The organism is Treponema sp. OMZ 305 (assembly GCF_024181325.1).
Classification (GTDB): Bacteria; Spirochaetota; Spirochaetia; order Treponematales; family Treponemataceae; genus Treponema.
In genome coordinates this window covers 402,275-1,325,020 of record NZ_CP051300.1, presented here as the reverse complement: position 1 = coordinate 1,325,020, position 922,746 = coordinate 402,275, and the positions used below count along the sequence as shown (strand labels likewise).

786 protein-coding genes, 21 tRNA genes, 1 other RNA gene and 12 pseudogenes (2 of these 820 only partly in view) are annotated in these 922,746 nt (G+C 45.1%); 388 read left to right on the top strand and 432 right to left on the bottom strand.

Annotated elements, in window-relative coordinates:
• The 7 genes from ABK01_RS05920 to ABK01_RS05890 form a co-directional block, all read left to right on the top strand.
• Positions 1-1,478, top strand: the 3' portion of a protein-coding gene (locus ABK01_RS05920) for an ATP-dependent helicase (RefSeq protein WP_253676591.1). Its footprint begins 1,120 nt before the window's first position; only the last 1,478 of its 2,598 coding nucleotides appear in the window; the start codon falls outside the window, past its left edge; it ends in the stop codon at positions 1,476-1,478.
• A gap of 503 nt (positions 1,479-1,981) precedes the next feature.
• On the top strand, positions 1,982-2,836 hold the full coding sequence (locus tag ABK01_RS05915) for a transposase (RefSeq protein ID WP_253674919.1): 855 nt from the start codon (positions 1,982-1,984) through the stop codon (positions 2,834-2,836).
• A complete protein-coding gene (locus tag ABK01_RS05910) occupies positions 2,833-3,591 on the top strand; it encodes a transposase (protein ID WP_253674918.1) in 759 nt (252 codons plus the stop codon). Before ABK01_RS05915 ends, ABK01_RS05910 begins: the two co-directional genes overlap by 4 nt.
• Positions 3,592-4,193: 602 nt before the next feature.
• Positions 4,194-4,418: a hypothetical protein gene (locus tag ABK01_RS05905; protein ID WP_253674917.1), complete on the top strand. Its 225-nt coding sequence runs from the start codon at positions 4,194-4,196 to the stop codon at positions 4,416-4,418.
• A gap of 177 nt (positions 4,419-4,595) precedes the next feature.
• The gene (locus ABK01_RS05900; protein ID WP_212566481.1) at positions 4,596-5,219 is read left to right on the top strand and encodes a hypothetical protein; all 624 of its coding nucleotides are present in this window, start codon (positions 4,596-4,598) and stop codon (positions 5,217-5,219) included.
• 209 nt (positions 5,220-5,428) lie between these two features.
• Positions 5,429-6,166, top strand: a complete 738-nt coding sequence (locus ABK01_RS05895; protein ID WP_253674916.1) for a flagellar filament outer layer protein FlaA — start codon at positions 5,429-5,431, stop codon at positions 6,164-6,166.
• The gene (locus tag ABK01_RS05890; protein WP_253674915.1) at positions 6,166-6,906 is read left to right on the top strand and encodes a flagellar filament outer layer protein FlaA; all 741 of its coding nucleotides are present in this window, start codon (positions 6,166-6,168) and stop codon (positions 6,904-6,906) included. Before ABK01_RS05895 ends, ABK01_RS05890 begins: the two co-directional genes overlap by 1 nt.
• A gap of 41 nt (positions 6,907-6,947) precedes the next feature.
• Here ABK01_RS05890 and ABK01_RS05885 read toward each other — a convergent pair whose 3' ends face one another.
• Positions 6,948-7,619, bottom strand: coding sequence for a DUF8091 domain-containing protein (locus tag ABK01_RS05885; RefSeq protein ID WP_253674914.1), 672 nt, complete (start codon positions 7,617-7,619; stop codon positions 6,948-6,950).
• Positions 7,620-7,622: 3 nt separating this feature from the next.
• Positions 7,623-7,862 carry a hypothetical protein gene (locus tag ABK01_RS05880; protein ID WP_212566555.1) on the bottom strand — a complete coding sequence of 80 codons (240 nt, stop codon included), beginning with the start codon at positions 7,860-7,862 and terminating at the stop codon, positions 7,623-7,625.
• A 124-nt stretch (positions 7,863-7,986) separates the two neighbouring features.
• On the opposite strand from ABK01_RS05880, the gene ABK01_RS05875 reads away from it, so the two are divergent.
• Positions 7,987-9,651, top strand: coding sequence for a Na/Pi cotransporter family protein (locus ABK01_RS05875; RefSeq protein WP_212566477.1), 1,665 nt, complete (start codon positions 7,987-7,989; stop codon positions 9,649-9,651).
• Positions 9,652-9,759: 108 nt separating this feature from the next.
• On the opposite strand, the gene ileS is transcribed toward ABK01_RS05875, so the two are convergent.
• Both ileS and ABK01_RS05865 read right to left on the bottom strand, forming a co-directional pair.
• Positions 9,760-13,044, bottom strand: a complete 3,285-nt coding sequence (ileS, locus tag ABK01_RS05870; RefSeq protein WP_253676572.1) for an isoleucine--tRNA ligase — start codon at positions 13,042-13,044, stop codon at positions 9,760-9,762.
• A 124-nt stretch (positions 13,045-13,168) separates the two neighbouring features.
• On the bottom strand, positions 13,169-13,390 hold the full coding sequence (locus ABK01_RS05865; protein WP_253676571.1) for a hypothetical protein: 222 nt from the start codon (positions 13,388-13,390) through the stop codon (positions 13,169-13,171).
• Between the two features lie 146 nt (positions 13,391-13,536).
• Between ABK01_RS05865 and ABK01_RS05860 the strand changes: the two genes are divergently transcribed.
• The 4 genes from ABK01_RS05860 to ABK01_RS05845 all read left to right on the top strand — a co-directional run bounded on the left by ABK01_RS05860 (position 13,537) and on the right by ABK01_RS05845 (position 14,882).
• Positions 13,537-13,785 carry an AbrB/MazE/SpoVT family DNA-binding domain-containing protein gene (locus ABK01_RS05860; protein WP_253676570.1) on the top strand — a complete coding sequence of 83 codons (249 nt, stop codon included), beginning with the start codon at positions 13,537-13,539 and terminating at the stop codon, positions 13,783-13,785.
• On the top strand, positions 13,782-14,180 hold the full coding sequence (locus ABK01_RS05855; protein WP_253676569.1) for a putative toxin-antitoxin system toxin component, PIN family: 399 nt from the start codon (positions 13,782-13,784) through the stop codon (positions 14,178-14,180). Before ABK01_RS05860 ends, ABK01_RS05855 begins: the two co-directional genes overlap by 4 nt.
• Positions 14,181-14,320: 140 nt before the next feature.
• On the top strand, positions 14,321-14,638 hold the full coding sequence (locus ABK01_RS05850) for a BrnT family toxin (protein ID WP_253676568.1): 318 nt from the start codon (positions 14,321-14,323) through the stop codon (positions 14,636-14,638).
• Positions 14,610-14,882, top strand: coding sequence for a BrnA antitoxin family protein (locus tag ABK01_RS05845; protein WP_212566473.1), 273 nt, complete (start codon positions 14,610-14,612; stop codon positions 14,880-14,882). The genes ABK01_RS05850 and ABK01_RS05845 overlap by 29 nt, the downstream gene beginning before the upstream one ends.
• A 33-nt stretch (positions 14,883-14,915) precedes the next feature.
• Here ABK01_RS05845 and ABK01_RS05840 read toward each other — a convergent pair whose 3' ends face one another.
• Positions 14,916-15,674, bottom strand: coding sequence for a hypothetical protein (locus ABK01_RS05840; RefSeq protein WP_253676567.1), 759 nt, complete (start codon positions 15,672-15,674; stop codon positions 14,916-14,918).
• 355 nt (positions 15,675-16,029) lie between these two features.
• Here ABK01_RS05840 and ABK01_RS05835 point away from each other — a divergent pair, with 355 nt between their 5' ends.
• The 3 genes and pseudogenes from ABK01_RS05835 (at position 16,030) to ABK01_RS05825 (ending at position 21,039) form a co-directional block, all read left to right on the top strand.
• Entirely contained in the window at positions 16,030-20,502 is a 4,473-nt protein-coding gene (locus tag ABK01_RS05835) for an InlB B-repeat-containing protein (protein ID WP_253676566.1), read from the top strand.
• Positions 20,503-20,560: 58 nt separating this feature from the next.
• Positions 20,561-20,776 carry a hypothetical protein gene (locus ABK01_RS05830; RefSeq protein ID WP_253676590.1) on the top strand — a complete coding sequence of 72 codons (216 nt, stop codon included), beginning with the start codon at positions 20,561-20,563 and terminating at the stop codon, positions 20,774-20,776.
• Positions 20,777-20,862: 86 nt separating this feature from the next.
• Positions 20,863-21,039: pseudogene (locus ABK01_RS05825) on the top strand (type II toxin-antitoxin system RelE/ParE family toxin).
• Positions 21,040-21,089: 50 nt separating this feature from the next.
• Here the strand turns inward: ABK01_RS05825 and ABK01_RS05820 are convergent.
• The gene (locus ABK01_RS05820) at positions 21,090-21,890 is read right to left on the bottom strand and encodes an Rpn family recombination-promoting nuclease/putative transposase (protein ID WP_253676565.1); all 801 of its coding nucleotides are present in this window, start codon (positions 21,888-21,890) and stop codon (positions 21,090-21,092) included.
• 57 nt (positions 21,891-21,947) lie between these two features.
• Positions 21,948-22,079 (bottom strand): hypothetical protein, encoded by a 132-nt coding sequence (locus ABK01_RS11705; RefSeq protein WP_256481859.1) that lies wholly within the window; start codon positions 22,077-22,079, stop codon positions 21,948-21,950.
• Between the two features lie 151 nt (positions 22,080-22,230).
• On the opposite strand from ABK01_RS11705, the gene ABK01_RS05815 reads away from it, so the two are divergent.
• Positions 22,231-22,920 (top strand): hypothetical protein, encoded by a 690-nt coding sequence (locus tag ABK01_RS05815; protein ID WP_253676564.1) that lies wholly within the window; start codon positions 22,231-22,233, stop codon positions 22,918-22,920.
• Positions 22,921-23,356: 436 nt separating this feature from the next.
• Here ABK01_RS05815 and ABK01_RS05810 read toward each other — a convergent pair whose 3' ends face one another.
• The gene (locus ABK01_RS05810) at positions 23,357-24,238 is read right to left on the bottom strand and encodes an Rpn family recombination-promoting nuclease/putative transposase (RefSeq protein WP_253676563.1); all 882 of its coding nucleotides are present in this window, start codon (positions 24,236-24,238) and stop codon (positions 23,357-23,359) included.
• A 113-nt stretch (positions 24,239-24,351) separates the two neighbouring features.
• Here ABK01_RS05810 and ABK01_RS05805 point away from each other — a divergent pair.
• From ABK01_RS05805 to ABK01_RS05780, 6 genes and pseudogenes are all read left to right on the top strand, one after another.
• Positions 24,352-24,534 (top strand): annotated as a pseudogene (locus ABK01_RS05805) (four helix bundle protein); the annotation flags it as partial.
• A gap of 86 nt (positions 24,535-24,620) precedes the next feature.
• Complete coding sequence (locus ABK01_RS05800) at positions 24,621-24,740, top strand: four helix bundle protein (protein WP_253676589.1); 120 nt, start codon at positions 24,621-24,623, stop codon at positions 24,738-24,740.
• A 72-nt stretch (positions 24,741-24,812) separates the two neighbouring features.
• Positions 24,813-25,352: a hypothetical protein gene (locus ABK01_RS05795; protein ID WP_253676562.1), complete on the top strand. Its 540-nt coding sequence runs from the start codon at positions 24,813-24,815 to the stop codon at positions 25,350-25,352.
• Positions 25,349-27,400, top strand: coding sequence for an InlB B-repeat-containing protein (locus tag ABK01_RS05790; protein ID WP_253676561.1), 2,052 nt, complete (start codon positions 25,349-25,351; stop codon positions 27,398-27,400). The genes ABK01_RS05795 and ABK01_RS05790 overlap by 4 nt, the downstream gene beginning before the upstream one ends.
• A gap of 19 nt (positions 27,401-27,419) precedes the next feature.
• A complete protein-coding gene (locus ABK01_RS05785) occupies positions 27,420-27,800 on the top strand; it encodes a leucine-rich repeat domain-containing protein (RefSeq protein WP_253676560.1) in 381 nt (126 codons plus the stop codon).
• A 108-nt stretch (positions 27,801-27,908) separates the two neighbouring features.
• On the top strand, positions 27,909-28,112 hold the full coding sequence (locus ABK01_RS05780; protein WP_253676559.1) for a four helix bundle protein: 204 nt from the start codon (positions 27,909-27,911) through the stop codon (positions 28,110-28,112).
• A 246-nt stretch (positions 28,113-28,358) separates the two neighbouring features.
• On the opposite strand, the gene ABK01_RS05775 is transcribed toward ABK01_RS05780, so the two are convergent.
• Positions 28,359-29,294, bottom strand: a complete 936-nt coding sequence (locus ABK01_RS05775; RefSeq protein ID WP_212566466.1) for an Rpn family recombination-promoting nuclease/putative transposase — start codon at positions 29,292-29,294, stop codon at positions 28,359-28,361.
• A 213-nt stretch (positions 29,295-29,507) separates the two neighbouring features.
• Positions 29,508-29,735: pseudogene (locus ABK01_RS05770) on the bottom strand (hypothetical protein); the annotation flags it as partial.
• A gap of 225 nt (positions 29,736-29,960) precedes the next feature.
• Between ABK01_RS05770 and ABK01_RS05765 the strand changes: the two are divergent.
• A complete protein-coding gene (locus tag ABK01_RS05765) occupies positions 29,961-30,203 on the top strand; it encodes a four helix bundle protein (protein WP_253676558.1) in 243 nt (80 codons plus the stop codon).
• A gap of 133 nt (positions 30,204-30,336) precedes the next feature.
• On the opposite strand, the gene ABK01_RS05760 is transcribed toward ABK01_RS05765, so the two are convergent.
• Both ABK01_RS05760 and ABK01_RS05755 read right to left on the bottom strand, forming a co-directional pair.
• Positions 30,337-31,284: an Rpn family recombination-promoting nuclease/putative transposase gene (locus ABK01_RS05760; RefSeq protein ID WP_253676557.1), complete on the bottom strand. Its 948-nt coding sequence runs from the start codon at positions 31,282-31,284 to the stop codon at positions 30,337-30,339.
• Between the two features lie 215 nt (positions 31,285-31,499).
• Positions 31,500-31,733 (bottom strand): annotated as a pseudogene (locus tag ABK01_RS05755) (hypothetical protein); the annotation flags it as partial.
• 123 nt (positions 31,734-31,856) lie between these two features.
• Here ABK01_RS05755 and ABK01_RS11805 point away from each other — a divergent pair.
• Positions 31,857-32,017: pseudogene (locus tag ABK01_RS11805) on the top strand (AAA family ATPase); the annotation flags it as partial.
• A 4-nt stretch (positions 32,018-32,021) separates the two neighbouring features.
• Here the strand turns inward: ABK01_RS11805 and ABK01_RS05745 are convergent.
• From ABK01_RS05745 to ABK01_RS05710, 8 genes are all read right to left on the bottom strand, one after another.
• The gene (locus ABK01_RS05745) at positions 32,022-33,854 is read right to left on the bottom strand and encodes a S1C family serine protease (protein ID WP_253676556.1); all 1,833 of its coding nucleotides are present in this window, start codon (positions 33,852-33,854) and stop codon (positions 32,022-32,024) included.
• Complete coding sequence (locus ABK01_RS05740; protein ID WP_253676555.1) at positions 33,851-35,935, bottom strand: tetratricopeptide repeat protein; 2,085 nt, start codon at positions 35,933-35,935, stop codon at positions 33,851-33,853. The genes ABK01_RS05745 and ABK01_RS05740 overlap by 4 nt, the downstream gene beginning before the upstream one ends.
• A 1-nt stretch (position 35,936) precedes the next feature.
• Positions 35,937-37,355, bottom strand: a complete 1,419-nt coding sequence (tilS, locus tag ABK01_RS05735) for a tRNA lysidine(34) synthetase TilS (protein ID WP_253676554.1) — start codon at positions 37,353-37,355, stop codon at positions 35,937-35,939.
• A 90-nt stretch (positions 37,356-37,445) separates the two neighbouring features.
• Complete coding sequence (locus ABK01_RS05730) at positions 37,446-38,075, bottom strand: 50S ribosomal protein L25 (RefSeq protein ID WP_212566463.1); 630 nt, start codon at positions 38,073-38,075, stop codon at positions 37,446-37,448.
• A gap of 131 nt (positions 38,076-38,206) precedes the next feature.
• Positions 38,207-38,279, bottom strand: a tRNA-Gln gene (locus ABK01_RS05725).
• A gap of 70 nt (positions 38,280-38,349) precedes the next feature.
• Complete coding sequence (spoVG, locus tag ABK01_RS05720; RefSeq protein WP_016523359.1) at positions 38,350-38,610, bottom strand: septation regulator SpoVG; 261 nt, start codon at positions 38,608-38,610, stop codon at positions 38,350-38,352.
• Positions 38,611-38,657: 47 nt separating this feature from the next.
• Positions 38,658-39,542, bottom strand: a complete 885-nt coding sequence (ispE, locus tag ABK01_RS05715; protein WP_253676553.1) for a 4-(cytidine 5'-diphospho)-2-C-methyl-D-erythritol kinase — start codon at positions 39,540-39,542, stop codon at positions 38,658-38,660.
• A gap of 625 nt (positions 39,543-40,167) precedes the next feature.
• Positions 40,168-40,569: an HIT family protein gene (locus ABK01_RS05710; protein ID WP_212566461.1), complete on the bottom strand. Its 402-nt coding sequence runs from the start codon at positions 40,567-40,569 to the stop codon at positions 40,168-40,170.
• Positions 40,570-40,986: 417 nt separating this feature from the next.
• Between ABK01_RS05710 and ABK01_RS05705 the strand changes: the two genes are divergently transcribed.
• The 5 genes from ABK01_RS05705 (at position 40,987) to ABK01_RS05690 (ending at position 47,188) form a co-directional block, all read left to right on the top strand.
• Complete coding sequence (locus ABK01_RS05705; protein ID WP_253676552.1) at positions 40,987-42,909, top strand: AMP-dependent synthetase/ligase; 1,923 nt, start codon at positions 40,987-40,989, stop codon at positions 42,907-42,909.
• A gap of 208 nt (positions 42,910-43,117) precedes the next feature.
• On the top strand, positions 43,118-44,677 hold the full coding sequence (locus ABK01_RS05700) for a 5'-nucleotidase C-terminal domain-containing protein (RefSeq protein ID WP_371922035.1): 1,560 nt from the start codon (positions 43,118-43,120) through the stop codon (positions 44,675-44,677).
• A 242-nt stretch (positions 44,678-44,919) separates the two neighbouring features.
• Positions 44,920-45,048: a hypothetical protein gene (locus ABK01_RS11700; protein ID WP_256481858.1), complete on the top strand. Its 129-nt coding sequence runs from the start codon at positions 44,920-44,922 to the stop codon at positions 45,046-45,048.
• Positions 45,049-45,103: 55 nt separating this feature from the next.
• Positions 45,104-45,880, top strand: coding sequence for an Rpn family recombination-promoting nuclease/putative transposase (locus ABK01_RS05695; RefSeq protein ID WP_253676550.1), 777 nt, complete (start codon positions 45,104-45,106; stop codon positions 45,878-45,880).
• A 99-nt stretch (positions 45,881-45,979) separates the two neighbouring features.
• Positions 45,980-47,188 carry a YibE/F family protein gene (locus ABK01_RS05690; RefSeq protein ID WP_253676549.1) on the top strand — a complete coding sequence of 403 codons (1,209 nt, stop codon included), beginning with the start codon at positions 45,980-45,982 and terminating at the stop codon, positions 47,186-47,188.
• 161 nt (positions 47,189-47,349) lie between these two features.
• Here ABK01_RS05690 and ABK01_RS05685 read toward each other — a convergent pair whose 3' ends face one another.
• The 5 genes from ABK01_RS05685 to ABK01_RS05665 all read right to left on the bottom strand — a co-directional run bounded on the left by ABK01_RS05685 (position 47,350) and on the right by ABK01_RS05665 (position 50,728).
• Entirely contained in the window at positions 47,350-47,727 is a 378-nt protein-coding gene (locus ABK01_RS05685; protein ID WP_253676548.1) for a type II toxin-antitoxin system VapC family toxin, read from the bottom strand.
• Positions 47,727-47,933, bottom strand: coding sequence for a DUF2281 domain-containing protein (locus ABK01_RS05680; RefSeq protein ID WP_253676547.1), 207 nt, complete (start codon positions 47,931-47,933; stop codon positions 47,727-47,729). Before ABK01_RS05680 ends, ABK01_RS05685 begins: the two co-directional genes overlap by 1 nt.
• Positions 47,934-47,994: 61 nt before the next feature.
• A complete protein-coding gene (locus ABK01_RS05675; RefSeq protein ID WP_016523351.1) occupies positions 47,995-48,387 on the bottom strand; it encodes a type II toxin-antitoxin system HicB family antitoxin in 393 nt (130 codons plus the stop codon).
• Positions 48,388-48,403: 16 nt separating this feature from the next.
• Positions 48,404-48,583 carry a type II toxin-antitoxin system HicA family toxin gene (locus ABK01_RS05670; RefSeq protein WP_016523350.1) on the bottom strand — a complete coding sequence of 60 codons (180 nt, stop codon included), beginning with the start codon at positions 48,581-48,583 and terminating at the stop codon, positions 48,404-48,406.
• A gap of 177 nt (positions 48,584-48,760) precedes the next feature.
• Complete coding sequence (locus ABK01_RS05665) at positions 48,761-50,728, bottom strand: RecQ family ATP-dependent DNA helicase (RefSeq protein WP_253676546.1); 1,968 nt, start codon at positions 50,726-50,728, stop codon at positions 48,761-48,763.
• 151 nt (positions 50,729-50,879) lie between these two features.
• Here ABK01_RS05665 and ABK01_RS05660 point away from each other — a divergent pair, with 151 nt between their 5' ends.
• Positions 50,880-52,520, top strand: a complete 1,641-nt coding sequence (locus tag ABK01_RS05660) for a PAS domain-containing protein (protein ID WP_253676545.1) — start codon at positions 50,880-50,882, stop codon at positions 52,518-52,520.
• A gap of 76 nt (positions 52,521-52,596) precedes the next feature.
• Here the strand turns inward: ABK01_RS05660 and ABK01_RS05655 are convergent, their stop codons facing one another.
• The gene (locus ABK01_RS05655) at positions 52,597-54,696 is read right to left on the bottom strand and encodes a methyl-accepting chemotaxis protein (RefSeq protein ID WP_253676544.1); all 2,100 of its coding nucleotides are present in this window, start codon (positions 54,694-54,696) and stop codon (positions 52,597-52,599) included.
• A gap of 385 nt (positions 54,697-55,081) precedes the next feature.
• On the opposite strand from ABK01_RS05655, the gene ABK01_RS05650 reads away from it, so the two are divergent.
• The 6 genes from ABK01_RS05650 (at position 55,082) to ABK01_RS05625 (ending at position 60,799) form a co-directional block, all read left to right on the top strand.
• Positions 55,082-56,296: an alanyl-tRNA editing protein gene (locus tag ABK01_RS05650; RefSeq protein ID WP_253676543.1), complete on the top strand. Its 1,215-nt coding sequence runs from the start codon at positions 55,082-55,084 to the stop codon at positions 56,294-56,296.
• A gap of 63 nt (positions 56,297-56,359) precedes the next feature.
• Positions 56,360-57,565, top strand: a complete 1,206-nt coding sequence (locus ABK01_RS05645) for a tetratricopeptide repeat protein (RefSeq protein ID WP_253676542.1) — start codon at positions 56,360-56,362, stop codon at positions 57,563-57,565.
• Positions 57,566-57,791: 226 nt separating this feature from the next.
• Positions 57,792-58,550 carry a class I SAM-dependent methyltransferase gene (locus tag ABK01_RS05640; protein ID WP_253676541.1) on the top strand — a complete coding sequence of 253 codons (759 nt, stop codon included), beginning with the start codon at positions 57,792-57,794 and terminating at the stop codon, positions 58,548-58,550.
• Positions 58,551-58,984: 434 nt separating this feature from the next.
• Entirely contained in the window at positions 58,985-59,902 is a 918-nt protein-coding gene (locus tag ABK01_RS05635; protein ID WP_253676540.1) for an alpha/beta hydrolase, read from the top strand.
• Between the two features lie 7 nt (positions 59,903-59,909).
• Positions 59,910-60,407 (top strand): GNAT family N-acetyltransferase, encoded by a 498-nt coding sequence (locus tag ABK01_RS05630; RefSeq protein ID WP_253676539.1) that lies wholly within the window; start codon positions 59,910-59,912, stop codon positions 60,405-60,407.
• A gap of 14 nt (positions 60,408-60,421) precedes the next feature.
• Positions 60,422-60,799 carry a nuclear transport factor 2-like protein gene (locus tag ABK01_RS05625; RefSeq protein WP_253676538.1) on the top strand — a complete coding sequence of 126 codons (378 nt, stop codon included), beginning with the start codon at positions 60,422-60,424 and terminating at the stop codon, positions 60,797-60,799.
• 219 nt (positions 60,800-61,018) lie between these two features.
• Here the strand turns inward: ABK01_RS05625 and ABK01_RS05620 are convergent, their stop codons facing one another.
• Positions 61,019-62,365, bottom strand: coding sequence for an MATE family efflux transporter (locus ABK01_RS05620; protein ID WP_253676537.1), 1,347 nt, complete (start codon positions 62,363-62,365; stop codon positions 61,019-61,021).
• A 24-nt stretch (positions 62,366-62,389) separates the two neighbouring features.
• On the bottom strand, positions 62,390-62,983 hold the full coding sequence (locus ABK01_RS05615) for a TetR/AcrR family transcriptional regulator (RefSeq protein ID WP_253676536.1): 594 nt from the start codon (positions 62,981-62,983) through the stop codon (positions 62,390-62,392).
• A gap of 185 nt (positions 62,984-63,168) precedes the next feature.
• Here ABK01_RS05615 and ABK01_RS05610 point away from each other — a divergent pair, with 185 nt between their 5' ends.
• The 4 genes from ABK01_RS05610 to ABK01_RS05595 all read left to right on the top strand — a co-directional run bounded on the left by ABK01_RS05610 (position 63,169) and on the right by ABK01_RS05595 (position 66,255).
• Complete coding sequence (locus ABK01_RS05610; protein WP_315449676.1) at positions 63,169-63,597, top strand: VOC family protein; 429 nt, start codon at positions 63,169-63,171, stop codon at positions 63,595-63,597.
• A gap of 145 nt (positions 63,598-63,742) precedes the next feature.
• The gene (locus tag ABK01_RS05605) at positions 63,743-64,063 is read left to right on the top strand and encodes a TfoX/Sxy family protein (protein ID WP_253676534.1); all 321 of its coding nucleotides are present in this window, start codon (positions 63,743-63,745) and stop codon (positions 64,061-64,063) included.
• A gap of 170 nt (positions 64,064-64,233) precedes the next feature.
• Positions 64,234-64,494, top strand: a complete 261-nt coding sequence (locus ABK01_RS05600) for a type II toxin-antitoxin system RelB/DinJ family antitoxin (RefSeq protein WP_002681992.1) — start codon at positions 64,234-64,236, stop codon at positions 64,492-64,494.
• Between the two features lie 135 nt (positions 64,495-64,629).
• Positions 64,630-66,255: an ATP-binding cassette domain-containing protein gene (locus ABK01_RS05595; RefSeq protein ID WP_253676533.1), complete on the top strand. Its 1,626-nt coding sequence runs from the start codon at positions 64,630-64,632 to the stop codon at positions 66,253-66,255.
• Here ABK01_RS05595 and ABK01_RS05590 read toward each other — a convergent pair.
• From ABK01_RS05590 to ABK01_RS05555, 8 genes are all read right to left on the bottom strand, one after another.
• The gene (locus ABK01_RS05590) at positions 66,210-67,427 is read right to left on the bottom strand and encodes an ABC transporter permease (RefSeq protein ID WP_253676532.1); all 1,218 of its coding nucleotides are present in this window, start codon (positions 67,425-67,427) and stop codon (positions 66,210-66,212) included. The two genes, ABK01_RS05595 and ABK01_RS05590, sit on opposite strands and share 46 nt — an antisense overlap.
• Positions 67,428-67,432: 5 nt before the next feature.
• Positions 67,433-67,918 carry an FMN-binding protein gene (locus ABK01_RS05585; protein WP_253676531.1) on the bottom strand — a complete coding sequence of 162 codons (486 nt, stop codon included), beginning with the start codon at positions 67,916-67,918 and terminating at the stop codon, positions 67,433-67,435.
• Between the two features lie 121 nt (positions 67,919-68,039).
• The gene (locus tag ABK01_RS05580; RefSeq protein WP_212566437.1) at positions 68,040-68,726 is read right to left on the bottom strand and encodes an ABC transporter ATP-binding protein; all 687 of its coding nucleotides are present in this window, start codon (positions 68,724-68,726) and stop codon (positions 68,040-68,042) included.
• 14 nt (positions 68,727-68,740) lie between these two features.
• Positions 68,741-69,877, bottom strand: coding sequence for an ABC transporter permease (locus tag ABK01_RS05575; RefSeq protein WP_253676530.1), 1,137 nt, complete (start codon positions 69,875-69,877; stop codon positions 68,741-68,743).
• Between the two features lie 45 nt (positions 69,878-69,922).
• Positions 69,923-71,200 carry an ABC transporter permease gene (locus ABK01_RS05570; RefSeq protein ID WP_162662893.1) on the bottom strand — a complete coding sequence of 426 codons (1,278 nt, stop codon included), beginning with the start codon at positions 71,198-71,200 and terminating at the stop codon, positions 69,923-69,925.
• A gap of 30 nt (positions 71,201-71,230) precedes the next feature.
• On the bottom strand, positions 71,231-72,145 hold the full coding sequence (locus ABK01_RS05565; RefSeq protein ID WP_253676529.1) for a Fe-S-containing protein: 915 nt from the start codon (positions 72,143-72,145) through the stop codon (positions 71,231-71,233).
• A gap of 584 nt (positions 72,146-72,729) precedes the next feature.
• Entirely contained in the window at positions 72,730-73,356 is a 627-nt protein-coding gene (locus tag ABK01_RS05560; protein ID WP_212566435.1) for an iron transporter, read from the bottom strand.
• A gap of 157 nt (positions 73,357-73,513) precedes the next feature.
• The gene (locus ABK01_RS05555) at positions 73,514-74,812 is read right to left on the bottom strand and encodes an FTR1 family iron permease (protein ID WP_212566434.1); all 1,299 of its coding nucleotides are present in this window, start codon (positions 74,810-74,812) and stop codon (positions 73,514-73,516) included.
• 151 nt (positions 74,813-74,963) lie between these two features.
• Between ABK01_RS05555 and alr the strand changes: the two genes are divergently transcribed.
• From alr to fliJ, 11 genes are all read left to right on the top strand, one after another.
• Complete coding sequence (gene alr / locus ABK01_RS05550) at positions 74,964-76,091, top strand: alanine racemase (RefSeq protein ID WP_253676528.1); 1,128 nt, start codon at positions 74,964-74,966, stop codon at positions 76,089-76,091.
• Between the two features lie 509 nt (positions 76,092-76,600).
• The gene (gene hslV, locus ABK01_RS05545) at positions 76,601-77,140 is read left to right on the top strand and encodes an ATP-dependent protease subunit HslV (RefSeq protein ID WP_212566432.1); all 540 of its coding nucleotides are present in this window, start codon (positions 76,601-76,603) and stop codon (positions 77,138-77,140) included.
• Between the two features lie 21 nt (positions 77,141-77,161).
• Positions 77,162-78,622 carry an ATP-dependent protease ATPase subunit HslU gene (gene hslU / locus ABK01_RS05540; RefSeq protein WP_212566431.1) on the top strand — a complete coding sequence of 487 codons (1,461 nt, stop codon included), beginning with the start codon at positions 77,162-77,164 and terminating at the stop codon, positions 78,620-78,622.
• Positions 78,623-78,686: 64 nt separating this feature from the next.
• Entirely contained in the window at positions 78,687-79,106 is a 420-nt protein-coding gene (flgB, locus tag ABK01_RS05535) for a flagellar basal body rod protein FlgB (RefSeq protein WP_016517858.1), read from the top strand.
• A gap of 10 nt (positions 79,107-79,116) precedes the next feature.
• Positions 79,117-79,572, top strand: coding sequence for a flagellar basal body rod protein FlgC (gene flgC / locus ABK01_RS05530; protein ID WP_016524168.1), 456 nt, complete (start codon positions 79,117-79,119; stop codon positions 79,570-79,572).
• A gap of 17 nt (positions 79,573-79,589) precedes the next feature.
• Positions 79,590-79,952, top strand: a complete 363-nt coding sequence (gene fliE / locus ABK01_RS05525) for a flagellar hook-basal body complex protein FliE (protein ID WP_206182038.1) — start codon at positions 79,590-79,592, stop codon at positions 79,950-79,952.
• Between the two features lie 51 nt (positions 79,953-80,003).
• The gene (gene fliF, locus ABK01_RS05520; protein WP_253676527.1) at positions 80,004-81,707 is read left to right on the top strand and encodes a flagellar basal-body MS-ring/collar protein FliF; all 1,704 of its coding nucleotides are present in this window, start codon (positions 80,004-80,006) and stop codon (positions 81,705-81,707) included.
• A gap of 1 nt (position 81,708) precedes the next feature.
• A complete protein-coding gene (gene fliG / locus ABK01_RS05515; RefSeq protein ID WP_212566427.1) occupies positions 81,709-82,770 on the top strand; it encodes a flagellar motor switch protein FliG in 1,062 nt (353 codons plus the stop codon).
• A 41-nt stretch (positions 82,771-82,811) separates the two neighbouring features.
• A complete protein-coding gene (gene fliH, locus ABK01_RS05510) occupies positions 82,812-83,750 on the top strand; it encodes a flagellar assembly protein FliH (RefSeq protein ID WP_253676526.1) in 939 nt (312 codons plus the stop codon).
• 3 nt (positions 83,751-83,753) lie between these two features.
• Complete coding sequence (gene fliI, locus ABK01_RS05505; protein ID WP_253676525.1) at positions 83,754-85,193, top strand: flagellar protein export ATPase FliI; 1,440 nt, start codon at positions 83,754-83,756, stop codon at positions 85,191-85,193.
• 6 nt (positions 85,194-85,199) lie between these two features.
• Positions 85,200-85,643, top strand: coding sequence for a flagellar export protein FliJ (fliJ, locus tag ABK01_RS05500; RefSeq protein WP_212566424.1), 444 nt, complete (start codon positions 85,200-85,202; stop codon positions 85,641-85,643).
• Positions 85,644-85,761: 118 nt separating this feature from the next.
• Here fliJ and rpsD read toward each other — a convergent pair whose 3' ends face one another.
• The 3 genes from rpsD to ABK01_RS05485 form a co-directional block, all read right to left on the bottom strand.
• The gene (gene rpsD, locus ABK01_RS05495) at positions 85,762-86,376 is read right to left on the bottom strand and encodes a 30S ribosomal protein S4 (RefSeq protein ID WP_212566423.1); all 615 of its coding nucleotides are present in this window, start codon (positions 86,374-86,376) and stop codon (positions 85,762-85,764) included.
• 445 nt (positions 86,377-86,821) lie between these two features.
• On the bottom strand, positions 86,822-89,209 hold the full coding sequence (gene metG, locus ABK01_RS05490) for a methionine--tRNA ligase (protein WP_253676524.1): 2,388 nt from the start codon (positions 89,207-89,209) through the stop codon (positions 86,822-86,824).
• 540 nt (positions 89,210-89,749) lie between these two features.
• The gene (locus ABK01_RS05485; RefSeq protein WP_253676523.1) at positions 89,750-90,148 is read right to left on the bottom strand and encodes a DUF1284 domain-containing protein; all 399 of its coding nucleotides are present in this window, start codon (positions 90,146-90,148) and stop codon (positions 89,750-89,752) included.
• Positions 90,149-90,685: 537 nt separating this feature from the next.
• Between ABK01_RS05485 and ABK01_RS05480 the strand changes: the two genes are divergently transcribed.
• Positions 90,686-91,894, top strand: a complete 1,209-nt coding sequence (locus tag ABK01_RS05480) for an acetyl-CoA C-acetyltransferase (protein WP_253676522.1) — start codon at positions 90,686-90,688, stop codon at positions 91,892-91,894.
• Positions 91,895-92,008: 114 nt separating this feature from the next.
• Here the strand turns inward: ABK01_RS05480 and ABK01_RS05475 are convergent, their stop codons facing one another.
• Positions 92,009-93,445, bottom strand: a complete 1,437-nt coding sequence (locus ABK01_RS05475; protein ID WP_253676521.1) for a pallilysin-related adhesin — start codon at positions 93,443-93,445, stop codon at positions 92,009-92,011.
• Between the two features lie 32 nt (positions 93,446-93,477).
• The gene (locus tag ABK01_RS05470; protein WP_253676520.1) at positions 93,478-94,140 is read right to left on the bottom strand and encodes a vWA domain-containing protein; all 663 of its coding nucleotides are present in this window, start codon (positions 94,138-94,140) and stop codon (positions 93,478-93,480) included.
• A 171-nt stretch (positions 94,141-94,311) separates the two neighbouring features.
• Between ABK01_RS05470 and cfpA the strand changes: the two genes are divergently transcribed.
• The 4 genes from cfpA (at position 94,312) to ABK01_RS05450 (ending at position 101,117) form a co-directional block, all read left to right on the top strand.
• A complete protein-coding gene (gene cfpA / locus ABK01_RS05465) occupies positions 94,312-96,354 on the top strand; it encodes a cytoplasmic filament protein CfpA (RefSeq protein ID WP_253676519.1) in 2,043 nt (680 codons plus the stop codon).
• Positions 96,355-96,581: 227 nt separating this feature from the next.
• On the top strand, positions 96,582-97,604 hold the full coding sequence (locus tag ABK01_RS05460; RefSeq protein ID WP_212566416.1) for a hypothetical protein: 1,023 nt from the start codon (positions 96,582-96,584) through the stop codon (positions 97,602-97,604).
• A gap of 9 nt (positions 97,605-97,613) precedes the next feature.
• Positions 97,614-100,292 (top strand): putative PEP-binding protein, encoded by a 2,679-nt coding sequence (locus tag ABK01_RS05455; protein WP_253676518.1) that lies wholly within the window; start codon positions 97,614-97,616, stop codon positions 100,290-100,292.
• Between the two features lie 60 nt (positions 100,293-100,352).
• Positions 100,353-101,117: a TrmH family RNA methyltransferase gene (locus ABK01_RS05450; protein ID WP_212566415.1), complete on the top strand. Its 765-nt coding sequence runs from the start codon at positions 100,353-100,355 to the stop codon at positions 101,115-101,117.
• An 87-nt stretch (positions 101,118-101,204) separates the two neighbouring features.
• Here ABK01_RS05450 and rlmB read toward each other — a convergent pair whose 3' ends face one another.
• The 7 genes from rlmB to ABK01_RS05415 all read right to left on the bottom strand — a co-directional run bounded on the left by rlmB (position 101,205) and on the right by ABK01_RS05415 (position 112,727).
• A complete protein-coding gene (rlmB, locus tag ABK01_RS05445) occupies positions 101,205-102,104 on the bottom strand; it encodes a 23S rRNA (guanosine(2251)-2'-O)-methyltransferase RlmB (RefSeq protein ID WP_253676517.1) in 900 nt (299 codons plus the stop codon).
• 2 nt (positions 102,105-102,106) lie between these two features.
• The gene (locus tag ABK01_RS05440; RefSeq protein WP_253676516.1) at positions 102,107-103,513 is read right to left on the bottom strand and encodes an MBL fold metallo-hydrolase RNA specificity domain-containing protein; all 1,407 of its coding nucleotides are present in this window, start codon (positions 103,511-103,513) and stop codon (positions 102,107-102,109) included.
• Between the two features lie 143 nt (positions 103,514-103,656).
• A complete protein-coding gene (locus ABK01_RS05435) occupies positions 103,657-105,945 on the bottom strand; it encodes a leucine-rich repeat domain-containing protein (RefSeq protein WP_253676515.1) in 2,289 nt (762 codons plus the stop codon).
• Positions 105,942-106,481 (bottom strand): hypothetical protein, encoded by a 540-nt coding sequence (locus ABK01_RS05430; protein ID WP_253676514.1) that lies wholly within the window; start codon positions 106,479-106,481, stop codon positions 105,942-105,944. The genes ABK01_RS05435 and ABK01_RS05430 overlap by 4 nt, the downstream gene beginning before the upstream one ends.
• Positions 106,482-106,561: 80 nt before the next feature.
• Positions 106,562-107,479 carry an Rpn family recombination-promoting nuclease/putative transposase gene (locus ABK01_RS05425; RefSeq protein ID WP_162663815.1) on the bottom strand — a complete coding sequence of 306 codons (918 nt, stop codon included), beginning with the start codon at positions 107,477-107,479 and terminating at the stop codon, positions 106,562-106,564.
• A 518-nt stretch (positions 107,480-107,997) separates the two neighbouring features.
• Positions 107,998-111,858, bottom strand: a complete 3,861-nt coding sequence (locus ABK01_RS05420; protein WP_253676513.1) for an InlB B-repeat-containing protein — start codon at positions 111,856-111,858, stop codon at positions 107,998-108,000.
• A 656-nt stretch (positions 111,859-112,514) separates the two neighbouring features.
• Positions 112,515-112,727: a hypothetical protein gene (locus ABK01_RS05415; RefSeq protein ID WP_253676512.1), complete on the bottom strand. Its 213-nt coding sequence runs from the start codon at positions 112,725-112,727 to the stop codon at positions 112,515-112,517.
• A 519-nt stretch (positions 112,728-113,246) separates the two neighbouring features.
• Here ABK01_RS05415 and dpaL point away from each other — a divergent pair.
• The 6 genes from dpaL (at position 113,247) to ABK01_RS05385 (ending at position 119,503) form a co-directional block, all read left to right on the top strand.
• A complete protein-coding gene (gene dpaL / locus ABK01_RS05410) occupies positions 113,247-114,458 on the top strand; it encodes a diaminopropionate ammonia-lyase (protein ID WP_253676511.1) in 1,212 nt (403 codons plus the stop codon).
• 122 nt (positions 114,459-114,580) lie between these two features.
• Positions 114,581-116,005: an AMP-binding protein gene (locus ABK01_RS05405; protein WP_253676510.1), complete on the top strand. Its 1,425-nt coding sequence runs from the start codon at positions 114,581-114,583 to the stop codon at positions 116,003-116,005.
• A 193-nt stretch (positions 116,006-116,198) separates the two neighbouring features.
• The gene (gene metG, locus ABK01_RS05400; RefSeq protein WP_206181518.1) at positions 116,199-116,549 is read left to right on the top strand and encodes a methionine--tRNA ligase subunit beta; all 351 of its coding nucleotides are present in this window, start codon (positions 116,199-116,201) and stop codon (positions 116,547-116,549) included.
• A 55-nt stretch (positions 116,550-116,604) separates the two neighbouring features.
• On the top strand, positions 116,605-117,834 hold the full coding sequence (locus ABK01_RS05395) for an FprA family A-type flavoprotein (RefSeq protein ID WP_253676509.1): 1,230 nt from the start codon (positions 116,605-116,607) through the stop codon (positions 117,832-117,834).
• A gap of 50 nt (positions 117,835-117,884) precedes the next feature.
• Positions 117,885-118,469, top strand: coding sequence for a CYTH domain-containing protein (locus ABK01_RS05390; protein WP_253676508.1), 585 nt, complete (start codon positions 117,885-117,887; stop codon positions 118,467-118,469).
• A 5-nt stretch (positions 118,470-118,474) separates the two neighbouring features.
• Positions 118,475-119,503: an alpha/beta hydrolase family protein gene (locus ABK01_RS05385; protein WP_253676507.1), complete on the top strand. Its 1,029-nt coding sequence runs from the start codon at positions 118,475-118,477 to the stop codon at positions 119,501-119,503.
• 34 nt (positions 119,504-119,537) lie between these two features.
• On the opposite strand, the gene radC is transcribed toward ABK01_RS05385, so the two are convergent.
• From radC to ABK01_RS05335, 10 genes are all read right to left on the bottom strand, one after another.
• The gene (radC, locus tag ABK01_RS05380) at positions 119,538-120,206 is read right to left on the bottom strand and encodes a RadC family protein (RefSeq protein ID WP_253676506.1); all 669 of its coding nucleotides are present in this window, start codon (positions 120,204-120,206) and stop codon (positions 119,538-119,540) included.
• A 240-nt stretch (positions 120,207-120,446) separates the two neighbouring features.
• Positions 120,447-122,537: a methyl-accepting chemotaxis protein gene (locus ABK01_RS05375; protein ID WP_253676505.1), complete on the bottom strand. Its 2,091-nt coding sequence runs from the start codon at positions 122,535-122,537 to the stop codon at positions 120,447-120,449.
• 221 nt (positions 122,538-122,758) lie between these two features.
• Complete coding sequence (locus ABK01_RS05370) at positions 122,759-123,643, bottom strand: sugar ABC transporter permease (RefSeq protein WP_016524050.1); 885 nt, start codon at positions 123,641-123,643, stop codon at positions 122,759-122,761.
• On the bottom strand, positions 123,643-125,025 hold the full coding sequence (locus tag ABK01_RS05365; RefSeq protein ID WP_016524051.1) for a carbohydrate ABC transporter permease: 1,383 nt from the start codon (positions 125,023-125,025) through the stop codon (positions 123,643-123,645). The genes ABK01_RS05370 and ABK01_RS05365 overlap by 1 nt, the downstream gene beginning before the upstream one ends.
• Before the next feature lie 54 nt (positions 125,026-125,079).
• Positions 125,080-125,274: a hypothetical protein gene (locus tag ABK01_RS05360; RefSeq protein ID WP_253676504.1), complete on the bottom strand. Its 195-nt coding sequence runs from the start codon at positions 125,272-125,274 to the stop codon at positions 125,080-125,082.
• Positions 125,252-127,159 (bottom strand): glycoside hydrolase family 13 protein, encoded by a 1,908-nt coding sequence (locus ABK01_RS05355; protein ID WP_253676503.1) that lies wholly within the window; start codon positions 127,157-127,159, stop codon positions 125,252-125,254. The genes ABK01_RS05360 and ABK01_RS05355 overlap by 23 nt, the downstream gene beginning before the upstream one ends.
• 125 nt (positions 127,160-127,284) lie before the next feature.
• Positions 127,285-128,514 carry a sugar ABC transporter substrate-binding protein gene (locus ABK01_RS05350; RefSeq protein ID WP_253676502.1) on the bottom strand — a complete coding sequence of 410 codons (1,230 nt, stop codon included), beginning with the start codon at positions 128,512-128,514 and terminating at the stop codon, positions 127,285-127,287.
• A gap of 30 nt (positions 128,515-128,544) precedes the next feature.
• Positions 128,545-130,602: an alpha-amylase family glycosyl hydrolase gene (locus tag ABK01_RS05345; protein ID WP_253676501.1), complete on the bottom strand. Its 2,058-nt coding sequence runs from the start codon at positions 130,600-130,602 to the stop codon at positions 128,545-128,547.
• A 79-nt stretch (positions 130,603-130,681) separates the two neighbouring features.
• Positions 130,682-131,200, bottom strand: a complete 519-nt coding sequence (locus ABK01_RS05340) for a bacteriohemerythrin (RefSeq protein WP_253676500.1) — start codon at positions 131,198-131,200, stop codon at positions 130,682-130,684.
• 300 nt (positions 131,201-131,500) lie between these two features.
• Positions 131,501-134,191 (bottom strand): IdeS/Mac family cysteine endopeptidase, encoded by a 2,691-nt coding sequence (locus tag ABK01_RS05335; protein WP_253676499.1) that lies wholly within the window; start codon positions 134,189-134,191, stop codon positions 131,501-131,503.
• 776 nt (positions 134,192-134,967) lie between these two features.
• Between ABK01_RS05335 and ABK01_RS05330 the strand changes: the two genes are divergently transcribed.
• Entirely contained in the window at positions 134,968-136,680 is a 1,713-nt protein-coding gene (locus tag ABK01_RS05330) for a M3 family oligoendopeptidase (protein ID WP_253676498.1), read from the top strand.
• Positions 136,681-137,140: 460 nt separating this feature from the next.
• Here the strand turns inward: ABK01_RS05330 and ABK01_RS05325 are convergent, their stop codons facing one another.
• Positions 137,141-139,273: an ABC-F family ATP-binding cassette domain-containing protein gene (locus tag ABK01_RS05325; protein ID WP_253676497.1), complete on the bottom strand. Its 2,133-nt coding sequence runs from the start codon at positions 139,271-139,273 to the stop codon at positions 137,141-137,143.
• Positions 139,273-140,601, bottom strand: coding sequence for an SH3 domain-containing protein (locus ABK01_RS05320; protein ID WP_253676496.1), 1,329 nt, complete (start codon positions 140,599-140,601; stop codon positions 139,273-139,275). Before ABK01_RS05320 ends, ABK01_RS05325 begins: the two co-directional genes overlap by 1 nt.
• A 313-nt stretch (positions 140,602-140,914) precedes the next feature.
• On the opposite strand from ABK01_RS05320, the gene ABK01_RS05315 reads away from it, so the two are divergent.
• Positions 140,915-142,153 (top strand): ABC transporter substrate-binding protein, encoded by a 1,239-nt coding sequence (locus tag ABK01_RS05315; protein WP_253676495.1) that lies wholly within the window; start codon positions 140,915-140,917, stop codon positions 142,151-142,153.
• Between the two features lie 16 nt (positions 142,154-142,169).
• Here ABK01_RS05315 and ABK01_RS05310 read toward each other — a convergent pair whose 3' ends face one another.
• The 11 genes from ABK01_RS05310 to ABK01_RS05260 all read right to left on the bottom strand — a co-directional run bounded on the left by ABK01_RS05310 (position 142,170) and on the right by ABK01_RS05260 (position 154,932).
• Positions 142,170-143,852 carry a BamA/TamA family outer membrane protein gene (locus tag ABK01_RS05310; RefSeq protein WP_253676494.1) on the bottom strand — a complete coding sequence of 561 codons (1,683 nt, stop codon included), beginning with the start codon at positions 143,850-143,852 and terminating at the stop codon, positions 142,170-142,172.
• Between the two features lie 202 nt (positions 143,853-144,054).
• The gene (locus ABK01_RS05305; RefSeq protein WP_253676493.1) at positions 144,055-144,891 is read right to left on the bottom strand and encodes a carbohydrate ABC transporter permease; all 837 of its coding nucleotides are present in this window, start codon (positions 144,889-144,891) and stop codon (positions 144,055-144,057) included.
• A 17-nt stretch (positions 144,892-144,908) separates the two neighbouring features.
• Positions 144,909-145,826 carry a carbohydrate ABC transporter permease gene (locus ABK01_RS05300; RefSeq protein WP_212566393.1) on the bottom strand — a complete coding sequence of 306 codons (918 nt, stop codon included), beginning with the start codon at positions 145,824-145,826 and terminating at the stop codon, positions 144,909-144,911.
• A 111-nt stretch (positions 145,827-145,937) separates the two neighbouring features.
• Positions 145,938-147,200 carry an ABC transporter substrate-binding protein gene (locus ABK01_RS05295; RefSeq protein ID WP_212566392.1) on the bottom strand — a complete coding sequence of 421 codons (1,263 nt, stop codon included), beginning with the start codon at positions 147,198-147,200 and terminating at the stop codon, positions 145,938-145,940.
• Between the two features lie 215 nt (positions 147,201-147,415).
• Positions 147,416-148,501, bottom strand: a complete 1,086-nt coding sequence (locus ABK01_RS05290; protein WP_253676492.1) for an HD-GYP domain-containing protein — start codon at positions 148,499-148,501, stop codon at positions 147,416-147,418.
• Positions 148,502-148,504: 3 nt separating this feature from the next.
• Positions 148,505-149,170, bottom strand: a complete 666-nt coding sequence (gene tsaB / locus ABK01_RS05285) for a tRNA (adenosine(37)-N6)-threonylcarbamoyltransferase complex dimerization subunit type 1 TsaB (protein WP_212566390.1) — start codon at positions 149,168-149,170, stop codon at positions 148,505-148,507.
• Positions 149,167-149,622, bottom strand: a complete 456-nt coding sequence (tsaE, locus tag ABK01_RS05280; RefSeq protein WP_212566549.1) for a tRNA (adenosine(37)-N6)-threonylcarbamoyltransferase complex ATPase subunit type 1 TsaE — start codon at positions 149,620-149,622, stop codon at positions 149,167-149,169. The genes tsaB and tsaE overlap by 4 nt, the downstream gene beginning before the upstream one ends.
• A 708-nt stretch (positions 149,623-150,330) precedes the next feature.
• A complete protein-coding gene (locus ABK01_RS05275) occupies positions 150,331-151,443 on the bottom strand; it encodes a 4-hydroxybutyrate dehydrogenase (RefSeq protein ID WP_212566389.1) in 1,113 nt (370 codons plus the stop codon).
• A complete protein-coding gene (locus ABK01_RS05270; protein ID WP_212566388.1) occupies positions 151,440-151,769 on the bottom strand; it encodes a ferrous iron transport protein A in 330 nt (109 codons plus the stop codon). The genes ABK01_RS05275 and ABK01_RS05270 overlap by 4 nt, the downstream gene beginning before the upstream one ends.
• 35 nt (positions 151,770-151,804) lie before the next feature.
• Positions 151,805-153,280 carry a hypothetical protein gene (locus ABK01_RS05265; RefSeq protein WP_212566387.1) on the bottom strand — a complete coding sequence of 492 codons (1,476 nt, stop codon included), beginning with the start codon at positions 153,278-153,280 and terminating at the stop codon, positions 151,805-151,807.
• Between the two features lie 200 nt (positions 153,281-153,480).
• Entirely contained in the window at positions 153,481-154,932 is a 1,452-nt protein-coding gene (locus ABK01_RS05260) for a 4-hydroxyphenylacetate 3-hydroxylase family protein (protein ID WP_212566386.1), read from the bottom strand.
• A 761-nt stretch (positions 154,933-155,693) separates the two neighbouring features.
• On the opposite strand from ABK01_RS05260, the gene ABK01_RS05255 reads away from it, so the two are divergent.
• The 7 genes from ABK01_RS05255 to ABK01_RS05225 all read left to right on the top strand — a co-directional run bounded on the left by ABK01_RS05255 (position 155,694) and on the right by ABK01_RS05225 (position 162,078).
• Positions 155,694-157,064: a hypothetical protein gene (locus ABK01_RS05255; protein ID WP_016523802.1), complete on the top strand. Its 1,371-nt coding sequence runs from the start codon at positions 155,694-155,696 to the stop codon at positions 157,062-157,064.
• 220 nt (positions 157,065-157,284) lie between these two features.
• Positions 157,285-157,569 (top strand): NifU family protein, encoded by a 285-nt coding sequence (locus ABK01_RS05250; protein WP_212566385.1) that lies wholly within the window; start codon positions 157,285-157,287, stop codon positions 157,567-157,569.
• A complete protein-coding gene (locus tag ABK01_RS05245) occupies positions 157,559-158,293 on the top strand; it encodes a 3-hydroxyacyl-ACP dehydratase FabZ family protein (protein WP_253676491.1) in 735 nt (244 codons plus the stop codon). Before ABK01_RS05250 ends, ABK01_RS05245 begins: the two co-directional genes overlap by 11 nt.
• A gap of 130 nt (positions 158,294-158,423) precedes the next feature.
• Positions 158,424-159,722 carry an acetyl-CoA hydrolase/transferase family protein gene (locus ABK01_RS05240; RefSeq protein WP_253676490.1) on the top strand — a complete coding sequence of 433 codons (1,299 nt, stop codon included), beginning with the start codon at positions 158,424-158,426 and terminating at the stop codon, positions 159,720-159,722.
• A 387-nt stretch (positions 159,723-160,109) separates the two neighbouring features.
• On the top strand, positions 160,110-160,346 hold the full coding sequence (locus ABK01_RS05235; RefSeq protein ID WP_016523806.1) for an acyl carrier protein: 237 nt from the start codon (positions 160,110-160,112) through the stop codon (positions 160,344-160,346).
• Complete coding sequence (locus ABK01_RS05230; RefSeq protein WP_253676488.1) at positions 160,347-161,015, top strand: MBL fold metallo-hydrolase; 669 nt, start codon at positions 160,347-160,349, stop codon at positions 161,013-161,015.
• A complete protein-coding gene (locus tag ABK01_RS05225; protein ID WP_253676486.1) occupies positions 161,002-162,078 on the top strand; it encodes a LuxE/PaaK family acyltransferase in 1,077 nt (358 codons plus the stop codon). The genes ABK01_RS05230 and ABK01_RS05225 overlap by 14 nt, the downstream gene beginning before the upstream one ends.
• Positions 162,079-162,116: 38 nt before the next feature.
• On the opposite strand, the gene ABK01_RS05220 is transcribed toward ABK01_RS05225, so the two are convergent.
• The 4 genes from ABK01_RS05220 to ABK01_RS05205 all read right to left on the bottom strand — a co-directional run bounded on the left by ABK01_RS05220 (position 162,117) and on the right by ABK01_RS05205 (position 168,849).
• Positions 162,117-162,299: a hypothetical protein gene (locus ABK01_RS05220; protein ID WP_253676485.1), complete on the bottom strand. Its 183-nt coding sequence runs from the start codon at positions 162,297-162,299 to the stop codon at positions 162,117-162,119.
• Positions 162,300-162,301: 2 nt separating this feature from the next.
• On the bottom strand, positions 162,302-164,044 hold the full coding sequence (locus tag ABK01_RS05215) for an ABC transporter ATP-binding protein (protein WP_253676484.1): 1,743 nt from the start codon (positions 164,042-164,044) through the stop codon (positions 162,302-162,304).
• Positions 164,045-164,356: 312 nt separating this feature from the next.
• Entirely contained in the window at positions 164,357-165,412 is a 1,056-nt protein-coding gene (locus ABK01_RS05210) for a Fic family protein (RefSeq protein WP_253676483.1), read from the bottom strand.
• A 158-nt stretch (positions 165,413-165,570) separates the two neighbouring features.
• Positions 165,571-168,849 carry an energy-coupling factor transporter ATPase gene (locus ABK01_RS05205; RefSeq protein ID WP_253676482.1) on the bottom strand — a complete coding sequence of 1,093 codons (3,279 nt, stop codon included), beginning with the start codon at positions 168,847-168,849 and terminating at the stop codon, positions 165,571-165,573.
• Between the two features lie 240 nt (positions 168,850-169,089).
• On the opposite strand from ABK01_RS05205, the gene ABK01_RS05200 reads away from it, so the two are divergent.
• From ABK01_RS05200 to ABK01_RS05190, 3 genes are all read left to right on the top strand, one after another.
• Entirely contained in the window at positions 169,090-169,314 is a 225-nt protein-coding gene (locus ABK01_RS05200) for a hypothetical protein (protein ID WP_212566377.1), read from the top strand.
• Positions 169,315-169,713, top strand: coding sequence for a putative toxin-antitoxin system toxin component, PIN family (locus ABK01_RS05195; RefSeq protein WP_253676481.1), 399 nt, complete (start codon positions 169,315-169,317; stop codon positions 169,711-169,713).
• An 843-nt stretch (positions 169,714-170,556) separates the two neighbouring features.
• The gene (locus ABK01_RS05190) at positions 170,557-171,177 is read left to right on the top strand and encodes a TetR/AcrR family transcriptional regulator (RefSeq protein WP_253676480.1); all 621 of its coding nucleotides are present in this window, start codon (positions 170,557-170,559) and stop codon (positions 171,175-171,177) included.
• Between the two features lie 162 nt (positions 171,178-171,339).
• Here the strand turns inward: ABK01_RS05190 and ABK01_RS05185 are convergent, their stop codons facing one another.
• Complete coding sequence (locus ABK01_RS05185) at positions 171,340-171,564, bottom strand: hypothetical protein (RefSeq protein WP_253676479.1); 225 nt, start codon at positions 171,562-171,564, stop codon at positions 171,340-171,342.
• A gap of 50 nt (positions 171,565-171,614) precedes the next feature.
• Between ABK01_RS05185 and ABK01_RS05180 the strand changes: the two genes are divergently transcribed.
• The 3 genes from ABK01_RS05180 (at position 171,615) to ABK01_RS05170 (ending at position 174,623) form a co-directional block, all read left to right on the top strand.
• On the top strand, positions 171,615-172,199 hold the full coding sequence (locus tag ABK01_RS05180) for an MptD family putative ECF transporter S component (protein ID WP_253676477.1): 585 nt from the start codon (positions 171,615-171,617) through the stop codon (positions 172,197-172,199).
• Positions 172,200-172,210: 11 nt separating this feature from the next.
• Entirely contained in the window at positions 172,211-172,948 is a 738-nt protein-coding gene (locus ABK01_RS05175; RefSeq protein ID WP_253676476.1) for an energy-coupling factor transporter transmembrane component T, read from the top strand.
• Positions 172,949-173,009: 61 nt separating this feature from the next.
• Positions 173,010-174,623: an ABC transporter ATP-binding protein gene (locus tag ABK01_RS05170; RefSeq protein WP_253676475.1), complete on the top strand. Its 1,614-nt coding sequence runs from the start codon at positions 173,010-173,012 to the stop codon at positions 174,621-174,623.
• Here the strand turns inward: ABK01_RS05170 and ABK01_RS05165 are convergent.
• The 4 genes from ABK01_RS05165 to ABK01_RS05150 all read right to left on the bottom strand — a co-directional run bounded on the left by ABK01_RS05165 (position 174,586) and on the right by ABK01_RS05150 (position 176,623).
• Positions 174,586-174,843, bottom strand: a complete 258-nt coding sequence (locus ABK01_RS05165; RefSeq protein WP_253676474.1) for a hypothetical protein — start codon at positions 174,841-174,843, stop codon at positions 174,586-174,588. The two genes, ABK01_RS05170 and ABK01_RS05165, sit on opposite strands and share 38 nt — an antisense overlap.
• A gap of 22 nt (positions 174,844-174,865) precedes the next feature.
• On the bottom strand, positions 174,866-175,147 hold the full coding sequence (locus ABK01_RS05160; protein ID WP_253676473.1) for a hypothetical protein: 282 nt from the start codon (positions 175,145-175,147) through the stop codon (positions 174,866-174,868).
• A 141-nt stretch (positions 175,148-175,288) separates the two neighbouring features.
• A complete protein-coding gene (locus ABK01_RS05155) occupies positions 175,289-176,020 on the bottom strand; it encodes an energy-coupling factor transporter transmembrane component T (protein ID WP_253676472.1) in 732 nt (243 codons plus the stop codon).
• Positions 176,021-176,623: an MptD family putative ECF transporter S component gene (locus tag ABK01_RS05150; protein WP_253676471.1), complete on the bottom strand. Its 603-nt coding sequence runs from the start codon at positions 176,621-176,623 to the stop codon at positions 176,021-176,023.
• Positions 176,624-176,892: 269 nt separating this feature from the next.
• Here ABK01_RS05150 and ABK01_RS05145 point away from each other — a divergent pair, with 269 nt between their 5' ends.
• A complete protein-coding gene (locus ABK01_RS05145; RefSeq protein ID WP_212566369.1) occupies positions 176,893-178,110 on the top strand; it encodes an acyl-CoA reductase in 1,218 nt (405 codons plus the stop codon).
• Here the strand turns inward: ABK01_RS05145 and ABK01_RS05140 are convergent.
• Positions 178,090-178,656, bottom strand: a complete 567-nt coding sequence (locus tag ABK01_RS05140; RefSeq protein WP_212566368.1) for a cyclic nucleotide-binding domain-containing protein — start codon at positions 178,654-178,656, stop codon at positions 178,090-178,092. The genes ABK01_RS05145 and ABK01_RS05140 overlap by 21 nt on opposite strands.
• 224 nt (positions 178,657-178,880) lie before the next feature.
• On the opposite strand from ABK01_RS05140, the gene ABK01_RS05135 reads away from it, so the two are divergent.
• The 9 genes from ABK01_RS05135 to ABK01_RS05095 all read left to right on the top strand — a co-directional run bounded on the left by ABK01_RS05135 (position 178,881) and on the right by ABK01_RS05095 (position 185,610).
• Entirely contained in the window at positions 178,881-179,624 is a 744-nt protein-coding gene (locus tag ABK01_RS05135; protein WP_253676470.1) for an RluA family pseudouridine synthase, read from the top strand.
• A complete protein-coding gene (locus ABK01_RS05130) occupies positions 179,621-180,556 on the top strand; it encodes an RsmB/NOP family class I SAM-dependent RNA methyltransferase (protein WP_212566366.1) in 936 nt (311 codons plus the stop codon). Before ABK01_RS05135 ends, ABK01_RS05130 begins: the two co-directional genes overlap by 4 nt.
• A 160-nt stretch (positions 180,557-180,716) precedes the next feature.
• Entirely contained in the window at positions 180,717-181,358 is a 642-nt protein-coding gene (gene trmB, locus ABK01_RS05125; RefSeq protein ID WP_371922034.1) for a tRNA (guanosine(46)-N7)-methyltransferase TrmB, read from the top strand.
• Between the two features lie 181 nt (positions 181,359-181,539).
• Positions 181,540-181,893, top strand: coding sequence for a hypothetical protein (locus ABK01_RS05120; RefSeq protein WP_212566365.1), 354 nt, complete (start codon positions 181,540-181,542; stop codon positions 181,891-181,893).
• Positions 181,894-181,902: 9 nt separating this feature from the next.
• The gene (locus ABK01_RS05115; protein WP_212566364.1) at positions 181,903-182,277 is read left to right on the top strand and encodes a chorismate mutase; all 375 of its coding nucleotides are present in this window, start codon (positions 181,903-181,905) and stop codon (positions 182,275-182,277) included.
• A 67-nt stretch (positions 182,278-182,344) separates the two neighbouring features.
• The gene (locus ABK01_RS05110; RefSeq protein WP_253676467.1) at positions 182,345-183,979 is read left to right on the top strand and encodes a glycogen/starch synthase; all 1,635 of its coding nucleotides are present in this window, start codon (positions 182,345-182,347) and stop codon (positions 183,977-183,979) included.
• A 100-nt stretch (positions 183,980-184,079) separates the two neighbouring features.
• Positions 184,080-184,433 carry a hypothetical protein gene (locus tag ABK01_RS05105; protein WP_253676466.1) on the top strand — a complete coding sequence of 118 codons (354 nt, stop codon included), beginning with the start codon at positions 184,080-184,082 and terminating at the stop codon, positions 184,431-184,433.
• A 94-nt stretch (positions 184,434-184,527) separates the two neighbouring features.
• Entirely contained in the window at positions 184,528-185,457 is a 930-nt protein-coding gene (locus tag ABK01_RS05100; protein ID WP_212566362.1) for a hypothetical protein, read from the top strand.
• An 80-nt stretch (positions 185,458-185,537) separates the two neighbouring features.
• Positions 185,538-185,610 (top strand) — tRNA-Phe (locus ABK01_RS05095).
• 373 nt (positions 185,611-185,983) lie between these two features.
• Here ABK01_RS05095 and ABK01_RS05090 read toward each other — a convergent pair.
• Both ABK01_RS05090 and ABK01_RS05085 read right to left on the bottom strand, forming a co-directional pair.
• A tRNA-Tyr gene (locus ABK01_RS05090) sits at positions 185,984-186,065 on the bottom strand.
• A gap of 9 nt (positions 186,066-186,074) precedes the next feature.
• A tRNA-Thr gene (locus ABK01_RS05085) sits at positions 186,075-186,148 on the bottom strand.
• A gap of 147 nt (positions 186,149-186,295) precedes the next feature.
• Between ABK01_RS05085 and ABK01_RS05080 the strand changes: the two genes are divergently transcribed.
• Entirely contained in the window at positions 186,296-187,456 is a 1,161-nt protein-coding gene (locus ABK01_RS05080; protein ID WP_253675521.1) for an ISAs1 family transposase, read from the top strand.
• A gap of 210 nt (positions 187,457-187,666) precedes the next feature.
• On the opposite strand, the gene aspA is transcribed toward ABK01_RS05080, so the two are convergent.
• Positions 187,667-189,067, bottom strand: coding sequence for an aspartate ammonia-lyase (aspA, locus tag ABK01_RS05075; protein WP_253676465.1), 1,401 nt, complete (start codon positions 189,065-189,067; stop codon positions 187,667-187,669).
• 91 nt (positions 189,068-189,158) lie between these two features.
• The gene (locus tag ABK01_RS05070) at positions 189,159-189,572 is read right to left on the bottom strand and encodes a cytidine deaminase (RefSeq protein WP_253676463.1); all 414 of its coding nucleotides are present in this window, start codon (positions 189,570-189,572) and stop codon (positions 189,159-189,161) included.
• Positions 189,573-189,594: 22 nt separating this feature from the next.
• On the opposite strand from ABK01_RS05070, the gene ABK01_RS05065 reads away from it, so the two are divergent.
• From ABK01_RS05065 to ABK01_RS05035, 7 genes are all read left to right on the top strand, one after another.
• Positions 189,595-190,713 (top strand): hypothetical protein, encoded by a 1,119-nt coding sequence (locus tag ABK01_RS05065; RefSeq protein WP_016670493.1) that lies wholly within the window; start codon positions 189,595-189,597, stop codon positions 190,711-190,713.
• A 21-nt stretch (positions 190,714-190,734) separates the two neighbouring features.
• Positions 190,735-191,598: a peptidoglycan DD-metalloendopeptidase family protein gene (locus ABK01_RS05060; RefSeq protein WP_253676462.1), complete on the top strand. Its 864-nt coding sequence runs from the start codon at positions 190,735-190,737 to the stop codon at positions 191,596-191,598.
• Positions 191,599-191,769: 171 nt separating this feature from the next.
• The gene (locus ABK01_RS05055; protein WP_253676461.1) at positions 191,770-192,411 is read left to right on the top strand and encodes a bifunctional 2-keto-4-hydroxyglutarate aldolase/2-keto-3-deoxy-6-phosphogluconate aldolase; all 642 of its coding nucleotides are present in this window, start codon (positions 191,770-191,772) and stop codon (positions 192,409-192,411) included.
• A 12-nt stretch (positions 192,412-192,423) separates the two neighbouring features.
• Complete coding sequence (locus tag ABK01_RS05050; RefSeq protein ID WP_253676459.1) at positions 192,424-194,004, top strand: ClC family H(+)/Cl(-) exchange transporter; 1,581 nt, start codon at positions 192,424-192,426, stop codon at positions 194,002-194,004.
• Between the two features lie 201 nt (positions 194,005-194,205).
• Positions 194,206-195,555 carry a uracil-xanthine permease family protein gene (locus tag ABK01_RS05045; protein ID WP_212566355.1) on the top strand — a complete coding sequence of 450 codons (1,350 nt, stop codon included), beginning with the start codon at positions 194,206-194,208 and terminating at the stop codon, positions 195,553-195,555.
• A gap of 5 nt (positions 195,556-195,560) precedes the next feature.
• Entirely contained in the window at positions 195,561-196,286 is a 726-nt protein-coding gene (locus ABK01_RS05040) for a nucleoside-triphosphatase (protein ID WP_253676457.1), read from the top strand.
• An 11-nt stretch (positions 196,287-196,297) separates the two neighbouring features.
• The gene (locus tag ABK01_RS05035; RefSeq protein WP_212566353.1) at positions 196,298-197,137 is read left to right on the top strand and encodes a nucleotidyltransferase family protein; all 840 of its coding nucleotides are present in this window, start codon (positions 196,298-196,300) and stop codon (positions 197,135-197,137) included.
• Positions 197,138-197,158: 21 nt separating this feature from the next.
• Here ABK01_RS05035 and ABK01_RS05030 read toward each other — a convergent pair whose 3' ends face one another.
• The 3 genes from ABK01_RS05030 to ABK01_RS05020 all read right to left on the bottom strand — a co-directional run bounded on the left by ABK01_RS05030 (position 197,159) and on the right by ABK01_RS05020 (position 201,310).
• Complete coding sequence (locus ABK01_RS05030) at positions 197,159-198,400, bottom strand: hypothetical protein (protein ID WP_253676456.1); 1,242 nt, start codon at positions 198,398-198,400, stop codon at positions 197,159-197,161.
• Positions 198,401-198,484: 84 nt separating this feature from the next.
• A complete protein-coding gene (locus ABK01_RS05025; protein ID WP_253676455.1) occupies positions 198,485-199,975 on the bottom strand; it encodes a hypothetical protein in 1,491 nt (496 codons plus the stop codon).
• 108 nt (positions 199,976-200,083) lie between these two features.
• Complete coding sequence (locus ABK01_RS05020) at positions 200,084-201,310, bottom strand: exo-beta-N-acetylmuramidase NamZ family protein (RefSeq protein WP_253676454.1); 1,227 nt, start codon at positions 201,308-201,310, stop codon at positions 200,084-200,086.
• 150 nt (positions 201,311-201,460) lie between these two features.
• On the opposite strand from ABK01_RS05020, the gene ABK01_RS05015 reads away from it, so the two are divergent.
• The 3 genes from ABK01_RS05015 (at position 201,461) to ABK01_RS05005 (ending at position 204,405) form a co-directional block, all read left to right on the top strand.
• Positions 201,461-202,300, top strand: coding sequence for a leucine-rich repeat protein (locus ABK01_RS05015; protein ID WP_253676453.1), 840 nt, complete (start codon positions 201,461-201,463; stop codon positions 202,298-202,300).
• 107 nt (positions 202,301-202,407) lie between these two features.
• Positions 202,408-203,757: a magnesium transporter gene (mgtE, locus tag ABK01_RS05010; RefSeq protein ID WP_253676452.1), complete on the top strand. Its 1,350-nt coding sequence runs from the start codon at positions 202,408-202,410 to the stop codon at positions 203,755-203,757.
• Positions 203,758-203,778: 21 nt separating this feature from the next.
• Entirely contained in the window at positions 203,779-204,405 is a 627-nt protein-coding gene (locus ABK01_RS05005) for a diacylglycerol/polyprenol kinase family protein (RefSeq protein ID WP_253676451.1), read from the top strand.
• 55 nt (positions 204,406-204,460) lie between these two features.
• Here the strand turns inward: ABK01_RS05005 and ABK01_RS05000 are convergent, their stop codons facing one another.
• From ABK01_RS05000 to grpE, 5 genes are all read right to left on the bottom strand, one after another.
• Entirely contained in the window at positions 204,461-204,961 is a 501-nt protein-coding gene (locus ABK01_RS05000; protein WP_253676450.1) for a methylated-DNA--[protein]-cysteine S-methyltransferase, read from the bottom strand.
• Positions 204,962-204,998: 37 nt separating this feature from the next.
• On the bottom strand, positions 204,999-206,372 hold the full coding sequence (locus tag ABK01_RS04995; protein ID WP_253676449.1) for a hypothetical protein: 1,374 nt from the start codon (positions 206,370-206,372) through the stop codon (positions 204,999-205,001).
• A gap of 342 nt (positions 206,373-206,714) precedes the next feature.
• The gene (gene dnaJ, locus ABK01_RS04990) at positions 206,715-207,869 is read right to left on the bottom strand and encodes a molecular chaperone DnaJ (protein WP_253676448.1); all 1,155 of its coding nucleotides are present in this window, start codon (positions 207,867-207,869) and stop codon (positions 206,715-206,717) included.
• A 216-nt stretch (positions 207,870-208,085) separates the two neighbouring features.
• A complete protein-coding gene (gene dnaK, locus ABK01_RS04985; RefSeq protein ID WP_253676447.1) occupies positions 208,086-210,008 on the bottom strand; it encodes a molecular chaperone DnaK in 1,923 nt (640 codons plus the stop codon).
• Between the two features lie 44 nt (positions 210,009-210,052).
• Positions 210,053-210,787 (bottom strand): nucleotide exchange factor GrpE, encoded by a 735-nt coding sequence (gene grpE, locus ABK01_RS04980; protein WP_253676446.1) that lies wholly within the window; start codon positions 210,785-210,787, stop codon positions 210,053-210,055.
• 214 nt (positions 210,788-211,001) lie between these two features.
• On the opposite strand from grpE, the gene ABK01_RS04975 reads away from it, so the two are divergent.
• The 4 genes from ABK01_RS04975 to ABK01_RS04960 all read left to right on the top strand — a co-directional run bounded on the left by ABK01_RS04975 (position 211,002) and on the right by ABK01_RS04960 (position 215,979).
• Positions 211,002-211,829, top strand: coding sequence for a hypothetical protein (locus ABK01_RS04975; RefSeq protein ID WP_253676445.1), 828 nt, complete (start codon positions 211,002-211,004; stop codon positions 211,827-211,829).
• A gap of 96 nt (positions 211,830-211,925) precedes the next feature.
• Positions 211,926-213,467, top strand: a complete 1,542-nt coding sequence (locus ABK01_RS04970; protein ID WP_253676444.1) for a histidine kinase N-terminal 7TM domain-containing diguanylate cyclase — start codon at positions 211,926-211,928, stop codon at positions 213,465-213,467.
• A 169-nt stretch (positions 213,468-213,636) separates the two neighbouring features.
• Complete coding sequence (locus ABK01_RS04965) at positions 213,637-214,935, top strand: NCS2 family permease (RefSeq protein WP_212566339.1); 1,299 nt, start codon at positions 213,637-213,639, stop codon at positions 214,933-214,935.
• A gap of 108 nt (positions 214,936-215,043) precedes the next feature.
• Positions 215,044-215,979, top strand: coding sequence for an NYN domain-containing protein (locus tag ABK01_RS04960; RefSeq protein WP_212566338.1), 936 nt, complete (start codon positions 215,044-215,046; stop codon positions 215,977-215,979).
• Between the two features lie 46 nt (positions 215,980-216,025).
• Here ABK01_RS04960 and ABK01_RS04955 read toward each other — a convergent pair whose 3' ends face one another.
• From ABK01_RS04955 to ABK01_RS04940, 4 genes are all read right to left on the bottom strand, one after another.
• Positions 216,026-217,393, bottom strand: coding sequence for a CCA tRNA nucleotidyltransferase (locus ABK01_RS04955; protein ID WP_253676443.1), 1,368 nt, complete (start codon positions 217,391-217,393; stop codon positions 216,026-216,028).
• 27 nt (positions 217,394-217,420) lie between these two features.
• A complete protein-coding gene (locus ABK01_RS04950; protein WP_212566336.1) occupies positions 217,421-218,656 on the bottom strand; it encodes a dicarboxylate/amino acid:cation symporter in 1,236 nt (411 codons plus the stop codon).
• A 279-nt stretch (positions 218,657-218,935) separates the two neighbouring features.
• Complete coding sequence (locus tag ABK01_RS04945; protein ID WP_253676442.1) at positions 218,936-219,652, bottom strand: hypothetical protein; 717 nt, start codon at positions 219,650-219,652, stop codon at positions 218,936-218,938.
• Positions 219,653-219,732: 80 nt separating this feature from the next.
• Entirely contained in the window at positions 219,733-220,296 is a 564-nt protein-coding gene (locus tag ABK01_RS04940; RefSeq protein ID WP_212566335.1) for a C40 family peptidase, read from the bottom strand.
• A gap of 84 nt (positions 220,297-220,380) precedes the next feature.
• On the opposite strand from ABK01_RS04940, the gene ABK01_RS04935 reads away from it, so the two are divergent.
• Positions 220,381-222,123: an AMP-dependent synthetase/ligase gene (locus ABK01_RS04935; RefSeq protein ID WP_253676441.1), complete on the top strand. Its 1,743-nt coding sequence runs from the start codon at positions 220,381-220,383 to the stop codon at positions 222,121-222,123.
• 81 nt (positions 222,124-222,204) lie between these two features.
• Here ABK01_RS04935 and ABK01_RS04930 read toward each other — a convergent pair whose 3' ends face one another.
• From ABK01_RS04930 to ABK01_RS04885, 10 genes are all read right to left on the bottom strand, one after another.
• On the bottom strand, positions 222,205-224,319 hold the full coding sequence (locus ABK01_RS04930) for a methyl-accepting chemotaxis protein (protein WP_253676440.1): 2,115 nt from the start codon (positions 224,317-224,319) through the stop codon (positions 222,205-222,207).
• A 309-nt stretch (positions 224,320-224,628) separates the two neighbouring features.
• Complete coding sequence (locus tag ABK01_RS04925) at positions 224,629-225,678, bottom strand: ATP-binding cassette domain-containing protein (protein ID WP_253676439.1); 1,050 nt, start codon at positions 225,676-225,678, stop codon at positions 224,629-224,631.
• Between the two features lie 74 nt (positions 225,679-225,752).
• On the bottom strand, positions 225,753-226,460 hold the full coding sequence (locus ABK01_RS04920) for a GTP-binding protein (RefSeq protein ID WP_212566332.1): 708 nt from the start codon (positions 226,458-226,460) through the stop codon (positions 225,753-225,755).
• A gap of 387 nt (positions 226,461-226,847) precedes the next feature.
• Positions 226,848-227,453, bottom strand: coding sequence for an RdgB/HAM1 family non-canonical purine NTP pyrophosphatase (gene rdgB, locus ABK01_RS04915; protein ID WP_253676438.1), 606 nt, complete (start codon positions 227,451-227,453; stop codon positions 226,848-226,850).
• Positions 227,438-228,352, bottom strand: coding sequence for a hypothetical protein (locus ABK01_RS04910; protein ID WP_253676437.1), 915 nt, complete (start codon positions 228,350-228,352; stop codon positions 227,438-227,440). Before ABK01_RS04910 ends, rdgB begins: the two co-directional genes overlap by 16 nt.
• Before the next feature lie 336 nt (positions 228,353-228,688).
• Positions 228,689-229,069 carry a DUF488 domain-containing protein gene (locus tag ABK01_RS04905; protein WP_212566329.1) on the bottom strand — a complete coding sequence of 127 codons (381 nt, stop codon included), beginning with the start codon at positions 229,067-229,069 and terminating at the stop codon, positions 228,689-228,691.
• A 126-nt stretch (positions 229,070-229,195) separates the two neighbouring features.
• Positions 229,196-229,837 carry a DUF4143 domain-containing protein gene (locus ABK01_RS04900; protein ID WP_253676436.1) on the bottom strand — a complete coding sequence of 214 codons (642 nt, stop codon included), beginning with the start codon at positions 229,835-229,837 and terminating at the stop codon, positions 229,196-229,198.
• Positions 229,838-229,925: 88 nt separating this feature from the next.
• Entirely contained in the window at positions 229,926-231,728 is a 1,803-nt protein-coding gene (locus tag ABK01_RS04895) for an L-fucose isomerase (protein WP_253676435.1), read from the bottom strand.
• Between the two features lie 22 nt (positions 231,729-231,750).
• Positions 231,751-233,226 carry a rhamnulokinase gene (locus ABK01_RS04890; RefSeq protein WP_253676434.1) on the bottom strand — a complete coding sequence of 492 codons (1,476 nt, stop codon included), beginning with the start codon at positions 233,224-233,226 and terminating at the stop codon, positions 231,751-231,753.
• An 8-nt stretch (positions 233,227-233,234) separates the two neighbouring features.
• On the bottom strand, positions 233,235-233,918 hold the full coding sequence (locus tag ABK01_RS04885; RefSeq protein WP_212566326.1) for a class II aldolase/adducin family protein: 684 nt from the start codon (positions 233,916-233,918) through the stop codon (positions 233,235-233,237).
• Positions 233,919-234,039: 121 nt separating this feature from the next.
• On the opposite strand from ABK01_RS04885, the gene ABK01_RS04880 reads away from it, so the two are divergent.
• Complete coding sequence (locus ABK01_RS04880) at positions 234,040-234,282, top strand: DeoR/GlpR family DNA-binding transcription regulator (protein ID WP_253676433.1); 243 nt, start codon at positions 234,040-234,042, stop codon at positions 234,280-234,282.
• A 44-nt stretch (positions 234,283-234,326) separates the two neighbouring features.
• On the opposite strand, the gene ABK01_RS04875 is transcribed toward ABK01_RS04880, so the two are convergent.
• The 9 genes and pseudogenes from ABK01_RS04875 to ABK01_RS04835 form a co-directional block, all read right to left on the bottom strand.
• On the bottom strand, positions 234,327-235,118 hold the full coding sequence (locus tag ABK01_RS04875; protein ID WP_230974617.1) for a class I SAM-dependent DNA methyltransferase: 792 nt from the start codon (positions 235,116-235,118) through the stop codon (positions 234,327-234,329).
• Positions 235,119-235,127: 9 nt separating this feature from the next.
• On the bottom strand, positions 235,128-235,478 hold the full coding sequence (locus tag ABK01_RS04870) for a PadR family transcriptional regulator (protein WP_253676432.1): 351 nt from the start codon (positions 235,476-235,478) through the stop codon (positions 235,128-235,130).
• A gap of 224 nt (positions 235,479-235,702) precedes the next feature.
• Entirely contained in the window at positions 235,703-237,487 is a 1,785-nt protein-coding gene (locus ABK01_RS04865; RefSeq protein WP_212566323.1) for an ABC transporter ATP-binding protein, read from the bottom strand.
• Positions 237,484-238,308: an ABC transporter permease gene (locus ABK01_RS04860; RefSeq protein ID WP_253676431.1), complete on the bottom strand. Its 825-nt coding sequence runs from the start codon at positions 238,306-238,308 to the stop codon at positions 237,484-237,486. Before ABK01_RS04860 ends, ABK01_RS04865 begins: the two co-directional genes overlap by 4 nt.
• Positions 238,305-239,252 (bottom strand): ABC transporter permease, encoded by a 948-nt coding sequence (locus ABK01_RS04855; RefSeq protein ID WP_212566322.1) that lies wholly within the window; start codon positions 239,250-239,252, stop codon positions 238,305-238,307. The genes ABK01_RS04860 and ABK01_RS04855 overlap by 4 nt, the downstream gene beginning before the upstream one ends.
• A gap of 81 nt (positions 239,253-239,333) precedes the next feature.
• Positions 239,334-240,893: an ABC transporter substrate-binding protein gene (locus ABK01_RS04850; RefSeq protein ID WP_212566321.1), complete on the bottom strand. Its 1,560-nt coding sequence runs from the start codon at positions 240,891-240,893 to the stop codon at positions 239,334-239,336.
• 352 nt (positions 240,894-241,245) lie between these two features.
• Positions 241,246-241,737, bottom strand: a pseudogene (locus tag ABK01_RS04845) (hypothetical protein); the annotation flags it as partial.
• 133 nt (positions 241,738-241,870) lie between these two features.
• The gene (locus ABK01_RS04840) at positions 241,871-243,523 is read right to left on the bottom strand and encodes a leucine-rich repeat protein (protein ID WP_253676430.1); all 1,653 of its coding nucleotides are present in this window, start codon (positions 243,521-243,523) and stop codon (positions 241,871-241,873) included.
• Positions 243,524-244,326: 803 nt separating this feature from the next.
• Positions 244,327-245,034: an RluA family pseudouridine synthase gene (locus ABK01_RS04835; protein WP_253676429.1), complete on the bottom strand. Its 708-nt coding sequence runs from the start codon at positions 245,032-245,034 to the stop codon at positions 244,327-244,329.
• A gap of 12 nt (positions 245,035-245,046) precedes the next feature.
• Here ABK01_RS04835 and ABK01_RS04830 point away from each other — a divergent pair, with 12 nt between their 5' ends.
• A complete protein-coding gene (locus tag ABK01_RS04830; protein WP_253676428.1) occupies positions 245,047-246,255 on the top strand; it encodes a hypothetical protein in 1,209 nt (402 codons plus the stop codon).
• A gap of 48 nt (positions 246,256-246,303) precedes the next feature.
• Here the strand turns inward: ABK01_RS04830 and ABK01_RS04825 are convergent, their stop codons facing one another.
• Complete coding sequence (locus tag ABK01_RS04825; RefSeq protein WP_253676427.1) at positions 246,304-247,260, bottom strand: TraB/GumN family protein; 957 nt, start codon at positions 247,258-247,260, stop codon at positions 246,304-246,306.
• 204 nt (positions 247,261-247,464) lie between these two features.
• On the opposite strand from ABK01_RS04825, the gene mraZ reads away from it, so the two are divergent.
• The 11 genes from mraZ to ABK01_RS04770 all read left to right on the top strand — a co-directional run bounded on the left by mraZ (position 247,465) and on the right by ABK01_RS04770 (position 258,058).
• Positions 247,465-247,914, top strand: coding sequence for a division/cell wall cluster transcriptional repressor MraZ (mraZ, locus tag ABK01_RS04820; protein WP_212566318.1), 450 nt, complete (start codon positions 247,465-247,467; stop codon positions 247,912-247,914).
• Positions 247,915-247,919: 5 nt separating this feature from the next.
• Positions 247,920-248,867, top strand: a complete 948-nt coding sequence (rsmH, locus tag ABK01_RS04815; protein WP_253676426.1) for a 16S rRNA (cytosine(1402)-N(4))-methyltransferase RsmH — start codon at positions 247,920-247,922, stop codon at positions 248,865-248,867.
• 5 nt (positions 248,868-248,872) lie between these two features.
• Positions 248,873-249,154, top strand: a complete 282-nt coding sequence (locus ABK01_RS04810) for an FtsB/FtsL family cell division protein (RefSeq protein WP_212566316.1) — start codon at positions 248,873-248,875, stop codon at positions 249,152-249,154.
• 4 nt (positions 249,155-249,158) lie between these two features.
• Complete coding sequence (murF, locus tag ABK01_RS04805) at positions 249,159-250,550, top strand: UDP-N-acetylmuramoyl-tripeptide--D-alanyl-D-alanine ligase (RefSeq protein ID WP_212566315.1); 1,392 nt, start codon at positions 249,159-249,161, stop codon at positions 250,548-250,550.
• A complete protein-coding gene (gene ftsW / locus ABK01_RS04800) occupies positions 250,547-251,683 on the top strand; it encodes a putative lipid II flippase FtsW (RefSeq protein ID WP_212566314.1) in 1,137 nt (378 codons plus the stop codon). The genes murF and ftsW overlap by 4 nt, the downstream gene beginning before the upstream one ends.
• On the top strand, positions 251,683-252,522 hold the full coding sequence (locus ABK01_RS04795) for a cell division protein FtsQ/DivIB (protein WP_253676425.1): 840 nt from the start codon (positions 251,683-251,685) through the stop codon (positions 252,520-252,522). The genes ftsW and ABK01_RS04795 overlap by 1 nt, the downstream gene beginning before the upstream one ends.
• The gene (gene ftsA, locus ABK01_RS04790) at positions 252,515-253,756 is read left to right on the top strand and encodes a cell division protein FtsA (protein WP_212566312.1); all 1,242 of its coding nucleotides are present in this window, start codon (positions 252,515-252,517) and stop codon (positions 253,754-253,756) included. Before ABK01_RS04795 ends, ftsA begins: the two co-directional genes overlap by 8 nt.
• Positions 253,757-253,779: 23 nt before the next feature.
• Entirely contained in the window at positions 253,780-255,069 is a 1,290-nt protein-coding gene (gene ftsZ / locus ABK01_RS04785) for a cell division protein FtsZ (RefSeq protein ID WP_212566311.1), read from the top strand.
• A gap of 427 nt (positions 255,070-255,496) precedes the next feature.
• Positions 255,497-256,390 (top strand): tyrosine-type recombinase/integrase, encoded by an 894-nt coding sequence (locus ABK01_RS04780; protein WP_212566310.1) that lies wholly within the window; start codon positions 255,497-255,499, stop codon positions 256,388-256,390.
• 289 nt (positions 256,391-256,679) lie between these two features.
• Positions 256,680-257,054 carry a hypothetical protein gene (locus ABK01_RS04775; RefSeq protein ID WP_212566309.1) on the top strand — a complete coding sequence of 125 codons (375 nt, stop codon included), beginning with the start codon at positions 256,680-256,682 and terminating at the stop codon, positions 257,052-257,054.
• A gap of 11 nt (positions 257,055-257,065) precedes the next feature.
• Positions 257,066-258,058 carry a radical SAM protein gene (locus ABK01_RS04770; RefSeq protein ID WP_253676424.1) on the top strand — a complete coding sequence of 331 codons (993 nt, stop codon included), beginning with the start codon at positions 257,066-257,068 and terminating at the stop codon, positions 258,056-258,058.
• 247 nt (positions 258,059-258,305) lie between these two features.
• Here the strand turns inward: ABK01_RS04770 and ABK01_RS04765 are convergent, their stop codons facing one another.
• The 19 genes from ABK01_RS04765 to ABK01_RS04680 form a co-directional block, all read right to left on the bottom strand.
• Positions 258,306-258,983, bottom strand: a complete 678-nt coding sequence (locus tag ABK01_RS04765; protein WP_016524269.1) for a hypothetical protein — start codon at positions 258,981-258,983, stop codon at positions 258,306-258,308.
• Positions 258,984-259,385: 402 nt separating this feature from the next.
• Positions 259,386-261,350: a TRAP transporter permease gene (locus tag ABK01_RS04760; RefSeq protein WP_253676423.1), complete on the bottom strand. Its 1,965-nt coding sequence runs from the start codon at positions 261,348-261,350 to the stop codon at positions 259,386-259,388.
• A gap of 216 nt (positions 261,351-261,566) precedes the next feature.
• Entirely contained in the window at positions 261,567-262,064 is a 498-nt protein-coding gene (locus ABK01_RS04755; RefSeq protein WP_253676422.1) for a DUF1850 domain-containing protein, read from the bottom strand.
• A gap of 98 nt (positions 262,065-262,162) precedes the next feature.
• Entirely contained in the window at positions 262,163-263,167 is a 1,005-nt protein-coding gene (locus ABK01_RS04750; RefSeq protein ID WP_253676421.1) for a TAXI family TRAP transporter solute-binding subunit, read from the bottom strand.
• 80 nt (positions 263,168-263,247) lie between these two features.
• The gene (locus ABK01_RS04745) at positions 263,248-265,377 is read right to left on the bottom strand and encodes a methyl-accepting chemotaxis protein (protein WP_212566304.1); all 2,130 of its coding nucleotides are present in this window, start codon (positions 265,375-265,377) and stop codon (positions 263,248-263,250) included.
• 36 nt (positions 265,378-265,413) lie between these two features.
• Entirely contained in the window at positions 265,414-266,667 is a 1,254-nt protein-coding gene (locus tag ABK01_RS04740) for an ABC transporter substrate-binding protein (RefSeq protein WP_371922033.1), read from the bottom strand.
• Between the two features lie 218 nt (positions 266,668-266,885).
• On the bottom strand, positions 266,886-267,314 hold the full coding sequence (locus ABK01_RS04735) for an MOSC domain-containing protein (protein WP_253676419.1): 429 nt from the start codon (positions 267,312-267,314) through the stop codon (positions 266,886-266,888).
• A 4-nt stretch (positions 267,315-267,318) separates the two neighbouring features.
• Positions 267,319-268,278: a GTP 3',8-cyclase MoaA gene (gene moaA / locus ABK01_RS04730; protein WP_253676418.1), complete on the bottom strand. Its 960-nt coding sequence runs from the start codon at positions 268,276-268,278 to the stop codon at positions 267,319-267,321.
• Positions 268,268-268,747: a cyclic pyranopterin monophosphate synthase MoaC gene (moaC, locus tag ABK01_RS04725; protein WP_253676417.1), complete on the bottom strand. Its 480-nt coding sequence runs from the start codon at positions 268,745-268,747 to the stop codon at positions 268,268-268,270. Before moaC ends, moaA begins: the two co-directional genes overlap by 11 nt.
• Positions 268,728-269,162, bottom strand: coding sequence for a putative toxin-antitoxin system toxin component, PIN family (locus tag ABK01_RS04720; protein WP_253676416.1), 435 nt, complete (start codon positions 269,160-269,162; stop codon positions 268,728-268,730). Before ABK01_RS04720 ends, moaC begins: the two co-directional genes overlap by 20 nt.
• Positions 269,159-269,446, bottom strand: coding sequence for a type II toxin-antitoxin system RelB/DinJ family antitoxin (locus tag ABK01_RS04715; RefSeq protein ID WP_016519647.1), 288 nt, complete (start codon positions 269,444-269,446; stop codon positions 269,159-269,161). The genes ABK01_RS04720 and ABK01_RS04715 overlap by 4 nt, the downstream gene beginning before the upstream one ends.
• 119 nt (positions 269,447-269,565) lie before the next feature.
• Entirely contained in the window at positions 269,566-270,180 is a 615-nt protein-coding gene (locus ABK01_RS04710) for an ABC transporter ATP-binding protein (RefSeq protein ID WP_253676415.1), read from the bottom strand.
• A gap of 1 nt (position 270,181) precedes the next feature.
• On the bottom strand, positions 270,182-271,087 hold the full coding sequence (locus ABK01_RS04705) for an ATP-binding cassette domain-containing protein (protein ID WP_253676414.1): 906 nt from the start codon (positions 271,085-271,087) through the stop codon (positions 270,182-270,184).
• Between the two features lie 104 nt (positions 271,088-271,191).
• Positions 271,192-272,010 (bottom strand): ABC transporter permease, encoded by an 819-nt coding sequence (locus tag ABK01_RS04700; RefSeq protein ID WP_253676413.1) that lies wholly within the window; start codon positions 272,008-272,010, stop codon positions 271,192-271,194.
• Positions 271,997-273,004, bottom strand: coding sequence for an ABC transporter permease (locus tag ABK01_RS04695; protein WP_253676412.1), 1,008 nt, complete (start codon positions 273,002-273,004; stop codon positions 271,997-271,999). The genes ABK01_RS04700 and ABK01_RS04695 overlap by 14 nt, the downstream gene beginning before the upstream one ends.
• Positions 272,988-274,607 (bottom strand): ABC transporter substrate-binding protein, encoded by a 1,620-nt coding sequence (locus tag ABK01_RS04690; RefSeq protein ID WP_253676411.1) that lies wholly within the window; start codon positions 274,605-274,607, stop codon positions 272,988-272,990. The genes ABK01_RS04695 and ABK01_RS04690 overlap by 17 nt, the downstream gene beginning before the upstream one ends.
• Before the next feature lie 191 nt (positions 274,608-274,798).
• On the bottom strand, positions 274,799-274,927 hold the full coding sequence (locus ABK01_RS11695) for a hypothetical protein (RefSeq protein WP_256481856.1): 129 nt from the start codon (positions 274,925-274,927) through the stop codon (positions 274,799-274,801).
• Positions 274,914-276,047 (bottom strand): tRNA guanosine(34) transglycosylase Tgt, encoded by a 1,134-nt coding sequence (gene tgt, locus ABK01_RS04685; protein WP_253676410.1) that lies wholly within the window; start codon positions 276,045-276,047, stop codon positions 274,914-274,916. Before tgt ends, ABK01_RS11695 begins: the two co-directional genes overlap by 14 nt.
• Before the next feature lies 1 nt (position 276,048).
• Complete coding sequence (locus ABK01_RS04680; RefSeq protein WP_253676409.1) at positions 276,049-278,121, bottom strand: hypothetical protein; 2,073 nt, start codon at positions 278,119-278,121, stop codon at positions 276,049-276,051.
• Positions 278,122-278,252: 131 nt separating this feature from the next.
• Between ABK01_RS04680 and ABK01_RS04675 the strand changes: the two genes are divergently transcribed.
• The 11 genes from ABK01_RS04675 to ABK01_RS04625 all read left to right on the top strand — a co-directional run bounded on the left by ABK01_RS04675 (position 278,253) and on the right by ABK01_RS04625 (position 291,618).
• Complete coding sequence (locus ABK01_RS04675; protein WP_253676408.1) at positions 278,253-278,861, top strand: TetR/AcrR family transcriptional regulator; 609 nt, start codon at positions 278,253-278,255, stop codon at positions 278,859-278,861.
• 124 nt (positions 278,862-278,985) lie between these two features.
• Complete coding sequence (locus ABK01_RS04670) at positions 278,986-280,731, top strand: ABC transporter ATP-binding protein (RefSeq protein ID WP_253676407.1); 1,746 nt, start codon at positions 278,986-278,988, stop codon at positions 280,729-280,731.
• Positions 280,724-282,463 carry an ABC transporter ATP-binding protein gene (locus tag ABK01_RS04665; protein WP_253676406.1) on the top strand — a complete coding sequence of 580 codons (1,740 nt, stop codon included), beginning with the start codon at positions 280,724-280,726 and terminating at the stop codon, positions 282,461-282,463. The genes ABK01_RS04670 and ABK01_RS04665 overlap by 8 nt, the downstream gene beginning before the upstream one ends.
• 390 nt (positions 282,464-282,853) lie before the next feature.
• Positions 282,854-283,909, top strand: coding sequence for an aldose epimerase family protein (locus tag ABK01_RS04660; protein ID WP_253676405.1), 1,056 nt, complete (start codon positions 282,854-282,856; stop codon positions 283,907-283,909).
• Between the two features lie 232 nt (positions 283,910-284,141).
• Positions 284,142-284,756 carry a V-type ATP synthase subunit E gene (locus tag ABK01_RS04655; protein WP_253676404.1) on the top strand — a complete coding sequence of 205 codons (615 nt, stop codon included), beginning with the start codon at positions 284,142-284,144 and terminating at the stop codon, positions 284,754-284,756.
• A 3-nt stretch (positions 284,757-284,759) separates the two neighbouring features.
• Positions 284,760-285,305 (top strand): hypothetical protein, encoded by a 546-nt coding sequence (locus tag ABK01_RS04650; protein WP_006187904.1) that lies wholly within the window; start codon positions 284,760-284,762, stop codon positions 285,303-285,305.
• The gene (locus tag ABK01_RS04645) at positions 285,302-287,095 is read left to right on the top strand and encodes a V-type ATP synthase subunit A (protein WP_253676403.1); all 1,794 of its coding nucleotides are present in this window, start codon (positions 285,302-285,304) and stop codon (positions 287,093-287,095) included. Before ABK01_RS04650 ends, ABK01_RS04645 begins: the two co-directional genes overlap by 4 nt.
• On the top strand, positions 287,076-288,395 hold the full coding sequence (locus tag ABK01_RS04640) for a V-type ATP synthase subunit B (RefSeq protein ID WP_253676402.1): 1,320 nt from the start codon (positions 287,076-287,078) through the stop codon (positions 288,393-288,395). Before ABK01_RS04645 ends, ABK01_RS04640 begins: the two co-directional genes overlap by 20 nt.
• Before the next feature lie 31 nt (positions 288,396-288,426).
• Positions 288,427-289,044: a V-type ATP synthase subunit D gene (locus tag ABK01_RS04635; RefSeq protein WP_253676401.1), complete on the top strand. Its 618-nt coding sequence runs from the start codon at positions 288,427-288,429 to the stop codon at positions 289,042-289,044.
• Positions 289,041-291,032, top strand: a complete 1,992-nt coding sequence (locus ABK01_RS04630; protein WP_253676400.1) for a V-type ATP synthase subunit I — start codon at positions 289,041-289,043, stop codon at positions 291,030-291,032. The genes ABK01_RS04635 and ABK01_RS04630 overlap by 4 nt, the downstream gene beginning before the upstream one ends.
• A gap of 163 nt (positions 291,033-291,195) precedes the next feature.
• Positions 291,196-291,618, top strand: coding sequence for an ATP synthase subunit K (locus ABK01_RS04625; protein ID WP_006187911.1), 423 nt, complete (start codon positions 291,196-291,198; stop codon positions 291,616-291,618).
• Positions 291,619-291,775: 157 nt separating this feature from the next.
• On the opposite strand, the gene ABK01_RS04620 is transcribed toward ABK01_RS04625, so the two are convergent.
• Positions 291,776-293,863 (bottom strand): methyl-accepting chemotaxis protein, encoded by a 2,088-nt coding sequence (locus tag ABK01_RS04620; protein WP_253676399.1) that lies wholly within the window; start codon positions 293,861-293,863, stop codon positions 291,776-291,778.
• A 195-nt stretch (positions 293,864-294,058) separates the two neighbouring features.
• Between ABK01_RS04620 and ABK01_RS04615 the strand changes: the two genes are divergently transcribed.
• Positions 294,059-295,912, top strand: a complete 1,854-nt coding sequence (locus tag ABK01_RS04615) for a hypothetical protein (RefSeq protein WP_253676398.1) — start codon at positions 294,059-294,061, stop codon at positions 295,910-295,912.
• Here ABK01_RS04615 and ABK01_RS04610 read toward each other — a convergent pair.
• From ABK01_RS04610 to smpB, 9 genes are all read right to left on the bottom strand, one after another.
• On the bottom strand, positions 295,909-296,556 hold the full coding sequence (locus ABK01_RS04610) for a shikimate kinase (protein ID WP_253676397.1): 648 nt from the start codon (positions 296,554-296,556) through the stop codon (positions 295,909-295,911). The two genes, ABK01_RS04615 and ABK01_RS04610, sit on opposite strands and share 4 nt — an antisense overlap.
• 21 nt (positions 296,557-296,577) lie before the next feature.
• Positions 296,578-297,300, bottom strand: a complete 723-nt coding sequence (locus tag ABK01_RS04605; protein WP_253676396.1) for a YkgJ family cysteine cluster protein — start codon at positions 297,298-297,300, stop codon at positions 296,578-296,580.
• A complete protein-coding gene (locus ABK01_RS04600) occupies positions 297,297-299,438 on the bottom strand; it encodes a methyl-accepting chemotaxis protein (protein WP_253676395.1) in 2,142 nt (713 codons plus the stop codon). The genes ABK01_RS04605 and ABK01_RS04600 overlap by 4 nt, the downstream gene beginning before the upstream one ends.
• 46 nt (positions 299,439-299,484) lie before the next feature.
• Entirely contained in the window at positions 299,485-300,138 is a 654-nt protein-coding gene (locus ABK01_RS04595) for a hypothetical protein (RefSeq protein ID WP_253676394.1), read from the bottom strand.
• Between the two features lie 64 nt (positions 300,139-300,202).
• Entirely contained in the window at positions 300,203-300,877 is a 675-nt protein-coding gene (locus ABK01_RS04590) for a DUF2259 domain-containing protein (protein ID WP_253676393.1), read from the bottom strand.
• Positions 300,878-301,037: 160 nt separating this feature from the next.
• Entirely contained in the window at positions 301,038-301,790 is a 753-nt protein-coding gene (locus ABK01_RS04585) for a lysophospholipid acyltransferase family protein (RefSeq protein WP_253676392.1), read from the bottom strand.
• Between the two features lie 10 nt (positions 301,791-301,800).
• A complete protein-coding gene (locus ABK01_RS04580) occupies positions 301,801-303,930 on the bottom strand; it encodes an ATP-dependent DNA helicase (protein WP_253676391.1) in 2,130 nt (709 codons plus the stop codon).
• A gap of 6 nt (positions 303,931-303,936) precedes the next feature.
• On the bottom strand, positions 303,937-304,791 hold the full coding sequence (locus tag ABK01_RS04575) for a TP0183 family DNA metabolism protein (protein ID WP_212566265.1): 855 nt from the start codon (positions 304,789-304,791) through the stop codon (positions 303,937-303,939).
• Between the two features lie 9 nt (positions 304,792-304,800).
• Complete coding sequence (smpB, locus tag ABK01_RS04570; RefSeq protein ID WP_253676588.1) at positions 304,801-305,265, bottom strand: SsrA-binding protein SmpB; 465 nt, start codon at positions 305,263-305,265, stop codon at positions 304,801-304,803.
• Between the two features lie 122 nt (positions 305,266-305,387).
• Here smpB and lepB (ABK01_RS04565) point away from each other — a divergent pair, with 122 nt between their 5' ends.
• From lepB (ABK01_RS04565) to mtaB, 5 genes are read left to right on the top strand one after another with little or no spacing between them, the layout of a single operon-like run.
• Positions 305,388-306,101 carry a signal peptidase I gene (gene lepB, locus ABK01_RS04565; protein WP_212566264.1) on the top strand — a complete coding sequence of 238 codons (714 nt, stop codon included), beginning with the start codon at positions 305,388-305,390 and terminating at the stop codon, positions 306,099-306,101.
• Positions 306,102-306,116: 15 nt separating this feature from the next.
• Entirely contained in the window at positions 306,117-307,274 is a 1,158-nt protein-coding gene (locus ABK01_RS04560) for a coproporphyrinogen-III oxidase family protein (RefSeq protein ID WP_253676390.1), read from the top strand.
• Positions 307,275-307,330: 56 nt separating this feature from the next.
• Complete coding sequence (locus ABK01_RS04555; protein WP_253676389.1) at positions 307,331-307,693, top strand: bactofilin family protein; 363 nt, start codon at positions 307,331-307,333, stop codon at positions 307,691-307,693.
• Positions 307,694-307,706: 13 nt separating this feature from the next.
• A complete protein-coding gene (locus ABK01_RS04550; protein ID WP_253676388.1) occupies positions 307,707-308,345 on the top strand; it encodes a tetratricopeptide repeat protein in 639 nt (212 codons plus the stop codon).
• Positions 308,346-308,402: 57 nt separating this feature from the next.
• Positions 308,403-309,935, top strand: a complete 1,533-nt coding sequence (gene mtaB, locus ABK01_RS04545; RefSeq protein WP_253676387.1) for a tRNA (N(6)-L-threonylcarbamoyladenosine(37)-C(2))-methylthiotransferase MtaB — start codon at positions 308,403-308,405, stop codon at positions 309,933-309,935.
• A 108-nt stretch (positions 309,936-310,043) separates the two neighbouring features.
• Here the strand turns inward: mtaB and ABK01_RS04540 are convergent, their stop codons facing one another.
• From ABK01_RS04540 to ABK01_RS04520, 5 genes are all read right to left on the bottom strand, one after another.
• Complete coding sequence (locus ABK01_RS04540) at positions 310,044-311,684, bottom strand: ABC transporter substrate-binding protein (protein WP_253676386.1); 1,641 nt, start codon at positions 311,682-311,684, stop codon at positions 310,044-310,046.
• 163 nt (positions 311,685-311,847) lie between these two features.
• Positions 311,848-312,540: an ABC transporter ATP-binding protein gene (locus ABK01_RS04535; RefSeq protein WP_253676385.1), complete on the bottom strand. Its 693-nt coding sequence runs from the start codon at positions 312,538-312,540 to the stop codon at positions 311,848-311,850.
• Between the two features lie 193 nt (positions 312,541-312,733).
• A complete protein-coding gene (locus ABK01_RS04530) occupies positions 312,734-313,582 on the bottom strand; it encodes an ABC transporter ATP-binding protein (protein WP_253676384.1) in 849 nt (282 codons plus the stop codon).
• Positions 313,575-314,462 (bottom strand): ABC transporter permease, encoded by an 888-nt coding sequence (locus tag ABK01_RS04525; protein WP_253676383.1) that lies wholly within the window; start codon positions 314,460-314,462, stop codon positions 313,575-313,577. The genes ABK01_RS04530 and ABK01_RS04525 overlap by 8 nt, the downstream gene beginning before the upstream one ends.
• A gap of 34 nt (positions 314,463-314,496) precedes the next feature.
• Complete coding sequence (locus ABK01_RS04520; RefSeq protein ID WP_253676382.1) at positions 314,497-315,408, bottom strand: ABC transporter permease; 912 nt, start codon at positions 315,406-315,408, stop codon at positions 314,497-314,499.
• 370 nt (positions 315,409-315,778) lie between these two features.
• Between ABK01_RS04520 and ABK01_RS04515 the strand changes: the two genes are divergently transcribed.
• The 5 genes from ABK01_RS04515 to ABK01_RS04495 all read left to right on the top strand — a co-directional run bounded on the left by ABK01_RS04515 (position 315,779) and on the right by ABK01_RS04495 (position 317,459).
• On the top strand, positions 315,779-315,982 hold the full coding sequence (locus tag ABK01_RS04515) for a hypothetical protein (protein WP_253676381.1): 204 nt from the start codon (positions 315,779-315,781) through the stop codon (positions 315,980-315,982).
• Positions 315,979-316,284, top strand: a complete 306-nt coding sequence (locus ABK01_RS04510) for a type II toxin-antitoxin system death-on-curing family toxin (RefSeq protein ID WP_253676380.1) — start codon at positions 315,979-315,981, stop codon at positions 316,282-316,284. The genes ABK01_RS04515 and ABK01_RS04510 overlap by 4 nt, the downstream gene beginning before the upstream one ends.
• A gap of 9 nt (positions 316,285-316,293) precedes the next feature.
• On the top strand, positions 316,294-316,590 hold the full coding sequence (locus tag ABK01_RS04505) for a HigA family addiction module antitoxin (protein WP_162664322.1): 297 nt from the start codon (positions 316,294-316,296) through the stop codon (positions 316,588-316,590).
• Between the two features lie 342 nt (positions 316,591-316,932).
• Complete coding sequence (locus ABK01_RS04500; RefSeq protein WP_212566254.1) at positions 316,933-317,199, top strand: type II toxin-antitoxin system RelB/DinJ family antitoxin; 267 nt, start codon at positions 316,933-316,935, stop codon at positions 317,197-317,199.
• Positions 317,199-317,459, top strand: a complete 261-nt coding sequence (locus ABK01_RS04495) for a Txe/YoeB family addiction module toxin (RefSeq protein ID WP_253676379.1) — start codon at positions 317,199-317,201, stop codon at positions 317,457-317,459. The genes ABK01_RS04500 and ABK01_RS04495 overlap by 1 nt, the downstream gene beginning before the upstream one ends.
• 56 nt (positions 317,460-317,515) lie before the next feature.
• On the opposite strand, the gene ABK01_RS04490 is transcribed toward ABK01_RS04495, so the two are convergent.
• The 10 genes from ABK01_RS04490 to ABK01_RS04445 all read right to left on the bottom strand — a co-directional run bounded on the left by ABK01_RS04490 (position 317,516) and on the right by ABK01_RS04445 (position 327,626).
• Positions 317,516-318,358, bottom strand: coding sequence for an AraC family transcriptional regulator (locus tag ABK01_RS04490; RefSeq protein ID WP_253676378.1), 843 nt, complete (start codon positions 318,356-318,358; stop codon positions 317,516-317,518).
• A 149-nt stretch (positions 318,359-318,507) separates the two neighbouring features.
• Positions 318,508-319,491, bottom strand: coding sequence for a helix-turn-helix transcriptional regulator (locus tag ABK01_RS04485; protein ID WP_253676377.1), 984 nt, complete (start codon positions 319,489-319,491; stop codon positions 318,508-318,510).
• Between the two features lie 190 nt (positions 319,492-319,681).
• Positions 319,682-320,185: a xanthine dehydrogenase subunit XdhC gene (gene xdhC / locus ABK01_RS04480; protein WP_212566250.1), complete on the bottom strand. Its 504-nt coding sequence runs from the start codon at positions 320,183-320,185 to the stop codon at positions 319,682-319,684.
• Between the two features lie 2 nt (positions 320,186-320,187).
• Positions 320,188-321,069, bottom strand: a complete 882-nt coding sequence (gene xdhB, locus ABK01_RS04475) for a xanthine dehydrogenase subunit XdhB (protein ID WP_253676376.1) — start codon at positions 321,067-321,069, stop codon at positions 320,188-320,190.
• 1 nt (position 321,070) lies between these two features.
• Positions 321,071-323,368 carry a xanthine dehydrogenase subunit XdhA gene (gene xdhA, locus ABK01_RS04470; RefSeq protein WP_253676375.1) on the bottom strand — a complete coding sequence of 766 codons (2,298 nt, stop codon included), beginning with the start codon at positions 323,366-323,368 and terminating at the stop codon, positions 321,071-321,073.
• Positions 323,369-323,378: 10 nt separating this feature from the next.
• Positions 323,379-325,136, bottom strand: coding sequence for an adenine deaminase (gene ade, locus ABK01_RS04465; protein ID WP_253676374.1), 1,758 nt, complete (start codon positions 325,134-325,136; stop codon positions 323,379-323,381).
• Between the two features lies 1 nt (position 325,137).
• Positions 325,138-326,439 (bottom strand): amidohydrolase family protein, encoded by a 1,302-nt coding sequence (locus ABK01_RS04460; RefSeq protein WP_253676373.1) that lies wholly within the window; start codon positions 326,437-326,439, stop codon positions 325,138-325,140.
• Positions 326,440-326,633: 194 nt separating this feature from the next.
• A complete protein-coding gene (locus ABK01_RS04455; protein WP_016523208.1) occupies positions 326,634-326,888 on the bottom strand; it encodes a BrnA antitoxin family protein in 255 nt (84 codons plus the stop codon).
• Positions 326,860-327,165 (bottom strand): BrnT family toxin, encoded by a 306-nt coding sequence (locus ABK01_RS04450; RefSeq protein ID WP_016523207.1) that lies wholly within the window; start codon positions 327,163-327,165, stop codon positions 326,860-326,862. Before ABK01_RS04450 ends, ABK01_RS04455 begins: the two co-directional genes overlap by 29 nt.
• Positions 327,166-327,553: 388 nt before the next feature.
• Positions 327,554-327,626: transfer RNA gene (locus ABK01_RS04445), tRNA-Thr, on the bottom strand.
• 200 nt (positions 327,627-327,826) lie between these two features.
• Between ABK01_RS04445 and ABK01_RS04440 the strand changes: the two genes are divergently transcribed.
• The 9 genes from ABK01_RS04440 (at position 327,827) to ABK01_RS04400 (ending at position 337,285) form a co-directional block, all read left to right on the top strand.
• Entirely contained in the window at positions 327,827-328,894 is a 1,068-nt protein-coding gene (locus ABK01_RS04440) for a DNA cytosine methyltransferase (protein WP_212566246.1), read from the top strand.
• The gene (locus tag ABK01_RS04435) at positions 328,891-331,014 is read left to right on the top strand and encodes an ATP-binding protein (RefSeq protein WP_253676372.1); all 2,124 of its coding nucleotides are present in this window, start codon (positions 328,891-328,893) and stop codon (positions 331,012-331,014) included. The genes ABK01_RS04440 and ABK01_RS04435 overlap by 4 nt, the downstream gene beginning before the upstream one ends.
• Before the next feature lie 10 nt (positions 331,015-331,024).
• Positions 331,025-332,329, top strand: coding sequence for a hypothetical protein (locus ABK01_RS04430; protein WP_212566243.1), 1,305 nt, complete (start codon positions 331,025-331,027; stop codon positions 332,327-332,329).
• Positions 332,330-332,334: 5 nt separating this feature from the next.
• Positions 332,335-332,757: a very short patch repair endonuclease gene (locus ABK01_RS04425; RefSeq protein ID WP_212566242.1), complete on the top strand. Its 423-nt coding sequence runs from the start codon at positions 332,335-332,337 to the stop codon at positions 332,755-332,757.
• A gap of 156 nt (positions 332,758-332,913) precedes the next feature.
• Positions 332,914-333,912 carry a class I SAM-dependent methyltransferase gene (locus tag ABK01_RS04420; RefSeq protein ID WP_253676371.1) on the top strand — a complete coding sequence of 333 codons (999 nt, stop codon included), beginning with the start codon at positions 332,914-332,916 and terminating at the stop codon, positions 333,910-333,912.
• The gene (locus ABK01_RS04415; RefSeq protein ID WP_253676370.1) at positions 333,902-334,351 is read left to right on the top strand and encodes a MarR family winged helix-turn-helix transcriptional regulator; all 450 of its coding nucleotides are present in this window, start codon (positions 333,902-333,904) and stop codon (positions 334,349-334,351) included. The genes ABK01_RS04420 and ABK01_RS04415 overlap by 11 nt, the downstream gene beginning before the upstream one ends.
• Positions 334,352-334,449: 98 nt before the next feature.
• Positions 334,450-335,517 carry an ABC transporter substrate-binding protein gene (locus ABK01_RS04410; RefSeq protein WP_253676369.1) on the top strand — a complete coding sequence of 356 codons (1,068 nt, stop codon included), beginning with the start codon at positions 334,450-334,452 and terminating at the stop codon, positions 335,515-335,517.
• Entirely contained in the window at positions 335,518-336,534 is a 1,017-nt protein-coding gene (locus ABK01_RS04405) for a FecCD family ABC transporter permease (RefSeq protein WP_253676368.1), read from the top strand. It begins immediately after the preceding gene.
• Positions 336,527-337,285: an ABC transporter ATP-binding protein gene (locus tag ABK01_RS04400; RefSeq protein ID WP_253676367.1), complete on the top strand. Its 759-nt coding sequence runs from the start codon at positions 336,527-336,529 to the stop codon at positions 337,283-337,285. The genes ABK01_RS04405 and ABK01_RS04400 overlap by 8 nt, the downstream gene beginning before the upstream one ends.
• 91 nt (positions 337,286-337,376) lie before the next feature.
• Here ABK01_RS04400 and ABK01_RS04395 read toward each other — a convergent pair whose 3' ends face one another.
• Together ABK01_RS04395 and ABK01_RS04390 are read right to left on the bottom strand one after the other, a co-directional pair.
• Complete coding sequence (locus ABK01_RS04395) at positions 337,377-337,694, bottom strand: HigA family addiction module antitoxin (RefSeq protein ID WP_253676366.1); 318 nt, start codon at positions 337,692-337,694, stop codon at positions 337,377-337,379.
• Positions 337,669-337,950: a type II toxin-antitoxin system RelE/ParE family toxin gene (locus ABK01_RS04390; RefSeq protein ID WP_253676365.1), complete on the bottom strand. Its 282-nt coding sequence runs from the start codon at positions 337,948-337,950 to the stop codon at positions 337,669-337,671. The genes ABK01_RS04395 and ABK01_RS04390 overlap by 26 nt, the downstream gene beginning before the upstream one ends.
• A gap of 361 nt (positions 337,951-338,311) precedes the next feature.
• On the opposite strand from ABK01_RS04390, the gene ABK01_RS04385 reads away from it, so the two are divergent.
• The 5 genes from ABK01_RS04385 to ABK01_RS04365 are packed head-to-tail and all read left to right on the top strand — an operon-like array spanning position 338,312 to position 344,779.
• Positions 338,312-339,031, top strand: a complete 720-nt coding sequence (locus tag ABK01_RS04385; protein WP_212566234.1) for an energy-coupling factor transporter transmembrane component T — start codon at positions 338,312-338,314, stop codon at positions 339,029-339,031.
• A 15-nt stretch (positions 339,032-339,046) separates the two neighbouring features.
• Positions 339,047-340,672 carry an ABC transporter ATP-binding protein gene (locus ABK01_RS04380; protein ID WP_253676364.1) on the top strand — a complete coding sequence of 542 codons (1,626 nt, stop codon included), beginning with the start codon at positions 339,047-339,049 and terminating at the stop codon, positions 340,670-340,672.
• A gap of 4 nt (positions 340,673-340,676) precedes the next feature.
• Positions 340,677-341,273 (top strand): MptD family putative ECF transporter S component, encoded by a 597-nt coding sequence (locus ABK01_RS04375; RefSeq protein WP_253676363.1) that lies wholly within the window; start codon positions 340,677-340,679, stop codon positions 341,271-341,273.
• Positions 341,274-341,285: 12 nt separating this feature from the next.
• On the top strand, positions 341,286-343,031 hold the full coding sequence (locus ABK01_RS04370) for an ABC transporter ATP-binding protein (protein ID WP_253676362.1): 1,746 nt from the start codon (positions 341,286-341,288) through the stop codon (positions 343,029-343,031).
• On the top strand, positions 343,025-344,779 hold the full coding sequence (locus ABK01_RS04365; RefSeq protein ID WP_253676361.1) for an ABC transporter ATP-binding protein: 1,755 nt from the start codon (positions 343,025-343,027) through the stop codon (positions 344,777-344,779). The genes ABK01_RS04370 and ABK01_RS04365 overlap by 7 nt, the downstream gene beginning before the upstream one ends.
• A 136-nt stretch (positions 344,780-344,915) precedes the next feature.
• On the opposite strand, the gene ABK01_RS04360 is transcribed toward ABK01_RS04365, so the two are convergent.
• The gene (locus tag ABK01_RS04360) at positions 344,916-345,884 is read right to left on the bottom strand and encodes a helix-turn-helix domain-containing protein (protein ID WP_253676360.1); all 969 of its coding nucleotides are present in this window, start codon (positions 345,882-345,884) and stop codon (positions 344,916-344,918) included.
• A 246-nt stretch (positions 345,885-346,130) separates the two neighbouring features.
• On the opposite strand from ABK01_RS04360, the gene ABK01_RS04355 reads away from it, so the two are divergent.
• Together ABK01_RS04355 and ABK01_RS04350 are read left to right on the top strand one after the other, a co-directional pair.
• On the top strand, positions 346,131-346,274 hold the full coding sequence (locus tag ABK01_RS04355) for a hypothetical protein (protein ID WP_253676359.1): 144 nt from the start codon (positions 346,131-346,133) through the stop codon (positions 346,272-346,274).
• Positions 346,275-346,492: 218 nt separating this feature from the next.
• Positions 346,493-349,546, top strand: coding sequence for a TOTE conflict system archaeo-eukaryotic primase domain-containing protein (locus tag ABK01_RS04350; RefSeq protein ID WP_253676358.1), 3,054 nt, complete (start codon positions 346,493-346,495; stop codon positions 349,544-349,546).
• A gap of 7 nt (positions 349,547-349,553) precedes the next feature.
• Here ABK01_RS04350 and ABK01_RS04345 read toward each other — a convergent pair whose 3' ends face one another.
• The 6 genes from ABK01_RS04345 to fic all read right to left on the bottom strand — a co-directional run bounded on the left by ABK01_RS04345 (position 349,554) and on the right by fic (position 352,280).
• The gene (locus ABK01_RS04345) at positions 349,554-349,787 is read right to left on the bottom strand and encodes a hypothetical protein (RefSeq protein ID WP_230974598.1); all 234 of its coding nucleotides are present in this window, start codon (positions 349,785-349,787) and stop codon (positions 349,554-349,556) included.
• A gap of 51 nt (positions 349,788-349,838) precedes the next feature.
• Positions 349,839-350,210: a type II toxin-antitoxin system VapC family toxin gene (locus ABK01_RS04340; RefSeq protein ID WP_212566219.1), complete on the bottom strand. Its 372-nt coding sequence runs from the start codon at positions 350,208-350,210 to the stop codon at positions 349,839-349,841.
• A complete protein-coding gene (locus tag ABK01_RS04335; protein ID WP_230974597.1) occupies positions 350,210-350,506 on the bottom strand; it encodes a hypothetical protein in 297 nt (98 codons plus the stop codon). Before ABK01_RS04335 ends, ABK01_RS04340 begins: the two co-directional genes overlap by 1 nt.
• Positions 350,507-350,649: 143 nt before the next feature.
• Positions 350,650-351,192 carry a hypothetical protein gene (locus ABK01_RS04330; RefSeq protein ID WP_253676357.1) on the bottom strand — a complete coding sequence of 181 codons (543 nt, stop codon included), beginning with the start codon at positions 351,190-351,192 and terminating at the stop codon, positions 350,650-350,652.
• Between the two features lie 184 nt (positions 351,193-351,376).
• Positions 351,377-351,616: a PD-(D/E)XK nuclease family protein gene (locus ABK01_RS11800; protein WP_371922032.1), complete on the bottom strand. Its 240-nt coding sequence runs from the start codon at positions 351,614-351,616 to the stop codon at positions 351,377-351,379.
• Between the two features lie 94 nt (positions 351,617-351,710).
• Entirely contained in the window at positions 351,711-352,280 is a 570-nt protein-coding gene (fic, locus tag ABK01_RS04325) for a protein adenylyltransferase Fic (protein WP_253676587.1), read from the bottom strand.
• Positions 352,281-352,862: 582 nt separating this feature from the next.
• On the opposite strand from fic, the gene ABK01_RS04320 reads away from it, so the two are divergent.
• From ABK01_RS04320 to ABK01_RS04310, 3 genes are read left to right on the top strand one after another with little or no spacing between them, the layout of a single operon-like run.
• Positions 352,863-353,696 carry a protein-ADP-ribose hydrolase gene (locus ABK01_RS04320; protein WP_212566539.1) on the top strand — a complete coding sequence of 278 codons (834 nt, stop codon included), beginning with the start codon at positions 352,863-352,865 and terminating at the stop codon, positions 353,694-353,696.
• Positions 353,680-354,540, top strand: a complete 861-nt coding sequence (locus ABK01_RS04315) for an SIR2 family NAD-dependent protein deacylase (protein ID WP_253676356.1) — start codon at positions 353,680-353,682, stop codon at positions 354,538-354,540. The genes ABK01_RS04320 and ABK01_RS04315 overlap by 17 nt, the downstream gene beginning before the upstream one ends.
• 6 nt (positions 354,541-354,546) lie before the next feature.
• A complete protein-coding gene (locus tag ABK01_RS04310) occupies positions 354,547-354,981 on the top strand; it encodes an Rrf2 family transcriptional regulator (RefSeq protein ID WP_212566215.1) in 435 nt (144 codons plus the stop codon).
• Positions 354,982-355,347: 366 nt separating this feature from the next.
• On the opposite strand, the gene rny is transcribed toward ABK01_RS04310, so the two are convergent.
• Together rny and ABK01_RS04300 are read right to left on the bottom strand one after the other, a co-directional pair.
• A complete protein-coding gene (gene rny / locus ABK01_RS04305; RefSeq protein WP_044013731.1) occupies positions 355,348-356,889 on the bottom strand; it encodes a ribonuclease Y in 1,542 nt (513 codons plus the stop codon).
• Between the two features lie 115 nt (positions 356,890-357,004).
• A complete protein-coding gene (locus ABK01_RS04300; protein ID WP_253676355.1) occupies positions 357,005-359,392 on the bottom strand; it encodes a tetratricopeptide repeat protein in 2,388 nt (795 codons plus the stop codon).
• A gap of 352 nt (positions 359,393-359,744) precedes the next feature.
• On the opposite strand from ABK01_RS04300, the gene lspA reads away from it, so the two are divergent.
• Both lspA and ABK01_RS04290 read left to right on the top strand, forming a co-directional pair.
• Positions 359,745-360,290, top strand: coding sequence for a signal peptidase II (gene lspA / locus ABK01_RS04295; protein WP_212566213.1), 546 nt, complete (start codon positions 359,745-359,747; stop codon positions 360,288-360,290).
• Positions 360,291-360,524, top strand: a complete 234-nt coding sequence (locus tag ABK01_RS04290) for a hypothetical protein (protein ID WP_212566212.1) — start codon at positions 360,291-360,293, stop codon at positions 360,522-360,524.
• 65 nt (positions 360,525-360,589) lie between these two features.
• Here the strand turns inward: ABK01_RS04290 and ABK01_RS04285 are convergent, their stop codons facing one another.
• Both ABK01_RS04285 and ABK01_RS04280 read right to left on the bottom strand, forming a co-directional pair.
• Positions 360,590-362,248 carry a hypothetical protein gene (locus ABK01_RS04285; protein ID WP_253676354.1) on the bottom strand — a complete coding sequence of 553 codons (1,659 nt, stop codon included), beginning with the start codon at positions 362,246-362,248 and terminating at the stop codon, positions 360,590-360,592.
• Between the two features lie 44 nt (positions 362,249-362,292).
• A tRNA-Ala gene (locus tag ABK01_RS04280) sits at positions 362,293-362,366 on the bottom strand.
• 352 nt (positions 362,367-362,718) lie between these two features.
• Here ABK01_RS04280 and ABK01_RS04275 point away from each other — a divergent pair.
• From ABK01_RS04275 to ABK01_RS04245, 7 genes are all read left to right on the top strand, one after another.
• A complete protein-coding gene (locus ABK01_RS04275) occupies positions 362,719-363,117 on the top strand; it encodes a hypothetical protein (protein ID WP_212566211.1) in 399 nt (132 codons plus the stop codon).
• 3 nt (positions 363,118-363,120) lie between these two features.
• On the top strand, positions 363,121-363,513 hold the full coding sequence (locus tag ABK01_RS04270; RefSeq protein WP_253676353.1) for a (deoxy)nucleoside triphosphate pyrophosphohydrolase: 393 nt from the start codon (positions 363,121-363,123) through the stop codon (positions 363,511-363,513).
• A gap of 11 nt (positions 363,514-363,524) precedes the next feature.
• Entirely contained in the window at positions 363,525-363,899 is a 375-nt protein-coding gene (locus ABK01_RS04265; RefSeq protein WP_253676586.1) for a hypothetical protein, read from the top strand.
• A 60-nt stretch (positions 363,900-363,959) separates the two neighbouring features.
• Positions 363,960-365,162: a coenzyme F420-0:L-glutamate ligase gene (locus ABK01_RS04260; protein ID WP_253676352.1), complete on the top strand. Its 1,203-nt coding sequence runs from the start codon at positions 363,960-363,962 to the stop codon at positions 365,160-365,162.
• Between the two features lie 166 nt (positions 365,163-365,328).
• Positions 365,329-365,829, top strand: coding sequence for a signal peptidase I (gene lepB, locus ABK01_RS04255; RefSeq protein ID WP_253676351.1), 501 nt, complete (start codon positions 365,329-365,331; stop codon positions 365,827-365,829).
• The gene (locus ABK01_RS04250; protein ID WP_212566207.1) at positions 365,820-367,697 is read left to right on the top strand and encodes a penicillin-binding protein; all 1,878 of its coding nucleotides are present in this window, start codon (positions 365,820-365,822) and stop codon (positions 367,695-367,697) included. Before lepB (ABK01_RS04255) ends, ABK01_RS04250 begins: the two co-directional genes overlap by 10 nt.
• Positions 367,678-369,699, top strand: coding sequence for a motility associated factor glycosyltransferase family protein (locus ABK01_RS04245; protein WP_212566206.1), 2,022 nt, complete (start codon positions 367,678-367,680; stop codon positions 369,697-369,699). The genes ABK01_RS04250 and ABK01_RS04245 overlap by 20 nt, the downstream gene beginning before the upstream one ends.
• Positions 369,700-370,814: 1,115 nt before the next feature.
• Here ABK01_RS04245 and ABK01_RS04240 read toward each other — a convergent pair.
• Both ABK01_RS04240 and ABK01_RS04235 read right to left on the bottom strand, forming a co-directional pair.
• Positions 370,815-371,165, bottom strand: coding sequence for a helix-turn-helix domain-containing protein (locus tag ABK01_RS04240; protein WP_212566205.1), 351 nt, complete (start codon positions 371,163-371,165; stop codon positions 370,815-370,817).
• A gap of 59 nt (positions 371,166-371,224) precedes the next feature.
• On the bottom strand, positions 371,225-372,451 hold the full coding sequence (locus ABK01_RS04235; RefSeq protein ID WP_212566204.1) for a MuF-C-terminal domain-containing protein: 1,227 nt from the start codon (positions 372,449-372,451) through the stop codon (positions 371,225-371,227).
• A gap of 56 nt (positions 372,452-372,507) precedes the next feature.
• Between ABK01_RS04235 and ABK01_RS04230 the strand changes: the two genes are divergently transcribed.
• From ABK01_RS04230 to ABK01_RS04200, 7 genes are all read left to right on the top strand, one after another.
• On the top strand, positions 372,508-372,993 hold the full coding sequence (locus ABK01_RS04230; protein ID WP_212566203.1) for a hypothetical protein: 486 nt from the start codon (positions 372,508-372,510) through the stop codon (positions 372,991-372,993).
• A complete protein-coding gene (locus ABK01_RS04225; protein WP_253676350.1) occupies positions 372,990-373,697 on the top strand; it encodes a hypothetical protein in 708 nt (235 codons plus the stop codon). Before ABK01_RS04230 ends, ABK01_RS04225 begins: the two co-directional genes overlap by 4 nt.
• A gap of 252 nt (positions 373,698-373,949) precedes the next feature.
• Positions 373,950-374,201, top strand: coding sequence for a hypothetical protein (locus tag ABK01_RS04220; protein ID WP_212566201.1), 252 nt, complete (start codon positions 373,950-373,952; stop codon positions 374,199-374,201).
• Positions 374,198-374,458, top strand: a complete 261-nt coding sequence (locus ABK01_RS04215; RefSeq protein ID WP_253676349.1) for a type II toxin-antitoxin system RelE family toxin — start codon at positions 374,198-374,200, stop codon at positions 374,456-374,458. The genes ABK01_RS04220 and ABK01_RS04215 overlap by 4 nt, the downstream gene beginning before the upstream one ends.
• Positions 374,459-374,479: 21 nt before the next feature.
• Positions 374,480-375,070, top strand: coding sequence for a ribbon-helix-helix protein, CopG family (locus ABK01_RS04210; RefSeq protein WP_212566199.1), 591 nt, complete (start codon positions 374,480-374,482; stop codon positions 375,068-375,070).
• A gap of 49 nt (positions 375,071-375,119) precedes the next feature.
• Positions 375,120-375,428: a BrnT family toxin gene (locus tag ABK01_RS04205; protein ID WP_253676348.1), complete on the top strand. Its 309-nt coding sequence runs from the start codon at positions 375,120-375,122 to the stop codon at positions 375,426-375,428.
• Complete coding sequence (locus ABK01_RS04200) at positions 375,394-375,660, top strand: BrnA antitoxin family protein (RefSeq protein ID WP_212566197.1); 267 nt, start codon at positions 375,394-375,396, stop codon at positions 375,658-375,660. Before ABK01_RS04205 ends, ABK01_RS04200 begins: the two co-directional genes overlap by 35 nt.
• A 451-nt stretch (positions 375,661-376,111) precedes the next feature.
• Here the strand turns inward: ABK01_RS04200 and ABK01_RS04195 are convergent, their stop codons facing one another.
• On the bottom strand, positions 376,112-376,981 hold the full coding sequence (locus ABK01_RS04195) for a hypothetical protein (RefSeq protein ID WP_253676347.1): 870 nt from the start codon (positions 376,979-376,981) through the stop codon (positions 376,112-376,114).
• Between the two features lie 80 nt (positions 376,982-377,061).
• On the opposite strand from ABK01_RS04195, the gene ABK01_RS04190 reads away from it, so the two are divergent.
• Entirely contained in the window at positions 377,062-378,234 is a 1,173-nt protein-coding gene (locus ABK01_RS04190; protein ID WP_253676346.1) for an HD-GYP domain-containing protein, read from the top strand.
• A gap of 42 nt (positions 378,235-378,276) precedes the next feature.
• On the opposite strand, the gene ABK01_RS04185 is transcribed toward ABK01_RS04190, so the two are convergent.
• Positions 378,277-380,718: an endonuclease MutS2 gene (locus tag ABK01_RS04185; protein WP_253676345.1), complete on the bottom strand. Its 2,442-nt coding sequence runs from the start codon at positions 380,716-380,718 to the stop codon at positions 378,277-378,279.
• 285 nt (positions 380,719-381,003) lie between these two features.
• Between ABK01_RS04185 and ABK01_RS04180 the strand changes: the two genes are divergently transcribed.
• The 8 genes from ABK01_RS04180 to csrA all read left to right on the top strand — a co-directional run bounded on the left by ABK01_RS04180 (position 381,004) and on the right by csrA (position 388,756).
• The gene (locus ABK01_RS04180) at positions 381,004-381,864 is read left to right on the top strand and encodes a flagellin N-terminal helical domain-containing protein (protein ID WP_253676344.1); all 861 of its coding nucleotides are present in this window, start codon (positions 381,004-381,006) and stop codon (positions 381,862-381,864) included.
• An 80-nt stretch (positions 381,865-381,944) separates the two neighbouring features.
• On the top strand, positions 381,945-383,582 hold the full coding sequence (locus ABK01_RS04175) for a hypothetical protein (RefSeq protein ID WP_253676343.1): 1,638 nt from the start codon (positions 381,945-381,947) through the stop codon (positions 383,580-383,582).
• A gap of 371 nt (positions 383,583-383,953) precedes the next feature.
• Positions 383,954-384,026: transfer RNA gene (locus tag ABK01_RS04170), tRNA-Asn, on the top strand.
• Positions 384,027-384,218: 192 nt separating this feature from the next.
• A complete protein-coding gene (locus ABK01_RS04165) occupies positions 384,219-384,713 on the top strand; it encodes a hypothetical protein (protein WP_253676342.1) in 495 nt (164 codons plus the stop codon).
• Positions 384,714-384,744: 31 nt separating this feature from the next.
• Complete coding sequence (flgK, locus tag ABK01_RS04160) at positions 384,745-386,622, top strand: flagellar hook-associated protein FlgK (RefSeq protein ID WP_253676341.1); 1,878 nt, start codon at positions 384,745-384,747, stop codon at positions 386,620-386,622.
• 161 nt (positions 386,623-386,783) lie between these two features.
• Positions 386,784-388,028 carry a flagellar hook-associated protein 3 gene (locus ABK01_RS04155; RefSeq protein ID WP_253676340.1) on the top strand — a complete coding sequence of 415 codons (1,245 nt, stop codon included), beginning with the start codon at positions 386,784-386,786 and terminating at the stop codon, positions 388,026-388,028.
• A gap of 66 nt (positions 388,029-388,094) precedes the next feature.
• Positions 388,095-388,541: a flagellar assembly protein FliW gene (gene fliW / locus ABK01_RS04150; protein ID WP_253676339.1), complete on the top strand. Its 447-nt coding sequence runs from the start codon at positions 388,095-388,097 to the stop codon at positions 388,539-388,541.
• Positions 388,535-388,756 (top strand): carbon storage regulator CsrA, encoded by a 222-nt coding sequence (gene csrA, locus ABK01_RS04145; RefSeq protein WP_006188992.1) that lies wholly within the window; start codon positions 388,535-388,537, stop codon positions 388,754-388,756. The genes fliW and csrA overlap by 7 nt, the downstream gene beginning before the upstream one ends.
• A 143-nt stretch (positions 388,757-388,899) precedes the next feature.
• On the opposite strand, the gene ABK01_RS04140 is transcribed toward csrA, so the two are convergent.
• A complete protein-coding gene (locus ABK01_RS04140; RefSeq protein WP_253676338.1) occupies positions 388,900-393,906 on the bottom strand; it encodes a BNR repeat-containing protein in 5,007 nt (1,668 codons plus the stop codon).
• A 391-nt stretch (positions 393,907-394,297) separates the two neighbouring features.
• Positions 394,298-395,014: a 5'-methylthioadenosine/adenosylhomocysteine nucleosidase gene (locus tag ABK01_RS04135; protein ID WP_253676337.1), complete on the bottom strand. Its 717-nt coding sequence runs from the start codon at positions 395,012-395,014 to the stop codon at positions 394,298-394,300.
• A gap of 301 nt (positions 395,015-395,315) precedes the next feature.
• Between ABK01_RS04135 and ABK01_RS04130 the strand changes: the two genes are divergently transcribed.
• A complete protein-coding gene (locus tag ABK01_RS04130) occupies positions 395,316-396,500 on the top strand; it encodes a coiled-coil domain-containing protein (protein ID WP_212566186.1) in 1,185 nt (394 codons plus the stop codon).
• On the opposite strand, the gene ABK01_RS04125 is transcribed toward ABK01_RS04130, so the two are convergent.
• From ABK01_RS04125 to asnA, 4 genes are all read right to left on the bottom strand, one after another.
• Positions 396,482-397,081, bottom strand: a complete 600-nt coding sequence (locus ABK01_RS04125) for a hypothetical protein (protein WP_230974593.1) — start codon at positions 397,079-397,081, stop codon at positions 396,482-396,484. The two genes, ABK01_RS04130 and ABK01_RS04125, sit on opposite strands and share 19 nt — an antisense overlap.
• An 82-nt stretch (positions 397,082-397,163) precedes the next feature.
• A complete protein-coding gene (gene thiI / locus ABK01_RS04120; RefSeq protein WP_253676336.1) occupies positions 397,164-398,339 on the bottom strand; it encodes a tRNA uracil 4-sulfurtransferase ThiI in 1,176 nt (391 codons plus the stop codon).
• A gap of 45 nt (positions 398,340-398,384) precedes the next feature.
• The gene (locus tag ABK01_RS04115; protein WP_253676585.1) at positions 398,385-399,725 is read right to left on the bottom strand and encodes a hexokinase family protein; all 1,341 of its coding nucleotides are present in this window, start codon (positions 399,723-399,725) and stop codon (positions 398,385-398,387) included.
• 105 nt (positions 399,726-399,830) lie between these two features.
• On the bottom strand, positions 399,831-400,868 hold the full coding sequence (asnA, locus tag ABK01_RS04110; RefSeq protein ID WP_253676335.1) for an aspartate--ammonia ligase: 1,038 nt from the start codon (positions 400,866-400,868) through the stop codon (positions 399,831-399,833).
• Between the two features lie 198 nt (positions 400,869-401,066).
• On the opposite strand from asnA, the gene ABK01_RS11795 reads away from it, so the two are divergent.
• Positions 401,067-401,192: a transposase gene (locus tag ABK01_RS11795; RefSeq protein ID WP_371922021.1), complete on the top strand. Its 126-nt coding sequence runs from the start codon at positions 401,067-401,069 to the stop codon at positions 401,190-401,192.
• Between the two features lie 126 nt (positions 401,193-401,318).
• Here the strand turns inward: ABK01_RS11795 and ABK01_RS04105 are convergent, their stop codons facing one another.
• Positions 401,319-402,398, bottom strand: coding sequence for an NAD(P)-dependent oxidoreductase (locus ABK01_RS04105; RefSeq protein ID WP_253676334.1), 1,080 nt, complete (start codon positions 402,396-402,398; stop codon positions 401,319-401,321).
• Positions 402,399-402,400: 2 nt separating this feature from the next.
• The gene (locus tag ABK01_RS04100) at positions 402,401-403,756 is read right to left on the bottom strand and encodes a sodium/glutamate symporter (protein WP_253676333.1); all 1,356 of its coding nucleotides are present in this window, start codon (positions 403,754-403,756) and stop codon (positions 402,401-402,403) included.
• Positions 403,757-403,866: 110 nt separating this feature from the next.
• Between ABK01_RS04100 and ABK01_RS04095 the strand changes: the two genes are divergently transcribed.
• Complete coding sequence (locus ABK01_RS04095; RefSeq protein WP_253676332.1) at positions 403,867-404,178, top strand: helix-turn-helix domain-containing protein; 312 nt, start codon at positions 403,867-403,869, stop codon at positions 404,176-404,178.
• 347 nt (positions 404,179-404,525) lie between these two features.
• Positions 404,526-405,215: a DUF2715 domain-containing protein gene (locus ABK01_RS04090; protein ID WP_253676331.1), complete on the top strand. Its 690-nt coding sequence runs from the start codon at positions 404,526-404,528 to the stop codon at positions 405,213-405,215.
• A gap of 638 nt (positions 405,216-405,853) precedes the next feature.
• Here the strand turns inward: ABK01_RS04090 and ABK01_RS04085 are convergent.
• Both ABK01_RS04085 and ABK01_RS04080 read right to left on the bottom strand, forming a co-directional pair.
• A complete protein-coding gene (locus ABK01_RS04085; RefSeq protein WP_230974591.1) occupies positions 405,854-406,753 on the bottom strand; it encodes a hypothetical protein in 900 nt (299 codons plus the stop codon).
• Positions 406,754-406,833: 80 nt separating this feature from the next.
• A complete protein-coding gene (locus ABK01_RS04080; protein WP_212566534.1) occupies positions 406,834-407,766 on the bottom strand; it encodes a LysM peptidoglycan-binding domain-containing M23 family metallopeptidase in 933 nt (310 codons plus the stop codon).
• 95 nt (positions 407,767-407,861) lie between these two features.
• Between ABK01_RS04080 and ABK01_RS04075 the strand changes: the two genes are divergently transcribed.
• On the top strand, positions 407,862-408,107 hold the full coding sequence (locus ABK01_RS04075) for a hypothetical protein (RefSeq protein WP_253676330.1): 246 nt from the start codon (positions 407,862-407,864) through the stop codon (positions 408,105-408,107).
• A gap of 171 nt (positions 408,108-408,278) precedes the next feature.
• On the opposite strand, the gene ABK01_RS04070 is transcribed toward ABK01_RS04075, so the two are convergent.
• Positions 408,279-408,449 carry a DUF362 domain-containing protein gene (locus ABK01_RS04070; protein WP_016523292.1) on the bottom strand — a complete coding sequence of 57 codons (171 nt, stop codon included), beginning with the start codon at positions 408,447-408,449 and terminating at the stop codon, positions 408,279-408,281.
• A gap of 198 nt (positions 408,450-408,647) precedes the next feature.
• On the opposite strand from ABK01_RS04070, the gene ABK01_RS04065 reads away from it, so the two are divergent.
• The gene (locus ABK01_RS04065; RefSeq protein WP_212566176.1) at positions 408,648-408,902 is read left to right on the top strand and encodes a type II toxin-antitoxin system TacA family antitoxin; all 255 of its coding nucleotides are present in this window, start codon (positions 408,648-408,650) and stop codon (positions 408,900-408,902) included.
• Positions 408,899-409,423 (top strand): GNAT family N-acetyltransferase, encoded by a 525-nt coding sequence (locus ABK01_RS04060; RefSeq protein WP_253676329.1) that lies wholly within the window; start codon positions 408,899-408,901, stop codon positions 409,421-409,423. The genes ABK01_RS04065 and ABK01_RS04060 overlap by 4 nt, the downstream gene beginning before the upstream one ends.
• A gap of 113 nt (positions 409,424-409,536) precedes the next feature.
• On the opposite strand, the gene mutS is transcribed toward ABK01_RS04060, so the two are convergent.
• The 4 genes from mutS to ABK01_RS04040 form a co-directional block, all read right to left on the bottom strand.
• Positions 409,537-412,179, bottom strand: a complete 2,643-nt coding sequence (gene mutS / locus ABK01_RS04055; RefSeq protein WP_253676328.1) for a DNA mismatch repair protein MutS — start codon at positions 412,177-412,179, stop codon at positions 409,537-409,539.
• A 1-nt stretch (position 412,180) separates the two neighbouring features.
• Positions 412,181-412,699: an OmpH/Skp family outer membrane protein gene (locus ABK01_RS04050; RefSeq protein ID WP_253676327.1), complete on the bottom strand. Its 519-nt coding sequence runs from the start codon at positions 412,697-412,699 to the stop codon at positions 412,181-412,183.
• Between the two features lie 13 nt (positions 412,700-412,712).
• Positions 412,713-415,154: an outer membrane protein assembly factor BamA gene (gene bamA / locus ABK01_RS04045; protein WP_253676326.1), complete on the bottom strand. Its 2,442-nt coding sequence runs from the start codon at positions 415,152-415,154 to the stop codon at positions 412,713-412,715.
• Positions 415,155-415,344: 190 nt separating this feature from the next.
• Complete coding sequence (locus ABK01_RS04040) at positions 415,345-419,667, bottom strand: translocation/assembly module TamB domain-containing protein (protein WP_230974590.1); 4,323 nt, start codon at positions 419,665-419,667, stop codon at positions 415,345-415,347.
• Positions 419,668-420,007: 340 nt separating this feature from the next.
• Between ABK01_RS04040 and tmk the strand changes: the two genes are divergently transcribed.
• The 6 genes from tmk to ABK01_RS04010 all read left to right on the top strand — a co-directional run bounded on the left by tmk (position 420,008) and on the right by ABK01_RS04010 (position 424,479).
• Complete coding sequence (gene tmk / locus ABK01_RS04035) at positions 420,008-420,637, top strand: dTMP kinase (protein WP_212566171.1); 630 nt, start codon at positions 420,008-420,010, stop codon at positions 420,635-420,637.
• Between the two features lie 3 nt (positions 420,638-420,640).
• Complete coding sequence (locus ABK01_RS04030; RefSeq protein ID WP_212566170.1) at positions 420,641-421,255, top strand: hypothetical protein; 615 nt, start codon at positions 420,641-420,643, stop codon at positions 421,253-421,255.
• A 288-nt stretch (positions 421,256-421,543) separates the two neighbouring features.
• Positions 421,544-422,569 (top strand): M23 family metallopeptidase, encoded by a 1,026-nt coding sequence (locus tag ABK01_RS04025; protein ID WP_212566169.1) that lies wholly within the window; start codon positions 421,544-421,546, stop codon positions 422,567-422,569.
• A gap of 2 nt (positions 422,570-422,571) precedes the next feature.
• Positions 422,572-422,997 (top strand): bactofilin family protein, encoded by a 426-nt coding sequence (locus ABK01_RS04020; RefSeq protein ID WP_253676325.1) that lies wholly within the window; start codon positions 422,572-422,574, stop codon positions 422,995-422,997.
• Between the two features lie 9 nt (positions 422,998-423,006).
• Positions 423,007-423,534 carry a YaaR family protein gene (locus tag ABK01_RS04015; RefSeq protein ID WP_253676324.1) on the top strand — a complete coding sequence of 176 codons (528 nt, stop codon included), beginning with the start codon at positions 423,007-423,009 and terminating at the stop codon, positions 423,532-423,534.
• Between the two features lie 12 nt (positions 423,535-423,546).
• A complete protein-coding gene (locus tag ABK01_RS04010; RefSeq protein ID WP_253676323.1) occupies positions 423,547-424,479 on the top strand; it encodes a PSP1 domain-containing protein in 933 nt (310 codons plus the stop codon).
• An 8-nt stretch (positions 424,480-424,487) separates the two neighbouring features.
• Here the strand turns inward: ABK01_RS04010 and ABK01_RS04005 are convergent, their stop codons facing one another.
• Positions 424,488-424,937, bottom strand: a complete 450-nt coding sequence (locus ABK01_RS04005) for a metal-dependent transcriptional regulator (protein WP_253676322.1) — start codon at positions 424,935-424,937, stop codon at positions 424,488-424,490.
• A gap of 145 nt (positions 424,938-425,082) precedes the next feature.
• Between ABK01_RS04005 and ABK01_RS04000 the strand changes: the two genes are divergently transcribed.
• Positions 425,083-425,973, top strand: coding sequence for an Rpn family recombination-promoting nuclease/putative transposase (locus ABK01_RS04000; protein WP_212566166.1), 891 nt, complete (start codon positions 425,083-425,085; stop codon positions 425,971-425,973).
• Between the two features lie 158 nt (positions 425,974-426,131).
• Here the strand turns inward: ABK01_RS04000 and ABK01_RS03995 are convergent, their stop codons facing one another.
• Positions 426,132-431,231, bottom strand: coding sequence for a hypothetical protein (locus ABK01_RS03995; protein WP_253676321.1), 5,100 nt, complete (start codon positions 431,229-431,231; stop codon positions 426,132-426,134).
• A gap of 359 nt (positions 431,232-431,590) precedes the next feature.
• Between ABK01_RS03995 and ABK01_RS03990 the strand changes: the two genes are divergently transcribed.
• From ABK01_RS03990 to trpS, 6 genes are all read left to right on the top strand, one after another.
• On the top strand, positions 431,591-432,862 hold the full coding sequence (locus ABK01_RS03990; RefSeq protein ID WP_253676320.1) for a glucose-1-phosphate adenylyltransferase: 1,272 nt from the start codon (positions 431,591-431,593) through the stop codon (positions 432,860-432,862).
• A 69-nt stretch (positions 432,863-432,931) separates the two neighbouring features.
• Positions 432,932-434,968 (top strand): excinuclease ABC subunit UvrC, encoded by a 2,037-nt coding sequence (gene uvrC, locus ABK01_RS03985; RefSeq protein ID WP_253676319.1) that lies wholly within the window; start codon positions 432,932-432,934, stop codon positions 434,966-434,968.
• 86 nt (positions 434,969-435,054) lie between these two features.
• Positions 435,055-435,837, top strand: coding sequence for a sulfite exporter TauE/SafE family protein (locus ABK01_RS03980; RefSeq protein WP_253676318.1), 783 nt, complete (start codon positions 435,055-435,057; stop codon positions 435,835-435,837).
• 6 nt (positions 435,838-435,843) lie between these two features.
• A complete protein-coding gene (locus ABK01_RS03975) occupies positions 435,844-436,743 on the top strand; it encodes a radical SAM protein (RefSeq protein ID WP_212566161.1) in 900 nt (299 codons plus the stop codon).
• A 111-nt stretch (positions 436,744-436,854) separates the two neighbouring features.
• Positions 436,855-437,556: a Bax inhibitor-1/YccA family protein gene (locus tag ABK01_RS03970; RefSeq protein ID WP_212566160.1), complete on the top strand. Its 702-nt coding sequence runs from the start codon at positions 436,855-436,857 to the stop codon at positions 437,554-437,556.
• A gap of 82 nt (positions 437,557-437,638) precedes the next feature.
• Complete coding sequence (gene trpS / locus ABK01_RS03965; protein WP_212566159.1) at positions 437,639-438,679, top strand: tryptophan--tRNA ligase; 1,041 nt, start codon at positions 437,639-437,641, stop codon at positions 438,677-438,679.
• 242 nt (positions 438,680-438,921) lie between these two features.
• Here trpS and ABK01_RS03960 read toward each other — a convergent pair whose 3' ends face one another.
• Positions 438,922-441,003 carry a sodium-translocating pyrophosphatase gene (locus tag ABK01_RS03960; RefSeq protein WP_212566158.1) on the bottom strand — a complete coding sequence of 694 codons (2,082 nt, stop codon included), beginning with the start codon at positions 441,001-441,003 and terminating at the stop codon, positions 438,922-438,924.
• 484 nt (positions 441,004-441,487) lie between these two features.
• On the opposite strand from ABK01_RS03960, the gene ABK01_RS03955 reads away from it, so the two are divergent.
• Together ABK01_RS03955 and ABK01_RS03950 are read left to right on the top strand one after the other, a co-directional pair.
• Positions 441,488-442,078: a YggT family protein gene (locus ABK01_RS03955; protein ID WP_212566157.1), complete on the top strand. Its 591-nt coding sequence runs from the start codon at positions 441,488-441,490 to the stop codon at positions 442,076-442,078.
• A gap of 80 nt (positions 442,079-442,158) precedes the next feature.
• Positions 442,159-443,916: an ATP-binding protein gene (locus ABK01_RS03950; protein WP_253676584.1), complete on the top strand. Its 1,758-nt coding sequence runs from the start codon at positions 442,159-442,161 to the stop codon at positions 443,914-443,916.
• A gap of 92 nt (positions 443,917-444,008) precedes the next feature.
• On the opposite strand, the gene ABK01_RS03945 is transcribed toward ABK01_RS03950, so the two are convergent.
• Positions 444,009-444,587, bottom strand: a complete 579-nt coding sequence (locus ABK01_RS03945; protein ID WP_253676317.1) for a hypothetical protein — start codon at positions 444,585-444,587, stop codon at positions 444,009-444,011.
• A gap of 332 nt (positions 444,588-444,919) precedes the next feature.
• On the opposite strand from ABK01_RS03945, the gene ABK01_RS03940 reads away from it, so the two are divergent.
• Together ABK01_RS03940 and ABK01_RS03935 are read left to right on the top strand one after the other, a co-directional pair.
• Positions 444,920-445,825 (top strand): Rpn family recombination-promoting nuclease/putative transposase, encoded by a 906-nt coding sequence (locus tag ABK01_RS03940; protein WP_253676316.1) that lies wholly within the window; start codon positions 444,920-444,922, stop codon positions 445,823-445,825.
• 530 nt (positions 445,826-446,355) lie between these two features.
• Positions 446,356-446,616 (top strand): RpnC/YadD family protein, encoded by a 261-nt coding sequence (locus ABK01_RS03935; protein WP_212566155.1) that lies wholly within the window; start codon positions 446,356-446,358, stop codon positions 446,614-446,616.
• Between the two features lie 175 nt (positions 446,617-446,791).
• Here ABK01_RS03935 and ABK01_RS03930 read toward each other — a convergent pair whose 3' ends face one another.
• The 10 genes and pseudogenes from ABK01_RS03930 to ABK01_RS03885 form a co-directional block, all read right to left on the bottom strand.
• Positions 446,792-447,208, bottom strand: a complete 417-nt coding sequence (locus ABK01_RS03930; RefSeq protein WP_253676315.1) for a hypothetical protein — start codon at positions 447,206-447,208, stop codon at positions 446,792-446,794.
• Positions 447,189-447,827: a hypothetical protein gene (locus ABK01_RS03925; protein ID WP_253676314.1), complete on the bottom strand. Its 639-nt coding sequence runs from the start codon at positions 447,825-447,827 to the stop codon at positions 447,189-447,191. Before ABK01_RS03925 ends, ABK01_RS03930 begins: the two co-directional genes overlap by 20 nt.
• The gene (locus ABK01_RS03920; protein WP_253676313.1) at positions 447,824-448,576 is read right to left on the bottom strand and encodes a TIGR04255 family protein; all 753 of its coding nucleotides are present in this window, start codon (positions 448,574-448,576) and stop codon (positions 447,824-447,826) included. Before ABK01_RS03920 ends, ABK01_RS03925 begins: the two co-directional genes overlap by 4 nt.
• A gap of 465 nt (positions 448,577-449,041) precedes the next feature.
• Entirely contained in the window at positions 449,042-454,027 is a 4,986-nt protein-coding gene (locus ABK01_RS03915) for a hypothetical protein (RefSeq protein ID WP_253676312.1), read from the bottom strand.
• 332 nt (positions 454,028-454,359) lie between these two features.
• Positions 454,360-454,950 (bottom strand): recombination mediator RecR, encoded by a 591-nt coding sequence (recR, locus tag ABK01_RS03910; RefSeq protein ID WP_253676311.1) that lies wholly within the window; start codon positions 454,948-454,950, stop codon positions 454,360-454,362.
• Positions 454,950-455,261 (bottom strand): YbaB/EbfC family nucleoid-associated protein, encoded by a 312-nt coding sequence (locus ABK01_RS03905; protein ID WP_212566150.1) that lies wholly within the window; start codon positions 455,259-455,261, stop codon positions 454,950-454,952. Before ABK01_RS03905 ends, recR begins: the two co-directional genes overlap by 1 nt.
• Complete coding sequence (locus ABK01_RS03900) at positions 455,258-455,773, bottom strand: DNA polymerase III subunit gamma/tau (RefSeq protein ID WP_253676310.1); 516 nt, start codon at positions 455,771-455,773, stop codon at positions 455,258-455,260. The genes ABK01_RS03905 and ABK01_RS03900 overlap by 4 nt, the downstream gene beginning before the upstream one ends.
• Before the next feature lie 86 nt (positions 455,774-455,859).
• Positions 455,860-457,107, bottom strand: a complete 1,248-nt coding sequence (gene dnaX, locus ABK01_RS03895) for a DNA polymerase III subunit gamma/tau (RefSeq protein ID WP_253676309.1) — start codon at positions 457,105-457,107, stop codon at positions 455,860-455,862.
• Positions 457,108-457,156: 49 nt separating this feature from the next.
• A pseudogene (locus tag ABK01_RS03890) lies at positions 457,157-457,504 on the bottom strand (AAA family ATPase); the annotation flags it as partial.
• A 109-nt stretch (positions 457,505-457,613) separates the two neighbouring features.
• Positions 457,614-458,192 carry a hypothetical protein gene (locus ABK01_RS03885; protein WP_253676308.1) on the bottom strand — a complete coding sequence of 193 codons (579 nt, stop codon included), beginning with the start codon at positions 458,190-458,192 and terminating at the stop codon, positions 457,614-457,616.
• Positions 458,193-458,216: 24 nt separating this feature from the next.
• Between ABK01_RS03885 and ABK01_RS03880 the strand changes: the two genes are divergently transcribed.
• On the top strand, positions 458,217-458,987 hold the full coding sequence (locus ABK01_RS03880) for a metallophosphoesterase family protein (protein WP_253676307.1): 771 nt from the start codon (positions 458,217-458,219) through the stop codon (positions 458,985-458,987).
• Positions 458,988-459,037: 50 nt separating this feature from the next.
• On the opposite strand, the gene nth is transcribed toward ABK01_RS03880, so the two are convergent.
• Positions 459,038-459,679, bottom strand: a complete 642-nt coding sequence (nth, locus tag ABK01_RS03875) for an endonuclease III (RefSeq protein ID WP_371922031.1) — start codon at positions 459,677-459,679, stop codon at positions 459,038-459,040.
• A 258-nt stretch (positions 459,680-459,937) separates the two neighbouring features.
• Between nth and ABK01_RS03870 the strand changes: the two genes are divergently transcribed.
• Entirely contained in the window at positions 459,938-460,705 is a 768-nt protein-coding gene (locus tag ABK01_RS03870) for a DUF1295 domain-containing protein (RefSeq protein ID WP_253676583.1), read from the top strand.
• Positions 460,706-460,749: 44 nt separating this feature from the next.
• On the opposite strand, the gene ABK01_RS03865 is transcribed toward ABK01_RS03870, so the two are convergent.
• From ABK01_RS03865 to ABK01_RS03835, 7 genes are all read right to left on the bottom strand, one after another.
• Positions 460,750-462,309: an NAD-dependent epimerase/dehydratase family protein gene (locus tag ABK01_RS03865; RefSeq protein ID WP_253676305.1), complete on the bottom strand. Its 1,560-nt coding sequence runs from the start codon at positions 462,307-462,309 to the stop codon at positions 460,750-460,752.
• The gene (locus tag ABK01_RS03860) at positions 462,306-463,649 is read right to left on the bottom strand and encodes an MATE family efflux transporter (RefSeq protein WP_253676304.1); all 1,344 of its coding nucleotides are present in this window, start codon (positions 463,647-463,649) and stop codon (positions 462,306-462,308) included. The genes ABK01_RS03865 and ABK01_RS03860 overlap by 4 nt, the downstream gene beginning before the upstream one ends.
• 108 nt (positions 463,650-463,757) lie before the next feature.
• Positions 463,758-463,831 (bottom strand) — tRNA-Arg (locus tag ABK01_RS03855).
• Between the two features lie 155 nt (positions 463,832-463,986).
• On the bottom strand, positions 463,987-465,300 hold the full coding sequence (gene mtnK / locus ABK01_RS03850) for an S-methyl-5-thioribose kinase (RefSeq protein ID WP_253676303.1): 1,314 nt from the start codon (positions 465,298-465,300) through the stop codon (positions 463,987-463,989).
• 74 nt (positions 465,301-465,374) lie between these two features.
• The gene (locus ABK01_RS03845; RefSeq protein WP_253676302.1) at positions 465,375-466,112 is read right to left on the bottom strand and encodes a WecB/TagA/CpsF family glycosyltransferase; all 738 of its coding nucleotides are present in this window, start codon (positions 466,110-466,112) and stop codon (positions 465,375-465,377) included.
• On the bottom strand, positions 466,094-466,933 hold the full coding sequence (locus ABK01_RS03840) for an RsmE family RNA methyltransferase (protein WP_253676301.1): 840 nt from the start codon (positions 466,931-466,933) through the stop codon (positions 466,094-466,096). The genes ABK01_RS03845 and ABK01_RS03840 overlap by 19 nt, the downstream gene beginning before the upstream one ends.
• Positions 466,934-466,950: 17 nt before the next feature.
• Positions 466,951-468,444: a S41 family peptidase gene (locus ABK01_RS03835; RefSeq protein ID WP_253676300.1), complete on the bottom strand. Its 1,494-nt coding sequence runs from the start codon at positions 468,442-468,444 to the stop codon at positions 466,951-466,953.
• A gap of 427 nt (positions 468,445-468,871) precedes the next feature.
• Here ABK01_RS03835 and ABK01_RS03830 point away from each other — a divergent pair, with 427 nt between their 5' ends.
• Complete coding sequence (locus ABK01_RS03830) at positions 468,872-470,965, top strand: methyl-accepting chemotaxis protein (RefSeq protein WP_253676299.1); 2,094 nt, start codon at positions 468,872-468,874, stop codon at positions 470,963-470,965.
• A 138-nt stretch (positions 470,966-471,103) separates the two neighbouring features.
• Here ABK01_RS03830 and ABK01_RS03825 read toward each other — a convergent pair whose 3' ends face one another.
• Genes ABK01_RS03825 through murC form a run of 4 tightly spaced genes read right to left on the bottom strand, consistent with a single transcriptional unit; the run spans position 471,104 to position 474,845 of the window.
• On the bottom strand, positions 471,104-471,934 hold the full coding sequence (locus ABK01_RS03825) for an HhH-GPD family protein (protein WP_253676298.1): 831 nt from the start codon (positions 471,932-471,934) through the stop codon (positions 471,104-471,106).
• The gene (cmk, locus tag ABK01_RS03820) at positions 471,931-472,506 is read right to left on the bottom strand and encodes a (d)CMP kinase (RefSeq protein WP_253676297.1); all 576 of its coding nucleotides are present in this window, start codon (positions 472,504-472,506) and stop codon (positions 471,931-471,933) included. The genes ABK01_RS03825 and cmk overlap by 4 nt, the downstream gene beginning before the upstream one ends.
• Positions 472,507-472,530: 24 nt before the next feature.
• Entirely contained in the window at positions 472,531-473,397 is an 867-nt protein-coding gene (locus tag ABK01_RS03815; RefSeq protein ID WP_253676296.1) for a YicC/YloC family endoribonuclease, read from the bottom strand.
• Positions 473,394-474,845: a UDP-N-acetylmuramate--L-alanine ligase gene (gene murC, locus ABK01_RS03810; RefSeq protein WP_253676295.1), complete on the bottom strand. Its 1,452-nt coding sequence runs from the start codon at positions 474,843-474,845 to the stop codon at positions 473,394-473,396. The genes ABK01_RS03815 and murC overlap by 4 nt, the downstream gene beginning before the upstream one ends.
• A gap of 217 nt (positions 474,846-475,062) precedes the next feature.
• Between murC and grdC the strand changes: the two genes are divergently transcribed.
• The 3 genes from grdC (at position 475,063) to ABK01_RS03795 (ending at position 478,585) form a co-directional block, all read left to right on the top strand.
• On the top strand, positions 475,063-476,613 hold the full coding sequence (gene grdC / locus ABK01_RS03805; RefSeq protein ID WP_162662519.1) for a glycine/sarcosine/betaine reductase complex component C subunit beta: 1,551 nt from the start codon (positions 475,063-475,065) through the stop codon (positions 476,611-476,613).
• Positions 476,610-477,758, top strand: a complete 1,149-nt coding sequence (gene grdD / locus ABK01_RS03800) for a glycine/sarcosine/betaine reductase complex component C subunit alpha (RefSeq protein ID WP_253676294.1) — start codon at positions 476,610-476,612, stop codon at positions 477,756-477,758. Before grdC ends, grdD begins: the two co-directional genes overlap by 4 nt.
• A 233-nt stretch (positions 477,759-477,991) precedes the next feature.
• Positions 477,992-478,585: a LysE family transporter gene (locus ABK01_RS03795; protein WP_253676293.1), complete on the top strand. Its 594-nt coding sequence runs from the start codon at positions 477,992-477,994 to the stop codon at positions 478,583-478,585.
• A 3-nt stretch (positions 478,586-478,588) separates the two neighbouring features.
• On the opposite strand, the gene ABK01_RS03790 is transcribed toward ABK01_RS03795, so the two are convergent.
• Positions 478,589-479,635: an STAS-like domain-containing protein gene (locus ABK01_RS03790; protein ID WP_253676292.1), complete on the bottom strand. Its 1,047-nt coding sequence runs from the start codon at positions 479,633-479,635 to the stop codon at positions 478,589-478,591.
• A gap of 419 nt (positions 479,636-480,054) precedes the next feature.
• On the opposite strand from ABK01_RS03790, the gene ABK01_RS03785 reads away from it, so the two are divergent.
• The 3 genes from ABK01_RS03785 to ABK01_RS03775 are packed head-to-tail and all read left to right on the top strand — an operon-like array spanning position 480,055 to position 483,193.
• Entirely contained in the window at positions 480,055-480,873 is an 819-nt protein-coding gene (locus ABK01_RS03785) for a PilZ domain-containing protein (RefSeq protein WP_212566130.1), read from the top strand.
• 51 nt (positions 480,874-480,924) lie between these two features.
• A complete protein-coding gene (locus tag ABK01_RS03780; protein WP_253676291.1) occupies positions 480,925-482,067 on the top strand; it encodes a tetratricopeptide repeat protein in 1,143 nt (380 codons plus the stop codon).
• A gap of 22 nt (positions 482,068-482,089) precedes the next feature.
• Positions 482,090-483,193, top strand: a complete 1,104-nt coding sequence (locus ABK01_RS03775) for a D-alanine--D-alanine ligase family protein (RefSeq protein ID WP_253676290.1) — start codon at positions 482,090-482,092, stop codon at positions 483,191-483,193.
• A gap of 173 nt (positions 483,194-483,366) precedes the next feature.
• On the opposite strand, the gene ABK01_RS03770 is transcribed toward ABK01_RS03775, so the two are convergent.
• The 4 genes from ABK01_RS03770 to trxB all read right to left on the bottom strand — a co-directional run bounded on the left by ABK01_RS03770 (position 483,367) and on the right by trxB (position 488,739).
• Positions 483,367-484,875 (bottom strand): carbon starvation CstA family protein, encoded by a 1,509-nt coding sequence (locus tag ABK01_RS03770; protein WP_212566128.1) that lies wholly within the window; start codon positions 484,873-484,875, stop codon positions 483,367-483,369.
• 374 nt (positions 484,876-485,249) lie between these two features.
• Positions 485,250-486,086 carry an FAD-dependent thymidylate synthase gene (thyX, locus tag ABK01_RS03765; RefSeq protein WP_253676289.1) on the bottom strand — a complete coding sequence of 279 codons (837 nt, stop codon included), beginning with the start codon at positions 486,084-486,086 and terminating at the stop codon, positions 485,250-485,252.
• A 32-nt stretch (positions 486,087-486,118) separates the two neighbouring features.
• Positions 486,119-487,807 carry a glycoside hydrolase family 3 protein gene (locus tag ABK01_RS03760; protein WP_212566126.1) on the bottom strand — a complete coding sequence of 563 codons (1,689 nt, stop codon included), beginning with the start codon at positions 487,805-487,807 and terminating at the stop codon, positions 486,119-486,121.
• A gap of 5 nt (positions 487,808-487,812) precedes the next feature.
• Entirely contained in the window at positions 487,813-488,739 is a 927-nt protein-coding gene (gene trxB / locus ABK01_RS03755) for a thioredoxin-disulfide reductase (RefSeq protein ID WP_253676288.1), read from the bottom strand.
• Positions 488,740-488,885: 146 nt separating this feature from the next.
• Between trxB and pta the strand changes: the two genes are divergently transcribed.
• Positions 488,886-489,893 (top strand): phosphate acetyltransferase, encoded by a 1,008-nt coding sequence (gene pta / locus ABK01_RS03750; protein WP_253676287.1) that lies wholly within the window; start codon positions 488,886-488,888, stop codon positions 489,891-489,893.
• A 116-nt stretch (positions 489,894-490,009) separates the two neighbouring features.
• Here the strand turns inward: pta and ABK01_RS03745 are convergent, their stop codons facing one another.
• The 6 genes from ABK01_RS03745 to ABK01_RS03720 form a co-directional block, all read right to left on the bottom strand.
• Positions 490,010-490,534, bottom strand: a complete 525-nt coding sequence (locus ABK01_RS03745; protein WP_212566123.1) for a hypothetical protein — start codon at positions 490,532-490,534, stop codon at positions 490,010-490,012.
• A 175-nt stretch (positions 490,535-490,709) separates the two neighbouring features.
• Complete coding sequence (locus ABK01_RS03740; RefSeq protein WP_253676286.1) at positions 490,710-491,849, bottom strand: tetratricopeptide repeat protein; 1,140 nt, start codon at positions 491,847-491,849, stop codon at positions 490,710-490,712.
• Positions 491,850-491,972: 123 nt separating this feature from the next.
• Positions 491,973-492,239 carry an RNA-binding regulator gene (locus ABK01_RS03735; protein WP_212566121.1) on the bottom strand — a complete coding sequence of 89 codons (267 nt, stop codon included), beginning with the start codon at positions 492,237-492,239 and terminating at the stop codon, positions 491,973-491,975.
• Between the two features lie 424 nt (positions 492,240-492,663).
• Entirely contained in the window at positions 492,664-494,298 is a 1,635-nt protein-coding gene (gene groL, locus ABK01_RS03730) for a chaperonin GroEL (protein ID WP_212566119.1), read from the bottom strand.
• Between the two features lie 253 nt (positions 494,299-494,551).
• Positions 494,552-497,461 carry a VCBS repeat-containing protein gene (locus ABK01_RS03725; protein ID WP_253676285.1) on the bottom strand — a complete coding sequence of 970 codons (2,910 nt, stop codon included), beginning with the start codon at positions 497,459-497,461 and terminating at the stop codon, positions 494,552-494,554.
• Positions 497,462-497,722: 261 nt separating this feature from the next.
• Entirely contained in the window at positions 497,723-498,829 is a 1,107-nt protein-coding gene (locus ABK01_RS03720; protein ID WP_253676284.1) for a tyrosine-protein phosphatase, read from the bottom strand.
• A 425-nt stretch (positions 498,830-499,254) separates the two neighbouring features.
• Between ABK01_RS03720 and ABK01_RS03715 the strand changes: the two genes are divergently transcribed.
• The 8 genes from ABK01_RS03715 (at position 499,255) to ABK01_RS03680 (ending at position 509,317) form a co-directional block, all read left to right on the top strand.
• Positions 499,255-500,115 carry a flagellin N-terminal helical domain-containing protein gene (locus tag ABK01_RS03715; RefSeq protein WP_016522378.1) on the top strand — a complete coding sequence of 287 codons (861 nt, stop codon included), beginning with the start codon at positions 499,255-499,257 and terminating at the stop codon, positions 500,113-500,115.
• A gap of 281 nt (positions 500,116-500,396) precedes the next feature.
• Complete coding sequence (locus ABK01_RS03710; protein WP_212566115.1) at positions 500,397-501,254, top strand: flagellin N-terminal helical domain-containing protein; 858 nt, start codon at positions 500,397-500,399, stop codon at positions 501,252-501,254.
• A 257-nt stretch (positions 501,255-501,511) separates the two neighbouring features.
• The gene (gene fliD, locus ABK01_RS03705; RefSeq protein WP_253676283.1) at positions 501,512-503,491 is read left to right on the top strand and encodes a flagellar filament capping protein FliD; all 1,980 of its coding nucleotides are present in this window, start codon (positions 501,512-501,514) and stop codon (positions 503,489-503,491) included.
• Positions 503,492-503,548: 57 nt separating this feature from the next.
• Positions 503,549-504,142: a hypothetical protein gene (locus ABK01_RS03700; protein ID WP_212566113.1), complete on the top strand. Its 594-nt coding sequence runs from the start codon at positions 503,549-503,551 to the stop codon at positions 504,140-504,142.
• Positions 504,143-504,157: 15 nt separating this feature from the next.
• Positions 504,158-504,421: a hypothetical protein gene (locus tag ABK01_RS03695; protein WP_212566112.1), complete on the top strand. Its 264-nt coding sequence runs from the start codon at positions 504,158-504,160 to the stop codon at positions 504,419-504,421.
• A gap of 57 nt (positions 504,422-504,478) precedes the next feature.
• Positions 504,479-505,765 carry a UDP-N-acetylglucosamine 1-carboxyvinyltransferase gene (gene murA / locus ABK01_RS03690; RefSeq protein WP_253676282.1) on the top strand — a complete coding sequence of 429 codons (1,287 nt, stop codon included), beginning with the start codon at positions 504,479-504,481 and terminating at the stop codon, positions 505,763-505,765.
• Positions 505,766-505,806: 41 nt separating this feature from the next.
• The gene (locus ABK01_RS03685) at positions 505,807-508,563 is read left to right on the top strand and encodes a helicase-related protein (RefSeq protein WP_253676281.1); all 2,757 of its coding nucleotides are present in this window, start codon (positions 505,807-505,809) and stop codon (positions 508,561-508,563) included.
• Positions 508,564-508,903: 340 nt separating this feature from the next.
• Positions 508,904-509,317, top strand: coding sequence for a bacteriohemerythrin (locus ABK01_RS03680; protein WP_016522386.1), 414 nt, complete (start codon positions 508,904-508,906; stop codon positions 509,315-509,317).
• 62 nt (positions 509,318-509,379) lie between these two features.
• On the opposite strand, the gene tyrS is transcribed toward ABK01_RS03680, so the two are convergent.
• On the bottom strand, positions 509,380-510,606 hold the full coding sequence (gene tyrS / locus ABK01_RS03675; RefSeq protein ID WP_253676280.1) for a tyrosine--tRNA ligase: 1,227 nt from the start codon (positions 510,604-510,606) through the stop codon (positions 509,380-509,382).
• A gap of 246 nt (positions 510,607-510,852) precedes the next feature.
• Between tyrS and ABK01_RS03670 the strand changes: the two genes are divergently transcribed.
• Positions 510,853-512,400, top strand: a complete 1,548-nt coding sequence (locus tag ABK01_RS03670; protein ID WP_253676279.1) for a phenylalanine--tRNA ligase subunit alpha — start codon at positions 510,853-510,855, stop codon at positions 512,398-512,400.
• Positions 512,401-512,529: 129 nt separating this feature from the next.
• On the top strand, positions 512,530-514,116 hold the full coding sequence (gene murJ / locus ABK01_RS03665) for a murein biosynthesis integral membrane protein MurJ (protein ID WP_253676278.1): 1,587 nt from the start codon (positions 512,530-512,532) through the stop codon (positions 514,114-514,116).
• Between the two features lie 75 nt (positions 514,117-514,191).
• On the opposite strand, the gene ABK01_RS03660 is transcribed toward murJ, so the two are convergent.
• The 3 genes from ABK01_RS03660 to ABK01_RS03650 form a co-directional block, all read right to left on the bottom strand.
• A complete protein-coding gene (locus ABK01_RS03660; RefSeq protein WP_253676277.1) occupies positions 514,192-515,526 on the bottom strand; it encodes a tetratricopeptide repeat protein in 1,335 nt (444 codons plus the stop codon).
• A 103-nt stretch (positions 515,527-515,629) separates the two neighbouring features.
• Complete coding sequence (locus ABK01_RS03655; protein ID WP_253676276.1) at positions 515,630-516,994, bottom strand: Na+/H+ antiporter NhaC family protein; 1,365 nt, start codon at positions 516,992-516,994, stop codon at positions 515,630-515,632.
• 393 nt (positions 516,995-517,387) lie between these two features.
• Positions 517,388-518,362 carry a metal ABC transporter solute-binding protein, Zn/Mn family gene (locus ABK01_RS03650; protein ID WP_253676275.1) on the bottom strand — a complete coding sequence of 325 codons (975 nt, stop codon included), beginning with the start codon at positions 518,360-518,362 and terminating at the stop codon, positions 517,388-517,390.
• A 280-nt stretch (positions 518,363-518,642) separates the two neighbouring features.
• Here ABK01_RS03650 and ABK01_RS03645 point away from each other — a divergent pair, with 280 nt between their 5' ends.
• The 3 genes from ABK01_RS03645 (at position 518,643) to ABK01_RS03635 (ending at position 526,015) form a co-directional block, all read left to right on the top strand.
• Entirely contained in the window at positions 518,643-519,902 is a 1,260-nt protein-coding gene (locus ABK01_RS03645; protein WP_253676274.1) for an exonuclease SbcCD subunit D, read from the top strand.
• Positions 519,892-523,101, top strand: a complete 3,210-nt coding sequence (locus ABK01_RS03640; RefSeq protein ID WP_253676273.1) for an SbcC/MukB-like Walker B domain-containing protein — start codon at positions 519,892-519,894, stop codon at positions 523,099-523,101. Before ABK01_RS03645 ends, ABK01_RS03640 begins: the two co-directional genes overlap by 11 nt.
• A 145-nt stretch (positions 523,102-523,246) precedes the next feature.
• The gene (locus tag ABK01_RS03635; protein ID WP_253676272.1) at positions 523,247-526,015 is read left to right on the top strand and encodes an efflux RND transporter permease subunit; all 2,769 of its coding nucleotides are present in this window, start codon (positions 523,247-523,249) and stop codon (positions 526,013-526,015) included.
• 283 nt (positions 526,016-526,298) lie between these two features.
• On the opposite strand, the gene ABK01_RS03630 is transcribed toward ABK01_RS03635, so the two are convergent.
• Together ABK01_RS03630 and ABK01_RS03625 are read right to left on the bottom strand one after the other, a co-directional pair.
• Positions 526,299-526,478, bottom strand: a complete 180-nt coding sequence (locus ABK01_RS03630) for a hypothetical protein (protein WP_253676271.1) — start codon at positions 526,476-526,478, stop codon at positions 526,299-526,301.
• Between the two features lie 26 nt (positions 526,479-526,504).
• Positions 526,505-526,993: a hypothetical protein gene (locus ABK01_RS03625; RefSeq protein WP_253676270.1), complete on the bottom strand. Its 489-nt coding sequence runs from the start codon at positions 526,991-526,993 to the stop codon at positions 526,505-526,507.
• 634 nt (positions 526,994-527,627) lie between these two features.
• Here ABK01_RS03625 and ABK01_RS03620 point away from each other — a divergent pair.
• Together ABK01_RS03620 and ABK01_RS03615 are read left to right on the top strand one after the other, a co-directional pair.
• Positions 527,628-528,023: a type II toxin-antitoxin system HicB family antitoxin gene (locus ABK01_RS03620; protein WP_253676269.1), complete on the top strand. Its 396-nt coding sequence runs from the start codon at positions 527,628-527,630 to the stop codon at positions 528,021-528,023.
• Between the two features lie 78 nt (positions 528,024-528,101).
• On the top strand, positions 528,102-528,872 hold the full coding sequence (locus ABK01_RS03615; RefSeq protein ID WP_253676268.1) for an outer membrane lipoprotein-sorting protein: 771 nt from the start codon (positions 528,102-528,104) through the stop codon (positions 528,870-528,872).
• Between the two features lie 80 nt (positions 528,873-528,952).
• Here ABK01_RS03615 and ABK01_RS03610 read toward each other — a convergent pair whose 3' ends face one another.
• Positions 528,953-529,219: a co-chaperone GroES gene (locus tag ABK01_RS03610; RefSeq protein WP_212566099.1), complete on the bottom strand. Its 267-nt coding sequence runs from the start codon at positions 529,217-529,219 to the stop codon at positions 528,953-528,955.
• 425 nt (positions 529,220-529,644) lie between these two features.
• Here ABK01_RS03610 and ABK01_RS03605 point away from each other — a divergent pair, with 425 nt between their 5' ends.
• Complete coding sequence (locus ABK01_RS03605; RefSeq protein ID WP_212566098.1) at positions 529,645-530,505, top strand: sigma-70 family RNA polymerase sigma factor; 861 nt, start codon at positions 529,645-529,647, stop codon at positions 530,503-530,505.
• 228 nt (positions 530,506-530,733) lie between these two features.
• On the opposite strand, the gene ABK01_RS03600 is transcribed toward ABK01_RS03605, so the two are convergent.
• Positions 530,734-531,168, bottom strand: coding sequence for a Holliday junction resolvase-like protein (locus ABK01_RS03600; RefSeq protein WP_212566097.1), 435 nt, complete (start codon positions 531,166-531,168; stop codon positions 530,734-530,736).
• A gap of 303 nt (positions 531,169-531,471) precedes the next feature.
• Between ABK01_RS03600 and ABK01_RS03595 the strand changes: the two genes are divergently transcribed.
• Complete coding sequence (locus tag ABK01_RS03595; RefSeq protein WP_253676267.1) at positions 531,472-532,467, top strand: hypothetical protein; 996 nt, start codon at positions 531,472-531,474, stop codon at positions 532,465-532,467.
• A 56-nt stretch (positions 532,468-532,523) separates the two neighbouring features.
• Positions 532,524-533,069 carry a histidine phosphatase family protein gene (locus ABK01_RS03590; protein ID WP_212566527.1) on the top strand — a complete coding sequence of 182 codons (546 nt, stop codon included), beginning with the start codon at positions 532,524-532,526 and terminating at the stop codon, positions 533,067-533,069.
• Here ABK01_RS03590 and ABK01_RS03585 read toward each other — a convergent pair.
• The 4 genes from ABK01_RS03585 to ABK01_RS03570 form a co-directional block, all read right to left on the bottom strand.
• Complete coding sequence (locus ABK01_RS03585) at positions 532,996-533,916, bottom strand: RluA family pseudouridine synthase (protein WP_253676266.1); 921 nt, start codon at positions 533,914-533,916, stop codon at positions 532,996-532,998. The genes ABK01_RS03590 and ABK01_RS03585 overlap by 74 nt on opposite strands.
• Before the next feature lie 229 nt (positions 533,917-534,145).
• The gene (locus ABK01_RS03580; protein WP_253676265.1) at positions 534,146-534,973 is read right to left on the bottom strand and encodes a purine-nucleoside phosphorylase; all 828 of its coding nucleotides are present in this window, start codon (positions 534,971-534,973) and stop codon (positions 534,146-534,148) included.
• A gap of 10 nt (positions 534,974-534,983) precedes the next feature.
• Positions 534,984-535,481, bottom strand: coding sequence for a hypothetical protein (locus tag ABK01_RS03575; protein WP_253676264.1), 498 nt, complete (start codon positions 535,479-535,481; stop codon positions 534,984-534,986).
• Positions 535,482-535,528: 47 nt separating this feature from the next.
• Complete coding sequence (locus ABK01_RS03570) at positions 535,529-537,514, bottom strand: ATP-dependent helicase (protein WP_253676263.1); 1,986 nt, start codon at positions 537,512-537,514, stop codon at positions 535,529-535,531.
• Positions 537,515-537,777: 263 nt separating this feature from the next.
• Here ABK01_RS03570 and ABK01_RS03565 point away from each other — a divergent pair, with 263 nt between their 5' ends.
• Both ABK01_RS03565 and ABK01_RS03560 read left to right on the top strand, forming a co-directional pair.
• Complete coding sequence (locus ABK01_RS03565) at positions 537,778-539,334, top strand: hypothetical protein (RefSeq protein WP_253676262.1); 1,557 nt, start codon at positions 537,778-537,780, stop codon at positions 539,332-539,334.
• A gap of 16 nt (positions 539,335-539,350) precedes the next feature.
• Entirely contained in the window at positions 539,351-540,310 is a 960-nt protein-coding gene (locus ABK01_RS03560) for a RibD family protein (protein WP_253676261.1), read from the top strand.
• A gap of 521 nt (positions 540,311-540,831) precedes the next feature.
• On the opposite strand, the pseudogene ABK01_RS03555 reads toward ABK01_RS03560, so the two are convergent.
• From ABK01_RS03555 to ABK01_RS03545, 3 genes and pseudogenes are all read right to left on the bottom strand, one after another.
• Positions 540,832-541,224, bottom strand: a pseudogene (locus tag ABK01_RS03555) (UvrD-helicase domain-containing protein); the annotation flags it as partial.
• A gap of 112 nt (positions 541,225-541,336) precedes the next feature.
• Positions 541,337-541,772, bottom strand: a pseudogene (locus ABK01_RS11790) (UvrD-helicase domain-containing protein); the annotation flags it as partial.
• 578 nt (positions 541,773-542,350) lie between these two features.
• Positions 542,351-542,629 (bottom strand): helix-turn-helix domain-containing protein, encoded by a 279-nt coding sequence (locus tag ABK01_RS03545; RefSeq protein WP_253676260.1) that lies wholly within the window; start codon positions 542,627-542,629, stop codon positions 542,351-542,353.
• Between the two features lie 110 nt (positions 542,630-542,739).
• On the opposite strand from ABK01_RS03545, the gene ABK01_RS03540 reads away from it, so the two are divergent.
• The 3 genes from ABK01_RS03540 (at position 542,740) to ABK01_RS03530 (ending at position 546,074) form a co-directional block, all read left to right on the top strand.
• Entirely contained in the window at positions 542,740-544,320 is a 1,581-nt protein-coding gene (locus ABK01_RS03540) for a hypothetical protein (RefSeq protein WP_253676259.1), read from the top strand.
• Positions 544,321-544,601: 281 nt separating this feature from the next.
• Positions 544,602-545,648 carry a hypothetical protein gene (locus ABK01_RS03535; protein ID WP_253676258.1) on the top strand — a complete coding sequence of 349 codons (1,047 nt, stop codon included), beginning with the start codon at positions 544,602-544,604 and terminating at the stop codon, positions 545,646-545,648.
• Between the two features lie 15 nt (positions 545,649-545,663).
• Positions 545,664-546,074, top strand: coding sequence for a tellurite resistance TerB family protein (locus ABK01_RS03530; protein ID WP_253676257.1), 411 nt, complete (start codon positions 545,664-545,666; stop codon positions 546,072-546,074).
• Between the two features lie 89 nt (positions 546,075-546,163).
• On the opposite strand, the gene ABK01_RS03525 is transcribed toward ABK01_RS03530, so the two are convergent.
• The 4 genes from ABK01_RS03525 to ABK01_RS03510 all read right to left on the bottom strand — a co-directional run bounded on the left by ABK01_RS03525 (position 546,164) and on the right by ABK01_RS03510 (position 547,960).
• Positions 546,164-546,358, bottom strand: a complete 195-nt coding sequence (locus ABK01_RS03525; protein WP_253676256.1) for a hypothetical protein — start codon at positions 546,356-546,358, stop codon at positions 546,164-546,166.
• 59 nt (positions 546,359-546,417) lie between these two features.
• Positions 546,418-546,870, bottom strand: a complete 453-nt coding sequence (locus ABK01_RS03520; RefSeq protein WP_253676255.1) for a hypothetical protein — start codon at positions 546,868-546,870, stop codon at positions 546,418-546,420.
• The gene (locus ABK01_RS03515; protein ID WP_253676254.1) at positions 546,857-547,321 is read right to left on the bottom strand and encodes a DUF3990 domain-containing protein; all 465 of its coding nucleotides are present in this window, start codon (positions 547,319-547,321) and stop codon (positions 546,857-546,859) included. Before ABK01_RS03515 ends, ABK01_RS03520 begins: the two co-directional genes overlap by 14 nt.
• Positions 547,322-547,663: 342 nt before the next feature.
• A complete protein-coding gene (locus tag ABK01_RS03510; RefSeq protein WP_253676253.1) occupies positions 547,664-547,960 on the bottom strand; it encodes a type II toxin-antitoxin system RelB/DinJ family antitoxin in 297 nt (98 codons plus the stop codon).
• A 174-nt stretch (positions 547,961-548,134) separates the two neighbouring features.
• On the opposite strand from ABK01_RS03510, the gene ABK01_RS03505 reads away from it, so the two are divergent.
• The 5 genes and pseudogenes from ABK01_RS03505 to ABK01_RS03485 all read left to right on the top strand — a co-directional run bounded on the left by ABK01_RS03505 (position 548,135) and on the right by ABK01_RS03485 (position 555,595).
• Complete coding sequence (locus ABK01_RS03505; RefSeq protein ID WP_253676252.1) at positions 548,135-551,290, top strand: Eco57I restriction-modification methylase domain-containing protein; 3,156 nt, start codon at positions 548,135-548,137, stop codon at positions 551,288-551,290.
• A gap of 6 nt (positions 551,291-551,296) precedes the next feature.
• Positions 551,297-553,546: an AAA family ATPase gene (locus ABK01_RS03500; RefSeq protein ID WP_253676251.1), complete on the top strand. Its 2,250-nt coding sequence runs from the start codon at positions 551,297-551,299 to the stop codon at positions 553,544-553,546.
• 24 nt (positions 553,547-553,570) lie between these two features.
• On the top strand, positions 553,571-553,798 hold the full coding sequence (locus tag ABK01_RS03495; protein ID WP_253676250.1) for a hypothetical protein: 228 nt from the start codon (positions 553,571-553,573) through the stop codon (positions 553,796-553,798).
• 1,232 nt (positions 553,799-555,030) lie between these two features.
• Positions 555,031-555,333: pseudogene (locus ABK01_RS03490) on the top strand (hypothetical protein); the annotation flags it as partial.
• Positions 555,323-555,595 carry an RNA-dependent RNA polymerase family protein gene (locus ABK01_RS03485; protein WP_212566082.1) on the top strand — a complete coding sequence of 91 codons (273 nt, stop codon included), beginning with the start codon at positions 555,323-555,325 and terminating at the stop codon, positions 555,593-555,595. The pseudogene ABK01_RS03490 and the gene ABK01_RS03485, both read left to right, overlap by 11 nt.
• Positions 555,596-555,607: 12 nt before the next feature.
• On the opposite strand, the gene ABK01_RS03480 is transcribed toward ABK01_RS03485, so the two are convergent.
• The gene (locus tag ABK01_RS03480) at positions 555,608-556,468 is read right to left on the bottom strand and encodes a PHP domain-containing protein (RefSeq protein ID WP_253676249.1); all 861 of its coding nucleotides are present in this window, start codon (positions 556,466-556,468) and stop codon (positions 555,608-555,610) included.
• 188 nt (positions 556,469-556,656) lie between these two features.
• Between ABK01_RS03480 and ABK01_RS03475 the strand changes: the two genes are divergently transcribed.
• Genes ABK01_RS03475 through mfd form a run of 3 tightly spaced genes read left to right on the top strand, consistent with a single transcriptional unit; the run spans position 556,657 to position 561,892 of the window.
• A complete protein-coding gene (locus ABK01_RS03475) occupies positions 556,657-557,691 on the top strand; it encodes a cyclic nucleotide-binding domain-containing protein (protein WP_212566080.1) in 1,035 nt (344 codons plus the stop codon).
• Positions 557,684-558,337 carry a Crp/Fnr family transcriptional regulator gene (locus tag ABK01_RS03470; RefSeq protein WP_212566079.1) on the top strand — a complete coding sequence of 218 codons (654 nt, stop codon included), beginning with the start codon at positions 557,684-557,686 and terminating at the stop codon, positions 558,335-558,337. The genes ABK01_RS03475 and ABK01_RS03470 overlap by 8 nt, the downstream gene beginning before the upstream one ends.
• Before the next feature lie 9 nt (positions 558,338-558,346).
• Complete coding sequence (gene mfd, locus ABK01_RS03465) at positions 558,347-561,892, top strand: transcription-repair coupling factor (protein WP_253676248.1); 3,546 nt, start codon at positions 558,347-558,349, stop codon at positions 561,890-561,892.
• A 27-nt stretch (positions 561,893-561,919) separates the two neighbouring features.
• Here mfd and pyrE read toward each other — a convergent pair whose 3' ends face one another.
• The 7 genes from pyrE to pyrB form a co-directional block, all read right to left on the bottom strand.
• Complete coding sequence (pyrE, locus tag ABK01_RS03460; RefSeq protein ID WP_253676247.1) at positions 561,920-562,597, bottom strand: orotate phosphoribosyltransferase; 678 nt, start codon at positions 562,595-562,597, stop codon at positions 561,920-561,922.
• A gap of 323 nt (positions 562,598-562,920) precedes the next feature.
• Complete coding sequence (locus tag ABK01_RS03455) at positions 562,921-564,228, bottom strand: dihydroorotase (protein ID WP_253676246.1); 1,308 nt, start codon at positions 564,226-564,228, stop codon at positions 562,921-562,923.
• Between the two features lie 3 nt (positions 564,229-564,231).
• Positions 564,232-564,999, bottom strand: a complete 768-nt coding sequence (gene pyrF / locus ABK01_RS03450) for an orotidine-5'-phosphate decarboxylase (protein ID WP_253676245.1) — start codon at positions 564,997-564,999, stop codon at positions 564,232-564,234.
• Between the two features lie 69 nt (positions 565,000-565,068).
• On the bottom strand, positions 565,069-566,043 hold the full coding sequence (locus ABK01_RS03445) for a dihydroorotate dehydrogenase (protein WP_253676244.1): 975 nt from the start codon (positions 566,041-566,043) through the stop codon (positions 565,069-565,071).
• 15 nt (positions 566,044-566,058) lie between these two features.
• Complete coding sequence (locus tag ABK01_RS03440; protein WP_253676243.1) at positions 566,059-566,898, bottom strand: dihydroorotate dehydrogenase electron transfer subunit; 840 nt, start codon at positions 566,896-566,898, stop codon at positions 566,059-566,061.
• Between the two features lie 12 nt (positions 566,899-566,910).
• The gene (locus tag ABK01_RS03435; protein WP_230974580.1) at positions 566,911-567,369 is read right to left on the bottom strand and encodes an aspartate carbamoyltransferase regulatory subunit; all 459 of its coding nucleotides are present in this window, start codon (positions 567,367-567,369) and stop codon (positions 566,911-566,913) included.
• A gap of 218 nt (positions 567,370-567,587) precedes the next feature.
• On the bottom strand, positions 567,588-568,508 hold the full coding sequence (pyrB, locus tag ABK01_RS03430) for an aspartate carbamoyltransferase (RefSeq protein WP_212566072.1): 921 nt from the start codon (positions 568,506-568,508) through the stop codon (positions 567,588-567,590).
• Positions 568,509-568,904: 396 nt separating this feature from the next.
• Between pyrB and ABK01_RS03425 the strand changes: the two genes are divergently transcribed.
• Entirely contained in the window at positions 568,905-569,603 is a 699-nt protein-coding gene (locus ABK01_RS03425; RefSeq protein ID WP_253676242.1) for a hypothetical protein, read from the top strand.
• Between the two features lie 190 nt (positions 569,604-569,793).
• On the opposite strand, the gene ABK01_RS03420 is transcribed toward ABK01_RS03425, so the two are convergent.
• The 5 genes from ABK01_RS03420 to fabV form a co-directional block, all read right to left on the bottom strand.
• The gene (locus tag ABK01_RS03420) at positions 569,794-570,726 is read right to left on the bottom strand and encodes an acetyl-CoA carboxylase carboxyltransferase subunit alpha (protein ID WP_212566070.1); all 933 of its coding nucleotides are present in this window, start codon (positions 570,724-570,726) and stop codon (positions 569,794-569,796) included.
• A 1-nt stretch (position 570,727) separates the two neighbouring features.
• Entirely contained in the window at positions 570,728-571,510 is a 783-nt protein-coding gene (locus ABK01_RS03415) for an acetyl-CoA carboxylase carboxyltransferase subunit beta (protein WP_212566522.1), read from the bottom strand.
• A gap of 11 nt (positions 571,511-571,521) precedes the next feature.
• Entirely contained in the window at positions 571,522-572,847 is a 1,326-nt protein-coding gene (locus ABK01_RS03410; protein WP_212566069.1) for an acetyl-CoA carboxylase biotin carboxylase subunit, read from the bottom strand.
• Positions 572,848-572,849: 2 nt separating this feature from the next.
• Positions 572,850-573,452 carry an acetyl-CoA carboxylase biotin carboxyl carrier protein gene (gene accB, locus ABK01_RS03405; RefSeq protein WP_253676241.1) on the bottom strand — a complete coding sequence of 201 codons (603 nt, stop codon included), beginning with the start codon at positions 573,450-573,452 and terminating at the stop codon, positions 572,850-572,852.
• A gap of 107 nt (positions 573,453-573,559) precedes the next feature.
• Positions 573,560-574,756, bottom strand: coding sequence for an enoyl-ACP reductase FabV (gene fabV / locus ABK01_RS03400; RefSeq protein ID WP_212566067.1), 1,197 nt, complete (start codon positions 574,754-574,756; stop codon positions 573,560-573,562).
• 108 nt (positions 574,757-574,864) lie between these two features.
• Here fabV and rsxC point away from each other — a divergent pair, with 108 nt between their 5' ends.
• The 7 genes and pseudogenes from rsxC to era all read left to right on the top strand — a co-directional run bounded on the left by rsxC (position 574,865) and on the right by era (position 581,067).
• Positions 574,865-576,241 carry an electron transport complex subunit RsxC gene (gene rsxC / locus ABK01_RS03395; RefSeq protein WP_253676240.1) on the top strand — a complete coding sequence of 459 codons (1,377 nt, stop codon included), beginning with the start codon at positions 574,865-574,867 and terminating at the stop codon, positions 576,239-576,241.
• Between the two features lie 3 nt (positions 576,242-576,244).
• Positions 576,245-577,258, top strand: a complete 1,014-nt coding sequence (locus ABK01_RS03390; protein WP_212566066.1) for an RnfABCDGE type electron transport complex subunit D — start codon at positions 576,245-576,247, stop codon at positions 577,256-577,258.
• On the top strand, positions 577,255-577,833 hold the full coding sequence (locus ABK01_RS03385; RefSeq protein ID WP_212566065.1) for an RnfABCDGE type electron transport complex subunit G: 579 nt from the start codon (positions 577,255-577,257) through the stop codon (positions 577,831-577,833). Before ABK01_RS03390 ends, ABK01_RS03385 begins: the two co-directional genes overlap by 4 nt.
• A 13-nt stretch (positions 577,834-577,846) precedes the next feature.
• Positions 577,847-578,464, top strand: a pseudogene (gene rsxE / locus ABK01_RS03380) (electron transport complex subunit RsxE); the annotation flags it as partial.
• Positions 578,465-578,717: 253 nt separating this feature from the next.
• Positions 578,718-579,290, top strand: a complete 573-nt coding sequence (locus ABK01_RS03375) for an electron transport complex protein RnfA (protein ID WP_212566063.1) — start codon at positions 578,718-578,720, stop codon at positions 579,288-579,290.
• A 17-nt stretch (positions 579,291-579,307) separates the two neighbouring features.
• Positions 579,308-580,150 carry an RnfABCDGE type electron transport complex subunit B gene (locus tag ABK01_RS03370; RefSeq protein ID WP_212566062.1) on the top strand — a complete coding sequence of 281 codons (843 nt, stop codon included), beginning with the start codon at positions 579,308-579,310 and terminating at the stop codon, positions 580,148-580,150.
• A gap of 29 nt (positions 580,151-580,179) precedes the next feature.
• Positions 580,180-581,067, top strand: a complete 888-nt coding sequence (gene era / locus ABK01_RS03365; RefSeq protein ID WP_253676582.1) for a GTPase Era — start codon at positions 580,180-580,182, stop codon at positions 581,065-581,067.
• Positions 581,068-581,073: 6 nt separating this feature from the next.
• Here era and ABK01_RS03360 read toward each other — a convergent pair whose 3' ends face one another.
• The 4 genes from ABK01_RS03360 to ABK01_RS03345 all read right to left on the bottom strand — a co-directional run bounded on the left by ABK01_RS03360 (position 581,074) and on the right by ABK01_RS03345 (position 584,921).
• Positions 581,074-581,601 (bottom strand): type III toxin-antitoxin system ToxN/AbiQ family toxin, encoded by a 528-nt coding sequence (locus ABK01_RS03360; RefSeq protein ID WP_253676238.1) that lies wholly within the window; start codon positions 581,599-581,601, stop codon positions 581,074-581,076.
• Between the two features lie 406 nt (positions 581,602-582,007).
• Positions 582,008-582,805 (bottom strand): metal ABC transporter permease, encoded by a 798-nt coding sequence (locus ABK01_RS03355; protein WP_253676237.1) that lies wholly within the window; start codon positions 582,803-582,805, stop codon positions 582,008-582,010.
• 160 nt (positions 582,806-582,965) lie between these two features.
• Complete coding sequence (locus tag ABK01_RS03350; RefSeq protein WP_253676236.1) at positions 582,966-584,414, bottom strand: hypothetical protein; 1,449 nt, start codon at positions 584,412-584,414, stop codon at positions 582,966-582,968.
• Between the two features lie 69 nt (positions 584,415-584,483).
• The gene (locus ABK01_RS03345; RefSeq protein WP_253676235.1) at positions 584,484-584,921 is read right to left on the bottom strand and encodes a GAF domain-containing protein; all 438 of its coding nucleotides are present in this window, start codon (positions 584,919-584,921) and stop codon (positions 584,484-584,486) included.
• A gap of 502 nt (positions 584,922-585,423) precedes the next feature.
• Between ABK01_RS03345 and ABK01_RS03340 the strand changes: the two genes are divergently transcribed.
• Both ABK01_RS03340 and ABK01_RS03335 read left to right on the top strand, forming a co-directional pair.
• On the top strand, positions 585,424-586,008 hold the full coding sequence (locus ABK01_RS03340; RefSeq protein WP_253676234.1) for a DUF3793 family protein: 585 nt from the start codon (positions 585,424-585,426) through the stop codon (positions 586,006-586,008).
• A 51-nt stretch (positions 586,009-586,059) separates the two neighbouring features.
• Positions 586,060-586,485, top strand: a complete 426-nt coding sequence (locus ABK01_RS03335; RefSeq protein ID WP_212566057.1) for a flavodoxin — start codon at positions 586,060-586,062, stop codon at positions 586,483-586,485.
• Between the two features lie 68 nt (positions 586,486-586,553).
• Here ABK01_RS03335 and ABK01_RS03330 read toward each other — a convergent pair whose 3' ends face one another.
• The gene (locus ABK01_RS03330) at positions 586,554-587,765 is read right to left on the bottom strand and encodes a type III PLP-dependent enzyme (RefSeq protein WP_253676233.1); all 1,212 of its coding nucleotides are present in this window, start codon (positions 587,763-587,765) and stop codon (positions 586,554-586,556) included.
• A gap of 531 nt (positions 587,766-588,296) precedes the next feature.
• Between ABK01_RS03330 and ABK01_RS03325 the strand changes: the two genes are divergently transcribed.
• The 3 genes from ABK01_RS03325 (at position 588,297) to ABK01_RS03315 (ending at position 590,630) form a co-directional block, all read left to right on the top strand.
• Positions 588,297-588,740 carry an Hsp20/alpha crystallin family protein gene (locus ABK01_RS03325; RefSeq protein ID WP_212566055.1) on the top strand — a complete coding sequence of 148 codons (444 nt, stop codon included), beginning with the start codon at positions 588,297-588,299 and terminating at the stop codon, positions 588,738-588,740.
• 418 nt (positions 588,741-589,158) lie between these two features.
• Positions 589,159-589,968: a class I SAM-dependent methyltransferase gene (locus ABK01_RS03320; protein ID WP_212566054.1), complete on the top strand. Its 810-nt coding sequence runs from the start codon at positions 589,159-589,161 to the stop codon at positions 589,966-589,968.
• A 146-nt stretch (positions 589,969-590,114) separates the two neighbouring features.
• A complete protein-coding gene (locus tag ABK01_RS03315) occupies positions 590,115-590,630 on the top strand; it encodes an HdeD family acid-resistance protein (RefSeq protein WP_212566053.1) in 516 nt (171 codons plus the stop codon).
• Between the two features lie 156 nt (positions 590,631-590,786).
• Here the strand turns inward: ABK01_RS03315 and ABK01_RS03310 are convergent, their stop codons facing one another.
• Positions 590,787-591,434: a peroxiredoxin gene (locus ABK01_RS03310; protein WP_212566052.1), complete on the bottom strand. Its 648-nt coding sequence runs from the start codon at positions 591,432-591,434 to the stop codon at positions 590,787-590,789.
• A 201-nt stretch (positions 591,435-591,635) separates the two neighbouring features.
• Between ABK01_RS03310 and ABK01_RS03305 the strand changes: the two genes are divergently transcribed.
• The 9 genes from ABK01_RS03305 to ABK01_RS03265 all read left to right on the top strand — a co-directional run bounded on the left by ABK01_RS03305 (position 591,636) and on the right by ABK01_RS03265 (position 602,168).
• Entirely contained in the window at positions 591,636-592,046 is a 411-nt protein-coding gene (locus ABK01_RS03305) for an EamA family transporter (RefSeq protein ID WP_253676232.1), read from the top strand.
• Positions 592,047-592,163: 117 nt separating this feature from the next.
• Positions 592,164-593,081, top strand: a complete 918-nt coding sequence (locus tag ABK01_RS03300) for a hypothetical protein (RefSeq protein WP_253676231.1) — start codon at positions 592,164-592,166, stop codon at positions 593,079-593,081.
• Positions 593,081-593,821, top strand: a complete 741-nt coding sequence (locus ABK01_RS03295) for an RluA family pseudouridine synthase (protein WP_212566049.1) — start codon at positions 593,081-593,083, stop codon at positions 593,819-593,821. Before ABK01_RS03300 ends, ABK01_RS03295 begins: the two co-directional genes overlap by 1 nt.
• 153 nt (positions 593,822-593,974) lie before the next feature.
• The gene (locus tag ABK01_RS03290; RefSeq protein WP_253676230.1) at positions 593,975-594,652 is read left to right on the top strand and encodes a DUF3298 and DUF4163 domain-containing protein; all 678 of its coding nucleotides are present in this window, start codon (positions 593,975-593,977) and stop codon (positions 594,650-594,652) included.
• Between the two features lie 562 nt (positions 594,653-595,214).
• Positions 595,215-598,616, top strand: a complete 3,402-nt coding sequence (locus ABK01_RS03285; protein ID WP_253676229.1) for a leucine-rich repeat domain-containing protein — start codon at positions 595,215-595,217, stop codon at positions 598,614-598,616.
• 88 nt (positions 598,617-598,704) lie between these two features.
• Positions 598,705-599,892, top strand: coding sequence for an exodeoxyribonuclease VII large subunit (xseA, locus tag ABK01_RS03280; protein WP_253676228.1), 1,188 nt, complete (start codon positions 598,705-598,707; stop codon positions 599,890-599,892).
• Positions 599,893-600,175: 283 nt separating this feature from the next.
• The gene (gene gap / locus ABK01_RS03275) at positions 600,176-601,225 is read left to right on the top strand and encodes a type I glyceraldehyde-3-phosphate dehydrogenase (RefSeq protein WP_016523140.1); all 1,050 of its coding nucleotides are present in this window, start codon (positions 600,176-600,178) and stop codon (positions 601,223-601,225) included.
• Positions 601,226-601,552: 327 nt separating this feature from the next.
• Complete coding sequence (locus ABK01_RS03270) at positions 601,553-601,837, top strand: type II toxin-antitoxin system Phd/YefM family antitoxin (RefSeq protein ID WP_212566044.1); 285 nt, start codon at positions 601,553-601,555, stop codon at positions 601,835-601,837.
• On the top strand, positions 601,827-602,168 hold the full coding sequence (locus ABK01_RS03265; RefSeq protein WP_253676227.1) for a type II toxin-antitoxin system RelE/ParE family toxin: 342 nt from the start codon (positions 601,827-601,829) through the stop codon (positions 602,166-602,168). Before ABK01_RS03270 ends, ABK01_RS03265 begins: the two co-directional genes overlap by 11 nt.
• 156 nt (positions 602,169-602,324) lie before the next feature.
• Here ABK01_RS03265 and ABK01_RS03260 read toward each other — a convergent pair whose 3' ends face one another.
• Positions 602,325-603,746 carry an alpha-L-fucosidase gene (locus ABK01_RS03260; protein ID WP_253676226.1) on the bottom strand — a complete coding sequence of 474 codons (1,422 nt, stop codon included), beginning with the start codon at positions 603,744-603,746 and terminating at the stop codon, positions 602,325-602,327.
• A 219-nt stretch (positions 603,747-603,965) separates the two neighbouring features.
• Between ABK01_RS03260 and ABK01_RS03255 the strand changes: the two genes are divergently transcribed.
• The 4 genes from ABK01_RS03255 (at position 603,966) to ABK01_RS03240 (ending at position 609,433) form a co-directional block, all read left to right on the top strand.
• Positions 603,966-604,880, top strand: a complete 915-nt coding sequence (locus tag ABK01_RS03255; RefSeq protein ID WP_212566042.1) for an ABC transporter permease — start codon at positions 603,966-603,968, stop codon at positions 604,878-604,880.
• Positions 604,874-605,803, top strand: coding sequence for a carbohydrate ABC transporter permease (locus ABK01_RS03250; RefSeq protein WP_212566041.1), 930 nt, complete (start codon positions 604,874-604,876; stop codon positions 605,801-605,803). Before ABK01_RS03255 ends, ABK01_RS03250 begins: the two co-directional genes overlap by 7 nt.
• Before the next feature lie 63 nt (positions 605,804-605,866).
• Positions 605,867-607,549: an ABC transporter substrate-binding protein gene (locus ABK01_RS03245; RefSeq protein WP_253676225.1), complete on the top strand. Its 1,683-nt coding sequence runs from the start codon at positions 605,867-605,869 to the stop codon at positions 607,547-607,549.
• A 492-nt stretch (positions 607,550-608,041) separates the two neighbouring features.
• Positions 608,042-609,433 (top strand): ADP-ribosylglycohydrolase family protein, encoded by a 1,392-nt coding sequence (locus ABK01_RS03240; protein WP_212566039.1) that lies wholly within the window; start codon positions 608,042-608,044, stop codon positions 609,431-609,433.
• Between the two features lie 93 nt (positions 609,434-609,526).
• Here the strand turns inward: ABK01_RS03240 and ABK01_RS03235 are convergent, their stop codons facing one another.
• Genes ABK01_RS03235 through ABK01_RS03225 form a run of 3 tightly spaced genes read right to left on the bottom strand, consistent with a single transcriptional unit; the run spans position 609,527 to position 612,882 of the window.
• Positions 609,527-610,396: a hypothetical protein gene (locus tag ABK01_RS03235; RefSeq protein WP_253676224.1), complete on the bottom strand. Its 870-nt coding sequence runs from the start codon at positions 610,394-610,396 to the stop codon at positions 609,527-609,529.
• A gap of 3 nt (positions 610,397-610,399) precedes the next feature.
• Positions 610,400-611,896, bottom strand: a complete 1,497-nt coding sequence (gene rpoN, locus ABK01_RS03230) for an RNA polymerase factor sigma-54 (RefSeq protein WP_230974574.1) — start codon at positions 611,894-611,896, stop codon at positions 610,400-610,402.
• An 11-nt stretch (positions 611,897-611,907) separates the two neighbouring features.
• Positions 611,908-612,882: an omptin family outer membrane protease gene (locus ABK01_RS03225; protein WP_230974573.1), complete on the bottom strand. Its 975-nt coding sequence runs from the start codon at positions 612,880-612,882 to the stop codon at positions 611,908-611,910.
• Positions 612,883-613,195: 313 nt separating this feature from the next.
• Here ABK01_RS03225 and ABK01_RS03220 point away from each other — a divergent pair, with 313 nt between their 5' ends.
• A complete protein-coding gene (locus ABK01_RS03220) occupies positions 613,196-613,639 on the top strand; it encodes a lipocalin-like domain-containing protein (RefSeq protein ID WP_212566036.1) in 444 nt (147 codons plus the stop codon).
• Positions 613,640-613,741: 102 nt separating this feature from the next.
• Here the strand turns inward: ABK01_RS03220 and ABK01_RS03215 are convergent, their stop codons facing one another.
• The 3 genes from ABK01_RS03215 to ABK01_RS03205 all read right to left on the bottom strand — a co-directional run bounded on the left by ABK01_RS03215 (position 613,742) and on the right by ABK01_RS03205 (position 616,587).
• Complete coding sequence (locus tag ABK01_RS03215; RefSeq protein WP_212566035.1) at positions 613,742-616,147, bottom strand: helix-hairpin-helix domain-containing protein; 2,406 nt, start codon at positions 616,145-616,147, stop codon at positions 613,742-613,744.
• A gap of 219 nt (positions 616,148-616,366) precedes the next feature.
• A tRNA-Pro gene (locus tag ABK01_RS03210) sits at positions 616,367-616,438 on the bottom strand.
• A 75-nt stretch (positions 616,439-616,513) separates the two neighbouring features.
• Positions 616,514-616,587 (bottom strand) — tRNA-Asp (locus ABK01_RS03205).
• An 85-nt stretch (positions 616,588-616,672) separates the two neighbouring features.
• Between ABK01_RS03205 and ABK01_RS03200 the strand changes: the two genes are divergently transcribed.
• Positions 616,673-617,002, top strand: a complete 330-nt coding sequence (locus ABK01_RS03200) for a hypothetical protein (protein WP_253676223.1) — start codon at positions 616,673-616,675, stop codon at positions 617,000-617,002.
• Here ABK01_RS03200 and ABK01_RS03195 read toward each other — a convergent pair.
• The 4 genes from ABK01_RS03195 to ABK01_RS03180 are packed head-to-tail and all read right to left on the bottom strand — an operon-like array spanning position 616,957 to position 621,439.
• On the bottom strand, positions 616,957-618,336 hold the full coding sequence (locus tag ABK01_RS03195; RefSeq protein WP_212566034.1) for an MATE family efflux transporter: 1,380 nt from the start codon (positions 618,334-618,336) through the stop codon (positions 616,957-616,959). The genes ABK01_RS03200 and ABK01_RS03195 overlap by 46 nt on opposite strands.
• Positions 618,337-618,344: 8 nt before the next feature.
• Positions 618,345-619,400, bottom strand: a complete 1,056-nt coding sequence (locus ABK01_RS03190; RefSeq protein WP_212566033.1) for a ribonucleotide-diphosphate reductase subunit beta — start codon at positions 619,398-619,400, stop codon at positions 618,345-618,347.
• Positions 619,390-620,067 carry a metallophosphoesterase gene (locus ABK01_RS03185; RefSeq protein ID WP_212566032.1) on the bottom strand — a complete coding sequence of 226 codons (678 nt, stop codon included), beginning with the start codon at positions 620,065-620,067 and terminating at the stop codon, positions 619,390-619,392. The genes ABK01_RS03190 and ABK01_RS03185 overlap by 11 nt, the downstream gene beginning before the upstream one ends.
• 1 nt (position 620,068) lies before the next feature.
• Entirely contained in the window at positions 620,069-621,439 is a 1,371-nt protein-coding gene (locus ABK01_RS03180) for a tetratricopeptide repeat protein (RefSeq protein WP_212566031.1), read from the bottom strand.
• 34 nt (positions 621,440-621,473) lie between these two features.
• On the opposite strand from ABK01_RS03180, the gene ABK01_RS03175 reads away from it, so the two are divergent.
• From ABK01_RS03175 to ABK01_RS03155, 5 genes are all read left to right on the top strand, one after another.
• Complete coding sequence (locus ABK01_RS03175) at positions 621,474-622,217, top strand: tetratricopeptide repeat protein (RefSeq protein WP_212566030.1); 744 nt, start codon at positions 621,474-621,476, stop codon at positions 622,215-622,217.
• Positions 622,210-625,713: a tetratricopeptide repeat protein gene (locus ABK01_RS03170; protein ID WP_212566029.1), complete on the top strand. Its 3,504-nt coding sequence runs from the start codon at positions 622,210-622,212 to the stop codon at positions 625,711-625,713. The genes ABK01_RS03175 and ABK01_RS03170 overlap by 8 nt, the downstream gene beginning before the upstream one ends.
• 26 nt (positions 625,714-625,739) lie before the next feature.
• Positions 625,740-626,909 (top strand): DUF8084 family protein, encoded by a 1,170-nt coding sequence (locus ABK01_RS03165; RefSeq protein ID WP_212566028.1) that lies wholly within the window; start codon positions 625,740-625,742, stop codon positions 626,907-626,909.
• Between the two features lie 4 nt (positions 626,910-626,913).
• A complete protein-coding gene (locus tag ABK01_RS03160; protein ID WP_253676222.1) occupies positions 626,914-627,606 on the top strand; it encodes a hypothetical protein in 693 nt (230 codons plus the stop codon).
• 211 nt (positions 627,607-627,817) lie between these two features.
• A complete protein-coding gene (locus tag ABK01_RS03155; protein ID WP_253676221.1) occupies positions 627,818-629,950 on the top strand; it encodes a methyl-accepting chemotaxis protein in 2,133 nt (710 codons plus the stop codon).
• A gap of 238 nt (positions 629,951-630,188) precedes the next feature.
• Here ABK01_RS03155 and ABK01_RS03150 read toward each other — a convergent pair whose 3' ends face one another.
• The 9 genes from ABK01_RS03150 to ABK01_RS03110 form a co-directional block, all read right to left on the bottom strand.
• The gene (locus ABK01_RS03150) at positions 630,189-631,412 is read right to left on the bottom strand and encodes an ABC transporter permease (RefSeq protein WP_253676220.1); all 1,224 of its coding nucleotides are present in this window, start codon (positions 631,410-631,412) and stop codon (positions 630,189-630,191) included.
• A 258-nt stretch (positions 631,413-631,670) separates the two neighbouring features.
• Positions 631,671-631,985: a BrnA antitoxin family protein gene (locus ABK01_RS03145; protein WP_253676219.1), complete on the bottom strand. Its 315-nt coding sequence runs from the start codon at positions 631,983-631,985 to the stop codon at positions 631,671-631,673.
• Positions 631,954-632,262 (bottom strand): BrnT family toxin, encoded by a 309-nt coding sequence (locus ABK01_RS03140; RefSeq protein WP_253676218.1) that lies wholly within the window; start codon positions 632,260-632,262, stop codon positions 631,954-631,956. The genes ABK01_RS03145 and ABK01_RS03140 overlap by 32 nt, the downstream gene beginning before the upstream one ends.
• Positions 632,263-632,348: 86 nt before the next feature.
• Positions 632,349-633,572 carry an ABC transporter permease gene (locus tag ABK01_RS03135; protein WP_253676217.1) on the bottom strand — a complete coding sequence of 408 codons (1,224 nt, stop codon included), beginning with the start codon at positions 633,570-633,572 and terminating at the stop codon, positions 632,349-632,351.
• A gap of 144 nt (positions 633,573-633,716) precedes the next feature.
• The gene (locus ABK01_RS03130) at positions 633,717-633,998 is read right to left on the bottom strand and encodes a helix-turn-helix domain-containing protein (protein ID WP_212566025.1); all 282 of its coding nucleotides are present in this window, start codon (positions 633,996-633,998) and stop codon (positions 633,717-633,719) included.
• Positions 633,985-634,377, bottom strand: coding sequence for a type II toxin-antitoxin system RelE/ParE family toxin (locus tag ABK01_RS03125; protein WP_230974568.1), 393 nt, complete (start codon positions 634,375-634,377; stop codon positions 633,985-633,987). Before ABK01_RS03125 ends, ABK01_RS03130 begins: the two co-directional genes overlap by 14 nt.
• A 365-nt stretch (positions 634,378-634,742) precedes the next feature.
• Complete coding sequence (locus tag ABK01_RS03120) at positions 634,743-635,426, bottom strand: ABC transporter ATP-binding protein (protein WP_253676581.1); 684 nt, start codon at positions 635,424-635,426, stop codon at positions 634,743-634,745.
• A 22-nt stretch (positions 635,427-635,448) separates the two neighbouring features.
• The gene (locus ABK01_RS03115) at positions 635,449-636,447 is read right to left on the bottom strand and encodes an efflux RND transporter periplasmic adaptor subunit (protein ID WP_253676216.1); all 999 of its coding nucleotides are present in this window, start codon (positions 636,445-636,447) and stop codon (positions 635,449-635,451) included.
• A 206-nt stretch (positions 636,448-636,653) separates the two neighbouring features.
• The gene (locus ABK01_RS03110) at positions 636,654-636,989 is read right to left on the bottom strand and encodes a helix-turn-helix domain-containing protein (RefSeq protein ID WP_212566023.1); all 336 of its coding nucleotides are present in this window, start codon (positions 636,987-636,989) and stop codon (positions 636,654-636,656) included.
• A 152-nt stretch (positions 636,990-637,141) separates the two neighbouring features.
• Between ABK01_RS03110 and ABK01_RS03105 the strand changes: the two genes are divergently transcribed.
• The gene (locus ABK01_RS03105; protein WP_253676625.1) at positions 637,142-637,639 is read left to right on the top strand and encodes a hypothetical protein; all 498 of its coding nucleotides are present in this window, start codon (positions 637,142-637,144) and stop codon (positions 637,637-637,639) included.
• Between the two features lie 86 nt (positions 637,640-637,725).
• On the opposite strand, the gene ABK01_RS03100 is transcribed toward ABK01_RS03105, so the two are convergent.
• Positions 637,726-641,202 carry an immunoglobulin domain-containing protein gene (locus tag ABK01_RS03100; protein WP_253676215.1) on the bottom strand — a complete coding sequence of 1,159 codons (3,477 nt, stop codon included), beginning with the start codon at positions 641,200-641,202 and terminating at the stop codon, positions 637,726-637,728.
• A gap of 12 nt (positions 641,203-641,214) precedes the next feature.
• Positions 641,215-642,105, bottom strand: a complete 891-nt coding sequence (locus ABK01_RS03095) for a hypothetical protein (protein ID WP_253676214.1) — start codon at positions 642,103-642,105, stop codon at positions 641,215-641,217.
• Between the two features lie 204 nt (positions 642,106-642,309).
• Between ABK01_RS03095 and ABK01_RS03090 the strand changes: the two genes are divergently transcribed.
• A complete protein-coding gene (locus ABK01_RS03090; protein WP_253676213.1) occupies positions 642,310-643,458 on the top strand; it encodes a glycosyltransferase in 1,149 nt (382 codons plus the stop codon).
• Positions 643,459-643,506: 48 nt separating this feature from the next.
• Here the strand turns inward: ABK01_RS03090 and ABK01_RS03085 are convergent, their stop codons facing one another.
• From ABK01_RS03085 to ABK01_RS03075, 3 genes are all read right to left on the bottom strand, one after another.
• Positions 643,507-644,580 carry a DUF2804 family protein gene (locus ABK01_RS03085; RefSeq protein ID WP_253676212.1) on the bottom strand — a complete coding sequence of 358 codons (1,074 nt, stop codon included), beginning with the start codon at positions 644,578-644,580 and terminating at the stop codon, positions 643,507-643,509.
• A gap of 28 nt (positions 644,581-644,608) precedes the next feature.
• Entirely contained in the window at positions 644,609-645,661 is a 1,053-nt protein-coding gene (locus tag ABK01_RS03080) for a s-methyl-5-thioribose-1-phosphate isomerase (protein ID WP_253676211.1), read from the bottom strand.
• Positions 645,662-645,727: 66 nt separating this feature from the next.
• A tRNA-Leu gene (locus ABK01_RS03075) sits at positions 645,728-645,811 on the bottom strand.
• Positions 645,812-645,897: 86 nt separating this feature from the next.
• Between ABK01_RS03075 and ABK01_RS03070 the strand changes: the two genes are divergently transcribed.
• A complete protein-coding gene (locus tag ABK01_RS03070; protein ID WP_253676210.1) occupies positions 645,898-647,862 on the top strand; it encodes a DEAD/DEAH box helicase in 1,965 nt (654 codons plus the stop codon).
• A 140-nt stretch (positions 647,863-648,002) separates the two neighbouring features.
• Here the strand turns inward: ABK01_RS03070 and ABK01_RS03065 are convergent, their stop codons facing one another.
• The 12 genes from ABK01_RS03065 to ABK01_RS03010 all read right to left on the bottom strand — a co-directional run bounded on the left by ABK01_RS03065 (position 648,003) and on the right by ABK01_RS03010 (position 658,307).
• Complete coding sequence (locus ABK01_RS03065) at positions 648,003-649,166, bottom strand: M20 family metallopeptidase (protein WP_253676209.1); 1,164 nt, start codon at positions 649,164-649,166, stop codon at positions 648,003-648,005.
• 277 nt (positions 649,167-649,443) lie between these two features.
• Entirely contained in the window at positions 649,444-649,839 is a 396-nt protein-coding gene (locus tag ABK01_RS03060; protein WP_212566017.1) for a type II toxin-antitoxin system VapC family toxin, read from the bottom strand.
• Positions 649,836-650,075, bottom strand: a complete 240-nt coding sequence (locus tag ABK01_RS03055; RefSeq protein WP_212566016.1) for a type II toxin-antitoxin system Phd/YefM family antitoxin — start codon at positions 650,073-650,075, stop codon at positions 649,836-649,838. The genes ABK01_RS03060 and ABK01_RS03055 overlap by 4 nt, the downstream gene beginning before the upstream one ends.
• Before the next feature lie 333 nt (positions 650,076-650,408).
• Positions 650,409-650,798, bottom strand: a complete 390-nt coding sequence (locus ABK01_RS03050) for a toxin-antitoxin system HicB family antitoxin (protein WP_212566015.1) — start codon at positions 650,796-650,798, stop codon at positions 650,409-650,411.
• A 79-nt stretch (positions 650,799-650,877) separates the two neighbouring features.
• Positions 650,878-651,180: a hypothetical protein gene (locus ABK01_RS03045; RefSeq protein ID WP_212566014.1), complete on the bottom strand. Its 303-nt coding sequence runs from the start codon at positions 651,178-651,180 to the stop codon at positions 650,878-650,880.
• Positions 651,181-651,298: 118 nt separating this feature from the next.
• On the bottom strand, positions 651,299-651,604 hold the full coding sequence (locus ABK01_RS03040) for a helix-turn-helix domain-containing protein (protein WP_206182354.1): 306 nt from the start codon (positions 651,602-651,604) through the stop codon (positions 651,299-651,301).
• Complete coding sequence (locus ABK01_RS03035; RefSeq protein ID WP_206182355.1) at positions 651,573-651,953, bottom strand: type II toxin-antitoxin system RelE/ParE family toxin; 381 nt, start codon at positions 651,951-651,953, stop codon at positions 651,573-651,575. Before ABK01_RS03035 ends, ABK01_RS03040 begins: the two co-directional genes overlap by 32 nt.
• Positions 651,954-652,028: 75 nt before the next feature.
• Positions 652,029-652,466 (bottom strand): hypothetical protein, encoded by a 438-nt coding sequence (locus tag ABK01_RS03030; protein WP_253676208.1) that lies wholly within the window; start codon positions 652,464-652,466, stop codon positions 652,029-652,031.
• A gap of 213 nt (positions 652,467-652,679) precedes the next feature.
• Positions 652,680-653,171, bottom strand: coding sequence for a hypothetical protein (locus tag ABK01_RS03025; RefSeq protein ID WP_253676207.1), 492 nt, complete (start codon positions 653,169-653,171; stop codon positions 652,680-652,682).
• Positions 653,172-653,328: 157 nt separating this feature from the next.
• Entirely contained in the window at positions 653,329-654,354 is a 1,026-nt protein-coding gene (locus ABK01_RS03020; RefSeq protein WP_253676206.1) for a hypothetical protein, read from the bottom strand.
• A 440-nt stretch (positions 654,355-654,794) separates the two neighbouring features.
• On the bottom strand, positions 654,795-656,840 hold the full coding sequence (gene ppk1, locus ABK01_RS03015; RefSeq protein WP_253676205.1) for a polyphosphate kinase 1: 2,046 nt from the start codon (positions 656,838-656,840) through the stop codon (positions 654,795-654,797).
• A gap of 36 nt (positions 656,841-656,876) precedes the next feature.
• Positions 656,877-658,307, bottom strand: coding sequence for an MGH1-like glycoside hydrolase domain-containing protein (locus ABK01_RS03010; RefSeq protein ID WP_212566012.1), 1,431 nt, complete (start codon positions 658,305-658,307; stop codon positions 656,877-656,879).
• A gap of 259 nt (positions 658,308-658,566) precedes the next feature.
• Here ABK01_RS03010 and ABK01_RS03005 point away from each other — a divergent pair, with 259 nt between their 5' ends.
• From ABK01_RS03005 to ABK01_RS02995, 3 genes are all read left to right on the top strand, one after another.
• Positions 658,567-660,951, top strand: coding sequence for an asparaginase domain-containing protein (locus tag ABK01_RS03005; protein ID WP_253676204.1), 2,385 nt, complete (start codon positions 658,567-658,569; stop codon positions 660,949-660,951).
• A gap of 12 nt (positions 660,952-660,963) precedes the next feature.
• Positions 660,964-661,401 (top strand): GrdX family protein, encoded by a 438-nt coding sequence (locus ABK01_RS03000; RefSeq protein ID WP_212566010.1) that lies wholly within the window; start codon positions 660,964-660,966, stop codon positions 661,399-661,401.
• A 116-nt stretch (positions 661,402-661,517) separates the two neighbouring features.
• Complete coding sequence (locus ABK01_RS02995; protein ID WP_253676203.1) at positions 661,518-662,153, top strand: HEAT repeat domain-containing protein; 636 nt, start codon at positions 661,518-661,520, stop codon at positions 662,151-662,153.
• 52 nt (positions 662,154-662,205) lie between these two features.
• On the opposite strand, the gene ABK01_RS02990 is transcribed toward ABK01_RS02995, so the two are convergent.
• Positions 662,206-663,147 carry a hypothetical protein gene (locus tag ABK01_RS02990; protein ID WP_253676202.1) on the bottom strand — a complete coding sequence of 314 codons (942 nt, stop codon included), beginning with the start codon at positions 663,145-663,147 and terminating at the stop codon, positions 662,206-662,208.
• A 426-nt stretch (positions 663,148-663,573) separates the two neighbouring features.
• Between ABK01_RS02990 and ABK01_RS02985 the strand changes: the two genes are divergently transcribed.
• The 7 genes from ABK01_RS02985 to ABK01_RS02955 all read left to right on the top strand — a co-directional run bounded on the left by ABK01_RS02985 (position 663,574) and on the right by ABK01_RS02955 (position 675,455).
• The gene (locus tag ABK01_RS02985) at positions 663,574-664,065 is read left to right on the top strand and encodes a prolyl-tRNA synthetase associated domain-containing protein (RefSeq protein ID WP_212566007.1); all 492 of its coding nucleotides are present in this window, start codon (positions 663,574-663,576) and stop codon (positions 664,063-664,065) included.
• Positions 664,066-664,304: 239 nt separating this feature from the next.
• Positions 664,305-665,237 (top strand): 2-dehydropantoate 2-reductase, encoded by a 933-nt coding sequence (locus tag ABK01_RS02980; protein WP_253676201.1) that lies wholly within the window; start codon positions 664,305-664,307, stop codon positions 665,235-665,237.
• Positions 665,238-665,572: 335 nt separating this feature from the next.
• Positions 665,573-668,188: a selenium-dependent xanthine dehydrogenase gene (xdh, locus tag ABK01_RS02975; protein ID WP_253676200.1), complete on the top strand. Its 2,616-nt coding sequence runs from the start codon at positions 665,573-665,575 to the stop codon at positions 668,186-668,188.
• A gap of 57 nt (positions 668,189-668,245) precedes the next feature.
• Positions 668,246-669,610, top strand: a complete 1,365-nt coding sequence (locus ABK01_RS02970; protein ID WP_253676199.1) for a PGN_0703 family putative restriction endonuclease — start codon at positions 668,246-668,248, stop codon at positions 669,608-669,610.
• Positions 669,611-669,746: 136 nt separating this feature from the next.
• The gene (locus tag ABK01_RS02965) at positions 669,747-671,036 is read left to right on the top strand and encodes a glycine/sarcosine/betaine reductase component B subunit (protein WP_253676198.1); all 1,290 of its coding nucleotides are present in this window, start codon (positions 669,747-669,749) and stop codon (positions 671,034-671,036) included.
• A 10-nt stretch (positions 671,037-671,046) separates the two neighbouring features.
• Complete coding sequence (grdB, locus tag ABK01_RS02960; RefSeq protein ID WP_253676197.1) at positions 671,047-672,336, top strand: glycine reductase complex selenoprotein B; 1,290 nt, start codon at positions 671,047-671,049, stop codon at positions 672,334-672,336.
• A gap of 359 nt (positions 672,337-672,695) precedes the next feature.
• Positions 672,696-675,455, top strand: coding sequence for a PD-(D/E)XK nuclease family protein (locus ABK01_RS02955; protein ID WP_253676196.1), 2,760 nt, complete (start codon positions 672,696-672,698; stop codon positions 675,453-675,455).
• 37 nt (positions 675,456-675,492) lie between these two features.
• On the opposite strand, the gene ABK01_RS02950 is transcribed toward ABK01_RS02955, so the two are convergent.
• The 3 genes from ABK01_RS02950 to ABK01_RS02940 form a co-directional block, all read right to left on the bottom strand.
• On the bottom strand, positions 675,493-676,884 hold the full coding sequence (locus tag ABK01_RS02950) for a YfcC family protein (protein ID WP_253676195.1): 1,392 nt from the start codon (positions 676,882-676,884) through the stop codon (positions 675,493-675,495).
• A 66-nt stretch (positions 676,885-676,950) separates the two neighbouring features.
• Positions 676,951-677,988 carry an amidohydrolase family protein gene (locus tag ABK01_RS02945; RefSeq protein ID WP_253676194.1) on the bottom strand — a complete coding sequence of 346 codons (1,038 nt, stop codon included), beginning with the start codon at positions 677,986-677,988 and terminating at the stop codon, positions 676,951-676,953.
• 145 nt (positions 677,989-678,133) lie between these two features.
• Positions 678,134-679,546: a YfcC family protein gene (locus ABK01_RS02940; protein WP_162664161.1), complete on the bottom strand. Its 1,413-nt coding sequence runs from the start codon at positions 679,544-679,546 to the stop codon at positions 678,134-678,136.
• A gap of 122 nt (positions 679,547-679,668) precedes the next feature.
• Here ABK01_RS02940 and ABK01_RS02935 point away from each other — a divergent pair, with 122 nt between their 5' ends.
• Positions 679,669-680,445 carry a MerR family transcriptional regulator gene (locus tag ABK01_RS02935; RefSeq protein ID WP_253676193.1) on the top strand — a complete coding sequence of 259 codons (777 nt, stop codon included), beginning with the start codon at positions 679,669-679,671 and terminating at the stop codon, positions 680,443-680,445.
• Positions 680,446-680,551: 106 nt separating this feature from the next.
• On the opposite strand, the gene ABK01_RS02930 is transcribed toward ABK01_RS02935, so the two are convergent.
• Positions 680,552-681,046 (bottom strand): flavodoxin domain-containing protein, encoded by a 495-nt coding sequence (locus ABK01_RS02930; protein WP_253676192.1) that lies wholly within the window; start codon positions 681,044-681,046, stop codon positions 680,552-680,554.
• A gap of 112 nt (positions 681,047-681,158) precedes the next feature.
• A complete protein-coding gene (locus ABK01_RS02925; RefSeq protein ID WP_212565997.1) occupies positions 681,159-681,977 on the bottom strand; it encodes an SDR family NAD(P)-dependent oxidoreductase in 819 nt (272 codons plus the stop codon).
• Between the two features lie 409 nt (positions 681,978-682,386).
• Between ABK01_RS02925 and ABK01_RS02920 the strand changes: the two genes are divergently transcribed.
• Complete coding sequence (locus ABK01_RS02920; RefSeq protein WP_253676191.1) at positions 682,387-682,908, top strand: OmpA family protein; 522 nt, start codon at positions 682,387-682,389, stop codon at positions 682,906-682,908.
• Positions 682,909-682,952: 44 nt separating this feature from the next.
• A complete protein-coding gene (locus ABK01_RS02915) occupies positions 682,953-684,050 on the top strand; it encodes an OmpL47-type beta-barrel domain-containing protein (protein ID WP_230974562.1) in 1,098 nt (365 codons plus the stop codon).
• Between the two features lie 106 nt (positions 684,051-684,156).
• On the opposite strand, the gene rlmN is transcribed toward ABK01_RS02915, so the two are convergent.
• The 3 genes from rlmN to ABK01_RS02900 are packed head-to-tail and all read right to left on the bottom strand — an operon-like array spanning position 684,157 to position 686,711.
• Positions 684,157-685,161 carry a dual-specificity RNA methyltransferase RlmN gene (rlmN, locus tag ABK01_RS02910; protein ID WP_253676580.1) on the bottom strand — a complete coding sequence of 335 codons (1,005 nt, stop codon included), beginning with the start codon at positions 685,159-685,161 and terminating at the stop codon, positions 684,157-684,159.
• 58 nt (positions 685,162-685,219) lie between these two features.
• Positions 685,220-686,386, bottom strand: a complete 1,167-nt coding sequence (locus ABK01_RS02905) for a tetratricopeptide repeat protein (protein ID WP_212565995.1) — start codon at positions 686,384-686,386, stop codon at positions 685,220-685,222.
• Positions 686,379-686,711, bottom strand: coding sequence for a hypothetical protein (locus tag ABK01_RS02900; RefSeq protein ID WP_016522184.1), 333 nt, complete (start codon positions 686,709-686,711; stop codon positions 686,379-686,381). The genes ABK01_RS02905 and ABK01_RS02900 overlap by 8 nt, the downstream gene beginning before the upstream one ends.
• 392 nt (positions 686,712-687,103) lie before the next feature.
• Here ABK01_RS02900 and ABK01_RS02895 point away from each other — a divergent pair, with 392 nt between their 5' ends.
• Complete coding sequence (locus ABK01_RS02895; protein WP_230974561.1) at positions 687,104-687,472, top strand: DUF4143 domain-containing protein; 369 nt, start codon at positions 687,104-687,106, stop codon at positions 687,470-687,472.
• Positions 687,473-687,585: 113 nt separating this feature from the next.
• Complete coding sequence (gene ychF, locus ABK01_RS02890) at positions 687,586-688,692, top strand: redox-regulated ATPase YchF (protein ID WP_212565993.1); 1,107 nt, start codon at positions 687,586-687,588, stop codon at positions 688,690-688,692.
• 443 nt (positions 688,693-689,135) lie between these two features.
• Here the strand turns inward: ychF and recG are convergent, their stop codons facing one another.
• On the bottom strand, positions 689,136-691,313 hold the full coding sequence (gene recG, locus ABK01_RS02885) for an ATP-dependent DNA helicase RecG (RefSeq protein ID WP_253676190.1): 2,178 nt from the start codon (positions 691,311-691,313) through the stop codon (positions 689,136-689,138).
• Positions 691,249-691,863: a hypothetical protein gene (locus ABK01_RS02880; RefSeq protein WP_253676189.1), complete on the bottom strand. Its 615-nt coding sequence runs from the start codon at positions 691,861-691,863 to the stop codon at positions 691,249-691,251. Before ABK01_RS02880 ends, recG begins: the two co-directional genes overlap by 65 nt.
• Positions 691,864-692,324: 461 nt before the next feature.
• Between ABK01_RS02880 and ABK01_RS02875 the strand changes: the two genes are divergently transcribed.
• From ABK01_RS02875 to ABK01_RS02855, 5 genes are all read left to right on the top strand, one after another.
• Positions 692,325-693,536 carry a substrate-binding domain-containing protein gene (locus ABK01_RS02875; protein ID WP_212565989.1) on the top strand — a complete coding sequence of 404 codons (1,212 nt, stop codon included), beginning with the start codon at positions 692,325-692,327 and terminating at the stop codon, positions 693,534-693,536.
• 376 nt (positions 693,537-693,912) lie between these two features.
• Positions 693,913-694,140 (top strand): hypothetical protein, encoded by a 228-nt coding sequence (locus tag ABK01_RS02870; protein WP_253676188.1) that lies wholly within the window; start codon positions 693,913-693,915, stop codon positions 694,138-694,140.
• A gap of 59 nt (positions 694,141-694,199) precedes the next feature.
• Complete coding sequence (locus tag ABK01_RS02865; RefSeq protein WP_253676187.1) at positions 694,200-695,693, top strand: sugar ABC transporter ATP-binding protein; 1,494 nt, start codon at positions 694,200-694,202, stop codon at positions 695,691-695,693.
• A 57-nt stretch (positions 695,694-695,750) separates the two neighbouring features.
• Positions 695,751-697,493, top strand: a complete 1,743-nt coding sequence (locus tag ABK01_RS02860; protein WP_253676186.1) for an ABC transporter permease subunit — start codon at positions 695,751-695,753, stop codon at positions 697,491-697,493.
• 306 nt (positions 697,494-697,799) lie between these two features.
• Complete coding sequence (locus ABK01_RS02855; protein ID WP_253676185.1) at positions 697,800-698,879, top strand: 6-phosphofructokinase; 1,080 nt, start codon at positions 697,800-697,802, stop codon at positions 698,877-698,879.
• 16 nt (positions 698,880-698,895) lie between these two features.
• On the opposite strand, the gene fusA (ABK01_RS02850) is transcribed toward ABK01_RS02855, so the two are convergent.
• The 8 genes from fusA (ABK01_RS02850) to ABK01_RS02815 all read right to left on the bottom strand — a co-directional run bounded on the left by fusA (ABK01_RS02850) (position 698,896) and on the right by ABK01_RS02815 (position 707,820).
• The gene (fusA, locus tag ABK01_RS02850) at positions 698,896-700,959 is read right to left on the bottom strand and encodes an elongation factor G (RefSeq protein WP_253676184.1); all 2,064 of its coding nucleotides are present in this window, start codon (positions 700,957-700,959) and stop codon (positions 698,896-698,898) included.
• Between the two features lie 17 nt (positions 700,960-700,976).
• Entirely contained in the window at positions 700,977-703,955 is a 2,979-nt protein-coding gene (locus ABK01_RS02845) for a ligand-binding sensor domain-containing protein (protein ID WP_212565984.1), read from the bottom strand.
• A gap of 172 nt (positions 703,956-704,127) precedes the next feature.
• The gene (gene secG / locus ABK01_RS02840) at positions 704,128-704,526 is read right to left on the bottom strand and encodes a preprotein translocase subunit SecG (RefSeq protein ID WP_253676183.1); all 399 of its coding nucleotides are present in this window, start codon (positions 704,524-704,526) and stop codon (positions 704,128-704,130) included.
• Between the two features lie 62 nt (positions 704,527-704,588).
• Positions 704,589-705,863 (bottom strand): serine--tRNA ligase, encoded by a 1,275-nt coding sequence (gene serS / locus ABK01_RS02835; RefSeq protein WP_253676579.1) that lies wholly within the window; start codon positions 705,861-705,863, stop codon positions 704,589-704,591.
• A gap of 57 nt (positions 705,864-705,920) precedes the next feature.
• Positions 705,921-706,472 carry a GNAT family N-acetyltransferase gene (locus tag ABK01_RS02830; protein ID WP_206182202.1) on the bottom strand — a complete coding sequence of 184 codons (552 nt, stop codon included), beginning with the start codon at positions 706,470-706,472 and terminating at the stop codon, positions 705,921-705,923.
• A 224-nt stretch (positions 706,473-706,696) separates the two neighbouring features.
• On the bottom strand, positions 706,697-706,957 hold the full coding sequence (locus ABK01_RS02825; RefSeq protein WP_253676182.1) for a Txe/YoeB family addiction module toxin: 261 nt from the start codon (positions 706,955-706,957) through the stop codon (positions 706,697-706,699).
• Entirely contained in the window at positions 706,957-707,202 is a 246-nt protein-coding gene (locus tag ABK01_RS02820; RefSeq protein WP_253676181.1) for a type II toxin-antitoxin system Phd/YefM family antitoxin, read from the bottom strand. Before ABK01_RS02820 ends, ABK01_RS02825 begins: the two co-directional genes overlap by 1 nt.
• 390 nt (positions 707,203-707,592) lie before the next feature.
• Positions 707,593-707,820: a hypothetical protein gene (locus tag ABK01_RS02815; RefSeq protein ID WP_253676180.1), complete on the bottom strand. Its 228-nt coding sequence runs from the start codon at positions 707,818-707,820 to the stop codon at positions 707,593-707,595.
• A gap of 78 nt (positions 707,821-707,898) precedes the next feature.
• Between ABK01_RS02815 and ABK01_RS11690 the strand changes: the two genes are divergently transcribed.
• Complete coding sequence (locus ABK01_RS11690; protein WP_256481854.1) at positions 707,899-708,021, top strand: hypothetical protein; 123 nt, start codon at positions 707,899-707,901, stop codon at positions 708,019-708,021.
• A 317-nt stretch (positions 708,022-708,338) separates the two neighbouring features.
• On the opposite strand, the gene ABK01_RS02810 is transcribed toward ABK01_RS11690, so the two are convergent.
• The 9 genes from ABK01_RS02810 to ABK01_RS02770 form a co-directional block, all read right to left on the bottom strand.
• On the bottom strand, positions 708,339-709,220 hold the full coding sequence (locus tag ABK01_RS02810; RefSeq protein WP_253676179.1) for an Rpn family recombination-promoting nuclease/putative transposase: 882 nt from the start codon (positions 709,218-709,220) through the stop codon (positions 708,339-708,341).
• Positions 709,221-709,396: 176 nt separating this feature from the next.
• Entirely contained in the window at positions 709,397-711,511 is a 2,115-nt protein-coding gene (locus ABK01_RS02805; RefSeq protein ID WP_253676178.1) for an InlB B-repeat-containing protein, read from the bottom strand.
• Positions 711,512-712,031: 520 nt separating this feature from the next.
• Positions 712,032-713,381, bottom strand: coding sequence for an acetate kinase (locus tag ABK01_RS02800; protein ID WP_253676177.1), 1,350 nt, complete (start codon positions 713,379-713,381; stop codon positions 712,032-712,034).
• 500 nt (positions 713,382-713,881) lie between these two features.
• Positions 713,882-714,328 (bottom strand): hypothetical protein, encoded by a 447-nt coding sequence (locus ABK01_RS02795; RefSeq protein WP_212565975.1) that lies wholly within the window; start codon positions 714,326-714,328, stop codon positions 713,882-713,884.
• Between the two features lie 132 nt (positions 714,329-714,460).
• Positions 714,461-714,613 carry a hypothetical protein gene (locus tag ABK01_RS02790; protein WP_253676176.1) on the bottom strand — a complete coding sequence of 51 codons (153 nt, stop codon included), beginning with the start codon at positions 714,611-714,613 and terminating at the stop codon, positions 714,461-714,463.
• The gene (locus ABK01_RS02785) at positions 714,610-714,942 is read right to left on the bottom strand and encodes a hypothetical protein (RefSeq protein ID WP_253676175.1); all 333 of its coding nucleotides are present in this window, start codon (positions 714,940-714,942) and stop codon (positions 714,610-714,612) included. The genes ABK01_RS02790 and ABK01_RS02785 overlap by 4 nt, the downstream gene beginning before the upstream one ends.
• A 4-nt stretch (positions 714,943-714,946) precedes the next feature.
• Positions 714,947-715,381 (bottom strand): YkvA family protein, encoded by a 435-nt coding sequence (locus tag ABK01_RS02780; RefSeq protein WP_016522667.1) that lies wholly within the window; start codon positions 715,379-715,381, stop codon positions 714,947-714,949.
• 298 nt (positions 715,382-715,679) lie between these two features.
• The gene (locus ABK01_RS02775; RefSeq protein WP_212565972.1) at positions 715,680-716,114 is read right to left on the bottom strand and encodes a type II toxin-antitoxin system VapC family toxin; all 435 of its coding nucleotides are present in this window, start codon (positions 716,112-716,114) and stop codon (positions 715,680-715,682) included.
• The gene (locus tag ABK01_RS02770; protein ID WP_212565971.1) at positions 716,111-716,308 is read right to left on the bottom strand and encodes a type II toxin-antitoxin system VapB family antitoxin; all 198 of its coding nucleotides are present in this window, start codon (positions 716,306-716,308) and stop codon (positions 716,111-716,113) included. The genes ABK01_RS02775 and ABK01_RS02770 overlap by 4 nt, the downstream gene beginning before the upstream one ends.
• A 507-nt stretch (positions 716,309-716,815) precedes the next feature.
• Here ABK01_RS02770 and ABK01_RS11785 point away from each other — a divergent pair.
• On the top strand, positions 716,816-717,097 hold the full coding sequence (locus ABK01_RS11785; RefSeq protein WP_371922020.1) for a hypothetical protein: 282 nt from the start codon (positions 716,816-716,818) through the stop codon (positions 717,095-717,097).
• A gap of 275 nt (positions 717,098-717,372) precedes the next feature.
• Here the strand turns inward: ABK01_RS11785 and ABK01_RS02760 are convergent, their stop codons facing one another.
• From ABK01_RS02760 to ABK01_RS02700, 13 genes are all read right to left on the bottom strand, one after another.
• Positions 717,373-717,813 (bottom strand): DUF5680 domain-containing protein, encoded by a 441-nt coding sequence (locus ABK01_RS02760; protein ID WP_253676174.1) that lies wholly within the window; start codon positions 717,811-717,813, stop codon positions 717,373-717,375.
• A 32-nt stretch (positions 717,814-717,845) separates the two neighbouring features.
• Positions 717,846-718,154: a type II toxin-antitoxin system RelE/ParE family toxin gene (locus ABK01_RS02755; RefSeq protein ID WP_371922019.1), complete on the bottom strand. Its 309-nt coding sequence runs from the start codon at positions 718,152-718,154 to the stop codon at positions 717,846-717,848.
• A 3-nt stretch (positions 718,155-718,157) separates the two neighbouring features.
• The gene (locus ABK01_RS02750) at positions 718,158-718,421 is read right to left on the bottom strand and encodes a type II toxin-antitoxin system Phd/YefM family antitoxin (RefSeq protein WP_253676172.1); all 264 of its coding nucleotides are present in this window, start codon (positions 718,419-718,421) and stop codon (positions 718,158-718,160) included.
• Positions 718,422-718,658: 237 nt separating this feature from the next.
• Positions 718,659-718,952, bottom strand: coding sequence for a type II toxin-antitoxin system RelE/ParE family toxin (locus ABK01_RS02745; RefSeq protein ID WP_253676171.1), 294 nt, complete (start codon positions 718,950-718,952; stop codon positions 718,659-718,661).
• A 10-nt stretch (positions 718,953-718,962) separates the two neighbouring features.
• The gene (locus ABK01_RS02740) at positions 718,963-719,223 is read right to left on the bottom strand and encodes a type II toxin-antitoxin system Phd/YefM family antitoxin (RefSeq protein ID WP_253676170.1); all 261 of its coding nucleotides are present in this window, start codon (positions 719,221-719,223) and stop codon (positions 718,963-718,965) included.
• Positions 719,224-719,415: 192 nt separating this feature from the next.
• On the bottom strand, positions 719,416-719,694 hold the full coding sequence (locus ABK01_RS02735) for a hypothetical protein (RefSeq protein ID WP_253676169.1): 279 nt from the start codon (positions 719,692-719,694) through the stop codon (positions 719,416-719,418).
• A 157-nt stretch (positions 719,695-719,851) separates the two neighbouring features.
• The gene (locus ABK01_RS02730) at positions 719,852-720,253 is read right to left on the bottom strand and encodes a type II toxin-antitoxin system tRNA(fMet)-specific endonuclease VapC (protein WP_162662476.1); all 402 of its coding nucleotides are present in this window, start codon (positions 720,251-720,253) and stop codon (positions 719,852-719,854) included.
• Entirely contained in the window at positions 720,253-720,474 is a 222-nt protein-coding gene (locus ABK01_RS02725) for a hypothetical protein (RefSeq protein ID WP_212565967.1), read from the bottom strand. Before ABK01_RS02725 ends, ABK01_RS02730 begins: the two co-directional genes overlap by 1 nt.
• Before the next feature lie 129 nt (positions 720,475-720,603).
• Complete coding sequence (locus ABK01_RS02720) at positions 720,604-721,098, bottom strand: hypothetical protein (protein WP_212565966.1); 495 nt, start codon at positions 721,096-721,098, stop codon at positions 720,604-720,606.
• Between the two features lie 446 nt (positions 721,099-721,544).
• A complete protein-coding gene (locus tag ABK01_RS02715) occupies positions 721,545-722,477 on the bottom strand; it encodes an ABC transporter permease (RefSeq protein ID WP_044013714.1) in 933 nt (310 codons plus the stop codon).
• 3 nt (positions 722,478-722,480) lie between these two features.
• Positions 722,481-723,581 carry an ABC transporter permease gene (locus ABK01_RS02710; protein WP_253676168.1) on the bottom strand — a complete coding sequence of 367 codons (1,101 nt, stop codon included), beginning with the start codon at positions 723,579-723,581 and terminating at the stop codon, positions 722,481-722,483.
• Positions 723,581-725,086 (bottom strand): ABC transporter ATP-binding protein, encoded by a 1,506-nt coding sequence (locus tag ABK01_RS02705; protein WP_253676167.1) that lies wholly within the window; start codon positions 725,084-725,086, stop codon positions 723,581-723,583. The genes ABK01_RS02710 and ABK01_RS02705 overlap by 1 nt, the downstream gene beginning before the upstream one ends.
• Positions 725,087-725,220: 134 nt before the next feature.
• Positions 725,221-726,306, bottom strand: a complete 1,086-nt coding sequence (locus ABK01_RS02700) for a BMP family lipoprotein (protein ID WP_253676166.1) — start codon at positions 726,304-726,306, stop codon at positions 725,221-725,223.
• Between the two features lie 468 nt (positions 726,307-726,774).
• Between ABK01_RS02700 and ABK01_RS02695 the strand changes: the two genes are divergently transcribed.
• Positions 726,775-727,383 (top strand): ATP-dependent Clp protease proteolytic subunit, encoded by a 609-nt coding sequence (locus ABK01_RS02695; protein ID WP_253676165.1) that lies wholly within the window; start codon positions 726,775-726,777, stop codon positions 727,381-727,383.
• 114 nt (positions 727,384-727,497) lie between these two features.
• Here the strand turns inward: ABK01_RS02695 and ABK01_RS02690 are convergent, their stop codons facing one another.
• Positions 727,498-728,670, bottom strand: coding sequence for a thymidine kinase (locus ABK01_RS02690; protein WP_253676164.1), 1,173 nt, complete (start codon positions 728,668-728,670; stop codon positions 727,498-727,500).
• Positions 728,671-730,401, bottom strand: a complete 1,731-nt coding sequence (gene lepB / locus ABK01_RS02685; protein WP_212565960.1) for a signal peptidase I — start codon at positions 730,399-730,401, stop codon at positions 728,671-728,673.
• A 459-nt stretch (positions 730,402-730,860) separates the two neighbouring features.
• Between lepB (ABK01_RS02685) and ABK01_RS02680 the strand changes: the two genes are divergently transcribed.
• A complete protein-coding gene (locus tag ABK01_RS02680) occupies positions 730,861-732,963 on the top strand; it encodes a methyl-accepting chemotaxis protein (protein WP_212565959.1) in 2,103 nt (700 codons plus the stop codon).
• Between the two features lie 237 nt (positions 732,964-733,200).
• On the opposite strand, the gene htpG is transcribed toward ABK01_RS02680, so the two are convergent.
• The 4 genes from htpG to ABK01_RS02660 form a co-directional block, all read right to left on the bottom strand.
• Complete coding sequence (gene htpG, locus ABK01_RS02675; RefSeq protein ID WP_253676163.1) at positions 733,201-735,114, bottom strand: molecular chaperone HtpG; 1,914 nt, start codon at positions 735,112-735,114, stop codon at positions 733,201-733,203.
• Between the two features lie 832 nt (positions 735,115-735,946).
• A complete protein-coding gene (locus ABK01_RS02670; RefSeq protein WP_212565957.1) occupies positions 735,947-736,387 on the bottom strand; it encodes a Dps family protein in 441 nt (146 codons plus the stop codon).
• 273 nt (positions 736,388-736,660) lie between these two features.
• Positions 736,661-737,860 carry a knotted carbamoyltransferase YgeW gene (ygeW, locus tag ABK01_RS02665; protein ID WP_253676162.1) on the bottom strand — a complete coding sequence of 400 codons (1,200 nt, stop codon included), beginning with the start codon at positions 737,858-737,860 and terminating at the stop codon, positions 736,661-736,663.
• Positions 737,861-738,036: 176 nt separating this feature from the next.
• Positions 738,037-739,383, bottom strand: a complete 1,347-nt coding sequence (locus tag ABK01_RS02660) for a YgeY family selenium metabolism-linked hydrolase (protein WP_253676161.1) — start codon at positions 739,381-739,383, stop codon at positions 738,037-738,039.
• A gap of 468 nt (positions 739,384-739,851) precedes the next feature.
• On the opposite strand from ABK01_RS02660, the gene ABK01_RS02655 reads away from it, so the two are divergent.
• The 6 genes from ABK01_RS02655 (at position 739,852) to ABK01_RS02630 (ending at position 747,180) form a co-directional block, all read left to right on the top strand.
• Positions 739,852-741,405, top strand: coding sequence for a type I restriction-modification system subunit M (locus tag ABK01_RS02655; RefSeq protein ID WP_253676160.1), 1,554 nt, complete (start codon positions 739,852-739,854; stop codon positions 741,403-741,405).
• A gap of 6 nt (positions 741,406-741,411) precedes the next feature.
• Positions 741,412-741,888 carry a RhuM family protein gene (rhuM, locus tag ABK01_RS02650; RefSeq protein ID WP_253676159.1) on the top strand — a complete coding sequence of 159 codons (477 nt, stop codon included), beginning with the start codon at positions 741,412-741,414 and terminating at the stop codon, positions 741,886-741,888.
• Entirely contained in the window at positions 741,885-743,132 is a 1,248-nt protein-coding gene (locus ABK01_RS02645) for a restriction endonuclease subunit S (protein WP_253676158.1), read from the top strand. Before rhuM ends, ABK01_RS02645 begins: the two co-directional genes overlap by 4 nt.
• Before the next feature lie 115 nt (positions 743,133-743,247).
• Positions 743,248-743,472 carry a hypothetical protein gene (locus tag ABK01_RS02640; RefSeq protein WP_253676157.1) on the top strand — a complete coding sequence of 75 codons (225 nt, stop codon included), beginning with the start codon at positions 743,248-743,250 and terminating at the stop codon, positions 743,470-743,472.
• Positions 743,465-743,890, top strand: coding sequence for a PIN domain-containing protein (locus ABK01_RS02635; protein ID WP_253676156.1), 426 nt, complete (start codon positions 743,465-743,467; stop codon positions 743,888-743,890). The genes ABK01_RS02640 and ABK01_RS02635 overlap by 8 nt, the downstream gene beginning before the upstream one ends.
• A 179-nt stretch (positions 743,891-744,069) precedes the next feature.
• Positions 744,070-747,180, top strand: a complete 3,111-nt coding sequence (locus ABK01_RS02630; RefSeq protein ID WP_253676155.1) for a type I restriction endonuclease subunit R — start codon at positions 744,070-744,072, stop codon at positions 747,178-747,180.
• Positions 747,181-747,349: 169 nt separating this feature from the next.
• Here ABK01_RS02630 and ABK01_RS02625 read toward each other — a convergent pair.
• A tRNA-Val gene (locus ABK01_RS02625) sits at positions 747,350-747,423 on the bottom strand.
• 286 nt (positions 747,424-747,709) lie between these two features.
• Here ABK01_RS02625 and ABK01_RS02620 point away from each other — a divergent pair.
• The 4 genes from ABK01_RS02620 to ABK01_RS02605 all read left to right on the top strand — a co-directional run bounded on the left by ABK01_RS02620 (position 747,710) and on the right by ABK01_RS02605 (position 753,671).
• Positions 747,710-749,014, top strand: a complete 1,305-nt coding sequence (locus ABK01_RS02620) for a TolC family protein (protein WP_253676154.1) — start codon at positions 747,710-747,712, stop codon at positions 749,012-749,014.
• Between the two features lie 57 nt (positions 749,015-749,071).
• Positions 749,072-750,034 carry an efflux RND transporter periplasmic adaptor subunit gene (locus tag ABK01_RS02615; protein ID WP_253676153.1) on the top strand — a complete coding sequence of 321 codons (963 nt, stop codon included), beginning with the start codon at positions 749,072-749,074 and terminating at the stop codon, positions 750,032-750,034.
• Between the two features lie 8 nt (positions 750,035-750,042).
• Positions 750,043-753,207, top strand: a complete 3,165-nt coding sequence (locus ABK01_RS02610; RefSeq protein ID WP_253676152.1) for an efflux RND transporter permease subunit — start codon at positions 750,043-750,045, stop codon at positions 753,205-753,207.
• Between the two features lie 158 nt (positions 753,208-753,365).
• Positions 753,366-753,671: a PG0541 family transporter-associated protein gene (locus ABK01_RS02605; protein ID WP_253676151.1), complete on the top strand. Its 306-nt coding sequence runs from the start codon at positions 753,366-753,368 to the stop codon at positions 753,669-753,671.
• 241 nt (positions 753,672-753,912) lie between these two features.
• Here the strand turns inward: ABK01_RS02605 and ABK01_RS02600 are convergent, their stop codons facing one another.
• From ABK01_RS02600 to ABK01_RS02575, 6 genes are all read right to left on the bottom strand, one after another.
• Positions 753,913-754,671, bottom strand: coding sequence for a TPM domain-containing protein (locus ABK01_RS02600; protein ID WP_253676150.1), 759 nt, complete (start codon positions 754,669-754,671; stop codon positions 753,913-753,915).
• Between the two features lie 16 nt (positions 754,672-754,687).
• Positions 754,688-755,350, bottom strand: coding sequence for a regulatory protein RecX (locus ABK01_RS02595; protein WP_253676149.1), 663 nt, complete (start codon positions 755,348-755,350; stop codon positions 754,688-754,690).
• The gene (rpsI, locus tag ABK01_RS02590) at positions 755,304-755,693 is read right to left on the bottom strand and encodes a 30S ribosomal protein S9 (RefSeq protein ID WP_044017141.1); all 390 of its coding nucleotides are present in this window, start codon (positions 755,691-755,693) and stop codon (positions 755,304-755,306) included. Before rpsI ends, ABK01_RS02595 begins: the two co-directional genes overlap by 47 nt.
• 15 nt (positions 755,694-755,708) lie before the next feature.
• Positions 755,709-756,137 (bottom strand): 50S ribosomal protein L13, encoded by a 429-nt coding sequence (gene rplM, locus ABK01_RS02585; RefSeq protein ID WP_212565947.1) that lies wholly within the window; start codon positions 756,135-756,137, stop codon positions 755,709-755,711.
• An 88-nt stretch (positions 756,138-756,225) separates the two neighbouring features.
• The gene (locus tag ABK01_RS02580; RefSeq protein WP_212565946.1) at positions 756,226-756,474 is read right to left on the bottom strand and encodes a hypothetical protein; all 249 of its coding nucleotides are present in this window, start codon (positions 756,472-756,474) and stop codon (positions 756,226-756,228) included.
• Positions 756,475-756,494: 20 nt separating this feature from the next.
• Positions 756,495-756,568, bottom strand: a tRNA-Arg gene (locus ABK01_RS02575).
• Between the two features lie 181 nt (positions 756,569-756,749).
• Here ABK01_RS02575 and secA point away from each other — a divergent pair.
• Together secA and ABK01_RS02565 are read left to right on the top strand one after the other, a co-directional pair.
• Positions 756,750-759,494 carry a preprotein translocase subunit SecA gene (gene secA, locus ABK01_RS02570; RefSeq protein ID WP_371922030.1) on the top strand — a complete coding sequence of 915 codons (2,745 nt, stop codon included), beginning with the start codon at positions 756,750-756,752 and terminating at the stop codon, positions 759,492-759,494.
• A gap of 352 nt (positions 759,495-759,846) precedes the next feature.
• A complete protein-coding gene (locus ABK01_RS02565; protein ID WP_253676147.1) occupies positions 759,847-760,485 on the top strand; it encodes a hypothetical protein in 639 nt (212 codons plus the stop codon).
• A gap of 133 nt (positions 760,486-760,618) precedes the next feature.
• Here the strand turns inward: ABK01_RS02565 and ABK01_RS02560 are convergent, their stop codons facing one another.
• The 4 genes from ABK01_RS02560 to arcA all read right to left on the bottom strand — a co-directional run bounded on the left by ABK01_RS02560 (position 760,619) and on the right by arcA (position 765,656).
• Entirely contained in the window at positions 760,619-762,040 is a 1,422-nt protein-coding gene (locus ABK01_RS02560) for a YfcC family protein (RefSeq protein ID WP_253676146.1), read from the bottom strand.
• A gap of 184 nt (positions 762,041-762,224) precedes the next feature.
• Positions 762,225-763,169, bottom strand: coding sequence for a carbamate kinase (gene arcC / locus ABK01_RS02555; protein ID WP_253676145.1), 945 nt, complete (start codon positions 763,167-763,169; stop codon positions 762,225-762,227).
• Positions 763,170-763,188: 19 nt separating this feature from the next.
• Positions 763,189-764,181, bottom strand: a complete 993-nt coding sequence (gene argF, locus ABK01_RS02550; RefSeq protein WP_016523105.1) for an ornithine carbamoyltransferase — start codon at positions 764,179-764,181, stop codon at positions 763,189-763,191.
• 248 nt (positions 764,182-764,429) lie between these two features.
• A complete protein-coding gene (gene arcA, locus ABK01_RS02545) occupies positions 764,430-765,656 on the bottom strand; it encodes an arginine deiminase (protein ID WP_253676144.1) in 1,227 nt (408 codons plus the stop codon).
• 320 nt (positions 765,657-765,976) lie between these two features.
• On the opposite strand from arcA, the gene argS reads away from it, so the two are divergent.
• From argS to lepA, 4 genes are all read left to right on the top strand, one after another.
• Positions 765,977-767,740, top strand: a complete 1,764-nt coding sequence (gene argS / locus ABK01_RS02540) for an arginine--tRNA ligase (protein ID WP_253676143.1) — start codon at positions 765,977-765,979, stop codon at positions 767,738-767,740.
• Between the two features lie 85 nt (positions 767,741-767,825).
• Positions 767,826-768,752: a DUF58 domain-containing protein gene (locus ABK01_RS02535; RefSeq protein WP_253676142.1), complete on the top strand. Its 927-nt coding sequence runs from the start codon at positions 767,826-767,828 to the stop codon at positions 768,750-768,752.
• On the top strand, positions 768,749-769,741 hold the full coding sequence (locus ABK01_RS02530; protein ID WP_253676141.1) for a hypothetical protein: 993 nt from the start codon (positions 768,749-768,751) through the stop codon (positions 769,739-769,741). Before ABK01_RS02535 ends, ABK01_RS02530 begins: the two co-directional genes overlap by 4 nt.
• A gap of 64 nt (positions 769,742-769,805) precedes the next feature.
• The gene (gene lepA / locus ABK01_RS02525) at positions 769,806-771,611 is read left to right on the top strand and encodes a translation elongation factor 4 (protein WP_253676140.1); all 1,806 of its coding nucleotides are present in this window, start codon (positions 769,806-769,808) and stop codon (positions 771,609-771,611) included.
• Positions 771,612-771,621: 10 nt separating this feature from the next.
• On the opposite strand, the gene ABK01_RS02520 is transcribed toward lepA, so the two are convergent.
• On the bottom strand, positions 771,622-772,296 hold the full coding sequence (locus ABK01_RS02520; RefSeq protein ID WP_253676139.1) for a B3/B4 domain-containing protein: 675 nt from the start codon (positions 772,294-772,296) through the stop codon (positions 771,622-771,624).
• A 253-nt stretch (positions 772,297-772,549) separates the two neighbouring features.
• Between ABK01_RS02520 and ABK01_RS02515 the strand changes: the two genes are divergently transcribed.
• The 9 genes from ABK01_RS02515 (at position 772,550) to ruvC (ending at position 782,544) form a co-directional block, all read left to right on the top strand.
• A complete protein-coding gene (locus tag ABK01_RS02515; RefSeq protein WP_253676138.1) occupies positions 772,550-774,487 on the top strand; it encodes a beta-N-acetylhexosaminidase in 1,938 nt (645 codons plus the stop codon).
• A gap of 175 nt (positions 774,488-774,662) precedes the next feature.
• Positions 774,663-775,577, top strand: a complete 915-nt coding sequence (locus tag ABK01_RS02510; protein WP_253676137.1) for an alpha/beta hydrolase — start codon at positions 774,663-774,665, stop codon at positions 775,575-775,577.
• 42 nt (positions 775,578-775,619) lie between these two features.
• Complete coding sequence (locus ABK01_RS02505) at positions 775,620-776,198, top strand: CPBP family intramembrane glutamic endopeptidase (RefSeq protein ID WP_253676136.1); 579 nt, start codon at positions 775,620-775,622, stop codon at positions 776,196-776,198.
• Between the two features lie 160 nt (positions 776,199-776,358).
• Positions 776,359-777,105 (top strand): class I SAM-dependent methyltransferase, encoded by a 747-nt coding sequence (locus ABK01_RS02500; protein ID WP_253676135.1) that lies wholly within the window; start codon positions 776,359-776,361, stop codon positions 777,103-777,105.
• A gap of 56 nt (positions 777,106-777,161) precedes the next feature.
• Positions 777,162-777,983 carry a glycoside hydrolase family 191 protein gene (locus ABK01_RS02495; protein ID WP_253676134.1) on the top strand — a complete coding sequence of 274 codons (822 nt, stop codon included), beginning with the start codon at positions 777,162-777,164 and terminating at the stop codon, positions 777,981-777,983.
• A gap of 117 nt (positions 777,984-778,100) precedes the next feature.
• Positions 778,101-779,648 carry a glutamine-hydrolyzing GMP synthase gene (guaA, locus tag ABK01_RS02490; protein WP_253676133.1) on the top strand — a complete coding sequence of 516 codons (1,548 nt, stop codon included), beginning with the start codon at positions 778,101-778,103 and terminating at the stop codon, positions 779,646-779,648.
• Between the two features lie 69 nt (positions 779,649-779,717).
• On the top strand, positions 779,718-780,275 hold the full coding sequence (locus ABK01_RS02485; RefSeq protein ID WP_371922029.1) for a glucosaminidase domain-containing protein: 558 nt from the start codon (positions 779,718-779,720) through the stop codon (positions 780,273-780,275).
• Between the two features lie 12 nt (positions 780,276-780,287).
• Positions 780,288-782,045 (top strand): aminopeptidase P family protein, encoded by a 1,758-nt coding sequence (locus ABK01_RS02480; protein ID WP_253676131.1) that lies wholly within the window; start codon positions 780,288-780,290, stop codon positions 782,043-782,045.
• A gap of 1 nt (position 782,046) precedes the next feature.
• Positions 782,047-782,544 carry a crossover junction endodeoxyribonuclease RuvC gene (gene ruvC / locus ABK01_RS02475; RefSeq protein ID WP_253676130.1) on the top strand — a complete coding sequence of 166 codons (498 nt, stop codon included), beginning with the start codon at positions 782,047-782,049 and terminating at the stop codon, positions 782,542-782,544.
• A 58-nt stretch (positions 782,545-782,602) separates the two neighbouring features.
• On the opposite strand, the gene ABK01_RS02470 is transcribed toward ruvC, so the two are convergent.
• From ABK01_RS02470 to ABK01_RS02435, 8 genes are all read right to left on the bottom strand, one after another.
• A complete protein-coding gene (locus tag ABK01_RS02470; protein ID WP_253676129.1) occupies positions 782,603-783,952 on the bottom strand; it encodes a sodium-dependent transporter in 1,350 nt (449 codons plus the stop codon).
• Positions 783,936-784,865: a tetratricopeptide repeat protein gene (locus tag ABK01_RS02465; RefSeq protein WP_253676128.1), complete on the bottom strand. Its 930-nt coding sequence runs from the start codon at positions 784,863-784,865 to the stop codon at positions 783,936-783,938. The genes ABK01_RS02470 and ABK01_RS02465 overlap by 17 nt, the downstream gene beginning before the upstream one ends.
• A gap of 19 nt (positions 784,866-784,884) precedes the next feature.
• Positions 784,885-785,967, bottom strand: coding sequence for a uracil phosphoribosyltransferase (locus tag ABK01_RS02460; RefSeq protein ID WP_371922028.1), 1,083 nt, complete (start codon positions 785,965-785,967; stop codon positions 784,885-784,887).
• A 224-nt stretch (positions 785,968-786,191) separates the two neighbouring features.
• Complete coding sequence (lysS, locus tag ABK01_RS02455) at positions 786,192-787,793, bottom strand: lysine--tRNA ligase (RefSeq protein WP_253676126.1); 1,602 nt, start codon at positions 787,791-787,793, stop codon at positions 786,192-786,194.
• Positions 787,794-787,917: 124 nt separating this feature from the next.
• Entirely contained in the window at positions 787,918-788,922 is a 1,005-nt protein-coding gene (gene holA / locus ABK01_RS02450; RefSeq protein ID WP_253676125.1) for a DNA polymerase III subunit delta, read from the bottom strand.
• 9 nt (positions 788,923-788,931) lie between these two features.
• On the bottom strand, positions 788,932-789,198 hold the full coding sequence (locus ABK01_RS02445; protein WP_212565922.1) for an HPr family phosphocarrier protein: 267 nt from the start codon (positions 789,196-789,198) through the stop codon (positions 788,932-788,934).
• Between the two features lie 11 nt (positions 789,199-789,209).
• Entirely contained in the window at positions 789,210-790,199 is a 990-nt protein-coding gene (gene hprK, locus ABK01_RS02440; protein ID WP_212565921.1) for an HPr(Ser) kinase/phosphatase, read from the bottom strand.
• A 52-nt stretch (positions 790,200-790,251) separates the two neighbouring features.
• Complete coding sequence (locus ABK01_RS02435) at positions 790,252-791,550, bottom strand: cyclic nucleotide-binding domain-containing protein (RefSeq protein WP_212565920.1); 1,299 nt, start codon at positions 791,548-791,550, stop codon at positions 790,252-790,254.
• Between the two features lie 353 nt (positions 791,551-791,903).
• Here ABK01_RS02435 and glgX point away from each other — a divergent pair, with 353 nt between their 5' ends.
• From glgX to ABK01_RS02405, 6 genes are all read left to right on the top strand, one after another.
• A complete protein-coding gene (gene glgX / locus ABK01_RS02430; protein ID WP_253676124.1) occupies positions 791,904-794,048 on the top strand; it encodes a glycogen debranching protein GlgX in 2,145 nt (714 codons plus the stop codon).
• Positions 794,049-794,059: 11 nt separating this feature from the next.
• Positions 794,060-796,513 carry a glycogen/starch/alpha-glucan phosphorylase gene (locus tag ABK01_RS02425; protein WP_253676123.1) on the top strand — a complete coding sequence of 818 codons (2,454 nt, stop codon included), beginning with the start codon at positions 794,060-794,062 and terminating at the stop codon, positions 796,511-796,513.
• Positions 796,514-796,569: 56 nt separating this feature from the next.
• The gene (gene ndk / locus ABK01_RS02420) at positions 796,570-797,013 is read left to right on the top strand and encodes a nucleoside-diphosphate kinase (RefSeq protein WP_253676122.1); all 444 of its coding nucleotides are present in this window, start codon (positions 796,570-796,572) and stop codon (positions 797,011-797,013) included.
• A 114-nt stretch (positions 797,014-797,127) separates the two neighbouring features.
• A complete protein-coding gene (gene ffh / locus ABK01_RS02415; protein WP_253676121.1) occupies positions 797,128-798,453 on the top strand; it encodes a signal recognition particle protein in 1,326 nt (441 codons plus the stop codon).
• A 135-nt stretch (positions 798,454-798,588) separates the two neighbouring features.
• Positions 798,589-799,350, top strand: a complete 762-nt coding sequence (locus tag ABK01_RS02410) for a hypothetical protein (protein ID WP_253676120.1) — start codon at positions 798,589-798,591, stop codon at positions 799,348-799,350.
• Positions 799,351-799,428: 78 nt separating this feature from the next.
• Entirely contained in the window at positions 799,429-800,208 is a 780-nt protein-coding gene (locus ABK01_RS02405) for a ComFC family protein (protein WP_253676119.1), read from the top strand.
• Positions 800,209-800,274: 66 nt separating this feature from the next.
• On the opposite strand, the gene secF is transcribed toward ABK01_RS02405, so the two are convergent.
• From secF to ABK01_RS02340, 13 genes are all read right to left on the bottom strand, one after another.
• Positions 800,275-801,513: a protein translocase subunit SecF gene (secF, locus tag ABK01_RS02400; protein WP_212565914.1), complete on the bottom strand. Its 1,239-nt coding sequence runs from the start codon at positions 801,511-801,513 to the stop codon at positions 800,275-800,277.
• Positions 801,510-803,255, bottom strand: coding sequence for a protein translocase subunit SecD (secD, locus tag ABK01_RS02395; protein WP_212565913.1), 1,746 nt, complete (start codon positions 803,253-803,255; stop codon positions 801,510-801,512). The genes secF and secD overlap by 4 nt, the downstream gene beginning before the upstream one ends.
• A 94-nt stretch (positions 803,256-803,349) precedes the next feature.
• A complete protein-coding gene (gene yajC, locus ABK01_RS02390) occupies positions 803,350-803,787 on the bottom strand; it encodes a preprotein translocase subunit YajC (protein ID WP_212565912.1) in 438 nt (145 codons plus the stop codon).
• An 84-nt stretch (positions 803,788-803,871) separates the two neighbouring features.
• Positions 803,872-804,942 (bottom strand): peptidylprolyl isomerase, encoded by a 1,071-nt coding sequence (locus tag ABK01_RS02385; RefSeq protein WP_253676118.1) that lies wholly within the window; start codon positions 804,940-804,942, stop codon positions 803,872-803,874.
• A gap of 10 nt (positions 804,943-804,952) precedes the next feature.
• The gene (locus ABK01_RS02380; RefSeq protein WP_212565910.1) at positions 804,953-805,756 is read right to left on the bottom strand and encodes a DUF6675 family protein; all 804 of its coding nucleotides are present in this window, start codon (positions 805,754-805,756) and stop codon (positions 804,953-804,955) included.
• A 3-nt stretch (positions 805,757-805,759) separates the two neighbouring features.
• Entirely contained in the window at positions 805,760-806,440 is a 681-nt protein-coding gene (gene jag, locus ABK01_RS02375) for an RNA-binding cell elongation regulator Jag/EloR (RefSeq protein ID WP_253676117.1), read from the bottom strand.
• On the bottom strand, positions 806,437-808,194 hold the full coding sequence (gene yidC, locus ABK01_RS02370) for a membrane protein insertase YidC (RefSeq protein ID WP_253676116.1): 1,758 nt from the start codon (positions 808,192-808,194) through the stop codon (positions 806,437-806,439). The genes jag and yidC overlap by 4 nt, the downstream gene beginning before the upstream one ends.
• Before the next feature lie 11 nt (positions 808,195-808,205).
• The gene (gene yidD / locus ABK01_RS02365; protein WP_371922018.1) at positions 808,206-808,451 is read right to left on the bottom strand and encodes a membrane protein insertion efficiency factor YidD; all 246 of its coding nucleotides are present in this window, start codon (positions 808,449-808,451) and stop codon (positions 808,206-808,208) included.
• Between the two features lies 1 nt (position 808,452).
• Positions 808,453-808,809 carry a ribonuclease P protein component gene (locus ABK01_RS02360; protein WP_253676115.1) on the bottom strand — a complete coding sequence of 119 codons (357 nt, stop codon included), beginning with the start codon at positions 808,807-808,809 and terminating at the stop codon, positions 808,453-808,455.
• Between the two features lie 12 nt (positions 808,810-808,821).
• Entirely contained in the window at positions 808,822-808,977 is a 156-nt protein-coding gene (gene rpmH, locus ABK01_RS02355; protein ID WP_006188846.1) for a 50S ribosomal protein L34, read from the bottom strand.
• A 388-nt stretch (positions 808,978-809,365) separates the two neighbouring features.
• Positions 809,366-809,438 (bottom strand) — tRNA-Met (locus tag ABK01_RS02350).
• A gap of 61 nt (positions 809,439-809,499) precedes the next feature.
• On the bottom strand, positions 809,500-811,725 hold the full coding sequence (locus ABK01_RS02345) for a SpoIIE family protein phosphatase (protein WP_253676114.1): 2,226 nt from the start codon (positions 811,723-811,725) through the stop codon (positions 809,500-809,502).
• Between the two features lie 245 nt (positions 811,726-811,970).
• Positions 811,971-812,636, bottom strand: a complete 666-nt coding sequence (locus ABK01_RS02340; protein WP_253676113.1) for a CAP domain-containing protein — start codon at positions 812,634-812,636, stop codon at positions 811,971-811,973.
• Between the two features lie 81 nt (positions 812,637-812,717).
• Between ABK01_RS02340 and ABK01_RS02335 the strand changes: the two genes are divergently transcribed.
• Positions 812,718-814,739, top strand: coding sequence for a putative glycoside hydrolase (locus ABK01_RS02335; RefSeq protein WP_253676112.1), 2,022 nt, complete (start codon positions 812,718-812,720; stop codon positions 814,737-814,739).
• Positions 814,740-814,795: 56 nt separating this feature from the next.
• Here ABK01_RS02335 and ABK01_RS02330 read toward each other — a convergent pair whose 3' ends face one another.
• Entirely contained in the window at positions 814,796-815,923 is a 1,128-nt protein-coding gene (locus ABK01_RS02330) for a glycosyltransferase family 4 protein (RefSeq protein WP_212565903.1), read from the bottom strand.
• A gap of 172 nt (positions 815,924-816,095) precedes the next feature.
• Here ABK01_RS02330 and ABK01_RS02325 point away from each other — a divergent pair, with 172 nt between their 5' ends.
• Together ABK01_RS02325 and ABK01_RS02320 are read left to right on the top strand one after the other, a co-directional pair.
• Complete coding sequence (locus ABK01_RS02325) at positions 816,096-817,289, top strand: DEAD/DEAH box helicase (protein WP_253676111.1); 1,194 nt, start codon at positions 816,096-816,098, stop codon at positions 817,287-817,289.
• 452 nt (positions 817,290-817,741) lie between these two features.
• Complete coding sequence (locus ABK01_RS02320; RefSeq protein WP_253676110.1) at positions 817,742-819,241, top strand: NAD(P)-dependent malic enzyme; 1,500 nt, start codon at positions 817,742-817,744, stop codon at positions 819,239-819,241.
• Positions 819,242-819,313: 72 nt separating this feature from the next.
• Here the strand turns inward: ABK01_RS02320 and ABK01_RS02315 are convergent, their stop codons facing one another.
• Positions 819,314-819,724, bottom strand: coding sequence for a single-stranded DNA-binding protein (locus ABK01_RS02315; RefSeq protein WP_212565901.1), 411 nt, complete (start codon positions 819,722-819,724; stop codon positions 819,314-819,316).
• Positions 819,725-819,969: 245 nt separating this feature from the next.
• Between ABK01_RS02315 and ABK01_RS02310 the strand changes: the two genes are divergently transcribed.
• From ABK01_RS02310 to ABK01_RS02250, 13 genes are all read left to right on the top strand, one after another.
• Positions 819,970-820,054, top strand: a tRNA-Ser gene (locus tag ABK01_RS02310).
• A 71-nt stretch (positions 820,055-820,125) separates the two neighbouring features.
• Positions 820,126-820,212: transfer RNA gene (locus tag ABK01_RS02305), tRNA-Ser, on the top strand.
• Positions 820,213-820,286: 74 nt separating this feature from the next.
• Positions 820,287-820,361, top strand: a tRNA-Arg gene (locus ABK01_RS02300).
• Positions 820,362-820,377: 16 nt separating this feature from the next.
• Positions 820,378-820,452: transfer RNA gene (locus tag ABK01_RS02295), tRNA-Arg, on the top strand.
• A gap of 16 nt (positions 820,453-820,468) precedes the next feature.
• Positions 820,469-820,543: transfer RNA gene (locus ABK01_RS02290), tRNA-Arg, on the top strand.
• A gap of 7 nt (positions 820,544-820,550) precedes the next feature.
• Positions 820,551-820,635: transfer RNA gene (locus ABK01_RS02285), tRNA-Ser, on the top strand.
• A 92-nt stretch (positions 820,636-820,727) separates the two neighbouring features.
• Positions 820,728-820,814 (top strand) — tRNA-Ser (locus tag ABK01_RS02280).
• Positions 820,815-820,913: signal recognition particle sRNA small type (gene ffs, locus ABK01_RS02275), an RNA gene on the top strand.
• Between the two features lie 319 nt (positions 820,914-821,232).
• Positions 821,233-822,399: a methionine adenosyltransferase gene (metK, locus tag ABK01_RS02270; protein WP_253676109.1), complete on the top strand. Its 1,167-nt coding sequence runs from the start codon at positions 821,233-821,235 to the stop codon at positions 822,397-822,399.
• A 7-nt stretch (positions 822,400-822,406) separates the two neighbouring features.
• The gene (locus tag ABK01_RS02265) at positions 822,407-824,374 is read left to right on the top strand and encodes a hypothetical protein (RefSeq protein WP_253676108.1); all 1,968 of its coding nucleotides are present in this window, start codon (positions 822,407-822,409) and stop codon (positions 824,372-824,374) included.
• Between the two features lie 76 nt (positions 824,375-824,450).
• Positions 824,451-824,957, top strand: coding sequence for a Smr/MutS family protein (locus tag ABK01_RS02260; protein ID WP_212565898.1), 507 nt, complete (start codon positions 824,451-824,453; stop codon positions 824,955-824,957).
• A gap of 297 nt (positions 824,958-825,254) precedes the next feature.
• On the top strand, positions 825,255-826,061 hold the full coding sequence (locus ABK01_RS02255; protein ID WP_212565897.1) for a threonine/serine exporter family protein: 807 nt from the start codon (positions 825,255-825,257) through the stop codon (positions 826,059-826,061).
• A complete protein-coding gene (locus ABK01_RS02250) occupies positions 826,061-826,513 on the top strand; it encodes a threonine/serine exporter family protein (RefSeq protein WP_253676107.1) in 453 nt (150 codons plus the stop codon). The genes ABK01_RS02255 and ABK01_RS02250 overlap by 1 nt, the downstream gene beginning before the upstream one ends.
• A 125-nt stretch (positions 826,514-826,638) precedes the next feature.
• Here ABK01_RS02250 and ABK01_RS02245 read toward each other — a convergent pair whose 3' ends face one another.
• The 7 genes from ABK01_RS02245 to ABK01_RS02215 all read right to left on the bottom strand — a co-directional run bounded on the left by ABK01_RS02245 (position 826,639) and on the right by ABK01_RS02215 (position 834,751).
• A complete protein-coding gene (locus ABK01_RS02245) occupies positions 826,639-828,417 on the bottom strand; it encodes a P83/100 family protein (RefSeq protein ID WP_253676106.1) in 1,779 nt (592 codons plus the stop codon).
• 97 nt (positions 828,418-828,514) lie between these two features.
• Positions 828,515-830,227 carry an outer membrane protein assembly factor BamB family protein gene (locus ABK01_RS02240; RefSeq protein WP_253676105.1) on the bottom strand — a complete coding sequence of 571 codons (1,713 nt, stop codon included), beginning with the start codon at positions 830,225-830,227 and terminating at the stop codon, positions 828,515-828,517.
• Complete coding sequence (locus tag ABK01_RS02235) at positions 830,224-831,480, bottom strand: class I SAM-dependent RNA methyltransferase (protein WP_253676104.1); 1,257 nt, start codon at positions 831,478-831,480, stop codon at positions 830,224-830,226. Before ABK01_RS02235 ends, ABK01_RS02240 begins: the two co-directional genes overlap by 4 nt.
• Positions 831,423-832,217 carry an ABC transporter ATP-binding protein gene (locus ABK01_RS02230; protein ID WP_253676103.1) on the bottom strand — a complete coding sequence of 265 codons (795 nt, stop codon included), beginning with the start codon at positions 832,215-832,217 and terminating at the stop codon, positions 831,423-831,425. The genes ABK01_RS02235 and ABK01_RS02230 overlap by 58 nt, the downstream gene beginning before the upstream one ends.
• Positions 832,214-833,188, bottom strand: a complete 975-nt coding sequence (locus ABK01_RS02225; RefSeq protein WP_253676102.1) for a FecCD family ABC transporter permease — start codon at positions 833,186-833,188, stop codon at positions 832,214-832,216. The genes ABK01_RS02230 and ABK01_RS02225 overlap by 4 nt, the downstream gene beginning before the upstream one ends.
• Before the next feature lie 62 nt (positions 833,189-833,250).
• Positions 833,251-834,273 (bottom strand): ABC transporter substrate-binding protein, encoded by a 1,023-nt coding sequence (locus tag ABK01_RS02220; RefSeq protein ID WP_253676101.1) that lies wholly within the window; start codon positions 834,271-834,273, stop codon positions 833,251-833,253.
• 19 nt (positions 834,274-834,292) lie between these two features.
• Entirely contained in the window at positions 834,293-834,751 is a 459-nt protein-coding gene (locus ABK01_RS02215) for a flavodoxin domain-containing protein (RefSeq protein ID WP_253676100.1), read from the bottom strand.
• Positions 834,752-834,780: 29 nt separating this feature from the next.
• Here ABK01_RS02215 and ABK01_RS11685 point away from each other — a divergent pair, with 29 nt between their 5' ends.
• Both ABK01_RS11685 and ABK01_RS02210 read left to right on the top strand, forming a co-directional pair.
• Positions 834,781-834,912: a hypothetical protein gene (locus ABK01_RS11685; RefSeq protein ID WP_256481853.1), complete on the top strand. Its 132-nt coding sequence runs from the start codon at positions 834,781-834,783 to the stop codon at positions 834,910-834,912.
• 34 nt (positions 834,913-834,946) lie between these two features.
• Positions 834,947-835,780, top strand: coding sequence for a hypothetical protein (locus ABK01_RS02210; protein ID WP_253676099.1), 834 nt, complete (start codon positions 834,947-834,949; stop codon positions 835,778-835,780).
• Between the two features lie 121 nt (positions 835,781-835,901).
• Here ABK01_RS02210 and ABK01_RS02205 read toward each other — a convergent pair whose 3' ends face one another.
• The 4 genes from ABK01_RS02205 to ABK01_RS02190 form a co-directional block, all read right to left on the bottom strand.
• Positions 835,902-837,212 (bottom strand): right-handed parallel beta-helix repeat-containing protein, encoded by a 1,311-nt coding sequence (locus ABK01_RS02205; protein ID WP_253676098.1) that lies wholly within the window; start codon positions 837,210-837,212, stop codon positions 835,902-835,904.
• Between the two features lie 162 nt (positions 837,213-837,374).
• Positions 837,375-838,313 (bottom strand): hypothetical protein, encoded by a 939-nt coding sequence (locus ABK01_RS02200; protein ID WP_253676097.1) that lies wholly within the window; start codon positions 838,311-838,313, stop codon positions 837,375-837,377.
• A 196-nt stretch (positions 838,314-838,509) separates the two neighbouring features.
• A complete protein-coding gene (locus ABK01_RS02195; protein ID WP_253676096.1) occupies positions 838,510-839,700 on the bottom strand; it encodes a glycine C-acetyltransferase in 1,191 nt (396 codons plus the stop codon).
• A 221-nt stretch (positions 839,701-839,921) separates the two neighbouring features.
• Positions 839,922-840,896: an L-threonine 3-dehydrogenase gene (locus ABK01_RS02190; protein ID WP_253676095.1), complete on the bottom strand. Its 975-nt coding sequence runs from the start codon at positions 840,894-840,896 to the stop codon at positions 839,922-839,924.
• A 522-nt stretch (positions 840,897-841,418) separates the two neighbouring features.
• Between ABK01_RS02190 and ABK01_RS02185 the strand changes: the two genes are divergently transcribed.
• Positions 841,419-842,120 (top strand): queuosine precursor transporter, encoded by a 702-nt coding sequence (locus ABK01_RS02185; protein WP_212565887.1) that lies wholly within the window; start codon positions 841,419-841,421, stop codon positions 842,118-842,120.
• A gap of 539 nt (positions 842,121-842,659) precedes the next feature.
• Here ABK01_RS02185 and ABK01_RS02180 read toward each other — a convergent pair.
• Both ABK01_RS02180 and dinB read right to left on the bottom strand, forming a co-directional pair.
• Positions 842,660-843,079: a flavodoxin gene (locus tag ABK01_RS02180; RefSeq protein ID WP_253676094.1), complete on the bottom strand. Its 420-nt coding sequence runs from the start codon at positions 843,077-843,079 to the stop codon at positions 842,660-842,662.
• A 134-nt stretch (positions 843,080-843,213) separates the two neighbouring features.
• The gene (dinB, locus tag ABK01_RS02175) at positions 843,214-844,374 is read right to left on the bottom strand and encodes a DNA polymerase IV (protein ID WP_253676093.1); all 1,161 of its coding nucleotides are present in this window, start codon (positions 844,372-844,374) and stop codon (positions 843,214-843,216) included.
• Positions 844,375-844,500: 126 nt separating this feature from the next.
• Between dinB and ABK01_RS02170 the strand changes: the two genes are divergently transcribed.
• A complete protein-coding gene (locus ABK01_RS02170; RefSeq protein ID WP_253676092.1) occupies positions 844,501-845,070 on the top strand; it encodes a 2'-5' RNA ligase family protein in 570 nt (189 codons plus the stop codon).
• 97 nt (positions 845,071-845,167) lie between these two features.
• Complete coding sequence (locus ABK01_RS02165) at positions 845,168-845,773, top strand: alpha/beta hydrolase (protein WP_253676091.1); 606 nt, start codon at positions 845,168-845,170, stop codon at positions 845,771-845,773.
• A 267-nt stretch (positions 845,774-846,040) separates the two neighbouring features.
• Here the strand turns inward: ABK01_RS02165 and ABK01_RS02160 are convergent, their stop codons facing one another.
• From ABK01_RS02160 to ABK01_RS02140, 5 genes are all read right to left on the bottom strand, one after another.
• A complete protein-coding gene (locus ABK01_RS02160; protein ID WP_253676090.1) occupies positions 846,041-847,474 on the bottom strand; it encodes a toll/interleukin-1 receptor domain-containing protein in 1,434 nt (477 codons plus the stop codon).
• A gap of 12 nt (positions 847,475-847,486) precedes the next feature.
• Complete coding sequence (locus ABK01_RS02155; protein ID WP_253676089.1) at positions 847,487-848,374, bottom strand: hypothetical protein; 888 nt, start codon at positions 848,372-848,374, stop codon at positions 847,487-847,489.
• 196 nt (positions 848,375-848,570) lie between these two features.
• Positions 848,571-849,467, bottom strand: coding sequence for an AbiJ-NTD4 domain-containing protein (locus ABK01_RS02150; protein WP_253676088.1), 897 nt, complete (start codon positions 849,465-849,467; stop codon positions 848,571-848,573).
• Between the two features lie 26 nt (positions 849,468-849,493).
• Complete coding sequence (locus tag ABK01_RS02145; protein ID WP_253676087.1) at positions 849,494-852,325, bottom strand: Eco57I restriction-modification methylase domain-containing protein; 2,832 nt, start codon at positions 852,323-852,325, stop codon at positions 849,494-849,496.
• 220 nt (positions 852,326-852,545) lie between these two features.
• Complete coding sequence (locus ABK01_RS02140; protein ID WP_253676086.1) at positions 852,546-852,719, bottom strand: hypothetical protein; 174 nt, start codon at positions 852,717-852,719, stop codon at positions 852,546-852,548.
• Positions 852,720-853,041: 322 nt separating this feature from the next.
• On the opposite strand from ABK01_RS02140, the gene ABK01_RS02135 reads away from it, so the two are divergent.
• The 6 genes and pseudogenes from ABK01_RS02135 to ABK01_RS11780 all read left to right on the top strand — a co-directional run.
• Positions 853,042-853,635, top strand: a complete 594-nt coding sequence (locus ABK01_RS02135; protein WP_253676085.1) for an MptD family putative ECF transporter S component — start codon at positions 853,042-853,044, stop codon at positions 853,633-853,635.
• A gap of 4 nt (positions 853,636-853,639) precedes the next feature.
• Positions 853,640-854,338, top strand: coding sequence for an energy-coupling factor transporter transmembrane component T (locus tag ABK01_RS02130; protein ID WP_162661981.1), 699 nt, complete (start codon positions 853,640-853,642; stop codon positions 854,336-854,338).
• Positions 854,335-855,822 carry an ABC transporter ATP-binding protein gene (locus ABK01_RS02125; RefSeq protein ID WP_253676084.1) on the top strand — a complete coding sequence of 496 codons (1,488 nt, stop codon included), beginning with the start codon at positions 854,335-854,337 and terminating at the stop codon, positions 855,820-855,822. Before ABK01_RS02130 ends, ABK01_RS02125 begins: the two co-directional genes overlap by 4 nt.
• Positions 855,770-856,450 (top strand): L-2-amino-thiazoline-4-carboxylic acid hydrolase, encoded by a 681-nt coding sequence (locus ABK01_RS02120; protein ID WP_253676083.1) that lies wholly within the window; start codon positions 855,770-855,772, stop codon positions 856,448-856,450. Before ABK01_RS02125 ends, ABK01_RS02120 begins: the two co-directional genes overlap by 53 nt.
• Positions 856,443-858,362, top strand: a complete 1,920-nt coding sequence (locus ABK01_RS02115) for a serine hydrolase domain-containing protein (protein ID WP_253676082.1) — start codon at positions 856,443-856,445, stop codon at positions 858,360-858,362. Before ABK01_RS02120 ends, ABK01_RS02115 begins: the two co-directional genes overlap by 8 nt.
• 22 nt (positions 858,363-858,384) lie before the next feature.
• Positions 858,385-858,537 (top strand): annotated as a pseudogene (locus ABK01_RS11780) (adenine-specific methyltransferase EcoRI family protein); the annotation flags it as partial.
• Between the two features lie 35 nt (positions 858,538-858,572).
• Here ABK01_RS11780 and ABK01_RS02110 read toward each other — a convergent pair.
• Together ABK01_RS02110 and ABK01_RS02105 are read right to left on the bottom strand one after the other, a co-directional pair.
• The gene (locus ABK01_RS02110; protein WP_253676081.1) at positions 858,573-859,916 is read right to left on the bottom strand and encodes an ATP-binding protein; all 1,344 of its coding nucleotides are present in this window, start codon (positions 859,914-859,916) and stop codon (positions 858,573-858,575) included.
• Between the two features lie 126 nt (positions 859,917-860,042).
• Positions 860,043-861,014 carry a M23 family metallopeptidase gene (locus tag ABK01_RS02105; protein ID WP_253676080.1) on the bottom strand — a complete coding sequence of 324 codons (972 nt, stop codon included), beginning with the start codon at positions 861,012-861,014 and terminating at the stop codon, positions 860,043-860,045.
• Positions 861,015-861,169: 155 nt separating this feature from the next.
• Between ABK01_RS02105 and ABK01_RS02100 the strand changes: the two genes are divergently transcribed.
• Entirely contained in the window at positions 861,170-862,777 is a 1,608-nt protein-coding gene (locus ABK01_RS02100) for a phosphohexomutase domain-containing protein (protein WP_253676078.1), read from the top strand.
• Positions 862,778-862,890: 113 nt separating this feature from the next.
• On the opposite strand, the gene ABK01_RS02095 is transcribed toward ABK01_RS02100, so the two are convergent.
• The 6 genes from ABK01_RS02095 to ABK01_RS02070 form a co-directional block, all read right to left on the bottom strand.
• Positions 862,891-864,312 (bottom strand): small ribosomal subunit Rsm22 family protein, encoded by a 1,422-nt coding sequence (locus tag ABK01_RS02095; protein ID WP_253676076.1) that lies wholly within the window; start codon positions 864,310-864,312, stop codon positions 862,891-862,893.
• Positions 864,313-864,481: 169 nt separating this feature from the next.
• The gene (locus ABK01_RS02090; protein WP_253676074.1) at positions 864,482-869,137 is read right to left on the bottom strand and encodes an Ig-like domain-containing protein; all 4,656 of its coding nucleotides are present in this window, start codon (positions 869,135-869,137) and stop codon (positions 864,482-864,484) included.
• Positions 869,138-869,391: 254 nt separating this feature from the next.
• Positions 869,392-869,619 carry a NifU family protein gene (locus ABK01_RS02085; RefSeq protein ID WP_253676072.1) on the bottom strand — a complete coding sequence of 76 codons (228 nt, stop codon included), beginning with the start codon at positions 869,617-869,619 and terminating at the stop codon, positions 869,392-869,394.
• Between the two features lie 292 nt (positions 869,620-869,911).
• Positions 869,912-871,516 carry an ABC transporter ATP-binding protein gene (locus ABK01_RS02080; RefSeq protein WP_212565869.1) on the bottom strand — a complete coding sequence of 535 codons (1,605 nt, stop codon included), beginning with the start codon at positions 871,514-871,516 and terminating at the stop codon, positions 869,912-869,914.
• Between the two features lie 18 nt (positions 871,517-871,534).
• The gene (locus ABK01_RS02075) at positions 871,535-872,200 is read right to left on the bottom strand and encodes an energy-coupling factor transporter transmembrane component T family protein (RefSeq protein WP_212565868.1); all 666 of its coding nucleotides are present in this window, start codon (positions 872,198-872,200) and stop codon (positions 871,535-871,537) included.
• Positions 872,201-872,205: 5 nt separating this feature from the next.
• Positions 872,206-872,823, bottom strand: a complete 618-nt coding sequence (locus ABK01_RS02070) for an MptD family putative ECF transporter S component (RefSeq protein WP_212565867.1) — start codon at positions 872,821-872,823, stop codon at positions 872,206-872,208.
• A 181-nt stretch (positions 872,824-873,004) separates the two neighbouring features.
• Between ABK01_RS02070 and ABK01_RS02065 the strand changes: the two genes are divergently transcribed.
• The gene (locus tag ABK01_RS02065) at positions 873,005-873,298 is read left to right on the top strand and encodes a BrnT family toxin (protein WP_016522726.1); all 294 of its coding nucleotides are present in this window, start codon (positions 873,005-873,007) and stop codon (positions 873,296-873,298) included.
• Positions 873,264-873,539 carry a BrnA antitoxin family protein gene (locus ABK01_RS02060; RefSeq protein WP_016522727.1) on the top strand — a complete coding sequence of 92 codons (276 nt, stop codon included), beginning with the start codon at positions 873,264-873,266 and terminating at the stop codon, positions 873,537-873,539. Before ABK01_RS02065 ends, ABK01_RS02060 begins: the two co-directional genes overlap by 35 nt.
• A gap of 7 nt (positions 873,540-873,546) precedes the next feature.
• Here ABK01_RS02060 and ABK01_RS02055 read toward each other — a convergent pair whose 3' ends face one another.
• Positions 873,547-874,524, bottom strand: a complete 978-nt coding sequence (locus ABK01_RS02055; protein ID WP_253676070.1) for a helix-turn-helix domain-containing protein — start codon at positions 874,522-874,524, stop codon at positions 873,547-873,549.
• Between the two features lie 204 nt (positions 874,525-874,728).
• On the opposite strand from ABK01_RS02055, the gene fusA (ABK01_RS02050) reads away from it, so the two are divergent.
• The 4 genes from fusA (ABK01_RS02050) (at position 874,729) to ABK01_RS02035 (ending at position 879,298) form a co-directional block, all read left to right on the top strand.
• Complete coding sequence (gene fusA / locus ABK01_RS02050; protein WP_253676068.1) at positions 874,729-876,819, top strand: elongation factor G; 2,091 nt, start codon at positions 874,729-874,731, stop codon at positions 876,817-876,819.
• Positions 876,820-876,829: 10 nt separating this feature from the next.
• Complete coding sequence (locus tag ABK01_RS02045; protein WP_253676066.1) at positions 876,830-877,513, top strand: hypothetical protein; 684 nt, start codon at positions 876,830-876,832, stop codon at positions 877,511-877,513.
• Positions 877,514-877,981: 468 nt separating this feature from the next.
• Positions 877,982-878,149 carry a hypothetical protein gene (locus tag ABK01_RS02040; protein WP_016522731.1) on the top strand — a complete coding sequence of 56 codons (168 nt, stop codon included), beginning with the start codon at positions 877,982-877,984 and terminating at the stop codon, positions 878,147-878,149.
• A gap of 12 nt (positions 878,150-878,161) precedes the next feature.
• Positions 878,162-879,298, top strand: a complete 1,137-nt coding sequence (locus ABK01_RS02035) for a hypothetical protein (RefSeq protein WP_253676065.1) — start codon at positions 878,162-878,164, stop codon at positions 879,296-879,298.
• Positions 879,299-879,464: 166 nt separating this feature from the next.
• On the opposite strand, the gene ABK01_RS02030 is transcribed toward ABK01_RS02035, so the two are convergent.
• Positions 879,465-881,486, bottom strand: coding sequence for a hypothetical protein (locus tag ABK01_RS02030; protein WP_253676064.1), 2,022 nt, complete (start codon positions 881,484-881,486; stop codon positions 879,465-879,467).
• Between the two features lie 227 nt (positions 881,487-881,713).
• On the opposite strand from ABK01_RS02030, the gene ABK01_RS02025 reads away from it, so the two are divergent.
• The 3 genes from ABK01_RS02025 to ABK01_RS02015 are packed head-to-tail and all read left to right on the top strand — an operon-like array spanning position 881,714 to position 885,095.
• Entirely contained in the window at positions 881,714-883,180 is a 1,467-nt protein-coding gene (locus ABK01_RS02025) for a tetratricopeptide repeat protein (protein WP_253676063.1), read from the top strand.
• A 9-nt stretch (positions 883,181-883,189) separates the two neighbouring features.
• Positions 883,190-884,365, top strand: a complete 1,176-nt coding sequence (locus ABK01_RS02020) for a TraB/GumN family protein (protein ID WP_253676062.1) — start codon at positions 883,190-883,192, stop codon at positions 884,363-884,365.
• 34 nt (positions 884,366-884,399) lie between these two features.
• Positions 884,400-885,095, top strand: a complete 696-nt coding sequence (locus ABK01_RS02015) for a DNA alkylation repair protein (protein ID WP_253676578.1) — start codon at positions 884,400-884,402, stop codon at positions 885,093-885,095.
• Positions 885,096-885,154: 59 nt separating this feature from the next.
• Here the strand turns inward: ABK01_RS02015 and ABK01_RS02010 are convergent, their stop codons facing one another.
• The 4 genes from ABK01_RS02010 to ABK01_RS01995 all read right to left on the bottom strand — a co-directional run bounded on the left by ABK01_RS02010 (position 885,155) and on the right by ABK01_RS01995 (position 888,904).
• Positions 885,155-885,862 carry a tRNA 2-thiocytidine biosynthesis TtcA family protein gene (locus ABK01_RS02010; RefSeq protein WP_253676061.1) on the bottom strand — a complete coding sequence of 236 codons (708 nt, stop codon included), beginning with the start codon at positions 885,860-885,862 and terminating at the stop codon, positions 885,155-885,157.
• 61 nt (positions 885,863-885,923) lie between these two features.
• Positions 885,924-886,571 carry a helix-turn-helix transcriptional regulator gene (locus ABK01_RS02005; RefSeq protein WP_212565857.1) on the bottom strand — a complete coding sequence of 216 codons (648 nt, stop codon included), beginning with the start codon at positions 886,569-886,571 and terminating at the stop codon, positions 885,924-885,926.
• 15 nt (positions 886,572-886,586) lie between these two features.
• Complete coding sequence (locus ABK01_RS02000; RefSeq protein WP_253676059.1) at positions 886,587-887,513, bottom strand: tetratricopeptide repeat protein; 927 nt, start codon at positions 887,511-887,513, stop codon at positions 886,587-886,589.
• Between the two features lie 71 nt (positions 887,514-887,584).
• Positions 887,585-888,904, bottom strand: a complete 1,320-nt coding sequence (locus ABK01_RS01995; RefSeq protein ID WP_253676057.1) for an OmpA family protein — start codon at positions 888,902-888,904, stop codon at positions 887,585-887,587.
• A gap of 1,507 nt (positions 888,905-890,411) precedes the next feature.
• On the opposite strand from ABK01_RS01995, the gene ABK01_RS01990 reads away from it, so the two are divergent.
• The 4 genes from ABK01_RS01990 to ABK01_RS01975 all read left to right on the top strand — a co-directional run bounded on the left by ABK01_RS01990 (position 890,412) and on the right by ABK01_RS01975 (position 893,192).
• Complete coding sequence (locus ABK01_RS01990) at positions 890,412-890,621, top strand: hypothetical protein (RefSeq protein ID WP_212565852.1); 210 nt, start codon at positions 890,412-890,414, stop codon at positions 890,619-890,621.
• Positions 890,608-890,982: a type II toxin-antitoxin system VapC family toxin gene (locus ABK01_RS01985; protein WP_212565851.1), complete on the top strand. Its 375-nt coding sequence runs from the start codon at positions 890,608-890,610 to the stop codon at positions 890,980-890,982. Before ABK01_RS01990 ends, ABK01_RS01985 begins: the two co-directional genes overlap by 14 nt.
• A 428-nt stretch (positions 890,983-891,410) precedes the next feature.
• The gene (locus ABK01_RS01980; RefSeq protein WP_212565850.1) at positions 891,411-892,850 is read left to right on the top strand and encodes a potassium/proton antiporter; all 1,440 of its coding nucleotides are present in this window, start codon (positions 891,411-891,413) and stop codon (positions 892,848-892,850) included.
• A gap of 84 nt (positions 892,851-892,934) precedes the next feature.
• Positions 892,935-893,192, top strand: a complete 258-nt coding sequence (locus ABK01_RS01975) for a SemiSWEET family transporter (RefSeq protein WP_212565849.1) — start codon at positions 892,935-892,937, stop codon at positions 893,190-893,192.
• Positions 893,193-893,261: 69 nt separating this feature from the next.
• Here ABK01_RS01975 and ABK01_RS01970 read toward each other — a convergent pair whose 3' ends face one another.
• Together ABK01_RS01970 and ABK01_RS01965 are read right to left on the bottom strand one after the other, a co-directional pair.
• Entirely contained in the window at positions 893,262-895,172 is a 1,911-nt protein-coding gene (locus ABK01_RS01970; RefSeq protein ID WP_212565848.1) for a bifunctional metallophosphatase/5'-nucleotidase, read from the bottom strand.
• A 93-nt stretch (positions 895,173-895,265) separates the two neighbouring features.
• Positions 895,266-896,402, bottom strand: a complete 1,137-nt coding sequence (locus tag ABK01_RS01965) for a YibE/F family protein (RefSeq protein ID WP_212565847.1) — start codon at positions 896,400-896,402, stop codon at positions 895,266-895,268.
• 159 nt (positions 896,403-896,561) lie between these two features.
• Here ABK01_RS01965 and ABK01_RS01960 point away from each other — a divergent pair, with 159 nt between their 5' ends.
• Entirely contained in the window at positions 896,562-898,658 is a 2,097-nt protein-coding gene (locus tag ABK01_RS01960) for a methyl-accepting chemotaxis protein (protein WP_253676056.1), read from the top strand.
• A gap of 89 nt (positions 898,659-898,747) precedes the next feature.
• Here the strand turns inward: ABK01_RS01960 and ABK01_RS01955 are convergent, their stop codons facing one another.
• Positions 898,748-902,338, bottom strand: coding sequence for a UvrD-helicase domain-containing protein (locus ABK01_RS01955; protein WP_253676055.1), 3,591 nt, complete (start codon positions 902,336-902,338; stop codon positions 898,748-898,750).
• A 316-nt stretch (positions 902,339-902,654) separates the two neighbouring features.
• Between ABK01_RS01955 and ABK01_RS11775 the strand changes: the two genes are divergently transcribed.
• On the top strand, positions 902,655-902,792 hold the full coding sequence (locus ABK01_RS11775) for a transposase (protein ID WP_371922017.1): 138 nt from the start codon (positions 902,655-902,657) through the stop codon (positions 902,790-902,792).
• 38 nt (positions 902,793-902,830) lie between these two features.
• Positions 902,831-903,058 carry a hypothetical protein gene (locus tag ABK01_RS01950; protein WP_253676054.1) on the top strand — a complete coding sequence of 76 codons (228 nt, stop codon included), beginning with the start codon at positions 902,831-902,833 and terminating at the stop codon, positions 903,056-903,058.
• Positions 903,059-903,492: 434 nt separating this feature from the next.
• Here ABK01_RS01950 and ABK01_RS01945 read toward each other — a convergent pair whose 3' ends face one another.
• The 7 genes from ABK01_RS01945 to ABK01_RS01915 all read right to left on the bottom strand — a co-directional run bounded on the left by ABK01_RS01945 (position 903,493) and on the right by ABK01_RS01915 (position 911,825).
• Complete coding sequence (locus ABK01_RS01945) at positions 903,493-904,341, bottom strand: carbohydrate ABC transporter permease (protein WP_253676053.1); 849 nt, start codon at positions 904,339-904,341, stop codon at positions 903,493-903,495.
• Between the two features lie 31 nt (positions 904,342-904,372).
• A complete protein-coding gene (locus tag ABK01_RS01940) occupies positions 904,373-905,308 on the bottom strand; it encodes a carbohydrate ABC transporter permease (protein ID WP_253676052.1) in 936 nt (311 codons plus the stop codon).
• Between the two features lie 193 nt (positions 905,309-905,501).
• Positions 905,502-906,806 carry an ABC transporter substrate-binding protein gene (locus ABK01_RS01935; RefSeq protein ID WP_253676577.1) on the bottom strand — a complete coding sequence of 435 codons (1,305 nt, stop codon included), beginning with the start codon at positions 906,804-906,806 and terminating at the stop codon, positions 905,502-905,504.
• Positions 906,807-907,004: 198 nt separating this feature from the next.
• Positions 907,005-908,780: a hypothetical protein gene (locus ABK01_RS01930; protein ID WP_253676051.1), complete on the bottom strand. Its 1,776-nt coding sequence runs from the start codon at positions 908,778-908,780 to the stop codon at positions 907,005-907,007.
• 115 nt (positions 908,781-908,895) lie between these two features.
• A complete protein-coding gene (locus tag ABK01_RS01925; protein ID WP_253676050.1) occupies positions 908,896-909,285 on the bottom strand; it encodes a cupin domain-containing protein in 390 nt (129 codons plus the stop codon).
• Positions 909,286-909,303: 18 nt separating this feature from the next.
• The gene (gene lsrK, locus ABK01_RS01920; protein WP_253676048.1) at positions 909,304-910,878 is read right to left on the bottom strand and encodes an autoinducer-2 kinase; all 1,575 of its coding nucleotides are present in this window, start codon (positions 910,876-910,878) and stop codon (positions 909,304-909,306) included.
• A 20-nt stretch (positions 910,879-910,898) separates the two neighbouring features.
• Positions 910,899-911,825 (bottom strand): sugar-binding transcriptional regulator, encoded by a 927-nt coding sequence (locus ABK01_RS01915; protein WP_253676047.1) that lies wholly within the window; start codon positions 911,823-911,825, stop codon positions 910,899-910,901.
• A gap of 298 nt (positions 911,826-912,123) precedes the next feature.
• Between ABK01_RS01915 and ABK01_RS01910 the strand changes: the two genes are divergently transcribed.
• The 5 genes from ABK01_RS01910 (at position 912,124) to lsrF (ending at position 917,755) form a co-directional block, all read left to right on the top strand.
• A complete protein-coding gene (locus tag ABK01_RS01910; RefSeq protein ID WP_253676045.1) occupies positions 912,124-913,626 on the top strand; it encodes a sugar ABC transporter ATP-binding protein in 1,503 nt (500 codons plus the stop codon).
• Positions 913,627-914,631 (top strand): ABC transporter permease, encoded by a 1,005-nt coding sequence (locus ABK01_RS01905; protein ID WP_016522508.1) that lies wholly within the window; start codon positions 913,627-913,629, stop codon positions 914,629-914,631.
• Positions 914,632-914,635: 4 nt separating this feature from the next.
• A complete protein-coding gene (locus ABK01_RS01900; protein WP_206182471.1) occupies positions 914,636-915,628 on the top strand; it encodes an ABC transporter permease in 993 nt (330 codons plus the stop codon).
• A gap of 80 nt (positions 915,629-915,708) precedes the next feature.
• Positions 915,709-916,788: a substrate-binding domain-containing protein gene (locus ABK01_RS01895; RefSeq protein ID WP_016522510.1), complete on the top strand. Its 1,080-nt coding sequence runs from the start codon at positions 915,709-915,711 to the stop codon at positions 916,786-916,788.
• 82 nt (positions 916,789-916,870) lie between these two features.
• Positions 916,871-917,755: a 3-hydroxy-5-phosphonooxypentane-2,4-dione thiolase gene (lsrF, locus tag ABK01_RS01890; RefSeq protein ID WP_253676043.1), complete on the top strand. Its 885-nt coding sequence runs from the start codon at positions 916,871-916,873 to the stop codon at positions 917,753-917,755.
• 186 nt (positions 917,756-917,941) lie between these two features.
• Here lsrF and ABK01_RS01885 read toward each other — a convergent pair whose 3' ends face one another.
• The gene (locus ABK01_RS01885; protein ID WP_253673196.1) at positions 917,942-918,604 is read right to left on the bottom strand and encodes a methionine ABC transporter permease; all 663 of its coding nucleotides are present in this window, start codon (positions 918,602-918,604) and stop codon (positions 917,942-917,944) included.
• Positions 918,601-919,602: a methionine ABC transporter ATP-binding protein gene (locus tag ABK01_RS01880; protein WP_212565832.1), complete on the bottom strand. Its 1,002-nt coding sequence runs from the start codon at positions 919,600-919,602 to the stop codon at positions 918,601-918,603. Before ABK01_RS01880 ends, ABK01_RS01885 begins: the two co-directional genes overlap by 4 nt.
• Before the next feature lie 651 nt (positions 919,603-920,253).
• Here ABK01_RS01880 and ABK01_RS01875 point away from each other — a divergent pair.
• A complete protein-coding gene (locus ABK01_RS01875; protein WP_253676042.1) occupies positions 920,254-921,756 on the top strand; it encodes a Do family serine endopeptidase in 1,503 nt (500 codons plus the stop codon).
• Between the two features lie 197 nt (positions 921,757-921,953).
• On the opposite strand, the gene ABK01_RS01870 is transcribed toward ABK01_RS01875, so the two are convergent.
• Positions 921,954-922,746: the end of an adenylate/guanylate cyclase domain-containing protein gene (locus ABK01_RS01870; protein ID WP_253676040.1), read on the bottom strand. The gene runs 1,586 nt beyond the window's last position; only the last 793 of its 2,379 coding nucleotides appear in the window; the start codon falls outside the window, past its right edge; it ends in the stop codon at positions 921,954-921,956.

Here is a 922,746-nt window from a genome sequence, read left to right as displayed (position 1 = left end):
TCGGTACGCTCAAGTTCTACGAACGCGAAGAGATAAAGGATGCGCTGGCTCTTTTGGCACTGATTGCAAACGGACGGGATGAAATTGCCTTCCGCCGTATGGTGAATAAACCCGCGCGGGGAATCGGCGAAACAACGCAGAACAAACTGGTCGCGTATGCCCGCGCTGCATTTGCAAGCTTATCCGCACATACAGATACACATGAAAATGTAGGAAAAGCGGCAAAGGCAGGTTCATCGGCATTCGACAGTTCACCGGAACAAGATAACGAAGATGCACAACAGGAGTTCACTCAACTGCAAAACAGCTCCGCGCAATTGCTGCAACCGGAGTTTGCCCAATTACAAGATACCGCTGCCCAGCCTCTGCAGAAACAAGTACAGCCGGAGCTGTCCCAACTGCAAGTGCCCACTCCCCTGCCCTCGCAACAACAAGCAGAAGGTACACCGCAACAGCAGCCGCAACAAGGAGCCGACTATATTACCGTACTGCGCGGCGCAGGGGCAAAGCTCCCGATATCTAAAAAAGCAGGCGCGGCATTGCAGGAGTTTTTAAACACACTGCATTCACTCCGCAGCCTTCTTGCCGAATACGATTCTGCGAATCCCGATACCGTCTTTGATACTGCGAATGCCACCGGCACTGCGGCGTTTGACACGGCAGTGGGTACCGACGCACACGCTAACAGCCTGCGGTCTGATGTTCCAACCGGCAGCACCAGAAACACCAACACCTCTGAACAGGCAGTTATGCAAAAACACGGACAGCAGGGCGAGCGGCTCGCTGCCTTTGTACTGGCTGTTATTGAGCAAACAGGTTTAGGCGTCTTTCACCGGAATCAAGACGAGGTGATGGGCACGCAGAAAACAGCGAACCTGCAGGAACTTGCCAATACCGCCTCGCTATACCCCTGCTCAACTGCCGGACTGACTTCCTTTTTAGAGCATATCGAACTGGATCGCAGCCTTGCGGAAACCGAAGCAGGAGCCGATGCCGTGCAGCTTATCACCATGCACAACACAAAAGGACTTGAGTTCCGCAATGTAATTATCACCGGTCTTGAAAACGGTATTTTTCCACGCAATGACGAAAGCGCCGAAGATATGGAAGAGGAACGGCGGCTGATGTATGTTGCCTGTACCCGTGCACAGGATGCGCTGTATATGACCAGCTGCGCGGCACGGCGGATGTACGGGAAGCTTTCATTTATGGAACCGAGCCGCTTTTTAGCGGAAATCGACAGCAACCTTATCGACGTGATAGGGCAGTCCATATCCGGCTCAAGTACCCCTGCCGATGAGGAAGCCGCATTGTGGAAGTGCGGACAGCGGCTCTATCATGATGACTACGGCTACGGCTATGTCGTACAGTCAAGGCAAAGCGGCGGCGAGTTGGTGATTACCGTACAGTTCGAAACCGGCAGCCAAAAACGCTTTTTCCCTGCGTATCAGAAATCTCAACTTTTTCGTGTCGACTAGACCTTTTGCAAATATACGGCATATCTGCGTTGTCGCTTAACAAAAAACAGTCCTCGACGTATCAAAGATACGCCTGTGGGTGTTTTTTGTACGCTCCTAGCATCTATACCGTCTCTTTGCAAAAGCTTACGGAAGTTTTTTTTCGAAAGCGCCCTTTTGCAAATATACGGCATATCTACTGCGTCGCATCATTAAAAGTGTACATCCGTGTACACTTTTCATGGCGAGTTTCGGCTTTGCCGAAATATCGCTTCTGTTTAAACCAGCGGCATCCGTGCCGCTTATGAAAATGCTCAACATATCAGAACGCCCAAGGACGGGCGTGGTTCCACGCAGTAGCGAGATTTGAGCTCCGGTCAAATCTCGTCGTTGAGCAGTGCACACGGAAGTACACTGCTCAACAGCGCCATGGAGGGCGGTGGTTTCACGCAACAGCGATGTTTTTGCGATGCAAAAACTCGCGGGGCTGTCCCAAAAGTATAAAGACGTGATAAAATCAGGATATGAGTAGAGGAGTCAGTAGTAAAATAACGTTTAAGACGTATGATCAAAGTGAACGGTGGCTATTGCCCCCGAGCTTAGAAGAATTGGTGCCGGAGAATCATCTGGTAAGAGTAGTCAGCGCAACGGTGGATGAAATAGAACTGAAAGCCCTGTTTGAAGCCTACACAACGGGAGGGGGAGCAAGCCGCTACCATCCGCAGATGCTGTTAAAAGTCTTGATCTACTGCTATCTGACCGGTACCTATTCGTCGCGGCAGATTGCGAAACAATGCCGAGAAAATGTAAACGTAATGTGGCTGGCAGCAAACCAAAAACCTGACTTTAGAACAATCAATGCATTTCGAGGAGAAAGGCTGAAAAGAGTGATTGAAGAAATATTTACCGCAACGGTAAAGCTTTTGTATGAAAAAGGCTATGTCAAACTAGAGAAGTATTTTGTGGACGGAACAAAGATAGAAAGTGCGGCGAACAAATATACATTTGTATGGAAAGGGTCGGTAGAAAAGTACGAAAAGAAACTGGACGAAAAAATAAGGGAGCTGATAAAAGAAATAAATACGATAGCCGAACAAGAAAATGAGATATATGGCGATAAAGATTTAGAAGAGCTCGGAGAAGGAGCAGAGGTTACGAGTAAAGAGATCAAAGAAGTTGCGCAAAAGATAAACAACAAGCTTGAAGCGTTGGCAGAGAATAGTGAAACAAAAGCAAAAACGGTTAAAAAAAACTGGAGAAAGCAAAGAAAGCACTTGAGACAGAGCTGCTGCCGCGAAAAGAAAAATATGAAGCATACAACGCAACCTTTAATGGGAGAAACAGCTTTTCTAAAACCGACCATGATGCCACTTTTATGAGAATGAAAGAAGATGCGATGAAGAACGGGCAGTTAAAGCCCGGCTACAATGTACAAGTAGGCAATGAGAATACCTTTGCAATAGGCTATGATATATTTGCGGATGCTGCGGATATGAGAACCTTACCGGTTCATATTGATAATGTACAAAAACGGTTAGAGCATACCTTTGAAATGGTGATAGCAGATGCAGGGTATGGTAGTGAAGAAAACTATGAGTATCTTGAGAGAAATGGAAGTGTTGCATTAGTAAAATATGGAAGCTATCATCAACAGCGGAAGAAGAGTTTTAAGAAGAAGCTCTTTAATAGTGAAAATTGGGACTATGATAGTGAGCAAAAAGCATACACCTGTCCAGCCGGCAACAGAGTACCGTATGTGAAAACCGTGACGAAAGAAACGAAAAACGGGTATACCCATACCATTGATATCTATCAGTGCCATAGTTGTGAAGGTTGTCCGTTACGGGAAAAGTGTACGAAAGCGAAAGAAGGGCGAACGGTACAGCGGAACGAGAAGTGGCTTGCCCAAAAGAAGCAAGTCAATGAGCTACTTGATGATGATGAGAACAAGAAAATCATGAAACGCCGCTCGGTAGAATGCGAAACGGTCTTTGGACAAATAAAAGGGAACCAGCACTTCCGTCGCTTTTATTTACGCAGCACTGAAAAAGTAACAGTAGAGATCGCTCTGTTATTGCTTGGTTATAATATTAAGAACCTTATGCGCAAAGAACAGGAAAAGAAGGCGGCATAAGGGGGATAAATCGAGGGTTACCCCTAAAATAATCAAAAAAAACGAAAAATATGGTTAGTTCTGTGAAGCAGGGGCTATACAATCGGTAATAAAACAAAACTTTTAGGACAGCCCCAGGCTATTTCAAAAGGCTTACGGAAAGTTTCTTTTATACGAAGGGTAAACGCATCAGATAGATAAATCAAAATCGCAGAATAAAGGGACTATGAGGCCATTTGAACCGCGAAGAGGTTCAACTCTGGCCGAATAGTTTCTTTATTCGTGCGGAGGATTTAATACCCCGACGCTCTGCGTCGTAACAAAGGGTATCAAAGCCGACTGCAACCACCCCGCCAAGGATGTCCATCCGTGGACATCCTTGGCTACGAGTTTTGAGCGGGACGCTCAAAACATCGTTTTTGCTGAAAACTACCGGCATCCGTGCCGGATAGCCCATACAGTGCGAAACGTTGAGCACTGTGCCCCGACGCTTGCGTCGGGGTATGTTGATTCTGCGGGAATAGTTAGAAAATCATCTGATGCATTTGCTCGATTATCTCGACAAAAAAACAAATATACGGTATGCTTTTACATACAAGCTTTATTATTAGGAGAGCATCGTTATGAAAACTTTACATTGTGACATCTGCAAAAAAGAGTTGGTTAACCCTATAACCGGCAGAACCTATTGGCATATCCGCGAATATGATGTTTGCGAAGCCTGCAAGGACACCATCGAAGCAAAAATTCGGCCGATTGTCCGCCAACATGTACCTTATTCCCAAGATTGGTATGAAGATCAGTTTATATCATTGATCGAAAAAGGAGTCGCTGCACGCCATCCGTAAAAGAAGCGGTGGTGTAACATTATATTACCGAAAAAATGAATAGGGGATTGTTCGAGTTATAGGATATTTTGGATGGTTCCCTGTTCTAGAGGAAAGCCTCTAGTATTCCGTCGCCCCTAGGTTTGTGTTAAAAATGAGCGTTGTCTATCGTATCATTTTATGATATTCTAATGGGATATGGCTGTTTTACTATTATTTTGTATTCCGCTCATTTTTTTCTCTTATGCCTTTCAATTAGAAGAAAAAAATAAGCATATCTTTATGTTTTTTGTCGGTATTGCAGCGACAACGCTGTTCTTACTGATTGTGTCTTTTTTTTCTGCAAAAACGGATCGCTATATCGGTTCGTTAGGAAGTTATTTTTTTTACTCCTTTTTTGTGGATACCTTTATTCCCTTTTGCATTGTACTATTGATTGCGCTGATCTTTTCCGGTTTTAACGTTTTGCCGATTCCGGCAGCGCTGTTTGGTCTATTTACCGTAAAAATATATCAGCAATTATTTCTTGCAAGTACGCATCTCCGCATTATGCCCATCGTACTTTGCATCATTCTGTATACAAGCGCTCTTTTTATTCTGGATGCACTCTTACATTTTTGCGCCGAAATTACTTTCTACTATGCCGTTGCTTGTACACTCTGCTTCCTTCTATTTATGGGGATCCTTATGTTGGGCACTTTTGCGCTGGGGCTTTATTATTTTAAAGGGGACCCAATAATCTACGGTTCGATTTTAGCAGGGCTTGCTTTAATCGGTACGGTACTCCACTTTATACTATACCGAAAGGGAAACGCCGGTTAACAAGCGGACAAAAAATGCAAAAAAAGCGTCTACCCCTTGTATATTTTACCTACTCTGCCGATACTGTAGGCAGAGTTCTTCATCCGCTGCGGAATTGATGCTCCATTATTTCAGGTTTGAGGATTACCGAGTTGTTTGACAAAGTTTTCTTTTCAGACTATAATGGGTATGATTTCTTAGAATATCGGCGGAAATAAAAGGAGTTGTGAATGAAACAAGGCGTTGTTATTACGGTCTTTGTTCTGATGTTTGCAGTCGTTTGTACTCCATTGGCAGCGCAGGATAGCGGTGTTAATTATCAAACGTACATGGTGGAGACTTTTGACTCCCCCGAATCATCAGAGATAACATGGAATGCTATTGGAAGCAAGTTTATCACCGAAGGTTATCCTATTTTAAAGTATTTTGACGGAATGCCGAACGCTCTGCGGGTTATGCAATCCGATTCCGATAAAGAATACAAATTTTTAGGAATGCAGTTTAAATTTAACCGCCAAGGCGATAACTGGGTCGATCTCTATCCGACAAAAAGCTCAGGCGATAATGCCGCTCCTTATGAAATCCCCTTAAAAGGGGTTGTCCAAAGATTCGATCTTTGGGTCTGGGGCGCAGGCTATGCGTATGATCTTGAAATTCTGGTACGCGATTGCAATGGACGGATACATACATTACCGGTAGGAACATTAAATTACCATGGATGGAGAAATTTAGCGGTTACCGTTCCCACAAATATTCAGCAGCGGTCGCGCTATTTATCACAGCTTAAATATATGAGCTTTGTCGCATTTAGAATCCGCACTCAGCCTACGGAGAACGTTGATGACTTTTATGTTTTCTTTGATGAATTCAAGGCATTAACAAATACTCGTACTGCTTCTTATGACGGATATGAGTTAGAAAAGGCTCAGTTTGGAGATGCCGATTCAAATAAGGAGGGCGGAAAATAATGACAAAAAAATATGTTACCATCTTAGCATTATTATCAGCGCTATCGTTGTTTGCATTTGCCCAAGAGAACACACGCGATGCATCATCCTTGGATCAAGCAGATCCTTCTCGTATCGGTGTTGAATCTGCAGAACAGCGTTTAAAAGAAGTATCGGTCGATAAGTTTGAAAATGAAGGTTCTTGGACGTGTTCCATGTCCTCGGATGAGGGTGTTATTCAAGGACGTTTATTTGATGGCGCTCCCAAGCAAAAGAAGCCGATTCCGGAAGAAGAGAACCTTAATTTACCCGATAGCAAAGTTTATGGTACAAAGGTGTCTTTCTATCGCCGCGGTTATAATAGCTTTGAAGTCCGTGCTGTCAAACCGATTCCGGTCGAAGGCATTACGAAAACCGTCAGCGTTTGGGTTGTCGGAAGAAGCTATCCGCACGTTTTAAAGCTCATCCTTGAAGACTATATGGGACAGCGCTTTGAACTCTATGTAGGGAAGCTGAACCATGCAGGATGGAAGCTGATGACCGTTGCAGTTCCTCCCCAGAATGCAGCAGGAACGGGAATTGTACAAAAAGATTATCACTATGGAACAAGCATGGGCTTAAAGGTTGTAGGTTTCCGCATTGAATGCAATCCGTGGGAAGCTTATGGAAATTACTACATCTATTTCGATGATCTTCGTGCCGTTACCGACCTTTATGAAGTTGATCTGCGCGATGATGACGATATGAAAGACAGCTGGTAAACCGTTGTTCTAACTCGTATCAATCGATTGAAAACCGGTATCTATTCGATACCGGTTTTTTTATACACATGATAGCGCCCCGCTTTCGTATAAAAAGCTATTTTTTGACATTTTTTTAAAAACGATAGGATATATGATGCGTATACACCGGCGCCTAATTTCCTTACATCGGCGCTAATAAATACATCAGGCAGCTTTGCCATAAATGTCGCGATCAAGCTATTGATACCGTGAAATTCCTCCTCCCGATGTATCTTTAACAGCTTTTTATCAATAATACGCGGTCTTTTATATCTGCTTCGCCCCTTCTTATCATCAATTTTGATAACTTCACAATCGATATACAGAATTTGTATCGTAAGATTTGGATTATCAAGACAGTGAACAATCCCTAACAGCTCTCTGAAAATCTGATAGAAATTACCGTGCTTAGGACTTTTACGGCAGCTGCGCTTAGAGCCGTCTGCATTGAGCATCAGTATATATGCATTTTGGATGATGGGATAGACAATCTGAATAGGATACAGCGGCAAAAGCTTTTCCAATTTAGCTCGCAGTGCGGAAAGTTTAGAGGTTTGTATTTCTATTATCCGCCCTGCATCGTAAATATCACAGATAAATCCCTGCAACGAGGTTTCCTGCACGGCACTGGTACTGCTATACAAGTCTTTTAGGGTACGGTGCAGGTGTGTTTCATTATAAGTGTTAATCATTCGTTAGAGGTATGCACGTAATTCAACCGCATCCAACTGTTCCAATATGTAATAAATTGTAACAATACCCCTTTCTTCACGGGTGCGTTTTCCGCATACCTGATACACAATCATTTTATTTGTCGGGAGCGGCGGTATTAATCGCCTACCGTTGATGTCGTACAGAGATCCGACCATAAGCTCATCGGAAACTTCCTGTGTATCGCCATCGGGAAATATCATATAATATTCATAGAGCGTCATATCGACACTATAGCAGTTTTTTTTTAACTCGCACAAGAGAGAGATGAGGGTGTCCAAAAATCTTCTCCTAAAATCAACTGCTTGTGTCATTGCAAAAGACATTACCTTTTGTTATGCTGTCGGCATGAAAATAGTTGTAATATTGCTACAAGCATTGGGGAGCCTCGGCTTCATTCTATACGGCATGAAACTGATGAGCGAAGGTATTCAGAAAAGTGCCGGAGGAAGCCTTCACCGAATCCTCAATATGATGACCGGTAATCGGGTTCTTGCCGTCATTACCGGTTTTGCAGTTACTGCTATTGTTCAATCATCAGGCGCAACCACCGTTATGACCGTCTCTTTCGTCAATGCGGGGCTTCTCTCATTGACACAGGCAATCGGCGTTATATTCGGCGCCAATATCGGTACTACGGTTACCGCATGGATTGTCGCGTTGGTCGGCTTCCAGCTCAAGCTTGCCGAAATTGCCATTCCGGCATTCGGTATCGGCTTTTTTCTTACCTTCTTCAAAAAGTTCCGTCAGGAAAGCTTGGGCGAAGGCATCATGGGCTTTGGGCTCCTCTTCACGGGACTCGGCATTCTTTCTTCCCTGATGCCGGATATTTCCGCCGATAACCTTTCGTTTTTATCGTTAGCTGCCGATGGCAGTATATACAGCATTATAATCGGTTTTGTTGCAGGTTTTGTTTTAACGGTTGTGTTACACTCCTCGTCGGCAACCACCGCTATTATTTTGACCATGGCTTATGGCAACGTTATCGGTATGGAATTCGCTGCGGCAAGCGTACTCGGCAGTAACGTCGGTTCGACAATCGACGCAGTTGTCGCAGCAATCGGCAGCAAGCTCAACGCGCGCAGAACAGCTATGGTGCACGTACTGTTTAACGTATGCGGCGCACTTTTATTTTTAATCTTTTTTAAACCATCACTCGCACTGTTGTATCGTTTAACGCCTGAAGGCAGCAGACTTGCAGATATCACCATCCGGCTTGCACTCTTCCACTCGCTGTTCAACATCCTGAATACTTTGATTGCGCTCCCCTTTGTTTCATATATTGCGCGCTTCGTAGAATGGCTTGTCAAAGACAAAGGAGACGAATCACCGGAACGGTATCAACTGGTTATGCCGAACGAAACGGCAATTAAAGAGAACATTGAAGCTTACATTCTGCAAGCCGAACGCGAAATCAGTGTAATGTCTACGGTTGTACGAAAGATGTTTGACACAATCCGCCCCCTGCTGGAAGACGATCACAAAGGCTCCGTTGAAGCCGTCATTGAACAGCTCGTACAGCAAGAAGACTATGCAGATCAAATGCAGGAAGAGTTATCCCGCTTCTTGATTGCAACCTCCCGTCTGTCGCTCAGTGTTAAAGCGGAGCACAATGTACGGCTGATGTTGACTATCGTCGATAATCTCGAAAACATGACCGATCATATCTATGAATTAGGACTACACATCGAAAAGAGCAAAAAGAAAAAGCTCAATATTCCGAAAGAAGATATGGATAAGCTTTTGCCCTATCTCGGCGTCGTTAATCAATTTATTCATTTTGTACACGATCACTTGAATAAACCGTTGGCACAGGATCAATTGGCGCTTGCCGATGAAATGGAACAAACTATCGATGCAATGCGCAGCAACCTCAAAAAACTTGCGCGGAACCGTCTGGAAGAAGGCGGCAATGTTAAGGCGGAACTTTTGTATATCGATATGGTGCGGACAATTGAAAAGGTCGGAGACTGCGCGTTCAGTATTTCCGAAACGCTCAGCAAAACGATGTAACAATTGGGAACATCAAAAAAGGGCAGCCGCTTGCACTATTTCAAACGGCTGCCCTTTTCTGCACGGCGGGTATTCAGTACTCGGTGCTCTCGGTATTACACCACGCCCCTACACTCCAGCCGCCTTCTCCAACGCGATGTGCCAGCATAGCCCATCGCCCATATCAAGCTCGGCAGCAGCCTTTCCTGCAGGCAGCTCGGCCCCAAAGACCGCCTCGACAGCCAAGGTCTCATTCATCAGGTAGTCCTTGTTTGCCTCGAACGCTTTTTGCAAGAGCTTCTTCCCGTTCGTATCAGTGCCGGAAACGGAAAGCGTAATCCGGTCGGTTACTTCAAGCCCGGACTCCTTCCGGAGGTTCTGCACCGCGCGGACGAGGTCGCGGATATAGCCTTCCAGCAGCAGCTCCTCGGTTACCTGCGTGTTAAGCGCAACCGTCAGTGTTCCTTCGTTCAACACCTTGAGGTTCGCCTTTTCAATGCGGTTCAAGATCACCTTGTCGGAGGTCAGCTCAACCGCTTGCCCCTCAACATCAATGCTCAAAGTTGCGCCGTCAAAGAGGCTTTCAATCTCCGCGGAAGAGAGTTTTTCAATTTGAGCCGCTGCGGTTTTCATCTTTGCGCCGAGCTCTTTTCCCAGCACCTTAAAATTCGCCTTGGCGGAATACTCAACCAGCTCATCCTCTTTGTCGTGGAAAATCACCTCTTTCACGTTCAGCTCTTCCATAATGCTGCTTTCCATTTCGCGTAAGACCGACTTCTCCTGCTGGTTCTTCGTAACAATTTCCACCGCTTTGAGCGGCTGGCGGATTTTCAAATTGAACTGATACCGGAGCGCTCGTCCCATCGACACGGCTTTTTGAACCGTCTCCATCTTAAACTCAAGCTCGGTATCCCGCGCCGCTTCCGCGTAGACGGGGTAATCCGCCAAGTGTACGGAAAGGGGATCATCCGCTGTTCTCAAATTTTGCCAAATCGATTCGGTGATAAACGGCACGACCGGAGCCGCGACCAGTGCAAACTTCTTGAGCGCGCGGTACAATGTCTCGTAGGCTTGCGCCTTGTCGCCGTCGTTTTCGCTCTTCCAGAATCGGCGGCGGGAGCGGCGGATATACCAGTTGTTCAGCTGATCAATATACGCAACAATCGGGTCAATCGCCTTCGTAAGGTCGTAATCGTCCAGCGCCGCCGTTACGTCAAGCACGAGCTTTTCGGTTACGGATAAAATCCAGCGGTCAAGCGGATTGTTCAGCTCTTTCACAAAGGCAGCGATATGGGCATCCGTGCCGTCGAGTTTCGCATGGGCAGGCGGCGTAACACCGTCGATGTTCGCATACGTCACGTAGAAGCTGTAGCTGTTCCACAGCGGAATTAAAATACCTTTCAGAATATCGCGCACACCGTCATCGGAGTATTTCAAATCCTCCGCCTTAACCACGTTTGAGTGCATCAGGAACAAGCGCAGCGCATCTGCCCCGAACAGCCGGACAACTTCATTGGGATCGGTATAGTTCCGCAGCGACTTAGACATCTTTTTCCCGTCGGTTGCCAACACCAGTCCATTGACAATACAGTTTTCAAAGGCGGGGCGGTCAAACAGCGCAGCCGCCAAGACAGTCAGCGTATAGAACCAGCCGCGGGTTTGATCCAGCCCTTCGGAAATAAAATGAGCGGGGAAGTGCTCTTCAAAGTATTTTTTATTCTCAAAGGGATAGTGCACTTGTGCATACGGCATCGAACCGGACTCAAACCAGCAGTCCAGCACTTCAGGGACTCGGTACATCGTTCCGCCGCACTTTTTACACGGTATGGTAATCTTATCAACAAAGTGCTTGTGCAAGTCTTCGGGATAAACACCGCTCAATTCTTTCAGTTCATCGCGGCTTCCCACACAGAGAGAGTGCCCGCAGTCGGGATTGGAACACTTCCAAATCGGCAGCGGATTTCCCCAGTACCGGTTACGGCTGATTGCCCAGTCGCGGGCGCCTTCAAGCCACTTTCCAAAGCGTCCTTCTTTGATATGAGCAGGCTGCCAGTTGATTTTGCTGTTTGCCCGCAGCATCGCATCCTTTACCTTTTCCACCGAAACAAACCAGCTGCTCACGGCACGGTAAATGAGCGGGCTTGAACAGCGCCAGCAGTGCGGATAGGCATGCAGGATTTGATCTCTTTTCACCAGTTTCCGCTCAGCCTTCAGCCGCTCCATAATATCTTTATCAGTATCTTTTACAAAGCGTCCCTGATAGTCCGGAACCTCCGCTGTAAACTTACATTCGGCATCAACAGGGCAGATCATCGGTATTCCGCTGCCCTTAAACAGCGTGCTATCCTCTTCACCAAAGCCCGGCGCCGTATGGACAATACCCGTACCGTCTTCCGTCGAAACAAAGTCGCCGATTAAGGTTTGGAACGCACCCCGTCCTGCATCATCGGAACTGCCGTCCTCTTTTACGGTCAAATGCGCAAAATACGGGAAGAGCGGCTCATAGCAGATACCTTGCAGCTCTGCGCCTTTTTTCTTCCATACAATGGTGCATTTTTCCGGTTCACGGTAGTACGCCGCTAAGCGGGATTCGGCAAGAATATAGTGCTCACCCTCATCGGCAACCAGCACGTAGTCGATATCCGCGCCGAGCGCAAGCCCCAGGTTGCTCGGCAGTGTCCACGGGGTGGTCGTCCACGCCAAAAGATAGGTATTCGGCGGAAGCGGCTCCGCAGCAAAAGTTTTCGCCGCAGGAGTTCCGGCAACGGTATACCGCGCCTTAAAGCGGATGGTAATCGCAGGGTCGTGTACATCCTTATAACCGCCGAGATTCAGCTCATGATTGGAAAGTACCGTGGAACAGCGCGGGCAATACGGCAAAATATAATGCCCCTCATACAACAGCCCCTTCTCCCACAGCTGCTTCATCACCCACCAAATCGACTCCATATATGCCGGTTCCATCGTCTTATAGTCGTTATCAAAATCAACCCAGCGCCCCAGCCGATTAATCGTATGCCGCCACTCCTTCACGTACCGCAGCACACTCGCCCGGCACGCCTCATTAAACTTGGCAATACCGTATTTTTCAATGTCGGTCTTCGAGTTCAGCCCCAGCTCTTTTTCGATCAAGTTTTCTACCGGCAGCCCATGACAGTCCCATCCAAACCGCCGCTCAACCTTCTTCCCCTTCATCGTCTGATAACGCGGAATAATATCCTTAATCGTGCTCGGCACAAAATGCCCAAAATGCGGCAGCCCCGTTGCAAAGGGCGGGCCGTCAAAAAACACGTACTCATCAGCCCCCTCACGCTGCGCAACTGACTTTTTAAAAACATCGTGATCTTCCCAAAAGCGCAAAACCGCTTCTTCCTGTTTCGGAAAATCCACCTTAGGATCAACCGGTGTATACATACCTCATACTCCTTGTCTATAAAAGGCGTTATCCGGAATCTCTAAAAACTCAGTCTTTAGAAATGCCCCTCTTTCACTAAAACGCGCATCTATTTATTCTTACTAGTTTCAATTTTTTGCGTTGTTATGTCAATATTTGGGCGGCTTTTTGCACAGTTTTAACTATTGTAGCAGAAGAAGTTAAAACAGTGCAAAAACCGGTCTCCGGCTCCAATCTTTTTCCCGTTCCTGCATCATCGGAGGCAGGTTTTTCCGCTCCCGCTCCAAAACTGCCGCATACCTGAAAACAAACGGAAAAAAGGATATCCGCCTCCGCCCTTCCGCTGCTCAGCAACGAGTTTGACATTTCGTCAAACTCGTTATCAGGTGCTGTACACGGATGTATAGCACCTGATAGGGGATATCCGCCTCCGCCCATGCCGCTGAACAGTCCCTTGACGGCATTTCCCCCGTTAGTATATAGTACAAGTAAGGAAAGTAAGGAGATGTTTTATGGAACTGGCAAAAGTAACATCGAAAGGGCAGATTACTATTCCGCTTGTAATACGAGATATGCTTGGATTAAAAAGCGGTGATAAAGTCTTTTTTGAAGAAATCAAAGGAAAAGTGTATATTGCAAATGCTTCTCAAATAACTTTGTCAAATATTCAAACTCAAATGCGAGGAGAGGCAGAAAAAGCAGGCTTTCAAACAGAAGATGATGTTGTTGCATATATCAAAGAATTAAGGAAAACGCGTTGAGAGTTTTCGTAGATACCAATATCATTATTTCTGCGATACTTTTTCCCAATACTAAAGTTGCTAAGGTTTTTTCTCATTTAATTGAAAAGCACACGGTAATAATTGCTTCATACATAAAGGACGAATGTAAAGAAGTTTTTGAAAAGAAATTTCCCTTAAAAAAAGAACAGTTGAATATTTTTTTTGATGGAATCAGGTTTGAAGAATTTAAGACTCCCGAAAAAATCGATGAAAAGAAATATCCGGAAATTCGAGATATAAAAGATTTACCGGTTCTTGTATCGGCAATTTTATCCGATTCGGATATTTTAATCACAGGTGATAAGGATTTTGAAGATATAAAAATTGATAAACCACTCATCTTTACACCGGCAGCGTATTTTGAATTGATTTAAGATAGCGCTATGTCAATATTTGGGCGGCTTTTTGCACTGTTTTAACTATTGTAGCCGCCGAAGTTATACCTTGGAGTCATTATCGTTGTCCAACGATAAATATACTTGACAATATATCCTCATCAATATATATTTTTCTTATGGGGAAAACAATTATAAGCAACGATAATCGTTTTGAGTGGGACGAAGACAAAAATCGTGCTAATATTGAAAAACATGGAATCGCTTTCGAAGAAATATTGGAAGTATTTGATGATCCAGCCTTTTTAACCGGATATGATTTTGAGCATTCTGAAACAGAAGATAGATACTACGGAATTGGTAATTTGAATGGAATATTGATAGTGTTGGTCTTTTTTACTGAAAAGAAAGACAGAATACGGTTAGTATCCGCACGGCAAGCAGAGAAAGACTTGAGGAAGGAATATTATGATTATTTCAACAAAATTAACGGCTGAAAGATTGGAAGAAATAAAAAATCACCCTATATCGTATGATGAGGATAGCCCCAAACTGACAAAGGCACAAATAGCCAGACTCAGACCGGCACATGAAGCATATTGGAATGTAACGCCCGTTAAAAAAACAATTTCTATAAAGATCGATGCGGATATTCTTGCAGCACTTCAATCCGGAGGTAAAGGCTATCAAACAAAAATAAATAGTATTTTAAGGAAAGCTATTACTACAGGTGATTATTAATCGATCCTGATAGTTTTATATAATAATCGCCGGTTACTCCAGCTTATATTGCAACAATAAAATTCGCAGCGCTTCGCGGTTGGCGACGCCGAAATATTTACAGGCTGCAGCCATATCTTTTTTGACCACAGAGGTGCTGACATGATAGCGATTTCCCAGCGCTTCGTAGGTTTCCCCTTGTTTAATCGAACCGAGGATGAATGCAATTTGCCGTTCCGAAAGTTCATAATCCGATAGTTTTAAGGTTGAACCTTTCGGTGGCAGGGTAATGGCAGTCGTTATCGTTTCGTCCGGCAGCAAAAGATACGAAAGCTTTCCTTCGAGTTTTTGATACAGTGCAACGCAGACGGTAAGCCCAAAGAGAGTTCCTAAGATTTCAAATATAACGAATGCAAATCCGAGGACAGGATAGATTGTTATCGTAACCAGCAACCAGTAGGCACCAAGCAATATCACCTTTTTTTTCCGATTGACGGCAAATTCTCCATTGACAAAACAGATGATAATACCGATACAGAACAGCGACGTTCCGATTCCCATAAAGCCGACAAGGACGGCATTTCCTGCTTCGACAAAAAAGACGATATAGGTTAAGAGCTTTTTTTCGGGATGAACGATAAGGATAATGGAAAGACACACGCAGAAAGCATTCAGCGCAGCTTTGATTAAATTCATATACGGTATAACGGATTCATAAGGAATAGCTACTTTGATATTCATTACCATCGCAAAGGCCATCATACCGGCATTTAAGATATATAACAGACGATCAGGGCTTAGTTTTTTACTCATAATCGGCAGTACCATATCAAAAATAATGCAACAATTCTAGACTTGCAATTGCCTTCCCTCTTTTTTCTAGCAGAGGGGCAATTGTATCAGGCAGAGTAGATAAAAATCGCAGAATAATTAAGACCGCGAGACCATTTGAACCGCGAAGAGGTTCAACTCTGGTTGAACGGTCTTATTATTCTGCGGGCTTACCAAACAACACTTTTGATGCGATTACCTGAGCTGCTTTTCCGGTAACCATGGTTCTTTTTAAGCAACCGCGGTTATTTTTGCGCTAAAAACGTATCTTATATGGAAGATTTCTGTTAATATATTTAGATTTCTTTTCAATATATAAGATATAGGGAGTTGTTCTATGCGGAAATTTTATGCCATTTTAACCGGAATATTGTTTACTCTTTTGTTTGCATCCTGTAATCAGTTTACCGCAAATATAGACGACTATCTCAGCTATTGGGCATCGGAAGCGTATATTACCGATTCAACCATAAAGGCGGTAGTGCAAAACGATCTTAACAGCATCCCGAGCGTTCCTTCCGCTGAGGATGTTTCCGTCACATTTAAGCTAAAAAATCCTAAATCTTTTCCGCTCGATTTACCCCCTGATGTAGACGCTGCAAAAAAGGTGATCGTGTTTAATAACTTAGCGCAAGCTCCGGTAGCGGGTACCGACTACACGCTCACTCAATCCGAAGACCGGCAAAGTTTGACCCTTACCTACAAGGTTTCCTTTTTACAAGCGCACGAATGGGGAGAACAAGACCTTTCTTCCGTACTGACGCTGTACGCCAAGGACGGGAGACAATTTAAGCAAACATATACATTTAAGGTAAAAGCGAATACGCCACCGCCTACACCGAGCTGTACCGTTGCAAAGACAACCGGTTCGCCTGCTTATTATGTACTGTGTATCACTATTCCTGATATGGATAAGAGGGTGCAGGGCGGACTTTTGCATAAAGACCTTGCCCGTATTGAGGTCAACGGAACACCCTATACGTTTTCGGTTAATGAAGCGCAACCCGCGTTTACCAAGCCGGAAGCTCCGGTCTTTATTACGCATTCCGCTGTAGAAAAGCTGAATGAGCCGGACGCCGATGATGTTCCCTCTGATAGCAGCTGGGTACTGTACTATAAAACCGATGTTGAAGTGAAAGACGGCGCTGCAAAAAAAGACTATACGATTAAACTGATAGACGAAAAAGGCTTAGCTTCCGGCATTGTGAACGCAAGTACAAAACCGAATAAAGCAGAAACGGAAATTGTCAGAATCACGAAGGGCACAGAGATTTCAGGAAGCGGCAGCGAATCCGATCCGACTATCATCGGTACCGACAGTGAAGGAGCGACATTAAGCGTTTCTTCTGCAACCGGCAATACAACGGTGCACTGTACGCTGACCGACGGTTCAACGCCGAAAAAGTATGACGGCAATCCCGCTACCGTGCCGCTTCCGTTAAACGGCGTCGGTGTAAAACAGTACAAGCTGGAGTATTACACGGACGGCGAAGGCTTTGCGGCAACACCGGTACAGACGGTTTATTATAAGGTTGTAAAAGGACACACGGTAACCTTTGATGCAAACGGAGGAGCCTATCCGGACTCTTCTACTGTAGTTTCTAAGGCTGCACTGCACGGTACGACAATTTCACAACCCGACCCGCGGCCGAAAAAACAAGGGTTCGGAGTAACCGGCTGGTATAAAGATAAAGCCTGTTCTGCAGGGCAAGCGTGGAACTTTGCAACGGACATGGTAACCGGTGATATGACGCTCTATGCGCAGTGGACGGCAGGTGCAGATACGCCCTATAAGGTAAAACACTACCAGCAAAATGTTAATGATGATAATTATCCTGCCGCACCTACCGATACGGATGATAATGCAACGGGTACAACCGGCGCGACTGCTGCCGTAACGCTTAAAAACTATCCCGGCTTTGAGTTCGATAAACTTGAACCGGCCTCCCCGACCATCGCCGCTGACGGTTCAACAGTGGTAAAAGTATACTACAAGCGCAAAACCATTCATTTGACGTTTAATCCAAACGGTGGAAAAATCGACGGCAGCACAGATAATAAGACGGTATCAGGTAAATACGGCGCAACGCTTAGTGCACCTGCTGAGGCTACTCTGAAGAAAACCGGCTATACTTTTAACAGCTGGAAGCCGGAAGGTAGCGCACCGGCGCTGACTTTGACGTTCCCTGCAGCGGATGCAACGTACACGGCGCAGTGGACGGCAAATACCTACAAAGTGCACTTTGACAAGAATGACAACGCTGCCACCGGAACTATGGCCGACCAGCTGTTTACGTATGATGATACGACTAAGGCGCTTACTAAAAACAAATTTATTAAAAGCGGTCATACCTTTGACGGCTGGGCAACAAGTGCAGACGGTCCTACATTCTATGCTGATGAAGCACAGGTAACCAATCTTGCGACGGCTCAAGACGCGATAGTAACGCTCTATGCAAAGTGGAAGAAGGCTCGCTACAACGTAACATTCAGCGTAGAAATCGTAGACGGAAAAGCGGGAGGAACGATTACAGCAACACCTGAGGACGGTTCTGCAACCTCATCAAGCCCTGTTTCGGTCGAGTATGGAAAGAAGGTAACCTTTACCGCGAATCCCACCAATACAGACTGGGAAGTTGCGGAATGGAGCAGCAATGTAGGAAACATTTCATTCGACAAAAAACAAGCCACGCTTTCCAACGTAACCGCAGATACAGCCGTAACGGTGAAGTTTTACCAATCGACCTTAAAGAATCCGACGGCAACGTGGAAAGACCTTGCGCGTGCGGTTAAAAGCGCACCCGATAACGCTACCCTTACCATAGACGGCACAATACAGGCAACGAGCGATGCCGGCAACAACGGTGAAATCGTTATCAACAAAAACCTGACGATTAAAAGGGCGACCGGTGCATCATCCGCTGTGATCGACGCAAACAAAAGCACCGGCAGCAAACCGAAGCACCGCATTTTCAAAGTGGAAAGCGGCAAAACGCTCACGCTGGAAAACCTGACGCTTAAAAATGGTATGGCTGAGGGATCCGATGGACCCGGCGACGGAGGTGCAATTTACGTACATGGTGCAAGTGTCAAAATAACAGGCTGCACCCTTACGGACAACACGGCGAACAAGAATGGCGGCGCAGTGTATGCAACAAAACGCGACGATAATGCTGCGCACGTAACAATCAGCGGCGGTTCCATCAACGGCAACACGGTAACCGACGACTATGGCTTCGGCGGCGGCATCTATATCAACGATGGCTGTGAATTGACGCTTAAAGGCAACGTAACGGTTAAGGGCAACAAGGCCGCGAGGGGTGGCGGTGTGCGTGCAAACAAGTCAACCGTTACCATGAACAGCTGCACCTTTGAGGGCAATGAATCGACACACGGCGACGCGTCAAACGGCTGCGGCGGGGTGTATGTCAACGGGGGAACCGTCAGCATGCAAAGCTGTACCCTTAAGAGCAACAAGGGAAACGTGAGGGCTGGCGGCCTGCTGGTCGAGGGGGGCGCAAAGGTTACCATGGATGGCTGCACAATTACGGGCAACACGGCGACCACAGGAGGCGGCATCTATATCACCGGAGGCAGCAGCATCGTAACGCTTAACAACGGCGTACAGATTAAGGACAACACGGCGACCACAGGAGGCGGCGTTTATGTACAGGACGGAACCTTTAAGATGAGCGGATCCGCAATCGTTACCCCATCTACCGGATCTGATCAATATACGCCAGGTAAAAACGATGTGTACTTGAAGACCGGACAGGCGATAACCGTTGACGGAACCTTGTCAAACAACCCAGCTGCACGCATTACGCCGAAAGAGTACAAGGAGAATGTGCCAGTACTTAGGGGCGGTTCAGACGTAACTCTTAAAAATGAAACGGGTAAGTTCATTGTACCGCCGCAGAAAGTTACGGAGGACTCGGAGAACTGGAATGTATTTTGGTATATTGCTGACAACGGTAACTTGAAAGCAGAAGTCGAGGATCCTGACATGTTGAAAACGGTAATTGATGGTAGCCCCAACAATACTATTATAAAGCTGGGGAATATCAGCGACCTTAAAACGGTTGAAATATGGGGTTATAGAAAGATTATGCTCAAGGCTGACAGAGCTGTAACCTTAACATGTTCTAGCAAGGGGAACGAGTATAAACACTTGCAGGTAAAAGAACATGCGTCGTTAATATTAAAAGGACTGATAACACTGCAAGGAGCTGATTACGGCAGTAATACTCAATACGCGCTTTATGTAGAAAACTGGGGCAAGGCGGAAATCAAAAACGGCGTAACAATTACCGGCTTTAAAAACGGCAACATAGGTCCTGTGGTTTCAGACGGAGAACTTACCATGTCAGGCGGAGAAATTAGCGGCAACAAAGCTAAAAACGGCGGCGGCGTATATATACATGCCGCCCACAGAAGCTTTACGATGACCGGCGGAACAATTAAAGGAAACTTAGCAACCGAACACGGCGGCGGCGTATATGTGAACGCGGACGGTTTTTACAACATGTACGGGAAGTTTACGATGACAGGCGGAAAAATAGAAGGAAACACAGCCGACAAAGGCGGCGGCGTATTTACACATGGAATTTTTACGATGGGTAAGGAAGACGGCGGAACTGGCGGAACAATTACCAAGAATACAGCAACCAACGACGGCAAGGCGGTAATGCTTGATCATCACTTTTACTGGGAAGCCGGCAAGATAAAGGACAACTTAGGCTCCGGCTCGGTAATTGGAGGTAATACTCATTACTATTTGCACAACACTTCCGGTAATACGGAAAGCTAAGGGGGGGATTTAATTCTTAATTATGAATTCATAATTAAGAATTAGTGAAACTGTGGCTATGACGCATAAAGCATATCGGGCATTGGAGCAGGCTGCGCAAATGAGCGGAGCAACCAAAGATACGGTTTTGGAAAATGCCCTAAGCCGCTACCTTGCCGAATTGCAAGAAGATGCTGAAGATGCTGCACTCGCCGAAAAGGCGTGGTTTGACTTTGAAAAAAGCGGGGAACCTGCAATCCCTGCTGAAGTTCTGTACAAAGAGCTTGGACTATAATTAAAATGAAAATTGAATACGCTCCGAAAGCAGGTAAACAGTTTTCAAGTCTTGATAAGCCGATACAAAACCGCATTAAAAGGTATATGAGCGAAATTGCCGCGCTCGGTAATCCACGCTCCCGCGGAAAAGCGCTTAGTTCAAACCTTGCTGGTCTATGACGCTACCGCGTGGGCGATTACCGCATTTTGTGCCGTATCCATGATGATAAATTGGTTATCACCGTCATCGAAATCGATCACCGCTCAACAGTGTATCGATGAGATAATGTGTGTGTGGGGCTAAATCTTAATTATAAATTCATGATTAAGATTTATTTTATCGCTTCGACCTCTGCTTGGGTAAGGCCGGTCGCTTGCGCTATCTTTTCCCGAGAAAGCCCAAATTGCAGGAGATTTTTTGCCGTTTCGAGCGCTTTTTGGTGGGAACCTTCTGCAAGGCCGAGCGATTTACCGCGGGCTTCACCTTCGGCGAGACCTCGTTCAAGTCCTTTCCGCTCCGATTCGCTTATCATCGATAGCCGATCGCTCTCATACTCCCACGCTGCTTCATACCGTTTCCGTTCTTGCTCATCAAGATAAAAAATATCCATCACTTGGTTTGCTTTCGTCATTACCGCATTTCCCTGTGCAAGCATCGCTCTCTCCTCCTTGTCGTCCGTTTTGATAAACATAAGCCATTTCTCTAAGCTTGTCAAATTATCTTTTGGCAGCTTTGTTAAATCCAAAAAGTGAATCTCTAATAGCTCATCTAAGAGTGTTTGATCTTCACATTCCCGTATTTGATAGATCGAATGGACTTTCTGACTCAATTTAAAAGAGCTATTCAGTACATTGATTGCAATACATTTTTTTAAGTTTGCATACTGTAAACCGCTGCTGAAATGCTCATGGATCAGTTTAGAGCAGTAGAAGATACTCCGCTTCGGGTAATAGTCAAAGTACGTGTTTTGCATTTCTACATCGATTTTACGGCCGTCGTTTAAGCGAATTTTTATGTCGAGCCGACCGATTTTCTCTTTATAGAAACGTGGAAGCTGTTCGGTATTCTCGATACGGACATCATCAAAATCATCTTTACCCAAGCTCGTAACCAATGAGATAAACTCAACCATAATATCTTTGTTTTCTTCGCTACCGAAAACACAGAAGCGACACGGATGCCGCTGGTATTAAGCAGTAACGATGTTTTGCCGAATGGCAAAACTCGCTCTTTCCATCGTACACGGATGTACGATGGAAAGAAGTGCGTAATCGTTTCGAGCGGTAAAACGCAACTGCTGAGTTATAATAGATTTTCTCATTCTCACCTCCTATAATTCTTATATGACTTTTGGAGATTTTTGGCTTGAAAAATGAGGAAAATTCATCATTTTTAATTAAAAATTAGTAACCGGAAATACGGCGGACATTAGGGGTGGCGGCGCGGACGGACTAAACATCAGCTCGTTCACTATGAAAGGCTCAACAACCGTTACCCCGTCAATCGGATTGGAGGCAAACGAGGTTGGCAAAAACGACGTGTATTTGCCGGTCAACGCCAAGATAATCATTGAGGGCAACTTGATTCCCGTAGACGGCGGCGAGGCGGCGCGCATTACGCCGGAACGATATGAGACGATAAGACAAGTGCTTGGCGGCGATATAACAACCGGCTCAAACTACACCAAGTTTAAGGTAACGCCGAACGGCACCGAGCAGTGGACAGTGGAAAGCGGCGGTTACTTGACAAACAATAAAACTGACATTTTTAACAATATCACGAAGGACCAGATAGAAGCCGAAATTGAAGCCGCAAACTCTGCAATGGTTTATACGGAGGGTGAATCAATTAACCCCACGACGATATTGAATGGCAAACTGGTACTCTATATGACAGGTAAAAGGGATTACGGCATTATGCACGTTACCGAAGTAAACAACACAAGTAACGGAGGTAGCGGACATATTAAGTTTAATTACAAAACCTTTAGAACATATAATAGCGATGTTCTGCAAAATAGTGGTGAAGTGGTAAATGGAGGCACAAGCTTTAATTTAGACTCCGGAGGATATGGTTCTAGTGGTAATGATTTTCAGCTTGGAACTGCTGCCAGTCAGTTCAAAATTTTAGATAACGCCAAATTTTATATACTGTCTAATTAATAGGTAATTGGGAAGGGAAGGAAAGACACTTTTTTCGGATAAAAGAGTCTTTCCTTCCCTTCGACCCTTCCTATCTTCAAAATAACCGCTTAGGTAGATTGCGAACCGGTGCAGCAATCTTCCCTAAGAACCCGCCGCGCGTATTACTCCGGAAAGCTACAGGGCGACTCCGGTGCTTACGGGCGATATAACAACCGGCACACCGGAAAACTACAAAAAGTTTATAGTAACGCCGCCGAACGACAGCGAGCTGTGGGAAATAGACAGCAACGGCTGTTTGGAGAAGCAGTAAAGGATGGGGGAATTTTATGCGTGCTGCGAATCCTGTAAAACGCAGGCGGCGCAGAGAAACACACAAAGTTTCAGGTGAGGCGACAGTCGGCATAAAAGCCAGAGGCGCAATGCGGCGAGTGTAGGTGATGATTCATTGAATGAATTACAGTTTTTCAACCTCTTCGCGGCTTAGACCGGTTCCTTCGGCTATTTTGTCAATATCAAAGCCGAAACGTTTAAAAGCCGCCGCCGTTTCGAGCTTTGCTTGGCGAGAACCTTCGGCGAGACCGAGAGATTTGCCACGTTCGATCCCTGCATTGTATTGCACTTCAGAAATAGTTGCTATGTCGCTTTTCAGTTTCATTCTCGATTCATACAGCTTCCGCTCTTCAGGATTCAAACTGAGAACATCTATTTTCTCATTCAGCATTTGTAATATCGGTGAAGTTGTGGCTAGCATAGCTCTCTCCTCCTTATCGTCTGTTTCTATAAACCGTAACCAGTTTAGCAGCTTTTCTTGCTTTTTGGTAGTGATAGTTTGCCGTATTTCAGTTCCTTTTACTGCCGATAAGTTGAGGAAATGAATTTCAAGCAAATCGGTTAATGGCTTGTGAGTACTTTGTTCCTGTATGCTATAGGCAGAATGCACTTCACTATTGAGCTTAAATCCTTGTGAGATCAGATTGATAGCAATACATCTTGTCAAACTGGTATACGGTTCACCCTCTTTAAAACCCTCGATATACATTTTAGACCAGTAGAACAGTGTTCGAGGAATAAATTCAGCAGACCAAGAGTTTTGTATTTCAATGTCGATTGTCGTCCCGTCTTTTAATCGAAGTTTGACATCGAGAATACCGGTCTTATCGGTTATCTCATCTTTGGTAAGTTCTTTATCCAGCAGTTCAAGGTCGGCAATCATCCCAGCCGGCATGTCCAGTACACATTCAAGGAAATCCTGCAAGCAGGCTTTATTTTCTTCCGAGCCGAGCAAGAGCTTGAATAAATAATCGTTTTTAAGTGTTAATCTATAGGTGTCTTCCATTTTTGCCTCCATACCCTTTATATAAAGCACGGATACAAAAATGGCTAACAAAATGGGGATAATTCATCGTTTTTTGATAAAAACTGAAACGGAGGGAAAAACAATTCAGAATTATGAATTACACATTACAAATTACACATTACACATTACCAATTGATAATGTGATTGTTGATAAATCAAAGGCGTTTGCGTTGAAGGTCATCGCCTTGTACAAAAAGCTCTGCGATACGAACCGTGAGTTTGTTATGTCAAAACAGCTTTTAAAAAGTGGAACGAGCATCGGGGCAAATATTAAAGAAGCCCAGCAGGGACAAAGCAAAGCGGACTTTTATGCAAAGCTCTATATCTCTCGCTCAAAGAGGCAAGCGAAACGGAATATTGGCTGGAGCTTTTACATGAAAGCGGATATATCGGTGAAGAAGAGTTTTCTGCAATCTACCAAGACTGCCAAGAAATCATCAAAATCCTCGTCGCTATAACGAAACACAGAAACAATGGGTAATGGGTAATGGGTAATTACAAATTACACATTACACATTACACATTAACAATTAGTTATCGGGAGCATTGAAGTATGAAGAAAAATTGTGTAAAGGCAGCGCTCTGTGCGCTGGTATTTTTGGGCGCTTCCCTTCTTTTTGCTCAAGAGGTTGAGGATGAACCTAAGAGAGAAAAAGACAGCCTTCATTGGTCTTTGGGTCTTTCGGCGGAAGGGAATATGAATGTACCGAAGGGCTCTGCCTTGGGTGCAGGGTTTTACGGGATGTTTGTATTGCCTAATTGGGTTAAAACAGGCAGGTTTTCAGCCGGTGTAAAGCTCTTGTATTCGACGGGATTTAAAAGATACGGACTTCTTGATACGGCTGTTTTGTTCCGCTGGAATTTTTATGATTTTGCAAAGTTTAAAACCTGCGATTCAGGATTTTTTGTTCAGGCGGAAGGAGGCGTTTCCTTAGGCTGGAACGGAAAGGCCGCAAAACCCTTTGTATTCGGTTTGGGAGAAGGAACATTCGGTTACCGCTTCGCAGTAAAAAACTTTTTTATCGAACCGTATATAAGAGGCGGCTATCCGGTAATCTGGGCAGCCGGAATGAGCGGAGGATTTAGAATATGAAAAAGATTGTTTTAGTTTTGGCGGTACTTTTAGTATCGGTTTCCGCTTGTAAAAACCCGTTTTTAAAGAAGATGCTGGTTGAAGAGGGGAAGGGTGAAAGTTCTGCGGTTCCCAAACACGGGGTAACTTTCAGCGTAGAAGGCGGGCACGGAACGCTTAAAGCAAAGGCGGACGGTATAGAGGAAACGGCGAAGAGTCCCATAAGCATTGAACAGGGTAAAAAGGTAACTTTTACGGCAGAGCCTGCCGCAGGCTACATGATAAAAGAGTGGAAAGTAGACGGTGCCGTTATTACAGGCAACACGGAAAATTCATATATCCATACCGTTACAAAAGCGGTTGACGTTAAAGTGAGCTTTGAAGCGCTCCCGCCCGGCAAAGCCTCGTATACGGTAAAACACTATCGGGAAAAACCGGAAGGCGGTTATCCTGCAGAGCCTGCGGAAAGGGAAATCTTAAACGGTACCGTGGGAGCAGATGCCGCATACACGGCGAAAATCTACGAAGGCTTTACCTACAATTCAAGCCTTACCAAAATAAACGGAACCGTACAAACGAGCGGCACGATAAGCGCCGGCAGCGCTACCGCCGTAGAACTCTACTATGAGCGAAAGACGGTAAACGTAACCTTTAAACTTGCAGGCGGCAGCGTAGACGGCAATACGAATGATGTTGTAAAACCGGGCAAATACGGAACAGCCTTGACTGCACCCGCTCCCGTAAAAACGGGCGCCGTTTTTAAAGGATGGGAACCTGCGCTGCCTTCATCTCCTCTTTTCCCCGCGTCCGATACGGAATACACTGCGAAATGGCAGAACGTCTATACGATTAACTTCAGCGTAGAAGGCGGTACAGGCGGCACGCTGAAAGCCCAAGTGGACGGCAATGAAATCACTACGGGCGATTCAGTCGAACAGGGTAAGTCTGTTGTCTTTACGGCGGAACCTGCTCCCGATTATGTGGTTGAACAGTGGACAAACGGCGGCACAGTTATCGGCGAAGCAGGCATGGACAAGACCTACACCCACACCGTAACGGCAGATGCGGACATCAAAGTGAAGTTTCAATCACTCTTTGTCGAAGGCGGCGCATCGCTCATCTTAAGCCCCGACAAGCTCGACATCAAAGTTAAGGTAACAACAGCCGATAACTCCTCCGTAAGGATAGAAGGCTGTACCGAAACAACACTTACAAGCGGCGTCGAAACCGTGCTGCATGCAAAAGGCAGAAGGGTTATCCTCAAAGGCAAGATTATCGAGCTGTACTGCGGCCACAAGCAGCTCACCGCTCTTAACGTGCAGGGCTGTACCGCTTTGCAAAAGCTGAACTGCAGGGACAATCAGCTGACCGAGCTTAATGTGCAGGGCTTAACCGCTTTGCAAACGCTGTGGTGCGGAAGCAATCAGCTCACCGAGCTTAATGTGCAGGGCTTAACCGCTTTGCAAAGGCTGTACTGCGAAGAAAATCAGCTAACCGCGCTTAACGTGCAGGGCTTAACCGCTTTGAAAGAGCTGCGGTGCTGGCGCAATCAGCTGACCGAGCTTAATGTGCAGGGCTTAACCGCTTTGCAAAGGCTGTACTGCGAAGAAAATCAGCTAACCGCGCTTAATGTGCAGGGCTTAACCGCTTTGCAAAGGCTGGAGTGCTACGGCAATCAACTCACTACACTTAACGTGCAGGGCTTAACCGCTTTGAAAGGGCTGAGCTGCGGCGGCAATCAGCTCACCGAACTTAATGTGCAGGGCTTAACCGCTTTGAAAGGGCTGTACTGCAACGACAATCGGCTCACCGCTCTTAACGTGCAGGGCTTAACCGCTTTGCAAACGCTGTACTGCTACAAAAATCAGCTCACCGAACTTAATGTGCAGGGCTGTACCGCTTTGCAAAGGCTGAACTGCTACAAAAATCAGCTCACCGCTCTTAACGCACAAGGCTGTACCGCTTTGCAAACGCTGTACTGCTACAAAAATCAGCTCACCGAACTTAATGTGCAGGGCTGTACCGCTTTGCAAAGGCTGAACTGCTACAAAAATCAGCTCACCGCTTAATGTGCAGGGCTGTACCGCTTTGCAAAGGCTGAACTGCTACAAAAATCAGCTCACCGCTCTTAACGCACAAGGCTGTACTGCTTTGCAAACGCTGGACTGCTGGGGCAATCAGCTGACCGAACTTAACGTGCAGGGCTTAACCGCTTTGCAAACGCTGGAGTGCAGCAGCAATCAGCTTAACGCAGACGCATTTAAAAAGCTCTTTGACGATTTACCGGTTCGGGCGGATAGTGATGATGCGAACTGTATTCTTTACACCGAAGTAACCGGCGTTAGCGAAGGCAATCACACGGACTTTACCGCTCCGCCGGATTTAGCCGCAGCCTTTAATAATGCTAAAAATAACAAGAAGTGGAAGATGTATAAGAGGGATGGAAGCGGGTTATGGGTTGAGATTTAATGGAATTGGTAATGGGTAATTACAATGGATAATTGGTAATGGGTAATTGTCGAATTGTCAATTACACATTACCAATTACAAATTGATTACACATTACAAATTGATAAAATGAAAACTGATAATGTGATTGTTGATAAATCTAAGGCGTTTGCGTTGAAGGTCATCGCCTTGTACAAAAAGCTTTGCGATACGAACCGTGAGTTTGTTATGTCAAAACAGCTTTTAAAAAGTGGAACGAGCATCGGAGCAAACATTAAAGAAGCTCAGCAAGGACAAAGCAAAGCAGACTTTTATGCAAAGCTCTTGAGATAAAGGCGGGTTCTTAGGGTGATAACCCTAAGCGGTTATTTTGAAGATAGGAAGGGTTGAAGGGGAGGAAAGACTCGCATTAGCAGTAAATCAGTTTGCCATACATACTATTTAACAAACGGGTTCGAATCTGCTAATACGTAAATATCCATTTACACAATTTTTCGGATAGACTCTGCCGAATCAGAAATTGGGCCGAAAAAAGTGTCTTTCCTCCCCTTACCAATTAAGAATTGATCGCTCCTTCCCCTATAGCCTTGCTATTTCTTCAGCACTTAAACCGGTTACTTGCATAATCATTGCAGTATCAGAATGGAGCTGCTTTAAAATTCTTGCACTTTCAACAGCTTTGTTATGAGCACCCTGTTCTATGCCTTGTTCTATACCCTGTTCTATGCCTTGTTCTATACCCTGTTCTATACCTTGTTCTATGCCTTCAGCAAAGGCTATTTCACGTTCTTCTGCACGTTGTACGGCAATATCTTCTTCATAATTATATTCGGCCAGCAACATGTTTATTACCTCCTTCGTCTTCCGTTCGAGATATTCTCGCAAAATATTATTTGCTATACACTCCTCAATGGCTTTTTGAAAACCATATACCGGATCAAGCTCTTTCCATTTTCTCACTGTTTGGACAAAAATGCTATATTCATTGATGGGCTTACACAGTTCCAAGAGCGGATGTTCATTGTGCCGGTTTATGTTTACCACTTTGACAATTAATTCCAAGTTTGGTTGTTCCGTCTGTTCCTTAAATGCGTGGGATAGTTTAAGCGTCGCTTCACGAGTATAAACTTCTTTACCGTTATAAAAAACATAAAATTCCGGTGTCGGGATAGTGAGCAGTTTACGGCTATACTTTTCCTTTGATTCAAAGAGTTTTTCATACAGACGGCTGACATACTCAAGGCAGCGCAATGGCATATTAGGGTTGATAGTCGATTGATGTTCGGCAAGGACAATAATTTTGTTTTCGACAAGATACGAGACATCATTGGCAAAGCTCATATACATCACTTGTTCAAGCTTGATATTTTCTAGTAAGGCAACATCATGCACCTGAGTACCGTGCAAAGCATTGTATAGAGACAAAAACCGCTCTTTTGCTTTTTCATCGGTGCTGAATAGATCGACAAAAACAGAGTCCTTATAGTTACGGTTATCCGGTACGGTTTCTAACATGATAGTAGTATAGCATACAAAGCTCGATAGTGTAAGGTCATCGGAGTCAGAGATACCGCATTATAAAATCTGAATCAAAATAAGGTGTTTAAGCTCCTCTTTGCAAAAGGTATTTCAGAAGCGGCACGGATGCCGCTGGTTCTACGCAGTAACAAGTTTGCCTTGCAAACTTGCAGCTCAAGAATGTACACAGATGTACATTCTTGAGCGAGGGTGTTCTGCCAGCACGATAATCTTATTGTCAACGAGATACGATACATCGTTAGCGAAACTCATATAGAGTACCTGCTTCAGCCGTATGTTCTTTAGAATAGCAGTAGATTGGTAATCAGTACCGTGCAGCGCGTTATAGAGCGCTAAAAAGTTAGCTTTTGCAGTCCTGTCTTCGCTGAAAAAGTCGACAAAGACAGAATCTTTGTATCGGCGATTGTGCTTCTTCATAATAGGTTCCTCCATAAGGCATATATAACTACTTATAGAGCACGGATGAAGAAATGGCTAACAAAATGGGGATAATTCATCATTTTTAATTAAAAATTACTAAATGGAAATACGGACTCCGATGATGCAGTTGCAGTGGAACCAGCCTCTGCTTTCAACAACAATACCAATCCGCGTCAGGAGCAAAGCTAAGGGGAGGTAATGAATAATTGGTAATTGGTAATTATGAATTACAAATTGATTACACATTACAAATTAAAAGAAATGAAACCTGATAATGTGATTGTTGATAAATCTAAGGCGTTTGCGTTGAAGGTCATCGCCTTGTACAAAAAGCTTTGTGATACGAACCGTGAGTTTGTTATGTCAAAACAGCTTTTAAAAAGCGGAACGAGCATCGGAGCAAACATTAAAGAAGCCCAGCAAGGACAAAGCAAGGCAGACTTCTATGCAAAGCTCTTGAGATAAAGGTGGGTTCTTAGGGTGATAACCCTAAGCGGTTATTTTGAAGATAGGAAGGGTTGAAGGGGAGGAAAGAAACTTTTATCCGAAAAAAGTGTCTTTCCTCCCCTTACCAATTAAGAATTGATCGCTCCTTCCCCTATAGCCTTGCTATTTCTTCAGCACTTAAACCGGTTACTTGCATAATCATTGCAGTATCAGAATGGAGCTGCTTTAAAATTCTTGCACTTTCAACAGCTTTGTTATGAGCACCTTGTTCTATACCTTGTTCTATACCCTGTTCTATACCTTGTTCTATACCTTGTTCTATACCCTGCTCTATACCTTGTTCTATGCCTTCAGCAAAGGCTATTTCACGTTCTTCTGCACGTTGTACGGCAATATCTTCTTCATAATTATATTCGGCCAGCAACATGTTTATTACCTCCTTCGTCTTCCGTTCGAGATATTCTCGCAAAATATTATTTGCTATACACTCCTCAATGGCTTTTTGAAAACCATATACCGGATCAAGCTCTTTCCATTTTCTCACTGTTTGGACAAAAATGCTATATTCATTGATGGGCTTACACAGTTCCAAGAGCGGATGTTCATTGTGCCGGTTTATGTTTACCACTTTGACAATTAATTCCAAGTTTGGTTGTTCCGTCTGTTCCTTAAATGCGTGGGATAGTTTAAGCGTCGCTTCACGAGTATAAACTTCTTTACCGTTATAAAAAACATAAAATTCCGGTGTCGGGATAGTGAGCAGTTTACGGCTATACTTTTCCTTTGATTCAAAGAGTTTTTCATACAGACGGCTGACATACTCAAGGCAGCGCAATGGCATATTAGGGTTGATAGTCGATTGATGTTCGGCAAGGACAATAATTTTGTTTTCGACAAGATACGAGACATCATTGGCAAAGCTCATATACATCACTTGTTCAAGCTTGATATTTTCTAGTAAGGCAACATCATGCACCTGAGTACCGTGCAAAGCATTGTATAGAGACAAAAACCGCTCTTTTGCTTTTTCATCGGTGCTGAATAGATCGACAAAAACAGAGTCCTTATAGTTACGGTTATCCGGTACGGTTTCTAACATGATAGTAGTATAGCATACAAAGCTCGATAGTGTAAGGTCATCGGAGTCAGAGATACCGCATTATAAAATCTGAATCAAAATAAGGTGTTTAAGCTCCTCTTTGCAAAAGGTGTTTCAGAAGCGGCACGGATGCCGCTGGTTCTAGCAGCAGCGATGTTTTGCCGAATGGCAAAACTCGTGTTTTCCGATAGACACGGATGTCTAGCGGAGAACGACATCTCAATATCGTAGGATGTGCCGCCTTTGTCTTTTACTAATACATCCAGTCGGACGGTTTTGGCTCCGGAATTAGCGGTAACGGTATTTTGGGACGATAGATACGTGATTTTTTCGATTTTAGCATTAAAAAGCATCTCAAGAAATTCTTTACAGATAGGTTCATACTCCATAACCTTACAGAACATGAAATCATCTGCAATGGTGAGGTCTTCAAAAGGTTTTTGTGTCATTCACACCTCCTATAGTCCTTATACGACTTTTAGAGCAAAATGGCTAAGCAAATCCCCTTTGTTTTTAATGAAAAATAGAAATACGGAGTAACAAGGTGGCGGTGGTGGCAAGCTAAGCTGAGGATGAACTTTCCACGAAAGCGGCTAGTCGGCATACAAAGCTTTGAAAAACTCCTCAGGGATGGCTGTTTATTGATAAAACGCCGTTCATTTGGCATCTGATCCAATCATCAAATCCGTATTTTCTCAGCCGTCCGCAAAGGTTCGGTAAGAGTCTTTCCCTTATCCCTAAAAGTATGACGGATTATCTAAGTATGCCCAGATGTCCATAAAAGTATCGAGATAGGCGGATTTCCGACGTTTGGTATAAATCCGGGTGAAAAGCGCTTCCTCGGCTTTTTGCACTTCCATCTTGTGAATTTCAAGATAATCGCCGGCGGAAAAGCCTGTTTCATCGGCGTAGCTGCCGGGAATAACTTCCGTTATCCGAAAAGACTTTTTTCCGCCGGCGCTTTCAAGGTAGATGCCGTACGCCGGCAGCATAGCCCGAGCTTTGCTGTCCTTTTGATACACCAGTTCGGCAGGCTGTTTGGGACGGGCTTCCAGCTGTACATACCAATCCTGCCGTATTTTTTCCCAACGGTGTTCGCGCTGTTCCGCCCCGCCCATATTGCCGGCGGCCTCACTTGTAGTGCCCACCGTATCACCGGTACTGTCTGCTCTATTACCGGTACTGCCTGCCGCATCGGTGCCAGTGCCGGGGGAAAGAACACCGCTCGCGGCAGAAGTATGCAGGGGAGCATAGCCTGAAATCTTAACAATCGTACCGGTAGCCAACCGCATCAGCTCAGCCTGCAGCGCTTCCAAGCTGGGAACCGCCCGCCCATTCAGATGAGTAATAACGGCACCGGCGGGAATAACAGATGCGGATGAACCCGGCACTGCATAGACCAGCTCCGTTCCTGCCGCCTGCTGCGGTGATTCTTTTACGGAAACTCCATAGCAGGACATCCATGCATGAACGGTTTCACCGCCTGCATAGAGCTGAGGCAGGATAAGCCGCAGCAGTTCCACCGGTATTGCAAAGTTTAAACCTTCGTTGCGCTCAAGACCGGCAAATACAATCGCCTGTACCCTACCCGCCTCGTCGATAATCGGCCCGCCTGAGCTACCGTGATTAACGGGTGCATCGATCTGCAATACGCTGCCTAAAGACAGAAGCCGCCGGTTTTGCGCCGACACGATACCGGAAGTAAGCGTCTGTTCCAATCCGGCGGGCGAGCCGATCGCATAGATTCTACTGCCGATGTTTAAGTCTTCCGAAGAGCCGAGCTGAAAATACACTTCGGGATTAATCTCCGTTTTAAGAAGCGCGAGGTCGAATATCGTATCCCAGCCGACTACCTTTGCCGGTATCCGCACCGTAGGATTTTCCGCACGCTTGATGTACACACGGGAAAAACCTTCGTATTCGGGATCAACTTCGCTTTGAATAACATGATAGTTTGTAATGAGATAGCCGTTAGCGTCGATAAAAAAGCCCGAACCGATCATCCGGTCGGCTCTCCCTAACCCTTTTTCAATCGTCATACCGCGGTCAACCCATACCGTTACGGTTCCTTTCATCATCTTTCGAACCGTTTCCAATGACGGCGCATCATGTACTCCGCCGGATAATCGGGCGATATCCTGAATCAGCGCATCAAATTTCTTTTCCTTCCATTTATCCCGCTGCGCCGCTATGAGTTTTTGCTCACTCCACTGCGTAGGCGTATGCCCTAATGCAGCGAGCGAGCGGAATATTTTGAGCGCTTCATCCCATGTGCCGTTCTCGACAGCCTTAAAAAACAATTCTTCAACAGCACTCTGAGCGTCTTGATACAACGTGTTTATTTCATCGGTACGTTCGGTATACAGCGTTAAACGCTTTGCCCGCAATAGGGCATCGAGCGGTTTTTCCGCGATAAGGCCGCGGACAGCTTCAACCTCCCGTGTTATGCTGCGGCCGTCCGTGTAATTGACGCTTTGAGAAAAAGAGGGAGTAACGGAAGTACAGGCGCTGAAAGTAACCAAAAGTACAATCAGCGTTGATATGTTATACGAAAACCGGCTCAATCTCACTTTCGCCCCTCAGCTTTCACAGGAGCGGCTCGAACGGGAACGCGCAACATTTGAACGAACACAGCACCTTCGGAACGGACGGCATAGAGTTCATAACTACCGATTAATATCGTCCGCGCTTCCACATCGGAATCGGTATCCTTGAATAACGCTGTCAGTTTTTCAGCGACCTTATCGGAAAAAGAAGGACGCATTTCGAGCCAGTATACATTATATTGAGGATCTTTTATCAGCGGCACACTCGTCTTGCCGATAGTCAAGCGTTCCGGCGTTCCTTTTTTATAGTAGACCGACACCGGCAGTCCCGAATACCGATGCTTCCACACCGTCTGAGCATTTCCCGACGGAAACTGTGTATACTGAATTTCTGGCGTCCCGTCTTCATTTTCATCCCAATTTTTTATGACCGTTCCGTCCGTCTTGTAAAGTTCATAATATTCAAACAACTTATTTTTATTGATATCAACAGAAATTTTATCGAGTTTTCCCTGTTTGCTATATTGTTCCAGCACCTCAAAAAATCCGTCGCCGTCATAGTCATACTCTTTTTGTGCAAGTACGCCGTTCCGGTACCGAGCAAGCGCAAGCGTTTGCGTTCCCGTCTTTATTTCAGCCGAAATAATCCGGCCGTCTTCAAAGTGCATCCGCATAACCGCATTTGTATCCGACGGCGCAGGTTCTTCACTGTATAACACCGAAAAGATAAAATCATGCTCTTGCAGCAGGCGGGCATTGTTGCGTAACCGCAGCGTGAAGAAAGCCGGAGCTTCCGCATCCGTATCGCGTAGTCTTAAATCAAGTTCGGTCTGAGCAACCGGCTCCCATCGAAATGTAAGCGGACGCATGATATACTCCCGCTTTTCCGCCTTTTGCACAATCGAATGTACTGCCGGATAGCTGTCATATTGGACGGCATAACCGTTCTTCGCCGTAACAATAAGATCGGGGGCGCCGAAATTGCACTGTACCTGATATTCATATACCTCATCCTGATTGAGATCGAAAAAGGCTGATACGGGGCGTCCCTGTTCAAAGAAAACAGCCGCGTTGGAAATCCCGTCACGGTTATCGTCCTCTAAAAGCACGCCGCTAAAGGTTTTAAGGCGATTGCCAATCTCTTTTCGCATAGCATCCGTACCGGTCAGTCGGCACAACTCAATCAACTGATCGGAATACAAGGCGAACACGGACGCTTTAACATTTGCCTTTTGCGGCAGATGATCGGCAACGGTGACATCAAAAAATTCTTTAATGGCGGTCTTTTCATCGATGACACCATAGCGAAGCTCCGCGAGTACCGCAGCAAGCTGTGTCCGTGCATCAAGATTCCGGTTATCCGCCTCATACATACTACGGTAAACTTTTAAACGGCGGCTGTTTTCCTTAGGGTTAGGATCAAAGGGAGCGGCATACACTGCCAGTGACGGCTCTTGTTCAATCCAGACATAGAGTTGCTGCAAAAGAGCGTCGGCAAGTTTTTTCCCTGCGCGGGTCATCGCTTTATCCCGCTCCTGTAAAAAGAACAGCCGTGGGAAGCGAACATCAAAACTCCAGCGGCTCAACGCGATTTCGATTACATCCCGCGCCTGCCCGTCACGCCCTAAACCGTAGAGTGCAGCAGCACGGTAAAAGTCACGGTCGGCGGAATCAAACGCAAGCGAGTCCAACACTTGAATCGCTTCACTGTAGTGTTCCGTTTCAGTATAAAGACGGGCGAGCAATAAAACGAGATTGTCGCGGTTATAGATACGCAACTTTAGCCCCGAAGTCAGAGCCGTTTCCGCAGCATCAAGGCATTGTGCGCGGGTACCGTCTAATTGAATAAGGCATTGAGCTTTTAAATAGAAGAAATCTGCAAAGGAATCGTCAAACGTCATACCTTTTTCGACATATTCAAGCGCTTCCGCATAGTTTGCATCGGTATAGAACTCCGCTGCTTTTTGCAAATATTGCAGCGCATACGAGGTATTCATTTGCTGCAGTTCACGGTTTATCGTTTGCGAATATGCTGCGGTAACAGGCAGTAAACATACCAGCAGCGCTTCGATTAAAAGGATTCTCCGTTTTATAGTTTTGAGCATTCTATTGTTCCTCCACAAACCAGTTTCTATATCCAAGGAAGCTACCATACAGGGCGCGTATGCGAGTACGCCTCCGAATACAAGTATCCTCTATGATAATCGGCAAAAGTTCGCGAGCAAGTGAATCAACCTGCCATTCATTTAAAATTTTTTTTACTTCTTTTTTTACATTTCCGGATTTCATTTGAATCCGATCGCCGCCGCGCCGTGGCCTAATGGAAATGGGAAGCGTAAACGGGCCTATCCCGCCGCTTGTATCCTCGCTATCCCGCACAAAGATACCCTTCGCAGTGTGATACACTTCCAACTGCCCCAAAGGATACGCATACTCGCCGCATTGCGGAATAGTCAGAACGTATGTCTTTTGATTATAAAGCCTACGATAGGCAGCGCTGTCAAACAGCAGGATACGCTCCCCGCGGCGTTCCAACCGAAGCACACCGGCAGCAGAAACTTGTGAGCGAATTTCCGGCGCTGCCGTGTGTGCGGACGAAAGCCTGAGGAGTATTCCCAGCGGAACCCGTGTCCCGATCCCGAGTCGGCGGCACCCCTGCTCAAGCACCCTGAGCCGCAGCGCGGGATGGAGCGAATCGAAGAAATCCGCCGCGATTGTAAGCGCACCGTGTTTGCAGTGCTCCCAATCCGCCGCGCCGTCCGTACCGGTAAAGTTCGCACGCGCCGCAGCCAGCGCTTCTTCGCAAAATGAGCGATCCAAACTAACCCGCTGCAGCGTTTTATCCAGCCCGGTGCGCCATCCGCCGAAGGCCGCAGCCAATGCCGGCACCAAATGATGCCGGATTCGGTTACGCAGATACGTATCTTCCGTATTGGTGGAATCCTCACGCCATTCAATACCCCGCTTCCGTAAAAATGCTTCTATATCGCTCCGTTCTACTGTGATAAGCGGGCGTAAATACCGTCCGCGCTGCACCGGCATTACGGATAAACTCACCGTACTGCCTCCTTGAAAGAGCCTCATCAACACCGTTTCGTATACATCACTACGGTTATGCGCTGTTACGATATAGTCGGCGCCAACGGAAGCGGCGGTTTCTTCAAAAAGCCGGTATCGCAGCGCACGTGCGGCATCTTCGATTCCCCTGTTACGCTCTTTTGCATAACGCGCAACTTCTCCTGCAGGGATTTCCGCAGCAACACAGGGTACCGGCGGCTCCAGATGGCTGCACAACTCGGCGACAAAGGTTAAATCGGCGGCGCTTTCTTCCGCACTGCGGATATTATGGTTAACCGTAATTACGGTTAACCGGCAGTGAAGCCGCACCTGTAATTGATGAAAGGCTAACAGCAATGCCGTAGAATCCGCACCGCCTGAGCAGGCAAGGAGAAACCGACAAGGAATATGTGTTAAAAACGGTTTAAGATTATCAAATACGGCATCGACGAAAGAATCGGAACACATACAATGAGGAGAATAAAACGTTTTTGAGGAAAATACAAGAACAGAACAGAAAAAAAGTGCAGGTATAAGACCTGCACTTTGATAAGGAGATTACTCTTTTGCTTCCGGAGTAGCGGCATCCGCGGGGGCGGCATCTGCTGTTTCATCCGTAGCAGCAGGGGCTTCCTCTTTGGCGAATTTAACCATTGCAACCGCTAAATCTGCATCCGTCAAAACCTTAACGCCTTCGGGAACTTTAATATCTCGAACGTGAATCGCTTCGTTAGCGCCGAGTTTTTCAACATCGACAACGATGCGCTCAGGCAAATCACGCGGCAAACATTCAACTTCAAGTTCTGCAATACCGGTTTCCAGAACAGCACCTTGACGACATGCTTCGGGAGATCCTGAAAGCCGAATCTGAATTTTAGTCCGCAACAGTTGACCGCGTTCAACGGCATAGAAGTCTGCGTGGAAAACTTTATCGTTTACGATATCATATTGATAATCTTTGATGAAAACTTCAAATTCATCTTTTTCATCAACTTTAATGGTAATAAGCGTACTTTCGGTAACTGTTTTGAATAATTTTTCAAAATCGCGATAGGGGACATCAATAGCTGTTGAACGACCTGCATTATCATAAATAACTGCAGGCAAACGATTAGCCCTGCGGCACTGCGCAGCAGCGGCTTTTCCAAAACCTGTTCGGCGGCAGGCAGTCAAAACTCTCTCTTCCATAATCAGGAACTCCTTTGCATATAAAGCAAACAAGAGGCTCCTTCTATATGAAAAGCCCCTTTTTTATATTTACATTCATATAAAGTCAATACGGATTATTTTGCAACAAAACAATCCATATCTCCTTCAGACTGGGACGGTAGGATTCGAACCTACGGAATGACGGCACCAAAAGCCGTTGGCTTACCACTTGCCGACGTCCCATTATAAAAAACCGTACATTCACGCACAGTAATTTCCATGTTTTTACAAACCGATCTGCATACCGTCGGTTCTAGCTTTCTGCACAAGCCTCGTATGCGGAAAGTATTTTTTCTTGCAGTACCGATCGGAATTCAGGCGTTATCGGATGCGCAATATCTTTATATGCGCCGGTCTTAGTTCTGCGGCTCGGCATCGCAACAAAAACACCCTTCTCTCCCTCAATCAGCTTCACATTATGCAATACGAAGCAATCATCAAAGGTAACGGTTGCATAGGCCTTTAACTTGCCTTCAGCTACAGTCTTCCGAATTTGGACATCAGTGATCGTCATACTATGCCCCTCCTTACGGTAGACTCATTATACACCGCAAAGTATTCTTAGGCAAGTAAAAGAAACGGTTGACACCAGCTCCATCTTTTTGCCAAGCATTGAAAGGCAGAAGCCATAAGATTTTTAGAACTAAACAATCCAAATACGGCTGAACCCGAACCGCTCATCTGCGCAAATTCCGCACCCTGTTCATGGAGTTCCTTACGCACCTGAGCAATAACAGGATAACGTTGCTCAAGCACCGGTTGAAAATCATTTACAAAACGCCATGTTTTAAACGGCGCACGGTACTGCGCAACCAGCTTTTCGTATCCCCATGCTTCATATTCACCTGAAAGCACTTCCCTTTGTTTATCCAAAAGCGAATAGGCTTCTTTCGTTGAACTCTGCACATCCGGCCAAATCAGTATACCGAAACAGTCAGTACGAGCTTGTATCGGCTCAAAAACCTCTCCACGCCCCGTAACAACCCCTGCCGGATCCTTTAGGAAAAACGGCACATCGCTCCCAACCTGCAAGGCAAGTGTTGTAAGCTCGGAATCGCTCAACGGCATTGCAAAAAGCTCATTTACAACCTTCAGCAAAGCAGCTGCATCGGAAGAACCTGCCCCCAACCCGCTTCCTACAGGAAGATTTTTTATTAACCGAACCTTTATGCCGCCATTGATTCCTGTTGCACCTTTAAATACTTCCCATGCTTTAGTCAATGTGTTTTCAGCAGGCAAAGGCAATAACGGGGATTCGACCGTACAACCGTGTAAATCGCTCGACTTTTCTAGAGAAAGATAATCCGCTATTGAAATACGCTGAAAAATACTTTCGAGGTTATGAAACCCGTCTTTTCTTTTTGCCAGAACCTTTAGATGAATATTAATCTTTGAATATGCACAAAGACTAATTGCATCGGCACTCATGCTTGAAGCATTATTCATATAATACGAGTTTTGTCAATACTGCAAATTTTTTTGAAAATATACGGTGCATCTACTTCGTTGCTGCACACAAATTAATCCTCAACGTATCAAAGATACGTCTGCGGTTAATTTGTACTCGCGCCTCGTATCTGTACCGTCTATTTTCAAAAAGCATTTGTTCTACCTAACCTCTTTATTTTACGATTTTGATCTATATTGTCTGATGCAGTTTGCCCTTCCTATAAATTCGACAACCGCAGTCTTTATCAAAAGGCGAGGATTGGCGAATTGCTGCACTTTTGCAACGAAATGAAAAAGTGCAGTCAATAGGCGACGTTTGCGCTTACGCAAACTCGCAGCGTTTTTAGACAATGCCAACTGCATTGTCTAAAATAAGCCTTCTTTAAAATGCAACAGTTGAACAAAGTTTCAACTTTGGAAACTGTTGCATTTGTGCGCGGAACGCGCATACGTCAATACGCGATGTTTGCGTAAGCAAACTCGACGTATTTTTCAGCGGTACCATTTGTACCGCTGAAAATAAACCTTCTTCTAAAACAAACCGTTCGAAATTTTAAGTAAAATTTCGAACAGAAGGAAGGCAACCGCTAAAAATATTTTTAATGCGGTTGCACTGATACTCTTAGATTTTGAGTTTTTTATACGTTTCTTCGAGCGGGTGCACTGCGCCGCCGAATTTCGGAAAGCTCGGCACGGCATCGCCTGACTTCCGCGGGACAAGGTGTACATGCAGATGGAAAACGGTCTGCCCTGCGCATTGGTTATTTGCATTCAGCATATTGATGCCCTCATACCCGCAGTCAGTTACGCAGTGATTGGCAACTTTTTTTACCGTATCCATTACGTGATGGAGCGTTTCTTCGTCCGCATCCAAGATATTTGTAACATGCTTCTTTGGTACAACGAGCATGTGTCCGTCGACATCTTTTGCAATATCCATAAAGACAATCGTATGTTCATCTTCATAGATTTTCATACACGGAATTTCACCTTTAATAATCTTACAAAAAATACAGTCATCCATCGCTATCTCCTTTTCTTTCCATTTTAAGAGGAAACCTCTTTGCCGTCAATCATACGTCTTTTGAAAATAGACGACACATCTACTGCATCGTCTATTTTCAAAAGGCTTACGGCAAGCTTATTTTTAACAATCAAAGCCTCTTTATTTTGCGGGAATATCCGGAAACCGTCTGATGAAGTTGCTCTCCTTCTGTGTGAAATTTTGTCAAAAATTTCACACATTTTATTTTACCAGAAAGGTAACCTCATCAGACAAATAGAACAAAATCGCAAAATAAAGAGGCTGTGAGACCATTTGAACCGCGAAGAGGTTTAACTCTGGTTGAGCAGCCTCTTTATTTTGCGGGAATATCCGAAGACCGTCTGATGAGGTTACCTTTTACTTGACTGATTTTTTCTTTTGTGTTAGCGTTTTTGCATGAACGACATCACAATGCCGCAATTGTTGCAACAAATTACAAAAAAATATCCGAATATTGCAGCTCAATATTCAAAGAATGAGTACGGCGATTTTATCCCCCTCTCCTACTCCGATGTTTTTGATCGGGTATTGAGTTTTGCAGGCGGTCTTTTATCCCTCGGAATCGCACGAGGGGACAGAGTCGGCCTTATCGCCGATAACCGGAAGGAATGGTATCATGCCAGTATGGGGATTATGGCGATCGGAGCTGCCGATGTTCCGCGCGGTTGTGATGCAACCGAGCAAGATTTAGTACGTATTTTATCCTTTGCTGAATGTACGGCGGCGGTCATAGAAAATCGGGATCAATGTATAAAAATTCTTAAAAATCAGCAGCAGTTCCCGCTGCTTAAAACGCTCATCATTCTTAATCCTTTTGATATTCACGATGAAGAGCTTAAAACAAAGGGCGATATTTCGCACTTCGACATTTACTGTTATGACGAGATTATCGAACGGGGTATGGCATATCGGAAAGCACACCCCAATACGGTTGAACAGGAGCTGGAAAACGGCAGCGATACCGAAATCGCTACGATCATTTTTACCTCCGGTACGACAGGCGAACCTAAGGGCGTTATGCTGACGCATAAGAACTTTATTGTGCAGTTGGATGACCTTAAAACACGGGTTATCCTCTATCCCGGTGAAAAAGCCATCGTGGTATTGCCGGTATGGCACAGTTTTGAGCGGCTCTGCGAATACGTTATTTTGGCTTCCGCAGCGGGGATGGTGTACTCAAAACCGGTGGGAAGCATCTTGCTTGCGGACATTGCAAAAACCAACCCCGCGCTGTTCCCATCGGTGCCGCGGATATGGGAGTCCGTCTATACCGGTGTTTTTAAGGCGATGAAGCAAGCAGGCGGCATTAAGCAAAAACTGTTTAACTTCTTTGTCGCGGTAGGCTTGTTCCATGCGCACCACGCGCGGAATGTTAAAGGGCTTAATCCTCATTTTGTCTTTTATACAAAAATTACCCGTCCGATTGTTTCCTTTATACCGTATCTTTTCTCTCTGCCGCTCTATGCGCTGGGCAATGCGCTTGTGTTTAAAAAGATTCGCACTAAACTCGGCACCGGCTTCCGGCAAGGGGTTTCAGGCGGAGGGGCGCTGCCACCGAATATCGACGCTTTTTTCTGGGCTATCGGCGTAAGCGTTACCGAAGGCTATGGTTTAACCGAAACGGCGCCGGTTGTGTCGGTGCGCCCGCTCGGACGCCCCGTGTTCGGCACTATCGGGAAGCCGCTGTCGTGTACAACGGTAAAGATTGTCGATGATGACGGGAACGAGCTCCCGGTCGGGCAGCTCGGCACGGTAATGATCCGCGGCACCAGCATTATGAAGGGCTATTACAAGCGGCAGGATTTAACCGATGCGGTCATCGACAAGGATGGCTGGTTCGACAGCGGCGATCTCGGCCTTAAAACACTTGACGGCGAGCTTATCCTGCGCGGCAGAAAAAAGGATACGATTGTACTGCGCGGCGGCGAAAACATTGAACCGGTACCGATAGAAATGAAGCTGCAAGAATCTCCATTTATCGCGCAAGCCGTAGTCCTCGGGCAGGATCAGCGCTTTTTAGGAGCGCTCATTGTTGCAGACGAAACCGAGGTTAAAAGCTATGCGGCAGAGCAAGGGATACTGGCGGCCTCATTTGAAGAACTGCTGGCAAAACCTGAAATCAAAAAGCTTTTTGAGCAGCAAATTGCCTCGCTGATAAACCATGAAAACGGTTTTAAGCTGTTTGAACGGATTAACCGTTTTACACTCCTTGCAAAACCTTTTGAGGCGGGCGTGGAACTTTCGGCAAAGCAGGACGTAATGCGCTATAAGATCACTACTTTATATAGTAAACAAATCGATACTTTATTCGCCGATTAACATTATAACTCTAGGACAACCGGTCGAATAGTATCAATTTTTCTGCGGGGTTGTTAAAAAAAATGCCCTAATGCGTTTACCCTGATTATATCTCTTTTTTTCCTTGCATTTTTTGCCTATCCGTTTTACACTACAAGGTACAAGGAGTATGCAAATGACGCAGAAGAAAGTTTTTAAAACATTATTTGTTGCATTGGCGGCAGTATTTATGCTGTTCGTATCGTGTAAAACAACCGAGCCGGAACACGTTCCAGCGCCCGTACCGATGCAATACAGCGCTATTGAAGCAACAGCGCCTGCTAATCAGGTGGATGTGCTGTTATTCAACGACTTCCACGGTAACGTCGCGGAAGATGCCCGCCCCGGTAAAGGAAAAAATGCCGGTATGGCAAAGCTGCTCGGCTATGTGCACACCGCACAAAGGGAAAACCCGAATACGATTGTCGTAGCGGGCGGCGATAACTACCAAGGTACCGCGATTTCCAATTTGACCTACGGTGCACCGGTTTCCGCAATGATGAAGGCGATGGGCGTAGCTGTTTGTGCAGTCGGCAATCACGAGTTTGACTGGGGCGTAACGCACATGAAGGAATGGCAGAAAGACGGCAATTTTACCTTCTTGGCAGCGAATATCGTCGACAAAAACACCAAAAAGCCTGTCTCGTGGGCAAAGCCGTACGCGATTATTACCAAAGGCGGTTATAAAATTGCGTTTGTCGGTCTAGCTCATCCCGATACGGTAACCCTCACAAAGGCTGAACACGTAAGCGGTTTGGAATTTACCGATCCTGTGAGCGCCGGACAGCAATGGGTTGACTACCTGTTGGCAGGAAAGGCAAAAGAAGGAAAACCGGATGCCATCATCGCATTAACCCACATCGATTCCGATCAGAAGGGGGAAGAAATTACCGGAAAGGCAGTCGCGCTTGCTCAAATTAAGGGATTAAACGCGATATTGTCAGCGCACAGTCATCGTCCGGTACAGGGCGTTGTAGAAGGTATGCCGATTATGCAGGCTTACTGCTACGGACGTGCAGTCGGGAAACTCAGCATCACCTTTGATGAAAATAAAAACATCGCTTCGATTACCCCTGCACTGGATGAAATTTGGAAGCATAAGGATACTATCGTTGAAGATGAGGAAGGTAAAACCGTGTTTGCGAGATACGATGCCGACTTAAAACCGATTTTAGGCGAAGTTATCGGTACTGCTGCTGCCGAGTTTACGCACGAAAGAAAGGATAAGGGCAGCAACACCTTGCTTGGCGTATGGGCTTCCGAAGCTCAGCGGAAAGTCGCAAAAGCAGACGTCTGTATTCAAAACGGTGGAGGATTACGCAGAACGCTTGCGGCGGGAAAGATCACCGTTGGCGATCTGTACGAAATCATGCCGTTTGACAACTACTTGGTAGTATTCGATCTCCCCGGTTCTGAAATCAAAAAGGCAATTGATCACGGTATTATGAACCCGAATATCACCGACGGACAGTTTGCAGGATTAAAGGTTGAATACGACGGCACCAAGCCTTTTGAAAGCAGGGTAACGTCTATCGCATTGGCAGACGGTACTCCGCTCGATATGAACAAAACATATAAGGTCGTTGTCAATGACTTTATGTTTACCGGCGGCGATAAATACGATTTCTCGAAGGCAACGAACGTCGTCGAAACATACGTTCCGATCCGCGACTGCTTAATCGATGAAATTAAAGCGGCAAAAACCATTACGCCGAAAGCTCCGGATTACATCAAAGATATCAGCAAATAGCTGATTTGTACGAGGGAACCTCTAAAAAACTGACCGACTTGCAGTTTTTAGAGGTCCTCAGCTGATTTTTAATGCATAATTCGCTCATTGGTAACGTGGGGAATATGAGAGATTAGTAATTATGCTGATGCGTTACCTATTATCGAATTCTTTCCGATCTCTATAGTTAAAAAATATAAAACTTTTCTGATTTTTTCCAGCCAAAAACCTTCAAAAGTCATATAGGACCGTAGGAGGTGTGAATGAAAAAATTACCTAACGTCCTAATGCAGTTCACCGCCCGGAATGACTATGCATTTCTTTCCATTGTACATCCGTGTACAATGGAAAGAACGAGTTTCGGCATCGCCGAAACATCGTTTCTGATATAACCAGCGGCATCCATGCCGCTTCTGTCTCTTTGGTACCGAGGAAAATAAAGATATTATGATCGAATTTCTCTCGTTGGTCACAGATTTGCGTAAAACCGATTTTGATGATGTCCGTATCGAAAACAGTGAACAGCTTCCCCGCTTCTATAATGATAAAATCGGACGGCTGGATATAAAAATCCGTTTACACGACGGCCGCAAAATCGATGTAGAAATGCAGAATACCTACTTTGATTACTATCCCAAACGTAGTATCTTTTATTGCTCCAAACTGATCCATGAGCATTTTATCAGTGGATTCCAGTATTCAAACTTGAAAAAATGTATCGCAATCAATGTACTGAACAGTCCCTTTAAATTGAGCCGCAAGGTGCATTCGATGTATCAGATACGGGAAAGTGAGGAACAGACACTCTTGGATGAACTTTTGGAAATTCACTTTTTAGATCTAACAAAACTCAACAAAAATAATTTGACAAGCTTAGAGAAATGGCTTATGTTTATCAAAACAGACGATAAGGAGGTAAGGCAAATGCTAGCACAGGGAAATCCGGTAATGACGAAGGCAAATCGAGTGATGGATATCTTTTATCTGGATGAGCAAGAACGTAAGCGGTATGAGGCAGCGTGGGAATATGAGAGCGACCGGCTATCAATGATAAGCGAATCTGAACGGAAAGGTCTTGAACGAGGTAGAGCTGAAGGCGAAGCACACGGCGCTCATCAAAAAGCACTCGAAACGGCAAAAACGATGCTTACTATGGGCTATCCGCTCAGTGATATTTGCAAAATTGCCGGACTCTCCCTCGCCGAAGTAGAATCACTTAACTAATAGGTAATCAGCCGGTTATAGTATACAATTGCTATAACCGGCATTATATTTTATATAGTGATTATCCCAACATTAAAGTACTGGAACTTGAAGAAGCGAATGAGGAAAACGAATATTTACTTAAAGTCTAAAAAAATCTTACTTCTGGCACTTACCTGCATATCCGTATGTGTTCAGCTTTATGCTCAAGATACTGCAAAAAATACAAGCGCCGAAACGGATTCAAAAGATGCCGGATTGGCGGAATATTACGATACGCAACTTAACCTGCCGAAGAACCAGGTGGTAAAAGCGCGCGTCATTGAAATCGTATATGATGACCTTGCGGAAAGCAGGCCGGATGTTCCGATTGAATCCGACTTCCGGTATCAGCATTTAAAAATAGAAATTTTAACCGGCAAGCATAAGGGCGAAGTGTATACCGTCCGCAACACTATTGAACTGGCAATTCCGTATCGGCTTATCTTTCGGCTCCATGAAAAAATGATACTGCAGGTGGACGAAGATGAAGAAACCGGAAAGATAATAAACTTAAAAATCTACGAGCGCGCGCGGGACACAAAAGTCTATGCACTTATCGTCATCTTTGCTGCGGCGCTTATTGTCGTCGGCAAAAAAAATGGACTGAAGGCGTTGATTACGCTCGGCATTACCGTAGGGCTTATTTTCGGTATCTTCCTTCCATGCATTATACGGGGTTTTAACCCGATCTTATTGTCGCTTGCCGTATGCAGCGCCGCAACGGTTATCACGCTGCTAATCATCAGCGGCAACAATAAAAAAACATATACGGCCATCATAGGCACCATCGGCGGCGTTATCATCGCAGGGGTATTCGCATTTATTGCCGGTAAGGTACTTATGCTGACAGGACTCGGAAACGAGGATGCGCAAATGCTTGCCTTTATACCGCAGCACCGTAGGATTGACTATCAAGGTTTGCTATTTGCAGGTATTATGATTGGTGCGCTCGGCGCGGTGATGGATGTGGCGATGTCTATCTCATCGGCAATGTGGGAGATTATTTCCGTAAGCCCCGACATATCAAAAAAACAACTGATAAAATCCGGTATGAATATCGGCAGAGACATTATCGGCTCGATGTCGAACACATTGATTTTGGCGTATGTCAGCACCTCCATTCCGGTACTACTGCTGTTTATTCTATTCTCCAACGGCTTTACCGAAATTATCAACCTCGAACTGTTAGCCTCCGAGGTGCTGCGCGCTGTTGCCGGAAGCATCGGGCTTATTTGCACCATCCCGATTACGGTGCGCCTTGTCGGGAGATGGCATCACACATCGTAAGCACAGTCGGTTATCATACCTATAAAAGAACCAACTGATGTTTTTGGATTTTTATCATCTCGTCGACGCAATGGACGATAATGTACGTGTTGTGGCTAATTAGCATACCATGATACTTTTGCGCAAAACGATCTGCTTCACTTTTCTAGGCGAAGTCATCACTACCAAATAGTTTCAACTTGATATTGAGGAATGATACTGTCTTTTGTTATAAGACAAAAATTTTCAGTGATTGCCTGAGAAATCAGCAAACGGTCGAACGGATCATTATGAATATTTGGAAGTTCAATGAGTTTATCAAGGTGTTTTGATGTAATATGCAGTGATGATATATTTTTTTCGTAACAAAGTGTTTCTATTTGTTGAAACGAATATTCAAAGTTAAGTTTTCCGATACTTCTTTTAATTGCAATTTCCCATAGAGATGCACTACTCACATAAATATACTGTTCTGTTGTAATGATATTCAGCGCTTTTTTGGATAATTGCGGAGAATCATGCAAAAACCAGAGAAGCGTATGGGTATCCAGTAAATACATCACACATAGTCCTTAAAGCATTCCGGCGTTTCATCGAAGTCGTCGGCCATATAGAATATACCTGTTAATCCTCCGGGAGTGCGATATATTGTCTTTTCTTTTTCGGTTTTGTTTTGGTATATTAGAAAATTAATATAATCAAAAACCGATTGCCGTTGTTCTACACTTAAGTTGTTCAGTTGTTTCTCTAAAGTGGGATAGAGCATATATTACCTCTTTTACAATCAACAACCCCGACGCAAACGTCGGGGTATTAAACGAATAAAATTACAATGCAATTTGCAACCGCTGTTTCAATGCGTTTTGTAGCTCTTGTGAAAAATTAACCCCGGCTTCTTCCGCTTTATAATTGAGCCATGCCGGTATAGTAACAGTTTTCTTTATTGCCTTTTCAGAAAACTGTTTGCGCCAAGCATCAGTGTCGGCTATTACATAATTCACAAATCCGTTTTTTATTTTGATTTTGGATATATCACTCGGTTTCGGTATCTGTTGCCGATGATCTTCATAATGAGCAAGCATCATAGCTATGGCATCCTCTGCCATTTCTATTGCTTCCGTGATTGTTTCTCCAAATGTAAAACAGCCGGAAATATCAGGAACTCTTACACCTATTTTTCCATCATCGTATTCAAAAATAACGGGATATGTATATTTCATATTATGCCTCCTTGTACTATTTTAAACCTGCTTCTTTGAGAATATTATGCGCTGTTCCAGTCGGAATATCACCTTTATGCCGAGGTATCGCAATCATTTTACCTGTCTCTTTATGGATTGCTTTATCGTGTTTTGCCCCGGCAGTAATTTCATAACCAGCTTTTTTTAATAGTTTTATAATCTCATCCGCTGTCATAGCATCACCTTATGATATGATTATAACACGTATAAGCACGTATTTCAAGGTGTTGCGATTTACGAAATAATTGGAGAAGTTTCAAAATCTAAAGATTTCCTTAACTGCTGTATTTTAAAAAACGATTTTTCAGCAGCCTGCTCCTCTTCTTCGCAAATTCTTTTTGCCCACCCACTGCTACCTCCCCGTGTTTTCCACAAGACGCAAAAGCGCTGCACCGAATTTTTCTGCTTTTATTTCGCCGATACCGAATACGTTCAGCAGTTCACGTACCGTGCGCGGCTTTTTGAGGATGAGGTCTTCGATTGTTCTATCTCCGAATATAACGTAGGGCGGAACGTTTTCTTCCTCGGCAGCGTGTTTGCGCCAGTCTTTTATCGCCTCATACAGCGCTGCGTCATCTTCATTCAACGTGCGCAAAAATTCGCCTCGTTTATATTCTCCTTTTTTATGTGCGATACCGTTCTTTTTAGAGTCAATGCCGGAGTTTTTAGATTCTGCCTGATTCATCCCACTCTGCCCGATAAGCTCGATCGGGAGTTCGATTTTTGCGCGGGATGCAAGTGCCCGTTTACCGTTCTCGGTTATGATGAGCACATTGTAATCACCGGTTTTTTCGACAAGTCCCGCATAGATGAGCGCATCGGACAGCGCAAACCAATCCTCTTTTGAAAGCTCCCGCCCGATTCCCCATGTTGAAACTTTATCATGTCCGTTTTCAATAATCCGCTTTTGCTTTGAACCGAGCAGCACATCGACGATATACAAAAGCCCGAATCGTGATTGCGTGCGGTATATGCAGCTCATAAACTTTTGCGCAGATATGGTAACGTCCTGCAGCGGAGGCGGTGGACTGGAACACACATCGCAGCATGGGAAAGAACCAGTCTGTCCGGCAACGTTTTCGGATTCACCTCCGATGTGTTCCGGTTCTACGTCAGGGTTTTCGGGTTTCCCGTTAGCTGCCGCCGGAACAAACCGCTCTCCGAAATACGACAACAGGAAATGACGGCGGCATGTCCGCGCCGAGGCAAAGTTGAGCATTGCCTGCAAGAGCCGTTCGGAGTGAGCGCTATCCGTAGCCTCTTCAAAGAATAAACGTATCTTCCGAGCATCGCCTGCGCTATATAAAAGCAGGGCGTGGGAGGCAAGTCCGTCGCGCCCAGCACGTCCAATCTCTTGATAATATTCTTCGAGCGATTTCGGTAAATCATAATGGATAACAAAGCGGACGTTCGGTTTATCAATTCCCATACCGAATGCAACCGTTGCAACCATAATCCGTACCTTGTCGCGGATAAATTGCTGTTGATGATTTCTTCGCTCTTCGTCGGAAAGCCCTGCGTGATAATTGAGCGCCGAGTAGCCGGAAGCCGTCAGCTGTTCGGTGAGCGTATCAACTTGCTTGCGCGAAAAACAATAAATGATTCCGCTTTCACCGCTGTGTTGTTCAAGGCAGTCTATAACCTCGCGTAGCGCATTTCGCTTGGGACGCACTTCAAGAAAAATATTTGCGCGGTTAAAACCGGCGACAAAAACTTCCGGCGTTTTCATACGGAGATTTGACGCAATATCTTCCTGCACCTGTGCTGTTGCAGTTGCCGTAAGCGCAAGACAAACCGCATCTCTAAACTGCACACGAACATTTGCAATCTCCAAATAGCCGGGGCGGAAGTCGTGTCCCCACTCGCTGATACAATGCGCTTCATCAACGGTAATGCAGCTAACCGGTACGCTTGCATCATGCAGTATAGATTGCGTACGCTCTGCCGTAAGCGCTTCAGGAGAAAGGTAGACCAGTTTGGCACTTCCCGACTTAACGCGCTGCACCGCATCGAGGTATTCATCCCATTCAAGCGAGCTATTTAAAAAAAGTGCACTCACACCGTTTTCTACGAGGGACGCAACTTGATCCTGCATGAGCGAAATGAGCGGAGACACAACAAGCGTAATGCCGCTGAATAAAAGCGCTGGGATTTGATAGCACAATGACTTTCCGCCGCCGGTCGGCATAACGGCAAGCGTGTCGCGTCCCGACAGTACGGAGACAATTACCTCTTGCTGCATCGGACGGAACTCATTGTAACCGAATGTCGTTTTAAGCACAGCGTGCGCTCGCTTTAGCAGTTCATCGTTTTTTTCCATAAGGTGATTATATCTATTCCGTGCGGCTTGCAAAAGAGATTGACTTGACGCATGGTAGATATTTCCTTATCTTCATTGTAAATAAAGACTAACAGATATCTCTTATCGCTTCCGGGAATAAGAAACTACAGTCTTTATACGGAGGACACCTATGGAAATGAAACGCCATTTAGATTCAGTAAATGATGCAAAGATAAAAACGGTTCTTCAGCTGAAGAATGACTATAATGCAGGCAAAATCAGCTTGACGGATGCTAAACGGATATTAAAGGAAAAAGTCGGTTCCTTAAAACCGTACGAGATCGCCCTCGCAGAGCAGGAACTTAAAGAGTTTGACGAAAATGAATGCCAAAAAGAAGACATTCAAAAAATGCTTGAGCTTTTTGAGGACATTATGGATACGAGCCGCCCCGACTTACCCGACGATCATCCTATCATGTGCTATTACCGTGAAAACGATGCACTGAAAAAAATCCTATTGGAAATTGAAGACCTCGTTCAATATCCGCTTATCAAAAATCAGTGGCTCGGCATATATGACCGGCTGGATCAGTTCAGAATACACCTGTCACGCAAACAAAATCAGCTCTATTCCATTTTGGAAAAAAAAGGTTTTGACCGACCTACGACAACAATGTGGACGCTGGATAATTTTATCCGTGATGAAATACGGGATGCGCGAAAGCTGCTGGAAGAGGATGCCGACGACCAATTTATTGCGGTGCAATCTTCGATTGTTGCCGATGTGCGTGACTTACTGCAAAAAGAAGAAGCAATTTTGTATCCTACTTCGCTTGCGATGATCACTGAAAAAGAATTTGAAGAGATGAAGTCGGGAGACAAAGAAATCGGCTTTGCGTGGATAAACGACAGCGGAGCACATAGTTCAACGGTTAAAAACAATTCCGCACAAACGGCACACGATACACAAACGCAGGGCGCTACCGGCACTGCTTCTTCTTTAACGGATGATTTAACCACAGTATTACGCAAGCACGGTTTAAATGTCGGTGGTGAAACCAGTTCCGTTTTTGACGTGGCAACCGGCAAGCTGACACTCGAACAAATCAATTTGATTTACCGGCATCTGCCTGTCGATCTTTCGTATGTAGACGAAAATGAAATGGTCTGCTTTTATTCCGATACGGAGCACCGCGTATTTCCGCGCAGCAAAAATGTCATCGGGCGAAATGTTAAAAACTGCCACCCGCGGGCAAGCGTGCATATCGTCGAAGAGATTATCGAAAAGTTCCGCTCGGGCGAACAGGACTCTGCGGAATTCTGGATCAATAAGCCCGGTATTTTTATCTACATTCTGTACACGGCCGTTCGCGACGAAACCGGAAAATTCCGCGGCATCCTTGAGATGATGCAGGACTGCACGCATATCCGCAGTCTCACCGATTCACAGACACTGCTTACATGGAAAAAAGGCGGCGCGATAAACGGTCAAACCGTTATCCAAGAAGACTCGAGTAAATCTCATAACGGCAACACCGCCGATGCGAAAAGTGCAGCCGATACATCAAATACGCAGAGTTCCGAATCTCCGCAGCGGGATAAAAAACTTTCCGCAGCGGATATTACTGCCGATACGTTTTTAAAAGATATCTTTGAAGATTATCCTGCGTTAAAGGATCAGATGGAAAAAATCAGTCCCAAGTTTAAAATGCTAAAAACGCCGCTTGCACGGATCATGCTGCCGAAAGCGACAATTAAGATTGCAAGCGAACGCGCCGGCGTCGAGCTGAATACTTTAATTGCAGAAATAAAAAAACGGATACAAAAATAAGCGTGTAAAAAACGCCTCTTGAGTAATTATGAGGTCTAATTACTCAAGAGGAAAATCGGAGGACAAAGCTCGCCTCTTATATTTTAAACTTAGATACTTCCTGCGCTAAATTCTCAATACTTCGTTTGTTTTTATTGGTGATTTCTTTTACACCTTGAATTGCATTATTGATTTGCACTGCCGCGGCCGCCATTTCTTTCATACTCGCAGCGATTGTGTTTGTAAGCCCGTCGAGTTTTTGCATTTCGTGCGCAACCCCTTCTCCACCTTTCAGCATATCGCCTGATCCGGCTTCCACTTCAACGGTTACCTCGCTGATATTTTTAATTGCCTCCAATACTTCGCGGCTTCCGTTTTCCTGTTCCCTCATCGACTCAGTTAAACGGGTACTCATATTTTTTACCTGATCGGAAAGCGTAAAAATAGTAGCAAATTTTTCGCCGGCAACTTTTGAAGAAGTAGAAAGTCCTTCGATTTCTACAGTCAACGTTTTAAGCGTTGCGGTAATTGTTTTACCCTGCGCGGCGGAATCTTCTGCAAGTTTGCGTATTTCGTCGGCAACAACCGCAAACCCCTTTCCAGCCTCACCGGCATGAGCTGCTTCGATAGCAGCATTCATTGCAAGCAAGTTCGTTTGAGATGCGATATGTTGAATCACACTTGATGCTTCCATCAAGCTGCCCGACTCTTCGGCAATTTTTTGAGTAACGGTACCGGTATTCACGATGATTTCCCGTCCGTCGGCGGTTGCTTCCGCAAGCGTTTTAATAACCCCGTCCGTTTGTTCAAGCGTATCGGTAATCGATGCGATATTGGCGACCATCTCTTCTATAGCGGAAGAAGAAATAGATACGCTTGCCGACTGGCTTTCTATGCGGGTATTTAATTGCCGTATCGTCTTGATAATTTCTTCAACCGTTGCAGCCGTTTCTCCGACGCTTGCAGTCTGCGTCAACGCTTGCTGTTTTACGCCGTCAATATTCTCATTTATCTTATGGACAGCTTGTGCAGTCTCGCTCATATTCTGAGCAAGTTCATCGCCGATTGACCGCATTATTCCGGCATTGTTGTCGATAGATTGTATGGCGGTTCTAATCTTTTTAATCGTCTCATTAAAATATTCGGATAGCCGCGTTACCTCATCATTCCCGATGAGAGGAAGCTGCACTGTAAGATCGCCTTCTCCTTGCGAAATATCTTTCAACGCATTAACAGCTGTCTGAACGGGGGCAACCATCTTCGCTGCAATAAAAAATATAATTGTCAGTGTTACAGCCAATATGATAATACTGATGATAATGACCATTTTACGAAAATCCGTAATTACACCGAGGAACTCTTCTGCCGGAGCGGCAATAATAATTGTCCACTGCGTACGCGGCATTTTCGTATAGGCTGCAATATGTTTTTTACCGTCATAAGTATAATAACCGATACCGTCGGAAGAATCCGAAACAGCTTGCCGCTGAAATTCTGCGATGGATGCAAAGGAACTATCTGTCTTTGCCAATTCCTGTGTATTTTGTTGCTTCTCCACAATTGACGTATCCTTATGCGCAATAGTTGTTCCATCTTTCCCTAAAATATGGCAATTTCCCGTTTTGCCGATTTTGATTTCGGATATGGTATCGCAAATAACGGTTCCGCCCAACCCAGCACCCAAAACAGCAACAACGTTATCATCGTTATCTAACAGTGGAACGGCTAAAATGACTTCCAGTTTTTTAGTGTGCGGCGAAATGTGAGGCTCGGTGATAAAAGGCTTCCCGTCCACCGCACTCTTATACCAGTCCGTATTCCCAACAAAAGTAACCGTACCGTCGGCATAATAGCTATTTCCCTTGGTATCACATATATTAAAAAAATTGAGGCTGTCGGCATAGTCGATATCGTTACGTACGATTCGCGTCTTTTCCGTAAAAGATACCGAAGGATCCTTCATTGCCGTATTGTGCATAAATCCACTTAAGAAACTGAAATCCACTTGAATATCACTATTAATGAACGAAGCAATATCGTTTACTTTATCGATAAGATGCGCATTAACCCGTGCCGTAAGCGCTCGCTGCGCAGTATACCGCGCTAACGAACCTTGTATAACACCGGCTACCGTAATCAATGTTCCAAAAATAATAAGCAGTTTTTTACGAATAGAAAAAATTTTCTTTTCCCGCATAAAAAGAAGTACCTCCACACGAATAATATAACTACTATATCTAAGTTTAATGGAGATGACAATACATATTCGATATCAGGATAAACGCACCATGCCGTTTTTTAGTAACCCCGCAGAAGCAATGGGGTTGTTCAACCAGAGTTGAACCTCTTCGCGGTTCAAATGGTCTCACAACCCCATTGCTTCTGCGCTTTTTATCTACTCTACCTGATGCGTTTATCCTTCTTAAAAAAAATAGCACAAAATTTTATGCAAAATTTTGTGCAAACGGAAGGTAACCGCATCAGATAGTTTTAAGCGTTTACCTTATATTCGACAGATAAAAGATGATTGGATTTATTGCCGTATCGGAGTATAATTAACTTATTCGACACAAGGAACATTTATGGAAAACTTTAATGCACTGTATTATCAAAAACCGTATATCAGAGAATTCGATGCGACGGTAACCGCTTGTTCAAAAACCGAGAGAGGGTATGAGATAGAACTGTCAGATACGGCATTTTATCCCGAAGGGGGAGGACAGCCCGGCGATAGGGGCAGCCTTGTTGCGGAAGGACAGCCTGAACGGACTATCCGAATATCGGATACGCAATTTGCAGGCGAACGCATCGTGCATATTGCCGATGAGGAACTTGCCGCCGGAACAAAGGTTCACGGCGTATTGGACTGGGTAAACCGGTGCGACAATATGCAAGGACATTCGGGCGAGCATATCCTTACCGGCATCCTCGCGCAAACCTACGGGTACGAAAACGTCGGTTTCCACATGGGCGAAAGTTTTATCACCATCGACTTTAGCGGTCCGTTGACTGACAAGCAAGTACTCGATGCAGAACAGCGTGCCAATGAAATTGTCCGTGCAAACCTTCCGATTCAGGAAAGCTTTCCGAATGCGGAAGAACTCAAGACAATGCAATACCGCAGCAAGAAAGAACTTTCGGGTACCGTACGCATTATCACCATTCCGGGACTTGATGCCTGCGCCTGCTGCGGCACACATGTTACAGCAACCGGCGAGATCGGTTTGATTAAAATTCTCAACTTTACGAACCGCAAAAAGGGAGTCCGTTTGGAAGTGCTCTGCGGAAGAAAGGCGATTCTTGCATACGAACAAGAGATGGCACAAGTACGGGCTATCTCCCGCTGCTTATCGGCAAAGCCCTCCGAAGTGCAGGATGCGGTGGAAAAATTAAATGCCGAAAAAGAAAAGCTCCAGCAGCAGCTGCACGAGATAACTGAAAAATATCTAAAACAGAAAGCGGAGTCGGCGGCAGATACTGAGGGCGCGCCTCTTTATTTTGAAGATAATCTCAGTATCGAATATCTACGCTCGTTCTGCAATCTGCTTTTAGCAACGAAGAAAATGCACACCTGCGCAGCATTATCAGCCGTTGCAGTTGAACCGGAAGGACTACAACCGGCAGCATACAATTACGTCATCGTCAGCAATGCCATCGATTTAAAACCGCACATAAAAACATTAAACCAACAGCTCAACGGCCGCGGCGGCGGAAACAGCTCCGCTATTCAGGGAACGTATTTTGCGGAGAAAGGTCTAATTATAGAAACACTTACCGGCTTGTTGAGTAGGGCATGAGCATCCATTTAGAATTGAGCTGCTTCTTTAGCATATAATGAATGATTACAAAGGAGAGTTATTATGAAAAGATTTATTGTGGCGATTTTTGTGTTGTTGTGCGCTGTAGGCGTTTTTGCGCACAAAAGTCCGTATAACGGCGCCTCGTCGGATACTCAAATCTTACTCAAAAAAGCGGATGAGCTTATTCAAAGGGAGCAATATGAATCGGCGTTCGGCACCCTCAGTGACGACAGCAACGAATTCATACTTGCAAAAAAAATAGAAATTGCAATCAATTATTTTGCTCAAAGTATAATGCACCAAATGTTCGCATTTAAAAATCTTAAAAAAGGAGAAACACTCTACGATGTACGAACGGGAACGGGAGCGTATTCGATGGTGATGTTCGACCCGGTTAAAGCTGTCGAAGAGTATGAAAAGAAAAACGGTGAAAAGCCCATTTTGAATTACGCACTCGGCTTGTATTACGACGATGTTCTTTTACGCTATGGATATCAATGGCTTTTGAGCGAAAAAGAACTTACACAAAAGACAATCGAGCGTCTGCAAAAGGCCGTCAATCAGGATTGCTGTGATGCGTACTCGTTAAGCGTACTTGCACTTGCATATTATAAGAACGGTGATTTGACGAATGCCGAAAAAATATATAACAAGAAAATCGAATCGGGCTTTGAACCTTCTGTAAATGATTTTTTTAACCTTGGTACGATATATTTGCAAAAAAAGAATTTTGCTTTGGCACTGCACTATGCGGAAAAAAGTATTGAAGGATATAAAAACGAACCTGAATATCAGTCGGACGCATACATTGTTTGCATTGACAGCTGTCTTGGACTACACGATTATAAAAAGGCAGGGAGCTTTCTTAAAACAGCTCAAAAACATTTCCCGAAAGATTACAGAATCATACAAAAAACAATCGCTTTGTATGCAATGCAAAAAAACAAACCAGAAGCTTTAAAAGCTGCCAAAAACCTGTTTGCTTTTGCACCTGAAAATCCCGCCGTCTCACAAATGATTATAAAAGAATATTTTAATGCAGGTACGGAAAAATGGCTGCCGGATTTTTTTGACGATTGTTTAAAAACATATTCTAAACAGAGCAAAGCGCGGCAAAATCTATTGTATCATTACGCATATACGTTGTACGAGCTCAACGATAAAGAAAAAGCATCTAAAATGGCAAAAGATGCAAAAGCGGAATTTATAAAAAATGGAGAACTTACTGCGGAAATTGAAAAAGCCTTAGATTCGTTCGGAAAATAACAGACATACTGTATAATTGAAAACGAAATAAAACATTATAAATGGGCACCTCTAAAAACTCGGTTAGATTTGCTTCGCATCCTTCGGAATAGAGATGCCCGTCGAGTTTTAATTTAAGTCCTTATAATATAATGACTTAAATTAAAACATCGCAAGTTACATCTAAAGAAAACTTTTAAAAACTGAAGTTTTTAGAAGTTCCCAAATAAATAAACAAGGAAAATTTATGAATACACATCAACATTATCAGGACGCAAATGCAGCGGTGATCGACCGTTGGATTACGGAAGGCTGGGAATGGGGAAAGCCCGTTGATCACGAAACCTATATCAATGCACAAAACGGACAATGGTCTGTAATATTGACGCCGACAAAAGCGGTACCGCATAAATGGTTCGGTGATTTAAAAGGAAAAAAGCTGTTAGGACTTGCATCGGGAGGCGGGCAGCAAATGCCGATTTTTACCGCAGCCGGAGCGGAATGCACGGTACTTGACTACTCTGAAAAACAGCTTGAATCTGAGCGAATTGTTGCCGAGCGTGAAGGTTATCGAATTAACATCATACGTGCAGATATGTCAAAACCGCTGCCCTTTGCCGATGCATCCTTCGATATTATTTTCCATCCGGTAAGCAACTGCTATATCGAAAAAGTTGAACCGGTATTTTTGGAATGTTTTCGTATACTCAAAAAAGGCGGCGTGTTACTGTGCGGACTTGATACCGGTATCAATTATATTGTCGATCAAAAAGAAGAGAAAATTATCAACGCACTTCCGTTTAATCCGCTCGTTTACGAAGCGCACCGCAAACAGCTTGAAGAAGCGGACAGCGGTTGGCAATTTTCTCATACAGTAAGCGAACAAATCGGCGGACAGCTACGCGCAGGTTTCACGCTCACCGATATATACGAAGACACGAACGGAGAAGGACGCTTGCACGAATTGCATATCCCGTCATTCATTGCAACGCGGACAGTGAAGTAATTTGTAATTAAATGAAAGGCTTTTGAAAAACTACTGAAAAAAAACAGTAATTTTTTTCGGCGTTAAGTTAATTGGAAACATTAGAGAAGAATCTTACGGCAAGTTGCTCGCCTTCGAAAACCTCGACGGACATTGACTGGAGTTTTTTGAAAATCAACAACCCCGACGCAAGCGTCGGGGCACAGTGCTCAACGTTTCGCACTGTGTGTGCGATCTGGCACGGATGCCGGTGGTTCCAAAAAGAAACGAGTTTTTTGCTTTGTAAAAAACTCGCAGTCAAAAATGTACAAGGATGTATATTTTTGACGAGGTGGTTGCAGTCGGCTTTAATACCCTTTGTTACGACGCAAGCGTTGCCGGGGACGGCGGGTATTAAACCCTCCGCACGAATAAAAAGGCTTGAAATACGGAGCTGTTGAATCAAGGAGAATGGTGTGTATACAAACGATGGAACATGGCAAAAACTTCAAATGTTTTTGCCTGAACGCAACAGGATAAGCATTTCATGCGCTCCTTCCGAAATGTTCAGCACATTCGACAGGACGAACATCCATCTCGACATATACAACGGACATAGCAACAACGGTGTTACACTCGTGCTGTTCCACGGTGTCGGCGGGAACGGTCGGCTCCTGTCATTTATTGCAGCTCCTTTGGCAAAGCGCGGCTATAAGGTTGTCTGTCCGGATTTGCCGGGGTACGGCTATACCGAATACGAGGGCATACCGTCTTATAAAACATGGATCGAGACAGGCGTTCACATCGTACGACAGGAATTACAGCGCTCCAAAAAGATTTTTGTACTGGGTTTGAGTGCAGGAGGCATGCTCGCATACAACGTTGCCTGCTTGGCTCATGGTGTTTCCGGCGTCATCGTTACCACCCTGTTAGATAATCGCTTAAAGCCGGTGCGTAACTATTCGGCAAAAAACAAATTGCAGGCGCGTATCGCTTTGCCGCTTTTACGTTTTATACCGAAGCAGATAAGGCACTTAAAAATTCCGGTAAAGGCGATAACGAATATGAAAGCAATCGTCAACAACGACCGGGTACTTTCTTTGTTGCTGCAGGATAAAAGGGGAGCAGGATCTTCCGTGCATCTTGGTTTGTTATGTTCGATGATGGAAAGCATTCCTGCCGTAGAGCCTGAAGCATTTGAAATTCCGCTTTTACTTTGTCATCCTGAAAAAGATTGCTGGACACCCGAATGGATAAGCCGCCTCTTTTTTGATCGCATACGGAGTCCAAAAGAACTGTGCACACTTAAAAACGCGGGGCATTTTCCGATTGAACAGCCGGGTATTACACAGCTTGAAGAATCCGTTGTGTCGTTTATAAAAAAATATTATTGAGGTGATCATGGTATTAAGAAAATATGAAGCGCAAGATTCCAAAATCATTTGCAGCTGGATTCAGGATGCAAAGCAGCTTTATCAATGGTCTGCCGACAGAATAGGGCGGTTTCCACTGAATGGCAATGAGTTAAATGAATACTATGGTTCGATGAACGGTACACAGCCTATCATTCCTCTTTGTGCCATTGACGGATGCAGCGTAATCGGTCATTTGTTTATCCGATATCCAAATAAAGACGATAAAACACTTGTACGCTTCGGGTTTATTATACTTTCGCCTGAAAACAGGGGAAAGGGAAGCGGAAAGAAAATGGTAGAGCTTGCAATAGAATATGCAAAGACCGTTTTGTATGCTTCAAAAATAACATTGGCGGTGTTTACGAATAATGAGCGTGCACGGTATTGTTATGAAGCCACCGGTTTTCAAGCAACAGGAAAAGTTATAACCTATATGATGCCGGATGGCGCATGGGAATGTATTGAAATGGAATTGAATATCTAATTTTGAGGTCGGTTATGAACATACAGGATTTTTTGAACGCAGTATTAAAACAGGATGCCGAGCGTTTACGCACTTACTTTTCCGATTCCGCATATATCAATTGGCATTGTACCAATGAGCATTTCACGGTTGAAGAATACATACAAGCAAATTGCGAGTATCCAGGAACATGGGACGGAACAATCGAAAGGATAGAACAAATCGGTGATTTAATCATCACCGCTGTCAACGTGTACAGTGTTGATAGAACAAGTTCTTTTCATGTGGTATCGTTTATAAAATTAAAAGATGATAAAATCATTGCGATGGATGAATATTGGGGAGACGATGGAGTCCCACCGCAGTGGAGATTGGAGAAACGGCTTGGGAGAAAAATACATGGGAACCTCTAAAAACTTCAGTTTTTAGAGGTTTTCCTTAGATTTCTTTTGCGATGTTTTTTGATAAGTCATAAAAATGTAAAGACTTATCAAAAAGACTCGTCGGGCATCTCTAAAAATCTAACCGAGTTTTTAGAGATGCCCACATATCTAATGACTCATTCTTTTACAACCCTGTCATTGAGCATCATCTCCCATAAAAAGTTCATTGTTCTACGGTTAAGGAATCCCTTAAACGGCTTCCTTTTCCATTTTTCTCATTACGTTAAGCATTAAAAATAATCCGGCTATAATCATTGTAAAATCTACGATAGGTTCCGCCCACCAAACAGCTGACGCTCCGAATAATTGCGGCAACAAAAGTATCGCCGGAACAAATAATACCAATTGTCTCAACAGTACAATAATCCCTGCTTTTTTACCGTCTCCAATAGATTGAAAAAAGGTCAATGTCATAATCATAATTCCGTACAAAATAAATGTGGAATAAAACATCTTAAAGTTTTTAACACCGGCTTCAATAATCTGATGTCTTACACTGAATAACGACAGTAATGTATCGGAACAAAACATTGACGGTATCCACGAAGCAGCCGCAAGAATAGTTGCTCCACACATAAAAATCTTCATCGTATCTTGTACTCGCCCGTATTGTTTTGCTCCGAAATTTGCTCCTATAACAGGCTGCAATCCTTGACTCATTCCCCACAACGGAATAAATGAAAACATATATAATCTCATTGTTGCAGACATCAAAATTCCCCAGTTATCTCCGCCATATACAAAGGCTTGCTTAAATAAAAATGTTTGCTGTACCGCAAATAAAATTTGCATCATCATTGCCGAACTGCCGATACTAAACATTTCACGGTAAATTACTTTGTACTTTTTGACTTTATGGATTTTCACAAATGAACTCTTCTTTGAAAAATAATGAAATGTTAATAAAGCTTGTACGATTTGAGATAATACGGTTGCGATAGCAGCTCCTTCAATAGCATACTCTCCCATGAGCTTCATAAGAATAGGGTCTAACATAATGTTGAGTATGGCTCCCGTTCCCATAATCATCATTGATTGTTTTAATGCCCCTTCGCCGCGCATTGTCATATTACCCGCTTGAGCGAAATTAACAAATAGAGATCCAAAGAACACGACCCGCAAATATCTCACCCCCAGCTCTTTGATATTTCCTTTAGCACCAACCATGTCTAAAAAATGAGGTGCGAATATCAAACCTACTATTGTGATAATTGCAGAAAATAAAATAACCCAATAACAAAAATTGCCGAATATTTTATCTATTGTTTCTTTATCACCCTTACCGATAGCTCGTGATAATATCGATGCACTGCCTACGCCTATCAAAGCCGATATTCCGCCATTTATAATTGTCAAGGACATAGATACACTAATTGCCGACATCGCATAGTCCCCAATAAGCCGCCCGGCAAATATCCCATCCATAAACGGGTACAGGCCGATAACCAGCATTCCGATTATTCCCGGGATGGCTAACTTGAATAACAATTCTTTAGGACTTTTAGTTAATAGCTGTGTTTTCATATCTTGTTTCATCGTAATTCACCTCTTCCTATTGATTTAGTTATTTTTTTCAAGATCAATAATGTATTGAATCATTGTTTCTTTTATATACTTCTTATGAACGTCAAAAGAATTTCGTGCATTAAGCACTTCCGAACTCACGATTAAACTGTTAATGTAGTGAACTAAAAAGCCATCCTTAAAAATATGCGCCGTAATTCCCAGTTTCTTTGCAATGAGATCAAGCTCTTTAGTTGTATGCAATTTTAGTTCTTGATATAAATCTTCCAAATCCCGATTATAGTTTTTTGCTTGCAAAAAGAGTGCGTACAGCTTCATTAAATCGTTTTTCGCTAATGCCTTACTCGTTAAAATATCACCCATTTGCTGATATTTATCTTTGCTCCGATTATGCGCTAAATATTCGGTTATCAAGCTATTTCTGTATTCATTTCCATCAAGCATTAAGTCTTTTAGCATTTCAGTTGTACTTGCATAATGATGATACACGCCGCCTCTACTCATACCTATTTCCGTAATGACATCTTCCATTGTTGTATTCTGAAAGCCTTTATCTAAAAAGCATTTTTTTGCGGCTTCTCGAATTTCTCTTTTTCTCATCTGTCCGACTTTTTGTTTTTCTTCTTTCAAAATAAAGTCTCTCCTTGCCTGTCAAAAAACCGACAATGATGTCGGTTTTTAATATAGCGTTATTATTAAGTAATGTCAAGTAAAAAAACGTTTTTGCAAACAGCGCAAAATGAACAGTATAGACAAACAATAGTTAAAAACAGTAGACTGAGGAAATCAGCAATTTGAAATGTATGGAGTGAAAAATGAATAAAATAACATGTATTTGTTTAGGCGTGCGAAATATGGAAAAAGCATTAAAATTTTACAGAGACGGGTTGGGATATAAGACAGACTGTAAAGAAGATAATCCATCGGTATGCTTTTTTAATACACCGGGAACAAAATTTGAACTTTTCCCTTTGGATTCATTGGCAAAAGATATTAATGAAAATAATCCGCCGACAGGAACCGGCTTTTCAGGAATTACATTGACATACAATGTGAAAAACAAAGAAGATGTAGATAGCGTTATTGAGTTGGTAAGAAAAGCCGGAGGAACTATTGTTAAAGAGCCGCAAAAAGTATTTTGGGGCGGATATCATGCATATTTTTCCGATTTAGATGGATACTACTGGGAAGTATCTTGGGGACCCGATTTTCAATTTGACGAAGATGGCCTATTGAAATTTTAAAGCGAATAGAATAGACCTATTCGATAACTGCGTTTTCGAATAGGTCGACGAGTTCTAAATCGCACAAATAGCACGATTTAGAACATCGCAGTTCAAGGTAACCTGTTCAGAAACGGAAGTTTCCGAACAGGTTTAATGGATAATTATGGCATCGAGTAAAACATATTTAGATTTTATTTTGGAACAGTTATCGGAATTGCAAGACATACGCTATCGCGCAATGATGGGAGAATTTATCATTTACTATCGAGATAAAATTGTGGGCGGTATCTACGATGACCGCTTACTGGTAAAAGCGGTTCCGTCGGCAATTGAGTATATGCCGAATGCTTCCTACGAATTGCCGTATCAAGGCGCAAAAGAAATGCTTTTAGTAGACGAAGTTGATGACAAAGCATTTATAACGGGTTTGTTTAATGCAATGTATGCTGAATTACCGGCGCCGAAAATGAAGAAGAAAAGATAAAAAGTGTGCGGTATTTATACTATGGAGCTGCTCCACATTAAGTTTTAGACTGAAAGTGATGTTAAAAATAATCACCCCCCTCCCTCCACACGAATAAATCAAATTTTTAACAGACAGGATACTTGATTTTTGAAAGCCCATGTATTACATTGTAGTAAGAGGTATTATAAATGACTACAATATCAGCAAAAATTACACAGAACGATAAAATAAGTTTTGAACGAATATGCGATTCTATGGGAATCAATATTTCTTCGGCTATCAATTCTTTTGTAAAGGCCACGATTCGGGAAAATGGCCTGCCCTTTGCACTGAAAGCATCCGAGGATCCGTATATTTATTCGGAAGAAAATATGAAATATTTGCGTAAAAGTATACATCAGATTGAAACCGGAAAATGTCAAATTCATGAACTGAAGGAAACTGATTGATGGTAAAGGTTTGTCTGATAAATTATATATTGTTCAGTGCGGTACACATTATCATCAATAAAAAAATTGTAAGGCATCGGTAATTATGGCATCGAGTAAAACATATTTAGATTTTATTTTGGAGCAGTTCTCGGAATGATAACATTACAAAATGTTTCTTTTTCATATCCGGATTCTGCGGAGATATTATTCGACGGATTCTCCGCAGCGCTTGGAGGAGCATCCCATTGGACATGTATTACCGGTGCAAACGGCTGCGGAAAAACGACATTACTCAAATTAATCGCAGGGATGCTTCCGCCGCTTTCAGGGATAATTAAATGCGAATCGGCAGTATACTGTGCGCAAAACAGTACGGAACTGCCCGATACTGCGTATACATTGTTCTGGGATGCGGATAACGAAGTGCGTCGCTTTTTCTCGCTGCTTAATATTACGGCAAAACAGCTTGAACGCTGGGAAACGCTTTCGGGCGGAGAAAAGAAGCGGCTGCAAATTGCCTGTGCTTTAGCGGAGCGTCCTTCGGTTCTGCTGCTTGACGAACCGACCAATCACTTGGATGCCGCTTCAAAAGAGCTCATTATAAATGCCTTAAAACTGTTTACCGGCACAGGACTCATTGTCAGTCATGACCGCGCCTTTGCCGATTCATTGTGTACCGCTACCTTCTACTTATATCGGGAATCGGCAGCGTTCGCAGACGGAGCCGATTCAATCAGAGGTAAGCTCTATGCTGCGAATGTAAGTACAGCGCTTGAACTTTGGGACACAGAGCGAGCTTCCTGCCTTTCGGAATGGCATAAAGCGGATGCAGGGGTTTCAAAAGCAAAAGCACTTTCAGATATGTGGCAGCGTGAGGCAGAACATTCTAAGAACCGCCTGAGGAATGTGTACGGCGGCAAAGACCACGATGCAGCACAAAAAATCCGCCTTGCCATTGTTACCGGTAAAGACAGGACGCCGGGCATCGTAAAAAAATGTTTTGACAGCCGCCGTGAACAAGCCGAAAAACGCCGCGATACTCAAGCAAAACCGCTGAATCGTAAGGAAGGGTTTTCACCGGCGCAAGCAGACACGTCAGTGTTCATTCCAAAGGTACTCATACACCTGCCGCCGCAAATCATCAGTGCTGGAGAAGATGGCAGTTATACCTTGCAGATTCCCGAATTGACGGTGCAAAAGCAGTCCCGCATTGCGCTGACGGGAGTCAACGGAACAGGAAAGACATTGCTTGCACATACCATATTAAACCGGATACGGGAAGCTGATCTGCAAAAGAAAAGCGATGGAGAAAGTCTTTCATTTTATCTGCCGCAGGAAATTCCGAAAGCAGAAGAACAAGCAGTGTTAGCACATTTCTTCTCGCTCGATAAAGAACTGCGAAGTGAAATTCTTTCTACAGTGTACCGCATGGGATCGAATCCCAAAACGCTGCTTACCTTTATTGACAGCAAGCGAATCAGTCCCGGCGAACTTCGCAAGCTCATGATTGCACTTGCAATGTCAAAACCACTCAAAGTTCTTATTTTGGACGAACCGACCAATCACTTGGATATTCTTTCCGCCAGACTTCTCGAAACTGCCCTTGCAAAAATATCATGCGCACTCATTATCATCAGCCATGACAGTGTTTTCCTGCAAAATTGCAACTGCACGGAATTATGGCGGATTATCAAAACCGGTAGTTGCGGAATGTTGGAACGGATAGATAATCCCTACCCTTGCAGCTGTAACGCAGGCTCTTGTTTGGCAAATCCGTGAATTGTTTTGAGTGCGGCAAGCGGGCCGATAACCGAAATAGCCGATAAGGTTAAAAGGGCACACAACAGTATCCACAAAACCGGCGGCGTAAGAAAGGGCATTTTAAGACCGGTGATAATTGCCTGATTAAACAAGAGGACAATTAAGCAGGACAGTACCGTTCCGATTCCCGCACCTGATGCACTGATGATAAACGCTTCGGCAGAAGCAAGCTGCGCAAGTTTTTTCTTTGTACCGCCGATAATCCGCAGCATTCCGAATTCTTCTTTCCGCTCATGGAATATCGAAGAAAACGACACTGCAAGTACAATGAATGACAACAGCCAGAGCAGCGCGAGCAGCACATAAATATACACATTGAGGTTTGCAATACTTGCAGAAATATTGGTCATCATCCGTTTGGAAATAAGAGGATATATCTGTTCGCCTTCAAACTCAGCGAGGATGCGCTTGGCAACCGTTTTGACATCGGCATTCGGTTTTATCCGCACCATAACGCTGGAGATAAGATCCTCGTCTTGCGCAACCGGATGTTCCATAATCCGCTCATATTCTTTTGCAAGCCTCTTTGCATTTTCAATCGTCATAAACACGGAATTGTCGAAGCCCATACCGGTTTTCGCGAGCCGCCCCGTAATCACAAAAGGCTGATTAAAGAACTTAACCTCGGAATGCGTATCCCCGACGATGTTACTGCCCACGACAATCTGGTTATCGGTAAGCGGTAACCGAATCTGTCTTTCGAGCCACGGCTTGATATTAAAATCGGAATCAAAATCGATGCCGATTACCTGCAACGGAAACGAACAGCATCCGGCGGAAAGGGTTGCGATAAAAAGCTGTGGAGAAGCGAGATCAACACCTTCAATCTTTTTAAGGCGGTCTACGACCTCGGACTTAAAGTAAAAACTGTTCGGCTCACCTCGCAGCAGTGCGCTTTCGATTTTTGAATCGTACCCCTGCGGCACCACAATGATGTCTGCACCCAGCCGGTTTGACAGCGACTGCATTCCGCCGTTCAGACTCCTGACCAAAAAGCTGCCTGCAAAAAGACTGAACGCCAACACCGCGGTAAGCACAATCAAACTTACCGTCCTAAACAGCTTGCGTTTAAGGTTCTGTTTCGCAAGTTCGATAACCGTTAATTTTTTGACCGGTTCGGAATCTGCCATCGTTACTACTCCGCCTTCGCCTGTTTAAGCGCGATACCGACTACGTTCTCAAACAGTTCATAAGATACGGTCGCGCCGGCAATCGCATCCACTTTATCAAGCTGCTGCGTTTCAACCAGTTTCGGTCCGTACTTTTCGGCATTCTTAATTGCGTTCTGCGCAATTTTGTATAAACCGGCATTCTTAATCACTCCGTCGGTTTTGCCGTAGTCCTCGCCTTTCAGCGTTCCATCCTTCTCGTAGGATAAAAATTCACAGCCGATAATTTTACCGTCTTTAATCGTTATCGTTACCTCGGCATTTCCGCCCCAATCGTCTTTAATACCGGAAACCGCTTTGTAAATGCCGTCTTTATACCGTACCGCAGTCTGCGTTTCCTGTGCCGATTGTCCGGTCTGCTGCGCCGTCCCTTCATTTTTACTACACCCTGCAAAACAAAACGCCGCAAGTGCCAATGTAATTGTGAATATACGCAAAGATATTTTTTCCATTTTTTACTCCTTCTTGTATGAAATTTTCTTTAAAATTTCGTGCAATTTATGCTAGAAAAAAGGAAAAACACATCAGGCTCTTGTTGTTAAAAAACCTCTGATGTGTTTTTCCCTGCACATCTTATTTTTGCAGCACAGGCCGCGTTCTGCTCATCTTTTCGATGCGCGCGATTTTTCCGTGCTCAAGTACAACCATCCGTTCCGCCTGATCGGCAACCTCGGGGTCATGGGTAACGACGATAATGGTACTGCCGGTATTGTGCAGCTTTTCAAAAATCTCCATAACCAACCGCTCGTTTTTTTCATCGAGGTTGCCGGTCGGTTCGTCCGCAAGCAGGAGCTTAGGGTGATTGATGAGCGCGCGGGCAATACACACGCGCTGCTGCTCTCCGCCCGACAGCTGATTGGGAAGGTGCTTTGCCCGCTCCTTTAAGCCGACGCTCGCAAGCGCTTCCATCGCTTCTTCCTCGTCGGGCATACTGTGGTAATACTGCGCCATCATCACATTCTCAAGCGCCGTAAGGTAGTTGACGAGGTGGAATTGTTGGAATACCAAGCCGATGGTATCCCGCCTTACGACCGTTAACTCCTTCGAGGATAATTTTGAAATATCCTGCCCCGCCAAATCAATCTTGCCGAGCGACGGTTTATCCATACAGCCGATGATGTTCATCAGCGTCGTCTTACCGGAACCGGACGGCCCCATAATCGACAGCCACTCGCCTTCTTCTACGTTTAAGTTTATGTTGTCTAAGGCTTTTAAGTCGCCGTAAATCTTTGAAATTCCGCTCAATGTTAAAATATCCATATAATCCTCCTTTGCTACTCCCCGCGTAACACCAAAGCGGGGTCGATGTCTACCGTGGCGCGTACCGGGAATAAACAGGAAACAATCGTGATGATAATCGAGGCGATAACCGTAAACGGCGCAAGCTGCACCGGAAACGAAACCTCGCGGGCGAATACGCTGATACTCACGTTGTCCGCAAACACATAGCCTAATACCACGCCCAAGATACCGCCGATTAATCCGAGCATCACCGCTTCGCCCATAAAGTCTTTCACGACGCTGCTATTCGAAGCGCCGAGCGCTTTTTTCAAACCGATTTCTTTTCTGCGTTCTGCGACAACCGCCATCATCGTCGTCGTTACGCAAATCATCGTTAAGAACAACACGATGATGGTAACAATCCACACGAGTGCCTGCAGTTTGCTCAAAACCACATCCTGAGATTCCGTTACACGCTTTACGAGCCGCGGCGTAATACCGTTCACCTGCTTCGACACGGTGTCGGCTATCGATTTAAGGTATTCCTGATTGCCGTCGATGCTGCATTCAATAACATCAAACTGATCATCGTACCCGATAATACCTTTGATATCCTCAAGGCTCATAAAGATAAATTCTTCTTCTACGCCGCCGGTGGTAACAATGCCCGACACCGTACATTCGTTGACGGTAACATCGCCGTTCGGCTTCGGTGTATTGACGATAAAGGTATCGCCGACCGACAACTCGATATTGCGGCTTATTTCGTGCCCGATCAGCACTTCTTTTTTATTGTGCGGCCAGTCCCCGCGGATAAGCCAATACGGGCTGTTATTCCGTGCGTTTTCCAAATCGGTCGCAGCGATCATGTACGGCTGTTCGTTTACCTTTGCCGACTGATAAATATACGGCGCAAACCCGACCAGCTTCTCAGAATCGATTACCTGCTTGATAGCGCCGATTTGCTCCTGCGTAATCTTGGATTCGCTTTCCGCCGGAAGGAATATCACATTTGCGCCGTATGAGCGGAACACCGTCCCCATCTGACGCGGAATATCATAGTAAATAGTCAGTAAGCCCGACAGCACCGTAGAACCGATTGCGATTGCCAACAACGCGACAAGCATCCGCGACCGGCGCCGTATCAGCGAGCTTGTAATCATCTTTAAATACATTCTATTTCTTGTCATAGCGCTTCACTCCCGTATCCGCTCTTTCCGCTTTCGGCGTACATCTTATTTTCCATGCAGCACCTCCGTAGGATTGAGTTTAAGCAAATACCGTACCGAAGGCAGACTGCCGAGCAGGGTAATAAGGAAGATGATAAGCACGACAATCGGAATCACCATCGGCGCAGGAGGAATAGCCGAACCGAATACGCTCCGTCCGATAATCTGCGTTAAACCCAATCCGGCAAAGTAGCCGATTGTTCCGCCGATTAAGCCGATAATCATAATCTCCGTCAGTACCGATACGGTAACCGCCGTGTTACTCGCACCGATTGCCTTTTTCAAACCGATTTCCGCGCGTCTATCCATCACGCTTGCCGTTACAAGGTTGGAAATCCCCAATGCGGAAGCGAGCAAGCTCAAAATTGTGATTAAGAGCATCAGCAGCGTTGTCTTATTTAAAATCGCCCCTTCGGATTCGGCGACCTGCCGCACCGGTTTTGCAACGGCATCGGTAATCACTTCCTGAATCTGATAGCAGATACTGCTGACATACGCGGTGCAGTACCATACCTCCATCTCTTTGATGGTTAAACTCAAAGGGTTCCGCGCGGCCTTTCGTGCGAGATCGTTATCGGGCGTCGTAAGCGCACTTACTTCGATGCTTTCGCACACATCGGTTTTTCCCAACAGGCGCTGCGCCGTATGAAGGGGTGTAAAGATGTACTCATCCTCGTTGCTGCCCGAATTGAATATGCCGGAAACAGTCAACGATGCACTTCCGGCAGGGCCTGTTACTTCGATCACATCGCCGACATGAATAGCGTTTCTACCCGCAAAGAGGCTGCCGATCATACAGGCGGAATCATCGGTATCGGAAGCCCATGCACCGGTTACTTCCCACCACGTGCGCATCCGCCGGATACCGGTAATAACTTCCTGTCCGGTGTGCAAGTCTATTTTATAATCGAACCATGTACCGGTCAGGCGGACGGGCTTATTTTGTCCCTTATATTCAACGGACACGTTTAAAAACGGAGCATAGTCAACAACATTGTACGCCCAAAATATAGTCTTAATTTTATACAGCTCATCCTCGCGTAAATACTTTTTGGTACTCCCCGACTCTACTCCGTAAATATCATCAAGAAGCGAGGCCTCTTTATGCACGACATTGATATTCGCTCCGTAGGTTTTCAGCTCCTGATTTACCTTATCCCCTACTCCAAGCATCGTATTGAGCATTGCGCTTGAAAGACTCGCACCCAGCGCAATGGTAAACGCAATCATCGCCATCTTCCCTTTTTGACGGAAGAGAGAACCGGCTATCATTCTCCAAAACATAATTGCTATCGAACCTCCATCTGGATATTCCTATTTAAAGCGGTGCGCTTCCGCTTCGAGATCGGCTATCTTTATCTTGATCTTTTCATCGTGGATGATATACGCAACCGGCACAGGGTTACATCCGCCCGGGAAGCCGATAGTTCCCTTGTTCATCACGACATCGCAGAGCTTACAGATAACCTCCCCGTTCCGTTCAAAATATCCGGTAGGACCGCAGATATCGCACGCATCAAGCCCTACACCATAAGAGCCTTCGCTCTTTTTAATGGCAATAAACCGGACTTCAATTCCCTGCTCCGAAGTATACGCATACCGATGCAGCTTATCATCTTCCAATTCCGAAATAGGAATCATCGCCATACCGTCGGCAATCGTATAATTTTCCGGCGGCGAAAGCGGAACTTCTCGGTCGACATAGTGCCGCAACACAGACAGAGATAAAACCGAACCGATCAGCAAGACCAGCGAAAATTTCGCCCACCGGCGTGCGTTGCGCTTTTGCGCTTTCAGTTTCCGCAGTTCTGCATTGTTGTGATATGTTTCCGTAATTGTCCGGTTCTTCCGCCAGAGGATAATCGGCGGAATCATAATGAATAGGATAATTGCAAAGGTAAAGAAATTTCCATGGTTTACGACCGCGGCAATGAATGCAAAGATAAAGTCGTTGCGAGGAATAATCCCCAACGAATAGAGGCGCTGTAAAATAACAACTACTTGCGTAACACCGAAAATGCAAAGAGCTCCGGCAACCGATACCTTGAGTTCTATGGCCGATAATTTAATCAACGTTTTATAGATCGCTAAACCGGCGCACAGCATACACACAATACCGAGTACATAGCCTATCAGTCTGAATAAGACAATCGTACTTACTGCGCTCTCGCCGTAATTAACCAATGTGGTTGCCAGCATGATGATAACGGGAAGATAGTAAAACAGCATCGAGGCTGCATACAAGAAAATTGCCGCACTAAAAAGATTTTCATATAGGCGCGATCTTTTTTGTTTATGATTGGTTGAAGTAAAAAGTAAAATAAGGAGAAAGACAAGCGCGATACTAACAGGAACCATCGACCAAAAAGCGAAACGTGTTCTATTTATATAGTTGGGAATTGATCTAAGAATTGCTGAGACAATACTGCCGACAAAGCCCAGCAGCATACTTGCTAAAACGACAAGCCGTTTTTTTTTTCGGATTCTTCCGTTTTCTCGGACTCTTGAGTTTTAAATGAAGCAAATACAACGGCTAACACCAATGCAAAGGCGATACCTGCTTCAAAAACTCTTATATAAAATTTTAAGATGATACACCTCCAAGAAAAAACCGGCGGTAACCGCCACTCTTTCCCAAAATATACCTTTTAATAGAAGTATCTTGCAAAGAAAGAATAACGGTTACCGCTTAGTGTGGCAAAGCAGTTTCCAAAGCAACCTGTCCCAAAACGGAAGTTTCCGAACAGGTTGATTGTAAGGCATACCGATTAACTGTTTAAATGAACCGGCACCGCCTTAAAACTGCATACTGTTTACCACTGAGGTCCTTTCCATTCGAAATCTTTCCATTCGACAACGAGCGGTTCCGTCCAGAAACGGCCGGTAACACCGGTTTCTTTGTCAACGTGCAACAGGTAATCATTCCCCGGAGCTTTGATTTCGAATTTGACATTGTATTTGCCGAGACCTTCTTCGAACTTCATGTTTGCACCGTAGTGGGGGCCGTCATCGGCATTCATCGGCATAAATGCAACTTCCTGCACTTTGCTCGAGCCTTGCTTTTGAACATAAGCCTTAACATGAAGATACGGAACAAAGTCGCCTACGCCGTAACCAAGCACCTTACCCTCATCATTTGCGTGGATATCCGCTTCGATGTGGCAGTCAGCTTCGTTCTTGGAAAGGCTGTTTCCGGCAGGTTCCATGTCAACCGGCTGGAAGTAAACGCCACCGATGTGGAGCGGGCCTACATCCTGTTCGTCTCCGATTGGGAACTCATCAAAACCTGCAGCTTCTTCTTCAGTCGGTGCAGGAGCCGCAGCCATTTTTTGGTCTGCAGCAGGTTGTGCCATTTCCTGCTTTTGCGCAGGTTTTTCACATGATGCAAGCACAAAAGCGATTGCAATCAGTGCAAAAAGAAAAGATACGGTTTTCTTCATTTTGAAACTATCCTCCTATAAATATCTTTATTTTCTTTTTGTTTCACATTCATTACAGCCTTGCAGGACACCGGTTATTTTCCGCAATCCGGCAGCCCAAAAGCAGTTGTCATCGCCGATCTCAAAAACTTTGCTTTTGAGATCGGCCTATATCTTTTTACTTTTGCTCAATCTTCGCCTTTTCAGCTTCAATTTGAGCACGCTGTTGTTTATTCTTTTTTGCATATACAACAGACATTATGATAATCACCGCAAGTACGATAATCTGCGGAATGAGACTTTCATACGTTGCATAAATACCGAGGAAGTCCATTTCAAAGCCCATCCACGGAATAACGGTCTTATTGACAACACCGGCAGCTTGCAGTTCCGACACACCTTTTCCGGTAAACGAAAAGCACATCGCATACATCAATACGCTGGTAACCAAGAAGAAAGGTTTAAGCGGAAGACGCACGGTTAAGAACCTAAAGACTAGGAACACCGCAATCAAAACAACCGCTGATAGCACAATCGCCAAGATCATTGCATTCCGGCCGCTCGTTCCATGAATGGGAACACCCTGGAAAAAGAGAATAAGCTCGGCGCCTTCACGCGCAACTGCAATAAAGGCCGCGAAAATTAAGACCCATTTATTTCCGGTAGAAACCGATGCTTCAACCTTCTTATGAATGTACCGTTCCCATGCTTCGGTTTCGGACTTTGAAAGCATCCAGTTACTGACATAGAACAACACGATAACTGCGACAAACATACCTATGCCTTCAAAAACTTCCTGAGCGATGCCGCTCTGAGCACCGGCAACAGCGCCGAACAAAAAGGCCAGCAGAATACTAACCAAGATACCGCCCAACGCACCGACATATACCGACATGATATATTTCTTTTTTCCCGTTTTTACAAGATAGGCGATAATAGCGGCGATAACAAGGATTGCTTCCAAGCCTTCGCGGAGTACCAATACAAAACAGGAAATAAACGTTGCAACAACTGCCGATTGAGCGGTATTTGCAGTCTCGCTGCCGCTTTCGTCCAACGTGCCGTCAAGCTCGGCTGCATCATGGTAAAGCATTGCAATAAGCTTATCTTTATGCGCTTTTACCATCTCGTTGTCTTTATCGCTGTATACATTTCGACGATATTCATAAAACGCATTTTCCACCGTTGTTTTACGGGCACCGGAAAGATATCCCATCGTTATCTTTTCCATCCCTTTAGATTCATAAAACCTAAAGTAGGCAACGTTCACTTCGTCATACGCTTCTTTGGATTTCCCTTGAGTATAAAGATCGTAGGCATTATTGAGGTGCACTTCCATCTTTTTTACAATTCCTGTCCACGAATCCAGCACCTCTTCGCCGTTTGCGGCATACAGTCCGCTAACCGGAATAAATATGAACGATAAAGCGAACAAAATTGCGGCAAAGGCATGTTTTTTATTCTGTGTAATATACATAAGCCCCTCGACTAACTTAGCTAAAACTTACAAATATGCCGTTAGTATATCACTCATAAAAATAATGTCAAGGGCGCACCTCAGGGTAAACGCATTAGGACATTTTTTTTATAAATTGCAATTATTTACCGTTTACAGTACAATACCGCCCATGCGTGCAACAAAAGCGATTATCCATCTGGATAATCTGAAACATAACATTACTCAAATCAAACAAACCCTTGCTCCGGAAACAAAAATATGTTTACCGGTTAAAGCCGATGCTTACGGACACGGCGCCGTGCGGACGGCAATTGCCGCAATTCGTGCAGGGGTTTCATACCTCGCTGTTGCTTCCGTACAGGAAGGTATAGAACTGCGAGAGGCGGGCATTGTCGCTCCGATTATTTCGCTCAGTCTGCCGATTTTAGAAGAAATAGATTCTATTATAGACTATAAACTGGAACCGCTTGTTATCGATGAGGAATTTATCAATGAACTCAACCGCGCGGCCGATGCGCAAAAGAAAACCGTTGCGGTGCATCTCAAAATAGATACCGGTATGAGCAGAATAGGCTGCAAGCCGTCGGAAGCTGTAAAACTGACGACCCAAATTGTGCGAGCAAAGCATTTGCGACTGCAAGGCGTTGCCACCCATTTTGCCGTTGCGGACTCCGATTCCGAATCCGACCGCGCTTTTACAAAAGATCAGCTGGAACGTTTTAGCGATGCCGTCGAATCAATCAGACAGACGGGTATACACATTCCGCTCGTTCATGCCGCAAACTCAGGTGCGGTGCAGATGATGCCCGAAGCGCAGTTCGACATGGTGCGCCCCGGGCTCCTCGCCTACGGCTACCTGCCCATACAGGGTACGGCAACGACTATCGACGTAAAGCCCGTTATGGAGCTTGTTACACAGGTAGTGCTGATAAAACAGATACGCGCGGGAACCTGCGTTTCCTACGGGCGCAACTGGACAGCCCCACAGGATACCTATATCGCAACTCTCCCGATCGGATATGCGGACGGTTTACGCCGCGCGCTTTCACCCGGACTAAAAGTACGCATCGGTAACGAGTTCTTCCCGATCATCGGCAGAATATGTATGGATCAATGTATGGTTGACCTCGGCGCGCACCCGTGGGTACAACGGTGGGACGAAGTGTGTATCTTCGGCCCAAATCCGCAGGACAACAGCGCACAAACGCTGGCAGACATCGCAGGCACTATTCCCTACGAAATCACCTGCGGCATCCACAAACGTGTTCCGCGTGTCTTTGTGAACGAAAACCGATAAATAATTGAGCAGATGCACCGTATCCGGCACTTTTGAAAATAAACGGCGCAGATACGAGGCGCGAGCACAAATTAACCGCAGGCCTGTTGAAAAGTGTACATCCGTGTACACTTTTCAACGACGAGTTTTCGCTGCGCAAAAACATCGCCTTTGCGTGGAACCACGGACATCCTCGCCCAAAATGAACGTCCGTGTACATTCTTGGGCTGCGAGATTTGCATTTCGCAAATCTCGTTTCTGCGTGGAACCACGGACATCCCTGTCCGTTCTGATACGTTGAGGATTTTCAGAACCGCCACGCGGTACATAACCTTTCCGTAAGCTTTTGAAAATAGACGGTACAGATGCTAGGAGCGTACAAAAAACACCCGCAGGCGTACTTGTTGTACGTCGAGGACTGTTTTTTGTTAAGCGACAACGCAGATACACCGTATATTTTCAAAAGAAGTATATTATGCTATAATGAGAAATAGTATCAATATATCTTAATATCGCTAATGGGGTTATACATGGGAGACACGAAGGTGCGGAGTACGACCGTTATTGCTGTCAGACGGAACGGAAAAGTTGCGATGGCAGGCGACGGGCAGGTTACGATGGGGCAAACGGTGATGAAAGGAAATGCCCGCAAAGTCCGCAAGATTTACGAAGGCAAAGTAATGACCGGTTTTGCCGGCGCAACGGCCGATGCTTTTACACTGCTCGAAAAGTTTGAAGGAAGACTCAAGGAATACGGCGGAGACATTACCCGCGCTGCGGTCGAGCTTGCCAAAGAGTGGCGCACCAACAAAATGCTGAAAAATCTTGAAGCGTTGCTGTTGGTTGCGGACGCAAAGACTATTTTACTGATTTCCGGGAACGGAGATGTCATTGAACCGCAAGAAGATGTGCTTGCAATCGGCTCGGGCGGCAATTATGCGTATGCCGCAGCGCTCGCCCTACTCCGCAACACAGACTTATCAGCCCGCGAAATTGCGGAAAAGAGCTTAAACATCGCAGGGCAAATTTGCGTATACACCAACGAAAACATACATATAGAAGAAATTTGATAACGAGAGGAAAATACGAGTATGACAATCAATTTGGATGAACTCACCCCTCCGCATATTGTAGCGGAGCTTGACAAATATATTATCGGGCAGACAAAGGCAAAGAAGGCCGTCGCCGTCGCCCTGCGGAATAGGACACGTCGGCTCAAATTAAGCGAAGAAATCCGCGAAGAAATAGCGCCTAAGAATATTCTGATGATCGGGCCGACCGGTGTGGGTAAAACCGAAATTGCCCGACGCCTTGCAAAACTTTCAGGAGCGCCGTTCCTCAAGGTAGAGGCGACAAAGTACACGGAAGTCGGCTATGTCGGCCGCGACGTCGAATCGATGATCCGCGACCTGATGGCTGTCGGCTTTTCTATGGTAAAAAGCGAGATGCAGGAAACGTTGAAAGCGCAGGCGGAAAAAAACACGGAGGAAATTCTCCTTGACCTGTTACTGCCGGGTTCCAACAAGAAAAAGCGGAATCGGAAAGAAAGCGCTAAGCCGCTTTTAATCTCCGGCTCGGAGCATAATGCGGAATCAGAAAATAACCAAGAAATCCGAGCGGAAGTTAATTCGGCAGAAGACGGCAATCAAGCTGAAGACGATATGCACGAAACGAGGGAAAAGTTCCGCAAGATGCTGCGGGACGGCAAATTTGAAGATAAAATGGTAGAAGTTTCCGTACAGCAGTCAGGAATGCCGAGTTTTGAAATCTTTGCCGGCGGTTCCAGCATGGAAGACCTCGAAAGCGCGATGTCGAATATCAGCAGTATGCTAATGGGCGCCGGTAAAAACAAACGTAAAACGACCAGCGTAAAAGAAGCACGCACGATTATTATGGATGACCAGCTCGATAGGCTCGTCGATCACGATAAGATTGTAGAGGAAGCAAAAGAGCGGGTTGAGCAGATGGGGATTATCTTCATCGACGAAATCGATAAAGTCGCGTCCAAAAGCGAGCGGAGCAGCGGTGTCGATGTGTCCCGCGAAGGGGTGCAGCGTGATATTCTTCCTATAGTAGAAGGCTCCAAAGTCAATACAAAGTTCGGCGTCGTCGATACCCGCCACATCCTGTTCATCGCGGCGGGCGCTTTTAGCATTTCAAAACCGAGCGACCTTATCCCCGAGTTTCAAGGACGCTTCCCGCTGCGGGTAGAGCTGGAATCGCTCCATGCGGAAGACTTTAAGCGGATTCTCCTTGAGCCTAAAAACGCATTAACCAAACAGTATAAAGCGCTGCTCGAAACCGAAGGACTTACCGTCATCTTTAAGGATGAAGCAATCGAGCGTATGAGTAACCTCGCAGCGGAGGTCAACTCAACGATGGAAAACATCGGCGCCCGCCGCCTCCACACGATTATGGAAATGCTATTGGAAGATATTTCGTTTAATGCAAGCGATATGACCGAAAAGACCGTCGAAATAGACCGCGCGTATGTCGACGAACGGTTGAAGAACATCGTACAGGATCAAGATTTATCCCGTTATATCCTGTAACGCTCCTCAAGGGAATTTTTATAATGCCGATATATGAGTATACGAATAATTTAAAGGAGTTGAGATGCACATAAACAGTTTTCAAAAGACAGTCGATCTTTTACACCGTGCGCTTGATGTAAACGCCCTTCGCTATACCGTGTCGGCAAACAACCTTGCAAGCTCGGAGATACCGGATTTCAAGCGGACATCGGTCAATTTTGAAACGGAATTAAAACATGCGCTCGATTCCGAAAAACGGGCTGCCGGTCAGTTTCAGTTAGCGGTAACCGATCCCCGGCATATTAAGTCAGACGGTGTTATCGACTATCGTTCGGTTTCTCCGCGGCGTGTGTTGGATTACACGACAACAGCAAAGGCGAACGGCAACAACGTAGATGCTGAAGAAGAAGCGATGACTATCCTCAAGATTCAGATGCAGTATCAGCTGTTGAGTCAGATGACCGGTTTTCAGTACAGCCAAGTACAGTCGGTATTAAAATAAGGAGCGGTAAATGGGTATCTTCAGCAGTATCAACATAGCGGCGACCGGTATGAGCGCCGAACGGTTACGGACGGATGTTATTTCCGATAACATCGCCAATGCTTCCACGACCAGTTCACAGGAAGGGGGCTATTTCCGCCGCAGCCGCGTCGTTCTTGCACAGAAAAACGACGGCATCGATTGGCGGCTTCCCTTTGTTTCTTCCGATATGGACAGAGGAGTCGGCACGGGTGTCCGCGTAACCGGTATTGAAAAAGATAACTCCGAGCCGCGGCTGTCGTATGAGCCCGATCATCCCCATGCAATTCTGTCGGGGCCGAAAGCGGGTTACGTTGAATATCCGAATGTGAATATCGTAACGGAAATGGTTGACCTGATCTCCGCGTCCCGCTCTTATGAAGCGAATGCGGCGGTTGTTCAGGGGTCAAAAGAAATGTTTCAGCGTGCGCTCGAAATCGGACGCTAACGAGATAAGGGGCACCTATGACGATTACCAATACGGCAACCTTGTATAAGGTTCCGGCTATTATGAAAAATCCGGCAATAGAGCCGATCGCCGTCGATAACTTCCGCAGCCGCATGGTTTCGGATACCGATTTAGTCGATACGGCGGTAAATAAAAAAGCGATGAGCTTTGAACAGACGCTGCTCAAAGCCTTTGACGAAGTTAATGCGAAACAACAGCGTACTGCGGAACTCGGGCAACAGATGATTGTCGATCCTGAATCCGTAGATGTACACGATATTACCATTGCAATGGCGGAAGCCGGTATGTCGCTGAAAATTGCACAGACGCTCATCGACCGCGTCGTAAAAAGTTGGAATGATATTACCATAACCAGATAATGGAGCTGTTATAATTATTGTAGCAGGTTCGTTCAGTAAGGGGGAGGACACATGAACGAATGGTTTAAAAAAACATTAACGCAAATCAAAACACTGTGGAGTAAGTGGACGCCTATTCAAAAAGGGATATTGGCAGCCGTCATTGTTGCGGCGGTTGTCATTATCGTCCTGCTTACTTCATGGTCGGCTAAACCCTCACTTGTACCGCTCATCGATACTCCGGTAACGGATGCAACGGTCAGAGAACGTATCATTTTAAGACTCAACGAAGAGAATGTGAACGCGACCGTTTCACAATCGGGTGTTATCTCAGTGAACGACGAGCAAACCGCCCGCCGGATGCGCGCCATTCTCTTGCGCGAAGACCTTATTCCACAAAATACCGACCCGTGGGCGCTGTTCGATGTGGAGCGCTGGACACGGACGGACTTTGAACGCAATATCGACGTACGGCGGGCAGTTATCGAAGAAGTCCGTAAGCATATTAAGGCTCTGGACGATGTGGATGATGCAAGCGTAGTAGTCAACATTCCGGAAGATAAACTGTTCAAAGCGGATCAGAATCCGGTAACGGCAAGCGTTATCCTCTACCCTAAACCGGGCAGTGACATTAGCACGAACCGTAAAAAAATTGAAGGTATTCAAAAGATCTTAAAATATGCCGTTGAAGGTTTAACCGACGATAATATCACTATTGCCGATAACAGCGGGAACATTCTCAATGATTTCGGCGGTATGAAGGACTTTGACCGCCTCTCCATTATCGAAAAACAGCAAAAGATTATTGCAAAGCTGGAAACGCAGTATGAGATCAAAATTCTTAATCTCTTAAAGCAGACGTACGGAACCGACCGTGTCCGGGATCTCAGTATTAAAATCGATATGGATATGTCGGAAAAGACAGCCGAAACGGTAGAATACCTGCCCTTCCAACTGAGAGCGGACAATCCCGAAACTCCGTATGATGAATCCGAGGTACGAGCTTCGGTTACCCGTTCTTCGGAAACCGCCACGACAACCTATCAGGGAACGGGCTTTAATCCCGAGGGTCCCGCAGGTGTGGAAGGGCAAACGGCTCCATCGTACAAAGACACCAGTAACTTGACCGGCTTGTCTACTCAGTCGATTGTAAAAACAAACGAAGAAATCGGCAGCAGAAAGACTTCCGAAATCGTCAGCCCCGAAATGGGACGGCGTACCGTGTCGGTAAATATCGACGGGCAATGGCGCAAAAAGAAAGATGCAAACGGCAATTTCATCGTTAAAGACGGGCAGATTGAGCGTGAATATATTCCCATCCCTGATGAGGAATTACTGAAAGCAACACAAGCGGTACAAAACGCAATCGGATATAACGCGCTGCGGAACGATTCGGTCAGCGTTCTTAACATCCAATTCGACCGCATGGCGGAGTTTGAAAAAGAAGATGAAGCTTATTTTAGAGCGGTTCAACGGCGATGGATATTGCTGATCAGCTTAGCAGGCTTGGCATTCCTGTTGCTCGTCTTTATCGTTTACCGTATTGTCAGCCGCGAAATTGAGCGCAGAAAGCGGCTCCGCGAAGAAGAGCTTTTACGGCAGCATCAACTTGAACGCGAAAAAGCGTTGTGGGAGGCTGAACAGGCCGGTATGGAAGTTTCAATGTCCGTAGAAGAGATGAAACGGCGCGAACTGTTGGAAAATGTGATAAACAATGCGCGTGAGCATCCTGAAGATGTTGCATTACTGCTGCGCACATGGTTGATGGAGGAATAGTATGGCAGTATCACCGGCAAAAGAAAAAGCGAATGCAGCAAACAATAAAAAGCAAAAAGATATAAAATCGCTGAACGGGCGGCAAAAGGCGGCAATTTTCTTGGTTGCAGTCGGAGAAGAAATCTCCGCCAAGATCATGGAACAGATGCGCGAGGACGAAATCGAAAAACTCGTGTTCGAAATTGCCCGTACCGAAACGGTTGAATCCGAGCTGAAAGAAGCGGTCTTACAAGAATTCCAAGAGCTGATGGCAGCTCAAAACTTCATTACGACCGGCGGTATCGATTATGCGCGCGGATTGTTGGAGAAATCTTTAGGCAGCCAAAAGGCCATTGAGGTTATCAACCGGCTCACGAGTTCGTTGCAGGTACGCCCCTTCGACTTTATCCGGCGTACCGATCCGGCGCATCTTTTAAACTTTATTCAGCAGGAACACCCGCAGACCATTGCGCTCATCCTTGCATATCTGGAACCGCAGAAAGCATCGGTTATTTTGCAGAACCTGCCCGATGAAATTCAAAGCGATGTAGCCCGCCGTATTGCAACGATGGATAGAACTTCGCCTGATGTTTTGCGCGAAGTTGAACGGGTACTCGAAAAGAAGCTTTCTACCCTCTCCAGCGAAGATTATACGGCGGCAGGCGGTGTCGAAAGCATTGTGGAAATCCTCAACCTTGTCGACCGTTCTTCCGAAAAGTCGATTATCGAATCGCTTGAAGATCAAGATCCCGACCTTGCGGAAGAGATCAAGAAACGTATGTTCGTATTTGAAGATATCGTTATGCTTGACGACCGTTCCATTCAGAAGGTGCTGCGTGAAGTTAACAGTGAAGAGCTTGCAAAAGCGCTCAAGATTGTCGATACCGAAGTACAGGACAAGATATTCAGGAATATGTCCAAACGTGCGGCAAGCATGTTAAAAGAAGAAATGGAATACATGGGTCCGACCCGTTTGAAGGACGTCGAAGAAGCACAGCAGAAGATTGTTTCGATTATCCGGCACTTGGAGGACAACGGCGATATTGTTATTGCACGTTCCGACGAAGACGAGATGATTGTCTAACCAAAACAGCGTAGTGAAATCGGCAAAAGGAGATTCTGAAAGTGGCTAAAAATATTTTTCGTGATTTTGAAGTTAAAAAACTCGACGGCGATATGGTGCTGGCATTAGAGAAAACCTTTGAACCGGAAACTACTACCGAAGTGGTAGAAGCCGTTTCGGTTCCCGAAGGCCCGACACTTGAGGATCTCAAAAACGAAGCGGAAGAATTTAAGCGTCAATGGGAAGTTGAAAAAGAACAACTCATTGCCGATGCTCACCGCGAAGCCGATGAAATTATCGAAAACGCAAAGAAAACCGCTTTTGAAGAAGCAAAGCGGCAGATGGATGTGTCTCAAATCGATGCGCAAAAAGCCCGCGAACAAGCTCAAGAAATAGTCAGCGATGCGGAGAAAAAAGCCGCTGATATTGTCGATAAGGCCGAACAAACCGAGGCTGCTACACAAAAGAAAGCTTTTACCGAAGGTTTCGATGCGGGACGGGAAGCGGGCTTCAAAGAAGGAAAAGTTGAAGTAACCCGTTTGATAGAGCGGCTCCATACGATGATTGAGCGCACGATGGATAAACGCGAAGAGATTTTAGCGCAGACAGAACAGCAGATTGTCGACCTCGTACTGCTGATGACCCGCAAGATTGTAAAAGTAATCTCCGAAAATCAGCGGAATGTCGTAACGTCGAATATTATCCACGCGCTGCGCAAGGTAAAGGGACGCGCCGATGTCATTATACGGGTGAACCTTGCCGATGTCGGCTTAACAAGCGAGCATACAAAGGACTTCTTGGCAGCGGCAGAGAATATCAAAAATATCACCGTCGTGGAAGACCTATCGGTAGATGCAGGCGGTTGTATTATCGAAACCGACTTCGGTTCGGTAGATGCACGTATTGCCTCTCAGCTGCATGAGCTTGAACAACGTATCCTCGAAATATCTCCGATACGAACGCGGGCGGCTTCCTCCGACGGGGCTTCAAATCGAAAGTAGCTTATGACATCGCTTTTTGATAAATACCTTGACGCAGTTTCCGAAACGGAACCCATTAAGCGCACCGGTGTTGTCAGCCGGGTGCAAGGGCTTCTTATCGAAAGTCGCGGCCCGCAAGCCTCCGTCGGGGAATTATGCAGAATCAATCTAAAAGATAACACAGAAAGCATTATCGCCGAGGTTATCGGTTTAAACGGCTCAACCGTACAGCTGATGACCTACGAAGATATACAGGGAGTAGAAATCGGCTGTGATGTCATCGCAAGCGGGACAATGCTTTCCGTACCCGTCGGTTCGGTACTGCTCGGCCGCGTCGTCGATTCGCTTGGCAGAGCGGCTGACAACAAACAGGAACCCTACTCTCCCCTGCATTACCCAATTCTTGCTTCACCGCCTGATCCGCTGGAGCGGCGCCCCATTAAAGAACGAATCGTAACCGGTATCCGCGCTATCGACGCACTTCTTGCTGTCGGCAGAGGGCAGCGTATCGGTATCTTTGCCGGTTCGGGTATCGGTAAATCAACCTTGATGGGCATGATTGCGCGGAATACGAGCGCCGACGTCAACGTCATTGCACTCATCGGCGAACGCGGCCGCGAGGTAAACGATTTCTTGGAACACGACCTCGGCCCTGAAGGGCTCAAGCATTCGGTTGTGGTAACCGCTACATCGGATACCAGCCCGCTTGCCCGTATCCGCGGCGCATACACGGCAACGGCAATCGCCGAGTATTTCCGCGACCAAGGAAAGGATGTGATGCTCCTTTTCGATTCGGTTACTCGCTTTGCCAAGGCTCAGCGCGAAATCAGCCTCGCGATCGGAGAACCGCCGGCAACCCGCGGCTACACTCCGAGCGTTTTTGAGGTACTGCCTAAACTGCTTGAGCGGAGCGGAACTTCTGCAAAAGGTTCGATTACCGGGTTTTATACCGTACTCGTTGACGGCGACGACATGGACGAGCCTATTTCCGATGCGGTACGCGGTATTTTGGACGGGCACATTGTGCTTAACCGGAAACTTGCACAGCGCGGGCACTACCCTGCCATTGACGTACTCGGCAGTATTTCTCGTTTGGCAAACCGCGTCGCAGGGGAATGCAGTAAAAAAGCAGCACAGTATATGCGTAAATTGATGGCAGTCTATGCCGATGCCGAAGATATGATTCAAGTCGGAGCGTATCAAAAAGGTAGCAATCCCGCCATCGACGAGGCGATCGCACACCATGATAAAATCGAAACTTTTTTACAGCAAGAGGTAAACGATCCTGCACCCATCGAAAAAACGCTGGAGCAACTCAGCGCCATTACCCACATCGACATACCAAATGAGGAAAGTTTCCAAGCAGGAGCAGGCGCGGCAAAAAAATACCTGATGCCGTCGGAAGCTGCCGACTTGTACAAAGCTGAAATTGAAAAGCCGTCTGCGGAGCATACGGAGGAATAATCCCGTATGAAGAAATTTCAGTTTTCGCTTCAAAAGCTCTTGGATATCCGAACCTTCCGCGAAAAAGAAGCGGAAACCAACCTCGGACGCGCCGTTGCCGCCCGCGAAGCGATTGTGCTGCGCCTTACCGAAATCGCACAGGAAGAAATAAAAACCCGCCGGTCGCTTAGGGTAAGTCTAAAAACCCCTGCTGAACTCGCCTTGCATGAAAACTACTTGGAACGGCTCCGCATCGACCGGGAAAAACAGGAAAAGGCGCTGGTAGAGGCGGAACTCGTCATCGAAAAAATGCGGAAAATTTATATCAAAGCACATCAAGAGCGGCTCATCGTAACAAAGCTGCGGGAGCGGAAAGAAGTCGAATGGAAAGCGGAAGGGCTGAAACAACAAGATGCGGTTCTCGACGACATCGTCAATGCCCGCGAATATAGAAAAAGTCAGAACCTATAACGCCGCTTAAAGAATCTGCGAAAACAAAATAGTTCAGCCTATAAATAAAAAGGCTCCCTGCATATACCCAACGGCATACATAGGAAGCCTTTTGTCAATGTTGAATTTATATCCCGTATTACCGAGAATAGAATTCAACAACGTACTGGATATTACCGACCGGTTGAATGTCGGCAGGAGTGGGAAGCGCCGCTACCGTTGCAGATAAATTTTCATCATTAACGGAAAGCCAAACGCCTTTTGCACCCTGTACAGTGCTTAAATTGTGCCGGATAAGATTTTGGAAGCCTTTCTTATCTTTTGTCGTGATAACATCACCGACTTTAACACGCATAGACGGGATATTTGCCGGTTTACCATTCAGTAAGAAATAAGCATGAGAAACCATCTGACGTGCCTGTGCACGGCTTACCGCAAATCCCATTCGATAAATGGTATTATCCAACCGCTGCTCCATTAATGAGAGCATATTGTCGCCGGTAACACCGGACATCTTAAATGCTTTTTGGAATAGATTGCTGAACTGACGCTCGGACATTCCATACGCAAAGCGGAATTTCTGCTTTTCTTTTAACTGTTCACCGTAAACAGAAATCTTTCCACGTTGTTTAGCGCCGCGTTCCTTCCCGGGAGCATTCGGTTTTCTATCCAATAACTTACTGTACTTAGGATTTCCAAAAATATTTGATCCGAATCGGCGGACCAATTTACCTTTCGGCTGTCTTGTTGCCATTTTTCACCTCGTAAATCTAATAAGCACACCGCAGCGGTGTTACAGTAATAGAACCTCTAAAAACTTTAGTTTTTAGAGGTTTTCCTTAGATGTAATTTGCGATGTTTTAATTTAAGTCATTATATTGTAAAGACTTAAATTAAAACTCGTCGGGCATCTTTAAAAATCTAACTGAATTTTTAGAGATGCCCAAGGTCTCTTTTATTAGGGAACGATAAAAAAGAGCATGGCAAACACCCAAAAATACACTGATTTTATCGGTGTTTACCGTATTATGCTTGCCGTACTTCATCAAGATGAAAGCCGCGTACGACAAAACACAATGATATAGCCTATCTCAAAATACCGACTTTTGTCAAGCTATATGCTTAGATTGTTCAGAATAGAGATGCCCGACGAGTTGTTACCCCATAGCTCCTGTTATATATGGAGATGTCCATACTGCTTACTGTACCGTGCCGGTTTTAACGTGTTTCATTACAAGCGGTTTGCCGTTTACCAAGAGCTGTTTTCCGGCGGCGCATACGCGAAAATCTTCTACCGTAAAGGGTACTGCAAAGAACAACTCCGCATCGATGGCTTGCGGTTTCTGTACCGGCGGCGTAGTTGCTTCAGCTCCCTCCAGTGTTACCGGTGTACCGGCAGCCGCACCGTGCATACCGACCAGCTCAACCCGCTCGGTTCCGTCCGCATCGGTATAATGAGACGCTAAGAGCATTCCCTTCGATTCAATTCCGCGCATTTTCCGCGGCTTTAAGTTTTCTGCGAGGATAATATCGGCGCCAACCAGCTCTTCCGGCGCAAAATACGGCGCTAAGCCGGAAAGGATAACCCGCCCGCCTTCCGAGCCGTCGTCAATGGTTTCCACAAAGAGCTTATCCGCATCGGGGTGTTTTTCCACGGAAAGGATTTTCGCGGTTTTTAACGAAATATAATCGGTAAACAGCCGTTCGGGAGAAATATCCGCCCATTCCGGCTTGGCTTTCTGCTTCTCGTTTTTGCTTCCCGCATTCTGCTGTTTTTTTCCGCTCTGTTCTCCGCCTGCTTGCTTTCCCGCAGCCTGTTTTCCGGCTTGCGCGGCGCGTTCCTTCTGACTTCCTGCATAGCGCTCACGATACGCTGCAATCGCATCGTTTTCCAGCGTTTTAAAGATGATTGCAGGCTTTTGTACGCGATCCAAACCGCTCCGCTCCAAGAGGTTTTCCCACGCAAGGGCATTTTCGGGACGGGGCTGCACGGGATGTTCCCAGTCAAAAACATTGCCCGACCATATTTTAATACCTAAGAACGAAGCAACCGCATCGGCGTATTCCGGCATATACGGGTGCATCAATATCAGCAAATCCTTGATTAAATAGCACAGTTCAAAGAGGAGTGCCTCCGCTTTTTCAGGATCAGCCTCGCGGTTTTTCCACGGCTCTCCATCTTGGAACGCTTTGTTGGCAACGGAGGAAAGTGCAAACAGCTCGTGGAAGGCATCGCGCAGTTCCGCTTCTTCAAGCAGCGCAGTGATTTTTTCAATGCTATACTTTGCTGCAGCACGCAAGCCTTCCGTTACCGCACGGACATCCTCACGGGCGGAAGCCATTCCATCCCGCTGCGGGATAACGCCGTCATAATAGCGCGACACAAAGGTGAGCGTCCGGTTTATCAGATTACACAGGTTCCCGACCAGCTCGCTGTTTACCCGCTCTTGAAAATCCTTCCATGTAAACAGGGCATCGTTCTTTTCGGGTCGGTTATAGAAGATATAGAACCGCCACATATCCGCCGGAATCCCCGAATCCTTCGCATCGGAGCCGAACACGCCGATCCCCTTCGATTTTGAGAACTTTCCGGACTCGTAATTAAGGTACTCGCTACTTGAAATATGATGGAGCTTTACCCAGTCCTTCCCCGATGCAATGAGTGAGCACGGAAAAATGACTGTATGGAAGGGGATATTATCCTTTCCGATAAACTGAAAGAGTTCTATGTCATTTTGATCAAGCCACCAGTCTTTCCAATCGGATCCGGTTAAATCGGTAAAGCATTTTGTAATAGAGATATATCCGATCGGCGCATCGAACCAGACGTAGAACACCTTATCTTCAAAGCCCGCTTTCGGGACGGGGATACCCCATTTCAGGTCGCGGGTGATGGCGCGTTCCTGCAAACCGTCGCGCAGCCAGCCTTTGGTCATCTGCACAGCGTTATTGCTCCACTGCCCTTCTACGCTCGCCTTTTGCATCCACGGCTCATACTGCGGCACGATGCCCGGTAAGTCGATGTAGAGGTGTTTGGTGCTGCGCGGCTCCGGAGCGGCTCCGCAGGTGGAACAGCGGGGAGCTTTTAGCTCGGTCGGCTCCAGCAGTTTGCCGCAATGTTCGCACTGATCACCGCGCGCGTCTTCGTAACCGCAGTGGGGGCAAACGCCGCGTACATAGCGGTCTGCCAAAAAGCGGTTACAGTGTGCACAGTGAAGCTGTTCGATAGTATGCTCTTTTATAAAGCCGTTTTTTTCAATGTCTTTAAACATCCCCTGCACGATTTCGGTCTGCTGAGGCGTAGAGGTGCGTCCGAAGTAGTCAAACGCAATATTGAACCAATGATAAATATCGCGGTGGATCGCATGGTAGTAGTCGCACAATTCGCGCGGCGTTTTCCCTTCTTCGAGGGCCTTTGTTTCGGTTGCCGTGCCGTATTCGTCGGTACCGCATATATATAAGCTCGTATATCCGCGGAGTCGGCAAAAACGTGCAAAGACATCGGCGGACAAGACTTGGATTAAATTCCCAAGGTGCGGGATATTATTCACATAAGGAAGAGCTGAGGTAATCAATTTTCGTTTCATATCCGGTTATTATAATGCACAGCAAAAGATCAGTCAATCTTTTGAAATATGCGAGTATCTCCTTCGTTGCCTTGCCAAAAGTGTACATCCGTGTACACTTTTGGCAGCGAGTTTCGCGTAACCGCGAAATATCGCTTCTCTGACAGGATGTCAGTGGTTTCATACAGTATCGAGTTTTTCGTTTATGAAAAACTCGAAGTTCAGAAATATACAAGGACGTACATCTTTGAACGATGGCATCCCTGCCGCTACTGCAAATCCTCAACGTATCAGAACGGACACGGATGTCCGTGAAATTAAGCAGCAGCGAGTTTGCCCCGCAAACTCGACGTTGAACAGTGTACACGGAAGGACACTGTTCAACAGCGCCACGGATGGCGGTGATTCCATGCAGAAGCGTGTTTGCCCTGCAAACTCGTCGTTGAGCAGTGTACAAGGACGTACACTGCTCAACAGTCTATTTCCAAAAGCGCTGGAAAGGCTTTTCAGAACGGACTCGTGGCGGTATAGGCGGGGTTCAATGTTTTGCACTGTAGATTCTCATGTAAACAGTGATTGCTTTACATCGGCATAACAGCAGATGCCGGTTTGCTTCCATTCACAACCTCGGCAAATGCAATCGTATACGGATTCGGTTAGGTGAGATTCAAGTATGCGGTCTATTTCGGTATAAGTATATGTTTTTCTTTCCAATCCAAACTGTAATAGGACGGCATCATCAAATCTTGTTACTTTTGCTTCCGACCGGCAGTGATTGTCGATTCTTTCGGGACATGGGGCGCAAATGGCATCAACACCTGTTATTAAAGTAATCTCGCAGCCGGTTTTTAACCGATTGATAACACGCTGCATATTTCCGACAAATGCGGGAGAATAGCCTTTGCCTTTAAATGCGCGAGTGCATAAAAGATGATGCGGGCGCAAACTGAGTGTTTCCATTGACGGTATTCCTTGCACTATGGATTTTAAAGATTGCTCAGAATTATACCAAAGTAAAAACCGCAGTGCAAGAAAATCCCATTTCCAATTATCCTACGGGCTGATAAAAAACCGGCCTGATGCATTTACCCCGATCGCCTAATCAACGTAACCACACCGGAAATACTGTAAGCGGTTGCTTCCTTTCTGTGCAAAATTTTGAATAAAATTTTGCACATTTTTTCTAGCAGAGGGGTAAATGCATCAGGCAGAGTAAATAAAAAGCGTAGAATAATTAGGGCTGTGAGACCATTTGAACCGCGGAGTGGTTCAACTCTGGTTGAATAGCCCTAATTATTCTACGGGCTGATAAAAAACCGGCCTGATGCATTTACCCCGATCGCCTAATATAGCCAGATTTTTTGAAGCGTGATATGATAGGACACACGGGATGTTCATCTTGATATAAATGAGATTTTTCAATCGTCTCGAAAGACCGAAAGGTTGGAAATTTCTTTTATCATCAACATATCCCCTGATTTACTAGGAGGTCAAAAAATGGCATTATCAAAATCGTACATTATCAGTGCAAAGCGTACTGCTATCGGGAAATTCCTCGGCGGATTATCTGCCGTACCGCCTAAGGACATGGGTTCAGCGGTGGTCAAAGCGGTACTGGAAGAGGCAAAGGTAAAGCCCGATCAGGTTTCGGAGCTTATTTGCGGTAACGTGCTCGGCGCCGGACTCGGACAAAATATCGGACGAACCATCGCATTGGAAGCGGGAATCCCCGAAACCATCTGCGCTCATTCGACCAACATGGTCTGCGGATCCGGTCTACGGACGGTTATGGAAGCGGTTATGTCCATTCAAGTAGGCTTTAACGATATTGTTGTCGCAGGCGGTGTAGAATCAATGTCGCTTGCGCCGTACCTTGTCCCTGCCAATACCCGCAGCGGAAATAAGATGGGAAACTGGCAGGCAGTCGATCATATGATTTATGACGCCTTGACCGATGCCCGTGCAAATATTCACATGGGAATTACAGCCGAAAACGTTGCGGCAAAATTCACTATCACCAGAGAACAGCAGGATGAGTTTGCATTTGCATCCCAGCAAAAAGCGATAGCGGCTATCGATGCAGGTAAATTTAAAAACGAAATAGTTCCGATTATCATCCATAATAAAAAAGGCGATATCGTTTTTGACACCGACGAATTCCCCAATCGTACCACCAGCCTCGAAAAACTTGCAAAGTTGAAGCCCGCTTTTAAAAGCGACGGCACCGTTACGGCAGGCAATGCATCGGGAATAAACGACGGAGCATCTTTTGTGTTAATTGCAAGCGAAGCGGCGGTAAAAAAATATAACCTTAAACCTATTGCAGAAATTATCGGCATTGGGCAAGGCGGCGTCGACCCGCTCGTAATGGGATTAGGTCCCGTTCCGGCAATCCGCAATGCGTTAAACTATGCATCGCTCAAACTCTCCGATATGGAGTTGATCGAGTTGAACGAAGCGTTCGCCGCCCAGTCTCTAGGGGTTATCCATGAATTGGTTCAGGAACACGGCGTTGATCGCGATACGCTGTTAAAACGAACAAACGTCAACGGCGGTGCCATTGCGCTCGGTCATCCGGTAGGCGCTTCGGGTAACCGCATTTTGGTAACCCTTCTGCACGAAATGATCAGAGCGGATAAAAAAATCGGCCTTGCTTCTTTATGTATCGGCGGAGGTCAAGGAACTGCTGTTATTGTAAAACGGTAATCTAAAAAAACATCCGTTACCGAAATAGTCACTGTTAAGACGCGGTACTCTGCGAGGTAGTGTTTTATAAAAAGCATTGCCTCGCAGCTATACGACGGTATATATCTCAAAAGTTTATTCAAATATAAGCGGTGAATTTCCGATCGGCGTAATACCGCTTAATGTAACTGAAACCTCGATGAGGCTTACCCGTTTACCGGCATTATCAAGTATAAGATTAAAAAAACGTTCATTATTTTCAGTATCTTTAAGCTGCAAAACAGTATTGTCTTTTATCTGCAAAATCGTATACCATCCTGACTGTTGCACCGTATCTTGCAGTAATCGATACGAATTATCCGAAAAAGATAAAGAATATCCTTCTGCGCTTGCCCATGTTTTTTCATCCGCGGTCAATATTTTTTTTATATTGTCAAGCGTGGTATTATTTTGCACTTCACGAACAGTATTGCTTATTTTTCGATATGATCCATCCCAGTTTGATGCAACACCGATTTTTAAACGTGCAATATCGTCGATAACCCGTATATGCACTTCATCAATTCCAAGCAACTCAATATTGATGCGCCGGTGAATACTCGAAATAGAGGCATTTTTTGTAGAAAAATAAATACCGAATCTGCGCGGTGTTATCGAATCGATAGTAAAAACTTCTTGAATATTATCGACGGAAAAAATAATTTCATTTTCGGAACGGTTAAAAAAGATACTTCGATTTTGATCTCTTTTTGCACTTGGCTGATACCATAATCCATCAAGAAAGTCTTGAAAAGAATGAGCATCTCCTGTTTGAAATTTTTGAAGAAATTGACTTTCAATTCTTTTCCCGGGTATCTTTATTTCTTTTGTTTGCACAAAAAATTCTTTTTTTGCATTCCATGTATATTGTTTTTCTATTTGGTTGAGTGTATTTGGAGCATCCCTATCAGAATAATATGCAGATATAATATAATCTGTGATTGCGTTATCCTGTTCATTTTTCAGTATAATTTGCCCCTCCGCTTGTATACCGGCTAAAGAATGGACACTGATTATTTTATCTTCATCGATTCCTAATGCATACATTCCGAAAACCTGCATATTGTCGGCATTCATTCCATTATATGCTATAATAGGATACGGATATTCTTGTACCATTAACGTATAAACAGAAAGCGTTTTTGCATGTGTCGCCTCCGTTTTTATTTCTGCGGCTCTCGTAAAAGTGTGAGCTTCATTATCCTGTAAAAATATAAAAAGATAGATGAATTGATCGGATAATTTTTTTGCTGCAATAATTTTATCTTCCTTATTATCGCCATTCAGATCCGCTTGTATATCCTCAACAAGCACCTCATCGCTGAGCAGCGTAATACCCGATTGCATAATATTTTCAGGTATTACTTCCGAAGCAGATGTCTCTTGCTGTTGCAATTGCGGCGCAACGGGAATAATCGTTTGAGCATTCTGTGGTATTACCTGAGTTCGTTGACGAACAATACGCTGGTAAACCAATATGCCGATAATAACGACGGACGTCACAATGCAAAGTATATAAAACAATTTCTTCATATTTAAAATGCCTTACTTTAAAAGTCCACAGTTTATTTTTTCTCTTCGGTAATAAGCACTTTATTTTGATCATCATTACTACGAGGCACGCCTCTATTATCAATAATATTTGTATAAAGTTCTTTAGTCGTTTTAACAACCTTATCCTGAATATCCATATCCAATGTTATTTCGTACCAATTATCATGTTTAATAATACGTGCTTCCGCCAGATACGGACTTTTAAATGATTCCTGTTTCCCGCGGTATTTTGATGTCCATGGAGCATCTTGTTCAAGATCCGTTACCAATAATAAAATTTTATATCGGTTGTTTTTTCCTCGCTTATTTAATGAAGCTTGGATTGCATCCAGTGCACTGCCGATATCGGTAAATGCGCCGTCGGGAGTAATATTGTCGATTGTTTTTATCAATGTATTACGATCATTTTCATTTTTAATAACTAATGTTTGCAATTCATGCGGTTTTTCATAAAATTCCCAGACGGTAATCCAATCCTCCGGTATTAACATTTCGGTAACAAGCGTATCGCGCACCCATTTATGCAAACTATCAAACTTACCGGGTTCATTCATTGATTGTGATTTATCAATCATCAAAAAAACATCGACGGGAATAGTTCTTTCACCGGCAAATACCGCATAAGAAAGAATACAAAAAACAAGGATACAAAAAATAGATTTGACTTTCAGCATAGTATCTCCTCTTAAAATATAGATAACCACGGTTCTATTTATATAATATTACAAAAAAAAGAAAGTAAAAAGGGGTGGGTGGCTTTACATTTTGCAAAATAGCCTTATAATAAGGGCTGTATTAGTATATCCGTTGCGGATATAAATCTGCTGCAATAAGGAGACAGTAAGATGGGAAGTTTAGATTTACCTCAAAGTCCAAATGTATTTCATCCCGAAAAGCCTAGTGCTGTCGGATCAAGGAATTCGTTGGCGCAAGATTACCGCGATCAGCAAAAAGAAGTGAATCAGCTGATTGAAGAAGAGACCAATAAAGTATTGCATCACTTGTCAACAAAATTACCCAAAGACGTTCTGGAAAGATTGGATGTAATGGGTGGTTTAAAGGAAAAGTTATACAATTACTTTAACCAGAACTATCAGAACATGTTCAACCGCTATATGGTAACCGCAGAAGACGAAATGCTCAAAAAAGTTCGCGGATTTATCGATAGGGAGGAAATGAAGGTTCTGAACCGTTACACGCCGAAAGAGATCGCAACTCTGTTGGATGAAGTCGGCGGCGCCGATAAGTTCAATACCGGTGAAATCGAAAAATCGATCGTTAATATGTACGGACACCTGCAGGGACACGTACAGCGCGGAATCAACGATTTGGAAACCCTAACCAATTCGCTTCTGCGTCAAAAAACCGACGTCGGCGCTTTTGTCCGCGGTGAAAACGCTTACTCAATTGTAAAATGTGCGTTTAAAGACAACATCACCAAGCCCAAAACCGTAACGGATGTAAAACTTTCGGTTAATATTCTCGACACTGAACTTATCAGCCCGATTTTCCAGTATCAGGCAACGGTTGAATACTTAATCAAAGATTTGCTTGCCGGACACTTGATGAACCTTATTGATAAAGAAATCGAAGTCTTAAAAGATGAACTTATCGATGAAGGCAAAGAAGAGATGACCGACAGCGAAATCATCTTCAAGAAGATGGGAAAGGTTCTCGATGTTACCGACGATGATGTTGAAAATCCTGAAAGCAAGCGCTATTCGGTAGTTTCAAAGGAGTTGATGGAACGCATCGCAAACTTAAGAGCGGAAATCGATCCGGAAACTTTCGATCAGCTCAATGTACGTGAGAATATCAAACACATCATCGACATCGAAAACATCCGTAACCGCGGTTTCAACACGGCAATTAACTCGTTAACATCAATTCTTGACACCTCTAAGATGGGGTACCAGTACATTGAAAACTTGAAAAATGCCCGTGAGCTGCTGCTGCGCGAATATGATGATACGAACGTCGCAAACCTTCCTGACGAACGCTACCAGATTCGTCTACGCTACTACGATAATGCTCAGCTCCTTGAAGAGCGCAAAGCGTATGAAGTGATGATCCGCTCGTTTGAAACAGAAGTTGAACATCTCTGGGACGTATTGCAAACCCAGTATGACAAATCGAAGTTCATGGTACGCATCACCGATTTCGGAGATTTGGCAAAGCTCTACGAAAAGCACATCCAGAAGAAATACAAGATGCCGAAGGGCGAACCCGCCTACAAGGATATCGCAAAAGTCTGGGACGAAATTTCGTTTGTCAATGCAGCTGAAACTGATGTTGAAAAAATGAACCGTACGTTTGTCTACGAAAAAGACAAGATGCGCAAGAAGCTTGTAATCATGCGTGAACGGCTCAAGAAAATGTACGACTATCAGTATCCTGTCGAACGGCGTGTTATGGAAGAACGTCTCGCTTTCCTCGAGGCTGAATTCAACAAGTTCGACTACCTCATCAACCCCTTCCATATGCAGCCCGGTCTCTTGCTCGATGTGGATATTACCTCTATCAAACGCAAGAAGGCAACTCTTGACGGTATGGCAAACGTCTTAAACGAATTCCTCCATGGAGTTTCCAAAGGCTTTATGGATCAGGCATTTGCTTCCTTCAGCCGCCGCCGCTCAACGGTTCGTGCAGATATTGCACAGACCTTCGGTTCGGGCGAGGAAGACGAACCTGCTGCGATAACACCGAATGGGCGCGCCCAGTTTATAGATGCGCTAAACGATACTCCGAGTTTGGAGGCGCCTGCCGCAGAGACTGTCAACGCAAAACCCAGTACCACTCGTGGACGTAAAACGACGAAAGCGGGCGCTGTTGATAATACGGCAAGCAGAGGTCGCCGCGGACGCAAATCCGGTATGAGAACTCTGTAAAGTTTACCGTATGCGATAAGTTAAAGTTATGTATAAAGGCCCCCTGAAACATTCGTTTCGGAGGGCTTTTATCTATTGGGAACATCTGTTCTTCTCTTCGGTGATATTATTTTATGAATATTATGAAGAATTCCACAACGAACGGTTTCCCCATAAGTTTGAAAGTAAATGCAAGGAGTTTTTAACAACACTTCTAAAACCATCCTTGCTATGTAAAGGAGAAGCGAATGCTCGATTCATTAGGATTTTATGTACCGCTTGCTACAAAGCAGGGGTTTAATGCCTCTGTAACACACATTCAGAATGCTCTATCGCTTTTGGATGTTTGCAATGTTAAAAAAAATATTGCCGATGAAATCGGTATATTACTTGAAAATAAAGAATTGACAAATGAGGAAATTCCGGCATTTCTATCAGTCATACTGCTCGATATGTGGGGATACAAAGTAGCGTCTAAGAACCTCCGTGAAATAAATGGACTGTCTACGGACATCATCGCAGAAGCGACAAAATGGAAGGGGGTTGATATCGTAGTCGGTTATCATCACCCTGATTTGGGGTTCTTGGCGATAAACCCTAAAAACCCTGCAAATGCTTCTCTTTTGGGAACATTGAAAAAAAATGAACTTTTAAATATTTATGTCGGAAAACAAGATAAAGGTGCGATAGAAGCTCCGATTGCAGAGGCGGTATTTAAAGCATTTTTTAACCTTTTAGAAGGAACAAGACCGTCAATTCCTGCAAAACTCTTGAACGGCCCGTTTGTATTTACCGCTCCTAAGGCGAAAAAACCATCTACAGAAGGACGGAAACGAAAAGCAGCAAAAGCGCCTGCAACCGCAAAAGCCAAGACTTCAGCAAGCGCTGTACAGGCAAAACAAGCAGCGGCTCCCGCTCAAATGCAGGTGCCGACAGGGAAAAACCGTATCTCGCAACAAATTTCGGTTATTGTGACCAACGAACTGTTCCATAACGGAAACGTTGAAGCATGGAAGCGCATTATCCGAAGCTACAATGCACGCTATCCACATAATAAGGTTATCGTATTTTATGACGGTGAACAAATTGTCGATATCAATACGTTGTTTAAATGGGGAAAGGTAAAGCACGGCAGCAGTATCCAATTTGCCGTTGCAGGCGAGGAAATTAAAGACTTGTCGAAACTATCCAAATACTTTGCCGAAGGCGCAAGCCCGCGTTTTGAAGCCTTTTTACGCGGTTCTCCCAGCACCGTTCTTAACCTTTTCTAGGAGTTTATTATGAATATGTCCAAATCAATCCATTTTTTCAGCAATAAAGAATCGCTTAAAAGTAATATCGATAAAACGCTCCTCGGTATCCGCGGCCGTCAGCTGAATGAATTTTCTGAACTCGGACTGCCGATTGTACCGGGGCTTGTGATGGATGCAACTATTACGCAGGATCTACAGCAGGCAAATGCGTTGCCGTTGCTACGACCGTTCTTAAAAAAGATGGGTGAAGCGGTTAAAAAGGAATTCGGCGATGCTGAAAATCCTCTTTTATTAAAGCTGGTTATTTCACCCAACCTTGTGATTGCCAATTATCCGACGCTTCATAACTTCGGATTAGCAAAAACCACAATCGGCGGTTTTGAAAAAAAAGTGGGAAAAGATTTCGCAAGCCACGAAGTTTTGTTTCTATTACGCGGTATCTTTTCAATTTTATATAAGATTGCCGAATTGCAAGAAGACGGCGCAAAACAACAGCTCTATAAAGAACAGTTGGAAAAAATCGGGAATGACCTAAAGAAAGAAAAGCGCACTGAATCGGGCGCTACCGTTATGGATATGTACCAGCCGTATCTGCCGCAGGAATTTTTCAGTACTGCAGAAGTACAGCTGAACAAAACCATTCAACTCATCAGTACGCTGCTCAGCCTTGAACCCGACAATGAAAACGATGTAGCCTTATTGATTCAGCCGTTGGTGTACGGTAACTATGACAAGGAATCCTTTTCCGGCAGATTCTTTAGCCGTAATATCGTTACCGGCGAAAAAAAATTACAGGGGATGTTCTTCCAAGAAAAATTCGATGAAGTCGATGCCGTCGGAAAAGATATTAACGATATAAAGCCGATATACCTTGAGCAATTGGAAGCCATTGCATGGCGGTTGGAAGATCATAGTAAAGATGTTCGCGAAATCCGTTTTACGATTGAAGCGGGAAAACTGTGGCTCATCGAACAAAAATCCGTTGAAGCAAAAAGCACGATTGCATTGGTACACTTTTTGCTCGATTTATATAATCGTAAGATTATTGATGCGGAATACGTTGTAAAAAATGTCAAACCCGGCCAGCTAAACGAAATACTGCACCCTGTTATCGATATGACGAGCGTTAAAAATCTCCAATCATCAAAGGGCGGTATTGCAGGCGCTCCGGGGGCAGCAGTCGGCCGCGTATACTTCAGCGCTGATACACTGATTGAAGCGCAGCATATTGCGCGTTTACAAAGCGCCGATACCCGCTGTATTCTCTGCGTACCGGCGAGTTATGCAGGCGACGTAAAGGCTATTGAAGTTTCCACCGGTGTTTTATCGAATGAGGGCGGTTATTCGGCGCATGCCTCCGTTGTTTCACGTCAATATGGAAAAATCTCGTTGGTACGTCCCGACATGAAAATTATGGCGAATAAAGCTATCATCAACGGCGTTACCATTAAAGAAGGGGACTATATTACGCTTCAAGTACCCTATTACGGCGAATCGACGGTATACTTCGGAGCAGCGGAGCTGATTGAACCCGACCCCAAGACCTCCGGTTTGCTCGATTTTATCGATCTTACCCGTTCGTTTATCCAAGACTTCCATGTACGTGCCAATGCCGACAGCCCCCGCGATGCTGCATTAGCGGTCAGCTTCGGCGCCGAAGGTATCGGACTGTGCCGCACCGAACACATGTTCTTTGAAACAAAACGTATCAACACCTTTAGAGAGATGATTCTTGCCGAAACGACCGAAGAGCGCATCAAAGTGTTGAACAAGCTCCAAAAAGTTCAGATGGAAGATTTTTACGGTATCTTTAAGACTATGGCAGGACGCGAAGTTACTATCCGCCTTTTAGATGCTCCATTACACGAATTTTTACCGCATAATGATGCAGAACTGGATGAATTTATCGAGTATCTTAAAACAGAGAAGAAGAAAACCGTCAGTAAAAAAGCTTTATCCGAAGCAATAGCGCTCCGTGCGGAAGTAAACCCCATGCTGGGACACCGAGGCTGCCGTATTGCAATCTCGTATCCTGAAATTTATGCAATGCAAGTCCGCGCTATCTTTGAAGCGGCTTATAAACTGCAAAAAGAAGGCGTTGAAACGCATGTCGAAATTATGGTTCCGATTGTAATGAATTTCCGTGAACTCAAACAAATTGCGTATGGAAAGAAGATCGAAGGTCATGCTTATCTCGGTATCCGTTCGATTGAACAGGAAATACGGGCGCAGTTTAAGGCGCAAGCGATAGACTTCAAAATCGGTACGATGATTGAATTGCCGGTTGCAGCATTATCGGCGGGAGAAATTGCCCGTTATGCGGAATTCTTCTCATTCGGTACCAATGACCTTACCCAAACGACGCTCGGACTCTCCCGCGACGACTTTAACAGCTTTATGCCGGATTACACGTTGTATGACTTAATCGACGGCAATCCTTTTGCGATTCTGGATCCGGGTGTGCGGGAACTTATCAGCATTGCGATTGAACGAGGCAAGCTTACCCGTCCCGATATTAAACTCGGTCTTTGCGGAGAGCAAGGTGCACGCCCCGAAAACATTCCCTTCTGTATGAAGGCCGGTTTGAATTATGTCTCCTGTTCATCTTATTCGGTGCCTATCGCGCTCCTTTCGATTGCGCAGGCGGAATTGGAAAAGGCGGAAAGCGAAGGGCACAAGCTCGCACGTAAGAAGGCCTCAAAGTAAAAAAAGGTCTAACAAGGCAACCGCACCTATTTCCGCGGTTGCCTTGCCGTAACTTGCACTATGAGTGAATTACATCAAAAAGAATTGGCGGCGTGCGGTTTTGAAGCGGTAAAAGCGCTCGCCGCCGAACATCCCGAAAAAATTTCACGATTTTTTTTTGCCGGAAGCAGGGCAAAGACATTCGGCGCCCTTTGTAAATACCTTGCACAGCGAAAACGGCTCTATCGGCTCGTGCAATCGGATGCGGAATTGGAAAAGCTGTGCGGATCTGTTCACCATCAGGGCGTTGTCGCTATGATTGAAGACCCCCGCATTGCTGCCGTAACACCGGAACAGATTAAACGGTGGGAAACCGAAAAAGCTGCGGTGTTACTATGCGACCGTATCGGTAATGCAAATAATCTTGGAGCAGTTATCCGCAGCGCCGCCTTTTTCGGCATAGAACACATCGTGATAAGTGGAGAAGACGCACAGGCACAGCTGACACCGAGCGCCTACCGGATTGCGCAAGGGGGTATGGAGTTTATCACCTTGTATACCACTCCTTCCGCCGAGCATTTTTTAAAGATGTGCAGCGGATATTTGGTGCGGATAGGGGCGGATCATCGGGCATACCGCAGCCTAAAAGACATTCCGTCAGTGGTACAGCCGGACGACGCGGTCGTTATAGTCTTAGGAAATGAAGAACACGGCATTTCTGCCGAAGCGAAAAAACTCTGTGATGTGCTGGTTAAAATCAACGGCAGCGGAGCAATCGAAAGCCTGAACGTAGCGCAAGCCGGCACTCTCTTCTGCTCCGCACTTGCCGAACTCCGGCGGGAATAACCGCGAAGAGGTTCAACTCTGGTCGAATAGTATCAATTTTCCCGCGGGGGTGGTAAAAAACGACCTGATGCGTTCACCCTGCCTCCCCTACCCGTTTTGCTGTCGGCGTACCTCATACATCAGAATACCGGCGGCGACCGAAACATTTAAACTGTCGAGCTTGCCGGAGGTGGGGATTGCCGTAAAGGAATCGCAGGAGGCTTTTAACAAGCGGCTGATGCCCGACCCTTCGCTGCCCATAATCAGTATCGTTTTGTCGGGGAACTTGGTGTGCGGGAGCGGCTCTCCTTGGGCGTCAGCGCCGAATACCCAAAAGCCGTTGCGTTTGAGCTCTTCCACCGTCCGCACCAAATTCGCCGTGTATAAAAGCGGCACCCACGCCGCCGCCCCTGCGCTGATCTTGCTGACGGTCTGAAAGTCTCCGGCGGATCTCCGTTCAGGCAGCACAACGGCGTCAACGGCGAATTGATCTGCGCTGCGGATAATGGCGCCGGTATTGTGAGGGTCGGTAATTGAATCAAGGACAACGACAAAGGCTTTTTCGCGGGAAGCAAGCGCGGCGAGCAGCGCATCGGCAGAAAGCTTCGGCGCCTGTTCCTGCGGACGTTCATCGATCAAGATAATCCCTCGATGATTTTGCAGATATTCCGGCAGACCGACCGTCAACTTATCAAGTTCGGCATCAGTCCGCCGCTCTATCGTTACAGAAAGTTTTTCCGCCTGCGCGAGTATCTTTTTTACGCGCGGTCCCTGCTTGGCGTAAAGAATCTTGAGCCGCAATCCGGATGCCTTTCCGCCGCCAACAGCCTTACCACTGACAGCAGCTTTTCCGATGACAACAGCCTTTCCGCCACCAATTTTTTTCCCCATATCGGAATTCTTTGTTGCAGTTGCGGAGCTTTTTGTTTCCAAATTTTTTTTCTCCAACTGCGCTTCAACCGAGCGCAGTAATTCTTCTATCGCATGAAAACCGGTAATAATCTGCATCGCTATAACTCGATTACATCGCCGTACCGCATAATATGCGATTCATAGCGGTGTTCCTGTAAATACGCCTGCAAAAAGCTCTGCGCATCCGGTTCGCCGTGCACCATCAACAGCTTTTTCAAGCTTCCGGTGTCGAGACTGTCAAGCCACTCAAGAATTTCGACATAATCGGCATGGGCGCTAAACGCATTAATCTGAAGAATTTCGGCGCGGACTTGATGCCATTCTCCGAATATTTTTACCTCCGGTTCACGGTTCATCAGCCGTCTGCCGAGCGTATTCTCCGCCATATAGCCGACCAGCATAATTTTTGTCGAAGGCTTTGAAATATTATTTGCAAGATGATGCGTAATGCGGCCGAATTCACACATGCCGTCCGCACTGATAATAACCATCGGCTCTTCCATTGCGTTCAGCGCCTTGGATTCATCAACGCTCGTAATAAACTTGAGCGCGTTAAAGCCGAACGGATTTTTGTGATGTTTAACAAAAGCTTCCTGCGTTTCGTGGTCAAAGCATTCGGGATGCACCTGAAAAATCGTTGTCGCGTTCACCGCCATCGGCGAATCGACATAGATGGGAATCTGTGGAATTCGTTTTTGATCCGTCAGCAGGTGGAAATAATAGATAAGTTCCTGCGTCCGTTCAACGGCAAAAGCGGGAATGATAATTTTACCGCGCATCTTTACCGCATCGTTCACTGCATGTTCCAGCATCTCCATCGCATTGTGAATATCTTCATGCCGGCGGTTTCCATACGTGCTTTCTATCATAATATAATCGGCAGCAGGGATAATATCGGGGTCACGGATAATCGATTTATTTTTTCTGCCGAGGTCTCCGGTAAAGGCAATTTTTACGGTTTTGCCCGCAGAATCTTTTGCCGTGATAAACGCTATTGCGGAACCGAGAATGTGCCCCGCATCATAAAATTCAAGCTGAACATTCGGACCGATCCATACCGGACGATGATACGAAACCGTTACAAATTGATTGATGGTTTGCACGGCATCTTCTTCGGTAAAAAGCGGCTTCCAGTCGAATTTTTCGTGTTTTTTGATTGCCTGTTTTTGTAAATATTCGGCATCCCGCGCCTGTATGCGAGCGGAATCCATCAGCACGAGGTTGGCAATATCCCGTGAGGCGGGCGTCGCATAGATATTGCCGGTAAACCCGTGTATGCCCAACAGCGGCAAAAGCCCGCAGTGATCATAGTGCCCGTGGGTAAGAACGACAGCGGTTAATTTATCGGCAGGGACATTAAAGTCGCGGTTTTTTTTATCGGCTTCCGCCCGTTTCCCTTGGAAAGCCCCGCAGTCAAAAAGATACAAATACCCGTCTACATCGAGAATATGCTTTGAACCGGTTACTTCCTCTGCGGCTCCCAGAGAATACACGTTGATACTCATAAAAAAATGATACAAGGATTTTTTGAAAATGTCAATTTTTAAAAGATATCAGAGGTCGAATCAATTTGTAATTGATAATGTGTAATCAATTAGTAATTCATAATTACAAATTATCCATTACCCATTACCCATTACCAATTACATTAAATCTCAACCCCGGGCCAGATTCCATTCCACTTATACATCTTCCACTTCTTGTTATTTTTAGCATTATTAAAGGCTGCGGCTAAATCCGGCGGAGCGGTAAAGTCCGTGTGATTGCCTTCGCTAACGCCGGTTACTTCGGTGTAAAGAATACAGTTCGCATCATCACTATCCGCCCGAACCGGTAAATCGTCAAAGAGCTTTTTAAATGCGTCTGCGTTAAGCTGATTGCTGCTGCACTCCAGCGTTTGCAAAGCGGTTAAGCCCTGCACGTTAAGTTCGGTCAGCTGATTGCTGCTGCACTCCAGCGTTTGCAAAGCGGTACAGCCTTGTGCGTTAAGAGCGGTGAGCTGATTTTTGTAGCAGTTCAGCGTTTGCAAAGCGGTACAGCCTTGTGCGTTAAGAGCGGTGAGCTTATTGCCGCCGCAGTACAGCTCTTGCAAAGCGGTTAAGCCCTGCACGTTAAGGGCGGTTAGCTTATTGCCGTAGCACTCCAGCTTTTGCAAAGCGGTTAAGCCCTGCACATTAAGAGCGGTAAGCTGATTGCCCCAGCAGCGCAGATCTTTCAAAGCGGTGCAGCCTTGTACGTTAAGGGATGTAAACTGATTGTTCCAGCAGTACAGCGTTTGCAAAGCGGTTAAGCCCTGCACGTTAAGTTCGGTAAGCTGATTGCCGTTGCACCACAGCTCTTTCAAAGCAGTTAAGCCCTGCACGTCAAGAGAGGTAAGCTGATTACCGCCGCACTGCAGATATTGCAAAGCGGTTAAGCCCTGCACATTAAGAGAGGTAAGCTGATTCTCGTAGCACTCCAGCGTTTGTAAAGCAGTTAAGCCCTGCACGTTAAGAGCGGTTAGCTGATTCCACTCACAGTGCAGGCATTCCAAAGCGGTGCAGCCCTGTACATCAAGTGCGGTCAGCTTATTGCCGTAGCTGCCGTAGCACTGCAGCTCTTTCAAAGCGGTTAAGCCCTGCACGTTAAGAGCGGTGAGCTTATTTTCGTTGCAGTTCAGCTCGGTGATGTTTCCTTTGAGGATTACCCTTGTGCTTTTTGCGTGCAGAGTGGTTTCGGTGCCGCTTGTAAGTTCCGTTTCGGTGCAGCCTTCTACCATAACGGGGGCACCGTCGGCGGTTGTTACCCTAACTTTGATGTCGAGCTTATCGGGGCTTAAGATGAGCGAGGCGCCGCCTTCGACAAAGAGTGATTGAAACTTCACTTTGATGTCCGCATCTGCCGTTACCGCGTAAGTATAGCTTGTATCCATGCCTGCTTCGCCGATAACTGTGCCTCCGTTTGTCCACTGTTCCACCACATAATCGGGATCATGGTCTGCCGTAAAGACAATCGTTTTACCCTGTTCGACTGAATCACCCGTAGTGATTTCATTGCCGTCCACTTGGGCTTTCAACGTGCCGCCTGTGCTGCCTTCTACGCCGAAGGTGATGGTGTAAAGTGCCGCCCATTTCGCAGTGTATTCCGCATCGACTGCGGGGAAAAGAGGAGATGAAGGCAGGGCAGGTTCCCATCCTTTAAAAACGGCGCCCGTTTTTACGGGAGCGGGAGCAGTCAAGGCTGTTCCGTATTTGCCCGGTTTTACAACATCATCCGTATTGCCGTCTACGGCGCCGCCTGCAAGTTTAAAGGTTACGTTTACCGTCTTTCGCTCATAATAGAGTTCTACGGCGGTAGCGCTGCCGGCGCTTATCGTGCCGCTCGTTTGTACGGTTCCGTTTATTTTGGTAAGGCTTGAATTGTAGGTAAAGCCTTCGTAGATTTTCGCCGTGTATGCGGCATCTGCTCCCACGGTACCGTTTAAGATTTCCCTTTCCGCAGGCTCTGCAGGATAACCGCCTTCCGGTTTTTCCCGATAGTGTTTTACCGTATACGAGGCTTTGCCGGACGGGAGCGCTTCAAAGCTCACTTTAACGTCAACCGCTTTTGTAACGGTATGGATATATGAATTTTCCGTATTGCCTGTAATGACGGCGCCGTCTACTTTCCACTCTTTTATCATGTAGCCTGCGGCAGGTTCGGCCGTAAAAGTTACCTTTTTACCCTGTTCAATGCTTATGGGGCTCTTCGCCGTTTCCTCTACACCGTCCGCCTTTACTTTAAGCGTGCCGTTTCCTCCTTCCACGCTGAAAGTTACCGTGTGTTTGGGAACCGCAGAACTTTCACCCTTCCCCTCCTCAACCAGCATCTTCTTTAAAAACGGGTTTTTACAAGCGGAAACCGATACCAAAAGTACCGCCAAAACTAAAACTAAAATCCGACTTTTCTGTTTTTTCATATTCTAAATCCTCCGCTCATTCCGGCTACCCAGATTACCGGATAGCCGCCTCTTATATACGGTTCGATAAAAAAGTTTTTTACTGCAAAGCGGTAACCGAATGTTCCTTCTCCCAAACCGAATACAAAGGGTTTTGCGGTCTTTCCGTTCCAGCCTAAGGAAACACCTCCTTCCGCCTGAACAAAAAATCCTGAATCGCAGGTTTTAAACTTTGCAAAATCATAAAAATTCCAGCGGAACAAAACAGCCGTATCAAGAAGACCGTATCTTTTAAATTCCGTCGAATACAAGAGCTTTACACCGGCTGAAAACCTGCCCGTTTTAACCCAATTAGGCAATACAAACATCCCGTACAGCCCTGCACCCAAGGCAGAGCCTTTCGGTACATTCATATTCCCTTCCGCCGAAATACCCAAAGACCAATGAAGGCCGTCTTTTTCTCTTTTAGGTTCATCCTCAACCTCTTGAGCAAAAAGAACGGAAGCTCCCAAAAATACCAGCGCACAGAGCGCTGCCTTTACACAATTTTTCTTCACATCAATTCTCCCGATAAGTAATTTTTAATTGGTAATTTGTAATGTGTAATTTTCTTAAATTACCAATTATCCATTACCAATTAATTAATCGCTTCCACTTCTTCTTTACTGAGGCCGGTCATCTGCATAATAAAATCAAGTTCACAATTCGCATGTTTCATCAATTTTGCCGTTTCAAGAGCTTTTTTGTATGAACCGTCGGAAAAGCCCTGTTGTATTCCTTGCTCAATTCCTTGCTCAATCCCCTGTTCAATTCCTTCGGCAAAGGCGATTTCATGTTCTTCGGCTCGCTGTACTGCAATATCTGTTTCATAATCATATTCTGCCAGTAACATATTCAATACCTCCTTCGTCTTGCGTTTTAGATATTCACGCAAAATATTATTTTCTATACATTCTTCAACGGCTTTTTCAAAACCGTTTTGACTATCTATCTCTTTCCACTTGCGCACCGTTTCCACAAATATACTGTATTCCTGCATTGTCCGGCAATTTTCCAATACGGGATGACGGTTTTGCCGGTTTATGTTTATTACTTTAACGGTCAACTCAAGATTAGTTTCCGTTCCTCTTTCTATAAAGGCCTCCGATAGTTTCAGAGTTTTATCGGAAGGATATGGTTCCTCACCGTTATAAAAAACATAAAACTCAGGAACCGGAATTTTTAAAAGCTTACGGCTGTATTTTTCTTTTGATTCAAAGAGGGTTTCATACAAGCGGCTTACATACTCAAGACAGCGGAGAGGCATATTGGGATTTATCGTCGATTGGTGTTCTGCAAGGACTATTATTTTGTTATCGACAAGATAAGACACATCATTATAGAATGCCATATAGAGGATCTGATCGAGCCTGACCGTTTTTAGCTGCTCTGTATCTTTCAAGTCCGTTCCATGCAGAGCATTATATAGCGATAAAAAATTCTCTTTTGCTTTTTCGTCTTCACTGAAAAGGTCGACGAACACCGAGTCTTTATATTTTCTGTTTGAAGTACTCATAACTTATGCCCTCTCTTGCCTTAATTATACCATATCTTCAGTAGTTTTAAAGGAACATTTTTTTTAATTTAACCGCAAAGGACACTAAGAGCGCAAAGAATTTTGATGGCGATTTGATAACACATTCTTTAATTTTCCCTTGGCGTTCCTTGCGGCCTTTGCGGTTTTTTTTAATTTAACCGCAAAGGACACTAAGAGCGCAAAGGAATTTAAGGGGAGCTTTGTTTGAAGTATTCTTTACTTTCCTCTTTGCGAACTTTGCGGCCTTGGCGATTTTTTTAATTTAACCGCTTTTACCTCTTGAGCAAAAAGAAGGGAAGCGCCCAAAAATACCAGCGCACAGAGCGCTGCCTTTACACAATTTTCTTCATACTTCAATGCTCCCGATAACTAATTGGTAATGTGTAATTGGTAATTTGTAATCAATTTGTAATTGGTAATGTGTAATTTGTAATTCATAATTATCCATTACCCATTGAATTACCCATTCCCCATTATCCATTATCCATTACCCCCCCTTAGCTTGCCGTATTACCGGACTGGTTATTACAAGGACCAACTACTGCATTACCAAAGCCATAGTTTGTAGTTATTTCGCCGCCATACCAGTCAAACTGATGATAAACCCTCACCCCCTTACCATTATTGGAGTTATTCTCGGTAATTTTGCCGCCTTTCATCTCGAATATTCCTTTTACGAGTACGCCACCGCCCTCGTATCCTGTGTTCTTCTCAATTGTTCCGCCTTCCATCGTAAACTGTCCACGTATGGGGTCCCCACCATTGTAGCTCCCGTCCACATATACGCCGCCGCCACCGACGGAGGGGTTATAACCGCTGACTTCGTTTTGGGTAATTGTCCCGCCTTTCATTATAAACTTTCCGGTTTCACCTACATATACGCCGCCGCCGCCACCAGACCACAAAGAGCCATTCAGATTATCGACTGTGTTTTTCTCAATCGTTCCGCCTGACATGGTAAGTGTTCCGTTTACAAAAACAGGACCGTTTCCGGCATGCTCACCCCCGCTGTTAACCCAGGAATTTTTAAACCCGGTAATTGTTACGCCGTTTTTGATTTCTGCGTTGCCATTATGGTTTACAGAGAGCGCGTGGTGTATCTTCCGATAGCCGGAGTCAACTCCTTGCAATGTTATCAGTCCTTCTAATGTTAACGACGCACCGCTTTGTACCTCAAAGTATGTATACAGGGCCTGCCCATGCCCATTGTCAGGACATTTTAAGATTGCAGGTTTACTTGCGTTATCAGCCTTGAGCATAATCTTTTTCCCGTTCGGTATTTGAACCGTTTGAAGGTCGTCGATAGTACCTGCCAGCTTTATAACAAAGGGCGTATTATCGGCAGGTGCAGCCTGAACTGCTTCTTTCAACGTTTGAAGATCCTCAACTTCCGCTTTCAACTTACCGGCATCAGTAATATACCAAAACATCTTCCCGTCCACCACATCCTGCGGCGTTACCGTAAACTTGGTGTAGTTTTGTGGTGAGCCTGTTGTTATCGCGTCGGCAAGCACTTGTGTGGACGTGTTGTAGGCCGTATTCGGTACTGTAATGCGCGCAACGGGAGTCGTACCGGTAAGCGTTCCGTTAATGGTTATCATCTTTCCGCTCTCCAAATACACGTCGTTTTTGCCCGCCGTATATTGCTCAGATCCGGTAGAGGGGGTAACGATTGCGGAATCTTGCATTTTAAAGGTTCCGCCGCTTACATAAACGCCGCCGCCTTTACTTGCCGTGCAGCCGGTGATAGCGCTTGTGCCGTGCATTTCAAAGGTTCCGCCGCCTACATACACGCCGCCGCCGGAATTCGCCGCCGAGCAGTCGGTAATAACGCTTGAGCCTTCCATAATGAGTGTACCGGACGGATTTACGTATACGCCGGCGCCGCCTGACTGGTAGTAGAACGCTGCACCCTTTGTAAGCGTTATGTTTTCAAGGGTGAGTGTGTTAAACACATCAAAAATACCCGACTTGCTGTCTGCATTCAAAGCAGCGGAAGGGTTGTTACCTTTTATGGTAAGTCTTTTTCTGATATTAATTATGCCCTTATTGCCCTCGTCATTTGTCGCCTTTATTTCGCCATTTATGGTGATGGTGCTGTTATCGGGTGCGCTTTTAACCGCACGCAAAAGGTCTTTCCACGTTTCCGGACTGCTTATGTGCGACTGGTAAAACTTCACCGTTACTTCTTTATTTTCGGTTATGTTGGAAAGTGTATAGGTTGAGTTTGTTCCGTTTACTACGGTATTGTCCTTTTTCCATTCCGCAACTTTCCAGTCTGTATTGGTGGGAACCGCGGTAAAGCCTACACTTCCGCCGTATTCAACTGATGTGCTGCCGTTTTCTACAAAGTTACCTGAATCGGCTTTAATCTTTCCTCCCGCTTCTCCGTCTACGATTTCTACGAGGTAGGTTACAGTGTAAATCTTCTTTTTAAACTTGACCGTTACGGTTATACCGTTACCGGTTACGTTGGAAAGCGTGGCTTGTGTTTTGTCGGATGAAATGTTTCCTACATTGGTGCTCCACCTATCGACTTCATAACTGTTGTCAGCAGGCACTGCGGTAAAGGTTACGCTTCCGCCGTGTTTTACCGTAACGGGGTTTCCGGATAGTAAAGAGCCGCCGGTAACAGCCGTTACAGCGATACTACCGCCTGGACCGTCTACGTTGAAGTTTACCGCGTATGTTTTGCGCTTGTAGTATACTTTTACCACCGTTGAACCGTCTGCCACGATTGTCGGGGTTGTAGAGTCAATGTGATCGTACTCAAAGCCTTCATAGTTTTTCTTGATGCTGTCAGCAGAGATAGATGCGTCCGTCGTGCCGGGTTTGGTTTCCGTCTCAGCAAGCGTATAATTATCATCATTAATATTTTGCTTGTAGTGTTTTACCGTATATGTACTGTTTCCTGCCGTCCACTGTGCATAGAGCGTTATATTGCCGGTTACGGTGTCTGATGCAAACTCCCATTTTTTTCCTGCAGAACAGGCTTTATCTTTATACCAGTCGGTTACTCCGAATCCTTGTTTTTTCGGCAGCGGATCCGGTGCTGAAACTGTAGCGCCGTGCAGCACGTGCTTGGAAACCGCGGTAGTGCCGTCCGGATATGCGCCGGTATTTGCATCAAAGCTTACCGTGTGTCCTTGCACAACCTTATAATAAACCGTCTGTACCGGCGTTGCCGCAAGGCCTTCGCCGTCCGTGTAATACTCCAGCTTGTATTTTTTTTCACCGGCGCCGTTTAAGGGAAGCGGCACGGTAACGGGATTGCCGTCATACTTTACCGGAGTTGAACCGCCTATTTCAGTCAGCGTGCAGTGCACTGTCGTATTGCCGGTTGCAGAAGAAACGCTTAATGTCGCTCCGCTGCTGTCGGTACCGATGATAGTCGGATCGGATTCGCTGTCGCCGTTGCCGGAAATCTTTGTGCCCTTCGTGATGCGGACAATTTCTGTTTCTGCTTTATTCGGTTTTGTACTTGCGTTCACTATGCCGGAAGCTAAGCCTTTTTTGTCTATCAGTTTAATCGTATAGTCTTTTTTTGCAGCGCCGTCTTTCACTTCAACATCGGTTTTATAGTACAGTACCCAGCTGCTATCGGCGGGAACATCATCGGCGTCCGGCTCATTCAGCTTTTCTACATCGGAATGTGTAATAAAGACATCAGCTTCCGGCTTGGTAAACGCGGTTTTCGCTTCATTAACCGAAAACGTATAGGGTGTTCCGTTAACCTCAATACGGGCAAGGTCTTTATGCAAAAGTCCGCCCGGTACCCTCTTATCCATATCAGGAATAGTGATACACAGTACATAATAAGCAGGCGAACCGGTTGTCTTTGCAACGGTGAAACTCGGATTCTGAGGGGGTGTATTTGCTTTTAGCTTGAGAGTGTAGGTTTGTTTAAAGGGGCGGCCGTCTACAGCATACAAGGAGAGGGTGGAAGAAAGGTCTTGCGCACCCCATTCATACGCTTGTAAAAAAGAAGCCTTATACGTCAGGGTCAGACTTTGCCGGTCTTCGGATTGTGTGAGCGTATAATCCGTACCCACTACCGGAGCCTGTGTTAAATGCTCAAACACAATCACCTTTTTTGCCGGGTCTGCCGCCGGAGGTAAATCGAGCGAAAAAGATTTAGGATTTTTCAGCTTAAACGTGACGGAAACATCTTCAGCCGAGGGGACACTCGGTATGCTGTTGAGGTCGTTTTGTAATACCGCCTTTATGCTTGAATCGGTAATATAGGCTTCCGATGCCCAATAGCTGAGATAGTCGTCTATATTTGCGGTAAACTGATTACAGGATGCAAACAAAAGAGTAAACAGCATTCCAGTTAAAATAATAAAAGCTTTACGCATACGTTCCTCCGTTACGATAAGCCGCATCGGTAAAATGCTCACCGGCTTTTTATCGACGCCTGTTATAAAAAAGATCCATGGGCACCTCTAAAAACTAAAGTTTTTAGAGGTGCCCGCATAGAGAAGTCGTTTTGTTCTTTATGCATACGCTGATGAGAAAAAATGATAATGTAGATGTGTAAAAAAAAGACTATGCCTCTGTGAAGCTGTGAAGCTGTGAAGCTGTGAAGCTGTGAAGCTGTGAAGCTGTGAAGCTGTGAAGCTGTGAATTATGCAGGGTGTATTTCGGCATGTCAAGTCCTTTGCACATTTTTGTGCCTTTTTTTATAGAGACGGAAATGTGATGATACCGAGAAGACAGTTCTGTCATGCTTCAAATATATCCTATTTATTAGGAAAATAGCAATGGAAAGATCATAAAAATCAGCATTTTTAATCAAAAAGAACCTTGGTTACCAAAAAAGACCGTTAGGACAAACGCATCAGGCAAGTAAATCAAAGACGTAGAATAATTGTGGCTAATGTTTGGGCGCCTCTAAAAACTCGGTTAGATTTGCTTCGCATCCTTCGGAATAGAGGCGCCCGTCGAGTTTTTAATAAGTCTATAAATACAAATGACTTATTAAAAACATCGCGAGTTATAGTTTTTTAATCAATTAAGCGACTCCGTGAGTCTCGGCAGGAACTTCGCTGATATATCCGGTACGCAGGCACAGCGCAAACATATCATTATCAAGAAATTCTTCGCTGATCTTCTCATACCCTTCTTTATCATGGCAGATGCGGATAAAATATCCCTTGTCCGTTTCGTTCAGGATTGAAAAATAAGAAACATCCCCCGGATTACTCTTGATTGAATACAATTTCATACATTACCCTCCACATAATGAAAAATACCATACATCGATAAACATAATCATTTGCTTGATGCATACGGCATCTTTCTACTATTTATAGTTTCGGCATCGAGCAGCGGAGCTTTAGACCACAGCTCTCAGGGCAAACGTATCAGGCCGTTTTTTAACAACCCCGCAGAAGATTGAGGCCGTTCAACCAGAGTTGAACCTCTTCGCGGTTCAAATGGTCTCACAGCCTCAATCTTCTGCGTTTTTTATCTATTCTGCCTGATGCGTTTGCCTGTCTACAAAAAAAGCTGTACGAAATTTTGGATAAAATTTCGTACAGTAAGGAAGGCAAGCGCTTAAAATACTTCTGATGCGCTCGCCCTTCTTGAACTTGACATATCTTGTATCTGTGCTATGATAAACTCATAAATATTTTGATTCTAACAAATTTTTTTTGCATAAGGCTTGTTCTTAACATTAAGAAACCCGTCCAAAACTGAACATTTTTGGAACACCCTCATGCTCGATTGAAAGGAGTTATATATGGAAAAGATTCTTTGGTCGGAAAATAAGCTTCCGAAAACGGACAACAAACAGCTTGCGGTGATGGCTTTAGATGAAATCAATAAGGCACATACGTTTCATAAAAGTTTCCCACAATATGCACCGACACCGCTGGTACCCTTAAAAAATATGGCGGATATGCTCGGCGTCGGTTCGGTATTTATCAAAGACGAATCGTGGCGGTTCGGCTTAAATGCTTTTAAAGTGCTCGGCGGTTCCTTTGCGATGGCAAAATACATTGCAAAACAGCTCAAAAAAGATGTTTCGGAACTCCCCTACGACGTGTTGACCGGCGAAAAGCTGCGGAAAGAATTCGGACAGGCTACGTTTTTTACCGCAACCGATGGAAACCACGGACGCGGCGTTGCGTGGGCTGCAAATAAACTCGGTCAAAAATCGGTCGTGCTGATGCCCAAAGGCTCTACCAAAACTCGCTTCGATAATATCGCAAAAGAAGGCGCAAAGGTTACCATCGAAAACGTCAACTACGACGAATGCGTCCGCATGGCTGCCGCTCTTGCTGCAAAAACGGAGCACGGCGTTATGGTACAGGACACCGCGTGGGAAGGATACGAAGAAATCCCCGCGTGGATTATGCAGGGCTATGGTACGATGGCGCTTGAAGCTGCCGAACAACTCAAGGCGGCGGGAGTAGACCGCCCCACCCATATCTTTGTGCAAGCGGGCGTCGGTTCGCTCGCGGGCGCCATACAAGGATATTTTAAAAACCTCTTCCCCGACAATTGCCCCACTACCGTTGTCGTGGAAGCCCGCGCTGCGGACTGCTTGTACCGGTCTGCAACGGCAGCAGACGGTAAACCTCATTTTGTAACGGGAGATTTGCGAACCATTATGGCAGGACTCGCGTGCGGCGAACCGAACACCATTTCTTGGGATATCCTCAAAAATAATACCAGCTGCTTTGTATCGGCGCCCGATTGGGTTTCTGCCCGTGGTATGCGTATGCTTGCGGCTCCCATCAAAGGAGATACGCCGGTTACCTCAGGAGAATCGGGAGCCGTCCCCTTCGGTCTCTTATCCGCAATTATGCAGCACGATGATATGAAGGATTTACGCACGGCATTAAAGCTCGATAAAAACTCAAAGATACTGTGCTTTTCAACGGAAGGAGATACCGATCCCGATATGTACAAAAAAATCGTCTGGGAAGGTTCTTACCCGTCGATATAAGCTGTTATAAACTTATTACCGGTAAGGTACTCCAATAGAGTTATTCGATGAGGAACCTCTAAAAACTCAAGGTTTTTAGAGGTTTCCCTTAGATTTTTTCGCGATGAGTAATGAGGTGCAATATGGAATTATTGAGATATGCCGAAAAAGATCCGCAGCGGGTATTGGCGATAACCGATAGCGGCGAACTGTTGCATTACGGCGAAATCAAGAAAGCTGCGGCAGCGCTTCCGAAAGAGGCTGCGCATCGGCTCGTGTTTCTCCTTTGCAGCAATTCACCCGGAACACTGCTCGGGTACCTCGGGTGTTTACAGGCGGGGGCCGTACCGCTCCTGTTGGACGCACACATTGCCCCGGAACTTTTACACCATTTAATTCAAACCTATCACCCTGCTTTTTATTACGTTCCGCACGATTTGCCGGAAGAAACGCAAAACATCCTTCCGATGAATAAGCCCGTTATCACGATAGCGGACAGTGTGTTGCTCCGTTCAGATGAAAAAGGGCCGGAGCTTTTTCAGGATTTGGCGCTGCTCCTCACCACATCGGGGAGTACCGGCAGCCCCAAACTCGTACGCTTAACGTACCGCAATATCTACGAAAACGCACGGTCAATCGCAGAATACCTGCACATTACCGACAAGGAGCGGCCGATAACTATGCTGCCGATGAGCTATTCATACGGAATGTCCATTATCAATAGCCATGTCCTTATGGGCGCAACCGTCATATTGACCGGGCACGATATCTTAACCGCCCCGTTTTGGGCACGGATTAAACAAGAAAACGTCAGCTCGCTTGTGGGCATCCCCTATACCTATCAAATGTTCTCCCGTCTAAGACTGACCGAAATGGAGCTGCCGGCGCTCAAAACACTGACGCAGGCGGGAGGCAAACTGCCATACGAGCTGCATCAAAAATTCGGCGAATGGAGCCTGAACACCAGACGGCGCTTTTTTGTGATGTATGGGCAAACCGAAGCCGCGCCGCGCATGGCATATCTGCCGCCGGATAAGACAATGGAAAAATGCGGCAGTATGGGTATTGCAATCCCCGGCGGAGAATTAAAACTGATTGACGAAGCCGGTGCGGAAATTACCGCGCCCGATACTGTCGGCGAATTAGTATACCACGGACAGAATGTCGCGATGGGATATGCGGAATGCGCTGCCGATTTAGCAAAAGGCGACGAGTGGCAGGGAACGCTGCATACCGGCGATATGGCAAAACGGGATTCGGACGGGTATTTTTTTATCGTTGGGAGAAAAAAGCGGTTTATCAAGGTATTCGGTAATCGGGTTAATTTAGACGATACCGAACGGCTATTGTCCGCCGCCTTTCCCGATGCCGAATTCGCTTGTATCGGGCAAGACGACTTCCTCTGCGTTTATACAACGCTTAAAACGGAAGAACAGCATCGCGCAATATCGGAATACCTTGCACAAACGACACGGCTTCCGGCAAAGGTGTTCCATGTCTTTTTTATCGAAGCTATCCCTAAGAATTCCGCGGGGAAAACGCTGTATTCGCAGCTGGAGATACGTTAGAGCATCTCTAAAAACTCGGTTAGATTTTTAGAAGATGCCCGCTAGAGCATTTTTTAAACTCGGATAGCTTCTAAAGATGCCCTGTACAGTTGTCCGTATATACAAAAAACAGCTGCCTACCTGAACGGTAAGCTGATACCGCTGCTCTCTCCTCGGCTTGCAGTTTTCGGCTCTTTCTCATATACTGAGCAGCATGAGTGAAAACACAACTGAAATAATTACCTATGATGATTTTGCAAAACTACAGCTGAAAACCGGCAAGGTTTTGGAATGTGTAAAAGCTGAAAATGCGGAAAAACTCTACATTTTACAGGTAGACCTCGGCGAAGAAAAGCCGCGCCAAATCGTTTCGAGCCTCGTTGACTACTATAGTGCCGAAGAATTAGTCGGCAAAGAGATTATCGTGCTTGCAAACCTCAAGCCCGCTAAAATGCGCGGACATATTTCCGAGGGAATGCTGCTCTGCGCAGAATCCGAAGATTCATCAATCTGCGTTCTGCTAAAACCCGAAACACCGGTACCTGCCGGTACTAATATCACCTAACGCTCACCGAGCCTCAATGCAAATGAGAGGTTTTCCTTAGATTATGGAGGACACTATGAAAGCGCAAGAAATAAGTGGGGGCATATACTGTATCCATGCGGATATTTGTGCACGCACGAGCCGTTTTGAAGGTTTATGGATGCTTCCTCAAGGAGTAAGCATCAATTCATATATTGTAAAAGGTGAAAAGACCGCTTTGATCGATATTGTCCGTGATTGGGACGGCTCGTTAAAAAGCTATACGGAACAACTGGAATCCATCGGACTTTCGTTCAAGGACATCGATTATCTTATTCTGAATCACTTGGAACCCGACCATTGCGATCTGATTGAATATGTCCATTCCTGTAATCCGCAGGCGGAAGTTATCAGTACGTCAAAAGGGCTGGCGATAGTCGAAAAGTTTTTTAAGGTGCAGGGAAACCTCCATGCGGTTAAAACGGGAGATAGTCTTGACCTTGGCGGCGGAAAAGTTCTCCAATTCTACGAAACACCGAATGTGCACTGGCCGGAAACAATGATGACCTATGACCCTGCCGCTAAAGTCCTCTTTTCCTGTGATGCATTCGGATCGTACGGCGCTATCGGCGAAAAGATCTTTGACGATCAGCATTCGGAGGAAGAACTGAAGTTTTACGAAGCGGAAGCGCTGCGCTATTATTCAAACATTGTCGCAAGTTTCAGTACCTTTGTCTTAAAGGCTTTGGACAAACTTGCAGCGCTGGATATCAAATGTATTGCGCCGAGTCACGGTCTTATTTGGCGCTCCCATCCCGACCGTATTTCTTCCCTGTACAAACGGTTTGCAGGTTACAACACCGGCGGCGAATGCGAAAAAGAAATCTGCATTATTTGGGGTTCCATGTATGGATATACCAAACAAGGGCTGGACGCCGTTATCAAAGGAATTGAAGCCGAACAAGTCCCCTACACCATCCACGACATACCCGACACGGACGTATCCTACATACTCGGTAATGCGTACAAGGCGGCAGGCTTGGTACTTGCGATGCCGACGTATGAATACAAGATGTTCCCGCCGATGGCGTACGTATTGGATTTATTTGAACGCAAGCATATTACCGATAAAACGGTACTGCGTATCGGAAACTGGGGCTGGTCGGGCGGCGCAAAGAAAGAATACGAGCAAAAAGCAGCCGCTCTGAAATGGAACCATCCGGAACAATATGAATGGCAGGGTAAGCTGCTCGACGCAGATATTCGGCTGCTTGAAGAACGAGGCGCAGAACTCGCTCGTGCGGTTAAAACAGGCGTTCAAGCGTAAAGTTCAACCGCTTTCCATATTGGCACAGCTTGATTAGCACAGATTAACGTATGCACGAAATCGAATTAAAGGCGCATCTTGAACATCCCGAAAAAACCGAAGCGCTATTATCCCGTATCGCAGATTTTTCACTCCGCTGCATCAAGACCGACCGGTACTGGACGCTCGGAGAAAAAACGGTACGGGTACGGCGGGAACTGATTGGTACCAAGGAAACAGTTTTGGTAACGCATAAGCAGAAACACTATACCGATATGATAGAAACCAACCGCGAACTTGAATTTGAACTTGCAGCTGTGTCCGTACCGGTCTTTACCGAAATGCTCGAAAGTCTCGGTATGACCTGCACTGCAGAGAAACAAAAGGAGACAAAAGTTTTTGTTCCACGCGCAAGCTTGTTTTCCGCGGACATACTCAAAGATACTCGGTCGGTGTCGGCGGAGCTTTCCTTCATACATCCGATCGGGTATTTTTTGGAAATCGAAGTCCTCTACCCCGATGAAGGTTCCGATACCGCCGCTTACGAACGGCATATCCGTAATGCGCAGAGCATTTTCAATACGCTACTCGCCGCTTTAGAAGTTCCGCAATCAGCTATCGAAATACGCCCGTATAATGAACTATTGGCTCGTTAGATTTTATGAAAACATATAAAACGATATTTTTTTTACCGCGCACATGTTTCTTTTTTGTCTTACTACTTCTGTTAAACGGAACCACCGTACTGTATGCGCAAACCGGTGACGCACAGCTCGAATATGAAGTTGCCGTATTGAACCCTGAGTCTTTTAAAAAACATAACCGCATCTACAACTATGAACTCAATCACGCTTTTTCAGCACCTGAATTAACCGATGAAGGTGTTTTAGACACTCCACTCACCGTTTTTTATCCGGTACTTGAGGGAACATACCCGCTCGTTATTATCAGCCATGGCTGGCATGTTTCAAAAAAGCCGAATGCAAGCCTTGCCCGTTATCTTGCATCTCAGGGATATGTCGCTGCGATTCTCTCGGCAAAAGAAAAAAGTTACCCCGAAGAGTTTATCGCTGCATTTGAGTCGGCATATACCCTTTTAAAAACGGCAAGCGAAAATCCCGAAAGCCGTTTATTTAAGCGAATAGATATGCAAAAAATGGCAATAATCGGACACTCTATGGGAGGGACAGCGGCGCTGCATTTTTCAAAATCACACCCCGATATCGGTGCTGTGGTTGCGTTAAATCCGTATAACGGGGCGTCTTCTTTAGTAGAACGAGTTGGAGGCAAAAATGAGGTTCTCGGTACCGATCTAACAGCCATGCACATTCCTGTTCTTATTGTTACCGGCAACAGGGATAATGTTGCGTATCCTGAAAAAACCTTTGAATTTTATGAGCACTGCAATACATCCGCACCCACGGCTTTTTTTGCCATTAAAAACGGTGTTCATAGCAGCGGGCTCGATACCAAAGGCAATATGCTTTCAGGCTGGTTCGATATCGAACTTTATATGCGCTACAGGCTGTTAATACTCGGATGGCTCGACCTGTTTTTAAAGCAGAAAATATCAGAGGCTTCCCTGCCCTACTTATCCCCTGCCGCTTTTGAAGCAATAAAAGGATGGTTTTATTCCGGTAACGCAAAACGTTACCCCGCTTACGCTTTCCGTAACTTTTTGCGCCGATAAGCATACCGCCCTCGATCCGCTTTTTATCCCACCCCTATGCGAGCGGGATTCCTGCCTCGATAAAACTCATATACTCACCGTTCGGCGACAAAATGATGTGATCCAATACCTCAATTCCTAAGAGGCGTCCCGCCTCACAGAGCCGGTGAGTCAAGTTTAAATCTTCAGCAGAAGGAGCCAAAGCACCTGAGGGGTGGTTGTGTGCAAGGATAACCGTGGCGGCTCTGTCGGCAAGCGCGTCAGCAAATACCTCACGAGGATGAACCAGCGTATCCGTCAGTGTCCCGACCGAAACTACACGGATTGCCAAAATTTCGTGCGCCCCGTTCAGCGATACACAGATAAACTGCTCTTGCTTACGCACCGAATAATGCCGCAAGAACGGAACAATATCATTCGGATGCCGGATTTTTTCGCCTCCGACACCGTAATATCTCCTGCCAAGTTCGAACGCTGCGAGTATCGTTGATAGCTTTGCATCTCCGATCCCGTTAATAGTCTTTAACGCCGCTTCGATACTTTCCGTTTTCCGTGTATCAATATGTCGGATAATCTCCTCGGCAAGCTTTGTTACCGGCTTATTCGCAATACCGGTATGCAGAAGAACCGCAAGCAAATCAACATCGCTCAGCTGTTCCGCTCCATACGCCAAAAGACGCTCTCGTATATTCGGTTTTTCTCGTACATTTGAATGTATAGTCATACCCGATATATAGCGCATAAGCCGCCATTTTGGCAGGAAAAATAAGAAAACCACATTAAGAATTTTCAGCAGCGGTATGGATGCCGTTCAAGAATGTGCGTCCTAGCACATTCTTGAGCTGCCAGTTTGCAAGCAAACTGGTTACTGCGTGGAACCACCGCCGTGCGTGGCGGTACTGAATAGATGGGGGTTGTAGGGGGTATTTTCTTTTTATCGGAAAAAAAGAAAATACCCCCTAACTTATGTTTTGAATTTGGAAACTTCTTGTGCCAGTGCCTCAATACTCCGCTTATTCTTCTGCGTAATCTCGCTCACTTCCTGTATGGCGTTGTTGATTTGTACCGCGCCGGATGACATCTCGTTCATGCTGTCGGTTATAACGCGGGTAAGGCCGTCGAGCTTGCGCATCTCCTCCGCAACACTCTCCCCGCCTTTCAGCATTTCTTCGGAACCGGCTTGTACTTCCGTGGTTACTGTATTGATGCTTTTAATTGCAATCAGCACTTCCCTGCTGCCGTTCTCCTGTTCCCGCATTGCTTCGGTCAGACGGTCGCTCATTTCTTTTACCTGCGCCGCAAGGGTGAAAATTACATTGAACTTTTCTTCCACCGTTTTGGACGAAGCGGAAAGGGTTTCAATTTCTCCCGATAAGGTCTTAAGCGTTGAAGTGATGGTCTTTCCCTGTGCAGCAGAATCTTCTGCTAACTTACGGATTTCATCGGCAACGACGGCAAAACCTTTGCCTGCTTCTCCCGCATGAGCGGCTTCGATCGCGGCATTCATCGCCAAAAGGTTTGTCTGTGAAGCGATATGCTGAATAACACTAGACGCTTCCATCAGCGAACCTGATTCCTCAGCTATCTTTTGCGTTACGGTATTTGAAGTTACAAGGGTAGCTTTGCCGTCGCCGGTCGCTGTTGTAAGTGTTTTTATTACCTCGTCCGTTTTGCCGAGTGTTTGCCCGATAGAGGCGATATTAGCAACCATTTCTTCTACGGAAGAAGAAGACTGGGCAACGCTTGCAGCCTGTGTTTCGATGCTGTTATTCAACTGCTTAATGGTGCGGACAATTTCTTCAACAGTAGCCGCCGTTTCAGTCACACTTGCCGCTTGGGTCATCGCCTGCTGTTTAACCCCGTCGATATTAGCACTGATTTCATTGATAGCGCTTGCCGTTTCGGTCATGTTGGACGCCAGTTCATCCCCGATTTCTTCCATGTCACTGCTGTTCACTCCAACATGCCGGATAGATGAACCGATTTTTGCAATCGTCTCGTTAAAATATTCGGACAAATCCGTAACTTCATCATTGCCGTGAATGGGAAGGCACACCGTTAAATCTCCTCCACCTCGTGCGATATCTTTCAGTGCGTCAACCGCCGTTTTAACAGGTTTTACCATTGCACAGGCGACAAAGTAGATGACAACGAGTGCGATAAGTAAAATTACTGCACCGATACCGAGCATCGAAATACGCAGCGTATTGACTGTTCCCATAAACTCATTCACAGGAGCATTTATGATAACCGTCCACCCTGTCGTTTTCATCCTTGCATAAGAGGCAATCCTTTTTATCCCCTTGTATTCAAAATATCCGATTGACGATTTTTCCTCTTGGACAGCCATTTTTTCAAATGTACCGACGGATTCAAGCGATACATCGGTCTTAGATTCCTCATAAGCATTTGAGCTATTTTCAACCAAACTAAAGTCTTTGTCAGCGATCGTATTCCCTAATTTATCTAAAATATAACAGTCTCCCGTTTCTCCTACAACAATATCGGCAATTTGATTGGAAAGCCATGAACCGTCAACATCAGCGCCCAATACTCCGATAATAGTCCCACTGTCATCATATACCGGTAAAGAAAATGTAATAAATATGTTATTTTCCACATCGATATAGGGTTCTTCCGTATATTTTTCCCCGTTCATACCGGCCTGAAACCATTGTGTATCATCAAATGCAATCTCAGATCCGTCTAAGTTATGCAAGATTCCTCCTTTATCGGTAATATATAATTCACTGATAATGGAATTGAATTTTGCTTCTTCAGCAAGCAGTAACATTTTATCTCTAAATGTAATGGCATCATCACGTAATACAGGTATTCGGGCTATGCCTTCCAAAAATTGAAACACCGTATTCACACGTCCGTCGAGAATTTCCGCCGTATCTGTTGCTTTGTCAATCAGATGCATTTCGACCTTTTCAGTTACAGCCTTGTTTGCCGAGCGAACTGCCAGAAGCCCTTCGATAACCCCTGCAGCCAATATCAATGTCCCAAAGATGATGATTAATTTGTAACGGATTGAAAAGCGTTTTTTCATTGTACTCTCCTTTAATTTATAGCTTAGCTAAAAACAACTCTTTTCTTAGGGAAGTGCTGATTAAAGCGAGGAGCGCATTTAATCTGCACTTCCCCTTGTTTCTCATAAGTCTTTAATTGCCTATAATATATAGACTTATTACGAAACAAGAAATTTTAATGTTAACACTGATTAATTCGCCTTCGAATTAATCAGTGTTTCCCTAGTTTTCTTAATATACACTACTCTTTTACCGCGCCGGCAGCAAGGGACTTTAATAGGAATTTCTGTCCTGCCATAAACAGCAGCGTAAAGGGCACTGCTACGAGCAGCGCGCCTGCAGCAAACATCGTAAAGTTATCGTTTGCGCGGCCGTTAATCAGCTCGAAAAGGCCGAGCGCCAAGGTCTTTTTATCATCGCTGCGCAAAATAAGGCGCGGGAAGATAAAGTCCATCCACGGTGCGGTAAAGCTGGTAAGCGCAAGGAACATAATCATCGGCTTTACCATCGGCAGTACGATTTTCACGTATGTGGTAAACGAACCGGCACCGTCGACATGGGCGGCTTCTTCAACGCTTTTCGGCACCGTATCAAAATAGCCTTTCATCAGCCATACGTTAAAGGGCACACTGCCCGCCGCATATACCAAAAGGAGCCCCCAATGGGTATTTAAGCCGTTTATCTTCCATAGTAACACATACGTTGCAACCATTCCGATAAAGCTGGGGAACATCTGCAGCACAATCATAGAAGCGAGCAGCGGCTTTCGCAGCGGGAACCTAAAACGGGAAAAGATATAGGCGGCGGTTACGCAGACAGCCAAGGTCAAAAGAACATTGAACACCGCAATTTTGAGGGTATTGCCGTACCATTTAACGTAGTTGGTGCCGCGCACATCGGTTGTACCTTCAACGATTTTGTCCGCAGGTGTTAAAAGCCGTTTAAACTGATACACCGACGGTTCCTTGGGAATAGGAGAAATGCTTGTTGCCGCCAACGAATTAGTCTTGGTAAACGCCGCGCCGACGGTAAAAGCAACGGGATAGAGGACAAAGAGTACCGTCGAAATAAGGACGGTATACAGGATAATCAGTACCAGTATGGTACTCAGAGAATGCTTTTTCATTACAGTTCTCCTTCTTTAAACGCCTTAGTATGCGTAAAATTATAGACTGCGAACGGTACCAGCACGACAAACACGAGGATGGAAAGTACCGAGGCAAGGTTGTATAAAGTCGGCGTATCATACGTGAGTTTATAAATCCACGAAATCAACAGATCGGTTGCGCCTGCCTTTGTCTGAATACTGTCGTCAAGATTCGGACCACCTGCAGTAAGGAAGTATACCGCGCCGAAGTTGTTGATATTGGCGGCAAACTGCATAATGAGAATAGGCATCGTTTGGAACAGCACCAGCGGGAGTGTGATGCGGAAGAACTGCTGCATCTTATTCGCGCCGTCGATGGTTGCCGCCTCATAAATATCCGCAGGGATGGCCGTCATATTGCTGGTAATTAATATCATACTATACGGAAAGCCGATCCAAATATTAACCAACAGCATCGTAATCTTTGCCATAAACGGATCGGAAAGCCACTTAATCGGTTCACTCAAAAGACCGAACTGCATCAGCGAGCGGTTGATAGGGCCGAATGTTCCGTTTAAAAGGTTCGCCCAAATGAACAAGCTCAGCATAACCGGAATGGCATACGGCAGGATAAACACGGTTCGGAAGAATTTCGGCAGCTTGATGCGCTTGTCGACAAGGATAACTGCGAATATCATACCGGTAAAATAACAGGTTGTGGTTGCAAAGAACGCCCAGATAACCGTCCACAGAGCGACGCGCCCGAAAGCGGAGAACCAGCTGTTTGCCATCTTTGAATTAAACATTGTAATAAAGTTTTCAAAACCTACCCAGTCGACAAGGTTGTTCGGCGGAATGTGCTTGGGCGATGAATAATTCGTAAAGGCAACCAGCGCCGAAAAGATGAGCGGCAAAACAGTGAAAAACAAGATCAACAGGATTGCAGGGCTCAGTCCGAGATACGGAAAGGCCGATTCGACAAACTTCTTACGGGCTTCCGCCGCGGACGGATAACGCTGCTTTTCCACGATATAGGCCGCCGTTTTTTTGGCAGTGATCACGTTCGCAACATATATGCCAATAAATACGACGAGCAGCAATACGGTGATAAGGCCGCCGATCATCATGAAGATGGAATGATCCTTCATCTTGATAGGGACATTCGGTTTTTCTTCTCCGAGTGTGATAAGGCCGATCAGACTCCGCACGATGGGGCCTTTTCCATTGAACTGCATAACCGTCTGATCAAAAAAGATCAAAAATAAGACCGCCAATTCCATCAAAGCGAAAAAGGCGCCGCGCACATATTGCTTTAAATAGAGGATCTGACCGAGCCCCATAAAGCACGTCGATGCGGTTGACGTCTTTTTGATAATTGATTTGTCGATAACGGCGGCGCCTTGTAAGGTCGTTGTAGCCATTAAAACTCCTCCTATAAAAACTTTTGCAGGATGTTTAAACATCCGAAAAAGTTTTTAGTCGTGCGCATGTCCTGCAACGAGGAGCTTTGCTCCGAAGTTCAGGACGGCGCACCCGTAAATAATCGAGTTTGCACCGCAAACTTTACCGCCACGGATGGCGGTGGTTATAACAGAAGCGATATTTTGGCATTGCCAAAATTCGCCATCAACCGATGTACACGGAAGTTCATCGGTTGATGAGGTGTTCAAAAAAGATAAAGCCGCCGGGCTGTACCGTTTTATCCCTGCAGCGCAGGGAGAGGTATACCCGTGCCTTTTCATCTATTATCTGTGCGATTGATACCGGAGCCGTACCGCAATTGAGAATAAGGTCTATGCTCCGCGTAATCGGAACTCCCGCGGTTTCAACGGTCTCCGGAGTTTCCGCAGGTTCTACCGTTTCGGCATACTTTTGCAAATGAATAATTCTATTCGGTTCGCTTTCGGCAAGCGGTACGTCATGCAGATATGAGTAACCGGAAGCGGTCATTGCCGGATGCGTACGGCGCAAAGCAATCAACTGCCGCATCATGCTCATCGGTTCGGCGTATTCACCTGCTTCGATAGCCTGCCACGGCATACAGCGGCGGCAATCGGGATCATGTCCGCCTGCAAGCAGAACCTCGCTGCCGTAATAGATACACGGTGAACCGGGCAGGCTCAACAGCAGGGCGTATTGCTGCCATACGGCGAACACATCACCGCCGTTGCGGGTAAAAAGGCGCGGCGTATCATGGGAATCCAGCAGATTAAACAGGCCTACGGTAACCGGTTCGGGATAGGCGGTAAAAACAGCGTTTATTTCCCGCTCCAAAGTCAGGGCGGGCAGCGTTTTATCGTAAAAGAATTTCCAGAAGCACAGCGCGAGCGGATAATTCATTACCGAATCCAACTCGCCGCCGCGCAGCCACGGCAAGGCACTGCGCCATATTTCACCGAGCAGGTAAAAGTCTTTTTTAAGACTGCGCATCCGCCGATAAAGCTGCCTGCAAAATGTGTGCGAAAGCTCATTCGCAACATCGAGCCGGAGCCCGTCAATATCATAACTGCGCACCCATGTTTCGCATACGTTCAGCAGATAATCGACGACGGCAGGATTATTGGTATTCAGCTTCGGCATCGTATCGACATACGCAAAAACGCTGTATCGTCCGCTCTTTCCGTTTGTACCGGACGGTCGGCTTCGGCTCGCGGCGTTTTTACATTCCGGTTCTGCAACGGTTTCAAACGGCCATTCCTGTACGATAAACCAATCGAAATACGGCGAGGCTTTTCCGTTGCGGACGACATCCTGCCACAGTGCAAAGTCCCAGCCGCAGTGGTTAAAGACGCCGTCCAGCATCACTTTTATACCGCGTGCATGGGCTTCTTTCACCAGCGTATGCAGATCATCTGCGCTGCCGAATGCAGGATCGATATTCAAATAATCGGATGTATCATACTTATGCACACTCGGCGAAACATTAACCGGATTAAGATATAAGCCGGTAATATTCAAATCGGCAAGATAGCCGAGCTTTTCGGTAATACCCCGAAGCGTACCGCCATAGTGTTCATTGTTGGTAACGGCATCCTCGGCAGCAGGCCACGGCAGAGCATTCGGTTTCTGCGAGGCGGTATCCCTGCAAAACCGATCGGGAAAAATTTGATACCACACGGTGCGGGGTACCCAATCCGGTACGCGGACGCATTCAGCGCCGTCCAGCCACGGGAACTCAAAACCGGGAAAATTACCGGTTATCCGGCGCAGCGTAACAAGCTCATCTGCCGTGTAAAACCCGTTTTCCAGACAGTAGCGGACATCGCCTTCGTCTTGACCGTGCAGTTCAAAGCAGTATTTACATCGTCCATAAGGAAGCGTAACCGTTACCTGCCACCATGTATGATACGGAAGATCTTTTTTGCGGGTGATTTCCTGCCGTTTGCCTTCCCATGCCCAGCCCTCCGGTGTTACCGAACCGTCGAACGGATCTCCGTATACAATAAATACACGCCGTATGTCGCTGCCGGTTTTAAGGCTGATCATAAGTTCATTTTCATTGAGCGGATAGCAAAAATTATCCGTACTGCGATGTTCTATTGCCGAAAACTGCATACCAAGCACCTATATCCAAGGGAACTGTCCAAAAACTGTTTCGCAATTCGCTTTAGCGGATATAACGAATAATTTCCTTACAGAAAAAGTCGATAGGCTTTCAGTTTTTGGACAGCCCCAATACCCTATTGTATCGACTCCATTGTAGCCGCAGCAGCATTCAGTTTTTCCGTAACATTGCCGCCGTCCCAGATATTCGCAAAAGTTGCATTCATTGCAGACCAGTATTTGCCCATTTCGGGAATGGTGGGCATCGGTGTTGCGTATTGCGCCTGTGCTAAAATACCTTGACTTAACGGATCGGTGATGGTGATATCGGAGCGGGGCGGAATTTGTTTGGTCATTTCGTACCGTTTTTCCAACATCGGCTTTGAGGTAAGGAATTTTGCAAAATCCTGCGCTTCCGCCGGATGATCACTGTAGGCGCTGACAAAGGCCAAGCGGAGACCGGAGAATGATGCCGGAGGATTGGTCATGCCGGGGAATACCGGAATGGGTGCAATACCGTAGTTAAGGCCTGTTTTTGAAAAATCGGAGATCTTCCACGGGCCGGTAATAATCATTGCGGCTTTACCTTCCGTAAACGAGGAATTGCAGAAATCGTCGGTAATGTCGCCTGACGGAACATCGAGCATCTTTTTGCGCAGGCTCTGGAAATAGGTTAAACCGGTAATAGCATTGGAGCTATTGACGTTGTGCTGTTTGGGGTCATCGCCGTTCGGGCCGAAAAGCGGTGCGCCGAAGCCGCTCATAAAGATGTAGTTAAAGTATGCGTTTCCGACACCCCAGACCAATGCATATTTATTTTGAGCTTTATCGTTCCACGTCTTTGCAAATGTTTCCACCGCGTCCCATGTTTTGGGAGCTTCCGGCAAAAGGTCTTTATTATAGAACAATGCGTAGGTTTCGATTGCGAGCGGATACCCGTAGTTTTTTCCCTCATACGCGGCGGATGTCAATGCAGCGGGGATAAAGTTATCGAGAACAGACGCATCGTCAAAGGGGAGAATATGACCGCCTGCGACAAGGGCGCCGATGTGGTCGTGCGGTGCAACAAAGATATCTGCGCCGACACCTGCGGGGCCGTCCATTTCAATCTTTGTGCGCGCATCGGTCGACTGAACCGGTTCATACACAAAGGATACGTTCGGATGCGTTTTTTTGTATTCTTCCGCAGCGAACAGCATAAAATCTTTTTCGGCGCCTTCGGATTCCCATATTTTAACGGTAACCGTTTCACCCTTCATATCGTCGGCTTTATCGTCCTTCTTCTCGGAACCTCCGCCGCAGCTCGTAAGAGCAAAAAGAAGCACCAATGATACACAGGCAGAAAGCCCTATAATTGCTTTTTTCATATAACACCTCCAATCTGTTATGAAAAAAATCTATTCACTGCGAACAATAGCCGCAGTGTACGGATCTAGTATGATCCGGTTTTGCTCAAATCGTATACCGGACGGACGTGTAATACCGTCCGGCGATGCCGCCGCTCCATCGACAAAAACCACAGGCTTTTGTAATGCGCCGCCGAGCGCAAAGCGTTGTTCCGTTCCCGCCGCATTAAACAACAAAAACCACGTGCCGTCCGGCCAGTCAAGTGTGTACCCGAATGCCTGCCCGTACTTCTTCTCCGTTTCGGACAATGCTCCGTCATCGCTCTTTGCGGCACATCGGTTACCGCTGCAATCACCCGATGCAGCAACCGCTGCATCTTCTACGGGCAAAAACGCGGCGGCTTGTGCAATGCGTCCGGCATTTCCTATTCTAAACACGTCAAACCGTTTCCGCAACGCGATAAGCCCGCGCGTGTATGCGAGCAGCTCGGCGTAATCCTCATCGAGCGTCCATACAATGCGGTTAACGCTGTCCGAAGCGTCATAGCTGTTGCGGACAAAAGCGCCGGTACATTCTTCCACCGCTCCGTGCACATTCGGCTTGGTACGCCCCCGCTCCTGTCCGGCGTGTAAGAATGCAATCCCTTGACAGGTAAGCGCCAGCGCGTTGCCGAGTTTGATACGGGCAATCAGCTCCCGCTTTTGCGAGGGGATACGTTCATCAAGCCCGGCATTATGGGCGATGCAGTCGTGCAGCGTAAGCCCGTCGTGGCAAACAAGGTACTGCACGTTATCGCCCGGGCTGTCGGCGGTGTAATTGCACTGAGGTAACCCGATACAATTGCAAAAGAGCTGTTTAAGATCGACGTTACCGCCGGTTAAAAAGCCCTTGCTCTCTTCATTCATACCGCCTGCTTTTACCAAATCGCGGAATTCGTCGTTAAAGACGGCAACGCTGTCGGTTTCGGTCATGTACCGCTGATCCATACCGACGGTACCTTCGGCTCCGTTATACAGCTTCCAGCCTTCCCCGATGAACAGTACCGACGGATTAAGTTCGCTGCAGCGGTTGTACGCCGCCAGCACCGTCTCGGTATCGAGTAATCCCATCAGATCAAACCGAAAGCCGTCAACCTTATAGTTTTTCACCCAGTGTACAGCCGAATCAACGATGAGCTTTCGTGCCATCGGCCGCTCCGAGGCAATATCGTTCCCGCAACACGAGCCGTTGGTATAGCTGCCGTCGGGATTTGTCCGAAAGTAATAGCCCGGAACAATCGCGTCGAAAAGATCGGTACGCGCAACATGATTATACACCACGTCGAGCACTACACCGAGCCCTGCCCGATGGCACTCGTTGATCAGCTCTCGCAATTCGCGTACACGGCTTTCGGGATTTTCAGGCTCGCTTGCATACCAGCCTTCGGGCGTAAAATAGTTGTGCGGATCGTAGCCCCAGTTGTAGTTGTTGTTGTGCACGGTACCGGCATCTTCATACTGCTGATTTGTCTCGTCCGTGTAGTAAAAGTTCAGCACCGGCATCAGCTGAATATGCGTAATGCCCAGTTTGCGTAAGTAGGGAATTTTTTCGATAAAGGCTTTATACGTGCCGGGGATATTTCTAACGCCGGAGTCGGGGCTTGCGGTAAAATCGCGGACGGACACTTCGTAAATAATCGCATCCTCCCGTTTTTGCAAGGTGATATACGGATATTCCCACTCCGGTTTGAGCGTTTCTTTTTGCAGGTTGATAATAGCGCCCCGTCCGATACCGCCGCTACCGGTACAAGCCGCCATCGAGAGGCTGTACGGATCAAGCACGGCATGCGTTCCCGTTTCGTTTGTCAGCGTGTAATCGTAAAAGAACCGTTCCGGATCCCGTTCCGCAAAGATGCCGCACCACAAGCCGGTTGCATCGTCATACCGAAGCGGAAGCGTAAAAGCAGGCGATGAATCACCGGCGTTTTGATAGAGGTTTACCGACACATCGCGGGAAGTCGGCGCCCATAAAGAAAAACGGCAGCTATGCGCGGCGGCATCATACACGGCGCCGAGCTGCATATCGTGAGGCGGAATTGTCTGTTCACAAGCTTGGACGGGTGATCTCATAAGGCTCCATATATAATAGCATATAATCCTCGAATCACCAATATATGAATATTTTTTATTCGTGCAGGGAGGTTTTAATCTAATGCTGTGGTGCGGCAGTTGAATCGGCTGTATGGTTCCGCTGACTGTATTCCTGTAATGTATGATAAAAAGAGCGCATAACCGGACAGTACTGCTTATCCTCGCAGGCGATATGCGAAAGTATCCAATCCCGAAGGTAGTCGGCAAAATCAAAACCGAGCGTTACAGTCATTTCGTCAAAGCCTTTCAATACCTGTGTAATTGTTTGGACAAACTCCTTGTGCCGCTGCTTATGCGCTTCATAGCCGGAAAATCCGCACGCTTTCATCAATTTTTCTTCATCGGTAAAGTGTGTTTGGGTATAGCTGACCGCTTGCCGCAGTACGTCGCCCACGGTTACCAGCCATTCGTCTTTACTCCGTTTTTGGCGGTTCAGCAGCGCTTCGCGCAGCTCATTGCACATTGTCACCAGCTTACGGTGCTGACTGTCGATTCGGGGTATGCCGAGTTCCAGCCTCTTATCCCATTCTACCCAAGGGGTATTCAATTCTTCCGTATCTTTTGTTTCTGTTACCATACTTTTTTCATCCCTTTATATACTGAATCGTTCCCAAGAAGCGGTTACTCTTAGACGGCTTATGTATTAGTAATCATTATTAGAATAAAACGATATGGCTATAATGTCAAATAGAAAGTTATCTTATCCCGTTTTTTTATGATACAGTCCATCCCATAAAAAAAGCGGACACATCCATAACGAATGTATCCGCTTGCTCAAAATCCTGTACGGTTTTTTAATGTGTATTTGCGTTACCATGCAGCTGTAAAAAGCTCTTTCTGAACTTTTTACCGCTAGGGGCTTGTTTGTAAAGGCTGTTTAGGGGTTGTTACGCTTCCATTCTTCCCACTGTGCTTCGCCTTTGTCAAGGGTGACTAATGTACCAACATATCTATTTATTCTCTTATTTATCTTATAATCAATAAGATACGGATAGACGTTAGTTTCACCTTCAGGATCGTCTGCATAAATATCGCCTTTATAATATATCCCGTAAGTAAATATTCTATTAGGCTGAAAATTATTATCACACACGTAAATGGCAATAACATTTTCTTCTTCGTCAAAAGCCGCTCCCCACAGTGTTATACCATGTCCATACTTACCTTCATCATGTACGTGTACTCCGACTGCCTTTTTGGAATTAGGATTAAGAAGTGCACCTTTTAATATTTTTTCAAATATTTTTTTTGTATAAGTACCTTCTGCCGCAACAGGGTCATTTCCTTCCTCTTTTCCAAAAACATCTTTGAATAGGGCCGGCGAATATGTTTTGTCTTTTGCTAAACCTTTAAGTCCATAAAGATACCATCTAAGTCCGGAATATATCCAATTTCCATTAGTGGAATTCGGGCATTTTTTCCGAAATTCATTTGCTATGAAGCTTTTTATGTTTTCATCCGTATCAGGAAGCCCGCGTGTATAAACAGGTTTATACATATTGTACTTTTCAGCATCTGCTACTGTTATACCTTTCTTTTCCATGTACTTTTCTACATTTTCTTTGTTTTGTTCAAACCACCAATGCAGCATATTGGAAGAACTTTTTGCCCAACACTGACTACCATCAGGAAATCCCTGATTGTCAGAACCTGTTGGTCCCATCTTTCGTGTGTTAAAGAATTTTGTATGTTCCGTTTCATACCAATAAAAAACATAAGGCATTGTATGATATTCCGGTGGATTCGAACCTTGAATTTCGACAGACTTTTTTTCTTCTGCAGTAGGGCCTTCTATTCCATACACCCACTTTATCGTTACGTTCGGATTCTCATTCTTTTTTTGCGTAAGTTCTACTTGCAATTCCTTACCTGCGGAAATGACATAGTTATTTGTGTTATTATCTTTAAATTTGATATACGCCTTTCTTTCCCATACGGTTTTGTTTTGCTTAAGGTGTAACGTTACCGTATCTTCAGCCGGATTTGTGTCATCTTTACTAACAAAGTTCGCCCATTCTTTTCCGCCTCCTACGACCTCAGGCGTATAGTTAAGTTTTCCGTTGATCGTTTTTACTGTAACGGTGATATTAGCTTCATCACTTCCATACGAGACGGACAGGTTGTCTATGCTAATTGAGGGATCTGTGTTTTTTTGCTTCGTCTTAAAATGAACAACAGTGCTTACACCGGAACCATCTTTAGCGGTTATGGTTACTGTTGCTTCTCCGACATCATGATAGGCTCTTATCAATCGATTTCCCTCTTCATGAGGCCATGCTATATTGTCATTAGACGACTTAATGTCCAGCTCTTTATTAGTGGCGTCCTCCGGCATTACTTTCAGCTTGAGTTCATACTCCTCGCCGATAACTAACTCGACAGGGTTTGCAGGCTGCCCATCCTCAAATTCAATAGAAGTAACACGGACCGTAGCTTTCGTAACAGTTAAGTTTACCTTTTTTGATACATTATCCGCTGCTGTTATGGTAATAGTTGTGCTTCCAACCTCTCTTGCCGTAATCAGCCCATCGGCAGTTACTGAAGCAATCGAGTCATCATCTATACTGTAGGTAAGCGTTTTGTTCGTTGCGTTTTCGGGTACAGCATACGCGCCGATTTGACGGGTAGCTCCATTCTCTACAAAAATAGTAGTTTCACCGGAGGGGATGACAATACCCGTAACAGGAATATGCGCTGCAGTAACAGTTACGGAAACTTCTTTAGAAACACCGTTTGAAGCTTTAATTGTAATAACCGCTTCGCCAAGCTGATGAGCAGTAACCTCACCATTCTCGTTTACAGATACAACTGCTTCATTGCCGGAAACATAGGTCAGTTTTTTGTCCGTCGCATTTTCGGGCTGTACCTTTGCATGGATCGAATAAGTTCTTCCAACATTTATCGGAAGCGGATTTCCCGGCAGTGCAGAATCGAACACAATTCCCGTAACCGCAACAGGCGCTGCTGTAACCATTACCTTGAGTGTTTTTGACACATTGTTTGCAGCATTAATCGTAATGTTTGCATTACCGACTGCTTTTGCCGTAATCAGCCCTGCACCGTTTATAGATGCAATACCTTCATCGCTTGAAGAAAAGGAGAGCTTTCTATCCGTCGCGTTTTCGGGCTTTACCTGCACGTTTAATTGGCGGGAGGTTCCCTTTACCAAAGAAACAGTATCTTCATCGGGAAAAAGAACGATGCTTTTTACTGCTAGACTATCTACGGTAACAGTTACGTTTATCTCTTTCGTAATAATGTCGTTTATAGCTTTTATCGTAATCTTTGCGCTACCTGCACTATGGGCTGTAATCACTCCTTTGTCATTTACAGACGCAACATCTTCATTATCCGAAGCATAGGTGAGTTTTTTATTTGTTGCATTGTCGGGCTTTACCTTTGCATTAAGCTCATGTGTTTTTCCAATAACGAGCGAAATTGACTTTTCAGAAAGCTCCGGCTCAAATGCAATATCGGTAACAAGTACAGGCAGAGGATTATTGTTATTACATGCCGAAAAGAATAGAACTGCTAGGGCAGAAAGAAAGATAGCCAATGGCTTTTTCATGAATAGACTCCATAATAAAAAACGCGGGATTCACTGACGCCAACGCATCAGGGAACTTTATATTTTGATTGTGGTATAGGGAACCTCTAAAAACTTCAGTTTTGAGAGGTTTTCCTTAGATTTAATTTGCGATGTTTTTATTTAAGTCATTATGATATAAAGACTTAAATAAAAACTCGTCGGGCATCTCTAAAAATCTAACCGAGTTTTTAGAGATGCCCTATATATACAAATTAATCGCATATTCGTCAAGTACCGGGCAAATGCATCAGGCACTTTTGTGGATATACCCGCAGAATGATTGGGGCTGTTCAACCTTTCCTTTTGAAAACAGGCAGGCATCTACTTCGTTATTTCACAAAAATTAGTCCTCGACGTGCAAAAAGCACGCCTGTGGGTAATTTTTGTTCATGCCTCGTATCTGCCTCACCTCTTTTCAAAAGGCTAACGCAAAAATTATTTTTAACCATTAACCTCAATTTTTCTGCGGGGTTTTAAAATACAATCCGATGCGTTTGCCCGCTTGCAAAAAAAAATATGCGAAATTTTATTCCTTAAAACACAACAGTTAAACAAAATGTAAATTTCCGAAACGGTTGCGTTAGTGTGCTATTTTAGATGCTCACCTTATACCTATGAAATTTCGTACAGAGGGAAGACAACCGTTTAAAATATTTTTGATGTCGTTGCCCTGAGAATTTCCGATGCTGTCCTAAACATCGGCCTTATGCTATAATCGCTTCGCACAATTTTATCAGAACCAGAGGAGCATATATATGAATACACCGGAAATGAAACAGTTTACCGCCCTTCCCTACACGCGCCCCGATATGGAGGCATTAAAAACGGCATTTAAAAAAGCGGAACAGCAGTTTGAAGCCGCACATTCGGCGGCAGAACAGATCGCTCTTATCGACGAAGTGCAAAAGCTTAAATCACATTATCAAACCATGCAGACCCTTGCGGAAATACGGCACAGTATCGACACCCGTGATGCTTTTTATGATACCGAAAATACGTTTTTTGATGAATCAAACCCGTTTTATATCGAAATGACCAATAGCTTTAACAAAAAGCTGCTTGCATCATCGTTCCGTCAAGAGCTGGAAAAAGAACTCGGGACGCATATTTTTGCAATGACCGAACTTGATATGAAGGTGTTTTCACCCTCTATTATGGAAGATTTAGCGGAAGAAAACAAACTTACCAGCAGCTACGATAAGCTGATCGCTTCGGCAGAAATCGAATTTGCAGGAGAAAAACGTACGCTCGCGCAGCTGACTCCTTTTATGCAGGATCAAGACCGTGCAACACGGAAAAAAGCGGCAAAAGCCTACTACGGTTTTTTTGCGGAACACGAAGCAGAATTCGATTCCATCTACGATAACTTAGTCAAAGTACGTACCCGAATCGCAAAAAAACTCGGATATCAAAACTTCGTACAGCTCGGATATGACCGAATGGGCAGAACCGACTACAATGCCGAGATGGTTGCTGCCTATCGGAACCAAATCTACCGCGAAATTGTACCGATAACCGTAGACTTACGTAAACGGCAGGCAAAGCGGTTGGGGCTGGAACGGCTGTACTACTATGATGAACCGCTTGAATATACCACCGGCAATGCGATTCCCCACGGCAATCCCGATTGGATTTTGGCGAATGCTAAAAAGATGTATGCGGAACTTTCCCCCGAAACCGATGAATTTTTTACCTTTATGACTTCACATAACCTGCTCGATGTACTTGCGAAAAAAGGGAAGGCAGCAGGCGGTTATTGCACCACCATTCCCGATTACAAGGCGCCCTTCATTTTTGCCAACTTTAACAATACGCAGCACGATGTGGAAGTAATGACCCATGAAGCAGGACACGCATTCCAAGCCTATCAGAGCCGTAACGCCCGCCTGCTGGAGTACGTATGGCCGACGTATGAAGCATGCGAAATTCACTCGATGAGTATGGAATTCTTTACATGGCCGTGGATGAACCTCTTTTTTGAAGAGCAAACCGATAAATTCCACTTTACCCATCTGTCCGGAGCGCTCCTGTTTTTACCCTACGGCGTTACGGTCGATGAATTTCAGCACTGGGTATATGAGCACCCCGAAGCAAGCCCCGCAGAGCGGAAAGCCGCATGGCGCACAATCGAAAAAAAATATCTGCCGGAACGGAATTACGACGATAACGATTTCTTGAACCGTGGCGGGTATTGGATGCGTCAGGGACATATCTTCAGTACGCCGTTTTATTATATCGATTACACGCTTGCACAAGTATGCGCCTTGCAATTCTGGGCAAAAAGCCTTTCCGACCGCAAAACGGCATGGGAAGATTACCTTCGCCTCTGTAAAGCAGGCGGTCGCGATTCCTTCCTCAGCCTGGTGGAGCTGGCGAACTTGAAAAATCCCTTTGAGGACGGCTGTATCGCTTCGGTAGTTCCGGCGTGTACGGAGTGGCTTAATAGCATCAACGACTCTGCCTTTTGAAAATATCCTTTTGCAAATATGCGGGTAATTACTTTGTCGCTTCATAAAAATTAATCCTCAACGTATCAAAGATACGCCTCCGGTTAATTTTTATTTGCTTCGCGTACTTACCTCGCCTATTTGCAAAAGGCTTCGGCAAGGTTCTATACCATGTGCCGCTACTGGGAAGCCTCAACGTATCAGAACGCCCAAGGATGGGCGTGGTTCTAATCAGCAGCGTGTTTGCCTTGCAAACACGTAGGTAAAAAATGTACAAGGACGTACATTTTTTACCGTGCCTGCGGTTAATTTGTGCTCGCGCCTCGGATCAGTACCGCCATGGATGGCGGTGATTCCATGCAGAAGCGAGTTTGCCCTGCAAACTCGTCGTTGAGCAGTGTACAAGGACGTACACTGCTCAACAGTCTATTTCCAAAAGCACTGGAAGGGCATTTCAGAACCGCCACGGATGTACTGGTGTTCATTTTTGGGCGAATGCTTCCCACTGTTCCGTAAGTTCAGCGGCGGTTGCTTGTAAGGCTTGAATCTGCTGCTGAACGTTGCGGGCATTTTCGCCGTTGGTATAAACTTCGGGGGTTGCGAGCTGGGTTTCCAGTTCCTTTATCTTGTCTTCGGTTTCGGCAAGTTGCGCAAAAATACGTTCTTCTTCTTTTTCTCGTTTACGTTTTTCCGCCCGCAGCCTTTTTTGTTCTTCATAAGAAAGAGTTCCGCCGCCGGTGACGGCACCGGAGGCAATGGAGTTGCCTGAGGGACTGCCGGTACCGCTTAACGGCATCACTGCCTGTGAATCGGAAGGCACGCCTGATGCTTTACCGGATGAAGCGCTGCTCGCTTTTCCGCCGCCCGAAGAATCCGCTATTTTCTCGTTTAGGCTGCCGACGACGGAACTGCCGGTATTTTGGTTTCTATTAGCCTGTGCATATCCTGCCGTTTGCCCCGACTTTTCGGCTGTACTGCCGACTGCTTCGGCGGCAATCCGGTACAGGTAATAGTCGTAGGTGCCCGGGAAGTTTCTAATGCGGGTACCGGCGCCGGGCGTTGCCGAAGCTGTCAGTTCAAGGATGCGGGTTGCAAGCCCTTGGATAAAAAACTTATCGTGCGAAACAAAGATAACCGTCCCTTCAAACCGCTGCAGCGCATCGAGGAGCACATCTTTGGAGTGAAGGTCGAGGTGATTAGTCGGCTCGTCTAAGATGAGGAGGTTGAGCGGCTTCAATAGCAGCCGGAGCAGCGCCAGCCTGCTTTTTTCCCCGCCCGACAGCACGGATAGCTGTTTATGGATGTCGTCGCCGCGGAACAAAAAGGCTGCGAGCATATCGTAGAGTTTTGGGATAAGGTGTGTCGGCGCCTCCCGCTCCATCAGTTGCATGATGGTTTCGCTGCCGGTAATCCGCTCGGCCTCATCCTGCGAAAAATAACCGGTGATAATGCCGACCCCGTACTTTACGGAGCCGGTGTACTCGGAATCTTCACCGGCCAGTATCCGCAAAAAGGTGGTCTTACCGGCGCCGTTCCGCCCCGCCAATGCAATCCGCTCTTGTTTGGTAACGGTGAGTTCCGCATCTTTCAGCACGAGCCGTTCCCCATAAGCTTTGGTAATCCCTTCGGCTTGCAGCGCAATATTCCCCGAATGAGGGGCAGGCGGAAAACTAAAGTGAATTTTCTTTAAGTGTTCCGGTAATTCGATGCGCTCAAGTTTTTCGAGCCGCTTTACCCGATCCTGCACCGCCGCGGCTTTTGTTGCCTTGTAGCGGAACTTCCTGATAAAGTCTTCGGTTTTTGCAATTTCCAGCTGCTGCTGCGTGTACGCTTTTATCAGCGAGGCAAGCTCTACCTCCCGCGTCTTTTCGTAGTTGGTATAGGTTCCTGCATAGCGCTTAAGCGTTCCGTTGAACAATTCATACGTTTCGTTAACCGTCGCATCCAAAAACGAGCGATCGTGGCTGACCAGCAAAAAGCCGCCGGTGCATTTTTTCAGCCAGAGTTCAAGCCAGCTGCGCGCTTCGATATCGAGGTAGTTGGTCGGCTCATCCAAAATGATGATGTCGGCTCCGCTCAAAAGAATCTTCGCAAGCGCGATGCGCATCTGCCATCCGCCCGAAAACTCATCGGTCAGGCGAGTAAAATCTTCCGACGTAAAGCCGAGTCCGCGCAGCGTTTCATCCGCAAGCCGCTGCCTAAAATACCAGCCCGATTGTTCAAGCTCGGTTTGCAGGGCGTGATAATCATGCGCAAGCCGTTCCGCCTTTACCGCATCGGCTTCTTCGCTCATAAGCTTGCCGACTGCTTCAAGCTGTTCCACCAGCTGCGCCCCGCGGGAAAAGGCGGTATCGGCTTCTTCCGCGAGCGTTTTACCCCTGTGCACGATACCGGATTGCGGCAGATAGGCAACACGGGTGTTCTTTTCCATCGAAATGGCTCCTGAATCGGCCTGCATCACCCCCGCGATAATCTTCATCAGCGTAGACTTGCCGCTGCCATTGGCTCCGGTGAGCGCCGCCTTTGTCCCCTGCGTCAACACAAGCGTAATATTTTGAAGGATATCGCGATCGCCGAACGCAAGAGAGATATTTGCAAGCTGTACAAACGGCATTATTCGTCCGTTCCTTCCGTCCCGAAAAAGAGAATAACGGGGTTAAGATTGCGTACGGCGGCAACACCGTCGGTGATATTCGCAGGTTGTACATACTCGAGTTTAACACCCTGCTTGGATACCGTATAAAAGAAATCGATCCACTCTTCGCTGCCGTCGAATTTGAAGGACAGAACACCCATATATTCGGTTTTGAGTTTAGCGCTGATAAAATACCGGATTGCAACGGAACCGGAATTTCCTGCTCCTTTAGGAATAATGGTCGGCGATAACACCTGATACCCATTCCAGATAAAGCGGCCGCCGTCTAAAAATTGCAGTACCCCGTAATTCACGGAATTAAACACCGGACCGGTTGTAACAAGGTTTTGCAGCGCATCATCCCGCCGCTCGGTCTCTGCCTGTGCAAGTTCCTGAGGCTCTTCCTTCAACGTGATAAAATACCGTATTTGTACTCGTCCCTTCTCATCGGTATAGTTGACAGCAATCGTATCCGAATCTCTGATTTGCATCAGAAGCGGCGAACCTTCAAATTGATAAGCGCCCATCCGGTTTTTTGTAATACCGGTATACGAAAAGGCGAGCTGCTCGTCTTTCAACATAATGCGTGCGACGCCACTGCCTTCTCCGGGGAAAAAGCCGAAGTTCTCCGTCATCCGTTCCGGATCAATCTGTTTTTTTCGAATCATATCGCGGTAATATTCGGGATACCATCGGCTTTTCAGAATTTCGGCGAGGATTTCATCCGTTACGGATTCCGTTGTCTGCCGAGCGACGGACGATTCTCCTTCATCATAGGTAAAAAGATTATAAGAAAAACACCAACCGCGGGTACCGTCGTTGGTCATCACATAAAGCCAATCACCTTCCAAAGGCTTATCCCGAGCAACGACCGGAGCGCCCTCCCCTTTCCAAAGCACTTTTACGATCTGACTTTCGCGCAGGCGGTATACCTGTTTGCCGGTATTATCGGGCGTAGCGCGCAGCGGCAGACCATCCAGCTTTACTGCGGCATACACAGAGCGGTATTCGGCTGTCTTTTTAATATAGGCTTCGGCTTCACGCTTTGAAGAACAAAAGGTGAGCTGCCAGAGCGGAATCTCTATTTTTTGATTATTCAACTCGGCGATATACACCTTCGAAATATTCGAACGAACAAGAATCGGTACCACATCGGACGCCGTCAAGTTATATTCGGGGATTGACCAATTGACGACACCGTAACCGATTTTTTTTGAGCAGCCGGTTATCGTAAAAAAAATAAAACAAAAAACCGTTAAAATAAACTTACCATTGTAAAAACTGTAAAAACGATGCAATTTTTTCATATATATTCCTAAATTATCCTAAACGATTGGATTATACTTTAAAGCCCGCATCCGCGCAAGGATATTGCCGCAGAGTAAACGCATCAGTCCGTTTTTTAGTAGCCCCGCAGAATCTTTGGAGCTGCTCAACCAGAGTTGAACCACTACGCGGTTCAAATGGTCTCACAGCCCCAATGATTCTGCGATTTTTGCCTAGTCTGCCTGATACGTTTACTCGTCTACTCGAAAAATGTGCGAAATTTTGAATCAAATTTCGCACAGAAGGAATGCAACCGCATTGACAAGGTGATTATTGTAGTCATAATGGATGAGTATGAAAAATTTCCTTTTTATCGCAGTGGTTGTATGCTGTATGCTATCTGCTTGTAAAAGTGCCGAGGATTCAATTGCCGTTATTTGGACTGACCGTACCGAATTCATTTCTTATTGCGAGGCTTTTAACAGCGCTCAAAACCGTTATAAAATAACTGTCAGCTATAAGGAAAACCCTTCAGATGCTTTAATAGCTGCTTCCGAACAACCGGATATAGTCATTGGACCATGGCTCAGAGGTGAGGCAACACGGGTAAAATTCAGTAAGTTGGGAGGACTGCTTTCTAAAAAGAAAATTGATCCCGATATTTTTTATCCGTTATTATTTGAATTAGGGAATATTAATGGATCACAGTACCTTTTGCCGGTCAGCTTTAATTTACCGACCGTTATCTTTTCCGCATCGCAAAAAAATTTAGTAAAAACAAATTTTACCATTTCTCTTGAAGAAATGAGGGAACTTGCCGCAGCATATAATAGAAAAAGCGGAACGGAATATACTAAAATGGGTTTTTCTCCCCGCTGGGATACCGATTTTCTCTATGTTACCGCGCAAGGCTTTGATGTGTCTTTTGAAGAAACAAAAAATCTCTTTTCGTGGAATGATAAAATGCTGCAGGAATTGGTTACGTATACGCGCCGGTGGTCGGAAGAGGTCAATACAAACGCTGCAGCTGAGGATGAATTCAAATACCTCTACGATCCGCCATATACGTTGATTACAAATGGACGCTGCCTATTCTGGTACTTACCGAGCGATAAACTGTTTTCATTAAATAACGAAAGATTAAAGGCGCTCGATTATCGGTGGATGAGTTACAATGGTAAAACGCCGGTACAGGATGAGATTATATATGCAGGAATTTGTAAAAAGGCAAAAAATACGGCAGCAGCACGGGCATTTCTGATTTGGTTCTTCAATGAAGAAAGTCAGAAAGGTTTGCTCGCCCGTTCTCAAACCGATAATATGATTGCTCCTTCTTTCGGATTAGCAGGAGGTTTTTCTTCTGTAAAAAACGTAACCGAGAATATTTTCCCCGTTTATTATCCCCTTTTACTCAAGCATTTGCCGCAAACCGATGATTTTTCCACTCTGCATATATTGCCCCATAACTGGCTACTGCTTAAAAAAGAAATTATCTTTCCATATTTACGGGATCAAACAAGGATGTTTTCCGGCGATGAAAAACCGCTATCACTCAACAGGCGGGTATCTGATTGGTATAAAAAGAGCCACTGATTTTTATCGAAAACCGTTAATAGTGTAGGCCGATTCCAACGAAGATTTCACTAATTGCTTCTCCATCACGGTTTGCGCGCCCACTTAAACCGGAAAGATTTTTAAGTTCCGTTAAATCAAAGCCGACACTCACCCTAACGTAAATACTCCGCATTTTTTCAGGATAGACGATTACTTCAAGTCCCCCCGCATACCATCCATCTGCCGGATGATAGTATCGTCCCGTTTGTTTATCGTGTGATAACGCGATATCTAAGAAAGGAACAAGCTGAATATCGCAATTAAAAAACCGCGTCCATGCAACGCCGGTAATAGTTTGAAAATCCAATGAAACAATCCGAATAGGGATATCAAGATTAAAGGTAAAAGCAGTGTCCGTATCGATCCGTTTATTTAAGATTCCGCGAAGCGTAGAACCTGCCTGCGTACTTGTACTTCCGAATAAATGATAAAAAAACTGCATCCGTCCATATATACCGATCCTATTTATAAATGGATAATATCCGGCTAAAGAGGCGGAAAAGCCGATATTCATCTTTCGTTTGTCGTAAAATTGATAAGCATACGTATTACCGAGTGAAAATGAAAGACCTTTTCTAAAATTCAACTCCCAATTCACCTTTGAAAGAGAAAGCGTATGCCCCCAATAAAATGTCCATGTTCTCAGACTGTCCGCCTGTATGCCGTCAAACGCCCAGTTTCCTGCGAGGCTCATAGATGGTGTCCATACGAGTGATCCGAAGTTTTTCACCTCAGTAATCATCACAGGGGCACGTACAAATAATGTTGTTTTAAAATAATACCGGTCATGAGGATATAAATAACCTAACCCGCTCGGCCGTTTTTGCTCTGTCTGCTCTACAGGAGGCTCTACGATGAGATATTCCCTTTCAGGGGACACTTCATGGGTTCGCGACGTACTCGTAATGGACATTTGGCTTGACGCACGATCATTAATTGCCAATTCAGGTAAAAGACCGAATGTCAAAGACAGCCGCTTATTAAATTTAACTGATGCCGTCAGTCCGGTACCGATATTTATTTTCGGAGCTTCTTTATATGCATAAACAATTTGAAAACTATTATCCCATAACAGATTAAATGCCCCTACTTTAAATGGTAATGCAAAATTGATTGAAGATGAAAAAATCTGCTGACCTGTTTCGGTTGAACGGTACACTGCATCTACTTTTAAGGGCTGCAATGTTCCGATAAAATTAAAATCTTGCATTTTCAGCTTCAACTGAAAGCCGCTATTCGAATCGAAAGAAGGATACGGAACTACAATGAAATTCCATGTATCGGTGATTGCGATGGTAAGCGTAACAGGTATTACTGCTTCGTTATTCGGGGCGCCGTACTCCGTATCGATTTGAACTGACTGAATAACCCGAATGTTTTTAAATTGCTGTTCAAGATCTTTGAGATAGCGCAGCATTACTTCTTCCGAATCAAAAATACGACTGGTGTCGATCGGAACTGCTTGGGAAAGCGGATGTTTCCGTGTCATCCCCTTAATGTTGTAGTTGACAACCGTTATTTGATAACTTTGCACAAGAGGTACTTCGGCAGCTGTATCGGTTAGAGGTGTCTCTGTCGGCACATCATCAATAAGAGCGGATTGTGTGGTTTCAGCTTTCTGTGCATAGGCAACCGCACTAAAGAAAATGCATACGCTGACAATGACAGATCGTATCAAACGTGTATCCTTATATGGTTTATATTCAATCATACTAATCCTTTTAAGGAGCAATGCTAAGCCGGACATTTAAAATGGATTTTCTATTTTTTGAATCCAATATGTTTGATTTTCAAGAGTTGCAAAATTTCCGGCAATAAGGTCGATGTACGCGCAATGCCGTCAGCGCCAAGCGATGATATTACATGGAATCGCAATGTGCCTATCCTTTTACAGCCCCTGCGGTCAATCCTCTAATAAAGTTTTTAGACATAGTAAGATAGAGAAGCAAAACGGGCACAGCAGACAAGGTGAGTACGGCTAAAATCCGTGACCAATCAGTCATGTATTGTCCGAACAAGCGTGTTACGCCGAGCAATAATGTTTTGTGCGCATCATTGTTGATAAAGATAAGCGGGAACCACAAGTCATTCCAAAATGGGATAAGATTATAGATAGCGACGGTCGCAAGCGCAGGACGCAAGAGAGGTAGAATAATAATAGTAAAAACTTTGTTCCGCGTAGCTCCATCAATAACCGCAGCCTCGGTCAGTTCGGTTGGAATTTGACGGATAAATTCAGTTAAGACAAATACAGCTATCGGTAATCCCATCGCCGTATATACGGGAAACAGCCCCCATAAAGTATTCAAAAGTCCCAACCCTTTAATAAGCTGCAAAAGGCGGATACTTCCGATTTTAATCGGAAGCATCATACCCGCAATAAAAAAGAGATATAAAAAACGGGAAGCTTTATGTTTCCAGTTTACCAATGCATAAGACGCCATAGCGCCGAATAATAACACAAGGAAAATCGAACCGAGTGTTACAAATAAGCTATTGCGAAAATATAAAAAAAAGTCACCGTCTGTTATAACCGACACATAGCTTTCAAAATTCCACTTTTTAGGTAACCCGAACGGGTCGGTGTAAATGTCGAATTTAAACTTAAATGAATTAATAACCATTGTCCACAAAGGGAAAAGCACTAAAAACGTCCAAAAAATAAGTACAACATGAGAACTGAGATGCATTCTGTCACGTGAAAGAGAAGCTTTCATTCTATTTCCCCTTTACTTTAATTCTTGTCACCCTGTGTTAAGCGCAGCATTATACCGACGCCAATCATCAGCATAATAAAGGTTACCGTTGCAATTGCAGCTCCCATACCGGGATTCGGAATACCCACCGGATGCTGTCCTGCAATTCCTACACGATAAAAAAGAGTACCGATCAAATCGGTTGCATACTGCGGCGCACCGTTTACATTTTCCATCGCAAAAACAACGTCGAACGCATTGAAGTTATTTACAAATGTTAAAATTGCGACCATACCAAGCACCGGTTTTATTAACGGGAGTTTTATATATCGAATTTTTTGCCAGCCGTTGCAGCCTGCGATATCAGCTGCCTCCAACAAATCGTCCGGAATAGTTTGTAAACCGGCTAAAATCATCATGGCGGGAATACCAACCCACTGCCATGACGATACTAACGAGAGAGCTGTCAGTGCATATTGCTGCTCACCGAGCCACGGTTTTATCAGTGTTTCCAAACCGAGATTTTTTAATAGAAGCGGCAACGCTCCCCATTGAGGGTTCAATATCAACTTCCATAAATAACCGGTAACCAAAATGGCAAGCGTAACCGGGATAAAAATAATCGTCTGATAAAAACGTGTCCACTTCATCCCCTTCGCTGTGAGCATGAGCGAAAACGTAAGACCTAACACATTTTGAACCAGCATGTGAATAAAGAAAAAATACCACGTATTTCCGAAAGCGCCCCAATACCGGCGGGCATTGTCGGCATCACCAAAAAGCTCTTTATAATTATTTAAGCCGACAAAGATATTTTTACCGGACGTCGAAGAACCGGAAAAAAAACTGAGTCTGATTGAATCCGCCAGCGGAAATGCCATAAAGACAGTGTACACGATAAAAGCAGGTAAAAGATATATAATCCATCCGTACCTGTCACTTTTTTTAATATTCATATTCACAACTCCGTTGCGCAAAACAGAATAAACAGGGAGAGGAATGGCTCGAAAGTCGCTTCTTTTCATCCCCTTCCCTGTTTATATTATTTTATATAGATACAAATCAACTTAAGGCTTATACCACTTTGCAACGCCTGCGGCTAATGCATCGGCAGCTTGCTTGGCGGTTTTTTCACCCTTCATAACAGCGATAACGCCCTGATTCATCAGCACGTAGCCGCTGGGATCGCCGTCCATAAAGCGTTCCCATACAAAACGAGCATCCTGCAGCTTTCCTGCCGTAAGCGCAAGAATTTCGTTCGCATGTGCATCTTTAAGTTTAATGGGGGCATTAATCATCGGGAAAAAGCCGGTAGGCATAAATTCGGCACAAACAGTCGCACCCTGTACCGTACAAAGCCATGCTAAAAAGTCTTTACATTCCTGAACATGCTTACTTGCCTTATTATACGCCATACCCGTGTCGGGATGGAAACAAACGGCGGCTTTTTTACCGGCGGGAGCGGGCGGTACAAAGGTTCCCCAATCGAATGCAACATCTTTAAAAGCGCCGGCATTCCATGAACCGTCTACCCACATGGCAGCCTGACCGGTAGCAAACAATGCAATCGAATCGTTGTATGTAAGAGCGGCAAAACCGTTGGGACAATATTTCGCTACATCGGCCATTGCCTGAAACGCACTCACCATTTTGGCATCGTTTAACGGTACCTTTCCCGATTCATACGCTCTACGGCCTTCGGCTCCGCCGACAAAGCCCGGTAAAATGCCCATCATAAAACATTCGTTAATGTCCCATTCATCGGCAAGTCCGTTTGCAATCGGCGTAATGCCGGCTTTTTTCAATTTATCGCACGCAGCTAAAAAGTCTTCCCACGTTTGCGGAACCGCAATACCGGCTTTTTTAAAGATATCTTTATTATAGTAGACAACTTGCACAATCGCATTAAACGGAACGGCAAAGTTTCGTCCATCGGCGGCTGTCCACGGTGCACGATTCCCTGCGGTAAAATTCGATTTTAACCCGGGAATATCCGACACATCGGCAAAATAGCCGTCCATAAGCAGTTTTGCACCGGTCGCGTACGAACGTGCATACATTAGGTCAGGACCGGTACCGCTTTCAAGCTGAAGCCGTAACGTCGCATTGTAATCGACATTGATAGTCGGTTTAAACTCGATCGTTACGTTCGGCTTTACTTTTTTGTACTCTTTAAGCAAAGCGGTGATTTGCGCAACATCATCGGTACGCCAAGAACCCATCGTTAATGTTACCTTCTCCCCGCCTCCTTCATTTGCGCCGTTCGCAAAAACGGGAGAAACTGCCGCAAGTAAGACACCGGCGAGCATCACAGTCATGAGTTTTTTCATAAAACACTCCTAAACCAGATATTTATTGTCCGCTGAAAAGCGGCATAGGGCTTTGCAACGCAAAAGCCATGGTTCACATTATCAGTGCTTATTATAGTATCACCTGTGAATTTCGATTTGTCAAGAAAAATCATTTCCGCTCTGCAGAGCCGGTATTCAGCACCTCCTCGAGAAGCGCTGGGATATTAAGCGCTCAACACAAATAAGCGTTTCTCCTATACCACCGCTTGAGAAGTCTCGGTGTTTGAATGTTCTCCATGTTCATCTTTAAGGGTCTGCCATATCTTATCAAACGCGTGATGTATCTTTTTAAAATGCGTTATCAACAGCGGGTCAAAATGCTTTCCTGCATTATCAAAAATATATTGTACCGCTTCATCATGCGAAAGTTCGTTTTTATATGAGCGTTTCATACGGAGCGCATCATATACGTCAGCTATCGCGACGATCCTTGCCGATAGCGGTATCATCTCACCTTCCAGCTTAAAGGGATATCCAGAGCCGTCCCACCGTTCATGATGGCTCAATGTTATTTCCTTTGCCATTGCAATAGGATAAGAAGACACAATGAGCGCACCGTTAATAGTATGTTCTTTCATGACTTCCCATTCAATGCCGGTTAATTTGCTCTGTTTTTGCAAAATATAATCCGGTGTACCGATCTTGCCCACATCGTGAATAGCGGCTAAAAAGGAAATATTCTCGATAAAATCCGGTGTAATTTGCGGATACCGGTTAAGTCCAAACAGGTAGTCGGAAAACTCTCGGCAATAAAAATTGAGCCGTTGCGCATGGTTTCCGGTATCGTTGTCTTTCAGCATTGACGCTTGCAGCAACCCGTTTAACATCATTTTGTACATTCCGATCTGCTGTGCGGTTATATCTTCAATAATTACCCAATACCCAAGCAGGTAGCGTTTTGCCTTGTCAAAAATAGGATGAACCCGCACTCTCGTATACAGCGTTTTTAACGTGTGCGATTTATGCACCATATTACCGATCCACGACCAACCTTTTTCCGGAGACCGTATACTTTGAAAAAAATCCTGTATCTCCGCTTGAGTAAAAACTCTGCCGAAAACATTAAAAAGAGGCTTCTTCTCCAATGCGTAATAACCCGCAAGTAATGTATACACGCTCTTGGTCATGTAGCGTATAACTAAATTACTGTCAATAATCATAGTAGGAATGCTTCCCGCATTTGTCAATTCAGCAAGTTCGTCAAAATACGCCTGTTGTTCTTCCGCAGTCAGCTCTCCTGTAATTCGGGGCTTCTGCCCGGATGATATACTTTTTTCCATAGTTTAGTCCTTCTCCGCATCGCTCTTCCGAATATACTGAGGCCCTGCATAATCAGCCGCGTTCTTCAGTACATTACCGTGCTTTTGCATATACTTAATCATCGAATATGCAAAAGAGAGAGTATCCGCTTCAATAAAATGAAAGCGGATACTACTTTGTGAAATTGCAGCAGCGTCTCTAAACGCCGCTGTTCCATAGCCGGTAACCAGCCATTCTTCGTTTTCCGAAAAGTGCGGGAGTAAATCAGCCGCTGTTTTGTCAAAAGCTTCCGTTACCGCTGTTCCGTTTTTAAAAAGCTGCGCGTAAAAGCGTTCTCTTTTTGCATCTATTACTACGGCAATATTTCCGTTCCACGCCTCATACTGCGATGCTATGCATGGGAGTGTAGGGATGGGAATAAAGCAGCTGTTACTACTCAGCTGTAATGCTTTTGCCGCTGCAAATCCGAGTCTTAAACCGGTAAAAGAACCGGGACCTTCAGGCGCCAATACTATTTCCGTATTGGCGGCAGTAAACCCCGCAGCTGATACGGCTGCATCGATAAGGGGGAGCAGCCGTTCTGCGTGGGACGGACCGTTACCGGCGAAGGATTGGGTAACTAATCCGTTAGAGCCATAAGCTGCAACTGAAAGGGTTGAAGTGAGGGTATCTATTGCAAGTATATTCATGGTGCTGCCTCATATTCGGTTAAGCTGTCCGTTTGATACGGCCAGTTCGTGATGGTAATAGTTCTACTTGTATCTTCTTCTGTCTTGATATGAATAAGAATGGTACGCGCCGGTAATTCCGACATGATTTTTTCACTCCATTCGATAATACACACGCCCTGCCCGTACAGCATATCCTCAACACCGAGATCTAAAAAATCTTCCGGTGAACTGAGCCGATACACATCCATGTGATAAAGCGGTAGACGTCCGTAATATTCCGATATGATGGTGAAAGTGGGACTGGTAACTGCTTCGGATATATCAAGCCCTTGCGCAATGCCTTTTGTCAGCTGCGTTTTTCCCGCGGCGAGCGTCCCTTGCAAAGCAAGCACATCGCCTGCATTAAGTAAGCGTCCTAAAGCTTGACCAAAATTAATAGTATCTTTTACTGTTTTTGTTCTGTATACCATATCAGCCATAACTTTTTTCTCAAGTTAAAGAAAACATCCTTCGTAATAGTTACAAGTATGAGCATACTATTCCGAAATCTGCCGTTTGTATAGGGTCATCAACAGAAGTAAAAGAACGAATAGGCTTTCCCAACAGATAATTTACTATCAATAAATTTACACCCAATGTGTGTGTGGGGGGGGGGGGGGGGGGGGGGCAGTCCTATAAAAAACACACTTTTTCATATAAATTTCTCCTTTTAATTAGCATAGCACTGGTATGAGTCTTTGTCAAGTATATGTCCTTTTGAAAATATACGGCGCATCTGCGTTGTCGCTATGCCGAAATAAATGCTCGACGTACAACAAGTACGCCTCCGCTTTATTTCGGCTAGGCTCCTAGCATCTGCACCGTCTATTTTCAAAAGGCTTACGGAATGGGTGTATCAGTACCGCCACGGATGGCGGTGGTTCTATGCAGTAGCCAGTTTGCTTGCAACTGGCAGAGAAGTACACGGATGTACACTGCTCAACAGTCTATTTTCAAAAGCGCTGGATAGGGCGGCATCCGTGTGCCAAAAATGAACAAGGAGGTTTATTTTTGAGCGAGGATGTCAGTGTTTCCCTAACCGAGTTTTTAGAAATGCCCAGATGTTTAATCGATAAAATGGTAAGAAGTAAACGAAGAAGAACCACTAAAAACTCACATTTTTAGTGGTTCCCGATATTTTAAAATAATTCGGTATAGATTTTAATCAGCCGATCTCTGTCAAGGAATACAAAGTTGTTTGCCATAAGGCGCTGCTGATTGGCAATAACGCTGTCGGCAAATTCTGTAATCTGCTCTTTTTTCATGCCATATTCGTGCAGCGGCTTTTTTGGGATTAGACAGTTGAGCAGTTTTTCCAAAGCATCATAAACGTGCGCCGTGTCGCAGCCGAGGATATCTGCCATAAACCGGTTAAGCTTTGCAATTTCACCGTCTTTTTTAATTTCAAGATAATTTTTTAAAACGCCGGCAAACATCGCATAGTTTGATTCGCCGTGAGCGACATGGAAGGTTGCGCCGACCGGATAGCTCATTGCGTGAACTGCTGCGCATCCTGCAATGCTGAAAGCGATACCTGCATAGTTTGAGGCAAGCAAGAAATCGCATAAAAGCGGAAGCCGCGCATCGTGACCGTTCTTCTCAATTTCTTTGTAGCCTTTTAAAATCATCTCGATAGCTTTATATCCGAACAGCTTTGTGCTTTCCGTCGCTTTGGGTGAAAGCGATGATTCAACGGCATGTACCAATGCGTCGATGGAACTCGTTGCAAAAAATTTAAATGGCAAGTCTTTCAGCAGTTCAGGAATTAGTACCGCATAGTCGCCGTACATTTCATCGTGTGCAAGGCCTTTTTTCGTACCGCGTGCATTCAGCGACAGTACGGCAATATTGGTTACTTCCGAGCCGGTACCGCAGGTAGTCGGTACGATGATCAACTCTTTGCCTTTTACGATTTCCTGCTTTCCATCGTATAAGTCCAGCACCGGCGAGGTATGTGTCAAGGAGAAAAACTTTGAAATATCGATGACGGTACCGCCGCCGATTGCGATAATACGCTTATAGCTGCCGTGTACATCTTTATACATCGCTTCGACCATATCATCGGAAGGCTCTCCCGCACCGTATTTTTCTTGAAAAAGCGTCGCGCAGGGCAAGTTCAATGCTCCGAAAAACGGTTTATAGATATACTCATTCGTTATGACTAGATCATCTTTTCCGAGTTTGAACGCTTCTGCAAATTCTTTCGCCGTTTCAAACTTGTGAATCTCGGGTTTTACCGCAAGTTGCTTCATTGCTTTTCATCTCCTATATGTTCGTTAATTTCGTTTGCCCTATCCCAGAGGTCGCCTGCACGGCCGTAAGAGCAACAGCTGAACAAAACGGGGTCTCCGTTTCGTTTAAACTGTTCTCCGACATTGATGCAGGCAGCCTCTTCAACTGATAGTTCTATTTCACGTTTAACGGTTTTAATCCGGCATGCAGTTTCGGTATGTTCGATCACTTCCACATCCGCGCCGGCTGCGATTCCCATATTTTCCATCCGTCTTTTAAGATCGCGCGAGCCGTTTATTTTTTTGACGGTATAAACAGCACAGGGCGCTTCTTGTAATGTCATCATAGCATACCGATCCTTTCATACCGATTTTACCGACGTTAGGCGGCTGTTTGAGCGCCGGACTTTTTTGCAAAAAGCTCGGTTCCTTCGATAACAACCCACAGGATAATGCCGATAAGCAGCGCCCATCCGGGGGTGTAGAAGCAGAGTGCCGAAGCGATAACGCAGGCAATACCTCTTTCGTTTCGGTTGGTACACATCGTCATACCGACGTTACCGCAGGCAAAGGCCTGAACGCCCATCGTAATACCGAAGAATATGGCGAAAGCAGGGCGTATAAGCGTAACGAGCGGCAAAATCAAAACGGCAATAACAGTTGCGGCGCGGAACGTACAGACGCCATCCCAGTAGCTGTGCAAGGTCTTATATCCTCTCTTATAGCGTTCCGTAATAGTCAGCAGACCCGATGCCCACAGCGGACCGCACATGGGAACCCACGGAGCAAAGAGTGACATAATACCGTTACGCAGGAAGGATACGAGATTTGATCGTCCGGCGTCAAAGATAACGGTTTCATCATCGCGGGTTGCGGTTGCTTCGGTAACAATTTCTTTTGCAAGAACAAAGTCGGAGAACGCAATAATGTAGACGGTAAGCGCCATCGGCAGTGCTGCCAAGAAGAATTTCGTAGCCGGCAATCCTAAGCCGAAAATGGTGAAGTGTTCAAGCACAAAGCCGAAAGAAAGCGGCGTAAAGCCCCACTGAATATTCGGCACGGCTATTTCTTTGATAAGGAACGGGGCCAATACAATGGCGAATACTTGTGCCGGAACAACGCCTTGGTTGCGGAGCGTCTCTAATGTTTTGTTCTTTGCAGCGGCCTTTGCAAAGGTCGAGTTAAACAAGAAGAAGTAAGACATCAATACCGCTATGACAACGGTAATCGGCGCTTTGGGCATACGAGATTGGAATACGTTGATACCTGCGGTAACGCCGGCGCCCAATACGATACCTGCCTTAATGGAGCGCGGTACCGTATCTACCAGTTTACGTCCGATACCGGTTACGCCCATGATTAAAAAGAACAGCGCTACAATCATTTGCAGGGCGATCATTGCATAGACGCGGTCGACATTTCCGGTTGCGTAGTTAGGCAGTTCCCATTGTGCCAAATACTTTAAAGTAAGCGGGAGCGCGGGGGTAATCCATCCGGGAACGACGGGGTCGCCCAATAATGACGGCAGATAATAACAGATAGCGTTTAGTACGCCAAATGTCAGCGACATTAAAAAGACGCTGTTCTCCGTCATCCCCAACGCGGCGATGTTTTCGGGGTTATCAAACCCGAAAGTCGTCATTGTGGTAGCGGTTCCTGCTCCGAGACAGGCGACGCCGAGAAAGAATGCAGCAAGCATTTCCGTCCACGACCATTCGTGATGGATCAGCGGAATGCGTAAATTGAATGGGCCGAGCGGAATGTACGGCTGCACGCCGCCGAATTCTCTCTTCTTTAAAGGAAATTTCCCTTCGTTGAAGTGCTCCGGCATCTTTGCAGTTGCGAGTTGGTCACTCATATATTTCCTCCTTCAGTTATTTCGGTAGCTTCTAAAAGAATACCGAGTTTTTAGAGCTAAACTGTTGTATATGGGTAACAGTTTGGTAAAGCATTTTTAAAAAAAGGCAGGGTTATCGGCCCTGCCTTTATTCGTAAGTTTCGCCTCTTTAGCTGCGGTATGTTATCATTAGCAACCGCAGTTAAAGTTCTTAGGCGGCACTATTCTTTAATCTTCGCGATATCCTTTGCAAGCTTTTTCTTCATTGCAAGGTTACCTTGGCGGGAGATCATGATACGCTGTGCCTGCGGAGAACCGGCGCCGTGCATAGATTCCGTGCGGTAACCGACGGCAGCACTGCCGAGGGTCAGGTTTTCGATCAAGCGGAGAATGCGTAAACGGTTCTCGGTAGAAACGGAGGCAACACCCTGCAAGTATTTGACAACATACGGTCCGAGTTTGGGATCGCGCAGATCGGATTCTGCCGGAGCGGTTACCATCAAGCCGCCTGCGATGTCTTCTGCAAGGCGTGCAATTTCATACGGGAAGCGCGTAACGTTCTGCTTACAGACGTTTGCAAGCAGCAAGTCGATAAGGTAGTTACCGGATTTGGTCTTGGTACCTTCTGCCGAACATGCGATACCGCAGCAGTACAGTGTTTCGTTCAGGTGGGTCATTTCAATCAGCTTGTCTTTAACGTGAGAAGCTTTTTGAGCGCCGTTGAAGTCTGCCGCAACTGCCGCCGCACCGATAAGAACGTCGCCGACGCCGACCTTGCATCCGCCGTAGGACTGGCGGTGATATCCAGCAAAGCGTTCAACCAGCATACCGGCAAATTCAAATTCGCCGTTCAGGAAGATGTGATCGTTCGGAATAAATACGTTATCGAAGATAACCAAGGCTTCGGTTCCGCCGTAGGTGGAGTTACCGACATCGATTTCGGAACCTTCCAGCTTTCTGGTGTCGCAGCTCTGGCGTCCGACAATCATGAAGATACCTTTCGCATCGGTCGGGCAAGCAAAGGCTACCGCATAGTCTTTGTCATCTTCGCCCATTGCGATAGTCGGCATAACGATAACTTCGTGTGAATTGATAAAACCGGTTTGGTGCGCTTTTGCACCACGAACGACGATACCGTCAGCTCTCCGTTCCACGACATGGAGGTATAAGTCGGGATCGGTTTGAGCATGGGGAGCCAGAGAGCGGTCACCTTTGGGGTCGGTCATAGCGCCGTCGACGGTCAGGTCTTCATCCTGAACGTGCCGGATAAACTTTTTGAAGTTTTCATGATAATGAGTCCCGTATTTTTCATCGAGCTCATACGTTGTGCTGTAAACGGCATTAAACGCATCCATACCGACGCAGCGCTGGAAACAAGCCGCGGTTTTTTGTCCGCAAAGCCGCTGCATCTTTACCTTTTTAATCAGATCCTCAGGACTCTGGTGAATATGTGTGAAGCGGTTGATCTTCTTTCCGGTTAATGAAGATTTAACGGTCATTAAATCTTCATATTCCGGCATCTGAGCCAAATCATAGGTAGCCTTCACCGAGTTCAGGGACGGCCGAAGAATCGGATTGTCGACAACATTGTCAACTTTCTTTCCGAACATGTAAACCTGCAAATTCAGTTTACGCATACTCTCAACATACTGTTCGCCTGTCATAAGTGCCATGTGCATACTCCTTACTTTGTTTATTTGTCTATCAGGATAGACACTCTATTATAGTAACAGCAATTTTTATGCCAACATTGCTAATAGAATCTTTATCCTTTGAAAAAAAATAATGTACAATGCAGAAAAATACTCAAAACCCTAAATTTATCGGTATGTTTCGCAAGAAAAGAGTGGTGAATCTCCGTATAAACGGAACGTAAACTAACTTTTGACTGATTTTCCATAAGCATCCTTGAAACGTACTTACGAAACGGTTTTCCGGTGTTCATAACTGAAGCAGTATAGCCGGTGTCTCAACACTCCGTAAAAAGATGGTTCATTTATGAACCAATCAAGAGCTTTGGTTTATAAATGAACCAAAGCAGTATATAAAGAGCAATCTGTAAAGTTAGATATAGCTTACATTTATAGCATTCGTACCGCTATTGCAAGGCTTTACGAAAACACTAAAAAGCAGCTTTTTTTAAAATACGATAATTATCGATGTCAGCAAATGTACATCCGTGTACGTTGTTCAACGACGAGTTTTTCTAGCGAAAAACTCGCTACTGCATAACCCCACCGCCGTCCGTGGCGGTTCTGATACGTTGAGGATTAATTTGTGCGCAGCAACGAAGTAGATGCATCATATATTTGCAAAAAGAGAGGTTGGCATAAAAATTGCTTATAGAATAATAACTATAGCCCGTAGTGTCGAATGACCTTCGCGGTAAATGATAAAGTCTTGATTTAAGAAAGGCTTTAAGGGGGAATTTTTTATGACAGATGCGCAAATGCAATTTAAAAGCCGCTATCGTGAGTACGGCGGTGAGCAAGCGTATTGGCCGGCGGGACCGTTTAAGATTCGGTTGCCTTTTATTCACTATGCATGGTCTTTTCCGGAGATGTTTCAAGCGCTCTTTATGTGCGCGACCTGTTTGGGAGCTATTCCGGTATTAACGGAGGTCTTAGGCGTAAGCTACGAAGTAGCGTTGTCGATGGTTATCATCAACGGCTTCTTTTACACGTTTCACGTGTTACTTGGCGACCCTGTTGTTCCGGGATGGGTTACGCCGGCAATTCCGCTGATTACGGCCTTTTTAACTAACGGCTATGTAATGGGACCGGAGCGGACTCAGGCATTGATTGCCGTTCAGATGTGTCTCGGGCTTATCTTTTTGGTATTCGGCATCACCGGTTTGGGCGGTAAGATGGTTAAAGTCGTGCCGAATTCCGTAAAAGCCGGTGTTTTGATGGGTGGTGGTATTGCGGCTGTTTTAGGTGAATTTAAAACTACCGGCCGTTTTGATAAATATCCGATTTCCATCACTATCGGAATTATCGTGGCATATTTCTGTTTATTCAGTCCGATCTGGGCAGATATGCGTAGGAAGAATAAACTTATCGATTCAATCGGTAAATTCGGAATGCTGCCTGCAATTTTAATCGGTGTCGTAGTGGGGCCGCTCGCCGGCGAATTTGCCATTCCCCATGTACAATGGTGGCCGCTTATTAAAGTGCCGGATTTTGCGGATATTTGGAATCAGCTGTCTCCATTCGCAATCGGATGGCCGAGTATGAAAGTTTGGGCTGCAGCAGTGCCTGTAGCAATTGTTACCTATATTATTGCATTCGGCGACTTTGTTACTTCGGAAGCGCTCATCAGAGAAGCCGATGAAGTTCGGCAGGATGAAAAGATCGACTTTAACGCAAACCGTTCGAACCTCGTCAGCGGTATTCGTAACGTGGCAATGTCAATGACCTGTCCGTATACGCAAATGTGCGGTCCGCTGTGGGCAGCTGTTACTGCAGCAGTTTCTCAGCGTTATAAGGAAAGTCCGAAAGCGATGGAATCAATTTACAGTGGTTTCGGTACGTTCCGTCTTTCAACATTCGTAGCCGTTGCATTGCTGCCTATTTCTTCGCTTTTGCAGCCGTCTTTGCCGCTTGCCCTGTCTTTAACACTGATCGTACAAGGATATATTTGTACGCAGCTTGCGATGAATATGTGCAAAACCAATATTGAACGCGGTATTTGCGGTGTTATGGGCGCTGTTTTAGCAATGCGCGGCGCTGCATGGGGACTTGTTGTCGGTCTTGTTCTTTTTGCACTGCTTTATGATTCGAATAAAAAAGAGGCTGCAAACTAGGCCGAAAAGGCGGAAAACTAATTATCGCCCCCCAACGTAGAGCGTTGTCGGGAAACGGCGGGCATTAAGCTCTCCGTATGAATAAATAGTACGAGGCTGTCTTGAAAATAACTGACTTTTGGGACAGCCTCTATGCAGCCGATTCATTCCCTATTCGAGGTAAATCGAATGAAGTAATCGGCGCTTTGTAAAAAAATCGATTGGTAAAAGGAGGAACGGTATGTACGAAGAGTTGGAAAAAACATTGGACACCTATGTACGTCCGTTGCTGCGGACACACGGCGGCGATATGCAGGTAGTGGATTTTACGGACGGTGTTGTTAAATTTAAATTACACGGGCATTGTGCCGGCTGTCCCGCTGCCGACTTCACGACGGAGAATCTTATCCAATCGGAGTTGATGGAACACATGCCCGAAGTAAAGCGAGCCGTTTTGATAAATGAAGTGAGTCAGAGTTTATTGGATGAGGCTCGGTCTATTTTGAAACAGCGCCATGGCGGATAAGATTCCAATCGGTGTGCGCTATTGCGGCGGATGTAACAACCGGTACGACCGTGTTGCCGTTATTCGCCGCCTTGAAACGCTTGTGCCGGAGGTTGAGTTCGTAACGGTACAGCCGGGAACTCCCTATCCGGCCGCGCTTATCGTTGCAGGCTGTCCGACCGATTGTGCAAAGCGGGATGATATTTCCGTACCGGCAGGCCGCTTGTTTAAAATCGGCGGCTGGGAAGACCTTTTACCGGCGCGGGATTTTATTAAAAAAGCATGCGAGGAAGCGCGTGCAAAACAAGAGGCGCGTTCGTTCACCCATGAACAGGTGTTGGAAATACTGCCGCAACGGCCGCCGATGCTGTTTATCGACACGGTATCGTCGCTTGTTCCCGGTAAGGAAGTTAAGGCGTCCTTCTCCGTTACGCCTGAGCTGAGTTTGTTAAAAGGGCACTTCCCCGATAATCCGATATTTCCGGGTGTGTGCGCTGTTGAAGCGATTGCTCAGGCGGCGGACATTTTGTTGTTAACACTCGATCGATATGCCGGAAAAACACCGCTTTTTATGGGAATTAAAAAAGCAAACTTCCGCAAGAAAATTCTTTTAGGCAATACGCTCGAAATCTATAGTACGCTTTTGGAAGAACGGGCGGAATTAGGCTGGATTACGTGCCGCGGCCAAATTTTTTCGGACGGTGATTTAGCCGCCGATGCCGAAGTAACTCTTGCCATGCGGTAAGGGAACGGATGTTTTTAAAGAAATACTCGGGAATCGCAGTTTCCGAGCAGTCTTAACGGGTTTTGAAATACGTTTGTGTAGCGCACGAACGTATTTCAAAACATAAAAAATGTATGGAAAGGAGTATCGTATGTCTGATTGGAAGAAGTATTATCAGGAGCATTTGACGACTGCTGCAGAGGCTGTCAAGCACATTAAGTCGGGTAACCGCGTTGTAATCGGTCATGCCTGCGGCGAGCCTGCTCATTTGGTGAATGCGATGGTGGATAACGCTGCGGCATATAAAAATGTCGAAATCGTTCACATGGTGGCTATGGGCGGAGGAAAGTATTGCCAGCCTGAATATGCCGAAAACTTTAGGCACAATGCGCTGTTTGTCGGCGGCAGTACGCGTGAGGCGGTTGCGGCAGGACGTGCGGATTATACGCCGTGCTTCTTTTTTGAAATTCCCCGTCTTTTCAGAACGACCTTACCGGTCGATGTGGCAATGGTAACTGTCAGCCCGCCTGATGAGAACGGTATGTGTTCGCTCGGCGTATCCGTCGATTACACACAGGAAGCGGTAAAACAGGCAAAAACTGTTATCGCGCAGGTCAATAAAGAGATGCCGTGGACAGGCCCGAACAGTCTCGTTTCAGTACAAGACCTCGACTTTATTGTCGAGCATGATGAACCGTTGATTGAATTGCCGCCGCCCAAGATCGGCGATATAGAAAGATCGATCGGAGAGCATTGCGCCTCGCTCATTCCCGACGGAGCGACGCTCCAGCTCGGTATCGGCGCTATTCCCGACGCCGTTCTGTTGTTCCTAAAGGGCAAAAAAGATTTGGGTATCCACTCCGAAATGTTCTCGGACGGCGTAGTTGAACTTGCAGAAGCGGGTGTTATTACCAATAAGAAAAAGACGCTGCATCCCGGAAAGTTTATCGTAAACTTCTTGATGGGTACCAAAAGGCTGTATGATTTTGTCAATCATAATCCCGATGTCGATATGCGTCCGGTTGACTATGTGAATAACCCGTTCATCGTTGCGCAGAACGATTATTTGATTTCGATTAACTCCTGCGTACAGGTAGATTTGATGGGACAGGTCGCTTCCGAAACCATTGGACTCAAGCAGTTCTCCGGCGTCGGCGGACAGGTTGATTTTGTGCGCGGCGCATCCGCAAGCAAGGGCGGCGTTTCGATTATGGCGATGCCTGCAACGGTAAAAGGAAAGATTTCCAAGATTGTTCCGCTGTTGGACGAAGGCGCTGCCGTTACTACGAGCCGCAATGACGTGGACTATGTTGTTACCGAATACGGCATCGCCGCGCTGAAAGGCTTGACATTAAAGCAGCGTGCGCATAATCTGATTGCAATTGCGCATCCCGATTTCCGCGAAGAATTAAAAGCTGAATTCGAAAAACGCTTTAACTGCAAATACTAAAAGGCTTTTGCGTTATACAACCGGTAGCCGTGTCCGTACTGATAAAAACGGCATATAATGCCGGAGTGCATAGCCCGCGTTAGGGATTGAAGGGGCGCCGTTGTAATTTTTCAAAATTACAACGGCGGTACATAAAACGGCGCCAATGTGCCGTTTTATACTAGACCTATTCGATAACTGCGTTGTCGAATAGGTCGCCGAGTTCTAAATCGTACAAATAGCACGATTTAGAACATCGCATTTCAAGGTAACCTGTTCAGAAACGGAGGTTTCCGAACAGGTTTAATGCAACCCCGAAAAGCCCGACGGCCGGTCAAAATGTTTCGGATGCGGATATTTTGACCGACCGGAACGCCCAATATAATTAAAAATGGATTGGAGATGGAAATGACAAATCTTGAAAAATATGACCGCATTTTTTTACAAAATTTTCCGGTGAAACAAGAGGATTTACCCGGATTAAAGTACCGCGGTTTGAAAGAATGGGATTCGGTTGGGCACATGGATTTGGTGGGTCTTATCGAAGAAACGTTCGGAATTAATTTAAGTACGCTGGATGTTTTGGAATTTTCAACTTACGAGAAAGGCAAAACGATTCTGGCGAAATACGGTGTAGAGATTTAAGTGTCTACCGTAGCGATTTCGGTGTGGACGGAACCTTTAGCCGAAAGCAACTGCTATATTATATACGAACATAAAGAAAGACACGGGAACGAGGTTGCTCCCTGCGTGGTGATTGATCCGAACGACCCTGCGGGGCCGCTTTCGGTGCTGGAGCAAAAAGGCTTGCGGCCTGAATGGATACTTTTAACGCATGAGCACTGCGACCATACGGCGGGATTGGAGCCGATGAGGGAGCGCTTTCCCGATGCGCAGGTAATGGCGAGCGAGCAGTGTAATGTCGGGATGCAGAATGCGCGGCTCAATATGTCGCGGATGATGGAGGTGTATCTCACCTTTTTCGGCAAGTCGGGCGTGTCCTATGCTCCGTTTGTGTGCCGCCCTGCGGATAAAACATATAGCGAGACCTGTACGCTGGACTGGCGCGGGCATACGTTCCGCTTTGTGCCGTTGCCCGGGCATACCGCAGGCAGCGTCGGTATTTTTCTTGATGACGATATCTTTTTTTCGGGCGATTATTTGTTGCCGGGCAGGGAAGTGATTTTGCGGCTTCCCGGCGGCAGCGAAAAAGACTATCGTGAAATTACGGAACCCTTCTTAGCAACATTACCGGTCGGTATTCATATTTACCCCGGCCACGGCAAGGATTATAACTATCATGACCATAGATAAATTTATACAGCTGAAACCGTATTCATTGACGCATCAAGAAAAAGCGGCGGCATACACCGAGCTGCTGACGGAACGGACGACGTTTCACCGTAGCCATTGCGAGCCGTATGGACGGTTATTAAAAGCCTTAGGAATTCCGGAGAACGCTGTTTTTTCTACGGAGACGGCGCCGATACTGCCGGTATCGGTTTTTAAGGAGCTTTCACTCAAGAGTGTTCCTGAAGAAGCGATTTTTAAAACGCTCACTTCATCGGGAACGACCGGTCAGCGTGTTTCGCAGATTTATTTGGATGCGGAAACGGCGGCAAATCAGCAGCAGGTGCTGTACCGGATTATTGCCGATTTTGTCGGTGAAAATAGAATTCCCTATCTGGTATTCGATACGAAAAAAACACTGCGGGATAGGAAGATGTTTTCAGCACGGGGAGCCGGTATTTTGGGCTTTTCCTTGTTGGCGTCCCGTACCTGTTACGCACTTGACGAAAATATGGAGCTGGATATTCCGGCTGTTCAGAATTTTCTTGCCGAACATGAGGGGGAGCCGGTACTCGCCTTCGGTTTTACCTTTATCATTTATAAACACGTAATCCGTGTTCTTGAAGAAAAAAAGATACGCTTCGATATTCCGAACGGGATACTGATACACGGCGGCGGTTGGAAGAACCTCATTAACGAGGCTGTTTCGCCGGAAGAGTTTAAAGCACGGATAACCGCTGCAACCGGCATTGCGCGCATCAGCAACTATTACGGTATGGCGGAACAAACGGGCTGTATTTATATGGAATGTCCTGCAGGGCATCTGCACGCAAGCATTTGGTCTGACGTGCTTTTTAGGCGGGCAAAGGATTTCAGTATTTGCGGCGTCGGGGAGCAGGGGATTGTACAGGTACTGTCGCCGCTGCCCGGCTCTTACCCGGGGCATTCGCTGTTGACTGAGGACACCGGCGTGCTATTGGGAGAGGATGACTGTCCCTGCGGGCGGCTCGGTAAGTATTTTTCCATTACCGGACGTATCCCGCGCGCGGAGATAAGGGGTTGCAGCGATACGTATGAGCAGCCCTAGACATAAAAACCAAAAGAAAACCCAAAATCGCTGCCGTTTTATTTTTTAAGCACCTTATACATAACGATACCGACAGCAAGTAAAAACACACCTACAATATCTAATCCCCGCAGTATCCAAACGGGAATAACGGCTGCCGGAAGATACAAACCTCCAAGCAGTAAAAAAATACTGATGATAATAAAGATAAGTCCGCATATTTTTGATCCGGTTCCGCTCATTCTTACGCTCCTTCTTGCCACGATGTAGCGTCATTATGGGCTTGCGTCATGCGGTAATAGAGCCCATGCTCTTTGATCAGTTCATCATGGGTGCCCTGCTCTTTGAGTTCTCCGCCATCAATGACAAAAATACGGTCTGCTTCGCGGACGGTTTCCAGCCGGTGAGCAATAACCAGTGTGGTCTTTCCGCGGCATAATTCACTCAAGGCTTTCTGTATTGCCTGCTCGTTATCGGCATCGATACTCGCGGTCGCTTCATCCAAGATGATGAGCGGCGCGTCTTTGAGAATACTCCGTGCAATCGAAATACGCTGGGCTTCTCCGCCCGAAAGAGAGGCGCCGCCTTCACCGATAACGGTATCGAATCCGTACGGAAGCCGCATGATAAAATCATAACACTGCGCTTTTTTTGCCGCTTCGATCACCGCTTCTCTATCCGCATGAGGACGCCCCATCGCGATGTTGTTTGCAATCGTGTCCTCAAACAGATAGACCCGCTGAAACACCATGCTGATATGATCCATTAATACCGTCAGCGGAAGCTCTTTGATGTTTTTTCCCCGTAGGAGGATTTCGCCCTTCGATATATCCCAGAACCGCGCCAGTATATTCATAATCGTGCTTTTCCCGCCACCGGACTGTCCGACAAAGGCCGCCATCTGCCCTTGGTCGATACTGAACGACAGATTATGCAGCACTTCTTTATCTCCGTAGTCAAACGACACATTTTTGAATGTTATTTCCGCATCGGCTGTTTGCGGCAAAACCTCGGTCCCCGTATCCTCAAGCTCCCGTTCGTTAAATACTTCGTTCACACGATTCAGCGCAGCCTGCATGATTGCCAATATGCCGGTCTTTTGATAGAGCTGTTTGAGCGGCGTAAACAGATTGAAGGCAAACAGCATACAGCCGACAAATACGGTGCTTGACAGGGCGCCGTGTTGAAACAACCGAATATTGAGGGCAAGTATTGCGGTCATACCGAGACTGTAAATAATCAGCAGTGTCCGCTCCTTGGGGGAATATTCTTCTTCAAAAGACAAGCTCGCTTCTTTCATGCGCTTAAAGCTGGTTCTGATATCTTCCGCACCCGCTCCGGTGAGGTTATAGCTTTTAATCACGCCGAGCCCTTCCGTGTATTCCAACACGGCGCCGGTCAATGCTTCGATGCTTTTTTGGCGCAGCTTTGAATTACGGGCGGAAAGCCGGATCATCGGCTGCGCGAAAAGAATTGCCGTAAGCTCCGTCGCAATGGCAACAGCTCCGAACAGCGGATGCAGCGCAAACAGAAACCCCGTTAAAATAATCTGCGCCGCGATGCTGCTTGTAACCTCCGAAACAGCCGCCATCGCCTGCTCCTCGATAAAGACCATATCGGCCGACAACACCGAACTGATTTTGCCGATATTCCCTGCGGTAAAGTATCCCATCGGCAGCCGGCGCAGATGCCGCCCAAGCTCAAGCCGCTTTTCCGCAAAGACCTTATATCCCGCTCCCGCTTGCAGCCGGTCTGCGATATTTTGACAGATTGCCTGAATAGCCAGCAAAAGCAGCATGACCGCTGCCGCATAGATTGCCGTTTTAATGTCGGCTTCACCTTTGATAAGCATGTCGATAAGTTTTACGGCAACCACCAACGGAGCATTTGCCGCGACCGCTTTTAAAAAAGTAAACAGATATGCCAATCGGATTTTCCGGGCATACGTGCCGGTAAATACGAGTAACTGATGAACCATCGCAATCATAGTGAGCTTCCTAAAATTCGACAGCCGAACAAAATATCAATTTTTGAGGCGGGCGAATTAGTGCGCGAAAAGCGCACATGTTGATAATCGAGTTTGCGCTGCAAACTCGCAGTTCAATACCGCCATGGACGGCAGTGGTTATAGCAAATGCAATATTTTGGCTCTGCCAAAATTTGCCATCAAACAATGTATAAGGATGTACATTGTTTGATGAACGCGCTATTTCAGCGGCTTAAAATAAACATTCCTTCTTCGGCTCCGCATCGGCGCCCCAACATTTTATAATTTTATAACACAAAGCTCGAACAATTACTATTCTTTCAGTAAATCCATCAAGCCGACATTTATAAACAGATTGTCTTTTCCAACCTTTATACAGGTAAGAACACCGATAGCTTCCAGTTGATGCAGGTAACGGGAGGCAGCTTTCCGTTCTACCCCCAGCGTTTTTACAATGAACTCAGTTTTGCAATAGGGATTTTCAAAAAGGGTTTCTACCAGTTCTTTGGAATAAATTTTCGGAGCTTCCGATTTTACTTTTTCGATTGTGCTATCTAAAAGTTCTTTTATCGCTTTTACCTTCTCAATTGTTTCTACGGCGGTTTCTTCTATTCCTTTAAGGATAAAAACAATCCATTTTTCCCACGCTTCTTCCGTACGGACTTTTTGCAAAAGTTCGTAGTATTGTTCTTTATTTCTGATGATATATGAACTTAAATAGAGAATTGGAAGATCAAGATGATGCTTTAAAATCAAATAAAGGATATTTACAATTCTTCCGGTTCTTCCATTTCCATCATAAAAAGGATGGATGCTTTCAAACTGATGGTGAAGTATTGCAAGTTTTGTCAGAGAATCATCATCGTTGTTTAAATACTCAGTAAAGTTTTTTAAGAGTCCGTCAATTTCTTCTTTTGTCTGCGGCGGAATATAGACAACTTCATTCGTACGGTCATTCATCAGCTTTGTGCCGGGTACAGTTCTGATTCCCGCATCATTTTGAACAAGCTGTTTTTGAATGTTTATGATATCATTTATAGAAATAAAATGATGTTTTTTTAGTTCTGCAAAACCTGCGTATAAGGCCTCTCTGTAGAACATAACCTCTTTTGTAGCAGAATCAACTTTTTTTACCGTTTCGGAAAGAGCTTTATAGAGCTCATCTTTTGTGGTAATGATATTTTCAATCTCTGAACTGTCTTGAGATTCTTGTAGCACAACGGCATTAATAAGAATAGACTGATTTGGAATTACATGTGCAATACCTTTCAGCTCGGCAAGTACTTTAGAAGCTTTGCTTTCTGCTTTGAGGATAGTAATTGTTTCGGTCTTTTTAGGATCAACCGGCAATTTTTGCAATTCCGACATGTCCCAATTATAGTCTTTTTTGGGACATGTAATCAAGATATGTACCAAATATTAAAAAAATGGTACATATCAATCCGTTCTTACACCGTTTTCACGGTAGCCAGGGGATGTCTCAAAAGTTGGTTAGTTTTTGGACAGCCCCTAGGGTTACTCCCCTCTTACTTCTTCCGTACCGTCCAGTCTGCGGTCTCTTCAGAGATACGCCAGAGGTTTTGGTATTCAGGACAGGTTTTAATAAGCTCCGCATGACAGCCGGAAGCGGCGATATGTCCGTCTTTGAGCACGATAATGCGGTTGGCGTTCATAATGGACTTCATTTTATGAGCGATGACGATAACGGTTTTATCCCGCACGATTTCGCCTATGGCCTGATTCATCTTTTGCTCGTTTTCAGGATCGATAAAGGCGGTTGCCTCATCCAAAATAACAATCGGAGCATCTTTAAGTATTGCCCGTGCAAAGGCAATCCGCTGCCGCTGCCCGCCTGAAAGTTTACTGCCTGCTTCCCCTGCAAACGTTGCGTACCCGTCCGGCAGTTCGCGGATAAACTCATCCGCCTGAGCTTTTTTTGCTGCGGCAATAATCTCCTCATCGGTTGCGCCTTTTTTGCCGATTCGGATATTGTCGGCGATACTCTTGTTAAAAAGAAATACATCCTGAGAAACGTAGGCAATCTGTTTGTTGAGCGTTTCTAAGCTCATTTCACGGATATTCTGTCCGCCGATTAACACCCCGCCGCCCGAAACATCGTAATAATGCACCAAGAGCTTTGCCGCCGTGCTTTTCCCGCTGCCGCTCGCCCCGACTAAGGCGGTCATCTGCCGCTCTTTCGCCGTAAAGGAAACGTCTTTCAGAACTTCCAAATCCTTGTATGCAAACCGGACATTGCGGAACTCGATACTGTGCCCCGTGCCGGAAAACGGCGCCGTTCCCGTTTTAAGTTCGGGGTAATCAAATGCTTTTTCCAACGCCTGAATTTTATAACTTGCTTGCGGTACGGCGCCGATAAAACTCATGCAGCGGAGCAGGAGCGGTGCGATACCGAAAGAAAGACAAATTGTCAAAATGTAGCGGGCAAGGGTCAGCTGACCGAGCAAGATAAGCAGTGTGCCGAAAGGCAAGCTGTATAGTAAGATATTCGAAAACAAGCTGCCGTATAGAGCCATCCACGGGAATGAAACCTTGTACCATGACAGCGCAAAGTCGCGGTACGCAGTAACGGAAGAGGCAAACCGTTCGCCGAATTCATCCTGCCGGTTAAATACGCGAACCACCTCCATACCGTTTACATATTCGATAATGGTATTGTTCAGCCGCTTTGCTGCGGCAAAGTAACTGCCCATCTGCTCGACACCGACACGGTACATCTGTCCCGAAACACTGATGCCCAACGCAATGACAACGCAGGTAAGCAGTGCCAGCTGCCAGTCTATAACGAGGATGGTCACAAGCGCAAACACGGCAACGGTGAGATTGGCAATCCCTTCGGGGATCATGTGCGCCAAAAGGAGTTCTATCGATTCAATGTCATCGGTAAACAGCTTTTTGATAGCTCCGCTGCCCATCTCCCTCACTTTTCCGAGCGGCTTGCGCTCCAAGTTTTCCTGCAAAAAGCGGCGTATGTTTTCCAGCGTGTTGTAAGCCGCACGGTGCGAAAGCTGAAAGCCGTACATATAAAAAACAGCGTATACGATTTCCGCAAGCAGGATACCTGCAAGCATTTTCCCGCTTCCGGCTAAGGTCGGAACCGAACCGTTTAAGACCTGCTCAAGGATGGTGTATACCAAAAGATACGGTATAATACTCGCCGCTGCTCCGAGTGTCATACAGAGCGCTGCCTGATATATCGTGCGGCGGTGCGCCCCTGCGTACTGCAAAATCTTGGAGATCGAACTTTGCTTGTCCCGTTTCCGGCTCGTGTTTTCATCGCTTTCCTGCAAGAAATAGGAAGAAATCCGTTCGATGCCTACTTTATTCAAAGGATAGAAAGCTAAGACCCTGCCGTTTTCGATATGGAGAATGTGCGTGCAGCAGCTCATAATCAATTCGGGGTCGTGCGTAATAACGAGCGAAAGGGCGGCGCTTGTCTGCAGATTGCGTAACAGAGAGCCGAAGCGTTCCATACCGCGGCGGTCAAGTCCGCTGGTCGGCTCATCAAAAATCAGCACATCTTTTTTTGCACAGAGTGCGGAAGCAATTGCCGTCCGCTGTTTTTGACCACCCGATAACGAGGCAGGGTGCCGGTCTTTCAGTTCAAGGATACCGAGCCGCGCCAATACGGCTTCGGCATCCGCTGCAGAAGCGCCGGTGTTCATCATCACTTCTTCCAGCACACTGTCGGCAAAGAGCTGCCGGTTGACGTCCTGCATCACCATAAAACTGCGTTTGCTGCGCTTCTCCACCGTCAAATACGCGCCGCCGACTGCGATGCTCCCGTTTGAAGGAATCAACCCCGCGAGCGCTTGCGCAAAAGTGCTTTTGCCCGATCCGTTATCACCGATGAGCGCCACAATCGAATGTTGGGGCAGCGCGAGCCGCTCTATATCGAGTACACGGGTAGAGCCGTAGCCGCAGGTTACATCGAGCGCTTCAAGCGCGGGTTTTGAAACAACCTGTGATTCAGGCTGCGTACTGCTCTTGACCGGCGTTTCTCGTGCCGCATCCTCTTTCCGTACAAGCGCAGCGAGGGACTGCATATTCGTGAGGCGCAAGCCCAATACCGTTAAATCGGATTCGCTGAGCGCTTTCATTTCGTCCCGTGTAAAAATACGCTCGATCTTTCCGCTGCGCATATAGATAAAGCGGTCTGCTACATCCATCAGGTAATAGAGTCGATGCTCTGCAATAACAACGGTCTTTCCCTCCGCTTTGATTTTTACCAGCATCCGGTGCAGCCGCTGAATTGCCCGTTTATCCAAATTAGAGGACGGCTCATCCAGCACAAAGACCCCTGGATCGGCGGTGTAACAGGAGGCGCAGGCAATTTGCTGCTTTTCTCCTCCCGACAGTTCAAAAATATCCCTGTCCATCAAATTATCGAGCTGCAAGTCGCGTTTTGTTTTTTCAAGGCGCTGTTGAATCTGCTCCCTTGGGATGCCGAGATTTTCGCAGCCGAATACAAGCTCGCCGGTGGTATCGAGGTTAAAGAATTGGCTCTTTGGATTTTGAAAAACGCTTCCGGTGAGCGCTGCAATATCGGATAAGTTTTCCGTGTTTACGCACACATCGCCGATCATCACGGAACCGCTCATTTCACCTTCATAAAAATGAGGAGCAAGTCCGTTTATCAGCCGTGTAACGGTGGTCTTGCCGCAGCCCGACTCGCCGCATAATACGACAAATTCGCCGTCTTTTATGGTAAGGTCTATTTCGGATACGCCGTCTCCGGTTCCGTGTTCTCCGCTGTAGGAAAAAGAGACGTTTTTAAAATTGATCACACTATTACTCTCCGATAGTATTAGAGATTTTGTATACTATAATACGGATAGACAAAGATGTATATGTAATGAGGGAGATTTAATTTCAGTAAACATAGTCTTAATTGTAGGCGATCGACGGCAAACAGATGGCTTTGCAGAACGGCTACGAACGCACGAATCTGCGGGATTTTACAGTCTATTTTTTTTTGAAAAAATATGATAAACTATTTGCAGTCTGAATAATGCAGGAGATAGGGAATGTCCGTTACAGCATCTAAACTTGCACAAATGATGAAAACACTCACAGAAGAAGATTATAGCGCCGTGATAAAATATGTTGAATTTCTTATCAGCTCTCGTAAACAAACTACAAAAGCGACTATTCAGCAAATACAGGAAATGTTTACTGATAATAAAGGATGGAATTCTGAAGAAGAAATGCTATCGGATATGGCGGCTTTCCGCCGTTCGCGGTTAGTATAAATGCGAATCTTTTTAGACACAAATGTCCTTATTTCCGCATTTGTATTTGCAGGCAAAACAGGCAGCCTTTTGGAGATGCTTTTCGACGGCGGTTATGACTTACTCGTTTCCGAATACGTAGATGCCGAATTTAAAGCAAAATTAGAAGAAAAATGGAGTTCAAAAGCAAATAAAATTTATTCACTCTACCACAGCTTACCATTTGTCTTTTGTTCAAGTACCGATGAGCGATATGAAATGATCCGTGATAAAAAAGATGTTCCTGTGTTAAGCGATGCTCTTTTTCATAATGCGGATATTATTCTAACCGGCGATAAGGATTTTCTTGAATCTGATGTAGAAAAACCTTTAATATTTTCTCCTACAATGCTATATGATTATTTAACAAATGAGGGATAATGACCTCTTTACGGTCTCCAGCTCAAATCTTTTTCATTTTATACTGCATCATCAGAGGCAGTTTTTCCCTTCTCAACTGAATTCTCGGATTACCATACAGGGCAACCGCATTAAAAATATTTTTAGCGGTTGTTTCCTTCTGTGCGAAATTTTATTCGTGCGGAGGGTTTAATACCCCGACGCTTGCGTCGTAACAAAGGGTATTAAAGCCGACTGCAACCACCTTATGAGAACATACAATGCGAAACATTGAGCATTGTACCCCGACGCTTGCGTCGGGGTTGTTGATTTAAAATTTCGCACATTTTTCCGAGAAAAGGGTAAACGCATCAGGTAGAATAGAGAAAAATCGCGAAAAAATTGAGACTGTGAGACCATTTGAACCATCTTCAACTGTTGTACATCCGTGTACCTTTCAACCGATGTACGTCCATGTACATCGGTTGAGGACAAGTTTTGTTCCAAAACTTGTTTCTGACCTATCCCACGCCCATCCTTGGGCGCATTGAAGGCGAGTTTTGTGCGTACACAAAACATCGCTGTACTGACAGGAAGTCAGTGGTTCCAAACAGTATCGAGTTTTTCATCAGAAAAACTCGAAGCTAAAAAATGTACAGGGATGTACATTTTTTAGCGATGCCATCCTTGGCAGTTCTGGTCGAATAGTATCAATTTTTTTCGCGGGGATGTTAAAAAAATAGCCTGATGCGTTTACCCTGGATTACCATATCGTTTTCCATTGACACATCCTCTTCTTTGTCATACAATGCTAACAAAGTTATCAAAAACAAGAGAGATGCTCTAAAAGCTTAAAGTTAGTTTTTGAAGGCGACTACTACGGATATGGCAAGCGGAACATACGAGGTTACTCACACAAGAATTTTAGAAAGCGGCAAAGAGATGTTTTTGCGGAACGGTTATGAACGCACGAATATGCGGGATTTGTGTGAGGCTGCTGGCGTAACGACCGGTGCATTTTACCGTCATTTTAAGGACAAGGAGGCGCTCTTTTCGGCGCTCGTAGAACCTGCCGTCAATAGTATCCAAGATACATACGAGACCGCTGCAGATGAATGCTTTGACTGCCTCAGTTCGGAAAATATAGAAGACATTTGGGCAATTTCGGCAGAGACGATAGAAGCATTTGTCCGCATTGTTTACGCGCATTTTAATGAGTTCAAACTCCTTTTGTGCTGTGCGGATGGAACACCGTATATCGATTTTACCGACCGGCTGGTTGAAAGGGAGCTACAAAATACGCTCCGCATGTACGAATTTTTGGATAAAAAACATATCTCATACAACCGGATTGATGGAAAAAAATTGCACATGCTTATCCATTCCTATTTTTCTTGTATTTTTGAAACGGTTTTGCATGATTACACGCAGGATGAAGCGCTTGAAGTTGTGCATACCCTTGCCGAATTTTTTTCGGCAGGCTGGCGGAAGGTTTTGCGAGTGTAAGTAAACTCGACGATGAGCATGTATATGGACGTACATTCAGAACGGACAGGGACGTCCATGGTGTTAATCAATAGCGGCACGGATGCCGCTGGTTCCATGCAGTAGCGATGTTTCGGCCTTGCCGAAACTCGTCGTTGAAAAGCGTACACGGAGGTACGCTTTTCAACAGCGGAAGGGATTGGAGGGGCGCGCAAAGCGCGTTCCGAAGTGAGCGGTGAGCGAACGGAGGAATGGAGCCGAGAGGCGGAACCCCGCAAAGCCCGGTTTTTGCGCTGTTTTAACGGCGCAAAAAGCCGCCCAAAAGAGAAAAAAGAATACAAAGATCGGCTTGAGCCGATTTATTTTTTTAAAACAAATGATAACAAAGTGTGCTATCAATGTTATCACAAAGAACTCTGAAAAATCAGGGTGCTTAATAATTTAATGGAGGTTTGCGTATGCAAAGCAGTAAGTTGTCGGCGAAGGATCTGATAAATGTCGGAATCTATACGGCGATGTATTTGGTTATTTTTTTTGTGATCGGGATGATCAACGCGATTCCGGTGCTGTATCCGTTTTTATATGTGATTGTGCCGATTGCGACGGGGATCCCGTTTATGCTGTTTTTGACAAAGGCGGATAAGTTCGGCATGGTCTTTATTATGAGTGTTATTTTAGGCCTGTTTTGGTATCTGATGGGATACACGTATCTTCCGATTATCGGCTATTGCGTGATGGGCGCACTTGCCGATCTGGTACTGAAAGCGGGTAAATACAAGAGTTTTAAGGCGAGTGTGCTTGGCTACTGGCTTTTTTCTTGCGCGATGATAAGCTGTCAGGCGCCGATGTGGCTTTTTGCTGCAACGTATATGGAAAAGGTGCGCAGTTCAATGGGGAATCAATATGTTGAAGGGGTGCAAAAGTTTATGCCGCCGTGGATGGGATTTGCGGCAATCGGTATCCTGTTTGTCTCTTCGCTGCTCGGAGCGCTGCTTGGAAGGCGAATGCTGAAAAAGCACTTTGAAAGAGCCGGTATTGTATAGGCTTTATATATATGGACGATTACGAGCCGTATAGACCGCCGCGGGTGAAGGGGGTACACATCGATCCCCGCACCAAGGTGCTGTTTATGTTTTTTCTTGCAACGCTGATATTCTTTGTGGAAGAGCAGAGTATGCTGAATATGGTGATTGTGCTTATTCCCATTAGCCTGCTTTTTCTGAACCGCCAATACCGGCCGGCGCTGATTTACGGAGGGCTTTTTGCGCTGGCGGCTGCGGTCAAGCTGTCGAACATGGCGGGGTCGCTTCCGTACCTTGCGGCGATGCTGTGGGGGCTTTTAAGCGAGCTGATTTTCCGGTTTTTTCCGGTGTTTATGTTCGGCTACTATATTATCGAATCGACAAAACCGAATGAGTTTATCGCAGCGATGAGCCGGTGGCATGTGCCTGATGCGCTGATTATTCCCATATCCGTTGTCTTCCGGTTTATTCCTACGTTGGGAGAAGAAAACCGTTCAATCGGCAGTGCGATGCGGATGCGGGAGATCGGGTTCGGTACGCCGCGGTTTTGGCGGAACCCTGCGATGATGCTGGAGTACCGGCTGATTCCGCTGATGATGTCGATTGCGAAAATCGGTGAAGAGTTATCGGCGGCTGCTTTGACGCGGGGCTTAGGGGGATTGAAAAAGCGGACATGCCTTGTTGAGCTGCACTTTGGTATATACGATGCGAGCATTGCCGTTATCGCTGTTGCGCTGCTTGTCTGTACGGTGTTACGCATTGGGGGATGATTGAGGAACTACACGGATTAGACAATGATATGGAAAATGATGCCCATTAGAGGATGATAAGATGATTGAGTTAAAAAATGTAACTTTTACCTATCATAACGCAGAGCGGAGCGCGGGAGTGTACGGCATCGACTTACAAATCCCGGCGGGACAGGTGGTGCTGCTATGCGGACTATCGGGCTGCGGTAAGACGACGATTACCCGCCTGATTAACGGGCTTGTCCCGGCGTATTATGCGGGAACGCTGGAAGGACAGGTACTTATCGACGGGAAGGATTCGGCGTCCGTAACGCTGTATGAACTTTCGCAAAAAGTCGGGTCGGTGTTTCAAAATCCGCGCTCTCAGTTTTTCAGTTTGGATTCCACGAGTGAAATCGCTTTCGGCTGCGAAAATACCGGCGTTCCGCGGGAAGAAATGTACCGCCGCATCGGGCAGGTAAGCAGAGACCTTGATATGGCTGACCTTTTGGATAGAAACCTGTTTGCGCTTTCAGGCGGAGAAAAGCAAAAAATAGCGTGTGCTTCTGCGGCGGCCATGCAGCCTGCCATATTCGTCTTGGATGAGCCTTCTTCCAATCTTGATCTCCGCTCCATTGCCAATTTGAAGGCGGTAATACGGAAATGGAAGGAGCAGGGAAAGACGGTCGTTATTGCCGAGCACCGCCTGTACTATCTGATGGAGATAGCCGACCGCGTGATCTATATGGAAAACGGACGGATTATCAAGGATTTTCCGATAGCGGAATTTCTGAAGGTGGACACGGAAGCGCTGCACCGGAAAGGATTGCGTTCGCAAAAGGCGATGGAATACACTCCGGGATGTATCCGTGTATGTCAAACCGGAGGAATCTTTGAAGGAAGCTTTGAATGTGCCCCCGCCGAAAAGTCTCCGGCATTTGACTGTGCCTCTGTCGAAAGCTCTCCAGCACCCGAATGTGCTTCCGCCGAAAAGCCGCCGGTATTCGAGCGGTATGTTACGTTTTCCGGTCTTGCGTTTTCTTACGGGAAAAAGCACGTTCTCGATATACCGGAGCTGAAGGTTCCTTCCGGTACGGTTACGGGTGTGCTTGGGTTTAACGGCGCAGGAAAATCGACTTTGGCGCGGGTTATCTGCGGGCTTGAAAAACGGGCGAAGGGGGTATTGAACGATAACGGAAAATTCTACACGGCAAAGGCGCGGCTGAAAAAGTCCTATATGGTGATGCAGGATGTTAACCATCAACTTTTTACGGAAAGCGTTATCGAAGAAGTCTTGTTGAGTATGGATTCAGGTGAAGGAAGTGGCGAAGCGGCGCGTCAAAAAGCTCGGCAAAAAGCGCTTGACATTTTGAGAGCGCTGAATCTTTCGGAATTTCAGGACGTTCATCCGATGGCATTATCGGGCGGACAAAAGCAGCGTCTTGCCGTCGCAAGCGCGATAGCTGCCGATAAGGAGTTCCTCATTTTTGACGAGCCGACCAGCGGCCTCGACTACGCACACATGCTGGAAGTTGCGGAAAATATCACACGCCTTGCCCGTGCAGGCAAAACCGTGTTCATCATCAGCCACGATCCGGAGCTAATTGCTGCATGCTGTAATTATCTCATTTTTATGGATGGCGGAAAGTTAGTATGGAGTGGCGGCTGGTCAGCGGCTGTTATTGAGAAGATGAAGGCGTTTTTTGAGGGAAGGTAGCTGGGAGAGTAAGCAGCAAGCTTAACTTAAAACGCTGCTCATTAAACGGTATTTGCTGTTTATAGCCTTTAAGTCGATTCCGGTACATTCTATCGAAAGCAGGAACACGGAAATCAACGTAATCATAAATCAGTACTTCTTCTTTTCCTGCAAAATTTCTGTGCAATCGGCCGCAGTATTGCGCAAGCGTCCCCTTCCAGCTGAACGGCATTGCAAGCATAAGCGTATCGAGCCGAGGATTGTCAATTGATCTTTTCCTGTGCGGTACTGTTCCGAGTAACAAGTACATGCGATGGATGATAGACATCTGCTGTTGCCGATTCCGGCATCGTCTGGGCTATTATTTGTAGGTTGTATTCAACCGCGACAGCGTCTTTATTTTTTGTGCTTTCTTCGGCGACTTTTTCTTCAAGGGCAAGCCGAATATCTTCATACGTTATCGCAAAAGAATGGAGTAATTCTATAAGTTCATTATGAGAAAGTGTTTCTAAATATGATAAAACAGCGGATGATCTATCGGACATTAATAAATGCCCTATTAAAGAAGCCGGTTGAGTTCCAATAATCGAAGCCGGAAAATTTCATCTGAACAATTAAGGCGATCCAAGCTCCATACGGCAGTATAAAACGTGCGCTGTTCAATCAAAGTCATACCACATTTTCCATCAGCTCCTCCCTCCGATAGCCGCATAGATCACAATGCCTACAAACAGCAGCATAATGACGTAGTCGGGTACGCGCATCTTTACCGCTTCATAAGATGTCCGTTTCCGTTCCGCGTCAAGACCGCGTGCAAGGGAAGCGGAGGCAAGCTCATCCATAACGGAGATACAGCTGAAAAGGAGTGGAATCAATATGTATTCGATCGTTTTAAAAGGCGCCCGTATCACCGCGCCCGGTTCAAGGGATATGCCTCTAAATGCCATAGCCTTCCGCACGCCGTCCCATTCTTCCTGCACTGTCGGGATAAACCTTAGCATGACGGAGAGGGGGATGATAACAAAGAGCGGAACGTGCAGAGCCGACAGCGCCGCGATGAGTTGACTGATCCGTGTTGTTTTAATTAAAAATGAGAGAGAAAGGAGTAAGGGAAAGCCGTACCGGCACATCATAATAAGTGCGACAAGAATTCCGGTTAGCGCGGGAGCGCCTGTGCCGGAGGTGATGATGCGGTAGCGCAGATATTCCATACAAGCAATAAGGGCGCCGCATTTGAGTGCAAACCATTTTTCCCCGCACAAGGCTAACAGTGCGCACATCGCTGCGCAGTACATCCACAACGCACATTCATTATAGGAAAAAGTACTGACAGCGATACCGGCACAAAATAAAAGCAGCTTTGTCCGCGGGTCAAGCTTTAAAAGCCCGCTCCCGATTCCGTACAGCCCGAACGCCATTTATACGGCTCCGGCTTTTTCAAAATGCTTTTTAACCAAATTTTTTGCGATAAGTGCGCCGCCGATTCCCCCTACAATAGCACAGCCCAGTATGGCGAACCATATTTTTCCGTGAAATGCCATGTTTGCAAACGACTGTGCATAAGCGGCGCCGCTGTATTTTTCCGAAAGCATCATAAATTTATCGTAATCGGTGAGCAGCATTAGCGTCGGAGCCGCCATATTGAGGTTGAAAAAAACAAATGACAGCAGATACATCTTGCGGGATTGATACTTACCTAAGAACAAAATCAGCTCGGCTATAAGCGCCGCCGCCAGTGAAAAAATCACTGCATACAAACTTTGCATGCAAGTGATCAGCGTAAAAAACAAGCCCGATATCAATGCAGCGCCGAACTTATGTACTTTAAGCACGCACAGCATATACACCGTACCGCATACCAGCCCCACCGTCAGCGGCGCCATAAAATACAGCACGGGAGAAATGGCGGAAGAACCCATTACGATAATCAGCATCAGCACGATATACAGCGCACCGAATGCTCCTGCATAGATAAAATCCTTTGTCCGCATTTTTTTATCGGATTGTGTCGTTGAACTCATTGTAGTTAAACTCCTTACGTTTGGAACTTAGACCTATTCTGAAACTTTCGTTTTCGAATAGGTCGACGAGTTCACGCATCGCGCAAATAGCACGATGCGAGAACATCACATTTCAAGGTAACCTGTTCAGAAAGGTGAGTTTCCGAACAGGTTTATTAATATGACGGTAATATATAACAGTGTTATGTGTCAATAAGCTGCATGTACACCGTCTATTGAAACATCTTTCTACTTTATGGCATACTAACCATGTGAAGGATGATACAACCATGCAGATAAGAAGCGATGAAATTACCATACCGCGGCAAAGTACCGTAAGGTTGTTGGCAGGCGTTTTGCAGCCGGAAAGAGAACCGTATCTCGTGTTTTCACCGGAGACAATGTCATTCCTTGCAGCGGTATCGGCTGAAATCGGCGCATCGGAACTGCATTCCATACCGGAGATTGCCGCATTCGGCTTCTGGTGCCGCAGGCCGCATCTTGAAGCCTTAGCCAAGCGCCATGCCTCACCATTTCCGCGTCTCGGCCGAGGCTTGGCGTTCCATATTGCGCCTTCAAATGTGCCGACGATGTTTGCCTATTCATATACAATCGGGCTGCTCGCAGGGAACGCAAATATCATTCGGCTGTCGGAGCGGGGCGGCGAGATCAGTATGATGCTCTGCGCCTGTATCGGCCGAGTGCTGGATCGCCCTGAGTTTGAAGCTATAAAACAGCGGACATCGTTTATCAGCTATGGTCGGGATGATACCGTAACGGCTGCGTATACGTCCGCGTGCGATGCGCGGATAGTATGGGGCGGGGACGAAACAATACGCCGCATACGTGCGCTTCCACTGCCGCCCCATGCGGTCGAACTGGTATTCCCCGATCGCTGGTCGTTTGCGCTGTTCAGTCAAGCCGCGTTTTCCCAAGCGGATGAAGAAACGCTTACTGTATGGGCGCACCGGTTTTACAACGATACCTATCTAATGGATCAAAATGCCTGTTCAGCCCCGCATCTTGTCGTGTGGGAAAACGACGGAGGAGACTCCGCAGTCCGTATTCGCTGGTGGGAAAAGGTTGCGGCGGAAGCTCAAGCAGCGTACCAATTCGGCGCCTATCAAGCGGCGCGGAAATACGAGCAGCTGTGCCTTTCCGCGATGACGCTACCGGAGAAAGTTTCCGTCAAACAGTATGCAGGTAACCTTTTATATGTCGCCAGTCTTACAACGCTGCCTGCCCAAGCAGCGGAGACGCTACGCGGAACATTCGGCTTTTTCTTTGAAACTGAAATCCGCAATAAAGAAGAATTGCTACCGCTGCTTTCGTTCAAGGTGCAGACGCTCTGCGCGGAAGGTTACCGGCGGGAAGAACTGGCGCAATTTTTTGCGCAGCGCCGCGCGGCAGGTATCGACCGAATCGTTGCGTTGGGGCAGGCGATGGAAATGGATACGATTTGGGACGGTAAAGATTTAATCGCGGAATTATCGCGGATCATCGTTTAAGCCGAAGCTTTCTTCTTTTACATCCTCTTGGAACATATCGACCATCGCGGTTAAGTATTCCTGTGCAAATACCATACTGCGCTCGTCGGCGAGTTCTTCGTTCGCGCTGCGCAGCTTTTGCAACAGGCTGAAAACGATATACGTCATCATTACCAATCCCGCCTTGGGATAGGCGTTAATATATTTTTTGAACTGACTGCGGGAAAGGATCAGCACGACGGTATCTTCGGCAGCGCTGACGGTAGCGGTGCTGAGTTCATCCTCCAATAGAGCTGATTCGCCGACCGAGGCATGATCTTTCAGTGTCGCGACATGCACCTCTTTGTTCCATTTTCCTTGTTTTACCACGTCAAGAGAACCGCTCATCAAGATATAAAAATTGGCATTTATCGTACCTTCGGCAATTAGCACCTCACCTTCGTCAAATGCGCAAAGCTGAGAAAACTGAGCAAGCGCCTCAAGTTCTTCTTCGGCAATGCAGGATAAAAAGGACACGGCCGATAATTCATTCCGCAACAGCGGCAGGGGAATTTCTACAATATTCATCTTCTCACTCCATAGGGTAATCGCATCAGACACTTTTGGGGATATCTCCGCATTAACACAGTATACGTGATCAACACAGTATACGTGCGCATATTAATAAAATCAAGATAAAAATAGATTTTTTAAATTAAAAGGTAAGTTGTAAATTAAAACACCCTGATACAATTGCTGTGATTGTCTCGGCAGGGAAAAACAACTATAATGCGTTTCTATTGTTGTGAATTATGTGTAAAGAAACTACCCGTGTTTATTTTGAAGATGATTATTGTGCGGTTGTGTATAAAGCAAGCGGCGAGAACTCCCAAACCTTTTTTACTCGGCTTTTTCCGCATAAACCGTTTATCGCTCCGGTCAACCGGCTTGATACCCCCGTATCAGGGCTTCTGCTGTTGGCTTTTTCTGCACCGGTACAAACGCTGTTTTCCCGCGCTTTTGAAGCCGGTTCAGTGCAAAAAGAATATTGGGCAATATGCGAACGGGCTCCGGTTCATTCTGCAGCAGCATCGGAGCCGCAGCGGCTGGAGCATTGGCTCGGCTTTCATACCAAAACACAAAAAGCCTTTGTCGGCGCGGCTCCTATCGAGATAATTCATGCAAATACAATTTCTGCCGGCATCACAAAACCTAAAAAGCATAAAAAGCCGACACTTAAAAAAGCCGTTTTATATTGGACTTTGTGCGGAAAAGGTGAGCGGTACGACTTTATCCGTATCAGTCCGGAAACAGGACGCACGCATCAGATTAGGGTACAGATGGCAGCCGCCGGGCATCCCATCAAGGGAGACTTAAAATACGGAGCGCGGCGCAGTGAACCGAGCGGCGGCATACGTCTACATTCTTATAAGCTGTCGTTTATCCATCCGGTTACGCACCAAACCGTTACCGTTGAAGCGCCGCCTATGCAGCAGGACACCCTCTGGAAGGCTTGCATAGCGGCCTGTATTACAGATACGGAGCGGCGCCCGTGAAGCGAGCAAAGAGGGTAACCAAGCAGGTAAGCGGGGCAGCCGGGTTTGAAGCGTACTATAGCGTTCTTTTCGGCGACCGTTGGCCGGCGCTTCGGGAAGCGCTCCTGCAAGAGACGCAGCCGGTTGCGTTTTCGGTGTGTGGCGGAAAGCCATACTACCTCGATCAGGCGAGCATCTATGCGGCACAAGCGCTTCCGCCGGTCGATGCGGGCTGCTATTTGGATATGTGCGCCGCTCCGGGCGGTAAAACGCTGGTACTTGTCTCCGGTATGGGGCAGAAAGCTCAGTTGCAGGCAAACGAGCTTTCACGGGCGCGCCGAGCGCGGCTGCTCACCGTAGTTGACGAACACCTGCCGCCGGACATCCGCACCCGCGTCGAAGTTACCGGCTATGACGCCGCTACTCTCCCCCGCTACAGGCAAGCGTATTACGACCGCATTTTGCTGGATGCACCCTGTTCTTCGGAGCGCCATGTAATTACCGATGCGAAATACCTTGCCTGCTGGACACCTGCACGGATTAAAATGCTTGCGCAACGGCAATGGGCGCTCCTTTCGGCAGCCTTTCTTTTGCTGAAACCCGGCGGCTTTTTAGTGTACGCCACATGCGCGCTTGCCGATGCGGAAAACGACGCCGTTGTACAAAAGCTGCTAAAAAAATACGGAACCCAAGCCGCTGTCCATAGCGGCACCGCATCCGAATTGGCCATAGGCGATACCAAAGCTGCTGATGGAAGCGTGTCAGCTATTCATACCGTTACAGCGTCGTTAGAACCGGCGGCGGCTCATACCGAAACCGCCGGTAAAAACAGCGCCTCACCCATACGCAGCGAGAAAACGCTATTCGGCTGCCGGTTTTTACCCGACACCTGCGGAGGAGCAGGCCCCTTGTATTTTTCGCTTATCGAAAAAGTGAATCACGAGGAGCTTTAAAAACAGAAGCTTTAAAGCTCCTCGCACAGCAAAGAAGGATACCATGATAACAGAGCAAATAAACCACAATGATCAAACAGGTCATAATGAACAAACCGACGCAGCCGATACGCTGCTACAGGGACGCCCCATCAGAACCTTTGTGCTGCGGAAGGGACGCATTACCGAAGCTCAAAAAAAAGCATATACGGAATATGCGCCGCGCTGGTGCATCCCCTACGAACCGCGCCAGCTTTCTTTTACGGAACTGTTTGCGAATGAGCATCCTGTTATCATCGAAATAGGATTCGGCATGGGGGTTGCAACAGCTGAAATCGCAGCGCAGCATCCCGAAATGAACTATATCGGAATCGAGGTTTTTCAAGCAGGGGTCGGGAAGCTGCTAAACGAAATTGAGCAGCGCGGTCTTAAAAATATCCGCATTATCGAACATGATGCTATCGAAGTACTGGAAAATATGATTCCCGATGCCTCAATCGCAGGGTTCCATATCTTTTTTCCCGACCCGTGGCAAAAGAAAAAGCACCATAAGCGGCGGCTGCTTCATCGCCCCAGAACCGACTTGCTCGCTCGAAAACTGCAAGCAACCGGCTACCTTTATATGGTAACCGATTGGTACGACTATGCGGAGGATGCCTTTGCTGAGCTTTCGGCCACCGAAGGGATCCGCTCAAAATACGAAGGATTCGCCCCTCCGCAACCATGGCGCCCCAAAACCAAATTCGAGCAAAAAGGCCTCAATAAAGCGCACCCCATCACCGAGCTGATGTTCATCCGGCTCGCCTACAATCAACAACCCTGACGCAGAGCGTTCGTCAACACTATACATCCGTGTATAGTGTTGACTACAATGGTGTAGCTTTGCCACACCATTGCTACTGCGTGGAACCACCGCCATCCATGGCGGTAAGAAACGGCGGGTATTAAACCGCACGAATAACGCCCTTGCATGTTCCAATCGGACAAGTTATACTCGGTTATTGATGGCATCTCCGACAATTCGAAAACAAGTGACTATTCGCTTTTTGCATAGAACCGTACTTTTCCTCTTTACCGTTCTACTTGCCTTGTTTGCTTTGTTCATTTTAGGAAATATTCAAAACTTTTTGGATTCCAGTCAGATTATCATTCTGCAATTTCTTATCGCGGGCGGTATTTTACTATTCTTAGTTGCCGTTTTTGCTTTATTATTTGAAATCAACTACAGTATTTATTTACGGAAGCTCTACTACCCCGGACGTTGCATTATCAGCGGGATAGCCTGTATATTCGGACTGGCGATTGCAATTGCAGCTTCCGCTATCATTTTACTCTCTAACGGTCTTAATGAGGCATAAGGACATACAATGATTTTTGGGAAAAAACTATACGCGGGACGAGCTGCCGTGTGTACTCAAAATACGCAGGAGCAAATCAAAACTGCTGTCGTTACTGCATATACACGCTTTTTGGAAGTCAACGGATTGCGTGAAAAAGACATCGTTTCTCTCCAATTTTCGATTACATCCGATATAACTGCGGCAAATCCTGCAACTTTATTGCGCTCCGCCGGTTATGCTTCTGCGACTGTGCTTTTCTGCAGTACGGAACCGAATATCGACGGCAGTCCTCACGGTATCATCCGTTTTCTCTTTTATTACTATGGAAAAAAGAAAGCCGTACCGATCTATTTGGGCGGGGCGGAAAAACTCCGGCCGGATCTGTTTAATCACACAGCGTAGCGGATATTTCTGAAAATTATCGTTTTTAGAAGTTCCAACTACTTTCTTTTAAGGACATTCCAGTTTTATGAGCATCAAGAAAAACAGTACATCGATATGGGTTGTGAGCCGTGAATATGCCGGATTTGCAGAAGCCGGAGGAGTAAAAAACGTTGTAAAATCATTGGCTGAAGCAGCTGCCGATTACGGTTTCGCGGTTACGGTATTTTTACCCCGTTATGGAAACAACATCGAAGCTTTCGACACCTGTACAGGAGAAGTGAACATCCGTGTCGGCGATACCCTGCATTCAGTGCAATATTTTGAACTTTTTAGGAAAAATATCCGTTTCATCTTTATCGACTCCGGTATTTTCACGGAAAAAAAAGATATTTATACCTACTGTGCCGAAGAACTCGATTATTTTCGGGAAAAACTGCACCGACCTGATCTTAAAAAAGGAGACGGTTACATAGACAGCCATGAAATGAATGTATTATTCCAAAAAGCAGTCTATTGTTACGGATTACGCAGCCATACCGCTCCGCAAATACTGCATTGCCACGATGCCCACACCGCTTTGCTACCTGCGTTTGTCTCTGCCCGCTGTATGGGTAGACGCCTGTTTCGGCATACCCGCACACTTATCACCATTCATAACGCAGGGGACGGCTACCGTCAAACCTTTTATTCGTTTGAATATGCGGCACATTTAACCGATCTCCCTCACAGAGTATTGGAATACGGCAGAGTCGATTATACCGTCGAACCGTTTCTTGTCGGTTCCGCCTTTGCCGATTTAACGACGGTTTCTCCGTGGTATGCAAAGCAGCTGATTTCACCTGAGCATTCTCCATATTCGTATCTTTTTTCAAAAAGCCTTGCCGAAAAGCATATTCACATTACCGGCATTACCAACGGAATCGATTTTGCAGCCTATAACCCTTGTGAACCGGAGCGTTCGGGGCTTCCCTTTGCATTCGACGTGCAAAAAGAGCAGTTTGAAGGAAAATATGCATGCCGTTCATTTTTACTGGATAAACTGCAGACGCAGACCTGTACAGCGCCACTGTATGATGGCATACAGCAATACGGCAGCATGAGCACACAGGAACAGAACCGGACACTCTACATAATGTACCACGGCCGGTTAGTTCGGCAAAAAGGGGTAGATGTGTTACTCAAAGCAATTCCCCGCATACTGGAACACTCCCCTAACCTACGATTTATTGTGATGGGACAGGGAAACCCCGAGCTTGAAACCGAAGCAATGACCCTCGCTGCCGCGCTGCCCGGGAAATTCGTGTACTGCAAGGGATATAATCGAAAGGCGGCAAGGCTCATCACTGCAGCAGCGGACTTTATCGTCTTACCGAGCTTATTTGAACCATGCGGCTTGGAAGATCTTATCGCTCAAGTTTACGGTACTATCCCGATTGCGAACGCACAAGGAGGCTTGCAAAAAATCATAAACGGAAAAACAGGTTTTTTATACACACTTCCTGACGGCGAAGAACAAAACACCGAAATACATGTCGGCACATTGACGGAGACCGTGCTAAAGCAAACAGAATATTTTTTCGCAAGCAGCAAAGCAAAACTCACCGATATTCCGTATTTTAAAGATATTATTTTATACGCATACACAGCGCTTCACACGGAATTTTCATGGAAGTATATTTTTGACAAGCAATACCTAAAACTCTATTTTCCGCACAAATAATTTTTTTCTTTGTTATTCGTAAGGAGCGGCGCGGCATGGTGATTGAAAGTATCCCATTTTATGCCGATATACAAAGAGAGAATCAATAACAAGGAAAAAAATGAACAAAAAGATTATTATCGATTTTTTAGACGAGCATTGGAATGACTTTGCCTCTTTGTTATCCGAAGCAGATACGGCAGCCGGTCGCACACTTATGGAGCAATTTCCCAATGACCTCTGCGAATTTGCGAGTTTGCTTTCAAAAATAATGACTGGACAACAAATGCGGACAGTTGATAAACAAAAAGGGCTTTTAGAAAAAGCACGGCAATTCCGAAAAAATGCTTCCCTCAATGATGGCAAAAAACAAGCTTCAATTATCGTTAAAAACGGTCTTTTTACGGTGCGCCCTCAACAATACAACGAAGCATTAAATAGCTCCTTTAAAACACTGGTCGATTCGGTTCTCTAGCACAAAACGGCAATTTATGGATAATAAAAGAAGATGTTCCAAAAGTTGATTACTTTCAGGACATCCCCACACAATCTAATGGATAATAGGAAATATGGAAGACAAAAATACTGAATCGGGACTTAAAAAGACAACTGTAGATATTCCAACTAAACGGCGGTTCGGCGATAGAAAAGAAGGGAGACGTATCCGCTCGATAGACCCTATGACGGTAGTGGCGCCCTTTATTATGCCGTCAAGAATAGGAGCGCAAAATTTATTCCAAGACAGCATTAATGTAGCGGCAATCGAGCATTTCGTACATAAAAAGAGAGCGGAAGGCCTTGCCGGTTTCGGTATCATGCATGTAGTAATCGCAGCATATATACGAACAATATCTCAGCGTCCGGGAATTAATCGTTTTTTGAGCGGTTTACGGCTGTATGCCCGCCATAATATAGAAGTTGTTATGGCTATCAAAAAAGAGATGTCGATAGAAGCCGAAGAAACAATGATGAAGTTTTTCTTTGACCGAAGCGCAACCGTTACCGATGTATATAACGAGATGACGCATAAAATAGACGAATATCGAAATAAACATAAAGAAAAAGAGAGCGCCTTTGATAAAGTTGCGCGGAAACTTGGATTTATGCCGAGTTTTCAATTACGAGCTGCAATCGCATTTCTGAACTGGCTCGACTTTCATAATTTATTACCCGAAAGACTAAGGCTCCTTAGCCCTTTTCACTGTTCCGTTGTCTTTTCTTCGATGGGATCGTTAGGTATCCGTCCTATATTTCATCATTTGTACAATTTCGGCAATGCCCCTGTATTTATCACTTTTAGTGCAATGCGAAGATCACAAAAAAGCGAACGGGACGGCACCGTTACCAATATACGGAATCTCGATCTCACCGTTACGACTGACGAGCGCATCTGCGACGGATTTTACTATGCATCTGCTTTCCACGAATTACATAAATATTTAGAGGATCCTGAATTGCTCGAACAACCACCCGAAAAAATTATCTACGATATCGATTGATAGGTTCATTGTTCCAAAATATTGCACGGAAACAGCTTGACACGTATCAAAAAATCGGATATAAATTATTCATTATTTTTGCCGTTGTAGCTCAGTCGGTAGAGCAAAGGACTGAAAATCCTTGTGTCGACAGTTCGATTCTGTCCGACGGCATTATTCAATCTTTTCGCTGTTTTTAACTTTCTTTCAACACATTCTTGTCATTGATTCTATATTTTATAGCTGCTTTTACTATTGATTTTGTATTCTATCCTTTAATAAACCTGTTCGGAAACTCACCTTTCTGAACAGGTTACCTTGAAATGCGATGCGTGAAATCGTCGACCTATTCGAAAACGAAAGTTTCAGAATAGGTCTAATATAAATGATACAGATGTCATAATGAATATCTTCCTCAAAAATTTAAAAAATCGTGAGAGTTTGAGTATTTTTAAGTAGTGTATATAGTGTATATATAGAAAAAACAAGAAATGAAAACCGGCGAAACCTCAGCTACCTATTCGCCTCTAACTATTTTAAAATAAAATGGGGAGACAAGGATTCGAACCTTGGAAGGCGGAGCCAACAGATTTACAGTCTGCCCCCTTTGACCGCTCGGGAATCTCCCCATATCGATGAGCCAACTTAGGGATTCGAACCCTAGACCCCGAGATTACAAATCACGTGCTCTGGCCAGCTGAGCTAAGTTGGCATAAATATGAGATGTATCATATCGGTTTCTTTATAGTCTGTCAAGTATAAAAAACTTCTAAAACAGGGATTCCGCATTATAAATAGTGTCAAAAAAACAGTAGCTCACACGGTATAAAAGATGGTAAAATGTTCTTGGGGTGGAACAATGACATTACAAGAATCATTTGAAAACATTAAAGACGAAAGGATCGAAAGATGCAAGAAACACAATCTCGTCGATATACTGATGCTCGTGTTTGTGGGAGTATTGTGCGGGTATAAAAGCATAGAACAAATACAATTTTATGCAACATTAAGCGAACAAACCCTCAAAAAATATCTGAAACTGGAAAATGGCATCCCCAGCAGCGATACGATTCTGCGAGTGCTTGCAAGGATTGATGCAAAGCAGCTTGAAAAAGTATTCATAGAATATGCGCGGGAAGTATTCGGCAAGCATATTGCAGAAAATGAAGTATTAGCGATTGACGGAAAAACTATCCGGCGCTCTGAATATGCACCGACAGGCGAAGATAAAAAGGCTCATAAAGCTGCTCATGTTGTTTCGGCTTGGGCGCACTCCCTAGGTGTGTGCTTCGGGCAGGTGAAAACAGAAGAAAAATCAAATGAAATCACCGCCATTCCTGAACTTCTGGATCTGTTAGACTTAAAAGGGATGATTATTACTATAGATGCGATGGGTTGCCAGAAAAAAATCGTTGAGAAAATAGCAGAAAAGGAAGCGGAGTATGTCATTTCTCTGAAAGGAAATCAGCAATCGATCCATCGGGATGTAAAAGAGTTTTTTGAGCACCCCTGTGATGACGCTTATTGTCAGTATTACAATATTCAGCGAGGAGAATATAGCCTTGAAATTGGACACGGACGAATTGAAAAACGCACCTGTTATCTTTGCGGGAATATTGATTGGCTTTCAGAAAAAGATGAATGGAAGAATCTCAATGGCGTTGGAATGCTCGTGTGCGAAAGAACGGTAAAGAAGACTGGGAAGAAATCCGTTGAACAAAGATATTTTTTGACCTCACTGACAGATGTGCACAAGGCAGCATTTGCGATGAGGGCTCATTGGGGGATAGAAAATAACCTGCATTGGGTTCTCGATGCAATTCTCAATGAGGATTATTGTCTTGTGCGGAAAGACAATGCGGCAGCAAACTTAAGCGTCTTACGAAAAATTGTCTTGAATATACTCAAACAGGTTGACTTTTCGGATATCATAAAAGCAAAAAAAATGCCGCTTCTCCATAAGCAACACCTATGCAACAAACGAGAAGATTGCCTCGATAGAGTATTGCTCTCGTTATAATGCGGAATCCCTGACTTCTAAAAACTCCAGTTTTTAGAGATCCTCTGCGCATTTACACCAGCAAAACAAAAAGAGCGTGGAAATGCAGCAAAAGGTGCTTACTTTTTCGCCATTTCCACGCTCCAACCACAATCAACATACCTCGACGCAGAGCATCGGGGTATTAAACCTTCCGCACGAATCAACTTGAGGATAATCCTCTTTACCCCCTTACAGTTTGTGCATTTTCTTAGGCTGCGTCATATTCTCCGGTTTTAGAATTTCGTCAAGCGCTTCCTTCGATAATAGGCCGCGCTCCAACACAAGGTCGTAGACGCTACGGTTGTCTTTGAGGGCGGTTTTGGCAATATCGCTTGAAGTTTCATAGCCGAGTACGGGATTAAGCGCTGTTACCAACCCGATGCTCCGGTAGGTCAGTTCCTTACACCGCTCCACATTCGCTTCGATGCCGTCGATACAGCGCTGCCGAAGCGTGGACATACCGTTGTTTAAAATCGAAATCGATTCCAAGATACTGTAAATAATAACCGGTTCAAAGACGTTCAGCTCCAACTGCCCCGCTTCGGCGGCCATCATCACCGTCGTATCGTTTCCGATAACACGGAAGCATACCTGATTCATTACTTCGGGGATAACGGGATTGACTTTGCCCGGCATAATCGATGAACCCGGCTGCATTGCCGGAAGATGTATTTCATTTAAACCGGCACGCGGACCCGATCCGAGCAGTCGCAGGTCGTTGCATATCTTTGAAATTTTTACCGCAAGGCGTTTTAGTTGCCCCGAATAGGAAACAAAACAGGTGGTATCATTCGTTGCGGCAATCAAATTCTTCGCTTTCGTAACAGGGTAGCCCGAAATTTCTGCCAGCCGTTTTGTTACCAAATCCGCATAAGCAGGGTCGCTGTTGATACCGGTTCCGATAGCGGTTGCCCCCATATTGATTTCGAGTAAGCCGGAAACAGCCTGCCGGATATGGGACACTTCCTCCTCCAAACTCGCTGCATACGATTCAAATTCCTGACCGAGTGTCATCGGTACCGCATCCTGCAGCTGCGTTCGCCCCATTTTGATATGCCCGCCGAATTCTTTTCCTTTTTTACGGAAAGAAGCAACCAAGTTTTCAAGCTCGGTAATCAGTCCTTCCGTATGTAAACAGATACCGAGTTTTGCTGCCGTCGGATATGCGTCGTTGGTAGACTGTGCAAGGTTGATGTGATTGTTCGGATGGCAGAATTGGTATTCGCCTTTTTTATGTCCCAGCAGCTCAAGCGCGCGGTTTGCAATCACCTCATTTGCATTCATATTGGTAGACGTTCCCGCTCCGCCTTGAATCATATCCGCAGGGAATTGCTCATGCAGTTTACCGGCGATGATTTCTTTACAAGCAGTGATAATGGCTTCCGCTGTCGGTTTTTCCAACAACCCTAATTCATAGTTTGCCTGTGCTGCCGCCTGCTTAACCATCGCAAGGGCTTTGATAAACCCCGGATAGGCGGAAAGATGCACGCCGGTAATATTGAAATTTTCCATACAACGGAGCGTTTGTACACCGTAATACGCCTCGTCGGGAACGTCCCGATAACCTAAAAGATCATGTTCTTGCCGCATTGTTTCCTCCTTCTCTTGGCAATTGAAAAACACTAAAGACTGAGTTTTTAGAGCATTTCAGCTCAATTTTCTTATCAGCAGATAAATTTTCTTATTTCTGTTGCAACTCGTGGAGTGAATCAAAAGGATAAACACCACTTACGGTTGTCTCGATTCGATTACCGGCGGATGAGCCGAATATAACCGGAGCATCCGGCTGCATAAACTCGGAGATAACCTGCCGGCACGCGCCGCACGGCCCCACCGGATAATCCGCATCGGGAGTTGCGATTGCAATAGCCATAAAATTTCTTTTACCCATTGCGACCGCGCTGAAAATAGCGGTACGTTCGGCGCAGTTGGTCAATCCGTAAGAACGGTTTTCAACATTTACGCCGGTAACGACACTCCCGTCATCAAGTAGTAATGCAGCGCCTACTCTAAAATGAGAATAAGGAGCGTACGCATTTTTCGCAGCTTCCATAGCTTGTTCAAAGAGATGTTCGTACTTACTTGAATTTTTCATATTACTATTATACCATACAATCATGAAAATTGCAGCATTCGATAATCGTTTTATTATTTTTCCTATTCTTTTTTTATTCATATATATTTTTGCAGCAGCAGTCCCCCTCGGATCCGATATCTATTTAAAACCTGTGTGGGTACGCACCATCACACCGGATAGCGCTCAGGCAGAATTGGAAGGCATGGGGAACGAAGCCGAAAACGCAGTCCCACAGGCGGCAGCGGAACAATTTTCCGGTAAAACACCGAAAGTATTTTTGACGGAAAGCCGGTTTGGTTACTTTACCGCCGACGGTGAATTGCTCCGCTCATCTCCCGTAACCCAGCGCATTTCAGCTTCTTCCGCAGCGTGGACGGAATACGGAAGCGATGCCGCTAAAACACCGATCTACCGCCCCGATGGTTCGCTGATAACTGTCATCGAAGAACCGGGATTTGTGTACATCGACGAAGACCGTTTCTACCTGTTTGAGCCGGGCGGAAGCGCCGTTAAACAATATGGCGCCGATGGAAAACCGCGCTGGCGTTATCTGCACACCGCACCGATTACTGCCTTTCATAGCACAAAAGGCGGAACTATTATTGGATTCTCTGACGGAAAACTCGTCGCTGTTGATGCTGCAGGCAATGTGCTATCCGACTTTTATCCGGGAGGCAGTGACTATCAGGTTATACTGGGAGCAGCAATCTCCACCGACGGGAAGCTTGCCGCCTGTGTGTGCGGAATTGACAGCCAACGAGCATTGCTTATACGGATAGACGGTAATAAATATAAAATCATACATCACCGAAAATTGGAAGGAAATCTTCGCAGGCAGGTCTTTGTGGATTTTGACGTAAAAGGTGAGAACGCCGTATTTGAGTGTGCCGAAGGGATTGGCTTTATCGACTGCGATCGGTTAATATCAGGTATTATGCCTCAACGCGGTACGGTCATTTCCGGCGGTCAAAATCCGTATAAGAATATTATGGCGATTATCAGCCGGCAGGAACAAAGCTCAACATTATCGTTTATCGAAGCGCCTTTTTATGTCGTTGGGCATACCTCCTTTCCTTCAAAAAATACGTTCCTTGTACAAGAACGGGAAACGATATTCCTTGCAACCGACACAAAATTAGCACGTATCGATATAAAATAAAGTGAAAAATAGGATACTGATATGAAACGATTTTTCTTTTGCATCTTAGCTGCAACGATGTTTTTTGCAGAATTATCCGCATTGGAATGGCCTGCCGACACACAAAATTTCGTACGGCTTTTCGGACAACGCATCGGTGAAAATACTTTTGAACAAGGTTTGACCTTTGAAGATGCAACGACGGTACGCGCTGCCGATGACGGCATCCTTTTGATTACGCTGGATAAAAAATACGGAGTCGGCGCTTTTCCTTCTACGCTTGGGAATGCATTGGTATTTTTACACGATGACGGACTCCAAACGGTTTATGGAAACATGGACGACACCACGGTGTTCCGAAATAGAATAACCACAGAATCTGCTGCGGTTATCGGAAAAACAGGGAACAGCGGATGGGGAAATCCTAACGAGCTTATCTTTCAAGTCAGCGATAATCAAAAAAAAGTATATATCAATCCGTTGTTACTGCTTCCGTCAGTCAACGATAAAATAGCGCCGCAGATACAAGATATCATTTTGATAAATGAGCAAAACACCGCGTTTCAAGTAAGCGGGCAAAAAAATGTGCGACAGGGCAGCTATGAATTATATGCGGATATCTCCGACACGGTTACACAGGGCGGACATAGCTTTAGTCCTTTCCGTATTACGATTTTTGTAAACGGAACAAATATTCGAACCATTCCCTTTGAAACCATTACACAAAAAGACGGTGAATCGTATCTGGGTAATACCGCCTTTACCGATACGCTGCTGTACCGGCGGAACAATGAGCTCTATTTGGGTAAGATTATCTTAAGCCGCGGAAAATCCGATATATTAATTACAGCCCGGGATATTACCGGCAATGAAAAATCGGAACAGTTTACCATCCAAGTAGACTAGCTGAGTGAAGCAGGGTAATCGTATCAGGTACTTTTAGGGTATCCCCACAGAAGAATGGAGATTGAACGACCATTTGAACCGCGAAGAGGTTCAACTCTGGGCAGACAGCCTCCATTCTTCTGCGGGAATATTCTCGCAACTGTCTGATGAGATTGTCCTAATGGAGGAACGATGAAAAAATATGAACTAATACAGGCGCTGATTGAGGCGGGAGCGGTTGCCGTTATTCGGGCGGAGCATAAGGCACAGGGGCTTAAAATTGTGGAGGCGGTACGTGCCGGAGGAATTACGGCAATCGAAATTACGATGACCGTACCGCATGCCGACGAAATTATCCGCGAGTTAAGCGGAGCATTCGGTGCGGATGTATTGCTGGGAGCCGGTACGGTGCTCGATGCGGAAACGGCGCGTGCCTGCATCCTTGTCGGCGCCCAATACATTGTCGGGCCGTCTTTTAACGAAGACTGCGCCCGCCTCTGCAACCGGTATGCGGTGCCGTATATTCCCGGCGTGATGACGCCGCAGGAAGCGGTGCGGGCGCTTGAGTTCGGAGCCGATATCCTCAAGCTGTTTCCGGCAGAGCTTTTCGGACCGAAAATCATCAGCGCCTTTAAAGGACCACTTCCGCAGGGAATGTATATGCCGACCGGCGGCATTACTGCCGAAAACGCAGCCGAGTGGATTAAGGCAGGAGCCGCGGTACTCGGTATCGGAGGAGCGTTGACGAAGGGCGCCAAAACCGGAGATTTTGAATCGGTTACCCGCACTGCCCGCCAATTAAAGGAAGCAATCGCCGCTGCGCGCGGTAAATAAGTATTATTTGTTATGGATACCAATTCGGAAACAGGAACATTGCTGAAAAGAAGGCAAGAAAATAAATGGCTTTTAGTGTTTGAAAGTCTCGTAACCGGCTTGTTGACGGGGCTGGTTATTACGGGTTTTCGGCTTTCGATCTCTTATCTTAAAAATATCCGTATTGCATTATACGATGTTATACGAGAGACAGGCACAGTCAGTGTTATTCTCGCGCTGGCAGGTTTAGCGCTGATAGGATTATTTATCGGTTTTATTATTACGAAATGGCCGATGATTAAAGGCGGCGGTGTTGCACAGATCGAAGGCGTTTTTATGAAAAAATTGCAGTTTTCCCCGCTTTCGGAACTTCCGCTTAAATTTATCGGCGGCGTTCTCGGAATCGGACTGGGACTTTCGATGGGGCGGGAAGGACCTTCCGTGCAGCTTGGCGCGTATGTCGGAGATGCCGTTGAGCGGCTGGGAAAACGATCGTTTACCGAACGGATATGCCTTATTACTGCAGGAGCCGCCGCAGGTCTTTCGGCAACCTTTAATGCCCCTTTTGCTGCGATTGTTTTTGCACTCGAAGATATCCATCATCATTTAACCCCTCTACTTTTAGCCTGCGTCATGGCAGGATCTTTTGCCGGCGATTTTGCCGGAAGTTTCTTTTTGGGTTCCGGCCCGATTTTTCGATTTTTTACACCTGTAGAATTTCCGCTTTCCCACTTCGCATGGCTGATAGGACTCGGAATGTTTGTAACACTTGTCGGACACGGCTTTAAACAATCGATCTATTTTTTTCAACGATGCTATAAAACACTGCATATTCCGCCGGTTCTGCGGCCGGTTATTCCGTTCCTGTTGTCGCTGCCGGTCGGCTTATGTCTAAGTTATTCTTCCGGCGGTGGAGAGGGGCTGATAAAGGCATTGACCGAACAGTCGTTCCCGCTTATGACATTGCTGATGTTCTTAACCGTTAAACTGCTTTTTACCGGTATTTCCGCAGGATCAGGGGCTATCGGTGGTATTTTCGTGCCGCTCCTTGCCTGCGGCGCAGCTGGCGGAGCATTATATGCGACGGCGCTTGTGCACCTCGGCTTATTGGCACAGGAGTACGTGAATGCCATGATTCTCTTTGGGATGGCTGCCTGTTTTACCACTGTTATTAAAGCGCCGCTTACTGCCTGCGTTATCGTGTTTGAAACGAGCGGGGCGCTCCATCAGCTGAGCGGTTTAGTGCTTACTTGTTTTACCGCCTATCTGACGGCAAATCTTATCGGTTCGCAGGCGCATGACCATATTCTGTTGACACAAATCCTCGAATCGGAATATCAGTCTCCGGATCAAAAAACAAGCGCGGGCGTCGGTGTACCTCAACTGTATGAACTGCCAATCGGGTTACACTCAGTTACTGCATTAAAGAAAGTTCGTGAAATAGATTGGCCTCAAAAATGCCGTATTGTCGGCGTTATACACGGCGAGCACGAGATTATCCCCGATGGAACTACCATATTATATCCCGGGGATAAACTGATTGTCCTTGCAGAAGACAATACCGGTATCCTTTTAAAACAGCTTACCGATTTAACCAATGAACAAGCTAAATAATTTTTAGGTAATCTTACAAATTTTTCTTGCTATTTATCGTATTCGCAGCTATACTGATAAAGTGAGTAATCAACAACTCCGACGCAAAGCATCGGGGTACAGTGCTCTCATACCGTATGAATCATTCGCATCTCTATCAGTATATATTTTTTATAGAGCAAAATTGCGCGGATGATATGTATTTATAAGAAGGAGGAGATTATGAGTATTTCAAAAGAGAATATTTATAAGCTCGAAGGTCGTGTTCCGTTAAAGAACGCGATTCCGTTGGGTATGCAGCATGTTTTGGCTATGTATGCCGGAAACCTTGCACCGATTCTCGTTATATCGGGCGTACTTAATATCCCAGCGGATATTAAAGTTTCTCTGCTGCAAAGCGCTATGTTTGTTGCCGGCGCCGTTACGTTTGTACAGTTGCGGCCTATCTGGAAAATCGGTTCGGGACTTCCCACTGTTATGGGAACCAGTTCCGGCTTTATCCCCGTTGCTATCGGCGTAGGACTGCAATATGCCGCAATGGGAGACTGGTCGAACGGATATGCCGCCATTCTCGGCGCGTCCCTCATCGGCGGTTTAATGGAGTTTATGCTTGGGTTCATCGTTAAACCGATCCGTAAGTTCTTGCCGCACGTTGTTACCGGAACCGTTGTTACCACCTTGGGAATTTCGCTGATTCCCGTCGGTATTAAATTTGTCGGCGGAGGCGTCGGTCTTGAAAAAACTCCCGGTTTCGGCTCGATAAAAAATCTGCTCATCGCACTGTTTGTCTTTTTAATGATTATCTTTATCCGTCAAACATTTACCGGTTTTTTAAGCATCTCTTCTATCCTGATTGGGCTTATTGCAGGCTATATTGTGGCTATCTTTGTCGGTATGGTTGATTTTACGCCGGTAAGAAATGCGGCGTGGATTTCCGCTCCGCTCCCGTTCTTTGCCGTCGGACACCTGAACCTCGCCTTCCATTGGGATGCGATTGTTCCGTTCATGCTTGTCTACCTTGCGACAACCGTAGAAACAATCGGGGATAACACCGGTATTGCAGTCGGCGGTCTCGGACGCGATATAACCGACAAAGAATTACAGGGAGCTGTTCATGCGGACGGTTTCGGCAGTATGTTTGCGGCAATCTTCGGTGTTATGCCGAACACCTCGTTCAGCCAGAACGTCGGGCTTATCGGTATGACAAAAGTTGTCAACCGCTTTACAATCGGAATCGGTGCAGGCTTCTTGGTATTGTGCGGATTCTTTCCCAAACTCGGAGCAATCGTTTCGACTATCCCGAACCCGGTATTGGGCGGCGGCGTATTGCTGATGTTCAGTATGATCACGATGAGCGGTTTAAACCTGATTTATCAAAGCGGGAAAATTGCAGAACGCGATGTAGTCATTATCGCGGCATCGCTCGGCGTCGCGTTCGGTTTAAGCAATGTACCGGAAGTTATGCAACATCTACCGGTATGGTTCCAGAATATCTTTAAGCAGGCAATTGTCGGCGCCTTTGTTACTGCGCTTATTCTGAATCTTCTGTTGCCGAAGTCAAAAGAGGATTAACCGATTTGAGCATATCGCCGCACAAAAGTAATGCTTTCAATACTCCTAACGGCACCGGCGCTGAGCAGTCGGCTGTTTCAGAATGCGGAAAGCGGATATTCTTTGTTACCGGCGAACAGGGCTGCGGAAAGTCTACGTTTCTTGCAGCCCTTATACAAAAATTTAATTTACAGCCGTCAGGCTTTATTACAAAAAAAGAAACGTCTCCATCGGAAGTTGCAGTATATATGCATCCGGTCATCGGCGGTACTGCCATATATCGATACACAACCGGCAACCGTGTCGGGATATGCAGCCCGCCGAAGCCTGTCGGTTTCGCGCCGGTATTTGATGCGTGCGGAGTGATGCACTTACAGCAAGCGGAAGCGACGGTACGCGCTTCGCTTGACTGCGGTCATTCCAGTGCCGATTCTTCCGGCTGCACCGAAACAGTTTCGCAGCCGCATTTGCCGGTCATCTTAATGGATGAACTCGGCGTTATGGAAGCGGATGCGGAGATTTTTTTCCGCACCGTATGTGCGTTGTTTTCCAATCCCCGGGATTATATCATCGGCGCTGTAAAGCCGCGCGGAACACGCTTTTTACCGATCTTGGAACAAATGCCGGAAGCAGCGGTGTTTCACCTAACGCCGCAAAACAGACCTGTGTTATACGCTCAGCTTGAACAAGCTGGAAGCTTTGCCGCGTTTTTACATACTATCGGCGGCGGATTTCCAAACGGTAAAAAATGATGCCGAGGAATATGTATACTCTCTCGACGGCTCCCGCAAAAAAACATACCGGCAGCGCCGCCGAACTCCCCACTGCAATCATCCTTGCAAGCGGACTTTCTACGCGAATGGGCTGCTGCAAACAACTGCGCCTGCTTTGCGGGAAGCCGTTAATCCAATACACTGTTGAAACATTACTGAAAGCCGGTATTATGCATTTGGTGATTACGGTTAATGCCGAAACACGGCAGCCGATAACGGAAATGATGGAAGCGATAACAGAAAAACAAACGCAAAAACATCCCATGCAGAACGCTGCCCTACAGGAAGCCGCCGTCGAAGAGAACCTGTCTTATCCATTCCACTGTGATATTGTTTTTAATCTTGAACCGGAGCGGGGACAGGGACATTCGGCGGCTCTGGCAGTACAAGCCGCTTGTGCCCGTTATATGGAAGCGCTTGCAGTACAGACCGCTTGCCGCGACTATGCGGAAGGTTCTGCCTCAACTACCGTCCATTCCTATAGTCCGAGCGGCCTTTTATTCTGCACTGCCGACCAACCTTTTTTACAAGCCGACAGTATCCGTAACCTCTGCACCGTATTTCAGAACCATCCCGACCATATCGTTTCCGCAGCCTTTAACGGCAAGCACTGTTCTCCGGTTATATTTCCGGCAGCATTAGCCGGTGAGCTTAGCCGCTTGGACGGAAGAATCGGCGGCAGAACCGTGATGAACGCTCACCCTGACCTGATTCTGTACTCCCCGCTCCGCTCCGAGATGGAAGCCTTCGACATCGATACGCCTGAAAACTTTAAACAGGCAGAGAAATATCTGCAGCAACCAAATGCAGAGCAACCGCACCTGAAATAGCAGGTATGACTTCGGCGTTTTTTATCGTCCGAGCCGGAACATAAGGGTTTTACCGCGAATCATAACCAGTGAAATTTTTTCCATGCCGGTAACGCTTTCTGCTGTCGAGTAGACAATATTTTCCATATCTTCAACTCTGCCAAAATATTGTACCGCATATTTTGTTTGGGCGGCGGATTGATGCACTACCCGTATTGCTTCAACTTTGCGCTGTAATTCATTTCGGAAGTTACTCATCAATTTGCTGTCTGGGGTGTTGTTAATGGTAATCTCATACCGGATACCTTGCGCATAGTCCCGCACCAATGCTTTTTTTGCTTGATCGACGGCAACGCTCATTGCCTTAAACACCGTTGATTTTATCGCATTCTGCGCTGCCGCTTCGGTACTACCGCGATCGAACGTCTTGGGACTGCTATAAGGCACAGCGCCGAGTAATTCTCCCGTAGACGGATTGTACATTTTCAAGTTGACTTCCGCTTGACCGTAGTAACCACCTGTTTCCCGACCACCCTGCACGAAACCGTCAACTTCAATATAAACATCCGCACCGAGTTTTTGTGCAATCCACTGCACAACCGACAGATCTGCTGTTTCCGGTTCTTGGGCAAACAGCGAGGAGCTGTCTGATTTCAACGCTTCTACTGCGGCATAATCGACTGCACGATATCCGTTGTCGAGTAGGTATTTATTCGCCATATTGACAGCGGATTTTGAAAATGTATTCCCGTCTTTTGCCTTTTGATTCGGCACGACCATATACAGCATGCTATCGACATACTGTGTGATAAATCCGACATTGTTCCCCTGCAATTCGCTCTTTGTTTTTGCATCACGTACCTCGGAACTCGATAGAATATTGCCGCCCTTTGCAGAATAGGTACCGATCATATCAAGAGTCTTGCGTATCGCATCTATTTTTACGGGTACAGTGATTTCACAATAGTATCCGCGGTATGTTTCGCCGCGCCGCAAAATACGCATATAGTCGGTTTCAAGGTAAGCATTCGGCTTTGTATCAGTGTAAAAAACCGAATAGAGCTTACTACGGTTTTGCATTTCTTCCGTCTCTCCGATAAGGTCGATGACGGCGAGCCGCAATACATTTGCTTTTGCCTGATTAAGCGCCTCCAAAAATGAATATCCCTCGCCGGATCCGGCATAGTAAGGATTGATTCCCGTGTACTGCGGCATAACCGGTACAACAACACATGATGTCAAAAGCGCTAACAGTAGAGCATATAATACAGTATTTTTTTTCATACGCTTCTCCCTTTTTTTATGAGCAATATCGTGGGCTGTCAAAAACTTCAGTTTTGGACAGTTTATTTAGATTTAGCTGCGTGTCTAGAACCTGCCCGTTATTCCTATAAAAGCATGAAAGTTAATATGCGAAGATAAAATATCCCACTCATAATCATTGACCTTATTGAGTCCCTGACTGGGAGATAGGCTTGCGTTCTTCAATTTTTCAGCTGCTTGTACAGGACTCAATAAATTGTGCATATAACCGAATCCGACACTGCCGCCTATCGTCCAATTCCGCGAAATAAAGTAATCTGCCGATACCAGAACCCGCCCACCGAGCTGCGTTGCCATAACAGCAAAAGCACCTGGTTTTGATGAGCCGGTTTGCACAGCAACGGAGGAGCTTGAAAAACAGAACTGTACTTCCGGCGTAATCTTAAATCGGGATACATAGGCATTATAGACCCCAATACCGAAATATCCCATTCCGAAAGGTATAAGCCGCATTGGTTTTGCACTAAGCGCAGCGGATCCTCCAACCGGCTGCTGTATGGCATATTCATATCCGATTGATATACTGAGATGAAAATTTGCCTTGTATGCGGCCCGTATGCCGAAGGTAGGCTGAACACGCAGATATTCCTTTAAGTCTCTTGTCTTTACCCCGGTAATAGGAACGGTTATACCCGCATACCCTTGCAGCAGAACACCGGATTTTAAAAGCTCTTTAACACCATCCCCTTCGACAATCGGCTGGTCCGCATAAATCACTTTTGCAATCGAAAAAGTATCGTGTACTTCCGAAATAATTACCAGACCGATTTCTCTTACCGCCTGCTTTCCGGCAACTGAGATGGATTTTTGAAGAGTGTATTCATCTCCTGCATTTATACCGATGTCCTTTCCCAGCTCGATCGTAACGGTATTGTTTTTATGATCAACGGCAAGTACTCCGCTTGTCAATGCAAATTCCGGTTCAAATTTGATAGCTGTATATACCGAACTGAGTAAAGAAGAAATTGCATCGTCAACGGCATTGGAACGCCGTTTTGCGATTTTTCTGACATACAGCGGTATAACCCGCTCCCCTACTGAACCGGAAACGTCAAGGATTGATATTGCTCCTTCTATTCTAACCATCCAGTATTTTTTTATAACTTTTTTGCCCTCAACCTCGGTTTCTTCAAAGATAAGTCTTTCATCATAGTCGGTAATTCGGGGCGCAAAGACCAAAAATGCACCGGTAAGCCGTTCCCAATCGGCACGGGTAAAGGCCTCTTCTCCTGATAGCACAGTTTCGGAAATTTCCGACTGCTGTTCTTTCGTCCTTTTAATTTGATCGATAAAGGACGCAATAGTGTTTGAGTTGAGTCGGTACTCCATACCGATTACGTTAAATCGTTTAAAAGAAGTAACAATGCCGATAATTCGTTGATCTATCCTTGCGGCAACTTCGGAAGGGACATATCCTGAATGAGAAAGCCTAAAAACGGCGATATCTTTTTTACTGCTCACCGTTTGAGCGGAAAGCAACGTTACTAAGAGTAGATATACTAGAGCGAATACGTATCTTTTAAGATATTTAAACATAGCTATATACTAGCATAACCGATAATTTCGACGCAAGAGGATGGCAGGGTAACCGCATAAAATACTTCTTTAGCAGTCTCCCGCAAAAAATTGAGACTTTCCTAATTCCTAATAAAGAAGATATTTTTTACGTATGTCGTTGAATCGTTTTCCCTCTTTTTCCATGCGGGAAAAATAATCCTGTGCGGTTTGCGAAGGATCGGTGAGCTGTGTACAACCTGTTAATAAATGTAAGCCGCAGTATTTTTTACCCGCATTGTTTATCGTAAACTCGTCAGGATAGAGGCGCTTAAGCTCGTAAAACATGGCGATTGCCGTTTTAACGGGAGCGAAACTGCGGCGGTCGGTAACGGCAATCTGTACCCCTCCGCACAGCTTTCCCGTATAGAGTGAAAGCGACGGGGTAAAGAATGCGGGCAAAAAGCGCACCCCTTCCAAGCCCAGCCGGTTCAGTCGAGTGGCTAGACGGTAAGCATCGATGTAGGGCGCCCCAAGATACTGAAACGGCATTGTCGTCCCCCGCCCCACCGAAAGGTTGGTTCCTTCAAATAAACAGATGCCGGCATATACGAGCGCGGTGAGGGGCGACGGAATATTGGGAGACGGCGGCACCCATATCAGGGGCAGCTCGTCAAAGTATGTTTCTCTGTTCCAGCCTGTCATCGGGATTACCGTTAAATCGCACTGGATGCCGTATTCGGTGTTGAAGAGCAGGGCAAGCTCTCCGACCGTCATACCGTGCCGCTGTACAATAGGAAAATATCCCGTAAAGGAACGGTATTCAAGCTCCAGCATATTTCCCTCGACGGCGCCGCCAATCGGATTCGGGCGGTCGAACACGACAAATTGTTTTTTATGCCGCGCACATTCTTCCATCGCGTATGCCATGGTGGAAATATAGGTATAGAACCGAGCGCCGACATCTTGAATATCAAAGCAGAGGATGTCGATATCTTTCAACATCTCCGGCGTCGGGCGCTTAGTGTTTCCGTAAAGGCTGTATACCGGCAGCCCCGTTCGCGGGTCGGCACTGTGTCCGATGGACGCCCCCTCCCGCTCATTGCCCTGTATACCATGTTCAGGCGAAAAAAGTGCTGTAAGCTGCACCGACCGGCTCAACAGCACCGCGGAGGGAGTCCCTTCGGAATCGATGCCGGTTTGGTTGGTAATTAACCCTACCCGCTTCCCTGCAAAAACGGCGCGGTACTCCGGCAGCCGCTCAATCCCCAATTTCAGCCGATTCTCTGCGACAGCTTCCCCGCAGACAATACAAACAAGGAAGAATAACACCGCTGATATCTTGAGCTGACGGAAATGGCATACAGACGTTTTCATAAGGGGATACAACCCAAATATATTTCTCATTAAGTGTATTATAGAGTACCTGCAAGCTTTGTTAAACCGGTATGGAAATTTTCAATGAGATGCAGTATATTTAGCAACAAAACACCCCAATACGGGAGAAACATATATCAGGAGAAAAAGATGAATACTGATACCATAAGAATGCGAAAGTTCTTTAACCGGATTACGGTAGCGGTGTTGGCCGTTATTGTATCGTTACTATGTACTGCGTGTCCTCAAAATGGGGGGGCTCCCGGCAACAACACGGGAAGCTACACACAGGTACCCTTTGCACAGTTAGACGACTATCTTAAAACAAAAGTCTCTGCCAGCACAGTAAACTACATCGAAGTAACAGGGCTTAAAAAAGAAGACTTAGGAGGACTTATGGAAGCAAGTCCTCTCGGCAAAACTCTTAAAGCGTCACCTTCTAAAAAAGTTGCGCTTAAATTCGGTGGTACAATAGCAGGACTTACAGATATGTATTCTTGTTTTCGGGAATGCGAAACCCTTGTACAAGTTTCCGGAATACCCGAAGGGGTTACTGACATGAGTTTCTGCTTTAATGACTGTACAAACCTCACACAGGCACCGGTAATTCCCGCAAGCGTTACTGACATGAGTTTCTGCTTTAATGACTGTACAAACCTCACACAGGCACCGGTAATTCCCACAAGCGTTACTGACATGCGTTTCTGCTTTAGTGACTGTACAAAGCTCACTCAAGCATCGGTCATTCCTGTAAATGTTACGAATATGCGGAATTGCTTTTCCGGCTGCACCAGTCTTAAAACTATTGTACTGAAGTGTAACTATAATCCCGAACTAGATGAGGATAATGACTCGTATTTCAAAGATGCCTTTGCTGGCTGTACGGCTTTAACGGCAGGCGGTATTAAGGTTCCTGCAGGACAGCTGGCAACGTACCAAGCTAATGCAGCCGTTATGGGCGTTACAGCGGATAAGTTTGCTGCCGAATAAAGCACTTCAATATTTAGAAAAATTCAAAATTAAGCTTTTGCCTGCGCTGATTTGCAGGCAAAAGCTATAGCAGAAAACCTCTATTTTAAGTATACTAGCGCTTAATTATGGAAGATAAAACGCAGGAAATGGAGCGGATTCAAGAACTGCTCGACAATAGGCACTACGTGGCCTTAATTGCGGAACTCGCCGAGATGAACGCGGTCGATGTGGCGGAAATATTGGATAAAGAAAACGCAGCAAATGCGGTGTTTCTTTTCAGAATGCTTCCGAAAGACCTTGCTGCCGAAGTATTCGCGCTCCTTTCGAGCGAGCAGCAAAGCGCATTTATTTCATCGATTACGGATAAAGAACTCGGTCCTATTCTGGACGAACTTGCGTTTGACGATGTTGTAGACCTTGTGGAAGAGATGCCTGCGAATGCCGTCAGAAAGATTTTAGCAAACTCCGGCGAAGAAGAACGTAAGCTCATCAATCAATTCCTCAAATATCCTCCCGATTCCGCAGGAAGCCTGATGACGATTGAATACGTCAGCCTTAAAAAGACGATGACGGTAAAACAGGCGTTGGACTACATCAGAGAAACGGGGCTAAAAAAAGAAACGATTTATACCTGTTATGTTACCGATGCCAACAGGGTGCTTGAGGGTATTGTTTCATTAAAAGAGCTTGTGTTGGCGCCCGAACAGGAGCTTATCGAAAATATTTTTGAAAGTGAATGTATCTATGTAAACACACACGATGACCAAGAAAGTGTTATCACAGTTTTTAAGAAATATGCCTTCCTTGCATTGCCTGTTGTCGATGCGGAAAAGCGGCTGATCGGTATTATCACCGTCGACGATGTAATGGACGTCATGGAACAGGAGGCAACCGAAGACTTCCAGATTATGGCCGCTATGCAGCCGTCCGAAGATGCGTACCTAAACACCGGCGTTTTTAAACTCGCTAAGCATCGTATCGGCTGGCTGATGCTCCTGATGGTTTCAGAAACCTTTACCGGTAAGATTATCGAACACTACACCGAACTGTTGGCAACGCTTACCATACTCACTTCTTTTATCCCTATGCTGATGGATACCGGCGGAAATTCGGGAAGTCAGTCATCAACGTTGATTATCCGCGGTCTTGCTACCGGCGAAATTCAGCTGCGAGACTGGGCAAAAGTATTATGGAAAGAACTTCGTATCGCAATTCTTGTAGGCTCGCTGCTCGGGTTCACTATTTTTGTAAAATCTTTTTTCTTGGACGGTAAACCGGTTCTTGTTTCTGCCAGTGTCGGCTTAACGCTTGTTGTAACCGTTACCATTGCAAAACTTACCGGCGGTCTTTTACCGATTCTTGCAAAAAAACTCCGGATGGATCCGGCAATTATGGCAGGCCCGCTTATCACAACAATTGTAGATGCGGTCAGCCTTATTGTCTATTTTAAGATTGCAGGATTCCTGTTGTTTTAAAGGTTACTCTATCGAGATTGTATGAAATGGTTTGAACGCTTCCGGTACCGTACTTTTTCTCAAGATCCCTCTGTAGAGGAACTGTTGGTTGAAGTGTTTAGAAAAGCCATCCATTTGTCTTCGGCATTAACCGTAGTTTTTGCAGAGCGATGGTATACACTTACGATTGTCGGCATTGCTGCTATCAGCGTGCTTTATTGTATTTCAGAATTCTTTCGTATGCACGGCTATGAGCTTGGTATTATTGCGCATATCACGCGGTATGCCTCCCGTAAGCGGGATAAAGGCAGATTCGTCTTAGGTCCACTGACGCTTGCCGGCGGGGTACTTGCCGCTCTCCAGCTCTTTCCCATGCATACGGCAAAGATTGCGATATTTGCACTTGCATTCGGTGACGGTCTTGCAAGCCTTGTTGGGAAGCGTTTCGGCAAAATTCATTTAGCCTTTTTTAAAGATAAAACCGTTGCGGGGAGTTTAACCTGTTTTGCTGCTGTATTCCTTTCGTCCTTAGCCGTCAGCGGGAATTTTGGGAAAAGCCTTGTCCTCGGTATTGTAGGGGCATGTATCGAAATGCTCCCGCTTAAAGATTACGACAATCTTTTAATACCGGTAGCTATCGGTTTTCTTGCCTTGCTTATCCGTGCATAAGTTCTTTTCGGCTATTTCATTGCTCCGCGTTCGTTCGAAAGTAACAGAGAATTACCTAAGTAAAAAGAACTTTTTCCAGTTTCAGCAATGCTCTTTTTTTATCAAGGCCGCCTGCGTAGCCGGTTAAGTTGCCGTTCGCTCCGATAACGCGATGGCAGGGTACAATAATGGAAATTCCATTATGACCGACTGCGCCGCCGACCGCCTGTGCAGACATACGGGATAGACCTCGCTGACGGGCAATCTGCTTGGCTATTTCACCGTAGGTAGTTGTATGCCCGTATGGAATAGTACAGAGGATATTCCACACTGCATTTTGGAAGTCTGTTCCGTTAAAATGAAACGGCACGGCAAAATCAGGTTCTTTTCCGGAAAAATAGACATCAAGCCATCGTTTTGTTTGCTGTAAGAACGGCGTTTCTTTTTCTTCATACTGTTCTTCAAGATACTGAGCAAAAAACTTTTCGCCGTTGAACCACACGCCGGTCAGCCCTGCGCTGTCTGCTGCCAGCAAAATGTTCCCCAGCGGAGAATCATACCATTGGGTATATGTCATACGTATCCTCGGTTATCACATTTCAAGGCAACCTGTTTTAAAACTCATACGCGAGGGTAAGTCTGATAAAGCTATTGCGGGAAAATTGTCCGAAGTTTCCGGTCTTTTTACCGCCGAAGATACCGACATTGCAGTCGAGCAGCAAGGTTGCAAACTGCCAGTGGATACCGGGCATAATGCAAAAGTCTGCGTCCTCAAGCCCGACAATGGCGCCAAGCTTCCATTCCAAAGAATTACGCAAGAGGGTCTGTGCTACGGAAAATGCGAGCTTTGTATCCGTTACTTTTTTCCCCCGTTCAACATCATAGCTGTCAGAAATACTGCCGTGATGGATCCGGATATTTTCCGTTGCGGTCAGGCTGAAGGTAAAGCCGAGGGGGGCGGAATAGACCGCGCCGATATTCCACGCAAGCGACGGGTTATATATGGAAGGATTATTGCCTGATAAATCGGAGGTGATATTTGCGGCGAATTCCGCACTGAGCGATACGGAGCCAAGTCCGACACCGTAGTCAATACCGATATGGTGATAGGGATTATAAAGACCGGTAAAGGTTACAGGGGAAAGGCCGCCTCCCGCCGGTTCCGCTGTAAATGCAAGCTCCGGCAGCCGACCGTAAAAATACTGAATGCCGAAGTCATGCTTGCCCGCTACGGCAGCCGTAAGCCGCCCGCCGCCCTGCGAATATACGAGGGTATTCGTTTTAACTGTGCTAACCGCACGAGTAAAAAATGACGGGTCGGTTTGCACAATTCGGTCAAACTGCTGCGAATACCAGCGGTCGGTTTTTCCGGTAACAATGCGATTGCCTTCAAATACCGGCAAATATACGCCTTCCAGCTTGAGATCATACGGAAGGTACACAGTAGCGGATATGAGCGGGCGGGCAATTTTCATCTCCTGCGGGGCATACATCAGCGTAAGGTCGGTTTTGTCGCGAGGATTGACGATATCAAGAACGCTTAAACTTTCCGCCCGCCCCCAGTTCAGCTTTTGGATGCCGCCGGTAATGACCACCGAACTAAAGAGTATTTTAAGATACGCTTCGTCAATCCACGGAGCAATCTGGGACTGTTCCGGAAAAACGGTCTGCGTTTTGCCGAGCAGGGGAGCGAGGGTTTTACCATTCAGCTTAACACCGAAATAGGCTTCCGTCATCGGCGCGGTTGCATGGACGTGCAGCTTCCCCTCAACCAGCGATCCGGGCTGTACATCCTTAAAAGTCTTAAAATCGTTAAAATAAAACGAGCCGCCGAAGGAAAGCTTTCCGCCAATATCAATCGAAAAAGCACTGCTCGATTCCTCCTCGCTGTCAAAGCCGAAGTCATCGGAAGCCTCTTGCGCACTCAACGCCGCTGCGCAGCACAGACAAAACAAAATGCTTATTACTATGGAATTTTTTTTCATCATCTTCCCCCATCTTTTGAAAAATGATACGTCAAACATTCGCTTTTGTGTAACGATACCATGGCTGCCCCTGCTTCCAGCGCTTTTGAAAAGCGACTGTTCAGAAGAGTACATCCGTGTACACTTCTGAACGTGAGTTTTTGCATCGCAAAAACATCACTGCTGCATGAAACCACCGCCATCCTTGGCGGTTCTTAAATGCCTTTTGCCGTAAGCCTTTTGCAAATAGACAATGCAGATGCTAGGAGCCTAGCCGAAATAAAGCGGAGGCGTACTTGTTGTACGTTGAGCATTTATTTCGGCGTAGCGACAACGCAGATGCACTGTATATTTGCAAAAGTCATGCTATAGCTTAGACAACGGCACAATCTCCGGCGCCGTATTTTCCCCTTCCATTGCGGAAAATTCGCTGAGTAGTTTCTTACCGCCGGAAGATATCCGCGTCGGTATTTTTATGATTACCTTGAGGTAGAGGTCGCCGGTTCTGCCGCTTGCAGCTGGTACTCCTTCTCCGCGTACCTTGAGTGCATCGCCGTGCTGTGTACCGGCGGGAATTCTTACCATCAGGCGTTTATCGTTCAGCGATTTTACCGTTATCTCTCCGCCCAGCGCGGCTTGCGTCATCGAGATGGGAATGACGCAGTACAGGTCGTTCCCGTGCCGTTCAAATAAGTGATGCGGCTTAATAAAGATGAACACATAGAGGTCGCCGTAATCGCCGCCGCCCGAGCCTGCATTCCCCTGTTTGGGAATGGTGATACGCTTTCCTTCTTCGACACCGGCAGGAATGGTAATAATGATTTTTTGCTTTTTCCGCTCTAAGCCGGAACCGCCGCATTTTTTACACGGGTTTTCGATAATAGTTCCCGCACCGCCGCACCGCCGACAGGTGCTCGCAATAGAGAAAAAACCGGTGTTCTGCCGTACCTGTCCGGTACCCTTGCAGTCGGGGCACATTTTTCTGCCGCCGCCTCCGGCGCTTCCCGAACCCTTGCACTCCGTACAATGCTCATCGCGTGAGTACTGTATTTCAATCTTCTTACCGTATACGGCATCGGTAAAATCAATTTGCAAGTCATACCGGAGATTTGCACCCCGTGCGGGGCCGCTGCTGCCGCGCGAAGAACCGCGGCTCGACGAGCCGAACCCGCCGAATCCTCTAAAGCCGCCACCGCCGCCGAATAAGCTTTCGAACAAGTCGGAAAGCCCACCCCCTCCGCCGAAGATGTCTTCAAAACCTTGGAATGCGGACGGGTCAAAACCGCCACCCATATTTTTAACACCGTCAAAACCGTATTGGTCATAGACGCTGCGTTTTTTGTCGTCAATAAGCACTTCGTAGGCTTCAGTCGCCTCTTTAAATTTTTCTTCCGCTTCTTTATTTCCGGGGTTTTTATCGGGGTGATATTGAATTGCCAATTTGCGGTAGGCTTTTTTTATTTCATCGGCGGTAGCGGTCTTTGCTACGCCCAATACCTCATAATAATCTCGTTGTGCCAAAATAAGCTCCGTCTAGGGTAAACGCAGCAAACGATGTTTTAATATGCCCAAAATTCTATAGGCCGTTCAACCAGAGTTTCGCCGCGTTGCGGCTCAAATGGTCTCACAGCCTATAGAATTTTGGTTCTATCGTCTATTTGTTTGTTGTGCTTACCCTTATTTAAAAAAATATGCGAAATTTTCAAGAAAATTTCGCATAGAAGAAAAACTTCTCAGTTATTTATCTTCGTCTTTTACGACTTCATAGTCCACGTCGTCGGCGGTTCCTTTGGTGGGTCCGCTGTCGTCAGCGCCACCTGTTGCACCGGATCCGGCAGATCCCGCCGCCCCAGCCCCGGCACCTTGCTGCTTGTACATCTCTTCTGCGATCTTGTACGCAGCCTGCTGGAGCGCTTCGGTCTTGGACTTGATGTCGGCAGTATCTCCGCCTTCAATCGCCTTCTTTAAGGTAGCGACAGCTTCTTCGATGCGCTGCTTGTCGGCAGCATCCACCTTATCACCCATTTCCTTCAAGGTCTTTTCGGTCTGATAGATCATCGAGTCTGCTTCGTTGCGTACCTCAACCTTTTCGCGCTCTTTCTTGTCGTTTTCGGCATTGGCTTCCGCTTCCTTCACCATGCGGTCGATTTCGCTCTCGCTCAAGCCGCTGGAACTTTCGATGCGGATGTGCTGCTCTTTACCGGTACCGAGGTCTTTTGCAGAAACGTGTACGATACCATTCGCGTCGATGTCGAAGGTAACTTCAATCTGCGGAACACCGCGGGGAGCCGGCGGAATACCGACCAAGTCGAAGTTGCCAAGCGTCCGGTTCTGGCTTGCCATACCGCGCTCACCCTGCAAGACGTGGATGGAAACCGCCGTCTGCCCGTCAGCCGCAGTGGAGAACACCTGACTCTTGCGCGTCGGGATGGTGGTATTGCGGTTAATCAACGGAGTAAACACGCCGCCCATTGTTTCGATACCGAGCGAAAGCGGGGTAACGTCCAAGAGCAGCACGTCTTTAACATCACCGCCCAAGATACCGCCTTGGATAGCAGCGCCGACTGCAACCGCTTCGTCGGGGTTTACGCCTTTGGAACCTTCTTTGCCGAAAATCTCTTTGATAATCTGCGCAACCTTCGGCATACGGGTAGAACCGCCGACCAACAGAATTTCGTCAATCTGGCTTGCTTCAAGTCCTGCATCCTTTAAGGCTTTGCGGCACGGCTCTTTGGTTCGTTCAAAGAGGTCGTCGGTCATCTGCTCGAACTTTGCACGGGTCAGTGTTTTCTGCAAGTGCTTGGGACCATTTGCATCGGCGGTGATGAACGGAAGGTTGATTTCCGTTTCTGCACGGCTGGAAAGCTCAATCTTTGCCTTTTCCGCTGCTTCGCGGAGCCGTTGTAACGCCATACGATCTTGTGAAAGATCGATCCCCTGATCAGCCTTAAACTCTTTTTCGAGCCATTCTACGATGCGGTTATCAAAGTCATCGCCACCCAAGTGCGTGTCGCCGTTGGTCGATTTAACCTCAAATACGCCGTCTCCCAATTCCAAAATCGAAATATCGAAGGTACCGCCGCCGAGGTCGTATACCGCAATAGTCTTTTCTTTCTTTGAATCCTTATTAAAGCCGAATGCAAGTGAAGCTGCTGTCGGCTCGTTGATAATACGCTTTACATCCAATCCGGCGATTTTACCGGCATCTTTTGTAGCTTGGCGCTGTGCATCGTTGAAATATGCAGGGACGGTGATAACCGCTTCGGTTACCGGTTCGCCCAAATAATCTTCCGCTGTTTTCTTCATCTTCTGCAGGATAAAAGCCGAAATTTCCTGCGGAGAATATTTTTTGCCGTCTACTTCGATGCGGATATCGTCGCCTTGCGGCACGATTTTATACGGAACCCGCTTTAATTCGTCGGTTAATTCGCTGTACCGATGACCGATAAACCGCTTTACCGAGTAGATAGTACCTTCAGGATTGGTAATCATCTGGTTTTTAGCAGGCTGACCGACAATCCGTTCATCCTTTTTGAATGCAACGATAGAAGGTGTGGTGCGTCCTCCTTCGGCATTTGAAATAACGACGGGTTCACCGCCTTCCATAACAGCAACACAAGAGTTGGTTGTTCCTAAGTCAATTCCAATAATCTTTCCCATAATAAAAACTCCTTATTTGTTTGATCCTTAAATAAAGGATTATCTTATTTTGTTTCCGCCGGTGTAGGCATCAATACCATAACCTTTGCCGGACGGAGAATACGTTCCTTCAATTTATAGCCTTTTTGTAGTTCTGCTCCGACAGTTGGCTCCGTAACCTCAGCTGAAGGATTGGTTGCAACGGCTTCGTGAATGTCGGGGTTAAAGGGGTGCCCCTGCACTTCGTAATACTGCAAGCCGTACTTTGACTCCAACAGCGAAAGCAAACCGCTGCGGATCATCAGTACGCCCTGCATAAAAGCGGCAGCGCTTTCTTCCCCTGCCTTTTTGCCCGCTTCGATTGCACGGTCAAAGTCATCCAATATCTGCAAGAGGTCGGAAATCAAATTCGTGTTTGCGTAATCGATTGCCTCCTGTTTCTCTTTTATCATGCGCTTGCGGTAGTTATCGAAATCCGCCGCTTTGCGCAGATATTGATCCTGCAATTCCTTGCATTTTGCTTCCAAAGATGCGAGCTTTTCGGCATCGGACAGTTCCGGTTTAGCTTCCTTTGATGCTTCCGTGTCCGAAGCAGTTTGTCCAGAAGCCGTGTTGCCATGCTCTTGATTGCCGGTCTGCTGCTCAGACGCTACATTACGCCCGGCATTTTCCGTACCGCTACCGTGCGTATCCGCTGCCGCAGCTTTTTTACCGGCTTCGGAGTCCGTGTTCATACCGTTCTGCTCTGCCGACTGCGCTTCGCACTCCTGCTCATGCTTTTTTCCGTGTTTTTTTGTCATTCCCTTCCTCAAAATATCCGACGCTTTATCTGCCTATTAGCTGAACCGCCGTCTGTGTTTCTCATTTGACAAATAGAAAATACTAACGGAATTACAAATGGTCAAGAAAAAATAAACTAAAGTGTTATCCATGTATCTGCAAAAAACTCGGTTAGCTTTTAGAGATACCACGGATATTTGACAGAGAAGCAGGTTTCAAACTATACTGTCACGTATGACAATAGCCGGACGTAATAGAATCTTAATTTTCAGTATCTGTATTGCTGCGCTCATGGTAGTTGGAAGTATAAGCTGCTGTATTGCTATTGTTGCACGCAATTTGCTCGCAGAACTGCCGACAGCGCCTGAAAGTACCTTTCGGTTATTAAGTTTTCCATTTTTTGCCTATAATAATTATGCAGTCTTGGCCGGCATTACCGCGCTCCCTCTGATAGCGTTGGTACTGCTTATTTGCATTTTTTTCCTTTTTGAAAAAACCCATGCACTGGAAATTTCGTTTTTTAGTTTGTTTATTTTTGCACTGTCTTTTGAAGCATTACAACTGCTTTTTCCGTTGCAAGTGCAATATCCGTTATTGGTTGTTTTTATGGCTCCCGTTGCACGGATTATTTTCTTTTTCCGGTTCGGAGCCTGTTTAGCGCTTTTAACATCAAGCCTCTTTGCCCATAAAACTTTTACGCGAGAAACGGGGTCCATTATTTTCTTGTTGTGTTTTACTGCCTTCGCATTGTCTCATGTTATCCCAATCGATACCATTCATACGGTTTCGTTCTTCTCGTTTTCCCGCTCTTATCGCTATCTCCTTTATTCCTTTAACGGGATTGTTTGCGGATTGGCTGTAGCATCGTTTTTAATGGTCGGCATCTACCGCAGTATTACCGAGTATCGGAAGGCCGCGATTTGGCTGTTAGTAATGTTAATCGCATATACGCTCTTGTTGTATACCGGCTCATGGTTTTTCACCCTATTTGGTATCGGAGCGCTGTTAACAGCGGGGGTATTCTTTCTCAAAGCTATTCACCAATTTTATCTGTGGCAATAGGGAACCTCTAAAAAACTCGGTTAGGTTTTTAGAGACTCCCATATAAAAAATAAAAGATTGACAATGTAAAAAATCACCCTTATAATCCTACCTATTATGAATATAAATATAACGGATGTCTTTGATTCCTTTTGCATGCTTAACGCGGCATCCGCCTTTATTATAGCGGTAGCTTCATTAAAAAAAAGCAACTGGAATCCTGTTTTTAAGTCCATCGCTTACTTAGCCGCTATGATCGGTTTTTGGAATTTAATACGCTTTTTTTTGATACAAACGCACGAGCTTCAGTTAAGTTTTATTATGACTCGTTCCATCTATACGTGTATCGCATTTTCAGCGTTGTTTTTATTTTACTATGCCCAATCTTACTGTATACCGAATTTTCCGCTTTTATATCGTAGATTAATCGCGGTTATTCCCTGTATAACCTGTATATTAAGTATTACGGCAAATCGGCACTCCTTTTTTATTAGTATAAATCCGGAAGCAGAAATATTCGATATTGGTATTCAGCCGTTTATTTACGGCCACTGGTTCTACATACATGTTTTGTACAGCTATGCGTTAATCACCCTGTCGTGTATGTTATTTTTTATCAGACTGTTTTCGCCTCAAGTAAAAAACCGCAAGGCAGTTATCGCTATAACGGTTACAGTCTGTATTTTTACCGTAATAAATATCATCGGTACGTTTATTGGTCAAACGAAACCGATAATGCTTCTTTCGCTATTCGCTCATTTGTTCAGTATTAATGTTTTGTATTTCTTAACCTCTCGGGATATGGATCAAAAAGGACTCTATCTTGGCAGAAAGGACTTCTTTCAAGGTTTTAGTCAACCGGTGCTCATCTTTAATACAAAAAACGAATTACTTAAAGCAAATACCGCTGCTATGCAATTTTTTACTAAAGCAAACATCCCCATTCAACGGTATTCGCTGTATGACGATATGTTTTGCAGCCGTTTTTTTGTACCTATTCAGTCTCGAGAGCAAACCGAGTATGCTCTATACATACAGCACAGGGCAACGGGAAAAGTGTTCCTTTGTCATAAAAAGATAGTTGTAAACCCTCAAAACGATAAAAGTGTCGGAACAACCATTATTATGTATGATGCCGGTATGTTAGGTGAACTTATACAAAAAATTGAACAAAATGCATTTACCGATGCACTTTGTGGATGTTTAAACCGAAGCTGCTTTGAGTTGCGGAAAGAAACAATCGTACAAAATTCTGTAAAGCCTTGTCTTTTGCTTGTCGCCGATATAGACGACCTTAAAAAGGTCAACGACACATTCGGACACAACGCTGGCGACGATTATATTCAAACATGCGCTGCAATACTCAAACAAGCGATAAATACGCCGAATACGCTGTTTCGCATAGGCGGGGACGAATTTGTTGCCTTTATACCGCATTGTACCGGAACTGATGCGACAACCATCATAAAAAAAATAGAAACATTATGCACAAAGCAAAAAAAATCTTGGGCGGTTTCCATTTCAGTGGGTTCTTCGATGATAAAAAACAATCATACTGACTTAATGCAGCACTTTACACAAGCGGATAGCGCTATGTATGCGCATAAGCAAAAACGCAAACAACAGCTTGCAGAGATTCAGCAGGCGATGTCTTCTTAGCTTATGGCATCGTTGGCCGGTACCGATCCTAAGGCATACCCTAAAATTAAATAAGAACACCTAAAAAAAAGTAAGGAAACAAAAAAATTTTCTTGCGGAAACAAACATTTCGTGCTACACTGATAATAACGCTGATTGGTACTCATTTATTCTAAAAGGAGGCTACTTTATGGAAAAACTCTTTCAGCTTCAAGCGCACAAAACGAATGTGCGTACCGAAATCATTGCAGGCTTGACCACATTCCTTGCAATGGCGTATATCCTTGCCGTTAACCCGCTCATTTTAAGTGATGCAGGCTTAAATGCCGGCAGTGTGTTTACGGCTACCGCATTATCTGCGGCAATTGCAACTTTGATGATGGCATTTCTTGCCAATCTCCCTGTTGCGCTTGCGCCCGGTATGGGGTTAAATGCTTTCTTCACGTATACCGTCGTTATCGGAATGAAGTATTCGCCCGCTACGGCATTAACGGCAGTATTCTTCGAAGGCTTGCTGTTTATTCTGCTGTCTTTTTTCAATGTACGGGAAGCGATTGTCGAATCAATCCCCTTCAATCTGAAAAAAGCGGTCGCAGCAGGTATCGGTCTTTTCATCACCTTAATCGGTATGAAAAATGCGGAAATTATCGTTGATAATCCTGCGACATTAGTCGGTCTCGGCAACGTTACTTCGGGACCCGCCCTATTAGGAATTATCGGCTTGGTTATTACCGCAGTTTTGTATGTTTTGCGTGTTCCGGGTTCAATTCTTCTTGGAATTTTGATTACGACCGTAATCGGCATTCCGATAGGTGTTACCGTACCGTTTGGCGGCTGGGAAAATTGGTCAATCGTAAGCTTACCGGCAGCTCCGATTTTCTGGAATTTTGACTTTAGCAATATATTCAGCTTCCAGTTCTTTACAGTATTTTTCTCCTTCCTTTTTGTTGATATTTTTGATACGGTCGGTACCTTAGTCGGTGTTACCAACAGCGCAGGGCTTGTCGACAAAAACGGGAACATCCCGCGAGTAAAGCAAGCGTTATTATCCGATGCTATCGGTACGGTTTTCGGTGCCATGCTGGGAACCTCTACGGTTACCAGCTTTGTTGAAAGCACTTCGGGCGTAGCAGCCGGCGGACGAACCGGTTTAACAGCGTTGACAACCGGTGTGTTCTTCTTAATTGCTTTGATTTTCTCACCGCTTTTCTTATTAATCCCGTCAGCAGCTACCGCACCGGCGCTCATCATCGTCGGCTTCTTGATGCTAAGTGCCGCAGCCGAAATCGATTTCAAAGATCCTACGGAAGGTATTCCTGCATTCTTAACAATCGTTATGATGCCGTTTGCCTACAGCGTTGCCGAAGGTATCGTTTACGGTATCATGTCATACGTTATTTTGAAGGCAGCAACCGGTAAATTTAAGCAAATCCCGATTATTACATGGGTTTTGTTCATTATCTTCCTCTTGAGGATTATTTTCAATTAAATTATTTCTTAGCTAAAAGAATTTCGGGCATTTATACAAGGTATGAATGCCCTTTTTTATGCCTTTTTCCTGCTTGCAAAAGATATAAATAAGGATACAATAGTCGCCATGGATAGAAAATATGTATTACTGATCGACGGTGATAATATCCCGCCGAGTTTTTTGGAAGCTATCATTACCGAAGTTTCTAAAGAAGGTGAATTACTGATAAAGCGTTTATACGGCGACTGGACAACGCCGAATATGAACGGGTGGAAAAATTGGCTGGAGAAGATACCCATTCGCCCCGTACAGCAGTTCCGCAACGGTCCGAATGCAACCGATAATACCATTATTATGGATGCTATCGAGTTGGCTAATACCAATAAGAGCATTAACGCTGTTTGCATCGTTTCGACGGATTCGGATTACTACAGTCTTGCCCTTAAATTGCGAGAATACGGACTTTATGTACTTGGTATCGGAAAACAAAATGCTAAGGCTCTTTGGGTAAATGCCTGCAATGAATTTAAATATCTGGAAAATCTCGATAGCGCTGCAACCCCTGAAGAGGAAAGTCAAGACTCCCCCTTCGATTCTCTGGAGAAATTGCTAAACCATGCCTATAAAAACTCACGAATGACGGAAGACGGATGGGTTAGCCTTTCCGACTTGGGAAAATCCATCAGGCGGAGTATGCCGGAATTTGATCCCCGATCGTATAACCATAATACCTTACGCGAAATTCTTGAAGCCTTTCCCGATCAATATGAAATGACAACCGATAAACTGGTTCCACCCAACCATTGGATTAAAGCAACGGAACGGCAAAAAAGCGATACGCTGAGCGGTACCATTAAGCGCTTTAAGGGAAACTGGGGAATCATCGAAACTACCGACCGCGGCGATTTCTACTTCGGTCTTACGAACCTTACGAAATCTTCTCGACGTAAGAAAATTATGGAAGGAATGCAGGTGCGGTTCAAGGTGTTTAAGGAACCGAATGCAGCCGGAGAAAATTTTGCCGAAAGAAACGGCAAAGCAACGGATGTGGAGCTCCGATAGACGTGTTTAATTAACATTCAATGGAAAGATAAGGGGACGTCATCACCTATTGGAACCGTTGTATCCGCTCATAAAGCGCAGAGGCAATAAGTAAGAGCGTCTCTTTGGTATTTTGTGCAGGGTCGTCTAGCACGGTTTCTAAAAGGTCATGCAACACAAGACCGAGGTATTTCCCCGCAGGAATACCGATTGCCATTAAATCTTTTCCGTTAACCGCTAAATCTTTCAGGCTGTAAGCTCCGTCCTCTTTGAGGATAGCATCAATGCGTGCCGTAAATTCTGCAAGAAAGTGCGGCTCAGCATACGTGCCGGTGAGTCCGAAAACATCCGCTTTTCGTAACGCAAATAAATCATCGATATTTCCTTTCCCAACGCGGACGATAAAGCGGCGGACGGCGGCATCAGTCCATGAAGAATCATAATGAAACATGTGTTCCGCAACTAAATGAGCGGTTTTTTCTATTTCTGCATTGGAGTATTTTAGCCGTCGCATAATACTGCGAGTCATTTTTTCGGAAATAGCTTCGTGGCGGTAAAAGGTGCAGCTGCCGTCCGCCGCTTCCTTGCGGGTAGCGGGCTTTCCGATATCGTGGAAAAGCCCCGCGAGCCGAATATGGATGTGTTCCATTCCTGCTGGGCAGGCATTGCACACCAGAAAGCTATGGTCGAGTACATCAAAGTGATGATAGCTTCCCTGCCCGATGCCGCGGCATTCCATCAGTTCCGGAATAAAGAGATTCAGCAGCCCTGTGCTTTCCATTAGCCGCAAGCCGGTAAGCGGGGTTTGACAGCTGAGCATTTTTGTAAATTCTTCGCGGAATCGTTCAATCGAAATCTTTTGGGTGATATGCAGCGCCTGCGGAATTGCCTGTAGTGTTCCCGTATCGACGGTAAAGCCGAGCTGCGCTGCAAACCGGACGGCGCGGACGGGGCGCAATCCATCCTCCAAAAATCGGTCGAGCGGATTCCCGACTGTTCGGATTCGTCCTGTATGGATATCGGCTCTGCCGTTAAAGGGATCAACGATTTCTCCGTCAGGAAGAGAAACCGCAATGGCATTCATCGTAAAGTCGCGGCGCGCAAGGTCGGCTTCTATAGTCGCAGTATATGAAACGGCAGCGGGGTGCCGCCCGTCGGTGTAATCCGCTTCGGTACGGAAGGTTGTACATTCGATATGCTTGTTTTTATAGATGATGGTAACGGTACCGTGTTCTATGCCGGTGGGAATAGTTCGCCGAAATAAACGCGTTACTTCTTGCGGCGGCGCATCGGTTGCAATATCCCAATCGCTTGCCCTTTTCTTTAAGAAAAAATCGCGGACAGCTCCGCCGACGAGATATGCGGAAAAACCCGCTTCATGGAAATATCCGCTTATTTCTTTAAGTAGAGGCGGAACGGGAAATTTTTGCTCCATAATTTTACACTTTAATATCAGCTTCAGTTAAATAAAGAATCGTAAATCTTTTCTGCCGGTCATGTTGAATCGGTACGCTGTGATATAGGTTCCCGTTATCGCGGTTAATGCATTAATTGCTGCCGCAACGGAGCTGATAAAAAAGGCTGCCGGACGCAGAATCAGATACCCCGACTCAAAGCCGCGTCCATAAAACATGCACAATGAGGTAAGCGCAATATACGTTCCTCCGATGGGGAACCGTCCAAGCAAGCACGAGAAGAGAGAGGCATATCCCACAAGCCAAAATATATCGCTAAAAGCAATCCGAAATACGTTAATTGAATAAGATTTTAAAATCACGACAAAACTGACGGTAATGACTAAAGCCGAACCCGCTCTTCCGAAAATAGAGAAAACAGGAAGGGCAACGGAGGAAATACGTCGACGCACGCCGAGACTTTCGTTGGAGTGACGCAGCAATACGCTGAGCGCAACATGGGTATCCTGTGAAAAAAAGGCTGCCATCATGGGGGCGAGGCTGGCATAGAGAACCCGATACGGATTTATATCACGGCAAAAAATCTTTAATAATGCGGGATAAATAATGAGGGCGATGATCAACAGATCGACAATAAGCAGAATTGCAAAATCGGCAAAAACCGCAGTCAACAGCATTTCGTGAAATTTAATCACCCAATAAGAGGAAACAGCCACCATACCGAATACCAGCATATCTACAAAAAAGACCAGTACCGCATAAGATATCCGCGCCAAAGAATCAATGAGCGTTATGGTTGGCTTCGCAATATTTCTGTCAACTGCACAACCGGCTCCGGCAAATCCGCCGAAAATACAAAGCGGTAGAATATAGGTTCCGTTTACCAGCGCTTCGAACGAGCTGGAAGGAAGTAATTGTAAAAGCGATTCTTTAACGCCGAGAACTTGTACATCGGATATGCCTTCTACAAAAATAGGTATACGAGCCGGTGTATGAATAAGTACGGATATTAATCCGATGCAAGACAATAATAATGCGGCGCCGCAGATAATGAGAATTGTAACAATCGCAACTTTAAGCAAACTTCTATTTTCGCGTAATTCAAAGATACTGAGTGTAAATCCGAAAAATACTGCCGGATAGAGAGCGTACCTTCCGAACTGTATTGCCGCATTTGATAAAAATTCTACAGCTTGTACAAACAGCGTATTTTCAGCACCGGCAACAAGAGCAAAGATTATCCCCAGCACAATGCCGATAAAATATTTCAACCAAATTTTCATAGCGATTGAGTGTAACCCAAAGATTGTACTGCGTCAACTCAGAGTCGAAGTTATAATCCTTACCGGTAAGTATGTACCACACGATTGCACAGATTCATGAGTACAAAGGGCAGCAAACGTTCTATAACGAAGAAGAAATAGCGGGCACTGACGCTCCTTTTATTGTATAAGCATGAATATTTTGTCGGCAGGTATACCAGTATCGAAATGCTAATAGAAATATGCTCAGCATTTTATTAAAGGCGTATATCCAATGCGATGAACGGTTCCGCAAAGCGTTTACTGCAGCTGCGCCTCTATCGTACCAACCGTACACAGCAGCTCAAGGAGCGAAATACGGAGCAAAGCGCGGGATGTCTTTTCCGTCTTTTTCTGTACGGTAACCGTCCCGACGGGACTGATATGCGCCGTCTGTACCTTATACGGCACATCGACGGTTAGCACAAATTCGGAGCTGCGGAGTTCGGCTGCAATCTTTTTTCCGTAAGCGGCGCCGATCAGCTCTTCGTATTCCGCAGGCGGTATTGCATCTCCGGTAAAGAGCGGCGCCATCAGCATATCAATAAAATCACGGCTTTCCTGCGGCAGTATCGCCAAAAACGATGCGATATTTTCGGGAGAAATACGCAATACCGTTTTTCGCTCTTTTGTATCGTAGCTGATAACATCCTTGAGCAGTTCATGATTATACGGCACAGTGCATGCAAGGCGTAATCCCATGGTTCCTTGCAGTGTAATATCTTGAACGCTAATTCCTTCTTTTGTAAACGCTTCTTTCAACTCTTGAACATTAAATACGGATTGCCCGTCAGTCTGCTCAGCCTTTTGTTTTAGTAAACGTGTGATATTTTTTTCCAACAAATCGCTCGGTATAAATTCTGCGGTAAGGCCGTAATCCGTATTATCCCGTATAACGATATGGGCAGAAGAAGAACAAGAAACCGTAATGCAAACGGTTGCGAAACAGCATACTAATATGCGATATACTATTTTCATGATAACAACTCCTCTTGTGTTTAGGGTAACCGCGCTAGAAATATTTTAAGCGGTTGCTTTCTTACTGTGCGAAATTTTATCTAAAATTTCGCACGGATATCGGGATGTATTTGGCAATTCTCAGGTGTTCTCGAAAAAAACGGAACAGTTGATTCGGCAAGAAAAATCTCTTCCGGCTTCATAATACTGCCTGCAAAGCGATACGTTTTTTTCCAGTACGGCTCTTGGATAGTCGAAATAATAACCCCTGTACGCGGCCCGTCCGATGCCGAATGAATAAATTTTCCCGCGCCGATATAAATACCGACATGGGAAATACCGCCTGCAGTGTTAAAGAAAAGCAAATCACCCGGCTGAATTTCTTCATCCGTTATCCTTTTTGCATATTCGGCAATCGCATCCGAGCGCCGCGGCATCTGCAACTTTAAAACATCAGCCCCATTGCGAAAAACAAAACCGGAACAGTCCATCCCCTTAGGAGAATGACCTGCGTAACGGTAGGGCGTACCGAGATAGTTCAACGCATTATTGACAAATGCGATCCGTTGAGAATCTTTTGGAGAAGGCGCCCCAAAAAGGAATTGCCCCGTCGCCAATATGATAAATAAATAGAAAAAAAAGGCTCGTATATCTTTCAAAATCATGTAAAATAGTTATACTAAAAATAAGAGAAAATTGCAATTTTGAAAGTAAATCAAAAAATTGTATTTATAAAGGAGTGTATTGATATGCATGAAATGGTAAAACGACCATGGGACTTTCTTGATGCATGGCGTGGGAAAAAATTTACCGGAGAATGGCCGACATTACCGGAGATGTTTGAAATTACTGTAGAACGTTTTCCGAATAGAAACTGTTTAACAGTCTTTGAGCCGGATAGAATTACGCTTACCTATCGTGAAACACTTGCGGCAATTAAGAAGTTAGCAGGTTGGCGTGTCGCTCATGGCGTAAAAAGGGGAACTCATATTGCCGTTTCGGGTAAAAATTCTTCCGAGTGGGCAATTGTCTATTTGGCGGCGCTGTATGCCGGTGGCATTATTATCCCCATCGACTACGGCCTACACAATTATGAGATCGAATCGCTTTTAAAAACGGCAAAAACGCTCTTTTTCTTTGTTGATGAAGAAAAATATGATTATTTTATTGAGGCATCAAAATCGCAATCTTTTATCGGCGAAGTCTATTCTTTAAACAGTAAGCACAGCGACCGCTATGTATATAATTTGGAAGCGGAACCGCTTGCTACCTATTATCCCTTGCAGGAAAACGACACAGCAGCTATCCTATTCACCTCGGGTACGATGGGTAGTCCTAAAGGTGTTATGCTGTCCCACCGGAATATCGTCTCCGACTGTTACATCGCTCAATCGAACTTAACCATATTTGAAACCGATATTTTCTATGCACTGCTGCCGATTCATCACTCCTATACTATGGTCGCCGTTTTTATTGAAGCAATTTCCGTCGGTGCAGAAATCGTATTTGGAAAATCCTTAGTGGTATCTCGTATGCTGCGCGAGTTAAAAGAAGGAAAAATCACGATGCTTCTCGGTGTACCGCTCCTCTTTAACAAGCTGCTTGCCGGTATTATGAAAGGAGTGCGCAGCAAAGGCGTTGTGGTATATGGTATCATCAGATTTCTCATGGGGATTTCGTATATCGTGAAAAAGACAACAGGAAAAAATATCGGAAAAAAACTTTTTAAGAGCGTATTGGAAAAGGCGAATCTCACGACGCTCCGTATTGCAATTTCGGGCGGCGGACCGCTTTCAAAAGAAGTTTTTAGAGCATACAATGAATTCGGTATCGATTTTGTACAAGGATACGGTTTGACCGAAACATCTCCTATTATTGCGTTAAACCCGAAAGATCACTTTAAGATTGAAAGCGTCGGACGTTACTTCCATCCCTATATGGAAATGAAAATTCTTGACCCTGATGAAAACGGTCGTGGAGAAATCTGCGTGAAAGGACCGATGATTATGCAGGGTTATTACAATATGCCGGAAGAAACTGCAGAGGTATTATCGGAAGACGGATGGTTCCGTACCGGTGATATCGGATGGATTGACGATGAAAAATATCTGTATCTCTGCGGACGCGCAAAGAATCTTATCGTTACCTCCGGCGGTAAAAACGTATACCCTGAAGAAATAGAAAATGCTTTCCAGATGTATTACAACGATATCGAACAGATAACTGTAAAAGGCTACCATCCTGCACACGATTTAACCAGTGAAGAAATTGAAGTATTGGTATACCCCACTGATGAGCTTTATAAAATGCTCAACCTTAACCGCGGCACTCCTGCCGGAGACAGCGCCGTTTATAAAAGAATAGAAACGATTGTCGAAATCGTGAACAAAGAACTACTGCCCTATCAGCGGATAACAAAAACCACACTTTTGGACAAACCGCTCGAAATGACCACAACCAAGAAAGTTAAACGGTACAATAAAGCTGAATAATGATCTGAGGTTGGAAAAAATACGGCATCCATTCTTACCGAACGGGTGCCGTACTCTAGAACTTCGATATATCGATAAGGTTTAGTTTACTTTAAATTTTCCAACTTCCATAACCAGCGCCTTAATGCTCTGTGTATTCTTTTGCGTAATCGCGTTGACTTCCTGTACGGCATTGTTAATCTGTGTTGCGCCTGAAGCCATTTCGTTCATACCATTGGTTATAATGCGCGTTAGATTATCCAATGTGCGCATTTCCGCTGCGACACCTTCCCCGCCTTTCAACATCTCTTCCGAACCGGACTGAACTTCCGTTGTTACCATATTGATGTTTTTAATAGCGGTTAATACTTCGTTGCTGCCGTTTGCCTGTTCGCGCATTGCTTCCGTAAGCCGGTCGCTCATTTCTTTTACTTGGGCTGCAAGGGTAAAAATAGTGTTAAACTTTCCTTCTACGGTTTTAGAAGATGACGAAAGCGTTTCTATTTCACTGCTGAGTATTTTAAGCGTTGTCGTAATGTTTTTTCCCTGCACGGCGGAATCCTCTGCCAACTTACGGATTTCGTCGGCGACAACGGCAAAGCCTTTGCCTGCCTCTCCTGCATGAGCAGCTTCAATGGCAGCATTCATTGCAAGTAAGTTCGTTTGCGATGCGATATGCTGAATAACGCTCGACGCTTCCATAAGTGAGCCGGATTCTTCCGCTATTTTCTGCGTTACCGTATTGGACGTAACCAGCGTTGCTTTTCCGTCTCCTGTCGCAGACACAAGGTCTTTCACGATTGTATCAGTCTTATTGAGCGTCTGACTGATAGAGGTAATATTTGCAACCATTTGCTCGACTGATGACGAAGACTGTGCAACACTTGCAGACTGCGTTTCGATACTGCTACTCAACTGCTTAATAGTGCGGATAATTTCCTCTACTGTCGCGGAAGTTTCGGTAACGCTCGCAGCTTGGGTCAAAACTTGTTGCTGAATACCGTCTATGTTTGCACTGATCTCGTTGATTGAGCTTGCCGTTTCGGACATATTCGAAGCAAGCTCACCACCTATCTCTTCCATAATATCGCTATTGACGCCGATAGATTTTATTGTAACACTAATTTTTTCTATTGTTTCGTTAAAATACTCCGATAAATCCGTTACCTCATCATTACCGCTTACAACCATACGAACTGTTAAATCACCTTCTCCTTGCGCAATATCCTTAAGCGCTGCAACAAGTTTTTGGATCGGTTTTACGATACTACGTGCAACAAAGTAGACGATAACCAATGCTGAAACAAAAATAACTACCAAGATAATGTCTATAGCAAGACTCATCTCATTCACTGATCCCATAAGCTCGCTATATGGAGCGGTCATAATAACCGTCCATCCTGATAGCTTGCTCTTAGCATAAGAAGATATTACGGAGGTGCCATCGCTGTCATAATACCCGATACCCGGTTCTTGCGCTTGTAACGCTTGTTGTTCAAACGATGCAAGCGGCACCATACTCGGATCACTTTGTGCATCTTCATAAGAATTGTATTGATCTTCGACAAAACCTATATCTTTATCCGCTATCGTATTTCCCGTTAAACCGAGTATATAGCAATAACCGCTCTGTCCCAAAACAATATCTTGAATTACTTCGGATAAAAGGTTGGCTCCGACAGTTACGCTCAATACGCCGACAATCTCTTTGTTATCGCCAATAATGGGAACGGCATAGACAATCTGCATTGCATTTGAGACACGAGATATAAGGGGTTCCGATACAAAACTTTTTCCCGATGAAGCAGCTTGGAACCAATCCCTGTCGCCGACATAAATAGGTTTCTCGACATTTGCTCCATAACGGTTTCCCTGTAAATCAGTCACGCCGAAATAATCGACCCTTGCATTATGCTCCGCTTCATGCGCGAGACTCTGTGCTTTTTGATAGTATGAAAGGGAAGTATCACGCAGCGAAGGCATACGGGCAACTCCTTCAACAAATTGAAGAGTCGCTTGTATTCTTCCATCGATAATCTCTGCGACATCAGCAGCTTTATCTATTAAATGAGCTTCAATTTTTTCCGTTACAGCTTTGCGCGCAATCATAATTGCAAGCACCCCCTCGATGACAGAGGCCCCCAGAATCAATAGCCCAAAAACCAACATCAATTTGTTTCTTAACGAAAAACGCTTTTTCTTTAGTTTACTTCCCATCTATTCGTCTCCTAATCGTTTTGATACCGACTACTCAATTAAGCGATAATTATAACAGTTGCCATATAGAACAGCATTGCCGACCTTTTACTGTTTTAAACGGTATAAACCTCACAGCATAATTCGACAATTTTAAAATTGCAAAACAGGAATATTATTTTCCTGAGCAAAGAGACCTATTTCTATGACTAATATTATAGAGAATATTGTGAATTATATTTGTTTAAGTTCAGTTAGTCTATCCCTCCATAGGCTGAGTTTGAGAAACCGCCATACAGCACAGTACAATGCGATTACTGAAAAGAGTTCCTAGAGTTGTTCACCGGCGCGTAGTTTTACCCGCATTGCTTGGATTTTTGCATCCATCGCTTCAAGCTCATGTAACAGTTCTTTCTCGTGATTGGAAGTTTCGATAACCGCATAGATACCGCCGTTCTTAATGACGATACGTTTATCGGCATAGAGCGCAAGCGCCGGATCATGCGTAGCCATCAGCACGATTTTATCGTTCGATACCAAAAGCTGCAAAGCCTTTTTCCGGTCGATTCCGGCATTTTCAATCTCGTCTATCAGAACGATCGGAGATGAGCTTAAAATGGCGGTATCGGCAATCATTAACGCCCGGGACTGCCCGCCGCTTAGCACGGTAATCGGTGTGTCCAGCCGGAATTGTTCGCCTGCCAGTTTATTTGCCGCCTCGATAATACCGCTGACAGCTGCTTCTTTGTCTTTGACCATCCGGCTTTCCGCATGCAGCTCGATAAACTCCCGCACGGAAAGATCCATCACAAAGTTCATATTCTGCGAAAGCTGCGCAACCAGTTTATTGTTAATCGAAAACCGGAGCGCTTTATCGGGCGCCTCGCCGTTAATCAGTATTGCCCGACCGGTCGGCGTGTCTTTTTGTGCCGTCCATTCGATGTCGGCAAGCAGTCGCGACTTACCGGAACCGGTCGGCCCAACAATCGAAACAATCTGAGACGGATATAATACAAGGTCTTCAAAGTTTTCAGGCTCACCTGATTTATTCGTACCGGGCAGTATCGTAAGGCTCTGCACGCCTTGAACATCATCCCCATTTAAAAACCGCTGCATTTGAATAATATATTCAAAAAATGAGTATGATAACGTTTCTCTATCGAGCGCATAATCTTCACACTGTTCTTCGGAAAGACTTTTCAGAAAATAGTCAAAGGTTTGCTGCGTATCATCCAAAACGTGCAACTCGGTCAATCTGTTTTCTGCAAAAAAATCTTCAATAAACGGATACTCTGCGAGGAGCGTTTCTATCGTTTTTTTTGAAAGTTCTCTTTTCTTTTCGGCGGCGCCGTGCGTTTCAAAACCGGTATCTGCAGCCATATTGTCCCCCATAAAATTTTTGCACGATGTTTTGGACATCTCTAAAAACTTGGTTAGCCTTTTAGAGGTTCCCTTTAACTATTTGTTTGCGATTCGGCAATCTTCATCTTGCGGATGTTGCCCATCTGGAAATTTTCGCCGACCCGCGTTTCACCCAAACAATAGGAACACAGCGCCGCAGGCATCGGGAAGCGGAGTTCCATTCCTTGTACGGTCGAAATATCCTTATCGGGACTGAACAGCAGCGTGCTGAGTTCAAAAGCGCCTTGCCCCGTCAGTCCGTTCACCTGCATAATAACCGCCCGCGGATTAACGGTATTGACACGGGCGCAAAACACTTCGCGTTCGGCTTGCGACACAATATCGCCTTTTGTGATGACAACAATATCCGCCGCTTTTAAAAGCGGGCCGATTTTTTTCGGCGTATTGATGCCTGACAAATTATCGATAACGCAGATACCGAGAATATTCTTAATATACGGAGAACAGCGGTTGCACAAACCTGCGGATTCCGTTATCAGAAGGTCAAATTTCTCTTTTACACCCCATTGTACTACCTCTTCGATATTGGAAACAAAGAAGTGATCGGGGCAGAGTGAGCCGGAAATACCTTTTTGGACAGGGATACCGGCCTTTTCGTATAGCACATCGTCATCGGTGTAAAGGCAGTCAAATTTCACCACTCCGGCGCGGAGTCCTTGCGTGCGCAGCGCCTCGATTGTCTTTAGAATAACGCTTGTTTTGCCCGAAGACGGTGGGCCGGAAACGATCAAAAGATTCATAGTGTTGCGATTATATCATATACAATGAGGGTGTTCCGTAACATACGTTACAGAACACCCTTTTAAAAATATGCAAGCATCTGCGTTGTCGCATCGCCAAAACTATACATCCTTGTATAGTTTTGACTGTGAGTTTCGCATACAGACGAAACTCACTACTGGTTAATACAAGCGGCGTCCATGCCGCTACTGCAAACAGTCCTCGACGTATCAGAACCGCCACGGACGGCGGTGGTTCTATGCAGTAGCACGTTTGCATTGCAAACGTGTAGGTAAACAATGTACAAGGACGTATATTGTTTACCGTGCCTGTGGGTGTTTTTTGTACGCTCCTAGCATCTGCTCTACCCATTTTCAAAAGGCTAACGGAATGGCTATTGCCAAAAATCAACATCCCGACGCAGTGGACGGAAACATAGCCAATAGTTGGGCGACAATTCGTCCGGCTTTTCCGCGATGGGACAGTTCGTTTTTTTCTTGTGCCGTCAGTTCTGCAACCGTTTTGCCGATCTTGGGAAGATACACAATCGGATCATAACCGAAGCCGTGTTCTCCGCGCTCCGATTCGGCAATTACGCCCTCGCATGTTTCTTGTACCGTAAAAAAACGGTGAGCATCCAGCATTACCGCAATGCAGCAAACAAACCGGCAACTGCGGTTTTCTTTTCCTTTCATCTGCTGCAGCACAAGTTGATTCCGCTCCTCCGCTTTCAGCTGTACACCGTCTTTCATGCCGTAGCGGGCTGAATAGATACCGGGCTTACCGCCCAGCGCATCGATACACAGCCCCGAATCGTCGGCAATCACCGGGCATTTAACACATTCGTATAGGACGCGGGCTTTTAATAATGCATTTTCTAAAAAAGTTGTTCCCGTTTCTTCAGGATCAAAGAGGATACCGGCATCAGCAGGGAGACTGATGCGATGACCTTCCAAAATAGCGGCAAATTCTTCTTGCTTATGTCGGTTGCCGCTTGCTAAGTATATGTGCATGGCTTACCATAACACGCTTTTTTTAGCTCGGCAAGATCGCTGTTAACCGTCGCTCGAGAAACGCCCAGTTGCCGTGCCAATGCTCGATTGCTCGGCCCCCGCGTGTATTCCCGTATCCGCTTCAGGTATCCCTGCCAACGTGCATAGCTGTATGCCTGACGATGTTTCAAACGTTTGATAACGGAACCATGCGCCTCATCAACCTTACGAAGCTGAAGCGTCGCGCTCTTATACCGCACATAATAAAAATCCCGCTTAGCCACCCATTCGTTGTAAACGGCATCCCGTTTATCGGTCAGCTCCTTTGCTTCCTCAATCAGCAGTCTCACCTTTCGTACCGATATTCCTAAATGTACGGCAACCGTTTGCAGCAAATGTTCGTTGATACAAAAACAAGACTTACACAGCAGTTCGAGAAAATAACGTGTATAGATGTCTTTTCTTTTTCTTTCCCATCTGATTGTTTCCTGAATAGACTGAACTTTTTCGGGTAACACCGTATATGAAGGCGACGGACTTGCTGCATACAATTCATAGTTTTGTGATCCGTTCTGTTCGTCCTGTCTCGTTTTAACGATCCGCTGCTGATCATCTTGAGCAACGGAAGCATACGTTGCCTGTTCACGATTCCGCCTTAGAAAAAGCTTCCAACTATAGGTAAGAGACATTCGCAAGTAAGTAGGAAATATTGACCTATCGGGATTATAACCGTCTATGATAGTATCCAGTTTCGGATAGAGCCAAAGCAAAAAGTCACTGCGCATATCCTCGCTTCCACAGTAGACCCCGAATTCACCGAGATTAAAATACAAATACTGAAACAGCGTATCTACGGCTTTTTTTTGTTTATTCTGCCGTGAAAAGTCCGCCAATATCGTTTCAATGATATCCTCTTGCATACGTTTCTCCTTCGGTTTCATCTTGTCTATAGGGTTGTCATAGCAAGATATATGCCAAAAAAGGATTGCAGGATTTTTCAAAAACCGAACAATCCATAAAAGATAATGATTGGCAAAGACGGATAATAAATTTATTAAAATAAGTCCTTCTATGATAATAACTTACAAGTTTTTTTTCATTAAATTATACGTATGAAAGAATATGTTTGTTCCGTTTTTCTCCTACCGTGAGTATGCAGTAACATCGAAATATGGATAAAACGTAACTAATTCACCTGTCAGAATATGACATACGGAATATCAGAATTTGAGACTTCGAAAATAATCAGGGAAGTACTAATGAAAGCGAGGGCTGTATATATTTTTTTCGATAAATGCCCGTAGGGTAGGAATATGGCTAGTCTCAAGTTCTTTGACCGCATACAGTATTGTAACGTTCCCGTTTTGTAGCTCGGTCTTAATTTTTTCGATAAAAGCCGGTGCTTCAGGATTTTCCGCCAATTCATTTGCATAGAGGGCGGAAAAATGGCCGTAATCCATTTCTTTTCTATGATAGGCTTGTCGTATTGCCGATGATGGTGCAATATCTTTAGCCCAATCTCCGAGCGCTGCCTTTTCTTTTGTAAGTCCGCGCGGCCATAGCCGATCAGCTAATATCCTAAACCCGTCTTGCGGTTCAGCAGCATCGTATATCCGCTTCCAATATAGTGTTCCCATAATAATGCCTCCTAACGCATCTACGCCTTAATCTTGTGCCAGTACTCTTCCGACGTATCATGTATGGTTTGCATGCACCTTAGCGATGTATCGTAGCGTGTTATCCACGACACTATCCGCAAAAGCTCACTGTAAATACTTTTCCCAATCGCGCCAGCTCACATAAGCAGTGCCGTTGATGTTCATACTCATATCGGACAAATAAAACACTGCGTTTTTTGCCGTTTCATCATTCAGCAGCTGCAGGTATTTTTTTGTGTTGCGCGACAGCTTTGCGTCCGGGGCATTGGAACTTTTTATCTCAATCGCAAAAGTACGATTCCAATCCGCAATCGTATCTACCTCCAAGCCCTTGCTGTCTCTAAAAAAGGTGAGGTTCGCTTTTTTACCCTGATTCAGGCGATGTTTCAGTAATTCCGAAACGGCAAAGGTCGCAACCGCGGCTCCCTTGTATCGGCTCAAGAGCAAATCATCTTTTGTCTCCAGCCGCAAAAGATGACACATCAACCCTGAATCAACAAAATAGAGCTTCGGCGTTTTTACGATGCTTCGTCCAAGGTTATTAGTATTCGGTTCAAGAAAGTGGATAATAAACGAAGCCTCTAAAATAGAAAGCCAGCTCTTCACCGTCGGCGCAGAAATGCCGGTATCCCGCGCAATGCTATCCATAGAAAGCAGCTGACCGCTGTGCACCGCGCACACGTGCACAAACTTCTTGAACAGAGAAATATTGCCGGAATTAATCTGATCCCGTATATCCAAATCCAAGTAGGTATCGATATAGTTTTCATACCAATCCTCTCGAATTAGGACTGTCCCAAAAGTCGGTTACTTTCGGGACAGCCCCCGTTCCCTGTTATTTATACAGCGGCCCAAGCGTTGCGCATGCACGATAATCCGCCCCCTCCGGCTCATCGCCGAACGCATTCCAATACTGCGGGCGGTAAATCTTTGCATCGTCAACGTTGTGCATACACACCGGTATACGCAAAATGGATGCCAGTGCGATAAGCTCCGCACCGATATGCCCGTATGTGATTGCTCCGTGGTTTGCACCCCACTTTGCCATAACGGAATAAACATCCGTGAATGCGCCCTTACCGGTTAAACGCGGAACAAACCAAGTGGTCGGCCACGTCGGATTGGTGCGCAGATCAAGCTTTTCGTTTACCGCTTCGGGAAGCGATACGGTCGTGCCTTCGGCAATTTGCAGTACCGGCCCCAATCCGTGTACGAGATTAAGACGCGCCATAGTAACCGGCATTCCGCCTTCCGTTAAGAAGTTGGAAGAATAACCGCCGCCTCTAAAGTATTCCAAGCTCGCATATCGCCACTGCGTGGCATCAAGACAGGCATTTGCTTCTTCTGAGGTAATTTCCCAGAACGGCTTCATAACGGACTTACCGTCTTTTTTCTGTTTCCCCGTACCGTCAAGACAGGTTGCTCCGGAATTAATCAAATGGATAAAGCCGTTTGCCGCATCGCCTTGAGGCTTCCATCCGGTAATCCGTTCAACCGCTTCGGGGCTCCAATAGGTTCTGACGTCGGAGAAAATCGCCGCACTATAGCCGAGCAGATGTTCAAACATCATACAAACGCCGTTCAGCGAATCGTTTTCGGTAGCGACTAAGAAGGGTTCGCGGATGCCGTTCCAGTCAAAACTGGAATTCAGCATAGCTTCAAAGAAATCCCCGTTCGGCATAAAATCAGTCCAGTGGCGCTGTCCTTGGAAGCCTGCCAACAAGGCGTTGCGTCCTTTGGCTTCCTCAGGAAATTTTGCTTCAAGTTTCTTGTTTCCGATCATCAAATCGCGGACGATGATCATGCACTTAATACAGATTTCCCATGTTTTATCTTTCCGTTCCCGTGAATGCTGCATTTTTTCGGGGTTGTCGTCCTTCCCCTCTTTGCAGTGTTCTTTTGTCCATGCAAGCGCTTTTTTGAATTCTTCTTCATCGTAGATATTCTCGTTGATGCGCCGAATAAGTTCGGACATATCGACGGTTTCATTTCTCATACCGAGATACCGCTGGAAAAAGTCCTGAGAAACGATCGAACCTGCAATCCCCATCGAGACGCTTCCGATAGATAGGTACGATTTTCCCCGCATCCATGCAGCGGCAAGAGCTGCACGGGCAAAAAGCAGGATTTTTTCTTTTACATCGCAGGGAATAGTAGTGTCATCGGCATCTTGAACGTCGCGCCCGTAAATACCGAATGCAGGCAGTCCTTTTTGGGTGTGTCCTGCAAGTACGGCTGCAAGATACACCGCACCGGGCCGTTCCGTGCCGTTAAAGCCCCACACTGCTTTGATCGTCATGGGATTCATATCCATGGTTTCGGAACCGTAGCACCAGCAGGGGGTTACGGTCAGCGTAATATCCACACCTTCCCGCTGAAATTTTTCCTCACAGGCAGCAGCCTCACTGACACCGCCGATGGTAGAATCTGCGATAACGCACTCAATCGGCATACCGTTCGGATGGCGAAGATTTTCGCTAATAAGAGCCGCAGCGCTCTTCGCCATATTCATGGTTTGGTCTTCAAGACTCTCCCGCACTCCCTGCTGTCGGCCGTCAATAGCCGGTCTGATACCGATTTTCGGTAAGTGTCCTTTATACCGGTTTACCGGCTCTGTTCGTTTAAATTGTGTTGACATACATCCTCCTTACTGTTTTCTGTTAACGACAAAACGCCCGAAATGCACTGTAATGTTCATCCCACAGGCGTGTATCTTCCGGCTCATATTCCGCAACCGGATATGAAGCGGCAATAACTTTCCGTGCTTCCTTGATATTCCGTACATCGCCGGAAGCGATTAATTGCACTACGATATTACCCAATGCCGAGGCTTCCGTAGGGCCTGCTTTTATCGGCCGTCCGCAAGCATTTGCCGCAAGACGACAGAGATGCGTATCCTTAATGCCGCCGCCGACTATATGAATAACCGGATATCGTTTACCGGTACACAGCTCTATTTCTTCAAGGGTTTTTCGATACAGGAAAGCGAGACTCTGATAAATGCACTGCATAATGCTTCCGGCCGTTTCCGGCACGGGCTGACCGGTGTTCTTGCAGTATGCCCGTATCCGCCCGGGGATATCGCCGGGAACACCTAATTCGGGAGCATCCGGATCGATAAATGATACGAACGGCTTGGCTTTACGCGCCTCTGCCTCAAGCTCTGCAAACGAGTAGTTTTTACCTTCCCGCTGCCACTGCCTTTTGCTCTCTTGTATCAGCCAAAGGCCGGTACAGTTTTTTAGAAAATTTGTTTTACCGCCGAAACCTATTTCATTGGTAATATTAAACCGTGCGGAATCATCCGAAATAAGCGGAGCATCCAGCTCAGTTCCAAATAAAGACCATGTTCCGCAGCTGACAAAGATAAAATCGTCACAGTCGGCAGGAACAGCGGCAACGGCGCTCTGCGTATCATGCCCGCAAACGGCCGTAACCTTGACGGCAGTCTTTCCGAAACCTTCGCATACCGACGGCTTCAGTAAGCCGATTTCGGTACCGGAGGGGATAATAGGGGTAAGAATATGAGCAGGCAGCCCCAGTGCACCGATAATCTCCTCCGACCATGTTTGAGAGTCGGCATCAAGCATCTGTGTAGTAGAAGCGATGGAACACTCCGTTCGCTTTTCACCGGTTAAAAAATAATTGAAAAGATCCGGCATACACAGCATCGTTTCGGCGCCGTCAAGCAGGTAGGGACGCTGTTCCTTTAGTGCATAGAGCTGGAACACCGTATTAAGCGGCATTAGCTGTACGCCGGTAATGCGGTAAAACCGCTCGGCGTTGATTTTTTGTAAAGCATGAGGGAAACTTGTTTCGGTTCGTCCGTCACGATAATGAACGGGCGTTTCAATAAGCGAACCGTCTTTTCGCAGCAAGCCGAAGTCTACCCCCCATGTATCAATCCCGATACTTGAGACAGGCGCGTCCTGCTGCGCTTTCAGAATGCCCTGTGTAATTTCGAAAAATAAACGGTGAAAATCCCAATACAGTACCCCGTTTAGCATAACGGGATCATTTGAAAAACGGTGACTTTCCTGCATCGTAATACGGCTGCCGTCAAAGCAGCCTAAGAAAGCGCGCCCGCTTGAAGCGCCGAAATCAAGTGCTAATACAACTTTATTACCGGATATCATAGGTTCTCTCATTCTTTTCGATAATGTTTATACCCCGGATGCCGGCCGGTTACCTTATAGTCGGCACGCATTCTGCACAAACGTTCAATGTTTTCAGGGGAAATTTCTTTTTCACCACCGAGAATGGTTGCATTTATACTGATCTTTGCCCAGAGTTCCAGCGTTTCCATACGGTAGTATGCAGTGATAAGATCGCAGCCGACCGCTAATGCTCCATGGTTTTCCAACAGCATTACATCGTGTTCTTGCAGATAGGGGGTAATCGCATCCGGAACTTCATGCGTGGAAGGCGTTCCGTATGGAGTTACCGGTACGGAACCGATCGTAATAACGGATTCGATCATCGTATAGCGATCCAAGGGTACATGAGCCACGGCGAAGCCTGTTGCGGCAGGCGGATGGGCGTGTACGACAGCCCCGACGTCATCACGTTCTTCGTAACAGCGAAAGTGCATTTTAATTTCGGAAGAAGGCTTATACCCTTCTGCTCCTTCAATAATAGCGCCGTCTTTTGCAACAATAAGCAGCTTTTCGGGTGTAATAAAACTCTTACTAATCCCTGTCGGGGTTACCAAAAAGGTGCCGTCGTCAAGTTTAACGGATACATTACCGTCATTGGCTGCAACCCAGCCTAACTGCCACATTTTATGGCAAATATCGCACACTTGGTCTTTCAATTCACTTATGTTCATTTTATAGCCTCTTATGTTTTAAGTATAACACAGCCATTTCTCCTGTCAATTTCAATCACAAGATTGACAAAAATTCTTAGGAATTCTATTTTTTAATCAGTTTAGAGCGGATATCCTTTTTATGTCCTGCGGTGGGCTATCCCGGGCAGCAGGCATAACAGAAGCAACTCTTGCACAAGCCTCAGTCAAAAAAACAATGATTAAAAACGCTCGGCAGCGTATTTTACTGTGCGACAGCGATAAGATGAATGAAGAATTTTTTTGTAAAATTTGTGAATTTGATGAAATCGATTTGCTTTTGACCGATTCCCGTCCGCCTGAAGATATTATGCATATACTCGGAAATAAGATCGTGTATGAATAAAGGCATCTATAAAAACTTCAGGCATGAATTTTTAGAGCTTCCATTTATGTTTCCCACAGGATAATCGCTTTTACCACAGATTCTTCTGTCGTGATTACACCGTCTTTTTGTTTTTCGTTCAAAAGCTGCATAACTGTTGCTTTTTCTTCATCAGTATATTCAACCTCTTGTGTATAAAATTCGACAGCATGAGTTACAGTCTGAATACGTTTATCAAAAAAAACGTTCGGATAATATCCCATCTGCCACAAAATATTCCAAATCCCATAGATATAATTTTTATTGTTATGCGGACGGTTAAATAATTTCTGTTGGAAGTGTTGTTCTATTTCTTCTTGAACAATGTCTTTTTGATATATAACTCGTTCCAGCATACAATACTTTTTTGAAATCATATTCATTCGTTTTATATTCTCGATGGAGCTGATTGCTGGCGTCATACACGCAAAGACAAAATCAAATTCGTCTTTAGTTGTAAATGTTTCCATCCAATTACCGTGAATTAATGTTGCCTGCGGAATATGCTGAAGTTTTTCTTGTGCATACGCAAGCATTTTTGAAGAAATATCGATACCGGTAAGATACGGTGTGTATGCCGAAAATTCCAGCAAATGCCGCCCCGTTCCGCAGCCGATATCCAAAACTTTAGAATCCGCACCAAGTAGTGTCCGTTCTTTTATCAGTCGAAATACAAATTCATTTGCAAACTGCTTTCGTTTTTTTTCCGTATGTGCATGAAAGCTTTCGCTTCTGTTATCCCACATTTGTTCGGAATTTGCGTCAGTCCGAGTTTTTTGAATATACCGTTCGAAATCATACATCGTTAGTTCCATCATTACCTTCTCCTATTTTTGCCCTGTCTCCAGTGCAGTATATTTTTGTAAAAAGACCTCAAAATTATGTTTGCGGATTTCAATGTCTTCTTTCCATTCACATAAATCATGTTTACCGCTCGGCGTAATTGCATATTTCTTCCGCGCAGCTCCTTCCGGCGGCAATTCCCACTCCATCGTTACCAAGCCTTCTTTTTCCAAACTGCTGAGGCAGCGGTACACGGTTGACATATCGATGGTAAAGCCGGGAAAATCCTGCAGAAGGATCGACTGTATATCCCGCGGATTGCGCGGCTGCTCTGCAAGGATAACTAAGATAAACGCCGTCAAATGCTTAAATTTCGATTTTTCATTGATATTCATTGCATACTCCCTCTCAATCCTTTTTACAAAATACTTCAGGACAACTGCATCACAAATAGTTTAAGCAGTTGCCTTCCTTCTGTGCGAAATTTTATTAAAATTTCGCACATTTTTTCCAGCAGACGGGCAAGCGCATCAGGTTGAGTAGGCAAAATCGCAGAATAATGGAGACTGGGAGACCATTTGAGCCGTACAGCGGCGAAACTCTGGTTGAGCAGACTCCATTATTCTGCGGGGCTGTTAAAACAGCCACCTGATGCGCTTGCCCTACCAAACACCTTCCGTATGCTGCCTTCTTCTACGATGCGGCCGGCTTCCATGCGGTACACATAGTCGGCAACTTTCTTTACAAGGTCGATGTCGTGTGTAACCAGCAGCATCGAAAAGCCGAGTTCGTATTGCAGCTGCTTTAAAAGGCGCATGATGTTCACCTTAGATGAATCGTCGAGCATGGCGTTTATTTCATCTGCTAACAGCAGTATCGGCTGCATCGAGAGCGCCCGTGCAATCGCGGTTTTTTGCCGCTGCCCGCCGGATAATTCCCGTGCTTTTTTATGCAGCAGCGCAGCATCGGCAGGCAGCCCGCAGAGCTTTGCATATTTCGCTGCCGTTTCCGCAAAGGCAGCGGCGCTTTTACGGTAGCGGATGACGGATGGTTCGGCGATAATTTCCTGTACGCTCAGCGCGGTGTTCATTGAAGAAAACGCATCCTGCTCTACAATTTGCAGGGCATGTTCCCGCGCAAGCAAATTATTTTTTTCCATTGAGGTGCCGTTAAACACAATGGAACCGGCGTCTTTGTTCAAAAGCCCTGCAATGATATGCAGCACGGTCGTTTTCCCCGAACCGGATTTTCCCAGCAAGGCGACAATTTCTCCGTGCCGCACCCGCAGCGAGCAGTCTTGAACGGCTGCTGTTTTTTGTGTGCCCATACCGAACGTCTTTGAAAGATGGTGGACGCTTAAAATAGTCTGTATGCCGTTTTTTGCACAGGCACAGCCTTCACTGCACTCCGGCGGCAAATACGGCGTGTACGATAGGCACTCGCTGCTTTTTTGCGTACACCGCTCATAAAACGGGCAGCTCTGCCGTTCATCCGCTTCTTTAATGCCCCACAAATCCTTCCACGGATTAAGATAGGTACTCGATTGCAGCAGCGCATTGGTGTACGGGTGCTTTGCCTCTTCCAAGATATTCTGCGTTTTGCCTTTTTCGATAATATATCCGTGCAGCAGTACCATCAGATTATCAGTGAGGGCTTCAATCACTGCAAGATCATGGGAAACAATCAACATTGTCGTGCCGTATTCGCTCCGGATGTTTTTTAGAAGTTGCAGTATCTGCTGCTTTGATGCGGGGTCTAATGCGGTTGTCGGCTCATCAATCAACAAAAGCGGCGGGCGCAGGCAAATTGCCATTGCGATAAATACCCGCTGCCGCATACCGCCGGAAAGTTCATGCGGATACCGGTTTTTTACGCTTGCTTCCAGCCCGACGGACTGGAGCACTGCGGCAAGTTCTTGTTCCAACAGCGCGGCATCACTTGTTTTTTTGCGCAGGATTTCGGCAATTTGCTCCCCAACCGTTAGCGCAGGATTGAGCCGCTCATCCTGATTCTGAAACACCAGTCCGATTTCCGTAAAGCGGAGATGTTTCCACTCATTTTTTCCGGTATTTTGTATTTCTCTTCCATTATAAATGATTTTGCCCGTTATCTCAGCAGAGTCGGCATCGCCGCCGCGCTTTTCTTGCAGTAAGCCCATAATTACCGAAAGCAGCGTGCTCTTGCCTCCGCCTGATTCTCCGATGATGCCGCAGCGTTCACCCCGCTTGAGCGAAAAGCTGACATTCCATATTCCGGATTTGGCTCTATCAGTATTACCGGCTGCAGGAGTGCGTGTTCCTGCCTTGTCTGTATTACCGGCAGCGGTATGGTAAATTTCCGTATCGGCGGCGCTTCGGTACCGCACCGTGAGGTTTTCTACCCTGAGTATTTCGTCCGGCATCATGAGCGGGTACGCCCTCCAATGCTCAGCTCCATCCGCCTACCGATTGCCGCAACAGAGAGCACGGTACACACCATCACGGCTGTGGGAAATACGAGCCACCACTTCCAAAAATCCGTGAGGTAAATATTCGGAAAATCCATTGCACGGGTAATGGTCATCCCCCAGCTTTTTGACAGCGGATCGCCGAGTCCCAAATACGCGAGCGATGCTTCCGCCAGAATCGCTTTATTCATAATCTTAATCACACTCACCAGCATAATAGAAAAAAGCGGTTTCCAAAAATGCCACGCAAAGATATGCCAAAAATGCGCGCCGTACGCTTTTGAAAGCCGGATATACGGTTCCGTTTTCAGTTTGAGCACTTCGCTCCTGACAATTTTAGCAGGCATTATCCACGACACAAGGGAAATAGCAAAGATGATATTCGCCAACCCCGGACCCAAAAAAACTCCCAGCACTACCATCAGCAGCAGATCGGGAATACCGATACAAAAATCGATCATACTCACTATCACCGCGTCGATACTGCCGCCTGCATAGCCTGCAAGCATCCCGATGATACTGCCACCGATTGCTGCAGCTACTGCGCTCCCCACCGATAAGAGCAAACTGCTTTTTGCCCCATAACAGATCGACGCAAAAAGATCGATGCCGAGGTCATCAGTGCCGAACCAATGTTCCCGCGACGGCGGACTCAGTGCAACTCCGCTGGGTATGGTACCCGATTTCAAAAACGGAAAGTACGGTAAAACGGCAGCCAGCACAACCGCACACAAAAAAAAGCATGGCAGATACGGCGTAGTAAATTTCGGTTGTTTCACACTGCACTCCTTTCCGTCCGCCGGTACACCGCTTCACCCACTGCACTGATGCACAAGATAAACACGGTGATAACAAAAAAGATGCCTTGCAGCAAAAGGTAGTCTCGATAAAAGACGGCATCCCTAATGAGCCTGCCGATACCGGGATACTTAAAGACGTTTTCTACAATGAGCGCACCGTTAAAGAGCGTTTGTAGGCTGAGCAAAAAGCGGGTGATAATCGGGTTTGATGCATTCGGCAGACAGTGTTTTACCACGATGGTGAACGCTCCCAAAGATTTTGCCTGCGCGGTTTCGACATACTTTTTTTGCAGCTGCCGCAGCATCGCGCTCCGGGTTACAAAATAAAAATCCGGTGTTTTAAGCAAGGATAAGGTCAGCGCAGGCAACACCGCGTGTTTTATGATGTCGGTGATAACAGGCAGGGTAAACTCCAGCGGTAAAAACGGCGTGATGCCGCCCGATGTCGGTAATACTCTCCAGCGGATAACAAACAGCATCAGAATAGCGTTTGCCGTTAAGAAGGACGGAATCTCCGACACTACCGTCATGGTATGATACAAAAAACCGTCAAGCCGCTTTCCGGCAAACCACGCACTCAGACTTCCCAAACAGAGTCCCAGCAATAGACTGAACAATAGGGACGCGCACACAATCCCCGCCGTCCATACCAGCCGCTTAAAAATAAGGTTGACCACCGAATCTTTAAAGTAAATGCTGTAGCCTAAATTAGCAGTAGCAATACCCGCAACGTACTGCACATATTGCTGCCACAGCGGCTTGTCGAGTCCGTAATACGCTTTGTACTTATTGATTTCTTCCTCGCTGTAGCTTGCAACTTCCGTTCCGTCTGATGAGATGAACACAAACGGATCTGCGCGCATCAAGCGGGGAAGAAAAAAATGAGCGGTAATCAAAGCAAAAAATAAAACGAAATATTTCATTGGGGAGGAAGCCTCACGTGCGTGCTGCGCTGCCGCGTTGTACTGCAGCAGCTTTAAATATCGCTTTTTACTCGCTCTATTTTACCGGATAATGTACGATAACTTAGGATGCTCCAATTTTGCGTGATCGTACCGCACCGTCCACCGGTCGTATTTTGCGGGGCGATACACCGCATTATCGATTTTGCCGTAGAGCAGCAGCATCGGAATTTCATCCGCAAGAATTTCCTGCACATCATAGATCAGCTGCTTCCGCGTTTCCGCATTCCGCTCTATCGACTGCCGGTACAATAGGTCATCTAGCCGCGCATTGGCATATCCGGCAAGGTGAGGCTTTTTCATTTTAGACGAATAAATTTCGCGCAGCATATCAGCATCGCCGCCCATACCGCCCGATTCCACAATCGCAGTCTGATAGGTTTTATCCCGGATCATACCGTCCCGCGCTTTGGAGTCGACACTGACAACATCCAACGTAATTCCGATATCCGCCAATCTGATTTTAATCAGCTCCGCCATCTTTACCTCTTTCGGCGAGCTGCCCACGGTCAACTGCGCGTTGATTGTTCTGCCCTTCATCAGCTCCTTTGCTTTTTCAACATTGAACTCGTACTTGGGAAGATTGGGATTGTACATCGGGTGCGCAGGGTGCAGATACCCTTGACTGCCTTCCAGCCCCGAACCACGTTCAAGCTTTTCGATTAATTCTTTGCGGTCTATTGCATACGCGATTGCCTGCCGGACTTCCTTTTCGCGGAAAGCAGGAACGGTATCAAAATTGAAATAGAAACGGAAATCGTGCAAACCGAAATTTTTAACGACCTTAAACTCGCTGTTGTTTTCGTAATTTTTGACGAGATCGGCGGGCAAGTTGGTAATATCAATTTCGCCGTTATTAAATGCCAAAATAGCATCGCTGACGGGAATCCATTCTATTGCGGAAACGGCGGGCTTTAATCCCCAAAATTCGTCAAAGCGTACCATTTTATATGCGCCCTGTTCGCTCTGGTAAGAAGCCAGTTTATACGGCCCGGAACCGACGATATCACCTTCGCCGGAAAATTTTGCAGGGTCGTCAATATGTTCCCAGACGTGTTTGGGGATGATGCGCATACTGCCGATTTTTTCCAGCGCGGTCGGCGTATATTCCGGAATGTGAATGCTCACCGTATTGCCGTTGACGGTAACGGAATCCATCAGATATTTTCCATGCAGCATCAGACCTCCGCGCATCGGCGGATGTGCTTCAAAATACTTGACGGTAAACGCAACATCGTCCGCCGTCAGCGGCTTGCCGTCATGCCACGTTGCATTGTCTACAATGGTGAACGTATAGGTTTGCCCGTCATCGTTCACCGACCATTCCTTTGCAAGCCATGGGATCAGCCCTTTTTCGTCCTTTTCCAAAAGCGAATCGTAAATCAATTCCATTTTGAAAAAGCCCGGCCCGCGGTTTTGGTGCCGAAACGGGTTCGGATAGCCGAAGTCCCCGCCTGCTTCCCGCAGCACAATATCCGCAGCCTTTTTTGCCTCCGGATTCTGCATACCCTGCATATCCGCATTTTTTTCCTTGCTGCACGAAACCGCCAGCACTACACACAGCGCACCTATTCCTAATGCGCGTATTGTTTTGTTTAACATAACGCCTCCACTCTATATTAAGTTAATAATAACTAACTTCGGGGCGCATAATAGTGCATTATGCACTATGGTGTCAAGTGGAAGGGGAAAAAACAGGCATTGATATTACTCTACATAAATAAGGCGATCTTCGATATCAACAATGGCAGAATTCTGCGGAGGTAGGAGCGCAGCTCATTGATGCAATTTACTTTTCAAACACCTCGGTTTTCCAATCCTTAATTGTCCGCGTTGCTTCTTCAAATCCTGTTAAACAATGTACGTCCTTGTACATTGTTTAACGTCGAGTTTTTGTAAAGCAAAAACGTCGCTTCTGCATGGAACCACCGCCGTCCATGGCGGCACTGCTATAGCAGTGGACTTCCGTCTGCACAAACTGCCCCATCAGTTTAAAGATGAGGTACACTGCTGTCTGGTAGTTTTGCTCCCGCAATTTCAGCTCTTTGCTGTTAAAGTTGTCATAAGAAATACCGGCGATAAGCGACTGCATCCATTCCATAAAGCCGTTTACATTCCCCTTGCGGATATCCTGTACAAAACGTCCTACCCATACACCTGTTTGACCAAAGGGGACATCAGAGTATGCTGGCAGCAGATTTTCCAAAAAGCCGTATCGTACTTCATCATTCGGAAAGCCAAGCCGGTAGAGCCTAACATCGCTTATGTACTCTTTTATGGTCAAATAACCGGCCTGAAAGAGAATAGGCAGTGCATCTTGTGCTACCGCCCGATAGGTCTGTAATCCCGATTCATCGAGCTCAACATTTCCATCCAAGTCAGGGATAAAATAGTGTGCTTCTTTGAGAAAATTCACTAAAAATGTCGGCGTTCCCGTGCTAAACCAAATGTTTTATACGCGAAGCCCTTTCCTTGTAGTAAGGCTTCGCTCTCATTCCACAAGGGCTTGCCCCCTTTCGGGACAAGCCCCCATCAGCCCGTGCAGCAACTCAGCTGCACGGATTTCTCTCATATTTCTTCTACGGTTGTTCAATAATCTTGTCTGCATTAACCCCGTAGTCAAGCAGCTTCTGCTTTACATTGCCGCCGGATTTAACCTTAAACCGTGCTTCGTCATGAATATTGTCAAATGCATAACTTCCTATCCCCGTTATATTCATCGCTTCGATAGTGATGTCTTTGAGCCCCGTGCAGCCGGAAAAAGAATAGCTTCCGATTTGTGTAACACCCGCAGGAAGGGTTATGCTTGTCAGCCCCGTGCAGCCGGAAAAAGAATAGCTTCCGATTTGGGTAACACCTGCAGGAATGGTTATGCTCGTTAGCCCCGTGCAGCCTTCAAAAGAAGAGCTTCCGATTTGGGTAACACCTGCAGGAATGGTTATGCTCGTCAGCCCCGTGCAGCCTCCAAAAGCAGAGCTTTCGATTTCGGTAAGACCTGAAGGAAGGGTTACCTCGGTAACTTTTACACAGTCTTTAAAGGCGTTATCTGCAATGTATTTTACATAGTCGGGAACTTCGATTACCCCTTCAGCCGTTTTTTTACACGATTTGACATAATGGTCCCCGCTCCAATTTTTTCTAATGGTAAGAATATCGTCGGTTTCAAAGGTTACCGAAACAGTCTTGTCTGCTTGCACCGTGTGGACTTTAACATAGCCGTGTTCAGGGTCGGTATTGACGTTTTCCCACTTTAAGAGCCGGTAGCCTATTTCGGGAATAGCGGTAAATACGATGTGCTGACCTTCCGCAGCTTTGTCACCGCTGTTAAATTGAACACCGTCAAGGGTGGCTTTAAGAGTTCCATTGGCAGGCTGGCTAAATGTTATACTATGCTCAGGCACATTGATAAATGCAACCGACACGTGTACCGCTTTTGTAACGGTGAGTGTGAGGATGGTTTTAGTATCTGCATTTTCCAATCCCGTCCATTTTCTTACACGGTAGGTAGGGGCAGGTTCTGCCGTAAAGACGATAATTTTGCCTTCTCGTACTTCACCGCCGGTAAACGGAGCGCCGTCAAGGCTTGCTGTTAATGTGCCGTTCTGCGGGGTATCAAAGGTAACGTTAAATTTTGGAACCGGAATAACCTCAACTCCATACTCAAACTCCACCGAAACCGTTGCATTTTCTTTTACCGTGAGTACTGCCGTTTTATCCGTGCTTGCAGGATTATCCGTTCCCGCCCAGCTCTTTACTCGGTACCCGTCGGCAGGGGTGGCGGTAAAGACGACTGTTTTCCCTTTTTGCACGGTGCCGCCGGTAAAGTCTTTTCCGTCAATGCTTGCCGTAAGCTTTCCGTGTTCGGGTTGCGCAAAGGTAACCGTATGCATAATTGCCGTGCATTCTGCGGTTACCGAAACGCCTGCCTTTACGGTCAGTGTTATGGTAACTTTGCCTTCGGATTTATCTATCCCCGTCCAGCGTGAAACCTGCATTCCGCTTTGCGGATGAGCAGTAAAGGTTACCTCCTTTCCGACTCCAATCAAGTCCCCGTTTTTAATTTCTTTTCCGTCTACGCTGGCGGTAACGGTTCCTCCGATGGCACTAAAGCTAACCGGATATGAATTAACCGTAACGGACGGCTGCTTACAGCCCATAACCATGCTTGCAGCCAACATCATCGCCGTTACTGCAAACCCAAAGAATGTACTTCTTTTATTCGTAGTCTTCATATAGTTCTCCTATTTAAGTTTTTAGTTGTTCGTTCATGTTGAATGGCGGAATGCTCGATAATTATCCCTATCAAGCCGGATACCCTGCCGTCCCCATCGGTACAAAGCAGCATTGTAAAAGCGCATGCAATAGCTGATATTCAGTGTTTCAATTAACCGCGAAGTACGCAGAGAGCGCAAAGAATAAGGTATAGAAAGCAAAGTATAAAAATCCTTGGGATATCTTTGCGTTCTTAGCGGTCTCTGCGGTTTATTTATACCCTGTGATGCGAAAAGAGAGTGCTGTGTAAACTGAAAAACACAAATCGGATTGAGCCTATCTGCGTCTAATGATGAGAAAAAATAGTTATGTGTGTAAAAAGTAGATAGAAAATTATCTAAAGAGAGCCGTGAAGCCGTGAAGCCGTGAAGCCGTGAAGCCGTGAAGCCGTGAAGATTTTGCCGACCATTACAGGTCTGTCAAGCCCTGTGTACGAATTTCTTGCTGGGGTTTGTGCTTTGGTGAGAGACTTTTTATACTGCGACAATCCTGTTCTGCGGCTGAACATAGATATTATTATAGAAGCAAAAACGGGGAAGCGCAAGCGGAAAAATGAGGAGAAAACGCACAACCGGAGGCAAGCTGCCGTAGAGCATATAACAGACCTCTTCTGAAACTTTCATTTCCGAACAGGTTTAACGTAAAAGCGCAGGGATGGCAAAAGCAACCGACTTTTGGGATAACCCCGATGTCCGATCATTACAATTCCGACAGAAGTTCTGTAGAAAAATGATTTATCGTATCCGCTAACGTGGATTGTGAATCAGTTTTTAGCTATACCCATCAGTGTATCAATAGCAGCTTGTATATGCTCCGGTACCGGCACGGTAAAAAGGCGAACTTTGCCACCGATGGGAAAGCGGAGGCGATATGCGCAGAGCTGGAGCTTTTTAATACGAGCGGTTTTCCAAAGCTGTTTATTTAATGCAAAGTTTCCGTGCTTGTCGTCGCCGATAATCGGGCAGCCGATACCTGCAAGGTGAATACGAATTTGGTGCATTCTGCCGGTATGCAACCGGACGGAAAACAAACTGCATGCGTCCGTACCTGCAAGCAGTTTATACGCGCTTGAGGCAGGCTTTGCCGTGCCGTTTTCCATAATCGGCGTATCGATAATGCCTTCTTTCGGAATGGGTTTCAATGTTTTCTTATTTACAGAATGTTCAAAACTGCCGAAGCATAATGCAAGATATTCCTTTTCGACCGCCCTCGACTCAAACAAGGTGCGGCATGAACGGGCGGCGGCGGCGCTTTTTGCCGTTACCAATAAGCCGGAAGTCTCTTTATCCAGCCGGTGTACCGGAAATATTTCTGTCCTGAGCTGCTTGCTTAAAATCTCGGTAAGGCACACGGCAATGTGCGCCCCGCCCTGTACCGGAATACCGTAAGGCTTATTAACGATACAAATCGCTTCGTCCTCGTATACAATCGGAATGGATTTCTTTACAATATTTTGTTGACTATTGTGCATAGTGGGGAGTATATGATGAATCGAAAAAAAATTCAGCACTTGTTATGTGTAATCCTTTTATCGTTTTGTATCGGCTATCCGCTTCGGGCGGAACTGATCAGCAATCCTTCATTAGGCTATACATTGGATTTACCGGAGGGATTCAGGCAGGTGAATTCCCGGGATAATTCCCGCTACCTTTATCAAAACACAATTATCCCCGTCGGATTACAGGTTGCCCTCTACCCATATCAACAGTTCGGTACGGTAACCGCTGCGGCGGAACATATTTTTTCTCAACTGAAAGCGCAGAAAAAGGCGATACAATTTTTGATGCAGGGCAACCCCGCACTCGTTGCAAACCTTCAATTTACACAGCAAAACCAAAAACAGGCAGGGTGGCTTTTGGTGCAGCCGCTCGCCGAACAAAAGGGATGGCTGGTTGTCTTAACAACAACGCAGGCGGCAAAAGCGCAGGAATATGAGCCAATGATGATTTCCTGCTTGGATGCGGTATTCATCAGCCGTCAGTCCTTTTTTGAACCCGGTCCGATGATTCAAGCGGTATATCCCAAAGAAGGGACGGTAAAAAAAGAAGTACTCTTTAACGGAAAAAAACTTTCCGTGCATTTTGACCGCTCCGATTCCGAAGCAAACCAAGCAGTAATAGACCGCGAGTTTGCCCTGCTGACCCGCTACCTTAATTCCCCACTGCAGCAAAAAGCATGGCAGCGCTATTACCGGATGATTTACCGCGACAGTGTTGCCCGCTGCCGCCATCTTGCGCTGATGCTGGAAAAAGAATTAATCGAAGTGGACAAAGAAGGAAAAATGCCTGCTGCGGAAACCATCGCTGCTTCCCTGCTTGAATGGATGCAGAACTTTACCTACACAAGGGATGAAAGCGGAGCAGACTTTCTCAATATCCCGACCGTGTGCAGCGACCGGAGCGGCGATTGCGACAGCCGCGCACTGCTGATGTCCGTACTATTGCAGCACTTCAATATCGATTCCATCTTGATGATTGCACCCGGACAAAAACACGCGGTTGCAGCCGTAGACTGTACCGGAGAAGGCGCCCGTTTTACGCACAACGGTAAGCGCTATCTTATCGCGGAAACGACGGCAAAGGTTGCGCTCGGGCAAATCGCACAAGACCTTGCCGACCCCAGCCTCTGGTTCGCCGTCGATTGGTACGTTCCCCCTGAACGGGACGAGTACGGCTTCGGTAAGAAAGAATAACTCTCCCCGCAGAGGAGCTATGCGGGAAAGAAAAACATTCCTGAAAATTTACTCAAGCATGTTCTTCTGCCGCATAATTTCAAAAACGCTCGACTTTCCAAGGAAGTGTGCAGTACCGGCAAAAACAAATATATTGCCGCCTTCGCGCAGGTATTCATCGAATTTCTGCGCCCATATCCGGTTCCGGTCGGTCAACAGTGTATCGATATAAGCTTGCGCCTTTTTTTCAGAGAAAGAAGACGGTACATTCAAAAGTAATTCGACCAGCAACGCTGAAAGCTCTTTCCGATTATTACTCAGATAAAAATCCCGAATCCTATGCATTTCTTCAATACTCTTATCAATATCTCGCAATGCTTGTATGGAATCCTTTAATAGAGCAAGTTGCTCTTCAAAAGTACCGTACGATAACACTGCAAGCTGCTGCTCTGCCGTATCGAGCGCTGCAATTTTTTTATTTTCAGCCCGCTGCATCAAATACATATCGATACCGTCTCCGGCATTCAACCCTGCTTTATTCATTAAAAGCTGCGCTAAGACCGTGTTCAAAATCCACGGATTAAATAAGGCAAGTTGATGCACCGTATCATCACCAATCGTTTCATAGAGGAAAGCAATATCTTCCTCTGATAAGACTTTGAGCAAACTCTTTTTGGGGTCGGCATTTATATTCTTCATGATAACGGTTTGCAACATTCCGGTGAATGCCTCCAGTTCTGCCTTGCCGCCGATTTCACTTACTAAGCGGTCAGCTTTATCGAATGCACGGAGCACGTTCTTTTCAAGCGGATAAAAACCTTTATCGGCAACATGAACGGTTCCTAGCACATAGACGGAGCCATTATTACCCTTTATCTCCCAAAAAAAACGTTCTGGGTGCTCTATCAGCACCGGTTTCGATAATTCAGAACGACGTTCAGCCTGTCCCGTAGTCGTACAAGCAGTAAGCGCGATAGTCAACATAAGGAGCAGCGCAATCTTTTTCAAATATTTAAGGGTTATCATACAGTCCTCCTATTTATCCCTAAAATAACGTTTTTTTGTATTTCCTACTAGAGGACTCATATCCGATTCTGCAGAGAAAAAAAGTTGTTGATTCGAGTGCCTTATTTCGAGTGTCCCATAATATCGGCAAAAAGAGCATTGACATTTATCATTTTACCGGTAAAATAAAAGTAAATGGGGAAAAGTGGAGGAAAGTAGGTAAAAGTGGAAAAAAGTGTGTTTTCAGGAGAGTATAATAATACACTCGATGAGAAGGGGCGTATTATGTTTCCTGCAAAATTACGCTGTTTACTGCCGGACTCACAAGTAGTGATTACCCGGGGGATCGACCGCTGTCTATGGATATTTCCCCCTGAAGAATGGGCATTGCTATCCGAAAAAGTTATGCAATCCGCTTCGTTATTTCAGGCAAACTCCCGTCTTGTACTGCGCAGACTTATCGCTCCTGCGCAGGAAATAGACATCGATAAGGCGGGACGTGTTTCAATACCCCAAAGTTTACGTGAATACGCGCAGCTCGAAAAAGACTGCGTGCTATTGGGCATCAACCGTTATCTCGAATTATGGGATGCGGATGAATATCGGGCTTATCTGGAGGGAAGCGAGGCGGATTTCCATCAAGCGAGCGAAGACTTGGGGCTTATTCGTTTTTAACATGTATGAACTTTGTACACACACCGGTTTTATTACAAGAATGCCTGCAGTTGCTTGCCCCGGAAACATCCGCCCCGCTCCTCATCGACGGAACATTAGGCGAAGGCGGCCACAGTGAGGCCTTTCTAACCCGCTTTCCGCAGTTAAAGGTTATCGGTATCGATGCCGACCCTGCCATTCAAGCAAAGGCAAAAGTACGGCTTGCCCCATTCGGCAACCGTATACAATTTTTTTTAGGCTGGTCGGATGCTTTTTTCGATCAATACCCTCACGATATGCCTGCGCCTTCGCTCATCTTATTTGATCTTGGCATCTCTCTCTTCCATTATATGGAGTCAAAACGCGGCTTTTCATTCAGCGGCGACGAACCGCTCGATATGCGCATCAATCCGAACGAATCGCTAACGGCCGCCGATATCGTAAACACCTACAGCGAAAAAAAACTGGCGGATGTATTGTACCACTATGCGGAAGAACGTTTTTCGCGGCCGATCGCCCGCGCTATTGTTGCGGAGCGGGAAAAACGCCCCTTTATGGAAGCGCGGCAGTTAAGCGAAACCGTATTCCATGCGGTTCCCGCCCGTTTTCGGCACGGCCCCATACACCCTGCAACCAAGACATTCCAAGCCCTACGGATTGCGGTCAACAGCGAGCTTGATCGGCTGCCGCGCCTATTGGAAAAAGCCTTTGCCTGCCTTGCGGAAGAGGGAAAAATGGGTGTTATTTCCTTTCACTCGCTGGAAGACCGCATCGTAAAACTTTTTTTTAGAGACCTTGCAAAAAACTGTATTTGCCCGCCTGAAATGCCGATATGTACTTGTGGAGGCATCCCCCGTGCAGCTTTGCTTACTAAAAAACCGGTCGGTCCCTCCGCCGAAGAGACAGCCGGCAATGCGCCGTCCCGCAGCGCCCGGCTCCGTGTTGTTAAAAAGCTCTCTTTGAGGAGGTCATAACCGATATGAAACACCTTTTAGCTTTGATTCTTACCATCAGCATCCCGGGTCTGTTTTTCTTTACCGTTAAACAGTCTCAAGTTTATAATACACTTGAACGTGAAGTAAACGCATATAACGACGAGCAAAATCGCTTGATTGCAGAAAATAAACGGAAGATTTCGGCTATTTCCATCCTCTCCAAACCGCAGCGGATAGAAAAAATCGCCGTCGAAGAATTGGATATGCACAAAGCGGATTCCTCTCAAATTATCCGCATCACCTTAGATAAGGAAAAGAAGGGATAACGCCATGCTGTTGGGTTGGGAGGCTCTCTGCAAGGCAATTGCAGGAACATTTATTTGCAATTATTCTCCTTATCAAGGGTTTGATTCCGTTACCACGGACAGCAGAACCGTAAAGCCTCGTGCACTCTTTATTCCGCTGCGGGGCACACAGCAAGACGGACACCGCTATATCGAACAAGCCTTGCAGCAAGGCGCTGCGTGCGTATTTGCCGATGCGGTATTCCTCGACATTCAAGAAAACATCCAACATATTATTGCTCTTTGCAAAAAACATCAGGCAGCCTGTATCCGCGTTGAACACACGTTAAAAGCATTGCAAGATGCCGCTGCTGCCTATCTGGAACAATTCCCGCAGCTCCTAAAAATCGGGGTAACCGGTTCAAACGGTAAAACGACGACGAAAGAACTGCTTGCATCCGTCTTTGCGCAAAAATACCGCACCGTGAAAAACGAGGGCAACCTCAATTCGGAAACGGGGCTGCCGCTCTCGGTTTTTACCGTAACAAAAAAACATGAAGTGGGCATTTTTGAGCTCGGTATGAACCGGAAAGGAGAGATTGCGGAGCTTGCCGCAGTTCTTAAACCGAATATTGCCGTTATCACCAATATCGGCACCGCACATATCGGAATGCTCGGATCCAAAGACGCTATCGCACACGAGAAAAAACAAATTTTTTCCTGTTTTGATGAAAACTCTGTCGGATTCGTCCCCGATAAGGACGAGTACACGGCTGTCTTAAAAGAAGTACCGCACGGAAAAATCTTTACTTATAGCGCAGCTCTCGGCTCCTATACCCTCGAGGGGCTTTCCGGCGCAGAGATACGGTATAAGGGAGAAACCATCCGCCTGCCGCTTCCGGGAATCCATAACGTACAAAACGCTTTTGCTGCGATTGCCGTCGCGGAATACTGCAATATTCCGCTGCAGTTGATAAAAGCAGGCATCGAACAGATACAGGCGCTATTTGGCAGGTCGCAAATTATCCGTGGTCCGGTAACTTACCTGCTCGACTGCTATAACGCCAATCCCGATTCCATGAATGCGGGACTTGCGCTGTGTGCGAATATCGCAGTACGCGGCAAAAAGATTTATCTGCTTGCCTCGATGAAGGAGCTTGGCCCTGAATCAACGAAAGCACACCGTGCCGTATGTGCAGCAGCATTTGCCTCCGATGCCGATATACTATTCTTTTTCGGCGAAGAAATATGCGCTGCTGCCGTCGAACAAAATAAAACTTCGAATAAACCTTTTTTCTGCTTTACGGAAGCCGAAGCGGGCAAACTCCGCGACACATTGGACAGCTTATTAAACCGAAACGACTTCGTATTTCTGAAAGGATCCCGCAGCCTTGAGCTTGAGCAGTTTGAGCCTATCCTGCAAAAGGAGCGGGTATGATGCAGCACACTATCACTGTTGAAAAGAACATCAACCGCGACCGGTACAGCTTCACGTTTATCCTGCTCGTGCTCATCATGGTTGGAATCGGCCTCGCTGTGCTCTATTCGGGTTCCTTGCATTACGCCGAACGTTTTTTCGATGATTCTTCTTATTTCCTTGTCCGGCAATTTCGCAATCTCCTTATAGGCTGCATCGGCCTTATTTTCTTTTCGTTCTTCAGTTTTGACCGTTTACGAAAACTGCTCCCCTATCTCTTGATAGCAGGCGTTATCCTCCTCTTACTTCCCTTTATTCCGGGCATCGCTTCGCCGCGGAACGGCGCTAACCGCTGGATTTCCATCGGCGGTTTTAGCTTGCAGCCGTCAGAATTTATCAAGCTTTTGCTCATTATCTTTCTTGCAAACTTCTTTGATAAAAAAGCGGATCAACTGGATGCGCCCTTAATTTCCATATTGCCGCCTTTTTTTATTACGTCGGTATTCGTATTGCTGATATACCTTGAAAACGATTTTTCGAGTGCAATTTTTTTAATGCTCATCTTTATGGTCATGTTTTTTGCGGCAGGAGGGCCGCTGCTCTGGTTCCTCAAAGGATTGATTGTTACCATCCCCTGCGCAGTTCTCATGGTTGTTACTTCAACCTATCGGATGAAACGTGTACTCTCCTTTATCTCCCCCGATAGCGATCCGCTCGACACGGGCTATCAAATTAATGCAGCCCTCGAAGCGCTTGCAAGCAGCGGTTTGTACGGTACGGGAATAGGGAATGGCATCCATAAAATTTCGAGCGTTCCCGAAATATATTCCGATTTTATTTTTGTCGCATGGGCCGAAGAGATGGGCTTTTTGGGAGTATGCGGTTATCTTGCACTCTTGCTTGCATTTACTGCGGTAGCCTATCTGATTGCCTTTTCCTGTAAAAATCGATTCGGCTGCTATGTCGCATTCGGCGCCGCCACCTCAATCGTTCTTCAATCTTTTTTAAACTTAGGAGTCGTTGTCCGCCTGCTACCCGCAACCGGTATTCCTCTCCCTTTTTTCTCATTCGGAGGATCTTCGCTTATTACCAGTCTTTGCCTATGCGGACTGATTATCAATGTTTCAAGTTATTCAAAAAGGAGCGCTTCATAATGTCTGATATTATCGGTTTACAAAACCACGCATACACCGAATCGCGTCAATTACCTCAAACCGTAAAAAAAACAAAAGGAAAGCAGCTCCTTAAAATCATTATTTTAGCGATGCTGTTGTTTTTGGTAGGCGACTTAGTATATTATCTTTTTATCGTACCGTTTAATTCGACGGCAAAGATACGGATTTCGGGAATCGACACCATTCTCGAAGCGGATTTGAAAAAGGCATCCGGCCTGACCGGAACGGAAAAATGGGGAAAGATCGATAAAGATGTGCTATTGCATCGGATTGCAAGCTATCCGCTCGTTGCGGAAGCACGCGTAGTCAAAAAATATCCGGACAAGGTGTTGATTGAAATAATCGAACGAAAGCCGGTCGGCGTATTGCTCGCGACAGTCGGCGGACGTACAATTCCGATGGAAATAGACAAAACGGGAACGGTGTTCAAAGTCGCTTCAAAGAAAGATACTCAAACACTGCCTGTTATCAGCGGCCTTTCTTTTCAGACTATACGAGCGGGAATGAAGGTACACAAACAGCTTGTGCCATTATTTAAACAACTGGATCTTTTGCAGAAAAAAAATCCGGCCTTACTCAGCGAAATCTCCGAAATGAAGATTGAACAAAAAAAATACGGCGGATTCGACCTCATTCTCTATCCGGTACAAACACCGGTTAAGGTACGTACCGACAGTACATTGAATGAGGAGCGATTGCAGTATATGATATTGACATTGGATGTTATACGAGATCTTGATCTGAGTGCAAAGATTGAGGAGTTGGATGTACGGGCGGGAACCGCTTCCTACCGGTTAAGAGGTGAAGCCGATGAGTGATATCATAGTCGGATTGGATATAGGTACCAGCGCAATCAGAGCCGTTGTTGCCGAAAAACTGGAAACAGGCGTTTTACAAATTATCGGCGTGGGCACCGGCATTTCCGAAGGCTTACGGAAAGGAACCGTCGTCAATATCGAAAAGACCGTACAGGGAATCCATGAAGCGGTGGAAGCCGCGGAGATGATGTCCGGCGTGGAAATTACCCACTGCATTACGGGAATCGGCGGCACCCACATTGAAGGAATTAATTCCCGCGGTATTGTTGCCGTTACCGATAAAGGAAAAGGGAACCGCGAAATAGACCAACAGGACATCGACCGCGTTATAGAAGCTGCAAGAGCAGTCGTTATCCCGATGGATAGGCGCGTCATGCACGTTATCCCCCAATCGTATATCGTTGACGACCAGCGCGGCATCGCGGATCCGCATAACGTCATCGGTGTCCGCATTGAAGCCGAAGTGCATATTATCACCGGATCGGTTACCTGCATCAAAAATATCGTCGATTGCGTGAAGCGCGCTAATTTACAAGTTGATGCACCGATGTATCACGGTTTGGCCGCCGTAGAATCCGTTATGACGCAGGAAGAACAGGAACTCGGCTCGGTGCTTATCGATATTGGAGGAGGCACCACCGATATTGTGGTGATGTCGGGCGGAGCGCCGGTGCTTACGACCGTGTTGCCGGTAGGCGGCGGCCATGCGACAAATGATTTGGCGATTGTGAAAGGGCTTTCGACCGAAACCGCCGAAAAGGTTAAAATAACCGACGGATGCTGCTGGCAGCCGCTTTTGGAAGATAATAAATCCGTACTGATTTCCGCTCCGGGCGGACGAGCGCCGATACAGATTGAAAGAGCGGATATATGCGATATTCTGCAAGCCCGAATGGCGGAAATTTTTACGATGGCAAAAGATAAAATCGCACCGGCGACAGCGTCCAACCGATTCGCAGGCAATGTGATCCTCTGCGGCGGCGGCTCTCTGATGCCGGGCGCTACGGAACTTGCTTCCGAAATCTTCGGCACGCCTGCAGTACGGCTCGGGATTCCGGGAACTTTCGGCGGGCTTACCGGAGAATACCGAAGCCCCGAATTTGCGGCCGTACTCGGACTGATTTTATCGCAGTACAAACAGCGGGCGGCATCCGGTGAGGAAACAAAAAAAACAGAAGCCGAGCAGGGTAAAATTGTCGGTAAACTCAAAAACTTTTGGAAAAATTTATTTTAACCAGCAAGGGGGAGGGAATATATATGGATTATCAAGTGATGCAGCAAAATGAACTGTTACCGGTCAATCCTACCGTTATTAAGGTAATCGGCGCCGGCGGAGGCGGTTCGAATGCGGTTAATAGAATGTTGGAGTGCAATATCCGGTACGTCGATTTTATCGTAGCGAACACCGATGTACAGGCGCTCAATTATTCAAAGGCGCCGATGAAATTGGTGATAGGTTCAAAGTTGACCGGAGGACTCGGCGCGGGAGGCAAACCGGAAGTCGGCGAAAAAGCCGCTATGGAAGACACCGAAATTATTGCGAATGCCGTCCGCGGAGCGCACATGGTCTTTATCACTGCCGGTATGGGAGGCGGCACTGGCACGGGTTCCGCACCGGTCATCGCAAAGATAGCCCGTGACCAGGGAGCCTTAACAGTCGGCGTCGTTACCAAACCATTCAGTTTTGAAGGACGTGCAAAAATGCGCACCGCCGAAGCGGGGATTGAAAAACTCAGGCAAAACGTCGATACGCTGGTCGTTATTCCCAATCAGCATTTATTAAATATGGTAGACAGCAAACAGACGATAAAGGATGCTTTCGTTATGGCGGACGATGTGTTGCGCCGTGCCGTGCAGGGCATTGCGGATATCATTACAAAGAACGGATTGGTCAATATCGATTTTGCGGATGTGCGTTCCACGATGGCAGGGCAAGGCGATGCGTTAATGGGCGTCGGTACCGGATCGGGAGAAAACCGCGCGGTTGACGCAGCAACGAATGCCATCAACAATCCACTTTTGGAAGATTCCCACATAGAAGGAGCAACACACATACTGGTTAATATCTACGCAGCGGAGATGCCTTCTACGGTGGAAGTCAACGATATTATGGAAATCGTTACCGCGAACGCCCATCCCGATGTTGAAACCATTCACGGCATTACCATCGATGAAACCGACGAAGCCATGAAAGACAAAATCACCGTAACGGTCATCGCAACGGGCTTTCCTACCGATGCGGATCCGATTCAGAGTATAATACAGCAACCGGGACAACCGGCTGGAACAAGCGTTCAGAGTGAACCGCTTCATACGTCATTTTTACAAAACGATTTTATTTCGGCAAGCGAATGGGCAAAGCTGCAAACACCGCAACAGCCTACCCTACCCGGCCTCGGCCCGCGGAATGCAAGCATACCTGCTATGCCTCCGCCGCCTCAACAACAACCGGAAATGACCGAAGCCCCGCGGCAGCCTATCCGCGTACAGCTTCCCGGCGCCAATACCGATTTGGATGTGCCGGCGTATATACGAAATAAAAGGTAGCTCCTTTTAAAAATATGCGGGCATCTGCGTTGTCGCTACGCCGAAATAAATCCTCACCGTATACCCGATACGCCTCCGTTTTATTTCGGCTAGCTCCTAGCATCTGCTCCACCTATTTTTAAAAGGCTAACGGAAAGACTAGGTGCAAAAGTTATGACCACCTTTAGTCGTATGAGGGCTTAATATCTCGACGCTCTGCATCGAGGTTGTTGATTACAGTCCTTTTGTGCGAAATTTTGGATAAAATTTCGCACAATTTATTTTAAAAGAAGAATAAGCACACCAGATGAATTAATCACAATCGCAAAATAATTGAGGCCGTGAGACCATTTGAACCGCGAAGAGGTTCAACTCTGGTTGAACGACCTCAATTATTTTGCGGGGAGATTCAAACAACGTTTGTGGTGCTTATTCTGAGTAAACTACGATGACAGAAATACAATTACGGGCATTTTACGGGTATTTAATCTCGGCGGAGGCGCGGGCGCAGCTTACTGCAAAAACATATCTCAATACACTGCGCCTCTTTCAGCAGCAGCTTGGGGATGAGCGCCTTATCGAAGATGCGTCTCAAGACGATTGCATCGGCTTTCTCCTTGTGCGGGCGAAAGAAGGGGTAACGGGGAGAACGCTTGCAAAAGATCAGGCGGCGCTCCGCTCCTTTTATCGCTTTTTGCAGCTGGAAAACGTCCGCGCCGATAATCCTGCAGAGCAGCTGGAAAGCCCCCGCCGCGAAAAAAACTTGCCGCGGGCGCTCGCCCCTGATGAAGTAGACAAACTTTTGGCAGCCATCCCGCTGGATACGCCGAACGGTATCCGCGACCGCGCCCTGTTTGAGCTTATCTACTCGGCGGGGCTGCGCGTAAGCGAAGCGGTAACGCTTTCACTGGAGGATGTTTTTTTTAACGAGCAGCTGCTGAAAGTTCACGGCAAGGGCGGAAAGGAGCGCATCATCCCCTTTGGGGCGCAGGCGGAAGCGCGGCTAAGCGTCTATTTAAAAACAGCCCGTCCGCTTCTTTTAAAACCGGCGCATCGCGAAAACACCGAAACGACAGGAGCCGTATTCCTAAATCACCACGGCGAACGGCTTACCCGTAAGGGTATTTGGAAACGCTTGCAGGAAATCGAACAACTCAGCGGCGTTACCACAAAAATCCACACACTCCGCCATTCGTATGCAACCCATCTGCTCGCAGGCGGCGCCGACCTCCGCTCTGTACAATGTCTCCTCGGTCATGCGAGCATCGCTACTACGCAAATTTACACCCATATCGAAGACAAGGATTTGGAATCCTACCACCGCAAATTTTTTGAGAAATAGTTGGAGAAATCAACAACCCCGACGCGAGCGTCGGACACAGTGCTCAACGTTTCGCACTGTGTGTTCTCATAAGGTGGTTGCAGTCGGCTTTAATACCCTTTGCTACGACGCAGAGCGTTCGTCAACACTATACATCCGTGTATAGTGTTGACTGCAAGTTGTGGCTCTGCCACAACATTGCTACTGTTCGGAATAACCGCCGTCCGTGGCGGTAGATGAACGGCGGGTATTAAACCCTCCGCAAACGGCGCTTGCTTTTTAGGTCTCTTTTTCTTATAGTAACATCCTTATGAATATCCTCGAAAAATTTTATAGCGATGCACGGCGGCGAACGGAAAAATTACCTGATCCTACATTCCGGCAAGAGCTGAGTTCGTTTTTTGTTCAAACAATCCGCAGTTACGATAAAAACCTTCTCCCATTAGCGGAAGATTCGGCTGAATACTGGTTACGCACACATCTGAAAGATACAAGAGAAGATGCCGTCAACTGGTTCTACACCGTCTTTTCGCTTTTTGACGGCAGCTTCGGCAGCGATATGGATTTTTCCGATGAAGATTGGGAAGAACTGCACACAATTGTTTCGGCGGCGGCGGAAACACTCGATATGCACACCGTAAGCGCAATTATGAGCGTTATGGTTGAACGGAATAAGCTTAAATAGGAACGGTATTTGTGATACGGGATTTTTGCTGCGCCGACTATGAACACTGTAACGCCTGTCCAAAACGCTGCGGGGTAAATAGGAACGCCGGAGAGAGAGGCTTTTGCGGAGAAACGGCGGAGCTGCGCATTGCATGGGCAGGGTTACACTTTGGAGAAGAGCCTCCGGTAAGCGGAGCGGGCGGTTCGGGAACGATATTCCTTACCGGCTGTAATCTCCGCTGTGTTTTTTGCCAAAACTTTCAAATTTCGCAAGAAGGTATGGGACGTGCTGTAACGGAACAGGGATTTATCGAAATATGCCTGACACTCCAAAACGCAGGCGCAGAAAACATCAACATCGTTACGGGCAGCCATGCGGTACCGGCTTTGGGGGCAGGGCTCCGAGCCGCAAAACAGCACGGCTTAACTATTCCCGTCGTCTGGAACTCATCCGCTTATGAAACGGTAGAAGCACTCGAATCAATTGCGGATACCGTCGACGGCTGGCTCCCCGACCTCAAAACGCTTAATACCGAAACATCCCGCAGGGTTTTTGCCGCTCCGGATTATCCCGACCGCGCCTGCGCCGCAATCGAAGCGATGGCACGGCATTCTCCGCTCAACCTTACGCCGCCCGATGAGCAGTATCCGTTCGGCAAAATGCTGTCGGGCGTTATTGTCCGGCATCTCGCACTTCCGGGAAAATTAGAGGACTCGCAAGCGGTACTCCGTTGGTTCGCTCAAAACCTTAAAGGCAAGGCGCTCCTTTCGCTGATGACGCAGTACACCCCCATTACCGCAAATCCGAAAGCGCGGCGAATCGATGCGTTTTCTAATCGCCTGCTCGATGAATCGGAAGACATCACACTGCGTACCTTTCTTGAAGAATTAGCCATCGACGACGGTTTTTATCAAGAATTGGTAAGCGACTTAGACTGGCTCCCGGACTTTAACCGCGTACAAACCTTTTCTTCCGCGCTGTCAAAACCGCTCTGGCATTGGAAAACCGGCTGGGTAAAATAAAAATTTATCTTCAGCCGCGCCATTTCAGTGCGCCTGCGGTAACAAAGTCAGACTGCTGTTAAAATCATAACTCAGTTAAAGCACCTCTCCAAAAAGCACTTTGTCACGTGCATCATATCTTTTACTTTTTGCATTGTATTTGCAAAGAATATCAATGGGCTTCATCATAAAGCTGATATCGTCTATCGAGTAGGTACTATCGAACCCGCGAATGTTACTTTTACCTCTGCCGCAGCGTAACACACATTTATTTCCGCATCCGTTTTGAGACTGTTGTGTAAATCAAATACATATATGGCGCACCCAAATTGGTTTCCATCAGCGAATTAACAACCAAAGTACGAAGCCCTGCATTACGGATACCCGTTATAAATAAAATAAATTCCCATGCAAACTGCACCAAAAGCCCGATTGATATAATGCTCCAAAGAGGTACTCGCTCATCGTCGCGCGTAGCAGATAAATTTTTCATGAGCAACCACGCATAACCGACAAATAAAAACACCGCCATAATCCAATGATATCCGCCAGTTCCGCGCTGAATTGTAATTATCGGGAATGACGCCCCAGCCCCGTTACTGATAACCGCCGCAGAAAACCACCACACGATAATCAAAAGTGAAAACTCCAAACGATTTTTCGGTTCGGCAAACCACAGCCACATCCACGCCATATTTGTAAACCCATAACTCATACTGAGCCACAGCAAAAACCAAAAAGGATTTGCACCAACCACTTTTCGTGTTTCAAGCAACCAATAAAATCCGCCGTAATCTACTACAAAATAGAGTAAGCCCCCGAGTATTCCAACCAGAAGAGGAATATATCGCTTACTCTTTAGAAAATAAAATGCGAGTAATACTAAAAAAGCACAATCCAAAAATACGTACAAACTGCTCAATGATCGGTTTGGAATTAATTCCATTTTTTCCCCCATACAGTTTTATATCACACAAAACAACAGGAACTTCCAGACGACAATTAACGTAAAATACTCTCATCTGAAATTTCCCTTTGCCTTATAACCAAACTTCGTTATAATTTGAATCTTTTTGAGTTGCCATCTCAGCGGCAACTCAAAAATTCATCCGGGGCTGTCCAAAAACTGAAAGCCTATCGGCTTTTCCTGTAAGGAAATGATTTGTCATATCCGCTAAAGCGGATTGCGTAACAGTTTTTGGACAGTTTCCTTAGATTTAGATACGACGTTTAAAATTAAGTCATTATTGTATAAAGACTTAATTTTAAACTCGCTATCAGCTGTGCTGATGGCGATGTCCAAAAAGTAACCAACTTTTGAGACATCCCCATACCGTATACCAAATCCCTAGACGGCTGCGTGCCGTGCTTCTCTCCGCGCAAGTATGCGCTGAATAAAGATAGACGCAACAAAGATGCCGACACCGGCAAGGTCGGTTAATAAGGCGCTGTCGATGAGCAAGAAAGCTCCTGCAAGCATTAAAAGCCGCATCACAATATTCACTTTGGTGTGGAAATACCCTTCTACGGCGGCGCTGATTAAAAAGACGCCGACACATGCGGTAATCGCAACCTGAATACCCTGCAAAATATTCGTATTCATCAATAATAGCTGATTATTGTAGACGAACATATACGGGATGATAAAACCGGCGAGCGCCAGCTTAATGGATACAATTCCCGTCTTCATCGGATTACCGCCCGATATACCTGCCGCTGCAAATGAGGCAAGCGCAACCGGCGGCGTAATATTGGCAAACATCGCAAAGTAGAAACAGAACAAGTGAGCAGCCAACGGCGCAATGCCGAGCTCTATCAACGCAGGAGCCGCAATCGTTACGGTAATGATGTACGCAGGAATACTCGGTAAGCCCATACCAAGCAGCATACAGGTTACCATCGTAAAGACGAGCGTCAGCAACAAGCTCTTTCCGCCGAGCGAGATAATCGCGCTTGCCATATTGATGGTAAAGCCGGTTAAGCTCGACACACCGATAACAATACCGACACAGGCACACGCAATCGCAACCGATACCGTCGATTTTGCGGAAGCGACAAAGGCAGATTCTATATCTTTTAGGCTCATGCGTGTTTCTTTTTTAAGCTGCGCAATAATGATTGTCAAAATGATTGTTAAAAAAGCGCCTTTGATAACGGTATAACCGCTAAAGAACAGCATATACACCAAAAATAAAATCGGGATGGTCAGGTGCCAGTACATCTTCAGCGTTTCTTTCACCTTGGGCAGCTGATCTTTCGGCATACCGTCGAGTTTATCCTTCGATGCGCGCAGCTGAATCTGGAAGATAATACCCAAATAGTAAATCAGCGCAGGGATGGCCGCCGCAACGACAATCTCTTTGTATTTAATACCGAGTGTTTCCGCCATAATAAATGCGGCAGCGCCCATAATCGGCGGTAAAAGCTGACCACCTACGGAAGCGGTTGATGAAACAGCGCCGGAGAATTCTTTGCTGTACCCGATTTTTTTCATAAGCGGGATTGTAAACGAACCGGTTGTAACAACATTCGCAATTGCCGACCCGTTGATACTTCCGAGCAAGCCCGCCGCAATAACCGCGACCTTTGCAGGACCGCCTTTCGTATGCCCTGCCAAACCGATGGCAATATCGTTAAAGAATTTTCCCATTCCGCATTTATTCATAATTTCGCCGAATACGATGAATAAGAAAATATATGTCGAAGAAACGTTGACCGACGTGCCGTAAATGCCTTCAGTATTTGAAAAGAGGTGCCCGATCAATTTCGGCCATTTAAACCCTCTATGCAAAAACAGTCCCGGCACGTTTATCGGGATAAGTCCCTGACGGGCGCCCATCAGCGCATATATCATAAAGATGATGCCGATAACCGGTAAGGCCCAACCCGTAATCCGCCGCGCCGCTTCTATTACCAATGCAACCAATATGGTACCCATGATAACGTCCGTCAGGTTTGCATCCCCTACCCTGTCGATAATCGCTTGATAATTCACCCACATGTAGACGGGAATGATAACGGACAAAATCATCAATATGTAATCATACCATGCGATAACTTTTCTGCTCGATGTTTTAAATGCAGGATAGATTGCAAACGTCATCAACAAAATCATGCCGACGTGAATGGAACGATGGCGCAATGTCTCCGGCCGGATATAGCCGGACGCATAAGCTAAATGATAAAAGGTAACCAGCAGTGCAGTCCACTTGAGAATCTTTGTAAAGATCGGGTTAACAAAGTTTCGAGTTCTGCTTTCCCGTTCAAATTCTTCCAAGAGCGCCTTTTGGTCTATAGTTTTTTCTGTAGCCAAGATGTACTCCTTAATGGGGCATCGCTATTCCGAAGGATACGAAGCAAATCTAGCCAAGTTTTTAGCGATTGCCCGATAATAATGAAGAAGCGGTACAGCCTTTCGGCAGTATCAGCGCTTCCTTTGTAACCTAATCAAAAACCTCTAAAAACAGCAAGCCTATCGGATTGTCCTATAAAGAAATGATTTATCGTATCCGCTAACGCAGATTGCAAATCAGTTTTTAGAAAGCCTTAACCGTATTTTTGCCCGTTGGGGAAGCTCGTTACCCCATATAAGCACGGTATCATTTATCGTAATGTTTTTGAGATGTTTTTGCGAATGGATCCAATTAAACTCTTTGAACACACTACCTTCTATATTTTCCATATAGATCAGACCATCCTCGTATCGATAGGTGCAGTCCATTTCTGCCGGAATACCGGCGCCAAAACCTTGAACGGCAATGGTAAAAAGTTTAAACGTATGTTCATCGGTTACCCGATAAAATTCTTTCCATAAGACATGTTCAAACGAATGTTCCCACGCAAACGAAAGAACATCGCCTGTTTGTACAGTTTGAATACAATACCGTTCTTTCGTTACCTGATTGGAAATTTCGACAGTCTCACCGGAGGAACAGCCTGCCAGTAGTACGGCAAAAACGAGCAACCACACTTTATACAAGTATGTTCGTATATGCATTAGTCGCAATGCAGTAAAAAGCCATTCCATCCGATATATTCTTATATGCAACCGGTCTGTGTAAATACATATACATTCAACCGGCAACAACTTTTCAAAAACTCAAACGACGCATTTAGACGTAGCCGTTAATTCTGCGGAGTCTTAAAACCTTTTTCCTGCCAGAATTTTACAGCGCCCGGATGCAGCGGAATTCTTACATCCTCTACACCGAAGGATAAATCGATATGCTTATTTGCCGCATTGTGTGATGCTTTAATCGTCGAGATATTATCGAAAATAACGGTCAGCATATCATACACAACATCTTCGGAAAGCTCGCTATTTACCAACATGATGTTATATACAAAAACGGTATTAACATCCTCAGTATTGTTATAGGTATTCGCCGGGATAATCGTCCGCGAGAAGAACGGATACTTTTCAATCAACGCGTCTCTACCTGCTCCATCAATGGGAACAATTTCCATATCATAGCTGGTAGCAAGTTCCATAATCGTTCCGTTCGGAAGACCGGAGGTAACAAAGGCGGCATCGCACTGACCGTTCTTCATTTGATCGATTGCTTCGCCGTAAGACAGATAGTCAACCTTGCTGTCGGCATAAGTCATACCGTAGGCTTCATAAATCATACGGGCATTTAATTCAACACCGGAGTTTGCAGCGCCGACGCCAACCCGCTTCCCTTTCAAATCTGCAACGGTTTTGATACCGGATTTGCGCAGTGTTACGAGCTGTACGTAATTCGGCCACAAACGCATACAAGCAGTCAGCTTAGGATTTGCTTTGCCTTCATAGGCGCCGAAGCCCTTATATGCCTGCATAACGGAATCCTGCATTGCGATTGCAAGCTCCGCTTCACCCTTCGAGATCATCGAAATGTTTTCAGCTGATGCGCCGGTCGCTTGTGAACTGGTATTATACCCAGCCGATTTTAAGGCTTCGGCGAATGCCCCGCCAATCGGGAAATAAATACCGCTTGTAGGTCCCGTAGCAACCGTGACGAACTCTTTTGTCCTATCAAGCTGATGCTCGGATTTTTCTCCTCCTTCTTTCTTTTCGCAGCCGATTGTCGTCATTGCAACTAATGCCAGCATACACAACAAACCGAAAGTTACTCTTACTGTTTTCATACTTTCTCCTATAAAAACTTTTAGCCGTACGCATTACGCGCACCCATAAATAATCAAGTTTGCAACGCAAACCTTCTTGCCTATTTCTCTGTTTTAAACTTACCGACTTCCAAGGCAAGACCGTCTATACTTTGCTTATTTTTAACGGCAATTTCAAGAGACTCTTGCGCAGCCTCATTGATCAGCTCTGTTTGTGAGGCAATGTTTTCTATATTTTCCCGCAAAATACGTGTTAAATCGTCCAGCCGTTTTGTTGCCGAAACAACTTTCTCTCCGTCGGCAAGCATATCACCGGAACCGCTCTTTACCTCGTTTGTTACGCCGGTAACATCGTTGATAATGCCCCAGATGATTTTTCCGTTCTCTTCCTGCTCATCCATCGCCTGCACTACTCCTTCGATGGAGCTGCTTAAGCCTTTTGAATAACCGGAAATGATGTTAAACTTTTCAACGGCGCCGGCAGCAGCACTCGCAAGCGTATCGATCTCGGCAGAAAGGTTTTTCAAGGTTATGGAAATCTTTTTACCCTGTGCGCTGGACTCTTCTGCAAGTTTTCTAATTTCCGAAGCGACGACGGCAAATCCCTTCCCTGCCTCTCCTGCATGGGCAGCCTCAATAGCGGCATTCATTGCAAGCAGGTTTGTTTGGCTTGCAATATTTTCTATTATAGCGCCTGTTTCGATCAGATCGCCCGATGCCTCCGATATCCGCTGCGATACCTCATTTGCCTTTACCAGCGTTTCACGACCGTCGTTCGTAGCTGTAGAAAGATTACGGATAACTTCACGGGTTTCTTCAACGTTTTCCCCTACGGTATCGATACTGTGAGTCATCTTATCAAAGGATGTGGAGGATTCGGTAACCATAGCAGCTTGCCGTCCGATACTTTCATCCAAAAGCCTGAGCGTCCGGATGATATGCTCGATAGCGGCAGCCGTACCGGACACACTTTCCTCCTGCTCGACAAACCGCTCCTTCAACCCTTCAATACCGGAAGTGATATTTGCAACCACCTCGCTGACCGAAACCATATTACTTTCAAGATCGGAACCGACCGATTCCATCTCACGGGAATCGATACCGATTTTTTGAATTGAATTTTTCAATTTAGCAATCGTCTGATTAAAGTATGCTGACAATATGCTTGTTTCATCTTTACCGCTTGCCGGTAGCTCTATGGTAAGGTCTCCTTCTCCCTGCGCAATATTTTTCAGCGCGTCTATAACGTGATTAATCGGACGAGTAATATTTCGCGCAATAAGAACCCCTAACGCAAAGGCGATAATTAATTGGCATAACGCAATGATGACAAATGTTTTAATCAGATTTGTCACATTCTCCGCCATAAACTCGGAAACGGGAGCCGTTAAAAGGAGTGTCCAATCCGCATATCTCATTGAAGCAACGGCGGATATATACTTGACGCCTTTTATTTCGGATACGTTAACCGAAGATTTATGCGAAGCGAGCGCCTGCTTAAGAAATTGTGCGAATGCACTGGTATCGCTGCCGATTATCTCGTTGTAGATACTCTTATAAAGAATTTCGGGGCGGCGGTTACCTAAAATAGTACCGGAGGAACTTACCAAATACGCAGTGCCCGTTTCGCCGACAATAATATCGCTTATCAAATTCGAAAGCGCATCCCCTAAAATCGTTGCATTGATAACACCGACGATTTTTCCTTGTAAATCGCGTACAGGAATTGCAACGATAAAGAGATATTTCCGTTCGGCGGATGACATCGTAGGTTCCGTAATAACATACTTTCCTTTACGTGCCGATTGGAACCATTCCTCACCCATTACTTTTTCTATTGTATTGTCGGTTCGATAGAGCATTCCGTCAAGACCGCTTATACCGAAGCTCATCCAGCCGCGCTGTTTTTGCATTTGAATTTCATTTTTAAACAGTTCTATTTTATCGCGATACGACACAGTCTCATCTTGAATGAGCGGCAGGTTTGAAAACGCTTCCAGCTTTCCAAACAATGCCTGAGAACGTTCATCTAAAACTTTCGATGAGCTTTTTCCGAGCTCTTTTAAGAAATATTCGGTATTATTCAAAAGTGAAACGGAAGCAAAGTATATTGCGACAATATAGACAATCGCTAAAATAGTAACGGCGAATACGGCAAAAGATGTAATCATCTTGTTTCTAATAGAAAAAAAACTCGTTACTGTTTGTTTATGTGAAGCTGTGTGTGCCATTGTGTTCTCCATTTTTATCAGTTAGAAAATTTTCCGTTATTCTTTCAGTGTGCCGTTTGCATTTCGCACAAAGGTATCAAGCGCCCTCTGAACATCCTGTCCCGCAGCGGCATCCTTTAAAAGCGTATTCCAATACTCACGCATCTTCGCAAAACCGGTAATATTATTATAATACTGACCGAAAAAACGCTGCAGCACCGAATTATAGAGTATTTCGGCATCCTCAGTCTCTATTTGAACTTTAGAGCTTGCCGGAAATCCGCCGGTTGCGTTTATAAGCTTAGGCGCCCACACCTCGTCGGTAGCGGCAAAATGAAGGAATTTCTTTGCAGCTTTTATTTTATTCGCATTGCCGTTGTTAAAAACACAAGCGCCGCCTGCCAAAAATTCCAGGAGCGGAGCGCCGGCATTATTGGGGAACGGCATATAAATCGGTGTAAAATCTTTTCCTTTATAGCGGCGTTTACCGTCATTCATTTTATTGAGCTGAGGTGAATACAAGATAGTATGAGCGGCCTTAGCGGAAACGAACATTGCAATCGCATCATTTGAAGTAAGATCCTTTCCGTCGAGCAAAATGCCCCGTTTCATTGCACGTACCGTCCAATCCACATTCCGTACCGCCTGATCGGAATTATAGATATAACTGGAATAATCTCCATTCAAAAGATTTGCGTTTCCATAAAGGTTGACCAAAAAGGCTCTAGTCCCCTGATCGCCGCCCATATTTTTATAATAGAAAACGCCCGGGACGGTTCCTGTAGGGAGCTTTTCTTTAAGTGCAGTTAAAAGCGTTTCATACTCTTCAACCGTCCACTGACGGTCTCTCCGCTTATACGGCAGCAAATCAATCAGATGCAGGTCTTCGAGCATTTCTTTATTGAACGCCATTGAGAAAGCGCCTTCATGCATCGGGTACATATAGGTGCGCCTATCCTTGCCGGCGGAAACGGTTAAAAGCTCCGTCGTGATATACGGTTTTTCGGTTGCAAGCACATCATCCAGCGGTTCAAGCAAGCCATTCTCCGCCCATCCGATAATTCGGCCGGGGGCATCATAAATAATATCGGGAGCTTTGCCGTCTTTTATGGCTTTTTCAATCTTTTCCGCTCCGTCGGTAAAACTGAGTAACGTAAAATGTACTTTAATAGAAGGATTTTCTTTTTCGAACGCAGCAATTAAACTTTTTTCAAAATCACCTTCGACACCGGTTTCGGAGGTAAAATTAGGAAACGACCAAAATTCAATATCCGCAGCAGTATCGGCTTTTTTAGCATTCATACAGCCCATCAACAAAATCACCGGAAGGGCAAACAGCATAAGCAAACTTCTTTGCAATAAACCGTGAAAAATCTTAGTCATAACAGCACCTTGATCTTTTGTTTTAAAAATTATCGGCACATTGTAGCATAAGCGGTAAAATATAACAATCAGCCCTGATACCTCTATTATTCTGCGATTCTTATCTACTCTGCCTGATGTGTTTGCCCGCTTGCTGAAATAAATGCTCAACGTACAACCAGTTCATCTCCTTTTTTTAAGAGCCCGCCGGTAAGTACCTTCGCGAATATTCCGTTTGTCGGCATAATACATTCGCCCATTGTGTGATAGATTGCGCAATGGCTGTGGCATTCTTTCCCGATCTGCGTTACTTCAAGCGTAATGTCTCCCGATTTAAGAATGGTACCAACCGGAAGGTGTACGAGGTCGATACCGCTCACTAAGAGATTTTCACCGAAGGCTCCGTCCGTCACGTCTGCGCCTTTCGCCTTAAATCGTTCTCTTGTTTCAAAGGAGAGCAAGCTGACCTGGCGATGCCACTTACCCGCATGGGCGTCGTTTTCCAGTCCGAAATCTTCAATTAAAACGGCTTGCTCAACCGCATGTTTTGCAGTTCCTTTTTTTTCGCTGATACATATTCCCATCACGGTTCCCATAGGCTCATCCTCCTATTGTGCTCATCACGCGCGTTTCCGTTTTCCGCCTGTTATTAAAATGATGACTTACCGGCTTATGGAACACCGCTTGTTTTAACGCCCTCTCCAGCTCGGCATCTCCGGCTCCGCTTCTGAGTAAACGCTTTATATTATATGAAAGCGTACTTGCAAGACAGGGCTTGATGACCCCTTCAGCAGTCAGCCGTACCCGGTTACACGAAGAACAAAACATATCGTGTACCGCCGAGATAAAACCGACCCGTTTACCGTCTCCGAATTGATAATACCGCGCGGGGCCGTTGCTTCTAAAATCGTCCTTTGTAATATCAGGATGATGCCGCTTAATCAGATTGAATAAGTCCGCATTTGTTACCCGCGTCCGTTCTGCGATGCCAATGGGCATCAGCTCTATAAACCGCACCGTGATACCTTTGCGTGAAAAAAAATCGAGCACATCGAGCAATTCTACCAGCGCGCTATTCCCGCTGACGACGGTATTCACCTTGAGAGCGATACCCAGTTTCTGCGCCGTGTCTATTCCGCGCAGCACCTCCATAAGCCCGTCTTTGCGGCATATCTTCGTAAAGTTTTCTCTATTGACCGTATCGACACTGACATTGACCACGTCTATACCCGCCGCTTTTAGCTTCTCGGCCGCCTGTTCAAGCAAGTATCCGTTTGTCGTCAGTGTAACCTGCTCAATCCCTTCAAGCGCTTTTAAATCATTGATAAGAGAGCAAATACCCTTTCTAACCAGCGGTTCGCCGCCGGTAATTTTGATATGTTTGATACCGATCCGAGGAAGTAACCGGCCTATCCTAATAATCTCCTCAAACCTGAGAATTTGATCATGAGGAATAAATCCGACCCCTTGAACGGGCATACAGTAACGGCACCTGAAATTACATCGGTCGGTCACGGATATTCTAATATAATCGATTTCCCGCAGGAACCTATCTTTCATAGAGGCCGCTCTTTCCACCGTCTTTCTTCAAAAGTTCTATTCCCGAGATACACATCGAACGATCCAGCGCCTTGCACATATCGTATATCGTCAGCAACGCGGCGGAAACACCCGTCAACGCTTCCATCTCAACGCCCGTCCGTCCGGTAGCCCCGACCGTACATACAGCCTCGATTTTACATTCCGCTTCGTGCAGGGTAAAGTCAATACCGGCGCTCGTAACCTGCAGCGTATGGCAGAGGGGGATAAGCTCCGACGTCTTTTTTACCGCCATAATTCCGGCAACCCGCGCAATTCCCAACACATCGCCTTTTTTGACGCTGCCTTCGCGCACCGCAAGAAAAGACTCTGTATTCATGCTGATAAAGCCGTGCGTAACCGCTATTCTTTTTGTCTCATCCTTACCGGCGACATCAACCATTACGGCTTTACCGGAGGAGTCAAAGTGATTAAGTTGTTTTCTTTCCATAATTTTTTTCAAGTATATCCACTAATTCAGCCGGTGTTACTATAAAAGATTTTGCCGGAAAATGCTTTCCATTCCCTGTAACCAGGAATGTCCCTTTATCCCTTGTTGTCAATGTAACTGCATAAAATACGACATCTTTCGGATCCGGCATTTCTTCCTTAACTTCAACGATATCTGTTACTTCTAATCCATTATTGACTATATCGTTTATTACAGCCGATACAATTTCTTCAGATAACTTAAACTTTTCTCTTCTCAACACTTCATAGTATTCTTTTACTATATCCGAAGAATATACCGGCACTATTTTATTTTGAGAGAGATATCGTAATATTTCTACAGTCGGAGCATTTTCATTCCGTGTTATCAAGGCTGAAACTAAAACATTTGTATCAACAACAACATATTTTTTCATTCGTGAAATGCCTGCTTTCTGGTTTCGGCAATTTCTGCATTTATTTCTTCCAGCGACATTTCCGGAACATTGTTTTCTTGAATACTTTTTCGAACTTGATCATATAGTTGCCATCTGTTATTTTCTTCTCGTAATTCAAACGGCAAGCCTCCCACAGCAATACTTTTCTTGAAAAAAATCCTTATTGCAGTCGGTAAATCCAAGCCCAAATTTTCATATATTCTTGAAACATCCTCTTTAATTTCTCTATCGACTTTTAACTGTACTAATGTTGCATTGGCCATATAAATCTCCATACTTATGCATACCTTAGTATGTATTATTCCATTATTTGTAAATATAATCAACAGAAATACAACAGGGATTCTGCAAAAAATTCGGTCAGCTTTTAAATATAATCGATTTATGTCATGTAAAGCGCATCTGAACAGAGTTTTTCGATAAGTGCCTGTTCATGGCTTATGATAATAAGTCCGATATTCCGCTGCTTTATAACGGCTAAAAGCTCTTTCCAAATAAGGGCTTGCGTTACAGCATCGAGCATGGTAGTCATTTCGTCGGCAATAAGGTAGCGAACTTCGGGGTGCAACGCTCGGACAATTAAGCACCGCTGCAGCTCTCCGCCTGACAATTCGATGGGAAAGCGCTTAAACCATTCCGTCTTTACACCGAAGCGTTCCAAAAGTTCAGGTGAAGGTTTATAGCATTCCGTCAGTATCTTTTCTATGTTCCATTGAGGATTAACGGCTTTTTCGGGGTGCTGGTAGATAAGTTGCACCGGCCAAAAGAGCCGCTTGCCGCCTGCTCGTATCTGCTTTGCATTTATCCCGTCGATACGGACTTCTCCTTCGCTCGGCTGTGCGTGATTTGCCAAGACCTTTGATAGGCTCGTTTTTCCGCAGCCGCTCCGACCGGCAATACCAAAAGCAGCCCCTTTTTCTACGGTTATATCGACATTCCTGAATATCCATGTATGTTTCTCATAAAAGAAGCCGAGATTTTTACATTCCAAAGCCATACTACACCGCCTGAATAAAGTCATTTTGAGGTAAGGCGCGCCACAAGCGCTTTGCATAATCGGTTTTAAGCGCTGCTCCGTTGCCTGAAAAGGCAGAGGCCGACGCAGTTTCTATATTTTCGCCTTCATTAAAGATAGTAACGTAGTCTGCAATTTTAACGGCGGACATAATATCGTGCGTAATTAACATAACCGCTATTCCTTCATCGGCAAACCGGCGCAGTTGCTGCAAAACAGATTCAAGCGCTTCGGGGTGGATACCCGGTGTCGGCTCATCGGCAATAATAAGCTTAATACCCGCCCGTACGCTTGTAGCAAACAGAATACGTCTAAGCATACCGCCTGAAAGCTGAAACGGATAAAGATTACCCGCCTCTTCCGCTAAACCGTATTGCTTAAAAAGTTCTCTTTGAAGATGCGCTGCTTCTTTTTTGGGTAACCCTATCCTGATTTGCTGCTGCGTTTTCATCAGCGGATCAAGATACGTAACCGACTGCGGAATAAAAGCAATTTCCTTTCCGCGGAATTGCCGCACCGTTTCCGGCGTTAAAAGGACATCTTTGTAATATATTTCACCCGAAACGGACGCATTTTGCGGCAATATCCCTAAGATCGCATGAGCCAGTAAGCTTTTTCCTGAACCGCTTGCGCCGATGACCGCAAGAATTTCTCCTTCCGCAATACTGACATTCAGAGAATGTACCGGTGTAATATATCTGGTGTGAAACCCGTTTGTATACTGCGTAAAAGAAATTGAAAGATTACGCGCCGTTAAAACAGCATTTTTCATCATTATCTCCGATTGTTGGTCTTTTTTGGGCGGCTTTTTGTGCGCTCTGTCTTTTCCATTTGCGCACAAAAACCGGTCTCCGGCTCCAATCTTCTCTCCTCTGCCGATTATTTTCAAGAGGCTTTTCCGTCATGCCTTCAAAGCCTCTTATCTGCGTTATATAAACGGAGAGAAGGATTATCCGCCTTCGCCCGTGCCGCTGCATGGGGGAAGGGGCAACCTCACTGCGGTGCAATGAAGAACCTAAGCGACTCCCCGATGGAATCGAAACTTTTTACCAAGATAGCAAGCAGTGCTCCGGGAAACACTGCGAGCCACCAATGTCCCAGCGATATATGCTTTACCGCTTCGGATAAAATGATGCCGACGGACGGTTTCTCTGCTGAAAGCCCGAAACCCAAAAAAGTCATAGATGCTTCATGTAAGATGGCATGAGGAAAGAGCAAAAGAAAGCCTACCATTATTTGCGGAAGAATAGCCGGAAACAAGTGATTCTTTACGATAAAACAGCGACTTTTTCCAAAACTTTCCGATATCTTAATATACTCAAAATTTTGTATCGCCTTAACTTCATTTCTGACCAAACGGGCAAGAGTCGGCCAATGCGTCAACGCAACACCGATAATAATACCTTTTGCGCCTCTTCCGGCAGCAAAAGAAATGAGAATTAGAAAAACGAGATGCGGCATTCCGATAAACATATCGATGAGCCACAAGATAACCGCGTCCGCTTTTTTTCCGCCTACTGCAGCAATAATCCCCAGCGCCACGGCAACAAGCACACCGATAGCTGAACCGAGCAGCCCGATTATCATCGAAAAACGCAAACCCTTTACGGTACGCGTCAGCATATCCCTGCCAAGCCAGTCCGTACCGAAAAGATGAGCAGCGGACGGCGGAAGGTTTTTGGCCGAGTAATCGGACACCAAATTTGTATTTGCAAGCATAAAACTTGCAATCAAAATTGTAACGATCAACAGCGACGAAACGGTAATAGACCGCATTAAACGCTGCCTTGAATGCAGCTCAACCATTGCCATGCTCCTCTTTAAGGCGTGGATTAAGCGCTGCATTGAGAATGTCGGCAGTAAGATTCCCAGCAAACACAAAAACAGCTCCGATCATCACAATACCGAGCAAAAGCGGGATATCGCTTTTCATTCCAGCCTCCGTAAGCGTTAAGCCCAACCCCGGATACGAGAACACCTGTTCTGCCAGCACCGATCCGCCGAACAGTTCTCCGAAATACGAAAAATGAATGGTAACAGCCGGCATCGCAGCATTCCGCACCGCATGATATTTAAAAATCTGAAAATCGGTTTCGCCGCGGGCGCGGGCAAACACAACATATTCGCTTGAAAGCACATCGATCATTTTTTCGCGTGTATGCAGCGTTATATTTGCAATGCCGAGTACACTTAACGTCAATACCGGCAAAATAAGATGATAGAGCCGTTCGGCAAGCGTTACGCTTTCTCGAGCAACGCCTATCGGCACAGAAATACCGATCGGAAACCAATTAAGCTTAACTGCAAATATCAGTAAAAAAATAAGCCCGATCCAAAAGGCGGGTATCGAGGCTTGCAGATACGCAAGCCATTTAATACTTCTGTCAAGCAGTGTTCCGCGTTTAAATGCCGCGGCCGTACCAAGCAAAAAACCGATAATGCCCGAAAGCAGCCACGATATCCCCATAAGCGCAAACGAAGCTCCCGCCCGCGCCTGTATAATCTGCGCTACCGGTTTACGGTAAATCCGTGAAGTACCCATATTGCCGGTCAGCATATTTTTAAGCCATACAAAATATTGCGTTACCGGCGGTTCGTTTAACCCCCAATACTCCGCAATCGCTTGGTATTGCTGTTCGGTAAGCGACATATCGTAATTAACGCTTGCCAGCACGGGATCAACCGGTGAGGTTCGTACTAATATGAATGCAAATACCGATAACCCAATCAGCAGAGAAAGCCCGCGCACGAGCTTTCCTGCAATAAACTGCACTTTTGTATTGAGCCGCTTATTCGGCGTTTTCATCCCATGTCCATTCGTAAATATTGTGTAACAGCGACCAGTCATGGCCGTGGCTATGAACAGGCTGCTTTCCGACATTGATGTGTTTATCACCTAAATAGGTGTGGTTAAACCGAATAAGCCAGCAGAACGGTAAATCTCCTAAAGTACTTGCTCCGGTAGTGCCGTCCCATTGTGCAAGTTTCCAATATTTATTTGCTTCTTCAACACTTGATGCGGTCATTGCTTTTTCCAGATAAGAAGTAACGGTAGGATTATTGTAAAATGTGATATTCGTCCAGCCGTGTCCCGCCGTGCTCGGATGGTGCGATTCGTAAAACTGTTGTGCGTGATGTCGTCCGCCTGCATACAAAAGGGAGTCGCTATGCGATTTTGTAATCATCTCATCCCAGTTGCTTCCTATCAGTTTGATATCGATACCTAAGGCTTTTGCCTGTTCTGCTGCAGTAACGGCAACATTAGTGCGTAGTTTATCATTAGTCGGATAGTATAGATTGAAGGACGCGGCAATGCCGTCTTTTTCCCGTATACCGTTTTTACCGATCTTCCAACCGGCCTTTTCCAGCAATTCGTTTGCTTCCTCGATGCGGGAATCCTGAATAGCTGTTTGGGGATTCCACCACGGCATACCGTCTACTACGGAAAAGGCCGGTTTCCCATGTCCGTTTAATACCGTCTTTACTATTTCACTCCGGTTTAAACCGATATTCAACGCTTTTCGTATTGCAGGATCGCTGGTAACGGCATTGCCTACAGGATACCCATCGGGCGAAACAACGGTGTTCGGCTTGACGTACGGCAAAGAAAGACCGCGAACATCATTTGACTCAAATTCAAATAATTTCCAGCCCGGAATCTGTACATCGGCAAATTCGGGAATTGCGTAAATCATATCAACTTTACCGGCTTTTGCGGCTGCAAGCGCGGTGTTCTCATCAAGTAAGACCCACGTCCATTTTTTAAAATACGGCTCTTTATCGTGCCAATACGGATTTACCGTAAAAATAGCTTGTTCGCCTTCATCATATTGCTGTAACATATATGGACCTGATCCAATCGGGTTTTCAGAATAATGCTCGTCATAGTGCGCTTTCGGGACAATCGGTACTTCGGTAAGCTGCGCGACAAAGGTTGAGCGAGGCTGTTCAAGTTCAAACATAATGGTGTCTTTTTCGGGTATGGTTATGTTTTTTATAAAACCCAATTCCCAATGCTTCCCGTCTTCTTTCAGCATTTCGTAAGAAAATTTGACATCTTCCGCCGTAACCGGTTCGCCATTTGAAAATTTGAAATTGTCATACAAATGGAATGTCCATGTTTTTCCGTCGGGAGAAATTGTATAGTCCTTTGCAAAATCTCCTACAATATCAAGATCAGCGGTTTTTTGTAAAAGAGTGCTGTGTAAGATATGTGCCTCGTTGTACATACCCCATCGCTTTTTCGGTTCAAATTCGTGTGGAATACGTGAACCCATCGACACAACGATTTCTCTTTTCGCTTCCGGGTTGGACGAAGTTTTGTCGGCATCCTGACCTGCCGACTTGGTCTTGGTACAGGCTGCGGCGCATAGAGCGAAGACAGCCAATAGAAAAAGACTCTTTTTCATCTCTGTTTTCCTTTTTGAGAAAAATATAGGTATGTATGTGTATAAACCGTAATAAAAAATTCGATTAGTTTTTTGTTATGTTCCCAACAGCAAATCGGGGGGGGGGGGGGGGGGGGGCATTCTTTTTTTTCAGTGTAATATTACTTTTAATCTTCATTTTTGTCATAACCTTTTACCGGAGCAAGTAAACCTTATTTTACATTTTTTGTCAATACTTTAATACCCTGCCCTGGCACATCGCCGCCACTGCCATTCATAGCGGTATATGCGGCGCTCAAGTCTTTCGCAATGCCTTGTTCACAAGCTCTAAGCCCGTCCATAATAATCTTTCAGGAAGCGGCGGTAGTATTCCGAAAAACGATCTTCGGTGATTGACTCCCTGATTTCGGCAACCATTCGATGGAGGAATGCTAAGTTGTGGTAGGTTGCAAGCATTGAATACAGAATCTCCTTACAGCGGAACAGGTGCCGCAGATATGCGCGGCTGTAATTCCGGCATACCTTGCAGGAGCAGCTCGGATCGATCGGGCCGAAATCGTATTCATATTCTTTCTTTTTAATTGAGATGGGACCGGTACGGGTAAACAAGTTTCCGTTCCGCGCATTCCGTGAGGGAAGCACGCAGTCAAAAATATCGACGCCGTTCTTTACCGCCTCTAAAATATAATCGGGGGTGCCGATACCCATCACATAGAGCGGTTTATGTTTGGGAACATGTGCGGCGGTAAAGGCTAAAAATTCCTTGTATACCTCCTCAGGTTCGCCGACGGAAAGGCCGCCGATTGCGATACCGTGCGGATCACATTCCATAATCGATTCGATACTTCTGATACGGAGATCTTCAAAAAAGCCGCCTTGTATAATCGGGAAAAGGCTTCCCTCGTACCCTTCCGTTTGATCCCATTCCCGCACCGCCCGATGCATCCACGCGGTTGTGAGCGTCAGCGCTTTTTCGGTTTCCTTTTTGGGAATACCGTAGGGGGAACAGATATCGAGCTGCATTTGAATGTCGCTGTTAAAGGCGGCCTGCACCTGCACCGCGATTTCGGGGCTTAAAAACTGCCTGCTCCCGTCAATATGGCTCTGAAATGTTACCCCTTCTTCCTTAATTTTCCGCAACTGAGACAGCGAGAATACCTGAAAGCCACCCGAATCCGTCAAAAAGTTTTTATTCCAACCGGAAAACCCGTGCAGCCCGCCCGCCTGCTTGATGACGTCCATTCCCGGTCGTAAAAAGAGGTGATAGGTATTCGCTAAAATGATTTCAAAACCTATCTCGTGTAAATCATCTTTGGTTATACCTTTTACCGTCGCGGCCGTTCCCACCGGCATAAAGGCGGGGGTTTGTACCGTACCGTGAGGCAGGCGTATCACTCCCGTGCGGGCAGCTGACCCCGCATCCTGATGTAAAAGCGTATAGATATTTTTTCGTTCTCTCATATTACAATCCTTTTAAATAGGCCGGCCTGCCCGCGGGCGGTAATGCACAATCTTCGAGCAGCGCATTGCTCGAATCAGCGGCAACCGTACTTTCCGCCGATTCGATTGCCCCGATAAAAAAGCTGCCCTTAACCGATATGACCTGTACCCTGTCATGCTTATAGAGTACCTGTACGGGAAAAGCGCTCCGCTCCGAAAGCTCCGCATTGGATGCGCTTACAGAAGCTTCGAGTGCTTTTTCCATAGCCTTTGCCGCCGCCTCAGCTTCTTCCGATGAAAAAATCGGCAGCCAGTGATAAAACCTCACGTCAAACCAGCCTGTCTGGGCAGCGGGAGCAATCTCTAAGCCGGAAATACCGTAGACGGAACCTCCGCCCAGCAATTTGATCACCGCTTTTTTATAGCGAATGAGCTCATCATCGGCAACGGGTACGGCATCGGCACTCCGCGCAGATTCACAGAGGTTGAAGAACTCCTGAGGCATGTAATAAATCTTTTTGCGCTCGTAGGCCTCGCGTGTTTTACCGGTTACATACAAATGCACCATCAGACCGTCGTATAAGGCAGCGGCTTTGTTTTTGGTATAAGCGCCGGTTATCGTTTGATCGAGTGTTCCGACGGCGGTATAAAAACCGCGTATCACCGCTTCCGCTGACATACCTGCCGTTTCAGGCGGTTTACGGAGATGCATTACAACCGCTGCCGTTACGGCAATAAGCACAGCACATAGTACCGCCACTGCCGCAATTTTGCCGGAATTCCGTCTAACAAAGCGTTTTCGGCTGATGCGCTTCCGCGCCTTTTGAATAAAAGCATTGAGCGCCGCCTGTTGCGCTGAATCCTCAGCTGCCTGTACCTCAGCCTCTTTGGGTGGCGCCGCTTGCTCCTGCACACCTGCCTTCTGCGTGTCCGGCTGCTGCGCCGGTACTCCGTCCGCCTGTATACCGGCGAACAGCGGCAGCGATTCATCGCAATCAACAACCCCGACGCGAGCGTCGGGGTATGTTGTTCTCATAAGGTGGTTGCAGTCGGCTTTAATACCCTTTGTTACGACGCAGAGCGTCGGGGTATTAAACCCTCCGCACGAATAGCTGCAGAACTGTTCTACAAGCGGCAGCAGCGGCGCGGTACGGCAGTTAGGCATTATACCGCCGCCCGCAATTTTTTCAAGACCGAGGCTCTTATATGCAGCGGCTTCGACACTACCGTGCCGGCCTGTAGTTTTAGCGCTCCCCTGCCCCGCGGCTACGGCCAACCCGTCATCGATAAGCCGCGCAAACTGTGAACGCAGCGCCGGACAGCGGAGTTCAACCGGCACATACACGCCGTCCCGTATATTCTGCACCAGCCGTTCCGCCGCACTGCTCCCGCAAGCCTCAGCAGTGTCTACCGCTGCAAACGGGATAGCGGCACTGTTAAAAGGCGGCGTTCCGGTGATGCAGGCATAACTGAGTGTTGCAAGAAAAAAACACGCAGCATCGTCAAGCGGCACACGCTCCGCATCGGGATGTACCCACGGATACTGGAAGCGGAGCGCCGCCGCCGTTTCGGCAGTAACGCAGCGGAGTACTAATCGAGGCGGAAGTACGATAAGATCTTGAGCGCCGCCGTCCGTTCCTCCCTCTACCAGTAAACACAAAGGAGCGGACATAGCTGCTCGGAAAAAAGCTTCGCTTACCGTACCGTGCTGATACGCAGCGATGAGACAAGAAAAAAGCCGGTACAGCTTTCGTAATACATCCTCTGCACGAAAAAACGCCTGCGGATCGCAGAACGCACCGGCAGCAGCAGCATCCGTATCGGGACAAGCCAAAGCGATAAGCGGTTGCGCTTCCCGCAGCGGGAGTACAATCCCAACCTCTTCCCGTCCTGTTTCCGCATTAAAAAACGTAACGGTCTCATTAAGATGAAACACCTGCACCGTCCCGTCAGGCGCAATACGCAAACAGGCGTCGTGAAGATAATCGGTAACAGCCGAATGCGCAAAAGCACGCGGCTCCATCCCCGAAGCAAGACAGCAATGCGCCGCTCCGTTTATCTGATGTAGTATTATCGGACTTACACTTTCAAGCATATTCTCTATTGTATCTTATTACATCAAAAACTGCAATTTTTTGTTCCCCTTCCTTCATCCCCTTGACACCTACCCCAATCGGTTGTATGTTTATATGTGTTAGCTAACGATGTATGCAAAAGAAGGAATCCATGCCGAGAGACAAAACCGCCAATCATATAAAAATTATAGCTGCAGCAAAAGCCGAATTTATGGAGATGGGCTTTGATAAGTCTTCTATGCGGAGCATTGCTGAACGCTGCGGTATGACGGCTGCGGGAATATATCGGCATTGTGTAGATAAAGCAGATCTCTTTGATCAAATTGTCGCTCCTGCGGTGGATCGCATAAACGCTTGGTTGGATGCGCACGTTGCGCGCTATGTGGATGCAGTCCATCACGAAGAACGTATACAGTGGCGGGATTCTGAAATCGACATGATGCGTGAGATTATCTATCCGAACATGGAAGAATATCATCTATTGCTGGCAAAATCGCGGGGGAGTAAGTACGAGCATTTCCTCCACGATCTTACAGAGGGGCAGCAAGCGCAGCTTTTACAATATATGCCGATGCTGAAAGCGCAGGGCTATGCGGTGAGGGACATTACTCCAAAGGAGCTGCATCTTTTGCTTTCGGCATATACGACCGCGCTCTTTGAACCGGTTATCCATAATTACAGCGTGGCAGAAGCGCTCCGCTGCTTAACAACGGTAGAGGCATTCTTTGTTCCGGGCTGGAAGCAGTTGTTAGGGTTCTGATAGCTTGCATAATTGAATAGTGTTAAAAGACACACCGCCTCGTGTGTGAAGAGTGGCGATGAGTTTAAGTAAATGTTAGCTAACGCTAACTATTGTTTGTTAGCTAACAAAAGGAAGTTTGCTTATGAAGGAAAAAGAAAAAAGTCCTTCGCCTATCGCGTGGGCGTTGGGACAAACAGGGGAACACAAAGGACAATATGTGCTGAGTGTTATCCTTGCAGTTATCGGCGTGGCCTTTTCCATCGCACCGTATTTTGTTGTTGCCGGAATCGTACACGGTTTGATGAGCGGAAACAAAGACCTATCATATTATATGATACGTTGTCTGATTATCGCAGCGTTCTGGTTTTGCCGTGTACTGTTTCATGCGCTTAGCACATCGACAAGTCATAGAGCAACGTTTGCAGTGCTTGCTGAACTCCGAAAACGCTGCACGGAAAAACTGACAAGAATGCCGCTGGGGGCGGTGCTGGAGCAAAGTTCCGGGGCGCTCAAGAATACACTCATCGAACGTATCGACAGCATTGAAACAACACTTGCGCATATCGTTCCGGAGTTCACCGCAAATTTACTGATCCCCGTCATCATTTTGATCTATATTTTTACCATTGACTGGCGTATGGGATTGGCTTCGCTTGCAACGATACCGGTGGGCTTTTTCTGTTACGGTCTTATGATGAAGGGCAGTCCTCAATTTTATCAACGCACGGTTACAGCCACAAAGGCACTCAATGATACGGCGGTTGAATATATCGGTGGTATTCAAGTCATCAAGGTCTTCGGAAATACAAAAAGTTCCTACGACCGCTTCGTGCATGATGCATATGAAGCCGCTCACAGCTATATCGATTGGATGCGCTCCTGTATTCTCACCTTTACATTCGCCACGGTAATCATGCCCGCTACAATGGTTTCCGTGCTCCCCATCGGCGGTCTTTTGGTAAAGGGAGGATATCTTTCTCCGCAGAATCTGGTAACAATCATTATTTTGTCTGTCGGCATCATCACACCGCTTATAACCTTGATGAGTTATTCGGACGATTTTCGAACCATGGGAACCATCTTCGGTGAAGTTCAAAGTATTCTGTATGCTCCCGAAATGGAGCGTCCTGTAGACGGAGCTATTCCAAAAGAAAACACATTGAAGCTGCAGGATGTTCGTTTTTCGTATAAGGAAAAGGAAGTGCTTCACGGCATTTCGATGGAAATCCCGGAGGGCAGCTTTATTGCGCTGGTCGGTCCTTCCGGCAGCGGAAAGAGTACCATTGCGCGCCTCATCGCGTCTCTCTGGGATGTGAGCAGTGGCTCAATTTTGCTGGGGGATACGGACATTCGTGAAATTCCGCAAGAGGCGTATTCGGATAAGATTGCCTTTGTCTCGCAGGATAATTATCTATTCAACATGACGGTCAGGGAAAATATCCGCATTGGACGAGCGGATGCAACTGATGCAGAAGTGGAGGAAGCGGCAAGACAAAGCGGTTGCCATGAATTCATTTTGGAACTGGAGCACGGTTACGATACCGTGGTAGGCACTTCCGGCGGGCATCTTTCCGGCGGCGAGCGGCAGCGTATTTCCATTGCCAGAGCAATGCTGAAAGCGGCACCCATTATCATTTTGGATGAGGCAACCGCCTACACCGACCCTGAAAACGAGGCAGTTATTCAGCGCTCTATTTCTAAGCTGACGGAGGGGAAGACGCTCATCGTGATTGCGCACCGGCTCTCGACGATTACCGCTGCCGATTGTATTTATGTCATTAAAGACGGCGCCGTTGCAGACAGCGGAACCCATGATGAGCTTCTTTCTCATCACGGGTTATATGAAACGATGTGGAATGCACATATGGAGGTGAAAGATCATGCTTAAAGTTATTAGAAAGTTTTTTGCGTTCTGCGGTGAAGAAAACCGCCGGAAATTCATCACTTCCATTAAACTCAATGTTATTCAGGCTCTGTTTGAAGCGCTAAAAATTCCGGCGATTGCGGTGATGATTCGGGCGCTGATGAACGGAACGGTAGACACAAAAGATATCCTGCTCTCGTTAGGGATTATGCTGATCAGCATTGCCGGATCGGGATTGCTAAAATCAAAGGCCGTTATGTTGCAGACCGAAGGGGGCTATGACACTTGTGCGAAAAAACGGGTGGAGATTGCGGAGCATCTGCGGTATCTTCCGATGGGATACTTTAACGCCAACAGCCTCGGGCAGATTACATCTATCACAACTAATATAATGGAAAGTCTTGAAAATATTGCAACCCGTGTGGTAATGCTTGTCTGCGACGGCTTGCTTACAACCTCGCTTATTGTCGTCATGCTGTTTTTCTTCGACTGGAGAATCGCCTGTGTGCTGCTCTGCGGTTTTTCGTTGTTTCTTTTTGCAAACAGCCGTCTCCGGATTGCTTCCGAAAAGGTGTCGGGAAAAAAGATACTCGCAGATGAAAGGCTCGTAGAAAAAGTTCTGGAATACCTGCAAGGGATGACCGAGGTTAAGGCTTACCGATTGACGGGAGTTAAGAGCAGGGAATTAAATGAGGCAATCTCGGAAAACAGCAAGATCAATATCGACATGGAAATGACACTGGTGCCCCGCATAGCATTGCAGAGTTTTATTGCCAAGCTTACCGGTGTGGCAATGGTAGCTTTTTCATGCGCATTTTATTGTGCCGGAAGCATGGACGCGCTGAATGCTGTTGTCATGGTAATCTCCGCATTTATCATCTATACCAGTTTGGAAACGGCAGGACAATACTCATCACTGCTGCGCGTGGTTGATATGAGTGTTGACCGGGCGCAGGAAATTCTGAACACGCCGCAGATGGATATATCCGGAGAAAATATTACACCGGCAGTGCGTGATATTACTGCGCAGGATATCGCATTTTCTTATGAGAAGCGAAAGATCATCGACGGTATTTCATTGCATATTCCGGAAAAGACCACGACGGCGATTGTCGGTCCTTCCGGCGGAGGAAAAACCACCTTGGTAAATCTGCTTGCACGGTTCTGGGATGTAGACGGGGGAACCGTTATGCTGGGCGGCCGGAATGTGAAAGATTACGATATGGATTCCTTGATGGCGAATTTCAGTTTTGTGTTCCAATCGGTCTATTTATTCCACGACACCATCGCCAACAATATCCGCTTTGGTCAGTCCGGCGCTCCGATGGAAGATGTGATCGCTGCGGCGAAAAAGGCCTGCTGCCATGACTTTATCTCAAGCCTTCCCCACGGATACGATACGGTTGTCGGTGAAGGCGGCGCAAGTCTTTCCGGCGGCGAAAAGCAGCGCATCTCCATTGCCCGCGCCATGATGAAAAACGCACCGGTCATCTTTTTGGATGAGGCAACCGCCAACGTCGATCCCGAAAATGAAAACGAACTGATGCACGCCATCCAAGCGCTGACCGCCGAAAAGACCGTTATCATGATTGCCCATCGGCTGAAAACCGTAGAGAGAGCCGATCAGATCATCGTCGTAGACCACGGCAAGATTGTGCAGCACGGCACCCATACCCAACTGATGGAGCAGGACGGCATTTACCGAAACTTTATCGGCGAACGGCGCGAAGCTGCAAGCTGGAAGGTACATAAATAATTATATAGTTATATGGAGGTTACCCTCACTGCGTTCGGGTGGGGGAAAAATCTGATCAGTGGAAAAGACATTAAAAAATGGTATAATATCGGCAAATATGTAGAGAGAAAACTGTGAAGAAAAAGGAGGTAAGTTTGTTTGAAAGAGTATATTGCGAGTTTAGAAAAAGAATTTTAGTTGGTAGAAAACGGTTTCAAAGAGGAAGAAAAAAAGTATGCTGTGCAGCATCATTACAAGTGTACTTGATTATTCTTTTGGGGCAATACCTCTTGCAATTTATAAGGGTCCATATATTTTCAAAAGTATTCTTGTAAATTTGTGGAAAGGATTGTACAATAAGTACAAGCGTTTGCTTTTTTGCAGGTAACTTTGGGCAGGTGTTTAGGTAGTATGGAAGTCAGAAAAGAGCGGTTCGGGATGCTGTCGTCGGGAGATGCGGTATCGATTTTTACGGTTTCTAATGGTACAATGTCATTTTCGGTAACCGATTACGGCTGCTGTATTACCGCAATTTTATTACCTGCAGCAAAGGGCGGATATGACGATGTTGTGCTTGGCTATTCCACGCTCGAAGGATATATCCGCAATAAGCCTCACTTCGGCTCGATTATCGGCAGGTGTGCAGGGCGGATTGCGAATGCCGAATTTGTTTTAGATGGTACCAAGTATCAGCTGACCCGTAATTCAGGCGGGAAACACTGTCTGCACGGCGGCTATCCTGCGTATGACCGGCAGTTGTGGCAAGCTGACATTATTTCCGGCAGCGATGAGGCGGGAGTGCGTTTTTCCCGAATAAGCCCCGATGGCGAACAAGGGTTCCCCGGAGAAGTCCGGCTTACCGTTTCATATACCCTCAGCAAAGATAATACCATCATCTTGCGTTATGAAGCTCATACCACGAAAACAACTCCGATCAATTTGACAAACCATACGTATTTTAATCTCAATCCTGCCGGAATGGAGGCGGATGGCGGTTATGTTTCGGCTCTTAATCATCAGGTACAACTTTTCGCAAGCCGGTATGTAGCTGTTGACAATTCATTGCTGCCGACCGGGGCGCTGATACCGGTAGAAGGAACTCCGTTTGATTTCCGTACATCAAAGCCGCTATTACAGGATTTTGCCAAGCTTGAAAACGGTTACGACGGGACATGGCTGCGCGATGCGGACAGCACGGGTGATATTCCGCTTGCTGCGGTTGTAATGGAGCCGGTAACAGGCAGAACGCTTCATATTTATTCAACCCAGTCGGCGATCACAATGTATACCGCGAATTTTTTGAACGGAGAGCAGGGGAAAAACGGCGATGTGTACAACAAGCATTCTGCCGTGTGCTTTGAAACCCAGCACGTACCGGATTCGCCCAATCACGCTGAGTTTCCTTCCGTATGGGTACATCCCGGCGAAGTATACCGGCATGAAACACAGTGGCGTTTTACTGTGTAGCAGTGGGACTGACTGCTGCATAGAGTCGGCAGCAGGGCTTTCGGAGCAGTAATAAACGTGTTCGATGCCGGTATTCTTGCATTGTCGAAGAGGTTTAATGATGCCGGATAACTGCTCTGTATTATGCTTCATTATTCTGCGCCATCTATGGTAGAAACTGATAGAATAAAACTTGAGTAGAATGGTTATAAATCAATATTTATTATAGATATATAAGAGAGGTGAGTTGATTATGGAAGTTCAGTTACAGGATCTTGTTGAAAAGATCAAGCAGGACGGTATTGCTTCTGCTGAACAGCAAGCTGCAGGTATCATTGCCGAAGCGGAGAAAAAGGCAAAGGCTATCGTTGCGGATGCGGAAAAAGAGGCTGAAACCTTGCTAAAGAAGGCTGAAAGCGAATCTCAACGGTTTACGAACGCTTCGGAGGCTGCCGTTAAACAGGCTTGCCGCAATGCGCTCATCGCCTTTAGAGAAGGAGTTACCGCTTCTCTCGATGCCCTCATCAAAACGGAAACTGCAGCGGCATATAACAGCGATGTACTCAAAACGCTCATTCCCGAAGCGGTAAAGGGCTGGATTAAAACCAACGAAGCCGATATTTCCGTTGTTCTTTCTCCCGAAGATGCACAAAAGCTGGAAAGCGCTTTGCTTGCTGCGTTTAAGAAAGAGATTGAAAAAGGTATCGAGGTTAAATCCGATGCACAGCTTGCAGGCGGCTTTAGAATTGGGGTAAAGGACGGTTCGGCATACTATGATTTCTCTGCGGAATCAGTCGCCGATTTGTTTTCTGCCTATATCAGCTCACGCGCTGCACGCCTGTTGAAGGATGCGGTAAAGGAGTTATAAGGAGTGGCTTCATACTATTATTTGATGGCTCAGCTGCCGTCAATTATGCCGCACACCGATCCGCCGCTTTCTTATGCGCAATTTAAAGAGCTTGCCCTGCGGTTTTTAACTGAAAAAGATGCCGCAGTGCTGGAATCTTTAACGCTTGTTCCGCCCCGCGAGGCTGTCCATACGGCTTCTGCTGTGGTGAACGAATGGTATGCGTTTGAACAAGAACTGCGGTTTGCACTTGAACAAATGCGCGCTGCAAAGCTGAAACGGGATGAGCGGATTGCTCCTGCGGAAACACCTGCTTCCGCCTTTGATATCGGCGCTATTGTGCGCGGGGTTTCCAACATCGATGACCCCTTAGCGGCGGAACGGTATTTGCTGAATGCGCGGCTTGCGGCAGCGGATCAGCTGCGGAAACTGCATTTCTTTGATAGCGAAGCGGTTTTCGGCTATGGAATTGTATTACTGTTGAGCGAACGGGCTTCAAAATTTAAGATGGAAACCGGCCGCACAGAATATCACTCAATTTATACACAAATTCTCGGAGAAAAGATATGAGAGGAACGAAAGGAAAGGTAGTCGGTATTAACGGGAATATGGTCAGCGTTGAGTTTGACGGTCTGGTTACGTTAAACGAAGTTGGCTACGTCCATATCGGCGACACCAAATTGAAGAGCGAGATCATCCGTATACGCGGCTCCGTTGCTCAGATGCAGGTATTCGAAATTACCAAGGGTATCCGCGTCGGTGATGAAGTTGAGTTTACCGGAGATCTCTTGTCGGTTGAACTCGGGCCGGGATTGCTCGGCAGAGTGTATGACGGTTTGCAGAACCCGCTCCCCGACCTTGCAGAAAAGGCGGGCTACTTTTTGGAGCGCGGTATCTATTTGAATGCGCTTCCTACCGAAGCACAGTGGGATTTTACGCCGGTTGCACAGGTCGGCGATACGCTCGTGCGCGGCGATGTGCTGGGAACCGTGCCGGAGGGGAACTTTACCCACCGGATTATGCTTCCCTTCGGTATGTACGGCACATACACGCTTTCTTCCATTAAACCGGCGGGACAGTACACCGTACACGAAACCATTGCGGAAGTAACCGACGAGCGCGGAAAAAAGTACCCGCTTACGATGAGCTTCCGCTGGCCGGTAAAGCGTGCGATTGACTGCTATGCCGAACGGCTCAAGCCCTCAGAAACGCTTGTTACCAAAATCCGCACCGTAGATACCTTCTTCCCGGTAGCAAAGGGCGGAACCTATTGTATTCCGGGGCCGTTCGGTGCCGGTAAAACCGTTTTACAGCACGCAACCAGCCGTAACGCAGAGGTTGATATCGTTATCATTGCCGCCTGCGGTGAGCGTGCCGGTGAAGTTGTAGAAACCTTAAAAGAATTCCCTGAATTAACCGACCCCCGCACGGGACGTACCCTGATGGAGCGGACGGTTATCATCTGTAATACATCGTCGATGCCGGTTGCGGCGCGCGAGGCTTCGGTTTATACCGGCGTTACCCTTGCCGAATACTACCGCCAGATGGGGCTTGACGTTCTGCTCCTTGCAGACTCCACCAGCCGTTGGGCACAGGCTTTACGCGAAATGTCCGGACGCTTGGAGGAAATCCCCGGTGAGGAAGCCTTCCCCGCCTACTTGGAATCCTACATTGCAGCGTTCTATGAGCGCGCCGGTATTGTCCGCTTAAAGGACGGCAGCAAAGGCTCCGTAACGATCGGCGGTACGGTTTCCCCTGCAGGCGGTAACTTTGAAGAGCCGGTTACGCAGGCAACGCTCAAAGTTGTCGGTGCCTTCCACGGACTTTCCCGCGAACGCTCCGATGCCCGTAAATATCCTGCCATCCACCCGCTCGATTCATGGTCAAAATACCCAAGCGTACTCGGCACGGCACAGGTGGAATACGGCAGAGGAATGCTCCGCCGCGGTACCGAGGTCGAACAGATGATGAAGGTTGTCGGTGAAGAAGGTACCAGTATGGAAGACTTTATCGTCTACTTGAAGGGCGACTTCCTCGACGCGGTTTATTTGCAGCAAAACTCCTTCGATAAGGTTGACGATGCCGTTTCCGTAGAGCGTCAGCGCTATATTTACAAACTGATCCTGCGCATATTGGGCTCTCAATTCTCCTTTAATACCAAGGATGAAGCCCGTGCGTACTTTAACAAGCTGCGCCAGTCCTTTATCGACTATAACTATTCGCCGTGGGAATCGCCGGAATTTAAGCAGCACGAAGCAGCTATTACCGGAGCGCTTTCCGATAAGGCAACAGGGCTTGATGAAAAAGCGGCAAAACTCATAAAAGAAGCGGAGGCACATCATGAAGAAAGTGTACAGTAAGATTGAATCCATTAACGGTTCGGTTATAACCGTCAAGGCTGAAGATGTGTCCTACGGGGAGCTTGCGCAGGTTCAGACAAGCTTTGGCGCCTCACTTGCACAGGTCAATAAGCTGGACGGCGATCTTGTTTCGCTGCAGGTATTTGCTGGTGGACGCGGTGTTTCCACCGGTGATGAAGTACGCTTCCTCGGTCGGGAAATGCAGGTAAGCTTTTCCGATGACTTACTCGGACGTATCTTTAACGGTTCGGGAGAGCCGCGCGACCAAGGCCCGATGCTCAAGGAGAATATGGTAGAAATCGGCGGCCCGTCCGTAAACCCGTCCAAGCGTATCATGGCGAAACGTATGATCAGAACCGGTATTCCGATGATCGACGTATTCAACACCCTCGTGGTTTCTCAGAAGCTGCCGATTTTCTCAAGCTCCGGTGAACCCTACAACGAGCTGCTCGCACGTATCGCAATGCAGGCTGAGGTTGATGTCATCGTACTCGGCGGTATGGGGCTTAAATACGACGACTACCTCTATTTTAAGGATACGCTGGAAGAAGCAGGCGCGCTGAGCCGCACGGTGATGTTTGTACACACCGCCGCCGACCCGACGGTAGAATGTTTGATGATCCCCGATATGTGTCTTGCAGTCGGTGAACAATTTGCACTCAAGGGCAAGGACGTCCTCGTTCTTTTAACCGATATGACCAACTTCGCCGATGCAATGAAGGAAATCGCCATTATACAAGAGCAGGTTCCGTCAAACCGCGGTTATCCCGGCGACCTTTACAGCCAGCTTGCCGCCCGCTACGAAAAGGCGGTTGACTTTGACGATGCAGGTTCGGTTACCGTTCTTGCCGTTACCACCATGCCCGGCGACGACGTAACGCACCCCGTTCCCGATAACACCGGATATATCACCGAAGGTCAGTTCTATCTTAAACACGGACGCATCGAACCGTTCGGAAGTCTTTCCCGTCTCAAGCAGAACGTCAACGGAAAGACCCGCGAAGATCACCGCGCATTGATGGACAACATGATCAAGCTCTATGCCTCCTACAAGGACACGCTTGAGAAAAAGTCGATGGGCTTTATGATGAGCGAATGGGACGGCAAGCTGCTGAAATACGGTGAGCTTTTTGAATCCCGTATGATGGATTTGTCGGTAAACATTCCGCTTGAGGAAGCGCTCGATAACGGATGGAAGATTCTTTCGTCCTGCTTTACTCCTGAGGAAACCGGTATTAAGTCCGATTTGATCAAAACCTTCTGGCCCAAGGATGCGCAGAACAATCCCTCCGCGGATTAATGCGTTTCCTTCTCTATTATAAGGAATAGCGATGGCTATTAAACTGACGAAAAACGAGCTGAAAAATCAAAAAGAATCGCTTAAGATGTTCCAGCGGTACTTGCCGACGCTTCAGCTTAAAAAACAGCAGCTGCAAACCGAAATCCGCACGATTGAGACGCATGCAAAAGAGGTTCGGCTGAACCGAGACGCGCTGCACAAGGAGTTTGAGCAGTGGATTGCCGTCTTCGGTGAAGCGGGAGTCTTTACGCCTGAAATCCTCAAGGTGAAAGAAGTGCGTACTTCGACGGGAAATATTGCCGGTGTTTCGATACCGGTATTTTCCGGAGCGGACTTTGAACGCAGCAGGTACGATCTTTTTACAACGCCGCTCTGGCTCGACATTGCTTGCGACCGGATGGAGCGGGTTTTATCGCTCGATCTTGAAGCCCAAATCCTCGATGAACAGGTGGCACGGCTCAACAACGAACTGCGTACCACAACGCAGCGGGTCAACTTGTTTGAAAAGGTAAAGATACCGGAAACAAAGCGGAACATCAAAAAGATTTCCGTGTATCTGGGAGATCAGCAGGTAGCGGCGGTTGTGCGCGGAAAAATTTCCAAGAAAAACTTGGAAAAGAACGCTCCGGATGAGGAGGAAACAGCATGATTTTACCGATGAAAAAACTGACGCTCCTTGTGCTGGATTCTCAGAAAAAGGCAGCGTTAAAAACACTGCGGAACTTTGGTGCCGTGCATATCGAAAAGGAAGCCGCTTCAAGCGATACCTTAACGGAGCTGCAGAACACATACACGAGATTGCAGCAAGCGGAAGCATTGATTACCGAATCGCAGCCGAAAAAAGCGGAAAAAGCAAAGACTGAACCGCTCACATTGAACCGGAATGACTTATTGCAGGCAGTTGATGAGATTCTTGACCTCAAAGACCAAGAATCAAATACACGAGCTGCAATCAATAAGCTGACCGGCGACATCGAAGCATACAATGCTTGGGGGGATTTTGAGCCCGCAGATATCCGCAGTTTTGAAGAAAATGGCATCTATTTGACGATGGGTGAGCTTCCGGAAAAGTCGTATACCGCATTGCCTGAAACGATTAAAACGGTACGGCTTGCAGGCGGCAAAAAAACAGTCCGCTTTGCGATAGTGTCCGAAACCGCAGATGTTCCTGCCGATTTGCCGTCCGATTTTAGTCCGCTTATTTTACCGGATATGCGGCTTTCGGCAATGCATACCGAAAGGGAACGGCTGCAAAAACAGCTGCCCTCATTCAAAGCAAAGATTGGGGCACGGACTGAATTGCTTGCGCCGTTAAAGGCGGAGGCAAAAAAGCTTGCAAAAGAGATTGAGTTTGAAACCGTCCGTGCCGGTATGGAAGTCATTCCACTTGAAGAAGATACGGCGGCTGCCGGTTCTTCCGTAACGGTTAATGCGTCTGATGTGGGTAATACCGCTTCTGCCGTTTCCGGCAGCGCAGCTACTGCGGCGGTCGGTGCCGGTAATGCTGCAAACGGCACTACCGGGGCAGCCGGAAAAGAACCGAGACGGCTTGCGCGGCTTTCCGGCTATATCCTTGCTGAAAAGCAAGCGGATTTTGCAGGGCTTGCAAAGGCAAACGGCTGGGCATTTATTGCTGATGATCCGGCTGAAGAAGATGCTGTTCCGACTGCAATGCGGCATAACCGGTTCGTACAGCTGCTTACCCCGCTGACGGACTTCCTCGGTACCGTGCCGGGCTACCGCGAACCCGATATTTCGCTGTGGTTCCTGCTCTTTTTCGGTATCTTCTTTGCGATGATTTTCGGGGACGCAGGCTACGGCGGTATCCTCGTGATCTTGTCGCTTATCGGAATCGTCAAAGCAAAAGCGAAGGAGCAGCCCGCTCCGCTCGCTATGCAGATGTTCCTCTACCTCGGTGTTCTAACTGTTATCTGGGGAACTGCAACCTGCAACTGGTTCGGCATCTCGGTGGAGTACATCCCCGCATGGATGAAAAATCTCTCCATACCGGCTATCTCGAATGTGACCGAGGAGAGTATCAGGAATGCTAACTTGATGCAGTTCTGCTTTACGCTCGGGCTTATTCAGCTGACAATCGGGCATATCATCTCGATTGTGCGGAATATCCGTTCTCCACAGATACTGGGACACATTGGTTCCATTGCGATGCTCTGCGGAATGTATGTTGTAGTGTTAAGCCTTGTCGTCAGCGCCGAGCGGTACCAGATTAACCAACCGGTACTGATTGCGGTAGGCGGCGGCTTTGCGCTTAACTTTATTTTTTCAAATTATCAAACCGGTATCGGGCAGAGTATTGTTGACAGCCTTAAAAATATCATCACGATGTTCTTAGGGGTGGTAAACGTCTTTGCCGATATTATGAGCTATATCCGCCTTTGGGCAGTCGGGCTTGCAGGTTCTGCAATCAGCGCGACGGTCAACCAGATGGCGGGTCCGGCACTCGGCAGCTTCCTCATCTTTTTTGGTGTGCTGCTGTTATTCTTCGGACACGGGTTGAACTATATTATGAACGTACTTTCGGTTATCGTACACGGAGTACGGCTTAATACATTAGAGTTTTCAAACCATGTCGGGTTAACGTGGGCAGGGTTCAAATACGAACCGTTTGCAGAATAAGGGTTCTAAAACGAGAAGCTTTTAAAAAGCCGACGTTCTTAGAAGATATGATAAAACGCCGGTGCGTCAGTATCGGCGGATAGAAAGCGGTAACGCTAACATTTCTTATTTCATACGCGGGAGCGGTGAGATAGATCATGTAGATATTACTTGGAGGACTTCAATGAGTTTTGGTATGTTTGGTGCAGCAGCTGCACTCGGTATTTCGGCATTCGGATCGGCATTAGGACTTGCTATTGCAGGACAGGGCACAATCGGAGCGTGGAAGCGGTGTTATTTGAATAATAAACCGGCTCCCTTCATCCTCCTCGCATTTGCAGGCGCTCCGCTTACGCAGACCATCTACGGCTTCTTGCTGATGAATAAAATGCTTACATCAAAGGCTGATCCGTGGTTCCTGTTGGGCGTCGGTGTCGCGTGCGGTCTCGGTATCGCAGCTTCCGCTATTGCGCAGGGCAAGGCTTCCGCAGCAGGTTCCGATGCGTTGGCGGAAACCGGTAAGGGCTTCGGTCAGTACATCACCGTTGTCGGTCTTTGCGAAACCGTTGCGCTGTTCGTTATGGTTTTCGGACTGATTAACTGCTAACAGTGCTGCTTAAACGGATTTCGGCTTGTGCCGGAATCCGTTTTTTATTTTATGACTCGTGAGTCATAATCAGATTTCTTTTTAACAACTCCGCATAATAAAATAGGCTATTCAACCATTCGAAGAAACATATCCGGTGTAAGTACCTTTTAGGGCTTTACACTTTAAACTTGCTTACTTCTGCAGCAAGTCCGGCGATACTCTCTTTATTACGCTGGGTGATTTGATTGACCTCCTGCACGGATGTATTGATATATGATGCACCAGAGGTCATTTCGTCCATACTGCCGGTGATAACACGGGTAAGGTCGTCAAGTATCGCCATTTCCTTTGCAGCTTTTTCACCGCCTTTCAGCATTTCCGAAGAACCGCTGTTAACTTCAACTGTAACCGTATTGATATTCTTAATTGCAGTAAGAACTTCTCTACTGGCATTTTCCTGTTCGCGCATTGCCTCGGTCAGTTGATTACTCATCATCTTAACCTGTTCCGACAGATTAAAAATAACATTGAATTTTTCTTCAACGGTATGAGCCGAAGCAGAAAGACTTTCGATTTCCGTACCGAACTGTTTAAGCGTCGTTGTAATAGTTTTTCCCTGCGTTGCCGAATCTTCGGCCAGCTTGCGGATCTCATCGGCGACGACCGCGAAACCTTTTCCCGCCTCACCGGCATGGGCAGCTTCGATTGCCGCATTCATTGCAAGCAGGTTTGTCTGACTAGCAATGTGTTGAATAACACCACTCGCCTCTATTAAGCTCCCCGACTCTTCTGCAATTTTTTGCGTAATGGCATTGGAGCTGTGCAGCGTTTCTTTTCCGTCGGAAGTAGCAGAGGCGAGTGACTTTATCGATTCATCGGTTCGCTCCAAAGTCTTGGTAATCGAGGCGATATTGGCAACCATTTCTTCAATCGCCGAAGAAGATTCCGCAACGCTTGCAGCCTGAGTTGCAATACTGCCGTTTAGCTGTTTAATCGTTTGGATAATTTCTTCGATGGTCGCGGAAGTTTCGGTAACACTTGAAGCTTGCGTAAAAATCTTTCGTTTTACATCCTCAATATGCGTACTGATTTCGTTCGCTGCTCCGGCAGTTTCGGACATATTTTGTGCAAGCTCGTCGCCTATCTTTGTCATTGCGCCGGCATTTTTATCAACCGATTGAATTGCCGTTCTAATCTTCCCGATTGTTTCATTAAAATACTCGGAAAGATTGCGAATTTCGTCCAGACCGGTTACCGGTAAGCTGACGGTTAGATCGCCTTCTCCCTGTGCAATATCTTTTAATGCAGTGGCTACACGTACAATCGGCCCGATAATCCGGTGCGACAACCAATACACTACGACAGCAGCGATAATTAGCATTGCTATCCCGATCAAATACATCCAACGATTCAATGTACGAACATCGCTTAAAAACTCTTTTGCAGGAGCACGCAGCATCACTACCCAACCGGTCTCCATCTTCTTTCCTACAACAAATTGAGTTTCGCCGTTATACGAACCTGAACCGCTTACAACATCGTTTGAGTTAAAAACCGATTCGACAAGAGCAGATAACGAAGCCATATCTTTATCGTCAGTCGCAGCCTCAGTGATAGACGTTTTTGCAGTAACACGGCTAAAATCGGTATCACCGATAATGTTCCTACTAATTCCAACTATAAAGACGGAACCGCTCGTACCGACAGTAACTGTTTTACAAATATCGGAAAGATATTGACCGTCGATATCGATTGAAAAGAAACCGGTAATCCGCTTATCCTTGTCATACATGGGAATTGCATACGAGATGAGAAAAAGATCCTTGCCTGCTTGAAAAGGCTCGGACAAAAACGGTGTCCCGCTCATAACCGTACTGTACCACGATTGATTTCCGCAAAAGAAACTGCTACCATCAGCACGGATAAGGTTCCCGTCCATCCCTGCCATACCATAGTTCTTTACGGACGGTTGCCGTTTAATCAGGAAGTCAATCTCCCGCAACCGGTCTTGAATACTTAAACTTTCATCAAACAGAACGGGGCTATCGGCAACACCCTCTAACCAGAAAGAAAGATTATCAATTTCATGATCGATTTTTTCAGCAGTTGTAACTGCTTTGCTTTGCAATAGCTCCATTACTTTTGCGGTAATTGACCGTCTGACAATACTGCCAGCTAAAACGGTCTGCAAAATCGATACCGTAACAATAAATATTGCAAAAATAATAATCAATCTTTTTTGCAAACCGAGTTGTTTCTTCATAGCTTCTCCTCACACTAAAACGAATATGGCCGTAAGGCGGTAGAACGATTATTAATTGCGTAACGTTTATTATCATTATCTACATATATTATGTCAATTATCAAAAAACTCCCAGCATCCGCATATTTTTTAACTTTTTTTCACAAAGCATAAAAATTATTAGCCGAAACGCCGTTGATGTCACATAAAAAGGGTATGAACCTTACAAGATTTTATTACGGCATCAAGCGTATGCCGACCCTATTGTGTATGTTTGTTACCCTCTTCGGATGCGTTTCTATGCAAGTCCACGGACAGCAATCGCTTTTTGACCGTCTAACCAATGACCGTTTTATATTCGGTCAACAAAACGGCGAGGAATACGATACCGATGAAGATTCCGACACCGAGACGGAGGATGAATACGACTTCGATAAAGCTTCCGAAACCGGATCGGAAACAGGCGGCGGACAACAGACGGGCGAATCAACTGAGCAGCAAACGGATAAAGCGCTTACCCAACAGACGGACAAAGCTACCGAACGTCAGACAGGCAAAGAGACATCCGAATCGGACATTCGGCAAAACAATACGGCTGATACCAATTCGAAAGAGACAGCCTCGAAACACGACTATTTTTTCCGATATGTACACAGCGTTCGCAAAGGAGCACGGATTTCCACCGGAATCAGCGGCCGCGGCTACATCGGCTATTTACAACTTGAATCGCCGATGCCCGTACCCTACTTTGAACTTTCGGTGAGAAATTTCGGTGTTGGACTGTATCCGCTTGCAGCGCTGCAGTCTTCTTTTCCTGAAAAGCCTATTCCGACGCTGTTCCTCGGCGCAGGTAACCTAACCTTTGACAGTTTCTTAAAAGCCGCGAACTTTACCGATTATTCCAAAACGAAGGCAAGCTACGGCGGGTTTAAATTCCCTCGAGAACAGTTTATCGGTATCGGGAGTGCACAGAAAGCCATTCAATATGGGATTGAAGTATACGGCGGCGGATGGAACGGAGCTTTTTTTGCAAGCCCCGAGCCAAAGAAGCAGCGGATGCGCTACGGCATTATGGGCGGCTGGCGTATGAATCGAAAAAAAGCTGATATCAACTTTGCCGTTCAATACCTTACTACTTTTATGCCGGAATTGATTAGAGAGGTAAAAACATCTACCGCACAGTCTGCAGGAGGAGGCGCTTCTGCGGGTCAACCGGCCGGTACTCCAAATACATCCTTAGATATAAACGGCGAATATACACGGCAACGCTATCACACGCTTTTCGGTCTGAATGCCGTTTTTACCCATCCGATTGTCTCGTTTTCAACGATCGGTTTTTGCAGCTATGCGGCAGACAAAACCGTTTCCGGTGCGGTACAAGCCGAAATCGATGCTTGGTACCGGTATGCGGGTATACGAACCGGCGGCAGCTATACCGGAGCGCATGCCGTTAACTGGGATGGAAAACAGCAAAACGAACAAGTTACCGCTTTTATTCAGCCGCACTTTAAAGTCGGGATTTTTTCGTTGTTCGTGCTCTATGCCTTTAATATGGAAGACAAGACAATAGTGCATAACGGCGGACTCACCGTGCAAGTAAAACATAAGGTTGTCCGCTGGAAGGCGAGCTGGGATTACCGCAATGAGCTACATACGCTTAAAACGGAACTAACATGCGTAAGCAAACCGAAATGGTTTAGCGGCATTCAATGGTTCCAAAAGGCTGCCGCCGGAGCTTCGGTCGAATTGCAGGACAAAAGCGCTAATCCGTTTATTTTAAAGAAGTATGCAGTCCATATAAACGGTCATTTCTGCATTACCGACGGTGTTTTTTGCGGTATCAACGGTTCATTTTCCCAAGCGATACGGAAAGAAGAAAACAAAAATGAGCGCATCATATACCTGCAAAGTCCCGTGTACGGCGGCGGCGTATATGTCAGTTTTAAGCGGAACGGTATTGGAAAGGTACACTCCGGCAAACTGGAAGTTTCGGTAAAAAATGAAAAGCCGTATTACGATGTTAAGCTTGTGTATCAGATTCGAGCGGCAAACGTATCAGCTGCTTTTTAACCACACCCGCAGAATAATGAGGCGGCTATCCTCTGAGCGACGGCAGCACAGTCCAAGCCACTCGTATCGATGATGAGGGTGCTGCTTTTGCGGTACAACTCAGTGCGGCGCACATACAATTCGGTAAAAAGCTGCTGAGCCTCCGCTTTTTGAGCAGCAGGTAGAAAGCGCAAAAAAGCAGGATAATAGCCTGTTTGCACCGCATCACGTGTCAACCGTTCAAAAAGCACCGCTTCCGTTGCATAAAGGAACACCCGCAGCGGTATCGCCGCAATGATAGCGGACGCTTCCGTGTTATCGCAGATACCGCCGCCCGCCGCAATGACAGCGCCGTTTTCGGCTGCTGTATCCTGCCCGTTCTCAACAGAGCCGACGATTCGCAGCGGTAGAGGTGTGGAATACTGCCATAACTCGGCTGCTGGGGCATCGCCGCAGCAGGCATGTAAAGAGCAGCATTCACGCAAGGAGGCGGCTTCCGCAGCGTGTAGGGCGGATAAACCAGCTTGACGGCAAAGTTCCCGCGGCGTTAAGCCGGTGCGGATACAGATACGCTCATCGGTATCATAAAAGGGAAGCCTGAGCTGTTCGGCAAGGAGCCGCCCTACGGAGGTCTTCCCTGCATGGCTCAAGCCCAAAAGTATCATCGGTTTAGAATAGCGGTGCCGCTAGGCGCTTAACGGATGCGGCGACGGACAATCGGGTTCGGGCGGTGTGATAAAGTGCAACAGCATTTTCAGCTTTTTAATCGCAGCGGGGAGCGCAATCCGCAGCGGGCGGGGATGCGTATCATCGGGATTCAGCGCCAAAAGACTTGACGAAGCGGCGCCCATGTACGGCGGAACAGCCCCGAATAACCGCATCATCTCTTCCTGCCCATACTGGCGCCCCGTTTGAACATCTTGCACCATATCCGTCCCATCGACAGGGGTACCGGAAATTCCGTGTGCTGCATTACCGGCGATTCCGGACGGCTGCATATACTTGCACGGCTTCCAGCGGATAGTACCGTCTTTACCGTGGTCTCCCGAAAAGCCGAATAAGCGGCATATCAAGCATCTACCTTTGTATACCGTGCAGTGGTGCGGGCTTTCTGGGTCAAACAGAACGCAGCCGTCGCCTCCGATAAAAGTATCAGTGTCCGCTTCCGCAATACGGTCAGCCCGCTCAGTTTGATTTTCCATCATCCAGGCTGCAAGATATAAGGCTTCCGCCTCGTATACTTCAGGTTCAAAATGAACGCAACAGCTGCCGCAGCCGTCAGGGCAGTGCATAGGACTCTTTGCCTTCCATATTTTTTGATCTGCGTCTATATCATTATACAACGAATCAACTGCCGTCAAAAGATTATAGATCACAGTACCCGCAAATTTTTCCGCTTCTTTTATCATACCGTAAATTCTTTTACCTTATTCGCTAATATTTCGATACTCTCTTTATTTTTTTGTACCAGATCATTTACTTCTACCACAGCATTATTTATTTGAATAGTACCGGCAGACATTTCGTCCATGCTGTTGGTAATAACCTGAGTCAATCCGTCCAGTTTATTCATCTCCTGCGCAACTTCTCCACTACCCGAAAGCATTTCTGACGAACCGGCTTTTACCGTAGTAGTGGTAATATTGATATCTTTAATCGCACTCAATACTTCTTTATTCGCATTCATCTGATCTTGCATAGAACGTGTAATAAAGTCTTCCTGATCGGAAATTTGGGTTGCTAGTTCATATACTTTATCAAAGGTCTGTTCGGCGTCGTTACCGGCAGTTATCAGAGTACGAATGATTTCGATAGACTCTTTCAGAACACCGCCGATTTGCTTTCCTTGTTCATTTGATTCTTCCGCAAGTTTACGGATTTCATCGGCAACAACCGCAAAGCCTTTTCCGGTTTCTCCCGCATGTGCGGCTTCGATAGCAGCATTCATTGCGAGCAAGTTTGTCTGACTTGCAATATTCTGAATAATCACACTCGCTTCCAAAAGCGCATCCGAGCGTTCCGCTATTTGCTGAGCTACCGAGTTTGCCGTTTTAGCGCCATTTTTCCCATCACGGGTCATCGAATACATCTCTTTTATCAAATCATTATTCTTTTCAAGCGTTTGCGTAATAGTAACGATATTTGCAGCCATTTCTTCAACTGCAGAGGAAGACTGGGTAACGGCATTTGCTTGTACTGTAATGTCTGTATCAAGTTCTTGAATTTGTTCAATAATGTTTTCAACAACATTGCCCGTTTTTTGAACACTTGAAGCTTGAGTTTTCGCTTGCCGTTTAATACTTTCTACATTTGCACTAATTTCGTTTATCGCACTTGCCGTTTCAGCCATATTATTGTAAAGATCATCTCCCACATGCTGCATCGTCTTCGATTCATGGATAAGCGAATTAATCATACCGGCAACTTTATCCATCGTCGTATTAAAATCGATCATCAAACGACCTATTTCATCATTTTTCTTAATATAAAATCGCCCTGTCAGATCGCCGGATGCCATTTTTGTAAAGATGAGCTGCAGCTTTCGAAAATACCCTTTTAAGCGTTTGGAGACCCAGAAAATAAGCCAGAAAAATATAATCAGCATCCCCGTTCCAACGGCAGCCATGCTAATAACAATTCGGTAAAAACTTTCCAATATTTCACTATTTTGCACCAATATCGCTATTTTCCATCCCAATTCATCGATTGAAAAGGCTCGTACCCGCCATTGAATATTATCAATAGTAACAACTTCCGCTTTGGTACCGGCATTTTGAAAGTTTTTAAGATATTGATTACCGGTGTCATCCAGCTTTGTAAACACTAAATCCCGATGCATCGGATCAGCTAAAATAGTACCATCATTTTGAAACAACATTACATATCCTGTCTTGCCGACCTTTATCGAATCAATAAAAGAAGTAAGTTGCTCAAGTTTTACCTCAACACTCACACATCCAATAAATTCTTTTGCCGGTGATAATACTCGCCGAGAAAAACAGATAACAGACGCACCTATTGTTGACATATAAGCGGGTGTTACAATGGTATCGCCGTCGGCAGCTTCTGCTTGTCGGTACCATGAACGCTTCCGAGGATCATAACCGGCGCTCATACTCCCATCCCAAGAGGTTGCATAGCCGCCCCATTTTGATCCGAAATATACTTCCGCAGTATCGGGATAACTTCCATGAATGCGCTTAAACAGCGTTACCATTGCTTGTTCCGTACTGCCTTTTTGCGTATTTTTTACGATAACGTCTTGTTTTGCAGACATATAGCTATTAATTGTTTCATCGGCGGCCTGTACCGTAGGATGGTCTGCAAGCATTTTTACCGTGTTTTTATTATTTTGCATAAACAAGTTGATCGTTTGTTCTATAAGCGAAAACTGTTGAGATGAGGTTCGATCATATTGTTTTATATTAACCTGATATAGTTGAAAACCGATGATAACACAAGCGCATATTATTAAAATACACAACGTAACGACACCGGCAACCAAAATTTTAGTACGCAGGGAGATATTCTTTTTTCTCGTATCCATTTTTTCTCTCCTCAATAACAATTAAAAAATACTTAAATGACAGAACCTATTTTCCAAATAATCCGCGCTGCCCTGCTTTAATCCATTTGCCGGGCATACGCGATAATGCAGGCTGGTTTATTTGTGCAGCCAACCATTCGGTATAAAGCGCATTATCTTCTCCCTCAAGGCGAACAAGCATTGTTTGCAGAAGAGCATTTTCTTCCTGTGCAAGCGTTGCCACACTTGCCTCCGCCATCCGCACAAATGCCCCGGAAGCAGCGGCAACCGGTATATTTCCGCATGAAGGAGAGACATCTCGATGTACGAATATTAATTTTCCGGATTTTTTATGAATAAAATACCGCATAAATGTATAGACCAACTGTATATTTGCAGTAATCAATTCGGTAACGATCTTGTCGGCATGCAACACACCGGTATTGGAATATAATTCGGTATATGCCGGTGCATCGAAGATCAGCAGTGCAGTTTCAATATTCAACTGTAACGTTTTAAATTGAAGTGGTAAAGATTGAAGAGAAAATACGGATTGGCGGTTCCATAATAATACAGGACCTATCGTATTCTCCGGTTTTTTTTCTTTTGTCCGTTCGGCATCGGAAATAACGATTACACGCTGACCCTGTACCCGTAAAAAATCAGCTAAGCTTAACGAAAAATTTAAACGATCGTCTGTTATCAGTATATCAGTACTCATAGCTACCAGTATATACCGAATAAATAAAAAATCAAATAGCGGAACCGCCTTTTATCCGTATACCCTAGTCGATTAAGGTTGCCTCAACCATATAGCGGAAGGAATCACCCGCAGCAGAATATTCTTTTTTTTCGATGATAAAAATAATAGCGCGGGAGGTGTCATCCATCAATATCTTTTTAACGGCATAATTTTTAACACCGCTTCTGACATAATCGGGACGACCAACTTCTTTTTTTACTTTAGTTCCGTTCGGTTTTGTTTTTTCTACCGTTAAATAGAATGAACTTTCTGTTTTTGATTTTTGCGTTGTATTCAGCACAACCGTATATTCGTCACTTGTTTGGAAGTCGCGGAAGAACAATGTTTGATTCCCCTCCGTTGCTTCTGTCTGCGCATAAAGAACCCGTCCCTGCCGCGTTTCGGAAATTCCCCATTTACTCAGTGAAACTTGCGCTCTATTCTGCAGTGCAAGGAAAGTTGCTTTACTCTCTTTTCCTTCCGTTTGCTTTGAGGGCGATGTCCTGAAAATACCGTTAGGGAGAAAAGTATTGCCGCCTACATCGACAGCATAAATTTCAGCATACGCACGATAAGTTTTATCTTGTAAGCCGTGTTGACCGAATGCAAACTTTGTTCCATCGGCTGAAAAACCTAAATTAACAAAGTTGGCAATATCTCCTGCATAAACGGCAGAAGAAAAGACTGCCATGATAATTATCATATAAAGTTTCCGCATAACAACTCCTGTGCATGAAGAATCCGTAAAATGTTTCTATACCTTTATCGGAATATAAAATGCAAACTTTAAAAAGGAGGAACCAAACAAGAACTTTGTCTTGTTCAAAGTAATCGAAATCAATTACCAATTAAAGGAACTATAAATTATCCATTACCCATTACTTACCCAGCTGCCGCCAGACTGTAAGCTGCTCTTGTATCAGTTCTTTGCTTTCTTCCAAAACTTTTAACTGGGCTTCTTTTGTCGTAGGTGCGGGATATATTTTAAGCACTTTCACGCGGTATGCACCTCCGCGCAGGTTAGTTGCAAGTCGTGTTACCGAAGAAATATTCCATCCGCCGTCAACTGCAGCAACAACCACCGGCATAGGCGCTTTGGATAAAAACCGCCGGAATCCTGCCGAATGAAAAGTCCCGACTTCGCCGTTTTTTGAGCGGGTACCTTCGGGAAAGAGGATAGGTATCCAATTATTACGCACCACCCGTTGTGCAAATAAATCCATTGCCTGCATCGCTTGGCTGGGGCTGCCGGTACGCCGTACAAGGCAATGCTCGTCGCTTTTTAGCATAACGGAAACTAACGGCACATGGTCTGCAAGTTCTTTTTTCGCAACAAAACGAACCCGTTTTCCGCCGAGATAGTTCATATACACAACAATATCCAAAATACTCTGATGGTTGGAAATCAGCAAATATTGCTCCGGCAACTGCGGCACAAGAGTATAGTCGCCTTTAAAACGGAAATTAAGGTAAGCGGAAAAGATTGAAAAGATACGGTGAGCGATAACGGTTGAAATATGTGCATTGATTTTTTTACACCACGGCCGGTATACGGTGTATGCAATACGGTTTAATAACGCCCATCCGGCTAAAGCGCCGACACAGCATATAATACAAAAAATACCCAGCATAAAGATCCTATCAATACAAAAAGTTTTCGACAGTATAGACTATTTCTTCTAAAGATGCAAAGCATTGCTTGGTTTTGGGAATACTGTCGATAAAAATTCTCCCGTATTGCTTAACAAGCGCCCGTTTGTCGAGCAGCGTTACAATGCCGCGGTCTGTCTGCGAGCGCATCAGGCGGCCGAAGCCCTGCCGGAATTGTACGACCGCCTCGGGAACGCTTAATTGCATAAACGAGCTACCCCCTCTTTTTTCGATGGCATCCGCACGGGCGCGGAAAAGCGGCGCACTCGGTACCGCAAAGGGCAGTTTTACCAAAATGACATGGCTAAGCGCCTCTCCCGGTACGTCGATGCCTGCCCAAAACGATGCAGTCGCGAATAAGCTACTGTCGATATGCTCTTTAAAGGTTTGCAATAGGCGGCTGCGGTCGTCCTCCCCCTGCTGCAAAAGCTCCATATCGGGGAGTTCCTTGCGGGCGTACGCACAAGTTTGTTTTAACGACTCGTAAGAAGTAAACAGGACAAGCGTTTTTCCTCCGGTCATCTCGATCAGTTTAGTAACGGCGGTATTCACAAATTGCTGAAACTGCTCATCATCAGGGGCAGGCGCATCGGTCGGAATGTTCAAAAGCACATTTTTATCGTACGGAAAAGGAGAATCAAAGGTACCGGTGCGTACCGGCTTATCGGAAAAAGGATGCAAGCCGACCCTTCCCAGCCAATACGAAAAGCTCGTACCGATTTTCAGCGTTGCGGAAAGCGCAATAACGGTATCGAAAGGGGTGAATACCGCCTGCCGCAGCAGCCCCGACATATCCACCGGCGTTTGATTAAAGTACGGCACTTCCCCCGCAGGGCTTTGGTATTTTTCTATCCAGAAGACGAAATCCGGTAGTTCCTTCCAGCGGAAAAAGTTTTCGAGTGTTTCGGAAATATCCTGCAGCCGGTGCAGTGCGAGCGAACCTTCCCGCACCGCTTCTTCATACGGAGAACCTTCATCCGGTTCGGCATTGGTAATCAGCACTGCGAGCTTGACATTGAGGATATTCAGCTCTGCGTAAAAATCCTTGCACGCGGCAAGCAGCGCCGCCGTCTTCGATGCCGGTACCTGTGTAAAACCGAGACTGCTCACATTCCCGCAAAACGAAAGCGCCCGCCCCTCCAATACGGAATAAGCCGTTTGCGTTTTAGTAAGTGCGCCGATGATCGCCGGCATCAACTCGGCTTTAGTAGAAACCGCAGTGATTTTTTCGAGGCAGCCGGCGGCCTTCCCTTTTTTGGTGCGGGAAAGCGTTGTAATGCAGCGGGTTAAATCATAGCGGGAAAAGGTACGCGAAAAAAATCCGCTTGCCGCCTCTTCAATCGTATGAGCCTCGTCAAAGATGATTGCGTTAAAGGGCGGGAGCACCGCGGTTGAATCATAACCGGCGCCCTCTTTTCTGCTGGCAAGATCGGCAAAGAGCAGGTGGTGATTGACAATTAAGAGCGCCGCCTTTTCAGCCTTTTTACGCATCTTCATCACAAAACAGTCGGAATAAAAAGGGCAGCGCTGCCCGAGACAGTTATCCGATTCGGAGCAAATCTTTGACCACAGCCCTGCTGCGGGCATAAATGGGAGTTCGGAGCGGGCGCCGTCTTTGCTTGTCTGCACCCATTTTTGAATGGCGGCCAGCTCTTCCGCCTCCTGACTAAAGAGATCCGGCTCCTGTATCGTTTGCATAAGCCGCCGCAAACAAAGGTAATTCTGCCGCCCCTTAATGAGCACCGCTTGCGGCTGTTCCGATTGCTCGCCGCATATACCGAGTATTTTTAAGGCGTCGGGGACATCCTTATCGATTAATTGATGCTGTAAATTGATGGTACCGGTAGAGATAACAATGCGGACTTTGTTGGCAAGCGCCCATTCAAAGGCTGGAAGTAAGTACGCCAAACTCTTGCCGACGCCGGTTCCCGCTTCAAAAACGCCGATTGCGCTGTCGTTAAAGCAATGGGTTATTGCGCGGGTCAGATCAAGCTGCGGGGGACGCTCTTCATAATGATCAAAAAAAGAGGCAAAATTGCCGGTTTCTTCAAGGTAGCCGACTATTGTATCGGCATTCAGGCGGCGGTATACTCGTTCCTCCGCTTCATCTTCGTAGTGCATGAGAGATTAGTCGCGCAACCATTCTACCGTTGCGGTATCGTATTTAACGCTGATAATGGCTGTTTCATTATATTGTATCTGCGCATCGACCTTTGTGCCTGAAAGGATTTTTTTATCGGGGGATACCAAAAAGCGCCACTGCGGAGGATTGGTCTTTTGCACTGCTTGACGGGCAATCTCATCGGGTAAATTGAGGAATTGGCGGGGTTGCAAACTCCCCTTTTGCGTTACCAGCAGATATCCGTTATCAATTTTTAAATCGAGCGAGACGGATACGCCGCTTGAAAACACCGCCATCCCGCGGCCGCCGCGCAAGATCATCACACGATCAAGCCCCGGTTCCCCCTTCCACGAACCGGCGAGCGAATCAACGGTTTCGATGTATCCGAATTCCATACTCTGTTCGTTTTGCGGCAGGGACCGTGCAAGCTGTTCCAACGGAACCGAAAAGTCAAAGAGGTTGAACACCAAAAGCCGGGAATCAAGGAGAATTTTGTTGACATTATCGTATACTTTTGAAATGATTCGCGTTAACTGCTCTGTTCGTCCTTTCAAAATGAGTTCAAGTTTAATTCCGTCCGGCACCTCTTCCAATGCACCGAAAAAAATATAATCAATAGCCGGATTTTTAGGAAAATCAACAGGTACGGACTGGTTCCGCAAGTCAAAGATAGTGTAGGTTTTCAGTTCTTTAATAAAAGAAAAGACAAGATTATCGACCGTTTGAGCAGTTTGCCCAGATATTGCAGGAGCTTGTAATTGATAGACGGCAACGCCCGGCAGCGCCGAAAGCGCCGACGGCAGGCTGATAAGCAGAAGGAGAAGCGCTATAGATACTTTCTTTGTTCTTCTGTATTTCATTGCTCGTTATCACCTGTTTTTCAGCTGCAATTCTCGTTGCATATCCCGTTTAATATCCCGCTCTTTTATGTCAGCCCGTTTATCAAACTGCTTCTTTCCTTTACAGATGCCGAGCATAACCTTAATCCGTCCCCGTTTTAAGTAAAATCCCAGCGGAATAAGCGTATAGCCTTTTTCTTCCGTTTTTCGGGTCAATCGTTTAATTTCATCTCTATGCAACAGCAGTTTCTTAGGACGGTCGGGATCATGGTTAAAGATTGAAGAATACACATATTCCGAAATATGAAAATTCTTCAGCCATACCTCATTCCGTATAATTTCGGCAAACGAGTCGGGAAATGAAATTCGGCCGTCCCGCACCGATTTTATTTCGGTACCTTGCAGCGCAATCCCGCATTCTATGGTTTCTTCGATAGAATAGTCGAAATGCGCTTTTTTATTCTTTGCGATAATTTTTATCGGCTCTCCGTCCATCAAACTCATTATATTCATCTGAAAATACTTGTCAACGTAGAAACAAAATGGTACTGTAGTTACAAAAGGTATTCCGATATCATTCTTCAAATATGCGGCATCACCGGTAAAATAGGTTTTTTATGTTTTTTCAACGGTACAAATTTACTTCATATACTGAACGGCGGGAAAAGCGGTTTAAAATTATCCGTATCGCTTTTATTATTTTCTTACTTTTTATACTGTATCAGCTTATCAACTCGTATATTATCGCCGCGTACCGCATTCAAGCGGATACGATGCAGCCGACTTTTTCTTCCGGCGATATGATTATCACCGCTCCTTTTTATTCCACTCAAAAAGATATTGAACGGGGAACGCTCGTAACGGTTGAACCGATTGCAAGACCGCATCAAAATTTCTTTGAAAAAACGGTACAAAAAATCGTTGCCTTTTTTACCTTCCAACTGGTTAATCCCTTTGCTGCCAATCAACCGGCGCAAGCAAAGCCCTTTATCCGGCGCGTTGTCGGCATTCCCGGTGATACGATATATATGGAAGATTTTGTACTGCATATCAAAACAAAAGACGGCGGACATTTTTTAACCGAGTTCGAAGTAGCCGACAACGACTATAACGTCAAAATCGAAAACCTGCCGGAGAACTGGGATACATCATTGCCGTTCTCAGGCGCGTACCCCGAAATGACGCTCAAAGAAGGGGAATACTTTGTGCTGTGCGACAACCGGATTGCCTCAAGCGATTCCCGCCTCTGGGGGCCGTTGCAGGCGGCAACGCAAATCAAAGGACGCATATTGATGCGATATTGGCCGTTTTCTCATATTTCGGTTTTTTAAGCCGGAACCGTATCCGTGAAGCCTGCCGGTCTTTATATTCATATTCCGTTCTGCACGCAAAAATGCCGCTATTGTGATTTCTACTCGATAACGCAAAAGGCGGACTTTGCCCCTTATCATCCCAATCCTCAATTTATCGAGCAGCTCCTGCACGATGTCCGTTTTTTTAAAGAACGCTCTGCTATTGAATCATGGAAAACCGTCTATATCGGCGGCGGTACACCTTCGCTGCTGCACCCTGATGATATTAGCACCCTCGCGGCCGGTATCCGTAAAGAGCAACATCTGCCGGTTCAAGAATTTACGATAGAAGCAAATCCCGAAGATATTCATCCCGAATGGCTTGCAGTTTGCAGCGAAAGCGGCATCAACCGGCTTTCCATCGGCGTACAAACTTTTGATAACGATGTACTGGCCGTAAACGGACGCCGCGGTTCAAAAGAAAAAACGATAACAGCTTTGGAGACAATAAAACGCCGATGGCAGGGTGAACTTTCCTGCGATTTAATTGCGGGATTGACCGGACAGACTGCGGCGAGCCTTTCCGGCGATGTGCGGCGACTGATAGACTACCGCATCGATCACCTCTCCCTCTACGGACTGTGCAGCGAAGCGCCGCTTCCGGAAGCCCGTGAAGATTTTATTTCCGAGCTTTTACGAGAGAATACCGCGCTTTTAGCCGAAAACGGGTATATCCGGTATGAGGTGTCGAATTTTTCGTATCAGGATAAGCACCGTTCCCTTCATAATCAAATCTATTGGAATATGGAACCATACGCCGGCATCGGCCCGGCTGCATGCGGAACTCTGATACATGAAGATACTGGCGGCAAATTTATCGCAGCGGAGCGTTTTGAAGGAAGTAAAGATATCGATAAATGGATGACCGCAGCCGACCGCCTTTCGGTATATTCATACGAACATATCGACCGAAATACCTTTTTGGAAGAGGTGTTGTTGATGGGTTTCCGGCTTTCGGAAGGGATTAACCGGTCGGCATTTGCACGGCGGTTCGGCGCTGATATTACCGCCTTTATCGGCAATACCCTCAGCCGCTGGGAAAAACGTAGGCAGTGCCGCATCGAACCTAACCGCGTATATCTTACGGAAGATGGTATGTTATTTCTGAACCGTTTTTTAGTCGATGCGCTTTCGGAATTGGATGCAAAATAACAACCTGCCGGAAAGCCTCTTGACCTCGACGGCTAATCATTGTTATTCTGTGAGATATGACAGAAGCGGATAAAATAGCGCTGATAGACTTGGATGAAGAAGATTACGATACGGTTTTAGCCTCGGATATCGTCTTTGACGGAATCATTAAGTTTGAAAAACCTTTTATGATAAAGGGCGCCGTACAAGGAACTATTCAATCTTCAAGCGATTTAATGATTAGTGAATATGCAAAAGTAAAGGCAAAGATAGACGCAGACCGCGTTATTATCAAAGGCGAGGTCATCGGTAATGTTACCGCTACTACCTCCGTGCACGTATTTGCCTCGGGGAAATTAACCGGCGATGTAACAGCTCCCGAAGTAATACTGGACAGCGGTTGCTTTTTTAGCGGTATCTGTACGATGGATCGGCATTAGAGGTTTTAAGAACGTGGTTGCACTCCGCAAGGGCTTTCCGGCCGGAATCGGATTAATCTTTTTATATATTTTATTACCCTATTATATTCATGCACAAAAGGATGCTGATGCACTGGTGTTATACCGTGAAGGCCGCTATAAAGAATCCGCATCGGTGTGTTTAAACGAAATAGAACGGATGCCCCGCAATATCGACAGCTATGTGGTACTGACATGGGCGTTGCTTGCCGATGAGCGCTATCAGGAAGCGGCCGACTGGACGGTTAAGGGGCGGGAAGTTTCACAATACGACCCGCGGCTTATCGAAAGCCATGCACAAGCGCTTTATCATCTTGGAAGGAACGAGGAGAGCCTGCACCTTTTTGAAGATTATATCGCCTATGCGCCTAACGGTACGAAGGTGAGCGGGGTGTATTATCATATCGGAGAATTGTATTTACGCATGGCAAAATACCGTCACGCCGATATCGCGTTTTCTACGGCTATCCGATTGGAGCCGCTCAATAGCGTGTGGTGGACGCGGCTTGCGTACTCACGGGAGCAGGCAAAAGAATACAGGGCGGCATTGGAGGCCTATTCGTCAGCCTTGCAGCTAAATAAAAATTCAACCGATGCTCAAAAAGGTTATGAGCGCGTACTGCACCGTTTTTAATCCGCTGCAATGTTCTCTCTTTTTCATGTCTCCTGATTGAGGGTTCCCTTCATTTCTATGAATGTTCAATTATGTTCAATACGAATTGAAACGCTTGGATGCAGGCTTAATCAAACGGAAGCGGAATCCTTTGCTGCGCTGTGTACCGATGCGGGATTTTCCATCTATACCGGTCATGCCGATTATGCCGGATATGCCGGTACAACGCCTGCCGACACTTCAACGATAACAGCCCCGGAAGCCGCGGCTCCCATCCGGCTATCTTCTGCGCTGCCGCCCGAACAGACGGTTCTCTGCTTTGTAAATACCTGTACGGTAACCGGCAAAGCGGAACAAAAGGCGCGTCGACTGATCAGATTACTGGTGAAGACACACCCCCATGCCGTTATTCTGGTAACAGGCTGCTATGCTCAACTGGAAGCCGCGGAAATAGAAGCGCTGCACCCCCATATACTCGCGTTTCCCGGACAACAGAAAGATTTATTAACCGAAATACCGGCATACCTTGCAAAATTGGTAGCCGACAGCGCTTACTTTGATACAGCCTTTTTTCTAAGCGCAGTGCGCGCCTACCTTACCGACTTGACAACCAAAGCTCCGCAGCATACACAGGACAAACCGGTACAAAACTCATCAGTACAAAACATATCCATACGCGGCATACGGGAGAAGCGGCTATTCGCACTCAGCTCCCCGCATTTTTTATTCCACTCACGCGCACTGCTGAAAATTCAGGACGGCTGTAACGATGCCTGTGCTTATTGCAGGATACGGCTTGCACGGGGTAAATCCGTGTCGCTGCCCGCCGCCGAAGTCCTCGAACGGCTTCGCCGTATAGAAGAAACCGGTGCTCGTGAAGTAACGCTGACGGGCGTGAACCTGTCGCAGTACCGGAGCGAAGCCGGAGATTTTGCTGATATACTCAAACTCATACTGGAAAACACTGAGATGCGTATCCGCATTTCGAGTCTTTATCCCGACAGGATAGATGAGGTGCTTGTCCCGCTGCTGGCACATCCGCAGATTTGCCCCCACTTTCACCTTTCCGTACAATCGGGCAGCGATACCGTCCTTAAAGCGATGCACCGCGGATATAGGAAAGCAACCATATATCAAGCCGTTTCCGAACTCCGTCGCGTAAAGGACAATCCGTTTATCGGTGCGGATATCATCGCCGGTTTTCCCGGTGAAACGGAAGCTGATTTTGAAGAAACGTACCGGATGTGCCATGAACTTGAGTTTGCGGGAATACATGCGTTTCCCTTCTCTGCCCGCCCGGGAACAGAGGCGTGGAAAATGCAGCCAAAAATACCTGAACGGATTGCAGGTCAACGGATAAAAAAGCTGAACGAGCTGGCGGAAACGCAATTCGCATCATATTTACAGGCATGGGATGGAAAACCGATATGCGGGGTTGTCGAAGCGCCGCGCAACGGACAGCAAACCGTTATCACGGAAAATTATCTTTCGCTGCCTTTAATACGGGATTCTTTACAGGAGCGTAATTTGCAAGGCGGCGAATATGTCCGTGTACGAGTGCAAGGAAAGAATGCCGTAGTGACGGAAATTATCTCCAGCCCGCACAGATAACCGGATAACCGAACCGAAATATCCTCACATCATTTTGATGGGTAATGATACCGATGAGCATCTCTAAAAAACGGGAACTTTTTAGAGATGCCCTATTATTTCTATTATTTATAAGGGAAACACTGTTACCCGCGTCATATCGAGGCTGTACGGATTATCGGCAAACGCAATATCCTTCACCTTTTCCGAATTGTATACCGCCATCTCCCTCGCGTAAGAAATCGGTATGTTCACCGCCTCATCATGCAGCGTTGTTAAAATGAACCGGTAATCGTCCCGTATCGCATCTTCGTCTACGGTACTCATCATACCGGCAATACAGGCATCGATGCGCGCTTTTTGCACCAAGCCTGCCTGAGAGGTTTTATCCAACCCGTCGTCCGCCATCGCAGTCAAAAAGACATGCGGATCTTGGGGAAAGCCGTAAGTGTCGTTGACGGACAGTTCAAATGCACCCGACGTACCGGTATCGAACCACGTCATCGTTTCGTACCCCTGCAAGACAAGCTCAATGCCGATATTCGCAAGCTGCCCTTTCACCGCCGTCAGTATTTGCTCGTCAATGGGCTTTGCGCTCTGATAAATCGCCCGCAGCTGTAATGGCGTTCCGTTGCGCATCCGTATTCCCTTGCCATTCAGTTCCGTCCAACCGGCCTGCTCAAGCAAAGACACCGCACGCGCTTTATCGTATTGATACGGCGACAGCGCGACATCGCAATACGGCATATCGCGGGTAAACAGCGTATCCGCCTTAACCTCGCTTCCGTGCAGTACCGTATTGATAATTTCATCTTTATTGATTGCGTACTCAAGCGCCAAACGCACCTGCTTATCCCGCGTAAGCGGCGAAGACGCATTGAGCAGCAGATTCCGGGTGATATAGGTTTTATCCGAAAACCGCACGGTCAACCCGGCCCCCGCATCGTTCTGATTCGCCATTCCGGTCTGCGCCGGCATCTTGACCTGCTCCAGCATATCGTAGGTAATTTGATACGAACCGAACAGTATATCGATTTCCCCCGCTTTAAGCGCAAGAGCGCGGCTGTCCGCATCGGGGATAATCATTACGGTAAACGACTCCAGTCCGCCGTTTTGTCCATACCATTGCTGATTTTTTGTAAACCGATACCGCTGCCCCGCAACACAGTTTGCCGCCTTTATCTCGTAAGGCCCCGTTCCCGCCGTATCCGCTGTATAGGAGCCATAGGGATTATTCCCGTTTTCAAACAGACGAGGAGAAAGCATTCCAAACGCCGACGCACTTAACTCCTGCAAAACGGCAGGGTAAGGCTCTGCATAGCGGAACCGCACCGTGTATTCATCCGCCGCCTCCACCGCACTGATCCGCGAAACCGCCCCATAATAGCCGAGATAGTCCCCGACAAACTCCTGCATCTTTTCAATGTTGACCTTTACCGCCTCCGCAGTAAACCGCTCCCCATCGGTAAACGTAACCCCGCGCCGTAAATGAAACGTCCACGAATGTTCGTCATGCTCCCACCTTTCGGCAAGAGCCGGTTTCACTTCCCCATTCTCAAACCGGACAAGCGTTTCATACACCATCTCCGAATAATGAGAAAACCCAAGCCCGTCCATAATCCCAATCGGCTCATAACTTGCAAAATCGACCGCTTCTCCGACAATCAACTCATCACGGCCTTTTATCTCCGACACATTTTTGCATCCCGACACGGCAATCAGCGCCGCAACCGACACCACTGCAATCCACCGTATTTTTCTTGTATTCATACAAACCTCCATTGTTTTATTTTTTGGGGCGACTTTTTGCGCAAGCGCAAAAACCGGGCTATCCGCTTGTATCTTTTTATTGCGTTTGCAAAAACCGGCTGCGCTTCTCCTCACGTCGAAGGCAGCTACAGTAATGAGCCCTGCAATAAAAAGGATACCGCTTCTATCCCGTATCGCCGTCCTTGCCGATATTAAATCGAATAATTTTTCCTTTATCACCGGTCATAAAAGCGGCTGCCCGCAGGTCATGTGTGATAAACAAATATGCGCACTGCGTCTCTTTTTGCAGCCGTTTTAAGAGCTGAAGGATATGCAGCATCACCGTAGGATCAAGCCCCGCGACGGCTTCATCCAGCACGGCGAGCTTCGGTCTAATAGATAGCGCACGGATAATGCATATCCTTTTTTGCTGACCGCCCGACAATTCATGCGGATACTTTTCCAAAAGATAGGCAGGAATATCGGCGGTATCCAGCAGCGGAGCAAGCCGAGCCATACACTCCTTTTCAGAAAATCGGCAAAAATGCTGCAGCGGCTCGCAAAGGCTTTTCTTAATTTTTTGCCTTGGGTCAAAGCAGTTCAGGCTATCCTGAAACACGGGCTGAATATGCCGGTAGAGCGTCCTCCTGCGGGCAAGCGGAAAAACGTCCTTGCCGTCCCACCGGATGCTGCCTACAGTCGGGTTTTCAAAACCGCAAATCAGACGCGCCAAGGTACTTTTTCCGCTGCCGCTTTCGCCGGTAAGCGCAACCGTCTCCCCGTCCCCGATCGTCAACGAAAAATCCTCCAGCACCGGCACACTGCCTTTCCTGCCGTTGTCCGTATAGCGTTTTGTTATATGTTTTATTTCGAGCATTGCTTCTCCTCTATAAAATACCCACGTGCACACATGAAAAGAAAAATCTTCCGCCATGGAGGGCGGTGTTAAACAAATATACATCCGTGTATATTTGTTTAACTTCGAGTTTGTTCCCACAAACTCGATTCTGTGGATACTCCCTGGCATCCTTGCCAGTATAACGACATTTTGGTCTTGCCAAAATTCGCAGTCAAAAGTGTACATGGACGTACACTTTTGACGATGATAGTAATTCGGCTGTATACGGATGCCGGGGATTTTTCAGGACTGTTTCGGCGGTTCCTGTCTCTACTATTTCACCCTCTTTCATCACGGCAATACGTTCTGCAATATTCGCAACGACATTCATATCGTGCGAAACAAACAGCAATGCAGCTTGGGTCTCTCTTACCGCTTTTGCAAGCAGTTGTAAAACAATACCGCAATTACCGGCATCCAGTGCGCCGGTCGGCTCGTCGGCAATGAGCAACACGGGACGCAGCGAAACGGCAATCGCAACCATAACCCGCTGCAGCATCCCGCCGCTTAATTGCCCCGGATAGCTTTCCATAACACGTTCCGCATCGGGAAGCCCTACGGCACGGAGCAGTTCATACCCCAGCCGGAAAGCCTCACGTGTACTGCAATGACGGTGTGCCTTAATCGTTTCCATAAAATGGCGCTTTATTTTCATACACGGATCGAATGCCGCATGAGGATTTTGCATGACATACCCGATATCCTTTCCATTGATTTTCTGTTGTCCCTTTGGGGATAATCGCAGCAGTTCTTTACCGCACAGCCGGATACTGCCGCTTTGCAGCGCACGGTCTTTGAGTAAGCCGAGTATCGCTTTGCACACGGAAGTTTTGCCGCTGCCGCTTTCACCGATCAAACCGAACGTTTCTCCCCGCGCAATGGAAAAACCGATATTGCGTATTTTCGTTCTTTCATTCGGATATTCGATGCACAAGCCGCTTACGGAAAGGACCGGTTCCACCTTTACCGGTTCTCCCGTATACTGTGCATATTGCGGCGTGAGCATACTCGCTTCATTCATCGATGCTTTCCTGTACGATTTCTTTAGGTAGTACGCCTTTCGACACACTTTTCGTCGTTTGATATACATGTTCCTGTACGGTGCCTTGATACGGAGAAAAGAAACGGCGCAAACCTTCCCCCGTTATATTGCAGGCGCATACGGCAAAGAAGATACAGAGTCCGGGATAAACGGCGAACCGAGGAGCGCGAATAAAGCTGCTTTTTGCATCCGACAGCAGCGCGCCCCATTCCGGCGTCCCCGCAGGCAATCCGATCCCTAAAAATGAAAAGCCGGAGAGCATCAGTACCGCATCGCCGATTCCTATCGTCAACAGTACGATAAGGCTCGGCATAATATTCGGAAAAATATGCGTTACCGTTATGCTCCAATCGGAAAGGCCTGCGGTTTTTGCATAAACAATATAGCTTTTTCTGCTTTCGTGATGCGTATAGCTGCGCACCATTCTGCCGTACCATCCCCAATACGCAAACCCCGCGCTTACCAGCAGATTGACTACGCCGTTTCCCATAATGCCGATAACCGCAAGCACCAGTACTGTTGGCGGCATCGCCATACTCACATCGCAGCTTAACACAAAAAGCTTATCCGCAACGCCGCCCTTAAACGCCGCAATCATCCCGATAGGTGTTGCAAGGGCGGCAACTATCCCGATAACTGCGGCGGCAAGTCCCATGGAATAGCGCGTGCCGTACAGCAGTCTTGAAAATATGCACCGTCCGTACGCATCCGCTCCCAACGGCATCGCAAAAGACCGCTCGGCAAACCGTACACTCATATCGATTTTGTCAGGATTATTCGGCGCCAACACATCGCAAAAAACAGCGATGATAACCAATACCGAAACCATACCGAGCCCTGCAGCGAGCGCGGCATTCATTTTTCCCCTCATGCACGATTCCTCAACGAACGTTTTAAGAAGGATTAAGCGCTTCGCCGATAAACTCTGCCGCGCCGTTGCACACGGTAAATGTAAACGCTGTTACAATAAGATACGCATTGATGACGGGAAAATCGCGGTTAACTGCGGCGTTCAGTGCATACATACCGATCCCCGGAATTGAAAAGATAGTTTCTGCAATCGCAGTTCCCGCAATAAGATAGCCGATATTTTGTCCCCACAAAGTTACAAGCATCGGAGCTGCGTTGCGTAAAAGATGACGCGTCATAATGTTCCGGTCGGTAATCCCGCGGGCTTTCGCGTATTGAACATACTCTTTCTCCTCATTTTCCAATAAGAAAGAGCGTAAAAGGCGGATAAGCGTACCGGTCATCGGCAAAGCAAGGGTAAAAGAGGCAAACAGCACACTGCCCCCCTGCCCGTGCCCGATAACGGGAAATAGATGTAAGCGCATACCGAAAACGAGCAAAACCAAAAGACCGATGCAATAACCGGGTACGGAAAAACTCAAGAAAGAAATGAAGCCGATAAGTTTATCCGCCAACCGGTTTTTGTACAAAGCCGCCGCTATGCCGAGCGGAACGGCAGCAATGATGCTGAATGCCGATGCACAGGCGGCAATCAGCAGCGTTACAGGCAGCGCCTTGCCGAGTTCTTGCCGTACGGATTTTTTGGTAAGGTACGATGCGCCGAAATCCAGTCGCACCGCTTTATGCAGCCATGACAAATACTGCTGCAGAATCGTCTTATCAAATCCGGTAAGCTCACGGTATTGCGCAATCAACTCCTTATTTGCAGAACGGACAACCCTCCGCGCATACGCTTCCGCAGGATCAATCGCCGAAATATTTGCCAGCAAAAACGAAAGAAAGGACACGCACACCAAAACAAGGATAAGATACCCCGCTTTTTTAATAATTCTCACGTTTGTTTCAAATGCCCCATAGTATCATCACAGCAAACGCATCAGTACTTTTTTGATATTCACACAGAATAAACAGGCAGCTCACCAGAGTTTCGCTGCTTTGCAGCTCAAATGGTGCCCCGCCTATTTATTCTGCGATTAGACTTTAGACTGATGCGGTTGCCCTTTATTTGCAGGTATTAGTTTATAGAAAGGCACGAACATCTCTACCCCAATCGGAATTTATTATGCCCCAAACAGGTATTGTTATATTTATCAATTAATTTGACAATAATTCCATCCTTCGAATCAGAGTACCAGGGGGTATGTTTATGAAAAGCTCTGTAAAAAAATAATCAATATATGTATAATATTACCCGGAGGCAGCAAAATGTTTGCAATAACTGGGATTATTCAGGGAAATACCATTCTTACGGATTACTCTTCGCTTGAATACTATAACGGTAGAAAAGTAATAATAACCGTTTTGGAGGATGACAAGCCATATCATACCGTTTCTGATGAAAAACTTTTTGCAATTTCCGATTCTCTCATCGATCAGAATAAGCAAGCGTATCAGGAATTAGCTAAATGATTTTCTTTGAGTATGAACAAGTAGTAAAAATCCACAGGTCTCTTATCGAAAAGATAGGCGGTATGGATGGTATACATGACGCGCAGCTCTTGGATTCAGCATTGAAAACACCATTTCAAACTTTTGGCGGGAACAATCTTTATCCTAATATTTTAGACAAGGCTTCACAGCTGTGCTACTCTTTGATTGAGAATCACCCTTTTGTAGATGGAAACAAAAGAATCGGCGTACATTTAATTTATGATAAAGACTTTTGCGAATACGGACACTTTTATAATGTAGAAATTGTGGGTTACCACTAGGAGAAAACTATGGCAGAGTATATCGAAACACCGACAATGGGTGAAATCTTAAATGAAGAATTCTTGATTCCTCTTGGACTTTCCGCATATAAAGTAGCACAGGAAATTAAGGTTCCTACATCTCGCATTCAGGATATTCTTCATAATCGCAGAAGAATTACTGTAGATACATCTTTACGACTTGCAAAATTCTTTGGAGTTTCAGATGGTTATTTTATGGCTTTGCAGGATGATATTGATATAAGAAATGCAAAGTTAGAGCTTGCTCCGCAATTAGAAGAGATAAAAGCCTACGCTTATGCATAATAATATGCCATAACAAGAAGTTCAAAGCCGACACAGGCTCAAGGTCTGTGCGGTTTAACTCATTATTAGCTCTAAAAAATTACACTGTTTCCTATAATTCAGAGAATTCAGAATTTATACTTAGCATAGTATGCCTCCGAATAGTGGGATTTCCCACCTACACTATAAAACATAAGCTTAAAAAAACAAGCCGCTGTTGTTCACTTTTCAAGGTAACCTGTTCCAAAACGGAAGTTTCCGAACAGGTTTACTATATCTTCATTACAAATTAAATAAAACGTAATGAAGATGCTTGCTATTTTTTATTAGCCGATTTATCATAGAAGTAACACAGGGGGAAATATGGCACAAGCAGTAAATGTGAATTTTCGTTTAGACGAAGATGTAAAAAAGAGTATGGAACAGACCTGTTCCGAATTAGGGCTTTCTATGAGTGCGGCGTTTACGATTTTTGCAAAAAAAGTCGGTAGAGAAAAGCGCATACCTTTTGAAGTCGCCGTTGACCCGTTCTATTCTGAAAGTAATATCCGCTATCTTGAAAATATTGTGCGTGATATAAAAGAAGGAAAGGCTCATTTTGCCGAGCATGAGTTGATTGAGGCAGAGTAATGCGGCTATTATGGGAAGATAGAGCATGGGATGATTATTTATATTGGCAGGCACAGGACAAGAAGACACTGAAAAAAATAAACGGGCTTATCAAAGATATTCAGCGAAGTACTTTTGAGGGGATAGGTAAGCCGGAACCCCTAAAGGGAAATTTAAGCGGTATGTGGAGCAGACGTATTGATAATACGAATCGAATTGTCTACTACGAGAAAGACGGCATAATCTATATTGTTTCATGTAAAGGGCACTATGAAGATTGAAAGAATACAGCTTCCCCCGCAGCGACAGGACTGCGGAGGAAGAGTAATTCACAGCCTTATGCCTTTACAATAGGCACCCATAGCTCCATCATGTAATTCTTGCTGTACATATCCCCTTCCGAATATGCTTCAAAGTCGGGAGTACCGGCATGACAGTACCCTTGTTCGGGAAAGAAGGTTTCCATAACATACTTCCAGCCTTTGTGGATGCAGTCGGGAACGGGGCCTTTCAGCTGGACTACTGCGTATTCGGCTTCAGGGATGTGCATCACCGACAAGCCGAGTTTGGCCGCCTTTTGTGCATCACGGCAATCATATGCCGCTGCATAGGTAAACGTTTTGCCGTCTTTTACCTCGGAACAGACGCCGAAGCTCCTGCCGTTTCCGAGTTTTGCAAGTTCTTCGTGCGAAGCTTTTTCAAAAAGGCTGTTCCAGACTTTCGGAAAATCACTGGTTCGATCCGCATCGACTTGAATGCCTGCAAGCGTAAATCCGCTCTTTTTTTCAATTTTGACTTCCATAGTTTGCCCTCCGTTGACGGTTAAAGATAATTTAATTGGAGCAAATGATTTAAATTCTTTTCCGTTCCGAACCGCGCTCGGACTGACGCCGTGGAATTTCTTAAACGCAGCTGCAAAAGAATCAGGCGATTCATAGCCGTACGCCAATGCTATGTCGATAATCTTAGCATCGGTATTGCGCAAATCGGCGGCGGCTCTGCTGAGTTTTCTAAAACGGAGATATTCATTTAAAGGATACCCGACCAATATCGAAAAAATTCTGCTGAATAGCGGATAGGAATAGCCGGAAATGCGCGCAATCTCCGCTTCATCGCACCCTGTCTCAATAGTTCTTTCAATATAAGCCATCGTTCCGTTAAATGATTGAATGATATTCATCTTTTGCTCCAAAACCTACGGAGAGTATAATGCATATAAAAACAGCCGTCCCGATAGTTATCGTACAAAAAAAAGCGGCTGCGATGTGTCTTCTATCAGAATTATCGATAATATTCCGGAAAAGCCGTATGAAAAAAGGCATGTCTATTTCAGCGATTGATGTTGCCCCTCAAACTTCTTTCATAAAATTTTCGGAAGGCTTGCGAGAAATGACTGACATTCACATACCCGACTGCATAAGCGGCTTGGCTGACCGTTGTGTTTTTATCATCCAATAATGATCGTGCCGTTTCCATCCTTATGCTATGGGTAAACTGATGAATTGTTTTTCCGAATGTTTCTTTAAAACCCTGCTTTAATCGAGTTTCGTTTAAAAAGACCTGCCGCGCTAATTGCGGAATTGTCGGAGGATCGGCGTATTGTTCCGATAAGATATCGTGAGCGCGTAACACGGCAGCGTATTCGGCGGGAGAAAGCGAGGAACGGGTAATTCCGCGCATGGGGTTTGCAATGTAACGTTGCCAAAGTTGTGTAAGCAGCGTTTTGGTAATACCTTCATAAAAGATCGGCTGCATCGCACCTTCTACCGGACTATCGATAATATCCTTAAAAAGCCGTATAAACGGAAGTTCCGGTTTTTTCGGCTCCATCAGCCAATCCGTCAAGCCATCCGGCTTTGTGTTTTGGGATTGCATACCTGCAAACGCAAAGGGCAGCGCTTGCTTAAATTCATCCGTACCGAATAGAGAAACAGCCGTAATATCCTCCCCTACCGGATACATCATCATACCGCAGCTGTTTTGCTTGGTATAAATGCCCAGCTCATTCGGTGAAAGGCAAGTGTCGATTACGCCCGTTTCGGAATAGGCGATATGCCCGCCAAAACAACACGTCGTTTCAAATGCGGAATTATAGCCGTCATACTGCATCACCAGCGGATAGCGCAGTTTGAGCCGAATAATAGAAAGCCCGACATTCCCGCAAGGGAAAATATTGCGGATAGTTCCGACTCCGACCTCTTTCGGAACCGTATATGTTTTACAACGCCCCTCATCTGCACAGCGAAAGCCGAATTGCTCTCTTAATATGTAATCATAATCATCTATCTGTTTAATAACTAAGGCCGATTGCATCGTTTCTCTTTTTCAGCTTTGCTGTCATCATCAACCGCAAAAACAAGTGCAGCACAGTAAAAAAGCTGCATAAAAAATAGGCGTTTCATACAATGTTTTTCATAAGTTATTGGTATTCCAAAACTTATGAAAAACATCATCTCGGATAGGCTTACAATTTTTAGCGGCGCCCAATACTCAAGTCCGAGTCTTACGCTCCCGCCTTTTTCATTTGTTCAAGGTTTTCAAGATTTTGCTTCATCGCTTTTTCGACTGCGCGGAGAATGTTTTCGTAGCCGGTACAGCGGCACAAGTGTCCGGAGATAAGCTTACGCAGCTCCTCCCGTGTATACAGCTTTCCGCTGCCGACAATTTCTACCGCCGTCAGAATAAGGCCGGGGGTACAGAAGCCGCATTGAACCGCCGCTTCATCGATAAAGGCCTGCTGTATCGGATTGAGTTCTCCGTTTTCGCCCTGCAAGCCTTCGACCGTCAAAATGCTCTTGCCGTCCGCCCAGACTGCAAGGTAAATACAGCTATCGACGGACACTCCATCCACCAACACGGTACAGGCGCCGCATTCTCCTACTTCACAGCCTTTTTTAACGCTCGTCAACGCAAGCCTATTGCGAAGCGCGTCGGCAAGCGATTCCCGAACATCAACGGCAAGCTCGCGTTGCTTTCCGTTCACTTTCATACTAATAATTTTTAACATGCTTACACCTCCTGCCGCTCGACAGCTTTCCGTAAAGATCGCACCGCTATTTGCTTAGCGGTATTAACTCTGAACGCTTTTGACGCGCGCCACGAGTCACGGGGATTGATATCCGTGAGGAGCACTTCCTGCAAGCCTTCATATAATGCATCGTTGATTTCTTTACCGGTTAAAAAAGCCTCGGTATTTTTACAGCGGAGCGGTACCGGAGCGGCAACGCCGAAGCACATACGCACCTCGTCGATTTTTAATGCGCCGTTTTCCCGTTTGGTTTTTACAAGGGAAGCGCAGCTCAAGTTCGCAATATCCATCGCATTACGCATTGCGTACTTAATGTAGTCGCCGGTAAAGCCTTCGTAGTCCTTCTTTTTAATGAGGAATGAGGTTACCAACTCGCCTTTTTGCAATACCACCTTTCCGGCGGAGACGTAAAACTCCTGCACGGGAACCAACCGCACTCCGTCCGGGCCGGTAATTTCGACAACCGAGTTAAAGCATTGCTGGCTGGGTGCGGTGTCGGCGCTCGTTACACCGTTAGAGATATTCCCGCCTGCGGTTCCCATATTCCGTATCTGAGGCCCGCCGACCTGATCGGCCGCATAGCCGAGCATCGGTAAGTGCTTTTGCACGATGGGACTTCCGGTTAATTCGCTAAAGACCGTTAGCGGACGGATGCGGATAGTACCTTCTTCGTCTATGCTCACGCCGCGCAATTCGGGGATGCCGAAAATAGACACGACATTCCGTCCGGCAAGTTTACCTTCCCGCATTTGAATCAGCACGTCGGTGCCGCCGGCAAGGATAACCGGATTTTCGGTACGGACTAAGGCGCTTACGGCATCGGCGATGGATGTCGCTTGATAAAAACTTTCCATATCGTACATATTAGATTACCTCCTTCAGCAGCCCGCTCTCGCTGAACGCTTCAAAAAGCCGCTGAGGATTAAGCGGCAACTTGTTAATGGCAACGCCGGTGGCATGGAGCAGGGCATTGCGAATTGCCGGCGGCTGCGAAATAATCGGCGGCTCGCCCAGTGATTTATTCCCGAAGGGGCCGGTGGGGTCGGCATTTTCGATAAACAGCTCGTGTAAGTCGGGAAGATCCATCGCCGTCGGCAGCTTATAATCCAAAAGGTTCCCGTTCAGCAGCTTACCTTTATTGTCGTAAAGCATCTGTTCGGCAGTTGCCGCGCCGAGACCCATTCCCATGCCGCCGTGTACTTGAGCTGCCGCCAACTGCGGATTGATAAGCGTACCGCTGTCGTGCAGGTTCAAAATATTCAATACCTTGATTTTGCCGACTGGGATATCAACCTCAATCTCAACAAAGGTAGCACCGAACGAGAAGCAGTTATCGGTACAATGCGACGTTTCTTCCGCGCTGAGGTGATTGGATTCCTTCATACTGTAACAGCTTTCCATTGCGACCTCTTCCAAGGTGAGCCGCTCTTCACCGGTACTGCGGACAATAATTTTTTCATGCTGAAGATCAAGCTCATCGGCCTTCATATCGAGCATTCCCGCCGCATAGTCCAATATCTTCCGTTTAAGCGATTCGGCGGTCTTTTTAATCGCCTTGCCGCTGACATACGTTTGACGGGAAGCATAAGCCGCGCTGTCGTACGGGGTAACATCGGTATCCTGTTCGGAAAAAATATAGACCTTATCCATCGGCAGCGAAAGCACTTCGGCAGCCATCTGGCAGAACACCGTATCGGCGCCCTGCCCTATTTCCGTCGCCCCCATCTGAATTTGAATACTGCCGTCCTGATTGAGCATGATACGGGCGGAGGCGGTTTCGAGCGAGATGGGGTAAACGCCGGTTTTGTAGTTAAAACAGGCAACTCCAACACCGCGGCGCACCGGCCCTGTTTGATTTGCATACTTTTTCCGCAGCTCATCCCAGTGGAACACCTCGCGGCCTTTCTGCAAGCATTGATAGAGCCCATCCGAGTTTGCTCTAATCTTTGTAACAGGGTCTTCGTACCCTTCCCGCATACAGTTCTTGAGCCGCAAATCAACAGGATCCATATTCAGTTTGAGCGCCATATCATCCATAAAAGATTCAAGGGCAAAATCCGCTTGCGGAATCCCATACGCGCGCATAGCCCCTGCGGTAATATGATTGGTAAACACGGAATACGCTTCGGAAATGATTCCCTTTTCCGCCGAATAGAGCTGCTTAAACTCGTTGGAGGCATTCGCGGTAATGGCGTGTCCGTGTGAAGCGTAACCGCCCTTTGTGGAGTAGCAGAGCATTTTGCGCGAAATGAACCTGCCGTCCGACTTCCGCACTGTTGTCTTCATGTGGAATTCCATCGCATGGCGCGTGCGGGTACACATAAAGGTCTCTTCCCGCGAAACGGACAGCTGTACGCACCGTCCGCCGACCACCGTACAAAGGTAGGCATTCAGCGGCTCATACAGAATATCCTGCTTGTTGCCGAAGCCGCCGCCGATATACGGCTTGATAACCCGTATTTTTCCCCAGTCGATACCGAGCGCCTGTCCGCACACACGGCGGCAAATATGAGGCAGCTGCGTGGAAGACACCACGATAATCTTTCCGCCCTTCATATAGGCATACGAGCCGGGATTTTCAATATGGCAGTGAGAAATCGGAGATACCGCATAATCGCCTTCAACCATGATAGTATCGGGATCATCCGGCGTTTCTTCATACTCGCCCACGCTAAACACCGTATGCTTCAGCACATTGCCCGGGAACGCTTCGTGTAATACGGTTGCTTCGGAGGACATCGCTTGATGCACATCCAGAATAGGAGGATATTCTTCATATTCAACGGTGATAGCTTTTAACGCACGTTCGGCGGCTACATTATCTTCCGCAATAACGGCTGCAACATCATCGCCGTAATACCGTATCCGCTGATTAAGCAGCTTGCGGTCGGCAATATCCTGATGTGCCTCCTCGGTAGACCACGGGTGTCCCGCAGTCGGGAAACAAATATCCGGCACATCGAAACAGGTAACAATCTTAACCACGCCGGGAATTTTCTCCGCAGCGCTCGTATCGATCTTTTTTACCAGTCCGTTCGCAATGGTGCTGTGCAATACCTTTGCGACTAAAAAATCACTGTGAAAATAATCGTCAACATACTTTGCCCTGCCGGTTACCTTATCGTAAGCATCGACACGGGGCACCGCTTTTCCAACTATCATTTTTACCTCCCTATATAAACTGAAATTTTACTACATCGAACAAACCGGAATCCGTCAATTTTAATTCGGGGATAACCGGCAGCGCAAGGAACGACAAACCGATCAGCGGTTCAACTTCGGGGTATACGCCGATAGTATGCGCTTTCTCGGCCGCATCGTGAATACAGTCGGCGAGCTGCACCGGTTCCATAGCGCTCATTAAACCGGCAATCGGCAGTGCAAACTTGCTGAGCACCGTGCCGTTTTGTACAACAGCCACGCCGCCTTTCATATCGATTACTTCTTCAACGGCACGGTGCATATCGGCCGCATTTGAACCGGCGACGATGATATTGTGCGAATCATGCCCGATACTCGACGCGATGGCTCCGTTCGACACTCCGTAACCGTGCAGCAAAGCACGGCCGATATTGCCGGTGTTCTTGTGCCGCTCCAGCACCGCCAAATAACAGAGCTTGCCGTCTTTGAGCATCTCGGCGCATTCCTGCCGCGGAAACACCAGATGCTTCGTAAAAAGGGTTCCCCGCTGCATTCCGATAACATGGAAATTATCGGAACCCGACGGCATAAACCGGTCGGCGCTAAAGGCACTCCGAGACACGGGAACAACATGAACACTGTCGGTAATCCGTTTAATAGAGAACGAAGAGGGTTCCTCTGCCGCCGTCGATTCCGTTTCTTGCGCCATAGGAACGGAAGAAACTTCAATACCGGCCTTATACACCGAATCAATTGAAAAGTCCGTTATATTATCAAATACGACAATATCCGCATAGTGACGCGGAGCGATAGCCCCTCTGCCGCTCAAACCGTAACACTGCGCCGCATGAAAGCTCGCCATACACAGCGCATCTTCCGGCGATAAACCGAGCGACACCGCTTTGCGTACATTATTATTGATGTGTCCGTTCGCTAAAATGTCGCTCATTTTTTTATCGTCGGTACAGAACGCAAAGCGGCTTGTATCGGTTTTATGCTCCAGCATACCGCGTACGATAGGTTCCAAGTCCTGCGCGGAAGAGCCTTCGCGTATCAGGATGTACATTCCCTGCTGCAATTTTTCAAATGCTTCATCGTAGGATGCGCATTCGTGATCGGTACGGATACCGGCGGCGCAGTATGCCTGTAAATCTCGGCCGCGCACGCACGGCGCATGACCGTCGCATATCTTTTTCTTTTCCCGAGCCGCAGATATCTTTTTCAATACGGCTTCATCCCCACGGATGACTGCAGGATAATTCATCATCTCGCCGAGGCCGAGTACGTTCGGCTCATCCAACAGTTTTTCTATATCATAGACGGTAATCGCGCCGCCGGTGTGTTCAAAGTCGGTAGCGGGCACGCAGGAAGGAATCATAAAATAGATGGAAACAAGCGGCTGGTTCGTATCGGCAAACACCGCCTTCCGCGCATCCTCCAGCATATAGAGAATACCGTCAACGCCCGCGACGTTGGCAATTTCGTGCGGGTCGGCAATAACGGCGGTAGTACCGCAGCGGAGCGCCTGCCGGGCAAAATTCCGCGGGGACGCCATCGTGGACTCAATATGCAAGTGCGCATCGATAAGTCCCGGACACACGAACTTGCCGGTTAAATCTTTTTCTACAACGCCTTCGTACTGTCCGACACCGGCGATATACCCGTCCGCTATCGCAACATCCTGTTTAATAAACTCTTTGGTAAACACATTAAGCACAAAAGCGTTTTTTAACACCAGATCGGCTTTCACCCGCCCTGCCGCAATATCGATAAACCTTTTTTCATCCATATTATAGCTCCTCCCGTTTATCCCATACGCAACGGCCTTGTACGAATTTTGCAGCCATGTTGTGCCGTTCCGTCAAATAGAGCGCCCGTTCCAGCCGCTGCTCAACGGAAAAATCGGCACGCACACTAAAGTGAGAATCGTCGATCACTACCGCATCGAACCAAAAATTTTTTTCAAAGCTGCCGGTATCCCCGAAGAAGGAACCGCCGCCTTTCGTTCCAAGGTATAAGGCCTCCGATACGGAAAGAGCGCGCTCTCCTTCATAAAAATACCGCCGCATTTTTGAAACTTGAAGCGCCGACATCATCGCTTTAAAAAGAGAGAATTGAGAACCGGCAGCCACATCTGAGCCGAGCCCGATATGAACGCCCGCATCCAAAAGACGCGCGATCGGGGCGATGCCGCTGGTTAAATTGATATTTGATTCGGGACAATGCGCAATGTATGTGCCGCGCCGAATCAGTAATTCTATTTCTTCGTCGGTAGGATGCACACAATGAGCGAGGATGGTTTTATCGGTTAAAAGACCGTAGCGGTCGTATACTTCGGCATAGTTTTTGCATTCGGGATGAAGTTCCTTCACCCACGCGATTTCTTTTTTATTTTCCGAAAGATGGCTCTGTATAGGCAACTGCCGGGCCGCTGCCAGCTTGCCGAGATTATCCATTAAAGCGGGCGTACACGAAGGCACAAAGCGGGGCGTTATAATAGGAGCAACGGTATCATCGGGAACACCGGCATCATCATTTTTAAATGCGTCGACAAAGGCTTGAGTCTCGGCAAAAGAAGATTCCGCCGTTTCGCACAAATAGTCGGGAGCATTCCGATCCATATTCACCTTGCCGACGAGGCACGGCATCTTTTTAGCTTTCAGTAAATCCGCCAACACACGGTTGCCGCTGTTATGAATGGTGCCGAAAATGACCGCGCGGCAGGACGGACTCGCTTCAAGGTCATCGGTAAAAAGCCGATAGCTCTGCAAAGCGTAATCCGCATCGGCATATTTCGCTTCTTCGGGAAAGGTATAGGTATTCAACCAATCGATGAGCTCAAGCTCCATCCCCATGCCGCGGAACGCATACTGCGGCGCATGAACGTGTAAGTCAACACAGGCGGGGACAATCAGCATACCGGAAAAATCAAAACAGGGGACATGCTCCCACTGTCCTTCCGGCAATATATCGACAAAATCAAGTATCCGTCCGTTTTCGCACAGTGCATACGCATTCGGATGTGCTACAAGACGGTCTTTTGTTACCGCCGATATAAAATCGCCTTTTACGACAAACCGTGTCTGACTCATACTGCAATACCCTTACAACAGTATAGCACGCTTTGCCGTAAAAACAAGCAAAAAACACAAAAAAACTAAAAAATTTTTAGGAAACCTAATAATATTTCAGAATTGATAAAAAACATCAATAAAAGCCAACTCTCGGACTTGAACCGAGTACCTGCACGTTACGGCTCGGTTATTTTTGCGTTTAACAAAGTCGATTAAATTTGTCCGTTGTTGACGGCATCCATTAAGAAATCATTTACCTTTGTTTGCCAACCTTTTCCCATTGCTCTAAAGTGGTCAATAAGATATTTGCTCAATCTGATTGATACTTGCTCTCTTTTTGGCTTGAAGTATTCAGGGTATCGAGGCTTAAAACCGGAAAAGTCCGTAATTTCAGGAATATCCGATAAATCAATGTTCTTACGGAGTTCCGCCACTCTTTCAGCAGTTAAAGTTTTTTCTTTGCTCATAATAAAAAGCCTCCTCCTTTTTTGTTGCCAGACGTGAAGAAATAAGCCTTGTTCTATCACGTTCCGTATACACAATCGTGATTATTACAAAACCGTTCAAACTCCCAATCCCTATTAGTCTTTCTTCCTCAAGTGTTGAATGTTCAATATCAATCTTTTCGATAAAGTATGGATCATTAAACACTTCAAGAATTGCATCAAATGAAAGACCGTGTTTTTTGATGTTTATCTCATTCTTGTTACTGTCCCATTCAAATTTTCCGTGAACAACCATCATAAAAACACCTCTTTTGATATGTCTATATTGTATTTCTTTTATGTATTTCTATCAAGGTATGCATAGTAACAAAAAAAAGCAGTATACTAATCTACCACGGTACAGTCTCTTGTCCGGTTATTTTAAAATCCAAATCAACACCCCCGATGCAGAGCATTGCCGAGGAACGGCGGGTATTAAACCTTCCGCACGAATAAAAGTCTTTTTTCTTTGTTTGGGATTGAAAAAGGATATGAAACAGCCATAGTAAAGACTTTTATCGCAGATACTGGAAGCGGACATGTATTGGTTTTATGTACCGGGGCATAGCATAATCTTTAATATTGTCGTCCCAATTGTTCGAATAACGTATTTTGTAAATAATGATAACACAATCACTTACTAAAAAAGCCAACTCTCGGACTTGAACCGAGTACCTGCACGTTACGAGGGTGCTGCTCTGCCAGGTGAGCTAAGTTGGCAAATAAAACAACCTGAGCCGAGTTGACCGAAAAAGGCTTCCTCAGACAAAGTCTAAATAGTATACGGAAAAAGAACCGTTACGTCAAGGAGCAAACTTGACAACAGGTGCTGCGAAGTTCTTGAGTTTTACGCTCAATTTGTGTTATTATTATAAAAAGTATAGCGAGATGAGTAAAACCGGGGGACGGTGTAGGGATTTATGGAAAGGAAAATTCAATATAAAGCTATCGATTTTTTCTGCGGCGGCGGAGGAATGACCTATGGTCTTCGGCAAGCAGGAATCGATGTTATTGCCGGTATTGATTTTGATAAAGATGCTAAAGCGACATATGAATACAATAACCCTCGCAGCACGTTCATTGAAGTCGACATAAAAGAATTGAAAAGCGAATATTTTGAACATACTTTTAAAATTAAAAGAAATGATGATGAATTGATTTTTGTCGGTTGCAGTCCTTGCCAATTTTACAGCATAATAAATTCCGATAAGACGAAATCCTTGAGATCGAAAGATTTATTATTGGATTTTGCTCGTTTTGTGGAGTATTATAAACCGGGATATGTACTGGTAGAAAATGTTCCTGGAATTATAACAAATAAAGAAAGCATATTACCGGACTTCCTTAATAAATTGAAAAATATAGGGTATGAGAAAGTTGTACATAAAGTTGTGGATATGAACTATTACGGAGTACCGCAACATAGAAGACGATTTTCACTTATTGCTACACGATTGAAAAATGCGAATATTCGATTGCCTAGTGCCGATACAACCGGAATAACACTTGATAAAGTTATCGGTGAAGCAAACGGATTTTCTAAAGTTAAAGCAGGGCATCGTGATAATACCGATTTTAATCATACGGTAGCAGGGTTAAGTGATAAAAGCTTAAGAAGATTGCAAAAAACCAAGCATAACGGAGGGAATAGGTTGGATTGGGCTCATGATGCCGATCTCCAGCTAAAATGTTTTGTAGGTAAGGATAACAACTTTAAAGATACATACGGACGTATGTGGTGGGACAAACCGGCTCCTACAATTACTACAAAGTTTTTTAGCATTTCGAACGGACGTTTCGGACATCCTGATGAAGATAGAGCCTTATCCGTAAGAGAGGGGGCTACGCTACAAACGTTTCCGAAAGACTATGTTTTTAAAACTTCCGGTATTACGGCAACAGCAAAATTAATAGGCAATGCGGTTCCGCCCGAATATGCAAGAAGATTGGGCGAAGTTGTTATAAATTCAATTCAAGGAAAAAAATGAAAGAAGTATTTTCGATAACCCCCAGGATTATTGCTCATTTTGGTGAAGATTTAATCAAGAATGAAAGTATTGCGCTTCTTGAACTGGTTAAAAATTCGTACGATGCATGTGCAAATACCTGTACTATAGATTTTAATACGGAAAATGAGGAATTGAAATCATTGATGATTACCGATGACGGCTTTGGCATGAATCTAAACACAATCAAAACCGTATGGCTTGTTATCGGAACGGATTTTAAGCATAAAAGATTGGAACCTAATTGTTGTGGAAGATTCCCTTTGGGAGAAAAGGGTATTGGTCGTCTCGGAATTCATAAATTAGGAAATAAAATCACACTGATTAGTAAAACGGAAAGCGCTAAAGAAGTGCATCTCAGCATTAATTGGATAACCCTAAATCAGGTAAAAAAAATAAACGATTTTACTATCGAAGTTGATGAAAATGAGATGCCTATTTATTTTAAAGACGGAAAAACCGGTACGCGAATTATAATCAATGACCTTAAAACAACTTGGGATAGACGGCAAATAAGAGAGGTTTATAGAAATCTAACATCTTTAAACAGTCCGTTTTCCGGAGCAAACGATTCGTTTAAAGTAAATATACGTAGTAACTCAAATCTTTTTTCCGGTCTTCCCTCTTTTGAGGACATCAAAGACAGCGGTCTGTATTTTGGGCATTGTGTAATGAAAGGGCGATTAATTGAGAACTTTCAATACGAATTTAAACCGTGGACTTCTTTATCCAAGGTTGATAAAGGACGTAATTTGACGAAGATGGATTTAATTGAAGAGGACCTTCATATTAAAGGCATCAAAGAAGTAATAAACGAAACAGGTAAAAAGAAAAATGTAGAATACTATATTGATTTAAACGATTTCGAAATCGGAGACATAGAGTTTGATGTCATCATTTATGAAATGGACGCTCAAATTTTCAACTTCGTCAATGCGGAAAAATCAAGTATAAAATCATATTTAAAAGAAAATGGAGGGGTTCGTGTTTATCGGGACGATGTTCGGGTTTACGACTATGGAGAAAGAGATAATGATTGGCTTGGAATAGATTTGAAACGTGTTCATAGGGTCGGTGGTAACGTGAGTAACAATATCATTTTAGGCTCCGTTAAGTTAAAGCGTTCGCAAAGTTTCGGACTCAAAGAAAAAACCAATAGAGAAGGGTTTATTGAAAACGATTCTTATATAGCATTAGTCGATGCGGTTGATTATGCTTTATCATTGATTGTTAGGGAACGTAATGTTGATAAAGCGATATTAACAACACTTTACAAAAAAGATAAAGTGATAGAACCTGTTCTTTCCGATTTAAATGATGTTATTGAATTGGTAGAAAACAAAGTTACGGAAAAAGAGACTAAAGATGAAATCTTAAAGTATTTATATCGAATAAATGAACAATATAGAGAGGTCAAGGAAGTTCTTATAAAGAGTGCCAACGCCGGATTAAATTTAAGTGTTGTTATTCACGAAATTGAAAAACAGGTAGCGGCATTAATCGGATATGCGAATAGTGGAGAGACAGAGCATATTATTGCTATTTCACTTAATCTCGAAAAGATTGTTCGCGGATATTCGGCTATGATAAGAAAGTCTTCGATTGGAGAAACTAAATTATCATCGATTGTTTTGACAGCGTTAGACAATTATTCGTTCCGATTTTCCGACCATAAAATAGAAGTTTTTGATAACTGCAAAGAGAATTCATTAAAGGCGTATTTAGCAGAGGCTGAATCTATTTCGGCATTGACTAATTTATTGGATAATTCAATATTTTGGCTTAGTTATGCACGCAAAGGTAACAGAATGATTTCCCTATATATAACAGACCAAATAAAAGGATATAATTCGATTATCATTTCCGACAATGGACCGGGATTCAATATTCCGACGGATGTTGCCGTTCAACCGTTTATTACAGGTAAACCGCATAATATAGGCATGGGGCTAGGCTTACATATTGCTAACGAAATGATGAGAGCAATGAAAGGTCAACTATTATTTTTGGATGAAAATGATATTGAATTGCCGAAAGATGTTAAAAAAAATCAAATTAATAAAGCGATTATTGCACTTTGTTTTCCAAAAGAAAAAAAATAAAGGAACAACTATGATAACTGATTTTATTGATAGTGTTATAATTATTGATGACCAAGAAAAAGAAATAGAAGAACTTGCAAAACAATTGCAAGGCGAAGATATTTCAGTAAAAATACAGTTAATCGATCCTCAAGATAAGCAATTTAAGAATATAATACCTTTAAAAAAATACAGACAACTTATTTTTATGGACTTATCATTAGACGATAGTATCAATATAAAAAACAATATTTCCACGGAAATCAGACCGATACTGTTAAAAATTCTGCCTGCAACAAAAGGGTGTTACGGCTTAGTGGTTTGGTCTAAACATACGGAGGATATTTCAATATTAAAAGAAAAATTACTGGAGGATAAAGACAAATATTGCTTACCCATGTTTATCGTATCGTTTGATAAATCTAAATATTTGCAAAATGGGTACAATGGAATTTTGGAAGATTTGAAAAATATATTACAAAATGATAAGGCCGCATATTTTTTTGTAAATTGGATGAGTTCTGTTAAATCTGCTAGTGGTAAGGCAATATCAGATATATATTCTTTAGTTGCGGATTATGATAAACAAAAAACCGAATTGATGTATATCCTGTATAAAATGGCACTGAACCATACCGGAATACCGGATGATCAAGTAGTAGGATACGATTTAACAACCGATGCATATAAAGCATTTGATGAATTACTTTATTCTGATTTAACAAATCAGCAGTGTGAAAGTGATGTAAATATTTTCGATTCTATTCCTCAAAATCCATGGAGAAATAATTTACAAGAAGAACTATTTAATTATGCTAAATTAAATACCAAACAGTTTATAGATGGTATTAACATAAAACAAGATATTATCGTTCCAGGAAATATTTATAAAATTATAGAAAATAAGTCTGATTTTAAAATACAAAATCAACCAAAGAACTCAATATCTATTGGAATAGAATTGACACCGCCATGTGATTTTTCTCATAAAAAAATTAATTCAAAATTAGTTAGAGGTTTTATATATGATCTTTCAAGCAGCGATAATGATAAAATTTGGAAATTTATGAATATTACATTCAAAGGAGATAATAAATATCTTTTTTGGCCTATAGAAATAGATACCAAGCCTTGCGTGCTTTGTTTTGATTTCCGATATACTTTTATGTTTTCAGATGAAAATCTTAAAGATGATTCAAAATATAGAATTATATTTAGAGCAAAATCGAAATTATTTGCCGATATTTTACAAAAATATTCCTCCTATTCTGCTAGATTGGGAATTTCCAATATCATCCCGGAATTAAGTGACCCTTTAAAAAATAATAAAGAATAGAATATATGCCTGATATTTTTTCAAAATCAAAGAGATCGGATATTATGTCAAAAATATCGGGAAAGGAAACAAAACCTGAGATATTGGTACGTAAATATCTTTTTGCACATGGATTTCGTTATAGAAAGAATGTAAAAAAATTACCGGGAAAGCCGGATATAGTTTTGCCTAAATACAAAACTATAATATTTGTCAACGGCTGTTTTTGGCACGGACACGAAAATTGTAAAAAATCCGCATTACCGACAACTAATACGGAATTCTGGAAAGAAAAAATATCCGCTAATGTTATTCGCGATAAAAAAGTCTTTACTGAATTGCATAGCATGGGGTATAAAGTACTGATTATATGGCAGTGTGAATTAACCGTAAAAAAAAGAAAAATGACTTTGGACATACTTGTAAAAGAATTAAAATCATGCCACTAACCTTCGCTTCCAGTCTCGACTAGTAACAGATATCCGTTAAATCCATTGCCGGTTTATTTCCGTGCATCCTATCCCTTTTCCCTTTGACAAAAAACCGGAGTTTATGTATTATATATGTATGCCTAGCATACAATAGAGGTGATACAAGGACGATGCATGAAATCCGCTTTGAAATATTATGCAAAACTCGATGCGCTATTGGACGCACATATTTTTTTCACAGCACTTGAACTCGATATTTTTACGGCATTAGATAACGGTAAAACAGCGGAAGAGACTGCGGCAGCTCTATCGGTTGACACCGACCAATACGGCGGTCTTAATTTCGGCAGTCCACAATCCATAAAAATATTGTTAGATGTGCTTACCGTACAAGGGCTTATAACCGTTGATGGAAACTGCTATCGTAATACCGATGAAACACGGCAGTTTTTATCCCGGTCGGGCGGCTCGTATATAGGCGAGGTGTTGCTGTACCGAAAACGGTTATCGGATATATGCGATGAAACGGAAGCCGTATCCGAAACCGCAAGCGCTCAGCCTGTTTTTGATTTTGCCGAAATGGCACGGATTACCGCAAGGGAAATAGCCGTGTTAAGAAAAGAACCGCTGCTGATGCTGATTAAAAAACTTGACCTTACGCCGCAAAAGGTTCTTGACTTAGGCGGTGGTTCAGGCTCACTGCTTATTGCGGTAGCGGAGACATATAAAAAATGTAAAGGCGTTCTTTTTGAGCAAAAAGATGTTGCCTCTATTGCACAGGGCTACATCGACACTTCTCCGGCAAAAAATCGTATTTCAATTATGGAAGGAAATTTTCTTTCTGATGATATCGGCGAAGGGTACGACTTCATAATTGCTTCAGGTATTTTTCCGTTTGCGCAAGCGATGCTCGAACCTCTTGTCGAAAAAATAAGTAACGCGCTGCAAAAAGGTGGAGTATTATTGGTGTACGATACCGCTTTCGCAGCGGAAAAAGACAAACCGCGGTATGCAGCGCGATGGTTGAAGGGGAATCTCAAACGAGAAAATCAATTTCCGTCAAAAGAGATGATTATTGAAGCCTTGAGTTCCGTCAATTTGAAAGAAATAACGGCAGACTCCGACGGTTTATATCCGGTTATCATATTTCGGAAGGTGTGCGATGACAAATAAAAACACCGTAATTGAACGGTATATCGCGTTTGTAGAAAAAATTGCAAACGGAAAAAACAACACGCTCTCATTTGCCGGAAAGGATATGACATTCTACCGCGGTGAAATTCATATCATAAAAAAGATAGGAGATCATCCGGGGATATTTAGTTCGGAAATTGCCCACGAGATGGGGATTACCCGTGCGGTTATTCACAAAACTTTACTGAAACTTGAGGAACGCGGGTTTGTAGAAAAAGAATCGGATACGGAAGATAAAAAAAGAAAAAAATTATTTTTAACAAAACGGGGACAGGCAGCATATACCGCACATGAGCAGTATCATCAAAGATGCGATAAATCTTTTTTTGACTTTATCGATTCGCTTAATGAACAAGAATGTGCTCTTATTGAATGCTTTTTAGAAAAAGCAAATGAGATGATAGAAAAACATTTTTAAAAAGTTTACAAAAGTTTTATTATTTTTGCAAATTAAACCTAAGGAATATCTCTAAAAACTGCGGCTTTTAGAGGTTCCCTATTATTATGGAGGAAAATATGAATAAAAAATTTATTTATGCGGTTTTGATTTCCGCATTGAGCTTCACCCTTTTTGCTGCAGGGCAAAAAGAATCGTACGATGCAGAAAAACCGGAGCGGAGCCAACAGCGAACTCGTATTGTCAATTTATCGCCGCCTATTTATTCGATGTTGCTGACTTTTCCGCATCTTGCAGATTCCGTTGTCGGTGTAAATCAGCGGACTTTTTCAACATCAAATCCGCAAGTATTGCAAATCGTAAGTCCCGGAGCAAAAAACATCGACACTTCGTTTGTCAATAACGATTTTACAATTAATGTTGAAAGTCTTGCAGCATTGCATCCTTCGCTGATTATCTATTACGGAGAGTTTGAGAAAAAGAATTTAGCAAATATCGACACGCCAATGCTGAATATGTACTTAAAAGATATGAATCCGCAAACACTAACGGAAAAATGGGAATCGCTGCTTGCAAATACTTTTCAGATAAAAAATCCCGAACGGTTCAAAATGCAATGGCAAGAAACAAATGCGCTTGCCGAAAAAATTTTGAATACGGGCGAACGTAAAAAATTAAGAGCGCTCTTTATTTTCAGCTATCTTGGCGGAAAGATTACGGTAAGCGGAAAGAACAGTTATGGAGACGCATTCTTAAAAATGGCAGGTTTTGAAAACAGTGCTGCAGTGGAAGGCTTTGCGAACGGGGCAGGACAAGCGGCGGTTTCTCTGGAGCAGATTCATGCGTGGAATCCCGATGTGATTTTTATCAATAATATGCGGATTGGAAAAAGCGTAACTGCCGCTGCGCATATTTTGCAGAACAAAGTAGAGGGCGTCGATTGGTCGTTTATTACTGCAGTAAAAGAAAAATGCGTATTCGATATTCCGCAAGGAACATACAGCTGGGGAATGCCGTGCGCCGATTCTCCTTTAGTACCACTTTGGATGCTGATGAAAGTGTATCCCGACCGTTATACAGAAACTGAATTTAAAGAAAAGGTCAAACGGTATTACAAGGAAATGTATGCCGCCGATTTACCGGATGCGGTTATCAGCAATATGCTTCAACCGATAGAAATACAATAAATGCACGGGTACGATTATGCGGCATATCGGAAAATACTTATTTCCGGTATAACGCTATTAGCGATCACTGCGATTGCTTCCTGCTTTATCGGGCGGTTTTCAATTACACCGTCCGATATTGTAAAGCTTGTTATACGGCAAACGGTTGAAAACGGCGACGTAAAGCGGCATATTTTATTTGATATCCGTCTTCCGCGTGTGATACTCTCGATTATGGTAGGATCCGCTCTTGCATTAGCCGGCACGGCGATGCAAGGTATTTTGCAAAATCCGCTTGCAAGTCCCGATGTTTTGGGAACCGCTTCAGCTTCGGGTTTCGGCGCGGCGGTGGGGATTCTTTTTTTCGGTAATAATATCTTCGCAACGCTCATACTCTCTTTTACCGCAGGATTGCTCAGTATCTTTTTAGTGGTTGCGTTGTGCAGATTGAAAAAAGATTTTTCAGTTTTATCTATTGTTTTAAGCGGCATCATTATCTCATCGCTATTTGTTTCTATGCTTTCCATCCTAAAATTTGCAGCGGATCCAAACGATACTCTGCCCGCAATTACGTTTTGGCTTATGGGCAGTTTTGCTTCCTCCGGTACTGCGCACATTACTTTCATTCTGATTCCGTTCTTGGTGGGAACAGGTATGTTATATGTATTACGCTGGAAATTAAATATTTTATCGCTCGGAGATGACGAAGCAACAATTGCCGGTGTACATCCAAAACTGGTGAAAGGCATAACGCTCGGCGCTGCGACTATACTGATTGCTTCTGCCGTTACGGTAAGCGGTATGATCGGATGGATAGGGCTTGTGGTTCCCCATGCAACTAGAAAAATTATCGGTGCAAATCACGGATATGTGTTGCCGCTTTCAAGCGTATTCGGCGCTTTGTTCATGCTGTGTTCCGATACCGTTGCACGAACACTCGGGTTTTCGGAAATTCCTATTGGTATCATCACATCGCTTGCCGGAGCACCGCTTTTCGCCTTTCTTTTCTTGTTTAAGGATGAACCCATACATGAATAACATAGTCGAAGTGAAGTGCGCCTCTTTTGGATATAACCGTATGAAACCGATTTTGCACGATATTTCATTTACGGTGAATGAAGGAGAAATACTTGCCGTTATGGGATGCAACGGAATAGGGAAAACAACGTTGTTGAAATGCATTGCAGGCATATTCGAATGGACTGCAGGAGCTTCTTTTATTATGAACCGCCCCTCAAAAGAAGCGCATCGATTTTTGGCGTATGTGCCGCAGGCAAAAGCGCTGTCTTTCGCTTACACTGTGTTGGACTTTGTTTCATTCGGCAGGTGCGGTGTAAACCGATACTTTGCAGCGCCTTCAAAAAAAGATTATGAAATGAGCGAAAAAATTCTTGGCGATTTGCATATCAGTCATTTGAAAAACAAAAACTGTAACCGGTTAAGCGGAGGAGAAATGCAAATGGCATACATCGCAAAGGCATTGGTTTCTCAGCCGCGTCTTCTTATCCTCGATGAACCGGAATCAAACTTGGACTTTTATAATCAAGCGCAGCTTTTAAATATACTACAAACACTTTCAAAATCGAACCGTACCACCATCATCATTAATTCGCATTATATTCAAAATATTATCCGCATTGCAGATAAGGGATTATTACTTGCCGACCAAACCTATCTTTTCGGCGACATCCGCGAGGTCATCACACAAGAAAACATACAATCTTTTTTCAACGCAAATGTGGAAATTGTACAGGTTAATACGTCAACCGCCTTGTTGTTGAAAACATAATGGAATGAAGCATTTTAGTAGGTCAATCTAACATTCGCTTAACCTGCATTGCCGCAAAGGCAATGTTAGGTTGAAGCGGGTATTAGACGATCTATGCATATGTATATGTTTTTATTGTCCCAAATTCTAGGGAATGATTATTGTTTTCTTCTTCTAAATCATAAAGATTCTGAAGATTGAGCCAGAATTCTGCTGTAGTCCCAAAGAATTTTGAAAATCTGATTGCCGTATCCGCAGTAATTGAACGCTTTCCGTGAATTATTTCTGAGATTCTTGTTTCAGGAACATTAATTTCTTTTGCTAGACGATACGCAGAAATATTCATCGCATCTAAAAAATCTTCTTTAAGAATTTCTCCGGGATGAACATTCGATAATTTTTCATCAGTGATAATCTGCGATTCTAACATTATATGCACCTCCATTTTCAAACTTAAATACGATTCGCCATTGAGCATTTATTCTGATTGAATAAAATCCATCTAAATTCCCAACAAGTTTTTCTAAACGATTGCCGGGAGGGATCCTTAAATCTTCTATAACTTTTGCAGCCTCAATCATTCGAAGTTTTTTTCTTGCAACATTCTGAATTGTTTGAGGTAACTTTTTACTTTTCTTACCGTTGCGTATGGATTCTGTTTCTATATCATCAAAACTTCTTATCATACCCCTATACTAATGCTAAACAGAAGTAATTGTCAAGAAGAACACAATGTTAAAGTACAAATTATCATGCTGTAAGGCATCCGTCTAGCATCCCTTCAACTTTTTCGCCGCCTCAATCATCTACTCTTCGGGTGGGTCTTTCCGGCGAACAAAATATTTTCCCAAATTATTTCGGGAAGCCGATGCACAGTATATCCGCAAGACCGCAGTGTAGCGTATCCAGATTGAAATATACCTCCCGCTCTTATGCTCCCAGCCAAAAGATATAGCAAAAAGACAATCCTTTGACATTTTGATAGCCGCCGCTAACTTATATAACTATGATAGCATAAAAGATTTTGGTATGTGGTAAAAGATTACTATGAAAGAAAACAAAACGGCCGTATTCGATGTGAGAACGCTTCTTTTGTTAGATATATTGATTATGATATTTATGCTTATTTCCGGAAAGCCGGAGGTAACGCTTAGCGCTTTTATGCTTGCTGCGGCAGTGCCGGTCATAACGGGATTATACGGCGTTCTGTTGTGTTATGCGCTTTTGTTTGCGGGACTGTTTGTCTATTATCAGTTCATCTTTCACAGCGCTATACAGGGGTTTCACTCCGCCGTTTTTTCCGTTATCGGTGTTTTCTCTTTTATTGTGCAGCGGATTATCCCTTTTATGCTGCTCGGAACGGTAATACAAAAGCAAAAAAATATTTCGGAGATCACCACAGCGCTTGAACGTATGCATCTTCCGAAGGGTATTATCCTCAGCATAGCGGTTATGTTCCGATATGTCCCGTCAATCAAAGACGATCTTTTCATTATCATCGATGCGATGAAGCTGAAAGGTTTGTATACGTCAAAACGAGCTGCCCTCATCCATCCGATAAGAACGATGGAATTTGTGCTTGTGCCGATGCTATTTAAAAGTCTCAAGACCGCGGAAGAACTTTCCTGCACAGCATTGGTTAAGGGAATTGAAAACACCGGTAAGAAAACATCGTATTTTGATGTCAGGCTTCGAGTCGCTGACGTTGTGTTTTTACTCACTGCAATCACGTTGTTGACGGCAAGTGCAAACATAAAGTTATTTTGAGAAAGAGTGCTCCGTATGATTAAACTGAACGATGTAAGCTATCAATATAACGGCGCGGTTGTGCAGGCGATTCAACACATATCCTTGTCCGTCAAAAAAGGAGAGCTGGCGGTTATCACCGGAAAAAGCGGTTGCGGGAAGTCAACATTATTCCGCTGTATAAACGGACTGTGTCCGCGTTTTTATGAAGGAGAAATAAAGGGCTGTCTTACATTAAACGGCAACGCTGTTGCGGCTATGAGTATGTGCGCGCTCTCAAAAAGTGCGGCATCCGTTTTTCAAAATCCTGAAAGTCAGTTTTTTACAACCGATGTACTTTCCGACCTTGTGTATCCGTGTGAAAATTACGGCATACAAAAAGAAGAAATAGAGCGGCGACTGAAATACGTTACGGAATTGTTATCGCTGGAGCCGCTTCTAAACAAAAAACTTTCCGAACTATCCGGAGGCGAAAAACAAAAAGTTGCCATCGCTTCGGTTTTAATGTTGGATACTAAAATAGTGCTGATGGATGAGCCGTCTTCCAATCTCGATTATCGATCCGTTGAATTGCTTACACAAATACTTGCACAGCTAAAATCAAAAGGTTACACGATACTCATCATCGAGCACCGGCTGCATTATTTGGCGGAACTCTGTGACCGGCTCATCGTAATGGAAAACGGCAGCATCGTACGGGAATACAAAAAAGATGCATTACACAACGTAAGTAATGACGTATTCCACAAGCAGCAGCTTCGCGCTTTGCATCTGTTCGACAATACGCTCACGACCGTGCCTACTCCTCAGCCTCAAACGAAAGGCGAACCGTTGGCGACGCTTTGCGATATTTATTTTGCATATCATAAAAGTGCGGAGGTTTTGAAAGGAATTGATCTTTTAATCTACCCCGGAGATAAAATCGCTTTAATCGGTAAAAACGGCTGCGGAAAAACAACACTGGGAAAAATCCTCTGCGGGTTACAAAAGGAGCAGCGCGGCACATTACTCTTTAACGGAGACGTATTCCCGGTAAAGGCGCGTAGCAGGACGGCTGCGTACGTGATGCAAAATGTTGACTTTCAGCTTTTCGGGTGCAGCGTGTATGACGATTTACTGCTCGGCAACGAATCGATGCCTGATCGGGAAAACCGGATACAAAGTGTGCTCACAGCGCTCGACCTTTCGGCGCTGCAAGCACAGCACCCGACCACACTATCGATGGGACAAAAACAGCGTTTAGTGGTCGCATCATCATTTTTGCAAAATAAACGGCTCACTATTTTTGACGAACCGACAAGCGGTTTGGATTACGGCAGTATGAAAAATGTCTGCACACTCATCGATTCGATAACGGGGACTTCAAACGCCTCCATAATTATCACACATGATTATGAGTTCATTTTGAACACTTGCAACAGAGTGGTTCTTTTGGAAGACGGACGGATAAAAGAAGATTTAACTTTGGTTGCTAAAATAGCGCAACCAAAGTTAAATGACGAGTTTGCTCATCGCAAACATCGCTTATTAAACGTATGCGCTGACGCGCATGAATGCAACGGTTTCAAAAATTCATATTTTGTTCAGCCGTTGCATTGTAAGGAAGATTTTCCATTGAACGGCACGATGAAGCTCGAACATATTTTTAAAGAGAGGTTATAAAGGTATGAACGCAGAAAACAATCGCTGGAAAATCAGCCACTTTGTTTTGATCGGTTTAATGGCGGCGATTTATGCAGCTGTTATTTATGGAGTCGGGATGTTGACAGCTGTTACTATTCCCATTATGCACGTGTTTGCTCCCAGTATGACGGGAATTTTGATGGGACCTATCGTGCTTTTTGTTGTAAAGACTGTTCGGCGATTCGGCGTGTTGACGCTGCTGGCAGGACTGGGTGTCGCGCTCTTTACGCTGACGGGAATGGGGAGTATTAACTGTCTGATTTTTGTTGTGATTGCAGGTTTGATAAGCGATGTGATTATCACAAAAACAGGGTTCAAAACACTTTCAATCGCTGCATGTCACGGACTTACACAGGCAGCATATTTTGGCGGAGGAGTGTTTCCTTTCATTTTCTTTTTAGAGCGGGAATTGGCGAAGTGGCAGGAAATGGGCATGAGCTTGGACGAGATACGTGAATATGTACAATACTTTACCGGCGCCTTTGCTGTAATAGGACTTGTATCCGCTGTTGTCTTCGGCATTGCAGGCGTGTATATCGGCAAGCTCATCTTAAAACGGCATTTTAAGGATATGGACTAGGAGATTGCCTCAATGCAATTTAAAGATTTTATGAAGGAACATATTCCGATTTATGGCGTTTCCGTGGCGTTGGCAATCGGGTCGGTTTTTTTCGGCCTTGCACCGTATTATCTGGTGTACCGGCTGCTGCTTGATATTGTGCAAGGCTGCAGTGAGCGGACAGTGCTGCAATATGCGCTGCTGATTTTTCTTGCGCTCTCGCTTCAAATTCTGATGCACTGTCTTTCGACTGCGATCTCGCATAAGACGGCGTTTTCCATTTTGAAAAAAATACGGCTTGCCGTCACGGAAAAGATGATGCGTATGCCGCTCGGCTACACGCAGACAAAGGGGAGCGGCTACTTTCACAGTTTGCTGATCGACAGCATCGAGCGGCTTGAATATCCGCTTGCACATGCAATCCCCGAAACGACTTCAAACGTGCTGCTACCGGTCAGTATTATTGCGCTGCTTTTCAGCTTTGATTGGCGGATGGGACTTTCACTATTGGTACCTGCGGGATTGACCTTGCTTTTCTATCTTCCGATGTATATCGGCATTATGAACGAGTTTGCCGCAACCTATTATACAATGCTTGAAACGATGAACGGGCGCGTTATCGAATATATTCGTGGGAATAAAGAAATAAAAATTTTCGGACGGGAAGATGCGGCGCTTTCAAAATATGACACCTCCATCGACGAGTATAAAACCGCAACGCTGCATCTTTATAACAGAATGTATATTGCCGCCTCCCCTTCAATCATTATGCTCTCCTCGCTTTTAGCGAGCGTGCTGAGCGTCGGCGGCTTTTTATACTGTGCCGGAAGTTTGAGCGCGCACTTATATTTATTTTCCGTGTTGGTGTCCGTCGGAATCGGTACATCTCTTTTAAAGTTCACGGAATTTATGGATAACTTTTATTACATTAAAAACGGCGAACGCCTCATCAACGAAGTTCTCTCTGCTCCTGAATTACAAGAACCCGATACAGCCGTCGGTGAAATACCGAATAACGAAATTGCACTGCATCATGTTTCTTTTGCGTATGAAGATGTGCAGGTGCTGCATGATATTTCACTTGTGTTCCCTGAAAAAACAAAGACTGCGATTGTCGGGCATTCAGGTTCCGGTAAAACGACCGTCGCTAATCTTATTGCACGCTTTTGGGATGTACAGGAAGGAAGTATAACAATAGGCGGTGTTGCGTATCGAGATTTATTTTTGGATCAGCTGATGCAGCGGGTCAACTATGTAACGCAGGACACCTTTTTATTCAACATGACAATTATGGAAAACATACGGCTTGGGAAGCCCGATGCATCCAATGAGGAAGTGATTGAAGCGGCAAAAAATGCATATTGTCACGAGTTTATCATTGCGTTTGAAAATGGCTACAACACGAGTGCAGGAGATGATGGTGCAAAATTGTCGGGAGGTCAACGGCAGCGGATTATTATTGCACGTGCTCTATTGCGAAACGCACCGGTGTTAATTCTTGACGAAGCGACCGCCTATGCGGATATGGAAAATCAGCAAAAGATACAAAAGTCGCTTGAACAATTGTGTAAAGATAAGACACTTATTTTAATTGCTCACCGGCTGTCGACGGTTACCGGCTGTGATCAAATTATCTTGATGAATAACGGAACGGTCGCGGCAACGGGAACACACAGCGAACTTTTGAAAACCTCGCCGCTGTATGCAAAGCTGTGGGACACACACGAGCAAAGCCGGAACTGGAAGCTGGAAAGAGGAAAGGGAAATACGCTATGTTAAAAACGGTAAGGGATTTTATTAAATTGATGGGCAGGCAAAAAAAGCAATTGTATGCGTCGCTCGTGTTAAGTTTTTTTGACGGCTGGCTGATTGTAGTTCCGTTGATGACCGCCTTTCATATTACTGCGCGGATGCCGGAATTTAATCCTGACGTTACGGAGACGTTAACGGCACAGGAACTGATTCGCTATTCGCTCGTTATGCTGGCAAGTATTCTTGCACGCATTGTGCTGCGCTATCTTGTTTCGTATTTCCGTTCGGGCGCGGGGTATAAGTGTATGGCGGAAGAGCGCAAAACGTTGGGGAAGGAATTGCGGAAGGTGCCGCTCGGTTTTTTTAATGAAAAGAATTTGGGCGATGTGGTTTCGACGATTACCTCGGACGCAGCGTTTTTGGAAATAGAAGGCATAGGTGTCATTGAAAAAGTTGCAGTCGGCATTCCGGTATTTGTCATCGCGCTTATGATCTGTCTTTCATTTGATTACCGTATTTTTTTGCTCGTGCTTGTCTTGCTCATCCCGACATGGTTTGCCTACCGATATCTTGCAACACGGCAGGATGCGCTCAAGCTAAACCGGCAAAAATTGATCGGGCAGGTAACGGAAGATACGATTGAATTTATCAAGGGACTTCCCATATTGAAATCCTACAATATGACGGAAAAACAATTTTCTAAAACACAAGGCGCTTATGAAAGATTGCGCGCATTTTCCGTACGAGGAGAATTTGTTCATATCCCACCGATGGGCATGTATCAATTATGTTTTCGGCTGATTACGACGGGAATTGTGTTTCTTTCCGGACTGTTTCTATTGCACAAGGACTTCGCATTTCCACAAGCCTTTTTATTGATGCTTGCCTCCTTCAGTCTTTTTACCGGCGCCGAAGCAATGGGGATATTCAGTATCTTTGCAAAGATGACGCAGCAGTCCATCGACCGGATGAATCAAATTAAGACAATTCCTAAATTAGAAGATATTTCCGGCACGGAAAAACTTGAGCGGTATGATATTTGTTTTGAGCATGTGGATTTTGCATACAATAAAACGCCGGTATTGCGAGATGTTAGTTTTTGCGTACCGGAGGGAACGACGACGGCTCTTGTCGGACTTTCGGGAAGCGGCAAAACAACGGTTACGAATTTGATTGCACGCTTTTGGAATATCCAGCCCGGGCATGGGGAGATCAGCATCGGCGGCAAAGCGGTAAAAATGCTGTCGTATGAAAACTTGTTGAAGAATATCAGTTTTGTATTTCAGGATGTATTTTTGTTTAATGATACCGTGCTGAACAATATCCGTATCGGACGACCTGATGCAACGATTGAAGAAGTCTGTGAAGCAGCGCAGCGTGCAGGCTGTGCGGAATTTATTGAAGCGATGGAAGATGGCTACGACACGGTTATCGGTGAGGCGGGCGCACGGCTTTCCGGCGGAGAAAAGCAGCGTATTTCCATTGCGCGGGCGCTTCTCAAGGATGCACCGATTATCCTCTTGGATGAGGTAACGGCAAATGTCGATGCGGAAAATGAGCAGCTAATTCAAACGGCTTTACAGGAACTGTTGAAAAACAAAACAGTGATTATGATTGCGCATAAACTTTCTACTATACAGAACGCGGATCAGATTCTCGTGCTGGAAAACGGAACAATCAGCGAGCGAGGTACGCATGATGAACTGATTGCGCAAAACGGACTGTACCGCAGGCTGTGGAATATTCAATATGAAGCGGAACGGTGGAGGATGTAAGGAGGCTGGCGCGACGGGTAATTTTATGATAATGGTTCATTACGTATACCGTAGATTGCCCTCTATACACAACTGTTCTGAAATATCCACTAAAGCATCTCAAAAGACTCGAGTGATATTTCTGCAGAACCGACTATTATCTTATAATGCCGCAAGCTCTGTTTAAACGATAATTCGACGGCAGCACACCTGTATAGTTTTTGAATTGAACGGAAAAACTTCCTGCATTTTTATAGCCGAGCCGATAGGCGATTTCCGCTACATAGAGATTACTCTGTACCAACAGTTCGCATGCCAATTCCATTCTTTTTTGCGTGATGTAATCGGAAAAACTTTGCCCCGTAATTGCTTTAAATACATATTTGAATTTTGAAACACTCATATACGCTTCGGATGCCAGTTCCGACAATAAAAAGTTCTTCGACAAATGAGCGTTCACATATTCCATAATCCTTGCAACAGCGTATCTATCGGAAACGGCAATCTTTCTGCCATCCGTATGGCGGAGCTCTTCCGCTTTTTGAATAATGATTGCAGTCAGTTCATCTATCTTACTTTTGAAAAATAATCGAGTAGAGATTTGACTGCCTTTGAAAATGCGGACACGGTTAAATATTGACGCAATTTCGGGAATAAAAACGCCGTGCGGAAACACCTGCAATTCCTTTTTCAAATCGACACCTTTTACGCCGAACTCTTTTTTCAGATACGTTTCATAATAATCCGGCAGCAGTTGAACACTGATCACTTTTGCAGGAACATCTTTTTTGATCACATACCGGTACCTGCGATTGTCCGGCGTATAGTCGATATACTGCATCCCCGCCGAAACATTTCCCTGCGGATAGCGCCGATCCGAATCGATGGAATCGTACTGCTGTATGGTGATGGAATCTTCCGTCGAAACGGAGTACTCAAAATCGCTGGTATATAAATGCTTAGCAATACAGATATTCGCATAAGAATCAAGCTCGTATACGGCGGTGAATCCCTTTCCGTATTCGGAAGAGAATTGATACGTGTTAAAATACTCGTTCGGCAACGCACTCTTTTTTGTGAGCATACTACCGGTATGTTCTATAAAGGTTTGATAGTTTTTGGTCAATTGTGATGGTATCTCCATTTTGTAAGAAAATTCATCTGTCAATAATTGTATGTATTATGCCGAAACTTTCAAGTTTATAAAATTCTTCATAAGGGAATCTCAAACGCAAAAAATCAACATACCCCGACGCGAGCATCGGGGTATGTTGTTCTCATAAGGTGGTTGCAGTCGGCTTTAATACCCTTCGTTACGACGCAAGCGTCGGGGTATTAAACCCTCCGCACGAATCAATCTCTGCTAAAAGATATGATTATCGCTGCCTTGAGTTCTGTTAATTTGAAAGAAATAACGGCAGACTCCGACGGTTTATATTCGGTTATCGTATTTCGGATGGTATGCGACTATTGCGAGAGCCTTATTAAAGGATGCACCGGTACTGCTGCCGGATGAGGAGACCTCCGCTTTGGATGTGGGCAGCGAGAGCACCGTGCTGGAAAACGGCGCAATAGCAGAAACCGCCCCCTCTGCTGAGGTCAAACACGCAGGAGGACTGTTCCAAAAGATGCTTTCCGTTAAAGCGCCTCTAAAAACCTTATCGGATTTATCTTAAAACCGAATAGTTCATTTATTTCCATATAGAACAGGCCGATATATAATTTGTACGCACAATGGCCGATATATCAACCGTTATTTTATCATATTTGGAAACACTTTCTCACGAAGAACTTATCGGATTGATACGTTCTTTTGCAATGGCGCATGAAGATATTCGGCTTCGCCTTGAAGAAAAAAGTACCGTGGTAATCGCAAAAAGGGAAGTTTCGGCAACGGCCGCACAGAAACAACAAATGCTGCAGACGATTCCTACGATGGATGTGCAAAATACATTAGAGCTTTCGACTCAGAAATCAGCGACAGCGGATACATTCACACCGTCACATCCGCTTGTTAATCGGAACAGCATGGCGCAGGAAAAAATCAATTTATATACATCGTTGTTTATCGGTCGGCAGGATGTCTTTGCGCTGCGCTGGTATAATGCAAAATCAAATAAAAGCGGCTATTCACCGGTTTGTGAGAACAAGTGGCAACGCGGGAAATGCGATATGAAAAAATATTCGTGCGCTGCCTGTCCGTTTAAACTTCCCGTTCCGCTCTCCGATCGGTATATTTTTAATCATTTGGTAGGAAAAGATACAGCCTGCCGCGATGTTATCGGATTATATCCGCTCATCGAAGGAGATGTATGCCGGTTGCTGGTATTCGATTTTGATTCGCATACAGGGAGTTCCGATGCGTGGAAAAAGGATGTGGCGGCTGTCCGTAAAACCTGTGCGCTATTTTCTATTCCCGTTTCGGTTGAAATATCGCGTTCGGGAAAAGGAGCTCACCTTTGGATATTTTTTAGTGAAAATATAGCCGCAAAACGTGCGCGTAATTTCGGAGCATTGATTTTACAGGCGGCGATGAATGAGCGACATTCGTTACCGTTTGAATCCTTCGACCGTATGTTTCCTAATCAGGATGCAATACCGAAAGGAGGCTACGGTAATTTAATTGCTTTGCCGCTACAGGGACAAGCGGTAAAAAATAAACATTCCATTTTTGTAGACGAAAATTTTATTCCATTCGATGACCAGTGGGCGTATTTAAACTCCATTAAAAAATTATCCGAAAAAGCCATGCGAGTATGCTGCAATGAAATTGCAAAAACCATACCGGAGTTTTTGCCGAGCGATGCTGATGACGGTGAAATCAATACAATCGGTGATAGTGTGAACCCCAACGCGGCATACAAAGTTCTTAAAACATCGCAGGGGAATCGGTTCAACAAGGAATTGCCGCAAAGCGTACTACTGACGGAAAAAGATTTTTCTTCGACAGTACACATTACAATTTCAAATCAAATCGAAATTGCAAAAACAGGAATCTCAGAACGGGCGCTGGGAATATTCCGGCGGACAGCAGTTTTCTTAAATCCGGAGTATTTCAAAAATCTTCAGATGCGTCTCCCGCTGTATAACATTCCGCGTTATATCGATTGTTCCGCAGAAGCCGGAAACGCCTTGTTGCTGCCGCGCGGTAATCTCAGTCAAATTGAGAAACTATTAGACGATTGTAATACGCCTTATGAAATTAAAGACGAGCGATATACGGGTACGTACATCGAAGTTAATTTTACTGCGGAATTATATGCAGAGCAAAATGCGGCTTTATGCGCAATGCTTAAATCGAATATCGGTATCTTATCTGCCGGAACAGGTTTCGGAAAAACGGTAACGGCTGCCGCGTTGATTGCAGAACGGAAAACCAGTACGATAATTCTCGTGCAAACGCACACGCTTTTAGAGCAGTGGAGAAAGGCAATCAAGCGATTTTTAAATTATGAAGCCGGAACAATCGCTGCAGGAAAAGATATGTCGACCGGAATTATCGACATTGCAATTATTAAATCGCTTACAGAGAAAAATTCGGATGCGGTAAAACCACGGCGACATATTTATGGTATGCTTATCGTGGATGAATGTCATCACGTTTCAGCTTTCGGAGCGGAAAATCTCGTAAAGAGCTTCCGCGCAAAATACGTATACGGGCTGACTGCAACGCCTATACGCCGTGACGGTCGGCAAAAAATCATCTTTATGCAATGCGGGCGTATTCTCTATGCGACAACGGCAAAGCAGATGAGTAAAACGCAAAACTTTGAGCATTATTTTATTCCCCGTTTTACGAACTTTCATATCGCTGCGGATAATACGGAAAGCTCAAAACATTCGATACAAAATTATTATTCCGAAATGATAAAAGCGGAAGCGCGGAATGCATTAATCGTTTCGGATGTGCAAACCGCTGTCAAAAATGGACGAACGCCGCTTATCCTGTCCGATAGAATCGAACATTTAAACTTGTTAAAAGAATATCTAAAAAACGCTGCGCTCCATGTTATCGTGATTACCGGTAAAGGGACGCAAAAACAAAAGAAAGAACAGCTTGAAACACTCAGACAAGTCCCTGCATCCGAATCGCTTGTCGTACTTGCAACAGGAAAATATGCCGGAGAAGGTTTTGACCATCCGCGGCTTGATACGCTTATGCTTGCAATGCCGTTCAGTTGGAAAGGTACGCTTGCACAATACTGCGGACGTCTGCATAGAAATTTTGCAGGCAAAGACGAAGTGCAGATTTTCGACTATGTTGATTTTCGTATTCCGGTTTTCGATCGTATGTATCAAAAACGGCTTAAAGGCTATAAGCAGCTCGGCTATACGATAAAGCCCACTTCCGATTTAGAGCTATCACAGAGTGAAACGTCAAAATTGTATTCCGCCGATGATTACAAAACCGATTTTATTCACGACTGCATTAACGCAAAAAACTCCGCCGTCATCTGTTCGCCGTATCTTTCAAGAACGGAAATACAAAAATTTCTACCGCTCGTACCGAAAATACTTTCAAGCGGATGCAAAATTTTCATAATAACAAGGCTGCATAAAGATGAAGAACGGCAAAAAAAGCAGCAGCCGTATATCGATATGCTTGCAGCGGCAGGGGCTTCCGTTTTTAAAAGAGAAAACGTTTCTCAACGGCTTGCCGCATTCGATGAAAAAATTTTATGGTACGGCAGTATCGATTTTCTCGGATATTCGGAAGCGGAAGACTGCAGCATCCGTATTTGCAATCCTGAGATCGCATCGGCCATTGAAGTCGAAATTATTAAATAATCTAAATTTAACCATGAAAAATGATGGAATCTTCCGTCGAAACGGAGTACTCAAAATCGCTGGTATATGAGTGCTTAGCAATACAGATATTCGCATAAGAATCAAGCTCGTATACGGCGGTGAAGCCCTTACCGTATTCGGAAGAGAATTGATACGTGTTAAAATACTCATTCGGCAACGCATTCTTTTTTGTGAGCGTACTACCGGTATGTTCTATAAAGGTTTGATAGTTTTTGGTCAATTGTGGTTTTCCCTTTGCTATAATTTTTCTCTATAAAAACCGTATAATGATCTATACCAAAATTAAATTCGGAATAAACTGAAAATCCTTAATATTCGCAGTATACAATGGTATATCCAATTCTAATGCTGTCGCAGCGATCAAGGCATCCGGAATCAAAAGACCGTGGCTTTTAGTATATCTTTCAATGAGCTTCTTTGCCTTTACAGAAATTGATTCAGAAATTTCCTCAATCTCAAAATCCGAAAAGGCTTTTTTTATGATGCCGACTTCCCGTTTATTAAAAGCTCCTACCATTAATTCCATATATGTAACGGAAGACATTCCCAAACCTTGTTTTCTATCTTGTTTAAGTTTTTGTTGAACACCTGTTTTTCCGCGAAGATAGTCTATAAGAATGCACGTATCACAAAGATAAAGCATTAAGAGCGCCCCCAAGCCTTGGTTCTTATTTCCTGAACAGAAATCTCTCTATCTTTCCATAAACCAAAGGCAGCGTCAAAGTCGGGGGCTTCTCTTTTATGAACTTTTATAGGGGTGTGTAAAGTTTGTACTATTTTATTAAGCAATCTGATTCTCTCGGTGTAAGAAAGCATATCAACTTGTGCTGAAAGTTGCTCAAAGGGTAGTGTTGACATATAAGAACCTCCATTTTTTGTAGTGTACCATATTTTATAAAAAAATTCATCTATGATAATTGGCAATAAGTTCAATTTCATTTTCAGTAGTGAACTTCTAAAAACCTTAGGCTTTAGAGGTTCACTTAAGCTTATTTACTTCAAGCGATTGATAATCAAAATGACATTGTTTTACATCGAAAACAGAGTTTTCCCGTTTGTCGGCTTTGAAAACGATATTATGCCTATTTTACTTTTAAAAATCTTTTCTTCACTCCAACTAGTAAATCTGTATAAAATTTTAGAAATTCATCAAGATTTTCTTTACCATTTAATGGTTCTATTTGTAGCCACACCCACTTATCATCTGCACCATCTATTTTAATTTTATAAACTTCTTCTAAAATTTTTTGATAGATTTTTTGATGTTCCTCAGAAATTTTCTCTTCATCATTTGTGAAACCAATTTGTAAGTTTCTGAATTGACCAAACACATATAAGTAATCTGAAGTTATATCATTTGTAATTACATATCCCCAACCATTAAAAGAAAAGCCCAATGGTTCAACAAAATTCTTTAATTGATCAGTTATAAATGAACTAACTATTGAGTTTTCTCCATTTTTGTCACCTGCAAAAACTTCAACTAAATCTTTTGCGGCCTTACAATTTTTTTCAGATGAATAAATGCTTTTAAGCAATTCTTTTTGATACTCCAACATCGCGACACTACCTCCCAAATGTCCAAGCAAAATTTTATATTGTTCTAGGTAAACTTTTGTAAGCATAACTTCTGGACTTGTTATATCTTTTGATTTAATAAATAATAAACAATCATCTAAGAATTTTACTAAACTCCCTTTCTTTTTATTACTATCTATAGCGCTGCGATATTTTAAGACCTTTCCATCAATTCCATTTTTTGCGTCTATTATAAGCTTGGTATAATCTTTAAATGATGAATGATAACTATCAATGTCCGAGAATTAATGTAAGATAAACGACCGTCATATCAACTTTGCTATTTTTTCTGAATTTTTGTTCCTGTATATATTTCATATACCTAACAATTTGATTCGGCTGGTCAGGAGCATAATTTAATTTATTTTCTATAATGATTGCTTGGTTATATAGATTTGTTATCAACAAATCTATATAACCCTTTTTCTCTTCATGGCCATCCCATACAGAATTATATTCTTCCTTTGAAATTTCGATCTTTTATTCCATCCAGCATGCCCCAAGTATACTCCTTTTTGGGATATATAGCAAAGATATGTAGCAAATATTCAGAAAATGGTGCATATTACTCCGCTTCTTCGTAATAATAGGAATAATCAATCCCTTTCATAAACATTTCGCGGTCATTGATTTTGTCCGTCAGAGCATTTTGCAGCAAAACCTTTATTTTGCTTGAGTCGATTACGCTTTCCGCCATAGCTTCCAGATACTCTCTTTTATTGATTTTGCTCCAATCGATGCACTTTTTTAATGTACGCTTGAGAATTAAATCCAGCCATATCCTTGTTGTTCTCCCGTTACCTTCACGGAAAGGATGGGCGATATTCATCTCGACATATTTTTCTACGATCTGTTCAAATGTTGTATCAGGCATTTTCTCTATTCCGGCAAGATTTTGTTCAAGGAACTCTGCTGCCGCAAACTGAAAATCGCCTTTTGAAATATTCACGGTTCTTATTTTACCGGCAAAATCATAGAGCCCTCCAAAAAGGTAGGCATGAATCTGTTTCAAACCTTTGACAGTTCCACCCTCAATACTATCCAGCAGCGAACTTTCAAAAAGCGCGTATGCCTTTGTTTTACTTTTTGCATCTATTGTTTCCTCAGAATAGGTAAACCACTGGATAAACGGCACGGATTTATTATTGGGAAAATTTTTTGCAAGCTCTATCACCTGATTGTAATCCATTACATCCGATTTATATTTTTTCCCATCGGCAGCAGTTAATTTCAGTTGGGTAGTAGCACTAACCAACTCAAGATTTTCTTTTTTCAGTTTTGCTTTTAAGTATTTCCAGTAGTTACGGTTCTTTTCGTATTCATGCTGTTCATTTAGAACACCGATGATATCAAGCACACTAAACCACCATTTGGACTGTTCTTCATCCCAAACGGCGCGAACTTCCGTATCATTAAAAAATCTAATCGATATTTTATCCATCTTGTTCTTTATGAGTCAAACAGCGTTAATATTTTCATAAAAAAACAAGAAGTTCTATTGACATTACAACAATTTTGTTGTATATTGATGTTGTAATCAGATTGAAACAACAATCGGTTACAAACTAATATACATGGGACCCGTTAAACTCAGGATTAATTCCGGGGCTTCCCAATCGGCGGAATACGCGCCGGATGGAGGTTTGGTTTTTATGAAGGTAGCAGTAATTTGTTCAAACGAAAAGGTTGGAAAACTGGTTGTAAAAGAAGGTGAATGATGACACAGACGGAACGGCGGCTTTTCATGATTGAATATCTCCTTGCTGAACATCCACAATATGGTAATATGCAGATTCCCGAAAGTGAAACGGAACAAAAACAGCTTCTCCGCTCTCTGGTGAATGTACGCAAGGCTCTTCCGGCCAGTGAAGCATTTTTGCGTGTGCAAGATGAGTATTTGCAAGAAGAAAATACCGCGCGCGGAATTACCGAGCTTGCCGACTTAAAACCGGTTACCGCACGGGGCAATGGAGATTTGTATGTATGGCGCGGAGATATTACGACACTCAAAGTTGACGCAATCGTGAATGCAGTAAACAGCGGAATGACCGGCTGCTGGCAACCCTGCCATGCATGCATCGATAACTGCATTCACACTTTTGCAGGAATCCAGCTCCGTGCTGTGTGCGATGCCATGATGAAAAAGCAAGGGCATGCAGAGCCAACCGGTCAGGCAAAAATCACTCCTGCGTTTAATCTGCCGTGCAAGTATGTACTGCATACGGTTGGCCCGATAGTAGATGGGGAACTTACTCAAACTGACTGCGATTTGCTTGCATCGTGCTATACTTCTTGCCTTGATCTCGCACAAGCTGCCGGTATTTCCTCAATCGCATTCTGCTGTATTTCCACCGGTGTATTCCGCTTTCCGCAGGAAAAGGCTGCGGAGATTGCCATCGCTACGGTTAAAAACTGGAAAGAAAAAAACGAGCTCGCAATGTTAAGATCGGACGCAGCAGCGGCAGCTGATAGCATAAAAGTGGTGTTTACTGTGTTTACTGAAAAAGATGAACATATTTACAAAAGGATTTTATATGACAGAGGCGATTGAGCAATTAAAACAACTGCTTGAGGAAACGGAACCCATTGTTATCGGCGCAGGAAGCGGACTTTCCACTTCGGCAGGGTTCACCTATTCCGGTGAGCGGTTTGAAAAATACTTTTCCGATTTTGCGGCAAAATACGGTTTTCAAGATATGTATTCGGGTGGTTTTACTCCTTTTACGTCACTTGAAGAACGTTGGGCATACTGGAGCCGCTATATTATGATAAATCGTTATATGAATCCGCCAAAACCGGTTTATACTCATCTACTTTCGCTTGTGCAAGGCAAAGATTATTTTGTGCTTACCACAAACGTTGACCATTGTTTTCAAAAAGCGGGTTTTAATAAAGAGCGGCTCTTTTACACACAAGGCGACTACGGGCTGTTCCAATGCAGTGAACCGTGTCATCAAAAAACATACGACAATGAAAAACAAATCCGCGCAATGTGGGAATTCCGCCGCGAGATGAAAATCCCGTCAGCGCTTGTGCCCTATTGTCCCGTTTGCGGAAAACCGATGAGTATGAATCTTCGCGCAGATGATACTTTTGTTACCGACGAGAGCTGGCACAGAGCATCAGATCGCTATACCACATTTTTGCAAAGCCGGAATATAGTACAAACGACTCAACAGGGGGGAGATGGAAAAGTCTTATTCCTTGAGCTTGGTGTTGGAAGAAACACCCCCGGAATTATAAAGTATCCGTTTTGGCAAATGACGGCACGAAATCCGAACGCGCGGTATGCTTGCATCAATTTTGGGGAAGCGTTTGTGCCATACGAAATACAAGAGCGCGCGATCTGCATCAATGATGACATTGGCAAAATTTTGCAGGAAATAGTACAATAGCAGAATATGAAAATCAGTGTTCGTTTTACAGCAGCGGTACATACGCTTTTGTGTATTCAGTATTTTGAAAAAGATATGCGCGTTACGTCGGATGTTATTTCCGCAAGCACGGGCGTAAACGCTGTTATTATAAGGAAGATTTTGCTGCAGCTGCAAAAAGCGGGGCTGGTGAAAACTGCGGCAGGGGTCGGCGGCTCGCACTTGGCAAAGTCGGCAGATACAATCACACTGCTCGATGTGTACAACGCAATCAATGAAGGCGAAGAAGAGCGGGATATTTTTAATTTTCACCCTAAGCCGAATCCCAAATGTCCTGTGGGAAGCAACATTCATCGTGTGCTTGATTCTGCATTAGAAGATGCCCAAAATGCAATGAAGGATTCGCTTAACAAAACAACAATTGCCGATTTAAGCATAGATTCTAGGGGAAGTGTTCCTTAAAATGCAATAGTTGAGAGAATGTCAATTCTCGAAGACTGTTGCATTTGTGCGCGGAATGCGCATACGTAAATAAGCGACATCGTCAATTTACACCATCCGTAGTGTAAATTGACTTGCGAGTTTTACAAAAATCTGATTTTTGTAAAACGTCGTTGTTGTTTTATGTGCCCGCCATCCTGAGACGGTTCTGCGCAAACTCGAAGTGTTTTTCAGCGGCACCATCTGTACCGCTGAAAATAGACCTACGATGCGAGAACATCGCATTTCAAGGTAACCTGTTCAGAAAGGCGAGTTTCCTAACAGGTTTAATAATAAAAAAGCCGTTCCTACACGAAGAACGGCTTTTGACGACCTCTTTTACGGTTGCTATCGTGCGTATTCGATAATACGTGTTTCGCGGATGAGCGTTACCCGAATACGGCCGGGATACTTCAGATCGTTTTCAATCTTTTTCGCAATATCTCTGCCCAAGGCCTTCACTTCTTGGTCGGGTATCTTTTCATTGTTTACCAATACCCGCAGCTCACGACCTGCTTGGATTGCATACGCTTTTTCGACGCCTTGGAACCCTTCTGCAATTGCCTCAAGGTTTTCCAGCCGCCTGACATAGTTATCCATCGTTTCGCGGCGGGCGCCCGGCCGTGCAGCGGAAATGGCATCGGCAATCTGCACCAGTATGGATTCCACACAGGACGGCTCAATATCGTTATGGTGTGAACCGACCGCATTGACGATACGCGGATCGAGGCTCATCTTCCGCGTCATCTCCATACCGACTTCGGCGTGGTTTTTGTCGGAATCCGCTTCGGCGCCCTTACCGATGTCGTGCAGTAAGCCGCCGCGTTTTGCGATTTCTACATTCGCGCCGATTTCTGCGGCAAGCGTACCCGCCAAAATAGCGACCTCTTTGGAATGCTGCAATACGTTTTGTCCGTAGCTCGTTCTAAAATGCAGGCGGCCGAGCGCACGCACCATTTCCTGTCCCATATCGTGAATCCCGAGGTCAAAGAGCACTTTTTCCCCTTCTTCATACACGGTCTGCGAAATTTCCCGCGTAACTTTTTGCACGATTTCTTCAATCCGTGCAGGGTGAATCCGGCCATCTAGAATAAGCCGCTCCAATGCAATACGAGCAATTTCTTTCCGCACCGGATCGAAACAAGAAATAACCACCGCTTCAGGCGTATCATCGATAATAATATCGACGCCGGTCAAGGTTTCCAGCGCACGTATATTGCGCCCTTCACGCCCGATAATCCGCCCCTTCATTTCATCACTCGGCAAGCTCACCGTAGAAACGGTTATATCGCTTGTTGTCTCCGTCGTCAGCCGCTGAATGGTCGTAACCAAAATATCACGCGCTTTTTTTTCAGCGGTAAGATTCGCTTCTTCTTCTATTCTATTGATAAGAACCTGCGCATCCTTTTTCGCTTCATTGGCAAGGCTTTGTATAATCAAATCCTTGGCCTGCGCCTGTGTCAAACCGGAAATCCGCTCCAGCTCTTCCTTATACCGTTCTTCCTCCCCATCCAAGACTTTTTCACGTTCGTCAAGCGCATCCTTCCGCTCAACGAGTTGCTTTTCATTTTTTTCTGCCAATTCCAGCCGTTTATCCAGCTGTTCTTCTTTCTGGGTTAAGCGGCGTTCCATCCGTTGAAGGTCGCTTCTCCGTTCGCGGTTCTCTCGTTCTTGTTGATTTCTTTCCCGAATAAGTTGTTCTTTTGCCTCAAGAAGAATATCCTTCTTTTGAGCTTCAGCCTCTTTTATAGCCTCCTGTAAAACCCGCTCTGCACGCTGTTCAGAAGCAGATAGTTGAAATCTGGCATACAGCCAGCGAATCGTCCATCCAAGAATTAAACCGATAATTACGAGAGCAATACACACGATCACCATCATGATTCCAGTCATGTTTGCTCCTTATAACAGTAAATAACTGTCATCTTAAACTTTATACTGAATACCTTAAAATGTCAATAATTTTCTATTTGACATATTTAACATCGTTTTTATCAGGTTGTTCCTCTTAAATCAATTTATTTTTTTGCGCAGCGGCGTAGAGTTTTGCATTCCATACATTACGGAAAATAAACTTATCACGCACCGTATTCTCCGTCATCGTGTCCATACAGTTTTGCAGCGCTTTAAACGAACGGCTTAAATATCCGTTTGCGCTATCGGATGTATTTCCTTCTCTACGGAGGAGCGCATCGTAACAAAGATACGAATATATCGAAGCGTACATATCATGATTTTTAAGCGCATCCCGTGCGGTATCTTCAAGCTGTTGAATATACATTTGGGCTGAATCTTCCAGCGCATTGAACGCAAGCCGGAAACGATAATAGCTATCCATAGCGGTATAAAACACCTGTATTGCCGACTTACCGTACAAATTTCCCCAGACAAACTCTTCAGCAAGTGCAAAACCACTTTGATACGGCTCAAGCACAGCGGTAAATGTTTCGGAACTCACTTGTATCTGCTCACGCTCGTCACGAAGAATGGGAGCAAGCAAAAATGATTCGATGAGAAACAAGATTGCATCAGGCGATTTATCAAGGTTTGCAATGAGTATCGGCTGTGCCTTACTTGTTTGCCCTTTTTGGGATAATGCCCTTGCATACCAAATTCTACAAAGGGGCGCCCATTCTTGGAAGTGCTTCGAAGCTGCTTTTTCAGCCTCTTGAAATAAAAGCTCCGCTTTGCCGTAGTCCCCTAACTGCAATGCGACTCTTCCCTGCATAAATAAGCACGGTATCTTTTTAGGTTGTTCAAAATAACGCTCTGCATCCTGTAAGAGGCGATCGAGAAAATTTTCAGCAGTATGTAAATTATTCTGCAAAAAGCAACTGATGCTGAGGTTAAACAATGCTTCGCATATAAAACTACTGTCGTTCAGCAATTCGGCAATATCAAGAGCATATTGAAAATAGGTTACGGCATCTTCTATTTTATTTTGAGACAAATGCAGAAATGCTACACAGGAAAGGGCACGGTATTCTCCTGCAGGAAAGGCATGCGCTTGAACGGAGCTGACCGCTTTTTTGACCGCATAAACCGCTTCGTTAATATTTTTTTGCTTACTGATTTTTAATGCTTTTTGATAGCTTTCAAGAGCAGAAAAAAAGACTGTAGACTTAAAGGGACTGATATCAATCCGAGGAATTTCTTTATCTGAATACTTGTGGAAGAAATAATGCAGCATAAATTGATCTTCCGGAACAAATTGAAGCGTACCAAAAATATCTTTCAGGTTTTCATCGGGACATAACATCCCCGTTTTATATTTATCCCATAGGAAATCAGCTATATACTGTTTAGCCTTATTCTTTTCTACTCCGAGCCGCTGCTCTAATCGCTCGACAGCGTAGGGGCTTACCGAATGCATATCGTTTTTTACTTCGGTAATACCGACTGCATACATCCATTCATACAAACTCGTAATAAACGAGGGGCTTTTATGCAGCAAAAGAAAAAACTCCGGTATTTCATCGTCAAAGATAAATGATGGCGCATATATCGTAAGATAGGCAAGTTGTAAGAAATCACCTGATAAGCCGTCAACCGAAATTACCTTTTCCGACATAAGTTTGGAGTGAGCGGTAATGGGAAGTACATTGATCAGATAATGTGCCGCCTCTGCATTTTTTTCGGTATATATCACGGTTAATTCGGTGGCATGATAAGTTTTTACAAAGACCTGAAAGTAGAGGCGTGTATATAATAAAAATGCGTCAATAAAATAATCAGGATAATCGGAGCAAAATCGGTTTCGACGGAAATAATACTGCACATGTTGAGCTTGCTCGTATTGAGCCTGTTCGTCTTTCGAAAGCGCTGCCGTTATCGCGTGCTCGGTAAGCGGATGGACAAGCATAAAATGATACACCGCATGTATCCACGTACCGGTATTCGAGAGGTAGATACGATATTGGGCTTCCGCTGTTTCGGTGTGATCCGTTTTCGGTACGATAAAATTAGCGCTGTAGTAGAGTTTAACTTTAGGCACATATTCGAACCGGATATAGGCTTTCAAAAGCCGTTCCGCTTGTGCGGAGGCAAAAAAGCTGCGACTCGGCATAAGGATGCCCCTATAAGCGGCAAAATGATCTGCAATGGCATCGTCAGAATCCGTTTCTTCACAGCAATCGATAATAATCCGGTAATCTACAACTCGTCTTTTATAAACACGCAGCAAATCTGCTAAATTTTGCAAAAATAAATTGGCGGAAAACGCCGGAGCAACTTCGCGGCTGCTGAAGCGGTAAATCGAGGCGCAGGAAACTTTAAATGAGGAAGCACCGTTTGCTTCAGCCGATTCCACGACGGCATTCAATAATTTTTGTATTTCAAACGGAGCAATTCTCATTAGCTGCCGTTCATAGGGAATTTCAAAATAGATACAAATCATAACGCCCTTCCTTATTATGTATCGGCTTTTTTCCAAATCCGATAAATTAGGTAGCATTATGCGCTTCAATGTTTTTGGGAACGGGGATGTCTCAAAAGTTGGTTACTTTTTCGACATCCCCGCGAAATTTTAGAAAAAATTTCGCACAGCTTATTTCAGGAGAAAGGCAACAGCATCAGACAGATATGTTCAATGCCGCAGAATAATAGGCTGGGAGACCATTTGAACCGCGAAGAGGTTCAACTCTGGTTGAACAGCCTATTATTCTGCGGAGGCGTAAAAAAAACACTCTAATGCTGGTTGCCTTTCAGACTTTGTAGACCTTTCGGAAAAAATCTACTATACTATGCGGATGAATATCAAAAACAGACGAGATTACTTTTTACCGCTTATACTAACCTTTGCGGTTATTGCACTTGATCAACTAACTAAATGGCTGATTGTTAAATCGATTGATCCGTGGTCTGTGGGGGCTTCTTTTTTCGGGGACCTGATACGAATTGTCTGTGTTTACAATACCGGTGCAGCGTTCAGTTTCGGAAGCGGACTTTCCTCCGTTATGCGTTTTGTCGTAATAGCCTGCATCCCCGCCTGCTTTATTGCCGGTATTTGCGTACTCTATTTTAAATCGGAATTTCCACGGGAACAGCGTTGGTTTTTAAGCGGCATTATCGGCGGCGGAATCAGTAATTTACTCGATCGATTTTTTAGAGCGGAAGGCGTTGTGGATTTTATCGACGTTAAATTTTTCGGTCTTTTCGGTTTGGAACGTTGGCCGACATTTAATATCGCAGATTCCGCTATTGTGGTATGCGGAGTGGGTTTATTCGTTGCACTGCTCATACAGGAAGGAAAGGGCAAAAGCAAAACTCCGGCAGAGCCGAACAATGGGGAATAAATGCGGAATATTATTCTTTTTTTAATTATCGGGACATTGGTAACGCTCGTACTTATTGCCGGATGCAGCGCAGTATGTGCTGCAATCATTATTTTGCTGGCAAAATTCGTGAATGAACGTATTTTTGCAGCGCTGCCTTTTGCAGTTATTGCCGGTATTGTATTATCGTTTTTCTTTTATGGTAAAATTATGAAGAAGATAATGAACAAATACGGATTAAATAACAAAAAATAAGCCGCAAAAACAAGAGAAAGTGCTGATTAAATGTGCTCCTCGCTTTGATCAGCACTTCCAAAGGATTAATAGCCGTCGGACATCTGACGGTTTAAATCTTTTTGGCACAGCTCTTGATAAACAGGAGCTCGGGTTTTCAGCTCTTCTTTAACCGCCTTGCTGAACGGCATATAGCGCCAGAATACATTCCGTACTTCCCTATCAAGCTTCTGTATTCCTTCGCTTTCCTTAGTCATCCAGATTAAGTAATCTTCGATAAAGTATTCTTTTACGTCGCCTTTCAGTTTTTGAGCTTGGAACCATTGATAGTAATTACCGGTTAAACCTTCTTCCATCCAATAGTATGATGCCTTTTCCTTTGCGACCTGCCATCGAAGGTCAGCGGTAGCCGTTAAAAGTGCATTTTTCAAATTTTTTGTATACATCGGAATGGCAATGCGTCCGCGGCTGGTTACGCGATTATACCGATCGAAGGGTTCCCAACAAAAACCTATATCGCCATAAGAGGGAATAAGCACCACGAACGGAGGTATTCTATTCAGCTGAGAGCGGTACTGGCGGCAATACGCTTCGCAGTCAATACTTTCAATCCAGCGCATAATCTCCAATACGTTTTCTCTAATGCCGATTTCATTTGGTGTACAGCGGAAGAATTCGCGCGATAAAATAGGAAAGTGATTTCCTTGCCGTCCGCAGGTCATCTTAACCATTTGCCGAACGGTTTCCAGCTCCGTATTTACATCGGAGACATTCAGCTCACCGTCACCGCTGATTTCAATTTTTTCACGCAAGGAGCGGACATCTTCATCTACACGATGATACTCATTCAAAAAGTTCGTTAGCTCTTTATCCAGTGCAAGGATTCGCCTCAGATTATCGCCTAAATCGCTTACATTGCGCTTTTGCGTTTCAGTAAAAGGCGCTTTTATTCCTGCAAAACCGGCAATGTTGTCATGTACAAACAGCTCATGGATTTGATTTTTTACCAATTCTTCCGCACTGGAGCGTTCATCCGATTTGGCACGAAGCAAATTTTCCGCACTTTGCAATTTTCCCTGCGCCTTATTAAGCAGTTGCTGGAAATGAGTCGACATATTCTTTTGTTTTGTCCGTACCTCATCAGTGGAAGAAGGATTAATCAATCCGACGGCAATATCATGGAACCACTCATCAAGGTAATAAATAGGCTCATTATAAGGATTTTCATCGATAATCTTTGCAAACGTATCTTTTTGTTCAGCGGTTAAAAGTGTCGGCAAAATGAGTCCGTACCGTAACGCATACTTTTTTTCGATTGCGGATTCGTCTGTCGGTAATTTTAACACAAGTACGGAAATAAACTGCCAATAATTTGTGACAAGTTGCTGCCGGTATACAGTACGGTCTTTTTGATCGCGTGTGGTAAGATATTTTGTGAGCGTATTATGCAAACGTTGAGAAGGTTCACCGCAATTTCTTAACACTTTTTTATAAAAATCCGCCGAATCAAAATAGGTGTGCGGAGTATCATTATAAAAACGTTTAACTTTGGGGAACTCTTTAATGGTTAGGTCAACTCTGGCAGGACTCGGCTCCGAACTGCCGGAAGCTTGAGGTGAAGCTGATAGAAGAATATCGTCGCCGATATCATCGAAGAGATCAAGAGACGGAGCAGAAGCAGAAGGCGCTACAGGAATATCTTCCAACAAGGCTGCAAGCTCAGGATCAAGATTTGATATATCCATACGCGGTTCTATGCCTACCTTCTTTTTATTTTATCGGGATTATTTGGAGGTGAGGGGAATTGAACCCCTGACCTCTTGCATGCCATGCAAGCGCTCTAGCCAACTGAGCTACACCCCCAAAAAGCAACAGGGTAATTATGAAGGAAATTCCATTTTAGGTCAACCCCTCGATTCTGATGTGCTGCATTCCTTTTGTGCAAAATTTTAGATAAAATTTTGCACAATCTTTTTCAGAAACACGGTAAACGCATCAGACAAGTAAATCAAATTCCGCAGAATAATGAGGCATGACAAGCATTTGAGCCGCCAATCGGCGAAACTCTGCTTGGATAGCCTCATTATTCTGCGGGACTGGTAAAATGACCGACTGATGCGTTTACCCTGACAAATGCTTCGTTATGAATTGCTTTTTTTTTATAAATACGATATTCTGTATAAAAGCGCTTATTATGCGTTATGGGAGCACATATATGTTACCTTTCTATTTTCTTTCTGTTACCACAAACCTTATGATGGGGGGAATTTTACTCCTTTCCGCAAAAGACAAAGAGGAATTCAATATCAAATACCCTCTTTTAAACGATCCGACATTTTTACTGGTGCTTCTGATTTTTTCGGGAATCTCGGCCGTATTTAAACTTCTCAGTCCCGTCGCAGGGAATACACCGTTGGTCGGCGATATTATCCCCGCGCTTTCGGGCATTCTCGGCTGTATCGTATTCTTTGAGCGTTGGATTAAAGCCTCTGAAAATCAGCTGACACTGCCGCCGTTCTTAACCCGTATTCTTAACTTTGAACAACCGATAGGTTTCTTCTGCCTATTTGCCGGTGTTACCCACCTGCTTTTTTCGCAGGTACTGTTCTTATAGCCTATGCGCCAATCGGTAGTAGGTATCGTCCGTAAGGATAATAAGTTTCTGCTGGGCTTGCGGACACCCGGCGGCGATGTCGGAGAACATTGGGAATTTCCGGGGGGAAAGTGCGAAGCAGGCGAAACACACGAGCAGACATTAATCCGCGAGTATGAAGAAGAGCTTGCCGTTAGCATATCCGTCGGTCGGTTTATTGCGCATAAACATTTTCAAAATGAACACCGTAATTTCGACCTTTTTGCTTACGAAGTGCTCTTGCCGGAAAATCAAACGTGTGTTTCTTCCGTACACTCCGAATTAAAATGGTTTTTACTTGATGAACTGCAGAACATCCCGATGGTGCCGTCTGACGCGCTGTTCATTCCCGAGCTTCGGATATTTTATCAGTTATAATTGTGAAAAATATGATACGAAGCGGCTTGGGCGCCGTATACTGCGTTGTTATGCTGTGTCTTTTTTCCTGTTTCTTCTCTTGCACTAATCGCACAACGCTGGATTCTGTTATACTGCCGCCTGATTCAGCTGTAAATGACGCCGACCGCTTTGCCGTTATTGTCGAAACCTATATCTCATTAAAAGATAGCCCTGGAGCAAATGGTATCATCGTCAACCACGCACGGCGGAAAGAAATATACGAAGTAACGGGGACGCAATTCGTATCGAAAGATTCGGAGAGCGAACTGTGGGTGCATCTTACGGACGGCTGGCTGCAACGCTCCTTTGTAGAGTTATATCCGAGCAGGGCAAAAGCCGAAACAGCCGCAGCCCGATTAAAATAAAACGAAAAGATACTCTCAGTAGCCTGTTGTGTTCTGATGAGTACCCTAAGGAGAAAAATTATGCCTCAGAAGATCGGAACGGTTTCGCGGGGATTGATAGCGCCCATTGTACATGCAGGAGATGATATTGCTGCAATAGCGGTAGATACGCTCTTGTCGGCGGCGGAAACGGAAGGTTTTTCCATCCATGACCGAGATATCCTTGCTGTAACGGAATCCGTTGTTGCCCGTGCTCAAGGGAACTACGCTTCTACCGACCAGATCGCCGCCGATATACGGGAAAAATTCGGAAATGAACACATCGGTTTGGTGTTTCCTATCCTGAGCAGAAACCGTTTTGCAATCTGCTTGGAAGGTATCGCAAAAGCGGGAAACAGGCTGACGCTTGTGCTGAGCTATCCTTCCGACGAGGTGGGGAACCGGCTGATGGATCTTGATACGGGAAAAGCGGAAGCGGTAAATCCATGGCAGGATACGTTTACGGCGGAGGAATTTACGCAGCGCTTCGGGGCATATAAACACCCGTTTACCGGCATCGATTACATTTCTTTTTATACCTCAATCATCAAAAAATACAATGCACAATCTTCTATTTTATTGGCAAATGATCCATGCGCTGTTCTTTCCTCAACAAAATACGTGCTTGCCTGCGATATCCACACACGGGAAAGTACAAAACGTCGGTTAAAGGAGCACGGGGCAATTTGCGTGTACGGTCTTGATGACGTGCTTTCAAAGCCGATCAACGGCAGCGGATATAACAGCGAGTATGGACTGCTCGGTTCAAATAAGGCAACCGAAGATTCCATCAAGCTCTTCCCGAATGATTGCCAAGCACTGGTAGAAAAAATTCAGCACATGCTTAAAGAAAAAACCGGTAAAACGGTTGAGGTGATGGTATACGGAGACGGAGCCTTTAAGGATCCCGTCGGAAAGATTTGGGAGCTCGCCGATCCTGTCGTTTCCCCCGGCTTTACCGCAGGCTTATCCGGTACGCCACATGAGGTAAAATTGAAATACCTTGCGGACAACAACTTTAAAAATTTGTCCGATAAAGAGCAGTACCAAGCGATGATTACCTACATCAGCGAGCATAAAAAAAATGCCTTTTCATCACAGATTGATCAAAAAGAAGCCCAAGGAACCACTCCCCGTCAATTAACCGACCTCATCGGTTCGCTGTGCGACCTTACTTCCGGCAGCGGCGATAAAGGAACACCAATTATTTTTATTCAAGGCTATTTCAATAAATTCGGCGAATAAGGAAAAGTGCTGATTAAATGAGCTCCTCGCTTTAATCAGCACTTCCTAAGATACTGAAAAGCAATGTCCTGTAGCGCCCTGTTATTCCCCGCTGGAAAAAATCTTGCTTTTTTGCTATCTTTAGCCGGTGAAAAAACCGGTTCAAAGAAGATTCCTATGCTTCCTTGTGTTAATAGGCGGCATTCTCTTTTTAAAAAGCTATGTTTTAGATATAAGGCGGATTTCGGGGCATTCGATGGAGCCTGCTCTTTTCGATGGGCAGGTTGTCGTTATATGGAAATTGGCGTATGGCATTCCGCTCCCCGCTGCCAACCGGTATCTTTGCCGCTGGGGGATGCCACAAACAGGGGACGCGGTGCTCTATCATATCGACGGTCGGTATGTTGTAAAGCGCTGCGTAAAAATAGAAAATATGGAACTGCATTTTATTACAGCCTCGCAAGAAGCGCCGGAAAGTTATGGCTCACTTAAATTAGACGATAATAGAACTGTTGCGCTTAACCACGTCCAATTCAGGAATCTGGGAGGATTTTTACCGCACGCCGAACAATATGTTCCTACCGGTTTTATTTTGGCGCTCGGCGATAATGCACCCCAATCCCGCGACTCCCGCGATTACGGGTTTGTCTCGGTTGATAGTATCTGCGGTCGGTTACTATGGAACTAAATCATTTTATTTCTAAAAAACGCATCATCTTTTTTATCGGCCTTTTGCTCATCTTTACCGGCTTAATTGTCGCAAAATATGCGCGGGCGATGCTTGGTTCGGAACCGGAAGTACACACCGTTAAGAAGGTTCGCGAGCGGGGATCAATTTTAGATCGGAACGGAAAAATCTTAGCGGCGGCGACAACGCTGTATAACCTATCGGTAAATAAAACACTGATTAGCGACGTCAATCGGCTTGTCAATATCCTTTCACCGATTCTTGAAATTTCGGAATCAGAGCTGCTTGATAAAATGCAAGATTCAAAATCGAATTTTTTGTATTTAAAGAAGAAGTTGAGTGAAAATGAAAAAGAGATTTTAAAAGATGCCATACGGGAATATGGGCTCAAGGGCTTACGGCTTGAAGCGGTAGCAAACCGCATCTATCCTGAAAATGAACTCGCGTCAACGCTGATCGGCTATCTGGGCGATGACGGCAAAGGGTTGACCGGCATTGAATATTCCATGCAAAACATTCTCTCCCCGCCTGAAGGCACTGCCGGCGCCGACAAAGACGGTTATACGGTTGCCTTAACAATCGATGCTTCCATTCAATATATGCTGCAACAGATAGCCGAACGGACAATGAAGAGTTCCAAGGCAGAGGCGGTCATTTTTTTGGCTGCCGATGCAAAGACCGGCGAAATCCTTGCATACATAAACGAACCTTCCGCTGATTTAGCGCGTTTTTCTTCCAGCACTCAAGAGGAACGGTTTGATCGCCCCGCCTATTTTATCTATGAGCCGGGTTCCGTTTTTAAGATTTTTTCAATAGCTTCCTTTTTAGAACTTGGCACAACGAAGGATTCCGATGTCTACACCTGTGATGCACAATTTGTGTTTAAACCGCGTCAGTTGAATGACAAAAAAGACCAAAACGTGATCCGGTGCTTGCGGGTACACGGTCAAGTAACGCCACGCGACATTATCAGGTTTTCCTGCAACGACGGAATGGCGCAGATCGCCGACAAAACCGATGCCGCAGCCTTCGCTGAAAAGCTGCGGGCATTCGGCTTTGGAAAAAAAACCGGTCTTGAACTGCCCGGAGAAGCGGCAGGGATTTTTGCGCCGGTATCATCGTGGTCTACCCGTACCAAGCACACGATTGCGATTGGACAGGAAATCGGCGTTACCTCCCTGCAAATTGTACAAGCTGCAACGGCGTTTACCAATAAAGGCAAAACATTAAAGCTCAGTCTTTTGTCCGAAATTCTGGACTCGACAGGGAAACCGGTCTACCGGCATAAACCGAAACCGCTTGAGCAGGTTATTTCAGCGCAAACGGCAAAAACGGTACTCGGTTATATGCAGACCGCCGCCGATGACGGTACCGGCTTTCGGGCTTCGATTAAAGGCGTACCTATTTCCGTTAAGACCGGTACCGCGCAGATGGCGCAAGCGGATGGGCGCGGCTACAGTTCCACCGATTATCTCAGCAGCTGTATCGGTATTTTTCCCGTCGATGACCCACAGGTCATTTTGTATATGGCGGTTATCCGTCCCGTCGGGGAAACCTACGGTTCGTTGGTTGCCGCGCCGGCTATCTCGGAAGCAGCCAATGCAATTATCGACTATCGCGGTATGGGGCGGGCAAATGCTCCGAACATAACCCATACCGGCATTATCAAATCGCACCGCCAAACCCCCGTAACCGTCGGCGACACGATGCCCGATTTGCTCGGTACTCCGAAACGGCTGCTGCTCGATTTATTAGGCAGAACCGATATTACGGTTAAGCTGACCGGAGACGGCTATGTAACGGCTCAAAGTCCGGCAGCGGGAACGCCGGTTGTAAAAGGAATGATCATTGAACTCACCCTTGAATAACGGCGCGGGTTTTGTCGGCGCCGCTTCTGCCGGTAACAACGGCGCTTCTATCGGCGCCGGAATAGCTTCTGTCGGCATACCCTTTACCATCGATGCCGAAGTATTCCTCCAAAATTGTAAGGACTTTACCGCCCGCTTTCCCGAACAGGCGGCAAGACTCGGACTCAATTTGCCGGAAACAGCCTTGCAGTGTTTACAAGCTATACCGCCCGAATACCGATTAGTACAAGCAAAAGCAAGAGGCATGGAACATACACCGACGCTGGCGGTAAAGGTCAGCTTTGTGCACTCCAAATACAATCCCCAAGAAGAAGCCCGCCGTATCCTCGATTCCGACTTTTTCCAAACGGCAGAGACGCAGAGCCGCTGTATCTTTACGGGGCTTGGGTTAGGCTATCTTGCTTCGCTGTATATCGAACGCTTTCCCGCTGCCGAAGCGGTAATCATCGAAGCGGACTCCAACATTTTTCTGTGTTGCTTGGCCGCCCGCCGCCTCGCCGCCCTTTTCCGGCACCGGCGTTTAAGCCTGCTGATTGGAACACAGCCGGAAGAGGCAGCCTCATTTCTCGCTTCAACGGGATGGAACGGCAAAATACTGTTTAAAGCGCCCGTTCTCGCCGAAGCGTATAAGCCGTGGTACGGAACTTTTTTTACGCTGCTTGAGCGGAATAAAATGAAAAACAGCATCAATGCAAAAACGCTGGAACGCTTCGGTAGGCTGTGGCTAAAAAACACGGTAAAAAACCTCGATAGGCTTTGCACGACGGCAAAGATCGACTGTTTTAAAAATGCTTTTTCCGATACGGCTGCCGTCGTCCTTGCCGGCGGACCGAGTTTAACTGCTCATCTTGAGCAGATTAAAAAAAGCGGCAAAGATTTTCTGATTATCGCGGTGGATACGGCAATGCGGGCATGTTTACGGGCAGATATTACGCCGGATTTTATTCTCAGCTTTGACCCGCAGTATTGGAACTACCTGCATACCGCCGGATTGGATACACACAAGTCCATTTTAATCAGCGAGGCGGCGGTTTTTCCGGCGGTACTCCGACAGCGTTACCGCGCAGTGTTCCTCTCCGAATCTTCGGCGCCCTTTGCCCGTTATCTTGAAGGCAAAGGTGAAGAACAGAACGGCAATAAAGACTGTACGCTCGCCGCCGGAGGTTCGGTTGCAACAACTGCGTGGGATTTTGCGCGGTATATCGGCGCCAAGCCCGTTATCATGGCGGGACTGGATTTGGCCTATCCCGGTAAGCAAACGCACTTTGCAGGCAGTACCTTTGAAGAAGCCGTACATACCCGCTCTACCCGCGTTGCTTCCGCAGAGCAGGCGAATTTTAATAGCTTATATTCGGCATTTCCTTCGCTGCACGAGGATTACGCCGGAGGAACGGTACTGACCGACCGCCGTATGCTGCTCTATGCGTGGTGGTTTGAAAGCACACTTGCCAAATATCCGGTGGTTAAAACCTTTAACCTTATGCCGCACGGGGTGTTCATACCCGGAATGCCCGCCTGCACTGCGGAAGATTTTGCGGGCATGACCGGCGGCCTCCCGCGCGCCGCAATTAATAAACGGCTGGAGACGCTCGTAAAAAGCGTGTACTCCCAAGCATTTTTAGATAGCTGCGGCGCGCGGAAGCGGCTGTTAGCCGCTTCGGTCAAGACAATGACCGAGAGCGCCGCCGGTCTTGCAGCCCAAGCGGAAAAGGCAGAAGCGTTGTGCCACCGCTTAGCGAAATACAGTGAAGAAGGCACACGTAAGAGTGGAAGTTCCGGCAACGGGAGCAGTGCCCGGAAACAGGCTGCCTTGATTGCACAGCTCAACACAATAGACGAGAAAATCAAAAACGGTTTTGCGAAAGATTTGGTCGCCGTGCTCTTTTTTAACGACGAAGCCGGCAAAGATAACGATCTACAGCCTATTGCAGCTGCTGAAAATGTCTACAAACGGATTCGTCTGATGGCGTTACAGGTATATGAAATATTTAAAAGCCGGTAAAAAAGCCTCTTTTTAAGAACTTTACACCTTTTTTAGCAGAACCTTATAAAATAATGAAAATTCTTCTAAACATTTTGCAACATCCGCCGATAATAAAAGCAGAAGGGGACATTAAACGGCGGTATCAACATCCAGACGCCGTTTCTTATACACCCGAAATGAGGACGGTTTAATGCTGTTGATTAAGCCGTCCTTTTCTTTTGCAAATAGGCGGCATATCTACTTCGTTGCCTTGCCAAAAGTGTACATCCTTGTACCTCTCTACCGATGCACGTCCATGTACATCGGTAGAGGACAAGTTTTGTCCCAAAACTTGTTGATGACTTATCCCCCGCCCATCCTTGGGCGCATTGGCGGCGAGTTTCGGCGGCGCCGAAACATGATAAAAACAGGCAAGTCATTATCAAAACAGTATTTATACCAATCACGAAAAAGAGCATACCTTCATTGTAGCAAAAATTGACAAAGCTATTTTTACACACAAAGCGCGGATAGCGCTCTTTAGAACCTGTTTCGGCGGTCTAAAGGCTCGATTTTTATAGGTGTTAAACCGAGTAAAGTTAAAGTGGTTCTGGTACTGATGCGCTTTTTTCAAAAAGTCTTGAGCGCTGGAAAAATACTGGCAGGCGTAAAACTCATCTTCGATAAGCCGATGAGAACTTTACACATCGCTTTGATAGGTCTTAGCCCCGACGGGAATGGTTTTATGCGTAGCGGCATAAGAAAGCTCAATAACTTTGGTAAAAAGAGTTTTTTCTAGGCTGTTCCAAGGGGCGGTAAACTCAGTGCCATTGTCGGTTTGGATCGTTATTTCAGAGGGCTTGATGCCATATCGCTTTAAATGAGTGAAAAGCCGATAGATGAAAATGGAGGTACTGGTCGTGCTGTGTTGCTGTGTGTAGCCGATAAATATGCCCCTGTTCTGATACAACGAGCGGTTATTTGGTATTTTGGTAAGTGGAACTGCATGAAATCGTGATAAAATTCAGGAATATCATCCAAATATTTGATATCTACCTGTATTTTTTCAAATGCACGGTATTTATTTTTAACCTCTCGCATATCCCGCTTTTTTTCTCGATGCGTTTTTTTGCTCGGCAGTTTGTAGTTTTGTTTTAAATATTTGACGACCGTCTTAATAGAGTAAGGAATGCTATACTCACGTTTAATTCAACAGCTCCGTTAATGCGCTTATTATCTGCGGTTGCTTTTTCTGCGAGAGCTTTTATTTTGAATTGCCAATACATCTTCATCATGCGAGGGCTTTTTTGAGGTTTTTTAGACAGGTCTTTGAGCCCTGCCCCTTTTTTTTCTTGCCAGCGTTTTCTCCATTTTCTTACCGTTTTTACGGTTGTTTGAAAGTGCCGTGCAGCTTTTTTGTTGCCATACTTTAGCGCGTAGCCGACCAACTCTTTTCTCAACAACGAGGGGTCTTTACTGTTTTTGTAAGATGCATAATAATCCATTGCGATGGTATCTCCTTGGTAGTATTTTTGCTTAATCTATTTTGCCTAACCGGTTCCGCTTAGGCAAGGGGGATACCATCTCTCTTCTCTGTCCAAATATCAGGATTTTTTTGCTTGACAGCATTGTGATATGCTGCTATATTCTCATATAGAAGCTGAGAATCTCGGTCGCGGAGCAATTGGAGTTCCGGGATTGCTAATTCTCGGCTTTTTTCATTTATATAGAGCACTCTCTTTTCTTGTACGGCTTTTTGTAAAAAGTTTGTAAAGCGGTCTTTTCCGTATATCGTTTTTGCAAGATTTATATCAACTTCAATACCATTAAAATATCCTTTTTTATTCGGTGAGAGCGGAATAATAATCGGCCTACCTTCACTATCCTTTAATGAAACAACCGTAATAATATCTTCTCTCCTATCGCTCCGCTGCGATTGCATAATAAGCAGGGGCTTTTTTAACGCATCCGGAATTTGTTTTATCATCTCAGGCGTAAGCCCGTGGTAATTGGTCGCGCTTCCTTCCTTCTCCGGCTGCATAATATTTTGAATATGACGAGCGGTTATCATCACCGGTAAGCGTTCAAACCCAAGTTCTTGATAAATAGGAGACGTCATACCGAGATACAGATGACTTTGCGCAAACTGTGATACATCTTTTTGCGCATTAATAGTATCAACCGCTTCGTCAAAGCGTTGTTGGTTAAAGATGAAGCGCTCGGCAGTAAAAAGCTCATCGTACACACGGATAATTTCAAGATTAAGCGGGATAATCCGATCGAGACCGTTATAAATCTGTTGGGTAAATACAGCGCCTTTTTCAAAGACAATGCGGTGATCTTCTGAGGCGGCAAGGCGTAACCGGATATACTGTTCAAGCCCGATAGCAAACGCTTCTTCTTGTGCTTCACTCCAAACGCCCGCTTCGACCTTAAACGCTTTTTCCGCCCGCTCTTTCAGCGCTCCGGTAAGCTGCCGCCGAAAGACATGGGCAGCTTCATGGACAAAAGTGAAAAAGTCCGCATTTTTCCCAGCGCCAATGAGGGCGCGTGCATCACCGGATAAAAAGGCGGTATACCCTTTTATCTCATCCGGAAGGCTATTATCGGAAATAGCGAACCCTTTTGGGTGATATGTTGAAAGGTACTGATCGAATGGCATATCGAGGGTTTGGGCACGGGCTTTCAAAAGTAACAAAGCGCTGTCCGCTTCATCATTTGAAAGATGAAATGATTCGGTTATTTGACGTAAAACGAGCACTTCAGGCGACGGAGGCAAGAACTCTTGCATACAATTCCTCCTACAATATGAATATGTTAATAATGTTATAACATCAGTATAATATATTGAAGTTATCATTGCAATATGCTATTTTGCAGTATATGGTTACCGTATCTATTCCGAGTGAAAAAAAGGGACTGTCTCTGTTTGCACACGGAGGCGCCGCTCATGTTGAAACACTTCCGGATGCGACCGTTTTTACCTTTGATGATAAAAGTCCCGTCATTCTTTTTTACACCTTCCCCTCTATGCGCCGTGCATACATTATTTACGGCAAAGAAACCGGATGCAAACGAATGCTTCCATTGGTGACGCCTGCGGTAACCGTTTTATATACCGCGACCGGAAGACGCATTGATGTACTGAAGCGGATGTTATTTCTTTTGGATAACCTTACTTATGGAGCGTACTTTGGATTTGACGCACTTTTTTATCGAGAGTTGGGATTGCTTCTTGATCAAAACAAGATGAGTAAAAGAACGCTTATTACGTTGTTAGAAAAATACGGCTATTGGTATGCTGAAACAAAGAAAAAGGAGTATTCCTTGTGATTCATGTCGATAAACAGGTATTAAGCTATTTAGGGATTGAAAAGATTGTCATTGAGGAAGCAGGGACAGTTCATTCGTGTATTCCGGTCTTTTTCTTTCAAGAAGCGTGGCAGCTTTACTGTGTTACGGAATTATCCCCGAGACAGGGATATGATAAACTTCTGATTACCTATCGAGGGGAATGTTTACCAGTACCAGTACACTTAACCGGTGTTCGCGGTAAAAGGCGGCATTACACGGCAGTATTCGGCCGTACCTTACCGTTAGAATTAGCATATAGGCTTACATCCCTTCAAAGCCGCTTTGAAACGGCGGAGAAACGAGGGGAAAGGCGGCTTCCGGCAGGTCTTGCACACTGGGAAGCACTTGGTCTTAGACAGCTGTATCAAACAGTTTTGATAGACGGGTATGAATATGATTGCATTATTGAAAATATTTCAGAGCATGGACTTCTTCTTTCTTGTAGGCAGGAAGGTAAAATGACTATCCGCGATCCGATGGGGTTGCGTCTCGCCTTTGCGGCTCCTTCCTTAATATCTTTTTTACAACTGTCTCCGGTGCGTTTTTTTAAAAAAAATAGGCGGCTGTATATTGCCGTTCGTATAAAAGCCCCCATCGATATTCATTATCTGATGCGTTTTGCACGTTATGCCGATCGCTTCATTGATAGCCCTCATAAACCGGCGATACACAACGCCCGTTAAGGAAAACGATCATTGTTCCGTATCGTCTATACCGGCGACGGAGACGTCGCTTCCGCTTACTCAAGCCGATAACAGTACCTTGTGTCAATTATTGACGCAAGAATAGCATGCCATTTGTCCGACAAATAAGCGTTGTTTTAACCTATACTACTTGACAAATATGAATACTTTCAATATTTTTAATAAAATTATTGAAAAATACCATTTGTAGTATCAGATGATAGCTCTGTATGAGAGGCTAAAGGAAGTTTTATGGGTGTTAGAAATACTGTAAGTATGAGTTTTAGTGCTAATCCGCAGTTATTTAATCAAGTTGATTCTTTGTGTAAAAGCAGAGGTTGTACAAGAAGTTGGTTTTTGAATAAGGCAGTTGAGCGATTTATTCGCGAGTGTCTTGAAGATCAAGAAGATTATGAAACTGCTGCTGCTGCTTGGGCAGAGTTTGAAAGGACAGGTGGTAAAACTTATTCCAGTGAAGAACTTCGTAAGGAGTTTGGATTGTGAAAGTTGATTATTCAGAAGGTGCCAGAAAGCAATTAAAAAAATTAGATACTTCAGTAAGAAAACGAATTCTTGATTATATGGACGAGGTAGCTTTACTTGATAATCCTAGAGTTCGTGGAAAAATGCTTGTTGGTAATCTTTTGGGTTTTTGGCGTTATCGAATTGGAGCTTACAGAGTTCTTTGTAAAATCATTGATACAACGATGGTTATTTTTGTTGTAGATATCGGACATAGAAAAGAGGTTTGCGATGGATAGTATATTTGGAAGAATACTACGATGCAACAAATAAACGCAAATATCAAGAAAGCGCTCTATGATAAACTGCTGGAGCGGGAAAAAGAAAGCGGTGTTTCACAATCAAAGATTATCGAAGCGGCCTTGATGCAGTATCTTACCCAAGCGCCTATTACCCAAGCCGCTGACGATAAAGGTGAACTTTATGCATCGCAATTTGTAAAAAATACCGGACAGAGCATTCGCTCCTTTGCACTTAAGAATGGACTTGAATATATCACTTTTTTTAAAAGTATTACTGGTGTAACAAAGCCGACTTACGAAATGATGTTTCGTTTACGGAATGTTATTCCTCCTTCATGGTGGGTAACAACAACGGCGGAAGCAAAACCGGAACCGAAGCGCTTTACAGGACCGGATGATTATCGCATAGTGCGGGAACATTCAGCAGGGTATAAACACTTAGAGCCGCTTACTTACTCATGGTGTGCTGAAAACGGCGTAGATTATAATCGGCTGTATAACTTAAAGAGTAGAAAGGCTTTTGGATTTCCTTCATATTCTATGATACGCGCCTTACGGCACTGGATTGACCCAGACCTCTGGTTCATCTATGAAAAACGGAAAAAATGATAAGTACGGAATGCTTTACAGAAATACATTTATGTGATACTTTTTTAACATGAATGATGATATAGAATGGCATTTACCAAAAGAAGAAGCGAATATCAAAAAACATAAAGGATTGTCATTTGATGAAGCAAAACAGGTCTTTGATGATCCTTTTTACTTAGAAAAATATGATGTAGTTCATTCAATGCTTGAAGAAGAGCGGTATCAAGTTCTTGGCAGAATAAAGAATCAATTGGTTGTTTTTGTTGTTTATACGCCGAAAGGCAGCAAAAAACGGATAATATCGGCGCGACCTGCGTTGAAGTGCGAAAGGGAGATGTACTATGAAAAAATTGCAAGTATCACAGATAATAAATGAGTGTGAAAAAAATGCCATCCCTGATGAGCAGATAGATACATCGGAAATACCGGAACTGAGTAATCTGGATGGGTTTTATTTTGGAAATGAAAAGTATTTTAAGCCGGTAAAAGAACAGGTTTCAATTCGGTTCAATAAGATTTTACTTGATCATTTTCGTTCAAAAGGAAGCCGGTGGCAATCGGATTTGAATGAATTTTTGATGGGTGCTTACATCAATGGACAGATTTAGTCGAGGATATGATGTTAAGACCGGTGCGGCACACTTTGCAGAGCATAAGTTTGATAGAGCTTTATCCCAAATGGCGGCACTTTTTATAAATATGGTGTACGATAGCAGTATAGAAAAAACAAGTGTAGAAAAAGCTGTAATGATTTTTTAATCAATGATGCTTTTTTGTGTACTGGTAACTACTGTTTAAGGGGTAAATCTCCCCGAAAACCTTCCCTTTTTTACTATCATGTTTCGCGTAACCGCGAAACATCGCTTCTGACATAACCAGCGGCATCCATGCCGCTACTGCAATAAATCCTCGACGTATCAGAACGGACAGGGATGTCCGTGGTTATAAGCAGTAGCGAGATTTGTGTTGTGCACAAATCTCGTCGTTAAGCAGTTATACACGGATGTAGAACTGCTTAACAGTCTATTTGCAAAAGCGTTGGATATGGGAGCATCTGCGTCAACGTATCAGCGCGGGGGTATCCGCAAAAGTTTCTGATGCGTTTTCCTTGATTTCATCTTCCTTAAAAAGCCAAACTAGCGCATCGTCGATTGCTTTTGTAAGGACAAGCACATGAATATTTTGTTTTTCTTTCTGTGCATGTTTTTTCCAGTGCTGCAATGAACGTTTTTTTAATTTCCGTTTTTCCTCTTCGATCTGTGTATCTACCTCATCTTTGCTCACATCAATATAATGATATAATCCGCATGCCATAAAATAAACACTGAGCAATCGAACAAGCGGGTCTTGCTCCGTTTCCAGCACGTATGAAAATTTCTCTGCTGCCTCGCGGTAGCGTTTTAACATCTGTGCCGAAAATGCATCATAAAATGGTACCCACGGAGAACTTTGGTGAGGTTGTCCGACAATGCGAGCCATAAAGTTTGCAAGCCCTTGATAATCGTTCGAAAGCAGCTTAGCCGCAGCAAAACGGGAACCAAAGGTTCTAAGATATTTCGGTTTATCCTCTTCGAGTACACGTTCAAGCCGTTTTAATATTTCAAAATCCCCCAATAAAATACTGATTTCACACAGCAGCCGTACTTTTTTAGCGGTAAGATGATGCTTTTCAAAAATTTCCGTTTCCAAATAGAGCGAAAGCGCCGGCCAATCTTCAGATTCAATGGTCGTTATGAGTTTCCAGTTGTTGATAAAGAATATATTCATTCCCAGCAAGAGAATCATAAAAAAAAGGACGAATACCCAATAGTTTTTGAAAAAGCTGCCGATAAATTCAGTACCGGCAGTAAAGAATGAAAAAGAAAGCACTGTAAAGAAGATAGTCAACAGAACAGCATTAAAGATAATAATAAGCACTTTTAATTTCATTCAAAATCTCCTATAATCTCTATAATAGATGGTGTGAGTCTTTTGATCACACTTTCAGTGTACTACAGGAGCGTATTTAAGTGAATACATTGAAACTTTTAGAGCTGAAAACCCCCGTATATTTTACGGAGGACGTGTACATTGATAAAAAGTTTTTATTGTTTACAAGGGAAAGTTGTTTTACGGATGAATTAAAAAGACTTCTTTCCGAATGGCAATTTACGCTTCTCTATACAAAAGGAAACGCCACCGAAGAAAACCCTCAAAAAAAAGAAAATAAGGGGGAAGAAAAAAGCGATGCATCCGACAAAGGTCAAGTCCTAACCGATCAAAAACTTTCCGGCGAGTTAGTAGAAAGAACCTATCAAAAATTTTATGCTTTTACCGACGAAGTGTATGGAGCCTATCGGAACAGGCAGGCGCTCGATACCGAAAATGTAACCGCCAAGATGAAGGAATTCTGTACTTTTGTACAAGAAAACCGGCAAGCCGTACTTATTTTGCAATCGATTATGCCGTATAACGTGGACAATTTTCTTGTTACCCATTCGATTCGCTCGGCGGTTTTTGCTATCATAGTCGGTATGGAACTTAAAATGCAAAATCATCAGCTGGTTGAATTGGCAATTGCCGCTTTACTGCATGAGATAGGTCTTATTCATATTGCCGAAGACATTTATTCCAGAGAGGGAGAGCTGTCGGATGAGGAAAAAAAATATCTGCATGTGCATCCGGTTCTTTCCTGTAAAATATTAAAGAAAGCTAAATTTCCGCTACCGGTTTGTCTCGGTACACTGGATCATCATGAACGGGAAAACGGTACGGGGTATCCGCAAAAGCTGACCGGTGAAAAAATTTCTCTTTACGGAAAGATTCTGGCAGTTGTCTGTTCTTATGAAGCGATGACCGGCGAACGTAAGTATAAGAAAGCCGACGATCCTGCGACGGGATTATTAAATGTTTTACGGCGTGAACCTTCGCAATATGATGAAGAGGTTCTAAAAGCATTCTTAAATGCACTGTCGTTTTTCCCTATCGGTAGTTTTGTATACCTTTCAAATAACACTGTTGCACAGGTAATCGACAGTAATTCGGAAGATCCTCGTTTTCCCGTTGTACGTGTTATCGACAAGTCTGCAAAAGCGGCTTTTTCGGAAGCTATTCGCACGGCAATGGATGGCATTCGTATCATGCGTCCTGCGCGTAAAGAAGAATGGATCGCCGCTCTTAGTAAGGGGAAGAAGAAAGCGTAACTTCGGCGGACATCATCAATGACTATACATCCTGTCCTACCGTTACCGTAGGCGCACGATAGTTTTGCCGGTACCGCCGTGTTCGGGACGAGCAAAGAAAAATTCTGCGATGTACGGAGCGGCAGCAAGTTTTTCGTGTACCATCGTCTGCAGTACGCCCTTTCCTTTTCCGTGTACAATCGAAAATTCCCGCATATTATGCATCAAAGCAAGATCGAGCTGATTTTGTAAGTGTTTTTCAGCTTCGTCAAGTCTCATTCCCAGTAGGCGCAGTTCAAGCTCAGGACGACTTTCCTTATGCAGCTCCGCCTCTACCACAACCTGCGGTGTGCGTAATGGTGCGATGCCGGACAAGTTGAGCGGTTCAAGTTTATCGGCGGGGAATGTCATCTTAACGGTATCGACTGCCACCAGCCAGTTCTTTTTTTCCTTTCGGATAATGACGCCGCGTCGGTGCAGGTGAGGAATAAACACTTCCATGCCTTCGGTCAGTATTTCGCTTACCGGAGCGCCGGTTGCAGACATACCGTTTGCGGGTTTGCCGTCTCCTTGTTCCTGCTCCCGATTCCGAAGCGCCTGCTGTAGAGCGGAAAGTTCCTCCTGTTCATTGCGGATATCCGTTTGCTCTTCTGCAAGCATTTGTCCGAAATCGGCAAAGAACTGCTTGAGCTTACTTGTTTTTTCGTGCGTCAGCTCCCCTTCTTGAATTTCCCGCACGAGGTTTTCTATTTCGTTGCGCTTTTGCTCGAATAAATCGTTCAAGCGTTTATATCCCTGCGAGCGGAGAACTTGCTCCTTTTGGCGGAGCTTGAGCGCGTTTAAATCGAAGCGCCGCTGCTTTTCTCTCAAGGCTTTTTCCGTCTCGTCTTTTTCCCGTTCAAAGACCGCAAGCTGCTCATGCTTTTCCATCAGCCCTTTGATGAGGGCGGCGGCATCGGCGGAACTGTCCGCCATATAAGCTCGTGCGGCGCGGATAACGTCAGGACTTAATCCGTTTTTTTCCGCAATATCGACGGCGCGGCTTTCACCGGGTATACCCATCAGTATCCGGTATGAAGGGCGCAGCGTCGCTTCGTCAAAGGATACGGAGGCATTCACGCAGCCGCTTTTCCGGTACGCATAGTTTTTTAGCACACCGTGATGGCTTGTTACAAAGACGCACGAGCGGCGGACAAATAGCTCATCCAAAATCGCCATAGCAAGTGCGCCGCCCTCTTGAGGATCGGTACCGCTGCCAAGTTCATCGAGGAGGATAAGGCTTTCCTCATCCGCCGCTTCCAAGAGCTCCCCAACAGTGCGCATATAGGCGGAAAAGGTGGAAAGCGAGCGGTCGAGCGATTGCTCATCTCCGATAGCGCAGCCGACGTAGCGGAACACCGGCAGCCGCGTTTCTTCTCCGGCAAGTACCGGCCAGCCTGTTTGGTTTAATAGAACAAAGAGAGCGGCGGTCTTTAAACTGACGGTTTTGCCGCCGGTGTTCGGGCCGGTGATAATCAGTATCCGTTCTTCCGGTGCCAGTTTAAGGTCGATGGGAACCGCCGCCGTACCGAGAAGCGGGTGCCGCGCCGCCTGTAAATAAAAGTATTGAGCGCTCCCCGTGTCGGGTACAAAGATACCGTTTTCCGTATATGCCCAGCGAGCGGCGGCCGTAGCGCAATCGATATCTAACACAAGCGAGTATGCCCGCTCAAGCGCCTCCGCTTCCGCCGCGACCTTTGTACTGAGGCTCACCAACAGGCGGTGCAGCTCCTGCTCATACTCAGCCTGCGCCCGCATCAATTCGTTATTGCGCAGTACGATGCTTTCAGGTTCAAGGTAAAAACTTTGCCCCGACTGGGAGTATTCGTGGATAATGCCCTTAATCCGCCCCTTAAAGTTGGAACGCACGGCGATAACCTGTCTGCCGTTCCGAAGTACGGGCGCAGGCGTTTGCAGCATTCCCTTGGTAGACTCGTCGGTGCAGTAACTCCGCATTGTTTTTTCAATATCAGCTTCGATACGCTGCATCTTTTTTCGGATGGCCGTCAGCGAGGGGATGTCCCGCAGCGCTCCGTTTTTATCTATAAACGAAAACACCGCCTGCTCGGTTTGCGGAAGCGGCGGTATCGATTCGATGAGTGTACATGCGGCGCTGTCCGTCCGTTTTTGCTTTATAGCCCAAGTCTTCAATTCATCGACTTGCAGCGCCAAAAGCCCCGCCGCGTAGAGTTCCTCTATAGTAAGGCAGACGCCTGCGGTATGGAGCTGTTTTAATACGGAATTGAGCGGCGGGAGATTTTTAATCGGGAGCGGTTCATCAGCTTGTAAAAACGAGAGAATATCCCGCCCCAGCTCCTTTGCTGCGGCAATCTCCCCCGCATCCTGCAAGGGGCGTTTTTGTAGGCAGCGTTCTCGCGCCTCTTCCGACTTGCAATATCCTGCGATAATCTCCGTGATGCGGAAAAACTCTAAAACTTCTAATGTATGCGGTGTCATTACGCTCATAAATCTATCAGTTTTTACTATTTATCGATAGAGGCTTCCGATATGCCGATTTACAAATAATATCCCGACAACCCTCATATTTTTTCTTTTTTCTTCTTAAGTGTTTTGCGATAACTCCGATATATGTAATAAGCACAGTGAAAAGGTTGTGCGCCCTTCATTGTGTTACGTTCTTCTGTGTCGGATAGCAGAGGATCTGGAAAATAATTATTGACATATCGGCAGGGATGCCGTGACGGACGCCGCAAGGTAAAACTCGTCAAAAATCGCCGAAGGAGTAGCAATATGATCATTAATCACAACATGAGCGCTATGTTTGCACAGAGAACTCTTGGCCAGACCAACGTGTACACTCAAAAAAACATAGAAAAACTTTCATCCGGTTTACGCATCAATCGTGCAGGGGATGATGCTTCCGGCTTAGCAGTTTCCGAAAAAATGCGAAGCCAAATCCGTGGCTTAAATAGAGCAAGTGCCAACGCTCAAGACGGCATTTCCTTTATTCAAGTTGCCGAAGCCTTCTTGCAGGAAACAACTGATGTTATGCAGCGCATCCGTGAATTAAGTGTTCAGTCTTCGAACGGTATTTACAGCGCCGAAGACCGCTTGTACATCCAGGTTGAAGTATCTCAGCTTGTTGCTGAAGTTGACCGGATCGCAAGTCACGCACAGTTCAACGGTATGAATATGCTTACCGGTCGTTTCGCTCGTGAAACAGGGGAAAACACCGTTACCGCCTCTATGTGGTTCCATATCGGTGCTAACATGGATCAGCGCGTACGTGCGTATGTCGGTACAATGACCGCAAAAGCGCTCGGTGTTCGCGACATTGGTGACGAATCGATTCTTACAATCGATACGCCTGAAACAGCAAACCGTGCAATCGGTACCCTTGATGAAGCCATCAAGAAGATCAACAAACAGCGGGCTGATCTTGGTGCATACCAGAACAGACTTGAGATGAGTGTTGTCGGTATCAACGTTGCAGCGGAAAATCTCCAAGCCTCGGAATCACGCATACGTGATGTCGACATGGCTAAGGAGATGGTAGAATTCACCAGAAACCAGATCCTGACGCAGTCCGGTACGGCAATGCTTGCACAAGCTAACCAGCAGACACAAAGCGTAATGTCGCTGTTGCGCTAAGCATTAGAGAGTGACGGAAAAGGTTGCCTCCTACTAGGAAGCAACCTTTTTTTTTATTATAATCGCTTCCGTTATACATTATGCGACAACTTACCGAACTGGATATTTATATATTAAAGCAAGAATTCCCTCAGCTCAGTCTTACCGAAGACCCTGACATTGAACGCTATTTTGAATTTCGTTCTTTGAATAGACAAGCGGAAGCATTGCGGCTCTATAATACAAAATTGATACATCGATATCCCGATAATAAAATGCGGGTACAGTTGATGACCTATTACCGAAAGCACGATTATCGATTCCATATTTTGCTTACCGATTCACTTGTTCAGCTTGCGGATCGGACTGTTGTTCAAGTCAAAAAAGTTATTATTTTCTTTGCAAACACTATTGCTCCGTTAAAACGTGCAGAGGTCTATACGATTATTAAAGTATGCGAAAAAGTCATTAATGCTATTTCGCCGAATCGATTTGCTGCTATTAGTTTTACCGAAAGATATACACGGTATGCCGAAAAGCTTAAATACCATGCTGCCGATATGCGGCAAGCTGCCGATATCATCCGCATGTATATTACCGATACGATTTCTTCTGTGCGGGAATATCGTGAAGAGCAGGATCGGAAAAACGCTCAAGAGAAAACACGAAGAGCGCTTCAAAAGGCGAAAGCTTCCGTCGTCGATTTTTCAAAAATTGTTTTTACAAAAGAACAAATTGCCGCAATCACCATACCTTCATCCATAATCCGTATCGAAGATAAAGTACTCGCCTATACTATGAAGTATTGGAATCGTTATGCCGACGGCGCCTTTGAAAATATACTGCTTTTGTACAGCAGGAAATACGGCACTAATCATTATGCGATTTTTCATGCGGTAAAAGTAGGCAGAGTGCGTAATTGGAAAGATGAGGAACTGCTCCATGCGGTGCTCGCGAATGTAGCACAGGGATACTATTACAGCATCTCCGGTGATTTATACTTACAACGAGCTTGGAAGCAGTTAAAGCTTAATCTGGAACCTTCGTCTCCGCCTTCGCAAGCTAAAGGATTGTCCGTACCGGCTGTAAAAAAAGCAAAAGCGGCAAAACGGTCAAAAAAACAGACTGAAAAAACAGCGGTTCAAAAAACGAACAAAGCGGAAAAGGAAACTGCTTCCACAGGTAAGAAAAAAGAGACGAAAAAAAATGTTCAGGTTAATTCCGTTTCTGTGTCCGGAGCTGCGATGCCGTCTGCAAAAAAAGCAGTGCAAAAAAACACAGTAGCAGCATCCGAATCAAGAAAGAGTAGGAAACCGGTTGCAGCAGCTTCAATACTAGAATCCGGAAAAATCGCTCAGGAACAAGCAGTCGGTGAAAAAGCATCGAGTTCCGTTCAAATATATCCCATTAATGAGCCTAAAGGTCTACCGGTGTCTATCGCCGAAACGGTGAAAAAAGTAACAGGCAAAAGCTACGGCATCTACCGTGATCTCTTCTTTAAAGAAGTCCGTTCGGCAATTCGCACAATTCTTCAGCATTCGGCAGTACAAAAATTATCGTTCTTCGGCAGCGAACAAAACAATGCTGAAAATATCATTTATCGATTTCTAGAAACCAATTACGACAATCCCTATCAGCAATGGCAGGGCAGCAAAGAACAAGCCGATGTGTTCACACAGGGCTTCCGCATCGAAAGCCTCGAACCGATTATCCGCCTTTGGGCTAAAGAAAACCTCTGATACGCAGGACAATCGCATTAGACGCTTTTGCAATATATCCGCAAACTTGTTACGGCTTAGAGCCATCACCATTCGTGGCGGTTTTGCAGAATCAATATTTTTTTAGAAATAGTCTTTCCGTTAGCCTTTTAAAAATAGGTGAGGCAGATACGAGGCCTGAACAAAAATTACCCGCAGGCGTGCTTCTGCACGTTGAGGATTAATTTTTGTGAAATAACGAAGTAGCTGCCCACATATTTTTAAAAGGAAAGGTTGAACAGCCCATATATTAAACCTGTTCGGAAACTTCCGTTTCTGAACAGGTTTTATCCGAAATGCTTGACATTTTTTTCTATTTTCGGTATAAAGTTGTCCATAGTTATTTATCACTTTCCCCTGTAGCTCAGTAGGCAGAGCAAGTGGCTGTTAACCACTGGGTCCGTGGTTCGAACCCGCGCGGGGGAGTTTTTCAAAGCTCAAACAGTGTGGTTGTTTGAGCTTTTTTTATTTTAGAAACAGAACAAACGCATCAGATGAATAGAAGCAATATCGCAGTCTCTGTATTCTGCGGGAAATGCACCAAGAAGTCTGATGCGTTTCCCGATTTTCCTCAAGGTTTTCCTGTAAATTCCGACACTGTAGCAGAAGGGGTATCAGATGGACAAAATATCGGCTGCAGAGAAAATCGAACAAATCTTGCATCAGCAAATTACCGTGATGAAAGAAGTATATGCATATCAAAAAGAGCTTTCCGACTCCGTGCGGAACCGTTCATGGGAAGGCATTGAACGCTGCGTACTGAAAAGTACGGAGGCTTCCAATGAGTTTTTACGGCTCGATAAGCAGTGTTTTTTGCTTCTCAATCAGCTTGATCCGTATAACGAAGAGGTACGTGATTTTTACGGCTACATTGCATTGCTGCCTACGGAAAATCAAAAAAAGCTCCGCTATTTATACCGCAGTCTGCAGCAGCAAGTGCAGCTTTCAAAAACGGCAAACGATACGCTTGACGCTTATGTGACGCACGTACAGACGCTGGTACAGGATATGATGGATGCTGCAGAAATCGGTACAAGAACGTCATTTTATACCCGCACCGGTGCGCCGAGCCAATCGAATTACAGCAGTTTGGTTATCGATACGGTATTTTAACGGATAGTATTCAAGGAGGAAGGTGATAAAAATGTCTACATTTGCTTCGATTGAATTAGGAAAACGCAGTTTATTTGCACACCAGCAGTCTATTCAAACTGCCGGTCATAACATATCGAACTCATCCACGGAAGGATACACCCGCCAGCGTGTTCAGCTCGATTCTTACGAGCCGCTGTACCGTCCCGATCTTTCACGGGCGGAAACTCCCGGACAAATCGGACAGGGTGTTGCTGTCAGCTCCATTACCCGCCTGCGCGACGAGCTGTTGGATCAGCGGATTGTCGCACAAACCGATCAGCAGGGGTACTGGGAAACACGCGATTCCTACATCTATATGCTTGAACAGCTGTATAACGAACCGGAGGATACTTCGGTGCGAACGCGGCTCGATCAATTTTGGGATTCGTGGCAGGAGTTGTCGGTCTATCCCGAATCAGCGGCGGCGCGCAGTGCGGTTGCTACCCGCGCAAAAACGCTGACCGATGCCGTGCACCACCAATATCGGGGCTTGCAGGGCATCCGCGATATGATCAACGGAGACATTGAAGCGCGGGTTAAACAGGTAAACTCCTTTACTCGGCAAATTGCGGCGCTCAATGAAGAAATCGTAAAAGTCAAAGCGATGGGCGACAATCCTAATGACCTGATGGATAAGCGCGACGTATTAACCGAAAAACTTGCCGACCTTATCTCCATCTCCGTAGAAAAGCGCGATGCCGACGAATCCTACATCATTTATTCGGACGGTATGGAATTGGTACAGGGGCGGACGTTCCGTACCTTCGGTCTTAAAAGCGGTGCCGGAAACGAAGGATATGCCAACGTCGTATGGGAAGATTCCGGTAATCTTGCACACTTCGGCGGCGGTAGACTGGCTGCCCTTATCGAACTGCGCGACGGAGATGTCCGCGACGAAATCAATAAACTCGATACGATGGCGATGAACTTTGTCGACCTTGTTAACGACATTCACCGCAATGCAATGGGCTTAAACGGAAAAACCGGTATCGATTTTTTCAAAGAACAATATTTTATTAACAATACGGTCGGTAATTTTGACCGGAACGGCGACGGTGAATACGATTCTTCATATATCTTCCGTTTGACCGGCGCATATAGTCTTGATCCGCGCGAACAAATCGGATTGGAAGGGACGATCACCCTTTCCGCAGGAACGGGAACGGTTCAAGTACCCTACGCTTCCACCGATATGGTCGCCGACCTTGTAGACCGCATCAACCGTTCCGGCGCAGAAGTCGTCGCGTATCTTGATCAAAATAACAAACTCGTGCTCAAGGGAACGGCGGCGCAGGATACCGAAAATCCCGACTTTGTTATCAGACACGTCGAAGATTCGGGGCGCTTTTTAGCGGGATACGCCGGTGTACTGACCGGAAGCGGTGCGGAAAACGCTTATGACTGGCAGCAGCCCGATGCGGTGAATGTACTGTCGCAGGAAGGCGCCCAGTATGCGGTTTCCCCCATTGCGCACCCCTCCGGCTGGATGGAAATCAATCCGGTTGTCGTAAGCGATTTACAAAATATCGCCGCCGGTTACCCCAGTCCTGAAGGTGTCCCCTACCCCGGAGACAACCGCGCCGCCGTCGCTATCGCAAAGATACGGAATACGCCGGTTATGGTCGGCAACACCCGCACCTTCGACGAATTCTTCGCCGAGGCTGTTACCGATATGGGCTTAAAGGGTGAACAGGCCGAGCTTGCGTTGAATACGCAAACCGCTATCGGTAAGGAACTCCGCGATATGCGTGACTCGATTTCCGGCGTTAACATCGACGAAGAATTGGCGGATATTATTAAATTTCAGCACGGCTACAATGCGACAGCTCGTTTTGTCGCTACCGTCAACGAGATGCTCGACACCGTGATTAACCGCCTTGGAGTCTAGGCAACGGTAAATGTATCAGGGGTAAACTAATCGAAGCCGCAGAATAAAAGCGGCAGGAAAACCATTTGAATCGTGAAGCGATTCAACTCTGGTTGGACGGCCGCTTTTATTCTGCGGGCTATATCACAAAGCCCTTGATACATTTACCGAAAGGAGTAGGTATGCAACGGATTAGTTCAAATATGCAGCATTCGGACAGCAGCTATTCGGTGCGGAGACAGGAAAGCAGGCTGCACAAGGTAAACAGTCAGCTCAGCACTCAACGGCGCATTCAGCAGCTCCGCGACGACCCTATCGCGGCCGGACATTCGGTACGCTATAAATCGTTTCTCGCGCGGCTGGATCGCTTTGAAAAAAATGCTAAGACGCTCAACGACCAATATAAAGTTGCCGAGGCGCCGATGCAGAGTGCGCTCAATATTATGCAGCGGCTCCGGGAACTTTCCGTCGCGGGAGCGACCGGCACTTATACAGCTTCCGATCTTAAAAAGATGGCGCCCGAAGTAGATGAGCTGTTATACGAGCTTGTCCAAACGGCGAACAGCTTTAGCGCAGACGGCACTCGTCTCTTTGCCGGCACGAAAAGTTTTACCGAACCTTTTGAGATTGTGATGGGCGACATCGACGGCGCCGGTTCCGCCGTTATTACCAATGTACGGTACAACGGTTCCATCGACACCAAACAGGTGGAAAGCGATGAGCTTTCGTTTATGGATGCGAATCAAGCGGGGAACCGTATCTTTTGGGCGGAACGACAAACACTCTTTTCCGCAACCGACGCACGGAACTTTGTTGTACAGCAAGACAGCGCCATCGAGGTTGACGGAGTAACTATCCCGCTCATCGCGGGCGATAACGTTTATGCGATTATGTCCAAGATCAACAGTTCAGGCGCAGCGGTTAAGGCTTCGCTCGACCCTGTTACCAACGGTATGAATATCGAAACAACCGATGCACGGCAGCTTTGGTTGCGTGATACCGGAGAGGGAACCGTGCTGTCATCGCTGGGGCTTGTTAAGCCGCAGCAGCGGCCGCCGTACAACCTTGCCGATTCGGTGCGCGTATCGGGAGGTTCGCTTTTTGATGCGGTCATCGCGATGCGCAATGCGATGTATGCAGGAGACCATGAATCGCTCGGCGGTAAAGTGCTCGGCAGTGTGGACGGCGCTATCGACAACCTCGCCGCGCGGCTTGCGGAAAACGGTTCCCGCTATGAACGCGCGGAAGCGGCGCTCGCACGCTTGAATACACAGATACCCAACGTAACGGGAGCGGAATCCCGCGAAGCCGATTTGGATTTGACACAAGCTATTTCCGATCTTAAAATGTATCAGTATACTCATCAAGCATCGTTAAGCACGGTTGGCAATTTGTATAAAAATACACTACTTAATTATTTAAGATAACAGACCTGTTCGATAACTGCGTGTTCGAACAGGTTTAACGATGACGTAAGGAAAGGGAGTTTTAGTATGGAAATAAAAACGAAGGCGCTGGGTACGGTTACGATTGAAGAAGATCAAATCATCACCCTGTCCGAAGGTTTTTACGGATTTAAAAAATATCACCGCTTTGCATTGCTCGATGCAAAGCAAAAACCGTTTATATGGATTCAGTCGCTTGACGATGCAGAGCTTGCCTTTATCGCCATCGATCCCTTTATCTTCCGACCCGACTATGAACTGGATATCGATGACAGTTTGCTTGAGCCGCTCGGCATTGAATCGCCTTCCGATGTACTGGTATTTGCATTGGTTACCGTTCCGTCGGATGGGTCGGCAATTACGGCAAATCTGCAAGGCCCGCTCATCATCAATAAAAAGAATAAAAAGGCAATGCAGCTGGTCATCGGCGGAGAAAAATGGAAAACCAAGCATGATATTGTCGCTGAAATGAAACGCGGAGGTGAACCATGCTAATCCTTTCCCGAAAGACAAACCAAAAAATCCGCGTCGGCGATTCAATTGAAATTACCGTAATTGAAGTACGGGGCGATCAGGTAAAAATCGGCGTTGAAGCCCCCCGCTCCGTCAAAGTATTCCGCGAAGAAATTTACGACGAAATTCAGCGTGAAAATAAAGCGGCGCTCGCCACCGGCAATATCGATTCGCTTGCTCAGCTGGGGTTAAAGTAACCAAGAGAAATTCTGATTTGCTTTGATGATTTAACCATTGTCGACGATTATATATTCCGCACTGCTGCATACCTACACGATTAAAAAAGCTCCCCCGCCGGATACCCCGACGGGGGATTAAAGATTTTACCTTACAAAAGCGCCTACTTTCCTACATAGAATGCCGCGCGGTAATCCGAATCGGTTTTAAACCCTACCGCAACAGGCATCTTTTCCGTAGTATTGTAATGCTTTGCCTGCGTTTCAATACAGATACGGTTGTTTGCCGCCCGTTGATCAAGAGGCGCGGTCATTGTTTCCCAGCCAGCTACATCCGTTCCCGTATTGCTAAAGTCCATAGCGGTTTTATAGGCAATGCGGATAGCATCGTAGGAGTTGGGGCGGGACATGTACGTGATATAGGGCGTTGTACCGTCCATGGTCATATCTATAAACATACCGGAATCATCCAATACTTCCGAAGCGTCAAACGCATACTTTGTTTGACCGTCATTGGACGTATTCGTGGATTTTACATACACCAGTTGCCCTCTGGTATTTTGGAACGCGATATGTAAATGCCCGTCACTGTCGACACATGCATTGATGTAGTCGCTTGCATTCTTACCATTCTTGTCCGAAGAATCGAGAACCTTTTGAATCGTCCAATCTCCTGATGACGTAGGCTGTTTTGATTTACTCCTTGCAAGGCGTAAGCTTCTCGTAGCGGCATCTATGTACGCTACAACAGGATATCCGTCCTTAGTTACCGCAACGGCGATAGATTCCCACACCGCATTTGAAACGGAGAGTCCATCTTCAAAGTTGTTTGGATCGTTTAGTATATACGGAGTCTTATAATTTGAGCCGTTGGGACTCACAAATGTAAATATATTATTGGGCGGATCAGGTGGTACAGCTGTATTGACCAAGTGATCCGGAACTTTACATTCTCTATCTGTTATGTCGGTATTGCCGTCTATGACACACCATGGGAGTGCATGAGCTATTGTATTCGGTTTTTTACTGTCATCTACCCAAGCGAATTTTACAGCTGAGGTTAATCTGTCATAATAGACAACATAGATATTATCGCCGGAACGCACTGTCCGTATGTTTTTAAACTGCTGCAATTCATTATCGTAGGTATATAGTTCAAATCGATACACATTAGTATGCCTAGTTCCAACGAATGCATCCTTATCATAGAGGTATATACCGCCTGCATACTCAGGAGTGGTATCATTCCACGGGTATTTTTTTTCACCCGAGAGGTCTCCATTGCCCCAGTTCTTAGCACCTCCACCTTGATAATTTGCAGCATAGAGTACATTTACTTCCGTTTCGTTTACAGTTATATCGGTTTCTTCCGGCGGATCGTATCCTGTAAACAAACTTTTTGTACCGTCTCCATCTGCGGCTACGGCAACAGCGTCATTTCCCGTAAATGTATTTGAATAATACACTGCCTCAGTTGAATAATTGCTAAACGACGCATAGAGTGTACCGTCACTATTTTTAGTCATTGCAGGATAGATGGCATTTTTGCTGCCCTTAAACGTATCCTGCGCATTTACACGCCAGATATGCACCAATCTATCGTCGGAATATTCCTTAGCTCCATATATATCGGCTTCTTCCGTATTGCTTTCGGTATACGCATTTGTATTATTCACCGCAGCAACCCCGTTTACCACAAGATGCAGGTATCCGTCTTTCGCCGTATCCGGCACTTTAAAGGTAAAAGACGAACCGTTCAAAGCAAGATTCTCCATTGCAACTGGAGAAGAACCGGTTCCGTCTTTATTTGCGGTTATCTTTAAAGAGGTACTGCTTCCAGCAGCAAAGTTAAAGCCGGTAAGCGTATTACCTTCTTCCCCGCGGAGTAAGGGTACGGCACCGCTTCGCGCTCTGTTTGTATTGTACGTACTGTTTCTGCTGACACTCGTAATATAGGGCACAACATCCACCTTCTTGCTCTCAGACTTGGTATTTGCTTGAGCCGTATCTTTTACCGTTACGGTAATGATTTTATCGGTTCCGACGACGCCTGTTATCTTTGAACTGTCCCAATCAAGCTTCCATTTGACGGTATGCCCCTTTTCAACACTGAACTCATTCAATATAACAGTGAACTTCCAGCCGTGTGTATCAAAATCACCGGACTCTACCGTAAAATTACCGGTTGAAGCGCTATACGTTGCAAGCTTTGTATCGGTTCCGCTTCCGGCATCGGCTATACCGGTAAACGTAAAGTCTTCGATTTTTGCCCAAATTTGAGTGATAACCTGATCGTCATACGCAGTACCCGTGATGCTTATTTTGCCGGAAACTTTATCATCCTTGTCCATAATGCCCGTTCCCCCGGCGGTAAACGCACTTGGTAACTTGCTCCCTATTTCAATGTGGCCGTTAGCTCTGCTGTTGTTATACAAGCTGTTGTTAGTTTCGGAATCCCACTTAAACGGGTCTATCTCGTTTGTGGGCGCAATTCTGTCTGTAGTATCGACAATAACATCCAGTGCCAGTTCTGCCATCCACGTATCGGTACCGCAGGTTAACCCCTGTGCAGAATCCCATACGGTAAGCAGAAGCTTACGCTTTTTGGGGTCGCTTGTGGCAAGGTCATCACTTTGACCTATTTTAGTAAAATCAGCCGCATCCAGCGTAATAACGCCATCTGAAGGTAATGCAGTTAGATTCCGAATGTCAGTACCGTTTGTTACGCATTTCAGCGTATACTTTTTATCTCCGCTTCCGCCGACAGTTCCAATGTTAATGTGCGACGTATTGTTTTTAAACCTAAATGTACCGCCGTCAGCTTTACCGTGCCAATCGTATTTTTCACTGTCGATACCGTCAGGATTTGCTGCGTTATATGTCAGCCCCAACGTTTTGGTTTCAACCACCGTAGAGCCGACATCCGCGATAGCGCCGTTCCGGTTCATATCCGTTCCCAATGCTACAGCACTTATCTTCAAAGGCTCCTTTTTAAGTTTTATGGGTACTTCAATCGGAGCAGCGGCATTATTTGCACGGTCAATCGGCGTAATGACGATTTTCCCCGTACCATCTACAAAACTGCTGACATCGAGTTCACCTTTCCATGTGACAAAGTTGACATCGCCGTTACCGACATCCGTTCGCACGCCGCTCGGAAACTCTAACGTAACTTCGCTTGCCGGAACTCCATTATAGCTTACTTTGACCTTTTCAACCCCAGCGCCTACATCATACGCAGCGCCGGATACCCACACTTTACCGCTACTGTCAGGCCTCAAATATTCAATGGGGCTGTAAATAAGATATCCCTTTGTAGGATTCGCCGGAGCAGACGCAAGCGTAACCTTCCCCGTACTCTGATCAAATGCGGTAATTGCAATATCTTCCCCTGAGGTAAAAACCTTCATCGAAGCATTGATATTGCTTCTCCCTATTAACCCAGTGTCGGTAAACGAAGCTCCGCTCACCTGTACAATACCCGATGAATACATTTTTGTACCAAACACCGCGGTTGGAACGCTGTTATCATACTTAAAGGAGAATGAAGTTGAAGCCGTTAACCCCTCTATATCTCCTTCTTTTTGTTTTTTAGCCTTTATCGTAACATTAATCGTAAATCCGTTATTATTTGCAGGGTTCCCCGTCGTCTTTAACGGTATCCGCATCTTGTAGTTATGACCGTCTGCTTCAAAACACTGCTGATTATGCAGCTGATAGCCGGTTATCTCACTGTCTCCCGTTAAAGAAACAGACGTACCGAGATAGCTCCCGCTTATATCTATCCTTTCTATACCGGCATCATGCGATAACTCTGCACATAAATACAGTCCATCTCCCTTGATCCACATATTTGAAACATAGTCTTGGTTTTCGGGGTCAATCTGCCCGGAAGGAATAGCCGTACCGATCTTACTTTCGCTTGCAACCTTCATATCGGTAATAGCCGGAGCCTCCTTATCAACGGTAACTTTAATCGGCTCTGTCCATTGTCCGACTCTCCCCTTCTCATTTTTGCCGCACAATCTAAACCAAATAATCCGCTGCCGTTCGCTTGCTGCTTCAAATTCCTTACTTCCGTTTATTTCTACCGACCAATACGAACTTCCCGCCGTATAGCTTAATGGTTTCCCATCGGCAGGGCACCACTCGCTTTCGCCAAACAGAGCGCTCCGGCTAAAATCCGGTTCATTGGGGTTTTCAGGTTTGGTGTTATCGGTAATTTGAATCAGTACAGCATTGACCACTCCCGCTGCCGGATTAGGTACCTTCACGGTTCCCCATATACGGATCCTTCCGCCTAATACTTTATCCGCTTCAGGCGACAATACCTTTACTTCCGGAATATCTCCGTTCGGGTCTACTCTGATTATTTGACTGATAATACCGGCATTGCCTGCTTTATCTTCAACTAAAAAGAACAGCGGTATATCATATAGTTCTACTCCCGCTGCGAGCCCGTCAACTTGTTTACCGATCCTTTCAGCTTTTGTTTTCTGCGTGATATTATCCCCATCGGTAAAAGGGATAGCCCATGTATCTCCCGATATCTCAAGCTCTTTCCACTCGAGCGAGGTTTCTGCGGGCTTTACCGTTATATCACTGCTATCTTGTTTACCCACGATATATTTTATGCTTTTGACGCCGCTCGGTATATCGATAATCGAACCGCGCATCGTAAAATCACCACTTTGACTTTTCGATAAATCAGGACTCAGTATTTCTACTTCGGGTGCTCTATTGTCTATTTTATAATTCTTGGTAAATGTGCTTGTCTTTCCGCCTGTGTCGGTAACCGTAACCGTTACTTCATATTCACCGTCGGGAAGAGCGCATCTATTTCCTTTCACTTCATTGTCTATATGGGTACTCCACAACACCGATACGCTGCCCTTACTAAAGTCATTGGCCTCATACGTTTGGCTCGTTTCTTTCGTTTTGATATTTTCAAACACAACCGAAACCGATTCGACTCCATCGTCATCGCTCGCCTTTCCCCTTAAAACAAATGAACCACGTATCGCACCTACCCCATCAGGAGCGGTAATCTCTCCATTTGGCGGAAGAATATCTATCTGACCGCCTAAACCGATACTGTTCTTACAGGTAAAACCTGCAATGGCAGCAAGCACAATCAGTGCAAAAGATACTATACGATTCTTCTTTTTCATAAGCTTTTTCTCCGCTTTATTTAGTAAGCACCCTTAACACATGAACCCGTGCTGTTAAAAGCGCACTTCTATTACTGCTGCATATACGCCGCAGCAGTAATTTTTCATCGTCTTGCTTTCCCGTTTCAGCGGTAGCGGCATGATCGGCACAACTTTCTGCTATCCCGCTTCTCATATCGGCAGAAATAGCTCAGCATTTTAATGTTGCTAATGATAGACTTTTTATACGATTACTTTTGCAGATGACTTTTAGAGAACGGCTCTATGCCGCATAGATTACTAAATACTCTGTAATGATATACTGATAATCCTATGCTTTGTCAAGCAAAAGCTTAAAGCCTGTCAAAGCAACGCCATATAACGCCGTAGATGCCCCGCATATTTGCAAAAGTTATAGTAGGGAGAGCGTATGTAATACCAGCATGGCAGAAATACGGGATGCCTCTTTTGAAAACTGCTGATATGAGATTGCGGCAGGTTCTCCCGCATTGTCGGAAATACAACGCAATATCACAAAGGGAATGGCATTCATTACGCAGGTTTGAGCAACCGCAGCGCCCTCCATTTCAACACAATCAGCCTTAAACGTCGAGATAATCTCCTGCTTTACCGCAGGATTAACAATAAAGCGGTCACCCGAAGCGATGCGTCCTGCAATCATCTTGTCGGTATGTGCAAATTCTGCTGCATGGTTATTTTTCAGCTGCGTAAAGGTTTTCATTAAAACCGTGCGTAGGGCGTCGTCTGCTTTCCAAAACGGAGACGATGTACCGGCGACTTGCCCTTTCGCATAGCCGAATACCGAAACATCCACATCATGCTGTACCGCATCGGTCGAAACGACCAAGTCGAATACATGCAGCGCATCGTTTAAACCTCCGGCAGTACCGGTGTTGATAATTATTTCCGCATGAAATTCCGAAATCAGCAACTGTGTACAAATCGCTGCATTCACTTTACCGATGCCGCCGCATACGCTGATAACCGTATGGATACCGTGCGCCGCTTCATAAAACACGAGTCCGGCTCTTTCGATTTTTCGTCCTTGTAGACTTTGCCGAATGTTTTCCAGCTCCTGCTGTTCCGCTGCAAATATACCTATCCTCATCTTTCTATCCTTTATATCTATATATCAGGGTAATCGCATCAGACTGTGTTTTAGCCCCTCATAAGAATGTATCGGAATTAAAAAAAATGTACTAGAGAAACATGGGCGGTCTCAAAAGTTGGTTACTTTTTCGACATCCCCAGTATTTTCCTCGTGCATACTTCAACAGTTTATTCGTGCGGCGGGCTTGTAAACATCTTATTTTGTTTGTAACGCAGGATATAGTATTTTTTACGATAAACGTATATATTAATAGTGTTCTCTTATCTTATATTCACGGGATGAACAAAGGCGGTTTTGTATGGATAATCTGAAGAAAAATTTAGCGGACAGAAAAAAAGAGCGAGAAAATTTACAAACAATGCTTAATTCATTGTACAGAGAATGCGGCGAAGCCCAATTCGAATATGTTTTACAGCGTAAAGAAACGACGCCACACATCGACGAACAAGATTTTGAAGCGTGGAAAATGCTAAGAGAATCCCGCCGAAAGGATTCGGATACTATTTTGAGCATTAAGACGGCACAATCGCGGCAAAATGAATTAAAAGTTTTTTCTAAAGAAGTTGATAAACTATTACATGAACAGCAGCGTGCATATCAGAAAGCACGGAATGATTTTATTTTACTGTTCTTTCAAGCCTATCAAAATAATTCGGTCCCGCAAATTGTACACATTACCCAATCGATTGAGCCACTTAAAGAGTCTATCGAGAAGGTACAGCAAGAAAAACAAGCGCTCGAACAGCAAAAAACCGAGGCACATTTTTTTAAAAAGCTGACATTGAGTCCACAGTTGCTGTCTTTAAAAAATAAATTGACCAGCCTGCAAAAGAAAATGAATGAACAAATTATTGCGGCAGGAGAGGAGTCTCTCACGGATGATGTTATAAAAGAAGTACGCGGCGCATCCTTTCCGGAACAGCTTGAAACAGCATATCTTGCCTTACAAGCAATCGTTTCAAAACAAGATGAGATGGAAGACAGAAAGGAAACACTAAATGCCGAGCAGAAAAAACTTGAAGAAACATTCACGGAATGCGGTGTCACCGATACCCCTCAGAAACGGATCAATATTCTGACGGACATCATAAAAAATACGGATGAAAAAATTGAGGAAGCCGAAAGACGGCAAGGCTCACAATATAGCGATATCTTTTATACCGAGATAGGCACGAGCACCGCCGAATCCCTTACCGGCGTACCGGAACTGTTTAAACCGTATTTAGATGCTATTGCGGAGTATCGTGTAAAGCTTGGAAAAAATGCAATCGACATCGAATATATCGAAAACGAACTCGCCCTTGCCGGTGAGGTACATAAAATAGAAACATTACAAAAAGCGATCGCCGGATACAAAGACGGCATTGCACAGTACGAAAAGCTCATCGAAACCGCTGAACGGGATATTGCACGCGAAGAAGAAATAAAACTGGGGCTTGAGGAACGAAATAATGAGCTGAAACCTCAAGGTTCGGCGGACTGAGGCAAAATTCGACTGATAGGTGCGAATGCCCATTTTTTCGGTTTAAAGAAGCCTTGAGCGTATACGGCGCCGAAGCCGGATTCATACAGATGGATTTTTCGTATCTGCTTTGTAATGTTCCATTTTTTTATATACATACCGTAAGATTCCAGAAAATTGAGCGGCTGCATCTTAGTAAAACCGCATCGAGTATCATACGCAGCCGTTGCAATCTCAATGTAGACGCTGTAAGGAGCCTCAAGCTCCATTTCAAGCGGATTTTGATTTTTAGTAAAACAAGCCCCGACCTGAACACTCACGATAGTATCTATCGGTAAAAGCTGCTCGACAGGATATCCACCATAACTAAACGATGCTCGTGCGTTACGGAGAGTTTCTCCCGATATTTCAAGCCGCTTATTATTCGCCGCAAGATAACGGTACATACAATCGATCAGTTCAAATAAGTTTATGCCTGTCTCTGCCGCTACGTCGAGTATGAGTTGTATATCATCAGTGTTTGTATAGTAGACACGGTTCTCCCTCATCGGTATAGCTGAAACTACTTTTTCAATAATAGGATAGGCTTCATCAGCGCTCATCCCCACTACGTGCAACGAAGAGAAAATCAAAAAATATAACACAGGTAATAATTTTTTATGCATTATCAATAAAACCCTTTCTTTACGGCAGAACCCATGCTATTTTTTTTGTTTCACGCTGTTCGAAGGCTTCCATCAGCAGCGGCTCTATGCCTATACGCGCATAGATCTCTTCGGCATCTTTCTGCCGTGTATGCAGCACCGGATGCTTGGGCGAAAACAGCACGCAGCAATCCTCATAGGGCAGTATGGAAGTTTGATAGGTGCCGATATCAACCGCATACCGTATGATTTCTTCCTTGTCCATACCGATAAGCGGACGCAGAATCGGAAGTTTTGCACAGCTGTCGGTAATCGTAAGGTTCTCGATTGTTTGGCTTGCCACCTGCGCAAGGCTTTCTCCCGTAACCAAACACTGGGCATTAACCTTTTCAGCCAGCATTTCGGCGGTGTGCATCATACACATACGGAGCAGGAGCGTCAAATAGGGTTCCGGCACCGTCCGCTTTAAGTGTTGCTGTACCTTGGTAAACGACACAACGGTAAGGTACCCGCCGAGTCCGTAACGAGCTAAAATACCGGCTAAGGTTTCTACCTTTTGCTGAGCTTCCGGTGATGTATACGGATGGGAGTGAAAATACACGTAATCGACTTTCATACCGCGGAAAAGCATTTTGTATCCGGCAACGGGGGAGTCGATTCCGCCCGAGAGCAGCAGCAGCGCCCGTCCCGAACAGCCGCAGGGAAGCCCCCTCCTGCCGGTATGTTCGACACCGTAAATGAACGCTTGCTTTTCGCGCACCTCGATGCTGATAACCGCGTCGGGGTTATGCACATCGACGGTTAAAATTCCCGCCGTATGAATAGTGCCGCCTACTTCCCGCGCAATGTCATACGAAGTGAGGGGAAATTGCTTATCGGCGCGGCGGGCTTCAATTTTAAAGGTGCGTGCGCCTTGCGTCTGCAATGCTTTAGCTTCGGCAACAGCCGTTTCGGAGATAGCTCCGAGCGTTTTATCCGCCGGTTTTGCTTGCGCCCAGCTCGTAATACCGAAAAGGTGATTTAGAGCCGCTTCTACCCGCAGCTGCAAGGCCTCATCAGCCCGTACATACATCCGCCCGGCGCGTACCTGTACGTTCGGCACCGCTCCGTCAAAATAGCTTCTGAAGTTTTGCGCAAGCCGCCGCTCAAAATCCTTTAGGTTCCCTTTTTTAAGATTGATTTCTCCGATTTTTGCCAGATAAAAAAGCTCCGCCATGTGAGTTTCGTTAAACCTCCGTTACATTGTTACATTATTACATTGCTAAATTGTGCCCGCGATGGCGGTGCCGAACGTAATTGCATGATCGAGGGACACCACCTCAAAATAAATGCCGCGGTTTTGCGTCAACGCCGTATAGAGGTGCGCAAGGACGGCATCGTGTAACCGGTGCGTTTTTAAAAACGTTGTACCCTCTGCAAGGATACAAACCGGCAGCGCAGGATTTTTCCCCTTGCCTGTTTTAATGACAGCCGCCGCGATATTCCCCGCAGCGAGCCGCGCCGTGCGCATAATCAGTGCATCCAATATCCGGTAGAGAACCTCGCGGTCTTCTTCCGTGCCGCCGACTAACGGAAGTCCGAGTGGAGTTTGGTCGGAATACGGTGCCTGCAAAAAGCGGTTCACCTCGATGAGCGGAAGGTCGGCAATGGAAGCAAAAGCCTTTTTAACGCCGACGGAAAAAAGATTGTCCGCAGCGGCTGCCCGTATCATCACCGAAGCGACCGATCCGAGGTAGGCGCCGGAGCACATCTTTTCAAACCAAAACATCTGCGGCTGGTCGGTCTTTTTTGCAAACGCTTCGTCAAAATCGCTGCGCGGCTGTTTGTTCGACTTTCCCGACTCACAGACGACAATCTGTGCGGGCAAGGCGACCGTACCGGCGCTGTTCGCCGCAATTTTTGGGATATTCTGATATTCGATATACGCGGCGTTCATGCCGGTTCCGAGGATAAAGCCTATATACGAATCGTATTTTTTCCCGCCGACAGCGGTTGATGCCCCTGCGAGGAGCGCCGCAACCGTATCGTTTAACAGCACAATGCGTTTCAGTTTATTCCAGCCCCGCTGCATCAGCGCCGTCTCCAGATTTTGACCGACTAATGAGCCGATCACTTCGGGCGCTTTGATTTCCTTAGAAAATTGCAGCACTTCGCCGTCGCCTGCCGGAGTAATTTTCATCGCATACGAAAAGCAAAACGCGATAGAATCCGCGGCGTTCTTTAAATGATCTAAATAAGAGGCGATGGTGTCAAAAAATTCCGCTTTGGAGTATTCCCGATCGGTTGCCGGCATCGGCTTCCGCTCAGGCAGACTGATAGACGGGATACTGTTTTCGTCAAAGGTAACCAAGCATGAGCGGAAATTGGTTCCGCCCGCATCGATAACGATAACCGAAGTATTCTTTGGCGGCTGTTGAGGCGGCATAAACCACGTAGGAATCATATCCAGAGCCGGCCCTGTACCGGCGGGAATGCTCGGATCCCGTTTCAGCCCTTCTTCCATGTCATACAGCAGCGTATCGATAACCGTATTGACCGCAGGACCTTCCGCATCAAAATTATGCCGTCCGAAAAACGCAGCGACCGAATGCCGAATATCCATTGTAATGCCTCCCGATAAATTCATGGGGATGTCTCAAAAGTTGGTTACTTTTTCGACATCCCCAAGCATCTCTAAAAACTAACCGAGTTTTTAGAGATGCCCATTCTATAATAACAGAATACTTCGTCCCGCACACTGAGCCCGCATATCGTCGGGCCATACCGAAACCTGTGTTTCACCGATATGGGCTTTCCGCAAAAAGAACATACAGAGCCGCGACTGCCCGATTCCCCCGCCGATGGTTTGAGGCAGCTCTCCGTTCAGCAGCTTTGTATGAAAAAACAGCGATGCCCGTTCCATGCAGTTGCGGGCGGCAAGCTGTTCCCTCATCGTTTGAGGACTTACCCTGATTCCCATCGACGAGAGTTCAAGCACATCTTTCAACACGGGATTCCATACCAACAAGTCTCCATTTAATCCATGCCGTCCGCTGCCGGTTGCGGTAATCCAGTCGTCATAGTCGGGCGCCCTGCCGTCGTGCGGTACTCCGTTCGCAAGCGGTGCGCCGATACCGATTAAAAAAACAGCGCCGTATTGTTGAGCGCACTTCCGCTCCCATTCCTTTCCGGAAAGATTGGGATACTGCGCATAGAGATCTTCTGCATGGATAAAGGTGATATGTTTCGGCAGAATCGGCTCGATTGCCGAATAGTTATCATAGATAAAAAACTCGGTACACTTTAAGCAATCATATATTTTTTCTACGGTTGCCTTCAGGAAATCGAGCGTTCGGTCGGTCTCCTCCATCGCAAGCTCCCAATCCCACTGATCGACATACAGCGAATGAATATTATCGAGTTCCTCATCGGCTCGGATCGCATTCATATCGGTATAAATACCGAAGCCGGACTGTAATCCCATTTCCGCTATTTTAACTCGCTTCCACTTTGCAAGCGAGTGTACAATCTCAAGCTCCTGCTCGTTCATATCCTTTACCGGAAAATGCACTGCCCGTTCCGTACCGTTCAAATCATCGTTCAAGCCCTTTCCTCTGGGTACAAAGAGCGGCGCTGTAACGCGGGTTAAGTTCAAACGGGTCGATAAAGTGAGCTGAAAAAAGTTTTTGATCCGGACGATAGCCTGTTCCGTTTCTTTACCGGTTAAAACCGGACGGTAGTGTTCGGGGATATAAAGATGCGGCATAAGCTCTGACTTTCCTTAATGATTTTCACATGAGATACGCCAATCTATCTTTTTTTCAGGGAAAAAACAAGGGTGTGGTTGTATCCCTTTTGTGCGGAATTGTGCTCAAAATTTCAGACGGTTTATTTTAGAAGAAGGGTAATCGTATCAAACAGATAGACAGATCAAATTCCGCAGAATGTCTGTGGGGCGGAGGTTTTGCCCGAATTGATTTTTCGGGTAGCAGAATCCGTCATTGAGGATGTTCGGCAGTGGTGCAACCGTCCGCTGGAGAAATTATACCCGATACTTTTTCTCGATGCGCTGCGAATGAATCCAAGATAGAACGGCAAAAACCTCAACAAATGACATCCTCATCGCCTGTATGGACGAACTTACGGGCACCCCCGACGCAGAGTGTCGGAGGTATTGGGCACCTCTAAAAACTCGGTTAGATTTTTAGAGGTGCCCCTATGTATAATACGGTAATTGCTCTTTAAAGTGATCTTTACCGTTATTCAACCAGAATACGACATGGTTCATTGCTTCCGCAGCTTTTGTCTTTGCAGCTATATCCGAATTGAATCCTTGATGGGGCTGTACATAGAAATTCGATTTCCTTGCCAGTGCTTCATCGATAATTTCTTTTGCTGCCAGAATATTTTCATTACGGCAACCATTAAAATCGTTTGTCCGCAAATAATCCGTTAATTCCGACTCTTGGCTGAACACATCCGCTGCGATACCGATAATCTTCCCTTCTCTATAGAGCTTCAGCAACGTTGCTTCAGGAGCAATTTCTCCTCTTGTAACATTGATAAAAATTAACGGTTTTTTTGCTTTCAAAAGATACGTTTCATCAAAGTATCCTGCATTATAAAACCTGCTATTTTTATCTTTTGTTAAATTCATTACATTGATGAGTATATCGGAATTTACAATAGCAGTATCGCGATCCGTAAAACGGCAGTCTCTATATTCTGCCATCTCCTTCAATTCATTCTCGCGAATATCAACTGCTTGAACAGTTACGCCGTTTGCCTCAAGGTCTTCATAAATTCGTTTACCGATCTTTCCGACACCGTACACGGTGGCAACCCTGTTTTTTCCCAGTTCCATAAAGGATTTGGTATTTTTTCTTTCAAAAATCTTTGTGTTATCCGAATACTCATTTAAATTGCCTGTTGTGCAATACAGGAATTTTATTGCGGTTTGTGCAACGGCATCAATGCAATATTCTCTTAAACTTGCTAAGTTAATCTGATATTGCAGGTGTTCAAAATGATCATATCCCGCACTCCGCGTAATAACACTTTTTTTAATTCCTTCATTAACATACGAATCCGGCAACTTCGAATGCGTTTTCGTCGTAATGATATCAGGTAAATCAACCGTATTTTCTTTCAGATATTCTTGGATAGTCAATGGCGTAATCAAAGAGGTAAAAGAAGCAGGCACTGTTCCTTTCTGCTGCAATTCTTCCGTTATGTTCTTTAAAAACTCCGCTTCTTTACCGAGCGCTTCAAAATGTATTATATCGTACTTCAGCATACTCATTCATCTCCTTTTGAATACTGCATCTTTCCGGGAGTCCACCATTTAAATGCCAGGGCGATAAGCGTTAACACGATAAACCCTGCCCACATAACGAATGTCGTGTACATCGGATACGCCCCGCCCATCGCAATAAAGAGCGGCGGCAGTGCCTGTAACGCAATTGCAATAGGTCTATTAAGCAAGTCCGTTATACCGGTATCTTCCAAACCTCTGGACTTTTGATCAGGGTCAACAACTCTGCTGAGCAATACACCCGTTGCAATCACGCCATTCGCTCGTCCGTAATTCATAATAGCCCGCTCAAACCAATCTTTAGACGAGCTATATTTACCGACATACAAAAACCATACAATATTAAGGATAAGGCCGAATACAAAACTGATTAAAAGCGGCCCGAAGTTTGCGGCAATAACATTGAGTTTGAGCCCGACAATGGCAGATATAACCAATAAATCCGTTGAGGTACTGCTCATTCTTTGTACGGTATATCTGTCAACATACTTGGCGGCGCCGGTTTTCTTTAAAAAGAACTGCATGATATATCCGAAGAGTAATGCGGAAACGAATACCGGAATGGAAAGCCAGCTCACTTGACGCTGCACCATACTCGAGAACCATTTACCCAACATAGTAGCGATCATAATGATTCCTATATGGAATGCGAGCGGATCCAAAGACATATTTGAAATCGTGATTTTTCCGCCGCTTTTTTGCTGACTTTCAGGAATAAGTCCCGTACGGATATATTCGGGAAGCTGCTTCGGCGATTCAACATAGTTTGTATAACCTTTCCGCGTGCCCCAGTTGATAATAATCATACCGATCACAATACCGCCGACTAATCCGACTGTAGCCGATGCGTTTGCCAAATCGAAAAATTCAGGATATCCATGCTCTTTATAAATCGCACCAACAGCAGCGGCCGTCCCGTGTCCGCCGTAAAATCCGGTTGCCATCAGCAAACCAAAACCATCGTTCAGCCCGGGCCACAATTTATTGAGTATTCCAAGCGCTAAAGCCATTCCTGCTGCATACTGCAGCATCAGGATGCCCGTATTTTGATAGAAGAAACCGCCTACGCCTTTTATCTCTTTTTTTGAGATAGGCTTATCGCCGATGGGCGTACACGCGAACACAACTGCGATAAGCACCCCTGCATACTTTGTTAATTGAGCTGAAAACGGCAATATCTGAAAACCGCTCGGCCCAAGAGCCAAGCCGATAAAACCTCCTATCAGCGAAGCCGGCATCAGTATGGACTGAAAAAACTTGACCTTAGCTCTTAAAAATTGGCCGATAAGCAGCAGTGCGCCTAAAAGTCCCGCATCGGTTACAATATCCCATAAAGACATAGATTCCTCCTCTCTTTGTTTGCATCAATATTTTGATGTTATAAATAAATATTAAACAAGATATTGATTTTGTCAAGTCTTTAACATCAAGATTATGATATTCTGCGGCTATGAGCTTTAAGGATAGGCTTAGACAAGAGATTGAATATAAAGGATTGCTCGTAAAAGAACTCTCCGCGGAAGTAGGAATCAGTAACAGTACCTTTTTGTCGTATATAGATGCGCGCGGAGTTTTACCGAACGTGGAAACAGCCGTTAAAATAGCGTCGGTACTTGGCGTTTCTGTTGAGTATTTGGTTACGGGAAAGGATCCGATTTATAATTCAAAGCATAGCGATATACAAGATATCACGCATGATCTTATAAAACTCACCCCTTATCAGATGGAAATCGTAAAAAAAATGGTACATGCACTGGTATAGCGGATTGGGAGGTGTTGTAGACGGTCTGTTATTGGTGCAGAGGCTTTAATGTTTGGATGCTCTGTGTCGAGGCCTGTTAATTTACAGGGTACTCCAAAGAGTGCCTGATGTATTTACCCTGATATACCTTTCTTCTCTCCTGATTTTGATATTTCGCAACCGCCACAAAACTTCCATTTAACTCCTTGACTTTTCATAGCAGACTATTTTCAAAAGGCAGTTCTAATGTCTTTACCCTTTTTGTTTCATTGACTGAAACCGGTAAAAGTGCCATACTCGATATGAACATTGCTAAAAGCTAACCAAGTTTTTAAAGATGCTCACACTTTTTTAGGAGGATGAACTATATGAAAAAAAGAATTTGTATTCTCTGTTTACTCACCGTATTTTCGATAGGCTTTCTTTCCGCCAAAGTAAAGATGAGCCTTGATGTAGGACCGGTCTATACCTATTTCGGTAGCCGTACAACTCACAGCAGCGAAAATAAATCTTCATGGGCAACCCATACCGGCGGTCTGAATGTCTTATTCGGTGTTGAGTTCGTTCAAAATTTCGGGGCATACGGAACCGTGAATTTTGCGTTCGGACAAAAAATTATCACGAAAAACCGTGTAGGGAACAATAACCACAAGGTAATTACTATAGACAGAGGGAACGAAGATCTGACGTATGTAATCGACAGTCAGTTTGGATTTTTCTATGTATTCCATCCCGTAAAAAAGATGGATCTTACACTCGGACTCGGTCTTGGCATCGGGGGAAGTGGGCGAAACAACACGTATACTAAGCTTTTTGTAACAACAAAAGAAGAAAAATCGCAAGTCAATATCGGCGGCGGCGTCAATCTGAATGTTTCCTATATGTTTACCAAAATGGTAGGAATCTACGGCGGCATATCCGATACGCTCTACGCTCCCGTATATACAAAAACTGTAACAAAAACCGGTAACACAAGCACTACAGCAGAAGATAAAAGTGCATCAGGGAAAATTGCACATTCGTTAAATATCAAAGCCGGTGTGCAATTCGTATTTTAAAGAACACCCCCGATGCAAAACGTTCCTATAAATTCGACGACCGCAGCCTTTATCAAAAGGCGAGGATTGGCGAATTGCCGCAGTTTTGCAATGAAATGAAAAAGTGCAATTAATAGGCGATGTTTGCGATAAGCAAACTCGTAACGTTTTTAGACAATGCCAACTGCATTGTCTAAAATAAGCCTTCGTCAAAACTATACATCCGTGTATAGTTTTGACTGCAATGGTGTGGCTCTGCCACAAAATTACTACTCTGACAGGATGTCAGTGGTTCTAAACAGTATTGAGTTTTTCTAATGAAAAACTCAATGTTCAGGAATGAACACGGACGTTCGTTCCTGAACGATGCCATCCGTGGCGCTGTTGACCAGTGTACGTCCGTGTACACTGGCCAACGACAAGTTTTTCTGACAAAAAACTTGCTACTGTTCGGAACCACCGCCGTCCGTGGCGGTAAAAAATGGCGGGTTTAACTCTTCGCACGAATAAATCTGCGGTAAGTTTTGTTACACAAAAAAAAGCCGGTTAAAGAACCGGCCCGCCGTCTGGCTATCGGTCGATTAATGGGTGGGAGGGGAACTAACCGACCGATACTCTATATATCGGCTTTGATGTGCTAAACCTTAATGCATTTTATTTTAATCTGCAATTTCCTGCAAGAGAACATCCATCGTCATTGTCATTTCGTAGGTCTTTCCTTCCTCAACGGTAATTTGACGGGTTAGTTCATACGTTCCCATCTTAAAGACTATGGTATGCCCCCCCACTGCAACCGGCAGCGGTTCCTTTGAAAGCGTTATCTCTTGATTATCAAGGAATACTGCCACATTTTCCGGCGCTTGTATGTGCAGTAACGGCGTAATAGATTTCAACTGAACTTCCAGCTGCGTAATTTTACCTCGCTCGATAATACAAGAGCGCATTTCGGTTCGGTATGCATCTGAACTGATACTTATCGAATATGTCCCCGGCAATAACAGCTGCAAATCTTCGAACTGCGTAAGATATTCATTATTCAGCTGCACAGTAACAGGTTTCTGTTCCTTTTCGGGGAATTGAAGCTTCAACTGTAAGCCGCCCTCAGCAATCAGCAAGGGACGAATAATAACCGTAAAAGAGGCTCGTTCAAAATCGTCAGGCAAGCCTTTCATAACCGGATTCAGCCGCAGCATAACAGGACTTACAGCGACCCTACTGCTATACGGTAAAAGTTCACTATTTTTTATGTGCTTAAAAGTATAGTCTTTCTTTACCGGAATCCTCAGAATATGCGAAAACCTATTCGGCAGCAGCGCCGTACTGATTTTTTTTGCAGAATAGTCGATATATCTCTTTGAAGGTTCAGGTTTAATATCGGTATACACCGTATAAGCGATGGAATTGGGATAATTCATACTTATCTTATCCTGCTTTATTTCAAGTTCTATCCCTTCCAAAAACAAAAAATCGCTTTTAACCGCAAATGAAACCGCATCATTATAACCGATGGTGAGCGACACGGGTGCAAACGCCTCCCTGTCAAAGATATATGAATGCATATTACCGACCCTAAAACTGTCAGGGTAAAAAAAAGAAATGGAAAAAAAGAAAAAATATGATGTTATACACAAGAGCTGTTTCATGACTTTGCTTTCTTTGTATCAATGAAAAGGGACGGATTTTTTGCTTTTCCTTGCTCGCGTACCTCAAAGTGTAAATGCGGTCCCGTGGAAAGTCCTGTAGAACCGACATACCCTATTACTATACCTGATTTTACCTTTTCATACAAGCGGGCTTGAACCTTGCTTAAATGACCGTACAAACTTTCCCTGCCGTCATCATGGCGTATCAGGATATAATTGCCGTAGATATTACTGTATGCAACTTCAATAACCGTACCTGCGGCACAGGCATAGACAGGGCTTCCGGTTGGGGCGGCAAGATCAATGCCTGCATGATAGGTTGATTTTCCGGTAAACGGGCTTTTCCGCATCCCGAAGTCAGAAGTAACAACTGCATTCTGCAACGGAAACCGATAGAACGGAACAAAAAAGAAGCTGCGCACGGTGCTGTCAAGCATTGCATTCGGAAAGCATTCCACCCGTATTTTTTTTCCGGGGTTTGCAGCAGAAGGAAGCGTAATTGAAAAGGATTCGGTTTTAAGCTTTTTACTCAGCGCTTCGGTCAATTTTTCGATATCCGAAACCGCTTTTTCGGGGAGATAGAGCGCCGGTAAAGTCGGTAGCAAGAGCATTTTACCTGAAATATTGGTTTTAACGGATTCGATACCGTTTAAAGTGATCAGCGCATCATACGGGATACTGCATCGGGCAGCAATTCGGATAATGGTATCTTCTTTTTGTGCTTTATAGCGATAAAATTGCAGGGGCAGTTCACGAGCGGTTTTTCCCGCTGCAAGCGCTTTCCGTGCATAGAGGACATCATCGCTATATTGCTGAAAAATATGATTTTGAGGAGACAGCTCCGGTATAAGCGGCAGTTCCGCGGACTCGGCTGCCGCAATAATATGGACAACCAGAAGAAGTGCGCAGCAGAGCGGAAATTTTTTCATCACAGAGAACGCTATATCCGGTCTTCCGAAAACCCAAAGGCTACGAAACCATATAATATGAGCGAGAGAATAAGCACGGATAAAGCCAAGATACGATGATAAGCAAAAATAAATATAAAGAAGAGGAGCAATCCTCCAAAGAGAATGAGCTTTTTTATGAGCGAATGCAGAAACCTTCGCGGATGAGCCTTATAGCTTTTTATACTGCGCTTAACAATGAAAAACAGCAGGAGCGCCACAAAAAGCAGGAGACTGATAGCGGTATAAGCCTGTGTGTACCGAGTTGCCAACAGCCAGAGCGGATAGACAATACAAAAACTGAAAAGAAGGCACACTCCTAAAAGCAAAACAAATGTACACGCCTTTAAAAATAGAAACTTATAACCGGCAGCCAGTTTGTGAAAATACTCTTTCACGCTTAAAACCTTTTAATAAAATAATAGCGGCAGTCTGTGCATACCGAACCGTCTTGCATTTACCGGTTCCAGAACTGCCGCCAAGAAACCTAAACGTTATTCTTCGGAAATTGCTTCCGTAGGACAAACGCCGGCACATGCACCGCAGCTGATGCAAGCATCAGCATCGATAACCCGTACTCCATTCGCTTCACTGATAGCGCCGACGGGGCATTCGCCCTCGCATGCACCGCAATTAACGCAAGCATCGGAGATCTTATAAGCCATAATCATACTCCTTGATATGTGTGATGCCCCTATCATAATCAGAACGACCGAAAAATGCAAGGCTCCGCATTGCATCTCATTGTAATCTTCCTTAAAATGCAATTACTTGATACCATATATAACATCCTTTAAAAATTATATATCTTGTGTGTACAAATTACACATATTATGATATATTGTACTATGGAGATAGTAAAAATGGCAGTCGCACTAAAAAATGTAAGAATTGACTTGAGAGCCAACACTCAGCAAAAATCCACACTTGAGAGAGCTGCTGAACTTAAACATCTTTCACTCTCTTCATATATTCTTTCAACCTCATTAAAACAAGCACAAATAGATTTAACAGAAAATGATACTCTTGTACTTTCTAATCGTGATAGAGATTTAATAATGATGGCTTTAGATAAACCGCCGGAACCCAATGATGCTTTGAAAAGATTATTTCAATGATGAGTGACCATAAGTTAGTTTCAATAAAAGAAATACAACAAAAATCGCTCCTTAAAAAATTTGATTGCGGTATTGAGAAATTAAATGAATTTTTATCACGATATGCAATAAAGAATGATGAGTTGGGTATAGGGAAAACTTTTGTTGCTTTGAATAACAATAACCGGATTTCAGGCTATTTTACATTAGCGACAGCTCAAGTTGCTTATCAAGAAATTCCGGATAGATATAGAGATAAATTGCCGAAATATCCGATTCCTGCACTAAGAATTGCGAGGCTCGCTGTTAATAAAGAAATACAAGGGAACGGAATAGGAAAATGGCTTCTTTCACAAATTTTTATAAAGGCTATTCAAGTAGCAGATATAACAGGTCTTTATTTGATAATAGTAGATGCAAAAGAAACTTCAAAAAACTTTTATGAACATTACGGTTTTCAAAAATTCATAGATGAGGATTTATCTTATTTTATGCTCGTTGATACAATAAGAAAAGCAACCCAAAAAACTGAGTTTTTTTAAAGGTTCCCTCAAAACAATCACAAACTTTATAGACTCGTATGTTCCTTCCTTAAAATGCAACAGTTTCCAAAGTTTCAACTTTCGATTGACTTTTTATGGGAGAATACCCTGTTTTAATTACCGGCGAAGAGTGTTTTTTTCCAGCGGGTGATCATCTGCAGGGCTTGGAGCGGAGTGGTTTCGTCGGCGTTTGTAGAAAGGATCTCGTTTATCACCATTTCTTCATCGCTAAAGAGACTATTTTCCGGAGAGGCTTTTTTCTTTGCCGGCACGGTAAAGTCCGTAGGTATGGTAGTACCGGGAACCTGTGCGTTCAGCAGTTCCGTCGCCCGCTGTATAACCGTTTCCGGCAACCCTGCAAGTTCCGCGACGTGCACCCCGTATGAATGGGCTGCAATACCTTCGATAACCTTCTTTAAGAATACAATTTTTCCTTCGGTTTCCAATACATCCAAACAAAGTTTTTGCAGCCGCGGATGGACGAGTTGAGCTAACTCGTGGTAATGGGTTGCAAAGAGGGTTTTTGCACCAATCGTATGCAAAAGGTATTCGCTCACCGCCCGCGCAATTGAAAATCCGTCCCCCGTCGAAGTCCCTCTGCCGATTTCATCCATAATAACGAGGCTGTTAACCGAGGCGTTACGCAAGATATATGCAGTCTCGGTCATTTCGACGAGGAAGGTAGACTCCCCGCGGGCGAGATTATCGCTTGCACCAACCCGACAAAAAATACAATCGACAGGGGTAAGCAGCGCTTTTTCCGCCGGCACAAAAGAACCGACCTGTGCAAGCAGCGTAATAAGTGCAGTCTGCCGCAAGAAAGTGCTTTTCCCTGCCATATTAGGGCCGGTAATGAGCGCAAACGAGGGTATATCCGAAGCGGCGGAAGAAGAAAGCCGTATGCTGTTGGGCACGAATTCGCCTGTCGGCAGATGATTTTCTACAACGGGGTGCCGACCTTCACGGATATCTAACAGGCCGTCGGCGGAAAACTCAGGCTTTACCCATGCATGAAGGGCTGCCGTATATGCAAAGGATTGTAGCACATCCAATTCTGCGATTTCTTTTGCAAGGAGGTGCAGTAGTTCAATCCGATTGTATACTTCCGTATGCACTGCAAGGAACAGCTCTTTTTCACACGCAATAATGTTTTCACCTACATCGTTCAGCTTTGTTTCAAGTTTGCTTAAAGCCTCCGTCGTAAAACGGTCGGCGGTTGTCAGCGAGCGGCGTCTAATAAAATGCTGAGGAATCTCCGCCGTTTTAAGACTGCCGTGGGTTACTTCAAGAAAGTAGCCGCTTAACCGGTTGTACTTGATTTTTAAGTTTTTAATCCCCGATTTTTCCCGCTCATTTTCCAAATAGCTTTCTAAAAGTTTATTGGCGTTATCCCGCGTATTGCGCAGTTCATCCAGTTTTTTTGACCAGCCCTGCTTAATTAAGCCGCCTTCGGTAAGGACAATCGGGCAATCTTCGGCGATGCTGTTGTCCAAAAGCGTATAGAGCCGTTCCATATCATCGCTCAGCTTTTGCGGCAGCTGTAAAAAAAAGAGGCCGTTACTTCTACTGAGCTGTGCAAGCTCGATACAGGCATTAAGGCTCTGCTTAATTCCTAACAGATCCTTTCCGTGCGCCCGCTGCATGGCAACCCTACCGGTAAGTCGGTGGATATCAAGCACTGCAGCAAGTGTGTTCCGCACGGCAGCGAGCGCTTTTTCATTATGGAAAAGCAGCGCCGTTTTATCAAGCCGCGCGTTTATTTCCTCAGCGGTTCGCAGCGGATGATAGAGCCAGTGCCGCAAAAGGCGCGTTCCCATCGCCGTCTTTGTATAATTGACGGTTTCAAACAGGGTAAAAGAATCCGTATTGTCATGCAGGTTTTGGAGCAGTTCAAGGTTTTTACGTGTCGCATCATCCATCATCACAAAATCGGAATCGCGGTATACCTTTATGCCTGTAATATGGGGCAAAGCCGCTCCTGTCGTTTGATCCAAATATTGAAGCAGCAGCCCTGCCGGTGGCAATTCGGGTGAAGATGCCGTTAAAGAAAACGATTTAAGTGTTTCGGTACCGAAGCACGCACACAGCCTCTTTTCTGCGGACGCAGCGGAAAAATGCCAATCGGGATAGAGGTTTTGTAGCATCTGCGGATATTCTCCGCACAAGGTTTTTAAGGCCGGCACCGAATTGGCAAGCGATATTTGAATAAGGATTTCCCGCGGCTGTATACGACCGAGTTCTTTTTTAAATTGCTCTGCAAAATCGGAACGCGGAAAAGACGTAGCAAAAAATTCTCCGGTGCTAACGTCAAGGTACGCAAAACCGATAAACACATCCGTAATAGTGCCGCGGGTAATTTCTTTCGGTGTGCAGTACACAGCAGCAAGGTAATTGTTTTGTCCTTGCTCAAGGAAATCTTCCCCTGTAGCGGTGCCGGGAGTAATTACTTCTACAATTTTCCGCTCGGTCAGTTCGCCCGGAACAACATCCGAAACCTGCTCGCAAATCGCAATTTTTTTTCCGGCACGCAACAGACGCGCAATATAAATACGCGAAGCATGATAAGGAATGCCGCACATCGGACTTCCCGTCCGCTGAGTCAGCGTTAAATTCAGCAGTTTACTCACCTCGATTGCATCGTCGTTGAACATCTCATAAAAATCGCCTAAGCGGAAAAAGAGCACAGCATCCCTATACTGCGCCTTTATTGAGAGATACTGCTGCATCATCGGGGTGAGCGACGCCGGTTTTGTCATATTAGTTTGAGCTGAGCTCTCGGATAACGGTTTCCGTAATATCGACAGTCGGGCTGTACCAGATAATTGCTTCGCCTTGTTGTAAGTTCAGTACCATCGTATAGCCTTGACTTTCCGCAATCTTTTTAATTGCGGCATAAAGACGGGAATAAAAGACATCATCGCTTACCAAACTCTTCCGCAGCACTGCCAACTCGTCGTTACACGCCTTGGAATATTCAAGCAAAAAACTTGTCTTTGCGTCGATTTCGGCCTGATATTTTTGGACGGCATCGGTTTTTCCGATAGCTTCCGCATCCACCTTCTTTTGGCGAAGCGCGATAATTTCATCGGACATCCGCTGTATTTCTGCTTGATACTTTACCTGTTTTGCCTGATAATCGCGGACGGAACGGGAATCCCGCAAAAAAGTAGCGTAAATACGGGAAGTATCGACAACCGCAAACCGCGTTATCTGCTGCGCGGATAGCGCAACCGCACCCGCCAAAAGACAAAATAATATAAAAGTATATTTTTTCATCGATTCTCTCCTCTTATAAGTTGGGCACATTAAACGATAATACAAACCGCCAGTCGGCGCCTTTACCGTTTCCCCAAACCAGCTTTCCGTTCTGAGCTTTAAAGGTATTTGCAAACATCAGCCGTAGCGGGAATTGCGGAATAACAAAGCGCAATCCCGGTCCAAAGCTGAAATAGTAATCATCGATTTTAAAGGTCTTTAAATCAGTTAAATCTTTTTTGACGGCTGCCGCATCCGCAAAAAAGTCAAAGGACAGAATACCGTGCGCTAACGGCCATCTAAACTCTATCCAATGGTTGAGCAGCACATTGCCTTTGCCACTCGAGCCAAGCGTCATCCAGCCCCGGCCGGTAAACATACCGTCAATAGCGAGTTTACTGCTATCCCCGATAAGGCTATTCGGCATCGGTATCTGGAACGAGAAACCGGTATAAAAGGCCAGTACAAACTTGAGGTTCCAAATTTCAGAAACAGGATAATCGACGAGGGTAATATACGCCTCCGCTTTTGTTTCGGAACGGAAGAAATATTCATCTTCAACTTTTGGTATAAGACCAAAGAAAGATATCTGTTCACTCAAGAACCAGCCCTTGCTTGGGTCATACGTAATATCGCGTCCGTCAAACGAGAGACGTGTCCAAAATGAGTTGCTGAGCCGCCATTTAGCCTCCTGTTGCCGTATCGTCGGATCAGCTGCACGATATAACTTAGTATCGTAGAAGTTCTTGACCAATGAAAAGTTCACACCACCGCGCAGTGTAATCGTCGCATATCGGGGGTACCATCGGTAACCGGTATGAACGCCGAATGTTGTTTCAAGTCGGTCATAACGCATTCGGTAGGCATTAGCCAAGTCTTTATTTTTTTCGAATTCTTCTTTATTTTTGAACGGCCCATAGGGGAATACCATATCCTGATAGTCGAACAGTGATTTATGTGTAAACGATAGGTCAAAGCCGAGTGTCAGCGGATAGCCGAGAAACCAGTTTTCAGCATAGCCAAGTTGGAGCGTTTGATTATCCGTTGCCGCAGTTGCATTAACCGATAGTTCGTTTCCACGTCCTGCAAGGTTCCGTTCCTGCCACTGCACGAATAATGAGAGAGGGAAACTGTCGGCATCGGAAACGCCCGAGAACGTAATACCGAATTGGATACTTGCCGTCGACTGCTCTTCAACATTGAGAATGACATCGATTAGATCCTGCTCGGAACCGGGCTGTACATCCGGCACAACCGTAGAAAAATAACGCAGGTTAAATAAATTGCGCAAACTGTTGGTAAATTTTGATTTTGAAAAAACATCTCCCGGCTCAAACAAAAGCTCACGGCGTATAACGTAATCCTTTGTCCGTGCATTACCGCGGATAATAATATTTTCGATATGGCTTCTGCTTCGTTCTACAATGGTAATTACAAACGATACTTTCTTAGTTGTCGAATCGCGCTGCATTGCTTTTGCAATATAATTTGAAGTATACCCGTTTTCAAAATACATATCGGCAATGGCTTGAAAGCCTTGCTCAAATCTGGTCATATTCAAAATGCTGCCCGGTGTCAGTCTTATTTTTGCGCTCAAATCTTCGGTAGAAAAAATCTTATTTCCTTCAAAAGAGGTTCCATTGTAAGTATACTGCTCTCCTTCCATAATGATATATGTCAGCTTTACCATGTTTTTTTGCGGATCGGATTCGGAATCTATGTCCTTAACGATGTTTTCAACATGAGCATCGATATAACCGCGTTCACCGTAGAATTGCTGTATCGCCGTCTTATCTTCTGCGAGTAGACTCTCTTGAAAAATCCCCTTCACAAGGAATTTTGCCGGTTTGGTAAGGAGAACTCCTTTGAGCGCCTTTTCTCCGACAGCGGTGTTACCTTGGAATGCAACTTCGGAAACAATTGTTTGCTTTCCTTCCGTAATGGTAAATTCAAGGATAACGCCGCCTTGTGGACTCTCTGAAACGCTCGAGCTTACGGCAGCCGATGCATAACCTTTTTCTATATAATAATTTTTGATGGTTTGCTCGTCGGCATTCTTTTTTATCTCATTGTAGATATCGCCTTTTTTTAATACTATCTTCGATAAAATATCGCCGCGTGAAATGCGGTTATTTCCGGTTATTTTTATCAACGTAACGACAGGTTTTTCCGTGACTTCAAATTCAAGCCGAACATACTGATAATCGATGTCGGCAGGAACAGCCTTGGGTACAATATCGGAAAAATAATCAAGCGCATATAATTTTTGCAGAATTTCCGAATACGTTGCATCGGAAAAAGGTTTTCCGTTAAACGAATCAAAAATACCGTCCATTTCGGTTTTTGATACGCTATTTAACCCCTGAAAAACAATTGCTGTTATCGGTTTATTTTCATACCAATTATCGGGAGCTTGAGCCCATAAAAAGCAGAAGGATAACATGAGCGCCGTTACGGCTACCACTTTCTTTAACATTAAAGACTCCTCTATCTCATTTACATTATCTTATCAACGATAGCATTATCGCACGGCAACCTTTTTGCGCTGCACGGAGGGGATGTCTCAAAAGTTGGTTACTTTTTCGCTATCCCCGCGAGTTTAAAATTAAATCTTTATACAATACAGAAAAAGCCGATAGGCTTTCAGTTTTTGACAGCCCCGAGTTTTAATATGAATATTTCCATGAAAAAGTCAATGCAGTATCTCCTACAAATAAGGTATCCGGTTTTGTAGGGGCGACTGACCAACGCAGCAAAAAGAAGGGAGTTGCCATTTCCAAACCGATTTCCGGCTGAAATAAAATATCCTTATAAACAGGACGCTTTGAGCCGCCGTTCTTAAGCGATTTTGAATCATAGTGGCTTAAGTGCAGCAGCGCATCCGCATAGATAGCCGAACCGAAATATTTCCCTATATAAACACTCGTATTATCAAGATAGTTACTCATTGTTAAAGTAGTATTCTGATTTGCAGTGAACAGGTTACCAAAAATGGCATTTTGCAGCAACAATGTACGGAAGGAAAAAGCATCCAACCCTATAAAATCCCTGACTTTGCTTTCCACTTTTTTAAGAAAGCCTACTTGTGCAAGGATATCGGAACTGGAAACCAGCAGATTTTGCCATAGATTATCTTTGCCCGTATCGCCGATAGCCACTTGTCCCAATAGCTGCATAATTTCATTCGTAGAACGGGGCGGATCCGAACTAATTTCAGGATTAAAACTGAATAATGACTGATCTTTTGTCGTCAAGACAAGCCGCAACGGTTCACCGCTACTGTCACGATCGCGGATTTCCGCCCTTAAAGTTACCAACGGTTCAATTTCGTTAGCCACATCTGCAAAAGTAATAGCCCCTTCACGGATATAGAAACTACGCTTAATATAAAACACTTCCCCTCCCCGCATCTTTACATCACCTTTCATTGTAAAGTTACCGGTTCCGGCATCGGAAATCAACGAAAGCGGAGAATCCGTAGGCACAAGTGTTCTTAAAATTGGAAAATCTGCTGTCGGCCAACGGAATTCAGCTTTGTGGCCAAACTGTAAATCCAGCTTCATATCAAAAGCGGTATCCCCCTCCCCTCCGTATTCGGCATTGAACTTATCAAAATCGTTAAATTTAACCACAAAGTAGCCTGAATCAAATGTTGCGGAGCCGTATACGCCGACAAGTGTAGGGGTTACCTTTATTTCAACAGTACAACCGGCAAGACCGTCCGCTTGGAACAGGATATTGTCGGTCTTAAATACTCCCATCTTGGTTCCGAGCGTCCCGCATTGGACTGAAATATTGTCAGGGATCCAACCTGAAAACTCCGCAGTGCACCGCGCCCAAATATCCGTCGACGGACCTTTCAATACGGTATACGGTACCTCAAGCCCCGTACCGTCCGCAATAATGTCGAGTAAAACAGGCCCATATATCTCCGGTGCATAATTGGGAGAATTGACGGTTATATTCTGTCCGACTAATTTTCCGTTAAACTCAGGTTCCATCGGTTTTCCCCCGATAGTCAAATCTCCGGTAAGCGTCCCGCCGTGAAAAAGCACATAGTCAAGGCCGGTTATGTCCCATATTCGTTTAACATCTGCTCGGATATCGGTTACTTGCAGATTTAACGCCTCTTTTTTTACGGTACCGTCCAAATTGAGTTTAAGCGGCAGTGTTTCCGCTAATTTGAGCGACACTACACCGTCATCTAAGATAAAGCCGGTTATCTCATCATTTTTTCCGGCATAAAACGCAGTAACGCCCGGATCACGGATCATTGAAAGCGGAACAGTGTTCTTCCCGGTAAAATCACCGAACTGCCAATCGCTCAAGTAAGTGTTAATCGTAAAGCGCGCTCCTACGTTTTTGAGCAGGGAAAAGAATGCAGCTTTTGTTTTTTCATCAGGTTGTACACCGGTATACATAGTACCGATATGCGCTTTTAGCTGTTTATCGGCAACCGTACCGGTATAATCGGCATCAAGCCTTCCGGTCATCTCTGCTAACGAGAAATTGCCCGTTATATTGGAAGCTTCATGCATCCCCCATCCAAGCTGCGTAATATTCAGTTCCGCTTTTTCATCTTCCACCACAAGGGAACCGACTATATTCAGATCTTCGCCCTGTACAAACATTGAAAGTTGAGACAAATCCAATCGAGCTAAAAAGGAATCCGGATCGATTGAAAAAGCGGCATCAGCCGACACAGTATGCTTTTTCCCTTGGCTATATAAAAACCGATCCACCGAGATATTATCAAGTTTAAGCGAGCCGGCGGCACGGATATCTCCGCTTGAAAAATCAAACGTTGCGGCACACTCAACCTTTTCGGCGGCATCGGGAGAAACGAGATTCATTGCAGCAGTATAGTTTTTTCCGCCCTCATTATCAGGTATGGAAACTGCCGTTATAGCCAACGTACCAGTCAGCGCTTCGTCATCACCAAGTTTGACTTCAGACAAAAGCAGTCCCGAAGGATCTGCTTTTCCCATAAAATGCAAGCCAATCTTTGCCGGAGTTAACGAAGCAGGAGTTCCATAACTGACATATCCGTTGTCAATAGTATAAAACCAATCCGTGCGGTTATGATATTGAAACTCCGAATCCAAAGTTAAAAAGATGGGCAGAAAAGGCAGCGGTATTTCATTAGTTTTAACGCTTCCTTTGAAGCCGGTACCTTTTTCATAAAGGGCGCTAATTGCGAGACCATAGTCGCCGTAAATATTGAGAACATTCTGAGAAAAGAAGCCCTGTAGCTGATAACCGATCGAGTTAATAGCTAAAGAACCGGTAAAAATGATGTCGTTTAAACGATCAAAATCGGCATTGATATTCCCGCGGACGGACATATTTTTGTAAGATAGTTCGATATCGGTTAGCGCAAAAGAAGATTGATTCCCTTTTACCGATAACAGCGCATAAAAGTCATCAAGTGTATTTGAAACTAAAACGAACCTGATGCAGTTATATGAGAAACTGCGTAAATCACTCGAAATATAAAACTCGGTTGTACATTGGAGCGATTCAACCGCTGCCTGCGGTATATCCGCTTCAGGAACCGCTGCCTGAATAAAGTTGCAGATTGTACCGATACCGACGGCATCGAATGCCCCATGCAACTCTGCAAAATGAGGAGAAGCGGAAGCGCTACCTTCGTTATAGATATAAGATCCGTCAAAACGATACTTTCCATATCCGTCTTCGGCAGATAAGGTATAATCAGCTTTCCGTGCCGAAGGGTTAACAGCTAAAATGATGTTATGAAGTGCCCCTTTGCCGGCGGTAAGCGATGGTATTTTGCAGAAGAACGACTTTCCTTGCTTAAAAAACTGAAAATCCGCAGCCACTGAAGCGCCGGACGGAAGCTTAAACCGTTTTACAACAGCCTTCCCTGTAGGGATCTTAGTGTTGAGGTCAAAACTAAATTGAGAAAACACATCCGCATCTTTTCCCAATAGCGAAAGCTGTGAAATGTTGATTCTCTTATCATCTCCCTCCGCTTCAAGATTCAGTTGGGAAGCCGCGAAGCGGTATGAAGGGAACACTAGCGACGGTAACGCAAAACTTAAATCGCTATTCCATTGGATATGCCGCCCCGAAAGAGCAAATTGAAAGCTGCCGGACATTGTCATGGAAGCAAATTGGGTGAGGCTTTTGGGGGCATTATAGACCCTAACGGACTGCAAGGGGGCAAAATCTTTGCAGCTGAACCTTCCGTTTATATCGTTTGTTGCAATATTCCAGCTTGCGGTAAAGTCAATCGGCTGAAAATCCTGCATGGTATTAAAGGTAAAAACCTTATCCCGGTAATCCGCAAACAGTTTGAGCCGGTATATACCGAACCGATCGGTAGAAATATGAGAAAAATCGGCAACTACCGAACCGGCAGTCAAATCTTTGTTGAATTTTCCTTCGATAGTAAAGTCCGTTTCAGCTTGACCGATGGCCGTATAATCGCTATTCCGATAAGAGGCAGCGCTGCTAAGACTGACCGTTACAGCATCCGCATCGATAGCGACATATCCATCCGTTATCTTTGCGTTGATATCATGTACGGTATTTCTAAATCTTAAACGAACATTTTTAATGTGGATGTTCAGCAGCTGCGAGGAGAAAAAAGAAAGAATCTGTTCGGCATTTACAGAAGATTGGGTGGAACTTGGAGATTTCCGCACTGTGTTGAGCTTTTCGGCAAGCGATTTATTCTCTATCAAGTCTGCATCAATAAAGCCGTTGGCAATATTCACGGAATCTAATATCTCGGCAGTATTTCCGAAGATGAGCGCCCAAAAACGGTACTGAACGGAAAAATCTTCAAAAGAAGCAATTTCTCCATTATGTTCCGCATCAAAGATTTTTACATTCCGTAATGAAACCGAGCGCAATATTGAAGGAGAAAGCGATTCGTAAGATAAGCGTACATTATACGTTTCCTCCAGCTCCGTCAAAACCAGCGAACGCACGGCTGCCAATTTTTTTTCCAGCGTTTGCATCAGAGGGCGGAGCGCCGCAAAAGAGAGAATAAGTATACATAAAAATAGTAAAAATTCTATTTTAGACCGTGCGACAGGTTTCATCGAGGGGCTATTATATCAAAAAAGAAATTGCTATGATAGATAAGCATGCTAAACAAACACATCAGAAGCCTTTTAAATTTCCCCGCAGAAAAAAATAAGGCTGTTCGACCAGAGTTGAACTGCTTCGCAGTTCAAATGGTCTCACCGCCTCATTTTTTTCTGCGTTTTTATCTATTCTGCCTGATGTGTTTGTCTACCGGCTGGAAAAAAGGAAGAACTAAGGAAGAACTAAGGAAGAACTAAGGAAAAACTATAGATGATTTTGAAAAATTTTGTGGTGTTTGAGGGGCTTGACGGGACGGGGACGACGAGCCAGATACGGTTGTTACAGGAAGCGTTTGCTTCCCACGGGCGGCAAGATGCCGTGCTGTTTACTTGTGAACCCACCGGCGGTTCCATCGGGAAGTTAATCCGCGAAGCGCTTTCAGGCGCAGCAGGATTCGATGGTCAAACGATTGCCTACCTTTTTGGAGCGGATCGATGCGAGCATATATATGGTAAAGAAGGTATTTTCGCACAGCTCCAAGCGGGGAAGGCGGTTTTTTCCGACCGGTATCTGTTTTCCAGCCTTGCCTATCAAGGGCTTGCAGCAGGAAAGGAACTGGCACGGGCAATCAATGCGCCGTTTCCGCTTCCCGAATATCTCTTTTTCTTTGACTTGCCTGCAAAAACCGCGATGGAACGAATCGAAAAGCGAAACATCCCGCGGGAAATATACGAAAAAGAGGCGTTTCAACAAAGGGTTGCGGACGAATATCAAGCCATTTTCCGGTATTACGCGGAAACGGCGCCGGATATGCGGATTATCCGTATCGATGCTGCTCAACCAATAGCGAAAATTCACGAAAACATCTGGAGTATTGTCTGTAATCTGCCGATAATATAAAAGATGAAAAGGCGTTTTTGTTTATCTGCAGTGTTACTGTTTTTCTCTTTCGCTCAAACGGCGTTGCTACCTGCGTACTTTGTAACATATAAAGAGCAGTATTATAAGCTCTACCATATCCATTACCAGCAGTATCCCGACGATACGATCGAGAACATTTATTGGCTTGAAAAGGCGATCAATGCGGATTTCTGTAATCCCCTGTACGCATTAGGAAAGATCACCGATAAAACGGATTGGGAAAAATACCGGTATCTCTTTATGATGCACTTAAACCTTAAAATGGTAGAACAGCACCTCAGGCTCGGTATGAAATACGATAAGCAGGTCGCATATTTTTATAATGCGCCATGGAAAGAACAAAACATCGAAAGTTTAAAAATGGCCGAAGATTGTTACAACACCGCCTTGTTTTATTGGAAAGAAGCAACGCTGTGGGCTGAAAAAGCAAATGTACGGAAGTTTCAGTTTCTCTTTCTAACCGATCTACAGTATTGGGAAGATGAACGGGAACGGATCGCGCAAAAAAAGCTCAATTACGAACGCACGATAACACGGGAATTGGAACGGCTCGCCAAAGTCCGCGCCGAATTTATCAAAATGGAAGACACATATTGATAATTCAAAATTGAATTATCAATATGTGCGAAATTTTTTATTAAAATTTCGCACAGTTTATTGTGAAAGAAGGGAAAACGTAGCAGGCCAATGGGATAAATATCGCAGAATAATGGAGATTGGGCAACCATTTGAACCGCGAAGAGGTTCAACTCTGGTTGAACGGTCTCCATTATTCTGCGGGCTGTAAAAATTAGTCTGCTACGTTTTCCCTGAATGCAAATGCTGGACAGGTAGCTCGTTAATTGGTATACTTTTCCAATAGCGCTATATAAAGAGGTGTAAAAAGTGTCTCGAACACGAGGATATAAGAAAACTGAAAATAATATTGTACGATATATCTCAAAGCAGATAAAGAAAGCAGCCGAAGCGGTTTTGCATTTTTTTCAACGAGTCATTGCAGGCGGTCGAAAAAAGCTAACCATCATGATCGTCCCGCATTCACAAAAGAAAGTGCTGAATTTTCAGACCAGTATTTTCAGCTTACTTTTCACACTGATTATCGCCATCGGCTTTTTCTCTTCATTCTTTTGGTTTGCACACAAAACAGCCGTATCGGTACAAGACCTTTCAGCTACCAAAGAGGAAGCCCGCAAAGCACAGGCGAGTTTGGACGTATTACGGGATGAAACCAATGAACTCCTAAAAACCGCACGGAATTTTCAGACAGCGCTTACTTCAACTTTCTCCTCACTCGGTTTAAAGACAACTACTCCTGCGGGGCAAGCTGCAAACGGAGATTTATCTTTTCTATTTAATATGCACGAGGTTGCGGAAGGTTCGCTGAAAGAAGCTGCGGAGCTGCAGCAGCTTACCTCATACCTTAACGATGCCGTATTACCGGTACAGGAAATGGGGAAACTCCTTAATATGCAGACAACGCTCTTTTCCGATATTCCGAGCCTTTGGCCGATTAAGGGCGGCATCGGGCATATTTCGATGGCATTCGGACAAAACCGGCACCCCTTTACCGGTCAGTGGTATATTCATAAAGGTATAGACCTTTCCACCTATCGTTCGGGAGACCCAATCGTGGCCACTGCGGACGGGCAAGTTGTTACCGTAGAATTTGATCCCGGATGGGGAAATTATATCATCATTAAGCATAAACACGGTTTTTATACCCGATATGCACACCTTCAATCTTACCGCGTAACCAGAGGTGAATATGTACAGCAGGGACAAACCATCGGATATATCGGAACAACCGGTATTTCGACAGGTCCCCACCTACACTATGAAGTACATATCGGTTCCGATGTTGTAGACCCGATTAAATATCTTAATATAAAAGCTTCCAATACAAAGCAATAACTATGGCAAAAAAAAACTTTATCGATGATATTTCGATCAACACCATTGTTGGGTCGGGATCGATGATAAGCGGGAATATAACGGTTTCAGGCTTTTTACGGATAGACGGTGATATAAACGGCAATATACAGACCATGGGACGTGTCATTATCGGAGAGGAAGCCCGAATACGAGGCAATATCCGTGCAGCTTCGGTTAGTGTAGGCGGAATTGTACAGGGCGATATTATTGCGCCGGATTATGTCGTCGTCCTTTCATCGGGGATGGTTATCGGGTCGGTTCTAACAAAAAAGCTACGGGTTGATGATAATGTTATCCTGCACGGATTCTGCTCCGCAACCGGCGATCAGCACAGCTTTGAAGAAGCGGAAAAGAAATATTCAAACCGACAAGCGCTCCATTCCTCCACTTTTTCTTACTCAAAATAAAGGAGAAAGATGGGAAATCAGATAGAAAGTTCAACTTACGCAGCAGGGGTAACCGTTCAACCGTCCTTACAAACCAAAACAGCGCAATCCGAAAAAGACAAAAAAAAACTGAATAAATTTAAAGAGATGCTGCGAAGTGTCTTACCCCAAACCCGGCAGGGAAACGAAGTCGATATACTCGAACAGCTGAGTACATTACCGCAAGAAGAAGCAATCGCTCTGTTGCAAGACGATGTACGATCTGCAGGGGATACCTTGCGAACGCGCCAAAATCCTGAAACAATCTTACGGTATAAGCAGGCTGTTAAAAACTTTATCAACTATGTCGCGCATGAAGCATATACGGTTACGACACGGACTCACTTACGCCGTGATAAGACCAATCATTTAAGACCGCGTTCTTTCACCCAAATTGTTATTATTAATGAAAAGCTTGACAAGTTTGCAGGTGAATTGCTCTGTGACCAAAAAAGCCAGCTTTTTATTCTTGAACGGCTTGAAGAAATATACGGCTTAATTATAGATTTAATTACATAATAGGAGTCAGAAATGGATATTGAATTTGAAGAAACATATACCGAATACGAAGAAATAGATGATTTAAGCGCTTTGGAAGATAGCGATGCGCCTCAAACGGAAGAAACTATACCGGAGGGAGCCTTCCCCAAACCACTCTATCAGTTAAAGCTTGAATATTCACAAGAGACTTTTTACGCGACAACGGCGGATTTAAACCTGCAAGACGGTGATTATGTCATTACCCCTACCCGCTACGGTGATGATATGGCTCGTGTAATGGGTTTGGTACAACATCCTATTAGAGCAGCAATTAAAGATATCGTTACGGTTACGCGGAAAGCAACTGATAAGGATTTTCAGCGTATAAATGAAAATCTTGAAAAAGAAAAGGAAGCCAGCGCAGTTTTTAAAGAAAAAGTTCTTATTCATAAACTTGATATGAAGTTGATTGACTGCCACTACTTGCTTGAGGATCCTAAAGTGATCTTCTTTTTTACGGCAGATACCCGTATTGACTTTCGTAAGCTGGTTAAAGACTTGGTTGCTATTTTGCATCTTCGTATCGAGCTGCGGCAAATCGGTGTTCGCGATGAATCGAGAATGGCTGGCGGCATCGGCTGTTGCGGTCGCCCGTTTTGCTGCCATGCCGTAACGGACAAACTGCGGCCGGTATCTATCAAGATGGCAAAAGAACAAAACCTATCGTTAAATTCGCTCAAAATTTCGGGGCAATGCGGACGTCTACTCTGTTGCCTTTCTTATGAATATGATTGGTATGTGGAAACGCGGAAAAAGCTGCCCTCAATCGGCACCAGTCTCTACTACGATAACACCCTGTTCCGCATCAGCGAAATAAATCTGATTACCGGCATTATTGCACTTGCCGGAGAAGACGGGCGGGTTATTTCTATGCCTGCACAGCGTTTTTCTCAGCAGCACGGAAAATGGAAAATTAATAATTAGCAAAGAGGTTATTTAATAAGGCGGTCATAAGAGGTTTGCACCCTTTGGGTTTTAGATATCTTATCTTCCGGCCCGGGAGCCTTATTGAGTTTACTAAGATACGCATACAGCTTATCTGAAGTATCCTGGCTGATCGCATGTTCCATTTCGCATGCCTCGCGATCGGCAGTTTCTTCGTCTACACCCAATATATCGGTCAAAAACTTATACAACGTGTTATGCCGTTCGCGAACATTTTTTGCAACAGCACAGCCTTTTTCGGTAAGACGCACCAATCCGTAGGGTTCATGTTCGACAAAACCGGAATCTTTTAACAGACTGAGACGCTTATTTACGCTTGCCCTCGAAACCCCCAACAAATTAGCGATATCGATTGAACGGACAGCCTCAGTACCGTGTGATAAATCATAAATAACTTCCAAATAATCTTCTTGCGAAGCAGAAACTCGTGCTATCATAAGTTTATTATATACCCCTTTGAGTTCGTTTGCAAGTTTTAATTTTCTGTTGCAATTTATAATTCAGATAGTATGAATATGCGGTATCTTTAAAAATCCGTTAGCCTATGCTATAATACTTACCAGCAAGCGAGGGAGAACAGCTATGAGCACTGCAAACAGAAAGTACAAAGATTCCGTATTTGTCGATCTTTTCAGCGAAGATGAAAAGGCAAAAGAGAATTTCCTCTCATTATACAATGCTCTGCATGGAACAACACTTAAAGATACAGCACAACTAAAAACAGTCAGACTCGATCAGGTTCTCTATATGTCATTTTATAATGATGTATCTTATCTCGTTGAGAATAAAATCATAGTACTTGCAGAGCATCAATCAACCATAAACCCCAATATGCCTTTACGCTGTCTTGAGTATGTCAGCCGCCTGTATGAAACGCTCTTTGAATCAAAAGAAAAATATAGCCGTAAACTTCTTAACATTCCCACTCCTGAGTTCTATGTCTTTTACAACGGCATAGAAGACTATCCTAAAACTACAATGCTAAAACTTTCAGATGCTTTTGTAGAAAAGGTAGGCGAACCAAGCCTTGAGTTGACCGTTAAGGTAATAAACATTAATCAGCACGATAAACATCCGATATTAGCAAACTGTAAAACTATGAAAGAATACAGCATATTTGTGGAAACAGTGAGAAGATGGAAAGAGCTAGATCAGATAAACGGTTTTCAACAAGCGATTGAAGAATGCATAGCAAATAATATCTTGAAAGAGTATCTCAAACGTAAGACCAAGGAGGTATTGAACATGTTACTCGCTGAATATGATTATGAAACCGATATAGCCGTGCAACGAGCGGAAGAACATGAAATAGCCTTTGCCCAAGGCATTGAACAAGGTATTGAGCGTGGTATTGAACAAGGTGCTTACCAAAAAGCTCGTGAAACTGCAACCGCATTTAAAAGACTTGGAATTGATATTGCCAAAATAGCAGAAGGAACCGGCTTAAGCCTTGAAGAAATCTCACACCTATAAAGATATGGGCATCTCTAAAAAACTGATTCACAATCCGCTTAAGAATGGAAATGAAGGTACTGGAGATAAACACAAAAAAAGGGCTGTCCTTTTAGAACAGCCCTTTAATTTTACTGAGGTTAATCCCTTAAATTATTAATCCGCTAAATCAGGCATTCTCACTCATCCAGCCATTTACCGAATTCAATATTGCTTCCAAGATAGCCTACTACAGGCCGTCCATCAGTATCAAAGCCTAAATTTACCTTCTTAAACTTAGGTGTACCGCCCTGAGCAGGCGTAAGAGTAGGAATAGTCATACAGTCCCACCTGCCTGTTACAAAACCATCCTCGTAATATAATCCTTCAGCTATTTTGTTTGCTTCATCACCCATTGACGTACCGACACCATTTTTAACAGTACCGACATTATCCTTTGCAACGGCAAGCTTGATGGCACTTCGCTGACCCGCTTCAGAATTATTGTAATAGGCAATATAGGGTTTGTTATTATGAACCTTAATTTGTGTCCACTGCCCCACGCTAAAAGCAGCATCCACCAAAGCTGTTTTCAATGTAGTAGCATTATAGCTGTCAAGATAGAAATACTTTAAATCTCCATTATTTGAATCAAAGGCCGCTATATGAATACCATTGCTTGAATCGATATCCATCGAAACATATTGACCGACATAGTTGGGGAACTCAATAGAACTATCCGTCCAAGCAACCACAGCTGTAGGATCATCACCCGTTACAGGAGCATTTGAATAACGCAGCTTAAGCTTACCTACCGATTCATCAAAGTATACAACTACGACACGTCCATCACTCAGTACGCCTATATCAAAATATGGAGAAGCAGATGTAACGAGTTCTAAACGACCTGTATTGTAATCAGGAGAAGGGAAAGCTTCTTTGGTATCCTTTGGAGCAGTTGTATAATTCTCCTTTAAATTTGTCCATTGCACATATTCTAGATGACTACTATCACTATATAGTTCAAATTTAGTAGGTGAAGATCCCGTGTCAATACCGGTAACACTATCTTTTTTGCCAATCTGAAAATTTCTAAAAATGAGTTTTTTATCATTTGTATTAGTATCATAATATGCCATATACACCACAGCTTTATCAGTTATAGAATTTCCTTTTGTTATGATCTTCGGATACTGATATCTGCCCAATAACAGAGAATCATGATGGGTGGTTTCAAGCGTGAGAGCATTATTCTTAAGCCTCGTTGAAAGATTTCCACCCTGAGCTTCATACTTAGCATACTGAACACCTGCCCCCCAACCTTTTCCGTCATCGTATAATTCAGCATACCTATCATAAATAAAGGACATAGCGCACTTATCTCTATCGTAAACCGTTACATGATGGTATCTTCCGCCATCATCCCTTGCCATACCCATTTGATCCCATATTGAAGCTTTTATCAGGTATTCTGTATCCGTTGTACTGCCTGTAGCGCCGTTAAATTTTGCACGCTGAGGCATTGCATGTGAAGGCTGATACGCCCCAGCGCCTCCCGATGCGACAGCACTATCAGGTCCTCCGCTTAAATCAATATACCCGAACACCGGATCATTTCCATCCATAATCATTTCAGGATAGTAACCGTTTCTCACAGCTGTTTGCTTTATATCGAATAGGCGCAGATATCGGTCATCGTTGAAGTTTTTATTTTTCAACAAATACAAATCTTCTTCTTTGTTATACGCTTTTTCATTGCTATTAATATTATTTATTGCACGAACCTTCGAAGCTCCTGCAAATACTTCAAGATAACCCGATTTTGAAAGAGCATTTGTTAGTGTAAATTCGGAACCACTTCCGGTAGCAGTAAGACCTTCTCCAGTCGTTTCTGTAGCAGTTGGCAAGTCTGCTGCTTTAACAAGTCGTACAGTAGGATTAGGCAAGTTAAAGCCCTTTACCTTTATGAATCCTACCGTACTGCCTTTTATAACCGAATATTTCCCGTTCGATGAGCGGATAGTATTTTTAGTCAAGCCGCTTTCGTGCGTTTTTTCAGTTACTATCTCCGTAATATACGGCACAACATCCACCTTCCTGCTATTAGACGCGGTATTTGTTTGAGCGGTATCTTTTACTGTTACCGTAATGGTTTTATCCAAGCCTACGCCGTTCGCTATCTTTGAGCTATCCCAATCGAGCTGCCATTTAACGGTATGCCCCTTTTCAACACTGAACTCATTCGATACAACAGTAAACTTCCATCCGTTTGTATCAACATTACCGGATTCTACCGTAAAATTACCGGTTGAAGTACTATACGTTGCAAGCCTGTGACCTACTTGAGCATCCGTAGTACTTGCGCCAGTAAATGTAAAGCCGTCGATCTTTGCCCAAATTTCCGTGATAACCTGATCGTCATACGCAGTTCCCGTAATGCTTATCTTACCGGAAACTTTATCATCCTTGTCCATAAGGCCGGTTGTTTGGTTAAAAGTACTTGGTAAATCGGTTCCTATTTCGATGTGACCGTTATCGCGGCTGTTGCCGTACAAGCTGTTTTCAGTTTCGGAAACCCACTTAAATGGATTTATCTCGTTTGTGGGCGCAATTCTGTCTGTAGTATCGACAATAACATCAAGTTCCAGTTCTGCCATCCACGTATCGGTACCGCAAGTTAACCCCTGTGCAGAATCCCATACGGTAAGAAGAAGCTTACGCTTTTTGGGGTCGCTTGTGGCAAGGTCATCACTTTGACCTATTTTAGTAAAATCAGCCGCACTCAGCGTAATGACACCGTCTGCCGGTAAATCTGTTAAACCTTTTACTTCCTGACCGTTTGTTACGCATTTCAGCGTATACTTTTTATCTCCGCTTCCGCCGACAGTTCCAATTTTAATGTGCGACGTATTGTTTTTAAACCTAAACGTACCGCCGTCAGCTTTACCGTGCCAATCGTATTTTTCACTGTCGATACCGTCAGGATTTGCTGCGTTATATGTCAGCGTCAATGTTTTGGTTTCAACCACCGTAGAGCCGACATCTGCGATAGTGCCGTTCCGGTTCATATCCGTTCCCAATGCTACAGCACTTATCTTCAAAGGCTCCTTTTTAAGTTTTACCGGTACTTCAATCGGAGCAGAGGCATTATTTGCACGGTCAATCGGCGTAATGACGATTTTCCCCGTACCATCTACAAAACTGCTGACATCGAGTTCACCTTTCCATGTGACAAAGTTGACATCACCGTTACCGACATCCGTTCGCACGCCGCTCGGAAACTCTAACGTAACTTCGCTTGCCGGAACTCCATTATAGCTTACTTTGACCTTTTCAACCCCAGCGCCTACATCATACGCAGCGCCGGATACCCACACTTTACCGCTACTGTCAGGCCTCAAATATTCAATGGGGCTGTAAATAAGATATCCCTTTGTAGGATTCGCCGGAGCAGACGCAAGCGTAACCTTCCCCGTACTCTGATCAAATGCGGTAATTGCAATATCTTCCCCTGAGGTAAAAACCTTCATCGAAGCATTGATATTGCTTCTCCCTATTAACCCAGTGTCGGTAAACGAAGCTCCGCTCACCTGTACAATACCCGATGAATACATTTTTGTACCAAACACCGCGGTTGGAACGCTGTTATCATACTTAAAGGAGAATGAAGTTGAAGCCGTTAACCCCTCTATATCTCCTTCTTTTTGTTTTTTAGCCTTTATCGTAACATTAATCGTAAATCCGTTATTATTTGCAGGGTTCCCCGTCGTCTTTAACGGTATCCGCATCTTGTAGTTATGACCGTCTGCTTCAAAACACTGCTGATTATGCAGCTGATAGCCGGTTATCTCACTGTCTCCCGTTAAAGAAACAGACGTACCGAGATAGCTCCCGCTTATATCTATCCTTTCTATACCGGCATCATGCGATAACTCTGCACATAAATACAGTCCATCTCCCTTGATCCACATATTTGAAACATAGTCTTGGTTTTCGGGGTCAATCTGCCCGGAAGGAATAGCCGTACCGATCTTACTTTCGCTTGCAACCTTCATATCGGTAATAGCCGGAGCCTCCTTATCAACGGTAACTTTAATCGGCTCTGTCCATTGTCCGACTCTCCCCTTCTCATTTTTGCCGCACAATCTAAACCAAATAATCCGCTGCCGTTCGCTTGCTGCTTCAAATTCCTTACTTCCGTTTATTTCTACCGACCAATACGAACTTCCCGCCGTATAGCTTAATGGTTTCCCATCGGCAGGGCACCACTCGCTTTCGCCAAACAGAGCGCTCCGGCTAAAATCCGGTTCATTGGGGTTTTCAGGTTTGGTGTTATCGGTAATTTGAATCAGTACAGCATTGACCACTCCCGCTGCCGGATTAGGTACCTTCACGGTTCCCCATATACGGATCCTTCCGCCTAATACTTTATCCGCTTCAGGCGACAATACCTTTACTTCCGGAATATCTCCGTTCGGGTCTACTCTGATTATTTGACTGATAATACCGGCATTGCCTGCTTTATCTTCAACTAAAAAGAACAGCGGTATATCATATAGTTCTACTCCCGCTGCGAGCCCGTCAACTTGTTTACCGATCCTTTCAGCTTTTGTTTTCTGCGTGATATTATCCCCATCGGTAAAAGGGATAGCCCATGTATCTCCCGATATCTCAAGCTCTTTCCACTCGAGCGAGGTTTCTGCGGGCTTTACCGTTATATCACTGCTATCTTGTTTACCCACGATATATTTTATGCTTTTGACGCCGCTCGGTATATCGATAATCGAACCGCGCATCGTAAAATCACCACTTTGACTTTTCGATAAATCAGGACTCAGTATTTCTACTTCGGGTGCTCTATTGTCTATTTTATAATTCTTGGTAAATGTGCTTGTCTTTCCGCCTGTATCGGTAACCGTAACCGTTACTTCATACTCTCCGTCGGGAATATTGTATCCATTTTCCTTCGCTTCGTTGTCTATATGAACCGTCCACTCTACCGGGGTGCTGCCTTTGCTAAATCCTCCGACGTCATATACTTGGCTCTTTTGTTTCGTTTTGATGTTTTCAAAAACAACCGAAACCGATTCGACACCATCGTCATCGCTCGCCTTTCCCCTTAAAACAAATGAACCGCGTATCGCACCTACCCCATCCGGAGCAGTAATCTCTCCATTTGGCGGAAGAATATCTATCTGACCGCCTAAACCGATACTGTTCTTACACGTCGTAAGTAAGGCGGTAATGCACATTATCAAGACCGCCGCTAATGCGGTGTTTCCCATACGTGTCTTTTTCATACACTGCTCCTTTGGTTTCACACAATACAAGCGTATCCCGCTTCTCATATCGGCAGAAATAGCTCAGCATTTTAATGTTGCTAATGATAGACTTTTTATACGATTACTTTTGCAGATGACTTTTAGAGAACGGCTCTATGCCGCATAGATTACTAAATACTCTGTAATGATATACTGATAATCCTATGCTTTGTCAAGCGGGTAGAAAGAGCAAGAACAATTCTTATTTTTTTATGGCAAAAAATAAAAACATCGTTTATACTTATAATAATAGAACAGCGCTGAAATCCTAACGCGCTTGTAGATACTTCTCTCGGTTTTTGCGGAATGCGCCCCTGCAAATATCATAAGGAGGATATATGCCGAAAGTATTATCGATTATCTTGGGAGGCGGAAAAGGAACTCGTTTATACCCGCTTACTCAATCCCGTTCAAAGCCGGCCGTACCGTTCGGGGGAAAGCACCGTATTGTCGACATCCCTATCTCCAATTGTATTAACTCAGGTCTTCGGCAAATCTATGTATTGACTCAATTTAATTCCGCATCGCTGCATCTGCACATTGCGCGGGCATACCGCTTCGACAGTTTTTCAAACGGTTTTGTTGAAATCCTTGCTGCGGAACAAACATTTGAGCATTCGGGCTGGTACGAAGGAACCGCGGATGCCGTAAGAAAAAACTTTACTCACTTTAAAACGCAAGATCCGAAATACTATATCATCCTTTCAGGCGATCAATTATATCGTATGAACTTAAAAGAGTTTTTAGCGCAGCACGAAGCTTCCGGAGCAGACATCACCATTGCCTGTACGGCAGTAAACCGCCGCGATGCTTCCGGATTCGGTATTATGCAGATTGATAAAAAATCGAATATCACGGCTTTTATGGAAAAACCCGGCCCCGATAGAAACATCGATGAATGGAAGATCCCTGCACAGTCGGGTATTTCCGTTGCAAGCCCCGATAAAGAATATCTCGCTTCGATGGGTATTTACATCTTTAATGCAAAGGCGATGGAAGACTGCTTAAACAATAGCATGACGGACTTCGGAAAGGAGATCATCCCCGCGTCGATTAAAGATCATAAGGTTTCGGCGTTTGTGCATAACGGCTATTGGGAAGATATCGGTACCATCCGCAGTTTTTACGAGGCGAATCTCGATTTAACGGAGATTACACCGCAGTTTAACTTTTATGATGCGGAAGCGCCGATTTATACTCACTACCGAAATCTGCCGGCTTCAAAAATCAACGGGGCGCAGCTGGATCGCGTTACCTGTAGCGAAGGCTGTGTTATCACGTACGCAACGATTAGCCGCTCCGTTATCGGTATCAGAACCATTATCGAATCGGGCAGCGTGTTGGAAGGGGTTGTCTGTATGGGAGCGGACTACTACGAATCAGAAAGCAGCAAGGCGGGGGACGAAAAAGCCGACATTCCGTGCGTCGGTATCGGGAAAAACTGTCATATCAAAAAAGCGATTATCGATAAAAATGCACGCATCGGGCATAACGTATCCATCGGTATGGGTGAAATCCCACCCGACGGCGATTACGGCTATTATCACGTTGTCGACCGCATTTACGTTATCACCAAGAACGCAATTATCCCCGACAACACCGTCATTTAACAAGCAAGAGGGAAAGCGCTTTCAATCGATATTGCCATTATGCACCGGTACTAGTATTATCCTTACGGTATGAGTGAACAAGCGGACGTGCGTGAGGCGCTTCATCAATATGCGCTGTCGGCGCCTAAAACCAGCGGCGTGTATCTGTGGCGGGATGAAAAAGATATCGTTATTTATGTCGGAAAGGCGAAATCGCTCAAGAATAGGCTGAGTTCGTATTTTGCGTCAAAGCGGGATATAAAAACCCGTATCCTCGTTTCGCGCGCGCGCCGTATCGAGTATATTCAAACCGATAATGAGTATGAGGCGCTGCTGCTTGAAAATAATTTGATTAAAAAATACAAGCCGCGCTACAATATCAATCTCAAGGACGGAAAAACCTATCCCGTACTCAAAATTACCAATGAACGCTATCCCCGGCTGTACCGAACGCGGCGGATACAAAACGACGGCGCCCGGTATTTCGGTCCCTTCCCCAATGTGTCGGCCGTTGATGATTTTTTATCGCTTGTTAAACGGACGTATAGGCTTCGGCAATGCAAACGATTAAAAAAACGGAATCCGTGCCTGTATTGCCATATCGGCCGGTGCAGTGCGCCCTGTGCGGAAAAAATTTCGGAAACCGACTATCGGAAGGATATTGATGAAATTGCGCTGCTGCTTGAGGGCGACGTGAAAAAACCGCTTGCCGAATTAACGGAAAAGATGAAAGCTGCTGCTGCCGCCCGCGAGTTTGAAAAGGCCGCCCGTATTCGGGATGGGATGCAGGCGGTACGGGCGCTCCGAGGCCAAAACTCCGTTGAAGATATGGATCCTGAATCCCGCGATTATATCGGATGGGCGGCGGAGGGAGCGCTGATTACGTTTACGGTATTTAAAATGCGGGGCGGCAAGGTTGTCGGGCGGGACTTATACCGGACGGAAAGCCTTAAAGACGAATCCGAGGTCTTACCTGAATTTCTCATTGCCTACTACACCGATCCGAAACAGATTCCGCCGCATATCTTTGTGAGTGCGGGACAAGAATACGAACTCGCAGAACAATGGTTTGCCGACCGGCTCGGCGTCAAAGTTACTATCACGGCGATTCCGTTGGAAGATCGGAAACAAGCCTCTGCAACGGATATGGAAAGCCTCACCGCTGTGAACGAACATTCATATCATATTGATAACACCGAATCGGCAGTCGCCGAAAAAACGCCGGTATATGGAGCCATTACACCTGATGAGGCTGCTACGACGCCGGTATCCGGCAGCGCAAGCGAACCGGAGATATCAAAACAAACAGCGGCAGACCGTCTGTCTCCTCCCGTACTTCGGCGACATAAGACAGCGCTTGCAATGGCTCAGTTTAACGCCAAAGAGGACGTTGCCCGCCGCGTAAAGGAACTGGGAGACTTCCCCGCGCTGGAAGAACTCCAAAAAATATTGTCGCTTGACCGTCCGCCCCACCGCATCGAGGGCTTCGATATCGCTCATTTGCACGGCAAGTACACGGTTGCGAGCCTCATCTCGTTTAAGGACGGCAATCCCGACAAAAAGAACTACCGGATATTCAGACTGCGTACTACGGACGGTATCATCGATGACTATGCCTCTATGCGGGAAGCGGTGGCGCGGCGGTATACCCGTTTGCTGAACGAAGCGGCGGAGCTGCCCGACCTGATTATGATAGACGGCGGCATCGGACAGGTGAATGCGGCAAAAGCGGTACTCGATGCATTGGAGCTGGATATTCCGTTGGTGGGTTTAGCGGAAAAAAATGAAGAACTCTACCGGCCGCATATCAACAAGCCGATTGTACTGCCGCGGCGGAGCGCAGCCTTGCGGGTACTCCAGCGGGTACGCGACGAAACACACCGGTTTGCCAACACTCGCAACAACCGGCTGCGGTCAAAAGAAGAGCTGCACTTACGGTTTGAACAGCTGCCCCACATCGGAGAAAAGCGGGCTGCGCGTTTGCTGCGCAGCTTTTCAAGCATTGAAAAGCTTGCAGCCGCTTCGACCGAAGCGGCTGCCGCCGCCGCGGGGATTACGCAGGCTCAAGCGGAAGAAGTGATTGCCGCCGCTCGGGAAGTATCCGGTCACGGCTCGGCAAGAGTATGATTAGGATGATGTACACTGTAGTTTTGTGTTTTAGATATTGAAAAGGTATATTTTCAAAAGGCTAAAATGATGATAGAATATGACCTATGCATTTAACTATTTGGGCGCTTGCCTTTCTATGGTTCTTTGTTTTTTTGGCGGGGTTTGTCGATTCCGCTGCAGGAGGCGGAGGCTTAATCTCGCTGCCTGCGTATCTATTCGTCGGGCTTCCGCCGCATACGGCAATCGGATGCAATAAGTTTTCCGCTGCGTGCGGTACCACGCTTTCCGCAGCGCGATTTTTTAAAAACGGCGCAGTTGACTGGCAGGTTGCTGCCATTTCCGCCGTCTGTTCGTTTATATTTTCGTATATCGGTATCAGAATCGCATTGATGATCAATCAAGAAACGCTCAAAACAGCATTGGTCGTCGTTCTCCCGATTGTCGCGGTTCTGCTGTTATTAAAACGGGATTTCGGTACGGAGAATCAGTCAGCCGATATACCCAAAAAGAAAGCGTTCATCTTAGCAACCTGTGCCGGCTCCGTTATCGGATTCTATGACGGGCTGATCGGCCCGGGAACGGGAACTATCGCGATTATCGTTTTTTCCGCATGGATGAAGTACGACCTTAAAACCGCTTCCGGCAATGCCAAAGTATTGAACCTTGCATCGAACTATGCGTCGCTCATCGCCGTCATCATCGGCAACAAAGTCATCTATTCCATCGCGATTCCCGCCGCCGTATTCGGCATCATCGGGAACTATATCGGAGCAGGCTTTGCAATAAAAAAAGGTACTGCGTTTATCAAACCTCTGATGATCTGCGTCATCATACTGCTGTTCGGAAAACTCTTTTACGATGTTTTCGGAACGCTGTTCTTTTCATAATTGCCGATGTACGATACGCTTTACGACCCTTACGACTATCCGCTGTACCGTCCGCCGAGCGAGGCATATTCTTTAATCTTGCAGGTAACGCTCGGCTGCTCGTATAACCGCTGCGTCTTTTGCGGAATGTACCAGACAAAAAAATTCCATATTAAACCGATCGAAACGGTGAAGCAGGAACTCGTGATGTTTGCCGAGCACTACCGCCGTGTCGATAAGGTATTCTTGGCGGACGGCGATGCGTTGACTGCTCCGACGGAATACTTAGTCGCAGTGCTGGACGCGATCGCGGCCGTTATTCCGCAGTGCAAACGAGTGTCCTGCTATGCAACCCATCTCAATATCAGGCAGAAGTCTCCGGAAGAATTGCAGCTGCTGGCCTCGAAGGGGCTGACACTCTTGTATCTCGGTGTGGAAAGCGGCGATGATGAAACGCTCAAGTTTATTCGGAAGGGAACAACGGCGGCGGAGCTGATCAAACTTTCGTATAAAGTAAAAGACGCGGGAATGGAGCTGTCGGCAACTTTTATTTTAGGAATTAACGGCGCGGAGCGGGATAACACGCAGCATGCGATTAAAACCGGTGAGATTATCTCCAAAATGTATTTGACGTATGCGGGGCTGCTCACCTTGCGGCTTGAGGACGGCAGCTATCTTACCAAAGCCGCCGCCGAAGGGAATTACACGGTTGTCGGGATCGAAGAAGTTGTTAAAGAATTAAAGCTGATTTTAGAAAATATCCATGTTGAAGAGATGACCGCTCCGGTGATTTTCCGCTCCAATCACGCCTCCAACTTTTTAACGCTGAAAGGGACGCTGCCGCAGGATAGGGATGCAATGCTCGCGCAAGTCAACCGCGTTCTGGAGCGGGGCGTCTATCCTGAACATCGGAAATACTACCTATAGGGCTGAGCCGTGTGAGCGTATCAGAGCCGCCGTCTCCATAGCGGTTTTAATGCCTTGTGCCCTGTTAAGTAATTCATTGACAGAATAGATATTCGTTTGTATATTAAGTGTATGAACACATCAACTGACAATATTTCATTGCAGCAAGCAAATGAAAAAATCACTCAGCGGTTTATCACCGCCGTATATGGATGGATGGTTGCAGCTTTAGCAATGAGCGGAATTGCAGCCTTTGCAGTATTCAATAGCGAAACGCTTCTCTATTTTATCTTTGGGAATCGTTTTACCTTCTTAGGCTTGATTATTGCGGAATTTGCGCTTGTCATTATTTTGTCGGCAGGCATCAGAAAGATGAGCTTCCCTGCTGCAGCCGCTTCTTTTGTTATCTACTCAATTGTTAACGGCTTGACACTCTCGTCGGTACTCTTTGTATATACCGGTACTTCTGTTGTCCGTATCTTCGTAATAACGGCGCTGATGTTCGGTGCAATGAGCGTTTACGGTGCAACAACGAAGAATAATCTGCAATCGGCGGGTAAGTACCTGATGATGGCTGTTATCGGGCTGATAATTGCCTCGCTTGTTAATATGTTTATGCGTTCTTCTTCACTTGATTGGCTGATTTCTTTTGTAACGGTCGGTGTTTTCACCGGACTAACCGCTTATGACACTCAAAAGATTACACAAGCTGCCCGCTATGCACAGGATAATGAAAACTTTAAAAAGGTTGCGATTATCGGCGCATTAGAGCTGTATCTCGACTTTATCAATATCTTCTTAGCGCTTCTCCGCTTATTCGGCAAAAGAAGATAAGGGCATCTCCCATGGTAACCGTTAACAACTCAGATACGGTTACCCTTGCGCTGTTAAATATAAACATGATACTATCACCTTTATGGAAAGAAAACGAATTTTAACGGGTGATCGCCCTACGGGTAATCTTCATCTGGGGCATTATGTCGGCTCGATTAGGAATCGAGTACGGCTTCAAGAAGAATTTGAATGTTTTTTTATTATTGCGGACTTGCATACACTGACGACAAAGCCCGAAAAACACTATATCGATGAACTTGCCGATAATGTGCGGCAAATGGCGCTGGACTATTTAGCCTGTGGAATTGATCCTGAAAAATCGGTTATTTATTTGCAATCGGCAGTGCCGGAAGTTTGCGAGCTGAACCTGTTTTTTGCCGACCTTGTTACCGTGCCGCGACTGCAGCGTATTCCTTCTATAAAAGATATGGCAAAAGCGGCGCACCTTTCCGAATTACCGCTTGGTCTCCTCGGCTATCCGGTGCTGCAAGCTGCCGATATATTGCTGCCTCGTGCAAATCTGGTGCCGGTCGGCAAGGACAACGAAAGCCATGTTGAATTGACGCGGGAAATTGCAAAGCGTTTTAACTATATGTACGGCGATGTGTTTCCGTTGCCGGAGGTTATGGTGAGCGACTACGGCTCGCTTGTCGGCACGGATGGACAAGCTAAGATGTCGAAGAGCCTCGGCAATGCGATATTCCTCTGCGATGATGAAAAAACGGTGGTAAAAAAGGTACGCAGTATGTACACCGATCCCAACCGAACCAGCGCCGATATTCCGGGTACCGTGGAAGGGAATCCGGTGTTCATCTACCATGATGCCTTTAATCCAAACAAAGCAGAAATTGAAGATTTAAAAGAACGCTACCGGAAGGGAAAAGTCGGCGATGTTGAAGTAAAGGATAAACTCGCCGCCGCCATCAATACTTTCCTTGAACCTATTAGAGAACGGCGTGCGATGTATGCATCCAAGCGAGGCTTCATCGACGAGATTATTTACAACGGCACGATGAAGATGCGGGCGGAAGCCGCACAAACCCTTAAAATCGTAAAAAAAGCGATGGGGGTTTTCGGTGTTTGGAATAAAATTTCCCGAAAAGCGGAAGAAGCGAAAAAATAATTGATAATGGGTAATGTGTAATTAAAGAAATTTTCTTGTACGCTCTCTTTTATCGCACTGTGTGAGCGTTTCTATAATTACCAATTATTTATTTGAATTATCCCTGATTTTCTTAGATGTTTTTATCTCCGTGCTTTACATAAAAAAGCCGGTCTATGGACAACCATAAACCGGCTTTTTTTTGCCCTGCGGTTTACACCCATCGGAGCGTAGTACCGCAAGCGCTATACAGAGGACTTCTTTTATAAGCCCCAGAACGTTTTCAACATCGGTGCGATAACCAATGAGACCATCGACATCAGCTTTATCAAAATATTGATTGAAGGACCGGCGGTATCTTTAAAGGGATCTCCAACCGTATCACCGACAACAGCAGCCTTGTGCGCTTCCGAACCTTTCCCTGCGCCGCTGCCCGATTCAATCATCTTCTTTGCGTTATCCCATGCACCGCCCGAATTTGCCATAAAGATAGCGAGTACAACGCCGGAGCCGGTAACGCCGGTTAATAACCCGATAAGCATCGCCGGACCGCCGACGAAGCCGACTAAAATCGGTGTGATAATGGCGACAAGACCGGGAATAACCATTTCGCGGATGGCTGCCTGCGTGCTGATATCTACACAGCGCTTATAGTCCGGCTTTTCAGTGTTGTTCAAAATACCGGGCTTGTTTTTAAACTGACTGCGTACTTCTTCTATCATCTTGTACGCGGCTTTACCGACTGCGGACATCGCCATAGCGGAGAATAGGAACGGCACCGCAACGCCCAGCAAAATACCGGTCAGAACGGGAATATTCGTAATATCGACGATATTGACGCCGGTATGTTCTTTGAATGAAGTGAAAAGGATGATAGCGGTTAACGCTGCGGAACCGATTGCAAAACCTTTTCCGATTGCTGCGGTGGTGTTCCCAACGGCGTCGAGGTTGTCGGTAATTTCGCGTACTTCGCCCGGGAATTCCGCCATCTGAGCAAGACCACCTGCGTTATCCGCGATGGGGCCGTAAGCATCGACTGCCAACTGAATACCGAGCGTAACCAGCATACCGACCGCCGCAATACCGACGCCGTAGAGGCCAGCCAAGCTGAAGCTGCCCCAGATTGCCGCTCCGATCAATACGATGGTCGGGAAAGCGCTCCGCATACCGACACCGAGTCCTGTGATAATCGTTGTTGCGGCGCCTGTTTCGCATGAATTCATAATCGAAACAACCGGTTTTTTGCCCGTGCCGGTGTAGTATTCGGTTAAAAGCCCGATAAGTACGCCGGATGCAAGACCGGTAATTGTTGCGCCGAAGATGTGATACATACCGGCGCTTCCGTTAAAGGTTTCCTCGCCGATGAAGAACTTCAATACGATAAATAAGAAAACGGTCGCCAGAATCGCCGCGCCAAAGGTACCGGCGTTCAATGCTTTTTGAGGATCGCTTCCCGGCTTTGCACGCACAAATATCGTTCCGATTAAGGATGCGACAATGCCCAAAACCGCAATCAACAGCGGCAATACCATAAGCTTTAATTTAAGATCATCGGAGGCGGCGACGGTTAAACCGAGGATCATTGCCCCGATTAACGAACCGACAAAGGATTCAAAGAGGTCAGCACCCATTCCTGCAACATCGCCGACGTTATCGCCGACGTTGTCCGCAATGGTAGCCGGATTGCGCGGATCGTCTTCGGGGATGTTTTTTTCTACCTTACCGACCAAGTCTGCGCCGACGTCTGCCGCTTTGGTAAAGATACCGCCGCCGACACGGGAGAAAAGCGCAACCGATGAAGCTCCGAGCGAAAAAGCGGTTCCGAGCGGCAGCGTTATATCATAAAAAGTCTTGATATCCGTTCCATACGACAGGGACGAAACCAGCATCACAATAAAGAAACCAAGCAGTGCAAGACCGACAACGCTCATACCCATGACGCTGCCGCCGGAGAAGGCGACCTTTAACGCAGGGGTAAGGCCGCCGTTTTTGGCCGCCTGTGCGGTGCGCGCATTTGCAGCGGTTGCGACCTTCATACCGATAAATCCTGCCAACAGGGATACCGCTGCGCCCAATACAAAAGTAAGCGCTTCTATCTTTAACGCACCTTTATTTCCGGCAGCCAAAAACAAGGCAACCGCTGCAATAAAGGGTACCAATGCCTTGTATTCACGGTTCAAAAAAGCCATTGCTCCTTCCGAGATATAACCGCTGATATGCCGTAAGTCGTCGTTCTCTACCGGCTGCCGGTTAATCCAGCGCGTTTTTACAAAGGCATACAGCAGCGCTGCAATGCTCCCCGCAAGAACAAGCGCCAATACGGAATACACAAGATTCGTCATCATACTATTACTCCTCTCAATACTTTTTCCTCTTATATAAAGTTTTTATAGAAGATTCTATTACAATTTATAACCACCGTTTCAGTGATATGTCCAAAGGACCTTTTATTGGAACTAATTTTATATTCTAATACATGGAATATGTTTTTTCAAGCCCGATTTTACCGCCTATTTTTATCGCCTGATAATAGCAATCGCTCTTTTGAAAATAGATGGCGCATCTGCTCTGCGTTATCACAACATGCGTTATCGCAAAGGGCTTTACGGTTTGCATTTTAATCAGTATGTTATGGGCATCTCTAAAAACTCGGTTAGCTTTTAGAGATGCCCGACGAGTTTCAATTTAAGTTTTTATATTGTAATTACTTAAATTGAAACATCGCAAATTAAATCTAAGGAAAATCTCTAAAAATTGAAATTTTTAGAGATTTTCTTATACGGAAATGCCGATCGGCGAAATATTGCCGATTGATGTGAGGAGCCTGTTATGGTGCGTTCATTATTATTAACTGTTAGGCAGCTGATCAATGCCTATCTCTTTTTGTGTTTTATTAAGATTTTGCTGTCGTGGGTTCCTTCTGCGGCGTATTCATCATTCGGCAGGGTGTTATCATCCATTTGCGATCCTTATCTAAATTGGTTCAGACGATTCAGATTTACCCGCATCGGTATGGTCGATTTTTCACCTATTTTATCGCTCGGTATCTTGTCCATTGCAGCGCAGCTTATTACTTCCATCCTTGCGACAGGAACGATTTCCCTTTGGGTAGTATTTGTGAGCATCATGCAACTGATATGGTCGTTTATCGGTTTTATGCTCAACCTGCTGATTATTTTTTTGATTATTCGGCTTGTGTACGATCTTTTCGGTTCGTCAAACAGCTCTCCGTTTTGGTATAACTTGGATAAATTTTTAAGTCCCGTTATTGCAAAGGTTACCGGTTTTTTTCCGCGAAAGCCGCTGCAGTACCGTACCCGACTGATATTGACGATTCTCATTATCCTTTTAGTCCGTATTGCGCTTGGCCTTTTTTTCGGTTCTCTATTATTTCAATTTAAGGTAATAAGGATTATGTAGAAACCACCCTGGGCGCCTCATTTCTATTGTGTTTTTATCGGTTTTTGTATATGGTATTTATCGAAGAGGGGGATGGGAAATTGTCTTCGGGAAAAAAACTGATTAAATACAATAGCGAGCTTATCCACGATTTACCGCCGTGGGCGCAGGAACTCGCAACTAAATACTGTACCGAAACGGTCAATCTTTATTTTGTACATGGTAATATCCGTGATTTCCTGCCGCACAATCATCGGGCAAGCGCTCATTTTGTTTTTGTAAAGATATGGGATTATATTTCGGAGGTCATTTTCGGTAACAAAGATATTATCGTATTTTACGATAAATCGAGCGGCGTATCTTTTTGTATGCAAGAAATGGATCAGACCTATATTGCAACGATGCACAGCCGGTATCCCGAAGTTCCCATCGAAGATTTTTATTCCCGCGATCCCGTTAAAGCCTTTGCATATCTTGAGCGCTATTTTACGCTGAATATGGGAAGCGGCCGCAGAATGGTATTGATTATCGATTATGCGGAAACGGTTATCCCTGCGGAGGAAATCGGGAACCTCGATGCAGTTGATCGCTACTGCTTGGTTACCTTGAACCGCTGGTCACACGATCCTCAATTTACCAATGAAGATATTTCGGTTGTTATGTTGACCGAAAATCTTGCCGATGTGAATTCCCGACTCGTTGCCTCTCCTTCAACGGTTAAAGTCGCTATCCCGCTTCCGTCGGAAGCAATCCGTATTCATTTTTTAACGTATTTGCAAAATAAAGGAGAACTATTATTGGAACGTCTCCTCAATGCCGAGCGGATGGGAAAGCTGACATCGGGATTAAATCTATTAAATCTTAATCAGCTGGCAAAAGAATCGTACAACGAAGACATACCGATTACGTTTGAATACCTTCGCAAAAAAAAGCAGGAAATTATCGAAAACGAAGCGGGCGGGTTGCTGGAGTTTTTGGAAACGGAGCATGATCTCTCATTTATTGCAGGGCATGAATTTGTAAAAAAGCGCTTTAAGTCGATGGCAAAGGCGCTTAAACAGGGAAGAACCGATGTGCTCCCGATGGGCTATTTAATTTCAGGGCCGATCGGCACGGGTAAGTCCTTCCTCGTTTCGGCATTTGCCGGAGAGATCGGCATCCCGATGGTGCGGCTTAAAAATTTTCATACGCAATGGCAGGGGACAACCGAATCGAATTTAGAAAAAGTGCTGAATATTCTGCGAGCAATGGCGCCTGTTGCCGTGATGATCGATGAAGCGGATGCCGTTTTAGGAAACCGTAAAATGCAGGATGGTGTCGGTTCCTCCCGCGTATTTGCGCAAATTGCAAACTTTATGGGCAACACCGATTACCGCGGAAAAATCATCTGGTTTTTAATTACCAGCCGTCCCGATTTGTTGCCGATAGACTTAAAACGGCAAGGAAGGGCGGAGGAGCACTTGGCTCTTTTTTATCCTGAAACGCTGGCGGAAAAGGTGGAAATTTTTGAAACGCTGCAACGAAAGTTGAAAATTAAAACAAAAGATATTTCTTTTCAGAATATCATCAATAGAAAACTGAAATTTCCCGTATCCGGCGCTGATATTGAAGCTATTTTGGTTAGATCAAAAATGAATGCAAGCGCCGAGAACCATATAATGCTGACGGCAGAAGATATCGAACAAACAATCGACGATTTTATTCCGCCCTCCTATCCCTATGATATTGAATTGCAGAATTTAGTCGCCGTCCTCGAATGCACCAGTAAAGAGATGTTGCCCAAGCAGTATCAGAATATTCAGCGCTCAAAACTGGTTGCAGAAATACAGGAATTAAAACAACTCCTTGGAGAAAAATAAACCGCTCTGACACCTATTCAAATGGAAAATAGACGGCTCGGAGCGGTTTAAACCGTATTTCGATTATACAGCGTTTTCGGCTTTACACCTAATTATTTACCGGCTTTTTGTTCTTCCAGATTCGGCCACGTCAGCACCTTTGAACTTAACTGAGCAAATTCTTTTGCGGCATTTTTTGCATCACGGAGCGGAACTCCGGCTTCCTTATTTAAGGTTTGTTCAAAGAACAGTTCGATGGATTGAAATACATCGGGAAGCGGGTAAAAGAGGAAAGCAAAGTTTATACCTGTAGGCTTAACAATAGTAAATGCCGACAATGCCTCTTGCGGCTCCTTACTGAAAATAATTTTTGATTGATTTTTTGCAGTGATGATATTTGAATCTTTAAATCGCAGCGGTACTTGAAAGTCGCGCTCACGGCAGTAGGGTTCCATAGACTTATGGGAATAGTTTTCCGGTTCGACAAACAAGAAAAGTTTTTTTCCGTTTGTTTGAAAAGTTAAGCCATTACTTGTTAGGTAAATATCCTTTAGGGTCGCATAGGAAACGATCTCGTAAATACTGTACGCAGAATCTTCTTTAAAGAACGATGAAACAATATATCCTTGATCCATCGGCAGTTTCTGTTTTGCATACGCTTCAAAAAGATCCATCGCTTTAACTGTTGCCATACCTGTTCCTCCAAATTATATGCTGTCTGCTATGGGCATACTTGCCTGCTTTTCAAATGTAGCATACGATGAAAGTATATGCCATTTCTTGGCAAACTGCAACCTTTCTTACGCAGGGCAGAACGTATCGGTTATTTTCTGTAATATTCCCACAGCCTCTTTATCTGCGGAATTTGGTCTATTACGGGTTTTACCGACGGCTCTTACCAAACCAAACTTGAAACGGCAAAACTGATAAGGAATTAAAGATTGTACCTTACAAAAGCGCCTACCGATAGCTTTCAAAATCCTCATATCCATGCTATACTATAGCCATTGAGGGAGAAGCAGTTATGAGTACGGCAAACAGAAAATATAAAGATTCCGTATTTGTCGATCTTTTCAGCGAAGATGAAAAGGCAAAAGAGAATTTCCTCTCATTATACAATGCTCTGCATGGAACAACACTTAAAGATACAACACAACTAAAAACAGTCAGACTCGATCAGGTTCTCTATATGTCATTTTATAATGATGTATCTTATCTCGTTGAGAATAAAATCATAGTACTTGCAGAGCATCAATCAACCATAAACCCCAATATGCCTTTACGCTGTCTTGAGTATGTCAGCCGCCTGTATGAAACGCTCTTTGAATCAAAAGAAAAATATAGCCGTAAACTTCTTAACATTCCCACTCCTGAGTTCTATGTCTTTTACAACGGCATAGAAGACTATCCTAAAACTACAATGCTAAAACTTTCAGATGCTTTTGTAGAAAAGGTAGGCGAACCAAGCCTTGAGTTGACCGTTAAGGTAATAAACATTAATCAGCACGATAAACATCCGATATTAGCAAACTGTAAAACTATGAAAGAATACAGCATATTTGTGGAAACAGTGAGAAGATGGAAAGAGCTAGATCAGATAAACGGTTTTCAACAAGCGATTGAAGAATGCATAGCAAATAATATCTTGAAAGAGTATCTCAAACGTAAGACCAAGGAGGTATTGAACATGTTACTCGCTGAATATGATTATGAAACCGATATAGCCGTGCAACGAGCGGAAGAACATGAAATAGCCTTTGCCCAAGGCATTGAACAAGGCATTGAACAAGGTATTGAGCGCGGCATTGAACAGGGGGCTTACCAAAAAGCTCGTGAAACTGCAACCGCATTTAAAAGACTTGGAATTGATATTGCCAAAATAGCAGAAGGAACCGGCTTAACCGTACAGGAAGTTGAAGCGTTGAACTAATTCAGAATTATGTCTTGCGCTCTCCCCCACAAAAATAAAAACACCCACACCCATGTAGACACAAAAAGAGCCGATAAGCATTAAACCAGTTCGGGAACTCACCTTTCTAAACAGGTTACCTTGAAATGCAAGGTTCACTCATCCGGCGCTTTGCTTTTTGCGTCTCCCCTACTCCATCATCCCCACTATGGATGCCGCTTCTGCGCAGCCAGCACCTTTTGAAAATAGACGGAGTAGATGCTTTGCCAGCAAATGTACATCCGTGTACATTTGCTGGCGGCGAGTTTGCTTTCGCAAACATCGCTGCTGCATGGAAACACGGACATCCGTGCCCGTCCTGATACGTTGAGACGATGCAGGCGCCCATGTATTTTAAAACCAACACTTTTGAAAATAGATGGTGTAGATACGAGGCGCGAGCACAAATTAACCGCAGGCGTATCTTTGATACGTTGAGGATTAATTTGTGTGCAGCAACGAAGTAGATACGCCGTATATTTTCAAAAGGAAATCGAAGGGGGTCATAAAATATGTTAGTAGCCGAATACGATTATGATACGGACATTGCGGTACAGAGAGAAGAGGCAGGCAGAATAGCCTTTGCCAAGGGGATATCTCAAGGAATACAGCAAGGCTTTGAACAAGGTGCTTATCAAAAAGCCCGTGAAACTGCTAAAAACTTAACTGAAATGGGTTTTGCTGTAGAAGCTATCTCAAAAGCTACCGGCTTAAGCCTTGAAGAAATAGAAAGGTTACAATACCTCAGACCCCACTACCAACTCCAGCCATAAAAAATCCCCCGACGGGAGAGAGTAAACCTATATTAGCTTAAACCTCATTTCATCTTAGTATACTCAATAAAGGAATCCCAAGCCATGCAAGCACTGGCTTATTTGTCCCACCCTCAGTATAGTTGTCTATCATCACACAGTTAAACTCAGGGATGCTTGCATTGGGCTTAAATATTCACACAACATCAAACCAAGAGGAATTTGCTACAAAAGCTTCGCATACTGGAGCTTTTTTTAAACCAATAATCAATGAATGAGCAATATTTTCACCGTGAATATCATGATCTGATGATGTTATTGGACTATATTTAATCGATTGATGCCACTCACGGATTATCTGTGTACTTCTTTTTGGATTAACCGGATTACGAATTGCTTCACAAACATTAATTTGAATTATTCGCGTCTTTCCTTCAGCAATATGAAATGATGTTGATGGATCTTGCCTAAATAATTTCCAATCGCAAGAAAGGCTTCTATCCATAAAAATAGAAATCGGAATTTCCAACTGTCCGTCTGGGAATGCTGCCGGATTACAATAGCGAAAAAGAACTTCTCCGTTCGGTATTTCATCATTCGGTTGGTAATTCATTAATTAGCCTATATTGATAAATTATTTTATTAGCATCCATACTTTCCGTAATTGAATAATAGTAATCATAATACTTTAAATCAATATCAATTGTACCTTCATTAAATATTGAAACATACATGGCATTATTTTCATTGATATGTAACTCAAAACAAATGCCTCCGCTCGGTATGGGGCCTATAATTATTTTAGGGATTGGAAGATTTCTTTTGTTGAGTATTAATCGCGTAAGATCTGATAAGAACCTTTTTCCAACAGAAAGTGAAATTTGACTTGGAATTTCTGATTTACCATTAATCCAGTTGTTATTTAAACTAGAAAGACTATCGAGATATTTTTTTCTATTCATTAATAATAGAGCAAAATTTTGTTTTTCAACAATAGCCCAATTATCCTCTGTTTTAATTTTCTCAAAAAAAGAAATCTTTGAATTTTGGTAAATAGGTTCTAAATTATCCTCAAAAAAAGAAATCTTTGGATTTTGGTAAATAGGTTTTAAATTATCCTCAAAAAAAGAAATCTTTGAATTTTGGTAAATAGGTCTTAAATTATCCTCAAAAAAAGAAAAATTAGATAAAGTACTATTTTGAGAGATTATTCCATTATAGGAGTTTATCATAACCATTCCTTCTTTAGGTTGTCAGTAAAAAGATTCTCAAAGATAAATGATTGTTTCTTATGAGCTTCTTCAAACCATGTTGTAAAAGTAAAACCTTTCAAATTTCCTCGTAATACAGTTTCTATTTTAATTACTTGACTTCCCTGTATTGAAGTGGCGGTATTAATATTGACTAGCCCAAATCCATTCAATTCACTATCTTCATAAGTATACTTAGCGAATAAATTATTGTAACCTTCTTTTGAAAAAATAGGCGGAGTAGAAATATTTATAAGGTCATTAACTTTGCTTAATTCAGGAATATAACGCTGCCAATCAATTCTATCTCCATACGAAAGGTCGAGCATATTGATATCTTCATACATATTAATATTTAATATTTCTTTAATGGAATCCAGAATACAAACAAATTGCTTATATACAGCAGAATATCCTATATAATTACCTACAGATTCTGAATCATTTCTAATCCAGTTTAAATAGATAGTGTTCGATTGGATTTGTAATAACCATTTATTATCAGAAGACCTGCGACGTAATAGCAAAGGCCCACTTAATAACGGATCTAAATTTGGAAGTAACTGAAACCCATTGAGATTCTCAACTACTAGTGGTGAAAGTATTTCCAGCAATGGAAATTGATTTTTAAAATGACCATTCAAAAAGAAAATATCATCAGAAGAAAGCTTCTGTTTTGTATATACAACGCCAAATATAACTTCTGAAATAGGAGCTTTTGTATATTTCATATAGTTCCTCCTAATTTTTATATCATAATCAGTCTTATGATATAAAAATTTTCGCGATTAATTTCTTTTTGGACATTCACAACTTTCAACATTTTTTTATCTGTGACTGCCTCTCATACATATTAGATTTTTTTGATATTAACTCATTTATTCGTTTTTTTCAACTGTTCGCTTTCATATTTTTGTTAGTCTCCCCCTCATTAAAAGCAAGCAGTGTTCCATCCTGCACACCAACACAGAACGCTGCCCCATAACACCACAACAGCCCGGTGAGCAATGCTCACCGGACTTTTTGCTTTCAGCAATCCCCTTAATTCCTCATCTTGAATTAAGGGAAACTCTGCATTCTTAATTACGAATCTCCTCCCTGCCGCGGGCAGAGAAAAAGATTACAAAAAAGGCATTGTTAAAAAACTTCCATTTTTTAACAATGCCTAAAACTTTTATTTTACTTTACAAAAGCAACTACTTGCCTACATAGAAAGCAGCACGGTAATCCGAACCGGTGGTAAACCCTACCGCAACAGGCATCATACCCGTAGCATTGTAATGCTTTGCCTGTGTTTCAATGCAAATACGGCTGTTTGCAGCACGCTCGTTAAGAGGAGCCGTCATTGTTTCCCAGCCTTCCACATTCGTCCCCGTATTGTTAAAGTCCATAGATGTTTTATAGGCAATGCGGATAGCATCGTATGAATTGGGACGGGACACATACGTGATATACGGAGTTGCGCCGTCCATGGTCATATCTATAGACGTACCGGAATCATCCAGTACTTCCGAATCGCCAAAACCATACTTTGTTGAACCGTCATTGGACATATTTGTAGATTTTACGTACACGAGCTGCCCTCTGGTGTTCTGGAATGCGATATGCAGAACTCCGTCGCTGCCGACACATGCATTGATGTAGTCGCTTGCAAGATTACCGTTCGGATCCGAAGAAGTGAGAACCTTTTGAATTTTCCAATCGGTAGGCAACGTAGGCTGTTTTTTCGTACTTCTTGCAAGGCGCAAGCTTCCTGTAGCAGCATCCATGTACACTACAACGGGATATCCGTCCTTAGTTACCGTAACGGCGATGGACTCCCACACCGCATTTGAAACGGAAAGGCCCTCTTCAAAGCTGTTCGTGTTCAGTATATATGGCTTCGCCACAGCAGTTGAACCGTCAGGATTTACAAATGTAAATGTTTTTTGAACATCCGGAGCAGACGTCGGAGCGTCAGGTACTTTGCATTCGCTATCGGTTACATCGGTATTGCCGTCTATAACGCACCACGGAAGTGCCTTGCTGCTTGTATCCGGCTTTTTGCTGTCATCCACCCATGCAAATTTTACGGCACCGGTCAGCCGGTCGTAGTAAACCGTATAAATATTATCTCCGGAACGCACTGTCCGTATGTTTTTAAACTGCTGCAATTCATTATCATAGGTAAACAGTTCAAACCGGTATATTTTAAAATAATTCGGGACTGTACTGACCTCTACCAGCGGTGCATCTTTATCATAGAGATATAAGCCGCCGGCACTTGCAGACTGAGTATCATTCCAAGGGAAAGCAGGATCACCGTTTCCCCAGTCAAAATCACGGCCACCGTGATAATTTGCAGCATACAAAACATTTACTTCAGTTCCATCTACGGTTATATCGGTTTCTTCCGGCGGGTCATATCCGGTAAATACTCTTGTTGCACCATCTCCGGCTGTAACAGCACCACCTCCCGTGAATGCATTTGAATAGTACACTTGCGACTTTGAGTAATTGCTGAACGAAGCATACAGTGTTCCGTCAGCGCCTTTACTCATTGCAGGATATATGGCATTTTTGCTGCCCTTAAACGTATCTTCTTTATTTACACGCCAGATATGCGCAAACCTGTCGTCGGAATGTTTTGCGGTTCCGTATGTATCGGATTTTTCCATATTGCTTTCGGTATACGCATTTGTATTATTCACCGCAGCGACACCGTTTACCACAAGATGCAGATATCCGTCTTTTGCCGTATCGGGAACTGTAAAGCTAAAACTCTTCTTATCACCACTTAAAGTAAGACTCTCCATTGCAACTGAAGAACCGGTTCCGTCTTTATTTTCAGTAATCTTTAAAGAGGGAGCGTTTCCTTCAAAGTTAAAGCCTGTAATCGCATTGCCAGCTTCCCCACGGAGTAAGGGTATCGCGCCGCTTCGCGCTCTGTTTGTATTGTATGTACTATTTCTGCTGACACCGGTAATATACGGCACGACATCGACCTTCCTGCTATCAAACGCGGTATTTGTTTGAGCGGTATCTTTTACCGTTACGGTAATGATTTTATCGGTTCCGACGACGCCTGTTATCTTTGAGCTATCCCAATCGAGCTGCCATTTAACGGTATGCCCCTTTTCAACACTGAACTCATTCGATACAACAGTAAACTTCCATCCGTTTGTATCAACATTACCGGATTCTACCGTAAAATTACCGGTTGAAGTACTATACGTTGCAAGCCTGTGACCTACTTGAGCATCCGTAGTACTTGCGCCAGTAAATGTAAAGCCGTCGATCTTTGCCCAAATTTCCGTGATAACCTGATCGTCATACGCAGTTCCCGTAATGCTTATCTTACCGGAAACTTTATCATCCTTGTCCATAAGGCCGGTTGTTTGGTTAAAAGTACTTGGTAAATCGGTTCCTATTTCGATGTGACCGTTATCGCGGCTGTTGCCGTACAAGCTGTTTTCAGTTTCGGAAACCCACTTAAATGGATTTATCTCGTTTGTGGGCGCAATTCTGTCTGTAGTATCGACAATAACATCAAGTTCCAGTTCTGCCATCCACGTATCGGTACCGCAAGTTAACCCCTGTGCAGAATCCCATACGGTAAGAAGAAGCTTACGCTTTTTGGGGTCGCTTGTGGCAAGGTCATCACTTTGACCTATTTTAGTAAAATCAGCCGCACTCAGCGTAATGACACCGTCTGCCGGTAAATCTGTTAAACCTTTTACTTCCTGACCGTTTGTTACGCATTTCAGCGTATACTTTTTATCTCCGCTTCCGCCGACAGTTCCAATTTTAATGTGCGACGTATTGTTTTTAAACCTAAACGTACCGCCGTCAGCTTTACCGTGCCAATCGTATTTTTCACTGTCGATACCGTCAGGATTTGCTGCGTTATATGTCAGCGTCAATGTTTTGGTTTCAACCACCGTAGAGCCGACATCTGCGATAGTGCCGTTCCGGTTCATATCCGTTCCCAATGCTACAGCACTTATCTTCAAAGGCTCCTTTTTAAGTTTTACCGGTACTTCAATCGGAGCAGAGGCATTATTTGCACGGTCAATCGGCGTAATGACGATTTTCCCCGTACCATCTACAAAACTGCTGACATCGAGTTCACCTTTCCATGTGACAAAGTTGACATCACCGTTACCGACATCCGTTCGCACGCCGCTCGGAAACTCTAACGTAACTTCGCTTGCCGGAACTCCATTATAGCTTACTTTGACCTTTTCAACCCCAGCGCCTACATCATACGCAGCGCCGGATACCCACACTTTACCGCTACTGTCAGGCCTCAAATATTCAATGGGGCTGTAAATAAGATATCCCTTTGTAGGATTCGCCGGAGCAGACGCAAGCGTAACCTTCCCCGTACTCTGATCAAATGCGGTAATTGCAATATCTTCCCCTGAGGTAAAAACCTTCATCGAAGCATTGATATTGCTTCTCCCTATTAACCCAGTGTCGGTAAACGAAGCTCCGCTCACCTGTACAATACCCGATGAATACATTTTTGTACCAAACACCGCGGTTGGAACGCTGTTATCATACTTAAAGGAGAATGAAGTTGAAGCCGTTAACCCCTCTATATCTCCTTCTTTTTGTTTTTTAGCCTTTATCGTAACATTAATCGTAAATCCGTTATTATTTGCAGGGTTCCCCGTCGTCTTTAACGGTATCCGCATCTTGTAGTTATGACCGTCTGCTTCAAAACACTGCTGATTATGCAGCTGATAGCCGGTTATCTCACTGTCTCCCGTTAAAGAAACAGACGTACCGAGATAGCTCCCGCTTATATCTATCCTTTCTATACCGGCATCATGCGATAACTCTGCACATAAATACAGTCCATCTCCCTTGATCCACATATTTGAAACATAGTCTTGGTTTTCGGGGTCAATCTGCCCGGAAGGAATAGCCGTACCGATCTTACTTTCGCTTGCAACCTTCATATCGGTAATAGCCGGAGCCTCCTTATCAACGGTAACTTTAATCGGCTCTGTCCATTGTCCGACTCTCCCCTTCTCATTTTTGCCGCACAATCTAAACCAAATAATCCGCTGCCGTTCGCTTGCTGCTTCAAATTCCTTACTTCCGTTTATTTCTACCGACCAATACGAACTTCCCGCCGTATAGCTTAATGGTTTCCCATCGGCAGGGCACCACTCGCTTTCGCCAAACAGAGCGCTCCGGCTAAAATCCGGTTCATTGGGGTTTTCAGGTTTGGTGTTATCGGTAATTTGAATCAGTACAGCATTGACCACTCCCGCTGCCGGATTAGGTACCTTCACGGTTCCCCATATACGGATCCTTCCGCCTAATACTTTATCCGCTTCAGGCGACAATACCTTTACTTCCGGAATATCTCCGTTCGGGTCTACTCTGATTATTTGACTGATAATACCGGCATTGCCTGCTTTATCTTCAACTAAAAAGAACAGCGGTATATCATATAGTTCTACTCCCGCTGCGAGCCCGTCAACTTGTTTACCGATCCTTTCAGCTTTTGTTTTCTGCGTGATATTATCCCCATCGGTAAAAGGGATAGCCCATGTATCTCCCGATATCTCAAGCTCTTTCCACTCGCGCGAGGTTTCTGCGGGCTTTACCGTTATATCACTGCTATCTTGTTTACCCACGATATATTTTATGCTTTTGACGCCGCTCGGTATATCGATAATCGAACCGCGCATCGTAAAATCACCACTTTGACTTTTCGATAAATCAGGACTCAGTATTTCTACTTCGGGTGCTCTATTGTCTATTTTATAATTCTTGGTAAATGTGCTTGTCTTTCCGCCTGTATCGGTAACCGTAACCGTTACTTCATACTCTCCGTCGGGAAGAGCGCATCTATTTCCTTTCACTTCATTGTCTATATGGGTACTCCACAACACCGATACGCTGCCCTTACTAAAGTCATTGGCCTCATACGTTTGGCTCGTTTCTTTCGTTTTGATATTTTCAAACACAACCGAAACCGATTCGACTCCATCGTCATCGCTCGCCTTTCCCCTTAAAACAAATGAACCACGTATCGCACCTACCCCATCAGGAGCGGTAATCTCTCCATTTGGCGGAAGAATATCTATCTGACCGCCTAAACCGATACTGTTCTTACAGGTAAAACCTGCAATGGCAGCAAGCACAATCAGTGCAAAAGATACTATACGATTCTTCTTTTTCATAAGCTTTTTCTCCGCTTTATTTAGTAAGCACCCTTAACACATGAACCCGTGCTGTTAAAAGCGCACTTCTATTACTGCTGCATATACGCCGCAGCAGTAATTTTTCATCGTCTTGCTTTCCCGTTTGAGCGGTAACGGCATGCTCGGCACAACTTTCTGCTATCCCGCTTCTCATATCGGCAGAAATAGCTCAGCATTTTAATGTTGCTAATGATAGACTTTTTATACGATTACTTTTGCAGATAACTTTTAGAGAACGGCTCTATGCCGCATAGATTACTAAATACTCTGTAATGATATACTGATAATCCTATGCTTTGTCAAGCAAAAGCTTAAATCTTTATCCGGCCTTTAAAGCTGCGCATCAGCGTCAGTTTATCGGTGTACTCCAAGTCGCCGCCGACCGGCAGTCCCGATGCAAGGCGGGTAACCTCGACGGGGAGATCGCGCAGTACCTTTTGGATATAAAGGGCGGTGGTATCCCCTTCGATTGTCGGATTGGTTGCAAGGATCACTTCTTTTACCGCCGTCCCGCTGCCGATGCGCTTAACGAGGCTTGCGATGCGGAGCTGTTCGGGGCCGATACCTTCAAGCGGGGCGATGACGCCGCCGAGTACGTGAAAAAGCCCGCGGTACTCGCCCATGCTCATCAGCGTATAGACATCCTGCGGTTGTTCCACGACACAGATACAGGAGCCGTCCCGCCCCGGATCGCTGCAGATAGAACACACATCCTGATCGGTAAAAGCGCCGCATACGGGGCACGGCTTAATGCTGTCGTGAAGTTTATAGAGGCTATCCGCCAGCCGGTGGGCATAGGGCGGCTCTTGTTTGAGGATATGATACGCGAGCCGTGCAGCGCTTTTTTTCCCGATACCCGGCAGGCGGCATAAATTATCGATAAGGTCTTCGAGCGCATTCATTATGACGGCATTCCTCCCGCAAGCGCGGCGAGCGGCCCCATCTTTTCCTTTAATGTATCCTTAATTTTTTCTATCGCATCGGTATGAGCGGATCGGATCAGGTCTTGTAACATCGGAATATCGCGGTTATCGACAGCGATGGGATCCAATTCGATTTTTACCATATCGAAGGTACCGCTGAGTGTTACTTTCACCAAGCCGCCGCCCGAAATGCCTTGCACGCGGAGCGCCGCCAACTCTTCTTGCATTTTCCCGAAATGAGCCTGCAAGTCTTTTGCATTTTTCATCAATTCAAAAGGATTTATATTCATTCTTCTTCCTCCGGTTCTTCTACAACCGCTTTTTTCTGTATGTCAACGATGCTGCCTTTGATATTACGCATGACCATCTCTACTCGCGCGGGGACGGCTACTTTTTGCGCTGTCTCTTCTTGGGCAAGCGTTATCTGTATTTTCAGCTCTTTGCCGTAGAGCTCCGCCGTCTTCCGGGTTAGGATATTTTTTTCCCGCTGCAGCTGCTGTACTTCAAAAGGCGTATGAACGGACATATACAGGATGCCGTCCCGTTCGTTCCAGTTGAGCGTTTTACCAACCGCCGCCGACAACATTCTATGTTCTATCAGCAGATGCTGAACGAGCGCCTCTTTAAGTTCGGCAATGCTTTGGATGCGAAGCGGCGGCGGGGGTTCCGCCGGAGATTGGCGTACCACCGAAGGCTGCGGCACTACCGAAGATTGATGTCCTGCTGCCGATGGACGAATCTGCTGTACCACTATTCCGGTTGCCGGATGTTGATTATAACCCGTCGGCGCATTGACGGGCATTCCGGCAGACTGCGTGCCTGCTGTTCCTACCGGAGCATTGACCGGTATCCCGGTCGATGCGGTGTTTCCGTAAGCGCCGGCAGCCCTCAGCGAGGAGAAGCCGCCGGTCTTAAAAAAGGGGAGTCAGCCCCGCCTTTTTGCGGCGCCCCGCTGCCGGGCAACGCTCCGGTTGCCGTGCGAGCCGCCGGTACACCTGCGAGCAGCGCTTGAGCCGCATCAAAGGCCTCTTTCAGTTCCTTGGGGGAGACATAGTCGGAAAGCCACGCAAGGCGGGAAACCGTCAATTCCAGTTCATAGCGAGGATTAAGCGAGAAGCGGAGATCTCTGAAAAGCTGCAAAAAAAGATACAGCGCGCGCTCAAGCTGCTGCGCATCCCATCCCGTCAGTATCTCCTGCGGGAACCGCTCCGCACGCTGCCCGATCAACGCCTCTTTTGTGATGCCTTGTTGTATCAATAGAAGGCTGCGGATATAGTTGGTGCAGTCTACCGTAAATTGCTCGGTGGAAACACCGTTCTGTAGAATGGTGTCAAGGGTGAGCAGCGCGGCGGCTGCATCCTTTTGAACGCAGGCTGTCAGCAAGGCGCCAATCGAATCGGTACCGGTTAAACCGAGTGTGCTCTGTATTTTTTCAAAGGTGATATGCCCGTCAGAAAAAGCAGCAACCTGATCGAACAGCGTATAGCAATCGCGCACGCTTCCGGTAGCCTCACGCGCAATCCAGTACAGCGCCTCGTCGTCAGCCTCGATATGCAGCTCCGCCGCTGCTTCCGCTAAAGCTTGTTTAAGCACTTCAACATCGACTAATTTAAAATTGAAGTGCTGACAGCGGCTTTTGATGGTCGCCGGAACCTTGTGCAGTTCGGTCGTTGCAAAAATAAAGATAACATACGGCGGCGGCTCTTCAATCGTTTTCAGCAACGCATTGAAGGCGCTCGTAGAAAGCATGTGCACTTCGTCGATAATGTAGATTTTATACCGGCTGGTATTCGGCGGAAAGAGGATTTCGTCCTTGATTTGCCGCACATCATTGACGCTCGTATTCGAGGCGCCGTCTATCTCGATAACATCGATGCTTGAACCCGCTGTAATTTCGCGGCACGAGGTGCAAACTCCGCAGGGAGTAGCGACTGTTCCCGTTTCACAGTTAAGCGCCTTGGCTAAAATACGCGCCGAACTGGTTTTACCGCATCCACGCGGCCCCGAAAAAAGATACGCATGGGCTATTTTCCCTGCTTCAATGGATTTTTGCAGCGTCGCCGCAACAAAATCCTGCCCTAATAAATCTTCAAATCGCTGAGGCCTGCGCCGTGTCGCAGTTACTTGGTACTCCATCCGGGTATAGTATCATAAATTGCGGTTTGGATAAAGAGTATCCCTTTTGATTCAGAATATCTACAAGAGCCTGCTGGTCTATATAATTTTTTGTATTAAAATCCAAATAGAGGACGGGGTATTCTTGCCATGCATTCCTACCTTCTTGCAGAGCTTGTTTTTCTTCCGCCTTTTCAAGGTACAAGCCCTTGAATAGCTCTTTTTGCCCGCGAAAGTATGCCGCTAAAGTTGAAAGAAAAATGCTTTTACCGAACCGGCACGGGCGGCTGAGGAAAAAAGGACTGGATGATTGAATAAGATGCCAAATGAACGGTGTTTTATCAATGTAAAGGTAACCATCCTGCCGCAGCTTTTCAAAACTCTGTATACCGATCGGTAATTTGCGGGTCATGTTCATACCGGTATTATAGCAGGTTTTTTGATAAAGCAAACCGCCGTTCGAGGCTGGTTTTTATGCACTGCACAGGATGTGTAGCGATTTAGTCTTACGATAAGCAACCCTGATATTATAACGCTTTCAGGTACCGCAATATTTTTTGAGGATTGGCGTAGGCACGTTTTTGCAGGCGCTCAAAAGCTTCCTTTGTTTCGGTTGCGGAACCGCTTAACAGTAAGGCGTTCCGCTCCCACAGGAACCAAAGATAATGCATCTCGGGATGAACATACAGTTGCTTACGTTCCAACTCAGCCTGTAGATCACTGCCAAGTTCAAGATGATTAGCTTCGCCCGACAGCCAAAACAACCCCGCATCGCAAAAACAAATCACAACCCGCCGGAAACCGCGCGCAGCCGCATCATCGTTGACAAAGTCTTTTACAATAAGCTGAATTGCTCCGAGCGATAAATCATATCCTTCCAAACGCAGCGCCTTCCTCAATGCAATAAGCTCTTCCCGCACCGATGCGCGTACTGCATCATTTTTCCCTGTTTGCAGCTGTTTACGCCATACGGCAAACTGCTGTTCATAATTTCGCTGCAAAGGGGTAGACGCAAGAAAATGTTCCGTTTCGGAAAGCAGTTTCCAATCGGATTGAAAGCTATCCCGGAGATTGTTAAAAAGTCTTGTTGTAAGTTTTTCCGGCATACGGTATGATGAAATCCTCTCACTATGAAAATATTGGTAACGGCAGACATCCATGCAAACCTAGAAGCACTAACCGCTGTGCTGGAAGCCGTAAAGGGGCAGTACGACGGTTTTATCTCGCTTGGCGATATGGTTGGCTACGGCCCCGATCCCGAAGCGTGCATTCAGCGCGTAAAAGAATTGAAAAAGCATACTCGCCCCTGCATCCTTCTTGCCGGCAATCACGAAGCAGGCTTACTCAAACGGCTTCCAAGCAGTTGGTTCGGCGAAAATGCCCGCCGTTCCCTAAAAAACACCGCGCCGCTTATTTCGTGGAAAACTCGATTCTTTTTGGCAGGCTTGCATCCTCTCTACTTTTTATCCGAAAAAACGCTGCTTGTACATGGGTCGCCGCTGGAACCCGCTACCGAATATCTGCGTGGCGGGTCGGAGACAACAATATCGCTCCAATATTTATATGCCGAAGGTTTCAAACTCTGCTTTTGCGGACATACACACCAAGCTGCCATTTACTACGCCGATCGGGGGGAATACGGAGCTTTATATCCTAAGCAGGAGCAAACAATACCGCTTGATAAAGATTGCTGCATTATCAATCCGGGCAGCGTGGGTTTTCCGCGCGTATTCGGCGGAACAGCAGACAGGGAGACAGAGCTTGCCGATAAAACACATTTCCCTGCATATTTCTTGCTATGGGATACTAAGGCTCACACAGTTACTTTTAAAGCGGCGCATTATGATGCCCGCCCTACCAATGAAAAAATACGCCAACGGCTGGGAACGGCGCTATTGTAAGTGAGAGCGTAAAAGTAATCGGATTGTTCTCTTCCCCCCTTCTTACAATGCTATGTCCCCACTCCGTTTTTTAAGCATACATCGTTGAGCTTACATTCGGCACAATCGGGATTCCGAGCTTTACAGACATATCTGCCGTGCAACAAAATCCAATGATGAGCGTCCGGCAAAAATTCTTCGGGTGTTACGCGCAATAAATCCTGCTCAACCTCAAGCGGGGTTGTTCCCTGCGAGAGGCCGATACGAGGCGCTGTACGCAAGATGTGCGTATCAACCGCTATTGTTGGCTCCCCGAAGCCTACATTCAGCACAACATTGGCCGTTTTCCGCCCGACACCCGGAAGGCTTTCCAATGCGGCGCGGTCATGTGGCACCTCCGAATGATAGCGGTCTATCAAAATCTTACTGAGCGAGATAATCCGCTTTGCTTTTGTCGGGTATAGATTGATGGAATTGATATAACCTTTCAGACCTTCTTCGCCAAGCGCAACCATTTGCTCAGGCGTATCAACCTTTTCAAAAAGAGGCGCGCTTGCCTTGTTTACCCCGACATCGGTTGCCTGTGCAGAAAGCACTACGGCAACCAGCAGCGTATAGACATTTTTCCAATGCAGCTCACTCCGCGGATCGGGATTTTCCTGCCGCAGCCGTTCATACACCGTGTGCACCGCATCGGCGGAAAGCAATCGTATCGTAGGATCCATAATCTCATTCAGCCTTTTTTAAGTAAGTGAAACCTCTAAAAACCATACCTGAATTTTTAGAGATGCCCTAAGCTACGAGTATTTATGCAGCCTGTCAACCCTAAGGAAATACTGATTAAATGCGCTCCTCGCTTTAATCAACACTTTCCTGATACCGGTGCTTGATCCGTGCGGCGAGGGTAATCCCTCAACACTTGCATCAGGGGTATGTTGATTAAAAAAGAAAAAGCGGTGATACTGTTGCGCATGTTGTATTCTGTATATTGCATTGTTGAACTTGTGATGCTGGCACTAGGGTTGATGTGTTTCGTAGCCTTGTATTTTATTCCCGCGGGATACGGAAAGTTAATCGATAAAAAATGGGGCTTCAGTTTTAACAATAAAGCTGCATGGATGCTGATGGAGTGTCCGACTCTTATCGTTATGATCACTTTGCTGTGCATACTTGACTATACACACAAACCGGTGCGGATAGCGCTTGTGTCTTTTTTCCTTGCGCATTATATTCAGCGCACACTGATTTTCCCGATGCTGCTCAAAGGAAACAGTAAAATGCCGCTCAGCATAGTGTCTATGGGGATGCTCTTTAATACGATCAATGCGTTTTTAATCGGTTTATGGATTTTTTATTTTTCTCCCGCAGAGCTGTATAGCGTGCGCTGGTTTGCCGATCCCCGTTTTATCGTTGGTGCTGCATTATTTTGTGCCGGTATGTTTATCAATATACAATCCGATTCCTATATCCGTTCCCTGAGAGCAAACGGCGACAGCAAGCACTACTATCCGTGTAAGGGGATGTACCGCTATGTTACCAGTGCAAACTACTTCGGTGAATTGGTGGAATGGCTCGGCTTTGCCGTTTTAACATGGTCATCCGCCGGTTTCCTGTTTTTATTTTGGACGGCTTGCAATTTAGTACCGCGGTCTCACGCTGTGTATAAAAAATATGCGCAAGACTTCCCCGAAGAATTTGCACGCTATAAACCCAAGCGCATTATCCCCTTTGTGTATTAGAGGAACCTGCTAAACAACTCAGCTTCGGAAGGCATCACTGCGCTTCATTTTTCGTAGGCGGATATATCGCGGGCATCCTCTGCCGAATAAGATTCCGTTTCATCACTCGTGTGATCGTCGTACCATACCTGCGCATAAAACGGAATATGTTTTGCAAGCTCTCCGAAATTCCACGGCGGCACACTGCAGCATTCCGGACACCAATGCCCTGTTTTAAGCACTAAATACGGAGTCGCCGAAAAATGATGACCATTATGGCACTGCCATTGCAGCGGACGGTACATATCGCCGCGAGTCATCGTTGTACTATTGCACTTGCCGCCCCTGAAAGCCGCTGCCTGCTGCATATCTTCAATATCAAGTTCATCCGGCTTCTTTGTTTCATCATAGCCGTGATTTAAAAGCATATTGTTTGCTGCGAGCGATGCTTCGTCTTTCAATGCCTCGTAATCTAGCTCAGCACCGGTTTCAGGGTTTTGATTTTTGCACAATAACGGGAATTTTTCCCAGCTGCGCGGGATTGCATTATACGCATCCAGCGATCCGAAAAAGGCATCAACTCTTTTTTTCAGATTGTGCGTAACCCAAAAGACCGGAGCATTATTTGTGTTCAGCAGCGGCATAATTGCGAAACACTGAACAAGGCGCGGAAACGGTTTGCCTAATTTAAAATACCACAATTTTTTTTCAAGCTGTGAAAAAAATGCTTCAAACCCTTCATGCTGGAAATCCAGATAGCTGTTTAATATATGAGAATCGGCAAACCACATACAGTGGAAATTGCGGCTTGCATTCCATTCGGGGCGGAAAATTTCCTCGGCGCTCCGCCCCATCATTCTGAAACCGCGGTCAAGCGTTTCAAAACCGGTAACACGGGCATCCTTTCCGTTTCCGATATTGTATACCTTTTTCCAAAAATCCGGCTTGAGTGTTCCGTTGGTATCTTTTTCAACGAGATTTTTCAAAAGCAGACCGGAGGTACGCGCCGTCGCCCATTCTATCGGCGTATTCCAACACGTATGAAACATCAGCCCGTCATTCATGTTATTGAATAGCACTTCGTCATATAAGATGCCGCTTTGCCGAAGCGAAACCCAGCATAAAGGAGATTCAATAACCGCACGCTCGGCCTTTACTTTACTTGCCGCATACATATCAAACGCACTCGGCAAAAGCGGATCGCCGACTCTTCCCCACGGGTGTTTGAATGTTCTATTGCCGTATTCCGCAACGGTGCCTATGTAAACGAATTTCGTCTTTTCGATTTGTCCGCTTTCTACCACTGCATTCAACAGATTTTGAGTTCCGAGCCAATTGGTACGGAATGCAACATCATGATTGTGGTCGGCAGCAGGAGGAATAATCGCTGCGCAGTGAAGCACATAGTCTGCATCTTTTACACCGGCAAGGCAATCTTCGTAGTTTTGTATATCACCGAACAACACTTCAATGTTTTCGTTTTTCTGAAGCTTTTTTGCCAGCTTTATATTCGCCTTTTTAGGCCGTAATAGAACACGGCACCGGAATGCTCCCGTTTGAGCAATCTGTTTTAATGCTTCGGATCCCATCGTTCCGGAGGCACCGGTAATAAAAACAATTTTCATATATTTCTCCGCAATCGCAGATATGCAACAATAAATGCGACAGTAGTTAAACTCCAAGATGCAGGAAACGCCCACACGATTACTTCAATCGAAGGATACAGCGGTACGACACACCATATCCACAGTATTCGAAAAACACAGATCCCAAGTAGCGTAATAATCATCGGCTTCAACGTTTCACCGATTCCGTACATTGCTGCAGAAAAAAGCTCCGCGAATACGAATACCGTATAAAAGGGCGCAATCAAGTGCATCAGCCGCTCCATAGTGGTAAGAACACCGTAATCTTCGGCGCCGATAAAAAACTTTCCCAACGGCACGCTCCAAAAATACAGGATTGCACTTAATATCCCGATGACCGTTACCCCTATCAATAACCCGGTACGGATCCCGGTATTTACCCTATCGTATTTTTTCGCCCCGTAGTTTTGTGCGACAAACGTAGAAACAGCGGTTGTCATTGCTTCAATCGAAATCCAAATCAGAAAATCCAATTTCCCGCATAACGCCCATGCAGCAATATGTTCCGTACCGGTACCGTTTATCCGCGCTTGAATGATCATATTAGCTATCGGGAAAAGTATTGATTGCAATCCTATCGGGATACCCAGTTTTGCAATAGCCGCAGCCGCAGAGCCATACAATTTCAGCTGTGAAATATGCAGCGGGCATAAGTTGCTTTTTTTTGAAAGAGTAACGAAAAGAATTACTGCGCTGCATAATTGTGCAAGCACGGTTGCGAAAGCCGCCCCGCCGATCCCCCATTTGAACACACCGACAAACAGAATATCAAGTACAATATTTATTCCGCTTGAAACCGTCAATGCATAAAAGGGCGTTTGCGCATTTCCCATTGCCCGTAAAATTCCCGCAGCAATATTATAAAAAAGCGAGATCAGCATACCGCCGAAGTATATCCGGACATAGAGCAATGTTGCATCAAAAATATCGGCGGGAACGTCCATCATTACCAGCAGCGCGGGAGATAATAAAACACCGATAGCAGATAAAAACGTTCCGACAATAAACGTGAGCACTAATGCCGTATGCATTGTCTTTGACAGATCATGGTACTTTTTTGCTCCATAGAGCTGTGAAATTAAAATTGAAGAACCGGCCGACAGTCCGCTGAACAAATTAACGGGTAATCTTAATAGGCTAAAAATAGAATCGATTGCGGCAAGACCTTCTTTGCCGGTAAAACGCCCGACAATCACCGCATCAGCCGTCGTATATAAATGCTGAAAAAAATTCCCCACCAAAATCGGTACGGTAAATATAATCAGTGTTTTCCAGATAATTCCTTCCGTCAGATCACTATTTCTTTGTCCAACTATCATTTTATTTCCTTCAAAAAAATATAATGGCCAACAGACCGATTAAAATAGACCTAATGAGGCTGGTATGAAATACGGGGAAACGACAAGAAATTAATATTATAAGAAGAATGAGACTAGGCGGATTCGAACCGCCGGCCTTCAGATCCGGAATCTGACGCTCTATCCAGCTGAGCTATAGTCCCAAAGGCTGTTTTATAGTACACAAGACGGTATTGGGTGTCAAGCCCTTAATTTCTTCTTGTTTAAAATAAAAATATGGCGTTTTGAAAATAGTAGTACCGGATACAAGCCGTATACCAAACCGCAATGTCTCAGTTTTTATTCTTGTGCAAACGGATCATATTTCATTGTTTAACAGCGTTTTTCTAAAGTATGCAACCGTGCCTGCTCCGACACCTGCTTGCCGCCGCCGCTTAATTAACCTACAGGCTATCTTTATTACGATGCGTTCCATAGTAATACGCCGCGGATCAGACCCCATTGCGTCAAATTCGGCGATTTTGGTGTCGCCGACTGCGCGGCGGATTATTTCGGTACCGGCAAAGCCGTAGGCATCGGCACGTATTTCAGTAAGCCTCCGCCGGATATACCGTTCGTTGTAGAGCGGGTCGCTCAATGGGACGGTTTTACACCGTTCCAGCGCTTTTGCGGTAAAAAGCTGCGGCAGGGTTTCGATTGCGGCGGCTATCCGTTCGGTAAAATCATCGGCAGCACGGGGCTGAGATACGGGTGATTGCAGCTCTCCCTGCGCATAGAATTTTTCGTCGCAGCAGGCGCCACGGGTAAAAGCGACATACATCCATGCACAATAAAGGTGTGCGATAATATTACCGAGGTCGTATCCGATTGGGCCGTAAAAAGCGAATTCGGGATCGATAATTTTCATACACGGCTCGGTTGTTCCATTCTTATCGATGGCAGTGCCGGTATTATTTCCGATAAAAATGGAGCCGGTGTGTAAATCCCCGTGGATAAGAGCCTCCGCCTTATTCATAAATGTTTCCCGCAGCGAAGCGGCCTCGGCTTTAAGCGCTTCGTCATTGTACAGCGTTTTTTGAATAAAGGCCTCGTTCCCGGGCGTAATACGGTTGCGGTTTTTTCCGTTGCAGTACGGCTCGGAAAAAACCAGCGTTTCGGAAATTGCGCACAGTTCGGGATTAATAAACGCTTTTACCCGCTCCTTCTTTTCCTCCGGAGATACAAATAGATCACTTGTCCCAAAAACCGCATCGGCTAAAAAGGAAGCAGCATTTTCTGCAAAGTTCGCCGGAAGCGGACGCCCCGCCATCAACTCCTTCCGTAGATTACCGCAATAGGAAATATCTTCCATGCAGATAGCGCTCATGGTATCGTCGTAGGCGTAAATACGGGGAATAAACTGCGGGGTAAGAGCGGCATAAATGCGGAGCGCTTCCGCCTCTCTTTTGCTGCGGGTAATGTCGAGCGGACGCCCCGATGAGCGGAGCAGCCGATCAGCCTGTTTTACGATAATGCTCTTCCCGCTTGTACGGGAACACACACGGAATACATAGTTGATATTCCCGTCTCCGATTTCCTCTGCTACAAGCGGCTCATTGAGAGAAAACAGCTTGAGTTTTTCAACAAGGTATGTCTTTACGGTTTCCGTATCAAGTAAGTAATGTTCTGCCATAGTTGTATGTATGTCCTTAAAATGTACCGATCGAACAAAATATGCTTTGTATCGGCAGCCGCAGTTAAACCGCCTTATGTCCTAAAGAGCCGGTAGAACAGCACGATCAGCAAAAAGAGGAGATAGCGGAATACGTAAAATACTTTAAAGGGATTGCGCAACAGCTGCGACCAAAACTCATGCCCTTTCCGAAATGCAGCATCGGAAATGCGTTTTTTACGTTTTGCAAAGATGTCGATGATATCGTTATTGTGGATAAAGATGCTTGCAGGTAATTCGGCTTTATTCCGGTAAATCCATCGAACGCCGCCGGGAACACCGTTTCCGGCAATCAACAGGGCAGGATGGGCTTTGACAATCGACAGGATAATATCCGGCTCCATATTCTTGCGGTAAAAACCGTTAAAGCGGCCGACAATACCGATACCCGGAAAGGTTACGTGCACGTTGCGCTCGGCGTCCAACAAATTTTGCGCCCGTCCGCCGAGGATGTAGAGCGTTTTATAGTGAGAATCAATGATGTTCAAGATTCTGATAATCATATCAAAGGAATCACGCCTGATCGGTACGGGAAGTTTGAGAAACTGCGCCGCTTTTAATAAACTTTTTGAAAGAGGAAGACAGAGCGCCGCCTGCTCCAGCATTGCGCGGAATTCCGCATCGCGCCGAGCCTTGAGCAAATCCCAGATCGTAATGAAGACAATCTGCTGAGGTTCTCCTTTACCCGCCATATCCATTATGGTTTGTTCAATATCTTCGTCAGGGAGAATATCGATGGGAATTGTCAAGAGTCTTATACGGGTAATTGCCATTGGTCAGCCTCGTTTATAGTAGTTTGTGCCGCTGCGATTGCATACAGCGCGGCGGTTTCTGCACGTAATACATTTGTTTTAAAATGAACGGTTTGGAAAGCCGCTTCACGGAGCACCGCCGCTTCCGCGGGGCTTATGCCTCCTTCCGCCCCGATTGCCAGCACGATGTGGGAAGGTTTTTCTGCAAGCAATTGGTGAAATCCGACGGACGCTCCTGCGGCTTCGCTGCACTGAGCAAACACGGTACTAGCCTCCGGTACCAGCGTTTTTAGAGTGTTGAGCGCTTCGGTAAGCGGAGCCGGTTCCATAACGACGGTATTGACCGGAGAACCGGATTGCTGTCGCGCTTCTTTGATGATTCGCCTGAACCGTTCCAGCTGCGCAGGGTTTTGTTTTTTTGCAACGGAAAATTCTCCAATCACCGGCAGCACGGCACGAACGCCTGCTTCCGTTGCCTGCCGGATAATCGCATCGGTCTTTGAACCTTTGAGTACCCATTGCAGCAAGACAAGTTCGGCGGCAGCAGGCACGGCAGACGCACGGGAACGGTTTGCGGCTTGGTTGGTTGTACCATCGGCGGCCAAAGATGCAGTCGCCCCTGACGCACTGAGAGACGCTGTCTGCCGCTTTACTCGCAGTGTTTTCTTTACGGTATTTATCGAATCGATTACCATATCGGCGGCGCCGCTTTGCGGCAGCAGCGCATGCAGAATATCCCCTTCCCGCATACGCCGCACCTTTACCAAATAGTCAAAAGCCTTGCCGCTCAACGTGAGTATACCGTTACTGTCCGGCTCTTGCTCGATAATAAATTGCTTCATCGCTTCGTAATACCGATTTATGAAGCCTTCTTCAACTCGGCAATAGCCTTTTCTTGCGCCGCTTCTTCCTGCATTTGACGTACGGTTTTACTGTTTTTGAGCAGCTGCGGCAAAGTTCCGCTTTTAAGAATTTTGACAGCCTCTTGCAGCGGCGCATCATATTCAATATCAGCTGCCGGCGCGGTATGCGTTCTATTGTATTCCTGCCGAATCAAGATACGGAGCAATTCTTTGTTTAAGGAATATTCTTTTGCGAGCGATTCCGCATATCGGGTAATCTGCGTAGCGGTTAAATCCTTGTTTTTCTTTACATAGTTTGAAATTTTTTCATCTTTGAAGAGCTTTTCAAGGTTCTTTTCATCATCTGCCGATAACGACGGGAACAACACCGCTTCTTTGTCCGGTTTAATACCGGTTTTGTCGATATTGGCATCGCTCGGCGTATAATAGCGCGAAATGGTCATTTTAAAGGAATCTTTTTGCGTTAAATCGAAGATTTGCTGCACGGAACCCTTTCCATAACTGGTTTCTCCGACGAGGTACGCGCGCTTATAGTCCTTTAAGGCGCCTGCCAATATTTCCGAAGCGCTTGCCGAACCTTTATTGATGAGCACGACAAGCGGCACATTTGCAAACACCGCATCTATCGCAGCGTTGGTGTTAAACTCAAGATTTTGCTGCGGAATACGCGACTTTGTCGAAACGATCAAGCCTTCTTTGATAAACAAACTTGCCGTATCGACTGCTGCGGTGATAAGCCCACCCGGATTATTCCGCAGATCGAGCACTAACTTGGTTACCCCTTCCGCTTGCAGACTTTCCATTGCTTCCCGTATACGGCGGCTGCTGTTGGGATTAAACTCTATCAGGCGGATATAGCCGATATCCTTATCAAGTTTCATGTATTTAATGGTCGGCACTTCAATCCGTGCCCGCACCAGCTTAGCCGGAAATTCCATATTCTTTCCCCGCCGGACGGTTACCGTAACGGATGAGCCGATTTTTCCGCGGAGCTTTGCAACAACATCCGCCGTCGTCATCTCGATAACGGATTCGCCTTCGATTTCGGTGATGAGGTCTTCCGCCTGAATACCGGCTTTCCACGCAGGGGTTCCTTCGAGGGCGGAAGCAACTTCAATATAGGCTGGACGTTCGGATGTTGAAACGGCCGGCTTGGTAAAAGTGATGCCTATGCCGCCGAAGTAGCCGGTTGTCGTATCCTGCAGCCCGACACCGGTTAAACTGCCGTTGTCGATATACATAGTATACGGATCCTTGAGCGCATTGAGCATTCCTTCCGCTGCGCCCTGAAAGAGCACCTCAGGTTTTACCTCATCAACATAATAACGCTGGAGCGCCTCATTTAAGTATTGCAGGTATTGCATATACGGTATCGTACTTTGCCCCTGATCTTGCTGAGATTGCGCAAAGACGGACGGCGCATACGATACGGTAGAAATGAGAATAACGGAGAATAAACAGGTAATTATCCAAATTTTTCGAGGTTTCATAGAAAATATTTTCTATTATATTGGAAAATTGTCAAGCCTTTTACCGAGGTTTACCGGGGTTCCTATAATTTTCTTGCGGATTCTTTTTCTCTGTGTTATAATTAATCACAACAGCTCGACAACGGAGTTACCGAACTGCTGTTCGTATCTTTAAACCAAAGCTTGTTTTAGAGATGCGTCTGAATTTGCCGTAAAACATATTTTTTTATTGATGTTTGCGGTAAATTTGTCTAAAAACATCGATCTTATGTCGAAAAGAATTGGCGGAAATGAAAGAAGTTAATATATTACCCCCCCCCCCCCCCAATTAATTGATAATTGGCAATGCATAATTAAGAATAGAAGCCCTCCATCTAATAAGTAATTAAGAATTCATAATTAAGAACTATGAATTAGGAATTATGAATTATATAGCAGGAGGCATACAATGAAAAAGCGTTTTTCGATTCGCTACAAACTCATCATCATTTTCGGTTTTCTTATTGTGGCAGCTTTAACGATAGAAAGCGTACTTGCCGTTCATACAGCACGAAAAGCTGTAATAGAAAAAATTGAAGCACATCTGCTGGATAAGGTGCATGATACGGCTGAAATACTGGACGGTAAGGTTGAGCAGTGGTTTCAATTGCTTGAAGGTATTGCCCAGATGCCGACATTGCAAAGTGATGAAGTATCATATTTTGAAAAAGCAGTATTGTTAAAAGACCTCGCCGATAAAGATGACGCTTTTCAGATACTTAATATTGTCACTCAAAACGGAATCGGTTATTTAGCTAACGGGCGAACAAGCGATATTTCTTCAACGGCTTGGTTTAAAGCCTATCGTGGGAAACCTTTAATGTGCGAACCTTTTGTATCTCTTATCAACGGTAAAATAGTTATCATTATCGCTATTCCGATTTATGATGATAATAATCAAGCACGCAATATACTCGCAGCAACAATCGACGGATTTGCGATGTATGATGCCGTAAAAGATATCGTTATCGGACAAACCGGTAATTGTACTATGATAGGAGATACGGGAATAATCATCGCTGATCAAGATACGGAATTGATTGCAAATCAGTTTAATCCAATAGAAGAAGCTACAAAAAATCCGGTCTTTACTTCTCTTGCAGCATTTTTGCAAACAGCGCTTGAAGCAAAAGATTCTGCAATCGGATACTATGAATACAAAAATGTACACAAAATAGCAGCGCACGCTATAATGAAAACGACCGGATGGACAGTGATTGTCAATGCACCTGCAGAAGAATTTATGGGGGATGTCAATACATTGCGCGGTACTATGCTCATTATAGGGCTTATCATTTTACTGGCGGCAATTGTTATTGTATATATTATCGCTCGCGCAATGGTAAAGCCGGTACAGACTGCTGTTAATGCCTTAAAAAATATTGCACAGGGGGAAGGAGATTTAACGGTACGGTTGCCTGTAATCGGTAATGATGAGGTAACTGATCTATCCGAATATTTTAACGAAACAATTGCTAAAATCGGCGCTTCAATACAAGCGGTTGAAACAAATAGTAACGAAATGGAAGAAATCGGCGCAGAGCTTGCTTCCAATATGACGGAAACAGCCAGCGCAGTAAATGAAATCAGCGCTAACATCGACGGGGTTAAGCAGCAGACGATGACCCAAGCAACAAGTGTTACCGAAACGGCGGCTACTATCGAAGAGATTGTCCGCACGATAAAGCAGTTGAATAACAGTATCGAAACACAAGCGACAAGTGTTGCACAATCTTCTTCTTCCGTAGAAGAAATGGTAGCGAATATCGCCTCTATCGGACAGACACTCGGCAAGACCGATGACGTAATTAAAAACTTGACAAGCGCAACCGGAGACGGCAAAGCGACGCTGGTAACATCCAACACCGTCACACAGAAGATTGCAGAAGAGTCAGGCTCGCTGATGGAAGCAAGCAGCGTTATTCAACATATTGCGTCGCAGACAAACTTACTCGCGATGAATGCTGCGATTGAAGCGGCTCACGCCGGTGAGGCAGGCAAGGGCTTTGCCGTCGTTGCGGATGAAATCCGCAAACTTGCCGAAGATTCTGCAATGCAAGGAAAAACCATCACCGCAACGCTGAAAACATTATCCGGTGAAATTGAAACGCTTTCTGCATCTTCAAAAACGGTAGAAGAAAAGTTCAATGCAATTTTCACCCTTGCCGAACAGGTTAAGGAGATGAGCGCCTTACTAACTAAATCGATGAAAGAACAAGAAAACGGCAGTAAAGAAGTATTAACAGCTATCAAAAATATCAACATGGTAACGGTGGAGGTTCAAAGCGGTTCGGAAGAGATGCTGAAAGGTGGCGAGAGCGTTGCACAAGAAATGTGCAAATTAGACAATCTTAGCCGCATTATCACCGACAGTATGAACGAAATGGCCTCCGGTGCAGTGCAAATTAACAATGCGATACAAGAAGTCAATGAGATTACGCAGAAAAATAAACGGAGTATTGAAAGCTTGGCAGAGGAAGTAGGAAAATTTAAAGTCAACTAGACAATATGTTGTACCAACCGGTTTGTAAAAACGAGGATTGAGCGACAAGATGGATAATGATAGCATTACTCGTATGAGGTATTACCAAGCAACACCGAAAACCGTACTTGCCGTTGGTTACAGAAAGCAGACTGCCCCTTACTGCTTAATGGAATAACAGCCGCCTTCTTCTGCCACAAAACCTTCGCGGATGAGTCCTTCAAGCGCTTTATCGAAGAGGAGTTTTTCCGTCTGAGTATTGCCGTACAGCTCTGCATATCCTTGGTTATTGTGCGCCGTAAGAGTTCTGATTACTGCGCCGCGCGCTTGCCGTACCGACCCTTCAAACTTGGACTGTTTGGTATAATGCCTGCTTTTTCTATTCGGATTGACGGTTTTCTTTTTTAATTCCGCGCCGTAGTCCATCAGCGCGTAGTACCAAAGCCGCGGATTTTCTGTATACAGCGACGCTTCGATATGCGGGAATATTTCTTTATCGCTGATATCTGCCCTATCCTTAAAAAAGAAAAAGATAAACACCGCGCGGATATTTGTTTCGATAAATGCGTTAGGTTTATTGTAGGCAAATGTCGAAATCGCGGCAGCTGTGTAGGGACCGATACCCGAAAGCGTTTGAAGCGTTTTAGAAGTGTCGGGAACAACTCCGCCGTATTCGCTTGCAATGGTTTGGGCGCACTGGTGTAAAAAACGCGCACGGCGGTTGTACCCAAGACCTACCCATTGCTCAAGCACCTGCACGAGGGAGGCTGCCGCAAGGTCTTGCACCGTAGGGAACACTTCCAACCAGCGGTTATATTTTTCCACCACTCGTTCGGTCTGCGTTTGCTGCAGCATAAATTCGGACACAAGGATGGAATACGGATCGTTTGTCGTGCGCCACGGAAAAGACCTGCCGTGTGCAGCATAGTAATCTAAAATCGCTTTTTGAAAATCGGTGTAATCGGGATAAGGCGCTTCAAGGATACTCATCTGTCTGCTTTCCGAACAATGAGCGAACGCCGTAAAAGCTCGTCTATGATAAGCCCTACAATGACATCCGGCGTATAATGCTCCGTATCGATCAGCATATCGGCAAAGGCATAATCGGTATTGTCGATATTGTACAATTCTTTGTATCGGCGGGTGTCGTCGCTGTCCCGCATCGCGGTAAACTCTTTGATATGCTCAAGGCTTCCACCCTCCCGTTGAAAAATGCGTCCCGCGCGTACTTCTTCGGAGGCATAAAGATACACTTTTAAATCCGCCTCTTTCAGCATCCAAATCGCAAGGCGGGAACCCAATACGCACGATGATTTCAACGCCTGCTCAACTTGGCGGCTATCGACAATACGGTCAAAGCTGAAATCCGTTTTCGCTTGCTCAATGACTTTTTTTAACGGCATACCCAATTCTTTTGCGAGATTCCTAAAGGTATAATTGATGCATGGAATACCCAACGTGCCGGCCAACAAAGTAGAGACCGTTGTGTTGCCGCAGCCGGAAGCACCTGAAATTGCAATGCGCAGCTCTTTTTTTGCAGGAATGGCGTAGTTGTTTTTCATCAATAGTCTCTCTCTTAGTATCCCTTATTCGATATTGTGAGCCTGCTCGCGGATATTTTCCAGAGCATCCTTAGCGGAGATTACCGCCTGTCCGATTTCCGTCAGCTGATTTTTGGAGCCGATGGTGTTGATCTCCCGATTGATTTCCTGACACAGGAAATCAATCCTCCGTCCGGGAGTTTCGTTTTCTGCAATTTCTTTTTCTAAAGCCGCGATATGCGCTTTTGCCCGTATGATTTCTTCGTTGATTGTATACTTAACGAGCAGCGCCGCGACTTCCTGCATAACGCGCTGTTGATCCGGTTCACGCTCCATAAGGTCGGAAAATTTCTTTTTCAGCATTGCAGAAAAAAGCTCTTCCATTTTAGCGGCGTGCCGTTCAATCTCCGCAACCGAGCCGGAAAGTACGGCAAGCATTTTCCGTATATCGGCAGACAACGCCTTTCCTTCTTCAATCCTGCACGCATTGAATTTTTCAGTCAGCTCATCGAGGAGGGGGATAAGGGCTTTTTGCCAAAGTTCCTCATCAAAACTTTTATCAATCTGCAGCACGCCCTCTTGCCGTAAAATCAACTCGAGTGTGATTTGATTTTCCATTCCAAGCGCATGGGCAATATCGGCGATGGATTTATAGTAAGTCTGTGCAAGCGGTATATTGGGCAGAATAGGCTGCTCGTTGTGCACTTTCTTTAAGCGCAGATAAAAATCGACCTTGCCCCGTATAATCCGCTTGGAAAAATATGTGCGTAAAAACGGTTCAAGCCGGGTCATTGTAGAAGGAACATTGATGTTGAGATCCAAAAATCGGGAGTTATAACTTTTCAGTTCGCAGGAAATATCGGTACCGTTCACAACGCCGTCAAGATAGGCATAACTCGTCATGCTTTTCATACGTGTGCCTTTGCGAGTAAGTCGTTATAAACGGCGCGGCCGAGCTTCCAATTGTCGCCTGCACCGACGGTGATGAATAAATCGTTCGGGCGCAGCTCGTGTTCTACAAAATCCTTTGCATCCATAATCTCTTCAAAATAATGAATTCGTTTGTGCCGCTTTTTCATTTGTTCGTACAAAGTCCTGCCGTTTGTCGAACCGTTGTATTTTTCCCGTGCGGAAGCGTATATCTTATGCAGGATAACCGTATCGGCGTAGGAAAAAGCATTTGCAAATTCCGGAAGCAGCGCTGCGGTGCGCGAATAGGTATGCGACATAAAGTCCGCGATGATGCGCCGTTTGGGATAAAACTCGTGGATGCCCTTGAGCGTTTTATAAATTGCGGTGGGGTGGTGTCCGTAATCGTCCATAAACAGGATGCCGTTTACTTCGCCTAAAATTTCGCTGCGCCGTTTTGCCCCCTTAAATGAAGCAAGACTGTTTCTGATTGCGGTGAGATCGGCGGCGGTAACCTCATTTCGCTCCTGTTTGATAAGCCCGATTACCAGCGCGATTGCGGCAGTTGCATTGAGGACGCTGTGCTCTCCCGGAATACCGATGCGGAATTCTCCGCCGAAGCCGCGCAGAGAAAAGACCGACTGCCCGTTTTTGATACCGAGAGTTTTAATCCCGTAGTCGCCGTGCGCTGTTTTGCCGTAAGGGGTTAAGACAAGATCGGGACGGGAAGAAAACGTGAGCTTTGCTGCCTCCCGCGCTCCTGCATCGTCTGAGCAATAAATCAATTCGTTGAACTGAGGCAGGCGGTCGATGTACTGTAAGAAGGCAGTCAATATGTCTTCGTATTGAGGATAGTAATCTTGATGATCGCTTTCGATGCTGGTAAGTACGATTTTTTGAGGATGAAAAAACAAAAAGTTGCGTTTATATTCGCAGGTTTCGGCGACAAAATACTTTGAACCGTTGATAACCGTGCATCCGCCGCCGAAGTTGGACACGGCGCTCCCCGCCAATACTGAGGCGCTCAAGTTTAAATCCTTTAACAACGTTCCTGCAATACCGGTAGTTGTCGTTTTGCCGTGCACGCCTGCGATACCTGCCGAATAACTGTGTTGAGAAAAAGCGCCCAACGCTTCGGGATAGCTCATACGCGGGATATTTTTTTCCACAGCGGCATATAGCTCAGGGTTTTTGTCAGGCGTGTACGCCGTTGAATATATGATAAGCTTGGTGGAAGCGGGAATGTTTGAAGGCGCAAAAGGAGTGCTGACCGGTATGTTCAGCTTACGCAGCAACGCATCGGTATAAAATTCATCGCTGACATCGCTGCCGGTTAGCTTTGCGCCCCGCGAAACAAGCAGCTCCGCTAAGGCCGCCATGCCGGTTCCTTTAATACCGATCATGTGTATATGATAACCGGAGAGATTTTCCGGCAAACGGGTTGTAATCATAGGCGCTATAGTAAATCAAAATTGCATTTTAAACAAGAATATAAATTGCAAGAGGTATTGACCAAAAGCGCCGTGTAACAGTTTTCTTAAATGCTTGACAAGAGCATTTTCAACGTGTAGGCTATAAAACAAAGTTGGTGTTACTATTCTAAAGGAAGATACCGTTTATCGATACAAGACGGAGCTTCCCTCAAAATTTTATCAATAAGGATGTATTATGAAAAACGCAGTGATTAAAGGGGCAAGTTACACATTGGCATACAGCCCCGATCTGTTAAAACGGAACGGTTCAACTCAGACCGCAGCGATTGCGAAAGATCCTGCCGATCCCTATATTGCCGCAATCCCGTCTCATTTAAGAACCTTTGAGCAAGCTGTTCAATATCCGCCCAATCAGGTATATATCGGAAACAAAAAACCTGAAGATTTGCCCGGTATCCCCGAGCCGTGGTTTAAGTGCACCGAAAAAGCCGACCGCTTTGGGCCGTTCGGTGAAATTGCAACGCAAAAAGAACTCTATATTTTGATGAAGTACGCCGACGTTTTTGAACTGGTATACTTAACCGAAGAATTTACTGCCGAAGCGGCAACGATTATTCAAAATCATCCGTTAATGAAGGATAAGGCGATTACGTTGGGAGAAGCCCATTCCAAGGCCGATATCGAAAAGTTGGTGCAATCGCACACGGCGGAAGGTTTATACGACAATGACGTGCTGGTCGGCTGTGTCAAACAAGCGCATGACACCGACCCGAACTTGAGCGCTCATACGATGCTCGAAAACCTTGTTACCAAGGGAACCGGCATCTTAACCGCATGGCACCTCGCGGAGCTTGAAGGCATCAATGCGGCGGACATCGATTATATTATCGAGTGTTCCGAGGAAGCTGCGGGCGATGTAAACCAGCGCGGAGGCGGCAACATCGCAAAATCCGTCGGCGAAAAAGCGGGATGCGTTCATGCAACCGGCTGTGATATCCGCGGTTTCTGTGCAGCGCCGGTACACGCATTGGCAAATGCCGCTGCGCTCGTGCGGTCGGGTATCTTTAAGACCGTGATGGTTGTCGCCGGCGGTTCCGTACCTAAGCTCGGTATGAACGGTAAAGATCATGTTAAAAAAGAGATGCCGCTCCTTGAGGATATGGTAGGCGGTTTCGCCGTTTTAATTACTGAAGACGACGGTGTAAACCCCATTATCAATACCGATGTTATCGGCAAACATACGATTTCTTCCGGTTCTTCTCCGCAGGCGGTTATGACAGCGCTTATCTACGATCCGCTGAACGCCGCAGGGATGAAGATTACCGATGTCGAAAAATTTGCTGCGGAGTTGCAGAATCATGAAATTACCGCTCCTGCAGGCGCCGGTAATGTGCCGGAAGCGAACACAAAGATGATAGCGGCGCTTGCGGTTATGAAAGGCCAGCTTGAACGAGCCAAAATCGCGGAATTTGTAAAGCAATACGGTGTGGAAGGGTTTGCACCTACGCAGGGACATATTCCCTCCGGCGTTCCTTTTATCGGCCATGCACGGCGGGATATGCTTGCAGGTAAATTGCGCCGCGCAATGATTATCGGAAAAGGCAGCTTGTTCCTCGGCCGTTTGACCAACCTCTTTGACGGTTTAAGCCTTTTAATTGAGGCGAACAACGGTAAGGGAAGTTCCGGTGCTGCGGGCGGCGCCGGTGAAGCGGAAATTAAGAAGATTGTAGCCGATGCTATGCGCGATGTCGCTGCCCGTATCTTAGCGGAGGACGGCGCAAAATGAGCAGTACAAAACAACAACTGGCCGATGCCTTCAGTCTGATGGCGAAGGGACTGGAAACCGGCGCCTTTGCGGAAGCCTTTCCGGTCGGCTTAACCGTCCCCGGCAGCGAGCACGGAGAAGCGGAGCTTATCCGCGCGGCAAAACTGGCAGCCCATGCCAATCCCGGATTGGATATTGTGCTGATCGGCGGCCCGAAAACCGAAGGGTTCCGCTGGTATGAAGCGCCGACGCTGGAAGACGCGCATCATAAAATGGAAGAATTGTTTAAAACGGGCGAAATAAAAGCCGCTGTAACAATGCACTATACTTTCCCGCTCGGCGTTACGACAATCGGAAAGGTAGTAACGCCCGGCTTCGGTAAAGAGATGTTTATTGCGTCCACTACCGGCGCTTCCGATGCAGACCGGTATAAGGCAATGCTGTTAAACACCTTTGCCGGAATTGCCGTTGCAAAAGCAAACGGTGTTGAAAACCCGACGGTCGGGCTTTTAAACATCGACGGCGTTGCGACGATTGAAAAAGCGCTGTTAAAGCTGAAAAAAGCGGGCTATTCGATACGCTTCACCGAATCGCACCGCGCCGACGGCGGGGTACGCATGCGCGGAAACGATTTGCTGCAAGGGACGCCCGATGTGATGGTCTGTGATACCTTAACCGGCAATGTGCTGATGAAGCTTTTCAGCTCCTTCTTAACAGGCGGTAGCTACGAAGCCTCCGGTTCCGGTTACGGTCCCTGCGCCGGTAAGGATATGACCGATGTTGTCGCGATTGTTTCCCGCGCATCGGGCGCTCCGGTTATCGCCGCAGCCTTGGCGTATTCCGCGCGCAGCGCGCAGGCAAACTTGCAAGCGCTGTGCCGTGCCGAGGTGCAAGCCGCCGAAAAATCGGGGCTGCAAGCCATACTCGACTCGTTCGGCGCCGCAAAAGAGGCAAGCGCGGAGACAGTCGCGGTGCCGCCTAAGAAGGTCGTTACGGAAGAAATCCACGGCATCGACGTTATCGACATAGAAAATGCCTGCAAGACGCTCTGGAAAGAGAACATCTATGCGGAAGCGGGCATGGGCTGTACCGGCCCCGTTATCCTGCTTGCCGGAGAAGACGCTGAAAAAGCGCGTAAGATTTTAACCGCAGCGAACTATATCTAAAAAGAATTACTGTAGGAGACCTCTAAAAACTGCAAGCTTCCCTGTTTGTTCTGTCAGGGAATTCATTTCCTTGTCTGCTGCGGCCTGCAAAGCAAGTTTTTAGAGGTTCCCATCTATATTATTATAGAGAGAAGCTATCTGATATGCTTCGTAGAATGAACAGTTTTAACGTATAGTGCACAAAAATACTTTATAAACGGACAACATAACACTGCATACGACAGGGGATGCCCATGAACTACATTGCTTTTTTCAGTTTTGTATTTTTTACATCGATTACTCCGGGGCCGAATAATATTTCAGCAATGATGTATTCGAGTAAATACGGATTTCGTAAAGGAGTTCTCTTTGTTTTCGGCTGTTTGATCGGCTTTCTATGTCTCATGTTATGTTGCGCTGTTTTTTCTTCTATTCTCTATGAAACAATTCCTGCAATTAAACCCTTCTTCTTAACGGGGGGAGCGCTGTATATGATCTATCTTGCATGGATTGTATGGAAAAATAAACCGCATAGCGGAAAAACGCCGATGAAGAGTACGCATATCGTATTACATGGGGCATTGCAGCAGTTTATCAATATTAAAGTTATTATCTATGCTATCACTGTATGGACTACCTTTATTTTACCGCATTATAACACATTGAGTGCGCTTATCGGATGGTATATCTTTCTATCATGCTTCGGTCCAATATGCGCCTTCTGTTGGGTGATAGTAGGTACATCATTCGACAAACTTTTGGGTAAGTACGGCATCGTAGTCAACGCCGTTATGGCGCTCGGCTTATTATATTGTGCCGCAGCCATGGCGTTCGATATATTTCGGTAAGGATTAGCTATTGTATATATTTTGAAAATAATCAGCGGATATATATGCAATCATACGCTGTACGGTGGGAGAACAATTTACCGGTTGTAAATGAACATTGGGATGCATGTTTCTAGACACTCTAAAAACTTCATCGGCAAATGCTTGACCTATTTCTGTTACCCCTTGAAAATCCAAAACGACTTCTAAAAATTTATCAAATCGTGTAATAAGCCTTTTTGCCTGTGAACGGGACAGTAATAGTTCGCCTTCATATTCCATAAGTTTTACCGGTATACGGGTTTTATAAAAACCGGGCTGTTTATCAGGGTCTGCATACTCATTAAAAACATCCGAAATATTTAAATGTGAGTTTTTTGCTATTACCATCGAAACCGCAGTACCCGATACGGAATCATGATTTTCAAGCAGCCAGTCATTTTCATGATGACCACTAAAAAATAATTCGCCGGATAAGATCATAAACTTATCACATAGACGGGAACTAAAAAAAATACCTTCACCGCTGTGTCTTTCAGGATCCGATGTAAATTTTCCCTTTGCAAGTTCCAAAATAGAATATTTCGGATCTTCAAGACCGAGGGCTTTTTGAATTTTATTAAAGATACCGACTCCGTTATCACGAATCAAGATTTCAATATTTAAAGCGTTTAAGTCTACTTGAACATTCATTATCTCTGCATTTGAATGATCAATAACATTGTTCACCATTTCGGTAAAGCAATATTGAACAATCCGTTGAACGTTTTCTTGTACATCGGATAAAAGAGGCAAAATATCCTTTCGTAAAATTATATCTTCTTCGAGCTTATCTTTAAGTTTATATGTAAAAGAATATTTCTTTGTAACCAAAGAATAATCAGGGTATCGGCCTTTTCTGTTCATTTCAATAATATTTTCTAAAATAAGCTGATTTAAAAACTTTGCTACTGTTGGTTTTGATATACCGAAATGATTCATAGTAAAAGTAACAATATCGTTTTTATGAGAAGGTAGTTGCTCTATTATAAAAGTTTGTATAGCTTTTTCTATCTCTTTAGTAAACTTCATATTCAATATTCACCTCTAATAGCAAATATAAATCGTTTTTTAATAAATGTAAACTATTGACATACCCAAAAAAGTACGCCTACTCATTTCACCCTGATCCTATAATCACAGGCTAATTCGGTAAGCAACGCAGCTCAGCCGTTGTGCCTCATTCCTACGATATAGGTTCACTTTACTCGCTTTTGACGGTAGCGGTTATCTTCCTTCTGTGCGAAATTTTTTCAGAAACAGGATAAACGCATCAGACAGCTAAAAACATATCGCAAAATAAGCGGCTGGAGCAGCATTTGAACCGCACAGCGGTGAAATTCTGCTGATACAGCCGCTTATTTTGCGGGGTAATACACCAAACTGTCTGATGAGTTTACCCTGTTGAAGCTCGCTTGACCTTTTAATAAAATAAACTTATTATTACTGCTATGGGTTTCCTGACGAGTCAACAGGTTAATAGGTATTACGATTTTTTCCAAAAAGCGGAAATAACTTTTACAAAAGAAGTTATTCAAGCAATGAATCTTAATGCGCAGCAATCATCAATACGCTGTGTTGGCGCCGAAGGAGGACCGTGGCCGTGCGTCATCAACTCTTCTTCGATGATAGGAGCAAAGGTAATCGTACCGCAGCATTGCGGAATATATGAAAAAATATGCGAAGGTTCTACGGCGGTTTCTCTGTGGTTTTCCTTTTCTCAAACAAATGGGAAAAGTGATCTTTCGTTCTTTGTTTCAGGGAAAGTGGTAAGCTGCACACCATATACGGTAACCCCCGATTTACTCCTGCTTAATATCGAATATACACAACGCGCTCCCGACGACTTAATTGAAAAGCTGGGGCTCCTTGTCGATGCAAAAGCAAATACAACTAAGCGCGGAGATGAACGTATCGAGTTAAACGCGGAGGCGATGCGGAAACTGTCGCTGACAAAAAAAGAAACAATTGTTTACATCGAAAACATTCCTAGGCGTTGCATCGTGCGGGATATTTCGTTTTCCGGCGCAAAGTTTATTATGGCAGGGATTGCTCCGTTTCTGCTCAATAAAGACTGTGTGCTGAAGTTCGACTTTGATGATCCTACCGTCATTGTCGGATTGCGCGGTAAAATTATCAGAGCAGAGTTGGTAGAAAAGCGGAAAGACCTGATTGCAGTTGCGATGACGTATACCCCCTCGACGGTGCCGCTTGCTTATAAAATACGATTAACTCAATACTTTAACCAACAACGTAAAACCTATCTCTAATGAGGTTTATCAGTACAAACAAATCGTCGTAACCCAATAGGATCAATACAAATGGAAAACTCCGATAAGCAACTCATTTATATCAAAGTGCCTGATGAATATGCTTTAGCGGCAAAAATTCCCGGCTTTGATTCATCGATACCGCTTCCGCTCCTTCTAACGGATGAAGAGGAAAAGTTTACGGCGGGAAGTATTTCCGAAGAGATGATTTTAGCCGGTATGCTGAATGTATTTGCATACGAAAGGGATAATCAGCACATTGCATACTATCGGGATATTTTTAAGGAATTACGTCCGAATATCCTCGAAGAAATGACCAATGCTGCAATTCTAAAGATAAAAAATGCCGATTTTGACTTAGCTGAACAGCTGTTGTTTGCACTTGAAGGTCTATTCCCCGAACACATGCAGACAAAATTGAACGTTGCCCTACTGATGGATGAACGCTCCCGTTTCTACGAACAAGCGGGTGCAGAGGATTATGCCGAATACTATACCGATAAGGCTTTTCAAGCATATAAAGAAGTGTTGGCTGCCGAACCGCCGTTACCTGACGCCTTTTTTAATGCAGGCTTTTTCTTTATCCGTCAGAAAAACTTTCCCAAGGCAAAAAGCGTATTGGAAACGTACCTGCATATTGAAACGGCGCAGGATGAATTAACGGCACATCGCAAAAAAAAGGCTTCCGAACTCATTGAATGGATAGAAACACAAGCGCTTGACGATGAGCTTTTTAAGGGAGCTTTTGATTTTATACAGATGGGAGAAGAAGAAAAGGCGCTGGAAAAAATACGGGAGTTTTTAGAGCATCACCCTAAGGTATGGAATGCGTGGTTTTTGCTCGGCTGGGCGCTGCGCCGTCAAGAGCGATGGAAGGACGCTTCGGAAGCATTCCTTCATTGTCTGGAGCTTGGGAAAAAGACTCCAAAGGAACTGGCTGTTGCCTATTGCGATATTTGCAACGAGCTTGCCATCTGTTTAATGGAGCTTGATCAATTTGACGAAAGCCGCCGTTGGCTGATGAGCGCACTTGAGCAAGAGCCGGAGAATATCAAGATTATTTCAAATTTAGGGACTATATCGCTAAAAGAAGGAAAGACGGAAGAGGCCAAAGCCTTTTTTAGAACAGTTCTTGATATTTATCCCGAAGATACGCTCGCCGTTGAAATCTTAAAAAAATTGGAAAATACATAAAGGATACAATACGGAGTATACTATGAATATAGCTATTATTTATGGCGGAAGATCGGGTGAGCATGAGGTGTCGCTTGTTTCCGCTTCTTTTGTTGTCCGTGCTATCGACAACGAACATACCGTACATTTAATCGGTATTACCAAAAACGGTGAATGGTATTTGCAGCCTGACTCACTTTTAGAACGTATTCGTAAGGATACGTCCGCAGTCTTAACGATAGAGCGCAATAAGGCAGCACGTGTTGCCGTTATCCCGGGCGGAGGCACTACATCCGGCTTATCAGTAAACGGCAAACCGATTGCTACGGATGTTGTTTTTCCGGTATTACACGGCAGTTTTGGAGAGGACGGCACCATTCAAGGTTTATTTGAAATGGCTGACCTTCCATATATCGGCGGCGGCGTGCTTGCAAGTAGCGCTGCGATGGACAAAGAAAAGACAAAGATAATCTGGCAGCATGAGCAGTTGCCGATTGTTCCATTCTTATGTGTAAGAAAATTCCAATGGGATAACCCGAAAGAACGCGAAAGTTTTATCACTCAGGCAGAAAAAGAATTGGAATACCCGCTGTTTGTCAAACCATGTAGGGTAGGTAGTTCCGTCGGCGCCGGTAAAGCAGCCAACCGCACCGAGCTGCTGCAAAAGATGCAGGAAGCATTTCTCTGGGACAGCAAGGTACTGATCGAAGCCTGTATTGCCGCGCGCGAAATCGAATGTTCCGTAACCGGCAATGATGAATGTGTGGTCTATACGCCGGGAGAAATTATCCCCTCGCATGAATTTTACGATTATGATGCAAAGTATATTGATCCCAACGGAGCGCAGCTGAAAATCCCTGCCGACATCGACGACGAACAGCGCCGTGAAATCCGCAGTATTGCAGGCAAAGCCTACCGAGCGCTTGATTTAAGCGGCTTAGCGCGGGTCGATTTTTTTATCGACAAAAAAACAAAGAAAATTTATTTGAACGAGGTAAACACCATCCCGGGCTTTACCGCCATTTCGATGTTCCCCAAGATGTGTGAAGCATCAGGCATGCCATATCGGGAACTCATCATGCATTTATTTGATCTTGCCATTGAACGATTTACTTCTTCGCGACAAATTAGGACGGATTGGAAGTAATCGCGAACGTATCCACGTTTCAAAAGGCATATAATAAACCGCGATAGAGAAGCCGCGTAAAACAGCCGACGGCTTCTCTTTAGTAAAATTGCCGGACATCTCTAAAAACTTAGGGAAGTGCTGATTAAAGCGAGAAGCGCATTTAATCAGCACTTCCCCTTGTCTTTAATTGCCTATTTGCTATGAGCACGTCCGATAATGATCTTTTGTTGACTTTCGAGACTCTGTTGAGGCCGCAGGTAAATTCTTGTCATAAAGATGACAAAGAACACTGCCGCAACAACAATTCCGACCGCATACGAAATCGTAATTCCCTGCATACCGAGCCGAACCAGATTGAAACACTCCGGTGCATACATCAGGTAGGTAACGGAAACAGCCGACATAAAAGTTGCGGGGATAACCGCAATCCAGCAGCGGTTCCGATTGGAATAGTTTGTTGCAAGATAAGCGCCGCCTGTCCATAAGACAATCATCGCAAGCGTTTGATTTGACCACGAGAAATAGCGCCATACAACACTGTAATTGATAAGCGAAATACAGTACCCAACCAGCAGTAACGGTACGGCAACAGAAAGTCGAGTCTTTAGATTCTTTTCATCAAGTTTAAACCAGTCAAAGACAATCATACGAGCGCTGCGGAACGCGGTATCACCCGAAGTAATGGGACATGCGATAACACCGATCATTGCGATAGCGCCGCCGACCGTTCCAAGTAAGCCGGTACAAATGGCGTAAACCGATTTTGAATTTCCGCCGCCGATATCGAGGAGCGCTTTAAGACCGGTACCTGAGCCGTCTTTATTCCAAAAGAAAGCGATTGCCGCCGATGCCCATACCATTGCGATAATACCTTCGGCAACCATTGCACCGTAGAAAACCCAACGGCCTTCTTTTTCATTTTTTAACGTACGCGAAACAATCGGAGACTGCGTTGCGTGGAAACCGGAGATGGCGCCGCATGCTACCGTGATAAACATTAACGGCCAAATAGGACGCTGATGTGCGCTCGGATACAAGTTTTCGAGCGTCAATTCCATCATTGGACGAGTTCCGCTGTTCAGTATTGTCGCAACCGAAACACCGACAGCCATTAAAATAAGGAAAATACCGAAAATCGGATAGAACCGCGCAATAACCTTATCAACCGGCAGGAGAGTCGCAAGGAAATAGTATACAAGAATGATAATTGTCCATACTTTTACATTGAGCCATTCGGGCGTCAGCAGCGCAAGCAGACCTGCCGGACCTACCATAAATACGACACCGACCATAACAAGCAACACTAAACCGAATACGCGCATAATATTCTGCATCGTATGACCTAAGTATTTACCGGTAATTTCGGTAATACTGGCGCCGTCATTCCGCACCGACAACATACCGGCAAGATAATCGTGGACACCTCCGGCAAGCAGCGTTCCGCCGACAATCCAGAGATAGACACTTGGCCCCCATAAAGCGCCGGAAATTGCACCGAAGATCGGCCCTAAACCGGCGATATTCAAAAGCTGGATTAAAAAAGCTTTCGGCTTTGAGATCGGAACATAGTCTATTCCGTCAGGATTAGCCATAGCAGGCGTCCGATTTGCTTCATTCGGAGCAAAAACTTTTTCTACAAACGTACCGTACACCAAGTAACCGACAATGAGCGCTGCGACACACAGCAAAAACGTTACCATAAAAAGTACCTCCTGTGAATTGGATTTATGAATGACCCCTTAGCTTGCATTACTATTGAATCATTACACATAAAGTATAAATCCGTTTTTTACGTTTGTAAATAAAAAATAGAATTTTATATCTCTACCAAAAGTATGATGCTGAGAATATCAAAAAAAATACTCTGATGCGTTTACCTTCCTTTTGTGCGAAGTTTTTTTTAAATTTCGCACATTTTTCCGGCAAACGAGTAAACGCATTAGATGAATAAATATAAATCGCAAAATCAGGAGATTGGACAAGCATTTGAACTGCAAAGCGGTTCAATTCTGCTTGGACGGTCTCCTGATTTTGCGGGGATATAAAAAATCTCTGATGCGTTTACCCAGTTTTGCTATAGTTGTTCACCGGAGCGGATTTTTTCTTCAAAGCGTTCCAGCTCTTTGCCTTTGAGTCCGCTTTCTTTGCCTTGCAGCAGATTGCGCACGGCTTCCAGTTCGGCGCCGGAAAGATGCACACCGGTTAAGCTATGCTTTTCGAACGATCTTGTTGCAAGCGGCGCCACGTTCCGGCAAATCTCCAGCAGTACAAAGGCGTAATCGCGGATTTCCTTTTGAGCATGGCTGTCGCAACGGAGTTTTAAGAAGTGAAAGAGATTGTGTAAATCGATTTGCCAATACATTTCCGTATAGGCAGATAGGGGCAAATTGATGCGAGCAAGTTCCCGCGCCAGTTTTGTATCAATGAGTGCACGGTATTCACGGTAGGCGCTCTCTTGCTGCGTGTGCAGAGTGTCCCGTATCTGCGTCCGTATCTCAAGCGGCGCCGGTTCGCTCATACGTCCCTGCCGGTTATCCGTACTTTGGAATGCGATATCCTCGGATGCGGGTAAATAGCATTCGTCCCGCATAATCGAATACCGCCCTGAAATTTCGTTAAGACGCGCCGTCCGGTGCCGCACCCATTGCCGCGCGACAAAAATCGGCATCTTTATATGGAAGGTCAGCACGACCTGTTCAAACGGGGACGTATGCTGATGCCGTAGTAGGTAATCGATCAGCCCCGCATCTTCGCGAACGCTTTTTGTGCCCTCTCCATACGACACCCGCGCGGCCTGTACGATGCGCGCGTCTCCTCCGAGATAATCAACCAACCGGACAAAGCCTTTGTCCAACACCTTATATTCTTTATCAAGAATTTCTTCCGCCGTGGGAACAATACAATGAGCCATAGTCTATGTATCGGTACTTTTCCGTTGCATAGTTAATTGATCCCATCAAGCGGCAAGTGTCCCTGCGGTTTAAAATCGCCGAGCAATGCTCCGAAGCCTGCGGTAAACGAAACCGGCGCATAGCTGTAAAGAGCAAGCGCGGTTGGAATTTCCGGAATACCCGACAAGAATACCGGCGAGAGGCAGGAAAAAATGATATACCGTTTGTTAGGATAGGTCTTATAGAGCCGCTGCAAGACTTGGAGTGATGAATCGTTTGCAAGACAGAAAATGACGGTATCGCTTGCGGCGGTTTTTGAAAAAATGTTGTCCGCCAGATTGCTGGTTCGGGCAGCAGGGAATCGTTTTAAACCGGCCTGTAAAAAAGCGGAATATGAACCGGCAAGCAATATCTTTTCTCCCGGTTTTATTGTATACGGAATGTATTTACCGCGGACAACGGTAACTGCCCGTGCTGCAAGTGAAAGAAAAAATGCCTGTCCTTCGGCATCGGGCAGCTTTTCGGGAATAGCATATATGTCGGGATACAGCGGTACTGCATTGCCGCTTTTAAAATACCGAAGTTTTGTTTCGATTATCCTACGCGCTGCATCCTTAACCCGCAACCTGAATGCTTCATTGGTTTGCATCCGCTGTAAATTTTCCGTCCAAAATGCATCATAAAGGCGAGGCGTAGTAGACGATTCGATGATATCGTTTCCCGCCTCAAGCGCGAGCTGAACCGCCTTGGCAACCGTACCGGCATAGCGGATTGCGCCGTGCATCATCATATCATCGGTGATAACCAAACCTTTAAATCCGAGCTGCCCGCGCAGTACGGTTTGCAGTAAATACTGAGAGAACGAAGCGGGCTCTCCGTGTTCGGATACGGCGGGAAAGTGTAAGTGTCCGGTCATAATCGCCGGTACATCCGCTTCGATGAGATATTGAAACGGCACCAGCTCGCGGTTATAGAAGGTTTCTTTGGAAATGGCGATGCTCGGCAGCTTTCCGTGGCTGTCAAGCGCCGTGTCCCCGTGTCCGGGGAAATGCTTAGCAGTGGTCAGTACGCCTGCTTTTTTACTCCCCTGCATAAAGGCACGGGCTAAAATCCCCGCAGCCTCCGGCGATTGCCCGAAGGAACGCGGCCCTATAATGGAAGATTCATGGTTGGTATAGAGGTCTACCGTCGGCGCAAAATTGAGATTGATCCCAAGCGCCGAAAGCTCACGGGCTATATAAAAGCCCTCGTAGTAAGCATCTATCGGATAGCCGGAGGCGCCGATAGCGAGGTTGCCGGGTGTTTCCGATGTACGTCCCTTAACATGCCGTATCCAGCCCCCTTCCTGATCGGTTGCAACAAAGAGCGGGATACGGAAGCGGGTGCTGTTGGCTTTTTTTTGTAAAAGGCTAACCGCTTTTGCCAGTTCAATACTGTCCTCGGTATTCCAGCCGAATATCTTGATGCTGCCGAGGCTCCGCTCGGTAATCCAGCTCATTAAAAGGTCGGTCGGCGCCTGCCCCGCCCATCCGAACATGAATGTTTGGGATAATAGCTCTTCGTCGGTCATTGCCTCCGTAATCCGGCCGGCAAGCTCCGCGGCAGGTACGGCATCATAAAAATCGGGCAGGGTTTTAAGTGCAGCAGTTTGAGCTTGAGCATTCAGTTGTGTCTTGAGCTGCGGTAAGATCAGCAGTGCGACGCCGAATAAGACGGCGGCAAAAAAATATTTACGACGCAAAGCGGTTAACTATGGAGATTTTCGATATAGGCTGCAGCGGTATGGGCGGCAATAGCGCCGTCGGAAACTGCGGTAACCACCTGCCGGAAAGACTTCGCGCGCACATCGCCCGCCGCGTAGAGTCCTTCGATAGAAGTACGCATATCCTCATCGGTAACGATATAGCCCGTTGCATCTTTCGTTGCGTCGGGAAATAGCTCCGTTTTAGGATTCATACCGACAAAAAAGAAAACTGCATCACAGACAAGTTCCCGCTCTTCCTGCGTTTTTACGTTCCGCAGTACAACGGCGGTTACCTTATCGGTTCCCTTTATTTCCGTAACGGTCGTATCGAATACCGCCGTTATATGAGGATTGTTCAATGTTCGGGTAACGAGCGCCTTTTGCGCGCGGAAGGTATCGCGGCGGTGTACCATCGTAACTGTATCAGTCAAATTGGCAAGAAAGAGCGCTTCATCACAAGCGGCATCCCCTCCACCGACCACAACGATATGCTTATTTCTAAAGAAGGGACCGTCGCAGGTAGCGCAGTACGAAACGCCTTTACCTTGCAGCTCTTTTTCGCCCTTTACGCCAAGGCTGCGGTGCTCTGCTCCCGTCGCAAGAATAACTGCAAGCGTCGTGTAGGTTTTATCCGCGGTTTGTACGGTAAAGGTTTTATCTCCGTTTTTTGTAACAGCTTCTACCTTATCGGAAGCAAATTCGGCGCCGAAGCCTGCCGCCTGTTTACGCATATTTTCAGCAAATTCAAAGCCGTTTATCGGTTCGGCATATCCGGGATAATTTTCAAGCGAATCGATTAAAACAACCTGTCCGCCCGGCGCTTTTTCTTCCAGTACCAATACTTTTAAGTTTGCTCGGCACGCATATTGCGCCGCAGCCATACCCGCCGCGCCTGCGCCGATAACGATAATATCATAATTTGTATTCATTATCATAATGTACGAAAAAAGCTCTCCTTGGTCAATTGAAGGGGGCATGGCAACCAAAATTTCGTACGAAAGACAATGCGCAATCTTGCAGAAAAAGCGGTAAAATAGTACACTCGTGCCTACATCTGTGATTCGGAGGTTTTATTATGCGGTTTGTTCAAATAATGAAAGACAAAGCGAAAGAATATCACAATCGCTTGGTTTCGCCTGAGGCGACGGAAGAGCGTACTTTACGTGCAGCTCGTATACTTGTCGATCAACAAATTCCAGCCGAGTTGTTTTTAATCGGAAAAACATCAGAGATTAAAGAAGCCTGCAAAAAGTTAGGCGTATTGACCGATGGGTTTACTATTGTCGATCCGGAGCATTCCGAATGGACGGAAGATTTTGCCGTAGCGTTATACGAAAAACGGAAAGCTAAAGGAATGACACCGGAGGAAGCAAAAAAAGAGATGCACGAGCCTTTACGGTTTGCCGCGATGATGCTGGCACAAGATAAAGCTGATGCGATGGTTGCCGGTGCGGAAAACACAACAGCAAACGTATTGCGCGCGGGGCTTACTATCGTCGGTGTAAAGAAAGGCGTTAGAACCGCTTCTTCCTGCTTTATTGTAGATACCAAAAGTACCGAATGGGGGACGAACGGTGTATTGATTTTCTCGGATTCTGCGGTTATTCCCAATCCTACTGCCGAACAGTTAGCGGATATTGCAACTGCGGCAGCCGAAAGTTATCGTGCTTTTGTCGGGCATGAACCTGTCGTTGCACTCCTTTCGTATTCGACAAAAGGATCCGGCGGGGATAAAGATGAGAGCCTTATCAAAGTACGCGAAGCCGTTAAATTGCTGGATGAACGAAAAGTGAATTTCTGTTATGACGGTGAACTCCAGCTTGATGCCGCGCTCATACCGGAAGTAACCGATAGAAAAGCGCCAGGAAGCCCTATCCGCGATAAGGTAAATACGTTGATATTCCCCGAGCTTAATTCGGGAAATATCGGGTATAAGTTAGTACAGCGCTTCGCAAAAGCCGATGCTTACGGACCTTTTATGCAGGGGTTTGCAAAACCGTTATCGGATTTGTCTCGAGGCTGTTCAACCGAAGATATTGTCGTAACGGCAGTTGTAACACTCGTACAGGCCGGTAAAAAATAAAACTGCGTTGTTCCCGTTCATTTATACGGAGCGTTTACCACCCCGACACTCTGCGTCGGGGTATGTTTCATTTTAAGAGAATGCCCCCATATCAGACAGCTCCATCAATATCGCAATTAAAATTCGTTATCAAAAATAGGTGATTCGAATAGAGTGTTTAACTCCCGTTCGGAATATCGTTTGGAATTTAAAAAATTTTCTTTTACCAGTTCTCGTGTTTCCTTATCTAAAACCAACCTCTTTTCATCCCGTAGATAAACTACCAAATCTTCAAATACCGATAATGGAAGCCACGGGAAGGCAATATCAAAAATATTATACCATGCATAGTATTGCTTCACATTTTCATCGGTTAACAACGCCCCCTGATCTTTTAACCGATCGCGGGTTACGGGGTGAATAGTAAACACCTTTTCATTTAATAGATTACAATAATCCTCGGCAGAGAAGAAAGCTCCGGTTTTTCTAATCAATTCGGTTTTTTCAACAGAGGGTACATCAGCTAATATAGAAGCTGTTACAAAATTAAGCCCATCATGGCTGATTTTGCTTAGTTCCTTACCTTCGCTTTCTGCCAAAGTAAGGCTTTCCTTTAACAGTCCTTTTTCCAAAAGCGGCTTTAAAATATCTATGGCTTCCATGTATTTAGTATAACCGAAAGAGCAAGAAAAGACCAGCCTATCTTCTTTTTGCGCACAATTTTTTTAAATTTTATGCTTTTTAAGAAAGACGGATAACCATACTATAATCTCCCTAAAGGACAGTTGTTTAACGCGGAGAAATATAAAAGTGCGTCCGATTCAGTCGCCCTGATATTCACCGAAGGGCATCAGCTTTTAACAACCAGCGATAAAACTCCATGCCGCTGACGGGTTTGTCGGGTTCAAAGTTTTTACCGTCTACGAGCGGTACAACATCTTCTTCTACCGTACCGATGATAGCATCAAAATAAACACCGTCCATCAAAACATCGGGAATAGGCAGCCGTCGTCTGCTGGTGTAATAGCGTGTATATTTCTTTAAGCGAAGTTCATCATTGCCTACAATTAAATGCCATAAAAACAGTGCGGCATCTTTTTTCGACGCAAAATCTTTGAGAACATCACATTCCGGATTGTACCATCCATCTTTTTGCAGATATTCGGCAAGGAGCGGCGGTTTCCATTCTGCGGTACCGGTTATAAAATCCAGTGCGTTCGTAGAATCTTGCGTAAGGGTTGCCATTTCTATTAATGAAAGTTGAGGCGCTTGCAATATCTTTTCAGAAGATTTCCGAATGGATGTCCCGTCTATCGTATAAAGCTGTAAACTCTGCTCGCGCTGTTTACTGTAGAGCCGCTGATATTCTTCAGGTAAAAATGAAAGCGAAGCGTCAAAGGCTGCGAGGGCATTCCGATAGTCTTTTACCGCGAAATAAAGCCCTCCGAGTTCTGCTTTCAGCCGGTAATACGTCGGATTTTGTATAAGCCGCTCTTCCAAATATGCTCTCCGCTTTTCCTGATCGGAAATGATCCGTGCCGAAACTAATTGGACGTATTCATCATATTCGTTTTGCTGTTTTGCCTCAGCTAATCGCTTCCGTGCTTCGTTCGGTTGGCGTTGTAATAGGTATACGTCTGCAGAAAGAGCATATAGCCGTGCCAAATATGAAGAATCGGTGGAAGGTTCCCGCAACAAGGCTTCGATGTCTGTCTGTATCCGCTTAACTTGTTCGGAGCTATATTGTATCCGTTGCGAGACGATAGCCGATTCAAGCATTGCAAGTGTTTTTTCACGAGCAGATCCCACGCCGCCCGAATAGCGGATATCCGTTTGTACCGAAGCACATGAGGTGCTGCATAAAGCGCAGAAAAGGATCATCGCAGCCATAATCGGCGCCAAGCATATCCGAGGCTTTGTTATAGCAGTATGCTTAACAATCAGGCACCAAAAAAATTGAGCGTTATGGTTAATCATAGCTTGGCTCCTCTCCATATAGATAATAGCAAACTTTACCGCAACTTTTTATTGGCTTCTATCTTATAGAGGAAAGAAATTTTTTTCAGTTTTTAGAGTTTCCCGATCCTTTGTATAAATTGATTAGGGATAGGTGCGGCGGGGTTTTTCCTGTGCGACATTAACGCGGAGACGGCGTCCTTCGAATTCTTTTTCGTTTAATTCTGCAATAGCATTTTGCGCAGCGCCCTCATCAGCCATTTCAACAAATCCGAATCCCTTTGAACGGTTGCTGAACTTGTCTTTAATGACAACTGCCGAAACGACTTCGCCGTAAGTTCCAAACAAGGTTGACAAACCTTCTTCCGTGGTTGCGTAGTTTAAATTCCCTACATAGATTTTCTGAGCCATACTCAAATCCTTTTACCTTTTGCGGTGCTAAATAATGAATCCATACGGAAACAATTTCTATGAGACCTTTATTTGATTATGTAAGCTGAACTTTCGGCTCTATCATTAATGGAAACAACGATCACGTAGATAAGCTACTGTAACATAGTTACGATAAACGGTCAACCGACCGATACGCAGGCAAACGCATCAGTCCGTTTTTTTAACATCCCCGCAGAATAATTAGGGCTGCTCAACCAGAACTGCCAAGGATGGCAGTGATTCCATACAGCAGCGATGTTTTGTGCACACACAAAACTCGCCTTCAACTGTTGTACACGGACGTACAACAGTTGAAGATGGTTCAAATGGTCTCATAACCTCTTTATTCTGCGATTCCGGTCTACTCTACCTGATGCGTTTACCCGCTTGTTGGGAATATCGATTAATACATTCCGCCCATACCGCCCATGTCGGGAGCAGGAGCTGCCGGAGCGTGCTTTTCAGGAAGATTAGTGATAGCGCACTCGGTGGTCAGCAGGAGACTCGCAATGGATGCGGCGTTCTGCAATGCGGAGCGGGTAACCTTTGCGGGGTCGATAATACCGACCTTCATCATATCCGCCCATTCCATTTTTGCAGCGTCAAAACCGATACCACGCTTCTCTTTTGCTTTTTCCGCAATAACAGCGCCGTCAACACCGGCATTTTCCGCAATCTGGCGAATCGGCTCTTCAAGCGCGCGCTTCACAATCTTAAAGCCAATCTTCTCGTCTTCAGTCAGCTTGGAAATATCAGCCTTGTTGAGCGCTTCCGCAGCCTGAATGAGTGCAAGACCACCGCCTGCAACAATACCTTCTTCGATAGCGGCGCGGGTTGCGTTCAAGGCATCCTCTACACGGTGTTTCTTTTCCTTCATTTCTACTTCGGTAACGGCGCCGATCTTAATAACCGCAACACCGCCGGCAAGTTTTGCAAGGCGTTCCTTGAGCTTTTCGGTGTCGTATTCGGAAGAAGAATTTTCAATCTGCTTCTTAATCTGAGCCACACGGTCGCTGATGTGCTTTTTATCGCCTGCGCCGTCGATAATCGTAGTATTCTCTTTATCGATTTTAACGCTCTTCGCCTGACCGAGTTGGCTGATATCGGCTGTTTCCAGCTTTAATCCCAATTCTTCGGAGATAACCTGTCCGCCAGTCAAAATAGCGATATCTTCGAGCATTTCCTTGCGGCGGTCGCCGAAACCGGGAGCCTTTACCGCACAAGTTTTTAACGCACCGCGGAGGCTGTTTACAACTAAGGTTGCCAATGCTTCGCCTTCAACATCTTCTGCGATAATCAAAAGCGGGCGGCCGGACTGTGCGACTTTTTCCAAAAGAGGCAACAAGTCTTTCATTGTAGAAATGGTCTTGTCGTGGATTAAGATATACGGATTGTCGTATACGGTTTCCATACGGTCACGATCGGTTACAAAATAGGAAGAAATATAGCCGCGGTCAAACTGCATACCTTCAACATATTCGGTAACGGTTTCCATCGTCTGCGCTTCGCCGACATCGATAACGCCGTCTTTTCCTACACGAGCAATGGCATCGGCAAGGATTTTACCGATTTCCTGATCGTTGTTTGCAGAAACGGAAGCGACATGCGCAACTTCTTCGGAGCCTTTAATCTCTTTGGCGTTTTTCTGAATATCGTCTACGGCGATTGCCACAGCCTTATCCATACCGCGCTTTAATTCAAGCGGGGTCATACCGGCGGCAACGGCTTTTAAGCCTTCGCGTACCATAGAATAAGCCAAAACGGTTGCGGTTGTGGTTCCATCACCGGCAACATCGTTGGTCTTTGTGGCAACTTCTTTTAAGAGTTGCGCTCCCATATTCTCAAACGGATCTTCCAATTCAACTTCACGGGCAACCGATACACCGTCTTTGGTAACGGTCGGGGCGCCGAAGCTCTTATCGAGTAAGACATTGCGTCCTTTGGGACCTAATGTAACTTTTACCGCACTTGAAATTTGTTCAACACCGGAAAGCAGCTTTTTCCGTGCTTCTTCATTAAACAGCAGTTGTTTTGCCATCTTATGAACTCCTTCATCATTATAACTGAAATTATGCTACGTACTGTAGTTTTTAACATATAGAACATTTACCAGTCTGCAAAAGCCTCGTAAACATTCAAAACGATATGATAGTAAAATACAAAAAAAAAGATAAACCGGCAAGTGATTCAAGAAACCAGTTATAAAATCGACGGATGTTCCTAAAAATCAAACCGAGTTTTTAGAGCTGCCTGCTGAATTTTAGGAACACCTTGTCAGACGCAGATCGGCTTCACCTCAGTACCGCTCCCCGATATGCGTGAACTTTTGAGTCGATACCGTGTGTGATCAGTTCGGGGAACGAGTCTCCGTCGATATCGAGTAAGTACGGCGTTCCCGTACCGGCAAGGGGAAAACCGTCCAGCGGAGCAAAGCCGGAGGTGAAGCCGTAAAGTGCATTGCCGCCTCCCGAAACAAAGATTTCATCTTTACCGTCGCCGGTTACATCGAGCAAGGTGATGCGGTAATCATCCGCAGCGCCTGTTTTTAACGGTAATGAGTCTATTATCGCACCGGCAGTGTTGAATTTGAACAGGTGGCCGTCTTGAGAAACCACAAAAAACGCCCGCAACGATGCCGAATACGCCAAATCCGCTTTACATACGGTGTTAAGATCACACGAGGCGGTCTCCGCATAATCCTGCGATAAGCTGCGGATAGAAAATCTACCGTCTTCGCTTACAAAAGCGACAGCGTAGTTTCCCTTTGTTTCTTCAAAGAATACCGGCGCTGCGGCAAAGATGCCCTCAAGTTCAATGGGATACCCTTCAACGGTTTTCCCCTCGTTATTAAACAAGTACAGATTGCTTTCAAAAGAACGAGGAAGCGCCGCGACCCCAGCCTTCCATATAATAGGGGCAGTTCGCAATTTCGCGTTCATCGGCTCAGAAATAAACCAATTATCCGTTGCGTCGGCAAAGAGGAGCGTCGAATCGGCAGAAAGAGGTACCGCTATGCCGCCATTAAACGCAACCGGTTTGGGAAGGAGCTTTTCCGCCGTCAATACTGGGTAACCTGCAAAGGGTTCCAAGTTTTCATTTACCCGATAGATGGAACCGCGGGCGGAAACAGCCCACAACGCTTGCAGCTTTGAGTGTTTTATTTCGGCGGCAATCCCCGCTTTTCCGTCGAGCGAAAGCGTTGACTCATTTCCGGTTAAAAGATTCATGCCATGCACATTCGAACCGTTCGTCCAAAAAATATAGGGAATATTGTCCGCGGACTTTGTGCAGATAATATCGGTTTCGGGCCGCTGAGAAAGAGACCGCGGAAATGAGGGGATTTCTTCCAATTTGCGCGCATCGGTTTTCTGCGTATAGAAATCCAAATGAACTTTGCGATCAGCTGCAAAACGCAATGATAATACGCCTTTACCGTAATTCTTAAAAGCGGTTTTTAGCAGTGCATTTTGTTCCAAGAAAAACGGAATACTTCGATCCAGCGAATAGTACACCAAGAAAGACGTTTCGGCGGAAACGGATTTTGCAATTTTCTTCCATTCATCGGTTTTTACCAAGAGCTTACCAGCATCGGTTTCCTTTTTGCACATTCCGAGCGCTTCAGCACTATTGGAAAGATACAAATAGCTGTCCTGTATCATATAGAATGGTTCCGGCAGATCGATTTGAAAGGCTCGTAGCAGTCTTGACAACCACGAGGGGAAGATAATCCGCGGGATACGGTTATCGTCGACTACCGCAGCAGTGCTGCGATCGATGAATATCGTGCTAAACAAATCTTCCAACAGATAGCGGCATTTTGCCTCATCCTTTAACGAAATGAAGAAAACAGGCGTTTGAGAATCCCGATGCCCGAATACGCCGATTTCACTGCCCATCCAGTCAAAAATAAGTTGATTCAAATCTTTGTTAAAAAAGAATTTACTATTTTTATCCGCCGAATTGAAGTTCTTCGTTAGTTCCGGAGGGAAAAAAGCTTTGGTGTTTTCGTAGAGAAATTGGGGATCGCCAAGGTTGAGTAGCGTCACATAGACGGCGCCTTCCGGCAGACGAGATAAAATAGCCGGCAGGGTTGAGCGCCGCTGTAGGATGGCATTCACTTCGGAGCGTTCCGAAATCCAATTAATGATACTATGAAAAGAAACCGTTTTTTCGTCAAAGTTGACGTTGAGCGCTGCCGGATCGGGGAAGGCGAGTTCCCGTATCATGTTGCCGACGATGTCTCGTTTTGCTGCCATACCGGAAATAAAATACGACGGTTCCGCGTAGACACTGATAGCTCCGCGATTTGAATCCCGCAGCAGCGCAGTCAGCCGTTTACCGCTCGCTTCTGAGTTTTCGGCCAAACAGGAATACAGCAAATCTTCCGAGGTTGTGGCAACCATGAGATTTTTATAAAAACAGATGTAGAGCCGCTGATCTTGAGTCAGTTCAAAGAGAAAGCCTTTTTTTGCGCTGCCGTTGATGTCAAATTCGGTTTGCGAAAGGTTCGGCACCGAATCAAACAGTTCCGGCTTAACGGCACTAATAAGGGGAAGCAGCTGAACGGCAGCAGAGCGGATACCGATATTCGCAACAATCGCGGCATTACTGCCTTCATAAACAGCAATGTTCACGGGGACGTTCAGCAGCCGCTTAAACCAACTCGATTGGAGCGTTGTATTCGATCGCAGCGCACGGAGATTGCCCTGTAAAGCTGCCGTTTCGGGCGAAGAAAGGAGCGAATCGACAGCGCTAAGGTACAGTCCTTTTTGCAGCGTATCGCTTGCAGAGCGAATGGTAACCGCAGCATAGTATCCATCCGCAATATGCCGCGCAGGATTCGTCCGGTTTATCAATGAATATCCGATTAACCCGACAAGCGGAATCAGGATAATCAAAATAAGGACGAGGAGAAAGATACCGACTTTTTTGAAAAATCCGCTCTTTTTCCGCTTTTTTTTCGTGGGCGGAGACGGAGAGGCTTGTACCGTATCGGCGTTCTGCGCTACCGTCTGCCGCTCTGCCGGATGACTGCCTGCCGTGTCAGCGTTTTCGTTTTCAATAGGCTGCATATTAGGCAGCATTTCGGCGGTACCGCTTGCCGTGGTACCCGGGCGTATCTCCGTATCGAGGTTCGAAGCGGGTGGCATATCGTGCCCTTCTGCTGAGTGAATGTGTTCGTTGAAATCGTCGGTATCCATAGGTATTCCTTAATTGCAGGGTAAACGCCTCAGGTTCTTTGTAAGACACGCCCGCAGAATATAGGGGGCTGCACAACCAGAGTTTCGCCGCGTTGCGTCTCAAATGGTTGCTCCGCCCCCTATATTCTGCGGAGTTTGATTCATTTGCCTAATGCATTTACCCTTATTCTCGGATAAAGAGTGCGAAATTTTGTCAAAATTTCGCACAAAAGGAAGGCAATCGCTTCAAATATTTCCGATGCGGTTGCTCAGATCGCTTCGTTACTGTAGTTTTTGTTTGAGCGCGTTGATTTGCGGTGCGGTCAGCCCGACGGTCTTGGTCAGATAGGTTTCCGCAACGGCTTTTAAATTGGCATCGGTAATAGCTTTGCCGCCGTTCATCTTTACGAACATATCGGTGATAATCTTCGCAATAACCGGATACCGTGCATCGGTTTTCTTGACGTTAAAGTAATTCATGTATGACAGCATGTAGTCGTCGGCAACTTGCTGCACTGAGGCACCCATCAAGGCTTCCAGCACGGCGGCAACCATACCGGCACGGTCTTTTCCTTCATTGCAATGAACGTAGAACGGCCCTTCGTGCTGCCCCATAAAGATCAGTCCATCCTTCAGCTTCGCGATAAAGGCAGAGTCGTTAAAGTCAATTCCCATATTAAGGGTAATAACCTGTCCGTCTTTTACCAGCTGTTCATAGTAAGGCGCTGCGGCAAGATGCGGCGCCATACTTTCAGCACTGTCTGCAAGATTGATAACAGTTACGATTTTTGCTTCTTCAACGAGCTTTGCCGCATAGGGGGCGCGGGCATCGCCGAGTACCGGATTGCATCCTCTATACAGCCGATTGGCTGCAATGGAACCCGCTTGAACGGCACGGAAGTTTGCGAATATTGCATCGGAAGCATAATCCTCACGTTTTTCGGATTTAACCAAGTGGCGCATTTCATATTCCTGTAAATAGGCGCCTTTCTTGGAAAGAGACAGTGTTACCGGAGTTCCCTCGACTGCACCGGTTTTGCCGCTACAGTTATCATAGCTCATCGCGATAGCGGTAAACCCATGTGAAAGTCTAATGAGGTAATCTCCTCTATTAACATCGCTGTAGGTTGCAACAAAGGGAGCCGTTACGGTTTTGTCTCCCAGCTTTGCAAGCAGAACATCGCCAAGCTCATACCCTTTTTCTTTTAACGCCGCTTCGGTAATGTCCGTTGTAAGGTTACCGTACTTGTCAACCGACGAAACGGTTCCCTGCAGCGGCTCATATACCGGCTCCTGCATACGTGCGCTGTCCGTAGTAGCGCATGACATCAGCACGGAAAGAGCAAACAATAATGCAATCGATAGACGCATAAAACGTTTGTGAATCATAAAACCTCCCAAAATAGAAGCCTCACATAGAAAAAGTGCAAACTTCTTTCTTAATAATATACTATAAGTATATATGCTAATAGGGTGATAAACAAGACTTTTGAAAATAGCCGACGCTTCTGTACCGCCTTTTTTCAAAAGATATAGTCTTCGTTCTACCGAATGTAATCTCCCCATCTAAGCTGCCTGCTTTTTTACTGAAAAACACATGGGAACCTCTAAAAAACTGAGGTTTTTAGAAATTCCCATATAAAATTTTAGAAAAATTTTACATAAAGGCTAAAGTTTTCAGCTTATACCACCGATAAAAGATATGGAGATATTCTATCCGGAATTTCTAAAAATCAAACCAAGTTTTTAGGAATTCCCTATTTTCCTGAAAAGCACGGATGCTTTTCAGTACCACATTTCATGGAGGAAATGCTATGGTTATCAACCACAACATGAGTGCAATGTTTGCACAGCGTACATTGGGTGTTACTGATGTACGTATCGGTAAGGACATCGAAAAGCTGTCCAGCGGTCTGCGCATCAATCGCGCAGGTGATGATGCTTCCGGTCTCGCAGTTTCCGAAAAAATGCGCGCTCAAATCCGCGGCTTAAATCAAGCTTCGACAAACGCATCGAACGGAATCAGCTTTATTCAGGTTGCCGAAGCATATTTGCAGGAGACGACTGACATTATGCAGCGTATCCGCGAGCTGGCAGTGCAGGCATCAAACGGCATTTACAGCGCGGAAGACCGGATGCAAATTCAGGTCGAAGTTTCCCAGCTTGTTGCCGAAGTTGACCGCATCGCGAGTTCCGCTCAATTTAACGGTATGAATATGCTAACCGGACGCTTTGCACGTGAAGGCGGAGAAAACGCCGTAACAGGATCAATGTGGTTCCACATTGGCGCTAATATGGATCAACGCATCCGCGTGTACATCGGTACTATGACTGCTCATGCCCTTGGCGTGCGCGATCTGAGCGATAACCGCACGATGACGATTGAAACTGCAGAAGAAGCGAACCACAGCATCGGTACAATCGATGAAGCGTTAAAGAAAATCAACAAGCAGCGGGCAGACCTCGGCGCATACCAGAATAGACTGGAAATGACCGTTGTCGGAATCGATATTGCCGCAGAGAATCTGCAAGCCTCCGAATCACGTATCCGTGATGCCGATATGGCTAAGCAGATGGTCGAGTATACGAGAAATCAAATACTCAATCAGTCCGGTACGGCAATGTTGGCTCAGGCAAATTCAAATACCCAGCTTGTACTCTCATTATTGCGGTAATTTCTTGTATAACTCTCTTGTCTTTTTTTGGGCAAGAGGGTATACTTACCACTGTAATAACGAGAACCGGCGGGATGTCTCCGGTATCCCGTTAACATGATCTTTGAAAAACACCCTTAAGAAGCCCTGTATAACAGTATTATTGGTCTTCGGTTAGTACATCGAAAGCCAATAATACTGTGTAAAAAGCAGAAAGGAAAGGCGCAACCAATTTCCGTAATGTTTTTATACAGTGACCATTTCCGGCATGGATGCCGGGAGCAGACTTCAAGGAGGGTTATATGATTATTAACCACAACATGAGCGCTATGTATTCACAGCGCAACACAGGTATCGTCGAGACCAGCATCGTAAAAGACATAGAAAAGCTTTCCAGCGGTATGCGCATTAACCGCGCAGGCGATGATGCTTCCGGACTTGCAGTTTCCGAAAAAATGAGAAGCCAGATCCGCGGTTTAAATCAAGCAGGTCAGAACATACAGAACGGTGTTTCCTTTATCCAAGCAACAGAAGGATATTTAGCTGAAACCACCGATATCATGCAGCGCTTACGCGAGTTGGCAGTTCAGGCCGCTAACGGTATTTACTCTGCAGAAGATCGTATGCAAATTCAGGTTGAAGTTTCTCAACTTGTGGATGAAGTAGACCGCATTGCAAGCCATGCCCAATTCAACGGTATGAACTTGCTTACCGGACGCTTTGCAAGAGATGCAGCTGACAATCAATTGCAGTTGCATGTCGGTGCGAACATGGATCAGTCTGAAAAGCTCTTCGTCGGCACAATGACTGCTACCGCTCTCGGTCTTATCGGTGGTATGCAGGGTGGTGAAGGCGATATGATCACCATCTCTTCTGTAGAAGGTGCTAATATGGCCATCGGTACTATCGACAATGCATTGAAGCAGATCAACAAGCAGAGAGCAGACCTCGGTGCATACCAGAACCGTTTCGAACTTGCATACAATGGCGTTGCAATTGCTGCTGAAAACCTGCAGGCTGCTGAATCACGCATCCGCGATGCTGATATGGCAAAACAGATCGTTGAGTACACCAAGAATCAAATCTTGATGCAGTCAGGTACCGCAATGCTTGCACAGGCGAACACACAACCCCAGTCGGTTATCCGCCTCCTTCAATAGCGCTCAAAAAAAATCGGGGAAATAACGCAAACCTAAATCAACAGTGAGGGTTTGACTAAAAGAGGTTTCTGGATGTTATCTCTTTTTCCACGACTTAAAAGGAAGAAGAAGCCGCGCCCTTCTTCTTCCTTTTTTTATCTAAAAATATGTAAATCACGTAACTCATTTGATTCCATAAAGATTATTGGTATTACAGCCGACAATGATAGTAGATAAGTTTTATCCGGCTTAACGGTAAAGGGGTTAGAGTGTCCGATATGAATATTCCCGGCATAGGAGCCGGTAAATATGATAATCTCATTGAAACGCTGATGAAAAAAGAGCGTGCCCCGCGCGATTCAGCTGCTGAAGATTTAAAAAAATATGAACGGCAAAATACTATTTGGCGAAAAATAAACCAGTTCTCTACCGAAATCCGCGAAAAAACACGGGAACTCTATTCCTTTAACAATCCCTTTGTAGAAAAGACTGTAACATCTTCCAACGAACGGGCGGTAACGGCAACCGCTTCACGGGATGCCCGCGAACAGACTTTTAAAATCTCCATCAATCAAATTGCCCAAGCGGATTCTTTTTTATCACAAGAAGTATCAAAAGACTTTCAAGTTCCGAAAGGCCTCTACACCTTTACCGTCGGCGAAAAGAAATTTTCGGTGAATTGGCAAGGCGGAAAATACCGGAGTTTTATCGATGCCGTTAATAAAAAAGGAAAAGATATTCTCAGAATTTCGGAAATAAAGACTTCGCCCAGTGCCGTTTCGTTGCTTTTTGAATCCCAGCTAACGGGGGAAGCCAATAAGCTGGAGTTTTCCGATGATGCCTTATCCTTTGCGCTCGAAAACGGTCTGATAAAAAAGAACGACCGTCCTGCAGTGGATGCCGAAAAAACAGAGGCTGCAATTCCTGCACAGACAACAGAACGCATTATGTTTTCCAAACCGGTGCGCGGCTCACAGCAGTATGTATTGGAATATACCGTATCCTTGCAAAACAATACCGATGCAGATGCTTCGCCTTCCGCGCAAGGAGAAGTATCCGCCCCCAGCGGAGAATCGATTTATGAACAAGTCGGTTCCGCATCGTATAAAGGCGTAACCGTAACCAATGCGCCGAGCGATTCAAGTATCCTGCCTGAAACTCTTGGGTTAAATCAACAAACCGCTGCCCCTGTGGAAGATTATAATGTACTATCATTAGTTTCTCCGCGTGGAACGCTTATCCCGTTGCCTGCACTAGCCGATACGGCAGAAACGCAGACCTTCAGTATCCCCTTGAGCGAATATGGTGATATTACCGGACTCACCGTACATAATAATAACACAGATAAAAGCGTATCAATAACGCAGATCAAAGTATACGATCCTAAAGCGACAGGCGAATACATACCGGTTAATCCCGTCTCGCAGGCACAGGAGGCAGCTCTTACCTTTGAAGGCATCCCTGTAAAGCGAAGCACAAATAAAATCGATGATCTTATTCCGGGAGTAACGCTCCAACTGGAGGATAAGACCGATAAACCGGAAAGTATCAGTATTAAACCGGATCCTCAACCGGCAAAGGATGCAATTATCGAATTTGTCGCAAAATACAACCGGCTTTTGGCGGAAATCAATATTGTAACGAGCAACCAGCAAGCGGTTATCGATGAAATCGAATATTTTACCGACGATGAGCGTAAAACGGCGGAAGAAAATCTCGGCGCTCTTTTCGGGGATACGACGCTGTCCGCTTTAAAAAATAATCTGCGCCAAATCGTTGCAAATGTATACCGCAAAAATACCGATACCCCAATACGGACGTTATCGCAAATCGGCATATCGACAAAATCGGATACAAGCTCAGGCCTTAATGAAGCGCGGCTCCGCGGATATTTGGAAATCGATGAAAAAAAACTTGATGAGGCTTTACAAAATTCGATGGAAGATGTCCGTTACCTTTTCGGATATGATACCGATAATGATGTGCTTGTCGATGACGGCGTCGCGTTTCAGGTATTTAAACAAATAGATCCATATGTGCAGCGGGGCGGAATTTTTTCTACGCGAACAAACGGATTGGCAGCTCAAATTAAGACGAGCAAGGATAAAATCGCGCGGTACGATAAGGCTCTTGAAAAAAAGGAGCTGGAGCTGCGGCAAAAGTATGGGAATATGGACGGAACTTTGCGAAATTTGCAAAAGCAGTCGGATATGATCAATAATTTCAGCCGACAAAATAAAGGCGGTTCTGACAACTAGCGCTGAATAATCCGCGACATTGCCGAAACGATAATCACGTGAGGAGTATGACGATAAATGGTAATAAAAATTAACGGCGAAAAACTCTCGTATACACTTGAAAATGAAAAGACCGTTGGCGAAGTGTTAGGCAGCATTGAAGAAGCGTGTTGCCGTGAACATGAAACAATCGTACAAGTTGCAGTCGATGGAAAAGAATTGACTTCGCAAGAGCTTGATCTGCTTTTTAAACAGCCGGCTGATAGCGATATTACGATCGAGCTTTCAACATTTTCCGGAACGGAAATTCGTAATTACATGAAGAGTTTGACACAAGAACTGTCCGGCTATGCGGAAGAGTTTGAGCAGATTCCGGTGTATATGCAGACCGGAAAAGATATGCAGGTTTTAAATTTGCTTGGAACTTTTTCGGAGAAACTCAAGGAATTGTATCGATCATTACTCTTATCCGATGTAACGGAACTCCCCATCGATATACAAATTGAAGAAAAATCGGTTCATGAGTATCAGAAAGAAATAACAGCGCTATTGCATGATATCGTATCAAGTATAGAAGAAAAAGATATTATTCAAGTCGGCGATTTAGCCGAATATGAATTAGCTCCCCTTGTCAAAACTTTGATAAATGGGGTATCATCAATCCTAAATTAGACGGAGACGGAAGCAGTGCTTGTAGAGGATATTATCGATATTGAAAAAAAGAATTCTCTTATTTATTATCGGGAGGAGTTTGAGGCTACCGCCGTTTATAATATTTTAGAAAGAGAGCAAAAAGGAAAAATAAGCTTTTTAATCGAAGTCAATCCTATCGGCCAACAACAACTCTTCGTACAGCTTATCGATAAACCGGACTACCCTATATTACCGATTCGTCTTGCATTAAAAGAAAAAATACAGCATTTAATTACTTCCTCCGCTCTGCCGCTTTAGGAAAAGAAGCCTCGAGTGGGGCGATTTCAGGGTAGAATATTATGTTTGGAGCAGCTCATGTATGAATATCACATTGAAGGCGGTTTCCCCGTAAAGGGTACCGTTAAGGCAAGCGGGAATAAAAATGCTGCGTTGCCTTGTATTGCCGCCGCCGTCCTTACCGATCAGCCTGTTACCATAAAAAATCTCCCTGAAATTGAAGACGTCTTTGTAATGTTTGAGATATTCAAATCGTTTGGGGGAACAATCTCTAAACTTGCTCAAAACGAATATACCTTGCAATTAAAAACCGTAACCGGCTATGAAGTACCGGCGCCGCTGGCACAAAAGATTCGGGCTTCTATTTTGTTTGCGGGGCCGCTGCTCGCGCGTTATGGAAAAGTTATGATGACACCGCCCGGCGGCGACGTTATCGGGCGACGTCGGTTGGATACGCACTTTTTGGCGCTAACAGAACTCGGTGCGCAGGTAAAGATAAACGGGCATTTTTTATTTACGGCAAATAAGCTCATCGGGCAGGATATTTTTTTGGATGAGGCTTCCGTAACCGCTACCGAGAATGCAGTGATGGCTGCGGTAACCGCCGAGGGTGAAACCGTTATCACCAATGCGGCAAGCGAGCCGCACATTCAAGACCTCTGCAAACTGTTGAACGCAATGGGAGCAAAGATAAGCGGTATCGGGTCTAATATTCTTAGTATTCAAGGAGTGCAGCAACTGCACGGCGCAGAATATCGCATCGGTGCGGATTATATGGAAGTCGGATCGTTTATCGGGCTTGCCGCGGTAACACACGGCTCGCTTACCATTACCGATATCAATCCGCCCGATATGCGGCCGATAAAGCTTGCGTTTAACAAGCTGGGCATCCGTTGGGAAATCGACGGCACAAGCCTTATTGTTTCCGCACAGCAGAGTTTAAAGGTAAACTGCGACCTCGGCGGTATGATTCCGAAAATCGATGACGCGCCGTGGCCGGGATTCCCCGCCGATCTTACCAGCATTATGGCGGTTATTGCCACACAGGTGGAAGGCACGGTGCTTATCCACGAAAAAATGTTTGAATCACGAATGTTCTTTGTCGATAAACTGATTGGTATGGGTGCACGTATTACGCTTTGCGACCCGCACCGCGCCGTCGTTACCGGTCCCAGTACCCTGCACGGTTCTGAACTGGTCTCTCCCGATGTACGCGCGGGAATGGCGCTTGTCATTGCCGCTTGCTGCGCCCGCGGTGAAAGCCTTATCCGCAATGTGTACCAAATCGAGCGCGGCTACGAACACCTCGTCGACCGGTTTAAAGCGCTCGGCGTACAGATCGAACGCAAGCCTATCTGCGTATAACATTGCACACAAATAACAACTGCGCTATACTTTTCCCGATTATGAAATATACACAGCTGCCTGTTTATGAACAAAAGGCACGGATTTTAGAGAGTTTGGATCGGCATCAGGTTATTGTCGTTGAAAGCCCTACCGGATCGGGTAAGACTACCCAGTTGCCGGTTATTTTACATGAGGCGGGCTATACACAAACCGGCATGATCGGGGTTACCCAGCCGCGGCGGATTGCAGCGCTTTCGGTAAGCGAATTTATTGCACATCAACTGAAGGTTCCGCTCGGCGATGCAGTGGGCTACAAGATGCGGTTCGAAGACCATACCTCGCCGAACACAAAGATAAAGATAATGACTGACGGTATCCTCTTGCAGGAGCTTAAACTTGACCCATGGCTCAGCAAGTATTCCGTTATTATGGTAGATGAAGCGCACGAGCGCAGTTTGAATATCGATTTTATACTCGGGCTGCTCAAGCGGATTTTACAGGAGCGGCAGGATTTTAAGGTGATTATCTCATCGGCGACTATCAATACCGATATGTTTTCGATGTATTTTAACGAATGTCCGGTGATTAAAATCGATGCGATGACCTATCCGGTTACCCTCATCTTTGACCCGCCTGCCATCACCGCCTCCACAGAGACGCTCGCTGCGGAAACAGCATTACTCGATAAAATTGCGGTGATTGTCGGGCGGATTTTAAGCGAGGGGCGCCCCGGAGCCATCCTCGTGTTTCTTCCCGGCGAGCGGGCGATTAAAGACTGCATCGAGCGGCTCTCGCATGAGTCATGGTTCCGCAAGCTCTACCCGCTGCCGCTGTACGGGCGCTTGAGCAAGGAAGAGCAGGAACGGGTGTTCAAGTCCCCGCCGTTCGGGAAAAAGAAGATTGTTATCGCAACGAACATTGCCGAAACCTCTATCACCATCAACGATATTGCCGCCGTTATCGACTCAGGCTTATCGAAGCTCAATTTTTATAATCCCTTTACCTACACGTCGAGCTTGGACGAAGCGCCGGTGTCGAAGGCATCGTGTAATCAGCGGCGGGGACGCGCGGGACGGACGCAGGAGGGGGTATGTTACCGCCTCTACACCCGCAAGGATTTTGAAACCCGCGTTATGTACACCACGGAGGAAATCTACCGCACTGATCTTTCGGAGGTGGTGATGCGGATGGCGGAGCTGGGGATCTACGACTTTGCGAACTTCGATTTTATTTCCCCTCCCGGCAAGAAGGGCATTATCGGTGCGGTAGATACGCTCAATATGCTTGGCGCGTTGGAACCTGATAACAGCCTGAGTAAAATCGGGCAGATGATGTGCCTCTTCCCGCTCAGCCCGCGTCAATCCCGTATGATTGTAGAGGCGGTACTCTATTATCCCGAATCGATTGAGGATGTATTGATTGCCGCGGGCTTTTTATCGGCACGCAGTCCCTTCCTCTTCCCCGACGGGCATGAGCTTGAAGCGAGAAAAGCCCATGCAGTATTCCGCGATCCGCTCGGCGACTTTGTGTCCTTCCTCAAGGTCTATCGGCAGTACATGCAAGCGGAAAACCAAAAGCGCTTTTGTGAACGCTTTTACCTCGACGAGCGGATTATGGCGGAAATTGCCAATATCAAGGAGCAGTTGGAGCTGATTGTCTCCGATATGGGCGTGCCGATTCTCTCCGGCGGAAAACCGGCGGATTATCTGACGGCGGTTGCCCGCGGTATGATTCAATTTGTGTGCGCTGCACAGGGGCGGGACGTATATCGCAGCCTTACCACCGAAAAGATTTCCATCCATCCGGGTTCCTGTATGTATAAGGAGCATCAGCCCTTTATCGTTGCGGGGGAGATTGTGCGTACGTCACGGATGTATGCTATGTCGGTTTCACCCCTTTCCAAAGACATTGTAGCTCTTGTTGCCCCTGCGCTCCTCGACAAAAAAGCAGCACAGCAAACGCGGGCAAAAGCCGGTAGCGGTAAGACTGATAGAGCCGCAAGCGGAACTGGAAAAGGCAGCGGCAAAGGCGGCAGTAAAAACGCACTGGGAGCCGGTGCGGTCGGAAAGCTCTCCGGCAGTGCAGGAAGAGGTGTGCCACACGACTCCGCAGCAGCATCGGAAAGCGCAGGCAGAAAAGGAACCGGCAGTGTCGGTACCGCAGCTGAAAAACAGCCGCAAACAGTATCCATCTGTGGCACCCCGTATATCGTACAAAAGATGAAAGGGAAAAAGCAGCTTTTACTGCCGTGGGAGCAGTTCAGGCATACGGTGGAGCAGCTGCGGGTGGAGCGGCAGCTGCAAGGATCCGGCAAGCCGAATACCGATTGGAATATGCAAGGCGATGCTTCGATGGAAGTCTCTGGCAGCATTATATATGACGGTCGGCTGGAACAACTCAAAAACCTGCGAGCAAAAATCACCTTCGGCAGCTATGAGCTACTCGCCGGAGAAAAGTTCGGCTTGGTATTAAGCATTGCCAAAGCCTTTCCGCTGCAACCTCTTGATTCGGAAACGCCTTTTCCACGCACCAAGAACTTTACGCTGCCGGATGACACCACAGCCCTGTTGGAGCAGCTGCCGCTTATCTTCCGCACGGTAGCGGCAAAGCAGAAGAGCAAGCAGCTCGGCTTTATCACCCTGTTCAACGACGGCAACGGTACTTTTTGGCTGAAAACTTCACGCGGCTTTCACACTGCATTGCACGAAAACCTTGCTTCCCTGCAGCAGCTCATCGACAGCGCCGGTGCAGGATTGGATGAAGCGCAAACAGCAGCTGTCAACAGGCTCTACAGCAAAATTGCAAAACTGATATAGGCAAAGGACAACTGCATCAGATTCCATTTGCAAAAGCTAACAGAAAGGCTGTTTTCAGACAAGGCATTTATGCAGCAGCCTCTTATTCTCCGGCGTTTTGCCTATCAGTCTAATGCGATTGCTCTGTCAGACGGTCTTTACATCACCGGTAAAATGTGTAATAGTTGCGAATACGAGAAGCGTAAAATAAAAACCGTACACATAGCACGGCTTTTATTTACCCAAGTTTGCTCAAACGCAAACTTGTATATTATATGCACGTTCTCACTTCGTTGCGAACGTGCGTAAAAAGTCAATCGAAAGTTGATACTTTCTTCTTGACTTTTTATGGGAGTCAATGATGGAGAAATTTGTTTCGTGGGATGTTAGTTATGATGTGGGAGTTCCGAGCGTCGATAAACAACACCGCCACTTAGTAGATTTAATCAATAGCTTATATAATGCCTGCCTTGGAGAAAAAGCAGAACTTGAAGAGACATTTAGAGATGTAATGAAAGAATTGGTAGACTATGTAATGATTCACTTTAAAGATGAAGAAGCTATCATGGAGCAAATGAATTATCCGGGGTTAAAAGAACATAAACAAAAACATGAGTTGTTCGTTAAAGAAATTTTAAAATCAGTTAATGCCTATACAAACGGCAAACAATTCGTTCCCAACTCATTTGTCCGCTTTTTGCGTGACTGGCTGTTTAATCATATCTTAATCGATGATAAAGCATGGGCACGCTATTACTTCTCACTTAAAAAATAAAACAGAAAAGGGCTGTCTTAAAAGCTGCACACTTTTAGGACAGCCTTTCGCACATTAACAAACTAAACTGAGCAGGTAACGATACGGCTAAACCGCTTCTTTCCGGCGCGGAGAATGAGTTCTCCTGTTTCGTCCAAGGCGGCGGCGGTAATGACGGCTTTAAAGTCAGTAACTGATTCTCCTGCGACAAGCGCCCCTCCCTGCTCTATTAAACGGCGGGCATCGCTCTTTGTAGCACATAAACCGCTTTGTACATATAAATCGACAATCGAAATCCCCTGCTCAAAAACGGTACGGTTCATTTCTACGGTCGGCATTGCGCTTTTATCGCCGCCGCCGCCGAATGCGGCTTTAGCACCGGCAAGCGCCGTATCTGCTTCATCTTTCCCGTGTATCTCTTTGGTGACTTCCCATGCAAGCCGCTCTTTCGCCTCGTTGATATTGCCTGCACAAATACGGTCAATCTCTTCGATCGGCAAAAAGGTAAACAGCAGCATAAAGCGGCGTACATCGGCATCGTCAACATTCCGCCAATACTGGAAAAAGTCGAATACGGGGGTCATCTCCTTGTCTAAAAAGAGTGCGCCTTTTTCGCTCTTTCCCATTTTTTTACCGTCGCTGCGAGTAATGAGGGGGAAAGTAAGCCCGAACACCTCATCACCGGTCTTGCGGCGAACTAAATCGACCCCTGCGACGATATTGCCCCACTGGTCGTCTCCGCCTATTTGCAGACAGCAGTGATGTTTTTGGTGCAGCATTAAAAAATCGTAGCTTTGCAGCAGTTGATAATTGAACTCAAGAAAAGACAGTCCCGTTTCCATCCGTATCTTGTACGCCTCAAACGAAAGCATCTTGTTAACCGAAAAACAGGAGCCGATGTCTCGAAGAAAATCGATATAGTTTAAATCGGCCAGCCAGTTTTTATTGTTTTCGGCAAAGGCTGTTTTTCCGTCAAATCCGATAAACCGATCGAGCTGCGCTTTTATTTTTTCAACATTTTCATCAAGTTGCTGATAATCCAGCATTTTGCGCATCTCAGTCTTCCCCGAAGGGTCGCCGATGCGTCCCGTGCCGCCACCAAGCAGTGCAATACCGATATGACCTGCATCGCGTAAATGCCGGAGCGCAAATTGCGGCACAAGGTGCCCGATATGCAAACTGCCGCCGGTAGGGTCGGTACCGATGTAAAACGTAACCGGACCTTTATCCATTAACGCGGACAGCGCTTCCACATTGGTGCATTGCTGAAAAAATCCGCGATCCATTAACGTTTGTAAAGCTTTATTCATAAACGGATGATACTCTTTTTTATAAATAAATGCAACTTTTGACCGCATGACTGCGCGATACAAAAACCGGTTTTCGATTCTGAAAATACTCAACGTATGATTTCGATAATTCACATCATAAATTCATAATGATAAATTACATCAGTAGTTCGACATCTCCTTTACAAAAGCCGATTATCCTATTCACTAAAATCTTTAAATGAGGTATCATTTTAGCCGTTTTATGAAAAAAAGGGGGAATCCGTTATGGATATTCAATCGGTATTAAAAAATTTACATCCGCTTGAAATCAAGGTATTAAAGAACTTTAAGATAGGCGAAGGATTATATGCGAAAAAACTGCAGGAGGTTTTGCAGTATAAAGAAGGCCATGCAAATCAGGCCTTTTCATGGCTCAAGCTCAAAGAATTAGTAAAAGAAAAAACGAGAAAGACAACCGTTGTCTACGAATTGACGGAGCTTGGCAAAGACTATGCAAAAAACGGATTGCCTGCCGAGCGGATTATCTTGTTGTTAAAGGAAGCAGGGCCGCTCAAGCTGCCCGAAATCGCGCAGAAACTCGGTTTGCAGAATAAGGATGTCGGATCTTCCTTCGGGGAGCTTTCCAAAGCGGGCTGTGCCGCGATGAATGATGAAAAAAAAGCGGCATATATAAAAACTCCTGACGATAAAAACTTCTTGCTGAAAAAAGCGCTGTTGAAGCGTGCCGCAGAATCTGCCGAGTGCCGTCTGCCTGAGGACTCTTTAACGGAGGATGAAAAAACCTGCATTGCCGATATTGCGAAAAAGCGCGGCGCTGCGGATGCCGCATTCAAGATTATTGAACGGGACGAGATTGTTTACGCCTTTACGGATATGGTTGCCGCAGTACAGAAGGCGTTGAATGCGGCGGGCATTACCGGCGATGAAACCGGACAACTGACGTCCGAAAGCCTTAAAACAGGCGCGTGGAAAACGCAAACCTTCCGCAGCTACAATATCCAGCTGCCGCCAGCCCGCGTTATCCCCGGCAGGACAAACCCCTACGTTGATTTTTTAGAGAGCGTCAAAGATAAACTCACGTCGCTCGGCTTCGAGGAATTTGATGGGCCGCTGGTCGAAACGGATTTCTGGAACTCCGATGCGCTCTTTATGCCGCAATTCCACGCAGCCCGCGACATTCACGATGTGTATTACCTAAAAAATCCTACGCACGCCAAAGCGATCGAGGAACCCTTCCTTTCCCGTGTTGCGGAAATTCACGAAACGGGCGGGGACAGCGGCAGCCGCGGCTGGAACTATCACTTTGACCGCGATTTTACCCGGCAACTCTTGCTCCGCAGCCAAGGCACAGTATTGTCCGCTCATCAGTTGGCAAAGGCAAAAATCCCGGGCAAATACTTCGGTATTGCGCGCTGCTTCCGCTACGATAAAGTAGACGCAACGCACCTTTCCGACTTTTACCAGACGGAAGGAATCGTCCTCGGCGAACAGGTCAACCTGCGGACGCTGCTCGGTATCCTCAAGATGTTTGCCGTCGAAATTGCCGGCGCCACCGAAGTGAAATATGTCGGTGGGTACTTCCCCTTCACGGAACCTTCTATAGAAGTGCATATCAAGCATCCGGTACTCGGCTGGTTCGAGTTGGGCGGCTCCGGCATTTTCCGCCCCGAAGTTACCAAGGCGATGGGCATCGACGTTCCCGTTCTGGCATGGGGTATCGGCATTGACCGTATGGCGCTGATGGCATTGGGGCTCAACGATTTACGCGAGCTGTTCAGCACCGATATCGAAGGCGTCCGGCTCCGCAGATAGCACCGTCTGCTACCGAAAATTGCAAAAACCGCTCCGCTCCAAAAGCTCCATGGTTGTGGAGCATCCTAAAGGGGCAGCGGTATGAAGCAATGCGGTAAAAAACTGCGCGTAAAACAAAAACGATAATCTATGAACCGGAAATCTTCTTTACTCAAAAGCGGTATCAGCCTATCCGTACTGACCCTTGTGTCGCGGGTTTTAGGGCTGATACGGGAAATGACCAAATCAGCCTTCCTCGGCACCGGCCCCCTTGCGGACGCCTTTACCGTTGCGTTTATGATTCCTAATCTACTCAGGCGCATCTTTGCCGAAAACAGCATGACCGTTGCGTTTATCCCTACTTTCCAGACCTATCTGGAGGGTGAGAAGTGCAATGCGCCCGATGCCAAGGCGGCGATGAAGGAGTTTCTTTCCGCAACATTCACCATGCTGTCTTTTGCCGTAACGGGCACCGTCATCATCGGGATTCTGTGCAGCGGTCTGATTATTGCGGTGTTTTTTCCGAAAATCGGCGACTTTTCCGCAACGGTACTCTTAACGCGCATCATGTTTCCGTACCTGTTGCTCATCTCCATTGCGGCATTCTTTCAGGGGATATTGAACGGCGTCCGCAGCTTTTTACCGACAGGGATTACGCCGATTTTGTTTAACCTGTCCGTCATCGGCTGCACCTTTGTACTCGCAAAACCCTGCGGCAATCCGGCGCTTGCAATGGCAATCGGCGTGGTAATCGGCGGCTCCTGCCAAATGTTGTTTCAACTCCCCTTTGTGCTGCGCGCAGGCTTTTCGTTTAAGCTGATACCGTTCCGGCGCTGTGTACATAATGCCGGAGCGCGAAAAATACTGCGGTTGATTGTGCCGACACTCATCGGAACGGCAGTGTATCAAATCAACGACCTCGTTTCCACGGCGCTCGCGACATACTCCGGAGTTGGGGTCGCCGCAAGTTTACAGTATTCAATTCGTTTACAAGAACTTATTCTCGGCATCTTCGCCGTTTCTGTCGGCACAGTTATCCTACCCGATCTTTCCGCCCATGCGGTTAATAAGCAATGGGAAGTATTTCAAAAACTTTTGCTGAATGCCGCAAAGATTATTGCACTCGTAACCGTTCCTGCAACGATTTTCCTGCTCTGTTCGGGAGAGCATGTCATCATTTTGGTGTATAAGAGCCGCCGCTTTACCGACGAGTCCGTCCGGCTCACCTTGCAGGCCTTTCAGTGGCATATCGCAGGGTTATTTTTTATCGCATTAAACAGGATTTTGACCTCGGCTTTTTATGCACAAAGCGATACCAAACGTCCCACGATTGCAGGTATTGCGTGTTTCGGAATCAATATTGTGCTGGCTGCGGCTCTGGCAGGCTTTATGCAAGGCGGCGGCATCGCGTTGGCACTGACGATTGCGAGTGCTGTCAACACCGGCCTTCTGCTGTATTTTCTTACCAAAAGCGATTCAATCGATGTGCGTACCTTGCTTACATCAGCCGCAGGTTTTACCGTTAAAATGCTGCTTTTTTCACTGATTGCCGCCGCACCGCTGTATTTTTTCGGAGCACGGCTCTACGATCCGTTAGCGGCGTACCCCCGCATTATCGCACAGGGACTTCCGCTCTTTATCAGCGCCGCGCTTTTCGCACTGATTATTTTGACGTTACTTTTGATAACGGGAGATTCTTTATTAAAGACTGCCGTACAAAAAATACGGCGGCGGTAAACGCATTAGGCCTTATTCTTGGCAAAATACTTCTGATGTGGTTGCTGGGGGCGCTGCAGTTTTTTGTATTGAAAACTATCCGATTGCGTTTAAGACTTTGTTCAAGCGGTTCTTATCAAAAAGATCCAGCGGGCGACCTTCCGTAAAGCGGCGTGCTTCTTCGGTAAAGGTACCGGCAGTCATACAAATCCCCTTACCGGCCTTCATCTCTTTAATCCTACCGTGAAAATCGCGCAGTACCAGCTCACCAACCGAGCCTTGTGACCGGAAGAAACGGTATATCACGAGATCCGCCCATTTAGAAGTATCAATTTCAGCAACAATATCGGTATAGGTTGCAAGAACGCTGATATCAAGTATCTTCACTTTAGCGTTAGGAAAGAAACGCGAAACGATTCTGCGGCATAATCCGACAAATTCACTCTGCCCCGACATTAAATAGGTATGAAGGTTTTTATTCTGATTTAATTCCTGATACCGCATGATAAGAGAAGCGACATCTTTATACCCCGGACTGACGGTCTGAATTTCTTTTAATTGAATCAGCGCTTTTTGTAAATCCTGCGTTTTAATCCGCGCAGCGGCTAAATTATAGCGCAGCTCATTCATAATATCCAACGGGATGCCGTCATGCTTTAGGCCGATTTCAAAATCTTCAATTGCCTTCTCTAATTGACCTGCACGCATCCGTATTAAACCCGCATAGAGCGCAGCACGCGGCCCCACTTCGGGGGATACCCGCAAATGAGTGAATATCTTTAACGCCTGATCATTTGAGCCGACTTCATAAAAACACTCCCCCATCGCAAAAAGCGCATCTTTATTATCAGGCTGAACATCCAATACTTTTTTTAAGCTGGGGAGCGCCTCTTGATATTTGCGTAAACTTTGGAGTGTATAACCAAGATACTTTAACGCCATCACGTTATCGGGCTGAGTGAGTAGCGCTTTCCGCAAAAACGGAACCGCTTTTTCATATTCTTTTTGAATATAGTAAATATATCCGAGATTATAGTTTATCTCGAAATGGTTGGGATTGATATTTTTTGCCAGTAAAAGCCCTTTCTTCGCCTCTACAAACCGGTCTGTTTTCAGTGCGCTGATACCGTACCGTAAGCTGATTTCAAATTGCTCCGATGGAACACGCCCGCCCATCTGATCCAACAGCGGCGCATAAGAAGCATAGGCTTTTTCCCAGTCTTGATCCTGAAAGTATATATCTCCGACCATTAAAAGTGCGGCGCTGTCATTCGGATTTTGCGCAAGCCGTTTCGTTGCCTCGCGTATCACTGCAGCCTTGTTTTTTTTGCCGATCGATAACGTTCCGCGGCCTTTGAACCCCGTCATAACAACCGTTACGACCGCAACAACTGCGATAATGATGAAAAGAGAGATAATTACAACAGACATACTGTTTGTATTATCTTATCTATTTGGATAACTGTCAAGACAAGCTCAGTTTCTGAAATATTGCTTATTTACGTGTGCGGTGTCGTACGATATTCACCAAGGTTTAACTTCGGCAATCTTCAAGATTTGATAATATTTTCGATTGTCGAATTTCAAGAAAAAGATTCCACAGCGGGATTAAATAAAGAAAAAAGGCTGCTAAAAGCACTGTTGCAGGTGCGCCGATTGAAGTCAACGGAACGCTTACCGCTATCGACCACGGCATCAGCGGCGCTACGACAACGGCGGTATTCTCCAAGTAAGATGCAAGGATGTTTTTATCTTCTATAAAATCATCACAAACTTGATGAGTCAGCATAATGGCTAATGTTTGATTGCAGGCAATCGCCGAAGCAAATACGGAGGCGGTAAGAACACTGCCGAATACGGTAATCCGATTGCTGAGCCGCTGCATAATTTGCTGCATTCCATCAAAAAAATGAGTTCCCTTAAACATTCCCGAATAACAGGACGAAATGCAGATAATTGCAGATACCCGTATCATCGACACGATCCCTCCGCCAGCCATAAGTTTTGCCAGTTCCGTATCTTGAGGATGAAAACCGAAAAAGACTATTTTTATCAGCTCTGCCGCATGAATATGCTGCAAAAATCCGGCGCAGAACAACCCTGCAAGGCAGCTTATTGCCATCGTTATTTTTACATCGATTTTAAGTAACGAAAAAAGGATGATGATAACAGCAGGAATAATGGTAAAAAGCGAAAGGTTGTAGTAATCGGCGAAGATACGGAAAGTCATACTGCTTTCTGTGCCGGAATTAATGATAGTCTCAATAATACGATTTCCCGCGCTGGGATTGATGATAATCCCGATGATGCCATACAGAACAGCTGTTACGATAAAGGGGATAAACGCTGTCCTCACCATCGTTTTAATATTATTAAAGATATCGGTGTCTGTTAATTCACTGATTAAATGCGCTCCCGACGACATCGGCGAGCAGCGGTCTCCAAAAAATATCCCCGAAATAATGGCGCCCCCTGCGTATATAACGGGAATATTCATACTGTTTGCTAATGTCATACAAATAACACCGATGGTGGCGGCGCTTCCGAAGGCGGTACCCATCAAAAACGATACAAAGCAGCATAGTAAAAAGCAGAGCAACACCATAGCCTGCGGCACCGCAACCAGAGAGGCATAGTACACGATAAAGGCGATGGTGCCGCATGCACGCCATATTGCAGTGATACAGCCTATCAACACAAAAATCATCAGAATATTTTTTACGGTTAGAATACCGCGAAAGGAATAGCGGAGCATCTCCTTCCACGTTTTGCCTTTGATAAGGCCGAATACAAAGAAGAGCGCATAGCCGAATATCAGCGCGTATAAAATTGAATAGTGAAGAATAACGCAGATAATTAAACTGACGGAAAACAGCAATAGAATACATAATTCAAGCATAAGTCTTCTACGTTCCTTTCCGTTATTATTATGCAGAGATGCGTATCTGTCAATGAGGAAGGCGCAAGGCAATTGCATCAGGTGGTTCTTGGCAACCCCGCAGAATAATGGAGATCGTCCAAGCAGAGTTGAACCTCTTCGCGGTTCAAATGCTTACCCAATCTCCATTATTCTGCGATTTTGATGTATTTGTCTGATGCAATTGTCCTTTTTCTCAAAAATAAAGTGTACAAAATTTTATCCAAAATTTTGTACAAAAGGACGGCAAAACCGCATCGAGGCAAAAAAAAGGTGATAATCACGGTACGGCTAAAGGAGAGATGTAAAGGCCGTACAATGACTATCACCGGGATTAACTGTTGTTTGTATTAAGCCCGCACGTAAGGTTTGAGCTTACTCTGCAAGGCTTTTGTAAATTTTTTCTATATTAGAGGTCATCCGTTCCATATAGGATAAACCATCCTCAGCCGACTCAATCGTATAGATTGTTTGCACCGAAGCTCCGACTTCTTTTGCTAAGGTAGCCGAAACTTGTGGGCTGGCCGCATTTTCGGAGAAAACAACTTTAATTCCATATTGGTTACAATAATCTGCTAATTTTGCTAATTGTTGTGCACTCGGCTCGCCTGCGGAGAATACATCTTCGACGCTGTTCTGTTCGAGGTTGAAATCTCTGCAGAGATATCCGAACGCTGCATGTCCGACGACAAAACGGCGATGACTTACCTTCGCAAAATTACTGCGATATTTTGCTAAAAGCGCATCAGCATTCGCAATAAAAGTTGCGGCATTCGCCTTATAGAAAGCGGCATTTGCAGGATCTACCTCACTTAAACCGTCGGCGATGTTCTTAACCATCACTTTAGCGGATTCAAGGCTCAACCACGCATGAGGATCAACCGCTTCGTGGTCGTCATCATGATCATGGTCATGCTCGTCGTGATCATGATCGTGCTCATCTTCGTGGTGGTGGTGATGATGATGGTGTCCTTCTGCGAGTTCGATCGGTTTAATACCGTTACTTGCACAGATAGTCTTTATCGTATCCTGCTTCACCGCATGGAGCGCATCCATAAGCCATGGTTCCATACCGAACCCGTTGTAAACGACAGCCTTTGCCTGCATTAAGAACTTTAAATCCCCTGCCTTGGGTTCAAAATCATGAGCTTCAACTCCCGGCGGGATAATCGTATGGACGTACACCTTATCTTTACCCACGATTTCCGTGAGTTCCTTCATCGCATCAAAGGTTGCTGCAACGGCAACTTTGCCTTCCATGTTTTTCTCGGTTTTTCCGCCGGCAAACAGATTTACCGCGGCGATGCCGAAAAACATCATACAAACTGCTGTAAAAAACAATTTCTTCATTAAAAAAACTCCTCTTGCAATGCTACTTGCAAATCGGTTGCAAGTATACACAAATGCAAAAAGTTTGCAAGTAGCAAATAAGCATAAAAACTAATTAAATCTAAAGAAACCCTTTAAAAACGGATTCGCAATCCGCTTTTGCGGATATGATAAATCACTTCCTTACAGAACAAGCCGATAGGTTTGATGTTTTTAGAGGTTCCCATATATCATATTTTTTATGCTTGAGGAATTTTTTCGCCTCTTTACAGAATCGGATATTAGTCATACAGTAACAAAGATGAAACTGCTCCATACCGCCGATTTGCATTTGGGAAAGACGCTGCATGAAACGCCGCTGCTCGGCATACAAGAAAAAATGCTGAACGACATTCACGATATCCTTACTCAGGCCGACTATGCAGCGCTGGTTATCGCAGGCGATGTGTATGACCGTGCTATTCCTTCGGCGGAGGCGGTTTCGCTTTTCAGCCGATTCCTTGCACGGATACGGGAGGATTGTCCCGATACGGCGGTGTTGATCATTCCCGGCAATCACGACTCCGCGCAGCGGCTCGCCTTTGCCCGCGAGATACTGCAAAATCAGCGCATCTACATTGTGCAGGATACGAGCAGGCTTGCCGATCCGGTGATTCTTACCAAGGGCGCGGAAAAACTTGCGATATATCTGCTCCCGTTTTTAAACTTCGGAGCTTTTTCGGAAGAAACAAAAGAAGCGTATCATACGGCAGGGGATTCACAGGCGGAAATGGCGGCAGTTGCGTCGCACATACTGAAACAAGCGGTACAGCCGGATATGCCTGCGCTGTTAGCGGCGCACCTTTTTACCGTCGGCGGGCAGAGTTCCTCCAGCGAGCGCACCTTTATCGGCACCGCCGAATATGTCAATCCCGACCTTTTTTCTTTTTTCGATTATGTTGCGCTCGGACACCTGCACCGCTGCCAACGGATAACCGACAGGATGTATTATTCGGGATCTCCCCTCCCCTACTCCTTTGATGAATCGGAGGATGCCAAGTGCGTTCTTTCGATAGATATCGACTGCACACCGAAACAAAATACCGCCATCGATAAGGTGATAACGCACTCCGGTGGAGAACTGTTTGATGCGGCAAATCAGCAGTCCGATATGAACAGTGCAAAGGCTCCGCTCAACATTGAGCGGATACCTATCATTTCCGAACGCCCGCTCAAACGGCTGGAAGGTAATTTTGAAGAGTTTTTTACCGGAAACCGCTACGATGAATGGAGCGGCTGCTATCTGGAAATCACGCTGAACGATGCCGAGGTTATTGCGCACCCGATGCAGCTGCTGCGGCAAAAATTTCCGTTTTTGCTGAGTATCCGGCAAAAGAGTTTTATGAATCGGGAACAGCAGGACGGGGAAGAACAGCTGACCCTCCGCGAACGGACGGCTGAAGACCCGCTCACGTTAGCCGAAAATTTTAGCCGGTTTGAAATCGTTATTAACGGCGAGCCGAACCAAATGAAGCAAGAGCTTTTTGAACAGCTCTGCAAAGAGGCTATTGATGAGACCTAAAGAACTGATACTGCACAACATCGGCCCCTTTACCGGCGCGCATACCGTCAACTTTGACAGCCTCGGCTCCCTCTTTTTGATTTACGGACAAACCGGCGCCGGAAAGACCACGCTCTTCGACGCTATTTCCTACGCCTTTTACGGGAAACCGCTCGGCGGAAGATCGGGCGTTATGCGGAATTTGCGGAGCCACTTTGCGGACGATTACGCAGTCTCCGATGTCATACTCACCTTTTTTATCGGAGCGCAGCTGTACCGAATCAAACGGCAGCTGCCGTATACCAAAGAAGGCCGAAAGCTGGAAACACCGGAAGAAGTCTCCCTCGAATGCTACGAAAACGGCAGCTGGGAAAATCGCTCATCGACCAATAAACGGGAAACCGATGCTTCAATCCAAAACCTGATTAAACTTTCCGACAAAGAGTTCAGCCGTATCGTCCTTTTGCCGCAGGGAGAATTTGCGCAGTTTTTGCGGGCGCAGTCGAGCGATAAAAAAGAGACACTGATGCACTTGTTTCCTATCAAACGCTACTCGGATTTGATGCAGGAAGCGAAGCTCCGCGCAGACACGCTGCAGCAGGAAGCGCATACAATAGAAGCAAACCTCGAAACCTTGCATACCCGCTTTGTGTACCACCGTTACGAAAGCGACCGCGCAGAGCTGCTGAACGAAATTGACCGTATCAGAGATGAACATGGCGGCGTCTTGAGCGCTCTACAAACAAAGAACACCGAGCTTGAGCAGGAAAAAATACTTGCAGAAAAACGGAAAGAACTGGAGCGGGTTACCGAAGAGCTGGAAGCGTGTCGCATCCGCGAAGAGGATATCCACAATTTAAAAGCGAAAATCGAAAAAGCGCAGCGGGCAGCTCCGCTCGCAGTCCACGTGAATCAGCTCCTTGAGTTGGAAGCGGCATGTGCGGCGGACGAGCGGCAGATACGGGAAAAACGGGAACGCACGGAAGAACTGACCGCCCGTATGAACGCTTTGCAGGAACGGCACAACGAGATCACCGCAAAAGAGCAGCAACGGGACAGCCTCTATGCCGTCATCGATTCGCTGCGGAAAGCCGCCGTGTTGGAACAGGAAATCGGAGCTGAGCAAGCCGAAGAAGACAAGCTGAAACGTGCCGCCGCTGCCGCCCAAGCGCAATTGCAACGCATCGAAGCGCAGCTCGCGGCCGTTACGGAAAAAACCGCTGTCCTTGCTCCTGCCGTTGATGCGCTTGACGAGCGGGAACACGCCTACCGTAGTCTGCAAACTCGGCTTGACATGGAGAAACAGCTGCACGATATCTTATGCAAACAGGAGCAGCTCACCACCTTTTTGCACAGCTATGCACAGGCTGCGGATAATGCGCGGACACAGCTTGCAGAGATCGCCCGCGACTGTGATATTCATGCGGAACAAATCAATAGAATAGAAGAAGAAAAAAAGGCAGCGGAACGGCAGCGTGCAGCGGCAGCGCTTGCGGAACACCTCGAAGAAGGAAGCCCCTGCCCCGTCTGCGGTTCGGTACATCACCCCGCACCGGCTCAAGGTATGTCAGAAAGTGCGTTCAGCTTTGACGAGCGGATAGAAACGGCAAAACGGAGCGCAGCAAAACTACAGCACGAAAAAGAAAAAGCGCAGACGGCGCTCGCCGGTGCGGAGGCTTCGTATACAAATTATCAAAAACAAATAGACGAACGAGTAGCAGCGGCGGCTGATTTACAGCTGCGGTATAAAGAATGCAGCGCGGTGCCCTTTCCGGAAGGAAAGGATGCGGCGGAGAGCCGCATTAAGGAAACCGCTCAGCAGATAAACGAAGCGCTGCAAGCGTACGATGCATCCCGCAAAGCCTTTGCCGAACACAAAACGCTGGAAGAAGAAGCTCGCCGTTTGCAGCGGGAGCGGCAGGAATGTATGCAGCAGCACCATAGCGCGGAACAACGCTTAAGCGGAGTTTCCGCCGCGCTCCAAGAAAAACGCCGCCAGTTTGACCAAGCTTTTTCTCAGCTGCCCGAAAGCCGACGCAGCATTCAGTTGAGCACGGATACGGAAATTCTGGACAAACAGGAAACCGGCGGCAAAGCCAAGACCCCCGATGCCCCTGCCGGCAAAACTGCACCGGAGCAATACGAAATCCCTGATGCGGAAACCGCGTTGGAGCAATGCGAAGCGCTGCTGCAGGAACTCAAGCTGACTATCAATGCTTATCATACTGATGTTTCCGAAGCAACGCAAAACCTTGAACGAATCCGCGGCGAACTTTCCGCAGCAGAAGCGCATGGGCAAGAACGCGCACTGCAGCGCAGCGAAAAAACGGCGCAGCTCGAAGCCGCGTATATAAAGGAAGGTTTTGCCGATTTGGAGGATTTGCAGCAAGCCGTGTGCAGCGAACCGGAAGTTGCGCAGTGGAAAACCGAAATCGACACCTTTTATGAACAGTACGCGGCGTACAAGCAGGCGGCTGCCGGATTGGAAAAAGACGTTACCGCGACGGAGCCGCGCGATCTCGATGAGCTGGAAACTGCCGTCGAAGCCCTGCGTCAACGGTATGATGAAATACAGGCGCGGCTCGAAGTCCTCAATACGGAGAAAGCAAAGCTGGAGGAGCTGCACGCCCAGCATACGGAACTGACAAAAGCCCTCGCAGTCAAAACAGCGGAGGCGCAAAACTGGGTAGCCCTTGCAAAAGACCTCTGCGGCAGCAATCCGCGGAAACTCCAGTTCGACACGTGGATTCTTTCCGCCTTTTTGCATGAAGTAACCGTGTTTGCAAATAAGCGGCTTGAGCGGATGAGCGAGGGACGGTACCGGCTTGCCGTCAGTGAAGAGCACGGCGCAGGGAACGCATACCGAGGCCTCGACTTGGAAATCGCCGACGCCTACACCGGTAAATGCCGCCCCTCTGCGACCCTCTCCGGCGGGGAAACCTTTATGGCCTCCATCAGTCTTGCGCTCGGCCTTGCCGATTCCATTCAGGCACGAGCAGGCGGCATCAGAATAGATTCGATGTTCATCGACGAAGGCTTCGGGTCGCTTGACGAAAAAGCCTTGGAAAACGCTGTCAGCATCTTAGACGAAATACGTGGGAACCGGATGGTCGGCATCATCTCGCATGTCAGCGAACTGCAAAGCCGCATCCCACAAAAGATTGAAGTGATAAAAACCGGAACGGGTTCATCCATCCGGCAAGGCAAACTTCATCCTTGACTTTACTCGGATGGAGGTATAGTATAGGGACTCCTAATTGGCAACCTCTAAAAACCGCAGTTTTTAGATATTTCCTTTAAGCTTATTTGCGGAATTCTTTAAATACCTTAGCTTTAGAGTATCCCGCCTGTCAAAGTAGGTGCTTATGAATTTGAAAAACGCACTGGTTAAAAGACTATACAAACATCCGCGTATTACTTTGGGTATTATCCTCGGCATCACGCTCTTCTTTGCATTGCAGCTTCCGCGTATCCGATTTGATAATAATAATTTCCGCTTTATACCGGAAAGCGATCCCTCTCGAATAGCGGATGCCGAAATGGCAAAGATATTCGGCGATTCGGTGCCGCTCCTGATCGGAATCCAACGACACTATTCGACGGTCGTTGATCGAGAATTTTTAGAAAAAATGCAAGAGCTGGATAAACAATTGCTTGCATTACCGCTTGTAAAAAATGTCGTTTCGCTTACGACAACAACCCATATCGAAGCGGCGGATGATTCAATTGTGAACGAAAAACTTGTGCCGGAACATTTAACCGGTTCGCCGGAAGAATTGAAGACAATTACCGAACGGCTCCGTTCGATGGACACCTATAATCGAAGCTTGGTTTCCGATGATTTAAAAGCCACACAGACTATTATCTTCCTTAACATAAAACAGGAAGAAAGCGGATCCCCGGAAACGGTTTCCGTATGCCGTGAAATAATGCGCATCGCGGAGGAATGGGACTTCCCGGACTCCGTTACCTACGTAACCGGCACACCGGTTTTTAGCGAAATTGTCAATGAAGCAACCAGTCATGATTTAATATTTCTTGTTCCTATCGTCGTCATCATCGTAGCGGGCGTCTTATTTTTTTCGTTTAGAAGATTTACCGGCGTATTTTTACCGCTGCTCACCGTTATTATTTCATGCATTTGGGCAATCGGTGCAATGGCACTGTTGCAAATTCCGTTAACCATTCTTTCGACGGTACTGCCCGTTATTTTGATTGCCGTTGGCAGTGCATACGGTATTCATGTTATCAATCACTATTTTGATGAAGTAACACAGAGCAAGGAAATCTCTCGGGAAACGCATTCAGCACAGATTGTCGAAGCTATGTCGCGGGTTATTCCGCCGGTTTTTTTAGCGGCACTTACAACCTTTGCAGGCTTTGTATCATTCTGCTTTACGAGCGTTGTACCGATTTTCGAGTTTGGGATATTTTCGAGCTTTGGTGTACTTTCAGCTTTTATTGTTGCGGTAACGCTTATCCCTGCAGTCCTTATTTTACGGGGACCGCGTAATCCGACCATCGGCGGTCGCTTTGGGGCAAAATCGAGCCACAGCGGTATTATCGATCGGATTATTGCCGATACACTGATGATTGTTCATGCACATAAACGCAGTGTACTTTTGGTCAGTCTCGGTTGTATTATTTTCGCCGGTTTGGGGATTTCAAAACTCGTTATCGACAACGTATTAATGGAATACTTTGAACCGGATGTACAGGTTGTCAAAGCCGATACGTTTATCCGAGAAAATTTTGGCGGTTCAAAATTACTGAACTTAGTTATCAAGGGGACGAAACAGGGAGATGTTATTCGCCCCGATGTGTTGCAGGCAATCGATTCTCTTGCCGAGTATGCGGAAGAAAATATCCCCGAAGTAGGAAAAATTACCTCGCTGGCGGACGTTATTAAACGGTTCAATCAAGTGTATAATGCGGATGCTCCGGCAGCAGGACTGGCAGCTACAGGGCGTACTCCCCTGTCGTCCTCCGATGGACAAACAGCTGCTACCTCGACTGTAGTTTCCGGTGCGAACTCCACCGAAAAAGAAGAAGATTCGTTTGGCGATTTTGGCGACTTCGGAGATGCAGACAGCTCATGGGGTTTTGATGATGTTGACACATGGAGTGATTCGGAACCATCCACCTCGGCTTCCGGTAAAGCAGGACACACCATAAAGGAAACGCAAAAAGAACCGGCGTATACTTTTTCTGAAATCATCGAAAAACTTGCAGCTGCTCAAACAGCCCGCCGCGGCAGATATGTTTCTGCGACCGAGGTGATTGATGCGTTAAAAAAGGATATCAATTATAAAGGCGCTGCCTACTACGAAATTCCTACGGATCCTCACAAATACGGCAAAGAAACTCAGGAAGAGCTTACCGCGCTTATTCAAAACTACCTTCTCCTGCTGGCGGGGAATGTACAGGATTTTATTGACGATACATATACCCCAACCGCGCTCAAAGTAAATATTCAGCTGCGGACGCTCGGTCAACAAGACAGTGAACAGGCCTTGCAAGCGATTATGGCGTATGTTAAGGATAATTTCCCCAAAGATATATCCGTAGAGCCGAACGGTTCAATGTTTATCGAACAGTCGTTGAATACCCTTGTGGTACAATCCCAGCTGATTTCCGTTGCGGTGTCGTTCGGCATTGTGTTTTTAATTTTAGCGGTCTATTACCGCTCCATTATTGCGGGTATTATCGGCATTATCCCGCTGATGATTTCCGTTGCGTTGAATTTCGGCTTTATGGGAATCGTCGGTATAAAACTCAATATCGGGACGGCAATGGTGGCAAGTTTTGCAATCGGTATCGGTATCGATTATACCATCCACTATTTGGCCGCCTATCACCATGAATATACCAAACGACGTGACGACCGGAATTTCCTTATCCACACGTTCTACGGTTCCGGTAAGGCAATTCTGTTTAATGCGGTGTCGGTCGGTGCGGGATTCGCCGTCTTAATGCTTTCAAAGTTTAATATGCTATCAGAACTCGGTCTATTGATTGCGTTGGTGATGGGTACCAGCTCTTTTGCAAGCTTAACGGTACTACCGACCATCCTTTCGATTGTAAAGCCGCGGTTTATTACGAAGCCGTTACCGGGGGATTTTGAAAATATATAGCGCATCTACTTCGTTACTGCACACAAATTAATCCTCAACGTATCAAAGATACGCCTGCGGTTAATTTGTGCTTGCGCCTCGTATCTACACTATCTATTTTCAAAAGCGCTGGTTTTATATAGCATATCTACGGATCCGATAACGAGTTGGGAAAAGAGCAGGAGATAGAAGTAGAGAATAATATTTGTATAAATGTTAGAGGAAAGAATGATTTTTGCTATCATGCTATAATACGCTTCTTAACAAAAATCACTCCGCCTGTAATACAGAATTGATATCTATATCATTTTTTGTTGTTTATCGCATTAATAATAATGACAAGCCCTGCGATTATTGCGCCAATTCCCAATCCGATAACTGTTCCAATTCCAGGAAAAAGAAGCGACCCAATGACGGAACCCGCAGCTGCAATTAGTGTAATTACGCTCATTAAGCCGCCTCCGTTCTCAGATGAATTGTTCATAATAAACATCCTCTCACCTCGCTTTTTCAATACATAGTATCAAAATTACAAGCGCTTGCAATCATTGCATATAAACTTTGAGCAGTTTCACGTGTCATAAAATCAAGGTCTTTTGATCCGAACGTTCCCGTAAGATTTACGCCATAGGATATCGACGGTTTATTGTCTTTATCCACATGAACATCAAAATTCAATGATGCGCTTATAATTTCATCCAGATTAATAACACTTTGGTTTAATTTACCGAACGGTTTAAAAAGCGCTGTAAAATAGTTTGGTGTCAGCATTATTACTCGTTTATTCAAATCCAATACAACACCTTGTTTTTGTACTCGAAATAAAATAAAAAAAAGATAAAAAAGTGTGAGCATAATCGTCAGTCCAAGCAAAGAAGAGCTTATAATCGGTGCAAATAGATAGGATAGAAATAAAAGAAGAGGAAACCCCATAATCGCTACATTTAATTTTATAGAAGTAAATCTAAATACATTTTGCTGAAGTTTTTTTACGCCCATAATACACCTCTTTTTAACGATAAACGGTTATGAGTAATCATACTTTTAGGTAAATATCCGGAACGGAATTTTAGGAACTGCCGGAGTACATGCTGACTTGTGATTCCTTGGGGCTTATGCATCATCTTTACACCTCATAAAATATATTGACTGAAATATACGATATAAATCAACAGCACAAATAACTGTTTTATAAAACTATTTGTTCGCCGTTCAGTCGTTTTTCCAGCCTGTCATAAAAATCGGAATATTTTATTTATTCAGATTTTCTTCCATAATATCCCCCCCCCCCCCCCCTCAAAAGTCAAGAGTTTTTTGTAAAAAAGTATAAAATAAATTCAATACTGTTATTTTTATACGTACACGTTAGCGACTGTAGTTAAAAACAGCCAACAACTTGATGCAGTGTGTAAAAATATGTATAGTATAAATATATTTAAATCGATGAGTGATGAATGCGTACAAACAAGCGATACGGGAACTAAAGAACGTACATTACTTTTTAAAAAGACATAGCAGTAACCATGACATATATTTCAATGCTGAAAAAAGCCGTTCAATTCCGCTTCAAAGACATTATTTTGCTGAAGATGATTTGCGGTATAAGAAAAGAAATTATGAACGAAGATAGAAAATGAAATACACCTATACAGCTGTTTTCACCAATAAAAACGGTAAGATTTATGCAAGAGTTCCCGATCTTAACGGATGTATAACAACGGGATCGGATTTGGTAGATGCAATTGAGCAAATGGAAGATGCTATGTCTGCTTGGCTTTGCGTAGCGGAAGATGAGCATTTACCTATTCCGCCATCGACTCCACAACATGCTATTCAATACGGTGCGAATGAAAATATTTCTTTAATAAAGGCTGATACCTATAAATATCGTGCTCTAACGGATACAAAAGTTGTTCGCAAAAATGTATCGATACCGGCATGGCTTGCTTCGGCTGCCGAAAATGCGCACCTAAATTTTTCACAAGAATTACAAAAAGCTTTAAAGCAACGTCTAGAAATAGCATTTTGAATTTGTGAAAAGCCCTTTGCGACAGGTATTATTTTGTGTTATAGTACCGAACTGTAAGCTCATCAAGGGAGTATAACAATGAAAAAATTACTAATGCTTTGTTTTTTATTGCTCTGCAGCATCGCAGTGCTTTTTGCCGAAGAAACCGCCGAATCCATTATGAAGGGCGCTCCGTCAAAAATAACAATTGAAACAATCGGGACGCGGGCAAAGATGGAAATCCAACGAAATGGAACGACGATGGCGGAACTGTTGGTCGATCAATATTCCGTGCAAAAAGAAAACGATCACCGCACCTTTTTGGAAATTAAAGCGCCGGCAAATGTAAAAGGAACGCGTTTTTTGATGATTGCAAAAGACGGTGTTACCGATCAGCGGATTTATCTACCGTCGCTCGGGAAAGTCCGCCGTATTACCGGTGAATCTGAAGGGACTGAAAGTTTTCTCGGTACCGATTTTTCGTATAATGATATGTCGTATCTACAGCGGGACAGCAGTTTGGACACATACAAGATATTGCGCGAAGAAGAGTACGGCGGAGTTTTGTGCTATGTCATCGAGGGCGTTCCTAAAGATACGAAATCCGAGTATTCCAAGACTAATGTGTGGGTAGAAAAAGATTCCAAGCATTTGGTAAAGATTGCCTTTTATGACCGGAAAAACGTATTGGTAAAAATCATGGAAATGAGCAATTACGAGACAACCCAAGGCGTGGACACTCCTCGGATTACTAAAATGACAACCCTCGCAACGAATACGGCAACGACCATCAACATTATCAAAATGCAATATAATATGAATATCCCTGATAAGATTTTTACCCCGCGGTATTTGGAGCAAGGCCGTTAAGTAACAGAGCATAATCGCATAAAAAAAACCGGTATGCCTATCGGCTATACCGGTTCATCAGATGCGTATCGGTGTAACTGTTATTCAATTACCGCGACGATATCGCCTGCCTTTAAAATTAGGTAATCTTCACCGTCGATCTTAATCTGTGTCCCTGCGTATTTATCGTGCATCACTTTTTGACCGACCGACACCTTAATCTTCTCTTTATCATCGCCGATGGCAACGACAACTGCCGTCTGTGTTTTCTCCTGTGCGGTATCGGGAATAATAATTCCGCTTGCGGTTTTAGTTTCTACCTTATCGACCTTTACTAAAACACGGTCTGCTAATGGCCGTACTTTCATGTAAGAACCTCCTATCATACTGTACTTTTCGGTAGTAAAAAAATATGCCCCGATGACATCAGGGGCATTTTAACCGGATATAGCTGTGTCAATTTAACCCAGTTTTAATCATATTTATACTGAGTGTGTCATTTCAACCATACGAGGTTATATTTAATATACAAACAAAGATATAAAAAGGCAAGTTTTTTTCTTTTTTTTATAATTCCATGCCTAAAATGCCCGCAATGTAAGTATTTTTGTGGCTCTTTTCTCTTTCATCGTACCATCTTTTATCTTGAAAAAAATTGGCATAGTATTTGCTTTAATAATAAGCATACACGGTTTAAATAAGGTGCACATCAGAATGCCCCTTTAACCGGCGAATTTCGGTTTGCTGCATTGCCTCGAAATATCGTACACATCACTTGCAAGGAGTTTGACTTATGGAAAAAATACGGAATACACGTGCGGATAATAATGTCTTTGCAACCTATTTAAGAGAGATAAACAAGATACCGCTGTTGTCGGTAGAAGACGAAGTTAAATATGCAAAAGCCGCTGCTGCCGGTGATGAGAAGGCGAAAAAAATACTGATTGAATCGAATTTGCGCTTTGTGGTCAATGTCGCAAAAAAATATCAGAATAAAAATATTCCGATTATGGATTTAATCAGCGAAGGCAATATCGGATTGATGAATGCTGCCGACCGCTTTGATCCCGATAAGGGATATAAGTTTATTTCGTATGCAGTATGGTGGATTCGCCAAGCGATTTTAAAAGCCATCTGCGAAAAATCCCGCATGATTCGGCTTCCGCTGAACAGGGCAAACGAATTAGTACAGATTGAAAAAGCTCGTAAACTTACGGGAAAAACCGGAAGCGAACCGGAAGATAAAGAGCTAACCGCCATCGCACAGGAACTCCGTATAGAACCTGAAATGGTACGGACGATTATGAATGCTGCCCGCGACCCCGTTTCTTTGGATGCGCCGGTATTCAATGATAACAGCGCTGCCAGTACCGGTGATTTTATCGAAGATACCCGTTATATGCAGCCTGAAAGCTATGCACTTGATATTGATTTGCGCGAAAATGTCGATACATTGCTTGCTTCTTTGACTGAGCGGGAAGCTGAAATTCTCCGTTACCGCTTTGGACTAAACGGATACGAGCAGCTTTCGTTGAAGGAAGTCGGTATGCGGTTCAATTTAACCAAAGAACGCATCCGCCAAATTGAAAAGAAAGCGCTTGAACGGTTACAGTCGATAGGTCATCAGCACGAACTCGAAAGCTTCGTCGCATAACCTTCGACTGGGACAACCGCATCAGCTTGGCTTTTTAATGCCCCCGCGGAATAAATAGGCTGTTCAACCGGAATTTCGCCGCGTTGCGTCTCAAATGGTCTCACAGCCTATTTATTCCGCGATTCGTTTATATACCCGTCTGATGCGGTCGCCCTTATTCTAAAATAAACTGTTCGAAATTTTGGATAAAATTTCGAACAAAAGGAAGGTAACCGCATCAGAGCCTTTTTAAGCGTGAGTGGGTATTCGGTACTCGGTGTAGCGGACGTTCTTCTTTTCTACGGCATCGCGCAGCGAACGTTCGACTTTTGAAAGTGTTGCATTACCGGTTTTTACTTCGACGAACAGTACTTCATCAACGGCTCCCGCAGAAAGCCCCGGAAAGGCGACGAAGTCTACCGGTTTTCCGAGAAATCGGATTTCCGTCGGATCGGCAGGAAAACCGGGAAAGAACGCTGCAAATTGTTCGGAAAGCTGTCCGTTCAAAACCGCTCGAGACCGTTTAACAGCATCTTCACGGGCAATTTTTATCTCTTTAGCGAGGTGCTTGCTTGCGGTAAGTCGTCCTATTTTTGTTCCGAGGAAGAAAGCGATGATAATGAATGAGATACTTGCAATCGCTAGAATAAGCAGCAAGAGTTTTACTTCTACCGTATCAAACATAATTTTCCTCCTCGAAAAAACTTTTGGTCGGCGTAAAATGCCGTATGCTGTGTTACTGTGAGTATCGGTTATCTGTTGTATTCCTAAAGGATCCTATTAAAGTATCCGATATAAGAGTTGATTTTTTCTACGAAGTTGAGGCGTTAGTGTATGTATCGTATAGGTTCTGTACTCTGTTGTTGCTTTTTTTTATCATTAGTTGTTTCTTGTGCATCAATAGCAACCAAAGGGGATACCGCATCGCCGGTAACGGAATCGAGAGAAGCTCTTGAACAAGGATACGTGAATCAATCCCCTCGGACAATGAAATCAGGTAACGAGATTACTGAAACAGTATCGGAAAAGCAAACACTTGCACGGCTGCTTCCCGAGCTTACGCAGGCTGTTGAAAACTACGATATACATAAGATGCTTGCATTATTCAATGCTATTTATGAATCGTGCAATGGACAAGAAGATAATGCGATTCTCATCGAAGCTCGCAATCGAATAGAACCGCTATTGGAGACTATTTCCATCGAGGCGGTCAGCAGCCCCGCACCTGTGAATGTCGGCTCTCCGTTCACTCAGCCGTTTACGGCACGTGTTGTCATTACCGCCCCCGAAAAACAGTTTCCTCTCGATAATTATCCTATCACCGTTCTCTATCCGTCCGCCGGTACCGGCAGCGCTTTAAAAAAAGAACTTGTACGGACGGATTCCGATGGTTTTTTATACTTTACCCCTCCCACATCCAACCGAGCATGCGACGGAAAACTATTTTTTTGCCTTTGTCCGGTCAAAAAGTCTACCGCTTTAGCTGATGAGGCAACCGACAACCTCTCCGTTTCTTTCCCTTATAAAGTTGCAACAACAGAGAAACGGATACCGTCTATTATTGCTATTCTTGATTATGATGAAAATAATACACCGATTTTTTCCGGTAATATAACAGCAACACGCTTGCTTACGGGATTAATGAAGCGGGGATTCAGCAGGATCGGGCTGGATGAATATCGTGAACTAGCCAATACAGATGAGGCTTCCGTTATCCGTGCTGCTCAAACGAAAATCGGTGCTGCTGTAGACCGTTTTATTTTCGGTAGGACGTACATTACGGTAGAAACAACGGAAGATAGTACCTTTACCTGTACCGTACGTGCTGACATATCGATTTGGGATTTTAAACAAGCACGAAAGATAAACCGATTTACCTTTACCCATACTGCGAAAGCTAAAACAAAAGCTCAAGCAATTTCGCTCGCCCGTACCGATTTGGGTGAAACGGTAATCGCCGAAACATTCAATTACAGTCTTTAAGCAATCAACAATGCGGCCTCTTGCAGTTCAAACTTTATTTGCTTATACTTTTTGCCATGAAGCTTTTTGTTGTGCGCCACGGTGAAACGGATTTGAATGTAAGAGAACTGGCTTGCGGTGTTTCGGAATCTATGTTGACGGAAAAGGGGCGGATGCAAGCCCAAAACTTGGCAAGCCGATTAAAAGAAGATAAAGAAAAAAACAATATCACGACAATTTACGTATCTCCACTTAAACGGGCAAGAGATACGGCTGCATATATTGAACAGGCATTACAGCTTACGGCTATGCCGGATATCCGCCTGCAAGAGATCGATTTCGGTGACTTTGAAGGAAAACCGTGGAATACCCCCGAAATTTTATACATTCATAAAAATCCTTTTTTAACATTTCCCAAAGGTGAATCCTTTGCGAAAGTAGCACACCGTGCATACAGTATTATAGAAGACGTAAAGCATAAGCATACAGGAGACGGCAATATCCTCTTTGTCTGCCACGGCGTGCTAACAGCGGCTATCTATACGTACTTTAAACCTTTTTCGGCAGAAGAATTACTCCAGTTAGAAATTGAGAATTGCCAGCTGCTTGAGTTTGATCTATAAGAGCAGCGGACGCTATTTTTTCCCAGCTCGAAAAATATCGATTGATACAAGTTTCCATCTCGAAATAAAATGGAGCTTCAATGAAAGCGGGGATATCCGCCGGTCTTGAAGCGGGAAAATACAACCGCCACGCATGGAGTACGTAGCGCTTGCACGCAGGAAGCGGATTTCCTCCGCGGTATTTACGATCTCCAGCCAACGGATGATCTACACTCGCAGTATGCTTCCGTATTTGGTGTTTTTTACCGGTAATAAGCTTAAACAGCATAAGCGACGCATCGATCCCTTTATTATAACTAAGCGAATAACACTGCGTTATGGTTTTACCGCTTTCGTCTTCGGCGGTAATAAGCTGCGACGGCATGGCGCCGCGTACAACGCCTAAGTAGTATTTATCTACCGTTTTTTCCCGCAAGCATTGAGAAAACCATTGAGCCCCGACAAGTGTCCGAGAAAAACAGAGAACTCCGGTGGTATCTTTATCGAGCCGATGCAGCGGCCCTTGTTTAAAAGAAAGACTTTGCCGAGAATTACGAGCGAAGCGGACAGGAGGCGGTCTATTGGGGGATAACTGTACCGTAGTGTCGCACTTTAGGGTATTGCCGCAAAGATGTGCAGCCCCGGAAAGCAGCGTATCGATACTGTGCACCCCGTGTACGGGAATTCCCGCAGGCTTATTGACAATAAGCAAGTCGGTTGTTTTTAACAAGATCGGTATATCGGCAGAAGTACGAGCCTGTCTGTCCGGAGCGTGGCCTTGCCTACCGTATGCAGGTATTTCCGTATCATGCAGGGCATTTTTGCTGAAGGTTTTCTTCCGGCACGGATTATTCTGGTGCGTTTGCATCCCCGCCGGAGACATTAACGGCTTTTCGGCGGGGAGCAATGATGTGGCAATCGATAACGTATCGCCTACTGCCGTCCGGTAATTAAGCGTAGCCCGCTTGCCATTGATACGGATTAAGCCCTTACGGATTGCTGCATACAGCGCCGAAAGCGGAATATCCGCCAGAAATTTTCTGACTACGCGGTCAAGCCGCCTGTCGGCATCGTTTTCCGAAAGAATAAATTCCGTTTTATGCGTTTCCCATGCGGCCGATGCTGTTTAACACCAGTTGCTTAAACAGAGGAGCCGCTTTTTTCCCTGCATCCAGCACTTCTTGTTCGCTCAATAATGAGCTGCTGATACCCGCTGCAAGGTTGGAAATAAACGAGATGCCGCAGACACGCATACCGGCATGGCGGGCGGCGACCGCTTCCACGGCGGTACTCATACCGACAGCATCGGCGCCGAGTATCCCTGCCAGACGTACCTCTTGCGGCGTTTCATAAGCAGGGCCGGTGAATTGGCAGTACACACCCTCTTGAAGCGGAATATGCAAAAATTCAGCCGCTGCTTTGATATGCATCCGAAGAGCTTTATCATACACTTGAGTCATATCGGGGAAGCGCACGCCAAGGGTTTCAAAGTTTTTCCCGATGAGCGGAGAAGGCACAAGACAGGTGATGTGATCGGTAATCATCATAAAATTACCTGCACTGAAGTTTTTGTTCGCCCCGCCTGCCGCATTGGTCAAAAAAAGGATTTCCGCCCCCATCAGCTTCATAATTCTGATGGGGAGTACCACATCGGTCATCGGATATCCTTCGTAATAGTGGATTCTCCCCTGCATAATAACGGCAGGAATCCCTTCTATTTTTGCAAATACAAATGCACCGCGGTGTCCCGGTGCGGTAGAAAGCGGAAAATTACGAATGGAAGCATACGGAATAGTCGCATCAACCTCCAATTCGTTCGCCAGATCACCCAGTCCGGAGCCAAGCACTAATGCGATTTTAGGGGTGTACGGAATGTGATCTTTGGTATTTTTAAAACATTGTATCAATTTTTCTTCAGCAGTCATATAATTTCCTTTAAGCATCTGCATCAATATTTGTCAACAGGCGTTCCATGTCGGCTAAGTCTGCAATACGGCTTGCAACGGTTTTGCCTTTCCCTGCCATTTTTGTATCGTATTGGAGCGTTGCACGATAAAGTTCAAGCACCATCGAAGCCAATAGGTTAAGGTTCGGCGCCAGATTACTGAATGCCATATTACGGTACACTTTATCTGCAGTCGCCATTTTGGTGTTTGCTTCGGCAATCGAATTAATATTGGGAAGAACATCGCGCCGGACTAAATAAATAAAACGAGCAAGCGCGATAATGTCATAATAAAGGTCATCAAGATGGAACCCCTGTAAGACAAAATCCTCAGAATGCTCGGTCAAATCAACGATGTGCCGCGATAAATCAATATTAGAAAGAATTTGTGCAAACAAAGGACGTAAGAAACGAGTTGCGATATTTTCATTGTAATGCCGCCCAATTCTTACGATTATTTCAGCGATAATTCTATCATCAACTAACATGGGCTTTACTATATATCAGTTCACAGGTTTTTACAAGTATAAACAGCTTACATCGAAAACTTCTTTTTCATCTGGGCAAACATCTTGGCGATATCTTCTTCCTCCGCTTCCGTTTCCGGCTCATGGTACTGCACCAGCTCCGCAGGAATTTCTTCCAAGAACGGTGAGGGACTGCACTCCAGCAAACCTGCTTGTCTACGCCGCGTTCGGCAGCTTGTAATAATGAGCTTGTCGCGGGCGCGGGTAATGGCGACATAGAACAGGCGGCGCTCTTCTTCCACGTCCCCTGCATTTTCTTCCATACTACGGGCATGGGGGATAATGCCTTCCTCGGCGCCTGCAATAAACACCACCGGGAACTCCAATCCCTTCGCGGCGTGGATGGTCATAATATTCACCTCGCCGGTATCTTCCTCATTTTGATCATCGCGGCTCAACAGTGTGATGCGATTGAGATAAGTATACAGCGAAGGGTCAAAGTTGTCGGGGTTCGTTTCCCACGTGTCGATGGACTGCAAGAGGCTTTCGATATTCAAAAACTTAAAGCGCGCCGCTTTTTCGTTTTTCTGAAATTCCTGCGTCAGATAATCAAAATACTGAATGCGCTCCACGAGTTTCCGCACCTTGTTTGCCAAGCCCTTTCCCGAAAGCAGCTGTTTCCGTTCGGAACTTATCAGCTCAACAAATTCCTCCAAATCGGCAAGGCTCTTTTCGCGGAAGTCATCCGGCGGACGCTCAAGCAGCGCATGAATCGCCATGCGGATAGAACACTCCTTTTCCGTTGCGATTGCGGAGAGCGTTTCCAGCGTTTTTTTTCCGATGCCGCGCCGCGGTGTGTTGATAATCCGCAAGAGGTTAATATCATCGTCGGGATTCGCAATCACCCGCAGATAGCTGATAATGTCTTTAATTTCTTTGCGCTGAAAAAAACTCGTGCCGCCGGACATCCGGTACGGAATGTTGGCATCAAGAAAGGCTTCTTCAATCGCGCGTCCCAAGCCGTTGGTGCGGATCAAAACACCGAAGTCCGCATAGCTCCGGTTCTCGCGCAGCTTCTCCGTAAGGATAGTGTCCGCAATAAAATCAGCCTCTGCCGCCTCATTCTCCGGGATAAAAATTTCGATGGGCTTGCCGGAGCCGTTCCCCGACCACAGCGCTTTTTCCTTCCGGTTGGTATTGTGCGAAATCACCCCGTTCGCAGCCGCTAAAATCGTACCGGTGGAACGGTAATTCTGCTCAAGCTTAATCTCCACCAGATGCGGAAAGTCCTTTTCAAACAGGCGGATATTTTCGTAATTCGCCCCCCGCCACGAATAAATAGACTGATCATCATCGCCTACCACGCAGACATTATCATCCGCAATCAAATGCATCATCTGATACTGCTGAATACTCGTGTCTTGAAACTCATCCACCATCACATACCGGTAGCGGTTCTTGTACACCGCAAGCACATCGGGATGTTCGGTAAAAAGTTTAATCGGCAGCATAATCAAATCGTCAAAATCCACCGCATTAAACAGCTTGAGTCCCGCCTGATATTCGTTATACAACGGACGATACACCGCCGTCTGCGCCGTAAAGTTTTTCTGCCCCGTCTTTATCTGAGAAAACAGCGTCCCCACTCCGTACACATCGAGCGTTTCCGTCGCAATTTTCAGTTCCTTTGCCGACTCACGTATCAGCTGATTGCGGTCTACCTCGTCGTAAATGCTAAAATTCTGCCGCCATCCCAGCCGGTCGATATATTCCCGCAGGATTTTCACCCCCAGCGCATGAAAAGTACTAATCGTTAAATTCTGTAACTTCTTACCCGTCAGCTCCTTAATCCGCTGCTCCATCTCCCGCGCCGCCTTGTTCGTAAAGGTCAACGCCAAAATCTGCGACTGAGGAATCCCGCTTTCCAGCATGTGCGCAATCCTAAACGTAATCACGCGCGTCTTCCCCGACCCCGCCCCCGCAATAATCAGCACCGGCCCGTTAATCGTATTAACCGCCTTCGCCTGCTCGGGATTTAAGTTTTCCGTATTCATAAGAGAGAGGAGTATAGCATAAAAGGTGAGGAAAAGATATGGAAGAATCGGCGCCTTTTTTATTTGGGTATTTAGTTGAGGGGGAAGTCTCCCCGATTAAAAGCTTACAGATAGAACACCTGATGAGGTAAGCCGTTTGCGCTTTATTGATTCTGTATGCGATCGGGTATCTGATTTATTCTCTTACTAACATAGAACAATATATGCTAGTATCTGCAACAAACACAATAATTTTATCAATCAAAAAAAAGGAGAACAAAATAATGCATTCTTCACCCTCAAAACAGAATAGAGTTGTGTTACGCTCTTCTTTAAAAAACTGTTTTGCAGCAGGAGACATAGGCGCTTTTTTCGGTATTTTTGGAGATGTCTTTTCTAAAATTGCAGTGATTATCGGCGTATTATTACTAAGCGAACAGATGCCGAAAGACTTAGCGCTTGGTAGAATATTGCCCGGTATTGCCGTCGGGTCTATGCTCGGTTCTTTTCTTTATTTTAGAGAAGCCTATCTACTCGGTGTAAAAGAACACCGGAACGATGTTACTGCATTACCGTTCGGCGTGGGATCAACGCAAGTATTTACCTGGCTGTTTATTATTATCGTACCGGTTCATCGACAAACCGGCGATCCGTACCTTGCTTGGTCAGTTGGTTTAGCCGCTTGTTTTATTGGAAGTTTTGTTGAAATAGCAGGAGCTTTTGTTTCAAGATTTATTAAACGGTATATTCCTCAGTCTGCGCTTATTGCGAATATGGCTGCCGCCGCAGTCGTGTGGCTTTCATTTAATGGGGCGGTAAATGTATTTAACAAACCGCATATTGCAGTGCTTTCATTATTTATTGCGTTCTTAACTATTTTTTATCGTAAAAATATTATTCCGTTTATTCCGAATGCACTATTGATTTTAGCAATAGGAGCGGTCTCGTCATGGCTGACAAAAGAGACGGGTGTACAGCATATACAATATGCTGTACAAAATGCAGGGGTATATCCGCCTTCACTGTATCTATCGGATATTATAGCAGGTTTCCGGCATATTAGACCTTATCTTTCTATCATTATTCCATTACAAATCGGTAATTTTCTTACTACTATTCAAGCCGTTGAAAGCGCCGAATTAGCACAGGATGCGTATCCGTTACGGCGCGTATTAATCATTGACGGTATTACAACGTTGGTTTCAGCCTTATTCGGTAGTCCCTTTCCGACAACAGTATACTATGGTCATTCAGGATGGAAGCGCAGCGGCGCACGGGGCGGGTACTTGCTCTTTATGCTGATTCCCTATGCGCTGTTATTTTTAGGGTTACCATTGCTGATTACCGCTGTCATCCCGTTTGAAGTAATCATAGTCTTTTTAGTCGCTGTAGGCCTTGCGGTTTCTATGGATGTACAAAATAATCTCAAAGTTGATTACAGCATCGCAGTAGCTGTTTCTCTCCTTCCGCTTATTGCGCAGTATATTACCTCACTTATTGATAATATCCTCCATATATTTAACAGTTCACTGCAAACAATTGATATCGGTGCATTTCAAGCAAGCGGCGTTGCAATCACAGGTTTATTGTATTTATCATACGGAGCGTTTGCATCCAGCCTGCTCTATAGTATCTGGATTATTTACGTTTTACAAAAGAACTATCTGGGTTCCGGTATTATCGCGCTTGTGCTTGCGGGACTTTCAGCGATTGGCTTTATTCATCAACATACGATCTCACTCTTTTCGCACGACAATATAAAATTTGTTTTGCTATACGTGTTGCTTGCTTTTCTTTGTTTTATGTTGTACTGGAAGGCAAAAAAGCCGTCTTTATCTTAGCAGAGGAGATGCTGTTATGAACAATGATATGATAGATTTTAATACTAATGCGATGCGGTTAATACCGCTTTTTTCCCGTAGTGATGAATTACAATATACTGATTATGGGTTGAAATGCGATAAAGTAGATACTATCTACGGAAAATTTTTGTTTCCGGATATAACCGCTTTATCTCGCTCTTTCACATATGGTTCTTTCGTTATATCTATCGATGGAAAAATCGCTTTTAAAGATGATGAGGTAGTACCGTTAATTGCTAAAAATAATTATATGGATATAAACGGAGGAGTTACTGATTTTTGGATTTTAAATTTATTACGAGCATCTTGCGATGCTATTATCATCGGTTCCGGTACATTGAGAAAAGAACCGTCCTATTCAGGTCGTATACATGACGCTGATCTCTTAGCTGCGCGGATAGAAAACAACAAATCAGTTACCCCTGTTACGGTTATAGTAAGTCGAACAGGAAGAAATATTCCTTATCAGCATCAAATCTTTCATAGTGATGAGATACCATTAATCATTAATGTATCTCCAGTGGGGTTAAAAACATTAGTCAAAGAAATTCCTTTCAGTTATACGGTTATTACTGAAGATATGGGAAAAGAACTATTAGAGAAAAATAGCTTATCTAATGCTGATAAAAAAATTATTATTTTAGTTACAGGTCAAAATATGGAAACTGATGATAATGCTCTATTATTAATCTTAAAACAATTCGGTATTGATAGAGCATTAATTGAATCTCCTACTTATTGCCAACAGTTAATGAAAGATAAATTGCTGGATGAGATATTCATCAATACTTCTTGTATTTTTGCAGGTGGAACTGCAGGTTCTTTTGGAAAAGAAAAAAGATTATTTACCTCTACAGAACATCCGCACGCAGAAATAGTAAGTATGCATTTACATAGTCCATATTTCTACTATACGCGGTATAAACTTGCTTATTGTAATGATAAATCATCATAAGTTGTTTTATTAAAGAGAAGCTGTGTATTTTATTCGTGCGGTTTAATACCCGTTGTCCCCCGGCAATGCTCTACGCCGTAATAGAGGGGATGAAATTCGACTACAACCATCTTATAGAACACACAGTGCGAAACGTTGAGCACTGTGCTCCGACGTTTGCGTCGGGGTTGCTGATTCCACCAGATAGAATTAATCGTTTTTTGAAAAATTGTAGAGCGTTTGTGAAACGGATGCTTATTCATTCGCAACACGGATGTTGCTGGTTCCAAGCAGAAGCGACGTTTTTTGCTTCGCAAAAAACTCGTCGTGCAGATTTTGACACGGAGGTCAAAATCTGCACAGCGTTAGGGATTGCAGCGATAGCCTTTTTGCCGTTTGTTTTAAGCAGCAGCAACTTTTGCAGTGCAGACGGAAAAACGTTGCGCCTGTAGAAAGTAACGGCAAAAAGCTACAAGCGAAAAGCCCGACCCTGTTGTTTTACTACCATTTACAAAAACAGTAAAACAACAGGGTAACGCGAACGCCCCCCGCCACGAATAAATAGACTGATCATCATCGCCTACCACGCAGACATTATCATCCGCAATTAAATGCATCATCTGATACTGCTGAATACTCGTGTCCTGAAACTCATCCACCATCACATACCGGTAGCGGTTCTTGTACACCGCAAGCACATCAGGATGTTCGGTAAAAAGCTTAATCGGCAGCATAATCAAATCGTCAAAATCCACCGCATTAAACAGCTTGAGCCCGGCCTGATATTCGTTGTACAGCGGACGATACACCGCCGTCTGCGCCGTAAAGTTTTTCTGCCCCGTCTTTATCTGAGAAAACAACGTCCCCACTCCGTACACATCGAGCGTTTCCGTTGCAATTTTCAGTTCCTTTGCCGACTCCTTAATCAGCTGATTCGTGCGGAGGGGGACATACCCCGGCACTCTGCGCCGTAATAAAGGGTATGGAACCCGACAGCAACCACCTTATAAGAACAACACCCCGAGGCTTTGCGTCGAGGTGTTGATTGCGGTCTACCTCGTCGTAAATGCTAAAATTCTGCCGCCATCCCAGCCGGTCAATATATTCCCGCAGGATTTTCACCCCCAGCGCGTGAAAAGTGCTAATAGTTAAATTCTGTAACTTCTTACCCGTCAGCTCTTTAATCCGCTGCTCCATCTCCCGCGCCGCCTTGTTCGTAAAGGTCAACGCCAAAATCTGCGACTGAGGAATCCCGCTTTCCAGCATGTGCGCAATCCTAAACGTAATCACGCGCGTCTTTCAGTACCGCCACGGACGGCGGTGGTATTAACCAGCAGCGAGTTTTTCATCAGAAAAAACTCGTCGGTGAGCAGTTGTATACGGATGTACAACTGCTCAACAGTGCCCCCGCAATAATCAGCACCGGCCCGTTAATCGTATTGACCGCCTTCGCCTGCTCAGGATTCAAATGTTCCGTATTCATAAGAGAGAGGAGTATAGCATAAAACGTAGGGAAAAGATATGGAATAGTTAGGTCTTTTTATTCGTTTAGGCGGTTATTTGGTGGGGGAAGTCTCCTTAAAATTGAACGAATGAGCTATGTTTCAACATACGAATGAGTTCAATTCCGTTTATTTTCAAACAGCGTTTGAAAATAAACATATAATCAAGCGATGTTTCGGCTTGCAAATATACAAAGCCGAAACTCGACATTCTATTGAGCGGCGATATGTTAGACGCTCAATAGAACAGCCCCCTCCGCTCCAAAAAAACGGCGGACTTCTGAACTATTACCGGTTGCGTTTTCGGTTCCCTCAACCGCAACTGTTTTCTCGTACGTGTCCGCCATTTGTTTTTCCGCTACTCCCTCAGTACCGCCATAGATGGCGGTGGTATTAAGCAGTAGTGAGTTTTTCTAATGAAAAACTCACAGCCAAAGACTATACACGGAAGTATAGTCTTTGGCGAGGACACCCCGCAACACCCTATCTTTATCCGTGCGGGTTAATGCTCACAAGCCGCATCGGGGGGGGGGGGGGATTTATGCCGATGGCTATAAAATCACATCCACCGCTGTACTAATGTCATGATTGTGTCTTTTGCCTTTTCTTTTTCTTCATTCGTATCTAAAAATAATGAAGCCGGACTGATGTTCAATGCCTCGCATATTTTTAAAAGCGTATCCAAACTCGGTGTCCGTTTTCCTGTTTCAACATAGTTAATCATATTTTGTGAAATATTTGCTCTTAAAGCCAATTCAAGTTGCGACAAACCTTGCTTTTCCCGCTCTTTCCGTAAATTGAGAATAACCTTTTGCTGTTGTTCAAGAAGCACACTCATTTATTCAATTTTAATAAAATATAGTGTTGCAGCAATGTTATATCGTGTGCTATAATTATAAATATAGTGTTATTAAGGCAATAAGCCGGTAGATGAAAAGGAGGGAATATATGGGAAATGTTGTAGGCAGCTATGCCGTAAGAGCTGTTAAAGATTTTGAACCTGATCTGGAAGAGTCCGTTGAGAACTCTCTTCTCATGCAGTATGAACGAGTTATTATCGAAAGTATCATTAACTCCTTCGGATTGGATTTTATTATAAAAGACCGGCATGGCGGTGATGTAGATACTATTCATAATGTCAGGCAAATCGGTACTGACGATAACATGACCTATAAAAATAAAGCAAATGCCGAAGCCTATGAAAAACGCGGAGCCTACAATTCAGCAGACTATCATAGCGATAAACGGTACATCGAAAAAAACCGTGCTATTGCTGAACAAAGAAAAGCAGGAACGCTGAAAGATGCTTATACGGGCGAAGATATTCCTGCAAACGGCACAAGCGATCTTGATCATGTTGTGTCCGCAAAAGAAATACATGATGACAGAGGCAGAAGCCTTGCCGGTTTAAAAGGCACTGACTTGGCAAATAGTGATGAAAATCTTCAAGCGACAAACCGGCGCACTAATCGGACAAAGAAGGCCGATGATATGGATACTTTTTTAGATAAGTACAGCAGTGAATATACGGAAAAACAAAAAGCAGCCATGCGCCGGAAAGATGCAAATGCCAGAAAGGTATATGAACAAAAACTTGCGCGGGCATATTATACCGGTTCTCAATTCCGCAAAGATGTTGCATTTGCAGCAACCGGTGTCGGCTTAGGTATGGGTGTACGGCAAGCGCTCGGATTTGCATTTACCGAAATCTGGTTCAGTATAAAAGACGAACTTAGTCGATTCTACCGACAAGCAGATTTTAAGTTTGAAGAATTTTTCTCTGCAATAGGAAGCGGTATCAGAAACGGATGGGAAGCGGCACAACGAAAATACAAAGAACTTTTTTCAAAATTTCTACAGGGAGCAGCAGGCGGTGCAATGGCAAGTTTGACCACAACGCTTTGTAATATTTTTTTTACTACTGCGAAAAATACGGTTAAAATAATACGCCAATCATGGGCTTCGTTGGTAGAGGCATTTAAAATTTTGTTTATTAATCCTGACGGCTACCTTCCCGGTGATAGAATCAAAGCTGTGGCAAAGATACTGGCAACAGGAGCAAGTGTGATTACCGGTACCTTAGTAGCAGAAGCGGTAAGCTCAAGCGGCATCGGCGCTATCCCTGTCATTGGATCAATTGTACCGAGTTTTTGCGGAGCATTTGTTACCGGTATTTTAAGCTGCACCTTCCTGTATTTTCTTGATAGGTCTCCTCTCATACATAAGCTCACCGATTTTTTTAATGCACTACCGTCAATGCAGCACATTGTCAATTACTATAAACAGCAAGCTGCATATTTTGCAGAGTATGCGGCAAAGCTTATGGAGATTGATATCGAGCAATTCAAAAAAGAAACAGCACTGTATATCAGTCTTGCCTCCAATTTAGAAAATGCAAAAACAGAGCAAGAATTAAATACAATGCTTTACAAAGCTGCTGAAACAATCGGCATGAAAATACCGTGGCACACGCACAGCAGTTTTGATTCTTTTATGAAAGATAAAAATGCCCGTATGGTATTTGAATAATGTTTCACTGCACCCGTTGCGGCGAATGCTGTAGAAATGTGGATAAGTCCCATTTATATACGAACTTGGATAGAGGAGACGGCGTATGTAAATATTTAGACGGAAATATATGTACCATCTACAATGAACGGCCATTATTATGCAGAGTGGATGAATCTTTTAACCGGTATTTCAAACATACTATGAGTAAAGAAGATTACTATACGTTAAATTATCAAGCCTGTCAGATGCTAAAAGAGCAGGCAAAAAAGTACAGGAACCATAATAGATAGGAGGAGATTATGCCCATACCATTAATTCTCGGTGCTGCTGCAGCTGCGGCAGGATTGATAGGAGCCGGCGCCGGTATTCACGGTGGAATAAAAATGAAAGAAGCGCATGACACAATAGAATCTGCACAAAGGAGGCACGATAGAAATAAGCGCAGATTCAAAGAAAAACAAGAAGCTGCAACAAATGCTATGGATACTTTAGGAGAACTTGAACTCAACACCTTGAAAAGTTTTAAACACTTTCAAGCATTGATCGAAATAATACAAAACCGTCCGAAGTTTAAACCGTATGAAAAAAACGGCGTGAAGATCCCTCCGTATGATAAGGAAAAGATAAAAGAAGTTTCCGTCGGTGCTGAAATATTACTCGGTGGTTTAGGCGGTGCCGGCTTAGGAACTGCCGGAGGGCTTGCCGCTTCGGGACTTACTACCGGAGCGATTATGGCATTTGGAACTGCCTCCACCGGTACTGCGATTTCAACTTTAAGCGGTGCTGCGGCCACAAATGCAACCCTTGCAGCCTTAGGTGGAGGAAGTCTCGCGGCTGGCGGCGGTGGAATGGCGCTGGGAAGTCTAATACTCGGCGGTGCAACCTTGGGAGTCGGGTTACTGGTAGGCGGTATTATTTTCAATATTACCGGTAGTTCCCTTTCCGATAAGGCAGATGAAGCATGGGCTCAAATGAAAAAGGCTGAAAATGAAATCGACTCCATTTGTCCCTACTTAGATGATCTTAAAAATATCGCAGAACGATATAACGCTGCTCTTATCAAAGTGAAAAATATCTACGATTCTCATATCAAGCTGTTGTATTCCATATTTAACAGCCAAACCGCTATGTATAACACAATAGATTGGAATAATTTTACACTTGAGCAGCAGGTAACTGTACATAACACGAGTTTATTGGTAGGCGTCCTTTTTAATATGTGCAAGGTAAATATTGTAAACAAGAGCGAAACAGAAGGCGAGAAGCCCAGTATTAATAAGTCAGATATAGAACAAACACTGCAGGATACTGAAACGTTCTTACAAGCAAAAAAGCTAATAGCTTAACATAAGGAGATACTCATGTATTTAAATCGACTTTCAGGAGAACAAAAAGAACTGTTTCTGGACTTATGTATTCATGCCTCGAAAGCGGATGGAATATTTGCCGAGGAAGAAAAACAGTACATACAACAATACTGTATTGAAATGCAACTGGAAACCGTCCGCTATTCTGCTCAAAATGATTTAGAAAGCGTTATCAAAAAAATTACGGAAGTCAGTACAGATATTGACTTAAAGATTATTTTGTTTGAAATATCTGCACTGGTCTTATCGGATAATACTTTCGATAAACAAGAACAGAATTTAGTAGACAAACTTACTGCGGCATTCCAACTTGGTGCAGATTTTAAAGAAAAGGCTCTTACACAGCTAAAAAATTTGATGAATGTATATGGAGAAGTCAACCGTCTATTGTTTGAAAGTGTCTGAGCAACTTTCATAACCATTAACCAAGCTAAAATCTTTCTTACTAATCACATCGTGAGGGGTAAAGTCAAAAGCCTTACAGATTGGAATAGTCAGTCCCCCTTGTGCAGGGGGATAGTGTCTAAAATAGAAACCAGTTGGAACAACACCTCGTAGCCGTCTCGCATGGATAGCAAAAAGACCGGCTTAGCATCTTCCGTGTTTATTATCCGTATTTGTATCAACGTTTTCTGCGTTGCTTCCGGCAGCATATCCACACACAGTACCGGATTTTGTGCCGCACACAATGTGTCCTGCGGTTCAACTGAATATGCATCAGAGAGGTGCCTGCTAAGAAGTTTGGTTCTTATTCCACCGGCGCACCCTCTTTCCACGATTCAAAAATATACTCACGGGATTGATAGAAAAAATCCGTGTTATAATTTGAAATTGCCCCGTCAATCCATGACGAATACACAGAGACCAATGTGTCAACAATAAAATCAATAGATTCGTTTTCTGCACAAATATCTTCAATAAGGCGTTCGTATACTGCGCCGATTGTCCAATAATCCGGAACTGCATAACGGCACCGTAAAACATTATCAAAGTCTCCGGATGTTATATTATAAATGGATATAACTTCATCGGCAATTTTTTCAATCGGTTCGCAATGAAGCGTGTCTGCATCTTTATAAAGTCTTTTTATATTGTTTTTCCCAAGTTGATTTACCAGTTTTGATCGCTCAATTTTGCAGAGGCGGCCGATATATTCAAAAAGACTGCACACATAAAATAACGAACTATTATTTTTCATCATACACCTCATAAGCCGCCTTGAAAGTCAATGTTTCCAATGCTCGCGCTGTATGAAAACTTATCTGATGGGTCGGTTTCTTGAACTTTGCAAGTTCCCAAAATGCAGATCGGGAGATTTTACCATCAATGAAATCCTGAATATAATTGAAGATAGTATCGTTCGCCATAGGGCATTCCACTATGTCATAATCATGAGATTTTCCTCCCCTGCAATCAATGATAAAATCAAGCCATTCTTCTGTCATTTCCGGAAAGTTCAACATTTTAAGAGAGAAATTCTGAACATATTCATATTCGTTCACTATTCCTTTTCCGGAGAATCTCACTGCCCATCTTTTAGCCTGCTCGCGCATGAGCGTACAATAAAAACCAAAGTAAAAGTCTTTACTATACCGGAGAATGCGGATTTCCGGGCTTTTTACAACTTCCCGGCTTCCGTGATAAAGTATCATCTAATAGGTTCCTTTGGTAACTATTAAACCTGTCCGGAAACTTCAGTTTCAGAACAGGTTACCTTGAAATGCGATGTTCTAAATCGTGCTATTTGCGCGATTTAGAACTCGTCGACCTATTCGACAACGCAGTTATCGAATAGGTCGATTATAATTGAGATTTGTCTTTCTGAAAACATACTGTATTATCTGTAATTTGAACAACGGTTTGTTTGAACCGGTTGCGGCCTCTCGCCTGAGCCGAAGCTGTTGATTGTATAAAAAAACGCTCCAGGAGTCTACAAGATTGAGTCGTTTATACTCTGTAGTCTTTTCGGAAAGCGCCCGTTGTTACCGGTTCCATCATAATTTAGCGGTTATTTCCGTATCCAGCTCATTAAACAGCTCGCGAGCGGAACCATAGCGTTTTGCAGGTATTTTCCCTGCAATAATGCCTCTCGCTTCTTCTATTGCCGCTTCGGTTTCAGCATTAAAGCGGGGTTGTTTCACCTCAAAGGGCAGTCCCCCTTCCATAATGGACTTATGAAGAAAAATAGAGATCGCATCCGTTACGGTGATGCCGAAGCTTGAGAAAAGCTGTTCCGCATTTGCTTTTGTTTCAGGATCAATTCTGATAGTAATATTTGCCGTCTTTGCCATGAATAGTGCCTCTTGATACAGGAGTTTATACCATTTTGTACGAACAAATGCAATACAATGTATAACACAACTCACCTCGATTTGCTAAAACATTTATTTGCTCCTCTCTGTCTTTTTTATAGAAATTTGATATAATAAAAAACAATTATCAATGAATCCTCTATGGAGTTACGTATGAATATTTCAGATGAATATAGACTCAAACTCACACAGTTGACTGACCTTTTTGAAAGAAATAGAAAACAGTACAATACATCGGCTTATGACGAAGCAAATACCCGTACCGATTTTATTGACAAGTTTTTTGAACTTTTAGGCTGGGATATAAGGAATGAACAAGGTTATTCCGAACAATATCGGGAAGTGGTGCGTGAAGACAAGGTAACGATAGCCGGAAGGGTTAAGGCTCCCGATTATGCCTTTAGAATAGGAGGGGTGAGGAAGTTTTTTGTAGAAGCGAAAAAACCGAGCGTTAACATTAAAGATGAACTTGAACCGGCGTTTCAGGTAAGGCGGTATGGGTACACGGCAAAACTCCCCCTGTGTATACTTACCGATTTTGAAGAATTTGCCGTGTACGACACTCGTATAAAACCTTCGCCTTCCGATAAACCAAGTACAGCCCGTATCTTTTACTGTACCTTCGATGAGTACCATAAACATTTCGATTTTATTTTTAACACTTTTTCAAAAGAAGCAATTTTAAAGGGCAGTTTCGATACCTATATTCAAGAGAATAAAAACAAAAAAGGTACTTCCGAGGTTGATAAGGAATTACTGAAACTTATTGAAAACTGGCGGACGGATATTGCAAAAAATATCGCACTGCGTAATCCTTCGCTCAATATTTATCATCTAAATACTGCCGTACAAAAAATTATCGACCGAATCATTTTCTTGCGAATTGCGGAAGATAAGGAAATGGAAGAGTACGGCACCCTTTTGGGAATCTGCGGGTATCTACGTCGTTACGGCACCCAAAATAATACTCAATGTACTGTCAGTACACCTCCGTTTATTTTGGGTGCCGTGCCTAGTAGCTGTTCCACATATTCCCAAAAGACCTTTGATTCACATGAAACCGAAAGCGGCACAGTGTATCAAAAGCTGCAAGCTGTTTTTGACAGGGCTAATGCAAAGTACAATTCGGGACTTTTTAAACCGCATGATTGGCTTCGCAATTTGACTATTGATGATGCGGTTCTTTCTTCTATTATAAATGGACTGTATTACCCCGAATGTCCGTACGAGTTTTCTATTTTACCGGTTGAAATACTCGGCAATATTTACGAACAATTTTTAGGAAAGATCATTAAATTCCGCAATGTGAAAGGCGGTCACACTGCGCTGATCGAAGAAAAGCCGGAGGTAAAAAAAGCCGGCGGTGTGTACTATACCCCACAATATATCGTCCGCTACATTGTAGAAAATACCCTCGGCGTAAAAATGAAGGGGCAAAGCCCTAACGCTATTGCGCAGCTTAAAGTGATTGATCCCGCCTGCGGTTCAGGCTCCTTTCTTGTTGAAGCGTATCAGCATCTCTTGAATTATCATTTGGACTATTATTCAAGCGAAAAGGAGCGGAAGCAGGCTCTGAAAAACAGCCTTATTTATGAAACAGGGAAAAATGTCTATAAACTCACCATTGAAGAAAAGCAGCGTATTTTGCTGAATAATATTTACGGAGTGGATATAGACGGTCAAGCTGTAGAAGTTACCAAACTGTCGCTCTACTTAAAGCTGTTGGAAAATGAAGGGAGCGAAACGCAAGGACAGTTATTTAAGTTTTCGGATATGAAGCTTTTGCCCTCGCTCGATTCAAATATTAAATGCGGCAATAGTCTTGTCGGTTCCGACTATTATAACGAAAAAGATGTAAGCCTTTTTGACGATGAAGTAATGCGGAAAATCAATACCTTTGACTGGGATAAAGAGTTTCCGGAAGTCTTTGCTCAAGGCGGTTTTGACTGTGTGATTGGGAATCCGCCGTATGTGAAAGAATACACGAATCGAGACTGTTTTGAGGGCTTGCGCTCTCATCCGTGCTATCAAGGAAAAATGGATTTATGGTATTTTTTCGGATATCAGGGGATCGTCTTTTTGAAAGATGATGGGCTTATCGGTTTTATTGCTCCGAATAACTGGATAACGAATGCAGGGGCTTCTATTTTTAGAAATTTTATACTCAATAATGCTCGCATATTGCAATATGTAGATTTCGGTAATTATAAAGTTTTTGAAAACGCTTCAATTCAAACAATGATTTACATTATGCAGAAGACGAAAGATGCCGAAAATTACGCCGTTCCCTATTCCCGCCTTGATAATGAACACTCCGCAGTTTCGGAAGTGATTGATTTTCTAACGAACGATACAAAAGGTGCAAACACTCATTTTATCGCCCGCATAGAAAAAGCACAGTGTGTTGATAATTATATTTTGTTCTTGAATCCCAAAATTGCAGAAGTATTGCATAAGATACAGGCAGCCGGTACTACTTTTTTTGAAAAAGATGAAATTAGCACAGGAATTGATGTCCATCAAGATTTTTGTAATGAAAAGTCTGCTGCTACATTAGGTAATACGGCATTACAAGGTGCCGGTATTTTTAATATCACAACAGAAGAATATGAATCTCTGAAGTTACTGCCCGAAGAAAAAACATTAGTAAAACCGTTTTACACTTCAAGTGAATTACGTCGGTATTTCGGTAATGCTAAAAATACACTTTGGGTAATCTACACTGATTCTCAATTTAAGAATAAAGCAGCGATGAAACCCTATCCGCATTTAAAAGCTCACCTCGATCGTTTTGCAAAAGTCATTACGTCAGACAATAAACCGTATGGATTGCACCGTGCAAGAGATGAGCAGTTTTTCAAAGGTGAAAAAATCGTTTCATTACGAAAAACCGCGGAACCGTGTTTTACCTACACTGATTTTGATTGCTATGTTTCACAAAGCTATAATGTTATTAAAACCGCACGCTTTAATCTAAAATTTTTAACGACTCTTTTAAATTCCAATGTGATTAAGTTCTGGCTAAGACATAAGGGAAAAATGCAGGGTGATAACTTTCAAGTAGACAAAGAACCGCTACTTGCAATTCCGCTTATATCGGTCTCCAGTGAAGAACAAACCCCGTTTATCAATCTTGCCAACCAAATGCTTGAAACTCAAGGCAGATTGCAGCAAGCTCCGTCTGATGAGGATAAAAAGCTCTTGGAACAACGGGCGGCAATTATTGATAAGCAGATAGATAAGGCGGTATACCGGTTGTATGGGCTGACGGAAGATGAGATAAAAGTGGTGGAGGGTGATAGTAAATGATTAACGATGAAAAACGTCGCGACTTATAATCAGGTCGGTGTTAAAATTGAGGGATTAAAACGGCTTAATTATTTTTTTGGAAATAATGGATCGGGAAAATCTACGATAGCAAAATATTTGCAATCGCTTGTAATAGGTGATTTAGAAAATAAATACGTATCATGTTCCAAAGATAGCGATGATCCTATGCAGGAAGAAATCCTTATATTTAACAAAGATTTTGTTGAGAGAAATTTTAGGCAAAACCAAACCTTAAAAGGTATCTTCTCATTGGATCAAAAGAATGCTGAAATTGATAAACAAATAAAAGTAAATGAAGAAGATATTACTCAAAAACTTCAAAAAAAGCATGATATAGAAGAAAAAAACAATGAAATTGATCAGCGAAATAATCAACTTAAAACAGAATTAACAGAAAAATGCTTTAATAAAAGAAATATATTTAAGTCCTTTTCAAAAATAAAACTTGACTATTCAGGAAGTAAGAAAAATAATTTAGAACACGTTGAAAAAATTATTCAGCATAACAAGATTGAAAAATCAAAATTTGAACATCTAAATGATTTATATAAAAAACTTTATGAAGACAATTTAAACAACATTGATCTTTCACTTGATATACAGCTGTTTGATAAGTTATTACAAAAGCATAATAAACTATCAGTATTATTGCAAGAAATTATTATAGGTAAAGAGGATGTACAGTTAGCAAAATTGATAAATGATTTTGGTTTAAAGACTTGGGTTTTGCAAGGTAAAACATTTCTTGAGAAAACAAAAACAGTGTGTCCATTTTGTCAAAAAGAAACGATAGACGACGATTTTATTTCGCAGTTAAATAATATTTTTGATGAATCGTCGCAACAAAAGATATACGAAATAAAAAATGAAAAAAACGTTTACGAGAATATATTCAAAGGGGTGTTGCAAAATATTCAATCCGTATATGAAAAATATAATGCTAAAAATATCGTTTCAGATCTTCAAATGAAATTAAAAACTATCTATGATGCTAATCTAAAAATAATAAGTGATAAAATCAGTGCGCCGAATGAAAAGAAAACACTTGATAATATAATAGAATCATTTAAGGATAAACTATTACAGATTAATGAGGAGATAGAAAAGAATAATGCTCTTGTCAACTCTCTTGATACTCAAAGAAAATCTTTAATAAAACAAATATGGGATTATATTGCTCTTGAATGCAAAGGAGATATTATAAAATATCAAGAAGATGTTAAATCAGCTATAGAAATCATCACTAGAAATAAGACGGAAATTGAAAAATTACAAATGGAAGTGCAAGAATTACGACAAAAAAATGCTGATCTAAGAGGGAAAACTATTAATACTAAAGAAGCTGTTGACAATATAAATCAAATTTTGAAAAATTCAGGGTTTATTGGGTTTGAAATTTGTGAACAAACTGAAGAAAATAATATCTCCCAATATTATTTATCAAGAAATTCGGGGGTAGGCGAAGATAAAGTATTTGATAGTTTGAGTGAAGGTGAAAGTAATTTTATCTCATTTTTATATTTTTATCAACTTTGCCTCGGTACTACAGATATTAAGAGAAATTCTGCAAAAAAGAAAATAATTGTTATTGACGACCCTGTCTCAAGTATGGATAGTCAAGTATTATTTATCGTTTCAACATTAGTAAACAGGTTAACAGCCTACAGGGGTAAATCAGAAAAACAAGAATTTCTGAATAGAAATATTTGCCAAGTTTTTATATTGACACATAATTATTATTTTTATAAAGAAGTTGCAATGCAAAAGCGGCCTATATGTAAATCACAACAGCATTATTTAATTGAGAAGAACGATATTAACGAAACCCATATAAAACAACGTGGATATAAAGAATATGATGACTATGCATTAATGTGGCAAACAATAAAAGAAGCAAAAGAAAAATTATCTGATGACAACAAAGAACAAAATATTCTCCTAGCGAATTTATTTAGACGTATTTTAGAAAGCTATGCTAACTTTATAGGGCTTGGTACGGATTCTTGGGCAACTATTCTGGCGGATAATGACAAAGATAGTATGGAACATCATTTGAAAGCAGCTTTTATTTCAATGATCAATGATGAAAGTCACAAAGTTTCGCCATTTGATAATTTTTATTTTCAAAAGATTCATAATGCCAATCCATCAAAGTTGTTTGAAGTATTTGAATCAATCTTCAATACTATTGGTAAAGAGCATTATGATAGGATGATGAAATCCAATAAAGTATAATTACAAGAGAAGGTGCATCTCCCAATGTCTTACGAAACAGTTATTGAACAAGTAAAAATGCTGCCGGAGCCGCTTTTAGCATCCGTGTCGGCATTTATCAAATTGCTTGAAGCAGAGCAAACTTGTAGGGTTACGGAAAATTATACTAAGCAAACAAAACCGAAAGATAAGCAAGCATTCTTTGCGTTAGCAGGAAAAATCCATCTGGATCAAGATGCAGTAACCGAATTACGCGAGGCAAGTTTGATATGATTCTGGTAGACTAAGACTTTTTCGATTTCTTTTAAAAAGAGATGGAAAAGCGAATTTTAGCCACTATAAAGGCGTCAGCGAGGGAGTTTGGTCTTTTATTCCACCGGCGCTCCCTCTTTCCACGATTCAAAAATATACTCACGGGATTGATAGAAAAAATCCGTATTATAATTTGAAATTGCCCTGTCAATCCATGAAGAATAAACAGAGACCAATGTGTCAACAATAAGATCAAGAGAGTTGTTTTCTGCACAAATATCTTCAATAAGACGCTCGTATACTGCGCCGATTGTCCAATAATCCGGAACTGCATAACGGCACCGTAAAACATTATCAAAGTCTCCGGATGTTATATTATAAATGGATATAACTTCATCGGCAATTTTTTCAATCGGTTCGCAATGAAGCGTGTCTGCATCTTTATAAAGTCTTTTTATATTGTTTTTCCCAAGTTGATTCGTGCGGAGGGTTTAATACCCTGACGCTTTGCGTCGTAACAAAGGGTATTAAAACCGACTGCAACCACCTTATAGAACACACAGTGCGAAACATTGAGCACTGTGCCCCGATGCTCTGCATCGAGGTTGTTGATTTACCAGTTTTGACCGCTCAATTTTGCAGAGGCGTCCGATATATTCCAACAGAAAGGCGAGTTTCCGAACAGGTTTAATGTATTTCCCTTCCGCACGAATGATGAGTGTTCAAAACGAGCAGGGGCACTACGGTGAACTGCGTAGGGTTAGCGATGGGAGCTGCGCCGCAGGCGTTCCGGAACGAAGTGAAGGAATGGAGCGGTAGCGGAACAGCGGACGTAGCGACCCGAACGGAGTGAGGGGAACCCCAAATAAAAAATCAAGGTTTATTTTTCACCCGCTAAAACATCGCTACTGCATGGAACCACTGCCATCCTTGGCAGTAATGGACGGCGAGTTTGCGCAGAACCGCCTAGGATGGCGGGCGTATGAAGCAGAAACGATCTTTTACCAAAATTTTATTTTTGTAAAACTCGCGAGTTAATTTACACCACGGATGGTGTAAATTGACGATGCCACTTATCATCGTATGCGCGTTCCGCGCATCAATGCAGCAACTTCCAAAGCTTATACTTTGTTCAGTTACTGCATTTTAAGGAACGGAAGTGTTAAAAATTAATCCGAGTTTTTAACCGGAGTTAATGAGGATAAAACGAGGCAATTTAAATTGTTTGTTATACCAATCTCCAATTATGAACAAGCGGGTTCGAGAATGCGATTAAAGAATGCATCAAAAATGATATATTGCGGGAATACCTACAAAGAAAATCACGGGAGATCATCAATATGTTAATAGCTGAATATGATTACGATACTGATATTGTCGTACAAAGAGGAGAAGCAGGAAGAATAACTTTCGCCGAAGGCAGAGAGCAAGGGATATCACAAGGTTCCCGCCAAGCAAAGCTCGAAACAGCAAAGCTATTAAAACAGCTTGTTGATTCTGTACAAAAGATAATGCAGGTTACCGGATTAAGCAGAGCTGGTGTGGATGGCGCCTAAAAGCGAAGCTCTCTATTTTATAGAACACCGTATTCCGAATATCATATTCCGCTTGGAAATTGCCGATTTTTTAAGATACCTCGGGTTTTTTGATCACTATACAAAAGAAAAGATGAAGGTAAAAGGTTATGTCCGGTATATGGATGACGTACTACTGTTCACCAATACGATGCAGGAAATAAAGGCGATGTTCAAAATCGTGCTGTCTGTACAACTTTGGACTCATCGACCTGTTCGACAACGAAGGTATCGAACAGGTTGACTATGAAAGGCATTACCGGTACTCGGCATTTACCGCTGCAAGCGCGGGGAGTAGGTTGTCGGTAAAAAACCGGTCTTCAATCGGGAGATTTGCCGCAGTTCTGCCTAAATACACATCCTTACGATTTGCCCCGTGAAAGTCGCTGCCGGCGGTAACAATCAGCCCGAGATTTTCGGCAAGCGCTTGCAGGCGGACACATTCGCCGTAGCGCGCTCCAGAATGCCATGCTTCAAGACCTACTAAGCCTTGACCTTTAAATTGAGCAATCGTTTCGGGTAGTTTTCCCCACGAAAGATAGAGCGACATCGGGTGAGCCAAAACGGGAACCCCGTGTGCAGCTTTAATCGCTTCTATCGCTTCCGTAAGCGGTAAACACTCTTTTTCAATATAAAACGGCCGTCCTTTGGCTAAATATCTCAGAAAGGCGTCTTGAATGGATTTTGCTTTCTTTTCTTGTACAAGGTACTTTGCAAAATGAGGTCGCCCGATTACCGTTCCTCCGGCTATGTTATGCAATTTTTCTTCATCAATTACGATTCCTGCCTCAGAGAACTTTTTGATGATTTTGCGGTTCCGTTGGAGACGTTTTTCCTGCGCATACTGCATAAGGCCGCAAAGTGTTTTATTTTTAATATCGATTCCCAGCCCAAGCAAATGTAATTCCCCGGGTTGCCATTCAACACTGATCTCTATTCCCGGTAAAACACGGATACCGAGCGCTTCCCCTGCCTGCTGGGCTTCCGCAACCCCCGCTACGGTGTCGTGGTCGGTAAGGGCAAACAGCGAAAGCCCCGCCTTATGTGCTTCCGCTGCCAATTCCGTTGGTGAAAAAGTGCCGTCGGAAGCAGTGGAGTGCGTATGTAAATCTATCATAACAATCATTATAACAAAAAGATGTATAATGCACTAGGTTTTTTTAGCGAGGTGTGGTATAATCATCAAAGGTAGTTCTTACCGTTAATTATTTGAATAAATATATGCGATCCCCTTTAAAAACTGAAGTTTTTAGAGCTTCCCATATATGATTACAGTTGAGAACTGCGTGTGCTACGGAGGACAAAATGCCAAAGGCTGTTCAATACAGCGCAAATTCAGTAATTTATTTTTCAGGCGATTTTGATGCTCGAGTATTTTTGCTGCATAGCGGACATATTGCACTCAATTCGCTCGATATTGAAACCGGCGCGCAGGTAACGGAATATATTAAAACCGGTGAATTTTTTGGGGTGAAATCCGCACTCGGGAATTATCCGCGGGAAGAAAGTGCAATGGTTTTAACCGATTCGCTCGTATATACCTTCTCGGTTGCCGAATTTGAGAGCTTTGCTCAAACAAATACTCGTATTATCCTTCAAATGTTGAAGGTTTTTTCCAGACAACTGAGAAATATTCATCATCAACTTGAATCGTTAATGGATAGTAAACAGCAAACGAATAACGAAGACGGTTTATTTACAGTTGCAACAGCCTTTTATAAATCGCAGCATTATCAAGCGGCAGCCCAAGTAGCAGCACGCTATCGGGCGCTCTATCCGGCAGGCAAGCACTTGGCAGCGATTAGTCCGATTATTGCAAACTCGACACAGATGGCAGGTCGCAGCTTTGGAGAAGCCCGGCAGCAGACCAACATGAGCAGTATTTCTTCCGGGCAACCTACATCATCAGCTTCCATTCCTGCGAGCGGCCCCGTTCAACAGGCTCAGCCCGATGATGCTTCAGTAGATTTGAGTTTTCAACTTGCCGAAGATCTTGCAAAACAAGAAAAGTGGGCTGATGCATACAAGCAATATCATACCATTATTGAAATGAAACATGGTACGAAACTGGAGGCAGCTTATTTAGGAGCTGCCCGTTGCTTATATAAACAGGCAGAATATGTGCGGTGTATTCAGCTTGGTACGAGCTTTATTACTCAATTCCCCAAATCTTTAAAACTTGCAGAAATTCTGATGTTCCTCGGTCTCTGCTATCAAGGTATGGAGCGCCCCGATAAGGCATTGCCGTTCTATGATAAAGCTTTGACGATGGCAGGGCCTCTGTTGGTACCCAAGATTAAAGAGCTGCAAACCGCATGCGAAGGAGCTATTCATGCCTGATTTATTTGCCTCGTTTGCTCGTTTTGCTAAAAAGTTTCCCAAAGGTTCCGTTATCTTTTCCGAATTTGAACCCGGCGCTTCCTTCTATTTAATTCAATCGGGGCGTGTTCAACTGATTAAGATTATCAATGGGGCAGAAAAAAATCTTGATATTTTACAGCAGGGTGAAATCTTCGGTGAAATGGCTGTTTTGGATAATTCTCCCCGTTCCGCTTCCGCGATTGCGTATGACGATGTCGTTGCCCTCGAGTTTAATAAGGAAAACTTTGAAATTCTGTTAACCGGAAATCCGGCCATCGCAATGCGCCTGTTAAAGACTTTTGTCAAGCGTATTTACGTTCAGAAACGCCGATTCATGATTTTGACGATACAGGACAATATCGCTCGTGTCGGTGACGTATTCTTGATGCTTGACGAAACGCAGCCCGATCTTGACCGCTCAACCCAGATGCGTACCTTTATCATTACGCCGGAAGAAGTTGCCCGATGGGCGGGACTTTCTGCAGAAGCAACAGGCGATGCACTGCGTAAGTTTGCCGATCAGGGACGATTGGAAGTATACGGCGACCGTATTATCGTAAAAAATATCGTTGACCTTGCCCGTTTTGTAACGACCCGACGCTCAAAAGATAACTTTTTCGGCTAATTATCGGTGATGAAAGAACAGACATTACAAGGCAGTATCCGCTCATGGAAGACCATGCAGGACGCTTTTTCCTCTTTGAGGGAAGAGCGTTTTCCGTATCATATACACGGGCTTTCAGGCGGTATATTCGCTTTTTTCTTAGCCGAATATGTCCGCCGTTTCGGCACTAATCTTTGTATCGTTGTACCGACGGAAAAAGAGATAGAAGCTTTGCGCGCCGATCTCGATATAGCGGGATTACAAGCGCAGGTTTTGCCGTGGTGGGGCAATATGGCATACCGGCCGGTACAAAACTCGGCGCCGGTATTTGCGGAGCGTGCTCAAGTTTTGGCCGAACTCTGCGCCGGTTCGTCGGTATCCGGCGCGGTATCGTCCGGTATGACGACAAAAGCGGTATCCGGTGCGGCGGTCTCCGGCTCAGCGGCGTCAAATTCGGCGGCAAGCACGGTAACGGTGATGACCCAGCGGGCATTTTTAACGCCGGTTCCGCCGCCCGACTACCTTAAAACACTCACCTGTACTCTCTATAAAGGTAAGGAAATCGATACGGAGAAAATAGCTTCGCTGCTGGTGCAATGGGGCTATACACGGGTGCCGCGGGTAAGCGTCCGGGGCGAGTTTGCGCTCCGTGGCGAGGTACTCGATATCTGCGCCGCCGCTAACAAAGGGTCGCAGCACACCGCCTACCGTATCCAATTTGATTTTACTACTATTGAAAAGATAAAGTCCTTCGATATGCACACGCAAGCCTCGGTTGAAGAATTTGACAGTCTTACGCTCTATCCGATGAAAGAGGTTATCTGGGATGATGAGCGGATCGCCGCGCTCGAACGGAATTTACCGCAGATGCCCGAATTTACCGCCGAAGGTACGGACAAGCTTATTGCGCACTTAAAAGAACACCGCGCCTTTGGCGGTGAAGAGCTTTTTTATCCGCTCTGTTTTGAAAAACCTGCAAGCGTCCTTGATTATCTTGAGTATTTGCATGGCGGCGCTGCGAAACCTGCGGTTCTTCTGTACATGGACTACGACCGGCAGCGGAACGCGGTGGAGGCGCTGGAGCGGGAGTATCACGGCTTATATAACAAAATCACCCGCGCAATCGACGACGACATCAAGCATAATCTTTTGATTACCGAATATCCCATGCCGCAGCGCCTTTTGCTGCCCTTTGCGGAACTGACCGAGAGCTATCCGCAGAGTCTTTTCCTCCGGACGCTGAAAGAAACAGACGAAACCGGAGCGTCGATTGTGTTTAACTGCGACCCGCCGCGCAGCTTTTTCGGCAATATCGTGTACTTAAAAGAAGAACTCACCCATTTGCAGCAGGAAGGCTGGCGTATTTTTGTGTTTGCGGAAAGCGATGCGCAGGCGCTCCGTATCGGTGAATTGCTCAAGGATATTAAAGCCACCGTGCTGCCGCTCACGCTTTCTTCCGGCTTCGGCATCCCCGAGCTGAAAATACTCGTTATTCAGGAAAACGAAATTTTCGGCAGGCGGCGGCGCATCCCGAAATCGGTTAAGCAGGTTAAAAGCTCGGTTATCGATACCTTTGTGGAACTCAACCCCGGCGACTATGTTGTCCACGTCAACTACGGTATCGGGCAGTTTAAGGGAATTGAGCGCGTTAAAACGCTGGGGCACGAACGCGACTATATCAACCTGCTGTATGCGCAGGACGAAACGGTGTTTATCCCGATCGAGCAGGCGAACCTCGTGCAGCGGTATATCGGCAATGAAGGCGAAGCGCCGCGGCTGGATATCATCGGGTCTAAGGCGTGGGAAAACCGGAAAAACAAGGTTAAAAAGTCGGTTGAAGATATCGCCGATAAGCTCATCGACCTGTATTCCCGCCGTAAAGCTGCCGCCGGTTTTGCCTTTGCGAAAGACAACGAATGGCAAACCGCTTTTGAAGCCGCCTTCCCGTATGAGGAAACGGAAGATCAGCTGACTTGTATTGCCGATGTAAAGACCGACATGGAAAAACCGATACCGATGGATCGGCTCATCTGCGGCGACGTCGGATACGGTAAGACGGAAATTGCGATGCGGGCAGCTTTTAAGGCGGTGATGAGCGGGAAGCAGGCAGCCTTTTTAGCCCCGACCACCATCCTCGCGGAGCAGCATTTTGATACCTTTCAAGAACGCTTTCAAAAATTTCCGGTCAAACTCGCACGGCTGTCCCGCTTTGTTTCCAAGGCTGAACAGAAAAAAGTGCTGACCCAGCTGAAAAACGGCGAACTTGATATTGTTATCGGTACACACCGCGTGATTCAGAAAGACGTGCAGTTTAAAGATTTGGGGCTGATGATTGTTGACGAGGAACAGCGCTTCGGGGTTAAAGACAAGGAGCGGCTCAAGCAGATGAAGACGAATATCGACTGCCTCTCTTTGAGTGCGACCCCCATCCCGCGTACCCTGCATATCAGCCTCTTAAAAATCCGCGACATGAGCCTTTTAACCACGCCGCCGCAAAACCGCCGTCCGGTGGAAACCGTTATTTCTCCGTTTGACCCTGAAAAAATTGCGCAGGCGATCCGTTTTGAAGTTGACCGCGGCGGGCAGGTGTTCTATCTGCATAACCGCGTAGAAAGCCTCGAAGAAACGCGGTATAAGATTCAACAGCTCATCCCCGAAGTGCTTATCGATATTGCGCACGGGCAGATGAGCGCAACCGAACTTGAAGATATTTTCCGCCGCTTCAACATGGGCGGCTTTCATGTCCTCATCGCTACTACCATTATCGAAAACGGTATCGACATCCCCAATGCGAATACCATCATCATCGACCGTGCCGATATGTACGGCGTTTCGCAGCTGTACCAACTGCGCGGCCGCGTCGGACGTTCCGACAGAAAGGCCTATGCGTATCTCCTCTACCCCGAAAACAAGGCGCTTTCGGAGGTGGCGATGAAGCGGCTGCAGGTTATCTCCGATTTTACGGAGCTCGGTTCCGGCTTTAAAATTGCGATGAAGGATATGGAAATCCGCGGCGCAGGGAATCTGTTGGGAAAAGAGCAGTCAGGCGATATTTATTCCGTCGGCTTTGACCTTTACCTTCGTCTGCTGGAAGAGGCGGTGGAACGGCTGCAAAACGCCGGTTACGAGCCTGAAACGGAGCCGGTCATAGAGCTGGAATACACGGGCTTTATCCCCGACAGCTATATCCGCGTGCCGGAAACAAAGATGGAAATATACAAAAAAATCGCCGCCGTCCGTACCGCGGAGGAGCTCGACAGGCTCTACGCGGAGCTGTCCGACCGGTTCGGCCCCGTTCCGGAAGAAGCGGAAAGTCTGCTTTCCCTTGCCGAAATTAAAATTATCTGTGCAAAACTCGCAATCGCCTCGCTTAAAGAGCGGAACGGAACCGTGCGCATCACCTTTGCTAAAGTCTCAAAGATTTCTATCGATAAATTGCTCCGCATGATAAAAGAGTCGGCGGGGCGGGTTAAACTCGATGCAAAGCAGCCGAATGTCATCATGCTCGAAACCGGCTCTATCGGCTTAAAAGAAAAGAGCGAATTTATCAGCGAAAAACTCAATCAGCTGACATAAACCACCGAAAGAAAGGGTTGATTCCCCTTACCCGCGCCGCACACGGTCAAACCAAGTTTCGGGTTCTTTGTTCCATTCAAGCGCGATAGCGGCTTCTTCGGGGCTTAAATAGTTTTCTTCTTGTAACAGCTCAATCAAAACCGAAAAGCGGGAGAGTGATTCAAAGGGGCAGTCTTCGTTTTTAAAATTGGTGTCAGCCTGCGCAAATTGATAAGAAAAAATTGCTTTTAAACTCACCTCCGCGGCTCCGGCTGCACGCAAGGACTTAACGGCGCCGATGCTGCTCTTCCCCGTCGAGATTAAATCTTCGATAAGCGCTATCTTCTTACCCGCAACGGCCGCCCCTTCTATTGTACTGCCCGTTCCGTGATCTTTCGGCGCGGAACGCACGTAGGCAAGCGGTTTATTCAAGGCGTTTGCAATGAAAGCAGCCCACGGAACCCCCGCCGTAGCAACACCCGCAATCACATCGGTATCGGCAGGAATCAATTGTGTAAAAGCCTCCGTAATGAGGGTGCGCTGCTGAGGCCAACCTAAAAGAGAGCGGTTATCGCAATAGATAGGGCTGCGTATCCCCGAAGCAAAGGTGAAAGGCTCCGCAACGTTAATCTTGACAGCTTTTACCTCAAAGAGCGTGCGGGCAACCGCAATTTCTATTTCTTTTTTATCACGACAAATCGAATTACACACAGTATTCATCATCATACTCCTAATCGGGTAAATGCATCAGACTGTTTTCAACGTCCCCGCAGAATAAGTGAGGTCGTTCAACCAGAACTGCCAAGGATGGCAGTGGTTCCATACAGCAGCGATGTTTTGTGCACACACAAAACTCGCCTTCAACTGTTGTACACGGATGTACAACAGTTGAAGATGGTTCAAATGGTTTCCCTACCTCACTTATTCTGCGATTCTGATCTATTCTGTCTGATGCGTTTACCCTTCTCTTGAAAAAACTGTACGAAATTTTATTAAAATTTCGTACAGAAGGAAGCCAACCACTTAAAACAAATTGTGATGCGGTTGCCCTATATCTGAAATACGAAACGTCCGGCGGGGCGTTCCTGTAAGTTGGCGGCGAAACGGCCGTCGCGGTAGACTATGTTGCCGTTTACAATAGTCATATAATTTTTACCGATAAAGTTCCAGCCCTCAAAAGGAGACCACCCGCATTTCGATACTATGTCCTTTCGGCCAAGCTGCCAGTGTACCGCGGTGTCGGCAACGGTAATATCGGCATCGGCGCCTTTTGCAAGTACGCCCTTGCGCGTTAACCCGAGGATTGCAGCAGGATTTTCACTCATCAGCTTTTGAAGCAGCGGCAGCGTGATATTTCCTTCCGCCGCCGCAGTGAGCATCAGCGCCAGCGAGGTTTCGGCGCCGGGGATGCCGAAAGTCAGCTGTGCCAGTTTTTCATCCAGCGTATGAGGCGCGTGATCGGTGCCGATGGTATCGACGTAGCCGTCCCGAATGGCCTGCATCAAAAATGCAGTATCGGATTTTGCTTTCAGTTCGGGCTTCATCCGCAACAGCATATCAGCTTCGGCGCTCGCTTCGCGCATACCGGTGTGTAAAAAAAGATGATGAGGCGTTACTTCCGCATAAATGGGATGCTGCCGGTTATGTAATTCAGGATTTTGCTTCGCCTTGATGACCGTCCGCATCTCTTCTTCGGAAGAAATATGACAAATATACAGACCGTTCCCATAGCGGGCATTCAGCTCAATCGCCTTGCCGATCATCTCCGCTTCGGCATGCACAAAGACCAAGCCGCCGGCCTTAAAAATTTCAGTCAGCAGAGCGGTATCTTCAATCAGCATAAGACCGGTGCTCACATTCATAAACACCTTCGTGCTGCGCGCCTGACCGCTGCCGATAACGCGCCGGATTTCATCAATATTATTGTTTTTTGAAGCGCCGAAGTGGAAGCCGAAATTAACGGCTGAAACCCGCGCCGCCTGTGCAATTTTTTCCGCAAGCGCCTGAGCCGTTACCGTCGGCGGCTGCGTATTCGGCATATCAAAAAAAGTCGTTATGCCTCCTTTTGCACAAGCACGCGAACCGGTATAAAAATCTTCTTTATGGGTAAGCCCCGGATCTCTCATGTGGGTGTGCAGGTCGATAATGCCCGGCATAACGAGGCGGCCTTCCAAGTCAACAACCCCGACGCGACCTTCCAAGTCAATTTCCTGTGAATCCTGTACGGCATCCGCCTCTTTTATGCAGTGCTGAGCGGACACCCCCTGTTTGATGATGATATCTTCTATTATATCGCCGTTGATTACAAGGTCGATGATTTCGTTGCGGACGGTTTTCCCGTTTTTGAGTATGAGCACCGTTTAGTCCTCCGTTGCCTTTCTAATTTCCTCCAAAACCGCGTGCACCGCCTGAACGGGATCGGGATGTTGGGTAATCGGGCGGCCAACCACCAAATAATCGGCTCCGTTTTTTACCGCTTCGTAGGCAGTCATCACCCGCGCCTGATCTTCTTTGCGGTTTTGGGCATACGAGCCGCTTTGGGTAAAGGCAGGGCGGACTCCCGGACATACGGTAATAAAATCCTTGCCGAAACGCTGTTTAATAGCGCCAGCCTCCTGAGCGGAACAGACAATCCCCTGCAAACCGGCATTGCTGACAGCAGCTGCCATCGCTTCGACGGTTCTTTCGACATCGACGGCTGCTCCGTAGAATTGCTGTAAATCGTGTGCGTTTAAATTGGTTAAGACCGTTACGCCGATGCAAATGCTCTGGGAGCCTTTTTCTTTGAGCATCTCGGCGACTGCCCGCATTGTTTTTTCGCTGTTGGAGCAATGCACATTGAACATGAACACGTTTTGCTCCGCCGCAAAAAGGCAGGCCTGTACTACCGTGTTGGTAATATCGTGGAACTTTAAATCCAAAAATACTTTTTTGTTTTTTCCGTGCAAGTAATCGACAATGGCTCCCTTCGTCCGTAAGAAAATTTCGAGCCCTGCCTTATACACCGTAACGTTATCGCCGAGCTGCTCCACGAGGGCGGCTGCTTGGTCGAGCGTGTCATAGTCCAACGCAACAATCAATTTTTCGCGGACAGCGCTGCTGACGGTTCCGCATTGTGTTTTTTCCATATTGTAAAACTCCTCCGGGATCAGGGCATCTCAAAAGCTGTTTGCTTTCGAGACTCCCCTACTCTCCTCTTATTGAACGGTATTGCGAACAGTACTGCGATGTTTGAGTTTGCTGCGGTATGCAGCTCCTCCATCGGGATGGCTGCGGCCGACCAAATCCGTAACAGCAGTTTGATGCTTTTCACAGTACCGTTCAAGACCATCAAGTATTTCTACCGCAGCGCAAGGATTGTTAAAAAGACCGCAGCCGACCGCAACTGCCGAAGCGCCTGCAAGTATAAATTCGATTGCGTCCTCCGCAGTCCGTATACCGCCCATCCCGACGATCGGCAGCGACGTAACCTGTGACACCTGATAGACCATTCTGACCGCGATGGGTTTTACCGCCGGACCGGACAGTCCGCCGAAAATATTACCAAGAAGAGGCTTTTGCGTATTGATGTCGATTGCCATACCGGAAACCGTGTTAATCAGCGACAAGGCATCCGCTCCTTGAGCCTCCGCGATGCGGGCAAACACCGTAATATCGGTAACATTCGGCGATAGTTTCACGATGAGCGGTTTCCGGCTTGCCGCCCGTACCAGCGAAATCACCCGCTCCGTTTGCGCCGGATCGGTACCGAAAGCCATTCCCCCCTGCTTTACATTCGGGCAGGAAATATTGAGCTCTATAGCCGAAACTTCCGCGATATCGTTCAGCCGGGCGGCAAGTTCCGCATATTCTTCTGCAGTTTTACCGTTAATATTAATAATCAGCGGAATGTGCAGCTGCGGAAGGATTTCCGGCAATACCCGCTGCACAAACTCATCATAGCCGACATTTTCCAAACCGACGCAGTTGAGCATACCGGACGGCGTTTCTGCAATCCGCACTCCTGCATTACCGTCCCGCGGCTCAAGCGTTAAACCTTTCAGCACCGCTGCACCGAGTATATTCGGATCAAAGAAATCCGCATAGTCGGTACCGTAGCCGAAGCAGCCGCTCGCCGTCATCAACGGGTTCGCTAAATGTAAACCTAAAAAATCCAGTGTAAGTTTGCTCATATCATTCTCTCATTTTTACGGCAATTCGTGCGGGAATAAAAGCGAATCGAAAACAGGGCCGTCGGCGCATACTTTTTTAACTCCCGCAGCCGTTTGAATGGAACATCCCATACAGGCGCGTACACCGCACGCCATCCGGCGCTCAAGGGAGAGCTGACAGGGTAACTGTGCCGACTGCGAAAACGCACGTATTTTATTCAGCATTGCAGTGGGGCCGCAGGCATAGATCATCGCAATATCCGCACAAAGATTTCCGCTGTTGCGGCATTTTTCAATATACGCTGAAAGCACATCCGGTACAAAGCCATTAATACCGAGACTGCCGTCATCGGTACAAAGGACGAGTTCAATATCCGCAGGCAGGGCAAAAAAATCGATAAGTTCTTGAATGTGCCGATCGCGGCCTCCTGCAAAAAAAATAATGCGCGCTTCCGGCTGCTTACAGCGAATCGCCCGTATCAGCTGCGGCAGCGGTGCAAGTCCTATGCCGCCTCCCGCGATAATATGACAGGAACCGGCGGAAGGGATCATAAAGCCGTTCCCCAAGGGGCCTTGAATAGCAAGACTTTCACCGGCACGGTATTGCGTTAATTCTTGTGTACCGGCTCCTATGGGGCGATATACAAAGCTCAAGGTTCCCTGCTTCTCATCAAATGAATGAAGACTGATGGGGCGGGGCAAAATATGGGATTTATCGTGCAAACTGATCATGTAAAACTGTCCCGCACGGGGCAGCTCGGGGACTTCCATCATCCGCGGTAATCGAACGGTAAGACAGTAACAATCGGCTCCCGCATATTCATGGGAAACAATTTCGGTTTTTTCAAACAGCTTTTTTCCACACCGGTGTTCCATACCGCTTCTCCGCTAATTTAAATTAAGCTTGATGTCAGCTGCCGGAATAACACGCTCGCAGTAAAAACACTTGTAGCAGTCCTGTCCATGCGAATGTACCTTTATAAACCGCGACGGTACCGCTTCATTATTTGAAATACATTTAAAATTTTCGCAGTGTATAAACGCTTCGATTTCGTCAGGCAATGCAAGCGGTATCTTTTGCACGACCTTACTGTCTTTAATGATATTGACCGTTGCGTGAGGCGCCAACAGCGAAATTTTTGCCAGCTCCGATTTAGTCAAGGTTTTATCGGCAATCTTAATCAGACCTTTTTTATTGTGCGCCTTGCTATACAAATTAAAACCGACGGTTACCGTATCGGTATACTCTTTTAATTTCAACATTTTGACGATTGCAAAAGTGCGTTCCGGCGGTATATGGTCAATCACTACTCCGTTTTCCAATGCCGTTATCTGTAATTCCATCATTCAACTCCTATAAAAAGTCAAGAAGAAAGTATCAACTTTCGATTGACTTTTTACGCACGTTCGCAACGAAGTGAGAACGTGCATATAATATACAAGTTTGCTAAAAAAGCAAACTTGGGTAGATAAAAGCCGTGCCATTTGTACGGCTTTTATCTTATCTCCTTCTTGTAGTTCCGTTATTCGTGCGGATGGTTCAATATCCCACACTTCTTGAGTCTCTATCGTTCTAGCGAGAGCATCATCATTGCCTGCCTAATCGGGATACCGTTCCGCGCCTGCTCAAAATAACGCGCATATTTCGTAGTATCCAAATCAACATCGATTTCATTCACACGCGGCAGCGGATGCAGAATAATCATATCATCTTTGCACTTCCCTTCGATGTTGCCTCTATTGATAATATAAACGCCTTTCACCTTTTCGTATTCTTCCGGATCGGGGAAACGCTCGCGCTGAATGCGGGTCATATAAAATACATCGAGTTTATCTAAGCAGTCGGTAAAGTTTTCTTCTATATAATAGGTAACGCCGGCATCATCCAAATCGTCAAGCAGATATTGCGGCATAGCGAGATTCGGCGGAGAAACAAAGTAGATAACCGGATGAAAATGCTTGAGCGCTTTAACCAACGAATGAACGGTACGGCCGTATTTTAAATCGCCGGTAAAAGCAATATGGATATTTTCCAAGGTACCTTTTTCTTTCATAATGGTATACAAATCGAGAAGCGTTTGGCTTGGATGTTGGTTTGAACCGTCGCCGCCGTTTAACACCGGCTTATGCGAAACGGAAGCCGCAAGACGCGCCGCTCCGTCCATCGGATGACGAATAACAATGATGTCCGAATAGGATTCCACCATGCGTATGGTGTCCGAAAAGGATTCACCTTTTTTAACCGATGAATGTTCCGTATCGAAATAGAGAATATTTGCGCCGAGCCGCATTGCAGCCGACTCAAATGACAGTTTCGTCCGCGTGCTCGGTTCATAAAACATGGTTGCGACAATCTTGCCGTGCATCTGCAAAAGTTTTTCCTCATCGGACATTTTTTCTATTGCTTCCGCTTTTTTCAAAATGAACAGAATTTCTTCTGCGGTGAAATCATTCATTGAAATGATATCCTTCTTCCCGTTTATCATAGGACCTCCTCAAGCAAAAAAAAAAGGATACTGTCTTCATTTAGAAAACAGTATCCTTATTAGTTACGGTAACAACACTTACCGGCAATTGAAAGGGTAAACTCCTGCGAATTATACCCCCAAGTTGTGTACAAGGATTATATTGATGTTGCCGTAAGCGCTTTGCCATTATTGCCTCTTTCAATTAAAATCGCGAGTTTATAGCATAAAAAAGAAGAATATGTCAAGTATCATATTTTTGATAGTATTGCGGATTTTGGATTGTAGATTTTGGCTCGTATACTTTACTTTTAATCAAAAATTCATTATGCTGTGCTTCGATATTTCAATGTTATCCAGCATAAACAATTGCAGTAATACGGGAATATCCGAAATTTTCTTTTAGGAGGAAGAGGTATGAAAAAATCCGCTTTCGTATTATCGGTTCTTTTTTTGATCAGTGCTCTTTCGTTTGCATCCGGTTCTGCTGATGCGACAGCTTCCAAGGCTGAAACCGATGTCAACATCGACTTTAGAATGAACATTGCTAAAAAAGATTATGAATCCAATTATTTTAATTGGACGCTCGGAAAACAAGAGATGGTGCAAGACAAATTCGATGCGGTTTCGGGCGCCAGTTTGAAAGGCTCTACAAAAGCATTTAATGCTGTTCGCTATGCAGGTAATGCTGCAGATAAAAAAGCGGCGATTCCGGCAGCGCTTCGCAGTCTGTTTTTGTTCCCGCTTGCCGATTGGAAATTTGTCGAGGGATACGGACTCCAAGTAACAAACACCGACGGTATGTTGACGATACGGTTTGCCCGTAAAACAACGGCTTATGAGTTAACGACCGACAAAAATGGTGATTTTAACATCCTCACCGGAGCTAAAATCGCAAAAGATATTACTGAAAAGACAGATACCGGTTATGTCATCAAGCCAGAATACCTCAAAGCCGACGGTGATCCTACAAAAATGTCCGATTTGGATTGGGATAAAGTGCCGCTGAAAACTGACACCTTTGCTTCCGATGCAGCCTATCATTATGAAGGGACATTGAAGTTTGCCTTAAAAGATAACGTTTTAACAGTGAATGGCACATTGAACCGTAAATAAGCTGGGTAAGATTACTGTCATCACTAACAGCCGGGGAAATGCATCCGGCAGAGCAGATAAAAATCGCAGAATAATAGAGGCTGGGCGACCATTTGAGCCGTGCAACGGCGAAACTCTGGTTGAACAGCCTTTATTATTCTGCGGGAATATCACCAAAAATGCCTAATGCGTTTGCCCTATATTGATACTTTTACTCCGAGTAAAGACCGATGGCGTGTATCTTTTTGCGGCGGTACCGCACCAAGACTTTGGGATCACGCTTGCAAAGATCGGCTAAGTCATGGAGAATTTGTGCTCGTATCTGATCCGCCGCTTTTTGCGGGTCGGTATGGGCGCCATCCTCCGGCTCTTCGATAACCCCGTTGATCAGTTTAAGTCCAAGTACCTCGCGGCTGGTAATTTTCAGCATCGCGGCGGCATCCTTCGCCCTGCTTGAATCCCGCAATAAAATTGATGCGCAGCCTTCCGGCGAGATAACCGAGAAAATCGCGTTTTCCAGCATATATACCTTATCGCCGACGCCGATACCGAGCGCACCGCCTGAGCCTCCTTCTCCGATAACAAAGCAGATAACCGGCGTTTTTACGCGGCTTAGCTCTCGTAAATTGACCGCGATAGCTTCGGCAATACCGCGTTCCTCGGAGCCGAGTCCCGGATAGGCGCCCTGTGTGTCAACAAAGGTGATAATCGGGCGGTGGAATTTTTCCGCCTGTTTAATCAGCCTGAGCGCCTTGCGGTAGCCTTCGGGGTTTGCCATACCGCCGTTCCGGTCGATGGTTTCCCGCAAGTTCCGTCCTTTCTGGTTGCCGATAACCGTTACCGGTATCCCGTTGATGAATGCGATACCGCCTATCAGTGCAGGGTCGTCGCCGAAGCAGCGGTCGCCGTGCAGCTCGATAAAGTTGTCAAAGACCATATCGATATAGTCGAGCGCGCGCGGGCGGTCGTTATTTCGGGCAAGCTCAATCTTCCGCCATACTTGTGAAATTGCGGAACTTGCTTGCAGCTTTTCATTTATCGTTTTGAGTTCTTTGGTAATATCGAGTCCGTATTTGTCTGCAATATCACGCAGGCTCGACAGAATTTCACTTTGGTCGGTCAGCTGTTCATTTCCTTTATCCATATTACTTCCTTCCCTTGCCGAACGGCGGATTGATATGTGCGTCAATCATCACGGCAAAAAAGTGTTTTTGTTCGATGCGCGGTACAATGCAGTCGACAAAGCCTTTTTTAAGCTGAAATTCGGCGCGCTGAAAGCCATCCGGCAGCTGCTGGTGAATGGTGCCTTCGATAACGCGCGGTCCCGCAAACCCGATAAGCGCATGAGGTTCCGCAGCGATAATATCGCCAAGCATCGCAAAGCTCGCTGTTACACCGCCGGTTGTGGGGTCGCAGAGCATCAAAAAGAGGGGAACGCCCTTGTCGTCCAGTTCCGCCGCTGCGCTGGAGGTTTTTGCCATTTGCATCAGCGAAAAAAGCCCCTCCTGCATACGCGCGCCGCCGGACGTTGCGTAGATAATCACCGGTATCCGTTCCGCCGCACCTTTTAACATAAGCCGCGAAATTTTCTCCCCAACAACCGACCCCATCGAGCCGCCGAGGAAGTCGAATGACATAATACCCAAAAGGGCATCCCTGCCTTCGATCTTGCACTTACCGGTAACCACCGCCTCACTCATCGAAGTTTTTGCCTCTGCGGCGGAGATTTTTTCTTCGTAGCCCTCCATCTGAATGGGATTCATCGTCCGCAAGGTGGGATCAAGTTCTTCAAAAGTGCCTTTATCAGCAAGGTAGGCAATCCGCTCGGGCACATCCATCCGCAGATGACAGCCGCAGTCGGGACATACCATGAGGTGTTTTAAAAGTATTTCCCGTTCATATTGTTTTTTACAATGAGGACATTCCATCATTTCTTTCCTTATTTATCTTCACTAGTGAATAGCTGCGCATACAAACTTGTGCCGAAAGAACCCGATTGGAATTGAGCCGATCGTAAAATCGTCTTTTGCTCTTCGATATTCGTTTGAATACCTTCGATATGCAGTTCATCCAGCGCACATAGCAGCTTTTGAATAGCCTGTGCCCGATCCGCCCCGTGCACAATCAGCTTGGCCGTCATCGAATCGTAGAACGGCACCACCTTGTAGCCCTGATATAAAAATCCGTCGAAACGGACACCGTTTCCGCCGGGCACCCGCAAGTTTGTAATCAGCCCGGGGGTGCGCGCATTGATACGGGCTTCTATTGCCCAGCCATTTACCGGCACTACGCCGTCGGGGAGCGTCATCTTGCCGCCCGTACACACGGTAATCTGCTCACGGATGATGTCGGTACCGGTTACCATCTCGGAAACAGGATGTTCAACCTGTACCCGTGCGTTTACTTCCATAAAATAGAACTGATCACCGGAAACGAGAAATTCGATGGTACCCGCTCCGCAATACTTGAGCGTAGAAAAAAGCTTTTTGGCGCCTTTGCACATCGTCTCATACATTGTGTCGCTCACTGCCTGCGAGGGGCTTTCTTCTATCAGCTTTTGATGATTCCGCTGCACCGAGCAGTCCCGCTCGCCGAGAATTGCAACCCCGCCTGCACCGTCGCCGATAACCTGAAGCTCAACATGCCGCGGATCGCTCAAGTATTTTTCGATATAGACTGTACCGTCGGCAAAATTCGCTTCCGCCTCCGAAGATGCAATGGAAAGGTTTTCGGCTAAGTCGACTTCTTTCCAGACGATACGCATACCCTTTCCGCCGCCGCCTGAGGCAGCTTTGATGATGACGGGGTACCCGCACTCCTTCGCGGTTTTCGCCGCTTGTTCTTTGGTGGTAATCGCACCCTTAGAGCCGGGGGTAATCGGAAGACCGCTTTTTTGCGCGGTCTCGCGTGCCCTTACCTTATCACCAAGCATTTCGATGGTGTCGGGTTTGGGGCCGATCCAAAACATACCGGCTTTTTCCACCTCCCGCGCAAAATCTGCGTTTTCGGAAAGGAAGCCGACACCGGGGTGTACGGCATCGCAGCCGGTACAGAGCGCGGCAGTAATCAGCGTATCCTTGTTCAAATAGCTTTTGGAGGAAGGCGGCGGCCCGATGCACACTGCGTGATCCGCAAGTTGCACATGCAGGCATTCTTTGTCGGCAGTTGAATACACGGCGACCGTTTCGATGCCCATTTCACGGCATGCGCGGATAACGCGGACGGCAATTTCGCCGCGGTTCGCAATCAGCATTTTCCGTATCATACTTAAATCCTGATGGTAAAGAGCGGCTGGTTAAACTCGACTAAATCGCCGTTTGCCGCAAGAATATCTTCAATAATACCGTCGTACTCGCATTCAAGGGTATTCATCATCTTCATTGCTTCGAGGATACAGAGAGGCTGCCCTTTGGAAACCTTAGACCCCTTGTCTACATACGCAGGAGCATCGGGAGACGGCGAGCGGTAGAAGGAGCCGACAATGGGGCTTTTCACCGTAACGAGGTTTACATCAGTGCCGGGGGTAACCGCCGCTGCACTCGGTGCGCTTGCCGGATTGATTCCTGTGCCCGTAAAACCGGCGGCTGCGCCCATTGCATTTGCCTGCCCCATCCCCCCAGCGGCAAAAGTTGTTCCGCCATTCGCAGGAGAGTTTTGTACGCCGACTCCTGCCGCATATCCGCTTGTCTCCGTTCCGGCAATCGGCTGCATCGGTACATTGTGCAATGCGAACGGTACGGCTGCCTGAGCATTTTGATACGCAGCTTCTTTTTTTAGGGTCAGCTCCGCTTCGCCTTCCTTTATGTGCAGCAGCACAGCCGAGCTTTTTTCAAACTTGTCAAAGACATTCAAAATAAATTTTTCGTTCATATTCTTACTCTGTTTCTTAGTCTGTGTTAATGCCGATGCTTCTTTGCCTCAATGCGCCGGAAGCTGATACACACAACCGATGCGGATTCGCAAAGAAGCAGCATACCTTATATCCGGTCGAACCGGTCAATCTCGGCATCGTAATCGATACCGGCAATATCAAACCCGTTAATAGCCAAAAAGTCGTGTCGGTATTCGTCTACATCGGTACGCTCGCGGCTGGTCTCGTCGGTAACGGTCGCCATAATCTCTGCAACGGCGGACTGCACCGCTTCGTCCAATTCCCAGTCGTCGATGCGGATGCGGTGTTCGCTATCCGTCGGGATAACCCCGTCCGCCGTGTACAGACGGCTGTCGAAGAGGCGGTTGATCTGCTCGATACAGCCTTCGTGCGTGCCTTTTTCCTTCATCACCTTGAAAAGACTTGCCAAATAGAGCGGGATAACCGGAATAACAGCGCTTGCACGGGTTACCAGCCCCTTATTGACCGACACAAACGCTTGACCTTTTAAGGCAGCGAGTTTTGTGTTCAGTACATGGGCGGTGGCTTCCAAGTGTTCCTTCGCCTTACCGATGGTTCCCTTGCGGTACAATGCTTGCGTAGCTTCCGGCCCGATGTAGGAATAGGCGACCGTGATGCATCCTTGTGCAAGCAGATCCGCCGCATCGAGCTTTTCTATCCACCGCTGCCAATCTTCACCGCCCATCACCTTTACGGTAGCGGCGGCTTCCTCGTCGGTTGCCGGTTCCGCGGTAATTTCCGTCAAAGCGCCGGTGAACGGATCGAGGGTTTTGCCGGTAAAGGGCTTCCCAAAAGGCTTGAGCGCCGAGCGGTAGGTAACACCGGTATCGGGATCGGTACGCACGGAGCTTGCCACGCTGTAGACAATTAAATCAAATTTCATATCGCGCTTTTTTGCTTCATCAATCACTTGCGCTTTAATAGCATCGGAGAACGCATCGCCGTTTATCGTAACGGAGATAAGCCCCGCCTCTTTTGCAGCGGTGTCAACCGCTAAATTGTTATACCACCCCGGAGTTCCCCATTTTTTTTCGGAACCGGCTTTTTCATACGATACACCGATGGTTGCAGCTCCGTAGCCGAACGCTGCCGTAATGCGGCTTGCCAGTCCATATCCGCCCGAACAGCCGATTACCAAAACGTTTTTCGGTACTGCCGTTCCCGCAGGGTGAGATGCCACCCGTTTTTTTGTATATGCGATTTGATCTTCAACCGCCTTTTTACATCCTTGAGGATGCGCATTCAAACAGATATTGCTTCTCAGCATCGGTTTCATACTCATAATATTCTACTCCTTACTATTCTGAACCTTTATAATGCCTAATTATGCAATAATTGGCAATAGTGTTTTTTTCTTGACTGAATATATGATGTTTTATATAATAGAAGAATGAGTACTAAATCATTTAAAGGAGGCTGTCATCCTCCCGAGCGGAAATTTATTTCCGCCGAATCCGAAGTCTTGGCTGTCATGCCATCAACAAAGATGGTGTGGATTCCTGTTACCCAAGGCGGTGCTCCGAATACTCCGTTGGTAAAGGTTGGAGATACGGTTGTACGAGGTCAAAAAATAGCGGAAACGGACAAATTTATGTCTGCGCCTGTACATGCTTCGATCTCCGGTACCGTAAAAAAAATAGAACCCCATCTCGTTACCGGTAATACGGACGCACTTTGTATTGCAATTCAAGCGGGCGAGGATACTTCCGAGTCCTTTATGGAACCGCTTGATCCCTTCACCTGCACAAAAGAGGACGCTATTAAGCGTATCCGGGAGGCTGGTATAACCGGTATGGGCGGAGCTTCTTTCCCCGTACATGTTAAATTGAGTCCCCCTAAAGATGCGAAGATAGACTACATTTTAGGTAATGCTGCAGAATGCGAGCCGTATCTGTGTACCGATGCTGCGACGATGTATCATTCCGCCGAAACGATTGTAGACGGGATGGCGATTATTATGCACATTACCGGAGCCGACAAGGGGATTATTGCGCTTGAAGACAATAAAACACATTTGGTGCCGGTGTTTGAAAAAGCTATTGCAAAGATAAAACAAAATCCTGTCGGACCGGGCGCTTATGATATTTCCGTTGAGTTGTGCAAAACGAAATATCCGCAAGGCGGTGAAAAAAATCTGACTTCCGCTGTGGTCGGCAGAGAGATTCCTTCCGGCGGGCTTCCGTTCCAGATTGGGTGTATCGTTCAGAATGTCGGAACAATGAAGGCGATTTCCGATGCGTTCCGTAAAGGAGCGCCGCTCATTGATCGTCCGCTCTCGCTTTCGGGTGGAGCCTGCGAAAATCCTGTGAACGTGATCGCCCCTATCGGTACCTGTATCGGCGATTTAATCCCTGATGTCATCCGCTTAAAACCCGGTGTTACCAAAATCATTTCAGGCGGTCCAATGATGGGCTTTGCAATGAAGAGCGCCGATTTCCCCGTGCAAAAGAATACATCCGGTGTTCTTTTCTTAACAAGGGAGGAAGTCAACCTTGATGAAGAAAGCCCGTGTATCGGATGCGGAAAGTGCGTAACCCATTGCAGTTGTCAGTTGTCGCCGGTTCTGATGATACGTGCATTAAAGGCGAATAAGCTTGATGAAGCTGTCCGCTGCGGGCTTATGGACTGCGTTGAATGCGGTATTTGTTCTTACGTATGTCCGGCGCGTATAAAGCTTGTCCAGCGGTTCAAGGTTGGAAAGCAGCTGTTACGCGAAGCAAAGCAAAAAGAAGCGGCAAAGGCAACAGCCGCGCAAGGAGGAAAATAAGCTATGGCCGAATCAGATAAGAACGAAATTTATCTTTCTCCTGCGCCGCATATTGCGAGTCCCGTAACCACTAAAAAACTGATGATACACGTGCTGATTGCGCTTGCTCCGCTTGCGCTGTACGGTATTTATCTGTATGGAGTGCCGGCGCTCATCCGTATTATTGTTTCCGTAGGCGTCGCGGTCGGTTCCGAAGCGGCATTCCGTAAAGCGATGGGCAAGGATATCCGCATAAAGGATTGCTCCGCTGCAGTAACCGGTTTGCTGTTAGCGCTTGTGTTACCGCCGCTTATTCCTATTTGGATTGTCGTTGTTTCCGCAATCTTTGCCATTGTCGTAGCAAAAGAGTTTTTCGGCGGACTCGGCGCAAATCCGTTTAACCCTGCATTGGTAGGCCGTGCGTTTGCCTTTGTCAGTTTTTCACGCCTGATGACCTCGTGGGTTGCTCCTCATCACGGTTTTGACGCAGTGAGCACGGCAACGCCGCTTTCGTACCTAAAAATGTCGGAAGGCGGGATTTCCACTGCGGCGACAATCGCAGAGAAGATGGGTTTGTCCTCTTCGAGCGACGTATATCTTAAACTTTTTTTAGGAGATCACGGCGGCTGTATCGGTGAATCGAGCGCGGCGCTCATTCTCATCGGTTTTGTCTACTTGCTGGTTACCCACGTTATTGAATGGCAGATTCCTGTTTCTATGGTAGTAACGGCAGTGTTGGTAACATGGCTTGCGGGTATCGATCCGCTTTTGACGCTGTTAAGCGGCGGTTTGCTGTTCGGCGCCGTCTTTATGGCTACCGACTATGCAACGTCGCCCGTAACCTTTAAAGGACAAATTATCTTCGGCGCGGGCTGCGGCTTAATTACCGCTTTAATGCGTCTGTTTGCCGGAATGCCGGAAGGCGTTATGTACAGTATTTTGATTATGAATTCGGTCGTTACATTCTTAAATAAACTGATTCAGAAAAAATACGGATATGTAAAGCCCGTTAAGGCAGCCAAGGAAGGTGCAAAATGAAACAGATGATGAAATTATCCGTTACGTTGGCGCTCTATACTGTTGTTGCTTGTCTTGCGCTTGCTGCGGTCAATATGCTTACCGCTCCCCGCATTCTCGCTTCAAAGGAAGCAAAGACGAAACTTGCGCTTCAAGCGATTTTCCCCGAGGCGGATTCATTTCGCCCTGTTACCGAAGGAATGCCGAAATCAGTTGATAAGGTAGCGTTCGGCGATACTTTTATCGCATTACAGGGGGATAAGCCTGCGGGAATTATCGTAACGGTGAGCGGGCATACCTATGATCAGGCGACTATTCTTATCGGTATTGATATGGAAGAAAAGCTGAGGATGATTCAGTTTTTGACATTAACCGATTCACCCGGTATCGGAACAAAGGCGAAGGATGAACCGTTCATCGGACAGTTCCGTAATAAGCCGACTACCGATGCCTTTGCGCTGGGAAGCGATGTTCAAGCGATTGCCGGCGCTACGATTACCTCTACGGCTGTTACCCGTATGGTAAAAATCGCCGTCGATGCCGCTTCTTCATACATGAGCAGCCAAGGTCTTGGTGGCTCAGGCAGCGGAAACTAAGAGGAGAACGGTTATGAAAGAGTATGTACGCATTTTTACGAACGGGTTGGTAAAAGAAAACCCCCTCATTATGCTGATGATCGGGCTTTGTTCCGCGCTTGCCATTACAACCTCGGTTGCAAACGGTATCGGAATGGGGCTTGCGATGACCTTCGTTATCGTGTTGAGTGAACTGATTATCAGTATGTTTCGGAAATTTATCCCGAACGATATCCGTATCCCTATTTTTATCATTGTTATCGCGTCGTTTACTACCATTGTAGACCTTTTGATGCAGGCTTTTTTGCCGGAACTTTCCGAATCGATGGGTATTTTTATCAAACTCATCGTTGTAAACTGTATCATTATGGGGCGTGTTGAATCCTTTGCCTCGAAAGAGTCTCCTTTAAAAGCGATTGCCGATGCCTTTGGTATGGGTTTGGGCTTTACGTGGGTGTTGGTTGTGATGTCTGCCATCCGCGAGCTTTTAGGAAGCGGTACTGTGCTGGGTGTGCGTCTTTTATCAGACGATTACCTTATTAAATTCTTTGCGAACTCTCCCGGAGGCTTCTTTGTATTCGGGGTTCTGATTGCCTTGACCTATTTGATACAGGATCAGCGGAAGCAGCGAAAAATACGGAAGGCTGCTGCGATAAAAGAAGCGGCATTGCAAGAAGCTGCTGCATTACGCGATGCTGAGCTGAAAAAAGAAGCTGCGCTCAAGGCGGAGACTGCACAAAAAGAGGCTGCGTTAAAAGCGGAAGCGGAAAAAGAAGCTGCTGCAGCCAAACCGAAACCGGTTGCTGAACAAAAAGAAGCTACCGCAGCACAAGCAGAAGCGGAGAAACAAGCCGTTGCACCAAATACCGAAGCTGCTGCTGAACCTGCAAAGGAGGAAACTGAAAATGGAACTGTTTAAGATTTTTCTTGCTGCGGTATTTGTAAAAAATATCGTTTTTATCCGCTTCCTTGCGTTGTGTTCGTTTATCGGTATGACATCCGATGTTAAGAAATCTACCGGTATGGGGTGGGCGGTTCTCTTTGTTACGGTTATTGCAACAGCAGCGACCTATCCGCTCTATAAACTGGTTCTTGCACCGTATAACCTCGGTTTTTTGCAGACATTGCTCTTTATCTTGGTTATTGCGAGCTTGGTTCAGCTGGTAGAGTTCTACTTGAAAAAATCCGCTCCGGCGCTCTATTCGGCGATGGGTGTGTATTTGCCGCTTATCACGACAAACTGCGCTATCTTAGCGGTTACGCTCGATGTTATCGCCGCTGACTATACCTTTATTCAGTCGATGGTGTATTCGATCGGTGTCGCAATCAGCTATATGTTGGCAATGGTTTTGTTTGCCGGTTTACGTGAACGCATTGATATTGCCCCGATACCTAAGTACCTCAAGGGTACTCCTATTTTGTTTGTCGCTGCGGCTCTGTTGTCTTTGGCATTCGGCGGTTTTGCAGGCATGATTTAAAGGAGTAGGAAAAGAGTATGCATACGATTATTTTAACGCTTATTGTCTCGTTGATTTTATCACTGGCGATAGGCTTTTTGTTAGGCTTTTTTAAAAAGCTGTTTTATGTAGCGCCTGATGAAACGGTTGCAAAAATTCGTGAGGTGCTTCCCGGCGCAAACTGCGGCGCCTGCGGGTTCCCGGGCTGCGACGGTTTTGCGGCTGCGGTTGCAAGCGGCAATGCGCCGGTAAACGGCTGCTCCGTCGGGGCAGGTCCCGTTGCTGCAAAGGTCGGCGCGATTATGGGCGTTTCGGCAAATGCCGATGCAAAGGTTGCGGTGTTACTGTGCCAAGGTTCACACGATGTCTGTAAGGAAAAGGCTGATTACGTCGGCGTTAAAACGTGCCGCGCCGCAAAGATTTCCGTAAACGGACTGCGGGAATGCGATTGGGGCTGTATCGGCCTCGGCGACTGCGAAATGGCCTGTCCGTTTGACGCTATCCATGTCGGAGAGGATGGGATTCCGCACGTCGATTACGAAAAGTGTACCGGCTGTGCAGTCTGTGTTGCAGCTTGTCCCCAGCATATTTTAACCACGGTACCCACTTCGCGGAAAGGTTCCATTGCGCTTTGTTCATGCAGAAATCCGAGAAAAGCCGTTATTATGAAAAACTGTAAGCGCGGCTGTATCAAGTGTATGAAGTGTGAGAAGAATTGCCCTAAGGGTGCGATAAAAGTTATCAACGGAATCCCCGAAGTTAATTACGAGTTATGCGATTCCTGCGGTATCTGTATTAAAGGCTGCCCGACAAAGGTACTTGCCTTAGTTGAAGATAAGATCGCAGTACAGTCTCCGTGCAGCGCGTGCCAAGCGAGCTAAGCGGCGTACTCAACGTGCCGGATAAAAACATGCGGAGCGGCGTTGTCTGTATTATCGGACGCCCCTCCGCCGGAAAGTCAACATTTCTAAACAGCGTCTGCGGCGGAACGGTATCGATTGTTTCTGCGCTGCCGCAGACCACGCGCAGCTCCGTCCGCGGTATCCTTACGGCGGAGCAGGGGCAGATTATCTTTATTGATACGCCCGGTTATCATATCAGTGAAAAAAAAATAAACCGCCGTATGCAGCTCATTGCGGAAAACCGTCTGCAAGAGGCGGAGGCGATTTTGTATCTTATCGATGCGGCGCGTCCGTTCGGCGAAGAAGAGCTGGCTATCTGTGCATTGCTGAAAAATAAACAAGATCGCTTGATTGCCGGTATTAATAAAACCGACAGTCCCGCTGCGCGTCCCGGGCAAACCCATATCAGCTTGATGCAGGCCTTACCCGATCTACCGCAAGAGCGGATTTTCGAGCTGTCCGCACAGGAAAAGACGGGGCTTGAACCCGTGCTTGCCGCGTTGTTTTCTCTTCTGCCCGAAGGTGAGCTTTTGTATCCCGAAGACTTTTATACCGACCAGCCGGTTGATTTCCGTATTGCCGAAATTATTCGCGGCCAAGCTATCGGCCGTCTCTACGAAGAAATTCCCCATGCGCTGTATGTTGATATTCAGGATATGGAAATGAAAAAGAACGGCAAGGAGCTTTTTGTCCGCGCTTTTCTGTGTGTAGAGCGGGAAAGTCAAAAGCCTATGGTTATCGGAAAGGGCGCGGCACTGATTAAAGCAATCAGAGTAGAATCCCAAAAAGAACTGCGGAAAATCTTCCCCTATCGTGTGCAGCTTGATTTACAGGTACGCGTCGATAAAAATTGGCGCCAAAAAGATCGTGTTTTGCAAGCTGTATTGCAGGAATAGGATGCTTTATGGTCTTTGCAATAATTTTTCCAATACTTTCTCAAGTTTTTTAAAATCATTGCATCGTTTTTTGAGATTACTACTACAATTAGGCTTTTGAACCAAACAATACAATTTATTTGCTTTTTTTACGATTGCTTCTTGATGTTTACGGCACCATTCAATTTCTTTTATGCACAATTTTTTATAATTTGCTTGAGATCGAGAATCTTTTACATTCGGCTTCAAATCAATTTTTGTAATAAATTTATCATCAATAGGAATCATATTGTTAAAGTTCAAAACACTTATGAGTTGTTCATCGTCAAAGATACGGGTAAAGTCTACATCATTCTTGTGCATCTTATGTTTTTCTTTTGCTGAATCCAATGGTACACAATATTTATATTCATTACAAATAATAATAATTCCTACAAAAGGACGATTACTTTTATGAATTTGAAGGGAAATTGACTGAACACGATCATCGACCTTATGTAAATTTCGCACATATTTCATATCTATAAAATATAAATTCAGTCTTTCTTGTTTCATATTTACCTATAAAAAAAGCCGTATCAGCTAACTGAACGGCTTTATCGATTCCACTTAACGGTAGGACTCACCGCATTTCTAAAGTTCCCACTCTCAGTAGGGTACACTGCGTTTAAGGATTCCACTTAACGGTAGGACTCACCATTAATTACAATATAATACAAAAAATAGTTAAAGTCAAGAAAGTGTATTATACACGGGTATCAATTTTTAGGCAGTTTAGCCTACAAGGCTGCTACAATCTGTTTTGCAGGAATAGTACCACTTTTGAAAATAGACTTTTCGTTAGCCTTTTGAAAATAGACGCTGCAGATACGAGGCACGAGCACAAATTAATCGCAGGCGTATCTTTGATACGTTGAGAATTAATTTGTGTGCAGTAACGAAGTAGATGCACCGTATATTTTCAAAAAGGACTTCGCAGCTTTTTTATAATCAGCACCAGCAACAGCATAAAAACCGAAATAAGTGCGGTAAAGCCGCCGGGGGCGACGTTTAAATAGTACGAACAGATAAGCCCGAGCATAATATCCGCGATACCGAAACAGATTGAAAAAAACACCGTCCGCTTAAAGCCTGTGTGCAGCTGTAGCGCGGCTGCAACCGGCAAGGCAATCATCGAACTTAATACGAGAATCCCCACTATCTTAATGGAAACGGCGATTGTCGCTGCCACTAAAATTGAGAAAATATAATTGATTGTCTTTACGCGGATTCCGATGATATATGCGATGTCCTCATCAAGCGTTATATATAGCAGCTTATGGTACAGCACCGCCAATGCGGCAACGGCAAAACAGCTCAATACAATAACGGTGATAACGTCGGAGACTGAAACCGTTAAGATGCTTCCGAACAAATAGGCTTCGGCATTAGTGCGTATCAACCCTGAACTCATTAGGGTGATGGCAATACCGACGCTGAGCGAAAGAACGATGGAAAGGATGAGGTCGCTGTATTCTTTAAAGTAATTGCGTAGCGCTTCGATGAGCGCTCCCGCCGCCGAGGTAAAGGTAAACGCGCCGATGATGGGGTTAACGCCGGTAACCAGCCCGAGCGTAATCCCTGTCAGCGAGGCGTGCGCAAGGGTGTCGCCAATAAGCGAATACCGCCGCAAAACAAGGAAAATACCGATTAATGGGCAGAGAATGCCGATAAAGAATGACACAATAAAGGCGTTCTGCATAAAAGCGTATTTCAACATAGCGGCTATACTATCAGATTTTAGGCAGAAAGGCTATCAGGGTTCTTCCCAAGAATATAACGACTATTTCAGAAAATTGGAATATTCGGTGCAAAGGATAATCTCTGAGCAAAACAGTGAAAAACACGGCGGTTTACATAAGTGAATCTTAGTCGTTTCGCTACTGCTTTTCAAACAGCAACGCCGTATCGATATTGAAAATCATAACGGCAGTTTTAGCCTTTGCATAGCGGACTTCCGCTTTTTTGTACTCAAGTTCAGCTTGTAGACTTTCCACCTTGCTGATAACACCGTTGCGGTACCATTGAGCGTGGTCATCGGCATTTTGCTTATAGATGCTCAATTCATCCGCCGTTGCCGTTTGCTGCCATGTCATCTGTTCATTCGATGTGTTATTAGTATGGAGTTGTTTTTGATAGTGTTCCTTCGCATCTTCAATTTTAAGCCGTTCAATCGCATCTTCAAGCTCGGCATTTTTTTTATCGAGTTTCCGATACTGAATTGAAAAAGGATTCCAACTAAACGAAAGTTTAAGCGCCGTATTTTTAGGATCCGCAAGCGGAACCTCGACACCGGTATACGCCTTTCCGCCGGGGAATTGCATACTCAATCCGCCTAAGACGGAATGTTCATTTTTTGCAGAACCGCTGCCGATTTTCGTATTGCGCAATTTATAACCGGCATCGGCGCCGATGGAAAACGGAGACAGTTCAATATTCCGTTTCGCTGCATTTTGAGTATGCCGTTGCTCCGCTTCAACAAGTTTTTTATAAGCAGCTTGAGGATACTGCTCGATATCCGCTGCCTTTTGTACGGGGATGGAATTCCATAGCGACGTTAAAAACATTTGAGGTGCCTCATCGGTTGTAAGACCGCAGCTTTCCGCAAAAGCATGGTATGACGCCGAAAAGTTAAAATCCGCATTTTGATGTTCCCGTTTTGCACCCAATAGCTCTAAATGAGCTGTACGCATTTTCGTTGAGTTTTCGGCATAACCTTGAGCCTTTGTTTGATTGTATTGAATCTCCGCTTTTACTTCGCTCAGTTCTTTATCAAGCAGTGTTGTATAATCGTCCAAAAGCCGTTGGATATCTTGAAGGAATTGCTTTTCAGCAAGCGCCAAACCTTCTTCTTTTGCCCGCCTCGCTTGATCTGCTACGGTTTGTGCAAGATTGAACGAATATTTTTTCGCTTCTGCATTTTTGGAATAAATATCGGTAGACACGGAAACCTCGGCGCCGGTTTCTTGCCGCTGCCCTACTTTACTGTACGGTACGCTCAGTTTTATGCTTGTATTATTGTACGAAGGTAATGCGATATTCGCATACGGCGCAGTGGTAACACCTCGTTTGTCCGCATCGGTGTTAAGAACGAACTGTGTATTTCCGCTGCCGACTTCCATCGTTACTAACGATTCGGTTTTTGCTTTTTCCGCTTTATTGGCCGCAATATCCGCCTGCATTTGCAGCTGCCGGTAATTGCTGTCATGTTCAACACGATACCGTAAGAGCTTTTGATACACCGAATCTTGCGGCATCCCCGTTTCCGTTTGAGCAAAAAGAACAAAGGCTGCGGATAACCATACCGTTATACAAGCAATCTTTTTCATAGAGTCGGATAACTCCTTGCAAACTGTTTTAAGCATCTTCTAAAAACCGGAATTCTTAGAGGTTCTCTGTTATAATTTTTGAGAAAATATTTCGGCGATAGCCTCGACAAAGCACCTGTCGGCATCAGTAAAATGATCGCATTCGGAAGCATCAAGATCAATCACACCGAATAAAATACCGTTGTGAATAATCGGTACAACTAATTCACTTTTACTTGCCGCATCGCAGGCGATATGTCCGGGAAAAGCGTGTACATCCGGCACCATGATACTTTTCCGATTGACCGCACAATGCCCGCAGACACCTTTTCCATAACCAATGCGATAGCAAGCCGGTCGGCCTTGAAATGGCCCCAGAACCAATTCATCACCTTTCATTTGATAAAACCCCGCCCAATTTAAGCCGGAAATATTTTCCATGATAAACGCGCTGGTATTTGCCATTACCGCAATAACATCGGTTTCGCTTTCGATTAATGCACGATATTGAGCTAATTTTTCTTTCATTTTTCGCTCCTACTTTTATCTTTAACTAAGATCAACAACCCGTTTTTAATGCTGCCTGTGGTGTTTCTTTAAACGTTAAAATACTATTTATAATATAATATATTGTCAAGTATAATATTTATAGTATACAGGGCAATCGAATCCGATGCAGCGGTTTGTTCCTCCTTAATGATAAAATGAAAAACCGATTATGCGACGTAAGGTTTCAAGTATGTAGGGCAACCGCATCAGGACAAATATGATACGACTCCCTGCCATTTGCGAAAAATTTTTTAAAATTTTTCGCACTTTGTTTTAAAAGTCGGACAAACACATCAGGCGGGTAAATATAAATCGCAAAATCAGGAGGTTGGGCAAGCATTTGAACCGCGGAGAGGTTCAACTCTGCTTGAACAGCCTCCTGATTTTGCGGGGATATTCAAAAAATGTCTGATGCGTTTGCCCGAAAAATTCCAGTTATTCACGGTTGACATTTTTCGGGTTCTATGTGCATAATACTATTATGTTACCGCACGCTTACGTTGAAGCAAATCTTGCCCGTCATGCAGCCCCTTGTTTAGCAGGAATTAAACCGGCGAATCTTGTGTCGTTTCCAAGCGCCGATATTCAATGGTGTGATACCTATAACGCGATACTGAATGAGCAAGGAATATATTTTACCCCACTTTGCGTATGCGAAAACCGCGCTCAAATATTAGTATATCGGAAGGATTTGCTCGCTCGCCTTTGTTTTCAACCTTCAGTGACCATGGTGCTGCAATCTTTCGGATATCGGCCGGAAAGCGGGCTTGAAGCAATTATTATGCGGTTAAAGGATCGAATGTCTGTTTTAAGAGGAGCACGAAACAGGCATTGCAGAGACAGCTTTCCGCACGAAATCGGGTTTTTTTTAGGTTATCCTGCAGATGATGTAATGCAGTATGTAAAAACAGGAGGCCGAAATTGTTTGCTGTGCGGATACTGGAAGGTATACAGCAATCCCGAAAAAGCATTACAAGTGTTCCACCAGTATACGGAATGTAAAGAGCGTTTTGCTTTACAGATAAAAAGCGGCATGACTATCTTTGAGATTGTTTGTGCAGCTTAATGACAGAATAATACTTCTATTATTCTCATCACACTTTATAAGGAGTTTGCTATGGCAAAAGTTGCAGTAGTATTTTGGAGCGGAACCGGTCATACCGAAAAGATGGCCCATTGTATTATGGACGGACTGAAAGCAGGCGGAGCAGATGCTGAATTATTCCCCGTTGCTCAGTTCAGTGCGGATAAATTGGACAGCTATGATAAAATCGCATTCGGATGCCCTGCGATGGGTGCTGAAGAGCTGGAACCGGATGAATTTGAACCGTTCTTTGCATCAATCGAAAATAAACTTTCAGGGCGCAAAATTGCACTGTTCGGATCCTATGAATGGGCGGACGGCGAATGGATGCAGACATGGGTAGAACGTGCAAAAAGAGATGGAGCCGATGTGTTTGAAGAAGGTCTCATCGCTTATGACGATCCCGATGAAGAAGCACAGAAAAAATGTAAAGAATTCGGTGAGCGATTCGCAAAATAACCGTCAAACACGGTAATGGACGGCACAAAGAACGTATCTTTGTGCCGTTTTTTATTCGTGCGGAGAGTTTAATACCTGCCGTCCTCGGCAACGCTCTGCGTCGGGGTTGTTGATTTCATAATATAGGTTTTAAGCGGAGGAAAGCCGTTAAATTCTACGGATGCATAGCTGGCCGTATAGGCGCCTGCAGTGAGAAAATACACCCTATCTCCCGGCTTGAGATTGATTGGAAGTTGATATTTATATTTTTCATACATAATATCCATACTGTCGCAAGTCGGCCCCGCAAGAATCACTTCGCCGCGCTTGCTGCAATTTGAATCCTTTGACGTTACAATAGGATACTTAATACTTTCGTTGAGTGTTTCCGCCAATCCGTTAAAGACCCCTGCATCAACATAGACCCAGCGATGCAGGGCTGTATTATTTTTCCTCGAAACAGTGATAACTTCGGCAACAAGAACGCCGGCATCACCTACCATTGATCTTCCCGGTTCAAGGATGATCCGCGGACGTTCATCTCCGAAATCGTCGTCAAGATAACGGTTAATTTCGCTCGCATATTCGGAAAGCTCATTGGTCGGTACTATATATGAAGCAGGAAAACCGCCGCCCATATTGATCATCTTGAGTTCGATATCTTCTTCTTCTTCAAGCGAGCTCATCAAATACTTTGTTTTTGCAATCGCATCGTCCCATTGCCCGATATCCCGTTGCTGACTACCGACATGGAATGAAATACCATACGGGACAAGCCCAAGCTCTTTCGCCAAAATACAAAGGTCATAAGCCATATCAGGATGGCAGCCGAACTTACGGGAAAGCGGCCAGTCGGCGCTATTGGTGTTTTCAACCAAGATGCGGACATAGACATGCGATTGAGGGGCGTACTTTGCAATATTTTTTAAATCTTCTTTACTGTCGGTAACAAATAACCGGACGCCTTTTTCATAAAAGTAGGCAATATCTTTTGCTTTTTTAATCGTATTTCCGTAGGTAAGCCGGTCAGGACTGATTCCCAAAGCGAGAATCTTATCAAGCTCATACCGCGAAGCAATATCGAAATTAGCTCCCAACTCGATAAGAAGCTTTAAAATTTCTTCGTGAGGATTAGCTTTCACTGCATAGTAAATGTCTGCGGTAGAAAAGAACTTTTTTAGTTCGAGGTAATTTTTTTTAATTCGATCCAAATTGATAACAACACAGGGCGTTTCGAGTTTTTCGGAAAACTGCACCAGCTTTTTCCACTCTGTTTCGCTGAGATAATCGGTTACATTCATGCCCGCCTCCGGATGCGTCTATGGGAGTATGGTGGTATTGATAGCTTTAGCTATAAAGAAATATTACCATAATCATATTGTTTTTATCTGTCAACAAATGAATAAGAAACAGTATAACCGATTTTTCCTATTTTTAAAGAGAAAAAGTCGAAAATTATCGGCAATTTCGAAAAAAAAGAGCGATTCTTACAACAAAGCTAAAATATGTTTCATAATGACACACGTTTTGTTTCTTATTGGAAATATTGATACAATATGGCATATAAAATGACACAATGCATCACGAAAAGAGATTAAGCGGCGGCTCAACCGGAACCTTAGTCCAAAAAAACGGTGGAAATAATCCGATTTAAACCTTTTTTAACCGAAAATTGCGCGGTATACACTGAATTATTGAGCAAAAAGAGCCATATACACCGAATTTCTTCAGGATCTAACTTGGCACGCTTGTTGCTTAATAATAAGTGAAGTTGAAAAACTTCAAGGGCTTTCTAAAAGCCCTACTATTATAAAGCCTTTTGGAGGAAAACTATGAACTCATTAAGTATTTTTAATCCCTTATTTGCGGACTCTGTGCTTGACTCTTTAAATCACGACAACCCTCATTTCGGAGTTTTCAGTCCGTTGGCAAATGCGAATTATCCGACTGTTGATGTGCGCGAAACAAGCGGCGCCTATATTATGGATATTGATCTTCCCGGTTATACGGAAAAGGATGTTACCATTCACTTAAAAGAACGTGTTTTGACGGTTGCTTCCAATCATGAGGAAACAAAAGAGACGGAAGAAAAGCCTAACGGAGAACAATTCCTTATCCGCGAACGCACACAGCGCCGCTTTGTCAGACGTTTTACCCTGCCTGAAGATATCGACCAAGACAAGGTTGAAGCGGCCTTTAAAAACGGCGTATTAACCGTCACCATACCTCGTAAGGAGCTTGCTCCCCGTCGGCAGATTGCCATAAAGTCAAACTAAGAGATTTCCGATCAATCTGAATCAAGATTGACCGAAGTCGCAGAAACTAAGCGAAAAGCCCTCTGCATGATAATTATGCGGAGGGCTTTTTTGTTATCAATATGTGGCATCATATTATCTCGTAAGTCAATTTACACCACGGATGATGTAAATTGACGATGTCGCTTATTAACGTATGCACGTTCTGTACATCAATACAGCAGTTTCCAAAGTTCACACTTTGTTCAACTGTTGCATTTTAAGGTGCTATCTGTGCGATTTAGAACTCGTCGACCTGTTCGGCAACGAAGTCATCGAACAGGTTTATTGTCCGTTTGCCGGAAAAAGAAATAAATGATATAATGGTATAGGTAAATTTGTAAAAAACCGGGTTGTTAATTTTTCAGTATTTCCTGTACAAGTTTGATTGGAGGTTGTTATGAACGAATTTAACGGCGTAGCCGATACAATGCTTATACCGATGGCTGCGCGGATTTATGCATCTAAACAGTTCCCTGAATATTTTTATGATGAAACAGCTTTATCGTTGGAATCAAAAATTCCGGCAGGTACATTTGAACGGATTTGGAAATCGTCGTCCCAATATACGATGCTTGCTTCAGTCGCCCGCTATTATAATTTTGACGAAATGATAAAAAATTTTTATGCCAAGCATGAAAAATGTAACATCGTCAATCTCGGAGCTGGATTGGAAACGGCTGCGTTTAGATTATCTGAAATTAAAGCTCCTTTTTACGAAATCGACTTACCCGAAGTGATAACCTTGCGTAAAAATATTTTGGCTACACGAGAAAACGAAACACTGATCGGCGCAGATATTTTTAAACTGGAGTGGATGGAAGGTATCGATAGCTCTATCCCGACCTTGCTGATTGTATCCGGCGTCTTTCAGTATTTCCGCGAAGAAAAAGTTCTTGCCTTTTTATCGGCGCTTAAGGAGCGATTCCCAAAGGGTGAATTAATTTTTGATGCGACAAATGCAATCGGTATAAAGTATGCCAATAAGTATGTACAAAAAACAGGTAACACTTCGGCACAGATGTATTTTTATGTGGATGACGGTTCTGCCTTTGCGCGAAAATGCGGGATGGAACTTATAGAGCAGCGTACCTTTTACACCACCGCGCGGAAGATGCTGAAACGTAAATTAAAACTGTATACCCGTATCGCGATGAAAGTGTGCGATGATGGAGGCCGAACTATTATTTTGCATTTAAAACTGAATTAAGCGGATACGGTAATTACTTCCTGACAGCTAGATTTACCGTTTTAGGGATGTCCTATAAACTTTAGCTTTAACATACTTCCGGCTTGACAAAATATGATACGGCATATACCCTTTTTACTAGGAATATAATTCTTAAAGGAGAAGATATGAGAAAAGAGTTCCGTATTACGGCGTTGGTAGTAGGTATCCTTTCTATTATTGCAGGTATCTATATGTTCGTCAGCCCGATTACCAGCTTGGTATCGCTTTCGTTTTTTTTCGCAGTGGTTATGTTTATAAACGGCGTTTATGAAATTATCCATTATTTTGCAGACAAAGAAGATCATATCTTGATTGTTTTGCTGAACGGTATTCTCACCATTCTGCTTTCAATTCTCGTACTGTCCAGTCCTTTGTTTGCAGCTGCAACATTTATTCCGTATCTTTTTGCCTGTTGGATATTATTCAGCGGTATTACACGTTTTGTTATCAGTTTTAAAATCCGCTACATAACCAGAAGAGGCGGTTTTTATTTACTATTAGTCGGCATACTGGGTATCATCTGCGGAATCGTTATGCTTATGCATCCGCTCTTTACCAGCCTGTTCGTCGCCTACCTGATCGGCTTCGACTTTATCTATCACGGTATTATCAGCATCGTTTTATTCTTTAGAGGACGATAACCGGATTGAGAGCTGTTGCTCAAAGTTTCTAGAGGTTTCGTTTAATATTTTTAACTTACGCGGTTACCCTTAGGGAAGTGCTGATTCATTCGCATTCGAATTAATCAGTGTTTCCTTAACAGATAACCGCACTTAGTTCGTTACTTTACGTATCAGCTACTTTAACGCTTTGTGGCAGAACCACCAGTCAAAGCCCTCGTATTCCTTGAGCCGCTTTTCGGCATCTTTTACGTTAGAAGCAGGCGGTATAATCACGTGATCTTTAATTAAGCCGTTTTCGGGCCAGTTGGCAGGCAGCGCTACATCTTCTTTGTCGGAAATCTGCAAAGCCTTTACCGCGCGCAGGATTTCTTTCATGTTTCTGCCGATTTCCTGCGGATAATACAGTACCAACCGGAGTTTTCCCTCGGGATCAACGATGAATACGGCACGAACGGTGTTTGTTCCTTTACCGGGATGCAGCAGACCAAGCGCATTTGCGATAGAATCATTTGCGGCAATAACGGGGAAGGTAATCTGTACATTGAGCTTGTTTTTCATCCATTCAATCCATTTAATATGGCTGAATACCTGATCGACGGAAAGACCGACTAATTTTACGCCGAGTTTTTCAAATTCGGGCATCAATTCCTGAAAACCGACAAACTCTGTTGTGCATACAGGGGTAAAATCGGCAGGATGGCTGAACACGATAAACCACGAACCTTTCATATCTGCCGGTAATGTCATCGGTCCTTGTGTGGTTTGCACTTGTAAAGTGGGAAATGCATCGCCTAAGAGCGGCATGTTAATTCTTTCGTCCATAAGTATCTCCTTGAATCTTAGTAATGATTCTTAATATATCATAGTTTTTAAAAAAAATCAAGCGCTTCCTATCTTTTTGTTTCTTTTAGCTCTCATTTACCGACGTTTTGTAGATCGTTTTGTAAATGAATTCCTGCTCCGCCTCTGCTTTGCTCCATAGCGCCCTATATTATTGAATGTATTTCAGTATATACTGAACTTATGTGGAAATTATTTGCATTCCTTTCGGCGGTGTTTGCCGCTTTTACGTCGATTTTTGCAAAATATGGTATGAAAAGCATCGACTCAACGCTTGCAACGGCGATAAGAACCGTTGTGGTGCTTGTGCTGGCGTGGGGAATTATTTTTGCAAACGGGAACATCAAAGGTATAAAGGATTTAACAGTCGCTAATTGGGTGTTTCTTGTTCTTTCGGGGCTTGCAACCGGTGCGTCATGGCTATGCTATTTTAAGGCGATACAAATCGGCGAAGTGTCGCGCGTTGCGCCAATCGATAAGCTGAGCGTTGTCTTTACGCTGATTCTGTCGTGCCTTATCTTGCATGAAAAGATAACGATGAAAACCGCCCTCGGCAGCGTACTCATCACCGTAGGCTCCCTGCTGTTTTTGTAGCAGGGTACCCGCATCAGGTCTCCTTATTTGGCGGGGAGATTAAAAAGAGAGCTGATGCGTTCCCTGAACACCTGTTCTCTTGTAGTTTTTTTGCCGTTATGCGATGATAGCGCCCTAATGATCGATATTTATACTGAAATCCGCAAGCGGTACGGAAACGTTCGGCGCGCCCGCGGTTACTATTTATACACGGAAAAGAATGTCCGGCTGCTCGACCTGTGGCTTGACGGAGGAAAGGCTATTTTAGGCCGAAGAACAGGACAAGCGAATCTGGTTTGTAAGCAATTTCTGGATAAGGGACTCACCGGCTTTTTGCCGACCAAGGCCGATGCTCAACTACGGCGTGCGTTGGAAGCCCTGCTGCCGGATTATCCCGTTATCCGCTGGTATGAAACGCAGGATAAGGCGGAACGGATAGCCGGTTCTGTGCTATATGCCGGTCGAACCGATGCGGTACAGCCGCTGCCGGTATGGCGGCCGTTTTTAGACTTTGATCCCGCTTCCGATTCTAAGGAGCCGATAGCCGATAGTCTCATGCTGGTAACGCCCGCCTATCCGGTACCGTGCGGCATTATCGCTGCGGGAAGTCGATTTGAAGAACGCTTGCCTCCTTCTGATATACTGTTTCCGCCGCTTGCGTACAGCCTTGCGCGGGCATTTTTCGATTTGAAGCGTAAGATGGAAGAACTTCAACTCAAAGAAATTAAACTCGATGAGCTCAAACTAGCAGACGAGCACCATTCGGGGGCGGCAGGACGCAGCGCAAGGGTAAGCCGTATAATAGTAAAGAAACGGCAGGCGGCGCTCAATCGAAAAGCCGAAGCGGTGCGCCTCGTCCCCAGTATATGGACACAAAAAGGCTGGTATCTCTTCCCTCATATTCCCGAAGCCGAATACCCTGCGCTCTTTTCGCAGGCGCTTGATGCCCACGTATTAATCTCTCCCGAATACGGCACCCCTTCCATTTTACCCGATTGCGAAAGCTACGCAGAATTAATCCGATTTTTAAAATTGAGGAATGAGAGGAATGCTTGATGAAAAAAACGCCCTTTACGCTGATTTATGCCGATGAAGATATGATTGCGGTGAATAAAGCCGCCGGTCTTTTAGTTGCTGCCGACCGTTGGGATAGTGAAGCCCCGCGGCTCGACCTGCTCATTCAAAAACAGCTACCGCAGATTGCACCGCTGTGTCAAAAACTCTATGCTGTGCACCGGATTGATAAAGACACCTCCGGCATCTTGCTCTATGCCCTCAATGCGGAAGCGCACCGTGCGTTGAACGCCGCATTTCAAGATAGAGAAATAAAGAAAATCTACCGGCTGTTGATTCACGGGCGGGTACCGGAAGAACAGTTTACCGTTGACCTGCCGCTGCGTGCCGACGGGGATGCACTACACCGTACCGTTGTGGATAAACGGCGCGGCAAAGATGCGATAACGCACTTTACGGTGCTGGAAACCTTTCGGCAATTCTCCCTGCTTGAAGCTCGTCCCATTACCGGCAGAACGCACCAGATTAGGGCTCACCTAGCAGCAGCCGGTTATCCGATTGTCTGCGATTCCCTTTACGGCAGCGGCAAACCGGTGCTTCTTTCCAAGCTCAAGCAGCGATGGCGCGGTGATGTGTATACGGAACAGCCGCTTATCCGGCGGCTTGCACTGCATGCCTATCAATTGGAAGGCAAGCATCCTCGGACGAGCGAACCTTTCTCCTTTACTGCGGAATACGCGAAGGATTTTAAGAGTACGGTGCATCAGCTTCAAAAGCTGTAAGGGGGTGCAGCTATTATCATACTATCATACAATCGAGCAGTTATAATGCCGTTCTCTCAATGCATATGCCATGTCTGCGGTAACCTTTCAGACTTTGCAGCTGTTTTATCAGTTATCGGTACACACGACTAGATATTTTTACAGGAGAATAATATGAAAAATTTTCATCGCACTTTACGTATAAGTGCAACATTCGGTTTTATTTTGATGCTGTGCTGCCTGCCGCTCGCGGTCTATGCAAAGGATAAAGATAAAAACAAGAAAAAGGGAATCAGCTATGAGGCCGACATCGACTATCCCGTTTTTGAAAAAGAGCCGCTTCTAAACGCGCAAGTTTCAGACATCGTGCAAAAAAATCTTGAAGCTTTTAATAACGAATTCTTTTCTGCAGAAGCGCCCGCCTATCCGCAAGTTTTTGAATTCGATATCGACAGCAGCTCCGTGTATGAAGATACTAATCATATCAGTTTTCTGCTGAATGTCTATCAATATGCCGGCGGGGCGCATGGAAGCACCTTCCTCATCCCGATAACCTACAGCAAGCAAACCAAAAAACTGCTCTCATTAGAAGAAGCTTTACAACCGGCGCGGAAAGATTGGCTTGCAGCTCTTTCAACCGAAGCGCGTAAACAGCTGAATGCTCAAGTTCAAAAACAGAAATTTTCCTCCGACGAGGATTGGATTAACAAAGGCACTGAACCGGCGAAAGAAAATTTTGCAATCTTTAAGCTTGAAAAAAATTCCGTCCGTATTATCTTCAGCCAATATCAAGTCGGGCCGTATGCTTCCGGTATGCCGGAAATTGTTGTTCCCCGCTCGTTGTTTAAGTAGATGTTTTCCATGGAACTCAGTTTTTGAAAAATGATATTGCAATCTAACTATTTCTATGATGTTTTTAGAAAAAATGAGGTGCTTTTTTAGTATTTTTCCGGTAATTTCGGCCTCAAAACCTATGAAAATGGCAAAAACTGATTTCCGTGGATTTTTTTCCGGTTGTACTTGACACCACTCCGTACCCGTGGTATACTTCTGCATATTATGTTGCAAAGTTTATACGCTGCAAACTCACTTTTCTCTTTTTGTAAGCTCTGCGTAATGCAGGCAGCCGCATTGCGTATTGAGCTTGCCCCCCCCCCCCATATATATATATATATTAAGTCATTATATAGTATAGACTTAATAAATTCAAATCTTATTATTTTCTTTGTTTACTGTTTTCAGGTCTACATAGGATACGCTCTTCCTTCGTATCCTATGAAATACGTATCTATAGCCGGAGCAAGCTCAGCTATTAGCCTTTTGCAAATAGACAACACAGATGCCCGTATATTTGCAAAAGTACGAAATTCTTATCAATTAGTCACAAAGAAGCATCATCATAAAGGAGCTTACCATGAAGTGTACCCATGTTTTCGCATTCGCCGTATTCGTCGCTTTGTTAAGTGTACCGGTTTTCGGGTGTAAACCCAATGTAGAAAGCCGCAACAGTATCGTCACTGTTACCGTAACAGGTGATGAGCACACCGTTGTACAGGAACCGAATACCTTTCAGGTTAATAATGGGACGCAGTGGCAGGACGTGAAAGCACGTATCCTGGTTACCTACGCCGACGGATTTGAGGGAGACAGTTGGAAGCTCGGCGGCAAAGATGGAATGGGATTGAGCGACGATTACCGGTTTACCGAAAACACAACGGTTTTTGCACTTTCAAAACAAAAGCATATCAGCACTCCCATTACGATAACAGTGAATGCCGATGAAGGCTACGGCCTGTGCCCCGAACATACGCTTACGGTAGAGAAAGGTTCCCTTTGGAAGGATATAAAAACGCAGGCAGAAGGCAGGGTAATGTTAAAAGATGGCCGTATAACGGACGGCTGGAAGCGCGGCACTTCCGAAGGTGCCTATTTGGATGATGCGGATACTTTTACCAAAGACGAAACCGTATGCGCTGTTTCCCGCAAGAGCACCGATCCGGTTCCTGCCAGAATTACTATCACCGTTACGGGGGACGAAGGGGTAACGGTGAACTCGCCCGTAACCTTTAGTGCTGTAAGCGGCGCAATGTGGAAAAACCTTAAAGCCGCAGCAGAGGCTCGAATCACTGTTAAAGAGAAACACGCGGTTAAAGAATGGCGACTTACCGGTAAAGACGGAGAGATGCTTACCGGTGCAAAAACCTTTACAAAAGACGAAACCGTTTTTGCCGGTACCGAGGAATTAAAAGACGTACCGGCAGATTCTTCTCTTTTTGAAACGGACGGAAAAGGCACCATAACCGGTTATACCTGTGCAAAGAACGATTTACCCAAAGTGCTGGTTATCCCCGGCAAAATAGGCGAAGAGGTTATTACAAAAATCGGACAAGATGCTTTTGCAAAAACCCCGATAGAACAGCTTAATTTCTCTCAAGCTGATTCTCTTATCGAAATCGGTACAGCCGCTTTTCACAGTTGCGAAAAAATGGCAGGGACGCTTGTTTTCCCTGCAAGTCTTAAAACAATCGGTAGATATGCTTTTTTGGACTGTAAAAACCTTCAAAGTTTAGATTTTTCTGCCTGCGTTGAGCTTACTGAAACCGGAATTATGGCTTTTTCTGACTGTACGGAAGTAGCAGCAATTGTTTTTTCTCCAAGCTTAAAAAAAATTGCCAGCGGTACTTTTAACCGCTGTAGTAAGCTTCAAAATATAACTTTATCAGCATGTACGGAGCTTACCGAAATCGACATGTGGGCTTTTTCTGACTGTACGGAATTAGCAACAATAGTTTTCCCTAAAAGTCTTAAAAAAATCGCTCTACAGGCTTTTAGAGACTGTTCAAAACTTCAAATCCTTGATTTTTCCACTTGTATGGAGCTAACCGAAATCGAGGAGGAGGCTTTTTCCCGTTGTGAGGGATTGACCGCTATTAATTTCTCCCCAAAACTTGAAAAAATTGATAGATCTGCTTTTCTCGATTGTAAAAAACTCCGGAATATAGATTTTTCCACCTGTACGGCGCCTCTTGACATCGGAAAGGAAGCTTTTTCCGGTTGTATAAATATGACAGAGATTGTTTTCCCTGCAAGTCTTAAAACAGTCGGTAAGCAAGCTTTTGCAAACCTTGAGAATCTTCAAAGGGTAGATTTTCCCTCTTGTGCCGAGCTTACCGAAATCGGTGAGCAATCTTTCTATCATACAGGAATAAGGGGAACACTCATTTTCCCTGCAAAACTTAAAACAATCGGCAAGGAAGCGTTTAAGAACTGTACTAGCTTAACCGGAATAAATACTTCCTCGTGTAGGGAACTTACCGAAATTGGTACGAGTGCTTTTTGGGGCTGTACAGAAATGGAGGGGATGGTTTTTCTTCCGACAAGTCTTCAAAAAATAGGCGATACTCCTTTTGATTGGACTAAAATAAAGATAGATATAAACCTTTCCGCGTGTACAGAGCTTACCGAAATCGGTGCATACGCTTTTCTTATGCACAAAGAAATAACGGGAACCTTCGTTTTTCCTGCAAAACTTAAAACAATCGGCGAAAGGGCTTTTATGGGTTGTACCGGCTTAACCGGTATAGATACTTCCGCATGTACGGCGCTTACCGAAATTGGTAAGAGCGCTTTTGCCGAATGTAAGGAAATGACCGGAACACTCGTTTTCCCTGCAACACTTACAACAATCGGAGCAAGTGCTTTTTCCGGCTGTAAAAAGCTTCAAAGCTTAAACATCTCATCGTGTACGGCGCTTACCGAAATCGGTGAGGACGCTTTTAACAGCTGTGAAGAAATGGCGGGAACACTTGTTTTTCCTGCAACACTTACAACAATCGGAGAAGCTGCTTTTTACGGCTGTAAAAAGCTTCAAAGCTTAAACATCTCATCGTGTACGGCGCTTACCGAAATCGGTGAGAGCGCTTTTGGCGAGTGTGAAGAAATGGCGGGAACACTCGTTTTCCCTGCAACACTTACAACGATCGGTGCGGAGGCTTTTAAAGACTGTAAAAAGCTTCAAAGTATAAATATTTCAGCTTGCACGGAGCTTACTGAAATTGCACCGGAGACGTTTAGATCATGTGAAAATTTGATGGGCATCATCGTATTTCCTGCAAATGTTAGAAGCATAAAAGGAAGAGATGGGGGGCCTGTGTACCTCGGTGCTTTTGAAGACTGCAAAAAACTTCAGGGTATAGACTTTTCCGCATGTACGGCGCTTACCGAAATCGGTGGGGCTGCTTTTTCCGGTTGTGAAGCAATGACGGGAATAATTTATTTTCCTGCAAGTCTTAAAGAGCTCGGTTCGACTGCTTTTTATGGATGCGCAGGTTTAACCGGCATAAATATTTCCGCATGTACCGAGCTTACCAAAATCGGTAATAGCGCTTTTTCTGACTGTGCGGAATTGACAGGTATAATATCTTTCCCTGCAAATTTACAAAAAATCAATAGTTCATCTTTTTCCGGCTGCAAAAAAGTGCAAAGTTTTGATTTTTCAGTATGTACAAACCTTACGGAAATCGGCAGCCATGCGTTTGATTTCTGTGAGGAGCTGCAACCCGTAGATCTTTCTTTATGTACACGGCTTACAACAATCGGTGAGGAAGCTTTTTATGCTTGTAGAAAAGCCGTTGTTAAATTACCTGAAAGTATCATAGAATTAGGTTATATTGCTTTTGGATATCCTGTTTCAGCATGGAGCTTTGGAGCATGCAAAAGAGTGTTTATAAAGAGCGGCGCACATTTTGACCGGATTAAAGCGCTGGTAACCGGCGAGCCGTGTAAATATCCTGCGAGTAGAATCGGAAGCTATTAAGCTTCGGCAGAAAATTTCAGGAGAACACCGGCAATCGTGATACGATCGGCGGCATGGATTTTTTATAATATTATGATATGATGCCGGTATGGATCACGTATATTCGATACAAGAGATTACCGGCATTATCAAATCGCTTTTTGAGCAAAATTTTACCTCTCTCCGCATCGCGGGGGAGATTTCCAACTGCCGCCCTTCAAGCACCGGGCACCTCTATTTTACCCTAAAAGATGAAAAAGCCGCACTGCAAGCGGTTATGTTTAAAGGCCGAACATGGACGCTCGGTTTTGAGCCGAAAGACGGCCTCAAGGTTGTGGTATCAGGTTCGCTATCGGTATATGAGCAGCGGGGTTCATATCAGATAATTGTTGAAACGATGGAACTTGCCGGAGAAGGCGCTATCCTGAAAATGCTGGAAGAGCGGAAGCAGAAACTCGCGCGCGAAGGCCTTTTTGACCAAAGCAGAAAGCGCCCGCTGCCGTTTTTCCCGCTCCGTATCGCTGTGATTACCAGCCCAACGGGCGCCGCCCTGCGCGATATCCTCACTGTACTTTCGCGCAGGAACCGCACGGTAAGTGTTACCGTGCTTCCCGCTCCCGTGCAGGGAGCGGAGGCGGCGCCTGTGTTGGCACGGCAGTTGGAAACCACCAATCGGTATAAGCTCGGAGAGCTTATCATTATCGGAAGAGGCGGCGGCTCTTTGGAAGACCTGTTGCCCTTCTCCGATGAGGCGGTTGTCCGCGCTGTGGCCGCTTCTGAAATTCCTGTCATCAGCGCAGTCGGGCACGAAATCGACTGGGCGCTCACCGACTTTGCAGCGGATGTGCGTGCGCCTACGCCGTCTGCCGCCGCCGAACTTGCCGTACCGGTCTTAGACGAAATCACCGATACCATTACTCAAATACAGTCTGATATGTTGCACAGTATCGGCCGCGCAGTGGAAAGAATACGGCTTACGATTAAAGGGTTTACACCGGAATCGCTTGAGATGAAATTCCGCCGCATTGAGCAGCCGCTTTTGATGCGCCTTGACGATGCGAAAGAAAATCTGTTGTACACAATGCAGGCGCGCCTGACCGATACAAAGCACCGGCTTGCCTTGCTGACTCGTACCATTGAAGGTGCAAACCCGCAGGAAATTCTTAATAGAGGGTATTCTATCGTTTACAACCGGCAAACGGGACTTGTACTCCGCCGTGCGCAGGATGCGGTAGCTGCCGAAGAACTCCGCATTAGGCTTGCCGATGGTGAAATCAAAGCCTCTACGGAAAGGTAATACTCGATATTGACAACCCACCCCTTTTTATTTACAGTTAAAAAAAGATTTATAGAACGCAAAGAAAGTCGCTGTATCGTTTAACGACTTTCCCTCAGTGTGTTCAAAATTCTTACTAAGGAGCGTAAAATAAAAGCCGTACAAATAGCACGGCTTTTATTTACCCAAGTTTGCTCGATCGCAAACTTGTATATCATCTGCACGTTCTCACTTCGTTACGGACGTGCGTAAAAAGTCAATCGAAAGTTGATACTTTCTTCTTGACTTTTTATGGGAGGTAAATATGAAAGTAGCTATTAACGGATTTGGCAGAATTGGTCGGCTCGTGTTCCAAGCATTGGTTGAACAAAATTTGCTTGGGAAAGATAAATTCGATGTCGTTGCGGTTGTCGATCTTTCAACCGATGCAAAATATTTTGCATATCAGCTTAAATACGATTCCGTACAAGGCAAGATGAATGCCGAAATCGGTACAAAAGGTGATGATGTACTCGTTATCAACGGTCACGAAATCAAATGTGTCTCCGGCAAGGGCTTAACTCCCGCTCAGCTTCCGTGGAAGGAATTGGGTATCGATGTTGTTATCGAAAGTACCGGCCTTTATACAAACGAAAAAGCTTATGGACATTTGGAAGCGGGTGCAAAGAAGGTTATTATTTCCGCACCCGGCAAGAGTACCGATGCCGCAAAGCCCATTAAGACAATCGTTATGGGTGTCAATGAGAACGAATATGACCCCGCAAAGCATCATGTCGTTTCCAATGCAAGCTGTACCACTAACTGTTTGGCTCCTATCGTTCATGTCATTTTAAAAGAAGGTTTCGGAATTGAAACGGGATTGATGACGACGATTCACTCCTATACCGCAACACAAAAAACTGTTGATGGTGTTTCAATGAAAGATTGGCGCGGCGGACGGGCTGCTGCTATCAATATTATCCCGTCTACTACCGGCGCTGCTAAAGCTGTCGGTGAGGTATTGCCTTCAACAAAGGGCAAGCTGACCGGTATGTCATTCCGTGTACCGACCCCAACCGGTTCGGTTGTCGATTTAACTTTCCGCGCAACAAAAGATACCTCTATTGAAGAGTTGGATGCAGCTTTCAAGAAAGCTTCTGAAACTTATATGAAGGGAATTTTAGGCTATTGCAACGAAGAAATCGTTTCCACCGATATTATTCACGACAAGCGTTCTTCGATCTACGACAGCAAGGCAACGCTCCAGAATAACCTTCCGGGCGAAAAGCGCTTCTTCAAAGTAGTTTCGTGGTATGATAACGAATGGGGCTATTCCAACCGCGTTATCGACCTGCTCAAATTTATGAATAAATAACTTCCCTGCAGCGCTGTAGAAATGAATCAACCTGTTTGGAAACTTCCGTTTCTGAACAGGTTACCTTGAAATGCGATGTTTTTGCAGCGCTGACCTTTCCTTATAGATGCTATTTATCAAGTTACGGGGAGATTTGGAATCTCCGTTCTTCCCGTTATGAACTCATCGATACGATATATCTCCCCTACAAAAATTATTATTCCGAAATGGTAAGAGCGGAAACGCGGAATATATTAATTGTGCCTGATGGGAAGGCTTGCAGTTAAGAGTATAGAATGGTTGAACAATCAGTCTAAATATAGTAATATAAAAAGACTGGAGACTTGTATGATCACAAATGTTCAGGAATGTATAAAACCGATTTCATACATAAAGACAAATGCCGCTGATATGATGAATTTTGTGAATGACAGAAAAGAACCGCTTATCATTACACAAAATGGGGAATCACGGGCAGTTTTAATTGATGTTGAGTCATATCAGGAAATGAAGAATGCGTTTACTTTGTTGAAAATAATTCACCTTTCTGAAAAGGATGTAAAAGCCGGGAAAACGAAACCTGCTTCGGAAGTTTTTACAAATTTGCGAAGGCTGTATAATCTTGGAAATTAAAGAAGTTATTGTTTCGCAATTTGCAGAAGATGATTTGAATGAAATTGTAGAGTATTATTTTTCTTTAAATCTTAATTATGTAGAGAACATAGTTTCTGAATTTGAAACAAATATAATGTCCTTACAGCAGTATCCGAAACGTGGAAGAATGGTTCCTGAATTGGAGCGGCAGGGAATTTCACAATATAGAGAGTTAATTCAAGGGTACTATAGAATTGTGTATGAAATTTCGGAAGATAAAGTAATAGTTCATACAATTATTGATGGTCGGAGAAATTTTGAAGATATAATAATTTCAAAATTGTCTCGTTATTATGGAAATAAAATCTAATTCCCGCGTCAACCAGACATTATAAAGAAAAAATATTATATTTTTACCATATTTAACAGAATAAATTTTCAAGGCAAAAAAGTTGCTTATTTATGATTCAACGACAATATCAAGGAGTGCCTGAACTCCTGCCCCGTGTAGTTTCAGAAACGCGCTTTACTCGGCTTTTTCCAAGGTCAGCACCATGCTGTCAGGGATGAGTTCCCCGCGGCAGTGGGGTGCCCCAACGGTGGAAAGCTCCAGTACGCATATACGGCGGTTTTGCGGTAAGCGGTAGCAGGAGCTGATAAGACCGTATGTTTTCCCCTTACGAAGCGAAAAATACAGCCGCGTATCGTTATCTTCAAAACAAAGCTTTATATCTTCTTTTAGAGGGGAAACACACTTCCAGCCTAACATAAAGACCGTTTGAACGGACTCGGACGAAACGGCTAACTGCCAGCGCTTTCCCGTTATAATCGGCCGCAAAGTATAGTATTCACTACCCGTATAACGGAAGAGGTTTATGCAAGCGGTCAACCGGAAAGATCCGTCTTTTTCTGCCTGAATAAGGGGGGCATGACACGCTGCCGTTTGAGTTTCATCCCTGCCGAAATTACGGGCAGGCGGAAGAGGGGTTTTGCGTAAACTGCGGCCGATCCCCTCTAAGACTTCTTTTTCAAAAGGAATAACCTCACCGGTATTATCCGGCCCGATATTGAGAAGATAGTTACCGCCGCCGGATACGACACGGCGTAAACTTCCGGTTAATTCGGTGATTTTTTCATCAATGCTGCCGCGTTCCTGCCAACTTTTATATCCCCAAGTTTCTTTATAAATAGAAGCCGGCGTTTGCCATGGAATGTTTAATTCGTATTCATTTACCGGCAGTTCGGGCATTGCATTATCAGGGAGCGTAGCAAAGTCGCCCATATCGTTCCATATACGTCCGTTAATCATGATGTGTTTTTGGAGCGAATGTACAAGCGCATACATATCTTGTGATTGTTCGGCAGTCGGGTACCCCATATCGAGCCATAATTCACAAATCTCACCGTAATTTGTCAGCAGTTCGGTTAACTGGGCACAGTTATATTCATGGTGTTTCGGCGGAATGCGGTCGGAATTATGAGCGCTTATCGGAAGAGCATCAGGGCAGTGCCAGTCGATGAGTGAAAAATATACGCCGAATGCAAGCCCTTCTTTTTTACAAGCTGCACTGAGTTCGGCAACGATATCCCGCTTACAAGCCGCATTCATGCTGTTATAAGATGTGGTCTTTGTATTAAAAAGACAAAAGCCGTCATGATGCTTTGAGGTAACCACTATGTAGCGCATTCCAGCAGCCTTGGCAAGGCGGACAATTTCTTCCGCATTGAAATCCGGTATGAGAAATTCATGCAGTAAAGCTTCATAGTCGGCTTGCGGAAGCTCCCCGTGAGAAAGTATTTGTTCACAATAGCCTCTTTTGACGGGAACGCCCTTCCAACAACCTCCCGCAAGCGAGTAGAGGCCTAAGTGGATAAACATACCGAATTGCAGGTTTTGCCATCTCCGTATTGCCTGTAATTGATGTTCCGTATATAAACTTGTTTTCATATATCCTCCGAACAGCGTCAGGGTATTAAATCCTCCGCACGAATAATAGTGTGTATGTGCAACTATTGTACTTGATATACCGGCAAAATAAAGGGCGATTTTGATGGTGTTCAAAAAATGACCCTTTTTACATAAAATGCCCCCTATTTTTATATCAGCATACCTAATTTTAAAATTTCAACGCTTTCAAACCGAAAGAACCGGTGTAATACTGTATATATGTTAAGTAAGAGTATAAAGCGGCAACTGCTTGCACATTGGCAGTTTTATGTGATTATCGCCTTACCGATGCTGTATTTTATCATATTTAAGTACGTGCCGATGTACGGCATCCTGCTTGCGTTCAAAAAATACCGTATTTCGAAAGGTATTTGGGGAAGTCCGTGGGTAGGTTTGGCGCAGTTTGTTAAATTTTTCAGTAATCCTTCTGCGCTGCAGATTATGTGGAATACGTTCATCCTGAGTATGTATGCGCTTTTTGCCTCAATTCCGATTGCGGTTATTATGGCGCTTGCGTTGAACGAAACGCAAAGCAAGCTCTGGCGTAAATCCGTTCAAATGGTAACGTATGCGCCGTATTTTATTTCGACAGTGGTTATGGTCTCAATTTTGATGCAGTTTATGGATCCTGCGTTGGGACTGTTCAATGTGATACGGGCGGAATTCGGGCTTGAGCCCTTAAATTTTATGGGGGAACCGAAACTTTTTCGGCATATTTATGTGTGGTCGGCCTTATGGCAGAATACCGGTTACAATGCCATTATTTATCTTGCGGCGCTTACCTCCGTCGACCCCGGATTGTATGAAGCCGCGCGTGTAGACGGCGTAAATAAATTTCAGAAAATTTGGTATATCGATTTACCCTGTATCAGAAACACGATCGTTATCATGTTTATTTTGAACATGGGGTTCGTTATGAGCTTAGGTTTTGAAAAGGCCTTTTTGATGCAAAATCCGCTCAATCTTGAAACCGCCGAAATCATGTCGACGTATGTGTATAAGATGGGATTGGTCAATAACGATTTCAGCTACTCAACCGCCATCGGCGTTATCAATTCTCTTATCAATGTAGCGCTTATTCTTCTTTTTAACTATCTGGCGAAGTTGCGGCAAAAGGATGGCGGATTATGGTAAAAACTCAGAACTTTATATGGAAGAAACAACAATCGTCGAAAATTCGGGAAACGCCTTTTGACAATCTCTTTAACGGGATAAACAATGTCTTTTTGGGCCTGTGTTTTATCATCGTTTTGTATCCGCTCTTGTATATTATTGCCTGTTCTTTGAGCGATCCTAAGGCAGTGATTGAGCATCGGGTTACGTTTTTTCCGGTCAATTTCGATTTGACGGCATACAAGGCGGTGTTTGCAAACAAGGATATCGGGCTGGGATACCTCAACTCCGTCATCTATGTGGCGCTGGGGACTTTTATCAGCGTGTCTCTTTCGATGCTGCTGGCATATCCGCTTTCGCGCAAAGAATTTTATGGAAGAAAATTCGTAACCAAGTTTATTATGGCGACGATGCTCTTTTCCGGCGGACTGATACCGCTGTATTTTGTCGTAAAAGGGATCGGACTTTACAATACCCGCTGGGCGCTTGTGCTCCCCAATGCGGTCAATGTGTGGAACGTTATCATCGCGCGCACATTTTTGCAGGAAACCATCACCAATGAGCTGTATGACGCTGCGCAAATAGACGGATGTTCCGATCTGCGGTTCTTCTTTACAGTGGTGATTCCGTTGTCGGGAGCTATTATCGCGGTGCTGTCGCTCTTTTATGCGGTAGTCCTTTGGAACAGCTATTTTGACGCCTTAGTGTTCTTGCAGGATAAAAAGCTCTACCCGCTGCAGATTGTATTGCGCAATATTTTAATCGTGAATAAGACGAACCCGACAATGCTGTCGGATGTAAGCGCGGCTGTCCGCGTACAAGGACTTGCGGAAACCGTCAAGTATGCGCTTATCGTGGTGGCCAGTTTACCGCTCTTGGTTATTTATCCTTTTGTACAAAAATATTTTGTAAAAGGCGTGATGATCGGTTCCGTAAAGGGCTAAAAATAGTAAAAATCAGGCTATAAGCCGATTTTAGATATCGATATTAGATATCAAGGAGGGAATATGAAAAGGATCACCGGTATTGTATGCGCTACGGCGCTTATTGCATGCGTTATCATCAGCGGATGCAAGGCATCGGAAACTGCGGAAAAAGGGAAGTATACGCCTAAAGGAACATACCCCATTGTTACTGAACCTATTACCGTGAATATTATGGTTGCGCAGCCGCCTTGTGTTGAAGATTTTAACACGAACGAATTTTCCAAATTTATGGAAGAGAAAACCGGCGTTAAAGTAAACTGGATTATGGTACCTGAACAAGCGGCGTCGGAAAAACTCCCGCTTACCCTTGCAGGCGGCGATTTACCGGATGCATTTTTAGGCATGGGAATCACATTTAAAGATCAGACTGCATACGGTACGGAAGAAAAATTATTTATGCCGCTTAATAAATTCTATTCCGACGGTACGCTGCCCAATTTAACGAAAGCCCTAGAGGATTTCCCCGGCGCAATGGGCTTTATGACCATGACGGACGGTAATATTTACTCGCTGCCTCGTTTGGAAGTTTGCTATCATTGTACGAATGCAGCGAAGATGTTTGTGTACAAGCCCTTCCTCGATAAACTCGGACTTAAAGTGCCGGAAACCATCGATGAGTTTTATGACACACTTGTTGCCATCCGCGATAACGATCCCAATGGTAACGGTAAAAAAGATGAAATACCGCTTGCCGGTTCCATTATCGGTTGGAATGATCAGGTTGAACGCTTTATCATCAACTCGTTTATCTACTGCGACCTTGATACCAATATTTCTGCCGATGCGGAATTAAACACCGGTTATTTGCTTGATAATAAAAAAGTCGATACCGCAGTAAATAAACCCGCATACCGCGAAGCGTTAAAATTTATCAATAAACTCTATAAAGAAGGCTTGATTTACAGCGGCTCCTTTACGCAAGATTCAAGTCAACTGACACAGCTTGTTGAAAGCTCTGCAGAACCGGTAGTCGGCTTTGTCGCCGGCGGCTGGAGAGGTCAATTCTCTTCATTAAGCGGAGAACGTTTCTTACACTTCCAAGCTATTGCACCGTTACAGGGACCGCAAGGAGTACGCGAAGCCGTAAACTTCTTGTCCGTACCGGGAACCGGCGCGCTCGTTCTTTCAGCCAAAACACCTCATGCCGAGGCAATTCTCCGTTACTTTGACTATATGTACAGTACCGAAGGTACGCTTAAGCAGAAGTACGGCAATGAAGGAGATGCATGGGCATGGGCAGCCGAAGGTGATGTCGGTTTAGACGGTCAAAAAGCAATCTGGAAGCAGTTGAAACCGTGGAACGACAAAGACCCGCAGAATGTAACCTTTATTCAAGGACAAACCATTGCTGAAATCTCATCCTTCCGGCTCGGGCAGGCTGTTGACCTCAGCGGCGACTACTATGCGCCGAAAAACCTTGAGAAAGTTCTCTACGATGAAACTCATAATCTGTATAAACCCTATGCAGATGTCAATAAAGAAGTGCCGCCGTTAAAGTACACTGCAGAAGAAATTGAAAAATTCTCTACAGTGAAGCAAGAGCTTGCCAACTATATCCGCCAGAGCGCCGTTAAATTCATGGTCGGTACCATGGATATCAACAGCGATACGGAATGGGATAACTATCTAAAGAATTTGGATAAGCTCCAGCTGTCTGCAGTTCTTGAGAATATGCAGACTGCGTATAACCGACAGTACAAGTAGCCTTTTAAAAATATGCATGCCGTCTACGGCGTTGCTGCGCAAAAAACAGTCCTCAACGTATCAGAACGGACAAGGACGTCCGGGGTGTAACGCAGAAACGAGTTCGCATTGCGAACTCGTAGCCCAAGAATGTGCAAGGACGCACATTCTTGGGCGAGGACGGGCGGTGGTTCCACGCAGTATCGCGTTCGCACCGCGAACTCGTCGTCAGAACGCCCACGGATGGGCGGGAAATAAATCAGTAGCAAGTTTTGGCACAAAACTTGTTCTCTGCCGATGTAACAAGGATGTACATCGGCAGAGAAGTACAGGACGTACATTCTTCGGCTGCGGGGCTAACGGAAAAAAGGGATGGCTTGGCTGTTTGGACGATAACTGGAAGGGCGATAAAAACATTTGACAGATGGAAATTTCGGGGATATCCTTTATATAGAGTTATGAAAATGTTTTCTAAAAATGTTTTCATAAAGTTAGAGCCGATGTGAGGATGATATGAAAGCGTGGGAGTATATTTACGATTTAACAAAAAATGCTGTTCCCGTGGTATTGTCAGAAGACGAGCAAACATGGGCAGCTTCGAATGCTGCTGAAAAGCAGGCGGACGATCAACTTCGTATGTATTGGGCAAGCCATACGCCCTGCTCTCATGCTCCTGAAAGCCTGGTGATTGCGGCAGTCCAGTCCATAGAAGCGCTGGGGTGCGATGTAAGTGCCGCGGAGGAATTGTTTCCGGAGGGGCTTTCCGCACTAAAGCGGAATGATATGAAGGCGCTGCAAAGGATTACTGCCCGCATATTTAATATCCTTTTTATGTGTCCGAGCGATACTTCAAGCGACTATTGGAAAAGTAAGCTGTATCAAAACTTTAGTGAATATGAAAAAGTAATCGAGTTTCCCGAAGCAGCCACAGAAACAGTACCAAATGCTGTGTTGTACGATAAAACAAAGGCGGCATGGCTCGGTCGTTTATGCGGCGGAGGCTTGGGAACGGCGCTTGAGGGATATACAACGGCACAGCTGCAAAAAAAATTCGGCGAAATCCGTACTTATGTGCGTACCCCGAATACTTACAACAATGATATAACATACGAGATAGCATTTCTGGAGGCGTGCTGCAAAGTGCAGGGGATACCGACAAGCGCCGATATTGCCGACCAATGGCTGGAGTTAATACCCTGCGGCTGGTCTGCCGAACAGGTTGCATTGGATAATTTACGCAGAGGGATGTATCCCCCTGAAAGCGGTATGTTTAGGAATCCGTACCGTGAATGGATAGGCGCACAGATGCGCGGCGCCGTATGCGGTCAGGTAGCCCCGTTAAATCCTCATAAGGCTGCACTACTTGCATGGCGCGATGCGGAAATTTCGCACCACGGGAATGGAATCCTCGGAGAGGTGTTTAATGCCGTTTTGGTCAGCCTTTCATACGGGGAAGAGCCTATGCGGAGATGTTTGGAAAAAGCAGTCTCCTGTATCCCTAAGGATTCGGAATATGCTTCCGTGCTTCACTTTGCATTAGCACAGTGTATGAAAAAAAATGATTTTTATGAGGCATGGGCCGCATGCGAAGAAAAATATAAGCGGTATAACTGGATCCATGCGTATCCGAATGCGGCGGCAGAGGTGGTTGCGTTGTATTTCGGCAAAGATAATTTTAACGATGTTATGCACTATATTGCAATGTGCGGTCAAGATGTCGATTGTAACGCCGCACAGCTGGGAGCTGCGCTTGGTGCAAAGTTAGGCACACGAGGAATCGAAGAGCACTGGACGGATCCTTTTGATGATGAAATTATAACCTATTTACGGGGAAATAAAACGGTAAGTTTGCAAGAACTTATTAACAAGACCGTATCGGTTGTAAAACAATTAGAGGATGTCTGAAAAAGGCTATGTGTGTCAGTCTGTTTGTACTGCTAAACGTGTCTATGTTTGCTTTCGGTGCAAAAGAGAACAACGGTTCAGAGGAGTCTCCCCTCAAGACGGCCGCCGGTAAGGTGAGCGCACCGGCTTGGAGACATCGCGGACTGTCCAGTCTTCAAGCGCATCGTCCGAAAGACGCGGCATAAAACGCTTTTGTTTTACCGTTTTCATAGAAGAGCCTGCGCCGACCGATTCATTCCACCAATCATATAAATGCACGTTTGTTTTTACCCCTAAAAAATTATAGTCTTTTTCAAGAGAAATAAAGCCGATAGGATCGTACTCATAAAATTTTAGCTTTGCATCAACGGTATTCGGATGTGTTTCATAAGGCAGCCAGTTTTGTGGGATATAATTGTTTCCGATTATTTTTTTATAATCACTCGGCATTCCATACGAGTAAAGCAGCTTCGTGTTGGTGTCTACCGCCCACATTAAATTATTAAGATAGTTTTCAAAGCTTCTTCCCTTCGCTGCGTAGGCGGTAAATTTAAAGAAAATAAACCGTTGAAGCGTTTCCGCTTCAGCAGGAGCATCATACAGAGGTAAATCGAACGGATGAACACCCTCTATGCGGTAATAGGTTACGTCGTTTAGCTTATTAGTGATGCTAAAAAAGACAGCGGTACCGGGTACTTCTTCTTCATGGTAGCGATATGTTTTACCTTCCCGTCCCCAACCGTCATCGGGGCTGCAGGGTTCCCACCTAAAATCGGAATTAAAAAGCACTTCAACCGCCGGAGCGGAACCCTTTGAAGGGTTGGTAATTTTTGCCATGTGGATAAAGCATTCGCCCAGCTGTGCTTTTTCATAAATGCAATCAGGATTATTGGGATCGGGAAGAACTGTGTTTTCCGTCTGAGCAAAAAGAAAAGACGTAAACACTATAGCGCAAAAAAAGAAAATGATGGTTTTTAGTTTCATTTGCTATGTCCTATTATATGATGAGCCGATATCGAGCTCTTTTCGGTATTTTGCAACCGTGCGGCGGGCGACGGCAATACCGTATTTATCCTGTAATAAGTCGGAAATTTTTTGATCCGATAGCTTTGATCCTTTTGCAGCGTGTTCGGTCAGCAGCTCTTTGATACAATCTTTAACCCCTTCCCTCGTCGCGAAAATCCCGGGCGATGCGGAAATATCTGATTGCAAAGAAGCATTGGACTGCGATTGCAGCTTTACTGCTACGGAATTAGTAAAAAAGTATTGTATCTCAAAGGTACCCCATTGGCATTGCACATATTTTCCGGCAACCGTCCTCGATACCGTAGATTCATGGATATCCAGTTCTCTCGCTATCTGCTGTTGAGTAAGTGGAACCAATCGGCGTCTATCTCCGGTTAAAAAGAACGCTTCTTGTGCTGACACTATTTTACGCAATACCTCTATAATTGTCTTTTCTCGCTGATTTAAACTCCCAATAAAAGCCTTTGCCTTTTGTATCTGCTCTTTAATGTAGGTCTTTGCAGCTGTATCTTTGGTATGGCTTATTAAGTCCTGAAATTCGGGTGAGACGGTAAGGAGCGGCACTTCAAGATTATTTATTCTTACAGTAAATTCCTGATCATTCTGTTCGATGAAGGCTGTGGGAATAATATATTCATCCGGTGTTATATCCATTGTCAATGCCCTTCCTGGAAAAGGATTTAACGAAGCAATCAATGCAAGAATATCCTCTGCATTTTCTTGGGTCAATTTATAAGCGATTGTTGAATCCTCATTGACGGCACGAACAAGGGAGTACGGGCGGGCTTTTTCCAAATAGGCAAAATGATGCGCTAATATATCGATAGTATAGGCGTAAACGGGATCGATTTTTATCTTGTCATGAAATAAAATCTTTGCTTGCACCAAAAGCGATTGCTTAAAATTCTGCGTTGCGCACCCGATAGGATCAAGCCGTCGAACAACCGATAATGCATGAGATATTTTATGCCGTGTAAAAGAATATTCTTTCTCATTTTCTTTTTTAGAGAGCTCCGCTTTAAAAAGTTCGTTGAGCGGGACAACATGAAAACCGTCATTTGTCAAATTCTCAATAATCCGTTCGGCAAAAGAAGCGGTAAGCGGCTCGATCTTGAGAACAAACAGTTGTTCCAAAAGATGGCTTTGCAAACTCTGATGCTGAGGCGCCGGAATGTTTTCCAAAAAAGTTTGGAACGCATCGCTTGCTTCTGTCGAAAACGCTGACAATGTTCGCTCATTGCGGTAATATGAATCTGTCGGTTCGATTGATTTTGTCTGACCGGTTGACGGCACAGAGGGCTGCTGTGTTCCGCGGACAAGCTCCAAGGCAGGATTTTCAGCAAGCTCTTCTGTAATCCTTTCACGGAGTTCGGCAGTCGGCATTGCCAATACATCGAGTGATTGGATTTGACTTTGACTCATCCGCTGCTCAAGCCGTTGCCCAAGCGTTTGCCCCATCTGTTGCATCGTTATCGGCCTATTCGAAAGGTACACCCGATTGAGCAGGTGCAGCCGTGTAAAGAAGTGCCTGCAGTATTGGGCTGTGTATAGGAATATGGTTTAGGCGCTTTGATACTGTCATAAAGAAGGCTGTACCCTTCCATTGTAATACAGTATTGATAAAAAAGATTAACGAATACTGAAAAGAACGGTAGACAATTCCAATTTAACCGGATAGTGCCGTGCATTGCCCAGCCCCCGCCCAAAATATCGACAAATCGTACATTACGACCATGGTGGATATCTTCTGCCAAAGCCATAATATCAGGAGTAAGGTGAAAGTCCGATAAAAGCGTCAGGTTATGCGGAAAAGTTGTTTCAAAACCGATGCCTATTGCAGGCATCATTACGTGTTGTTGATACGATACTGCCGGTCCGGTATGCGGTACTTTAGGTAATGCTTCAGTCCACGGTTCATACATTCCGTTCGGTTTCAATTTCGCGTATTGCAAATAGCCGCCGTAGGAATGCCAGCTGATTGTTGAGGAGTAAAAACTGAGCATTGGTTCTATCGTCACTGCAATGCCGACTTTCCGCATTGCAGCAGATTGCGGCATCTGCATCTGTAACCCGAGTTTTGCTGTCCAGTTTAACCCACCAACAATCGTACAGTTGTGTTTTGAAAATTTTGTGATACCTGTCTGTGGAGGTATTGCGTCTATTCCTTCAAAGTCCGAATCGGTCATGGAGGAGGTAGACATCGGCTGCATAAACGAAATATTTCCTTCGATGTGAATGCCTTTAGGCAGATATAACCCGCCATAGAGCGTATACGAGGCCGAAGGCGTAAGCGGCCATTTTAGGTCACTTACTATTGCATCATAATCGCAAACATATTCGTGACCTTCGGCAATCATGGTGTTGACCGAAAAAGCAATAAATCCGCTTACCGGAAACTTTTTTACCTTTTCGGAATCTTCAAGCTGTTTTGCATCTTGTGCCAAAACTATGTGCGAGAATAAGAAAAAGATTATAACTGGTAGTAATAAAAAGCGATACGACCGCATAACGAAACTATAACCTTAATTTTTAATCTACTCAATATCCTGACATACTGCGCATGATAAAATCAAAAAGCTATTGAGCGAAAAATTATAAAAGTTACTTGACTTTTTAAAAGGGGGAGAGGTATTATGGAAGAAAGTTACCGTGCAAATTGTCCGGCGTTTTACGGCTGTATAGCCTTTACTGTAACGGCTATACAACGTATCAGTTTGTACAATCGGCGATAACTATATTACTTTTAAGGAGGAAACAATGAAAAAGATTGTTTCAGCAATGGCTCTGTGTGTTGTACTGTTCGGTACAATAATGATGGTAACCGGATGCGGCAGTAAGCCGAAAGCCGATACCGTGTGGAAGGTAGAAAAAATAACGGCAACGGGGGCAAGTATACCTGTTCCCGGTGAGATGTATTTTTGCTTCCATTCCGACGGTAATGCATACACTGCAATGAAAATGTTCACATTGACGGCATCAAAACTAGGGACTTACACTATCGGTAAAAAAGACATAACTATCAAAGGTGACACCGATGCAGTATCTTTCCCATATACATTAAAAGGCGAAAAGATGACATTGGATATCTCTGCAGATTTAGCGAAAAAACTTAGTATTCCCAGTCTTGCAGGAGCTGCAAAGTTCGAACTGCAGAAAGTCTCAAGCCCCTCTGCGGCGGACATAAAAAAAGCTGCAAAGTAAGCGCACCTGTTTGCGCGTACTCATTAGATATCTAAAGGGTACGTGTCTTCTAATGAACTAATCCCGATAAAAGAAACTCTCTTTTATCGGGATTTTTTTGTTTTACTTCTTATTAAAGAATGCTGCAAAGGGATTATACTTTGTACCGTCGTCGTCCTTCCGTGGGCGGGCTTCTGCAACGCGCCGCTCCGAACGGAGTGCGGGTTGCCGCTCACCACGGTGGCTTAGGTGTTTTTCTCCCTGTACGGCAGGGGCGCCACTGGCGGTTTTAACCGCAACGGTTTTTCCGTCCTTGGTTTTTACGGTGATCTTTTTTACTTCCGCCTTTTGCTTTGCAGTTAGCTTCCCCTGTACCCCGCTTTCGCTTTTCCGGCTAAGTGAGATACGGCGGCGCGCTTCATCAAGTGCAATAATCCGGCATTCCACAATATCGCCGACTTTTACTGCCTCAAGCGGATCGGAAACAAAGCTGTCGCTCATCTCGGAGATGTGCAACAGGGCGGTTTCCTTAATACCGAGGTCAACAAAGGCGCCGAAGTCCACAACGTTTTTGATCTTGCCCTTAACGGTCATGCCGAGTTTAAGGTCTTCAAACAAGAGAACGCCCTGCTGCATAATCGGCTTGGGGCAGTCCTCACGAGGGTCGCGGTTCGGTTTTTTCAGTTCTTCGATAATGTCGCTAACTGTTTGCTCGCCGAGCCGGTACTTTTCCTGCAGCTCCATTCGTACCTCTTTGGTTACCGGTTCATTTTTGCGAACAATCTGATAGATAACCTCCGCTGCAGGATAGTTTTCGGGGTGTACCCACGAGTTATCCAGCGGATTTGCGCTCTCCGGTATCTTCAAAAAACCGGCGCATTGTTCAAAGGTCTTTGGTCCCAAACCGCTGATATTATGAAGCTGCTCCCGGTCGGTAAAGATGCCGGTTTTTTCGCGGTGGCTGACAATTTTTTTCGCCAATCCACTCGTAATACCGGACACGTATTTGAGCAGCGAGGCACTTGCGGTGTTCAAATTCACACCGACATTGTTTACTACCGAACCGACAACCGCATCCAGCTCTTCTGAAAGTTTTTTCTGGTTTAAGTCATGCTGATAGAGCCCAACACCGATAGACTTAGGGTCGATTTTAACGAGTTCAGCAAGGGGATCCTGCAAGCGCCGCCCGATGGAGATAGCGCCGCGGATGGTCAGATCCAAGTCGGGAAATTCCTCGCGCGCCACATCTCCTGCGGAATACACAGAGGCTCCGTCCTCATCAACTACCGTAAACAGGACATCAGGGCAATGCGTTTTAATCACATCGGACACAATTTCTTGTACCTCGTGAGAGCCTGTCCCGTTGCCCACTGCGATGAGCTGTACCTTATAGTCTTTTACCGCCTTGAGCAGCGCCGCTTTTGCTTCCTCTGCCTTATGCTGGTAAATAACAAAAGAGCCGAGGTACTTGCCGGTTTCGTCTAGGGCGGCGCATTTGGTGCCGGTTCTGATACCGGGGTCTACGCCGAGTACGCGGGTTCCCTTAATCGGCTGCGTCATCAAAAGATGTTTTAAGTTTTCGCTAAAAATAGTAATGCCGTGGGTGTCGGCGTCTTCGCCTAAATTGCTGCGGATTTCGCGCAATACCGCCGGGCTGAGCAGCCGGACAATACCGTCCGCAATCGCTTCAGTGTGGTATTTGTTGTGCTGCACCGAACGGCTCTGTACCCGTGCGACCGCTTCGTCTACATCAACATTGATTTTTACTTCCAAAAAACCTTCACGCTCTCCGCGGTTGATGGCAAGCACCCGGTGCGGTTTAATCTGGTTCAGCGCTTCGGAATAATCCCAGTACATCTGATACACAGAGGTTTTCTGCGCTTCTTCATCCCCGATACCCTTCACTTCAAACATACCGGTTGCCATAAAGAAATCATGTACCGCTTTCCGGTTTTCAGTATCCTGTGCTGTTTCTTCGGCGATAATATCGGAAGCTCCCGCAAGAGCCTCCTCTACCGTCGGCACATTGAGCGTTTCGTCTTCGCAATCGGTTTTAACAAAGTCCTGCGCCCGTTTTACAAGCTCCGCTTCCTCCAATTCCTTCATTAAATCCGCTAAGCCCTGCAAACCGCGTTCAACAGCCAGCATACCGCGTGTCTTTTTCTTCTTTTTAAAGGGCGCCCAAATATCTTCAAGCTCTGCCAGCGTTGATGCCTTCATAATGTTGTCATAGAGCAGCTCAGTCAGCTTTCCTGCCGCAAACACACCCCGCACAATCTCAAGCCGCCGTGTTTCCAAGTTGACGTAGGATTTAAACAATTTATCGGAATCCCGAACTTGAACTTCATCGAGCGAACCGTGCATTTCTTTACGATACCGTGAAATAAAAGGAATCGTACACCCTTCGTTGACCAATGTGATAACTGCGGAAACCTGCTGCATCCTGATATTCAGCTCTTCCGCAACCTTTTTCATAATGTCGATCTCGTTCACAACAAGACCGTCAATAAACTCTTGTGTTAATTCCATGCGGATGAGTATACCTAATTTTAGCTTTTTTTTAAAGAGGAGAGGAGAAATAATGTCCCGTTAATCAATTATAGAGAAGTCGATCATTAAACCTCGAAACCGACAAAGAAACAATTAAAGGTATTGAAATAGAGGTATATTATGCCGGTTCACCATTTACGGCGTAATAAATGTGCCCGCCTTTGCCCAAAACTCGAGTTTATATACAGGAAGGAATTATCGGGCAGGGGGGATTTGAACCCCCGACTTCTTGGTCCCGAACCAAGCGCGCTACCCCTGCGCTACTGCCCGTTTGTGTGATTATATCTTAACGATTATAAAATAAAATATAAAATAAAAGCTCACCACTTGTGCGGTGAGCTTCTTCGGGAGCGACGGGGCTCGAACCCGCGATCTCCGGCGTGACAGGCCAGCGCGATAACCAGCTTCGCTACGCCCCCGTAATGGCGGTAATAATATACTGCTTGGAATAAAAAGTCAAGAGAAAATTACAAAAAAATTTCTCTATATAAATTGCAAGAGGTATTGACAAAAAGAATATTGGGCATCTACCTGCGCACAAAGATATTAAAGGCACAGCGGAGAGTACGGGCGGCAAATGCACAGTTCACGGCTGCATACAACGAAGATATTCAAGGTGCGAAGACGACAAAGACGCTGCTGCAAAAAAAGGCACTACTATCAACTCTATTCGATGCAGTTCCTGCAAGAAGAAGAAGGCATACTGCAGAACGAAAGAACGTAATTGCTCCGTGTGAAAGTGGATACCTCTGTATTCCGCGCTGCGCCGTATTGCTTTTTATGAACCTTTACGCGACGGTTAAGTTCTTTACCCACCGTTCTTTTTTTAACTGATGTCCGGCGATGAGCAGCTTTAAAAAATCACTGAGCTTTGCAAGGCCGAACATTGCAACGGGTGAAAGCGCAGTACAGTAGGTAAAGATAATCATCACCGGTAGGAATACGATTGAGTTGACGCTGATATCCACCCATGCACCGAGCTGCGCATCGCCACCGGCGCGGGAAATTGCGAGCTGCGTGTTAAGGTATGACCACAGCGGCATATAAAGCGCGATAACCCATACGAGGTTCCGCGTAATGATATGCGAGGCGGGCGAAAGCCGGATAAACACAATGGGAATGATAAAAACGGTCAGCGCTTCGCAGATGCCGACAAAAATACCGAAGATAAAAAAGCCGGAAAGGAACCACCGCGCCTGCTTGCGGGCTTCATCTAATTTGTTCTGCCCCAGCGAGCTGCCGACAATGATACGCACACAGGTAAAAATAACCGGAAAGATTAAAAAGAAGATATTTGCAATCGTCCAACCGGCAGCCATACCTGCGACCACCTCCGCTCCGCCGCGACTGTTATACAGCGCCGCGACAATCGTTTCGGTACCTACCCACGAAATATCGGAGGCAAACACCAATCCGAGTTTTTTAAACATCTGCATAAACAGTTCCCAGCGTATTTTCCACAGCGCGGTAATCCGCACGTAGAACGCAGGCTTTTTAATATGCACGTAGATAAGCAGGAGTATAACTTCAAAACAGCGGGCTATCAGCGTCGCATAAGCCGCACCTTTTACCTCTAGCCGCGGCGCACCGAAATTTCCGTAAATCAAAATATAGTTCCCGCACGTGTTGATCAAAGTAGAGATAATCGCGCTGTACATAATGATCTTTACCATGCCAATATCGCGCAGGGAAGAGGTAATCGCGGTTGAAAAAGCTATCGGAATAAAGGTTAGAAGGATAACATGGAGATACCGCTGCCCTTCGGCTACAATTTCGGGCGCCTGCTGGTTTCCGTGTACCAAAAAACCGAGGATATATCCCGAAAAAAAGAATGAGAGAACCGTAAAGAGCGCGGCGCAGATCAGCATCATAATCTGCTTGAATCGATACGCCTGTTGCATTCCGCCGGTATCCTTCGCTCCGTTAAACTGGGACATAAACATACCGCCTGTTTCGGAAAAGGTGCTGATCGTCGTCAAAAAGAGGAAGGTAAATTGATTGGTGATATTGACCGCGCTCATTTTTATATCGCCCAGCCCGCCAACCATAAAATTATCAATCAGCGAAACGAGACTCTGCACAAAGGTCTGAATCATTACCGGTATGGCAAATCCAAGCGCTCGCCGATAAAAATGAGTCGGCCCAAGCGAAAATCTTTTAAATTGCATTTTCTGCTCTATAAATCATCCTTTAACGCGGAAGATTTTGCATAAGCCGTAGACTTTGCTTCGAAGAAGTCCGTTTTGATGAGGTTCGCGTTGCTGTATTGGCTTACCCAGCTCATGGAGACGGGTTCTTCGCGGTGCCCTTCGTATAAGGGTTCAAAGCCGAGGTTTTCGCAGCGGAGATTGCCGAGGTATTGAATGTAGTCGGTAACCATGCCGCGGGTCAGGCCGGGAATGTCATCCCCGATAACGTAATGCCCCCACGCAATTTCCTGCTCGCAGCCTTCGCGGATCATGCTGCGGAACAGCTCGTTGTTTTCCGGAGTGAACAGCTGCGGCTCTTCCTTTTGCAGCTCGTGGATAATCGAGCGGAACAACCACAGGTGTGTGTTTTCGTCGCGGTTGATGTAGCGGATTTCCTGCACGGAGCCAGGCATCTTGTTGTTGCGCCCAAGGTTATAGAAAAACATAAAGCCGGAATAAAAGTACACCCCTTCCAGAATATAATTGGCGACGGCAACCTTCAAAAGAGCCAGCGCGCTTTTATCATCCTGAAATTCATTGTATAAGTCTCCGATAAACTTGTTCCGCTTGAGCAGATGTTCATCATCCTTCCATTGATAGAGGATGGCTGTCCGCTCGTCGGGGGAGCAGATAGTGTCCAGCATATAGCTGTAGCTCTGCGAATGCACTGCTTCCTGAAACGCTTGAATGGTAAGGCAGAGATTCACCTCGTTTGCGGTGATGTATTGCCCGACATTCGGCAAGTTTGCCGTTTGGATGCTGTCCAAAAAAATGAGGAAGGACAGGATTTTATCGTAGGCAGTTTTTTCCGCGGGACTCAGCTTGCGGTAATCCTGCACATCGGTATTCATATTGATTTCTTCCGGTATCCAGAAGTTATTCATCGCTTGCCGGTACCACTCGCTCGCCCATGTATATTTCATATTATTAAAATCGTTGAGGTTGGTAGTGTTACCGCCTATCATCTTCCGTAAATGGACTTCGATGTCACCTGTTTCGTTAAAAAGTTTTTTACGGGCAAGTACGGTTTTGTTATCTATCATGATAATCTCCTATTTCCAACAGGTAATTGCTGAACACATTGATAACCGTTGTGTTTTCATAGACGGTTACCCGCGGCGCCTGTAAGTCGTAAAGATGAATATGCCCGTGTAAAAAGTAGCGCGGCTTAAACTTTTTTATGAACCATAAAAAGCATTTAAACCCTACATGGCACGGATCGGGACGGTCGTGAATACCGAAGGGCGCCGCATGAGCGACAAACACATCTAAATACCGTCCGTAACGCAGCTTGTTGTAAATGAGGCGCGGCACCAATGCAAGCAACTGCATCTTCATTTGATGTTCGGTGTACTGCCCGATATCGCTATTGTACCGGATACTTCCCGAAACTCCTGCAAAAAGCACATTGCCCTCTCGGCGTGTGGTAAAACCAAGATAGGTTGAACCGTATCCTTCAGTCCGCTCTTCCGCAATGGATTGCAGCGTTGCATTCGTCCTAAACTTTTTGTGATAATAGGGCAATGCGTTAAGATTATGGTTTCCGAACACAAAGAAGAGCGGTTTATTCAACGATGAAACGATAAATTCCAAATACTCCATCGGTAAATCCCCTGCCGAAATCACCAGATCGACATCTTGATACCGCTCTTTGATATTGACACTGTAAATGAGCGGATCAATTTGATCGGAAACACAGAGGATCTTCATGCTATATGCCTTTTATTGTTTTGAGGATTGACTCCAGTTTGTCTTTATCGATTAATTCAAACGGCCGATTTTCTGCAAAACTCAATGCAGCTCGCGAAAAACCGCTTGAGGTAATAACGACACCTCGCACCAACCCTTGAGTTTTCATCTGTTCATGCAGCGAGCGTAAAAAAGAATCACCGATGATGTCGCTATCCCGCGAATAAATAAAGAGTTTGGGCTGCTTGCGTACATTCATCCATTTTTCGGAGTTATCTTCCAATGCGATAATCGCACAGCCTTGTTTAATCTCTTTTTGAGACTGAACCGAAAGCGCAAAGGCTTGTTCCGTAACCGCTTTACAGAGTTTGAGGAACGCTTCCGCGCTGACGGTAAGATATTCCTTCATATAATCATTTGAACGGAGATCCCGATACTGGTTCAGTTTGTCCGCAACATCTTTATACTTCGGCGTTACCGTGTGGATTATCTCCCATTGTTCAATAGCCCTGTCAAGGTCTCTCATTTTTTCGTAGCATGCCGCAGCCGCATAACGGAGCCGCAACGTATCGGGATTCGTATTTTTTGCAGTTGTAAGTTTAAGCGCGCGATCAAATTCAAAAGCGGCTTTCTCGAGGCTGTTTGCATCAAGATAGCATAAACCGCGTTCGGTAAAACACTTTTGTCGAAGATCCGCATTGCGGGCTGCTTTTTCAAATGAAGCCAGCGCTTGCGCATATTCTTTTGATTCACGGAGCAGCCGCCCTTGATAGTACAGCGCAGTTGTATTATCCGGTTCAAGCTTCAATGCGGTAGCGATTTCCTGTTTTGCCTCGCTCATCAACTTATTGCGGAACAGAAGTAATCCGAGCGCTGCATGAGCCGCAGCATGTTTAGGATTAAGGCTAATCACTTGTCGGTAATGAAAAATAGCTTGTTCTGTTTTATTGAGTTGTTCAAAAAGCTGTCCGATTGCATAATAATATTCCGCATTTTGGGGATCGAGTTTTATCAGCAGCGCATATTCGGCAAGGGCTTCGGTATGTTGTTGAAAGCGTTCATACAGCTGTGCCGTTAAATTTCGGAATTCTTTTTCTTGCGCTTTCGATTCAAAGGTCGCCTTACTGATGGTTTTAAATTCCATCAATGCAAGTTCGGCACGACCGTCGGCCAAATAAGCCTTTCCAAGAAGATAATGGGCTTTCGTATCACGCGGGTTTTTTGCTATAATAGCTTTTGCCCGTTTAATTGCTGTCGCATACTTGCCGGCATTGATATATTTTTCTATTATAGCTGTTTTTTTCGGTGAAATAATCGAACGTATCAGTAAAAAAGCGAGTAATAGAATGAAAAAAGCAAGAACACTAATGAAACTAATAAGGTACAAAGACATAATTTTATGGTATAATTTTTGAGAGGTAATGTCAATGAAGCGTATTTGCCGTATACTATCGGCTCGGCAGTTAATTCCGATCATTATGTATCTGTTAACAGCTCTCACATCAGGCTTTACGGAGGATGCTTTAACGCAGGGAAAGAAATTGCTGCTGAATAATCAACCGGATAAGGCTGTTCCGCTTTTCTATAAGGCGGCGGCGGAAGGAAAGAACGATCCTAAAATCAATCTGTATTTGGGTGTATGCTATATCAGCCTCGGTAAATATGCTGAGGCCGAACAGCAGCTGTTGGCCGGCAAAAGTAAAGATACGGCGGGAGCCTATCTCTACTCCTATAATCTGGGAAATGTCTACTTTTTACAGAGCCGGTTTACCGAAGCGGAAGAGGCTTATACCGCAGCGCTGGCAGCACGCCGCGCCTATCCGCCGGCAGTATTGAATAGAGCGAATACCTATATTAAATTGGAACAATATCCGCAAGCATTGGAAGATTATAAATTTTATTTAAATCTCGACCCCGCTACTTCCCAAAGACAGGCAATTCAGCGTATGGTATCTCTTTTGGAATCGGAACAGCGTGAAGCGGAAATGATTCGAATGCAAGAAGAAGCGCGGAAGCTGGCGGAAGAAGCGGAGCGAAAGGCTGCAGAGGATCGGTATAAAAAGCTACAAGATGAAATAAATGCAAATTTACAATCGGTAGATAATGCTTCTTCTCTTTCCGTCGGTTCGGATGAAACGCTTGACTATTCGGAGGACTATAATCTTGAATGATTTACACAAATATTTAATCGGAACGGCAGCAGGTATTGTTCTATGTCTTTTAATTTGGGGCGGGTACTCTCTTATTTTCGGCGGAAAAGGGACAAATAATGTACCGATTTCAAAAAATGAACTGAACGGCGGCAGTATGGGAGCAGCTTCCGGGCAATCCTCCGATATTTTAGGAAATAACGATTTTTTTGTATCCGAAAATGACGGCAATGAGCTCACTCCGGAACAACAGGAACGGCTTTTGGCGGCACAAGCTGCCAATGAAAGTCTTGCAAAACAATACGGCGCTCAAGACGGAAGTAACGACGGAAGAGGCAAGCCCTATCCGGGAGTGTTCGGTGATGATGCGCTTGCGCTTAACCGCGGAATACAGGAGCAGGAAACGGGACAGGCAACCGGAAATCAAAAGCTTGAAGAAGAGCGCAATAGAGTACGCGACTACATTGTGCAAGGGAAAAGCGCCGCTCAAAAAAATCAGCTGGACAATGCGCTTACCGCTTTTGAACATGCTGATGAAGCGATGCCTGATGACAAAGATTTTGAAGCGGTCTCGTATTACGATATGGCATCATCACTCTTTTTATTATCGAAAACAGCGCCTGATGCTCAAACCGTTCAAAAAGCCCGCGATGAGGCGGAGCGGTATATAAAGAAGTCTCTTGCAGCTCGTAACAATACGGATGCCCGTGCGCTTTATAGTAATATTATAGACGAGTACCAAAAAGCGGCCGAAGCAAAACGGCAGCAGGCGCTGTTAGCCCAACAACAAGCGGCAGAACGCGCACGCAAAGAGGATCGAGCGGAACAGCAGCGAAGGCAGGTTGTGGAACTGATCGGACAAGGGAAGAATGCCGTAAACAAGCGGCAGCTGAATGGCGCTATATCCGCTTTCGATAAAGCGGCAGCCGCGATGCCGGACAATAAACAGTTCGCAAGCGATTCATACATGGATATGGCTGATGCAATGCTCAATCTTGCACAGCGCCTGTCAAATCCGAATGATTTACAGACGTCGCTAAATAAAGCCGAAAGCTATATTAAAGAAGCGCTCGCCGCACAGAACAACTCCGGCGCCCGCAATCTGTACGCTAAAATACTCGATGCACGCAAAGAGCAGGAGCGGCTTGCGCAGGCAAGAGCTGAGGCGCAGCGTAAACAGCAAGAACAGGCTGCCCAAGCTGCCGCGCAGAAAAAAGCTGAAGAACAGCGCAAAGAGCAGGAGCGGCTTGCACAGGCAAGAGCCGAGGCGCAGCGTAAACAGCAGGAACAGGCTGCCCAAGCTGCCGCGCAGAAAAAAGCCGAAGAACAACGCAAAGAGCAGGAGCGGCTTGCACAGGCAAGAGCCGAGGCGCAGCGTAAACAGCAGGAACAAGCTGCTAAAGCCGCTGCTCAGAAAAAAGCCGAAGAACAGCGCAAAGAGCAGGAGCGGCTTGCACAGGCAAGAGCCGAGGCGCAGCGTAAACAGCAGGAACAGGCTGCTAAAGCCGCTGCTCAGAAAAAAGCCGAAGAGCAGCGCAAAGAGCAAGAGCAGCCTAAAACCGCTGCACACAAACAGGTAGAAAACCTTATAGCGCAAGGGACAGCCGCAGCACAGCGTAAACAGCTGAATAATGCAATCCTTGCTTTGGACAGAGCAAGCCGCCTTATGCCTAAAGATAATGATTTTGCAGAAAAATCTTACCGCAAAATGGCTGACGCAATGTTTGGCTTGGCGGAAAATTCAACGGATAAGCAGACAAAAGCAGGTGCATTGAAAAAAGCCGATGAGTATATCAAAAAGGGACTCGCAGCAAAGAATACTTCCGAATCACAAGCCTTAGCTGCAAAAATTGCCGATGCGCAGTCGGCGCTGCAAGCGCAAACAAGCCCCTCTGCAAAACCGCAGACCGCACAGCAAACAAATGCGGCTGCTTCACGGCAAACACAACCAGCTGCACCGCAAAAAAACAATGCAGCAGCGAATAAGGCGAACCAAGCTAATACGGCAAATAATGCAAACACACAAGCGGCGGCTCAAGCCCGTGCAGCAGCCGAAGCTGCGGCCGCCAAAAAAGCACAAGCGGAGCTGTTAACTAAAAAACGCGAAGTAGACGCACTGGTGCAGCAAGGAAAAAAAGCCGCTGCAGCCGGTAATTTTGTCGCAGCGCAAAGCGCTTTCAGTAAAGCGGCGGGACAAATACCTTCCGGTGATGCGGTCTTTGCAGCTGAGCAGTACCGCGAAATGGCGGAGGCTATGCAGTCGCTTTCAAAGGCATCGCCGGCTAATAAAACTCAAGCGCTGAACGAGGCATCCGGTTATATTAAGAAATCGATAGCAGCTAAAAACGATGACGCAAAGGCTCATTATATATATGCTCAAATTGCAGATGTCCAAAACAATGCGGCGCTTGCAGTGCAGGAATTAGAGGCAGCCCGTCGGTTTGATCCGCAAAATGCTCAATACAATTATGAGTTGGGCAGAAAGTATTTTGCACAGAAAAAATATCCGCAGGCACGTACCGCTTTTGAGCAAGCGGTAAAATCAAATCCGCAATTTGAAGCGGCTTTTTTCAATCTCGGTATGACGCATAAGATTATGAATGCAAATGATGCCGCCCTTACGGCTTTTTCAAAAGCTGCTGCGTTAAAGCCGGATTACGTTCGGGCATGGATTGAAATAGCCCGTATGCAGGATAAAAAGCGCAATTACGGTGAAGCGATTAATAACTACCGAAAAGCGCTGGCGTTGGAACCGTCAAATACTTCCGCCTTAAAAGAGATGGCGCAAGTGTATTCAAAACAAAAGGATGCAAAACAAGCGGAGCGCTATTTTAAAGAAGCGTTAACGCTCGGTGATGCCGATCCGGTAACGTATTATAACCTTGCTGCGGTACAACTTGAACTCGGCAAGGCGGCAGAAGCGTTGCAAAATGCCCAAAAAGCATTAGCTGTTAACGATAAAGATGCCCGCTTCTTATACACGTATGGATTAGCGCTCGAAAAAAACAATCGGCTGCGCGAAGCCGAGGATTACTACAGCAGATCAGTTACAGCTGACGGAAACTATAGCAAGCCTCGTATCAACCTTGGGCGGATTCAGCTTGAAGCAGGGCGTCTTGATAGCGCGGAACAGCATCTATTAGCCGCATATCGGGCGGAGCCTTCAAATTTTGAAGTGAATATGAATTTAGGAAAGCTCTACGGGCTAAAAAATCAGTACGGAAAAGCTATCGATTATTATACAAATGCGATAAAAGCTACGCCGAAAGATATCGATGCACGGCAAAATCTTGCAGCTGTCTACTTATCAGCCGGGTTAAAAGAAAATGCGCGCGACACCTATCAGGCTATCATCAAAATAAATCCGCAAGCATGGGATAGTTACTATGAGCTTGGAAAAGTGTATATTAGTCTAGATAATAAAACGGAGGCAAAGGCGATTTTTGAGCAGTTACTTAAGCAAAAACCGAATTATCGCAATGCAGCCGAAGTTAAAAAGTTATTGGCTAATCTCTAAAAAATAGTAAGGCGAGGATAACGATTATGGCATCAGGAGAAAAGAAACGGTTATTAAATCTTCCTATTAAGTTGGTTTTAACGCAGGAAGGTTCAACTTTCTTTATTAAGCAAAATAAAAAACTGCTGCGATTTACCTTGGCAGGGAATGTTGAAGAGTATGGAATCTCTTTGGATTCTTTTGTCCCCGATAACATTCAACGCCTCATCCTCGCAAACTATATTTCAAAGATTGAAATTTCACAGTCTGAACTGGTTTCTTTACGCCAAGAAATTATGGACTTGTCAAAATTGATTGTATTTTCTCTATTATACCGTCAGTACGATATGTTCATATTTAAACAGATTTTAGCTTCACCGGTACTAAAAAAATGGAATAGATTGAACCCTGCAAATATTATCGATGAAAAAACGCACATCAATCAACACTATTTGGCGGCGATTTTAAAGAAAAATGAAGAACTCATCTATACAACAAAGAAAGAAATTCTTGCTCCGCTGTCTGCCTTTATCAGTAAAGAAGATCTTTCCCCCGCAGATAAAAATATGAAGCTCTTCTTGAGCGAAAAATTCCTCAATAATCTCCGGCCGTTTATTTGGTTTATCATTACCAAGTTTAAATCAGCTCCGAATTTTGACCTCATCATACGGACAATCCGTACCAGCTTGAATGAATATATCGACAAAACCAAAATAGCAGAATATATCTCGCTTGTGCTGATGGAGTTGATTTTAAGCGCAGAAAACATGAATATGCGAAATGAGGCAAAGCAGCTTTTCCCGAATATCGAAGATCCTCAAGACGCGCTTTTCGATCCGAAAGTTCGCCAATTACTTATTGCCGAACTGAGAAGAAAGGAAGAGAAAGTCTTTGTTTCATGGAAAATCGGAGGAGGAAGTACCACTTCTATCGGGACACAGGGAAAGATGCAGATTTCAGTGTACAACAAAGCAAAAGCGAGTTCGTCGGAAGCAATAAAAGCAAGTATAAACGACATGAAGAAAGCGGATATTAATAAAAATTCGCTCATTGATTTTTATCGTGCGCTACCGGAAGGCTCGGATATTTGCAGTCTTGGAATGTACTATATTTCGTATTTAATCGAGCAATGCGAAAGTAGAAATGTACACTTTGAATCCAGTGCAAACAAAGCCGCTTCCGATCTGACGGTTGTTAATCTTTCCTTTATGTTCTAGGCCGATGAAGCGCTTTTCTTTTCCGTGTCTGTTCTTTGTCGTGTTATTGTCGGCGGCCTGTTCATTTAATACACCATCCGTTACGCTTGTAAAAAAACAGCGGATATACAGCTATAACCGACAAGGCACCGTGACGGAGCGGTTGGCTGCTTTTGTATTACTTGAAGACGGCGATGGAAGAAACGATTATAAAGACTTGACGTTACGCGAAGATGCTACCGGTCTTGAATGGTCTTGCCATCGGGAAAATACCGTTTTTTTACAGGAAGCAGCATATTCAAAGAATGCTCAATGGATAGGTTCAAATAAGTTCAAATATCCTCGCCGTTTTTTTCCTGCGGGGCAATATACGCTTACCGCTTCCGATTTGGGTGGGAATAAAACGGAGACAACCTTTTCGTTGCAAGCGGCGCCGCAGATACTCACTTTCTTACCCTTTGAATTTACGCTGGAAAATGAGCAATGGACGTTACACATTACCGATAGTGCAGCGTGCGCATCCTATTCTTTGATTATGCTGAGCGCCGATTTACAACCGCTTTCCGTGTATCAACTACAACCGAACGGTGGCGACCGGCAAAACGGATCGCTTGAAGCGCTCGAAAATAGACCTACGGATGCGCGATATATCCAGTGTTTCGGAGAAAATACAGACCAATCGATCGGCTTTCTCAGTACACCGCTCCCGCTGCCGTAATTACTTTTCTGAATATTTAAGTTGACGATATTGTTAACTATGGTATATAATAAAAAGAATTAACAAGGAAAGCTTGATATGAGTGAAAGGTATCTATACCATCTCGTATTTTCAAACATATTATCAAAATGTCCATTCTTAAACATGAAAGAAAAGCAGTAATGAGATTTTCTTTTTATCGAAAAAAATTCCCTATAAAAGGAGATTTACCATGAAAAAGGCTGTTTCCATTCGCTTTAGGCTTTTGCGGGCAATCACTATAACGATCATTTCGATTATCAGCTTTATTAGCGCTGTTGTCGGCTATGAGCTTTATAAGAGAAATACCGAACAATTTAATGAGTTTACTGCTCAACAATTTTTCAATATCGAAAAATCGATCAAACTCCTCATTCAAAAAGGCGAAAACGTTGTAACCATGCTTGCTTCCCATCCTGCCGTGTTGGGCGCTGATGAAACTATTTACAATTATACGATAGAAGCGCAAAAATCGGGAATAATATATACGCATACCGGAAGATCGGAGCGGGAGCTTGTAACACTGTTTAGAATTATAGAAAAAAGTTTTACCGAGTTTCAAGATGTCTATATGGGAACCCGATGGGGTGGAATCGCCTCTTCATGGACAGGAGAAGATGAGCTAGGGTACGATCCTCGTCAAAGGCCATGGTATAAACAGGCGGCAGAAGCGAACGGCGATATAGTTATCACACCGGTATATATTGCCACAGATGGTACTCCCGTCGTAGCGGTGACAAAGGCTGTAAAAGACAGTAATGGTGCATTGCTAGGGTGTGTCGGTGTGGATATCAATTTAACGGATTTAACATCGTTTATCAGCAGTATCAGAATTGGAGATACGGGATATTGTATGCTTGTACAGGATGACGGAATGATTTTAGCGGATGCAACCCATAGCGCATTCAATTCTAAAAACCTAAGAGATGTCAATGCTGCTTTCTCGGAAATCATTCAAAAAAAGGAAGGGACTGTTTCTATTACAGTGGATGGAAAAAACAGAAAAGCCTATATCTTTCCGCTTCCCGAATTAGGATGGAAACTTATTATCATTGTAGAACAAAGGGAAATTCTCTCGTTGTTTTATGCGCTCGTCAGAATTATGCTCCTCATCGGACTACTGATGTTTGTTATTTATTTCACTTTGGCAATTATTGCCTCCCGGGCACTTAGACGTTATTTTGCACGGCTTGAGGCTATGTTTGCAAAGATTGCGGCAGGTGATCTTACCGACCGCATAACGATAAAACGCAACGATGAAATCGGACGGCTGATGATCAATTTGAATACGGCAACGGAGCATACCCACCGTATGCTCACCGTCTTAACAGAAGAGGCGGATAAAATGACTGCCATCGGCTCCGACTTATCAAGCAATATGGAAGAAACGGCGGCCGCAGTAAAAGAAATCGGCAGTAATGTTGCAACGGTAAAAGAAAAAGCTTTAATGCAAGCAACAGGTGTAACGGAAACGGCTGCGACCGGTGAGCAAATTCAAGGAAAATTAAGCCTGCTCGTTGAAGGAATTACAACGCAGTCGGAAAGCATTGCGCAGTCTTCGGCGTTAATAACACAGACCGCTGAGAATATCACTCATATCAACAAGGCGCTCGCTCAAAATGATGAATTGATTAAAATCGCATACGGTCAAATGAAAATCGGTAAAGATGGAGCGCGGACTGCAAATGAGATTGTTAAACAAATTGCAGAACGCTCCGAAGCCTTGCTCGAAGCGAGTCAGGTAATTCAGAATATTGCAAGTCAAACAAACCTTTTAGCAATGAATGCTGCTATCGAAGCAGCTCACGCAGGAGAATCAGGCAAAGGCTTTGCCGTTGTTGCCGATGAGATTAGAAAACTTGCCGAAGAATCCAACGTACAGGGAAAACAAATAGGCGCAGTTATTAAAGAATCGACGGAAATTATCGAGCAAGTTTCCAAGGCCGGTATGCAAGCGGAAAAGACCTTTACCGACGTGTACGAACTTATCAGCCAAATTTCGAGAAAAGAAGATTCTATTGTAGATCTGATGCATGAACAAGAGGAGAACGGATCGCAAGTTTTATCGGCCATCGAGACCATCAATAAGGTAACGAAAGCGGTAAGTTCCGCTTCCGTAGAAATGCTTGAAGGCGGTAGACAAATTGCTGCAGAGATGCAAAAACTAGCGGAAATTACACGGGAAACGACCGACAGCATGACCGAAATTGCTTCCGGCGCCGAACAAATAACCAATGCGGTAGAAGAAGTCGTGTCTATCACAGCGCAAAATAGAACCAGTATTGAGCATTTGGCGCAAGAGGTGGGAAAGTTCAAAATCAATTAGGGGAAGACTTTTCTTTTTTTTCGATAAAAAGAAAAGTCTTCCCCTATGACCCCATCTAAAGAAAAACGGCGACTTAGGGCTCTGCCCTAAGAACCCGCTTTATTTCCAAGGATGGTTCTAAGATAAAAGCAGGGCAGTTATGATTTTCACGATAACACGTATCAGTACCGCCACGGATGGCGGTGGTTTCATACAGGCACGAGATTTGCGCTTGTCACAAATCCGCACGAATCATCAATCAATCCGCCAATGCAACAACCGGATCCAGCCGAGCGGCTTTAACCGCCGGCCGGAGACCGAAGAAAATCCCAATGGTGATGGACACGGCAAATGCAATAACCGACCCTGATATATTCGGGCTAAAGACCATCTTAAAATTGTCGGACTGAAAGACGGTCTGTACCAAAAGTATGCTCAGTCCTCCGCCAAACAATATCCCGAATATACCGCCTGTCAAGCTCAACGTGGCGGATTCAACCAAAAACTGATTGCGGATAACCGCTTCGCTTGCTCCAAGTGCCTTGCGGATACCGATTTCCTTTTTCCGCTCTGTTACGGTAACCAGCATAATATTCATAATATTGATGCCGCCGACCAAAAGCGACATAACCGCGATCACCGTAAGCACGACGCTGACAAGCCCGATTTGCGAATTGATCCGGTTCATCAAGTCTTTTTCCGAAAACGTCCATAAGGCGTTTTCTGTTTTGGCAAACGAATCGGAAAATGCCTTTATCTGCGCCGTTGCTTCGTCAATATATGCCGGATCGTAAATCTGCACCGAAGCAATACTCGAATTGTTTTTGCCGATACCCATATCCTCCGCAACAAATGAACGCGGCACCATAAAGGAACCGATAGTGGAAAACCGATTGCGCGGCTTTACAACACCGCATACTTCAAATGAAAATGGAATAAACTGGCGCCCCTGATTATACGGAACGGTAAGTGTAACCCTTTTTCCAACCGCATTGCCTTCGGGGAACAGAACCTTTGCTTCATCTTCAACCAGAATAATCTTGTGCCGCCGGTTCGCAAAATCATCAAGGCTAAAACTCTTCCCATAAGACCATTCATACCCGCTCGCTTCAAGCACCCCGTATTCAATGCCGATTATCCGCTGATTTTTCAGATAAAACGAATTATGCGAAACCGTCGCATTGAAAAGACCTGAATAAAATACGTTTTCTACGTACGGTACATTTTTTTCCAACGCTTCGCGATACTTTTCGGTCAACTTGATATTCTGCTTTTGTTTATCAAAATCCCACCGAGGCTCGATATGAATCATATTCATCGTATCAAGATTAAATAACTTCGCCATGCTTACCTTCATGGAGCTTCCGATGTTACTGATAACCGTCACAACGGTAACGCCGATTGCAATGCCCAACAGGGACAGTACCGTCCGCAATTTTTTACTGCGGAAATTACCGAACGCATTGATAAAATCTTCCAACATAGCTGATCCTCAGGGTAAACGCATCAGTCTGATTTTTTTATATCCCCGCGGAAAAATTGATACTATTCGACCAGAGTTGAACCTCTTCGCGGTTCAAATGGTCTCACAGTCTCAATTTTTCCGCGATTTATATCTACTCGGCCTGATGCGTTTACCCCTCTTTTCTAAAAATAGTGCAAAATTTTATTCAAAATTTTGCACAAACGGAGATTATATGTACACTTATTCCTCCAGCGCCTTGACGGGATCGAGTTTGTATTATAAACATTTATGCAAAAATTCGGGGTTTCGGAATGCTTCGTCTATAATACGGCTTAAAACAGAACTGTACCCTTTGCCAAGTGCTTTGACTTTCCCGGCTGTTTCAGGAGAAAGTCGGATTGCTACGACCTGTTTTTTTCGGAGTTTGCGCTGTTCTTTTGCTATACGTGCAAATTCCTTTAGTTGCTCTTTTGTTAGAGGAGGACAATCTTCATCATATACAATTGGCATTTTTGCAGCTTGTCTAATCTCTTCGATTTGTTCTTTAGTTGGTTTTTCACTACCATAAAGAACCGATGTAACTATTGCCATAAAGTCTCCTTTCTGCCTTATTGGCAGGTCTTGCGGAGATAATCCGCGTCTTATCTCCTCGCTCAGTGTAAACAACAAATAACACCTTATCTACTTTTCCTATTGTGATAAGACGATCTTCCATATCGCTGTGGTTTACATCAAAAAATTCGATACGATTGTCATCATTGAAAACGAGCTTTGCAGTCTCAAATGAAATTTTGTGTATTTTTATATTACGTTGTTCTTTTTCATAATCCCATTCAAAAAGACGCTGTATTGTTCTTTCGTTCTCCATATTTTCACCATACAATATGTAATACTTTTTGTCAATTTTTTATAAGAAGGTTAAAGTGTGAAGCTCTATTCCGCAGGATGCAGTGTTTATGTTTCCTCCAGCGCCTTGACGGGATCGAGTTTGCCGGCCTGCCATGCGGGGTACAGCCCGAAGAAAATACCTGCGCCTGCGGAAATCAAAAACGCCATCAACGCACCCCGCATATTGAACGATAACACAACGTCGCTACCGCCTGAGAACTGAGATAAAATCGGCGTAACGGCAACAAGGCTGATTAAAAAACCTGCTGCAAGACCGATACCGCCGCCGACAATACTGATGGCTGCCGATTCCGTTAAGAACTGCGAAAGGATTGCCCCCGTCGTAGCGCCGATTGCTTTACGGATGCCGATTTCCTGTCGCCGCTCCGCAACGGTTACGAGCATAATGTTCATAATGCCGACACCGCCTATCAACAGCGAAAGCCCTGCAATACCGGATAGCACGGCGGCAATCATCGCAAGACTGCTCTGAATCTGCTTTTGCATCGATTGTGCCGACCATATCCGCACCGTATTTTTACTGTTTGCATATTCGTCGGATGCTGCTTTAATTGCCTCTTCAACCGCTTCGATATCCATGACTGTATCGTACAACTCAACATCAACCGAGTCAGCTTTCTTGCGGCCAAGCTGCATTGCCATAAACGAACGCGGTATCAGTACATACCGCTGCATCTGTCCCATTGCCGTTTCTTTTGTTTTAAGCACACCGATAACCGTACACGTAAAAAGCAGCGGCGCAGCATTTCCGTTATTTACCGATAACGTCAGCTTCTTGCCGACGGCGCCTCCTTCAGGGAATAAACCTTTGGCAATATCTTCCCCGATAATAACCTTCTGCGCACCGGTCATAAAATCCGAAGCGGTAAAACCCATACCGTAGTCAAGATGCCATTTCTGCGCTTCCATGTACCCGTATTCTATACCATAGCATTCTTTAGATCCGGCATTCAGTCGGCCGCGCATGACCGCAGCATTAAACGAATCAAACCAAAAAACGCGTTTTATCTGCGGTATCTTTTTTTTCAGCATATCAGCATAACGGTCATTAAATGTAATAGCAGCATTCCGCCACGACGAAGGCCACACGGCGACCATCGAACTGCTTAAATCCTTAAACACCAAAGCAACGCTTGCTTCCAGCGAGCGGCTCAAATTCATCGTAATAACAACCGAGCATACCCCAATCATAATTCCTAAAAGCGACAGGAGCGTGCGCATCTTATTGTGCCGGAAGTTCTGCAAGGCTGAAAGAATATCTTCAAACATGATCGCCGTCCCGTATGTGTTGTATATGTAATCTCATAGGTTCTCCTAGAAAACGTCCCGCCTAACATTTGCTTAATCTACATTGCCAAAGGCAAGGCCATGTTGAAGCGGGCGTTAGCTGTTTTCGCTTATTTCCTATGTCTTTTATTTCTGTTGTAATGTTACCACCTTCACAGGTTGTAATACATATCCTAATTTTTGCATAATATTTGAAAGTGTCTTGAATTTTACTGTTTCTGCATTTCCACTGCGTAAGTTTTGGATTGTGGTGGGAGACACTTTTGCTTGTTTTGCCAATTCTCTGACGGAAATATTTTCTTCTTCCATTTTTTCAATCATGAATTCTGAAATTAAAAACTCATTGTAGCCTTTTTCAAACTCAGCTTTAAATTTTGAGTTTTGCATTAATCTGTCAAATGTTGTCATAGTAAGTTCCTCCTTTTACGCGCAGTTCATAATCCTTTCTGCACTTTTCAGCCTTAGCTTTTTCTGTACGTGGTAATTTGTCACATTTCTTTTCAAAAGCATTTGTTATAATGATTTTCTTTCCGCTTGTGAAAAATGAAAGAAATCTGTCCGGATTGAGTTTAAATGCCCAAATTCCATCATGCTCAAAATTGAATTTCGTTTTATCTGCAATTTTTCCAAAATCGCCCATACGTTTTACCAAATATAACAATTTCATTTGCTGCTGGGAGTCAAGTTCATTGAAATAATCAAAGGGCTGACTTTTACCTTCTATTGTAAAATACCATTCTACAGTGAATTTTTCTCCCGTATATAAAACGTATTCTTTTTTATTCATGGTTAAATTGTAACAGTATATTGTTACAAAATCAAGCGTTTTTGTAAAACTTTCTTTACTTGATGATAATACCCATAACAATATGAGCATCGGAGCGTGCGCATCTTATTGTGCCGGAAATTTTGCAAGGCTGAGAGGATATCTTCAAACATGGGCTCCGTCCCGTATGTGTTGTATATGTAATCTCATAGGTTCTCCTAAAAAATTCGTAATATCTATCGGTCAAATTCTTTGCTAAAGAAAAAATAGCGTTACAAGAAGCGGTTAAAGTGCATAGCAAGGCAAAGTTGAATCAAGGGTATAAACGAGTATATTTGTATCAATAAATATTTTAGACACGATATAATTCTTCCCTTGTCCATTTCTCAAAAATTATCCGCCGTGTCGGAGATGATTTTTCCGTCTTTAAGGTGAATGGAGCGCGGCGCCATCGCACCGATGTCCGGATCATGGGTAACAATGATAACCGCCGTGCCTTGCCGGTTTATGTCAAAAAAAAGATCGAGTACGGACTGACCTGTTTCGGAATCGAGCGCTCCGGTCGGCTCGTCGGCAAGAATCAGCTTGGGACGAGTTACAAGGGCGCGGGCAATGGCAACACGCTGTTTTTGTCCGCCCGACAGCTCACTCGGACGGTGCTTGAGGCGGTTGCTCAATCCTACTTTATCCAGCTCTTCGGCGGCAAGCTTCTTCCGTTCGGAGGCAGGCAGCCCCTGATACCGGAGCGGTAGCATCACGTTTTCAAGAATGGTAAGCGTGGGCAGAAGAAAATACTGCTGAAAGACAAACCCGATCGTTCTATTCCGCAAAAATGCCAAATCTTTTTCGGTCATTTCGGCAGTGTTTTCTCCGTCAACATAGATTGCCCCTGCCGTCGGACGGTCAAGGCAGCCGATCATATTCATACACGTCGTTTTACCTGAACCGGACGGCCCCATAAGCGAAACAAAGCTCCCTTCCGGTATATCGAACGAGACGCTGCGCAAGGCATGTACTTCGTTTTCTCCCATAAAAAAGGTTTTTACCACCGAATCAAGGGAGACAATCATCCCTGTTTTCACTATGCGTCTCCTAGAAATCTCTATCGTTGTTCAGTTTTGCTTGATTTTTCAGCACATCGTTTTCTTGCACACCGGAGAGAATCTTCACAAAGCCTTTAATATACGGTTCGACGGTTACCGGAATTTCCTGTGTGGTATTGCCATCGATTTTATCGACAAACGGCTTCCCTTCCACATAACGGATGGCATCTTGCTCTACTATAAGCACTTCGGAGTCGGCGCCGGTTACGATGGTTCCATTAAAAGAATAACCGGGAAGAATTTTTTCCGGCGGATTATCCAGCCGGATCAGCGTATCGACAACCGTCCGCCCAAGGCTGGTTAAGCGTGCGATTGCCGGATAGGAGATAACCTCCGCCTGCACTTTAATATCCGGTTCGGCGGGGAATGTCATATCAACCTTTTGTCCGACTGCAAGCCGGGACGCATCGCTTTCGGCAATTTCGACCGTGGCTTTAAGAAAACTGCGGTCAATCAGTGTGCCGAAGGTATCTTTTGCCTTGGCGTATTGCCCTTGCGAAATCGTGAAAGCCGCAACGATGCCGTCAAATTTGGCATACACTTTGCGGTCGGCGAGCTGTTTTTCCAAAAGCCGCTGTTCCTGTTCCATCAAGCTCAGCTTTTGCGAGGCGCCGTTAATTTGCTCCCGTTTTATCGCAAAAGCATGTTCTGCAACAGCATAACTCTGTTTGTCGGTATCAAGCGCAAAAAGCAATGCGCCTTTTTTCACCCTGTCGCCTTCTTTTACCAGCACTTGCTCGATAAATCCCTCGCCGGGCGCTTCTAAAACCTGCGTTTGTGCCGCTTCGATATAACCGGACACCTCAATTTGATTATGTTCGATTTCCTTTTTTACCGTCAAAGGCGGCAAATCACCTGTTTTTGTATTTTTAGGCTTCATAAAAACATACCAGCCGCCTACCAACGCCGCTATGCATACAATAACAATAATTCTCGTTTTCCGCGATTTTCGCTGTCGTGCCGTCAGCGGCTGTTTATTGAGACTCATCGTGTCCTCCAAATTAGTTCGTATAAAAATTCGATTCGGGCGTATAGAAAATATTGATCACACCGAGTGCGAATGAATCGGAATCAATTTTTGCTATCTTATTTTTTAACAAATCTCCAATTATATTATTAGCAAGACAACTGCATCAAAAAAGATCCAGAACGGGTGTAAGACGTTTGGCGCAGTAAGTATAATGTCGCAAAGGTTCATTTTTGATACGGTAAAAACACCTCTTGAATTTGCGCATTAATCGCTGCGGTCAGCTCTGCTTTTATTTTTGCTATTTCTATATCGTTTTCACTAAATGTTGTACGTGCGGATTCTTGTTTCGGGAAAAGTAACACAGCAGGCGTGGTATGTAATATCTCTGCTATTTTTATAAGAGACTTATCGCTTACCCACGTTCTGCATCCTTCTATATCATTAATAGTTTGCGTAGAAAGCCCCGTTTTTTCAGCTAATTTTTCTTGCGTTAATGCAAGTCGTTTTCTGTATGTTTTTATATTTTGTGAAAGATATCCCCGTAATTCTATTTGAGTCATAGTAAAATATTACGATAAAAGTAGGTATTATCAACTTGGCAATAGTAAGTGCTGTGTATTATTATTAATTAGTCTTCAGTATTGAAGATAACAAGGAATCTCTAAAAGCTTCGTTTTTTAGCGATTACCAATAGTATTTTAAGGAGAATCTTATGAAAAAGATGTTTATGGGGCTTGTGGTGCTTACCGCTTTTATCTGCTTTGGATTTGCAGATGCAACTGATGCTTCTTGTGAAGATCAATCAAAAATCTGGAAAGAGCATGAGAATATGAATAAAAAAATTAAGAAAAATGCTCTGAGTAAGGATAAAAATCTTCAGCCGGTTATTGAAGCAGGTAATCAAATTATCGGCAACATGAAGAATGCTCAGGCGGTTGGTGAAGGTATCGGCGTTATGGGGGGGTGTGCTACGCATAGCGACAATTTCAGAGATTTCGGAAATTGTGTAACTTCTCATGACTACCAATCAGGAATCTTGCAGAATGCTCAGGCAGCCACTGAATTTGTCACTGTTACAGCGGCTTGCGCTACGCATAGTGACGATTTCATAGTCGAAACGGCAAAAAATCTCTTGCAATTCGGCCTTTCGCGGGAAAAGATAGCGCAAGCAACCGGTCTTACCAAAGCAGAGGTAGAAGCGATAAACTAATTCTTAATTAAAAAAGCCGTTTTATGTAGGATTTCCCCAACGCAAAACGGCTTTTCCTCAATTCTTAATTATGAATTCTTAATTCACTAATTAGTACCTAACTTCCACCCTATCGTATAAATTACTTTTACCGTGCCCTTTGATCTTGTACTGGCTTCATTCTCTCCACCATCGTCCATATTTTTATATTTTTTGTCTTCGTCATGTTTATAGCCGTTGTTATTAACCGTATACGTAATAACAAAGTCTTTTTCTTCGCCATCGGCAAGGGTAAAATTTTCGTCATAGGAGATCGTTACACGCTCCGGCTGATTAAGTTGTAGTGCAGCTGCATCTAAACGCCATGTTCCGGTAGTTTCGTTGTAGACAAGTTTAATGATGCTGTTATTGTCTAAGGGCTGCTTGGGGTATACCGGTCCGCCGCCTGCGAATGTCTTTTCAGTACGCCAAAAATCATGTTTGTTTGATTTTATCAGGTATGTTTGAAGTAAAATATTCATCTCTGAAAAATCAGAGAAATTCTTAGCTAGCGCAACATTATTGTCTTCCTTATCCTTCCCTAGTTTTATGTAATCGTTCTCTTTCACATATTCACCGTGTCCCCCGTTTGTGATTCCTGTGAGCAAGCCATCTGATCCTTCAATAGGAAAGTCGTATTTCCATTGTATGTTATCCGTACCGCCATTTGCATTTACCGTAACGGCAAGATCATGAGCAAAATGAGCACCGTCAATATATTTATGGCTGAAGTGATCGCCGTCTGCCGTACACCAAGACTGTAAACTTTCATTGTAAATCTTAGGCGTTACGGTAAGGCGCATCTTCGGCTCAAAAGAAATCGAAACGGTAACATTTTCGTTCCCGACCGTTAATAACGCCAAGGTGTTATCCGGCAGTGAAGCCTCAGGCGTAATACCTGCCCATTCTTTGACAATGTACCGGGGCTTGGGGGTTGCGATAAATTTAACCACACCGCCTTTTTTTACGTAAGAACCCGAATCTATTACCTTTCCGTCATAAAGGGCGGTAAGAGAGCCGCCGTTTCCGTCCACGGTAAAGATAACCTTATACGCTTCTTCAACTTCAATTGTCACGACGTCGCTTTTCCGTGTTGCGGTTTTGTTTCCGTCAGCGTTATTGTTTGTGTTCGTAACAAGGCAATAATAATATGCAGTACCGGTGGAAGACGTATCGGGTTCACACAGGTACGCAGCTTGATCGCTCGGTTCGCTTACGGCGGCTCCTTCCTCTGCGGGGTTTGTGGTCTTATACCATTGATATGAAAGTTCACCACCGTCTACCGAAACCGCTTCTATACCGAGCTTTATTTCGGCAGTGACATTTATCGGAACGGTTTGGCTTTCAGGTTGTTTTGTTATTTTAGGCGGTTCGGCGTCGACACTTATCGGCCCCGTCCCGTTTAAAATACACAACCGTGCGGATTCCGATTGTACCTCGGCAACCTGTCCGTTAGCGGAATTCGTGTTCTTTACGGCACAATAACAATGTCCGTTTATTTCAGAGGAGGTATCCGGCGTATAAACGGCTGCATTTGCCCCGGAAATTTCTTCTACACTGCCGCTTTCCTTATCCTTTTTATACCATTGATATGAAAGCACCTCTCCTTCCGGAACAGGTAAAACCTTTACTTCAAGCGATACGGCATCTCCCACCCGCGCATAAACGGAAACAGGCTGCCCTACGATAACCGGTTCCGATACCGTATAATGGGGGTTTACCTCCGTGGTAACTTCCGTCTTCTTTATTATGATATTTTTTCGATACGGCGAATAGCCCGCTTTTCCCGGACTTCTACCGGCAGGTTTGTCGTAAGCGGGGTTTTTCTGCGCATGGTAATTCGCTGCATTTATATTATCCTTTATCCATTGATACAATATCACAGAACCGTCTTCTTTTACATATCCGACAGGATCGCTCATATAAAACGGTTCTTCAAATTGGATATGATCACCTACAGAAGCAGCAGCATAGTCAGTCCATTCCGTAGGGAGCTTGTTGCCGAGAATATTTTTTATCTTAGCCGGATCACTATAATAAAAAAGGAACTTAGAATAGCGATCTACACAGAACATGGAATTATCGGATTTTATGCCGCCAGAAGCATCAGCAGTAAAGCGGTAAAAATAAAATCTATTGTCATGAGGATTTGGAACCGGCGTATAAGAACCTTTCGCCCATCTTTCTGCTCTGGTCTTATACCGATAAATTTTTATATTATCTATAGCTTTAAGACCGGAACCTATTTCAGATGGAATATTATCACAAATATCAGGTGTTCCACTCCACACTTTAGGGTCAGGGTCAGGGCTTGCATTCCATGATCCGGGATTAAATTTATACGAGGCGATAATACCCGACATAGAAGGCATGTGCAGAACCCATTCGTCGAATTTGGACGCGGGGAACTCATAATTTTCATCGTAATGGTCAAACGGATTGACTTCTTCGGTTACGGTCGTAACCTTTACAATGTATTTTTTGTTGCCGTGCTTATCCCGCGGATTATATACCGCCGCAGCATCTTTTTTAAACGTAAACTCGCGTTCCCATTCTTCGTATTTTCCTTCTTTTGCAGAAATCTTAAATTTTGCGGATGCGGTCTTTCCCTGAAATACCAGTTCCGGCGGCGTCATTTCCGCAGCTATATAGCCGAATGTCTTAAACGATAAGATTATATCGTCCGCGGTAAGCTTCTCCGTATTTTCCGGTATGCTTATACTACCGGCGATATTGCCGGGCACACCCCGTACATATAAGGCTTCAAGCTCTAAGGCTTCCGCTCCGTTCTCCGGTTTTTCAGCTCTGGTTACGCTGATAACATGTGCAAAATCTTTATATTGCCCCTTCAGTCCCCTAACAAACAGTTTGATTTCGGTTTCTTCGTTCTCCTTTAAAGACACGGGGGCGTTTTCCACTTCTACTGGTATTACGGTTTGGGTTTCACCGTATAAGAATTCAGCCTGAATTTTAGAAGCAACAATAACATTTTCTTTATAAGGAACCGTAACGTTCCCCGCCATTGCGTCGATACCGCAAACGGTAAGGCGTTTTAATTCCAATTCATACGGTTCGCTCTGCGTAATACTCAGCACTTTTTCCTGCACGGCATATTTCCCGTCAGGATCCGCTATTTTTATAGTAACGGGAACAACCTGTCCGGCGCTTAATGGAACGCTGCCTCCATTCAGCTTTACCTCTACTGAAAGCGCATCCTTCCGGGAAAGAGATGTTATCGCCGTAACCGTTATGTTCTCAGCCGTTATTTCCGTAACATCGGCAGGAACAGTAACGACATAGGTATTTGCCTCCGAAAATTTCTTTATTTTATCCGCATCATCGGTCGGAGTTTCCGCCAGAACAGGGACGACATCCAATCCTTTTACCTGTATGCCGGTAATAACAAAACTGCCGGAAGAGGATGATGCCGACCGCGGATACCACGGGGTACCAATTGCCGGTTTACATGCTGAAAACACACAAAGCGCAACAGCAGTAAAGCACGTTAAAGAAACCGTATTTATAATCTTTTTAGACAAGCGCATAAGAACTCCTCCTTATACTTTAAACGTCAACCCGATTGTTATACCAAAATCGAATGAGTTCATATAAAATGACTTAATGGGGGTATTTACCACATCAACGTCAACAGGCGGGTTTTTGGCTTTACCGCCAGCTTTTGCCGCATCGATAAGCTTTTGCGGCATTGTTACATATTTCGGCTTATATATGGTATATGACAAGAAACCGCCTAATACAATTTCCATATTGGAAAGAAATGGCTGATTATACTCAATAAACCCCTTAAAGATAAACCCAACAGGATTAATTTTTTTCATCTGCTCTTGCGTAATTAAGAGCGTTCCCGTTTCGCTGGAAAAATCCAACCCTACTCTTTTTAATTCTTCCACTTCATCCGGAGTAAGGTTTGTGTACAATTCATAGATAGGCTGCGGATCAAGCGGCATCCTGATGCCGGTATTAACCCCTAATGACAGACGGTTGCGCAAAAAATATGAACGAACCCCTGAGGTAAGGGTCAGCACCGGCGTCATGTGCACACGGCAAAAAACATCGATTTGTTTTCCTTTACCCCCATTCAGCTTATCATTAAATTGACCGGATATCTGTCCCGAAAAGCCTTGCCCAAGTCCAAGCGCAAAGCTCCATCCCAAGCCGCCGAATACCGAGTTATCTTGCAAGCGAAAGTAGCGTATCGAATCAAAAAGATAGGTTAAATCAGCTTCGCCGGTAGTAATATAGCCAAGCATTCCCTTCATTCCGTTGCCGCCTAAGTAGTCCATATCCTTCTTATTTATCCGAGGATCGGTAAGAGAGCCGGTTAAATTTGCCTTTAGTCCCAGCGTAAAACCGGAATCAAATGCATATAAATGGATAGCGGCGACAGCAAATATTACCACCGCAATTGTTTTTTTATGTAAATGCATAGTTTTCACCTCATTTTAGATACCACCGGGCATCTTTCAGTGTTATTTACAAACACTCATTTATGCTATCGGCAAAATGTGTAGTTTGTCAAGCCGTCAACAGTTGCTAAATCGACCTATTATGGCGGCGGCAGAAAAATGCAGTTACACCACATCAACTCATCATCTTTACGCTTGTAACCTCTTTTTGGTATAGTGCTAACAATGAAACAACGTATCGGCTTTTTATATCTAAAAACAGGCGGCGGGCATATTTCCGGCGCTAACGCCTTGATTGCATGCTTAAAGGAAAAATATCCGAATAATGCCGAATATATTCCGCAAAACGGTTTCAAGGGCTCCAATCGGATTTCGCGTATTTTTTTTGAAAAAGGCTATCTTGCAACTTCAAACTACTTTGAACCCGGTTACGTTGCGTTCTATCAGTTAACAAAATCGAAAAAGATTTTAACATTTTGTAGATGGCTACTGCGTCCGTTTATTGTAAAAAATCTGGTAACATTTCTTAAAGCCGAAAAAATCACCAAACTGATTTGCCTGCACGAAATACTTATCCCGCTTGCACGGATTGCAATCGATAGGGTGAATCCCAGTATCCCATTAATTTCCATCGTGATGGATCCGTTCACCGCACATCCGTCATGGTTTTATGCAAAAAATACTGAGCTTATTGTTTTTTCCCAGAAATTGCAAAAAGAAGCGATCTCACACTATGGCTTTAAACCGGAACAGGTTCATCAATTTCCTATTATGCTTTCGCGGAATTTTGACCGGCGGTATACGGCCGCGGAAAAAATTGCAGCGAAACACCGGCATGGCATACCGCTTGATAAAAAAATCGTACTGGTTGTCGGCGGGGGGGAAGGCTTAAAATCGACACTTGCGATTGTCAACGCTTTTATCTTTCAGCGATGCCCCGCACTTTTAATTGTTATCTGCGGCAAGAATAAAGTGTTAAAAACGCAACTGGAAATTCTGCTTAAAACTACGAACATTACCAATATTCAGGTATTCGGTTTTGTTTCGTTTATGCCCGACTTAATCAATGTATCCGATTGTGTCATCACCAAAGGCGGACCCGCTACCGTTATGGAAACACTGTCAGTTGGAAAGCCATTAATCCTTGCAAGCTATGTGCGTGGACAAGAACTGGGAAATATGCTCTACGTCGTAAACAATAACCTCGGCTGGTATATTCCTCACCCGCGAAAAATAATAAAAAAAGTAAAAGAGATAATCGCCGACGATTCCTTATTGCATTCTATAGAAGAGAAAATTGACACGATGCATATTCAAAACGGATTGGAACCTATTGCCGATTTTATCTATCGTTTTCCGGAAGTACAGAGCTAAGCACAAAACTAAAGGAGAAAAACTGCGGTAGACACCTGCCGATGTCCTTTACATTCTCATCCTAACTTTTTTTGCGATGCCGGGGAACCCTTTTAATTTGAGCTCTACACCGCCTTCAATTAAAAAAGAGCCTTCAAAAGTGCCGCAGATGGTCTTATAGTCCCGCCGCCAAACGAGGATATTCAGATTCCGCTGAGAGATTGCGCTTGGGGTAAAGGTTAAATCGACCATGCTTTCGGTATCTTGGATAATCCAATTCTTGGAAGAGCCGAACGGATAGGTGATACGTACCGGCGGCAACGGGATGCGTTTTCCACCGTAAAATAAAATATTGTCGTTATAGCTGTAGCTGTCGGGAGCGATGGAATTACTTAAATGGAAGGAAACTTGGGTGCCGTCAATAATGCCCAGCCCGATAACGACGCTCCGCTTTGTACGGGGGGATGTATAGGTTTTTCGAAAATCCAAAAAGCCGACCGCGGTTGTTTTATTTAATTGTATATCTTGATTATGTCCAAACGTAACCCAGCCGTTTACGGCAAATGATCGGAAATACACGGCTTGGCACCGGCGGCTCACAAAAGCAGGAATGACAGCAGAATAGTCGGTGCATTGCGGCGAACGCGAATCAAAATCAAGCCTGCCCTCGCATGACGGCCGGTCGTTAGCAGCAAGAAAATCAAAATCGGCATAGAGCAGCCCTTTGGAAAGACGGGAAAAGATACGGACGTACCGCCGTTTAACGCGGCATGTTGCAACGCTGTACGCAATGTATTTGGGCAGATGCACAAACCCCAGCGGCAAAAGTTGCCGGTAGGCAAGCAAGCGGTTCGTCTGGCGGTTCCACAGCGTTGTTTCCATAAAAGCAAAATATCCGCCATAAAAAAATTCAATTTCGCCGATAAGGTTATCATCGCAAAAGAGGAGCCGCAATGTATCGGTTACACGGATATCCGTAAGAAAAGTAGGAAGCGGTAAATCCCCAAACGGCTTCTTGACGCCCCGTATGTCAAAGGTATGGAACATCCCCGAGTACGACCCGAAGAGCGGTACCCCATTTTCGATAGGGCGGCGAGGAGCCGGAGTAATAATGCGGGTATAAGGAACTTTTTGTATATCCATAGTAATAACCTAGCAATCTCGTAATTATCTAATAGAATCGATCCTGCGGCGTATCAAAATACGCACCAAGTTCTTGGGAACGGTATATCCCCTTATCGGTTACAACCCCACGGATAAGCTGAGGCGGAGTAATGTCAAACGAGGGATATATCCCTTTTACCGCAGGATGAGTATGCCGTACTCCATGGCACGAAAGCGTTTCTTCAGGGTTACGCTGTTCGATGCGGATATCGGCGGCGCTTTTCTTATCTGCATCCGGTATGCCGGTTACATAGTACGGTATATCGAACCGTTCTGCAAGCAGGGCTATCTGAAACGTGCCGATTTTATTCGCGATATGCCCGTCCCGCGTAATGGTATCCGCTGCCGAGGTAAAAAGATCAACTTGCCCTTGCTGCATCGTATATGCAACCATATTGTCGGTAATAACGGTGGTATCAAACCCCATATCGGCGGCGCAGCTTGCAGTTAAGCGGGCGCCTTGCAGAAACGGCCGCGTTTCGGCACAGATTATTCTAACGGGATTATTGTGCGCGCGGGCTGCCTTCAGCATCATCCCGACAATCGTTTCTCCAAAACACTGGGTAAGAACGCCACCCCCTTGCGGGAAAAGCTCTGCAAGGTAGTTTCCAACCTTTTCCATTATACCGTAGCGCCGATTCAGCGAATCTATTGCAGTGTTAAAAAGGGCGGTTACTACATCTTGCCCCGCATTCAAGGCATTTTCAGCCACAGCAAGGCAGCCCGCAGTAATCTGTCCCATTCTGTTTGCCGTCGTCGGTCGGGCATGAGCCAACCCCTGAGCCGCTTCTTCAAGAAAGTGCCGCTGCTTTTCCGCCCCTTCATTCCGTACTTGATATGCAGCAAGCGCCATCCCCATAGCGGCAGCCGTGTACGGTCCGGCGCTCTGAGTTACCATATCGGCAATCGCCTGCCGAACTTCATCCCACGAAGAACATTCAACATACGTTATTTTTTCGGGATAGATGCGCCGGTCGAGGATTCTGACACGTCCTTTTTCATACCATGCGACATTTTCGTATTGCAATAAAAATGCAAGTTCTGCGTCTTTTCGTTCCATATTTCATTTTTAGTAGTTTTGATAGATTGAAGACCGGTGGATTAACAAGTGGTGAATTGAAGAACATGCCGGCGAAGGGACTTGAACCCTTACGGAGTTGCCCCCAATAGATTTTGAGTCTATCGTGTATACCAATTTCACCACGCCGGCTTTCGAGGGGATACTTTAGCATATTAAGTTTCTTTTGTAAAGTAGGCTATGAACTTATCGTCGTATCTGATATACTCGCACCGATTATGGATATATCTTTTAGAGATTTGGGACTCGATGAGTCCGTGTTGAATGCGGTAGCGGCAAAAGGATTTGAAGAGCCGACACCCATTCAAGTGTTGGCAATTCCGCGCCTCTTAAACGGCGATGCGAACGTTATTGCAAAGGCGAGAACAGGTACCGGTAAAACCGCCGCCTACGGATTGCCGCTTGTACAGGAATTGAGGGAACCGCGGGAAAAACCGCGTGCGTTAGTACTGGTACCTACTCGCGAACTTGCGCTGCAAGTCGCTTCGGAAATAGAATCGTTTAAGGAAGGAACTCATCCCCGTATCACCACCGTATACGGCGGCGCGTCGATTGTCGAACAATTACGAAATTTAAAGCGCGGATGCGAAATTGTTGCCGGAACTCCCGGCCGTGTTATCGATCATTTAGAGCGCGGCTCGCTGAATTTGGACAGTATCGAATATTTTATTTTAGATGAAGCTGATGAAATGCTGAACATGGGCTTTATCGAAGATATCGAAACGATATTCAAAAAGGCAAATCCCGATTCGCGGGTGCTGATGTTCTCGGCAACGATGCCCAAGCAGATTTTGAAAATCGCTGCCGACTTTATGGGCGAATATGAAATTGTAGAAGAAGAGGCGTCGGAAGAACCGCTGCCGCTTACCGAACAGTTTTTTTGGATGGTGAGGGAAGAAGATAAAACCGAGGCATTGGTTCGCCTGATCGACACCGCCGAAAACTTTTACGGGCTGGTCTTTTGCCAAACTAAGGTTGACGCCGATGCGGTTGCGAAAGAGCTTGATGAGCGGCATTACGAAGCCGCCGCTTTGCATGGAGACATCCCGCAGGGGCAGCGCGAAAAAATCTTGAGCCGGTTTCGGGCGGGGAAAACCCGTATTCTCGTTGCAACCGATGTCGCCGCCCGCGGTATCGATATCGAGGGAATTACGCACGTTGTCAACTATTCCATTCCGTATGACGGCCCCACGTACACGCACCGTATCGGTAGAACCGGACGGGCGGGGGCGAAAGGGACGGCGGTAAGCTTTATCCGCCCGAATGAGCGGCGCAGGATTGACTATTTGCGCCGTCATGCACGAGGCGAGTTGCAGGAAGGAAAAATTCCTTCTATAGAAAAAGTCCTCGCACAAAAACAGGAACGGCTCTTTTCTGATCTGCGGCGGCAGCTGGACACCGTTCGTGCCGAACATACGGTCAACAAACCCTTTATCGAACTCGCTCGGGAACTCCTAGCCGGAAATAAAGCAAGATTCGCCGCCACTGAAAAAAACGCCATCGTGTCCTACACCGAGAATACCGAAAGCGGCGTCAAAAATATTGACAGCCCTGCGGATAGTATAAACGCCGTCGATAGTACCGATATCGCTGCAAATACTGCAAACGTTGACGAAGCCGTTGCTTTCGACGCTGAGGCAGCGGTATCCGGCGTCAAGCATATTGACAGCGCCGAAGTACTTGCCGCCGTGTTGCAGTTGCACTACGGTTCGGTGCTGTCTGCTTCCCATTACAGAAATATCAAAATCCCCCGCACCGAAGACAAGCGCGGAAAATCATCCGGCGGGAATACCATCCGGCTCTATATCGGATTGGGCAGGAAGGACGGGACAAGCAAGCGGAGCCTTGCACAGTTTTTCAGTACCTTGCTCTCCATCCCCGAACACGCAGTTGACCGTATCGAATTATTCGACCGCTTTTCGCTTGCGGATTTACCGACCGATGCCGCTCACGAGGCACTGAGGCTTTCAAAGAAAAAAGCAAATATGCCGCACATCCACATCGACACAAAATCGGATTCCGTAAACGAAAAGAGTTCGCACACAGCCGGTTATGCAAAAAAAAGCCCTTCACGAAAACTGCGTGAAGGGAACCGGCGCGAAGCCTTTTTCCGCGAAAAGGATACGAGAAAGAAACATCCTGTCAGCGCAGGCTCCGCCTCCGCCTATAAAAAGCGGAAATGATACGTTGAGGATTTTCAGTAGCGGCACGGATGCCGCGCGTATTAAGCAGAAACAAGTTTGACACTGGTCAAACTTGTGTTCAGCGAAGTACAGGGATGTACTTCGCTGAACGAGCGACGAAGTAGATACGCCGTATATTTTCAAAAGGTAAGCATTATGGAAAGATACAACCTCGCCGCCCGATAAAGTTGAGAAAGCTTAATATGCTCGTTTTCGCGGTGGACGACGGCAAGATCGCCTGGGCCGATGATAACGGGAACGAGTCCCTGCTTTACTAGTATGCTACCGTCGGTAGAACCCGCAAAGATGTCAGGGATATACGGTAAGCCGACGGCTTCCAGCGCTGTTTTGCAGCGCTGTACCAACGGTTCGCTTTCCGCCGTTGCCCACGAAGGGCGCCTATCGATAACGGTATACGACACTTGAGCGGTAGGAACTTCTTGATGCAATGATGCAATCAGTTTATCCAGCTGCGCCCATACTGCATCGATGGGATGACCGACGGCAAGCCGCGCATCAACGGTAAATATGCAAGTATCAGGGACTACCTGCGGTTCTACTCCCGCCTGTATCGCCAGTGTCCGCCAAAAGGACTCCCCGTTTTCCGCCGAAGAATAGTCCGACAACTCGGTATGCTTAATCTTTTCTATTAAATTGATTGCTGTGTAAATCGCATTATCTCCGGCGCCTGCTTGTGAACCGTGAGCTGTTTTACCCCGTACACAGACATCCGCCCATGTTCTCCCTTTCCCTTTTATGCACAGCTTTAAATCGGTTGGTTCGCACACCACTAACGAGCGGGCGCCGTCAAACAGCGGAGAGTATAAAAGCTTCTTCGAGCCTTTCATGTAGTTTTCTTCATCGATTGTCGCGGCAAAGATAATATCAGTCGGCGGAACAATACCGTGCCGCTGTAAAACAGACATTGCATAAAGCGCAGCTGTCAGTCCGCTTTTCATATCGCTGCTGCCGCGGCCGTAAAGAATACCGTCTCGTGTTTCGGCGCCGAACGGGTTAAAGTTCCATCGTTTCCGCTCTTCGTCGGAAACCGGTACGACATCCATGTGTCCGGTAAAGATGATGCTATTTTCACGGGTTTTCCCGCACACCCGAGCGACAATATCACAGCGGCTTCCTTCAACCGGAATCCGCTCATATTCAATCTTATTCGCTTGTAAAAAATCTTCTATATATTTCACCATCGGTGCTTCGTTCCCCGGCGGATTAATACTGGGAATTTTTACAGCGCCTGCAAAAAATGCGCAGAGTTCATCATCATCGATATAATCAAAATAGTTTTGCATTGGTACTATCCTTTATCCTTTAAAAGCTTACCACTCAATTTTGAGTAATTTTCCGTAGTGAATTTCAGTAAATCATCTTTATTTCTTGCCCGCGTCATAGCTCTCTCCTATCCCAAAGCGTCTCGCAGAGCCGTCCACATAACATCGTTTTAAACTGCATTGCCGTGCCCGTATAGGGCTTGGCGTGGAAATTGCATAAAAGAGCGCAGCCACTTTAGTGACACAGCGACATAAGCAATTTCCATGGCAAAGGCTTTTGTCAGCGTTGAAGCGGGTGTTAGGATAAGATTTTTAAGCCATATTTTTTATACTTTATAACCTGTGTATCAACAGATAAAAAATAATAATCAGAGTTTATTGATTGCCAAATCATAATTCTATCAAATGGGTCTTTGTGTTCTATCGGCAATTTATAAAAACTAATTAATTCATCATTTTTAAAAGGTCTACATTTAAAAAAACTATTTTCTACTTCTTCATAGAATTCTTCAGGAGTTATTCCTTTTAGGGATAATTTGCCCATATTACATTTTATTGATATTTCCCATAAACTAGCTTGACTATAAAAAATTTCATTTTCGTCTGCTAATAATTTATTATAAACTGATTTAGATATTTTACTTGTATCAATAAATGCCCATAATAAATAGTGCGTATCTAATAGGATTTTCATACATTAATAAACTCTTCATCTGTTATTGTCCAGTTCTCACTGAATTCAACCTTTACTTTTCCTTCTAATGTGCCAAGCTTTCTCGCTTTGATTCTTTTGTACTCGTCAATTGGAACAATCACGGCTATCGTTTCTTGTTTTCGACCAAAGGCAATACCAATTTCATTACCTGATTCTACTTCTTTCAAAAGCGCGGAAAAATTCATTCTTACTTTAGCTATCGATAAAGTTTTCATATACGTATATCATAATATATATGTACAACATAGTCAAGTTGTTCTTAGTTAGGGTTTCTGGATTATAAATAAAATATATAACATTTAAAAGCTTTGCTTTCGTGATTTATAACAGTATTTTTGTTGAATTTTATGCAAAAATCTATATTGGAGAGATTTAAATAATCAAATTTTCCTGTCAGTATTAAAAAATTTTAATAATAAGGATAACTGCCCTTTTATTTCAAAAATCAATCATCAAATTTTGTTTATTATTCGTGCCGCAGGCATCCGTCTAACTTGCGTTTTAAACCGCAACGCAGCTTGTCTGCGTTGTCGGCTTTGAAAACGGTGTTATACGAATACAGCTTGTTCTTGCGATAATATATGTTCTTTTTCTGAATTCTTTGCAAGAAGATATACGCAATATTGGTTCATACTTACTCCTTCCTTTTTAGAATCTTCGGCAAGAGTCTTGTGCAAAGATTTTGGAATACGTAGTTTGAATTGACCGGAATAAGAATCGGCACTTTTTGGTTCTGCAATTTCAATATTTTCTTCAATGGCAGCCAAGAACCACTCCTTTTTTGCATCTTCTGCATTATTAACTGCATCAGAAATTGTTGAACCGCAAGTTATACAACCCGGAAGGTCTGGATATGAGGCTACAAAACCTGATTCTTCTGAATCCGGAATAATTTCCAGTTTATATGGCATTTTCATATATTCATCAATTGTTTTCATATCAGTCCTCCTTTCCCTTGTGCGCCTCTTCTGATTCTACAACCTCTTTTACCATTCTTACATAAATAATTTTATTGTATCACTCCAGATCACAATGATAAACAAAAAGTTCTATTCCTTTTTCATCAAAAATTATTTCCGCTCTCCTTTTAGTCGCTTCATAAGTTGGATAGCCTTGCTTTGTTTTACCGTTAGAATCAAGGCAATAACTTATATGATTTGGTGTCTGACGCTCTTTTGGTGAAAGGTGCCAGTAACCACATCGTGAGCATTTATAACTTACTTGTTCATTCCCATATTGTCTTTTCACATATTCAATAGCTTCTTGAGCTTCATATTCAGATTCATAGTCTTTAAGGGTGAACCATCTTTTTTCTTGCAAATATCACTATCAAACATTTTTCCTCCTAAACTGCTGCCCGAAGGGCAGTCCACATAACATTCGCTTAACCTGCATTGCCTCAAAGGCAATGTCAGGTTGAAGCGGGTGTTAGGTCTTCTTATACTTTCAAAAGAACTTTTTCCTGGTTTTTAGAAAAAGCAAGTTTTGGATAAGTAATAATTTCAAGTCCCATTCCGAGACTGTCGAGATAGTCTATTAAAGTTGAAATTTTTATATCTTTCCTTTTTTCAATTTTAGAAACAGATGACTGGGTAAAATTAGTCATTTCTGACTGTTTTACATTCTGTTCTTCGCGAAGCTGTGCAAGACGAATTGTCATAATATCCTGCTCGGCTTTTATGTGAGTGCGACGAACAGCCTCTGGAGACATATTACTTTCCATCATTTTGATTGCGTCTTTCATTTTCCAACTCCTTCTCATGTCTTTCAACTATTACTTCGGATTCGGCTATTAAATCTTTGTAAAACTTATCCCGGTCTTTACCTTTCTTGTCTCCGCCAGTAAGCAAAAATGCATTTCTAGCAGAATCAAAGTAATAGGCAACTCTCAAAAGATGTTTCTGAGTCTGGTTTCTCAGTTCTTTAAGGTTACTAAGTTTCTTAGAACCATGAAGGACATCTGCATACGGACGTGAAAGATTTGGCCCGTATTGTTGTAGTAAAAGAACTCTTTGCAATACGGCTTCCTTACATTTTTCGTCCAATGTTAGAAACCAAGCATCATATTCATCTGATGAATCTACATTCCACATAATTTATTATATGAACTAAAGTGAATATTTGTCAAGAAGAAAAAGGCGGGCTTGACCCGCCAGATTATTTAATTATTATGGATAGGTAAACTCAGCAACATTGCTCCAAGAACTGTGAGAAACATTATATGCAGAACTTGTTACTTTTAACCAGAAATAATATTTTTTCCCCGATGTAGGCTTAAAATAATATGAGCCAGTATAATTAACCGTTCTTGTATTTTCCCCTGCTTCTACAGTAGCAGTTGAATTATATGTGTCATAAGTGGCTTTAGAGGAATCATTTGTAGTCGAGTAGCCTAAAATTGCGTTCGTTGCACCCTCAAATTTTCCGGTGTAATTAACAGCACAACCAATTGTGTTATCTGTAATTGAATTGATAACCAAATTTGTCGGGGCTTCAAGTTTAGTTATAGTTTTACCCTCATTTGTTGCTCCCTGTTTACAGCTGACAAAAGCAAGGGGTAATAATACAGTAGTTAGTAATACTGTAAATTTAGAAAAGCGTTTCATAAAATCCTCCTATGATTTTATAAATTTATTTTTAGATCGAAATAAATATCATAGGTCGGTTCCGCGCCTGCCTGTCTTTAGGCAGGTCAACCTAACTACCGCTTGACCTGCATTTGCGGCTTGTCCGCAATGTCAGGTTGAAGCGGGTGTTAGACGTCTTTCATTTATCTTGTACTAATAATCTTAATTCTTTTTCCATAACAAATGAGCTTCCTAAAACAAAGTACATACCCATGCTAGTAGGGCGCAAATCGGAATATATATAATGCAATGCATAACATGTGTTTTCCAATTAAATCCAAATAAATGCGGACCTACGATATCCTTAACTTCCGGATAAAAATGAGGAAAGAAATTTGAATGACAGAGAAGAACCCAATCGAAAAACACAATATCGAAAGTTTCCATTCCGTAAAGCATAATTAAAAATCTTATGAAAAATTCAATAAAATTAAAATTATTATGAATTCCGTCCCATGCTCCAAGTATAAATGCACCAAAAAGGATAAGAAAAGCAATTGCAATTATAATCCAACCGATTATATGTGCACCGTGAAATCTTTCTTTTCGGTCAGGAACAGCATCATAAACCTCTTTGGGGGCTGAAGAAAAAAACTTCTTGTTTTGAACAAAAGCCACACCTCCATACAACAAAAGAAAATAAAACACCATCAGCATAAGAGTTGTTATCATTGTTATTGCCATTTGTTATACACCTTATTTATTTGTATTATATTTTAAATTAAAAAACTAGCGGATCTATGAGAGCGTCCAACTAATATTCTTTCTTAAACAGATGAATTTTCTGCTTCACGAATACAAATCCCTTTTTTTATATTCAAATACATTCCTGTTTGTATTGTTATTTAATAATAAACTGCATATCTACAAAATCAAATTGAATTATATGGTTATAGAAAAAAACATTACCAAGTCCATTTAGTTTCATCATATGAGATTGTGCTCCTTTATTAAAACCAGAGCCTTTTATTGTTGAATAAGCACCATTCATATTGTTGTAAATAACCTCACCTATTTTTATATCATTATAAGAATACATTACTCTTGGTGTAATAGGAACTTTATCTTTATAGCCATATCCATAATTTGAATAATCATTTATATCATATTGTTGATTTCTATCTCCAAAATTATGTCTTGGAGTAAACCCATAATTACCTGTATCAATCATTCCGAATTCAGGTTGTCCTCTATATTCAAAATAAATATCAAATTCATCATTAGGACTTTGATACATTTTTAAAGCAGCACCATCAAGTTTTTCGTCATTTAAAATAATATATTGATTGATAAAGTCTATTGTAACTCTGTCATAATTCAATAGAAACTCAGCTCCGATAACTCCATCAAAAGTTTCACTAACATTAGGATCATATCGCAGAGAAATGTCTCCAAAAGATACGGAAGCTAGATAATTAAGATTATAATTAGACCATTCGTTTTTTAAGTATTGAGCAACTTCTTTTTCTGAAGGATGATCCTTTATCAGTTCTAGTTCATTCTGTTTGATATATTCAACTACTTTTTGTATGAAATCATCTTCAGTCACATTAATCTTTTCTAATAAAGAATAATAAAACCAGTTTCGTGTAGAACCTGAATCTAACATTACATATACGTCATTATTCCCTTCCGCTTTTAAAACAGGTTTTCCCAAACAACCATAAAAATTCATTGTAAAAGGAATTCGTGAATCTGTTCGCTCACGATTTAATTCTTCTTTAGCTTTAGAGTAATCAAATTCTCTTTGTGTTAACTGTTCGGTCAATATTTTTCCATCATAACTGAGTTTTTTACCGTCGGAATTATTTTTACAAGAAACTAGTAGTGAGCAATATACTACTGTTAGAAAAAATATTTTTTCCATTAGTCTTCCTTTTTATAAAATTTTTATAGTTTATATTATATTTTTGAAACCATTTTTCAATCGCCTCTTTGTTTTACTTGATTTTTTTTCTTCCGTGCGAGCTTTAATACAACCGCTTCCTAATTTGCCCTAATAAACAAAAAATATCCAAGCCATTGGCTTGTGCGTATAACAACTTTTCGACCTTTCCTCATAATACCATCAAAACTACTCGTCTGCAATCTAAACTGGCACCTCACCAAGCAGCTTCATCTTTCTACCATAATATACGCCGGAACACATCATCAACAGCCAGATTAGGCCTATCTTCACTAAACAAGCTAAAACGAATCACATTCGGTCGATGGGGCTTTGAACGCCGCGACAGCCGCGGTTGAGGACGTAGGTGTAAACCATAGTGGTTGAAACATCGCTGTAACCGAGAAGCTCTCTAAAGCTGTTCAATCACCAGCTTGCTGCTCAAAAAAGCGATGCAAGGCTTCTTGTGCCCGAACCGGCGGCTGCCCCTGCTGCAAAGTTTTACGGTGCCAACTGCCATCCGGCTGCATTTCAAAGGCCTTTACGTTATCCGCAAAGTACACGCTAAAAAAATAATCCAGAAGCTTCTGATTCTGCTTATCCAAAACAGGAAACAACAGCTCTACCCGCCGCTCAAGATTGCGGGGCATCCAGTCCGCGCTGGAAAGGTACCATTCAGGATTACCGCCGTTTTCAAAATAGAATATCCGGCTATGCTCCAAATAGCGGTCGATAATACTGACGACGCGGACATTGTCGCTGATGCCGCGCTGCCCGGGAATGAGCATACAGATACCCCGCACGTTTAAATCGATGCGGACGCCCGCCTGCGAAGCCTTGTATATGGCAGCAATCAGGTCGGGATGCGAAAGGCTATTCATCTTCGCGACGATACGGGCGGGCTTATGCTGCCGTGCAAAGCCGATTTCCCGTTCGATATGTTCCAGCAGAGTACGTTTGAGCGCTTCGGGTGCGGTAATGATATAGTGCGGATTTTCCGGCGTATATTTACCGCATAGACGCGAAAATATTATCTGTGCATCGGCAATCATACGCGGATGAACGGTAAACAACGATATATCCGCATAAAGCCGTGCGGTGGTGTCATTATAATTGCCGGTAGACAGGTGCAGATACCCCTGCTCACCGTGCGCCTCACGCCGCATAATCAACAGGAGTTTTGCGTGAACCTTCAAATGCGGCAGATCGTACACCACCCGCACACCGTGTTTTTGCAGCCGCTTTACCCAGCCGAGATTCCGCTCTTCATCAAAGCGTGCTTTTAATTCCACAAATACCGTAACCTGTTTTCCTCGTTTTGCAGCATCCACCAACGCGCGTACAACGGGCGAGCTTTTACTGGTACGGTACAAGGTCATACGGATGGACGTTACGGCAGGGTCTTCCGCGGCGTCAGACAAAAGTCTGATAACCGGTTTATATGATTGATACGGCACATGCAGCAGAATATCGCCGGCTTTGATACTATCCCACGGCGTACCGTCAGAAGGAAAGGCAGGATGTGCAAAATGCTTCCATTTTTCATTCCTCAACCGCTTAAACCCGTCTATTTCCGTGATTTTTGCAAAGGAGGAAAGCCCGATGGGAGCCTCGCTCAAATAAATATCTTTTTCGCCCAGCTGAAACAGCTCGCTCATCCGCCGCACCAATGCGGGGGATTCATGCGTACTCGTCATCCGCACGACAAACGAGTATCGGCGTCTGATAAGAACCTCTTCCAATGCCTCGATAAAACCGTCATCGGAGGAATCGTCAACCGTCATACTGGCGGAGCGGTTAATCTTAAAGATTCCCGTTCCGGTAATCCGGCAGCCGGGGAAAAACGCTCCGCCGAAATACCGAATCAGCTCGTCGATCAGTACGAACCGAACCTTTTTTGCAGGGTCCGATTGCAAAAAGACAAAGCGCGGAGCCGATGGCACCGGCACAATCGCGAGCCGGTCTTGTCCGCCTGCATCACCCGAAAGCAAAAACCCGACGTGCAGCCGCACATTGGCAACACTGTCTGCAAGCGCCTGCTCATTTTCGGAAACTTGCGGGGTAATAATCGGGTAGAGGTGCCGGAAAAAATAATCTTCCAAAAAACGCCGCTCCGCTTCGGAACATTCTTCCGGCTTGCAATAGGCAAACCCATGCGCTTTTAGCTGGGGTAAAATTTCGGTATTTAACACCGCTTCTTGAATGTCAAACAAGACGCGCGTTTTTTGCACGATGGCTTCTAACAGCGTTTCTACCGGCCAATCGTCAGCATCGGCAGGTGGATGCCCGCTTTTATAAAATTCTTGCAAGCCGGCCACCCGCACCATAAAAAACTCATCAAAATTTGAAGATACGATACCGATAAACTTGAGCCGCTCCAAAAGCGGTACCGTAGAAGAGCACGCCTCCGCCAATACCCGCTCGTTAAAATCGATCCATGAAAGTTCCCTGTTAAGATAGTCCATCATAGTGAAGGTCTCGCAAAACCTTGCAGGCAGCTCCGCTTACAGTTTATCAATGAGCATCGAACACTTACCGGAAGGTATCGGCAGCGTTTTCTTTTTTTGTCCGAGGATATTGATGGTAAAGTAATAGAGCTTTTCGCTTTCCATGTGGATTTCCCAGCCCCGCTGCGTTTTTGACGACAGGATGGTAACAAGGTTCCGTTTCAGGCTCAAGTTTTCGATGCCCATCACCTCAAGATTCGGAATAATCCAATCGACGGTTTTCCGCGGGAAGCTGATGGAAAGCCCAATCACATTTTCGATCATCAATGTGATGGTCGAGAGCGCTGCTGAAAAGAGATATTGTTTGCGCGGGAAATTTTCATGGTCAGGCCATTGCGCATGGCCTTCTTTTTGCGGCAAATACGCTTCCCACAACGCGCCTTTTTTGCTGTTGCCGTCGGGAGCAAGGCCGTCAAGCACATAGTAGATATGCCGGATAGCGCATTCTCGCGCAAGTTCCCACCGCTCATATTTTTCCAAGCCCTTAATGACGATAAAGTTCAAATGCGGGAATACACTGCCTAAGGCTCCCATACCGCGCTCATTATACGAAGCGTCATCAAGCGACAAACTGGGAATGGGATGGTCGGAGCCGAAGGTTTCGGGATTCAGCAAGTGCGCGGAAAGCTGTTCGGCTTTATCCTCATTGGGGATTTCGGCAAGCAGCGGCCAAAAACCGGCGATTGTCTTTTGCGGTAACTGCTGTTCATTCGCATCGATATCGTGATAAAAACCGGTTTCGGCATTCCACATTAAATTATTAATACGGGTTTTCAGTGTAAAATAAACCCGCTTATACTGAAAACTCAATTCCTTGTCGTTAAGAATATCGCCCAGCACCGACATATACAGCGCATTAACCGCGACCGCTGCGTTAAAGTCTACCAGATATGCGGCTTTCTTGCGCGGCGTATTGTACATCTCTACGGCTGCGAGCGGGACGGTATATAATCCGTTCGGTTGTTTAAACGAAGTATCCAGCCACTTCATATAGCGGGTGAGTACCGGCATGACATCCTTCACCCGTTTTTTATTCGCCGTCTTGTGGAACATATTGTATTCCGCCCATGCAAAAAGCGGCATACCGACACCTTCGGGATTATCGCTCGAAAACACCGGCTCACCGGTTTCGACATTATACCGAGACCGAATCGCTCCCGACTCTTCCTGATGTGCATAGAAAAAATCCAATCCCTGATTTGCACTATAGTTTCGGTTTGAATAAACAAAAAAGAACGATGAAAAGATGGTTTCATACTGATTTAAAAACCATCCGTTGTTATCGGGATAAAGGAAAAAACTTTCAGTTGTTCCTTTTTCGGTCTTTATATTGAATAAAAAATCCTGAATAAACGACCACGTTCTATCATAAATATCAACAAAATCCTGATCATAAAAATGAACTTTTGGAAAATCGCGCTTGTTCACCACTGCTCCTCAACAACCCACCGCTTTTATTCCTAGTATTTTTGCACAGTTTTAACCGTAACCGTTTAAAGAGTGCCGTCCCGTTAAACACTGAGAAAAATCATGCAAATAATTGAGCGAATCTTTCGCGTATATAGTATATCATATTTTTTCGCATAGTTGTATAATTTTTTCAGTTTTTTGTATATTCTGATCAAAATCTCTAAAACCTATCGATTTTTTTAGAGCTAATATCATTTCTGTGTTGCAGGAGGAACGCTTGTACCAATCATTTGTTTTTCTTGAAATCCGCATTTTAATCTTATCGGATGAAAAAGCGTTTTGCTCATGCAAAGCAGGCTCCTCTGCCGACAGCTGTCCTATTTGTACGCGCACACCGGGATATCCGCCGCTTTTAAAAGAACGCATTGCCCGCGATGCGTACCGGCTTGCCCAAAGTCTCGGCTGCGCGCTTATCCCAAAAGCCCAATATGAATATCCTTCGGGTATGCCGGCGCTCCCTTCCGAATATCAGCTCTGCGGCGCTTCGGTAAAAATTGCGGAAAAAGGCGTGCTTGATATCGAATTTCACAAACACAAAAAGCAGATTGATATTTTGGAAATACGCATCGAAGAAGATGCGGGACGCCTTATGCATACCGACGGCAAGGCTCTTATGGATTACAGCTCCGCGGGAATGCCGAGCATCAGGATACGCACCGGTAATAATCTTGAACTGGGCGAAGAAGCGGAGATGTTTTTAACCGAACTGAACAACCGGCTGCGGTACATCGGACTCCTCACCGATTCCGACAGTAGTCATAAAATCCGCTGCAATGCCTATGTTGCTTCTACCGAATTTCCCAATCCGCCGCAGCACTATGTAAAACTGCGGAACCTTAACTCTTTTAACTTTGTACGGAAGGCGGTAAACGAAGATTTACGGCGGCAGGAAGATATGCTCAAACAGGGGAATGACCCGATTTCTGAAAGCCGACTGTGGAATGCCCGCATGGAGCGTACCGAACCGTATAAAACACGGGATTTTATCGATTATGTTAAAACAAAACCGGTAGAAGAGCAGGCTTTTTACACCGCGCCGGATACGCTGCTGCAAGAGGTATTGCAGACTGCTCCGGAAAATCAACAATCGCGAAAGCTGCGCTATATTCAATCCTTCGGTCTATCCATTCCAATTGCACGGGCGCTGTGTACCGAGGCGCGGCTTGCGGATTTTTTTGAAGCGGTGCTGCAATTCGGAATTGAGCCGAAAATCGCCGCAAACGGGATTCTGGAAGATATTCTCCCGCTGCTGAAGCGCGCCGGCAAAACAATCGATTGCCTTGTTTTACAGCCTGAATACTTTGCCCGTATTTTGCGGCTTGCGCAGGAGGGAACGATTAACCATCCGATTGCCCGCACGCTGCTGCAAAAGATTATCATAGACGGCGCAGACCCGGCAGCTTTGCTTGCGAAAGACGAATGGATAAAGATATCAGACGAAACAACGCTGAGGACTCTCGTGCAAGAGATGCTTAGCAAACATCCGAAAGAAGCGGAACTGCTCAAAACCGGTTCGATGAAATACCTCGAAATCCTGTGCGGGCAGGTGATGAAGCGGACAAAAGGATTTGCCGACCAGCAGTTGGTAAAGCAGCTTATTAAGGAAGAATTGAATATCCGCATTATCTATGTGCTTTCGATGGGTGGCGCAATTTCGGCTACCATACAAAACGGACAGGTGAAAGCGGGAAGTACCAAAATTCTGTCCGAGCTTTTGGATACCACTATTGCAAAGCGGCATATCCGCATCGAGCCGACCATTTCCGACGGGCTTTTCAGCGAAGAGCTGGAGCCGGCGGATTGGGCACGGCTTATCCACACAATCTGTGAAAAAATCGCTTCGGGGACAGCCAACGGTATCGTGATAACGCACGGAACCGACACGCTCGTCTATACCGCGCCGCTGATATACTGGCTTTTTGCCGACACGCCGGTCTCCATCGTATTGACTGCATCCGGCACTGCCCCTTCGGAATCGGAGGAAGCGCGGCGAAACTTTAACGCAGCAATCAAGCTCGCTTGGGAAAAAGAAAACGGCGTCTATGTTTCTTTTAACGGTAAGGTGCTTTCGCCGCTCAATCTCAAGTTTGTCGATTCCGGCGATATCGGCTTTGTAAACTGGAATATGCAAACGCCGCTCTTTCGGGGTGAAGGACTGCTTTCGGATTATGAAGAAAGCGACAGCCTCGTTTTTGAAAGCCTCTTGAGCGAAGCTGCCGACAATATGTTTTTGATAAAAACCTATCCCGGCATTCGGAGCGAGCGGCTTATTTCATTACAAAAAGATATACGCACGTTCTTTTTAGAGCTGTACGAAAACGGTACGGCCAATATGAAAGACAGCTCGTATTCTTTAAAAGAATTTTTGAAACGCGGCAAAAAACAGCACTGCAGGTTTTACTGTACTTCTCAACAGGAAGAAGCGATCGACTTTTCCAACTATGCCAGCGCGCGGGACTTATGGAAAGAAGGCGCCGTACCGATGGGGATGCTCACAACCGAAACAGCCATTGCACTGTACTATGCAGCATCTCTCGTATGCGACACCCAAGAGGAGCTTGATCGTATTATGGAAACAGCTGCGCTCTTAAACGAAAAATAAAAGGAAAGACTCATGAAGCAACTGATTATTACCAACAACCCTAAAACTGCCGAATACATTGAACGCCAAAGTAAAACACGGAATAGCAGCACAAAAGCAAACACCTCGAATAGCGGCGCCGAGACGGATACCTCGAATAACACCCTTGAAACCGCGGATATTGAACTGATATTCTGCGCGTCGCGGGACGAACTGTACACACAGGTGCGCGACCATATCCACCGGAACTGGAAGCTGCAAAACCATGCAATGTATGGGAACATTCAGCTGCACAAGCAGCCGTACCGCAGTATGGTGTTGGCGGAAGGAACTGCGCTGGATACCCGATCGTTGCAGCTGTGGGAGCAAGCCATGGAGCGGGTAAAACGCACTAATCCGCCGAGTTATTCGGAAAAAGTGCTGGAAGACTTCCAAGCGCTAGACCTTTCTTTATTTAGAAGCGCCCTATAGGAAGCCTTTAAAAGCTATACCTGAGTTTTTAGAAGATGCCCTATAGTATCTTGTACGTAAATATGATAAACAGATAAATCTTATCACACACGTATCAGTACCCAGAGGAAGAAAAGATGAATAAAATTATTGAACGCTTACAAGGTATTACCTATACGGCACAAACAAATCATGCAACGTTAACCGGTGATGATATTGCATTTGTTACTCAAAGCGTTAAAAGCAACAACGAGAAAGTAATTGCGCAGGCATATACCGCTATCGGTCACATCGGAAATAACAGACCGGAAAAAGTTATGCACCTCATAGATGGAGCCTTTGCTGCATTAAAGGACAGTAACTGGGAAATTCGGGAACAAGCCGTTTTAGCGCTTGGTCGTATAGGCAGGGCGGATATCAACACGGTAAAAAATCGGCTGGATAAAATTATTCAATTACATTGCGATTCCGTACCCAAAGTACGGGCGGCAATGCTGGAAGCCTGTCAAAGTATTGCCAACGCCAAAGCGTCCGTCTTTAAACCGTACATCGGCTTATTTGAACGTATGCTGGACGATCCCGACAAGGAAGGTGTACGTGAGCACGCGCCGGATATATTCCGCATCATCGGGAAATACGAACCGGAAATGGTTGAACGCTCATTGGTGTTGTTAAAGGAAAAACTACGCGACCCTTCCCCGACAACGCAAGCTCGTGCCGTCGAAGCCATACGCACAATCGAAACATTCTTGCGCAGACCCCCGACGGTGTAAGCCATTTATCAAGGCATCGCTAAAAATCTAACCAAGTTTTTAGAGATACCCATTAGTTGTTGGGGAGATTCACATCAAAGATTATCCCTACCCGCTTAAAGACTATCTTATCCCGCTTACTTTTATCGATTGTACGGTTTTGATAAAATGTTTTTAAATCACCGACGGTATAGCTATGAGCGGTCTTCCATTGTGCAATAAGCAGAATTGTCAGTTGATCGACAGGTTTAAAGCTGATGATTGGGCCAAACTCAACATTATAACGATCTTCGCCCCAATTACGTTTATCAGCGCCAGAGGGAACTTTAAAAAAGGTTTTTTCAGTTTCCACTCTAAAGGCAATCATATTCATCGGCAGCGGCATTTGGTAACCGAGCACGTATGAAGCGCAATAGGTGAAGCCGTTTCTGTTTTCGCCGTCATCATTCTGAAACACCCATGATGTAAGCGGACCTACACCTGTAACACCTCGGTATAAAAAGTACTGATCAATCCTTGCGATTATATGAGTCCAATCGGTTGGGATAAGCGCTCCCAAATCAAATTGTAAAGCGGCGCCGAAATTCGCAGTGTAAAATGCGTTTTTAAAGTTAATAGGAACTTTCTGCGTTGTGCCGGAAACATTCTGATTTAACGCAAGACCGTGCCACCCTGCAAGCGTCCAGCCAGAGCCAATACTTGCACCTCCGTATACTTCCAAAAAAGCGATCGGAGTCCACACGATATCAAACTTTCCTTCCACAGTAACCGGTGTAAGTTCAGCCCCCAGCTTAAATTTAATATTATTACCGCGCATAAACGGATTATTAAAGTTCAAAACCGGAACTTTAATAACTTCCGTTACACTCAGCTTGCCTGCCCAAGGATAGGTAACAGCGAGATTGATATTTGTCGAATATTTTACCTTTGACTTTTCCTCTGCTCCTTCTTCCTGCGCAGAAAGAGTACCAAGAATCAGTAAGGCACCAATCATCGATGCAACTAGTTTCTTCATAAACACTCCTTAGCGTACTCGTTTTTTCAAGACAGCATAACATAAAAATATTGTTCATAAAAACGGCACACTATCAAGCCTACACGGATGCAGCTTTTTATGCAAGACCTCGACAACGCGATCACAGGGTAAACGCATCAGGCCGTTTTTAACATCCCCGCGGAAAAATTGAGACTATTCGACCAGAGTTGAACCTCTTTGCGGTTCAAATGGTCTCACAGTCTCAATTTTTCCGCGATTTTTATCTACTCTGCCTGATGCGTTTACCCATTTGCCGGAAAAATGTGCGAAATTTTAAATCAACACCCCCGACGCAAACGTCGGGGTATTAAACCGCACGAATAAAATTTCGCACAGGATGTGTTGTCTTTTCTTTTATTTATGTTATAGTATTTAAAGAATCTCATAAGGTACAAGGAGATTTTTATGACACCAGCTGAAAATGTTTACAAAGCATTACAGGATATGGGTATCAGCTATGAAGTAATTGAACACCCACCGGCTTTAACTACCGAAGAAGCCGACAAATACATCGAAGGCAAAGAAGGGTGCCGAACAAAAACGCTCTTTCTGCGAAACAGAAATAAAAAACGGTGCATTCTACTCATTATGGATGAAGTGAAACGGCTCGATATGAAAAAGTGCGCGGAAATGCTTGAAGAAAAAGAATTTAAGTTTGCGTCAGCAGAATTATTAGCAGAAAAACTCGGCCTTGCAGCTGGAGTAGTGTCGCCGTTCGGTCTATTAAACAACACAGCGCATGACGTAACCGTATACTTTGATAAAGCGATGCTTGACGAATACCGCATTCTAACCTTTCATCCGAATGAAAATACTGCAACGGTTTTTATCGATTCCGGCGACTTGCAGCGTTTTATCAAAAACACCGGACATGAGTATTTTATCATCAATGTATAAGACATAGACGTTTAAGTTTGCTTTATAAACTTGACTTCGTTTTCCATAAGTCTGTAATTGCCTATACCTATAAAATAGAGAGACTTATTACGAAACAAGAAATTTTAATGTTAACACTGGGGATGTCTCAAAAGTTGGTTGCTTTTTCGCCATCCCTCATCAGCAAAGCTGATACAGAAAAAGCCGATAGGCTTTCAGTTTTTGGACAGCCCTAGTGTTTCCCTAATAGAGGTGGTTATATGAAGGTTGTTATTGCCGGTTCAGGTGCAATGGGCTGTAGCTTTGGATTTATGCTGCAAAAAAGCGGTAATGATGTAACACTGCTGGACGGTTGGCAGGATAATATCGATGCAATCCGGAAAAATGGGTTGCACTTGCAGGACGGTACTGCGGAATTATCGACAAAAATCGATATTTATAAACCGGAAGAGTTCAAAGGGACTGCGGATTTTGTCATTGTGTTTACAAAATCAATGCAGCTGGAAACGATGCTGAGCAGTATTAAGCATGTGTTGCGGGATGATACCAAAATACTCTGTCTTTTGAATGGACTGGGGCATACGGAAACCCTGAAAAAGTTTATCGCGCCTAAGAATATCTTTATGGGCGTAACGGTGGTAACTGCCGGAATGAAGGGACCGGGAAGTGCGGTACTGTCGAGTCATGGTAAAACAGAAATTCAGAATATTGTACCGGAAGGGAAAGCCGGTGCAGAGATGATTGTAGAAGCACTCAATAAAGCGACCATGCCTGCAGTATATTCCGATAATATCCTGTGGTCTATTTGGCGGAAAGCCGCGCTTAATGGCGCAATGAACAGTACCTGCACAATTATGGAATGCAATATGCTGGAGCTTGGCAGCATTGCAGGCTGTAAAGATATGATGCGTTGTATTATCTCCGAGTTTGCCGCTATCGCAAAAACGCAGGGTGTTACGCTGGATGTTGATTCCGTAACCGATTATGTGTATGGATTTACACAACCGGATTTTGTCGGCGCAAAGCACTATCCTTCAATGCACCAAGATTTAATCAAAAACCACCGTTTAACCGAAATTGATTTCTTAAATGGCTATATTTCCCGCAAGGGCAAGGAGCTGCACATTCCTACACCGTATTGCGATCTGATTACTACCTTTATACACGGCAAAGAGAAATTATTCGGTCTATAAAAGTGGGCGACGCTGCGGCTGAGCCGTGTGGTTACCGCATTACCAAAACCTCTTTTTAGACAGACATGAGAGGTTGCCTTCACCTATCAGAGCAGCTACGCCGAGCAAATCACGGGTGCGGTCCGTATCCGGCATTACATTCCCGTAAAATCAAACTATTTTTTTGGTATCCTCATTTTCTTTTTTTATTGTTGATTTTTCCATTTTTATCCCTTATACTCATAATATAGTAGAGTCAGATAGTTTAGAATATCCGTTATGGATATCGACAATTAACGGAAGCTGCTACGGTTTCCGTTAGATTTAATATAATACCGTTCCGGATGGAGTATGCTATGGTATCATTAACCGTTAACGGCCGGATTGTTGAAGCCGAAGAAAATCAAAAACTTATCTATTTTTTACGCGATTCGCTGCACTTAACTTCCGTTAAAAACGGGTGTATGGAAGGCGCCTGCGGAACTTGTACTGTTTTAATAGATGGAAAACCGATGAAGGCTTGTGTTCAAGTTACCGGTAGATTAGCAGGAAAATCAATCATGACGCTTGAAGGCTTTCCCGAACGCGAGCTTGCCGTATATCAATATGCGTTTGCCCACTGCGGTGCAGTGCAATGCGGCTTTTGTATTCCCGGTATGATTATCTGTGCAAAAGCGCTGATAGACGGAAACCCCAATCCCTCATCTGCGGATGTAAAACAGGCTATCCGCAACAATATTTGCCGTTGTACCGGCTATGTAAAAATTGAAGAGGCTATTTTATTGGCGGCAAAAATGCTGCGCGAAAACACGTCTGTTCCGGAAGCAAAAACCGAAACAGCGGTAGGGATCAGCGCGCTTCGTGTCGATTCATACGCGAAAGCCGCAGGTACCGCCGAATATACCGATGATATGTATCCGGATGGAATGCTCTACGGAAGCGCCGTGCGCACTGCATATCCGCGGGCAAAGGTTGTGTCTATCGATACCGAAGAAGCTGAAAAGATGCACGGCGTTCATCTCGTAATGACGGCAAAAGATCTCCCCGGTATGCAAAAAATCGGACATTTAAAAAAAGACTGGGATGTGCTTATTCCGCTTGGCAAAGAAACGCATTATTTAGGGGATGCCATCGTTCTGATTGCCGCCGAAAGCCGCGAGATTTTGGAAGCTGCAAAAAAAGCGGTAAAAATCGAGTATGAAGAGCTGCCGCCTGTGTGTTCTATGGCAGAGGCAATGGCAGAAGATGCGCCGCATGTCCACGAAGGAGGGAATCTTCTTTCAAAAGAGCATCTTGTGCGCGGCAATACTGATGAGAAACTGAAAAATTCAAAATACGTCGTCTCGCATCATTATTCCGTGCCGCCGACCGAACACGCCTTTTTGGAGCCGGAAACGGCAGTTGCAAAGCCGGACGGAGAAGGCGGTATTATCATCTATTCGGGTGATCAAGGCGTGTACCAAACAAAGCGGGAATGCGCAGAGGCTACCGGCTTACCCATTGATAAGGTACGGGTTATCGCCAAGATGGTCGGCGGCGGCTTCGGCGGTAAGGAAGATATGAGCGTGCAGCACCATGCGGCTATCCTTGCGTTACAGACCGGACGCCCCGTCAAGGTGAGTTTAAGTAGAAAAGAAAGCATTATCATCCACCCGAAGCGGCACGCGATGGAGATGGATTTTACCCTCGGTTGCGATGAAAACGGCTACCTCACGGGCTTAAAAGCAGTGCTCCATTCGGATACCGGCGCTTACGCCTCGCTCGGCGGGCCGGTGCTCCAGCGTGCCTGTACCCATGCGGCTGGGCCGTATAACTATCAGGATATCGACATCCTCGGCTGCGCATGGTACACCAATAACCCGCCGGCCGGTGCATTCAGAGGATTCGGCGTAACGCAAAGCTGCTTTGCCGTTGAATCGTGTATCAATCTATTGGCGGAAAAGGTCGGCATCAGTCCGTGGGAAATCCGCTACCGGAATGCAATCCGTCCCGGGCAGGTTCTGCCGAACGGTCAATATGCTGACGATTCAACCGCTCTTGTACAAACCCTCGAAGCGGTAAAGCCGTATTACGATGCGCATCCGAAAGCCGGTATTGCCTGTGCCATTAAAAACTCCGGTCTCGGGGTCGGTATTCCCGATTTTGGCCGGACAACCCTGCGGCTTCAAGCGGACGGCGTGCATATCTATTCGAGCGCGGCTTGTATCGGGCAGGGGGTTGGAACAATTCTGTTGCAGATTGTCAGCGAAGTGCTTGATTTGCCGCGCAGCCTATTGCATTACGAAACACCCGACACCAAGTTTGCGCCCGATGCGGGGAATACGACCGCCTCACGGCAAACCGTATTTACCGGCGAAAGTACCCGCATAGCGGCTACCGATGTAAAAAAAGCGCTTGAAGAAGAACTGCAAAAGCGCGGCAAAACGGGAAAACTTTCCGAACATCAGGATATACTGCCCGAATTGTTTACCGCCCTCAGTGACAAAGAATTTTTTGCGGAATATACCTTCCCGACGGACAAAATAGGATCCGATAAACCCCATCCGGTAAGTCATGTTGCGTATGGATATGCAACGCACCTTATCGATTTGGATGAAGAAGGGAAACTTGCATATATCGAAGCGGCGCATGATATCGGTCGGGCTATTAATCCGATTTCGCTGCAAGGGCAGATCGAAGGCGGTGTTGTGATGAGCCTCGGGTATGCGCTGACTGAGGACTATCCGCTGCAAAAGGGTGTTCCGACTGCTAAGTTCGGTACGCTCGGCCTGTTTAAAGCCCCGCAGGTACCGCCGATAAAGGTGGATATTATCGAACAGAACGATAATGAGCTTGCATGCGGCGCAAAAGGAGTCGGAGAAATTGCCAGTATTCCGACAGCGCCTGCGGTAGCGCTTGCGTATTACAACCGCGATGGTATTTTTAGAACAAAGCTGCCACTGGAAAATACGCCGTATAGCCGGAAAAAGTAAACGAAAAAGCCGATTAAATGGGAAAGGATTGAAAAACCGGAAGATGCTTGAAAACAAATGAACCAGACAGGATTAGAAACTAAAATTAATTTTACGGGAAAGAATAAGCTTACAGATGAAGAATTTGTTGAGTATTATGAGCAATTATGGGATAAAACTCCTCATAGAGGAATTAATTTGCCAACAAAAGAACAGCTGGCTGAGAGTAAAAGAATAAGTTTAAATCGATATAATTTTTCTGAAGACACGTATGCAAATGATGAAAAATGGGTAAATGGTTCAACTTTTGGGTGGAACGACTACGAAATAAGTAATTACGGTCGTATAAAATATAAAGGTAGTATTGTTCTCCAAGATGACAACGAGTTAGATGGCTACCTTAAGTTATCTAAAAGCAATAAAGAAGTTGATCACAATATAAACGTTTATGAACTCATCGGAAGAGCTTTCTTAGGGAAAAGAACGAATGATGACTATGATATTCATCATATAAATGACGATGGCTACAATAATACGCCTGAAAATTTAATTTTATTAACTAGAAAACAACATAATTTAATTCATTGCAATATAAAAATAAAAAAAGAGAATGTTATAAAAGAACTAAAAAAATATAATTATTGTACTTTGATTTTGCACTTATCTAACTACAAAGCCTCCGTATTGAATACTCCAGAACAAATGAATTACAGAGGGAAAAAATATCGCCATATTCTACCAGAAGAAAAAAGAATGCTGAATCTCATTGATTTAGGATATAAAGATTCTTTAGAAAAATATATTACTGAAAGTAAGATAAAATTACATAGAGATTTTTCGCATTTAAATTCGTCACAGGCTATTTGCTTGAACTTATTTTATCCGTTACTGAAAGACCATAATTTGCATTTCGTAAATAATAATATTTCTTTATCTGCTATAGGAAAATTTGAACATACAGAAGAAGCTTTGTTTGAAGTTTCTGGCGAATATACAAATTTTGATTTTTTTATTAATGATTCAAATACAAAATATTTTTTTGAAATAAAATATACAGAACCAAATTTTGGATCAATTAATACTAATAATCCAACAGAGGTGTATCGCACTAAATATAAAAATAATTATTTACCACAACTAAAAAAAATCTGTGATGAAAAATATTTAAACGATGACTTCGAGGATGAATTTTATAAAAAATATCAGCTTTGGCGTAATATCTGCCATGTAGATATCGGTACAATTACTTTTGTATTTTTAAAATCACGAATTAATTTGAAAAGTGAAATCGATAATGCAATAAAAAAATGTAAACCTGAATACGCAGCGAAAATAGACATTATCTATATTGAAGATTTAATTGGCAGATGTCTTGAAAACAAGAACTTACCTTTTTATAATCACTATTCAGAGTTTTATAATAAGTATTTAAAAAATATTTAACACCTATTGGGAACCTCTAAAATCTACAGTTTTTAGCGATGTCCGGTATAAATTGACAGCTTAGATTAATTGCAATAAAATAGTATAGTATACTTAGGGGGTAGTCTGCCCCTTTCAAAAAGTATAGGAGGTCGATATGAAGCTTGAACTGGGAATTATTCCCATTCATGAGATGCGGTTTGCAGCAAAAACCGCTATCCAAGGAACTTGTCTCGAAATCAACAAAGATGAGCTTATCTCTCTTATTAAAGAAGACCCGCTTATCACTGATGTTTCACTGACAATTACAAAACCGGGCGATAAAACTCGTATTATTTCCGTTAAAGATGTTATTGAGCCGCGCTGCAAGATTGAAGGCAGCGGTGTTTGCTTTCCCGGATTCTTCACCGGCGAAGAAGATACGGTCGGCTCCGGTAAAACTGCCGTACTCCGCGGTGCAGCTGTTGTAACAACCGGTACCGTTGTCGGATTCCAAGAAGGAATTATCGATATGAGCGGGCCCGGCGCCGAATATACACCGTTTTCCCGCACGGTGAATCTCGTGGTAAAAGGTACCGTTAAAGATGACACTACCCGAGCCGTTAAAGAAAAATCGTTGCGTTTGATGGGGCTTAAAACCGCCCGCTATTTGGGTAACGCCGCAAAATCCGTTGCTCCGGCTGAAACCGAAGTTTACGAAACGCTGAACCCGATTGAACAGGCCAAGCAGTATCCCAATCTTCCGAAAGTCGGCTATGTATATGCGCTCCAGAGCCAAGGACTGCTGCACGATACCTACTATTATGGTGTTGATGTTAAGCAGATTGTGCCGACCATTATGTATCCGACGGAAGCGATGGACGGCGCAGTCGTAAGTGGCAACTGTGTTTCCGCCTGTGATAAGAACCCGACGTATGTACATCAAAACAGCCCCGTTATCCACGAACTGTATAAACGGCACGGAAAGGATTATAACTTTATCGGTGTTATCGTAACCAACGAGAACGTAACGCTTGCCGATAAAGAACGCTCTTCTTCCCTGACTGCACGCCTTGCGGAACAGCTCGACCTTGATGCGGTTATTATCTCCGAGGAAGGGTTCGGGAATCCCGATGCCGACTTGATGATGAACTGCCGCAAGATCGCTGCAAAGGGCATTAAAACCGTATTGCTAACCGACGAATATGCAGGTCAAGACGGAGCCAGCCAGTCACTTGCGGACGCTCATCCTTCCGCAGATGCCGTTGTGTCGAACGGAAATGCCAATCAGGTTATCAAACTGCCTAAGATGGACTTGGTTATCGGTGATCCCCAACAAGCGAACGTTATTGCAGGCGCATGGGACGGCAGCTTACACGAAGACGGAAGTATCGAAGCGGAATTACAGGTTATTACCGGCGCAACTAATGAGCTGGGCTTCTGGAATTTATCCGCATGCGGATTATAAGAGGTAAACAATGAAAAAGATTGTACACTATATCAACCAATTCTTTGCCGGAAAGGGCGGAGAAGATGTTGCCGATTACAAGATTGAAGTAATCGACGGAAATGCCGGCCCCGGTATGGGGATTCAAGCAGCGCTCGGCGACGGTGGAAAAATCGTTAAGACGATTATCTGCGGTGATAATTATTTTAACGACCATACCGACGAGTGTATGGCATTTATTCAAGATGTTTTAAAGAAAAATGAAGCAGACTTGCTGATTGCCGGTCCCGGTTTTAACGCCGGCCGTTATGGTATGGCATGCGGCGGCGCTGCAAAAGCGGCAGCTGCACTTGGTATCCCTGCTATCACCGGTTTATACGAAGAGAATCCCGGATACGATGTATTCAAAGCCTTTATGTATACCGTTAAAACGAAGAACTCTGCTGCCGATATGCGCCATGCAGTACCTGCAATTGCCGCAGTTGCAAAGAAGGTATTAAACGGTGAAGCAATCGACCTTACCACCGACGGTTTACTGCCGCGCGGAATCCGTCAAAACTACTTTGCAAAAGAACGCGGGGCAAAACGCGCCGTCGATATGCTCGTACAAAAACTCAAGGGTGAATCTTTTGTTACAGAATATCCGATGCCGGTGTTCGATCGCGTACCGCCGCATGCGCCTATCACCGATATTTCCAAGGCGGTTATCGCATTGGTAACTTCAGGTGGTGTTGTTCCGAAAGGGAACCCCGATCATATCGAAGCATCTTCCGCTTCTCACTACGGAGAATATTCTCTAAAAGGCATCTCCGAACTGACTTCCGAAAACAGTGAAACGGCGCACGGCGGTTATGATCCCACCTATTGTAACGCTAACCCCAACCGTGTATTGCCGGTCGATGTATTGCGTGATATGGAACGCGAGCACAAAATCGGAAAGCTGCATGAGCTGTATTATACGACAGTCGGTAACGGTACCAGCGTTGCGAATGCAAAGCGTTTTGCTTCCGAAATTGCCGGAAAGCTTGTAAACGCCGGAGTGCAGGCGGTCATTCTTACCTCTACGTGAGGCACCTGTACTCGTTGCGGTGCAACGATGGTTAAAGAAATTGAAAAAGTTTTACCGGTTGTGCATATTGCAACCGTAGTCCCGATTTCAAAAACAGTAGGAGCGAACAGAATTGTACCGGCGGTAGCAATTCCTCACCCGCTCGGAAACCCCACGATGAACGCAAAGGACGAAAAAGAACTACGCCGTGCGCTTGTCGAAAAAGCCTTAAAAGCCTTACAAACACCCATCACGGAGCAGACTGTGTTCTAAAAGACCGGCTAACGGTTTCGGCTGTTAGCTGATGTCGAAAACAAGAAGTTCTTGTGTGAACGCCCGCTAAAGCGCATCTGTTTTAGCGGGCGTTTTTATGCGTGCGGTTTAATCTCCCAGTGCGCTGTAGTATGGCTTTATCATTCGTAGCTTTATAATTTGGCATTACTTGTATTTCCTGATATTTACCCTTATCTGATATCTATGAGGTTTCCTATTGAGTTTAAGAGATGCTCAATCCAAGTTTTTTGTGTATAATAGCCATTGTCGAGCGGTCATCGCTGATAGAAACCAGATCATAGGCATCTCTAAAAAGTCGGTTAGATTTTTAGAGGTTTCACATATTTAAAGAGGTTGTTATGCGCATCATATCCGGCTGTTCCACTATAGAAGACTGTATCCGCCGCTACGGTACGGACGCCCGCACCTGTTTTGTGTTTCCGTCACGGATTGCGGCTCGACTTTGGATGCACCGTGCGCTTGCGTTGACCGGCCTTGCAGCGGTTCCTGCTGAACTGTTTATCGCATGGGATGCCTTTAAGGCGGAGTGCTGTATCGCTCAAGCGGAAAATAAAAACCCTGCATCTCAGATTATCCGCTTGCTCTTTGCGCATCATATTGCAGCCGATAATGCTGCGGCGGAAAAACCCTTTCTACAGACCATCATCCCGGCGGACTACGCAGCCGACGGCGCCATATTTGCGCAATGGATTGCCGGTATTTTGCCGCAATTGGATCACTGGGAAAAACGCGCGGCGCAGCATAAAGCCGGTAAAGACGCCGAATTCTCCGATTTACGGATTTTGAAAAAAGCGTATACGGAATTTTTGGATGCGCACCGGCTCTTTGAACCTTCGTGGGCAGGGGCGGAATTTATTCCTCATGCACAACAGTACATTTTACTCTATCCCGAATTAATGGAAGATTTTGACGAATACCGCAGTCTATTGGAAGAACGGCCGGAACTGTCGATACTCCCCGCCCCTGCCTTTAAAACGGAAACAACATCGCTTATCCAATTCGGCACCATGAGGGAAGAAATCCGGTCAACCGCGCTCGCAGTTGAGCAGCTCTTGACAAACGGAGTTCCCGCCGATGACATTGCGCTCAGCATTGCCGGTATTGAAGATACCGTACCGTATCTCAAGAGGGAGTTTGCATTGCGGAATATCCCGGCGGAATTCCGGCTCGGCTTTAAACTCGGCGAACAGCAGGCGGGGCAGCTTTTTCCATTGCTTGAACAGTGCGTGCAGGAACATTACTCATTTGAAAGCCTTAAACCGCTGCTGCTCAATCCTCATATTCCGTGGAAGCATCCCGCGCAGATACAGGCGCTCATCAATTTCGGTATAAAAAACAACTGTCTCGTTTCGTGGAAGGATGAAGGACACTATAAAAACGTCTGGAAGGAGGCGTTTAAACTCCCTATCCCGTATAATCCTCATAGCAGTGCTGAGGAAGAGCAAGCCGAAAAAGAACAGGCAAAGGAGTGGCTTCTCCCCTTTATGAAAGCTGCCGAGCGGTTCGTGCAGGCTCAAAGCTTTTCCGAAATGAGGCGGCAGTACATCCTCTTTCGAGCGCAGTATCTGAATCCCGACGGCTTTTCAGCCGAAGACAATGCCGTCATCGGCCGCTGTATCACACTGATGCAGGAATTGGTACAGCTTGAAGAGGATTTTGCCGACTGTCTGCCGGCACAACCCTATCGCTTTTTTACCGCTCAACTTACCCGCGAAATCTATGTACCCCAAAATACCGGAAGAGCGGTCAGTATCTTTCCATTTAGGGTCGCGGCAGCTACACCCTTTGCGCATCACTTTGTCCTCAATTGTAATCAAAAGGCAAGCAGGGTAATCTATCAAAAACTTCCCTTTTTACGGAAAGACAAACGGGAAGAACTCGGTGTTGTCGAAAAAGATGCAACGCAGGCCTTTTTTGCGGTGTATGCAACATACGGCGCCGTGCGCTTTTCCGTTTCCGAACAAACCTTTTCGGGCTTTACCGTCAGCAATGGTATTTTTACCGCCTTTGCGCCCCGTCCCGACCTGAATGACAGCGACTCTCTTTTGCAGGAATATCGCTTCTTTAAACGGGAAGAACCTGCGCCGGAAGCGCTGTATTCCGTACAAAAAGCAGGATTTGAACAATTCGCCGGTATTAAACAAGAGCGCGGCTTTTCCTTTTTAACCGAACCTTTTAACGGCAGCCTGCCGGTACTCTCGGAAAAGCTTAAGGCCGGGCACTATACGGACGGGGCGTTCCGCATCAGTCAAAGCGGCTTACATCTTTTTTCCGGCTGTCCGGCTCAATGGTTTTTGTCGTCGGCACTTTCCATCGACGAAGAAGACACTGATGCGGAACTTTTCAACCCGCGCTATATCGGTATCATTTGCCATCGTATTTTGGAGCGGCTCTATCAGCGTATACGGGAAAACGATAGGGTATTTATCTCTGCGCATCTCGCCGATTATAGGACGTGGGCTGAATCGATATTTAATGAGACCGTTCACAGCCAAACCGATTTCCGAGGGCCGCTTGCCGCGCCTTTTATCGAATCGATTAAAAAGCGCAGTTTAAAAAGCGTTGACTTTGTGCTTACGTTCGACGCGGAAAAACTGGACGGTTATACGCCGTATATGATAGAAGGCGAGCTGCAGTACCGGAGCGGAGACATCCTCTATCACGGACTCGTAGACCGCATCGCCTATCAGGAAGCAGAAGGGCGTGCCGTTATCATTGATTATAAAACCGGCAAGGTTCCGTCCGCTACAGACTATACCTCGGAAGCTATGCGAGATTTCCAAATGCCGATGTATCTGTTCCTTGTGGAAAACGAACTTTTCAAGCAGGAGACGGAGCACGCTTTTTTCCTCGGTATTACGAAGGAAGAAATAAAATACATCGTCAACGATAAGGCGGCAATACCGCAGGGCAGCTCCCGTTCTAAAACGAGGGAAGAATTTGAACCGTCGATACAGGCTTTTTTACAAATTGCTCAAGCGTACGCGCAACAGGTCGGTATGGAAGACTTTAGAAAACCGGCAGCCGTGCAATGGCAGGATTGTATGGGATGCCCCTTTCACAGTATTTGCAGAACGACTTTTGCTGTCGAGGAATAAGACTTATATCTGTTGTATTTAATAGTATACAATAGATTTAAACGTACACCAAAACCGATAGAGCGGCAAAGATAATCTGCAATACTACCATAATCAAAAATAAAGGCGCCATAAATTTATACCACTTATTTATTGGTATTCCCATAAGACCACATTCAACGGCACATGCTGTAGGCCAAAACATATTTGAGAAACCGTCTCCAAATTGATAAACCAATACGGCTGTCTGACGGCTTAAATGTATAATATCGGCGACGGGAGTCATAATAGGCATTGTAATTGCAGCTTGACTTGAAGAACCGGTAATAAAAAAATTTATTATATTCTGAATAAAGAGCATCCCAATGGCGGATATATATTTTGTACGTCCGTATAAAATACTCGATAAATAGTAAACAATTGTGTCGGATATTTTTGCATTTTGCATTACCAATACAATACCTCTGGTAAATCCTACAACCATCATAGAGCCTACCATACTTTGAGTCGATTTAATAAAAGTTTTACATATTTTATCCGTCGAATATCCTGAAGTTATTCCGGTTATAATCATCATCATAAGGTACATCGCCGCAATTTCATTAATATACCATCCCAGTTTGGTTGTCCCATAAAGCAACATAGCGATTGTAAAAACAAACAACATCAAACAAATTTTTTGTCTTACTGTTATAACGGCTTCTTTCTGTTTAAAAGGGAAAATAAGCGTCCGTTCTTCGTCGTATAAAATAGACTTTTTAGGATCTTTTTTTACTCTTCTTGCGTACTGCAGCAGATATAAAATAACCGTTACTTCAAATACAATAAAAATTAAAATTCGATATTCAATTCCCGAATACATACTGATACCGGCAATACTTTGCGCAATACCTACTGAAAACGGATTTGTCGTAGCTGCAGCAAATCCGGTAGCAACTCCGACAAACACTATAGCGCCTCCTACTACGGCATCATATCCTAAGGCAGTAACAATCCCTATAAAGACAGGCACCATACCGTATACTTCTTCATAAATTCCCATCGTTGAACCAAGGACGCCAAAGATGAGCATACTGACCGGAATAATCAAATATGTTTTTTTACCCAACGCTTTTATAAGAATATTTATCACACTGTTTAATGTTCCGTTATCAATCAACAGATATACATAACCATAAGCAAAAATCATTAAAAACATTATTCCGGCTGCACTGACATACCCTTTTTGAAGCGTCAAAAAAATATCAAAGAAATGAGGCTTTATACCCTCTGCATAATGAAAGCTATCGGGAATAATTATCATTTTCCCCGAACTTTCATCCAGCACTCTATCAAATTCTCCAGACGGAATAATATATGCAAGTGCTATAACCGATAACAGAATAATACCTAATATCACATAAGTATGAGGCATTTTAATATTAAGAAGTTTATTCTTAAACTGTATCATAGCCGCTCCATTATTAGAACTACACTGATTATACTGTGAGATATCGCTAAAAACTCGGGTATATTTTTAGCGACCCCTTATAGGTTTTCCTGCAATATATACAGTTTCAACATTCGTATCATAATCAAACGGATGTTTTGACCAAATTACCACATCTGCATCTTTTCCTACAAGAATTTCGCCTTTTCTATCATCAATGCCCAATACTTCAGCAGGATTCTTTGTTATAGATTTTAAACCTTCAATTTCATCCAAGCCTGCGCGAACGGACTGCGCTGCATAAACCGATAAATAATATATTGGCGTAACATCATGATCTGCTGTAATACATATTTTTATGCCGGCTTTATTTAAAATCCCTGCCGTTTTAAAACTTCTGGACATGCTTTCCAATTTTGAGCGCGGGTACATGGTTGGGCCAAGAATAACAGGATATTTATGTGCAGCCAAATGATCGATTATAGCTTCTCCATCGGTACAATGGATGATAACCAAATCAATATCGTATTCCTTACATATTCTTATAGCTGTACATATATCGTCACAACGGTGCGCATGAGCATGGAACGGAATCTTTTTATCTATTGCTAAAAGCATATTTTCTTTTCCTATATCCCGCTTAAAATAATCGCCCCGTTTCAAAGCTTCGTCCTTTCTATATTTATAATCAAGGCTCTCTTCTATACATTTACGCAAAAGGTACGCGTTTCCCATTCTCGACTTAAAAACATATCCGGCCTTTTTCGGATTCTCGCCGAAACTGCATTTTATTGCGGCTTTCCGTTTTATCAACATCTCTTCAACTGTTCTACCATATAATTGGATAACGCTATTCATTCCTCCAATTACACTATCGCTACCGGGACATACACAAGCGCATGTTACCCCGTGAGCAGTTGCTTCTTGTACAGCAGAATCGAAGGGATATATTGCATCGATTGTATCAAGATACGGCATAACTGCTTCACTATAATCATTGCAATCATCTCCGATCGCTCCGCGGCCTTCTTCACTAATGCAAATATGACTGTGAGCATCAATCAGTCCCGGTGTTATATATTTATTTGAAGCATCACAAATTTCTTCATTTTTATCGGCATCCAATGTTTCTGCAATTTCGGTTATTTTTCCATCAATAATTCTAATATCTTGCCGAACAAATCCGCCGGCTTGAAAGTTTAAAATATTTCCGTTCTTTATAAGCATAATTCCCTATCTCCTTTTCTTTTAAAAATATCATTGATTATTATTAATGATACCCTATAGTTACCGCAATTGTCATAAATACTATTTCTAGCAACAGCACGATAACAAAGAGTGGCGTAACAAATTTATACCATTTATCAATCGGCACACCCATTAAACCGCAGCCTAAAGCACAAGAGGTAGGCCAAAACATTTCCGCAAACCCGTTACCGAATTGATAGGCCAACACGGCTATTTGCTTGCTTAAACCGATTAGTTCAGCAGTAGGAGCCATAATCGGCATTGTAATTGTCGCTTGACTGGAAGAACCCGTAATAAAAAATTTTATGATATTCTGCAAGAAGAGCATTCCAAAGGCAGATATATATTTACTTGTTTCCGAAAGTAGGGATACCAAATAATAGACAATCGTATCTGAAATCATTCCGTCCTTCATAACAATTAAAATCCCACGGGTAAATCCTACAATTAACATTGATGATACCATAGACTTTGTAGATTCGATAAATGTCTTACATATTTCCGTAGCGGAATAACCGCTCGCAATGCCTGCAAATATCATCATCATTAGAAACATGGCTGCTATTTCGTCAATATACCAACCAAGTTGAGTCGTGCAATATAATAATATACCTAAGGTAACAAAAAAGATAAGCAAACAAACTTTTTGCCTTCCGGTCATTTTTATACTTGTCAGTTCCTCAATACTTTTCTCTTTTATGATATAAGGATCGGAACCGTATAGTATCGATTTTTCAGGAGTTGCTTTTATTTTTGCAGCATAGCGCATTATATAAAATATTGCAGCAGCTTCAAATACAACAAAAACCGCAATTCTTAATCCTAATCCCGAATAAGCGGCCACGCCTGCCACGTCTTGAGCAATAACGACATTATACGGATTAAAAGTACCTGCGGCATATCCGATCGTAACCCCCAGATATACCATTGCACCACCGACTATTGCATCGTAACCTAACGCTATTGCTATTCCTACAAAAACAGGGAAAAGACCATATACCTCTTCAAAAATCCCCATTGTTGAACTTAACACTCCAAGAACAAGCATGACTATCGGAATCATAAGCTGTACATGTTTACCGACAAGTCTAACGAGTGCTCCAAGAGAAGCATCCATCGTTCCATTTTTTACCAGTACATATACAAATCCGTATGCAAATATAATTAAAAACATAATATTGGCTGCATCGACATACCCTTTCTGTAAAGAAAGAAATATATCAAAAAATCCTGGAGCTTTAGTATCAATAAATTGAAAACTGCCGGGAACGACGACCATTTTTCCGGATATTGGTTCCTTTACTCTTTCATATTGCCCCGCCGGTATGATGTGGGTAAGGATGGTCATAATAATAAGAATACTTATGAGAATTACATAGGTATGGGGAACTTTAATACGTTCAAACCATTTTTTTGCTACCACAGTGTCAGACATACAAATACCTCCTGTAAAATGAGAAGCGCAGGTAATCCGCAGCTCTCTTATAAAAAATCCAATAGCCATTTATTTAAGGTAACCGGTTCTTTAGATTTATCATAAAGCTTAAAGTAACTTGAATGTCAACAAAAATTTTATTATTATTTCGTTCTATGAATAAGGACTTAACAATCGGCGAAGTTTCGGAGCTTTTAAATATCTCCTGTCCGACATTACGGTATTGGCAAAAGGAAAATATTTTTCCTGTTAATCAAGATGGTATGAATAATTATAGAAAATATTCGGTTGCAGATTTAGTCGGTATTGCCGAAATCTCGTTTTATCGCAATCTTGGTATTCCTATAAAAGAGATGCGCCGGTTTAATATGTTAAATTTAAATGATTACGAAAAAATACTTAATGATGCCTATACAGACTTTGAAACAAAAATAAACAATTATAAAATAATGTTGAAAAAAATTATTTTAAAAAACCGACAAATAAAAAACATAAAAGAGCTAAAAAATACAGAATATGCGTATGAAGATATACCCTTTAACTATGTTGTAAAGTTTGATTACGGAGACAAGCAAAAGCTCATACAATACGCGAATAATCCTTCTCTCTATGTACGTTGCATTAACAGCTCGGATATTAATGATGATGAGAGGGGTATTATTACGCAATATCCCGATAAAACGGATAAAATTCTTTGGGAAAAAACTGAAAAACAGCGTTATATTGTTTTTCTTGTAGAAGAAATTGTAAATCGAAATTTCTTAAACAATATCCCTGAAAAGCTAAAAATAATACATAAAAGACATAGGACGGGAAAAATTCTCGTAAACTATTTAATAAGCGAAAGCATACGCAATCAAAGAATAGATTATCTAAAAGCCTATATAGAGATACTTTAAGGAACCTCTAAAAACTGATTCGCAGTCCGCAAAGCGGATAACTTAATGAATTTCCTTACAGAACAAGCCGATAGGCTTGCCGTTTTTAGAGGTTCCCAAACAAAACTTATTTTGCAAATACCGGCTGAACGGCTTTTACCCATTCGTCGATTTTTTCGTTCACTTTAGCATCGCCCTTGTCCAAGCACAGACCGAGCATTCTGCCGCCTCTTTCCATGCGGGAGAACTTAAATTCATATCCGCAGGGGCATACATCGCCGACAAAGCGGGCGCCGCTAAAGCGGAGCTTATCATAGAAGTCCGCAGCTCCGGAGCAGAAGCTGTCGGGATGGCGTTCTTGGCTTCCGACGCCGACAATCGCGACATTTTTCCCGGAAAAATCAACGGTGTGCAGCAGCTTTACTTTACCGCCCCAGTCTTCCATTAAGGCGCCGAAGAAATAGCTGGAAGACATCAGCACCACGTTCTGATACCCTGCTATCGCATCTACGGTTGTGTCTTTCATATTGTGTACATCGGCTCCCAGTTTTTCTGCAATCTGTTTTGCAAAAGTTTCGGTTACACCACCTTTACTTGCATAAAAAATTCCTGTTTTGCTCATATAAAGCTCCTATTGCTCTTATTGATGATGGATTTATCATTGCTGATACATCAATTGTTGTAATAATATAATCATTCCCATAGAAAAATCAAGAATAATTCTTATTTTTTTATCAGCAAGCATAGAGTTTTCGAACGATAAAGAGGGCTAAACTACGAGGCAGTAAGCGATACAGACTTATCAACAGAGCATAGGAAGCGTTATAGGGATAAAAGAAGCCAATCCGCTTTTTATCCGCTAACGAAGCAATAAAAGAACCGAGCTTTTCAGCCGGTATGCCGTGCCGTTCATCATGCTCCATTTTTGAAATACTCTTTGTAATTCTCCCGAAATACACATCATTACCGGCATTCGACTTGTTACGAACATCCGTAAACGGAGTCGCAACATCTCCCGGCATAATAAGCGCACACTGTATACCAAACGGAAAGATTTCCGCGGCAAATGCCTCCAATAATTTTCCAAGCGCTGCTTTGGAAGCGGAATAAAAAGCCTGAAAGGGAATAGCAATTTCTCCTGCGACCGAACTCACCGCAAGAATCTTTCCGAAGCCTTGCTTCCTCATGTATGAAGCAGCTATCTTCATCGTTAAAAAAGCGCCGAAAAAATTTACTTCCAGTTGTTTTTTTGCATCTTCAAGCTTCGTAAACTCAACAGCCCCCGAAATACCGAAGCCGGCAGCGCAAACGCAGACATCCAATCGAGCTTCCCGTTCCCATACCTCGGCAAAGACCTTGGTCAGTGCATATTCATCCGTCACATCCGCTGAAAAATGACCTTCACCTTCAGGTGTTTGAACATCAAGCATCCGTCTGCTGACGGTATACACGCGATAGTCTCTATCTCTCAACGCTTTTACCGTTTCAAAGCCGATTCCGCTTGTTCCTCCCGTTACCACTGCAATCTTTTTTACCTCTTTTTTATATTCCATATTCGTAGTGCCTCGCATTATCGGGTTTTCTGTACAATAATAATACACAAAAATAATACACAAAAAATCTGCATAGAGGAACAGCTTTTGCTATAAAGAGGCTGTAAAGAGGCTGTAAAGAGGCTTGACAAAAATGATGATGATGATAGTATGACAGCTACGGTGTAGGAGCACCGGTTTTATAGAAAGCTTAATAGCGGATAGGAGAGTATTTCGCTATAACAACATATCCCTTGGCAAGAGTATCGGCCGATATTCTTTGAATCTCAATAAAAAACGTCAATTTAAAATAGAAACGGTATTAGTGAATCTAAAAAGAAGGTTTATTTTAAGCGGCACGGATAGTACCGCTTAAAAACACTGCGAGCTTGCGTACCGCAAACATCGTGTATTTTAAGGAGGTCAAAATTTGAGCAAGCTAAAAGGTATTCTTCTGTTGCTAATCGCGGCAATTCTGATGGGATGCGCCACACAGCCTCAGCAACCGAAGGAAGAAAAACCCGTTGTAAAGCAGCAACCGGTTAAAACCGCTCCTGCGGAAGAAAAACCTGCCGAACCGGAAAAAGCACCGGAACCGCAGCAAAGCGAGAAAAATAATACCGGTAACGAAACAACGGTTTATTTTGCTCCGAAGATGTATAGGATTGATACGTTTACCGCGCATAAGTTGGACAGTATTGCCGAGCTGTTGAAAGCGAAGGATGTAACACAGATAAAAATCATCGGACATTGTGCAAAATTAGACAGCACAAAAGAAGAAGAAAGACTGTCGTTACAACGTGCGCTTGCTGTTGCACGGTATTTTGAAGGAACCGGCGCCTTTAAAGCAGGTAATATGACCATATCGGCGGAAGGGGCTGAGCACCCTGCAGGATCTCACACGGAAATTTCCGAACGGAAACACAACCGCAGAGTCGAAATTTATTATTAAAAAAGATGCCTAAGTCATCTTTTATAGTTTTGGAGGTAAGATTTATGAAGAAATCACTCTTTGCCGCTGCTTTTGCGGCTCTTTGCTTCTCAGTTTGGGCACAAGTGCCTGAAACAATGACCCCTGATTATCAACGCGCGGCAATGCAATACCGCAACGATGATAAGCATTTTGTCAACAGCGATGTATTCTTTAAGCTCAATTCGGCAGATAAAGAAACGGGTCTCGACTTTGTTGAATTCTCATTGGACGGTGCAAACTTTATGACATATCACAATCCTTTCCAGATTTTGGAAGAAGGTAAGCACGATATCTCATATCGCGGTTTCGATAACAGCAGAAACCTTGAAGTTGCAAAAACCATTTCCATCATTGTTGATAACACAGCGCCCAAAACCGAGCTGAATACAACTGAACCGTTATTTTACAAGGGCTTGACTGCTTACTGTTCTGCAGAAACAAAATGGTACATTTCGGCGAACGACGATTTAACCGGTTCCGGAACTGCCGGAGCCTATATCGGCACGGATTTAGATGCTTTAACGCTCCATGGTAATGGAAAAGAAGATGAAGATGCTTATTATTCTGTAAGCGAAGAAGGTCCTGCAAAGATATATTACACGGCTGTCGATAATGTCGGTAACTTGGCTCCGCTCGAAGTAGTCTCTGTTGTTGTTGATACAACGGCGCCTACCGTTTTCATTGAGAACAGCGACCGGCTTATCAATAAAGATGATGCATACATGATTTTCCCGAGCGACGATGTTGTTGATGAAGAAGGACGCATTATCGTTTCTACAAAGGAATCGGTTGCGTTTGGTGCAACTGACGAACTTTCCGGTGTTGACGCTCTGTATGTCAAAATCAATGATGCCGATTATGTCAAATATATTGAGCCGCTTCAGTTTTCTTCCGACACTGTTTACAATATCGATGTAAAAGCAATCGATAACGTCGGTAATGTATCGGAGCCTGTCTCCTACAAATTCTATGTAGACAAGATTACTCCTGCATCCGATGTAGAGATTATCGACAGAGATGGAAACGAACCTGCAACATGGAATGTTCCTGCTGAGGATGCAACCACTCCTGCTGAAAATGCAACCGTTTCTGCCGAGGAAGCTCCTGCAAACGGTCAATAAATCGGGTACGCTAAAGTTTTAATAAGGTGCACGGTATTTTGCTGTTGCAGTTAAACCTTTAGTTGATTGGAGCGTCGGCTAATCTCAATGATTAGTCGGCGCTTTTTTATGCATTATTTGGCGCTTCCCTTTTTCCTAATTGTCCGCAAGCGCCGCCGATTGTTCTGCCGCGCTTTTGCCGAATCGTTACATTTAAGTTTTCCGCCGTTAAATGCTGATAAAAAGACCGTATTTCGGAATCCGAAGGGGTGCTATACGGTAATTGCTGCACTGGATTCCACGGGATAAGATTGATATGCACATTGAGACCTTTGGCAAAAGCGCACACTTGTTGCGCTGCCTTATAGGAGGTATTGACGTCTTTGAGCAGTGCAAGCTCTAGGGTTACCCGCTTATCGGTTTTATCATTAAAATAGCGGATTGCCTTTTTTAATTCGCTGAGCGGATTAGCCTTTGTAACAGGCATCAAAATTGTCCGCAAGTCTTCATCCGCAGTAGTCAGCGAAACAGCAAGGCGAATATCAAGCTGCCTGTTCGCAAGTTCATAAATACCTTTGCAAATACCGGATGTAGAAAGCGTTATCCGTCGATGCGAAAGATTTCTGCCTTTAGGGTGAGTGAGAACGGCAATGGTTTTCGCGATACTATCGAGGTTCAACAACGGTTCACCCATACCCATAAACACGATATTATCAAGCTTACCGCAGATGTTTTCCAGATGTAAAAATTGCTCTACAATTTCGTTGGGAGCAAGATTACGCAAACAGCCGAGCTGTCCTGTTTGGCAGAAAGTACAGCCCATCGGGCAACCGACCTGACAGGAAACACAGGCAGTTCTCCGCATGGCTTTGTCAAACAACAGCACGGTTTCTATACTGCTGCCGTCATGCAAGCCGATTCCGAGCTTTACCGTACCGTCAGGATCCTTCAGTACGGTTTCGCATACGGTATTGCGCGGCGTATATTCACCGGCAAGCCGTTCCCGCTCCTTAAGCGGGAGATTTGTCATTTCTTTAAAAGATGAACACCCGCGTGCAATCCATTGGAAAATCTGCATAGACTGAAACCGTTGCGGTAAATTGCATACCGCAGCAATTTCTTCCGGCAGCATTCCTGAAAGGGCGTTTTTTTCTGCAACGTTGTTGTCGCTTTGTTCCAATCAATACGCCTTAATTTTGTAATGAAAAAAGGGTATCGCTTACCGCTTGGTTTTTGATGCCGTACTGTTGGAACGCTTGCAGCACTTCAATTGCTTTTGCTTTCTCGTTTGTATGAATATAACAGTCTGCAAGCTCAAGATAAATACGGTAATTTTTCCGGTCTGCCTGCATCAAATGCGTTAAGCTGGTTATCGCCTCATCGTATTTCCCCTGAATCTTACACAGAATTGCAAGACCGAGTATTGCATAGGAATCGTAATCGATATCAAGTGCACGTTGATAAATATGTTCGGCTTTTTCATAATCACCGATATGCCGGTATGCATCACCCATACGAGTAAGAATAACCTTATTATTCGGATCTTTATTAAGAATAGCCTCCCAATATTTTATTGAATGCTGCTGCTGCTTCATACCGCGGTAGCAGTCCGCAAGACCGAACAAACCGTAAAAATTATCGGGATCTTTTTCAAGGGCTTTTTCAAAATAATAAACGCCATGGTCAAATTGCTTCATCTTTCGGTAACAATTTCCAATCGATGTTAAGATACGGATATCGACATTGTCAGGATTTTGATCAAAAATCTTTTGCCAATAAACAAGTGCTTCGCGATACTTCTTAAAATCGTAATGCAGATGTCCCAAACCGATAAGTGCATACGGGTTATTCTCCTCGATCTCAAGCACTTTTAAATAAAGCTTTTTTGAATTTTGAAAATCGTGTATCTTTCGATATGCATCGGCAACGCGAGTAAAGACGGTGATATTTGCATTATCATGTTCCAGATATTGCTCCCAAATCTCTATGGCCTTTGCATATAAATTCATATTCTTATAGCAATCCGCCAGCCCGAACAACGCATAATTATTCCCCGGATGGTGCCGTAAACATTCGCTGTAATATTCTGCAGCCTCTTTACATTTATTCCGTTTTCGAGCGGCGTCCCCAAGTCCGACAAGAGCATAATTATTATTTTCATCAAGCTCTAACATTTTTTTAAATTCAGTTTCTGCCCGATCAATTTCATTTGCTTTCAAGAAAAGATATCCCTCACGTGAAAGTCTTGTAAGCTCATCGGTTCCTTCTGCATGATGAAGTTCTTGAGCGGAATCTAATGACGCAGGAAATAACGAGTCGGTCTGCTCGGAATAACCATTTTCAATACTTTCAAACATTTTCTACTCCTTTTGGTTCAGTATCTATTAACACTCTAATAAGCCGAACAAGCGAATCAATGATCGGTTCCGATTTGCGTTTATTTTTTGCAAGACAATACATACGAAGCGCTTCTAACGTATTATTTTTTGCAGCATAATAATCGCCTACTCTTGTAAGGCCATCCGAATAGCCGGTAGTAATAAAAATACGTTGAGCTTCGTTTATAAAGCCTTCGTTAAAGAGCTGGTTACCGCGCCGATTTAATACTACCTTTTGTTCAGAACTGAGAGGAGTGAGTGCGTTTTCAGTTACTTTAATAAAATGCTTATTATCCGATCCCATTTTACTTCGTCTTTAATAAATTTATAAACTTTTCTGAAAAAACAGAACTATTTATTTAATACTGACACTCCCATTTTATAAAATAGATACATTTATGACAAGCCCCCGCATTGAATCACGTTAAATCTAACCGAAAAAGGAGTTCCTCAGAACAGCTCATTCTCATGGGCATCCGTTCCAAGTCAGCTTGCAAAAGAAAACAAGAAATTTCTTTATTCTGTTGTAAAAGAAAGTGCCAGAGTCCGTGAATACGAAAGCGCTATCAACTGGCTCAAAAATGCGGGGCTTTTGCTTAAAGTGCACCGCATAAACAAGCAGTGAATTCCGTTGAAAGCGTATGAAGATATGGAACGTTCAAAATTTTTATTGTAGACACAGGTTTGTTTTGCAGTATGACAGGTTTAAGTGCAAAGATTTTACTTGAAGGAAATAGACTCTTCACGGAATTTAAGGGAACCCTTACCGAGCAATTTGTGTGCCAGCAATTGATAAGTGAGTTTGAAATAGCACCGTATTATTGGTCGGCGAAAGACGGCACTGCAGAAGTTGATTTTATTTTTCAGAATGACGATCATGTTATTCCTGTCGAAGTAAAGGCGGGAATTAATCACCATGCTAAAAGTTTTAAGCTGTATAGAGATACCTATCATCCTGAAATTGCATTCAAATTTTCTTTGACCGATTTTGTTGATCAGGGTATTTTGAAAGATGTGCCTTCGTACGATTTGCCGGTAATCAAAAAATGGCTCGAATTTATCTGATCCTTTGACTTTTCGCCCGCTTCGGTATACAATCCGATAAGATAAAATGAAGTGAGATCACAGGAAGTTTAGCTGTCTTTCTATGTGATATAATCGATTAAAGAGGTTCCCCTATGGCTATAAACTGCGGTATTGTCGGACTGCCGAATGTCGGTAAATCGACCATCTTTTCTGCATTGACCCGTGCCCCTGCGGAGGCGGCAAACTATCCGTTCTGTACCATTAACCCGAATGTCGGTATTGTCGATCTGCCTGATGAACGGCTCGCAAAGCTATCGCAATTTTTTGAACCGAAAAAGACCATCCCCGCTGCCGTCGAGTTTGTCGATATTGCAGGACTCGTAAAAGGCGCTTCAAAGGGTGAAGGGCTCGGCAATCAGTTTCTTTCCCACATCCGTGAAGTTGGCGTTATTGCGCATGTCGTGCGCTGCTTTGACAATCCCGACATCGTTCACGTAAATAATAAAGTTGATCCCGCCTCGGATATAGAAACCATCAATATTGAACTCGCACTTGCCGACCTTGCCTCGCTGGAAAAGCGGGCGGAACGGGCGGATAAGGCAACACGAATGGGCAAGGATATGCAGAAAGAGGCTGCGATTGCGATGAGCGCTATTGCAAAAATCAAGCCGTTGCTGCAAGACGGAAAGGGCGCCCGCAATGCCGATTTAACCGACGAAGAGCGAGCCGTAATGTACGACACGCACCTGATTACCATGAAGCCGCAGCTCTATGTTTGTAACGTCGATGAAGACGGAATAAAGAATGGCAATGCTTATATCGAAACGGTTAAGAAAATCGCCGCGCAAGAGGGAGCCGAAACCGTTGTTATCTGCGGAAAGTTTGAAGCGGAGCTTGCCGATATCGACGATGCGGAAGAACGCACCGCCTTTTTGGAAGAGATCGGGCTCAAGGTTTCGGGCTTATCGGTTCTTGCTCACGCAGCGTATCATTTAATCGGACTGCGTACCTTCTTTACCGCCGGAAAAGACGAATGCCGCGCATGGACTATCCACGCAGGAGATACCGCCCCCAAGGCAGCCGGCGTTATCCACACCGATTTTGAGCGAGGCTTCATTAAAGCGGAAGTTTACAGTTTTGACGACTTCCTTAAATACGGCTCTGAACAAAAAATCAAAGAAGCCGGCCGCTACCGCCAAGAAGGCAAAGAATACGTCGTGCAGGATGGGGATATAATGTTCTTCAAATTCAACGTCTAGCACCTTTTGAAATATACGGCGCATCTGCGGTGTCGCTACGGAGAAATAAATGCTCAACGTACAATCAGTACGTCTCCGCTTTATTTCTCCTAAGCTCCTAGCATCTGCATCGTCTATTTCAAAAGGCTTACGGAAAGTATGTTTTCCGATATGCCGTTGCTGCGAAAAAATTAATCCTCAACGTATCATTTCCGACACGGATGTCGGTGGCACTACGCAGTAACAAGTTTGCCCCGCAAACTTGCAGCCCAAGAATATACACGGATGTATATTCTTGGGCGAGGATGTCCGTGGTTCCATGCAGCAGCAAGTTTTTCGCTAGAAAAACTTGTCGTTGAAAAGCGTACACGGAAGTACGCTTTTCAACATGCCTGCGGTTAATTTTTTCTCGCGCCTCGGATCTACGCCACATCTTTTCAAAAGGCTTACGGAGAGGACATCATCTACTGCGTCGCTCGTTCAGCGAAGTACGTCCATGTACTTTGCTGAACGCGCTGCGCGGCAAGCATTTCGAAGGCGGCAATGCGAGCTTTTTCCAATAGCGCAAAGTCGCGGATGGGATCGGCAAGTTCAAAACCGCAATAGCCGGACTGCTCAATGCCGCCGATGTCTCCCGGCCCCCGCAGCTTCAAATCTTCCTCCGCAATAACAAACCCGTCAGTCGTGCTTGCCATCACCTTGAGCCGCGCCATGCCGGTTTCGGTAATATTCTTCCCATAGAGCAAAAAACAATAGGATTGATCGCTACCCCGTCCGATTCTGCCCCGCAGCTGATGCAGCGCCGAAAGGCCGAAGCGGTCGGCGTGTTCGATGACCATACAGGTCGCGTTCGGCACATCAACACCGACTTCAATAACGCTGGTAGCCACAAGGATGTGAATAGCTCCTGCTCGGAACTCCTGCATAATAGCCCGCGCTTCGTCCTCCGGCACCTTGGAATGCAAAAGTGCAAGCCGGTGATGGGGAAAATCCCGACTCAACTCCGCGAACATATCTTCCGCCGATTTTAGGCTGAGCGTCTCCGAATCTTCAATAATCGGGCATACAAAGTAGGCTTGCTTTCCGGCAAGGATATCCTGCCCGATAAAATAATACACTTTTTCGGCCTTGCTCTCGGGAGCAACATAGGTAATCACCGGCTTGCGCCCGGGAGGCATCGTTTTGATGACGGAAATGTCGAGGTCGCCGAACATCGACAACGCAAGCGTCCGCGGAATGGGCGTCGCACTCATCATCAAAAAATGCGGAGCCTTTTTTCCGCTGTCGATGCCCTTTTGGATAATTGCAGAACGCTGGAGTACACCGAAGCGGTGCTGTTCGTCGATAACGACCATACGCAGGTTTTTATACAGCGTCTGTGCGGAAAAAAGGGCATGCGTACCGATGATGAGGTCGATATTACCGGAGGCGAGCTGCTGTAACAGCTGAGAGCGTCCCGCCGCCTTGAGGTTACCGGTTAAAAAGGCAAGCCGTACACCGAGCGGTTCCAAAAGCTTTGCCGCATTATCGGCATGCTGCCGTGCCAGCAGCTCAGTCGGCGCCATCAGCGCCGCCTGTCCGCCGCCCTCTATCACTTTTAAGCAGGCTAAAAATGCAACCAATGTCTTACCGGAACCGACATCTCCCTGAATAAGGCGGGCGGCGGGCGCCGTTCCGTCGAGGTCGGCGTTAATCTCTGCGATAACGGCTTGCTGGTCTGCGGTAAGCGTAAACGGCAGGCGTGAAAGCAGCTCCTTTTGCAGCGGGCTGTATGCGTACTGGTACTGGAGCGTATCCGTCGCCGATTGGCCGCCTGTTTCCTCTCCGGCGCATCCATCACCGCCGGTATGAGCTTCCGGCACCGCTTGACTGTCTCCCTTTGCCGTCTGGGCAGGGAAGCCGCTCCCCTGCCCTTTTGCCCCCGTCGTACGCGGCAGCATACCGCGCCGTTCGAGTGCGCGCATACCGACAGCCGCCTCGTACAGGAAGAACTCTTCAAAGATGAGCGCGGTGCGGGCATTTTCCGCCTCCTGCATAGAAGCGGGGCGGTGCATTGCAAACAGCACGGTTCTTTTATCGGGGTAGCCGTATTTGTTCAATACGTCGGCGGGAAGCTCGGAATCGATTCCCCGCGCATACGAGTTAAGCGCCTGATCGATGAGTTTACGCAGTTTTGTCTGGGTAAGCCCCTGCGTCAGCGGATATACCGGCAAAATACGGCGCTCCGCCGTATCATATTTTTCTATATCGAAAGAACTCGATTGGATAGCCCCGTATTTAACGGAAAAACTTCCGTAGACCAGCGCCTTTGTACCTTCCGGAAACGATTTTTCTAAAAAAGGCCGGTTAAAGCACGCCAACTCGCCGCGGGTGCCTTCCGAATCGCAGACAATCAACTTGAGCGTTTTCATACGCCCGTAGCCGAACCATTGCTGATCCATAACCGTTACCGGAACATTCAATTTATGAAATTTATTCCATTCGCTGAGCGTATTATACCTGCTGCGGTCTTCCCATGTGCGCGGCCAGAGCCGTAGTAGATCACCGACCGTCGAGACCCCCAGCCGACTCAGCTGTTCAACAGTTGTTTTTCCCGCCCCATACAGATTTGACACAGGCGTTTGAATTTCTCCAATCAGCATAATGGCAGTATACCACAAGAAAAAGCCTTACGGCGAGATGTTTCGAGAGTATCATGTCCGACAAATCACATTCAAAGACCGCATCTTTATTATTAAGCACCGAAGGCGATGAAATGAGTCCGTCCTTACCCCATGCTCCGTTCGAAGCAATCACCAGTTTTTTCGGTTTAACAGCGATAAAACGATAAAAACCGTAGCCTGTTTCATTACCTGACATATTTTTGTACACAGCTGCATCATCAACAAGGGTAATTTCACCATCCAGAGCCCCGCCGCTTTTTTTGTACTTTTGATACGTTGAGGATTTGCAGTAGCGGCAGGGATGCCATCGTTCAGAAATGTCCGTCCTTGTACATTTCTGAACTTCGAGTTTTTCATAAACGAAAAACTCGATACTGTATAGAACCCCGGACATCCCTGTCGGTTCTGAAAAGCCTTTTACCATTAGCTTTTTTGAAAATAGCCTGTCCGGAAGTGTACATCCGTGTACACTTCCGGACGCGAGTTTTTGCTGTGCAAAAACATCGCTGCTGCTTATAACCACGGACATCCGTGTCCGTTCTGAAACTACAAGGCGCGAGCAAAAATAAAGCGGAGACGTACTTTTTGTACGTCGAGCATTTATTTTTGCGCAGCAACGCCGTAGATGCCTCGCCCACGAATGTACATCCGTGTACATTCGTGGGCTACGAGTTTGCAAGCAAACTCGCTTCTGTATGGAACCACCGACGTCCTTGTCGGTTCTGAAAAGCCTTTCACTGTTAGCTTTTTTGAAAATAGGTGGAGCAGATGCTAGGAGCGTACAAAAAACACCCGCAGGCGTACTTTTTGTACGTCGAGGACTGTTTTTTGTTAAGCGACAACGCAGATGCCCGCCTATTTTCAAAAAAAAGGTTTTGAAAATTTTACACTTATATAGTATAATATGCAGTCGTACGGATATTTAACTTCTACCGCTCAAAGAGCACAGTTAAAGTTAAATACCGACTTATTTTGAGGAGGCAGATATCTATGAACTATGTTTCAAAAGTATCTCACAAAGTTGTATTGGCTGTGCTGGCGTGCAGCCTTTTGGTTCTTGCAAGCTGCGGAGAAAAAAGCACCGCAACGCTCAACAAGGATAAGCCGCTCGTATTCTTTAACCGGCAGCCGTCCGATCCGACAACCGGTGAAATCGATATGACGACGATGAACTGGAACGACAAGACCTACTATGTCGGTTTTGACGCTGCAGGCGGGGGAGCCGTTCAGGGGGCGTTGATTGTGGAGTTCCTTGCCAAGGCTGACGCTTCGATCGACCGCAACGGCGACGGCGTGTTAGGCTATGTACTGTGCATCGGCGACGTCGGGCATAACGATTCCAAGGCGAGAACCGAAGGTATCAGGCGAGCGCTCGGCACATGGGCAGGTTCCACCGATCCGGGAGCAGTTCAGGAAGGTTCAATCACCATCGCAGGAAAGACCTTAAAAGTCGTAGAGCTTGAAGGAAAAGCAATGACCGGAACCGACGGTTCCACATGGAATGCAAACGCCGCAACCGAAGCAATGGGCGGCTGGGCAACCAAATTTGCAGATCAGATCGACATGGTTGTTTCCAACAACGACGGTATGGCAATGGGCTGTTTACAGGCTTCAAACTATCCGGCAGGCGTTCCGATTTTCGGTTATGATGCAAACGCAGACGCGATCGAAGCAATCGGAAACGGCAAACTTTCGGGAACCGTTTCTCAGAACGTAGACGCACAGGCAACTGCGACACTGCAAGTATTACGCAACTTGCTCGACGGTTTAACAGGAGAGGACGTATACACCAAGGGTATCTCCGTTGCCGACAAATACGGTAATAAGATCACTGCGCCCGTACAGTACTGGGCAGACGTAAAAGCCGTTATGGCGGAAAACTCAGGCGTAAATGCCGAAAACTGGCAGAACTACTCCGGCGGCAGCCGCGACACGGGCATCAAGCAGACACAGGCCGATAAGAAAAAGGTATTGTTGACAATCTACAACTCTGCCGATAACTTCCTTTCTTCTTCGTATGTTCCGGCACTGAAATACTACGCTCCGCTTTTGAACATCGATCTGACAATCGTACAGGGCGACGGACAAAACGAGTCCAGCTGCTTGGATCGCTTTACCAACCTGAACAACTTTGACGCATTCGCAGTCAATATGGTAAAGACCAACTCCGGCGCAGACTACACCGGCAAGCTGAAGTATTAAATAGAAAACTCCTGACATCCTGTCAGTAGCGGCACGGATGCCATCGTTCAGAAATGAACGTCCGTGTTCATTTCTGAACTTCGAGTTTTTCTGATGAAAAACTCGATTCTGTATAGAACCACTGACATCCTGTCAGAAAAGCGATGTTTTTGCCGAATGGTAAAACTTGTCGTGCATATTTTGACACGGATGTCAATACAGAACGAACACGGATGTTCGTGGCATTAAACAGAAACAAGTTTGTGAAACAAACTTGTAGTCAAGCTGAGTACAAGGATGTACTCTCAAATAGCGGCACGGATGCCGCTGGTTCCATGCAAAAGCGAGTTTGCGATAAGCAAACTCGTCGTGCATATTTTGACACGGAGGTCAAAATATGCACAGCGGTAGGGATAGAAGCGGTATCCTTTTTAGTGCCGGTGTATTGCAACGGCAGCCTTCGACGCGAGGAGAAGCGCTGCGGGATTTTGCAGAAGCGCTAAAAAGATACAAGCGGATAGCCCGACCTGCTTCAAACGGCAGGCCGCGTTTGCCGTTTGAAGCAGGGAACGCCCAAAATAATAGTAAAAATTACTATATATATAAAGAAGAAAAAAGTTGTTGAATGTACTGCACAGGGAGTTTTGCGCTCCGAAACCGAAAAAAACCATGTAAGGAATAGCTATGGAAGACACGGTACTTGAAATTAAAAATCTTTCAAAGTCTTTTGCTAAAAACAAGGTATTGGAAAATATCAGTTTGACGGTGAAAAGAGGGGCGGTTGTCGGACTGATGGGAGAAAACGGCGCCGGAAAATCGACGATGATGAAGTGTCTGTTCGGGATTTATGCGAAGGACGAAGGACGCTTTTTCCTTGAGAATAACTTGATCGATTTTAAGTCGCCCAAGGATGCGCTGGAAAACGGTGTGGCGATGGTGCATCAAGAGCTGAACCAATGCCTTGACCGTACTGTGATGGATAATCTCTTTTTAGGAAGGTATCCTGTCCGGTTCGGCGCGGTAAATGAAGTGAAGATGCAAAAGGATGCGGATGCGCTGTTTGCGTCTCTTAAAATGAATGTGAATGCACGCACGATTATGCGTACGATGTCCGTTTCGCAGCGGCAGATGGTAGAGATTGCAAAGGCCGTTTCGTATAATGCGAAGGTTATCGTGCTGGATGAGCCGACTTCTTCTTTAACGGAACCGGAAGTTATTAAACTGTTTTCTATTGTACGGTCGTTAAGCCGGAAGGGCGTATCGTTTGTATATATCTCTCATAAAATGGATGAGATTTTTCAGATATGCAGCGAGGTGGCGGTACTGCGCGACGGACGGCTGACGCTGGCAAAAAATATTCACGATACGAATATGAATGAATTGATTTCGGCGATGGTCGGACGTTCGTTGGAAAAGCGCTTCCCTGATGTGGATAATGAAGTCGGGGAGGATTATTTTGAGGTGCGGAATATTACGACCCGCTATGAACCTCAGCTAAAGGATATTTCTTTTACGGTAAAAAAGGGAGAAATTTTTGGGCTGTACGGGCTGGTCGGCGCGGGGCGGAGCGAGCTTTTGGAAAGTATCTTCGGTCTTCGCACTATTGCATCGGGCGAGATGCTCTTGGCCGGGAAAAAGCTCCATTTTTCCAATTCCAAGGATGCAATGGACTATAACTTTGCGCTGGTAACCGAGGAACGGAAGTTCAACGGGATGTTCGGTAAAGCTACCATTAAATTTAATACCGTTATTGCAAATCTCGAAACCTATAAAACATTCGGCGTGCTGTCAAACCGCAAAATGCAGGAGGCTGCCGACCGTGAAATAAAGACGATGCACACAAAGTGTGTTTCTGCGGATGAGCTGATTAGCGCGCTGAGCGGAGGGAATCAGCAGAAGGTGATTATCGGCAAATGGCTTGAACGCCAGCCCGACATTCTTTTGCTGGATGAACCGACCCGCGGGATCGACGTCGGGGCGAAGTACGAAATTTACCAGCTTATTATCAATATGGCGAAAGCGGGAAAGACGATTATCGTTGTTTCGAGTGAGATGCCGGAAATCTTGGGCATTACCAACCGCATTGCCGTTATGTCGAACTACCGCCTTGCCGGTATTGTCGATACCGCTACCACCGATCAGGAAGCGCTGCTGCGTCTTTCCGCTCGGTACTTATAATTGGACAGCTGAAAATCATTAAATATAATTGAACACGGATATTTACCGGAGGATAGGATGAAAGATACACCTGAACATAGCACACAGTACACGTTCACGCAGGAGCAAATTGCGCAGGCGGATACGGCAAAGCTCTTGGAGGAAGATGCCGTTCTTGCCGAGTATACGGATCGGCTCGACGCATTGCGCAAAAACGGAGTGAACAAGGTTTCCGCATTGACGCAGGAAATTGCCGCCGTACGCAAAAATAAATTGATAAGCGCCGAGGAAAAAAACACCCGGATTGCAGCCTATCGTAAAGAGATTGAAGAGGCTAAGATCGTTGCGGCGCGGTATAAGGATGAAGAAAAAGAGCTGACGCATAAGGCGATACAGCGGGTGAATGCGCTTTCCGATGCTTTTGAGCAGGAAGTAAAAAAGAATGAAAATGCAAAGGCGGCGCGGTATAAGCAGGAATATGCGGAGAAGGTGCAAAGCATTACGGAGGCGGCGGAGAAAAAGAAGCAGGAGATTACCGCCGCTTTTGCGGGGAAAAACTCCGAAGAAGAACGGCGGGAAGCGCAGCAGGAATTGACCGCTGCGAACAATGCGTTTAAGTCTGCGCTTTTCGATGCGAAAAATCAGTATCAGACGGCATTGTGGAAGTGCAAAAATGCAAAGCATCAGGTGTATGTCGATCGGGTACAGAAAAATATCCATCTGCGCAACAGTAAAACCGATTTTGCCGAGGACTTTAAACTCGGCTTAAAGGATTACGCCTATAAGTTTACTCCCGCGCAGTTCTTTTTGGCAAACGGATTGTACATTGCGATTGTAATCTTCTTTGTGGTGTGTATTATCGTTGCGCCGCTGTCGGGCAGCGGGAATCTCTTGAGCCTTGCAAATATCCTGACGATTTTGGAACAATCTTCGGTGCGTATGTTCTACGCGCTGGGCGTTGCGGGAATTATTTTGCTGGCCGGTACGGACTTGAGCGTCGGGCGCATGGTCGCGATGGGCGCGGTTGTTACCGGTTTAATTCTCCATCCGGGAACGAACATCGTAACGTTCTTCGGTATGGGGCCGTGGGATTTTACCGCGCTGGCGATGCCGATACGGGTAGTGCTTTCTCTCGGAATTTCCATCATTTTCTGTGTGATATTCAGCGCCTTTGCGGGCTTCTTTTCGGCATGGCTGAAAATTCATCCCTTTATTTCGACGCTCGCGACGCAGCTGATTATCTACGGTCTTTTGTTCTTCGGGACGAGCGGTACGCCGGTCGGTTCCATCGATGCCGGTATTAAGGACTTTTTCGGCGGCCGGTGGGAGCTTGGCGTTGTGGGCGGCGAATTGGTAACCTTCCCCAAACTGATTATCCCTGCGGTTATCGCTATTGCGATTGCGTGGTTTATCTGGAATAAAACCGTACTCGGCAAGAATATGTACGCGGTTGGCGGCAATGCCGAAGCCGCAAGCGTGAGCGGTATCAGCGTATTCAAGGTAACGATGAGCGTGTTTATTATGGCGGGGATTTTCTACGGCTTCGGCGCCTTCTTCGAGGCGTTTAAAGCGAATGCGAGCGCAGGTACCGGACAGGGGTATGAGCTGGACGCAATCGCCGCCTGCGTAGTCGGCGGTATTTCGTTTAATGGCGGTATCGGCAAGCTGGAAGGCGCGGTGCTCGGCGTTATCATCTTTACCGGTTTGACGTACTGCCTAACCTTCCTCGGCATCGACACCAACTTACAGTTCGTGTTTAAAGGCTTTATCATCATTGCCGCCGTCGCCCTCGACAGCGTGAAGTATTTGAAGAAGAAATAAAGCGCAGGGTAATCGTACCAGACGCTTATATTGATATTCCCCGCAGAACAAGTGAGGCCATTCGACCAGAGTTGAACCTCTTCGCGGTTCAAATGGTCTCACGGCCTCACTTGTTCTGCGTTCTTGCTTTATTTGTCTGGTACGATTTCCCTTTTTCTGAAATAAAAGTGCACGAAATTTTCCTAAAATTTCGTGCGAAAGGAAGATAAACCATCATCTTTTTTCTAATATCTGCTGTTTTTTATGGCTATTACTATCGGTGTTTTTTCGCTTGCGTAAGTGTAAAAAGCAGGGTATTCTTTTAACATGACTGCACATAAACGCCTCGGCATTTTAACATCGGGGGGCGATGCTCCCGGCTTGAACGCCGCTATCAGAGCTTTAGCTCGGACAGCGATGAACCGTTACGGAATGGAAGTGGTCGGTATTGAGCAAGGATACCGCGGCCTCATCGAAAATAAGTACCATATATTGACGGAGCAAGATCTTTCCGGCATCCTTGCGCGCGGGGGGACTATTTTGGGGGCTTCCCGTGAAAAACCGTTTAAAGATCGCGGCTGGCGTAATGCGGACGGCAGCGGGGCGGTGGATTGTATTAAAAAAAATTACAAAGACTTACATTTAGACTGCCTTGCCGTTCTCGGCGGCAACGGGTCGCAGACTACTGCCGATATGCTCGTAAACGAAGGCTTAAACATCATCGGTATTCCGAAAACCATCGACAATGATATTGTGCATAATGATATGAGCTTCGGATTTCACACCGCGCTTGATATTGCAACGGATGCGATCGATCGGCTGCATACGACAGCGGCAAGTCATAACCGAATTATGGTGATAGAAATTATGGGGCATAAGGCGGGATGGCTTGCACTCTACGCGGGTATTGCCGGGGGTAGTGATGTTATTATCATCCCCGAAATCCCCTACCGGATTGAAGCAATAGCCGAGCACTTGCTGGAACGCCGTAAAAAAGGAAAACATTTTTCAGTTGTTGCAGTTGCCGAAGGCGCCATATCGTTTAGCGAAAAGGATATGAACAAAAAAGCGTTAAAAGAATCGCGCAAATCTATGGTCGGTTCAATCGGATATCGGGTTGCAGGGGAGATAGAAGCGGCTACCGGCGCCGATGCGCGGGTTACGGTGCTCGGTTATTTGCAGAGAGGTGGTACTCCTTCAGGCTATGACCGCATATTGGCAACACGCTTTGGCGCCGTTGCGGCTGAGTTTGCCGCTATGGAACAGTACGGTGTGATGACAGCTCTGCAACAGGGGGTTATCACTGCCGTACCGCTCAGTAAGGTCGCCGATAAGGTTAAAAAAGTACCGGAAGACCACCCGATGATTCGTGCCGCATGGGATGTCGGCACCTGTTTTGCCGGTTGATAAGTCGGCAATGGAATCAGTTGCCGAGACCGCCTTTTTTAATTTCAAAGTGGCTAAAGCTCATTGTAAAAGAGGCGCGACCCTGTGTAACGGAGCGTAAATCGGTGGAAAAGCCGAAGAGTTTTGCCATCGGCGCTTGTGCATGAACAACATCGATATTCGGCTTTGAATCCATACCGAGTACTATGCCGCCGCGCTGCGTCATCTGGCTCATCGCATCTCCAACAAATTCCTTAGGACAGAGAATATCGACATTCATTACCGGCTCAAGCAGTTCGGGGGCGGCTTTTCGGCACGCCTCATCAAAACCCATCGCAGCGGCGGCTTCAAACGCAAAGGTTGTCGCAGTCAGCTCGTCGTATTCGGCATCGATGAGGGTTACGCCGATGTCTACGCACGGATAGCCGTATTGAATCCCCGAATTAAAGGCGCCGCGAATCGCGTGCTCCACCGCCTCGATAATATCTTCAGGCAGGGAATGCGCCTGCGGAGTGCCGCCCGTGGAAACCTTAACCGTGTTCTTAAAGCTATTCCCCGAACCTCGTTCAAGCGGTTCTACACGGAGCGTAAGCTGTGCTGTCTGTTCTTTACCGGCAAGTACCTTGCTGAATCGCTCGGTATGTTCCGCCGTTTGAGTAATGGACTCGCGATAGGTTACCTGCGGCTTACCGATACGGGCTTCCACCTTAAAGTCCTGCAGCATACGGGTTGTAAGAACGTCCAAGTGTAGCTCCCCCATACCGGAGATAATCAGCTGTCCCGTTTCCGCATCCTCACGGCTTATAAAAGTAGGATCCTCCCGTGATAGAATCGCGAGCGTTTCTTTGAGTTTATCGCTTTCCGAAAGGCTTTTCGGCTCGATAGCTACGGAGATAACCGGTTCGGGGAACTGCATAGATTCAAGGAGTATCGGCATCCCCTCGCTGCCGAGCGTGTCGCCCGTTTGTGCTAATTTGAGCCCAACAAATACGGCAATATCGCCCGCTTCCACACTGTCCATCGGTTCGGATTTATTGGAGTGCATCCGCAGGATACGGCCGATCCGCTCACGCTTTTTTTTGCCGACATTATATACCTGATCGCCTGCCTTTATTTTTCCCGAATACATACGGACATAGCAAAGTGCGCCCGCTTCCCGGTCATACTGAATCTTAAAGACCAAGCCGAGCGGCACGCCATCGCTTTTGCAGGGAACGGAAACAGGCGTTCCTTTTTTCAGCTGAATCCCCTCGGCAGGCGCAACTTCATCGGGCGCAGGAAGATAGTCTACGATTGCGTCGATGAGCGGCTGAATACCGATATTGCGCCGCGAAGCTCCGCATAAAAACGGAATATACTGCCGTTTAAGTACCGCGGTACGGATTTCTTTTTTGATAAGTTCTGCCGGAATGGGTTCTCCTTCAAGCATCAACTCCGTTACCGTATCGGAATAGGCGGAAACAACATCCAGCATTTTTTCGCGGTATTTTTCCGCCTCCGCACGGTATTGGGCGGAAAGCGGGCTGCGGGTAAATTTTTCCCCTTCCGTTTCCGCATCCCAGCGGATTTCTTCCATTGTAATCAGGTCGATAACACCTTCAAAACTTTCCGCACTGCCGATAGGAATTTCAAGCGGCATTACCGTGCAGCCGAATTTCTCTTTAACATCTTCCATCGCCGCAAAAAAATCGGCGCCGATTCTGTCCATCTTGTTCACAAAACAGATGCGCGGTACATTGTAGTGATCCGCCTGCCGCCACACTGTTTCCGTCTGCGGTTGCACCCAACCTACTGCACAGAGTACGGCAACCGCGCCGTCGAGCACACGCAGCGAGCGCTCTACCTCAGCGGTAAAGTCAACGTGCCCGGGCGTGTCGATAATGTTGATTTGATGATCACGCCAATAGGTTGTCGTTGCAGCGCTCTGAATGGTGATACCCCGGTCTTGTTCTTGCTGCATCCAATCCATTGCCGCAGCTCCGTCATCAATTTCTCCGATACGGTGAATTTTTCCGGTATAAAAAAGAATACGTTCGGTTGTTGTTGTTTTTCCGGCATCGATATGCGCCATGATGCCGATATTTCGCATAGTGTTAAGCACGTGCTGCTCCTTTTTAATCAGTGACAGTCGGTTATTTGATCCATCGTTGTGTCATAAAATACAACTTTATTTCTTCCCGTCTGTTTTGCACGATAGAGTGCACAGTCCGCTTTATGGATCATTTGTTCAAAAGTGTCTTTTTCGGTAGGTTCCCCCGCAAAAACTCCGATACTGATAGTTGTTTGTCCTACCATTTCTTTGGCATGCCGCTCATGCATCGTTTCCACTGTTTTTCGGATTCCTTCCGCAATATGCATTGCCTTTTCGGGAAGCAAGTTATACAACACAATCAAAAATTCTTCGCCACCGTATCGACCGATTAAGTCTGTTTCCGTCCGGATGCGCTTCTTTAAATCCGTTCCGATTAAACGCAACAGTTCATCGCCTGCCTGATGACCGAAGCAGTCGTTATAATTTTTAAACAAGTCGATATCAAACATCATAACCGCTATCGAAACATTATGCTCTACCGCCATTTGCCATATCTTTAAGCCGATCATATCGATATACCGGCGGTTCCCAATGCCGGTTAAGTGGTCGAGCAAGGAAAGCTCTTTAAGGGTAAAGTTGTCTTGAATCAATACCAGCTGTTTTTCCTCAAGCAGGTCTGCATACCGCTGCAGCCAATATAGCTTATGAATCTTGTAAGCCAAGAAGATAATAATGGCTATAATTACTATATAGAACCAAATCATAACGGGTGAGATGAGAAAACTTTGTCGTATGGTGAACGAGACTCTGTCTTGTACGACACTCCGATCCTCTGCCGCATTTTTTACTAAAAACGTATACGATCCGGGGGGCAGATGTGTATATTGTACATAATTTCGATCGGATGCAACAATCCAGTCTTTATCAAAGCCGACTAATTTATAGGCGTAGACCGGTTTCTTGCGTCGGGAAGAATAGGGTGCAGCAAATGAAATTTTAATATCATTTGTTTTGTAATCAAATATGAACGGCTGCTTTTTTGTATAGAGATTAACCGACTGTCCGTCTACCGTAAGTCCCCGTATCTTAATAGGTATAAATTGGAGACGGGATGCATAGAGTTTTGCTTGAGAGATTTTTAATATGCCTTTATTGGTGCCGAAGAAAAACATCCCCTTATTTTTTAAAGCGATGGGGGGGCAAGAAAAATAACCGTATTGGTGTATGTTCGTGATATTATACGCTTGGGCTGTTTGATGGGCTGTATCGAATAAATTTAAATATTTGAGTCCCGCTATCCATAAAAAGTCGTCATCTGCATCGGTTATACCGATAATCTGATTGGAGGAGAGTCCGATATCCTTTGTATAGGTACGGAAAAGTTCTGTTTTTGGGTCAAACCGGCAAATACCGCCATCGTTTGTACCGAACCATAGATATCCCTTTGAATCTTCACAAAAAGAATCGACACGGTTGGCGGAAATACCGGTCGGTTTATTTACATCATATAAATACGAAATAAAATCCTGTGTTTCGGGGACGTACCGGCATAGACCTTTGTTTGTACCGATCCACAACGTACCGCGACTGTCTCGATTGATAAAAAAGATAATGTCATTACTTAACGAACGCGGGGCGTCGGAATGACGGTACTGTGCTAGAATACCGTTTTCGGGAGAAAAATGGATAAGCCCTGCGCCATACGTGCCTATCCAGAGGGTATTATCTGAATCTTGATAGATAGACCGTATCAAAAAACTTGAAGCATCGGATATCCGGTTATTATATAATGAAATAGGCGTAAATGAAGCAGTGGTTGAATCAAAGAAAAACAGACCTTTGTTGGTACCGACCCATGCTTCCGTATCGCTGGTGGCACTGATAGAATAAATGAGTGCGCCGTTCACTTGATTTTTGCCTACTATGAACGGGAACTCTTCCGCTTCCCACTGATAAAAACTATATCGAACGAGAATATTATTGGAGGCTGCCCAGAGATAGTTATTACTGGCGGTTAAACAAGCAATACTATCATCAAGATGCAATAATTTTTTTTTGCTTGCGTAAGATTCGGCATGGAGCGGTACTGCAATATCACCCGAAAGGCGGTTTAAATCCGCTATATTGAGTGCATCCGCCGTTCCAACAAACAGCATGTTATATTTATTTATAAAGAATGAATATACGACATTATTGGTTAAAGAACCCTCCGGGTTTTGATTCGCTTTATATGGGGTTACTTCTTTTGTTTTTTTGTTGATGATGTATATTCCGCCGCCCCATGTCCCCACTGCAATGTATTCGTCGGTAAGAAAATTATTATAGAGCGTATATATCCGTGCATCCGGCAGCGAGTATACCTCATAGCTGTTGTCGCCGGGCGTAATCCGGACAAGCCCGATACCCCAGACGGAAAGCCAGTACACACCATCGCTATCTTCTATAAAGTGATACACGACACCGCTTTTTCCGGGGCACCCTTCGGGTATCAAGCTACACGGTTCAAAAGCTCCTTCCGATTCGTTGTATTGCCATACTCCGTTATATGTTGAGGCATAGATGATACCATGAGAGTCTTCGCTGATGGATCGGATAGTATTGTTCCCGATAAAAGAATGATATTGATGGTTATTAAAAGGTATAAAGTTTTTGCAACTTCCATCGCGGCAAAAGTATAATCCGTTGATTGTCCCTACCCATAGCTGCCGTTTTGAATCGCGAAAAATCGCTGTAATGACATCATCGCTGACAGGAAAATGTTTGAGTATTCCGCTTTTGGTATCGAAACGCTCTAATCCGCTGTATGTACCAAGCCAAAGTACATCATCAGTATCCATATAAATGGTTTGAATTTGACTTGAGCGCATAGTGGTATTGTCAAAGGGAAGGTGTTCGTATTTTTCGCAAGTAATTCCGTTATACTTAATGAGTCCCGAACGGGTAGCAAAATACAGACAATCTTGACTGTCTTCTGCAACACCGACAACTGCATTAAAGGGGAATAAAGCCGGTTCGGTATAAAATGAAAGCGGCGCCAAGTCCGTACAAAATACTAAGCCGGCCATTAAAAAAAGTATGCTAACGAATGTAATAAAATATTTCACGCCTACTCGCACGCTCCTTTTACAGAGGAACAATCCTAACATGAGATGGCACTATATTCATCTCGTTGCAACTTATTGGAATACATATTTCAAGAAACAGTTATTAAACAGTTATTAAATATGAGAACATTGCTTAATGAGATGTGTTTTCGGCAGCTGTTCCTTCGGAAGATTGAGGAGCCGTTTCGGTATTCTCCATATTGCCGGTTCCATTAGCATCGGATGATGCCTCTTTCCACCATTCTGTTGCCGTTTCTGCCTGCTGTATTTGAGCATCCTGCTGTAAACCGGAATCTCCCGGACTCTTGTTTAACCATGCAAGGAAGAACGTAACAACAAAAAAGAGCGTTATCAGTGTATATGTTGCTCTTGTCAATATGTTGCCGGAACGTGAGCCGAAAGCGGAATTCGATCCGCCTGAAAAAAGACCGCCTAAGCTGTCTCCTTCTTCATTCTGCAATAACACCAGTCCGACAATCAAAAACGCAACTATAATAAAAAACACCAATAATGCGATACTTATTCCGCTCATAAATACTCCAGATTTAGTAAATTATCCTTCATTATATAAATAATTACAGGGTTATGCAAGCATTATTTCTTTTTGATGACATCAAATCCGCAGTAGGGTACCAATGCTTCAGGTATTTTGATGCTGCCGTCCTTCTGCTGATAGTTTTCGATAATAGCAACAAGCGCACGGGACACAGCAATCGCCGTACCGTTCAGCATGTGCACGTATTTGTTTTTCCCGTCATCGTCTTTAAACCGTACATTAAGGCGGCGTGCCTGATAGTCGGTACAGTTCGATGTAGAGGTAACCTCACCCCATTCTCCGCCGTTGCGCCCGGGCATCCATGCTTCCAAGTCCCATTTACGGTAGGCGGGAGCGCCGAGGTCGCCGGTACAGGTATCAACAACGCGGAACGCAATTCCTAAACCGGTGAATATTTCCTCTTCGATAAGGCGAAGTTTTTCGTGGATGGCATCGGATTCTTCGGGGGTGCAGTATACGAACATCTCCAGCTTGGTAAATTGATGTACACGATACAATCCCTTCGAGAACTGACCTGCTGCTCCCGCCTCACGCCGGAAACAATGCGAAAGACCGCAATACATCAACGGAAGTTTTGCTTTTTCAAGGATTTCGTCTGCGTGGTAGCCGCCGAGCGTAATTTCCGCTGTGGCAACAAGGCAGGTGCCTTCGTCTTCTATAGTATAGACATTTGATTCGCTTCCGCGCGGGTTAAAACCGATACCGCGGAGGATTTCTTCTTTCGCAACGTCAGGGGTAATAAACGGTGTAAACCCGTGTTTACGAAGTATGTTCAGCCCGTATAGCACCAACGCCTGTTCCAAAAACACTGCTTCGTTTTTAAGATAGTAGAATTTTACACCGGAAACCTTTGTTGCAGCATCAAAATCGATTAAGTCAAGTTCTTCCGCCAGCTGCACGTGATCTTTCGGTTCAAAATCGAACTGAGGAACGGTGCCGACCTGCTTTACCTCGCAGTTTTCCGTATCTTCCTTACCGACGGGAGCATCGGGATGCGCCATGTTCGGAATCTGCATCATCGCTGCCTCAAGCGCCGCTTCTTTTTCTTTTAAAGCTGCTTCGGCAGCGGCAATTTCGGCTTTAATCGCCTTGCCCGTTTCGATGAGCGCATTGCGTTCTGTGGCATCCTTTGCTTTTTTCATCGCAAGGGAGTTTTCATTCCGTTTTGCCTGAAGCCCTTGCAGCGCAGTTACCATTTCAGTCCGTTCATCAAAGAGGCGGACGGCAGCCTCCGCATCGGCATGCATAGCACGGTTAATAATATTCTGTTTAACCGCTTCCAAATTATTTTTGATAAATCGATAGTCAAGCATAATGGTTATTTTATGAAGTTCCGGCACTTTATGCAAGCGTTTTCTTATTTTTCAATTTTATATTTTATATTGAGGATTTACGTCGTAAAAGTCTGCGGGTAGAATATCCATCAGGATGATATTGTGATATTCCATATTTCTGATTAAGCCGTCGCGGATTTCTCCTATTTTTTTAAAGCCGACTTTTTCGTAGCAGGCGACGGCACGCCGGTTAAAGTCATACACTCGTAACAGAATATTATGCAAGTTGAGTTTTTTAAAAGCGTAATCCAGTAGCAGCGACAGCGCTTCTCGCCCGTATCCCTTACCCCAATAGCTCTTATTGCCAATGAAAATACCGATTTCCGCCGTCCGATGAAGGTGATTGATGTCGATAAAGCCGACATTACCGAGCAGCTCATTAGTCTTTTTGTCGATGATGCCGTAATTGTGATCTTGAGCAAGTTTTTTTAGAAGCTCTCTTTCGCCGTCGACGGGAATAATCGACGAAATTAATTGCAGATTTTCGGTAACTTCCACATCGTTCAGCCAAACGGCATACTGTTCGGCATCTTCAAGGTTAAGCGGCGAAAGGTAGCATTGAGTGCCTATCAGTTTTTTTATGTACATAAAGGTCTCCTTTTGAAAATGTATTTTGGTATAAATGAATTTTCTGTTTCATCAAACATCTGGGAACCTCTAAAAACGGCAAGCCTATCGGCTTGTTCTGTAAGGAAATGGTTTATCGTATCCGCTAACGCGGATTGCGAATCAGTTTTCAGAGGTTTTCCTTAAGTTTATTTGCGATAATTTATATCCGTTAATATTAAATTAAAGAGATTTATTTAAAATAATTAATCCTCGTAATGTCCCGTACAAGCAAAAATTACTAAATTTCCGTTTGAATCAACATTATAAACGAGTCTATTCTCATCATTGATTCTTCTACTACAGGCTTTTATATATTTAAGAGGTTCAGGTTTACCCAAACCTAATAATATTCCATCTCTTGATATACTTTTTATCAATTCATTTATTTTTTTTACAATAACCTTATCTTTCGATTGCCATTCTACATATTGTGACCATGCTGTTTGAGTCCAAACAATATTCATTAATCAAAATCCTCTAACGATTTGACAATTATATTTCCAGATTTTGCTTCTTCTATTGAACGATCAAGCATACTTAGATATTCTGCATTTCGTTTTGCTTTTTGGAGGAGATTATATTCATTCTCGGAAATCATTACAACATTTTCATTTTTTGGACGAGAGATAATAAGTGTTTCGCCACCAAAAACTTTGTCACAAAAGGTATTAAAATTATTACGGATATCTATACTCTTTACCGCAGTCATAATATGCCTCCTATGGAAAAATAGTGACTTTCGTATTTAACATAACATATATTTCATGCAAAATCAATTTTTATTCGTGCGAGGGTTTAATACCCCGACACTTGCGTCGTAACAAAGGGTATTAAAGCCGACTGCAACCACCTTATAGAACACACAGTGCGAAACATTGAGCACTGTGCCCCGACGCTTGCGTCGGGGGTGTTGATTTAAAAACAATATTAAAATACAAAAGTACAGTTTGCTTTTTCTTAAATAGATGATTAAGCTCGTTGTCTAAAGAAGATAGGATGGGGCGAAGGGGATGGAAATAATTTTGCAATTTGTAATTGGTAATTGGGGGATTACACATTATCCATTGTTTACCTATCACCAGTTGATTACTGCGCACTTCTAAAGCTTTTCGATTTCTTCAACAGAAAGACCTGTTCCTTCGGCTATTTTAGCAATGTCGATTCCAAGGCGCTTAAATGCTACGGCCGTTTCACGCTTTGTTTGGTATGAGCCTTCTGAAAAACCTCGCTCAATGCCTCGTTCAATGCCTTCAGCAAAGGCGATTTCTCGTTCTTCGGCACGCTGTACGGCTATATCGGTTTCATAATCATATTCGGCTATTAACAATATTGATTACCTCCTCTTTTGCAAATATGCGGGCATCTGCGTTGTCACATTGCCAAAAGCGTACATCCGTGTACACTTTTGGCAGCGAGTTTCAGCTGTGCCGAAACATCGCTTCTGCATAATACGAGCGGCATCCGTGCCGCTGCTGAAAATGCTCGACGTATCAATACCGCCATGGACGGCGGTGGTTCTATGCAGTAGCGAGTTTGCATTGCAAACTCGAAGTCCCAAAATATACATGGACGTATATTTTGGGCTGTGTCTCCGCTTTATTTCGGCTAAGTTCCTAGCATCTGCTCCGCCTATTTGCAAAAGGCGGTTCAGGACTGTCATGGATGCTGCTACTGAACATCCTCAACGTATCAGAACGGACACGGATGTCCGTGGTGTAAGTCAGCAACGAGTTTAGACGTAAGGCTAAACTCGCAGTTAAAAAATATACACGGATGTATATTTTTTAACGTGCATGCGGTACTTTTTTGCCTAACTCCTTAGCGAAACGCATATATACGACCCAATTAGTTAATCGCTGCTACCTCTTCTTGCGAGAGTCCGGTCATTTTTGTAATCATACCAATATCAAAAGCTTCAAGCTTCATCAGTTTTGCTGTTTCGAGCGCTTTTTGGCGGGAACCTTGGGATATTCCTTGAGATATTCCTTGAGCAAAGGCTATTTTGCCTGCTTCTTCCCGCTGCACTGCTATATCCGTATCATAGTCATATTCGGCTATTAACATGTTGATTACCTCCCGTGCTTTTCTTTGTAAATATTCTTTTAGGATCCCTTTTTCTATACATATCTTTACTGCATTAGTAAAGCCGTTTTCAGGGTCGAGTTGTGTTTGGATTCTCACTTCTTCTACAAACAGGCTGTATTCGTCGAGCGTTTTACACGTCTTGAGTATTTCGCCACCTTTATCTTTATTTATATTCAGTACCCGTACTGTCAGCTCCAGTGGTACCTGTTCAGGTTTTGTAATAAAAGCATCGGATAGTTTGAGCGTTATCGTTTCCGGATAATCTTCTATGCCATTGTAAAATACATAGAACTCAGGTGTCGGTATTTTTGATAGTGTTCTTAAATACCTGTCGGTTGGTTTTTGCAGTTTTTCATACAGTCTTGCGATGTATTGCAAAAAGCGTAAGGGCATATTCTCGTTTATTGTCGATTGATGTTCTGCCAATACAATAATCTTATCGTCTACAAGGCAGGAAACATCATTAACAATGTTCATGTACATTATATTATCAAGCCTTATATTTTCTACAGGACAGGAAAGCGGTAAATTAGTATGATGCAAGGCATTGTAAAGAGATAAAAAGTTTTCTTTAGCCTTTTCATCTTCACTGAATAGGTCAACGAATACTGAATCTTTATACTTTCTGTTTGCCGTACTCATAGCAGTTTCCCTCACTTATTGCAGTATAGCATAACTTACTCGGATGTTCAAAGAGATCGAATAGGGGAAGCTTTTTCTTTTTTTTGATAAAAAGAAAACTCTTCCCCTCTGACCCCATAATCCACAATTATCAATTACCAATTACCCATTACCCATTAAATCAATTCCCCATTCTCTTAAATGTCGCTCGGGATTCCTAAGTTATTCGCTTTTTGCATCTTCCAGTGCTTTACGTTTTTTGCGTCCTCAAAGGCTTTTTTAAGGGTTTCGGGAGTGGTGAAGTCTGTGCAGTTGCCTTCGGTAACGTTTGTTCCTTTCATATAAACTATAGCCCATGCACGGTCGCTTATCTCACGAGTCGGCAAATCGTTAAAGAGCTTTGTGAAGGCATCGACATTAAGCTTATTTCTGAAGCATAGCAGGCTTTTCAAAGAGGTGCAACCTTGCACGTTAAGCTCGGCAAGCTGATTGTCCCCACACTCCAGCTCTTGCAATGCGGTTAAGCCTTGCACGTTAAGGCTGGTGAGCTTATTGGTTTGGCAGTTAAGCTCTTGCAAGGCAGTGCAGTCTGACACGTTAAGAGTCTTGAGCTGATTGTCTTTGCAAATGAGCTCTTGCAATGCGGTTAAGCCCTGCGCGTTAAGGCTGGTGAGCTTATTGCTTCGGCAGTTAAGCACTTGCAAAGCATTTAAGCCTTGCACGTCAAGGGCGGTAAGCTGATTGTCATTGCAGATAAGCTTTTGTAAAGGGGTGCAGCCCTGCACGTCAAGGGCGGTAAGCTCATTGCCTATGCAGTTCAGCTTTTGCAATTTAGTTAAGCCGTGCACGTTAAGTTCAGGTATCTGATTGGTTCTGCAGTAAAGCTCTTGCAATTCAGTTAAGCCTTGCACGTTAAGGGCGGTAATCTTATTGAACTGGCAGTTAAGCTTTTGTAAGGCAGTTAAGCCTGACACGTCAAGCTCGGCAAGCGGTCTGTTACCGCCTACATTGTTATCACCGCTACAGTTAAGCTCGATGATGTCTCCTATGAGGGCAAGCTTGTTGTCTGTGGCTGTTACGGTCAGTGTGGTTTCCGCATCGCTTAAAAGCTCCGTCTCGTTGCAGCCTTTCACAGTTATGGGCTTGCCGTCAGCTGTCTTTGCCTTTACTTTTACGGTGTTTTTGCCTGCCTCAAGGGTGAGGAGGGCTTTTTTTGGCTCAAAGCTTACGGTGACGGCGGCAGGCTTTGTTACAGTAAGCGTGTATTCCGTGTTTGTGCCTGCTTCGGCGATGACCTCTTCGCCGAGCTTCCACTCTTTTATCCTATAGCCTGCGGCTGGCGTTGCGGTGAATGTTACGGTTTTGCCGTGCTCGACGGTGTTGCCCGAAGTGATTTCGCTGCCGCCGACCGTTGCTTTAAGCGTACCGTTTTCGCCTTCTACGCTGAAAGTTATGGGGTATTTGTTTATCTTCCACTGTGCCGTGTATTCCGTATTTATGGCGGGGAATGCTAAAGGGGAAGGCGGAGCGGGAGACCATCCTTTAAAAGCGTAACCCTCTCGTTCGGGAGCGGGGGCTGTTAAGGCTGTTCCGTATTTGCCTGTTTTTATGATATCGGCCGTATTGCCGCTGACATTGCCGCCTGCAAGTTTAAAGGTTACGTTCACCGTATTGCGCTCGTAATAGAGTTCTACGACGGTGCTGCTGTCAGCATTTATCGTACCTTCTGTCTGTACGGTGTTGTTTACTTTGGTAAGCGCAGACTTGTAGGTAAAGCCTTCGTAAGCTCCGCCGGTTTTCGGCGTGTATGCGGCGTTTGTTCCGACCGTACCGTTTAAGTTTTCGGTTTCCGTCGGTTCTGCAGGATAGCCGCCGTCTATTTTTTCCTGATAGTGTTTTACTGTATACGAGGCTTTGCCGGGAGGGAGTTTTTCAAAACGTACCGTTACGGTTACCGCTTTCTCAATTTTAAGCTGATAGGAATTGTCGGTACCGTTTACGGCTTTTCCATCGAGCGTCCAGCCCTTTACCTTGAATCCGTCGTTAGGTGTTGCGGTAAAGGTTACGGTTTTATTCGCTTCTACTTCGTTACCGCTCTTTATTTCCGTTTCACCTATCTTTGCGGTAAGGGTACCCCCCCCCCCCCCCCCGTCTACGTTAAAGGTTACCTTGTATTTGGTCGTTACCGTTTGCACCGTCGGCTGTTTACAAGCGGTAAAAGCCATCGCTGCAAGCGTAAAAAATGCAGCTATGATGAGCGCCGCGGCTCCTCTAAAGGTGTGCGCCTTTTTGCCGGTTCTCAATTTTGTCATATAAACCTCCTGTCTTTTTAATGGGTAATTGGTGATGTGTAGTTTTAATGCGTAATTATTGGCTTGTCGCCAAATCAATTACCAATTACAAATTACCCATTATTAATTAACAATTATAATAGAAAAAATCTTCTTAATAAAGCAATTTTAATGAAAAAAGAACTCTGGTTGCTTAAAAAGAACCATGGTTACAGACAAGGGGAGTGAGGGGAGAACGCTGCCTGATGGCGAATTTTAGCAAAGCCAAAATATCGCTGCTGACAGGATGTCAGTGTTTCTCCGCAGAATCGAGTTTGTGGAACAAACTCGAAATTAAAAAATGTACACGGATGTACATTTTTTAATGATGCCGTCCGTGGCTGCCTCGTTAACCGAAGAGTTTGTTGTTCGGCAAACGTCACAGATTGTATGCCGTTTCTCACTAAAGTTACGAAACGGCGTAATGCAACAGTTTCCAAAGTTTATACTTTGGAAACTGTTGCATTTTAAAGAACGCTCTGCGTCGGGGGGTGTTGATTTTTTACCGTGCGCCCGGAATCTTTACGACGATGTTTGCAAGTTCCGGTTTCTTTTCAAGGTCTTTTTTTAAGCCTTCCGCGCGTGCCTTGTTGACATAGTCGGGTGACTGGAATGAATAGGTGAACTTGGTATGCACGTCGTAGGTACCCTTCATCAATGCATACGCATCTTCCGTCATAACGAGTTCTTCGTCGGTGGGGATAACGAATATCTTTACCGGCGAGTCATCAGCGCTGATGCAGGTTTCCGCGTTGCGGGTGCGGGCAAGCGCATTCTTTTTGGGATCAATCTTGATACCGAGATGAGTTAAGCCTTCGCAGACGGCGAGCCGGGTATCAAAACCGAATTCTCCGACACCGGCGGTAAAGACGATCGCATCAGGTTTTTGCCCAAGTGCAGCGATATAGGCGCCGAAGTATTTCTGCAAGCGGTAGACTTCCATATTAAAGGCGAGCCGTGCCCGCTTATCGCCTTCTTCCATCGCTTTTGAAACATCGCGGCGATCGACATATTGTCCGGTAACGCCGAGCAAACCCGATTTCTTGTTCAATGCAGTGTCCATTTCCGCCGGTGTCATACCGGTTTTTCTCATAATATAGAAGGGAAGCGCCGGGTCACAGTCGCCGGAGCGGGTACCCATGACCAAGCCCTCCAAGGGGGTCAGTCCCATCGAGGTATCAAAGCACTTGCCCTGCTTAACGCAGCACATCGAAGCGCCGTTCCCGATATGAGCGATAACGATATTGGTATCTTCCGGCTTTTTACCGAGGATGACGGCGGCGCGCTTTGCCGTGTAGAGGAAGCTGGTGCCGTGGAAGCCGTAACGGCGGGCGGAATATTTTTCGTACCATTCGTGGGGGATGGCGTACATAAAACTGGTTTTGGGCATAGTCTGGTGCCATGCCGTGTCGATAATTGCGCAGTGCGGCACATTCGGCAGTACTTTCTGAGCAGCTTCGATACCCATAATATTGGCGGGATTGTGCAGCGGGCCTAAATCCTGCACTTCGCGGAATGTGTTGAGAATTTCGGGAGTTACGATCACCGATTTGATGAACTTGTCCCCGCCGTGAGTTACGCGGTGCCCGACAGCCTTAATAACGCTCATATCGGTGATAACCCCCACGGACGAATCCGTCAGGGTCTTAATGATAAGCTCAACTGCGTGTGTGTGGGTGGGACAAGGACTTTCCAGCACATACTTGTCTTTGCCCTTTGCCTCGTGGGTAATAACGCTGCCGGGCTGGGTTACCCGCTCTACAACACCCGATGCAAGGACGGTTTTGTTGTCCCAATCATACACCTGATACTTTACCGAAGAACTACCGCAGTTCAATGTCAAAATAACCATGAAAAAACTCCTATTTATTGATAATAAATGTAGAATACCGATAGACTTTCTCTCTTTAAAGAGCTCCTATCATCTATGAGTGTTCAGTATATAGCGAAATCGGGGAAATGTCAAAAAGGAAGCCTGCCGCTTGGAATATTTCAGATGCGGGAGCTTTCCTCCAGTGTTCGTATGGAGTGAATTTTGCAAACAGAATGCATATAAGCCGTAAATGCGCTCCTCGCTTTAATCAGCACTTCCTTAGATGTATAATTCATTTTCTTGCAAAAATAGAGTTTTTTAAATCATCTACATGATCGCGTCTTTGGTATAGCATTCTGAATAGATCTATTACTGCTTGCTGATAGGCTGGTCACATAACGGGCGGCGGATAAGCTGCATTTGCGCCTTTGCTGTCGCGAAGCGTAAGGCAAAGTTGGCGAAAAAGTTGCGGTGCCGTATAGACACAGCAAGCAACTTTCGTGACAAAACAAATGTCAGTATTGAAGAGGGGTGTTATGCTATTCTTCAATATATAATTTGTCACGTTCAATATAAAATATCTTTCCATTAGAATCTAACTCTCTTATATTTTCGATTGTACTTTCAATATTAGCTTTTATAGAATTATTATACCTGTCCCGAGTTATTTCTCTAATACCTGTAATTATTGATTTTATTTCAATTACTTGTTGTTGCATTTTTATATTTGAAGCATTTTTTAATTGATGAATTATAATATCAATTTTGTAGTCTAACTGTTTTACTGTGTTTAAAAAGAGAACATCATCATCTGTATTTAATACAGACTTTATATCTTCAGCATTTTTTTCTGTAATACTTGAAGACAAGAAAAGAACAATCAATTTTAAACAACTTCGAGTTTCATATGCAAGTTTCAAGAAATCTTTATTTCTTCCCAATTCATTTCTAAGTGAACCATCTGCTATTTTATTTCTTTCTAACAATATTTTTAATTCATTTATTTTTGAATTTAATCTATTTTCAAAATAATAGATTTGTGAAGTTAGATTGTTTATTGTTGTAATTATATTTGAAATAATAGAATTTTTATAAGTCTCTGATTCTAAAATTATAGTCTAATCATTTTTTATTTCTTGCAGAAATATTGTTGAAGAAAAAATCAAAGCTTCTTGTGTTGTATCAATCTGATGCTGGACTTCTTCGATATTTTCCGTAAGAGCTTTTATCGATTGATTGATTTGAGCCATAAAATATTGACCGGTAATCATTGAACCACTGAAAAAACTGCTAACGGAGATACTAAATTTGATAATGATTGCAATCCCTCTTGTCCAACAATTCTACTAGAGCCGTCAATTATACTAGTTGTATTTAAGCCAGCATTTGCTCCATTTTTAATTTCCATTAATGTCCCTGTAACGCCTTTAGGAAAAATAACTTTGTAAGATTTTGATAACTGCTCTGCTGTAATCATATTGGGAATTTGATTAATAAGCATATTTGCAGAACCTATTTCTTTTCGATTCTTGCGTTCTTCAGTATCAGGTAAAACTTGAATAGTAGGAAGTTGGTAAGTATTATTTCCGATCATTTCCATATTTCTATTTTTCCTCGGCATATTCTTCGTCTAATATTTTCGAATTCTGTTTCCATGTTTTATACTTATCCAAATCACCTTTTACAAATGGAATACATAGTCCTAAAATAAAAATATCATCAAGCCATCCAATTACAGGGATAATATCTAAAATTAAATCAATTGGGGATAAAATATACAAAAGTGTACATATTATTGCAGCAATAGCACCTACAGGAACTTCTTTATATTTTCCAGAAAAAACATCTTTCAACATTTCAAAGAAAAGTGGTATATAATCAGCATATTCTCCAAAATTTCCTTTTTTTACTTTTTCTTTAATCTTTTCTTCATTTTTAAATACTTTTTCAAAATCATTATCTGTATATTGATATGATTTGAAGCCTTCAAATTTTTCACTTGCTTTAACTTTTTTCTTTTCATCAAATTTTTCAGACACAAATTCCTCCATATATTACTGCAACGCATTCAGGCGTGTGAGCATAACGGGCGGCGGATAAGCTGCAAGAAGCGAGAAGGCCGTAAGGCTTTTGAGCTTCGCCGTCAGCTTAATTTGCGTGTTGGACGGCACTGTGCGCTTGACGACGGGCGGATGTTCCACCGCCCGTTGAACCTGCATTGCCGTGCCCGTATAGGGTTTGGCGTGGAAATTGCATAAAAGAAGCGTAGCCGCTTTAGCGGCGCAGCGACACAAGCAATTTACATGACAAAGGCTTTTGTCAGTGTTGAAGCGGGTGTTAGAACGTTTCTATATCCCATTTATTTTCATTAATAATATCTATATCAATATATTTTTTATAATTCCAAAAATCCTTATCTAAAGAAAGTATAGAAAAGTTATTATTCACTGCTACGCTACAAATTAAATAATCAATATGAGAACCTTGTAACCCATGTTTCCGGCAAAGATTAAAATATTCAGCAGCTGTCTCATAATCCTTTGTTGTTATTTCAAAGTCTGAAAATGTTTCAAGCCTCTGCCTCAGAACTATAAAGGTATTTAAATCAGAAATGCCGCTTAAAATTTCTTGACGTATCGGGCCAAGCATTATCACACATCCATTTCGTATCAGATTGATCAAATACAATTCAAGATTTTTGTCTTTTTGACAAAGCTCTCTTTTTCTGAGAATCAATGACCACACCGATGTATCTACAAGTATAAAATTCATCTGCTTCTCATTTTTTTGTAATCATAGTCTGAATCATATTCTATCTGGCCAAACATTTGTATCAGTTCTTCCGATTGCCGCCTTTGGATAAACTCCTTTAAGGCTGTATTCACTGTTTCTTTCTTTGAATGGTAACCGCCTATCTTATAGGCCGTTTCGAGAAGTGTTTCGCTTATTGCAAGATTCGTAGCCATACTAAACCTCCACACATATATTATACACATAATAGTGTGTAATCGCAAGGAAAATACAGTATAGTATCTTTTACGGTAAGTTGTAAAATAAAATGCCCAAAAAAGGAGAAAAAAAACGGTTCACCTGAACCGAAAAACCATTATAATGAGTTTGTGAAACAAGATAATAGGAGGAACAGATGAACCGTCTTGATAGTAGTACAAAAAGAAGAACGCGGACATACTTGAGCGAAAGAGAGCGCTACAGTATTGAACTCTTATTAAAAGAAGAGTTCAAGCCAAAACAAATAGCTAGAGACCTTACAGCGGGATAGAAGAACTATCGAGCGGGAAATAAAAAAAGGCACCGTCCGCAAACGTATTGAAAATGCATACCTCAGCCGCAACCCTCAGGTACCCGATTATCTTGAAAAAGTCTTTTATTCTGCAAAAACAGGACAAGAATATGCTGAGCGCAAGAAACTATGGAAGGGACGTGACTTAAAGATTAAAGGCGATCAGGCACTGTTGAAGCATTTAGAGAAGCGTATTGCAGACGATAAGTTCTCTCCAGATGCGGCTATAGGAGAAATAAAAGCGCAGAGGCTGACCTTTTCAGTGAGCATTTGCACTGGGAAATGGATGCAAGTGGTAGGTAAAGGCAAAGCTTGTCTGCAAGTCCTTACCGAACGGGTAACAAGGAAAGAACTGATAGTTAAGATACCCAATAAGAAACCGGAAACGATTGTCAAAACAATCAATATATTAGAAAAGCAGTATAAAGAACGCTCGTATCAGCGGATAGCATAAAATCCTTTTTGGGGCAATACCTCTTGCAATTTATATTTCATATTTTTTACTACTCGTGAATAAAGACATCTCTATGACCGTCCGAAGGACTTATAACTCTTTGATTCTCTGAACAAGTTTTGAAATCTGCTTAACCTGCATTTGTGCCTTTGCCGTCGCGCAAAGCGGCGGCAAAGTTGGCGCGAAAGTTGCATAAAAAGGGAGCCAGAGGCGACCGCCCAAGCAAGTTTCGTGACAAAACAAATGTCAGCGTTGAAGCGGGTGTTAGAACGCTTCTACTTTATCAACCCGCCATGAAAATAACATTCATAAACTTCTTTTCCGCAGAAACTTATTATTTCTTTCCCTTGAAACCAATCAAAATTCCCATTTATAGAACATTTATATTCATAACTACCGTCTTCATATTTTTCCGGACCTCTAAACGGTTTTTCAAAAGGAACATTCAATAATGCTTCCTTCAAAAAATCTACATTAAAATTTTCTCCAGTCACACGTCCAATATAATTCATGCTCCAATACGGATTATCTGCAATCCAAAGAGCTTCTTCGCCGGCAAATTTTTCCCCGCCAAGATAGCTATCATAATACATAAAATTATTTTCACGATATACTAAGTCATGTGATTTTTCTCTTGAAGAAACCGTTTCAGATCCTTTTCCTGCATACGTTTTCTGTTTAGCTTTTATTAAAAACTCAATTAGTTTCTTGTCCATTTTATTCCTCAATCGGTGTAAAGTCGCTATTTTTAAATCAAAGTCTCTTCATCTCTCCGTGAATATAAAATTCGTCTCACTTCCATTATATGATCAATTACCACATACCAAACCGTATAATTGCCTACATTAATCTTTCTATACGGATATGGGCGTTGTTTTTTTGATTGCCATACGGCAAAAGATTCAGGAGATTCAAGCCGTTCAAGAATAGCTGCTTCAATTTTTGAAAGAGTATTTTCTGCTGCAATCGGATTTTCCAAATTATTCTGAATATAATTCACAATTTCGCTCAAATCCTGCTTGGCTAGAGGAAGGTAGCATAAAGTATATTTGCCCATCAATCAGCTTATTTTGATTTGGGAACGGATATGAGAAAAAACTTCTTCATGCGAAAGACGAGCATTTGTTGATGCCGCTTGAGTATCCGCTTCATTAAGTTGGCTTTCAATAGTATGTGTAAGGCTTTCGTACAAATCAAGACTCATCACAACCATAGAGCCATAACCATTTTTTGTAAGGAATACAGGACTTCTGTTTGCTGAAACTATATTTTCTATTTCTGAAAATTTATTACTCAGATCTGAAACAGGTCTAATGTGCATCATACGAATCTCCATTATCAAGATAATATCATAATTTTATCATAATATCTAGGAATTTGTAGAAAAATGTCAGCAATATGTCGTTCTAACATCAGCTTAACCTGCATTTGCGGCTTTGCCGACGCGAAGCGTAAGGCAAAGTTGGCGCGAAAGTTGCATAAAAAGGGAGCCAGAGGCGACCATCCAAGCAACTTTCGTGACAAAACAAATGTCAGTGTTGAAGCGGGTGTTAGGTCTTATTTATATTAAATTATCATAATCCCTTTTTGCATAAAAAATACGCATTATTGAAACTTCTTTTTTGTCATCATTAATCAGATACAACGCAATATAATTTTTCTTAAAAAGAAATCTGTGATATCCTTCTGTTTGTAGTACTAAATCATTACTTAAAGGATACATATACGGATTATTTTCAATATTTGTTTTTGCTTCTAAAAACTCTTCAAGCAAACTGTCAGCAGCTTTAGGATTACAGAGTATGTTGGAAATATATGTTATTATTTCCGACAAATCTTCTTCTGCTTTTTCCATAATTCGGACATCATAAGTCATGTTTTTCCCTTATACGGGAAACAGCATCCTCGACAGAAGAATATCTGCCGCTTTCCATGTCTTGTTTTGCTTCTTCAAGTTTCCCGTATACATTAGAAAGAAAAAGATTTTTTTCATAGGTTTCCATACTCATAATGACCATGTCGCCGTAACCATTTTTTGTAACAAAAATAGGCTCTTTATCCTCATGGCATATTTGAGAAATTGATGTAGTATTTTTTAAATCCCTTATCGGAACTATTCTCGGCATTTGTACCTCCTTGTGGGATTATTATGCCGCATATCTAGGTGTTTTGTCTATAAGAAATGAAAAACATTCTTCATTGCATAGAACACCCTATAAATTTTATTTTACAATCGTTTTTCAATAAAGTTATCGAAAACCACCTGCTTTTATAAAAAACAGGTGGAAAAGCAAAAGTATATTACTTTTATAACATAATTAGTTACATTTTTCATACTCATTTTTGCTTTTTGAAGTAATACTTGCCGATACCGAACCATTGCCTTTGACGCTACAATCTGCAGAATGATTTGAGAAATTATCTTTTGCATACCCCACGGCATGCTTGTCATCATTTCTATCAACTTCTATAGTTTGATACTGGTAGCATTGGGTACAACGAGCACTAAGCACATAATGATATTTATAACAAGATGCCGCAAAAGCTATTCCAACAACAATTATAAATGTTGTCACAACCAAAATAATTTTTTTCATAAAATCCTCCTATGATTTTATAAAGTTATTTTTGGTCGAAATAAATGTTATAGGCTGGTTCCGCACCTGCCTGCCTTTAGGCAGGTCAACCTAACTTGCGTTTTAAACCGCAACGCAGCTTGCCTGCGTTGTCGGCTTTGAAAACGGTGTTAGGTTTTCATTCTTCTACCCAATCTTCAATTTTCAAATCGGTTACTCTTGAAAATTCATTCGTATTGTGAGTAATAAGAGTCGCTTTTTCATGCAGTGCGGCGGCGGCAATAAGCAAATCATTTGCACCTATCAGTGTACCTGCATGCTCCAAATCTTTTCGGATTTCTGCATAGTCGTAAGACATTTTGTCTGTAAAATCCACAATTTCAAACGGCTTTAAAAATTTTTCCACTTTCTCTGTAGTCTTTTCTCTTGTCTTGCTTTTAAATGCACCCAGCAAAAGCTCTCCTTTTACTACTGAAGAAATTTTTATCTCTTTTGGTGAAACTGACAAGAATTTTTCTCGAACAGACGGATACTTTCCATTCATAAAGTAAATGCAAGTGTTTGAGTCTACAAAATACATTAAAAAGCCTCTCGCATTCCAAGTTTTGGTTGATCCGGTCTGGTAAATGACGAATCTGAAACAGAACCGAACAAATCAGCCCAGCCCTCCGGATAATGCGGTTCTATCCTTTCCATAATTTTGCTTACAACCCATTTTGAAAGCGACATTTTTTCTGCATGAGCTTCGTTTTCAATTTTGAGAAACTGCTCTTGCGTAACATACAATGATAATTGCGGCATTTTCGCACCTCTTAGTATAAAGGTATAACATTTTATCGCAAAAATCAAGTATGTTTACAAGTATATTATAAAAAAGGCGGGATTGCCCCGCCGTACAAAATATTCAGCCAAGATTAACTTGGCTAAATATTAATCTAAAGCTTTTTGGGCTATATCTTTTTGAATACTATCAAACTGAGTTTTTTCAATTTTTGATAGCTTAAACTCCTTGTTTTTATCATAATACCCATGATAGTATATTGTTTCATTACTATCATCATTTGCGACCAACTTAGGATCAATTAAAGCACTTCCCTCGACTATAAATGCTTGTTTCCCATAGACATATGGAATATAAAAGGACTGTGAACGCAAAACTGCATCAACCAAAGCAACAGCTCCAGGCACTTTTCCTAAAGCATTATCGACTGCATCTTCAATAGTTATATTCCCTTTTGTTGGAACGAATACAACTATATGGCAAACATCTTCGCCAAGAACTCTATTGCTATTTCTTTGATATTCATTTGCTCTACTCCACTCGATGTTTTTGGTCGATATAACAGTGAATGTTCCTAATCTAGTAGCACAACTTGTAAAAAAAATACTTGCTAAAATTGCAAGATATAAAAATAGTTTTCTCATAAAATCCTCCTATGATTTTATTTCCTTTTTTGGAGAAAATCTGTCGGAAGATTTATCTTACTAACAGCAAGTGGCGCACTGCGCCATCAACCTAACATCTTTTCGACCTTTCCTCATAATACCATAAAAACTACCCGTTTGCAATCTAAACTGCTACAAGATAAGCAATTAATCTTTCTTCCATAGTATCCACCGGAACACATCATCAACAGCCGGATTAGGCCTATCTTCACTAAACAGGTTAAAGAAAAATTACTGCCTATCTATGGAAATCTGCACCTCGAGAGCATCGCGGTTGAGGATGTAGGTGTAAACCATAACCGAGCAAGAGGCAGAAAATGAGGTTATCAATAAGTGAAAAAAGATGTAATATTTTGAATTCCTTTGTAAATCTATATCAATCAACACCCCCGACGTAGAGCGCCGGGGTGTAAAGGGATAATTTTTTAATACGGTTCTCCGTTTGCTTTGGGAGCGGCGGAGTTTTTACTGAACAGCACGAGGGCTATCAGCGTAACGAGATAGGGGAATATCTTGAGCCACACCGGCGGTATGCCGCTTAAAGCGGGGATAACTTGAGAAACGTTCGCAACGGTACGAGCAAACCCGAAGAAGAAGGTTGCACCGAGGATGCCGAACGGTTTCCATTGACCGAAGATCAAAGCGGCGATAGCCAAGAATCCGAGGCCGTCTACGCTGCCGTTAAATTCTCCCGAATAGGTTACGAGGATAATGGCGCCGCCCAATGCGGAAAGCGCACCGCTCGCACATACCGCGAAGTACCGCATCCGGTGTACATTGATACCGGCGCTCGCAACGGCGGACGGATGCTCGCCGCAGGCACGCAGCCGTAATCCGAATGAGGTCTTATACAGCAGTATCCACGATAAAATCAGTATCGCCAATACCAGCCACGTACTCCAGTATGCCTGCGAAAAGAAAAGCGGTCCCAATACGGGAATTTTTGAAAGACCGGGGATGTCCTGTCGGATAATGCTTGCAACACGTACGTTGCCTGATCCCGTTACGGTACGGGCAATATAAATCGTCAATGCGGCGGCAAGCATATTGATAGCGGTACCGCTGATAACCTGATCCGCTTTTAGTGTAATCGATGCAAAAGCGTGTAGCAACGAAAAAAGGATACCGGCTATAGCCGCTGCGAGCAATCCGATTGGAATAACAATCCCTGCCGGAACGGAGTGCTGCAATAAATTAATTACAACCGCTGCGGAAAAACTGCCGATCAGCATAAGTCCTTCAAGACCGAGGTTCGTAACACCGCTCCGTTCGCTGTATAATCCTCCGAGGGAGGTAATCAAAAGGGGAATCGTATATGCAATTACATAGGGAAAAATTAAGGTTAAAATATGCCACATACGTTATACCTCCTCTGCAGAAAGCCCAGCTGTTTGGCGTGTGCGTATCTTTTTAGAAATCATTCCCCAGAAGCGTTTAAAGAGCAAACTGGTTGCAGTAAAATAGATAATAACCGCAATGATGGTATCCGCAATTTCCGGCGGAACAATAGTGTTCGCGCTCATAAAGCCTTTGCCGACGTGCAGCACGCCGAAGAAAATTGAACTGAGTGCAACTCCGATCGGTGTCCCTGCACCAAGCAAAGAAACAGCAATACCGTCAAACCCTTGCGAGGGCATGACACCGATCTGCATATTCAGCGCATAGCCGGTGTAGTAGGTGAGTCCGGCCAAGCCCGACAGCGCTCCCGCTATCATCATCGAAATAACGATATTCCGGTTTACTTTAATTCCTGCATACTCCGCACAGTTGCGGTTATAACCGACTGCTTTTAATTCAAAGCCGAGCGTTGTCTTATCCAAGATGATTTTAAGGAGAACCATGGCAAGAATGCCGAGAAAGATACCGTAGTTTACGTATTCGCTGCTGAACAAGTTGGTAAGCCATGGGGTACGAAGCGAGCGGGTAACGGCAATAGATTTACTTTCCGTTTCCAGATATTCCGCTTTTAAGTAACCCGGTACAATATAGAAGACCAGCCAATAAGCAATCCAGTTCATCATAATAGTTGAAACAACTTCGTGTACGTTGAACAGCGCTTTTAATAGACCGGGAACGAGACCCCAAAGCGCACCGCTCGCAACACCGATAAGAATCAGTAAAATAAAAAAGAGCGGTCGAGGCATAGAAGTTGCCGACAACGCAAACATACTGCCGAGCAATCCGCCGATCAGCATTTGCCCCGAACCTCCGATATTAAAGAGACCGGTTTTAAATGCAAATGAGACGGAAAGACCTACTAATAAAAGCGTCGTTGCCGTTGCAAGCGTATTCCCGATACGTTCGATGTTCATCAAACCGCCGCGAAAAAGATAGCTAAAGGCAATAAAAGGGTTTTCACCGATACAAACGATGAGAATTGCTCCTGCAATTAAACCGAGCAATACGGCAGAAAGGCTGATTACGAGGGTATTATCCGCAAGCGCCGTGTGTTTTTTTATCATCACTGTTGGCCTCCATGTTTGTGCTTGTCCCCAGCCATCATCAAGCCTACTTCTTCGACTGTGGTTTCCTCTGGGCGGACAATACCGGTTAATGCGCCGCGGTGCATAACGGCAATTCGATCCGATAGGTTGAAGATTTCGTCCAACTCAAAGGAAATGAGTAAAACTGCCCGTCCTCTGTCGCGGTGCTTTACCAATTCTTTATGGATTGCTTCAATAGCGCCGACGTCCAACCCGCGGGTAGGCTGCACGGCAATCAGTAATTCGGGGTCAAGGGCGATTTCGCGGCCAAGGATAGCCTTTTGCTGATTACCACCGCTCAAGTTGCGTGCAGCCGAGTAAACCCCTTCGCCGGAACGAACATCGAATTGTTTGGTAATATCACCTGCAAATGAGAACATCTTGTTTTTATGCAGGAACCCGTGCTTTTGGAAAGGTTCTTTGTAGTACGATTTAATAATCGTGTTTTCGGCAATGGAATACTGCATAACCAAACCGTGCTTTTGACGGTCTTCGGGAACCAAACCCATACCTAATTCGTTGCGTTCACGGATAGATATTTTCGTGATATCCTTACCGCAAAGTAGAACCGTTCCTTCCGCAATCGGCATTAAGCCCGAAAGTGCATGCACAAGCTCACTTTGTCCGTTGCCGTCTACGCCTGCGATACCGACGATTTCTCCTTTGCGTACTTGCAGCGAAAAGTCATTGACAGCAGGTACCTTTTTTGCCCCGATAACTTTGAGGTGTTGTATATCGAGTACTACTTCACCGGGTTGTGCCGGCGCTTTTTGTACTTTAAATTCAACCGGACGCCCGACCATTTTTGCCGCCATCTCATTTTTGGAAGTAGTCGCAACGTCTATCACGTCGATAAGTTTTCCTCTCCGTATGATGGTGCAGCGATCTGCAACGTCCTTAATTTCCTGTAATTTATGGGTGATGAGGATAATGGATTTTCCTTCTTTTACCAGATTCCTCATTATTTGGATAAGTTCTTCAATTTCTTGCGGAGTTAAGACAGCGGTCGGTTCGTCAAAGATCAGCACTTCTGCATCGCGGTACAGCATTTTTAAAATCTCTACGCGCTGCTGCATACCGACCGTTATATCCATAATGCGTGCATTCGGATCGATTTGTAATCCGTAGCGGGCGCTTAATTCTTTAATCTTTTTTTCGGCCTTATGCAGGTCAAGAAAAAAGCCGCCTTCTTTCCCGAGGATAATATTTTCGGTAACGGTAAAGTTATGTACAAGCTGGGAATGCTGATGTACCATACCGATACCGAGTTCATTGGCATCATTCGGATTATTGATAACTACCGGCTTACCGTTTACGAAGATTTCTCCCGCATCGGGGTGATATAAACCGAATAAGATACTCATAAGGGTGGATTTACCTGCGCCGTTTTCCCCGAGAATTGCGTGGATTTCCCCTTTTTTTACCTGCAATGTTATATCATCATTTGCAACAATACCGGGGAATTCTTTGCGGATATGGCGCATTTCGATAGCATATTGTTCAGACAGATCAGGCCTTCCTTTATTTACACTGTAAACTTTTATCTAATTAACGAACAAAGAAAAATCCGAGGTATATGCACTCATACAGCCTCGGATTCACAAAAAACGATTATCGATTAACGGAACAAATCGCCCTGCTTGTCGGCAACGACGATGGCTCCCGATTTGATCTGCTGATAAATTTCATCTACTTTCTTTTGTACATCATCGGAAAGATTGGGGTTTTCAGGAGGAATGCCGACCGCATCTTCTTTAGCAGTCAATACAAGTGTGGCTCCGCCCTTGAATTTTCCGTCGAGTTCATCTTTGATCATATCATAGGACGCACGATCGACATACTTCATTGCAGAGGTCAGGATGATCGATTTTCCGTCGGGGAGTAATCCTTCGTTATACTGATTGACGTCAACGCCGACAACCCATACGTCTTTTCCAACCTGACGACGTGCTTTTGCTTCGTTGATAACGCCGACACCGCCTGCCGCCGCGTGGATACAGGTAACGCCGCGGTCAAACATAGAAGCTGCAATCTGCTGTCCCGCTGCGATATCGCTGAATGTCCCCTGATATACAAAGTCTTCCGGATGCATTTCGATGTTTGTTCCGAGATTTTCATTGGCATATTTGATACCCTGCTGCCATCCCCAGTTAAACTTCTGGACAGCAGGGATTTCCATACCGCCGATAAAGCCGAAACGACCTTCCTGCAACTGGAGCGCTGCGGCAAGTCCTGCGGCAAAGCCTGCTTCTTGTTCGGCAAAGAGGATACCGATGGTATTCGGTCCGTTTTGAGCATCATAAGAATCGGCCGGGTGAGCGTTACCGTCGATGATAACGAGCTTTGCATCAGGATATTTTGTCTGGGCCTTGAAAATTGCGGTTTCAAACTTAAAGCCGGGGCACACGATGAATTTATATCCTGAATCATAAAGGTTGGAAATTTCTTTTACATAGTCCGCTTCGGTTGTCCCGACCGGCTTTAAGTATTTAATTTCAACGCCGAGTTCTTTTTCTGCGCGGATAATACCTTCCCATGTTCCCTGATTGAATGATTTATCATCAATCGTCCCCGCGTCGGTAACCATACCGACTTTCATAGCTTTCTTTGCCGTTTCTTCGCTCTTTGTACATGAGCAAATGACAAACGCACTGAATACCAGTAGAGCTGTTCCCAGTACTGTTTTTAAGCTTATTTTTCGCATATTTGCGCCTCCTCAAATAAGTTGAGTAAGTATACCTCAATAGAAATGCCGTGTCAAATCGTTAATATGTTAATATAATGAAGGTAAACGCATCAGACTGTTAGGAGTATATCCCCCGCAAAATAACGAGGCTGTATCAGCAGAATTTCGCCGCTTTGCGGCTCAAATGCTGCTCCAGCCTCGTTATTTTGCGCTATGGTTTTAACTGTCTGATGCGTTTACCCATTTACCGGAAAAATATGCGAAATTTTATTCAAAATTTCGCACAGAAGGAAGGCAATCGCTAAAAATATTTTTAATACGGTTGCCTTGATAATGAGGATAATCGCATCAGAGTTTTTTTAACAGCTCCGCAGAATAATCTAATCCGGTTTGCCGCTGTACTAAAGCGATTTTTTTTAGTATGTTAGAACCTCAACGGTTTTTATGGTAACCGTATTTTTATTTAAACTTATAAAGGGCGGCTGAATGAATACTTTTTATAACGCGGAAGAAACATCAAAAGAAAAAACAAACGATAGCGCGAATGAGCAGCTGATGCAAAAATTCCTGAACACTCGTCAAATTATCTTATCGGGTGAAGTGAATAAAGAACTGGCAGAAAAGGTTATCCGTCAGCTGTTGATACTTGAAGCCGATTCCGCTTCAAAACCGATTTATGTGTATATCGATTCTCCCGGAGGAGATGTTGATGCCGGTTTTGCGATTTTTGATATGATCCGGTTTATCAAACCGCCGGTTTATACGATCGGTATGGGATTAGTAGCCAGTGCAGGCGCACTTATTCTTTTAGCGGCGCCGAAAAACTACCGGCTCGGGCTCCCGAACAGCCACTACCTCATCCATCAGCCGTTATCCGGCATCAAAGGGGTCGCGACGGATATCGAAATCCATGCAAAAGAAATTGAAAAAATCCGTGCAAAAATAAATGCGCTTATCGCCGAAGAAACCGGTAAGGACGTAGCGGCAGTTGCAAAGGATACCGACCGTGACTATTGGCTTTCGGCTGATGAAGCAGCCTCTTACGGGCTGATCTTACAGGTCATAAAAACCCGCAGCGACCTTCCCAAAAAATAAAAACAGCATCCTTGACGCAGTGTATAGCCGTAAAACGTCAGGTACTAACCCTTTCACATGGATAACAGGCGGCTCTTAATCTACATGGTTGACTTCAATTTTAGAGCCGTCTGTTCAGTTCCACACAAGCGGCCGTTTGTTATCGGACAGCCGCTTATCAAGATATTCCTTATTTAAGTGCAGCTCTTTTACTAATGTCCGCATTTGATCGGCGGAGAGCAGGTTCTGTTCGGCAAAAAGGAAGATGAGCGCCCGCTCCGCAATACAGGGAACGCGGAGAGCATTGATCCGTTCCGGCGAAGGATTGGCACAGTCGAGGTATTCAGCCTTAAATGTATTGAATAATACGGAATGCTCCATATCATTTTGAATTGCTGCCAGCTCCTGCATAAGCGGCTGCATATTTCCTCTGCTTGCTTCTATTCCGAGCGGCTTTAACGTAAAGAACGTGTATTGCTTGCCGGGTAGAAAATGATGCTGGTCGCAGCGGGTACAGTAATTCGGCTCGAAGGGATCTTCTTTTTTGCGGTCTCCGCCGATGATAATCAGCGGATCAAAATAGAGTGCGGGACATTCAACACCGTTTACAATATAATAACGATAGGTGTTGTAGCCGTTTTGCAGACAATCGGGATGTTCGCAATAGGCGGAGAACGGATATATTTCCGTCGCTGTTTCCACTAAGAGCCGCGCCGTCGCATTGAAGATTTCGCCGCGGAAGTTTAATAGCAAGGTCGGCATAACAAACACAAGCCCGCGCCGGTCGCTTTCCTTTTTAATCACGTATGCAAGCCGTTCGTCGTAGAAAGCCGCCTCGTCGATAATCCACGTACCGATGTGCGGGTTTTCCTGCAATAGTTTTTCAAGCGCAAACGAATTGCCGACCGTCGAGATATTTTCTCCGCACCGTTGATAACCGCCGCGGTAAGCAAGCGCGTCATCAGGATAATCGGGGAACCGTTCTTTATCGAGGCTGTAGCGCGCAAAAAACGTGTACCGTCTATCCGCCGAACCGATACCGCTTGCAGGGTCAAACAAGTCTTTTTGAGAGTTTGCACCGCTGGTCAGTTTTTGCACGGCGCCGCTTTTGGTACGGGCAACTTGCGCATCCCGCCATACGTTCCCCGCATATTCTGTTTTTCCCGAACCCATCGGGCCGACCACCAGAATACGGCGAGAGGCAGTAGTAAAGTCAAAATGAGCTTTCGGCTCATGCATCAATAAAGAAGGAAAACCAAGGTTTTTAAACCAAGCGTTAATCTGTTCTTGTGCGGGTTCCAATTGCATTTATAAAGCTCCAAATCGTGAGAAGGGGAATACCCGCAGTATTGTTGTGCCGAGTATTTTTTCTGCAGGGACATATTTCGGTTCGATATTACTTAAAAATCGAATTGATTGCGCATCGTTTTTATCAACAGAAGTTAATTTAAAAACAGTGGTATGGCGCATATCGGTTGAATTGAACCGGTTGTCGCCCATCATAAAATATGCGTTTTCGGGAATGTACTCATCCGCTCCGGCAGGGAAGACATTCATATTGCGCTGATTAGTCCATACAAGATAAAAGGCGTAATTTTGCGCTTCTTGCAAAAGCCTATTCCGCACTTCGTCGTTGATGAATTGCTCCGCCGTAGCGTTTGCGCGGAATAGCTCGATATTGCGGATAACGATTTTACCGAAGCAGAGTTTGATAAGCGCATTTAATTGCGCAAACCGTTTTTCGTATAATGAAGCGTGCTGAGTATCGCCGCTTTGCCAATAGGGTACCCACCCTGTCATAAAGCTGCGGAACCATGCAAGCCCGCCGTTGGTGGTTAAAATTTCGCGGCTTATCGTATCGTTGGCACGGAAGAGTGCACTCATTTCATATTCGGATTCTCGCAAGAAATCTGCAGCTGCCGCCGTATCCTTATTATCTTTTAAGAGAGCAAGACGTCTAATAAGCGATTCGGTTTGCCGTACCGCATCGGCTAAGTTGAGTTCTTTCCGCTGCGATTCAACCGCTTCCAGCACACGCAGTTCTTCGGCGCCGATGTATATGTCTTTGATTAAACGGCGCTCCGATTCAGGCAGACTCGCTAAATCCCAATGTGCATAGAGACTATCTTCTTCTACCGGTAAAAATTCGGTATCGCCGCGGTGTTTAACGTACAAAACCCCGTCGACCAGCATCAGCTTTTCGCCGGGAAGCCCCGTAACCCGCTTTACCAGCGGATCCGCTTTCAGTTTGCCATTATCATCAGTATTGATATTAACTTGCGCAAGGGTGAGCATATATACTAACTGCGACATAAAAGTTTTAAGCCGCGCCTTGGGCGTATTGGGATAATTCGGATTATTTAAGATAACAATGTCGCCGCGTTTGTAGTGCTTCCACTGAGGAAGTCTAAAAGAAGAAAGCGGGAAAGCAGGCCCCGAAGGGGTTTTAACGCCGATCACCGTATCGCCGATCATAAATTCAGGCACCATAGATTCCGAAGGAATGCGGTATACTTGAAAGATAAAGATATTGACGAGCAGCACAAAAAAGATTGCATAAAAAGCGGCATCGACCCATTCGAGTAATTCAATGAATAGTGATTTTAGTATTTCGCCGCCTTTTTTACCCTTGCGTGGAAACATCTTTTTCTTTAATTGAATGGGTTGAATATCCGGAAAATATTTTTTTAAATTTTTATTTTTCAGATAATGAACGGTAACGGCTTTTAAAATAACGATACCGAACCACAGCAGTGCAAGAATGGCATCCAACATATAAGGTGAATGTTCTACAAGTGCACGGGAGCAGATAAAACAGGCAATCATAACAAACGGCCAGTAATCAAAGAGCTTTCTTGTGATAACCAGCGAGATGTAAGTTCCTTTCCGCTTTAATTGCAATTGCGAATACACAAGCGCCGCAGAAAAAACGATACCGGCAATGCTCCCCGTAATGGCTAAGCCGTGTATATTATTGACAACTAATAAAAGTGAAAAAATAAAAGACAGTCCCGTACAAATACGGAAAAATATCACCATGGATTACCTCGTAAATGATTTTTTATTGTAGCGGTTATCATTCAGAATGTCAATTTTTCGATTTGTGCATTGTTCATAGCATTGCTGTACTTTCGTACGCCGTACCTTGAACAGTTAATAATAAAATGATAGTATTTATTCCTAATTAGAGAAAGCTGATACGGGGACTCATAATATCAGCATTTCTCTATTGGCAAGCGTTTGCTTGCTGCGCATCCTACAAGTGAAGTACCCCCATAATTACAGCGGATTTTCTAGCAATTATTCACTGCTAACACGGACGGTCTCCACGGTATTCAATGTAATGCAGTAGTTGATGTATAATTCTATTATCAAAAGGAGATACTTGACAAAATGAAAGAAAAAAGTATAATACCCCCCCCCCCCCCCCCGATACATACACCTGCCAATAAGCCTATACACATACAGGAATCATCATTGCAAGACGGGAGATACCTTATGACTACGGGAAAGAAAATTTTTTCGCTTAGATATAAGCTTGCTTTGCTTTTCGGTGCATTAATTTTAATTGTCGGTGTTACGATGGGTGTTTTAGCTGTCAGAATAGCCCGTAAAGCGGTAATCGAAAAAATTGAGGCGCATCTTACCGATAAGGCAACGGATGTCGCCGCGATTGTGGACGGAAAAATGTCCGCGGTTATGCAATTTATCGAAGGTCTTGCCCGTATGCCGTTCTTACGCGACGAGAACCTTTCTTTGCAGCAAAAAGCGCAAATGTTGGAACAAGAGGCGAAGCGTAATGCAAAAATAGACTATTTCGGGATATGCGATCTTGAAGGCAATCGGTATGACGCACATAGAGCTCTTACGTTTGTAAATGACAGGGTATGGTTCCAAACCGCTGCTAAAGGAAAAAGTTATATTATGGAACCGTTCCTTTCTCAAATAACGAATGATATGCAAATACTCTTTGCCGTTCCGATTTATGACGATGCGAATACCATCATCGGTGTCCTTAGCGCAGCCGTGCCGGCAAAGCTGCTTTCTGAAGAAATAAGTGATATTGTAGTCGGTCAAAACGGATACTGTTATATTGAGGATTCGTCGGGTACAGTCATCGCGCATAGAGATTTCTCGTTAGTGCAGAGCCGTGCTAATTCACAAGAAAAAGTGAAAACAGACGCAGCGCTTGAGTCTCTGTCCGCGTTTGAAAAACAGGCGTTAGCATCGCAAGTTTCTTCCGTAGGATACTATGAGTATAACGGCATCGATAATATAGCTTCTTATGCGACAATTTCGTTAACCGGTTGGACGGTTATTATAAAAGCCCCTGTTAATGAGTTTATGGGAACCGTTAAGACGCTTCGAATCAGCATCCGTATTCTGGGAATTGTTCTTTTTGCAATAAGTCTTATTGTTGTTTATATTATCGCCTATAGAATTATGCGTCCTATTCAGTCGGTTGTGGCTGCATTACGGGATATCGCTCGCGGTGAAGGAGATTTAACGGTTCGTTTGCCGGTTTTCGGAAATGATGAAATAACAAATTTGTCCGCATACTTCAACGAAACAATAGAAAAGATTGCTTTATCGGTACGTGCTGTCGCAACCAATAGTGAATCAATGGAAGAAATCGGAACCGAGCTTGCTTCCAATATGACCGAAACTGCAAGCGCTATTCATCAAATCAGCGCCAATATCGAAGGGGTAAAACAGCAGGCAATGACACAAGCTGCAAGCGTAACGGAAACAGCAGCCACGATCGAAGAAATTGTTCGGACAATTAAACAGCTTAACACCAGCATCGAAACACAGGCGGCAAGTGTTGCACAGTCCTCAGCTTCGGTAGAACAGATGGTTGCAAATATCACTTCAATCACGAAGACCCTTGAAAATACCGACAGTACGATTAAAAAGCTGGCCTCTGCAACCGGAGACGGAAAAGAAACAGTTGTAACCGCCAATAGCGTAACGCAAAAAATTGCAGAGGAGTCAGGTGGTTTGCTGGAAGCTTCGAGTGTTATTCAGCATATTGCTTCGCAGACAAACTTGCTTGCAATGAACGCGGCAATAGAAGCTGCTCATGCAGGAGAGGCCGGTAAGGGTTTTGCGGTTGTTGCTGACGAAATCCGAAAGCTGGCGGAAGATTCCGCAACACAAGGAAAGGCAATAACTGCGACACTGAAAATATTAAGCGGAGAAATCGAAATGCTTTCGGATTCTTCCAGAACAGCTGAAGAGAAATTCAATACTATCTTTAACTTATCGGAGCAGGTAAAGTCGATGAGTGATCGTTTGACCGAAGCAATGCGTGAACAAGAAAACGGTAGTAGGGAAGTTCTTACTGCAATTAAAAATATCAATATGGTAACGATTGAAGTAAGCGAGGGCTCTGCCGAAATGCTCAAAGGGGGCGAAGGTGTTGCGGAAGAGATGCAAAAGCTGAATGATCTTACTCGTATTATTACCGACAGCATGAATGAGATGGCTGCAGGCGCGGTACAAATCAATAATGCCGTGCAGGAAGTAAATGAAATTACACAAAAGAATAAACAGAATATTGAAGGCTTAGTAGCTGAAGTCAATAAGTTTAAGGTTTAACACCTCTGTTTTACAAATACACCAAAGGGGAGACGAATTTGTTGTCTGCCCTTTGGATGTATCCACCTGCTTTTAATTTCCTCTATAAACTATTATTATGTTTATAACATCTCCTGCGAACTCTGTAAGGGGGTCCTTGACTTTTAGGGGGGGTATTGAACCAGACGGTTGGCATTGCTAGTAACCTTTCCGGTAATCCCGATAGGAAGAAAGCCTTTCTATCGGGATTTTTTTACCCTACCTCGCAAGCAGCTTGTTCAAGCGTTTTACAAAGTCGGCGGTGTCTTTGAGCGTACTGCCTTCCAGCAGCAGCGCCTGATCTAACAGCACAAATGCAGTGTCGGCAATGAACGCTTCATCATCGGTATCCTTGAGCCGCTGTAGGATGGGGTGTTCCGCATTGATTTCCAAAATAGGCTTCACCTCGCCGCGGAGCTGCTGCCCCATTGCCCGCATCATGCGCTCCATCTGCAAGCTCGGATCGTTTTCGTCCACTACGATACACGAAGGTGAGTCGGCAAGCCGTTTGGAAAGGCGTACTTCTTTTACCGCATCGCCGAGCGCTGTTTTAATCTTTTCGACAATCGGCTTAAAGTCTTTTTCCTTCTGCTTTGCTTCTTTCTTTTCTTCGTCAGTGCTCAGCTCCTCGTCGGAGCCGGCGCGGTTTGCAGCCTTGAGTTCCCAATCCTTATACTTGCCGACGGACGGGATAACAATATCGTCAATTTCATCCGGCATAATCAGCACTTCAAAGCCCTTCGCCTTGTACGCTTCCAAGTGCGGGGACTGCCTGAGCGCCTTTTCATCGCCGCCGGTGATATAGTAAATCGCCTTTTGTCCTTCCTTCATCCGCTGTACATAGTCGGCAAGACTCGTCCATGTGTTTTCCTCATTCGTTGTTCTAAAGCGGATCAGTTCTAAAAGCTCGTCGCGGTGCTCATAATCGCTGTACAAACCTTCTTTTAGCGGACGGTTGTATTCGGCGATAAAGGTTTCGTATTTTTCCTTATCGCTTTCTGCAAGTTTTTTAAATTCGCCTAAGAGTTTTTTTACCGATGCAGAGCGGATATTGTTCAAAATGCGGTTCTGCTGCAAGATTTCGCGGCTGACATTGAGCGGCAAATCTTCACTGTCGATAATACCGCGCACAAACCGCAGATACACCGGCAACAATTCTTTCTCATCTTCCGTAATGAACACCCGCTTGACAAAGAGCTTTACACCGGGCTTGTAGTCGGCATGGTACATATCGAAGGGTGCCTTTGCCGGTACATAAAAGAGCGTGGTGTACTCCAGCGTTCCCTCAGCCTTGGTGTGGACGTATAAGAGCGGATCGGTAGAATCGTGCGAAAGCGACTTATAAAAATTCTTGTAGTCCTCGTCTTTCAGCTCAGACTTAGGTTTTTGCCACAGCGCGCTTGCATCGTTGATTTGCTCGCTCTTTGCCGCCTGCGATTTTTCATTGCCCTTATCATCATATTCTTTGTGAATATAATGGAGATAAATCGGGAATGCGATATGATCCGAATAGCGTTTGATAATGTCTTCAATCTTCCAGCGGCTTGCAAATTCGGAATCTTCATTGTTTAAATACAGGGTGATGCAAGTACCGTTGGCGCCTTCGGGAACGTCATCAATGAGCGGAAACGCAGAATCATCGGTTTGCTCCAGTTCATATTCGCCTTTACCGTCGGAAATCCACTTCCACACGGTATTTTCGCCTGCTTTTTTAGAAATCACTTCGATTTTAGACGCAACCATAAAGGCAGAATAAAACCCGACCCCGAATTGACCGATCAAGTTGGAATCTTTTTTATCATCCGCAGCGAGCTGCTCCAAAAACGCCTTGGTGCCGGAGCGGGCAATCGTTCCAAGGTTATTTTTGATATCCTCATCGTTCATACCGATACCGGTGTCGCGGATCGTCAGCGTCGGCGTTGCGGCATCTTCATTAAAACTAATATCGATGCGGGGATTAAACTGCAAGTTTTTTAACGCGGCATCCGACACGGTTAAATATTTCAGCTTATCGAGCGCATCCGACGCATTTGACACCAGCTCCCGCAGGAATATTTCCTTATTTGAATACAGAGAATGGATAATCAGGTGGAGCAGCTGATTAACTTCCGTTTGAAATTCATACTTTGCCATACTATAACCTCAATATATGTAAGTAATTTGAGCGGTTTGAAGCCTATTCATTACTGAATGATAAGTAATACCGCTTTTAAGCCTTTGCTGTTTTTAAATGAAAAGGCAGATTAAATGTACTTAAAATAGAGAGAAACGGCAAATCGCTGTAGCGTCCGGGTAAACGCATCAGACATTTGGGCGTAGTTTCTCGCAAAATAATGAGGCTGTATCAGCAGAATTTCGCCACTTCGTGACTCAAATGCTGCTCCAGCCTCATTATTTTGCGATTTATATTTATTCTGTCTGATGCGTTTACCCTGCTTACAGAGAAAAAAAGGGGGCGCGAAATTTTGAACAAAATTTCGCATCCAAGGAAGGGACGAGATTCGTGCGTAACACAAATCTTGCTACTGCTTATAACCACGGACATCCCTCATCAGCATAGCTGATAACGAGTTTAAAGTTAAGTTTTTATACAGTAATGATTTTTAAATTAGCCATGGATGGCAGTGGTTTTAACAGTAACAAGTTTTCGATGAGAAAACTTGAAGATAAAGACGGTACAAGGACGTACCGTTTTTATCGTAACATCGCATCTAGATCTAAGGAAACTGTCCAAAAACTATTACGCAATCCGCTTTAGCGGATATGATAAATCATTTCCTTACAGAAAAGCCGATAGGCTTCCAGTTTTTGGACAGCTCCTTTGGAAGCATAAAAATGAATTTATTCAAAAAATCAGGAGTTTTTTAAAAGATGCCCATAGCAACAAAAAAAGGAAATTCCAAAACTCTGTTATTTTAGAATTTCCTTGTGTGTTCGCTTTCAACAATCGTTAAACACTCGTCTCTTAGCTCTGATATGCTTTTAGCATCCACGCCAGTTTTTGATAGTCTTTGGTATAACCGTTGAACATATCAGCCGTAACGCCATCTTCTTCTTTTTCCGCAAGTTCGACAATTTCTTTCGAATCTTTAATCCAACAGTCGGTATCGGCAATGAGCGTTTTTATTGTCTGCTCGGTTGATTTAGGACCGTCTTCCAGTTCTTTAATCGTTGCAATTGCGAGTGCTTCTTTCATGTTGGAAACAGGATTACCGCCGAGCGAGAGAATGCGTTCAGCAACTTCATCAAGAATGTCGCCCGCTTCGTCGTATAATTCTTCAAGTTTTGCATGAAGAGTAAAAAAGTTACTTCCCTTTAAATTCCAGTGCAGATTATGTTTTTTTACATAATCGACCAGTTGATTGGCAAGATACAGATTTAATTTCTGTCCTAATTCTTTTGTCATATTCGGCTCCTATTGAAAGATTTACTCTTTTGCACTTCTAAAGAAATGCATCATAAGTATTGTTTTTAAGATACGTAAAAAAAAGGCAGTTGTCAACAAAGTTTATAGCAATATTGATGCAGGTTATTTTTATACTGGCTTCATGGTGTAAATCAAGTGGCATCTATCGGAGAATTAAAGAGCCGGATACACAACCGAAGCTGCGTATTCTCGGCTCCTTAACGGTTTATTTTTAACTGTTAAAAAACTAACCGAGCTTTTTTAGATGCCCGGCTATCTGCCGGTATGGCGGAGCGTTGCCCGCTTTTCCAGTTCTTCCAGCGTAAGCTGCGGATAGCGTACTTTTGCAAGGAAGATCATTGCGGCGATGATGTACGGCTTAAAGCTTGCTTGCTTGTAGAGCGGCACGCGGTAGCGGTCGAACACCGAACCGGCAACTTCGCCTTCTTTGCAGCTGACGCCGGTGATATCCGCCGGTAAGCAGTGAAGATAGAGCGCTTTGCCGTCTTTGGTCAGCTTCATCATATCTTCGGTGCATTCCCAATCTTTGTGTTTGCCGTTCTGAGCGAGCAGTTCTTTTTCGAGTGCTTTGATACCGTCAAAGTCGCCTGCGCCGTAGAGGTTCGTCCGCTTTTCCATTGCGGTAAAGGGCGCCCAGCTCTTAGGATACACGATATCGGCATCTTTAAACGCTTCTTTCATGCTATTGGTCTTGGTAAAGGAACCGCCCGACGCCTTTGCCTGCTTTTTCGCAACTTCTTCAACCTCAGGCATTACTTCATATCCTTCCGGATGTGCAAGTACCACGTCCATTCCCAAGCGGGAGAATAGACCGATTGCGCCCTGCGGAACGGAAAGCGGCTTGCCGTAAGAGGGTGAATATGCCCATGTCATCGCGATTTTCTTACCCTTGAGGTTTTCCAGCCCGCCGAACTCATGGATGATATGGAGGGTATCCGCCATAATCTGAGTGGGGTGGTCGATATCGCACTGCAAGTTAACGAGGGTCGGGCGCTGTTCGAGTACGCCGTCTTTATTGCCTTCGGCAACCGCATCCATAAAGGTGTGCATGTAGGTATTGCCTTTGCCGATGTACATATCATCGCGGATACCGATAACGTCAGCCATGAATGAAACCATATTAGCGGTTTCGCGGACGGTTTCTCCGTGGGCAATTTGAGACTTGCCTTCGTCCAAATCCTGTACTTCCAAACCAAGCAGGTTACACGCAGAGGCAAAGCTGAACCGTGTGCGGGTTGAGTTGTCGCGGAACAGCGAAATGCCGAGACCGCTTTCAAAAATCTTTGTAGAAATGTTAGCTTCCCGCAAGGTGCGCAGCGCATCGGCTACCGTCCATGTTGCAAGAATTTCATCGAAGGTCTTTTCCCATGTAAGGAAAAAGTCGTTGTTGTACATCTTCTTAAAGCTCAAGCTATTGAGCTTTGTAATGTACGGATCCATAATCAAGGCCATAATTACTCCCATAAAAACTTTTGCAGGATGTTTGAACATCCGAAAAAGTTTTTAGCTGTGCGCGTTTTACGCGCACATGTAAATAATCAAGTTTGCAACGCAAACTTGAGATAAAAAGCGACGGCGCCAATTTAGACGGCGCTTTTTATCATCGCTCCTAATACTATAATTCTACTTTATAACTTTTCAACGTATATGGACGGCAGTGCGGCATATACGGCAGCGCAGGTTACCAAGTCCTGTTTCCACGTAATTTCGTTAGGGGCATGAGCCTGTGCTTCCGCTCCCGGGCCGAAACCGATACAGGGAACTTTATTCCGCCCCATGATGGAAACGCCGTTTGTAGAGAATGTCCACTTGTCAACGAGCGGGCGTGCTTCGCGCATGGCAAGCTGATCTTTCGGGCCGATACGCTTATCGCCGTATAAATTGTTATACGATTCGATCATCGAACGTGCAACGACGTGCTCTTTCGGCAATACCCAAGTGGGGAAGAAGCATTCGATCGGGTATTGTTCTCCCGTCCATGACGGCCGGTCGTAGTTGTACATCGAGACCGTTACATCTTTTCCGTATTTTTTGACGGCGGGAAGCTGGCGGATTTCTTCCAAGCATGATTCCCATGTTTCTCCGGCCGTCATACGGCGGTCGAGCGAAACGGAACAGGAGTCCGCAACGGCACAACGGCTCGGGCTGGTATAGAAAATTTCGGAAACGGTAACGGTTCCGCGTCCGAGGAAGTTTGCTTCTTCCCATTCCTTGTTGTATTTTTTATCCAGCATTTTGACGAGCCCTTTGATTTCAGTGCCGTCAGCCGCGTCGTTTTCATTTAACTTGCGTACTTCCTGCAGAATGTCGGACATCTTGTAGATTGCGTTATCGCCGCGCTCCGGTGCGGAACCGTGGCAGGAAACACCTTTAACATCGATGCGGATTTCCATGCGTCCGCGGTGTCCGCGATAGATACCGCCGTCAGTCGGTTCGGTGGAAACGACAAAGTCGGGCTTGCAGAGTTTTTCGTAACCGGGAACTTTGACGTCTTTTTTCAGGATATACTCCCAGCACATACCGTCGCAGTCTTCTTCCTGTACGGAGCCGACTACCATAGCGGTGTATTTATCGTTGAGAAGACCTAAGTCCTTCATCATCTTACAGGCATACATAGCGGAAACAACGCCGCCGGTTTGGTCGGAAACCCCGCGTCCGCCGATGAATATATCGTCTTCGAATCCTTCGTAGGGGTCAAACTTCCAGTTGTCGCGGTTACCGATACCGACCGTATCGATATGGCCGTCAAAACAAACAATGTGCGGGCCGGTGCCCATCCATCCCATTACGTTGCCGAGCGGATCAATCCATGTTTTGTTGAATCCGAGTTCATCCATTTTCTTTTGGATGCGTTTTGCTTTTTCCCCCTCTTGGCTGCTTTCGCTGGGAAGGCGGATGATTTCACGAAGGAAAGCGGTCATGTCGGCCTTATATCCTTCTGCAGCAGTTTTAATCTTGTTAAAATCCAAACTCATGCTTTCTCCTCTATCGTTTTTTCAAGCTTTCCACTTGATACGATATTGATACAGATATCAGGGTATCCCTAAAAAAGTATTTTTAGAGACCGCCTGCCTTTCTCGCCATACGCCAACGTATAATGAGAAAGAACTATAAATTGATATAATTATAGAATTGAAAAATTTATCTGTCAAGCAATAACTTCTAAAGATTTTTTAGTTATTCTGATTTTTTTTTAGCTTTATAAAAAAGTCAACTGTTAGGAAGTTTTTGGCAATCTTATAGAAAATTAAACGCGTAGAAAGGTAGTATCTCTTGTGCCGATAATGGCTGATAGTCAATGGTTTGAGTGTTATAGAATAACAATATATAATGACAACCCTTTTGGGTTATGATATGCTGAAATCAAGATTCAAGAGAGGAGTTCTAAAAAAACGATTCCTTTGTTTTTAAAAATGTCTCATGATAATAGGATGACCGTACAGATGACAAATACAAGTATAAATCAGCGAGCGGTATTGCAAGCGCAAATTTGGAAAATCGCTAACGAGGTACGCGGCGCTGTGGACGGCTGGGATTTTAAGCAGTTTGTTTTGGGAACGCTGTTTTATCGGTTCATAAGCGAAAACTTCACCCGTTTCATAGAGGGCGGTGATAAGAGTATCAACTATGTAAACATGGCCGATGATCGTATTACACCTCAAATAAAAGATGATATTACCAAAACCAAAGGATATTTTATCTATCCCAGCCAATTGTTTGTAAATATTGCCAAGAATGCCAATACGAATCCCAACTTGAATACGAATTTGGCTGAGATATTTGATGCAATAGAAAATTCAGCCAATGGCTATCCTTCAGAAAAAGACATCAAGGGGCTTTTTGCCGACTTTGATACTACGAGTAACCGTTTAGGCAATAGTGTGCCGGATAAAAATAAACGCTTGGCGGCAGTGATAAAAGGTGTGGAAGGATTGGATTTCGGAAACTTTGAAGACAATGAGATTGATCTTTTTGGTGATGCCTACGAGTTTTTAATTTCCAACTATGCGGCCAATGCAGGTAAATCGGGCGGTGAGTTTTTTACTCCACAGTATGTATCTAAGCTGATAGCTCGATTGGCTTTGTGTGGGCAAACATCTGTCAATAAAATTTATGATCCCGCTTGCGGTTCGGGTTCTTTGCTGCTGCAAGCAAAAAAGCAGTTCGACAACCATCTCATAGAAGAAGGGTTCTTCGGACAGGAGATAAATCATACCAATTACAATATGGCGCGTATGAATATGTTCCTGCACAATATCAATTACGACAAGTTCAATATTGCCTTGGGAGACACGCTCCTCAATCCTCAACATAGCAACGATAAACCCTTTGATGCCATTGTGTCCAATCCGCCTTATTCGGTAAATTGGGTGGGGAGTGATGATCCTACGCTCATCAATGATGACCGATTTGCTCCAGCCGGTGTGTTGGCTCCCAAGTCCAAAGCCGACTTTGCGTTTGTATTACATTCTCTCAGCTATCTTTCGGCTAAGGGGCGCGCGGCTATCGTATGCTTTCCCGGTATCTTTTATCGGGGCGGAGCTGAGAAGAAAATACGGCAATATCTGGTAGAGCATAACTTTGTGGAAACAGTTATCTCGCTGGCGCCTAACTTGTTCTATGGTACAAGCATTGCCGTAAATATACTCGTACTCTCAAAGCATAAGCCGGATACCAAGACACAGTTCATAGATGCCAGCGGAGAGGCATTTTTTAAGAAAGAAACAAATAACAATGTACTAACAGATGAGCATATTACAAAAATTCTCAGCCTTTTTGAGAAAAAAGAAGATGTCCTGTATACCGCCGTATCGGTTGAAAACAGCACAATTGCGGAAAACGATTACAACCTTTCCGTAAGCTCGTATGTGGAAGCGGAAGATAAGCGGGAGGTAATAGATATAGTCAAACTCAATGCCGAAGTAGCTGAAACAGTCAAACGGATAGACACACTGCGAGCAGATATAGACAAAATAATAGCGGAGTTGGAAAGGTAGGTGAATATGGAAGGACAAAAAGGAGAAATCATACTTTATCAGCGTGAAGATGGCGCTGTACAAATAGATGTAAGAGTGGAAGATGAGACGGCGGTGTGGCTAATACAAGAACAGATGGCTGCATTGTTTGTAAAAGGGCGCAGTACTATAACAGAGCATATTTCTCATATTTTTGAGGAAGGCGACTTGGATGAAAATGTGGTCTGTCGGAATTTCCGACAAACCACTCAACATGGAGCCATAGAAGAACGGAAGATGCGAATGGCGGATTTTGTAAGAGAACTGGACAACATACTGAGAACTACAGGGCGCAATGTGCTGGACAATGCCGGACAAATTTCACACGAACAAGCAAAGAAAAAAGCAATTGCAGAATATAAAAAATACAAAGCCAAGAGTTTGAGTAATGTGGAAAAAGATTATTTAAGCTCTATCACTATGTTGGAGCAAAAAGCAAAAAAAGGAAACAGGATAAAACAATGACACAAGAACCTAAATTATTCCCATATATAACCCGCCTCCTGCAAGGGGCTTCCGTGGAATGGAAACCGCTGGGAGAAGTCACAGAACTAAAAAGAGGGAGGGTTATATCAAAAGAATACCTGTATGAAAATGCAGGAGAGTACCCTGTTTATAGCTCTCAAACAGTAAATAATGGAGAAATAGGGAAAATAAAAACTTTTGATTTTGATCAAGAAGCTATCACTTGGACTACAGATGGTGCTAATGCTGGCACTGTATTCTATAGGGAAGGTCGTTTTTCCATAACTAATGTATGTGGATTGATAAAAATAAGAGAAACAGAAATTCTTAACTACAAATTCTTATATTATTGGCTTTCAATAGAGGCAAAAAAGTATGTTTATTCAGGCATGGGAAATCCTAAATTGATGAGTAATCAGATAGCAAAAATCCCCATCCCTCTCCCGCCCATATCCGTACAGCGAGAGATTGTTCGTATTCTCGACAAGTTTACTACGCTGGAGATGGAGCTGGAGACGGAGCTGGAAGCGCGTAAAAGACAGTATGAATATTATCGAAACCGGTTATTATCGTTTGATATGTTGAGCGAGGGGGGGGGTGTCAATAATATAAAAATTGTATTATTGGGTGAAATTGGTGGTTTTACAAGAGGAAATGGGCTGCAAAAGAAAGACTTTACAAAAAATGGTATCCCTGCAATACATTATGGACAAATCTATACCTATTACGGTACATGTACTCATAAGACCATTTCATTTGTGTCTTCTAACACAGCTAAAAAGCTTCGTAAGGTAAATTATGGAGATGTAATCATCACAAATACCAGTGAGAATGTAGAAGATGTCGGCAAAGCTGTTGCTTATTATGGAAAAAAACAAGGGGTTACAGGCGGACATGCTACAATTTTTAAACCTTCAGAAAGAATTATAAGCAAATATTTTGTCTATTATACCCAAACCGCTGATTTTTCAAATCAGAAAAGAAAGTATGCTAAAGGTACAAAAGTTATCGATTTATCTGCCAATGATCTGGCTAAAATTAAGATACCTCTGCCTTCCATAAAAGAACAAACCCGTATCGTTGCTATTCTCGACAAATTCGAGACACTCACAACTTCTATCAGCGAAGGGTTACCCAAAGAGATAGCACTGCGCCGTAAGCAATACGAATATTACAGGGAGCAATTACTATCATTCCCCAAAAGGTTAGAAAATTTCAGCATTCATGAGGTAGAACTCGTTTGACACTGAATCTCATAAAGACATCTTTACTACTGTGCGAACCTGTTTACTTGACTGTATGCGTGTGTGCTCTTATACTGTGTAATCAACAACGCCTCCGCACGCATAAGGATTAGATATGAAGAATATAACGCTATCAATTGATGAAACTGTTTTGCAGGCAGGTAGAGAATATGCACGCAAGAACCATATCTCCTTTAATGTGCTTGTAAGAAAACTCATTGAGCAAACGGTTATGACAAACAAAGCTCATTGGCTGCACGATACGTTTTTACTGATGGATACGGTACATACAACATCAGGGAATGAGAAATGGTCAAGGGAAGAATTATATCGTGTCTAAAATATTTATTGATACCAATATACTTGTGTATACACTTGACTCAAGAGATTCATATAAGCAGGCGAAAGCACGAGAAATAATGACGAAGGTTGTCAACTTATGTCGTCCAGTCATATCTACACAAGTACTGAAAGAATTCTATGTGGTTACAACAACAAAATTAAAGGCAGATCCAATAATTATCAAAAATATCATTCACAATTTTTATAATATTGAAATTGTTCAAAATGATTTAGAGTTGATAGAACAAGCAATAGATATTAGCGTAATTTTACAATTATCGTTTTGGGATTCATTGATAGTAGCTGCTGCCGAGAAAGCAAAATGTGAAAGTATTATTTCTGAAGATTTAAATCCTGGACAGACATATCGCGGCGTAATGGTAATAAATCCATTTAAGGAAGATACGTTTATTTGATACGTTACCATGCAGTAGCGGCACGGATGCTGTCGCTAAAAAATGTACATCCGTGTACATTTTTTAGCATCGAGTTTTTCGGTAAGAAAAACTCGATGGTGCTTGGAACCACTGACATCCTGTCAGAGCAGCGACGCAGTAGATGTGCCGTATATTTTCAAAAGAACAGGAGAACATCCATGACACAATATACCCCCATAGCAGAATTGCCGAATTTTATTGTTCTTGATAAATACACCAAAGATTCAATGGTGAGTGAACCATCTGTAGGCTACCAGCCGGAGTCTGCTTTGGAGCGGGAGCTGATCCAAGATTTACGTAACCAAGGCTACGAATATCTTCCCACTATTACTACTTCCGATGCACTTCTTGCTCATACAAGGAAGCAGTTACAAGAGTTCAACAATACCGTTTTTACCGATACCGAATGGCAGCGGTTTCTGGATGAATATTTGGATAAATCGAGTGATACGATCATAGATAAAACACGGAAGATACATGATAATTATATCTATGACTTTGTGTTTGATGACGGGCGTATCCAAAACATTTATCTGGTCGACAAACAGAATATCGCCCGCAACAAGTTGCAGGTTATCAACCAGTTTGAACAAACGGGCACACAGGCAAACCGGTATGATGTAACTATTTTGGTGAATGGGCTGCCGCTAGTACAGATAGAACTGAAAAAACGGGGAGTTGCAATCCGCGAGGCGTTTAATCAAGTACACCGTTACAGTAAGGAAAGTTTTAATAGCGAAAGTTCCTTATATAAATACCTGCAAATGTTTATTATTTCCAACGGAACAGATACCCGCTATTTTGCCAATACGGTAAAGAGAGATAAAAACAGTTTTGATTTTACGATGAATTGGGCAAAATCGGACAATACGCTGATTAAAGACCTTAAAGATTTTACGGCGACCTTCTTTCAGAAAAATACGTTGCTGCAAGTATTGCTCACCTATTCCGTGTTTGACACCGGCAATACATTGCTCATTATGCGCCCCTATCAAATTGCTGCAACGGAACGTATCTTATGGAAAATAAAAAGCTCGTTCCAAACAAAGAAATGGTGCTCACCGGATGGCGGCGGCTATATTTGGCACACAACCGGTTCCGGCAAAACTCTCACAAGCTTTAAGACAGCCCGCCTTGCTACACAGCTTGAGTTTATCGATAAGGTGTTTTTCGTTGTTGACCGCAAAGACTTGGACTATCAGACAATGAAAGAGTACCAGCGCTTTTCGCCGGATAGCGTAAACGGTTCGGAAAGCACTGCAGGGTTAAAACGGAATATTGAGAAAGACGATAATAAAATTATTGTAACAACTATTCAAAAACTGAACAACCTTATGAAAGGAGAAGGCGATTTACCTATCTATCAAAAACAGGTTGTTTTTATCTTTGATGAATGTCATCGCTCTCAATTCGGTGAAGCACAAAAAAATTTGCGGAAGAAATTCAAGAAATATTATCAATTCGGATTCACGGGGACACCCATTTTTCCGGAGAATGCATTGGGCGCGGAGACTACGGCAAGTGTATTTGGAACTGAGCTGCATTCGTATGTTATCACTGATGCAATTCGGGATGAAAAAGTATTGAAGTTTAAGGTGGATTATAATGATGTGCGCCCCATGTTCAAGGCTTTGGAAACAGAGCAGGACGAAGTCAAGATCAGTGCTGTAGAAGAACAAAAACTCTTGCTCCATCCCGACCGCATAAAAGAAATTGCTCAATATATCTTACGGAATTTTAGAATAAAGACTCACCGGACACAAGGAAGCAGGACGGGCTTTAATGCCATGTTTGCAGTTAGCAGCGTTGAAGCGGCAAAGCTCTATTATGAACAGCTGAACGCGCTGCAAAAAGAGAGTGAAAACCCATTGAAGATTGCGACGATATATTCTTTTGCACCGAACGAAGAGCAGAATGCCGTTGGTGATATTATTGAAGAGAATTTTGAACCGTCCGCAATGGATACGAGCGCTAAGGAGTTTTTGGCAAACGCCATTAAAGATTATAACGCAATGTTCGGTACCAATTTCGGTGTGGACAGCAAGGAATTTCAAAACTACTACCGCGATTTAGCAAAAAAAGTGAAGGAGAAAGAGATTGACCTTTTGATAGTAGTGGGTATGTTCCTTACCGGTTTTGATGCTCAAACACTGAACACGCTCTTTGTTGATAAGAACTTACGCTATCATGGTTTGATACAGGCATTTTCACGTACCAACCGTATCTATGATGCAACAAAAACATTCGGCAATATCGTTACGTTTAGAGATTTGGAGCAAGCAACAATAGATGCGATTACGCTTTTCGGTAGTCAGAATACCAAGAACGTGGTGCTTGAAAAAAGTTACAAAGAATATATCGAAGGATTCACCGATAGTGTAACCGGTGAAGTACACAGGGGCTACACAGAGGTCGTTCGGGAACTGAAAGCGCAATTTCCTAAGCCGGACGCAATAACAACCGAAGCCGCTAAAAAAGCCTTTGTCCAGCTTTTCGGTGAGTACCTTCGCATCGAAAACATCTTGCGCAATTATGATGAATTTACACAGCTGAAAGCCTTGCAGTCTATCGATCCGACAGACCGCGTTGCTCTCCAAGCGTTTAAAGACCGCTGCTTTTTAACAGATGAAGCGTTTGCAGAAATGCAGAAAATAGATGTGCTGACCGAACGGGCCGTGCAGGATTATTGCTCTACATATAACGATATACGAGACTGGTTTAGACGGGAGCGGGGCGGTAAGAGTCCGGAACATACAAAAATAGATTGGGATGATGTGGTTTTTGAAGTTGATTTGCTGAAATCGCAAGAGATCGACCTTGACTATATTCTGGCTCTTATTTTTGAACATAATAAGAAGACAAACGATAAAGCAAAATTGATAGATGATGTGCGCAGGATAATCAGATCCAGTATTGGAAATAGGGCAAAAGAAAGCTTGATTGTTGATTTTATCAACGAAACGGATTTTGAGCCGATTAAAGATAAGGCAGAAGTTATCCAAGCGTTCTTTATGTATGCTCAGAAAAAGCAGAAAGAGGAGGCAGCTGCGCTGATTGCCGAAGAAAAGCTTAATGAAGAAGCTGCAAAACGATATATACAAACCTCATTAAAACACGAGTATGCCAGCGAAATCGGTACCGATCTGAATGCCGTTTTGCCCAAACTCAGCCCGCTCAATCCTGATTACTTAACAAAAAAGCAAAGGGTATTCCGAAAGATTGCCGCTTTTGTTGAAAAATTTAAAGGAGTCGGCGGAACAATTTTATAGTGTGTTTAGCGAGGAATGTCCACAAATATGAGTATTCTGATAGTCTTCTTGGTTTTAGCTATTACATGATAATCCATATATAAACTCCCGACTTGACCTTTACTTGACCTGTTAAAAATCGAGCAAAGCTATCAGTTTGATAAGTCTATATACAGCAAGGAATAAACTATGGGCGCTGACGGGATCGAACCGCCGACATTTTGGGTGTAAACCAAACGCTCGTACCAGCTGAGCTAAGCGCCCTAATAATAGAAACGACTATATATAAACCCGATAAAAATGTCAACAGGGTTGTTTCATTTATCGACAATAAACAACCCCGACGTGAGCGTCGGGGCGTTAAATCCTCCACACGAATAAAGTGAAAAGGTGAGCACTCTGCGATAGTAAAAAACGTCTGACGCGGTTGCCCTGATTCAGCCCCCTCGGTAACCTGTACTTACATGAAATGTTTCACTATCATTATGCAAACGGCTTATACCTTACATAAGCCGAGCAACGTCTGTCTTATCCCATATTGGCGGGAAATATGAAGCAGAAACTCATCATCATTGTGCTGTCGATCCTATTTGCGCTCAATAGTTTTGGAGAAGAAACACAAATTCCTGATAAAACTATTGATGTGGAAACTGCCGTACAGTCAGCGTTACAAACACATCTTTCGGTTAGGCAAAGTGAAATACAGCTTGAGCAAGCTAAAAGAAAGTATGCACATGCGTGGAATAATTTTTTGCCGTCTCTTTCGGCAAACATAAGCGGCGGGGCAAATGGCGGCTTGACCTCTACGGCAACCAATGCGCTTACGTTTTCTACCGGAATCAATGCAAATTTGAATATCAGTCTCGGCGTCGGTAAAAAGATTGCCGCTTTAAAAGCAGCATACGAAAGCGGACAAAAAGATTATGAAGATACTGTCCGCGAAATTGAAACGGAAATCCGAAAGAGCTTTTATTCGCTTTTATATATGCAAGGACAGGTAGACATCAGTAGGTCATCGGTAAACGCAAACGAAGCACAATATAATCAAACGAAGATTAAGAAGAGCCAAGGCCTTGTTACAGAGCTTGATTTACTGACCAGTCAAGTAAACTATGAATCGGCAAAAATCAATTTACGGAATACCGAAAAGGCATACTTTACTGCAACGTTTAAATTCTTAAATGAGATCGGTATCAATGTGGAGCCGGGTCAGCGCGTTTCTTTTGAGGGAAGTCTTGATGATTATGTAAATGCGAATGATTTTGAACTTTCGCAAGGAAACTTGGATGAACTGATAGAAAATAGTCCCGCTATCCGTACTATAAAGAATACCTTGAATAAAAATAAATTATCCCGTTCTCAACTTACCTTATCTGCATATCTTCCCAATATAATGCTCAGCGCCAATATCAGTCCCTATTCGTATTCCTATAATTTACCTAATAAAATGGGAAGTAAAAGAGACAGTTGGTCTGTTTCTGCTGGTCTCTCGTTTGCATTAGATAATTATATTCCGGGATCTGCCGTGAGGGACAATATTGCAGATATGGATGATTCGATTAAAACGCTCGAAATGCAGCTCGATAAAAAAAGACAGCAGATAAAAACAAATATCATCGAAATACTGAATGAAATTGAGATTGCGAAGGAAGGTTTGGAAAACTGCCGGTTAAATAGTGAGTTGGCAAAGAAAAGTTACGAAATGGCAGAGATTGCCTATAAAAACGGAACAAAGGATTTGAATAGCTTACAAGCTATTCACAATGCGTATAGCAATGCCGAACTTCAGTACAAAAATCAGCAACTGTCTTTGATAAACAGCAGACTAACGCTTAAAAGTCTTATCGGCAAATAACCTTGAGAAGCTCTCTAAAGAACTTCCTTAACTGAGTGAGAAATGATGGAGAACACTATGAAATCAAAGAAAATTATGCGACGGATTTTATTAGTAGCCGGTGTTATCGCGGTTATTGCAATCATTGCACTATTGCCCAAAAACAAAGGCGGTATGCAGGGCGGTAACGGCGGGATGCCCGGAGGCAATATGCAGGGCGGTGATGCTGCCGAAACCGTATATTCCGTAACAACGCAAGTTTTAGCGAAAACGGATTTGCAGGAATATTTAACCATGAACGGCAATGTCCAAGCTAATAACACCATTTCCGTTTATCCCGGAATCGGAGGAAAAATTACCCGTGTGTATGTAACGCTCGGCTCAATCGTAAAACGAGGAGACAAACTTGCCGAAATCGATCCTTCAACCCCCGGAACGTATTATGAAATAAGTCCTGTGTATGCACCGATTTCAGGTACAATTACGGCGTTGCCGCTAACGGTAGGGACATCCGTCAACACAAATACCGCTGTAGCACAAATTGGAAATATCCGTGAACTTCAGATTAAAGCAAAGGTGCCGGAGCGGGATGTTTCGGTGCTAAAACAAGATTTGAAGGCTCAAGTCTCTCTTGTTGCTTATAAAAATCAGATTTTTGATGCTCATGTTATACGGGTATCTCCAATTGTAGATGAGGTTTCACGAACCAAAGAAATATATCTGGCATTCGATACCATCGATCCTAAGATAAACGCCGGAATGTATGCAAAAATTAAGCTTTTAACCGTACTGCATAAAGATGTGCTCTGCCTTCCTATCGATGCAATTCAAACTCTGGACGATAAAAATTTTGTGTATGTAGTTCAATCCGATTCAACAGTAACAGTACGCAATGTAGACATCGGTGCGAATGTAGACGGTATTGTGGAAATTGTGAACGGACTTTCAGAAGGGGATAAAATAGTTATAGACGGAACACAAAACTTGAGCGAAGGAGCGCAAATAAAGGAAGCAGCCGCAAATACGGCAAGCGCTTTATAGGAGTACGTATGAGCATATCGAAAAAAATACTCGAACATCCGGTATTAATGCTTTGTACTTTCGTATTGATTGCGATTGTATCAGTGTTTACGCTGGGGAATATAACTATCGCTTTGATGCCGGATATGGATATGCCGGTAGCAATGGTCAGTACCTCGTATCCGAATGCAGGACCGGAAACGGTTGAAAAGTCGGTTACACAAGTGTTAGAGGGAAGTCTTATCAGTGTAACGAATCTCAAGAAGATGACCTCGACTTCATCGGAAGGGATGTCTTCCATCTCGCTTCAATTTAACTACGGCACGGATATGGATGTTGCGGTAAATGACTTACGAGATAAGATCGATAAGGTAAAGCAGGCATTGCCGACTAACGCGACTACCCCTTCTATTTTTCAATTTGATACGTCTTCCATGCCTATTATCACGCTTGCTGTCAATGGCAACCGTTCGGAAGAGTCGCTAAAGAAAATAGCCGATGAACAAATTTCCAGTTTATTAGAGCAAGCGGACGGTGTTGCGCAAGCCTCAGTCCGCGGTGGACGCAGTGCAATCGTAAGAATTGAACTTGATCAAAATCGGCTGGAAGCCTACGGTCTGACTCTGTCTTCTATTGCCAGAGGTCTTTCTTCTCAAAATATCGAAGTAGGCGGCGGAAGTGTCAGTGAAGGAACAAAAAAATATACGGTTAGAACAACCGGCGAATTTGAGTCCATTGATGACATTAACCATAGTGTTGTCGGAACGTATAACGGGTATGATGTAAAGCTTGAAGATATCGGGACTGCCTTTATGGGCTACTCTGATGCAACAAGTAAAATTTACATAAACGGAAAACCCGGTGTCTATGTTTCCGTTCAAAAACAAAGCGGTTCAAACACGGTTAATGTTGCAAAAGCGGTAAAAGAAAAAATAAAGGAAATTGAAAAAACACTGCCTGCCGATATAAAAATAGAAATTATCAGCGATGATTCTACATCAGTCAGTGATACCTTGACCGAGCTTATTAAATCGATTGTGCAAGGTTTTATTCTTTCAGTTTTAGTCCTATTCATATTTTTGCGCAGTGGGAGAAGTACCTTTATTATGGCTATTTCCATCCCGTTCTGTATTTTAATCACCCTTACTATTATGTCGTTTGCCGGAATAACGATGAATATGATTACCATGACCGGCTTAATTTTAGGACTCGGTATGGTTGTGGATGCTTCCGTTGTCGTATTGGAAAATATTTATGTCTATCGGAATCGAGGAACACAGGCTTTGACCGCCGCTGTTATCGGCACTCAAGAAGTAATGGCTTCCGTAGCTGCCGGCAACCTTACGACTATTTGCGTCTTTATCCCCTTCTTCGTTTTTAAAAATAAACTCGAAATGCTTGGGCAAATGTTCAGCAGCTTGATGTCCGTTATTTTAATTGCGATTCTTTCCTCGCTTTTTGTTGCCGTATTCTTAGTACCGGTCTTAGCGGGAAAGTTTTTGCCGGTCAGTAACAGAAAAGAGCATCCTATCAAAAATAAGTTTCTTGCAAAATGTAATAAGAGTATTGAAAGGGCGTTGGATCGGCTTACAACTCTGTATCAGAAAGGTTTACACTTTGTTTTGCGCCGCCGCTTTGCAACCGTTGTTATTGCCTTCGGAATTTTTGCAGCATCGCTTGTACTGATCGGCCGTCTAAACATAAGTTTTATGTCCAATTTTAACGATTCCTCGGTTTCCTTAAATGTTACCTTACCCTTGGGGACAAAACTTGAAGAGACTCAGGCAATCCTCGATGACTTTTATCAGTTTGCGCAGGATGAAATTAAAGGCTATGATAATATCGTGGTCAGTATCGGTTCCGGCGGCGGGGGAAGAATGTCGGATACGTCGTATAAAGGCTCGTTAACCGTCTACCTACCCGATGCATCCAAGCAAATTGATAATGCCCAAACGGTAAAAGAGAAACTCAGAGCCCATTTTGATTCTTATCCTGCAGCAACGCTGAGCTTTAATGAAGGGATGATGCAGCAAATGAGCGGAAACGATGTTAATATTGTGTTCCGTTCAAATGATTTGGATGCAAGTGTTGCTCTAGCAAAGAAAATTCAAGCACTGATAAAAGAGCAGCTTCCTTCGGTTACCGAGCCTCAGATTGATATGCAAGATGGGTTACCTCAAGTTGAAATAAAGGTTGACCGTGAACGGGCATATAGTTTTGGAATTTCTATCATGTCGATTGCAAATGAAATTAACTATTGCATCAACGGGATGACAGCTACCACCTATCATAAAAACGGCGATAGTTACGATGTTGTTGTGTTGCTTATGAAAGAGGATAGAGATGAAATTCCCGATTTGGAAAAGATTTATGTTGCAGGGCGATCCGGTCTTTATTCCGTAGCAAACTTTGCAGAAATTATCCGCGGTACAGGACCGGTTTCCATCAATCGCGAAAATCAATCCCGCATTATTCACCTGACTGCGGGGCTCAAAGATTCAAGCAGCAGCGCGAGGGAAGTAGAAGAGCAAATAAAACAGCTGATAAGCGATAATCTGGTAATTCCGGACAATATAACGCTCACGTATGAGGGGTCATGGAAAAATACCAGAAATACCTCGAATGTGTTTCTTTCTATTATCATATTGGCGATTATCCTCGTATTCGGCGTTATGGCAGGAACGTATGAGGATTTTAAAAATCCCTTTATCAACCTCTTCACGATGCCCTTCCTCGTTGTCGGCGTTGTTCTTATTCATCTGATAACAGGACAGGCGTTCAGTATGGTGTCGTTAATCGGAGTGGTTATGCTGCTGGGAATTGTTGTCAATAACGGTATCATCTTGGTAGACCAGACAAACCTCTTAGTACGGCGAGGCCGTCCTGTGCTGCAAGCATGTGAGGAAGCTGGAGCGAGCCGGTTGCGTCCCGTTTTGATGACGACACTCACAACGATTTTGGGAATGATCCCTATGGCGTTCTTCGGCGGAGACAGTGCAAGCGTAACGCAGCCGATCGGTTTGTGTATAATCGGCGGCTTGTTTTCCAGTACCTTGGTAACATTGTTTATTATTCCGGTGATTTACTCTTTATTTAACGGAAAGGCAAATGCAAAAGCGACGATGTCCCTTCCTCCGGATCTTGCCGCGATTAGGGCTGAATATTTTGCAACAGAAACGCAGGGAGAAGTGTAAAATACAAGCCGTACAAATAGCACGGCTTGTATTTACTCAAGTTTGCTCAAGCGCAAACTTGTATATCTACTGCACGTTCTCACTTCGTTGCGAACGTGCGTAAAAAGTCAATCGAAAGTTGATACTTTCTTCTTGACTTTTTATGGGAGAAACCAACAATGATTAGAATTGAAATAATAGCAAACCAGTCCGTTTATCCGGAACTCATTGCAAATCTTGAAGCCTGTTTGCCGGATTTTCTCTATACTTCCATTCCGTTGGCTTACGGGAGGGGGAGAGATTCGTATAAACTTGGCAACAGTACGTGGCCGGAGACTAACTTTGTGTTAATTGCCTACGCAGATGATGCTGTCGAACAAAAAGTTGCGCAAATTGTCCGGTATATAAAGTTAAAATTTCCAACGGAGGGAATAAAACTGTTTATACTGCATGATAAAAATATCAATGATCCGGCAGTAAGCTAGCAGGGCAAACGCATCGGAAATATTTTAAGCGGTTGCCTTCCATCTGTGCGAAATTTTAAATAAAATTTCGCACATTTTTTTCAGCAAGCGGGTAAATGCATCAGACCGTATAGATAAAAGTCGCAGAATAACAGAGGTTGGGCGACCATTTGAGCCGTGTAGCGGCGAAACTCTGGTTGAACAGCCTCTGTTATTCTGCGAGGATATCCCCAAAAGGCCTGATGCGTTTGCCCTGCGTACCTTACCACGAGCCGGAAGAACCGCCTCCGCCAAAGCTGCCTCCGCCTCCGCTGAAACCGCCGCCAAAGCCTCCACTGCCAAAACCTCCGCCGCGTCCTGAATAACCGCCTCTCCGTCCTGATGAAAGAAATAGCAACGGCCAGAATAAACCGCCTGGCATAAAACGGGAGCCGAATAGAAAGATAATAATCAGGAAAATGATGAGCGGCAGCGGAATAGAATCGTCATCCTGCCGGTCAGCCTCTTTTACAGCCTCGTTGATGAGGCTTTTGTCTTGGAGTGCAAGTCCTGCAAGATTTTTTACCCCTAAAAGAACACCTTTTCCGTATTCCTGCTGTTTAAAGTAAGGTGCGATGATTGAACGGATAATCCTGCTGCTTTGTGCATCGGTGATACGATCTTCGAGGCCGTAGCCCACTTCGATACGCAGCTTGCGGTCTTGAGCGGCAATTATTAAGATAACGCCGCTGTCCTTGCCTTTTTGTCCGATCTGCCATTTTTCCGCAACGCGGATGGAGTAATCTTCAAGACTTTCACCTTCCAACGAAGGAATGGTCAATACCGCTATCTGTAAATCACTTTGGCGGTCAACACTATATAAATATGCATTTAATTCTTTCGTTTCGCTTGCTGTAAATATATGTGCATAATCGTTGACCGGACCGTTTAGGGGCGGAACGTCAAGAGCAAACAGAAAGGCGCTTTGCACGCAAAGGCAGGCGATAATGATAAACCGGAAAGGACGTTTTGAAAATTTCATAGGTTCCCCTTTAATTTTACGATGCGGCGGATGAAAGGTGTCGAACACACCGCTTAATCATAGAGAATGGAAAGCCTTTCCGTTGAAGGGCGTTGTAGAGTTTTTGTTCGGTATAGCCCTTACGAATAAGGCTGCGTGCGGCGCCTTCACATACTGCTGCTTCGTCAACCTCCGAAAAAAAATCGTTGAGCGCTTGCTTTGCCGTGTCTGCAGCAATGCCGCGCTTACGCAGTTCCGAAAAGAGGCGTACATACCCCTCTTTTTTTGAAAGGCTTCTCGTATGTAAATATGCACCGGCAAAGCGGGAATCGTCAAGCGTGCCTTCGGCGCGTAAATAATCCAACGCAGGCTGATATTCATTTTTTATATAGCCTTTTTTTTGCAATTTGATTGTCAGTTGATAAGAAGAATGTTCGGCGCGGTTAAGATAAGCAACAGCCTGCTTTTCAGCTAAAAAACGCCGACCTGCCTGATAGAGATGTTCTGTTTGGGATTCTGTAAGAGGGAGCGGAAGGTCATCTATCGTAAGCGGTTCATCAAAGTAACAAAACCGGCTTACGATAGAAATATCCCCGGAAAGTAGCAGTTTGACGGTATCCGAGGATGTATACTCCACCGCAATAAGGGTAGGATTAACGCTTGCTGAACTGGAAGCGTCGGCGAGCACCGCGTTGGCCATACTTTTTGCGTTCAACCATTCTGGAATCACGAGTTAATAAGCCATTCGCTTTAAGTGAGCTGTGGTTAGAAGCATCTACCTGCGCAAGTGCACGGGCAATACCATGAGAACAAGCGCCTGCCTGTCCGTTTAAACCGCCACCATATACGGTAATGATGATATCATAGCGGGTATCGCTGCCGGTAACAAACAAAGGCCGTTTTGCCATTTGAACTTGCTCGGGAGTCGCAAAGTAGTCGTCCATATTCTTATTGTTGACGGTTACCGAACCCTTTCCTTCGCGGATATATACCCGCGCCACCGAGGTTTTTCTTCGTCCTGTTCCTATTCCGATATTTTTCACAACCATTCTCCTAAATTATAACGCTACCGCAACAGGATTTTGTGCCGCATGCGGATGTTCGCTACCTGCATAAATTTTTACGTTTTTAAGCAGTTTACGCCCGAGCGGGCCTTTGGGCAGCATACCTTTTACCGCAATATACAACGGTTCGGTCGGCTTTTTCCCGATAAGGGTGTTAAAATTGACGGATTTAAGCCCTCCGGGGAAACCGGTGTGATGATAATACATCTTATCCTTATCTTTATTCCCTGTAACGGCAACTTTATCGGCATTGATAACGATAATATAATCGCCTGATTCCTGATGGGGCGCATAGAGAGCCTTGTGCTTTCCTCGCGCCATTGCAGCAACTTTCGCTGCAACACGTCCGAGCGGCTTTCCTGCAGCGTCGATAACATACCAGCTTCGCGGTATTTCGCGCTCTTTATAAAAAATTGTTTTCATCTTTTGTGTACCTTATATATTTTTATTGCAGATAATGTGGGTAGAGTACTATATCAAAAAATCAGCTATGCAGTCAACCCGCAGAACTTTATTCGTTTTTATTTTCTCCTGCTTTCATCGCCGCTTCTTCTTTTTTCGCATCCTGTTTGTCTTTAATGTCCGCAATACCGATGAACACAGCAATTAAGCCGACAAAGGCCGTAAAAATCGGTAAGCCGCCGCGCAAAAAGAGCAGGATATCTTTTCCCCAGCCGAGTCCGAAACCGGCAGTCTCCGGCGGAAGCGCTGCAAAGACTGTAAAGAGAATCATTGCTGCCCCAATAATAAGCGCAATCATACCAACCTCCTATTAAAGAATGACCCGTACACGATTCGAACGTGCGACCTGCTGCTTAGGAGGCAACCGCTCTATCCACCTGAGCTAACGGATCAAAAAATCATGCTGCCTATATCGGCATATCAACTATGCTTCTTAAACAGCCTGTATCTGAGTGAGTATAAAAAAAAAAGCGGCTTTTTACAAGCCCTCGCATTGTTACTTTTTTTGATGTTTTATAGGTTTTTTCTCCGAAAATTGACATTTAGCTCAAATCGCGGTACATTGATACAATGATTGCAGATAAAATAATTAAAGCCGTTTTCGGTTCACAGCACGAACGGGACATTAAAGCGCTCCTTCCCGTTCTTCATCAGATAAATGAAAAAGAAGCATGGGCGCTCGCTCTTGCTCCCGAAGATTTTAAGCAAAAGACTGCCGAGTTTAAGGAGCGGTTTGCAAAAGGCGAATCCCTCGATACCTTTATCCCCGAAGCCTTCGCGCTTGCACGGGAGGCGGCGCGGCGCATTTTGCATGAGCGTATGTACGACGTACAGCTCTTAGGTTCGCTGGTACTCCATTCGGGACGCATCGTAGAAATGAAGACCGGTGAAGGTAAAACCTTGATGAGCATCGCCGCTTCATACCTCAACAGCCTTTCCGGGAAGGGCGTACACATTGTAACCGTCAACGACTACCTTGCAGAACGCGACGCCGATTGGATGCGTCCCGTCTACGCATACCTCGGAGTCAGTGTCGGCGCAATCCTGTCCAACATGGATAACGCCGCGCGAAAAGCTGCCTACAATGCGGACATTACCTACGGTACCAACAACGAATTCGGTTTTGACTATCTGCGCGACAATATGCAGCTTACAATAGAAGAAAAAGTGCAGCGAGGCTTTTCCTTCGCGGTTGTGGACGAAATAGACTCCATCCTCATCGACGAGGCGCGTACTCCGCTCATCATCTCCGGTGCTGCCGAAGACGACACTAAGCGGTATTTCGATGTCGATAAGTTCGTCGATCAGCTTGAAGAGGTCGAAAAAAATCCCGAAACCGGTGAATATCCCAACGAGCTGGAAGGGGAAGAGATTGTCGGCGACTATACCCTCGACGAAAAGAGCCGCCGTGTGTCCTTTACCGACTCCGGTATGCTGCATATTCAGGATATCCTGCAAAAACAGGGCTTAATCAACGGCAGCCTCTTTGAAGAAGAAAACTTTGAATATATCCACTACTTTACGCAGGCGGTACGCGCTCACATCCTCTATCACATTGATGTCGATTATGTTGTAAAAGAAGGGCAGGTGCAGATTGTTGATGAGTTCACAGGGCGTATTCTTGAAGGACGCCGCTATTCGGACGGCTTGCATCAGGCTATCGAAGCAAAGGAGCATATCCGCATTGCCCAACGCAACCGCACGATGGCAACCATCACCTTTCAGAACTTCTTCCGTATGTACGACAAGCTGTCCGGTATGACCGGTACGGCGGACACCGAAGCGGTTGAATTCAACAAGATTTACTCGCTTGATGTTGTGGTTATCCCGACCAACTTGCCGGTTATCCGCAAGGACGAGCACGACGTGGTCTACCTAAACGAAGCGGAAAAATGGGAAGCGCTCTGTAACGAAATTGCCGAAGCGCATAAACGCGGACAGCCGGTACTGGTCGGTACGGTGTCTATCGAAAAATCTGAAAAGCTTTCGGCACTACTCACCCGGAAAGGGGTTCGGCACGAGGTATTGAACGCCAAAAACCACGCACGGGAAGCGCTCATCATCGCGGAAGCGGGCGCAAAAGGCTCGGTTACGATCGCAACCAACATGGCAGGACGCGGTACCGACATCAAGCTCGGCGGCAGTCCCGAATTTAGGGCACGCAAGCGGGCAGGTACCGAAGCCGATCCTGAAACATATCAAAAAATATACGAAGAAGAATACAAGAAGTGGCAGGACGACTACAAAGAAGTTAAATCGCTTGGCGGTTTATACGTTATCGGTACCGAGCGGCACGAAAGCCGCCGTATCGACAATCAGTTGCGTGGACGTTCGGGACGGCAAGGCGATCCGGGGCGTTCAAAATTCTTCCTCTCCCTCGATGATGATTTGATGCGGCTATTCGGCGGCGAAAACCTCAAGCGGGTGATGGCAAAGGTCGGTATGGAACCCGGCGAGCCGATTGAACACCCGTGGCTCAACAAGAGTATCGAGAAGGCGCAAACCAAGGTTGAAGAGCGCAACTTCGATATCCGTAAGCACCTCCTTGAATATGACGACGTACTAAACGAGCAGCGCGGCTTTATCTATGAACAGCGTGATAAAATTTTGCAGGATGACCACCTCGCCGAGCGTATTTACACCACGATAGAAGAATACCTCGAAGATGCGTTTGAGCAGTTCAAGCACGGTTCCCGCAAGGAAAAACCGGAAGAACTCAAGGAACTGCAAGCAAATCTCAAGGCAAAATTCGGCTACATCTTCAGTGATGAGGATACGAAGCTGGCTCAAGCTGGCGATACCGCCGCACTGCAACAGAAAATCTACGCCGCGCTCAAAGCAAATATCGAAGAAAAACTTGCGCTCGTCGGCAACGAAAACCTCAATATGTTCATCCGCTATCAGTATTTACAGGCGATAGACCGCAAATGGCTCGACCACTTGGAAAATCTGGAAGCCCTGCGCGAAGCCGTCTACCTCCGCTCCTACGGTCAGAAGAACCCACTCACGGAATACAAGCTCGAAGGTTTCGACATCTTCTACGCAATGCTCGACGAAATCCGCTTTTCCATTGCCTCTTTACTGGTATTGGTACGGATCAGCACCGAAGAACCCTCTTCGCGCACCCCCAACCGCCGCATCCCACAGGGCTCTGCGCACCACAGCTCCATGGGCTCCTTCCATCAGAGCAGCTCCGCGATGGGTTCCAGCAGCAAGCCGGAAAACGTCCAAGTGGTACGCACCGCGCCTAAAGTCGGCAGAAACGATCCGTGCCCCTGCGGCTCCGGCAAAAAATACAAGCACTGCTGCGGCAGGTAAGGCAGCTTAACCCGAACGGGACTATCAAAAAAGATCCTTAAAATGCAACAGTTGAACAACGTGTGAACTTTGGAAACTGTTGCATTGATGCGCTTTTGTACTGGAATTACACAATACGGAATATTCCATCGCGGATATTGCCACACAGGCATCAATTCTAATGCTTAATACTTTCTTTTGCAGTTTCCACGAGCTTCAAGTAGGGAAGAGCGCGTTTTGCTAAAAATATTTTTGTGAGGCGAGTATAACACAAGATTGGAACGCTTGCCCTTTACAACATCCCTCAGGACTGTTACGGCGCGGCATTGACATGTCATCTAGCACCTTATAGAATCATAGAAAGGAGTTTTGTATGAAAAAAATAGGACTTGGTATTTGTATCGGATTATGCTGTCTAAGTTTAACAGGCTGTATCGACATCGTCCAACATGTCACTCGTAAAAGTGACGGAACGGATCAAAACACCATCAGCATTACTGTCGCAAAAGCGATATTGGAGATGGCGGCAGCTATGCAGAATAATGCTCCTGTTAATTATGATGAGCTTTTTTCCGAATTCAGCACATCGGATATGAAAGAATATGAGCAATTCGGTGCAAAAATAACAAAGATAAATGATCAGGTCAATGTCGGATACCTTATCGATATAAATCTCAACTATAAAAATAAGGACATACTTAAAGCCATTAATGCAGAGGATATTGACTTTATACCGAAATATGCAAAAAAGAAAATGTCAATTTACGTCGGTTCGCTGCAAGGTGATGATTCCTCACAAACCGATAACGAAATGTTTCAATTGTTTTTAGCAGCCAGCAAATATCGGCTACTGGTCAGTAAATCCTGCATGCCTTCTATCAGTAAAGTTATTCTTAAAAGGTCAAAAAAAACTACAGAAGTAAGTTATCTTGATTTATACGATGAATATCTAATCGAGATACCGATTATGCATCTTTTAAAAGATAAGGTTACGATAGAGATTTATCAATAAACAGCATGTATAAAAAAACAGCCTATTAATCCAAACGGGTTAATAGGCTGTTTTCGTTAAATATGATAGACACCGTAAAAACCGAAATTTTTAGATGTCCGATACATCAGGCTTTTACGCCTAAAGATTATTTTTAAAGAACCATCATTCCTACAGTCAGAACGACAAGGTTGACGATAAACAGTACAGCAAGTATCTTACCGACAAACTTGAGCCATGTGCTGTATTGGATACGAGCACTTGCAAGACCACCCATAACAACACCGCTTGTGGGGGTAAAGAGGTTCAGGATACCGGATGCTGCAGAGAAAATCATAACCATAACAGCGGGGTTGTAGCCTAAGTTCTGCGCAAGCGGTCCCATAATCGGCATTGATACGGTTGCCAAACCGGAGGTTGATGGGATAACAAATGACAGCAAAGCATACAGGATGTATGAAAGCGGTGCAAATGCAAATGCCGGCAAACCTTCCAACGCTTGTGAAGCATGCTCAAGAACATACTTATCCAAACCGGTTTCACCCATCAATACGGAAGCGCCACGTGCAACAGCGATAACGAGAACAACGCCCATAATATCCTTTGCGCCTTCCATAAATGCGGAAACAATTTCATTTTCGGTAAATCTATTGATAAATGCAATAATCAAACCGATGATAAAGAACCACATACCCAATTCGCCGAACCACCATTCACCGATTGCAGCGCCTGTCAGGAAAGAAGACCAACCTTGGAATGCGGTAACATTGAACTTATCCCACGGAATAACGGAAATAATCATTACGAAGAAACCGAATGCGAAAACACCCATCGTAAACTTCATTTTTCCGGTATAGGCAACTTCAACGTCCGTATCTTTCTTTGTAAATTCCGCATTCATGATTTCTTGTTCCTGCAAGGAAAGAATGGTAGAACCTTTATCACGCTTTACTTTCTTTGCATAAGACATTACAAACGCGCATGCTATGATGAGAGAAGAAAGCCAAAGAACAATACCCAACGCGATAACTACACCGTTGTTTACACTGCTCTGAATGCCGAGTTCTTCAAAGCTCTTGTTAACGCTGTCAATAGCAATACCGGTCGCAAAGGGGTTTACCGTTGAACCGAGAACGCCTACACCGGCGCCAAGCAATACGGTTGCAGCGCCTACCATCGAGTCAAAACCGGCAGCGACCATCGTTGCCGCCAACAGTCCATAGAAAGCTACGGTCTCTTCGGACATACCGTAGGTCGTGCCGCCGATTGAGAACAGCGTCATCAGGATCGGAATAAGGATGAGCTCATTACCCTTTAATTTTTTTACAAGGTGAGCGATACCTGCGTTAAGAGCGCCGGTTTTTGTTACGATACCCAAGAAACCGCCGAGTACCAATACGAAGAAACAAACGTCAAGCGCATTGGCAAACCCATTGTAAGACGCCATAACGATTGTTCCAAGCGTTGCGTTTTGTACATCGGGAATAATCCATGTGATTACAGCCAGTACAAGTAAAATAATGTACAGGATCGAGAATGCCGAGAGGGACGCCCTCTTTTTTTTATCTTTTCCCATTTTTTTTCCTCCAATTTATTTAAAAACCGGTTTGCATTCATTATCTATACGAATATGTATGATTACAATGCAAACTCCGGTTAAAAGACAACGCCTTTCTAACCGGAGTACCGGCAAGCAACCGACACGCCGCAACAAACAGCAATTTGCTTACTTGCGCGGCGTCGACTGTCAGCGCGATAGATTAGTTTGCGGTAATCACCGTACTGTTTCCGCCTTTCAGCGCATTGCCTGCATTTGCCAACGAGGTAATAACCGCTTGTCCTTCTTTGTGATTGCGGACAAACTGTAAACATGCTTCTACTTTGGGGAGCATGCTGCCCTTTGCAAAATGCCCTTCGGCAATGTATTTTTCCGCTTCGGCAATATTCAGTTTGCTTAAAGCCTGCTGATTAGGTTTGTTAAAGTTGATACAAACCTGCTCAACCGCAGTTAAAATGACCAATTTATCGGCTTTAACATCAGCTGCGAGTTTTGCGCAGGACTTATCCTTGTCGATAACCGCATCGACGCCGTGCAAACCGTCCGCCTTTTGCAGAACCGGAATACCGCCGCCTCCGACGGTGATAACGATGTGCCCTTTAGCGACTAATTCTTCGATAACGGGGCGTTCGATAATTGCGACCGGTTGCGGTGACGGAACAACGCGGCGGTAGCCTCTACCGGCATCCTCAACAAAGGTCTGGTCAGGTTTTTCAGCCTTAATTTTATCAGCTTGTTCTTTTGTATAGAACATACCGATAGGCTTACTCGGGTTTGTGAACGCGGGATCATTTTCGGACACCAAAACCTGCGTGATAAGGCATACGACTTCACGCTTAACATTTCGTCGTTTCAGCTCATCGCCGATCGCCTGCTGCAGATGATAGCCGATGTATCCTTGGCTCATAGCGCCGCATTCGGCAAACGGCATCGCAGGAGTCCCTGCACTCCCGTTCGCTGCATAATCCATCGCCAAATTAATCATACCGACCTGAGGCCCGTTACCATGTCCGATAACGATTTCATAGCCGTTTTCTGCCAATGCGACAATCGATTTTGCCGTCTCTTTTACTAACGCAAGCTGCTCCTGCGGATTGTTTCCAAGCGCATTCCCGCCGAGCGCTACGACAATTCTTTCTTTTTTCATATTCGTATTGCCGCTCGCTTTACTTTAAGGTCGCATACATAACCGCTTTAATAGTATGCATACGGTTTTCGGCCTGATCGAATACCTTTGACTGTACCGATTCAAAGACTTCGTTGGTTACTTCCATTTCGGGAATACCGAATTTCTCGTTCACTTCGCGTCCGACTTTCGTATTCAGATCGTGGAACGAGGGCAAGCAGTGCAGGAAGATTGCGTTGTGGTTGGCAAGAGCCATCATCTTCTTGTTCACCTGATATTTGCTCAACAGCTTAATGCGGGATTCCCATACGCTGTCGGGCTCGCCCATCGATACCCAAATGTCGGTATACAATACGTCTGCATCTTTGCAGCCTTTTTCTACATCATCGGTAAGCGTGATGGTTGCGCCGGTTTCTTTTGCAATTGCTTCAGCGGTTTTTACCAAATCGGCGGAGGGGAACAAGTCCTTGGGGCCGCATGCGGTAAAGTGCATACCCATCTTTGCACATACGACCATCAATGAATTAGCAACATTGTTGCGTGCATCGCCGACAAAGGTCAGCTTGATGCCTTTTAAATGACCGAAGTGCTCTTCAACGGTGAGTACGTCTGCAAGCATCTGAGTGGGATGGAATTCATTGGTTAAGCCGTTCCAAACCGGAACGCCGGAATGTTTTGCCAGTTTTTCAACGATTTCTTGGCTAAATCCGCGATATTCGATACCATCATACATACGACCTAAAACCCGTGCGGTATCTTCGATGCTTTCTTTATGCCCCATCTGAGAGCTGACCGGATCAAGGAAGGTTGAACCCATACCTAAATCCATTGCGGCAACTTCAAAAGAACAGCGTGTGCGCGTTGAGGTTTTTTCAAACAGTAATACGATGTTTTTTCCTTTTAAGTGATCGTGCGGGGTATGTGTCATCTTCAATTTTTTTAATTCTTTTGAAAGATCCAACAAATACCTGATTTCTGCTGAGCTGAAATCCAACAACTTTAAGAAGCTGCGTCCTAAAAGATTCACACCCATAAAAACTCCTTGCTATTGTTATAGCGCTTAAAATTAAGGAAACTGTCCAAAAACCTCTCATTTTTGACAGCTCCAGTAATGAAAGAATATGGGAAACGCCCTCTATACAGGACGCTTCCCACGGTGCGATTGTACCACAGCGGTTCTAATTTGACAATGCCGCAGTACAAGCATACCGACATCGCAGCTTTAGCATTGAGCTGAACTTGAGAAAGCGACATCGGTATTATTATGAAACGATATACGATTTAGTTATCGCGTACGAGCGGCATACTCATACAGCGGGGGCCGCCGCGTCCACGTGAAAGTTCCGCACTCGGCATTGTCAGAACCTTCAGTCCGTGCTTCGCGAGGATTTCGTTGGTAACATCGTTTCTTTCGTAGACAACGATTGTTCCGGGGCTGATACACAGCGTGTTCGAACCGTCGTTCCACTGCTCGCGCGCTGCTGCAATCCTGTCACCGCCTGCACACTGAATAAGCTCTGCATGGCCGGTACCGGTGTACTGAGCGAGCGTTTTTTCGAGCGTTGTATCATTTTCGACAATTTTCAACTCGTCTTTTGCAGCGCCTTTGGTGATGGTGAATACGCGGAGCGGGCCGAGAATACCGGGATGGATGGTAAATTTGTCGTGATCGATCTGCGTAAATACCGTATCCAAGTGCATGAATGCGCGGCTTACGGGAATGTCAAACGCGAGGATCGTTTCAATCTTCAAATCGCTGTTAAAGAAAATCTTTTTTGCGATAAGGTCGATCGCGTTTGCTGTGGTGCGCTGCGAAATACCGATGGCTAAAACTTTTTCGTTTATATTGAGGATATCGCCGCCTTCGATGTGGGGCGGATCATAGCGATCATAGAACTTGGGAACCTTTCCTGCATAATCGGGATGATGATCGAAAATATATTCGGCATAAATTGTTTCGCGGTTACGAGTAACGGAGAACATTCTATTCAAGCTTACGCCGTTTCCGATTGTAGCAAAAGGATCGCGGGTAAAATACAGGTTAGGCATGGGGTTGACAATCATTGACGAATCGGAATCGCCGACAAAGTCAACTAATGAGGCATTACCTTTGATATTAAGTTCCTTAATATCGATGCCTTCCATCGTTTTTAAAATCAGTTGTTTATTATCTTTGATGTTGTTCAGCAGTTCGCGAAGACTTTCCTTGTACTTTTCGGAATAAACATCGCTTTCGTTGATAAACTGGTCAATAAACTTTGTTCTAATTTCGGGTTTTTTAATTGCTTCTGCGGCAAGGTCTTCGAGGTACAGAACTTCGGCTCCGTTATCTCTCAAAATCTTGGCAAAGGCGTCGTGTTCTGCCTGAGCGACTTTAAGGAACGGAATGTCGTCAAACAGCAGTTCGCCTAAGGTGTCGGGAGTTAAATGAAGTAGTTCGGCACCAGGCCTATGAAGCAATACTTTACGCAGCTTTTTAATTTCACTGGTAACACTCAATACGGACATATAAGCCTCCTATAACTTATAGTGCAGGATGCGGTAACTATACCGCCCAAAGGCTGCTTCGCGTAAAAAAACACTATCAGCCGAGTCTCCCTGCAAAAGATAGAAATAATTATAACACAGTTTTTCTTAAATGCAAGCAAAATTTACAATAAAATTAGAGCAAATTCATAATTATAAATACTCTTGCACTAAGCCACGGAATTTTCTATACTGATATGAGCCTCTTATAATCGATAATTCCGGAGGTTTTTCCTAAATCAGAAACACAAAGGCATCTCTAAAAACGAAATCTTTTAGCGGTTCCTATAAGTGAGGTAATTATGAACGATATACGGTTATTATGGAAAGAAAGTATTGCACGCGCACTTACATCGATGCTGCCTGAAGGCGCCGAAGCCGTTACGGCGGAGCGAATTGCAATGGAAACGCCGCCCGATCCGAATCTGGGCGATTTAGGTTTTCCGCTTTTTAGTTTTGCAAAAACATTGCGTTCCGCTCCTGCTAAAATAGCAACGGAACTGTTACCCAAGCTGCAAGCCGATGCTGCCCTCAAAGGAAAGGGAGAAGTGAAAGCGGTGGGGCCGTATATTAACGTCTTTTTGCCCAAGGGTGAAACGGCTGCTCAGATTCTCAACACCATTATTAGCGAGAATGAAAACTACGGAAAGACAACGACCCTTGCCGGTAAAAAAATCATGGTTGAGTTTTCAAGCCCTAACACCAATAAACCGCTGCACCTCGGACACCTGCGTAATGACGCTATCGGCGAAAGCCTCTCCCGCATTCTCCAGTTCAGCGGAGCGGATGTATACAAAACCAACATCATCAACGACCGCGGCGTACACATCTGTAAATCGATGCTCGCGTATAAACTTTTCGGAAACGGTATCGATCCTGTAAAGGAAGGCATAAAACCCGATAAGTTTGTCGGCGATATGTATGTTCAGTTTCACAAATACAGCAAAGATCATCCCGAAGCCGAAGATGAAGCGCAGGAGATGCTGCGAAAATGGGAAGCGGGCGATCCTGAAACAATGAAGCTGTGGAAGACGATGAACGGCTGGGCGCTGCAGGGTATTGAACAAACATATAACCGCACCGGTGTTTCGTTTGATAAGCTTTTCTTTGAAAGCGATGTATTCCGCAAGGGACGTGCCGAAATTCTGGAAGGCTTAAAGAAAGGTATTTTCTATAAAGATGAGGACGGTTCCATTTGGATAGACCTTAAATCGATCGGGTTTGAAAAGAAACTGCTTCTGCGCGGAGACGGAACATCCGTATACATCACGCAGGATATCGGGCTTGCAATAACCCGCCACGCTGAATGGCCGTTTGATAAGCTCATCTATGTCGTCGGTAACGAGCAAATTTATCACTTTAAAGTGCTCTTCTATATTATGAAGCAGCTCGGCTACGAATGGTACAGCGGCTTATATCACCTCGCTTACGGTATGGTGAACCTTCCGGAAGGTAAGATGAAGAGCCGCGAAGGTACCGTTGTAGATGCGGACGATCTTATTACCGAGCTTAAGAACAGCGCGTTAAAAGAGATTGCATCCAAAGGCCGTGAAGACGCAGTAGGCAATCCCGAAGAAGTTGCGGAAAAGGTCGCGCTCGGCGCATTGCACTACTTCCTGCTCCAAGTGGACACAATAAAAGATATGCTGTTCAATGCTTCGGAGTCTCTTTCGTTCAACGGCAACACCGGCCCGTATATCCAATACATGGGTGCGCGTATTTCTTCTATTTTACGCAAGGCTGATACGGAAGAAGGCAAAAAAGCGAAGGCAGGCGTTTGCAAGCCGGAACTGCTTAGCTCCGATATAGAATGGGAATTACTGAAAAAACTGGAAGAATTTCCCGCTCAAGTAGACAAGGCCGCCGCCCAGTATGCACCGATGCTGATAACAAGCTATCTTTACGACCTCTGCAAGCTGTTTAGCCGCTTCTATCATGACTGCCCCATCCTCGGTGCGGAAGATCCCGATGTTGCTGCAACCCGGCTTGCGCTTGCAAAAGCCGTATATATCGTACTGAAAAATGCAACAGGACTTGTGATTGTTCCTTTCCTTGAGGTTATGTAAGCGAGCAGCCTTTTAACAATTGTACGGGGAGCGGACATCTGCGCAGATGCTCACGAAGCAGCTGCCGATTCCGGATACGAGGCAGATGAAAACCGGTTATTTAGCGGAACGGTCAAAACAGTTACAGCTGGCAGCGCTCTCCATCGCGCAGGGAATGCAAGCCGGAAGCTTCCGCAGTCATTTTCGCGGCAGAGGCATTGAGTTTGATGCACTGCGTGAATATGAAGCGGGGGATGATATCCGCAGTATCGACTGGAACTTGATGGCACGGAGCGGCAAAACCTTTGTGAAGCTCTACCGTGAAGAACGGGACTTGCGGCTTTTTTTGATTGCCGATGTTTCCGCTTCGATGGAAGCAGGCTGTACTATTGATTCACCGCAAGAAAAACTATTGGAAGCAGCAGCGCTGATCACCTTTGCAGCGGAACACTTACATAGCTATACGGGACTCCTCGCTTTTGACGGAAAGGTTGCGCGAATATTCCAGCTCCGGCGCGGAAGAGAGCCAAGCTTGCATATACTGAGCGCTCTGGAACGGATTGCCGTTTCGGGCACTAAAAGTAAAGGAACAGCCCTAGCGCCTGCGCTTGAAGCGGCGGCAAAGCTGCTACGGCAGCGGGCGCTCGTTATTATTCTCTCCGATTTTAAAGTAGAAAATTTTGAAAAAGAGTTGGGTCTATTGGCGCGCCGTCATGACGTTGCAGCAATCCGTATCACAGCCCCTTATGATGAAGCGCTGCCCGCCGCAGGGATATTACGCTTTGCCGACCCAGAAACGGGGTTGGAGCGGCTATTACCGACCAATTCCCATCAGTTTCGGCAAGAACGCATCCGTCGTATAGCCGAGGACACCCAACAATGGGAAAATACCTGTATACGCTGCGGAGCATATCCGCTCGTGCTACCATACGACGGCAATACGGTAAAGCTCTTGAATCAATTTTTTTTGACCGGCAAATACGGTATTCACCCCTTTAGCCGATACCGGCCGCAAGCGGATACGGCATTATGAACGGGGTACTCATTCCTCAGCGTATCTTTGTCGGCGATACGGCGCAGTTTCTTTTCCCGTTGTCCGAAAAAGAATACAAATCTTTAACCGCGAGCGGCTTTACTGCTGCCGTACCTATTCCGCTTAAAGGCATGACGCAAAGCGACGTAATGACAATCAACGAAATCATGATTGTGAAACGGGAAACAGGGTACTACCTCGCCATTACATTCGTCCCATGGGAAACAGGCGAAATTGAGTTCCCCGCTCTTACTTTCTTACAATTACACCGTAAACTTCCGGCAATCTCCGTTTCTTCACTCTTAGGAACCGGCGAACGGGTAAGCCTTCAGCCGCCGAAGCCGCCGCTATTACCGCCGGGAACCGATTTTTTATTATACGGCGCGGCGATTATAAGTGTCGGGCTGCTTGCGGCGGTAGGTACCGGAGTATGGCAGCTGCTTCGTAAACTACGAAAAAAAACACTTGGCACGGCAAGAAAACGGCTGGCGGTACTGCGTAAGCAGCTAAAGCGATTATATAAAGCAGCACGGAAAATTCAAAAACACATGCCTCCGCTCGGTGCAGCTTTCGATACAAATCCGGTTTCTGCGGATATGAACTCGATTGTCGGCGAAGTTTCTCAAAATACGAAAAGCGCCATAGAAAGCTGGTATGCGGGCATTGATCGCTGTCTTCGCAACTATATATGGGCTTTGTATATGGACAATACCTGTGAAGCCCCAACAAAGGATGAAGCATATTTTTTAAGCGCGACATACACGGAGTTAACGAAAACCCTTACGGAACTATTTGCTCCAAAACGAAATATTGCCGATCTATTTTACATCTTTTATGCTATGCTGGAACAACAGCGCTTTGCAAGTACCCCCACTGATCTAATCCGCAACTATACTGCCGTTTCTCAGGATATGCTTAAACAAGTCCCGCGCATTGCCGAAAAAGCGGAAGCTGAATGCGCCCTACTCATCGAAATAATTCATAATTAAGAATTCATAGCTATAAATGCGCGCTCTGGACAGCCGCCCGTATTTCCAATACTATAGAGAACCTATGTATTCAATCGACCATATCCGCAATTTTTGTATTGTTGCTCATATCGATCACGGAAAGTCTACGCTTGCCGACCGTCTTATAGAAAAAGCAAAGGTTATCGACGAACGCTATTATCGGGCGCAGATGACCGATAACATGGACATTGAACGGGAGCGCGGCATCACTATCAAAAGCCAAGCGGTTACCATCCCGTACCGTGCCGCCGACGGGCAGGATTATCTTTTAAACTTTGTCGACACTCCCGGACACGTTGACTTTACGTATGAGGTCTCCCGCGCTATTGCATCCTGCGAGGGGGCAATTTTGATTGTAGATGCGACGCAGGGTGTGGAGTCTCAAACACTTTCCAATATGTACCTTGCGCTTGAGCATAACCTCGAAATTCTGCCGGTCATCAACAAGATCGATTTACCGGCGGCGGATATTCCGGCAGTGTCTGCTCAGATTGATCACGATTTAGGGCTTGATTCCGATATCGCCGTTGCGGTTTCGGCAAAGACCGGCAAAAATATCGATGCGCTTTTTGAAGCTATTGTAAAACACTTTCCGCCGCCGACCGGTTCCGCAGAAGCGCCCTTGCAGGCGCTCATCTTCGACTGCCACTACGACGCATACCGCGGCGTTATTATCCACCTGCGGGTGTTTGAAGGGACGGTAAAGCCCGGCATGACCATCCGCTTTATGCACAGCAATGCTGAATACCGTGTAGAAGAAACCGGTGTTTTTATCCTTGACCTTGTGCAGCGGGATTCTCTCCGTGCCGGAGAAGTCGGCTACATTATCGCGGGGATTAAAACAGTCTCCGATGTGCAAGTCGGCGACACGATCACCGATGCGGCACGCCCCTGTGCGGAACCCCGTGCAGGGTTTAAAGCGGTTAAGCCCGTAGTGTTTTCTTCCGTGTATCCCGTCGACACCAACGACTACGAACAGCTGCGCGATGCCTTTGACAAGCTCAAGCTCAATGACGCAAGCCTCACCTACGAAAAAGACTCTTCCGTTGCGCTTGGACACGGGTTCCGCTGCGGCTTTTTGGGGCTGCTCCATCTGGAGATTGTGCAAGAGCGACTTGAACGGGAATTCGACCAAGCGGTTATCTTTACCGCGCCGTCCGTGCAGTATCGCATCCACCTGCGGAACGGAGAAACGATGATCTGCGACAACCCCGCCGAATACCCCGACGAAGGTAAGATCGCCTCGGCTGATGAGCCGTATATCAAAGCGAATATCATCACTCCGACGGAATACCTCGGTAATATTATCTCCCTCTGCATCGAAAAACGCGGCGTGCAGACCAATATGAACTACCTTGACCAAAAACGGGTAGAGGTTACGTATGAAATGCCGCTTGCGGAAGTGCTGTTTGAATTTTACGACCGGCTTAAAAGCATCAGCCGCGGCTACGCGTCATTTGAGTATGAAGTAATCGAAATGCGCCCGACGGAGCTGGTTAAAATTGATATTCTGCTGAACGGCAAACCGGTGGACGCACTTGCGCAGCTTTCGTATAAACCCAACGCCTACAACAAGGCGCGCCACGTGTGCGAGCAGCTAAAGGAAGAAATTACGCGCCAGCAGTTCAAAATCGCTATTCAAGGCGCAATCGGCAGCCAAGTTATCGCACGGGAAACGGTTAATCCGGTGCGCAAGGACGTGCTGGCAAAGTGCTACGGCGGCGACATTACCCGCAAACGCAAGCTCCTTGAAAAGCAGAAAGAGGGAAAGAAGCGCATGAAGATGGTCGGCGATGTGGAGCTGCCGCAGTCTGCCTTCCTTTCGGTACTCAAAACCAAGAGCGAATAGCGGTTTGAGCCTATCCTTCGATAACCTGTATCTCAAATTCCAGCTGAGGCATACACTCCGCCAAATCGCTTTGAATCCGCTTAAGCGCTTCCACACGCATTTCTACGGAAGTATTGGCATTCCCTGTGATAATAAAGATTGCGTTTTTTGTTCCGTCGTCAAATTTATAATCTTCCCCGTCGCGGACACCAAGCCATGCAATAATACCTTTAGAGTCGCGGTATACGTAATCGGTTTCGGCAACATGCTTCTCAGTCGATGAAATCGGAAGAAAAACCCCCGCTTCCTTATTGACGGTAAATTCTATCTGCCCGTCTATCTTATCAAGATCGTGCCCGCCAATCGCTAAAAGCGAATGTAATGATTCGACGTTGTAGATATCGATAACACTATTGATGTGCGGCATAGAACCGCGGCGCTGAATGTTCCGAATAAATGCGGGAACAGTCGGCGGATACTTTTTGATACTGCGCCCGACGCTTTGCAGCAAATCGGCATAGCCTTGAGTAATCGGATTATGCAAAACCTCATCAACATCGCACTGTAATGCCCAATCTTCCATCTTTTTTTGCTTTTTTAAGAATGAATCGGATAATTTCGCGTGCGGATCGATATTTTTTGCAACGCCAATCACAACACTTGTAATCCCGAGTTCAACGATACTTTTATCGATAATACATTTCATAGCAGCATGCCTCCGAATTCTTATATTAGACCTATTCGATAACTGCGTTTTCGAACAGGTTTATTGTATATAATTCCTATTTCTAATTATACCTTCGTTAGTAATTTTTTAAAAGCCTATGCAAAATTTACGCAAAATTTGCGCTGTCATTTCTTTATAACTGTGGTATAATGGTCTTTACTATTTAGAAACTCTAAAACCTAAAATTTTTAGAGGGTTTCTTTAATTATTTTTGATGGATAAAATAATGTGTATGGCAATAAAACCGTTGAAACCGTTAAAACTTGATCTATCCGATCTTGACGAAAAAATGACGCTCGCAGTTGCAGAACTGAGAAAAAGCTATCCGCTTAGAATTAGCGAAGACGGTATTCCCGTTATGTTCAAAAAAGTGAAGAACTCCGAAATTTCCACAACTTTTAGAAACGGCGTGTGCGAAATTGAAGCGGATTCTGCGCCGCATTTTTATTTTGCGTTGTCGATGTTGTTGCTTAAAAGTCAAACAATTGAAGATTCTCTGCTCTACTCAAGGCGGGATGCCCAGCGTTTATTGGAATTCCGCATGGATCATGTTTTTACAAAAAACGGCTTAATGCTCGATCTTTCCCGTAATGCTGTTGCACATATCGATATGCTAAAACAGCTTATTCGCGAAATGGCCTTTATGGGACATTCGTGGTTTATGCTGTATATGGAAGATGTGTACGAAGTTGAAGGCGCTCCTTACTTTGGTGCATTACGCGGACGGTATTCCATCAAAGATTTGCAGGAGCTCGACCGCTATGCGCAGATTTTCGGCGTACAGTTGGTTCCGTGCATCCAGACGCTTGCTCACATGGATCAATATTTTATGTGGGAGGCGATAGAATACAAGTATAAAGATATCGATAACATCTTTAATATTGCTAATGCTGAAGTCCGGGTACTGCTTACACGGATGATTGCGTCGTTACGCAAAGCATTTTCTTCGGATATTATCCATATCGGAATGGACGAAGCCCATAATCTGGGACGTGGGCGCTATTTGGATGAAAACGGACTCAAACAAAAGAGGAATATTATGGAGGAGCATCTTGCTTTTATGAAAAACCTCTGCAAAACATACGGCTTTAAGCCTATCGTTTGGGATGATATGTTCTTTGGCCGCTATTCCAATAACAAAGAAAATACTGAGCCGATTATCCCCCATCAGGTAGGATTAATGTACTGGGATTACTATAGCTGCTTGACCAAGCATTACCGAAAACACCTGCAAGTATGCCGAGCGCTTACGAAAAAGACCATGTTTGCCGGCGGAGCATGGCGCTGGACGGGATATATACCGCATCATAAGAAAACCCTCGAAACAACACTTGCTGCTATTGAAGCTTGCCGAAAGGAAAAAGTCAAAGAAGTCATCGTTACTTCATGGGGTGATGACGGCAGCGAGGCTCCGCTCTATACCTGTATGTTCGGTTTGGTGCTCTTCGCCTATCTTGACTGTCATCCCAAATATCAAGAAGCGGGATTTGCGCAGTATCTAAGGCTCTATACCGGTATGGGGCTTGACGAATGGATGCGACAGGGAGAGCCGGATTTGTTTGAAGGAACAACCGGTAACGATTATGATATAACGCCGTCGAAGTATCTGTTATATCAAGACCCGCTCGGTTCAAAATTTCTGTATTATATACGGACGTTGACAACCGATATGGATGCCGTCTATAAAAAACTCGAGCAAGCCTTTACCGAGGATGCAGCCAATACGGATAATCCTCTTCAGCGCAGCATTGCCGAATTTTATGCATTGATGATGAAGACGCTTTATTATAAGTGGAGACTCCCCTTGGATATTTGGGAGGCCTATAAAAAAGCGGATAAAAGAGCATTGCAGGCATTGATCGAAAAGAAGATACAACCGCTCAAAATGGCATTAGCCGCAATGGCGAAGGCACGGCGGCGGGTATGGATGGAAGAATGCCGCGGGTTCGGTTCAGAGGTGTTGGATCATCGCTTCGGGGCAATGTTGATGCGGCTGGAAGTTACGCAGGAATTACTAGCCGATTATATACAGGGTAAGATTACGCACATTGATGAACTTGAAGAAGAACGGCTCGATCCATGCCCCGAAGCGAATAAAACACTTGAACCGCAAGCGGTACGCTATAACCGTGCCTTACGCATTATGACCGCCTGCCGAGAAACGTGGTAAGGCAAAAAGGAGTGTAAAATAAAAGCCGTACAAATGGCACGGCTTTTATTTACTCAAGTTTGCTCAAACGCAAACTTGTATATCATCTGCACGTTCTCACTTCGTTGTGAACGTGCGTAAAAAGTCAATCGAAAGTTGATACTTTCTTCTTGACTTTTTATGGGAGATAAAGACGATGCAAACTACGTATCAGACAATGAGCGATGGCGCTTCCCTCGCCGTTTATACATGGCTTCCTGAACAACATCCGAAGGCGGTGCTGCATATCGTGCACGGGATGGCGGAACACGCTCTCCGGTATGATGATTTTGCACAGGCAGCGTGCAAAAAAGGTTTTGCCGTAGTTGCATCCGACCACCGCGGTCACGGAAAGACCGGTGCAAAGAGCGGCTTAATGGGGTACCTTGCCGACGGAGACGGGTTCGGACGTGTTGTCGAAGATCAAAAAGAAATCAATGCGGAGATACAAAAACAGTATCCTGCACTTCCAAATGTCATCGTCGGGCATTCGTTCGGCTCCTTTGTAACGCAGGAATACATCGAACGGTACGGTACAACGGTAAAGGCGGCCGTTCTCATCGGTTCTGCAGGCCCTAACCCCAGCGTATCTGTTGCCTCGCTGCTTGCAAGCCTTACCAGCGCATTCAAAGGGAGAAAATCCGTTGCCAAGTTTATGAATGCATTAGTTTTCGGTTCGTATAACAACAGAATCAAAAATCCGCACACAGCCTTTGACTGGCTTTCGAGAGATGAAAACGAAGTAAAAAAATATATCGATGATGAATACTGCGGATTTGTCTGTACTGCAGGTTTCTTTCAGGATTTTATGGGCGGTTTAAAAAGGCTCCATACGCAAGAAGCTTTAAAAGGTATACCAACTGATTTACCTATTCTCATTACCGCCGGTTCGGAAGACCCCGTTTCCAACGGAGGCAAAATGCTGAAAACCCTTTATCGTATCTATCAGAATATCGGGATACGGGATGTAACGTTAAAACTATACGAAAACGCCCGACACGAAATCTTAAATGAGACAAATAAAGAAGAAGTAAAAGCCGATATCTTGGGATGGATAGAAAACAGGCTATAACCTGCTTTTAAGGAAAAGATTACAATAAAATAGCGGGATGAAATGGAATGGCGCTTTAGTAAAAAAGATGCACTCTTCTTTAGTGAATTTGCAGCGGTAGCCGCTTTTTTATTACTTCCTCCGCTGTTTTCAGCGGTACCGTTTACCCTTCCGCCTAAGCCGACCGGACTATATGCGCAGAGCGTTTTTTGCTGTTACACGATATGCGCAGCTGTGTATGAAGAAATACTATACCGGCTCTATACTCCGAATCGGCTGCATCGCATTTACACTCATTATGTCGAACCGCGCTTGCAAAAAAATTCGCCCGCAGCAAAATGCTCTGCACGTTTACCGCTTTCGTCTTTCTCTTATATATGCAGCGAGAATAACATCGCGTCGTTTTTTGAATTGTGCTTCACCGAATTTCCCGCCCTCTTGCTCTTCACACTGGCACACCGTTACCTCGGACTCTCTTCCATGCTCTTTGCCGCAGGAGCCGGAATCGTATTCCGCATTGCCTATCTCAAGCTCAAACAGGTGACTCATCCCGCGGCGAGTATCGCACTAGTAGCCGCAGTCCACGGTCTTTGGAATATCGGGGTGTATTATTACCTGTGGGGTCACAGCGCTGCAGCTTAACTTTCCGCCGTAGATTTATTCCTTACAATCACCCCGTATCTGTTATCTGTATAACTGCAAATTAGGTTATAAGCTCATTTCGTCATTTTGATCATATCGTTCTCCTATAGCACATTGTATCGATATAGTATACCATAATTGCAGCGGTGGAGAAGAGTAAATGAACGTATATGATTTGATTGCAGACCATTACAGCGAACTTTTCCCAGTTGAGGCGGAAAAGCTTGATTTTATCCAACACCTTTGTCCGTTGCCGGGCAGATTGTGTGATGCCGGTTGTGCAACCGGCGATCTGGCGTTGGGATTACATCAACGCGGATACGATATATACGGACTTGACTTAAATGCAAAGATGATCGGAATTGCCGAACAAAAAGCTGCCCATACGTTCGGTATCCGCACATCAGGAGAATTGGCATTCCATCGAGCGAACATCGCCGATATTCTGCAATTCGGTACCTGTAACGGCGTACTGTGTTTCGGCAATACGCTCCCGCATTTACCTGATGAAGCAGCGCTTCGCCGTTTTTTCAGTTCCGTGTATCAGTCGTTACAGGGGTACGGTATTTTTATTGTTGAAGTTCTCAATTACGACCGCATCCTTGCTGAGAAAAAAATGAACTTTAAGGATAAAGAAACGGACGCCTTTATTTTTAAGCGGCGCTATGATTTTTTACCGGACGGGAATATCAAGTTTACTATAGAATTTACCGACAAGACGCACGATACTATAGATTCAGACTTTACGGTGCTGCATCCGCTGCAACGGCAAACACTTTTAACCTTATTTGAACAGACGGGATTCCAGTCCGCTGCCGCCTATTCGGACTACAGTTTTACCGAAAGCCGTGCAGAGGATTACGCTGTAGTATATGTTGAAAAAAAATGTATTTTGAAGGATGCGTAGCAAATTTTCCCGATCTTTTATAGATGTCATATTCTCATTTTGATCAGGAGCAACTTATGCGAACCGTAAAAACCTTTTGTATGTCCCTCATTTTTTTTGCACTTATTGTGATAAACGGTATATCCGCAGAAAGTACCAAAGATTATAAAGTGCTGATCGGTATGTCGCCCGACAAGGCGGTACAGCTTAAAGGAATTAAGACGCTGGTAATTGATGCGGAATTTTTTTCTCAAGAAGATATTGCACAGCTTCACAAAAACGGAAACACGTATATCTTTTCTTATTTAAATATCGGCTCTATCGAAACATTCCGCGATGATTACGCAGCATTTACAGATACGGCGTTAGGACACTACGAAAATTGGGATGAAGAAAAATGGGTAAATGTTGCGGATAAAAAATGGCAGAACAGAATAAAAAATAAGGCGCAGCTTTTGTCTCAAAAAGGCATAGACGGTTTTTTTCTTGATAACGCTGACGTGTATTATCATTATCACACACCCGAAATATATCAGGGACTGATAGCTCTCTTGCATACAATACATACGGAGCATAAACCCATTATCATTAACGGCGGCGATACGTTTATAACCGAAGCGATGCGGCAAGATTCCATTAAAGGGATGGTACACGGGGTTAATCAAGAAAGCGTCTTTACCGAAATACATTTTAAGAATAATACATTCGGAGCAAAGTCTGCAGAAGATAGAGAGTATTTTTTGGAATATCTGGCTCAATGTAAAAGGTATGGCCTCGCCGTCTATATACTCGAATACGGCGCAACGAAACAGCTGACAAAAGAAATAAAAGCATATTGCGAACGCAACGGATTTACCTACGACATATCCCCTTCATTACAACTCGATAAGCTATTTTGAGGTTAGACAAATGGCATAACATATCAAAACCGCCCGCTATCCATGGCGGTTCGGAAAGTCTTGACCTCTAATCGAAAGGCTGCTTGTCTAACAGCTCATACACTGATATAGTACGCTATGCACACAGAAAAAATTATTATCCTTGATTTCGGAGGGCAGTATAGCCAGCTCATTGCCCGCCGTGTCCGCGAATGCGGAGTATATTGCGAAGTCCTTCCTTTCGACGCGGAACTTTCCCGCATACAAAGCGTTTCTTTAAAAGGGATTATTTTAACCGGAGCGCCCGATTCGGTATATGCCGATGATGCGGCAACCTGTAACCCTGAAATATTCAACTTAAAAGTACCGGTGTTGGGTATCTGCTACGGAATGCAGTTGATGACCTATTTGCTCGGCGGAAAAGTGCAGCCTGCAGAAAAAAGCGAATTCGGTAAGACGAAGCTGTACACCGGCGGAGATGCAGCGGGTGCAGCGCTCTGGAAAGATTGCCCGGCAGACTCCATCGTGTGGATGAGCCACAACGACAGCGTATCTGCTATTCCCGAAGGATTTACCGTCATTGCGAAAACGGATAACTGTCCTATCGCTGCAATGGCGAATACCGAGCGCCGATGTTACGGCGTACAATTCCATCCCGAAGTATTACACTCCGTATACGGCATACAAATGCTCAAAAACTTTGTGCGCGGTATTTGCGGATGTACCGAAGTATGGAACGCCGCAACCGCTGCCGACACGGTTATTCAGGAAATAAAGCAAAAGGTCGGAAACAAAAAGGTTATATCGGCTCTGTCGGGCGGCGTGGATTCCTCCGTCGCTTCGGTACTGGTGCATAAGGCTGTCGGCGATCAGCTTACCTGTATTTTTGTCGATCACGGTCTTTTACGTAAAGACGAAGCCGCGCAGGTATTAAAAACCTACCGCGAAACACTCGGCCTTAATATCATCCATGTGGATGCATCCGAGCGGTTCTTAAAAAAACTTGCCGGAGTAACCGAACCCGAACGTAAGCGGAAGATTATCGGTGAAGAATTTATCCGCGTCTTTGAAGAAGAAGCAAAAAAAATCGGCACGGTTGACTTTTTGGTACAGGGAACCATCTATCCCGATGTTATTGAATCCGGCGGCAGCAAAAAGGCGGCTGTCATAAAATCCCATCACAATGTCGGCGGACTTCCCGAAAATATCGACTTTAAAGAATTGATTGAACCGCTGCGGATGCTGTTTAAGGATGAGGTGCGGGCGCTCGGCACGGCGCTTGGTATTCCCGACGAATTAGTCAAGCGGCAGCCCTTCCCCGGCCCGGGACTCGCGGTGCGTATCTTAGGAGAAATCACTCCCGAACGACTGCATTGGGTACGCGAAAGCGATGCCATTCTCCGCGAAGAGATTGCGCAGGCGGGTTTGGCGGATTCTATTTGGCAGTATTTTACCGTCTTCCCCAATGTTCGCACGGTCGGCGCCATGGGCGACGGTAGAACGTATGACAACCTGATAGCAATACGGGCGGTAACATCCGTCGATGCGATGACGGTTGAGATCGCAGAAATCCCATATCCGCTGCTGCAAAAGATTACGCTCCGCATCATCAACGAAGTAAAAGGCATCAACCGTGTGGTGTATGACATTACGCCCAAGCCTCCTGCAACCATTGAATGGGAGTAACATAACCGTATGAGCGTTTCCCACTTTCGCATAAAGCGTTTTTTAAACCATCCTTTTACCCTTATTACCATGCTTGCGGTATTGCTTTGTTTTTCATGCCGGTCGGTTCCGCCATCCATTCCTAAAGCGATTATGGGAACCGGACGCATGACGCAGGAGCAACTTGTTTCGTTTTTTTTAACGCAAACCGCCTTAGCGCAAGCAGCCGAAGCCGATCAGGAAAAAGTAAAACGATTAGCAGGGTATTATCTGGAAGAGTCCGCCGCCGAAGGGATAAATGCCGATATCGCTTTTGTGCAGATGTGCTTGGAAACCGGCTTTTTACGGTTCGGCGGATTGGTAACCGCAGACATGAACAATTTTTGCGGACTCGGCGCCGTCAACGCAGAAAACCCGGGCTTGGCGTTCCCCGACGAACAAATGGGAGTCAGGGCGCATATTCAGCATTTAAAGGCCTATGCCAGCGCCGAACCGCTCAACCTTCCGTCCGTAGATCCGCGTTATCGCTATGTAAACCCAAAAGGCAAGGCGCCGTATATTTACAACCTTGCCGGAACGTGGGCATCGGATCCCGCTTACGGGCATAAGATAGACCAGCTCCTGCGCCGCATGTACGCAGGACTATAGAAGGAGATCAGAATGACAATAGCTGAACGTATTAACGTATTGCGCAATAAAATGGCGGAATGCGGATTTGACGCGTATTATATTCCAACCGCCGACCCGCATCAGTGTGAATATCTTGCCGAACACGATAAGACCCGCGTCTTTATTTCCGGCTTTACCGGCTCTGCGGGCGCCGTATTGGTTACAAAAGACAAGGCCTTTTTATGGACTGACGGCCGCTATTTTTTACAGGCTGAAAAAGAATTGGAGGGAAGCGGTATCCTCTTGCAAAAAAGCGGAGAGCCGAATGTACCGACTGTGTTTGAATATCTTGCGCAAACGCTTCCTGTGGGAAGTACGATCGGCATGGACGGGAAAGTGATGTCGGTCAATTCGTTCGCACAGTTTAACTCGTCGCTTCCCGATATGAAGTTTGTTACTGACCGTGATCTTATCGGGGAAATGTGGACTGACCGCCCTGCACCCGTATTAAGCGCCGCCTTTATACTCGATGTCCGCTATACGGGAAAATCCGCCTCCGAGAAAATCGAGGAAGTCCGCGCAGCGCTTCGGGAAAAGAAAGCGGAGTCAACGGTTATCGGGGCTTTGGAGGATGTTTGTTACCTCTTTAATATCCGCGGCAACGATATTGAATGCACGCCGGTTGTTACCGCCTACGCCTTGGTTGATATGCAGAACGCACGGCTTTACATTGACGCGCGGCAAATGACAGATACGGTAAAGGCGACGCTGGAAAACGAAGGAGTCTCCGTTGCACCGTATGAAGCGATTTTCGCCGATGCCGAAAAGCTGCAGGGTACGGTCTACCTTGATCCCGCACGGACAAATATCTTCTTACGCAACAAGATTAAAGCGGATATAATAGAAGGTCTTAATATCACCTCTTCGATGAAAGCGGTGAAAAACAAAATCGAAATTAAAAACTACCGGCATGCGTTCCTTAAAGACGGTATCGCGATGGTCAAAATCCTTAAATGGGCGGAAGATCATGCCGATAGCGGCGTTACCGAATGGGATGTTTCCGAACAGCTGTTGCGCTTCCGTGCCGAACAGCCCGACTTTATCGAGGCGAGCTTTACCACGATTGCAGGATACGGGGCGAATGCGGCGATTATTCACTACGGACCTAAAAAAGCAACGGCCGCAACCTTACAGCCCAAAGGCTTTTTATTGCTTGATTCAGGCGGACAATATAAAGACGGAACAACGGATATTACCCGTACCATTCCGCTTGGCCCGCTCACCGCAGAAGAAAAAGAGGACTATACGCTGGTGCTCAAAGGGCATATCCAGCTTGCTTTAGCCCGCTTCCCGGAAAACACCACCGGCTATAAGCTCGATATCCTCGCCCGCAATCCGCTCCGAAAATACGGCAAGGACTATAAGCATGGTACCGGACACGGCGTCGGGTATGTGTTGGCCGTTCACGAAGGGCCGCAGAATATCGGACTTCGCTATACGGATACTCCGATGAAGGCGGGAATGATTACCTCCAACGAACCCGGTTTTTACTGCGCCGGAAGTCACGGTATCCGCATCGAAAATCTCACACTGACAAAGGAATGGAAAACGACGGAGTACGGCACCTTCTTGGAGTTTGAAACGCTGACGCTCTGCCCGATCGACACACGGCCGGTAGTGAAGGAGCTGTTACTCCCCGAAGAACTCAAGTGGCTGAACGATTATAATCAAGCGGTTCGCACGGCGCTGGAACCTCATTTGGATGAAACACATCGCGCCTTCTTAAAAGAGCGAACACGGGCGCTGTAAGATGGCAGAACAGCAGACAGCTGCAGGACGGATTATTATGGGGCTTGACCCCGGGCTTGCCCATACCGGCTACGGCATTATTGCTGTGTCAGGCAGCAGGATGCGCTGTATCGATTACGGTGTTATTCAAACGGAGGCGGGGCAAGTACAGGGAAACCGGCTGCTCATTGTCTTTGACCGACTTACGGAGCTTATCCGCACATACCAACCTGTCGCCGCCGGTATCGAAACGCTCTATTTCGCAAAAAACGTAACGAGCGCTTTGAGCGTTTCGGAGGCGCGCGGCGTAACCCTGCTTGCCTTAGCGCAGGCGGGAGTTCCCGTCTTTCAATACGCGCCGAACGCTATTAAAAAAGCGGTTACCGGCATCGCGCAGGCGGAAAAGCAGCAGGTGCAGCTAACAGTACAGTTGCTGCTCGGCCTTAAAACGATACCGAAACCGGACCATGCCGCCGATGCGCTGGCGGCGGCTATTACATACATAAATACAGGTGTTTAGATTTTCCCAACTAAGTCAATCGACGGATACAGCGTTTTTTCACAGGGGTGCCGTTTTCCTAGAACCCTTCGCCGCGCACTAATGCGACAACGCACAAAAACAATGCAAAGAGCGTGTATACGTATTTGCCGAGGTAGTACCATCCGTTGCCGTAGCGTTTCTTTGCGCCGGTGTTGATTTCGTCCAACAGCTCATCTTTTTTCATTACCCAGAACCACGAAACAGCGCCGAGCACTGCACCGATCGGGATAATATATGTGGAGACCAAATCCATCCATGCACCCCAGCCGCCGAGAATTGCGCCCTTGGTTTCTGCGATGGGTTCCATAAATACACCGATGCCGAAGGTGATGACGCCGAGTACGATAATCACCACAGTTCGTTTTAAGCCTTTAAACGTATGCATCAGCGATTCGGCGACAACTTCAAGCATATTCTGCAAGGACGAAATTCCTCCGAACACAACGACAAGGTACAGAATGATACCGAATATTCTGCCGCCGGGCATTTTTTGAAGAATAGAAGGGAGAACAACGAACAGCAAACCGGGACCGCCTGCGGGATCCATCCGATAAGCAAAACACGCGGGGATCATCACAAGGGCTGCAACAACCGCCGCGATGGTATCGAACAGTGCAGTATTTTTTGCTCCCGCTACACAGTCATGATCTTTACTTAAATAAGCGCCGTAGACAATCATCCCCGATCCGGTAATGGATAGCGAGAAAAAGGCCTGCCCCATCGCGGTTATCCACACAGACGGATTTTTTAAATGGCTCCAATCGGGGATAAATAGGAACTTATATCCTTCAAAAGCGCTGGGCAAAAATGCCATACGAACCGCCAATGCTGCAAATAATATGAAAAAGAGCGGCATCATTATTTTATTTGTTTTTTCTATCGTATGTGCACCGAGCACAATGGTCAGCAGCGTTACAATAATAATAACCGCGTGATAGGGTACAACGCTGAACTGCTTAAAGGCAAAGGATTCAAACCACTGTCCGGGTTCTACCGTCATAATATTGCCCAATACGGACTGCGTAAAAGCCTTGAGTACATACGCGATGATGACGGCATACCCGATAGCGATTGTAATTGAACCAGCCAAGGGCAGCCACCCGATTATCTTACCGATGCCCTCAAGGTCTTTGCGGCCGTGCTTCCACGCATAGGCATAGGAACCGAGCGTCCCCGTACCGCTGCGGCGGCCGATTGCGTATTCTGCGGAAAGTCCGACATATCCGAAAAGGATAACAAATAAGATATAGATGAGCAAAAAGGCGCCGCCGCCGTTGCTTCCGAGCTTGTAGGGGAAGCCCCACACATTCGCCATACCGACAGCTGAGCCGACGCAGGCGAGAATAAACCCTATGTTGCTGACAAACCTGTTATGTTTTTTTTCCATCTTTTACCTTTACATCTGAGGCTTCGGTTCCTGTCGCCGGTTTTATAGGCGTTGACGACGACGTTTTAGAATCAGCTGACGGTTTCGTCTGTGAGTTCTCATCTTTTACCGTACCTGTCTCGGTTGGTTTCGCAGCATCTTGTCCGCTCTTAGAATGGGAATCGGCCTTTTCCGCTTGGCTTTCGGCGGCGTCTGCCGTATCTTTCTTATCCTTCATGTTATCGTTCTGATCCTGCATTTTACCGTCTTTATCCTGACTTTCGTTTTCCTGTTTTTTCGGCTCTTCCTGCGCTTTTTTGATTTTTTCTTCAAGTTCCGCTAAGGCCTTGTTCTCGCTGCTTTCGGTAAATCGGGTTTTCAGCTCTGTAATAAAAGCCGTTGCTTCATCATAGCGTTTGGAAAGAATCAGTATGCGGGCATAATTGAGCGCTGCATCGGGATTTTCCGAATCCTCATCGTACAGTTTTTTATACATTTCACAGGCGCGCGATTCATCGCCGGTTGCTGCAAGGCTGTAGGCATACGCTTTTGCAATCAGCACATTGCCGGGCGCTTCTTTGTATTGCCGTTCGAGGATATTCTTTGCCTTTCCCCAATCGCCTTGCAGCCCGTACACCCGTGCCAAATTATATTCCGCCGCATTTTTATGTGCAGGATCCTTTGCCGCCTTTAGATAAAACTCCACCGCTTTATCGTACTTTGATACTTCGGTATAGGCTTGGGCAATCTCAAAATAGGCTTTCGCCGTTTCGGAGTCGACATTACCCTTTGCAAACGTGCCTGCAGCGGTTATAAAAAGCAGTAAGCAAAACAGTATGATTTTTTTCGGTACCCGATCGGCACTATTGCGTACAGCCTCGGCGGAGTTAACAGCTGTACTCTGTTGAATCGCCGCTCCCGCCGTCAATTGCACAGCTCTCTCATCAATACGCTTATTTATTTTGAAGTACCACATTCTCAATCGCTCTCAACTGGTGCCGGTAAAGGCCTGCAATAGTCGCGCCATAATCTGCAATAAGCTGAATCATATTCCGCGGATGCTCAGCCTCATCGATGCCGTTGATTCTATCGCCGGCATCTCCCAGCCCGGGAAGGATATAGGCGGCGGAGTTCAATGCGGGATCCATCCATAGCGTGTATACCGTACAGTTTTTTAAGGCGCGGGCGGCACAAAGGGCTCCCTTGAGCGAGGAGATGACATGGAAACAGCTGATCGATTTCGGTTTTACCCCCTGCCGTTCAAGGTATTTGACAACGGTAATCAAACTGCCGCCGGTTGCATTCATCGGATCTGCAAAGATAAGGTCTTTTCCGTTTAAGTCTTCCAAATTGAAATATGACATATCCAGATTGAGGACGTACTGCATATCATCGACTTTTTTTGTATCATCCCGTTTAATCTTAAACAGCGCGAACGGGGTTACATAGCCGTGTGAAGAATATTCTTCAATCTCCTTGGACATAATCATCGACGGAAGGAGTGCGCCGCGCAGCATAACACACATGACGGTGTTTTCTATTTTATGATCGATGTCGCAGATTTTATGTACGGCATAGTTCTGTACGGGAACGGTAACCGGCGTTTTGGAAATAAGGTAATTTTTGCTGTCCTCGTGGCTTCCGCTATACGCAAGTTTGAACAGCATTTCATAGGCACGCTGCGTATAATAGACAAATTCATTATGGCCGGTTTCGCTGCTGCGCAGTTTTGCCATAACACGGGAGGCTTCCGCATGGCTTGCAAAATCGGTATTGAATGAATAGACCTTGAGCTGAGGTACTTCTTTGCAGATTTCCTGCAAAATCTTTCCCATTTTATCATATAATGCGATAATCTCAGTTTCAGCCGTATCTTTTTCTTTTATATCCGCGGCAGCATCGAGCCGTGTAAATTGTTGCATTGTCTGATTATACAGTTCATCCAATTTCTTGAGGTATGCAGTATCCTTCGACGTTAAATAGCCTTGAAGCGATTCCGCTTCCATAATAACTTGTTTCATATCAAACTCCTCTATTAAATTAAATACATAAACGCGGTCGGCTTTTTAAGACATCTAAGACACCCGTGTTCACAAAAAAAAACGCCCTTAAAAAAGAGCGTTTAAAAAAAATTCACTAAAATGAAACACCGGCTGCAAAGGGAAAGGCAACAACAGCGGAATACCTTCCCCATTTTTTCGAGTACAGAATTTACATCCAATGCCGAAGTGCAACCATGTTTTGCCATTTGCGCAGTATTCTAATAGAATGAAAGCAATTGTGCAAGCCGTTCCTTTCCGATTATCTTCATAAAACCGGCAAGGCGCGGTCCTTGGTCTTTCCCAATCAACGCCTGATAAACAGCGGTAAACAGCGCTTTCGGTTCGATTTCGCACGCATGAGCTACATCATACAGCGCAGTTGAAAAAGCTTTTTCATCAAGCGCGTCCATCTGCGGTAACAGCTCGTCGCGGATTTTGCAGAGCGCAGCGGTTTCGGCTGCGGAAAGAGCCGCCTTGCCGCCGTCAGTACGCAGCGCAAACCGAAAATCTTCCGGCGCACATTCAGTAATCCAATACCATGCGCACTTCGCCCGCGCTTCAAAACGCTCCCGCTGTTCTTCTTTCATATCCGGCAAAAGCTTCATGACTGCAGCGATGTCTCCTGCGTTAATTTGCAATAAATTACAGAGGTGTCTGAACGGAATTTGATAGGATATGCACGGCGGCATTCCCTCAACCTGTGAAAGTTCATAGATGCGGCGCTCCTTTGCATATACCTCATCGTTTTTCGCTTTATCGACACCCCATGCGATGCGCTCGGTTTTATCGTAATCCTCATAGGTTTTGATAACGTCCAAGTCAAAGCTGATGGAGAATTCCGTGTTCGGCCTCGTTCCGGCAAACAGGTACCGCGCAATTTCAGGCTGATACACGTTCAAGACATCGGACAGACTGATAACCTTCCCCTTCGACGACGACATTTTACCCGGCAAGCCCTTGATGCCGATAAAATCGTAGCGGAAGCTGACGGGAGCAGGCCAGTTATAAATTTCATCCGCGACAAGCCGCGCCGTGTCGAATGAGCCGCCTTGGCTGTGATGGTCTTTTCCGGCAGGTTCAAAAACCGTTTTTTCAAACTGCCAGCGCATCGGCCAGTCGACTCTCCATCCAAGTTTTAATTCCTTTGAAGTACGCAAGTCAGCCTTTTCCTGATGCCCGCAGCTTGTGCAGCGGTATTCCAATCCGTATTCGCCGTCATAAGAAATTATTTCCGTAGTGTCTTTATTACACTTGCAGCAAAAAGCCGCGACCGGCCAATATTCTTCCGTTGCGGGAATTTTATGCTCATCGTCGCGGTAACGGTTTAAACAATCTTTTATTTTGTCGCGGCTCTGCAGCGCTTTTTTCATCCCCTCGGCATACATACCGCTGCGGTACCGTTCAGCCTGATATAAAAACTCGGGATAAATACCAACGCGCGGCAGCGTCTGCTCTACATCCGTTTCGTGATGGCGCGCATACGAGGTGTCGCGACCGGTTGTATCGGGAACCATCGTTATAGGATACCGCAGATAGTTTTGCAGCGTTTCCTTTCCGGGCATATTTTCTGGTACTTTGCGGAACACATCGTAATCGTCCCAAGAATAAATAAAGCGTACCTTTTTGCCGCGGTCGCGTAACGCGCGTACAACTAAATCAACCGAGATAATTTCCCGGAAGTTCCCAATGTGAACGGTTCCCGACGGCGTGATCCCCGAAGCGCACGTATAAGAATCCAAATCGCCGCGCTCGCGTATAATCTTCTCCGCAGTTTGATCCGCCCAATGTACTAATTTCTGATTGTTTTGCTCTTTACTCATGTTGTCCTTGTGTTGAACTCAAACGCCCCTGTCAATCAGGCTCGAAAGGTTGTGTTTTAGTGATTATTCGAAAAATATTGCGGAATTGTATACTGCGCAGTCGATTGTGTCAATTGAAAATGCACTACCGTGCAGCGTTGCTGTACGCCGCCAATTCTCGCCCTTGATTGCAGATAATGCTGTAGAGGCAGGTATCGAGCAGTATCCCCGAAAGTTCTTGCCCCATTGTGCGAATCTGCATATCGGTTTTATTTAAGAGCGATATAATGCGGTATACGGTCTGCTCACTCCACTGTTTACTCGCCCGGCGATATTGGTCGATTGCTTTTTTCGAGGTAAAGCCTGCTTTTTTTAAGCTGAAATCATCGAGTCCGCCGGTTTGCGCAAGATTGTACCAGTCACGCAGCCGCCGAAAGCAGTAAGTAAGTCCCGCAATCAGCTGTACCGGCGAAGATTCTTTGGAAAGGGTCAGCTTTTGGCGGATATTCAGCGCATATTCCAGATTGGCATTGCTCAGCGCGTCAAAAAGCGTAAACGGCGTTTCTTCTTTGTTATGCGCAAGCAGGTGTTCAACGGTTTCCGCAGTCAGCGTTGCACCCTGTTCAAAAAAGAGGCTGATATGCGCACAGGTAGTTTTTAACGCTTCGGTGTTATTTTCTACCAACTCCAGCAGCACCTCGATAGCATCCTGCTCAATACTGATCTTCGACTGCGCAAAAAAACGGCGGATCCAATCCTGCTTTCTATTTTCAAAAAGCTCCCAGAATATTTTTTTATGATCTTTGGGAACCAGCGCTTCAATTTTTTTATCGATGCCGATTTCATCGGAGATCAGGACTAAAAAAGCGCCGACTTCGGAAGGAGTCTGCTCAACCCACTGCGTAAGCGCCTGTATATCTTCCTTTTTTTTGATTATTTCCGCATTTCTGACAACGGCAAACCGAGCTTCCGCAAACAGGGAGCCGTTCTGCACGGCATCCAAAACAACCGATATTGAAGTATCCGCTGCATAAAAGAGATGATTGTCGAGCTGTCCGTATTTTTTTTCCGCGCTTTTTCGCAGCGCTTCAAGCGCATCGTTCCGCTCTCCCAACTCGGGGCCGGTAAAAAGCCATAAAGGAGCACTCATCTTTTTGCGTTATTCCTCTTCAAATTTCGAGGCAAAAAGCTGTTCAAGCGCTGCGATGGCTTCGGCTTCATCGGCGCCGTCTGCGGAAACGGTCAGTTCGGTTTGATACCCTGCGGCCATTGTCATTACGCCCATAATGGATTTTGCATTCACGGTAATGTTTTCTTTTTCAAACATAATATTCGACTGAAACTTAGCTGCCGTTTGTACAATCAACGATGAAGGACGCGCATGGATGCCGGCGCGATTTTGCACAATAATCTTCTTTGTTACCATAGATATTTTCCTTAGTAGGTATCATCCGCCGAATAATAAGGTACACGGCTTGTATCGCTTTCCATCCAGCGCAGAATATTTTGATTAAATTCTTTCGCAGAATAAACGCCCATACTTTTAAGCCGCTCATTCATTGCGGCCGTTTCTAAAATAATCGGAATATTCCGCCCCGATTTTACCGGTATTTCCAAAAGCGGTAGTTTTACATCCAGTATCTCGGTGGTAAGCTCTTCAGTACCGATGCGGTCATATACTTTGTGCGAATCCCACTCTTCCAACTTTGCCACCAGCTGTATCTGCTTCTGTTCCCGCACCGATCGGACGCCATACAGCTGCATGATATTGATAATGCCCAGCCCCCGTATTTCCATGTGGTGGCCGATCATCTTATTGGCGCCGCGCCCGATTAAGCTATTCCCGTTGATACAGGTGATCTCGACCACATCATCAACCACCAATCGGTGTCCGCGTTCCACAAGCTCAAGCGCCGTTTCGCTTTTGCCGACCCCAGAATCACCTAAAATAAGAATACCAAGTCCGTACACTTCTACCAGAACACCATGGATTGCCACTGTCGGGGCGAACACGTTAGAGAGAACACGCATCAACCGCACGGAAAGCGCACTGGAAGAAAGATCCGTTTGCAGCACGGGGCAGCCGGTTTCCTGTACCAGTTCCAGAAATACCGGAGGCGGAGTGATATTATGAGAGAAAATACAGCAAGGGATATCGTAGGTCATCATTTTTTTTATATTTTCGACGGTATTGCTTTCGATGAGTTTTTGTAAATACGCGCATTCCCCCCTGCCAAACAACTGAACGCGCTGATACGCAAAGGAATCAAAGAAACCTGAAAGCGCAAGCCCGGGACGATTTAAATCCGCAACGGTAATGCTGCGCGTCAATCCCTTTTGTCCGCACACGCAATGCAGGTGAAGCGCATCGTGCTCCGTTAGGTCGAGATCGAGTAACTCAAGTACCGTTAAACTCTTAGAAAGCATATACGCGAGTATAGCGAACCGGCGTATCTTTGTAAATGTGTTTACCCTAAGCTCAATCTTTCAAGGCTTTCAGTTCGGTCTTGAGCGAGGCGCTTTCGCGTGATTGGCGAGCAAGGCGGTCAGCAAGAAGCCGCGACAAAAAAATACCGTAATGCGGGTAAGATTCGATCAGCTTCATAAATTTCATCTTAGGCACTTTAACTAACGTACCATTTCCGATTGCGACAACCGTTGCCGACCGTCTATCATTAGTGAGAAATGCCATCTCTCCGATAAAAATATCCGCGGGAGTCAGCACCGTTAACAGCGTATTGTCGACATAAACAGCATAGCGGCCGGAGCGAATATAAAAAAGATTGCTTGATTCATCGTTTTGACGGCATACCACCTGCAAGTGATTAAAATGAAAGGTTTCCTGCTCCCGCAAAATTGCCGGTGTGAGGTTTGCACTGTTTTTTTGATTTGGAACCTCGAATGAAACCTCGTTCCCCGCATCATTATAATACAGTTCTTTTACAAAACTTTGGCTCATCTTAATGCCCATCCCATGTAAACCTGCTTCAAAAGGCGCATCGAGCGCGGAACGCCAGTCAAACCCTGGGCCATCATCTTTGATGGTAATCCGCGTGCGTTCAGGAGAAATATTGTATGTGATGAGAACTTTTTTCGTTCCGACAGCAGGATCCATCTGCTTTATTCTGATAAGCTCAAGTACATCCTTTCCCTGTTTAAGCCATTCGGTTTTCTCATCATAACTGATATTGCAATTACCGTGCTCTACAGCGTTCAGCAGCAACTCCATCATCGCGCCCTGAAACGCACTCCGTTCCGCTTCATTCACACGATCGGTATTATAAAGGTATGTAGAGATAAGATTTGCATAGAACATAATTTCAAACGGATCGGTCTCACTGGTAAAACTGCCGTGTTCAAGCTCGTTTGCCGGATGACTCATTCCACGGTTGACTAAAAAATGTTCATGATGATTTAAGATTTTAATAATCTGCGCAACATACTGTTCAAATTCCTTGCGCGTTAAAACGAATAAAAAGTTAGGCTCTTTCCGTTGTGTCAGTGTCGCTTTTTGTTCCTGCGAATCGGTAATTGCAATAACTCCTCCAAACAGCAGCCACGGATCATCCTTTACTACTTTAAGGCATTTTTCCGCATGAACCGCCGGATCACCGAAATCGATAATCTTGATCTCCGGCATTTCGTATCGGAAAGCCGAAAGCACCTCGGCGTAATCATGTAATTGTTGCGAAATAATACTGAAATTAGACTGTTTACATGCCTGCTCCATCGCATCTACGGTGGTTGCAACGGTACTGACAATCGGTATCTTCTTCATAACTTTTATCCTTCTGTGTGAAATTTTATAGATATACAAAATTTCACACTACTTTTAGGAAAGACGGATAAACACATCAGACACATTACCGCCACGGATGGCGGTGATATAAAGCAATAACAAGTTTTTGCTTTATGCAAAAACTTGACACGAACACTGTACAAGGAGGTACATTGTTCGTGTTATCGCAAAATCAGGAGATTGGGCAAGCATTTGAATCGCGAAGAGATTCAACTCTGCTTGAACAGTCTCCTGATTTTGCGGGGAGATTCAAAAAGGAGTCTGATGTGTTTGTCCCAGCTTGAAGAGAGTATAGCATAATTTTATTTTTCGTGCTACATTTCGTTTTGTTCATGGAAACCCTATCATTTTTGCCGGGGAGTCCGCTTCCTGCCGGCGCTGCCGTCTATAGCGACGGTGTGAATTTCAGTATCTTTTCCCGCCATGCCTTTTCGGTAACGTTGGATATCTTTGTAAATCCCGAAGATTCTGCGCCTTGTTGCTCATACACTTTTGACCCTCATACGAATAAAACAGGGGATATCTGGCACGTTTTTATCACAGGCTTACCGAAAAACGCCTTATACCTTTACCGCGTCGACGGTCCCTTTGCTCCTTATGAAGGAATGCGCTTTAATGCCGGCAATTATCTGCTCGACCCATACTCACAGGGGCTTGCTAATACGGAATCTTTTAGCGGAAATTTTTCTACACAAACACCTCCGCCGCATATAGACGGCGACCTTGCTTTTTTAACCCAACAGTCAGCTGCTCCTTTTCCCAAGTGCATCGCAGTAGCTCACGATGATTTTGACTGGCAGGGCGACCATCCGCTCAATTATCCGCTGAAAGACTGCATCATATACGAGGCGCATGTAAAAGGGCTTTCGTGCCATCCCAATGCGCCGCAGCAGCATAAAGGAACGTATCAAGGTATTATCGATACTATTCCGTACCTAAAAGAACTGGGCATTACCAGCCTTGAGCTATTGCCTATTCAGGAATTTAACGAGCATGAACTAGCCAGAATCAACCCGCGGACGGGCACGGTATTAAAAAACTACTGGGGATATAGCACCATCGCTTTTTTTGCGCCAAAATCGTCGTATGCCTCCGAACGTGAAGGTATAGGGGCGGTATTCGAGTTTAAACGGATGGTGCGCGAACTGCATAAAAACGGCATCGAAGTGATTCTGGACATCGTATTTAATCATACGGCGGAGGGGAGCGAATTCGGCCCGACCCTTTCGTTCCGCGGCTTGGACAATACCATCTATTATATACTGGAAGATAATGCACGTTATTACCGCAACTACTCAGGCTGCGGCAACACCTTCAACTGTAATCACCCGATTGTGCAGACCTTTATTCTGGACTGTCTGCGGTACTGGGTTATCGAAATGCACGTCGACGGCTTCCGATTCGACCTCGGCTCCATCTTGGGTAGAGATCAAAAAGGAAAACTGATGGATAATCCGCCGACCCTTGAGCATATTGCCGAAGACCCCATATTGAGAAAAACAAAGATCATCGCCGAAGCGTGGGACGCGGGCGGCGCCTATCAGGTAGGCAATTTCCCCGGCGGCAGGTGGGCGGAATGGAATGACCGCTTTCGCGACGATGTGCGGCTCTTTTGGCGCGGCGATTCCTCCCATGCTAAAGAACTTGCGACGCGCGTAACCGGTTCCGCCGATTTGTACTCCGGCAACGGACGCAAGCCTTTCCATTCCATCAACTTTGTTACCAGTCATGACGGCTTTACCCTCTACGATTTATTAAGCTACGATAAAAAGCACAACGAAGAAAACGGAGAAAACAATCGGGACGGTACCGATTTTAATTGCAGCTATAACAACGGCTTTGAAGGAAAAACCGAAAACACTCGCATTGAGACCTTGCGAAAGCAAAAAGCAAAGAATATTCTGCTGACGCTTATTTTATCACTGGGTACTCCGATGTTGACTGCCGGAGATGAGGTATTGCGAACGCAAGGGGGGAACAACAACCCCTACTGTCAAGACAACGAGATCAGCTGGTTCGACTGGTCGCTCACCCAAAGCAATGCCGATATATTAACATTTGTGAAAAAACTGATCCGCCTGCGTAAGCAGCATCCGGTGTTTTCGCGCTCGGAATTTTTAACGGGAACGCAATCGGACGACCGGCGTAAACCGGATATTAGTTGGTACGACGCGCAGGGCGGCGCTCCCGATTGGAACCAGCCTTCGTCTTTTTTGGCATATTTTCTTGACGGTTCCACGGCGGAAACGAGAGCCGAACGCGATGATAACAGCTTTTACATCATATTAAACGGCGGCAATTTAGACGTTACCGCGACACTCTGTCCTCCTCCGCAGGGAAAGCATTGGTATCGACTAATCGATACATCCTATCCGGCAGGGGAAGATTTTACCGCCCCCGAACAGGCGCCGCTTTTGGAAAATCAGCAAAAATATGTTGTATTAGCCGCGACAGCCGTCGTGTTAATTCTGAAATAGCGAGGTAGATTATGTCTCAATTAAAAGAAACCTTACGGACAAGTATTCTAGGCAAGCTGAAACGGAATTTCAGCAAGGACATATCCGAGGCAACAAAGCGTGAGCTCTATGATGCCGCGGCGAGCAGCGTTATGGATAGCATCCAGCCAAACATATCCGCAACCAGAGCCGCTCAGGAGCAACCTGATGTACGGCAGATGTATTATTTCTCTGCCGAATTTCTGATGGGGCGGGCGCTTTCGAATAATTTGAACAACACCGGTATGCGCGCCGTAATGGAAGAACTTTTAACGGAGCTTTCCGCCTCGTATCGGGACATCGAGGATGAAGAACCCGATGCAGGACTTGGAAACGGCGGTCTCGGTAGACTCGCCGCCTGTTTTTTGGACTCGCTTGCAACGCTCGACTACCCCGGGCATGGCTACGGTATCCGCTACCAGTACGGTATGTTTGAACAGCGGATTGAAAACGGCTATCAGGTGGAATACCCCGACAATTGGCGGCGTTATCGTGATCCGTGGGAAATACGCCGCGACGATTTGGCGGTAACGGTGCGCTTCGGCGGTGCCCCGATATGCACGCAGCAAGAAGACGGCACCCTGTGCTATCGGTTGGAAAATGCCGAGGAGGTTATCGCAACCCCCTACGATATGGCGATCATCGGATACGGCACCAAAACCGTCAACCGCCTGCGCCTGTGGGAAGCCTCCTCTCCCAATGGATTCGATTTACAGCTCTTTAACAATATGGAATACACCGCTGCGGTTGCAAAGCAGAACTCCGCAGAAAATATTTCGCGCGTATTATACCCCAACGACAGCGGCCCGTCGGGAAAAGCGCTCCGCTTAAAGCAGCAGTATTTTTTCACTTCTGCAAGTTTACAGGATTTAGTGCGTTCATTTATCCATAAACACGGTACAAATTTTTCCGACTTCCCGCGTTATAATGTTATCCAGCTAAACGATACGCACCCCGTCGTGGCAATCCCCGAGCTGATGCGCCTTTTGATGGACGAACACCACCTCGGCTGGGATGCGGCATGGGCGATTGTTACTCAAACATTTGCATATACGAACCATACGATTTTAGCGGAGGCTTTGGAAAAATGGCCGATAGAGATATTCCAAGGCTTGCTGCCGCGCGTGTATCAAATCGTAGAAGAGATAAACCGCCGCTTCCTACTGGAGCTGCGGGAAAAATATCCGAACGATTGGAAAAAACACAACAAGATGTCCATTATCGGCGAAGGGAAAATCCGTATGGCATGGCTCGCGATTGCCGGTTCGTTTTCGGTCAACGGTGTTGCGGCGCTGCACACCGAAATCCTTAAAACCAAAGAGCTGTCCGATTGGTATAATCTGTATCCGCAAAAGTTTAACAACAAGACAAACGGCGTTACCCAGCGCCGCTGGCTTTTAACTGCGAACCCCGCGCTTTCGGCCTTTATTACGAAGCATATCGGCGACGGCTGGATTAAAGACCTGACGCAGCTGCGGCAGCTTGAAAAACTGGCGGATAATCAGGAAGCATTACAGGAATTAATCGCGATAAAAAAACACAATAAAGAACGGCTTGCGGAATTCCTCAAGCGGACGCAGGGCGTTGTGATCGATCCCAACTCGATTTTTGACGTGCAGATAAAACGGCTCCACGAATACAAACGCCAGCTTTTAAACATTCTGCATGTGATGACGCTCTATAATAGAATTATCGAAGACCCGACGTATGATCCTATTCCGCATACCTTTATCTTCGGCGCAAAAGCAGCGTCGGGCTATCGGCGGGCAAAGCTCATCATTAAGCTGATTAATACCGTCGCCGACCGCATCAACAACGATCACCGTGTACGGGGAAAATTAAAGGTTGTGTTTGCGGCAAACTATTGCGTCTCGACTGCCGAAAAGATTTTCCCCGCTTCGGATATTTCCGAGCAGATTTCCACTGCGGGTAAGGAAGCATCGGGAACCGGCAATATGAAGTTTATGCTGAACGGCGCAATTACGCTCGGAACGCTGGACGGCGCCAATATCGAAATTGTGGAAGAAGTAGGCACTGAAAACGCCGTTATTTTCGGTATCACCGCCGATGAGATTCAAAAAATCGAGCATGAGCACAGCTATAACCCTCAAGAATACCTTAATCGCAATCCTGCATTGGCGAGAGCGCTGACTCAGCTCATCGACGGAACATACACACCGCCCTTTGATAACAGCTTTAGAGAATTGTACGATTCGCTGGTGTACGGCGTGGAGGGGCAGCGTCCGGACGTCTATTACGTGCTGGCAGACTTCGATGCTTATGCGGCGGCGCAACAGCGGATTGTCGAATGTTACCGCGACGAAATGAAATGGGCAAAAATGTGCCTTTTGAACATTGCCCGATCGGGTAAGTTCAGTTCAGACCGTACCATCGAAGACTATGTGCGGGATATCTGGAAGCTGGAAAAAGTGGGGGTCAATTCATAATTATGAATTATGAATTATGAATTATGAATTATTTTATCTCTGGGAGAAAATAGATTATGGAAAGAACATTTGTAATGATGAAGCCCGGTGTAGTTCAGCGGCGGATTGCAGGAGAAGTGCTCAGCCGGTTTGAAAAAAAGGGGCTCAAACTGGTTGCCTTAAAGCTGATGCGTATCAGTCCCGAACTTGCAAAGAAGCATTATGCCGAACACGCCGATAAGCCGTTCTTCGGCGAACTGGTGCAATATATCACCTCCGGCCCCGTGGTCGCGATGGCTTTTGAAGGCGATGAGGCCGTTGCCATTGTGCGGAAACTCTGCGGAGCGACAAAGGTCTTGAATGCGGAACCGGGAACCATCAGAGGCGATTATGCCTTGCATACCAATACCAATGTTGTCCATTCGTCGGACTCTGCCGAAAGCGCCGCACGAGAACTTGGCTTGTTTTTTCAACTGGAAGAATTTTTCAGCTGGGAAGACGGCAATAAGGTCTGGTTTTAACAAGAGCGGGGGTTCAGTCCATTTACTTTAGTTGATAAATATTGGACACCTTTTAACACTCAATCAGCGTACCCCCGCAGGAATCAACGTACCCCGCACCAATAAGGATGAAAAATGCTTGAAAAAATTACCAATACGTTTAGCGGCATTGTCCGCAAGATAAGCGGCAAGGCAACCATTACCGAAAAAAATATTGAAGAAGCGGTAGAGGAAATAAAAATTGCGCTGCTCGAAGCGGATGTCAACCTCCGCGTAGTACGCCGTTTTATCAATGCAACAATCGAAGAAGCAAAGGGAGAAACCGTATTAAAATCGGTTAATCCCGGTCAGCAGTTTATCAAGATTGTCCACGATAAAATCCTGTCGTTTTTAGGCGATGAAAAGAAAAGCCTGCAACTGAAAGGCCCCGACACCCAGTCGGTTATCCTCTTCCTCGGCTTGCAGGGTTCCGGTAAAACGACATCCGCTGCGAAGCTGGCAGCCCGTTTAAAGAAAGAAGGCCGTAAGCCGCTGCTCGTTGCCTGCGACCTCGTCCGTCCCGCAGCTGTGGAACAGCTCTCCTCATTAGGAGAACGTATCGACGTCCCCGTATATAAAGAAGACACCAAGGATGCGGTACGGGTTGCACAAAACGCGGTTACCTATGCACGGAAAAACGGCTTTGATACCGTTATCGTCGATACGGCGGGACGGCTGCAAATCGACGAAGCGATGATGCAGGAGATCGCCGCGGTAAAAAAGGCGGTCAATCCGGTAGAAACCCTCCTCGTCGCCGATGCGATGACAGGACAAAATGCTGCCGAGGTCGCCAAAGCCTTCGATGAACAGGCGGGGCTGACCGGTGTTATTTTAACCAAGTTCGACTCCGATGCTCGCGGCGGCGCGGCGTTATCGTTAAAAACCGTAACCGGCAAGCCTATCCTGTATGTCGGCGTCGGCGAAAAAATCGAAGATTTTGAACCGTTCTATCCCGACCGTATTGCCGGCAGAATCCTCGGTATGGGCGATATTGTTTCGCTCGTCGAAAAAGCGCAGGAAAATATCGATGCGGAAGAAGCCGCCCGCTTGCAGAAAAAGATGGCGACGGAAACCTTCACTCTTTCCGATATGCTCGACCAGCTTGAAAATGTCGAAAAGATGGGCTCGATTGAATCCATGCTTGATATGATGCCCGGGCTTGCCGGTCAAATTTCCGCCGAGGATATCGACAAAGCAGGCTTTAAGCGGCAAAAGGCGATTATCCAGTCGATGACGCTCAAAGAACGGGAAAACCACCACATCATTGGGCCGCCCCGCCGCAAACGCATTGCAAAGGGATCCGGTACCTCCGTCGCCGAAGTAAACAAGCTGTTAAAGCAGTTTGAAAAGACCCGTCAAACGATGCGGAAGGTGGCAAAGAGCAAAGGCTTACAGGCGCGGCTCATGGGACTGATGGGATAGCTTGGGATTGCATACAATTTTCTGCCGATAGGTTTCTTTCCGATGCAATATTCGGTGTAATAATAGAAAGCGATACAGGTACTGATGACGTCCATATCGGAATTTATCGGTGCCTGTCAGTGAAAGGAGTGCATTATGAAGCGTATTTTTAAAACTCTTTGGATTCCGGCGGCTGTTTGCGCCTTCTGCCTCACAGCCTGTACGACGCTGCCGCTTAAGGCCTTGTATACGGAACCGACAGTTACCGGTGTTACGGTTAATACGGAAAATAACCATTTTGACGTGGTATACGCTATTAACTGCTGTGTAATGCCCAAAGCAAAAGACGATTTTATTAGTTTCAAAGTCGATACGATGCTGTATACCTATCGGCTCGATTTTTCCGTAAATACCGGAATGAAGGCTATACTCGACCGTTTTTTCAGCATAAGCACTCTTGCCGATTCCCAGCATAGACAGAACGGTCATCGGTACCTTGGTGAAACAACTCTTTATGCTTATGCATCATCTGCAGAGACAATAAGCAGACTTGTTGCTGAAGGGAAAATTGCAAACCATGTACGATTCAGTTTTTTGCTGAAAGATGGGAAAAAATATCTCTTGCTTGAAGGTTTTCAGGTACAAACGCTCGATGGAAAATTAGCAATCGACGACTATATCGACAGCATTCCATTCCATTATGACGATATAAAAAAGGCGTATGACTTTTTTAACGATACGGATCAACTTGAAGAAAACCGACAAAAACAGTTGCAAATAGCCATCGCTGCAAAACAGGCTGAAAAAGACAGTCAGACGGCAGCAACACAAGCTGAAAAAGATAGCTCAGCGGCAGTTGACACTCAAGAGGCTGGTATAATTTCAAATTCTGAAAAATCTTCTGCAGAAAATCAATAAATACAAGCCGTTTTCCTTCGCGTGCTATATAAGACCATAACAAGGCTGCAAAAGGTCAGCCCTGTTATAGGAGATTATATGAAACGCATCGTGCCTTTGTATCATGTGAAGAATGTATTACGTAAATGTTACAGCGGGCTTTTGTGCCCTCTGACTTGTATCCTCTGTGGAAACGCAAGCGAGGCAGGGCTGCCGCTGTGCAGCCATTGTATTCAAACGGAATTTGAGCCGTATATCGGTTCCGATGATTTGGAACATTTACGCCAAGCCGAGCCTCGCTGCAAACATTGTGGAAAGATCCTCATTTCCGAACATGAGTATTGTACCCGCTGTAGACCGTCCGATGACGAAAAGGTGGAAAAGCAAAAACCTGCCTGCGATCGTATTTTTACGCTTTTTCCCTATATCGGACTTGGGCAAAAATTACTACCTGTTTGGAAGAATAATAATATTCGCAGTTTTTCCACCGCATTTGCACCGCTTATCCACAGTTTTCTCACACAACATCCGAAACTTATGAGTATTCCACTCGTACCGGTACCGCCACGCCCCAAAAAATTGCGAGAAAAAGGCTGGGATCAAATTGAAGATCTTGTAAAGGATTTATCGGTTTATCCAAAACCAGCAATATACCGGTGTTTAAGACGGCAGGATAGCACTCCGCAAAAAAAACTGTCCAAGACAGAACGCGCAGTGAATTTGCAGGGAAAAATAAAACTTGCAGCAAAGATCGTTCCTGAGACGCTCATCCTGCTCGATGATGTAATGACCACCGGCGCGACGCTCGAAGCCTGCGCCCGCGCATTAAAAGTTGCCGGATGCAAAAACGTCTACGGACTTTGCCTTTTTTTCGACTAAAAGGAAAAAAACCTCTAAAAACCAACAGTTTTTAGAGGTTCACAATTTTAGAGGCGTGTCTAGTAATTACACCGTTACTTCGGGAACGGGAGTTCTTTTTTCACTGCCGAGCGCCAACTCACCTGCCCGTTTGTTACCGGAAAAGAAGGTGATACAAGCGCCAGCGATGTAGATTGTCGAATATACACCGCTTATCATACCTACCAATAAGGCAAGCGCAAAGTCTTTCATACTGCCGGATGTAAAGATGTAAAGCGAAATAGCGGCAAGCATTGTGGTAACGGTTGTGATAATCGTTCTGCTTAATACTTCCGTTTGTGCAAGATCTAAAACATCAACTAATGCAAGTTTCGGATTCAGCCGGATATTTTCGCGGATACGGTCGAATACGACGACCGTGTCGTTTATTGAGTATCCGACAATTGTCAAAATTGCTGCAATGGTGGTGGAATTAAACTCCATCTGCGTCCACACGATGAAGGTAATCATAATCAAAACATCGTGAACCAGCGCAAGTACGGCGCCCAATGCAAATGTCCAACGGAAACGGATTAAAGCGTAAATGAAGATTAAGAATAATGCGCCAATTACCAGAAGTATCGCTTGGCGAGCAAGCGAACCGGAAAAGCGAGAGCCGACAAAATCGGTACTCAATACGGCAAAATTATCCGCTTCATAAGCTGCTACCAACGCAGTGTTTATCAATGCCCGCAGTTCGGCATTTGCATTGGTGTATGTGCCGTTATCAGGTAATCGAATTTGGAACACACGGTCGCGTGATTCGCCGACCTGCTGTACCGAAACCGAAGGGACGGATGCAAGTGCGTGGCGCACTTCATCTGCATCGATCGGCTGTATTTGATCAGGAATATAATGAACGCGGAATGGTTCCGTTGTAAGACGGGAAATCTCCGAAGTAATAAACACGCTTTGTAATGCGGTATCGGTCTTTGCAAGCACTTTTGCCTGTACACCATCAATTTGCTGCTGTACAGCTTCGATAAACTGTCCAACGGTGGGGTATTCGGCATACTTAAAGGACACAACCTTATTTTCAGCATCCACCGAAATAACGGTAATATCAATCCCTTGGGAATTTTGTGCTACCTGTATATTTTTCTCGCCGCTATACGTTAAAATGAATGCAGAAGGCGCAAACCGTACTTTCTCGATAAATCCTGCCTGAAAGTCAATACCGAAGTTAATTCCTTTAGTAAAAAGACCTACAATACCGGAAATAATAAGTGCGCAGCTTACGACAACCATAACACCGAAAAGCTTGCTGAATTTTATCGTTTTTTTCATACGAGTGACCTCCAAGTAATATGCAGCTTCTTCTGATGTAATGTTTCCGTGCCGAAATCAAAGATCAACCGTGAAACAAAAAGAGCTGTAAATACGGAAGAAACAACACCGATTGTCAAGCTGTAAGCAAATCCTTTGATCGGTCCGGTTCCCAGTATCGACAAGAACAGAGCTGCAATAAAGGTTGTAATATTGGAGTCCATAATCGCCCAGAATGCATGAGCAAAACCGGTTTGAATAGCAGCTTCCCTACTCTTATGCAATGCAAGTTCTTCTTTAATTCGCTCAAAGATAACAACGTTGGCATCAACTGCCATACCGATGGTCAAAATCATACCCGCGATACTCGGCAGCGTGAGCGTAAGGTTAAATGCGGAAAGTACGCTGAACACGATATAAAGGTTCAATATCTGTGCGACACAGGCATTAATGCCGGCAGCGCGATACCAAATCAGCATAAACGCCAAAACAGCAATTAGCCCCCATCGCAGCGCCATTAAACCTTGATTGATCGCTTGCTCACCCATGCTGGCGCCTATCACCTGCTGGTTTTCCAATTCAAGCGGTACATTAAGCCATGCGGTACGTAAAATTGTTTTAAGGTTTTCCGCCTCGTCTGCACTGAACCCGCTGATGGTTCCCGTACCGCCGGTAATCGGTTCCTTGATATTCGGCGCCGACTTTATTTTATCATCGGATACAATAGCCAGCCGTTTGCCTTGGTTTTCAGTCGTAACGGTTGCAAAGATTTCCGCACCTTCCTTATCGAGTTCGAATACAACCAACGGCTCATTGGTTTGGCTGGTCGTCGTGCTTACCCGCTGCAGGTGTCTGCCTTCAAGAGCAGCCTCTTTCTTAATAACAAGGAAGCCCTGCCGTTCATCCAAACCGTACGCATCCTTGCTATATACGCCGAGTACCTTGGTATCTGCAGGAATAATCGAAGGATTGATGAGATTATAATCCGCATCAAACGTATGCGTCGGGTTAGCATTATAATAGGAATAAAAAGCTTGAGTTGCATCGTCGTCTACGATATGGAATGCAAGCAAGCCGCGCCCCATGATAATCGAGTTGATCTTATCGGCATCGGCTGCACCGGGGATTTCAACATAGATACGGTCATCACCCTGTTGTCTGATAACGGGTTCGGTCAGACCGAATTTATCGATGCGGCTTGAAATGGTATCGATGGCTAAATTCATCGCCTCTTTTTTTGCCGAAGTAGTCGTATCGCCGCTATCGCCGGTTACCGCACTTAAATCGGCCTTAATGATGATGCTCATACCGCCCGAAAGGTCAAGTCCGAGCTTTACCGCATTTGCCTGTGCATTTTTGATACCGAGTATCTTATTTCGGTATGAATCTTCCATTACGGGACTCATTGCTGCCCGTGCTTTATCCTCAGAATTTTCAGGGAATGCCGCAAGCAATGCGCCTGCCGTCCACACGGAAGGCTGCTCTTTGCCGAGACTTTTTAAATTCTTCTTTGCAGCACTAATAAGCGGATCATATTTTGCCGGAACAGGATTGGAATCGCCTTGCTTCGCAGATGCGATTAATGCGTCGATATCCGTTTTTGTCATATTTATGACATAATCTTTAATTTTTTCTCTGGAGCCGAGAGCCAGCGCCTTATCGTCTTTATCTGTCCAAAAATACCATTTAAGGGTAGGATATAAAAATGCAAAGCAGAGGCCTAGTACAGCCAGCACAATCACGAATCGAGTTCGCTTTCTCATGTCTATCTCCTCATCTAACGGAAATAAACGTTCATACTGCGGTTATGCACAGCATGAACGCTTATCAGCCGATACGTTCCTATACGGTACGTTTTTACTCCGCTTCGCCGGAAAAATCGGGCGGCTGCGGTTTTTCGGAGCTGGAATCTTCAACTTTCTTTTCTTTCTTTTTAAAGAGAGTAGCAAACGGAGAAGTCTTTTCCGGCACATTTGCCAGACGGCTTGCTTTTGTCTTTTCATCCAAAATAACGCTCCCGATTGCGGAACGATTCATTTCAAGCTTACAATTATCGTCAACTTTCAGAATGATCGTCGTTTCTTTTACGGAAGACACAACACCGTGAATACCGCCGATTGTGATAATTTTGTCACCCTTTTGAACGGAGGCTATCATTTCTTGCGTTTTTTTCTGCTCCTTTTTTTGAGGGCCGATAATAAAAACGTAGAAAATTACAAAGATAAGACCGAGAGCGAGAAGCGGAATAAAACTACCCCCCGATGCGGCTTGCTGCAACAATGGAATCGCATTCATTATTTACATCCTTATTTATGATAAATATCCTTAAAATACTAGCACAAAAAAAATGCGTAGTCAATTCACAGGTTATTCTGACGGTTACTTTACCGACAGCAACTCAAGTTCAAATACCAAATAGCTGTCGGGAGGGATAACTCCGCCTGCACCGCGTGAACCGTATCCAAGTTCCGGCGGAATAACAATCGTTCGTTTTTCACCGACAGCCATTTGCATGGCTTGCCGGTCGAAGCCGGCAATGAGCTGCCCCGCTCCCGCAACAAATTTCAGCGGTTCATGCATATCGGAATCGTCGAACACCGTACCGTCCAGCAAAGATCCCTTATATTTCATAGTCAGGGTTTTACCTGCTTGAGCTTTAACTCCTTTACCTTCTTTTATAATGGTATAGAAGATACCGTTTTCATTCTTAACGGCATTGGGGAACTTTTGTTTTATCAAAGCCTCATTCTTTTCACGTCTTAAAGTGGTACGCTGTTTTGCCCGTTCTTCGGCTCCTGCAAGATAAGCGTTAAAATCTTTCTGGGTTGCGGTAAACTTTTGCGCCTCAGAGCCTTTGCGGATAATCGATATGGAATTCATCCGGTCACCCTGCACGATCTTATTTACGACGTCCTGTCCCTTTACAACGCGACCGAATACCGTATGTACCCCATCAAGCCACGGGGTCGGTACGTGGGTAATAAAAAACTGCGACCCGTTTGTTCCCGGTCCCGAATTTGCCATCGAAAGGATACCGGCGGTATTATGCTTGAGGTTGTCAACAAACTCATCAGGGAAGCGATAACCCGGCCCGCCGGTTCCTTTCCCGTCGGGATCGCCGCCTTGAATCATAAAATTCGCAATAACACGGTGAAAGGTTAAACCGTCATAAAAAGGCTTTCCCTTTGCGGCATCCAATGTTCCTTCTGCCAATCCGACAAAGTTACATACCGTCAAGGGTGTTTCTTTATAGAACAATTCCACAACAATATCACCCTTGTTCGTATCGATAACGGCATAGACGCCGTCCTTTTGTAATTCAGCACTTATTGCATTCATTTTTTTTCCTTTTTCAGAATCTCCCGTTAAAATAATTGCAGCAGCAGCTGCTGTCGCAATAATCAAAAAAGTAATCGGTAAAACCAATACCGCAATTTTATTCACCCGCATAGTTCCTCCATCAAGATGCTGCGCTATTCTCATATTGTGCAATGAACCATCCGTACACAGCTTCTCCCCGTGTTCTAAACGAATTTTGCACTCGCTCCCGAAAAACGGAAGGGGCGGTAAAATCGGCGCGTGTCAACATGTGTATCAGCAGATATTCTCCAAGATCGGTTACGGCAATCGACGCCTCTAAATTTTCAGGTTCAATCGCTTTAAATATCGAATACTTTAATACACCGATATTTGTAGAAATGAACCCTGCAGAATCGAAATCTGAGCAAAACCGATAACGATAAATATTTTTATCGAAGGTTAAATCCTTTTGCACCACATAGACCGAAAAATCCGTGGAAGGATTGTCAACAGGATCGGCAACTCTCCCTTCCGTTTTAGGATCGTCGATAATATACGATGCTTCGTAGAGCGTCCGCATCTTTTTTCGACTGCTCGAATAATATTGCAGTCCTTCCAATTTTGAAACGGAACGCAGAATACAGGATATTTTCTCTACATCTTTTATGCTGCCTTGCGTCTTTTTATGCAAATACAACGCCTCTATTAAAAAAGTGGGATTACCCTTATCCCAATTTTCTGCAAATGTCTGGGGCACAGCAAAAAGCGGCACGAGCCGCGGCACAGCGTTTTCTTTATTATACACTGAGCGGAAAAGATGTCCTTGCTTAAGCAATTCTATCCGCTGCTCAGCGGATAAAAACGAATCCAGCGCCGAAATCACCGAATCCGGTACATTACCGATATCCTGCGCAAAAAGAGAACAGCCTGCCAAAAGAGCAAGAAGAACAAGACACCGCCTCATTCACTAAAGCCCTTTATACAATACACGCACTTGCTTGTATAAACCTTCCCCTTCGCTCTTTGTATCGACATCCCGAATATCGGTAAGCGTACTGTGAATAAGTCTGCGTTCATAGGGATTCATCGGTTCAAGCAACACTGAAGCCTTTGTTGTTACAACTTGATCGGCGGTGGTATAGGCAAGCCGTACCAACGATTCTTCACGGCGAAGCCGATAATTTTCACAATCAAGCATGATCCGCTCAGAGATGCCGATTTTGCCGGCATACACATTGGCGATCAGCTGGAGCGCATCCAGATTTTTTCCCTTCTTTCCGATTAAAATAGCGGAATCTTCGGATGAAAGCCGTATAAGCAGCTTATGTTCTTCGTGTGAAAGGATTTCGATATTTGCGGTATATCCCATTGCCTGAATAAGCTCGCCGATAAATTTCACCAGCTCAGCTTTTTTATCCGTAGCGACCTCGTGTGAAGGCACCGGTTGATGGGGAGTATCAACAATAGGCTTCCCCGCAGCGGCTTTATCGTCAATATGCACGCGAATTTTGGCATAGCCTTTCTTAAAAAGCGAGTTTTTTTGAATTTCGACGATTTCCACATCGAACTGATCTGCCTCTACGCCAAGCTCGGCGATTGCTTTATCTATAGCATCACGTTCGGTTTTTCCTTCGAATTCATAGATCATTTCCGACCCTCCTTTTTCTTCATCATTGCCTTAATGATGAGCTGTTGAACGAGCATCAAGAAGTTCGTGCTTGTCCAATAGAGCAGCAATCCTGACGGCGCATTATAGAACATAAAGAAGAAGAATAACGGCATACCGTAGAGCATAACTTTCATTGTGCTGTTTTGCTGCTGATCGCTTGTGGGAGTTTGCGTTATCTTTCCAAACACCATCTGCGAAATCACATAGACAATCGGCAAAATACGCAGCTCCGTCCATCCGAGGAAGGGAATGGGATTGGGAAACTGCAAAACACTATCACCGACAGACAAATCCGGTATCCAATGAGGAATAAACATTGCACCGCGGAATTCAAAATAGTTATTAAACAGCCGGTACATTGCAAACAAGATCGGCAATTGGATCAATAAAGGCAGACAACCCGAAAGAGGGTTATAACCGGCTTCTTTGTAAAGCTTAGCCATCTCCTCGTTCAGCTTTTGCGGTTTTCCTTTATATTTCGCCTGTAATTCCTGAATCTTAGGCTGCATTTTTTGCATTTGCTGCGTTGATTCCGAGCTTTTCTTGGTAAGCGGGAAAAAGATAACCTTTATCAAAATTGTTACAAGGATAATCGAAACACCCCAGTTCGGAATAAGTTTATAGAAGAATTGCAACAGCCATTTAAGCAATACCTCAAGCGGACGCCAAATCCCGCTGGAAACGGCGACCGTATCAATCCGCAGATTATCATAGTTGTAGTTATTTTTTGATGGAATATTGTAAGTACTTAAAATATTTTCGGAACAAGGGCCGAGGTAGATACGGTATACGTCGGTTGCCTTATTGCCGGTAATCACAGGCCGCGAAAAAAACAGCTGGCCGTCTTGTACCGTATCCGCATTAGGCTGTGCAGCGGAATACAATATCTGCTGTGCGGGAATCGAAGGAATAACGATAAGGCTGAAATACTTGCCTGAAATTCCCGCCCACGGAACGGAATCCGTAATCACTTTGGTCTGGTTGGCTTTTAATGCAGTGTCTTTTTTCTTTCCGTTTATGTAAGAAAAAAAGCGCCGGTATTCGTAACGGTCTGCTTTTGCATCCCAGTCGGGACCGATTTGAGGCATTGTCCTCAGCGTATACCCTGCATTATCAAAATTCAGCCCCTTCATATCGGCATCGCCGCTTATTGTAACGGCAAGTTCAAACATATAGTCATCAGGCAGAAAGGTATATCTTTTAGCAAGCGTAAATGAAGATACGGAACCGTCTTGGTTCTTTATCGAAATTGTCTTAAAAAAGCCGACAATCTGTTTTCCGTTTACTGTTTCTTCTTTGACATTAAAGAATTGATTTAAAGCGGAAGCCTGAGCACTGCCGAGCGCAATCGAGAATGCTCTATTCCGATCGGTTAGGTTTTTTACCAATTCCACATAAGAATCGCCTTTGGAACTGCTGTGCTCCAACAGCTTATACGAAATGATATCGCCGCCTCGGTTTGTAAGCGTGATTTCCGCAATATCGGTTTTAACGGTAACAGTCTGCTCACCGATAACGGTTTCGTCAGGAGTTTCCAGCACTCCGAAATCGGCGGGAGCGGTCTCCGCTACAAAGGTATTTTGCGGAACTTCTGCCTGCTGCTCCGTTGTAGAAGCGGTGGTAGACGGCTGTTGCTGTACGGGTGCAGGAGGAAAAAATTTGTATTGCACAAACATCGCAGCTGCAATGACAAGACCGGAAAGGACCATTGCAATAACGGTATTTTTATTCATAAACGAATCTCCTAGGGAACGGGATCATACCCTCCCTTATGAAAAGGATGACATCTAAGGATTCGTCTTACCGCTAAATACCCTCCCTTAACAGGCCCGTATTTGGTCAGGCTTTCAAGGGCGTAATGAGAACAGGTGGGATAATATCTACAACAAGGCGGAAACAAGGGAGAAATACACTTTTGGTATGCCTTTACCCCCGCACATAATAAAGACGTAAAAATACGCTCAATCGTTTTCAGATAATTGTGTTTCATATTATTGAGATCGAATAGAGAACATATCCGCTTTTTTAAACAAACAGTCCAGCTGAGCCATACGTAGAGAAAAAGTATCGTGCCCCGGAAATATAAGCAAAAGAATATCCTTCCCTATTACAAGCTGGGATTTCATTTGCCGGTATACCTCTTTAGATAAACGGCGCGCTTTATTTCTTTGTACGGCAGAACCGTAATGTCGCTTAAATGTACAAACAAAACGATTATATGGTAATTTATTCGGTAAAACGAACAACTTTGCGCCGTCGCAGCTATAGCGGTGTCCTATTTTAAACATATCCCGTATCCGCACGGCGCCGCAAAGGCGCTCTTCTTTAGGTAAACAAGAGCGCTCCATGTGTTAAAACTCTTAGTAACTCTTTTTTTCGTCGGATACGGAAAGCTTATAGCGTCCTTTTGCACGGCGGCTCTTTAAAACAGCGCGCCCTCCGCGTGTTGCCATACGCGCACGAAATCCATGACGGCGCAAACGTTTCGTTCTACTCGGTTGAAATGTCCGTTTCATAAAACTAGACTCCTTCTATATATAGTTATCAGGCGCATTATCCGCCTAAAAGATCTCGGGATAGCGAGGAAAGCCAAATTTCCTTAAAATGCAACGACCGAACAAAATATCAATTTTGGAGATTGTTGCATTGATGCGCGAAACGCGCATACGTCAATAAGCGACGTTCGCGAAAGCGAACTCGCCGTGTTTTTCAGCCGCGCTATCTTTAGCGGCTGAAAATAAACCTTCCTCAATATACTAGACAGACGACTATACTATAGCACTATAAAAAAGTCAATCTATCGCTTTTTACCCTTCTTTAAAATGTATAAAATGCACGAAACTTTGAGTTAAATTTCGCGAGTCAAAAAAAAGGCATCCTTAAATTAAGGATGCCTTTTAAACTTAGCAGGGGTAGGACTTGAACCTACGACTTCCGGGTTATGAGCCCGACGAGCTGCCAACTGCTCTACCCTGCGATGTACGGCGCCTAAGATAAACCACAATCGGAAAAATGTCAAGCGTATCAAAACAAATTATTTACACCGGTACGCGCCGTGCAATGCCGAGGATGGTTAAATCATCGTATTGAATATCTTCCTTTATTTGTTGGTAGTAAACATATTCATCGTAAATAGGACGAGGCGCCTTGTCGGAACAGTAAATATCATATTGCATGAAGCACTTACTCAAGAACGCATCGATTTTTTTATCCACCTGAACACAATCAAAGGATTGCGCGGAACTGTCTTTATACATTCTAAAGACTTTCTCAACTGAAATAAGCGCAAGGACTGCATCTTCAATCGTTCCATTACACGAAGAAAAATCAAAATCCATCTGTTCGTAGATAAAATCACTCTGCCGTTTTTTGAGCGTAAATTTTTTCCGTGCAAAAACAGCCTCAATAATCTCTTCGACTCTATCTTTTCCCAATGTTTCACTGTCGGTACCCAGCAGATGGCTGTTATCTCCATTATCCTCCAACAGTATAGGATCGGAACCATCCTTCGCCTTCAAAATCGGCACACGAAGCTTTCGTTTCGATTCTTCAATACCGTCAGTATAAAGGAACAGTATATCTCCACAATTCAAGTGTATTTTTTCAACAGGGTATCCGCCATTAAGATTTATCATCTCTGAAGAAAAGGCTCCGGCTGCTGAGCCTGAACGCAATGTATAGCTTTTCAAACGCCGTGCCTGTTTATCGTAAATATGAACAATATTATCGCCTGCATTACAGAAATAGGCATCGCCGACACGCATATTGATGATACAAAGGGTAAATGCAGCAAAACGCCCTACAAATCCGTGCGATTCGATAACGTCATTAATCCGCATAACGATATTGCTGAGGTTATAACCATCGCGTTTATAGTTCCAATTTTGAAAATAATTTTGAAACAAAGTCGCAACTTCTACCATAATAAGGGCAGCAGGAACCCCCTTCCCTGCAACATCGCACTTTATAACAGCATAGTGGAAAGCATCCAATTTCCGATAATCAAAATAATCACCCGAAACACCGTGCGCACCTTCATAGTACCCGAAAAACTCGGAATAGAGGTCGCGATGGCTACCCGTTGTCAGCTTTCTGCCGGAGGAACTGAGATCCAGCGGGATAAACATCTTTTGTATTTCTTTCCCAACCTTTAAATCTTTAGAAATAGCAGCAGCAGCGGCCAATCTTTCAGTCATATCGTTAATTGTTGTTCCCAGCATTCCAAATTCGTCTCGTGAAGTAACTTGAACTGACTTACCGGCCAATTTCTCTTTATCTTCGGTATCGCGAATTAATGCAACATGCGCTGCCAAAAGCCCGAGCGGACGTACAAATAATGAGCTAAGGATCCATGCGGTAAAGATACCTGCAATCAACACAACCAATGAGATTTTGACAATAAGGCGAATCAATCGGTTTTGCTGTTCGTTTATTTTTTTCAATAGATTTTCTACCGAAACATCAACAAATACGATACCCTGCACGCTCTCTTGCGGATTTGCAGGATTATAATAGATAATAGGTTCGTAAAATAAATACTCGGTTCGTTTTTTTGAAAGATTCTGCATTGAATAGTCAGGATATGAACCAAAACCTTGATCGGCCAGTGCCGAAAGATTGGCTTGCAGCTTTGCTTCCAGATGTCTGATATTTGCCTGAATTTCAGTTTGGCGTTTAAGCATATATGGATCACGATGTATATTCAGTTCGGCCATCTCATTCGTGAGTAGTTGAAGCGAGTCGGTGTACTGCTGAACGATTATTGAGGCCTCGTTATTGATATGCGTCAGCTTTTGTAAGATTTCTTCGATTCCTTCAGGATAAAACTGAGATTCTCCGGGAATATACCGATGAGTATTAATCATTTTAGTGATATCCTGATAGTCGGTCGCGAGGACATAATTAAGCCCTGTCTGCCCGGGAAGATTGCTCCTGCCTGTAACAACGACATATTTTGCTTCGGGAAAAGTAACGCGATTCAATAACAAAAGATCAAAATCTTCCTGATTGGGATCCGAAAAATAAGTTTGAACCCGTAATTCAAGGTTATCGAGCAATATTTTTGTTTGCAACAAGAGACTGTTCGAAAGTAAATCTTTATATGGGCGAATAATGGTAATTGCAAGAGATGTGGCAACACTTGAAATAACGACAAGCAAAATAATAACAATAATAACTACGAACTTTATACGGACACTACTCCATAAATGTACTGTCGGTTTATATTTTTTTGTGTTGTCAACTGCCTCTTTGCTTGCGTCCATGCTCACTCCCGGTAAAATGCTTGATTTTGAATAGAGAATATTATATCGTAAATATCCCACAAAAAAAAGAGGGTATTCATAAAAAATAAGTAAAATTTTAACAAAAAAACTTTTAGTATTTCTAGAGGGAACCTCTAAAAACCTCAGTTTTTTAGAGGTTTTCCTTAGATTTACTTGCGATGTTTTGCTTTAAGTCATTACAATATAAAGACTTAAAGTAAAACTCGTCGGGCATCTCTAAAAATTTATTGTGAAATATAACTGCCCGCAAAATCCATTACGGTAACGGCGCCATACGGTGCATTTCCGGTCTCGTTAAAGCCGATACCGACCTTCTTAAACTCCTGTTTTAGGATGTTGATTCGGTGTCCCCTACTCGGAACTCCGTCATCGATCAAAAGCTGAACAACGATTTCCCGTGCCGTAACGCTGCCGTAAGCGCAGTTTTCGCCGCAAAGCACACCCCATGTACCATAGCGGTTGATGCGGGTAGCAAGGTCGGAACCATCGCTCCCCGTATGCCCCATCTCTCCGGTACGCGCCTGATCATCCGCAAGCCATTGTGCCGAACGGCACAGTCCCGTTTCCAAGGTTAAAGGTTCAACAGCAGCCGTAGTCTTTAATACACGTATACATTCCTGTACCGGCGCAATACCTTCTTGGGTGAGCAGCCGGACTTTTCCCGGCTCGGAATACATATTTCCATCGAAGTATTTGAGCCGCGGCTCCAGTATTTCCGCCGCATACCGCTTAGGATTTGTCCGCACAAAGTTAAGTTCCTTTACGACTTCTTCCGCAAGGTATCTCGTGTCACTTAACGGCGTATCCGGCGCCATCATATTATTGCCGGTAGTACAAGAAAACAAAAACAGCACAAATGCCATCAGTAAAACAAATAGTCTCTTTTCCATATATTATACTGTATTCAATTTACAGTAAATAAGCAAGATTTCCATAGACCCCAGTTATCATATAGGTTATAATTGCCCCCTATGAAACGGCTGTTGATTGTTTTTGCCTTTGTTACTGCGATGTCGGTTCATGCGCAGGATTTCCTTTTGGCAGGTACGCAGGACGGATTATATAAGCTTACATCGGTTTCCGCACAAAAGATTTGGGATACGGCTGCGGTGCGTAAAATTATCAGAAACGGGAAGACATGGTTTTTCCTTACCGATAACGGTATTGCACGCTCAAATGATTTAATACGGTTTGACTATATCAACAACGGCCTTCCGATAAAAGTGATAAAAAAGATAACCGATGGGGAAAAATCCTTTATTAAAAAGCCTCAGATGCTAAAAGATTTGGAAGCGCATCCGTCCCGCCCCGATACCCTTATTACCGCAACAAACAGCACCGTATTTTTAAGCGAAGACGGCGGACGACATTGGCGCAACCTCGGCTGTCATACACCGGTCAACGGATTAAAAGCCGTCTGCGTACTCGATTTGCCGGATGCGCAGGGAAATTTGCAGCTAACCGTCCTTGCCTCGCACTCCATCTACGGGGTGGCATGGAAACAGCCGTCCGTTTCCGACAAATGGCAGCCTTTGAGCGAGGGGCTTATCCCCGGGCCGGAAAGCGATGAAGAAATTTCCGATATTGTCGTGTATACCCGCCAGCAAAAACAAGAGATATACGCCGCGCAAACGTTTACCGGCAAATTGTACCAGCTCGATTGGACGGCAAAACGCTTCTATGCCGTCGCGGAATGGACGGACAGCATTGCAGGTGTACGCTGTATCGACGGACTCAGCCCTGCTGCGGTATCTATCATCGGCTGTAAAAACGGCGGTTTGTTTGAAATACCGCTCGTACTGCCGGCGCCCGCTCCCAACCGACTGAAAGGAATAGAACTGAGCCTTAAACGTATCGCTGCAAACCCGCTTTCGGCATGGATACCGCAACGGATGACGCGGCTCGGCAAAGCGGTCAGTCTTTCGGAATTGTGGCTGTTCGATGAAGGAGAAAAAACACGGAAAACGGAATATCTCCGCCGCGCTACGGGACGGAAAGGCGTATATCTACCGGCGCATCAGGCAAAGACAGCCGCCGGTTTGCAGCGCTACTTTGACTTGCTTGAACAAAATAAGCTTGATACGCTCGTTATCGATATGAAAGACGATTTCGGCTTTGTCCGCTACGACTCACAGGATGAAGAAATACAGGCAGTGGGAGCGGTACGTCCCTTTATTCAGCTTGAAGATTTTACCGCAAAGGCGAAAGAACGTAACATCTACCTCGTTGCCCGCATCGTTGTGTTCAAAGATAAACAGCTGTATCGATACCGGAAGAATTTGTATGCGGTAAAGGATAAAAACGGTAAACCGTGGCAGGGGTACAAAACCGTTGACGAAACGGCAGAGCCGATTGAAGAATATTGGGTAGACCCCTATAACGAAAACGTGTGGAAGTATAATACGGCAATTGCCCAAGAACTGATCCGGAGAGGTTTTGACGAAGTTCAATTCGACTATATCCGCTTTCCCACCGATGGGGAAAATCTCTATGCGGCGCGATACCCTGCGCAGGAGCATGGAATGGATAAGGAAAGCGCCATCATGTCCTTTCTTGCCTACGCTCGGGAAAAAATCCACGCGCCGATTTCAATCGATATTTACGGGGCGAACGGATGGTACCGCACCGGAGCGCGCACGGGGCAGGAGGTAGAAGTGCTTGCCGACTACGTTGATGTGATATGCCCGATGTTTTATCCCAGCCATTTCCGGCAAAGCTTCCTTGCGCAAAAACCGGCAGAGGAACGCCCGTACCGCATTTATCAGCAAGGATCCTACCGGAATAAGATTATTGCGCACAATAAGGTGATTATCCGGCCGTGGACACAGGCGTTTTATATCCCCGTGTCCTACGATAAAAAGTATTATAATGAAGATTATGTGCAGCGGCAGATTATCGGCATCAAGGATTCCATTGATGAGGGCTATGCCTATTGGAATAATTCCGGCCGTTACGCCGACATCCGCCCCGACGGTCTACCCCTGCCGAAATAAAGTTTCCGCGGGGTTTAAAAAAAACAGCCTGATGCATTTACCCTAATTATCATCAATTATCTAATAGTCTCCAAATAGGCAAGCGTTTCTTCCGCCGTTTTTTTCCAGCTGTATTGCTTTACCCATTCTATTCCTGCATCAATCAGTTTTTGCCGCCGCTCTTTATTTGCACCGGCGGTATCGTTGATAAGGCTGCCGATGACTGAGGCAATCTCTTCCGGCTTATCGGGTTCAAAATAGCAGGTGCAGTCGCCTGCAATTTCCGGTAGTGCACCTGCACGGACGCAGGCGGTCGGAATACCGCAAGCCATCGCTTCGATTACCGGCAAGCCGACTCCTTCGACGGGCGACGGAAACACACAAAGATCCGCTGCAGAATAGAGGAGCGGAAGATTTTCGTGCGGGAAATATCCGGTAAGCAAGATGTCCGATGCAAAGGGAGAGCGAAGAACAGCCTGATGCACCTGTTCCGCCTGTTCACCGTCCGCTCCGGCAATTACCAGCCGATGCGGCGCCTTTGTTTTTTGCTTAAAGATAGAAAAAGCATTTATCAACTCGATATGCCGTTTTTCAGGATGAATAATCCGCGAGGCATAAATAATGTATGGACGCCGAATAGCAAAAGGCTTAATCATCAGCGCTTCCTGCGCTTGCAGGTTATGCGGATGAAACAGCTCGGTGTCGATTCCGTTGTGGATAACCCTAATTTTATCTTCCGTAAGACCGTTTTTAAGCAGATTATTCTTGATATAATTACTGGGGCTGATGATACCTTTGATAGCTCTGAGCGTTAATTTTGATACAAGTGATGATATGTTTTTTAAATACCCTTGGGAGTTATCCCCAAGTATATTCTGCATAACCAGTACCGCAGGAACCTCAAAACGCATAGGTAAAAGCTTTGTGCCCGACGGGAATAAAACAATGTCATATTGCTGCTTACGAGCAAAGCTATTAAAAGAGAGATGATGCCATGTCTGCTCGGCAAAAGCAGAATCCCCGACGGAGACGCAGGTGTATTTGACCCCTTCAACACCCGACGTATAGGTATATTTATCCAATTCGTGCCCAAAAAGCTGAATACTGTGCTCGGTTTTTGGCAAGTTATGTACTAATGAAAGAATGTATGCCCCGATCCCCGATCTGCCATGATCGCATCCGAGCGTATCAATCCCTATTTTCAAAATAAGCCTCTTTTTTTATTTTTAAGCATCTCAGAGCAGTCTCACCGGATAAATAAATCAAAATCGCAGCCTCGATTATTCTGCGGGGTTATATAAAACATCCGGTGAGACTGCTCTGGCGGATACACTCACGATTATAGCATTTACCGTAACAATATGCTATCCTTGCCGAATGACTGACTTTTTGGATTTGCCGCTGTACAAACCTTTTGTTGAAACACTTGCCGCCGGAGGGATTATACACTTGACCCCTATACAAGAAAAAGTAATACCGCTTGCCTTAGAAGGCAAAAGCGTCTTTTTTGAATCCGAAACCGGCACGGGTAAAACCTTTGCCTTTTTGCTGCCGCTTTTAACTCGGCTGATGCAGGAAGAGAAAAAGTCAACCGCTCCGCGTATTCTTATTTTAAGTCCGACGGTAGAGCTTGCATCTCAAATTAAAGAAGCGGCTGCACAATTACAAGGAGTTGATACTAAATGTTTTAAGACGCTGCTCTGTGTCGGCGGCAGCTCGCTAAAACGGCAAATAGACGGATTAAAAGAAAAACCTGCCGTAATCATCGGAACACCGGCGCGTATTTCCGATTTGATCGGACTAAAGAAGCTCAAGCTGCAAGAAATAAAAGCTGTAGTGATTGACGAAGCAGACCGGCAGCTTACGAGGGAAAGCAGAGATGCGCTGCAAACCGTTCTTGCAGCGCTGCCGCAAGATGTGCAGGCGCTTGCGTGTTCGGCAACTTTTAACAGAAAAAATAGTGCATTACTCAACGTTTTTTTGCGGCGTTCAGAAACCGCTACATTACCGGATCATATTTCGATTGCAAATACGGGTGTACTGCAAAAGTCCATCGAGCATTGGGCTCTTTTGAGCGAGCGGCGCGGCAAAGCCGATACCTTACGTGCGTTAATTCATGCTTTGAACACTGCAACAGTGGATTCCCCCAAAAAAATGCTCATTTTTACGGCGCCTGCACAAGAAGTTGAAAACCTTGCACAAAAGCTGCAATATAAAAAGATCGATGCCGTGCCGCTATACGGTAAACTGAACGGTTCCGAGCGAAAACAAATTATCGCTCGGTTCAGATCGGGTAAAACGCGGATATTGATTACCAGCGATTTGTCCGCCCGAGGACTCGATATTGCCGACATTGATTACATCGTACAGATGCAGCTTTCAAAGGATGCCGATGTCTTTATACACCGCGCGGGGCGTACCGGAAGGGCTGGGAGAAAAGGTATCAACATCGTCATCGGAGACGAATACGAGCTGCGCCTTTTGCAAGGCATCGAGAAGAAACTGGGCATAACAGTGTATCCAAAAATCCTCACCGGTGGAAAAATCGAAGCTGCTACGGAAACTATGTAAATCAAGTTTTTGATACGTCGAGGATTTGCCCCCTCCGTAAGCCTTTTGAAAATAGCCTGTTGACCAGTGTACTTCCGTGTACACTGTTCAACGTCGAGTTTGCGGGGCAAACTCGCTGCTGCTCAATTTCACGGACATCCCTGTCCGTTCTGAAAAGTCTTTCACCGTAAGCCTTTTGAAAATAGTGATACCGGATACAAGGCGCGAACAAAAATAAAGCGGAGGCGTACTTGTTGTACGTCGAGCATTTATTGCAGTAGCGGCATTTACTGTTCATCCTTTCCGTAAGCCTTTTGAAATAGATGATGCAGATGCTAGGAGCGTACAAAAAACACCCGCAGGCGTACTTGTTGTACGTCGAGGACTGTTTTTTGTTAAGCGACAACGCAGATGCGTCGTATATTTCAAAAGGATAGCTTGCAGGGACAGTATAACCGTGCTACACTTATCGTATGAAAACTATCAATAAAGATTTACAGTCTATTACGGAACACTTCCCTTCCGACTTTACGGAAAATGAAAAAGCGGCGGCGAAAACGCTGTTTTTAAAAAAACTTTCACTGTTAACACACGAATTTTATGGCGGAAAACTGCAAACCGTCCCAAAATGCGGGATTTACGGATTTAACTGGTTTAACGTTTGGTATACGCCGGGCGTATCCGCCGTTTCTACCGGTATCCGCGATAATCACGACAGCTCCTTTATGCTTTCCAATCGAGGGAATCTTGTAGCGGTTGTCAGTGATTCCACCCGCGTACTGGGCGACGGGGATTGTTCTCCTTCCGGCGGACTTGGTGTTATGGAAGGAAAATGCATGCTGATGAAGTACTTAGGCGGTGTGGACGCCTATCCCATCTGTATCGATTCCTACGTCAAGCCGAATGAAGAAAAGAAATACAACTTCCCCGCCGGTAAACATTGCCCCGATAAGATTATCGATTTTGTGAAAATGCTGGAACCAAGCGTCGGCGCAGTTAATCTGGAAGATATTCAGCAGCCGGATTGCTTTAAAGTTCTGGATACGCTGCGGGAAGAATGCGACATTCCTGTTTGGCACGACGACGCTCAAGGAACGGCCTGTATTACGCTTGCCGGTTTACTCAATGCGCTGAAACTTGCCGGTAAAAAAATTGGAGACTGCCGCATTGTACTTCTCGGTGCAGGCGCTTCCAACACGACGATTGCACGCCTCATCCTTCAGGATGGCGGAGATCCTGCAAAGATGATTATTTGCGACTCAAAGGGTGCGCTCCATGCAGGTCGCGAGGATATCAAAGCCGACACACGCTATTACCGTAAGTGGGAGTTGTGCCAAGCGACAAACCCCAAGCGGATAAATGACTTTAACGAAGCGCTAAAAGGCGCCGACGTGCTGATCGCTCTGTCCAAACCGGGACCGAACACGGTAACCAAAGAGCAAATTGCCTCTATGGGCGATAAACCCATCGTTTTCACCTGCGCCAATCCCGTCCCCGAAATTTGGCCGCACGATGCCAAAGCTGCCGGCGCCTTTATTACCGGTACCGGACGTGGAGACTTCCCGAATCAGATCAATAACTCCGTCTGCTTCCCCGGAATTTTGAAAGGTGCGTTGTTGGTTCGTGCACGGAAGATTTCCGACGGTATGGCTATCCGCTGTGCGCACTCCATTGCCGACTATTCGGAGAAAAAAGGCATTGATCCCGAAAACATCGTCGTAAAGATGGATGATGAAGATGTCTTTGCCGTCGAAGCGGCCGATGTCGCAATGCAGGCGATAAAAGAAGGTCTTGCCCGTATCACCATTACATGGGATGAAGCGTTTAAGCAGGCTAAGGCTGAAATTGCAGAAAGCAGGGCGCTGACACAGCAGCTGATGGATAGCGGATTTATCAAAGAACCGCCGCAAGATTTCTTTAATCAAGCGATGGACTACGCGATTGAACAAATTAAAAATCAGCGTAGCAAATAATACTTTTGGGACTTTGTGTTAGCCACATACTATCTGCCGGTGGTTCTAAATATGGAGCCACCGGCATTTTTTTTAAAAGGCAGGTACAGCCTCTTTTTCAGGGACGGTCTCCTCACGCATATCGTCTAATGCATCGGCAGGCTGTTTCCCGTTTTTAAACAAGGGCTTAAACTCGATGTGCTCGGCTACTACTTTAATCTTGCTGTAGTGTTTGCCATCGGTACCTACCCAGCGGTCTTGCTTTAAACGTCCGACAACCCGCACTCCGCGGCCTTTTGTGCAATTCTCCCCGCAGAGTTCCGCTAAGCGTGCCCATGTTTCAACATCAAAAAACGAAGTTTCCTGTGTTGTTTGATCTTCCTGCTTAAAAAAGCGGTTCGAAGCGATAGAGAATACACAGAGCGGCGTCCCTTTAGGCGTTGCCTTTACCACGGGATCGCGAACCACATTTCCCTCAATGATCAACGAATTCAAATTGTGCATAATAGCCTCCTAAAATAAGAGAACCGAATTCCCGCTCGCCGCGGTTCCGGTCTCTTTTGATCTTGTAGTACCTGTTATATAAAGCATTCATTTAAAAATGGCTGGAAATTTACGGTATTTTTGCAAAAAAATTTATAATTTTTTTTACATGCGCTGTTATGGGCTATTAAATAGAAAAATCGATACGGTTTGAGCGATAGTCTTGACATTCGGCGTTATTCTAGGCTAATATATAAGCCAATTATGGAGCGGTGGCCGAGTGGTTTAAGGCGGCGGTCTTGAAAACCGTTGTGCTGCGAGGTACCGGGGGTTCGAATCCCCCCTGCTCCGTAAAATAAAGGGCGGCACGTTCCTTTATATGTGCGTATATAAAACCGATAACTTAGACAGGCAATAACTTTGGAGCGGTGCGAGAGTGGCCGAATCGGGCTCCCTGCTAAGGAGTTGTACCCATCCGGGTACCGGGGGTTCGAATCCCCCCTGCTCCGTAAGATAAAACCGGGTATTGTTGTGCATTAAGCGGTAAGAATGCATTAATGGACAAAGCATATCGGGGATATTTGAGATTATAGCTCAGTTGGATCAGAGCGTCAGATTGCGGATCTGAAGGTCGGCGGTTCGAGCCCGCCTAGTCTCATCGGTTATTTATTTTTGAGATTATAGCTCAGTTGGATTAGAGCGTCAGATTGCGGATCTGAAGGTCGGCGGTTCGAGCCCGCCTAGTCTCATCGGTTATTTATTTTTGAGATTATAGCTCAGTTGGATTAGAGCGTCAGATTGCGGATCTGAAGGTCGGCGGTTCGAGCCCGCCTAGTCTCATGCTACTGGAGAGATGCGAGAGCGGTCGAATCGGGCGGTCTCGAAAACCGTTGTACCGCAAGGTACCGGGGGTTCGAATCCCCCTCTCTCCGTTTTTAACGGAGCAACGCAGCCAAGCATCTTCTTTATGCACTTTCCGAAACACCCTGAAAATTTCAATACTTTCAGGTGCTTTCAACACTTTGGAGAGATGTCCGAGTGGTCGAAGGTACACGATTGGAAGTCGTGTGTGCCCGAAAGGGTACCGAGGGTTCGAATCCCTCTCTCTCCGTACCGGGACCTATGCAAAGAAGGTTTTTCAAACCCCGTCAGATCCGGAAGGAAGCAGCGGTAGATTAATTCTTCTTGTGCCGTAGTGCTCCCGGTTTTTTTATGTCCGCTCTAAGTTTCCTCTCTCGGTAGATACAAATCGCACAATCAGGTGGTTGGGCAAGCATTTGAATTGCAGTCAGAACTGCCAAGGATGGCAGTGGTGCTAAACGGAAACCGGTTTTTAAAAAACCGGCAGCCAAGGAATTGACACGGATGGCAATTCCTTGGCGTTACTCTGCTTGAACAGCCACCTGATTTTGCGGGAAGATATAAACAAGCGTCTGATGCGTTTACCTTCCTTCCCGTAGCTTGTACATTTAGACCGATAACAGTATGATAGCGGCTGCTTCATAACACTTTTAATGATAGGAGTAATAATGAACGAACATAAATTATTTACCTCGGAATCGGTCGGAGAAGGCCATCCCGATAAACTTTGTGATCAAATTTCTGATGCAGTGTTGGATGCCTGTTTGCGCGACGACCCTAAAAGTCATGTTGCATGCGAAACATTTGCTTCAACCGCGCTCATTCTTATCGGTGGAGAAATTACCACCAGTACCTTTGTTGATATACAGCAAACAGCCCGCAATATTGCACGGGAAATCGGCTATACCGATTCTGCATTCGGACTTGACTGCAATTCTATGGCTGTTTTAAGCATGATTCACGCTCAGTCCCCCGACATTGCGCAGGGGGTCAACGGTACCGGCCTCAGCGAGTATCAGAACCAAATGGGCGCAGGGGATCAGGGGATGATGTTCGGCTATGCGTGTAAAGAAACGCCGGAATTGATGCCTGCCCCTATCATGTATGCGCATAAGCTGCTGCGCAAGGCTTCGCAGCTGCGTAAGTCAAAAGAGATCGATTGGCTGCGTCCCGATGCAAAGAGTCAGGTAACGGTAGAATATGAAGGCGATAAACCCGTGCGTATCGATACGGTCGTTATTTCTCATCAGCACGACCCTGCAATTTCTTATGCTTCACTAAAAGAAGCGATTATCGAAAATATCGTCAAACCCGTCCTTGAACCGACCGGTTTACTGGACTCAAAAACCAAATTCTTTATTAACCCAACAGGGCGGTTCGTTATCGGGGGGCCGTTTGGCGACACCGGTTTAACGGGGCGGAAGATTATCGTAGATACCTATGGCGGTATGGGCAGGCACGGCGGCGGGGCTTTCTCCGGCAAAGACCCCACCAAGGTAGACCGTTCCGCTGCATATATGGCGCGCTATGTCGCAAAGAATATCGTCGCAGCCGATCTTGCCGAACGGTGCGAATTGCAGCTCGCTTACGCTATCGGTGTACCGTTCCCCGTGTCGATTCGGGTAGATTCATTCGGTACTGCAAAAGTGTCGGAAGGTGCAATCGAACAAGCCGTTCAGCAGGTATTCGACCTCAGTCCTGCCGGTATCATTAAAACACTCGATTTGTGCAAACCCATATATCAAGCGACTGCCGCCTACGGACACTTCGGCCGCCCTGAATTCAACTGGGAAAAAACCGATAAAGTTGACGCTTTAAAAGCTGCTATAAAATAGTAACAACATGCATATCCTGCTGCGGGGCGTTCTTGCTTTTGTTTTCACTTCTTTAATGTGTACTGCTTGCAGCGATACCCTGTCGTCGGTATCGCTTGCCTTGCCGACGGATATGCAGAAAGCTGCAACCTCACCGGTTGCTTCCGAGCAGCTTATCCGCGTTGTACCGCTCAAGGCGTTAAATAAAAATGCCCGTACCGGTATAATACGCAACCCTGAAAAATCCGATGTTATGTATTTCGCCTTTGAAAAAAGCCCCGAAATGCTCGGTTTAACCGGTTCCGGCTTGTATGCGCTTGAGCTGGAGTTTGAACCGCCCCTGCCCGCCGCAAAATTGAGCGGCACAGCGCCTATAAACACAAGCGCTATTCAACCGGATTCTGCCGAATTTGCCGTAGGTTTACTGTATGCAAGCGATTTTTCCGCCTCTGGAAAATTGAAAGGAACCGTCATGCCGCAACATCCCGTTACGGCGCAGATACTGCCGCACGGAACCTTTACCGTCAGCATCGGCTTTGCAGGTACAGCAATAGGAACAGCGAATATTAGGGGATTTATGGTTTCAGCACAATCGGCTTTGAAACTGAAAAGCGCGGCAATCGTCCCCGTTCGGTATGGCTGGTTAAAGAAAAGCAGTACCGGATTATGGTATGGCGCCACCGCTGACGGGGACAATATCCCGACTGAATTATGTACCGGTACGGGCATCCCCTTGCGCACGGAGTTGCCGAAACCGTCAGCCGTTATACATACCGAAAATACCGTTATAGAGGCGGGATATGCCGGAAAAGGCGGTAGGGACTCTATCGTTATCCATTTTGGCGAGGACTTACCGGCTACACCCGCGGCGGAACAAAAACAACCGCGCCTTTCGTTCCAATGCAGCGGCAAACGCATATCCGTATACCGTGCACCGAATATATCTCACCTTACGCTTGACGGCTGCCTCTTTCCCGATGCTGTTTTTAGCATTGAACAAACTGATGAACAACCCCGCGCGGAAAGGTTATCCAATACGGATATGCTTCCTGACACGAGTGGACAGGCAGATATGGATGAAGCCGATAATGAGGCAGACACGACACCGACAGTCTGCGGCATTACCGCCGAATATTACACACCGGCACTGCTCACCCCCATCACAGCCGATCCGGGGCTTATTTTGCATTGGCCGCAGGCACAATGGCGGCAACCGTCTTACGAACTGTTTGCATGGGAACAGTTTCCTTCGGTACTGATTTTCGACTTTATCGACTATGCAGTGCAGGATGCCTATCTTAAACGACTCTCGTTCTTTGCGGAAAAAAAAGGCTTTACGGGGAAACTCCTCTCCGATGAAATGAGTCATTCTCTTCACGGGTTTAATGCCCACGACTATCGGGCCGAAACGCTTGCAGCCTTTTTTCAAAAAGCCGAAGAGGAAACTTTCCCGTTAAATACATCGGAGCTGCATTTACGTAAAATTCTATTCCATAACGGCATTATTGTCCGCACGGAAACCGGCATTGAAGCAGGAAGCGGCGCAATCGTATCCATAAGCCGCCAATCTCCGGCTTATCTCCGCTACCGCTTCATTACCCACGAATGCCTGCATGGTATTTATTTTACGAAAGAAAGCTTCCGTGATACGGTAACGGAAGTTTTCCGGCAGACAGATCCGCGCGCTGTGCTTTTTTTGCGCCGTTATTTTGAAATATATCCGTCGCTGCAATATAACACTGATGATGACTACTTGCTTCAAAACGAATTTATGGCTTACATCCTCCAGCAAGGCAGTGATTCTCTTCAACAATATTTTATACAGCTTTCATGGTTCCATTTAATGAATGCGGCTGAACCGGTACTTTGCAGATACATCCGCAAAACCAAGGCAGCAGGTTTTATGCAGGCTGCTGCGCAAATGGACTCTTTTCTATATACAACATGGGGAATAAAAGGCGGGAGAATTCATTTAGTCAATATAGAATCTTTATAAAAAATAAAATATCAATGAAACGTTTTATACCTTTCATTGTTTATCTGTTTACTTTCATTCCTCTGAGGAGGGTACCATGAACTTTGAAGCGATCCTTAATCAATGGGAAATACAAACTCAGCATCCTTACGGGAAAAAAAGGATGCAAAGCGATGCAAAAAATCCGATAGCCATAGCATATACGGCTGAAAATACCCAAACTTTAAATCCGATGGATTATTGGTTGCGGCGCTACGGTGTCTATGATAAAGATTCTAATGGTTCTGAAGATAGTACTCAGACTGATACTCTTGCCGAAAAACGGCGGTTACGGGCAATGCGCCCGCAAGCAGAAATCGACTTACACGGCATGACACTTGAAGAAGCCTACAGTGCACTGGTTACTTTTTTCGAAGATTCCGTTCGCAGAGAGTATCAAAAAATTCTCATCATCCACGGGAAAGGGAATCATTCTCAAAATGGACCTGTATTAGCGCGGTTCGTACAAAAGTTTTTGGAAACAAATATCCATGCCGGTGAAACGGGACACCCCAAAGGACGCGACGGAGGGACAGGGTCGACGTGGGTAATACTAAAGTATTAACAGGATAAACGCATCAGGGCATTTATTTAACAACCCCGCGGAAAAAATTGATACTGTTCAACCAGAGTTGAACCTCTTCGCGGTTCAAATGGTCTCACAGTCTCAATTTTTCAGCGGTTTTTATCTACTATACCTGATGCGGTTGCCCGTCTGCCCCCAAAAAATGTGCGAAATTTTAAGCAAAATTTCGCACAGAAGGAAGGCAACCGCTGGAAATATTTTTAATGCGGTTGCCCTGAAAATATTAAATAGTTCCATTGTCATAATAGCGAAAAAGAATTAAAATAAAAAGCTATTATGGATACCCAGTCGGATATTGTAGCTAGGGAAAAGGACAATCCCCTCGCTCGGCATGCTTTAGTAATGCAGATAGCGCTCTATGCCGGAGAGCTTCTTATTCGGAACGGAGCAGAGATGTACCGCGCCGAGGAAACGATTGTGCGGATAAGCGAAGCGGGAGGCATCCACGATATTACTCCGTTTGTTACGCCCACCGTACTGTTTATTGCAAACGGTGACGGCGAAAACGTACTCTATACAAAAAATATAAAAAAACGGAGCAACAATATTGCTAAAATTACATTAGTGAGTGATTTTTCCCGTAATTTTGTGGAAGGTCGTATTGATATATCCGAAGCAATGGATTGCTTACGCAAAATAGATCAATACAAAGGTTATCCATACAGGTTTGTTCTCTTTGCTGCCGGTATCGGATGCGGTCTTTTTGCGGTATTAGTAGGCGGAAAATTCGGAGATTTTGTCGCAGCATTTTTTGCCTCATATATTGCCGTTTTTATCAGCGATAAAATAATGGCTCGTTCCCGTACCGTTTTTACCGGTAATTTTGTTGCAAGTATGTTTGTGGGAATTATTTCCATTATATCCTTTGAAATTAAATTAGTTGATAATCTTGACAATATCATCGTCGGCGCCGCACTTGCCCTTGTTCCCGGCGTTGCATTTACCGCAGGAATTAGAGACTTTATTTCAGGCGATTTACTCTCCGGAATCGCACGTATCGGAGAGGCGGTTCTTGTTGCAATTGCCATTGCGTTCGGTGTCGGTAGTATTTTAATGCTCTACTCGATTCTAGGAGGACTGTGATGCCGATTTATGCCCATACCATACTCTCCTTTATCAGCTGTCTCGGTTTTGGCGTTCTTTTTAATGTCCAAAAGCGTACATTGTTGCTTGCTGCGGTAAACGGCGCAATCGGTTGGACAATATTATTAGTTCTTGATATCCCGCAAGTCAGCTATATTTTTGCAAATTTGCTTTCTGCGATAGTGGTCGGCCTCCTTGCGGAACTTTTTGCCGTTATTCAAAAAACTCCTGCAACCTCTTTTATTGTTGTCGGTATTATCCCTTTAGTACCCGGTTTCCGCGTTTACCGCTCAATGCTTTTTTTTGTGCGGGGCGATCTGGACAAGGGGCTTGCGGAGGGTGTCCATTCGTGCTTTATGGCAGTCGCGATAGCAGTTGGCATCATTCTTTCCACTTCTGTTGTTCGCATGATTCGGCGGCCTATCAAAAACTATATAAAGAAGAAAATATAGTAGAAAAACCTCTAAAAACCTTGAGTGTTCGAGAGATGCCCTAGTCTAAATAGTGCAGTACTAAAAAGCCGATTAAACGCAGTACGTGTTTAATCGGCTTTTTGCTTTTGACGGTTACAAGCTTTTTACTTTATCGCTTCCGCAAGGTTATCTGTCTTTAAAAGGCGAATATTGTTTGCCGTATCTTGTACGAGCAAGCCTTTTTCCGTAACGCTTATTGCCGTGTACGGAAGAACGGTTACCGTCGATTTTGCTTGCATTTCGAGATTATCGTTGAAGCGTGCAAGGTAATACTTCCCCGATTGCTCAATGACCGCATAGTAGCTGCCATCAACCTGTATTAAAAGACTCTGCTCTGCAACGGGAACGGTAGCCTGCTTGGTCATTTCAAGCGTGCGGGGGTTAATGCCAATCAGTGTAATCATCTGATTTCCGGATTTTGAACCGGCAATCGCGATAAGCGAATCTGCTCCTTCGATAAGAACACGTCCACGCACGGTATTGAGCGACGAGGTTTTCAGCGGTTTTTCCGTTTTAAGGTCGAGCAATACCACTTCCGAAAGCATCGAGCCGGAGTCAACTACTTTCAACACCGTGCCGGGTAATGCGGAAGCAAAGGCCGCTTCATCCTGAGCCTTTCGTTCAGCTCGTTTTTCTTCAATGATTTTCCGAGTATCTGCGGCAACATCCTTCCGATCGCTTTGTGCTTCCTGCTCTTTTGTATCGGCAAACTGCTTTTCAGAAGAAGCTTCCCGTTCTTTATCTTGGGCTTGCTTTGAGGCTTCATCAGAAGCTTTCTGTTTTGTGTCCGCTTCTTTCTGTTTTGCCGTTGCTTCCTGACCAGCTTTTTTGGCTGCATTTGCTTTTTCGGCGGCAGCTTTATCTTTATTGCTTGCTTCTTGTTTATTCTTTGCGGCTTCCTGCTGTTTTTTTGCGGCTTCTTCAGCAGCTTTACGGTCATTCGGATTCTTTTGAGCCTGCTTCTGTGCTGCTGTAGCCTCTTTTTCGGATTGAGCAGCTTTTTTCTTTGCCGTTTCCGCATCTTTTCGGGCTTTTTCCGCATCCTGTTTTGATTGAGCCGCTGCTGTTTTTGATTTATCAGCTTCTTTTTGTGCGGCCGCAGCTTCATTTCGTTTGGCGTCAGCGTCTTTCCGAGCTGCAGCAGCATTCTTCTGTGCGACATCTGCACGGTCGCGGGCAGCGCTGCTTTCTCGTTCTTTCAAATCGATCATGTCTTTGCGGGTAGCAATATCTTTACTATCCTGCTCACGCATTTTATTGACAACGTTTTTATCGGAAATGGAACCGGTATCGATCGCGCTTAACGTACCGCTGTATTTCTGATCGGAAAGCGGGATAACAATCTGCGTTTTTCCCGGCCATTCATCATAGCGCAGTGCAAGACCGGCTTTATCGGCAGTCAAATTCTTGACAACAACCGCTTTATACTTACTTTTGAACATATTCATATCACCGCGGTATACAGCGTTATAAATTGTTACAAAATGAGCAATTGTTTTTGCATCTTTTTCGGAATATCCGTAAGCGCGTCGTAAATAACCGGCGATAATAACTCGTAAGTTGTTGATATGATCGACTTTCGCTCCGCTTCCGATAATCATGATATCGGCATCGAGACCGGTTTTCACCGACGGATCAACTGCATGGATAACGGCGTAGCGATTCATCTCGCCGGCGCGTCCGCGTTGAGCAGCTCCGCCGAGCGATTCTCCGATTTCGGCGATTGCCCGCAGCGTATCGATTTCGGCATGAGGCCCTGTGTAGTTGATAAATTCAATCGGCGTATTTTCGGCCTGCTTCAGTTCATTTTGATCGACCTCTATCGAAAAAGCCATGCTCATAAAGGCAAATGTACAGAGGCATACAAGCGCTATTCTTTTCATTGAACAACCCCTTTCTATGAAGATGATACGAAGAAATCCCAACACCTTAGGACGTATCCTGAAGGAAGAGAGCTTCTCGGTAAAACAAAGTTCGATTCTATTCTACTATAGTTTTTATTTTTTGTCTTGCGTACTGCTTAATATTTTCAGGGAACGCACTTGCCGCGATGCTAAAAAGCGCTTTAACGGCTGAACCGGCGGTCTGTTTATCGCCATATTTCGCTATTTCGGTAAGGGCATCGCAGGCAGCGTAGGCAGGTTCAAGAGCGCGCACTCCACAGCGTTGCAGCAACAGCTGAATTGATTCGATCGACCTTCCGTCAGGATCAGCGGCAATAAACCCTAATGCCCTGATGATTGCAACGGCTAAGGTTGGGTCGGACGTTTTTGATGCCTCGTCGAGCAGAATAGTTCGGTACTCCAACGATTCCAATAGCCCAAGTAGTTCCGCTGCCCGTGCCCGCTCATAAATCGTAAAATTGTATGGGAAATACGCTGCCCGCTGATTGTTTGTTAAAATAGTTTGCAGGGTAAGTGCGTAGGCTGCTTCATCCGTACCGATTGTCCCTTTTGTGATGGCTTCATCGATACCGGTTAACAGCGCCGTGGTATCCCCGTAGGGAACGAAGAAGGGGAGCGTTTGTGTCCTTTCCTGTGCTTTTAAAATTTGATATTGCGGCGGCGCTTCCCGCTGGAGAGTACTTTGCATAATCTTTGTGTCCAGTCGCCAGCTGTTGATAACCCAATCATCGACAGCAATAAGGATACCATTCGGCATAATAACCGGCAGAAAAGCTGATGTGATGATCTTTTGTTCCCGCTTTACGGTTCCCTCGCCGCTGATAATTGCCGCTATACCCTTACAGGCGATGTAATATTCACCGTCCGTTTTGCTGTAATATAACGGAAGTGTAATGCGGCTGTTCAATTTTGCCGTCCAAGTAATTTTATTAGAGGTAATATTCCGTGCCGAAACGGTACCATCGGCATATATGCATACCAGTTCGTTGCCGGAGGTTTGCATAAAAAGCGGCGCTGTTTCTTGTGTTTGCCAGACTGCAAACCCGTCGGTTTCCCTTTGTTGTACACGTGATGACGTTTCTTTCTCTTCGGATGCGGCGCTGCGGTAATAGGCGAGGATGCCGTCACCGGTGCTCATAATATACCCGCCGGGAGCAGCTGAGAGTGCAGCAATTTCTTTTTTTAAGGTTTTTGTGTTTAACATCTGTCCGGTGAGTGAAACGGTTAAAAAATCTTTGTTCGTCAGCGTCAGCAACAATGATGCTGTTCCCGTTTCGCACAGCTGCCGTGCCGGAGCGGAGGGGAGCTTCATCTGCCACTTGAGCTTTCCTTTTATAGAAAAACAGTAAAGATTGGATTGCGTTAGCACACAGATTCTGCCGTCAGTGGTACTGTAGGGAGCATACAACGCCGGTTCCGGCAGCTGCACCGACCACAGATAAATCCCCTGTCCGGAAACAGCTTGCAGTATCCTCGACGCATCTGCAATAATCAATATCCCCGAATTTGATACGGTTAAAAACGGTTTTATTGTCCGCTCAATATTCCGCCGCCATACAAAGGAGCCGGTATAATCGATACAGTTAAGCGCCTGATCCGAGCTTAATGTATAAAGATATTCTCCGTGTACAACCGGATCACAGAGCGTTTCGCCTGCCATAACCGCCGACCATTGTGTTTGTTCTATTTGTGCAGTCTGTGCGGTGAGTACCCTTGCCGGAATCAGCAAAAACATACATGAAAAGGCTGCGGTAAGTAAGGATGTTAAAAAGCGTTTCGGTTTTGTCATCGTATAAAAATTCCTAAAAGTTCACAGTGGTGTGTTTGCGGATAAAAGTCGAATAAACGATATTCGATAAATCGATACCCCAATGCGGTTAGTTTTTTTGCATCGCGGACAAAGGTTGCAGGATTACAGGAAACATAATGAATGAGCGGTATTTTTGCTTGCCCCAGATAGGTAAGCGCCCGTTCATGGATCCCTTGCCGCGGCGGATCGATGATAGCGGCATCATAGACAAGCTGTGCGGCGGGGATGTCCGGCCAATCGGCGTCGGAAACGGTATGGAAAAAGCAGCGGCAAGAGCCGTTTTTTTCCGCAATAATCCGATCGAGGTTCTGCTGTGCCGCCCGCAGCGCCGGCTCGTTGTGTTCCACCAAATGAAGCTCGGTAGCTTTGTCCGTTAAAAAAGCGGAAAAGGTGCCGACGCCGGCATAAAAATCGAGTACCCGCGTACATGGTGGGATATCCGATACCGGTTCAATCATTTTTTCCAGCATTGTGATATTCGACTGAAAAAAGCCGAATACGCTAAAGTTCAAAACAGTGTTTTTTACTCGTGCCGAAGCGTCGGGATGAATAGGGCTGTATATGTCATCTTGTGCAAAAACATGGTAGCGGCCTTTATCGATTTTTGAGCTGCGGGGAAAAAGCTTTTGTAATCCGTTCTGCTGCAAAACGGTACGCAACGCAGGTACTGCAATAGGGCAATCATGGACGGGAACAACCGTGTTGCTCGCAAAACCGTGCATCCCGATTGTTCCGTTTTTATCCGTATGGAATTGAAACCGGTTTCGATATTCCCATCCGGTGCCCGCAATAAAAACCGGCGGACGTTCAGGTGCAATATGCGCTCTGTCGAAAAGCTCTGCAACCATTGCCTGCCGAAGTATTTGCTGATAGGTATCATCCGCCATTTGCAAATTACATCCGCCGCAGCGGCCGAAATACGGGCAGAGCGGTTCAATCCGATGAGGAGAAGCTGTGATGACTTTTTTTATAACGGCTTCGCTGTAATCGCGCTTGTTTGCCGTAACGGTAATATCGAGTTCTTCATCGGGGAGCGCAAAAGGGATAAACACTGTTTTGCCATCTATCCGCGCGAGCGCTTCCCCGCCGAATACGATCTTTTCCGTAGTAACCCGCATGGAATGCAGTATACAGGAAAGCGGATGTTTTATAAAGGCGCAGGGCGCTGCCGCCGTTACTTCAAATACACAAACGGGATATCGTCTATGCGCTGAAGATGAATAGCGCCACATCCTTTTTCTGCGTACATAACGTTCAGCATCGCGGTGATGTTGCGTTCAAAATCGGGATTGCTTTTTTCTTCTACGGCTGCGATACCTCCGCCGTAAATGCAGTAGACAAGGTCGGCGTATTGCAAGGCAAGCGCGGGATTATGGATGGAAACGAGCACCGTTTTATGCGCTTTTGTGCAAAGCTTACGGGTAATCTGCATAATCTTATGCTCGTTGTAAAAGTCGAGATTGGCGGTCGGTTCATCCAGGAGGATGATGGGCGCATCTTGTACCATGCCGCGGGCAAGCATCACAAGCCGTGATTCCCCGGAGCTGAGCTGACTATAATAGCGGTCTGCGAATTGCGTTAAACCGAATACATCGAGCGCATGGTCGACATATTCCCAATCTTTTTGCGACGGGGATTGGAGCGCAGTTTGATGAGGATTTCGCCCCATCACGACAAAGTCGCGTACTGTGTAGGTAAACACGCCGGAATGCCCCTGCGGAATGTAGCATACTTTTTGAGCGAACCGTTTGCGTGTAAGCTGCGCCGCATTTTCTCCTAATACGGAGAGTGTACCGGACGCGGGCTTATCCAATCCGGCAAGCAGCCGCAACAGCGTGGTCTTGCCCGCCCCATTCGGGCCTATCAGCGCAATTACCTTTTGCTGCGGGATATGCAGCCGGAGGTCTTTCAGAATAGGCTGAGTTCCCCGCACCGCCGTAACGCCGTCAAGCTCAAAAGCCGCGTTCATATTCCAATCCAAATATCGTTGTTCCGGCGGAGCATCAGCTGCGCAAGAATCGGCGCACCGATGACAGCCGTGATAATACTGACCGGTATCTCATTGCCGGACAGGGAGCGGGCAACGGTATCCGCAAACAAGAGGAGCGCAGCGCCGCACATAAAAGAAAGCGGGGCAACCTTGTAATTATTATTGCCGAACAGCAGCCGGATAACATGCGGCGCAATAAGCCCGATCCAGCTGATAATACCGGCAGCGGACACAACGCTTGCAACCAACAATGTCGAAGTGATAATAAACAGTAGCCGCATCTTTTTAACCGGCGTACCGAGCGACGCCGCTTCTTCATCGCCGAGTGATAGAATATTGAGCTGCCTGCGGAACAGGATAATAAAGCCGCATCCCGCAACGGCAATCGGTAAAAAGGCGGCGAGCTTTTTCCATGTGATAACGTTAAAACAGCCCATCAGCCAGAACTCCAGAGCAGGCAACTCATTGAGCGGATCCGCCATGTATTTGATAAGGGATACCCCTGCTCCGGCAAGTGCATTGATGATGACGCCTGCAAGCACGAGGCGTATCAGGCTGTGTTCTCCACCGATGTTCGAAAGCTGCAACACAAGCAACGTAGCGCCGATGCCGCCTGCAAAGGCGCAGAGCTGGATACCTGCCGCACTTGTATGGAGTAGCACGATACCGATTGCCGCGCCGAGGGAAGCACCGGTAGAAACCCCGATGATGTCGGGCGCAACCAGCGGATTGCGGAACAGGCTTTGCAAACTTACTCCGCTCAACCCGATTGCGCCTCCTGAAAGAAAGACAAAGAGGGTACGCGGCAGCCGGATGTTCATAAAGATATTGTAATCGGCTGTAGTTACCGCCGCAAATGCATCGGTGTGGAACAGTATCGAAAGTATCTTAATGAAAGAGAGCGGATAACGCCCCCAGCTCAGCGAGAATATCAGCGCCGCCAGAGGCATTATACAAGCTGCACATATCAGTTTAGTCCGGTACCGCATCCGCATTGAAAGGTTTTATCTTCTTATTTTACATTAAGGGAAGCGAGGTCTTTTTCTTTACCGAAGAAGTCCCGATAAAAGGCCTTGGTTTTTTCCGCCAAATAATCGGCGGGAACTTTTCCCGGATGCAGTTTATCGGCAAGCCAGATAACACCGAGGCATGAGCACGGAATGGGGGAATCCCACTCATCAACACTTGACGGGAACACATAGACCTTGCCGTTATCGACTGCGGGAATGCCCTTCCATTCAGCTTTTCCGATGAGTTCTGCCGGAGTTACCTTCGAGCCCGTTGCGGCAACGATAACCTGCGGGGCATATTTCTGTACCTGTTCCAGCGATACTTTTGTCCAATAGACATCGGTAATATCATCGCTCACCAATTTTCCGCCTGCTGCCGCAACGAGTTCCGCTTGGAACATCTTGGGGCTGAGCGCGTTCAGAGGATCGGAGCGGCTGGCCACATAAACGGATACCGCCGGTTCGCCTTTTACGAAACCTGCGACATCATTTAAGATTGTCTTATAAAAAGTGAGCAGTTTTTGCGCTTGTTCGCGATTACCGGAAGCGGCGCCGAGCATTTCGACATAGCTGAAAAAATTCTTCATGGTTTCCGGTTCAATCACCAAGGCAGGAACACCGAGCGCTTCAATTTGAGGAAGCTGCTGCGCGGCTTTAAACGGCACTAAAATGAGGTCGGGCGACAGAGAAGCAACCGCTTCGAGGTTCAGATTCTTTGCGCCGCCGCATGCGGGTTTATCCGCCAGTTCGGGAGCGAATTCTTTAATAAACGGACGACCGCCTTTTCCGCCGTCGCCCGATACGATATATTCCCGACAGCCGACAGCCAATGCCGTATTGCTGAGAATATAAAACGGCGCGACAATCCGCTCCGGCTTTTTGGGGATAACAACGGTTCTACCTTGATGATCGGTTACGGTTGCAAACCCTTCCGATGCTTTTTTGTCCTGCTTTCCGCCCGCCCATACCGGCAAGGTTGCGAGCATTACAACCAAAATTGCTAATGAACGTAGTTTTTTAGACATAGCGTCCTCCTTGATAGACTTAAATAGACGTTACCATAATCTTCTTAATAAACGCAACCCCGTCTGCAAGCTCTTTATCGTCAGGGTGTCCTTTTCCTAAGCCGCCGAACAATTTGAGCGGGCCGAAAGTGTCAAATCCCTTACATTCAAATTCTCCCAATACGGTAAAGCCGTTTGCCTGTAAGTAACCGGCAAATTTTTTTGCATATCTGCCTTTCCCCATTCCGCTTGTACATACGGCAAAAGCATTTTTCGGAAGTTCATGCCGGTGATGTTTCAAAAATGCATATATCGATTTATGAAATCTTCCCGCATATATTCCCGAAGCGAAGCCGACACAATCATATTCCGAAAAATCGATACTTTGAGCTTGCTCTACTTTAAACAGCGTTACCGGCATATCTTGTGCCATTGCCGTAACTACTTTTTCCGTATTTCCATGATGAACCGATGCATAGATAATTGCCGCTTTTTTCATAAAATCTCCCGATAAAAATTTTAAAAACTATGTCGATCAATGTACTCACATTATCCGACAGTATCTTGTTTTTAACGGTGCGATTGTACTACTTTTCGGATACCGATGCAAATATCAATACCGATAAATATTCCGGTATGGAAAATAAGCTCTTGGCGTGATAAAATCAGCATACCTCATGGAAACAGTCAGCGTATGGAATTAGATTTTAAGCATGCTTCATTACAGGAAATCCTTAACTATACTCCCGATCTCCGCAGGGAAGCGTATGTAGATGCGACACTGCGGATGCAGGCGGATGATAATATCGTCGGGGTGTTCGGCTCTGCCTATTCGGAAGTTCAGTCTCCCGTCATCGACGAGGCGCTCATCTACGGCTGCGGTCTTGTGCCGGTGCCGATTGTCGGAGTGGACGCCTTTATTTTTAAATATGGTGATTATCCTGCTTGCGATGCCATCAAGAGTACGATGGTATATTTAACGACGCAAAAGTGTCCGCTTCTGTATTCTTCCAAGATGTATGTACTTGACGGCTGTTGCCCTGCTGTCGAAATCGCGTTCCGGCAGTGTACGCAAAAACCTGTGCATATATACAACGACGCTACAACACTCAAGGCAATGTTGCAACAGGTGTATGGCTGCGAGTATTCCGCTGCCCGCTATCAAGAAGCGAAGTCTGCCTTTCTAATATTGAGCAGCTTGTTACAGCGGCTTGAACAAAGTACGCTTTCCGGCAATGCCTTTGGGGTGCTCGCTTTTTATTCCCGTTTTATCTTTAAGCTTGAAGAACGAATCGCTTTCTTGACGCGGGTGTGCGAATTGCTTTCTTCCGCAGCAATCGGCGAACATTCATCTCATCCAGTGGAAAAACGAGTGTCTGTTTCAATTCATTGTCCCGACGGCATCATACAAAAAATCAAACCGGCTTCCGGAACTTATTTTAAGCCGGTATGGGTGCAGGCAGGGCGTTCCGCCGATATTGCGTGCGCGGGATGTATCTATCCCGCTGCTGAGTATGTGGGGTATTAAAGCCGATAAACTTTCCGTTTTTAGGCAACCCTATGACGACGGTTTTGAGCGAGATGCTCTCAAACCGTCGCTTCTGTTGACAGGTAACCTGTTCAGAAACAGAAGTTTCCGAACAGGTTATTTACTTAATTACCTGTGCACCGAACCCTTTTACGGCACCGAATAATTTTACAGCATCATCTTGCGGATATCTGTTTGCAAACATCGACACATCAGTTTGTACCTTCATCGTTTGGTTCATTCCCATTGCGCGTCTGAACTCGTTTGCGGGAGAATTCGGATCGTAGTCGGTTTTTTCTTTATAGGTAGCGTTTAAGAAGCCTGCCAAATATGCTTGGTTTAAAACTTTTTTAAGCGGAGCTACGTCTTTTAACTCCTCGTTGCCTTCAGCGCTATTAAAGCGGTCAACATCTTCAAAGTCTTTTACCCATATATATTCGAAGGTACCTAAGCCCGGCAGGGTTACATCCGCTTGTTTGTTCATAAAGAATCGGTTGTTATCTACGAGAACCTTCCGTCCGTTTTCCATAGAAGCAGGGCTGTCGATACGGCAGCGGTCTATTGCAGAAAGACAAGAAAGCCCGATAATATTGTGGTGTAGATTTACCTCAACCTTTGTCATAACACGGAATCCGTAGCCCATATCTTCAAAGGCATGCGTACGCGGCCACGTAAACAGAACCGTATTATATGCGAACTCCAGCGTTATGGCAGTCGGTTTATTTTCTTTTCCCCAAATTTCGCAAGCAGACATCGCATTTGCAGTAAAGACGTTATTCAAAATTTTAACATCGCCTGAACCGCCAAACTGAATGGCAAAATTGGAAGCGTTATTAAATACACAGTTTTGAATAAGCACATCACACTTCATAATGCTGCCGCCGAATATAGCCTTTTCGGTGGTGATTACTTTTTTTTCGCTACCGTTTTCACCCTGTCCAGGCGGCAGGATGAGCATACCGGTCTCTACCCCGGCGGGTTTTCCTTTCGTTGGATGATAGCCGTTGGAAGCTCCTTTATCGAAGATGATACCGTCAATAACGAGTCTTTTTCCCTGTCCGTCTTTAATATCAAACTCCATAGCCTTATTTGCTCGACCCGTTCCGTTTGAGGAGGCCGGCGGCATAACAAGAGTACGGTATTTTAAAACATCCCGTTTGGAAAAGTCTTTGGAATACCCGCCGTAGATTTCGACTGCGTTTTTTATCATGATAAAGCCCTTGTCCCGAACGCCGTAGTAATTGCCTTCGGCAACATACAGCTTATCGCCGGGCTGAGCTTTTTCGGCAGCCTTTTCGATGTTCTTAAATGGAGCATCTTTTGTGCCCGCATTTCCGTTCTTACCCGTTTCTTTTGAAACGTAGTACTCTGCAGCCATTACGTTTGCTAAAACGAGACAAGTCGCTAAACACGTTGTAATTGCTTTCTTCATATACACCTCTCAATTTAAGGGAGAATGCTTGTATACTCCCCTTTATGATCAATGTAGCATAATTCCTACGGATTTGTAAATGATGATAGGCTATTGTCTTATCTCGATGCCTTGCGCGAATGCTATTTATTTCACCATAATGAAATGAGGGATGTCTTTAATCTAATCCAATCTTTTTATTTCGAGAAACCGTACTTCTTGCCTGTAAGCGCTTACTATCGTAATAATTGAGGCCAGTATTAAAATTCCACCGTTTACCAATAAATCTCTTTTAACCAGTTTTGTGATTTCAGGTTCGGTGATTATAAGCTCCGGCGTTTCTTTTAAAGCATCGAAAAAGCCGATATGTTCAATATCCGGAGCCTCATTTACAGCATCGTATATACGCCAGCCGTATTCCAATACGGTTGCCGCTGCGAGTGCTATGCCCAGTACAATCAAAATCATAACGATGGCTTTTACGGTTAATTTTTTTCCCAGTCGTTTATATACAGTATAGGATATTGCGCTCAGTAAGACTGGAATCGCCCAAACATAGAGGTTCATTTTTCCGACGATAACATACAGTAAGATTCCCGCTAATGCAACGCCGATAACGCCCAATGTACCGAGTAAAAAATTTTCTTGCGTGTTTTTATCTTTTTCTTTTCGGTCGGTAAGATCGGCTTCTTTTTCCGCTCGCTCAGCTTCGGTTAGATACAGGTATTGCGATCCTATTTGAAACAACCGTATCGTTCCGTCATTTTTACCATAGATAAATCCGCCGGATTTATACTTATTTTCTACAAGGAATGGGATTACGGTATCATTGAGCAAATCAAATGTTTTCTTATAATTGCCTAATGCCGGCGTAGGATATTCAAGGATTAATGCTGCGTTACCGATACGCGTTTTTACCTTTTTTATTTCGCAAAGCCGCGGCTGCAAAAGAGCGAGCATGTCTTCTCCATCAGCCTCTTTAGAGGCGCCGATGGTAAGGATGCATTTTTTCGCATTGGCATCTACGCGAAAAATCGTATAAAACCCTTGCAACATCCCTGCATATACATTCTTATATTTTTTAAATTGATAATCCGTTGATAAAAAATCTAAACTTCCCATGAGTGTTCCTCTTTGAGTAAATAAGTTGCGCCGCAAATAATGAGGTGCTTTTGAAAATGAATTCTTCTGTGACTATAGGGTATGTCTAAAAAGATAAAGAGACGAAAGGCTGGGGGCGGCACGGGGAGTAATATCTGTGCAGATTAATCCTTGCCGCTTGTTTTACAGCTTCCGTCTCTTCTCGTTTAGGATCAGCTTACGCGATAATGCCCATCTCTTTTCCGACTTTTTCGAAGATGGCGATAGCGCGGTCGAGCTGTTCGGTGGTGTGTCCTGCCGTTACCATACAGCGGACACGTCCGGTGCCTTTGGGTACGGTGGGAAACACGATCGGCCCAATGAATAAGCCGTTTTCAAAGAGCTTTTTGGAGAACTCAAGGGTTTTTGCTTCTTCTCCGATGATGACCGGCGTAATGGGGGTTTCGCTGTGTCCGGTGTTAAAGCCGAGGCGGGCGAGCTTTTCTTTGAAGTAGCGGGCATTTTTCCATAGCCGGTCGGTGTATTCGGTTGATTCCATCAGCATTTTGATCGCTTCGATACAAGCGCCGATAGCGGCGGGCGGGAGTCCGGTCGAGAACAGGAAGGGGCGTCCGCGGTTTTTCAGCCAGTCGATGGTAACCTGCTTACCGGCAACATAGCCGCCGACAACGCCGATTGCCTTGGATAGGGTGCCGATTGCAAAGTCTACTCTGCCGTGCAGGTAGAAGTGGTCAACGGAGCCTCGTCCGCTTTCGCCTAATACACCGCTGGCATGGGCGTCATCCACGTAGGTTAAGCATTCGTATTTTTCTGCAAGTGCAACGATTTCCGGCAGCTTGGCAATGTCGCCGTCCATGGAGAACACGCCGTCGGTGATGATGAGGATGTTGCGGTAGTTGGGGCGCTTCTCTTTTAACACCCGCTCCAAATCCGCCATATCGGAGTGTTTAAACACTGCCTTATCGGCTTTTGAAAGGCGGGATCCGTCGATGATGGACGCATGGTTTAATTCGTCGGATAGGATGAGGTCTCCCTTATCGGTAACTGCTTGGATAACCCCGGCGTTGCAGTTAAAGCCCGACTGGAAAGCCAGCACCGCTTCTTCTCGCTTGAATGTGGCGAGCAGGGTTTCAAGCTCATCGTGGATTTTCATATTTCCGATGATGGGGCGGACAGCACCGGCTCCTGCTCCGTAGGTTTCAATCGCTGCGATTGCCGCCTTCTTTAAACGGGGATGGTTTGCAAAGCCCAGATAGTTATTTGATGAAAGGTTGATAACTTTCTTTCCATTAATAACGCATTCTGCTTCGTTCGGCCCGTCAAGCGTTACCGGTACCTTATACAAGCCTTGATCTTTTAATTCCCGTACTTTTTGTTGTAAAAAAGCCATTTCGTGAATATTGCTCATTGGTTTCTCCTTAATAAAGTGAAAGTGAAAATATTGATACTAGACCTGTTCGATAACTTCGTTGTCGAACAGGTCGACGAGTTCTAAATCGTACAAATGGCACGATTTAGAACATCGCATTTCAAGGTAACCTGTTCAGAAACATAAGTTTCCGAACAGGTTTACTATACAGCGCCACCGATTCTGCCGAAAACAGTGCATTGGCAGCGTTTCCCTATTTCTTATTTCTGTGCCGAATGATAGGCAACGCCGAGCCGCTTGCTCAGTTTTTCCAGCATATCGACGGTCATCGTTTCCAGTGTGTATTCGGGCTTCCAATTCCATTCATTTCGTGCGCAGGTGTCGTCTATGGAGTTCGGCCATGAATCGGCGATTGCCTGTCGCATGGGGTCAACCTTGTAGGTCATCTGAAATTTAGGGATGTGCTTTTTAATTTCCGCTGCGATAATTTCCGGTGTAAAGCTCATGGAAGCGATGTTGAAGGCATTGCGGTGGACTAAGTTCGCCTCATCTGTTTCCAGAAGCTGCTGCACTGCTTTGAGGGCATCGGGCATATACATCATGTCCATATAGGTGCCTTCCTTAATAAAGCACTCGTATTTTTTGTTCTTGAGCGCTTCGTAATAAATGTCAACGGCATAGTCGGTAGTGCCGCCGCCCGGAGGAGTTGTATACGAAATAAGACCGGGGAACCGTACGCCGCGGGTATCGACGCCGAAGCGTTTGTGGTAGTAGTCGCAGAGCAGCTCGCCTGAAACCTTTGTTACGCCGTACATCGAGGTCGGCCGCTGGATGGTGTCCTGAGGCGTTTTGTCTTTCGGAGTTCCCGGCCCGAATGCCGCGATGGAGCTGGGAACAAAGAACCGGTACTTATTTTCCCGTGCGATTTCCAGCATATTGTATAATCCGTGGATGTTGATATTGAACGCCATTTGCGGATCGCGCTCTGCAACGGCGGAAAGGAGCGCTGCTAAGTGTATAACGGTATCGACCTTATATTTTTTACATACATCCGCAACCTTTTGCGGCTCCAATACGTTTAATTGCTCAAAAGGCCCGGACTCAAGCACTTCCGGCATGTCTTTTTTTACTACATCACTTGCAATAACATTACTGCCGCCATAGGTCTTGCGCAGGTGCATAACCAGCTCACTGCCGATTTGACCGAGCGCTCCCGTTACCAATATCGTTTTCATTTTACCTCCTATAAAAACTTTTGCAGGAAGCTTCCGCTTCCGAAAAAAGTTTTTAGCCGTGCGCAGTACGCGCACACATACAATAATCGAGTTTGCAACGCAAACTTGAGATAAAAAGTACCGGCGCAATTTTAGACGGTACTTTTTATCGTGCCTCCTCAGATAATACACTTTTACCTTCGCACGAAATTTTAAATAAAATTTCGTGTATTTTATTTTAAGGAAGGGCAAACGCATCGGACAAATGTGTAAAAACTCAGAATAAGAGTTTACCGCATAGAACCGACGCTTTTGAAAAGAGAGCGGTAGATACAAGGAGATAGGCAAAAAAGCACCGCAGGCGTATCTTTGATACGTTGAGGATACTTTTTTGCCGTACGACACAGTAGATACCCCTCTATTTTCAAAAGAACAGGTTGAACAGCCCCAATTATTTTGCGGGGATATTAGGTAACTGTCTGATGCGGTTGCCCTAATATATTTAGTATATCACCGCTGTTCCGATTTTGCTATAATAAAATAATGAATGACACTATTTTGACGGATGAAGCCAAGGGCTTCATGAAGAAAAAGAATTTCTTGCCGGTTCTTTCCGGACTCTTTATCGGTGTATTGGTGCTGTCGAATATTTTGGCAGTAAAAATGGTGCAGATTGGTCCCTTCGTATTTGACGGCGGTACGCTGCTTTTTCCGTTTTCGTATATCTTCGGCGATGTGCTGACTGAGGTATACGGCTATCGGGATACGCGGAAAGTCATTTGGACAGGCTTTGTCGTCCTTATTTTTATGGCGTTCAATGTCTGGTTGGTGAGTATTCTGCCGGCAGAGGGCGGCTGGAATCTGCAAAGCGATTTTAATAATATTTTGCTGCAAATGCCCCGCATCACTGCAGGCAGTATCTGCGGTTACTTTATCGGCGAGTACAGCAATTCTACCGTTCTTTCTAAAATGAAGATACTTACCGACGGCAAACACCTGTGGATGCGCACCATCGGCTCAACTTTGGTTGGAGAGCTGCTGGACAGTATCATTTTTGTAGCGATTGCCTTTTCGGGAATGTACGCATCTTCCGTTTTAATTGTGATGGCTTTTTCAAATTATCTTTTTAAGACGATGATAGAGGTTGTCTGTACGCCCTTTACCTATTTGGTTGTCAACTTCTTTAAAAAATACGAACAGCTTGATACCTACGACTATGGGGAGCGGTATAGTCCGCTGCCGTAGTCCTTTTGGAAATATACGACGCATCTGCGTTGTCGCTTAACAAAAAACAGTCCTCGACGTACAACAAGTACGCCTGCGGGTGTTTTTTGTACGCTCCTAGCATCTGCATCATCTATTTCAAAAGGCTTACGGACAGTCATATACCGCCGTTACTGCGAAAAAATTAATCCTCAACGTATCATCACGGACAGGGATGTCCGTGGTTCCACGCAGTAGCGACGTTTTTGCACAGCAAAAACTCGCCGTCAGCAAATGTACACGGATGTACGTTTGCTGACGATGTATCTACGCCGTCTCTTTGCAAAAGCGCTGGAGGTGTGTGCATCTGAGTTGTCGCTGATACAGCATCGAGTTTTGCCAAGGGCAAAACTCGAAGCTAACAAATAACTCTATATCAGAAAAAACGCTAAAAGACAGGATAAAACGCTCATTTTATGGCGTTTGTAGTACATATTTTTAATCAATTATCTTACACTTTATCTTTCAAAAGAACTGTGTATCTCTAACTATGTTTATACTAAGCTATGGACATATTTTTGTCAGTATCTCCCGCGTGTAAAAGCTCTTCCGCCTTTGAAGGTCGCGCCCTTTGCGTATTTTGCAATGTCCGAACCGCTCCGTCCAAGACCGCTTCCGCCTGATGTACAGAGTGTAACAAGTTTCTTTCCGCTCCAGTTTTGGCTTTCGACAAAGGTATACATGATCTTCGGCACATATCCCCACCAGATAGGATAGCACAAAACAACGGTGTCGTAACCGGATATGTCAATCTTGTTCGCGATTGACGGACGGGATTTCGGATCGTTACACTCGATTGTAGTGAGTGATTTTTTGTCATTCCAGTTCAGATCGGCAGCGGTGTATTTGTGGACAGGATCTATTTCAAAAAGATCCGCCCCCATCGCGCTTGCAGCATTTTTCGCCATTTCTTCCGTCGTACCGGTTGCGCTAAAATACACCAGTGCCGTTTTTGCTGAAAGTCATGCTGCCATACCTGCGCTCATTAAAACTGAAAGAATAAGTTTTTCCATCTCTTGTCTCCTATAAGTAAAAAATCTGAGGAAAATCTCCCTTCGTCAATCTTATCTATATCCTACTTATGAAGTAATCGCGCTTGCACGATTTTGACATCCTTGTTTTTCTTTGCAATATTCAAAACCGCTTCTTCAAGTTTACGTTTTTTCGCCGCTTTTTCCGATGCAAAAAGTTCAAGTTGGCTGTTGTCGCTGCCGACATCTACTTCAATCCCGATAAGCCGGACGGACAGCGCGGTATCGAAACGGGAAAAGAACAGCTTCTGCGCCCGCTCATATAAATCAGCAGAATCGTTAATCAATGCCCCGCTCTGTTGCGCCGAAATAGTAGTAAAATCCGCATACCGTATTTTAATATGTACGGTGCGGCTTTGAATACGCTCATCAAGAATACGGCACATCAGCTCAGCACTCAGCTGAAACAGCACGTCGGAGATTTCCTCCCTTTCATGCAGATCGGTTTCAAACGTGCGTTCCGTACTGATAGAATGACTTTTCCGCTCTTCGTTAAAAACATGCGCCATATCCCCGCGGACGGCTTGATACAGAAACGTACCGGCGGCATTCCCAATAATCAGCTGTAAAACGGATTCCTGCTGTTGGAGAATTTCGGCAATAGTCGTTAGCCCCGCATCCGCAAGCCGCGCCCGTGTTTTGCTGCCGATACCCCATACATCACTTAACCGCAGCGACTGCATAAACGCCGCTTCTTTGCCCGCCGGAATAACAAGCAAACCGTCCGGCTTCGATTGCCCCGACGCAATTTTTGCAATGTACTTATTGGAAGCTGCCCCTACGGAAACGCGCAAACCGGTTTGTTCAAAAATGGTAGTTTTCAGCCGCCGGGCAGCTGTTGTAGTATCGCCGAATATTTTTTCCGTACCGCTCATATCAAGAAAAGCTTCATCGATGGAAAGCTGCTGTATATCGGGACTGAAGTTTTTAAAAATATTCATAATCTCTTTCGATTTTTCATAGTAACGCTGCATTCGTGTTTTGATAAATATCCCCTGCGGACACAAGGCTCGTGCACGGGCTATCGGCATCGCAGAATGGACACCGAATTTTCGCGCTTCATACGACGCAGTTGAGACAACACCCCGCTTACCAAGCCCGCCGACAATAACCGGCTTCCCGCGATATGCCGGATTATCGAGCTGCTCTACCGAGGCAAAAAAAGCATCTAAATCAACATGAAAAAATACCGGATTATGAATCATTTTGAGCTAACCTTAACATCGCATAACTATTATATCATAACTTTGATAAAATCCAGCTGCCGGCATTCAGAATATTGAAGAACACCAAGATAGAATGATGCATGGTTTTATGCTATAATGATAGAGATGAAACGAAATAATGCTCCGCAGCAAACGCATTTTATCGGCGTTCTCCTCCCAGAGGATATAACCCTTACTCTGGAAGATTGCCGTCGTTATATGAACGAGGCTTACGGTTGCAAATCCGGACATGGAACTCCAATTCACGTTACACTTGTCCCACCGTTCAGACTGCCGGAAGATTATACAACCGATGATTTAATCAGCGCGATTGAAAAAGAAGTCTTGCCTCAAGGCTTAGGTTTTACTGCTCATATTGATAACTTTGATGCGTTTGGAGATAGAACACTGTTTGCAAATGTCATTGCAGATGAAAATTGGACAAAGCTCCGTGATAAAACGATACAAGCAATTATAAACGCCTGTCCGGGCTGTACTAAAAAAGACAAAAAGCCTTTCCAGCCTCACGCAACTGTTGCAAATCGGGATATTCCTACCGGAGTAATGACCAAGGCGATTCAGGTAATGAACGAGCTGAACCTTGCGGAAAACTTTCCGGTTGATAACATCACGATTTTTGAACGGAAAGGCAACAGGTGGGAAGCGGGGATTACTCTGGAAATTCCCATGTATTGACTTTAGAATTTTCCTATATCAGTTGGCGGGATTGGGAAGATTTCTTAAAATAATTTATTGTTTCGGATTTATAGATGCAGAATAGGAGCTATTTTAAATGAAAAACGCTGTTATATATGTGCACGGAAAAGGCGGTTCCTCAGACGAAGCAAATCATTATAAAAAACTTTTTAATGACCATTATGAAATTATAGGTTTCGATTATAAAGCGGAAGTACCGTGGCAGGCGAAAGAAGAATTTCAAAACTATTTTGATTTTATCGCTCCAAACTACAGTGAAATTTTATTAATCGCAAACAGTATAGGAGCTTATTTTTCTCTGATTTCTTCATCGGAAAAGCCAATCACAAAAGCCCTGTTTATTTCGCCCATTGTCGATATGGAAAATCTAATCTTAACTATGATGAAAAAGGCAAAGGTATCCGAAGAAGAACTGAGAGCAAAAAAGATAATCATTACTTCTTTCGGCGAACCATTATCGTGGGAATATCTTTCTTTTGTCAGGAACAATCCTATAACATGGAACATTCCTACCGGCATTCTTTACGGTAAAAAAGACGATATGACTTCTTTGGAAACAATGACGAATTTTGCACATACAATAAACGCGAGCTTAACGGTTTTTGATAGGGGCGAACACTGGTTTCATACGGAAGAGCAAATGAATTTTTTAGATACGTGGGTTAAAAGATTCATTCAGTAGATCAAAATCATATCAAGCTTACCTCGCGTAACTCGGTAACTGCGTTCTGGTCAAGATGCAGTTCTCCGGCTGATGCAAAACAGCTTGTTTGTTTTTAGGCTTTGCGTGACTGGCATGGTTTTCAGTAAAATTATCTTGCGCAGATTCAAACAGTTTGATGAAGGTTGAAACAGATGCCAACAATGGTTCCGGCAGCATTTTTACTTGTTTAATAGGGATTTTGTGAGGGATGGAGAGAACTGGGGAATTCATATCATTAGCAATTATTCACCTTAGTGATGCAATCTCATAATTACCGATTTTCAAGGGAATAGGGGGTATTGAATCCCAAGCATCTGGATAGCAATAATTAGGTGCCACGGGATTAGCTGCAATAATTTTTTTTAGCTCATCAATTGAGCTCACTCCAAATAATGGAAGTATTTTCTCACAGTATTCTTTTGAGGACAATCTGACCCATAGGCTCTCAGAATTATTTGCATAGATATACGATAAAGCAAACCAATACCTTTCATAATCAGAAATCTTCAACGCGAAAGACATTTGGGTTAAAAATATATCTGTTTCTGCAAAAGATTCTTTTGTTATGATAGGTTCTTTAACTCTGGAAACTATGATATTTGCAGTTTTTGAAATTAAATTTTCTTTGTGTCTATAAGTAGCATCAAGTACGTTTGAATAGCAGCTAAACTGGACAAAAGAATAGGGCTTTATATTTTGCACCTGAGAAGTTCTCCCTTGTAAATGATAAGTATGTGTTAATATATCATGAATTAATGAATATTTTTCATAATATCTAAGATAGGCAATCGTACATACAAATAACTCCCAAATAAATATTGTATAATGCCCAAAGGAGCTCTCTCGCCATGAATTAATCCCTTTATCAACCAACATTAATTTGTTATATGTTGTTTCAAAGAGATTATAGATAAATAATTTGACATCTTGTGAAGAAAAAAGCATCTCCTTAAGAAAATCTAAATAACTATCACGCAATGGTTTCATAGCATCTATCTTCGAAATAATTTCAGCAGCTATAAAACTTCTATCCGAGTTTGCAGTATCTATTGTAAATTCTTTTACCTTTGCTGAAAAAATGTGCGGAAATTCAACAACGATCTCGTTTTTTCTAAACTCATTATTTGAAGTCCTTAAAATAGTAATTCCGCTCTGAAGTTTGCTTATGTCTACCGAACTGTTTTTTAACCATTCAGGCTTTGAGCCGAGCTTTGGCTTGGATATAAGAGGTTCATTGTAAATATGCCGTATGAGTTTTTCATATTCATTTTCATAGTTATTTACATCAGAAAAATCAAAGTAAATTCTCGATTTTATATAAACAGGCACAGCAGGAGTTGAATCTTCATTTTTTTCTAAAATGAGCGATAAAAATTTTTCTTGTTTGAACTTTCCGTATAATTCTGACGATATAATTACTGTTTCATCACCGACCCCTCCAGTTCTATCATTAGCTTTTTCGGTATATGTTTTATCACATACAATTAAAACAAAATCAATTGTATTATCTGTAACCATAGATTCCATAAATTTATATTTATCATTTCCGGGTTTCAAATTCCAAAAATCGACTATCGTATCAATTCCAGCATTTACCAATCTTTGCGCAAATTCTACCACCCACTCTTGCACAGTCCAAGAGTATGATATAAATACTTTAGGATGAATTTCTGCAGACATAGCTATTTCTCCTTAATTTGTCCTGGTATTATGTTTTAAATCTCCAATTTGATTAATTGCAATTTTTACTACTTGAACACATAATTTTGCAGTATCAATATTTGGTGAAAATTTTTCATGCAGCTGCTGATATGGATGGATATAATTTCTAAAATTTTGTAGCACGTGGCTGAATTTCTGTACATCTAAATCAATGTAGCCAAGCTCTTTAGCAACATCAATATAATCTTTTAACGTCCATTTGTTAAATTGCCTTACACTTCCCGTTGCATTATCTTTCGGACTAGATTTTGCCGTGTTGAAGCTTTGAGCGTTTTGAAGAGCTATTGCCGATAAAATACCTTCTAACACCGAACCACATAAAAAGATTGTAGCTAAAGGTGCATTATTTTTTGCACATTGATCTATTTCATCGATCCTTTGTTGGATTATTGGCAATAAACGTGATTCTATTGGCAATTTTGAAATATTTAACTGTCCAATTTTAATATTGATAAATTCTTCTTTTGTTTTTTCTGTAGGTATATCTTGCTTAAATGAATTTCTAAAATCAAAATTTACTTTTCGAAAACTTACTTTGTTTCCTGAAACAACAACATTCCAACCATCATATGCTAGGTGCTTATTAAACTCTTCAACTAATTGATATAGCAAATCAACTCTGCCAATAAAGTTATTAGGTGCAAAAGCAGCTTTAATACATTCGTCAATTCCTGATGTTCCATTTAGATGCTTTATATTTTCTTCCGTATAAATATGTCGAGATGGAAATCCTTGACCATAACAATCATGAAATCCAAGTGCGTTAAAGAAATCCACTAATTCAGAACCTTTTCTATACTGAGATTTTTCATTAATAATTTGAGTTAATTCTTTTATCGTTTTCAGACCAAGATTCATTTCTTTTTTTCTCCCTCTAGAATCTTCACTTTATAATCTATTAGCCCGTACAACCCATAAACAACAGCATTTATCTGCTTATCAAAAATGTCACCCCTCTGATGCAAGAATTTCTTATCAGAATCAGAGATTACACTGTTCAGCTGATCCTGTGCAGTAATCATCCGGTCAACTAAAGCACTTGATGTTATCTATATCAAAAAGGTATCTCCGTCTCTACATTATTATTCAAAAGTGAGTAAAAATAAGTGATATAACTTGCCGTTAATGCCATAATTAATTCTGCTTCTTTTTCCGATACTTTTTGACCTTTGTCTGTTGCATGGGCCACACCGGAGCCGGAATTCCTATAACCGTATATTTTTATTATTGATTCTATTATTGGTGCTGGAGCTTGCATAGTGTTCATGCCTTGTAATTTTCTAATTGCAACATCAAAATTTTTGGCAATTCCCGGTGAGAATAATGCAATTAAACTTGCTTCAAGTGCACAAACAGATTCTTTGATTGTATTTTCATAATCAGAATTTCTCATATTGTAAAAATATTCTATGGCTTTCATATAGTGTGCTCGTGTTTTCGTTAATTTAGGGTCAGTTAAAACAGACATGACCTTATTTATTGATTTTGTTGTTTGGATATATCCCCTACGCATAAATATGCCTTGATTGAAATCATACCCAAGTTTTTCTTCTATCATAAGATTTTTTATTTCTTTTGTGAAATAATCTTGAACCTCCACAATACTAGTTATCTCATATTCAAAGTTACCATTAATATCATACTTATTAACACTTTCCAATTTTAAATAGAGTCTTTCAATCAATTCATAAACCTTAACCCATTCCATTTGATATAATAGCGGATGAATCTGAGCATCACTAACAATATTAATATCTCTGCATAGTCTTCCAATTTCATGATTTATGAATTGATACCTAAAGTCGTAGTTATATTCCTTATGGAGAAAATTTTTTTCCAGTAAATCATCAATAACATAGTATAATCCTATTCTTGCACTTTCTGGAAAAGCATTAGTAATTATTACTGGTGATGATAAGCCCAACCTTTGTTCAAATGGAATGAAATCCATATATCTCTCCTTTTATCTTTGCGTTCTTAATTCTCCACAATCTTCACCTCATCCGCCGTCAGGCCATACAGCCCATATACAACAGTATTTATCTGCTTATCCAAAATATCAACCCGCTGTTGTAAGAAGTTCTTATCAGAATCGGAGGTTGCACTGTTCAGCTGTTCCTGTGCGGTAATCATCTGGTCAGCCAACACACTTAAATGTGCCTGCTCCGATTCTGTTGGGACAATCAAGGGTAACTCAAGCAGGGGTTCTTTATCTACCTGAAAGTTATCCCCTTGCATTTTTCCCTTATAGCGCAGCCAGAACTTAATCACATTGGAATTTAATATGGCGGTTAAGAATTTAAGATTGAACCGTTCGGTTTTAATAACATTATAACTCTGTGAAACATAGCAATCAAAATCAGTGTAGGTAAAGCACGGTTCCGCTGTTTTCCGTAATGAAACGATCTTTTCCCCTCTGAAAAATTTCTCATCCCGCGCACGGTGCAACCCATACGGTTTATTATCAGATGTAATCACTTGGATAAATTTGTCAAGATGCGCTTTGAGATTTGGATATGCTTTCATTTCGCTTTTATTTTTAAACTTTGACGTTGTATATATCACCCATAGTTTATTATTTGCGTTGCCGTAATATTTATGCAACTCTGTCGAAGTGTAAAAGGGTTTTACCAATTCCTTTTCTTCGGACGATAAATTGAGTGCATTATATTCATCCATCGAAAGATTGAATATGCCTGTACCTTGCAGATTTTCATCACCTAATGTTAAAGCAGAGGCTCTATTACAAAAATCTTGAGGCGCTACAATCCCTTGTGCAATTTCGCCTTCTGTAAGCCCTGCATTACTGTTTCTTTTTATATGATTAAGAATGACAGAATTTTTCTTATTCAAAAAGAGAATATATGTATCTTTACAGACATTTTTTACAATTTCCGCTTCGAACCGGGTTATATTTTCTTCTCCGTTCCCCGCTAAAAAATCAAGCACTTCAGACAGTTCGGCGTGGGCATTATTAAGCCGCGAATATTCAACCGAATAACACTCATTCATTTTCGTTTTTTGCATAATGTATATCATTGTTTGAATTGAGGCGGTTTCAAATACCTTGTAATTGCCGAAGTCCGTATACGTTACTATCTTTGCATTATCCAATACAAAATCCCTAAACAAAGAAGCCCCCGCATTTGTTATCCAATTATTCGGTGCGATAAATCCGACTAATCCGTTTTCTTTTGCAAACCGAATCCCTTGATATCCGAAAAAATACCACAAATCCATTTTTCCTTGATAGCAAGGATGATTATGTAAACCTTCAAAGCAGCCTGTATCGGTATATTCTTTTACATACGGCGGATTCCCAATCACGCAATCAAAACCGCCGTCTGCAAATATGCCCGGAAACTGAGCATCCCAGTCAAAGGCGTTCACCTTGCGTTGTTCCTCTATACCAAACAGTGTTAAATCCTTACCCGTGTAGTAATCCGTTCCGATAAGGCTGTTCCCGCATTTAATATTGTGCGACATATCCGGTAAAATTTTTGCCTGTATGTCGCTCGTTCTGAACAGTGCGGCCTGTCCCGTTGCGGAAAGAGCCTTGCCCTCATTTTCCAAGAGCTTCAAAAAGAGCGAAAGCTTTGTTACCTCCACCGCCTGTGCGTCGATATCCACACCGTAGATATTGTTTAGTAAAATACGTTTTTTCTCTTCAATGCTCAGCTTATATCCTTGCGTTGCCGCATCTTTGTAGATAAGCCCCTTCTTCTCTACCTGCGCTCGCCGCGCTTCCGCATAATACCAATCCAAGTGCCAGTCCAGCAAATACTGATACGCCCCGACAAGAAAACTCCCCGAACCGCATGCAGGATCAACAAAACGCAAACGGCTTACATCATCAGGCGTTCTGCCTGCAAGCTTTTTATCGATTGTGTTTTCAACGATGTATTTAACGATATAAGGCGGCGTATAATACACACCCCCAGCTTTTTGCACTTCCGGCTTTTCAAGAATTTCTATGCTGTGCCCGTTCTTCGTTTTGCGCGTAAAGCGGATAATCTTTCCCAAAAAGCGTTCATAAATGGAACCGAGTATTTCAACCGGCAGCACGCTGAACTCATACTGACATTCAGGATAATAGAGCGCATTGATAATACTGATAAGCGTTTTATCCGCAACAGCAAGTTCGTCAAGCCATTGGTCGGAAGCAAACAACCCTGCATTGAATTTAGCATTCGCATTTTCAAAAAGCCGCTGCACATTTTTATAAATAGCCGTTTTTTGCTCCGCGATTTTTTTAAGCTGATTTCCTTCTTCAATTTCTTTATCTTCACAAATCCGTAAGAAGAGCAGCCGGTCAATAATTTTCTGCACAGCGCCCGTCAAATTGAATGCATCGATTCCGTCATTATGCAACGCAATATCTTCGGCAAGAACCATCCGCCATTTTTCGATCATATTTAAAATATCATCATCGACAGTTGCCGTCCCCCGCTTATCCTTCGTCCCTTCGTAATAGGTATCGAACTTACCAAGATCGACGGCATCCCAACTGATTTTATCATACAACGATTCAAAATTTTCAGAGAGCTGATCGTAAGTCAGATACTCAATGCGGGCAGTGGCGGCAGTGTCTTTTTCGGACGGCTTAATCCGCGTATCGTAAATTGCCAATTCCTGAAAGTCCGTCAGCACCGCAATCGGCATCTTTGAGGTATACGCATACCGCCGCACCTGCAGCGCCGGTTCGGGATTTGTTTTAAGGTCAACACTCGGCTGCTTTGCTTCCACATACATCTTCCGCTCGCCGCCGTAACAGAGTGTATAGTCGGGATGCTTCACCTGCCCGTTCATCACCACACGGTCTTCGGTAATAACCTCCTGCCGGTCATGCCGCGCTCCTTTCTCGTTTTTGACATCCTTATCAATTCGGCAACGAAGAAATTTTCAAATTTCGAGGCTGCTGAATTGTTATGCTTTTACAACGCAGTGAAAAAGCATAATTAATTTTGCGATGTTTTACGTAAGTAAAACTCGACGTTTAACTTCGGATGCGCTATATTAGCAGCCGAAGTTAAACATCCCATTTCAGACATTCAAGCAGCGGATCGATAAACTTATTGCGCACTTCGCTTTCCACAAAATTCTTGGAAAGATAAAAGGGCTCATTTTCCTTAAATTGACTTACCAGCTGTGCTACACGTTCCTTGCGTTCCGCCATCGTCATGTCTTTTGCCTTAATGGACATCGTCTACCCCTACTCCGCTTTCGCATTTGAATATAGCGTACATTATAGCACACTCGGACGAGTTTGTAAAAACGATACAGAGAATTAATTCAAGGTTACTATAGAATTGTGTATGAAATTTCGGAAGACAAAGTAATAGTTCACACAATTTTTGATGGCCAAAGAAATTTTGAAGATATAATCATTTCAAAATTGTCTCGTTATTATGGAAACAAAATCTAACATTGTTCCAAACGTTCGTCCTTGACAAACTTTTCCGTTTAATATATATCATTGATATATATCAGTGATATAAAATACTAAAAACAGGAAAGGGGCGGCAATGGAACAAAAAAAATTACAAACAAAAGACTTTATTTCGATAGGAATTTTTTCGCTGATTTATTCGGTTGTCGCTTTTGTTGTCGGCGGCATAGCGCAGATGACGCCGCTCACGTTTCCTTTAATGCCTGCATGTATTGCGCTGTTTACAGGTACCGTCTTTATGCTCTATGTTGCAAAAATTCCGAAGCGCGGCGCATTAACCTGCCTCGGTGTTATCGGCGGCATTTTGCTTTTTATCACCGGCATGTTTTGGATGATGAGCCTTTTTTTTGTGCTGTTCGGTATTGCGGCCGACTGTATTTGCGCGTCGGGGCATTTTCAGTCGTTTAAAAAAAATCTTACCGCATATTGCATAATGGCACTTGCTCCCTTCGGCGCATACGTTCCTATGGCGCTGCTTCCCGCACAATTTGACGCTTTTATGAAAAAAAAGGGGAACACAGCCGCCTTTGAGCAAATCATTCACACAATCGGTACGAGCGTATGGGTGCTTCCGGCAATGACTGCAATTACACTGCTGTGCGCCATCCTCGGCGGTTTAATCGGCAAACGTATTTTGCGCAAGCATTTTGAAAAAGCGGGTATTGTGTAGTTGTATGAAACTCGATCCGAGAACAAAATTGTTTATTTTGGCGATTACCGGCATAACGGTATTTTTGAACGACAATCTGTTCATTGAATGTTTGTTTGCGGTTTTTCCGTTTGTTTTGCTGTGTACGGCAAAACGGCTGAAAATTGCATTTTCCTACGGACTTTTGTTCAGTGCTCTTGTTGCGCTGCAGTACATGTTGGTGCCGCTTATGCCGGCGACGGCGGGAAGTATTGTCTATGTGTTTTCGGTATACATCAGAAAACTCATTCCCTGCCTTATGCTTGGGAATTTTTTGATTGCAACAACGCAGGTAAGCCGCTTTATGGCGGCTCTGTATAAAATGCATATTCCCAAAGGTTTTGCCGTTGCCTTGAGCATTACGCTCAGATACTTTCCGACGATGAAGGAAGAGTGGACGTTTATAAAAGAAGCGATGGCGCTTCGCGGATTGTCGACGTCTTTTCCGGCCGTACTGCGCCGACCGATAAAGACGATGGAATACATTTACGTACCGATGTTGGTTTCCGCTTCAAAAATTTCCGATGAAATTACACAAGCTGCTGTCACGAGGGGTATCGATCACGTGCAGCGCAGAACGTGTATCGAAACCGTGCGGTTTTCCGTTTTCGATGTGCTTGTGCTGGCGGTTTACGCCGGTATTGTGCTGTTGTTTTTACGCTCAAATGGAGTACTGCCGGTATGATGGTGGAATTCAATTCGGTTTCATTTTCATATACCGAAAACGGAACGGGCGCCGTGCACGATATTTCGTTTGCAATACCGGAAGGACAATTCGTCCTTGTGTGCGGTGCAAGCGGATGCGGCAAAACGACAATAACAAGACTTATAAACGGACTTATACCGCATTTTTTTTCAGGCAATCTTTCGGGAAGCGTCCGCGTTGCCGGCAGGGAAACGTCCGCCACACCCATAGCGGATATATCGGATACGGTCGGCTCGGTGTTCCAAAATCCGCGCACGCAGTTTTTTAATGCGGACACCGACAGCGAAATCGTATTCGGTATGGAAAATCGAGGAATGCCTGTAAACGACATTTTGGAACGCTTGGAAGCCGTAACCGCCGAGTTAAATTTGCAGCGATTGCGCTGTAAAAACATTTTTGAACTGTCCGGTGGCGAAAAACAAAAAATCGCTTTTGCATCTGCGTATGCCGCTTTTCCGAAAGTACTGGTGTTGGACGAGCCGTCATCCAATTTGGATTATCACTCCATATTGGAGTTGGCGCGTCTTTTAAAAAAAGCAAAAAATGGGGGATTGACGGTTATCGTATCCGAGCACCGGCTGTGGTATGTAACGGATATTATCGACAGGGTGCTTTTTATGAAAAACGGCAGGATTGAAAAAGATTTGAGCGCACGCGAATTTAACGATCTTGCAGAGAAGCCGTACAGCGAGTTCGGTTTGCGGGCACGCACATGCATTGTACCGGAATCCAGCCAAGAGTGTGATATGCGTTGCGAAATGGCTGACGGAATGAACGGTTCAACCGTTTTAACAGCGGAAAACCTGTCGGTACAAATCGGAAAACACACAATCCTTAACGGTGTTTCGTTTGAAGTTCGTGCAGGAGAAATCCTTGCAATTACCGGTAAAAACGGGTCGGGAAAAACGACGCTGGCACGAGTGCTGTGCGGACTTCAAAAATCTTGCGGTACGGTAAGGTTAAACGCTCACCGTTTGAACAACCGGGAGCGGAAGAATATTTCGTATATGGTTATGCAGGATGTCGGACATCAACTTTTTACCGACAGTGTACAAGCCGAATGCACACTCGGAATCAAAGAAGCGAATGCAGCACAAATAGAACATGCACTGCGCGCTATGGGGTTAAATGAATACAAAGACAGACACCCGCTTGCTTTATCAGGCGGACAGCGCCAACGGCTTGCGGTGGCGGTCAGTATGATTTGCGGCAAACAATTACTTGTCTTTGACGAGCCTACCAGCGGTTTGGATTTACACAGTATGCACCAAGTTGCCCGTTTGCTTAAAGAACTTGCACGGCAAAATAAATTAGTAATCGTTATTACCCACGATTATGAACTCATAGAAACAGCCTGCACGCGCGTGATGAATATTGATTATATCAATAAAAAGCGGACAAGGAGCGAAAATGCAAAAACAAAAATTATTGCTGTACGGAACTCAGATGAAAAGTCTGGTTGATACGTTGTCGAACAATTCGGCGGAGAAAACCGCAGCGCTTGTACTGCGTATGGAAAGCGAATATAAACACCTTTTAAGCGAACAATCTTTTGCAAACGCAATGCTGGCGCGCCACTTAAAAAAGTCAATACTGCCTGCCGTCGCCGCATACAAAATACTCCTTGCAGCCGGAAAAACAAAAGAGCAAGCGTTTGAAGCCGTGCGCGCTTCCGTGCTGTCGGATTCGGAGAAACAAAAAAGGGCGTTTCAAAAAATCGGTACACTGCCGTTCGGTTTTTCGCTTATGCGTCTTATGACTCCCCTATCGTTAAAAACGACTTTCGGTCCGAGCGGCTGGGATTTTACATGGAAACAAAACGACCGCCGCGCGCTCAAATGGGATTGCAGTCGCTGCTTTTATGCCGATATTTTTACGCAGCACAAAGTAAGCGAACTGACCGCGATTTTTTGCGAAAGCGACGATGTCGTATACGGAAGCATTCCGACAATCCGCTGGGCGCGCACACGCACTATCGGCAACGGCGATGATATTTGCGATTTCGTTTTTTACAATGAACGTACCAAAAATACACGCATCGAAAACAAACGCGGCAAAGACAAGGGCAAAAAGGCGGGAAATCATGTATAAAACGTTACGGTCGCTTAGTGATGTTTTCCGCCGTTTATGCCGTGCAGCGGTATTTTTTCTTTGCCTCTGTGCCGCCGCGCAAGATGTACAACCGGTAAAAAGCGGATACGAAAGCATCGTCGACGGCGTAGCTGCATCCTATGTTGGAAAGAGCGTTCCGGGAGCATGCATTATCATCGCCGAACACGGTACTGCCGTTTTTTCAAAATGCTACGGATACGCAAACCTCGACACACAACAGCGCATACGGCCCGATACCGATTTTTTTGAGTGGGGTTCCATTACCAAAACGCTCGTATGGGTAAGCGCACTGCAACTTGAAGAAAAAGGCTTGCTTGACCTTAACGCGGACATACGGCGCTATCTTCCCGAGAACTTTTTGCGCAACATACGATACGATGCGTCCATTACCATGCTCGACTTAATGAACCATACGGCAGGTTTTGAAGAATATTTAATCGATTTTCGTTATTTGAACGAACAGCCGGTAAAGCCGCTCGCCGACATATTGTCCGCACATCAGCCGACGCAAGTATTTGAGCCGGGAAGCGTGTCGGCGTACTCAAACTGGGGCGCGGCACTTGCGGGTTTTATCGTAGAACGGGTAAGCGGACAAAGTTTTGACGGGTACGTTTCCGAACACATCTTTGCGCCGCTCGGCATTCAAGACGTGGAGCTGAAACCACAGTGGAGCGCCGAAACGCTCAAAAGAAAAATAAACGGGTACTCGTATTCGAAAAAAGGATTTCGCAAAGAAGATTTTATGAGCTTACGGCTGTACCCCGCAGGTTCATTAAATGGAACGCCGAACGCGCTCATAAAATACGCATCTGAATTGGCAAAAAAAAGCGGCGAGCCTTCGCTTTTGTTTTCGGATCCTGCGACGAAGGACAAGCTGTTCGGCGAAACATACCGTTCTTTCGGAGCCGCTTCGGGGCTTGCGCACGGCTTTTGGGAGCATGCGGCAGACAACGGCATATTCGGGCACGAGGGCGGAACTTACGGTTTTCAAACCCAGCTGTGGGTTCAGCCGGAGCGGGAGCGCGCAATCCTCATTGCAACGAATGTTATGGAATCCGATTTTTGCCGCAGTCTTATGAATGAACTTATTCAAAGCGATCGGACGCAAGCCGGCAAGGAAACGAGCGCAAATACAAATGGAAATGCCGGTACAAATGCCGCTGTCGGTACCGATACGGCGGACTTTGCACGGTTTTCGGGCGAATATTTTCCGGCGCGTTCCATGTGGACTCACGCGGGAAAACTGAACGGTTATATGCAAATGATTTCCATACAACAAAATACGGACGGTATTGTACTGAAAAAAAGAAGCGACGGTAAAAGCCTCGCGTATCGATCAATCGGAAACAACCGCTTTTATTGCGAAGAAGCGCTGCCGGAAGAACAATACGTTGCTTTTAAAACCGAAAACGGAGATGTCCTTTCCATGACTTTTTTTCTTGCGCATGATTATGTTCCGGCAAAAGGAATGTATACCACCGGTTTTTTGCTGTCGTGTATAACAACTTTTGTACTAGCCTTTGTATTTTGGCTTGGATCCGGTATAGCCCTTGCAGTGTCGGGCATTCGCTCGCTGCGCCAGACGATTAAATCCGCACCTACTATACGTGCAGGCTTCGACCGGCTGCCAAAAGTTCTATGCACCGCATGCGGCTTAATTGCGGATGTGAGCATAATTGCGGGAATGCGCAATTGGTTTGCAATTTATACGATAGATTCGGTTCAGATGAATCTTATAGTTGCGATAAATGCCGCATGCGCACTGTGCATGATATGCAGCTGTGTGTACTTGTTTTATAGAAAACGTTTCGCTGCGGCAGTGATGTTTTCCGCCGCCTGTGCGGTGCAGCTGTACTCGTCGGTTTGTTTGGGCTTTTTTCATGCCGTGTAATTTTTATATATAAGGGGTATGTATGAGTGAGGTAAATGCGTACATTGAATATAATCCTAATGTATTCAAAGGTAAAACCATTCTCTTACCGTGCGACGATCCGGAATGGAGCAATTTTACCAAATTCTTTGCACAGAACTTTGCAGCATTCGGATTAAAAAAACTCATCAGCACCAGCTACGCCGTCGAAAGTAAAACGTATAAGCACTATCAGCCGAGCTTATTCGAGACGGAGAGCCCGTCTCCCATTAGAAAATCAAACAAATTAATCGTAACAATTCCTTTTTCATCAGTTGAAGAATTCAAATTATTTTTGGTTATTACAAATTTCTTAAACGAATCGTCAATATTATAAAGAGATTTTTTTTCCTGCATTTCTTTTTCACTTGAGTCCATATTCAACACCGACTGAATGTAAAATTTTTGACTTCCTGAACTTGCAACAAAATCAACTTCAAGCTGTTTTTGTGCGTAAATATTTTTTCCATTTACATCACGTTTTTCTGTCTTCTCGTTTACATGCACCTCTCCAACATCGACTAAAAATCCACGGTAGCGAAGTTCATTGTACAAAATATTTTCCATAATATGACTTTCTTCAATCTGGCGGAAGTTAAGACGAGCATTACGAACGCCAATGTCTTCAAAATAAATTTTGAATGGCGAAGATATGTACTTTTTCTCCTTGATGTTAAATTTTTTTGCCTTTGAAATTAAAAATGCGTCTTCAAAATAATCAATAAAGGTCGTAATTGTACAGTCGGTAATATCTTTTTTTGTGAGTGTCTTAAAAGTGTTTGCAAGTTTTAAGGAATTTACAAGAGAGCCAATCATAGAAGCAATTATATCAAAAGTTTCAGCAAGCTCTGACTGCTTTCTGATTCTATTGTGTTCGATGATGTCTTTTAAGTAGGTTTCTTCGCAAAGATTTTTTAGATACGAAAAACGCTCCTCATCAGTCTTCATCAATGCCACAAGAGGAATTCCGCCTGTTACAATATATGATTTCCACGCTTCTTCGGGCTTTAATTTTAAACCTTCGCAATATTCAGAAAAGCTTAAGGGCAAAATATGAACTTCACTTCCACGTCCTTTAAATTCCGTGACAATATCAGAGGAAAGAAATTTCGAATTTGAGCCGGTTACATACACATCAAAATTGGAATGTCTCAAGAGGCTGTTTAAAGTTCCTACAAAATTTTCAAGCAGCTGCACTTCATCAAGAAGAAGATAAAAATCTGCTTCATCGCTTGTTTTATCTTTTATGAAAGCTCTAAACTTTTTTGCGTTTACAAGATACGTTCCATTTTTCTGCAAAATACGTGACGATTCTTCCGGAAAATATGAATCGAGGAAATCAAGATATTCATCCGAATCAAAGGCAAATTTTATAATCTGATTTTCTCGTATTCCTTTATCTCTAAGATACGAATAAAAAATCTCGTTCAGTAAATAGGATTTTCCGGCACGGCGGCTTCCTGTGATGATTTTTATAAGCCCATTTTTCTCTCTCGCTTTGAGACGATCTAGATACACATTCCGCTTAAAAGCCATTTTTCTTATTCCTATTACGAATTTTTCAAAGTCTATGAATAATTTCTAATAGAAATATACCCATTATTTTGTTTTTTTGCAAGCTCCTTAATTTTTTGGTAATAGATGAGGATGCCCCCCTTCCCTCTAAAAACTAAACTCTTTCAAAAAGAATTCGGGATTTACCGCTTCCATATTTAAACGTATCTCCCAGTGCAGATGCGGACCGGTTGCAAGTCCCGTTGCACCTGAAAGGCCAAGCTTTTCCCCTTGTTTGACATATTGACCTTCTTGCACGTTCAGCGAATCCATGTGGTAATAGAGGCTATAAAGCCCCGGCAAATGTTCTATCACCACACTCCAGCCGGTAGAAATACGGTTTTCCGCCAGCACAACCTTTCCCTCGGCACAAGAGTGAACAGGCGTTCCTGTCGGCACTCCATAATCTATTCCGTAATGCAGCGAAGTGCTTGTCTTTTTGTCAGTGTATTCAAAGACACGGCGATCCCCAAAACCGGACGTTATACGTTTTGAATCTACCGGAATCGTAAACGGCTTCAATGTATACACATCCTGCGGTGTAACCGTTGCAAGAATTGCATTAAGTTTTTCAATTTGTGCACGACGTTCCGGACTCGCATCTTTTCTAATCCCCGTATTCCGTGCATCAAGCACAATACGCTCGGAAACAAATTGTTTTTTCTGAATACCAAAGGGCAGCGTTATTTCTTTTTTCTGTGCATCCCCTGTTGAAATAATCACTTTAAGTGAATACGTCTCCTCACCGGAAAGCCATGTCGAAAGCGGAATACCCGCAAGCATATCAGCCGTTTCCGCACTGCGATTTTTAGGATGTGTAAAGAAAAATTGCGCGGTAGCAGCTCGCTCTTTTCCCTTAAAGAGCTGCAAAATAGCAGCAGGATTTTTCAAAGTTTCCTTGCGCACAGCACCGTCAAACTTCAGCGAAAGACGTACGAATACTGCGTCTCCCGGCTGAGCCTTTTCGTTATAGGTTACGGAGCCGCTATACGTTTGTTCCTGAAAATGTATCATCTCAACCGCAAATACCTGTGCAACAGCAATGCTGATAATAAACCAATAAAAAAATCTTTTGTTCATGTTTATATTCCTGCTCATTCCCTAATGGTACCGCAGTTTTATATATCAAGCAAGCTATATCATCAGATCATCATTTTGCGAGGGGGCTCTCTCCGACTAAAAGCCGCGCTTTCCCCTCTACCCCACACGCATTTTTTTGCTATAATAAACACACTATGAACGAACATGATTTTTTGAAACTGCAAAATGGAAGCGATATCCGCGGCGTTGCGCTGGAAGGCGTTGACGGCGAACACGTAAATTTAACGACCGAAGTCTGCCGGAACATTGGTACGGCGTTTGCGCTCTGGCTTTCCGCTAAAACAGGACGAGGTACGGAATCGCTGGTAATCGGTATCGGGCGGGACTCCCGGCTTTCCGGCGAAGCGCTTGAAAATGCACTCATCGAAGGGCTTGCGGCGCAGCAGGTTACTATCGTGCGCTGCTCGCTTGCTACCACACCGGCAATGTTTATGGGTACCGTATTTGAAGAAACAAACTTTGACGGCGCAATTATGATTACCGCAAGCCACCTCCCCTTCAACAGGAACGGGTTCAAGTTCTTCGATAAATCCGGCGGGCTTGAACGCGCCGACATCACGGAAATTTTACGCAGCGCCGCTGCACAGTATGATACTACAGCACGGCAAAGTTCTGTCGTTTCGCCGGATAGTACCACTCAACAGAGCGCAGAAACTCAGCACCCCAATATCAAAAGTGCCCATGCTCATACCGGAGACAGCGGCTCCCCGAAATGTCGGCCATTCGATTTAATTGCGCGGTACTCAAAACACCTGCAAGACGCAATCCGGAAAGGCTTGAATTTCCATGCCGAAAAGCCGCTTGCAAACTTAAAAATCGCGGTCGATGCAGGGAACGGTGCGGGCGGCTTTTTCGCAAAGCAGGTATTAAAAGCACTTGGAGCCGATATCAGCGGCAGCCGCTTCCTTGAACCGGACGGCACCTTTCCCAATCATATTCCCAATCCCGAAAACAAGGCGGCGATGGAAGCGGCAAAAAACGCTACCGTGCAAAGCCATTCCGATTTGGGGCTGATTTTCGACACGGATGTTGACCGCATGTCGGCAGTGCTGTCCGACGGAACGGAAGTCAACCGCGATGCGATCATCGCAATGACGGCGGCAATCCTTGCGCCCGAATACCCGCACAGCACCATCGTTACCGATTCGGTAACTTCCGACCGGCTGACCTTCTTCCTTGAACAGGAGCTAGGACTTATCCATCTGCGGTATATGCGCGGCTACAAAAACGTGATCAACAAATGCCGCGAATTGAATGAGCAGGGGATTACCAGCCCGCTGGCGATGGAAACGTCCGGACACGGCGCGCTGAAAGACAATTACTACCTCGATGACGGAGCCTTTCTTGCGGTAAAGCTGGTAACGGCGCTTGCGAACGCAAAGCACGCAGGAAAAAATATCGAAAGCCTGATTGAAAAGCTCCCGCCGATGGTAGAAGAAACGGAATTGCGCTTTAAGATACGCGGCGATGATTTTAAAGAATACGGCACGTCAATCCTGCAAGCATTTAAAGAGCGTGCCGAAAAAGCGGGCTTTGAACTGCCGCAGTCGTATGAAGGGGTGCGTATTTCGTTTAAAAGCACGGAGGCACAAGGCTGGATGCTGCTCCGTTTATCCCTGCACGACCCCGTTATGCCGCTGAATATCGAAAGCACCCGAAAAGGCGGTCTCGTAAAGCTGAAAGCTATCGCCCGCACATTACTGCAAGGCTTTGACCGGCTCGATATAAGTGCCCTGGAGTAAGTAAAGCTCGAAGAGAGGGATGGATATGCAAGAAAACGAAACGATAGATGCGTCAATCATGATGGTGTCCATAGTGTCCATAACAAGTTCGAACTAATCGTTTTCCTCCACTTTTACGGTACTTCTACCAACAGCGCATGTGTTTTTTTATCCCGCAGGTGAAGCTTCACTGACTCTTCCGGCAGGATAAGCAGTGTGCCCGATACGGCGGTATTTAACACGGATTCTTTGTACGCATGACCGGTAATAAGCATAAAACCTTTTTTCGAACAGGCATATCTGCCGATAGTCTGCGGATTCGGTTTGATGATATCCGAACAGATGCGCACCGGTATTCCCTCGGAAGCATCCCGCTTTGCATTGTCAGAAGATAGTGAAGATGGAGACAATGTGCCGTATAAAAAACTTAAACTCGCGCGCTCTTTTCCCAAATGGGAAGCCTCTGAAAGACGGAGAAGATTCTCAGGTGAATCGTGTGTTTCAAAAGTAAAATGGCACCATTTATGAAAAGCTATCGGAGTTTTTGTTGTTCCGGTTTGCGGAAGTCGATTAGGAAAACAGCATGTCCCCTGATGAGGACACGGTGCAGATAGAGAAAAACCGGACTCTAAAAACTGCGTCCGTAACAGGCTCAAAAATTCACCGGCAAGCGGTATCCCCGGTTCAATAAAAAGAACCGAACCGAAGGGCTTGAGATAATGCATAACAGTACGGTGCGTTTTTTCGGCTTGCTCATCAAGGGAAAGCGGGCTATTCCAAAATATCTCATTGAACATATTTGCTTCCGTTACCAGCGATACTTTTTCGGACAATACCGTACCGAATGCTCCGCACACTTTTTTAATCGTCCACGGACTTTCTCCGTTGCCGTTTGTTTTACCGGTGTATGCACAGAGCGCTAAAAAAAGCTCTTCACCGAAGCTGAGCGCTTTATTGGAAATATCCACGCAATACCATGTCAGCCGTTTTTTCCGCAGCTCCGGTTTTGCAATCCATAAAGCACAGACAAAAGTAAGCGGCCCCGAACCAAAGTCTGCCACATAATCGCGATCATCAAGCCGGATATCAAGATTCTGCAGAAGCTTCGTAAGCCGCACTAAATTCCACCAGACATAATAGTGCGCGTATGCCGACAGCTTTACCGGATCATTTAAATAGTGCGTCTTTCTACTGCTTCGTTCGTCCGTCAGCTCATGGAAGAGCGTATGAATGTGCTGCGGTAACAGTTGTTTCTTTTTTGCATCAAGCGACAAAACCTGATCCAACAACATAGGAAAATGCTCTAAGATATTTTTTGCTTCTAATGTCAGTTCGGAAAAAACCGGCTTTCCGAAGGTATAAGGCGTACCGCTTTGCTTTTTGCGATGTTGCTCATTTTTTCGGTTAGAATTCCGTCTGGAAGGTTGCTGATATTGTGTTTTTTCTTTTGATTGCTGATTCCGGCGATTTTCTTCTGTCTGAATCTGATTGGCTTTATCTTGTGTACGAGATGAAGATTGCTTTTTAACGAATTTTTCGTAGAACGGTTTTTGCATACTCATTGTTGTTATAGTATAGAAGAAATAAGCTTGTTTTGCAAACGGCGGCACTTTTATACTGGAATCAACAATCCTGATACAGAGCGTTGCCGGAATGGCGGGTATTAAACCCTCGCTAAACCTCTTTTAAAATAGAAAATGCAGCGCCAAAGGCGCTGCATTTTCTTTAGAACACATCAAGGCGGAGACCGACCGATATACGCGGAAGCACACTCTTTATTACTGAGGCTGAACCGCTGACATCAGTTGGGATAAACCAAAGCTGACCTTCCGTATACACAGCAAAGCTTCTAAAATACTTGACTTTCTTTTTAGGCAATTTAACACGGGGGAACTCTATCTGCGCAAGCATAGCTGCAAGAACTTGCGCTGTCCTTTTCTGTGTTTTAGTAAACACTGAAAAGTCTGCCCCTAAAGCGCCGGTCATATATAACCACGCCCAATCAGGTCCTGCAAAAGATTCAAAAGGCAGTTCAAATACGTTTGCAAGAATCTTCATACTGACGACATGGCCACCGTACCGCATCTTTTTGCCCTTAAAGAATAGATCCCATTGCGATGGCAAGAATTGCCCGTAATGAAGTTGTAATTTCACATTGCTGCCGAAGAAGCTTAACCCAACTCCGGTGTTCCACAATGTAGCGCCCCAGAACCCGACATCAAAATGCAATCCTTGTACGACCTTTGGTATGCCATAAAGGTACTTATCACCCTTTCGTAAAGATAAAGCAACGTTAGTAACTGCAACATTATCGGTTGCTAATCCTGCATACGTCAAAGATTGATTATACGTTCCGCCTTCATCCGGAGTAAGCAAGGTAACAACAGGAGCAGTCTTATCAATACTTACAACCATACGGCAAACAGCAGTTTCATTATTCGCCATTCGGGCACGCACGAGCAAGAAATGTTCACCTTCTGCCATATCTCCGGTTTCAAGCCGATATTTCCAGTTAGCTTTCGAACCGAGGGGGATAAATGTTCTACCATTATTAAAACTAAGCTCTACTGCAACTAATTTTTTTGCAGCAAGCGCTTCGCGAACACCGACTGCCGTAGATTTATCCTTGAGTAACAGCTCCTCTTCTTCGGAAAGAGTGTATCCTGCCTTGCCTTTCAAATACGGCCGATCAACGGCAAAATCACCCATCGCAAAATTATCAATCGTAATCCACGGACCGGTAGCCTTATAAACTATCGAATGTACGGCAGAAGTTTCCGGTTTATTTTTTACGATTTCCGCTTTAACTGATATTTTATGCTCTCCTTCGGTCATACCTTCAGGCGTTATTCTAAAATTAAAATAACCGGTCGGAGAAATAGTGGCAGTATCGCGTTCCGCACCATCGATATATAAAGTAGCGGATTCAGGGAAAATCGTACTGGAGATCTTTCCATATATATTAAACTCGCCTACCAATGTTTCTCCCATAAGCGGAGCGAGAAGTTCGATCTTTCCTTTATCATTACTGCGATCAATAACAAAGTTGCGGGCAATATTGGTGACATTTCCTGCTTCATCCGAACCGACAATTTCGAGGTTATAAGATCCTTCAGGAAGATCTGCAACATTGATATTTTGGGAGACGACAAGCTTCGGCTCCAGTACCGTATTTGCAAGCTTTGCCGGTACCGATTGCCCTTGTAATCCTTTGATATGAACAACGACTTCTTTTAAAGCGATTTCGTCATATACCTGCCCTGACACAAAAAGGTCATTATCGTACTTTCCGCCCGGGATTGGGTATTCAAACTTGAGTTCCGGCGCCGTATTATCAATGTTTACCAAAGTAGAGGTTCGAGATTCTTCGCCGTACTGGTCTATAGCTTTTATGAACACTACATGAGTACCATCGGCAATCACAGCGGTATTAAAATCGTAGTGCCAGTTTTCGCCTCCTTCTGCCTTAGAATACGTATTCCCATTGTCAAGCGACACCTCAATTGACTTGATGCCGTTTTTATCGGCTGCAGTTCCTTTGATAGAAATAATATCTTTTACTACGGATGTACTTGCAGGTGATTGAACCGCAAGTGACGGAGGCTCAAGAGAAACCCGAACCTTCCGCTTAAATACATTGCTCTTAACGCCGTAAATATCTTCGGCATAGATCGAAATAGTGTGTTCATTATCCGTGAAATCGGTTAAAGCAAGCGGAACCGTAAAGGTATTCTTTACTTCAAGAGATTTTATTGCACCGTTGTCAATCTGATAAAAGACTTTTGAAACGCCGTCATCATCATTTATAATGCCGGAAAGAACAAAATCTTTTACCACAACAGCATCTTCTTCCGGCAAGTGGACTTCAATAATCGGCTTATCCGCCTCAGTGTCTATTTCAAAAGGATAGTCATTATATGTCGAGACATTCCCCGCTTTATCTGTAAATCGGAATAGCATTCCTTTACCGATCGGTGCGGATGCCGTACCGATGATTCTATGGGGAAGCGGAGAAATTTCCATCGGCTCCCATGGCTGGTTGGAACCTTCCGGTTTATACTCGACTTTTTCAAGCACAGCATAATTATCCGGTTTAAAGGCCACCAAAATAGAACCGTTCACCTTATCTCCTTCACGAGGGAGGATAAGCGACACCTTCGGTCCCTGTGCGTTTTTATAGAAGGTTCGATACGCAGAGCTTTTCTGTCCAAGCACATCGACTGCATGTACGCCCACGACGATAACTCCGTCAGGATAATTTCCCAGCGCAATTTGCTGAGAGAACTTAGCGGAAGGAAGCGGTTGGGCTTCGGAATCGCCGACCGTGTATGTTATCGACTGTAATGTGGAAATATCGGAAATTGTACCGGCTAATTCCAGCGATTCCTTTATAAATCGCGGTTCTTCGGCAAGCGCAAGGTTAATAACCGGAGCAGTTTTGTCAATCAGAACATTAATACCTGAAGAGGTAAAGGTACGACCTTCCGTATCGGTAACAGTAATTCGTACATTTTTATATAGTCCTTCTTCAGTGATTGCGAGAGTAATGATATGACCTGAAAAAGATAACTCGCAAGGTATCGTAGAACCGGCTAATTCGACGGAAGCAATTTCCGCCCCACCTGCGGGGCGATACACACCCGTTAGAATATTGTTATCAGATAAAATAAAAGTTCCATCAGAAGATTTATTCCCTTCCGCCCATGTAAAAGCTTCTTCTTCCGCCGTTGCTTGAGAGTCTATTAAAATAGTTTGAGCAATCGCTCTGCCATATACATCGGAAGCTTGTACCGCAACAGGTACCACCTTGCCGGTGAATGAAGAATCAATCGGAATACGGATAAGCGTATTTGCAGCCCCTTTCTTAATAGAAACGGAACTTTCAGCATTATCCGCGATAGCATACGAAACAGAATCGAGTCCCGCCCCTGCACTGACATTTATTGTAACAGAAGTCCGGCTATTAGGCGCTACCGACTGTACAACACCGGAGGAACCCTCAAGTCCGATAATGGGCTTGGTACCTAGTACCGAGAAAGATACGGTTTCGGTATTACCTTTTACACCTTGCGGATTAACGGCATAAGCCGAAACCGTATGCGTCCCGCTCGTTATATCGGTAATAGGCACACCGAAAGCGCTCATGTTGACAGGCACGGTGATTTCCTCACCTCGATCAATTCTATAGCGTATCTCGGAAACACCGGAAGCGCTTTCAATTGAACCTGCAAGATACATACTATTATCGATAACGGCATTGGCAACCGGCTGTACTATTGTAAGACGCGGAGCATCCGCCGATTTATCAATAGTAATTGTCCGCATTACCTTCGTAATATTACCGGCAATATCTTCGGCGGTAATTTCAATTGTCTCGGTTTTATTTGAAAGACCGCTCACATCAAATTCTTTGACCCAATAAGGATTCCCTTTAACCAGTTCAAAATCCCCTGTTTGGTTTCCCATTCGCCATGACAAAGACTTGAGATTTACCGAATCGTTTGCAAATCCTGCTATTCCAAAAACGCTGCTCACTATTTCTGAGGGGGCAGGATAAAAGAAATCAACCACGGGAGGCGTATTATCGATAAAGAATAAGAACGTAGAAATCCCTTCGGCTCCTAATTTATCAATAGCCTTAAACCAACATACGGTCGGACCCTCAGGCATTTTCTGTGTATCAATGTCAAGTTTAAAGGAAAAGCCGTCCGCTTTTTTATCATATTTAAGAGAAAGCGGTGTATAGGTCTGCCCTGCGTCAAACGAATAAAACAGCTTACTCACGCCGTTTCCATCTCGTACGATTCCTCCTAATACCTGTTTACCGGAAATTAAAGCGCCGTCATCCATACTTGTTATGAGAGTTTCAGGCGTATGCAAATTCAAGTTAAACGCAACCGAAACACCATCGCTCTTTAATCCGTTAATGTCGGTACCCCATGCAGTAATACGGTGTACACCTTCTTGCAAATCGGCTGTATTAAAAGTTTGAGTCCAAAACTGCTTGCCTTTTGCACGAATAGGCTCATTGTCATCCAACGCTACTTCGATAAAATCAATACCGTCATCATCAAAACATGTCCCGGAGGCACTAAAAGTACCCGTGATATTCATATTTTTGAAGGGGTTTGTAATAGACACAACCGGCTGATCGGAGCGGGGATCAATATATATATTAAAGGGTCCTGACTCTCCGATATTACCCGCCGAATCTTCAGCCGTAACAAGTACATTATACTTACCCGGCTTTTTTTCAGTGAGATCAAAAGATTCGTCCCAGCTTTCGGGATTTTCAACAGTACGGGTTTCTACTTTACCGCCTGCAGACAAAAATGCGGCCATAGAGAGACACATACAGAGACACAGTAGTAGCTTTTTCATAGAAGCTCCTTATTATAAAATTATAAAATAAATAGGCTCTCGCATAATACGGAAGCTTTTTCCGGCAAACCTGTAGAAAGTACCGGCACGCTACAACTTTATAGTATTTTAGATTAAGAAGAAGGGCAGTATGATAAGAACACCCTCCTAGGGTATCGATACAATATACCGAAAACTTGAGTATATCAAGACCGGGACAATGCAAAAATATTTGAGCATCTCTAAAAACTCGGTTAGTTTCTTAGAGGTTCCCATTAAACGGAGACAACTTTTTTTACATCAGGATAGGATTCTTTTAATTGAGCTTCGATTCCGGATTTTAATGTCATCAAAGCCATCGGGCAGGAACCACATGCTCCCTTTAACCGGACGGAAACAATGCCGTCATCAGATAATGAGACGAACTCAACATCACCGCCGTCCGCCTGCAAATGGGGGCGAATAACGCCTAAAGCTTCCTGAATTTGTTCGACTGTAGTCATATTTTCTCCTTTGTTGCGCTCGCAGAATGCGCTTATCATATTATATATTAGCATATTATATACTAGAAATCTTTATAGAGTAAACATCTTTAAAACATCCGATTGTTAAAAGAACTCTGATACGCTATCAACCGTATCTAGCAGCAATAGTTACAGATTAAGCGGATTTTATACTATAGACAAGATAGAAGTATAGGGCATCAACACCATGACATTTTATTCTATCGCCGTAATTATCAACAGTGCAGTTAATATGAGAAGCACCCTGTCGTAAAAGCTGCGCGGGCGATCCTTAAGAAATAGCTATGGCAGCCTTCACCCTTATCCTATAATCACAAGCCATTTCACTCAGCAGCTCATCATGGGTGATAATGACAACGGTTTTCCCCGCCTGTGCAAGAGCATCAACCCACTGTGCCATACTCAAAAGCCCTTCGCCGCCCATGCCGCTGGTCGGCTCATCGAACACAAAGAGCTGTGCTTCCGAGCAATACGCCGCGGCAATTACAACCCGCTGCTTTTCTCCGCCGGATAGCGATGCAGGATGCCGGTTCCGTACCGCCTGCAAGCGGAATAGCTCAAGCGCTTCTTCCGCGCGCTCTTTCACATCTTGCGAAGCTCCCCTCCCCAGTAGCAGCTCATTGATGACGCTGTCGGAGTACAGCTGATAATCGGCATCCTGCATCACAAAATAACTCATACGCCGCCGCTGTGCACACGAGAGCTTCTGTCCATGCAGGGTAATACTGCCGCTCTGCTGCCGCAACAGTCCGCACAGTACCTTGCACAAGGTAGTTTTACCGGCGCCGTTTTCTCCGGTTAGAGCAGTAACGCTGCCTTGCGGAAACGTAAGGCTGATATTCCGTATACCGCATTCCATTGCCCGTCCGGAACCGTCTTCGCCGTGACATTCCGTATACCGTCCATTCCGGTATAAATACGTTACATTCGACACACATAAAGCAGCTCGCGATACATCCGGCTCTATTTTTGCCGCTTCCGGTAATTTTACAGCCGGATCCGGTGTTGACGTTTCTACTGCTGCGGCTCTTTTCGGTGTTTCTTTTAGTGCGGCGCTTTCAGGTTGTCCTATCGCTTCCGTTGTACGAATGTGATTTGTTCGCAAAGATAACTCCGCCATACCGGGATAGCGAAATCCGAATTGCCGTAGCTCACCTTCCTGCAAACGGCAAAACTCATCTGCTGTCCACCGGTGTGCAGCCCTGCCGTTTTCGATATGCAAAAATGAGTCTGCAATTCCTAAAAATGTGTGCAGCCGGTGCTCACTGATGATAATCGTTGTTCCCCGCTTTTTAATCTCCGCCAAAAGACCGGTAAGAATTTCAATACCATCCGAATCCAAATTGGAAATAGGCTCATCCAAAATCAGGATTTGAGGCGATAAAATGAGCGCTGCTGCAATCGCTACCCGTTGTTTTTGCCCTGCCGATAGGGTATCAACGGTTCGGCATAACAGCGGCTCTATGTTAAGAAGTACAGCCGCTTCTCGTACCTTTTCTTCCACGTACATCGGCTCCATGCCGATATTTTCTGCGGAAAACGCAATTTCATCCTGCACACTGTTCATAAAAAATTGACTGCGCGGGTCTTGAAACACAACCCCGAATGTTTGCACTCGCTGCTCAGGCGGCATAGACGCAGGTTCTCTCCCGGCAACCAGCACCGAACCATGCAGTGTTCCCTCGTAAAATGCCGGAGCTAAACCGTTGATCAGCCTCAACACAGTACTTTTCCCCGCCCCTGATCTTCCGCACAAAATAACGCATTCCCCGTCCCGTATATCAAAGGACATTCCCTCAATGCAAGCATCCTGCCGATTCCCTGCCGCAAGCTCCGCTTCCCCATAACAAAACGATACATCACAAAACGTAATCATAGACATCGCAACCGTATTTTACACAATGACAATGAGAACCATTGCGGTACCGTATAGTCCAACCGTAAGGTAGTTGTAGACAGACAGCGGAGCGGCATACATGCTGCTTCGTTTTTGAGGAGCGTCCAAACCGCGCAGTTCCGCCGTTGCACCCAATTCTGCCGACAGCTTTAAACAGCGAACGGTAAACGGAACAAAAAAACTTTCATACACAACAACCGGATGACGGACATAATCATGCCAATGCGGAAACAAGCTCCGTGCTTTGATTCCCTCTCGAATCGATGCCATCTCTTTTCGCAGTACCGGAAAAAAGCGCATCATCATACAGAGCATAATCGTCACGGACTTAGGAATATGCAGGCTTTGCCAGCTTGCCATCAGCCTGCTCGGATTGCTTTTTACAATGGCGGCAGCGAACATCACGAGCGGAATTGATCGGGCAAGGGTATGCAGGATCACATAGAGCAGCGCTGTATGCGGCGCACAGATCCGGGCAAGTACTTGGAGAATAGTATAGAAAAAGCACAAACGCCCTGCCGTCCGCCCCTCCTTCACCTGCAGCAGATAACAGCCTGCCAGCAGGCACAGGCAATGCATTTGTCCAATCCGCTCGTAGAAAAACCAAACAGACGTGGCGCACAGCATAACAACAAGGTGTGTTCGAGGGTCGAGATTCCGCACTGACTTTACGCTAACTTTGCTTTTTTAATATGTTTTTTGAAAAACAGCATACCGATCCAAAATCCTGCGGCCGCAAGCGCCGCCGAAATCAAACCGATAAGCAGCATCATATCGAGCGAACCGTAAAAACGAATCAACACCTGTTTCCCTTCTTCGGTATATGAATCTCCTAAGCTCTTCAAATACCGCTCCTTAAAAAAGAACAGCGGAATTGAACTGCCCCATGCGTACAGCGTCCAATATACCACATAGCCGATACCGTTCCGCACCGGATTTTTGTAGGTATTATTACCAAGCATCAAAAGCTCGCAGATGAGACCTACTACAAGCATCACTGCAGAAAACCATGCCGAGCCGAATGCAGCCATCATCAATCCGCAAAAAATTGCCGTTACAAGGAATGTTCCGTGTTTCGCCGTTTTGTTTGACATAACAATGTAGAGCGGTGCGCAGAAAAAAGCCATCACGCCGACGTAAAAAAGGTAATCGAGTGCGGGCGTTGCCGCTATTGTCATCACCATCTTAACGATAACCATAATCACCAGCATCGCGATATTAAAAATCGAAAGTGTGATAATATCCTTTAACCGCAGCCGTGCTGAACCGTCTGTTTTTACTTCCATATTAGTTCCTCCTCTTGAGTTAACATCTGCTAACTCAAGAGAATACTATAGCGGCAATGAACAGCTGTTTTCCACTCCATTCAGTCAAAACCTATCCAAAAAGCCGTGAAAGTTTTGTTTTACCAGCTATCGAATTGGTATGTGTCTTGACACATAAAGTAATACAATTTAGTATTACTTTATGGAATGGGACGAAACAAAAAACGAACTGAATATCCGTAAGCATGGCATATCGTTTGCTGAAGCTTCAGAGATTTTCAATGATCCGAATCTCATTGAGTTTTTTGACCACGCTCATTCGACTACAGAAGAAGCAAGATATATATGTTATGGCGTTACTTCAAAATATCTTGTCTTAGCGGTTGTGTATACGGACAGAAATGGAACAATACGATTGATTTCTGCGCGAAAAGCGAATAATAAAGAGCGAGGTGTTTATTATGACAGACTTAGAACAATTTATAGCAACTTGTGAAGCTCACGCGGTTCCTGACAGCGAAATCGATTTTTCCGATATTCCGGAACTAACCGATGAACAAATAGCACAAATGAAACCCAGCCATCTTGTCAATAAAAATATGTGGAAACCCCAAAAAAAAGTGTTAAGCATTAGAATTGATGCGGATCTACTGGAGTCACTCAAAGCAAGCGGTAAAGGATGGCAAACGAGATTAAACGACTGGATTAGAAACGGCGTCAGTTCTCATTATTTTTAATTATAAATTATAAATTATCCTGCCGGTATTCCCGCGGAGAACATCCGAATGTATTCTTAAAAGCGGAAGAAAACTTATTCGGGTTTTCGTATCCGATTAGGGAGGCAATTTCCGTAATCGATTTTTCCGTAGTGTATAATAGCTGCGCCGCCTTTTGCATTTTGTATTCTTTTTGAAAAGCATAAATCGGTTTTCCGTACACTGCTTTAAAACAGTCTTTCATTACCGTTAAACCGATGCCGTATTTTTGCGACAAATCTTTTAACCGCGGATTTTCGCTCCAGTGTTCCGTAATATCAGCTTTAATCGCTTTTATCTTTTTTATATATACTCCTGAAAAACAGGTATGTGCCGCAGACTGCTTTTGCGGTTTATAGTGCTGCAATAAAAACAACAGCTCTAAAACTTTCAGCCGCAGGTAGCCGTTTGTTGTATCAGAGGGAAAGCGGCAATCTTGGGATGCTTCATATAATTCATTGAATATACGGAGCAGCATTGGCGGTGTTTTAATAACTGCACATTTATTGTCGGGACAATAGTTTTGTAGTAGTGCCGCTAGGTCAATGGATATGCCTTCGATAGTATTCTGAAAAATCATACCTGTCTTTTTGACATCGATAATGATTGTGCAGCCGGTGTAATATCCTAACGGGAAATAAGGCTTTTCCGTTTGAGCTTCCAAAACACCGATGGCAAAATCACCTTCACCGATATATGTAAAGTAACCGCTTTTATATTCGCATTCAAATCGACCAGACTTGCAATAGGCTATTTCCAGAATATTCGGTACCGGCTCTTTTCGGTAATCACATGAGACCGCTTCAAAAGTTGTAAGTGCATAATCAATCCCTGGGAATAAATGAAAAGTTTTCATACGCCCGTTCGGTGTATCGCAGGCAATAGCGTATTCCGTTATCAAATTGGTATTAGATACAATAGCGGCGCGTGTTCCGTGCCATTCGGTTGCGTGCGCACAAGATGTCATATTAGGCCTTCAATTTTTTTAAGAGTATATACAATCTCTATATATGTCAATAAAAAATGAATTTAAAAAACTTTACTCTTGCAATCAAAAACCGTTTCCTGTATAATTTATAATCTTGCTTACAGGTAGCTTACGAAAATTGATATTTTTAGCTGTCGGTTTTTGTGACGTAAAAAAATCTATTAGAAATGAGGTAGAAGAATTATGAGTAGTGATATTTCAAAAATGAGAAATATCGGTATAAGTGCGCATATCGACTCGGGAAAAACAACCCTTTCAGAGCGTATTTTATTTTATTGCGACCGTATTCATAGCATTCATGAGGTACGCGGAAAAGACGGTGTCGGCGCCGTTATGGATAATATGGAATTGGAGCGGGAGCGCGGCATTACCATTCAGTCCGCATCGACGCAGGTACAATGGAAGGATCACACTATTAACGTTATCGACACGCCCGGACACGTTGACTTTACTATTGAGGTTGAACGTTCGTTGCGCGTTTTGGACGGCGCTATTTTGGTACTTTGTTCCGTTGCCGGTGTACAATCTCAGTCTATTACCGTTGACCGCCAGCTAAAACGCTATCATGTTCCGCGTATAGCCTTTGTCAACAAGTGCGATAGAACCGGTGCTAATCCGTTAAAGGTACGGATGCAGCTGCGCGAAAAGCTCGGTCTCAATGCCTATATGATGCAGCTCCCGATCGGTCTGGAAGATAAACTCGAAGGCGTTATCGACCTCATAACAATGAAGGCGCTGTACTTTGAAGGCGACAGCGGCACCGAGCTCCGCGTTGCCGAAATTCCTGCGCACCTTCTTGATGATGCAAAAAAATACCGTGAAGAAATGATAGATGCGGCTTCGATGTTCTCCGATGAGCTTGCAGAAGCCTTCCTCGAAGGCGCCGAAACGGAAGAGATGATCCGTGCAGCAGTACGCGCAGGAACCTTAAAAGAAGCATTTGTACCGGTATTCCTCGGTTCAGCCTATAAAAACAAAGGTATCCAGCCCTTGCTCGATGCCGTTACCTACTACTTACCCAATCCGACGGAAATTACCAATAAGGCGCTCGATTTGGATAAAAACGAAGAGCCGGTTGTACTGAGCACCAACCCCGATGATCCGGTTGTGTCGCTCGGCTTTAAGCTGGAGGATGGAAAATACGGTCAGCTGACCTATGTGCGTATCTATCAGGGAACGCTGAAAAAAGGCGGTGAATTGTACAACACCCGCTCACGCAAAAAGTTCAAGGTTGGACGTCTTGTCCGTATGAACTCTGCCGAAATGGAAGATATTTCCGAAGGCGGCCCGGGAGACATCGTTGCGCTCTTCGGTATCGAATGTGCATCGGGCGATACGTTCTGCGGCGGCGACCTCAACTACGCCATGAGTTCCATGTTCGTTCCCGATCCGGTTATTTCGCTTTCGGTTACCCCCAAGGATAAAAAATCCGCTGACCAGATGGGCAAGGCATTAAACCGCTTTACCAAAGAAGACCCGACCTTCCGCACATACGTTGATCCGGAATCGAACGAAACGATTATTCAAGGTATGGGTGAACTCCATTTGGATGTATATATCGAACGAATGCGCCGCGAATACAAGTGCGAGGTAGAAACCGGTATGCCGCAGGTTGCCTACCGCGAAGCAATCAGCCAGCGTGCAGACTTTAACTATACTCATAAAAAGCAGACGGGCGGTTCCGGTCAGTTCGGCCGTGTTGCAGGTTTTATCGAACCCATCTCCGAACAAGACTACGAGTTTGTCGATCAGATTAAGGGCGGCGCCATTCCTTCGGAATTCATTCCGTCTTGCGATAAAGGCTTTAAAACAGCAGTAAAGAAAGGAACCCTTATCGGCTTCCCGATTGTCGGTGTACGGGTTACCATTAACGACGGTCAAACACACCCGGTTGACTCCTCCGATATGGCATTCCAAGCAGCAGCTATCGGCGCTTTCCGCGAAGCGTACAAAAAAGCCAATCCGATCGTTCTCGAACCGATTATGAAGGTTTCAATCGAAGGCCCGCAAGAATTTCAAGGAAATATCTTTGGACTTATTAACCAACGTCGTGGTATAATACTTTCGTCCACTGAGGATGAACAGTTTACCCGCGTTGATGCGGAAGTCCCGTTAAGCGAAATGTTCGGATTTTCAACCATTTTGCGCTCTTCAACGCAGGGTAAAGCAGAATACTCGATGGAATTTGCGAAGTACGGCAAAGCTCCCCAGAGTGTTACGGAGACTTTAATTAAGGCGTACGAAGAAAAACGCAAAGCGGAACAACAAAAATAGGAGGCGGAAAATGGTTAAAGAAGATTTAATCGAACGCAGCGCTGTTCGTAATTTTGAGAAAGCGCTCGGCGGAGCGTTACAGCCGGGGGAAATCGGTATTGTAACAGCGAAAAGAGGCGTTGGAAAAACTTCCATGCTGGTTCAGCTCGGATTGGATCAGCTGCTGCAAGGTAAACCGATTGTACATATCTCGTTCAGTCAGCAAACCGATTATGCCATTACATGGTATAACAATATGTTTGACGAAACAGCCGAGAAAAAACACCTTGAAAAAGCTGCCGAATTAAAATCTGAAGTTATCGCACGGCGCATTGTTCTTAATTTTAATCAGGACATTGTGCGCACAACCCAGATTATCAAGACCGTAAAGGCGCTGTTTGAAGTAGGTTCCAAGCCGTCAGCGCTGATGATCGATGATTTCGATTTTTCTAAAGCGGTCCCCGAAGCGCTTCAACAAATAAAAGCTTTTGCAAAAGAAACCGGTATGTTCGTCTGGTATACGGCTTCCGCCGATGTACGCGAAAAGGCGATCCACCCCGACTTAAAGCCTTATGCCAACGATCTTGATGTTATCCTGTATTTGGAACCGTCGCCGGAAGCGATTAAAATATACGCGCTGAAAGCCCGCGGTAAAGCGAATTTTGATACCGGCTGCAAGCTTGACACCAAAACAATGCTTTTAGCGGAAAAATAACTTTCCTTATAGCCCTGCTCAGTGCCGTAGCTATAAAAACTATTGCAGAAAGCCCTGTCGATTACGTTCGGCAGGGCTTTTTTTATGCGGTGACCATTTGAACCATCTTCAACTGTTGTACATCCGTGTACAACAGTTGAAGGCGAGTTTTGTGCGCGCACAAAACATCGCTGTACTGACAGGAAGTCAGTGGTTCCAAACAGTATCGAGTTTTTCATCAGGAAAACTCGAAGCTAAACAATGTACAAGGATGTACATTGTTTAGCGATGCCATCCTTGGCAGTTCTGTTCGAATAGTCTCAATTTTTCCGCGGGGCTGTTAAAAAAACGGCCTGATGCGTTTTCCCCAGCTCATTTTTGTTTTTCTCTTGACTTTTGAGGGGGGGGGGGGGGGTATAATGGAAGAAAAGTTCTAAACATGAATCAATTCCATAGTTTGGGACAACTTAACGAAAAAGGAGGGCAAAAATGCCGAATACGACAAAACGTCCGGCGGGAAAGAATCATCCTGCGGATATCCAAAATGCCAACAAAGGAACTAACGGAACCAATATTACCTATGATAAAAATCAAGGTAATCGCGGCGCTCAGTTGAATCCGAATCATGCGCCTAATAACAACGGGCAGAGTAAGTAGGAGATATTGATAATGAAAGTTATAAAAAAATATATCTCCGTTATAAGCGCTATTTTATTACTCTGCCTCGCGATTGGGTGCAAAGGATCTGTTGATAATTCGAAGCCAACACCAACACCAACACCAACACCAACACCAACACCAACACCAACACCAACACCAACACCAACACCAACACCAACACCTACTCCTACTCCTACTCCTACTCCTACTCCTACTCCGACGCCTACGCCGACACCGACACCTACTGCAAACGGGGCGTATGCGCCGACGGATGTAAAGGTTGAACTTAATAGTAATACAGTGAATGGAATAACTATTTCGTGGACAAGTACCGGCGCAAAAACCTACAGGGTTTATTATAACACAAGCAACGATTCAGCTACGGCAAAAGTTTTGACCGATTATACGTTTTCATCATCACAGTACTCCACCACATTATCGACGACAGGGACGTACTATTTTTGGGTAAGGGCCGCCGACGATTTTACATCATCAAGCAGTTTGAGCAGTTTTAGTAATGTTGCCTCATTATCGTTTACGTATACGGACATGCAAGTACCGTCTAACGTACAAATAGAGCTTTCAACATCAAAGCTCAATACGGTTACAGTGAGCTGGACTACAACCGGAGCAAAATACTATCGGGTTTATTATGGGACAACCAATGATACGGCATCTGCCATATTATTAAGCGACACGGTTTTATCACCAAGTTATTCTAAGACTTTTTCGGCTTCCGGTACATATTATTTCTGGGTGAAAAGCGCCAACGGATTTCTTGCTACGAGTGCCGCAAGTGATTTTAGCTCTGTCGTGAGTTATAATTTTGTTCACCAAAATTTACCGGTACCGGCAAACCTTACCGCTGCAAAAGATGGCACCGGAGAATATTCGGGAATAAAGCTTACGTGGGATTCCACCGGAAGCGCTTATTATCATGTATACTGGGGAACGGCGGATGATATATCGGCTGCAACAGTGCTTGATAGATTTGTGTTAACCAACTCTACGCGAGTGTATGCAAAGCACAACCATCTCGTTTCCGGTACGACGTATTATTTCTGGGTAAAAAGCGCCGACGGTTATAACACCGATGATAATACAAGCGCCTTTAGCTCTGTTGCTTCATGTAAATGGACGGAATAAGGCCTTTGAGAATCTTTAAAAACTGCAAAAAGTTACAAGCCCGCCGGCTGAATGAACATCAATCAGGGCGCCGGTACAAAAGCCGGTGCCCCAAATTTTCGTTAGCACGATTTTAGACATCGCATTTCAAGATAGCCTGTTCCGAAACGGAAGTCTCGGAACAGGTTTACTCTGCATCCTCCGGTTGAGCGGAATTTTCCGGTTGCGGAACCGATACAGGCGCTGCGGCTCCTTGCGTTTCCGGCGTTTGTTTAGAGGACGCTTGATCGGAGGATGAAGGAACCGTAGACGGAGCAGCTCCGGCATTTGTATTTGAACCGGAAGCAGACGGGGCAGTCCGCACGGAAGCAGGCTCCTGCGGAGCCGAACCGAGCGAGAGGCATATTGTTTCGTATTCGCTCTTATGTCTCATCTTTAAGTATAAAATCTTACTTCCTGCATTATAGGCATAGCCGGAGGAGTTATACATTTCAAAACGGGCATCGCTCCTAAACGGAATACCATACATCTCAATTCGATAGAACGGCCTAATACCGTGCAAGGTAAGATAGTGAGATTGTCCTTCCGGAAAGCGAATCCGCAATACTAAGGTTTTTGAAGTGTTTTCCAAAACCTCGATGTTCTGCGCACAAGTCCACGCCCAAATACCGGCTTCCGCCTGCAACGCGAGCGACTGTGCATGAGGATACCAACTGTTATCCGGCTTTAGCAAAGGATAGAGCATTCCGGCATCCAGCATACCACTGTCATCGGCCGTAATTACCAGCTGTGTCGATTTGCTGCCGGTTACGGTAAACCCTACGGGCAACCCGGCCGATTCTCCTGAGTATCTTAATAAAGAAGTTACCAGCATCCGGGCAACGGACTGCCATACCGAAGATTGCTCTGTTCCGTATCGCATCAATATCCGTGCGGAAGCTAAAGCGGCAACGCTGTCGATATACGTACCGTCATTACTCAAGTACAACCCTTCATCGATCAACAGCAGAGCGTCGGTAATTTTTTTCTCACACAACGGCAGCAAATCTTCAAACAATGTCTTTTGTTCAGGATAGTAATGCGTACAGTCGAGCCATATTTCCAACACGCCCGCAGCCTGCCGTGCATTAAGCTGCGCAGCATCCAGCTTTCCTATCAAGCGGAATAAACCTTCTATGCTGCGCCTAGAGCCGCGATCGGTTAAAAACGGTATTAAATTGTCTTGTTCAAAAATTTCAAGCGAATTATCCGTGATAAGGGCAGCATATAACTCTCTTTTTTTTGTATCGTCAGCCGCTAAGCCTACATGGGTTTCCTGCACATTATTGTAAAAAGGATTTGAAAGATATGTTCGAACGTTTCGTGCCAGCGTTTGAGCAGGGGCAGCTTCCATCGCTCCGGCGAATTTGCCGCGCTGTCCCATTTCGGCAATATAGGCCGTCAACGTTTTCTCCGTTATCCGTTTAGCTGAAAGCGCCTGTGTACCCGCGTGGATGACAGCTGAGGAAAAAGTGTTCAGCGCTGCCGTATATGATTCCGCAGAAGCCTGTACCATCGATGGGATAGTTGTGATATCGAGCTCTTCAAGCGGTAAATAGGTTTTGTAAGAGGCAATCGGCTGTGTCTTTGCGAGTACCAGATGAGGCCCTTCTAATTGTGCCGCCGTATTTTCCCCATCCGTGTCAAACCCGAAGCTGCCGGTAAACGTGTATTGTTTTTTACCGGAACGCACAAAAATCTTGCCGTCGGCACGCTCTATACCGGCATTTTGAGTAATCTTCCACGGAAGCAATACGCTTTTTATTCCTTCGGGAAGCACGGCTTCAACCAATAGGCTATCAACTTCACCCCGCTTTTCTGAAAAAAATGAAATAACCACATCATCAGAGCAGTGTACCGAAAAACGCGCTTCCGTTTCATAAAATTGGTAAGATAGTATACGCAAAGGAGAAATCGTGTCCGCTGCATCTACGGCATAGACGGGATTTTGTTCGCTAATATATAAATCAAGCCCATTCGAGACGACATGAAGGGGTAAAAGAGGGAGCGTTTCACCCGCTTCGGTGCGCTCCTGTCTGCCTGTAACGGCCATAGAGCCTAAGGTTAAAGAAAAAGTTTGTCCTTTGGTAAACTGAAGAACAAAAATACCGAAAATAACACTACAATAAAGAACGGTATACGCAATTACTCTGCCGACAATATGCTTCATAGGCTGTTAGTCTAATAAAAGGGGATAATAATTGCAATCCTTCCCTTTGCAAATATACGATGCATCTGCGTTGTCACATCATTAAAAGTGTACACGGATGTACAACTGTTTAACATAACCGCTAGACCAGATTGAAAAACTTGGGTAGACTAGCGGGGTTATGCAAAAGCGAAAGTCTTTGAGCAGTTCCTTTAGTTTTAGTTAATCACCGTTCCGTAGGAGTTTTCATGAAACATTTGTATAGAAGTATTTCAAAAAAAGCCGTATGTATCTATCTTATTATCGGTACGCTTTTCTGCTTGAGCGCACAGAGCGCAAAGCCTCATACACAGTCTAACCGGAAAGTATCCGAAAAAACCGCAGCCGTCGGCAGTACGGCGGAAGCTCCTGAAGAAATTCCTCCGCGAGTTATATTCGGACAGCAGCTCAACACATTATTAAATGAACAAAAAGCGGATGAAGCAATTGCGCTCTTTGACACACTGCCCGAAGAAGACAGAGGTTCCCTTTCCATACAGAATTTAAAAGTAGCGGTACTCGTTTCAACCGGTCGGATAAAGGATGCGGAGGAGACGGCAAAAGCTCTGGAAAAACGATATCCCAATGACCTCAATGTACTGTATACAATGACAATGGTTGCGCAGGCAAAAAACGACAAAAAAATGCGGAAAACTTATTTAAAAAAGATATTAAAACTCGATCCCGATAACGTACAGGCATTACAGGAAGAAGGCGTCGATTTTTACAATCAAGGCAGCTACAAAGAAGCAGGAGAAACATTCAGCAAAATTTTAAAAAAGCATCCGGATAACATTCAAGCATTGATTTGGTGCGGTAAGGTATATTATTTGGATAATAAGATGCCGGAGGCAGAGCAATGCTACCGTACAGCCTTGAAATATCAACCGAAGAATAGCCTTGCAATTGCCGAATTAGCGCGGATAAAATCAGAAACAAACCGCATGGCGGAAGCAATTGAGGATATACAAAAAGCGATTGAGTTGGAGCCTGATGCTGCTCCCCACTGGACAGACCTCGGTTCTTATAATCTGCAAATAGGAAGGAGAGAAGAAGCGCTTGCCGCATTTAACCGCGCCATCGAGCTTGTTCCCGATTCATATTTTATCCATATTTACCTTGCAGGCTTAAACGATGACCTCGGCAATAAAGAGGATGCGATAAAACATTATAAAAAAGTAACTGAACTCTACCCGCAATATTATTTTGCGTATGAAGGTCTCGGTATTTTACTGTTTGAAAAAAAAGATTGGGAGGATTCCCGCCGCGCCTTTGTAAACGCCCTGCGTTATGCTCCCACAAATGTCTATTATGCACTATCCGCAACGGTATGCAGCTATAAAATGGGTAAGAAAAAAGAAGCGAAAGATTTTATGTCAAAATATCTTAAAACGATAGACCGCACAAAACACGAAACCGATTACTATCTATGCCGCCTCTTTATCGACTTTGCCGGTGATAGTGATGTCAATAACCGCATCACAAAAGAAAAAGATGAAACGGAACGCTTACGCAAGTTTTTTTATCTGGCTGAATTCTATCGGCTGGCAGGTAAAGGACATCTTGCCGAAAAAGTTCTGCTCGAAATCAAAACAACCCAGACTCCGAACTTTTTTGAATACCGGCTTGCGGTAAGCGAGCTTACTGCGAATACGGATACTACGGCAAAAAAATAGGACAAACTCATGAATCAAACGTTGAAACGTATTACCTTAAATGATAAAGAAATCATCTTACTTGGAACGGCTCATATTTCCAAAGAAAGTATTGATGATGTTGAACGGTGCATTAATGATGAACAACCCGACTGCGTGTGCGTAGAATTGGATGAACAACGGTACAAAGCGCTTACCGACGAAAAGCGCTGGCAAGAGCTCGATATTATCGAGGTGCTTAAAAGCGGAAAAGGCTTTTTGCTGCTTGCTAATTTAGTGCTTGCCGCTTTTCAGAAACGGATCGGCGCCGATGTCGGGGTTAAGCCGGGGGATGAAATGAAGGCCGCCATTACCGCCGCGAAAGAACTTTCGATTAAAACCGAACTTGTAGACAGGCCGATTCACATCACGCTCAAACGGGCATGGGCAAAGAACAATCTGTGGGGAAAATCGAAGCTTTTGGCAACGCTGCTCAGCAGCGCCTTTTCTACCGAAAAACTCAGCGCGGACGAGATTGAAGCGCTGAAAGACAAAAGCGAGATGGACAGCATGATGGCGGAAATGGCGGAATACTTGCCGCAGGTAAAAGAAGCCCTCATCGACGAGCGCGACCGTTATTTGGCAACAAAGATATGGAATGCGGCGGGAAAGAAAACCGTTGCGGTTTTAGGAGCGGGACACCTTGAAGGTACCGCCGCCTACATCGAAAAACTCCAAAACGGGACAGCGCCGAACGATGTATCCGATATTGCGGACGTACCGCCGAAGAGTGGTTTTGCAAAAATTTCGGGCTGGATATTACCGGCGCTGATTGTGCTGCTTATTGCAGCGGGTTTCATGAAAGGCGGTGTTGCAGCGTCAAGCGCGTTGCTGATGCGCTGGCTACTCTGGAACGGAAGCCTTGCCGCATTCGGCACACTGCTTGCGCTTGGTCATCCGTTGAGCATCATAACCGGCTTTTTGGGCGCCCCGCTTGCAACCCTTAATCCGTTTATCGGCGTCGGCTTATTCACCGGCATTGTTCAAGCATGGGTTCGCAAGCCTCAAGTTGCCGATATGGAAAATCTGACTACCGACGTAACGAGCATCAAGGGCTGGTACAAAAATAAAATTGCGCACATTCTGTTGATCTTCTTTTTATCCAGCCTCGGCGGAGCAATCGGAAACTTTATCGCAGTGCCTGCACTGGTAAGCGGCTTATTATAAGGAAGTGTCCGGCGCGATTGCCGTGGAGGAAATGATGCAAACACAGATCGAGACCATTCAATGTAAGCTCTTATCGATGCAAGATACGGCATATCGGGATTTTAATGCAAAGCTCATCCCTACCGTAGACCCGAAACTTATGATTGGGATCCGAACGCCTCTTTTACGAAAATTTGCGAAAGACCTGTTTAAAACAGAACCGAAGCAGTCTGCTGCTTTTATGCAAACTCTTCCGCACCGGTATTTTGAAGAAAATAACCTGCACGCATTCCTCATCGAAAATATCAAAGACTTTGATACCGCCATAACCGAAACGGAACGGTTTTTACCGTTTATCGACAACTGGGCAACCTGCGATACCTTTGCACCGCCGCTCTTTAAAAAATATCCCGATGAGGTATATCAAAAAATTTTGCTCTGGATACGGTCGCCCCGCACCTATACCGTTCGTTATGCAATTGGCTTATTGCTGTCCAATTATCTAGATGAACGCTTCAAACCGGAAATGCTTGAACTCGTTGCCTCTGTCAAATCGGATGAGTATTACATCAATATGATGATTGCGTGGTATTTCAGTTTTGCGCTGATTAAACAGTACGACGCCGCGCTCCCTTATATCAAAAAGCAAACACTTGCACCCTTTACCCACAATAAAACCATTCAAAAAGCAATAGAGAGCCGCCGGATTTCTCCTGAAATAAAGGACTACCTGCGAACGCTGAAAGTGTAAAAGAGCCTGCTATACACGCCCGTCGATAAGTGAACAATAACAATATATCGCAAATGTTGCTAGGGTAGGTACGCCACATTGATATTCCGTAACGCATCGAAGAGTTTGCGCTTTAATTCGTAGTTGCCGCCCGTTAGCTTATCCAATCGGGAACGGGCGGTTTTTCTGCCTGAATTATCCTGATAGCTGCATGTACAGGTGGAAGAAATATACCCCTGCATTTCTGCATGCCGGATAATCATCGGAATGTCGGCAAGGCAGAGCGGGCGGATAAAGGTCAATGGGAATTTATCGAACTTCAGTACCGGAGGCATCGCTGCAAGCTCTCCCTTTGTCAGTGCATTCATCAGCGCCGTTTCAAGGATGTCGTCCAAGTGGTGCCCGAGTGCAATTTTATTAAAGCCGTGCTCCTGCGCATATTTGCTCAGTTCCAACCGGCGCTGGCTGGAGCACCACCAGCAGTTCATCTTTTTGCCGGTTTTAAGCCGCTCTAGTACCGAAATGGTTTTAACGGTTAAATCAATGCCCCAGCTTTTAAAGCGCGCCGCCAATTCAGGTGCAAACTCGGAGCCGATATCCGTAGCAATATGGAGCGCGGCGGCTTCAAAAATCGGATGGCGGCGCTGCAGCCGCGCTGCAAAATATTCCGTAAGGGCGGTCGAATCCTTTCCACCGGAAGCGGCAATCAAAATCCTGTCTCCAGCTTCTATCATGTTATATTCGGAAACAGCCTTATCGATGGTTCTAAACAGTTTCGGGTTTGCCATAGTGAAGAGCCGTATGTGCAAGCAGCCTATTACCGCTGCCGGTATAAAGTGCGGCTTGAAATCATTGATGTCCGTTTGCACCGGCATCTATATAACTGTAGAGCGTGTACTTGGAAATGCCGAAGTGAGTTGAAATCTTATCGCCGGATTTTGTAATTAAAAAAGCGCCGGAGTTATTTAAAAACTTAATAGCCGCGATTTTGTCTTCTTTATTCATTAACGCAACAGGCTTACCCACAATACGGACGGACTGTTCGATAAGTTCGTCCAACAAATCGTTGACATTTTGCGGAATATTTTCAGGTTCATTTTTAGTGCTGACGGGTGAAATAAGCTGCTGTAACACATTTTCTGCCATCTGCATCGGCGTAATATCAAGATTGATCGAGAGCACCGCCTCGATTGCATTATCTTCGCCTCTGATAAACATACTACTTGATTTAAGAATACGCCCGTCCTTTGTTTTGGTCAGATAGCTCAGTTTATCTTCCAACGTTTTATGATCGCTATGCAGCGCCTCAAGCACTACATGAGACGGGCCGTCGCCTAGCTTTCGCATGGTAACATTGCCGTTTTCTATGATAACGATGGAGCTGTTAGTATAGTCAGCCGTCAGATCATGTACAAGAACTTCGCAATTATTACCGAAGTGAATCGCAATACCATGTGCAATTTGTTGTAGCAGCGTAAGGGTGTGTTTGGACATCATACCGTGTAATTCCTTTTATCTTTCATTGTTTTTTAACTGAATATCGTTTTGCAACTTATGTATTGCCTGATTGAGCTGCTGCACCGCGGTGTTTTGTGGATCGGCTTGAATCGCTTTTTGCAGGTATCCAACGACAGTTTCCGTATCGGCACTTCCTGCCATCAAATAGGAATAAGCGGTTAAATACCATGCAAGTTGCAATTCGGCGGGAGAAAGATCGCCTGTTTCTGCAGCGGCTTTGTACTCATCACCTGCTTTAAGATAATTCCCCTGCTGCGCAAAGCTCTTTGCCCGTATGTCGGCGCTCATCAATACGTACTTTCCTTTGAGTCCCGATTTATTATGAGGATCCAGTGCGGGGACTTGCATGCGTAAAGAATCATAGCGATGCGCCTCCGCATTGCCGACCGTATTTAAAAACTCATCGATCGCCCGGGCTTTTTCCGCTCCTTTTGCCGTATTGATACGCTTTCGCGCTTCAACGACGCTTGTCCGCTGTGCAGTCAGCGCTTTGATTTTTTCTATCAGCTGAGCTTCTGTTTTTATATCAGCTTCTATAACGGCAGCGGCATACATATCTCGTTCGGCTGTTTGTAGTACGACAAAAGGAACTTCAGGCACTGCATATTCCGAAAACAATAGATAATTCTTTTGCGCCGTCTTTCGTTCACTTTCAGTAGGATTGTGTAACAAGTCGATAAAACGGGCGGCATAGTCCTTCGCTAATTCCGTTTTGCATGATTCGGTAAGGATATTTTTTGAAAACTCTTCCGCTTCTTGTGACCAATCGGAACCGGTAAAGATAAGCAGAATATCCCGACCATCCTTGCCGTAATTTTGAACTTTTCCCCCATCGCGTTTTGCCGAAGAAGTAGAAACACAGCTGCTCACCATAAAGGCAAAGCAGATACATAGTAATCCATATCGATATAATTTATACATAAAGTGATTATAGCATTAAACTAACAAATCGCAAAGAGATCTTTTTGTGTATGTCAGTGGGTAGGGATAGTTTATTCCATAACGGTGATTTCGACACGCCGGTTTAGTGCGCGTTCCGCTTCGGTTCTGTTCGACGCAATCGGCTTTGTGCCTCCTGCGCCGCTATAGATGAATACACCGGCCGGGATGCCGCGTTTGGTCAGCTCATCGACAACTGTTTTTGCACGCCGGAGAGAGAGTCCGTGTTGGGTGCTCTTATCGCCGACATCAGCGGTATGGCCTTCAACAAAAAGGTTTTTAAAGGTCAGCGTTTTTAATATGGCGGCTATCTCATTGAGTTTTTTATCTTCTCCGTGTAATAATTCCGCTTTATCCGCCACAAAGTTTACATTCTTCAAATTCAGCAGTATGCCGCGCGGCGTTTCCTGCACATTAAAAATACCGTCTCCCTTATCTTTTATACGCTCCTTGTTTGAGCTCTCCGGTTTTGCCGGTACGTGCGGTGTTGTCTCGCTTAGCGTTTTCTCAGATTGCCGGACAGGAGGTTTCGCAGGTTTCTTACTGTCGCCAAGTAATGCCGGTGCCGGTATGGAGCCGCCGTTATAAACGGTATGCTGTCCGTAGTTATAAAAATGCAGCAAAAAGCCGCGCTGCCGGATTGTTTCGTCACCCTTGTAAAAAAATGTTTCATCGATTTTTTCTCGAATAAAGAGCGGGCGGCTCCGCTCATCCAGATAAATATCCGCCGTCCTGCTTCCTTCCGAACGGAGCATATCAGCATCGCCTAACTGATCTTCACCGTGATACCGCACGGCAAACACCGCCTTTACATAATGAGTATCCTTTCCATTATATTTCTTTTTGCCGATGTATTGATATTCAGCCAATACCGGAATCCGCGTAGCATTTTTTCCTTGCTGTGGACACACTACGATCACACTTTCTGCTGTCCATTTTTTTCCGATATCTTGCAGGTCAAGCTGTTGTGCGGGGCTTGCCGAAAAGTTCCGCAGCAGCGGATAACCCGAGTCTTGTGTAAAGTCCAGTCTGGAATGGTGTAGTCCTGACCGGTTCGCGTTTCCGACTGCCGGATGAGCCGACTGTGTAAAAGCAATCGGTCTAATTTCATCAAGTTTTTTTGCCATACCAACCATATTCTTGCGGGTTTCTTCCAGCACAAAGGCCTCCCCCTCATATCGATAGGCCGGCTCATCGTTATAAACGGCAGCTTTTTCATCAAGGTAGATATACGCTTCCCGATAGGTAAGCCCCGCATACGCGCCGTTTTTGTAAACCGAATAGTCGGCGCGCTCCGAAATGCTGATTCTCCCGTTCGTAAATGCAATAACCGGAATCAATACACAGGCAATAGATAGTATCGGTCGTTTCACTCATTTCTCCTCTAACAAAGCGTTCACTGCACCGGCTCTTATCGGCTGTCTTTATTATCATCGTCAAATAGGGAAGGTTTTTAATGTATTTGCTCGATACAAATATCTGTATTTTTCTCATAAAGAATAAAAATCAACTTGATACACAGATTGCTGCTCAAAGTTTAGCAACGGATTAAGAGTCGAAGACTGGACAAAAGAATAATAAAAACCTACCCCAATTCAAATCTGACATTGCAAAGTCCTATACGGGCAATGTAATAGACCTACTCTGAAACTTTCGTTTTCGAATAGATCGACAAATTCTTGCATCACACAAATAGCACCTTAAAATGCAACAGTTGAACAAAGTGTGAGCTTTGGAAACTACTGCATTGATGCGCTGAACGCGTATATGTTAATAAGCGACATCGTCAATTCACACCATCCGTGGCGTAAATTGACTTGCGAGTTTCACAAAAATATAATTTTTATGAAACGTCGTTGCTGTTTTATTCGCCCGTCATCCTGAAGCGGTTTTGTGCAAACTCGGCATTCACTACTGCCTCAGGATGGCGGTGGTTCCATGCAGAAACGAGATTTGCTTATCGCAAATCTCGCAGGCAAAAATGTACAAGGATGTACATTTTTGACGAACGCACTATTTCAGTGGCTGAAAATAAACCTACGATGCAGGAACAATTCACATCCTTATACTGATGTAACAAGTAGAAGCTCTATAAAAGAAAACGATTCCTTAAGGTTTGAAGCAACTTTGCCTGACGGTAAAATTGTAGAAAATTGGTAATCAATGGTGTTAAACAGGAATATGAAACTGGTGTAAAGATGTATTACGATGTAAAAGCAGCTGATCTTGGAAGCGATAAGATTGAAATCAGCGTTGTTTTTAAAGACATTTAGAGAAATACTATTAGCAAAAATAACACGGTAAAACCGGCTGGCAATCAATCAAATATGCAAAATCCCAAGAAGGGAACAGCTGGTGCAAATCACAGCACGCCCAAAGCCAAGAAAATCGCGGCGAACAACTTAATTCAAATAAAAAAGGGAAGTAATGTATAATAAAAAAAGAATCTAACACCCGCTTGTCGTCCGGCGCACAGCGGCGTCCAACACGCGAATTAAGCTGACGGCGGAACTCAAAAGCCTTACGGCCTTCTCGCTTCTTGCAGCTTATCCGCCGCCCGTTAGATGGATGGCGCAGAGCGCCACTTGCTGTTAGTAAAGTAAATCTTCCGACATTTTTTACCAAGAAAAATATAAAATCGTTGGCGGATTTTATGAAAGGAGTACTATTGGCGATGTATTATTGATAAATGGGGCAATTTCTATGGCCATCAATTCCATGCCGTTTGCAAATCGAGGAGAGCAAGCTGCGATTGTTTTTGGAATTTTGGGCGTGGAAATATCGACAAAAATCCAGCAAAGTCAAGCTTGTCTGGATTTTTTATAGAAAAACGTGACTTTTTATGTTATACTATTGGTAAGTTGCAGAAAGGATGTCGTTATGTCTTATGAAACAATGGTTGAACAAATAAAAACAGTTCCTCAAGAATGTCTTGTTGATATTGAAAACTATATTCAGTTTGTTTTGTATCGATATAATCAGAATGTAAAAACTGAAAAAACTCCAAATCTCTCAAAATATTTTGGTTCTGTAAATTTAAAAAAAGATGGTCTTTCAATTCAAAAGGAAATGAGAAATGAATGGAACTGACTTTGTAGCTGATACAAATGCGTTAATTTATCTTCTAGACGGTAATTCTTGCATGAGTCCATTTTTACAGAGTAAACTTGCATTTTCAGTTATATCTGAAATGGAACTCTTGTCTTTATCTGGAATAACAGCTACAGAAGAAAGTAATATAAAATCACTCCTGCTTGATTGTAAAGAAATTTCTCTTACAGGCGAAGTAAAAGAAAAAACAATCGAAATTCGCAAAAAATATAAAACAAAACTTCCCGATGCGATTGTTGCAGCTTCCGCAATTGTAAATAATCTACCACTTATTACCGCTGATAAAAGATTTAATCAGATAGAAGAATTACAATTGGAATTAATTATTCCAGTTATGTAAATAAAACCTAACACTCTTCTTCAACCTGACATTGGGGATGTCTCAACAGTTGGTTGCTTTTTCGCTATCTATGCGAATTTAAGTCTTTATACGGTAATAACTTTTAAATCTACCATGGATGGCAGTGGTTTTAACAATAACAAGTTTTCGATGAGAAAACTTGAAGATAAAAACGGTACAAGGACGTACCGTTTTTATCCTAACATCGCATCTAAATCTAAGGAAACTATCCAAAAACTGTTACACAATACGCTTTAGCGGATATGATAAATCATTTTCTTACAGAAAAAACCGATAGGCTTTCAGTTTTTGGACAGCCCCATTTTTCCAACAAGCGGGCAAACGTCCGATACATTTGCTCTGTCTGGCTCTGTTGATTTTACTGCTAAAATCGGTACAATCGGCATAGCTACAACTTTGAGGTTCCTATGATTCTGTTTGTTTCCTTTCTTATCATTTTGGCCATGCTGTCAACCAAAATCAGTGATAAATTCGGACTGCCGCTCCTTATCGGTTTTATTCTTATCGGTGTCCTTGCCGGAAGTGATGTCTTAAATTTGTTCTATTTTGACAATGCGCTTTTAACCAAAAAAATTGCAGATATCCTGTTGATTTTTATTATTTTTGACGGTGGTTTTTGTATTACAAAGGAGACGTTTCACAAAGTTGCAGGACCATCGATGACGCTTGCGATTCTCGGCGTTGCACTGACTTCGGCGACACTCGGCTTTCTAATTCACTTTGTCCTTGAATTCGATTTAGCGTATTCGATGCTAATTTCTTCCATTATCTCTTCTACCGATGCGGCCGGTGTTTTTATGATTACCAAGTCGAACCCGATTAAGGATAACCTTGCCGCAACGCTCAATGTTGAATCCGCAGCGAACGATCCGATGGCGATCTTGCTTACCCTTACCTTTGTGCATATCGCGACAGGGGCTTTTCAATCTCCAGCTCTGGCTGTTGCACAGCTTATTTGGCAGTTTGTCGGCGGCATTATTATCGGTTATTTTGCTTTTCAAATTTCAGTCTGGTTGTTTAACCGGCTGCAGTCGGATAATAGAGGGAATTATAACGTTTTGATGCTCGGATGCGTACTGCTTGGATACGGTGCAGCGGAGCTTTGCCAAGCAAACGGGATTATCGCGGTGTTCTTTATGGGCTATTGGATCGGCAACACAGCCTTCCCTGCAAAGCGCAGTGTCGGAAATTTTCTCGAAAGTGTTTCCACTATTTTTAATATCACGCTCTTTATTATGCTGGGACTTTTATCGTTTCCGCATCAGTTTGTCCATATCTGGAAAGAAGCGCTCATCATTGTCGGTATTATGATGTTTATCGCCCGTCCGCTTGCCGTGTTGGTTTCTACGTTCCCGTTTCAATATACCCGGAAGGAAAAATTCTTTTTAATGTGGGGCGGCATTAAAGGCGCGGTTCCGATTGTTCTTGCAACCTATCCGCTTTCAAACGGGCTAGATGAAAACGGCTTTATCTTTAATACAATCTTTTTTGCCGTTTTCCTTTCCTGTATTATTCAGGGAACGACGCTTGCGCCCCTTGCTCGATTGCTTAAATTTACCAATCCTAAAAAACCGGAATCGCTGTATTCGGTTGAGTTGTATTCACTTAAAGCAAGCGACATCGATATCTTCGATATTTATATTGAAGATCATTCCGGCAGTATCGGTCAAAAAATCAGTAACCTCCATTTAGATAAAGATACGCTTATCAGTTCAATTGTGCGGGATGGTAAAATCATCTTTCCTAAAGGCGATACCGTCATTCAAAAAAGCGATATTCTCTATGTACTCGCTCATTCGGCAAAAATAAAGGAAATTACGGAAAAGCTTAACGAACCGAGCGAGTGAGATATAGGGCGTGAATATTGCTCAATACCGATAAAACAGATATAGTAAATCCATTAATTCCGGACTAATACAAGAGGAGTCACAATGAGCGAAAATAAATTGAAAATTCTTGGATGGATAGGAACGGCATTGTCGGTTACCATGTACATATCTTATATCCCTCAGATTATGGATAACTTACACGGAAATAAAACCGTTTTTCTTCAACCTTTGGCAGCAGCTGTCAACTGTACGATATGGGTTTTATACGCATTGCTGAAAGATAAAAGAGATTATCCGCTCGCAGCAGCAAATGCACCGGGCGTTATTTTCGGTTTGATAGCAGCAATTACCGCTCTTTAGGCGCCCGCGAGTTTCTAATAAGTCTATAGATATACAGAACTTATTAGAAACCCGCAAATTATACTTTTCCTACTTCTTCAATTCATGAATATTGATGGATTTAATGTTCGGGGTTCTACCGTCTGAAGAGGTCGGAATCTTAATAGTTCCAGCCCTAATCTCATCAAAAATCTTATCCCGTCCGGCAACATTCGGATCAAAGCCGATGAGCTTCCAGTTGTAGCTAACCTTGGGAGTAATAACTCCCTTATCAACATCCTTTACATACGCGCCGATTAAATCACGTATGCGTCCGGCGTCCTGCATCACTTCATACGAATCGTAATACACGTCTTTAGGCGTTGCAAGCTTCAAACTTTGCAGCGTACCAAAGCGGTAGTTGTTGACAGCAACCTTATACACCTTTTTAGGATCAAGGGCTTCCCCTTTTATCTTCGCGTTTGCGATTCTATTCCCAGCCTCTTTTGAAATATCGATGTCGTAGTCGATACCTTCAAACATATCGTAGTTGTAACCGCGAACATTGGGGTTGAACGAAATCGTTACGTCGCCTTCCTTTGCAGTGTTATAATATGATGCCGACCACTCCATGTATTTTAAGAGGTTCTCGCCGGTCATATTAACGCCCATCAGCGTATTGGAATATTTATAGATAAAGGCGACATCTTTTTTCTTAAAATCTCCTTTCTTTAAATTCATGTCAAAGCGGAAGGCGGCCGCAGCAGCAACATCAGCCTTCGTGTAATACAGCTGCACATCATTGATTAAGTCGATAAGGGCGGTATCTTCCAGCTGAATGGTAGGCATGGTGGTAACCTTGTCTTTTCCGGTAATGTAGTCTACGCGCGGGATAAAATCAGCGGTAACCTTTCCGACGATGAGGTTTGCATCCGCAACAGATTTGTCATGCACAAATTCAAACTCTTTTTCCATCGCTTTATCGGCAGCGATTTTGGCAGTTTCGCGGTTTTCCGCTTTTACGGAAACAACCTTCCATGCGCCGTTATCCTTTTTAACCTGTACTTCGCCAACGGCCAAAGCCCAACCGTAGCAGCCCGGCTCAATGATCCATGTTTTATCACCGTTCTGGCCGTCTATAAGGGTGGCATACCGAGCGTGTTCATGCCCGCCGAAGATTAAATCGAACTCAGGGATTTGCTTCGCCATTTCGATAACGCCGCTGTTGGTGCCGTATTCACCGTTACGTCCAAGGTGGAAGGCGCCGATTAAGACATCGTATTGCCCTTTTAAGGAGTCGACGGTTTCGCGCGCAACGGCAATCGGGTCTTCAAACTCCAGTCCCTTAAAGTGAGAGGGGGCGGCAGCTTCCCACATCGGGATATGGGGCGGCACCATACCGATAACGGCCACGCGGACTCCTTCAATATCAAACAGCTGATAGGGCAGTACAAAATTGCTGCCATCCTTGGTGTTTTTGATATTGGCGCTTAATACCGAACCGTTAAAGTGGCGGATATTACGGGCAAGGAATTCTTTTTCAAAATTGAATTCGTGGTTACCCAATACCCAAATATCGTAGTTCATGTAATTGAGCGCTTGAATCATCGGGTGGGTGTCAAGGTCGTTAAACAGGTCGGCGCTGTTATCTTGCACCGTGTCGCCAACGTCGATTAAAACGGTGTTGGGATTCTGTGTGCGAAGTTCCTGTGCAAGCACGTAAGTTTTTACAAAACCTGCTGCCGGTGTTTCTTCGCACACTGCGTAATCGTACGCATAGAGCCGTCCGTGTACGTCGCCTGTTACGCCGAAGGTAAGGGTAACGGCATCCGCGCCCGGTTGTCCCTTTTGGATAATCTTGTGGGTAAGTTTTACCTCATCAGATTGCTTTCCGCGTGCCTTTGCGGTACGTGCAGCGGTCTGTTCCGTGCTTCGTGATGCAGAATTTGTTTCGACGCAGGCTGTCAGCGAAAAAACAAAAACCAGTGCGGCTATAAAGCCGAGCATTCTTTTCTTGATCATGTGCATACTCCTTCACATTTTTTAAGCAAGTCCACCACAACTACATTGGGCTGCAGGAACTTCCTTCTTATCTATAGAACGGATATTCTCCGCCTATTTTCTCATTTCATTTGCAGCCGGTATCCGCAGTATAAAAAGCGCAACCAACGCCGTACACGGAACCGCGGCGATAATGCCGATGCTGCCGGAAATGCCGTGCATAATTTCTATGACGATGCGCGGTATATTGATAAACTGCGTAAAGCTCATGCCGTAGCCCCAAATCATCATCACCAGCGGCAGCGACGAGCCGGCAAAGGCTAAAATGAGCGTGTTACTCATCGTGCCGGTAATATCTTTACCCACCGTCAGCCCAGACTGAAACAGCTCTTTTTTAGTGAGGCGCGGATTGGCGGCTAAAATTTCCTGCATGGAAGACGCAATCGACATGCTGACATCCATCACGGCGCCGAGCGAGGCAATCAAAATTGAGGTGAACAATAGCCCATCCAGCTTGAGATTGTAGTCGGGCGCTAAGTTGAGTAGCTGCTCGCCGCCTTCCATATTAACGCCGGAAAGCTGCGCCGCGAAGGACACGATTACCGAGATAATGCCCGCAATGGTAATGCCGGCGACGGTGCCTGCGATGGCCGTATAGGTTTTGCGCGTAAAGCCGCCTATCAAAATAAAGCTGACGATGGTCATAACGGAAACAAGCCCGATAGAAACCGGCACGGGCGGGAACCCTGCAAACAGGGCGGGGATCAGTACGGTAACGATGAGCACACAGGTAAAAATGAGTCCAAGTGCGGATTTTAAGCCCTGTCCCCTACCGAGGAGAATCAGTGCAGCAAAGAACAACCCCACCAGCACAAAAACATAGATGTCGCGTTTGAGGTTATAGAGCCACACGGCCGTTTTCCCGCCGCTCTCCCGCAGCGTGAACACCGCCTTTAAGCCCCTATAGGCAAAATTGCTGTGCAAGCTGCTCAGCGTGTTATACACTTCAAATACTTGGTTTTTATATTTCCCTTCGAGAATTTTAACGCGAAGTTTTTGCGTACCGCGATATCTGCCTTGCACGACAGGATCGGGAGAAAGGTCTTCTTCCAAAATCTCCATCACAATCCCCTCAGCAAACTCTTGGATAAACGGAGATTCCGGCTTGAGTTTATTTGAAATTTTCGGCATACCAAAACAGAGAAGCGCTGTAATCACCAGCACTGTCCCTGCAAATACTTTTTCTTGCATACTCTATGGTAGAATTATATCGCGAGATTCCCCCACCCGTCAACATTTTTTCTCTATGTCAATAGTTTTCTCCCTATAGTTTTCTCCCTATTTTCAAAAGATATAAAATATGATATACATACCGCTCAACTCAAAATTATTTAAAGCAGGATACAGAGCATGGTAAAAAAACGTTTTTCAATCAGCAATAAGTTGATTATCATTTTCGGGCTTTTAATTGCAGCTGCCTCGCTGACGGAAGGTGCACTGGCAATCGGCTTTGCACGGAAAGCCGTAATTGAAAAATTGGAAGTGCAGCTTGTCGATAAAGCTTTGGATGAAGCGGAAATTATCGACGCAAAAATCAGTGCTTTTTTTCAATTTTTAGAAGGGTTATCTCATATCCCAATACTGTATGATTCAACCGCTTCCTATCAAGAAAAAATAGAACAACTGCAGAAAAATACAATGAGCAACGATATAATAGAAGAACTCAACATCAGCGATACCGCAGGTATTTGTTATGCAAAAAGCGGCACGGTAAATGTAAGCGACAGGGCATGGTTTAAAGCTTCAATGAAAGGGGAACATTTTGTTTCCGACTTACTGATTTCAAAAACAACTCAAAAGCTGATCAGTACGTTTTCGATTCCGCTTTATGATGAGGAGCAACGCATCACGGGTGTTTTATCAGCCGATATTTCCGGTCTATGGTTCAGAGATAATATCAAAGATATTACCATCGGCAAAAGCGGCAATTGCTACATCATAGGGCCGACGGGAGCAACGATTGCCGATCAGGATATTGATGCAGTAACAAGTATGCTCAATCCCAGTCAGGAAGGACAGAGCAATATGGAATTAGATTCTTGCGGAAGATTTGAACGGAATGCTATCGCTTCTTCGCAACCCGGCATCGGCTATTATGAGTACGAAGGGGTTCCTAAAATTGCAGCTTATACGAAACTGAAATCAGCCGCATGGACTACTATTGTATGTGCGCCCGTACATGAATTTATGGAAACCGTCAATACACTCCGGCTCAGTCTGATTTTAATCGGATTTGGTATTTTTGCAGGATCTGTTATCATTGTCTATTTAGTAGCCCGAGGAATGATAAAACCGGTTAAACGAACGGTTTCGGCTTTAAAAAACATCGCACAGGGAGAAGGTGATTTAACCATAAACCTTCCTGTAACGGGGAATGATGAGGTAACAGACTTATCCGAATATTTTAATGAGACGATTGCAAAAATAAGAAACGCGATCAAATCGATAGGCGTAAATTGCAATGAAATGGAAGAAATCGGAAACGAGCTCTCTACCAATATGACCGAAACGGCGAGCGCGGTGCATCAAATCAGTACGAATATCGACAGCGTAAAACAACAGGCAATGACTCAAGCAGCAAGCGTTACTGAAACCGCTGCAACCGTTGAAGAAATTGTTCGCACTATCAAACAATTGAATATAGGTATTGAAATGCAGGCAGCGAGTGTTGCTCAGTCTTCGTCCTCTATCGAAGAAATGGTCGCAAATATTGCCTCCATCACACAGACGCTTGCTAAAACCGACAACGCTATTAAAGACCTTACAACAGCGACAGGCGACGGCAAAGCAACACTTGTAACATCAAATACCGTAACTCAGAAGATTGCGGAAGAATCAGGTTCACTGATAGAAGCTTCGAGCGTTATTCAGCACATTGCATCGCAAACCAACTTACTCGCAATGAATGCTGCTATCGAAGCAGCGCATGCAGGAGAGGCTGGAAAAGGCTTTGCTGTCGTCGCCGATGAAATTCGCAAGCTTGCTGAAGATTCCGCAACACAAGGAAAGACAATTACCGCAACCTTAAAAATGCTCTCAGCGGAAATAGAAACGCTTTCCGCTTCATCAAAGACGGTAGAAGATAAGTTCAATGCAATATTCAACCTTGCTCAGCAAGTTAAAGAAATGAGCGCCAGCCTAACGGAATCGATGAAGGAACAGGGGCACGGCAGCAAAGAAGTTTTAACCGCTATTAAAAACATCAACACGGTAACAGCGGAAGTACAAGCCGGCTCCGAAGAAATGCTGAAAGGCGGTGAAGGGGTCGCTCAGGAAATGCGAAAGCTTGATAATCTTACCCGCATCATAACTGACAGCATGAACGAAATGGCGGCGGGCGCGGTGCAGATTAACAATACCATGCAGGAAGTAAACGAGATTACGCAAAAAAACAAACAGAGTATCGATAATCTAGTAGAAGAAGTGAATAAGTTTAAAACTCATTAGGGGTTATCCTAAGAATCTAAGGAAACACTGATAATGCATTACGCTTCTGTCGTCTTGCTTTTATTATAATAACAAGACGGATGCTAGCCCTACACCACCTCTACCGCAGTTTTGCTGCGGAGATAGAAAATGTAGGCTTTAACCGATTTGGGCGACTGTTGTCCGCCGGTGTCTTGACCGAACCCTTCCATTTTATAAAAATTTTCTACGGCAGCTTTGTAGATTAAAAGCTGCCTCCGATGTTGTTCAGGATAGATTTTTTGGTCGGTTTTATAATCGATGATATATGCGGTATCCTCATATTCAAAGAGTAGATCGATTTGCCCGATGATGAGCTTTCCTTCGTAGAGGGTTAAAAAGCCGTATTCGGTTTTTCTGAATGAAGCCTCTGAAGCCTTTTGTCCGAGCGGCGATGACAAGAAAGCAGCGCAAAGTTTTTCCACTTCCCGGGCGTACTTTGCAGGCAATATACACGGACGATCTAAAAAACGAGCTTCCATTGCTTTGTGTACCAAGGTTCCGAACTCCGTAGAGGAAAGCTCATCTTCCGCCGACTCGGCGCCGGTATTACCGTCCGCTGTTTTCGCCGCGGAAGCGGCATTGGTTACGGATGAGGCATCGGCGGAGAATGCGGTGTCTTTTTCCGTATCTTCGGCATTGCGGACGGTTCCGATGTTTTCGGCGTCTTCGAGATGTTTCATAGTTTGCGAATGGGTCATAGTTTGTAACTCTTCTCTATTTTGCGATTCCTGATTTGAGATCGTTGGGAGCGGCGCTTCGCTTAAATGAAGCCACTGCCGGTCTTTTTCAAATTGAGTTGCAGGGATGACGCGCGGTTCCGCAAGCGGGAAGTTTTTTTCCGCAGCCTGCCGGTATAGCGCACGGGTTTTATCAAGATTGAAGCGCTGCCGGTTTTCCGCGGTGTACTGTACAGTCGAGGCGGGGAGCGGTAACACTTCCGTAAAATGCACACACCCCATATTGTCGGATAATGCCGGTAAGAGGAGCTGAAAAAAACTTCGGTTATTTTCTTCCTTCTGAGGCTGTACCAGTTGTTGGCGGATTTCGTCCAAACTGCGGGGCGTTTCCGGTAGTCCCTCAGTGTCGCAGCCGGTTTCCTGCACGCCGCTCATTACGAGGCGTACCTTAGCTCGCGTAACGGCAACGTAAAGGAGCCGCTTTGTTTCGGCAAGATGTTTGGCGTTCGCTTCCTGCCGCAGCTCCTCAAAAAAGATATTGGCGGACGGATCGCTCTTTGTCTCCGGCGGCAAATGGATGACCGGTCCCAAATCCTTGTGCAAAAAGACCATTCCTTCTTTTGTTTCAGACTTCCCCGCATTGCCGCAGTCGGGAATACAGACAATCGGGAATTCCAACCCCTTGCTCTTATGCACCGTCATAATCTTAACCGCGTCGCCGCCGTGTTCGAGCGGAATTTCCATATCTTCAACCCGCTCTTCCGCGTGAATATACGAAATCAGCGTGTCGATAAAAGCCGAAAGGCTCTGTCCCGCAGCATCCGCTTTTACCGCAAGCGCAAAAAGATAATCATATAGTTCCAGATAGCGGTGGTAGCGCGGCTCCGTAAGCAATATGTACCGGTACCCTTCGTCATACCACAGTGCGGTAATCAATTCGGCATTACTCTTTTTTTTGATAGAGCCTTGGAGCCGCTCAAAAAGGGCGCAGGCATTTAAGAAATACTGCCGGTCTTCTGCGTCCAGTTCTTCGGCAGCGGAGGGATCAAAAGGTTGGGGGGCATACTCAAGGCTGTGCAGCATCAATCGGGTAAAAGAGCGGTCGCTGAGGCGGACAAACGGCGAGCGGAGTACTTGGGCATACACGGCTCTGTCATGCGGGTACACCGCTAGGCGGAGCAAGGCGCAGATATCGTTGAGCGGCGCGTCGTGGAACAATCCTTTTTGCTGTACGGAAATGTACGGGATTTTAAATGCACGGAAAAACCGCTCGTAGACTGCTTGATGTGTCGAAGCGCGCAGCAGCACGGCAAAATCCGACCACGTACAGGGACGGGTAGACTGTGAGGCATCGTCGTATACAAGGTAGTGTTCGTCATGGAGCGCGGCTATTTTTTGCGCAAGCGTATACGCCTCGCATTCAATCGGTTTGAGGAAGGCGGTGTCGGTGTCGGTTCCTTTCGGAAAGCGTTTTTTGTCGATAAAGAAGATATCCGTCTGAGGCGCTAAATGGGGAACCGCCTCCCTGCTGAGGATGGGAATAAATTCCGCTTCAAACGCAGGCACGGTACCGATAAGGGGCAGATTGGTTTCCGAATAAAAGACCCGCATAAATACGCTGTTAAAAAAGTTGAGCAGTTCAGGTTCAGTGCGGTAATTCGTTTGCAGGTTAATCGAAGCGGAGCCGCCTCCTTGCCGTAAGTCTTGCGACAGCGTGCGGAATACCGAAACATCGGCGCCTCGAAACGCATAGATCGATTGTTTTTCGTCCCCGACAAAGAAAAGTTTATCCGGCACCAGTTCATCCGGCTTGGGTATCGATAGGTCTGTGCGTGCTTCCTTTTCCGCAAGCAGGAACAAAAGGTCGCGCTGCAAGCTGTTATTATCCTGAAACTCATCGATCATAATCCGATGGGTTTGCTTTTTATAAAAGAGCCGCAAGTCGGGATCGGTGGTGAGCGCGTCAACGGCAAGCTGCGCAATGTCGCCGAAATGCAGTATGCTCCTCCGCTTTTTTTCGGCAATGAACCGTTCCTGCAAAACACTACAAAGCGCGTATATCTTTTGCATCTGCTCTTTGTGTGCATAAAAATGATACAGACTTTGCAAGCGGCCGGAGCTTTCGCTCAGTTCACCGCAGAGCGCCTTGCACGCTTTTACGTCCTCATCCTTTTTTGAACCCATCGTTTTTTTAACGCTGCAAATCGCTTTCAGCCGTTCAAGAAAGACAGGGCTCTGCGGGTCTTGCAGCGTAAGTGGGAATTCGGGGAGTTGCGCGTATGCTTCTTTTACTGCACTGATGTAGTTATCGGTTCCTTCAAGATGAGCGGCAATATCTCCGAGAATGCGTTCGGCTTGTTTGCGATAGCCGGTAAATAATACTTCGGCAGCGGCCAGCTGATTCTGCAAGGCCTCAGAAAAATCAATCGGGCGGGAGACCGTAACATAATCGTTTAATATTTTGACAAAGAAGTCGTTGATAAAATCGGTAATCGGTTTATCGCCGAGCAGATATTGCAGGTTTGTGTCCGCGCGGTGTTCAAGGAAAAAATCAAGCGAAAGGTTATAGGCGAGCCGTTTCGATTCGGTAAGGTCGATAGTGAAATCCGGACTGATGCCGAAGCGCCGGCATGCGGTTACGGCAATCTTATGACAGAATGCATCGATAGTCATAATTTGCGCCTTAAAAAAAGAATCCAAGGCAGCGCCGGCGCGGTTTCGCTGTGTTGCATCATCGGTTCCCGCATACATCTTTTGTAGCTCCCGATAGATACGCCGGTGCATTTCCGCCGCCGCCTTGTCCGTAAAGGTGAGGGCAAGGATATGTTCAACCTGATAGTTTTTTTCGGTAATCAGGTACACATAGCGGCTTGCCAGAACCTTCGTCTTGCCCGCACCCGCGCCCGCCGCCACAACGGCATTTTCATCCGTTTTTACTGCCTGTTTTTGATGTTCGTTTAAATCTTTGCAAATGTCTATCATGGTTTCTGCCCGTGTGTTCTTTGCGTGAGGGATTGCAGCGATAGCTTTTTTGCCGTTGGTTTAAGCAGCAGCAGTTTATGAAGCGAAACGTAATAACACTGCCCGGAACTTTTCAGTAATGGCAAAAAGCTACAAGCGGAAAGCCCGACGGTTTTCGCGAATGCGTAAACCGGCACGCCACTATTCCTAATTAAGCATTCCATAATCCTCAATCACTCATTAAATAAATTGAATCTATATCTGTGAGAAGCTTATGGAGTCAGTGTAGGATATGCGGTATATTCTGTCAATTATATAGTAAGGTTATCACCGACTCATGGCGGTGCCGCAGATGCTGTTAAAAGTATTGATATACTGCTACCTTACCGGTTGCTATTCGTCGCGGCAGATTGCCAAGCAATGTCGAGAAAAAGTGCAGCGAATAAATATACGTTTGTGTGGAAAGGCTCGGTAGAAAAGTAGGAAAAGAAACTTGATGAGAAAGTAAAAGAGTTGATAAAAGAAATTAACACGATTGCCGAACAAGAAAATGAGATATATGGAGATAAAGATTTACAGGAGCTTGGAGAAGGAGCAACGGTTACGAGTGAAGAGATCAAAGTGGTTGCGCAAAAGATAAACGACAAGCTTGAAGTGTTGGCAGAAAACAGTGAAAAAAAAGCAAAAACGGTTAAAAAAAACCGGAGAAAGCGAAGAAAGCACTTGAGAAAGAGTTACTGACGCGAAAAGAAAAATACAGTTAGTTCTGTGAAGCAGGGACTATACAATTGGTAATAAAACAAAACTTTTGGGACAGCCCCTGTCGTTGAGCGATATACTCGGACGTACATCGCTCAACAGCGGCACGGATGCCGCTCGTGATAACCGGAAGCGATGTTTCGGCTTCTGCCGAAACTCGCGCCAAAACTATACACGGATGTATAGTTTTGGCGCAGATGTGCCGCCTTTCCAGCGCTTTTGGAAATGCCCCTTTCCGCAAGCCTTTTGAAATAGACTGTTAAAAAACGTACGTCCGTGTACGTTTTTTAACGACAAGTTTTTCTAACGAAAAACTTGCTACTGCTCACAACCACCGCCATCCGTGGCGGTTCTGATACGTCGAGGACTGTTATTCGCTCTGCAACGCCGTAGACGGTATGCATATTTTCAAAAGATCACCCTTTGCGGGATTCGTATACCACCGCCCCCCCAATAAAGTATTTGGAAAGTCCGAAGAAGATCAACATCATCGGAATGCTGGCAATAACGGCAGCGGCCATCATTGCACCTTCGTCGGTGCTCCGTTCTGCCGTGAACGAGGTGATATACTGCGGGATGGTTTTCATCGTATCGGACTGAGAAACCAGCAGCGGCCACAGCAGGTTATCCCACTGCGTTCTAAACGAAAGGATTGCGAGCGTTGCAATAACAGGTTTACAATTCGGCAGTACGATATGCGAATAGATGGAAAACTCATGCATACCGTCCACACGCGCTGCATCCAAAAACTCATTCGGAAAGGTAATAAGGTATTGGCGCATCATAAAAATACCGAATGCGCTCACCATAAAGGGCAATATCAGACCTGTGTATGTATTTTGGATATGCAGCTTAGTCGCAATCATGTACAGCGGTATCATAATAGCTTCAAACGGAATCATCATCGTTGCCATAATCAGCATAAAGATGAGGTTCCGTCCGCGGAATCTGAATTTAGCCAGTCCATAACCGGTGATGGATGCGAGCAGAACCGTGGTAAATGATACGCTAATTGCCACGATAAACGAGTTGATAATATTCCGAACGTAAATGTAATTGCCGTCATTGCCTTTAATTGCTGTTATAAAGTTGACATACTGCCAGCTGTCGGGTATCCATTTATACGGCATCTGCATAATCTCTTTTCCCGACATAAATGAAGCGGTCAACATAAAAATAAGCGGCATTACGGTAAAAGCAGCAAGCGCCAGCAATAATACTATTTTAATAACCGAAAGCACCCCTGTCGTCATAGATTGTTTCATATTTAACTCCTATGCGTCTTACGGCGCTCTTTTAATAATCCGTCTCGTCGGGCTTTGACGAGCGGAATTGCAGCCATGTTAAAAAGAGCATGATCAAAAATAATACGATACTCATTGCACTTGCACGACCAATTCGCTGTAACTTAATACCGGTTTGATAGATATTCAGCGTGATAACGTTAATCGGCCCGAGCGATGCTCCGTTCTGGGTAAAAAGATATTGGGTGCTGAACGTTTTTAAACACTGCAACATCGCCATAATTGAAACCAATACAACCGTCGGTTTAAGGAGCGGCAGCGTAATCGACCAAAAGACTTGAAATCTATTTGCACCGTCAATTAAAGCCGCTTCGTACACCACCGGAGGAATGGTTGAAAGGCCGGTAATAAAAAGAATAACAAAGTATCCGATATATTTCCAAAAATATACAATCATTGTAGAGAGTTGAAGCATCGTACTGTTTAGTAACCATTGATGGTCAACGCCGGGTGTGGAAAGGAGTTTATTAATCCAGTAATTTCCCAGTCCGCGAGGATCAAAAATAAGCAGCCAAATCGCCGCAGCAACAACAGACGATAGAATAGCAGGCGTGTAATACGCTATCTGAAAAACTTTTTTTAAACTGTTCCGCTGCAATGAGCTGATAAGCACCGCGAACAAGAGACTTAATATCACAAGCGGTATAAATGTCCCCAGCGTAAACACAACCGTTGCACGCAGCGAATTTAAGAATGACATCGGATTATCGTATCGGGAAGCGTCAAAAATATAGAAATAATTTTGCAGCCCTACAAACTTAGGGGGAATATTGCTGAGTACGCGCTTATCGAAAAAACTTTCGACAAACGCATTTATAATAGGATAAAAACTGAATACGGCAAAAAATAACACTGCGGGAATAACAAAAATAACACCCCACCGTGCGATCTTTTTTTCGATACCGCCGCTTTTTTTTGAGTTAGACATAACCGCTTTTCCTTTTACCGATGAATACTAGACCTGTTCAATAGCTTGGTTGTCGAAACGGAAGTTTCCGAACAGGTTTAATCAACAACTCCGACGCAGAGCGTTGCCGAGGGCGGCGGGTATTAAACCCTCCGCATGAATGAAACAGCCTCTAAAAATACCGTTTTTTAGAGGCTGTTAATGACTGTTCTAACTATTTGTTTTCTTCGTCAAGAATTTCTTGAGCCGTTGCTCGCAAAGAATCCAGCGCTTTTTCGGGAGCTACGCCGGACAGCATAACCGATTCAACTGCCGAGCGGATTGCCGTTTGGAGTTCTGCACTGTTCGCTCCGTAGTACACCATGTGACCTTTGTTCATATCGTTGATAAACACATCGGAATACGGCATATCTTTGAGCGTCTGCGATTCGAGCAGGGCCTTGGTGGGCTGGATAATGTTACCGCCTTCCCGCAGATAATCTTCCCCGTGCTTGAGTAAAAAGCCGATGAGCTTCCATGCAGCCTGCTGCTTCGCCTTGGAAATATCGTTGTTAACCATTAAGAAATGTCCGTAATAGCAGGCGGGAACTTCTTTAACTGCGTCTTTAAATTGAGGGAACGGAACAACCATCCATTCGCCGCTATTATAAAAGTCGGGATTATCTTTGCGGATACGTCCCTGCTGGTATAAACCGGTCGTTGCCATTGCAATGTCGTTATTGTCTTTGTTGAACAGGTTACGTGCGCTCTTGTAGGTAGGAGAGCCGAGGTTCTTTCCGGAGGGTCCCCAATCGCGCATAAAGGTAAGGAACTTGATCCATGCTTCATCACCGACAATCGCTGTTTTTCCATCATCGCTGATCAGTTGACCGCCGAGCTGTTCCACCATCGGAACAAAGGCAACAAGATAATACGGATAGCGGAAATCGAACCCTCTACGTACCAGAATATCACCGTCGCGGATAACCAATTTTTCGGAAACGGCAACCATATCTTCCCATGTTTTGGGATAATCTTTTTCGGGATCCAAACCGGCATCGCGGAAAATTTTCTTATTGATATAGATACACCAGTTGGTAATTTCAAGCGGCAAACCGTATACTTTTCCGTCTTTCGTTACCGCATTGAGGATTTCCGGCAAATAGCTGTCATAGATAGCAGCCTGATCCGCATAACCGGCAGCTTTGGGATCGACCGGAGCAACTCTGCCATTCGCAACGTAAGAATATTCATCTTCAATAGACAAATTGAAAATATCCGGTCCCTGATTAGCCGCAAAGGCAGTCTGTACCAGCTCAATCAGCTTTGCAGCGCCCTGAGTTGTCCGCTCAACTTTGATATTCGGATTATCCTTTTCAAATTCGGCGATAAGCTTTGTTTCAAGCTCGGTACGGGCGGGATCTTCATGCGTCCAATAATGAAGCGTAATCGGCCCCTCTTCCTTTTTTTCCTGCGTACACGACATAAGAGCTACAATCATCAGCCCCATAGACAAAACGCCAACCATTTTTTTTAACATAGGTTCCATACTCCTTCTTGCCCTCATCTGTAGATTTTATTTGTTACGTTGAGAACATCTTTTTTATTTTCTCACACTATCGCTGAAAGGTCAATTGGAAAAACAAGACATTGGAAAAAAGAGATACCGCACGAATAAAAAAAACGGCCGCGCGTTATGCACGGCCGTTAGCGTTAAAGTATTCGTTCTATACGCGGATTACTGTTTAATCGTAAATGTACCTTCGTTTATAAAGCGAGATTGCCCCGTTACTCCGATTGACGATGCATTTTCATTTGCACTGATAGGCGTTCCGTTGATTGACAGGGAACCTACCGTCGTTGTCGCGCCTTTTTCGTTGCTTACGAGAACGTAGAAATTTTTATTCGTATTTTCAACCGATACTTTTCCGCCTATATCGACGATACCACCTTGAACGATAAACTGTTCATTGCGTACGTCTTCTGCCTCAGGAGCAATACCGGGCTTGCCGCCTTTTCCCATATCGGGTCCCGGCGGTACCGCGCCGATAAACGGAGCAATTTTTCCGTCATTGTATCCGCTGATTTTGACATCACCTTTTACATAGGTGCCGAAGCCATCAAAGGCTGCACTTTGAAAAAATGCGTTTTTTCCTTTTGCAGTCACTTCTACCGAACCCATCCTCGAAATTGTTTTTTCCGCACCCGTCCATCGATTATGCCCCGTCGCGACGATTGCAGCGGCTCCTCTGTTCGGACATTCTACTTTTACCTTGCCGTCGACAGTCGCCTCGAAAACACCCTGCACGGTGTATATCGCGGAAAGCGGACCGTCTTTGTCTTTTTCGGCTGCATTGTAGACATATACATTGCCCAAGCGAGCTTTCGGTCCTGTCTCCGTTACTTTACCGCCGAGGATGCCGCGTGCGGTATTAAAATTCGCCAATGCAACGGTTGCGTCCGCTGTCGTTCCCTTGTTATTGCATTTTACGATCATGTGATCGACGTCGATTGTGCCGCTTGGAGCGACATAGTAAAAGCCTGCCGTCGCGTTGTTTCTATAACCGGGGCTTCCGTCGACAGTGCCATCGGGATTGTAGATGCCTTCAATTCCTTCTGCAACGATTTCGATCGTACCGAGTTTAATAAACGGCTCGTCGATCCAATCCATACCGTCGGAATACTCTCCGCGGTCGAATTCGTTGATTGCAAAGATTGCGTTTCCGTGTATTTTATTTAATCCGTGAATATACAATCTACCTTGTCCTATCAACGTCGAACCGCCGCCTCTGAGATTTCGTACCGTGCGGATTTTGGCAACGCCTGCGCCGGCACCGCATGAAATTTGGAGATCACCGTCAATGCGGATTGAACCCGCGTACGGACTCGGATTCCCATCTGCTCCGACGGATCTGCCGTCTGCAAGCCAGAGAACTGCTGAATCGTTTGCGTTTGCATTGTTTGAACCGAGGATGAGCGTACCACCCTTATCGACATCGATCGCATGATTGAACGTATTGTTTAAAACACTTGTCGCGGCCGTGTCATTTGCTTTTTGCGACACTTCAGGATTGCTTGTTCCGGTGCCGCCGACGATAAAATGAAATGTATCGAAATCATTGACGGTTTTTCCGCTCCATATTTGAAGCTTTGCACCCGATTTTACTTTAATAAATTTTCCTGCCGGAACGAAAAGTGTTTTTTGTCCATAAGATATAACTTTGCCGGGTACGCACACTTTGACGTCTGCACCGCGTTCGATGACGACACCGTCAAACGGCAAACCCGTATCGGCTGCTTTCCATTCGCGGATATCACCGTTCAGAAAACCGATGGTACTGTTTGCTGACCAACCACCGTTAAAACCAAGCAGTGCGTTCATGTCTTCCTGATTTCGAATGACACGAACACGATCAGTCAGTACTGTAGCGCGAGTCGATACGCAAGATGCAAGAATTGCGATGAATGCCGCTGTAAATATCAGTCGGATTCCCTGTTTCTTCCACTTATTCATATATACATCCTCCATAAAAATTTTCTAATTTCAAACTCTTCAATCAACACCCCCGACGCAAGCGTCGGGGGTGTTGTTCTCATAAGGTGGTTGCAGTCGGCTTTAATACCCTTTGTTACGACGCAAGCGTCGGGGTATTAAACCCTCCGCACGAATCAATGACGGGATTATCCACCTCAATCTTATCGTTGTCTTGATAGGGGGCAAGCGTCGACACCATGCGCATCACCGCATTTGATCGATTGATAACATAATGAACTTCCTTAGGTTCAATATGGATGAATTGTCCCTTTGTCAGATGATGCACGACGTTATCGACAACAATATCTACCTCACCTTCAAGGATATAAAAATTTTCTTCCATTATGTCGTGATAATGCGCTCTAAAATCCTGTCCCGGTTGAAACTGCACTATCGCAAAATTCATTCGAGGGCCTTTCATCAAATACTTCGGCCCGTGATCCTGAAAACGATACTCTTTATCTTTTTCATCAACTATAAACATATTATGCTCCTATTATTTCTATTTTCCGGTAATGCCCGGCGCAGCCCACATGTACTGCGTGATGCCGCGATCGCTCAAGCTGAGCTGTGCATCATAGATATCCCGCCATATTTTATACATTTCCATGTATTTTTTATGATGTTCCATATTCGGCTGTAGTGTCGTTTCGATTTTCACCATCATCGCTGCCGCTTCTTTTATGCTGCCGTATATACCGACACCTGTCGCCGCAAGCATTGCCGCCCCAAGCGCGGTTGCTTCTTTTACGACCGGTATGCGCAATGGAACACCGAGTGCATCGCATACGATTTGCGCCCACAACCGGCTCTTCGCAGCTCCGCCGCCGAACGTTACCGCGGACGGCATTCCGCCGCCTTTTGATGCAACGAGTTGCATATGACCGTAAGTGATCAGCGCAGTGCTTTCAAGGATGGAACGGTAAAAGGTGTATTTATTGAACAGCTCCGCTTCAAAGGTGAAGTTCGTAAACGTAGGGGCTGCATGGCGCCATGCGGAAAAATTCATAACATCGCTGAATGTACAGAACATACCGTTCGAACCGACCGGGACTTTTTCGGCGCGTTCATCCATCAGCGCATAGACATCTTTACCTTGCGCGGCAGCTTCTTTTTGTTCTTCGGTACAAAATCCGTCGCGGTACCAGCGCATCATCAGGCCGGGCTTAAATGCAAGCGCTTCATACTGCCAAAGGTTTGGCTGCACATGGCAGTTCACCCGTATATCGCAGTCGTCCGATATGCTTCCGCTTGCGGTGTTATATTCATATTGCCAAAATGTCCCGCCGAAAACAGCCGCTTCGTTCGCTTCTGTTACACCGACTCCGATTGTACCGAGCTGGGCATCTCCGCCGCCGACAATAATAGGGGTTCCTTCTTTCAATCCGGTTTCTTTAGCGCCCTCTTTGCTGACGTGGGAAACGAGCGTACCGCATTCCTGTACCGGCGGGAAGATATCGCTTTTAAGACCGCAACGCTCTGCAATCGTTTTATCCCATGTCCGCTTTGTCAATGAAAAAAGCCCGCTTGTAGAGCCGTTACTCGGTTCCACAACCAGTTTTCCGCTCATTTTATAGATGAGCCAGTCGTTAAACATACCGATAGAAGCAATGTTCTCATATACTTCCGGCAAATTATTTTTTACCCAAAGGATACGCGGCAACGCACTGAGCGAATACGTTTGTCCGGTCTCAAGGTAGAGTTCATGTTCAAGGGAGAGCGACTTTTTTTTAAGCTGTACCACTTCGTCGGTACTACGCGCATCGACATTTGCACAAGCCCAGATTTCTTTTCCTGTCTTATCGTATAAGATAATCCCTTCGCGCATACAAGTTGTCGAAACGGCAACGATGTCGGCATTGTTGATGTGTGATTTTTCCATTACCCCAGCGATACAGCGGCGCGCATAGTCCCAATTTTTTTCCCAATCGAAGTTCATACTCCCGGGATATTTCGGATCTTCAAGATGTTCCCATTCTTGCTGCACGCATTCGATTTGATTTCCTTTTACATCAAAAATGACAGCGCGAACACTCCCCGTACCGGCATCGATAGCCATCAAATACTTTTCACTCATAATTATCTCCCAATAATCCTTTACTTGTTTTCGATAAGCCACTCTGCGGTTGCTTCATCCGTTATGAGAATATTCGGGTACTGTCCCCGAAGCGCCGCTCTGATTGCGGTGCGTTTAACCGTTCCAGCAGCAACGGCAATGACATTGTGCAGTTTCTTTAATGCTTCCGGTGAATACGTAATAAGGCGTTCTTCAGTAGAAACCGGAATAAAAGTTCCGTTTTCGTCAAAAAAATGAGCAAGCATATCACCCGCAGCGCCGCGCATTTTAAGAAAATCGAAATCGTTTTTTTGTATGATACCGGACTTAATAACAGTCGCATTATCATCCATACCGCCGATGCCGATAACCGAACAACTTGCCGTCGGGTGCATCCGCGAAATTTCAATAACGGCCGTTTCTTTTTTGATTGCGTCAACAATTTCTTTTGTCGATGCAACGAAAGGAGCCGGAATAAGGTAGAGTGATGCATTTCCGGCAGAGAGCTGTGTGTTGAGCAGATAAATACTCACTCCACCGGTGAGCGAGATATACGTCGGTTTCTTTTTTGAAATTTGCGAAAAATAATTCATAAACCGTCCGGTCGTATCACCATATCCGATATTGATGATGGGAGTATCGGAGAAGTGTTCGTCGATGTACATGGCAGCCGCCTTCGCAACCGCATCATTAAGCGTTTCGGAGGTATGGCGTTCATCGGAAGGGATTACAAAGGCATCATCAAGCCGGTAGATATCGATCAGCTCTTGCTCGGTTTTCAGCCTGCCTCTAAAATCGTTATGAATGCTGATTTGCACAACATTTTCCCGTTCAGCCTTTTCAAGCAATCTGATAACACGCATACGGGAAACACCGAGCATATCAGCTATTTCTTTCTGCGTTTTCTTTTGTATGTAATAATACCATGCAATACGTACGATAAGCTCTTTTTCCCAATCATCCGTCATTGTGTTTTTTTCTCCTAAACGAACAAAATATCATACTATGAACATATTATCACATTAAATCTAAAAAAACAAGATTTAACTAACAGATTATTAGGACTAAATATTCGTTTTCTTCATAAGTTAATTGATAAAACTTTAAAACAGCAAGAAATCTCTATCTCGCTGAAATTTTGCTATTTTATCAAATATACATTTGACAAATCGTTTTTTTCGTCTTATACTTAATTTATTGATAAATGTTCACATTAAGAACAAAAGTTCTTTAATTTTTACTTTTGAGCGAGAGAGGAAACAACCTATGGATGAAAACGCAGCGCCGTTGCTGTCGGTAAAGAAAATCTATAAATCTTTCGGTTCCAATGCCGTTCTTAAGGGCGTTGACTTGAATGTCTATCCGGGAGACGTTCTTGCGCTTATCGGAGGTAACGGTGCCGGTAAAAGCACGCTGGTAAAGACCATTATGGGAATAAACAGGCCGGAAAGCGGTGATATCCTTGTAGACGGGAAGTCTATCCATTATGGAAGCCCATCGGCCTCGCTCCACGCAGGGGTATATCTTATACCGCAGGAGCCGATGCTTTTTTCAAATATGACGCTCGAAGAAAATATTTTGATGGGGATTCCCGGTAAAAAGAAAGAACTTCATAAGCGTCTTATGGATATTATGCAGCAGCTCGGCTGGAAGCTCGATTTTGATAGAACAGCGCGTACGCTCTCGATTGCGGAACAGCAGTTGGTAGAAATCTTACGCGGTCTGATGCGTGAGGCGCGTATCATGTTTTTTGATGAACCGACCTCTTCGCTTACATTTGAAGAGGTTAACTCTCTTTTTAACATTATCGCCGAATTGAAAAAAAAGAAAGTCGGCGTCATTTATATAACACATCGTTTAAATGAAGTATTTGCTATAGCAAATCGCATTGCGCTTTTAATAGACGGTACTATTACGATGGATGGCGACACCAAAGACTTTACATACGATATGTTGTTAAAAGGACTCGCACCTGAAAGTGTCGAAAAAATGCTCGAAGAAGAAACGATTGAGACGACGGAAGTTGAAAAAAAAGAGCCGGTACTTTCACTTAAAAATCTCAGCGGTTACGGTTTTGCCGATGTCAATCTTGATGTCTATCCCGGAGAAGTTCTCGGTATGACCGGTGTCGTAGGAGCCGGTAAAACGGAGCTCGCAACGACGCTTTACGGCCGCGATAAGGTGCTGGGCGGAAAAGTGTATTTAAACGGAGAAGATATTACGGGGTTGAAAACCAAGCAGATCATTGCAAAGGGACTCAATTATCTTCCCGAAGACCGGTTTTTAAACGGAATTTTTAAATTGACAACGGTGCGTAATAATATTACCTCTATAACACTTACAACGTTAAAGCGAATGCTTATCAATACCGTACAAGAAAAATCGCTTGCAAAAAAATACATCGATGAATTTCATATTAAAGTTACCGGCGACGGCCAGATAATGGGTTCTCTTTCCGGCGGCAATCAGCAAAAAGTGATTATCGGAAGATGTTTTTCTACAAATCCGCACCTTGTTATTCTTGACGAACCGACTCGCGGTGTTGATGCGGGAGCACGCAGCGATGTGTACGCGATTATCAAAGAGCTTAAAAAAACAGGCGTAGCTATCTTACTGATCAGTTCCGATATGGAAGAAATCATTACGATGAGCGATCGGGTCGTTACCATGTACCGTGGTAGAATTAATCATGAATTTTCAAAAGATGAAATAAACGAACAGGCGCTGATGGCTGCTTCATTCGGTGTAGAAAAAGGGATGGTTGGATAAATGCAGTATATATCCTTTAAGCGGATTTTTAAGGCAAGAAGCCTCTTTTCGCTTGCGGTAGTAGTTATACTTTTTCTTCTTGTCGGTATCGTTAATCCCGATTTTCTCGGTACGCGAAATTTAATGCAGACGGTAAACTCAAGCGTCGTATTTGCGCTTTTGTCTATCGGTATCGCATTTGTACTGATTATCGGTGAAATCGACGTTTCAGTCGGCGCAGTGATGGGGTTGACTGCTGCGGTAAGCGCAACGTTAATTCGTGACGGTAGTCCGTGGACGCTTGCTATTTTAGCGGCCGTCGGAATCGGTATTGTATGCGGACTCATAAACGGCTATGGGCTCGTATATCTCGGCATTCCTTCCATTATTATGACACTTGGTATGAACGGTGTTATCCGCGGTCTTATCTATGTCTATACCGGCGGAAAATGGGTTGAAAACATTCCGTTTGAGTATAAGGCGATCAGTCAAGCGACTGTCGGCGGTATCACTTACATTTACTTGACAACGTTCATTATCGCAGTCGGCGGTTCACTATTGCTGCGGCGTATTGCCGTAGGACGCAATTTTTATGCCGTAGGGGATAATATCGGCGGCGCCGAGCTGGTCGGTATTCCGGTAAAGCGTACGCGGATAAGCGCCTTTGTGTTCAGTTCGTTCTTTGCCGCAGCAGCCGGTTGTATCTATGTAAGCCGCATCGGATTTGTTACGCCGATTGCAGGAAACGGTTACGAAATGAAAGCGATTGCAGCCTGTGTTCTGGGCGGCATCAGTCTGTCCGGTGGTGTAGGTTCGTTGTTTGGTGCGCTGATAGGAGCCATCATCATGGCGTCGATAGACCGCATCCTCGTATTTTTAAAATTTTCTTCCGATTATGACAGCACGATTACCGGTATTTTATTGATTACGATTGTTACGATAGACGGGTTGGTACAGCATTATGCGGCTGAAAAGGCACGGAGAACGCGCCTCTTAGCAAAGACAGCCGGAACGGAGAGTAGGTAGCGATATGGGAAAGAAACGGTTTGCTTTTACAAATGAATTATTGCTGATTGCCGTTATTGTATGCGAAATTATCTTATTCGGTATGTTGAACCCGCGCTTTTTACGTCCGATTGTACTGCTCGGTTCGATCAATGACTTTATTTCGATCTGCATCATCTCGCTTTTTGTAACGATGGTTATTATTGCCGGCGGGATGGATATTCAGGCAGGTTCAATAGTCGGCCTTTCATCGATTGTTATAGGCGTATTCTTTCAAAGCGGTGTAAATATCTATGCGGCTTGCTTGCTTGCAATTATCGCAGGTATACTGTGCGGACTGTTAAGCGGTTTTATTATTGCGTATACCAATGTGCCGCCCATGGTCGTAACACTCGGCGGTTCGTTTTTATATTCCGGTTTAGCGGTTTCGATTACCCGTATTGCAAAGGTTGAACTGTACAAGGGTATCAGCGGTTTCCCTGCTGCATTTACGGCAGTTACGCAGTTCCGTTTTTTTGGAATTATTCCTTCTCAAATTTTATTGTTTTTAATTATGGCGATAATTGCCTATATTATTCTGCACCGTACTGCCTACGGACGTTCCGTGTATTTGTGCGGTATTAACTCGAATGCAGCCGAATTTTCCGGGGTAAATACGCGATTTATCAAGATGACGACGTATGCGCTTTCCGGAGCCGGTGCGGCGATCGCCGGGATTGTACTTACCTCATATCTTGGCACGGCAAAGGCGGACTTTGGTAAAGAATTAACCCTGCCGGTTATAACAGCTGTCGTACTCGGCGGTACGGCAATTACCGGCGGGAGCGGCAGTATTTTCGGGACGGCGCTTTCCGCACTGGTAATCGGAATTATGCGATTCGGTTTATCGATGGCTGGAGTCAATACTCAGTATCTTGATATACCGGTCGGCATGTTACTGCTTATTATTGTTGCATCTCGCGGATTTTCCGGGAAAGGCTTTTCGAGCAATCTAACCGGTATTTTCCGCAAGCGATAGGGGATGACATCTTTAATAGCTCTGCTTTTAAAGATGCCTATAGGTGAAAAACAACGGACGACAAAATCAGGAGGTAAAAAATGAAAAAACTGATGTCGATTATGTTGGCAGCGCTCTTGGTCGGCGTACCGGTATTTGCCGGCGGCTCAAGTGATCAGGGCTCTGGTGGTTCAAAGAAAGACGTTGTTGTCGTATTTATTCCAAAAATCAGCGGCAATGCTTTTTTTGAAGTAGCAAATGAAGGCGCTCAAAAACTGGCAAAGCAGGTCGGTTTTACCGTAAAGTATGACGGCAGCCCCGATGCAGCAGTGGCGAATCAGGTTAATATCATTAACAATGCTATTCAGCAAGGTGCCGATGCAATCTCAATTTCGACCGTTGATGCAGCCGGTGTCGATCAAGCATTGAAAGCAGCGCGCAAGGCCGGTCTTGCCGTTATGACATGGGACTCCGATTCCAATCCTGATGCTCGGCAGCTTATGACATCTCAGGGAACCCCCGATATCCTCGGCAAAATGCTTGTAGATATGGGCGTTACCTCTCTTAAAGAAAGAGGTAAAAATCCTGATACGGATGTTATCAAATACTGCTGGCACTATTCTCAGGCAACGGTTACCGATCAGAATTCATGGCATGTCGCAGGCGAAGCTTATATTCGCCAAAAGTATCCCAAATGGGTTAATGTTGCGCCGGATAACTACTATTCCAACCAAGATGCGGAACGTGCAATTACAGTTGGAGAAGCGGTTCTGTCTGCTCACAAAGATATCGACTTAATTATTTGTAACGACTCGACTGCTCTTCCCGGTCAATGTCAAGCCGCACAAAACCTTGGTCTTAATCAGAAAAAGGTAACCATTACCGGTTTTGCAACACCGAATGCGATTAAGGGCTATTGCCGTGCAGGTATTCTTACTCGCTGGGGCTTGTGGGATTGCGGTATTCAAGGTGCAATTTCCTGTTACCTCGCCTACTGGGCAGCAACAGGACACAGTATGAAAGTCGGCGACACAATCGATATTCCTACCATCGGTAAGGTAACTATTCAGCCGAACACGGTACTTGATCCGAAATCTTATACGGCAAACGATTCCGGTGTTGTATTGCTTCCGGAGCGCGCAGTATTCACAAAAGAAAACATGGATAAGTATAACTTTTAAATAGAGGTTATAGGGGAACCTTTAAAGACACAGCCGTTTTTAGAGGTTCCCTGTTATCACTTTTAATGATAGGAATGATAGTATGGCAGATTTAGACGGTTTAAAAACAGCTCACGATTATCACACGGATGTCCCTTTTGCCGTTGACGGAGCATTTTATGTCAAGGGAGCCGGCAATCTCGACTGGGGTATGAAAAAACACTTGTCGAATATTTTTAATCCTCAAACCGGTAATACCGTGATGTTTGCATTTGATCACGGTTATTTTATGGGGTCCGTTTCGGGGCTCGAACGGCTCGACCTTTTAATTCCCCAGCTTAATGATCATGTCGATGTCCTTATGGCAACACGAGGAGCATTGCGCACCTGTGTACGCCCTGATTGCAAAAAAGCTATTGCGCTCAGAGTGTCTTCCGGTTCTTCTATGGTACAGGATGACTTAACCCATGAAGTTGTTGCTGTCAATATTGAAGATGCGGTAAGGATGAATGCCGACTGCCTTGCAGTGCAGACCTTTATTGGCGGCGACGGTCAGCTGGAAAGCATCGACAATCTTTCTGCGGTTATTAATGCGGGAATCCGTTATAGCATACCGACCCTTGGCGTAGTCGCAGTCGGTAAGAACATGGAGCGCACCGCGCAGTATTTTAAACTTGCAACACGTATTATTGCCGAACTCGGTACAAACATCATAAAAACGTATTATTGTGAAGATTTTGAAGAAATCGTTGCTGCATGTCCGGTACCGATTGTAGTAGCCGGCGGGAAAAAGCTCCCCGAAAAAGAAGCGCTCGCATTGGCTTATCATGCAATCCGCGACGGAGCCAGAGGGCTTGATATGGGACGTAATATTTTTCAGAGCGCTCATCCTGTAGCAATGGCCGATGCAATCGGAAAAATCGTTCACCACAAATATACCGACAAGGAAGCGTTTGAATTTTACACCGAGCAAATTAATAAAAAATAGGGGCGGCGCCGGTTAATACAGCGTTTTCAAGTCGATTAAAGCGGTGTGTTAGAATTGTTTAAAGAGAAAGTAGGGAATTACTTAACGCGGTATCGATTAATCAGAATGTAAGTTAATCGGTACCATTTTCTTCCCCTTAATGCCGGTATCCCCAGCGTTTACAAAGAGCGGCAGGCGATTATCTCCCTACCGCCGTTTTGCAAGCGCCGTGCTGATCCTTGTCCCGATAAATTGAATAAGCTCTACCATCACTAAAATGACGATGACCGCCGCCAGCATAATATCACTGCGGAACCGCTGATAGCCGTATCGGATTGCCAAATCACCGAGGCCGCCGCCGCCGATTGCGCCCGCCATTGCCGAATACCCGATAAGGTTGATAATAGTGAGCGTAATGCCTGCAACGAGGGGCGGCAGCGCTTCCGGTATCATCACTTTAAAGATAATCTCCATCGTAGAAGAGCCCATCGCGAGAGCCGCTTGGATAACACCGCGGTCAATTTCCAGCAAGGCGTTTTCGATAACCCGCGCAACAAAGGGGGCGGCGGCGATGGAAAGCGGCACTACCGTTGCGGCGGTTCCGATGCTGGTACCGATGATGAGCCGCGAAAACGGAAAGAGTAAAATCATCAATATAATAAACGGAAATGAGCGTAATACGTTTACCACCCGGTCGATAAGTTGATGCAACACCGGTCTCGGCATAAGGTTCCCCTCCGCAGTGATGCACAGCAGCACGCCGAGCGGCGCTCCGAGTATAAAAGAAAAAAGCGTAGAAAAGAATACCATTATAAGCGTTTGTCCCGTCGCCGTTCCTACCAGCTGCACTAACGTTGACCATGAACTCATTGATGTGTCTCCTCTACTTTGATGCCGTTTTGATTAAGATAAGCAAACGCTTTTTGCATATCTTCGGGTGAACCGTTAATATCGACAAAGAGGGTTCCGACCACCGTTTCACCGACCTTTTGCATACCGCCTGCACAGATATTAAATTCAATGCCATAATCGCGGGAAATTTTACTCAAAACCGGCTCACTCGTGGGTTCACCGGAGAACCGGAGCGTATAGGCGCCGCCGCTTTTAGACCATCGGATAAGCTGTGTGTCTTCGGGATTGAGCGGGTTGATATGCATTAAGAAGTCTTTGGTTACTTCCGACTTCGGCGCAGAAAAGATTTCACGCACGGAACCCGTTTCCGCCACGGCGCCGTTATCGATAACGGCCACTTGCTGGCAACAATCGCGCACCACTTCCATCTGATGCGTTATCATCACAACACTTAAATTCATATCCTTTTGCAGCCGCTTGAGCAGCTCCAAAATTGAGCGTGTTGTCTGCGGGTCAAGTGCGCTCGTCGCTTCGTCGCAAAAGAGGATATCGGGGGAAACAGCCAAGGCACGGGCAATAGCCACCCGCTGCTTTTGTCCGCCGGATAGGGTACTTACCCGTGCATCGCCGCGTCCTTCAAGCCCGACAACATTCAGCATTTCTTCCACTTTTGCTGCGATAGCACGCTTCGGCATTCCGGCAATTTCAAGCGGATAGGCGATATTGCCCGCAGCCGTGCGCGATGCAAATAAATTGAAATTCTGAAAAATCATCCCGATTTTTTTATGTTGATTGCGTAAGAGCTTGCCTGTCAAGGTGTCTACGCGGGAGTCTCCGTAGTAAATCTCTCCCGAGTCCACCGGTTCCAAAAGGCTTATCAGCCGCACGAGCGTCGATTTCCCCGCACCACTTTTTCCGATAATCCCGAAAATCGTATTGGAAGGAATTTCAAGGCTGATATTATCCACCGCTTGAAGTTCTCCGTACCGTTTGTTTACGTTTACTAACCGTATCATCCGTACATACAAACAAAATATAAAAGCTCTGTCAAGTTATTGCCGATGCGTCAGGGTAAACGCATCAGACGTTTTGTTGATCACCCCGCAAAATCAGGAGGCTGTTCAAGCAGAGTTGAACCTCTTCGCGGTTCAAATGCTTGCCCACCCTCCTGATTTTGCGATTTATATTCTATTCGTCTGATGCGTTTACCCCTTTGCTGGAAAAATGTGCGAAATTTTATTTCCTTAAAATGCAACAGTTGAACAAAATATGAATTTTGGAAACTGTTGCATTCGTGCGCGAAAAGCGCACACATCAATACGCAAGTTTTCGAAAGAAAACTTGACGGTTAATACATCCGCCACGGACGGCGGTGGTTAGAGCAGAAGCGATATTTTGGCTTTGCCAAAATTCGTTATCAACTGATGGACAGGGATGTTCATCAGTTGATGAAGGCATCATTGTAGACGCTCACCTTATACCTATGAAATTTCGCACAGAAGGAAGACAATCGCTAAAAATTTTTTAATGCGATTGCTCTAGCCGATACGTGTATCATAATAGTATTTTATATGTTTAAGAAGTTTTCCTCGGCTTTATTTTTTATTTGCGAAATTACAGAGGCTGTGAAAATTCTTTCGCGGCGTTCTTATGTTGGAGGTAAACGTATGCATTTAAGACAAAGATTTCAAACGGTACTGTCATTTACCGCACTGTTGAGCATGGTTGTAATGATTTTTGTATCATCCTGCTCTGCAAGTCCTGCTTCTGCAACAACAGTATATGCTGACACAAAGCATTCGGAAGCAATTACAAAAGAGACGATTTCCTTGTTGGAAGGGCTGCAAAGTGCGAACCGGCAAGTATCGGCGGCAATTTTACCGTCAGTAGTAACGCTATCGGTTACGGAAATTAAAAAAGTCCGCAATCCCCTTTCGGGAGACGGTTTTCCGTGGTTCTTTTTTGGAATGCCTAATCAGAATAACGGTGAAAAATCAGAAGGGAACGATAGCGGCGAGCAAGAATATAAATCAGAAGGGATGGGTTCGGGTGTTATCGTTCGTAAGAACGGCAATACCTATTATGTGCTGACTAATCAGCATGTTACCGGTACAGCGGAAAAGATTATCGTCAAGTTATATAACGGACATACCGCAGAAGGAAAACTGGTCGGCGGAGATCAGCGACGAGATATTGCACTGGTTTCATTTGAATCCACCGAAAAAGATATTGCTATTGCTGAATTGGGAAATTCCGATGCGGTAGAGGTTGGCGATATTGTCTTTGCTGTCGGTTCTCCGCTCGGGTATGTTTCGACGGTTACCCGCGGTATGGTCAGCGCGGTCGGGCGGTCGGGCGGTCCGAATAATAACATCAACGACTTTATCCAAACCGATGCCGCCATCAATCAGGGAAACTCCGGTGGTCCGCTCGTCAACATCTACGGACAGGTCATCGGTATTAACACGTGGATTGCATCATCAAGCGGAGGGTCACAGGGACTTGGTTTTTCCATTCCGATCAACAACGTCAAAGGAGCAATCGACTCACTTATTTCCGACGGTAAATTGAAATATGGATGGGTTGGTGTCCAACTGACGAGCGCCGACGAAACGGTTATGGAAGCTCTGGGGCTCGGTGAAAAAACCGGCGCTTTGGCTATCGACATCTTCTTAGGGTCTCCTGCATTTAAAGGCGGCATCCGTCCGGGCGATTTTGTCGTTAAGCTGAACGGTAAAGAGGTTAAGAGCGTCGATCAACTTGTCCGCGATGTCGGCGATCTTCGTAGCAACACTACCGCTGAATTTGTGGTTATCCGCGATGGTAAAGAACAAACATTCTCTGTAAAGATTGAAGAGCGGAATCAGAAAATCGTTACCGACTCGTCGAAATTATGGCCGGGATTTATCGGTTACGAACTCAGTGATGAAATACGCGATAAATTAAAGCTTGATAAAAAACAAACAGGCGTGCTGGTAACCAACATTACCAATAAAACGCCCGCCGTTATTATCGGGCTTAAATCAGGTGATATTATTACTGCGGTAAATGATGTACCGGTAACCAATATGCGCGAATTCTATCGTGAATTATCAAAGATCAAAAAAGAAGTGTGGTTCGATGTACAGCGTGAAGGACAAACACTATCGACTTTACGCTATAAGTTTTAAGTTAAGATAAAAGCTGAAAATAAAAAAGCGCCGATTAACCGTCAAGATTAATCGGCGCTTTTTTATTCGTGCAGAGGGGTTAACCCCTTATTGCTGTGCAACGTATGCTCTGCGTCGGGGATGTTGGCTCGTAATATATTTGGTAAATATCGCAGAGAAACTCTAAAAAATGCAGTGTATAAAAGCTTTCCTGCTATTTATTTCACCCGCATAACAAAAACACCCTTCCAGTCTGCCGGAGGTGGAGAGCTTCGGTAATGCGATATTCTTTCTAAGAATACTTTTGCCGGCTGGTCGTTATATTTTTCTACGCATTCCATAAAATATTTTTCGGCAGTCTTCCATTTCCGCTGCCGATAATAGTCAAGACCCGTTTCAAAAAGCTTTTTTAAATCATAAATTTTATCACTGGTATTTTTTTTGGTTTCCTGTAAAATTTCAAAAATACGCACAACTTCCATTTTCCCTTTTACCGTTATATAATCAAGTTCACGGCAAATAAACGCATTGCCCAGATTGTTGTAGACGGCTTCAGAAATAATAGTCTTTGATCCATATTGTTTATTTGCGCCTTCAAGCCGCGCCGCCAAATTAACCGTATCGCCGATGGAAGTAAAATCTTTTCTTGTTTCGGAACCGACAGGACCGAATACAACATATCCTGTATTTATCCCGATACCAAGAGAAACAGGTTCTCTCCCTACTTTTATAGCAGCTTGGTGTTCACGATAGAGCGCTTGCCGTATTTCCATCGCTGCCTTACAGGCATTTATCTCTTTTCTAGGACCTGCAAAAAAAGCCATCATTTCGTCCCCGACATATTTATCAACATCGCCGCCGTTATCAAAAATAATTTTAGTTTCAATATTAAGATAGCGATTTAACATCGATATGACCTCTCGCGCCGGCATTTTTTCACAAAGCTTGGTAAAACCTCTAATATCGGTAAAAAGGAAACAAAGATTCCGCGAGATACTTTTAGAACCAGCA

What these genes read in the sequence shown, in the direction of transcription:
- ABK01_RS05915 (WP_253674919.1), top strand. Translation starts at nt 1,982, where the DNA reads ATGAGTAGAGGAGTCAGTAGTAAAATAACGTTTAAGACGTATGATCAA.
- ABK01_RS05910 (WP_253674918.1), top strand. Translation starts at nt 2,833, where the DNA reads ATGAGAATGAAAGAAGATGCGATGAAGAACGGGCAGTTAAAGCCCGGC.
- ABK01_RS05905 (WP_253674917.1), top strand. Translation starts at nt 4,194, where the DNA reads ATGAAAACTTTACATTGTGACATCTGCAAAAAAGAGTTGGTTAACCCT.
- ABK01_RS05900 (WP_212566481.1), top strand. Translation starts at nt 4,596, where the DNA reads ATGGCTGTTTTACTATTATTTTGTATTCCGCTCATTTTTTTCTCTTAT.
- ABK01_RS05895 (WP_253674916.1), top strand. Translation starts at nt 5,429, where the DNA reads ATGAAACAAGGCGTTGTTATTACGGTCTTTGTTCTGATGTTTGCAGTC.
- ABK01_RS05890 (WP_253674915.1), top strand. Translation starts at nt 6,166, where the DNA reads ATGACAAAAAAATATGTTACCATCTTAGCATTATTATCAGCGCTATCG.
- ABK01_RS05885 (WP_253674914.1), bottom strand. Translation starts at nt 7,619, where the DNA reads ATGATTAACACTTATAATGAAACACACCTGCACCGTACCCTAAAAGAC.
- ABK01_RS05880 (WP_212566555.1), bottom strand. Translation starts at nt 7,862, where the DNA reads ATGACGCTCTATGAATATTATATGATATTTCCCGATGGCGATACACAG.
- ABK01_RS05875 (WP_212566477.1), top strand. Translation starts at nt 7,987, where the DNA reads ATGAAAATAGTTGTAATATTGCTACAAGCATTGGGGAGCCTCGGCTTC.
- ileS (WP_253676572.1), bottom strand. Translation starts at nt 13,044, where the DNA reads ATGTATACACCGGTTGATCCTAAGGTGGATTTTCCGAAACAGGAAGAA.
- ABK01_RS05865 (WP_253676571.1), bottom strand. Translation starts at nt 13,390, where the DNA reads ATGTCAAACTCGTTGCTGAGCAGCGGAAGGGCGGAGGCGGATATCCTT.
- ABK01_RS05860 (WP_253676570.1), top strand. Translation starts at nt 13,537, where the DNA reads ATGGAACTGGCAAAAGTAACATCGAAAGGGCAGATTACTATTCCGCTT.
- ABK01_RS05850 (WP_253676568.1), top strand. Translation starts at nt 14,321, where the DNA reads ATGGGGAAAACAATTATAAGCAACGATAATCGTTTTGAGTGGGACGAA.
- ABK01_RS05845 (WP_212566473.1), top strand. Translation starts at nt 14,610, where the DNA reads ATGATTATTTCAACAAAATTAACGGCTGAAAGATTGGAAGAAATAAAA.
- ABK01_RS05840 (WP_253676567.1), bottom strand. Translation starts at nt 15,674, where the DNA reads ATGAGTAAAAAACTAAGCCCTGATCGTCTGTTATATATCTTAAATGCC.
- ABK01_RS05835 (WP_253676566.1), top strand. Translation starts at nt 16,030, where the DNA reads ATGCGGAAATTTTATGCCATTTTAACCGGAATATTGTTTACTCTTTTG.
- ABK01_RS05830 (WP_253676590.1), top strand. Translation starts at nt 20,561, where the DNA reads ATGACGCATAAAGCATATCGGGCATTGGAGCAGGCTGCGCAAATGAGC.
- ABK01_RS05820 (WP_253676565.1), bottom strand. Translation starts at nt 21,890, where the DNA reads ATGGTTGAGTTTATCTCATTGGTTACGAGCTTGGGTAAAGATGATTTT.
- ABK01_RS11705 (WP_256481859.1), bottom strand. Translation starts at nt 22,079, where the DNA reads ATGAGAAAATCTATTATAACTCAGCAGTTGCGTTTTACCGCTCGAAAC.
- ABK01_RS05815 (WP_253676564.1), top strand. Translation starts at nt 22,231, where the DNA reads ATGAAAGGCTCAACAACCGTTACCCCGTCAATCGGATTGGAGGCAAAC.
- ABK01_RS05810 (WP_253676563.1), bottom strand. Translation starts at nt 24,238, where the DNA reads ATGGAAGACACCTATAGATTAACACTTAAAAACGATTATTTATTCAAG.
- ABK01_RS05795 (WP_253676562.1), top strand. Translation starts at nt 24,813, where the DNA reads ATGAAGAAAAATTGTGTAAAGGCAGCGCTCTGTGCGCTGGTATTTTTG.
- ABK01_RS05790 (WP_253676561.1), top strand. Translation starts at nt 25,349, where the DNA reads ATGAAAAAGATTGTTTTAGTTTTGGCGGTACTTTTAGTATCGGTTTCC.
- ABK01_RS05780 (WP_253676559.1), top strand. Translation starts at nt 27,909, where the DNA reads ATGAAAACTGATAATGTGATTGTTGATAAATCTAAGGCGTTTGCGTTG.
- ABK01_RS05775 (WP_212566466.1), bottom strand. Translation starts at nt 29,294, where the DNA reads ATGTTAGAAACCGTACCGGATAACCGTAACTATAAGGACTCTGTTTTT.
- ABK01_RS05765 (WP_253676558.1), top strand. Translation starts at nt 29,961, where the DNA reads ATGAATTACAAATTGATTACACATTACAAATTAAAAGAAATGAAACCT.
- ABK01_RS05760 (WP_253676557.1), bottom strand. Translation starts at nt 31,284, where the DNA reads ATGTTAGAAACCGTACCGGATAACCGTAACTATAAGGACTCTGTTTTT.
- ABK01_RS05740 (WP_253676555.1), bottom strand. Translation starts at nt 35,935, where the DNA reads ATGCTCAAAACTATAAAACGGAGAATCCTTTTAATCGAAGCGCTGCTG.
- tilS (WP_253676554.1), bottom strand. Translation starts at nt 37,355, where the DNA reads ATGTGTTCCGATTCTTTCGTCGATGCCGTATTTGATAATCTTAAACCG.
- ABK01_RS05730 (WP_212566463.1), bottom strand. Translation starts at nt 38,075, where the DNA reads ATGGAAGAGAGAGTTTTGACTGCCTGCCGCCGAACAGGTTTTGGAAAA.
- spoVG (WP_016523359.1), bottom strand. Translation starts at nt 38,610, where the DNA reads ATGACGATCACTGATGTCCAAATTCGGAAGACTGTAGCTGAAGGCAAG.
- ispE (WP_253676553.1), bottom strand. Translation starts at nt 39,542, where the DNA reads ATGAATAATGCTTCAAGCATGAGTGCCGATGCAATTAGTCTTTGTGCA.
- ABK01_RS05710 (WP_212566461.1), bottom strand. Translation starts at nt 40,569, where the DNA reads ATGGATGACTGTATTTTTTGTAAGATTATTAAAGGTGAAATTCCGTGT.
- ABK01_RS05705 (WP_253676552.1), top strand. Translation starts at nt 40,987, where the DNA reads ATGAACGACATCACAATGCCGCAATTGTTGCAACAAATTACAAAAAAA.
- ABK01_RS05700 (WP_371922035.1), top strand. Translation starts at nt 43,118, where the DNA reads ATGCTGTTCGTATCGTGTAAAACAACCGAGCCGGAACACGTTCCAGCG.
- ABK01_RS11700 (WP_256481858.1), top strand. Translation starts at nt 44,920, where the DNA reads ATGAAAAAATTACCTAACGTCCTAATGCAGTTCACCGCCCGGAATGAC.
- ABK01_RS05695 (WP_253676550.1), top strand. Translation starts at nt 45,104, where the DNA reads ATGATCGAATTTCTCTCGTTGGTCACAGATTTGCGTAAAACCGATTTT.
- ABK01_RS05690 (WP_253676549.1), top strand. Translation starts at nt 45,980, where the DNA reads ATGAGGAAAACGAATATTTACTTAAAGTCTAAAAAAATCTTACTTCTG.
- ABK01_RS05685 (WP_253676548.1), bottom strand. Translation starts at nt 47,727, where the DNA reads ATGTATTTACTGGATACCCATACGCTTCTCTGGTTTTTGCATGATTCT.
- ABK01_RS05680 (WP_253676547.1), bottom strand. Translation starts at nt 47,933, where the DNA reads ATGCTCTATCCCACTTTAGAGAAACAACTGAACAACTTAAGTGTAGAA.
- ABK01_RS05675 (WP_016523351.1), bottom strand. Translation starts at nt 48,387, where the DNA reads ATGAAATATACATATCCCGTTATTTTTGAATACGATGATGGAAAAATA.
- ABK01_RS05670 (WP_016523350.1), bottom strand. Translation starts at nt 48,583, where the DNA reads ATGACAGCGGATGAGATTATAAAACTATTAAAAAAAGCTGGTTATGAA.
- ABK01_RS05665 (WP_253676546.1), bottom strand. Translation starts at nt 50,728, where the DNA reads ATGGAAAAAAACGATGAACTGCTAAAGCGAGCGCACGCTGTGCTTAAA.
- ABK01_RS05660 (WP_253676545.1), top strand. Translation starts at nt 50,880, where the DNA reads ATGGAAATGAAACGCCATTTAGATTCAGTAAATGATGCAAAGATAAAA.
- ABK01_RS05655 (WP_253676544.1), bottom strand. Translation starts at nt 54,696, where the DNA reads ATGCGGGAAAAGAAAATTTTTTCTATTCGTAAAAAACTGCTTATTATT.
- ABK01_RS05650 (WP_253676543.1), top strand. Translation starts at nt 55,082, where the DNA reads ATGGAAAACTTTAATGCACTGTATTATCAAAAACCGTATATCAGAGAA.
- ABK01_RS05645 (WP_253676542.1), top strand. Translation starts at nt 56,360, where the DNA reads ATGAAAAGATTTATTGTGGCGATTTTTGTGTTGTTGTGCGCTGTAGGC.
- ABK01_RS05640 (WP_253676541.1), top strand. Translation starts at nt 57,792, where the DNA reads ATGAATACACATCAACATTATCAGGACGCAAATGCAGCGGTGATCGAC.
- ABK01_RS05630 (WP_253676539.1), top strand. Translation starts at nt 59,910, where the DNA reads ATGGTATTAAGAAAATATGAAGCGCAAGATTCCAAAATCATTTGCAGC.
- ABK01_RS05625 (WP_253676538.1), top strand. Translation starts at nt 60,422, where the DNA reads ATGAACATACAGGATTTTTTGAACGCAGTATTAAAACAGGATGCCGAG.
- ABK01_RS05620 (WP_253676537.1), bottom strand. Translation starts at nt 62,365, where the DNA reads ATGAAACAAGATATGAAAACACAGCTATTAACTAAAAGTCCTAAAGAA.
- ABK01_RS05610 (WP_315449676.1), top strand. Translation starts at nt 63,169, where the DNA reads ATGAATAAAATAACATGTATTTGTTTAGGCGTGCGAAATATGGAAAAA.
- ABK01_RS05605 (WP_253676534.1), top strand. Translation starts at nt 63,743, where the DNA reads ATGGCATCGAGTAAAACATATTTAGATTTTATTTTGGAACAGTTATCG.
- ABK01_RS05600 (WP_002681992.1), top strand. Translation starts at nt 64,234, where the DNA reads ATGACTACAATATCAGCAAAAATTACACAGAACGATAAAATAAGTTTT.
- ABK01_RS05595 (WP_253676533.1), top strand. Translation starts at nt 64,630, where the DNA reads ATGATAACATTACAAAATGTTTCTTTTTCATATCCGGATTCTGCGGAG.
- ABK01_RS05590 (WP_253676532.1), bottom strand. Translation starts at nt 67,427, where the DNA reads ATGGCAGATTCCGAACCGGTCAAAAAATTAACGGTTATCGAACTTGCG.
- ABK01_RS05585 (WP_253676531.1), bottom strand. Translation starts at nt 67,918, where the DNA reads ATGGAAAAAATATCTTTGCGTATATTCACAATTACATTGGCACTTGCG.
- ABK01_RS05580 (WP_212566437.1), bottom strand. Translation starts at nt 68,726, where the DNA reads ATGGATATTTTAACATTGAGCGGAATTTCAAAGATTTACGGCGACTTA.
- ABK01_RS05575 (WP_253676530.1), bottom strand. Translation starts at nt 69,877, where the DNA reads ATGACAAGAAATAGAATGTATTTAAAGATGATTACAAGCTCGCTGATA.
- ABK01_RS05570 (WP_162662893.1), bottom strand. Translation starts at nt 71,200, where the DNA reads ATGTTTTGGAGAATGATAGCCGGTTCTCTCTTCCGTCAAAAAGGGAAG.
- ABK01_RS05565 (WP_253676529.1), bottom strand. Translation starts at nt 72,145, where the DNA reads ATGCTGTTTTACTATCTTCCCGTTATCATCATGCTGGCAACCACATTG.
- ABK01_RS05560 (WP_212566435.1), bottom strand. Translation starts at nt 73,356, where the DNA reads ATGAAGAAAACCGTATCTTTTCTTTTTGCACTGATTGCAATCGCTTTT.
- ABK01_RS05555 (WP_212566434.1), bottom strand. Translation starts at nt 74,812, where the DNA reads ATGTATATTACACAGAATAAAAAACATGCCTTTGCCGCAATTTTGTTC.
- alr (WP_253676528.1), top strand. Translation starts at nt 74,964, where the DNA reads ATGCGTGCAACAAAAGCGATTATCCATCTGGATAATCTGAAACATAAC.
- hslV (WP_212566432.1), top strand. Translation starts at nt 76,601, where the DNA reads ATGGGAGACACGAAGGTGCGGAGTACGACCGTTATTGCTGTCAGACGG.
- hslU (WP_212566431.1), top strand. Translation starts at nt 77,162, where the DNA reads ATGACAATCAATTTGGATGAACTCACCCCTCCGCATATTGTAGCGGAG.
- flgB (WP_016517858.1), top strand. Translation starts at nt 78,687, where the DNA reads ATGCACATAAACAGTTTTCAAAAGACAGTCGATCTTTTACACCGTGCG.
- flgC (WP_016524168.1), top strand. Translation starts at nt 79,117, where the DNA reads ATGGGTATCTTCAGCAGTATCAACATAGCGGCGACCGGTATGAGCGCC.
- fliE (WP_206182038.1), top strand. Translation starts at nt 79,590, where the DNA reads ATGACGATTACCAATACGGCAACCTTGTATAAGGTTCCGGCTATTATG.
- fliF (WP_253676527.1), top strand. Translation starts at nt 80,004, where the DNA reads ATGAACGAATGGTTTAAAAAAACATTAACGCAAATCAAAACACTGTGG.
- fliG (WP_212566427.1), top strand. Translation starts at nt 81,709, where the DNA reads ATGGCAGTATCACCGGCAAAAGAAAAAGCGAATGCAGCAAACAATAAA.
- fliI (WP_253676525.1), top strand. Translation starts at nt 83,754, where the DNA reads ATGACATCGCTTTTTGATAAATACCTTGACGCAGTTTCCGAAACGGAA.
- fliJ (WP_212566424.1), top strand. Translation starts at nt 85,200, where the DNA reads ATGAAGAAATTTCAGTTTTCGCTTCAAAAGCTCTTGGATATCCGAACC.
- rpsD (WP_212566423.1), bottom strand. Translation starts at nt 86,376, where the DNA reads ATGGCAACAAGACAGCCGAAAGGTAAATTGGTCCGCCGATTCGGATCA.
- metG (WP_253676524.1), bottom strand. Translation starts at nt 89,209, where the DNA reads ATGAAACGAAAATTGATTACCTCAGCTCTTCCTTATGTGAATAATATC.
- ABK01_RS05485 (WP_253676523.1), bottom strand. Translation starts at nt 90,148, where the DNA reads ATGGAAACACTCAGTTTGCGCCCGCATCATCTTTTATGCACTCGCGCA.
- ABK01_RS05480 (WP_253676522.1), top strand. Translation starts at nt 90,686, where the DNA reads ATGGCATTATCAAAATCGTACATTATCAGTGCAAAGCGTACTGCTATC.
- ABK01_RS05475 (WP_253676521.1), bottom strand. Translation starts at nt 93,445, where the DNA reads ATGAAGAAATTGTTTTATATACTTTGCATTGTGACGTCCGTCGTTATT.
- ABK01_RS05470 (WP_253676520.1), bottom strand. Translation starts at nt 94,140, where the DNA reads ATGCTGAAAGTCAAATCTATTTTTTGTATCCTTGTTTTTTGTATTCTT.
- cfpA (WP_253676519.1), top strand. Translation starts at nt 94,312, where the DNA reads ATGGGAAGTTTAGATTTACCTCAAAGTCCAAATGTATTTCATCCCGAA.
- ABK01_RS05460 (WP_212566416.1), top strand. Translation starts at nt 96,582, where the DNA reads ATGCTCGATTCATTAGGATTTTATGTACCGCTTGCTACAAAGCAGGGG.
- ABK01_RS05455 (WP_253676518.1), top strand. Translation starts at nt 97,614, where the DNA reads ATGAATATGTCCAAATCAATCCATTTTTTCAGCAATAAAGAATCGCTT.
- ABK01_RS05450 (WP_212566415.1), top strand. Translation starts at nt 100,353, where the DNA reads ATGAGTGAATTACATCAAAAAGAATTGGCGGCGTGCGGTTTTGAAGCG.
- rlmB (WP_253676517.1), bottom strand. Translation starts at nt 102,104, where the DNA reads ATGCAGATTATTACCGGTTTTCATGCGATAGAAGAATTACTGCGCTCG.
- ABK01_RS05440 (WP_253676516.1), bottom strand. Translation starts at nt 103,513, where the DNA reads ATGAGTATCAACGTGTATTCTCTGGGAGCCGCAGAGGAAGTAACCGGT.
- ABK01_RS05435 (WP_253676515.1), bottom strand. Translation starts at nt 105,945, where the DNA reads ATGAAAAAACAGAAAAGTCGGATTTTAGTTTTAGTTTTGGCGGTACTT.
- ABK01_RS05425 (WP_162663815.1), bottom strand. Translation starts at nt 107,479, where the DNA reads ATGAGTACTTCAAACAGAAAATATAAAGACTCGGTGTTCGTCGACCTT.
- ABK01_RS05420 (WP_253676513.1), bottom strand. Translation starts at nt 111,858, where the DNA reads ATGCGTAAAGCTTTTATTATTTTAACTGGAATGCTGTTTACTCTTTTG.
- ABK01_RS05415 (WP_253676512.1), bottom strand. Translation starts at nt 112,727, where the DNA reads ATGAAATTGTATTCAATCAAGAGTAATCCGGGGGATGTTTCTTATTTT.
- dpaL (WP_253676511.1), top strand. Translation starts at nt 113,247, where the DNA reads ATGGAAAAGATTCTTTGGTCGGAAAATAAGCTTCCGAAAACGGACAAC.
- ABK01_RS05405 (WP_253676510.1), top strand. Translation starts at nt 114,581, where the DNA reads ATGGAATTATTGAGATATGCCGAAAAAGATCCGCAGCGGGTATTGGCG.
- metG (WP_206181518.1), top strand. Translation starts at nt 116,199, where the DNA reads ATGAGTGAAAACACAACTGAAATAATTACCTATGATGATTTTGCAAAA.
- ABK01_RS05395 (WP_253676509.1), top strand. Translation starts at nt 116,605, where the DNA reads ATGAAAGCGCAAGAAATAAGTGGGGGCATATACTGTATCCATGCGGAT.
- ABK01_RS05390 (WP_253676508.1), top strand. Translation starts at nt 117,885, where the DNA reads ATGCACGAAATCGAATTAAAGGCGCATCTTGAACATCCCGAAAAAACC.
- ABK01_RS05385 (WP_253676507.1), top strand. Translation starts at nt 118,475, where the DNA reads ATGAAAACATATAAAACGATATTTTTTTTACCGCGCACATGTTTCTTT.
- radC (WP_253676506.1), bottom strand. Translation starts at nt 120,206, where the DNA reads ATGACTATACATTCAAATGTACGAGAAAAACCGAATATACGAGAGCGT.
- ABK01_RS05375 (WP_253676505.1), bottom strand. Translation starts at nt 122,537, where the DNA reads ATGAAAAAACGCTTTTCAATCCGTTACAAATTAATCATCATCTTTGGG.
- ABK01_RS05370 (WP_016524050.1), bottom strand. Translation starts at nt 123,643, where the DNA reads ATGAAAAAGCATTCTCTGAGTACCATACTGGTACTGATTATCCTGTAT.
- ABK01_RS05365 (WP_016524051.1), bottom strand. Translation starts at nt 125,025, where the DNA reads ATGGCTACAACGACCTTACAAGGCGCCGCCGTTATCGACAAATCAATT.
- ABK01_RS05355 (WP_253676503.1), bottom strand. Translation starts at nt 127,159, where the DNA reads ATGCAGTTTTCGGCAATAGAACATCGCAGTACGGATAATTTTTGCTAT.
- ABK01_RS05350 (WP_253676502.1), bottom strand. Translation starts at nt 128,514, where the DNA reads ATGAAAAAAGCAATTATAGGGCTTTCTGCCTGTGTATCATTGGTGCTT.
- ABK01_RS05345 (WP_253676501.1), bottom strand. Translation starts at nt 130,602, where the DNA reads ATGAGATCACCCGTCCAAGCTTGTGAACAGACAATTCCGCCTCACGAT.
- ABK01_RS05340 (WP_253676500.1), bottom strand. Translation starts at nt 131,200, where the DNA reads ATGGTAACAGAAACAAAAGATACGGAAGAATTGAATACCCCTTGGGTA.
- ABK01_RS05335 (WP_253676499.1), bottom strand. Translation starts at nt 134,191, where the DNA reads ATGAAAAAGCCATTGGCTATCTTTCTTTCTGCCCTAGCAGTTCTATTC.
- ABK01_RS05330 (WP_253676498.1), top strand. Translation starts at nt 134,968, where the DNA reads ATGAATACACCGGAAATGAAACAGTTTACCGCCCTTCCCTACACGCGC.
- ABK01_RS05325 (WP_253676497.1), bottom strand. Translation starts at nt 139,273, where the DNA reads ATGCCGTTTGTACAGCTTGCAAATATCTCTCTTGCGTTCGGCGATCGC.
- ABK01_RS05320 (WP_253676496.1), bottom strand. Translation starts at nt 140,601, where the DNA reads ATGAAAAAATTGCATCGTTTTTACAGTTTTTACAATGGTAAGTTTATT.
- ABK01_RS05315 (WP_253676495.1), top strand. Translation starts at nt 140,915, where the DNA reads ATGAAAAATTTCCTTTTTATCGCAGTGGTTGTATGCTGTATGCTATCT.
- ABK01_RS05305 (WP_253676493.1), bottom strand. Translation starts at nt 144,891, where the DNA reads ATGAAAGCTTCTCTTTCACGTGACAGAATGCATCTCAGTTCTCATGTT.
- ABK01_RS05300 (WP_212566393.1), bottom strand. Translation starts at nt 145,826, where the DNA reads ATGAATATTAAAAAAAGTGACAGGTACGGATGGATTATATATCTTTTA.
- ABK01_RS05295 (WP_212566392.1), bottom strand. Translation starts at nt 147,200, where the DNA reads ATGAAAAAACTCATGACTGTGATGCTCGCCGGTGTCTTACTTGCGGCA.
- ABK01_RS05290 (WP_253676492.1), bottom strand. Translation starts at nt 148,501, where the DNA reads ATGGAAAAAAGTATATCATCCGGGCAGAAGCCCCGAATTACAGGAGAG.
- tsaB (WP_212566390.1), bottom strand. Translation starts at nt 149,170, where the DNA reads ATGAATATACTTGCAATAGATACCCTCACTTCAACCCTTTCAGTTGCA.
- tsaE (WP_212566549.1), bottom strand. Translation starts at nt 149,622, where the DNA reads ATGGTATACAGAACAAAAACAGTAAAAGATACTATTAATTTTGGTCAA.
- ABK01_RS05275 (WP_212566389.1), bottom strand. Translation starts at nt 151,443, where the DNA reads ATGAAGCAACTTGCGGTAAAACCCGAGATTCACAAGTTTGAAACGGCG.
- ABK01_RS05270 (WP_212566388.1), bottom strand. Translation starts at nt 151,769, where the DNA reads ATGATGACATTACAAGAAGCGCCCTGTGCTGTTTATACCGTCAAAAAA.
- ABK01_RS05265 (WP_212566387.1), bottom strand. Translation starts at nt 153,280, where the DNA reads ATGAGTGACCAACTCGCAACTGCAAAGATGCCGGAGCACTTCAACGAA.
- ABK01_RS05260 (WP_212566386.1), bottom strand. Translation starts at nt 154,932, where the DNA reads ATGGCACTTATGACAGGCGAACAGTATGTTGAGAGTATGCGTAAACTG.
- ABK01_RS05255 (WP_016523802.1), top strand. Translation starts at nt 155,694, where the DNA reads ATGACAGATGCGCAAATGCAATTTAAAAGCCGCTATCGTGAGTACGGC.
- ABK01_RS05250 (WP_212566385.1), top strand. Translation starts at nt 157,285, where the DNA reads ATGTACGAAGAGTTGGAAAAAACATTGGACACCTATGTACGTCCGTTG.
- ABK01_RS05245 (WP_253676491.1), top strand. Translation starts at nt 157,559, where the DNA reads ATGGCGGATAAGATTCCAATCGGTGTGCGCTATTGCGGCGGATGTAAC.
- ABK01_RS05240 (WP_253676490.1), top strand. Translation starts at nt 158,424, where the DNA reads ATGTCTGATTGGAAGAAGTATTATCAGGAGCATTTGACGACTGCTGCA.
- ABK01_RS05235 (WP_016523806.1), top strand. Translation starts at nt 160,110, where the DNA reads ATGACAAATCTTGAAAAATATGACCGCATTTTTTTACAAAATTTTCCG.
- ABK01_RS05225 (WP_253676486.1), top strand. Translation starts at nt 161,002, where the DNA reads ATGACCATAGATAAATTTATACAGCTGAAACCGTATTCATTGACGCAT.
- ABK01_RS05220 (WP_253676485.1), bottom strand. Translation starts at nt 162,299, where the DNA reads ATGAGCGGAACCGGATCAAAAATATGCGGACTTATCTTTATTATCATC.
- ABK01_RS05215 (WP_253676484.1), bottom strand. Translation starts at nt 164,044, where the DNA reads ATGATTGCGATGGTTCATCAGTTACTCGTATTTACCGGCACGTATGCC.
- ABK01_RS05210 (WP_253676483.1), bottom strand. Translation starts at nt 165,412, where the DNA reads ATGTCGGAATTGCAAAAATTGCCGGTTGATCCTAAAAAGACCGAAACA.
- ABK01_RS05200 (WP_212566377.1), top strand. Translation starts at nt 169,090, where the DNA reads ATGTCCGTTACAGCATCTAAACTTGCACAAATGATGAAAACACTCACA.
- ABK01_RS05195 (WP_253676481.1), top strand. Translation starts at nt 169,315, where the DNA reads ATGCGAATCTTTTTAGACACAAATGTCCTTATTTCCGCATTTGTATTT.
- ABK01_RS05190 (WP_253676480.1), top strand. Translation starts at nt 170,557, where the DNA reads ATGGCAAGCGGAACATACGAGGTTACTCACACAAGAATTTTAGAAAGC.
- ABK01_RS05180 (WP_253676477.1), top strand. Translation starts at nt 171,615, where the DNA reads ATGCAAAGCAGTAAGTTGTCGGCGAAGGATCTGATAAATGTCGGAATC.
- ABK01_RS05175 (WP_253676476.1), top strand. Translation starts at nt 172,211, where the DNA reads ATGGACGATTACGAGCCGTATAGACCGCCGCGGGTGAAGGGGGTACAC.
- ABK01_RS05170 (WP_253676475.1), top strand. Translation starts at nt 173,010, where the DNA reads ATGATTGAGTTAAAAAATGTAACTTTTACCTATCATAACGCAGAGCGG.
- ABK01_RS05165 (WP_253676474.1), bottom strand. Translation starts at nt 174,843, where the DNA reads ATGCTTGCAATGCCGTTCAGCTGGAAGGGGACGCTTGCGCAATACTGC.
- ABK01_RS05160 (WP_253676473.1), bottom strand. Translation starts at nt 175,147, where the DNA reads ATGTCCGATAGATCATCCGCTGTTTTATCATATTTAGAAACACTTTCT.
- ABK01_RS05155 (WP_253676472.1), bottom strand. Translation starts at nt 176,020, where the DNA reads ATGGCGTTCGGGCTGTACGGAATCGGGAGCGGGCTTTTAAAGCTTGAC.
- ABK01_RS05150 (WP_253676471.1), bottom strand. Translation starts at nt 176,623, where the DNA reads ATGAGTTCAACGACACAATCCGATAAAAAAATGCGGACAAAGGATTTT.
- ABK01_RS05145 (WP_212566369.1), top strand. Translation starts at nt 176,893, where the DNA reads ATGCAGATAAGAAGCGATGAAATTACCATACCGCGGCAAAGTACCGTA.
- ABK01_RS05140 (WP_212566368.1), bottom strand. Translation starts at nt 178,656, where the DNA reads ATGAATATTGTAGAAATTCCCCTGCCGCTGTTGCGGAATGAATTATCG.
- ABK01_RS05135 (WP_253676470.1), top strand. Translation starts at nt 178,881, where the DNA reads ATGTGTAAAGAAACTACCCGTGTTTATTTTGAAGATGATTATTGTGCG.
- ABK01_RS05120 (WP_212566365.1), top strand. Translation starts at nt 181,540, where the DNA reads ATGGCATCTCCGACAATTCGAAAACAAGTGACTATTCGCTTTTTGCAT.
- ABK01_RS05115 (WP_212566364.1), top strand. Translation starts at nt 181,903, where the DNA reads ATGATTTTTGGGAAAAAACTATACGCGGGACGAGCTGCCGTGTGTACT.
- ABK01_RS05110 (WP_253676467.1), top strand. Translation starts at nt 182,345, where the DNA reads ATGAGCATCAAGAAAAACAGTACATCGATATGGGTTGTGAGCCGTGAA.
- ABK01_RS05105 (WP_253676466.1), top strand. Translation starts at nt 184,080, where the DNA reads ATGAACAAAAAGATTATTATCGATTTTTTAGACGAGCATTGGAATGAC.
- ABK01_RS05100 (WP_212566362.1), top strand. Translation starts at nt 184,528, where the DNA reads ATGGAAGACAAAAATACTGAATCGGGACTTAAAAAGACAACTGTAGAT.
- ABK01_RS05080 (WP_253675521.1), top strand. Translation starts at nt 186,296, where the DNA reads ATGACATTACAAGAATCATTTGAAAACATTAAAGACGAAAGGATCGAA.
- aspA (WP_253676465.1), bottom strand. Translation starts at nt 189,067, where the DNA reads ATGCGGCAAGAACATGATCTTTTAGGTTATCGGGACGTTCCCGACGAG.
- ABK01_RS05070 (WP_253676463.1), bottom strand. Translation starts at nt 189,572, where the DNA reads ATGAAAAATTCAAGTAAGTACGAACATCTCTTTGAACAAGCTATGGAA.
- ABK01_RS05065 (WP_016670493.1), top strand. Translation starts at nt 189,595, where the DNA reads ATGAAAATTGCAGCATTCGATAATCGTTTTATTATTTTTCCTATTCTT.
- ABK01_RS05060 (WP_253676462.1), top strand. Translation starts at nt 190,735, where the DNA reads ATGAAACGATTTTTCTTTTGCATCTTAGCTGCAACGATGTTTTTTGCA.
- ABK01_RS05055 (WP_253676461.1), top strand. Translation starts at nt 191,770, where the DNA reads ATGAAAAAATATGAACTAATACAGGCGCTGATTGAGGCGGGAGCGGTT.
- ABK01_RS05050 (WP_253676459.1), top strand. Translation starts at nt 192,424, where the DNA reads ATGGATACCAATTCGGAAACAGGAACATTGCTGAAAAGAAGGCAAGAA.
- ABK01_RS05045 (WP_212566355.1), top strand. Translation starts at nt 194,206, where the DNA reads ATGAGTATTTCAAAAGAGAATATTTATAAGCTCGAAGGTCGTGTTCCG.
- ABK01_RS05035 (WP_212566353.1), top strand. Translation starts at nt 196,298, where the DNA reads ATGTATACTCTCTCGACGGCTCCCGCAAAAAAACATACCGGCAGCGCC.
- ABK01_RS05030 (WP_253676456.1), bottom strand. Translation starts at nt 198,400, where the DNA reads ATGAAAAAAAATACTGTATTATATGCTCTACTGTTAGCGCTTTTGACA.
- ABK01_RS05025 (WP_253676455.1), bottom strand. Translation starts at nt 199,975, where the DNA reads ATGTTTAAATATCTTAAAAGATACGTATTCGCTCTAGTATATCTACTC.
- ABK01_RS05020 (WP_253676454.1), bottom strand. Translation starts at nt 201,310, where the DNA reads ATGAAAACGTCTGTATGCCATTTCCGTCAGCTCAAGATATCAGCGGTG.
- ABK01_RS05015 (WP_253676453.1), top strand. Translation starts at nt 201,461, where the DNA reads ATGAATACTGATACCATAAGAATGCGAAAGTTCTTTAACCGGATTACG.
- mgtE (WP_253676452.1), top strand. Translation starts at nt 202,408, where the DNA reads ATGGAAGATAAAACGCAGGAAATGGAGCGGATTCAAGAACTGCTCGAC.
- ABK01_RS05005 (WP_253676451.1), top strand. Translation starts at nt 203,779, where the DNA reads ATGAAATGGTTTGAACGCTTCCGGTACCGTACTTTTTCTCAAGATCCC.
- ABK01_RS05000 (WP_253676450.1), bottom strand. Translation starts at nt 204,961, where the DNA reads ATGACATATACCCAATGGTATGATTCTCCGCTGGGGAACATTTTGCTG.
- ABK01_RS04995 (WP_253676449.1), bottom strand. Translation starts at nt 206,372, where the DNA reads ATGATGAAAAAAAATTCCATAGTAATAAGCATTTTGTTTTGTCTGTGC.
- dnaK (WP_253676447.1), bottom strand. Translation starts at nt 210,008, where the DNA reads ATGGGAAAGATTATTGGAATTGACTTAGGAACAACCAACTCTTGTGTT.
- grpE (WP_253676446.1), bottom strand. Translation starts at nt 210,787, where the DNA reads ATGACAAAAAAACACGGAAAAAAGCATGAGCAGGAGTGCGAAGCGCAG.
- ABK01_RS04975 (WP_253676445.1), top strand. Translation starts at nt 211,002, where the DNA reads ATGACAATAGCCGGACGTAATAGAATCTTAATTTTCAGTATCTGTATT.
- ABK01_RS04970 (WP_253676444.1), top strand. Translation starts at nt 211,926, where the DNA reads ATGAATATAAATATAACGGATGTCTTTGATTCCTTTTGCATGCTTAAC.
- ABK01_RS04965 (WP_212566339.1), top strand. Translation starts at nt 213,637, where the DNA reads ATGGAAAAACTCTTTCAGCTTCAAGCGCACAAAACGAATGTGCGTACC.
- ABK01_RS04960 (WP_212566338.1), top strand. Translation starts at nt 215,044, where the DNA reads ATGGATAGAAAATATGTATTACTGATCGACGGTGATAATATCCCGCCG.
- ABK01_RS04955 (WP_253676443.1), bottom strand. Translation starts at nt 217,393, where the DNA reads ATGGAGCAAAAATTTCCCGTTCCGCCTCTACTTAAAGAAATAAGCGGA.
- ABK01_RS04950 (WP_212566336.1), bottom strand. Translation starts at nt 218,656, where the DNA reads ATGAAAATTTGGTTGAAATATTTTATCGGCATTGTGCTGGGGATAATC.
- ABK01_RS04945 (WP_253676442.1), bottom strand. Translation starts at nt 219,652, where the DNA reads ATGAAAATAGTATATCGCATATTAGTATGCTGTTTCGCAACCGTTTGC.
- ABK01_RS04940 (WP_212566335.1), bottom strand. Translation starts at nt 220,296, where the DNA reads ATGATTTTGAAAGATATACGAGCCTTTTTTTTCTATTTATTTATCATA.
- ABK01_RS04935 (WP_253676441.1), top strand. Translation starts at nt 220,381, where the DNA reads ATGCATGAAATGGTAAAACGACCATGGGACTTTCTTGATGCATGGCGT.
- ABK01_RS04930 (WP_253676440.1), bottom strand. Translation starts at nt 224,319, where the DNA reads ATGGGAAGTAAACTAAAGAAAAAGCGTTTTTCGTTAAGAAACAAATTG.
- ABK01_RS04925 (WP_253676439.1), bottom strand. Translation starts at nt 225,678, where the DNA reads ATGGCTGCAGATACCGGTTTTGAAACGCACGGCGCCGCCGAAAAGAAA.
- ABK01_RS04920 (WP_212566332.1), bottom strand. Translation starts at nt 226,460, where the DNA reads ATGAATCTTTTGATCGTTTCCGGCCCACCGTCTTCGGGCAAAACAAGC.
- rdgB (WP_253676438.1), bottom strand. Translation starts at nt 227,453, where the DNA reads ATGCACATATACTTAGCAAGCGGCAACCGACATAAGCAAGAAGAATTT.
- ABK01_RS04910 (WP_253676437.1), bottom strand. Translation starts at nt 228,352, where the DNA reads ATGCAAGAGGATATCATTGAAACGATATTGGCGGACTTTTCACGGCAG.
- ABK01_RS04905 (WP_212566329.1), bottom strand. Translation starts at nt 229,069, where the DNA reads ATGGGAACACTATATTGGAAGCGGATATACGATGCTGCTGAACCGCAA.
- ABK01_RS04895 (WP_253676435.1), bottom strand. Translation starts at nt 231,728, where the DNA reads ATGTCAACACAATTTAAACGAACAGAGCCGGTAAACCGGTATAAAGGA.
- ABK01_RS04890 (WP_253676434.1), bottom strand. Translation starts at nt 233,226, where the DNA reads ATGATATCCGGTAATAAAGTTGTATTAGCACTTGATTTCGGCGCTTCA.
- ABK01_RS04885 (WP_212566326.1), bottom strand. Translation starts at nt 233,918, where the DNA reads ATGAACATAAGTGAATTGAAAGACCAAGTGTGCGATATTTGCCATAAA.
- ABK01_RS04880 (WP_253676433.1), top strand. Translation starts at nt 234,040, where the DNA reads ATGTCCTGCGGTGGGCTATCCCGGGCAGCAGGCATAACAGAAGCAACT.
- ABK01_RS04875 (WP_230974617.1), bottom strand. Translation starts at nt 235,118, where the DNA reads ATGATGGAACTAACGATGTATGATTTCGAACGGTATATTCAAAAAACT.
- ABK01_RS04870 (WP_253676432.1), bottom strand. Translation starts at nt 235,478, where the DNA reads ATGAATATCAATGAAAAATCGAAATTTAAGCATTTGACGGCGTTTATC.
- ABK01_RS04865 (WP_212566323.1), bottom strand. Translation starts at nt 237,487, where the DNA reads ATGATGCCGGACGAAATACTCAGGGTAGAAAACCTCACGGTGCGGTAC.
- ABK01_RS04855 (WP_212566322.1), bottom strand. Translation starts at nt 239,252, where the DNA reads ATGAAATATTTCGTTTTATTTTTTGCTTTGATTACCGCTCATTTTTTT.
- ABK01_RS04850 (WP_212566321.1), bottom strand. Translation starts at nt 240,893, where the DNA reads ATGTTAAACAAAACAATACGCGCATTAGGAATAGGTGCGCTGTGTGTA.
- ABK01_RS04840 (WP_253676430.1), bottom strand. Translation starts at nt 243,523, where the DNA reads ATGAAGACTACGAATAAAAGAAGTACATTCTTTGGGTTTGCAGTAACG.
- ABK01_RS04835 (WP_253676429.1), bottom strand. Translation starts at nt 245,034, where the DNA reads ATGCACAATAGTCAACAAAATATTGTAAAGAAATCCATTCCGATTGTA.
- ABK01_RS04830 (WP_253676428.1), top strand. Translation starts at nt 245,047, where the DNA reads ATGATGAATCGAAAAAAAATTCAGCACTTGTTATGTGTAATCCTTTTA.
- ABK01_RS04825 (WP_253676427.1), bottom strand. Translation starts at nt 247,260, where the DNA reads ATGATAACCCTTAAATATTTGAAAAAGATTGCGCTGCTCCTTATGTTG.
- rsmH (WP_253676426.1), top strand. Translation starts at nt 247,920, where the DNA reads ATGAACTTTGTACACACACCGGTTTTATTACAAGAATGCCTGCAGTTG.
- ABK01_RS04810 (WP_212566316.1), top strand. Translation starts at nt 248,873, where the DNA reads ATGAAACACCTTTTAGCTTTGATTCTTACCATCAGCATCCCGGGTCTG.
- murF (WP_212566315.1), top strand. Translation starts at nt 249,159, where the DNA reads ATGCTGTTGGGTTGGGAGGCTCTCTGCAAGGCAATTGCAGGAACATTT.
- ftsW (WP_212566314.1), top strand. Translation starts at nt 250,547, where the DNA reads ATGATGCAGCACACTATCACTGTTGAAAAGAACATCAACCGCGACCGG.
- ABK01_RS04795 (WP_253676425.1), top strand. Translation starts at nt 251,683, where the DNA reads ATGTCTGATATTATCGGTTTACAAAACCACGCATACACCGAATCGCGT.
- ftsA (WP_212566312.1), top strand. Translation starts at nt 252,515, where the DNA reads ATGAGTGATATCATAGTCGGATTGGATATAGGTACCAGCGCAATCAGA.
- ftsZ (WP_212566311.1), top strand. Translation starts at nt 253,780, where the DNA reads ATGGATTATCAAGTGATGCAGCAAAATGAACTGTTACCGGTCAATCCT.
- ABK01_RS04780 (WP_212566310.1), top strand. Translation starts at nt 255,497, where the DNA reads ATGACAGAAATACAATTACGGGCATTTTACGGGTATTTAATCTCGGCG.
- ABK01_RS04775 (WP_212566309.1), top strand. Translation starts at nt 256,680, where the DNA reads ATGAATATCCTCGAAAAATTTTATAGCGATGCACGGCGGCGAACGGAA.
- ABK01_RS04765 (WP_016524269.1), bottom strand. Translation starts at nt 258,983, where the DNA reads ATGGAATTAATTCCAAACCGATCATTGAGCAGTTTGTACGTATTTTTG.
- ABK01_RS04755 (WP_253676422.1), bottom strand. Translation starts at nt 262,064, where the DNA reads ATGGAATGGCTTTTTACTGCATTGCGACTAATGCATATACGAACATAC.
- ABK01_RS04750 (WP_253676421.1), bottom strand. Translation starts at nt 263,167, where the DNA reads ATGAAAACAGTAAGAGTAACTTTCGGTTTGTTGTGTATGCTGGCATTA.
- ABK01_RS04745 (WP_212566304.1), bottom strand. Translation starts at nt 265,377, where the DNA reads ATGGCACACACAGCTTCACATAAACAAACAGTAACGAGTTTTTTTTCT.
- ABK01_RS04740 (WP_371922033.1), bottom strand. Translation starts at nt 266,667, where the DNA reads ATGGGCTGTATGAATGCTAAAAAAGCCGATACTGCTGCGGATATTGAA.
- ABK01_RS04735 (WP_253676419.1), bottom strand. Translation starts at nt 267,314, where the DNA reads ATGGGAACCGTGATGGGAATATGTATCAGCGAAAAAAAAGGAACTGCA.
- moaA (WP_253676418.1), bottom strand. Translation starts at nt 268,278, where the DNA reads ATGAAAGATAGGTTCCTGCGGGAAATCGATTATATTAGAATATCCGTG.
- moaC (WP_253676417.1), bottom strand. Translation starts at nt 268,747, where the DNA reads ATGGAAAGAAAACAACTTAATCACTTTGACTCCTCCGGTAAAGCCGTA.
- ABK01_RS04720 (WP_253676416.1), bottom strand. Translation starts at nt 269,162, where the DNA reads ATGAAAAAATATGTTGTTGTTGATACAAATGTTTTAGTTTCAGCCTTG.
- ABK01_RS04715 (WP_016519647.1), bottom strand. Translation starts at nt 269,446, where the DNA reads ATGGCCAATGCAACATTAGTACAGTTAAAAGTCGATAGAGAAATTAAA.
- ABK01_RS04710 (WP_253676415.1), bottom strand. Translation starts at nt 270,180, where the DNA reads ATGGCTTTGGAATGTAAAAATCTCGGCTTCTTTTATGAGAAACATACA.
- ABK01_RS04700 (WP_253676413.1), bottom strand. Translation starts at nt 272,010, where the DNA reads ATGGCAATGGTTGAGCTGCATTCAAGGCAGCGTTTAATGCGGTCTATT.
- ABK01_RS04695 (WP_253676412.1), bottom strand. Translation starts at nt 273,004, where the DNA reads ATGAAAACGCCGAATAAGCGGCTCAATACAAAAGTGCAGTTTATTGCA.
- ABK01_RS04690 (WP_253676411.1), bottom strand. Translation starts at nt 274,607, where the DNA reads ATGAAAAAGAGTCTTTTTCTATTGGCTGTCTTCGCTCTATGCGCCGCA.
- ABK01_RS11695 (WP_256481856.1), bottom strand. Translation starts at nt 274,927, where the DNA reads ATGGACGGGCTTAGAGCTTGTGAACAAGGCATTGCGAAAGACTTGAGC.
- tgt (WP_253676410.1), bottom strand. Translation starts at nt 276,047, where the DNA reads ATGAGAGAACGAAAAAATATCTATACGCTTTTACATCAGGATGCGGGG.
- ABK01_RS04680 (WP_253676409.1), bottom strand. Translation starts at nt 278,121, where the DNA reads ATGCTTGAAAGTGTAAGTCCGATAATACTACATCAGATAAACGGAGCG.
- ABK01_RS04675 (WP_253676408.1), top strand. Translation starts at nt 278,253, where the DNA reads ATGCCGAGAGACAAAACCGCCAATCATATAAAAATTATAGCTGCAGCA.
- ABK01_RS04670 (WP_253676407.1), top strand. Translation starts at nt 278,986, where the DNA reads ATGAAGGAAAAAGAAAAAAGTCCTTCGCCTATCGCGTGGGCGTTGGGA.
- ABK01_RS04665 (WP_253676406.1), top strand. Translation starts at nt 280,724, where the DNA reads ATGCTTAAAGTTATTAGAAAGTTTTTTGCGTTCTGCGGTGAAGAAAAC.
- ABK01_RS04660 (WP_253676405.1), top strand. Translation starts at nt 282,854, where the DNA reads ATGGAAGTCAGAAAAGAGCGGTTCGGGATGCTGTCGTCGGGAGATGCG.
- ABK01_RS04655 (WP_253676404.1), top strand. Translation starts at nt 284,142, where the DNA reads ATGGAAGTTCAGTTACAGGATCTTGTTGAAAAGATCAAGCAGGACGGT.
- ABK01_RS04645 (WP_253676403.1), top strand. Translation starts at nt 285,302, where the DNA reads ATGAGAGGAACGAAAGGAAAGGTAGTCGGTATTAACGGGAATATGGTC.
- ABK01_RS04640 (WP_253676402.1), top strand. Translation starts at nt 287,076, where the DNA reads ATGAAGAAAGTGTACAGTAAGATTGAATCCATTAACGGTTCGGTTATA.
- ABK01_RS04635 (WP_253676401.1), top strand. Translation starts at nt 288,427, where the DNA reads ATGGCTATTAAACTGACGAAAAACGAGCTGAAAAATCAAAAAGAATCG.
- ABK01_RS04630 (WP_253676400.1), top strand. Translation starts at nt 289,041, where the DNA reads ATGATTTTACCGATGAAAAAACTGACGCTCCTTGTGCTGGATTCTCAG.
- ABK01_RS04625 (WP_006187911.1), top strand. Translation starts at nt 291,196, where the DNA reads ATGAGTTTTGGTATGTTTGGTGCAGCAGCTGCACTCGGTATTTCGGCA.
- ABK01_RS04620 (WP_253676399.1), bottom strand. Translation starts at nt 293,863, where the DNA reads ATGAAGAAACAACTCGGTTTGCAAAAAAGATTGATTATTATTTTTGCA.
- ABK01_RS04615 (WP_253676398.1), top strand. Translation starts at nt 294,059, where the DNA reads ATGAACCTTACAAGATTTTATTACGGCATCAAGCGTATGCCGACCCTA.
- ABK01_RS04610 (WP_253676397.1), bottom strand. Translation starts at nt 296,556, where the DNA reads ATGATACTTTTGGGCTTGAGCCATGCAGGGAAGACCTCCGTAGGGCGG.
- ABK01_RS04605 (WP_253676396.1), bottom strand. Translation starts at nt 297,300, where the DNA reads ATGATAAAAGAAGCGGAAAAATTTGCGGGTACTGTGATCTATAATCTT.
- ABK01_RS04600 (WP_253676395.1), bottom strand. Translation starts at nt 299,438, where the DNA reads ATGGATACGAGAAAAAAGAATATCTCCCTGCGTACTAAAATTTTGGTT.
- ABK01_RS04595 (WP_253676394.1), bottom strand. Translation starts at nt 300,138, where the DNA reads ATGAGTACTGATATACTGATAACAGACGATCGTTTAAATTTTTCGTTA.
- ABK01_RS04590 (WP_253676393.1), bottom strand. Translation starts at nt 300,877, where the DNA reads ATGCGGAAACTTTATATGATAATTATCATGGCAGTCTTTTCTTCTGCC.
- ABK01_RS04585 (WP_253676392.1), bottom strand. Translation starts at nt 301,790, where the DNA reads ATGCTGGGTATTTTTTGTATTATATGCTGTGTCGGCGCTTTAGCCGGA.
- ABK01_RS04580 (WP_253676391.1), bottom strand. Translation starts at nt 303,930, where the DNA reads ATGCACTACGAAGATGAAGCGGAGGAACGAGTATACCGCCGCCTGAAT.
- ABK01_RS04575 (WP_212566265.1), bottom strand. Translation starts at nt 304,791, where the DNA reads ATGAAATACAGAAGAACAAAGAAAGTATCTATAGCGCTTCTCCTTCTG.
- smpB (WP_253676588.1), bottom strand. Translation starts at nt 305,265, where the DNA reads ATGGACGGAGAGCCGATAAAAATTATCGCAAAGAATAAAAAAGCGCAT.
- lepB (WP_212566264.1), top strand. Translation starts at nt 305,388, where the DNA reads ATGTTTTTTCAACGGTACAAATTTACTTCATATACTGAACGGCGGGAA.
- ABK01_RS04555 (WP_253676389.1), top strand. Translation starts at nt 307,331, where the DNA reads ATGACAGAAGCGGATAAAATAGCGCTGATAGACTTGGATGAAGAAGAT.
- mtaB (WP_253676387.1), top strand. Translation starts at nt 308,403, where the DNA reads ATGAATGTTCAATTATGTTCAATACGAATTGAAACGCTTGGATGCAGG.
- ABK01_RS04540 (WP_253676386.1), bottom strand. Translation starts at nt 311,684, where the DNA reads ATGAATACAAGAAAAATACGGTGGATTGCAGTGGTGTCGGTTGCGGCG.
- ABK01_RS04535 (WP_253676385.1), bottom strand. Translation starts at nt 312,540, where the DNA reads ATGCTCGAAATAAAACATATAACAAAACGCTATACGGACAACGGCAGG.
- ABK01_RS04530 (WP_253676384.1), bottom strand. Translation starts at nt 313,582, where the DNA reads ATGAATGAAGCGAGTATGCTCACGCCGCAATATGCACAGTATACGGGA.
- ABK01_RS04525 (WP_253676383.1), bottom strand. Translation starts at nt 314,462, where the DNA reads ATGAATGCCGCGCTCGCTGCAGGGCTCGGTATGGTTTCGGTATTGGTT.
- ABK01_RS04515 (WP_253676381.1), top strand. Translation starts at nt 315,779, where the DNA reads ATGTTTGCAATAACTGGGATTATTCAGGGAAATACCATTCTTACGGAT.
- ABK01_RS04510 (WP_253676380.1), top strand. Translation starts at nt 315,979, where the DNA reads ATGATTTTCTTTGAGTATGAACAAGTAGTAAAAATCCACAGGTCTCTT.
- ABK01_RS04505 (WP_162664322.1), top strand. Translation starts at nt 316,294, where the DNA reads ATGGCAGAGTATATCGAAACACCGACAATGGGTGAAATCTTAAATGAA.
- ABK01_RS04500 (WP_212566254.1), top strand. Translation starts at nt 316,933, where the DNA reads ATGGCACAAGCAGTAAATGTGAATTTTCGTTTAGACGAAGATGTAAAA.
- ABK01_RS04495 (WP_253676379.1), top strand. Translation starts at nt 317,199, where the DNA reads ATGCGGCTATTATGGGAAGATAGAGCATGGGATGATTATTTATATTGG.
- ABK01_RS04490 (WP_253676378.1), bottom strand. Translation starts at nt 318,358, where the DNA reads ATGAATATCATTCAATCATTTAACGGAACGATGGCTTATATTGAAAGA.
- ABK01_RS04485 (WP_253676377.1), bottom strand. Translation starts at nt 319,491, where the DNA reads ATGCAATCGGCCTTAGTTATTAAACAGATAGATGATTATGATTACATA.
- xdhC (WP_212566250.1), bottom strand. Translation starts at nt 320,185, where the DNA reads ATGTTAAAAATTATTAGTATGAAAGTGAACGGAAAGCAACGCGAGCTT.
- xdhB (WP_253676376.1), bottom strand. Translation starts at nt 321,069, where the DNA reads ATGTACGATATGGAAAGTTTTTATCAAGCGACATCCATCGCCGATGCC.
- xdhA (WP_253676375.1), bottom strand. Translation starts at nt 323,368, where the DNA reads ATGATAGTTGGAAAAGCGGTGCCCCGTGTCGATGCTTACGATAAGGTA.
- ade (WP_253676374.1), bottom strand. Translation starts at nt 325,136, where the DNA reads ATGGATGAAAAAAGGTTTATCGATATTGCGGCAGGGCGGGTGAAAGCC.
- ABK01_RS04460 (WP_253676373.1), bottom strand. Translation starts at nt 326,439, where the DNA reads ATGAGTCAGACACGGTTTGTCGTAAAAGGCGATTTTATATCGGCGGTA.
- ABK01_RS04455 (WP_016523208.1), bottom strand. Translation starts at nt 326,888, where the DNA reads ATGAGCAAAGAAAAAACTTTAACTGCTGAAAGAGTGGCGGAACTCCGT.
- ABK01_RS04450 (WP_016523207.1), bottom strand. Translation starts at nt 327,165, where the DNA reads ATGATGGTTGTTCACGGAAAATTTGAATGGGACAGTAACAAGAATGAG.
- ABK01_RS04440 (WP_212566246.1), top strand. Translation starts at nt 327,827, where the DNA reads ATGGAAAGGAAAATTCAATATAAAGCTATCGATTTTTTCTGCGGCGGC.
- ABK01_RS04435 (WP_253676372.1), top strand. Translation starts at nt 328,891, where the DNA reads ATGAAAGAAGTATTTTCGATAACCCCCAGGATTATTGCTCATTTTGGT.
- ABK01_RS04430 (WP_212566243.1), top strand. Translation starts at nt 331,025, where the DNA reads ATGATAACTGATTTTATTGATAGTGTTATAATTATTGATGACCAAGAA.
- ABK01_RS04425 (WP_212566242.1), top strand. Translation starts at nt 332,335, where the DNA reads ATGCCTGATATTTTTTCAAAATCAAAGAGATCGGATATTATGTCAAAA.
- ABK01_RS04420 (WP_253676371.1), top strand. Translation starts at nt 332,914, where the DNA reads ATGAAATCCGCTTTGAAATATTATGCAAAACTCGATGCGCTATTGGAC.
- ABK01_RS04415 (WP_253676370.1), top strand. Translation starts at nt 333,902, where the DNA reads ATGACAAATAAAAACACCGTAATTGAACGGTATATCGCGTTTGTAGAA.
- ABK01_RS04410 (WP_253676369.1), top strand. Translation starts at nt 334,450, where the DNA reads ATGAATAAAAAATTTATTTATGCGGTTTTGATTTCCGCATTGAGCTTC.
- ABK01_RS04405 (WP_253676368.1), top strand. Translation starts at nt 335,518, where the DNA reads ATGCACGGGTACGATTATGCGGCATATCGGAAAATACTTATTTCCGGT.
- ABK01_RS04400 (WP_253676367.1), top strand. Translation starts at nt 336,527, where the DNA reads ATGAATAACATAGTCGAAGTGAAGTGCGCCTCTTTTGGATATAACCGT.
- ABK01_RS04395 (WP_253676366.1), bottom strand. Translation starts at nt 337,694, where the DNA reads ATGTTAGAATCGCAGATTATCACTGATGAAAAATTATCGAATGTTCAT.
- ABK01_RS04390 (WP_253676365.1), bottom strand. Translation starts at nt 337,950, where the DNA reads ATGATAAGAAGTTTTGATGATATAGAAACAGAATCCATACGCAACGGT.
- ABK01_RS04385 (WP_212566234.1), top strand. Translation starts at nt 338,312, where the DNA reads ATGAAAGAAAACAAAACGGCCGTATTCGATGTGAGAACGCTTCTTTTG.
- ABK01_RS04380 (WP_253676364.1), top strand. Translation starts at nt 339,047, where the DNA reads ATGATTAAACTGAACGATGTAAGCTATCAATATAACGGCGCGGTTGTG.
- ABK01_RS04375 (WP_253676363.1), top strand. Translation starts at nt 340,677, where the DNA reads ATGAACGCAGAAAACAATCGCTGGAAAATCAGCCACTTTGTTTTGATC.
- ABK01_RS04370 (WP_253676362.1), top strand. Translation starts at nt 341,286, where the DNA reads ATGCAATTTAAAGATTTTATGAAGGAACATATTCCGATTTATGGCGTT.
- ABK01_RS04365 (WP_253676361.1), top strand. Translation starts at nt 343,025, where the DNA reads ATGTTAAAAACGGTAAGGGATTTTATTAAATTGATGGGCAGGCAAAAA.
- ABK01_RS04355 (WP_253676359.1), top strand. Translation starts at nt 346,131, where the DNA reads ATGATTATCGCTGCCTTGAGTTCTGTTAATTTGAAAGAAATAACGGCA.
- ABK01_RS04350 (WP_253676358.1), top strand. Translation starts at nt 346,493, where the DNA reads ATGGCCGATATATCAACCGTTATTTTATCATATTTGGAAACACTTTCT.
- ABK01_RS04340 (WP_212566219.1), bottom strand. Translation starts at nt 350,210, where the DNA reads ATGCTTTATCTTTGTGATACGTGCATTCTTATAGACTATCTTCGCGGA.
- ABK01_RS04335 (WP_230974597.1), bottom strand. Translation starts at nt 350,506, where the DNA reads ATGAAATTGAACTTATTGCCAATTATCATAGATGAATTTTTTTATAAA.
- ABK01_RS04330 (WP_253676357.1), bottom strand. Translation starts at nt 351,192, where the DNA reads ATGCTTACAAAAGTTTACCTAGAACAATATAAAATTTTGCTTGGACAT.
- ABK01_RS04320 (WP_212566539.1), top strand. Translation starts at nt 352,863, where the DNA reads ATGACACAGACGGAACGGCGGCTTTTCATGATTGAATATCTCCTTGCT.
- ABK01_RS04315 (WP_253676356.1), top strand. Translation starts at nt 353,680, where the DNA reads ATGACAGAGGCGATTGAGCAATTAAAACAACTGCTTGAGGAAACGGAA.
- ABK01_RS04310 (WP_212566215.1), top strand. Translation starts at nt 354,547, where the DNA reads ATGAAAATCAGTGTTCGTTTTACAGCAGCGGTACATACGCTTTTGTGT.
- rny (WP_044013731.1), bottom strand. Translation starts at nt 356,889, where the DNA reads ATGACTGGAATCATGATGGTGATCGTGTGTATTGCTCTCGTAATTATC.
- ABK01_RS04300 (WP_253676355.1), bottom strand. Translation starts at nt 359,392, where the DNA reads ATGATTTGTATCTATTTTGAAATTCCCTATGAACGGCAGCTAATGAGA.
- lspA (WP_212566213.1), top strand. Translation starts at nt 359,745, where the DNA reads ATGAATATCAAAAACAGACGAGATTACTTTTTACCGCTTATACTAACC.
- ABK01_RS04290 (WP_212566212.1), top strand. Translation starts at nt 360,291, where the DNA reads ATGCGGAATATTATTCTTTTTTTAATTATCGGGACATTGGTAACGCTC.
- ABK01_RS04285 (WP_253676354.1), bottom strand. Translation starts at nt 362,248, where the DNA reads ATGGATATATCAAATCTTGATCCTGAGCTTGCAGCCTTGTTGGAAGAT.
- ABK01_RS04275 (WP_212566211.1), top strand. Translation starts at nt 362,719, where the DNA reads ATGTTACCTTTCTATTTTCTTTCTGTTACCACAAACCTTATGATGGGG.
- ABK01_RS04270 (WP_253676353.1), top strand. Translation starts at nt 363,121, where the DNA reads ATGCGCCAATCGGTAGTAGGTATCGTCCGTAAGGATAATAAGTTTCTG.
- ABK01_RS04265 (WP_253676586.1), top strand. Translation starts at nt 363,525, where the DNA reads ATGATACGAAGCGGCTTGGGCGCCGTATACTGCGTTGTTATGCTGTGT.
- ABK01_RS04260 (WP_253676352.1), top strand. Translation starts at nt 363,960, where the DNA reads ATGCCTCAGAAGATCGGAACGGTTTCGCGGGGATTGATAGCGCCCATT.
- ABK01_RS04250 (WP_212566207.1), top strand. Translation starts at nt 365,820, where the DNA reads ATGGAACTAAATCATTTTATTTCTAAAAAACGCATCATCTTTTTTATC.
- ABK01_RS04240 (WP_212566205.1), bottom strand. Translation starts at nt 371,165, where the DNA reads ATGGATTATTATGCATCTTACAAAAACAGTAAAGACCCCTCGTTGTTG.
- ABK01_RS04235 (WP_212566204.1), bottom strand. Translation starts at nt 372,451, where the DNA reads ATGCAAGAGTTCTTGCCTCCGTCGCCTGAAGTGCTCGTTTTACGTCAA.
- ABK01_RS04220 (WP_212566201.1), top strand. Translation starts at nt 373,950, where the DNA reads ATGGGTGTTAGAAATACTGTAAGTATGAGTTTTAGTGCTAATCCGCAG.
- ABK01_RS04210 (WP_212566199.1), top strand. Translation starts at nt 374,480, where the DNA reads ATGCAACAAATAAACGCAAATATCAAGAAAGCGCTCTATGATAAACTG.
- ABK01_RS04205 (WP_253676348.1), top strand. Translation starts at nt 375,120, where the DNA reads ATGAATGATGATATAGAATGGCATTTACCAAAAGAAGAAGCGAATATC.
- ABK01_RS04200 (WP_212566197.1), top strand. Translation starts at nt 375,394, where the DNA reads ATGAAAAAATTGCAAGTATCACAGATAATAAATGAGTGTGAAAAAAAT.
- ABK01_RS04195 (WP_253676347.1), bottom strand. Translation starts at nt 376,981, where the DNA reads ATGAAATTAAAAGTGCTTATTATTATCTTTAATGCTGTTCTGTTGACT.
- ABK01_RS04185 (WP_253676345.1), bottom strand. Translation starts at nt 380,718, where the DNA reads ATGAGCGTAATGACACCGCATACATTAGAAGTTTTAGAGTTTTTCCGC.
- ABK01_RS04180 (WP_253676344.1), top strand. Translation starts at nt 381,004, where the DNA reads ATGATCATTAATCACAACATGAGCGCTATGTTTGCACAGAGAACTCTT.
- ABK01_RS04175 (WP_253676343.1), top strand. Translation starts at nt 381,945, where the DNA reads ATGCGACAACTTACCGAACTGGATATTTATATATTAAAGCAAGAATTC.
- ABK01_RS04165 (WP_253676342.1), top strand. Translation starts at nt 384,219, where the DNA reads ATGGACAAAATATCGGCTGCAGAGAAAATCGAACAAATCTTGCATCAG.
- flgK (WP_253676341.1), top strand. Translation starts at nt 384,745, where the DNA reads ATGTCTACATTTGCTTCGATTGAATTAGGAAAACGCAGTTTATTTGCA.
- ABK01_RS04155 (WP_253676340.1), top strand. Translation starts at nt 386,784, where the DNA reads ATGCAACGGATTAGTTCAAATATGCAGCATTCGGACAGCAGCTATTCG.
- fliW (WP_253676339.1), top strand. Translation starts at nt 388,095, where the DNA reads ATGGAAATAAAAACGAAGGCGCTGGGTACGGTTACGATTGAAGAAGAT.
- csrA (WP_006188992.1), top strand. Translation starts at nt 388,535, where the DNA reads ATGCTAATCCTTTCCCGAAAGACAAACCAAAAAATCCGCGTCGGCGAT.
- ABK01_RS04140 (WP_253676338.1), bottom strand. Translation starts at nt 393,906, where the DNA reads ATGAAAAAGAAGAATCGTATAGTATCTTTTGCACTGATTGTGCTTGCT.
- ABK01_RS04135 (WP_253676337.1), bottom strand. Translation starts at nt 395,014, where the DNA reads ATGAGGATAGGTATATTTGCAGCGGAACAGCAGGAGCTGGAAAACATT.
- ABK01_RS04130 (WP_212566186.1), top strand. Translation starts at nt 395,316, where the DNA reads ATGGATAATCTGAAGAAAAATTTAGCGGACAGAAAAAAAGAGCGAGAA.
- ABK01_RS04125 (WP_230974593.1), bottom strand. Translation starts at nt 397,081, where the DNA reads ATGAGCGCTGATGAAGCCTATCCTATTATTGAAAAAGTAGTTTCAGCT.
- thiI (WP_253676336.1), bottom strand. Translation starts at nt 398,339, where the DNA reads ATGGCGGAGCTTTTTTATCTGGCAAAAATCGGAGAAATCAATCTTAAA.
- ABK01_RS04115 (WP_253676585.1), bottom strand. Translation starts at nt 399,725, where the DNA reads ATGGATATTCGGCATTCGGTCGCTGCGTTTTTCGGACGGCATAATTTT.
- asnA (WP_253676335.1), bottom strand. Translation starts at nt 400,868, where the DNA reads ATGCCGCATCTTTATATCCCCGAACACTACCGTCCGGTTTTAACCGGT.
- ABK01_RS04105 (WP_253676334.1), bottom strand. Translation starts at nt 402,398, where the DNA reads ATGCTGAAGTACGATATAATACATTTTGAAGCGCTCGGTAAAGAAGCG.
- ABK01_RS04100 (WP_253676333.1), bottom strand. Translation starts at nt 403,756, where the DNA reads ATGTCTTTATGGGATATTGTAACCGATGCGGGACTTTTAGGCGCACTG.
- ABK01_RS04095 (WP_253676332.1), top strand. Translation starts at nt 403,867, where the DNA reads ATGAGCTTTAAGGATAGGCTTAGACAAGAGATTGAATATAAAGGATTG.
- ABK01_RS04090 (WP_253676331.1), top strand. Translation starts at nt 404,526, where the DNA reads ATGAAAAAAAGAATTTGTATTCTCTGTTTACTCACCGTATTTTCGATA.
- ABK01_RS04085 (WP_230974591.1), bottom strand. Translation starts at nt 406,753, where the DNA reads ATGCATTCATATATCTTTGACAGGGAGGCGTTTGCACCCGTGTCGCTC.
- ABK01_RS04080 (WP_212566534.1), bottom strand. Translation starts at nt 407,766, where the DNA reads ATGAAAAAATTTCCGCTCTGCTGCGCACTTCTTCTGGTTGTCCATATT.
- ABK01_RS04075 (WP_253676330.1), top strand. Translation starts at nt 407,862, where the DNA reads ATGATAAGCAAAAATAAATATAAAGAAGAGGAGCAATCCTCCAAAGAG.
- ABK01_RS04070 (WP_016523292.1), bottom strand. Translation starts at nt 408,449, where the DNA reads ATGGCTTATAAGATCTCCGATGCTTGCGTTAATTGCGGTGCATGCGAG.
- ABK01_RS04065 (WP_212566176.1), top strand. Translation starts at nt 408,648, where the DNA reads ATGGCAGTCGCACTAAAAAATGTAAGAATTGACTTGAGAGCCAACACT.
- ABK01_RS04060 (WP_253676329.1), top strand. Translation starts at nt 408,899, where the DNA reads ATGATGAGTGACCATAAGTTAGTTTCAATAAAAGAAATACAACAAAAA.
- mutS (WP_253676328.1), bottom strand. Translation starts at nt 412,179, where the DNA reads ATGACAAAACCGGCGTCGCTCACCCCGATGATGCAGCAGTATCTCTCA.
- ABK01_RS04050 (WP_253676327.1), bottom strand. Translation starts at nt 412,699, where the DNA reads ATGAAAAAATATACTTTTATATTATTTTGTCTTTTGGCGGGTGCGGTT.
- bamA (WP_253676326.1), bottom strand. Translation starts at nt 415,154, where the DNA reads ATGTTAAAGAAAGTGGTAGCCGTAACGGCGCTCATGTTATCCTTCTGC.
- ABK01_RS04040 (WP_230974590.1), bottom strand. Translation starts at nt 419,667, where the DNA reads ATGCAAACGCTGGAAAAAAAATTGGCAGCCGTGCGTTCGCTGGTTTTG.
- tmk (WP_212566171.1), top strand. Translation starts at nt 420,008, where the DNA reads ATGATTTTGAAAAATTTTGTGGTGTTTGAGGGGCTTGACGGGACGGGG.
- ABK01_RS04030 (WP_212566170.1), top strand. Translation starts at nt 420,641, where the DNA reads ATGAAAAGGCGTTTTTGTTTATCTGCAGTGTTACTGTTTTTCTCTTTC.
- ABK01_RS04020 (WP_253676325.1), top strand. Translation starts at nt 422,572, where the DNA reads ATGGCAAAAAAAAACTTTATCGATGATATTTCGATCAACACCATTGTT.
- ABK01_RS04015 (WP_253676324.1), top strand. Translation starts at nt 423,007, where the DNA reads ATGGGAAATCAGATAGAAAGTTCAACTTACGCAGCAGGGGTAACCGTT.
- ABK01_RS04010 (WP_253676323.1), top strand. Translation starts at nt 423,547, where the DNA reads ATGGATATTGAATTTGAAGAAACATATACCGAATACGAAGAAATAGAT.
- ABK01_RS04005 (WP_253676322.1), bottom strand. Translation starts at nt 424,937, where the DNA reads ATGATAGCACGAGTTTCTGCTTCGCAAGAAGATTATTTGGAAGTTATT.
- ABK01_RS04000 (WP_212566166.1), top strand. Translation starts at nt 425,083, where the DNA reads ATGAGCACTGCAAACAGAAAGTACAAAGATTCCGTATTTGTCGATCTT.
- ABK01_RS03995 (WP_253676321.1), bottom strand. Translation starts at nt 431,231, where the DNA reads ATGAAAAAGACACGTATGGGAAACACCGCATTAGCGGCGGTCTTGATA.
- ABK01_RS03990 (WP_253676320.1), top strand. Translation starts at nt 431,591, where the DNA reads ATGCCGAAAGTATTATCGATTATCTTGGGAGGCGGAAAAGGAACTCGT.
- uvrC (WP_253676319.1), top strand. Translation starts at nt 432,932, where the DNA reads ATGAGTGAACAAGCGGACGTGCGTGAGGCGCTTCATCAATATGCGCTG.
- ABK01_RS03980 (WP_253676318.1), top strand. Translation starts at nt 435,055, where the DNA reads ATGCATTTAACTATTTGGGCGCTTGCCTTTCTATGGTTCTTTGTTTTT.
- ABK01_RS03975 (WP_212566161.1), top strand. Translation starts at nt 435,844, where the DNA reads ATGTACGATACGCTTTACGACCCTTACGACTATCCGCTGTACCGTCCG.
- ABK01_RS03970 (WP_212566160.1), top strand. Translation starts at nt 436,855, where the DNA reads ATGAACACATCAACTGACAATATTTCATTGCAGCAAGCAAATGAAAAA.
- trpS (WP_212566159.1), top strand. Translation starts at nt 437,639, where the DNA reads ATGGAAAGAAAACGAATTTTAACGGGTGATCGCCCTACGGGTAATCTT.
- ABK01_RS03960 (WP_212566158.1), bottom strand. Translation starts at nt 441,003, where the DNA reads ATGATGACGAATCTTGTGTATTCCGTATTGGCGCTTGTTCTTGCGGGG.
- ABK01_RS03955 (WP_212566157.1), top strand. Translation starts at nt 441,488, where the DNA reads ATGGTGCGTTCATTATTATTAACTGTTAGGCAGCTGATCAATGCCTAT.
- ABK01_RS03945 (WP_253676317.1), bottom strand. Translation starts at nt 444,587, where the DNA reads ATGGCAACAGTTAAAGCGATGGATCTTTTTGAAGCGTATGCAAAACAG.
- ABK01_RS03940 (WP_253676316.1), top strand. Translation starts at nt 444,920, where the DNA reads ATGAGTACGGCAAACAGAAAATATAAAGATTCCGTATTTGTCGATCTT.
- ABK01_RS03935 (WP_212566155.1), top strand. Translation starts at nt 446,356, where the DNA reads ATGTTAGTAGCCGAATACGATTATGATACGGACATTGCGGTACAGAGA.
- ABK01_RS03930 (WP_253676315.1), bottom strand. Translation starts at nt 447,208, where the DNA reads ATGAATTACCAACCGAATGATGAAATACCGAACGGAGAAGTTCTTTTT.
- ABK01_RS03925 (WP_253676314.1), bottom strand. Translation starts at nt 447,827, where the DNA reads ATGATAAACTCCTATAATGGAATAATCTCTCAAAATAGTACTTTATCT.
- ABK01_RS03920 (WP_253676313.1), bottom strand. Translation starts at nt 448,576, where the DNA reads ATGAAATATACAAAAGCTCCTATTTCAGAAGTTATATTTGGCGTTGTA.
- ABK01_RS03915 (WP_253676312.1), bottom strand. Translation starts at nt 454,027, where the DNA reads ATGAAAAAGAAGAATCGTATAGTATCTTTTGCACTGATTGTGCTTGCT.
- recR (WP_253676311.1), bottom strand. Translation starts at nt 454,950, where the DNA reads ATGAATGCGCTCGAAGACCTTATCGATAATTTATGCCGCCTGCCGGGT.
- ABK01_RS03905 (WP_212566150.1), bottom strand. Translation starts at nt 455,261, where the DNA reads ATGAATATAAATCCTTTTGAATTGATGAAAAATGCAAAAGACTTGCAG.
- ABK01_RS03900 (WP_253676310.1), bottom strand. Translation starts at nt 455,773, where the DNA reads ATGCCCGTCAATGCGCCGACGGGTTATAATCAACATCCGGCAACCGGA.
- dnaX (WP_253676309.1), bottom strand. Translation starts at nt 457,107, where the DNA reads ATGGAGTACCAAGTAACTGCGACACGGCGCAGGCCTCAGCGATTTGAA.
- ABK01_RS03885 (WP_253676308.1), bottom strand. Translation starts at nt 458,192, where the DNA reads ATGCCGGAAAAACTTACAACAAGACTTTTTAACAATCTCCGGGATAGC.
- ABK01_RS03880 (WP_253676307.1), top strand. Translation starts at nt 458,217, where the DNA reads ATGAAAATATTGGTAACGGCAGACATCCATGCAAACCTAGAAGCACTA.
- ABK01_RS03870 (WP_253676583.1), top strand. Translation starts at nt 459,938, where the DNA reads ATGTTGTATTCTGTATATTGCATTGTTGAACTTGTGATGCTGGCACTA.
- ABK01_RS03865 (WP_253676305.1), bottom strand. Translation starts at nt 462,309, where the DNA reads ATGAAAATTGTTTTTATTACCGGTGCCTCCGGAACGATGGGATCCGAA.
- ABK01_RS03860 (WP_253676304.1), bottom strand. Translation starts at nt 463,649, where the DNA reads ATGATAGTTGGACAAAGAAATAGTGATCTGACGGAAGGAATTATCTGG.
- mtnK (WP_253676303.1), bottom strand. Translation starts at nt 465,300, where the DNA reads ATGGCAGAACATTACTTACTTGATACGGAAACCGTAAAGACATACCTT.
- ABK01_RS03845 (WP_253676302.1), bottom strand. Translation starts at nt 466,112, where the DNA reads ATGGCAATTACCCGTATAAGACTCTTGACAATTCCCATCGATATTCTC.
- ABK01_RS03840 (WP_253676301.1), bottom strand. Translation starts at nt 466,933, where the DNA reads ATGAAGCAATTTATTATCGAGCAAGAGCCGGACAGTAACGGTATACTC.
- ABK01_RS03835 (WP_253676300.1), bottom strand. Translation starts at nt 468,444, where the DNA reads ATGAAACCTCGAAAAATTTGGATAATTACCTGTTTATTCTCCGTTATT.
- ABK01_RS03830 (WP_253676299.1), top strand. Translation starts at nt 468,872, where the DNA reads ATGAAAAAGCGTTTTTCGATTCGCTACAAACTCATCATCATTTTCGGT.
- ABK01_RS03825 (WP_253676298.1), bottom strand. Translation starts at nt 471,934, where the DNA reads ATGAGTATCCTTGAAGCGCCTTATCCCGATTACACCGATTTTCAAAAA.
- cmk (WP_253676297.1), bottom strand. Translation starts at nt 472,506, where the DNA reads ATGAAAAACAACTACGCCATTCCTGCAAAAAAAGAGCTGCGCATTGCA.
- ABK01_RS03815 (WP_253676296.1), bottom strand. Translation starts at nt 473,397, where the DNA reads ATGAAAAGCATGACGAGTTATGCCTATCTTGACGGCGTTGTGAACGGT.
- murC (WP_253676295.1), bottom strand. Translation starts at nt 474,845, where the DNA reads ATGATTACAACCCGTTTGCCGGAAAATCTCTCCGGTTATCATATACAC.
- grdC (WP_162662519.1), top strand. Translation starts at nt 475,063, where the DNA reads ATGAAAAACGCAGTGATTAAAGGGGCAAGTTACACATTGGCATACAGC.
- grdD (WP_253676294.1), top strand. Translation starts at nt 476,610, where the DNA reads ATGAGCAGTACAAAACAACAACTGGCCGATGCCTTCAGTCTGATGGCG.
- ABK01_RS03795 (WP_253676293.1), top strand. Translation starts at nt 477,992, where the DNA reads ATGAACTACATTGCTTTTTTCAGTTTTGTATTTTTTACATCGATTACT.
- ABK01_RS03790 (WP_253676292.1), bottom strand. Translation starts at nt 479,635, where the DNA reads ATGAAGTTTACTAAAGAGATAGAAAAAGCTATACAAACTTTTATAATA.
- ABK01_RS03785 (WP_212566130.1), top strand. Translation starts at nt 480,055, where the DNA reads ATGGGTTTCCTGACGAGTCAACAGGTTAATAGGTATTACGATTTTTTC.
- ABK01_RS03780 (WP_253676291.1), top strand. Translation starts at nt 480,925, where the DNA reads ATGGAAAACTCCGATAAGCAACTCATTTATATCAAAGTGCCTGATGAA.
- ABK01_RS03775 (WP_253676290.1), top strand. Translation starts at nt 482,090, where the DNA reads ATGAATATAGCTATTATTTATGGCGGAAGATCGGGTGAGCATGAGGTG.
- ABK01_RS03770 (WP_212566128.1), bottom strand. Translation starts at nt 484,875, where the DNA reads ATGGTAACGTTTTTGCTGTGTGTCGCAGCGCTCATTGTCGGTTACTTG.
- thyX (WP_253676289.1), bottom strand. Translation starts at nt 486,086, where the DNA reads ATGGCTCATTGTATTGTTCCCACGGCGGAAGAAATTCTTGATAAAGAA.
- trxB (WP_253676288.1), bottom strand. Translation starts at nt 488,739, where the DNA reads ATGAATACAAATTATGATATTATCGTTATCGGCGCAGGCGCGGCGGGT.
- pta (WP_253676287.1), top strand. Translation starts at nt 488,886, where the DNA reads ATGCGGTTTGTTCAAATAATGAAAGACAAAGCGAAAGAATATCACAAT.
- ABK01_RS03745 (WP_212566123.1), bottom strand. Translation starts at nt 490,534, where the DNA reads ATGGAAGCCATAGATATTTTAAAGCCGCTTTTGGAAAAAGGACTGTTA.
- ABK01_RS03740 (WP_253676286.1), bottom strand. Translation starts at nt 491,849, where the DNA reads ATGATTAACCATAACGCTCAATTTTTTTGGTGCCTGATTGTTAAGCAT.
- ABK01_RS03735 (WP_212566121.1), bottom strand. Translation starts at nt 492,239, where the DNA reads ATGGCTCAGAAAATCTATGTAGGGAATTTAAACTACGCAACCACGGAA.
- groL (WP_212566119.1), bottom strand. Translation starts at nt 494,298, where the DNA reads ATGGCAAAACAACTGCTGTTTAATGAAGAAGCACGGAAAAAGCTGCTT.
- ABK01_RS03725 (WP_253676285.1), bottom strand. Translation starts at nt 497,461, where the DNA reads ATGGATACCGACGATTTCAACGAACACATTCACTCAGCAGAAGGGCAC.
- ABK01_RS03720 (WP_253676284.1), bottom strand. Translation starts at nt 498,829, where the DNA reads ATGATTCACAAACGTTTTATGCGTCTATCGATTGCATTATTGTTTGCT.
- ABK01_RS03715 (WP_016522378.1), top strand. Translation starts at nt 499,255, where the DNA reads ATGGTTATCAACCACAACATGAGTGCAATGTTTGCACAGCGTACATTG.
- ABK01_RS03710 (WP_212566115.1), top strand. Translation starts at nt 500,397, where the DNA reads ATGATTATTAACCACAACATGAGCGCTATGTATTCACAGCGCAACACA.
- fliD (WP_253676283.1), top strand. Translation starts at nt 501,512, where the DNA reads ATGAATATTCCCGGCATAGGAGCCGGTAAATATGATAATCTCATTGAA.
- ABK01_RS03700 (WP_212566113.1), top strand. Translation starts at nt 503,549, where the DNA reads ATGGTAATAAAAATTAACGGCGAAAAACTCTCGTATACACTTGAAAAT.
- murA (WP_253676282.1), top strand. Translation starts at nt 504,479, where the DNA reads ATGTATGAATATCACATTGAAGGCGGTTTCCCCGTAAAGGGTACCGTT.
- ABK01_RS03685 (WP_253676281.1), top strand. Translation starts at nt 505,807, where the DNA reads ATGAAATATACACAGCTGCCTGTTTATGAACAAAAGGCACGGATTTTA.
- ABK01_RS03680 (WP_016522386.1), top strand. Translation starts at nt 508,904, where the DNA reads ATGGAGAAATTTGTTTCGTGGGATGTTAGTTATGATGTGGGAGTTCCG.
- tyrS (WP_253676280.1), bottom strand. Translation starts at nt 510,606, where the DNA reads ATGAATAAAGCTTTACAAACGTTAATGGATCGCGGATTTTTTCAGCAA.
- ABK01_RS03670 (WP_253676279.1), top strand. Translation starts at nt 510,853, where the DNA reads ATGGATATTCAATCGGTATTAAAAAATTTACATCCGCTTGAAATCAAG.
- murJ (WP_253676278.1), top strand. Translation starts at nt 512,530, where the DNA reads ATGAACCGGAAATCTTCTTTACTCAAAAGCGGTATCAGCCTATCCGTA.
- ABK01_RS03660 (WP_253676277.1), bottom strand. Translation starts at nt 515,526, where the DNA reads ATGTCTGTTGTAATTATCTCTCTTTTCATCATTATCGCAGTTGTTGCG.
- ABK01_RS03655 (WP_253676276.1), bottom strand. Translation starts at nt 516,994, where the DNA reads ATGCTTGAATTATGTATTCTATTGCTGTTTTCCGTCAGTTTAATTATC.
- ABK01_RS03650 (WP_253676275.1), bottom strand. Translation starts at nt 518,362, where the DNA reads ATGAAGAAATTGTTTTTTACAGCAGTTTGTATGATGTTTTTCGGCATC.
- ABK01_RS03645 (WP_253676274.1), top strand. Translation starts at nt 518,643, where the DNA reads ATGAAACTGCTCCATACCGCCGATTTGCATTTGGGAAAGACGCTGCAT.
- ABK01_RS03640 (WP_253676273.1), top strand. Translation starts at nt 519,892, where the DNA reads ATGAGACCTAAAGAACTGATACTGCACAACATCGGCCCCTTTACCGGC.
- ABK01_RS03635 (WP_253676272.1), top strand. Translation starts at nt 523,247, where the DNA reads ATGAATTTGAAAAACGCACTGGTTAAAAGACTATACAAACATCCGCGT.
- ABK01_RS03630 (WP_253676271.1), bottom strand. Translation starts at nt 526,478, where the DNA reads ATGAACAATTCATCTGAGAACGGAGGCGGCTTAATGAGCGTAATTACA.
- ABK01_RS03625 (WP_253676270.1), bottom strand. Translation starts at nt 526,993, where the DNA reads ATGGGCGTAAAAAAACTTCAGCAAAATGTATTTAGATTTACTTCTATA.
- ABK01_RS03620 (WP_253676269.1), top strand. Translation starts at nt 527,628, where the DNA reads ATGAAATACACCTATACAGCTGTTTTCACCAATAAAAACGGTAAGATT.
- ABK01_RS03615 (WP_253676268.1), top strand. Translation starts at nt 528,102, where the DNA reads ATGAAAAAATTACTAATGCTTTGTTTTTTATTGCTCTGCAGCATCGCA.
- ABK01_RS03610 (WP_212566099.1), bottom strand. Translation starts at nt 529,219, where the DNA reads ATGAAAGTACGGCCATTAGCAGACCGTGTTTTAGTAAAGGTCGATAAG.
- ABK01_RS03605 (WP_212566098.1), top strand. Translation starts at nt 529,645, where the DNA reads ATGGAAAAAATACGGAATACACGTGCGGATAATAATGTCTTTGCAACC.
- ABK01_RS03600 (WP_212566097.1), bottom strand. Translation starts at nt 531,168, where the DNA reads ATGTTTGATACGGTAGAAGTAAAACTCTTGCTGCTTATTCTAGCGATT.
- ABK01_RS03595 (WP_253676267.1), top strand. Translation starts at nt 531,472, where the DNA reads ATGAAATCAGGTAACGAGATTACTGAAACAGTATCGGAAAAGCAAACA.
- ABK01_RS03590 (WP_212566527.1), top strand. Translation starts at nt 532,524, where the DNA reads ATGAAGCTTTTTGTTGTGCGCCACGGTGAAACGGATTTGAATGTAAGA.
- ABK01_RS03585 (WP_253676266.1), bottom strand. Translation starts at nt 533,916, where the DNA reads ATGCAAACGCACCAGAATAATCCGTGCCGGAAGAAAACCTTCAGCAAA.
- ABK01_RS03580 (WP_253676265.1), bottom strand. Translation starts at nt 534,973, where the DNA reads ATGACTGCTGAAGAAAAATTGATACAATGTTTTAAAAATACCAAAGAT.
- ABK01_RS03575 (WP_253676264.1), bottom strand. Translation starts at nt 535,481, where the DNA reads ATGTTAGTTGATGATAGAATTATCGCTGAAATAATCGTAAGAATTGGG.
- ABK01_RS03570 (WP_253676263.1), bottom strand. Translation starts at nt 537,514, where the DNA reads ATGAATACGGAAAACTTAAATCCCGAGCAGGCGAAGGCGGTTAATACG.
- ABK01_RS03565 (WP_253676262.1), top strand. Translation starts at nt 537,778, where the DNA reads ATGCATTCTTCACCCTCAAAACAGAATAGAGTTGTGTTACGCTCTTCT.
- ABK01_RS03560 (WP_253676261.1), top strand. Translation starts at nt 539,351, where the DNA reads ATGAACAATGATATGATAGATTTTAATACTAATGCGATGCGGTTAATA.
- ABK01_RS03545 (WP_253676260.1), bottom strand. Translation starts at nt 542,629, where the DNA reads ATGAGTGTGCTTCTTGAACAACAGCAAAAGGTTATTCTCAATTTACGG.
- ABK01_RS03540 (WP_253676259.1), top strand. Translation starts at nt 542,740, where the DNA reads ATGGGAAATGTTGTAGGCAGCTATGCCGTAAGAGCTGTTAAAGATTTT.
- ABK01_RS03535 (WP_253676258.1), top strand. Translation starts at nt 544,602, where the DNA reads ATGCCCATACCATTAATTCTCGGTGCTGCTGCAGCTGCGGCAGGATTG.
- ABK01_RS03530 (WP_253676257.1), top strand. Translation starts at nt 545,664, where the DNA reads ATGTATTTAAATCGACTTTCAGGAGAACAAAAAGAACTGTTTCTGGAC.
- ABK01_RS03520 (WP_253676255.1), bottom strand. Translation starts at nt 546,870, where the DNA reads ATGATGAAAAATAATAGTTCGTTATTTTATGTGTGCAGTCTTTTTGAA.
- ABK01_RS03515 (WP_253676254.1), bottom strand. Translation starts at nt 547,321, where the DNA reads ATGATACTTTATCACGGAAGCCGGGAAGTTGTAAAAAGCCCGGAAATC.
- ABK01_RS03510 (WP_253676253.1), bottom strand. Translation starts at nt 547,960, where the DNA reads ATGGCAAAGACGGCAAATATTACTATCAGAATTGATCCTGAAACAAAA.
- ABK01_RS03505 (WP_253676252.1), top strand. Translation starts at nt 548,135, where the DNA reads ATGAATATTTCAGATGAATATAGACTCAAACTCACACAGTTGACTGAC.
- ABK01_RS03500 (WP_253676251.1), top strand. Translation starts at nt 551,297, where the DNA reads ATGAAAAACGTCGCGACTTATAATCAGGTCGGTGTTAAAATTGAGGGA.
- ABK01_RS03495 (WP_253676250.1), top strand. Translation starts at nt 553,571, where the DNA reads ATGTCTTACGAAACAGTTATTGAACAAGTAAAAATGCTGCCGGAGCCG.
- ABK01_RS03485 (WP_212566082.1), top strand. Translation starts at nt 555,323, where the DNA reads ATGGCGCCTAAAAGCGAAGCTCTCTATTTTATAGAACACCGTATTCCG.
- ABK01_RS03480 (WP_253676249.1), bottom strand. Translation starts at nt 556,468, where the DNA reads ATGATAGATTTACATACGCACTCCACTGCTTCCGACGGCACTTTTTCA.
- ABK01_RS03475 (WP_212566080.1), top strand. Translation starts at nt 556,657, where the DNA reads ATGCCAAAGGCTGTTCAATACAGCGCAAATTCAGTAATTTATTTTTCA.
- ABK01_RS03470 (WP_212566079.1), top strand. Translation starts at nt 557,684, where the DNA reads ATGCCTGATTTATTTGCCTCGTTTGCTCGTTTTGCTAAAAAGTTTCCC.
- mfd (WP_253676248.1), top strand. Translation starts at nt 558,347, where the DNA reads ATGAAAGAACAGACATTACAAGGCAGTATCCGCTCATGGAAGACCATG.
- pyrE (WP_253676247.1), bottom strand. Translation starts at nt 562,597, where the DNA reads ATGATGATGAATACTGTGTGTAATTCGATTTGTCGTGATAAAAAAGAA.
- pyrF (WP_253676245.1), bottom strand. Translation starts at nt 564,999, where the DNA reads ATGGAAAAAACACAATGCGGAACCGTCAGCAGCGCTGTCCGCGAAAAA.
- ABK01_RS03445 (WP_253676244.1), bottom strand. Translation starts at nt 566,043, where the DNA reads ATGAGCAAACTTACACTGGATTTTTTAGGTTTACATTTAGCGAACCCG.
- ABK01_RS03440 (WP_253676243.1), bottom strand. Translation starts at nt 566,898, where the DNA reads ATGGAACACCGGTGTGGAAAAAAGCTGTTTGAAAAAACCGAAATTGTT.
- ABK01_RS03435 (WP_230974580.1), bottom strand. Translation starts at nt 567,369, where the DNA reads ATGATGGAATTACAGATAACGGCATTGGAAAACGGAGTAGTGATTGAC.
- pyrB (WP_212566072.1), bottom strand. Translation starts at nt 568,508, where the DNA reads ATGATAAACGGGAAGAAGGATATCATTTCAATGAATGATTTCACCGCA.
- ABK01_RS03425 (WP_253676242.1), top strand. Translation starts at nt 568,905, where the DNA reads ATGAAAAAATCCGCTTTCGTATTATCGGTTCTTTTTTTGATCAGTGCT.
- ABK01_RS03420 (WP_212566070.1), bottom strand. Translation starts at nt 570,726, where the DNA reads ATGGATAAAGGAAATGAACAGCTGACCGACCAAAGTGAAATTCTGTCG.
- ABK01_RS03415 (WP_212566522.1), bottom strand. Translation starts at nt 571,510, where the DNA reads ATGGAATGTCCTCATTGTAAAAAACAATATGAACGGGAAATACTTTTA.
- ABK01_RS03410 (WP_212566069.1), bottom strand. Translation starts at nt 572,847, where the DNA reads ATGATACGGAAAATGCTGATTGCGAACCGCGGCGAAATTGCCGTCCGC.
- accB (WP_253676241.1), bottom strand. Translation starts at nt 573,452, where the DNA reads ATGAACGAAAAATTTATTTTGAATGTCTTTGACAAGTTTGAAAAAAGC.
- fabV (WP_212566067.1), bottom strand. Translation starts at nt 574,756, where the DNA reads ATGAGTATGAAACCGATGCTGAGAAGCAATATCTGTTTGAATGCGCAT.
- rsxC (WP_253676240.1), top strand. Translation starts at nt 574,865, where the DNA reads ATGAGTACTAAATCATTTAAAGGAGGCTGTCATCCTCCCGAGCGGAAA.
- ABK01_RS03390 (WP_212566066.1), top strand. Translation starts at nt 576,245, where the DNA reads ATGGCCGAATCAGATAAGAACGAAATTTATCTTTCTCCTGCGCCGCAT.
- ABK01_RS03385 (WP_212566065.1), top strand. Translation starts at nt 577,255, where the DNA reads ATGAAACAGATGATGAAATTATCCGTTACGTTGGCGCTCTATACTGTT.
- ABK01_RS03375 (WP_212566063.1), top strand. Translation starts at nt 578,718, where the DNA reads ATGGAACTGTTTAAGATTTTTCTTGCTGCGGTATTTGTAAAAAATATC.
- ABK01_RS03370 (WP_212566062.1), top strand. Translation starts at nt 579,308, where the DNA reads ATGCATACGATTATTTTAACGCTTATTGTCTCGTTGATTTTATCACTG.
- era (WP_253676582.1), top strand. Translation starts at nt 580,180, where the DNA reads ATGCGGAGCGGCGTTGTCTGTATTATCGGACGCCCCTCCGCCGGAAAG.
- ABK01_RS03360 (WP_253676238.1), bottom strand. Translation starts at nt 581,601, where the DNA reads ATGAAACAAGAAAGACTGAATTTATATTTTATAGATATGAAATATGTG.
- ABK01_RS03355 (WP_253676237.1), bottom strand. Translation starts at nt 582,805, where the DNA reads ATGTTGAAATACGCTTTTATGCAGAACGCCTTTATTGTGTCATTCTTT.
- ABK01_RS03350 (WP_253676236.1), bottom strand. Translation starts at nt 584,414, where the DNA reads ATGAAAAAGATTGCTTGTATAACGGTATGGTTATCCGCAGCCTTTGTT.
- ABK01_RS03345 (WP_253676235.1), bottom strand. Translation starts at nt 584,921, where the DNA reads ATGAAAGAAAAATTAGCTCAATATCGTGCATTAATCGAAAGCGAAACC.
- ABK01_RS03340 (WP_253676234.1), top strand. Translation starts at nt 585,424, where the DNA reads ATGTTACCGCACGCTTACGTTGAAGCAAATCTTGCCCGTCATGCAGCC.
- ABK01_RS03335 (WP_212566057.1), top strand. Translation starts at nt 586,060, where the DNA reads ATGGCAAAAGTTGCAGTAGTATTTTGGAGCGGAACCGGTCATACCGAA.
- ABK01_RS03330 (WP_253676233.1), bottom strand. Translation starts at nt 587,765, where the DNA reads ATGAATGTAACCGATTATCTCAGCGAAACAGAGTGGAAAAAGCTGGTG.
- ABK01_RS03325 (WP_212566055.1), top strand. Translation starts at nt 588,297, where the DNA reads ATGAACTCATTAAGTATTTTTAATCCCTTATTTGCGGACTCTGTGCTT.
- ABK01_RS03320 (WP_212566054.1), top strand. Translation starts at nt 589,159, where the DNA reads ATGAACGAATTTAACGGCGTAGCCGATACAATGCTTATACCGATGGCT.
- ABK01_RS03315 (WP_212566053.1), top strand. Translation starts at nt 590,115, where the DNA reads ATGAGAAAAGAGTTCCGTATTACGGCGTTGGTAGTAGGTATCCTTTCT.
- ABK01_RS03310 (WP_212566052.1), bottom strand. Translation starts at nt 591,434, where the DNA reads ATGGACGAAAGAATTAACATGCCGCTCTTAGGCGATGCATTTCCCACT.
- ABK01_RS03305 (WP_253676232.1), top strand. Translation starts at nt 591,636, where the DNA reads ATGTGGAAATTATTTGCATTCCTTTCGGCGGTGTTTGCCGCTTTTACG.
- ABK01_RS03300 (WP_253676231.1), top strand. Translation starts at nt 592,164, where the DNA reads ATGATCGATATTTATACTGAAATCCGCAAGCGGTACGGAAACGTTCGG.
- ABK01_RS03295 (WP_212566049.1), top strand. Translation starts at nt 593,081, where the DNA reads ATGAAAAAAACGCCCTTTACGCTGATTTATGCCGATGAAGATATGATT.
- ABK01_RS03290 (WP_253676230.1), top strand. Translation starts at nt 593,975, where the DNA reads ATGAAAAATTTTCATCGCACTTTACGTATAAGTGCAACATTCGGTTTT.
- ABK01_RS03285 (WP_253676229.1), top strand. Translation starts at nt 595,215, where the DNA reads ATGAAGTGTACCCATGTTTTCGCATTCGCCGTATTCGTCGCTTTGTTA.
- xseA (WP_253676228.1), top strand. Translation starts at nt 598,705, where the DNA reads ATGGATCACGTATATTCGATACAAGAGATTACCGGCATTATCAAATCG.
- gap (WP_016523140.1), top strand. Translation starts at nt 600,176, where the DNA reads ATGAAAGTAGCTATTAACGGATTTGGCAGAATTGGTCGGCTCGTGTTC.
- ABK01_RS03270 (WP_212566044.1), top strand. Translation starts at nt 601,553, where the DNA reads ATGATCACAAATGTTCAGGAATGTATAAAACCGATTTCATACATAAAG.
- ABK01_RS03260 (WP_253676226.1), bottom strand. Translation starts at nt 603,746, where the DNA reads ATGAAAACAAGTTTATATACGGAACATCAATTACAGGCAATACGGAGA.
- ABK01_RS03255 (WP_212566042.1), top strand. Translation starts at nt 603,966, where the DNA reads ATGTTAAGTAAGAGTATAAAGCGGCAACTGCTTGCACATTGGCAGTTT.
- ABK01_RS03250 (WP_212566041.1), top strand. Translation starts at nt 604,874, where the DNA reads ATGGTAAAAACTCAGAACTTTATATGGAAGAAACAACAATCGTCGAAA.
- ABK01_RS03245 (WP_253676225.1), top strand. Translation starts at nt 605,867, where the DNA reads ATGAAAAGGATCACCGGTATTGTATGCGCTACGGCGCTTATTGCATGC.
- ABK01_RS03240 (WP_212566039.1), top strand. Translation starts at nt 608,042, where the DNA reads ATGAAAGCGTGGGAGTATATTTACGATTTAACAAAAAATGCTGTTCCC.
- ABK01_RS03235 (WP_253676224.1), bottom strand. Translation starts at nt 610,396, where the DNA reads ATGAAACTAAAAACCATCATTTTCTTTTTTTGCGCTATAGTGTTTACG.
- rpoN (WP_230974574.1), bottom strand. Translation starts at nt 611,896, where the DNA reads ATGGGGCAAACGCTTGGGCAACGGCTTGAGCAGCGGATGAGTCAAAGT.
- ABK01_RS03220 (WP_212566036.1), top strand. Translation starts at nt 613,196, where the DNA reads ATGAAAAAGATTGTTTCAGCAATGGCTCTGTGTGTTGTACTGTTCGGT.
- ABK01_RS03215 (WP_212566035.1), bottom strand. Translation starts at nt 616,147, where the DNA reads ATGGAATTAACACAAGAGTTTATTGACGGTCTTGTTGTGAACGAGATC.
- ABK01_RS03195 (WP_212566034.1), bottom strand. Translation starts at nt 618,336, where the DNA reads ATGCAATTTAAAAGATTTTCGCTTGGGCCGACTCATTTTTATCGGCGA.
- ABK01_RS03190 (WP_212566033.1), bottom strand. Translation starts at nt 619,400, where the DNA reads ATGATAGATAACAAAACCGTACTTGCCCGTAAAAAACTTTTTAACGAA.
- ABK01_RS03185 (WP_212566032.1), bottom strand. Translation starts at nt 620,067, where the DNA reads ATGAAGATCCTCTGTGTTTCCGATCAAATTGATCCGCTCATTTACAGT.
- ABK01_RS03180 (WP_212566031.1), bottom strand. Translation starts at nt 621,439, where the DNA reads ATGTCTTTGTACCTTATTAGTTTCATTAGTGTTCTTGCTTTTTTCATT.
- ABK01_RS03175 (WP_212566030.1), top strand. Translation starts at nt 621,474, where the DNA reads ATGAAGCGTATTTGCCGTATACTATCGGCTCGGCAGTTAATTCCGATC.
- ABK01_RS03165 (WP_212566028.1), top strand. Translation starts at nt 625,740, where the DNA reads ATGGCATCAGGAGAAAAGAAACGGTTATTAAATCTTCCTATTAAGTTG.
- ABK01_RS03160 (WP_253676222.1), top strand. Translation starts at nt 626,914, where the DNA reads ATGAAGCGCTTTTCTTTTCCGTGTCTGTTCTTTGTCGTGTTATTGTCG.
- ABK01_RS03155 (WP_253676221.1), top strand. Translation starts at nt 627,818, where the DNA reads ATGAAAAAGGCTGTTTCCATTCGCTTTAGGCTTTTGCGGGCAATCACT.
- ABK01_RS03150 (WP_253676220.1), bottom strand. Translation starts at nt 631,412, where the DNA reads ATGTTGGAAGATTTTATCAATGCGTTCGGTAATTTCCGCAGTAAAAAA.
- ABK01_RS03145 (WP_253676219.1), bottom strand. Translation starts at nt 631,985, where the DNA reads ATGGCAATAGTTACATCGGTTCTTTATGGTAGTGAAAAACCAACTAAA.
- ABK01_RS03140 (WP_253676218.1), bottom strand. Translation starts at nt 632,262, where the DNA reads ATGGAGAACGAAAGAACAATACAGCGTCTTTTTGAATGGGATTATGAA.
- ABK01_RS03135 (WP_253676217.1), bottom strand. Translation starts at nt 633,572, where the DNA reads ATGTTTGAAGATATTCTTTCAGCCTTGCAGAACTTCCGGCACAATAAG.
- ABK01_RS03130 (WP_212566025.1), bottom strand. Translation starts at nt 633,998, where the DNA reads ATGACAACATTTGACAGATTAATGCAAAACTCAAAATTTAAAGCTGAG.
- ABK01_RS03125 (WP_230974568.1), bottom strand. Translation starts at nt 634,377, where the DNA reads ATGAATAAAAAAGAATACGTTTTATATACGGGAGAAAAATTCACTGTA.
- ABK01_RS03120 (WP_253676581.1), bottom strand. Translation starts at nt 635,426, where the DNA reads ATGATTGTCTCCCTTGATTCGGTGGTAAAAACCTTTTTTATGGGAGAA.
- ABK01_RS03115 (WP_253676216.1), bottom strand. Translation starts at nt 636,447, where the DNA reads ATGAGTCTCAATAAACAGCCGCTGACGGCACGACAGCGAAAATCGCGG.
- ABK01_RS03110 (WP_212566023.1), bottom strand. Translation starts at nt 636,989, where the DNA reads ATGACTCAAATAGAATTACGGGGATATCTTTCACAAAATATAAAAACA.
- ABK01_RS03105 (WP_253676625.1), top strand. Translation starts at nt 637,142, where the DNA reads ATGAAAAAGATGTTTATGGGGCTTGTGGTGCTTACCGCTTTTATCTGC.
- ABK01_RS03100 (WP_253676215.1), bottom strand. Translation starts at nt 641,202, where the DNA reads ATGCGCTTGTCTAAAAAGATTATAAATACGGTTTCTTTAACGTGCTTT.
- ABK01_RS03095 (WP_253676214.1), bottom strand. Translation starts at nt 642,105, where the DNA reads ATGCATTTACATAAAAAAACAATTGCGGTGGTAATATTTGCTGTCGCC.
- ABK01_RS03090 (WP_253676213.1), top strand. Translation starts at nt 642,310, where the DNA reads ATGAAACAACGTATCGGCTTTTTATATCTAAAAACAGGCGGCGGGCAT.
- ABK01_RS03085 (WP_253676212.1), bottom strand. Translation starts at nt 644,580, where the DNA reads ATGGATATACAAAAAGTTCCTTATACCCGCATTATTACTCCGGCTCCT.
- ABK01_RS03080 (WP_253676211.1), bottom strand. Translation starts at nt 645,661, where the DNA reads ATGGAACGAAAAGACGCAGAACTTGCATTTTTATTGCAATACGAAAAT.
- ABK01_RS03070 (WP_253676210.1), top strand. Translation starts at nt 645,898, where the DNA reads ATGGATATATCTTTTAGAGATTTGGGACTCGATGAGTCCGTGTTGAAT.
- ABK01_RS03065 (WP_253676209.1), bottom strand. Translation starts at nt 649,166, where the DNA reads ATGCAAAACTATTTTGATTATATCGATGATGATGAACTCTGCGCATTT.
- ABK01_RS03060 (WP_212566017.1), bottom strand. Translation starts at nt 649,839, where the DNA reads ATGAAAATCCTATTAGATACGCACTATTTATTATGGGCATTTATTGAT.
- ABK01_RS03055 (WP_212566016.1), bottom strand. Translation starts at nt 650,075, where the DNA reads ATGAAAACTTTATCGATAGCTAAAGTAAGAATGAATTTTTCCGCGCTT.
- ABK01_RS03050 (WP_212566015.1), bottom strand. Translation starts at nt 650,798, where the DNA reads ATGAAAACAATTGATGAATATATGAAAATGCCATATAAACTGGAAATT.
- ABK01_RS03040 (WP_206182354.1), bottom strand. Translation starts at nt 651,604, where the DNA reads ATGAAAGACGCAATCAAAATGATGGAAAGTAATATGTCTCCAGAGGCT.
- ABK01_RS03035 (WP_206182355.1), bottom strand. Translation starts at nt 651,953, where the DNA reads ATGTGGAATGTAGATTCATCAGATGAATATGATGCTTGGTTTCTAACA.
- ABK01_RS03030 (WP_253676208.1), bottom strand. Translation starts at nt 652,466, where the DNA reads ATGAAACGCTTTTCTAAATTTACAGTATTACTAACTACTGTATTATTA.
- ABK01_RS03025 (WP_253676207.1), bottom strand. Translation starts at nt 653,171, where the DNA reads ATGGCAATAACAATGATAACAACTCTTATGCTGATGGTGTTTTATTTT.
- ABK01_RS03020 (WP_253676206.1), bottom strand. Translation starts at nt 654,354, where the DNA reads ATGGAAAAAATATTTTTTCTAACAGTAGTATATTGCTCACTACTAGTT.
- ppk1 (WP_253676205.1), bottom strand. Translation starts at nt 656,840, where the DNA reads ATGATGGACTATCTTAACAGGGAACTTTCATGGATCGATTTTAACGAG.
- ABK01_RS03000 (WP_212566010.1), top strand. Translation starts at nt 660,964, where the DNA reads ATGAAGCAACTGATTATTACCAACAACCCTAAAACTGCCGAATACATT.
- ABK01_RS02995 (WP_253676203.1), top strand. Translation starts at nt 661,518, where the DNA reads ATGAATAAAATTATTGAACGCTTACAAGGTATTACCTATACGGCACAA.
- ABK01_RS02990 (WP_253676202.1), bottom strand. Translation starts at nt 663,147, where the DNA reads ATGAAGAAACTAGTTGCATCGATGATTGGTGCCTTACTGATTCTTGGT.
- ABK01_RS02985 (WP_212566007.1), top strand. Translation starts at nt 663,574, where the DNA reads ATGACACCAGCTGAAAATGTTTACAAAGCATTACAGGATATGGGTATC.
- ABK01_RS02980 (WP_253676201.1), top strand. Translation starts at nt 664,305, where the DNA reads ATGAAGGTTGTTATTGCCGGTTCAGGTGCAATGGGCTGTAGCTTTGGA.
- xdh (WP_253676200.1), top strand. Translation starts at nt 665,573, where the DNA reads ATGGTATCATTAACCGTTAACGGCCGGATTGTTGAAGCCGAAGAAAAT.
- ABK01_RS02970 (WP_253676199.1), top strand. Translation starts at nt 668,246, where the DNA reads ATGAACCAGACAGGATTAGAAACTAAAATTAATTTTACGGGAAAGAAT.
- ABK01_RS02965 (WP_253676198.1), top strand. Translation starts at nt 669,747, where the DNA reads ATGAAGCTTGAACTGGGAATTATTCCCATTCATGAGATGCGGTTTGCA.
- ABK01_RS02955 (WP_253676196.1), top strand. Translation starts at nt 672,696, where the DNA reads ATGCGCATCATATCCGGCTGTTCCACTATAGAAGACTGTATCCGCCGC.
- ABK01_RS02950 (WP_253676195.1), bottom strand. Translation starts at nt 676,884, where the DNA reads ATGATACAGTTTAAGAATAAACTTCTTAATATTAAAATGCCTCATACT.
- ABK01_RS02940 (WP_162664161.1), bottom strand. Translation starts at nt 679,546, where the DNA reads ATGTCTGACACTGTGGTAGCAAAAAAATGGTTTGAACGTATTAAAGTT.
- ABK01_RS02935 (WP_253676193.1), top strand. Translation starts at nt 679,669, where the DNA reads ATGTCAACAAAAATTTTATTATTATTTCGTTCTATGAATAAGGACTTA.
- ABK01_RS02930 (WP_253676192.1), bottom strand. Translation starts at nt 681,046, where the DNA reads ATGAGCAAAACAGGAATTTTTTATGCAAGTAAAGGTGGTGTAACCGAA.
- ABK01_RS02925 (WP_212565997.1), bottom strand. Translation starts at nt 681,977, where the DNA reads ATGGAATATAAAAAAGAGGTAAAAAAGATTGCAGTGGTAACGGGAGGA.
- ABK01_RS02915 (WP_230974562.1), top strand. Translation starts at nt 682,953, where the DNA reads ATGAAGAAATCACTCTTTGCCGCTGCTTTTGCGGCTCTTTGCTTCTCA.
- rlmN (WP_253676580.1), bottom strand. Translation starts at nt 685,161, where the DNA reads ATGCTGCCGGAAGAAATTGCTGCGGTATGCAATTTACCGCAACGGTTT.
- ABK01_RS02905 (WP_212565995.1), bottom strand. Translation starts at nt 686,386, where the DNA reads ATGTTTGAAAGTATTGAAAATGGTTATTCCGAGCAGACCGACTCGTTA.
- ABK01_RS02900 (WP_016522184.1), bottom strand. Translation starts at nt 686,711, where the DNA reads ATGGGATCGGATAATAAGCATTTTATTAAAGTAACTGAAAACGCACTC.
- ABK01_RS02895 (WP_230974561.1), top strand. Translation starts at nt 687,104, where the DNA reads ATGACAGGTTTAAGTGCAAAGATTTTACTTGAAGGAAATAGACTCTTC.
- ychF (WP_212565993.1), top strand. Translation starts at nt 687,586, where the DNA reads ATGGCTATAAACTGCGGTATTGTCGGACTGCCGAATGTCGGTAAATCG.
- recG (WP_253676190.1), bottom strand. Translation starts at nt 691,313, where the DNA reads ATGCTGATTGGAGAAATTCAAACGCCTGTGTCAAATCTGTATGGGGCG.
- ABK01_RS02880 (WP_253676189.1), bottom strand. Translation starts at nt 691,863, where the DNA reads ATGTCCGTGGTTATAAGCAGCAGCGATGTTTTTGCACAGCAAAAACTC.
- ABK01_RS02875 (WP_212565989.1), top strand. Translation starts at nt 692,325, where the DNA reads ATGAACTATGTTTCAAAAGTATCTCACAAAGTTGTATTGGCTGTGCTG.
- ABK01_RS02870 (WP_253676188.1), top strand. Translation starts at nt 693,913, where the DNA reads ATGCACAGCGGTAGGGATAGAAGCGGTATCCTTTTTAGTGCCGGTGTA.
- ABK01_RS02865 (WP_253676187.1), top strand. Translation starts at nt 694,200, where the DNA reads ATGGAAGACACGGTACTTGAAATTAAAAATCTTTCAAAGTCTTTTGCT.
- ABK01_RS02860 (WP_253676186.1), top strand. Translation starts at nt 695,751, where the DNA reads ATGAAAGATACACCTGAACATAGCACACAGTACACGTTCACGCAGGAG.
- ABK01_RS02855 (WP_253676185.1), top strand. Translation starts at nt 697,800, where the DNA reads ATGACTGCACATAAACGCCTCGGCATTTTAACATCGGGGGGCGATGCT.
- ABK01_RS02845 (WP_212565984.1), bottom strand. Translation starts at nt 703,955, where the DNA reads ATGGCCGGCTTAGTATTTTGTACGGACTTGGCGCCGCTTTCATTTTAT.
- secG (WP_253676183.1), bottom strand. Translation starts at nt 704,526, where the DNA reads ATGAGCGGAATAAGTATCGCATTATTGGTGTTTTTTATTATAGTTGCG.
- serS (WP_253676579.1), bottom strand. Translation starts at nt 705,863, where the DNA reads ATGCTTGACTATCGATTTATCAAAAATAATTTGGAAGCGGTTAAACAG.
- ABK01_RS02830 (WP_206182202.1), bottom strand. Translation starts at nt 706,472, where the DNA reads ATGTACATAAAAAAACTGATAGGCACTCAATGCTACCTTTCGCCGCTT.
- ABK01_RS02825 (WP_253676182.1), bottom strand. Translation starts at nt 706,957, where the DNA reads ATGAATATTGTTTGGACTCAAACAGCATGGTCACAATATGTAGAATGG.
- ABK01_RS02820 (WP_253676181.1), bottom strand. Translation starts at nt 707,202, where the DNA reads ATGACTGCGGTAAAGAGTATAGATATCCGTAATAATTTTAATACCTTT.
- ABK01_RS02810 (WP_253676179.1), bottom strand. Translation starts at nt 709,220, where the DNA reads ATGAGTACGGCAAACAGAAAGTATAAAGATTCAGTATTCGTTGACCTA.
- ABK01_RS02805 (WP_253676178.1), bottom strand. Translation starts at nt 711,511, where the DNA reads ATGACAAAATTGAGAACCGGCAAAAAGGCGCACACCTTTAGAGGAGCC.
- ABK01_RS02800 (WP_253676177.1), bottom strand. Translation starts at nt 713,381, where the DNA reads ATGGTTATTTTGACATTGAACTGCGGTAGTTCTTCGGTAAAGTATCAG.
- ABK01_RS02790 (WP_253676176.1), bottom strand. Translation starts at nt 714,613, where the DNA reads ATGATTACCGGTCAATATTTTATGGCTCAAATCAATCAATCGATAAAA.
- ABK01_RS02785 (WP_253676175.1), bottom strand. Translation starts at nt 714,942, where the DNA reads ATGGAAATGATCGGAAATAATACTTACCAACTTCCTACTATTCAAGTT.
- ABK01_RS02775 (WP_212565972.1), bottom strand. Translation starts at nt 716,114, where the DNA reads ATGAATTTTATACTTGTAGATACATCGGTGTGGTCATTGATTCTCAGA.
- ABK01_RS02770 (WP_212565971.1), bottom strand. Translation starts at nt 716,308, where the DNA reads ATGGCTACGAATCTTGCAATAAGCGAAACACTTCTCGAAACGGCCTAT.
- ABK01_RS02760 (WP_253676174.1), bottom strand. Translation starts at nt 717,813, where the DNA reads ATGGACAAGAAACTAATTGAGTTTTTAATAAAAGCTAAACAGAAAACG.
- ABK01_RS02755 (WP_371922019.1), bottom strand. Translation starts at nt 718,154, where the DNA reads ATGGGCAAATATACTTTATGCTACCTTCCTCTAGCCAAGCAGGATTTG.
- ABK01_RS02750 (WP_253676172.1), bottom strand. Translation starts at nt 718,421, where the DNA reads ATGATGCACATTAGACCTGTTTCAGATCTGAGTAATAAATTTTCAGAA.
- ABK01_RS02745 (WP_253676171.1), bottom strand. Translation starts at nt 718,952, where the DNA reads ATGGAAAAAGCAGAAGAAGATTTGTCGGAAATAATAACATATATTTCC.
- ABK01_RS02740 (WP_253676170.1), bottom strand. Translation starts at nt 719,223, where the DNA reads ATGCCGAGAATAGTTCCGATAAGGGATTTAAAAAATACTACATCAATT.
- ABK01_RS02735 (WP_253676169.1), bottom strand. Translation starts at nt 719,694, where the DNA reads ATGAAAAAAATTATTTTGGTTGTGACAACATTTATAATTGTTGTTGGA.
- ABK01_RS02730 (WP_162662476.1), bottom strand. Translation starts at nt 720,253, where the DNA reads ATGTATTTTGTAGACTCAAACACTTGCATTTACTTTATGAATGGAAAG.
- ABK01_RS02725 (WP_212565967.1), bottom strand. Translation starts at nt 720,474, where the DNA reads ATGCCGCAATTATCATTGTATGTTACGCAAGAGCAGTTTCTCAAAATT.
- ABK01_RS02720 (WP_212565966.1), bottom strand. Translation starts at nt 721,098, where the DNA reads ATGAGAAAACTATTTTTATATCTTGCAATTTTAGCAAGTATTTTTTTT.
- ABK01_RS02715 (WP_044013714.1), bottom strand. Translation starts at nt 722,477, where the DNA reads ATGTGGCATATTTTAACCTTAATTTTTCCCTATGTAATTGCATATACG.
- ABK01_RS02710 (WP_253676168.1), bottom strand. Translation starts at nt 723,581, where the DNA reads ATGATAAAAAAACACACGGCGCTTGCGGATAATACCCTCGTAATCAGC.
- ABK01_RS02705 (WP_253676167.1), bottom strand. Translation starts at nt 725,086, where the DNA reads ATGCGCCATATCCGCAAAGAATTCCCCGGTATTGTTGCAAATGATGAT.
- ABK01_RS02700 (WP_253676166.1), bottom strand. Translation starts at nt 726,306, where the DNA reads ATGCGAAAAATAAGCTTAAAAACAGTACTGGGAACAGCTCTACTGGTA.
- ABK01_RS02695 (WP_253676165.1), top strand. Translation starts at nt 726,775, where the DNA reads ATGAATACTTTTTATAACGCGGAAGAAACATCAAAAGAAAAAACAAAC.
- ABK01_RS02690 (WP_253676164.1), bottom strand. Translation starts at nt 728,670, where the DNA reads ATGCAATTGGAACCCGCACAAGAACAGATTAACGCTTGGTTTAAAAAC.
- lepB (WP_212565960.1), bottom strand. Translation starts at nt 730,401, where the DNA reads ATGGTGATATTTTTCCGTATTTGTACGGGACTGTCTTTTATTTTTTCA.
- ABK01_RS02680 (WP_212565959.1), top strand. Translation starts at nt 730,861, where the DNA reads ATGACTACGGGAAAGAAAATTTTTTCGCTTAGATATAAGCTTGCTTTG.
- htpG (WP_253676163.1), bottom strand. Translation starts at nt 735,114, where the DNA reads ATGGCAAAGTATGAATTTCAAACGGAAGTTAATCAGCTGCTCCACCTG.
- ABK01_RS02670 (WP_212565957.1), bottom strand. Translation starts at nt 736,387, where the DNA reads ATGACAAAAGAATTAGGACAGAAATTAAATCTGTATCTTGCCAATCAA.
- ygeW (WP_253676162.1), bottom strand. Translation starts at nt 737,860, where the DNA reads ATGGCCTTGATTATGGATCCGTACATTACAAAGCTCAATAGCTTGAGC.
- ABK01_RS02660 (WP_253676161.1), bottom strand. Translation starts at nt 739,383, where the DNA reads ATGAGTTTGGATTTTAACAAGATTAAAACTGCTGCAGAAGGATATAAG.
- ABK01_RS02655 (WP_253676160.1), top strand. Translation starts at nt 739,852, where the DNA reads ATGACAAATACAAGTATAAATCAGCGAGCGGTATTGCAAGCGCAAATT.
- rhuM (WP_253676159.1), top strand. Translation starts at nt 741,412, where the DNA reads ATGGAAGGACAAAAAGGAGAAATCATACTTTATCAGCGTGAAGATGGC.
- ABK01_RS02645 (WP_253676158.1), top strand. Translation starts at nt 741,885, where the DNA reads ATGACACAAGAACCTAAATTATTCCCATATATAACCCGCCTCCTGCAA.
- ABK01_RS02640 (WP_253676157.1), top strand. Translation starts at nt 743,248, where the DNA reads ATGAAGAATATAACGCTATCAATTGATGAAACTGTTTTGCAGGCAGGT.
- ABK01_RS02630 (WP_253676155.1), top strand. Translation starts at nt 744,070, where the DNA reads ATGACACAATATACCCCCATAGCAGAATTGCCGAATTTTATTGTTCTT.
- ABK01_RS02620 (WP_253676154.1), top strand. Translation starts at nt 747,710, where the DNA reads ATGAAGCAGAAACTCATCATCATTGTGCTGTCGATCCTATTTGCGCTC.
- ABK01_RS02615 (WP_253676153.1), top strand. Translation starts at nt 749,072, where the DNA reads ATGAAATCAAAGAAAATTATGCGACGGATTTTATTAGTAGCCGGTGTT.
- ABK01_RS02610 (WP_253676152.1), top strand. Translation starts at nt 750,043, where the DNA reads ATGAGCATATCGAAAAAAATACTCGAACATCCGGTATTAATGCTTTGT.
- ABK01_RS02605 (WP_253676151.1), top strand. Translation starts at nt 753,366, where the DNA reads ATGATTAGAATTGAAATAATAGCAAACCAGTCCGTTTATCCGGAACTC.
- ABK01_RS02600 (WP_253676150.1), bottom strand. Translation starts at nt 754,671, where the DNA reads ATGAAATTTTCAAAACGTCCTTTCCGGTTTATCATTATCGCCTGCCTT.
- ABK01_RS02595 (WP_253676149.1), bottom strand. Translation starts at nt 755,350, where the DNA reads ATGGCCAACGCGGTGCTCGCCGACGCTTCCAGTTCAGCAAGCGTTAAT.
- rplM (WP_212565947.1), bottom strand. Translation starts at nt 756,137, where the DNA reads ATGAAAACAATTTTTTATAAAGAGCGCGAAATACCGCGAAGCTGGTAT.
- ABK01_RS02580 (WP_212565946.1), bottom strand. Translation starts at nt 756,474, where the DNA reads ATGATTGCGCTTATTATTGGGGCAGCAATGATTCTCTTTACAGTCTTT.
- ABK01_RS02565 (WP_253676147.1), top strand. Translation starts at nt 759,847, where the DNA reads ATGAAAAAAATAGGACTTGGTATTTGTATCGGATTATGCTGTCTAAGT.
- ABK01_RS02560 (WP_253676146.1), bottom strand. Translation starts at nt 762,040, where the DNA reads ATGGGAAAAGATAAAAAAAAGAGGGCGTCCCTCTCGGCATTCTCGATC.
- arcC (WP_253676145.1), bottom strand. Translation starts at nt 763,169, where the DNA reads ATGAAAAAAGAAAGAATTGTCGTAGCGCTCGGCGGGAATGCGCTTGGA.
- argF (WP_016523105.1), bottom strand. Translation starts at nt 764,181, where the DNA reads ATGGGTGTGAATCTTTTAGGACGCAGCTTCTTAAAGTTGTTGGATTTC.
- arcA (WP_253676144.1), bottom strand. Translation starts at nt 765,656, where the DNA reads ATGTCCGTATTGAGTGTTACCAGTGAAATTAAAAAGCTGCGTAAAGTA.
- argS (WP_253676143.1), top strand. Translation starts at nt 765,977, where the DNA reads ATGAACGATATACGGTTATTATGGAAAGAAAGTATTGCACGCGCACTT.
- ABK01_RS02535 (WP_253676142.1), top strand. Translation starts at nt 767,826, where the DNA reads ATGAAAACCGGTTATTTAGCGGAACGGTCAAAACAGTTACAGCTGGCA.
- ABK01_RS02530 (WP_253676141.1), top strand. Translation starts at nt 768,749, where the DNA reads ATGAACGGGGTACTCATTCCTCAGCGTATCTTTGTCGGCGATACGGCG.
- lepA (WP_253676140.1), top strand. Translation starts at nt 769,806, where the DNA reads ATGTATTCAATCGACCATATCCGCAATTTTTGTATTGTTGCTCATATC.
- ABK01_RS02520 (WP_253676139.1), bottom strand. Translation starts at nt 772,296, where the DNA reads ATGAAATGTATTATCGATAAAAGTATCGTTGAACTCGGGATTACAAGT.
- ABK01_RS02515 (WP_253676138.1), top strand. Translation starts at nt 772,550, where the DNA reads ATGGCAATAAAACCGTTGAAACCGTTAAAACTTGATCTATCCGATCTT.
- ABK01_RS02510 (WP_253676137.1), top strand. Translation starts at nt 774,663, where the DNA reads ATGCAAACTACGTATCAGACAATGAGCGATGGCGCTTCCCTCGCCGTT.
- ABK01_RS02505 (WP_253676136.1), top strand. Translation starts at nt 775,620, where the DNA reads ATGGAATGGCGCTTTAGTAAAAAAGATGCACTCTTCTTTAGTGAATTT.
- ABK01_RS02500 (WP_253676135.1), top strand. Translation starts at nt 776,359, where the DNA reads ATGAACGTATATGATTTGATTGCAGACCATTACAGCGAACTTTTCCCA.
- ABK01_RS02495 (WP_253676134.1), top strand. Translation starts at nt 777,162, where the DNA reads ATGCGAACCGTAAAAACCTTTTGTATGTCCCTCATTTTTTTTGCACTT.
- guaA (WP_253676133.1), top strand. Translation starts at nt 778,101, where the DNA reads ATGCACACAGAAAAAATTATTATCCTTGATTTCGGAGGGCAGTATAGC.
- ABK01_RS02485 (WP_371922029.1), top strand. Translation starts at nt 779,718, where the DNA reads ATGCTTGCGGTATTGCTTTGTTTTTCATGCCGGTCGGTTCCGCCATCC.
- ABK01_RS02480 (WP_253676131.1), top strand. Translation starts at nt 780,288, where the DNA reads ATGACAATAGCTGAACGTATTAACGTATTGCGCAATAAAATGGCGGAA.
- ruvC (WP_253676130.1), top strand. Translation starts at nt 782,047, where the DNA reads ATGGCAGAACAGCAGACAGCTGCAGGACGGATTATTATGGGGCTTGAC.
- ABK01_RS02470 (WP_253676129.1), bottom strand. Translation starts at nt 783,952, where the DNA reads ATGGAAAAAAAACATAACAGGTTTGTCAGCAACATAGGGTTTATTCTC.
- lysS (WP_253676126.1), bottom strand. Translation starts at nt 787,793, where the DNA reads ATGAGTAAAGAGCAAAACAATCAGAAATTAGTACATTGGGCGGATCAA.
- holA (WP_253676125.1), bottom strand. Translation starts at nt 788,922, where the DNA reads ATGAGTGCTCCTTTATGGCTTTTTACCGGCCCCGAGTTGGGAGAGCGG.
- ABK01_RS02445 (WP_212565922.1), bottom strand. Translation starts at nt 789,198, where the DNA reads ATGGTAACAAAGAAGATTATTGTGCAAAATCGCGCCGGCATCCATGCG.
- hprK (WP_212565921.1), bottom strand. Translation starts at nt 790,199, where the DNA reads ATGCTTTCTAAGAGTTTAACGGTACTTGAGTTACTCGATCTCGACCTA.
- ABK01_RS02435 (WP_212565920.1), bottom strand. Translation starts at nt 791,550, where the DNA reads ATGAAGAAGATACCGATTGTCAGTACCGTTGCAACCACCGTAGATGCG.
- glgX (WP_253676124.1), top strand. Translation starts at nt 791,904, where the DNA reads ATGGAAACCCTATCATTTTTGCCGGGGAGTCCGCTTCCTGCCGGCGCT.
- ABK01_RS02425 (WP_253676123.1), top strand. Translation starts at nt 794,060, where the DNA reads ATGTCTCAATTAAAAGAAACCTTACGGACAAGTATTCTAGGCAAGCTG.
- ndk (WP_253676122.1), top strand. Translation starts at nt 796,570, where the DNA reads ATGGAAAGAACATTTGTAATGATGAAGCCCGGTGTAGTTCAGCGGCGG.
- ffh (WP_253676121.1), top strand. Translation starts at nt 797,128, where the DNA reads ATGCTTGAAAAAATTACCAATACGTTTAGCGGCATTGTCCGCAAGATA.
- ABK01_RS02410 (WP_253676120.1), top strand. Translation starts at nt 798,589, where the DNA reads ATGAAGCGTATTTTTAAAACTCTTTGGATTCCGGCGGCTGTTTGCGCC.
- ABK01_RS02405 (WP_253676119.1), top strand. Translation starts at nt 799,429, where the DNA reads ATGAAACGCATCGTGCCTTTGTATCATGTGAAGAATGTATTACGTAAA.
- secF (WP_212565914.1), bottom strand. Translation starts at nt 801,513, where the DNA reads ATGAAAAAAACGATAAAATTCAGCAAGCTTTTCGGTGTTATGGTTGTC.
- secD (WP_212565913.1), bottom strand. Translation starts at nt 803,255, where the DNA reads ATGAGAAAGCGAACTCGATTCGTGATTGTGCTGGCTGTACTAGGCCTC.
- yajC (WP_212565912.1), bottom strand. Translation starts at nt 803,787, where the DNA reads ATGAATGCGATTCCATTGTTGCAGCAAGCCGCATCGGGGGGTAGTTTT.
- ABK01_RS02385 (WP_253676118.1), bottom strand. Translation starts at nt 804,942, where the DNA reads ATGCGGGTGAATAAAATTGCGGTATTGGTTTTACCGATTACTTTTTTG.
- ABK01_RS02380 (WP_212565910.1), bottom strand. Translation starts at nt 805,756, where the DNA reads ATGAGGCGGTGTCTTGTTCTTCTTGCTCTTTTGGCAGGCTGTTCTCTT.
- jag (WP_253676117.1), bottom strand. Translation starts at nt 806,440, where the DNA reads ATGATCTATGAATTCGAAGGAAAAACCGAACGTGATGCTATAGATAAA.
- yidC (WP_253676116.1), bottom strand. Translation starts at nt 808,194, where the DNA reads ATGAATAAAAATACCGTTATTGCAATGGTCCTTTCCGGTCTTGTCATT.
- yidD (WP_371922018.1), bottom strand. Translation starts at nt 808,451, where the DNA reads ATGAAACACAATTATCTGAAAACGATTGAGCGTATTTTTACGTCTTTA.
- ABK01_RS02360 (WP_253676115.1), bottom strand. Translation starts at nt 808,809, where the DNA reads ATGGAGCGCTCTTGTTTACCTAAAGAAGAGCGCCTTTGCGGCGCCGTG.
- rpmH (WP_006188846.1), bottom strand. Translation starts at nt 808,977, where the DNA reads ATGAAACGGACATTTCAACCGAGTAGAACGAAACGTTTGCGCCGTCAT.
- ABK01_RS02345 (WP_253676114.1), bottom strand. Translation starts at nt 811,725, where the DNA reads ATGGACGCAAGCAAAGAGGCAGTTGACAACACAAAAAAATATAAACCG.
- ABK01_RS02340 (WP_253676113.1), bottom strand. Translation starts at nt 812,636, where the DNA reads ATGGAAAAGAGACTATTTGTTTTACTGATGGCATTTGTGCTGTTTTTG.
- ABK01_RS02335 (WP_253676112.1), top strand. Translation starts at nt 812,718, where the DNA reads ATGAAACGGCTGTTGATTGTTTTTGCCTTTGTTACTGCGATGTCGGTT.
- ABK01_RS02325 (WP_253676111.1), top strand. Translation starts at nt 816,096, where the DNA reads ATGACTGACTTTTTGGATTTGCCGCTGTACAAACCTTTTGTTGAAACA.
- ABK01_RS02320 (WP_253676110.1), top strand. Translation starts at nt 817,742, where the DNA reads ATGAAAACTATCAATAAAGATTTACAGTCTATTACGGAACACTTCCCT.
- ABK01_RS02315 (WP_212565901.1), bottom strand. Translation starts at nt 819,724, where the DNA reads ATGCACAATTTGAATTCGTTGATCATTGAGGGAAATGTGGTTCGCGAT.
- metK (WP_253676109.1), top strand. Translation starts at nt 821,233, where the DNA reads ATGAACGAACATAAATTATTTACCTCGGAATCGGTCGGAGAAGGCCAT.
- ABK01_RS02265 (WP_253676108.1), top strand. Translation starts at nt 822,407, where the DNA reads ATGCATATCCTGCTGCGGGGCGTTCTTGCTTTTGTTTTCACTTCTTTA.
- ABK01_RS02260 (WP_212565898.1), top strand. Translation starts at nt 824,451, where the DNA reads ATGAACTTTGAAGCGATCCTTAATCAATGGGAAATACAAACTCAGCAT.
- ABK01_RS02255 (WP_212565897.1), top strand. Translation starts at nt 825,255, where the DNA reads ATGGATACCCAGTCGGATATTGTAGCTAGGGAAAAGGACAATCCCCTC.
- ABK01_RS02250 (WP_253676107.1), top strand. Translation starts at nt 826,061, where the DNA reads ATGCCGATTTATGCCCATACCATACTCTCCTTTATCAGCTGTCTCGGT.
- ABK01_RS02245 (WP_253676106.1), bottom strand. Translation starts at nt 828,417, where the DNA reads ATGAAAAGAATAGCGCTTGTATGCCTCTGTACATTTGCCTTTATGAGC.
- ABK01_RS02240 (WP_253676105.1), bottom strand. Translation starts at nt 830,227, where the DNA reads ATGACAAAACCGAAACGCTTTTTAACATCCTTACTTACCGCAGCCTTT.
- ABK01_RS02235 (WP_253676104.1), bottom strand. Translation starts at nt 831,480, where the DNA reads ATGTGGCGCTATTCATCTTCAGCGCATAGACGATATCCCGTTTGTGTA.
- ABK01_RS02230 (WP_253676103.1), bottom strand. Translation starts at nt 832,217, where the DNA reads ATGAACGCGGCTTTTGAGCTTGACGGCGTTACGGCGGTGCGGGGAACT.
- ABK01_RS02225 (WP_253676102.1), bottom strand. Translation starts at nt 833,188, where the DNA reads ATGCCTCTGGCGGCGCTGATATTCTCGCTGAGCTGGGGGCGTTATCCG.
- ABK01_RS02220 (WP_253676101.1), bottom strand. Translation starts at nt 834,273, where the DNA reads ATGTCTAAAAAACTACGTTCATTAGCAATTTTGGTTGTAATGCTCGCA.
- ABK01_RS02215 (WP_253676100.1), bottom strand. Translation starts at nt 834,751, where the DNA reads ATGAAAAAAGCGGCAATTATCTATGCATCGGTTCATCATGGAAATACG.
- ABK01_RS11685 (WP_256481853.1), top strand. Translation starts at nt 834,781, where the DNA reads ATGTCGATCAATGTACTCACATTATCCGACAGTATCTTGTTTTTAACG.
- ABK01_RS02210 (WP_253676099.1), top strand. Translation starts at nt 834,947, where the DNA reads ATGGAATTAGATTTTAAGCATGCTTCATTACAGGAAATCCTTAACTAT.
- ABK01_RS02205 (WP_253676098.1), bottom strand. Translation starts at nt 837,212, where the DNA reads ATGAAGAAAGCAATTACAACGTGTTTAGCGACTTGTCTCGTTTTAGCA.
- ABK01_RS02200 (WP_253676097.1), bottom strand. Translation starts at nt 838,313, where the DNA reads ATGGGAAGTTTAGATTTTTTATCAACGGATTATCAATTTAAAAAATAT.
- ABK01_RS02195 (WP_253676096.1), bottom strand. Translation starts at nt 839,700, where the DNA reads ATGAGCAATATTCACGAAATGGCTTTTTTACAACAAAAAGTACGGGAA.
- ABK01_RS02190 (WP_253676095.1), bottom strand. Translation starts at nt 840,896, where the DNA reads ATGAAAACGATATTGGTAACGGGAGCGCTCGGTCAAATCGGCAGTGAG.
- ABK01_RS02185 (WP_212565887.1), top strand. Translation starts at nt 841,419, where the DNA reads ATGAATGACACTATTTTGACGGATGAAGCCAAGGGCTTCATGAAGAAA.
- dinB (WP_253676093.1), bottom strand. Translation starts at nt 844,374, where the DNA reads ATGATTCATAATCCGGTATTTTTTCATGTTGATTTAGATGCTTTTTTT.
- ABK01_RS02170 (WP_253676092.1), top strand. Translation starts at nt 844,501, where the DNA reads ATGAAACGAAATAATGCTCCGCAGCAAACGCATTTTATCGGCGTTCTC.
- ABK01_RS02165 (WP_253676091.1), top strand. Translation starts at nt 845,168, where the DNA reads ATGAAAAACGCTGTTATATATGTGCACGGAAAAGGCGGTTCCTCAGAC.
- ABK01_RS02160 (WP_253676090.1), bottom strand. Translation starts at nt 847,474, where the DNA reads ATGTCTGCAGAAATTCATCCTAAAGTATTTATATCATACTCTTGGACT.
- ABK01_RS02155 (WP_253676089.1), bottom strand. Translation starts at nt 848,374, where the DNA reads ATGAATCTTGGTCTGAAAACGATAAAAGAATTAACTCAAATTATTAAT.
- ABK01_RS02150 (WP_253676088.1), bottom strand. Translation starts at nt 849,467, where the DNA reads ATGGATTTCATTCCATTTGAACAAAGGTTGGGCTTATCATCACCAGTA.
- ABK01_RS02145 (WP_253676087.1), bottom strand. Translation starts at nt 852,325, where the DNA reads ATGAACGGGCAGGTGAAGCATCCCGACTATACACTCTGTTACGGCGGC.
- ABK01_RS02140 (WP_253676086.1), bottom strand. Translation starts at nt 852,719, where the DNA reads ATGTCCATTAAGGCAAAAGACATGACGATGGCGGAACGCAAGGAACGT.
- ABK01_RS02135 (WP_253676085.1), top strand. Translation starts at nt 853,042, where the DNA reads ATGGAACAAAAAAAATTACAAACAAAAGACTTTATTTCGATAGGAATT.
- ABK01_RS02130 (WP_162661981.1), top strand. Translation starts at nt 853,640, where the DNA reads ATGAAACTCGATCCGAGAACAAAATTGTTTATTTTGGCGATTACCGGC.
- ABK01_RS02125 (WP_253676084.1), top strand. Translation starts at nt 854,335, where the DNA reads ATGATGGTGGAATTCAATTCGGTTTCATTTTCATATACCGAAAACGGA.
- ABK01_RS02120 (WP_253676083.1), top strand. Translation starts at nt 855,770, where the DNA reads ATGCAAAAACAAAAATTATTGCTGTACGGAACTCAGATGAAAAGTCTG.
- ABK01_RS02115 (WP_253676082.1), top strand. Translation starts at nt 856,443, where the DNA reads ATGTATAAAACGTTACGGTCGCTTAGTGATGTTTTCCGCCGTTTATGC.
- ABK01_RS02110 (WP_253676081.1), bottom strand. Translation starts at nt 859,916, where the DNA reads ATGGCTTTTAAGCGGAATGTGTATCTAGATCGTCTCAAAGCGAGAGAG.
- ABK01_RS02105 (WP_253676080.1), bottom strand. Translation starts at nt 861,014, where the DNA reads ATGAACAAAAGATTTTTTTATTGGTTTATTATCAGCATTGCTGTTGCA.
- ABK01_RS02100 (WP_253676078.1), top strand. Translation starts at nt 861,170, where the DNA reads ATGAACGAACATGATTTTTTGAAACTGCAAAATGGAAGCGATATCCGC.
- ABK01_RS02095 (WP_253676076.1), bottom strand. Translation starts at nt 864,312, where the DNA reads ATGCAAAAACCGTTCTACGAAAAATTCGTTAAAAAGCAATCTTCATCT.
- ABK01_RS02090 (WP_253676074.1), bottom strand. Translation starts at nt 869,137, where the DNA reads ATGAAAAAGCTACTACTGTGTCTCTGTATGTGTCTCTCTATGGCCGCA.
- ABK01_RS02085 (WP_253676072.1), bottom strand. Translation starts at nt 869,619, where the DNA reads ATGACTACAGTCGAACAAATTCAGGAAGCTTTAGGCGTTATTCGCCCC.
- ABK01_RS02080 (WP_212565869.1), bottom strand. Translation starts at nt 871,516, where the DNA reads ATGATTACGTTTTGTGATGTATCGTTTTGTTATGGGGAAGCGGAGCTT.
- ABK01_RS02070 (WP_212565867.1), bottom strand. Translation starts at nt 872,823, where the DNA reads ATGGAAGTAAAAACAGACGGTTCAGCACGGCTGCGGTTAAAGGATATT.
- ABK01_RS02065 (WP_016522726.1), top strand. Translation starts at nt 873,005, where the DNA reads ATGGAATGGGACGAAACAAAAAACGAACTGAATATCCGTAAGCATGGC.
- ABK01_RS02060 (WP_016522727.1), top strand. Translation starts at nt 873,264, where the DNA reads ATGACAGACTTAGAACAATTTATAGCAACTTGTGAAGCTCACGCGGTT.
- ABK01_RS02055 (WP_253676070.1), bottom strand. Translation starts at nt 874,524, where the DNA reads ATGACATCTTGTGCGCACGCAACCGAATGGCACGGAACACGCGCCGCT.
- fusA (WP_253676068.1), top strand. Translation starts at nt 874,729, where the DNA reads ATGAGTAGTGATATTTCAAAAATGAGAAATATCGGTATAAGTGCGCAT.
- ABK01_RS02045 (WP_253676066.1), top strand. Translation starts at nt 876,830, where the DNA reads ATGGTTAAAGAAGATTTAATCGAACGCAGCGCTGTTCGTAATTTTGAG.
- ABK01_RS02040 (WP_016522731.1), top strand. Translation starts at nt 877,982, where the DNA reads ATGCCGAATACGACAAAACGTCCGGCGGGAAAGAATCATCCTGCGGAT.
- ABK01_RS02035 (WP_253676065.1), top strand. Translation starts at nt 878,162, where the DNA reads ATGAAAGTTATAAAAAAATATATCTCCGTTATAAGCGCTATTTTATTA.
- ABK01_RS02030 (WP_253676064.1), bottom strand. Translation starts at nt 881,486, where the DNA reads ATGAAGCATATTGTCGGCAGAGTAATTGCGTATACCGTTCTTTATTGT.
- ABK01_RS02025 (WP_253676063.1), top strand. Translation starts at nt 881,714, where the DNA reads ATGAAACATTTGTATAGAAGTATTTCAAAAAAAGCCGTATGTATCTAT.
- ABK01_RS02020 (WP_253676062.1), top strand. Translation starts at nt 883,190, where the DNA reads ATGAATCAAACGTTGAAACGTATTACCTTAAATGATAAAGAAATCATC.
- ABK01_RS02015 (WP_253676578.1), top strand. Translation starts at nt 884,400, where the DNA reads ATGCAAACACAGATCGAGACCATTCAATGTAAGCTCTTATCGATGCAA.
- ABK01_RS02010 (WP_253676061.1), bottom strand. Translation starts at nt 885,862, where the DNA reads ATGGCAAACCCGAAACTGTTTAGAACCATCGATAAGGCTGTTTCCGAA.
- ABK01_RS02005 (WP_212565857.1), bottom strand. Translation starts at nt 886,571, where the DNA reads ATGATGTCCAAACACACCCTTACGCTGCTACAACAAATTGCACATGGT.
- ABK01_RS02000 (WP_253676059.1), bottom strand. Translation starts at nt 887,513, where the DNA reads ATGTATAAATTATATCGATATGGATTACTATGTATCTGCTTTGCCTTT.
- ABK01_RS01990 (WP_212565852.1), top strand. Translation starts at nt 890,412, where the DNA reads ATGTCTTATGAAACAATGGTTGAACAAATAAAAACAGTTCCTCAAGAA.
- ABK01_RS01985 (WP_212565851.1), top strand. Translation starts at nt 890,608, where the DNA reads ATGAATGGAACTGACTTTGTAGCTGATACAAATGCGTTAATTTATCTT.
- ABK01_RS01980 (WP_212565850.1), top strand. Translation starts at nt 891,411, where the DNA reads ATGATTCTGTTTGTTTCCTTTCTTATCATTTTGGCCATGCTGTCAACC.
- ABK01_RS01975 (WP_212565849.1), top strand. Translation starts at nt 892,935, where the DNA reads ATGAGCGAAAATAAATTGAAAATTCTTGGATGGATAGGAACGGCATTG.
- ABK01_RS01970 (WP_212565848.1), bottom strand. Translation starts at nt 895,172, where the DNA reads ATGATCAAGAAAAGAATGCTCGGCTTTATAGCCGCACTGGTTTTTGTT.
- ABK01_RS01965 (WP_212565847.1), bottom strand. Translation starts at nt 896,402, where the DNA reads ATGCAAGAAAAAGTATTTGCAGGGACAGTGCTGGTGATTACAGCGCTT.
- ABK01_RS01960 (WP_253676056.1), top strand. Translation starts at nt 896,562, where the DNA reads ATGGTAAAAAAACGTTTTTCAATCAGCAATAAGTTGATTATCATTTTC.
- ABK01_RS01955 (WP_253676055.1), bottom strand. Translation starts at nt 902,338, where the DNA reads ATGATAGACATTTGCAAAGATTTAAACGAACATCAAAAACAGGCAGTA.
- ABK01_RS11775 (WP_371922017.1), top strand. Translation starts at nt 902,655, where the DNA reads ATGGCGGTGCCGCAGATGCTGTTAAAAGTATTGATATACTGCTACCTT.
- ABK01_RS01945 (WP_253676053.1), bottom strand. Translation starts at nt 904,341, where the DNA reads ATGAAACAATCTATGACGACAGGGGTGCTTTCGGTTATTAAAATAGTA.
- ABK01_RS01940 (WP_253676052.1), bottom strand. Translation starts at nt 905,308, where the DNA reads ATGTCTAACTCAAAAAAAAGCGGCGGTATCGAAAAAAAGATCGCACGG.
- ABK01_RS01935 (WP_253676577.1), bottom strand. Translation starts at nt 906,806, where the DNA reads ATGTTAAAAAAAATGGTTGGCGTTTTGTCTATGGGGCTGATGATTGTA.
- ABK01_RS01930 (WP_253676051.1), bottom strand. Translation starts at nt 908,780, where the DNA reads ATGAATAAGTGGAAGAAACAGGGAATCCGACTGATATTTACAGCGGCA.
- ABK01_RS01925 (WP_253676050.1), bottom strand. Translation starts at nt 909,285, where the DNA reads ATGTTTATAGTTGATGAAAAAGATAAAGAGTATCGTTTTCAGGATCAC.
- lsrK (WP_253676048.1), bottom strand. Translation starts at nt 910,878, where the DNA reads ATGAGTGAAAAGTATTTGATGGCTATCGATGCCGGTACGGGGAGTGTT.
- ABK01_RS01915 (WP_253676047.1), bottom strand. Translation starts at nt 911,825, where the DNA reads ATGACGGATGATTGGGAAAAAGAGCTTATCGTACGTATTGCATGGTAT.
- ABK01_RS01910 (WP_253676045.1), top strand. Translation starts at nt 912,124, where the DNA reads ATGGATGAAAACGCAGCGCCGTTGCTGTCGGTAAAGAAAATCTATAAA.
- ABK01_RS01905 (WP_016522508.1), top strand. Translation starts at nt 913,627, where the DNA reads ATGCAGTATATATCCTTTAAGCGGATTTTTAAGGCAAGAAGCCTCTTT.
- ABK01_RS01900 (WP_206182471.1), top strand. Translation starts at nt 914,636, where the DNA reads ATGGGAAAGAAACGGTTTGCTTTTACAAATGAATTATTGCTGATTGCC.
- ABK01_RS01895 (WP_016522510.1), top strand. Translation starts at nt 915,709, where the DNA reads ATGAAAAAACTGATGTCGATTATGTTGGCAGCGCTCTTGGTCGGCGTA.
- lsrF (WP_253676043.1), top strand. Translation starts at nt 916,871, where the DNA reads ATGGCAGATTTAGACGGTTTAAAAACAGCTCACGATTATCACACGGAT.
- ABK01_RS01885 (WP_253673196.1), bottom strand. Translation starts at nt 918,604, where the DNA reads ATGAGTTCATGGTCAACGTTAGTGCAGCTGGTAGGAACGGCGACGGGA.
- ABK01_RS01880 (WP_212565832.1), bottom strand. Translation starts at nt 919,602, where the DNA reads ATGATACGGTTAGTAAACGTAAACAAACGGTACGGAGAACTTCAAGCG.
- ABK01_RS01875 (WP_253676042.1), top strand. Translation starts at nt 920,254, where the DNA reads ATGCATTTAAGACAAAGATTTCAAACGGTACTGTCATTTACCGCACTG.